Raw genomic sequence first — 909,114 nt, 5'->3', positions numbered from 1 at the left:
TCCACCAGGTCACGTAGTCGCCGGACGCCGAGACCGCGGCCGGGCCGGGCTCCGAGGTCGGCTTCTGGTCGAGCAACAGCGAGCCAACCTCCGAACCGGACTCGTCGACGATCGACAGTTTCGGTTTCGGCGCCGGCAGGTACACCGCGGTGGTGGTCTCCGACACCGCGACCACCCGGGCGCCGTCGTCGGCGGACAGCGCGTGATACGGCACATCGCGCTCGGTGGGCTCGTCGTCGTTGTCGGCGGCCTTGAGCAGCGTCAACCGGATGCCGGGGGAGTCCGGGCAGTCCCGCAGCACCGCGGTGACGGCCGAACTGGCCGCCGCCGACAGCAGCCGGCAGCCCTTGCCGACCGCGACGTGCACCGGCTTGAACCGCGCGTCCAGCTCGCCGAAGGCGATGGTGCGCACCAGATCCGAACGCCACTGCTCCAGCCGGGTGTCGCCGAAGGACAGCGCCGCCGAACCGTCCGAGGACAGCGTCACCCGGTCGTCGGCGTAGCTGGTCCGGGTCGGCCCGCGCTCCCCGGTGGTCGCGCTGATCGCCGAAACCTGGCCGCAGCCACGGGAATCCGGATACACCGCCAGCGCCCAGTGATAGACGTAGCTGACGCCGCACAGCGGCCGGTCGGTCCGCGCGTAGCTCCAGCGGACCTCGCCGGTGGCGGGATCGCGGCCGGCCATGGTGGAGCCGGCGCCGGTGATGACGTTGTCCTTGACGATCACCGGGACCAGCGTCGCGGGGCTCTCGGCGCGCCACAGCTCACGCAGCGACGTCGGAACCGCGGTGGCTTTCGGGGTGCTGCTCGACGGGGACGCCGCGGGCCGCAGATCGGTGGCCCGGGTGTCACTGGTCCACCAAAACAGGCCCGCCGCAACGACAATGACGGCCAGGATCGCCGCCACCGCGATGAGATCACCGCGGGTGCGGCGTTCCGGTTTGACCATCGGCAGGTGTGCGTCAGCTCTCGCTGACGGCGGCGGCGGCCGGCTTGCGGGGACGACGACGGCGACGACGCTTGGGCGCCTCCGCACCGGCAGCCTGCTCGCCACCGGTGGCCGGAGCGGCCGCCACCGGCGCCCCGTCGGCGGCCTGCCCGGCGCGGGTGCGACGACGCTGCCGGCTGCGCTGACGCGGCTGGGCGTCCTTGTCCCGGGTCGACGAGGTGCGTTCGCCCTGCTCGCCGCGCGAGCCGCCGGACCGTCGGCCGGAGGTGGCCTTCGGCGCGCCGATCGAGCCGGTCGCCTCGGTGGGGATGTTCAGCTCGTCGTACAAATGCGGTGAGCTGGAGTAGGTTTCGGCCGGATCGGGGGTCTCCAGGCCCAGCGCCTTGTCGATCATCGTCCAGCGGGGCAGTTCGTCCCAGTCGACCAGGGTGACCGCGATGCCGGTCTTGCCGGCCCGGCCGGTGCGGCCGATGCGGTGCACGTAGGCCTGCTCGTCGTCGGGGATCTGGTAGTTGATGACGTGGGTGATGTCGTCGATGTCGATGCCGCGGGCGGCCACGTCGGTGGCGACCAGGACGTCGACGTCGCCGGCGCGGAACGCCGAAAGCGCCTTCTCCCGGGCGATCTGGCCCAGGTCACCGTGCACCGCGCCGACCTTGAAGCCACGCTCGGCGAGCTCGTCGGCGACCTTCTGCGCGGTCCGCTTGGTGCGGGTGAAGATCATGGTGGCGCCGCGGCCCTCGGCCTGCAGGATCCGGCTGACCATCTCGACCTTGTCCAGCGCGTGCGCCCGGTAGACGAACTGCTCGGTGGAGTCGTGGGTGGCCGCCGAATGCGGGGCCTCGGCCCGGATGTGGGTCGGCTGGTTCATGAAGGTGCGGGCCAGGGTGATGATCGGGTCCGGCATGGTGGCGCTGAACAGCATCGACTGCCGGGTGTCCGGGGTCAGCCGCAGGATCCGCTCGATATCGGGCAGGAAGCCCAGGTCCAGCATCTCGTCGGCCTCGTCGAGCACCAGCGCGGAGATGCCGCCGAGCTGCAGGTGGCCCTGGTTGGCCAGGTCCAGCAGCCGGCCCGGGGTGCCGACGACGACGTCGGCGCCGGCCTGCAGCGCCTCGATCTGCGGCTCGTAGGGGCGGCCGCCGTAGATGGCCACCACCGACAGCGGGCGCCGGCCGCCGTCGGTCTCGACGGTGAGGTTCTTGGCGGCGCCGGTCAGATCGTCGAACACCTGGATGCACAGCTCGCGGGTGGGCACCACGATCAACGCGCGCGGCGCGCCGGTCAGCGGACGGGACGCGTCGGTGCTGATCCGGTGCAGCAGCGGAACGCCGAAAGCGAAGGTCTTGCCCATGCCGGTGCGGGCCTGGCCGATCAGATCGTCGCCGGCCAGCGCCATCGGCAGGGTGAGTTCCTGAATGGCGAAGGGGTGCTCGATGCCGCGGTCGCGCAGCGCGTCGCAGATCTCCTCGCGCACGCCGAGTTCGGCGAAGGATTTATTGATATGAGTCATGACGGTGCGAATACGCCTTTCTGGTTCTGGTCCGAGTTTGTTGCTCGTCGCGTCGTCTCTTCGCGCGCACGAGTTCGGATTTCGAACGAGATTCCGCCGCCGGTGGGGCGGGGATTCGCGTGGGTCCGGCCGAGGTGAAACAGGCGGACCGACTGCGTGCACGCACACTTCCCAGGTAGCTGCCGAGGCCGCTGCCTGCACCCATAGTAACGCTCCGGGCTGGAAAACCCCGCCGCGCGGACCTTTGCAGGCCGCAGGCTTTAGAGTGGGCGCCATGGGCGCAGCCAAGGTTTCGGCGGATCATCCCGGGATCGACGAACTGTTCGCGTTGCTGGCATACGGCGAGGTCGCGGCGTTTTATCGACTGACCGAGGAAGCCCGGATGGCGCCGGATCTCAATGGCCGGATCAATATGGCGCTGATGGCCGCCGCCGAGATGGGCCATTTCGAATTGGTGTCCGACGCGCTGGAGCAGCGCGGGATGCACGTGCAGCAGGCGATGGCGAAGTACCGGTCGGTGCTGGAGTCCTATCACGCCCAGACCATCCCGAGCACGTGGGAAGAAGCGCTGGTCAAGACCTATATCGGTGATGCGCTGGCGGCGGACTTCTACCTCGAGATCGCCGAAGGCCTGCCCGACGAGATCGCCGATGTGGTGCGCGGCGTGCTCGCCGAGACCGGGCACTCGCAGTTCGTGGTGGAGGAGATCCGCGCCGCGGTCGCCGCCAGCGACCAGCAGCGGTCCCGGCTGGCGCTGTGGGCGCGTCGACTGCTCGGTGAGGCCATCACCCAGGCTCAGTACGTGATGGCCGAGCGTGACGAACTGGTCGATCTGGTGCTGTCGGGCACCAACGGGCTGGGACAGCTGACCGAGTTTTTCGAGAAGGTGCAGCGCACCCACGCCGACCGGATGGCCGAACTCGGCCTCGCCTAACGGCTACCCGGAGCAGGCGGCCAGGATGGTCCCGGCGTTCTGCTGGGCCAGCATGGACCCGGCGCCGTCGTTGATGGCGCAATTCAGTTGGCCGGCCACACTCGTCGCGGTCACCGATTTCAGCGTCACGCCCGGGTTGAGCACCACGGTGCGGGTCCACGGCAGCGCGACGTTGATGTCGGTGCGCGGGAAGCCCTGCTCGTCGGTGTAGATGACGGTGACCAGGTCGAACAGCTGCCGATTGCCGGTCACGGTGTAGGTGACGGTGCGCTGGGCCACCGCCGGGTCGACCTCGGCGGCCGGCGGCAGCGGGTCGGCCGGCGGGTTCTGATGCGCCGTGGTGCTCGGCGGCACGGTGACCACGGTCTCCGGGTTCGCCTCCCCGGACGGCGCCGGGACCGCGGCGCTGGTTGACGGCGCCGCGGTGGTCGACGGCGGGATGGTCGCGGTGACCGTGCGCGGGGTGGTGGCCGGGGCGGTCGGCGACGGGGTGACGGCCACCGTGGAGGCGTCGCGGCCGCGCAGCGCCACGGCGGTGCCGATCAGGGCGACCAGCAGCACGATGCCGGCGATCACCGCGACGAACCGCCAGCGGGTGTCGGGGGCGTAGTGCTCGTAGTGCGGGTCGTACTCCTCGTCGAGGCCGTCGTACTCGCCGTCGTAGTCCCAGGAGTCGCTGGGGGCGTCATCGTCGGCGTAGCCCCGGTTGCGTGTGTATTCCGGCTGGTACTCGGGGGCGTCGTCATAGAGCGCGGTGGTGGCGGCGCGATAGCGGCTGCTGCCGCCCCCGCTGTCGCGGGCCTCGTCGTCGTCGGCGTAGCCGGTCGCCGGACCGTTCCAATACGGCTTCATCGCGTCACCACCCACTAGTCACAACAGTCACTTGTGTAACTTCCTTAACGCGATGGTACGGGTGATCGCCGGATCGCGCCGACACCCGCGGGGGCGTGTCCGGCTGCCGGGCGTACGCAACCGATCGCTCGCCGCGCGCAAGCCCCGCCACCGCTGGCTTGGGTACGCGGTCGGCCGTACGCGGCCGAGCGGTCGCGCACCCGAGGGCCCCCGACCGCTCGGCTACGTACACGACCCTACGTACCTGACCGAGCTTTCGCGCGCCCGAGAGCCCGCGACCGCTCGATTCGGCACAGGTTCGCCAGCGGCGAACGGCCCGACCCGGGCAAACGCCGCCCCGTCGATTAGCCTGGCAGGGCACATCAGACCTAGGAAAGGCATATCAGCGTGGACGTCAAGATCGGTATCACGGACAGCCCGCGCGAATTGGTCTTCGCCAGCGAGGAGAAGCCGGAGCTGCTGGAGAAGCAGATCCACGACGCGCTCGGCAGCGAGGGCGCCTCCGTGCTGAGCCTGACCGACGAGAAGGGCCGCAAGTTCATCGTCGCGACCCAGAAGATCGCCTACGTCGAACTCGGCCCCGCCGACGGACGCCGGGTCGGCTTCGGCAAGTAGCGCCGAGCCCGCGGCCTGCGGGTAAGACCTACCCGCGGGCCAGCGGGACGTGCGACAGCCCGCGCCAGATGAACGCGACGGTGCCCTCGACGGCCTCGTCCTTGGGGATCGGCTTGGCGTTGTCCAGCCAGTAGCGCGCCGAGTCCACGCTGATCGCCACCAGCCCGACGGCGATCATCCGGGCGCGGTGCGGATCGAGCCCCGAATCGTGGCTGACCAGGTCGAACACCGCGTCGATACAGGATTCGGTGGCCACCTTCACCTGCGCGGCCACCTTCGGCTCGCTGGTGTAATCGTTGGCGAAGATCAGCCGGTAGCCCTGGCCGTCATGCTCGATGAACTCGAAGAACGCCTGCACCGCGGCGCGCACCCGCAGCCGGTTGTCGGTGGTGGTTCGCAACGCCTGCCGCACGCCCGACACCAGATTGTCGACGTGCTCGGCCAGCACCGCGAGGTACAGATCCAGTTTCGAGCTGAAGTGTTGGTAGAGCACCGGCTTGCTGACCCCGGCGCGGTCGGCGATCTCATCCATCCCGGCGCCGTGGTAGCCGCGGTCGACGAAAACTTCGCTGGCAGAGGTCAATAGCTGGCCGCGGCGCTCATCGCGCGGCATCCGCACCCCGCGACGACCCGAGGACCGCTCGGCGCCGCCGACCCCTCCGCCGGAGGCGCGGGTCGTTTTGGCGGGATGGCTCATGTAGGTCCTCGATCGGGTAGTGCGTGGAATCAGCGGATCGCATTGACACTACTCCTGCCGGAGTCGGGCCCTCGGCACGCGTGCGGGCGTGCCGTACCTGGGTAATCGCGCCGATATGCCATCCTGGTTCGGTGAGTTATCCGGGCCGCCGCGAGGATAGTCGCGTGCCCGTGCTGCACAGCGAGCTACGCGAACCGCTTCGCGCGCAGCGTGATCCGTTGGCCGGCGACGCCGGACGACCCCGGTCCAATCGCGAAGACCGTCCGCAGTTCCGCAAGCAGAGCTGGCTGAGCCGATTCGCCCGGACCTACGGCTGGCGGGCGTACGCGCTGCCGATCCTGATCGTGGTCACCGTCGTCGTCGTGTACCAGAGCGTCACCGCGCCCACCCCGGCCCCGGTCGCCGACGAGCAGCCCGCCGGCGACGTGGACATCAACGCGCACGCCACCACCATCCTCGGCGCCCCGCCGAAGGGCCTCTCCGAGTTCGACGCGAACCTGCCGGCCGGGAAGCTGCCGGACTGCTGCGGCAATTACACCCAGGCCGGCGCGCGCACCTGGCACGTCGTTCCGGGCGTCGAGGAGCAGGTCGGCAAGGGCACCACCCGGGTGTTCACCTACACCGTCGAGATCGAGGACGGCCTGGACCCGGTGGACATCGGCGGCGACGACGCGTTCGCCCGGATGGTCAGTCAGACCCTGGCGAACCCGAAAAGCTGGATCTACGACGAGCGGATCGGCTTCCGCCGGGTCGACGCGAGCTTCGAGGGCGTCCCCGACTTCCGGGTGTCGCTCACCTCGCCGATGACCATCCGGGAGGGCTGCGGCTATGAGATCGCCCTCGAGGCGTCCTGCTTCAACCCGGCGTTCCAGCCCGACCCCGCCGCCGAGCCGGAGGCGCGGGTGTTCCTCAACGAGGCCCGCTGGGTCCGCGGCGCGATGCCGTTCCAGGGCGACATCGGCTCCTACCGGCAGTACCTGGTCAACCACGAGGTGGGCCACGCCATCGGCTACCAGCAGCACGAGGCCTGCGCCACCGAAGGCGCGCTGGCGCCGGTGATGATGCAGCAGACCTTCTCGACCTCCAACGACGACGCCGCCAAGTTCGACCCGGGCCAGATCCCCGCTGACGGCAAGACCTGCCGGTTCAACCCCTGGCCGCACCCGATCGCTTAGGCCCCGCCATGCCCAGCCTCCCGCCGCTGGTTTCCCCGGCCGCCGAACTGACCCGCGAAGAGGTCACCCGCTACAGCCGGCACCTGATCATTCCGGGCGTCGGCGCGGTGGCGCAGCGCCGCCTCAAGAACGCCCGGGTGCTGGTCGTCGGCGCCGGCGGGCTCGGCGCGCCCGCGCTGCTGTACCTGGCGGCCGCCGGGGTCGGGACCATCGGCATCGTCGAGTTCGACGTCGTCGAGGAGTCCAACCTGCAGCGCCAGATCATCCACGGTCAGGCCGACGTCGGGCGGCCCAAGGCGCTCAGCGCCGCCGAGTCGGTGCGGGCGCTCAACCCGCTGGTGCGGGTGCGCACCCACGAGTTCCGGTTGGACGCCTCCAACGCGCTGGACCTGTTCGCCGAGTACGACCTGATCGTCGACGGCGCCGACAACTTCGCCACCCGCTACCTGGTCAACGACGCCGCCGCGGTGGCCCGCAAGCCCTACGTGTGGGGCTCGATCTTCCGGTTCGCCGGCCAGGTCGCGGTGTTCTGGGAGGACGGCCCGGACAGGCGCGGGGTGAACCTGCGCGACCTGTACCCGGAGCCGCCGCCGCCCGGCGCGGTCCCGTCCTGTGCGGAGGGCGGCGTGCTCGGGGTGCTGTGCGGCACCGTCGCCTCCATCATGGGCACCGAGGCGATCAAGCTGATCACCGGTGTGGGCGAGTCGCTGCTGGGCCGGGTGCTGCTGTACGACGCGCTGGCCATGACGTTTCGCACCATCCGCGTCGGCAAGGACCCGGCCGCCGCGCCGATCACCGACCTGGTCGACTACGAGGAGTTCTGCGGCATCACCGCCGCCGCGGACGCCGCCGAGGAGATCAGCGCCGACGAGCTGGCCGAACTGCGGGCCTCCGGGCAGCCGTTCGCGCTGGTCGACGTGCGCGAGCCGGGGGAGTGGGAGATCAACCGGATCGACGGCGCGCAACTGACGCCGAAGTCGTCCTTCGACTCCGGCGCGGGCGTCGACGAGCTGCCGACCGACCGCCGCATCGTGCTGTACTGCAAATCCGGGGTGCGCTCGGCGCAGGTCGCGGCTCAATTGCGGGACCGCGGGTTCGACGACGTGGTGTCGCTGGCCGGCGGGATCGTCGCCTGGGCGGCCCGGTTCGAGCCGGACATGGTCGACTATTGAGCGGCGCCGGACACAAACCGGTAAAGGCGCGAACCAGCCGCGCGGTCAGCGGCCGTCGCGGCGCTAGGGTGATCCCGTGACCGAACAGCCGCCTGATCATGTGCTTGCCGCATTCGGGCTGGGTTCTGCGACCTCGACGCCGCTGGGATCGGGTTGGGAGGGCGGCCACCGCTACGGCGAGGTCGTGCTGTCCATGGTCGCCGACCACGCCCGCGCCGCCTGGTCTGCCAAGGTCCGCGAGACGTTGTTCGTCGACGGGCTGCGGCTGGCCCGACCGGTGCGCTCCACCGACGGGCGGTTCGTGGTGTCCGGCTGGCGCGCGGACACCTACGTCGCGGGCAGTCCCGAGCCGCGCTACGACGAGGTCGTCTCCGCCGCGGTGCGGCTGCACGAGGCGACCGCCAAGTTGGAGCGGCCGCGTTTCCTGACCCAGCCGCCGGTCGCGCCGTGGGCCGACGTCGACGTGTTCGTCGCCGCCGACCGGGCTGCTTGGGAGGACCGGCCGCTGCACTCGCTGCCATCGGGCGCGCGGATCACGCCCGGGTCCCCGGACGGGCAGAAGTCTGTCGAACTGCTCAACGAGCTCGCCGAACTGCGCCGGCCGACCCGCAGTCCCAACCAGCTGGTGCACGGCGACCTCTATGGCACCGTGCTGTTCGCCGGCGCCGCGGCGCCCGGCATCACCGACATCACCCCGTACTGGCGGCCGACGTCGTGGGCGGCTGGGGTCGCCGTCGTCGACGCGTTGTCCTGGGGTGGCGCCGACGACGGTCTGATCGACCGTTGGGAGGCGCTGCCGGAGTGGCCGCAGATGTTGTTGCGGGCCTTGATGTTCCGGCTCGCGGTGCACGCGCTGCATCCGCGGTCGACGGCCGCGGCCTTCCCCGGCCTGGCGCGCACCACGGCGCTGGTCAGGCTGATGCTGTAGCGGCTCAGTGCGCGTCGCTGTCGTCGGACCGGTAGGTCCGTGCGTAGCGGGCGACGTCGTCGCGGCCCATCGGCCAGTCGAAGATGCTCGTGCCGCTGTGTCCGCCCTGGTTGGTCACCGAATGCGACACCTGGTGGGCCGCGATCCGGAATTCGACGATCGCCGCGACCAGGGAGACCGCGAAGACGACGCCGACCAGCGGCGCCAGGTCGCTTCCGGTCGCCAGCGTCACCACCAGGGTCCCCATCGACGCGAACGCGATGAGCAGGAACACGAACGCCAGCGGCGCCCAGGGCATCATGTGCGTTTTCTTGGACATGTGAATCACCTCGATTGGCCCCTCCGGCCAGAGGGGTTGTGATGTGCAACACAGCCCGGGTGGCGAATATTCCCCGCGAGTTCCCCCCGGGTCAGAGATTGTGGCGGTATTCGCGCAGCGGGACCCGGCCGTCCTCGGCGAGCACACCCTCGGCGCGCAGCAATTCCAGCTGCCGGTCGCTCTTGTGGGTGGAAGCCCGGCCCGCGGCGTTGATCACTCGGTGCCAGGGCAGGCCACCGCTGTCGGTGCGCAGGATCCAGCCGACGATCCGCGGGCTGGACAACCCCGCGGCGGCGGCGATGTCGCCGTAGGTGCACACCCGGCCCGACGGGATGCCGGCGATCAGCGCGCGAACCCGTTCGACGTCGTCGTCGCTGACCTTTGCCATGGGTGTCAGCGTTCCAGCAGGTCGCGGACCAGCGCCGCGGTCTCGGCCGGCCTGGCCTGGGCAACCATGTGCAGGCAGTCCAGGTCGACCAGCCGGAAATCGTCGCCGAGCCGGTTGGTCAGCCCGTCGACGAGTTCCGCGGTGACATACGGCGGGTCGGTCCGCAGCGCGCGCACCAGGATCGTCGGCGTGCCGGCGCGGGGGAAGACCGGCCGGCGTGCCAGTTCGCTCCAGTAGGACACCATCGCCGGGACGTACAGCCGCCAGCCGTAGCGGCCGTTGGGCAGCGTGATCAGGTGCTCGTCCATATCGGCGTCCAGCAGTGCGGGGTCGACGTCGGCCCAGGACCCGCCGGCCTTCTCCTCGCGGGCTTCGGCCGGGTCGGGGTAGTCCGGCGAGGACAGCATCGCCTCGGCGATCCCGGCCAGCCAGTTCCCGTCGATCCCGACCGCGGGGTCCAGCAGCAACAGACCGCGCACCAGGTCGGGGCGCTGGTGGGCCAGGTGCAGCGCGACCGCGCAGCCGAACGAATGCGCGACGACGACGACGGGTTCGCCCTCGGGCTCCAGCAGCGCGGCCAGGGCTTCGACGTTGGCGTCCAGGCTCCACGGCGCGATCCACGACGACCGGCCGTGTCCGATCAGATCCGGCGCCAGCACGGTGACCTCGGGCAGATGGTTGTTGGCGAGGTCCTCCCACCGCCGACCGTGCCCGGTCAGGCCGTGCAGCGCCAGCACCTGCGCCGGACCATCGGGGCCGTACCGGAAGGTGTGCAGTTGTGCGGGCATGGGTTTCATGCTGCCAGTAGCGGGGCGGGGCGGTGCGGAGCGGTGCGGTGCGCGGCGGGGCCGTGCGGGGGCATCCACCCCGTTCGTCACATTCGCCCCGCTTGCCCCATCCGTCCCCGCGAAACTCGATCTAAACTTCTGTCCACCTATGAGCGACGCTTTCTCGCCTTCAGCGACAAGGTCTCACCTGCAGCGACAGCGCCGGCTCTCCGTGTCATCTCACCGCGGCGCCTGGCCTGTCGCTCGCAGTGAGATGCCGTCGCTTGTCGCTTGGGGTGAGACGCTGTCGCTCATGGTGGGAATCCGTCGCGCATAGGTGGACAAACAGGAATCTCGTCTGCGCCTGGTGCGGCTGTTACTCGTGTGGCACGCACCGAAAGCCTCCGAGGCGTCGGTGTGTCGCGTCCCCGAACTTGTCGGACCGACGTGGTGACATACAGCCATGACCACCACCGAACGCGCCACCGCCGCGGCGCTGCCGGACACCCTGCGCGGCGTCGTCCGAGTGCTCGGCGGACCCGGGACCGGCAAGAGCAGCATGCTGGTCGACATCGCCGCCGCCCGCATCGCCGCGGGCGTCGACCCGGAGAAGGTGCTGCTGCTCACCACCGCCGGCAAGCCCGGCACCGCGGCCCGAACCGCGCTGACCACCGCCCTGCTCGGCGCCCGGGGTGGCCGAACCCAGGTCATCCGAGAGCCTCTGGTCCGCACCGCCCACGGCTACGCCTTCGCGCTGCTGGCCCGCGCCGCCCAACGCGCCGGCGACCCGCCGCCACGGCTGATCACCGGAACCGAGCAGGACGGCATCATCCGCGACCTGCTGGCCGGTGACGCCGAGGACGGCGCCGCGCACTGGCCACCCGCGCTACGCCCGGCGCTGGCCACCGCCGCCTTCGCCAACGAACTGCGTGACCTGCTGGCCCGCTGTGCCGAACGCGGCATCGACCCGAGCGAACTCAAACGCCTCGGCAAACGCGCCAACCGCCCCGAGTGGGTCGCCGCCGCGCGCTTCGCCAACCAATACGAGCAGGTGATGATGCTGCGCGCCGCGGTCGGGATGGCCGCCCCACAGGCCACCATCCCGGCGCTGGGCGCCGCCGAGCTGATCGGCGCGGCCGTCGACACCCTGCTGGCTGACCCGGACCTGCTCGACGCCGAGCGCGCGCGCCTGTCGGTGTTGCTCGTCGACGACGCACAGCACCTGGACCCGCAGGCCGCCCGGCTGGTCCGGCTGCTCGCGCCCGGGCCCGAACTCACCGTCATCGCCGGTGACCCCAATCAGAGCGCATTCGGGTTCCGCGGCGCCGACGCCGGGCTGCTCGCCGAATCCGACGGTTCGCTCGTCGAACTGACCCACTCGCACCGCTGCAAACCCGCTGTCGCCAAGGCGATCTCGGCGGTGGCCGCGCTGCTGCCCGGAACCGGCCCGGCCCGCCAGCTCAGCGGTGAGAACGAGGATCCCGGCCAGGTGCGCGCCATCGTCGTCGGCTCGGCGCACGCCGAGGCCGCCGCCATCGCCGACACCCTGCGCCGGGCGCATCTGCTCGACGGCGTCGCCTGGGGACAGATGGCGGTCATCGTGCGTTCGGTCACCCGCGTTGGCGCCGCCCTGACCCGCACGCTGACCGCCGCCGGGGTGCCGGTCGCCGCTGGCCGCACCCGCCCGCCCATCGCCGAGAACGCCTGCGTGCGAGCGCTTCTCACCGTCCTGCAGGCCGCCGACGGCGACCTCGGCGGGGATGACGCGCTGGCGCTGCTGACGGGGCCGATCGGCCGGATCGACCCGGTCACGCTGCGGCAGTTGCGCCGCACCCTGCGCCGTCTCGACGGCGCCAGCCCGCCGCGGGACTTCGGCGAACTCGCCGCCGAGGCGCTCAACGCCCCCGGAGCCGTCAACGGTCCGGGCGCGCGGCAACTGCAGCGGGTCGCCGCCGTGCTCAAGGCCGCCCGCGCCGACGGCGACCCGCGCCGGCGGCTGTGGCAGGCCTGGCGGCGCAGTGGACTACAGCCCCGGCTGCTGGCCGCCGCCGAACGCGGCGGGCCGGGCGCCGCGCGGGCCGAAGCCGACCTCGACGCCGTCACCGAACTTTTCGACGTCGCCGAGCAGTTCCTGGAGCGCAGCCCCGGCGCGACCGCCCGTACCCTCGCCGATCACGTCGCCGGGCTGACCCTGCCGGTCACCGTCGGCGAACCGAACGAGACACCCGACGCGGTCACCGTGCTCAGTCCGCAGCAGGCACTCGGCCGAGAATGGGACGTGGTGGTCATCGCCGGCCTGCAGGAAGGCCTGTGGCCCAACACCATTCCGCGCGGCGGCGTGCTCGCCACCCAGGCGCTGCTGGACACCCTGGACGGGGTCACCGGTGTGGTTTCCACCCGCGCCCCGCTGGTCGCCGACGAGCGTCGGCTGCTGCTCACCGCGATGGGCCGCAGCCGTGACCAGTTGATCGTCACCGCGGTCGACTCCGGTGAGGGCGACGGCGACGAGTCGCCGTCGGCGTTCTTCCGGGAGATCTCCCGTGTCGCCACCGCGGAAAACGCGCCCGCCGATGCGGTCCCGGCCCCGCTGACCGGCCCGGTGCCGGTGCTGTCGGAGACCTCGGTGGTCGGTCGGTTGCGCGCGATGCTCTGCGCGCCGGATGGCGCCGCAACCGATGATCAAAGGCGCAGCGCGGCAACGCAGTTGGCGCGGCTGGCTGCGGCCGGAGTGCCCGGCGCGAACCCCGACGACTGGCACGGGCTGGCCACGGTCAGCACCGCGGCGCCCGTGCACGACGGCGCCGACCCGATCCCGATGTCCCCGTCGACCCTGCAGACCGTCACCGACTGCCCGCTGCGCTGGCTGGCCGAACGCCACGGCGGCTCCGACGCCCGCAATATGGCCTCCTCGCTCGGGACGCTGGTGCACGCGCTGATCGCCGACGTCGCCCGCACCCCGCAGCAGCGCGCGAACGAACTGGAAAAGCTGTGGGATCAGCTGCCTTTCGACTCGCCGTGGCACGCCCGCAACGAACTGCAGCGTCACCTCGACATGCTGGTCGCGTTCGAGGAGTGGCGGACCGGAACCCGCGGCGAGCTGACCGAGGTGGGCGTCGAGGTCGGCGTCGACGGCCCCCTCGACGCCGCCGACGCAGACGCAGACACCGCCGACGCAGACACCGCCGACGCAGACACCGCCGACGCGGACACCGGCGCCGGCGTCCGTATCCGCGGCCGCGCCGACCGGGTGGAACGCGACGCCGACGGCCGGCTCGTCATCGTCGACGTCAAGACCGGCCGCAACCCGGCCACCAAGGCCGACGCCGCCGCGCACGCCCAGCTCGCCATGTACCAGCTCGCCGTCGCCGAGGGGCTGCTCGGCGCGGGGGAGACCCCCGGCGGGGCCAGGCTGGTCTACGTCGGCAAAACCGGGGCCGCGGGCGCCACTGTGCGCGAACAGGATCCGCTCACCGACGAGACCCGCGAGCACTGGCGGCAGACCATCGCCGCCGCGGCCACCGACATGACCGGACCGGAGTTCACCGCCCGCCGCAACGCCGGCTGCGCGCACTGCCCGATGCGCGCGCACTGCCCCGCCCACCGCGACCCGGGAACAGCATGAACCGCACCCGCACGGACCTGTCCCCGGCCGAGCTCGCCGACATCCTTGGCCTGCACACACCGACCGACGAGCAGGCGGCCGTCATCGCGGCGCCGCCCGGACCGCTGGTCGTCATCGCCGGCGCCGGCGCCGGTAAGACCGAGACGATGGCCGCGCGGGTGGTGTGGCTGGTCGCCAACGGCTACGCCACCCCCGGGCAGGTGCTCGGCCTGACCTTCACCCGCAAGGCCGCCGGCCAGCTGTCCCGCCGGGTCCGGTCGCGGCTGGCCAAACTCGGCTCCGCCGGACTACTGCCCCCGAGCACGGTTGAAACCGAACAACCGGCGGTATCCACCTATCACGCGTTCGCCGGAAACCTGTTGAGCGAGTTCGGACTTCTGCTCCCCGTCGAGCCCGACGCCCGGTTGATCGGCGCCACCGAAATGTGGCAGCTGGCCTACGACGTGATCGCCCGCCACCCCGGGGAACTCGACACCACGCGCACCCCGGCAGCGGTCACCGGGCTGGTGCTCGGCCTGGCCGGCGACCTCGCCGAGCACCTCGTCGACACCGACGCGGTGCGCCACACCCACGCCGAACTCGGTCGGCTGGTCACCACGCTGCCGCCCGGTCCCCGCCAGCGCGCAGAACCGAGCAAGGACCTGCTGGCCATGCTCGACGTCCAGATCGAACGCGCCGGCCTGGTCCCGCTGATCGACGCGGTCGAGCAACGGATGCGCGACGCGAAGGTGATGGACTTCGGCGCGCAGATGTCCGCCGCCGCCCGGCTGGCCCAGCAACAGTCCGAGGTCGGGGCCCAGCTGCGCGCCCGCTACCGGGTGGTGCTGCTCGACGAATACCAGGACACCGGCCACGCCCAGCGGGTGCTGCTGTCGGAACTGTTCGGCCACGGTGTCGACGACACCCTGGCGCTGACCGCCGTCGGCGATCCGATCCAGTCCATCTACGGCTGGCGCGGCGCGTCGGCGACCAACCTGCCGCGCTTCGCCACCGACTTCCAACTCTCCGACGGCGCAGAAGCCCCCATGCTGGAGCTGCGGACCAGTTGGCGCAATCCGCCGTCGACGCTGACCCTGGCCAACGCGGTGTCTGAGCCGGCGCGACGGCGCTCGGTCGAGGTCGGCGAACTGCTGCCCCGCCCGGACGCCGAACCCGGCGAGGTGAAGATCGCGCTGTGCGGCGACATCGTCGCCGAGCGGGACTGGCTCGCCGACCAGATCGCGCGACGCTGGGCCGACGCCGTCGACGCGGCGGCCGAGCCCCCGACCGCGGCGGTGCTGGTGCGCCGCAACGCCGATTCGGGCCCCATCGCCGACGCGCTGCGCGCCCGCGGCGTGCCGGTGGAGGTCGTCGGGCTGGCGGGCCTGCTGGCCATCGACGAGGTCGCCGACCTGGTCGCGATGCTGCGGCTGGTCGCCGACCCGGCCGCCGGGTCGGCGGCGCTGCGGGTGCTGACCGGGCCGCGCTGGCGGCTCGGGGCCGCCGACCTCGCGGCGCTGTGGCGTCGCGCCCGTGACCTGCAGGGACCCGCCGGCGGCGGGGATCCCGCGCACATCGCCGCCGGTCTGGCCCCGGACGCCGACCACCCGGCGCTGGCCGATGCGATCTGCGAGCCGGGTCCCGCCGACGCGTATTCCGAATCAGGCCACCGCCGGATCGCCGAGCTCGCCGCCGAACTCAGCGCGCTGCGCGCCCAGCTGCACCACCCGCTGCCGGATCTGGTCGCCGCGGTCCGCGCGACGCTGCGGTCCGATGTCGAGGTGATCGCCGCCGGCCGCGGGACCGAGCAGCTCGACGCCTTCGCCGACGTCGTCGACGGGTACGCCGCGCGGGTCAGCAGCCGAGACGCCGACCCGGTGCTGGGCCTGCTGGGCTACCTCGACGCCGCGATGACCGTCGAGGGCGGGCTGGCCCCGGCGGAGCCGGTGACAGCCGCGGCGGGCCGGGTGCAGATCCTCACCGTGCACGCGGCCAAGGGCCTGGAATGGCAGCTGGTGGCGGTGCCGCACCTGTCCGGTGGGGTCTTCCCGTCGTCGACGGCCGGCGGGACCTGGCTGACCAGCCCCGGACAGCTGCCGCCGGTGCTGCGCGGCGACCGGGTCACCCTCGGCGAGCACGGCGTCCCGGTGCTCGACACCTCCGAGGTGACCAACCGCAAGCAACTGAGCGACACCATCACCGCGCACAAGGCCGCGCTGGCGCAGCGCCGCGACGACGAGGAACGCCGGCTGCTCTACGTCGCGCTCACCCGCGCCGAGGACACCCTGCTGCTGTCCGGGCATCACTGGGGCGAGACCGGCCTCAAACCGCGTGGGCCGTCGCCGTTCCTCACCGAACTCGCCGATATCGCGCGGGCCAACGGCTGCGGCCAGGTCGACGTGTGGTCCCCAGCTCCGGCCGTCGGCACGCCGAACCCGTTGCAGCAGAACATTATTGAGGCGATGTGGCCGGATGACCCGCTCGGTGGCGGGCGCACCAGCGTGCAGCGCGGAGCGGAACTGGTTCGCGCCGCCATGGCCGCGGCCGGCGACCCGGCCAACGTAACCAACGCAACCGACGACGACCCGTGGGCCGCCGAGGTCGACGCGCTGCTCGCCGAACGCGCCCGCGAACCCGAACAGCGCCGCGACACCCTGCCCGGGCAACTGTCGGTCAGCAACCTCGTCGAACTGGGCCGCGACCCAGACAACGCCGCCGCCCGGCTGCGCCGCCGACTGCCGTCCCCGCCGGACAGCAACACCCTGCTGGGCACCGCGTTCCACGAGTGGGTGCAGCGCTACTACCGCGCCGACCGGCTGTTCGACCTGGAAGACCTGCCTGGCGCGGTCGACGCGCCGCCGGTCGATCCGGACCAGCTGGCCCTGCTGCAGACCGCGTTCAACTCCTCGCGATGGGCCAATCGCACGCCCGTCGAACTCGAGGTCCCGTTCGAGATGGCGATCGGGGAGAAGGTCGTCCGCGGCCGCATCGACGCGGTCTTCGCCGACGGCGACGGCTTCACCGTGCTGGACTGGAAGACCGGGTCGCCGCCGAAGGACGCGGAATCCCTGGCGCACAACGCTATTCAGCTGGCCGTGTACCGGATTGCCTGGGCTGCGCTGGCAGGATGCGAACCGGAGCGGGTCAACGCCGCGTTCCACTACGTGCGCACCGGGGCGACCGTCTACCCCGAGTCGCTGCCCGGCGCCGACGATCTTGACGGACTGCTCAGCCCCGCTTCCACACCCGGTACGCCGCGATGATCATCGGAATCTGCAGCGGCAGCCGGGCGTACGCGCCCACCCGCAGCGGCAGCGGCTTGTCCCGCCACTGGTAGGCCATGTTGAAATTCGCCGGCCACACCCCGACGAACGTCAGCAGCGCGACCAGCCCGCCGAGGCGCCGGGTCGACGGCGCCGCCAACAGCGCGGCGGTTCCCAATTCCGCGACGCCGGAGGCGTAGGTGTACATCCGCGCGTCGCCGGGGAGTTGCTCCGGAACGATCGAGTCGAACGGTTTGGGCGCCGCGAAATGCAGCACCCCTATTGCGGCGAGTACGCCGGACATGAACCGGGCGATGGTCGCGGTATCGGGCATGTTCGTCTGAGGCAACGGGAGCGCCATGCTTTCATTGTGACGTGCCCCAGCCGGATCTGGTGACTTGACGTGGCGAGCAATAGGTTGCGTCGCCGGTTGCGCGGTCTCGACGACGCGCTGACCAACCGGCGTGACGCCGAACTCATCGACACCCTGCACATGCCGGAGCGGTTCGTCAGCCCGGTGTCGCGCATCCTGCGCCGAATGTTCTACGCGGTCGCGGCTTTGACCCTCGCGGTGCTCATCGTCTATCTCGACCGTGAGGGCTACCGCGACGGCGACCGGGTCGGTGGCCTGTCCCTGCTGGACTGCGTGTACTACGCGACGGTGTCGCTCTCGACCACCGGCTACGGCGACATCACCCCGGTCAGCGAACAGGCCCGACTGGTCAACGTGCTGGTCATCACCCCGCTGCGGGTGGCCTTCCTGATCGTCCTGATCGGCACCACCGTCGAGACGCTGACCGCGGCGTCCCGGCAGGCCTTCCAGATCCAGCGGTGGAGGAGATCCGTGCGCAACCACACCATCGTCGTGGGATACGGCACCAAGGGGAAGTCGGCCGTCGCCGCGATGATCGGCGACGGGACGCCGCCGGCGGAGATCGTCGTCGTCGACACCGACCAGCCGTCGCTGGAACGCGCCGCCTCCGCCGGTCTGGTCACCGTCCGCGGGGACGCCAACCGCGCCGACGTGCTGCGATTGGCCGGCGCTCAGCACGCGGCGTCGATCATCGTCGCCCCGAACAGCGACCCCACCGCGGTGATGGTCACCCTCACCGCCCGCGAACTCGCCCCCAAGGCGAAGATCATCGCCGCGATCCGCGAGTCGGAGAACCAGCATCTGCTCAAGCAGTCCGGCGCCGATTCGGTGGTGGTCTCCAGTGAGACCGCCGGCCGGCTGCTCGGCATGGCGACCGCGATGCCGAGCGTGGTGGAGCTCGTCGAGGACCTGCTCACCCCCGACGAGGGCTTCTCGATCGCCGAACGCGCGGTCGAGCGCAAGGAGGTCGGCGGCTCCCCGAAGCACCTGTCGGACCTGGTGCTCGGTGTGGTGCGCGACGGCGAGTTGATGCGCATCGACGAGCCCGGCGCGGACGCCATCGAGGAAGGCGACCGGCTGCTGTACGTCCGCACCGCGTCCGAGGACAAGGACTGAGGTCGCCATGCCCGACTTCCACCTGCGCGCCGTCCCGCTGCTGTCCCGGGTGGGCGCCGACCGCTCCGACGGCCTGCGCACCGACCTCGACGCCGCGGTGTCGGCTTGGGCGCATGCCGCTGTGTTGTGGGTCGACGTGCGCGGGCAGGTGCTGGTCAGCGGCAGCAGCGTGGTGCTGTCGCCGACGGCCGAGCTCGGCCCGACGCCGCCGGCCGACGCGGTGTTCCTCGGCCGGCTGCCCGACGACCGGCACGTCTGGGCGATTCGCGGCCCGCTGCCCGAGCCCCCGGAGGGCGCCCACGCGGCGGACCTGCGCCGCGGCGGCGCCGATCTCGACGATGTGTCCGCCCAATTGTTCGTCACCGCCACCGCGCTGCTGAACTGGCACGACGGCGCCCGGTTCAGCCCGCTGGACGGCGCGACCGTCGTGCCCATCCGGTCCGGCTGGGCGCGGCAGAATCCGGACACCGGGCACGAGGAGTTCCCGCGGATCGACCCGGCGGTGATCGTGCTGGTCGACGACGGCGCCGACCGCGTGGTGCTGGCCCGCCAGGCCGGCTGGCCGGAAAAGATGTACTCGCTGCTGGCCGGGTTCGTCGAGGCCGGCGAGTCGTTCGAGGCGTGCGTGGTCCGCGAGGCGCACGAGGAGGTCGGGCTGGCCGTTTCCAACGTGCGCTATCTCGGCAGTCAGCCCTGGCCGTTCCCGCGGTCGCTGATGGTGGGCTTCCACGGCGAGGCCGACCCGAACCAGCCGTTCGTCTACTCCGACGGCGAGATCGCCGAGGCCCGCTGGTTCACCCGCGACCAGGTCCGCGCCGCGCTGGGCGCCGGGGACTGGTCGACGCCGCAGCCCGCCGGCGACCTGCTGCTGCCCGGTTCGGTGTCCATCGCTCGGGAGATCATCGAGTCCTGGGCGTTCGCCTCAGAGTGACTGCCACGGACTGACCCGCCACGGACTCACCGGCTCGGGCTGGCCGGCTCCGGCCGGCCGCGCCTACTTGGCGGCGTGGACGACGATCTCGGAGAGTTCGGTCCTGCTGCGTCCGTCGGTGGCGCCCAGCGTGGAGATCCACACCAGCAGGTACGACGTGGGCTCGTCGGCGTCCACGGTGATGGTGTTGTCGCCGGGCTGCAGCGTGACCGGGCCGGCCAGTTTGGTGGTGTCCGCCAGCGAGCTGGGTTTCGCCGAATCCGCCGAGCGGATCTCGACCGCGGTGCCGGTGCTGGGCACCCGCACGGAAACCGTCCCGACCTTCGTCGGGCTCGGCAGCTGCAGGATCAGGCCGACGCCGGTCTTGAAGGTGGGGAACGGCACCGCGTCGGTGTAGACGTCGGTGGTCCAGCCGGTGTCCGGATCGCCGTCGATGGCGCGGTCGGCGCGTTCCGGATGGTCGGCGTCGGCGCCGTCGGCGAACACGGTCGCCTGCACGGGTTGCACCACCGCGCCGGTCTGCACGTCATCGCCCCCGCCGCCGCGCATGCCGAGGACGATGGCGACGGTCAGCGCCGCGACGACCGCGACGACCGCCGCCGCGATCACCCAGCGCCGGGAACGCGTCGGGTCCGACGGCGCTTCGGTCGGGCCGGACGCGGCAGGAGCCTGCGGCTGGGCGGCCACAGGCTGGGCCTGCGGCTGCGGCTGCGGTTGTGGCGCGGGGGCCGGGCGCTGCGGGCGCGCGGCGGCCGGGGGAGGCGTCGGCAGCGCTCGGGTGTCGGGATAGCCGGGGCCCGGCACCTCCAGCTGCCGCGTCGGCGTCGGCCCGCTGGGCGGCGCCATGCCGGGAGACGGTGCCGCGCCGGGAGGAGGTCCGCTCGGCGGCTGCCGGTACATCGGCCCACCCGGCGGTGACATCGGCCCGGTGTACTCCGGCGCCGCCAGGTGCCCGGTCGAGGTGACCGCGTGCCCATTCGCCTCGCGCAACGCGTCCCGCGCGGCCGCGGCCAGCGACGACGCGGTCTGGAACCGCTGGTCGGGGTCGACGGCCATGCCGCGGGCGATCACGGCGTCAAACGCCAGCGGCACCGCCGGGTTGAGCTCGCTCGGCTTCGGCGGCGGCTCGTGCACATGGGCGTAGAGCTGACGCTCGAGGCTCTCGCCCTCGTACGGCTTGGAGCCGGTGAGGCACTCGAACAGCACACAGGCCAGCGAGTAGATGTCGGCGCGGTGGTCGGCCACCCCACGGGTGAGCCGTTCCGGCGCGATGTAGGCGGCCGTCCCGATCGTCGCGTTGGTGTTCGTCAGCTGCGACTCACCCGGCGCGCGGGCGATGCCGAAGTCGATCAGGTACAGGAAGTTCTTCGGCGTGACCAGCAGGTTGCCGGGTTTGATGTCGCGGTGCTCCAGCCCCGCCTCGTGCGCGGAGTCCAGCGCGGCGGCGGCCTGCTCGATCAGCGAAGCGGCCTGCTCCGGCGGCAGCGGGCCGCCCTTGAGCATGGTCCCGACGTCGGTGCCGTTGATCAGCCGCATCGCGATGAACAGCCGGCCGTTGAACTCGCCGGAGTCGTAGATCGGCACGATGTGCGGCTCGTCGACGCCGGCAGCGATGCGCGCCTCACGTTCGAATCGGGCCACGAACACCGGGTCGGTGGCCGCGCCGGCGTGCAGCACCTTCAGCGCGACGTCGCGGTCCAGCGCAGTGTCATAGGCCCGATAGACCTCGCCCATCCCGCCGGTGCCCAGGGTGCCGCGCAGGCGGTACCGGCCGAACTCCTCGTCCATCGCACCTCCCGTCGGCCACCTCGTCGCGACCAGCCTATCGGCAGGTGGAATTGCGTCCGGCGATCAGAGGCCCAGTTTGGCCTTGACCTCGCGCAGGTTCGGGTTGGTCAGCGTCGAGCCGTCAGCGAACTTCAGCGTCGGAACCGTCTGGTTGCCGCCGTTGGCGCCGGCGACGAACGCCGCGGCTTCGGGGTCCTGCTCGATGTCGACCTTGCTGTACTCGATGCCGGAGGCCTTCAGCTGGGTCTCCAGCCGCTTGCAATAGCCGCACCACTGGGTCGAGTACATGATCAGAGAGTCGCTCATAGTGAGAACTAACCTATCCGACGGCCCGCGGCATTCCCCGGCGTTCGGCGGGCGGATCCCCAGGCTGCGGGGCGCATGTCGGTGTTCGTCGCCGCCAAGCTTTTCGCAGCTCGTCCCTCGCCGCTCCACTTGTCGGGCCCGCCTGACAGACTGAGTCGCGAGACCATGACTGTGACTTCCTCGGCCATCGTGGCCGCCCTGGACGACGAGCAGCGCGCGGCCGTGCTGGCCGGGCGCGGGCCGGTCTGCGTGCTGGCCGGCGCGGGCACCGGCAAGACCCGCACCATCACCCACCGCATCGCGCACCTGGTGGCCACCGGGCACGTGTCGGCCGGTCAGGTGCTGGCCGTGACCTTCACCGCCCGCGCGGCGGGGGAGATGCGCGGCCGGCTGCGCGCCCTGGAGGCCGGGCTGTCCGACGGCTCGGCCGGGGTGGCCCGGCTGGGGTCGGTGCAGGCGCTGACCTTCCACGCCGCCGCCCGACGGCAACTCAAGTACTTCTGGCCGCGGGTGGTCGGCGCCTCGGACTGGCAGCTGCTCGACAGCAAGTTCGCCATCGTCGCCCAGGCCGCCAACCGGGCCCGGGCCGGCACCGGCACCGACACCGTCCGCGACCTTGCCGGCGAGATCGAGTGGGCCAAGGCGTCGCTGGTGACGCCCGAGGGGTACGCCGCCGCGGCGGCCAAATCCGGCCGCGATATCCCGATGGACGCCGCCCAGATCGCCGCCGTCTACGCCAACTACGAGCAGCTCAAGGCCCGCGGCGAGGTCACCCTGCTGGACTTCGACGACCTGCTGCTGCACACCGCCGCCGCCATCGAGAACGACGCCGGGATCGCCGCGGAGTTCCGCGACCGGTACCGCTGCTTCGTGGTCGACGAGTTCCAGGACGTCACCCCGCTGCAGCACCGGGTGCTCTCGGCGTGGCTCGGCGACCGCGACGACCTGACCGTCGTCGGCGACGCCAACCAGACCATCTACTCGTTCACCGGCGCCACTCCGAACTACCTGCTGGACTTCTCCCGGACCTTCCCGGAGGCCACCGTGGTGCGGCTGGAGCGCGACTACCGGTCCACCCCGCAGGTGGTGTCGCTGGCCAACCGGGTGATCGGGGCCGCCCGCGGCCGGGTGGCCGGTAGCCGGCTGCAGTTGATCGGCCAGCGCCCGGCTGGCCCGGCGCCGCGGTTCTCCGAGCACACCGACGAGGTGGCCGAGGCCGCCGCCGTCGCGAAATCCATTGCGGCGCTGATTGAATCGGGCACCGAGCCCGCCGAGATCGCGGTGCTGTACCGGATCAACGCGCAGTCGGAGGTGTACGAGGAGGCGCTGACCACCGCCGGCGTCCCGTATCAGGTCCGCGGCGGCGAGGGCTTCTTCAGCCGCCAGGAGGTCCGGCAGTCGCTGGTCGCGATGGCGCGGGCCGCCGAACGCGGAACCGATCCCGACGCGGATCTGGCCGAGTTGGTCCGGGAGTTGCTGGAGCCGCTCGGGCTGACCGCCAGCCCGCCGCCGGGCGCCAAGGCGCGGGAGCGCTGGGACGCCCTGGACGCGTTGGCCGAACTGGCCGCCGAGGAAGCAGCGCTGCGCCCCGAGCTCGATCTGGCCGGGCTGGTCGCCGAACTGCGGGTGCGCGCCGACTCCCGGCACCCACCCACCGTTCAGGGCGTCACGCTGGCGTCGCTGCACGCCGCGAAGGGTCTGGAATGGGACGCGGTGTTCCTGGTCGGGCTGGCCGACGGGACCCTGCCGATCAGCCACGCCCTGAGCCACGGTCCGGACAGCGAAGCGGTCGAGGAGGAGCGTCGGTTGCTCTACGTCGGGGTGACCCGCGCGCGTGAGCATCTGGCGCTGAGCTGGGCGCTGGCCCGCACGCCGGGCGGTCGGCAGTCCCGCAAACCGTCGCGGTTCCTCAATGGCATCGCCCCGCAGTCGGCGGTTTCGGCGGCGCGCCCGGCCCGGTCGTCGTCGCGCAAGGGTGGCCGGACGCGGTGCCGGGTGTGCAACGCGGTGCTCAGCGACCGGGACGCCATCATCATCGGCCGCTGCGCGGACTGCCCGTCGAACCTCGACGAGCAGCTGCTGGCCGATCTCAAGGACTGGCGCTCGCGGATGCGCGAGGAGTTGAAGGTGCCTGCCTACGTGGTGTTCACCGACAACACGCTGATCGCGATCGCTGAGGCGTTGCCCACCGACGACGCCGCGCTCACCGCGATACCGGGGATCGGCGCGCGCAAATTGGAGCAGTTCGGCGCCGACGTGTTGGCGCTGGTCAAGGCCCGCGTTAAGTAGCCCGGATCGCGCGTGGGGATAAAACCGCAGGTCAAAAATGGGTTGTGGCTACCCGCGGGTAGCGGTTAGCCTCGACTCATCGACCGTGGCCATCGGCCGCGATCGACCACGATTGTCAGGACCCGCGTGAACCGCCGACGCCAAAGGAGGGCGACATGCACAGCGTAGTCAGCGCTCGCGTCGCCGCTCCGCGCTTTGTCGCTTCGCGCTTCGCCGCTGTGCCGTCGGCCGCCGTCCCGGCTCCCGCCACCGCTCCGGCCTTCGGCGCCGCTCCGGCCACCGCCGCCGCGTGGCACGCCGGAGCAGCCGCGACCGCCGGCAAGCACCGCGTCGACGCAGGGTCCCAGATTCGAGGTTCCGCCTAGGAACTGAACGAAACGCCTAAATGGCCACGGACCCCGTCAACCCGGATCCGTGGCCATTGTTGTTTCACCTCGAAACCAATGGTCACCGGCTCCAACAACCGGAACAGACCAGAAGGAAGTAGGTGAAATCTCATGACGACGACAGTCCTGTCCCGCCAGCGCCCGGTCCTGCCGTGTCATGTCGAGGAGGCGGATCTGTGGTTCGCCGACAACCCGGCCGACCTGGAGAAGGCCAAGGACCTCTGCGGCGCGTGCCCGCTGCGCGCCCAGTGCCTGTCCGCCGCCATCGAACGCGCCGAGCCGTGGGGCGTGTGGGGTGGCGAGATCTTCGAAGGCGGAACGATCATTGCCCGCAAGCGCCCACGCGGCCGTCCCCGCAAGGACGCCGCCGCGGCCTAGAACCAGCCCGACCCCCGCCGACGTTCGCTGCCGACGTGCGCCGTCGGCGGGGTAGGGCTGCTCTCATCCCTGGCCGGGGGCGCCCGGAGCGGTAAGGGATCTGAACACGTGCTCGGCCCATGCTCGGTTGCCGCCGAAGCCGGGCGCGCAGGTGAAGTAGATGATGTCGCCATTGCGGATGACCTGCCCGAAGAACACCGCCTCCGTGCCCCCGTCGGGCCGTGGCATGGACTCCGCCCAGAAGGTGTTCCGCAACTCCGGGCCCTCTCGCCAGGTGCGGTGTTGATCCTCGGGTGTCGGTGAGTCGCCGTGCAGGAACTCCCGCAGCGTCTCCTCGGGTGTCCGCGCGATGGTGTCCTGGAAGGTCTCGATCCCCACGGAGCGGATGTCGTCGTAGAACTCCACCAGGCCGTCCTCGCCGAATCGCCGTTCCAGCGCGGCGCTGCGTTCGACAGTCCAGCCATTGCTCAGCCGGGTCCGCACAGCGATGGGCAACGGGCAGTCATAGGACGAGAGCACTTCGTCGCGGTCCCACGTGTCGGACCGAATGCGGTTGACCCGCGGGTCCGACGACGCCGTGACGTACGGCAACTGATCCTGCGCGACGGGCCGCGCGGTCACCGGCGCGCCATACTGAGCGGGCAGGCCGGCCAGTTCGCTGGCCAGCGTGCCATCGATGACGAGATCGAGGTACGACGGGTCGTTCCAGTTTGTGCGGCAGCGCTCATAGGTGGATTTGTCGACGAGAATCCAGATTCCCAGCGCGAGCAGAACCCCACCGGTGAGGCGCACCTCCAGGATGCAGCGCACAAAGTGCCCGACGCCCTTGTGCCGGACGAGCCCACCGTCATCCCTGATGATCCGTCGTTCGTCCAGCGATGCCAGGTCGTCGGGCAGGTAACTACCGATGTCGATGCGATCGGTGTTCTCGATCGGCGCGCCGCAGCAATCGCAGGTCAGTGCTGACACGAAGTGATTATGTCCCGCCCTGAGCGACGAGCGATCAGTCCGGGACGACGAGGTCCCGGCAGATCTGTAGGTGCCCCGCGTGCTGGGCGAGCTCGCGCAGCACATGCAGGACGACGAACTGCGGAGTGGCCGAGGCGATGTCGGCACGGGTCGACCCGGTTGCCCCCGGATTCGCGATCCCGTCCTCCAGTGCCCGCGGCATCCAGGCCAGCACACGGCCGCGCGTCTGATCCAGCAGCGCCAGCGCCTCGGCGACGGTTCCGGTCGCGACGAACTCAGCCGCGCGATCCCGAGGGATATCCAACCCGGAAACGACCGAACCCAGCCAAAATCCGACCATCCCGTCGATGTGGGTGACCAGTGCGAACACGGAGTTGACGCCCGAGGCAGGGACGCCACCACGCGCGGGGACGGCGTTGATCGTCGTGTCGTCACAATCCCGGATGGCGGATTCGACGTCGTCGAGCACTTCGGATGCGATGCGCAGGTACTCCCTTGTGAACACGTCGCTCACCTGACCTCCCAACCATTGCCCGCGGTCAAACTCCCAACAATTGTCCGTGGTCGAACTCCAACCATTGTTCGCGGGCGAGTGCCCAGGGATCGTTCGCAGACGGTCGTCACAACCGTTTTCCGCATTGTGCGGGCAGCGCATTGCCCCCGCGGCGCTGTCGCTGAAGGTGAGACCGTGTCGCTCAGTGTGGGAAAGCGTCGCTCAGAGGCGGGCAAACAGGAATTGCCTTTTCCGTTGGTGCCGTTGGTGCCGTTGGTGCCGTTGGTGCTGTTGGCACCTCCGGGGCCACAGGCGTCACCGGTGAACTGTGACACCCCGCCCGCCCCGCACACAAGCACAAGCGCACCAACCTGAAGTGACCGGCGCCGCCGGATGTGCCACGGTGGCACATGGTCACCCAAGCGACGCGCTACCGGCTCGACCCCGCGTTGGCGGTGCTGTGTCGACCGGACGGGGCCGCCCAGATCGGCTGGGACCCCCGCCGGGCGGTTCTGGTCCGGACCGAAACTCAATTGCGTTCTGCCGCACTGGTTTCGGTGCTCAGGCATCTGCAGGGCGGAGCCAGCGTCGCCGACCTCAGAAACCACCTCAGAAACCACGTCCAGAGCACCGTCGACGACGGCCTGGACTCCACCATCGACGACCTGGTCGGCGAACTCGTCGCCGCCGGCATCGTCACACCGGAGCCGACCCCGACACCGAGCGCCCAGCGAAAGACCCGCTCGGCCGGCATCCGGATCCACGGGCCCGGCCCGCTGGCGCAACTGCTGCGCGACGGCCTGAGCCATTCCGGCGCGCGGGTCACCTGCACCAGCTCGGCGGGCATCGTCGTCGACCGCACCCAAACCGACCTGGTGGTGCTGACCGACCACCAGGTCGTCGACCCGCGGCTGGCCCGCGAACTCACCCGCGATCGGATCGCGCATCTGCCGGTGCGGGTGCGCGACGGCCGCGGCCTCGTCGGGCCGCTGGTGATCCCCGGAATGACCTCCTGCCTGAACTGCGCGGACCTGCACCGCGCCGACCGCGATCCGGCCTGGCCGGCGCTCGCCGCCCAGCTCCGAGACCGGATCGGCCTGGCGGACCGCTCGACGCTGCTGGCCACCAGCGCGTTGGCATTGCGTCAGGTGGACGCCGTGATCGAGGCCGTCGCCGGCGGGCCCCGACCGCCCAAACCCGCCGCGCTGGCCACCACCCTCGAGGTCGACGTCGCCGCCGGATCCATCCTGTCCCGGAGATGGCGGCGGCACCCGGCCTGCTCCTGCTAGTCACCCGGTTGACTACATCTGTTGCCACTTGGTGTCCCGGTGGTTGACGGCGTGGGGGATGATGTCGGAGTGGCAGAGATCAAGCGCAACAGCTTTTCCCGCAACGCCAAGCTGATCGGCCTGGCCGGCGGGGTCGCCGGGCGCACCGCCCTGGGCCTGGGCAAGCGGCTCACCGGCGCGTCGAAGGACGAGGTCACCCTCGAAATCATGGAGAAGGCCGCCGAACAGCTGTTCCAGGTGCTCGGCGAGCTCAAGGGCGGCGCGATGAAGGTCGGCCAGGCGCTGTCGGTGATGGAGGCCGCCGTCCCCGAGCAGTTCGGCGAGCCCTACCGCGAGGCGCTGACCAAGCTGCAGAAGGACGCCCCGCCGCTGCCCGCGGACAAGGTGCACCGCCAGCTCAACGCCCAGCTCGGCACCAAGTGGCGCGAGCGCTTCCTGTCCTTCGACGACAAGCCCAAGGCCTCCGCCAGCATCGGGCAGGTGCACAAGGCCGTCTGGCACGACGGGCGCGAGGTCGCCGTCAAGATCCAGTACCCCGGCGCCGACGAGGCCCTGCGCGCCGACCTCAAGACCATGCGCCGGCTGGTCAGCGTGTTCAAACAGCTCACCCCCGGCGCGGACGTGCAGGGCGTCATCGACGAGCTGATCGAGCGCACCGAGATGGAACTCGACTACCGGATGGAGGCCGACTTCCAGCGCGCCTTCGCCAAGGCCTACGACGGCGACGAGCACTTCCAGGTGCCGCACGTGGTCGCCAGCGCGCCGAAGGTCGTGATCAGCGAATGGATCGACGGCATCCCGCTGTCGGAGATCATCAAGAACGGCACCCAGGCCGAGCGCGACCTGATGGCCTACCGGCTGTTCCAGCTGACCGACGACGCCCCCCGCCGCCTGGAGATGATGCACGGCGACCCGCACCCGGGGAACTTCATGCTGCTGCCCGGCGACAAGATGGGCATCATCGACTTCGGCGCGGTCGCCCCGATGAAGGGCGGCATGCCGCGCGACATGGGCCGGATGCTGCGCTACGCGGTCGACAAGAACTACCCGAAGCTGCTGGAGACCATGGAGCGGGCCGGTTTCCTCACCTCCGTCGACAAGGTCGACATCCGCGACATCGACGACATGCTGCAGCAGTACGTGCAGCCGCTGGAGGTCGAGCAATTCCACTACACCCGCAAGTGGCTGCAGCGGATGGCCGCGGTCGACTTCGAGCGGGCCCCGGGCCAGATCCGCACCGCGCGTCAGCTGGCGGTGCCGCCCAAGATGGCGATCCCGATGCGAGTGATCGGCTCGTGTGTGGCCATCGCGTGCCAGCTGGACGCCTACGTGCCGCTGCGCAGCATCGCCGACGAACTGGTGCCGGGCTTCGCCGACCCCGAGGCCGAGGAGTAGCGCGGGGAGTAGCCCCTACTTCTCCGACGACGACGGGGGCGCCGGCGGCTCGTCCCCACCGGACCCACCGTCCCCGCCGGACTCTTCAGAGCTCTCGGCTTCCCCGGCGAACTCCTTCTCCAACTGAGCGATCGCGTCGTCGATCCCGCTGGTGTCCCCGCCGACCATCCGGTCGATGAACGCCGCCGGCTCGTCGAGATCCTCCGACGTCGGCAGCAGGTCCGGGTGGCCCCACACGCCGTCGCGGGCGTCGGCGCCCACCGCGTCGGTCAACCGCGACCACAGCGTCGCCGCCTCGCGCATCTTGCGCGGCCGCAGCTCCAGCCCGACCAGGGTGCCGAACGTCTGCTCGGCCGGCCCGCCGGAGGCCCGTCGGCGCCGCAGCGTTTCGGCCAGCGCCGACGCGCCCGGCAGCCGGTCGCCCAACGCGTCGGAGACCACGGTCTGCACCCAGCCCTCGATCAGCGCGAGCAGCGTCTCCAGCCGCTCCAGCGCGGCGGTCTGCCCGGGGGAGACCTTCGGCTCGAACAGGCCCTGGCTGAGGATCTGCTCCATCTGCGACGGGTCGGTCAGCGCCATCGGGTTGATGCCCTGCGCCAACTCCTCGATCCCGGAGATGTCGATGTTGATGCCGCGGGCGTAGGACTCCACCGCGCCCAGCAGCTGCGGCGCGAGCCACGGCACATGGGCGAACAGGCGCTGGTGCGCCGCCTCGCGCGCGGCCAGGAAGGTCATGATCTCGCTCTTGGACTGCTCCAGGCCGTCGGAGAACTCGTCGATCGCCGCGGGCATCAGCGCGGACACGCCCACCGGTCCCAGTGGAAGGCCGATGTCGGTGGAGGTCAGCACCTCCTTGCTCAGCGTGCCCAGCGCCTGCCCGAGCTGCGAGCCGAACGCCATCCCGCCCATCTGCGACATCATCGCCATCAGCGGGCCGGCCATCGCCTTGGCCTCCTCGGGCAGCACCGACGTCCACACCGACGAGATCTGCTCGGCCACCGGATCGCACAGCCGCTTCCAGGTGCCCATCGTGTGGTCCACCCAGTCGGCCGGGGTCCAGGCCGCGGCGCTGCTGGTGCCCGCGGGGAACGGGGTCACCTGGTCCAGCCACATGTCGGCCAGCCGCACCGCGTCGGCCACCGCTGTCGTCGTCGACGCGGACACCGGGGCGGTGAACCCCAGCGAGTTCGACGCCAGTTGGCGGGCCAGGTCGTAGTTCACCGCGCCGCCGCCGCCGGAGGCCATCGCCGACGCGGTTCCGGAGAACATCTGCCCCAGGCGGGAGAAGATCTGGCCCAGGTCGCCGGGGTTGAACCCGCCGCTGCCGAGCCCGAATGGGTCCTCGCCACGCTTCTTGTCGGGGTCGTCGCCGTCTCCGCTCGCGGAGAATCCGAAGGGAAGATCAGCCATGACCTCAACGGTACTGGTCCAAGCGCCGCCACGCGCGCGGCATCGTTGTGCTCTCAGAGAACCCGCGCTCGCAGAGAACCCGCGCGGCCACGGCGCCCCTGAGGCCGCCGGTTACTGTGGTCGGCGTGAACAGGCGGATCATGACGCTGCTGGTGGCGCTGGCGCCGATTCTGGTGTTCGGGTTGTTCCTGTCCAGCGTGAAGGTGCCGTTCGTGTCGCTGGGCCCGGGCCCGACCTTCGACACCCTCGGGGAGTACGACGGCAAGAAGGTCGTCGACATCGAAGGCGTGGCGACCAAGCAGTACGCCGGGCACCTGAACATGACCACCGTCGCCCAGCGCGACGGCCTGACCCTGGCCCAGGCGCTGGTGATGTGGGCCTCGGGCCGCGACCAGATCGTCCCGCGCGCGCTGGTGTACCCGCCTGACAAGAGCAAAGACGAGATCGACGCCGGCAACGCCAGCGACTTCAAGAACTCCGAGGACAACGCCGAGTACGCGGCGCTGGACTACCTCAAGTACCCGAAGCTGGCGGTGGTCCGCAACGTCGCCGACGACGGCGCGGCCAAGGGCAAGCTGCAGGCCGGTGACGCCCTCATCGGTGTCGACGGCCACCCGGTCGCCACCGTCGAGGAGTTCACCGACCGCCTCAAGGGCGCCAAGCCCGGCCAGGACGTCGTCATCGACTACCAGCGCAAGAACACCGCCGAGCCCGGTTCGACGACCATCACCCTGGGTGACGGGCCCGAGGCCGGCCGCGGCTACGTCGGCGTCGGGGTGCTCGACGCGCCGTGGGTGCCGTTCGTCATCACCTTCAACCTGGCCAATATCGGCGGCCCGTCGGCCGGGCTGATGTTCTCCCTGGCGGTGGTCGACAAGCTGACCGACGGCGACCTCAACGGCGGCCGGTTCGTCGCCGGCTCGGGCACCATCACCCCGGGCGGGGAGGTCGGTCCGATCGGCGGCATCAGCCACAAGATCGAGGCCGCCGCCGAAGCCGGCGCGACGGTGTTCATGGTGCCCGCCGACAACTGCACCGACGCCCGCCAGGGCGCGCCCGACGGCATCGAGTTGGTGAAGGTCGACACCCTCACCACCGCGGTCGACGCGCTGAAGGCCATCACCGACGGCGGGGAACCGCCACGCTGCTGAGCAGCGCCGAACGGCCTGCGCCCGGACGCCCACGGATGCCATTCCTGGGAGTTTGCGTAGAGTTGGCGGCAGCCGACGATCACGGACGGCCGGTCTTCGTTGAACGGGGACCCGCCTGACGGGGACACACCAATCGAGGAAACCAGGAGCGCACACGTGGCGATGCGGCCGACGGCGAAGATGCCGACGCTGAACCGACGAAGCCGGATTCTGATCGCTTTGGGAGCCGCGGTGCTGGTCGCGCTGCTGGTGGGCCCGCGGTTCATCGACACCTACGTCGACTGGCTGTGGTTCGGCGAACTGGGCTACCGCTCGGTGTTCACCACCGTCATCGCCACCCGGGTGGTGGTGTTCCTGGTGGCGTTCGTCGTCGTCGCGCTGATCGTCTTCGGTGGGTTGTTCCTGGCCTACAAGACCCGCCCGGTGTTCGTGCCGGTCTCCGGGCCCGAGGATCCGGTGGCGCGGTACCGCACCGCCGCGCTGATGCGCCTGAAGACCTTCGGCATCGGCATCCCGGTGTTGATCGGCGGCCTGGCCGGCATGGTCACCCAGTCCTACTGGGCGCGGGTCCAGCTGTATCTGCACGGCGGCGACTTCGGCGTCACCGACCCGCAATTCGGCAAGGACCTCGGCTTCTACGCGTTCGACCTGCCGTTCTACCGGATGCTGCTGACCCTGGTGATGGTCGCGCTGTTCCTGGCGCTGCTGGCGAACCTGGTGGGGCACTACATCTTCGGCGGCATCCGGCTGTCCGGCCGCGACGGCGCGCTGACCCGTCCGGCGCGGCTGCAGCTGATCCTGCTGCTGGGCACCCTGGTGCTGCTCAAGGCCGTCGCCTACTGGCTGGACCGCTACGAACTGCTCAGCCACACCCGATCCGGCAAGCCGTTCACCGGCGCCGGTTACACCGACATCAACGCGGTGCTGCCGGCCAAGATGATCATGCTGGCCATCGCGGTCATCTGCGCGCTGGCGGTGTTCTCCGCGGTGGTGCTCAAGGACCTGCGGATCCCGGCGATCGGCCTGGCGCTGCTGCTGCTGTCCTCGGTGGTCATCGGCGCCGGCTGGCCGCTGGTCATCGAGCAGTTCTCCGTCAAACCCAATGCCGCGCAGAAGGAATCGGAGTACATCTCCCGATCCATCGCCGCGACCCGGCAGGCCTACGGTCTGACCGACGAGCACGTCACGGTGCGCAACTACGAGGGCAACACCCCGACCTCGGCGGGCCAGATAGCCGCCGACCGGGCCACCGTGAGCAATATCCGCTTGCTGGACCCCGGCATCGTCAGCCCGGCGTTCACCCAGTTCCAGCAGGGCAAGAACTTCTACAGCTTCCCCGAGCAGCTGGCCATCGACCGCTACACCGACAACAACGGCAACCTGCGTGACTTCGTCGTCGCGGTCCGCGAGCTCAACCCGTCCCGGCTGATCGACAACCAGCGGGACTGGATCAACCGGCACTCGGTGTACACCCACGGCAACGGCTTCATCGCCAGCCCGGCGAACACCGTGCGTGGCACCGCCAATGACCCGAACCAGAACGGCGGCTACCCGGAGTTCCTGGCCTCGGTGGTCGGACAGGCCGGCAAGGTGATCTCGCCTGGACCGGCGCCGCTGGACCAGCCGCGGGTGTACTTCGGCCCGGTGATCGCCAGCAGCCCCGCCGATTACGCCATCGTCGGCGTCAACGGCGATGACCGCGAGTTCGACAACGACGACCAGAACTACACCTACACCGGCACCGGTGGTGTGGAGATCGGCAACTACATGTCCCGGCTGGTGTTCGCCGCCAAGTACGCCGAGCGGAACTTCCTGTTCTCCAACGTGATCGGGCCGGACTCCAAGCTGCTGTTCAACCGCGATCCGGCCAAGCGGGTCGAGGCGGTCGCGCCGTGGCTGACCACCGACTCCAGCCCGTACCCGGCGATCGTGAACAAGCGGATCGTCTGGATCATCGACGGCTACACCACGCTGGACAACTACCCGTACTCGGAGCTGACGTCGCTGTCGTCGACCACGGTGGACTCCACCGAGGTGGCGATGAACCGGCTGATCCCGGACAAGCAGGTGTCCTACATCCGCAACTCGGTGAAGGCCACCGTCGACGCCTACGACGGCACCGTCACGCTGTACCAGCAGGACGAGGACGATCCGGTGCTCAAGGCGTGGATGAGCGTGTTCCCCGACACCGTCAAGCCCAAGAGCGAGATCAGCAAGGAACTCTCCGAGCACATCCGCTACCCGGAGGACCTGTTCAAGGTCCAGCGGGCGCTGCTGGCCAAGTACCACGTCGACAACCCGGTGGAGTTTTTTGCCGCGCAGGACTTCTGGGACGTTCCGCTGGACCCGAACCCGCAGGCCTCCAGCTTCCAGCCGCCGTACTACATCGTGGCGCAGAACCTCGCCGCGGAGAACAAGACCGCGTCGTTCCAGCTGACCAGCGCGATGAACCGGATCCGGCGTGACTTCCTGGCGGCCTACATGAGCGCCAGCAGCGACCCGGAGACCTACGGCAAGATCACCGTGCTGCAGATACCCGGTCAGGTCAACGGCCCCAAGCTCGCCTACAACCGGATGAGCACCGACACCGCGATCAGCCAGGACCTCGGCATGATCGGCCGCGACGGCCAGAACCGGATCCGCTGGGGCAACCTGCTGACCCTGCCGGTGGGGGAGAGCGGCCTGCTGTACGTGGCGCCGATCTTCGCCTCCCCGGGCACCAGTGACGCCGCGTCGAGCTACCCCCGCATGATCCGGGTGGCGATGTCCTACAACGACGAGGTCGGGTACGGCCCGACGGTCCGCGCGGCCCTGGACCAGATCTTCGGCCGTGGGGCCGGAGCGACGGCCACCGGCCCCGCGCCGGCCGGGCCGGTCCCGAGCAACGGCGAGGCTCCGACCGAGGCGCTGCCGCCGGCCACCGAGCCGACCGAAGGCCAGGCGAACACCCCGGCCCCGGTCGCGGTGCCCGGCTCGCCGGTCACGCTGTCGCCGCAGAAGGCCGCCGCGCTGGACGAGATCGGCAAGGCGATGGACGCCGCCCGCCAGGCGCAGCAGTCCGGCAACTTCGCCGAATACGGTGAGGCGCTGCAGAAGCTCAACGAGGCGATGGACAGCTACGACAACACCAACTAGGAGGTGCTGCCCGCCGCGGCGGGCAGTAGTCTTCGCGGGTGCGATTTCAGCTCCTCGGCCCGCTGCAGGTCGTCGCCGACGGCCGGCAGCTGGAGCTCGGGCCGCCCAAGCAGCGGGCCGTGCTGGCGGTGTTGCTGCTGGCCGACGGCGCGGTCGTCTCGGTCGACCGGCTGATCGACGCGGTCTGGGACGACGACGCCCCGTCCAGTGCCACCGCCAGCCTGCAGGCCTACATCTCCAACCTGCGCCGGGCCCTGCGCGGTGACGGCCCGGGTTCGCCGATCGTGCGGCAGGCCCCCGGCTATCGGCTGGCGCTGCCCCACGGCGCGCGCGTCGACCTGACCGAGCTCACTGAGCACACCGCGGCCGCCCGGGGCGCCCGAGAATCCGGGCGGTGGCCGGCCGCGCTGGAGGAGACAGACGCCGCGCTGGCGCTGTCCGAGGCCCCACTGCTGGCGGAGTTCGCCGGCGCGCCCTGGCTGAGCGCCGAGTCGCTTCGCGTCGAAGAGCTGCGCGCCGAATGCGCCGAGACCCGGATCCCCGCCCTGCTCGCGCTGGGCCGCACCGCCGAAGCACTGGCCGACGCGGTGGCGCTGCGCCGGTCCGCGCCGCTGCGGGACCGGGCGTGCTGGCTGCACATGCTGGCCGCCTACCGGGCCGGGCGCACCGCCGAGGCGTTGGACGCCTACCGCGACTACGCCCAGCATCTGGACACCGAACTGGGCATCGACCCCGGCCCCGAGCTGCGGGACCTGCAGACCCTGATCTTGGCGCAGTCCCCGGAGTTGACGACGTGGCCGCGGCCGTCGGCCTGGACCGGCGCCGCCGACGTCATCGCGCCCGCGCCGGCCGAGGTCGCCGAACCGCCCGGACAGCGCGATCCGGTCGCGGGCGCCGCACTGGTCGGCCGCGGACGCGAATTACAGGCCATCACAACCCTTCTCACCGAGGTGGCGGGCGGTCACACCGGTTGGCTGGTGCTGACCGGGCCGCCCGGGATCGGCAAGACCCGGCTGGCCGAAGAGGCCGCGGCGCGTGCGGAGTGCCCGGTGATCTGGGTGGACTGCCCCGATGAGTCCGGCGCGCCGCCGTGGTGGCAGATGCGCCGGCTGGTCCGGGCGCTGGGCTCCGATCCCGACGAGGTGCTCGCCGTCCCCGCCGACACCGACCCCGACACCGCCCGCTTCCTGGTCTACGAGCGGCTGCACCTGCTGCTCGCCGACGAGCGGCCCCGGCTGCTGGTGATCGACGACGCCCAGTGGGCCGACGCCGCGACTCTCGGCGCGCTGGCGTATCTGTCCGGCGTGCTGCGCGGGCAACCGATCGGTGTGGTGATCACCGTGCGCGACGGCCACCGCCCTCCGGAACTCGCGCGACTGTTGACCACCTTGGCCCGCACCGACCGTGGCCGTCACCTCGAGGTGCCCGCCCTCGGCGCCGGCGATGTCGCCGCACTGGCCAACGGGATCGCCGAGGAGCCGCTGAGCCCCGCCGAAGCGACCGTGCTCGCCGAACGCACCGGCGGCAACCCGTTCTTCGTCGGCGAGTACGCGCGGCTGCCCCGCGCGGATCGGGCCGCCGATATCCCGTCGGCTGTGCGGTCGGTGCTGGATCGGCGGTTGGCCGGCCTCGAAACGGACCTGCTGGAGGTGCTGCGCGGCGCGGCGGTGATCGGCGAGCGGGTCGACGCCCAGGCGCTCGCGCTGCTGCGGGCGGCCGTCGGGCTGGACCTGGACGCGCTGGCCGATCTGCTCGACGAGGCCGCCGACGCCCGGATCCTGGTGACCGCCCACGATTGCGGCGCTTACGAATTCGCGCACGGACTGCTGCGTGAGCACCTGCTGGCCGGGATGCCGGCGCTGCGCCGCCGGCGGCTGCACCTGAAGATCGCCGAACTGCTCTCCGGCGCCCCGGAGAACGCGGGGCGTCGCGCGCAGCATCTGGTCGACGCGCAGCCGCTGGCCGCGCCGCTCGATGTGGTCGCCGCCTGCCGAGAGGCAGCCGAACATGCTGCCGCGCAATGGAGTTCGGAAACCGCAGCCCGGTGGTGGGAGAACGCGCTGCAGGCCTACGGACTGCTCCCGGATGATCAGCGCAGCCCCGCCGAGCGTGACTCGCTGACCGTGGCGCTGCTGCAGGCGCTGGCCCGCGCCGGCCGCGGCCAGACCGTGCTCGACACCGCCGCGGGCGCGCTGCAGGAGGCGCTGCGTTCTGGCCGGCGGGCCACCGCGGGCCGCATCGCCGCCGAACTGCTGCGCGTCAGCGGCGGCTGGCCGTGGATCGCGCCGGGAGGTGACCCCAGCGAGCTTCTCGAACTCCTCTGCCGGGCAGTCGATCTCACCGCCGACGATCCGTCGGCCGGAGCTCAGGTGGACGCCGCGTTGGCGGTCGGCAACTGCTACCACCCCGATCCCGCCGTGGTCGCGGGGTTGCTGGGCCGCGCCGACGCGCTCGCCACCGCCTCCGGTGACCCCGACGCGGTCGCGGCCGTCCTGCTGGGCCGGCTGCTGACCTACTCTGGCGTGGCGGTCTACAGCAGGCAGACGCTGGACTGGGCCGAGCAGCTGATCGCCCTACCGCACGACCGTAGGCAGGAAGACACCGTCACCGCGCATTCGGTGGCCACCATGGCGACGTTCAACCTGGCCGACCTGGACGGCACCCGGGTGCATCTGCGCGCCGCGATCAGCGGCAGCGATCAGCTCCGACTGCCGGTGCTGCGGGTGCAACTGCGCTGGCTGGAGGCGGTGCTGGCGGTGTGGTCCGGAGACCTCGCCGAGGCCAGACGCCACCACCGGATCGCCATCGCCGTGCACGGCGAGACCGAACTGTACGGCGCGGGCAGCGCCCTGATCGCGCTGGCCTGCCTGCTGCGCGACGAAGGCGACCTCGCCGGCGAGGAGATCCTGTTCGAGGAGTACCTCGACGACGGCGGAGAGGGCATGGTCGCGGTGGTGCGCTCGGCGCTGTGCGACACCCGCGACGAGGCCGAATCACTGATGGCCAGCGCACCCGATGACCTGCAGTTCTGGAGCTCGTTGGGACAGGCGGTGTTGCTCGCGCACCTGTGCGCCGAGTTCGGCCTCACCGACCACGCCGGGAAACTGTTGTCCCAGTTGGCCGATCACCGCCAGGAGATCGCGGTGATCGGCCAGGTCGGCGTGGTGGGCCCGGTCGCGCTGGCGACCGCGCGGCTGCGCCTGCTGGTCGGTGATCGTGACGGCGCTCGGCGGGATCTGGAACTGGCCCGCGACATCGCGCAGCGCAGCGGTGGCGTGCCGTCGGTGCTGCGCTGCCGGCTGTTCGCGCTGGAGCTCGACCCCTCGGCCCGCGACGACGCCCTGGCAGACGAGGCGGAGCGGATTGGGATGCGTGGGGTGGCCGCCGCCGCCCGCCGCTGACTTGGATTTTCCTTGGTGCGGGCGGTCCCACCTGCGCGCCAAATCCCCGCCAAGACGCTTGCGCGACGGTACCGGCATGACTGTCACCGCCGACGAAGACCTGGGCTCGCTCATCGAGGGCGTTGTCGCGCTGCCCGAGGACCCCGATTACCTGCGCTGCTCGCCGTGGAACACCGCCGTCGAGGTGGCGCCGCGGATGGTGGTCTTCCCGCGCAGCGCCTCCGACGTGGCCGCGACCGTCCGGCACGCGGGCGCGGTCGGCGCCACCGTCGCCGTCGCCGCGACCGGGCACGGCGCGCTACCGGTGGGACCGGAGAGCATCCTGGTGCACACCGGCGACATGACCGACGTCGCCGTCGACGTCCTCGGGCGCACCGCCCGGGTCGGCGCCGGAGCCAGCTGGCAGCACGTGCTGGACGCGGCCACCCCGCACGGCCTGGCGCCACTGTGCGGCTCCGCCCCGTCGGTGGGGGTGGTCGGCTTCCTGACCGGCGGCGGGATCGGGCCGTTGGTGCGGACCTTCGGACTGTCCTCGGACCACGTGCGGTCCTTCGAGGTGGTGACCGGAACGGGGGAGATTCTGCAGGTGTCGCCCGAGCGGCACGGGGATCTGTTCTGGGGATTGCGCGGCGGCAAGGCCACGCTCGGCATCGTCACCGCCGTCGAGATCGACCTGCCGGAACTGCCCGAATTCTACGGCGGGGCAATCTACTTCGACGGCGACTACGCCGAAAACGTACTGCGCGCATGGTCCCAGTGGTGCCCCGGACTGCCGGAGTCGGTCAGCACCTCGGTTGCGCTCCTGCAGGCCCCGGACGCGCCCGAGGCCCCGCCGGCACTCGCTGGGCGCTTCGTGATCGCGGTGCGGTTCGCCGCGGTGGGGGACCGCGGCGAGGCGCTGGACCTGCTGACCCCGATTCGGGCCGTCGCGCCGGCGCTACTGGACGCCGTCGAAGTGCTGCCGTACGCAGCGATCGGCGCGGTGCACGCCGACCCGCCGCACCCGATGCCGGTGTACGAGGACCATGCGCTGCTCTCCGGCCTGCCGGAAGAAGCGGTCTGCGAGTTGTTGCGGCTGGCCGGGCCCCGGGCCGGATCCCTGCAGGCCTTGGTGGAGGTCCGCCAGCTCGGCGGCGCGTACGCGCGCTGGCCGCGGCAACGCAGCGCGTTCTGCCACCGTGACGCCGCCTTCGCAGTGACCACCATCGGCATTCCCGTCCCGGAGCTCGCCGAGCAGGTGCGCGGGCACGCGGCCGCGGTCCTGCAGGCGCTGGGGCCGTGGTCGACGGGCCGGCAGCTGCCGAACTTCGCCCCGGCTTCTGACCCTTCGCGGTTGGCTCGCTGCTACGACGATGACACGCTGTATCAGCTGGCGGCGCTGGCCGAGCGGTATGACCCCGACGGTGTGCTGCGCGCCGGCCAGGTGGCTCGATATGTGTTCTGAACAGCCGATTTGGAGCCTTCGCGACTGCCCGGTAACGTTGTGTTCACCGACGCGGGGTGGAGCAGCTCGGTAGCTCGCTGGGCTCATAACCCAGAGGTCGCAGGTTCGAATCCTGTCCCCGCTACCAGCGAAAATGGCCCTCAGGCACCAGCCTGGGGGCCATTTTCTATGGGGTTGGGAACATGTTTGGGAACATTAGCGTGGCTAATGAGTCCTAAGACTGTCTAAAACTGACGGACATCGTTGACAGTTCGGGTCTCTGATCAGTAGGAGACCCTGCATGAGCGAACCGCTGCTGCCACGTGAGGTCCGTCGCCGGTTGGCGATCATCCAGCACGCCGAGGAAGTCACGGGCAACGTCGCGATGACGTGCCGCTACTACGGGATCAGTCGGCCGACCTACTACACCTGGTTGCGCCGCTACCGCGAGCAGGGCGTCGAGGGGTTACGGGACCTGTCCCGTCGCCCGCGCCACAGCCCCAACGCCACCCATGCCGACGTGGTCGGCAAGATCATCCAGACCGACAACGGCGCCGAATTCCAGTCCGCCTTCCATTACCACGTCCTCGACAAAGGAGTCGGCCACCGCTACATCAAGCCCCGCACCCCGCGTCTGAACGGTTAGGTCTCCAGCAACGTGCATTGCCATTCGGCCCGAGCCAGCAGCTCATCAAAGGTGACGATCTCGGGCTCGTACAGATTTCGACGATAAAGCTCGAAAGATTCGTACTTTTCCTTCTGAATCCCTCCCGGACCTCGCAGCTGATCGAGGGAGCCGACGATCAGAAAGGAACGTGGACGCACCACATAGGTGTACTCGCCGGTTTCCAGGCTCTTCACAATCCAGGGTGTAGTCGTGGTCTGAATCCGCCGGCCTCCAGCAGGGCGCGGGCGATGTAGTTGGTGAGGTTGCGGAAGCCCAGGGCTGAGCCGCGTAGGTGTTCCAGTCGTCCGTTGATCGCTTCGGTGGGTCCGTTGGAGGTGCCGGGCCGGTCGAAGTAGGCCAGGACATCGGCGGCGCGGCTCTTCAGCGTCCGGCCGAGGGTGACGGCTTCGGCCAGCACGGTGGGCACCCCGGCGCTGAGCATGCTGATCAGCGCGGCCATCCTCTTGCGGCCCGCCACGCGGTCGGGGTGGCGGTAGGCGGCGATGACTTCCTGGTAGATCGCCCAGGTCGTCTGCACCTGAACGTGCCGGTCATCGGCAAACAGCGCGTCGAGGCGGTTGGTCTGCTTGTCGGTGAGCAGATCGGAGCCGGTGAGCAAGGTGCGCCTGGCTTGGTAGAGCGGGTCGCTCTTTCGGCCCCGGTGTCCGCAGGTGGCCAGTTGGATCCGGCGGCGGCACTCATCGACTGCGTTGCCCGCCAGCCGCGCCACGTGGAACGGGTCCATGACAGCGACGGCTTGGGGGATCTCTTCGGCGGCGGCGGTCTTGTAGCCGGTGAACCCGTCCATCGCCACGACATCGACGCGCTCGCGCCAGTCTGCGTCCCGTTCAGCCAGCCAGGTCTTGAACACCGCTTTGGAGCGGCCTTCGACCATGTCCAAAAGGGGTCTGCTGCACGATCAGGTGACAGTTTCGGTCACGCGACCTGACTGGCCGGTGTGGTCATGATGGCTTCGAATTCGATCGGGGTCAACCGGCCGAGTCCGCTCTGGCGTCGGCGGCGGTGGTAGGTGCGTTCGATCCAGGTGACGATGGCGATGCGCAGCTGCTCGCGGGTGTCCCAGCGGCGGCGGTCGAGCACGTTCTTCTGCAGCAAGCTGAAGAAGCTCTCCATGGCGGCGTTGTCACCGGCTGCCCCGACACGTCCCATCGATCCGACCATCTCGTAACGGCTCAACGCATGCACGAATCTCCTTGACCTGAACTGAGATCCGCGGTCGCTGTGGAGTATGCATCCGGCCACTTCGCCGCGCCGTACCACCGCACTGTGCAGTGCCTGTGTGGCCAACCGGGACTTCATCCGCGAGTCGATGCTGTAGCCGACGATCCGGTTGGAGAACGCGTCTTTGATCGCGCACAGGTAGAGCTTTCCCTCGCCAGTACGGTGTTCGGTGATATCGCTGAGCCACAACTGATTTGGTGCATCCGCGGTGAAGTCGCGTTCAACGAGATCGTCGTGGACGGGCGGACCGACCGTGCCGTTCTTGCCGCGCTTCTTGCCGAACACGCTCCACAACCGATTCTGCGAGCAGATCCGCCAGGCGGTGCGCTCGGCCATCGGTTCGCCGGCCTCTGCGGCTTCCTCCACGAGGTAGCGGTAGCCGAACTCTGGGTCTTCGCGGTGGGCATCGAACAGGGCGTTGGCGCGGTAGGCCTCGGCCAGTTCGGCGTCGGTGACAGGCTGGGCCAGCCAGCGGTAGTAGGGCTGGCGGGCGAGCTTGAGTACCCGGCACGTCACCGCGACGGGGATCCCGTCGGAGGCGAGCTCTTTCACGAGCGGGTAGAGCCTTTTCCCGGCAGATTGGCCTGCGACAGGTAGGCCGCAGCCCGGCGCAGGACTTCGTTCTCCTGCTCGAGCAGCTTGATCCGACGTCGCGCTTCCCGCAGCTCACCGGCATCGCCGGTGCTTCTTCCGGGCTTGGCGCCCTCATCGATGTCGGCTTGGCGCATCCACTTGTGCAGCGTCATCGGATGCACTCCGAAATCAGTGGCGATCTGCTCGATCGTCACACCGTCTTCGCGGTTGCGGGCGACCCGTACGACATCGTCGCGGAACTCACGGGGGTAAGGCCTGGGCACAAGGACATCCTTCCAGCCCACCCGTCACGGGCAAGCCAACTCAAATGTCACCTATCCGTGCAGCAGACCCGGCGTACATGGAATGCACGTCTGTGCTCCTAGGGCGGCAATGCGTCAGCTACCGGAGTTGCCGGCTGGCGGGTCAAGGCTGCGCGCTGCGATTCGAGGCCTCTGGTTGCGCGGGAATTTGGGTGCGAAGTGTGGATGGAAAGTCGGCATTGCCGAGCCGGGCCGTGACGAGCGAGATGGGTACGCCCCTGGAGATGAATAAGGTTGGCCGCAGGTACGCCGCGTATCGTGAAGCCGTATCTGCGGCACGTCGAGACCGCGGATGGCTGAGACTGCCACAGCGAAGGGTGGTACGGTTTGCCAGCCTGACTGCAGACGGCATAGCACTGGTCCGAGTGGGCATCGCCTCGGGTGAGCATCTCGGCAGCTTGGCGAAGCTTCGCCACTACAGGTTTGGGCGACGTGATCAATGTGAACGGATTTGTGAACGAAACCGTGCGGAACACGGACGACCGCCTCGACACGGTGTGACTTGCGAGACGCCAGATCCCAGCTGACCTGCACATTAGCGATGTAGGTAGAGTGTGCAAGACCGCAACCGGCCAGTAACCAGAGGTCGAGGCTTGAATTCTGTCTCCGCTACCGGGAAAACGGCTCCCGGAGGCAACTCCGGGAGCCGTGTTCATTAGCTTTGGAGACACGTTCGGGAACATTAGCTAGGCTAGCGAATAGGATTGAAGTGGGCTGCGGCCACATCGTGACCGCAGTGGGTCGGAGAACAGAAAAAGGCACAGACAGTCCTTGCAGAGGAGATCGTGGAACGGGAATCCATCGTGGAAGCGCTCGTAGGGCTGGGTATTTCTCGTGATGTAGCCGACGATCTTCCACCGTTGGCGGATAGCGTCATGGGCTTGCTGGTGTACGGGAGCCAGGCCCGAGGAGACGCGGTTGCTGGTAGCGATTTGGACCTGCTTGCGCTCTCTGCGCGCCTCGCGCCAAGCGTCTACTCAGGTATGGCGAACGTCAGCTTCTACACGGTGGAACAGTTGAAGTCCGGTGTGGGGACGCTTTTCGGCGCGCATTTGCTCCGTGACTCCAAGATTGTCTGGGACCCAACAGGGCAGCTTAGAGAGCTCGTCTCGGGACTCGGAGATGTTGATACTGAACGGCTTCTGACTCGAGTTCGCGAGATGTCCGCGGTATTCGGCGCATTGAATTCGGACCTTCCGAAATATCTTGCGGGACTGTTGCGAGAAGCTCGCTACCTACTCAGAAGCGGCCTATATGCCCAAGCTATTGCCGATGGAGAACCATGTTTTTCGGTTCGCGAGATCGCAACTCGCCACCGCGATCCTTCGTTAGTAAACCTTTTGGCGTCTCGGCAGGTTGGTGATCCCAGTATTGAGGATCTAAACGAATGTCTTATGCGACTTGAGCGCGTTATTGGCCCGCTGAAGTCGAATCCTCACGGTTCGCTGGAAGCTCTAATTGTGAACGAATGGGGTAGTGGTGGAGATGTGCTATCAATTGGATTCATGGCGCTCGGCTTAGTTGGCGCTGATGGCGACTACGCTGAAGTGGACAAGATACTGTTATGACTCCAGAACGTCTGGCTTTTGTGGGTGACATCCATGGAAACCTACCTGCATTACGTGGAATTTTGTATGAACTTGAGAAAGTCAATCTCGATAGAATTGTATTCCTAGGTGACTATATCGATAGAGGTGAAGATTCTGCAGGGGTGCTTCGGCTGCTGTGTGAAAGTGCAAAGTCTAAGCCACTTGTTTTGTTGAGGGGCAACCACGAAGAGGTTTTATTGAAAGCATTGGATACTGGAGATCTGGCACATTTTCTCAAGATTGGAGGCGCTAGTACAATCCGATCCTACGTGGGGTCAAAGGTATCGCCAGATGTAATGACGGAATTCCGTTCCCGACTTCCAGTCGAACACATCGATCTCCTTCGTGGTATGCCGGAAGAGTTTGAAAATAAGAATGTATTGGCATCTCACGTGCCCAAAGAAGATGGAAGTCATAGGTTTCAAGTATCGGCACATGCATACGTGGGCCGAGAGCCATGCATAGATTCCAACTCTGCCAGAATAGATACTGGTTGCGGGTCGGATGGGGGTCTATTGACGGCGGTCACATGGCCTGAACTGAGGGTTATCCAGATCGATCAAGACGGACACCTAGTCTAATCAAATGGTTCCGCTATGCGGACGATTCTAACTGGTTTAATAACCAGTTTGCACGCCGCTGTCCGTATTCATCACCCATGGATATATTTAATTCGAGACATTCCTGCGCAGATTGCTTTGCGCAAGCTAAATTCCCCGCGGACCTATGGCATTGCGCTGAAAGCAATAAGGCAATTGCTTCGCCGTGGCGATTTCCTATCTGCCGGTTTATTGCGATGGCTCGCTCTGTATTTTCTATGGCCAGTATCGCCTGTCCCCGCCGAAGTCGAAGTTGAGCGTAGAGCACTTCCGCGTTGGCATGGAGTGTGGTTGGTGGGACTTCCCTCAATCCCGCAAGGGCTTCTTCTGCGTGCTTGCTAGCGGAATCGACGTTCCCCATTCGGCCCTCAACTCGTGCCAGATTCACCAAAGACTGGCATACATCCACCACGTCCTCGCGCACCCTGCGCCGTTCGAGTGAGCGTTCAAAGCTGTCTCGTGCTGCATCGAAGTCCTTCACATCTTGGAACGCGAGGCCAAGGTCGTCCAGAATTCTGCACGACACGACAATTGAAGCAGAATCTTCACCAGTTACTAACGTAAGTGCTTGTTGTAGCCGCCCGATTGCATCCTCCGCTTTGCCTCGGCGGCGCAATATTCGAGCGTCGGCAGAAAATGCGTCGGCGGCCGACGGCGAATTCAATAAACCAGGCCCGGTGGTGAAATAGTTAATGGAACTCTGTATTATCTCTTGTGCAGCATTCAATTCACCGCGACGTTCAAGGTATTTCGCGTACGCGAGTTGTTCCGGCGGCCCTCCCAATGCGGCAGACTCTTTCAGTTTCTGCCCACCCGCCTCTGGATGCCCTAGTTGAACCAGCTTCGCTCCGTCGCGACCCAGCGAGGCAGCGCGGAGGAGGTCTTTACCGGACGAGGGGAGAAGGTCGATATGTCGAGCAACCTTCTCTTGGGTCGCCGATGCCCAGCCCGCAAGACGGTCGGTGAGCTTGGTCTTCAAGTCGCGCGAGTCGGATACCGCTTCGTACATCAATGAATGATTGCTCTTCATCTGAGTCTGCAAGTTTTCGATCTGCGCTGCGGGTGAGGTAGTGGAGATGAATGCGACCCAAATATCGCGCATCGGATGCTCGGGCTGACCTAAGGCGAGTAGTCCGGTGAACAGTTCTTCTTCGGTTCCCGATGTGAAACCCCACGGACTCCCAGGGTTACTTCCCCAATGTTCCTTAAATAGCGCAATCAGGAAGTGGGATTCAGCAATCAGCTCGTTAATGGCTTCTTGGGGTCGCCTCGCTGTTCCGCGAACGGTCTCCCAACCGACCATCGCGAAGCGAACTCCATCGGGATTCTGGCGTGCGTTGTGTTCATCGATACATGCGGAGACAATTGCTCGCTCAGTTGACAAATCTCCCGGGGAGGCGACGAAGATGTTGAGGGCGAGCGAGTTTGACATGGCCGTACCTTACCCGGTTGAAAGTGGAGCCTATGGGGGTTACATGCCCGCGTTGCGGGTAAGCCCCTTGGCGTGGTGGGGTTTCCCGCAGCGGTGTGTGAAAGGCCGCCGGTACCAAGGGCAGAGGCGCGGATGGCTGTTGCGCGGAGGTAGCCGGCTAAGTGTCGGCTGTACCAGATAGCCACGCATCCCCAAGCACAAACCCCGCTGCCTTCTCGGCAGCCTCCCGGTCGTCATCGAGTGACACGTGCGCATAGGTCTGCAAGAAGTAACCGACATCAGCGTGCCCGATCCGCTCACTGACCACCTTCGGGTTGATCCCGGCCTTGAGGGCGACGGTGGCATAGGAGTGCCGCAGATCGTGAAACGTGATGCGCGGCAGGCTGGCTGCGATGGCGAGTCGGTCGAAGCGTTGGCGGATGCTGTCGGGGTGCGGGGGTCGGCCGTCTTCGTAGGTGAAGACGTAATCGCCGGACTTGTAGTCGCGGCCAAAGAACTCTCGCTCCTTGTCCTGCAAATCACGCCACTGGCGCAGCGCGGCCACCGTCGCGCGGTCGATCGCGATCGTCTGGTCGGCGTTGACGGTCTTGCCGCCGGCCTTGTTGACGGCACGTCCGGCGACGACGACGCGGTTGTCGTGCACGGTGATCAGCGCAGCGTCGAGGTCGACGTCGGACCATTTGAGGCCGCAGATCTGTCCTCGCCGGACACCGGTGGTCAGTTCGAGCAGAAACAGTGCCACGAACCGATCGGTCTGGATGGATTTCAGGAAGGTCTGGATCTGTTGGGCATTCCACACGGGACGCCGGGAGCGCGGCTTCTTCGGCGGTTTGATGTGGGAGGCCGGGTTGTCGGCGATGTACTTCCACGCGAGGGCGTCGGCCAGGGCGCGGTGAATCATGGTGTGGATATTGCGGACCGTCTTGGGCGCCAGGCCAGGGGATTGGCGTTTGGGCACGATGCCTGCCTTGTAACGACGCACCGCTGCGCGGGCGGCGTGGATTGTGGTACCGCAGGCGACGGCGACGGCCCGCGGTGTCGGCGGCTGCCCTTCGGCGACGCATCTGGCCCAGTACGCATACATGTGTCGACGGTCGCGTAATTCCCCAGGGGTTTCCGTCAGGTAATTCCTCAGGTTCGGGCCCTGCTGTGGGTGAGGGTAGCTGGCCGGGTCGGGGTTGTCAGCCGGTGGTCGTGCCGGGGCGTTTGCGGGGTCGGTAGGACGGGCCGTCCATGAGGACTTGGTGGCTGGTGTTGATGAGCCGGTCGAGCAGTGACTCGGCGACGACGGGGTTCGGGAACAGCGGGTACCAGTCCTTGGGGGCGCGGTTGCTGGTCAGGATGAGCGGTTTGCCGGCGATGGCTCGGTCGGAGACCAGGTCGTAGAGGTCGTCGCTTTGGGTGGCGGTGTGCTCGCGCATGGCGAAGTCGTCGACGATGAGCACCAGGGGCCGGGTGTATTCGCGCATGCGTTGGCCGATGGTGCGGTCGGCGTGCCCGCCGGCGAGGTCGGCGAGCATGCGTGAGCATTTGACGAAGCGGATGTCTCCTCCACGTCGGGCGACCTGATGGCCAAGTGACTGTGCCACATGGGTTTTGCCGACTCCGACGGGCCCGTAGAGGATCACCGACTCTCCGGCGTCGAGCCAACGCAGCGCGGCCAGGTCGCGCAGCATCGCGGCGGGCAGTTTCGGGCTGACGGTGAAGTCGAAGTCCTCGAAGGTGTTTTGCTGCTCGAAGCGGGCCCGGCGGATCCGCCGGGCCAGAGCAGCCGATTCTCGGCGGGCGATCTCGTCTTCGCAGAGCACCTGCAGGAACTCCAAGTGGCCGAGTTTCCCGTCGCGGGTTTGAGCCAGGCGGGCATCGAGGGTGTCAAGCATCCCGGTGAGTTTGAGGTTCTTCAACGCGGCCCGAAGGCTGGGATCGTGAATCGTCATGAGTGAGTGATCCGTTCAATGAAAGTGTGAAAGTGGTTGACAGGTGACAGGATTGGGTTTCAGACGCGCTGCGGTGCGCGGCACCCTCGGTCAGGCGCCGAAGGCTTGCGGTCCGCGCAGCAGCGCCGGCGGCAACACCGCAGACTCGGCGCTGTCCTGGCCGTCGCATTCGGCTCCAGCGGCCAGGATGTTCTTGATGGTGCGATACCGCGGATCGCCGACTGCAAGCGCGCGGGCGCACGCGGCGTCCAGGCGGGCCGCGCCGTAACGCTCCCGCAGCCCGACAATCCCCTGGATGGAACGCAACCGATGAATCGCGTTGACCGTCGAGAGCTCCGCGACGACCGCCACCGCCGCGGGCCCGATCTGCTCAGCCTGGGTCCGGCACCAGGTGACGGTGCGCAAGCAGTGGGCGACCTTCTGCGGCGGGTAGTGCTCGAAGTTGGTCGAACGGCCACTCAGGTGAAGCACGTGAGTGGCCACCACCGCGCCGTCGTGGAAGATCTGCACCACGTCCCCGGCAGCGCGGACGGTGAGCTTTTGGCCCATCAGCCGCCACGGCGCGGAGTAGAACGCTTTCCCAGCGCGCACGTGGCAATCGGTCCCGAGCACCCCGAGGGTGTAGACGACCGGCTCAAACCCCCTGCGCGGCAACGGTGCCAGCGCATCGCGCTCCACCGCGGCGAACACCTCGTTAGGCAGCGCGTTGTCCATCCCGCGGTGCTTATGGGTCCCGTAGACCTCGGTGGCCCACCGCAGAGCCTCGTCCTGCATCTGGGCCAGCGAGCCGAACTGCCGGCCGGCGAAGAACGAGTCCCGGATGTAGGGCATCGGCCGCTCGATCCGCGGCTTGTCCTTCGGCTTGTTCGCCCGCGCCGGATCGACCAACGTTCCGTAGAACGCGGCGAGTTCGCCGTAGGCCAGGTTGATCAGCGGGTCATACAGATCCGGGCGGATCACCCCGGTCTTGAGGTTGTCGCACACCAACCGGGCCGGCACGCCGCCGAAGAACTCGAACGCCGCCACATGCGAGGCATTCCAAGACCGCTGATCCATCCGCAGCACGGGTTGGACGAACAGCATCCGTGAGCACGACAGGATCATCGCGAACATCCACACCGCCACACGCTTGCCGGTGTCAGGATCGGTCCACATGCCCATCCGGCCGTAATCGATCTGCGCTTCACTGCCCGGATCGACCGCACCGCGCGGCACCGTCGCCTTGTCCTCCAGCCCGCGATCGGCGAAAGTCGTTGCGATATAACGCCGCACCGTCGACTCCGACACGTCGGCACCGTGGTCATCCCGAAGCCGTTGAGCGATCGTGGCCACCGTCACCGGCACCTTGAGCTGCTCATCGATCCACTCCCGGTGACCGTCGATACGATCCCAGGTCAGCGCCCGAGCACACGGATCGACCAACTCCGGGAACCACCCCGCGATCCGCTGCCGCCACAGCGCCTCGTCGAACGCCTCCGCCGGCGCCGGGCACAGTCCCTGCGCCACCGCTGGCGCCAAATACTTGCGGATGGTCTTTCGGTCGATGCCCAACGCCTGATGAATCTGCACCTGCGAGCGCCCGGCATGCCAATGCCGGAACATCTCCACAAAATCGGTCACGTTCCACGATCTCCTCGCCACTACAGCCCCTTCCAGGCCCCGCGGCGGGGCACCTGAACGGAGCGAACCTGAGCAGCACCCCCAACCCCGGCCAGACACACCCCAGGGTGGGGAATTACGTGACAGCCGGTGAGGAATTACGTGACGGAAAACCCCTCAAACCTGAGGAAAAACGTGACCGCTGACATACATGATGCTGTCGCGGTCCGGTTTGATGCGTCCCTCGGCGAGCAGCTGACCGTAGAGGTTCAGGAGGTCGGGTTCGTTGAGCTGTTGGAGGCGTTTGCCGCCGATCCGGGGCACCACGTACAGCCTGGCGTAGTCCTTCCAGCTTTGCCATGTGGTGGCATCGAGGGTCGGCTGCACGCCGGCGAACCATTCGTCGAAGAACTGCGCGAAGGTGCGGGCGGTCGGGCGCACGACGCGGCCCTCGTCGGCGTCGCGCATGGCGTCGCGGCAGGCCTTCCACGCCTCCTTCTCGGTGCGGAAGCCGCCCTTGGTGACCCACGGGTATCGGCCCGTGGACATGTCACGTTCGGGTGCGCGGAACTTGTAGTACCACTTCGGTCCGCGTTGGAAGACCGAGCCTTTCACGCGGCGCCGAGCTCGCGAAGTGACTCAGTCACGACATACACCCGACCGCCGAGTCGGCGGGTCGGTAGGTCGCCGGACTTGGCCAGTCGGTAGCCGGCGGCCCGGCTGATCCCCAGGATCTTCGCCGCCTGGGGCACCGACAACAGCAGCGGCAGGCTGTCGAACAGATCGTCCTTCACCGTGGTTCACCTCCTCTCGACATCAGCCAGCAGCGAGCGTGCGGGAGCGAGCGATGATGCGACCGGAGCGCTGACAGCCGCACCGCAATTCGTGGCATTGCGGTGTCGCAGCTGTGCGATAGGAGTGTGGTTCGCGCCGCGACGATGTCGTCCATGTGCAGACGGTAAAGGGCGTCTCACCGACATTGCAGCAGCCAAGACGAATCAATTTCCTAAGACTTTTCAAGTCACTCATTTCCAGCGCTGTGGCGCTGGAAAATTTGAATACCGCTGCAGCACAGTTGGTTACGGGACGAGTCGAAGCGGGTCAACAGGAAGCCGTAGGTGTCGAAATGTACCGAAATGTAGCGAAACGGCACGAGCGGAACTGCGGCGCACCGCAAAGCGCCGTGACGAGCGTCGTCGAACCGTCCAGAACCGATTCGGTTTGGCTGTCGAACGAGGGTCAGTGTGGGCTTAGCGTTCGTCGTATGGCACGGAAATTGCTGTCGCGCTGCACATGCCAGTGCGATCAGACGCAAGGCCCGGAGATCCCTGCACCAGGGAGCTCGCCGTCGCCGGAGCCGCTGACGTACAGCCTGGCGGAGGCTGCCCAACGCATCGGCGGGGTGACCGCGCGCTCGCTGGCCGACGAATTCCGGGCAGGTCTGGTGTCCGGGTACAAGATCGGACGGCAATGGCGCATGGCCGAGGACGACATCCGGGACTACATCGACAGCCGCCGCGTTCTCCCACGTCAACCAGGGTCGGCGCCGCGTTGTGATCCCGGCGAAACGTCCAAGCCAGTCCAGCGGCAGGCTCGGAAACCCAAGAACCCCAACGTGACCGCAGGCGATCAGTTCTCACTTTTCGGATGACGTGCGGCGGGTAGGGGGAGCTCTACATCCAGCTGGCCGGCTAAAGGTAGAGATGGCGTCGGCGCCGCAGAGCTCGAAGTAGCTCTTCAGCGGCTTTGATCGTGGCGGTGTGCGCCTTGGAGTCGAAGTCAACTGAGTTGACTTCGTTGGTGAGGCCCGCAAGGACGGTTCGGCAGGCAGTCGGCGACTCAAGGACGATCCGGGCTGCCTTGGCGGGTGTGACCCGCTGCTCTATGACCTTCACCCGCACGCGTTCGACGACCCTGTCGACGGGTTTCTCGACGACTTCTATGCGCACCGCGATCGCACCGTTGGCCGCCGCGCGACGCTCCTCGTAGGCGGCTCGGCGGCACTGTTGTGAGCACCAGCGAGGAGGTCGGCCGCGCCGCCCATACGGCGGCGGAGTGGGTAGATCGTCACCACATCTGGGGCACTTTTCGGCGGCCATGAGTGCAGCTTAATTACGTACGGACGAAAATGGCCGTTACCGTTTCGTGACCTTAGTGCAAGAGGTGTGACTGGTTTTGGGAAGCTGCAGGTGGGCAGTAGTTACAGATAACCGGAGGGGCGCATTGGGCGCGTTTTTTGTGCGCGACGCGGGGTCGGGTTTGGGCGAACTGACGGGGACGGAGTTCAGGAGAGGTCGTCGGGTGCAGGTTCGTTGATCAGGTAGCAACCCGGCGGCACCACGGCGTCGGGGGCGACGCGTCCAGGGCCTCCAGATGCGGGTAGAAATCGTCGAGCCGCCGCGTGGCCTCCTTAGTCGCTGCATCGAGCGCCAGCCGCATACCGAGCAGACGTAGGCCGATCTCATCGAAAGATCTGCGCCGCCCGCGCCGTGGCGAACTCGCCGTCGCGTCGTCGATCCTGTGGCACGTGAATGCCGTCATCAATGACGGCAGCGCTGTCTGCGGATGGGTCCTGGTTCCATGCGCCCCCGGTCCACTACTCGGGGTGAAAGGGCCCGTCGGGTTGGTTGATGAGCTGGTACAGCGAGCCCGGTTCGTGCCGGCGCCGTAGCCAGTCCCTGGTGATCTTCCGTCCCAGGCCGGTGAGAGCCAGATGCTGCAGCTGGCCCGCCTCGACGTTGGCCTCGGTCCGGTCGTCCTGGTGTTGCCGGTAGCGGTCGCGTTCAGCTTCGGTGGCATGTGAGAAACAACCCGAGGCGAACGCGTTGCCGCCGAGGTAGAGGACGCCGTTGCTGCACTGCCGAGATCCGTCGCGAATCGTTGCCGGGCATTGCGGCCGGGCTCTGAAATCCGGGCCGATCGCGGGCTCCCCGACCGCCTTGAGCACGGTGTTGAAATGCCACAGTGAGGACGCGGGTGGGAAAGCACGTGGCGCCCCGCGGCTGACCGCCGCCTTGTGGCGGGCGTAGACGGCCTGAGGGCGGGACGGCTGTGAACCCCAGGCATCGTCGAGTTCCGCGCTCAAGAGCAGCAGCCCTGCGGCACCTACGGCTTGATCGGCAAGCAATTCGAGGGCAGTGAGGCGTGGGTAGAAATCGTCCAGGCGAAGCGAAACTTCTTCGGTCACCACCATGAGCGCCAGGCGAATCTCGAGGATGCGCAGCGCTACTTCGTCGAGGATCTGATAGGCCCGGCCGGTCGCGAACTCGGGACGCTGCGATGCCGGGTAGTCCAGATCGGCGAGAGTGGCGGCGTCTTCGTCCTCGTCTGGTGAAACTGCCTCGTCGGGGTCGTCCAGCACTCTGTCCGCCTTCCCGGTCGGGTGTAGTAGGACAGAGTATAGGCACGTTCCGCATGGGGGCGATACGCTCTGGCCTGTTTCGCCTGGGACGTATGTGCTTGGGAGCCGTGCCGGCCACCCCACCGTTAAACGCGACCACGCGAGCATTCGGCGAGCGCGTGCGGGCCCGCCGGCTCGAACTCGGGCTCAGCCAGGAAGCTGCCGCCGCGCGGTGCGGCATTCACTGGACGCAGCTTGGGAAGGTCGAACGCGGTCAGCGCAGCCTGCGGCTGGAGACGATCGTCAAGATCGCTGAAGGTTTGGACGTCGATGCGGGCAAGCTGGTTTCCGGGTTGCCGACACCCGCGTAAGCATGGCTGCCGTTGGCAGACCTTTCCGACACAACTAGCGGCCGAGTGATACCCACCTGTCGGCTAGGCGCGCTAACTTGGTCACTCGAAGCAAACTCGGGGAGGGCTGGGGCATTTCTGCGCAAACGACGGATCTCAACGTCGCACCGGGATCAGTGGTCGTCGTCCGCGACGAAGAGTGGCTTGTCACCTCCGCCGAGCAGGGCGCCGACGGCTGGCTCGTCCGGGTGCGCGGCCTGTCCGAACTCGTGGCCGAGACGACGGCCGCCTTCTATTCGAGTCTCGACACCATCGAGGTCCAGGACCCTAGAGCAGCAAAGGTGGTCGCCGACGGTTCCTCGGGCTATCGGGACTCCCGGCTCTGGCTGGAAGCACTGCTGCGCAAGACGCCCGTGCCCTATGGCGATCAGACGCTGACAGTCTCGACGCACATGCTCGCGGACGCGCTGGCCTATCAGCGGGCCGCGGTCACCAAGGCGCTCGACCCGCAGCACATCCGGCCCCGCATTCTGATCGCCGACGCCGTGGGTCTGGGCAAGACTATCGAGATCGGGATGATCCTCTCGGAGTTGGTGCGACGCGGTCGCGGCGAGCGCATCCTCGTCGTCACCCCCAAGCACGTCCTCGAGCAGATGCAGCACGAACTGTGGTGCCGTTTCGCGTTGCCGTTCGTCCGCTTGGACTCGGCCGGCATCCAGAAGGTCCGCCAGAAGCTGCCCGCCACCCGCAACCCGTTCACTTACTTCAAGCGGGCCATCATCTCGATCGACACCCTGAAGAGCCCGCGCTACAAGGCCCACCTGGAGCGCCAGCAGTGGGACGCGGTCGTCATCGACGAATCGCACAACCTCACCAACACGGGCACCCAGAACAACGAGCTGGCCCGCGTGCTCGCTCCCAACACCGAGGCGCTGATCCTGGCGTCGGCCACCCCGCACAACGGCCGCGAGGAATCTTTCGCGGAACTGCTGCGTCTGCTGGACCCGACCGTGGTCAAGCCGGACGGCACGTTCACCAAACAGGACGTGGAATCGCTGCTCATCCGCCGACACCGGCACAGCCCCGACGTCGCGGTCGAGGTCGGCGGCGACTGGGCTGAACGCGCCGAGCCGGTCCACCGCCTGGTCACGCCCTCACCCGCCGAGGACGCGGTGGCCGCGGAACTGTCCCAGACCTGGCTGCACCCACAGACTGGCAGTTCGCCGTACTCCGGGGACACCAAGGCGCTATTCCCGTGGACGCTCGCCAAGGCCTACCTATCCTCGCCGGCGGCACTGGCCGAGTCGATCAAGCAGCGCCGCAACAAACTTGACGACGCCGACCGCGAGCAGCGCGCCGAACTTCAAGCGCTGAAAACACTCGGCGACCTCAACGCCAAGGCCCTCGACGAGACGGCCGGCAAGTTCGCCGCCCTCGTGCAGCGGCTCACGGAAATCGGTGTCGGACAAAATAGTTCGATCAGGGCGGTGGTGTTCGCCGAACGTGTCGCCACCTTGACCTGGCTGCGTGACCACCTGCCGAAGGCCACCGGCCTGAACGCCGACAACATCGCCATGCTGCACGGTGGGCTGTGCGACAAGGAGCAGCAGGAGATCGTAGACAGCTTCAAACTGGAGACCTCCCCGATCCGGGTCCTGGTCACCGGTGACGTCGCCTCCGAAGGCGTGAACCTGCACGCCCAGTGCCACCACCTCATCCACTACGACATCCCGTGGAGCCTGATCCGGATCGAGCAGCGCAATGGCCGCATCGACCGCTACGGACAGAAGCACCCACCGGTCATCTCCTCGCTCATCCTGGAACCGACCGATCCCGAGTTCTCCGGTGACCTGCGCGTGCTCTCCAAACTATTGGAACGCGAGAACCAGGCACACTCGACCCTCGGTGACGTTGCCTCGCTGATGGGTAAGCACAGCGTCTCCGAGGAGGAGAACGCCATCCGCGACGTGCTCGCCAAGGGAATGGATCTGGGTACAGCGGTCCGCACCGCCGATGAGGTCGCCGACGGCGACGACCTGGACGCACTGTTCGCTCTGTTCGATGCGAACGACGACACCCCACCGGTGCTGCCCGCGTCTGCGCGGCAGAGTCTCTACGCCGACGACCTCACCTTCCTCGACGAGGCCCTGCACGCCGCGTTTCACGACGTTCCGCACGCGTCACCGGAGCACAACGGTGTCGGCTGGACGGTCAACAAGGCGCACGGCATTGCCGAACTCACCCCGCCGAAAGACCTGCGGCAGCGACTCGTTCAGTTGCCGCAGAACTATCTGCAGCACGGCCGCGTGTTCGAACGGCTCAAGCTCGCCACCAACCCAGCGGTGGGGGAGGCCCAACTGCGGGTCGCGCGACAAGGCAAGGGCGTCGACAACACCACCTGGCCTGAAGCCCACTACCTCGGCCCGCTGCATCCGGTGCTTGACTGGGCTAGTGACCGGGCGCTAACCGCGCTTGGCCGCAACCAGGTGTTCGTCATTCGCGGCGACGTCGACGCGCCCACCGTGCTGTTGATGGGAACACTGACCAACAAACGCGGGCAACTGATTTCGCGGGTGTTCTCCACCGCGACGTTCCCCAACCCGAATAACCCGGATTTCTGCATGGTGGAGACGCTGGAAGACCTCAGCTTCCTCACCGCCGACACCGCACTCAAGCCCGGCTCGTCGAACCCCGGCCCGGTCGCCGACGCCGACCGCTACCGCGCCCTCATTCCGGTCGCCGTGGACAACGCCCAACGCGAGATGCGGTGGGTGCTCGACGCGCAGGAAAAAGCCACCACCGAACGGCTTTCACAGTGGCGCGCTCGCGCGCAGCGCTGGCACGACCAGGCCGACCAGACCGAACTGTTCGGCGCGCAGAAAGGACGCGTCGGCAAGCTCGGCCGCCGGATCAACGAGGAACAGCGCCTGGCCGACCTGCTGGCCCCCACCCAGCAGTTGGTGCGGCCACTGCTGGTCATCGTCGACGCAAACACTCCCGCCGCCACAGTGAAGGACGGATAGATCGTGGCCTCATACGATTCGATCGTCGTCGGCGAGGACTGGATCAGCGAGTACTACTTCACCACCGACTCGCCGCGGGAATCCTTCCAGGGCAAGGTGATCGAACTGCGCAAGCAGTGGGACGCCGAAGCCAAAGAAGGCCGCGACACCGTCCGCCAGCAATTGTTGGCCAACACTCGTGACCTACACACCGCGTTGTCCGCGCTCGCCGAGAACCCAACTGGTGCTGCCGACGCGCATGCTTTGGTGCGACGCACATTCGGCTACTCCGAAACACTCGGTGATTTCACCGGTGAACGCGCTGGCACCGAATTGCAGCTGCCACACGCGCAACTGCCCGGCGTGACGAGCACGCTATTCCTGCAGGCGCACCCGGTGGAGTCGATCGACGACCTGCTGGACCCGCAGACTGGCCACCTGCTGTACCACGGCGAGGAGGACGGCAAACCGATTGAGGCGGTATCCAAAGCCGTCTCGGCCGTGTTCCGTGCCGACGAGCCGCCGGCGTTCGTGGTGGTGCAGGCCGGGCAGTGGCTGCTGCTGTCCGAGGCCGAACGCTGGGCCGAGGGCCGCTACCTGGCCGTCGACCTGTTGCTGGTGGCCGAGCGCCGCGACGACAAACGCGGCGGTGAACTCGACCGGGTCGCCGCGATGCTGGGTCGGCACGCCCTTCTGCCTGACGCCGATGGAAACATCTGGTGGACAGGCATCCTCGAAGATTCGGTCAAGCACACCGTTGGCGTGTCCAAGGACCTGCGCGAAGGCATTCGGCTGTCGATTGAGATCATCGCTAATGACGTGGTGCGCCGCCGCGCCGCGCAAGGTTTGCCGCTGGATCAGATCGACGCCCAGCAACTCGCCAAGCATGCACTGCGATTCCTGTACCGAATCCTGTTCCTGCTCTACGCCGAGGCGTCCCCGGAGCTGCGGGTGCTGCCGTCGGGGGCTCCCGAGTACGGTGAGGGCTACGGCTTGGACCGACTGCGCGAGTTGACGCTGACCGAACTGGTCTCACCGGCTGCCAAGAACGGTACCCACCTGTATGAGTCGCTGGCGACGTTGTTCCGGCTCGTCGACACCGGTCACACGCCGATGACTGCAGACGTTGCCGATGACCCGGCGCCGGGCCTGGAGTTCAATGCGCTGCGCGCCGATCTGTTCACCCCGGCCGCGACGGCGCTGATTGATGCAGTCAAGCTCAGCAATGAGGCCACTCAGCAGGTGTTGGAGCATCTGCTGCTCTCCAAAGAATCCAAGGGCCGCAAGGGGTCTGACCGCGGATTCATCTCCTATGCCGAGCTCGGGATCAACCAGCTCGGCGCGGTGTACGAGGGCCTGATGTCCTACACCGGCTTTTTCGCCACCGAAGACCTCTACGAGGTTGCCAAGAACGGGGACCCGGAGAAGGGCTCATGGGTGGTCCCGGTGTCACGGGCTGACCACCTCTCGAAGTCCGATTTCGTCACGAAGATCAACGACGCGACCGGCGAGACGGAGCCGGTGATTCACCGCCAGGGCACCTTCGTGTTCCGGCTCGCCGGCCGGGAGCGCCAGCAGTCCGCCTCGTACTACACGCCCGAAGTTCTCACGAAATTCGTGGTGTCCCAAGCGCTTGCCGAACTACTCGATCAGGATGGGCAGCGCACCACACCCGAGCAGATCCTGGAGCTCACCATCTGCGAGCCGGCGTTGGGATCCGGTGCGTTCGCCATCGAGGCGGTCAGACAGCTGGCTGCTGAGTACCTCAAACGTAAGCAGGAGGACCTCGGCGAGGTCATCGACGCCGACCGTTACCAGGTCGAGTTGCAGAAGGTGAAGGCCTACCTGGCGCTGCATCAGGTGTACGGGGTCGACCTGAATGCGACGGCAGTGGAACTGGCCGAGATCTCATTGTGGCTGGACACCATGGTCGCCGGCCTGCAAGCACCCTGGTTCGGCCTGCACCTGCGCCGCGGCAATTCGCTGATCGGCGCGCGCCGCGCGGTGTACGCGCAGACCGAGCTAGCCAAAAAGGCGTGGCTGACGGCAGTGCCGAAGGATGTTCCCCTGGGTGACGAGATCGGTGCCGGGATTCACCACTTCCTGCTGCCCGCGCACGGCTGGGGAGCAGTCGTCGACACCGACGAAGCAAAGACCTACGCCGCCGACAAACGCGAAGAATTGCGCCTGTGGCGCAACGGGATTCGCACCAACCCGAGTGCGGGCATCAAGAAGCGCTTGGCGGCTCTCGCGCGCCGCGTGGAGACCCTGTGGGAGTTCACGCTGCGGAGGCTGACGATCGCAGAATCGGAGATTCGCCGCGATATCGATGTCTGGGGCCTGCATCAACACGACCGGTCAGGCGCCGCGGTCACGCGGGAACAGATTGAGACCGTGCTGAACGACGAGGACGGCGCCTACCGCCGGCTGCGGCGAGCGATGGACGCCTGGTGCGCACTGTGGTCCTGGCCGCTGACCACCGACGTCGAGCCCCCCGACTGGGACCAGTGGGTTGGCGGGTTGGAGGCGCTCCTCGGTGTGCCGCCAAAGGCCGGTAAGTTCGAGAAGTACGGTCAGACCAGCCTCGCCGGTGATCTGAGCTGGTCCGAGTTGGATGTCGCTGAGGACACCGATCGGGCCTTCTCTCAAGCCCTTTCACTGGACAAGGTGCTCGACGGATTCCCGTGGCTGAGGGTCAGTCAGGGCATCGCCGAATCGCAGGGATTTTTCCACTGGGAGTTGGACTTCGCACCTGTCTTTGTGCGCGGCGGCTTTGACCTCCAGGTTGGTAACCCTCCATGGGTTCAACCCGATTGGGATCCCTACGCTGTGCTTGCTGAGTTCGACCCGTGGTGGGCACTCGTAGATAATCCGAATGATCACGATGGGGTTAGCCGATTTGAACTTGCGGTGACAGATTCAGCCATTCGGCGTGAGGTTCTAGCTCAGAGATCTGATCAGGCTGGCACTTCCGAGTTTTTGAACGTGGCATTCGATTCATCCTTGTTGGAAGGTGTAACGCTCAATCTTTATCGGTCGTTCATCATTCATGGATGGCGGGCTTCGAAATCAAGCGGGATTGTAGCATTGGTACACCCGGCGAAACATTTCACCGATGTTGGCGCACGTTTGCTTCGAGCAGAATGCTATCTTCGTTTGAAGCGTCACTGGTATTTTAAGAACCAGTTGAAATTGTTCTCCGAGATCGGAAATACCCGACAGTTCAGCGTTAACGTATATTCGTCGAAGCGCCGCGAAGTGGGATTCCTCCAAGCCGCGCACTTGTTCCACCCGGATACTGTTGGGCGCTCGCTTGCTCACGATGGGATGGGGGTCGAGCCCGGGATAAAGACGATAGACGATGAGTGGTCGACTGTGCCGCATAGGTCGCGAATTACGTGGGTAGACTCGCAGCTTCTTACCTTATGGCGTGATCTGCTCGAAACCCATGATGTTGCTATTAATCAAACTCGAATGATTCTTGCGCCGACTTCTTCCAGTGAGCCTGTCTTGCGGAAGATATTGCGATCTAAACGTATGCCCATGGATGACTTCGAAATGACCCAGGGTTGGGAAGAGGGTAAAAGAAGCGTCCACGGTCTCTTTAAGCGGAGTCCGGGTGTGCGTCCGTCGTGGGACGAAGTTATTTATCATGGGCCAAATATCAACGTTGCGAATCCGATAGCCCAACAAGTGGGGCCATCGGCCAAGAATCATAGGGACTATTCGGCAATTGATCTACTGTCTATTCGTGAGGACTTTATACCTCGCTCGATCTATTCGGTGTCGAAACCTATTGCAGATTATTTATCCGCATATCCACATTGGGGCGGGCGAAGCAGTGCTGAATTCTTCCGTTTGATGTGGCGGCGCCGCCTGGATGACGGAATGGAAAGAACGCTGTTGTCGGCCATTGCGCCTCTGGGCCTATGTCATATCGAGCAAGTTGCAACGGGCCGACTGGGTTCAGATTTTCGTACGATTGTTGCCGCTGGGATCTGGTCGTCCATCCCTGTTGACTTCTTGGTTAAGCTGGCTGGATACACCGACCTGCGTACGAGTGCAATTCAGATGATCCCTTTCGTTGATGATCACCAACTTGCTAACGTGTTGGTGCATCGAACATTAAGGCTCAACTGCCTAGTTCGTCCTTACGCCCCGCTGTGGGAGGAGTTGTACGACAAAGCGTGGCAGCAGGATTCGTGGGTCCCGCACATCGGCGTCGACTACGCCGACCACACGTCGTTGGGTACCGTCAAAGAGAAATGGGATTGGTCCATACCGTTGCGCCGCGCCGCTGACCGCCGTCAGGCGTTGGTCGAGATCGACGCCATTGTCGCTATCATGCTGGGCATCACCGCCGAGGAACTACTCACGATCTACCGAACGCAGTTCCCAGTGTTACGGAAGTACGAACGCGACGCCCTCTACGACGCGAACGGCCGGCAACTACCGGGCAAGCTTGCATCGGAATATCGCAAGAAGGGCACTCTAAAGGTCGATGATTTGACCCTCGACGGCGTCACCTATGTCGAGCCTTTTGTCGGGGTCGACCGAGAACGCGATATGGAGTTGGCGCACAAGCACTTCTCCAACATCGTGCAATCAGAAGACTCGGCCTGATGACGCCGAAGGACGATGTGATGAATTCCAAAGGGCCGCTGGACGAAGCAGCGCTCAATAAACTCATTGATGCTGTGGTGGCGTTGAATCCACAGCCGCGCGAGCGTCGTTGGGTCAGCCTGAGCCTGGCTATCGCGGATGCAGTGTGGAGCATCGGCGCCAACTACGAGAAAGTCGTCGTTCCCTTGGTGCGCAACAAAATCGCTGCCAAGTTCGGTGTCGACCACCCGACCATTCCAGCGGCAGACCCGATCGGTGACGACCCACTACCGGTGACCGGGCTCACCGAACTGAGCGTGGATGAGCTGACCGTGTTGACTAACCGGCAGCGCACTTCCACCCGCGGCGGAATTCTCAAAGCAGATGCCGTGCTGCGTCATGCAAAGGTCTTCATCGATCATGGCGCCATCACCATGCCCGAGGCCATTGACTTGTTCGATGACACGACGCGGTTCGACAAGCTGGACGCTGCGCTGCGCCAGATTCCCGGCGAAGGGAGCGAGGGGGTTCGGCGTGGCTATCTCTGGATGCTGATCGGTCAGGACGACCTGATCAAACCGGACCGAATGGTGCTGCGCTGGCTCGATCACCACGGGGTGACCGTCGAGCCCGACGACGCGAGACACGTTGTCGAGCAACTTATTCCGCACGTCACTCAGAGACTGGACCGTTCCGTGACCGCTTGGGAGATTGACCACGCCATATGGAACGCCGGCCGCGCGTTGAAGCCCCAGCGCCGCCGGGCAAAGCGAAGGACGTCCTGATGGGCGTGCTTCTCCCGACCCTGCAAGCCGAGCACCTACGCGAAGGCCTGACCGACTATCTGGCAACCACATTCGCGCTGACTGACCCAGACGCCCAAGCGGCTCTCACGGATTTCATTGGCAACCCCGACACCGGGATGTTCAAGGGACCGTATGTCCGCCTGCGGCTGCCGTTCGCGCCGTCGGGTGATGACTGGTCCGAGCATCTGGATTGCTGGCCTGCCGATTTCACCCCGTATGGCCACCAGGCGGCTGCGTTTGCGCGGTTGTCAACCAAGCACCATGACCGACCACAGCCGACGTTGGTAACCACCGGTACAGGGTCGGGCAAGACCGAGGCTTTCCTCTACCCGATCCTCGATCATGTCTTGCGCGCCAAGAAGTCTGGCATCGCGGGAATGAAGGCGCTCATCCTCTATCCGATGAACGCGCTAGCCAACGATCAGGCCGAGCGGCTGGCCAAACTGATCGCCGGGGATCCAGCACTGTCAGGGGTCACCGCTGGGCTCTACACCGGTGAACAGTCCAGCGGGGGACGGACCCGGGTCTCGGCGGAGGGCCTGATAACCGACCGCGCCCTCATGCACGATTCCCCGCCGGACATCCTGCTGACCAACTACAAGATGCTCGACCACCTGCTGCTGCATCCCGGCCGGGCCGACATGTGGCGACTGTCCGCCGAGTCGCTGCAGTACCTGGTGCTCGACGAATTCCACACTTACGACGGGGCGCAGGGCACCGACGTGGCGATGCTGCTGCGCCGCCTCGGGCTGACCCTCAAAGCGCACTGGACCGCCGAGACTCGGGTCACCGACGAGGACCGGCAGCGACCCTTGGGCCGGGTCACCCCGGTCGCGACTTCGGCCACCCTCGGATCACGCGCGGCTCCGTCGACGATGCTCGATTTCGCCTACACCGTGTTCGGCGAGCCGTTCGGTGCCGATGCGGTGATCGAGGAAACCCGCCTCACCCCTGACCAGTGGCGCCGGGCCAGGCTCGGTAGCCGCGACCACGAATGGAAGCCGATCGAGCCGGCGCTGCCCGACGCCGTCGAGCGCATCGCCGAAGTCGATGGAACCCGCGACGGGAACCATGCCCTGGCCGATGCCGTGTTCGCTGAACTCTTCGAAAATGCGTCAGCGCCAGGTAGTTCGGGGGCGCCTGATGCGGCGGATCTACTGGACCAACTCAAACGGCACCGGTTCCTGCAGGCCGTCCTGGACAACGCGGTCGATGCGGTATCGCTGGCCGACCTCGCCGAACGAGTCTTCCCGGCAGTACCCGTCGATCGTGACGCCGCCCGCACCCGGGCCACCCAGATGCGGTTCCTGGAGTTCGTCTTCGCCATGCTTTCCCACGTCCGTGCCGAGGCCGGCCGCGCTGCGCTCGGGGTGGACGTCCATCTGTGGATCCGTGAACTCAGCCGCGTCGACCGGGTGGTCCGCGCCGCCACCGAATACCGGTGGTCCGACGACGGCACCTCGGCCGAGGACGACGGCTTGTTCCTGCCCGCGGTGTACTGCCGGCACTGTGGGCGTTCCGGCTGGGGCGCCCGGCTTGCGCCCACCGGCAGCGCCTTGGATGTGACCGACGAGGCGATCCGGGCCGACCATGCTGCCGGGGCGTCCCGGTTCCGGTCTTTGATCTCCGCGCCCGCCGAGGCGCAGGTGCCCGGCGGGGTCCCGGGCCTGCGCTGGTTCCACGTCGACCACCGCGAACTGCAGGACACCACCCCCGACCCGCAGAGCCCCGACGTGGTCGACGGCCGGGTGCTGCCGGTGCTCACCCTGATCGGCCCTGAGGCCGACGAGCAGTCCAAGAACGATGTGTGTCCGGCGTGTGGTGCCGACGATGGCATCCGCTTCCTGGGCAGCGCGGTGGCTACCCAACTGTCGGTGACGCTGTCGAACATGTTCGGCGATAAGCATCTTGACGCCGCTGAGAAGAAGGCGCTGATGTTCACCGACAGCGTGCAGGACGCCGCGCACCGCGCTGGCTTTGTGCAAGCCCGCTCGCACAGTCTGAGTCTGCGGACCGCGCTGCGCGGTGCGCTCAGCGACGCTGAACTCGACCTCGATGAACTGGCCTTGGCGGTCATCGCCCGTGCCGGCACCGACCCGATGCTGCGCTACCAGCTGCTGCCGCCGGACATCGTCGACCGCGACGAGTTCGTCGCGTTCTGGAAACCCGACGCCCACCCCAACTCCCGGCGAGCCGCGGAAAATAAAGCCAGGCGCCGCTTGCGGTTTGACGTCGATCTTGAGTTCGGCCTCAACTCGCGCACCGGCCGCACCCTGGAACTGACCGGCAGCGTCGTCGCCGAGGTGTACCTCGGAGCCCCACATCGCGCTCCGATCATCGGCCGGCGCGCCCTGGACAAAGCCGACCCGACCCAACTGCCTCTGACCGGAGTGCCCGACGAGGCACTTGCCCAGTGGGTCCGCGGCGTCGTCGAACGCATCCGGACCCGAGGCGGCATCCACCACGAATGGCTGCGGCCCTATCTGGAGAAGAACGCCAACCGCTACCACGTCTGGGGCGGACGTCCGCGCGGCCAGGGTATGCCCGCGTTCCCGAAAGGCCGACCCGCCCCGGCATTCCCGGCGCTGAAATCCGGAGCCGGGGCACTGCCGGAAGGATTCGACTCGATCACCGCGCCGTCGTCCTGGTATGCCCAGTGGACGTCACGTTGCCTGGATGTCAGCCCCGCCGACGGCACCTTCCTGGCCAAGGCGCTGTTCGCCGAACTTGCCGAGCAGATGCTGCTGTCCACGTTCGCCACCGAAACCGGATCCACCGTGTACGGGTTGGCGCCGGCCACCGTCCAGGTCAGCTCACCCAGCCTGGACGCGCTGCTCGATGGGCGACACCTGCTGGCGTGCAGTATCTGCCAGACCCCGACGCCGGGCAGCGCTACCACCGTCGACGAGCTGGACGGTGCGCCTTGCACCCTGAACCGGTGCCCCGGCCGACTGCACCGCGTTGCCAAGGACGACAACTTCTACCGACGGCTGTACGAGTCGACGGAGATGAAACGCGTGGTGGCTCGCGAACACACCGGCCTGCTACCGACCAAGACCCGGCTGGAATACGAGACCGCGTTCAAACGCGGCGGCGCCGACCCGCAAGCACCCAACGTGCTCGTAGCCACCCCCACCCTCGAGATGGGTATCGACATCGGCGACCTGTCGACGGTCATGCTCGGCTCGCTACCCCGATCGGTGTCGTCGTATCTGCAGCGGGTCGGCCGCGCCGGCCGGCTCACCGGAAACTCGTTGGTGCTGGCCTACGTCCGTGGCCGCGGCGAGCACCTGCCGAAACTCTTCGAACCGCTGTCGGTGATCCAGGGCGACGTCCGACCGCCGGCGACCTTCCTGAGCGCCGAGGAAATCCTGCAACGCCAGTACGTCGCCCATATCGTCGACCAGTTCGCCCGCGACCCGCAGCTCGACCCGCCCAAGGATGCACGGTCGGTTCTCGGCGACGACAGCGAAAAGGGCTGGCTCGCACGGCTGCTGGAAACCGCGGCCACCGAATCGGAGATACTGCTGGACCGATTCCTACATCAGTTCGGCGAACACCTCAGCCCCGATGCCGTCGCAGCGTTGCGATCATGGGCCAGCGCACCGCCGGAGGGCGGACCCAGCGGACTGACCCAGCGAGTACTGTCAGCGTCCTACGCCTGGCGTCACGACCTCGACGAACTGACCAAGCGGCTGGCCACAGTCGAAGCAGATCTGCCCGAGTTCGAACGCCGCGCCTCCTCGCCGGCAGCCACGGACGATGACCGGCGCGCCCTCAAGATCGCGAGGGGATCACGTAAACTGCTTGGTGCCCAGATAAACTCGCTCACTCGCGACTACTGGATATCGGTCCTGGAACGCTACGGCGTGCTGCCCAATTACACGCTGCTCGACGATGCGGTCACCCTCGATGTCGGGGTCACCTGGATTGACCCGGACAGTAACGACTACATGGGCGAACAGCTGAGCTACCAGCGGGGCTCCCGGGTCGCGCTGACCGAACTCGCTCCCGGCGCCACCTTCTACGCCCAAGGCCTCGCCGTGACCATCGACGCCGTCGACCTGGGCACAGGTGAATCGAACATCCATGCCTGGCAGGTCTGCCCGCAGTGCGGCTGGGCCGGCATCAGCCCGTCCGGGATCGCCGCCGATCCGGCGACGACCTGCCCGCGCTGCCACAGCACCGCCATCGCCGATGTCAGCCAGCATCTGCCCGTCGTCGAAATGACCCGGGTGTCCGCCGAAGTCCGCCGCGACGAGGCCACCATCAACGAGTTGCGCGATGACCGCAAACGCGAGCCCTACACCGTCGTCACCGCCGCTGACGTCGACCCCACTCAGGTCGGCACCACCTGGTTCCGTTCCGCGTCAGCGTTCGGTGCGGAATATTTGCGGCGCTTGGATATTCGCTGGATCAACCTCGGCAGACGCGCCTCCAAGGGCAAGCCGCGGATGATCGCCGGCCAGGAATCCAACAGCGGATTGTTCCGGTTGTGCGCGTCGTGCGGCCAACTCGACCGTGACGCCGGGCGCAACAGCCGCTACGAACACCGGACCTGGTGCCGGCTGCGCGATTCCCCCACGGAAGACGTCCGCGATATCGCGCTCGCCCGGCGACTGCGTACCCAGGGGGTGCTGCTGCATCTGCCGCCGCAGATGGAGTACGACAGCTTCGCCCACCCCAGCCTGGCCGCAGCGATCATGCTCGGCCTGCGTGAGGTGATCGGCGGTTCACCCGAGCACCTCGATGTTGCCACCATCAGTGACGCTCTCTGGGCACCTGACCGGCGTGCCCTGTTGATCCACGACACGGTCCCGGGAGGAACCGGATACCTTGCCGAGTTCGCCGACCACACCAAGGTATTCGCCGTCTTGGCGGCTGCACGCCGCATCGTGCGGGAATGCCCCTGCCGTGACGAGGAACGACTGGCCTGCCACCGCTGTCTGCTGCCGTTCGCCGCACCGCACGAGATGGACAAGGTGTCGCGGTTGGCGGCGCTGAACCTGCTCGACGACATTCTCGATATCGGATCACACGCCACCCCGGATCTCGCCGACTGGACGGCCGAGGTGACCGAGACGGCTCCACCGGTCACACCGGTCAGTGACGAGTCCTTCCTGGAACGTGACTTCTACTCATCGTTCATCGCACGCGTGAAGACGATGGGCGCCGCGGTGGCGGAGAAGCCCGGCACCTACGGCCCGTCGGCCACCATCACCGTGCAAGGCGCCAAGGCCCGTAAATGGTCATTGCGGCCGCAGGTTTCGCTCGGCTTCGTCAAACCCGACTTCGTCCTGCAAACGGCCGACCCCGATATTCCCCAGATCGCCATCTTCGGCGACGGCCGATCCTTCCACGCGGTCCCTGGCTGCAATCGGGTCGCTGATGACGCTGACAAGCGTGCTGCGCTGCGCAAGGCCGGTTACCTGGTGTGGTCGTTCAGCCACGGCGACCTGCAGCGCTTCAAGTCCGCCGAGTCAGTCGAGCCGCCGTGGTTCGACCAGAAAGCGGCTGGCATCGTCACCAGCCAATTCCACGTCCAGCCCGGGCTCGTTCGGTTGTTGTCCAAGGATCCGGTGACGCAGCTGCTGGAGTTCATGGTCGCACCGGACGTCGATGCCTGGCGGCAGTTGAGTACCTGGATGCCGTACCTGTTCGTGCGCGGGGACAACCGGGTTAAGGCCGGTGTCGACGCGCTCCCTGCCGCGGCGATGGCGGCGCTCGACGGTGTCGGAGGGTTCCCGCCCGGTGGGTCCGAGGTGTGCTGGGCATGGACCGACGGCGGTCTGACCGTCACCGCCGGTGCTCGCAGCACCAAGGAGGCCCCACACGCCATCCTCGCCGTCGATGACCGCGACGCCGCGGTGGTAGCACTGGACGGCAAAGCGTGGAAAGAGTGGTTGCGCCTGTCGAATTGGTTCGGTATCAGCGACCATAGCCGGGTCTCTACCCGGACGCTGCTCGACGCGGCGCCGCTGACGGCGACCGAGACCTCAGCGGAGTCCACGCTTTCGCCAGAGTGGCAGGCAGTTCTAGACGAAGCCGTGTCGGAGGTCGAACGTAACCTCATCCGGGCGTTGGCGGAGTCCGGTGCCGCGGTGCCCGTGCTCGGATACGAAACCGACGAGGGCGACGTCATCGACCTTGCGTGGGCGGATGCACATATCGGCGTGGTTCTCGACGGGACTGCCGACGCCGATGGCTGGACGCTGTGCCCGCCGGAGCCCGCGCAAATCGTGGCGGCGCTGAAGTTGAACGGAGTGGTGTAGGTGGCGAACCTGGTAATTGCGTCGAACAGCAAGACGATGTCCAAGTTGGACGGCTCGGTAAAGAACAAGGTCTACGACTTCTTCGAGAAGCTCAACGTCGACGACACCCAGCCGAGTCTGCATATCGAACCCATGAAGGGTGCGGTCGATCCGCGGGTGCGCACCGGCCGCGTGGACCTGTACTGGCGTGCGATCATGTTTCGCGTCGACGACAAGTCCAGCGGAACAACCTACATCTACATGGGAACCTGGCCGCACGACGAGGCGAACAAGCTCGCAGAGCGCGCTACCCTGCGCGTCAACCCGATCAACGGGACGTTGGAGGGGTTGATCGGGGAGCCGCCCGCGGCCGCTGCGGAAGTCTCGGCCCCCGCTGTGCCGGTTTCAAAGCCCGACGTCTCCTACCTGGCCGGATTCGGTTACAGCCAAGCCGATCTCACCGACGGGCTGGGAATTGGCGCCGCGCTCGCCACGAAGGCGATGGCGGCGGCGGACGAATCCGAACTGCTGGAGGTCGCCGCCAACGGCCTCGATTGGGAAGGCAGCGCGCTGCTCGACCTGGCCACCGGCATCTCCATCGATGACATCCGCGATAAGCACGGCTTCACCAAGGAACCTGTCGATCCGAACCTCGACGAGAACCAGCAGATCATCAAGGCGCTCGAACGCCCCGCGTCCAAGATGCAGTTCGCCTTCATCGAGGACAACGAAGAGCTGCGGCGTGTGATCGAGGGCGGCGACTTCGCCGCTTGGCGAACCTTCCTACACCCCGAACAGCGCAAGTACGTCGATGCCGATTTCAGCGGCGCATTCCGGTTGTCCGGGGGAGCCGGCACGGGCAAGACCGTGGTAGCCATCCACCGCGCACGCCGGATCGCCCATGACAACCCGTCGGCGCGGATCATCCTGACAACCTTTAACTCAACGCTCGCCCAGGGCCTCAAGACCGACCTGCTGGCCCTCGACCCCAACGTGCGCATCGCCGAGTGGCCGGGGGACCCCGGGGTGTATGTGGGCGGCATTGACGCGCTGGGCAAAGCCGTGCTCGATCGGTCCCGCGACCTGGTGCCCACGGCCTGTGAACGGATCTTCGGCAGCAGCGCGTTGGAATTCAGCGCCAAGCGGACATCGGCGGATGCGGTGTGGCGTGATGTCGCACAAAGTGTCGATGCGGGCCTGGATTCCGCGTTGGCGACGCCGGCTTTCCTGGAATCCGAGTATGTGGCAGTGGTTCTCGCGAACCGAATCACCACACTGGAGCAGTACGCCAAGGTCGCACGGCCGGGCAGGGGAGTCCGACTGAGCCGACCGCAACGAATCGCGGTGTGGAAGCTGGTCGAGGCGTTCCGGCGACAGAGCCAGATGGATGAGACGCTCAGCTTCCCCGAGGTGCTTGCCCTGGTCGCCGAGGCGTTGCGAATCAAGACCGAGACCGATGGCACCTACCTAGCTGACCATGTGCTCGTCGATGAGGCGCAGGACCTGCATGCCACACACTGGGCATTGCTGCGGGCATTGGTCGCGGAAGGGGCCAACGACCTCTTCATTGCGGAGGATTCTCACCAGCGAATCTATGGCAGCCCAATTGTGTTGAGCCGCTTCGGTATCAAGATCGTTGGCCGATCGCGCCGCTTGACCCTGAATTACCGGACCACGGCGCAGAACTTGCACTTCGCAGTGAGCGTGCTGTCAGGCGCGGAGTACACCGACCTGGAACAGGGTGCGGAGTCGACCAGCGACTACAGGTCTGCCCGTAATGGTCCTGTCCCCGAGTTGATTCCGTGTTCCGACATGGCGGACGAGCTGGAAGCGGTGGCGGCAAAGGTCAAGGCGTGGCTAGCCGAAGGTGTAGTACAGCCTGAGAGCATCGCTATTCTGACCCGCAGCCAGGAGGAACGGGACCGCTTCGTGCGGGGGCTCGGTGAACGTGGGGTGACCGCGCGTGCTCTCGATAAAGGTGCAGCGACAGCCGGCCAGCCGTTGGTGATGACCATGCACCGTGCCAAAGGCATGGAGTTCTCCCGCGTGGTGTTGGCAGGTGCTGACGACAAGCATGTCCCGTCTCCGGCGACGCTTCGTTCTGTGGCTGAGGAAGAGCGGTCGGAAGCGATGCTGCGTGAGCGGTCACTTCTATACGTCGCCAGCAGTCGTGCGCGGGATGCGCTGGTGGTGACGTGGAGTGGGAAGAAGTCGGAGTTGTTGGGGGAGTAGGAGGTGGTGGTCGGACGGCGTCAACCCACTTGCTGCTCGTGAGGTACCGAATCTCATTGAAAGGTTATCGATGAAGATCGTATTTCTGCACGGAATTGGGGATGGGGATCCCAATCGTGACTGGCTGCGTGGGCTGAACAACGCGCTGGAATCCGCGGGCCATCCGCGCATAGACGAAAGCCAGGTGATTGCGCCTAGGTACGATTCGTTCCTGGCGACCGAGGGCATTTCGGCGAAGATGCCGGACATCACTTACAGAGTGAAGAACGACGACCGGAGTCGCCGTGAATTCGAGCGACGTCAGGCTGCTGTCTACCGAATGCTGCAGGACGAGCCCGACGCCGTGCCGTTCGGTTTCAACAGCGTGCCCAAGCCGTTCATGAATGCCGCGCATGCTTTCGGCGTTGACCATTTGTCTGCGATGAACCTCGCCCAAGTTCGGCGGTACGTGACCAACGATGGGTTGCGGGGCGCGATCTTGCGTTACATCCTCGATCAGGTTCCTGCTAGGGGAAAGATTCTCCTTATCGGGCACAGCCTGGGTAGCGTCATCGCCATCGACTTGCTCGATCATTTGCCTGTCGACCTTAAAGTGCAGCGATTCATCACCATTGGCAGCCCCGCGAATAGCGATGCGCTGCATCGTGGGAGCGAGCGGTTGTTGAAGAAGTTCCCCTATGGTTCTGTGCTCGACTGGGCCAACTTTTTCAGTCCTCGGGACATCGTCACGATGGGCCGTGGACTCACTTCGGTCTTTCCTGGTGCTCAAGATTGCGCAGTGAACATCGCTGGCTTAGACCAACACGGTTCCGACCGCTATCTCAGCCATCCGGCGGTCGCTGGATTGGTGGCCAATTCTTTGTACCCGTCCAAGGAAGCCGTAGTTGCCTCCCGCGCGCTCGCGGTCAGACTAACCGATGATCAGCTCTTGACGTTGATCAAACTGCGTTTCGCGGACTGCATCGCAAAGAACATCAAAGACACTGACCGGGCACAGCGCTATGAAGACGCGCTGAAGGTCATTCGAGATGACTTTGCATCCCAGCTTGAGCAAATGGCCGCATCCGGTCAGCCGATACCCGCCGAACTGCAATCCATCATTGAAGGCCGAACGCCCGATTTGCCCAACCGACTCGAACTGCGCGAAGCCGTTGTCACCTTGACCAACCTGACGACAACGAACTTTGTGGATCCCTACGAGATCGATGCCGGCGATGCTCCCAAGGCCGCGCTGAAAACCATGGTGATCAACCTCGGATTTCAACCTGGAGTCGCCACCCATATCGCAGAAGCTCTCTCCGAGGTAGACGACCTCTTGAAGCGCACCGGGGGGATTCCGTGGGGACGTATCGGCGTGGCTGCAGCCGGATTGGCGCTGATCGCTGCCGGACCCATTGGCCTCGCTATGGCCGCTCCTGCAACAGCATTCGGGGGTGCCGCTATCACAGGCGGTCTGGCAGCACTCGGTCCTGGTGGCATGATGGGAGGCATCACCACTATCGGTGCCTTGGCAGCTAGCGGCGCCGGTGTAGTGACGGGGGCTGCCCTCGGTGGTTCGAGTGCCGAGATCTTCACATTAAGCGTCACGCACCTCACGCTGCGCGTCTCCGCGGAGTACGCCCTCAAACGGCTGGACATTGCGAACGACACCGAGCTTTGGCCGCAGTTGGTCTTTCTGGAGACCCAGATATCTGCAGAGCTCAATCGTCTTGAGGCATTCAGTGATTCCAAGACGCCGCGGATTCACCAACTGCGCGCGGCGCAGGATGCCGTGACGAAGCTACTGGGGTTTGTCGTCGACAAGGAGCTCGGTGCGGCGCTCACGGTCCCCGCGGGCAATGATCCTGAACAATCTTCTGGACCTTCCAGTGGGGGTCCGAAGGGCCGGATTGTCCTGCGTCCGCGATCAGCAGACTGAGTGCACCGAGGTGCTCGACGCCTGTTCCGCCGCCACGATGCCTTGCGCCTCGGTGTTCGTGTAGCCGCGAGATTCGAGCAACCCGGTGATCTGTGCGGGGGTTACGCCAGCCTGCCGGTTCGCGCAGACGATCTTGCTGTCGTTGCTGACCCGCTGCGCGTCCAGATAGCCGAAGCCGTTGTCGGCCATATAGCTCCAGAACGGACTCTCCCGAGCCCCGGAGTTGTTCACCATCTCCTCGATGGTTGTGGCTGATGCCGGCGGCGCAGCCAACAGCCCCACCCCGACTACGAGCGCGCACCCTGCGAGAAATCCCCTCATGGCGGGAGGTTATCAGCCTGTCACTAGCGGATGCAGCGTCTTGCTGTTGATCGCGAAAGCTCACCGTGCCCGCTAATGTGGGAATACGGGGTGGCGTCCACCGAAGGGCAGAGAACCATTACCGGAGCGAACCTAATCCTCGTCGTATAACGCAGCGTGTGCACTGCGTAGGAACGCGGTTCGGGGACCGTCCAGGCACTCCCACATGTCCTGACCTTCGGGCAGATTGCCGAACATCACGTCGCGCATGGTCACGGTCAGGGTCTCCGCTGCCATTTCCAACTCGTCACCTGCGACCACCTCAAGCGCCCGCTTGCGGAACCACATCCGGTGCAGGAGGGTGTTGCGGACACTCCTTCTGGCCGCACTGTCGGCACGGTCGCTGCCGGTCACACTGGCAGGGTCGGCGAACGACTCGGCTTCCTGCACGGCGTCAAGGAATTCATGTATCGCCTCCCGCAGCTCCGCCTGTTTCTGCATCCTCCGGTTGGCACGGGAATGGGCCGATTGGGCACGGTTGGCGAGCCGCTGCACCGCGAGGGTTGCTCCCGCGCCGATGGCACCGGGCACCACCACGGTGGACGCTGCCAGCACGACCTCACCCCAACTCACACCACCAGTGTGGCAGCTGACGTTGAGTTGTTGAAAAGCACTCAATCTACGGCGTCGTGTGGGGACGAGGGCCTGAGTGCAGGCAGTTGCGACACGCGTTCAAATGCAAGCATGCGCCATTGTGATGCTTGCACTGTTAATGTAATCGCCATGGAAAGCAAGCATGATCCTGCAAGCATAGGTCAGGCTGGCGGCAGCGGTAAGCGAGCCGGAGGTGTCGCCAGGGCGAAGAGCCTCACGCCTGAACAGCGGTCGGCGATCGCCCGGGACGCTGCGAAGCAGCGTTGGAGCGCAACTGCTCAACCCGTGGTTGCAGGGTCGGCCGATCGGCAACTGTCGGTTGGCGGTGTCGACATCGAGTGTTATGTGCTTGAAGACGGAACGCGGCTGATCACCCAGGCTTCGTTCATGCGGGCTATTGGCCGTACTCGCTATCCGTCAGGCGGCCGCGCAGCTGATGATGCGCTGCCACTGTTCCTCCGGAGCCAGAGCCTTCGGCCCTACATCAGTGACGAGATCATCGGCGCAAGCCAGCCAGTCCTATTTCAACGGCCCGGAGGGGGCAGGGCATACGGATACCGCGCTGAGCTGCTGCCGGACGTGTGCGAGCTCTACTTGAAGGCAAGGGAAGCCAACACGCTGCCGCCAACGCAGGAGCATATCGCTCGCCAGGCCGAGATAGTCGTCCGCGGCCTTGCCCAGGTGGGCATCATCGCGCTGGTCGATGAAGTGACGGGCTACCAGGAAGTTCGTGCGCGGGACGCCCTCGCAAAGATCTTGGAAGCCTACGTAGACAAGGAATTACAGGCCTGGGTGAGAACCTTTCCGCCCGACTACTACGAGCAGATCTTCCGGCTGAAGGGCCTCGACTATCCGCATGAATCGGTGAAGCGGCCGCAGTATTTCGGCCATCTGACCAACGACATCGTCTATAGGCGCATCGCCCCCGGAGTGCTCGAAGAACTCAAAAGAGTTCAGCGCAAAGGATCTACCGGCAAGCCAAAAGACAAGCTTTTCCAACGACTTACGGGAAACCGCGGCTATCCCCAGCTTCGCGAGCACCTGGGTTCGGTGGTCACGATGATGAAGATGAGCCCGGACTGGAAGACCTTCATGGAGCGACTTGACCAGATCCATCCCCGGTTCAACGAGACCATCCCGATCGACTTTGACGAGTCCGATGATCGAGGGCTATGACGACTTTGCAAAGCTCCTTCGACAAGCTGCGCCGCGCAAAGGTGCATCGCGATGCCCTGCGTGCAGATGTCGAGGCTTTCCGCGCCCGCGAGCCGCATGACTGGGTGATGCGGCAGTCGGACCACCTTTTCGACCCCACCCTTTCCATCGTGAGAGTAGTTATTCAGGTGAAGGAGGAAATGCCCGATTACTGGGGTCTCATTTTCGGCGACATACTGACGAATCTCCGTGCAGCGCTTGATCATGCGGTTTATAGCCACGCCGTGGCGCGCGTTGCGCTCACTCCACGGCAGGAGAGGCAGCTGCACTACCCGATCATCACGGATCCGACGAAGTGGCCAAGCGCACAAACTGCCCTGTCGTCCTTGATCGACCCGGCAGTGCTCACGGTGATCGACCAGTGCCAGCCCTTTCGTCACTCAGCTCAAGACGGCGGCCCGGACTGGCACCCCCTCACGATTCTGAACCGCCTTGTGAACCTCGATAAACATCGCGCCGTCCGCCTGGTCCTCTACACTAACGAGAGTTTCTCGGTGACCAGTAGTGAACTTCCGATCGAGTCAGTGGATACAGCTCCCGTCGAGATGACCAACGGCGCCGTCGCCGCGACGATCGTTCTCCGCCTACCGCCGAAGACGCCAAGACCCGCTGGCCGACTGGATGACGCCTGGACAGAGGCACCTTTAGACATCGTGAACGCCTATGTCGAGAACATCGAAGTCCCGGTCGTCAACGACACGCGCCCGCTGCTATTCGCCGCCGACGAACTCGTCAGAGCCGTCGACCTGGCACTCAATACGCTCAAGGCCGCAGGCTGCTGAAGGCAAGGGACCGGGGCGGCTGCCCGCTACGACTGTGTGAACCACCGAGGCGAACGTCGACTTCGAGCCGAACGCGAGCGCGCCGATCATGCGTACGTAGAACATCGTTCAACTGGTCGGGTTCATCACTGGCTGGTACAAGAAGGCACCGGCCCAGCTGTAGGTCTCGACGACGAAGGGCGCCATCCCCGCCGGGGTGGCGCCCTTCGACGTCTGCGCCATGTAGATCGACGATCGGCGTCCGCCGCCGGGCACGTGCGATCGCGTCGACACCCGGAGTGGAATTGGAGGAAAGCGGGGGAGAGAAGGTGCCTATGCCACGAGGGGCGGGTGTGTCGGGTCGGACTCTCGGGGCCCAATTTGGGAACAAATTTGGGAACCAAACTCCGCGAAACCGCCCAAATCGGGTGCAATGTTCCCACACGACATCACACGCCAGAGACCGTTGACCTGCACAAACGAGACATCGCACACCAGCCGAAACGCTCCTCCGTCGGCTCATAACCCAGAGGTCGCAGGTCAGGGCTCGACGAGTTCGAGGCCGGCAATCCTTTCGAAGTGTTTGCGGTTGCGGGTGACCAGCGGGAGCGCGTGACGCAGGCACACGCCGGCTTGCAGGCAATCGGCGAATCCTATTGGTGTGCCGCGTGATCGAAGATCGTCGGCCACCTCGCCTGCCAGTAGTGCCGCGGCGGGGTCCAGCGCAAGAGTGCGGGACTTCAGCAATTTGAGGATGTCGGCGCTACGGTCATGGAAGGCAGTGCCGACTTGCAGTTCAAAGGCTGTGACCGCAGTCAACCGCAGCCTCCGCCCGCCGATCAGGTCCCGGACCACCTGGACCCAGGCGCCCTTCCCGCGCAGGAAGTCGATCACGATGTCGGTGTCGGCGACTACGAGGCTCGCCACGTGCTGCGCAGTTCGGTGATGGTGTCCTCGGTGCGCGCGGCGTCCTCGTCGCTCAAGACGCCTTCGAGGCCGAGCAGCGCCTCCACCTCCGCGGGCGTGACGTTGGCCAAATAGTCATCGAGCGCTTCTTGGATCAGCGTGGAGAAGCCGCGCACGCCGCGGCGTCTGGCCAGCGCGCTGAGCGCTTCATGCTGGCGCGCGGTGATCTCCACGGTTGTTCGCATGCTTACATGCTAGCGTGCAGTTCGCAGGTCAACGGGTTGTTTGAGGTTAGGTGGGGAAGCGGCCAGGCCGCGTATCCGCACGTAGCTCGTCAGGCGGCGCGGGGGTAGAAGTCATCGAAGCTGCGCTCGATGACTGTGCCGGTGGGGAAGAAGGACGCAATCACCAGGTTCTCCTCGACGATGTCTTCTGCCCAGTTGGCCGGCCAGCCACCGTCGATGAGGCTCATCCGCATAGCCAGGACGAGTTCGTCGCGGGTCAGTGGGACGTCGGCGACTTGCGCAGTCGTGGTGGCGCGATGCGAGGCCGCGCCGGCGAACCCGCGGCTGCATCCGCAGCCGCGTTCGGGATCGCGCCGGTCTTTGTCGCACGGTTCCTGGATCCAGACCGGTTCCCCGGCAACGCAGAAGCAGTAGTCGCTGCCGCGGGTTCCTTGGGTGAGCGTTGTCGCTACGAGCATCTTCATTTTGCGCCTCCTGGCGGTTGGCGCTGAGATTACGGCCGGGCACCGACAAGTGGCATCGTCTGATCGGCCCGTGCAAATCGCTTGCGGCCGGGTGCAGGGCGCCTCCCACGGCAGTGCGCTCAATACCGCAGTCTCTCGGCTGCCGCGCTCATCGGGATCCGCTCCTGTTCGATTCGCAATCCGTTGCGGCGCAACAGGTCCAATGCTGCGGCCTCCGCTTCGGTGAGCAGAGCGGTGTCGACCGGTTCGGATGCTGGATCGGGGACCGCCAGGTGCTCCCAGGCGTGCACCGCGGCGGCGTCCATCAGCACGCTCTCGCAGCCGCGGACCGTGCGGAAGCGGGTGAGGATCGCGAACCCGGCGGCGTCCAGGTCGCCCCAATAGACCACCCGCGGCGCGCTGCGGACCCAGCAGAACTCGGCCACCGCCGTCGAATTGTCGCCCGAGCCGAACACTGCCACCGTTGCGGGCAGTTCCGGCAGGGCCTCCAGGGTCTGCAGGTTCTCCACCACCAACACGCGATCCGGGGCTAGGTCAAGGTGTGTGAGCTCGAGGTCCGGCGCGGCGAACAGTCGCGGGAATCCCCGCCGCAACGCCGGGTCCAGGATCGCCACTGCTCGCAGCACCTCCCGCTCCCGCAGCCCCAGATGCTCGGGCACTCCCAGCGCGACGGCGAGCGCAGTCACCGCGGCCCGGTGCGCGCCCAACCATTTGGTGTCCACACCGGGGATCGGAAGCTGCCGGATCAGCAATCCAGAGTCTGGGTTCTGCCGCAGCCAATCGAGCACGGCGAGCAGATGATCGAAGTCGTTGTCGGACAAAGTCTTCCAGTGCCGAAACGTGGCTTCGAGCACCGCCGGCCAGGCCGGTCCGTCGTCAAGCGCGCACAGTCGCTCCCGTCGCTGGCGCAGAGTTCTCCACTGGCGGGCCTGACCGGCGGCTTCGCAGATCGCGTCGGCGCCGGTGATGGTCACCGCGACCGGGACCAGCTGTCGGCCGAGGCTCGGCCAGCGCCGCTCCTCCCAGGTGGCCTCCAGCGGCGACTGCTCCCATGCGCGCACCCAGGTCTCCACGGCGTCGCGGTGCGCGGCTACGGCGGCCTCGCTGGGGCTGCCCAGTCGCACAGTCAACGGCGCCACCGCACCGCCGAACACCCACTCCTTGAGGTGCCGGGAGACCGTGCTCGACGCTCGCTTCGCCACGTCGGCCGGCAGCATCAGCTTCGGGGGCTCAGTCACCGGCGGCGTTCCCGTCGGTGGCTTCGGCGATGGTCGCGACACCGAGGCGGGAGGCCCGCGAATCGCGGATCGACACGGTCGCCACGCCGCCGACGTAGTCCTGCAGCGTGCGGATCATCTTCAACGGCGTGGCCAGGACGAGGTGGAAGCCGAACTGGTCGAACACGTCGGCGGCCCGGCGCGTGTACTCAGGGTCGGACCGGTCGAACGCCTCGTCCAAGACGACGGTGCCGTAGCTGGGAAGGTCGGCGTCGGGTCCGACGAGCTGGTAGCGCAGCGCCGCGGCCAGGCAGAAGAACACCAGCTTCTGGGCCTGGCCGCCGGACAGCGAGTCCGAGGAGTCGTGGTGGTTCACCGCGGTTCCGTCGGCGTCGAACTCCACGCCGACGAACGTGACGTGACGGCGGGTGTCCAGGCAGCGGTTCCGCCAGAGGACGTCACCGGAGTCGGAGGACCCCAGCCGGCCGAGCAGCGCGCGAATCCGCTCGAAGCGCTGTTCCTGGGCCGCGCGGTCATCGGCCAGCAGCGAATGCTCCTGCACCCGAGCAATGTCGGCCAAGAAGTCGGTCACGTCTTGGTGCTGACAGTCCCGCACGTCGATCTGCAGAATTCGGTCGCGGTCGAACTCGGAGCGCCGAAGCGAGGAGTTGACCTCGTCGATGCGACGGCGGATCTCGCCGGGAGCCCGGCGGATGCGCATCGCCAGGGTGCCGAGGTTCTGGTTCGACTGGCGTTCGTTGAGCTCGAAGAAGCGGTTCTCCACCTTCGGCAGGTCGTCAGCGCGCAGCCGGCGCAGGAACGCCAGCGCGTCGTCGGCGTACCCCGCCTCCGCCGCGAGGTCGGGGTGCTTCCACCTGCTCAGATACCGCAGCAGCAGGGACTCGATTGCGTGCTGGGTGTTGTTCAACGATCGGTCGGCCTCGAGGTGCGCGGCCCGGATCTGCTTCTCCACCGCGTTCTGCGCGGCCGGGAAGCCGTCGAGCCGCAGGGCCGCTCGTCGCCCGTCGTCGAAGCGGGCTCGATAGCGCGGTGTCAGATCGTCCGGGGGCGGCGGGGTCGCCGCCGTCGTCGCGGTGAGTTCGGCGATCCGGGCGTTGACCCGCCCGGCGTGGTCGGCGGCGCTGTGCAAGACCCGCAGGGCGGTCTCATGCGCGGCGGCCGCGTCCTCGGCGGCGGCCTGGGCGGCCTGTACCGCCGCCTCCAGCCGGTCGATCTCGGTGTCGCCGCGTAAAGCCGCCAGGCGCTCGGCGGCGTCGAGCCGCCTGGCCTGTGCGGCCCCCAGATCGATCTCCTCCCAACCGATCTCAAGGATGCGCGGGCCCGAGTTGATCCGCGCTCGGTGCTGTTCGAAGGCGCGCTGTGCCGCGTCGGCTCGCTGCCGCTCGGAGACAGCGGTGGCCTCGGCGGTGCGCAGCATCTCGCGCAGCGCCTGCAGCTTCTCGTCGTTGTTGGTGCCCAGCACGTACCGGGTCCGGTCGTCGATCGCGTACCGGTCGTCCTTGACGTGTCGGTCGCGGTCGCGGACCTGGCCGGCGCGGGTGACCGCCCGGTCGTGGCGGCCCAAGTCGCGGGGGTCGTCGATGCGGCGATAGTCGTACCGGGACGCCAGTTGGGAGTTCAGCCAGTGCTGCCACGGCGATTCGGCGACTCGCAGCGCGTTCACGATCGACTCGGGACCCACCGCGGGCACCCGGTGGGTGCGGCGCAGATCCACCTTCCGCCACACCAGCCTGGCGCCCAGATGGTTGGCGTCGACGGCCGCGGCCACCTCGGCGGCGTGATCATCGGCGACCAGCATGGTGCGGCCGAGGTCGCCGAGGACGCGTTCGGCGGCCCCCTCCCAAGCGGGCTCGACGACGTCGATGAGCTCACCTGCGAAGGGCAGCGAGCGTGCGGGCAGGCCGGTCTCCCGGGCGATGACCTCCCGCGCCGCCAGCAGCCTGCGATCCAGATTGGACCGTTCCCGCGCGGCGGCGGCGATCTGCTCGCGGAGTTCGGTGACGTGGCTGACGGCCTGTTCGGAGGCCAGCAGCTGGGCAGCGTAGGCGTCCCGGTCGGCGGTCCCGCCGGCAGTGAGTTCCTCAGCCTCCCTGGCGATCTGGGCGCTGACGGTGGCGAACTCCTCGGCACTGTCGGGGACCCCGGTCTCCCAGGGATCCAGCAGCGCCTGTAGCCGTTGGCGCTGAGTCAGCACTCGCTGAACATGCTCGTCCGCGTGATCGAGCGCATCGGAGAGCTCCCGCAGCGTCTGGTTTCCATCGCGGGCACGCTCGGCGTCGCGCAGCGCGCCCGACGCCGCGGCCTGGGCTGCCCGGGTCTGCTGCTCGCCGACAACGGCGTTGGCATGGGCTGAATCGGCGTCGGAGCGCCAGGTTTGGGCGAGGTCGAGTTCGAAGCGCGCCGCCAGCCCGTCCAGAGCCTCCAGCTCCGCGCCGAGCTCCCGGGTCGTGAGCTCGTCGCGGTCGCGGGCCGCGGTCAGCTCCTCCAACGGGGCGAGCGCGTCGATCTGCTCGCGGGTGTCGACGACTCTGCGGTGCGCCTCATCGAGGTCGGCGAAGAACTCGACGGCTCGGCGCGCCTCGGCGAAGGTGTCCGGCTCTTCGAGCATGTAGTCCCGGAACAGCCGGTCCAGACTGTCGAGCCCCTTGGCCGACATCGCCCGGTGCAGCAGCAACTGCGCGTTCTCGTCGGCGATGCCCAGGCGTGACCGCAGCCGCTGACCGAACTGCGGGTAACTCTTGTTGTAGAGCGTCTCCGGCCAGCGCTTCTTCAGGGCGCGGACGTTGATGCCGTCGGTCACCACGTGACGAAGTTCGGTGATGTCCAGATCGTGGTCGAACAGCAGGAACGCGCGCCCGGACTCGCCGAGGTCGTTGCTGCCGCGTTTGAGGTGGAACAGCGCCACCAGGGTGGTGACGGTGTCCAGGCCGTCGGCGTTCGCGGTGCTCATGGTCAGCCCGACCGCGCTCCAGGTGGCGCCTTCGCGCAGGTACCGGGCGCGCAGTTCGCGGGTCTCGGCGTCAGACCCGCGGGCGTACGCGCCGCGCACATAGGAGGCCACCGTCCGGCCGCGGCCCTGGGCCGCGGCGTTGAAGCTGAGCTTGGACGGCGGCACCAGCACCGTGGAGATGGCGTCGAGCAGCGTCGACTTGCCCGACCCCGACGGTCCGGTGATCAGGAAGCCGCGCCGGGCGATCGGGAGGTCGTGATAGCCGTCGTAAGTCCCCCAGTTGAACAGCTGAATCCGGGCGAGTCGGTGTTGTCCAGGACGCAGCAGATCCTCAGCCATCAGCGTCCTCGCCGTCTGCGATGTCCTCGGCTGCGGTGGAGCCAGCGGAATGATCGGGAGCGTCGTCGCCATCCAGGATGCGTTGGTACTCGGCCTCCACGAGGGCGACCGCTTCGGCGTCGAAGAGTTGGCGCAGCACCGGTGACACTTCGAAGCGGCCCGGGGTGTCGGCGGGGGAGAGCAGCGAGTACGTCTTCATCTTCTCCCAGGAGGCGTTGATGCGCTTGCGGAACCCGGCGTCGTCGGTGCTGTAGCGGCCGCGGTACGGATCCATCCCGGCGACGATGTCGTCGTACTCCACGATCACCCGCTGGCCGGCCGGCGCGATCAGCAGTTCGTAGCGCAGCGCCAGGATCACCAGAGTGTCCATGAAGGTCAAGGTCTGGGTGCGCAACACCTCCGGGGGCGCGAGCTTCGGATCGTCTGGGGCCGGCTGAGGGCGGGTGAAGGCGATGCCGTCATCTTCGTCCAACACCAGGTCGAGGAAAACGTCTGCGAGGCGTCGCTCGATCTCGACGCGATGATCCAGGATGGCCGACCATTGTTGCCGGTGAGCGCCCTGGGTGACCACCGGACCCCGAAGCAGTTGGACCAGAGCGCGTTTGGCTTCGAACGGGAAGACTTCTTCGGGGTTCATCGGTGGTCCTGGAAGTCGCCGTGCGCGAAGGTGATGGTGGGAATCGTGACGGAGCGCTGCTCCAGGGCCACTCGCTCGGTCGCGGTGGGGTCGGTGTGGCCGTGTTCGGCGCCCAGGACCATCAGGCCAACGATGCTGGCAAGGCCCTGCGTGGCCGGGTGATCGCCGAGCACCCGGCCGGCCGTGACGGGCCCGTCGGCGCGGGCCAGCGTGGACAGGACGTTCTCACGCAGCTCGTCGAAGTCGATGTCGGACTCGCGGGCCACGGCGGCCAGCTCCTCGAAGTCCACCGCGTCGTTCTCGTGGCACTGGAAATCGGTGGGCACCTGTCCGTCACCTGGATTGTGCAATTTGAGGGCGGCCAGCGACCGGATCTGCATTCCGATCCTGGTGAGCTGCAGATCCATCGCCTTCTCGGGGCGGTGCAGCGCACTGACCTGAACAGCCATCGACTGACAGCGCTGGATCAACTGCCGCAGCCGCCGGTGCTCCTCGTACTGCCGGGACAGCACAAAATGGCGCAGGGACCGCGACAGAAGCAGCATGGTCTGGCGCACCGTGGCGGCCTCGTCCTCCAGCCGCGACAGCAGGGTGCGCAGCGCGATGCGCTCCTGCGCGGTGAGGGCTGCGGCGAAGTCTCGGGACAGGATCGCGGTGATCGCCTCCTGCACTCTGGCCGACTGCTCGGCGTCGAGGATGACGTCGTAGAAGCCGTTGACCGAGCGGCCCGCCTCGGATTCGGCCAGCAGGTCAACCCCGCGGAACACATTGCCGAGGGTGGCGCCGCCCTCGGCGGAGTCGTCGAGGATCTTCGCCCGCAGGTCCCGACTGAGGGCTTCGATGGCGGTGCGCACGCGGGCGAAGTCGACGGGCACCTCGTCGGCCAGAGTGAGGGCCTCGACGACGCGCTCGCGGGCGCTCTCGGGATCGAGCACGGTGAACTCTCCGCTGTGCACCTCCTCGATGCGACGCTCGACGGCGGCGCGCTCGGCTTCGAGCAGTTCCAGCCGGGTCTCCGCGTCGGGGTCGGAGTCACGCTGCAGCGAAATGAGATTCGCGGTGATGGAGCCCAGCCGTGACGCCGACGCGGCGCGCTGGGGTGCTTCGATGCCGTGCACCATTGCCGCGGCGTTGAGCGCGGCGGCCGACGGCGCGAGCGTCTCGCTGCCTCGGGTGTCGCCCGGACGCCGAATCAGGTAGCCCGCGCTCACCCAGCTCGCGACGTAGGCCGTCGCCGAGGACTCGAGCTCGGCGCCTGTCTCGCGCAGCAGGTCCAGGTCGACGTCGAGTTCGGCGATGACCTCGGCAGCAGGGCGCACCCGCCGCTCCGGCGGGAAGTAGTCCTGCACCACCGCGACGATCAGGCCCGCGTTGCGCGCACGCAGCAGCGCCCATTCCGGGGCCTCCTGCTGGAGGCGTCGGTAGCGCAGAGCCGCCGAGGTGATCGCCATGCTCAGCACGTTAGCGGTTTGGTCCGACGAGTCCGGTCCAGGTGTGCGTTCGCACCGCAGGATGGGCATCCCAATAGTTTGTCCCGTGCGACCCAGCTTGATCGTGGCGGCGAAGAATGTCGGCGCACCCGAACGGCATCACGTGCTGCCCCTCAGGCCGCGGCTGGGTCCACCAGGGCCGCCACGGTGTTGCGAGATCTAGTACCCCAGGTAAGACGAGCCCGGAGTGGTCGTAACCGGGGTCTGAGTAACCGGACCCGGCGGCACCGGTCCCGGCAACGCCGGCCCCGGGCGCGTCGAGGGGGTGCGCGCGGGCGACTGCGGAACGGGTGATGGGCCGTAGGCCGTCTGCGAACTATCCGAGGACTCCGCCGGGAACTGTGAGCCATCGGTGGTCACCGAGGGCAGCTGCAAACCACCGGTTTGAGGCTGAGAACCAGGCTGAGGTGTCCCGTGGGTCAGCAGCACATTCGCGATGTAGGTGGCCGCCTGGTCGGTGTAGACGGGGATGTAGCCGTCGGTGTGCCCGCTCCACGAGTTGCCCTCGCCGTCGTGACAGATCGGGTCGGAGGGATTGCACAGGTCGATCGACTTCGCGGCGAGCGGAGAATCCTGGGTCGGCGTCGGTCCGCCGGTGCGGTTGGAGACGTTGCCGAAGGTCGCGACCGCCACAACGCTGTCCATGTACTTGGCCGGGAGTGGATCGCCCCAGTTGACGCCGTCGAAGCCGGCCACGATGTTGACCACACTCGCGCCCTGGGAGTAGCCACCCAGCACGATCTTGGTGTTGGGGCAGGAGTCCACGGTGGATTCGATGCGTTTGATCGCGTCCTTGGCGCCTGCGCCGCTGTGCCGCTGCGTGATGGTGGCCTTGTAGTCCACCGGATAGGCGCGGATGTTCAAGCCGCCGGTCTTCTTCCGCAGCGAGGCCATCATGGCGTCTCCGACCCGGCCCATGCCCGCCGGTTCGTCGGTTCCGCGAGCGAACACGACCTCGGCGGCCGGGCAGTCATCGGCTGCGGCCGACGGCGCAACAGGTGTGACCAGCGGAATCGCGCCGAGGACAAGGGCCGCCGCCCCCAGGTAGGACCAATGACGCGCGGCCCCACACGGGGCAGCAGGGGCTACGGCGCGCCGGAAAAGCATCACAGCAGTCTATCGAAGTGCGGCGGCCGCCCATTACAGGTCAGCCTTGGGCGACGATCCGGGTCGGGAGAATCCGCGCGACAACCCGGCCCTGCGTCGGTGCGCCGGCGGCGTCGGGACGGCCGTAGTGCGCGCACACCCGCTTCCCTTCTGCCGGTCGGTGGTCATCGACACCGCCGCGGACCCGTCGTCGTCGATCAGGAACCAGACCGCGGTGACCTGTGGGGTCCCGTCGGGGCCGATCGTCGACAGCGACGCGATCAGTGGAGTGGCGGCGAGGGTGCGGTGCGAGTCGGCAGCACATCTAATTCGCTTGCGCCGCTGGCTAATCTAATTCCGTGACTTACACCCGCCGATCATCGAGTACCTCGCGCTAAGTGCGCTGGAGGTCTAATTCGGCTGGGCCGGAACCCCGTTGCTACCGGGAGTGATCCGAACCTGATTCGTGATTGCGGTTCGATTCCGCAGACCTCCGCTCGAGAGGGTGCCGCGGAATGGTCTGCAACCGGCGTCGAACACCGGGGTGCCGTGACAGGCAGGGGTTCGAGTCCTCCACCCTCCGCAGAACCGCCGGCGACGAGCGCTATCCGTCGTCGGTGGCCTCAGCGACGTGCTCGTTGCGAGTCCAGCCAATCTCGCACCAGGGCGCCGTCGTGCGACTCGACGGATCGCAGCTCGGTGAGCGTCGGATGCCCGTCGATCAACACTGCGGCGTCGCTGCCCGGTTCGGGTGGGTCGTCCATCTCGAACTCCGCCAAGCGCACACCGCCGTCGAGGACTTCGTCGACGTGGATGTGCACCGACCCGCCGCGGGCCAGCGGCGCGTGCCGGATGGGGCCGAGCTGGTCGGTAGGGCGGTCGGGGACGTTGAGGGAGAGCACCGCGGGTTCGGGCGTGTCAAGGAGCAGTTCCAGCACCGTTGGCACCAGCGCGGCCGCTGATTCCCAGTGCCGCTCGCCGGTGGGATGCAACGCCACGTCCAAGGACACCGCCAGGGCGCGCGCGTCGTGCAGCTTCGCGGTCAGCGCCGCGCCGACCGTTCCCGAATGCAGCACGGTCCGACCGACATTTGCGCCGTGGTTGATTCCGGAGAGCACCAGATCCGGCGGGGGATCGAACCAACCGTTCATTGCGGCGGTGACGATATGCGCGGGCTGGGCGTGCACGGCCCATGCTTCGACGTGCTCCAGCCCGGGCAGCTCCCGGCGCTCGACGGCGGTGTGGCCGTCTCGCAGGACCGCGGTCAGCGATGCGCTGGCGCCGCTGGACTGCTCCGCGGGCGCCGCCACAATCACCTGCAATCCGGCGTCGCGTGCCGCGGCCGCCAGCGCGTGCAGGCCGGGGGAGTCGATCCCGTCGTCGTTGGTGACCAACGCGATTGGCACCTGGGCTCCTTCCTCTCGCGCTACTTCCACGGGCGCAACTCGACGCGTTGGGCGATCGCCGCCACGGCCTTCGCGCCGCCGGTGCCCAGCCCGTGGCGCACGACGTTGAGCGCGCCGCATGCCGCCCCGACCTGCAGCGCGTAGCGGATCGGCTGTCCGCAGGCCAGCGCGGCGACCATGCCGGCGGTCATCGAGTCCCCGGCGCCGGTCGGGTCGGCCGGTTCCAACGTCGGCGTCACAACCTCGACGACGGCGTCCCGCTCACCGTCGGAATCGGCGTCGATCATGGCCAGGGCCGGTTCGGCGCCGGCCCGCGACACGACGACGGAGCGCGCGCCTTCGTCCCGGATGGTGCGCATGGCGGCGACGAGGTCCTTGGCGTCCTCGGACTTCGCCCGGCCGTCGGCGAGCAGTTCTTCGTGGCTCACCTTGATCAAGGAGGGCTTACCGGCGAGCACCGCCTCCAGTCGCTCGCCGCACAGATCGGCGACGACACGGCAACCGTTGGCGCCGAGGTCGGTCGCCAGACGACGGTACAACTCGGCCGGTACGACCCGGTCGTCCTGCGGCCCGGACAGCAACACCCAGCCGTGCGTGAGGCCCTCGGTCAGGGTGAGTTCGTAAAGCGAGTCGAGTTCGTGGCGGTCCAGCGGGCTGCCCGGACTCTCCGCGATGATCTCCCGCTCGCCGGTCCGACGGTCGTGCACGTAGGCGCCGTTGCGGGAACTGACGGAGACGCTGCGCACGGTGACGTCGGTGGTCGGCAGCAGATGCCCGAGCACCGAACCGGTCTCACCGCCGAGTGCGGCGCACAGCACGGTTGGCACGCCCAGTGACGACACCATCCGGGACTGCCACACACCCTGCCCACCCGGGTGCACGTGGATGTCGGGCTCCCCGGACAGGTCCTCCACGGTGACCGTCAGCACCGGGGCGGGGGCGAAGATGACGACGGTCGCCGGTTCCTCGGGTGTCGGCTCGTCGGCTTCGGCCGGATCCTTTGCCGGTGTGGACTTGCGGGGCTCGGCGCGCTTCCGATTTGTCATGAGCGGGTGTGTACCCGCTTTGACCAGTTGGTATTCCCGAGTCGCCTAGGATCCCGGCGCGGCCTCAGCCGGCGATCGCCTCGGCGATCGGGATGTCGCCGTCGGTGAACGGTAGATCCTTGCCGATGGTGGACGGGTCGGCCAGCGCGGCGGCGGCGACCTGCGCGACATTGGCGCGGGAGGTGCCGGGATTGTCGGCGCCGCGGATCGCCGTCGGGTCGATCCTCCCGGTCGGCGGGTCGAGGGTCAGCCGGCCGGGCATCAGGATGGTCCAGTCGAGGTCTTCGGCCCGCAGCGCGGTGTCTGCGGCGGCCTTCGCCTCGGCGTAAGGGTAGAACGAATCACCCTCGGGCACACCGTGATCCGGGCCCGCCCCGAGATAGGAGACCATCACGTACCGGCGGACGCCGGCGTCGCGGGCCGCGGCCATGGTGCAGATCGCGGCGTCCCGGTCGACCGCGTACGTGCGTTCCGGGTTCCCGCCGCCGGCCCCCGCGCTGAAGACCACCGCGTCGGCGCCGGTGAGCGCCTCGGCGATCTGCGGGGTGTCGGCGGCCTCGATGTCGAGGACCAGCGGGTTGGCCGCAGCGGCAACCTCGGCGGCGTGCGCCGGGTTGCGGATCACCGCGGTGACGCTATCGCCACGGTCAGACAGGATCGGGGCCAGTAGCTGCGCGACCTTGCCGTGCCCGCCGAAAATCACGATGTTCGCCATCGGTTCGACGCTACCGACGGTCATCGCCGGCGTCGAACGCTTGTCGGCGGTCGGTGCGACGAGGGGGCTCCCGCGCTATGTCGGCGGTGTTGAGACGGCACACGATAGGCCGGGCGCTCTAACGATCCGTCGGTCAATCGTCACCAAGACGGCGTCGATTGCTTCGGCCAGCGCGACGTAGGCCGCGTCGTAGCACGTGAGATTCGCGCGTAGTTGCCAGACGCGCGTGGCGACCGCCTCGTATGGCCAGAGTTCGACCGGCAATGCGAGGAGGTCGACGTGGGCCTGGATGGCTTGATCGGCGCTGATCAGGCCTGCCTGCTCGTGGCGACGCAGGATGTTGGCGCATTCGAAGGGCATCTGCGCGGGCGCGAACAAGTGACTGCCGGCCAGATGTTCCGCAGCCCATGCGCCGTCGGGGCCGGAGTCGACGAGCGCGCTGACGACCGCCGAGGCGTCACAGACCAAAGCCGGTCTGGTCATCTCCGGTCAGCGTCGCGTGCTGCCAACGTGGCGGCCGAATCGACCCGCGATCCCGTCGCGGTGACCCGCGCCCGGGCGCGACGCAGCACCTCTTCAAGGCTGGGCTTGTCCGAGGTCTCCACCAGTAGCGCGCGCAGGTACTCCTGCAGCGACTTCCCTGCGAGCGCCGCACGGCTGGCCAGCTCATCGCGGACGCTTTCCGGTACGTCCCTGATCGTCACCGCAACCATGCATGTATTTTAGCAGCACCGCTGCGATTTCAGCATCGAGGTCGGAACGCTGAAGGGCATGACGCCCCCGTCCTTGGCGGTCGGTGGGATTGATCTCCCGCCTGCAATTGAACTCCCGCGATCGAGCCGCGTCCAGGATCGCCTCCGTTCAGGGCAGCCCGGCGCGATCGAACTCCTGCTGCAGTCGAGGACGCCGACGGTGGGACTCTCGCAGGTCGGCGATGAACTCGTCGACCTCTGCAGAGTGATCGGTTCCGGCCGCGAGTTTGCGCATCTTCGCCAGCCGTCGAGCGGCGGCCCGGTAGTGCCGGGCGTCGGCCTCAATGAGTTGCTGCTCGACGAGACGGCGGTGGATGGGCAGTGTCGCGGCGGGATCGATCTTGTCGTAGGACTTGATCAGCTCGGCCCAGACGTCGTCGCTGTCGAGGGACAGGCGCTGCGCCAGGTCCCACGCCTGTCGCGGGTCCTTCAGCGTCAAGAGAGTGAACAACACTGCTTCCCTTGGCGTTTGGGACAGCGTGTCCATCACTTCATCGGCGTACCCCGGCCATTGCGCGCTCGCCGATCTGTGTAGCTGCGCTGCGGTCGACGACGAGGGCCATCGCCGGAAGACGGTCAGCCGAGCGTCGAGTTCGTCGGCGGGGCGGTGTTCGGCGAGTAGTCCGCACCAGTAGCCGGCCGCCTGCAGTGATTGGTGCCACGGGCCGATGTCGACGCCCTGGGCGGCCCAGTCGATAGCCAGGTCGATCTCGCCGATCTCGGCGAATGCCTTGGCGGTGTCCACGAACCAGGCGGCGACACGGCGGTCACGGGCGTGCGTGCGGATGATGGCGGCGATGTCGTGGTCGAGCACTGCCAGTCGCTTGTCGTTCCACTCCAGCACCCACCGCTTGTGCAGGTCCGGGTCGGGGTGGAACGGTTCGGCGGGTTCAGCGCTCAGGCTTGCGCGAAGCTCGTCGAGCCTGGCGCGGTAGGCCGCTATGCCGGCGTCGCCGAGAGCCGGGGCATAGGCGACCGGGTCCAGTTCGAAGTAGTCGACCTTGCCGTCGAACTGGAACTTCACCATCCAGTCGACGAGCTTCCCCGGCGGCACGGCGGCGGCGATGGCCGTCGTCGGGTGCAGCGCCAAAAGTCGCCGGCACGCGTCGCCGATGATCCCCGCGGAGTCGTCAGCGCGCGCGATTACGGTGATCGCGCTGGCCAGGGCCTTGTGGGTGACCGTGTAGACCTCGGTCGCATCGGTCGACGGAATGGCCGATTCGAGGATGTCGATCGCGTTGTGCATCTGGCCGCCGTGCTGATTGGCGGCGCGGTAACGGTGCAGGTCGGCGGTGGTGCGAATCAGCGGCAGGACCGCGTCAGCCAGGGCGTGCGACATGCTGCCATCCTCGCAAAGACGATACGAACATGCGGATGTGGACTGGCGTCGCCGGGCCCGGAGTCACCAGAGGGTGCGTACTCCGGCGAGGCCGCTGAATGCGGGGTCGCCGGTGATGAGGGGCATGGAGTGGATCATCGACTGCGCGGCCAACATCCGATCGAACGGATCGCGGTGCGCCCAGTCGAGTCGACCGGCTCCAGCAGACAGGCGTCCGCCCGGGGCCCCTGGGCCCCACCCGCAACACCAGTCCCAACCTGCGGGATTCCCCGGCGCGCGTCGGTCGAGTTGTCGGAGTCGGCGCCTATCCTGACGGCCATGTCTCCCATCGCCGCGATGGTCGATCCGCCCGTCATCGACATCGACGAAGCCGAGGAACTTCTCGGGCTGGAAACCTTCGGTCGCGGGGCCGCCTACGCCGCGTCCGAGCGGGTGCTGCGCTGCGAATGGAACCCCGGATCGGGGACTCTGTCCGGAACCGTCCTCGGCAACCACGGACGCGTCTACAACACCCGGGTGGGGCTGGTCCGCTGGCGCGACGACCTGTGGCGGCTCAACTCCGGCCGGTGCAGCTGCCCGATGCAGTTCGACTGCAAGCACGTCGCGGCGCTGCTCGTCATCGCCGAGCAGGCCGCCGAGGCGCATGCGACGCACAGCTGGCGGGGCGCGCTGGGCGCATTGCTGCCGCCCGCGGCCACCGCGGGCGGCTCCGAGGCAACTCCGGTGGCGATCGAGTTCGCCTCCGCGCCCGGCCCTGGGTTCACCCTGGAGGCCCGCCTGCTGCGCCCGGGCGCCCGCGGCGGATGGGTGAACAGCGACGCCACCTGGAACAACCTCGAAACCCTGCGCTACCGCGGCGGGGACCGGCAACAGGTCGACGCGCTGCGCACCCTGTACGCCCTGCACAAGGCGAGCGCCACCTCGGTCTATTCGATGTACGACTACGGCGCGGTGAAGTCGATTGCCCTGTCCCGCATCGATTCTCCGCAACTGTGGCCGCTGCTCGACGACATTCGGCGCACCGGCGTGAAACTACTGCGGACCCGCGCCGGCGACGAACTGCCCGCTCCCGGGCTCGCCACCCTGGCGCTGGACGTCACCGCCGACGGCAACGGCGATCTCACCGTCGAACCCGTCCTCGACATCGACGGCGTCCGTCACACCGCCAAAGGCTTCATCGGATCCTTCGGCCACGGCGTCGCCTACCTCGACGATTCCGGCTTGCGGTTGGCCCGGCTGCCCTCCGGTGCCGCGGAGTCCTTGCAGAACATGGTGCTTCGTGGGTATTCGATCTCGGTGCCGGCCGAAGAGGCGGCGAGCTTCGCCGCCGAGTACTACCCACGGCTGCGCAGTATCTGCCCGGTCACCTCATCGGACGGCTCGTTCGAGGTGCCCGAGATCACCGGACCGATTCTCGTGCTGCGCGCGGACTACCTCAAGGCTCACGGTCTGGAGGTGACCTGCGAGTGGATGTACCGCATCGGCGACACCGAGATCCGCTGCTCCATCGGCGGCGTCGACGACGGCTATCGCGACCGCGACGCGGAGCGGCGCCTCGCGATAGGACTCGACGTTCCTCTGGAGCGCTTCGGGATTCGGCACGTCGACGGCTCCCTGGCGCCACGTATGCGCCTGATCGGCATGGACACCATGCGGTTCACCGAGGAGCTGATGCCGCTGCTGGCCGATGAGCCCGACGTCATCGTCGAGGTCACCGGCACCCCCGCGGACTACCGGGAGGCCGGCGAATCACTGGTCATCGGCGTCAAGACCACCGCGGTGAAGGGGGAGACCGACTGGTTCGACCTCGGCGTCACCATCACCGTCGAGGGCCGCACCGTGCCGTTCGCCCAGGTGTTCACCGCCCTCGCCGCCGGCCAGGAATACCTGCTGCTGCCCGACGGCGCGTACTTCTCGCTGGCGAAGCCGGAGTTCGGCCGGCTGCGTGACCTCATCGTGGAGGCCCGCGCGCTCACCGACGATGACCCGCACGCCACCGGCGCGCCGCGGATCACCCGGTTCCAGGCCGACCTGTTCGACGAGCTCGCCGAGCTCGGCGTGGTGGTTCGCCAGGCCCGCGAGTGGAAGCGTCAGGTGGAGGGTCTGCGGGCGCTGGGCGCGCCGGCGCCCGTCGAGGTCCCCGACACCGTGCGGGCCGAGTTGCGCCCCTATCAGCGCGACGGATTCGCCTGGCTGGCCACGCTGCACGCGCACGGTCTCGGCGGCATCTTGGCCGACGACATGGGGCTGGGCAAGACCGTGCAGGCCATCACGCTGATCTGTCACGCCCGCCAACAGGATCCGGGCGGCGCGCCGTTCCTGGTGGTGGCCCCCGCGAGCGTGATGTCGAACTGGGCCGCGGAGATCGCCCGGTTCGCGCCGCACCTGAACGCCGTCGTGCTCGCCGACACCGCGGCCAAGTCCGGCGTTGAATTCGCGGAGCGGATCGCCGGCGCGGACGTCGTCATCACCTCCTACACCCTGTTCCGGCTGGACTTCGACGAACACGACAAGCAGCCGTGGTCCGCGCTGATCCTGGACGAGGCGCAGTACGTGAAGAACCGGCAGGCCAAGACCTATCAGTGCGCGCGAAGACTGGCCGCGCCGACGAAACTGGCGATCACCGGCACCCCGATGGAGAACAACCTGATGGAGCTGTGGTCGCTGATGTCGATCACCGCGCCCGGGTTGTTCCCGGACCACAAGGCGTTCGCCGACTACTTCGCCAAAACCATTGAGCGGACCCGCGACACCGACCGCCTCGGGTTGCTGCGACGGCGGATCAAGCCGCTGATGTTGCGCCGCACCAAGGAACTGGTGGCCGCCGAGCTGCCCGCCAAGCAGGAGCAGCTCGTGGAGGTCGACCTGGCCCCGCGGCACCGAGCGGCCTACGACAAGCGGCTGCAGCGCGAGCGGCAGAAGGTGCTGGGCCTGCTCGACGACATGCAGCGCAATCGGTTCACCATCTTGAAGTCGTTGACGACGATGCGCCAACTCGCGCTGCACCCCGCCCTGGTGGACCCGGCCGCGGCGAATATCCCGAGCGCCAAGATCGAGGTGCTGATCGAGCAGATGGTCGACGTCGTCCGCGGCGGCCATCGTGCGCTGGTGTTCAGCCAGTTCACCCGATTCCTCGGCCAGGTGCGCGACCGACTCGACGCCGAGGGCATCGAGTACTGCTATCTCGACGGTCGCACTCGGGACCGCGCCAAGGCCATCGCCACGTTCAAGGACGGCGCCGCCCCGGCGTTCCTGATCAGCCTCAAGGCCGGCGGGTTCGGGCTGAACCTCACCGAGGCCGACTACTGCTTCCTGCTCGATCCGTGGTGGAACCCGGCCGTGGAAGCCCAGGCCGTGGACCGCACCCACCGCATCGGGCAGACCCGAAATGTCATGGTGTACCGGCTGATTGCCCGCGACACCATCGAAGAGAAGGTGGTCGCGCTGAACAAGCGCAAGGCCGCGCTGTTCAACGCGGTGATCGACGATGGCGCCGTCTTCGGTTCGGCGCTGACCGCCGACGACATTCGGGAGCTGATCAGCTGAGCGCAGTTCCGCCGATCAGTACAGCCGCTCAATGTGGTGCGCCAGCACCTTGTAGATGAAAGGGCCATCCGACTGGGCCGCCAGCCGGATGGCTTCAAGATTGCGTATGAAGCGCTGGGCTGAGTCTTCGCCGGTGATGTCGGCTCTCGGGATGCAAAACATCCGAGCCGCGGATTCCATCACGGCATCGCGTTCCGCGTCGTTGCGGCTGATGGCGGCATCCTTGTGGAATCCGACCCATCCGCGTTCAGCGGTCAGCCGAATCCAATCCGTGTCGATGACCGTTTGGCCTGCTGCCTCGCCGTAATGCTCGCTCAGGGTTGTCAGCGAAACTCCATGTGCTCGAAGAATTCTCGGGACGATCAGCCGGCCGAGGCTCCGGTCAATGAAGACATGGGGAAATGGGGGATCGGGGTCGGGTGGGTCAGACCGCGAGGATGTCGAGGGCGTCACGAAGGTCCCCTTCGGGGATGTCGAAGTCTTCCGCCACCGATTCGATGGTTTCGCCTGCCCTCAAGCGACCGACTGCATCCTCTACCTTGACGCCGCTTCCCGAGAAGATTGGATGGCCGAATCCGCGGTACGGGTCTAGCACGACCTCGGCATCCCCGTACTGGGGCAGACGAATCGAACTGGCGTACTCATCCATGTCGAATCTGATGTTCTGCAGATAGTGCTGGACGATGTCTTTGAACACGTACTGACCCAGCCGCGGCGCAATCAGGTGCTGCACGACCTTGCCGTCGGTGCTGTTCGGACCCTGACGCTCGGCAAACTGCCAGAGAACCTCGACGCCATCGGTGAACAGATCCCGCGACGCTAGGGCATGGGGACCCACGTTCTTGATCAGCCAGTCGATGGATGGGCGAATTCGTTGCATCGGGACGCCTGCTCGGCGGAACGCGCTGAGCACGTACGCCTCTGCGATGCCAACGAACGGGAGTTCGGCTGAACCGCGCGTGTCTGACCGGGCGAACGCCGTGATGATCGGTGGACCGCTGTGGACGGGCCTCGCAGTTGGGTGGCGTTCGTATCCCCGGGCCCACGTTTCCAGGGTCGATCGCGGGACCAGCAGGTAGCGGGAAGCGTCAGTCAGCGTGTAGAGGGGGACTCCGAACCGCAGGTCATTGGAGGTGTCCGTGGTCGTCATACCCACCTCCGCAAGTTGGATCCGTCCTTTGGGACAGTGGACTAACGGTACGACACCGCAGTGCTGTGCGGTATTCACCACTCAGAGCAGCGGTGAATGCGCACACCCTTGCCGCGCAGCCGGGCCACTCGCACTTCCACCCTTGCGCAAACTAGAGCGATCTATATACTCCTACTGACGGGACGATCGTCGACCGAGGAGGAGGTGGTGGAGTGCTGAATCGCACAACCACGGCCCTCGCGGTCATGCTCGGCGCCGCGACATTGGCCCTCGCGCCCGCCGCGGCGGCCGACGCCACCGACGACCTTCGTGGCGCGGTCGCGTCCAAGCGCGGGAATTGCCCTGCGCTGCAGCAGGATCCGGTGCTCGACGGCCTGGCCGAGATCGCCAACCGGGAGACCCAGGACTACGCGCAGAAGATCGCGCGGTTCCAGCCCATGGATGACCCGATGCCGGCGCTGCAGAAGCTCGGCTACCCGGCGGCCAAGGCCAAGCTGCTGTCGGGCTACTCCGGGCCGGAGCGCGACGACGCCATGTCCCGCGCCATCCACGGCGCCACGCTGTTCGGCTGGGACACCATTCCGGATTGCTCCTACAACCGCTACGGCGCCCACGCCATGACCAATCCCGTCACTGGCAACGCGACCACCGTCATCGTGCTGGCGGGCGACTGAGGAAAAGGGGAGGAGTCCGGCGTCGCGAAATCGGTGCCGTGTCCTAGCAAACTTCTGTAGCCGCAAGTCGCCGGCCGTCGACCGGCGTGGCCGCGCCGCCTCGGCCGGGTCCGTCCCCGAGTCCGAGGCGGCATCACCGTGCCCCGATCGAGGTGTCCGGTGGGCCTAAGGGCCCGAAACGGATTGCGCGGACGAAATCCACCCCAGTCCACGCACCGGACGCGTATCTCCTGGTCATGAAATCGAGTTGCGTGGCGGAACCGGATTTCTGCCACGCAGTTCCATTATCGGCAAACCATTGACAATCTGACAACGCCGCGATGTACGATGCAAAAAGCCGGTGAGACGGCCATCACAGTCCAATAGCTCGGCGGCCCGACCTCAGCCCTCGAGCATCACCTCGCACGGCCTTGAACAGGAACGGTCAGCAAACTGATGACAACGACGACCCGCGGATCGCACCGCGCCGCGACTGCCCCGGGGCAGCTCGGCGCGCGGATGCTGAAGCCGGTCAAGAACCGACTGGTCACCACACCCGTCGAAAGCACCAAGACCGTCGGCCGCGCCATCTTCATGTTCGCCGCGGTCATCAAGAACATCGTCAGAGACATCGCCACCCTGCGGTTCCCGCTGGGGGAGACCATCCACCAGTGCTGGGCGCTCTACAAGGTCACCGCCATGCCCGCCCTGCTGATGGCCATCCCGTTCGGCGGCATGGTCGCCGTGCAGTCCTCCGGCCTGATCAACCAAATCGGCGCGGCCTCCATCGTCGGCGCGGCCAGCGGCGTCGGCGTCGTCCGCCAGGGCGCCCCGCTGACCGCCGGCCTGCTGATGGGCGGCGCCGCGGCCTCGGCCATCGCCTCCGACCTCGGCGCCCGGGCCATCCGCGAGGAACTCGACGCCTACCGCGTGATGGGCGTCGACCCGGTCCGAGCGCTGGTGGTGCCCCGCTTCGTCGCGCTCATCCTGCTGGCCCCGGTGTTGATGGCCGTCATCCTCGCCTCCGCGGTCATCGCCTCGTTCATCCTCGCCGTCACCGTCAGCGACGTCACCAGCGGCAGCTTCTGGGCCTCCTTCGGCGCGTTCGCCAAGATGGTCGACGTCTGGTTCGCCGTCGGCAAGGCCGTCGTCTTCGCCGGCATCGTCGGCATCGTCTCGTCGCTGAAAGGCGTTGAGGCCAAGGGTGGTCCGCGTGGGGTCGCCGACGCGGTGAATGCCGCCGTCGTGCTCAACGTGGTCGGCATCGTCATCGCCAACCTGATCATCACCCAGATCCAGACCATGTTCTTCCCGATGGCGGTGGCCTAGCCATGATCGAGGACCTGCCGAGCTCCGCCAAGCCGTCGAAATACTTCGACCAGTTCCGCTTCATCGAACGCCCCGCCGAGGCCGTCGGGAAACAACTGCACACCATCGGCGGCGCGCTGCTGTTCGTCGGGCAGGTGCTGTACTACGTCCCGGTCACCATCAAGCACTACCGCCGCGAGATCCTGGCCCGGATGGTCAGCCTGTCCTTCGGGCGCGGCTCCCTGGTCGTCGACGGCGGCGTGATCAGCGTACTGCTGATCCTCGGCGTCGCGATCGGCGCGTCCATCGCCATCGAAGCGTGGGCGACGTTGAACCTGTTGGGATTCGGCGCGCTGTCGGGCATCGTCGGCGGGCTGGCCAATGTCCGCGAGATGGCCCCGCTGGTCGCCGGCATCGCGTTCGCCTCCCAGGCCGGCTGCCGGATGACCGCAGAGATCGGTGCCATGCGCATCGCCGAGGAGATCGACGCCACCGAGGCCATGGGACTGCGCGCGCTGCCCTACGTCGTCGGCACCCGGTTCATCGGCGGCCTGCTGATCGTCATCCCCGGCTTCGCGCTGACCCTGCTGGTCAGCTTCTTCGTCACCAACGCCATGATCACCGAGTTCTACGGCGCCGCCCAGGGCACCTACCAGCACTACTTCGTGCAGTTCCTGTCCCCGACGGACCTGCTGTACTCCACCTTGAAGGCCACCGTCTTCTGCGCGGCGGTCACCATCATCCATTGCTACTACGGCTATTTCGCCTCCGGCGGACCGGTCGGCGTCGGGGTGGCCTCGGGCCGCGCGGTCCGCGCCAGCCTCGTCGCCATCATGGTGCTCAATTTCGGTCTCACCGTCACGCTGTGGGGCCTGCAACCGACGTTCGTGTTCACGGGTTAGGGGCGCGCTGATGACAACGCTGCTCCGCGTCAGTGAGAAACGCCAGGACCGCATCTTCACCGCCATCGGCGCCGGGTTCGTCGCCGTCGTCGGCGTCGCCGCGCTGGTCTACACCATCGTGCTCAGCCCGTCCGGCAAGCCCGCCAAGGACACCATCGCGGTCGCCATCGAAACCCCGTTCGTCGGCCAGGGCGTCGCCGACGGCACCGCCGTGATCATGCACGGCGTCGAGGTCGGCCAAGTCACCCAGGTCTCTCGGGTCGACGGCGACCGGGTCCGCCTCGACGTCGAACTGGAGTCCGCGCCCACCAAGGGACTGACCGACGGCGTCGGCATCGACTTCCGGCCGGCCAACTACTTCGGCGTCACCGGCGTGAACCTGATCCCCGCCGACCACGGCTCACCCCTGGACAACGGGTCGCTGATCAACGTGCAGACCGCCGGCAACCTCACCCTGCAGACCCTGCTGTACCGCCTCGGCGAACTCACCCAGAACGTGGTCACCCCGCAGTTGGTCAGCGTGATGGACCGCGCCACCCGCTACACCGACGCGCTCAATCCCATGTTCGAGACCATGATTCAGGTGTCCACCGCGGTGGCCGACGTGCAGACCGTGCCCACCGAGCAGCTGCTGCGCAACGCCACCGCCATCACCGTCAGCCTGCCGTCGGCGATGGACGCGGTGCTGACCCTCGGACACAGCTACATCTGGAACGCCTCCGGTGTGCACTTCGACCCGGAGCAGGCGCGAGCCGAGAACCCGTACCTGAAGTACTACGACAAACTCAAACTCGACTACTACAACGAGGCCAGCGACACCCTGGCCACCGACCCGGACAAGTTCATCTTCGGCCGCTTCCGGGCCTGGTTCGAAGGCGCGCGGCTGGACCTGTTCTCCAAGATGGGCGACCTGGAGGGCTCACACACCTACGACCTGTTCCCGCTGCTGGACAACGTGCGGGTGATGGCCGACGTCGTCCCGCGCCTGGTGGAGCCCGAAGACCTCGGCGACAAACTCGGCGAGCTGCGCTCCCGGCTGGAGCGGATGTACGCCGGCTCCGGGGACCAGCGCGCGCTGCAGGTCCGCATCATGCTCGACCAGCTACCCGGTGTCGCGGCCCCGATGGGAATCATGCTGGGAGAACCGCAATGAACTCGATGAAGAAGAACATCGGCGCGCTGGTGAAGTTCGCCATCGCGGTGGTGGTCAGCGGGCTGCTGCTGGTGGTGCTGTCCAACGTCATCCGGCAACCCGTCGACGCCGAAACCCGGACCCTGACAGCCGAATTCACGGACGTCTCCGGCCTGCACGAAGGCGCCGACGTGCGCGTCCGCGGAGTTCGGGTCGGCAAGGTGCAGTCCCTGGAACTCAACCGGGACGGCGGGCAGACCGTCGCCAACGTCGCGTTCACCATGGACAAGAACTACAGCGTCGCGCCCACCAGCACGGTGGCGGTCAAATTCCAGGCGCTGACCGGACTGCGCTACCTCGACGTCGCCGACGCCGCAGCCGGCGACGCCCCGGACCAGATCACCGCCATCCCCGCCGATATGACCATCCCGTCCTTCGACGTCACTGTGCTGTTCAACGGGCTGCAGCCGGTGCTGGCCACCCTGGACCCCACCGAGATCAACACCTTCACCGACAACGTCGCGACCTTCCTCGCCGGCGACGGTGAGGGCCTGGGCCCGATGCTCGACAGCATCAAGCGGCTCACCGGCCTGGTCTCGGACCGGGAGGCCGTCATCTCCACGATCCTGGGCAACCTGCAGGTGGTCGCCAACGGCGTCAACGGCCGATCGGCCGAACTGCCGAAGATCCTCACCCAGGTGAGAATCGTGGTGGACTCGGCGATGACGGTGCTCGACGAGTTCCGCAAATCCGCAATGTACGGCCCGGAGTTCACCTCTGAGGTCGACCGGCTGCTCATTGGGATGGGCTTGGACAGTGGACCCTGGACCGAGCCCGGGTATGTGCCCGGTTGGGATCCCGAGAAAGCCTTCGACAAGGCGATCACCAATGTCTACAACGAGATCGACGGGATGAAGCGCGTTCCCGTGGTCTGGGAGAACATCCCGGCGCCGCCGGTCGAGGGCGAGCCGGCCCCCTGCTCCAACGGCCCCGCCGAACTCCCGCTGCCGATGGACGTGCTGCTCAACGGACGCAAGGTGGTCATATGCAACCAGTAGGCCGCGCCCTGCGCGAACCGCTGTGGTGGGGCGTCGCCACCATCGCCCTGGCCTCGATCATCGCCGTGGTCGTCGCCTGGGTGTACATCGCGCCACCCAACCGCCAGCAGGTCACCTTCTTCACCGACGACGCCGCCTCCATCGCCGCCGGAGACACCGTTCGGGTGGCCGGCATCAACGTCGGAACCGTGAAGAAGGTGTCCCTGGAGCCCGAGCAGGTCCGCGTCGACCTCACCGTCGACGACGACGTGTTCATCGGCGATCAGACCCAGGTCGAAGTCCGGATGCTCACCGTGGTCGGCGGCTACTTCGTCACCCTGCTGCCGCTCGGCGACCGGGAACTGGGCCGCCAACCCATCCCGGTGCAGCGAGTCACCATGCCCTACAGCCTGATTCGCACCCTGTCGGACGCCACCAAGATCACCGACAACGTCTCCACCCGACCGGTCAAGGAATCCCTGGACCAGCTGCAGTCCGGGCTGGCGGGGGAGAACTCCCAGATCCTGGCCAAGATCATCGACGCCGGTGACAGCGTCAGCCAGGTCCTGGAACGCCAGCGCGGCCAGCTGACCAGCATCCTGTCGATGTCCAACGAGTACATCTCCACCATGCTCGACAACCGGGAACTCATCGAATACCTGATCACCCGGATCGCCATCCTGGAGCAGACACTGGTGCTCTACGGCGACGGGTTCGCCGGCTCGCTGGTCGGCCTCGGCAAGGTCGTCGACAAGATCTTCCCGCTCATCCCGTTCTACTTCGAGCACCGCCAAGACTTCATCAACCGGGTCCGCGGCGTGCTCGGCGAGTTCCAGTCCCTGGCCGACCGCAATGGCGTGACCGTCCGCTGGCTGCGCGGAATCCGCGGCGCCATGCAACGCACCCTGGACGCCCAGAACGCCGGCACCCCACCGCAATTGCTCGCCACCGACCTGTGCTTCCCGGTCGAGGGACGGATCTGCTGATGCGCGCGCCCCGTACCCGCGCCGCCCGTACCAGGGCCCCCCGCCGCCGCGCCGCCACCGCCGCGCTGGCCGCCGCCCTCGCCCTCGGCGTCACCTCCTGCGGCGGCTCGACGCCGAACGCCGCGCAAGAGTACTGCGCGATGATGACCGACAGCGTCGGGCTCTACCTCGGCAACCACGTCACCCAGATGGGCTACCCGGTCGGGGAGGTGCGCCGCATCGAGCCGGGCGCCACCGACGTCAAGGTCGTCTTCACCCTCGAGGAGACCCGGCCGGTCCCCGCCGAGGTGCGTGCGGTCACCCGTTCGCCGTCGATCCTCGCCGACCGATCCCTGGAACTCGTCGGCAACTACACCGAGGGGCCCAAACTCCAGCCCGGGCAATGCATCCCGCTCAACCGGACCTCCACCCCGCTGAGCATCGCCCAGGTCATCGGCTCCGCCAACGACTTCGTCAACGCCATCAACCCGGACGGCTCCACCAATATCGCCGACGCGCTGGCCGGCATCGACGCCGCGATGACCGACCAGGGACCGCGGCTCAACCAGTTGATGAGCCGCTCCTCGGCGCTGCTGGACAACCCCGACCAGGCGATCGCCCAGATGGGGGAGATCACCCGCAATATCGCGCAGCTGACATCGATGCTCCGCGACAACCGCGGCGACCTGAAGACCATGGTCGAAGCGCTGCCGGTGATCTCACCCAACATCGTCGACACCCTGGCCGGCGCCTACGAATTCGACATTCCGGTCGCCGATGTCATCACCATCGTCACCGACATCGAAACCGAACTCGGCCCGGAGATGCAGACCGCGCTCGACGCCGTCAGCGAACTGCTGCGCATCGCCAGCCCGCACTACAAGGGCATCGCCAACATGCTCAACCCGGTGCCGCGCTGGCTCAGCGGCATCAACGGCGAACCGCCCGGCGCCACCGAAGGCGGATTCGCCAAGCGCGCCAACAACCATCCGTTCATCGTGCTGCCCTACCGGCCGCCGCTGTTCCGCATCCCCACCGCCAATGGGCTGCTGGCGTGCGGCGCGATGAACTCCGCCGCCCCGGGCAGCTGCGCGGACATCGCCGGTCGGCCCTACGCGGTGGATGTCGCACTGCTGCAGTACGTGTTGACGGAGGCGCAGCGACGATGAACACGCCGACGATGAAGATTCGGATTGCCGTGGCGATCGGCGCGCTGCTCTGCGCAACCGCCCTGACCGGGTGTTCCAACCTGTCCTGGCTGACGGTGGACTCGGTGCCGCTGCCCGGCCACAGCCAGACCAACGGCTACGACATCGTCGCTGAATTCGCCAATGTGCTGAACCTGCCGGACCGCGCCAAGGTGGTGATGGACGGCACCACCGTCGGCGAGGTCACCGGCGTCCGCGAGGTCGGAACCCACGTCGACGTCACCGCCCGCGTCCACGAGGGCGTCGCGGTCCCGTCGAACGTCACCGCGGTGCTGCAGCAGGCCACCGTCCTCGGCGACATCTACCTGGCGCTGGAGCGCCCCGCGGATCTGACCGAGCCGTCCGCGCCGCTGGCCGCCGACGGACGGATCCCGTTGGCGCAGACCATCTCCCCGCCGCAACTGGAGGACACCATCGCCAATATGGCGAACTTCATCGGCAGCGGATCGATCCAACGCGCCCAGGACACCCTGGTGAAACTGAACCGGATCACCCCGCCCAAGGACGAGGTGCGCCGCATCGTCACCCAGGTCACCACCGACCTCAACGCGCTCTCGAACGACCTCGACACCGTCGACATCATGATCAACAGCCTGCAGGACACCTCGACGGTGGCCCGCAACTGGGAACCGCAGATGAGCTTCTGGTTCACCCCGGAAGGCGTGCGCGGCTTCGAACGATCCACAGTGATCGCCCGAGAGTTCGGCAACCTGCTGCCCTCGGTCGGCACCATCTACAGCAAGGGCTTCTACATGGTGCCCACGTTCTCCTCCGGCGCCAACGCGATGGAGGCGATCAAGGGCGCCAAGCGGGTGGTGGAGGACGAGTACCCGCAGTGGCGGCGATTCATCAACGAGTTCTACCTGCCCAACCAGAAGTACCCGGCGATCAACATCACCTCGATCGTCGGCCCCGACGGACGCGAGCTGTCCGGAAACGTCGAACAGGTGCTGCGGATGTTGGGAGCGGTCCCATGATGCTCAAAGCCGGCGCGGTCTTCCTCGCGTTCACCGCCATGATCGCCGGATTCCTGTTCTACGTCGCCGATCTCGGCGTACGGGTTCGCCCGCCGGAACATCGGACAAACCTCGCCATGGACGTGGCCGACGTGAACAACCTGGTCCCCGGCTCGAATGTGTTGCTGCGCGGCGTCCCGATCGGCAAGGTCGACCGCATCGAGTCCTCGGTTGCGAATGCCACCATCCACTTCTACCTGGACAACGCCTACCCGGTGCCGGCCGACAGCGTCATCCGGCTGGAGAACCTCTCCGCGTTGGGGGAGTCCTACCTGGAGATCGAACCGCGCAGCGCCGACGGCCCGCTGTTCGCCGACGGCCAGCTGATCGCCGCCGATTCAATCGTCGCTCCGGGGTCGATTTCCGAGCTCGGCGCGACGGTGGTCCGCACCCTGCGCCAGCTGGACCCGGGTCAGTTGCAGAACGTGGTCAACCAGGCCGACGCCGCGCTGCCGGACCCGTTCACGGTGCTGCCGAACCTGGAGCGCGCCGGAAAGGTGTTGCACAACACCACATCCGGTCTCAACGGGCAGGGCAAGCAGGCGCTGGAGAATCTGCAGAGCCTGCTGGAGAACGCCGGCTTCGTCGGGACGATGCTGGCCGATGCCGCGCCGCACCTCAAGGCCAGCGGGCCGTTGCTGAAGCGGGTGTGGGACGGCGCCATGCGTTTCCCGCTGCGCAACGACATGCCCGGCGACGTCTACATATTCGGCAAGTTCATGCAGCGCCTGCAGCAACTGCTCGATGACCGCGGCGCCGATCTGCGGGTGCTGATGGAGCCGCTGACCGCGAACGTGCAGGCCATCGCCAGCGCGCTGAGCAACGTCGACAGCAGCCAGATCCTGACGAATCTGCTGGCCGCGGTGCCCCCGGACGGGGCCATCGAATTGCACGTGAGCCTCCCGCCGGGAGGCCGCTGATGAGCACGACCACACCAACAGGAGAGCGGTGAAACCATGAGCGCCACAACGCTGCAGGACGATATCGACCTGATCGACGGCGACGAGCCGATCGACGACGCCGCCGTGGACGAACCGGCGTCCTCCCTCGACGAACCCGAGGCCGCCCCCGCCGCCCGGAAGGGCCGCAGCGTCTCGCTGTCGGTGCGATCCCTGGGCGTGGGCGCGCTGATCCTCGCCCTGGTCGCCGGGCTCGCGGTGATGACCTGGCTGTACATCGGCGCCCAGCGCGGCGCTGCGGCGCAGGTCCAGCAGACCGGTGAGGGCACCCGCGCCGAGCAGATCGCACTCGACTACGCCGTGCGCGCCGCGGTCATGGACTACAAGGACCTCGGGCCGTGGAAGCGGGCACTGGTGGAGGGCACCAGCGACGAACTCGGCAAGAAGCTGACCGAAGCCTCCACCGCGATGGAGCAGATCCTGCTGCCGCTGGAATGGTCCTCCTCCGCCACCCCCATCGCCGCCAAGGTCCGTTCGCACCAGGACGGCGTGTACATCGTCGACGCCTTCGTCAGCGTGATGACCAAGACCATCCAGGCGGCGGAGAACCTGCAGTCCACCGCCACCTACGCGGTCACCATCGATCCCGCCAACGACTGGAAAATCACCGACGTCGGCGGCATCGGCCAGGTGACGGGCCAGTAATGCGACCCGCCCGCGCAGCGGTCTTGCTGACCGGGGCCGTGCTCGGCGCCGGCCTGGCCTCCGGCGCCGTCGGCATCGGCGTCGCGCACGCCGACGGCGCCTCCTACATCCGCAAGCTCAACGAAGCCGGAATCAACACCGTCCGTGGCGAATTCGAGCTCAAGGAAATGGGCTACGCGGTCTGCGAACTGCGCAAGCGCGGGTTCCCGCCGAAACAGTGGGCCACCCAGGGCGTGTGGAACTCCCAACTTCACCCGCCGTATGGCTGGACCGAGGCACAAGCCAATTTTGTTGTGGACACCGCGGTTGCGGAACTGTGCGACGACCGCGATGGTCCGCCGCCGTATGTTCCGCTGCCCTGAAAGTAAGGAGACAAATGTGAAAGCCGTTGGATTCGCCGAACGAGGCGGAGCCGAGGTCATGCAGATCCTCGACCTGCCGCAGCGCGCGGACGCCCAGCAGGGTGAGATCCGCCTCAAGGTGCTGGCCGCCTCGGTCAACCCCGTCGACATCGCCATGCGGGTCGGCTCCAGCGCCGCGCCGCTGGCCGAGGCGCCGCCGTACGTCCCCGGCATGGACGCCGCGGGCGTCATCGAGCAGATCGGCCCGGGCACCGAGACGGACCTGCAGGTCGGTGATGTGGTGATGGCCGTGGTCATTCCGCGTGGGTCGATGGGCGCCTACGCCGAGCAGGTCATCGTTCCCGCCGAGTCGGTCGCCCGAATCCCCGCCGGCCGCAGCGTCGCCGAGGCCGCGACCATCCCGATGAACGGGCTGACCGCCCGGCTGGCGCTGGACACCCTCAATCTGAAACCCGGTGAGACCGTGGCCGTCACGGGCGCGGCCGGGCTGCTCGGCGGCTACGTCATCCAGTTGGCCAAACACGACGGGCTGCACGTCGTCGCCGACGCGTCCACCGACGACGAGGCACTGGTCAAGAAGCTCGGCGCCGACGTGGTGCTGCGCCGCGGCCGGGGGTTCGCAGAACGGGTGCGGGCGCTGCTGCCCGACGGCGCGCACGGCGCGGTGGACGCCGCGGTGGTCAACGAACTGCTCGAACCGGCCGTGCGCGACGGCGGGTCCATCGCCACGGTGCGCGGATTCAGTCGGCCCAACGACCGCAACGTCAGCTATGAGGTGATCTTCGTCCCGAAGTACGCCCGCAACCAGGCGGCGCTGGACCAGCTGCGCCGGCAGGTCGAGGACGGAGTGCTCACCGTCCGGCTGGCCGCGACCATGCCGATCGACCAGGCCGCCGACGCGCAGCGGATCCTGGAGAAGGGTGGCCTCCGCGGGCGGATCGTGCTGGAGGTTTAGCGAGGCTCAGCGGAGCCTGCGGAGCTGAGTCGAAGCTGGAACCGACCGTCGAGGGGGAGGTTTAGCGACAGCGGAGACAGCAGAAGGGCCTCCGAGGCCGGCGCGATCACGCCCGACTCGGAGGCCCTTTTGTTGGCTACTTGCCGGCGAACCTGCTGTAGACCGGGGGAGCGGCGGCCTGCAGCGCCTGCGCCAGCTGCGGCGACAGATCACCGAAGACCTGCAGGTTGAGCCCGCCGGCCAGCTTGGCCAGCCCGGCGATGCCCGCGCCCTGGTTGGCGAGGTGCGCCAGCACCGCGTCGGAGTCGATGTACTGCTCGACGACGACCCAGCGGGATTTGTCCTCGGGGAAGTGCCAGTCGTAGCGCATGGTGCCCGGCTCGTTCTGAGCCAGCGCGATCGCCTCGTCGGCGCGCTTGGTGAACTCGCCGCGGTTCTCGTCGGTGAGTGTCGGGAAGGTGGCGATGATCATGATTTCGCCCATGAGCGTTCCTCTTTCTGTGGGTGGCAAAGTGTCTGTGGGAATGGATTCTGTGGGAAATGCCGAAGGCGCTGGGGCGCGCTGCCGAGCGCCCCAGCGCCTTCAGGGTCGGAAACCGTTGTCGCGGTGTGAATCTAGTGCTTCGGCCGGGCGGCGTGCACCGCTGCGCGATCCAACCGCGGCATCGGGGCCGGGCTCTTCTCGCTGAGCCACTCCACACCGGGGACATCGATGAAGTCCTCGCCGAAGATCTCATGGCAGGCCTTGGCGAAGGTGGCGTCCATGAACATCCGCTCGCCGGAAATCTTGGTGCCCTCGAAATCCATGATCACGCTGTAGCGGCCGGTGACCCGGCTGCCGTCGTTGAGGTCGACGTACACGTAGGCCTCGCGACACAGGCTGTTCGGGGCGATGGCGTGGGTGCGCTTCTCCGCCCAGATGTTGCGGTCCGCGCCGCCTTTGAGGAAGCGGCGGTAGGTCTCCCGCACCGCTTCATCGCCTTCGATGTAGTAGTTCAACGCGGGCAGTTCGTAGACCGGGTTGTCGACCAGGGTGGCCATGGTGCCTTCCAGGTCGACGTTGAACTCGGCTTCCTCGTGGGCGGCCAGCAGCTCTTCCATCTGGTCCAGGGTGAGGGTCGTCGCCATTGTCATTTTCCTTTCAGTGGGCGTGCACCGGCGCCGACACCGCGTCGGATCCGGGAGTGTGGGCTATCTGACAATTTATATTTTCTAATATGACTCAGGTCTCACCAGCTGTCCCCGTTTTCGCGAAAGTCGCTGCTAGATCCGGACCAGGGTGCGGCCCTTGACGGCGCCGCCGAGGATCGGACCGGCCACCGAGGGGATCTCCTCCAGACCGATTTCGTTGGTGATGCTGTCGGCCAGCGCGCTCGGCTTGAGGTCGGACCCCAGCCGGCGCCACACCTTGGCGCGCAGCGAGGCGGGGCACTGCACCGAGTCGATGCCCAGCAGGTTGACCCCGCGCAGAATGAACGGCAGCACCGTGGTGGCGATGGCGAAGCCGCCGGTCAGGCCGCAGGTGGCCACCGAGCCGCCGTAGCGGGTGGTGCGCAGCAGGTAGGCGGTGGTGTCGGCGCCGACGGGATCCACGGCGCCGGCCCACAATTCGGCCTCCAGCGGGCTGTCGCTCGCGCCGGAGACGTCCTCGCGGCTGAGGATCTTCGAGGCGCCCAGGCTCTGCAGGTACTCGTGCTCGCTGGACTTGCCGGTGCTGGCGGCCACCTCGTAGCCGCGACCGGCCAGCATATTGACCGCCACGCTGCCGACGCCGCCGGTGGCGCCGGTGACCAGCACCGGACCGTCGCCGGGCTGCAGGCCGTTGTCCTCGAGGCGCTGAATCGCCAGGCCGGCGGTGAAGCCGGCGGTGCCCAGCGCCATCGCCTCGCGCAGGGTCAGGCCCTCGGGCAGCGGCTCGACCCAGTCGCTGGAGAGCCGGGCGTACTCGGCGTAACCGCCGAACTGGGCGATGCCCAGGGCCTGCCCGATCGCGAGGACCTCCTGGCCCTCGCTGAACCGGGGGTTGCTGGACTTGACGACGGTTCCGGCCAGATCGATCCCGGGGACCATGGGGTAGCTGGTCACCACCGGGCTTTCCGGCAGGCAGGCCAGGCCGTCCTTGAAGTTGACGCTGGAGTACTGCACCCGCACGGTGATGTCACCGTCGGGCAGGTCGGCGAGCGTGAGTTGCTGGACGCCGGCGTTGAAGCCGCTGTCGTCCTTGTTCACGACGAAGGCGTTGAAGGTCTCGGGCATATCACCCTCCTGAATCTCTCGATTACTATTGGATAGATTGATCTAGAGAGTTACCCTAGTCACATTCGCTCGAACCCGTCAATAGGGCGATCTATTAAGGAGTCGGTTGATGTTGAGCTTTGCGGGACAGGTCGCGATCGTCACCGGCGCGGGCCGCGGAATCGGCCGCGCCACCGCCCTCGCGCTGGGTAAACGTGGCGCAAAGGTGCTGGTGAACGACTACGGCGGCTCCTTCGACACCATGACCGCCGGCACCACCGAGGTCGCCCAGGCCGTGGTCGAGGAGATCAAGGCCGCCGGCGGCGACGCAGTCGCCGACGGATCCTCGGTCGGCACCGCGGAAAGCGCCCGCGGCATCGTCGAGGCCGCCGTGAACGCCTTCGGCCGGGTCGACATCCTGGTCAACAACGCCGGCGGCAGTCGCCCGTTCCACGCCGTCGATGAGGACACCGACGGGCACCTCGAAGGGGAGATCCGCACCAACCTGATCGGCGCGATGACGCTGATGCGCCGGGTCTGGCCGCTGATGCGCGAACAAGGCTACGGCCGCATCGTCAACACCTCCTCCAACACCGTCCTCGGTCAGCAGGGCATGCTCGGTTACGTCGCGGCCAAGGGCGGCGTCATCGGCATCTCCAGCGCCGCGGCCATCGAGGGCAAACCGCTCGGCATTCTGGTCAACACCGTCTTCCCGCAGGCCTACACCCGCAGCGTCGAGGAGACCGCCGACCCCGGCGCCATGGAATGGTTCCGCTCCCACACTCCCGAACTGGTGGGGGAGGGCGTGGCGTACCTGTGCAGCCGGGACTGCGACGCCTCGGGCGGCCTCTTCCGGATCGGCGGCGGACGTTTCAGCCGCTACGCCGTCTACGGCAACGCCGGCGTCAGCGACGACGCGCTCACCGCAGAGTTCGTCGCCGAGCACTTCGAACAGGCCAGCGACATGAGCGCCGCCGAGCACGTGACCGACGCCGCCTACGACATGACCCGCTTCAACGCCGCCCTGGCCGCCAACTGGCAGGGCGATTTGAAGGAGGACTGGAAGAAGTGAAGCCCACCGATCGAAGAGGAGCCCCAATGGCCGACGACCTGACCAAGAAGGAAATAGAGGCGATTCTCCTCGAACACGAAATCGCCGAACTCGAGGAAGACATCGACCGCACCATGGCGACCCTGTCGCCCAACCCGCACTACGAACTGGCGACCCTGGGACTCGCATTCGAGGGGCATGAGGCGGTGCGGCTGGCCTACAGCAAGATCCTGCCGGGCAACCGACACCGAAATGTGGCCGCCGAGATGCGGATTCACGCCATCGCCGCCAACACCCTGGTCCGGGAGGCGCACGTCTCGTTCACCAAGGACGACGGCGAACGGGTCACCGGCCAGTACCTGGTGGTGATGTCCTTCGACCCGGAGACCAAGCTGATCTCCGGCGAGCGGATGTACATGGACCCGAACTTCGCGGAGATGTTCAAGCAGAACCTCGGACCGGATTTCGAGAAGCAGCCCGGCATCCGCAAGCTCAGCGACTTCGCGCCCCAGATCGACCGGCACGACGCCTACGCGGTCGCAGAGCGTCGCGGCCTGACCATCAACTGACCACAGCCCGGTCAGTGAACGCACCAACCGAAGGGATGCAGTGATGACGACGAATATGACGCTCGAAGAGATGGAAGCCGTACTGCTGGCGCACGAGATCGCGGAGCTGAACCAGGACATCGACGCCACCATGGCCACCGTGGTGCCCGACCCGCACTATGAACTGTCGGCGCTGGGATGGATCATCGACGGACAGCAGGCGGTGCGCGAGATGTACCGCCGGATCCTGCCCGTCGACCACCGAGATGTGGCCGCCGAGAAGCGAATCCACGCGATGTGCGACAACACGCTGCTGCGCGAGGCGGTGATGTCCTTCAACACCCTGGAGGGCAACCGCGTCAGTGGCCTCTACCTGGTGGTGCTGGCCTTCGATCCGGCACACAAGAAGATCTCCGGCGAGCGGATGTACATGGACCCGCTGTTCGCGCAGATGATGTCCGAGCAGCTCGGCGCCGATTTCGGCGACGTCCCCGGGGTCTCGCGGACCGCCGACCGGCTCCCGATCATCGCCAAACACGACGCCTACGACTGGGCGGCCGAGCAGGGCCTGTCCATCGAGCACGAATCGAATCCGGACGCCAAGCGCCCGAGCCAGTCGACGGTGTAGTGCCGATGAGCAGACTGACAGGCAAGGTTGCGATCGTCACCGGCTCGTCGCGAGGGATCGGCGCGGCGACTGCCCGCCGGTTGGCATCAGACGGGGCGACCGTGGTGGTGAATTACGTTGCGTCCCAGGACAAGGCGGACGCCGTCGTCGACAGTATCGAGGCAGCCGGTGGAAGAGCCGTCGCGATGCGGGCGGATATGGGGAACTGGTCGCAAGCTCAGGAGCTTGTCCGAAAGGCGGCCACCGACCTGGGCCGCCTCGACGTCCTGGTCAACAACGCGGTGCAGGAGGTGGGCCGCGAGCCCATCGACGACGTCACCGAGGCGTTCACCCGCAAGCAGTTCGACGTCAACATCCTGGGTCCTATCGCGACCATGCAGGCGGCAGCCCCGTTGTTCCCGGAGGACGGCGGGCGAATCATCAATATCAGCTCGTGCGTCACGGTCTTTCCGCTGCCGTGGAGCACGGTCTACGTCGCGACCAAGGCGGGACTGGAGGCGGCGACCCGCTCGCTGGCCGCCGAACTCGGGCCGCGCAACATCACCGTGAACTCGATCGGGGTGGGGTTCACCAACACCGACCTGATCGGGACGAACACCCAGGAGCAGGACGACGCGCTGATCGCGCGGACGCCGCTGGGACGCATCGGGGAGCCCGAAGACATCGCCGATGCGGTGTCGCTGCTGGCGTCGCCGGATGCCCGGTGGATCACCGGCCAGCTGGTGCTGGCCACTGGTGGCATCGTGCCCTGAGCCGCGATCCCAAGGAGCCCGCCCGAGGACATTCCTCGGGCGGGCTCTTCGGTGTTGAAGCCGGGGTCACGGGATGGGGGATCGGCACCGCCCCGCGAACCCGGAGCTCATCCGGTCGCCACCTCGACCGTGTAATCCGTTGTGGCAGAGTCGAGAACCGCGCCGGCGATCCGGTCCCGGTGCGCCTCGGCGCTGCCCAGCAGCGCGGCGTCGGTGAACGCCCGCTTGAAGTACAGGTGTGCCTGGTGCTCCCAGGTGAACCCGATGCCGCCGTGCACCTGGATGGTGTCGGCCGCAATCCGGGAGAACGTCACCGAGCAGGCCGCCTGAGCGATGGACGCGACCAGCGCCGGGTCGTCGGTGCGGTCCTGCAGCGCCCAGGCGCCGTGATAGGCCGCCGACCGGCCGTGTTCCTGCTCGACGAACATGTTCGCGATCCGGTGCTTGACCGCCTGAAATGATCCGATCGGCCGGCCGAACTGCAACCGCTCCTTGGCGTAAGCGACGCTGAGGTCGAGCAGATGCTGCCCGCCGCCGACCTGCTCGGCGGCCAGCAGCACCGAGGCCACCTGCAGCGCGTGCGAGCAGACCGCGGCGGTTTGCGCGGGGTCGGCGAGCCGGCGGGCGAACACCCCGTCGAATCCGACAGCGGCCTGCGGGCGGGTCGGGTCCAGGGTGGACAGTTCGGTGCGCCGCGCGCCCGGCGCGTCGGCCTCCACGGCGTACAGTGCCACCCCGTCCGGGCCGGTGGCCGCGATGAGCAGGTCATCGGCCGCTCCGGCGTCGACCATCTGCGGGATGGTTCCGGTCAGCGTCCACTGTCCGTCGGATTCGGCCGCCCGCACGGTGACCGCGCCGGCGTCGAATTGCCCGGCCCGTTCGCCGAGCGCGCAGGCGGCGGTGCGCTCACCGGCCACCAGCGGGCCCAGGATGGCGTCGCGCGCCGGTGAGTCAGGCGCCGCGACCAGCGCCGGGATGGCCAGCATGACGGTGCCGTAGATCGGGCCGCAGAACAGCATCGCGCCGAGTTCCTCGACGAGGATCGCGGCGTCGACGATCCCACCGCCGGAGCCGTCGAGCTCCTCGGGGACGCCCAGGCCCAGCACGCCGAGCTCCGAACCCAGCCGTAGCCAAGACTTTTCGTCGAATCGCGGGGTGGAGTCCATCAGCTTCCGGACGGTTTCCTCGTCGGAATGGTCGGCGGCGAACCGGCGCACCGCGGCGCGCAGCTCCTGCTGCTCGGGGGTGAACGCGAACTCTTCGATGTCAGCCACGGGGCACCTCACGCCAGGGTCGTCCGGAATCGGCGCGCAGATCCCCGGGTAGGCCCAGGATCCGCTCGCCGAGTATGTTGCGCAGCACCTCCGAGGTGCCGCCTTCAATGGTGTTGGCGCGTGAGCGCAGGAACCGCTCCTGCACCGGGCCGCCGACATTGGCGTTCTCGGCGGTGATCTCGCGCATCGAATAGTCGTGGTACAGCGTCGATTCCGCACCGAGCAGGTCCATGCAGAACTCGTAGATCCGCTGGTTGAGCTCCGCGCCGACGAGTTTGTCGATGGAGCCCTCCGGGCCCGGTCCGCGGACGGTCGCCGACACCCGGGCCCGTTCGGAGGTGAGCCGCTGCGCCTCGGCGCGCAGCCACAGCTCGGTCAGGTGGTCGCGCTTGACCGGGGTGCGCAGCTCGGGCCGCTGCGCCCACAGCGCGACGGCGTCGGCGATGGTCCCGTAACCGCGCCGCAGCCCGGCTGCGCCGATCGTGCTGCGCTCGTTCATCAGCGTCGTCATCGCGACGCCCCAGCCGCCGCCGACCGCGCCCAGTCGGTAGGCGTCCGGGACCCGGACGTCGTTGAGGTAGACCTCGTTGAATTCGGCCTGCCCGGTCATCTGGCGTAGCGGGCGCACGTCCACGCCGGGGCTGTTCATGTCGACGACGAAGTAGGTCAGGCCTTTGTGCTTCGGCATGTCGGGATCGGTGCGGGCGATCAGGATGGCCCAGCGGGAGCAGTGCGCCAGCGTGGTCCACACCTTCTGGCCGTTGACCACCCAGTCGTCGCCGTCGCGGACCGCGGAGGTGGCCAATCCGGCCAGATCCGACCCGGCTCCCGGTTCGGAGAACAGCTGGCACCAGATGTCCTCGGTGGAGGCCAGCGGGCGCAGCCACTGTCGCTTGAGCTCCTCGGTCTGGGCGTGCTCAACGACGGTGGGGGCTGCCATCCCGTAGCCGATGATGTTCAGGTCATACGGCGACGGCGCCCCGGCCTCCTGGAACACCGCGTCGGCCACGCCCTGCAGTCCGCGTGACAACCCGAGGCCGCCGAGGCCCTCGGGGAAGTGGATCCAGGACAGGCCGGCGTCGTAGCAGGCGCCGAAGAACTCGGCGGCCGGGACTTCCCGTGGCGGGTGATCCCGCACGACGGCGCGTGCGGCGTCGGCCACCCGTGCGGCGTGGGTGTCGGTGCTCAAGTGAATAACTCCCGATCTAGCGCTAGATAGAACGATCTACTACGGTGACGATAGGACGTGGGCGTCGGCGTGTCAACGACGAGGATTCATCGAGAGAGGCGGCGGCAATGGCCCGGAGCAATAGCGGATGGGTGCTGGGCCGACGGCCCGACGGCGCCGACGATCTGGAGCTGTCCGATCTGCCGGTCCCGGAGCTCGGCGAGGACCAGATCCTGGTGCGCAATGTGTACCTCTCCATCGACCCGACCAACCGGGTGTGGCTCAGCGACCGTGAGCAGTACCTGCCGCCGGTCGGCGTCGGCGAGGTCGTCCGCGGCGTCACCGTCGGGGTGGTCGAGGAGAGCGCCTCGCAGCGGTTCGTCCCGGGCGACGCGGTGGTGCTCGGCGAAGGCGGCTGGCAGCGGTACTCGGTCTACGACGCCGCCTCGGCCGGGCGCATCCGCCGCCGCGATGGCGTTCCACTGACGGCCTCGGTGTCGGTGCTCGGCACCACCGGGTTGACCGCCTACGTCGGGCTGATCGATATCTGCCGGCCAAAACCCGCTGAAACGCTGGTGGTCTCGGCCGCCGCCGGCGCCGTCGGCTCCATCGTCGGCCAGATCGGCAAGATCAAGGGCGCGCGGGTGGTCGGCATCGCCGGCGGGCCGGAGAAGTGTCGCTGGATCATCGACGATCTCGGCTTCGACGCCGCCATCGACTACAAGAACGAGGACGTCGGCGCGGCGTTGGACCGGTTGTGTCCAGACGGAATCGATATGGACTTCGAGAACGTCGGCGGTCCGATCATGGACGCCGTCTACGCCCGGATGAACCGCGGCGGCCGGATGGCGGTGTGCGGGTTGATCTCGCAGTACAACTCCGATGAGCCGATGGCGGGCCCGCGGGACTTCGGCCGAGTCCTCATGCAGCGGTTGACGATTCAGGGTTTCGTGATCCTGGACCACTTCCACCGCGCGCGGGAGGCCTACTCAGATCTGGCGGGTTGGATCCAGGCCGGGCAACTGCAATGGAAGGACCACGTGCTGGACGGCTTGGAGGCGGCGCCGGAGGCGCTGAACCGGCTGTTCACCGGCGACCATGACGGGAAGCTCATGGTCCAGGTGTCGGACGCGCCTTTTTGAGACACTAGATCAATCTATCCAATCGCGGTAGGATTGTGACGTGGCGCACTGTCGCCGACGTCCATCGCCCCGCCGGGCGCCGATGAGTTGGGTGGAACCAGATCATGATCTCGATCGAATCCCTGGAAGCCGATCCGAACGCGCTGCGCCGGGCGTTCGGCTGCTTCCCCTCGGGGGTCACCGCGGTGAGCGCGCTGGTCGACGGCGCCCCGATCGGGATGGCCGCCAGCTCGTTCACCTCGGTGTCGCTGGAACCTGCGCTGGTGTCCCTGTGTTTCCAGGCGGGATCGGGCACCTGGAAGATGTTGCGCACCCTGCCCAAACTCGGGATCAGCGTGCTCGCGCAAGGTCAGGACGACATCTGCATGACGCTGGCCCGTCGGGCCGACAACCGCTTCGCTTCGGTCGCCTGGGACCACACCGAGGAGGGCGCCGTGCTGGTCCGCGGCGCCACCGCGTGGCTGGAGTGCTCACCGTATGCCGAGCTGCCGGCGGGCGATCACACCATCGCGCTGCTGCAGATCCACGGACTGATCGCCAAGCCGGACGCCGCGCCACTTGTGTTCCACGGCAGCAAGTTCCGCCGCCTCGCGGTCCTCGCGTTCGACGGGGACATGGCCGACTTTGTGCCGTACGAGGCGGAGTAATTCGGGGGATCTGGGCGCGAACTTCGGGGTTTCGGGCGGGTGTGTCGGACGGGTGCGTCGGGCGTTTCGGGCGGGTGTCGCTGATAGTGAGACGGTGCCCGCGCGAGGGTCGAATTTTCTCATAGAACTCTCAATCCACAGGGCCGTTTTCCGTTGTCTCGCAACGGAACTTGTCGGTGGTGGGGTCTAGCGTTGTTGGTATGAGAAGCAACGCCTACGCCGATCGGGAGGCGATCTTCGCCGCCCTCGCGCAGGCCGAAACCGCTCACCGCGTCTTGGCTTCGGCGTCCCTCGACGCCCTGTCCTCCGAGGAGGTGTTGGAGGTGCTCGCGCGCCGGGAAGCCCTCGCCTGGCGGGGCCCGGCGGCCGACCACCGACTGCTGGCCCGGCTGATCGCCGACGGCAATCCCGGGGTGTTGGGGGCGGCGAACCTCACCCTCGTCCTGGAGGACCGGTTACGCATCTCCCGCGGCGCCGCCCGGCGCCGGTTGGCCGAGGCCGCCGACCTGGGGCCGCGGGTCGCGTTGGATGGGCAACCCCTGGAACCAGTCATGCCCACCGTGGCGCAAGGCGTGGCGGCGGGGGTGATCGGCCCCGAACAGGTCGCGATTGTCCGGGACACCTACGCCAAGATCCCCGCCGCGGTGGATCCGGAGACCCGGGCTGATGCCGAGAAGGAGTTGGCCGAGCTCGCCACGCAGTACGGGCCCTCGCATTTGAGCAAACTGGCGACCATGCTGCTCATGGTCCTCGATCCGGACGGGGACTTCGCTGATCGTCGCCGCGCCGCCGCCCGCGGCCTGTCCGTCGGCGCCCAGACCCATGACGGGATGCGCAACCTGCGGGCGCGGTTGACCCCCGAAGCCTGGGCCACCCTGGAACCCATCCTGGAGAAGTTGGCGGCGCCGGGCATGTGCAACCCGGAGGATGAACACCCCTGTGTCTCGGGAACACCGTCGGAGGAGCAGATTCAGGGTGATCGGCGCACGATCGCCCAGCGCAATCACGACGCGCTGGTCGCCGCGATGCGGGCACTGCTGGCCTCCGGCGACCTCGGGCAACACAACGGACTACCCGTCACCGTCATCGTCACCACCACACTTGCGGAGCTCAACGCCGCGGCCCACGGCGGAATCCCCGCCGACCTCGGCGGCGGGCCGATCACCGACCCCGTCGTCACCATCACCGGCCCGGACACCGCGCAGCGGCATGATCGGCCCGAAACCCCCGGCCAGGCGGAAACTTCCGGAACCCCCGCGATACCGGCCCCCGACGTGCCGGCGGCGCTCACGGGGTGGGCGGTGACTGCGGGCGGGTCGATGGTTCCGATGAGTGATTTCCTGCGGATGGCCTCCCATGCCCTGCATTACCTGGTGATCTTCGACGGACGTGGCCGACCGTTGTGGCTGGGTCGGACCAAGCGTCTCGCGTCAGTCGATCAGCGGCTGGTCCTGTTCGCCCGGGACAAGGGATGCACCCGGCCGGGGTGCACAGCCAGCGCCTACCGGTGCCAGGCCGATCACCTCGACAATTTCAGCCAGGACGGCCAGACGAATGTCGACGAGTTGGGGCTGGACTGCGGCCCGGACAATCGGATGGCCTACCAACAGAACTGGACCACCCGACTCAACGCCGAGGGCCGGGTCGAGTGGATCCCCCCGAAGCATCTCGATCATGGCCAGCCGCGGGTCAACCCGTATCACCAGCCCGCCGACATGCTCGCCCACTTCCGCAAACGCTTCCGACACCACCACCGGACACAAGGATCAGACCCGCCGGAACCGCCGGCCTCGGGCTCGTCGCCTCCGTAGGGGCGAAGAAACGAGATCGGGCCGACGTCCAACGCCGGCCCGATTCCACCCGTGATCTGCTACGCCTTGGCGGCAGCCTCGGCCGCAGCGGCCATTTCCTGCTGCGCGGCGATGATCGAGTCCATCAGCGACGGCTGGTCCTGGGCGAACTCCAGCTTGTCCATGCCGCCGTAGGGGTTGGCGAAGGTCGCGACCTCCTCGGGGGAGTTGTCGCAGTACACCTCGAGCTCATTGCCATCCGGGTCGAAGAAGTAAACGCTCTTGGCCACACCGTGGTTGACGGTGTAGGCGATCTTCACCTTCTCGTCCAGCAGGGTCTGGTAGGCCTCGCGCAGATCGTCCTCGTTGTTCAGCCGGAACGAAAAGTGCTCCATTCCGACCTGATAGAAGGGAGCCGACGGGGCGTCCGGGCCGACCTGGGCGATGCCGAGCTCGTGGTGGTCGCGGCCGGTGGACAGGAACGCGACCATCGGGTCGATGCGCCCCATCTCCTTCAGCCCGATGACGCGGGTGTAGAAGTCCAGGGACTTATTCAGGTCGCGGACTTTGATCACGACGTGCGCGATCCGGTCAACCTTGATCATTGCCTTACCTCTTCCAAGTTTTGCTGTGCTGCGCTGCCGGGCTGGCAGTTCTCAATTTACTAGATCAATCTATACAGAACAAAAGAATGGTCAGAAGACCATGTATCCGCCGTCGATGACGATCTCGTCCCCGGTCTGGAAGCCACCCGCGCCGCCGGCCAGGTACACCGCGACGCGCGCGAAATCCTCCGGCACGCCCCAGCGGCGCTTCGGGATTCGCTTGATGACGTTCTCCTGGAAGGTGGGGTTGTCCAGGTCGCGGGAGAGCATGGGCGTCTCGGTCCAGCCGACCGCCAGCGAATGCGCGCTGATCTTGTGCCGGCCCAACTCGACGGCGCAGCTGCGCATCATGGCGCTCAGCCCGGCTTTGCTGGCCGCGTACGCCTGACCTCGGGGAGTGCCGTGGTGCGCCGAGACGCTGGACGTGCCGACCAGCACCCCGCCGTCGCCGCGGGCGACCATGTGCTGGGCCGCGGCGCGCAGCGTCAGGAACGCTCCGTCCAGGTTCACCCGGGTGACGCGACGGAAGTCGCTCAATGTGGTGTCCAGGAAAGGGATTTCGGGGGAGCGCACCCCGGCGTTGGCGAAGCACGAGTCGACCCGGCCGAAGTAGTCCAGCGTCTTGTCGAACGCCGCGGAAACCGCGTCCTCGTAGCTGACGTCGCAGCGGATCGCCCGGACTTTCGTGCCATGTCGGGCTAAGTCCTTCTCCGCCAGCTTGTTTCGCTCGGCGTTGGTGCCCCAGACGCACACGTCCGCGCCGGCCTCGGCCAGCCCGTGGGCCATGCCGAGGCCGATGCCGGAGTTCGCCCCGGTGACCAGCGCGACGTGTCCGGTCAGATCAAACAGCGCAGACATCGGGCGTCAGCGGATCTTCGAGTAGTCCGTGGCCTCGATGAACACCGAGGTGGCGCCGGCGGTGACCTGCTCGCCGTTGGCGCGGATGGCCTGCCATTCCGGGTCCTCCCAGAACGCCTTCCAGGACTGCGCGGCTGCGTCCCGGCTGTCGTGCGCGACGATGTAGGTCAGCGTGTCGGTGCGCTTGCCCTCGTCGTCGGTCTGGACCCAGAAGCCGATGTTCTCCATGCCGTGCTTCTCGAACAGGGTGGCGGCGTGGTCGCCGATGCGGGCCACCAGCGCGTCGATCTTGCCGGGCACGGCCTCGTAGGTGCGGAGCTCAAAAACGCGGGTATCAGTCATTAGATTAATCTATCTAGTGAGGTGTGACGTAGTCAATGGTTTGCGCGGGAGACATGACAGATTGATCTAGCGCGGTAATATATGCAGGTGACTACCACCACCAACGGCACGGAGCCGGCCGGCACCAAGGTTCGGCTGCTGGAATCCGCCACGGATCTGTTCAGCCGGCAGGGCTTCGGCGCCACCGGCATCAAAGCCGTGCTGGCCGCCGCCGAAGCGCCCTACGGCTCGCTCTATCACTTCTTCCCCGGCGGGAAACAGGAGCTCGGCGCGGCCGCGCTGACCTACGGCGGCGACCGCTACCGCACCATCCTGGAATCGATCTATCCGGAGGGGCGCGACGTCGTCGAGGCGACCACCGATTCCTTCGAGCGCGCAGCCCAGCTGCTGGAGGGCACCGACTTCGGCTACGCCTGCCCCATTGCGACGATCGCGCTGGAGGTCGCCAACAGTGACGAGGTGATGCGCGAAGCTGCCGCGGACGCCTTCGAATCCTGGCTCACCGTGCTCAAGCAGCGCTTCGTCGAAGCCGGCATGACCGACGAGCGGGCCCGCGAGGTCGCCATCGAGACCTTCTGCCTGATCGAGGGTGGGGTGCTGCTGGCCCGCACCATCCGCTCCGCCGAGCCGATGCACACCGCCGGCCGGGCCGCCTCGGCGCTCGTCGCCGCCGGGCTCGCCGACTCCGCCGGCTGAGACGAAAGGCCTATCCGCGCAGGCGGACCGGACAGCCCCCGGGCTGCCACCTGCGACGGCTTTCCCGCACCCCGCCACTGGGAACTTCCCGGTGGCGGGGTGTTTTTTCAGACTCTTGACGCCGCGACGCCAGTGTGATTACGCTAACAACTAGAACAATCTATCTAGTCCGGTTGGACAGCTCCAAGCCCACGATCGACTTGCTACTCCGGAGGTAATCCCATGAAGGTCCTTGCTCACGACGTCGACGCACACGAGATGATCCCGAGCACCCGGCTCGGTGATTACTTCGGCCAGGCCGGCCGGATCATGGGCAACCTCTTCGAGGCCGTCGACCGGCTGCGCCCGGATCCCACCGACACCAACATGCACGTCGACGTCGAAGACGATATGGACATCGACGAGGACTCGGTGTGGAAGGTAAAGGGCCCCAAGGCCCCCAGCGCCATCGACCTGACCCGCCGCGTCGAGGTGCTCGACACCATGGGCATCGAAAAGCAGCTCGTCTTCCCGACCACCGCGATCGCCGCGATGATGGTCGGCGGCATGGACGACTTCGGCTTCGAGCAGCGCTTCGGCGGCGACACCTCGATGCTCGAGGGCCTGTCCCGTCCGGAGTTCGCCCAGATGTTCCTGCGCGCCTACAACGATTTCGCGATCGAGAACGCCAGCCTCAACGACGGCCGGGTCCGCGCCGTCGGCATCATCCCCACCAGCAATGACATCACCGAGATGACCGACGAGGTCCGCCGGCTCATCGACGGCGGCGTCAAGGGCGTCTACCTGCAGGCCGACGTCCCGCCCGGCGGCGTCTCCCCGGCGCACTCCCTGATGGATCCGCTGTGGAAGATGTTGGAGGAGAACGACGTCGCCGCCACCCTGCACATCGGCACCGAGTTCTTCTTCCTGGATCCGCGCTGGACCTTCGCCGAGACCTTCCAGGACCTGTTCCAGTCTCCGGAGATCCCCAACACCAACATCGGCATGTTCGCCACCTGCCACATGGCCATCGACAACTACGTCAACGCGCTGGTGCTCGGCGGCGTGTTCGAGCGATTCCCGCGGCTGCGGTTCGGCCTGTTCGAGGTCGGCGCGCACTGGGTCGGCCCGGCCTGTCGCCGGATGGACATGTACTGCCAGGTCTTCCCGGGCTCGCACGCCGCCAAGATGGAGCTCAAGCCCTCGGAGTACGTGCGGCGCAATATCCGGGTGTCGCCGTTCAACTTCGAGCCCGTCGACCGCTACATCCAGGACGACCCGGACCTGGCCGACGTGTTCTGCTACTCGACCGACTACCCGCATGTCGAGGGCACCAAGGACTCGATGAACAAGATGCTGGCCAAGGTCGAGCCGTTGGGCGAAGAGATCACCACAAAGTTCTTCCGCACCAACGCCGAGTGGCTGCTGCCCTGACCCGCACCTGACCGAGCAGAACCAGGCCACAAACAAGAAAGACACCATGTCGCAGACCGTCGCCACCCGCTACCTCAACGCGCTCGTCGAGCACGGCATCGAATACTTCTTCGTCAATGCGGGGACCGACTTCGCGCCGATCGTCGAGGCCTACGCCCTCAACAAGGACAACGATCCGGCACTGCCGACGCCCGTGCTGTGCGCGCACGAGAACCTGGCCGGCGGCATGGCCCACGGCGCCGCTCTGGTGACCGGCAAACCGCAGGCGCTCATGCTGCACGTCAACGTCGGCACGGCGAACGCCGCGTGCTCGGTGGCCAACGCCTCCCGCGACCGGATTCCACTGCTGGTCACCGCCGGGCGCTCACCGATCCTCGAAGGTGGCGTTGTCGGCGCCCGCGACCTGCCCATTCACTGGTCCCAGGAGATGTTCGACCAGGCGAGCCTGGTCCGCGAGTTCGTCAAGTGGGACTACGAGCTGCGCGACCCGCGACAGGTCGAGTCCGTCGTCGACCGCGCCGTCAGCGTCGCCAGCGCGCACCCGCGGGGGCCGGTATACCTCGCCCTGCCCCGTGAGGTCCTCGCCGAAGCGGCCCAAGACCCGGCGGTGCCGGTTGCGCGCACCCCGGTTCCGGGCACCGTGCAACCCGATCCCGACGCGATCGAAGCGCTCGCCGACCGGATCGCTGACGCGCAGTTCCCGGTCATCGTCGCCACGGCGAACGGAATCGAACCCGAATCCGTCGAACTGCTCAGCGACTGCGCCACCCGGTTCGGGATCGGCGTCGCCGACCCCTGGGCCCGGTACCTGAACGTGCCGTACAACCATCCGCACCGCGTCGCCAACATGGATGTGGCCGAAACCGTCTTCGCCCGAGCCGATGTCATCGTGTTCCTGGAAAGCGATGTGCCGTGGATGGAGACGCACACGCCACCGCCGGCCGACACTTACATCGCTCAGGTCGGCGTCGACCCGCTGTACTCGACCTACCCGATCCGGTCCCATCGCTCCGATCTCAACATCAGCGCAACCCCGGCCGCATTCCTCACCCGGCTGTCGGAGGCGCTGCAGGCCCGCGCCGACCGCATCGAGCAAAGCCGTTCCGAGGAGATCCGCGCCGTCGCCGCGGCGCGTCAGGGCCGCATCGACGCCCAGCGCCGCGACGAGAACAGCCAATCCGACGATGAGCCCATCACGTCGGCGGCGATCTCGGCGGTCCTCGGCGAACTGCTCGAGGCGGACGACATCGTGTTCAACGAATACGTCTCAACCGCGTGCCTGCTCAACCGAACCGAGCCCGGCACCTACTACTTCCTGCCGGCGTCCGGTGGGCTGGGCTGGGGCCTGCCGGCCGCGCTCGGCGCCCAGTACGCCGCGCCGGAGCGCACGGTCATCGCCACCCTGGGCGATGGCGCCTACATGTTCGCCAACCCCGCGGCGTGCCACCACGCCGCCGCCAAACACAACCTGCCGGTGCTGACCATCATCGCCAACAACAGCAACTGGTGGGCAGTGGATATGGCGACCCAGCTGGTCTATCCGCAGGGCGAGGCGGTCGCCACCGCCGAGGGACGCTTCTCGGATCTCTCGCCGTCGCCGAACTTCGCCGACTTCTGCACCGCCACAGGTGGTTACGGGGTGACCGTGCATCGCCGCAGCGAACTGGAAGCCGCGCTCAAGGAGGCGCTGCGGGTGGTCCGCGACGAACGCCGCCAGGCCCTGGTCGACGTCCGAACCAAGTAGGCCCGGCATGCGATACAACCACGCCGCGTTGTTCGCCGAGGTCGCCGACGCGCTCCCGGACCGGGAGTGCCTCGTCTTCCGGGACCGCCGACTCACCTTCGCCGCGCTGTCCGAGCGGGTCAACAGGCTGGCGAATCTGCTGCTGTCCCAAGGCATCACCATCCACCAGCGCCGAGCAAGCCTGCAGCCGTGGGAGTCCGGGCAGGACCACGTCGCGCTGTACCTGCTCAACGGCAACGAGTACGTCGAAGGCATGCTCGGCGCCGCGGCCGCCCGCGCCGCGTCGCTCAATGTCAACTACCGCTACGTGGAAGCCGAACTCGCGTACCTGTTCAACGACGCGAACGCCCGCGCGATCATCTACCACGCCCGGTTCGCGCCGACCCTGGCCGCGGTGCTGCCCGACTTGGAGCACCCGCCGGCCTTGCTGCTGCAGGTCGCCGATGAATCCGGAAACGCGCTGCTGCCCGGGGCATTGGACTACGAGCAGGCGTTGGCGTCGGCCAGCCCGGCGCGCCCCGACGTCGAACCCGACCCCGACGACCTGTACGTGCTTTACACCGGCGGCACCACCGGCATGCCCAAGGGCGTGCTGTGGACCCAGGCCGGCATCCTGGAAAGTGGGATCGGCGCGTTCCTGCCGGAAGGCACCTTCGAGGTCGACACCGTCGCCGAGGGCGCCGCGCTGATCGCCCAGTCCGAGCCGGCGGTGGTGCTGCCGCTGCCGCCTCTCATGCACGGCGCCGCCCAGTGGATGGCGCTGGCCGGGCTGCTCGGCGGCGGGAAACTCGTGTTCCCCGATGTCGTCGACAAACTCGACGCGCCCGCGATCTGGGAGCTGATCGACCGTGAAGGCGTGCAGCGAATGAACATGGTGGGCAATGCTTTTGCCACCCCGTTGTGCGACGAGTTCGAGCGCGGCGACTATTCCGGCGCGAGTGTGCAACTGGTCGGTGTGGGTGGCGCGATCACCAGCGCCTCGGTCAAGCAGCGCATCCTGACGCTGCTGCCGCAAGCCGTCATCGCCGATGTGGCCGGCTCCTCGGAGACCGGATCGCAGCTGACCAACATCAGCACCGCCGCCGCACCCGCCACCTCGGGATCGTTCCTACCCGCCGCCGGCACCTGCGTCGTCGCCGAGGACCACACCCGCGTCCTGGAACCCGGCGACCCGGCGACCGGGTGGCTGGCCCGGGAGAACCAGATCCCACTCGGCTACCTCAACGATCAGGCCAAGACCGAACGCACCTTCGTCGAGGTCGACGGACGACGGATGGCGTTGCCCGGCGACCGGGCCCGGCACCTCGCCGACAACACCGTCGAACTGCTCGGCCGGGACTCGGTCACCATCAACTCAGGCGGGGAGAAGATCTTCGCCGAAGAGGTCGAGCACGCGCTGATCGCGCACCCGGGCATCCAGGACGTGGTCGTGGTCGGCCGGCCCAGCGAACGGTGGGGCAGCGAAGTCGTCGCCATCGTCGCCACCAAACCCGGCCAGGACCCAACCGACGCAGAACTGCTCGCCGACACCAAAACCCGGCTGGCCCGCTACAAGCTGCCGAAAGCCTTCATCCGGGTCCCCGCGGTGCTGCGCAGCCCGGCCGGCAAGGCCGACTACCGGTGGGCCAAGGACCTCGCCGCCGGATCCGCGCTACCCGTCTGACCGTCGAACCGCCTGACCGTCGAAATCTCGCTGAACTCAAGGAGTTTGCCCACATGACCATCACCGCCGACACCGTCACCGACGTGAGCCCCGCCGAACTGCAGCGGCTGCTCGACGCCCAGCGCGCCGCCCAGGCCGCCGACCCCATCCCGTCGGCGCAGGTCCGCCGCGACCGGATCAATCGGTTCATCGCCGCCGTCCTGGAGCACGCCGACGAACTCACCGCCGCCCTGGACGCCGACTTCGGCAGCCGGCCCGCCACCACCTCCCTGGAACTCGACATCCTCGGCGGCATGGGCACCATCGCCTACGACCGGGAGAACCTGGAGGCCTGGATGGCCCCCGTCGAGGTCCCCGGCGGGTTGGGCGGGGCGTTCCCGACCTACGTGCAGAACCGCCCCAAGGGCGTCGTCGGCGTCATCGCGCCGTGGAACTTCCCGGTGGTGCTGGCCTTCACCCCCACCGTGGAGGCCCTGGCCGCCGGCAACCGGGTGATGATCAAGTTCTCCGACATGACCCCGCGCACCGGCGAGGTGTTCGCCCGCGCGGTCGCCTCCCGGATGGCCCCGGAAGAGGTGGTGGTCGTCAACGGCGGCCTGGCCACCGCCACCGCGTTCACCGACCTGCGGCTGGACCACATCTTCTTCACCGGCTCATCCAAGGTCGGCCGCATCGTCGGCGTCGCCGCCGCGAGAAACCTGGTGCCGGTCACCCTGGAACTCGGCGGCAAGAACCCGGCGATCGTCGCCCCCGACGCCGACATCGCCGACGCCGCAACGCGGCTGGCCGCCGCCCGGCACGTCAACAACGGACAGGTGTGCCTCTGCCCGGACTACGCCTTCGTCCCCGCGGCGGGAAAGCAGACGTTCGTCGACGCCTACCGAGCCGCGGTGCGCGCGCACTTCCCGACCTACGCCGAGAACCCCGACGTGGTCTCAATCATCAACGACGCCAACTACGGCCGCGTGCTGGGACTGATCGAGGACGCCAAGTCCAAGGGCGCCACCGAGATCGTCATCGCCCCCGACGATGAGCGTGACCGGCTGCCCGATCCGGTGTCCCGGCGGATCCCGCCGACCCTGCTGCTCGACGTGCCCGCCGACGCCGCCATCCACACCGAGGAGATCTTCGGGCCCGTGCTGGTGCTGCACACCTACGACGACGTCGAGGAGGCCATCGCCTACGCCGCGGCCGGCGAGCACCCGCTGTCGTCGTACTGGTACGGCGGCGACACCGAGGCGTTCCAGCGTTTCCTGCGCGACACCACCTCGGGCGCGTTGTCTCGCAACGACTTCGGCCTGGCCTACATCAACGACGCGGTGCCGTTCGGGGGCGTCGGGGTCAGCGGGTCGGGGGCTTATCACGGCAAGGCCGGCTTCGACACGTTCTCCCATCAGCGTCCGGTCGCCCAAAGTGAGCTGCCGACCCCGTTCGCGGCGGCCTTCACCCCGCCGTTGACCCCGGAGCGAGTCGCCACCGCCGCCGGCACCGTCACCGCCGTGCTGGCCGACACCACCTCCCGGCTCGCCGACGAGAAGGGCTGAGCATGACCGAGTTCGAGACCATCTGCTACGAACGCCCGGCCGACAAGGTCGTCCGGATCGTGCTGAACCGGCCGGAGGCCCGCAACGCCCAAAGCGTGCGGATGCTCTACGAACTCAACGACGCGTTCAATGCCGCGGCCCAGGATGATTCGGTCAGCGTGATCATCCTGGCCGCCAACGGCCCGCACTTCTCCGCCGGGCACGACCTGCGCGATTCCGACGCCGTTCAGGTGTTCACCGACCACGACCGCGTCGGCACCTGGTGCGGCGTCGGGTGCGCGGGCGCCGAGTCGATGATGGCCTTCGAGAAGGAGATGTACGTCGGGCTCAGCGAACGCTGGCGCAACCTGCCCAAACCGACCATCGCCTCTGTGCAGGGCAAATGCATCTCCGGCGGGTTGATGCTGGTGTGGCCGTGTGACCTCATCGTCGCCGCCGAGGACGCGCTGTTCCAGGACAACACCGTCTCGATGGGCATCTCCGGCGCGGAGTTCTTCAACCACCCCTTCGAGGTCGGTGCGCGCAAGGCCAAGGAGATGTTGTTCACCGCCGACTTCCTCACCGCGGCCGAGCTGCACACCCTCGGCATGGTCAACCACGTCGTGCCCGCCGACGAACTGCAGGCGCACACCCTGGAACTGGCGTCGAAGATCGCCGAAAAGCCGCTGTTCGCACTGAAACTCGCGAAAGAGGCCGTCAACGTCGCCCAGGACAACCAGGGCCGGGCCAATGCCCAGCAGACCGCGTTCGCCTATCACCAGCTGTGCCACAGCCACAACCAGCAGGTGCACGGCATGCTCATCGACCCCGGATTCATGCAGAAGACATTCGGGGAGAAGACCTCGTCCTAAGCGGAAGGCCACGTCCCCGCTGGGGTCGTGGCCTTCCGGCTCGGTCACGCCTGTGCCGCTTGCAGGGTTTTCTCCTCCCGGGAGATGGCCTGCAGGATGTAGAAGGCGATCACCAGGGTCCACACGCCGTGGAATGTCGCCACGCCCCAGTGCGAGATCAGCCCATCCCAGGCGAAGACTCCTTGCAGGGCCCACGGAAACGTCTGCACCGCGTTCGGCAGGATGATCACGACCTGCGCGATGGTCAGCCATCCGAGCCAGCGGGGGAGAATCGTCGGCGAGTTCTGGTCGCGGAAGATGGCGACGGCAATGGCGATGAGCCACAGGATGTACGGCGGCCAGGTGAAGTAGTAGACGAACCAGGCGAGGTCGTTGAGCGTCAAGGTGATGTCGGGCGAAACCTGGCCGGCTCGGAACCCAGTGACCGCGTACAGGATCGCCATGAACTCGACCACCATGATGTTGATCGCGGTGAGGATCAGCGTGGCGAAGGTCAGGATGGGGTAGCGACGGGATTCCATCCGCCAGATCCACATCGAGATCACGGCGGTCCACGGTCCCCACAGGGCAAACGCGAACATCGCCAGCACACACCCGAGCTGGATCATGCTGTAGTTCTCGGCGTAGATCTCGACGATCTGCTCGGCACTCCAGGTTGCGTTGTGCGCCGGCGCGAGCACCCGAGCCATGACGAGTCCGATGAACATCACCGGCACGGCAGCCATCCCCAGTGCCACGAACCATCGCTGGGTCTTGGCATTCAAATCAAACGGTCGTGCGACGTCAGCCATCCAGAGGCTCCTTCGGTAGTAGCGAATACTAGATCAATCTATATAGAGCGATGATCTGCTGGGCGGGGTTTGTCGCAGTGAAGGGCGAGTAACTCGACTTAGGTGTCGTCAATTTGCGAAATCGATTGAATCCCTTGACCAGATGCCGTTCCGGCAGCTTAACTGACAAGAGTGTGTGTCAGATCACGTCAGCCCTCAGGAGGATCTTCGATGCCCATCCGATTCGACGTCCGCAAAGCCGACTGGTCGACGCTGGCCCAACCGGAATACAAGCCGGTGGTGATCGTGTCAGCGGACTCGCATGTCTCGCTGCCGCCGAAGCTGTACAAGGATTACCTCGACGCCAAGCACCACGACGCGTGGGGGACCTACCTGGACGACGTCGCCGTCATCGACAAGGTCGTCGACCTGACCGGCTACCCGCCGCCGGAGGACTCCCTGGAGGTCTACGACAAGCGTGGTGTGGTGTCCGCCGGCGGGGAGGTCGGCTACTTCGACCCGGTGTGGCGGTTGCGGCACGTCGAATCCGAAGGCATCGTCGCGGAGTTCCTGCACCCGTTCGGGCCGATCGGCTTCGTGCCGTTCGCCGACGTGCAGAACTCCATGACCACCCACGAGCTGCGCCGCGCGGGATCGGTTGCGCACAACCGGTTCCTGGAGGACTTCTGCTCCGAAGCCCCCGGCCGGCTGCTCGGCGTTCCGCTGATCTACCCGTGGCCGGACTGGGAATCCGGGGTCGCCGACATCGTGCGCGCCAAGGAATGCGGCTTCAAGGCGATCTTCCCGCCGATGATGCCCGGCGCCGCGCCCGGTGACCTGCCCGCGCTGTATGACCCGTGGTGGGACCCGATGTGGCGGGCCTGCCAGGACCTCGGCATGGTGGTGCACATCCACGCCGGGTTCGGCAACCCGCAGGGCGGTGTCGTGGAGATGGTGCGCGCGGTGTTCAGTCGCACCGGCGGCGACACCGAGGGTGGGGAAGGCCTCGCTGTCATCGACGAGAACCTCTTGCCGAAGTTCGACCCGAACGGCGGTGAGGAAGCGGCCGGCGCCAACTCGTTCCTGGCGGAGTTGTTTGAGACGTTCGGCGAACGACGGCCGCTGTGGCAGTTGATGTTCGGTGGGGTGTTCGACCGCTTCCCGCGCCTGAAGGTCGCCTTCCAGGAGATCCACGCCGACTGGGTGCCGCTGACGCTGGACTACCTGGACAAGCTGCACGCCCGGGAGCCCGGCACGTTGACCATGAAGCCCAGCGAGTATTGGAAGCGGCACTGTGGATGTGGCACTTCGCTGATGCGCTACGGCGACGTGGCAGCCCGGCATGAGGTGGGCATCGACAAGCTGATGTTCGGCAGCGACTACCCGCACTTCGAGGGCACCTGGCCCAACACTCACGACTGGGTCCGGGCCACCCTCGGCGAGGTCCCCGAAAACGAGGCGCGGGCGATTCTGGGGGAGAACGCGATCGAGTTCTACGGACTGGATCGGCCGCTGCTGGAGAAGACCGCCAAGCGGGTCGGACCGCTGTATCACGAGCTGTTCAACGGAGCGCCCGTCGACCGGCAGCTGATCCGGCACTTCGAGTTCCGCGCCGGCATCAACAAACCGGTCAGCTTCCCGGTCGACAAGATGGACCAGACCGTGGCCGCCGACCGCGCGGGGGCGGCTGCCGCGTTGGCCTCAGCCCATCAGTGAGGACAGGTCGCGCACCGGGTCGGTGACGCCGTCCCAGTCGGCGGCGATCTCGGCGACCCGGGCGTACATCTGCTTGACCATGCCCTCGCCACTCATCAGCTCGGTCATGGTGCCGGTCAACGCCCGGGTGTCGACGTAGGCCAGCGGGGTCTGGCCGCCGAACGTCGCGGTCAGCACGGTGTCGTACCCCTGCTCGGCATAGCGGGCGAGTTCGGCGTCGACGTCGTCGACGAAGACGCACACGTGGTGCAGTCCTTCCTCGCCCTCGGCGAGCATCTCCCGGTAGGGGGAGGGGCGGTCGTCGTGCTGCTGGATGAACTCCAGCTGGACCGGCCCGGCCTGCGCGATCGCGGCGCTGATGTCGATCTCGGTGTCCTGCCCGCGCAGCTTCGGCCCGACGAACGCGGCGCCGACGTGCCGGCCGACGAAGAACGGGCCGATGCCGGTCATCGCCCGCCATTTCTCGATCGCTGCGTCCAGATCGTTGACCACCCAGGCGATCTGGCAGTACTGGAATTCGTTCGGCATAATGACACCCTTCTTATCTGACATGTTGTACTGTCAGATTACTGCAATGCGCGATGTGCTCGGAGAAGTTTCAGGCGAACCCCTCGTCGGCGGATGGGGCGGGTCCCCCGAAACGGGCGTAGGTCGCATTATGCTGAGGCGATCACGCAACGGAACGGGCAAGGGGGGCGCGAGGTGTCGACCACCGGAACCAAGCGCGTGTACGGCGGCATGTCCGCGGAGCAGCGGGTCGCCGAACGGCGCGCCAAGCTCATCGACGCCGGGCTGAACCTGTTCGGCTCCGGTGAGTCCGCGCAGGTGCGGGTCAAGGACGTCGTCGCCGAGGCCGGCCTCACCGAGCGCTACTTCTATGAGAGCTTCAAGGACATGGCGGCGTTCTTCGACGCCGTCTTCGAATGCGCCGCCGACATGATCGAATCCCAGGTCAACGCTGTCATCGTCGACGCCCCCGAGGACGGATTCGCCCGGGTGTCGCTCGCACTGCGCACCACGGTCGAGCTGCTGGCCGCCGACCCGCGGCTGATCCGGCTGTTCTTCGTCGAGGCGCTCGGCAAGGGGGACCGGGCCGGCGCGCATCGCAACGACATCCTGGTCCGGGCCGCGGAGAACTTCCTGCACTGGTCGACGGTCGGCACGCCCAGTGGCGGCGACGGCCGAGACGCGCGGTTGAAGGCGTTCGCGATGTCGGGGGCCACCTCGGAACTTCTCATCGCCTGGGCCGACGGGCTCATCGACGTGACGCCGGCGGAACTGTCGGACTTCCTGGTGGGCCTGTACTGGCGCGCCAATCTGCCCTGAACGGGTCGGCTCACCCGGCTTCTCGCGATGTTTCCACGGTTTGGCTGAGTATTCGCCGAGAATCTGACACGTAACTATGTCAGATAGGTATCGTGGCCCCATGACAACGAAATGGCCAGCAGGACAAGCAGCATTCATCACCGGCGCCGCGTCGGGCATGGGACTCGGGATGGCCCGAGCCTTCGTCGCGGCGGGCGCGAAGGTCGCCCTCGCCGACATCGACGCCGACCGCCTGGACACCGCGGTCCAGGAGCTCAAGGCCGCCGGCGGAGAGGTGGTGGGCATCCGCCTCGACGTCACCGACGCGGCGCAGTGGGCCGCGGCGGCCGATCAAGCGGAGGAGGCCCTGGGGCCGATCTCCATCCTGTGCAACAACGCCGGCGCCAACGGCGGCGCGGCACTCGATGAGACCCCGCTGGAGGTCTGGCAGTGGGTGTACCGGATCAATGTGGAGAGCCAATTTCTGGGCATCTCGACGTTCCTGCCGCGCTTCAAGAGCCGCGGCGGGCACGCGCACATCCTCAACACCGCGTCCATGGCCGGGCTGGTGCCGATGGCCCTGGTCGGCGCATACTCCTCGGCGAAATTCGCCAGCTTCGGCCTGTCGATGGTGCTGCGCAACGAACTTCAGGGCAGCGACATCGCCGTCTCGGTGCTGTGCCCCGGCTCGGTCAACACCCGCATCGCCGAATCGTCCGGCCTCGGTGAAGCGAAACTGGTTGGCGCAGAACCCAATATGGCGGCCATAGAAGGAAACAGCGCGCTGTTGGCTCGCGGCGCGGACCCCAACGCCGTCGGGCGGCAGGTCCTCGACGCCATGCAGGACGGCCAGTTCATGATCTTCACCCACAAGGACTGGGAAGTGCTGGTCAACCCGGTGCACGAGGAGATCCGCGCGGCATTCGAGTATTGCGACAACCGGCACGGCGACGACTTCACCGTGCAGATGTACACCCAGGGCCTCAACCCGATCAGCACCTAGGGGAACCGATGACGATTCACGTGATCATGGAAGTGACCCTCAAGGACGGCGCGGAGCAGGACTTCCGCGACTTCATGCTGGAGATCATGCCCGACACCCGCGCCTATCCGGGCGCGGTCAACGTCGAGTTCACCCGGAACGCGGACAACCCGAACGAGCTGATGATGGTCGAGAAGTGGGACAGCCGGGAGGCCTACGAGAAGTACCTGGCCTGGCGGATGGAGGGCGGAGTGATGGCCCGGATGGCCGACACCTTCGCCAGCTTCGGCCTGTCGATGGTGCGGTTCTTCGAATTCATGGGCATCTGAGGGGGCCAAAACTGTGCCGCCGGGTATCCCGGCGGCACAGTGCTTTTGGGGCCCGGGTTACCGGGGGGCCATCCGGATCGCGCCGTCCAGGCGGATCGTCTCGCCGTTGAGCATCGCGTTCTCCACGATGTGCACGGCCAGCGCGCCGTACTCGTCCGGATCGCCGAGCCGGGCGGGATGCGGCACCTGCTTGCCCAGGGATTCCTGTGCGGCCTCGGGGAGTGTGGCCAGCAGCGGGGTTTTGAACAATCCGGGCGCAATGGTCATCACCCGGATCAGGTCGCGGGACAGGTCCCGCGCGATCGGCAGGGTCATGCCGACCACGCCGCCCTTGGACGCCGAGTACGCGGCCTGGCCGATCTGGCCGTCGTAGGCGGCGACGGAGGCGGTGTTGATGATGACGCCGCGCTCGAGGCCGTGATCCGGACCGATCGGCTCGGTCTTGGCGATGCGCTCGGCCGCCAGCCGGATCACGTTATAGGTGCCGATCAGGTTGACCTCGATGGTCTTGCGGAACTTGTCCAGCGGGTAGGGGCCGTTCTTGCTCAGCGTGCGGATGGCGTCTCCGATACCGGCGCAGTTGACGTTGATGCGCACCGGCCCCAGCTCCTCCGCGAGGTCGAGCGCCGCGCTGACCTGCTCGGGATCGGTCACGTTGGTCTCGACGAACCTGGCGCGATCGCCGAGTTCGGCGACGGCGTCGCCGCCGCGCAGGTCCAGCACCGTCACCAGGGCGCCCTTGTCCAGCAGCCGTTTGGCGGTTGCCAGCCCGAGGCCGGAAGCGCCCCCGGTCACCACCGCGACTGCGTCTTTGATCTCCACATTCACTCCTAACTAGATCAATCAATCTAGTTGCAACTTACCCTTGACTCGCCGCGGTGATCCATGCAAACTGACATGTAGAAATGTCAGATAGGTCACAGCGTTCGAGGAGACGAGATGACGACGACGGTAGACAAGCCGATGCCCTCCGCCTCGCGACTTCGGGTGGCCGACGGCTCCCTGCTGCCCGCGACCCTGCAGGAAGTCTGCCGCTGTCCGGCGCGGCGCGACTACATCGAACTGTGCTTCGAAACGCCCGAGGGGCCATGGAAGTGGTGCCTGCCGGAGCCGACCGAGGCGCTCGAGAGCACCGACGGCGCCGAAGCCGTCGCCGCGGTGACCGTCGGTCGCTACGGCGTTCAGGCGCACTACGTCGACGACGGGTGCCTCGGCTACGCCATGCCGAGCTGCGAGGCGTTGGCGATGGTGCTCGGTGGGGCGCGAATCTTCCTGTCGCGCAGTCTGGTTCAGCGGGGATGGTAGCCCGCCACGCCCCACGCCGCGGCCTGTGGGGTCGCGTCACCGGAGCGCTGACCGCATTCGCCGCCGGCGTGGCCGCCTGCTTCGTCGCCGCCGTCCCGGGCAACGCCGACGCGTGGGACCCACCGCCACCTCCGATGGCCGACTTCGTGCCGGTGGCCCGCGCGTTCACCATGCAGTACCCGTACCCCTATGACCAGACCCGCAAGAACGTCACCGACGCCGACATCCGGGCGATCGACGAGATGTGTCAGTGGTTCGTGGCCGACTACCGGACACTGCGCGACCAACTCGACGCGTTCGGCTTCAACCTGCTGCACGCGGCCAATGACTGGAACGCCGGCACGCTCAACGCCCAGGGCGACGGGGTGGCCGCCAACGTCGACACCACCATGCGCTTCCTCACCCCGCGAACCACGGCGCTGACCATCAGCACCGACTACGCCAACGACATGTACTTCCCGGTCTATCAAGGCGAGGCGTTCTACCGGCTGTGGCAGGAACTGTCCAATGTCGGCGTCGGCATCCGCGCCCGCAACACCGCCTGGGTGTACGGGCCGTCGCAGCAGCGCGTCAAGCACTGGGGCAGCAAGATCGAGCGCTCCCGCCTCTGCGACCAGTAGCGCAGATGGCCGAGCGCTTTCCCGCCGATCTGCTCGACGGGCTGGCCGGGGACGCGCGACGGGAACGCGCCGAGCTGATCGTCTGGCTGCTCGACCGCGGGTTCACCGTCGAGGAGATCCGCCGGTCCCACGTCCCGCTGGTGCTCGCCGCCAACCGGGTGATGGGCGAGGACGGCCACTACGTGTCGCAACGCCAGGTGGCGCAGTCCGCCGGCATCGATCTGGACACCCTGCGCCGGCTGCAGCGCGCCATGGGCCTGCCGCTGATCGATGACCCGGACGCCGCGGTCCTGCGCCGCGTGGACGCCGAAGCCGCCGCCTCGGCCAAGTACTTCCTGGACTTCGGCCTGGACCTCGATGACGCCGTCGCGGTGGTCCGCGCGCTGGTCGAAGGCATCGGCAACGCCACGGCCACCCTGCGGGACAAATCGTTCAACGTCTGGGTCAAACCGGGCGCCAGCGAGGTCGACATCGCCGCGGCCGCCGAAGCGCTGGCCGGCGCGTCCGCGCGACGGATCGAGGCGATCGCCGGTCGGCTGATGCTCATGCAGATGCGGCGGATGATCGAGTCCGAAGGCATCGGCGCGGTCGAGCGGGCCTCCGGGCGGCTGCCCGGCGCGCAGACTGTGGCGGTGGCGTTCGCCGACCTGTCCGGCTTCACCCAACTGGGCGAGGTGCTCACACCCGACGAACTGGCGAAGGTCGCCGGCAACCTGTCGGATCTCGCCCACGAGGTGGTCGACGAGCCGGTGCGGTTCATCAAGACCATCGGCGACGCGGTGATGCTGGTCAGCCCGGATCCCGGGCCGCTGATCGAGGTGGTGCTGAATCTCATTGACGCGGCGCTGCATTCGGGGCTGCCGCAGTTGCGGGCGGGGGTGGCGCTGGGTCCGGCGGTCAACCGCGCCGGTGATTGGTTCGGCAGCGCGGTGAACCTGGCCAGCCGGGTCGCCGGGATCGCGCCGGCCGGGATGGCGCTGGTGACCGCCGCGGCGCGGGATCGGGTGGCCGGCGAAGGTCTGCAATGGACGTCCACCGGCCCGCATCAACTGCGCGGGCTGCCCGATGCGGTGGAGCTCTACCGGGTGGGGCGAGTGGTGCCGGCGGGCTTCAGGCCACCGAGTTCCATCCCGCGACCCGTTTCAGGCACGGGTTGAACCGCATGATGTCCTGAAACAGCAGCGTGTCGGTTTCGCGCACCCCGTCGATGGAGTGCGCCGCGGAGTCGATGAAAGCGGTCAGCTCGGCCTGGTCGGCGACCAGCACCGAAACCTGCAGATCCCAGTTGCCCAAACAGATTCCGACGAACGCCACCGCCGGCAGCTTGAGGAACTCCTCGGCGATCGCCTCGATGCGGGCGCGGTCGGCGCGCACCATGATGGTGGCCTGCAGCATGGACAGCTCGAACGCGGCAGGGTCGATCATCGCCAGCACCTGCACCAGCCCGGAGTCGGTCATCCGGGCCAGCCGGGTCCGCACCGTCGCCTCCGACACCTGCAGCGCGCGGCCGATGCTGCGGTTGGAGCGACGCCCGTCGTTGATCAGTTCCTGCAGGATCGCCAGGTCGAGGGTGTCCAGGTCGACACACGGCGCGGGCAGCAGGATCGGAGCGGGGTCGACGGCTCGGAAGAGTTGCCGGCCCAGGGGAGTGACGCGGGTGTCGGTGGCCAGCTCCACGTCGACCTCGGTGACGCCGTCGATGGAGCGCAGCCGGTCGACGACGGCGCGGAGTTCGGCGCGGTCGCGGACCAGGAAGTAGCCGAGCAGGTCGTGGGAGCCGATCACGGTGGCGGTCGAAATGCACTGGGGCAGTGCGCCGATATCGATGGCCACCTCGGCGGCCGGGCGGCGGCGAGTCTTGACCAGGGCGATGACCCACCATTCGAATCCGGCGCGTTCCCAGTCGATGACGGCGGTGAACACCAGCGCGCCCAGGGTGGTGAGTTTGCGCAGTCGTTGGCTGACGGCGGAGTCACTGATGCCGACCTTCGAGGCCAGCGCGCGGTTGGAGATCTTGGCGTTGGAGAGCAGTTCCCGGGCCAGGGCGCGGTCGGTGTCGTCGATGGCTGGTGTGGGCTTCCAGCGGCTCTCGCTGATTTCGTTCCGATTGCGCTGCGGCGGGGGAGGGCGCAGCATCGCTTGGCGTGCAGGCACTTTCGGCGCCACGGTGCCCCCTTGGGATCTGCGATGTATGGCCAACCTTAGTCGCCGAACCAATCTGACAATACTGCTTTCCTAAAACTCGGAAACCGGCTAGGGTTCGAGTTGGACCGGAAGGGAGTTGTGGTGGTCGCTCGATGGACTTCGCGTGTCGCCCGGCGGATCGCGGCGATGGTCGGAGTGTTCGCGACCTGCCTGGCCCTGGTGACGATCCTCGCGCCGGCCCCCGCCGGCGCCGACGTCGGCGAGCTGGGCCCCCGCCCACCACCGAGGAGGCCCAGGCCGCGCTCGCCTGGCTCTACGCCAACGGCAAGCCGCCGGACTCCAGTGTCAACGTGCAGTTCCCCGGCCCGCTGCTGGTCGGCCCGGCGCAGATGCACCCCAACCCGCCGCCGGACCCGTGGTGCGTGCGCTGCGGCTACCCCGACCAGGGCTCCAGCCTGATGTACCCGGTGCTCGGCGCGGTGACCGTCACGACGACCCAGGGCCTGGTCGCCAGCGCGCTGCCGCCCACCAGCCACGTGCACGTCACCACAGTCACCTACAACGGCACCGCCTGCCGGGGTGAGCACAAGGCCGAGTACTGCCCGACGTACTTCTTCTACCGGGATTCTGGGGGGCGCTGGCGGGTGGCTGAGTGACCTCACCACCCCGAGCCGACGGTCGTCTACTCCGGTAGTCGAATCGGCTGTGCGGCAGTCTCAGCCCCGCGATCGTTCTCAATGGCACGGCACTAAGTGGGAACGGCGGATGCTGAGATCGCTGTCGGATACGACTGGCAGGATGCTGGGTGACCCTTCCAGATCCTCGGAGCATCATGGCCAAGACCGTCTTTCGCAGCACCTCGTTTACCCTCCGCCACCTCGTCGACAACATTGACCGGGGCGACGTTGCACTCCCAGAGTTGCAACGGCCCTTCGTCTGGTCCAACGCCAAAGTGAGGGATCTGTTTGACTCGATGTACCGAGGCTTCCCGGTGGGCTACCTGCTGTTCTGGGAGACGGGGGCAGAAGTCGGCGCACGGCAGATCGGCGTTGACGGCAAAGAGGCGAGGGTGGCGCGCTGGCTGATCGTGGACGGCCAGCAACGTCTCACTTCGTTGTACTCGGTGCTGACGGGTGAAGCGGTCGTCCGGGAGGACTATTCGGAGTCACGGGTGCGGCTGGCGTTTCGTCCGCGTGATGGGCACATCTCGGTTTGGGATGTCGCCATCGGCAATGACCCTGAATTCCTCAATGACGCCACTGCGCTCTGGACTGACTTCCGCGGCACAGTTTCGGCGTTCTTCGCTGCCTACGAGAAGGCCCGCGGTGAACTTGACCACGTGACCCGGAACTCGTGGGAGGACGCGATTGACCGAGTTCGTGACTTGCAGAACTATCCGTTCAACGTCGTTGAACTCGATTCTGCCGTTGACGAGGAGCAAGTCGCGGAGGTGTTCGTCCGAATCAACTCTGAGGGTGTGAAGCTCAATCGAGCAGACTTCATCCTGACCTTGATGAGCGTGTTCTGGGACAAGGGGCGAAAGCAGCTCGAAGAGTTCGCACGGCGCTGCAAAGTTCCGTCAACCTCCGGTGCGTCGCCGTTCAACTGGTACATCGCCCCGCAGCCTGACCAACTGTTGCGCGTCTCGATCGCTCTGGCATTTCGCCGCGCAGTGCTCCGGCACGCATACTCGATTCTGCGCGGCAAGGATCTGGAGACGGGCCAGACGACGATCGCTCGCCGCGACCAGCAGTTCCAGCGCCTACAGGAGGCCCAGGCAAGGGTTCTTGACCTGACCAATTGGCACGAGTACCTCCGCTGTCTGGAGCGTGCCGGCTATCGGGGATCGAAGATGATCGCCAGCCAGAACGTGGTGCTGTTCACCTACGCCATCTGGCTGATCGGCAGGGTTGACCACGGCGTACCGCTTGACCAACTACGGGAAGCGGTCGCCAGATGGTTCTTCATGGCGCACACCACCTCTCGCTATTCGGGATCGTTTGAAACCCAGGCGGAGAAGGATTTTCGTCAGGTCGAAGAACTTGCCCGCGAGATCGGTTTCGTCGCTGCGATGAACAAGGTGATCGATGAAACGCTGACCAGTGACTTCTGGACGATCACCTTGCCCAACGAACTGGCTACCTCAGCTTCTCGAAGCCCCGCGCTGTTTGCCTACTTCGCCGCGCTGAACATTCTGGATGCCGATGCGTTGCTGTCCACCGGTAAGGTGCGAGAGCGTCTCGATCCGGCCATCATCGCCAAGAAGGGCATTGAGCGGCATCATCTTTTCCCTCGCGCTTACCTACGCGAGGTCCTGAACGTGAAGGACACTCGGCAGATCAACCAGATCGCGAACATGGCGCTGGTCGAGTGGAACGACAACATCACGATCTCCGACGACGCGCCATCCGACTATTGGCCTGCGCAAGTGCTCTCCAAAACCGAGCGGCAGGATGGGCGGCCACCGGTGCTCAGTGCCAAACGGCTTGCCACGCAGGTCGAAGACCACGCCCTGCCTTCGAACTGGACTGACCTGAGCTTTCCGGACTTTCTGGCTCAACGCCGTAAGCTGATCGCGGCTGTCGTCCGGAAGGCGTTCGAGCGCATCTCGCAATCTGGTTACGCCCCTGATTATCCGGCTGTTAGCCAGGAGATGATAGAGGACGGCTTGAGCAACATTTCGACGTCCGTAGGGATCATCGACTTGTTCGAATCAGGTTTGCTTCCTGCGGGGACGATTCTCGTTCCGGCTCGTGATTCGATCGACGCTGTCGCGGAGGTAGATGAAACGGGCCAAATCATCCTCAACGAGGTCCCACACCAGACACCGTCGAGCGCTGCGAAGGCGGCAAGCGGCTCCTCTGAAAACGGCTGGACCTTCTGGCTGGCCGACACTCCCAGCGGCCAGCGGCGCCTAGACGGGATTCGCGACGAGTACCGAAACGCTAACGTCGAGTCTCTGTCGCTCGCTGCGGGTGGCTAGCGAGCGTGCCGCATGACAAAACATGTGCCCGAATCCAGCTCGGGTACAGCATCATGACGGCGTCAGTTGATGGGGGAGCGATGACCAAGCGCGATCGATGCACCAACCATGGCCCGAGCTGGACGAAGAGCTCGTTTCTTGATGCGCTTCAGGGATCAAGAGACCGGGCCCGAGCTGAGCGTCTCTTCGAACTCCTCGAAGAGCACCCAGACGGTTACTACTGGTTCGGTCAGATCCCAAACGGTGCAATCTTCTTCCATCTGTACGGGCTCGATGTCGCTCCGTTGCGGGTCCTTGTAGGTGCTGACGGCGGCCTGCTGGGAAAGGGTACTTGGACCAGCTACCCGAAGATCCGCAACGACGAACGGTTCGCTGAACTCGCTGGCTATCTCGGCCAGGACCACTCCGAGTCGGTCGCCGATTTCTCGCTTGCTGAGTTCGATGTTGACGAACTCTGGTCGGTTACTGCGAGATGCGCCCGACTCATCAACGGTGTCGGCTAGATCGGTGAATACGTTGGTCTGCTTGTTCGTTCTCTGGGTTGATCGGGGTGTGGACTAGTGATCGGCGGGGAAGGCATGCGCTTGGGGCCGCAGCGCGTCCGCCCCGAGGCGTCCTCGCGGTCCGTCGGTATCCGCATGAGCTGGCAGCGAAATCGGGATACGCAACCCGAGATGCTGGTTCGGAGAATTCTCCATTCGAGGGGGCTGCGCTATCGCGTCAACGTACGGCCTGAACAGGACCTCAGACCTGAGTTAGGACATTTGGTTTAGTACCCCGATTTCCCGATTTTCGACCCGGCGCGGTGGCGTTTGTAAGGATATTTGGCGTTCAGGGCGCCAGTCCGAGGTGTTCGAGGATCTCGCGCTGGGTGGCGGGCACATCGGGTGGGAACGTCTGGGTGACGCCGTTGATGGCGATGGTCGCGCTGCGCAGTGTCCGTAGGCCTTTGACGACTTTGGCGATGGAGTACCCGGTCCGGGATTGAACGGCATGCGAGACGGCCAGTGCGGCGAACACGATCGTCAGGTGCGCTTCGATGGTTTCGCGTTGGCGATGCCAGATCGGGCGGGCGGCCAGGTCGGACTTCGACATCCGAAATGACTTCTCCACGTGCCACAAGTCGTGGTACTTCGCCATGACCTCGTCCGCCGGCATGACCGTGGCCGGCACATTGGTGATGTAACCCTTCAGTCCCGCAAGGGATTTCGCCCGAGATAGTGCGGAGTCATCGAGGTGTCGGTCTTTGCCGCTGACTTTGACAAACCGCGCTGATTTCGCCGGCTGCGTTCCGTCGATGATGGCCTTGGCGCGGGCTTCCTGAGCGGCAAGGGTCTTCTGATCTCGCCGGGCCCGTTTGGCTGAGTACGCCCACACCGCCCGCCAGGCCGCCGAATGGACCTCGGGGTCCCACACGGGTTCAGCGCGCTTTGCTCGGTCGTTGACGCACTTGTTGTTGCCGTGCCGCGGGGTGACGGTGTCGATGACTTGGCCGTCGGTGAACGCGTCACCGTTCCAGTGGAAATGGGACTCCAGATCAGCTGGCGCCTTGGTTGCCCGGGAACCGACGATGAACGAGAGCCCCAGCTCATCGAGGTCCTTGAGATTCGAGGCAGACAACATGCCGGCGTCGGCGGCCACGACCATGTCGGTGTCGGTGAGCTGGTGGCGTTCCAGGAACCCGCGCACGACCGGCACAATGGTGGTGGTCTCGGCGGTATTGCCTTCATAGCAACCGATTTCGAGAGGGAACCCTGTCCGGTCGACCAGCAGTCCGACCACAATTTGAGGGTCGACCTTCCGGTCTTTCGAGTACCCGACTTTGCGTAGTCCGTCCTCGTTCTCAGCTTCCCACCACAACGTGGTGACGTCATACAAAAGGAGCGAGAGGCCGCCGCAGTCACGCGCGTAGGCGAAGCACTTCTCAGCAATGGTGTCGCGGTACTTCTTCGGCCCGACCTCATCGAGGTGACGTTGCACCGTCCGATACGAGCGCCCATCCGCGCCGAGATCGGCCAGCACCCGCAGGGAATCAAGTTTGCTGGTCGGTTCCACGATTCGGGCGATCACCAAATCCCGGAACACCGGATCATCGACCGCGTCGAACCCGAGCCAGTCATACACCGCGGCGAGGGTGTCATAGAGCAACCTCGAGCAAGTGCCGACCGTCCGGCCCGGCGGCGCCGGCGCTCCCGCGCAACTCGACGTGCCGGTCGCAGGCAGGATTCGTCGCCGGTAGTCGGCGACATCCTCGACCCGAGCTGAGCGGGCCGGGGCTTCGAAGTCCAGCGCCTCCTGGTCCCCGTGCACCAGCTGCCGGGCCTTCTCCAACAGGATCCCCAGCTCAGCATCGGTATGAGCAGATCCAACATGGGCGATGACCTGGACTTTCCCGGAATTCTTGCAGGCCACCTGCACCGCCACCGCGCCGGAGCCGGTGCGCACCTTCCGCACGTACGCCACCGCACGAATCTACCCGCTTAGTACCCCAAACCATCCACCCCAGCGAACGAACCTGCAGGTCAACGCGACGCACCCAAAGCTACCGACCAGTAATGTCCTAAGTCAGGTCAGATACCGAGCTGACATCGGATGGAAGGGGCTGAGGCTGGCCGTCTTCATCGATGGCTGTTTCTGGCATGGCTGTCCTCAGCATGCGACGAGACCGAAGGCCAATCAGGATTGGTGGGCAAGGAAACTTGACGGAAACGTGCAGCGCGACCGGCGGACGGATCAGGAGCTGGCCACCCGGGGATGGACAGTGCTCCGCTTTTGGGAGCACGAGGATCCGGAGAGCGTCGCCGACGCGATCTGCGCACACATCGCCCTGATCAGATCGCGTAGTAACAGCTGCTGATCAAGCCCGCGCGTCGGCTGCTTCCTGTAGCTCTGGACCGGTAGGCCGTATCGGGTTCTCGCGTCCGGCCTCCCAAGATGAGTGGACGACCCGGTCGAGCTCCACCGGGTCCACCGGAATGCCCAATGCAGCGGCCAGGATGTGAACCCCCAAGCGTGGCGGAATGGCGTTGCCGATCTGTTGGCCGATGTCCTTCCCCGACCATGGATAGTCCCGGGGGAAAGTTTGGAGGATGCCTGCGTCATGGTGAGACAGGCGAGTCGCCTCGCCGTTCGCATGCAGCAGCCGGTTCCGGGTGACTTTCCCGGTGACCGTGGCCGCCGGTTCGGCAGAATGACGTTCCCCGCGCTTCTTCGGATCGCCGCCGCTGCCGTAGTTGGAGACGACGGTGAATGCTGACCCAGTGCGCAGTGCTTTGCCCATCGACACCCATGGCTGAAGATCAAGAGCTTCCTGCTGGGGAGCGCCCTTCCTGAACGCTGTGTGCGTCGGTTCCGGCAGTAGCGCCTTCTGATCGCCGAGCCGGGCGACCAGAATCGCGCGGCGTCGGGTCTGCGGAACGCCATACTCCTCAGCCCGCAATGTGCCCACCGCCACGTTGTAACCGATTCGTTCCAATACTTCCTTGTAGGCGTCCCACACCGGAAGAACGGTCTGGACCTGTTCGAGCACGATGGCCCGGTACGGCCTCGCTGCGCGAGCGGCAAGGAGAGCCCAGCGCAGGGGCTCGAGGACCAGGGCCGTGCGATCGTCGGAGAAGTCCGAGTGCTTCCGGTGGGTCGGCTGGCTGGTCTCGAGTTCATGGACGTGGCGGACAACTTCGTCCAGCGCCCGGCGCCCCGAGCCGGATCCTGCGACGGTGAACGTCTGGCACGGAGGCCCCCCGGTCAGGATCGTCGCGTCCGCGAAGTCGTCAGGACCGAAATTGCGGACGTCGCCGAGCACCGTGCCCAAACCGGCGTTCAACCGTGTTGAACAGGCGTTTTCATCGGACTCGATGCCCGTCGCCGGAATGCCCAACCAAGCTGCCCCCACGTCGAGCCCCCCCGGCCCGGCGAACAGGTCGATGATCCGATCAGAGGAATCGACCTTCGTGCTGTCCGACGCCATGATGCGATGCTAGCCGGCCTAGGTGACAGTCCGTCCCAAGTGTCCCCGGGACCCTGTGTGTCGGTGGTTGAGGAGCGCAGCGATCTGAGGGGCAGCGCGTTTCCTCAGGCCGGGCTTCGGTGTCGGAGACGGGTGATAGAACTTCCTAACGGCATGAGAATTGTCTGTGTCCAGTTTTTACTTGAGTCGATGAGCTGCGGGGGAGTCAATGATGGTCAGGGGATGGACCGATGCAGATCCCGCACTTCAGGGATTCGTCGATGACCATCGCGATCGGTGCGTGCGCGTCTACAAAGAAGACCTCAACCGTGTTGAGGAGGACGCCGGCAAGGAGCGCGGCATCGCTGAGGGGGGATATGGCCGCAAGCAGATCCAGGAGCTGATCCAGAACGCCGCGGACGCGCTGCAAAGGGCTCCTGGCCGCGCCCAGGTAACGCTCACCGCAGATACCCTCTACGTTGCGAATGAAGGCAAGCCGTTCGAAGAGAGCGGGCTCCGAGCTCTCTTGTATACCCATCTGTCCAATAAGACAGGCACGGAGATCGGTCGGTTCGGACTTGGCTTCAAGTCGATCAGTGGAATCTCGGACAATCCCCAGATCTTCAGTCGCAGTGTTTCGTTCGAGTTCCATCGGAACCAAACGGCCACATCCCTTTCCGAAGAACTGGGCCGTCACTTCGATCCGGACGATGTTCCGGCGCTACGACTTGCGTGGCCGCTGAGTCCTGCCGTGGAGTTTCAGGGTGATCCCGTGCTGGCGGAACTCGGCAGATGGGCGATCACAGTCATCAAGATCCCGCTGAAGGAAGGCGCAGCAGAACAGCTCTCGGAAGAGATCAAGGAATTCGACGAATCCTTCAATCTGTTCGCGCCGCACGTGCGGGTTCTCGACCTCGTTGACGAGCTGGGTGGCAATGAACGCCACTTCAAAGCTTCCAAACGAGGCAACCGCGTCACATTGACGACAGAAGGTGGTGACCGGCAGTACCTGGTTGTCTCCAAGGAGCATCAACCTTCTGAACGTGCTCTGGAGTCTGCGGGGCACGCGGCGCGGCGTGACTCCGTCACTGTCAGCTGGGCTCTGCCCCTTACCGGTCGTGTCGAGATCGGCCAGCTGTCTGCCTACTTCCCGGTCAAATCCGAAACCACCCTGAGCGGTCGACTGAACGCACCCTGGAAACTGTCGGACGACCGCATCAACGTCATCGAATGTGCCTTCAACGAGGAACTGCTCGTGGACGTTGTACCGCAGTTGGTTGCCGGCGCCCGCAAGGAGCTGGTCGGCAACGGTGCATTCGGAAGGTACATCGACGTGCTCCCCGCGCGCGGCAAGGAAGCGCGCAGCTGGGCTGACAGAGTCCTGAATGAACCGGTATTCGCGACGCTCAGGGAGAAGCGGTGCCTGCCGGACCTGGACGGGCAACTCAGGTCACCGAGTGTCGTTCGTCGTATTCCGGAGCTGACCACCGAACTCGCGGGTCGTTGGTTGGAGGTAACCGGCAATCGTTCAGAGTGGGTGCACCCGGACTGCACCACGAGTAATGAGCGGCGCTCCAAGGTCGATCGCCTGATGCAGGACAGTGATCGGCCGAGGGCAACACAGGGAAGGGTGCAGCACTGGCTGCAATCGGTAGTGGCTCAACCGGGTGCCGACCAATCGGCGGCCGCGATCGAATTGGCCGCGCAGTTGTCCGGTCAACTGGGCGTCAACCGCGATCCCAACGCGAGGAATGCGGAGCAGGACATCCGAGACTCGCGAATTGTCCTGCTGGAAAACGGCACGCTGGCGCAGCCAGTCCGTGGCCGATGCTTCCTCCGGACGAACCCGACACAGTCCGGAACTTCGTTCGTCGATGCCGGAGTGGCCGGTCGTCCTTCGACCGAAGCGGCGTTGAAAGATCTTGGGGTAACTCCGTTCGAAGATGGCGGAGAGATGCTCCAACTGCTCACGCAGCTTCGGCAGACGGGAACGGTCGACTGGGACGAGCTGTGGATGGCGATGCGCGGATCCGGCCTCCAGCAAGTTCAGGAAGCGTTCGATGGAGTGCTCGAGGGACGCGCCGCGCAGATCGTCTGTGTTCGTAACGGCCATGGACGCTGGGTGCTTCCCGGGAGTTTGTACGTCCCGGGCGATTGTTTGAGGCAGATTCGGGAAGATGGCGACTATCTGGTCGATGGCAACTATCACGCAGCCGATCACCCGATCTTGTACCTTCTGGGCCTTCGGTCTCGTCCGACCCGATCCCGTAGGTCTGTCCCCGAAAAGTGGCTCTCGAAGTACCGACGAACCGTCCATGACGACATCGGTGACGCATTGACGCTCAGTCAGTCCGCCCGCGAGAACATTCAGATTCAGACGATCGACAACCTTCTCGGCCCGCTCGAGTGTTTGCCGAATCTGAGCGTCACGAACAGGGTTGCGCTCAGCACGGCGGTCATCAACGAGATCGAGGTGCCCAGGGTTGGGGTAAGTCACCCTAGTGTGCGGAAATCCGGGCAGTACGTCGCTCCTGAAATCTGGTGGGTACGCCTGGCGGGGATGCTGCCGACCACGCTCGGGCCGATGCCCGTATCGGAAGCCTTTGTCCCCGAGGTGCCGGGAATCCCGACCGGCCTGGTTCCCTCGGTGACACAAGTCGTGCTCACCACCGACATGGAAACCGTCCTGAACCTGAAGAAAGACATCGGCGATCTCGACGAGAGGGCATTCGGCGCTCTTGTCGAGACACATGTGGCTCGCAACGACGTCGAACGTGTCGGTCAAACCTACGCCTGGTGGTGCTGGACCCTTCGTACCGATGCGCCTCCTGAACGTTTGTGGGTTCATTGTCGTGGCAAATGGGAAGAAGTGCAGACCAGCCAGGTTGCCGTCGTCCACGGTATTGATGAATCGAGAGTTCTCGATGAGTTCGGAATCCCCTGCGTAGTGGTGGGAGCTGCCGAGGACGTCCATACCTTGAGCGAGTTCTGGGACTGCCTCGAAGGTCGGGAACTCCCGATTGCGTACTCCTACGAAACGAGTGCCGACCCTGAAGTGCTGACCGACGTGTTTCCCGTCCTGAACATTCTCGAAACCGTTGACGACCTCGATGGCCTGAAGTTGCAGAAGTGCCTGTCGATCAGCAAGGTGGCTGCGGTACCGGGGCAACCAGAGATGAGGGTTGATTGCCTGGCCGGCATCGAGGGCCAGCACATCTTGGTGACCGGGAGCAGCGAGGCCGCGATCTTGAAACAGGTTTTGGGGCAACTGCTATGCGACGACTCCGATCAACAGGTGGCGATGCTGATGGATACCCTGCAGCGCCGTCGAAACTCCAAGCGGATCCGCGAGATCAGGGGAGCATCCACGGATGCTGAGCGGCTGTTGATGCTGGCCGGCGAAGACCGACTCCAAGCGCTGATCCCCAAATCGGCCCTGACCTACTTGGAAAATGAGGGCTCCGTTGAGCCGCACGGCATGGAGTTGGCGCAACTCTGTATCACGATGCTAGGGGTACGCGCCCTGGAACGAGCATCCAAGATCGACTCGGACAAGCTCCCGGACGACGTCCCATCCACTTGGGCCGGTTCTTACAACACGCGGAAATGGGTCAAGAGTCTTGGTTTCGGTGAGGAGTGGGCCGGCCAACGAGGCGGCAGGCGAAACAAGCCGACGGAGTTCGTCGATGGCCCGACCCAACTCGATGCGCTGCACGACTACCAACAGGAAGTGTCGTTGCGGCTCAAGCGACTGCTGACCGGAAATGGCCTGCGCCGAGGCATCGTGTCGTTGCCAACTGGTGCTGGCAAAACCCGGGTGACCGTGCAGACGATCATTGAGTGCATCAGAGATGGCCAACTCGACGGCCCTCAGGACGGCCCATTTGCGGGACCGATCCTGTGGCTGGCCGACGGTGAGGAGCTCTGCGAGCAGGCGATCGACACCTGGTCATATCTGTGGCGTGCCGTCGGACGTCAGGACACCCAATTGATTCTCAGCCGATTCTGGTCGAACTATGAGATGGAGGAAGAATCGGGCGGGGTCCAGGTTGTCGTCGCAACATGGCAGAAAATCAAGCAGAGGGCAGTGGGAAACGAGTCTTTCGCTTGGTTGGCTGAGGCTCCTATCGCGATCATCGATGAGGCACACGGGGCCTATACGCCCTCCTACACAAGCATTCTGGAATGGCTCCAGCGTGGGACACGGCAACGGGACCAGCCCTTGATCGGGCTCACTGCAACGCCATTTCGCGGACGCCGGGACAGCGAAGAGACAGAGCGGCTGCTGCGCAGGTTCGACGACAACCGCCTGGACGAAGGGGTGTTCGGTGACGAGCACCCGCAGGTGCGACTCCAGAGAGACCGCGTGCTCGCCCACGCCCGCCTCGAGATCATCGACGGAATCTCGATCGACCTTGCCGATCACGAACTTGAAGAGTTCAGATCGAAAGGGTGGCTTTCGAAGAGTGCCGAGGCTCGGCTCGGCCGCGATGAGGATCGCACGCGGACCATCGTCGAGTCGATTCTGAAGAAGCCGGCGGATTGGCAGATCGTTGTCTTCGCTGCTTCGGTCGAGAACGCACAAACCCTCGCGACACTCCTGACGCTGAGCGGCAGGTCCGCCGCCTCGATCGATCAGGACACCAGCCCGGAGGACCGCCGGGCGGCCATTGAACGGTTCAAAGCGGGCGATCTGAAGGTGCTCACAAACTATGCCGTGCTGTCACAGGGTTTCGACGCGCCCAAGACCGACGCCGTCTATATCACCAGGCCGACAAGCAGCGAAGTGCGCTACCAGCAAATGGTCGGTAGGGGGCTTCGAGGTCCCAAGAACGGCGGCACCGAAGAAGTCTTGATTGTCAACATGCTTGACAACATTATCGAGTTCGGGCACAGCATCGTGTATCAGAGCATCCAGGACATCGTCGACTCCGAGGGGGGTGAGTTCGAAAATGCGTTGGCTCAAACGGTGGGCGAATGAATCGAACTCCGATGATGTCGAACTCAACGATGAGCAGCGAGATGTCGTCGAGGCCGCACCTGACGCAAGGTTGCTCGTCATCGCAGGTGCCGGCCAGGGCAAGACCGAGGTTGTCGTCAGCAGGATTGACCACCTCACGCGGTATGAGAGCCTGGAAACCAACGAACTGTTGGTGCTGAGTTTCTCGCGGGCAGCTGTGTCGGCGGTCAAGAAGCGCCTCGACCTCCGCGATGTCCCGACGCCTAATGTTCGGACATTCGATTCCTTCGCGGGATTGTTGCTCCTAGACGCCGACGTCGAAGCTGTCGGGAGCTACGAAGCCCGCGTTCGCCGCGCGACTCGATTGCTGGAGGAGTCGGAGGAAGTCCCGCCCGCCGTAGAACTGTTGCAGCACATAATCATTGACGAGATTCAAGACCTGGTGGGAGACCGCGCGGACTTCGTTCTGGCACTCATGAAGAGGCTGGATAGAGCGGCCGGAATCACCGCTCTCGGCGACCCCCTGCAGGGGGTGTATGACTTTCAGATTGAGGAGTCTGCCAGCAAGACTTCTTCGAAGGACGTGTTCGGGGTCCTCCGCAGCCGTTTCGAGTGTGAGGAAGTCGGGCTTGGTGCGAATTACCGTGCGCGAGGTAAGTATCCGAAGCACGTGGTCGCGAAGGCAGGCGCGTTGCGAAGAGCGTATGACGCACATGACGCGCGCAAAGCTGAAGATATCGTCGATGAACTGATGGACGATGCTCCCTACCTGGGCGCGTTTGACCAATGGTGCGGGCGGGTCGGTTCTTCGGATGAGAAGACCACCGCTGTGCTCTGCACCACGAACGCGGATGTTCTCCGAGTCTCGCGGGCGCTGAATCGGCAGTCCGTCGCGCATGCAGTACGGCGCCAAGCTCAGGATTTCGGTGCGGCACGGTGGATTGCAGGTGCACTCGGAGGCCTGTCCGGCACCAAGGTCTGGCGATCAGACGTTGAAGGAGCGCTTGCCCGGGTACTGGAATCCGAAGGGGTGAGCCAACGATGGATGGATCTGAAGGCGGCTGAAGGAGGTTCACGCTCGTATGATTCGCTCGATCTGATGCGCCTGCGTCGTGTCCTAGAGGCGCGAAACCTGGCGCTTCCGCTCACCGAACCGGACGAGAGTTCGGTGATTGTGTCGACGATTCATCGAGCCAAGGGGCTTGAGTTCGACCGGGTCTTCATCATCGAACCCGGTTGGAGGCCCGACGATGAAGGGATATGGCCCCGGGTATGTCGGGACTATGTCGCACTGAGCCGAGCAAGAGACTCCATCTACGTTTGCAGCGCGATGGAATCGAAGTCAGCAGTCGGACCGGATAAGCGGCGGTCCGGTCGTTTCACCGAACAGAAGTACGGCAAAAGAGGGCGCAGGTACACGAGTGCCATCGAGTTTCGGTACGACGACGTCTACGTAACGGCACCGGCATCGTCGCGGAAGACCAATGCACGCGATGTGCAGGGGTTGCTCTTGAACGCCGATTTTGTTGGATCAGCGGTGATCGCCCGACTGGACCCTGCCTCGGCGTTGTCGACGACGCCGTCGTACCTGCTCTACTGCGACGACCAGTTCATCGGACGGACGAGTGAATCCTTTGGCGTTGAGTTCCACCACTACTTCCACTGGCTGCGCAATCGGCCGAAGCTCATCGAGGGACTGTCGCTTGCGTCGATCGAAACAGTCGCGGGTGACCCGGCAGAATGCGAGAAGGTTGGCGCCGGACGAAGCGGCTTTTGGCTTGTTCCACGAGTAACCGGGCTGGCAGAGCCCGATCTTTCCACTACCTGAGGGGCAGGCATAAATGACGAATGATCTTGCGCAGAAGTATGAGTTCAGGGATGGACTCATCGATCAATTGATCGGGGATCTGGTTGGGCCGGCGAGTGGGGTTGAGGAGGTCATCACAGACCTTCCGTTGGACCGCTACGTCGTAGGCGTCTTGTGGCCGGTGGACGGCGAACTGCAGGAGGCTGCGGAACCCGACAGCGGGGAGGCCGATGAAGAAAGCGATGGTGATAGTCCGATCTCTCAGGCGCTCATGAGATATCCGACATCGATGGGCCTAACCTTCTCCGTCGACTTGTCGCTGGCGACGAACGTGCAGATTGCTGTTGCTGCTGCGAAGTACCTGCCGTCTGGACGTGATGCAGTGGAGGCGGGAGGCGAACCGTCTCGCATGCGACGTGGGGCCAAGCCGGACGCATGGCGGAGGCAGCCATTGGGCCTCGAACCTGTCGAGTGGAATGTTTCTGCGCCTGGGGCGAGGAGAATGGAGATCGCGCCAGGACTGGAGCTGTACGTCCTGGCGCGCACTCCGAAGAACGGTCGGGTAGCTGTTTCGGTGGCTCTGCGAAACCTGTTGGAGGTGCCGAAGGGCGAGTTCCGTGACGGATACGCCTGGTTCCAGGTGGGCTTGGAGATCACATCGCCTGAGCAGGCGATTGCAGATCGCTCGTCCTATGGGGTTCTGAGCGATGATGCCGATCTGCGGACGGCGGCGCTGTTGTATCGCAACGCGCGCGTATACGGAGTGGGCCACGGCTGTGCCGCCGAATGGGGCGGCGAGTCACCAGGCGAGACCGTTGGACGGGTGGCGTCCACCTTCGTGCCCCGACAGGAGGTGGCCAGAGCGAAGCCGGGCGCACTCAAAAGCGATGTCGATCTACGGATGTCCTTCCTGAGCACAGCATCGGATCAGCAGCTGGCAGAGAATCTCGGAGGTCTGGTCGTCGAGTACCGGGCCTGGATTGAACAGCTCAGTCATGATGTGACCAGGGGCGTGGCGGGTGTGGAGCCAGGTCTCTCCGGTGTTGCGGGCGAGCATCTGCGGAAGGCTCGGGAGGCGGCAGACCGCATTCAAAGTGGAATCGACCTCGTGGTCAGCGACAAGGACGTCGGCCGTGCCTTTCGGCTCGCCAATAAGGCGATGCAGACGCAGCGAGCCCGGCAGGATTGGGTGCGCGAGGGTTCCGTGGGTGCCGTGCCGACCGGAGTCGATCAAGCTTGGCGGCCGTTCCAGATCGCCTATATTCTGTTGAACCTGCCGGGCCTGGCTGATGCAAACCATGAGGACCGGGATATCGCGGACCTCTTGTGGTTCCCCACGGGCGGCGGCAAAACCGAGGCGTATCTCGGCTTGGTGGCTTTCACGATCCTGCTTCGTAGAATCAGGGATGATGGTGCGTCCGGCGTGGCCGTTATCATGCGGTATACGTTGCGGCTGTTGACGATTCAGCAATTTGAACGTGCGACGATGTTGATGTGTTCGTTGGAGCGGATGCGAATCTCGGAACGAGATCTGGGACACAGACCGTTCTCCATCGGTCTGTGGGTTGGCGCCGGGGCAACACCGAATACGCTCGTGGATGCGCGGAAGTCACTCGACGCACTCAGGGGCAATCAGGAACTCAATGAGAAGAATCCGGTCCAACTCACCCAATGCCCCTGGTGTGGGCAGAAACTGGATGTATCGAACTACGAGGTGTTGAAGCGCCCCGAAGAGCGACTCAACATCGCCTGTCGCAACGGTGCGTGCGACTTCGGCGGTGGTCTGCCGGCCTACGTCGTCGATGAGGATGTCTACCGTGTGCGCCCGGAGCTCGTTCTCGGCACTGTCGACAAGTTCGCCCAGATGTGCTGGCGCGAGGACGTACGGAAGCTGTTCGCGCGTGACGGAGTTGGCTCGAGACCGTCATTGATCATCCAGGACGAACTGCACCTCATCTCTGGTCCGCTGGGCTCGATGGTCGGACTGTATGAAACGGCGATCGACGCCGCTTGTTCCGAAGTGACGCCGGAAGGCGTGGTGCGTGGACGGCCGAAGATCATTGCATCGACGGCGACGATCCGTCGCGCGGATCATCAGATCAAAGCGGTGTTTCGTCGACGAGCCGAGCAGTTTCCTCCGCCAGGCGTCAATCCCGACGAATCGTTCTTCGCTGAGCCGGCGTCAAGGGATCAACTGGGGACCAGAGAGTATGTCGGCGTCATGGCCCCGGGAACGAGCCATGCCACGCTCCTGGTCCGTGTTTACGCTGCACTTCTGCAGTCCGCCCTCGACCTGCCCGGAGGTGATGCAATCCGTGATCCCTACTGGACGCTGTTGGGATACTTCAACAGCCTTCGAGTACTTGGCAGCGCCAGTCTGCAGGTCCAGGATGACGTTCGGGACAGGCTCCGGGTTGTGGCGGGTCGAAACGAAGTCTCGCCGCGGGAGATTCGACCGCCGGAAGAACTCACCAGTCGAGTTCCCTCGGCGGAGATCCCGGCGAGGTTGAAAGGGCTCGAGGACGATGTCGCGTCCGGTAGAGCCATGGACGTGGTCCTGGCGACGAACATGATTTCGGTCGGTGTCGACATCGACAGGCTTGGACTCATGGCGGTGATGGGGCAGCCGCAATCCAGCGCCGAGTACATCCAGGCGACCAGCCGGGTCGGGCGAAAGCATCCCGGACTTGTGGTCACGATCTTCAATTCCGCTCGCTCCAGGGATCGTTCGCACTACGAAAACTTTGTTCCCTTTCACCAGGCACTGTACCGAGCCGTGGAAGCTACGAGTGCGACACCTTTTGCGGCTCGTGCGCGCGACCGTGCGCTGCACGGCGTACTGGTTGCTCTTACCCGAGTCCTGGTCGACGACCTTGCTCACGACCGTCAGGCCGGACGGGCGTCTGAGCGCTACGACGAGTTGGCCCAGATCGGGGAACTTCTCGCGGAACGTGCGCGCGCCGTCACGGGCTATGACGAGGCCGAAGACGCCCGCAGGCAGATTGACGACTTGATTCGGGTGTGGACCGAAGCGGCCGACGTGAACCCGGAGATGCTCTACCGGGACAGCAAGGACTGGGACAGTTCATTGCTCATCCCCGCCGACACAGCGCTGGCCAACGTCGAGGGCATCGAGTACAACACTTCCGAAACACCTTGGCCCACACCCCAGAGCATGCGGGATGTTGACGCCGAGAGCGCGCTATTCCAGATTCCAGCCAGGAAGGTCCCGCGATGACTGAGGCGAAGGTTCGACGTAGTCAGCTGCTGAGCACGTACGGTGTCGGTGGTCTGTTCCCCTCGGAGTCAACCAGCTTCATGATTGCGGGATTGCACGAGTGGAAGGTTGAGAAGGCCGAAACGATCGAGGAGCCGCGTCTGGCCAGGGCTCTCGGTGTGTCGGAACTCAAGGCACCCCCGGCAGGCGGTAGGCGGGATGTTCCCGTCATCCGGTATCCATACACCCAGGTCTGTCCGAAGTGCCGACGGATTGGGCCGTTGTCCAAGCTGTCCAAGGACTCGATCAAAGCCCGGTGCAAGGAGGACGGGGTTGACCTGAACCCCTTTCGCCTGATTGCCGCGTGCCGCAATGGGCATGTGAGCGAATTTCCGGTTTTCGAATGGCTGCACAACGACCAGAAGGAAAAGATCCGTTCGGAAGACCACGTGATGAAGCTCAATGCGCTCGGTCGAACGTCATCACTCGCGGATCTCACCCTCACATGCGGTTGTGGCGTCGATGACCGCAATCTGGAAGGTGCGATCACTGCCGGATCCTTGGCGGCATACGGACGCTGCCGGGGCCTTCGGCCGTGGTTGGGGCTTGATACCCACGAGGATTGCGATCAGATTCCTAGAGTTGTTCAGCGCGGTGCGTCCAACGTCTGGTTCCCGGCGGTGCGCTCTTCGATCTCAATCCCTCCGTACTCGGAGGCCCTCGCCAAGTTCGTCTCCCGCGAATGGGATGTGGTCAAGGACCCCGCAGCCGTAATCCCGCCGGTGCTGAATGGGCTGGCCGCAAAATCGAAGGGCCGCTTCACTGTCGAGCAGATCAAGGGTGAAATCGACAGACGCCACGGCGAGTTTGACGGAGACGATCCGGTGACCGAGGAGATTCTCCGTGCTGATGAGTTCAAGGCGCTTGTCGAAGGTCGCGAAGAAGGCGACCTGGGATCAGATTTCGTTTGCCTCCATCGCGAGGTCCCAGCCGGGTTTGAATCGCTGATTTCGGCGGTTCGGAAGGTGACCAGGCTGCGTGAAGTCCGTGCTCTACAAGGGTTCACGCGTCTCGACGGTGCGCCGGACCCATCCGGTCCGGTTCAGAAACTGTGCGCGTTGTCTCGTGATCGGGAGTTCTGGCTGCCCGCCATCGAGGTAATCGGCGAAGGTGTCTTCATGGCTTTCGACCGACCTGCACTTGACAGTTGGGCTTTCGGTGAATTCGCAACCGAACGTCGACGCCTGCTCCAGAAGACTTCTGATCGTGTTTCGGCCGATTACAACCGCGACAAATCCGAAGTCGACATCGTCAAGGTTGCCATCCACACGTTGTCGCACATCATCATCGACCAGTTGTCGCTCGACGCCGGCTACCCTGCTGCCGCTTTGCGTGAGCGGCTTTTCGTCGACGAGAGGATTGCTGGACTGCTTATCTACACCGCAAGTTCGGATTCGGCGGGCAGCTTGGGCGGAGTGGCCTCGATGGCGGAACCTGAGCGTCTTGGTGCGGCTCTCAGCGAGGGCCTGCAGAGGATGTCGTGGTGCTCGTCGGACCCAGTTTGTATCGAGTCGGTGAGTTCGGGATCTGGTGGACTCAATCTCGCGGCATGCCATGCCTGCGTGTTGGCACCCGAGACCTCCTGCGAGATGAACAACTCTTTCCTGGACCGTGCCCTCCTGTTCGGGACACACGACGAAGGCGGCGAGGGGATGGGTCTGTTCAGTGAGTTTATCGAGCGTGCGCAGTCGTAAGGATGATGCGGTGCAAGGCGTTCCACCGACAAGGAGTGGGGATGAAGGTTGAAGTCGTCCTTCACGAACTGTTCCATAAGTCTTCTTCGGGGCTAGACGCCGGTGTTCTGAAACGCATGATGCAGTTCCTCGAGAAGATCCAGCAGGACCCCGAGGCTCCTGGACTGGATTTCAAGCAGCCGAAAGGCGCTGCGGACAAGAGGGTTCGAACGGCACGCGTGACCGACAATTACCGTGCTGTTCTGGTGAATGCCGGTGCGAGGGAGGATATTTCACGGTTGTACCTTGTTGCGGTCAAGCCACATGACGAGGCCTACAAGTTCGCTGAGACCGTTTCGGTCGGAGTCAACAAGAAGGTAGGCGCAGCTGAAATCTTCGACCCCATTGCCGTTTCTACCGCAATCGAGAATGCTCGCCCGGAGGAAGCCGCAGCCCCGATCGTCCCCGCCACCGTAAGTCAGGCAGACTTGGAACGATTCGGTGTGTCTCCGGACGTAGCTGTCGAGCTGAAGAAGATTGCAGACGAACACGCTCTGTACCATCTGGTTGATGCGCTCCCCGTCAACCAGGGGTTCGCGATCCTCGAGCTCGTCAGCGGCAAGGATCCGCAGGATGTCTGGAGCGAGCTCCTGGCCCAGTCTCCCGGCGCATTCGATTCCGATGATTTTCGTGCTGCTGCCGATCGCGAGGTATCCCGCGCCAGCTTCGCTCCCATCGACACCGATAATCCTGATGAATTACTGGCGATGCTGTCCGGCGACCTTGCGGCATGGCGAATCTGGTTGCACCCCCTTCAGCACAAGCTTGCGCGGCACGAGGGCTGGAATGGCCCGTTTCGGGTGACCGGTGGGGCCGGGACTGGGAAGACCGTCACTGCAGTGCACCGAGCGCGATTCCTCGCTAATCGCCTGAGCGCGGCCGGAGCCGACGCGAAGGTCCGCGTGTTGTTCACCACGTTCACAAGGAACCTGGCGAACGCGATTGAAGTTCAGCTTGTTCAGCTCGCGGGCCCCGGAGTCACTGACCGCGTACACACCACCAACATCGATGCCCTCGCTCGCGCGGTGCTGGCCGGAACCCCCGGTGGTCGAACTTTGGTGAATTCGATGAAAGTTGTTTCGAGTGTCCAAACGAACGAACTCTGGAGGATCGCTGCCCGCGGATGCATCGGAGAATGGGACCATCGGTTCCTCGAAGATGAGTGGTCCTACGTGGTCTTGGGGAACGCGATAATTGACGAATCTGGGTACCTTCGTGCGCCCCGAGCTGGGCGGTTGGTGCGGTTGAGCCGTTCCGAGCGGGTCGATGTATGGGCCGCGATCGAGAGGTTTCAGAAATTGATGCAGTCGCGGAAATTGACGACCTTCACGGAGATAGCCGCGAATGCGGCGGCTGCGTTGACAGCAGACCAGAGTTTGGCGCGGAAGTTCCGGTACCGGCACGCAGTCATCGATGAAGCTCAAGATCTGCATCCCGTCCATTGGAATCTGCTGCGGGCACTGGTCCCGCGAGATACCGACGACATGTTCATCGTGGGGGACGCTCACCAACGTATCTACGGTAAGCCTGCACCGCTTTCGCGGTTCGGGATCGAAACCCGTGGTCGATCACGTCGCCTTACGGTGAACTACCGGACGAGCCGAGAGATCCTCGAGTGGGTCCTCTCGATCTCGCCGGCTGACATCGACGATCTGGACGCCGGCGCAGACAGTCTGGTTGGTGCGCGATCGGTTTTCAGCGGCCCTGCTCCAGAGCTCTTGGGCTTCGAGTCCGTGTCTGCGGAGAACAACGGCTTGATCGCGAAGATCAGGGACTGGCAAGTCGAGGGCGTTTCCGCTTCGGACGTCGGCGTGTTCGTGTACGAGAGGAATGATGTCCGCGAGGTAGCCAGTGCGCTTAACGCCGGCGGAGTCGCGGCATCGATTGTGGACGGGGATACCGATGAGACACGGTTGGGCGACGTCGTTCGTGTGATGACGATGCACCGCGCGAAGGGGCTGGAGTACAGAGCTGTTGCGCTGGCCCGGCTCGGGTCTACCTCGTTCCCGCCCGCATACCTGAGTCGACTGGCCGGCCTCGAGCGCGACCAGGAAGAGCAGAAGGTCCTGCGGGTGCTCTACGTCGCCGGCTCGCGGGCGCGCGAGCGCCTGGCCATCCTGTGGACCGGAAAACCGTCACCGCTGCTGACTGGAGTCAAGTGCGGCCATTGACGTTCGGTGATCAGACTTGGGTCCACCTTGGGGAAATGGGTTGCCTGAGGATTTCGCGAAGGAATCCGCGAATCGCGGCGTAGGTCAGATCGGGGTCGTGTCGACGGAGCGCCGACAGGACTGACGGCACGTCCACCCCGGTGCTCAGGATGCGGGCGGCCACCGCAAAATTGTTCTCCCGCTGGATGCGAATTCTGGGCCCCGGCTCGGACGATGTTGCAGGGAAGATCAGTCCCGCGGTCGCCTGGTCCCGATCTCCGCCGAGAGCGTATGCGTAGAGGAAAGTTTGATAGATATCGTCCGCGCTGATCTTTTGCTCGCTGTATAGCTTGTACTTGACGTCAACGGGGTAGCGGTTGCCGGCATGGTCGTTGATGACTAGATCGGGCCGGATTCTTCCGTAGGTTTTGCCGGTTCGTTCGTTGATCACGACTGCGCGAAAGGACTCTTGTGGAGAGACCGAGAACTCGGTTCGTTTCAGCGCATCGGTCACCAACCGGGTGATGAACCGCTCAAAAATAACATTCATGTCGATCAAGAAGGCATCCACCTTCTGCGCGGAAGTGTCGAGCAGATTGTCCAGGGTGAGACCCTGTATCACCAGGGTCGCGAGTTCGTGCGCACGCCGGTAGCGCTCGTTGCGGCGGTTGTAGCGGATTCTGCCGGTGTACCAATCGATTCGATGCTTAGGCGGATCGCAGACGGAGGCGAACAGGCGCACCAACGTCGCCAAGTCCGCACGCAATCCGTCGCTTAGGGCGTGTGCCGAGGCCGCGGCGAGCGCCTGCGCGAGAATCTGATTGTCGGGGATGTCACCGTCGTACTCGTCGTAGCAACATTCGAGGCGATGGACGGTTCCGTACTGCCGCATGAACTGTTCTCGAGTGCGCAGGCGGCCCCGCATGACAGGCAGAGTCTCTTCGGTCTGTCGGTAGTCTCGGTTGAGGCCATCCCGCGCTAGTCGATTCGTCTCCTCAACGAAAAGCCGCACGATAAGTTCGAAAAGATCTCTACCAGAAGCATTCAGCGTGGCTTCCGGAATCCGTTCAAGGAGCGAGATCCCTGCGGAGTACTCGATCATCTCGACGACGCGTAACGGGCCGCCGACGATCTTGGGAACTACGCGAACATCAACATTGGAGAACTGTGCGACACCGACCCACGAATTCGCTTTGACCTCTGCGCGACCGCCTGCCAGCCACCGCACGTCGAGACGGGCTCCGAGGTCACCGCCACGGGATAAGCGCGCGGCCAAGCTCTGATCATCGCTCGTCGGTTTGCCGAACCGGACGATGCGCGATTCATATTCGGCGAGTTCGACGGTCTGACGCATGGCTAAGCAGATGCGCTGCCGAACTTGCCAGCCAACCGCCGGCATAGCTCGGCAGGGTCTTCGGCAGCATCCGAGATTCGCAGAGAGGATGAGTCGATAACGTCTTCGCCGAGCAGATCGGCGAGCGCGGCGTAGTCGTCGTAGAGATACTCCTGGAGCAGAGGGAGCAACTCGTATCGGAACACTGCGGCGAACTCTTCGGGACTGTCGATCACCTCGTCATCCTGGTAGAAGAGGGAATGCCCGATCTGTTTGTCTCGACCGAACTTTCGAGAAATCTCGTCGTTCAGTCCATCGAGGAAGGTATCCAAGGCAAGCGCTCCCGCGGTCCTTCCCTCCAGGAGATTGCTGTCGGGAAGCACCTCGATGAACTGAAATCGTCGGCGTAACGCGGTGTCCAGCAGGTGAATGCTTCGGTCCGCGGTGTTCATGGTGCAGATCAGGAACACATTGGGCGGCACCGAGAACTTGTCCCCACTTTGTGAAAGCTGAACGGTCATGCCCCGTTTGTCCTTTTCGATCAGGGTGATCAGTTCGCCGAGTATCTTGGGGACGTTGCCGCGATTGAGTTCATCAATCACGACGATGTAGGTGTTGGCGGGGTCGGCGTCCGCTGTCCGGCAAACCTTCTTGAAGATCCCGTCGGTGAGCTTCAACTGCAGCGTCCCATCGGTGGACTGTTGTGGCCGGAACCCTTCGATGAAATCTTCGTACGCGTAGGAAGGATGGAAGGTCACTCGGGTGACTTGCGCGCACTGCCTGCCATCCTTGGGCTCCATCAGCTGTTGTTCGCGAGCGCGAAGCGCTGCCTCGTCGCTCAATAGAGCATTCGCTTGTGAGTTGGCCTGCCCGCCGGCGGCAAGCCAGACGGCTGCGCGGCGCGCAACATACGTTTTTCCGGTTCCGGGTGGGCCGTACAGCACGGTTTGGCCTCGGCGTTTCAGTGCAGCTTCGATCTCGAGGCATTGCGGATCGTCGGCGATGGATCTGGGTTCCGCCGGGGTGCCGAGAATCTGGCGGGCCAGCGCGGGGGCAACCTTGGAGATGGTGGTGGTCGCCCACGCCTTGACTGGAGGGATCTCCCCGGCTTTCGAGGTGTCCCAATCGATCCCGAGGGTGTGACGGTACTCTGCGCGGTCCGGCCGCCACTTGTATCCAACTTCGTTCACAGTTCCGACCCCGAGGATGTCCTTGGTTCCTCTGTTGGCGATGACCTGGTCGCCTGGCTGAAGTTCCATGAGCGTCCACAGCTCGTTGGCCTTTCGGCTAACCTGCTGTTCGACCCCGTTGTAGGGGTAGAAGCTGCGGAAACTCTCCCGGAATTCTTCCTTGCTTCCGTAGTGAGACAGATCTCCGACCTCATCCCAACCGACGCAGATATAGCCGCCAGAAAGACAGTCCCGCCAGTACCGCCCCAGCTCTCCTGGGGCGATTTTCACCACGCGGTGGGACGTCGTCGGATTGTTCCAGTGGTAAACGAACTGGCCGAGTCCTTGCGTAGTCAAGCCCTGGAGTTCAGGGATATCGCGGAGGGCGGCGAGCAACTGTCGGTTCGCGCGGACGACGGTCGGCTCTGGATCCTTGGTGAGCGCGCGCAGAAAATGGTCGATATGAGTCTTGGAGGCCACTGGCGGAATGAGGTCGGGGAAGTACAGGTACAGCAGCTTGGCTCTCAACGCGGGCGCACTGGTCAGCACCTTGATATCGTCGGCGTCCTCGATACGACCGTGGTCCGCTGCGTCGAGCATCTCGACGAATCCGGTTCGGACGGCAGCCCAGGCCTGGTCGACATCCTCGTACTCCGTGGGGAAACGCCACCTTCCGTCCGCGGAGCGGAAGATCAGATGCTTGTACGCCGACCCTCCCTTCATGCTCCCTGCCGGCTTCGTCTTGTACTCGACCCACCAAGACACCGTGTCTTGGTTTGACTGCCCGAGCGCGTATTCCGACAGCGGCATCGTGCGCCATTCAGAAATGGGAAAGCGTTCGACGAACTCTTGTTGGAGCACGTCGGCTTCGTCGACGGTCGCTTTGACCGCGGCTCTGTCCCATGAGTTGAGTGCCGCCCGAACGCTGTCGCGTCTCGCTCTGTCGAGCATCGTGAGGCTCCTCCTTATGCTCCGGTCGATCAAGTGTCAACGATGGGTGTTCTCGGCACTGCTCGAATCGCCGTGTTGCGCCAAGAATCGAGCGGTGACCGCCGCGTTCAGGCCGCCTCGTAGCGCAGGGACGTCCGTACGATCGGTCGGTATGACTAGCAAGCTGATGTCCACCTTGGCGGTCGCGACCTTTGCCGCTGCCGTTTCGACAATTGCTGCGGCGCCGTCCGCAACCGCTGAGCCCTGCCCTGATGTGCAGGTGATCTTCGCCCGCGGCACGACGGAGCCGGCAGGGTTGGGCAGTGTGGGCGGCCCGTTCGTCGAAGACCTCAGGGCCAAGGTCGCGCCGCAGAGCGTCGTCGGCACAGCCGTTGACTATCCGGCCACCAATGACTTCGGCAACAGCGTTCCCGCCGGCACCTCAGCAGCTCGGGCGCTCATCGAGTCAACCGCGGCCAGCTGCCCGAACACCAAGATGGTGCTCGGCGGCTTCTCGCAGGGGGCCGCGGTGGTCCAGCTGGCCGCCAACGAGGCCACGGCGCAATCCGGTGACCACGTCGCGGCCAGCGCGCTGTTCGGCGCCCCGCGCAGCAGCTTCTCCAGCATGCTCGCCTCCGGTCAGGCACTGCCGAGCCTGGCTCCGCAGTACGCCGCCAACGCCATCGATCAGTGCAACGTCGGCGACCCGATCTGCTGGGAGGGCGGCATGGATATGGGCGCCCACGTGAGCTATGTGCAGTCCGGAAAGGTCGCGCAGGCAGCCGATTTCGTGGCCGCCCGGGTCTAGAGTGTCACCCGCCGTTCCGCGGCGACCGGATCGGACGGCACTGTCGGTGCCCTGATCTACCGTGTCCAACCAGCCGGTCATGTGGCCGGCGGGTCTGGGGGAACGTCATGGGGAAGAAGGGCAATAACAGCGCAGACGAAGCTGCGCTGTTCGCGGTCGGCTCATTCGTGGTGATGGTTGTGGGCGGGATCGCCGCCGCGATCGCCGTCGTGCCCAAGGAAGTCGGGGTCGGCCTCGGGATCCTGGTGGTCGTCGGGGTGGTGATCGGGCTGGTCGTCTGGACCAGTGGTGAGCTCGGGAAGGAACGGGCCGCCACGGTCCAGCGCGAGATTCCCGCGTCCGTCATGCGGGGCAATGGGGACAAGGAGCGACAGCACCGACGTGAGCTAATCGGCCCGCGGTACGCGGAGCGATTCAACGTCGCGTTGAAGGCCGTCGAGCAGATCTCCACAACCGAAGCCGCCCGCGACGGGTGGCTCGGCGAGATCGACTTCAGCGCCGACCTGCGCTGCACCTTCGACGATCTGCAGCGGGCGATCGCCCTGCGCCGGACCGCGAAGAAGCTGTCCGAGCTGGCCGAGCCGTCCGAAAGCGACCGCCAGATCCTCAAGGACGCGAAAGCCGCTGCGTCGAAGATCGACCGCATCGCCTTCGACCGCATCGACCTGATCAAGAAGTGCGCGAGCGAGGCCCGACGGATCGACGAGTCCCTGGCGAGAGAGCGGGAGTCGGCGCGGACTGCCGACGAGCGTGCGCAGTTGAACGGCCAGTTGCACGGCATGCTTTACGGAATCGCGAAGGCCCCGAGCGTTTCGCCGGCAGACTCCGGAGCTGAGCGGGTCATGTCCCGCGTTGCGGCGTACCAGGAGATAAAGACACTGATCGAGCAGGGGGCTTAGGTGTACGACAGCTACGAACAGTCCGTCATCGAGTGGGCACACACCTACGACGGCTACAGCAGGATCGCCGGGGGACCTGACCACCTGTGGACGCAGATCGAGCCGTTGAAACGTGCTTATGACCAACACGGTCGTGTGCCCGAATGGGCCGGTGTCGACCTGCTGCGCGGGTGGGCGTTCTACATCGTGCGGGCGCACCGCCATGGGGGTGCCTGGGATTCGGTGTTCATCGAGTTCCCCGAGATGCGAAGCATTCTCGATGCGCTCAGGCAGCACCCGGCGGCGACGAGTCAGGATCTTCCGCCGGCTTCTGAATTGTGAGATGCTGCAAGCGGTTACTTCGGCGAAGCCTTGTCCTTGAGTGCGGCGGCGGTCGCTTCGTAGGCTTTCTGCTGTTTCGCTAAGCGTTGCTCGGGAACGGGTGGCTTGGCCCACAGAGCCTGGGGGCTGGGGTGAATACAGCCGACCACCGTCAGACTGAGCTCGGTTTCGATGTTCGGTCGGCGTTTGAGAACACGCTTCCACACATTCTCCGCGTGCCGGCCCTGCAGGAGAACGACGCGCAGGTCGGGAAGCAGGCCGATGAGCCTGCAGAGAACGTCGGCACCATCCTCCAACTGAGCAGCGTTCGGAGCTTTGGCACTTTCGTGGATGTACCAGGGATAGGCGTTCCACGGGAGTACGTCGCGGGGGTCGATGCCGTACTTGGTGAAGAGGTTGGCCTGTCGTTCGGCAGTCGGGTCGTCGTTCTCGACGCACAGAAAACCCGGTCCTTTGCCCTTCTTGGTTGCAGGCCCCGGGTCGCGGAGCACGCTCAGGACGCGGGCGTCGACTCCGCCGTGCATCGGGGCGACTTCAGGCAGCCATTTGCCCGCGTCTTTGTCCTGGAGGCTGGCCACGAATTCGTTGATCCGCTTCATGTGCGGGTCCGTCTTGTTTTGTTCCTGCTGCGTCCGGAACTCGGGGTCAGCCATCTTGCGTGCCATTGCTAAATCCTGGCACGAGGTCATTTGATGTCCGCAGTCTGCCGTTGATCTCATTGTCGGTGGTGAGTCGTACCGTGGCAGGAGAGCAACGCCGCAGGAACTGAAACTCGGACTGTTTCGGGATTGAAGGGAACCATGAACCTACCGAAGCGCGCGATAGCTGCGACCAGGGCTGTGTTGCTCCGCGCTGCGTACACCCCCGGCGCGGTGATTTACCAGTCCAGTCTCGTGAACATGCTGGAGCAAGCCGGGGACGACCGCCCTTCGATGACCGCGCTGCTCAAGGCTGTGGCCGATGAATGCAGTAGTCGCGGTGAGCCGCTGTTGCCTGCGCTGTGCGTGGATGGTGACCGGCCGTGCGGAGCGTTCATCGCCTGGCTGCGTGACAACCGTCAGGTGCCGGCGTCTGAGGCTGGGCAGGTTGCGGCATCGGAACGTCGAAAGTGCTACCAGAGTTTCGGGAACGCGCAGTCTTGGGGTGATCCCAATGGGGATGAGCCGCGGACGCCGGCTCAACACGGTGGTGCCAGCGAGCGGCGCTTTCAGAAACGTTTGTGGCGTCAGTTCTGGGAACGCGAGGAGCTAGACAAGCGGATCGCAGCGGAGGGGGTCGTGCTCTGTGGGGCCAGGGTGACGGTGAGTTTCGGCGGGGCCCCCGAAGAAACTGAAGCCGTGGTGTACCGACTCGAAAAATTACCGGATGACGGACCCGAGATCGTCACCGACAAGCAACCGCTGGGCGCGGCGATAGAGGGTGCCCGGGTGGGGCAGGTTGTCACGGCCAAACTTCCTGCGGGCACCCGCAGAATTAGGATCCTGTCAGTTGAACCGGCATCAGCGAGGGATATGGCTCCCTGATGGGAGGGTGGCATGGATATGGCTGCCCACGTGAACTATGTGCAGTCGGGAAAGGTTGTGCAGGCAGCCGTTTTCGTGGCAACCGAGTTTAGGGCTCGGCCGCCGGCCTGGGAGTTTTCGGCGAAGGAAGCGCTGTCGGAACGTCCTGCCATACTGCGGGCTCATACCGGAGGAGGCAGTAGTGGCAGGTTACATGGATCTACATGAGAAGCAGTTCCAGCTGATGATGAGGTTGTGGCGCGAGGAGAACCCAGGCTCGGAGCCCGATGGCTCGACGGAGGAGCGCCTGCGGATCCAGGCGCGGATGATTGTGGACGACGTTGCCCGCGCACAGAGCTACGAGCGATGAAATGAATCGCCCGGTGAACCCGACGGAGCGGTCTCGGGAAGTAGCCACCGTGGCGACCGCAGCGATCGGCCTGTCAGGCGGTGAGATCGATCCCTACACGCGGCAGCTGATGGACCAAATATGTGAAGGGACGATCAGCGCTGTCGATGCTGTGGCGGCGGTAGTTTCGAGGTTTGTCTCAGGGCTGTCAGGTGACGCGAAATGGGAGCCCACGTGAACTATGTCCAGTCTGGAAAGGTTGCGCAGGCAGCCGATTTCGTGGCTGCCCGTGTATAGCTGAATCGGACGGTGCTGACCGGCTATTCGAACGTCCGGACCCCGCGCGGGCGGCAATCGACGGTGATCTCCACGTCGCCACGTCGGACAACCTGCCGCGACGAGGTCCTTGCGTTCCTGCGCTGGCGGCAACACGAGATCGTGGCGACTAGCCCGACGATGGGCCTAACTCGTTGAGGAACTCACGGACGATGTCGGCGACTGTCCCGGGTGAGCTATCCGCCGTTTGTTGTGCGAGTGCGGTGAGAGCATCACGAAGGGAGGATTCGTCATCGGTGAGATCGCTATAGGTCTCATCCAAGAAGAAAGCGGCAGATGTGGTCGACAGATACCCGACGAGGTCGAGGAAGAGCTCAAGCTCCCTTGCTGCCTTTGGGATGTCGAATGGCTCTGCCGTGGTGATCGGCATGATCTCGAGGTCGCCTTCCCACAGCTGTCGCTCAAACTGGTTGTCCCGCAGTGTGAGCACGACGCCTTTGCCCACCTCGGATGTGCGATCTCCACGAGCCGCCCGCACCTCCTCGATGAGTTCGTGGAAATCTTCGTCGCTCAACGAGTATCCGACGAACACCATCCGGCGCGTCAGTAGCAGGCCTTGCACCAGGCCCATCAATGCGCCGTAGCGCCTTGGCATACTCAGGTAGTCCGAGCGTGTAAGGATCATATTCTCGGGATCGTTGACCGAGCCGTGCAGCTTGAGAAGGAGCCGCCCGCCCGCGTTGCGGGGATCCGCCGGGAGTACCGCGACTTTCTGACCGTCGATGCGTGAGGCGGCCTCAAAGAGCGAGTCAAAGTTGGTGGTGACGGCTTCTTGGCTGGGCAATGAAGCCAGCAGACCGTGTTGTAGCGAATAGCGTGAGTGCTGTTGAAGCTGATGCGCGACAATGCTTTTCAGGGAAACGCTGTCAGCACCCGGTTGCGGGGATGAGGTCCTGAGGCGGCGTTCAATCAGTGTGGCCCGATCTCGGTAGTCGATCTTGGCGAGCTGCTTTCGTTCGTCGGCGTCGATTCCCGCGGCGCTGGCCGCGGCATCCAATAGTGAGCTCCAGATCGGCAGGCCGGCACCGGCACTGGCGCCTGCGCCGATGAATAGCACGAGGTGTCGCGCGATAGCGTCGTCGGCCAGTCGTCGGGCGTAGGTGGTGAGTTCAGGATTCGCGGTGGCGTCGAACTGCCAAGCGGTCGCCAACGACTCGTCGTCGGTGCCGATCAGTTTCCGGCGGGCGCGCTGCGCTGCGGAATACGGCTTGTGGCCGTAGGTAACGAGCACGATGTCCACGTCGTGCTCGTCGGCGAGAGCAGTCAACGCGCCTACCAGGCCCTTGATGAGATGGCCCTTTCTCTGCTCGCCCCCGCCGCGCCCTGAGCCCACGACGTTGACGGCGAGTCGGAACTTGGGTGATGGGTAGATCCGGTGGCCATCGAGTCCGGCGATTGCTTGGGTGATGAATTCCTCGACCGTCGGCGCGTATGAGGCAAAGTCCGAACCTTTTCCGGGGCGGCCCACTCTGCCGAGCCAGATCTGCGGTTGACCGGGAACCGCCGAGTACAACTTCGCTAGGTTCTCGCCCCAGTCGACATCGACGTACTCCCGGTCGTCGAGAACGTAACGCCATGGACTCTCGACACGGCCGGCCACGTCGGTCGGCACGAGAATCGCATCGCATGCAAGCTTGGTCAGGTCTCCGTTGACGATGAATAAGTGCCCGCCCATGCGCGGAACTCTAGAGCGAGTCATCGTCTGGGACGCGCGTCTCCGCGGATGACATCGTTCGGCCCGATGAATTGAATGCTCGCGCCAACGGCGTCACCTCCAGTGGTCGGACAACTCTTCGATCAACTTCGCGTCCGCTCCCGGGTCGCGGCCTACCAGGATCCGGGATTGATCGAGAAAGCTGAGGTCAAGGGCCGACTGAGAGGTTTCAGCAGGCTCCGAACTTGTCGGTGCCTGCTGGGAGAATTGGCACATGGGGGAAGAGTTCAATGAGGAACGCGAGTTCGTGGATTCGGATGCCCGGTTGGTCCACCGATTGAATGGGCAGCCGGTTCATCGAGTGCATGGGCGTCCGTGGGTGGACGCCGTCATCACCCTCTTGCAGCCGAGGTCGCCGTATCGGCCGTGGATTATCGCAGCCGATGTTGAGCCGGGTGATCAGTTGATCGTCACGCTGGATACAGATCCCGTATCGGTGATCGCCGGAGTCGCCACGGTCGGCGATGACGCCGATATCCAGACGGCGATCGAGCGGATGCGCGCCGACCAGATTGTGGAGCTGACGAGCCTGGAAATGCTGTGCGGGCTGGACGACTGGTTGTCTTGCCTGAAGAAAAGCTGGACGCGGCTGGCGCGCGCAAAGTTCGGCCACAGCTCGTTGGCGGCGGCGCGGACCTTGCTGAGCTCCAAGGGGCGTTGCGGTGCCTGCGGGGTTTTCCTGCCGCTCGCGGGGAGCATGGCGCGCGATCAGTTCCACATCCACACCACCGACCTTTTCGTCGACGGTGGAGCCGAACCAGGGCTGTGGGACTCATACGGCGATCGCGATGAGGTTCAGGACTGGCCGGCTGTGTTGTGCATGGGCTGCCATGAGTCGATGCGGTCCGGGGGATTCGCCAGCTTCCCCCCATTCCTATTCGCCAGGCGACCGGAGTGCCCAGATTGTGGTGAACGACGCACCGAGACACCAAGGTTCGGGTTTCCGATCGGCGGGCCGTTTGAGGAGCCGTGGGTCGCCACCATGGGATGCGTGGTCAGAGAGCCGCGGCCGGATTGGGTTTGCGGCGAGTGCGGTTACGAATGGCGAGTCTGACAGAAAGTTCATCCAGGCCCATCACGTTCTACGGCGGCTGCGGCCGCAGCTGTCAATAGCTGACTCCGTTCGTGACGCAGTTGTCAGTGCGGGTCGCTACGCTCCGACCATGCCGCTAGGGGACGGTACGACGTTTGCCGGATACACGATCGAGCGCAGGCTTGGCTCCGGGGGGATGGGTGAGGTCTACCTCGCCCAGCACCCTCGGCTGCCACGGCGTGACGCTCTGAAGGTGCTGCGCTCGGACATTTCGTCCGACCCTGATTACATCGAGCGATTCAACCGGGAAGCCAATCTCGCGGCCAAACTGTGGCATCCCAACATCGTTGGCGTCCACGACTGCGGGAAGTACCGCGGCAGACTGTGGATCTCCATGGAGTTCGTCGATGGAACCGACGCCGGTCATCTGCTGCAGCAGCACCCCGACGGTATGGCGACCGAAGAGGTACTCGACATCGTCAATGGTGTTGCCGCTGCGCTGGATTACGCGCACGGGCACGGCTTCGTCCACCGTGATGTGAAACCGTCGAACATCCTGATCGCTTCGGCCGCAGACGGCCGAGCGCTGCTGGCGGACTTCGGCGTCGCCCGCGACGTCGCGGACCAAGACTCCGCGGGTCTGACCGCCACGAACATGACCGTCGGCACCACGGCCTACGCCGCCCCCGAGCAGCTGATGGGCCTCGAGATCGACGGGCGAGCCGACCAGTACTCGTTGGCGGCCACGGCCTATCACCTGCTCACCGGCGAGCAACTGTTCCCGCACACAAACCCGGCGGTGGTGATCAGCAAGCACTTGAACGCCCCGGCTCCGTCGCTCAGCGGGAACCGAGCCGATCTCGCACCACTTGACCTGGTTCTGGCCCGCGCGTTGGCGAAGGACCCCGAGAGGCGGTACCCAAGCTGCGTGGAATTCGCTCGGGCGCTCCAGAACGCGGCCGAGGACGTTCCCGTCGCGCCGTCCCCGAGTTTCAACACCGATGAAACGATGATCGCGCCGGTCGCCGTTGCCACCCCGCCGGTGCCCGCGGCTTTACCATCCGAGCCGCCGATGCCATCGCAACCGGATGCCCCGTCGGCCCGCCGGATCAACTTCCTTTTGGGGGCGACGGTCATCGCGCTTGTCGCAGCGCTTGGTGTGCTGGCCTTCGTCGTGCTCAAACCTGAGGCTGTGAATCGGGACGCCGGCTCCTTCAGTCTCGTGGGCTCGGTGCGGCTGGCTTCCGATGTCGAGGAGAAGACTTCGGCCGGCTATGCCTGCGCGGGTGTGAACGACTTCGCAGACATCGGATCCAGCACTCCCATCCTGGTGGAGGACGAGACCGGAAAGCTCCTGGCGAAAGGCTCGATTCAGAGCAGCAGTCGCGTCCGCGAAGCGTGCCTTCTCACATTCGAAGTCTCCGATGTCCCGGCGGGTTCGCGGTTCTATCGGGTGCAGATCGGCCAGCACCACGAGATGAGCTACACCGAAGACGAGGCCAGGGCCGGCGTGGAGTTCATGCTCGGCGAGACCGCGCGTCCAACCCCTACAACGTCGGCCGAGCCGTCCAAACCCGCGCCAACCCACACCGTCACGGTGACCCCTGGGCCCAGTCCAGAACAGCAAGCCCTGGCTCGGCTGCAGGCGATCGCAGCCGAAGACGGACCCGTTGTCGCGGTCAATCTCGCGGACCGCTGGATTCCTCAAATCAGTTCCAAGCGTGTGGGGTTGGTGGCGAAGGGGATCACCTGGAACAACGAGGCGATCCTTCGAGAACACCTGCGACTGCGCAGCATCTACCCGGCCGTGAAGCTGCTGTGGTCGGGGGACTGGTCGACCTTCGACGGGCAAAATTTCTGGGTGACCGTGGTTGGCGTGTGGTCGTACGACTACGACGACATCCTGTCCTGGTGCACCGAGGAAGGATTCGATCGGGACAACTGCATCGCCAAGTGGGTGAGCATGACGCATCCGGTCGAGGGAAGCACGAAGTTCAACCCCTGACGAGGCGTTGAGCCGATACTATTTTCCTGTCTTCGGGCCCGATGGGCGCGGGGAGGGGGCCAGATGGAAGCCGAACTCGAGACGCCCGTCGGCGCCCCGGAGCAAGTCGCTGAGGACGAGCCGGCAAAGGCCAAAAAGTCCAAGAAGCGGAAGAAAGCCAAGAAGTCCGAGGCTCCTCCCGTATCCGCCCTGAACCACATGACGCGGCGGACCCGGATGCTGCTGCTGGCCTGGTTGGCGATCACCGCCGCCATCGCGTTGGCGCTGGCAATGTGGAACGCCTCGCTGACGCAGAGCAGCTGGGATCTGGTGGGGACCGCGCTGCTGCTCGGCATCGGCGTCACCTGCGTGCTGGCCACCGGGGCGGTCATCAGGAATTCCCACAGTGCCGCGCTCGTCGCCCTGGCCAGCCAGATCTTCGTGGTGTGCCTGGCCGGCTACTTCTGGATGGTCGACCTGCGCAGCCCGTTCGGTCAGATGCGCGGTGTCACGGGCGTCGCCCTCGCGGTGGGCGCCATCGCCCTGTGCTGGGTCGTGTACCTGAGCAGATACGCGGTGGGCGCCCTGAGTAAGGCCGGCGTCGTCGTCGTGGCGCTGTTTCCCCTCGCCGGGCTGGGACAGTTCTGGATCCAGAATCAATTCCTGCCCAACAGCTCGATCCCGTTGGTCGACGTGACGACCGAACTCGTCGCGCTGGGATCGACCGGGCCGATCATCCACCTACAGGCCACGACCACGCTGCACAACCGGGGGTCGTTCCAAGTCGACGTGGCTGCCGGGCTGACCCGCATCGTCACCTACCCGAAGACCACGCTGCACGAGCCCGCCACCCCCGAAAATGTGGCCTCGCACCTGAATCCGGTCGGAAGCCAGATCAGCAGCTATCGCGAAATCCCGATTTCTCCTGCCGAAGCGCGGTTGGTCTTCGCCCGGGCCGGAACGCTCGGGGGTTACCTGCCTCCGGGGTCGACGAGCACCACCACCGCCGTGATTGACATCGACTCGCGCGATGTCCGATTGGTCAGCCTGGACTCCACCGTCGTGGCCATCACCCACCGATCGGTTCGGGACACCCGCACCTGCTATCCACCGCAGCGGAGCCTGACCCAGGACCCGGAGGGATTCTTCGGAGAATCGATGGAAACCCACGACTTCGTGGACGGTAAGACGCTGTGCGTCGAGCTGCAGCTCGCGTCCCGGGGCGCCGTCGAGGAATTGGTATTCGATAACCCGCTGCTGCGCGTCTACACCATGGTGCAGGCGCCGCCGGGCATGGTCGCCCCGTTCCTGATCCCGTTCTTCGGCACCCAGGAGTCGTTGGACGACCCGATGTCCGCCCTGGGCTCATCGACGAGGATCGAGAACGCGAACCCCAGCAGTGTTCTCGGGTCCAGCGCTGAGTACGCGCCATCGGACGCCGACATCACCGCCGGCGGCTGATTGCGCTCGCATGATCTGAAGCGCTGTCAGGCAAGGGGTTCGTCGCTACCGGAAAAGACCGTCGAAGGGCTCGTCGACCAGCGCGTCATTGGCGACGTCGAGACGCTGCGGACGGGACGCGCTCGCTGGATCCGTCGTCATCTTCATGATCAGTTCGGCCGCGTCCAAGCCGAGGGACGGAAGTTTCGCCACCGCAGCTGCGATTGCTTCCTTTTCGCCGACGTGAGCGCCGGTGGTGTCGAACTCGTTGACCAGGGCCGCCGACGCCCCGTTGTCGGTGAAGAGCTCGACCGTCAGCTCGGACAAGCCCGACGCCGCCAGCCACGGCCCGTTCACGGTGATCGGGGCGCCGTCGGCCACCGCTGTGCGGATGAAGCCGTAACTGCGGAACATCGGCGACGGTGGCAGGTTCGCGTTGAACTGCAGGTGCATCGCCAGCGATGTCTGCGCGAGGACGGTCGCGCTCGGGGTGCGTGTAGTGCGCGGTGGCCGTGTGGCCCAGGTCTTCACGGTGTCGGTGTAGATGATCACCACCCGCCCCTTTCCCACCCCGAACTGCATTGTCGCACCGGTGATGTCGCAGCGGAAGTGGCCGCGTCGTTCAGTTCACGCGTCCGGCCCCAAAATCGCATTGCGCTTCGCCCGGGCGGTCGCTCGCCGCCGCGGAAAGCGATCGGTGATGCCACTCATCGACTGCGCAGCCTTGTTGAGTCTGTCGACAGCGGACTCTAGGGTGTCGGCGGTCGGCATCAATGTCTCAAGCGCGGGTTGCAGCCGGCTCAGAATCTCGGCGACCTCGGTGATCTGGTCCAGCGGTCCGTTCTTGGCCAGCATCTTGTCGATGACGCCTTCCTCGGCGAACAATCGCTCGACGATGCCGTCCTCGGCCAGGATGCGCTCCAGTGCTCCCTCCTCGGCGAGCAGCCGATCGGCCAGCCCGCCCGGCGCCAGGATCCGCTCTAGCGAGGATGTTCCTCCCTTGGAGGCGCGCTCGAGCAATCCGGTCAGCAGGTCGACGACGCCGCCGGGGGCAGTCAACTGATCTGCCGGCCCACCACGGGCGAGCATGCGACCCAGTGCGCGGTCACTCTCGGTCAGTTCGGCGACCCGGTTGGCGCCGACGATCGCGCCGCGCACGGGCAGCAGTTCGGTGATGGCGTCATGGGTCGTCGGGCCCTGTTCGCCCAACGACTGCTTCACGGCGCCGAGCGCGACCGTGGCGACTTCCAGGCCGGCGTCGGCGACTTTGACGCCGACGCGGATCGAATCCACTACCCAGCCGGAAATGCGATCGCCGATGTTCACCCGGCAAGTGTATGGCCCGATGTTCTGCCACCGACATTGTCCGAGGCGCTGTCTATGGTGGCGACACGACCGAAGGGGGAAGCGATGTACGACAGAATCCTGACTGCGGACCAGCGTGATCGCGCGGTGGGCGTCCTGCTGGGAACAGCGGCCGGCGACGCGCTGGGCGCCGGATACGAGTTCGGTCCGCCACGCCCGGATGACTACCCGATCGCCATGATCGGCGGTGGCATCGGGCCGTTCGCTCCGGGGGAGTGGACCGACGACACGTCGATGGCCATCGCGATCGCCGAGGTGGCCGCCACCGGCGCCGATCTGCTCGACGACGCAGAACTGGACCGGATTGTGCGGCGTTGGCACGGATGGTCCCGCAGCGCCAAAGACGTTGGCATTCAGACCCGTTCGGTGCTGTCCGCGTCGGCGCACGCTGGAATCGGAGCGGCGTCTGCGCGGCAGGCGGCCGCCGAGCACCATGACCGGGCCGGCCGCAGCGGCGGCAACGGATCGCTCATGCGGACTGCGCCCGTCGCTCTGGCCTATCTGAGCGATGAGGTCGGCCTGGTCGAGGCTGCCCGGGTGGTGGGCGAGCTGACGCACTTCGACCCCGAAGCGGGCGACGCGTGCGTGCTGTGGTGTCTGGCGATACGACATGGCGTCCTCACGGGTGAAATCGACGCGCGCATCGGACTGGGTCGCATCGATAGCGACCGGCGTGAGCTGTGGTCGGAGCGCCTGGATGTCGCCGAGCGATCCCGGCCGGCGGACTTCACCAAGAACGGGTGGGTTGTGCACGCCCTGCAAGGCGCATGGTCGGCCATCGCCACAACTCTGGATGCCGGCGGCAATCACCTGAAGTCGGGTTTGGAGTCGGCCGTTCGCGGTGGGCACGACACCGACACGGTGGCGGCGATCGCCGGGGGACTGCTGGGCGCGGCCTATGGCGTTTCAGCGGTTCCGGTGGAATGGATGGAGATCCTGCACGGTTGGCCGGGCATGGACGCCGCCGGGCTCGCCGACCTGGCCGATCGGATCGTCTCGTCCCGGGCTTCGTGAACTACGGCGGGCGCTCACCGCGCTCGTCGGTCGATGTACTCCAGGTAACCGCGGCCGGCTACTTCCGCACCGCGCCAACGGGATTGGTGAGAAAATCCGGTAACGAACCCCGAACCCAGCCCGTAGGTGAACGGGGAGTCCATGGTGGCGTGCAGATCGAGCCACACCTGACCCGCGTCGTCGCGGACCTGGAAGCGGGTGGCCGCCGGCACCGGCATCGGGATGCCGTACGGGGTGGCCTCGGGTGTGTCTCGCACCGCGGTCACGTCGAAGCGGACATCGCGGAAGGTTGTCGACCGGCCGTGTCGTGCCCGGTGATAGGCGATGGTGAACAGCGGTACCCCGCCGAAGCAGTACTGGCTGAGCAGGACCTGATTTTCGGCGTCGAGGTTGACGATCTGATAGACGAAATAGTCCAGCGGGGCTTTGCTTTTCGGCGGTAGCGGTGACTTCCGCGCCAGGTACGGGCTGGGGCAGGCGGCGTACTCGAATGAGCACAACCCCTCGACCTCGATGGTCTCGGTGGCGGTCAGGGTTCCGCGGTACTCGGTGAGCAGGCCCAAATGTTTGTACACCGCGGAGTGGAAGAACCACGTCGCGGTGTCGCTGCAGGTCAACTTCAGATCGACGTCGACTCCGCCGGGTGTGCCGGTGAGCCGGAAATGTGGGTAGCGGCCGGTCAGCCGCAGGTCATCGCCGAAGCGCAGGTCTGAGCCGTCGCTGGTGGCGGTGAAGTCATCGCCGAACAGGTAGGCGCCGAAGTGGCCCGGATGGGAGGCGGCGGTCCCGGCCACCACGGCGGCGGTGCGCCGCGGCGGGCCGGGCAGCGCATGGTCGGTGTCGAACGCCAGCGCGCCCGTCGCGCCGATCAGTGACATGACGCTGAGGAACCGGTGCGGCTCGGGTAGGTCCGGAATCATCACGCCGTAGTGGGTCCAGCCGAACCGGCGGGAATCCAGATTGGGCGCCAGGATCTCCGGTTCGGCGAACGGGCGCTGCGACGCGGCGTCGGCGTCGTCGAGCACTTTCAGGGCCATGGTTGCGGCCCGGCGCAGCCCGGCGGTGACGAATCGATTCACCGAGTGATCGTCGCAGACAGATGCTGTCGCGACCCCGGAGCCTCGTCAGGACTGGGAGCCGTGCGAACCAGACTGGCCTGCGGCCCCGTAGGCCGGATACCGGGCGATGCCGTGGTACTCGCAGCGGCGGCTTCCCTCGGCGGGGGTGGCGGTGCAGCCGGGGCTGCGGCAGATGCGCGTCAGGTAAGGCATGGTCGAAACTCCGGAAGTCGTCTCGCCCGGCCGGAGCCAAGGCGATGAACTCGAACGTGGCGCCGCGACGGTGGGGCGCAGAGACGCTGAGGTTGTCAGCCCAGCCAGTGTCGCACCGGTTGCGCGGCGCCGCATCTTTTTATTTGTGAACCGGGTCCCCGCAGTGACGAGCGTGCATCCACGCAGACGTAGTCGCCGGGGGGCGATCCGCGTCGGATTCGAGCCGTTCAGAGCTGTTCAGATCGATTTGTCGTAGTCAAGTCGTACGGTGACGACAGAAGATGAATATCGGGCAGAGGGAACGCGGAAGTCGCCGCACTCGAGGCGGTTAGCGAGGTGCGCTGCCCCGAGGAACTGGGCGGCGTGGTTTCGGCCCGGACTGAATGATCGGACCGATCACGCCTCGGCGACTGCCGCCAGTCGGTCCACGGACGCGGCCAGCTTCTCGGACGTGGTGGCCCGCGCGCGGGAGAACCGGGACTCGTCGGTCAGCTGCGTCCAGTCGTAGGTGTGGGTCACCTCGGCGCCGCCATCGACCGGCCGGAGTTCCCAGCGCCACAGATGACCAGGCTGCGGAGCGTCGACCGGTGACGGACGCCAGGCGATCAGCCTGCCTTCCTCGAATTCGACGATGTGGTTCTCCCGCACATGGCCATTGGTCAGCGTCATGGTGAAGACGTCGCCGACGGCCCGCACCCGCTGGCCATCGGGGGCGGTGCTCAGGTTGTCGTTGCCATCCCAGCGTGGCTGTTGGGCGGGATCGGCGATCAACTCGAAGATGGTGACGGGATCGGCTCGGATCAGCCGGGTCGCCGAGACGACGCGCTCGTCGGTGCTCATGACCCGATGATGCCACCGCCCGCGAGAAGAAGCCCGCACAGGGGGACTGCCAGCTTCATGTGCGAATCTGTGGCCAAGAACGGTCAGCACGAGGAGACAGCCGATGACCCAACAACCACTTCCCGACGGGCTGATCGACCTGTTGCGCAGGCCGGCCCCATGTTTCGTGGCGACGCTGATGCCGGACGGCGCGCCGCAGCTCACCGAGACCTGGGTGCACACCGACGGCGAGCACGTCGTGCTCAATATCGTCGAGGGCATGCAGAAGGCGCGGAACCTCGCCCGGGAACCCCGGATCGCGTTGAATGTCGTCGACCCCGACGATCTGACCCGCTACTACGGCGTGCGCGGTCGCGCGGTGTCCATGACCACCGAGGGTGGCGCCGAGAGCATCGACGAAATCGCGCACAAGTACACCGGCGCTCCGTACGCGAACTACGGCGGCGACACGCAGAAGCGCATCATCGTCACGGTCGAGGCCGACCGGGTCACCCCGCCGTTCGGCGGCTGACACCGCGCAGTTGACTCAGTCGAGCCACTGCGACGCGAACATCGACCGGTTCCGCGCAAAGAGAACCTGCTTCTCCAACTGGTCAGAACCAGCCGTGGCGACCATGTTCGGCAGGAAGCTGCAATAGGCGATCGCGGTGTCCGGGTCGATGGGCGAGGGGCACCACGCGCCGAGCAGCGGCACCCCGGACTGACCCTTCGCTTCGGCCAGGTTCAGCGCGTTCGCCGTCGCCGCCGGGTCGTCGATCACCGCGGACTCCGGCGGCGCCAGCAGTACGAGCGCGCCATTGCCGGCCTCCGGGTGCGGGACATCGGTGAGGATCTGCACGACGGCTACGGGAACCTCGGCCTGAGCGACCTGCGGTTCGGCGAACGCCACCTGGCAACTGATCTCGGTGTCGCTGGCGGTCCCGACGATGCCGTGCTTGTGGAGGAAATCGGCCACGCTCGCCATGGCGGGGCCGGCGAACTGGGAAGGTTCGCGTCCCGCCGGCGCGAGGACCTGGGCGGGCATCTGCAGAATCTCGTCCATCTCGGCCCGCGGTCCGGACTTCGGGTGGACGGTCGCCGCAGGGGCGCCGCCGCAGGCTTGCGCGATCCCGTGCGCCCGGCCGTGCGCGGAGGCATTCTGGATGACCGCCGCGGTGGCCAGCAGGTCGGCCAGCCAGTCGATATTGTCCTTGTGCACGTAGGCGGTGCAGTGGTCGCCGATGGCACCGTTATCGGGATGCCACACCAGCGCGTTCAGCGTCGCTTGGGTGTTGAGGAGGCCGAGGAACTCCGCCGGATTCGTCGCGGGATCGGCGTCGCGGACGATCTCGGTCCAGATCCGGACCGTGCACACGTCGAGGGCGCCGTCGGAGACCGGTTGCCCGACCTCGACGTGCTGGGCGAGTCGGTAGCTCCACCAGGTGAAGCCGCGGGCGCGCGGGATGATCCACTCGTCGTCGATCATCAACTTCTCGACGAGCCTGCTGAGCAGTTCGGTTCCGACGTCGGCCATCTCAGTGTGTTCCTTCCACCCGGACAGCTTCGCAGATGATCCCGCGGGTACGGCTAAACCGCGGCCTCCTCAACCTCCCGCGGCTTCGGCCACGGCTGGGGCAGGGGGCGTTGCCGCACGTGCTGGGGCCACCAGAACCAGCGGCCCAGCAGGGTCGCGATGGATGGCGTCATCAGCGAGCGCACCACCAGCGTGTCGAACAGCAGACCCAGGCCGATCGTGGTGCCGACCTGGCCGATGGTGACCAGGTTGCTGACCGACATCGACATCATGGTGAACGCGAACACCAGACCGGCGGCGGTGACCACCGAGCCGGTGCCGACCATTGCCCGGATGATGCCGGTGTTCAGGCCCGCGCCGATCTCCTCCTTGATCCGGGACACCAATAGCAGGTTGTAGTCCGCGCCGACGGCCAGCAACACGATCACCGACATCGGCATCACCATCCAGTGCAGCGGAATGCCGATGATGTGCTGCCACAACAGAACTGACAATCCGAACGCCGAGGCCAGCGAGAGCACCACCGTCCCGACGATCACCGCCGAGGCGACCACCGCCCGGGTCAGCACCAGCATGATCACGAAGATCAGCACCAGCGCCGCGGCGGCGACCACCAGCAGGTCGTAGTTCGCGCCGATCTGCATGTCGTTGTAGGTCGCCGAACTGCCACCCAGATAGATCTTCGCGCCCTCGAACGGCGTGCCCTTGATGGCGTCCGCCGCGGCGACCTTCAGCGGCTCGATCCGCGAAGTGCCCTCCGGGGTCAGCGGGTCACCCTGGTGAATGATGGTGAACCGCACGGCATGTCCGTCCGGCGACAGGAACAGCTTCAGTCCGCGCTGGAAGTCGGCGGTCTCGAACGCCTCCGGCGGCAGGTAGAACGTGTCGTCGTTCTTGGCGGTGTCGAACGCCTCGCCCATCGCGGTGGCGTTCTCCTGCATCGCCATCGCCTGATCCTGCTGCGCCTTCTGGATCTGGTACTGCGTCAGCAGGGTCTTCTTCTGGTTCTTCAGCGAGGTGATCTGCGCCGGCATCACCGCGACCATCCGCGGCATCAACGCCGCCATCTTCTGCATCTCGGGCACGATGTCCTCGAAATCACCCGCCAGGGTGTCGATTCCGTCGAGCGTGTCGAAGATCGATCGCATCGACCAGCACACCGGGATGTTCGCGCAGTGCGGCTCCCAGTACAGGTAGTTGCGGATCGGGCGGAAGAAGTCGTCGAAATCGGCCAGGTGATCGCGGGTGTCGTTCATGTCCTCGGACGTGACATTCATCTTGTCGGACATCCGCTGCGACACCGCGGCCAGCTCATCCTGGATGCTCATCATCTCGGTCATCGCGTCAATGCTCGACTGCAGGTCGTCGGCCTGCTGCAGCAGGTTGTCCAGGTTGGCCTGCGCGTAGTCGTTGTTCATGATCTGAGCGCTGCCGCTCTGACCGACCGTGTAGGCCAGCGTGGAGTGCTTGATCGGGTCGCCGTCGGGCCGGGTGATGGTCTGCACCTGCGCGATGCCGTGCACGTTGCGCAGCGCCTTGGCGATCTTGTCGATGACCAGGAAGTCCGCCGGGTTCCGCAGATCCCGGTCCATCTCGATCATCATCAGGTCCGGGTTCATCTTGGCCTGCGAGAAGTGCCGGAACGCGGCGTCGTACCCGAGGTTGGCCGGGGTGTCCTTTGGCAGGTAGATCCGGTCGTTGTAGCTGGTGTGGTAGCCGGGCAGCGCCAGCAGGCCGATCAGCGACGCGACGATCGCGCAGACCAGGATCGCGCCGGGCCAGCGCACCGTCGCGGTGCCGACCTTGTGCCACAGCGCCGAGCGGCCACTTCGCTTGGGCTCCAGGATCTTCCCGAACCGGGTGACCACGGTGATCACCGCCGGCCCCAGCGTCAGGGCGATCACGACCACGACCACCATGCCGATCGACAGCGGGATGCCCATGGTCTGGAAGTACGGCAGCCGGGTGAAGTGCAGGCATAACGTCGCGCCGGCGATGGTCAGCCCGGAGGCCAGCACCACGTGCGCGGTGCCGTGATACATCGTGAAGAACGCCGACTTCTTGTCCTCGCCGTTGCGTCTGGCCTCCTGATATCGGCCTATCAGGAAGATCGCGTAGTCGGTGGACGCCGCGATCGCCAGCGTCACCAACATGTTGGAGGCGAACGTCGTCAGGCCGAACAGCTCGTTGTAGCCGAGGAAGGCCACCACGCCGCGGGCGCCGGCGAGGGAGACCACCACCATCGCCAGCACGACGAGCGTCGTCACCACGGAGCGGTAGACCAGCAGCAGCATGATGGTGATGACCAGGAAGGTCACCCCTTCGATGGTGCGCATGCTGGCGTCGCCGACGAGGTTCTGGTCGTGGCTGGTGGCCGCCGACCCGGTCACGAAAACGTTGAGCCCGTCGGGCTTTTCGCGTTCGGTGGCGATCTGGCGGACCGTCTCCACCGATTCGTTGGCCAGTGTCTCGCCCTGGTCGCCGGAGATGTAGACCTGCACGTAGGCGGCGTGGCCGTCGCGGCTCTGGGCGCCCTTGGCGGTCAGGGTGTCGCCCCAGAAGTCCTGCACGTGCTGCACGTGCTTGGTGTCGGCGCGCAGGTCGCGGACCATCTGGTCGTAGAAGACGTGCGCGTCCAGGCCCAGCGGCTCGTCGCCTTCGAGCACGATCATCACCGAACTGGAGGTGTCGTACTCCTGGAAGACCTTGCCGACTTCCTTGACCGCGATCATCGACGGCGCGTCGTTGGGGCTCATCGACACCGCGCGCATCTTGCCGACGACCTCGAGCTGGGGGACCAGCGTGTTGAGCATCGCGACGATGACGATCCAGCCCAGGATGATCGGCAGTGCCAGCGTGCGGATCAGTCGGGGCAGGCCGGTGTGTTCCTTGTGCGCGGCGTGCACGGCGGGGGCGGTCATGCTGCCTTCACGTAGCAGAAGGTCTGGGCGTTCAATCCGGTCGCCGTCCTCTCGTCTTTGACCTCGTCGTCGACGGTCACCCGGCAGTTGATCTGGTCGCCGTCACTGGAGGCCATGATGTTGGGCTGCACCGACGGCAGGGTGGTGCTCAGCGTGAGCGTCCAGGGCAGCGGCACGTCCTCGGCGCGTTGCGGCACGCCGTCGAGGTCCATGTAGTTGATGACGCCGAGACTCCCGGTGCCGTAGACCTCGTAGGTCACCACGGTGGGGTTGAAGTCCTCGGCGTTGTCGGAGGTGATCTCGGTGACGATCACGGGGTGCGCGCCGAACACTTTGCGCAGGTTGAACACCGCCAGCCCGCCGGCGGTCACCGCCACCACGATCAGGATCGGCAGCCACGTACGTCGGAGCAAACCGATCACGGAAAGGCCTTTCAGCAGGTCTCACATGGGTGGCGACGCGGTGACAGCGTGTCGACAGCTGTCTCCGGGAAAAACTAACCCGATAAGTGGATGAGGTCAATCCGGTTAAGAGTTGCCCTGGTTACACTTCTGCTCGTGAAGCCCTGTCCCGACTTCGGTCGCCCGCTGCGCCGCGACGCCGAGAAGAACCGGCAGCGCATCATCGACGCCGCGCGCGACCTGTTCGCGGCCAAGGGCCTGGAACCCAACCTCAACGACGTCGCCAAGCACGCCGGCGTCGGCGTCGGCACCGTCTACCGGCGCTTCCCGACCAAGGCCGAGCTCATCGAGGCGATCTACGCCGACGTGCTCGACAAACTCACGGCGCTGGGCGAGGCGGCGCTGGCCGCGGAGAACTCCTGGGACGGATTTGTCTGCTACGTGTGGCAGATGTGCGAGCGCACCGCCACCGACCGGGCCTCCCGCGAGATCGTGTTCAGCAAGGCCTACGGCGGCGAGCGGGTCCGCGAGGCGCGTGACCGGCTGGTGCCGGTGGTGCGTCGGCTCGTCGAGCGCGCCCAGGACGACGGCTATCTGCGCGTCGGGGTGGAGTCGGCGGACACCCCGATCTTCGCGCTGTTGGTCGGCACCGTCAGCGAGTTCGCCGGTGAAGTGGACCCGCAGCTGTGGCGACGCTACGTCGCGATGCTGCTCGACGGCATGCGCGCCCGGACCGATCAGGGCGCGCTGCCGGTGCCGGCCCTCGACGAGGACGGCATGGACCGGGTCATGATGACCTGGGAGCCCGCCGGGCCCTGCTGAGGCGCTGCCCGGTGGTGTTGCGGCTGACCTCTTCCTCGCTTGCTCGTCGAGTCATCCGGTGAACTTGCCGCTGCGGATGCGGTCGGCGTCCATCAAAGCGAGTTCCTGGGCGGCCGGGATGACGATGTTGGGATCCGGCACGAAATCGACGTCGTCCCCGCGGCCCGAATAGTTCACCGCGTTGAGGATGACGCGGAACGCGTTGAGCCGGGCGGAGTGCTTGTTCTCCGAGCGGATGATCGTCCACGGGGCGTCATTGGTGCTGGTGCGACGCAGCATCTGGTACTTCGCGTCGGTGAAGTCGTCCCAGTGCTCTTGAGCCTGGACATCGATCTCCGAGAGCTTCCACTGCCGCAGCGGGTCATCGCGACGACGCTCGAACCGGCGGGCCTGCTCCTCCTTGGTGACGCTGAAATACAGCTTCACCAGGATGGTGCCCTGACGCACCAGGTCCTTCTCGAACCCGACCACACCCTTGAGGAAGTTGCGGTGCTCCTCGTCGGTGCAGAAGCCGAACACCGGCTCCACCATCGCGCGGTTGTACCACGAGCGGTCGAACAGCACCATCTCCCCGCCGGTGGGGAACTGGGCGACGTAGCGCTGGAAGTACCACTGACTGCGCTGCTCCTCGGTGGGCTTGCCCAGGGCGACGACACGGTAGTGCTTCTCATTCATGTAGCGGGTGACCCGACGGATGGTGCCGCCCTTACCCGCGGCGTCGCGGCCCTCGAACAGCACGATCATTCGGCGGTTCTCGTCCTCGAGGCAGCGTTGCAGCTTCAGCAGTTCGACCTGGTAGGGCTTCAGTTCCTGCTCTTCGCGCACGCGGCGTGGGACGGTCATGCCGACCATTGTGACCATGGGCACAAGCGGCGGCGCAACCGGGTCTGCGCAGCGGTTTTCCGGCCGCGAAACGCTTGACCACATTGTTATCTAAGGATGGCTCTTAAGAATCTTAATTTTCGTGTACTCTTGGCTGGCATACCCGCCGAAGCTCCCCGGCCACCCGAGCCGGAGTTCCTCGCACAGGGCGTAACCCAAGCGAAAGGTCGCGATATGCACACAGACACTCAGCCGCAGGTCGCGCTGGTCACTGGCGCATCCTGCGGACTCGGCGCCGAGGTCGCACGCCAGCTCGCGCAGAACGGCGCGCAGGTCATCGTCGCCTACCGGGACAACCGGGATGACGCCGACGCCGTCGTCGCCGACATCCGCGGCGCCGGCGGAGAGGCCCGCGCCCTGGAGACCGACATCCTCGACGGCGACTCCGTCTCCGCGATGACCGACGACATCCGCCGCCAGTTCGGCCACATCGACACCCTGGTGCTCAACGCCACCGCGGTCCCGGTGTCCGCCGACGCCAAGGCCGCCAAGCGCGACGCGCAGCGCAAGTTCGTCGCCGCCGCCCTGGAGCTGATGGCCCCCGGCTCGCGGATCGTGTTCGTCACCAGCAACCAGGCGCACTTCTACCCGAACAAGGGTGTGCTGAAGGGCTACGAGCCCATCCTGGCCAGCAAGCGCGACGACGAGTCCGACCTCTACGCCATGCGTCCGGAGATCAGCCGCCGCGGTGTCGCGTGCACCGTCGTCACCGGCGACTTCCTGGAGGCCGCCGAGGACTCCCCGGAGGCGCAGGCGCTGGCCCACCAGCACGATCCGGCCGTCCCGCAGGTCGCCGCCGCCGTCGCGCTGGCGACCGTGCAGCCGCTGCCGGCCTCGATCGTCTACGCCGACACCAGCGCGCCGGCCGCCAACCCCGGCGCGATCCTGCCGGACCGGCTGCTGAGCCAGCTGGCCACCTGGCACGAATCCACCGCCGTGGGCCGCAAGGTCCGGGAATTCGCCAACGTCAGCTGACGGGCTTTGCGAAGAACCCAGATATGTGAGGTGAGCACGATGTCCCAGACAATCGAAGACCTTCACGTCGGCGAACTCGCCGACTGGTTCTCCCCGGGTGAATCGGACGTCGAGTCCGACCCCGCCGAGCGCGACCTGATGGCCGCGCTGCGGAACTGGGCTCAGGCCTGACCTCTGCTTTCACGGTTGGCCGACCAGCTGCGGTGTTTCATCGCGGCAGTTCGTGCGAGCTTGGCAAGCCGACGGTCGGGCAGGCTTCTTCCCAAGACGTTGAGCACGGCTTCTGCCTCTGCGGCGGGGTGATGCCAGAGATAATCCAGCAGCTGTTCCGGATCGGGTGCGGTGAGGAACTGCTGGCACAGCGCGTCGGGGAACTCGACCAGTTGGGACAGGATGTCCACCAGGACGGCGGGCGTGATGAACGCGGCCACCGTCTCCGGTTCGGCCAACTCACGATCGAGTAACCAGATGGCCGCGTGGCCCGCGGCCTCGGTGTCGAGCAATTGCCGCACATGGGGTTCGGCGACGTCGGCTTCGAAGTGGCCGAGTAAGTGGATCCCCGCGATCCGGCTGAAGGAGTCGGTTGCTTCGCCGGCCATCGCGGCCACCAACGCGGCTCGCTCGGTGGGAGCCAGATCCGGTCGCCACGCTGCCAGGATTGATGAATGTGCTTGTGACGGAGCAGAATTCAGTTCATCAACCAGTTCTCTCGCGTCAAGGTTCGCAAAGTCGGGACCGTCGGCAAGTTTGATGCCGGCGCCCTCGAGGTGCTCAGGCAGCACGCGCCGCCCGAAGGCGGTGAGTGCGATCGACCCGCCCGTCCAGAACGGCGATCCCCAGTGATCTGCCTGTTCGTGCCTGTCGGCCCAATGGACGGCGCCGGTCATGACGAGTGCCGCCAGCACTTGACTGAGATCCCGTTCCAGGCTTGTTCCGGAGACGTAGCGTTCGATGAATTCGTCGTCGAACTGGACGCGTATGGCCCCCTTGTTCATCTCGTGGATGGCGTCGAACTCGAGGCTGCTGCCGGGCTCCAGCAACCGAGACAGCCAGGTCACCACGCCGCCGTTGACGGTTTCGTAGACGTCATTGAAGAACCCCGTCCCGTCGGTGGGGAGCGGCCCCGGTTCGATGACCGACGCGAACAACTTGGCCGCAGCGTCGACATCGGGTCGTTTCGCCCACGCTTCGACCGGCGCCAGCCGGTTGCGGTACAGGCGCACCGCACCGGCGCGCCGGGCAACGCCGACCAGGAACATCAGGGATCTCAACTCCTGAGTCGACATCGTCCGGAAGACACGTGAGCCGATTTGCGGGTCGATGTCATCGCCGGTGTCCAGGAGCTCAACCAGAGCCCGCCCGTCGGCGAGCTTCAAGTTCCCTTTCGCGGTGAGCGGCACGCCGTTCTCCCCGAGGTAGTCGCGCAATGCCCGCACCTTGGCGGGTAGCGCGGCCACGGCCACGTCGGCGGTGACCTCTGCTTCCGTAGGAGGGATGTAGGGGAACGGCAACTCCAGGAGCTTCGGTCCTTCGGTGAAGAACCGGTCGGTCCGCGCGTGTCGCTCCTCGAGCGACAATGCGTTGTGTTCGTCCACCTGCTGCTGAACGGCGGCGAGCAGCTCCTCCTCCGTCAAGGAATCGGCGTCCGCGACCCCCGCGAACATCGACTTGGCCATTCCCCAATTGTTGGGGTCCGCCATCGCGGCTTGCATGGCGTCTGACAACCCGAGGGTCTGCCGGGCGAGCCTGCGGAAGTGCGCTGGACCGCCCGGCGCGCGGCGGCCCAATCCCAGAAAAAGCAGGAACTCGGCCAACTCGTCGCACATCCCGGGTGCGTCTTCCGGCGCCATGGTCAGCTGTCGCGGGCACCAGCGCAGCAGGAACTCACGAATATCGGGCTCGCCGACGTCCGCCAACGGACCGCCGCGTGCGCCATTCCACCAGTTGACGAGGAGCTCGGCCGCGGCCGCGGCCGACTCCGGAGCGGGGTACTGACACTCATTGAGCCAATCCGTGAACTGCTCGAGCAACTCGGCGTTCGTCATTCCAAGCATTGTGCTCGTCGCCGCCGACAGTGTGCTCGCGGGTGCGCGCCGACATATCTTCGGCAGGTGTCGCGGCGAGGCTTCGCGCTTTCCGCGACACCTGCCGCCGCTCGGCCTATCATCGGGCGGACACGATCACCCGGAACGGGTTGATCGATGCCCGGGGGCCGCGGTAGGCGCTTGGGTCCGCGCGCCGAAAGGACTCTCGCTCAATGATCCGCCGTATCGCCCGACCGCTGCTGGGTTCGTTCTTCGTTTACTCCGGATTCCGGGCGCTGGTGAACCCCACCCCAGTGGCCGCCGCAGTCGAGCCGCTGATCGACACCGCCACCGACCTCAACCTGCTGGGCGGGGCGTCGCAGCCGGACAACCTGACGCTGGCGCGGGCCTACGGCGGAGTCCAGTTGGGCGCCGGGCTGCTGCTGGCCACCGGGAAGCTGCCGCGGATCTCCTCGCTGGCGCTGGCCGGAACCATGGCCCCGGCGACGGTCACCCACCGCTTCTGGGATGAGCCCGACGACGCCGCCCGCCAGCAGAAGGCGGCCGACTTCCTCAAGGACGCCTCCCTGATCGGCGGCCTGATGATCGCCGGCTTCGACACCGAAGGCAAGCCCGGGGTGCAGTGGCGGGCCCGACGGCTGGCCAAGAAAGCCGCCAAGAAGGCAGCGGCGCTCGGTCTGGTCGCCGACCAGACGGTGCACCTCGCCGAGTACGCCGATCGCGCCAAGGCCGCCGCGGCGAACCTGGGGGAGCGCTTCGAGGACCGCAGTTCGGCTGCGGCCGAACGGATCTCGGACGCCGTCGACGCCGCCAAGCCGCGCGTCGAGCACGCCGCGAGTGTGGCCGCCGAGCGCGCCTCGCACGCGGCGGCCGTGGCCAAGCCGAAGATCTCGCACGCGGCCGCGGTCGCCGCGGAGAAGGCCGCCGACGCCCAGGTTGTGCTCAGCGACAAGGTCGGCGACCTGCACGAGAAGTCCGCGGAGTTGCGGGCCCGGGCGAAGAGCCGCGTGCGCCGCTGATCGAGTCTCCGGACTTGTCGGTGGCCGGTGCGACCATGACGCCATGGACACACACGGTGGGACCTGCGGCTTCCGGACGAATGCGCGCAGTGGTGCCGGAAGCAGGACTATCACCTGGTCGTCGAGGACGATGTCGCGCCTATCGAGCTGGACTGGTGGACCCAGCGGCTGAGCACCCATGCCATCCCGGCTCGGCTGTGGGGGTACGACGCCGATGGCGCACGCGTCGGGGCGGGCGCGGCGTTCCTCCGGCGACGTGACCTCGACGAGGCCGGGCTGTCCCCGCTGGAAGTGCTCTACCGCTGCGCGGCGTGGCTGACGGGGCACCGGAGGCTGGTGTGAGCGGGTTCGGGCGGACGGCGGTCGAGCCGCCGACACCTGGGCCCGGTTGAAACCCGGCGCGGGCGGGTACTCGGTGTCCGTACACCGACCACGTCAGCGAAAGGCGGCCCCATGCCACAGCGTGACCCCGGGCCCAGCGTCAAAGACAAAGAGCTCTACGAGAAGCTCCGCGACGAGGGCAACTCGAAGGAGAAATCGGCGCGGATCGCCAACGCCGCGGCGGACACCAGCCGCAGCGCCGTCGGCCGCCGCGGCGGAAAGTCCCCGTCCTACGACGAGTGGACCGTCGACGAACTGCGTGAACGCGCCGCGGAACTCGATATCGACGGCCGTTCGTCGATGAATAAGAACGAACTGATCGACGCTCTCCGAAAGCACTGATCCGAACCACGGTGCGCGGCGGATGCCGCGCGCCCAATCACCGCCGCGCCGTCCGCGGCAGAAGGGAAACACCTGTGATCCGCCAAATCGCCCGTCCGCTCCTGGGATCGGTCTTCGTCTACTCCGGATTCCGAGCGCTGACCAACCCCGCTCCGGTGGTCGACCGGGCCAAGCCGCTGATCGACACCGCGGCCGAGATGGAGTTCCCGGTGGCGTCCCCGCAGCTCGACGACCAGACCTTGGCGCGCGCCTACGGTGGCGTGCAGCTGGGGGCGGGGCTGTTGTTGGCGGCCGGCAAGCTGCCGCGGTTGGCGTCCCTGGTGCTCGCCGGTTCGCTGGCGCCCGCCGCGGTGACGCAGCAGTTCTGGGCGGAGTCGGACCCCGTCGCCCGGCAGGAGAAGACCATGCGGTTCCTCAAGGACGCCTCCCTGATGGGTGGGCTGCTGATCGCCGGCTTCGACACCGAGGGCAAGCCGGGGGTCAAGTGGCGGGCCCGCAAGCTGGCCGCCCGCGCCTCCGACCGCTTCTCCGATGACTCGCACCACATCGACGTTGACGAGTACGTCGACAAGGCCAAGCACGCCGCCGCCGTCGCCGCCGAACGGCTCGGTGATGGCAAAGATGTGGCCGCAGAACGGATCTCGGGCTTTGTCGAGGCCGCGAAGCCGCGCGTCGAGCACGCCGCGAATGTCGTCGCCGAGCGGGCCTCGCACGCGGCCGCGGTCGCCAAACCCCGGCTGGAGCAGGCCGCCGCGGTCGCCGGCGAGAAGGCCGTGGACGCCCAGGCCGCCCTCGAGGACGCGGCCGTCGAGCTGCGTGACCGATCCAAGAACGTCCGCGCCGAAGCGAAGAGCCGCTTCCGGCGCTAGATCCGTTACCTGTTGCCGGCCCGACGCTTGGATTCCTTGGCCGCGCCCTTGACCAGAGTGGTGGTCAGGCCGCGCAGCACCGGGACGATCACGGCGTCGGGCACCGGCAGCGACGGAGTCGAATCCATCGAGTAGGTCACCAGCGTCCCCTCCGGGTGGTCGGCCAGCACGATGGCGCCGATGTGCGAGCGCACCGGCAGCCCGCCGACCACCTTGTACACGATCTTCTCGCCGGGAACGAGCTCGACGATCTCCTCGCTGGCCCCGATCGGGCCGAGGCCGATCTTGTGCACCGCGCCGACGCCCTGGCGCTGATCCTTGCCGGCGCGCACCAGCTTGGATCCCACCGGCATGAACCTGCTGTATCCCTCCCGGTCGGCGAACACGTCGTAGACGATCTCGCGCGGGGCCGGGAAAACGGTCTCGCTGACGTAGCGGGCCATGGGTGTCCTTTCGCAGGGGGTGGCGCTGAGCGTATACCGACCGCGGAAGCGGTCATTCGGCGTGGTGGATGTGCCCGTTGTCACACTGCGCTACGCTGACTGACATATCGGTCCGCTAATTCGAACGCCGAGGAGGCGCGCAGTGGGTTTGTTGGGCAACGGCAAGAATCCCTCGGTCGACGGCCTGCGGGTCCTCATCACCGGAGGAGCGCGCGGCATCGGCGCGGCGACCGCCGAACTGTTCGCCGCCCGCGGCGCGCGAGTATGGATCGGCGACGTCGACGACGACGTGTGCGCGGCCACCGCGGCCGCTCTCGGCGTCAACGGCGGACGCCTCGACGTCACCGACATGGCGTCCTGGAGAGACTTCGTCGCCCGCGTCGAATCCGAGGACGGACCCGTCGACATCCTGGTCAACAACGCCGGCGTCATGCCGCTGGGCCCGCTGGCCGACGAGCGCGAAGAGGTCCGGGACCTGATCCTCGACGTGAACGTGCGCGGCGTGCTCAATGGCATGCAAGCCGTGGTGGCCGGCATGGTCGAACGCGGTCGCGGTCAGATCATCAACGTCGCCTCGATGGCCGGGATGATCGCCATCCCCGGCATGGTCACCTACAACGCCAGCAAGTTCGCGGTGCTCGGCGCGTCCCTGGCCGCCCGGCAGGAATACCTCGGCACCGGGGTGAGCGTCTCGGCCATCCTGCCGTCGGCGGTGCGCACCGAACTGTCCTCCGGCGCGACGCTCGGCGGCGGGATGCCGACCGTCGACCCGCAGGACGTCGCAGCCGCGATCCTCGAGGTCACCGGCTCGAAGGCCGCCCGCCGATCGGTGCCGAAATGGGTCGCCCCGGCCTGGGACGCCCGCAGCTTCGTGCCCGAGGGTGTGCAGAACGTGGCCCGCCGGCTCATCGACGACCGTCGTGCGCTGACCTCCATCGACGTTGACGGTCGCGCCGCCTATACCGACCGCCTGGAACGCCAGGCCCGCGAGCACGGTGAGATCAGCGAGGCGGCGAAATGACCCGACGCGCGCTGGTCATCGGTTGCGGCGGCACCATCGGCGGCGCCTGGATCATCGCGGCGCTGTCCGCGCTGTGCGATGAGATCAGCGTCGCAGCAGGGGATTTCGACATCCTGCAGGGCACCTCGGCGGGCGCCGAGATGGTCACCATGATCGGCGGCGGCGTGCGGGTCGAGGATCTGGTGGCCATGCAGCGCGGCCAGAGCGCCGACCCGCGATTGAGCGCGCACCTCGCCGACACCCCGTCGAACCTGCCGCCGCTGCCCGCTCCCCGGCTGCTGAACCCGCGCCTGCTGCGCTCGCAATCCGGGCTGGCCGCGCTGACCGGGATCGCCCCCGAGGGGCGCGGCGACGCGAGCTGGCTGCAGCGATTGGCCGACGGGTTCGCCGAGGGCCCCTGGCTGGCGCACCCAGGCTCTCGCATGGTGGCTTTCGATATCGACGTCGGCCGGCGGGTGGCCTTCGGTGCGCCCGGCGCCCCGACCGCGACCGTCGGGGAAGCGTTGCGCGCGTCCTGGGCCATTCCCGGTTGGATGCCCGTCGTCGCCGTCGACGGCCACCGCTACGTCGACGGCGGCGCCCGCTCCACCGCATCGGTCGACCTGATCGGCGCCGACGAAGCCGATGTCATCTACGTGATCGCGCCGATGGCTTCGGCTGCCGGACAACGTGTTCCGGGAATCGGCGGCTTGCTGGAGGACGCCCTGTTGCGCCGGCCGATGTCCAAGACCCTCGATGAGGAGGTGGCCGCGGCCCGCGCCCGTGGCACGACCGTCGTCGTCATCACCCCCGACCGCGCCGACCTGGCCGGACTCGGCCCGAACTTCATGGACCGCGGCCACCGCCGCGCCGCGTTCGAAGCGGCGATGGTCACCGCGCCCAAGACTGTGCGTCGGGCGTTGACGGCCGAGGCGAGCGCATGACCGGCCGCGATCCCCGCGTGGTCATCATCGGCGCCGGCGTCGCCGGGATCAGCACCGCGCACGTGCTGCGGGAACGCGGGTTCGGCAACATCACCGTGCTGGAGAAGGGATCCGATGTCGGCGGCGTGTGGCACTGGAACCACTATCCGGGGCTGACCTGCGATGTGCCCTCCCAGATCTACCAGTTCGGCTTCGCGCCGAAGCCGGACTGGAACCACGTCTGGGCCGACGGGCCGGCCATCCAGCGCTACCACCGCGACGTCGTCGACAAACTCGGTCTGACGCCGCTGATCCAGCTGAACACCGAAGTCGTCGCCGCCGAATGGGATGACGCGGCGCAGACCTGGACGGTCACCACCGCCGCCGGCGACACCCACGTCGCCGACTTCGTGGTGTGCGCCACCGGGGTGCTGCACCATCCCGCCATCCCCGACATCCCGGGGCTCGACGACTTCGACGGTCCCGTCGTGCACACCGCACGCTGGGACGACGATCTGGTGACCGACGGCAAGAGGATCGCCGTCATCGGCACCGGATCCACTGGCGTGCAGGTGGTTTCGGCGCTGCAACGCGTCGCCGCGTCCATTGAGCACTATGTGCGCTCGCCGCAGTGGGTGCTGTGGGCGCCCATGTCGATGCCGCAGCTGCCCGGAACCGCGGCGTTGCTGGGCCGGTATCCGGGCCTGCACAAGCGGATGTTCGACTCGCTGCTGTGGGGATCACAGATCCTGGCCGACATCTGCACCCGACCGTCGTGGCGGCGGAGCCTGGTGCAGAACTACGCCCGCCTGTCACTACGGCTTCAGGTCCGCGACCCGGAGCTGCGTGACAAGCTCACCCCCGACTACGAGCCGCTGTGCAAACGGCAGGTGATCTCGGGCCGGTACTACCCGGCGATCCAAGCCGACAACGCCGCGCTGATCACCGAGGACATCGCGGAGGTGACCCCGACCGGCATCCGCACCGCCGACGGGGCCCTGCACCAGACCGACATCATTGTGTTGGCAACGGGATTCCGCGCACATGACTACATGCGGCCGATGCGGGTGATCGGCCGCGACGGCCTCAGCATCGACGACGCCTGGGGCAAGGGGCCGCGGGCGTATGCGATGACCGCCATCCCCGGCTTCCCCAACCTGTTCACCGTGCTGGGCCCGAACTCGCCGTCGGGGTCCATCCACCTGCAGTACTCCTCGGAACTGACCGCGAAGTACATCGCTGCCTGGCTGGAGCGGTTCCGCGCCGGGGAGCTCTCGCAGGTCGAGGTGACCGAGGAGGCCACCAGCCGCTTCAACGACGAGGTCGCCGTGGCGATGGGCCCGACCGTGTGGAACACCGGGTGCAACTCGTGGTACTTCACCGAGGGGAACACCATCGATCTGTGGCCGTTCCGGCGGGACAAGATGATCGAGATGCTGGGCCGCCCGATCGACGCGGACTACCACGTGGTTTTGAGTCAGCCGCAGGCCACGAAGAACAGTGGGGCCGCGATAACGACCTCGACCAGCGCGTAGAACCAGTTGGGGTAGAACGGGGTTCGGTCGTCGATGAACGCCGACACCACCCGCCCGATCGCCATCCCGGCCATCGCCGCGCCGACGGTCAGCAGGATCCCGGTGCGCACCGGGCCCGGTGTGGCGGCGGCGTAGCCGAGCACCGCGGCGATCGCCAACCCGAACCCGCCGTAGACCGCGCGGATCTCGGCGCGTGCGGTGGACTGGGGGAGCACCGTCCCGAACGGTTTCATCGTGCCGTCCGGGGTGACCATCGCGACCACGCCCATGCCGGCGAAGAACACCGCGGAGACGATGATGATTGCCGTGGCCACACTGGCCTCCTTAGCGCCGGACCGATTCGGTGTTGCCGTTGCAGGGCGGGCCCCAGAGACCCCGCCCGGCTGCTCGGGCCTCGGCCTCGGCGGCCGCGATCAGCGGGTACCGCTGCACCGGGTTGTCATCGTAGATGTAGGCGTGCGCCGTCCCGGCCCGCGCGGCCTCCACCGAGTAGTCCCAGCCGTCGGCCTTGACCAGGTAGGCCAGCGTGCGCCCGTAGTGGTCGTGCAGGTCCTGGGTGTCGTCGTACACGACGGCCACCCGCTGATCGAGCAGCTGCTCTTGGGCGAACGCGGTCGCCTCCGGACCCCAGCAGCCGACGGTGTATCGGGGTTTCTTGGTCTCCGGAGTGTCGATGCCGAGCACCCGGATGCGCAGCCGGCCGCGGTTGTCGTCGCGCACGTCGATGGTGTCGCCGTCGACCACCCGAAGCACGACGGCGGTGGTGTCGACGACTTCGGCGGTGGCCCGCGTGGAGCAGCTGACCAGCCCGGTCAGCAGCAGGGCTGCCAGCAGCGCGCGGATCAGGACTCGCAACCGATGCCGTCGCCGTCCCTGTCCAGGTGGCTGCCGTACTTGTCGCTGGACGACGGGATGTCGGTGTCGCCGTTGGCGCGGGCCTCGGAGCAGTTCTTGTAAGGCGCGGCCACCGCCGCGGGCGCGGCGGTCACTCCCAGCACTCCGATGGCGAGGGCGGAAGCGGACAACACACGGACCATGACGGGAACCCCCCAAGTAGAAGTGGACTTACGCCACCTTAGGGCGCCGTGCTCAGGTTTTTCACAGGAACCGGGTAAATGGGTGGCCGGCGTGAGTGCGCGCGGACTGAGTGCGCCGGCCTGGCTGCGCGGGGATTGCTCAGCGGTCGAGGTCCCGAGGAATCATGCCCGCGGCGGTCCGGTCGAAGTCGATGGTGTCCTTGAGCTCCTGGAACGCCGCCGTCAGCGCGACGACGCGGTCCGCGGATGCCGAGGGCGTGCTGGTCGGGCTAGCCGTGCCGGCGCCGCTGCCGGTGCCGTAGAGCAGGGCCGACATCCGGGCTCGCACCTCGTCGCGGTGCAACTCGTTGCGCTCGTTCTCCCGATCCTCGCGCAGCGACTCGTCGATCCGTTCGGCCTTCTCCGCGCACGACTCGAGCAGGCGGGTTCGCTCGATGGAATGCACCGCCAGACTGTCGATTTCACGTTCGGCATCGGTGATCAAGGTGCGATCCGCCGGGCTGGGATTCGGAATTTCGCCCAGCTCGAAGATGAGATTGCGCAACCGGCGTGCGGTCGCGGTGTTGTTGGCGATGAACTGCAGGTCCGCGCTGAAGTCCAGATCCGCGGGATCGCCGAGCCAACCGGCTTGCGCGGCCTCGGTGCTCTGGATGCGCTTGACGGCGGCCTCGGCGTTCTCCAGCAGCACCCGTTCCGGCTTGCTGAGCTCGTCGATGTGCGCCTCCTGCGCTGCCTGTTCCTCCGCTTCGGCCTTCACCCCGCGGCTCTTGGCCGACCGTCGGGTGGCGATCAGTCCGGCGATCCAGGCGGCGACCGGAATCGCCCACCAGAACCCGTCGGTGAGAATCGCGAGAGCGATGGCGCCGCTGAACGCGAGCAGTCCCGTCAGCGACAGCACCGTCCACTGGGTCGAGCTCAGGGCCCCCTTCGGGGTGGCCGGGGCCGGGCCCAATGGCTGTTTCGAGCCACCGAGCGCCCCCATTGCCATGTACACGAGCACGAAGGTCCCGATGACCAGCAGCACCGGAACGACCATCCGGATCATTGACGCCTCCCACAGCAGCTTGTCATCGATGGTAGTGCGGGTCGCGGTCCGCGCAGGTCGGGCATTCGATAGCCTCGCTGAAAGCCGTCATAGCCAGGGCGAGGGGATCCGTGTGTCGAATGCTCGTGGAGGCGAGCCGCGGCTGGCCAACGGGGCCGAGCGCCAGGTGTGGACGCTGCTGAACCAGCAGCTGGGTTCCGGCGACGTGCTGGTCGCCGGCAAGCGCGTCACCGACCACCTCAAGGACCACGAGGTCGACTTCGTCGTCGCCATCGAGGGCGCCGGCATCGTCTGCCTCGAGGTCAAGGGCGGCCAGGTCTGGCACGACGGGACCAACTGGCGGCAGATCCGCCGAGGGCAGGAGCATTGCATCGAGCCGGTTCGCCAGGCCCGCGACGCGTGCTACGCGCTGCGCAGCTTCGTCGAGTCGGACCCGCGCTGGACCCAGGGCCGGCTGCGTTGGGATCACGTGGTGGTGCTGCCCAACACCGAACTGCCGGAGGGATTCGCGTTGGCGGATTGCCCACGCTGGAAGGTGATCGACCGAACCGACCTCGACGACATCGTCGGAAAGCTCCGCAGGGTCCTGCTTGATCAGGAACTCGACCGGCCGCTGCTGACCGGGGACGGAATCGACCAACTCCAGGTGGCTTTCGGCGGACGCGGGCTACCCCAGGCCGGGGTGGTGTCGCGGGCCGTCGAAAACGAGAGTGCGGCAGACATTCTCACCGAGCAGCAGTCCATGATCCTGGGCGCCATCCAGTTGCTGAACCGCGTAGAGATCCGGGGTGGGGCTGGCAGTGGAAAGACCTTCCTGGCGATGGAGCAGGCCCGACGGTTGGCGCGCGAGGGGAAACGTGTCGCGCTGGTCTGCTACTCGCACGGACTGGCGTCCTATCTGGAACGGGTGACCGCCGGATGGCCGCGCAATCAGCAGCCGGCCTATGTCGGGGAGTTCCACGACCTCGGCAAGACCTGGGGCGCGCCGGCCGGCCCGGACGAGACGCTGCGCAACGCGGACACCGCACGGTTTTGGGAGCAAGAACTACCCCGTGAAATGGCCTCGCTGGCAGCCGATCTCGACGATGGGCACCGCTTCGACGCGATCGTCGTCGACGAGGCGCAGGACTTCGCCGACGCCTGGTGGGAACCGCTGCTGGGCGCGTTGCGCGACGAGGAGACCGGCGGTCTGTACGTGTTCACCGATGAAGGCCAGCGGGTCTTCGACCGACATGGTTCACCTCCGGTGCCGCTGGTCCCGCTGGTGCTCGACCACAATCTGCGCAACACCCGCCAGATCGGAAAGGCCTTCCAGCCGCTGGTCGATCACCCGATGCGGTTGCGCGGAGGCGATGGGCCGTCGGTGAAGTTCGTCGCTTGCCCTGCCGACCAGGCCATGGACGTAGGCGACGATCACGTGGAATGGCTGCTGGAGCAAGGGTGGCGCCCCGAAGACCTCGCCCTGTTGGTCACCGGGAGCAGGCATCCCGAGCAAGTGGAACGCCAGGCCGACGGCAACACGTCGTACTGGGACAGCTTCTGGGACGCCGAGCAGGTGTTCTACGGGCACGTCCTCGGCTTCAAGGGCCTGGAGCGTCGGGCCGTCGTGCTGGTGGTGAACGAGACCGGCGTGCGGGACCGCTCCCGCGAGCGACTGTACGTCGGGCTGTCCCGGGCGCGCGATCAGCTGGTGGTGTGCGGAGACCCGGAATTCATTCGGGAAGTGGGTGGCCCGGAGTTGGCCTGGCAGCTGGGGATTTAGAGCTCGAACAGCTGGTTCTGGCGGGGAACGGTTGCCTCCCAGCCGAGTTCACGCTTGAGCCGTGATCGCAAGGTCTCTGCGGCCTGTGGTTCGCCATGAACGATGAACGTTCGCCGGGGCGCCGTGGTGAAACCGGAGACCCAGCGGATGAGCTCGTTGGAGTCCGCGTGCGCCGAAAGCATCCGCAGATTCGCGACCTGCGCCTTGATCGGGACCCATTCGCCGTAGATCTTCACCTGCGGCGCACCGTCGGCGATCGCGCGACCCCGGGTGCCTGGGGATTGGTAGCCCGTCAGCATGATGGTGTTACGTGGATCCGGCGCAAACGCCTTGAGGTGGTGCAACACTCGTCCGCCGGTTCCCATCCCGCTCGCGGAAATGATGATCTTCGGATCGTTGCTGGCCGAAATCAGTTTGGACTCTTCGACATCGCGCGCGTAGGTGGCGATGTCGCACATCTCCTCATAGATCTCGGGACTGAGCCGATGATCGTCGGCGAAGGTGCTCAGCAGGTTGCTGGCGTTGATCGCCATCGGGGAATCCATGTACACCGGGATGTTGGGAAGACGGTGCGCGCGGCGCAGCCGCCAGAGCAGATAGAGCAGCATCTGCGCGCGACCGACGGCGAAGGCCGGAACGACGATCGTGCCGCCGCGGGACACCGTCTCATCGATGATGGCGGCGAGAATGTCCAGTGGATCGGTTTGTTCGTGGATCCGGTCGCCGTAGGTTGACTCCATCACCAGGTAGTCCGCAGCCGGCACCGGCTCGGGGTCGAACATCAGCGGATCGTCGTAGCGACCCAGGTCCCCGGTGAACACGATGCGCCGGCCCTGCCAAGCGAGGTCGACGGTCGCGGCGCCAAGGATGTGGCCGGCGCGGCGGAAGGTGACCGTCGGGCCCTCGGGCAGAGTGAACTCCTGGCCGAACGGCCGGGTCCGAAACTGCTTGATCGCCTGCTCGGCGTCGTCGCTGGTGTACAGCGGCTGAGCCGGGGCGTGTTTGGTGGCGTGGTGCCGATTGAGCAGATCCGCCTCGCGCTCCTGCAGGTAGGCGCTGTCTCGGAGGATAATCTCGGCGACCGCGGCGGTGGCGGGGGTGCAGTAGATCGGGCCCCGGTAGCCGTCGCGCACCAGGCGCGGGAGATAGCCGGTGTGATCGAGGTGGGCGTGGGTGATGACGACCGCGTCGATGCCGTCGGCCTCGACCGGCAGCCGCTTCCAGTTCAGCTCACGCAGGTTCTTCAGACCCTGGAACAATCCGCAGTCGACGAGGACGCGTCTGCCGTCGGACTCCAGCAGGTGCTTGGATCCGGTGACGGTGCTGGCGGCCCCCAGGGAGCTCAGCGTGAGTTTCGGTTCGTCCTGGGGCCTGGCGCTGGGAGGCATGATTCCAGTCTGGCAGAGCGTCGCGTGGTGGTGGAGGATCTCTGATTCCGGTTGTCGATCCGGCTGCGGATTCGGGCTGCGGATCCGGCTGTCGAAGGGACTTGTCGGTGGGCGGCGCCATGCTTGGTCCAGTTGGCGATCGAACGCCGGGGAGGAGCCGCCATGGCATACGACACGAGCTGCTACATCGATCCGGATCCGCGGATGCCGGGCTTCCACGACGTCGGATGCCGCATACGGTGGATACCGCGGACGGACGGACGGCCCGAATTACGAGTTGCCGAAGGGGACTTCCTCGACGGCGACTCCCGCGACGGCGCGATCACACTCGGCTGCGGAATCGAGGAGGCGGCGCACCAGCTGGGCATCGACTTCCTCCACGAGATCGACCACCTATTGGACATTTGCGAGTTGGTGGATCGTCAACTGGCAGAACATCCTTGGGCGATGCTGAAGTGTCCGCAGGGCACTGCGGTCATCGAGTTGCTGCCGCGCGACAACTGCGAATGACCTTCGCTCAGGTGCTTAGCGTCTCCCGGATTCCCGGGGCGAGCACGTGCGCGAGGGCATCCCACTCCACACCGATCTCGTAGTAGTCGCCGAGTACATGGGCGACGGGGATGTAGATCTCCAGTCCGTCGTCGTCAGCGACCCAGCGGCTGAGCGCTTCGGGGGTGGCGTCCGGCGGTGGCTGGTTGGCCAACCGCTCGTCAGCGGCCATCTCGGTCTTGATGGCGTCGACGAGCGCGGTCAGACCGACGGTTTCGTCGGTGAACAGGGTGGCGATGTTGATCGGGTCCGCGGTGCGCGCGTCGATGACAGTGGTTGCGACCTCGTTGAACGGGTGTGCCGCCTGCTCGACGGAGATGTTGAGGATCAGCACTCCGGACACCGACCCGGTGCCGACGTGTGTCACTTCGGATTTCACCTCATCGACCAGCGCGCCGGGGGCGACGGTCACCGATCGGTTGTCCTCGGTGGGCTGCAGGTACTTGTCCAGCGCGGCCTTCATATCGGCGTTGAATTTGTCCCGCACCGCGGGTTCGCCGCCGCGCACCTGCGGCAGATCCGCCTGGTAGGTCACCTTGCCCTCGGTGCCGCTGGTGGGCTCCAGGAACCCGGTGAGTGGCTCGGCCTCGGTGGAGGTTGTCGAGGTCGTGGTGGTCGGCTCCGGGCCGCCGGAGGTGCCAGAATTACACGCGGTGACTCCACTGATCAGCGATGCGACAGCCAATGCGGCTCCGACCTTGCGCGTAATCGTTAGTTCGCCCATGGCTCCGACGGTAGTCCTCCGGTGGCGGGCGCGATAGGGCTGACGACGGCTTGATTCTGCCGGCACTGCCGGGCAGGGGTTTGCGTGTGGGGCACCGGTAGCCCGCCTGTCCGCACCGTGCTTGCCGCTCCCATCGGGATCGCTCTGGCGTTGAAGCCTCAAACCCGTGGTCGGTGACTTGTCGGAGGGTCGGAGTAGGGTGCGGTTGTGGTCGAAAAAGTACCTCTGATCAGCGGTTTCAGTGACATCCCTCGCAATGTTGCCGGTGTCGCCGACGGAGCGTACAATCGAAAGTATGTTCGACAAGAAGTTTTCCGGGGAGGGAAACTTCGCGCCCGCTCGATGTCATTGCGCGGCTTGAACGGTTCCGGTCTCGGTCGGGGCGTTGGGGGCCATCTGTATTAAGTGAATCGCACAGCCAGTGCGACGGTTGGAAGTCCGGTATCGAATGGAATCCACAGTTTCTGAGGCCGTTGGCCTCGACGCCTTCATTTGTGAGCTCGACGGGTTCGTGGGGACGCTGATTGATCAGCTCGCCCCGCCACCGACGACCAGCCCTCCGGCGGTGACCGTCTCGCCGCCAGCGCTCGTCGCACCGCCGACGTCATCGCCACCTGGTTCGTCCCCGCCGGGTTCGTCGGTCCCGGGCCCACCCGACGGTGATGACGGGTCGCGGCGGTTGTTCGATCTGCTGTACAACCCGACGCGGGTGTTCGACGAGCCGAGGTTGGACGCGGTGCTGGTTGCGGCGGTGGGTCTGCGGAATCTGGCCGATCATGTGCTGGCCTCGGCGACCGCCGCCGCCGAACGCGCCGGTGTCCCCACCCGCCGGCATCTACGCTCCGGGGCGCAGTTATTGACCGGCCTCGGTGTGGTGCCCGGGACGGCGTACCGGCTGGCCCGGGTCGGGCGCGCGGCCCATGAGTTGCCGGCGGTCACCCAAGCGCAGCGTCTCGCCGCGATGGGCGCCGAGTTGGCGGACGCCATCGGTGTGGGTGTGGCTCATATCGGGGCTCGGGTCGACCTCGACGAGCAGCAGCGCGCCGACGTCGTCGCGACGTTGATGGTGCAGAGCTCCCCAGCCGAGGTTGCCAAGAAAGCCCGGGCGATCGCGATCGCCCGCACCCCCGACAAACCGGCGTCGCCGGTGCCGGTGGCTGAGGATGAGGCGCTCAATGAGATGACCCTGACCCAGGGCGCCGATGGCCGCATCGTCGGATCCTTCGATTTGGATGTGGTCGCCGGGGAGGAGTTGCACGCCGCCCTGGACGCCTTATGCCGGCCGGTCCCGGGCCCGGACGGGTCGGTAGATCGGCGGCCGGTGGGCAAACGCCGTGCTGACGGGTTCGCCCAGGTCATCCGGGCCTACCTATCCGGGTATGAGCGCCCCACCTCCGGCGGAGTCCTGCCCCACGTGAGCCTCATCCGCCCCGCCACCACACCAAGCTGGGGGTCAGCCGTCGAACAGTCGGTGGATCAGTTGGGGTTCACCGGCCCGGTCACGAAGAAGACCGCGACCCTGATCTCGTGTGACGCGACCATCGACACCATCGTGGTCGACGGTGAGGGGGCGCCGTTGGATGTGGGCCGGATGCAACGCTTGTTCCCACCGCGGATCCGTAAGGCGCTGATCGCCCGGGATGGCGGGTGCGCGTTTCCGGGGTGCGGCCGGCCGGCGTCGTGGTGCGACGCCCACCACATCAACGAGTGGGAGGCCGATGGGGTGACCAGCGTCGACAACGGGGTGATGCTGTGCCGATTATTCCGATATCGGAATAATCGGCATTATGCCGAGTCGGCGGTTATGCCGATTTTGAGGGAGTCTGTGCTGGTCAGTGGGTTTTCGGTGGAGTTGTTGTCGGCATAATTTCAGAGGGATTCAAGGAATGCGAGCAGTTTGTCGGGTGGTCGGTATCGGCCTGGGCGTGTGGTGATGGGGGCGGTTCGGTCGAGTGCTCGTTGTTTGAGTTCGAGGTCGGCTTGTAGGTAAATCCTTGTGGTGGTGAGGCTTTCATGTCCGAGCCATAGTGCGATGACGGTGGTGTCGACTCCGGCGTGGAGCAGTCGCATGGCCGCTGTGTGCCGCAGCACGTGCGGGGTGATGTGTTTGTTGGCCAGGGAGGGGCACGATGCCGTCGCGGTGGCGGCGTGTACTGCGACGCGTTGGGCGAGGGCGTCCAGGCTCAGCGGGCCGCCACGGTTGGTCGCGAACAGCAGATCTGAGTCGGGGTCGGACGTTTCGGCTATCCAGGTTCTCAGGATCGCGACGGTGGTGTTGGTCAGCGGGGTGATGCGGTGTTTGCGTCCTTTTCCGCGGCAGGCGACGTGGGCTGCGGTGTCAAGGTGGATGTCGTTGCGAGTCAACGCGGTTAGCTCTGATGCGCGTAGCCCGGTCTGGATAGCCAGCGCAAGGATGGCGTGGTCGCGTCGCCCGGTGCGGGTGGCCCGGTCAGGGGCGTTGAGCAGTGCTCGGGCTTCGATGTCGGCGAGGTAGGTGATGACGGTGTGGTCGGCGCGCTTGGCAGGTATCGCCAGCACCCGGGTGATGTCTGCGGCATGCTCGGGATGGCGCTGCGCGGCGAATCCGAATAGGGAGTGGATCGCCGCGAGGCGGGCATTTCGGGTGCGCGCACTGTTGGCGCGGTCATGCTCGAGGTGGTCGAGGAACGCTGACACGGTGTCTGCGTTGACATCGTTGAATTGCAGACGGCAACACGGTGTCTGGGTCCGTTCGCTGATGAAGGTCAGCAGCATGCGCAGGGTGTCGCGGTAGGCGGCGATGGTGTGCGGGCTGGCCTGGCGCTGGGTGATGAGCCGTTGAGTGAAGAACGCTTGAACGGTCGCGGCGATGGCGGTCATCGCTGATGGTCCTCCTGGTCGGGTTCCAGACGTTGGGCGGCTTCGATGAGCAGTTCCGGGGCTGCAGACAGATACCAGTAGGTGTCCGATGGCGAGACGTGCCCGAGATAGGTCGACAACAGGGGCATGCGACTGGCGACGTCGTCGCCGTCGCGATACCAGTCCAAAACGGTGGCGATGGCGAAGGTGTGCCGTAGGTCGTGCGGGCGGGGCCGGCACCGCGGCCCGCGCGCCCGCAGCCCGACTCGCTCGGTGAGCTGGTGGAACACCTCGTGGGCGTTTTTATAGATCAGCCGGGTGCCGGCGTTGGAAACGAACCAGGCATCAGTGCGTGGCGACGGGCACAGCGCGTCACGGGTCTCGGCGTAGCAGGTCAACGCGTTGGTGACGCTGGAATGCAGCGGCAATTGCCGGGACTTGCCGAACTTGGCATTGCGCACCGTGATCAGCGCGCCGGGAAGATCGACGTCACCACGGTCCAACGCGATGGCTTCGCCGATGCGCAACCCGGTGGCGGCCAACAGTCCGATCAAGGTGGCGTAGGTCATCCCCCGCAACCGTGATCGCAGATTCCGGGCCTCCGCCATCAACGCGGCGATCTCGGCGTCGGTGTAGAGGTAGGGAACCGCCCGATGAGATCGCCCGGGCAGCAGGTCAGCAGGCGGGATCTCGGTGGCTGGGTCGATTGCGGCCAGATAGCGCGCGAATCCGCGCACCGCTGACAGCCGAGCGCCGTGCCAGACAGGGTCTGCGCCCACCGGCTCAGTGGCCCACCTCAGCGCCAACTCGACGGTCACGCGCTGCGCGCCGACCCGCCCAGCCTCGGCGACGAAGTCAGCCAGCAACCCGCCGGCGCGTTCAAGCTTGAATCCCAGCGCACGCCGCATGGTGAGGTAGTCGGCCAACGCGTCGGCCAGGGCGGTCATGACGGGCTCCCAGACGGCCAGGGCCGAGTCACCGAGACGAGCCGGCCGTGGTCGACCTTGGCGTAGATGGCGGTGCTGTTCAGTTCCCGGTGCCGCAACAGTTGTCCGACTTCCTCCAGGGAAGCGCCCGCCTGTAACACGCTGGTGGCGGTGGTGTGTCGCAGCCGATGCGCCCCGATGCGCTCAATGCCGGCCCGAACACACGCACGGCCCACCACGGCGCAAACCGAACCGCTCGCCAGCGGCTGATGCGGGGCAAGAGCCGTCAGAAAGACCTGCCGATACGAAGATGTCGGCCTGCCCGCACGCAGATAACCAACCAGCGCCTGTCCCACGTCAACCGGCAGCGGAAGCTTGTCATGTTGATTGCCTTTGCCACGGATGACGAGTTCGCCAGCGCGCCAATCGATATCATCGAGTTCCATGGCGGCGACTTCACCGGCGCGCAACCCCAGCCGCGTCAACACCGTCAGGATCGCGAAGTCCCGCCGACCCACAAGCCGATTCTGCTCGCAAGACTCCAGCAGCACCCGCACCTGATCAGGTCGCACAGAACGCGGCAGCCACGCCAATCGCCAACCCGCCACCGCCGGGACAGCCGAGACCAGATCAGTCTCCACCCGCCCGGTCAACAACAGGAACCGCAGCAAAGACCGCAACGCCGTAACCATCAACTTCGCCGCGCCCGTCGATCGAACTGAAGCCTCGGCGACGACGAACCGTGTGACCGTGCCGGCGGTCAACTCGCGCAGCTCACCGGACCCCGAACGCGTCAAGAACAGCCGCGCCTCTTGCGCGTAGTAACGCACCGTGGCCGCCACCAAGCCGCGCTCACAGAACAGATAGGCCCGGTACTCGGTCAAGAGTTCCTCCACCGGGCCTGACGGCACCCGCGGCACCGGTGCCGGCGCCGCGCCCACTGCGCGTAAATGCCCCAGCAGTGGCGCCAACCCGCGCGCGGACAACCAACCCACATACCCCCGCGCCGACCGAACCGATAGAAATGCTTGCACCAGTTCGTCATTCAGCTCACTCGGCGCCACACCCTCAAACGCCATCCAGCGACTCAGATGCGCCATCAAGCGCAACTGATTCGCCGCCGACAACGGCGCATAACCCACCGACTCCAGCGCTACGGAGAACCCCGCGGCAAACTCCTGCAACGGGCCATCCACCCGCACACGCGACACCACAACCATGACCAAAGTCCTTCCAATCCGACGGAAGAACCAAGCATCACCGGCCAAAATTATGCCGACAACAACTCCACCGAAAACCCACTGACCAGCACAGACTCCCTCAAAATCGGCATAACCGCCGACTCGGCATAATGCCGACACCATCACACGATGATTCATCACGGCGGCTGGCAGGTGTACCTCGGCGCCGACCGGCACCCGTGGTTCATCCCGCCGGCTGACCCCAAGCACCCGGACCGGCCACGTGAGCACCTGCGATCGCACGCCCGACGGACCATGACCAGCCTGCCGACCGCGGCCTGACCGCGGCACCGCGCCGAAGGGCGTCGACCGGCCGCCACCCGGACACCCGGGAGCCGGATCAGACTCTCTGACAACTGAATACACAGGGACAACTGAATACACAGGGACAACTGAATACACGGCACAACTGAATACGCGTCACCAGCACGAACGAACCTTGACAACTCCACAGAGACACAAGCGCCCCAACAGTGGGCGCCGGTCGGCACGACACCGGCCGGCGCCCACCCGCCGAACCGTGCGCCCGTCAGCCCATGGAGCGTTCCCGATCCACCCACAATGCCGCGCGAGCCAGCGCCGACGCTGCGGGACTCAGGTAGTCGGGGTCCCGGTAGCTGTGCGGGCGATCTGAGATGTTCTGCAGGATCGTCAGCTCCGGCAGCCCGCTCAATGCGTCGAAGCCGGCTGGGCGGCCGTCCTGATGCTGCCAGCCGCGTGAGCGGAGAGCGGCACTGATGGAATCGGTCGGCAACTCACCATCGGCGCTGCCCGCATACACCAACAGCGTGAGGGTGGCCTCCTCGACGAAGCCACCGTCACCGGCTGGCGATAGAAGGCCGCCCAGGTGATCCCACAGCGCTTCGGGGTCGCCGACCACCGCAGCAGTCGCCCGAGTCAGCCGTAGCGAGCCCTTGTATTTGCGCAGCAACCCAACCTGCCGGAGTGCTTCGCGGAAGAACAGCAGCGGCGCGCAATGGATCTCGCGGTTCGCCTTCCCGATCCAATCACCCATTGCAGGAACGACTTTCGAGGCCGCTTCCACATCGTCGGGCTTCATGTACCCGGCGGATGTCAGTGGAATGCCGCCGTCTGCGGCGCGATCGAGGAACCAGCGGATCGCGCGAAGCGAATCGGCGTAGGACTCCGAATAGTCCGGTGGATCAGACAACACCCGGGACAGCCGGGCGGCGAACTCGGGACCGGCGGAGGTTCCGCGTAGCCGCCGCAGGATCGGTGGCAGCCGCGGGTCGATCCCGGAGTCGCCCAACGTGAACACAGTCCTGCGGACCGCGGCCGCGGCTCGGTCGAGGTCGAAGTGAGCGGGGTCGTCGAGGACCTCTGCGAGGCCCGCCGCGTCGACCCGGCCACCGGAATCCTCCGGCGGCGCCGCGCGCTCGCCGTCGACCAAGACGACAGCGGGGGAGTTGTGGTCGGCTGGAAGCAATTGCTCCAGCGTCAGGGTCAGTTCCCAACTGTCGCCGTAGTCGTACACGTAGCGCAGCACATGGCCCGGCTCGGCCAGCGTCTCGTCGACCCTGACGTTCGCCGCGGGCATACCGTCGGACTCTCCGTCGGCGACGTCGAATGGGCACAAGAAGAATTGACTGCCTGAGTCAAACGGTCCGCCACCGAGGGTGAACCTGTGCAGATGGCGGTCTTCCCAACCGAACGCCGCTTGCAAGGCTTGATGCAGCAGGTCGAGGCGCAAGTCGCACCGGATATCCAGGCGTCGCCAGATCGGTGGCTCGGAACCATCCAACTCGGCGCGCACCCGCAGGGTCGCCGGAGTGGAGCGTGGCTGGTGGCGTCGATCCCGATGAGCTGTCATCGAACGACGAGTCTACGGCTGCGCCAGCGATGAAGAGGCTTGCGATTCTATTGCAGCCGCCCGTCGGGCATCGGTCGTGTCCGAATCCGCGTCGATGTAGTAACGCGGCGCGCCCGCCATATAGATGCGGAACCGCCGGTCAGTCAGATGCGAATTCTTGGAGCGTGCGACACCGAGCGCGGCCGGATTCAGCTCCGCCCAAAGTATCTGCGCCGTGGTGGAATCCGCCTCTGCGAGAATGGCGCCGTTCGGGCCGACGACGATGCTGTGACCGTCGTAGTCGGCGGTCCCGTCGAAATCGCAGTAGTTGGCGTACGCGACGAACATCTGGTTCTCGCACGCGCGCGCGGGCACCAGAACCGTTGGCACTTCCCGGTATCCGACCGGGTTGCCGGCCGGCACGCACACCAGGTCCGCGCCCTGGTCGGCGAGCATCCGCCCGGTTTCGGGAAACTCGATGTCGTAGCAGATCGCCAGGCCGACGCGCCAGCCGTGCCAGTCGAACACCGGGGGAGGCGCGTTGCCGGGGGTGAAGGCGGGCAGCTCGTCACCGAAGAGGTGCAGCTTGCGGTAGTTCGCGCGCATCCGGCCGAACTCGTCGACGAACATCACCGAGTCATAGACCGAGCCGTCGGCGGCCAGTTCCGGATAGCCCGCGACGATCGCCATGTGGGCGGTGGTGGCGACCGCGCCGACCAGTTCGGCCCACCGCTCGGCGGACTCGGCCAGGGTCTTGAGGTCGGCGTAGTGCTGCCGGACGCCGATCGGGAACAACTCCGGAACCACCAGCAATTCCGCGCCGGAAGCCTGGACGGCTGTCGTCACCAGGTCCTGAATCGGGCTGACGTCATCGTCCTGCGGTGGGATGCGCTGAGCGACGGCGATGCGAATTGCCGTCCCCCTGGCACTCTGCTCGGCCCTCGAATCGGCCTTGGTGGTGCTGACCATTAGGACATCGCAACACAACGTGGCCGGGCCGGGAAGCAGAATCTTGCGCGGCACGACGGAATTCGGCCGATGCGATGTCCAAAAAGGGGCCGGGTACTCTCAAACCATGGAAGTACTACGCCATGTAGTTGTGCTGCTGCATATCGTCGCGTTCGCGATCATCTTCGGCTCCTGGGTCGCCGAGGCGGCCGCCCGCCGATTCCGGCTGACCGCGGTGATGAACTACGGCCTGCTGCTCGCTCTGGTCACCGGGTTGGCGCTCGCGGCGCCGTGGGGCGGCGCGGTGCTGAACTACCCGAAGATCACCACCAAGCTGGTGCTGCTGCTGGCGCTGGGCGCGGTGATCGGCATCGGCAAGAAGCGTCAGGACCGCAGCGGAGAGCCGGCGCCGGCGCCGCTGTTCTGGGCGACCGGCGCGATCACCTTCGTCATCGCCGGTATCGCCGTCATCTGGTGATCGTCGTGCGCGAGTTTTCGCCACGGTGACGTAGACGCCCGAATACCCTGTCGGACAGGGAGACTGGTTTCCCTGACCGAAGGGAAGCCATGAGGAAAGCAGCGGCGTCGTTCAGCGCCATGGCCGCAGTCGCCGTCGTCGCCACGGCCACTGCGCATCCGGCGGCAGCGTATGCGGCCGGCGCGCATGAATCACACGCCGACCGCATCGCCGACCTCATCGATGGTCGGGCGAGAACGCTGACCCTCGAGGGCGGCTTCGTCGGGATGCAGGCATTTATGCGCGTCACGCCGCTCCAACTCCGCGGCTCGCTGTGCGCGGGCCCAAAGACCTGCTCGCCCGTCGACTACTTCGCGCTGCCGGTGGGATGGCAGACCGAAGCGGGCGCGGTCAAACTCAACTCCGCGATCGGAGAATCGGGCACGGACAAGACGATCCTGCTCGGCCACAGCCAGGGCGGTCAGGTGATCTACGCGAGCCTGCGCAGCTGGGCCGATGGTCGCGCCGAGGTCCCCGACGGCGAGGTGGTCTGGGTGTCACTCGGCAACCCGGAAAACCCGTACGGCCGTCGAGCGGGCGGCATCGGCTACGACCACGGACAGGGTCTTCCGGACAACTACAGGGACGTGGTCGAAAAGAATCCCGACATCCACGGCGTCGAGGTGATCCGACAGTACGACGGCTGGGCGGACTATCCGCAGGACACCACGAACCTGCTGGCGGTGCTCAACGCGCAGATGGGCCAGTTCTCGATCCACAACGACTATCGCGACATCGATCTCACCGACGAGAACAATGCCACCTACTACGACGCGGAGAACCAGATCACCTACGTCTGGATCCCGACGAAGACGATGCCGCTGGTCTCCTGGGCCGGTCCGCTGGCCCCGACGCTGGACAAGATGCTGCGCCCGACAGTTGAAGCGGGTTACAACCGCCCCGGCGACGTGCAGGATCAACTCGCCGACGCGTATGAGCGCGACACCGGGGTGGGCAGCGCAGGGTCGCTGGAGAGCGCCGGGCTGGCGGACCGCGGCACAACGAGCGCGTCCGACAGCGGCGAGCTCGCGGAGCTGGCGACGGACGTCGCGGCGGGCGACAAAAGCCCATCGCTGGTTCAGGCCCGGACCACGCTCACCAAGCTGGCGAAGCAGGCGACGCCCGGGCGGGCGGTCACCGATCTGGGCGCCGACGGGCTGAAACGGCAGGTGCGCCAGGCGAGCCGGCAACTCAAGGCCGTCGGTGTCCAGATCGAAGACGCCGGAAAGCGGGCGCTGGCAGGTGTCGAGCGTGTGGTTCAGAGACTCGCGGCCGCCCCGCAGAAGCTCCAGAAAGCCATGAACGACGCAGCTCAAAAGAGCGCGGGCAGCGAATCAACAGGCGACGACTGACACCCGGACGGCCCCGGCTTCCACCGGAGTGCTGGGAACCGCGTCGACCGTCGTTTACGCTTCGGTAATGGCCAGCCACGAGCACAAGCCGATGCCGCCGAGTCGCAACGTGGACGTCCGGGGACCCGACGGAACCCGGCTGCACACCCAGGTGTTCGGGCCCGACGACGGGTACCCCATCGTGTTGGCGCACGGCTACACCTGCGCGATCGGCGTGTGGCGTGAACAGATCGCCGACCTGGCGCGAGACCACAAGGTGATCGCCTACGACCACCGCGGACACGGTCGCAGCGGTGTTCCCGCCCGCGGCCACTACAGCCTCAACCACCTGGCGGCCGATCTGCAGGCGGTGCTGGACACCACTCTGCAGCCGGGACAGAAGGCCGTTCTCGCCGGACATTCGATGGGTGGAATGGCGGTGGCCGCCTGGTCGGAGCGGTACGCGCACAAGGTCGCCGACCGCGCCGACGGCGTCGCGCTGATCAACAGCTCCACCGGCGACGTGGTGCGCCAGATCGACCTGCTCAACACCCAGGGCCGGCTGGCCGGAGGTCGCGCGGTCGTCGCGCAGCGGGTCGTGCGGCACCTGGGCCGGGTGCCGGCGGTGCGGATCGCGCACAAGCCGACCGCCCGACTGGTGTCCGACGTGGTGGTCGGCGCCGACGCGCACCCCGAGGTGCACGCGCTGATGCACAACGTCGTGCTGTCCACGCACCGGATTCCGCGCGGTGAGTTCGGCCGGATGCTGGTGGAGAAGTTGGACCGCAAGCACATTCGGCTCGACGCGCTCACCGTTCCGACGCTGGTGATCGGCGGCGCCGCCGACCGGCTGCTGCCCATCGGCGCCTCATACCGGATCGCCGAACTCACCCCGAACCTGTTCGATTCGGTGGTGCTGCCCGGCGGGCACTGCACCATCCTGGAGTACCCCGACGAGGTGAACCGCCACCTGCGGAGACTGATCGACACCGCCACCGCGTCGAGCTGAACCGGACCGCTAGACGGGCCGAGCGAGCCAGGCCGAAACCTCGTCGGCGGCACGGTGACCCGCGCGCACGGCGCCGTCGAGGTAGCCGGGCCAGACATCCGAAGTTTCTGTCCCGGCCCAGAAGATCGGCCCCAGCGGCTTGCGCAACCACGGCCCGACGCCGGTCCACGATCCGGCCGGAACCGCGGCGGTCGGTCCACCGGGCGCGAATTCCTCTGCGCCCCAACGCTGATCGAGATAGTCGACCGGGTGGCGGGCCCGCTCACCGAACAGTCGGGCGAATCCGGCCAACGTCCGTTCGCGCCGGACCCGCGGTTCCTCGTCGTCGAAATGCGCCGGGTCGACGAAGCCCAGCAGCACCCCCGGCCCGGCCGCGCTCGGGCTCATGTCGAAGGTGATCAGCACCGGTCCGGTGTCCGAGACGCCTTCCCCGGACAGCCCGTCGGTCCGCCAGAACGGGTACTCGTAGACCGCGAACGCCTTGGAAAGTCTGCCCTGCGGCCAGCAGCGGGTCAGCCGCTGATGTTCCGGCGGGAGCGCGGGGGAGAAGTCGATCCCGGCGCGGTGCTGCGGAGGAATCGCCAAGATGGCGGTGCTGGCCCGGATGTGACCGTCGTCATCGGTATCGGCATCGGTACCGGTATTGGCATCGGCGGGCGCGTCGGCGCAGCGCACCAGCACACCGCGCTCGTCGCGGTTGATCTGCTTCACCACTCGGGACAGACGCACCCGGTCGCCGAGTTCGTCGGCCACACGCTGAGCGATCTGTTGCGTGCCATCGAGGAATCGATCCTGCTGGGCGCCGCCGGACACGTCGAGCAGGCGGTCCAGCCCGCCCGCGGCCTTGATGTACAGCGCGGCGTGCAGGGCCGAGATCGACCCGATATCGGCGCCCCAGACGACCCGCGCGGTGATCGACATCAGGTCCATCGTGGACCGGGTCGCGCGTTTGGATGACATCCAGTCCCGCAACGACATTGCGTCCAACCGCGCGGCGTCCGGAGCGGTCCAGGGCTGATCGACGGGGATGCCGCGCCCCAGCCGGTCCAGCTGAACGCGCAGCCGGGCGAGGTCGGCCAGCACGACCGGTGACATTTTCGGGATGGTCCCGCGGTAGCTGCGCGTCCGCCCGCGCCAGTTGATGACATTCTTGCCGTGGTGGAACGTCGGCGTGGTCGGGCAATCCATCTCGGCGGCCAGCGCGAGCACTGCGTCCTGAGTGGGGCCGACGAATGACGCGCCCAAATCCAATGGCACACCGGCGATTTCACCGGTCCAGGACCGTCCGCCCACCCTGTCGCGGCCCTCGAGCACAATGACGCTGTGGCCTTGCGCGGTCAGTCGCCGGGCGGCGGCCAGACCGGAGAAGCCGGCGCCGACGATGACGACGTCGACCTGCTCAGCGGTCATCGCACCCGCACGACGATCTTGCCCAGGGCGGTGCGGTTCTCCATCGCGGCGATCGCCTCGCCGGCCTGTTCGAACGGGAAGACCTGCGGCGTCGGCGCGGACACCCTGCCGGCGGCGAGCAGCGCGCTGTACTCGTCCCACTGCTCGGCCAGATACCCGGGATTGCGCATCGCCCACGCGCCCCAGCCGACACCGATCACGTCAATATTGTTGAGCAGCAACCGGTTCACCTTCACCGTCGGGATCTCCCCGGCGGTGAAGCCGAGCACCAGGACGCGCCCGGCCGGGGCCAGGCTGCGCAGCGAGTCGGTGAACCGGTCGCCGCCGACCGGGTCGACGATCACATCCACGCCGCGCCCGCCGGTCAGCTCGGCCACCTGGTCGCGGAAGCCGTCGGCGAACACCACGTCATCGGCGCCTGCGGCCCGGGCGATCTCCGCCTTGGCCTCGGTGGAGACCACCGCGATGGTGCGCCCGGCGCCCAGGGCGGGGGCCAGCCGCAGCGCGGAGGTGCCGATGCCGCCGGCCGCGCCGTGCACCAGCACCGTCTCGCCGGGCATCAACCGGCCGCGGGTGCGCAGCGCGAACAGCACCGTCAGATCGTTGAACAACAGTCCGGCGCCGGCCTCGAAGGACACATTGTCCGGCAGTGCGAACACCTGCGCCGGGTCCAGCACGATCGACTCCGCCAGCCCGGATCCCAGCATGGTTATACCCAGCACCCGGTCCCCGGGCTTGACCGCCGCGCCGTCGGGGGCGCTGCGCACCACCCCGGCGATCTCGCCGCTCGGCGTGAACGGCAGCTCGGGCTTGTACTGGTAGAGCCCCCGGGTCAACAGCGCGTCGGGGAACGCGACACCGGCCGCGTGCACGTCGACCAGGATCTGATCGCCGGTGGGGGTCGGGTCGGGCACTTCGTTGAGTTCGACGGCGCCCGGCCCGTCGAGTCGGGTCACCTGGATCGCGCGCATGGTCTTGACCTTAACGAAGAGGCCGGCCGTATCGACACCGGCCGGTTCGACGAGCGGGGAACGAGCGAGGAAGAGGCCGGCCGTATCGACACCAGCGGTGCGGACATAATGACCGTATGAAAGCCGTGAGCTGTTTGCAGGGTGAACTGTCCGTCGTCGAACTGCCCGACCCGCGGCCCGAACGCGGCCAGCTGCTGCTGGAGGTCCGCCGCTGCGGCATCTGCGGCTCGGACCTGCACGCGCGCTCGCACACCGATGACCTGTACGAGACGCTCAAGGGCGGCGGCTACGAGGGCGCCATGCGCGCCGACACCCCGACCGTGCTGGGCCACGAGTTTGTCGGCGAGGTGCTGGAGACCGGCCCCAAGGTCGGTGGTTTCCGCCCCGGCGCTCTCGTGGTCGCGATGCCGATCCGCAAACTCAACGACGCCGGTCAGATGATCGGGTTCTGCCCGGACGCCCCGGGCGGATACGCCGAGCGGACGCTGGCCCAGGCGGCGTTCAGTTTCGCGGTTCCCAACGGCCTGGACGTCGACATCGCCGCGATGACCGAGCCGATGGCGGTGGCGCTGCACGCGGTCAACCGCGCCGGCATCGGCGGCGGCGACACCGCGGTGGTGATCGGGTGCGGACCCGTCGGGCTGGGCATCATCGCCCAGTTGAAGGTCAAGGGCGTCAAGAAGATCATCGCCAGTGATTTCTCGCCGGCCCGGCGCGCGCTGGCGGCCCAACTCGGCGCGCACGTCGTCGTCGACCCGTCCGAGGGGTCGGTCTACGACCTGCTCACCGACGGCTTCATCACCAACCCGCAGCAGATGTGGGACTTCGGCATCGACACCCTGGACAACCTGCGCCGGATCCCGGCCTGGGAGCGTCTCTACTGGGTGGCCGACAAGTTCGGGGCCGCGGATCCGAAGCGCCCGATCATCTTCGAGTGCGTCGGCGTCCCCGGCATGATCGAGGGCATCTGCGCCAGCGCGCCGCTGGCGACCCGCGTGGTGGTGGCCGGCGTCTGCATGGAGACCGACCACTTCCGCCCCGCCATGGCGATCGGCAAGGAGATCGACCTGCGGTTCACCTTCGGCTACACCCCGCTGGAGTTCCGCGACACCCTGCACATGCTCGCCGACGGCAAACTCGACGTCGCGCCGCTGATCACCGGACGCGTCGGGCTGGGCGGGGTGGCCAATGCGTTCGACGCGCTCGGCGACCCCGAGACGCACGCCAAGATCCTGATCGACCCGGCCAGCGACGCCGTCGAGCCGTAATTAACGCAGGAAGTGCGCCGCCGCGTTCGCCAGGTCCAGCAGCGGCTGCGGCAGCGCGCCGAGGGCGAAGGTGATGCCCGCGGTCACCGCGACGACGGCTGCGGTGGACCAGCTGGGCCGGGCCAGCACCGGGGGATCCTCGGGCGCCTCGGTGAAGAACATCAGGACGATCACCCGTAGATAGAAGTACGCGGCGACCGCGCTGGCGATCACGCCGATCACCACCAGCGGCAGCGCGCCGCCCTCGCCGGCGGCCTTGAACACCGCGAACTTGGCGACAAATCCACTGGTCAGCGGGATGCCGGCGAACGCGAACAAAAACAGCGAGAACACCACGCCCAGCACCGGGTAGCGCCGGCCCAGGCCGGCCCAGCGTTCCAGCGCGGTGTCCTCGGCGCCGCCGGAGCGGACCAGGCCGACCACCGCGAACGCGCCCAGGGTGGAGAAGCCGTAGGCGAATAGGTAGAACAGCGTGCCGGACAGCCCCGCGGCGTTCAGCGCGATCACGCCGGTGAGGATGAACCCGGTGTGCGAGACCGCCGAGTACGCCAGCATCCGCTTGACGTCGTTCTGGGTGATCGCCGCGATGGTCGCCACCGCCATGGTGAGGATCGCGACGACCCACAGCACCGGCTTCCAGGCTTCGTCCATCCCGGGCAGCGCGACATAGCAGATCCGCAGCAGTGCGCCGAACGCGGCGACCTTGACCGCCGCGCCCATGAACGCCGTCACCGCGGTCGGGGCGCCCTGATACACGTCGGGCACCCAGGAGCCGAACGGCACCGCGCCGACCTTGAACAGCAGACCGACCAGCAGCAGCCCGGCGCCCAGCAACGCCAGCGGGGTGCGGCCGTCGCCGCGGGCGACGGCCTCGCCGATCCCGGGCAGCGACAGGGTGCCGGCGTAGCCGTACAGCAGCGCCGACCCGTACAGCAGGATCGCCGACGAGAAAGCGCCCAGCAGGAAATACTTCAGCGCCGCTTCCTGGGACGCCAGCCGCCGCCGGCGGGCCAGGCCGCACATCACATACAGCGGCAGCGACAGCACCTCCAGCGCCACGAACAGGGCAAGTAGGTCGTTGGCGGCGACGAACATCATCATGCCGCCGATCGACAGCATGGTCAGCGGGAAGACCTCGGTCTGCATGACCCCGGCCGCGCCGGCCTGCTTCTCCGCGACGCTGCCGGGCGCGGCGGAGGCCTGCGGCGTGAACGCGTCCAACCCGTCGCCGTCGCGGGGGATGTCGGGGATCACCCGCTCGGCCATCAGCAACAGCCCAAGGATCCCGAGCAGCACCAGCGCGCCCTGGCAGAACAGCGCCGGCGGGTCCAGCGCCAGCGCCCCGCCCACCGCCGAATGCGCGCGTGAACCGTCTCGGGCGACCAGCGTCACCGCGAGCCCGGCCGCGACCAGCGAGCCCACCCCGAGCGTCACCTGGATCAGGTACCGGCTGGCTTTCGGCGCGAAGGCCTCGGCCAGCACCCCGATGACCGCGGCGCCGAACACGATCAGCATCGGCGACAGCAGCCGGTACTCGATATCCGGCGTCGGCATCGCGGCCGCCAGCAGCACGGCGTTCATCGGGCCTCACCGACAATGCTCAGCGTGTGGTTGACCGCGGGGTTGATCATCTCCAGCGCGGGTCTGGGGAAGAAGCCGAGCACCAGCAGCGCCGCGATCAGCGGCGCGACGACGACGAGTTCGCGGCTGCGCAGGTCGCCGATCGCCTCGACGCCGGGGCGGGTCGGGCCGGTCATCACCCGCTGGTAGAGCCACAGGATGTACACCGCGGAGAGCACCAGCGCCGTGCTGGCCACCACCGCCGCGCCGGGGTAGTTCACGAACGTGCCGATCAGCACCAGGAATTCGCTGATGAACGGCGCCAGGCCGGGCAGCGACAGGGTGGCCATCCCGGCGACCAGGAAGGCGCCGGCCAGCACCGGGGCGATCTTCTGCACGCCGCCGTAGTCGGCGATCATCCGGCTGCCGCGCCGGCTGACCAGGAACCCGGCGATCAGGAACAGCGCAGCGGTGCTCAGCCCGTGGTTGACCATGTACAACGCGGCCCCGGATTGGCCCTGCGGGGTCATCACGAAGATGCCCAGGATGATGAAACCGAAGTGGCTGATCGAGGTGTAGGCGATCAGCCGCATCATGTCGGTCTGCCCGATCGCGAGCACCGCGCCGTAGACGATGCCGATCACCGCGAGGGTGATCACCAACGGCCGCAGCAGCATTGAGCTTTCCGGGAACACCTGCAGGCAGTAGCGCAGCATGCCGAAGGTGCCGACCTTGTCGACGATGGCCATCATCAGCACCGCGGTCGCCGGGGTGGAGGTGACCGCCGCGTCGGGCAGCCAACTGTGCAGCGGCCACAGCGGCGCCTTGACCGCGAACGCGAACAGGAACCCGCCGAACAGCAGGTGCAGCAGCATCGGATTGACCGCCAGCCCTCCGGAGGCGACCACCGCGACGATCGCCCGCAGGTCGAAAGTGCCGGCGTCGAACGCCGGGTCGTTGGCGGTGACGACATACAACCCGATCACCGCGGCCAGCATGATCAGCCCGCCGAACAGGTTGTACAGCAGGAACTTCACCGCCGCGCGGCCCCGCTCGCCGCGCGGGCCGGCGCCGAACCCGCCGATCAGGAAGTACATCGGGATGAGCATCGCCTCGAAGAACACGTAGAACAGCAGGATGTCCAGCGCGACAAGGGAAATCATCACCATCGACTGCACCGCCAGGAACAGCGCGACGTAGGCGTGGGTGGCCCGGCCGTTCAGTTCGCGGGGGTCGGGGGCGTCGTTCCAGCCGGCGATCAGCAGCAGCGGGGTCAGCGCCGCGGTCAGCAGCACCAGGGTCAGCGCGATGCCGTCCACCCCGAGCAGGTACCCGGTGCCGAACGACGGGATCCACGGGTGGTCCTCGACGAACTGGAACTGCGCGCCGGCCGGGTCGAAACCGGCGGCCAGCGCCCCGGCGATGACCAGCACCGCGCCGGTGACCGCGAGCCCGGCCCAGCGCACCGCGTCGCGCGCCGACGGCGGCAGCGCGATGATCGCGACGGCCCCGAGCATCGGGACCGCCCACAGCAGCGTCAACAGCGGAAGATTCATCGGGCCGCCCACCAGATGACCGCCAGCACCAGCGCCGAACCGCCCAGGATGGACAGCGCGTAACTGCGGACGTAGCCGGTCTGCATGCGGCGCAGCAGCACCGAGCCGGCCGACACCACGCTCGCCAACCCGCGCGAGGCCCCGTCGATCACCTTATCGTCGACGACGACCAGGCCGGCGGTCAGTTTCGCGCCGGGGCGCATCAGCACCGCCTCGTTGACGGCGTCGCCGTAGAGGTCGCGGCGCGCCGCGAGGGTCAGCGCCGAGACGTCCTGCGGGGCGGTGTCGGCGACCTCACCGGTGTACATCCGCCAGCCGGCCCAGATGCCGGCCGCGACCACCGCCAGGATGATCGTCGTCATCGCCCACACCGGCAGCACGTGATGGGTCTCGTGGCTGCCGACCACCGGCTCCAGCCAGCCGGTCAGCCGGCCGCCGGCCAGCGCGAAACCGGCGCCCACCGAGCCGACGGCCAGCGCGGCCATCGGCCACACCATCACCGGCGGGGACTCGTGCGGGTGCGCGTCGCGGTCCCAGCGCGGCGAGCCGAAGAACGTCAGCAGCATCACCCGGGTCATATAGAACGCGGTGATCCCGGCGCCCACCAGGGTCGCGCCGCCGAGCAGCAGGCCGCGCACCCCGCCGACCCCGAACGCGGTCTCGATGATCGCGTCCTTGGAGAAGAACCCGGCGAACGGCGGCACCCCGATGATCGCCAGGTACCCGAGCCCAAAGGTGACGAAGGTGGCCGGCAGCACCGCGCGCAGCCCGCCGAAGCGACGGATGTCGGTCTCGTCGTTCATGGCGTGCATGACCGAACCGGCGCCGAGGAACAGCCCGGCCTTGAAGAAGCCGTGGGTGAGCAGGTGCATGATCGCGACCGCGTAGCCGGCCGGGCCGAGGCCGGCGGCCAGCACCATGTAGCCGATCTGGCTCATGGTGGAGGCGGCCAGGGCCTTTTTGATGTCGTCCTTGGCGCAGCCGATGATCGCGCCGAACAGCAGGGTCACCGCGCCGACGGCGGCCACCGCGGTCTGCGCGGTCGGCGACAGGTTGAACACCGGGCCGGAGCGCACGATCAGGTACACCCCGGCGGTCACCATGGTGGCGGCGTGGATCAGCGCCGAGACCGGGGTGGGGCCCTCCATCGCGTCGCCGAGCCAGGACTGCAGCGGCACCTGCGCGGACTTGCCGCAGGCCGCCAGCAGCAACAACAGGCCGATGCCGGTCAGCGTCGCGCCGGGCAACTCCGGGGCGGCGGCGAACACCCCGGCATACGACAGCGTCCCGGTGGCGGAGAACATCCAGGCCAGCGCCAGCGCCAGCCCCATGTCGCCGACCCGGTTGACCACGAACGCCTTCTTGGCCGCGGCCGCGGCGCTGGGCTTGTGCGACCAGAACCCGATCAGCAGGTAGGACGCCAGACCGACGCCCTCCCAGCCGAAGTAGAGGCCCAGGTAGTTGTCGGCCAGCACCAGCAGCAGCATGGCCGCGACGAACAGGTTCAGGTAGGTGAAGAACCGGCGGCGGTCCGGGTCGTGCGACATGTAGCCGACGGAATAGATGTGGATCAGCGAGCCGACACCGGTGATCAACAGCACGAAACACACGCTGAGCGCGTCCAGGCGCAGCCCGAAGTCCAACTGCAGCTCATCGACCGGCACCCAGGAGAACAGTGTCCCGGACAGCACCCGGTCGGCGGCGTCGCGGCCGAGCAGTTCGACGAACCCGGCGACCGCCGCGGCGAACGAGCCCAGCACGGTGGCGCAGCCGAGCAGGTGCCCCCAGGCGTCGGTGCGACGGCCACCGAGCAGCAGCACGAGCGCGCCGGCCAGCGGCAGGGCGATCGGCAGCCACAGCAACGTCACGTCAGCGGCTTTCCGGCCGGTTCCGGGCGGCGTTGAGGAACGGGGTCAGGATGTCCACCGGCAGCGGGAACACCACCGTCGAGTTCTGGTCGGCGCCGAGCTCCAGCAGCGTTTGCAGATAGCGCAGCTGCAGCGACGCCGGGCTCTTGGACAGTTCCTCGGACGCCTGGCGCAACTCGGCGGAGGCCTGCAGCTCGCCGCGGGCGTTGATCACCTTGGCGCGGCGTTCCCGCTCCGCCTCGGCTTCCCGGGCCATCGCGCGCTGCATGGACTCGGGGATCTCGACGTCCTTGATCTCCACCACGCCGACCTCCACGCCCCAGTCGACGGTCAGCTTCTCGATGATGCCGCGCAGGTCGGTGTTGAGGTCCTCGCGGTGGGCCAGCAGGGTGTCCAGGTCGGCGCGGCCCAGCAGCGACCGCAATGTGGTCTGCGCGATCTGGGAGGTGGCCACCGAGTAATTCTCCACCGCCATGATCGCTTTTGCGGGGTCAACGACGCGGAACATCACCACCGCGTTCACGCGGGCCGGCACATTGTCCTTGGTGATCACCTCCTGCGGCGGGATGGTCAGCGTCACCACCCGCAGATCGACGCGTTCGATCCGGTCCAACAGCGGCAGCAGGAACACCAGACCCGGCCCGCACACCGGGCGCAGGTGACCGGCCCGGAACACCACGCCGCGCTCGTATTCGCGCAACACATTGATCGAACGCCACGCCAACAGCGCCAGGACTACGACGACGAGTCCGGCCGGGATCAGCCAATTCACCGGCCTTCACGCTCCTCTTCTCCTGTGTGGGCGCCGTCGGTTGGGCGCACACCCCAGCGGGTGGAGTACTTGTCGATCGCGGCCGCCACCGCGTCCTCCTGGCGGGTGCGTTCGGGCAGGTGCTGTGCCGGCGCGTGGGCGGGGGTGTGGACGAGGTGCCGGTACAGCGGCGCGGCGGCGGCCAGCGTGATCAGCAGCGCCGCGCCGAGCACCATCAGGTCGCCGGGGGTGTGCTTGGCGATGCCCTGCCCGACGATCAGCAGCATGCCCAAACCGGCGATGACACAGGCGATTCCGCGGTGGAACCGGCCGGCTTCGGAGTGCGGCCACTCGTCGACCTGCCGGCTCATCTCCCGGCCGTGCGCACTCGTCGTGCAGGTGCTCTTGACCGGACACGCGTTGCACACCGTCGGTTTGGCGCGGTAGCGCATCACCCGGTTGCCCGGATCGAACGACGTCGGCCACAGCCACTGGTCCTGCGGGCAGCGCCACGCGTCGTGGTCGGCGTGATAGCTGAATTCACCGCTCTGCCAACGGGACGCGTGACTGGAGGCGCGTTTGGCCATCGCGTCGAAACCCCACGCGATGGCCACCAGCAGCAGGGCGTACCCGGCCACCAGCCACACCGCGACATCGACATCGGTCATGAGGTTTCGGCGATCTCCTTCTTGGTCTCCGGGTCGATCTGGACGTAGAGCGGCGTTTCCGGGAACTCGTCGGTGGTCGGCTGACCCCAGAAGTTGCGGATCGCAACCCACGCGATCCACATCAGCGGAACGATGCCGCCGATGATGAAGATCAGGTCCCCGGGCATCCGGATCCACTCCAGCACCGGATTCGGCCCGCCGGTGACGAAGCCCAGCGAACGCGCCTCGTAGTAGCCCTCATTGACGGAGTGGTACAGCTGGATCACGCCGAGCGGCAACAGGGTGGCGAAGACCATCCAGGCCAGGCCGATGTTCAGGCACCAGAAACTGCACTTGGCCATCTTGTCCGGCCACTTCTCCGGCGGGATGGCGTAGCGGAACGCGAACAGCGCCAGGCCGACGGCCAGCATGCCGTAGACGCCCATCATCGCCGCGTGCCCGTGGTTGGCGGTCAGCGCGGTGCCGATCTGGTAGTACGACACGATCGGCAGGTTGATCAGGAAGCCGAACACGCCCGCGCCCAGGAAGTTCCAGAAACCGACGGCCACCAGGAACATCACCGCCCATCGGTGCGGGAACGGGTTGGTGTCCCCGGACTGCTGACGCGACCCGAGGTGCAGGAAGGTCCAGGCCTCCACCGTCAGCAGGGTCAGCGGGATGACCTCGGCGGCGGAGAAGAACGCGCCGAGGGCCATGTGCTCCACCGGGGTTCCGGAGAAGTACAGGTGGTGCATGGTGCCGATGATGCCGCCGGCCGAGTACAAGATGATGTCCAGGAAGATGATGCCGATCGCGATGCGTTTCCGGACCACGCCGAGCAGCACGAAGATGTAGGCCACCATCACCGTGGTGAACAGCTCCAGGAAGTCCTCCACCCACAGGTGCACCACCCAGAACCGCCAGAAGTCGGCGACCGAGAAGTGCACCTCGGAGCCGGCCAGCAGGCCGACGGCGTAGAACGCCGGGATGGCCAGTCCGGAGAAGAAGAACAGCCACGGCATGCCTGTCATCGGCGCGGACTTCAGCCGGGACCGCAGTCCCCGCCAGATGATCGCGATCCAGATGAACATGCCCAGCGTCAGCAGGATCTGCCAGACCCGCGGCAGGTCCAGGTACTCCCACTGCTGGGAGAACAGGGTGCCCTCGTCGATGACGCCGAACACCGAAAGCGCTTCGCTGGCCAGCGATCCGAACACCACCAGCGCGACCGCGCCGAGCAGCCCGTAGGCCAGCCAGTGCTGCTTGCGCGGCTCCCGCCGGGTGATGAACGGGGTGAGGAAGATGCCGGCGGCCAGGAACGCCGCGGCAGTCCAGAACAGCGCCAGCTGCAGGTGCCAGGTGCGGGCCAGGTTGTACGGCAGGATGTTGTTCAGGTCAAGGCCGAAGAAGCTGGACAGGTCGGCGCGGTAATGCTCGGCCAGCGCGCCGAGCATCGCCTGGGCGAAGAACAGCACGGTGACGATCGCGAAGAACCACACGGTGGCCCGCTGCGACGGGGTGAGCACCACCTGGCCGGGCTGGCGGTAGGACACCAGCGGCGCTTCCTCGTTGTGCCAGCCGATCTTCTGGCTCCACCGGCCGTAGACGGCGAACATGATGCCGGTGCCGCCGAGCAGCGCGACCAGCGACAGCGCCGACCAGACCACCATGTCGGCGGTGGGCCCGTTGTCGACGCGCGGTTCGGCGGGCCAGTTGTTGGTGTAGGTGTAATTGTGGCCGGGCCGTTCGGCCGCCGACGCCCACGCGCTCCAGGAGAAGAACGCGGTCAGGTCCTCGATGTCCTGGGGGTTGGTGATGAAGTCCTTCGGCAGGCCGATCTTGGAGGATTCCGGGCCGAACAGGTTCGCGTAGTGGGCGACGATGTCCTCGAACGCCTTGACCTGATGGTCGGTGTAGGTCAGCACCTTGGTGGTGTCGTCGTAGCGGTTGGTGCGGAACTCGGCGACGACGGCGTCGTGCACCTGCGGCGAACCGGCCTTCTCCAACTGGTCGGCGACGTTGTCGGTCGCCATCCGCAGGTAGTCGGCGGTGAAGTCGGGGCCGAGGTAGGCGCCGTGGCCGTGGATGGAGCCGTACTGCATCAGGCCGCGCGCCTGAAAGATGGTCTGCCCGCGGGTGATCTGCTCACCGGTGAACACCGTCTGCCCGGATTGGGTGACCACCTTGTCCGGCATCGGCATCGAGGCGGTGTAGGTGCGGTACACCAGGATTCCCATGACGAAGAATCCGAAGATCAACACCAGGGCGACGCCCTGCACCCACCCTTTCCCGATGGTGGGCTCTTTGTCGCCTTGCGGTTCCAAGAATGACTTGTCCGTGACGTTGAAGGCCATGGCTGTGACTCCCCGTGTGTCGTTGGCCGGTGTTCAGTTGTCTCCTCACTGTGCTAGCAGATGCGCGTCGTCCACGTCCGCGGAATGGCGCACCCGGTAGATGCCCATGATGATGGCCAAGCCGATCACCACCTCGCAGGCCGCCACCACCATGGTGAAGAACGCGACCACCTGACCATCGAGTTGGCCGTGCAGCCGGGCGAAACTCACGAACGCGAGGTTGGTCGCGTTGAGCATGAGTTCAACGCACATGAACACCACGATCGCGCTGCGCCGCAACAACACTCCGGCCGCGCCGATGGTGAACAGCAGCGCCGACAGGTACAGGTAATTCATCGGGTCCACGACTGCCCCCGATCGTCATTGCGGGGTGCAAGGGCTCCGGCGACCGAGCTCGGGTCGGGGGATCCGTCGGGCAGCAGGGCGGCCACGTCGACACCGTTGCGCCGTGCAAACACCCCCGGATTGGGCATCGGGGTGGCGCGCCCGCCGGGGGCGAAGCGCTGCGCCGCCAACTCCCGCTGGGTCTTGCGGACGCTCAGGCGTTCCCGGTGCGCCAGCACCATCGCGCCCAGCGCGGCGGTGATCAGCAGCGCGCCGGTGGCCTCGAAGGCCCACAGGTGGCGATGGAAGATCAGCATCGCCAGGCCCTCGACATTGCCGGCGCCGGTGATGTTGACCGGCGGGTTGGCGAAGCTCACCCCGCCGGCCCCGATCCCGGCGATCAGCAGCACACCGAACCCGACGCCGGCCAGCGCCGCGGCGACCCGTTGCCCGCGAAGGGTTTCCGCCAGTGAGTCCGCGGAGTCGACGCCGATCAGCATCAGCACGAACAGGAACAGCATCATCACCGCGCCGGTGTAGACCACCACCTGCACCACGCCCAGGAACAGCGCGCCCTGGGCGACGTAGAGGACGGCGAGCGCGATCATGGTGGCGGCCAGGAACAGCGCTGAGTACACCGCCTTGCGGGCGGTCACCACGCCGAGCGCGCCGGCGGTCGCGATGGTGGCCAGCACCCAGAACGCGACGCTTTCGGAGGTCATGGAACCTCCTGCGTCGCGCCGGTGACCTTGCCGAGGTAGTAGTCCTCGTCGGTGCTCCCGGGCGGCATCGGGTGCGGCGGGGTGTCCATCCCGGGCTGCAGCGGGGCCAGCAGCTTGTCCTTTCCGTAGATCAGGTCGCGGCGATTGTCGTCGGCCATCTCGTAGTCGTTGGTCATGGTCAGCGCCCGGGTCGGGCACGCTTCGATGCACAGCCCGCAGCCGATACAGCGCAGGTAGTTGATCTGGTACACCCGGCCGTAGCGCTCGCCGGGGGAGTAGCGGGCGTCCTCGGTGTTGTCGGCGCCTTCGACGAAGATGGCGTCGGCCGGGCAGGCCCAGGCGCACAGCTCGCAGCCGATGCACTTCTCCAGCCCGTCGGGATGGCGGTTGAGTTGGTGGCGGCCGTGATAGCGCGGCTGGGTGGGGGTTTTGACGTCCGGGTACTGCTCGGTGACCGGTTTGGTGAACATCGCCTTGCCGGTGACCAGGAACCCGCCGAGGGCGTCGGACAACTTAGACATCTGCGGGCTCCTTCCGCGGCATCGGGGGCACCGGAAAGCCCCCGGCCGGTGGCGGTGTGATGGGTGGGCGCTCGCGGCGGGACCGGCGCGCCCAGTAGCCGAACGCGGCGATGACGGCGACGAAGAACGCCCCGTTGACCACCACGGTGACCCACGGCCCGGCCCCGTCCAGCCGCAGGATCCGGGTGGTCGCCACCACCATGATCCAGGCCAGCGACAGTGGGATCAGCACCTTCCAGCCCAGCGCCATGAACTGGTCGTAGCGCAGCCGCGGCACCGAGGCCCGCAGCCACATGTAGAAGATCAGGAACATCCACACCTTGGCGACGAACCAGATCAGCGGCACCCAGCCGGAGTTGGCGCCGTCGATCAGGCTCAGCGGCCACGGCGCGTGCCAGCCGCCCAGGAACATGGTGGTGCACAGCGCCGACACCGTCGTCATGTTGATGTACTCGGCCAGCATGAACATGGCGAACTTCAGCGACGAATACTCGGTGTGGAAACCGGCGACCAACTCGCCTTCGGCCTCGGGCAGATCGAAAGGGGCGCGGTTGGTTTCGCCGACCATCGAGACCAGGTAGACCAGGAACGACGGCAGCAGCAGGAAGATGAACCAGGTGTGGTTCTGCGCGGCAACGATGCCCGAGGTGGACATGGTGCCGGCGTAGATGAACACCGCGACGAACGACAGCCCCATCGCGATCTCATAGGAGATGACCTGCGCGCTGGAGCGCAGTCCGCCCAGCAGCGGGTACGTCGATCCCGACGACCAGCCGGCCAGCACGATGCCGTACACGCCGACCGAGGTGACCGCCAGGATGTAGAGCACCGCGACCGGAAGATCGGTGAGCTGCAACGGGGTTCGGTGCCCGAATAGCGTGACCGCCGGGCCCAGCGGGATGACCGCGAACGCCATGATCGCCGGGATGACCGCGATGATCGGGGCCAGCAGGTAGATGGGTTTGTCCACCCCGGCCGGCATCAGCCCTTCCTTGAGCGCGAGCTTCACGCCGTCGACCAGGGACTGCAGCAGGCCGAACGGGCCGACCCGGTTGGGTCCGAGCCGCAATTGCATGCGGCCCAGAAGTTTGCGCTCCACCAGGATCGCGACCAGCACGGTCAGCACCAGGAACCCGAAGATGGCGACCGCTTTGACCGCCATCAGCCAGACCGGGTCGTGGCCGAACAGGGTCGGGTCGGGATAGCTCACCGCTGCCCCCCTTCGATGCGCACCACCGCGCCGGGCCCGACGCCGAGCCGCTCGGCGACATTCGCGCCGGGGGAGTTCAGCGGCAGCCACGCCACCGCGTCGGGCATCTCGGCGAGCTGCAGCGGCAGGGTCAGCGCGCCCCGGTCGGTCGCCACCGTCACCGGGTCGCCGTCGCGGGCGCCGATTCCGGCGGCGGTGGCCGCCGACAGCCGGATCACCGCCGGGCGGGCGGTGGCGGCCAGGTCGGGTTCGCCGTCGATCGCGCGGCTGCCGTCGAGCATCTGCCGCCAGCCGGCCAGCACTGCCTCACCCGGGCCGGTCAGCAGCGAACCGGACCCCGACTCGGCGGGCGCGGCGGCGAACGGACCGTCCCACGGACCGAGGTCGGTCAGTTCGGCGGTCACCGCCGCCGCGTCCGGCAGGCCGAGGTCTTTGCCGAGCGCGCCGGCCAGCGCGGAGAGAACCGCCAGGTCGGTGTAGGCGTTGCTGGTCAGCGCCTTGTCGAAGGGACGCCAGCGGGCCTCCCAATTCAGGAACGCGCCGGCCTTCTCGGCCACCGGGGCGACCGGGAACACCACGTCGGCGGCGGAGGTGACCTCGCTTTCCCGCAGTTCCAGGCTGACCACGAAGCCGCAGCGGGCGATGGCGTCGCGGGCGGCGTCCGGGTCGGGCAGGTCGGCGAGTTCCACCCCGCCGATCAGCAGCGCGTCCAGATCGCCGGCCGCGGCGGCGGTCAGTATGCCGGCGGTGTTGCGGCCCGGATCGGCCGGCACCTGGCCCCACAGTGCGGCGGTCTGGGCGCGCGCGGCGTCTTCGTGCAGCGGACGCCCGCCGGGCAGCAGGGTGGGCAGGCAGCCGGCCTCCAGCGCGCCGCGTTCCCCGGCCCGCCGCGGGATCCAGGCCAGCCGGGCGCCGGATTCTGCGGCCAGCGCGGCTGCCGCGGACAGCGCGCCGGGGCTGGTGGCGAGCCGCTCGCCGACCAGGATCACCGCCTCCGGCGGCAGTTCGCCGCGCAGCGCGTGCAGGGCGGCGGCCTCGTCGCCGGGCACGCAGCCGATCAGCCGGGCCCCGAGTTTGGCGGCGCCGCGGGAGCGCAGTGGCGCGATGGTGACGACCTGCTGACCGCCGGCGCGGACCGCTTTGCGCAGCCGCAGGAACACCACCGGCGACTCTTCCTCCGGTTCGAACCCGGCCAGCAGCACCGCCGGGGCGGCTTGCAGTTCGGCGTAGGTCAACCCGCGGTAGCGGCCCGCGACGCAGCCGGCCAGGAATGCCGTCTCCTCATCGGAGTGGGCGCGGGCCCGGAAGTCGATATTGTTGTGGCCCAACACCATCCGGGTGAACTTGGCGTAGCCGTAGGCGTCGGAGATGGTGCTGCGGCCCCCGACGAGCACCCCGGAGCGGGCACCGGTGAGGCCGCGGGCGGCGGTGGCCAGCGCCTCCGGCCAGGACGCCGGGCGCAGTCCGTCGCCGTCGCGGACCAGCGGGGTGGTGATCCGGTCCCCGACGCGCGGATAGTGGAACGCCCACCGGCCCTTGTCGCAGTTCCACTCCTCGTTGACCTCCGGGTCGTCCCCGGCCAGCCGGCGCAGCACCTTGCCGCGGCGGTGGTCGGTGCGCAGCGCGCAGCCGCCGGAGCAGTGCTCGCACACACTCGGGGTGGACACCAGGTCGAACGGTCGGGCCCGGAACCGGTAGCCGGTGTTGGTCAGCGCGCCGACCGGGCAGATCTGCACGGTGTTGCCGGAGAAGTAGGAGTCCAGCGGCTCGCCGGTGGCGATGCCGACCTGCTGCAGCGCGCCGCGTTCCAGCAGCGCGATGAACGGGTCGCCGGCGATCTCGGTGGAGAACCGGGTGCAGCGGGCGCACAGCACGCAGCGTTCCCGGTCCAGCAGCACCTCCCCCGACAGCGGGATCGGCTTCGGGAAGGTGCGTTTCACGTCGTCGAAGCGGGTTTCGGTGCGCCCGGTGGACATCGCCTGGTTCTGCAGCGGGCATTCGCCGCCCTTGTCGCACACCGGGCAGTCCAGCGGGTGGTTGATCAGCAGCAGCTCCATCACGCCGCGCTGGGCCTTCTCCGCCGACGCGCTGGAGTGCTGGGTGCGCACCACCATGCCGTCGGCGACGGTGATGGTGCACGACGCCATCGGCTTGCGCTGGCCTTCCACCTCCACCAGGCACTGCCGGCAGGCGCCCACCGGGTCCAGCAGCGGGTGGTCGCAGAACCGGGGGATCTGCACGCCGACGAGTTCGGCGGCGCGGATCACCAGGGTGCCCTTGGGCACACTGATCTCGTGGTCGTCGATGGTCAGGGTGACCATCTGCACGGGCGGGGCGTCGTGCGCCGGGTCGGTCATGGTCATCAGCGGGCCCCCTGCGGCGCGTTGAGCATGGCGGCGTACGGGTCGAACGGGCACGGTACGCCGATGTGCGCCTCGTATTCGGCGCGGAAATGCTTGAGCGAACTCATGATCGGGCTGGCCGCGCCGTCACCGAGCGCGCAGAACGACTTGCCGAGGATCGCGTCGGAGATGTCCAGCAGCTTGTCGAGATCCTCGGGTGTGCCGCGGCCGGTCTCCAGCCGGGCGTAGATCTGCTCCAGCCAGTAGGTGCCCTCTCGGCACGGGGTGCACTTGCCGCACGACTCGTGGGCGTAGAACTGGGTCCAGCGGCGCACCGCGCGGACCACGCAGGTGGTCTCGTCGAAGATCTGCAGTGCCTTGGTGCCCAGCATCGACCCGACCGAGGCCATCCCTTCGTAATCCAGGGGCACGTCGAGGTGTTCGGGCGTGAGCAGCGGGGTGGAGGAGCCGCCGGGGGTCCAGAACTTCAGCTCGTGCCCGTCGCGCACCCCGCCGGCGTAGTCCAGCAGTTCGCGCAGCGTGATGCCGAGTGGGGCCTCGTACTGGCCGGGCCGGTTGACGTGCCCGGACAGCGAGTACAGCGTGAAGCCGGGGGATTTCTCCGAGCCCATCGAGCGGAACCAGTCGTTGCCGCGCAGCAGCACCGGCGGCACCGAGGCGATGGATTCGACATTGTTGACCACCGTCGGGCTGGCGTACAGGCCGGCGACGGCGGGGAACGGCGGACGCAGCCGGGGCTGGCCGCGGCGGCCCTCCAGGGAGTCCAGCAGCGCGGTCTCCTCACCGCAGATGTAGGCCCCGGCGCCGGCGTGCACCACCAGGTCCAGGTCGAAGCCCGATCCGCCGATATTGCGGCCCAGATAGCCGGCGGAGTAAGCCTCCTCGACCGCGGCCCGCAGCCGGCGGATCACCGGCACCACCTCGCCGCGGACGTAGATGAAGGCGTGCCGGGCGCGGATCGCGTAGCTGGCGATGATCGCGCCCTCCACCAGGAAGTGCGGCGCGCACATCAGCAGCGGCATGTCCTTGCAGGTGCCGGGTTCGGACTCGTCGGCGTTGATGACCAGGTACTTCGGATTGGGGTTGTCCTGCGGGATGAACGACCATTTGACCCCGGTGGGGAAGCCCGCGCCGCCGCGGCCGCGCAGCCCGGAATCCTTCACGTAGCCGATGACCTCGTCCGGGGCCATGGACAGCGCCTTGCGCATGGCTTGGTAACCGCGGTGGCGCTCATAGGTTTTCAGTGTCCAAGACTCGTCTTCGTCCCAGAACGCGCTCAGCACCGGAGTCAGCGGCGTCATCGCATCCCCTGTTCTCGGGCGACCCGCAGCCCCGCGCAGCTGGCCTCGCCGGCGTGGGGCGCCCCGGTGTCCGGGCGCGGGTCCGCCAAACCGGCCAGCGTGCGGGCGGTCTGGGTGAACGGGCACAGCGGCGCGCCGCGAGTCGGCGCCACCGTATGCCCCGCGCGCAATCCGTCGACCAGATCCCGTGCGCTGGAAGGGGTTTGGTTGTCGAAGAACTCCCAGTTCACCATCACCACGGGCGCGTAGTCACAGGCCGCGTTGCATTCCACGTGCTCCAGGGTCAGCGTGCCGTCGGCGGTGGTCTCGCCGGGCTCGACGCCCAGGTGCTCGCGCAGCGTCTCCAGGATCGCGTCGCCGCCCATGATCGCGCACAGTGTGTTCGTGCACACCCCGACGAGGTAGCGGCCGGTGGGGGAGCGCCGGTACATGGTGTAGAAGGTCGCCACCGCGGTGACCTCGGCGTCGGTGAGCCCCAACTGGGTTGCGCAGAAGGCGATTCCGGCGCGAGTCAGGTAGCCGTCCTGGGACTGGACCAGGTGCAGCAGCGGCAGTAGCGCGGAGCGGGGCTGCGGGTAGCGCGCGATGATGGTCGCCGCGTCGGCGGCCAGCGCGGCGCTCACCTCGTCCGGGTAGCGCGCCGGGCCGCCGATCGGGGAGATCGGCTCGTCCGGGCGGGAGCTCAGCGGCAGGTCGACGCTCATCGGGCTCTGCCTCTGCGACCTCGTTCGCTCATCGGTCGACACCCCCCATCACCGGGTCGATGCTCGCCACCGCGGAGATCAGGTCGGCGACCATGCCGCCCTCGCCCATCGCGGCGACCGCCTGCAGGTTGGTGAACGACGGGTCGCGGTAGTGCACTCGGTACGGTCGGGTCCCGCCGTCGGAGACCATGTGCACCCCGAGTTCGCCGCGCGGGGACTCCACCGCCACGTAGCACTGGCCCGCCGGCACCCGGAATCCCTCGGTGACCAGCTTGAAGTGGTGGATCAGGCCCTCCATCGAGGAGCCCATGATCTTGGCGATGTGCTTGGGCGAGTTGCCCAGCCCGTCGGGGCCCAGCGCCAGGTCCGAGGGCCAGGCCAGCTTGCCGTCGTCGACCATCACCGGGCCGGGCGCGAGCCGGTCCAGGCACTGCTTGACGATCTTGACCGACTCGTTCATCTCCTCGACCCGGATGACGAACCGGTCGTAGCAGTCGCTGTTCTCGCCGGTGATGACGTCGAAGTCATAATCCTCGTAGCCGCAATACGGTTGGGCGCGGCGCAGGTCGTGCGGCAGGCCGGTGGAGCGCAGCACCGGACCGGTGATGCCCAGCGCCATGCAGCCGGTCAGGTCCAGGTAGCCGATGTCGCGGGTGCGGGCCTTCCAAATATGGCTCTCCCGAAGGAGTTTGGACATGTCGGCCAGCCGGCCGGGCAGCACGTCGACGAGGTCGCGGACCATCTGCTCGCCGCCGGGCGGCAGGTCCGCGGCCAGCCCGCCGGGCCGGATGTAGGCGTGGTTCATCCGCAGCCCGGTGATCGCCTCGTACACGGTGAGGATGGCCTCGCGGTCCCGGAAACCGAAGAACATCGCGCTCATCGCGCCGAGTTCCATGCCGCCGGTGGCCAGCGCCACCAGGTGGCTGGAGATCCGGTTGAGCTCCATCAGCAGCACCCGGATGACGGTGGCGCGCTCGGGGATGTCGTCGGTGATGCCGAGCAGCTTCTCCACCCCGAGGCAGTACACCGTCTCGTTGAAGAACGGCGACAGGTAGTCCATCCGGGTGACGAAGGTGACGCCCTGGGTCCAGTTCCGGTACTCCAGGTTCTTCTCGATCCCGGTGTGCAGGTAGCCGATTCCGCAGCGGGCCTCGGTGATGGTCTCGCCGTCGATCTCCAGGATCAGCCGCAGCACCCCGTGCGTGGACGGGTGCTGCGGGCCCATGTTCACCACGATGCGCTCGTGCGGGTTTGCGCCGTCCATCGCGGCGTCGACGACGTCCTGCCAGTCCTGGCCGCCCAGGTTCACTGTTGTTTCTGTCATGAGCGCGCCGCCGTCATGAGTAGGCCCTGCGCTCATCCGGCGGCGGGATCTGCGCGCCGCGGAACTCCACCGGGATGCCGCCGAGCGGGTAGTCCTTGCGCTGCGGGTGGCCCACCCAGTCGTCGGGCATCTCGATGCGGGTCAGGCCGGGGTGGCCGTCGAAGACGATGCCGAAGAAGTCGTAGGTCTCCCGCTCGTGCCAGTCCACAGTCGGGTACACCGAAAACAGCGACGGCAGATGGGGATCGGCGTCCGGGCAGGCGGCTTCCAGCCCGATCCGCCGGCCGTGCGTGATCGACATCAGCGGGTAGTAGGCGCGCAGTTCGCGGCCGGTGTCGTCGGGGAAGTGCACCCCGGAGACCCCGGCGCAGAACTCGAAGCGCAGTTCGGCGTCGTCGCGCAGCAGCTGCGCGACCCGCGGCAGCGCGTCGCGGGCCACCTCGAGGGTCAGCTGGTCGCGGTGCACGACCACCCGCGGCACGCAGTCGTCGAAGTCCGCGCCGAGCAGCTCGGCAAGCCGGTCGACGACGGCGTCGAAGTAGCCGCCGTAGGGCCGCGGCGAGCCGGCCGGCAGGGTGACCGGGCGGACCAGTCGGCCGTATCCGGAGGTGTCGCCGGTGCCGCGCGCGCCGAACATGCCGCGGCGCACGCCGATCACGTCGGGCTGCTCCGTCATCGCAACAGCCCCTTGAGCTCGAGGGTCGTCGGGGCCGACAGCGCGGCGGCCTCGGCCGCGGCGATCACCTGGTCGCGGTGCACCCCGAGTGGCATCTCGGCGATCTTCGCGTGCAGGGTGAGGATCGCGTTGAGCAGCATCTCCGGCCGCGGTGGGCAGCCGGGCAGGTAGATGTCGACCGGGACGACGTGGTCGACGCCCTGCACGATCGCGTAGTTGTTGAACATGCCGCCCGAGGACGCGCACACGCCCATCGCCAGCACCCATTTCGGTTCGACCATCTGGTCGTAGACCTGACGCAGCACCGGGGCCATCTTCTGGCTGACCCGCCCCGCCACGATCATCAGGTCGGCCTGGCGCGGGGTGGCCGAGAACCGCTCCATGCCGAACCGGGCGATGTCGAAGCGGGGGCCGGCGGTGGCCATCATCTCGATGGCGCAGCAGGCCAGGCCGAAGGTGGCCGGCCACAGTGAGCCCTTGCGGACGAACCCGGCGACCTTCTCCACGGTGGTCAGCAGGATGCCGCCCGGCAGGGATTCCTCTAATCCCATTCCAGGCCACCTCGCCGCCACTCGTAGGCGTAGGCCACCGACACGTTGAAGATGAACAGCCCCACCGCGAGCAGCCCGAACAGTCCCAGGTTGTCGAAGGTGACCGCCCACGGGTAGAGGAAGACGATCTCGATGTCGAACATGATGAAGCTCATCGCGGCGAGGTAGTACTTGATCGGGAATCGTTGGCCGGCCTGCTCGAGCGCCTCGGTCGGCTCGATGCCGCACTCGTAGGCCTCCAGCTTGGCCCGGTTGTACCGGCGCGGGCCGATGACCAGCGCGATCCCCACCGAGCCCACCGCGAAAAGGGCAGCGATCAGCCCCAAGATCAGGATGGGCGTATAGAGATCCATACCCCGGGCCGCTCCTCGTGTTGGGCTGTGACGTGAGCTACAACACACCGTAGTCCGGTTCACCGGCGGCAGCAGGGAATTGCCTACACTGGATTTTGCCGCCGACAGCGCCGCTGCCTGCGTGAAATGATCACGCGCGCAGGGTATTTAGCCGCGCGCTAGTGCGCCGCATGGCGGGGCCGCAGCAACCCGGACACCGCAGACGCCAATTCCATCGGGTCGATCGGGTGCGCGACGGCGGCCTCGGCGCGGGACCAGGTGGCCAGCCAGGTGTCGTCGCGGCGGCCGGTCAGCACGACGATCGGCGGGCAGTCGGCGACCTCGTCCTTGAGCTGCTTGGCCACGCCCATCCCGCCGGCCGGGGTGGCCTCCCCGTCCAGGATCGCCAGATCGATCCCGCCGGCGTCGACGGATTTGACGACGACGGGGGCGGTGGCGACCTCCAGGTATTCCAGTTCCGGCAGGTCGGGCCCCAGCGAGCGGCCCAGTGACAGCTTCACCTGCTCGCGGGTGCGCGCATTGTCGCTGAACACCAGGATGCGGAGAGCCACGGCGTTCAGGGTACGGCCGATCGCCGCTGCTCGGGTACCGTCTGGGACGAACTCTCGGGCAGTTCAGGGACGGAGCGGTCATGGGTGGGCTCGCGCGGAGCGCCGCCGCGGTGTTGCTGGGCGCCGCGCTGGCGCTGGCCGGCTGCTCGTCGGGCGACACTCCGGCCGATTCGACCTCCTCGGCGCCGGCCGAGCCGAACTCCGCCCCGGACGACTGCGCCGACGTGGCGGTCCCGCTGCTGGTGCTGGCGCCGCAGAACGCCAGCGAGCCGACCATCGCGCTGCCGGTGCCGCCGGGCTGGGACCGCAACACCTCACTGGACGGCAATCTGGTGCGGGCGATGATCGGGCGCCCGGGCGCCGGCCCACAGGACTTCGCCCCGAACGCGATGGTCACCTTCGGCGAAGTGGTCGGGCGGGCGCAGACCCCCGAGGACCTGATCGACGGCGAGCTCGCCGGACTGCAGAAGAGCGGGATCACCATCGAGGCGTCCGAGCCGGCGCAGGTATGCGGACTGCAGGCCCGCCGGGTGGCCTACACCAAGAACGGCCGCCCGGTCACCGCGGTGATCGTCGGCGCCGTGCACGACGACAAACACTTCAGCATCGCGCTGACCGTCGGGACCCCGGAGAACGCCACCGCCGACGATGCCGCCGATCGGGACACCATTGTCAACGGTTTCCGGGTTTACTTCTAAGTAAGCGGGTTGGGTAACCTGCCGGGGAACTGACAGCGACGGACAGGAGTCGGCATGGGTGCGTTGACCACAGGAATCGCGGTGGCGCTGCTGGGCGGCGGACTCGCCCTGACCGGCTGCACGGCGTCGGAGACGGTCGAAGAGGTCACCGAGACCGAGACGGTGGTCGAGGAGGCCGAGGGCGACGGCGCGGAATGCGAGCCCACCGACGACGCGCTGCAGTCCTTCGTCGCCCAGGCCGGCGAACCCAGCATCGAGGTTCCGTTGCCGGCCGGCTGGACCGCCACCGACAAGGCGAACTCGTCGACCATCCGCGGCGCGATCCAGAACGAGAGCGCGGCCAAGGACGGCTATGTGCCGAATGTGACCGCCTCGATCACCGACCACAGCGGTGACAACCTCAGCGCCCAGCAGATCATCGACCTGCAGCTGCAGACCCTGGAGACCGCGGGGACGGTCGTCGAGTCCGCCGACTCCGGCATGGTGTGCGGGCTGCCGAGCATGCGGATCGGCTACACCGAGGCGGGGCACGCCATCAACTCGGTGATCGTCGGCGCGGTCAACGACGCCAGCGCGTTCGCCGTCGTCGTCGCCGCGCGGACCAATGACCCGGGCAACGCCGCCTACGTCGAAGACATGGACGCCATCCTCGACGGCGTCCGGGTCCAGTTCTGAACGCCATGGACATCGGCGACTACCGCGTCATCCGACTGCTCGGCTCGGGCGGGATGGGCGAGGTGTACCTGGTGGCCCACCCCCGACTGCCGCGCCAGGACGCGCTGAAACTGCTGGACGCCAAGGTCAGTCAGGACGAGCAGTTCCGCGGCCGGTTCCAGCGCGAGGCCGACCTACTGGCCTCGCTGCGGCACCCCAACATCATCACCATCTATGACCGCGGCGACCACGACGGCCGACTGTGGCTGGCGATGGAGTACGTCGACGGCCAGGATGTCGCCGAACTGCTCAAGAAGCACGGCGCGCTGCCGCCGGAACTGGTCGCCGACATCGTCGCGGGCACCGGCGCGGCGCTGGACTACGCCTACGCCGAGAAGCGGATCACCCACCGCGACGTCAAACCGGCCAACATCCTGCTGGAGTTCCGCTCCGACGGCCGGCTCAAGGCGGCCAAGCTCGCCGATTTCGGCATCGCCAAGACCGCCGGCGAGGCCAGTTCGCTGACCAGCACCGGCGTCACCATCGGCACCATGAGCTACATCTGCCCCGAGGCGATCGAGGGCCGCGACCTGGACAACCGGGCCGATATCTACTCGCTGGGCTGCGCCGCGTTCGAGATGCTCACCGGGACCAAGCCATACGCCGGGCCGAACCTGCCGGCGCTGATGATGGCGCACGTCAACCAGCCCATCCCGTCGATCACCGCGCGCAACCCCGCGCTGCCGGCCGGCCTGGACCGGGTGTTCAACCGGGCGCTGGCCAAGCGCCGCGAGGACCGCTACTCCAGCTGCGAGCAGTTCGTCGCCGACCTGCGCCACGAGCTGGCCGGCCGGAGCGCGGGGCCCGCGGCCGCGCTGACCCCCGCCCCGTCGGGCCCGGCACAACCGTCCTCGGGTGGCTACCCGTCGTCGGGCGGTTACCCGCCATCGGGTGGTCAGCCGACCTCCGGCGGGTACTCGTCCTCCGGCGGTTTCCCCGCCGCCGGCTACCCGACGCAGGCCGCGCCCGCGGCCAAGGGCAAGTCCGGGATGAGCCGCGGCACGCTGATCGGGCTGTCGGTCGCGGCGGTGGTGGTGCTCGGTGTCGCCGGCTTCGGGATCGGCAAGGTCCTCGGCGGCGGCGGGGACTCCGAATCCAGCTCCGCCTCGGCCACCTCGTCCTCGACGACGTCGGCGGCCAGCTCGACGGCGACGACGACCAGCGCCGCGGCGCCGGTCGCGGCGGGCGCGGAGGCCTGCGCGACGACCCCGGTGCCGCTGCTGGAACTGCCGCCGACCGTGCTCGGGCAGCCCACCGTGGCGATCCCGCAGCCGCCCGGGTGGACCCGCTACAGCGATATGGACTCCGACGTCATCCGCGGCGCCATCGTGAATCTGGCGCTGCGCGCGGACAACTTCACCCCGAACGCGGTCGTCACCGTCGGCGATGTGCCGGCCGGCGTCACCGAACCGGATCAGGCGCTCGACGCCGAGGAAGCCGGCCTCAACCAGGCCGGCATGTACGTCGAGACCTCCACGCCCGGCACAGTGTGCGGGTTCCAGAGCCGCACGGTCACCTACACCATGGAGTCGCGGCCCTGCACGGCCGTCATCGTGGCGACCGAGCGGGCCGGCAAGCTGCTCAGCGTGGTGGTGACCATGCAGACCTCCGACGGGTCCAACGCCATCTACGCCAAGGACAGTCAGGCGATCCTCAACGGGTTCCAGATCTACTACTGAGCCGTCAGGCGGTGCTCGTCAGGCGGTCGCCGGCGCGCAGCAGCGCGCTGGGCAGCTCGTGGCCGACCAGGCGCTGGGCCACCGCTGCCGCGGCGATCGTGGCCGGCAGGTCGACGCCGGTGCGCACCCCGCAGTCGCGCAGCAGGTACACCAGGTCCTCGGTGGCGATATTGCCGGTGGCGCCGGGAGCGAACGGGCAGCCGCCCAGCCCCCCGACGGAGGCGTCGAGCCGGGTGACCCCGGCCGCCACCGCCGCGTAGGCGCAGGCCAGCCCGGCGCCGCGGGTGTTGTGGAAATGCGCGCCCAGCGGCAGGTCGGCGATCACCGGCCGCACCCGGTCCACCAGCTCGGTCACCCGGACCGGGGTGGCGGTGCCGATGGTGTCGGCGATGGCGATCCGGTCCGCGCCCAATTCGGTTGCCGCGGCGGCGATGTCGACGCTGCGCTGCGGGTTCGTTGGGCCGTCGAACGGGCAGTCCCAGGCGGTGGCGATGATGACCTCCACCGCCGCGCCCGCGTCGTGGGCGATCGCGACGATATCGGCGATCGCTTCGGTGGCCTCGGTGGTGGAGCGCCCCACGTTCGCGCGACTGTGCGCGTCGGCCGCCGACACCACGTACTCGATGGAGCCGAAACCGGCCGCCAGCGCGCGGCGGGCCCCATTCGGGCTGGCCACCAGCGCCGAGAACTCGACGGTGTCGAAGGCGCGCAGGTGCTCCGACAGTTCGGCGGCGTCGGCCAGCGCCGGGACCTTGGTGGGGGACACGAAGGCGGTGGCCTCGATTTCGCGGACCCCGGTGGCGACGATCGCCGCCAACAGCTCCAGCTTCGCCGCGGTCGGCAGCGGGTCCTCCAGCTGCAGGCCGTCGCGCAGACAGACCTCCCGGATGCTCACCTCGGCGGGCAACACGGTCACAGCACACCGTCGCTTTCCCAGCGGTCCAGTTCCTCGCGGGTGTGGCCCAGCAGGTCCCGGTACACCTCGTCATTGTGCTGGCCCGGGCGGGCCGGCCCGGCGCTGCGGACCGTGCCGGGCGACTCCGACAGAACCGGAATCACCCCGGGGCCCTTGACGTTTCGCTGCGCCCGCTCGTCGAAGTGGTCGACGATCATGTCGCGGCTCAGCAGCTGCGGGTCGGTCACCACCTCGGCGACGGTGTTGATCGGCCCGGCGATCACCCCCGCCGCCGACAGCGTCTCGATGATGTCGGCCGGGGCGCGCGCGGCGGCCCAGGCTCCGATGATGGCGTCCAGTTCGTCCTGATTGCGGCCGCGGGCCCGGTGGTCGACGAAGCGTTCGTCGGCGGCCAATTCCGGTTGCCCCATCGCGGCGCACAGCCGGGCGAACACGGTGTCCTGGTTGGCGGCGATCACCACCCAGGAGCCGTCGGCGCTCTGATAGATGTTCGACGGCGCGATGCCTTCGAGCCGGGTGCCCGACGGGCCGCGCACCACGCCGCCGACGTCGTAGTCGGGGATGGTGGATTCCTGGACGGCCAAACAAGATTCGGTCAGCGCGGTGTCCACCACCTGGCCGCGGCCGGTGACGGTGCGCCGGTACAGCGCGGCCAGCGCGCCCTGGGCGGCGAACATGCCGGCCAGCGAGTCGCCGAGGGACAGCGCCATCCGCGGTGGCGGACCGCCCGGGAAGCCGTTCATATGCCGCAGCCCGGACTCGGCCTCGGCGACCGAGGCGTAACCGGCGCGGTGCGCGTTCGGCCCGGTCTGCCCGTACCCGGACACCCGGACCAGGATGATGCCCGGATTGTGCTGGGAAAGCACGTCATAACCGAGATTCCAGCGTTCCAGGGTGCCCGGGCGGAAGTTCTCCACGATGATGTCCGCGCGGGCCGCCAACTCCAGGAACAGGTCGCGGCCCCGGGGGGCCCGGAGGTTGAGCGTCACGGCCTTCTTGTTGCGGGCGTGCACGGTCCAGAAGAAGCGCTGCCCGTCGCGTTCGGCTTGGCCCCAGGTGCGCAGCGGATCCGGGGCGCCGGGCGGTTCGACCTTGATGACCTCGGCGCCCATATCGCCGAGCAGCCGGCCGGCGAACGGGCCGGAGATCAGTGTGCCGACCTCGATCACCCGGATCCCGTCCAGCGGGCCGGTCACGGTCACTGCGCGACCCCGGTGAACCCACGTTGGGTCAGCCACTCGGTGCAGATGGACACCGCCTGCGCCAGCGTGCCGCGCTGATCGGGTCCGGCGTAATAGTGGTTGGCGCCGGGGATCTCGTGAATCTCTTTGTCCGGGTGGCCGATCGCCTCGAACAGCCGGCGGGTGTGGCTTGGGGTGCAGGCGTCGTCGGCGAGGTTGCCGATCACCAGGGTGGGCACCGCGATGTCCGGGCCGGCCTGCACCGCGTCGCCGTGCGCGTCGTCGTAACTCCATTGCGACAGCCAACTGCGCAGCGAGCAGTACCGGGCCAGCCCGACCGGGCTCATGTTCACCGTCTGTGGATCACCCAGATAGCAAGTCCCGGCTGGGCGTTCGTTCGGGTCGACGGTCGGGTCCAGCCAGCGCGGGTCGGCCATGGTGCCGTGCACGACGAAGCCGAACTCGTCGTCGGGGCGGTCCGAGGCCTTGATCTCGGCCAGTTTGTCCTTGACCCAGGCTGTGATTCGGCGGTTGCGGGCGATCTGCGCGGCGCGGTACCGCTCGAGGAACTCAGGGCTGTACGGCGGCTGGTTGGGGTTGTCGGGGTTGTACAGGTCGAGTTCGGGATCACGCTTGGCGGGGTCGGACTCGTCGGTGATGGAGGCGTCCAGCCATTCGGTGAGCGTGCCGTGCCTGCTGATGTGCGCGGCCAGCAGCAGGATCGCGTCGGCCGGGATCAGGCCGAGAGTGGTCAGGTCCGGGCCGTCGCCGGACGGGGACGCGGTGACCGTCGGGTGCTGGGCCTGCTGCTGGTAGAACACCGACAGCGAGCCGCCGCCGCTCCAGCCGGCCAGCACCACCTTCGAGTACCCCAGCCGGTTCTTGGCGTCCTTGACGCATTCGCCGAGGTCCTGGACCACCTTCTCCATCAGCAGCGCGGAGTCGGCGCCGCGGAATCGGCTGTTGCAGTAGATGACATGGTGGCCGGCGCGGGCCAGCGCGTTGGTCATCGGCAGCCAGGCCCCGCCTCCGATCGGGTGCATGAAGATCAGCACCGTGTCGCTCGGGTGGTCCCGGGGGCGCAGCAGTTGGCTTTCCAGCACCACCAGTTCGGCGATGCCGCCGTAGACATCGCGCACACCGGAAGAGTTCTGGTAGGCGATCAGGTACGGAATTCGGTCGTACTCGTGACGCGTCATGCTCAGTGCTGCCCCAGATCGTTGGCGAGGACGGCCGGTGACGGGGTGAGACGCCGGCGGGTGTCGATGGCGATCACCGACCAGTCCACCCGGTCGTATTCGTCGAACTTGCGCCGGGATCGTTCCCGGGCCTTCTCCGGCGCGCCGTGGTGAACCCCTTGCGGCGCATGCGATATCAGCCCGGGCGGCATCGGGATGCCGTACAGCGACCCGCTGTGGAAGAACGCGATCTCGTCGTAGTCCACATTGCGGTGATACCACGGCATGCGTTCGGTTCCGGGCCGGCTCTCGGCCGGGCGGGGCAGGAAGTTCATCACGTACACCCCGGTCGCCTGCATGAACAGGTTCACCGTGGCCGGCAAATGCATGGTCTCCGAGGTCAGCACCGTGTAGTCCGCGATATTGAAGACGAACGGGAAGTTGTCGCCCTGCCAGCCCGCCACATCCAGCGGATGATGTTGGTAGCACAGGGTTGTGGTCGCCACCCCGTCGATCGGATCGTGCACCAGAGCCACCCGGTAGCCGTCGTCGCCGCGCGGGCCGTCACCGTCCTCGCAGGGAGCCGGTTCGGGCACCGTGGCCTGGTTCGGGTCGAAGGGGAAGTGCCGGCCCAGCACCCCGGCCGGTGGGACCCGGAACTCGTCGACGGCCTGGATCATCAGCCAGGTGGTCTCGGCGTCGGGGATCTGCCGCCAGGTGCAGCCCTTGGGCAGGTAGACCCAGTCGCCGGGCCGGTAGCTCAGCGGGCCGAATTCGGTGTCGACGCGGCCGGTCCCGGTGTGGGTGAAGCACAGCAGGTCGCCGTCGACGTACCGGGTGAAGTGCGGCATCTGGGCGCTGCGCCGGGACAGCAGGATCTGGCAGTCGGCGTTGGAGTACATCAGCAGCGGGCCGCCGGCCGGGTCGGTGGCGTCGGCGGGCTCGAGCTGGCTGCTCAGCACGTCGGTGGGGCTCAGTGGGCCGCGCGCGGTGTAGGCGGTCGGGTCGTTGCGCCGGTACAGGCTGGCGGTGCGGCCGACGAACCCGCCGCGGCCCAGCTCGTCGTCCTTGAGGCCGCCCAGATCGGCGTGCATGCGGGTGGGGGTGTCGCCCTTGCGGAGGTGGACGAAGGATTCCATCTGTTCGCTCCTTAGCGTTGCGTCCGGGCTGAGCTCATCATGGCCGGGCCATCAGATCCAGGACCCGTTCTCGTCGAGCCCGTGGCAGCGGGCGGGATTTCGGCCCGCTCATGATCAGAAAGCCCAGCCCCGCGGCGAAGGTGACCCGCGCCCGCACGTCGGCCTCCTCGGCGTCGAAGCCCAGGTCGACGAACGCTTCGCGGACCGCCGCCAGCGCCCGACGGTCGGCGGCGCTGACGCTGGCGGCGACGGCGTCGTCGGTGCGCGCCCACTCCCGCATGGCGCGCTCCAGCTTCCAGTGCCGCGGGCTGACCACCGCCTCGGTCATCAGCGACAGCCGTTTGCGGGGCGGCAGGTCGGCGGGGGCGTGGGACACCGGGTGCTCACGTCCGCTCAGCTGCGCCCACTCCTCGATCAGGGCGTCGCGGTAGGCCGACATCGATGTGAAGTGCCAGTAGAAGGAGCCCTTGGTGACGCCGAGGTGCTGGCAGAGCCGGTCGACCTTCACCGCGTCGCGGCCCTCTGCGGCGAGGATCTCGAAGCCGGCGTCGATCCAGTCGTCGACGGACAGTCGTGTCTTGTTCGGCATCAGATCATCGAGGTCGGCGAGACGGTGGCGCCGATGCTCAGCGCGCCGGCCAGCTCGCGGCTGGTGTCGTAGTCGAAGATGACGTGGCCGCTGAGCACGTCGACGTCGCGTTTGATCCGCTGCAGCGGGTTGTTCAGGAAGTGCGCGCTGGCGCCGGAGGCGGCCATCAGCAAGGCGATGACCCGGCGGGATTCGGTGACGATGTGGGCGGCGGCCAACCGGGCCTGCGCGCGGTCGGCGCGTGGAATCCGCTCGCCGGCCTCCAGCGTGGTGTCGATCTCGGTGACGGTCTGGGTCAGCAGCCCGTGCAGGGCGCGGATCCGGACCTGGGCCTCGGCCAGGTGGGCCTGGGCGATCGGCTTGTCCTTCTGGGTGAGGCCCTCGTAGGCGAGCACCCGCTGGCCGAGCCGCTGCGCGTAGATCTCGATGACGCGTTCGGCGGCGCCGAGGGCGGGCATCGCGGCCAGCAGGGCGAGGGCGGGCACCATCGGCCAGCGGTAGCTGGGGCACTGGTGCAGGTCCGCGCCGGGGGCCGCGCCGCGGTAGATGTCGAGCACCCGGACCAGCCGGTGTTCGGGCACCAGCACGTCGGTGACGATGACGTCGTTGGAGCCGGTGGCGCACATGCCGTCGGTGTGCCAGACGTCCTCGATCGCGATATCGGCGGCGGGCAGCAGAGCCAGCGCGGGGAAGATGGCGTCGTCGGGTCCACACAGCGCGCCGACCATGATCCAGTTGGCGTCCATGACCCCGGTGGCCCAGGACCACCGTCCGGACAATCGGTAGCCGCCGGGGGCGGGGACGGCGCGGCCGGTGGGGGCCAGCGGCGCGGGCGCGAGCACCGGCCCGTCGGCGAACACCTCGGCCTGGGCCTGCTCGTCGAACAGCGCCAGCATCCAGTTGTGCAGGGCGTAGAAGCCGATGGTCCAGGCGCTGGAGACGCAGCCGTGGGCCATCCGACGCACCGGATCGAGGATGTCGCGCAGTGGCGCCTGCGCTCCGCCGAAGCGGGCCGGGGCCAACAGTTCGACGAAGCCGGAGGCCTTCAACTCGGCGACGGTGTCCGCCGGCAGGCGGCGCAATTGTTCTGCCTCGCTTGACCGTTCGGCGAGACGGTCGATGAAGGCCTGGTCAATGCCGGTGGTTTGCGCGGCGACGGCTGCCATAGTCGCGAACGTACCATACTGTTTAGTATGGACGGAAGGATCTAGGGCGTCGGGGTGCGGCCCAGCACATGGGCCAGCGCCTGTTCGATCCGCGGATGCCGGAACCGGTGCCCGGCGGATTGCAGCTTGGCCGGGGTCACCCGCAGGCTGGCGTGGGCCATCTCGCGCACCCCCTGCTCGCCGAGGGCGAGCCGCACCGCCAGGTCGGGAGTCGGCAGCAGCGCGGGACGGCGCAACGTGCGGGCCAGCGCGCGGCTGTAGTCGGCGTTGCGCACCGGGTTCGGGGCGACCGCGTTGACCGGGCCCGAAAGGTCGGTGTCCCACAGCGCACGGTGGAACACATCGACCAGATCGTCGATGCCGATCCAGGCCATCCACTGTCGGCCGTCGCCGATCCGGCCGCCCAAACCCGCCATCCCCAGTGGGCGCAGCCTGGCCAGCGCGCCGCCGCGGGGGGATTGGGCGCTCCCGATGCGGAGGTTGACCACTCGGGCGCCGGCCTGCGCCGCTGGTGCGGCGGCGGCCTCCCATTCGGCGACCAGGTCGGCGAGAAAGCCGTCGCCGCGGTCACTGTCCTCGGTCAGCGACTCCTCGCCCCGGTCATAGCCGTAGTACCCGATGCCGGAGGCGCACACCACGGTCGGCGGCCCGCCGGGGGTCTGCGCGACCAGTTCGGCCAGCCGCCGGGTCGGCCCGACGCGGCTGTCCCAGACGGCTCGGCGGTGCTCCTCGGTGAAGCGGCCCGCGATCGAGGCCCCGGCCAGGTGGATGACCGCGTCCACGCCCGCCAGCAGGTCGGGGTGGGGGTCAGCTGGATTCCATTGCCGCTCATCGGGACTTGTGGCAGGGGTGCGGGTGAGCCGGATGACGCGGTGGCCGCCCGTGCTCAGAAACGCCGCCAGCGCGGAGCCGATCAGGCCGGACGCCCCGGTGATCGCCACCGTCGTCGACGGTAGCCCGGCCGCCGCGGCGCGCTGATGCGCGGCGATGTCCGCGGCCAGCTGACGGTGCCGATAGGCGAACATCGACCGCAGCGCGAAGGCCGGCACATTCCCGATCACCCGGTCGACCATCCGGGTCTGGGTCTCGGAAACCTCTTCGAAGTCGTGAATGTGCCGCCACCGCACAAAGGTTTTCGCCGGCAGCGCGTCCAGGCGCCCGTCGTAGGAGACGTGGTCGGTGAACCGAGCCGGCGGGTGATACCCCTGCGGCTCGTGGTCGGCGACCCAGCGCAGGCCGCCGGGCAGACCGAGCACCGCCCGGCCGTCGGCGACCGACCCGCACTCGGCGATGATCCGGGTCGGCTGCCACGGCGGGGAGAGACGGGTGAACGCGCCGGGGCGGGTGTGCCAGGCGAACAGCTCCTCGCGCGGCGCGTCGATGACGGATGAGTACTCCAAGCCCATCACCGCACCCTACTGGTGCGGTGATGGGCTGGGTTGCTACTTCAGTTCGGCCGACGACAGGCCCAGCAGGCGTCGCGCCACCACCAGCTGCTGGATCTGCTGGGTGCCCTCGAAGATGTCCAGGATCTTCGAGTCGCGGGCCCACTTCTCGAGCAGGGTCTCCTCGGAATAGCCTGTGGTGCCAGCCATTTCGACGGCCTTGAGGGTGATGTCGGTGCCGACCCGGGCGGCCTTGGCCTTCGCCATCGACGCGTCCTTGGAGTTCGGCAGCTTGTTATCGGCCATCCAGGCCGAGCGCAGCGTCAACAGGTAACCGGCCTCCCACTCCGACTCCAGCCGGATGAACTCCGCGGCGGCGGCGTGCTGGGCGTGCGGCGGCTTGTCGTAAGAGATCTCGATGCCGGCGTCGGTGATGATCCGGCGCAGTTCCTCCAGCGCGGCGCGGGCGCAGCCCACCGCCATGCCTGCCACCAGCGGGCGGGTGTTGTCGAAGGTCTCCATGACCCCGCCGAAGCCCTTGTCGACATCGATCTCGGGGCTGCCGAGCAGGTTGTCCTTGGGGATCCGGGCGTTCTCGAAGCGGATCACCGCGGTGTCGGACGCCTTGATGCCGAGCTTGTGCTCGAGGCGCTCCACCGTCACGCCGGGCGCGTCGCGGGGCACCACGAACGACTTGATCGCCGCGCGGCCCTTGGACTTGTCCAGCGACGCCCACACCACGATGTGGTCGGCGCGCGACCCGGCGGTGACGAAGATCTTCTCGCCGTTGATGACGTACTCGTCGCCGTCAAGGGTGGCCGTGGTGGACACCGCCGCCGAGTCCGAGCCGAAGCTGGGCTCGGTGATCGCCATCGACGCCCACAGGTTCTTGCCGAAGCGCTCCAGTTGCTCATCGGTGGCCACCGAGGAGATGGCCGCGTTGCCCAGCCCCTGGCGCGGCACGCTCAGCAGCAAAGCGACGTCGCCCCAAGAGATTTCGATCGCGTTGAGCAGCGCCGACATGTTGGCGCCGTTGATGTTCTTGGTGGCGTCGCCGGCGCCGTGGAAGGCGCCCGCGCCGGCGAACGAGATGGTGTTGGCCTCGGAGATGCCATCGAACAGGTCGGCCAGGGTGTCCAGCTCGACCGGGTAGGCGTGCTCCTTGAGGTCGTACTTGCGCGAGATCGGGCGGAGCATCTCCGCGGCGCCGTCATGCCCCTTCTCGGCGACGGCCTGCAGCTTCTTGGGCAGTTCGAGATTGATTGCCATGTCAGGTTTTTCCGTTCTTGTCTTTGCTACGGCCAGGCTTTACAGGACCACGACGCCTTCGGCGACGCCGACGCCGCGAAGGTCGCGGTACCAGCGCTCAACCGGGTGTTCCTTGGTGTAGCCGTGGCCGCCGAGCAGCTGGACGCCGTCCAGGCCGATCTGCATGCCGCGGTCGGTGGCGATCTTGCGGGCCAGCGCGGCCTCGCGGGCGAAGGACATGCCCTGCTCGGCGCGCGACGCGCCGCGGTAGGTCACCATCCGCAGCCCTTCGAGCTCGATGGCGATGTTGGCGGCCATGAAAGCCACCGACTGGCGCCGTGCGATCGGCTCCCCGAACGCCTCGCGTTCCTTGATGTAGGGCACCACGTAGTCCAGCACCGCCTGGCTGGCGCCGACGGCCAGCGCCGCCCAGCCCAGCCGGGACAGCGCGATGGCCTCGGAGTAGTCGGCGTCGGACGCGGAGTCCTCGCCCAGCCGGTTGCTCAGCGGCACGGAGACGCCGCTGAGCTCGACCAGCCCGAGCGCGGCGGCGCGCAGACCCATGCTGGGATCGGCGGTGACGGTCAGGCCCGGGGAGTCGGATTCGACGATGAACATCGCCGGCTTGCCGTCGAGCATGGCCGAGACGATGAAGACCTCGGCGTCGGCGGCGGCCGGGACCAGGGACTTCACCCCGTCCAGACGGTAACCGCTGGGGATGCGCTTGGCGGTGGTGCGCAGCGCGGTCGGGTCGAACAACGGCTGCGGTTCGGTGATCGCCACACACGCCTGCGGGACGTGCTCGCCGGCGAATTCACCCAGGTAGGTGGCCTGCTGATCGGCGCTGCCCCAGTGCGCCAGCGCGGATGCGACGCCGCCGGGGGCCAGGATCGGCAGGGCCAGTCCCATGTCGCCGTAGGCCAGCGCTTCGGCGACCAGCGCGTTGGTGACGGTGGAGCGCTGCGCGGCGATGCCGTCGAAGTCTTCGGGCACATTGATCGCGGTGACGCCGAGTTCGGCGGCCCGGGCGATCAGGTCGGCCGGGAAGGCGGCTGCGGCGTCGGCGTCATGGGCGGCCGGGCGCAGGATCTCGGCGGAGAACTCGCGCACGGTGTCGATGATCATCTGCTGGTCTTCGTCCGGCGTCAGATCGAAGTAGTCGGCGCCGCTGGCCTTCAGCCGGGTGGGGGACTTGCCGCTGCCGCTGATCTTGTTGAACTGCCGGGTGGCCGCGCCGGCGCCGGAGAAGGCGGTCTTGACGCCGTAGCGCAGGCCGCGGTTGATCGGATCGCGCAGGCCGTACTTGTCGAGGAACTCCTGACCCATGATGGGCGTGACGATCGCCAGGCCGATGGAGGTCAGGTTGCGCTTGTGGCGCTGCAGCCCGATGGCGCTCTCATTGCCGGGCTTCGGAGTGGACTTGGTGTTGGGCATGTGAATTCAGCAACCTCGGGAGTTGACGGGGTACCAGATGGTGATGACCGTATCTTACTCCAGAGTAAGATAAGAAGAGTGTTACGGAAGTCACAGGTGTTGGCGGGCGGTTTCTGCGGCGACGACGTGAGGGCGGGGCCGGTCATCGAGTGAGGAACCAGGGACGTCCGTGAGACGTCAGGGCGGGGGCGCTCATCGAGTGAGGAACCAGGTACGTCAGTGAGACGTCAGGGATGCAAGTGAGATACCAGGGCGGCGATCTGCATCGAGTGAGAATCTAGGGACACGTTGTTCGAGTAACCCCCACCCGTATGTCTCACTCAATGAAGAACCCCACCCTCACGTCTCACTGAGCTACCTCAGTTCTCGAACGCCTACCTGACGCCTCAGCCGATGAGCGACCCCGCCACCAGTTCTCACAAGCCGCCACGGGGTCTCACTCGATGACCGCCGTAGCCACCTGTTCGCAACGACCGCCAGGAGTTCTCATTCGATGCGCGGCGCCGAATGCCCACAAGCGTCCGGCTACGGGCTCAGCCGCGCGAGCACCTCGTCGTGCAGCAGACCGTTGCTGGCCACCGCGCTGCCGCCGTGCGGGCCAGGGGACCCGTCCAGCGCGGTGAACCGACCGCCCGCTTCGCGCACGATCACGTCCAGCGGCGCCAGATCCCACAGCGCCACCTCCGGCTCGGCGGCGATGTCCACCGCGCCCTCGGCGACCAGGCAGTACGACCAGAAATCGCCGTAGGCCCGGGTCCGCCACACCGCGTCGGTGAGCCCGACGAACGCCTCCCGCACACCGCGGTCCGCCCACCCCGATAGCGACGAGTACGACAGACTCGCCGAACCCAGCTCGCCCACCCGGGACACGCCGATCTCCCGGATCTCGCCGCCGAAGCGGGTGTAGGCGCCCAGTCCGACGCCGGCCCACCAGCGCCGGCCCAGCGCCGGGGCGCTGACCACGCCGATGGTCGGCACGCCGTCGTGCAGCAGCGCGATCAGCGTGGCCCAGACCGGCACGCCGCGAACGAAGTTCTTGGTGCCGTCGATCGGGTCGATGACCCACTGCCGGCCGGCGCCCGGGACTCCGCCGAATTCCTCGCCGAAGATGGCGTCGTCGGGGCGGTGGGCGGCCAGCAGCTCGCGCAGCTCGGCCTCCACCCGGCTGTCGGCGTCGGTGACCGGGGTGAGATCCGGTTTGGTGTCGACCTGCAGATCCAGGGCGCCGAACCGCTGCAGGGTCACCGAATCGGCATGATCGGCCAGATCCAGCGCCAGGGCGACGTCGTCGGCGGGGTTGCGCGGAGAAGTCATCTGCCTTGCCTACCAGAACCGGGTGACCGGGCCGCGACCTGCGCGTGAATCGGCGCCCGGTGCGCGTCGGCGCCTACCATGGACGCATGGTCGAATTCCTGATCGTGTTGCTGCTCGTCGGCGCGTTGGCGCTGATCGTCGTCCCGCGGCTGCGCGGCCGCGGACCGCGCAATGCGCAGGACGCCGCGGTCGGCGAGCTGCTGGTGACCGGCGTCAGCCCGCGCCCGGACGCCACGGGGGAGCAGTTCGTCACGATCAGCGGCGTGATCAAGGGCCCGACGGTCGCCGAGCACGTGGTCTATCAGCGGATGGTGTGGGACACCGCGGACTCCTGGCCGAGCATCGGGCAGCTGTTCCCGGTGCAGTACTCGGTGAAGAACCCCGACAACTGGGTGATGTTCCGCGAACAGCCGCCGGTGGACTACCCGAGCGACCCGCAGTACGGCGCCCCGGAGCAGCCGTACTCGTCCCCGAACCCGCCGTATTCGCCGCCGAACCCTCCGTACTCGCCGCCCAAGCCGCCGTCGAACGAGCCGCCGTACCAGCCGCCGCGCAACCAGGGCCCGCAGGAGCCCCCGCCGCTGCACTGACCGGCGAGCTCACGCCGGCGAGCTCAACCCGGCGAGTTCAGCCCGCCGAGCTCAGCCCGGCACCCCCGCCGCCCGCAGCAGCGCCTCCATCCGCGGCAACTTCACCCGCGGACGCCCGTGCGGCTCGCCGGCCGCGCGTTCCTGCGCGTCGAGCAGCAGCCAACCGTCAGTGGTCACCAGCGCGGGCTGCCGGGAGCGCAACCAGGCTTCGAGTTCGGCGCCACGCTCGGGAGACGACGAGACCGGGTCGCGGCCGGCCAGATCCTCGATCAGCAGATCGGCCACCTCGGCGGAATCCTTCTTGTTGTGCCCGATCACCCCGGACGGCCCGCGTTTGATCCAGCCGACCACGTACTCGTTGGCGCTGCCGACCACCCGGCCGTCGACGTTCGGGATGATCCCGCGGGCGGAGTCGAACGGCAGACCATCCGTCGGCGCGCCCCGGTAGCCGACCGCGCGCACCACCAGCGACGCCGGCACTTCCTCGCGCGCCCCGGTGTCGACGGCCACCGGTCGGCCGTCGTCGCCGGTGACCAGCTCGTTGCGGCCCAGCACGATCGACTCGACGCGGTCGCGGCCGCGGATCTCGATCGGCGAGGTGAAGAACCGGAACACGATGCGGCGATTGCGGCCGCGCGGCGGGGTGTCGGCGAACCCGCGCAGCACGTCGATGTTGAGTTTGATGTGATGGCCCGCCGCGGCGGCGTCGGACTCCGAGACGTCGGCCAGATCCGCCGGGTCGACGATCACGTCGACATCGGCCATCGAGGCCATGTCGGCCAGTTCGTGCAGCTCATGGGTGGTGAAGGTGGCCTGCATCGGGCCGCGGCGGCCGACGATCAGCACCTCCTCGACGCCGCTGTCGGCCAGCGCCGCCAGCGCGTGATCGGCGATGTCGGTGCCGGCCAGCTCAGCGGTGTCGCTGACCAGCATCCGCGCCACATCGATCGCCACATTGCCGTTGCCGACCACCACCGCGCGGGACCCGGACAGGTCCGGCGCCAGGTCGGTGAAATGCGGATGCGCGTTGTACCAGCCGACCAGGCGCACCGCGGCCAGGCTGCCGGGCAGGTCCTCACCGGGAATGTTCAGCGGTCGGTCGTTCTGCGCGCCGATCGCGTAGATCACCGCGTCGTACTGCCGCGCCAGTTCCTCGGCGCTGACGTGTTCGCCGACGGAGTCATGCGTCGGTCCCAGCTTCGAATCGGCTCCGCAAGCTCCGCCGATCCTCGCTGAACCGACGGAGACATTCCCGAAGAACCGGAACGCCGGATCGGCGGCGGTCTTCTCGAACTGCCTGCTGATCGACTTGATCCGCGGATGATCGGGCGCCACCCCGGAGCGCACCAGCCCCCACGGCGTCGGGAGCATCTCCAGCATGTCCACGAAGATCGCCGGCGCGTCGGGGGAGGCGGCCCGGGCGGTCTCGGCCGCGCGCAGCAGCGCAGACGCCGCGAAAAACCCGGACGGACCGGACCCGACAATCGCGACGTGATAGGCGCGCATGGCAAACCCTTCCGCCCGAGCGGGCTGGGCGCGGGCTCACCCGAGCCTAATCGCGCGGCAGCGGCCCCCGCCGCTGATCGGCGCGCTTGTGCGCGGCGGTAACGTGGACGCCCGTGGACCCCGACCTCGCCGCTGAAATCGCCGCCCTCGACACCACGTTGACCACGGTGGAGCGGGTGCTCGACGTCGACGGTCTGCGGGCGCGCATTCAGCAGCTGGAGACCGACGCCTCGGACCCCAAGCTGTGGGACGACCAGACCCGCGCCCAGAAGGTCACCAGCGAGCTGAGCCACACCCAGGGCGAACTGCGCCGGGTCGAGGAACTGCGCGGCCGGCTCGACGACCTGCCGGTGCTCTTCGAGCTCGCCGCCGAGGAAAGTGGCGCGGACGCCGAGAACGCCAAGGCCGAGGCCGCCGCGGAGCTGAACCAGCTGCGCGAGGACATCGAGGCGATGGAGGTCCGCACCCTGCTGTCCGGGGAGTACGACTCCCGCGAGGCCGTCGTCACCATCCGCTCCGGCGCCGGCGGCGTCGACGCCGCGGACTGGGCGGAGATGCTGATGCGGATGTATGTCCGCTGGGCGGAAGCGCACAACTACGGCGTCGAGGTGTTCGACGTGTCCTACGCCGAAGAGGCCGGCATCAAGAGCGCCACCTTCGCCGTGCACGCCCCGTACGCCTACGGCACCCTCTCGGTGGAGCAGGGCACCCACCGGCTGGTGCGGATCAGCCCGTTCGACAACCAGAGCCGCCGGCAGACGTCGTTCGCCGACGTCGAGGTGCTGCCCGTGGTGGAGACTACCGACAGCATCGACATCCCCGAGGGCGACATCCGCGTCGACGTGTACCGCTCGTCGGGCCCGGGCGGGCAGTCGGTGAACACCACCGACTCCGCGGTGCGGCTGACTCACCTGCCCACCGGCATCGTGGTGACCTGCCAGAACGAGAAATCACAGCTGCAGAACAAGGTGTCGGCGATGCGGGTGCTGCAGGCCAAGCTGCTGGAGCGCAAACGCCAAGAGGAACGCGCCGAGATGGACGCGCTCAAGGGCGACGGCGGCAGCTCCTGGGGCAACCAGATGCGCTCCTATGTGCTGCACCCGTACCAGATGGTCAAGGACCTGCGCACCGAGTTCGAGGTCGGCAACCCGGCCGCCGTGCTCGACGGCGACATCGACGGATTCCTGGAAGCTGGGATCCGCTGGCGCAACCGCAAGGACGACGACTAAGTGACCCTGCAGGCGCTGTCGATTCCGCTGGCCGACCGTTGGCACGACTTCTGGGCCGGCGACCTCGGCGTGTGGCTGCTGACCCGCGGCATCCGGGTCGCCATGCTGCTGCTGGCCGCGGCGCTGATGATCCGCTTCATCAGCTGGGGCGCGCAGAAGGTCACCCGCCGCATCGACGACTCGTTCCGGGAATCCGACGCGCTGGTGCTCTCCGAGAGCAGCAAGCACCGCCAGGCGGTGGCCTCGGTGATCTCCTGGGGGCTGATCGCCCTGCTGTCGGTGACGGTGTTCGTCCAGGTCATGGCGGTGATGGACATTCCGGTGACCACCATGGTCGGCGCCACCGCGGTGGTCGGCGCGGCGCTGGGCTTCGGCGCGCAGCGCATCGTGCAGGACCTGCTCGCCGGATTCTTCATCATCACCGAACGCCAGTACGGCCTCGGTGACCTGGTGCAGTTGTCGGTCAGCGGCTCCAGCGTCGACGCGCTGGGCACCGTCGTCGACGTCACCCTCCGGGTGACCAAGCTGCGCAACGCCGACGGTGAGATGTACACCGTGCCCAACGGCCAGATCGTGAAGTCGCTGAACCTGTCCAAGGACTGGGCGCGCGCCGTCGTCGACATCCCGGTGCCGGCCACCGCCGACCTCGAGGTGGTCCGCAAGCTGCTGCAGAAGGTCTGCGACGACGCCATGAAGGATTCGCACCTGCGGCCGCTGCTGCTGGACAAGCCGCAGGTGGTGGGGGTGGAGAGCATCGAGCTCGACACCGTCAACGTGCGGCTGGTGGCCCGCACGCTGCCCGGCCGGCAGTTCGACGTCGGCCGCGAGCTCCGAGCGCTGGTCGTGATGCGGCTGGCCCGCGCCGGTATCGAGTCCAACCCCGAGCACCGGGCGACGGTCAGCGTCTCCGGCGAAGGGCAGCCGTCGACATCCGACGCCGGGTCCGAAACCTCGGGGGAGCAGAAATGAAAATCACCCTGCGCCGGCCGGGTGATGAGGACCTGCGCTGGCCGAGCTACATGTTCTGGGGACGGGTCCGCACCTCGACGGTGGCGCTGCTGGTCGCGTTCGGGCTGTGCTGGTACGTCTACGACAACTACACCCCGGGCCCGGCCGCGCCGCCGGTCCAGGAGGCCCCGCCGGGCATGGTCCCGGTGTGGGTGCCCCAGACCCAGGTCTACAACCCGCCGGAGGAGACCTACACCGAGGAGCCGACGCCGACCGCGGAGCCGACCCTCACCGAGGAGCCGACGCCGACCGACACCGCGACGCCGGACCCGAACGCCACCACCACGACCACCACCACGACGGTGGACCCGGAAAGCCTGCTGCCGCCGTGGATGCGCCCGCTGGAGACCACCACGACCGCCCCCAGCCCGGAGCCGGGCGCCCCGCCCGGGGCCCCGCAGCCGTCGGGTCAGAACGGCCCCGGCGCGTCGCCGTCGCCGGCGCCCTGAGGCCGCGGCGCCCGCGCCTGGTCGGGAACTCGGCGCGGCGCGGCTAGACTGGCGCACCGTGATGATCAGCCTCGACCACGTGAGCAAGCAGTACAAGAGGTCGGCCCGCCCCGCGCTCGACGACGTCAGCCTGAAGATCGACAAGGGCGAGTTCGTCTTCCTGATCGGGCCGTCGGGCTCGGGCAAGTCCACCTTCATGCGGCTGCTGCTGGCCGAGGAGAAACCCAACCACGGCGACATCCGGGTGTCGAAGTTCCACGTCAACAAGTTGCACGGCCGGCACGTCCCGCAGTTGCGGCAGGTCATCGGCTGCGTCTTCCAGGACTTCCGGCTGCTGCAGCAGAAGAGCGTGTACGACAACGTCGCGTTTGCCCTGGAGGTGATCGGCAAGAAACCCGACGCGATCAGCCGGGTGGTGCCCGACGTGCTGGAAATGGTCGGCCTGTCCGGGAAGGCCAACCGGCTGCCCGGCGAGCTGTCCGGCGGTGAGCAGCAGCGGGTGGCGATCGCCCGCGCGTTCGTCAACCGTCCGCTGGTGCTGCTGGCCGACGAGCCGACCGGCAACCTCGACCCGGAGACCAGCCGCGACATCATGGATCTGCTGGAGCGGATCAACCGGACCGGCACCACGGTCCTGATGGCCACCCACGACCATCACATCGTCGACTCCATGCGCCAGCGAGTCCTCGAACTGTCACTGGGCAAGCTCGTGCGCGATGAGCAGCGCGGCGTCTACGGAATGGATCGTTAAGTGCGTTTCGGATTTCTTGTCAACGAAGTTCTGACCGGGCTTCGTCGCAACATCACCATGACAGTTGCGATGATCCTGACGACGGCCATCTCCATCGGCCTGTTCGGCGGCGGTCTGCTGATCATGCGGCTGGCCGACCAGACCCGCGACATGTACCTGGACCGGGTGGAGTCCCAGGTGTTCCTGGTCGACGACATCTCCCGCAACGACCCGAACTGCGACGGCGCGCCGTGCAAGGCGGTGCTGGACGCCATCCTGGCCCGCCCCGACGTCAAGGGCCAGCGGTTCCTGTCCGGGGACGCCGCCCGCGAGGACGCGCTGAAGAAGAACCCGCAGTTCCGCGACGTCGCCACCGAGACGCAGTTCCCGTCGTCGTTCCTGGTGAAGCTGGACGACCCGGAGAAGCACGAGGACTTCGACGAGGCGATGCGCGCCGTCCCGGGCGTGCGCGGGGTGCTCAATCAGAAGGAGCTCATCGACCGGTTGTTCTCCATCCTGGACGCGGTCTCGGGCATCGCGTTCGCGATCGCGCTGGTGCAGGCGATCGGCGCCATCCTGCTGATCGCGAACATGGTCCAAGTCGCGGCCTACACCCGTCGCACTGAGATCGGGATCATGCGCCTGGTGGGCGCGAGTCGCTGGTACACCCAGTTGCCGTTCCTGGTCGAGGCGGTGCTGGCCGCGACGGTCGGTGTGCTACTGGCGGTGCTGGGGCTGATCGTGACGCGGGCGTTCTTCCTGGACCGGGTCCTTGATCAATTCTCTCGGCTCATTCAACCGGTGGACTGGGCCGACATCCTGTTCATCATGCCGTTCATGCTGGGCGTCGGCGTGGTGATGGCCGCCGCGACGGCCTACGTCACGCTGCGGCTGTACGTGCGAAGGTAGCGGTGGTCAAGAGCAAACAGCTCCGCAAGGAGGCCGCACTCAAGGCCGGCGACCGCAGTGGCGGCCGCCGGGTGGTGGCGACCAACCGTCGGGCCCGGCACAACTACACCATCCTGGACACCTACGAGGCCGGGCTGGTGCTGCAGGGCACCGAGGTCAAGGCGCTGCGCGAGGGGCAGGCGTCGCTGGCCGACGCGTTCGCCACCATCGACGACGGCGAAGCGTGGCTGCGCAATCTGCACATCCCCGAATACAACCTGGGCACCTGGACCAACCACGCCCCGCGGCGCAACCGCAAGCTGCTGCTGCACCGCAAGGAGATCGACAACCTGGTCGGCAAGATCCGCGACGGCAACCTGACGCTGGTGCCGCTGTCGCTGTACTTCTCCGACGGCCGGGTGAAGGTCGAGTTGGCGCTGGCCCGCGGCAAGGCCGCCCACGACAAACGTCAGGACATCGCCAAACGCGACGCCGACCGGGAGATCTCCCGGGAAATGGGGCGGCGCGCGAAGGGCAAACTCTGACCGCCATCCTCTGGGCGCTGGTCTCGGCGCTCGGATACGGGGTCAGCGACTTCGTCGGCGGCATCGCCTCGCGCCGGGTCGCGGCGTTGCGGGTGGTGCTGGTGTCCTACCCGACGGCGCTGATCATCCTGACGGTTCTGGCGTTCTGCGCGGGCGGGGAGCTTTCCGGTTCGGCGATGCTGTGGGGGTCGCTGTCCGGGATCGGCTCGGCGCTGGGCATCTGGTGGTTCTACGCGGCGCTGGCCGCCGGGCCGATCTCCATCGTGTCGCCGCTGACCGCGATCCTGGTGTCCGGGGTGCCGGTGATCGCCGGCTTGGCGCTGGGGGACCGGCCGTCGGCGCTGGCGGTGGCCGGGATCGGCGCGGCGCTGATCGCGGTGGTGCTGGTCAGCCGCGGGGTCACCGACGAGGACGCCAACCCGCACCGATTCACCGCCAAGGTGGCCTGGCTGACCGTCGGCTCCGGGGTGGCGTTCGGGCTGTCCCTGGTGCTGATCGCGCCGGCGCCCGCCGATTCCGGGCTGTGGCCGCTGGTGTTCGTGCGGCTGGCCGCGACGGGCCTGGTGGTGGTCGCCGCGGCGTTCTCCGGGGACCTCGGCACGCCCGACCGGCGCACCCTGCAGTTGGCGCTGCTGGTCGGAGTGCTCGACGTGATCGCCAATATCGCGATGCTGGCCGCGCTGCGCGGGGCCATGCTGTCGCTGGCCGGGGTGCTGATCTCGCTGTACCCGGCGGCGACGGTCGGGTTGGCGATCGTGGTGCTCAAGGAGCGGGTGAGCCGCTGGCAGGCGGTGGGCATGGTGCTGGCGCTGGCCGCGGTGGCGATGATCGCCCTGGGCTGAAAGCGGTGGTCTCAGCTGGTCCTGGTGACGGCCGGCGGCTTCCAGGAGCCGTCGATGATGGACGGCGCTGATTCGCTCGGCCAGTACAGGCGCAACATCAGTTTGAACTTGCCGGCCGGCGCCGGCAGCCAGTTCGTCTCCCGCTCGGGTCCGGGATTGTCGCGCTGCAGATACAGGTCCACCGATCCGTCCGGGTTGGTGACGAACGAGTTGCGCTGGCTGAGGGTGTACCGGTTCAGCGGGTTGTCCACGAAGAAGAAGTCCTCGTCGTACATGGTCAGCGACCAGAACGCTTCGGCCGGCGGGAGTTGGCCGGCGTCGAAGCGCAGTGTGTAGGTGCTGGATCCGTCGTAGGGCTGCCCGGTGGAGTCGGTCTCGGAGGTGGGGTACACCGCGTCTCGGGGCCTGTTGGCGCCCAGCCCGATGGCGGTGATCACCGCGCGCTGGACGTAGTTCACGCCGTACTGCCCGGTCTCGGTGGAGAACCGCCACCCGTTGTTGTCCTCGAAGCTCTTGAAGTGGGCCATGATCTTCTCGAAGCCGTCGCGGGGGACCGACGCCAGCGCCGCCACGGCATCGGCGCCGAGCGAGCCGGGGTCGAACTTCTGGCCTGCGACGATGCCGATCCTGGCCATCCGGTCCACCATCGACTGGTCGGCTTCGGTGGGCGGGTTGTCCGTCATCAGCGTCGTCATCAGGTTGAAGTAGTCCTCGACGCTCAGGTTGTTGACCTGATCGCGCACCGGGGTCGTCATGTCGATGGTCGGGTCGATCTTTCCGGCCGGCGGTGTGTACGGCTTCCCGTACGAACTGAGTGGCGTCAGCGAGATCGCGTCCTGCATCGTGTGCACCGCGGCGTAGTCCTCGGGCGTGCCGGTGCAGTAGATGCGGCCCAGCAGCCAGACGATCGAGGTCGGCGACTTGTATTCGGTGACCCCCGGCGGCAGGTCGCCGGTCCAGTTCGGACCGGTGATCGCGTAGGTTTGCGGGCCTGTTCCCGTGGTGCGCTTGCCGGGGACCTCGAACACGTTGGTGTACCCGTCCAGCATGGGGAACAGGTAGTAGCGGTCGTTCGCCTCGGGCAGGCTCAGCACCCACGGCTCATCTGCGACGTCGACGAACCCGTTGGTGTATAGCGTGTCGGCGTTCGGCGCGGTGACATCCCGGAACTGGGCGTTCGGGTACTCCCGCATGCGCATCAACTGACCCATCGGCGCGCGCGGGGCTTCGGCCTTGTCGACGTTGGTCATCACCCGTCGGGTCATCTCCACCGTGACGAGCGGGTAGCCGTAGATGTAGGCGTCCAACGCGATGGCCGCGACCTCGTCGGCGGACAATTGCCCGGACGGCGCGGTGTCCGGCGTGGACGAGGAACACGCCGAGGTGGCGGCCATCAGGACCGTGGCGCCCAGCGCCGCGCACACCCGGGTCAGACTCATTCCGCTCACGGAACACGTTTCCTCTCTTGAGGTTTCGCCTCCGGCGTCAGGCAGCCCGGGGGACTCTGGGCCATCAGACTGCAGCACGGCGGAGCGTTTCGTCTTGACATCTTGGGATAGGTGTTTGACAGTCTGGGACATGGCGGTGATCCGTGGCACGGCGCTGACGAACTTCGATCGGCTGGTGACGGAACTCGGAGGCGACCCTCGCGCGCTGGCTGCGGCCGCGCGCATTCCGTTCGACGACATCGGCCGCCACGACCGCTTCATCTCGCTGCCGAACGGCGCGCGCATGCTCGAGGACGCCGCCGTCGGGCTCCAAACCCCGGACCTCGGGCGGCGCTTGGCGCGCTATCAGGGCATCGAGATTCTCGGGCCGGTGGGGCTCGCCGGCCGCAATGCGGACACCGTCGCCGACGCGTTTCTGCTGTTTGAGAAGTTCATGGCGGCCTACAGCCCGTCCATCACGGTGCGGATCATCCCGCATATCGACCCGGAGCTGTGCCGCTTCGAATTCGAGTATCGGCTCGATCGGCCGCCGCCTCCGCAGGCCCAGGCCATCGAACTGTCCCTGGGCGTCACCCTCCAAGTGCTGCGCTCGTTCCTGGGCTCCGCCTATCGGCCCGTGGCCGTGCACCTGCCGCACCCCGCGCGCACCCCCGCCGACGACTACCAGAGCTACTTCGGGTGCCCACCGATATTTTCCGAATCCGTCGGTGGTTTCACGCTTCGCGCCGCGGATCTGCGGCGGCGGCTGCCCACAGACCGGCTGGCGCACCAGACCGCGCTCGACTACCTCGCCGGAACTGCGGACGCCCACCCGCCCACCACCAGCCAGTTGGTCCGCACCCTGGTCCGGCAATTGCTACCGACCGGAGCGGTCGGCCTGGCCGATATCGCCCGCTCCATCGGCGTTCACCCCAAGACTCTGCAACGGCGACTGGCTGCCGAGAACGCCACCTTCGCCGAACTGGTCGACCAGACTCGCCGCGACGCCGCCGAGCGTTTGCTGCTCGACGCGGACATCAGCCTGAGCCAACTCTGTCGACAGCTCGGCTACGCCGAACAGAGTGTGCTCAGCCGGTCCTGCCGACGCTGGTTCGGTGTCCCGCCCAGCGCCTTGCGCAAGCGTTGAGGCTCAGGCCCCCGAAACCGGGGGCCTGAGCCTCAACGTCAGAAAGTGGAGCTAACTGTCATATTTAGAGTGTCTTCCGTGTCGTCTGTATGCCGTCGCATCCGGCGCGGTCGAGGAAGAGTGTCTTCCACCATTACAGCAGAGCGGTCGCCAAAGTCCGCTTTGCCACGTCGCCCGCCGGCGACGCCGCGACCGAAGTTCCGCTACAGCACACGGGGTCCTTAATCCGATCTGCTACTGGCGGGCCAGGGCGATCCGCACGGCCTCGGCGGGGTCCACCTGATGGCCGGCGGCGTCAGATTCCTCGGCGATCGCCAGTTGCACGCCGCGCACCCGGCCGGTGAAGCGGTTGTCACCTGGCCGGTAGTCGGGTGAGACCGCCGAACCGGTGTCCGCACCGACGTCGAGCCCGTCGTCGGCGGAGTACACGTTGGTCAGCGTTGCCGCCACCTGCCCGGTACCCACCGCGGCGCCGTCGACGAACAGGGTCACCGTGCCGCCCTTAGCCAGACCCGGCCCGTCGTAGGCGAATTCCATGCGCACCTGATGCGCACCGGAAGGCAGCGGTTCGGCGGATTCGGCGAAGAAATGCTGCAGGCCACCGAGGTTGTAGCAGTACTTGAGCTTGCCTCCGTGGGCGTACAGCGACCAGCCGCCGATGTTGGCGCCCTGCGCGACGATCACGCCTTCGGCGCCGCCCTCGGGCACGTCGATCTCGGCGGTCACCGAGTGCGACTTGTTCTTGAGGTTGAGCACGCAGTTCTCCGAGAGCCGCCCCATCCCCGCGAACAGCACCTGCGTGTTCCCCTTGATCAGCGTCGGGCGTCCGGCCAGGTCGGGATTCATCCTGACCGTGAGGTTGTCGTCCAGCGGCAGGACGTTGAATCGCGTCGCCTCGATCAGCCACAGTCGCTGCAATTGGTGCAGACGCTGCGGCTGCTCCTTCGACAGATCCTTCGCCTGGGTCCAGTCGACCGTGGTGTCATAGAGTTCCCACACGTCGTCATCGAATGCGACGGTGTCCTCGCCCATGAGCACCCACGGTGTCTTGTGCTTGGTCACCGCGGTCCAGCCCTTGTGGTAGATGCCGCGGTTGCCGAACATTTCGAAGTACTGGGTCTCGTGCCGGTCGGCGGACCCGCCGTCGTTGAACGAGTACAGCATGCTGGTGCCCTCGATCGGCGCCTGCTGCACCCCGTTGACGAACAGCGGCTCCGGGATCCCGGCGGCCTCCAGCAAAGTGGGCGCCACGTCGATCACGTGATGGAACTGATCACGATGCTCGCCGCGGGACTGGAAACCGTTGGGCCAGTGCACCACCGTGCCGTTGCGGGTGCCACCCCAGTGCGAGGCGACCTGCTTGGTCCACTGGTATGGGGTGCACATGGCGTGCGCCCAGCCCACCGCGTAGTGGTTGTAGGAGTCCGGGCCGCCGAACTCGTCGAGGCGTTCCATCAGGAACTCGGGTGTCTCCAGCGCGGCCATCCCGTTGAAGTTCAGCATCTCGTTGAACGTGCCGTTGAAGGTGCCCTCGGCGGAGGCGCCGTTGTCCCCGACGATGTAGTAGACCAAGGTGTCGTCGAGTATTCCGAGCTTGTCCAGCGCGTCGATGACCCGGCCGACGTGGTGGTCGGTGTGCTCGAGGAACCCTGCGTAGACCTCCATCTGCCGGCGCAGCACGGGCTTGAGCTCCTCGGGCATGTCGTCCCAGGCCGGGATCTGCTCGGGCCGCGGCGTCAGCTCGGCGTCCTGCGGGATCACCCCGAGTTCCTTCTGCCGGGCGAAGGTCTGCTCCCGCAATGCATCCCAGCCGGCGTCGAACTTGCCGCGGTACTTGTCGATCCAGTCCTTGGGTGCGTGGTGCGGGGCGTGGGTGGCGCCTGGCGCGAAGTAGGTGAAGAACGGCTTGTCCGGTGCGAGGGCCTTCTGCTGACCGATCCAGGCGATCGCCTTGTCCGCCAGGTCCTCGGTGAGGTGGTAGCCCTGCTCGGGGGTGCGGTCCACCTCGATCGGGGTGGTCCCCTCGTACAGCGAGGGGTACCACTGGTTGGCTTCGCCGCCGATGAAGCCGTAGAAGTGCTCGAAACCCCCACCGGCGCTGGGCCAGGCGTCGAACGGCCCCACCTGGCTGGTCTGCCACACCGGCACTTCATGGCATTTGCCGAACTGCGCGGTGTTGTACCCGTTGAGCTTGAGGGTCCGCGCGATCGGCGACATGGTGTTGGGCAGCACCGAGTTGTAGCCGGGCTGGCCGGTGGCGATCTCGGTGATCCCACCCATCCCCGCCGAGTGATGGTTACGCCCGGTCAGCAGGGCCTGCCGCGTGGGTGAACACAAGGCGGTGGTGTGGAACCGGTTGTACTTCAGACCGCCGGCCGCGAGCCGTTCGGCGGTCGGGGTGGCGCACGGCCCGCCGAACGCGCTGGCCGCACCGAACCCGACATCGTCGAGCAGGACCACCAGGATGTTCGGGGCGCCCTCCGGGGGCCGGATGTCGCGGATCAGCGGATGCGGGGTGTCCGGATCCTTCGCGTCGTAGGTGACCAGTCCCGTTCGCGGCGCGCTCGGAATCGGCAGATGGGTTCTGGAAACCTGTGGGCCCGTTGTCATTTGCTGGTGTCCTCTCCGCGGCCCCGGCGGGCCGTGTTCCACGCGTCGGTGTTCTCCGGCGCGTCTCTATCCTTCACGATCTGGCCGCCTCCCACTCCCGGCTCGCCCGAATCCGGCCGGGCCACTGTGGGTTTCGGTCGGTTAGCTCTTCGATACCTTCGGTGGCGTCCAGCTGCCGTCGCTGATCGCCTGCTCGGGCCAGTAGGTCCGCAGGATCATCTCGAAGTCGCCGGCCGGGGTGGGCAGCCAGTTGGATTCCTTCTCCGGTCCCGGCGAGGTGTGCTGCAGGTAGAGGGTGATCCCGCCGTCGGGGTTGCGCACCAGGTCCGGCAGCATCGGCGAGTTGATCAGGTACCTGTTGATCGGGTTCTCGACCAGCAGGATCTCCGGCAGTTTGTACATGGTGACCGACCAGAACGCCTTCACCGGCGGGAGCTGCCCAGCGGGGAAGGTCAGCGTGTAGGTGTTCGCGCCGTTGAGTTTGGCGCCGGCCGAGTCGTTGGTCAGCGGGATATACATGGCTTCGGCGCCCGGCAGTCCCAGGATGCCCATCACCGCTCCGGCGAACCGGTACAGGTAGTTGCCGCCCAACTGCTCGGCGGACCCGAACAACTGACCGGAGGTCACCTTGCCGGTCTGCATCTGCTCGGTCTGGAAGGTGTGCAGCTCGGCCCACGCATCAGCCATGCCGCCCTCGATGGCATTGCGCTGCTCGTCGCTGAGCGTGGCGAGATCGAAATCCCCGTCGGGTCCGATCCCGATCTTGGCGAACCGATCCCGCAGCTCCTTCTCCTCCGGCTTCACCGGTGCGTATTTCAGCGTGAAGCCCAGGACCTTGAAGAAGTCCAGCGACGTCTTCTCCTCGTCCGGTGTCAGCGGCGTGATGAAGTCGACCGCGGGCGCAGGGGCTGGGGCCGGCGCCTTCTGGAACGTCGAGAGCGGCTCGACCTTGTACTGGGCCTGGATCTTCTTGACGTTGTCGAGGTCGGCCGGGTTGAACAGCTGCGTGCGGTACAGGACCAGCCCGAAGTCAGTGTCGGTGCGGATCACCTTGTCGACGCCGGCGGGTTTCTCGCCCTGCCAGCCGGGGCCGGCCAGCAGGTAGGTGCCACCACCATTGCCGGTCGTGCGGCTGCCGATTAGGTCGTAGACGTAGGTGTAGCTGTCGATGAACTGCAGCGAGAAGTACCGGCCCTGCTCGATCGGCGGCACCGTCAGCACCAGCGGCTCGGTCCGCAGGTCGGTTGCCAGGAACGAGTACGGCGTATCGGAGTTGGGTGTCTGCACCGTGGTGTCGGCCGGGGTGAAAACGCGGGCGATGCTGTGGATCTGGTTCCAGTCGCCCAGGTACTGGCCGCTGTCCTTGCTGACCGCGTAGGCGTTCTCGATGCGGTACATGTCCACCATCGGGAAGCCGTACACGTATGCCTCTTTGGCGATCGTGCGCATCTCCTGCGGCGTCACCGCCGAGCTGCCCGTGGGCGCTTCGGATTTGCCGCCACAGCCCGCGATCGCTGCGACCACCGCCGCGGCGATACCAATCGCCATGGCCTTGCCGAACCTCATTCGTTCTCCTCTGATTGTCAGTTGGCACCGCGGGTCCGCTCGCGGGGCCGCTCGGGTGCAGGTTAGCTGGTGTGGCGCCGCGGTGTGTGCAGTCGCCGCTGGTCAGCAGGGTTGGCCGGGCGGGGTGAAGTACGGAACGCCTTCGACGGTGTAGCAGGGGATCTCGCCGGGCACGTACGGGACATGCTGGGCCGCGATCGCCGCACCCACGGCGACGTCGCCGGCGATGTTGGTGCAGCCGCCTGCGGAGAAGTGCCGGCCCCCGGCGCTTGCGCAGACATCCGCCGACGCCGTGGCCGCGTTGATGATCGGTGCGATGGTCAGCGGAGCGGCGGCGAGTGCCGCGGCGGCCAGCAGCGTTGTGATACGTCGGTTCACGGGGTTCCCCTGGTTCATCTCCGTTGTGGCCCACCCTTATCGGGTCGGCCACAACACGTCACGGTTCCCCGACCCGGGCAACCACTTTGCACGACCCGGCACCCGCTTGTCTTGACTTTGCTGGACCTCTTCTTGACCATCATGGACATGCATCTGGTCCGTGGATCGTCGCTCACCGGGTTCGCTCCGCTTGTCAGCACTCACGGGGGAGATCCGGACGCGCTGCTGGCGTCGGCCGGGATCGATCCCGCCGACGCGGGAAACGATGACCGCTTCATTCCGCTGCGCAGCGCCATTGCCGCGGTCGAAGACGCGGCCACGGTCCTGGATGTGCCCGACTTAGGACTCCAGCTCGCTCAGCACCAGAGCATCGACATCCTCGGCCCGGTCGCGCTCGCGGCCCGCACCACGGCCACCGTCGCCGAGGCGTTCACCATCCTGGACACCTACATGAGCTCCCACAGCCCCGGTATCATCGCACGCATCACCGACCATGCCGATCCGGCGCTGCGGCGGTTCGAATACGACTTCCTGCTGCAGCCGTCGCCCCCGCAATCCCAGGCGATCGAACTAGCATTGGGCCTCACCCTGCAGGTGCTGCGCCTGTTCCTGGGCGCCGCGTACCGACCCGTCGCCGTGCACGTGCCGCACCCGCCGCTGGGAACCGATTCCGACTACCGCGGCTACTTCGGATGCACAGCCCACTTCAACGATCCGATCGCGGGATTCACCCTGCGCGCCAAGGATTTACAGCGCCCGCTCACCCACGATCCGCTGGCACACCGACTCGCCATGCACTACCTGACAGAAGCCCACGGTCAGCGCACACGCGACATCGCCGACACGGTGCGCAGCATGGTGCGCCAACTGCTACCCACCGGCGAACTCACGGCGGGGTTGGTGGCCCATCAGTTCGGCATCCACCCCAAGACCCTGCAGCGACGCCTCGTCGCGGAAGGGACCACCTTCCCCGAACTGGTCGACCAGACCCGCCGTGAACTGGCCCACCGCCTGCTCGTCGGCACCGACCTACCCGTGTCCCACGTGTCGCGCCAGCTCGGCTACGCCGAGCACAGCGTGTTCACCCGCGCCTGCAAACGCTGGTTCGGGGTGACCCCCACCGCGTACCGGAACCGGTACCATCCCGGTGGGGGACGACTTGCCTTCTGTATGGGGTAGACCAACGCCGCGTTTTGACGGTGCGTTTTGGTGACGGTCTGTCGATCCCGGCGGGGCGTCGCCCGAGCGGCGATCGGATCACGCCGACGATGCGTCCGGTGTAGCTTCTGCGGACTTGGGCCGGGCGATCATTGTGCTCGATTCGCTCATCGAACCGATCCGCACAGATCCGCGTGGGCGAAACTCGTTACTCCCCCCGCTGGCCTCGCCGGATTCGCGTGACGAGTTCGATCTCCGCCCGCTCGTTCTCGGCATCAAGCTGCCGCGCGAACAGTGCGGTGGCGAAGCGGTCGAGTTGGTCGTGTAGGTCACGGTTCTTCTGGCGTAGTTCGGCGATGGTCTGCCGGTCGTTACGGATCGCAGCGGCATTCAGGCTGTCACCCCTAGTCAGGTTCGCGGTGAGTTGCTCGAAGCGGCTGTTGAGACGGTACGAGCTGTTCTCGATTCGGTCCTGAACGAAGGCGCGAGCGACGGCGTCGTGACTCCGGCCGGTGATCGCTTCGATTTGTCTTTTGGTGCGTGGCATGTCGGAGCTGTTCTCAATGGCGGTGATGGCGTCGGCGATCGCTTGCATGACGGCATCGCTGACGCGCTTGCGGGTGGGGCTAGGCATGTTCGTTCTCCTGGTCCAGGTCGTCGTCGTAGAGGTCGTCTGGGTCGTCGGCCGTGGTGAGTTCGCGGCGGATGCGGGCGAGGTTTGCGCGGTCTCGGCGCATCTGTTCGATGAGAGCCGGATGGCCGCGCTGTTGATCGAGGTAGGTGTGAGCTTCCCCCGAAATCGTGGAGGGTTCCTTATGCCGCTTCCGGCTTGGTGTTGGCTTCCCTGATTTCGTAGTCGACGGGCGATAACCCGTCTGCGGCACTGTGCCGGCGTTGGTGATTGTAGAAAGTGTGACACCAATCCATGACCACTGGACGCGCATCCACAATATCATGAAAACGGTTGCGGGACAGCACTTCCCACTCCAGCGATGAGAAGAACGATTCCGCGACCGCGTTGTCGAAACATGATCCCACCCGACCCATCGACTGCCGGATCCCCAGCTTCCGGCACGTCTTGGCGTACAACTTGGAGGTATAGACGCTGCCCCGGTCGCTGTGGAAAATCACCCGCTGACCAGGATCTTCACGCCAGATCACCGCCCGGCCGCCGCGGACCGCCACGGCCATCTTGATCGCCGCGCACGCCAACTCGGCGTCCGGACGCAGGCCCATCGCCGACCCCAGCAGCCGCCGGCCAAACAAATCGATCACGGTGGCCAAGTAGCACTTCTGACCCGACTCCGTCGGAATCTCGGTGATATCGCCCACCCATTTCTGATTCGGCCGATCGGCGCTGAACTTCCGTTTCACCAGGTCAGGGAACTTCGGCGCCGACGGATCCTGAACCGTCAGGCACCGCCGCCGGCGGATCCGCCGCGCCACCAACCCCTGACGGCGCATCGAATCGGCCACCGTCTTCTCCGAGACCGCCCACCCCTCATCACGCAGGTCTGCGACCAACCGCGGTGACCCGTGCAATTCCCGGGCTTTGCCGAACGCCTCCTTGACCGCGGCGTCACGCTCAGCACGGCGGCGCTCCCGCTCAGTGTGCACACCGTCGGGGTCATCCGCGCGGGCGATCCACTTATAGAACCACGCCAGACTCACCCCCAGCAGAGCGCACGTGATCGTATGCGGCACACGGTATTTGGTCCTCTGGTCAGCGACAAAGCGTGCCACGCTCACTTCGTCGCCTCCTTCACCCACAGGACCACGGATCGCTTGAGGACATCACGCTCCATCCGCAGCTCAGCGACCTCACCGCGCAGGCGTTTGAGCTCCTCGACATCGTCGCGGCTCAACTCCCCACGGCCCTCCCGGGCCTCCCGGTCCCGAGTGACCCAATTGCCCAAGGTGCCCTCGTTGACCCCCAGATCCCGAGCGACCTGGGCAATCGGCTTACCCGTCTCATGAACGATCCGAACAGCTCCTTCACGGAACTCCCGGTCGTACTTCTTCCGTTTCTCTGACATCGCTACTCCTTATAGCTGATGCCTCTACGGTCTCGGGGGAAGGTCAGTGTCGATGCGGTCGATGGCACTGGCGATCACGCCGACATGTGCAGAGCGCAGTAGGGCGTTGGTGCAGTCGACGCCGACGCACACGTGGTCGCCGAGTTTTGGGCGGTCGCCGCCGCAGCTACTGGTTGCCGGGTTCCACATGCAGTCATTGGTGAGCCCCAGGTGAAGTCGCTCGGCTAGCGTTGCGGTGAGGCGATCGGCGCGGTCAGAGTTGGTGATGATCTGTGCGCGGAATCCGGTCACGTGGTGAGCTGCCGGCCCTGCCACGGGACTATCCGCCTGCAGCAGGGCGGCGGCGTCGCTGTGCAGGACGCGTTTGCGTTCGTCGTCCATGAGGCGTACGGCCCGTTGTTGTCCGTCACTCATGTAGCCGGTGGTCATCCGCCATGCGCTGTGTCCCAGTTGGATTCCCAATCCGAGTTCCGCTCCGGGGCGGGTGGTGGCGAAGACACTGAACGCACGTCGGAGGGAGGTTGCGTTGACGGCCTGGCCGTTCGGGATCGCGATGTGTTCCAGCCCGAGTCCCCGACCGCGTCCTGGTCGTTGGGCGGGGTCATCGTTGACGAACGCGATGAGCCTGGCGATGTCGCGATTCGGGGCGTAGGAGCCAGCGTTGCCACTGCGGCGGGCGAACAGATGCGTGTCGTGTCTTGTGAGTTCGCCCAGCACCTCGACGGTCCGGATGACAGGTCTGGGTGCCCACCACGTTCGGCGCTCACCGTCAGGATGGTCGTTGCCCTTGTGCTGGATGCTGCGGAGCGCGGCGAGTCCGTCCTTGGTGGTGTGACTGTCGCATGTCAGTTCCTGGATCTCGCTGTCGCGCATGCCGGTAAGACTGGCGATCAGGATGTAGCAAGCAGCGCGGAGCACGCTTTCGAGATACTCGGTTTCACCGAGGCCCAACTCCTCCACCCACGGGCTGCTTGTCCCGTCCGGGTGGGAGACGACGGCAGTCGGCACGTGCAGTCCTCCGAAAGTCGCCCGCTGCGGGTCGGCCGCAGCGGTTGCGATTAGTGCCGTGGCGTCCGGCATGTACTGGTGGCTCGCCCGGTTGAGGACGTTGGCGTTGATGCCGAGGAGTTTTTCTAGCAGTGTCGTATTCGGCTCTCCTCGTTGATGTTTGGTGCGGCCGAACCCGGTATGCAGGGGTAACAGACCGCGCTGCTCCGTCCAGTCGAGCAAGGCGTTGTACGCGTTGGCTCCAGCTGGTCCTCGTGGCTCCTTCGGAAGCGCAGCTCGAGTATCGGTCGCGGCGATGATGTCATCGCTGAATCGGTCGACGATTACCCATGATGCGGTGATGAGCGGCGCCCAGGTCTCCCACGGGAGGGGCGGCGTGGTGTTCTCGGTGTGCGTGACTTCACCGCTGACGCTGGAAGCGCTGCGGCCCGCCCAGGGGAAGAAGGAAAGCGCATCGGGCAGAACTGCCTGGCACTCTCGCAGCAACCGCAAGGTGGTGACGTACCCACGGATACTCGTCGCGGTGAGTCCGACGCCGCCCGCGCGGTGCTGGCCAGTGCGGAGGTCATCGAGGAAACGATCGGCGTCGGCTTGAGTCCAGTCGGCGAAGCGGGCGGTTCCGTTGTCCTCGGACCACTTGGCGATGACGACGAGCTTGCGAAAGCAGTCGTATAGCCCTGCTGGTGGTGTTCCGTCGCCGCGGCGGATGACGCCCGCCTCTACGACGACTTCGCGGTCGGGGGCTGCGACCGTCATGAGGATGTTCTTGACGGTCATGCGGTGCACATCCGGAGCGCTGGCGAAGTGAATGTAGCGCTCTGCCATGTTGACCCGGTTGGCCACAAGGGCGAGATCCCATGGGTCGTCGCCGTATTGCGGGCCGCCGGCAAGATGGGGCCAGACGCGCACCTCCGCGGTGAAGGGGTTCCTCCACAATGCTGGGGATTCTCGCGGGGATCTTCTGGCCGTCACGATGCCGGTGCTTCCGGGACGCCACGCATGTCGTTGAGAATGCCTGCGTCGATCGGTGTCAGGTTCGCTTGCTGGCGGGCGTGCTTGACCTGCTCGGGAGTGAAGGTCGGCAGGACCACCTCAGTGATGGTGTCGTAGATCGGTTTCCAGTGCGTCTGCCAGGTTTCCGGGTCGGCGGCGCGATCGGGATGTGTCATGTCCTGGATCGCGAGGGCAGCCGGCAGGTGGTGCAGCGTGATGAGCGCGTTGGGGCACGCGAAGCAGGTGCCGGTGATGGACTTGGTGCAGACCGTTCCTTTCTTCTCGTAGGGGCTGTCGAGAGGATTGCGGCATCCGGTGTGTGGTCCGTCGAGTTGGCCGGCAACTAGAGCGCTGGCGGTGTCCTGGTCGAGGCCGGGCGCGTCTGCACCGGCTCGGATGGCTTGCTCAGCGTCCGGGCTAACGATGGTCGGACCGTTGATAGCGCTGTCGAATATGTCGTTGACGCTGTCGATGAGGATGCGGCCGGCTTCGGCGCGGAGAACAGTGCTGTTGGTGTAGTGGCCGAAGAAGGTCTTCGCGGAGTGGCGGCGCCCGTTAGCCAGGTAGGACTTGGGGTCGGCGAGCACTTCGCGGGTGGTGGCAACCTTGCGCAGCCGTGCCCATTGGTTCGGACCCGATAGCGGAAGGCTGTTCCGCGCGGCAATCTCAGATAGCCGGTAAGCCAGGCGCTGCCAAGGTGGTTGCTTCACTCTCCCATGAACATCCTCCATCAGGATCAATGAGGGGTTATCAGATTCGGCGCGGGCGGCTGCGTTGAGCATCACGGCCCAGCGAAACGCGGTGAATGGAGCGGTGTCACGGCGGGCGTACACCTCGTCGTACGTTTCGTGTGCGCGGTTCTTGGTGTATCGGACGCGGAGCAGGTCGATGAGGTCGTTCTCGGCGAGATAGCGGAGTCTGTCTATCGGCGACAGCGTGGACACCGAGTCCTCTGCTTCGGCCGTGGTAGTGGCTTCGATGTCGTGAACGGTCAGGGCGCGGAGCACCTCAGGCGGTTCGCCGGTTGCGAGGCTGAGCAGTACGTGTGTGGCGGTCTGGACGTCGATGTCGGTAATGCCTCGGTCCGGCTGGGACAGAGCATTTTTCGCCTTCTGGTAAGCCCATCGGCGCCATGCGCGGGTCTCCTGCTCGCTCAGCGGCGGCAGTCCGTCGTTGCGGTGGTGCCATAAGCGCGGTTGTCGCGCCAACCGATCGGCGATCTGTTCATGAAGCGTGCCGGGGTGGTCATCCTCGTGCCGTCGAAGGAGGGCGAAGACGTGGACGACTTTGCGATAGGCGGTGTCTGATTTCGCTTCTCGGTGACTAGCCAGCATATTGAGTTCCCACAGGTCCAAATGTGCCCGGCGCAAGTCCCGCAACGCGAATGCGGTCTTCTGATCGTCGGTCAGCGGTAGCGTACCCATCGACCGCAAGAAGCTCAGAAGCCCTGACGTGAGTGAGTACTCCATGCGCCCGAACTCAGTAAGCACCTCGAGCCAAGTCCCTGCGAGTTCGGCTGCGATAACCGGTGTCTCAAACGTCGAGGGGTCAATGGTGTAGGTCAGTGTGTCGCTGTACACGGCCCACTCGAAGGTGAACCGGCCATCGTTCGACGCCGACGGTGTCGCAGAATTCGCGGGCACGTCGGGGGTCGAGTAGGAGCCCCTCACTGAACGTCTCCGGCATCGGGGCCAACGTCGGGCTCATCCCAGTCGTCCTCGATGGTCTCGGGGTCGGGGCCGGGGTCGTCATCGGTATGTCCTACGACGTCGGCTGCGGTTCCCGCGAGGGCGGCCGGAACGTCTTCGGTCCATGTGCCTGCGGCGTGGAGGTAGTGCATGGTGGTCTGGACGCTGGCGTGGCCGAGGAGTTCCTTGACGGTCAGTACGGGGTTTGCCAGCAGCAGGTAGGCGTCTCCGGCGCGCTGTCGTCCTTCCTTCATGAGCGCGGCCAGCATCCGGACCGCGTAAGAATGTCGCATCGTGTGAGGTGTGACGTGAACGTGGCGGGGCGGCTGGTCTCGGTGGCCGGAGTGGCGGACTCGTTCGCGAGCGTCGGCGAAGAGTTGGTTCCAGCGTTCGAGTCCGGGTGGGAGTCCGCTGCGGGATACGAACAACGCGAGTGGGTCGATGGTGCCGTCATCGAGGAGCCGGACGGCTTTGGCCCGGTCCTTGTTGGTGAACCGGACCAGTGGAATGCGCTGGGATCCGATGGCGACGTAGAGCTTTCCCCGCCGCTCGATTAGGTCGTCGTGACCTTCCCCCGAGACCGTAGAGGCATCAGCTATAAGGAGTAGCGATGTCAGAGAAACGGAAGAAGTACGACCGGGAGTTCCGTGAAGGAGCTGTTCGGATCGTTCATGAGACGGGTAAGCCGATTGCCCAGGTCGCTCGGGATCTGGGGGTCAACGAGGGCACCTTGGGCAATTGGGTCACTCGGGACCGGGAGGCCCGGGAGGGCCGTGGGGAGTTGAGCCGCGACGATGTCGAGGAGCTCAAACGCCTGCGCGGTGAGGTCGCTGAGCTGCGGATGGAGCGTGTTATCTACAGCCCATTGGTTGGGTGTCTTTGATGTAGTCGACACACCCTTTGAGGCTCAGGGTATTTCGTCGTGGACCGGTTATCTTTAGTGTCCATGACGCCCTCGCCGGGTTACGTGGTGCAGCGGGTGGTGATGCCGTTCGGCGATCTGGAATCGTGGACGGTGGTGGGTGCCGATGCGTGCACGGTGGAGCCGGTCGAGGCGTTCCTGGCTCATCTGCATGCGGTGGAACGCTCCGTCAACACCGTGCGTGCGTATGCCCATGATCTTCGGGACTGGTTCGCGTTTTGTGCCCGGGCGGGTCTGGTGTGGTCGAATGTGCGTCTGGAGGATGTGGGCCGGTTCGTCGCCTGGCTGAGACTGGGGCCAGAGAGTCGGGATGTGCCTAACGTGGTGGCGCTGCCGACCCTGGCGTCGGCGGGGTGCTCAGAGGCCACGGTGAACCGGAAACTGTCGGCGGTGTCGGCGTTCTATGAGTTCCATCAGCGTCACGGTGTCGATCTGGGTGATCTTTTGGTGACGTGGCAGCGACGCAGGTCTGGCGGTAGCTCGTGGCGGCCTTTGTTGGCGCACTTGGGTTCTCGACCGGAGCGGACCAGCAGGATCCGGTTGCGCGCCGACAAGCAGTTGCCGTCGACACTGGATGAGCAGCAGGTGGCGGCGGTGCTGGAGTCGTGCGAGCGGCTGCGGGACCGGTTGTTGTTCACTGTGCTGGCCGAGACCGGGCTGCGTATTGGGGAGGCTCTGGGATTGCGCCATGAGGACATTGACGCCGCTGCGTGCGTGGTGTCGGTGGTGGGCCGGGCGAATACCAATGGGGCGCGGGCCAAGTCCGGTTCGCGTCAAGTTCCGGTGCCGGGCCGTCTGATTCGCATGTATTGCGATTACCTGCATGTCGAGTACGGCGATCTCGATAGCGATTATGTCTTCGTCAATCTGTGGGCCGATCCGGTGGGGGCGCCGATGACCTACCGCAGCGTTCACGACTTGACGCTGCGGCTTCGTTCCAGGACAGGAATCCGGTTTTCCCCGCACGTATTCCGTCATACATACGCGACGAGCCTGCTGCGTCGTGGAGTCGCGGTCGAGGTGGTCAGCAAGTTGCTCGGACACGCCTCGATCGCCACGACCGGTGACACGTATTCGCACCTGAGCGTGGCGGACGCTCGCCGAGCGCTCGTGGCCGCAGGCGTTCTCGATCACGGCAGCGGACTGTGATGAGCACACCGGCGGCACGATCCACGGCGGTCGGTGTGAGTGGATTCGCCGAGAGGCTGGCCGCCGCGGTGAGGCCTGAGTTCCAGGTTGAGGTGTTGGTGCCTACGATCGGCGATCCGATCCTGGGCACCCCGGCATGTGTTGTTGCCGGATGTGTTCGCTCGACCAGCTACGACAGATTGTGTCAGCCGCATTATCGCCGTTGGACGATCCAGGGGCGCCCCGGCCTCGCGGACTGGGCGTGCTCAGCGGACCCGATGGTGGCCGGGCGTCGTCCGTTGAAGATTTGCGCGGTGGTCGGCTGCGGATACGGTCAGCACCGATATCACTTGTGCTACCGGCATTCCCGCCAATGGGACAGTGCCGACCGTCCCGATCTGGCGTCCTGGACACCGCCCGTGGCGGCCGCTGCGGCGGTGTGTGGGGTGACTGGCTGCGGGTTGTGGTCTGAGCTCGATGCTGGTTGGTGCCGCTCCCACCACGTTCGTTGGCGTCAGCGCGGGCGCCCGTCGACGACGGAGTTCATCGCATACTGCGCTGACTACGGCGAGGACCGATTCGACTTGCGATCCCTGCCACCGCGACTGCGCGTGGAGATCCAGTACGCATTGCAGTGCCGTGTTGACGGCGAGCGGGCACGCACCCCGCCGCGGGCGATCCAACCGTTGGTGAACCATCTCGCCGAATCCGGTGAGGTGTCGCTGCTGGACCAATCGCTGGCGTGTTGGCAAGAAGGCTTGCCCGCCAAGGTGATTAGCACCGGGCGGGCGTTCCTCAGCTACGCTATCGACTGCCTGCTCGACCTGCGTGACGGCACCGGATGGGACGCCGAGTATCCCCAAGACGTGTGGCTGCTGCGGCGGCTGGCAATCCCCGGGGCGGGCCACGGCGCTCGACTCGACTTCACACCGATCCAACCGACCTGGCTACGCGGCCTGGTCAAACGCTGGTGCCGGTGGCGGCTGTCGTGTGGGATTGGACTTCGGCAGGTCCGCAAGGACCACATATCGCTTCTGCGGCTATCCCGGCTGACACCAGGTCTAAGCGATTCGAACAGCCCAGCAGCGCTGACGCGGCCCGCGCTGGAGGCCTATCTGGCCGCCCTCGCAGTCGAGGTTCCCCACACCAAGACCCGCCACGGCGACATCGGCGCGGTGACTGGATTCCTTCGCGGAGTGCGCCAACACCGTTGGGCAAGTTTGCCCGTCGATGCTGATCTCTATCCCGACGACCATCCCAAGCTCGAACAGTCCTCAGCCTCACGAGCAATCCCGGAGTTCGTGATGAACCAGCTCGAAACCCCGGAGAACCTCGATCGCATCGCTGACCCGCGCATCCGGCTGCTCATCGATATCCTCATCGGCGCTGGGCTGCGGATCGGCGATGCCACACGGCTGAACATCGACTGTCTTATCCCAGACGCCGCCGGGGCGACGTACTTGCGTTACCGCAACCACAAGATGCGCCGTGAAGCCATCGTGCCCATCGACGACCGTCTCGCCGCAGCCATCGCAGAACAGCAACAACGAACCCTGACAAAGCATCCCGACTCCACGGTGTTGATCACGCGCACCCATGCCAATCCCCACGGCCGCCACCCCATCGGGCCCGGGACGTTCGATCTGCGCCTGAGGCAATGGCTGGCCGACATCGCTGTCATCGACGAACTCGGTCGCCCAGTCAGAGTCACACCGCACCAATTCCGACACACCTACGCCACCCGGCTGATCAACAACGACGTCTCCCAGGAAGTCGTCCGCAGGCTGCTCGATCACACCAGCCACACCATGACCGCCCGATATGCCCGCCTGGCCGACACCACAATCCGTGCCCAGTGGGAACGTGCTCGCAAAATTGATATCCACGGCCAGCCCGTCGACACCAGCGGCGACGGGCTGCTCGGCGATGCCGAGTGGATGAACCACAACCTCGCCCGAGCGAAAATGACACTGCCCAACGGGTATTGCGGTCTCCCACTGCAGAAGTCCTGCCCGCACGCCAACGCGTGCCTGACCTGCCCGGTATTCATCACCACCCCCGAATTCCTGCCTCAGCACCACGCTCAACGCACCCAGACCCTGCAATTGATCACCGCCGCCGAAGCCCGCGGCCAACAACGGATGGCCCAGACTAACCGCACCGTGCTGGCCAACCTCGACACCATCATCACCGCACTCGAATCCGCCCCGAAGGACCCGAAACATGCGTGCTGACAACAGCTCTCACCTTGTCGCCGCGGCCAAGCAGCGCCATGAACAGACCCGAGCCAAAGCGATCGCCGCCCTACATGACCTCGACCGGGCCGGCGCCGCGATCAGTTTCCAGGCCGTGGCCGACCGCGCCGATGTCTCACGATCCTGGCTCTACACCCAAACCGACCTCAAAGACGAAATCCGCAGGATCCGTGCCCGACGCCCGCCCGCGCCCGGCCACCCCACGAAATCTCCCCAACCCGCCAGTGACGCATCGCTACGGCAACGGCTTACCCTCGCTCACCAACGGATCCGGGAACTCGATGAGGATAACCACCGACTCCGCAGTCAAATTGCCCATCTCCACGGCCAAATCCGCGCCAGCCGGACAACTACGTCGAAGACACTGTCCACGACGCAACAACCATGATCACACCGGGATCCCTGACGGCGGCTGAAGATAAAGCGTGATGTCCTCAAGCGATCCGTGGTCCTGTGGGTGAAGGAGGCGACGAAGTGAGCGTGGCACGCTTTGTCGCTGACCAGAGGACCAAATACCGTGTGCCGCATACGATCACGTGCGCTCTGCTGGGGGTGAGTCTGGCGTGGTTCTATAAGTGGATCGCCCGCGCGGATGACCCCGACGGTGTGCACACTGAGCGGGAGCGCCGCCGTGCTGAGCGTGACGCCGCGGTCAAGGAGGCGTTCGGCAAAGCCCGGGAATTGCACGGGTCACCGCGGTTGGTCGCAGACCTGCGTGATGAGGGGTGGGCGGTCTCGGAGAAGACGGTGGCCGATTCGATGCGCCGTCAGGGGTTGGTGGCGCGGCGGATCCGCCGGCGGCGGTGCCTGACGGTTCAGGATCCGTCGGCGCCGAAGTTCCCTGACCTGGTGAAACGGAAGTTCAGCGCCGATCGGCCGAATCAGAAATGGGTGGGCGATATCACCGAGATTCCGACGGAGTCGGGTCAGAAGTGCTACTTGGCCACCGTGATCGATTTGTTTGGCCGGCGGCTGCTGGGGTCGGCGATGGGCCTGCGTCCGGACGCCGAGTTGGCGTGCGCGGCGATCAAGATGGCCGTGGCGGTCCGCGGCGGCCGGGCGGTGATCTGGCGTGAAGATCCTGGTCAGCGGGTGATTTTCCACAGCGACCGGGGCAGCGTCTATACCTCCAAGTTGTACGCCAAGACGTGCCGGAAGCTGGGGATCCGGCAGTCGATGGGTCGGGTGGGATCATGTTTCGACAACGCGGTCGCGGAATCGTTCTTCTCATCGCTGGAGTGGGAAGTGCTGTCCCGCAACCGTTTTCATGATATTGTGGATGCGCGTCCAGTGGTCATGGATTGGTGTCACACTTTCTACAATCACCAACGCCGGCACAGTGCCGCAGACGGGTTATCGCCCGTCGACTACGAAATCAGGGAAGCCAACACCAAGCCGGAAGCGGCATAAGGAACCCTCCACGATTTCGGGGGAAGCTCATCGACCACCAGCAGAGAGCCGTCACGAATCTTGGCGCGGAGGCTGCGTTGGGCCGCCTTTACGACGCGGTGCCGTTCCGTCCGGCGGTAGAGGTCGGTGGCGTGGGCTACCTGTGCGGTGATGTAGATGGATCGGACCACCTGCTTCTTGCCGAGCCGGTCGAAGACCTGGATGGACTCGGATCCCATCGTTTCGGGGGCCGGAACCTCGGCGTCGAGGAGAAGCGCGCACTCCTCGCGTCGGAGGCCGGTGGTTGCCAGTAGCAGCCCGTACACGTAGTCGCGTTCGGGGTAGGCGGGCGCACCCGCGGGGTCGGAGCCGTCACCGCGCAGGCCGACCTCGAGGAAGTGCTTGGTCTGGGCCGCCTTGAGGAATCGCGCTCTACGCTCGCGATGTTTGTGGGAAATGAGAGTGTTGCGGTTGTTGCGGCCCCAGCGCGGGATCGGGTCTTTCTCCATCCAGCCGATCTGGGCGGCGTAGTAGAAGAACGAGGAGAAGCAGCCAAATTCGGTAGCCAGCGTGCTGTCCAGGACTTCCTGCTGGCGGGCATCCCGGTAAGCGGTCAGATCCTCAGTCGTGGTGGCGGTGAGGTCCACCAATTCCCCGCCGCGGCGCTGGCGTACGAACCGCAGCAACCGAGCGAGATGGTAGGCGTGAAAGCTCCGCAGGCTGTCGAGGTCGTAGGCGCGTTGACGCCATGCGGTCAGCAGGTAGGTGTTGAGTCGGTCGCAGCCGGTCAGTGAGCCGTCGTCATCGACGATGAACGGAAGGCCGTCCGGGATGTCCTGCCGGTCGAGCGCCTGCACAACCGACGACCATGGGAGCGTTGTCACGCCATCGGGAGCTTGCAGAACTTCGCCCTCGCGAGCGCTTCTCCGGACCATGACTATCCGCATGCAGAGACCTCCTTACCGCCTGTGCATCCAGTCGTACCGCAGGGGTATGACACTTTTGCTCGTCGGCAAGGAGGTCTCGAATATGAAGTTATCTGTGTTCTATCGGTGGAGCTGCCGGGAATCGAACCCGGGTCCTACGGCATTCCCTCAAGACTTCTCCGTGCGCAGTCCGCCTTGCCTCTACTTGGATCTCTCGGTCTTGCGGACGAGCCGAGATGACGATCCCAGTCGCTGTTGGGTGTCCCGTTGAATCCCGCGACCGGATTCAACGGTTGATCCCTCTAGATGACGCCAGGGTCCGGGTCGAGGGCGGTCCCGGTCTGACGGACTAGCTTCGCTTAGGCAGCGAGAGCGTAGTCGCGCTGATTGGTATCGGCGCTTAATTGGTTGCAACGACGCTTACGGTGGTCTCTTGCCTGCACCGGCACGCTTCCCTTGATTCGATGCGCGAAGTCGAAACCTGTCAGCCCCTCGCACCGCCCCACCGATGGTTCGGCAGGACGTTTCATCATAGCGCTTCTATCAACGTGAACTCCAGGGATTAGATTCCGGCTGTCCGTTGCCATAACGCAATCGGATCGTCGCCCGGCGGGGTGGGTTGACCTGCGATGCTTCTGCGCGTGGATGTCGGACTGCACGCGCTGGGCATCGGCACGGGCGCCGAACGGACCGTGATCGACGCGGTGGCCGCTGCCGCCGAACGAACGGGATTCGCCACCATCTGGGCCGGCGACCAACTCGGCGAGCACGACGACTTCCCGCCGGATTGGCTCGACCCGTTCGTCACGCTGAGCTTCGTCGCCGCGGCCACCAACACCATCGAGCTGGCCACCGGGGTTTTGCCGCTGCCGGAGCGCAACCCGGTCATCGTCGCCCGTCAGGCGGCGTCGCTGCACCGGCTGTCCAACGGCCGACTGGCGCTGGGCGTCGGGGTGGGCCGGCGGCTGGCCGAGTTCAGCTCGCTGGGTATGCCGTTCGACCAGCACGAGGAATGGTTCGCGGAGTACGTGGCCACCATCCGGGCGATGTGGCGCGACGACCGGCGGTTCATCCCGGTGATCCTCGGCGGCAACGACGAGGATTCGCTGCGTCGGGTCGCAGCCTGGGGCGACGGCTGGTACGGCTTCCAACTGGCCGACGTCGAGGAGGCCGCGGTCTGCACCTCCACGCTGCGGCGGCTGTGCCGCGAAGCCGGCCGCGACCGGGGCGATCTGCGGCTGGCGGTGTCCCTGCGCGATCCCGAGCCGGGGGACCTGCGCCGCCTCGCCGACGTCGGCGTCGACCAGTTGGTGCTGGTCGACAGCCCGCCGGCGGACCCCCTCGCCGCCGAGGCCTGGGTCGCCGGGCTGGCCCGGCAGTGGATGCGCGTGCTCAGTTAGCCCGTCGCGTACAGCTGGGTCAGCGCGTCGACGAGTTCGTCGAGGCCGCGCGGCCGGTGGTCGTGCCACCAGATCAGCGTCACCGGAATCCGCGGGCCGTCGGTGATCGGCCGGTACGTCACGCCCGGGCGCGGGTGGTGGTGCGCGGTGGCCTCGGCGGTGGTGCCGACCGCGCGGCCCGCGGCGATCAAGTCCAGCCAGACGTCGGTCTCGGTGAACTCGATGAACTGCGGCTGACGCTCCGAGTGCGCCCACAGCCGGGCGCTCGTGTTGCCGACCCGCGGATCGATGACGATGGTGCGGTCGGCGAAATCGTCCATCCGCAGCTGGCGGCGTCGGGACCACTGCGGGTCGTCGGAGGCGAAGGCGGCGAGCCGTCGTTCCAGCCCGACGATCACCGCGTCGAACCGGGCGTCGTCGACGGGTCGCCGGGTGATCGCGACATCGCAGAGCCCCTCGGCCAGTCCAGAGCTGGGTGAATTGTGCCGGATCAACTGCAGTTCGATGTCCGGGTGGCGCGCGGCCCAGTCCCGCTGCAGTCTTGCGGTGTGCCGCCCGACGGCCGCCCAGGCGTACCCGAGGCGCAGCACCCCGTGCCGCGAGGTGAGGAATTCGGTGAAGCTCTGCGCCTCTGCCAACACCCGGCGCGCGTGCGGCAGGATCTGACCTCCGGTGGAGGTCGGCTCACAGCCGCGGGGCACCCGGCGCAGCAGTTGGGCGCCGACGGTCTTCTCCAGCCCGGCGATGGTTCGCGACACCGCGGCCTGGGAGACGTGCAATTGGGACGCGGCGTCGGTGAATGATCCGGCGTCCGCGGCGGTCACGAAAAACCGCAGTTCACGCAGGGTCCAATCCATAACCAGATCGTATAGCTCTGCCAAAATATGCAATAGGTTTATGCTGGTTCAGGGCTTAGCGTGGCAACCGTGACCAGCACCCTCGCGGCCGACCGGCAGGAGCAGCGGCGCGGTGTCGGCGTCGCGCTGATGCTGACCAGCTCGGCGGCGAACCAGACCGGCGCGGCGCTGGGCGCGATGGCGTTTCCGGTGATCGGACCGGTCGGGGTGGTCGCCGTTCGCCAACTCGTCAGCGCCGCGGTGCTGGCCCCGATCGTCCGCCCCCGCTTCCGCGGCCTGAGCCGCCAGCAATGGCTGCCGATCCTCGGGCTGGTCGCCGTGTTCAGCGTCATGAACGTGAGCCTGTACGCGGCCGTCGAGCGGATCGGGCTCGCGCTGGCGGTCACCCTGGAGTTCCTCGGCCCTCTGACCGTCGCCGTCGCTAGTTCGCGGCGCGGCGCCGATATCGGCTGCGCCGTGCTGGCCGGGATCGGCGTGGTGGTGCTGACCAATCCGGGCCCGAGCACCGACGTCGTCGGCGTCGGGTTGGCGCTGCTGGCCGCGGCGGCCTGGGGCTGCTACGTGCTGCTGAACCGGTCCGCCGGGCGACAGCTGCCCGGCCTGCAGGGACCCGCGGTGGCGAGCCTGCTGGCCGCGGCGCTGTGGGCGCCGATCGCGGTGATCTGGTTCATCGGGCATCCGCCCACCCCGGCCGCGTTGGCGCTGGCCGCGGCCTGCGCGATCGGGGCCTCGGTGGTGCCCTACATCACTGACCTGATGGCGCTGCGCCGGGTGTCCACGCACATGTTCGGTGTCTTCACCAGCATCAACCCGGTGTGGGCGGCGCTGGCGGGCTGGTTGTTGCTGCGCCAGCAGCTCGCGGTTCACGAATGGGTCGGCATCGCGGTGATCGTGGCCAGCAACGTGTTGGTGTCGGCCCGGCGCTGAGCCGGCCGAGGTGCGTCTGGCCTGTGAGTTTCGCTTTCGGCCCGGCCCGACGGGGTCTCCGCGAGTACCATCGCGGGGTGCCCTTGGAGAAAGGCGACGAGTTCGCCGGTTCACCGTCATCCGGTTGCTGGGCGCCGGTGGAATGGGCGAGGTATACCTGGTCAGCCATCCTCGGCTGCCGCGCCGCGAAGCGCTGAAAGTCCTGGGCTCCAAGGTTTCGTCGGATGCGGAGTATCGGGCGCGGTTCCTGCGCGAAGTCGACATGGCCGCCGCGCTCACCCACCCGCAGATCGTCGGCGTCCACGACCGCGGCGAGACCGAGGACGGCGTGCTGTGGGTGTCGATGGAGTACGCCGGCGGGATCGACGCCGGACGCTACTTGGAGTCCAACTATCCCGGCGGAATGCCGCTGGTGATGGTCACCGAGATCGCGCTCGGCATCGGGGCGGCGCTGGATTACGCGCACAGTCAGGGGCTGCTGCACCGCGACGTCAAACCGGCGAACATCCTGGTCAGCCAAATGGGCGAGGACCAGTACCGGGTGATGCTGACCGATTTCGGCATCGCGCGGCGGATCGACGACAAGGACCGGCTGACCGCGGCCAACCTCACCGTCGGCACCGTGCACTACACCTCGCCCGAACAGCTGATGGCCGCCGACCTCGACGGCCGGTCCGACCAGTACTCGCTGGCGGCGACGGTGTTCCACCTGTTGACCGGCCAGCCGCTGTTCACCGAATCCAACCCGGCCGCGGTGATCGGCAGCCATCTGGGCGTCGAACCGCCGCCGCTGTCGACCTTCCGGCCGGACCTGGCCGAGCTCGACGTCGTGCTGGCCCGCGGATTGGCGAAAGAGCCCGACGACCGTTACCGCAACTGCACGGCGTTCGCCCGCGCGCTGGCCGGTCTGCCCGAAGACTCCGGCTCCTTCCAGGCCGCGTCGGGGCACGTGCTGTCGCCCCGGCCGGCGTCGAGCCAGTCGTCGTCGCCGATCTTGGCCGCCGGTCCGCAGGCGTCCCCGACCTGGCCCGACGAGATCGACGACGAGCCGGCCGACGCGAACGCGACCATGATGGCGCCGGCGGCCAAACGGCCACGCCAGGCGCCCCAGTGGGCGTTGCTGGCGGCCGTTCCGCTGATCGTGATCGCGACGGTGGTGCTGGTGCTGTACCTGACCAAGGCCGGGCCGTGGGCGCCCGAACCGGCGCAGCCGTCGGCCGATCCGGCGCCGGCCCAACCCACCTCGGCGGCGCCGTCATCGGTCGATCCCGACGACTGGAGCGGCGTCGTCGCCGTCGTCTGCGACGACGAGCCCTGCCAACTGATCCAGCGCAACGCGCCCTATGCCGAGGCGCCGGCGCTGATGCCCGAGCCGCTGGACAACGGCGACGTCGTCGAGCTGGACTGCCACGTGATCGGCGAAGAGGCCGCCAACGCGGGCCGGCGGCCCAGCTCGCTGTGGTACCGGATGGACAACGGCGCGTACGTGAACTCGGTATTTCTCCGCCACATCCGGGCGACCGGGATGGAGGCCTGCTGACCTCAGCGGGCCGCTGAGCCGGTCAGCGTCGCGCCGGCCGGGTCGGACAGCACACAGATCAGCGCGCTGGGTTCGGCCACATCGGCCCGCCGGTTCTGGTCCGAGTCGATCAGATAGGTGACCGAGTAACCCGATCCGGCCAGCGACGCGCCGGTGTAGCCGGCGAACTCCGCCGAGCACGCGGCGTCGGCGACGTCGGCCAGCGCGGTGTTCACCTTCAGTCCGGTCCGGCCGAACACCTCCGCGGCGTGCGGGGCGGCGCAGTCGATGACCGTCACCTGCACCACCGACGGGTCCTGCGGCGGCGGGTCGGTCAGGCAGTCCCCGGGCTGCAGATCCACCCAGCGGACACTCCGGGTGGCCGGGACGACGGGCGACGGTGGCGCGCTCGGCGCCGCCGTCGCGCTCGGCGCCGGACTCGACGACGACGGCTGCTCGGCCGGCGGGGCGCTCGCACAGCCGGCCACACTCAGCGCAACCGCCGCCACCCTCAGCAGCAGGACCCGGCTCATTGGCCACGCTCGCCGAGGAACGCCAGCAGCCGCGGGTCCGAGGAGGTGAAATGGTCGACCTCCTCGCCATCGCAGCGCAACAGCGCGATCGTGACGGTGTCCTGCCAGCGAGTGGCGACCCGCCAGTACGCGCCGCTGTCCTCCCAGCGCCGCAGCACCTCCACGGGGTCGTCGTCCATGGATCCCATCATGACGCCGACGGGCCCGAAACCGGCGTAACGGCTCGTCCTAACATGAGATGGGGGTCGCAACGACGCGGCCGGTCGGCAGAGGAGCATGAGCATGGAATCGGTGTCGTTGTCCACGGTGATCGACGAGCAACTGGCGGCGGCGGGCCAAGCCGGCAACGGTCGATCGGCTCAGACGGTGCACGGCGGCCATGAGCGTCATCTGCGCCAGACCCTGCTCGCGCTGACCGCCGGCACCGGGCTCGCCGAGCACGACAGCCCGGGGGAGGCCACCCTGCAGGTGCTGCGCGGCCGGGTCCGGCTCAACGCCGGCGACGACAGCGTGGAAGGCGTCGAAGGCGATCTGTTGACCATCCCCGACGCCCGGCACTCGCTGGACGCGGTGGAGGACTCCGCGGTGCTGTTGACCGTGCTGACCCGCTGAACCCTTCGGCCAAGTAACCCTAGCCTTACCTATCCGGTAGGCTCGGGCCCCGAGATGACTGAGCCCGTTTCCGGCGCGACGCTGCCGGTGCTGCCGCGCGAACTGACCGATCTGTCCGCAGAGGTCAGGGCCGTTTCCGCGCCGCCGGTCCCGACCCTGGCCGATCCGTACGGACTGGTCGGCGTGAACCCGGACGTCGACGCCGAGTTGATCGCCGAGTGGATGAACCGACCGCATCTGGTCGAGGCGTGGGAGTCAGCGTGGCCGGTCGAGCGTTGGCGCGGCTACCTGAAGGCGCAGTTGGCCGGACAGTACTCCCGGCCGTATCTCGGAAGCTTCCGCGGTGAGCCGCACGGTTACATCGAGATCTACCGCGCCGCAAAGGATTCCATCGCACCGCGCTATGACGCCGACCCGCACGATCTGGGCATTCACGCGGCGATCGCCGAATTGCGTTCCGTCAACCGGGGTTTCGCGCCGCTGATGCTGCCGAAGCTGACCACCGCGCTGTTCGCGCTGGACCCCGATTGCCGGCGGATCATGTTCGACCCGGACCATCGCAACACCGGGGCTCGCCGACTCTGCGAGTGGGCGGGCTGTGAGTTCCTCGGCGAGCACCAGATGTCGAACCGGAAGATGGCGCTCTACGCGCTGCCCCGGCCGACGTCCTAAGGCTTGATCAGCTCGTCGTAGCCGTCGAAGTCCGGCTTCATCGCCGCGGCCACCAGCTCCCACAACACCTCGTCGGTGCCGCCGCCCACCCGGGCCAGCTTCATGTCCCGCCACCACCGGCCGAGCGGCGTCTCATCGACCAGATAGCCGGACCCGCCGAAGATGTGCATGCACTCCGAGAGCACCTCCTCGCCGAGGCGCGCCGCGGTCACCTTCACCGCGGCGGCGGTCCGCAGATCCAGCTTCTGTTGCGCGGCAATGCCATTGAGTCCATGGCGCAGCAGGTCCACCCGGGCCTGCAGATCGGCCATCCGCATCCGCAGCGCCTGGTGCTCGAACAGCGTCGAACCGAACTGGCGGCGCTTGACCATCCGGGCGTGGGTCACCCCCAGCACCCGCTGACACGAGGAGGCGACCTGCCCGGCGATGGACATCCGCTCGTGCGCCAGCCCCCAGGAGATGGCGGCCAGCCCGGTGCCGGCGCGGGCGATCAACGCGTCCTCGGGCACCCAGGTGTCGATGTGCACGGCGGCGGTGTCCAGCGGGCCGGCCCCGACCTTGCGGTAGGGGGTCTGCACCTCGGTCTGGTCCAGCGGCACCGCGATCAGCAGCACACTGCCGTGCCGGCTGTTCGGATCGTGGTCGACGCTTCGTGCCACCGTCAACACGTAGTCGGCGATCGGGGACAGTGAGACGAACTTCTTCTGGCCGCGGATCTCGTAACCGCCGCGCGCGGAACGGACTTCGGTCTCGCAGATCTGCAGGTCCGAGCCGCCGGACTCCTCCGACGCCCCGATGCAGAGCACCGCCTCGCCGCGGATGGCGGCCTCGGCGATGCTTTTGAGGTGGTCGGATTTCGCGAATCGGCGCAGGATGGCGATGGCCGAATCGTGCAGGCTGACGCCGACGCCGATGCCCGCCGAGCCGAGATGGCCGAGTTTGTAGGCCAGCTCGAGCAGCCGGGCGACATCGGGATGCTGCCCAGATCCCCACTTGGCGGCGAAAACGCCTGAGCTGCCCAGGTATTCGATCAGTTTGCGAGGGAAGCGCTCGCTGGTCTCGGCTTCGGCGGTCCAGGCGGTGACCCGGTCATCGAACACCTCGTCCAGCAGCTGCCGGTAGTCGGCGAAGGTGACCTCGGTGGAAGCCGTCATGACCGCGCCTGCTCCAATTCCTGTTTGACCTGCAACCGCCGGAGTTTGCCCGACGAGGTGCGCGGCAGGGTGCCCGGCGCGACGAAAACCACGTCGGCCGGAACGATTCCGCATTCGGAGGCAACCCGCTGGACGAGTTCGCCGCGGGCGCCGGCCTCGTCGGGCCCGCGGAACTCGGCGGTGATGATCAAGCCCTGGCGCAGCCCGTCGGCGCCGACTGCGGCCACCGCGCCCTCTCGGACCCCGCGCACCTGCGCGGCGACGGCCTCGACCTCGGTGGGGAAGATGTTGCGTCCGGCTACGGTGATGAGTTCCTTGACCCGGCCGCAGACCACCAGGCCGCCGTCGGAGAGGTAGCCGAGATCGCCGGTGGGGAACCAGGTTCCGGGCGTCAACGGGTCTTGGCCGAGATATCCCGACATCATCGAAGCGCCGCGGATCTCGACCTGTCCGACCTCGCGGCCGGGCAGGCCGAACTGCTCCTGCTCGACGGGCGCGAGCCGCAGCTCCATGCCCGGGATGGGCGCGCCGAGGACAGCGTGCTTGCGCGCCGAACCCGTGGCGGGGTCGAGGATCTCGTCGTAGCGCAGGCCCTCGCCGGGAATAGGGGTGGTGACCGCGCAGGTCGTTTCGGCCAGGCCGTAGGACGGTGACGCCGCGCCGGAGTCCAGGCCGAAGCGGGCCATCTCGGTGAGGAAGGCGGCGAAGCCGTCGCAGTCGATGGGCTCACCGCCGTTGAGCGCGAAACGCAGTGCGCTCAGGTCGATTCCGGACACGCGTCGGCCGTACTTGCCCAGCACGTTGTAGGCGAAATTCGGGGCTGCGGTCATGGTCGCGCGGGCCTCCGACAGCCAGTTCAGCCAGCGGAACGGCGATGCGGCGAAGGCGGAGGTGGGTGCCAGCCACATATCGGATCCGCTCAGGGCGCCGCTGAGCAGGAACGACAGGCCCATATCGTGATACAGCGGCAACCAGCTCAGGCCGACTTCGGTGGCGCCGTCCACCCGGGTGTGTTGAAGCAATCCGGTGATGTTGGCCAGCACCGCCTCCGGCGAGAGCACGGCGGTGCGCGGGGTCCCGGTGGATCCGGCGGTGCCCTGCAGCACCCCGCCGGTGGCCGTCGCCGGCAGATCGGGGGTGGCGCTGCCGGGCTGGGCGAGGGCGGTCACGTCGAGCACCGCAGCGGCGGTGGGGTGTTCGCGCAGCGGGGCCAGCGTCGCGCCGTGGCTGAGCACCGTGGTGACGCCGATTCCGGTGAAGCGGCTCAGCGTCGATTGCGCCCACTGGTCGATGTCCGCGCCGCGCACCGGTCCGGGCAGGATCGAGATGGCCCGGCCGGCCAGCCAGCTGCCGTGGATGCCGGCGACGAACTCGACGGTCGGCTCGCCGACCAACCCGACGGCGCCGTCGGGCTGTTCCAGCAGGCGGTCGGCGACCGCCAGCCCGCGGGCGTGCACCTCGGTCCAGGGGTGACGGGTCCATTCGGCGCGCTCGGTGTTGAGCACCACCAGGTGACGCGTCGAGGCTGTCAGCGACCGGGTGAGCGCCTCGGCGAGCGCGTTCACTCCGCCGTCTTGGCCGGGACCTTGGCCAGGATGGCGTTCTCCAGGTCCCCGACGGTGTCGCAGGTAAGCAGGTCTTCCTCGGACAGCGCGACGCCGAGTTTGTCCTCGATGGCGACCATCCCGACGGCGAACGCGACCGAGTCCAGGCCCACGTCGTCGACCAGCCGGGATTCGCGGGTGACGCGGCTCAGATCGACGTTCAGGTCGTCGCGCAGGATCTCTTCGAGGGCGGCGCTGACGTCCGCCGGAGTTGCGGTCTCCATGGGCTCGAACCGTACACCGGGGGCTAAGCCTAGGCTAGCCTCACCTACCCGTTCGGGCGGTTGCCGCGGGGGCGCAGACGGGTGCTGCCGGACCGATTCCGGCCGTGCACCGCCACTGCGGCGGGCACCCGCTCGCTGGTCACCAGGCCGTGCTCGGCGGTCAGCTCATCGATGATGTCGAAGGCGGCCTCGATGCCCTCGGCGGTGTCGATGACGGTGGTGCTGACGGGCACCGCGCGGGTCAGCCGGGTGAGCTGATCGCCGTGCGGTCGCTGCTGCCCGCAGTACCCCCACACCCCGCGCAACACAGTCGCGCCCGCGCAGGGGGAGTCCCGCAGCCGTCGGATCAACGCGCGGTGGACCGGCTCGCCGTCGTGCAGCCAATTCTCGTCGGTGTAGACCATCAGCTTCTGCAGCAGCTGGTCGTCGGGCAACGGGAGAGGACGGGACAGCAGGGCGCCGTCGGCCTTGCAGATCTGGGCCTGCTCGGCGGTCACGAACGGGCCGCCGAACATCTGCCGCAGTTCGGCCGCCGCGGCGCGGGCCTGCTCCCGGCTGCCGACGGCCAGCAGCGTCAGCGGCACGTTGGCGTTGCGGCTGAAGAACCCGGCGCGATGGCGCTCGCCGGCCGCCGTGCCGTCGACACCGAGATAGGTGATCACCCCGGAGAACCCGAGCCGGTGCAGCAGCGCGGTGGCGGCGATGTGCGCGGGCACCCCCGCGACGCGTTGCCGGCGGCTGAAATAGGCCGTCAGCCGCACCGCGTCGCGGTGCCGGGCGAACTCCGGCAACGAGCAATCGACCAGCTCGGCGTGCTCGACGACCAGCAGGCCTCGGTCGAGCATCTCTCCGACCTGCTCGGCCAGTGGGGCGATGACCTCGGCGGTGTCCGCGGCGAGGACCAGGGCGGGCAGGTCCTCCGACAGCGTCAGCGACTCGTCGGTGCGCACGATGTGCTGCGGGCCGAAGCTGGCGATGCCACGCAGCACCACGCTGGTGGTCACCCGCCGCTCGGCGAACAGTTCCAACATCTGCTCGGTCAACGAATGCCCCCGGTGGCGGGCGCGTTCGGCGACATAGGCGCTGAGCTTGAGGATGTCGGTCATTGCAGTACCCCAGCTAACCAGCTACCGAGCAGCGCCGCTGCCACTCCGAGCGCCGAACTCACGACGACGTTGGCCAGCGCCGGGACGAATTGGCGTTCCTCGGCCAGCCGGTGGGTTTCGAACATCCAGGTCGAGAAGGTGGTGTAGGCGCCGATGAAACCGGTCCCGACCAGCAGCGCGGTGGTGTGCCCGAGGGTCAGGGCGCTGACGAATCCGAGGGCGAACGCGCCGGTGAGGTTCACCGTCAGGGTGCCGTAGGGGAACGAGCGCGCGACGCGGGTGGCGACCGCGCGGTCGACGACGAAGCGGGCCACCGCGCCCAGGCCGCCGAGCACCGCGATCAGCGACCAGGTCAGCAACGGGTTCATCCGGGCCGCCGCTCGAAACCGAGCCGGGTCGCCACGGTGGCCACATGGACGGCGGCGAACCCGAGCGCCACGCTGGCGAGCGAGTACCCGGCGGCCAGCAGGTACTGGTGCGCGGCTAGCATGTGCAGCGTCTCGACCTGCATGGTGGAGAAGGTGGTCAATCCGCCGCAGAACCCGGTGCCCAGCAGGGGGCGGCGGTAGCTCGACGACGGCAGCCGCTCCAGCAGTCGGGTGCTGAAGCAGCCGAGCAGCAGCGCCCCGACGATGTTGGCGATGAACGTCGGCCACGGCCACCGGGTCGGATCGGGGACCATCAGCGTCGCCAGCGCGGCGCGTGCCAGGGCGCCGACGGCGCCGCCGACGAAGACGGCCGCCAGTTCCCGGCGATCGTGACCGAACACGGTGAAAAAGTATTGCCCCAACGGGATCGACGGCCAGACAGGGGTCGGGTCGGAGGGGCAGAATCAACGCATGGCCCACCCCCGCGCCGGACAACCGGCTCTGCCCGAAGACCTGATCGATCTGCCGCACCTGGTGACCGCCTACTACGCGGTGCAGCCCGATCCCGACGACATCGCCCAACAGGTCGCCTTCGGCACCTCCGGGCATCGCGGGTCGAGTCTGGACGCGGCGTTCAACGAGGCGCACATCCTGGCCACCACCCAGGCGATCGTCGAGTACCGCGCCGCGCAGGGCACCACCGGCCCGCTGTTCCTCGGCCGCGACACGCACGCGTTGAGCGAGCCGGCCTGGACCTCCGCGCTGGAGGTGCTCGCCGCCAACGACGTCGTCGCGATGATCGACGCCGCCGACCGCTACACCCCGACCCCGGCGGTCAGCCATGCGATCCTGACGTTCAACCGCGGTCGTGATTCGGATCTGGCAGACGGCATCGTCGTCACCCCGTCGCACAACCCGCCGCGCGATGGTGGGTTCAAATACAACCCGCCCAACGGCGGACCCGCCGACACCGACGCCACTTCGGTTATCGCCAAGCGCGCCAACGAGATCCTGCGCGGCGGGCTCAAGGAGGTCAAGCGGGTTCCGCTGGCCCGCGCGCTGGGCGTCGCGCAGCGGCACGACTACATGAGCGCCTACGTCGCCGACCTGCCCAACGTCGTCGACGTGCACGCGATCCGGGCCGAAGGCATCCGGATCGGCGCGGACCCACTCGGCGGGGCGGCCGTCGACTACTGGGGCGCGATCGCCGAGACGCACAACCTGAACATGACCGTGGTCAACCCGCTGGTCGACGCCACCTGGCGGTTCATGACGCTCGACGGCGACGGCAAGATCCGGATGGACTGCAGCTCGCCGAACGCGATGGCGTCCCTCATTGGCAAGATCGGCGACTACCAGATCGCCACCGGCAATGACGCCGACGCCGACCGGCACGGCATCGTCACGCCCGACGGTGGTCTGATGAACCCCAACCACTATCTGGCGGTGGCGATCGACTACCTCTACACCCACCGGCCCGGATGGCCGGGCAGCGTCGCGGTCGGCAAGACCGCGGTCAGCAGCTCCATCATCGACCGGGTGGTCGGCGGACTGGGCCGCGAGCTGATCGAGGTGCCCGTCGGATTCAAGTGGTTCGTGCCCGGATTGATCAGCGGCACAATCGGTTTCGGCGGTGAGGAATCGGCCGGCGCGTCGTTCCTGCGCACCGACGGCACCACCTGGACCACCGACAAGGACGGCATCATCCTGGCGCTGCTGGCCTCGGAGATTCTTGCGACCACCGGCAAGACGCCGTCGCAGCGTTACGCCGAGCTGGCCGAGCAGTACGGCGCGCCGACCTACGCCCGGATCGACGCGCCCGCGGACCGGGAGCAGAAGGCGCGGCTGGCGAAGCTGTCCCCGGAGCAGGTCAGCGCGACCGAGTTGGCCGGCGAGCCGATCACCGCCAAGCTGACCGCCGCGCCCGGCAACGGGGCGCCGCTGGGCGGGCTGAAGGTCACCACCGAGAACGCCTGGTTCGCCGCGCGCCCGTCGGGCACCGAGGACGTGTACAAGATCTACGCCGAATCCTTCAAGGGCCCTGAGCATTTGGCGCAGGTGCAGCAGGCCGCCCGCGAGGTGGTCAACTCCGTCATCGCGTGAAGCGGGCGCACGACCCGGCGGTCGACGGGGCCGCCCGCGCCCGGCTGCCCGCCGAGGTGTGGGTGCTCATCGGCGCCAACGCCGTCATCGCGCTGGGCTACGGCGTGGTGGCCCCGGTGCTACCCGATTACGCGCGGCACTTCGGGGTGTCCATCGCCGCGGCGACGTTCGTCATCACCGCGTTCGCGATCATGCGGCTGGCTTTCGCGGCGCCGGCCGGGCTGCTGGTGCAGCGGCTGGGGGAGCGCACGGTCTACGTCACCGGCCTGCTGATCGTCGCCGCCTCGACGCTGGCGTGCGCGTTCGCCCAAACCTATTGGCAGCTACTGACGTTCCGCGCGCTCGGTGGAATCGGCTCCACCATGTTCACCATTTCCGCACTGGGACTGATGATCCGGATCAGCCCGCCGGACGCCCGGGGGCGGGTGTCCGGGATGTTCTCCTCGGCGTTCCTGGTCGGCTCGGTGGGCGGTCCGCTGCTGGGCAGCCTGACCGCCGGGCTGGGTCTGGCCGCGCCGTTCCTGATCTACGGGGTGGCGCTGCTGTTGGTGGCCGCCATGGTGTTTGTCGCGCTGCGCAATTCGGCGATGGCCGCCCGCAGCGCCGACGGCGAGGTTCGGGTCGGGATCCGCGCGGTGCTGCGCAACGGGGCGTACCGCGCGGCGCTGCTGAGCAACTTCGCCACCGGGTGGACGGCGTTCGGGTTGCGGGTCGCGCTGGTGCCGTTGTTCGTCATCGATGTGCTGGGCCGAGACGCCCGGATGGCCGGCATCGCCCTGGCGACCTTCGCCATCGGCAATGTCACCGCGGTCATCCCGAGCGGGCACCTGTCGGACCGGATCGGCCGCCGACGGCTGATGATCGCCGGGCTGCTCACCGCCGGCCTGGCGACCGCGGCCGTCGGACTCTCCGACGACCTGGTGTTCTTCCTGGCGGCCGCGCTGCTGGCGGGGTTCTCCACCGGCGTCTTCAGCTCGCCGCAACAGGCCGCAGTCGCCGACGTGCTCGGCAACAAGGCGCGCGGCGGCACCGCGGTGGCCGGCTTCCAGATGAGCGCGGACCTGGGTTCGATCCTAGGCGCCACCGCCGTCGGGTTGATCGCGCAGTTCGTGTCCTTCGGCGCGGCGTTCATGATCAGCGGGGCGATTCTGCTGGTCGCGGGGCTGGTCTGGGTGACCGCGCCGGAGACCCGGGGCATGGTGGCGCTGGGGCCCGGTGAGCACACGCCGGTCCGGCCGCTGGGCCCGGAATGCGGCGGGGAAGTGCCGTGAGCAGCTGTTTTGATGCTGACGCGGGTTCTGGTGTAACTTCGTGTGGCACGAAACAAACTTGGGGCTATGGCGCAGTTGGTAGCGCACCACACTGGCAGTGTGGGGGTCAGGGGTTCGAATCCCCTTAGCTCCACTGGAACAATTGCAGGTCAATCGCCCTTTCCGAGGAAGTCGGAGGGGCGATTGGTGTTTTGCCCACGTCGGCTCAAGCTGCCTCGAAGGCCTGGTTGCGGCTACCATGGGTTTCATGGTCGATCAGTCACTTCTGGCGCAGGCGAAGCGGCTCAGTGTAGCGGAGCGCGTCGAACTGGCCGACGCGATCTTGGGAACGGTTGACGCTGAGTCGTTTCCTGTATCTGCTGAGGTTGCTGCGCTGATTGATGCGCGGATTGCAGAGGCTGACGCGAACCCGGGTCTGGGTCGTTCCTGGGAGGATGTTTCGGCGGACCTGAGATCTCGTATCCGTTGACTTTCCAGCTTGTCGTCACGTCGGCGGCTCAGGCCGACTTCGTTGATGCGGTTGACTGGTATATCGCACAGGTGCCAGAGCAAGCGTTGCGACTTGCGAACGATTTCGATGCGACGATAGTGAAAATCAGGGAGCGACCAACAGCATTCCGTTTGGTCCGAGGGCAGGCTCGACGCGCGCATCTCGCGGTGTTTCCGTATCAGATCTGGTTCCGTATCAATGATGCCCGAGGTGAGGTTGAGGTCGTCGCACTCGTGCACGACCGCCAGGACCGCGGAGGGTTCGCAGCTCGGGTCACCTGACAGGTCGGAGCATTCGCCTGAGTGAGCACGAGGGGTTCGATAGCTGTCCCGTCAGGCCCACCAAAGAAGCGGCAGGTCAGAGAATTTCTCTGACCTGCCGCTTCTGTTGGCCCAGGCGTCTCTCATAGCGCCCAGCCGTCCGGCTCACTCGTGAGGTGAGCGTGTGTCGGGCGGCGGGTAGCTCGGCGCGCCCCCGGACTGCCCGGACGGGGGGAAACCCGACGCGGGCGGGTAGCCGGCGGCCGGCGGGGTGTAACCCGTCGGGGCCGAGTAGTGGAACTGCTGGCGGCCGCCGAGGATGCCGGCGCCCAGAAGCACCGCGCCCGAGACCATCAACCCGGCGGCGAGGACGACGCGGCCTTGTTTGGCCTCGATGAGCAGTCTCGGGCTGCCGCTGGCTTCCAGTTCGCAGTCCTGCGTCTGGGTCCCGGTTCGGACGGTGCACTCCCACCGCAGCGAATCGTGCTCGGCCAGGTGGTTCAGGGCGACGTACCCGTAGATCAGGCCGCCGAAGAAGAGGAAGGTTCCCGCGAGCGCGGCGAGCACGCTCATGTTCGAGGCAGGTTTGGTCCACATGTGATGGGACGCTACCCGGCCCGGTGCGCCGTACCCGGCGCCAGTTCAGTCGCGCTCGACCCCGGCGGCTTCGTCGGCGTCGGTCCAGTCGTTGAAGTCATCCGGGACGGTCATCCGCCCCGCGAGATCATCCACCAGCTCGCGGCGCAGCACCTTGCCGGTCGCGTTGCGGGGCAGCGCATCGACGAAGACGACCTCGCGCGGCGCCTTGTAACCGGCGAGGGTGGTCTTGACCAGCGTGATCAACTCGTCGTCGGTCACGGTGTGGCCGTCGCGCACGGCGACGAAGGCGCGCAGGCGCTGGCCGAACCGCTCGTCGGGCACCCCGACACACGCGGCCTCGTCGACGCCAGGATGGCCGGCCAGGACGTCCTCGACCTCTTTCGGGAACACGTTCTCCCCGCCGGAGACGATCATGTCGTCATCCCGGCCCTCGACGAAGAGCCGCCCGGCGGCGTCGAACCGCCCGACGTCGCCGGTGGCGGCGAGCCCGTGCAGGCGATCCTTGTCGCCGCCGCCGGTGTAGCCCTCGAACAGCTGGGAGTTGCCGACAAAGATCCGGCCGACCCGGCCCTGCGGAACCTCGACGCCGGCGTCGTCGTAGAGCCGCACCGTGGTGCCGCGTGTCGGCCGACCCGCCGTTCCGGGGGCGGCCCGCAGGTCGGCCGGAGTGGCGATGGTCGCGTTCGCCACCTCGGTGGAGCCGTACAGGTTGTAGAGGTTGTCGCCGTAGAAGTCCATCCAGCGTTCGGCCAGCCCGGCCGGCAGCGCCGACCCGGACGCGGCGACGACCCGCAGCGACGAGAGGTCGTAGCGATCCCGGGTGGCGGCAGGCAACTCCAGGATCCGCGCGAGCATCACCGGAACCACGACCAGCGCCTCGATCCGCTCCTGGTCGATGGCGGCCAGCCACGCCTCGGGGTCGAAGCGTCGCCGGCACACCAGCGTGCCGCCCAGGGCGAGCCCGAGCAGCAGGTTCGACAATCCCCAGGCGTGGAACGCCGGCGCGGCCAACCCGATGCGCATGCCGGCGTGCAGCGGGATCCGCTCCAACAGCGCGGCGGGCGCCTCCAGGGTCGGCAGAGCGCCGCCCGAGGTGGCGCCGCGACTGGCGCCCTTCGGGGCGCCGGTGGTGCCGGAGGTCAGGATGATCATCCGGCCCGCCCGGCTCGGTGACGGCAGTGCGCCGGCGCTGTGTTTGGCCGCCAGGCCGGCCAGCGTCGGTTCGTCGCGGCCGTCGGCGTCATCGACGAGCACCGTGCGGCGGTTCTCCGCCGCGCCGGACACCAACTCGGTGAACTCGGCGTCACAGATCAGCGCCGACGCGCTTTCTCGTCGGCACACATCGGCGATCTGCGGGCCGGAGAACGAGGTGTTCAGCAGCAACACGTCGCCACCGACCTTCGCGATGGCGCCGGCTGCCAGCAGGAATCCGCGGCCGTTGCGGGCCAGCAGCGCCACCGCGTCGCCCTCCGACACGCCGAGGGTGCGCAGCCCCGCCCCGATCTGCGAGGTGAGCCGGTCGGCTTCGGCATAGGTGAGCGCGCCGTCCTCGTCGATCAGCACCTCCCGCTGTGGGTGCCGGGCCGCCCCGACGGCGATCAGGGCGCCCATGCTCAGGCCCCAGCTGCGGGCGGCGAGCGCGATCCGGATCAGGCGGTCGGGTCGCATGGGGACGATGATCCCGGCGCGGGCGAGCACCGTCAGGTGGCCGACCTCGTCGATGATCCGCTGTGGGGCCGATGGTTCGTCGCTGGGTTCCTGGCTGCCCTCCACCGTGGCCTTCATATTCGCCACGAAGTCGTGCACCATCGATCGCATCACCGGATAGGCGGCGAAGTCGGCCAGGCCGCCGAAAATCCCGGGTGCGTCATAGGAGAGCCGCAGCGTCACCCGGGTGCCGCCGGGCGCCGGGCGCAGGCGCATGCGGAAGCGATGCGAGATCCCGGTGTAGGACGCCCAGGCCAACTCGCGGGGCGGCGTCGACTCGGTGACGATGGCGTTGCTGCCGGCGATGACGCCGCCCACACCCACCATCACCCGGTAGCGGGCGTTGACGACGGCAGGCTCGCCGGGACACTGCGGGGTGATGGTGACGGTGCCGTCGCCGAACCGGGAGATAGCGGCCGGATCGGCGCACATCTCCCAGACCCGCTCGATGGGGGCGGCGACGATGTCGCTGTGTTCGATTTTCATCCGATCACCGGCAGCTTCCGCTCGGACTGCAGGGCGCTGAGCACGTCCTGCATGGTGGCCACGACGTCGGCGTAGACCACGTCGAGGTCTGGGTCCTCACCGTAGGTGGCGCGCAGGTCGATCGGCGGCAGGTAGACGATGGTGATCTTGGCCGGCAGCGGCAGGAACGGCGCGAACGGCAGGGTCACGCCGAACGGGAGCGAGATCACGATCGGCAGCACCTTCAGCCGGAACAGCCGGTCCAGCCGCAGCAGCTGGGCGAGCTGGTCGCCGCGGGTCAGGAAGAGCGCTGTCTCCTGGCCGCCGATGGTGACCTGCGGGACGATCGGCACGTCGTGGCGCAGGGCCAGCCGCAGGAAGCCCTTTCGGCCGCCGAAGTCGATGATCCCGGACTGGCTGGTCGGCCGGTACACCTCGTAGTCGCCGCCGGGGAAGACCTGCAGCAGACCACCTTCGGCGAGCACGGTGTGGCCGTTCTCCGGATCGGCTTCGACGGTGCCGAAGCGGCGCAGGATCGGGGCCAGCGGGGAGTTCAGCACCATTCGATGGGCGAGTTGGAAGAACGGGCGCCCGGCGCCGCAATACGAGGTGATGGCCAGCTGGCTGATCAGCACCTCCGGCGACATGATGCCGCCGGTGTGGTTCCCGACGATCAACGCCGGGCCGGAGTCCGGGAGGTGGTGCAGCCCGCGCACGTCGGGCCGGAACCAGGCGCTGACCAGCAGCCACAGTCCGGGGAGCAGCTCGCGGATCGCGTCGGGGTCGCGGTCATCCAGATTGCCGGGGCGCAGGCGCGGCATCAGCCGCGTCGCCTGCCTGCCCGCGAAACCGATGAACGACGCGATGGTCGACGGTGACTTCGGGCCGGGCCCCATAGGCGGCTTCCCTTCCTTGACGTGACTGTCGTCACAGTCTGCATTCGTACGTTACCCAGTGGCCGAATCCCGCGGCCGAGGCGGTGAGCGAAGCTGCGGCGTGGCGACGTTCTACCGTGTCCAATCGAGATGACCGATCACAGCTCTCACAACCTCCGAGGCGTCGGGTACTCGCTGCTGGCGAGTGCCCTGTTCGGCCTGGTCTTCTACATCTCCGGCGTGGTCGACTCCTCCCCGGAGGCGCTCTTCGGCTGGCGCATGGTGATCACCGCGGCCTGCTACGCCCTGGCGCTGGCAACCGCGACCGGGCGTCGGCTGCTGGCCGAGCTGTGGCGGACGGTGACCGCGACCTGGTGGCTGCCCATCTTGTTCCTGTTCACGAGTTTCCTTGTCACATCGCAGATGTGGCTGTTCAGCTGGGCGCCGGTGCACGGGCACGCGCTGGACGCCTCCCTGGGCTACCTGCTGCTGCCGATCGTGCTGGTGCTGGTCGGACGGATCGGATTCCGCGAATCGGTCACCCCCATGCAGTGGGTGGCCATCGGCATGGCCGTGGCAGCGGTCGGCATGAAGGTGATCGCCGCCGCGACGATCTCCTGGGTGACGTTCGCCGTGTGCGTGGGTTATGCGCTGTACTTCGCGCTGCGCCGACGGTTCCGGCTGGACAACGCCGCGGCCTTCGGCGCGGAGGTGGCCCTGTCGGTCCCGGTCTCGGTGTTGCTGATCGTGGCGTGCCAGGGACCGTCGAGCGCGGGTGGATACGGCGCCGTTGTGGTCGTCGGGCTGGCCGGCGCGGTGGCCATGACGGCCTATGTCGCGGCCTCGACCATGCTGAGCATGCCGGTGTTCGGGCTGCTCACCTACGTCGAACCGGTGCTGCTGTTCGGTATCGCGTTGCTACTGGGGGAGCGCCTGACCACCCTGGACGCCGTCGTGTACGCGCTGCTCGCGATCGCCCTGACGGTGCTTGCGGTGGCCGGATTCCGGGCGTCGGGCACGCGGCCGACCGAAGGCGCGATGCACTGAGCCGGTGGTGCGTTTGCTCACAGTGGGTTGCCGCATCGGGGGAATGGGGCGGGCGTCGGATAGGGTGAGTTCGAACGTTGGCGCGCCCGATGCGCCAATACGTCGTGGAATGCTTCATCATCCACCGGTCCGGCACGACGTCGGCATCCGATGATTCGTGCAAGGTGCACAAGCTTTTTTGCGGCGATCGATTTTGCCCACCGGCAATCTCGCCACTTGTGCCACCGCCGCCCAACCCTGCGGCCGCGCTGCGCACACCTGATGTCAGGACGAAACTCATGACCGAACAACCGACTTTTGCCGACCTGGGCGTGCCCGCCGCGTTGGTCGACAGCCTCAATGAGCGCGGCATCACCAGCCCGTTCCCGATCCAGATCTCCACCCTGCCCGATTCGCTGGCCGGCCGTGACGTGCTGGGCCGCGGCAAGACCGGCAGCGGCAAGACGCTGGCCTTCTCCATCCCGCTGGCCGCCCGACTGGCGGGCGTCAAGCGGGCGCCGTCGCGGCCGTCGGGCCTGGTGCTGGCGCCGACCCGGGAGCTGGCCACTCAGATCACCGCGACGCTCGAACCGCTGGCCGCCGCCCTTGGGCTGAAGGTCACCACGATCTTCGGCGGGGTGGCCCAGTCCCGGCAGGAGACCGCGCTGCGCGGTGGCGTCGACATCGTCGTCGCCTGCCCCGGCCGGCTCGAAGACCTGATGCGGCAGAAGCTGATCAGCCTGGATGCGGTGCAGACCACCGTGCTCGACGAGGCCGATCACATGGCCGACTTGGGCTTCCTGCCCGGTGTCACCCGCATCCTGGCCGCCACCCCCGCCGGCGGGCAGCGACTGCTGTTCTCGGCGACCCTGGACAACGGGGTGGACAAGCTGGTGAAGCGATTCCTGTCGAATCCGGTGTCGCACAGCGTCGATGAGGCCAACTCACCGGTCGCCGCGATGACCCATCACGTGTTCCACGTGTCCGGCGCGGACGTCAAGAAGGACCTGGTGCGCATGCTCGCGTCCGGCTCCGATCGACGAATCCTGTTCATGCGCACCAAACATCAGGCCCGCAAGCTGGCCCGCCAGCTCACCGAGTCCGGCGTTCCGTCGGTGGACCTGCACGGCAACCTGTCCCAGCCCGCCCGGGACCGCAACCTGGCGGCGTTCGCCGACGGGTCGGCCCGGGTGCTGGTGGCCACCGATATCGCCGCCCGCGGTGTGCACGTCGATGACGTCGGCCTGGTGGTGCACGTCGACCCGCCGGCCGAGCACAAGGCCTACCTGCACCGCTCCGGGCGCACCGCCCGCGCCGGCAGCGCCGGTGACGTGGTCACCATCGTGCTGCCCGAGCAGCGCGCCGACACCAAGGTGCTGCTGCGCAAGGCGGGCATCACCGCCGCGCCGCAGCAGGTCCATGCCGACCACGAGTCGGTGACCGCGCTGGTCGGCGAGGTCGCCCCGCTGCAGATGCCGGCCCCGGCGCCGGTCAAGAGCACCGCGTCGCGCCAGCCCAAGGCGCGCTCCGGCGGCCAGGGCCGTGGTGCGGGGCAGGGCCGCGCAGCCGAGGGCCGTGGCGGTCAGGGCCGATCCGGCCAGGGTCGTGGCGGTCAGGCTCGTGGCGGTCAGAGTCGTGGCGCCGGGCAGTCGCGTGCCGGCGGGCAAAGCACCGGTTCGGCGCCCGCTCGTCAGCACGCGTCGGCCGGCCAGCCCGCGCCGCAGCGTCGCCGTGGTCCCCGTCGGGCCGGACGTCCGGCCGGGGCGCCCACCGCGCGCTGACCGCGTCGGGCACGGCTGAGTAGGCTTTCTCGCGGCGACAGCCCCGGACGGTCCGGGGCGGGCGCCGCAGGAGAGTGACGGTATGTCCGAGGTGAGCGACGCCGATATCGGCCGGCTGCTGCTGCGCTGTCCGGACGGGCCCGGCATCGTCGCCGCGGTCAGCACCTTCCTGACCCGCGCGGGCGCCAACATCGTCTCGCTGGATCAACACTCCACCGAGGCCGAGGGTGGAACGTTCCTGCAGCGCACCATCTTTCACCGGCCCGGTCTGTCGGCCGCGCTGGAGGAGATGGATCGCGAGTTCGGCGCCACGGTGGCGGCCGAGTTCGACATCGACTACCGGTTCGCCGAGGCCGCCAAACCCAAACGGGTGGCGATCATGGCCTCCAAGACCGACCACTGCCTGCTGGACCTGCTGTGGCGCAACCGCCGCGGCGAATTGGACATGTCGGTGGTGATGGTGATCGGCAACCACGCCGAACTGGCCGAGCAGGTCCGCCCGTTCGGTGTGCCGTTCGTGCACATTCCGGCCACCCGCGACATCCGTGCGCAGGCCGAACAGCGTCAGCTCGAGTTGCTCAAGGGCAACGTCGATCTGGTGGTGTTGGCCCGCTACATGCAGATCATCTCCCCGGAGTTCCTGGCCGAGGTGGGTTGCCCGCTGATCAACATCCATCATTCGTTCCTGCCGGCCTTCATCGGCGCGGCGCCGTATCACCAGGCCAAGGAACGCGGCGTGAAGCTGGTCGGGGCCACCGCCCACTACGTCACCGAGGTGCTCGATGACGGGCCGATCATCGAGCAGGATGTGGTCCGGGTGAACCACACCCACAGCATCGCCGACCTGGTGCGGCTGGGCGCCGATGTGGAACGCGCGGTGCTTTCCCGCGCGGTGCTGTGGCACTGCCAGGACCGCATCGTGCGCCACGAGAACCAGACGATCGTCTTCGGCCGCAGCTAGCCGAGCCGCCAGGCTCCTCACTGTTGGCGAACGTGCACGGAGGTCGGAATCCGTGTCGAGCGTGCAGGTTCGCGTTTGCCCAGGTGGGGGCGGACGCCGCTGCACGCTCGCCGCGAATCCGGCCCTAGCTGCACGCTCGCCGCAGGCAGGAGCCTCCGACCGGGATCACCCGTGACAATCTGGGCACAGCAACACCATCAGTCGCTGTCGCAACTCGATTGGTTCAGCAGCAGCGGGCGCCCGGGTTGGCGTCGGCCGCGGCGTAGCGGCTCCGCCAGTAGTCGCGCTCGGACAGCACCGGTTCCCCCGGATGCGTCCGGGCGTGGTGTTCGAGGTACCGGCGGTAGTGGTTGTCGCCCATCAATGATGCGACGTACCAACGGGTTTGGCGCGCGAGTGCGCGTGCGTGCGGTAGTACTCGTCCCATTCCTTGGACACCTCCTTCTCCGCAGGCGTCATGATCAGACCGGCCGGGCCGAAGATCTTCGACGGGACCGCTTCCTCCTCGGTCAGCGGCGGCGCGGTTCCCTTGAGTGAGCGCAGCGCGACGATGACGCCGGCGGTCAGCACCACCAGGACCAGCAGCGCGAAGATGATCGACAGGGTGCCCTGGATGAAGGTGTTGCGGATGACGGCGTCGATCTGCTGCGGCGTCTTGGCGGCGCCGTAGCTCTGCTCGCCGGCCTCCTTGGCCGCCACGTACAGCGAATGCTGTTTCCAGTAGCCAACTTTCGGGTCGGCCGAGAAGATCTTCTGCCAGGACGCCGTCATGGTGACCAGGACGTCCCAGGCCAGCGGCAGTCCCGGGATCCAGGCCCAGCGCAGCAGCCCCCGTTTGATCACCACCACCGTGATCAGGGTCAGCGCGATCGCGGCCAGCAGCTGGTTGGCGATGCCGAACAGCGGGAACAGGGTGTTGATGCCGCCGAGCGGGTCGGTCACGCCCATCAGCAGGATGGACCCCCAGGCGGCGACGACGATCACGCTGCAGGTCCACGCGCCGATCCGCCAACTGGGGTCCTGCAGCCGCTTCATCGGCCCGCCGAGGTTGGCCAGGCCGTCGGACAGCATGAAGCGCGCCACCCGGGTGCCGGCGTCGACGGTGGTCAGAATGAACAGCGCCTCGAACATGATCGCGAAGTGGTACCAGAACGCCTTCATCGATTCCCCGCCGAAGACCTGGTGCAGCACTTCGGACATGCCGAACGCCAGCGTCGGCGCGCCACCGGTGCGCGAGACGATGGATTCCTCGCCCACGCTCTCGGCCGCGGCGGTGATCTCGTCGGCGGTGATCGGCGCCCCGGACAGGCCGAGGCCGTTGACGTATTCGGCGGCGGTCTCGGCGGTTCCGCCGGTCATCGCCGACGGGGCGTTGAGGGTGAAGTACAGGTGCTGGTTGATGATCGCGGCGGTGATCAGCGCCATGATCGCGACGAACGACTCGGTCAGCATGCCGCCGTAGCCGATCAGCCGCATCTGGCCTTCCTTCTCCAGCAGCTTGGGCGTGGTGCCCGAGGAGATCAGGGAGTGGAAGCCGGACAGCGCGCCGCAGGCGATGGTGATGAACAGGAACGGGAACAGCGCCCCGGCGAACACCGGCCCGTCGCCGCGGGTGGCGAACTGCGAGACCGCCGGCGCCTGCATCATCGGTTGGGCGAGCAGGATCCCGACGGCCAGCAGCGCGATGGTGCCGACCTTCATGAAGGTGGACAGGTAGTCCCGAGGCGCCAGCAGCAACCACACCGGCAGCACCGAGGCGGCCAGGCCGTAGAGGATGATGCACCAGCTCAGCGTGACCTTGGAGAGGGTGAACCAGTCTGCGCCCCACGAGGTTTCGGCGACCCAACCGCCGGAGACCACGGCGAGCAGCAGCAGGACCACGCCGATCAGGGAGACCTCGGAGACCCGTCCGGGCCGGATGAAGCGCAGGTAGAGGCCCATGAAGATGGCGATCGGGATGGTCATCGCGATGGAGAAGACGCCCCATGGGCTTTCGGCGAGCGCGTTGACCACCACCAGCGCCAACACCGCCAGCAGGATCACCATGATGGTCAGCACCGCCAGGATGGCCGCCACACCGCCGACGGCGCCGAGTTCGTCGCGGGCCATCTGGCCCAGTGACCGCCCGCGTCGGCGCACCGAGATGGTCAGCACCAGGTAGTCCTGCACACAGCCGGCGACCAGCGCGCCGATGATGATCCAGATGGTGCCGGGCAGGTAGCCCATCTGCATGGCCAGCACCGGGCCGACCAGCGGGCCCGCCCCGGCGATCGCCGCGAAGTGGTGCCCGAAGAGCACCCGGCGGTCGGTGGGCATGTAGTCGGTGGAGTTCTCGTAGATCTCCGCCGGGGTGGCCCGGTCGTCGCGGGGCATGACGATCTTCATCTCGATCAGCCGCGCGTAGAACCGATACCCGATGACGTAGGTGCAGACGGCGGCCAGCACGAACCAGACCGCGTTGACCGTCTCGCCGCGGGCGAAGGCGATGACCGCCCACGCCACCGCCGCCACCAGCGCGATCACGGCGAAAATGACCCGATGCCGCACGGTGATGGGGGAGCGGTCGATGATCGCCACCGGTGGCAGCGCGGGGTCGTTTTGCACGTAGGTGATATCGCCGACGACGTCCTCCTGGCGCCTCGACGCCGAGGGTGTGGCCACTGGTCCTCCGAGATGGTGTCGGTTGGGAGAGTGGCTCGATCTTGTCACCCGCCCATCACTGGCGGGCGTGTTCTGCCGACGACGCGCTCAGCGCGGGCAGGTGCACCACTGATCGTCGGGGACGTTCTTCTTCACGTCGTCGATGTGTTGGCCGCAGCCGTCCCAGGTGGTCTTGCCGCACTTGGGGCACTTCACCGGATAGCACATATCGGTTCCTTTCGGGCTACGTTCGCAGGCCAGGTTATACCCCGGGCGGTATCGTGTGCAATGATGGGTAGATACCCCATGGGGTATATTGTCGAAGGTAGGCTGAACACTACGGAGGACCGCCATGACCATGACGCCACGCGCGCCGATCACCGTCGACGCACACGGGCTGACCGAGATGCTCGCCGCCCCGGACGCGCCCCGAATCCTGGATGTCCGGACACCGGCGGAGTTCGAGACCGCTCACATTCCCGGCTCCTACAACGTGCCGTTGGATCTGCTGCGCGAACATCGTGACGAGATCTGCGCGCACCTCGACGACGACGTCGTGCTGGTGTGTCGATCCGGGCAGCGGGCCGGCCAGGCCGAGGAGGCGCTGCGGGACGCGGGACTGCCCAACCTGCACATCCTCACCGGCGGCATCGTCGACTGGGAGGCCCGGGGATTCCCGGTCAACCGGGGCTCACAGAAGTGGGAACTGGAGCGGCAGGTGCGGCTGGTCGCCGGATCGGCGATCCTGACCGCCGTGCTGGCCAGCGTCGCGCTGCCGCGCGCCAAATGGGTGGCCGGGGCGATGGGCGCCGGCCTCGCCTTCGCCGCGCTGTCGAACACCTGCGCCATGGGAATGCTGCTGTCGAAGCTGCCCTACAACCGCGCCGCGGCCAGCTGTGACGCCGCGCAGATCGTCGACCAACTGGTGGCCAGCCGGCCATGATCGCGCTCACCGTCGGACTCTCCGTGCTGGTCGGCGTCACGCTCGGCCTGCTCGGCGGCGGTGGCGCGATTCTGATGGTGCCGCTGCTCGTCTACGTGGCCGGGATGGAGACCAAGGAGGCCATCGCGACGTCGCTGCTGGTCGTCGGCGTCACCTCTGCCGTCGCGGCGATCGCCCATGCCCGCGGCAAACGGGTGCGGTGGAAGATCGCCGGCGTCTTCGGTCTGGCCGCCATGGCCGGCGCGTTCGGCGGCGGCCTGCTGGCGCAGTTCATCCCCGGCTATGTCCTGCTGGCGATTTTCGCGGTGCTCATGCTCGGCGCCGGCTCGGCGATGCTGCGGCCGCGGCGCGAGGACGCTGAGGTCCGCCCGGTGAAGTTGCCGGCGCTGCTGATGATCGGGTTGCTGGTCGGTGTGCTCAGCGGACTGGTGGGCGCCGGCGGCGGGTTCATGCTGGTGCCGGCGCTGACGCTGCTGGCCGGCCTGCCGATGCCGGTCGCGGTCGGAACCTCGCTGGCGGTCATCGCCATGCAGTCCTTCGCCGGGCTGGCCGGGCACCTCGCCGCGACGGCCGTCGACTGGCGCTTCGCGGCGATGGTGACCGGCGCGGCGGTGCTGGGCAGCCTGATCGGCGCGCCGCTGGCCTCCCGGATTCCACCGGCGCGGTTGCGGGCGATCTTCGGCTGGTTCGTGTTGTTCATGGCGGCGCTGGTGCTGGGTCAGGAAGTGCACCCAGCCGCCGGGATCGCGGTCGCCACCGCCACGCTGTTGGTGCTGCTGACCCGCACGGTCATCTCGGCGGTGCGGCGTCGGCGCGCCAAGAAGGTGCGGAAGACGCGGGAGGACCCCCGCGTTATACCCCCCAGGGTACGATCGGAGACCCGCCCATAGCGTGAGGAGACTGCCATGATCGGTGACGAAGAGGCCATCGCCTCGGTGCTCAACCGCCTTCGCCGCGCGCAGGGGCAACTCGCCGGCGTCATCTCGATGATCGAGGACGGCCGGGAGTGCAAGGACATCGTCACCCAGCTGGCGGCGGTGTCCAAGGCGCTGGACCGCGCCGGATTCAAGATCATCGTCACCGGACTGCGGGAATGCGTGGTGGGCGCCGAAGTCGACGGCCGGGCCCCGGAACTCGACCAGGAGCAGCTGGAGAAGCTGTTCCTGGCGCTGGCCTGACCGGTCTCAGCGGGGTCTATGCGCTGAGGCCTGCTGCGCAAGCCTCCGTTCCTCCGGCTTTGCTTGCAACCTCAGCGGGGCCGCAACACGATCGGCAGACCGTCGACCGGGACCGGCATGCCACCCCAGTCATAGGTCGGTTTGTAGTCCGGGCGCGCCAATTCCAGCCGGTAGTTGCGCAGCAGCCGGTGCATGACGGTCTTGACCTCCAACTGGCCGAAAATCATCCCGATGCATTTGTGCGCGCCACCGCCGAACGGGTTGAAGGCGTAGCGGTGCCGCTTGTGCTCGCTGCGTGGCTCGGCGAACCGGGCCGGGTCGAAACGCTCCGGATCGGTCCACAGCTCCGGCAGCCGATGGTTGAGCGCCGGCCAGATCACCACATTGGTGCCGGCCGGAATGAAATAGCCCAGCAGATCGGTGTCCCGGATGGCCCGGCGGAAGTTGAACGGCAGCGGAGTGAGCATCCGCAGCGACTCGTTCATCACCAGGTCGTAGGTGGTCATCGACTCCAGCGTCTCGATGTCCAGCGGGCCGTCGCCGATGCCGTCGGACTCCTCGCGGCAGCGCTGCTGCCACTCCGGATTGGCCGCCAGGTGGTAGGCCATGGTGGTCAGCGTCGACGTCGACGTGTCGTGCGCGGCCATCATCAAGAAGATCATGTGCGCGATGACCTGCTCGTCGGTGAAGGCCGCGCCGTCCTCGTCGCGGGCATGGCACAGCACGCTGAACATGTCGGTGCTCTCCGAGCGGCGCTTCTCGGCGATCTCACCGCGGAAATAGTGTTCCAGGGTCTTGCGCTTCTGGATGCCCCGCCACCAGGCCAGTGGCGGGATGGGGGAGCGGACGATCGCGTTCCCGGCCCGGACGGTGGTGGAGAAGGCGTGGTTGACGGTGGTGACCAGCTTGCGGTCCGCGCCGGCGGTGTGCCCCATGAACACCTCCGAGGCGATGTCCAGGGTGAGTTCCTTGGCCGCCGGGTGGAACAGGAATCGGGGGTCGTTGGTCGGCCAATCGCCGGCCAGCACCTTGGTGGCGACCGAATCGATATGCGGCACATAGCCGGTCAGTCGTTCCCGGGTGAACGCCTGCTGCATGATCCGGCGGTGGTACATGTGCTCGTCGAAATCGAGCATCATCAACCCGCCCTCGAAGAACGGGCCGATCACCGGCTCCCAGCCGCGCTGGGAGAAGTCCTTGTTGCGGTTGGTGAACACCGCCTGGGTGGCGTCGGGGCCCATCGCCGCCACCGCGGAGATGGCGGGGGACTTGTTGTAGTACACCGGGCCGAAGCGGCGGTAGTTGTCCAGCACAAACTCCACCCCGCCGCGGAACACCTCGATGGTGTGGCCGATGACGGGCAGGCCGTCGTCGCCCCGGACGGCCTTGAGCCCGCTGCCCGCGGGCGGTTCGGCGAGCACGTACTGCTTCCACTCGCGGTTGCGCAGCCGGCCTTCGACGGCGCCCATTCCGGGCATGGTCACCGGACTGGGCTTGAGCTTCCGTTTGGCCTGATCCAGCAGGTAGTGGGGGGTGCTGATGGTGGCCAACCTGACTCCTCGGGGCATGAACGGGTGGTCCTAGTGGCGTAAATCACTTCCGACGCCATCCTGCGGCCGAATTTGACGCCTGTCAAGTTTTTGTTCGGGCGCGTTGTAGTGCATTCTTTTCCTGATGAGCGCAGATCAGGGTGTGAGTCCGGCCGCGGGGCCACGCAGCCGTGGCGACCGGCAGCGGCAGGCGATCGTCGACGCCGTCCGGGAACTGCTGCAGGAGAAGCCGTTCGCCGAGCTCTCGGTCAGCACGATCAGTGACCGCGCCGGGGTGGCGCGCTCGGGTTTCTACTTCTACTTCGACTCCAAGTACGCCGTGCTGGCCCACATCCTCGGCGAGGTCAACGCCGAACTGCAGGAACTCACGAAGTTCTTCGCACCCCGCGGCGGCGACGAGTCACCGGCGGAATTCGCGCGCCGCATGGTGACCAGCGCGACTCTGGTCTACGCGCACAACGACCCGGTGGTGACGGCGTGTCAGCGCGCCCGCGGGTCCGACGCCGAGATCCGCGACCTGCTCGACGCGCAGGTCGACGTGCTGATCCAGCAGATCACCGAGCTGGTGCAGGCCGAGGTCGACGCCGGCACCGCCCACCCGATCAGCGACGAACTGCCCGCCTTGATCCGGATGCTGACCGCGACGACGTCGTTCATACTCGTCGGCGACAGCACCTTCAACGGTCCCGACGGAGACCGCGATCGGGCTCAGCGACTGCTCGAGCAACTCTGGCTGCACGCGCTTTGGAGTGGTCCCGGCGCGGCGGTATCGTCAGCCCCATGACGAGCACCTACGCGGGAAAGCACTGTCTGGTCACCGGCGCGGCCAGCGGCATCGGTCGGGCGGTCGCCCTGCAACTCGCCCGCGAGGGCGCCGTGCTATACCTGACCGACCGCACCGCCGACGCCCTGGACGCCGCCGCCGCGGACTGCCGGGCGCTGGGCGCCACGGTCGCCGCCTCCCGCGCCCTGGACATCTCCGATTTCGACGCCGTCGCTCAGTTCGCCGCCGATATCCACACCCAGCAGCCATCGCTGGACATGCTGTTCAACATCGCCGGCATCTCGGTGTGGGGGACGGTCGACCAGCTCACCCACAAGCAGTGGCGATCGGTGGTCGACATCAACCTGATGGGCCCCATCCACGTCATCGAGGAGTTCGTGCCGCCGATGATGGCCGCCGGCAAGGGCGGCCAGATCGTCAACGTGTCCTCGACCGCCGGATTGGTCGCGCTGCCCTGGCACGCCGCCTACAGCGCCAGCAAGTACGGCCTGCGCGGGGTGTCGGAGGTGCTGCGCTTCGACCTGGCCCGGCACAAAATCGGCGTGTCGGTGGTAGTGCCGGGCGCGGTGGACACCGGACTGGTCAAGACCGTCGACATCGCCGGGGTCGACCGCGATGATCCCCGGGTCAACAAGTGGATCGAGCGCTTCAGCGGGCACGCCGTCTCGCCGGAGAAGGCCGCCGACAAGATCCTCTCCGGCGTCGCCAAGAACCGGTATCTGATCTACACCTCGCCGGATATCCGGGCGTTTTACGCGTTCAAGCGCTTCGGCTGGTTGCCCTACAGCTTCGCCATGAAGCGGGTGAACGTGCTGTTCTCCCGGGCGCTGCGGCCTGACGGCTGAACCGTCAGCGTGAACCCCACTGCCACGGTGGGAGTTCCAGCATGCCCAGGCCCTCGATCCGGGTTTCGCCGAGGTCCTTGCGCAGGCGCACCTCGATATTGTCGTAGACCGAGGCGTCGGCGACCGGGACCACCTCCAGCGCGGCGCACAACCGCTGCGAATGGGTGACCACCAGCACCTGGGTGCTGCGCGCGGCGGCGGCGATCAACGCGCCCAACGGCCCGAGCAGATCCGGATGCAGACTGGTCTCGGGCTCGTTGAGCACCATCAGCGACGGCGGTTCCGGGCTCAGCAGTGCGGCCGCCCACAGCAGGAAACGCAGTGTGCCGTCGGATAATTCGGTGCTGCGCAGCGATCGCAGCATGCCGGGCTGGGACAGCTCGACGTCGAAGAGCCCGTCGCGCACCGCGACCGACACGGTGGATCCCTCGAACGCTTCGGAAACCGCTGCCGCGAGATCGTCTGCGCCGACGCCGGTTTCGATGATGGTCTGCAACGCTGCCGCCAGGTCGCGGCCGTCGTCGGCGAGCACCGGGGTGCGGGTGCCGACCTGTGGAAGCCGGGCCGGGGCTCCGGCGTCGGCCCGGAAACCATCGTAGAAACGCCAGCTGCGCAACCGATCCCGCACCGCGGCGAGCTCCGGCAACGCCGACGGCTGGGCGTACTCGGCCAGCAGGCTGCGGTAGGTCGGCAGTCCCTGGGTCAGTTTGGCGAATTCGCCGTCGTCGCCGCGGGCGGCGGCGTACGGGCCGTCGCGATGCGCCAGCGTGCCGGCCGGGCGCAGCACCGGACCGGCGAAGACCGCCTCCCGCTTGATCTCCGGGTCGCGGCCGAACTGTGAGCCGATCCCGGCGTAGACCGGCAGGCCCAGATCGATCAGGTAGCCGAAGTCGTCGGCGGCGTACCCCAACGCGAGCGACACCGACTCTCGGCGCACGGTGCCCTCGGTCCGCCCCGTTCGTCGCGCGCCGCCGAGACGCTCGGGGCCCGCCCACAGCGCCGAGTTCAGCCCGCCCTCGCGGGCCAGCGAGCCGATCACCTCGCCGCGACCGCAGTCGGCCAGCAGCCGCAACGCCCGATAGGTGCTGGACTTGCCGGACCCGTTCGCACCGGTGATCACGGTCAGTTGCCGCAGCGGCACCGCCAGCTCGCGCAGCGACCGGTACCCGTGCACGGCGACGGTGTTGAGCATGGTTCGACGGTAGCGGGCGGCGCCGACAAGCCACCAGCGTCGTGGCCCGCTCGGTCCCCACAGATCGGGCTGCGGCCGTTTGCGCCTACGCGTGATCCGGGCGACCACCAGGAAGGTGGAGGCGCCGAGACTCGGCAATACCAGCGGCAGGCTGAACAGCAGCCACTTCGAGCTGCCGTCGCCGTGGGACGGGTCGAGGCCCAGGAGCAGTCGCTTCTCGCCGGAACCGCAGCTCACCGTGAGTTCGCCCCGGTCGTAGGGGCGGTCGCGATCGCCCGGCGCGGTGGGGGAGCCCATTGCGGCTGCTGCCCCCACGGCGGCTGCCGCCAATACCCGGTATGCGGGCGATAGCCGTTGCCCATTGCGTCCTTGGCGCCCACAGCCAGGTCCATCATCGTGAATTGCGTCGTTGCGAAGCCTGAAGGCCGCGCAGACCACCGTCGGGCGCCGATTTCGCCCGAATTAGAGGTCTGTAGGTCACCGAAGTGATGACAGGATGATGCCCAGCCGGGGCTAGGGGTCCGCGGCCTATCGCGAAGGGGAGTTCATGGGGATGGCAAACAGCGCGCCGCCGTTGACGGTGCACTGGGGCACACGCAGCCACACCTTCACACCGACCGCGCAGGTGACGGTGGGGCGCAATCCGACCTGCGACATCGTCATCGATGACAACCCGGAGCAGCAGCGGGTCTCCCGCGAGCATCTGGTGCTGCGTGTGGACGGGGATCACTGGGTCGCCGAGGACCGCAGCCGTAATGGTGTCTTCGTCGACGGCGTGCGCACCCCGCGGCTGGACATTGTCGGCGAGTCCACCCTGAACCTCGGAGCGGTTGACGGACCGCGGCTGAGCTTCGAACTCGGCACCGGGGTTGTGCGGGTCGCCGACCTGCGCGCCGGCGGCGGCCGGCCGGCCGCCGGATCGCCGTCGGCGCCGGCGACGTCCGGATTTCCGGCCCCGCCGAACGCCGGCCCACCGTCCGGACCGTTTGCCGGGCCGCGCCCGCCGGCGCCCGGCCCGCGGGCGCGGCCGCCGAGCCGGCCCACCCCGCCCAGCGGCCCACGGCCGCCGCAGGCGGGGGCGCCGCCCCAGGGTCCGCCGCAGTCGGGCATGCCTGCCCAGGGCATGCCGCACCGACCCAATATGCGGGTGCCGGCGCCACAGGACGACAACGAATCGTCCATGCGGGTCACCACCGTGGTACGACGGGTGCTGCCGCAGCGCGCGGTGACGCCACCGGCCGGAGCGGTGTCCATCGGCCGCGCGTCACAGAGCGGCATTGTGGTCCCCGACGCGTTGGCGTCGCGCACGCATGCCTTCCTGACCGCCACGCCGGCCGGGCCGGAGATCCGCGACAATCGCTCCGGCAACGGCACTTTCGTCAACGGCCGGCGCATCGAAGCAGCGCTGCTGCACGCCGGCGACGTGGTCACCATCGGCAACACCGACCTGGTGTTCGACGGGACGACCCTCGCGGTGCGGGAGAGCACCGCCGACAGCGCCGGCATCGGCTGCTATCGGGTGGGGCTGACCGTCGACGACGACAAGAGGCTGCTCGAGGACGTGTCCTTCACCGCGCGGCCGGGCACCCTGACCGCGGTCATCGGCCCCTCCGGCGCCGGCAAATCGACGCTGATCCGGGTGCTCGGCGGCGGCAACCGGCCGACCACCGGCTGGGTCAGCTTCGACGGCCACGACGTGCACGCCGAGTACGCCTCGCTGCGTTCGAGGATCGGCGTCGTCCCACAGGACGACGTGGTGCACCGTCAGCTGACGGTCAAACGCGCGCTCGACTACGCCGCCGAACTGCGGCTGCCATCGGACACCACCAAGGCCGACCGCGACGCCGTGGTGACCCGGGTGCTCGACGAACTGGAGCTCACCGGCCACCGGGACAAGCGCATCGACACCCTCTCCGGCGGACAGCGCAAACGCGTGTCGGTCGCGATGGAACTGCTGACCGGCCCGCTGCTGCTCATCCTCGACGAGCCGACGTCCGGCCTGGACCCGGCGCTGGACCGGCAGGTGATGGCGATGCTGCGCCGGCTGGCCGACGCCGGCCGCGTGGTCGTGGTGGTCACCCACTCGCTGACCTACCTGCGGATGTGCGACCAGGTGCTGCTGCTGGCCCCGGGCGGAAAGACCGCTTACGCCGGCGCGCCGGACGACATCGCCAAGGCCACCGGCACCACCGACTGGGCCGACATCTTCGCCTGGGTCGCCGCCGAACCCGAAGCGGCGCACCAGGCCTTCCTGGCCCGCGCCGGGATCACCGCGCCCCCGGAGCCGGCGGCCGCCGGGGGAGCGGTCGGCAAGCCCGCGCAAACCAGTCTGCGTCGCCAGGTCTGGACGGTGGCGCGCCGCCAGGCCCGGCTGATCGTCGCCGACCGCGGCTACTTCGCGTTCCTGACCGCGCTGCCGCTGGTGCTCGGCATCCTGGCGCTGGCGGTGCCCGGATCCACCGGTCTCGGCGAGGCCAAGGCGTCGGGATCCGCGCCCGCCGAGCCGGCCCAGCTGCTGATCCTGCTCAATATCGCCGCGGTGTTCATGGGCACCGCGCTGACCATCCGCGACCTGGTCGGCGAGCGAGCCGTGTTCCGCCGCGAACAGGCCGTCGGCTTGTCCGCGTCGGCGTACCTGGGCGCGAAACTGCTGGTCTACAGCCTGGCCGCAGCACTGCAGACCGCGGCGCTGCTGGCCATCGTGGTGCTCGGCAAGGGTGGTCCGACCCAAGGCGCGACCACGGTGGGCAACCCGGTGTTGGAGCTCTACCTCGCGCTCACCCTGACCGCGGTGGTCTCGGCGATCGTGGGCCTGCTGTTGTCGTCGCTGGCCCGTTCCACCGAGCAGGTGCTGCCGATGCTGGTGGTGGTCATCATGCTCTCGATCGTGTTCGCCGGCGGGATGATCCCGGTGACCGGCCGCGTCGGGCTGACCCAACTGTCCTGGTTGATGCCGGCCCGCTGGGGTTACGCCGCCACCGCGTCCACCGTCGACCTGCTGACCGTGGCTCCGCTGGAAACCAGCGACGACCTGCTCTGGTACCACACCGGCAAGTGGTGGACGCTGGACATGTCCATGTTGGCCGCGCTCGGGCTGGCATATCTGACGATGCTGCGCTGGCGGCTGCGGTTGCCCAGCTACGAGATCACCGGCGGCCCGGCGGCGTCGGAGAACACCGGCGCGACCAGCGCGGCGGTCAAGGCCGCCCGCCGCCGCAAGGTCGCCGGCTGGGGGCTGGCCGGCTGCGGCATCGTGGCGGCCGTCGCGATGCTGGCCACCCTGACCAACGTCACCAGCGGCAGCGGCACCCGGGCCATCGCCCCGATCATGCGGGACCAGGACGACGAGGAAGAAGAGGTGCTGGCGACCTACACCGCCGACCAGCTGCCGGACCTGCTGGCGCCCGCGGATTCGATCGCCTCGCAGATGTGGTCGCGGGCGATGGCCGACGCGACGCCGATGCCGATCACCGAACCGCACACCACCCCGTCGGACCCGCCGCAGTGCGCGCCGGCGGTCTACCCGGCCAGCGCGGTCGCCTACACCAAGGAATCCGGCATGCAGGCGCTGGTCGGCCAGCGGATCGTCGACCTTGACGATCCGAACCGCAGCGTGGAACAGGTGGTCAGCGCGTTCGCCAGCGCCGACGACGCCGCGATGTTCCAGGACCGGCAGCTGTCGGCCTGGCGGCGCTGCGAGAACACGACGGTCAGCATGGCCAACAGCGCCGGCGAGCCGGCGGCGGCCAACCTGGGGTCGGCGCTGTCCGAGGACGGGAGGGCGACGCTGTCGCTGCTCGTCGGCGCGCAGGTCTGCCAGCGCGCGCTGGAGGCCCGGTCCAACGTGGTGATCGACGTGCGGACCTGCGCCCCGGCTCCCGGGAATCAAGCCAGCGCGATCGCGTCGCTGATTTCCGGCCAGATCACCTGAGCCGAATATTGGCGTCATGGACCGCGGTTGAGCCCGGTTAGGCTCGCTTCGAGGCGATACCGCAGACCGGTGTCGACACCGAGTTTCACACCCGCCGCAGTGGTTGCGGTTCGACAAGGAGGAGACATTCATGAAGGTAGGGCTGCGCATCGCAGCGGCCGCGCTGGTCGGGGGCTTCGCCCTCAGCGCCTGCACCGGCGGCTCGTCGACCGGCTCCGGTGAGGACCCCGCCGCCACGGTCAAGGCGTCCGCGGAGGCCATGGGCGAGGTGACCGGCGCGCACGTGCTGCTGACCAGCGACGGGCAGGTGCCGAACCTGAAGGCCAAGCGGCTGGAAGGCGATCTGTCCACCAAGCCGGCCCCGGCCGCCACCGGAACCGTCACCCTGGACATGGGCAGCCTCGGCGAGGCCACCTCGAAGTTCGTCTACGTCGACGGCAGCCTGTACTCCGATGTCGCCGAGCCCGGCACGTTCGTCAACTACGGCGACGGCAACTCCATCTACAGCGTCGCGCTGGTGCTCGACCCCGAGCGCGGACTGGCCAACCTGCTGAAGAACTTCCAGGACCCCAAGGAACAGGGCAGTGAAGCCGTCGACGGCGTCGAGGCGACCAAGATCAGCGGCACCGCGTCGTCCAACGACGTGATGGTGATGGCCGGGTCCCGGATGGGCCCGCAGGACGAGATTCAGCTGCCGACCACGCTGTGGATCGCCCAGGACGGCAGCAACCACCTGCTCAAGGCCGAGATGGAGCCGGTGCAGGACGCCACCGTCACCCTGGAATTGTCCGAATTCGGCAAGCAAGTCACCGCCGAGAAGCCCGTCTAAGCGAACACTGCGGATCAGAGAGGAACGAAGAATGACCAAGAAGACACTTCGCCATCGGGCCGCAGTCGCCGCCGTGGCGATCGCCGCCTCCGCGGCCGCCCCGCTGGTGCTGGCCCCGACCGCCTCGGCGGCCTCGGGCTTCGGCGCCATCGCCTACGCGCCCAACGGCGCCTCGGGGTGGGCGGTGCGCTACGGCAACCGCGGCGCCGCCGAGCAGACCGCCCGGAACTACTGCGGCTACACCGACTGCAAGGTGCTGACCTCCTTCGTCGGCGGCTGCGGCGCGGTCGCCTACAACGGCTTCACCTACCAGGGCGGTGGCGGCGCCACCCTGGCCGAGGCGCAGAACGACGCGATGGGCCGCCTCGGTGGCGGTTGGATCGACTCCTGGGCCTGCAACTAACCAGATTGACAACCGGCGCCGAGTGGGAATCCCGCTCGGCGCCGGTTTCTTTTGCGGTTCGCGCGGTGTGCGGCGGACGCCATCGGGGTAGCCTCCCGAAATGAGCGACACGGCAGCCGGCCCCACCTATGCGCCGACCTCCACCCGTCGCGCTGTCCTGAACACCATGAAGGGTTCGGCCGGCAACCTCGTCGAGTGGTACGACGTCTACATCTACACCGTGTTCGCGTCGTACTTCGAAGCCCAGTTCTTCGACGAGAACGACGCCAACTCGACGGTCTACATCTACGCGATCTTCGCGGTGACCTTCATCATGCGTCCGTTCGGATCGTGGTTCTTCGGCCGCATCGCCGATCGCCGCGGCCGCCGGACGGCGCTGGTCATCAGCGTCAGCGTGATGTCGGCGTGCTCGTTCCTGGTGGCGGTGATGCCGACCCGGGACAGCATCGGCGTCTGGGCGGCGGTGATCCTGATCTTCGCCCGCCTGGTCCAGGGGTTCGCCACCGGCGGGGAATACGGCACCTCGGCGACCTACATGTCGGAGGCGGCGACGGCGAACCGGCGCGGGTTCCTGTCGTCGTTCCAGTACGTCACCCTGGTGGGCGGCCACGTGCTGGCCCAGCTGACCCTGCTGATCATGCTCAGCTTCGTCGACGTCGAGGCGATGAAGGACTGGGGCTGGCGGGTTGGGTTCTTCATCGGCGGCATCGCCGCGCTGGTGGTGCTGTGGATCCGGCGCACCATGGACGAATCGCTGAGCGAGGCGCACCTGGCGGAGATCCGCGAGGGCAAGGACCCCGGCGCCGGCTCGCTGAAGACGCTGTTCGTCACCCAGTGGCGCCCGCTGCTGCTGGTTTTCCTGATCACCGCGGGCGGTACGGTCGCGTTCTACACCTACAGCGTCAACGCCCCGGCGATCATCAAGTCCAGTTTCGGGGCCGACGGAGCCATGACCGCCACCTGGATCAACCTGTTCGGCTTGATCTTCCTGATGCTGCTGCAGCCGCTGGGCGGCCTGCTCAGCGACCGGGTGGGCCGCAAGCCACTACTGGTCGGCTTCGGAATCGGCGGCGTGCTCTACACCTATGTGCTGCTGACCTATCTGCCGCAGGCGACCTCAGCGCTGACCGCGTTCCTGCTGACCGCCATCGGCTACATCATCCTGACCGGCTACACCTCGGTGAACGCGATCGTGAAGGCCGAACTGTTCCCGGCGGAGGTGCGCGCCTTGGGCGTCGGCCTGGGCTACGCGTTCGCAAACTCGGTGTTCGGCGGCACCGCGCCGATGCTGTTCCAGGCCGCGAAGTCCGGCGGGCGCCCCGGCTGGTTCATCGTCTACGTCACCGCCGTGATCTTCGTCAGCCTGCTGGTCTATATCTTCGCGCTGAAGAACAAGGCGATCACCGTGCTGGACCGGGAACAGGGCAACGCCTGGGTCCGAACATCGTGACCCCTAAGGGGTGTCGCCGACGGCCGCGGCGGGGGATTCCCAGGACCGCAGCGGGCGCAGCAGCGCGGTTTTCTTGTCTTGGTGGCCGGTCATCCGGGCCAGGATGTCGCACAGCGCGCGCACCGCGTCGGCGATGTGCGCGCCCTTGTTCAGCATCACGCATTCGGCCCGCTGGGCCAGCGCCGCGTCGCTGATCTCGGCCCGCGACGGCACCCCGGACTTCGCCAGCTGCTCGAGCACCTGGGTGGCCCAGACGACCGGGATGTGGGCGGCCTCGCACAGCCACAGGATCTCCTCCTGCACCTCGGCGAGCCGTTCGTAGCCGCACTCCACGGCGAGGTCGCCGCGAGCGATCATCACCCCGACCCGGCGTCGGCGCATGGCGGAGAGCAGCAACTGGGGCAGGTTCTCGAACGCCCCCCGGTTCTCGATCTTGAGCACCACGCCGAGGTCCGAGGCGCCCAGTCGATCCAGCTCGTCGAAGAGCTGCTCGACGTCGGCGGGGTCCCGCACGAAGGAGAACTGCACGATATCGGCCAGGGCGACGATCTCGGCGAGGTCGGCGCGGTCCTTGTCGGTCAGCGCGCTGATCCGCAGGTCGGTGTCCGGGACGTTGACTCCTTTGCCGGCGCGCAGTTTCGCCTCCTCGAGCGGAGCGTCGACGCGGACGTCGAAGGATGCGTGGGCCACTTCGACGATCCGGCCGCTGATCTTGCCGTCGTCGAAACACACCCGGTCGCCGACGCCGGCGCAGTCGAAGACCTCGGGCAGCGTGCACCCGATGCGCGCCGGTTCGGCCGACGCTGGCGCCGGACTGAGGTCTCGGGTGACGCGCAGGGTGTCACCGGCGCGCACCCGCAGGAACTGGGTGACGGCGGGCAGCTCGCCGATCACGCTGGCGCCTTCCTCCCCGACAACCTTCAGCTGCGTGCCGGTTCCGAGGTAAACGGTCTGATCACAGCTGACCACCACGCCGACGGGGCAGATCTGCTCGACTTCCAGCCACCGCCGAGACCTGCGGGTGTCGCGGAGTTCGATGATGTCCCCGGCGCGCAGCCGGCGCAGCCATCCGCCGCCGACGGGGACGGTGGGCAGTCCGGGCCGCGGACTCGGCGCCGGGGCGCCCGCTGAGGTCAGCCAGGCCCGAGCCGCGACCAGCACTTCGCCGCGGGCGTCGCGGGTCGGGCGCAGCCGGATGATCTGGGGGCCGGGTTCGATCGGCCCGGTGCGCAATTTCGGTCCGGCGAGGTCCATGGCGATCAGACAGTGCCGTCCGGTGTGGTCGGCGATCTGCGCGGCGATCGCCCGCCAGATCTGCGCGTCATCGTGGGCGCAGTTGATCCGTGCGATTTCCATCCCGCTGTCCAGCAGGCCGGCGACCAGGGTCGGGTCGGTGGCGGCCTGGGTGGGCATGGTGACCATGATGCGGGCGGCCCGCCCGGCCGGGCGGGGTCCGAGCAGGTCCTCGGCATTGCGGTTCAGCACCCGGGCGCCCTCGGCGAAATCGGCGGTGGAGGCCGACAGGGGCGCCGCGCCAAGCATCTGGCTCAGGGCCAACGCCACCGCGCGCAGACTCTGCTGGACGTGTGCTTCGGCGCTCTCCAAGGAATTCAGTCCGAGGCCGGCCAGCCGTCGCTGCAGATCGCGGACATCGACCTGGCGCATCGCGCAGTACCGCGCCAGGTTCAGGGCGCCGTCCCGGTGTTCGGGCGCCACCCGGTCGATCCACGGCTGCCACTCGGCTGCCGCGGAATCCAGGTGCTCCAGCAGCAGGTTGACGTCGTCAAGGGCGGATTCGAGCAGGGCGGGGCGCTGCGAGGACATAACCGCGACGCTAGCCACAGCGGGTGTCGGGGCGATGAATGGCGCTGGTCGCCCGGATATCCGCTGGACGTCTCAGCTGTCGTTGCCGACGGTGATCGCCTCGGCCTGCTCCTCGAGTTCCTCCAGCGGATCCTCGGGATCGTCGATACCGGCGAGATGACTGCGGCTGGCGGCCAGCACGATCGCGCCGAGCAGCACCGCCGCGGCGCCGACCCAGAACGGCAGGTGCATGTTGAACCGCTCGCCCAGGAAGCCCGCGAGCCAGGGCGCGAGCGCCGCGCCGCCGAACCGGACGAAGCTGTAGGCGGCCGAGGCCACTCCACGCTCGACCGGTGCGGCCTTCATCACCGTCTCGGTGACCAGGGTGTTGTTGACGCCGATGAACAGGCCCGCGACGACGACGCAGCCCGCCAGCACGGCCTTGTGATCGGTCGCCACGGCCATCACCGCCAGCGTCGCGCTCATCAGCAGCAGGTTGACCAGCAGAGTCGGCAGCGTGCCGAACCGACGCTGCAACCGGGGCGCCGCCACCACCGAGGTGAAGGCCAGCGCGAGGCCCCAGCCGAAGAAGATCAGCCCGATCTGATGGGCGTCCATGTCCAGCGGGAACGGGGTGAAGGCGAGCAGCGTGAAGAAGCCGAAGTTGTACAGCAGCGCAGTCATCGAGACGCCGAACAGGCCGCGGTGGCGCAGCGCCCGAATCGGGTCCAGCACCGAGGTGGTCTTGGGCGCCGGAGGAGTGCTCGGCAGCAGCAGTGCGGTGACGACGACGGCGACGGCCATCAGGGCAGAGACCCCGAAGAACGGTCCGCGCCAGGAGATCGAGCCGAGCACGCCGCCGACCAGTGGGCCGACCGCGATGCCCAGACCGAGCGCGGCCTCGTAGAGGATGACCGCCTGGCCGACCGAACCGCGGGCCGCGGTGACGATGGTGGCCAGGGCGGTCGCGACGAACAGCGCGTTGCCCAGGCCCCAGACCGCGCGCCAGCCGACGATCTCGGTGACAGTGCTGGACATGCCGGCCAGACCGGCGCCGATGATGATGATGACCAGGCCGAGCAGCAGGGTCTTCTTGGCGCCGATGCGGCTGGCGATTGCGCCGGTGATGAGCATCGACACGCCCATCACCACCATGTAGCTGGTGAACAGCAGCGAGACCTGCGACGGGGACGCGTCGAGATTGTCGGCGATTGGTTTCAGGATCGGGTCAACGAGGCCGATGCCCATGAATGCGACGACGGATGCGAAAGCCACGGCCCACACCGCCTTGGGTTGACGCCACATCGGGGGAACCCCTCTCTATCTATCTCTATAAGTAATGTTATGTAGTTTATCAAACAAACTCTAGCCCTGCGATCTGACAGGTTGCTGTGCGTTGCGGTCAGTGGCCGCACAACTTGGCGGCCAGCGATGCCCAGGCGCGGATCTGGTGGTCCTCGTCGCGGCCTTCGTGGCATAGCGCTTCGACGTACTCCGGGTTGAGCAGCGCGGTGAGCGCGTCGGCCTGTGCGTCGAGGTCGCCGGAGCTGCCGGCGGCGGCCAGCAGGATCCGCACGTGCGCGCGGATCACGGTCTCCGGCGGGGATTGACGGTGGTGTGGCGCGGCGCGGCCGGCGGCGATCAGCAACGCGTGGTGGCGGTGGGCGTACCGGATCCGATGCTCGCCAAAGGCTCGTAGCCGTTCCAGCGGCGGCGCCCCGGGTCCTAGCGGCGGATCGCCGAACAGAAACGCCCGCTGGCTGAGGCGCTCCTCGTCGTCGAGCAGCGCCGCCATCAGGTCCGCGCGGCTGCCGAACCGGCGGAACAAGGTCCCCTTGCCGACGCCGGCCGCCGCGGCGACCTGGTCCATCGAGACCTGACCGGGCCCGTGTGCGGAGACCAGTCGACGTGCGGCGTCGAGCACGCGCGCGCGGTTGCGCGCGGCGTCGGCGCGTTCGGGGGCCATGATGGCGAGTTTAAACCAAGGCGGAATAAACCGGACTAAAGTCCGGTTAGCTATGGCTGACTACCGGGAACGGCCCGGGCATCGAACTTTCATGAAGGAGCACAACCATGTCGAACACCCGGATCCTGATCCTGCTGGGCAGCCTGCGCGCGGACTCGGTCAACCTCAAGCTGGCAGAGCTCGCCGTGGCGTCGGCGCCGGACGGGGTCGACGCCGAGATCTATCTGGGCGGCTTGGACGCGGTGCCGTTCTACAACGAGGATCTCGACGTCGAGGCCGCGCGCCCGGAGGCCGCCGTGCGGCTGCGCGCGGCGGTCGGCGCCGCCGACGCGGTGTTGATCGTCACTCCCGAATACAACGGTGGCCTGCCCGCGGTGGTGAAGAACGCCATCGACTGGCTGTCTCGGCCGTACGGCGACAGTGTGCTCAGTGACAAGCCGGTCGCCGTGATCGGCGCGGCGGCTGGACGCTTCGGCGGGGTTTGGGCGCACGACGACGCCCGCAAATCGCTCGGCATCGCCGGCGCCCGGGTGGTCGACGAGGTGAAGCTGTCGCAGCCACTGTCGGCCCTGGACGGCCGCCACCCGCGCGAGAACGCCGAGACCGCCGCCGCGGTTCGCGACGCCGTCGCGCAGTTGGCCGGTTTGCTGTAACCGGACAGGGGGCGTCCGTGTGGTTGTCGCGCGGACGCCCTGTCGGTGGTCGCTGCTAGACATAGGGGTGCGGGCGTTCGGTGAGCACCGTCATCGGCGTGTTGTGACCTGCGACACGCCGATGAAACGCCCGGAGAGGTGGTTACGACCTGGGAATTTCACGAATGTTGTTCAGAACATCTTGTACCTCTTCGCATTGTCGGCCACTAGGTGTAGTGTCTGAGGCACCAACAGGCCACAAGTGTCCAGCATGATCAAGCCGGTTGAAACCGAGTCTCCGTCCACCGGGGAATCCGGGGTCAGCGGCCCGATCACCAGGGGATTCGACGGCCGGGAGGTACGCGGGAGGGCGGCAGCGCCGGACCGCAAACCCAGTCCGTAAGAATTTCGCTGAGGGGAGCCTGCCAGTTATGAGCCAGTCGTCGATCACCGTGTACACCAAGCCCGCGTGCGTGCAGTGCAACGCGACCTACAAGGCGCTGGACAAGCAGGGCGTGGCCTACGAAATCGTCGACATCACCGTCGACACCGAGGCCCGTGACTACGTGATGGCGCTGGGCTACCTGCAGGCGCCGGTCGTGGTTGCCGGCAGCGAGCACTGGTCGGGCTTCCGCCCGGACCGGATCAAGGCTCTGGGTGCCACCGCGGCGGTCGCGACGGCCTAGCCGCCGCGGCGCGAGCCGACTGCGCGCCGTCGATCAATCCGGGGGGAAGGGGAGCGTCATGACGCAGATCGTCTACTTCTCCAGCGTGTCGGAGAACACCCACCGCTTCGTCCAGAAGCTGGGTTTGCCGGCCACCCGGATCCCGGTGCGCGGGCGAATCGAGGACGGTCTCATCACCGAGCCCTACGTCCTCATCCTGCCGACCTACGGCGGCGGCCGGGCCAACGGCCCGGATCCCGACGCCGGGGGATACGTCCCCAAGCAGGTCATCGCATTTCTGAACAATGAGCACAACCGGTCGTTGTTGCGCGGCGTGATCGCCGCGGGCAACACCAACTTCGGGGCCGAGTTCGGCTATGCCGGCGACGTCGTCGCCCGCAAGTGCGGCGTCCCCTATCTCTACCGCTTCGAACTCATGGGAACCACCGACGACGTCTTCGCCGTCCGGGAGGGACTCGAGAACTTCTGGAAGGAACAGGCGTGCCACCAACCGTCACAGCTGCAGAGCCGGTAACCAACAGCGTTCATGCGCTGCCGGGGGAGACCGACTACCACGCGCTCAACGCGATGCTGAATCTGTACGACGCCGACGGCAAGATTCAGTTCGACAAGGACGTGCTGGCCGCTCGGGAGTACTTCCTGCAGCACGTCAACCAGAACACCGTGTTCTTCCACAATCAGGACGAGAAGCTCGACTACCTGATCCAGAAGGATTACTACGAGCGCGAGGTGCTCGACCAGTACAGCCGCAACTTCGTCAAGACGCTGCTGGACCGGGCCTACGCCAAGAAGTTCCGCTTCCCGACGTTCCTCGGCGCGTTCAAGTACTACACCTCCTACACGCTGAAGACCTTCGACGGAAAGCGCTACCTGGAGCGCTTCGAAGACCGCGTGGTGATGGTGGCGCTGACCCTGGCCGCCGGCGACACCACGCTGGCCGAGCGGCTGGTCGACGAGATCATCGACGGCCGCTTCCAGCCGGCCACCCCGACGTTCCTCAACTCGGGCAAGAAGCAGCGCGGTGAGCCGGTGAGCTGCTTCCTGCTGCGCATCGAGGACAACATGGAGTCGATCGGCCGCTCGATCAACTCCGCCCTGCAGCTGTCCAAGCGCGGCGGCGGAGTCGCGTTGCTGCTGTCCAACATTCGTGAGCACGGCGCGCCGATCAAGAACATCGAGAACCAGAGCTCGGGCGTCATCCCGATCATGAAGCTGCTGGAGGATTCGTTCTCCTACGCCAACCAGCTCGGCGCGCGTCAGGGCGCCGGCGCGGTCTACCTGCATGCCCATCACCCGGACATCTACCGGTTCCTGGACACCAAGCGGGAGAACGCCGACGAGAAGATCCGGATCAAGACGCTGAGCCTGGGCGTGGTGATCCCGGATATCACCTTCGAGCTGGCCAAGAACAACGAGGACATGTACCTGTTCTCGCCGTACGACGTGGAAAAGTTCTACGGTCTGCCGTTCGCCGACATCTCGGTGACCGAGAAGTACCACGAGATGGTCAACGACGCGCGGATCCGCAAGACCAAGATCAAGGCGCGCGAGTTCTTCCAGACCCTGGCGGAACTGCAGTTCGAGTCCGGCTACCCGTACATCATGTACGAGGACACCGTGAACCGCGCCAACCCGATCGCCGGCAAGATCACCCACTCCAACCTGTGCTCGGAGATCCTGCAGGTGTCCACGCCGTCGATCTACAACGAGGATCTGACCTACGCCCATGTGGGCAAGGACATTTCGTGCAACCTGGGATCGCTGAACATCGCCAAGGCGATGGACTCGCCGGACTTCGCTCAGACCATCGAGGTGGCCATCCGGGCGCTGACCGCGGTCAGCGATCAGACCCACATCACCTCGGTGCCCTCGATCGAGAAGGGCAACAACGACTCTCACGCGATTGGCCTGGGGCAGATGAACCTGCACGGCTACCTCGCCCGGGAGCGCATCTTCTACGGTTCCGAAGAGGGTGTGGACTTCACCAACATCTACTTCTACACGGTGCTGTTCCACGCGCTGCGCGCCTCGAACAAGATCGCCATCGAGCGCGGACGCCGCTTCGCCGGGTTCGACGAGTCCAAATACGCCTCCGGTGAGTTCTTCGACAAGTACACCGAGCAGGTGTGGGAGCCGGCGACCGACAAGGTGGCGACGATCTTCGCCGACGCGGGGATTCACATCCCGACCCAGGATGACTGGAAGCGGTTGAAGGAGTCGGTGCGGGCGCACGGCATCTACAACCAGAACCTGCAGGCCGTCCCGCCGACCGGGTCGATCTCCTACATCAACCACTCCACCAGCTCGATTCACCCGGTGGCGTCCAAGATCGAGATCCGCAAGGAAGGCAAGATCGGCCGGGTGTACTACCCGGCGCCGTATCTGACCAACGACAACCTGGAGTACTACCAGGACGCATACGAGATCGGCTACGAGAAGATCATCGACACCTATGCCGCGGCCACCCAGCACGTGGACCAGGGGCTGAGCCTGACGTTGTTCTTCAAGGACACCGCCACCACCCGGGACGTCAACAAGGCGCAGATTTACGCCTGGCGCAAGGGCATCAAGACGCTGTACTACATCCGGTTGCGCCAGATGGCACTGGAGGGGACTGAGGTGGAGAATTGCGTCAGCTGTCAATTGTAGTGACGCAAGTGGATTGTGCAGCGTCAGAATAGATTTCGCGGGCCAGGGGAGATTTCCCCCTGGCCCGCGTCTCATTTGGTTGTCAGACCCTCGCGTTCTTGTGGCGCCCGGCCGTCGTCGGGGAGACGGCTGCCCGGACGGCGGGGACCACCTCGTCGGTCCAGCGGCGCAAGGACCGCTCGTCGTGAGCTTCGCCGGGGCGCACCAGGTAGTTGAACGCGACGGCCCCGCCGTCGAGCACTGCGAAGGTGAGTTCCTCCACCCACTGGGCGACTCCGCCGCCGGCCCAACGGCCCTCGCTGTCTCGAGTCTGCGCGGTGGGGACCGGGGCTGCGGTCACCGGGCCGGCGGTCAGGTAGACGATCCCGACTTCGTCGGCGCGGCGGTCCACCGACGACGCGGCTTCCCCGATGACCCGTCGCCCCGACGCCACCAGCTCGCTTCGCCAGTCGGCGGCGTGTGGGGGAATCCAGCCATCGGCGTTGCGACCGACAACGGCCAACCCCTTCGGCCCACCGACACCGACCCAGATCGGCGGAGTGCTGACCGGAGCCGGCGCCAGGTCGTTGAGCTGGTAAAACTCTCCGTCGAAGGTGACTGGATCGCCGCCGCCGGTGAGCGCCCGCACGACGAGGATCGCCTCCTCCACGGCACGAATTCGCGCGCCCGGGCGCAGGATTGGCAGGCCGAACGGGTCGAGTTCCGCCGGCGTTCCGTTGGCTCCGAACGCCATGATCGCGCGGCCGCCGGAGTGCGCGGACAGGCCGGCGACCGTTCGGGCGAGCATCGGCGCCGGTCGGGCGAACAGGTTCGTGCAGATCACCGCGCCGCTGATGGTGGAGGTTGCGCCTAGCAGAAACCCCAGCGTCGCGTACGCGTCGACTCGGTTCGCGGCCGCCGGGTGGTCGCCGATACTGAAGAAGTCGATACCCGCCCGGTCGGCGTCCTGGGCGCTGGCGGAGGCCGGATTCGTGGTGGCCGCGTTCGACGCCTCCTTCCAGGGCGACAGCGGCGGGGATCCCCGACAGGTCGAGGACGCCGGTTTCCGGGTGAGCGACTTCAGCTTCGTCATCGACTATCTGGTGACGCAACCGTTCGTGGACGCCGACAAGATCGGTGTGCTCGCCATTTGCGGTGGCGCCGGGTACGCGGTCGCGGCCACCAAGATCGACCGGCGGATCAAGGCGCTGGGCACCGTGGTGGGCAGCAACGTCGGACGGTTGATGCGGGAAGGATTCTCCGATTATGACCCGATGGGCATGCTGGAGGCCATCGCCGCGCAGCGCACCGCCGAAGCCCGTGGGCAGGCCGAGCAGCAGATCAATGACCTGTTGCCGCCGTCGCCGGATGCCGCTAAGGAGGCCGGCGTCACCGATATCGACATCGTCGAGGCCGCCGAGTACTACAAGACCCCGCGCGGGCAGAAGCCGGGCGGCAAGACCAGCTTCAATTTTGCCCCGCAGGCGAACCTCGCCGACTGGGACGCCTACGACCGCGTCGAGGTGTTCCTCACCCAGCCGCTGTGCGTGGTGATCGGCGACAAGGTCGGCGCATTCGCCTCGCAGCGCCTCAGCATGGAGCTCTACGGCCGAGCGGCGTCCAAGGACAAGCAGCTCGTCGTCGTCGAGGGCGCCTCGCACTACGACCTCTACGAACAGCCCGGACCGACGAAGAAGGCGCTGGAGGACCTGGTGCCGTTCTACCGCAAGCACCTGGGCTGAGCGCCCGAACCAAACGATGAAGCGGGGCCGATCACCGTGGTGATCGGCCCCGCTTCCTCGTTCGCTGGGACTACTCCTCGGAGCCTTGAACGGCTTCGACCCGGTCATCCACGCGGTGCTGCGCCTCGTCGAGCACACGGAGCTTCTCGTTGCGCTTCTCGTTCGCGGGCGCGGCGGCGCCGCGAGCGCCTTCGGCCTCCACCCGCGCGGCGCCCTCGCGGCGTAGCAGGCTGGCGTTCTTCTCCCGCGCGGCCCGCAGCTCGCGTTGCAGCTCCTTGAGCTGGCTGTAGTCCATCCGCTCCAGGGCTTCGGGATGGCTCCGGGCGACGAGCGAGTCTTCTTCGGCGGTCAGGTTCACGTGGTGGTTGCTCACCAGAGCTTCCTACCGCACCGATGCGGTTGCCGGAGTGAATTCCCCGGCGAGTTGGGTGAGAAACTCCGACGGCGACATGCCCAAGAAGGCACGCACGTCGCGGCTCAGATGCGCCTGGTCGGCGTAGCCGTGGCGGGCGGCCACGTCGGCGGCGGGCGCTCCGCCGCGCAGCGCGGTCAGCGCGCCGTCGAATCGCACCAGGCGGGCGGCTTGTTTGGGGCCCATGCCGTATTCGGCGGTGAACCGGGTGGTGAGGTAGCGCGTCGACCAGCCGGAGCGTTCGGTCAGCTCGGTGACGCTGATCCGCCCGCCGGTCTCAACGATGCGCCGCCACGCCGCGGCGGCGTCCGGTTGGGCGCCGCGGCGCCGATCGTCGTCATGGCCGAGGTGTCGTGCGACGGTCTGCCTCGCCTGCGACGCCCGGTCCGCGACGGCCGCCAGCGACACCCGGTCGATCAGCTCTCGGGAGAACTCGGGCGCCAGATCCGCGAGTTCGACGGCCTGCGAGGACAATTCGGCGACCGGCAGGCCGAACAGCGAACGTACCCCGTCGGGGGTGAGCTCGAGTTGCACGCCGATCTGAGAGCCGTCGTGCACGATCCGGTAGGGCTCGTGATGCAGACCGCCCAGGCACACCCGGAACCTGGTGCGCCCGGCCAGACCCGGGCCTTCCAGGTCCAGACCGGGTCCCAGGTCGACGACCAGGGTGACCGTCGGGGACGGGATGCCGAGGTGCGTGCCGGGCGCCGCGCCGGTCACCTGATAGCCGACCGCGGACCGCAGCAACGGCGGCGCGCCGCTCAGCCGGCGTACGTCCCAAAGCTCCACGAATTGCCCTCGGGGTCGGCGACAGTGAATCCTCGTGACCCATAGTCCTCCTCGGCCATGTCCCGCACCATCCTCGCCCCGAGTTCCTGAGCGCGGGCATAGACGGCGTCCGGGTCGGTGACCACCACGTACACGTTGCCGCTGCCGGTCGGGGCGTTGAACTCCGATTTGCGGCACGATGAGTGGACCATGACCCGACCTCCGTCGGGCCACAGCATCTCCGAATGCACCACCTCGCCGTCGCCGTCACCCTCGACGAGGATGCCGTCGTCGAAACCGAGGCGGCGCAGCCATTCCCGCTGCGCCAGCGCGTCGTCGTAGGTCAGGCCGGGCCAGATATTGACGTCCTTGCGTGTGTTCATGACTCCACCCTCCCAGCGCGCGGCGCGCGGCGCTTGAAGGAATCGGCACGAACGCGCCGGCGTCAGCTCTTCCGGGCGTCCTTGAGCCGGCGCTGCTCGGCGAGCACCTCCTGGTAGCTCTCGCGTTCGGCGACCAGCCAAGCCGGCATCTCCTGCAGCAGCGCGTCGATCTGCTCGGTCGTCATCGCCTTCTCCACGCCGCCCCGACCGAGGCCGGCGATCGAGACGCCCAGCTTCGCGGCCACCAGGTTCTTCGGATGCGGCCCGAGTTTGCGCAGATCGGCCAGCCACTGCGGCGGGTCGGCCGCCAGCGCGGCCAACTCGTCGCGGGTGATCGGGTTCGCCTGGAACTCCTCGGGTGTCGCGGGCAGGTACACGTCCAGCTTCTTGGCCGCCGTGGCGGGTTTCATGGACTGCGCGTTCGGCCTGCTCATACCCGTCAGCGTATCGGTAGCCTGAGGCGGTGAGCGCGCCCTCTCTGACACTCGGGTACGTGCCTGGCGCGACGCCGGCGAAGTGGGCCCGGATCTGGGCGCAACGCCATCCCGATGTCGAACTCGAGCTGCGCCCGGTCGCCGCGGCCGCGGCAGCCGAGGCGGTGCGTGCCGGCGCTGTCGACGTCGCGTTGCTCCGCCCGTCCGCCGACACCGAGGGACTGGCCGTCATCACGCTGTACGAGGAGACGACGGTCGCCGTCGTCCCGGTCGAGCACCACCTGTGCGCCGCCGACGAACTCGCCGCCGCGGACCTCGACGACGAGCCGACCCTGCTGCCCCTCGACGACGTCGTCGGCTGGCGTGACGCGCCCGGAGTGGTCGCGGCGCACCGGCCCGAAACCACCGGCGACGCAATCGAACTCGTGGCCGCCGGGATGGGCGCGCTGATCGTTCCGCAGTCCCTGGCTCGGCTGCATCACCGCAAAGACCTCGGCTACCGCCCGATCGTCGACGCGCCGACCTGCCCGGTCGCGCTGGCTTTCCCGGCGGGCCGGCCCTCAGAACTCACCGACGAGTTCGTCGGGATCGTGCGGGGCCGCAAGGCGGGATCGTCGCGCGGCCAAGCCGAACCCGCGCCGAAACGCACCGCGCGGGAGAAGACCCTGGCCAAGCAGGCCGCCCGCGCGGCGGCCGGCAAGGCGGCCGGGAAGGTCGCCCGCACGCCCGGCAAACAGGGCCGCGGCGGGCGCCGCTGAGGTTGGCGCTCCGTGGATAGCGGGTGGAGCTGCTCCGACGGGAAGTTTCACCGCCGCCGCCAACCACCGGTTCGGCGGGTCAGAGTGCCAGCTTCGGCGCCAATAATTGGGATTCTTTGACTGCGGTACCTAGAGGACCAGATCGCCGGCAACGATCGGAACCCGGCGCGACGGTCGACGTCGCGAGGTCAAGCAGTGAATCCAACCGATCGAGGACGCTCGCCAATGTGCGGGCGGCGACCAGGCTCAAGTCGGCTACGTCTTCGACGCCGCGAGACTCCTGAAGGGAGAAGTGGGTGGGTATCGAGAACGCTGCTATTTCACGGAGCAACGCCTCGGCGATCTTTGTGGGCTGCAGGCGGGCGCGGGCGTCGGTCGCGTCAGCCGCCGTCGCCGCATGGATCGCGGCTTTGAGATAGGTGCCGGTCTGTGCGCTGGTCTGTATTGCTTGGCTGAGGGCACCTGTGAGGCGGTAATCGAGGAAGCTCGATTGGCTATGTGCAGTGACCGGGTCCTCGGGGGAGAATCGGAAAATTGGATTGCAACTTGGTGTGGAAAGACGATCAAGTAGAGCGGTAAAAAGATTGTCGACAGAGCGCTCGATCTGGAGTGTTATCGGAGTGATGTCCCGCAGGGTAACCGGACGCTGATTCCTCCCGGGGGAGGCCGCTTCGGAAACGGATTTGATAATATCGATAGATTCAGCAGTGAGTGCACTGAAATGGTCCGATACGACTAATCCAGCCGCGGTTGAAACGAAATGACCGTTGATGAGAGCGATCAGGTCGCCCCGGTGCGAGAGGTCAATAACTCCTCGATTGCGCAACCCCTCAACAAACCAGGCGCCAGGAACGACGTCGCCACTGCCGTAGCTAGTCATCCAGTTGCCCGACCACGACAAGCTATCAGGCGCGCCGGAGAGGGCTATGAGTCGTTCGTGTGTTTCAGGGTGAATCCCACTGCCGCCGCGGGAGAGCTGGGTGAGTTTCACTCGATTGAGGAGCAATCCCCACGCGGATGGGAACTCGACTACCGGCCCGACGAGATGTGCATCCAACAGTTGACGCTGGTCGGAGAGTAAGGCCGCCGTGCTGTCGAGGTGTCCCAATAGGGTGGTGAAACCATAAATTGGAGGGCAACTGGGGTCGTCAAGAAGTGTGTTAACGGCGGCGCGTTCCCTTGCGATCAAGTCAATTGCCTCAGATGAGCTGCCTGCCTCCAAGAGGGCCTGAATCTGCTCCACGCGGCCGCCATTCATGCTCGTAACCCTACCGGCGGCGAAACGCGAGCAAGCTCAGCAGGGTGACTGCGAGGACTGCGCACACCAAGAAGTAATCAGCATCGCTATGTCGCATCCAGAAGAAGAAGCCGTCGTCACCGCCAGGTGCGACATCGACAGCTCCGGAGTGAGCGGTGCCGATCAGCGAGAGGGAGATATCGACGACAGCGAGGAAACCCAGCACCAGGAGGATCGACTGCACGGCCGACTGGTATCGGGATTCGATTCGTGTTCGGAGATTGGATAACTGGTGAGCGGAATCCTGCACTCTGTCGAGTAGGCGACCAACGAATCTATCGTAGTCCCAGGCTTGGAGGAGGGTTTCTGCCACTTGTCGACGTGCCCCTTGTACATTTCGGATCAGGTCGTCGAGGAGTAATTGGTGAGAGCTCGCCTCGATCTCGACGCGTGAAGTCTCGTGCGCAATAGCGCGAACTTCGCGCCGTCGTGGCCGGTGCTGGGCAGACATGATTCGGGCGAAGGTCTGGTCATTGCGTTCGACGATGACCGACGCGTCGTGCCAGATGTGTTGTGCGTCCACGATTCCACGGACCACGTGATGGCGTCCGCTGGTAGAAAGATGTTCCCATCCTCGAACGAGTCCGTTTCCCCAACCCAGGACGGCCGTGACCCGTTCACCAGCGCTGGATTCATCTAGTTCCACGGTTTGGTTTCCCGGACCCATCCATTGCATTGGGGGCTCGTGTTCTTCACTGAGTAACGCGTATCGGGCCACCCACGGAAACTCGTATTCCGCGATGCCGCTGTGAATGGAAGCGATGCGACGACCGATACTACTTAATGTGTTCTCCAAGCTGACGACATCATCGAAATCGTCCACCGCGCCAACGATCTCCATTGCGAAGTACTCGCGGCTGCCGACCTGACAACGGCCGACGACATCGAGATCGAACCGATCGATCGCGATGTCGGTGCTCAGGTCGGTCCAGTACTGGCGAAGCAACCTCGGATCACTTGACCCGCGTGACTGAAATGGGACGGCGGCTAACGGTGTTGAGGCCAGGTTCACACCATCAGACTCGGCGCGCGGCAGCACCAGGAGGAATCGCATGGGTTGACAGCCTAGGGGCACACGTCGATCTCTGATTGCGGGACTTCGTCCTGGCGAGAACTGCTCCCGGATGTGCCCGTGGCCGTCATTCCAACTGGGGTCGGATGTTCGCGCAGACTTCACTTTCAGCTGAGGTGGCCCATACTTCCGCCGGTAGGATTCAGGCGACTCTATCCAGCTCGAATCTCAAACCCTCCGAGGGATGTCCAATGATTTCGCTCGTCGCGCTCGACATGGCCGGCACCACCATCGACGACGGTGGGACGGTGTACGACGCGCTGGAGCAGTCGGTCGTCGAGGCCGGCGCCAGTGTCGCTCCGGCGGACCTGCAGACCTGGATGGGCACCGACAAGGTGGAGGCCATCACCGCGCTGCTGCGGCTCGGCGATGTCACCCCGACCGACGAACTGGTCGCGGCAACGTTCGACCGGTTCCGCCAGTTCCTGCGGCTGGCCTACGGAACCAACCCGCCGACGGCCATCGAGGGCGCCGAGGCCGCGCTGTCGGAGCTGCGCCGCCGCGGCGTGAAGGTCGCGCTGACCACCGGCTTCGACGACGAGGTCGCCTACCCGCTGCTGGAGGCGCTGGGCTGGACCATCGGCAGCGGCGCCGACTGCACCGTCGACGCCGTCGTCACCACCTCCGATGTGCCCGTCGGCCGACCCGCGCCCTACATGATCTTCCGGGCCATGGAGGCCACCGGCGTGCAGAACGTCGCCGAGGTGCTCGTCGCCGGCGACACCGTCGTCGACATCCAGGCCGGCCGCAACGCCGGCGCGGTCGCCTGCGGCGTGCTCACCGGCAAGGCCGACCGCGCCACCCTGGAGGCCCAGGACTACGACCACCTGCTCGGCAGCGTCGCCGAAATCCCCGGGCTGCCCGAGCTTTCCGCGTAGCCGACACCACAGCGGCCCCCGCCGATTGGCGGGGGCCGCTTCCGTCGGTTGAGGCTAGGCGGCCGGTTTGGCGACCTTGGTCTCCAGCACGGTCGGGACCAGTTTGGTGCGGAAGTAGCCCATCGCGAGCAGGAAGAACACCACGCACACACCACTGGTGACGAACGCGCCGGTGAGGAACACCGTCAGCCACGGCACGTCGGCGGCGAAGAAGTTCTTGTACACCAGCAGCGTCACCGTGCCCAGGTAGCCGGACGCGTCGGCCACGTAGATCATGAAACCGGCGGTGGCGATGGTCTTCGTTGCGGCGATCATCCGCTCGAAAAGCATTGCGCCGAAAGGCATGTAGCCGATGTACAGGCCGGCGCCGGTGCCGATCATCAACCACAGCGGGGACACCACACCGGTGATGTAGCCCAGTGCGGAAAGCCCCATCAGCGCCGCGCCGACCAGGCTCATCGCCTGGATGGTGAGGAACGCCTAACGGTTGTTGCGGATCAGCACCAACGCGGCGAAGGCCAGCAGGGTGATGATGGCGACCGGAATCTCGCTCTGGGTGAGCACCGCCGGGTCGCCGTCGAAGCCGAGGCCGGCCCAGATCTCGACGGCGAAATCGTCTCGGAAGTCACGGAACACGGTCAGCAGGATGTAGCCGGCGATCAGCAGCGACAGGCCGGGCAGGTACCGGGTGAGGAAGGCCTTGTGCTGCGCGCCGTTCATCGGGCGGCGTTCGGTGCGCGCGGCGATGTCCTCGACGTTCGGCGGGGGCAGTTTCGACAGACAGTACACACTGACGAACAGCAGGGGCAGGAACAGCGCTCCGGTGGCGGCCGGCATCCAGAACTGGTCGACGCCGGCGTTCATCAGCCACACCGCGACCGACTTCACGATGCCCGAGGGCACGATGAAGCTCGCGCTGAGCATCGCGCCGAGGACCTCGGTGGTGCGCCGGCCCTCCAGGAACCCGAACACCAGGCCCCAGATCAGGCCGAGCGGCAGGCCGTTGATGAACAGCGCCACGAACTTCCACTCCATCGGCAGCACCGCGAACAGCACCAGGCCGAGCAGGGAGATGCCGATCAGCACCAGGATGGCGGGCGCCCGGCGGCTGGGCCGCATCTCCGAGATCACCTTGATGCCGATCACCTTCGACAGCGCGTAGCCGAGGATCTGGGCGATGACCAGGGTCTCCTTGAAGCCGAAGTCGATGGTCCAGCCCAGTGCGGCGGCGTCGCTGTATTTGGAGGCGCATAGGGCTTGCGGAACGCCTACATCGAGAAGTACACGCAGAAGGCGGTCAGGCCGCCGAAGAGCACGAACGCCAACGTGTTGGCGCGCTCCAGCCGGGTGGTCAGCCAGGACTGCTTGATGGGTTCAGGCTGGGAAATCCCGTCAAGCCTGCGGTCGGGTTCTTGGGCGGGCGCTTGCAGCGTCATAGGGGTTGTTCCGAATCGTGGGGGATCTGGGTGAGAGCGTGTATCGCTCGGCTCAAGAATCAGGCCTTGATTCGGTGATATCGACTGTGTTTCAAACCATTTCCGGCAGATGTTCGCCCGGATCACCGGATTGTCGTCACGAGTTCCCTGCGACGTCACCCGTCGTCCACCTCGGCGGAAACGGCCGGTCCGGGGCGCGGCGACCGGGACGCCGAAATACGCTGTCGGTGTGGACAGCAAGCCCGACGAGGATCAGCGCGCCGCTCGGCTCCTCGACGCGCAGCGCAAGGCCGAGCAACTCTTCGACGAGGTCGGCGCCAGGGGACTGGTGCGACCTGGGATCGGTGAACGCGCGCTGTCCGACGAGATCCGCGACCTGGCCGCCGAGCTGCTGGGCGTGACCCGGCACTGGCACAAGCGGATCGTGCGGTCCGGGGAGAACACCGTGGCGATCTACCGGGAGAACCCGCCGGACCGGATCATCGGCGACGACGACATCGTCTTCCTGGACTTCGGCCCGCTGTTCGAGGAGTGGGAGGCCGACTTCGGCCGCACCTATGTGCTCGGCGACGACCCGGTGAAACTCGCGCTACGCGACGACCTGCCGCGGATCTGGGCGGCCGGCCGCGCGCACTACGAGGCCAGCCCGGACATCACCGGTGAGCAGTTGTTCGAGCACGTCGTCGCGCTGAGCCGGGAGGCCGGCTGGGAGTTCGGCGGCGTCATCGCCGGGCACCTGGTGGGGGAGTTTCCGCACGAGAAGATCTCCGGCGACGAGGTGGCGTCCTACGTCGCGCCCGGCTCCACGTCGCCGATGCGTCGCGTCGACCGGCAAGGCCGCCGCTGCCACTGGATCCTGGAGGTCCACCTGCTCGACCCGCAGCGCCGGTTCGGCGGTTTCCACGAGGAACTGCTGGACCTGTAGCGCGTGTTGCGAAGGTGGCTGGTGTTATGCAGGCGGGTTTCGTTGCGCGCCCCGGCCGCAGCAAGGATCTCCCGAGCGTGCGCGCAGGCCCCATTTTGCCGACGAGCGTGCGCGTAGGTTCACCCCGGCCTGGGCGTTTGCGGACCTGCGCGCACCTTCGCGCCCTAAAGACGGACCTGTGCGCACGCTCGCCCCGGGGCGGTCAGTGGCCGGTCTGGTCGTCGATGGCGGCGCCGACGGCGTTCTTCTGGGCGGCTACGAGGTCGAGGGGCTCTCGGCCTTCTTGTACAGCGTCTTGAGCATCCGGTCCCGGAAGGTGTGGTTGTCCAGCAGCTTCAGGCCGTACTCGGAGACCTTCGGGTAGCCGACCAGCTTGTGGAACATCCGGCCGCGCTTGTACTCGCGGCCCCACGCGGCTTCCATCCGGTTCTCGTAGTTGGTGAAGTCATCCGGGCCGCCGTTGGTCAGCGCGGCGACCGCGCACTCGCCGGCGGCCAGCCCGGACTCCAGCGCCTTGGAGATGCCCGCGCCGGAAACCGGCTTGCCCGCGCCGAGCGCGTCGCCGGCGAACAACACACCCGGGCGCCACGGCGGCCAGGCGGTGAAGCCCATCGGCAGCCGCCAGGCCCGCACCAGCTTGTTCTTCTTCAGGTGCTCGATCGGCGGCAGGTCCCAGTCCCGCGGCAGGGTGGACATGAACTCGCCCAGGAACGCCGTCGCGTTGATCTGCTGCCACTTGCGGTAGCTGTTGATGTAGCCCAGGCCGATATTGATCTGCCCCTCGCCGAACGGGAAGATCCAGGCGTAACCGGGCAGCTGGTCGCCCTGGAACAGCAGCTGCAGGTAGATCTCCAGCATGTCGGAGTCGGGGCGGTTGGCGGCCATCTCGGCGCGGATCGCGATCGCCGAGTAGCCGTTGTACTGCGAATCCAGGTTCAGCGCGCGCTTGACGGGGGAGTAGGCGCCGTCGGCGGCGATCACCGCGTCGGCGGCGATGGTCTCCCCACCCTTGATGGTCACCCCGGTGACCCGGCCGGTGGCGTCCTGGGTCGGGCCGACCACTTCGGCGGACTCCCGGACCTCGACGCCGCGGGCCGCGGCGTGGTGCAGCAACAACGTGTCGAGCACCGGCCGGCGCACGACGAGGCCGTAGTCGGGCATGCCGGGGCGGTGCGGGAAGCTGAGCGTCCATTCGCTGGGGCTGTACACGTGCACGCCGTTGACCCGGTGGAACTTCTTGAGCTCCTCGGTCAGGCCCATCTTCTGCAGGTAGCTCACCGCGCGGGCGGTCAGGCCGTCGCCGCAGGGCTTGTCCCGGGGGAACGCCGCCTTGTCCAGAATCACGACGTTCGCACCCATCTGCGCGGCCTGCCAGGCCGCGGCCGAGCCCGCCGGGCCCGCGCCAACGATGGCCAGGTCGAATCGCTTCGTCACCGGTTGAGCTCTCGCATTTCCTCGGCAGAATGTGAACGGGGTCATGGTAACCGAGGCCCCTGAGGCCGGCCCGGCGGAGGCGCAGCCGCCCGTCCGCGGCCGCGCGCAGGGTGTAACGGCAGGTCAGCCGGGTGGCTGCGAGTACAGTTTCTGGCGTGCGAATTGGGCCCAAGCTGACGAGTGCCAAGTCGGACGCCGCCGGAGCCCCACAGCGCACCGACGCGCGAACCGAACGGTGGCGCGAGCACCGCAAGAAGGTGCGCGCCGAGATCGTCGACGCCGCCTTCCGCGCCATCGAGCGCAATGGCCCCGATGTCAGCGTCCAGCAGATCGCTGAGGAAGCCGGCACCGCCAAGCCGAAGATCTACCGGCATTTCACCGATAAGTCGGATCTGTTCCAGGCGATCGGGGAGCGGCTGCGCGACATGCTGATGGCCGGGGTGTACCCGGCCGTCGACCTGGCCACCGAACCCGCCGCGGAGGTGATCCGCCGGGTGCTCGAGCAGTACGTGACGTTGGTCGACGAGAACCCCAACGTGGTGCGGTTCGTGCTGCAGGGCCGGTTCCCGGACCAGGCCGAGGCGACCATGCGGGTGGTCAACAAGGGCCGCGAGGTGGCCGTGGCGATGGCCGAATTGTTCAGCCACGAGCTGCTTGAGCTGGAACTCGATCACGACGCGCTGGAGATGGCGGCGTTCGCGACCTTCGGCACGGTGTCCTCGGCGACGGACTGGTGGCTGGGCCCGACGCCCGACAACTCCCGCCGGATGCCGCCGGAGAAGTTCGCCGACCACCTGGCGACCATCACCCTGGGCGCGATCACCGGCGCGACCTCGGTGCTCGGGGTGTGGATCGACCCGGAACGGCCGCTGCACGACGCGGTCCGGCGCAGGTCCTCCGCCGGCGCCGACGAGGCCGACGAGGAGAACTGACGCGACCCGCCGCGACACAAAGTGTTGTGTTCCGCGGAGTTGTCGGACACTAGTTGTAGTGTTGCGAATCACGGCGCCGGCAGCAGCTGCCGAGCCCGGCTGGTAGTCGCGTCAACGGTGTTCAAAGGGGTCCAGGGTGTCGGAAAAAATCAAGCTCGTCGACCGTGTTTCGGCCATCAACTGGAACCGGGTGCCCGATGAAAAGGACGCCGAGGTCTGGGACCGCCTGACCGGCAACTTCTGGCTGCCGGAGAAGGTCCCGGTGTCCAACGACATCCCGTCCTGGGGCACCCTGACTCCTCATGAGAAGCAGCTGACCATGCGGGTGTTCACCGGCCTGACCATGCTGGACACCATCCAGGGCACCGTCGGCGCGGTCAGCCTCATCCCGGACGCGCTGACCCCGCACGAGGAGGCGGTGTACACCAACATCGCGTTCATGGAGTCGGTGCACGCCAAGAGCTACAGCTCGATCTTCTCCACCCTGTGCTCCACCGCCGAGATCGACGAGGCGTTCCGCTGGTCGGAGGAGAACCCGAATCTGCAGCGCAAGGCCGAGATCGTGCTGGAGTACTACCGCGGCGACGAGCCGCTCAAGCGCAAGGTGGCCTCCACCCTGCTGGAGAGCTTCCTGTTCTACTCCGGCTTCTACCTGCCGATGTACTGGAGCAGCCGCGCCAAGCTCACCAACACCGCCGACATGATCCGGTTGATCATCCGCGACGAGGCCGTGCACGGCTACTACATCGGCTACAAGTTCCAGAAGGGGCTGGCGCTGGTCGACGAGGCCAAGCGCGCCGAGCTCAAGGACTACACCTACGAGCTGCTCTTCGAGCTCTACGACAATGAGGTGGAGTACACCCAGGACCTCTACGACGAGGTCGGGCTGACCGAGGACGTCAAGAAGTTCCTGCGCTACAACGCCAACAAGGCGCTGATGAACCTCGGCTACGAAGCGCTGTTCCCGCGGGATGAGACGGACGTGAACCCGGCCATCCTGAGCGCGCTGAGCCCCAACGCCGACGAGAATCACGACTTCTTCTCCGGCTCCGGTTCGAGCTACGTGATCGGCAAGGCCGTCGTCACCGAAGACGAGGACTGGAACTTCTGAGCCGTCCGCGGTGAACGGTCGGTGAACGCTGCGCCAACCGCCGCTTGAGCATTTGGCGTAGCCGCTTCGGCGTCGCACACTGATCGGGTGAACGTGACTTCGACGCTGCAATCGGTCCTGAACTGGCTCCGCGGGGGGTACCCGGAGGGTGTGCCCGGATCGGATCGGGTGCCGCTGCTGGCGCTGCTGCAGCAGACCCCGCTCACCGAGGACGAGGTGCGCCAGGTCATCCGCGAGCTGACCGACCCCGCGTCGCACGCGCTCGACGACGGCGCGATCGACCGCGATGAGATCGAGGAGTTCATCAGCGAGGTCACCCACCGGGAAGCCGACGACGCCGACGTCCGCCGGGTCGCCGGCAAGCTGGCCGCCGCAGGCTGGCCGCTGGCCGGCGTCGGCCGCAAGGACTAGATCGTCGAGGCGTCGATGACGAACCGGTACCGGACGTCGGAAGCCAGCACGCGCTCATAGGCCTCGTTCACGTACGAGGCGTCGATGACCTCGATCTCCGGGGTCACGCCGTGCTCGGCGCAGAAGTCCAGCATCTCCTGGGTCTCGGCGATCCCGCCGATCATCGAGCCCGACAGGCTGCGGCGCATCCCGGCCAGCGGGAACGGCGGCACCGTCATCGCGTGTTCGGGCATGCCGAGTTCCACCAGGGTGCCGTCGACCTTGAGCAGGCTCAGGTAGGCGCCCAGGTCGAGATTCGCCGACACGGTGTTGAGGATCAGATCGAAGCTGTTGCGCAGCTTCTTGAAGGTGTCCGGGTCGCTGGTCGCGTAGTAATGGCTTGCGCCCAAACGCAATCCGTCCTCCATCTTCTTCAGCGACTGGCTGAGCACGGTGACTTCGGCGCCCATCGCGGCGGCCAGCTTGACGCCCATGTGGCCCAGACCGCCGAGTCCGACGACCGCGACGCTCATGCCGGGCCCGGCCTTCCAGTTCCGCAGCGGGGAGTACAGCGTGATGCCGGCGCAGAGCAGCGGAGCGGCCGCGTCCAGGGCGATGGCATCCGGGATCCGCAGCACATAGTTCTCGTCGACCACGATGGACTGGCTGTAGCCGCCGTAGGTGGGGGAGCCGTCGCGACCGACGGAGTTATAGGTGCCGCGCATGCCGCCGCGGCCGGTGCAGTACTGCTCCAGGCCCGCGACGCAGTTCTCGCACTCCCGGCAGGAGTCGACGAAACACCCGACCCCGACCCGGTCGCCGACCTGATACCTGGTGACCTCCGAGCCGACCTCGGTGACCACCCCGGCGATCTCGTGGCCCGGCACCACCGGGTAGTTCGGGGCGCCCCACTCGGCCTTCACGGTGTGGATGTCGGAGTGGCAGATCCCGGCGAACTTGATGTCGAAGGCCACGTCGTGCGGGCCGACGTCGCGGCGGGAGATGGTGGTCCTGGCCAGCGGCTCGGTGGCCGACGTCGCGGCGTAGGCGGAAACAGTTTTGCTCATAACAGGCAGCAGCCTTCCAACTCGTTGATGTCTATCGAAAGAAACGGGTCGGGTGATTGTCCCCAGCCCCGAACCACCGTCACAACAAATCCGAGACCCCGATTAATCCCGATCGGAAGAGATCACAGCCCGGGGCCGCGCAACCCCGCGTTGAAACCCACGCGGTCGTACTCGGCCACGCCGGCGAGCAGGTACGGGTCGGTGGCGATCATCGCCTCGACGTCGGCGGGCTCGATGTCCGAGGTGACCAGGATTCCGCCGGCGCCGGTCTCCTGCCGGCCGGCCAACAGCAGCTTCCCGGCGTCGATCTGGGCCTTGACCCAGTCGATGTGCGCGGGCCGGGTCTGGTCGACCACCTCGATGGGCTGGGTGTAGGTGATGGTGAGGACGTGGTGCATGGCTGGATCCTTTGCGGTGCTGGTCAGTTGATCGGGGCGTTGAGCCACTGGACGTCGTCGAGGATGCCGCGCGCGGCGACCAGGCCGCGCCCGGTCTGCCACACCTCGTTGTTGACGACGAACACCCGGCTGTCCTTGGCGGCCGACAGTTTCCGCCAGGACTCGCTGTCCAGGATCGTCGGCGCATAGTCGCGGGCGGCCGCCGAGGCGAACGACACGTAGACGATGTCCCCGTCGGCGTCGGCGAAGTCCGCGGAATCCAGCGCGCCGTCGCCGATCGCGATGTCCTTCGACGGTGTGTCGGTGAAGCGCTGGGCGACGGGCCGGTCCGCGCCGAGGACCTCCAGCACGCTCGCCGGGAAGTTGTTCGCGCCGAACACCCGCACGCTGTCCTCGGTGAACTGCACGATCGACACCTGGAAATGGGTGGCGTCGATGGCCACCCCGGTGTCGCGCGCGGAGTTGTCGAAGTCCTCGACCAACCGCGCCGCCGCCTCGGACCGCCCGGTGGCCGCGCCGACCGCGCGCAGGTTCTCCCGCCAGTCCGCGCCGGGCGCGCCGGTGAACACGGTGGGGGCGATCGCGGCGAACTCGCCGTAGCTGCCGTGCTGCGACGCGGTGGAGCCGAGGATCAGGTCGGGGTGGGCGTCGGCGATCGCGGCGCGGTCCGGATTGTCCTGCGCCCCGGCGGCGGGCACGTCGTGCAGGACCGCCCCCAGGTACGACGGCTGCCCGCCGTCGGCGGTGGCGGTGGCGGCCGCGACGACGCGGGACTGCAGGCCCAGCGCGCACAGCGCGTCGAGCTGATCGCCGGACAGCGCCACGATCCGCTGCGGGTCGGCGGCCACGTCGACCTCGCCGCGGTCGGTGCCCGAATCCGCCCGGATGACGCCTTCGGCCTCCGGCGGCGCCGGTTCGGCGGGGCAGGACTCGTCGGGCCGGCGCTGGTTGCCCAGCACGTCCGCGCCGGCGACCTCGGTGACGCTGGTGACGACGCTGGTCGGCGGCGGGGTGACGGGGGTGCTGCCCTGCGGCGGGGTGCAGCCGCTGGACAGGGTCAGCACGACGGCGGCGGTGATCGCCACGGAGGCGGCGGCGACGCCCGGTCGCACGGCTGGCAACTGCACGGCCCGACGGTATCAAGTGGGGGAGCTCGACGCGTCAGCGCGTCGCTGCGGCGCCGCCTCTGACAGGTGCGTTCCTGCCAACTCGCTGCGATCTACGACGTATTGTCGGACCCACCCCGACAACAGCCAGGCGGGGGTTTAGGATCAGTGTCAGAAGTCGCCCTGGGGAGGGCTGTTCTCCCCGTGTGTATGGATGTGTTTGGAGGAGCTCTTGACCGCCGAAGCGCCCCCGCGGGGAGAACTTGAGGCCACCCGTCCGTACAAGGAACGGATTGGCCCCAAGGGCAACCTGATCTACAAGATGATCACGACGACCGATCACAAGCTGATCGGCATCATGTACTGCGTCGTGTGCTTCATCTTCTTCTTCGTCGGCGGCCTGATGGCCCTGCTGATGCGCACCGAGCTCGCGATGCCGGGCCTGCAGTTCCTGTCGAACGAGCAGTTCAACCAGCTGTTCACCATGCACGGCACGGCGATGCTGCTGTTCTACGCGACGCCGATCGTGTTCGGTTTCGCGAACCTGGTGCTGCCGCTGCAGATCGGCGCCCCCGACGTGGCGTTCCCGCGACTGAACGCCCTGTCGTTCTGGCTGTTCCTGTTCGGCGCGCTGATCGCCCTGGGTGGCTTCATCACCCCCGGCGGCGCCGCCGACTTCGGCTGGACCGCCTACACCCCGCTGAGCAACGCCATCCACTCGCCGGGCGCCGGCGCGGACCTGTGGATCTTCGGTCTGGCCGTCGGTGGTCTGGGCACCATCCTCGGTGGCGTCAACATGATCACCACCGTGGTCTGCATGCGCGCCCCCGGCATGACCATGTTCCGGATGCCGATCTTCACCTGGAACATGCTGGTGACGTCGATCCTGGTGCTGCTGGTCTTCCCGATCCTGACCGCCGCGCTGCTGGCGCTGGTCGCCGACCGACACTTCGGCGCGCACGTCTATGACCCAGCAAACGGCGGCGTCATACTTTGGCAACACGTGTTCTGGTTCTTCGGACACCCAGAGGTGTACATCATCGCGTTGCCATTCTTCGGCATCGTCAGTGAGATCTTCCCGGTGTTCAGCCGCAAGCCGATCTTCGGCTACACCACCCTGATCTACGCGACGCTGTCCATCGCCGCGCTGTCGGTGGCGGTGTGGGCGCACCACATGTACGCGACCGGCGCGATCCTGCTGCCGTTCTTCAGCTTCATGACGTTCCTGATCGCGGTCCCGACCGGCATCAAGTTCTTCAACTGGCTGGGCACCATGTGGAAGGGCCAATTGACCTTCGAGACACCCATGGTGTTCTCGATCGGCTTCATCTTCACCTTCCTGCTGGGTGGCCTGTCCGGCGTGCTGCTGGCCAGCCCGCCGCTGGACTTCCACGTCTCCGACACCTACTTCGTGGTGGCGCACTTCCACTACGTGCTGTTCGGCACCATCGTGTTCGCGACCTACGCCGGCATCTACTTCTGGTTCCCGAAGATGACCGGACGGCTGCTCGACGAGCGTCTCGGCAAGCTGCACTTCTGGCTGACCTTCATCGGTTTCCACACCACCTTCCTGGTGCAGCACTGGCTGGGCAACGAAGGTATGCCGCGCCGCTACGCCGACTACTTGGCGACCGACGGTTTCACCAGCCTGAACGTGGTGTCCACCTTGGGCTCGTTCATCCTCGGCCTGTCGGTGCTGCCGTTCGTGTGGAACGTGTTCAAGAGCTGGCGCTTCGGCGACGTCGTGACCGTCGACGACCCGTGGGGCTACGGCAACTCGCTGGAGTGGGCGACCAGTTGCCCGCCGCCGCGGCACAACTTCACCGAGCTGCCGCGGATCCGTTCCGAGCGCCCGGCGTTCGAGCTGCACTACCCGCACATGGTCGAGCGGATGCGTGCCGAGGCCCACGTGGGCCGCGAGCACACGCCGTCGCACAGCAATTGAGCCGCGTCCGACCGGTCCACGGCGGTAGCCGATGACGGCGCCTGATGCCATGGTGCTGATCACCGTCACCGGCGTGGACCGTCCCGGTGTCACCTCGGCGCTGTTCGCGGTGCTCTCGGCGTACAACGCGGAACTGCTCAACGTCGAACAGGTCGTCATCAACGGCCAGCTCACCCTAGGTGTGCTGGTGGCCGACCCCGGCGCCACCGGGCCCGGATCACCGTTCCGGACCGGCGTGGAAGCCGCGGTGCACGGCGTCGGGCTCAACGTCACCATCGAGCGCAACGACGGGATCCCCGTCGTCCGGCAGACCTCCACGCACAGCATCGTGGTGCTGGGCCGACCCATCACCGCCGGCGCGTTCGGCGTGCTGGCCCAGGAGGTGGCCCTGCTCGGGGTCAATATCGACACGATCCGCGGGGTCTCCGACTACCCGGTCACCGGCCTGGAGCTGCGCGTCACCGTGCCCGCCGGCGCCGACACCGCACTGCGCGAGATGCTGGCCCAGGTGTCGAGAGCCCAGGGCGTCGACGTGGCAGTCGAGGACTACGGATTGTCGCGGCGGGCCAAACGGCTGGTGGTTTTCGACGTCGACTCCACCCTGATCCAGGGCGAGGTCATCGAGATGCTGGCCGCCCGGGCCGGCGCCGAGGAGAAGGTCGCCGCCGTCACCGAGGCCGCGATGCGCGGTGAACTCGACTTCGCCGAATCGTTGCGCGAACGCGTCGCCACCCTGGCGGGGCTGCCGGCGTCGGTGGTCGAGGATGTGGCCGACGAGATCGAGCTGACCCCGGGCGCGCGCACCACGGTGCGCACCCTGCAGCGCCTCGGCTACCACTGCGGCGTGGTGTCCGGCGGTTTCCGCCAGGTCATCGACCCGCTCGCGCACGAGCTGGGACTCGACTTCGTGTCCGCGAACGTGCTGGAGATCGTCGACGGCAAGCTGACCGGCCGGGTGGTGGGCGAGATCGTCGACCGCCCCGGTAAGGCCAAGGCGCTGCGCAAGTTCGCCGCGGAGGCCGGCGTTCCCATGGGTCAGACGGTCGCCGTCGGCGACGGGGCCAATGACATCGACATGCTGTCGGCCGCCGGGTTGGGGGTGGCGTTCAACGCCAAACCCGCGCTGCGCGAAGTCGCCGACGCCTCGCTGAGCCACCCGTACCTGGACACCGTGCTGTTCCTGCTCGGTGTGACCCGAGCCGAGATCGAGGCCGCCGACCTGAAGGACGGCCTGGACCTGACCCGGATCGAGATCCCGCCGGCCTGATCGGGCACTTCGGGCAGTTCCGCGGTGGCGTCGTGCTGGCCTGCGCGTCGTGCTGGCCTGCGGGTCGAATGAGAAGCGTTGGCGGCTGGTGAGAACTCATGGCGCTTGGTGAGAGATCTGGGACGTGTTTTTCATCGATTGAGAAATACGGGCGGGGGTCTCTCGCACAACGTGTGCGTGGTTTCTCAATCGATGAAAACGACCGCCATCACGTCTCACGAACCGCCAACACTTCTCACTGGCCGCCATGAGTTCTCAACCGATGAGCGTCGTCACCACCACGTCTCACGAGCCGCCATCAGTTCTCAACCGATGAGCGCTGCCGCGGCTCGCCGGCCTGAGTCCGAAGACGCTCGCCGCGCCTGGGCCCGGGCTGAGGGGCCTGGTGACTACGATGAGCGTGTGCTGGATGAACCCACCGATCCCGATCTGCTGATCGACTTCCGGAAGGTCACCTTGCGCCGCGGCGGGCGGGTGCTGGTCGGCCCGGTCACCTGGCAGGTGGAATTCGATGAACGCTGGGTGATCCTCGGCCCCAACGGCGCGGGCAAGACGTCGCTGCTGCGGATCGCCGCGGCGATGGAGCACCCGTCGTCCGGGGTGGCCTACGTGCTGGGGGAGCGGCTCGGCCGCACCGACGCCGCCGAGCTGCGCCAGCGGGTCGGATTGTCCAGTGCCGCACTGGCGCAACGGGTTCCGGACGACGAGAAAGTGTCCGACCTTGTGGTCTCCGCCGGCTACGCGGTGCTCGGCCGGTGGCGGGAGAACTACGAGGCGATGGATTACGAGCGCGGCGTCGACATGCTCGAGAGCGTCGGCGCCGAGCACCTGGCCGACCGCCGCTACGGCACCCTGAGCGAGGGGGAGCGCAAGCGGGTGCTGATCGCCCGCGCCCTGATGGCCGACCCGGAGCTGTTGCTGCTCGACGAGCCCGCCGCCGGGCTGGATCTGGGCGGCCGCGAGGAGCTGGTGGCGCGGCTCTCCGATCTGGCCGACGACCCCGACTCGCCGGCCCTGGTGCTCGTCACCCACCACGTCGAGGAGATCCCGCCGGGCTTCAGCCACGCCATGCTGCTCTCGGAGGGCGGCGTCGTCGCCGCCGGCCTGCTCACCGAGGTGCTCACCGCCGAGAACCTGTCCAGCGCGTTCGGACAGTCCATCAGCCTCGACTTCATCGACGGCCGCTACTTCGCGCGCCGGGTCCGCACCCGGGCCGCGCACCGGAGGGCCCAATGAGCGAACACGTGGATGCTGTGAGCGCCCCGCCGCTGCCCGCCCGCCCCGCGGCGACGGTGATGCTGATCCGCGACACCGACGAGGGCCTGGACGTTTTCCTCATGCGCCGGCGGCGCAGCATGGATTTCGCCGGCGGGATGGTCGTGTTCCCCGGTGGCGGTGTCGACCAGCGCGACTACGACGCCGACATCGCCTGGCACGGCCCGCCGCCGTCCTGGTGGGCGCAGCGGCTCGGAGTCGACGAAGACCTGGCCCGCGCGCTGGTCTGCGCCGCGGCCCGGGAGACGTTCGAGGAATGCGGGGTGTTGTTCGCCGGCGCCGCCGACGATCCGGACCTGCTGGTCGACGATGCCCGGGTCTACAAGACGGCGCGCGCCGCGCTGGCCGAGGGCACGCTGTCCTTCAGCGACTTCCTGCGCGACGAGTCGCTGATGTTGCGCGCGGATCTGCTGCGCCCCTGGTCGAACTGGGTGACCCCGGTGGAGGAGCGCACCCGCCGCTACGACACCTACTTCTTCGTCGCCGCGATGCCCGACGGCCAGTTGGCCGACGGCGACAACACCGAATCCGACCATGCGGACTGGAGTTCGCCGGAGGCCGCGCTGGCCGATTTCGTGGCGTCGCGCAACATGCTGATGCCGCCGACCTGGTGCCAACTGGACTCGTTGACCGGCCGCAGTGTCGAGGAGGTGTTGGCCGTGGAGCGCGACCTCACCGCCATCGAGCCGAAACTGACTGTCTCCGGAGACAACTGGGACATCGAGTTCTTCGACAGTGAGCGCTACAACGCCGCCCGCGGCGGCCGGACACCGTGACGATGCGTGAATTCACGCACGTCCACACCAGCCCCGACACCCCCGGCGTGGGTCTGCTGGAGCTGTCCCGGCCGCCCACCAACGCGCTGACGCGGCAGTTGTGCCGGGAACTGGCCGACGCCGCGGCCGAGGTGGATCGGCGCGACGACATCGCCGTGGTGATCCTCTTCGGCGGCCACGAGATGTTCTGCGCCGGTGACGACACCCCCGAACTGCGGACCCTGGACGACGACGGCCTGGCGGCCGGCGTCCGGGTCCGCGACGAGGCGTTGGCGGCGGTCGCGGCGATCGGCAAGCCGACCGTCGCCGCCGTCACCGGATACGCCCTGGGCGCCGGACTGGCGCTGGCGCTGGCCGCGGACTGGCGGGTGGCGGGCGACAACGTCAAGGTCGGCGCGACCGAGATGCTGGCCGGGCTCATCCCCGGCGCGGCCGAGTTGACCCGGCTGACCGAGGTGCTGGGCCGCGCCCGCGCGAAGGAGCTGGTGTTCTCCGGACGGTTCATCGGCGCGGAGGAAGCCCTGGAACTCGGGTTGGTCGACGAGCTGGTGGCGCCCGACGGGGTCTACGACGCGGCGCTGGCGTGGGCGCAGCGGTTCGTCGCCGCCCCGGCCGGCGCGCTGGCCGCGGCCAAGGCCATCATCGACGGCCGATGCGGGCCGCAGGAGAGCCTGGCGCGGTACCTGGAGGTGTCCCGGGCGGCCCGGCGGGATTCCGAGACGGAGCACAGCACAGGCTAGGCTGTGCTGATGACCAGCACGGATGAGGTCCCGGCCCCCAACCCGCACGCCACGGCGGAGCAGGTCGAGGCCGCGCTCAAAGACAGCAAACTTGCTCAGGTTCTCTACCACGACTGGGAGGCCGAGAGCTACGACGACAAGTGGTCGATCTCGTACGACCAGCGGTGCGTGGACTACGCCCGCGGCCGGTTCGACGCGATCGTCCCCGACGAGGTGCAGCGCGAACTGCCCTATGACCGCGCCCTGGAACTGGGCTGCGGCACCGGCTTCTTCCTGCTCAACCTGATCCAGTCCGGGGTGGCCCGGCGCGGTTCGGTCACCGACCTGTCGCCCGGCATGGTGAAGGTCGCCACCCGCAACGGCCAGAGCCTGGGCTTGGACATCGACGGCCGGGTCGCCGACGCCGAGGGCATCCCGTACGAGGACAACACCTTCGACCTGGTGGTCGGCCACGCGGTGCTGCACCACATCCCCGACGTGGAGCTCTCGCTGCGCGAGGTGGTCCGGGTGCTCAAGCCGGGCGGACGATTCGTGTTCGCCGGCGAGCCGACCACCGTCGGGAACCGGTACGCCCGCGAGCTGTCCACGCTGACCTGGCGGGTCGCCACCAACGTCACCAAGCTGCCAGGCCTGCGGGACTGGCGACGCCCGCAGACCGAGCTCGACGAGTCCTCGCGCGCCGCCGCGCTGGAAGCCGTCGTCGACCTGCACACCTTCGAGCCCGCCGACCTGGAGCGGATGGCCCGCAACGCCGGCGCCACGCAGGTGGAGACCGCCAGCGAGGAGTTCACCGCGGCGATGCTCGGCTGGCCGGTGCGCACCTTCGAGGCCGCCGTCCCGCCTGGCAAGCTGGGCTGGGGCTGGGCCAAGTTCGCCTTCGGCAGCTGGACCTCGCTGAGCTGGGTCGACGCCAACGTGTGGCGCAAGGTGGTGCCCAAGGGCTGGTTCTACAACGTAATGGTGACTGGCGTTAAACCGCAGGACGGCACGAAGCCAGCTACCTCCGTGGACGGGTAGAGCACTGTGACTGGCGTGAAGCCGGAGGCCGACGCGTCCTGAACCTCAGCCTCGCCGACGTCGCCTACCTGACGTCCGACGCCGGGACGGCGGCGCTGGCGGAGGTCGCCGAGGCGCCGCTGACCGACCGGGTCGCCGAAATCTCCGCGCTGCGCGCCCGGCACGGCGAACGCACCCCGGCGCTGGTGGAGACCACATTGCTGCGCCGCCGGGCCGCCGCGAAAGGACTCGGTGAGCCACACTGGCTCTACACCGACGAGGCGCTGCAACAGGCCACCGCCGGACCGGTCGCCGCGCACCGCGCCGCGCGGCTGGCAGGCCGGGCGGCGCATGACGCGACCTGTTCGGTCGGGACCGAACTGGCGGCGCTGGCGCCGGTGGCCGGACCGCTGCTGGGCAGCGACCTGGACCCGGTGCGGCTGGCGCTGGCCGCGCACAATCTCACCGGCGCCGCACTGCTGTGTCGCGCCGACGCGTTGGCGCCGATCAGCCGCGACGCCGTCGTGCTGGTGGACCCGGCGCGGCGCAGCGGGGGCCGCCGGCGGTTCGACCCGTCGTCATACCAGCCGCCGCTGGACGCGGTGCTCGACGTCTACGCCGGCCGCGACCTGGTGGTGAAGTGCGCTCCCGGAATCGATTTCGCCGCGCTCGCGGACCTGGGCTTCGCCGGGGAGGTGGAGCTCACCTCATGGCGCGGCTCGGTGCGGGAAGCCTGCCTGTGGTCACCCGGGCTCGCCCAGCCGGGGGTTCGTCGGCGCGCCAGCGTGCTGGACCGCGACGAGACGCTGACCGACGCCGACCCAGAGGACTGCGCGGTCGGACCGGTCGGGCGGTACATCGTCGACCCCGACGGGGCAGTGGTGCGGGCCGGGTTGGTCCGCCAGTACGCGACCCGGCACGGCCTGTGGCAGCTGGATCCGAACATCGCCTACCTGTCCGGCGACACCGTGCCGGCCGGGATGCGCGGCTTCGAGGTGATCGAGGAACTGCCCTATAGCGAACGGCGGCTCAAGTCCGCGCTGGCCGCCGCCGACTGCGGCCCGCTGGAGATCCTGATCCGTGGGCTCGACGTCGACCCCGACGCGCTGCGCCGACGGCTGCGGCCCCGCGGCGGCGACCCGCTGACCGTGGTGCTCACCCGGATCGGCGCCGGGCCGTCGGCCCGCAGCACAGCGTTCGTCTGCCGGGCGGCGATCAGCTGAGCGAGGGCGCGGGGACCTTGTCCTTGCCGGTCTTCGGGTCGTAGTTCTCCCAGAACGTCGCGTTGCGGATGCCGAGCGCGATCGGGTCGAACATCGGGTCCAGTCCGGCCTTCTTTTGTTTCTCGAAGTCCCGCAACGCCTTGTAGGCCGGCTGTTGCAGGATCAGGATGCCGATGATGTTCAGCCAGGCCATCAGGCCGACGCCGATGTCGCCGAGCGTCCAGGCCTCCGCGGCGGTCGACACCGCGCCGCTCATCACCGAGATCAGGATCGCCGCCTGCAACACCATGGTCAGGTTGGAGCCGACAGTGCCGCGGATCAGCGGCACCGTGTTGGTGGCGGCCTTGCCGATCAGGAACCGCAGATTGGTCTCGGCCATGTAGTAGTAGGCGATGATCGTGGTCAGGCAGAAGAAAGCCAGCGAGATGGCGATGAAGCTCGAGCCGGCGCCGTGCCACAGCGTGTCGAACCCGATCTGGGCGTAGGCCGGCCCGACCTCCACCACTGCCGACGGCAGCGCGCCGCCCTCGGCGATGACCCGCCCGGAGGCGGACTCGCCTTCGAACACCCGGTAGGCGCCGGTGGACAGGATGAGGAAGCCCGTCGCCGAGCAGATGAACAGGGTGTCGACGTAGACCGCGAAGGCCTGCACGAGTCCCTGCTTGGCCGGGTGCGACACCTCGGCGGCAGCGGCGGCGTGCGGCCCGGTGCCCTGACCGGCCTCATTGGAGTAGATGCCACGTTTGACGCCCCACATCACCGCTGAGCCGATGATCGCGCCGAAGGCGGCGTCGGCGCCGAACGCGCTGGCGAACACCATCTGGATCAGCCCGGGCAGCTCGGAGGCGTTGGTGAACACGATGATCAGCGCGAACACGATGTAGAACACCGCCATGAACGGGACCACGATGGAGGCGAAGGTGGCGATTCGCTTCACACCGCCGATGATGATGAACGCCAACACGATCACCGTGCCGACCCCGGCCCACCAGGTCGAGAAGCCCCAGGCGTTGTGCATCGCCACCGCCATCGAGTTCGACTGCACGCTGGGCAGCAGCAGCCCACAGGCCAGCACGGTCACCGCGGCGAAGATCAGGCCGTAGATCTTGAACAGCGGCGCGGCCTTGGTGTGCGCGAGAGCCTGGCTGAGGTAGTACGCCGGGCCGCCGCGGTACTCGTAGGTCAACCGGTCTCGGACCTTGTAAATCTGGCCCAGCGTGCACTCCACGAACGAGGTCGAGGCTCCCAGGAACGCCACCGTCCACATCCAGAACATCGCGCCGGGCCCGCCAAAGGCGATGGCGGTCGCCACACCCGCGATGTTGCCGGTGCCGACGCGGCCGGCCAGCGACATCGTCAGCGCCTGGAACGACGAGACGCCCGACGGTGATTTCTCACCCTTGACCATCAGGCGCACCATCTCGGGGATCTGACGCACCTGCACGAAGCGCGACCGGAAGGAGAAGTACACCCCGGCGGCCAGGCACAGGAAGATCAGCGCGTTGCTCCAGATGTATCCGTTGAGGGTGTCGAGGAATTCGCTCATCGGGCGCGGCCTCCGGTTGTTGAACGGATGATGACGGTCAATCGTCGCAGGAGCGAACAGCGTCCGCACGGCGTATCGGACTTTGGCGGCTTGAGCTGCGGTTTTCGGCGCTCGGGCGGCGCGGCGGTATCGTGTGACCAATGCGCATCTCGATTCCCGCGGGCCTTTCCGCGGCGCTGGCCGTCCTCGTCGTCGCCTCCGGCGCCGCCGCTCCGGCCGCCGTCGCCGCCCCGCCCAAGTGCACCGACATCGACACCGAACTGGTGGCCAACAACTGCGTGCAGAAGATCGTCGACCCGGGCTACACCGTCGACATCAGCTTCCCGTCGATCTTCCCGAACCAGAAGCCGGTGCTGGAGTACGTCAAGCAGACCCGCGACGGATTCCTGAACCTGGCGAAGGGCTCCGGCGCCCGGCTGGCCCCGTACACGCTGGAGATGAAGTCGCTGGAGTTCAACTCGTCGGTGCCGCCGCGCGGCACCCAGACCCTGGTGCTGGAGACCTTCGAGGACACCGGCGGCGCGCACCCGAGCAGCTTCTACAAGGCGTTCAACTGGGACCAGGGCTACCGCAAGGCGCTGACCATCCCGACGTTGTTCCGCGAGGGAACCGACCCGATCCCGGTGATCGAGCCACTGGTGCAGGCCGAGATCGCCCGGCAGTTTGGTGACGGGACCGTGATCAGCGACGCCGTCGCGGCCAACCCGGACACCTACCAGAACTTCGCGCTCACCAACGATGAGATGATGTTCTTCTTCGACCGTGGCGCGGTGCTCGCGGAGTCCTTCGGCGCCATCGTGGTGTCGATTCCGCGCGAAGCCGTCGCGCCGATGTTCGCCTGACTCTCGCCTGTCAGTCCTCCGCGGGGGTGAACCCGTAGACCTGGCCGTCGCTGGTGGCGGCGATCACCGAACCGTCGGCGGCCAGTGACACCCCGACCGGGAACCCGGTGGCCTCCGGCAGCGGGTAGGAGTTGACGGTGCTGCCGTCGGCGGGGTTGAACGCCAGCAACGCCATGCCGTCGTCACCGTCGGCGCTCACCACGTAGGCGACGTCGTCGCCGGCGCGGCTGGCGGTCGTCAGCGGGGTGACGTCGTCGCGACGCCACACCTCGCTGGCCTGCTCGCCTTCGTCGCGCAGCGCCACCAGCTCGGCGCCCGGGCCGCCGCCGACGATGATCGTGCCGTCCGGCGCCACCGTCGGGGGAGTCTGCGGCTGGAACTTCATCGCGGCCGACCATTTGACCTCGCCGTCGCCACTGTCGAGCGCCCACAGTTTGCGGTCCCGGCCATTGACGTACACGGTGCGCCCGTCGGCGGACAGCGCCGGAGCGGCCAGCACCCCCGCCTTGACGGCGTCGCTGCTCCACTCCTGGCGCACCAGCGGGGACTCACCGGGCCGGTATCGCAGCCCGACCAGCGTCGAGGCGTCCGAGCCGGGTTCCCGCAGCCCCAGCACGATCATGTTCGACTTCGCCGAGAACGCCGGCGCCGCGGGGATCGGGCACTCCGGCCCCGAGGACGCGCAGTCGGCCAGCCCGCGCAGCGAGTCGGTCGGATCCAGGCCCTTGACCAGGTCCAGCGGGGTGCCCTCGACGGTGCCGCGGTGGGCGTTGAACACCAGCACCTGCCCCAGATGGGTGACCACCAGCAGCTCACCGCCGGCGACCAGCCGCGGCGTCTGCGGCTGGCCGATGACGGGCTGGCGCCAGCGGATCCATTGGGTGGGCGGGAAACTCAGGATCGCGCCGGGCTGACCGACGTAGAGATTGTCGAAGCCGTCGATCAGCGGGGAGGTGAAATTGCCGCCCGGCCACAGCCGCGTGCACCAACGCTGCCGGGCGTTGTTGTCGATCTCCCAGACCATCAGGGTGCAGCCGTTCTCACTCTCGGCGTTGAGCGCCAGATAGTTGAACGAGCCCAGCGCCCCGGCCGCGCCGAGGGTCCCCTTGACCGACCGCGTCCAGGTCGGCTCTAGATCTGTAGCGCCCTCGCGGTCGACATAGCTGCTGTTGGCGGCGTCACCGTACTGCGCCGACCAGCCCAGCGACGGCGCCGCGTCGACCCAGTGGCTGTTGTCGCCGCAACCGGCGACGCCCAGAAGCGCCAGTGCCGAGGTCACTGCGCCGATGCGCCGAAGCACCAGTGTCGTCCCCTTACCGATCCGATCACCCGATTCTCGGGTGTCACGAGGGTAACGCGTTGTCTCGCCGCCACCGTCGGGCCGATAGGCTTTGCGGCCATGACGACCATGTGGGGCGCTCCGATCCACAAGAGGTGGCGGGGTCAGCGGCTGCGCGACCCGCGCCAGGCGAAGTTCCTGACCCGTGACTCACTGCGCTGGGTGCTGGCCAACAAGGCATATACGCCGTGGTACCTGGTCCGCTACTGGCGGCTGCTGAAGTTCAAGCTGGCCAACCCGCACATCATCACCCGGGGCATGGTTTTCCTGGGCCGGGGTGTGGAGATCCAGGCAACCCCGGAGCTGTCCCAGATGGAGATCGGCCGCTGGGTGCACATCGGGGACAAGAACACCATCCGCTGCCACGAAGGGTCGCTGCGCATCGGGGACAAGGTGGTGCTGGGTCGCGACAACGTCATCAACACCTACCTGGACATCGAACTGGGTGACTCCGCGCTGATGGCCGACTGGTGTTACGTCTGCGACTTCGACCACAAGATGGACAACATCGAGATGCCGATCAAGGACCAGGGCATCGTCAAGAGCCCGGTGCGGATCGGGCCGGACACCTGGATCGCGACCAAGGTGACGATCCTGCGCGGCACCCGCGTCGGCCGCGGCTGCGTGCTCGGCGCGCACGCCGTCGTCAAGGGCGACATCCCGGACTACTCGATCGCCGTCGGCTCGCCGGCCAAGGTGGTCAAGAACCGCAAGGTGGCGTGGGACGCCACGGCCGAGCAGCGCGCGCAACTGGCCGCGGCGCTGGCCGACATCGAGCGGAAGAAGGCCGCCGAGCCCCGCTAGGGAGCGGGGCCAATGTGCGCCGCCCGCAGGAGCGCGGCGGCGCGGGCGAACGTCAGCAGGCCGGCACGGCCGGTGGCGGGCCGATGTTCTCGCTGAGCCAGTCCCGCCAGCTGTCCTCGACGCCGGCGGCGCGGTCGGCGGCGTCGTCGCCGTAGAAGTAGCAGATCACGTTGGCGTTGACGCGCTCCCCGGCGTCATAGGTCCCGATCAGGGCTGCCCCGGCGCCCGGCTGGGTGAGCCGCAATAGGAGATAGCGCTGCTTGTTGTCCTGGCTGACGCGTTCCACCACACCGGTCAGGGTTTGCGGTCCCGGGGTGAGGGACCGTTCATCCCCGACATCGGCGCCCGCCAGCCCGAGCAAGCTGGTCAGGGTCTTCCAGGCGCCGGCGTGCGCGGCCGTGGCGGCGGCGCCCGTCGCGCCCACGGTCACCGCCGGCAGCCCGGCGAAATTCGCGAGGTAAAGGCGCAGCACCTCGAAACAGCCTGGCCAACCGGCCTCGAATCCCTCCAGGTGGGGATCCCATTCGTCGGATCCCGACTCCAGCGTGTGCCTCATTCGGAGCAGGGCGCCGTCGGGCCTGCCGGTCACGCTGATCTCGGTGGTGAGCGGCGGCGCATTCCCGGCCCAATCGCGTTCGACGTAGCCGAGTCGCCGCGGCGGGTCCCAGACGGTGATCTCCGCAATGGATTCGCCGTAATCGCCCAGGTCGAACACCACCGTTCCGCCGACCCGCCCGTCGATCTGGGTCGGCGTGAACCAGGCGGCGTTCCCGGGTCCGGTGGCGACCGCCTGCCACAGCTGATCCGGCGTGCCGGGCACGACCAGTTCCATTTCGACCCAGCGGAGATCGTCGCTGTGTTTCACCGGCATGCGGGTCTCCCTTCGCGGTCACCTGTTCTCCACGGTACGTAACCGCGTCGCTTCAGTGGGAAGCCCTCAGCCGGGCGCGGCTCAGAGCAGCTCGACTTTGCCGTCGTTGTCGAGACTGTAGTAGGCCGCGATGACTCGGAGCTTGCCGGCCGCGACCGCGTCGGCCACCACCGTGGATTTCAGCAGGGTGTCGCGGGACTGCACGGCGTTGAGGCGGACCGCGGTGTCGAGGAGATCCTCGCCGGGGTCCTTCTGCGCCTCGTGGACGGCCGGAGTGATCAGCTTGACGATCTCAGCGATCGCCCCGTGCGGAGCCTCGCCGCTTTCCACGCTGTCCACGGCGGCCTCGACCGCCCCGCAACGGGTGTGCCCGACGGTCACGATCAGCGGGGTGTGCAGGTGGTCGACCGCGTATTCGACACTGCCCAGCTCCGACGGGCCGATCACGTTGCCGGCCACCCGCACCACGAACAGATCGCCGAAACCCTGGTCGACCAGCAGTTCCGGCGGGACCCGGGAATCCGAGCAGCTCACCAGCACCGCGAATGGCTTCTGCCCGCCGGCCACATCTACCCGGGCGTCAGGGTGCTCACCGGGGTGCATCTGCTCGGCGGTGACGAAGCGCTGATTGCCCTGCTTGAGGGCCTCCAGCGCGGTGTCGGGATCGGTGATCGGCCCGCGCGGAGTGAGCGACGGGGTGGCGGCCGTGTCGCCGGTTGGGGTTTTGCTGTCGCAGGCGGTCAGCGCGGCTGCGGCCGCGGTGGCTCCGGCCAGGCCGAACCAGGTGCGACGAGAGAATTTGCTGGGCATGGGCTATTTGACCATGCCCACTCGGCCGAGAGGTGCCGAACCGGGCCAAATCCGCTCGACGGAGTGGGACCGGGAATTCGGTGTCAGCCGTAGTCAGGAAGGGGGCGCTCGACGATGATCCGGTGCGGCTGCGGCGACAGCTCGCCGCGCTTGGCGGCCAGGTACACCTGTCCGGTCCGTTCGACGACGGTTTGCCAGGAAAAGTCGGAGGTGAGCCGGGCGCGGGCCGCCATCGAACGCTGTTGCGCGGCGAGCGCGGCCACATCCCGGGGTGGGAAGGACAACCTGGTCTCCCCGTCGATGACGGCCCCGCCGAGGCCGCCGGCTGATGAGCTCACCAGTGGGATGCCGGCCGCAGCCGCCTCCAGCGCGACGATCCCGAACGGTTCGTAGTGCGACGGCAGCACGGCGACATCCCGGACTACTCGATCGCCGTGGGCTCGCTGGCCACGGTGGTCAAGAACCGCAAGGTCGCCTGGGACGCCACCGCCGAGCAGCGCGCGCAACTGGCCGCGGCGCTGGCAGACATTGAGCAGAAGGAGGCCGCTGGGCCGCGCTGAGGCATGGCGTTGACCTGCCCGAATCCCTCGCGCTGGTCGGCTACGACCGATAGGCCGCGCCTACACCGGCGATCTGTTCGCGCAGGATGTCGCCGTGGCCCGCATGTCTGGCGAACTCCTGGATGAGCATCAGCAGCGCCCATCGCATGCTGACGGCTCCTTCCCGAGGGTTGTCCTTGGTGTCGTCGAGCGAGAAGCGCGAGGCGATCTCGCGTGATCGCTGGCTTGCGCGCTCGAACTCGGCGATGACGTCTGCCAGCGACTCGTCGTCTGCGACGGCGAAGGTCCCCTCGTCTCGACGTGAGTATCCGTCGCATTCGGATTCGTCGAGTCCTGGCCAGAATCGTTGGAACCAGATTCGTTCTGCTCCAGCGGCGTGCTTGAGTAGGGAGATCGGTGTCGTCAGGGAAGCGACGAGTCGTCGGCGGGCGTCGGCTTCAGATAAGCCACGGGCGGTCGCGATGAGCGCCTGGCGGTTGCGGTCGAGGATGTCCTCGATGATCACTCGCTCGGTGCCGGTGGTGATTCCATTGAGAGTCACGGTCTGTCGATCTTTCTGTGGTGTGAACGTGGTCCTGCCTCTGGCGTAGGCAGCGGTGGGGCATTGCAGAAGCGCCATCGATCCAGACGCGTCTGATGCCGCTGGATGATGTCGGGCAGGGGATTTCGATCCGCTTGCCGCGGGAATCGCCGCGTGTTCGGCGAGATGAGGCGGGCGGCAAAGAATGCCGCGAAACCTGCAGGATGGCGTTGACACCACCTGGTGTCACCCTATCGCAATGTCGATGTAGTGGCAGATGCCTATTCAATCAGCCGTAATCCGGCAGCGGACGCTCGACGATGATCCGGCGCGGCTGCGGCGCGCGCACGCCGCGCTTGGCGGCCAGGTACACCTGACCGGTCCGCTCGGCGACGGTGTGCCAGGCGAAATCCGACGTCAGCCGGGCCCGGGCGGCGCGGGCGCGCCGCTGCGCGGCGGCCGGGTCGTCGAGCGCCCGGCGCACCGCGGCGGCCAGCGCGGCCACATCCCGCGGGCCGAAGCTCAACCCGGTCTCACCGTCGATGACGGCCTCGCCGAGGCCGCCTGCCGTCGAGGCCACCAGCGGGATGCCCGCCGCGGCCGCCTCCAACGCGACGATCCCGAACGGTTCGTAGTGCGACGGCAGCACCGCCACGTCGGCGCGGTGCAGCAGGGTCAGCAGCTGCCGGTGGTCAACGCGCCCAACGAATTTCGTCGCCTTGAGCACCTTGTGCCGGCGCGCGGTCTCGATCAGGAAATCTTCCTGGGTGCCGTCGCCGGCGACGGTGAGGGTGGCTCCCGGATGGGTGCGACGGACCCTCGGCAACGCGGCGATGGCGTCCTGGACGCCCTTCTCGTACTCCAGCCGGCCGAAGTAGAGCAACTCGGGCGGCCCGTCGTGAGCGCGGCGAGTGGCGAACGGCCAACCGGTCGTGCAGATCCCGTTGGGGATGACGCTGGTTTCAGCCAGACCCGGCCCGAACAGCCGGGTGATCTCCTCGCGCATGGACGCCGAACAGGTGATCAGCGCGTCCGAGTCGTGGGCGAGCCAGGACTCAAGCGCGTGCACCTGCCGGCTCACCTTCCCGGCAACCCAGCCGGAATGCCGGCCCGCCTCGGTGGCGTGGATGGTGGAAACCAGTGGCACATCGAAGAATTCGGCCAGCGTGATGGCCGGGTGGGCGACCAGCCAGTCGTGCGCGTGCATCACGTCGGGACGCCAATCGCCCAGCGCCAGGCCGGCGCGGGTCATCGCATGGCCCATCGCCAGCACCCAGGCCATCATGTCCTCGCCGAAGCTGAACTCGTGCGGGTCCTGGGCTGCGGCCACCACCCGCACGCCTTCGCTGACCTCGTCGGTGCTGGGGTGCGAGAGCGGATCGGTGCCGGTGGGCCGGCGCGAGAGCACCACCACCTCGTGGCCGGCGGCGGCCAGCTCGGTGGCCAGGTGATGGACATGGCGTCCCAGCCCGCCGATCACCACCGGCGGGTACTCCCAGGAGACCAGCAGCACCTTCATCGCGTGTTTCAGCATGGCGGCCGAAGCCGTCGGGAGTCCAGCGCCCCGAACAATCCGTCGGCCCGATTCCAGCCGTCGGCCAGTCGCTGCGCGGCGTCACGGCGGCCGGCGGCCAGCGCGCCGGCGATCTCGCGGGTGGCGTGCGCGTGCAGGTGGGCGCGGTAGCGGGCGTACTCGGCGGCCGAATTCTTGCTGACCATGAACGGCCAGTCCGAGGACACCGTGAGCAGGGTTTCGCGCAGGATCTGGTCGGCGACCCGGTCGCGCGGGATCGGCCCGCCCAGGCCGGCGGCGCCGCGGGCCACCTCGGCCGCCTTGTCGACGGCGTTGAGCGCCGTGTCGACGACCTCGGCGTTCAACCGGACCAGATCGCCGACCTGATCCCCGGACCACACCTGCCAGTCCTTGCCCGACCCCCAGGAACTCGGCGGCAGCTGCACCGGGCGCCCGACGAACCCCTGCGCCCGGGCGTCGGCGAGTGTGCCGACCCGGACGCCGGCCGCCGGCAGCGCCCGCAGCACCCGTTCCAGCCAGATCGGCCCCTCGTGCCACCAGTGCCCGAAGAGTTCGGTGTCGAACGCGGCCACCACGTGCGCGGGTCGGCCGATCCGCTCGGACTCGCTAATCAACCGGCGCCGGACGGTGTCGACGAAGTCGGCGACGTGGGTGTCCACCGCGGCGTCCGCGCGCGCCGGGTCGTAGGGGGCCTTGGCCTCCGAGGGCACCGCGCGGCCGGTCACCCGGGCGGGTTTGAGGCCGGTGCCGTGGTGATAGGTGTGGAAATCGCGGTAGGCGGCGTGCCCGGGGTAGCCGGACTTCGGCGACCACACCCGGTAGCTGACCGACAGGTCGCGGCCGAAGGCCACCACGTCGGTGTCACCGACCGGGCGGCCGAGGGCGGTGTCGCCGTGCAGCGAGGGCCCGTCGACCATGAAGTGACCGACGCCGGCGTCGGCGTAACCGCGTTCCATGCCCGGCGCGTACGCGCATTCCGGGGCCCAGATGCCGGCCGGGGTGCGGCCGAACCGGGCGGCGGCGTCGGCCAGCCCCTCGGTCAGCGCGAACTCCCGCAGCCGCGGCGCCAGCAGCGGCTGGAACGGGTGCGCCAGCGGCCCGCCGAGCAGTTCCACCGTCCCGGCGTCGGCCAGCTCGCGCAGCACCGGGCTGCCGCCGTGCCGCCACAGGCCGGCGAACTCGTCCAGCTCGGCCTGGGCCTCGGCGTGCTCCCGGGCGCCGAACGCCCGGATCGCCTCCGGGGCGCAGGCGGTGCCCGGCTCGGCGCCGGCGGTGGGAGAGACGGCGGCCTCGGTCGCGCGCAACCGCCAATTCGCCAGCCAGTGCTCCATGGCGTCCAGGCAGTACGGATCGTCGAGCTGGGCGGCGACCACCGGCGTGACACCCAGCGTCAGCAGATTCGTCCGGTCCTCGGCGGCCAGCCGGCGCAGCACCCGCACCAGCGGCAGGTAGCACGCCGACCAGGATTGATACAGCCACTCCTCGCCGACCGGCCAGCGGCCGTGATGGGCCAGCCAGGGCAGATGGGTGTGCAGCACCAGGGTGAACATCCCCGGGGTCTGCGACGTGGACTGCTCGGTCACCGGCGCACCGCGATCGCGAGCAGGTCCAGGCTGGCGTCGATGTCCCGGTCCTCGGCGGGCAGCAGTTCGAAGTCGTCGGCCGCCAACCCGGCGATGTCGGCCAGCAGATCCGCCGGCCACGGCGCGTCGGCCAGCGCGCGGGCGATCTGCGCGTCGATGATCGACCCGCCGTACTTGGCGTCCAGCTCGCGCAGCCGCGGGCCGTGGAACACGCCGTTCATCGACTCGATCTCGAACCCGCCGTCGGTGAGCAGCTCGGCGAGCTCGGCGGCGTTGAGCTCCCGGGTGTGGAACGGATTGACCGGAACGTCACTGTCGGGGGTGAAGGTGATCCGATTCGGCGTGGACATCAGCAGCACGCCGCCGGGGCGCAGCACCCGCGCGCATTCGGCGACGAATTGTGACTGATCCCACAGGTGCTCGATGACCTGGAAATTCACCACGACGTCGACGCTGCCGTCGGGCAGCGGCAGTTCGGCCAGGTTTCCCTGGCAGACCTCGACCCGCGGATAGCGGGCGCGGGCGTGCGCGACGGCGGATTCGTCGTAGTCCACGCCGATCACCCGGCGGGCGACGCCGGCCAGCAGGTCCGCGCCGTAGCCCTCGCCGAATCCGGCTTCGAGCACGTCAGCGCCGGTGCAGCGGTCGGCCATCCGCAGATAGGCGATCTCGTGCCGACGGAACCAGTAGTTCTCCACGTCCAGTCCGGGCACGGTGCGTTCGCCGGTCAGCGGAAGTCCCGCGGCCTCGGTCTCGGTCGCATGTTCGGGGGTGGGGCCGACGGGCCCGTCGGCGGTGGAATGACTCATTGCAGGCAGGCTATCCCGCGCACACCCTCCAGCAGAAAGCCCCCGACGCCCGGGGCGGGTCCGAACCCGCAGTACGACCCGCTATTGTGGACCCGCGGACCATCATAAGTTACCGATGAGTAACATTTCCGGATGGTGCGATATCGTGGCCCATGCCAATGTCCTTCGCGGTCGCTTCGCGGCGCCTGCGAAGGCCCGTCGAGGAGGACGAACACCGAGCATGACGAATATCGTGGTCCTGATCAAACAGGTCCCAGACACCTGGTCGGAGCGCAAGCTTTCCGACGGTGATTTCACGCTGGACCGTGAAGCCGCCGACGCGGTTCTGGACGAGATCAACGAGCGCGCCGTCGAAGAGGCGCTGCTGATCAAGGAGAAGCAGGGCGACGGCACTGTCACCGTGCTGACCGTCGGCCCCGAGCGGGCCACCGAAGCGATCCGCAAGGCGCTGTCGATGGGCGCCGACAAGGCCGTCCACGTCAAGGACGACGCCGTGCACGGCTCCGACGTGATCCAGACCGCGTGGGTGCTGGCCCGCGCGCTGGGCGCCGTCGAGGGCGTCGAGCTGGTCATCGCCGGCAATGAGTCCACCGACGGTGTCGGCGGCGCGGTGCCGGCGATCATCGCCGAGTACCTGGGCCTGCCGCAGCTGACCCACGTGCGCAAGCTGACCGTCGAGGGCGACAAGATCACCGGTGAGCGCGAGACCGATGAGGGCGTGTTCGGCCTGGAGGCCACCCTGCCCGCCATCGTGAGCGTCAGCGAGAAGATCAACGAGCCGCGCTTCCCGTCCTTCAAGGGCATCATGGCCGCCAAGAAGAAGGAAGTCACCGTGCTGTCGCTGGCCGACATCGGTGTCGAGGCCGACGAGGTCGGCGTCGCCAACGCCGGGTCCACCGTGACCTCCTCGACCCCCAAGCCCCCGAAGACCGCCGGTGAGAAGATCACCGACGAGGGCGAAGGCGGCGTCAAGATCGCCGAGTACCTGGTCGGCCAGAAGCTCATCTAAGACCGCACACCTAAGACAAAGGCAATCACATGGCTGAAGTACTTGTGCTCGTCGAGCACGCCGACGGTGGCTTGAAGAAGGTCACCAACGAGCTCATCACCGCCGCCCGCACGCTGGGCGAGCCGTCCGCCGTCGTGGTGGGCGCCCCGGGCTCCGCCGATTCGCTGGTCGAAGGCCTCAAGGCCGCCGGCGCCGCGAAGATCTACGTCGCCGAATCGGCCGACGTGGACGGCTTCCTGCTCACCCCGTACGTGGACGTGCTGTCCAACCTGGTCGAGACCACCGCCCCCGCGGCGGTGCTCATCGCCGCCACGGCCGACGGCAAGGAGATCGCCGGCCGGGTGGCCGCGCGCAACGGCTCCGGCCTGCTCGTCGACGTCATCGACGTCAAGGACGGCGGCGTGGGCGTGCACTCCATCTTCGGTGGCGCGTTCACCGTCGAGGCCAAGGCCAACGGCGACTCCCCGGTCATCACCGTCCGCCCCGGCGGCGTCGAGGCCTCCGATGAGGCCGGCGCCGGCGAGCTGGTCACCGTCGAGGTGCCGGCCGCCGCGGAGAACGCCACCAAGATCACCTCGCGTGAGCCGGTTGTCGCCGGTGACCGTCCGGAACTGACCGAGGCCTCGGTCGTCGTGGCCGGCGGCCGCGGCGTCGGCTCGGCCGACAAGTTCTCGGTGGTCGAGGAGCTCGCCGATTCCCTCGGCGGCGCCGTCGGCGCGTCCCGCGCGGCGGTCGACTCCGGCTACTACCCGGGCCAGTTCCAGATCGGCCAGACCGGCAAGACCGTGTCCCCGCAGCTGTACATCGCCCTGGGCATCTCCGGCGCGATCCAGCACCGGGCCGGCATGCAGACCTCGAAGACCATCGTGGTGGTCAACAAGGACGAGGAAGCGCCGATCTTCGAGATCGCCGACTACGGCATCGTGGGTGACCTGTTCAACGTCACCCCGCAGCTGACCGAGGCGATCAAGGCTCGTAAGGGCTGATTCTCTTCGCACCCGAAAACCCCGGCACGACGTGATCGTGCCGGGGTTTTCGCGTGTCCGGGCACGGCACAACTCGTCACCAGACGCTCATGAACCCGTCACGCCGCGATTGCCGTCCGGCCGGTTCGTGGCGTCAGCCTGGCCCTATGAGCACCTCAGTTCTCATTCCCGCGACCGAGACCACCGCGACCACCGCGCGCTACACGCTGCTGTTGTCGGCCGACCCCGAGCTGATCGACGCCGCCCAGCGGCTGCGCCACGACGTGTTCACCGCCGAACCCGGATTCGCGCTGCCGCCGGCCGCCGACGGGCGCGACGCCGACGAATTCGACCAGCACTGCGACCACCTGCTGGTCCGCGAGGAGACGACGGGCCAGTTCGTCGGCTGCTACCGAATGCTGCCGCCGCCCGGGGCGATCGCCGCCGGCGGCCTGTACACGGCCACCGAGTTCGAGATCTCCGGCTGGGACCGGCTGCGCCCGTCGCTGGTGGAGATGGGCCGGGCGGTGGTCCGCGCCGAACACCGCAACGGCGCGGTGGTGCTGCTGATGTGGACCGGCATCCTGGCGTATCTGGACCGCTCCGGCTACGACTACGTCGCCGGCTGCGTGTCGGTCCCGGTCGACGGCGTCGGGGCGCCCGGCGCGCAGATCCGCAGCGTGCACGACTTCGTCACCCGCCGGCACGCCGTCGCCGCCGAGCACACCGTCACCCCGTACCGGCCCGTCATGCTCGACGGCCGCGGGTTGGCAGAGCTGCCGGCGCTGGACCGTCCGACGCTGCCGCCGCTGATGCGCGGCTACCTGCGCCTCGGCGCGGAGGTGTGCGGTCCGCCCGCGCACGACCCGGACTTCGGCGTGGCCGATTTCCCCGCGCTGCTGGACAAGCGCCGCGCCGACACCCGCTACCTGAACCGACTCCGGTCGGCCGGGGCGGCCGCCGTGGCGGCACAGCAGTGAGCGCCCCGACGCTGGCGGCGGCCCCGGTGGCCGCTCGCCCGAACCCGTGGGTGCCGCGCGCCTCGTGCCACCTCGGCTGCCTGCAGGCGGGCGTGGAATCGGACTCCCGCGCCGCGGTGACCTGCCGACTGCTGATGCGCGCGGCGGCGCTGGCCGCGCTGGCCCCCGGGCTGGCGGTGCTGCCGGCCACCGGCCTGTGCGGTCCCGCCAAAACCCACCTGCAACGCGGCTACTGCCGGCTGGTGCTGCGCGCCCTCGGTGTGCGGGTCAGCGTGTCCGGCTTCGAAGGCGGGGCTCGCCCGAATCTGCGGGGCGTCCTGGTCGTCAGCAACCACATCTCCTGGGCCGACATCTTCGTCATCGGCGCGGTGACCCCCGGCGCGTTTGTCGCCAAGGCCGAGATGACCTGCTGGCCGGGGCTGGGGCAGCTGGCCCGGATGCTGCGGGTCATCCCGATCGAACGCGGCAGCCTGCGGGCCCTGCCCGGGGTGGTCGCCGACGTCGCGCACCGGCTGCGGTCCGGAAAGACCGTGGTCGCCTTCCCGGAGGGCACCACCTGGTGCGGGCAGGCGCACGGGCGCTTCGCGCCGGCGTTGTTCCAGGCCGCGGTCGACTCCGGTCGTCCGGTGCAGCCGGTCCGGCTCAGCTACCACCACCGCGACGGCCGCCGCTCCACCGCCGCGGCCTACATCGGGGAGGACTCGCTGGGGTCCTCGATCCGCCGGCTGATGACCGCCCGGCGCACCGTCGCCCACGTGCACCTGGGTTATCAGCTCGATCCCCGGGACAGTCGGCGCACCCTGGCGCACCGGGCCCAGGCCCAAGTGCTGGGGGTGGGGCGGACCGGCGCGCCGATCGCCCACCCGACCGCCGCCTGACCGCGGGCCGAGCGGGCCCACCCGGGGCCGGTATCCTGGATCGGTCATGACCTCCGCCACCCCGGTGTATCTCGACCACGCCGCCACCACCCCGATGTACCCGAGCGCCATCGAGGCGATGACGGCGGTTCTGGCGACCGTCGGCAACCCCTCCTCGCTGCACGGATCCGGCCGGTTGGCGCGGCGGCGGATGGAAGAGGCCCGCGAGACGCTGGCCGGGCTGCTCGGCGCGCGCCCGTCGGAGGTGATCTTCACCGCCGGCGGCACCGAGAGCGACAACCTGGCGGTCAAGGGCATCTATTGGGCCCGCACCGCCGAGCGTCCCGCCGCCCGCCGCATCGTCACCACCGCGGTGGAGCACCACGCCGTGCTCGACGCCGTGCAATGGCTCGTCGACCACCAGGGCGCGGAGCTGACCGTGCTGCCCACCTTGGCGGACGGGTCGGTGGACCCTGATTCACTGCGGGCGGCGCTCGACGCGCACGACGACGTCGCCCTGGTCACCGCCATGTGGGCCAACAATGAGGTCGGCGCGGTGCTGCCGATCCACGAACTGGCCGCGATCGCCGCCGAACACGGCGTCCCGATCCACAGCGACGCGGTGCAGGCCGTCGGGCAGCTGCCGGTGCGCTTCGCCGACAGCGGGCTGGCAGCGCTCAGCCTGACCGGGCACAAATTCGGCGGCCCGGTGGGCGCCGGCGCCCTGCTGCTGCGCCGCGACACCGGCTGCGCCCCGCTGACCCACGGCGGCGGACAGGAGCGTGATGTGCGCTCCGGAACGCCCGACGTCGCCGCCGCGGTCGGCCTGGCCGAGGCGGCGCGGGTCGCCATCGGCGAACTGGAGGAGGGCGCCGTTCGGGTGGCCGGACTGCGGGACCGGCTCATCGCCGGCGTGCTGTCCGGGATCGACGATGTGGCGCTCAACGGCCCGCGGGCCAATCGGTTGCCCGGCAACGCGCACTTCACCTTCCGCGGCGCTGAATCCGACTCGCTGCTGATGTTGTTGGACGCCAACGGAATCGAATGCTCCACCGGCTCGGCCTGCACCGCCGGGGTCGCCGGGCCGTCGCATGTGCTGGTCGCCATGGGCGCCACCGGCGAGCTGGCCCGCGGATCACTGCGAATGACGTTGGGGCACACCAGTGTCGACGCCGACGTCGACGCCGCTCTGGCGGTGCTGCCCGGAGTCGTGGAACGGGCGCGGCAGGCCGCGCTGGCGAGCGCGGGAGGTTTGCGGTGAGGGTGCTGGTCGCGATGAGCGGCGGTGTGGACTCCTCGGTGGCCGCCGCCCGGATTGTCGACGCCGGACACGACGTCGTCGGCGTGCACCTGGCGCTGTCCACCGCGCCGGGAGCGCTGCGCACCGGGTCCCGCGGTTGCTGCTCCCGGGAGGATTCCGCCGATGCCCGGCGCGTCGCCGATGTGCTCGGAATACCGTTTTACGTCTGGGATTTCGCCGACAAGTTCAAGGAAGAAGTGATCGACGACTTCGTCGAGTCATACGCGCGCGGCGAGACCCCGAACCCGTGTGTGCGCTGCAATGAGCGAATCAAGTTCTCCGCGTTGGCCGCCCGCGCGCTGGCGCTGGGCTTCGACGCGGTGGCCACCGGCCACTACGCCCGGTTGGCCGACGGCAGGCTGCGCCGGGCCGTCGACGCGGACAAGGACCAGTCCTACGTGCTGGCCGTGCTCACTGCGCAGCAGTTGCGCCGCGCGGTGTTCCCGATCGGTGACACCCCCAAGCCGGCGATCCGGGCCGAGGCGGCCTCGCGCGGCCTGCTCACCGCCGACAAGCCGGACAGCCACGACATCTGTTTCATCCCGTCCGGTGACACCCGGGCGTTCCTCGGCGCGCGGATCGGCGTTCGTCCCGGCGCCGTCGTCGACGCCGCCGGGACCGTGCTCGCCGAACACGACGGTGTGCACGGGTTCACCATCGGGCAGCGCAAGGGCCTGGGCATCGCCGGTCCCGGGCCCGACGGCCTGCCGCGCTACGTCACCGGCATCGACGCCGAAACCGGGGTGGTGCGCGTCGGCGGCCTGGCGGACCTCGAAGTCACCGAGCTGACCGGCGCGGAGCCGGTGTTCACCTCCGGTTCGGCCTTCACCGGGCCGGTCGAGGGCCAGGTGCAGGTGCGCGCGCACGGCGGGATCGCCGACGTGGTCGCCGAGGTTGTCGACGGCGCGCTGCGGATGCGGCTGCGCAGCCCGCTGCGCGGGGTGGCCACCGGGCAGACCATGGTGCTTTATCGCCCGGACCCCGACGGCGACGAGGTGCTGGCCAGCGCCACGATCAGCGCGACGCAGTGATCTGATGCGGCCATTCGCCACCGCGACCGGAATCGGTTCGTGGCCGGGAACCTCGGCGCGGGAAGCCGCCGAAATCGTTGTCGGAGAACTGACCTCGCTGACGCCGCTGCCCGAGCTGCCGGCTCGCGGGGTGGGCGCCGATCTGGTCGGGCGGGCCGGCGCGTTGCTCATCGACATCGCCGTCGACACCTGCCCGCGCGGCTACCGCGTGGTGGGCCGGCGCGGCTCGGTCACCCGCCGGGCCCGCAGCCTGCTCGCCGAAGACCTCGACGCGCTGGAAGAGGCCTGGGAGAAGGCCGGCCTGCGGGGTAGTGGCCGCCCGGTCAAGGTCGCCGCGCCCGGGCCGATCACCCTGGCCGCGCAACTGGAATTGTCCGGCGGGCACCGCGCCATCACCGACGCCGGGGCGGTGCGCGATCTGACCGCGTCGTTGGCCGAGGGCCTGGCCGCGCACCGCGCCGAGGTGGCACGCCGGCTGGACACCGACGTCGTCGTCCAACTCGACGAGCCGTCACTGCCCGCGGCGCTGGCCGGGCGGCTGTCCGGGGTGACGGCGCTCTCGGCGGTGCACCCGATCGACGCGCCGTTGGCAGTGACCCTCCTCGACGAGGTCGCCGCGGTGGTCTCGGTTCCGGTCAGCGCGCACTGCTGCGCAGCCGACGTTCCGTGGGAATTGCTGCGGCGCAGTCAGATTCATGCCGTCGCGGTCGACGCCGGTCTGCTGTCCGCCGGCGGACTGGACGGCCTGGGGGAGTTCCTGGAAACCGGTCGCACCGTGGCTCTGGGCGTGGTGCCGTCGACCGCGGTGACCCCGGTCCCGGCCGCGGAGCAGGTGGCCGCGGCCGCCGCGGCGGTCACCGACCGGCTGGGCTTCCCGCGCGCGGTGCTGGCCGCTCAGATCGGCCTCACCCCGGCCTGCGGGCTGGCCGGCGCTTCATTGGACTGGGCACGGGTGGCCATCGGGCTGTGCCAGGCCGCCGCCGACGGCATCGCCGTCGACCCCGATTCGGCTTGAGCGCCCGGGTCCCGCGTCGAATGCTATGGACGCCGTTGAGAACTGGTGGTGGCTGGTTCACCGAGTGAGGCGTGCCGGTGGTTTGTGAGAACTGGTGGCGGGGTCGCCCCTCGAGTGAGGCGTGCCGGTGGTTTGTGAGAACCGGTGGCGCGGCGGCGCATCGAGTGAGGCGTGCTGGTGGTTTGTGAGAACTGGTGGCGGCGGCTCTCATCGAGTGAGGCGTCAGGTAGGCGTTTGAGAACTGAGGTAGCTCGGTGAGACGTGAGGGCGGTGATCTGCATCGAGCGTGTCAAGTCTTTTGTGTAAGTCGTTTCCTCTGATGTTGTCGTTTGGTGTGTTCTACAGGTGGGGCTCGATGCGGTCTGGGTAGACCAGCACGAGCTGTTCGAGGGCTTTCTTCCAGTTGGTGACCACTTGTCCTTCCACGAGGCGTCCGGCGGCCTTTCGGTTATGTTTCTGGCCGCGTTCCTTGGCCCGTTCGGCGGCGCGTTTGTCTTCGATGTTGCAGATCGCCAGCCAGAGCAGTTTCACCACCGCGGCGTCGTTGGGGAACTGCCCGCGGGTCTTGGTGACCTTGCGAAGTTGGTAGTTCAACGACTCGATCGAGTTGGTCGTGTAGATCACCCGGCGTAGCTCTGGAGGGAACTCCAGGAAGGGGATGAATTGCTCCCATGATCGATCGAAAACCATTGTCACAGTGGGGTTTTTCTTGCCCAAATCTGATGCGGTGAACGCATCCAGCTCGGCGCGGGCGGCATCGGCGTCAGCGGCGGTGTAGATCGGCTTGAGCGCGGCGGCCACGGCCTTGCGGTCCTTGTAGGACACGAACCGCAGCGCGTTGCGGATCAGGTGCACCACGCAGGTCTGGACGGTGGCCTGCGACCAGGTCGCCGTGATGGCCTCGGGGAACCCGGTGAGCCCGTCGCAGCACACGATAAGCACGTCACGCACCCCTCGGTTGGCCAGATCAGCGCAGACCGACGCCCAGAACGAGGCTCCTTCGTTCTGCTGGACCCAGATGCCCAGGACATGCTTGACGCCGGCCATATCGACGCCCACGGCGATGTGCGCGGCCTTGTTGCGGGTGTGGCCGCCGTCTTTGACCTTCACCACGATCGCGTCGAGGTAGATCACCGGGTACAGCGCATCCAACGGGCGACGCTGCCAGGCAAGGACCTCATCGGAGATCTCGTCGACGATCTTGGAGATCGTCTCATGAGACACCTCGGCGCCGATCGTTGATTGCAGGTGAAATTGGATGTCCCGCAACGTCATCCCGCCGGCATACAGCGAAACGATCATGTCATCGAGCCCACCGAGCCGGCGCTGTCCCTTGGGCACCAGCCGCGGCGTGAACGACCCGTCACGGTCCCGAGGCACCTCCAACGAGACCGGGCCGGCCTCAGTCTGCACGGTCTTGGCCGAGTGCCCGTTACGGGCGTTCGGCAGGCCCCGGCCGGCCGGGTCGCCCTTCTCATAGCCGAGATGATCGGTCAGCTCGGCGGCCAGGCCCCGCTCCAACGCGAGCTTGATCAGCCCGGGCAGCAGGCCACCCTCACCGGTCAGCGCGACCTCGCCGGAGTCGATCGAGGCCAGCAGCTCATCGACCGCCCCGGATGCCCGCAGCGCCTCGGCCACCTCCACCGTCGACGCGGCCTCAGCCAGCCGCGCGTCCAAATCCCGATCTGTCGTCATGCCCTGAGATCCTTCCCTTGTCAGGACTTACACAGACCATCTGACACCCCCTCTGCATCGAGTGAGACATACGGGTGGGGGTTACTCGGACAACGTGTCCCTAGATTCTCACTCGATGCAGATCGCCGCCCTGGTGTCTCACTTGCATCCCTGAGGTCTCACGGACGTACCTGGTTCCTCAGCCGATGAGGGCCTCCGCCATCACGCCTCACTGGCCTACCTGGTTTCTCACTCGATGGGAAGCTCCGCCGCCACGTCTCACAAGCCGCCCTGACTTCTCACTCGACGTCACGAGGCACCCCGGCCCGCGATGCCGCGGCGGGTGACCCGCCGAACATGGTCAACGTGCGTCGAGCTCTGCGATCCGCTTCTTGCCCGCGGTCATCCGGTAGCTGGTGTCCACCAGCTCGGCGACTTCGTCCCAGTCCACCGGGGCGGCGTCGAAGTCCAGGCCCAACCAGCCGAACGGCCCCACGTAGGCCGGGAGGAAGAAACGCGGATCCTGTTCCAGCGCAGGGCGTTCGGCGGCGTCGACCTTCATCAGCACACAGTGCGGCACCGAAATCATGCCGCCCGGATCCTTCATGCTGCCGCCGTAGATGGCGAACATCGTCGGCACGCAAAACGACGGCCGGCCGTGGCTGATCTTCTCGAAGGCGCCCGGCAGGTCGAGCGCGATCCGGCGCAGCTCGGCCAGACCGGGATCGTCGTCGGAGAACATGATCGGGTGCGGCATCGTCTCCACCGTACTGCGGACTACCCTTGCGGCGTGAGCGGAACCGAGCCCGACCTGGAAGCCGACTCTGCCGAAGCGGACCTGCGTCACCAGTGGCAGGAGCTGGCCGAAGAAGTGCGCGAGCACCAATTCCGCTACTACGTGCGGGACTCACCGATCATCACCGACGCCGAGTTCGACGCGCTGCTGCGCCGCCTGCAGCAACTCGAGGACGAGCACCCCGAACTGCGCACCCCGGATTCGCCGACCCAGCAGGTCGGCGGCGCGGGCTTCCACACCGAGTTCACCCCCGCGCAGCACCTGGAGCGGATGCTCAGCCTGGACAACGTGTTCAACGCCGAGGAACTGGAGGCTTGGACGAACCGGCTGACCAACGAGATCGGCAGCGACGAGCATTTCCTCTGTGAGCTCAAGATCGACGGCGCGGCCCTGGCGCTGGTCTATCGGGACGGCCGGCTGGAGCGCGCCGCGACCCGCGGCGACGGGCGCACCGGCGAGGACGTCACCCTCAACGCCCGCACCATCGTCGACATCCCGCAGCGGCTCACCGGCAGCGACGAGTACCCGGTCCCGGCGGTGCTGGAGGTCCGCGGCGAGGTGTTCTTCCGGGTCGCCGACTTCGAGGAGCTCAACGCCAGCCTGGTCGCCGACGGCAAACCGCCGTTCGCCAACCCGCGCAATAGCGCCGCCGGTTCGCTGCGGCAGAAGAACCCGGCCGTCACCGCCCGTCGGCCGCTGCGGATGATCTGTCACGGACTCGGCCACGCCGAGGGTTTCTCGCCGCCGACCCTGCACGACGCCTATCTGGCGATGGCCTCCTGGGGGCTGCCGGTCTCCGAGCACACCCAGCGGGTGCAGGGCCTGGCCGCGGTCGAGGAGCGCATCCAGTACTGGGGCGAGCATCGGCACGACGTCGCGCACGAGATCGACGGCGTGGTGGTCAAGGTCGATGAGATGGCGCTGCAGCGCCGGCTCGGCGCCACCTCCCGCGCGCCGCGCTGGGCGATCGCCTACAAATACCCGCCCGAGGAGGCCCAAACCCGGCTGCTCGACATCCGGGTCAACGTCGGGCGCACCGGCCGGGTGACCCCGTTCGCGTACATGGAGCCGGTCCGGGTGGCCGGGTCGACGGTGTCGCTGGCCACCCTGCACAATGGTTCGGAGGTCAAACGCAAGGGCGTGCTGATCGGCGACACCATCGTCATCCGCAAGGCCGGCGACGTCATCCCCGAGGTGCTCGGCCCGGTGGTTGACCTGCGCGACGGGACCGAACGGGAATTCGTCATGCCCACCCACTGCCCGGAATGCGGCGCCCCGCTGGCCCCGGCCAAGGAGGGCGACGTGGACATCCGCTGCCCGAACACCCGCAGCTGCCCGGCGCAGCTGCGGGAACGGGTGTTCCACCTGGCCGGCCGTGGAGCCTTCGACATCGAGGGCCTCGGCTACGAGGCAGCCACCGCGCTGCTGGCCGCCGGAGTCATCGCCGACGAAGGCGAACTCTTCGATCTGAGCGCCGACGACCTGATGCGCGCCGACTTCTTCGTCACCAACAAGGGCGAACTGTCCGCCAACGGGACCCGGCTGCTGGAGAACCTGGGCAAGGCCAAGGCCCAGCCGCTGTGGCGGGTGCTGGTGGCGCTGTCCATCCGGCACGTCGGCCCGACGGCCGCCCGCGCGCTGGCCGGCCAGTTCGGCGACCTGGACGCCATCGAAAACGCCACCGAGGAACAACTGGCCGCTGTCGAGGGGGTCGGGCCCACGATCGCCGCCGCCGTCATCGACTGGTTCGGGGTGGACTGGCACCGGGCCATCGTCGACAAATGGCGCGCCGCCGGGGTGCGGATGGCCGATGAGCGCGACGACTCGATCGAACGCAACCTGGAGGGCCTGACCATCGTGGTCACCGGGTCACTGGCCGGATTCTCCCGCGATCAGGCCAAGGAGGCGATCCTGGCCCGCGGCGGCAAGGCCGCCGGGTCGGTGTCGAAGAAAACCGACTACGTGGTGGCCGGGGACGCCCCGGGCTCCAAGTACGACAAGGCCGTCGAGCTCGGGGTCCGGATCCTCGACGAGGACGGCTTCCGGCGGCTGCTCGAGGACGGCCCCGAGCCGGAATAGGCGTCCGGTGACACCGTTCGGATGCGGGATCATGATGGGCGTGAACAGGACCATGGCAAGAATCGGCCCGCTGGCCGCCGGGGCGTTCGTCCTACTCGGCGCCGTCGGCTGCGGCGCGGCGGCGGACCCGGTCGAGGCGACGTTCACGGTGAAAGCCGCGCCGTCCTCGGTGGTCGAGCGAGCGCCGCAACCCACCGCGAATCTGGGCCCGGAGGTGTCCCCGGATGAGCAGTGCCCCGGATCGACGGTCGATGTGGCCGCGTTCATCGGCGACTAAAGCGACAACGGCGGCGTCACCGTCACCACGTTGAGCCAGCACGGTTCGCTGAAGTCCGACACCGACGGCGCGCAGAAGTTCGGGACCTGGAGGTTCACCCGCTGGGACACCACCCCGGCGGAAAGCCGGCGGCCGTCCAGCGCCCCGGGTTCGACGTGCGTGCTGTGGCTGTACTGGGCCGCCAAGTCCGGGGACCAGGACATGGTGTACGTGCCGCTGAAGGTCGCCGCGAACTCGCTGCAGTTGAGCTACATCGGCCGGGGCAACACGCTGGTGTGGAACCGCGTCTGAATGCCGCGGCCCGGTGAACTGGTGCGCAACACCGTCGCCGCGGGTGCTTAGACTTCTTGCAACCAACGATGAGCGGGGCGCGATGGGCCGCTGCGGGATGACATAGGGGAAGACGTTGACGAACTGGCCGGGAGGATCAGGCGGGGTCGGTGGGCCGGGGCCCGGGGGCGACCCGTCGCAGGAGCACACGGTGCAGGCCAGTTGGAACCAGCCGGTTCCGCCGCAGCCGGACGCCAACTGGGGCGCGCAGCCGCCGTCGCAGCCGGAAGCGAACTGGCAGCAGGCCTACGCCGGCGTTCCCGGCCAGCAGCCCATGCCCGGGCAGCCCATGCCTGGGCAGCCCATGCCTGGCCAGCAGATGCCCGGCCAACCCATGCCCGGTCAGCAGTGGGGAACCCCGCCCGGTGGCCCGCAGCCGCCGAAGTCGAACAAGAAGCCGCTGATCATCGCCGCCGCCATCGGCGCGGTGGTGCTGCTGCTGGTGGGCGTCGGCTTCGTCGTCTTCTCCGGCGGCAGCAAGAAGAGCACTCCGGCCGACGCGATGCAGGCCTACCTGGAGGCGCTGGCCGCCGGCGACGCGGAAACCGTGCTGGCGCTGAGCGCCGATCAGCCGGGGAACACCGAGTTCCTCACCGAGGAGATCCTCAAGAAGCAGATCGAGCACTCGCCGATCACCGATATCCGGATCCTGTCCGACAGCGGCGTGATGAGCATGGGCAGCGTGCACGTGTCGGTGAAGTTCGGCGAGACCGTCTCCGATGAGACCGTGCAGATGAAGAAGACGGTCGACGGCTGGAAGGTCGAGAACGGCACCGTCAAGCTCGACAACTTCGACCAGAACAACCCGGCCGCCAAGACCCTGACGCTGTTCGGGCAGCCGGTCGGCGACAAGGCCATCTACGTCTTCCCGGGCTACCTGGAGTGGGCCAGCAGCAGCGAGAACATGGAGGTCGAGGCCAAGCCCGTCCTGCTCAACGCGCTGACCGGGTACTTCAGCCTGTACTCCACCGATCTGACGTTCAAGCTCAGCGACAGCGGCAAGCAGGCCGTCAAGAACGCCATCACCGCCGCCATCCGCAGCTGCACCCAATCCCGGGCGATCAATCCCACCGGGTGCCCGCAGCGGCTGAACGCCTGGGACGCGATCGAGAACTCCGTCAGCTGGGGCATGCCGGACCTGTCACCGCTGGAGGTCGACGACATGTCCTCCTACTCCACCGATGTGCGCTTCAAGGGCGACCTGGTGTACCCGGTCAGCTATGACACCCGCCGCGACGGACCGCAGACCGGCACCCAGGACGAATACGTCTACGGCGACGTCGACGTGACCACCAGCCCGCCGACGGTGTCGTTCAGCTGAGCGACACCCGAACCCCGATCGACCCCGCAGGAATGCGGGTGATCTGGCTGCTGCTCGTGGCCGCCTTCGTGGCGATCCTCAACGAGACGACGATGGCGATCGCCATCCCCGCGCTCAACGAGACGCTCGGCATCCCGCCCGAGCAGGGTCAGTGGCTGACCAGCGCGTTCATGCTCACGATGGCGGTGGTCATCCCGACCACCGGGTTCCTGCTGCAGCGCTTCACCACCCGGCAGGTGTTCCTGGCGGCGGCCGTGTCGTTCACGGTGGGGACGGCGATCTGCCTGGTCGCGCCCGGCTTCCTCACGCTGCTGGTCGGCCGGGTGGTGCAGGCGGTCGGCACCGGCGTCATGATGCCGCTGCTGATGACCACGATGATGAACGTGGTCCCACCGGATTCCCGCGGCCGGATGATGGGCCGGGTCAGCCTGGTCATCTCGTTCGCCCCGGCGCTGGGCCCGACGCTGTCCGGTGTGGTTCTCGACCACCTCGGCTGGCGCTGGCTGTTCGGCATCGTGTTGCCGATCGCCCTGGTCTCGCTGGCCGCCGGGGCCAGGTGGATGACGAATCTGGGGGAGACCACCGATGCCCCGATCGATGTGCCGTCGGTCATCCTGTCGGCGCTGGCCTTCGGCGGAGTGGTGTACGGCCTGAGCCGGCTCGGCGGCGGCCATCCCGGGGCGACGCCGTGGCTCGCGGTGGCGGCCGGCGCGATTCTGGTGGTGGCCTTCGGCTGGCGGCAACTCGTGTTGCAGCGCACCGATCGGGCGCTGCTGGACCTGCGGGTGTTCTCCTCGCGCAACTACTCGATCGCGGTGGCCATGCTCGCGGTGATGGCGCTGGCCATGTTCGGCACGTTCTCGCTGCTGCCGCTGTACCTGCAGGACGTCGCCCAGTTCAGCGCGACGCTGTCCGGGCTGGTGCTGCTACCGGGTTCGATTCTGATGGGCCTGCTCGGCCCCACGGTCGGCCGGGTCTATGACCTGCGCGGACCCCGGACGCTGCTGGTGCCCGGTTCGATCATGATCGCCGCGGCGATGTTCTGCTACGCGACGGTCGGTCCGGGCACCGGCGCCCCGGTGCTGGTCGGGGTGCAGATCGTGATGGCGCTGGGGCTCGCGGCGTCGTTCACCCCGTTGTTCACCGCGTCGCTGGCGTCACTGCGGCGCCCCCTCTACTCGCACGGCTCCGCCGCGCTGAACACCCTGCAGCAGGTGGCCGGCGCGGCCGGGACGGCGCTGCTCATCGCGATCTACTCGTCGTATCTGCACGCCGGGCAGGCCCGCGGCGAGTCGGTCCCGGAGGCCGGCGCGCCGGGTGCGCGAGCGGCGTTCCTGGTCGGCGGGTTCATCGCGCTGGTCCCCGTCGTGCTGGCGTTCTTCATCCGCAAACCCGCCGAGGTGGAGGTCGAGGGTTAGCGAGACTCGGCGGAGCTTGCGGAGCCGAGTCGAAGCTGGGCCCGAGCATCGGCGTCGAGGGTTAGCCGGCCCCGAACAGGCTTAACGCAGCAGCGAGCCGACGATTCCGGACAGGTAGCCCAGCCGGGCGATCTCGGGTGCGCGGAAGTCCGGGCCGCCACCACGACCCAGCACCAGCGCGGTGTCCGGGCCGCCCAGCGGGGCGGCGGCCAACGCGGTGTCCAGGTCGCGCAGCAGTTGCGGCACCCAGTCGGCGTCGGCGTCCAGCGCGACGGCCTCCGACAGCGGCAGCCAGGGCGCGTGGGTCGCGGTGCTCTCGGGGGCGCCCGCGCTGCCGACGACCCGCTCCAGCCCATCGGCGCCGGACTTGGTGGTGGTGCGCCGGATCACCGACGCCCACGCCACCCGCAGCACCCGCGGCGCCTCATCGACGAGCACCTGCAGTTTGTCCGCGCGGGGCGCCGCGGCGACATGGTTGATCAGCTCGAGCTCGCGATGCGCCTCCAGCAGGCCGGTGTGCGGCCGGATGGACTCCACTCGGATCCCGTTGAGCGCCTCGGCGGCGGTGATCACACTGTCGGGCATCGCCCCGGCGGGCAGGTCGACCACCAGATCGTCGATCGCGAAGTCCGGTGTGCGCTCCACCACGTCCAGGGACAGAATGTCGGCGCCGACGCTGCCCAGGGCCACGGCCAGCGAGCCGAGACTGCCCGGCCGGTCGGCGAGTTGAACGCGCAGCAAATACGAAGGCACGCCTCCCACTGTTACACAGCGTCGATCAGTCGGCACGGCGGCCACCGGGGGTTATGGCGTCGGTCACTCCCTGCTCGGGGACTTATTCGCGGCCCGGTTCAGGGCGACGCGAAGTCCGCCACGTAGTACGTCATGTCGCCGCCGCCGGACTGGGCCAGACCCGCCTCGGTGTAGGAGCAGTTCAGCATGTTCTGCCGGTGTCCCGGACTGTTCATCCAGCCACTGACCGGATCGCCGCCGCCGCGGTAGATGTTCTCCGCCCAACCACCGGCGGCGTATCCGGCGTCCTGGATGCGGGATCCCACGGTGGAGCCGTCGCCGCCGCTGTGGGAAACCGCGCCGGAGGACGCCAGATCGTCGGCGTGCCGTTGGGCCGCGGCCACCAAGCGGCCGTTCATCGTCAACGGCCCGCACCCGCCGGCCGCCCGGTCGTCGTTGATCTGGGCGAGCACCGCGTTCGGGTCGGCGACGGCAGTCCCCGACCCGGCGAGCAAACTCGCGGCGCCGATCGTCGCGCAGGTGGCGCCCAGCCCGACAGCCACCCTCGCCCGTTGGCCGGGTGCCATGCCCATCTCGCCGCCTCCCTCGGACAGATCTCCACCGCCTATATCGATCGTCGTCGCGGGAGGCGGCGCGCGTTACTCGCCCGCCGCCGCGTTGACTAGGCTTTGTGCTCGTGTCGCAAATCTCCCGAGACGACGTCGCCCACCTGGCGCGGCTGGCCCGGCTGGCGTTGACCGACGCCGAGCTGAACAGCTTCGCCGGCCAGTTGGACGCGATCCTCGAGCACGTCAGCCGAATCCAGTCCGTCGACGTCGCCGGCGTGGTGGGCACCGACAGCCCGCTCACCGAGGTCAACGTCACCCGGCCCGACGTCGTGGTCCCCGGCCTGACCCAGGCCCAAGCGCTGGACCAGGCGCCGCGGTCGGCCGACGGCCGGTTCGGCGTCCCGCAGATGCTGGGGGAGAGCCAGTGACGAATCTGACCCAGCTCGACGCCGCCGACGCCGCGGCCCAGATCGCCGCGGGGGAGCTCAGCTCGACCGAGCTCACCCGCGCCTGCCTGGACCGGATCGCCGAGACCGACGGCCGGTACAACGCGTTTCTGCACGTCGCGGAGGAGCAGGCGCTCGCGGTGGCCGCCGAGATCGACGCCAAGGTCGCCGCCGGTGACCCGTTGCCGTCGGCGCTGGCCGGGGTGCCGCTGGCGCTCAAGGACGTGTTCACCACCACCGACATGCCGACCACAGCCGGTTCGAAGATCCTGGAGGGGTGGCGCTCCCCGTACGACGCCACCGTCACCGCGAAACTGCGCGCCGCCGGCATCCCGATCCTCGGCAAGACCAACATGGACGAGTTCGCGATGGGCTCCTCCACCGAGAACTCGGCCTACGGCCCGACCCGCAATCCGTGGGACACCGACCGGGTGCCCGGCGGCTCCGGCGGCGGCAGCGCCGCGGCGCTGGCCGCCCACCAGGCGCCGCTGGCCATCGGCACCGACACCGGCGGCTCGATCCGCCAGCCCGCCGCGCTGACCGCGACCGTCGGGGTCAAACCGACCTACGGCACCGTCAGCCGGTACGGCCTGATCGCCTGCGCGTCGTCGCTGGACCAGGGCGGCCCGTGCGCGCGCACGGTGCTGGACACCGCCCTGCTGCACGAGGTCATCGCCGGCCACGACCCGCGCGACTCCACCTCGGTCAAGGCCGAGGTGCCCGACGTGGTGGCCGCCGCCCGAGCCGGCGCCGCCGGCGACCTGAAGGGCGTCAAGATCGGCGTGGTCGCCCAGCTGCACCGCGGCGAGGGCTACCAGCCGGGCGTGCTGGAGTCGTTCAACGCCGCCGTCGAGCAGCTGCGCGCGCTCGGCGCGGAGATCACCGAGGTCGACTGCCCGCACATCGATCATTCGATGGCCGCCTATTACCTGATCCTGCCGTCGGAGGTGTCCAGCAACCTGGCCCGCTTCGAGGGGATGCGCTACGGGCTGCGCGTGGGCGACGACGGCACGCACAGCGCCGACGAGGTGATGGCGCTGACCAGGGCCGCCGGATTCGGCCCAGAGGTCAAGCGCCGCATCATGATCGGCACCTACGCGCTGTCGGCCGGCTACTACGACGCCTACTACAACCAGGCGCAGAAGGTCCGCACCCTGATCGCCGGGGACCTCAACCGGGCCTATGAATCCGTCGACGTGCTGATCTCGCCGACCACCCCGACCACCGCGTTCCGGCTGGGGGAGAAGGTCGACGACCCGCTGGCCATGTACCTATTCGATCTGTGCACGCTGCCGTTGAACCTGGCCGGGCACGCCGGCATGTCGCTGCCGTCGGGATTGTCGTCGGACGACAATCTGCCGGTCGGCCTGCAGATCATGGCCCCGGCGCTGGCCGACGACCGGCTCTACCGGGTCGGCGCGGCGTACGAGGCCGCCCGCGGACCGGTGACGATGAGGAGCAACGCGTGAGCGCCGAATTGATGGACTACGACGACGTGCTCGCCGCCTATGAACCGGTGATAGGCATGGAGGTGCACGTCGAACTGTCGACCGAGACCAAGATGTTCTGCGGCTGCGCGACGGTGTTCGGCGCCGAGCCGAACACCCAGGTCTGCCCGACGTGCCTGGGCATGCCGGGGGCGCTGCCCACGTTGAACGCCGCCGCGGTGGAGTCGGCCATCCGGATCGGCCTGGCGCTCAATTGCGAGATCGTGGATTGGTGCCGGTTCGCCCGGAAGAACTACTTCTACCCGGACATGCCGAAGAATTACCAGATCAGCCAGTACGACGAGCCGATCGCCATCAACGGCTACCTCGACGTGCCGCTGGAGGACGGTTCCACCTGGCGGGTGGAGATCGAGCGCGCGCACATGGAGGAGGACACCGGCAAGTCGCTGCACCTGGGCAGCGACACCGGCCGCATCGAGGGCGCCACCGAGTCGCTGCTGGACTATAACCGGGCCGGGGTGCCGCTGATCGAGATCGTCACCAAGCCGATCACCGGAGCGGGGGAACGGGCGCCGCAGATCGCCCGCGCGTATGTGACCGCGCTGCGTGAGGTGCTGCGCGGCCTGGGCGTCTCCGACGTCCGGATGGACCAGGGATCGATGCGGTGTGACTCCAACGTGTCGCTGATGCCCAAGGGCGCAACCGAATTCGGCACCCGCACCGAAACCAAGAACGTCAACTCGCTCAAGAGCGTCGAGGTCGCGGTCACCTACGAGATGCGTCGGCAGGCCGCGGTGCTGGCCGCCGGCGGCTCGGTGTTCCAGGAGACCCGGCACTTCCACGAGGACGGCCACACCAGCCCGGGCCGGGCCAAGGAGACCGCCGAGGATTACCGCTACTTCCCGGAGCCGGATCTGGAGCCGGTGGCCCCCAGCCGCGAGTTGGTGGATCGGCTGCGCGGCACCATTCCCGAGCTGCCGTGGTTGGCGCGCAAGCGAATTCAGGACGAGTGGGGTGTCTCCGACGAGGTGATGCGCGACCTGGTCAATAACGACGCCGTCGAGTTGGTGACCGCCACGGTGGCCTGCGGCGCCTCCAGCGAGTCCGCGCGCGCCTGGTGGGGAAACTTCCTGGTGCAGAAGGCGAATGAGTCCGGAGTCGCACTCGACGCCTTGGCGATCACTCCCGAGCAGGTGGCCGCCGTCATCGCGCTGGTCGACGACGGCAAGTTGTCGAACAAGCTGGCGCGGCAGGTGATCGAGGGCGTGCTGGCCGGCGAGGGCGAGCCGGAGGCGGTGATGACCGCGCGCGGGCTGGCGCTGGTGCGCGACGACTCGCTGATCCAGGCCGCCGTCGACGAGGCGCTGGCCGCCAATCCCGATGTGGCGGAAAAGATCCGGGGCGGCAAGGTGCAGGCCGCCGGCGCGATCGTGGGCGCGGTGATGAAAGCCACCAAGGGCCAGGCCGACGCCGCGCGGGTCCGCGAGCTGGTGATGGCCGCCTGCGGGCAGTGACCGCCCAGCCGTTCTGACGCGCGCAGGGGTGTTTCCCGGCTCGAGCGCGCATCTACGGTCGTGAGTGATCGCGAGCGGCCAAATACGGCACGTTCTTCGTCGCGACCGGCCAACGACAGCGCATTTTCCATCGCGAGTGGCCAACGACTGCACGAGTGGCCAACCACGCACACAAAGGACCAGGACTGGCCTGCGCGAGGCGGACGCCATGGAGCCCTCGTGCGCTAACTGGCCAATCGCGGCGCCTCTCGTGCGCCAACTGGACACTCGCGGCGGCTAGCGTGCGCCAACTGGACGCTCGCGAACCCGCACGCCCGATGTCAGGCATTCGTGGCCGACTAGTCCATATCCTCGTTGGGCTGCGGGAATCCGCCGCTGGTGCTCAACGGGAACACCACGTCGTCGAACTCGCCGGGGTTGTCGAAGCTCCGGTTGACGGTTGCGCCCCAGATGTTTCCGTCGTTGGACATCTTCAATGCCCAGGCGTGTCCGTGGGTGTCCTTGCGGAAGGTCTCCGGATCGCCGGTGACGGCGCCGGTTTTCGGGTCCTGGGCGACTATCACGGTTTCCTTGGTGTTGACCAGATTCACCAGGACGGTGCCGTCCAGCGCGACGCACCCGGCGACCCCGGGCTTGGCCGGCCAGGTCCACACCGTGGAAACCTTGCCCTCCTTGGTGATTCGCTGCAGGCGGTCCCCGGCGGGCGCGCGGTCGGTGACGTACAGCGAACCGTCGGTGGGGTCCGTGCACATCCCGCCGCCGGGGCCCAGCCCGGATAGCGCGGTGGTGGTCGGCGCCTGATTGACCGTGGTGGGTTGCTCGATGCGCAGAACCTTCCCGGCCTTCGACGCCGGGTCGCTCGCGAGGCCGGGGTCGCCCGCGTCGCCGGTCTGCACCAACAGCGTGGTGGGACTGCTGAACAGCAGCGAGCCGGTGTTGCCGTGCGCTCCCTTGGGGATGCCGGTCAGGATGTCCTTGGGCACATCACCCTCGGCGATGCGCACCACCCGGTTGTCGGTCGGGGTGCTCACCAACGCGTAGGTGAGCCGGTCCTGGTAGAAGGTCGGCGACTGCACGATGTCGAGCAGGCCGCCGTCGCCGGACGGGTCGACCGGGATCACCATCTGCACCACCGGTTCGGCCGACAGCGACACCTTGACGATGGCGCCGGTGGTGCGCTCGGCCACCAGCGCGGTCTTGCCGCCGTCGCCCATGATCAGCCCGCTGGTGGTTTGCAGGCAGCCCTGCATCACTCCGGGGGCCGGGCATTCCTTGGGGAACGGCTTTCCGGGCAGCGGCGCCGGCGGTTTGGTGGTGGTCTCCGGCGCCATGCCGCCTTCGGCCTTGGTGGTGAACGGCTCGGACTGGGTGTTGTCGAACCGGGCGCACCCGGTGGACAGCGCCGCGGGTAGGACAATCGCCAACGTCAGGCATGCCGTGGTCAGCAGTTGACGGCGCGGGCGACGCAAATCCATGCCAGTAAGGTTACGGCTCCCGATGCTGCGCCTGGCGCGGCGCTTTGGTTGGCGGGGTCACAAAGGTCGGTTCGACGGCCGCCGACGTGACGGTAACGGTCTGATAATGACGCGCGAAAGCGGGCGTTCAAATCCCCAATTCCCGCGGTGGCGCGCCTACCCTGGCAGCTGTGACCAGCACACCGGAAGAATCCCGCTGGCAGCGACCTGTTTCGCCGAGCCTGGTGGACCCAGAGGACGATCTGCCCTCGGCGACCTACAGCGGCGATTTCGAAACAACGGCGATCCCCTCCTACCAGGGATCGCCGGGCTCATCGAGCTCCGGCATGGACGTGCTGCGCGAGCCTGAGCCGCTGCCCTACGTCGAACCCGCCGCCGGCCGCTACGCGTCGGCCGGCCCGGTGGACATCGCCCCGCCGATCGACGACGAGCGGGTCCGCGCCGCGGGCCGTCGCGGCACCCAGGACCTGGGTCTGCTGGTGCTGCGGGTGGGCTTCGGCGCGCTGCTGATCGTTCACGGCCTGCATCACGTCTTCAACTGGTGGGGTGGCACGGGCCTGTCCGGGCTGGAATCGTCGCTGGTCGAGTACGGCTACCAGCACACCGGAATCCTGACCTACGTGGCCGCCGCGACGCTGATCGGGTCCGGGGTGCTGCTGGTGCTGGGCCTGTTCACGCCGCTGGCCGCCGCCGCCGCGCTGGCCTACCTGATCAACGCGCTGCTGGCCGAGGTGAGCGCCGACGGCGGACGCAACCTGGCGTTCTTCGCCCCGGACGGCAACGAGTACCTCTTGGTGTTGATCGGTGTGGCCACCGCGGTCATCCTCGCCGGACCGGGCCGATACGGGTTCGACGCCGGCCGGGGCTGGGCCCGGCGACCGTTCGTGGGATCGTTCCTGGCCCTGCTGCTCGGCATCGGGTTGGGCGTCGGCTTCTGGGTGTTGTTCAACGGGGCCAACCCGCTGGGTTAGCGCCAATGCCGCGCAGTTGAGCGTGTTGCTCCGGCGCCCTGTGCCGAGCGGTCAGTTTCGGCACGGAATCCCGCTCGAGTGTCCCGATTCCGCACAAGAATTCCCGCGAGCGGCCCGATAGGGTTCGAGCGTCCCATGGTGTCCGGTGCGCGGGGAGTTGTCCTGGGCTTTCGGGTACATGGTTGGCCGCTCGAACACCATCAATGCCGCTCGCGACCTTCTCCACGCAAAGGCAAAGGCCGCCCCGCAGCTCGCAATCCCCGGAAACGACGAAAACCGCAGGCGAGCCTGCGGTTTTCGGGTGGTGCGCCGTCAGGGTTTCGAACCCCGGACCCGCTGATTAAGAGTCAGCTGCTCTACCAACTGAGCTAACGGCGCGTGAACCGTGGGCAACCCTAGCACCGAGCGCGCGAAGTTGAAAATCGCCCCGGTGGGGCGGTCAGCGTCACATCGTTGAGTTCGCATACCGCCCTCGGGCTCCCTTAGACTGTTGCCAAGAAGTTATTTCCGAAAGTCAGAGGGTGGGCAGAATCGTGGCACAGAGCCGGATGGTCGGTTTTGGCCTGCCGCGTTGGCGAAATCTGCTGACCGGGTTGGCGTTGGGCTTGGCCGTGGTGCTCGGATTGAGCGCCTGCGGACCGTCGGGCCCGCACACCATCGCCGACAAGGGCACCCCGTTCCGCGACCTGCTGATCCCGACGGTGACGGTGTCGGTGGCGGAGAACGCGGTGGACGTGCCGGTCAACCAGCCGCTGGTGGTCACCGCCGACGGCGGCGTGCTCGAAGACGTCAGCCTCACCACGGCCGACGGGACCGAACTCGCCGGTCAGCTCAGCCCGGACGGCGTCAGCTGGAGCACCACCGACCCGCTGCCGTTCCGCGAGCAGTTCACCCTGGACGCCAAGGCTTTGGGACTCGGCGGCGTGACCGAACGGCAGATGGCGTTCCGCACCCCGGCCCCGGACAACGTGACCATGCCGTACCTGTCGCCGATGGACGGCGCCGTCGTCGGCGTCGGCCAGCCCGTCGCGGTTCGCTTCGACGAGAACATCCCGGACCGCAAGGCCGCGGAGAAGGCGATCACCATCACCACCGACCCGCCGGTGGAGGGCGCGTTCTACTGGCTGAACAACCGCGAGGTGCGGTGGCGGCCCGAGCACTACTGGAAGCCCGGCACCACCGTGAACGTCGATGTCCTCACTCGCGGCATCGATCTCGGCGACGGGCTGTTCGGCGATGGCGACGCCCACTCCACCTTCACCATCGGTGACGAGGTGATCGCCACCGCCGACGACAACACCAAGACCCTCACCATCCGCCGCAGCGGTGAGGTGATCAAGACCATGCCGATCTCGATGGGCAAGGACAGCACGCCCACCAGCAACGGCACCTACATCATCGGCGACCGCTACGCGGAGTTGGTGATGGACTCGTCCACCTACGGCGTGCCGGTCGGCTCGCCCAACGGGTACCGCACCGAGGTGGAGTACGCCACCCAGATGTCCTACAGCGGCATCTACGTGCATGCCGCGCCGTGGTCCGTCGGCCAGCAGGGGTACTCCAACGCCAGCCACGGGTGCCTGAACGTCAGCACCGACAACGCCCGGTGGTTCTACGACAACACCAAGCGCGGCGACATCGTGGAAGTCGTCAACACCGTCGGCGGCACGCTGTCGGGCACCGACGGCCTGGGGGATTGGAACATCCCCTGGTCCACCTGGGGCGCCGGCAACGCCGACGGGTAGGTCCCAGCCGGTTCACAGGCTGCGCGCAGCCTCGTTCCGTAACGTCGAGGGCGCCCCGGTTCCGTCACCTCCCCCAATGGCGAGCCGGGGCACACTCGTCTAGGCGGCGAGCGCGGCGCGCAACAGCTCTCGCATCTGAGTGACGAGATGGTCGATGCCGTCCGGCAAATCGGCGCCGCCGTGCGCGGGCAGCAGCGCCGTCAGGCTCATGCACAGCACCATCTCGCCGAGGATCTCGGCGTCCAGCTCGGGCCGCAGATACCCGGCCCGCACGCCGTGTTCGATCTGTCGGCCGATCGCCTCCGCGAAGGACCCGAAGATCTCCACCGCGCGCCGGGTCAACTCATCGTCGATGGCGCCGGCGTCGAACACGATCAGCGAGACCAGCTTGTTGTCGGTCTCCGACAGCGAATGCAAGGAGCGCAGCGGCGCGGTCACCGCGTCGAGGAATTCCTCCAGCGTCGCCGCCGGATCATCGGGAACTGCGAGCTCCGGCCCGCGTTCGGCCAGGCCGAGATCGATGGTGGCGTCGAGGATCTCGCGCCGGTTGCTGAAGTAGTTGTAGAAGGACCCGTGGCTCAGCCCAGCCGCCGAGACGATGTCGGCCACCGAACAGTTGCGGTATCCGCGGTCGGTGAACACCTCGAACGCAGCCCGGGTCAGCTGGGTGCGCCGATCGGACTCCGATGCGGGCGCGCGGGTCACGGTGTGTCCCCGTCGCCCCGGGAGAACACTCCGTGCCGGACGAAATCGAGCATCGTCGCGCGGTAGCGCCGCCGGCGGGCGGCCTCGGAGCTGCCCATCACCTCGCGCAACCCGGCCGGCACCATCAGTTTGGCCACCAAGGCGCCCAGCACGGCCGGGTCGGCGCCGGGGCGTAGGAAGCCCGCGTCCCTGGCGTCCTCGAACAGCCCGGCGACCATCCCGGCGACGCTGGCCTCCAGACCCAGCGCGCGGAGCTTGAGCTCCTCGTCGATGGCGGCAGCCTCGACCAGCACCAGGGCCAGCAGCTCGGGTTGCTCGTCGATCGCTGCGGTGAGCGCGGTCAGGGCGTCGTCGAAGCGGGCCAGGATGTCTTCCGGCGCGTTCGGCGCGGCGTCGGAGAACAGGCTGGGACGAACCACGTCGAGCAGTTGCTCGGCGGAGTGGTCGAAGACCAGGTCCAGCAATTCGCGTTTGCCGGCGACGTAGCGATACAGGGTGCCCTGGCCGATGCCGGCCTGTCGGGCGATGTCGGACATGGAGGTGTCCTCGTAGCCTTGCGCGGTGAACACGGCGACCGCGGCGGCGACGATCTGCGCGCGCCGCTGTTCCTCCAAGTTGGCCACCGGCGGCCGGCCGCGCCTGCGGCGCGGTGCGGCCGGGATGGCTGACACGCTCGGACTCCCGTCGGTCGATGTTGTCGCGGTGGATCGGCTCTCCGGCGATTTCGCCGACTGGTGTGTCAGACTAGTCGATCAGGGATCTGGCCAGGAGGAATCCGGTGTCCAAACCGTCGAGACGCGACACGGACGAGCTCGCCACCTCACGGATCCGTCGCGGCGCCCAACTCGGCGGCTTGGCGGCCAAGGAGACACTGCGACGGGTCACCTTGAAGGCCGGGGCGGCCGTCATCACCGAATCCCGGCACGAACAGCTGCTGGACCGGGCCAACCAGCGGCTGGCCCGTGATTTCGTGGCGGTGCTGGGCAGCATGCGGGGCGCCGCCATGAAGGTCGGCCAGCTGCTGTCGGTGATGGACCTCGGCATCGTGGACCCCGACGCCCGGGAGTCCTTCCGCAAGCATTTGGCCAGATTGCAGGGCTCGGTCGACGCGATGCCGTTCGACCGGATGCGGCCGGTGATCGAGGCGGATCTCGGGGCCCCGGTCGAGGACCTGTTCGCCACCTTCGACACCCACGCGTTCGCCGCGGCGTCGATCGGCCAGGTGTATCGGGCCACCACTCGCGACGGGCGGGCGGTCGCGGTCAAGGTGCAGTACCCGGGGGTGCGCGCGGCGGTGCGGGCCGACCTGAAGAACCTCGCGCTGTTCCTGCGGATGCAGAAATCGCTGGTGCCGACGATCGCGGCGACCGAGTTCATCGAGGAGGTCACCGCCGAACTCTCCCAGGAACTCGACTACCGCACGGAGCTGGCGAATCAGCTCGCGGTGGCGCGCCGGTTCCGTGGGCACCCGTTCGCGCACATCCCGGCGGTGCTGCCGGAGCTGAGCGCCGGCTCGGTGCTGACCACCGAGTACATCGAGGGGCGCTCGGCCGCCGAGGTCGCCGACCTGCCGGCCGACGAGCGCGACCGGGTGGGGGAGATGATCTACCGGTTCTACTACGGCTCGCTGTTTCGCGACTGCGCGTTCAACGGCGACGCCCACCCGGGCAATTTCCTGTATCGGCCCGACGGGCGGGTGAGCTTCCTGGACTTCGGGCTGTACAAACGGATGGATCCGGCGGCGGTCGACTTCGAGCGTCGCGCCTGGTTGCTGGGCATCGCCGGCGACGGCGACGGGCTGCGCGACATCATGGAGGCCTACGGCGTGCTGCGGCCCGGTTCGACGGTGTCGGGGCAGGATTGCCTGCGCTACACCCTGGACGCGGCCGGCTGGAACTTCGTCGACGACTATGTCGCGGTGCGCCCGATCGACGTCAGCGCGGCGTTGCTGGGGGTGATCAACCCGGCGGCGGAGTCGTTCCGCACCATGCGGGCCGAGCGGCTGCCGCCGGAGCATCTGTTCTCCCGACGGCTGGACTTCCTGATGTTCGGCACCCTCGGCCAGATCGGCGCGGGTGGCAACTGGCGGCGGATCGCCGCGGAATGGCTCGACGGCGCGCCGCCGTCGACGGAGCTGGGGCGCGCCGAGGCCGATTGGCTCGCGCAGCCGCGGGAACGCTGAAACCAATATCCGGACTGATGCGTCACTCCGGGGTATTCGCGGCGCGCGCCGGTGGGTATGGTGGCCCAATGACGTCGACGCGGCCATGGCGGCCCGAGGACATTCCTGACCAGACCGGTCGAACCTTCGTGATCACCGGCGCCAACGGCGGCCTCGGCGAGGTGCTCACCCGGGCGCTGGTCGCCAAGGGCGCCACCGTGGTGATGGCCTGCCGTAACACCGCCAAGGCCGCCGAGATCGCCGACGCGATCACCGCCGACGTCGGCGGCGCGGGGCAGATCCGGGTGGAGGCGCTCGATCTGGGGGACCTGGCCTCGGTCCGGGACTTCGCCGAACGGCAGGGCGAGTTCGACGTGCTGATCAACAACGCCGGGCTGATGAACGTGCCGTTCAGCCGAACCAAGGACGGATTCGAGACCCAGTTCGGTGTCAATCACCTGGGCCACTACGCGCTCACCGGCCTGCTGCTGGACAAGGTGCGCGACCGCGTGGTCAGCGTCTCCAGCATCGCGCACAAGCAGACGCCCAAGCTCTGGATCGACGACCTCAACTATGAAAACCGTTGGTATCAGAGGAATCTGGCCTACGCGCAGTCCAAACTGGCGAACCTGATGTTCGGCCGTGAGCTGCAACGCCGGCTGACGGAGGCCGGTTCGGCGAAGCGGTCCTATGTGGCGCACCCCGGCGTTTCGGGCACCGATCTGTTCACCAAGACCGAGACGCTGATGGATCGGGTGGCCAAGCACGGCGCGCGACTGGTCGGCCACCCCCCCGAGCGGGCCGCGCAGTCCATCCTGCTGGCGGCCACCAGCCCCGACGCCGATCCGACGGTCTACTGGGGCCCGACGAAGTTCGGCCAGACCCAGGGGCCGCCGCAGTCGAGCCCGTCGACCAAGTTGTCCCGCAACGAGCGGCTGTGGCTGCGGCTGTGGGACGAATCGGAGCGGTTGACCGGAGTCTCGTTCGGCCTCTAGCCGACCCCAAACACTCACCCGGAGGAACATCGTATGAAGGACTTCACCGACAAGGTCGCCGTCATCACCGGCGCGGGATCGGGAATCGGCCGCAGCCTGGCGGTCAAACTCGCCGGACACGGCGCCCGGCTCGCACTGTCCGATATCGACACCGCGGCGGTCGCCGACACCGCCAACACCTGCGAGAAGATGGGCGCGCAGGCGGCGCCGTTCACCCTCGACGTGTCCGACCGGGACGCGGTCTACGCGCACGCCGACGACGTCCGAGGCCAGTTCGGCCAGGTCAACCTGGTGTTCAACAACGCAGGCGTGGCGCTGCAGGCCAACGTCGAGGACATGGCCTGGGAAGACTTCGAATGGTTGATGAACATCAACTTCTGGGGCGTCGCCTACGGCACGAAGGCGTTCCTGCCGCACCTCATCGAATCCGGCGACGGCCACATCGTCAACGTGTCCTCGGTGTTCGGGCTGATGGGCATCCCGTCCCAAAGCGCGTACAACGCGGCGAAGTTCGCGGTCCGCGGCTTCACCGAGGCGCTGCGCCAGGAGATGCGCGCCGCCCGGCATCCGGTCGGGGTGACCTGCGTGCATCCCGGCGGGATCAAGACGAACATCGCCGTCAACGCCCGCGGTGTGCCCGACGGCGACCGCGAGCAGGTCGGCAAGGGCTTCGAGACGATCGCGCTCACCCACCCCGACTCGGCGGCGCGGATCATCCTGGGCGGCGTGCGGCGCAATCAGCCCCGGGTGCTGATCGGGCCCGACGCGCGGGTCTTCGACGCGATCCCGCGCGTCATCGGCCCGCGCTATCAGGACGTCGGGGCGCCGGTGTACCGGCTGGCCCAGTCGGTCGCGGGCAGGTTCGGCATCACGCTCTGACCGACGCATCTCGCGCGTCGTAGTGCCCGCGCGGGCACGCGGCGCTGGACTACGATTGCGCGGTGTCGACCGACGCGGACCCCGGACGCGGGCGACTGCCTGCGTTGACCGGTGATGCCCGGGTGGACCGTTGGCGCGAACATCGGGTCGCCGTGCAGGCCGAACTGGTCGAATCCACCCTGGGGGCGATCGAGGAGCACGGCCCGGATCTGTCCATCGATGACGTCGTCAAGGCCGCAGGCGTGCCGCGGCCCAAGCTGTACCGGTTCTTCCATGACAAGGAGTCGCTGTTCGCCGCCGTGGCCGAACGCGCCCAGGAGCTGGTCATCGAGGCGGTGGTGCCGCAGTTCGACCTCGCGGGCACCGCGCGCGGCATGGTCCATTCCGGGCTGGCCGCCTATGTGGATCTGGTCGATGAGCGCCCGAACCTGTTCCGGTTCCTGGTCGGTTCGCATTTCCGCGCCAGTTCCGCCTCGGACCTGATCGAGAGCGGGCGTCCGCTCTCGGATGCGGTGGTGGCGATGCTGTCCGGGCTGATCCGCGCGCGTGACGGCGACGGCGACGGGTTGGAGTACGTCGTCGACGCCGGACTGGGCGCGGTCGCCCTCGGCGTGCTGCGCTGGTTGAACGCCCCGGCCGAGCCCGGGATGCCCGGCGAGGCGCTGTCCAAGGCGCAGCTGGTCGAGCAGCTGACGGTGTTCCTGTGGGGGGCGCTGGCGGCCTGCGCGGAATCTCGCGGTGTCGCGCTCGATCCGGACGCGCCGATCGGCGAGACCGGCTCCGCGGTCTGAGGATGTCGCCGCCCTTGTGTCACCGGTCACATCGCGCTACCGTTTGATCAAACAATCGGTACTAGGTACTGAGGGTTCTGAAGGGAGCTCTGGGTCCATGGTCGATCAGCCGGATGTCGCGAACATCCCCAAGACGCGCCGCATCCGCTTCCAATTCGATTCCGGTGGCGGCGGCAAGTACTTCGTCAACAACGACATTGTGTTCAGCCACTTCGTGGCCGGGTTGTCGGCGTCGTTCCCGCCCGGTGAAGAGGCGTTCATCCGGTCGGTGCGCGCCTACTCCGACCAGATCACCGATCCGGTGCTGAAGAAGAAGGTCGCCGGCTTCATCGGCCAGGAGTCCGTGCACGGCCAACAACACCGGGCGCTCAACGACCAGCTCGCCGACAAGGGCTACTGGGTGCAGTGGTGGGATTCCGAGCAGACCAAGGCTCGGGAGAAGCGCTTCGAGAAGCGGATCGGCCGGCGCCGCCATCTCGCGATGACCGCGGCGTCCGAACACTTCACCGCGGTGCTCGCGCAGCGGGTGCTCGGAACCGAAGAGGTGCAGGCGATTCCGGGTGATCCGGAGGTGTGGAACCTGCTCAACTGGCACGCGCTGGAGGAACTCGAGCACAAGGCGGTGGCGTTCGACGTCTACCGCGCGGTTGGTGGGGATGAGCGCACCCGGATTCGGGTGATGCGGGCGATGCTGGCACTGGGGGTCCCGCTGGTGATCTCGACGCTGCTCATCTCGCTGGCCCGCGACGCCAACGCCCGCCGGCAACCGGTGCGGTTGGTCCGCGAGGCTCACCGGTTGTTCACCGGGCCGCTCGTCAAGGGCATGTGGGCCGACTTCCGCCGCTATCTGCGGCCGGGGTTCCATCCCGACGACATCGACACCAGCGCGCTGCTGGACCGCTGGCAACGCGAGTTATTCGGTGAGCACGGCGCGCTGATCGACAACCTGCGTTGAGTTGTCGCGGTCAGTCCCCATCGGCTCACCGCCGCGTCGCCAGTTGTTCACATCGGGTTGGCTGAGGGGTCGCCGAGCCCGCATAAGTTCTCAGCTGTTTGACAGTCAACAGGCAACTGAGGTAAGACGTGGCGACCAAGACCGCCCCCAGTCCGGCGACGCCCAATCAGGTGGGCTTCCTGGGCCCGGATCGAAACTGGCATCTGACGTTCGGGCTCATGCTGCTCGTCGCGTTCGTGAGTTTCTCGTTCTGGGCATTCGACTATGTCGGTAGCACCGGCGACAAGGCCATCCTGATCGTCGCGACGATCCTGGGCATGTTCATGGCCTTCAACATCGGCGGCAACGATGTGGCCAACTCGTTCGGCACCAGCGTCGGCGCCGGGACGCTGACCATGAAGCAGGCGCTGCTCATCGCGGCGATCTTCGAGGTCAGTGGCGCGGTCATCGCCGGCGGCGAGGTGACCGAGACGATCCGCAGCGGGATCGTCGACCTCAACGGGATGCACATCACCCCGATCGAATTCGTTTACATCATGATGGCCGCGCTGTTCGCGGCGGCGTTCTGGCTGCTGTTCGCCACCCGGATGGGCTACCCGGTCTCCACCACGCACTCGATCATCGGCGGCATCGTCGGCGCCGCGGTCACGCTCGGCTTCGTCAGCGGTGAAGGCGAGTCCGCGCTGTCCACCATCCAGTGGGGTGAGGTCGGGCAGATCGCCGTCTCCTGGGTGCTGTCACCGGCCTTGGGCGGCATCGTCGCCTATCTGCTCTACGGCGCGATCAAGAGCCGGATCCTGACCTACAACGACCTCGCCGACGAGCGGTTGCAGGAGATCAAGACCGAACGGCTCGAGCACCGCGATCGGCACAAGCAGGCCTTCGAGCGGCTCAGCGAGATCCAGCAGATCTCCTACACCAGCGCTCTGGCGCGTGACGCCGTCGCCGCCAACCGGCCGGATTTCGACCCCGACGAGCTGGAGAGCGACTACTACCGGGAGCTCTACGAGATCGACGCGAAGAAGAAGTCGGTCGACGCCTTCCACGCGCTGCAGACCTGGGTGCCGATGCTCGCCGCGTTCGGCGCGATGATCATCGCCGCGATGCTGCTGTTCAAGGGCCTCAAGAACATGCACCTTGGGCTGTCCTCGATGGACAACTACCTCATCATCGCGATGATCGGCGCCGCCGTCTGGATGGCCACCTTCATCTTCGCCAAGACGCTGCGGGGCGAATCCCTGCCGCGGTCGACCTTCCTGATGTTCAGCTGGATGCAGGTGTTCACCGCCTCCGGCTTCGCTTTCAGCCACGGCAGCAACGACATCGCCAACGCCATCGGCCCGTTCGCGGCGATCCTCGACGTGCTCAAGTCGGGGGAGCTGGGCAGCAAGGCCGCAGTCCCCGCCGCAGCCATGCTGGCCTTCGGCATCGCGCTGGTGGCCGGCCTCTGGTTCATCGGCCGCAAGGTGATCGCCACGGTGGGCACCAACCTCACCAAGATGCATCCCGCCTCGGGCTTCTCGGCAGAGCTTTCGGCTGCCGCGGTGGTGATGGGCGCGAGCGCCCTCGGCCTCCCGGTGTCGAGCACCCACATCCTGATCGGCGCGGTGCTCGGCGTCGGCATGGTCAACCGAAACACCAACTGGGGCTTGATGAAGCCGATCGCGCTGGCCTGGGTCATCACCCTGCCCGCGGCGGCCCTGCTGGGCGCCATCGGCCTGCTGGGTGTGCAGGCGCTGTTCTAGCAGCTTGACGAAAGAACGGGTCCCCGTGCCGGAATCGGCGCGGGGGGCCGTTCGTCGTCGGGTCTGGCCCGACGCCGCGCGTAGCATCGAAGCATGCGCCTACGGACCATCGCCCTGACCGCAACCGGCGCCGCTGCGGCGAGCATCGTCGGCGGCCTGGCCAGCAAGCCCAATATCGACACCTGGTACGCCAAACTCGACAAGCCCGGCTACGTTCCGCCGAACGCGGTGTTCCCGGTGGCGTGGACCTCGCTCTACGGCAACATCGCCACCACGTCGGCCAAAGTGATCGACACCCTGCGTGACGAGGGGCGCACCGCCGAGGCCGACGCCTACGGGCGGGCCTTGGCCGCGAACTATCTGCTCAACGGCGCCTGGAGCTGGGTGTTCTTCTCCTGGCATCGGCTGCCCGCGGCCGCGGCTGCCGCCGCGCTGCTCACCGCCAGCAGCGTCGATCTGACCCGCCGCGCCGCCGCCGTGGATCCGAAATTCGGTGCGGCGCTTGCGCTTTACCCGGCGTGGACGGCGTTTGCGACGGTGATGTCCGCGGACATCGCCCGCCGCAACCGCGGCTGAGCGAGGTCACATCCGCCAGCGTTCCCAGGCTGCCTGCTTCGACGTCCCGGACACCTGCGCGACCTGACTCCAGGAGTTCGCCGACGCCAAGCCGCGGGCGGCGATGCCGACCCGCTCGCCGACGTGGCTGACCACCTTGAGCATCTCGGCGAACGATTCGCTGCTGCCGCGGGTGCTGAGCTCGTCGGCGGCCCGGCAGATGAGCGCCGCCAGTTCGGTGGCACTGAGATTCTGCAACGGGAGGTCGGGGACATCCGGCATGGGCGTCAGCCTAGTGGCTGCCGCCCGGGTCGGGAGTCAACAGGCGGGCACGTCCAGGCGCAGTTCGGCGTCCATGGAATCGAAGCTGCGCGTCCAGACCGTTCCCGGCCAACGGTAGTGCAGCACACCGTCATCCGGGCGATAGTCGGCGGTGTACAGGGTCCCGAACCCGCCGGCGTAGTCGGTGCTGCGCAGCGGCGAGGTGAGGAACTCCGCCGCCAACTCGTCGGCGGCCGGTTCCCGTCCCAGCGTGGTCTGCAGGTGGCGGCGGCGCTGCACGCTGCGGTAACGCTCGGCGTGCTCGGGGTCGTCGACCTGGTCGAAGCGGTGGTTGGTCGCCAGTTTGTCGTGGCGGACCTGCATCGTTTTTCCGGGAGCGACGTGGGCGGTGCGGACGCAGCCCCGCGCGTCGGTGAGGGTGAGGTTGTAGGAACCGGAGACCGGCAATCCGTCGAGCCTGTCCAGCGCTTGGGGGACGGTGGCGCTGGACTCCAGCAGGAAACGGACCACCAGCGGGATGCCGAACCCGGGGCCGTACCCCTTGGCGCCGCCGTAGGTCAGCGACACCGCCAGTCCGTCGGAGTTCATCCCGTCGAGCAGCCCCCACAGGCAGTCGCTGGTGCCGAGCACCTGGCGGTCGGCGAACCGGGTGGTCATCACCACCTGCTCGAATAGCGCCGGGTGGTAGTCGTAGTTGCGGATCAGCGCCCGGGGGCCGGAGTCGACGACGACCTGTGAGCAACCCGGCGCGAACGCCGGCATGTTCCAGTGCGTCAGCATGGCCGCGGTCGTCGGGTCGTCGTGCGTGAGGTCGAGCAGTCGCCGGTAGGTGGGGACCAATTCGGGCATGTGCCGGCGCAGCGCCTGCTGGGCGTCGGCCACCGCCGGTCGTTCGCCCGGACCGCCGAGATACCAGTTCCGGTAGCCGTTCCAGGTGGCGTCGTAGAGCGCGCGCCAGCGCGGTCCGGGGATGTCCTCGCGGAACGCGTGCAGAGTCAGAGATTGAGTTCGCATGCGTCAAGGTTTACCTGACGACCGCGAGGTTCGTCAAGAAATTCCTGACGCTCTGCGGCGGCGATCGGGAACCGGGCCGTCGGCGGCGCGGGATAGCCTGAACGGAATCCGGCACGACGGTGAGGAGCGGTGAATGCCCGTGCGATCCCAATCGGCGCGACCAGTCCCGCGGGCGCTTGGCCTGCTGGCCGCACTTGCCCTGCTCGCCGGCCTGGTGACTGCGCCACCGAGTTCGGCAGACCCGGAGGTGTCGATCTCGGCGCAGAGCGAGCGGATCCTGACGGGACTGCTCAGCACCCGCAACCAGATGCAGGCGCAGAGCGTCTCGGCCCGCGCCGCCCTGCTGTCGGCGGACTTCCTCGGCACCCCCTATGGCGCGAACACGCTGATCGGATCGGCGACCCAACCGGAACAACTGGTCGTCGAACTGGGCAGGGTGGACTGCTTCACCTTCGCCGACTACGTGGAGGCGCTCAAGCGCGGCGGCGACCGCGAGGAGTTCCTCGACGGCCTCGTCGACGTGCGCTACCGCGACGGCGTGGTGGACTTCGCGCACCGCAAACACTTCTTCACCGACTGGGCCGCGGTGGGCCCGGCGGTGGCCACCGACGTCACCCCGAGCCTCGGTGACGGTGTCGTCGCGGTCACCAAGAAACTGAACCAAAAGGACAGCGGCGGAACGTATTTGGACGGCATCCCGGTGGTGACCCGCCAGGTGTCCTACCTTCCGAGCAACGCCGTCGACGCGGCGGTGCTGGGCAAACTGCGCACCGGGGACTACCTCGGCGCGTACGCCACCGACGGCGGTCTGGACGTCACCCACGTCGGTGTCTACATCGACACCCCGGATGGCCCGATGTTCCGCAACGCCTCCTCGCTCAGCGGGGACCGCCAGGTGGTGGACACGCCGCTGACCGGCTACCTCGCCACGGTGCCCGGGATCGTGGTGCTGCGCCCGGTGATGTGAGGCCGGTTCATTCCGTCCGGCGCAGCACCTCGCGCACCAACTCCAGGCTGGTGTCCGGGTGCAGGAAGGCGAACCGGCCGACGGTCTCGCCCTCCCATTTCGTCGGCGGGATGAAGGCGACCTCGTCGCTGTGCAGCTGCTGGGCCCACCGGTCGTAGTCGCCGGCCGACCAGCCGATGCGCCGGAACAACACCACCCCGAGATCGGGCTCCCGGATCAGTTCCAACTGCGGCGCCGCGTTGATCAGCTCCGCGGTGTCGCGGGCCAGCTGAGCCGCCACCTCGATCGCCTCCCGGTAGGCGTCGACGCCGTACACCGCCAGGGAGAACCACAGTGGCAGCCCGCGAGCCCGCCGGGTCAGGTGGTAGGCGTAGTCCGACGGGTTCCACTCACCGTCACCGGTGTGGATGACATCGAGGTAGGACGCGTCCTGGGTGTGGGTGGCGCGGGCCAACTGCGGGTCCCGGTACAGCAGCGCGCAGCAGTCGAACGGCGTGAACATCCACTTGTGCGGGTCCAGGATGAACGAATCGGCCTGCTCGATCCCGTCGTACTTGGCCCGCAGTGACCGGGCGAACATCCCCGATCCGCCGTACGCGCCGTCGACGTGGAACCACCAGCCGCGTTCCTTCGCCAACGCCCCGACACCGGCCAGGTCGTCGACGATGCCCGCGTTCGTGGTTCCCGACGTGCACACCACCGCCGCGATATCGGCCTCGGATTCGGGCACCGCGGCGCGGATGGTCTCCGCGGTGAGGCGGTGATCGGGCGTTTCCACGATCAGCGCGTCCATCTCCAACAGGCGCAGGGTGTTGACGATGGAGGAGTGCGCGTCGGTCCCGACGACCACCCGCAGTCGGCCCGTCGCCCCGCGACGCTTCGCGGTCTCCCGCGCCACGGCCAGCGCCGACAGATTGCCGGCCGAACCGCCGGAGACGAAACAGCCGCCGGCCGACCCGGGCAGACCGGCCTCGTCGGCGATCAGCCGCAGCACGCTGTTCTCGGCGGCGATGGCGCCGGACGCCTCCAACCAGGAGATGCCCTGGATCGACGCGCAGGACACCAGCATGTCGAACAGCAGCGCGGCCTTGGTGGGCGCGGCCGGGATGAAGCCCAGGAAGCGCGGGCTGTCGGCGGAGATCACGCTGGGCGCGATCACCGAGGTGTAGACGCCGAGCACCTCGTCGGGCGGCCGCGGCCGGTCCCCGATGACCCCGGCCAGCCGACCGTGCATCTCGTCGGCGCTGAGTTCTCCGCGGTCCAGCGGAACCGGGTTCATCCGCAGCCGATTCTCGGCGTAGGCCAGGACGCTGCGGATCATCTGTTCGGTGCCTTGGTCAACCCGGTGCATGCCCATGGGAGGAGTTTGGCGACTCTGCGCGGCTAAGGTTGTGGATCGACGGGAACTGTTGGAAAGCAACGCGTTCGGCGCTGAAAAGAGCGATCGTGACGGGTGGCGCGCAACGGATCTGGCTGATCACCGGGGCATCGTCGGGCTTCGGCAGGGCGCTGGCCGGCGCGTGCGAGGAGTTCACCCTGGACCAGCTGCGCGAGCAGATGGAGCTGAACTTCTTCGCCGCCGCCGAAATGTCCCGCGCGGTGCTGCCGACCATGCGGGCTCAGCGCTCAGGGCACATCCTGACCGTCAGCAGCATCGCCGGAGTGGTGGCGATGAACGCCGCGGGGCCCTACTGCGCGGCCAAGTTCGCCATCGAGGGCTGGACCGAATCGCTGGCGCTGGAGGTCGCGCCGCTGGGCATCCACGTCACCCTGGTGGAGCCGGGCGCGTTCCGCACCGAGTTCGCCGGCGACGTCAATATGCGCCCGGCCGCGAGCATCGCGGCCTACCGGCCCGTTGTGGAGACCTTCGAGACCTACCTGGAGACCTCGGCGGGCAAGCAGATGGGCGACCCGGCGAAGGCCGCCCAGCGGATGCTGGAAGTCGTCGACAGCGACAATCCGCCGACCCGCCTGATGTTGGGCCGCGACGCCTACGCGATTTGGGACGACACCATCGCCAAGCGGATCGCCGACATCGACTCCTGGCGCGGGCCTGGGGAGGACACCGCCTTCCCGGACGCCGAGATGGCGGAGATCGAGCTGTAGGCGTATTTCGGCGGAACCAGTCATCGAACGAGTTCTCGAATGCCGCCATGGCGTCTCACTCGATGGGCCGAATAGGAAAACCCGCCTACCTGCGTAGACGGGGTTTCCCGCATCGGGGTGGCTGACGGGACTCGAACCCGCGACAGCCAGGATCACAACCTGGTGCTCTACCAACTGAACTACAGCCACCATCGCTGCCCGTGAAGCGCAGCGTGGTCGATAGTAGCCGCTCGCCCCCGGTTAGGCCGAATCGGTTTCCGCTTCGTGATCGCGCGGCGGGCCCAGCTCGGCCGCGACGGCCGAGATTTCGCTGGTCGAGGGACCGGGCGGCGCGACGAACACCGTCTGCCGGTAGTACTTCAACTCCCGGATCGACTCGTGGATGTCGGCCAGCGCCCGGTGCGCCAGGCCCTTCTCCGGCTGACCGAAGTAGATCCGCGGGTACCAGCGTCGGCACAGTTCCTTGATGGAGCTGACGTCGATCATCCGGTAGTGCAGGTAGTTGTCCAGGGCCGGCATGTCCCGGGCGATGAAACCGCGGTCGGTGGCGATCGAGTTCCCGCACAGCGGGGCGACCTTCGCGGTCTTGACGTGGCTCTTGATGTAGTCCAGCACCATCGTCTCCGCGGTGGCCAGATCCACCGTCGAGGCCCTGACCTCGTCGATCAACCCGGACTTGGTGTGCATGGTGGTGACCACCTCGACCATGCCGTCCAGGGCGGCGTCGTCGGCGTGGATCACCACGTCGATGCCGTCGCCGAGCACATTGAGGTCGGCGTCGGTCACCAGCGCCGCGATCTCGATCAGTTTGTCCGAACCGAGATCGAGCCCGGTCATCTCACAGTCGATCCACACCAGTTCATCACGCACAGAGCTCACAGTAGGGACACCTTACGCCCGCGTGGGCGCCAGACCCGCCGGTGCGTCGCCGGGCCAAGTAGTCTCTGGCCTTGCCGGACACTCCAGAAAGGACGGGGTCACATGACCACCGAATCGACCGAATCCTCCTCGGCGATGACTCCCGCGCAGCACATCGCCGGCGGCTACGCCGTCGACGGCGACGCGCTGATCCTGGGGTCGGTCGTGGTCGACGGCCAGGTCACCCCCGACGCGCGGGTGCGGATCCCACTGGCGACGGTGAACCGGCACGGCCTGGTCGCGGGCGCGACCGGCACCGGCAAGACCAAGTCGCTGCAGGTGATCGCCGAGCAGCTCTCCGCAGCCGGCGTCCCGGTGGTGATGGCCGATGTGAAGGGCGACCTGTCCGGGCTGTCGCGCCCGGGCGAGCAGAGCGAGCGCACCGCGCAGCGGGCCGCGGACACCGCCGACGAGTGGACACCGACGGCCTATCCGGTCGAGTTCCTGTCGCTGGGCACCTCCGGCATCGGCGTCCCGGTGCGCGCCACCATCACCAGCTTCGGCCCGATCCTGCTGTCGAAGGTGCTGGGCCTGAACCAGACCCAGGAGTCCACCCTCGGGCTGATCTTCCATTGGGCCGACCAGAAGGGCCTGCCGCTGCTCGATCTCAAGGATCTGCGCGCGGTCATCCAGTTCCTCACCGGCGACGAGGGAAAGGCGGAGCTCAAGGCCCTCGGCGCGGTGTCCACGACCACCGCCGGCGTGATCCTGCGCGCGCTGATCAACCTGGAGGCCGACGGCGGCGACACCTTCTTCGGCGAGCCGGAGCTGGAACCCAAGGACCTGATGCGGGTGGACGCCTCCGGCCGCGGGGTGATCACCCTGCTGGAGCTCGGCGAGCAGGCCACCCGGCCGGTGCTGTTCTCCACCTTCCTGATGTGGGTGCTGGCCGACCTGTTCACCGGACTGCCCGAGATCGGCGACGTCGACAAGCCCAAGCTGGTGTTCTTCTTCGATGAGGCGCACCTGCTGTTCAACGACGCCTCCAAGGCGTTCCTGGAGCAGGTGGAGCAGACCGTCAAGCTGATCCGCTCCAAGGGCGTCGGGGTGTTCTTCTGCACCCAGTTGCCCACCGACATCCCCAACAATGTGCTGTCGCAGCTCGGCGCTCGGGTGCAGCACGCGCTGCGCGCTTTCACTCCCGATGACCAGAAGGCGCTGTCCAAGACGGTCCGCACCTATCCGAAGACCGACGTCTACGACCTGGAGTCGGCGCTGACGTCGTTGGGGATCGGCGAGGCGATCGTCACGGTGCTTTCCGAGCGGGGCGCCCCGACGCCGGTGGCGTGGACGCGGATGCGCGCGCCGCGCTCGTTGATGGACACCATCGGCCCGGATGCGATCGCAGCTGCCGCCAAGGCCAGCCCGCTGCAGGCGACCTACGGGATCACCGTCGACCGTGATTCTGCCTACGAGCGGTTGACGGCCAAGCTGGCCCCGCCGCCGGAGGCCGAGCAGGTTCCGGTGCCCGGCGATCAGGCCCCGCCGCCGATGCCCGCGCCCGCGCAGAAGGAAGAGCCGGGCTTCATGGACAAGATGCTCAACAGCCCGGCGTTCAAGAGCGCCGCGCGTTCGGCGGGCACCGTCATCGGCCGCGAGATCACCCGCAGCATTTTCGGCACCGGGCGACGCCGGCGCCGCTGAGCAGGCTCAGACCGCGGCGGCCTCGCGCTTGGCCGCCTCGCGGGCCAGCATCCGGTCGCGTTGCTCCTCGAACTTGGTGGCCTGGCGTTCCAGGTCCTCGAGGTACGCGGCCAGCTTCTCGCGACGGTTCTCGCCCTCAGCGGTGAAGTCGGTGCGGTCGAAGATCCGCCACTTGCGCAGCACCGGCCGGACGACCTCCTCCAGGTGCTGGCGCAGGTCGTAGATGCCGTGCTTGGCCATCAGCACGCCGTTGCGGCGGAAATCGGGCATGCCCTGGCCGGGCATCCGGAAGTTCTCCACCACGTGGGCCAGCGCGTCGAGGGCCTGATCGGGAACCAACTCCAGCGCCGCGGCGGCGGTGTCGCGGTAGAAAACCATGTGCAGGTTCTCGTCGGCGGCCACCCGCGCCAGCATCCGGTCGGCCACCGGGTCGTCGCAGACCTTGCCGGTGTTGCGGTGGCTCACCCGAGTGGCCAGTTCCTGGAAGGTGGTGTAGGCCACCGACATCAGGAAGTCCATCGGCCGGGTCGCCTCTTCCTCGGGGGTGGGGCCGAAACCGTTGGCGACGTGCACCATCCGGGCGCGTTCCAGCGCGACGGGGTCCACGCCGCGGACCACCACCAGGTAGTCGCGGATGACGATGCCGTGCCGGTTCTCCTCGGCGGTCCAGCGGTTGACCCAGGTGCCCCAGGCGCGGTCCTGGGAGAAGTACGCGGCGGCCTGCCGGTGATACGACGGCAGGTTGTCCTCGGTCAGCAGGTTGGTGATCATCGCGGCCTTGGCGACCGAGCTGAGCTTCGACTGCTCCTCGTCCCAGTCCACGCCGCCGGTGGCGGCGAAGTCCCGGCCGGAGCGCCACGGGATGTAGTCGTGCGGATGCCAATCGTGGGTCGCCGACAGATGCCGGTTGACGTTCTTCTCGGCGATCGGCTCAAGCTCGTTGAGGATTTCCGGATCGGTCAGCAGTCTTGGCATGAGTCCATTCCCCAGAAAAGCGGCAAAGGTCAGCCTATCGTGGCGACGCCGCTCCCCGGAATCGGCGCGCCGGCGGGTGACATCACTCACACGCGTTGCACAGGTCGGTTCCGGCTACCGTCTTCGGCATGTCCGTCGCGAAGTCCATCCTGCTGTTCGCCGTCGCCGCGCTGTTCGAGATCGGCGGCGCCTGGCTGGTCTGGCAGGGTGTCCGCGAGCATCGCGGCTGGCTGTGGGCCGGTTTCGGGGTGATCGCGCTGGGTGTCTACGGGTTCGTGGCCACCCTGCAACCCGACGCGAACTTCGGCCGCATCCTGGCCGCCTACGGCGGTGTTTTCGTCGCCGGATCGTTGGCCTGGGGGATGGTCATGGACGGCTTCCGGCCGGACCGCTGGGACTACACCGGCGCGGCGATCTGCCTGCTCGGCGTCGGCGTCATCATGTACGCGCCGCGCAGCTGAGCTGCACTCGGGTCAGCGGTCCAGCTTCGACGCGGCTCCGACGGGGCCACGAGGGGCCAGTTGCTGCACGACTGGCCAACTACGAACACAAAAGCCCAGGTCAGCTAGCTGCGAAGCGGACAATAAGTGGCGCTCGTGCCCTATCGGGCCGCTCGCGGGCTCAGATGTGCAGAAACTGGCCACTCAAGGAGGATCCCGTGCCGAAACTGGCCGCTCGGCGCCGGGCGCCGGGCCGATCCCGCGCCACAGGGCTCCACACTCGGCGACTCCGTCCTAGAAAAGCCACCCGTGTCTGCGCAGTGATCGAGCTAGGCATCCCCGCCGAGCTTCTTGTAGATCCGGCCGACGATCGGGGCGACGATGCCGCGCGGGGCGTAGCCGGCGCCCACCGACATCGCCTTCGAGGTCAGGCCGGGCACCACGCGCATCCGGTTGCGCTCCAGCGCGTCGAGGGACTTGCGGGCGGTGTACTCGGTGTCGATCCACAGGAAATCCGGGATCAGCCGCTCCACCAGCGACTGCTCGGAGACGTCGGGCAGCTCGGTGCGGACCGGGCCCGGGGCCAGCAGCGTGACGTGCACCCCGTCCTGCTTCAGCTCGCCGCGCAACGACTCGCTGAAGGTGTTCGCGAACGCCTTGCTCGCGGCGTAGGTCGCGTTGTTCGGGATCGGCGAGTTCCCGGCGGCCGAGCCCGAGGTCAGGATGCCGCCGGCGCCGCGGGCGATCATCCCCGGCAGCACAGCCAGCGTCAGATCGTGCACGGCGATCGAGTTGAGCTGCACCTGGGCCTTCTCGCCGGCCGGGTCCAAACCGGCGACCGGGCCGAAGGTCGCGGTCCCGGCGTTGTTGCACAGGATCGAGATGTTGCGGCCGGCCAACTCCTGGCACAGTTCCTCACGCGCCGCCGGATCGGCCAGGTCCACCGCGCGGACCTCGACCGTCACGCCGTAACGCTCGGTGAGCCGGGCCGCGAGTTCTTCGAGCACCTCGCCGCGGCGGGCGGTGATGATCAGGCTGTGGCCGCGGGCGGCGAGTTCGGTGGCCAGAGCTTCGCCGATGCCTTGCGAGGCGCCGGTGACGACCGCGCGGGCGTCCGGGCTGGGGGAGGGAACAGGCATGCGGTCATCGTAAACAAGCCGATCCGATTAAGGTTCGGGGCATGACTGGGCCGAAGCGCAGCCGCGTCGGCGCGCGCCGGTCCGACGTGGTGGCGTGGGCGCTGTGGGACTGCGGATCGACCGGCTTGAACGCCATCGTCATCACCTTCGTGTTCTCGGTGTGCCTGACCAACACCGTCGGGGCGAACCTGGAGGGAACCACCAGCCCGGCGTCCTGGCTGGGCCGGGCGCTGACCATCGCCGGGATCACCGTCGCGGTGCTGGCCCCCGCCACCGGCGTCTGGGTGCAGAACCCGCGCCGACGGCGCACCGTGCTGACGGTGCTCACCCTTGCCGCGGTGTCGCTGACGGCGTCGATGAGCCTGATCCACGCCGACGCGTCCTACCTGTTCGCCGGGCTGGCCCTGCTCGCGGCCACCGCGGCCGTCAGCGATCTGGCGAGCGTCCCCTACAACGCGATGTTGCGCCAGCTCGCCACCCCGCAGACGGCCGGCCGGGTGTCCGGATTCGGTTGGGCGGCGGGATATCTGGGCAGCGTTGCGTTGCTGTTCGTCATCTACTGGTTGTTCGTCTCCGGCAGCGGGGAGACCCGCGGGCTGCTGCAGATCCCGACCGCCGACGGGGCCAACATCCGGGCCGCCATGCCGGCGGCCGCCGGCTGGTTCGCGGTGTTCGGCTTGCCGCTGCTACTACGGGCCAACCGGATCGCGCCGGAGAGCTTCACCCCGCCCGAGCATGTCGGGGTGCTGGGCGCCTACCGCCAGGTGTGGGCCGACCTGGTCTCGGAGTGGCGGCGCGACCCGAACCTGGTGCGCTTCCTGCTGGCCAGCGCCGTCTACCGGGACAGGCTCGTCGGCGCGTTCACCTTCGGCGCGGTGCTCGGGGTCAACGTCTACGGCCTGTCCGCCGCGGACGTGCTGATGTTCGGCGTGGCAGCCAGCGTGATGGCCGCCCTCGGCGCGGCCGTCGGCGGCCTCGCCGACGACCGGGTCGGGGCCAAACCGGTGATCGTCGGATCACTGTTCGCCATGGTCGTCGTCGCCACCGTGCTGCTGGTGGTGTCCGGGCCGGCGATGTTCTGGGCGTTCGGGCTGGTGCTGTGCCTGTTCATCGGGCCGATCCAGTCGGCGTCGCGCACCCTGCTGCGGATGGCTGGCGCCGACCGCGAAGGCGTGGCGTTCGGGCTCTACACCATGACCGGGCGCGCGGTGGCCTTCCTCGCGCCGTGGATGTTCTCGCTGTTCGTCGACGTCTTCGACTCCGTGCGGGCCGGTCTCGGCGGCCTCGGCGTGGTGCTGGTGTCCGGCCTGGAGCTGATGCTCTTCGTCCGCACACCCTCGAGAAAGACGGTGTGACGGCTCAGCTCGGCGCGGCGCAGACGGTCAGTCCGCTGCCGGTGCGCGACCGGACAACCGCGCCGTCGATCGACAGCGAACACGTCACGGTGTTGCCGATGTTGATGACCGTCATGTGCGGGCTGTTGCCCGACCCGGACCGCAGGCTCACCTGTCGGCTCCACGGCAGCGGCACGTTGAACTCCATCTGCATGACGCCCCCGGCGTCGATGTAGGTGATGCTGATGGCGCGGCCCTCGCCGCTGACCGAGTAGACCACGGTGTTCACCGGGCCGGTGTTGCCCGGGGCGGTGGTGCCCGGCGCCGACGGGGTCGGCACGGTCGTGGTCGCGCGCGGCGCCGTGGTGGTGGGCGCGGTTGTCGTCGGGGGCGCGGTGGTGCTGGGTTGCGACGGCATGGTCGGGATGCCGGCCCGGGTGGTGGTGTTGTCCTGGGGGGCCATCACCACGGTGTCCTGGTTGCCCGCGCCGTTGGCGATGACCAGCGCGATCACTAGTCCGACGACGAGCAGCGTCGTCGCGCCGGCGCCCAGCCACAGCCATTTGCGGGAGCGCTTGGGCTCCTGCGGGGGCTCGGCCGGCGGCTCTTTGGCGATGGGCTGCTGCGTCTGGGTCCAATAGGCGGGCAGCTCCTGCGTCGGGGTCGACGACGGCAGGTAGGCGGGGTACTCGTACCCGCTGGCGTACGCCGGATCCGGCGGCGGGTAGTCCCCGTAGTCACCCGACGGCGGGGCGGGCCAGCCGGACCGGAACTGGCCGGCTCCTTGCGGCCGACGCGGATCACTCACTCTCCCCACCTCACGTCCTGCAGGCTACCTGCGCGCACCGACACCGGGGCGGGAGATCCCGGTTCTCACACCAGGTTGTAAGGGTGCCGGTCAGCCCTCGGCGTCGCGCGGAACCGGCGCCCCCGTGCGCAGCGCGGCGATGGTCATCGCCCGCAACACCTGGCGGGCATGCGCGGGACCGGGGTCGGCGGCCCGCTTTGCGCTGTGCGGGGTCGAGTTCATCAAGCCGAAGGCGGCGTGCGCCATCAGCCGGGCGTCGCCCTCGGCGAGCTCCGGGCTCAGCTCCCGCAGCACCCCCACCCAGATCTCCACGTACTGGCGCTGGCTCCTTCGGACTTGGCGCAGCGCGTCGGGCGGCAGCATGGCCAGGTCGCGGTCCTGGATGCGGATGAGATCCGGCTCGCCCAGGGTGAAGTCGAGGTGCAGGTCGATCAGCGCCTCGAGCGCCGTTCCCGGGTCATCGGTGTGTTCGGCGACGGCCGCGCGGCCACCGGCCAGCAGTCGGGTGCTGATCTCGATCAGCAGCTCGACCAGCAGCGCCTCCTTGTTGGGGAAGTGCCGGTAGATCGCGGGTCCGCTGACCTCGGCCGCCGCGCCGATGTCCTCGAGCCGGACGGCGGAAAAGCCCCGTTCGGCGAACTGGCGTTCAGCGGCGGCCAGCAGCTGCGAACGGCGATCCGATTTGAGCCGGCTGCGTCGGGTCGGCGCGGGTGCGGCACTGGGCATCGACGGCTCCGAAGGGTCTGGACATTTCAGTTAATCATGACTAACGTACCACCGGTTAGCCGCGATTAACTGACTTAAGGGTGGGCTCAGGGATGGCAACCGGTGTGACGAACCGCGAGGACCATCTGCGACTGGTCGCCGACCTGCGCGACAAACTGGCCGCCGCCGCGCGCGGCGGCCCGGAACGGTCCCGGGAACGCCACGTCGCACGCGGCAAACTCCTGCCCCGGGATCGGGTGGAGGGCCTGCTCGACCCCGGGAGCCCGCTGCTGGAGATCGCGGCGCTGGCCGCCGACGGCATGTACGACGGGGACTGTCCGGGCGCGGGCGTCATCGCCGGGATCGGCCGGGTCGCCGAACGCGAGGTGATGGTGCTGGCCAACGACGCCACCGTCAAAGGCGGCACCTACTACCCGATCTCGGTGAAGAAACACCTCCGCGCCCAGGAGATCGCGGCGCAGAACCGGCTGCCGTGCGTCTACCTGGTGGACTCCGGCGGCGCCTTCCTGCCGCGCCAGGACGAGGTGTTCCCCGACCGCGAGCATTTCGGCCGAATCTTCTACAACCAGGCCAACATGAGCGCGGCCGGCATCGCCCAGATCGCGGCGGTGATGGGCTCCTGCACCGCCGGCGGCGCCTACGTGCCGGCGATGAGCGACGAGACGGTCATCGTCGCCAACCAGGGCACCATCTTCCTGGGCGGCCCGCCGCTGGTGAAGGCCGCCACCGGCGAGGTGGTCAGCGCCGAAGACCTCGGCGGCGGCGACCTGCACGCCAAGACCTCCGGCGTCGTCGACCACCTGGCCCGCGATGACCGCGACGCCCTGAACATCGTGCGCCGCATCGTCGGAACCCTCGGGCCCGCGCCCACCCCGCCCTGGCGGGTGCGCCCGACGGTCGACCCGATCGCCGACCAGCGTGAGCTCTACGACGTCGTGCCGGTGGACGCCCGGATTCCCTACGACGTGCGCGAGGTCATCACCCGGATCGTCGACGGCGGCGAATTCGGCGAGTTCAAAGCCGAATACGGCGCCACCCTGGTCACCGGCTTCGCCCACATCCACGGCCACCCGGTCGGCGTCATCGCCAACAACGGGGTGCTGTTCGCCGAATCCGCGCTCAAGGGAGCGCATTTCATCGAACTCTGCGACAAACGATCCATCCCGCTGCTGTTCCTGCAGAACATCACCGGGTTCATGGTCGGCCGCGACTACGAAGCCGGCGGGATCGCCAAGCACGGCGCGAAAATGGTCACCGCGGTGGCCTGCGCGCGGGTGCCGAAATTCACCGTCGTCATCGGCGGCTCCTACGGCGCCGGCAACTACTCGATGTGCGGCCGCGCCTATTCGCCGCGGTTCCTGTGGATGTGGCCGAACGCGCGGATCTCGGTGATGGGCGGCGAACAGGCGGCCTCGGTGCTGGCCACCGTCCGCGGTGCGATGACCCCGGAGGAGACTGAGGCGTTCAAGGCGCCCATCCGGGAACAGTATGAGCGCCAAGGCAATCCGTACTACTCCAGCGCGCGGCTGTGGGACGACGGCGTGATCGACCCCGCCGACACCCGGACCGTGCTCGGCCTGGCGCTGGGCGCGGCCGCCAACGCGCCGCTGGAGCCGGTCTCCTACGGCGTCTTCCGGATGTGAGGACCAGATGAACACCTTCGACACGGTTCTGGTCGCCAATCGCGGCGAAATCGCGGTCCGCGTGATCGCCACCCTGCGCCGGCTCGGCATCCGCTCGGTGGCGGTGTACAGCAGCGCCGACGAGAACGCCCGGCACGTCGCCGAGGCCGACGACGCGGTCTGGATCGGACCGGCCGCGGCGCGACAGTCCTATCTCAACATCGACGCCGTCGTCGCCGCCGCACTCGACACCGGCGCGCAGGCCGTGCATCCCGGCTACGGATTCCTTTCGGAGAACGCCGAATTCGCCGCCGCCCTGGCAGAGGCCGGCGTCGTGTTCGTCGGCCCGCCGGCCTCGGCCATCGCCACCATGGGCGACAAGATCGCCGCCAAGGCGCGGGTGTCGCAGTTCGGCGTCCCGGTGGTCCCCGGCATCGCCCGCCCCGGACTGACCGATGGCGACCTGATCGCCGCCGCCGGCGATATCGGTTATCCGGTGCTGGTGAAACCGTCGGCCGGCGGTGGCGGCAAGGGTATGCGGTTGGTGTCCGATCCCGCCGATCTGCCCGCGGCGCTGGCCGGCGCGCGCCGCGAGGCCGCCGCGGCCTTCGGCGACGACACGTTGTTTCTGGAACGATTCGTGCTGCGGCCCCGCCACATCGAGGTTCAGGTGCTCGCCGACGACCACGGCGACGTCATCCACCTCGGTGAGCGGGAATGCAGCCTGCAGCGCCGCCACCAGAAGGTCATCGAGGAGGCGCCCTCGCCGCTGCTGGACCCCGCCACCCGGGAACGCATCGGCGCCGCGGCGTGCGCGACCGCGCGCAGCGTGGACTACCGCGGCGCGGGCACCGTCGAGTTCATCGTCTCCGCCGACGCGCCCGATGACTTCTTCTTCATGGAGATGAACACCCGGCTGCAGGTCGAGCATCCGGTCACCGAACTGGTCACCGGGCTCGACCTGGTCGAATGCCAGCTGCGGGTGGCCGCCGGCGCACCACTGGGCATCGCCCAGTCCGACGTGACGCTGCGCGGGCACGCCATCGAGGCGCGGGTCTACGCCGAGGACCCGGCCAACGGATTTCTGCCGACCGGCGGCGCCGTGCTCGGCCTGACCGAGCCCGCTGCGCCGATCCGGGTGGACTCCGGGCTGGCGGTCGGGACCGTCGTCGGCAGCGACTACGACCCGATGCTGGCCAAGGTGATCGCCGGCGGCGGCGACCGGTCCGAGGCGCTGGCCGCCCTGGACGCCGCGCTGGGACGCTTCGGCGTCCTCGGCGTGGTCACCAACGTCGACTTCCTGCGCTTCCTGCTGGCCGACGCCGACGTGGCGGCCGGACGGTTGGACACGGCTCTGCTGGACCGCCGCGCCGGCGACTTCCGTGCCCGCGCCGCCGCCGACGACGAATTCGTCGCCGCCGCAAGCTATCTGTGGCTGCGCCGCTGGGACGCCGCCGACCCCGGCCTCTGGGCGCAACCCTCGGGCTGGCGGATCGGCGCCCCGGCGCCGACGACGGTGCGCCTGGCCGCGGGCGAGGACATCCGGCACGTCGCGATCACCGGCGACCCGGTGGCCGCGACGGCGCGGGTGGAGGACGGCGAATCCCGGCCGCTGCGAGCCGAACTCAGGGAGGGCGAGCTGATCGTGCGCTGGGGCGAGCGCCGTCGGCGCTACCGCGTCGCCCTCGGCGGCGGACGGGTCTGGCTGGCCGGCGAGCACGGCGTCGCGGCGCTGTCGGAGGCGCCCGAAGACCCCGTCCGACCCGACGACGAACACGCCGGCGACGCCGAACTGCTGTCCCCGATGCCCGGGTCGGTGGTCGCGGTCAACGTCGCGCACGGCGCGACCGTCGACGCGGGAACCATCGTCGTCGCCGTCGAGGCCATGAAGATGGAGCATTCGCTGGCCGCCCCGGTCGGCGGTGTCGTCGACGTCCTTGTCGCCGTGGGCGATCAGGTCAAGGTGGGTCAGCCGCTGGCCCGCATCACCGCTAACGCAGGAGAACAACCGCATGCCTGACTACCTGTCGACCGCCAACCTGCCCGAGGACTACGCGCAGCTGGCCGCGACCGTCGCCGACTTCGCGCAGTCCGTGGTCGCCCCGGTGGCGGCCAAGCACGACGCCGAACACAGCTTCCCGTACGAGGTGGTCGCCGGGATGGCCGAGATGGGGTTGTTCGGTCTGCCGTTCCCGGAGGAGTACGGCGGCATGGGCGGGGACTACTTCGCGCTGTGCCTGGCGCTGGAGGAACTCGGCAAGGTCGACCAGTCGGTGGCCATCACACTGGAGGCCGGGGTGTCGCTCGGCGCCATGCCGGTCTACCGGTTCGGGACCGAAACCCAGAAACAGCAATGGCTTCCGCTGCTGGCGAGCGGCGCCGCGCTGGGCGCCTTCGGTCTGACCGAAGCCGGCGGCGGCAGCGACGCCGGGGCGACGAAGACCACCGCCAGGCTGGAGAACGGCGAGTGGGTGATCAACGGCTCCAAGCAGTTCATCACCAACTCCGGAACCGACATCACACGGCTGGTCACCGTCACCGCCGTCACCGGAGGCAGTTCGGACAAACCGGAGATCAGCGCGATCCTGGTGCCGGTTCCCACCCCCGGGTTCACCGCCGAACCCGCCTACAACAAGGTCGGCTGGAACGCCTCGGACACCCACCCGCTGTCCTTCGACGACGTCCGGGTGCCGGAGGAGAACCTGCTCGGCGACCGCGGCCGGGGCTACGCCAACTTCCTGAGCATCCTCGACGAGGGCCGGATCGCCATCGCCGCCCTGTCGGTGGGCGTCGCCCAGGGCTGCGTCGACGAGAGCGTCAAGTACGCCAAGGCACGTAGCGCATTCGGCCGGCCCATCGCCGCCTATCAGGCCATCGAGTTCAAACTGGCCCGCATGGAGGCCCGCGCCCAGGCCGCCCGGGCCGCCTACTACGACGCGGCCGCTTTGATGCTGGCGGGCAAACCGTTCAAGAAGGAGGCGGCGGTGGCCAAGCTGGTGTCCAGCGAGGCCGCGATGGACAACGCCCGCGACGCCACCCAGATCCACGGCGGCTACGGATTCATGAACGAATACCCGGTGGCCCGGCACTACCGGGACGCCAAGATCCTGGAGATCGGCGAGGGCACCACCGAGGTGCAGCTGATGATCATCGCGCGGCAGATGGGGATCTGATGAGCGGGGAGCGGGTGGTCCGCCAGCGTGGGCTGTGGTTCGAGGAATTCGAGGTCGGAGTGCGCTACCAGCACGCGCCGGGACGCACCGTCACCGAGGCCGACAACGTGCTGTTCACCACCTTGACCATGAACACCCAGGCGATGCACCTGGACGCGGCCTTCGCCGAAACGCAGCCGCCGTTCAACCAGCGCCTGGTCAACTCGATGTTCACGCTGTCCACCATGGTCGGATTGTCGGTCGCCCAATTGACCCAGGGCACCATCGTCGGCAACCTCGGCTTCTCCGACATCGCGTTCCCCAGGCCGGTGTTCCACGGCGACACCCTCTACGCCGAAACCGTCGTCGTCGACAAGCGCGAGTCCAAGACCCGGCCGGGGGAGGGCATCGTCACCTTCGAGCACACCGCGCGCAATCAGAACGGTCAGGTGGTCACGACCGCGACGCGCAAGACCATGGTGCGCATGCGTCCGCTCGACGAGGACGGCGGGAATTGACGCCGCAGACCGCCGGACCGGCGTGGCTGTTCTGCCCGGCCGACCGGCCGGACCGTTTCGACAAGGCCGCCGCCGCAGCCGATGTGGTGATCCTGGACCTGGAGGACGGCGCCGGAGACAAAGCGGCCGCCCGGCAGGCGCTGGTCGATCACCGACTGGACCCGCAGCGCACCGTGGTGCGCGTCAACGCCTCCGGAACCCCCGATCAACGGCTGGACCTCGACGCCGTCGCCGGTGCCGGGTACCAGACCGTGATGCTGCCCAAATGCGAATCCGTCGAGCAGGTTCGCGCGCTGGCGCCGCTGCAGGTGGTGGTGCTGATCGAAACCCCGCTGGGCGCGCTGAAGGTCGACGAGATCGCCGCGGCCGACGGTGTGGTCGCGGTGATGTGGGGCGCCGAAGACCTGTTCGGCGCCATGGGCGGGACGGCGAACCGATTCCCCGACGGTCGCTACCGGGCGGTCGCCGAGCACGTCCGGTCCCGAACGCTGTTGGCGGCCAAGGCCTACGGCCGCGCGGCGCTGGACGCGGTGTGCATCGACATCGCCGACCTGGACGGCCTGCGCGCCGAGGTCGACGACGCCGTCGCGGTCGGGTTCGACGCGAAGGTCGCCATCCACCCGAGCCAGGTTCCGGTGATCCGGGCGGGCTACGCGCCGACGCCGGAGCAGCTGCGGTGGGCGCGACACGTTCTGGACGCCGCGGCTCGTCACCGGGGCGCCTTCGCATTTGAGGGCATAATGGTGGATGCGCCAGTGCTACGGCGAGCAGAGCGGATCATCGCGCTCGCGTCCTGACCAGGACGCCTGCCGGTGCCGCCACAAGCGGGTCGCTTCGCGGACCCGGCGCTGGTCTTGGAGTACCGCTGGATGCCGGGCCAAACATGCGCCGGCAGCGGCCTGCAGGAGGCGCCATGGCCAGTCCCGCCCACCCCGCGCTGTTCGACGGCCCGGATCTGGAACCGCTGCGATTGATCGCCCCCGACGGGTCGGCCACCGCCGAAGACCGGGTCAGCCGCGATCTGCCACCGGAAACACAGGCCTGGCTCTACGAGATGATGGTCGCGACCCGCGGGGTCGACGCCGAGTTCACCAACCTGCAGCGCCAGGGCGAACTGGCCCTCTACGCCCCCTGCCTGGGCCAGGAGGCCGCCCAGATCGGGGCCGCGGCCTGCCTGCGCAAGACCGACTGGCTGTTCCCGCAGTACCGCGAACTCGGCGCTTTCCTGGTGCGCGGCATCACGGTCGGCCAACTCGGCGCGCTATGGCGCGGAAGTTGGCATGGCGGCCGCGGGTTCACCGCCAAACACTGCGCGCCGGTCTCGATCCCGATCGGCACCCAGCAGTTGCACGCCGTCGGGGCGGCGATGGCCGCCCAGCGCCTCGGCGAGGACTCGGTCACCGTGGCGTTCCTCGGCGACGGCGCCACCAGCGAGGGCGATGTGCACGAAGCGCTGAACTTCGCGGCGGTGTTCCACGCGCCGTGCCTGTTCTACGTGCAGAACAACCAGTGGGCGATCTCCGTGCCGGTCGCTCGGCAGGTCGCGGGCGTCTCGATCGCGCACCGGGCCGCCGGGTACGGCATCTCCGGCATCCGGGTCGACGGCAACGACGTGCTGGCCTGCTACGCGGTGACGGCGGCCGCCGCCGAGCACGCCCGGGCCGGCGGCGGGCCGGTGCTGATCGAGGCTGTCACCTATCGGATGGGCCCACACACCACCTCCGATGACCCGACCCGCTACCGCGATCCCGCCGATGTCCCGCGCTGGGCGGCGCTGGACCCGATCTCGAGGCTCCGCGAGCACCTGCGGGCCACCGGGGTCTGGACCGAGCGGTTGCAGAACCGCGCCGACGCCCACGCCCGGCGGTTGCGCGCCGAGCTGCGGGCCGCGATCGTCGACGCCCCGGACCCGGACCCGGCCGAGGTGTTCGAGCACGTGTTCCACCGCATCACCCCGACGCTGGCCGCCCAGCGCGAGGAACTGCGGGCCGAGTTGGCGAGGGAGGCCTAGAGATGACCCAACTCTTCGAGCGCCCAACGGCATTCGAGACGCCCGTCGCTCCGGCCGAGCTGACCATGGCGGCCGCGATCAACGCCGCGCTGCGCGACGCGATGGCCGATGACGACCGTGTCCTGGTGTTCGGCGAAGACGTGGCGACGCTGGGCGGAGTGTTCCGGGTGACCGAGGGACTGTCCGAAGCCTTCGGCGCGGCACGCTGTTTCGACACCCCGCTGGCCGAATCGGCGATCATCGGGGTGGCGATCGGCATGGCGCTGCGCGGACTCGTGCCGGTGCCGGAGATCCAGTTCGACGGCTTCAGCTATCCGGCGTTCGACCAGATCGTCAGCCACCTCGCCAAGTACCGGATGCGCACCCACGGCGACGTCGAACTGGCGGTGACGGTGCGGATTCCGTCCTTCGGCGGTATCGGAGCGGTCGAGCATCACTCCGAATCGACCGAGACGTATTGGGCGCACACCGCCGGGCTGCAGGTCGTGACACCGTCGAATCCCTCCGACGCGTACTGGTTGCTGCGGCACGCCATCACCAGCCCCGACCCGGTCGTCTACCTCGAACCCAAACGCCGGTACTGGTCGCGCGGCGCGGTGGACACCGAGCGTCCCGGGCCGGGTATCGGCCGGGCGGCCATCGCCCGTCCCGGGGACGACGTCACCGTGATCACCTACGGCGGACTGGTCGACACCGCCTGCGCGGCAGCCGATCTGGCCGCGCGCGAGCACGATTGGAGTCTGGAGGTGCTCGATCTGCGGTCGCTGAGCCCGCTGGATTTCGACACCGTCGCGGACTCGGTGCGCCGCACCGGCCGGGCGGTGGTGATGCATGAGGGACCGCGCACCCTCGGATTCGGCGCCGAGTTGGCGGCCCGGCTGTCCGAGGATCTGTTCTACGACCTGGAGTCACCGGTGCTGCGCGCCACCGGGTTCGACACCCCGTATCCGCCGGCTCGGTTGGAGAGGTTCTGGCTGCCCGGCGTGGACCGCTTGCTCGATTGTGTGCGACGAACTCTGGAGGCGCCGTGACGACCGACTTCTGTGTCCCAGACCTGGGGGAGGGTCTGGAAGAGGCCACCATCGTCGAGTGGAACGTCGGGCCCGGCGATGAGGTCGAGCTGAACCAGACGCTGTGCACGCTGGAGACGGCCAAGGCCGCCGTCGAGATCCCCAGCCCGCGGGCCGGCCGGGTGGTCGCACTCGGCGGCGAGGTGGACCAGGTGCTCGCGGTGGGGGCGCCGCTGGTCCGCTTCGAGGGCGGCGAACCCGCTGCCGCGCAGCGGGATTCGGTGTGCGCCAACGGCGCGGTGCTGGTCGGCTACGGGACCGACTCCCGCGCCGATCGCAGTCGACGGTCCACGGGGAGCCGGCCGCGGGCCAAACCGTCGGTGCGCAAGCTGGCCGCCGAACTCGGCGTCGACCTGGGCGACGTCGAGGCGGGCCCGGACGGAATCGTCACGCGTGAGGCGGTGCTAGCCGGGTTCGACGAGCGAGGTACGAGCGAGGAAGAGGCCCGGCGCATAGCACCAGCTGGTGAGGAGCTGGTCGCGGTGCGCGGCGTGCGCGCCGAGATGGCCAAGCGGATGAGCGCAGCGCGCCGGGAGATCCCCGACGCGCACGCCGGTGTGGACGTCGACTGCGCCCGGCTGCTCGAACTGGCCGAGCGGATCGAGGTCAGCCCGTTCGTGCTGACGCTGCGGATGCTGGTGCTCGCGCTGGGGCGGCACCGGATCCTCAACGCCGGCTGGGTCGACGGGCCCGACGGCCCGCAGCTGCGCGTGCACCGCGCCGTGCACCTGGGATTCGGGGTGGCCGCGCCACGCGGGCTGCTGGTCCCGGTCGTCCGTGACGCACAGGCGAAGACCACCCGCGAACTGGCGCTGACGGTGGCGACGCTCATCGAGGACGCCCGGTCCGGCCGCATCCGGCCGGCGGAGCTGGTCGGCTCCACCTTCACGGTGTCGAACTTCGGCGCGCTGGGCCTCGACGACGGCGTCCCGGTGATCAACCATCCGGAGGCGGCGATCCTGGGCATGGGGGCGATCCGCCCGCGCGCCGTGGTCATCGACGGCGAACTCGCTGTGCGGCCCACCATGCGGCTGACCTGTGCCTTCGACCACCGGGTGGCCGACGGCGCGCAAGTCGCCGCCTTCCTCACCGATCTGCGGGCGCTGATCGAGGCGCCCGAGACCGCGCTGGCGGACCTCTAGGCCCGGCGCATCGCCGAGCGCAGCCGCTCTTGGAATTCGGAGGAGCGAATGGAGGCGGCCTGCGGGCCCAGTTCGATCTGCAACGCGGCCCGGTGGTCCTCGACGTCCACGGTTCCGGGTCGGGAGGTGGCCCGCATGCTGGCCTTGGTCGCCAGCACCACCTCCCGCGGCGCGGTGGCCGGACCGTCGGCCAGCAGCAGCGCGTCCTCAAGCGGGTCGGCGGCGACGCGCAGCGCCAGTCCGCAGGCCACCGCCTGCTCGGCGTTGAACCGCATCCCGAACAGCAGGGCGGCGCGGGCCACCTGCGGGCCGACGGCTCGCTGCAGCATCCAGGTCGCGCCGCCGCCGGGATGAATCCCCAGGCGCTGGAAACGGGCGTCGAACAACGCGTGCTCGCCGGCGATCCGGACATCGGCGGCTAGCGCGAGATTCAGCCCGGCCCCGACGGCGGCGCCATTGACCGCCGCGATCGTCGGCAACGCGCAATCCGCGATCGCCATGAATCCGTCGTAGATCCGCAGCAGCCCCTCTTCGGCGGCCGTGCCGAGGGCGCCGAGGTCCGCGCCGGCGCAGAACGCCTGACCCGCGCCGGTAACCACCAGCGCGTGCGCGCTCTGATCTTCCTCGGCGCGCCGCACGGCCGCGCGCAACTGCGCGGACATGGCGTCGGTCACCGCGTTGCGCCGGCCCGGATCGTTGACGGTCAGCACGGCAACGCGTCCGCCGGTGTGCGACGGGTCGGTCAGCCGGTATTCGACGAGCTCAGTGGGCATCGTCGGCAGCCTTCTTGTGGCCGAAGGGCAGCACGCTGACGATGGCCACGACCAGCGAGCCGACGACCAGCCCGATCACCGCCGAACACGCGGTGTTGGCCAGCCAGGCCAGCGCCGGTCCGGCGGCCCCGGCGGCGGGGCGCACCGCCTCCTCCAGGTGGTGCACTATGTCGTACGGGCCGTGCCAGCCGACCTCGTGTGTCCCGACCAGCAGAATGTGCCCGCCGACCCACAGCATCGCCACGATCCCGACGGTGGACAGCGTCGCCAGCACCTTGGGCATGCCGACCACCAGGGCGTGTCCCACCCGCTGGGCGAACGCCGAACTGCGCTCGCGCAGGCTCAGTCCGACATCGTCCATCTTCACGATCAGCGCGACCACGCCATAGACCACGATGGTGATCACGAAGGCGACCACCAGCAGGATGATCAACCGCGGCCAGAACGCCTCGCTGGCAACCTCGTTGAGGGCGATCACCATGATCTCGGCGGACAGGATCAGGTCAGTGCGGATGGCGCCGCGGACGGTCTTCTCCTCGGCCTCCTTGCCGCCCTCGGCCATCGCGGCCGCCGGCAGCTCGTGGTTGGCGTGCCCGGTCAGCCGGCCCCAGATCTTCTCCGCGCCCTCGAAGCACAGGTAGGTCGCGCCGAGCATCAGGATGGGGGTCAGCGCCTGCGGGGCGAACTGACTCAGCAGCAGCGCCACCGGCAGGATGATGAACAGCTTGTTGCGCAGCGAGCCGATCGCGATGCGCTTGACGATCGGCAATTCCCGCTCGGCGGCGATGCCCTGGACGTACTGCGGGGTGACAGCGGTGTCGTCGATGACGACACCGGCTGCCTTGGCCGTCGCGCGGCCGGCGGCGGCGCCCACGTCGTCGACCGACGCCGCCGCGAGTTTCGCCAGCGCAGCCACATCGTCGAGTAGCGCGAACAGCCCGGAACTCATCGATAACCTGCCATGCCGCCACGGTACCCGGGCCGGTGAGGAATACTGCGTCCTCATGGCCGGTGAGCTGACCGATCTGGGCGTGCAATCTCCGCTGATCCACGCCCTGGCGGCGGGTCAGCCGCTGCGGGTGGGATCCTTCCGATTTCTGTTCGAAGGCGAGCGGTGGGAATGGTCCCCGCAAGTGGAGCGGATGCACGGGTACGAGCCCGGTGAGGTGGAGCTGTCGACCGAGGTGGTGCTGTCGCACAAGCATCCCGACGATGTCGGCAAGGTCGCCCACACGCTGGAGGTGATGCGCCGCACGCGCGCCGCGTTCAGCACCCGGCATCGCATCGTCGACACCCAGGGACAGGTGCGGCATGTGGTCGTCATCGGCGACCAGTTGTTCGATGAGACCGGGGACGTGGTCGGCACCCAGGGGTTCTACGTCGATGTCACGCCGGCGGTCTCCGACGCGCATCAGCAGGTGGTCACCGAGGCGGTCGCCGAGATCGCAGAGTCGCGCGGGGCGATCGAGCAGGCCAAGGGGATGTTGATGTTGATCTATCGGATCGACAGCGACGCGGCTTTCGATCTGTTGCGGTGGCGTTCGCAGGAGACCAACACGAAGTTGCGATTGCTGGCCGAGCAGGTCATCGCTGATTTCGCGGGAGTCGACTACAGCGAGAACCTGCCGGAACGGGTGGTGTTCGACCGGCTGCTGCTCAGCGCCCATCGAAGGGTGGAGTCGGGGGGATAGTCCGGCGGGTTCGCCAGGCCTTACGGCGCCTGCCAGGCGGGGCCTGGCGGAAACCGGCCGTCGAATCCGCGGATCAGATCCGGCGACGAGCTATCCCCCCGACTCCAGACTGGGGGGTTAGGCGTGGCCGGAACCGCAGCCGATGCCCGGGATGCAGCCGCTGCCGCCGGGCTGCCCGTCAGGGCCGGCCTCCAGGCCGCCCTCACCACAGCCGACGCCGGGCACACAACCCTGGCCGCCGGGGGCGTTGCCGGGGCCGTTGTCCACGCCGCCGGAACCACAGGCGTCGCCGACACAGCCGTCACCGCCGGGGCCGGTCTTCGGCAGGATCTCGATCGCGGCCGGCGGGGTCGATGATCCGCTCACCGGGGCGGCGGCCGACGCGAAGGGCGCGGCCAGCACGGCAGAGGCGAGAGCTCCCGCGAACAGCAGGGGAGCGGCTTTGGCTTTCATACTGAGGGTGCGAGTTGAAGTGTTCATGTCAGTACGGGTAACCCGTCGGCGCGCGTCGAAAACCTCTCCGTCGCAATAAAATCGAGACCTTTGCCGAAATCCCTGATCAGGTGGCATCCGCGGGGTGATTTCTCACGGGATTCTGGGGCGTTTCCAAGATTTTCGCGGACCCCACGTTTGCGCCCCGACGGCCGCGGGTATCCGGCCGTCATGAGAGCTGGAGGATTGATCGGAACGCTCGTTTTGGTCTGGCTGTTGATCGGCGTTCTCGCCGCCTGGCAGCGGGACTATTTCAGTACGGCGTCCCCGACGTGCGCACGCGCCGGAGACATCGCACTGACGGTGCTGGCGGGCCCGCTCAACTACGCCGGCGTCAACCCGAAGGTCGGCGAATGCCGGCTTCCGGAGCCGTCGCAGTGACCTGTCAGATTTCGTGAAGTACCGCTGCAACCAAAAGAAATGAGGAGAGAAACATGATTGCCCTCGGCGTGATTCTGCTGATCCTGGGATATGTGCTGCACGTGTCCATCCTCTGGACGCTCGGCATCATCCTGCTGGTCGTCGGAGCCGTGTTCTGGCTGCTCGGAGCCATGGGCCGCCCGGTGGCGGGTCGACGAGCCTGGTACTAACCCTCGGACCGAGCCTGAGTTCCGTCATGGCACGGTCCGCCGATAGTAGGCTCGCCTCGATGTCTCACGACGGTCGAGCAACGAGCAATGAATCGGAACTTCAACCGATCCCGGCAATCGAGCCGGGATCGGTTGAAGTGCGTGTCGCGGCAGTGGTGGAGAACCTCGCCATGCTGCGCACACTGGTCGCGGCTGCCGCCGCATTCGAAGACTTCGACCTCGACGTGGTCGCCGATCTGCGTCTCGCCGTCGATGAGGCCTGCACCACCCTGATCGGGGCGGCGGTTCTGGGCTCCACGCTGGTGGTCGTGCTGGAGTCCCGCCCGTCGGAGTTTGTGCTGCACGCCGCCACCACCTGTGGCGACGGCGACCCATTCGACCGGGGCGGCTTCAGCTGGCACGTGCTCAGTTCACTCGTCGACGAAGTCTCCACCTCCACCTCCGCAGGGAGTTCCACCGAACACGGATTGGTCAGCATTTCGCTGCTCACCAGGCGCGCGAGCCTGTATCAGTGACATCGGAGTACGAGGGTGTCCCGGAAATGTTCCGGGACCTGCGGACATTGCCGATCGACTCGGTTGAGCACACGCGGCAGCGGGAACGGATCGTCACCCGCTGTCTGCCGCTGGCCGAACACATCGCGCTGCGCTTCCGCGGTCGCGGTGAACCGCACGACGATCTGGTCCAGGTGGCGCGTGTCGGGCTGCTGAACGCGGTGAATCGATTCGACGTCGACGCCGGCGCCGATTTTGTGTCCTTCGCGGTGCCGACCATCATGGGCGAGGTCCGGCGGCACTTTCGGGACAACGGCTGGTCGGTGAAGGTCCCGCGCCGGCTCAAGGAACTGCAACTGCGGCTCAGCGCCGCGACGGCGGAGCTTTCGCAACGGCTCGGCCGGCCGCCGAACGCGTCGGAACTGGCCCAGGAACTGGGCGTCGACCGCGATGAGGTGGTTGAGGGCCTGGTCGCCGGGAACGCCTACAGCACCAGTTCGATCGACAGTGGCGGCCGGGAAGACGCTCCGGCGCTCGCCGATTCCATCGGCGACGTGGACGCGGGACTGGAGACCATCGAGGACCGCGAGACGTTGCGGCCGTTGCTGCTCGGTCTGCCGGAGCGGGAACGCACCGTTTTGGTTTTGCGCTTTTTCGAGCACCAGACGCAAACTCAGATCGCCGAGCAGATCGGCGTGTCGCAGATGCAGGTGTCGCGTCTGTTGGCCAAAACCCTGGCCCGACTGCGCGATCAGCTCAGCTGACCGGTTTGGTCAGCTGAGCTGATCAGCGCGTCGGTCGGTTAACTGGCCGACTGCGACACCAGGTGCAGCGGTGCGGACTTCCGGGTCGCCGCAAGGGCGCTCAGCAGCGAATCGTGAATGGGCAGATCGGCCTTGCAGATCTGCAGCACCCGCTCGACGGGTTTGCAGCTGGTCGCTCCCCAGTGCACTCCGGCGTCGCGGTAAGCCTCGTCGAGCTGGGTGAGCGCGGTCAGGCCGGCGGTGCCGAAGAAGGCGAGGTGGGACAGGTCCAGAACCACGCTCTGAACCCGGTCGGTGTGTCGAGTCGCGTGCTCGACCAGCTCCGGGGCGGTCGCGGCGTCGAGTTCGCCCTCTACCTTGATGGTGATGATTGTCGGAGACAACCAGTGGGTGGTGAACCGTGCCCGACCAGCTCGCGGGGACGTGGCGGACGGAATCGGTGAAGAAACATTGGCAGGCATTTTAAGCTCCGTCAGTCGAATCTGTCATTCGTGCTGAGGCGCGTGCGCTGAGGTGATAGTTCCCTGCCCCAGCGCCCAGAGGCGCTTGCAGTGGCTGTGAACTCAACCGTTGCTCACGTTACGCCACCGCACGCCGGGAGACAAGCTTTTTGTCGAACGTGGCGCGAAATTAGAAGTTTGCTGAGAAGGCGCTCAAAGACGCTCGTGGCGGTCCGCCTCAGGAGCAGACCGCCACGAACTGGATGCAAGCGCGTCGGGTAATCGATCGCGGGGAATCCACGCCCGCCGGAGGCGAAATCCCGTCACATCGTGGGTACCTCCACCCATCGGGGCTCAAACCCGGGCCCGGCCACATGTCCGATGTTGTTCCAAATGCCCACTGCGCGAACATGATTCGCGCCGCTGTTTGGCCGAATCGAACGACGGGTACCCAAATCGCAGCGAAAGTGGAAAGGAGGAGCCATGAAAGCTCCCGAGGATCCCGTCGACCACGCCCGAACCACGAGAAAGCACGCCGGCGAGGCGGTGAAGGACAACCGCAATATGCCCGCGCTGCTGGTGCTGGGCGTTGCCGTGGTGCTGTTCGCCGTTGCGGTGGCGGCTTTCGCCCTTGGCCACTCCGTGGCCGGCGCGGTGGCCGGCGTGCTGGCGCTCGCCGGCCTGATCGTCGGCGGGCTGTGGCTGCGCACCGCGCACGAACAGGTGCGAGACATCGAGGACGACTGGCACGACCGGCACCCGGAAACGCCGCAGCAGGAGCCGACCAGCTGATGACCGCGCCGGCGGCCGCGGATGTCTACCGCCCCCAGCACGACTCCCGGTTGCTGATCGCGGCCCTGAGCGAGGCCGGACCGCTGCGCGGACGACGGGTGGCCGACCTGTGCGCCGGTAGTGGAGTCATCGGCTTCGCCGCCGCGAAGCTCGGGGCGGCGTCGGTCACCGCCTTCGAACTCAGCCCGGCCGCAGTGAGTTTGGCCCGGGCGCACGCCGCCGCTGCGGCGATCCCCGTCGAGGTCCGGCTCGGTTGCTGGACCCGCGCGTTGGACTGCCGGCCATTCGACGTGGTGGCCTGCAACCCGCCCTATGTGCCGATCGCGTCGGCCACGGCGCCGTCCGAACTGCCCGCGGACGCCGGGCCGATCTGCTCCTGGCACGGTGGCCACGATGGCCGCCGGGTGCTGGACCCGTTATGCCGGGCCGCGCCGGAGTTGCTGGCCGCCGGCGGGACCCTGCTGGTGGTCCAGTCCGAATACGCCGGCGTCGGACAGACCATCCGGCGCCTCGCAGAGGCCGGTTTGCGCGCCAGAGTCGTTGCCGCCGAACGGATCCCCTACGGACCGGTGCTGTCCTCGCAGGCCCGCGATTGGGAAGCCTCGGGCCGGATCGGCGTCGGCTGCCGCAGTGAGCGCATCGCGGTGATCCGGGCGGACAAGCCGTGAGCGACTCCCGATCGGTTCGGATCGCCGCCGGCGGGCCGATCCTGATCGAAGGCCCGGTGCGCATCGAAACCCCGGACGGGTCGATCGTGGAGTCGGATCGATTCATAGTCGCGTTGTGCGTCTGCCGGCGTTCCTCGTGCTACCCGCTCTGCGACACCAGCCACCGGCGTAAACGCCGCAGCTGCGGCTCAACCGGCGCCGATGGCGGTGCGGAGGCCACCGCGTAGCGAGCTGCGGCCGGCGTCCCAGCAGCGTCGCAGGTGCTCATCGAGTTGGCACTCGGTGAACTCCCAGGCACGGATGCCGAACACGATGTCGTCGGCCAACTGAGGTTCGAGGCGCACCAGGTTCGCTATCAACCCGTGGCTGACCACCTGTTCGTGGACCGCGTCGGCCTCCACGTGCTCGCGGTAGAAGTGCGCGCACGCCTCCGGCGCGCCCAACCGGGCCAACGCGTCGGCCATCCGTCGGGAACCCGGCGGCGAGGTGATCTCGATCGCCGCGAACTGTCCGGCTGCCGCGCCCCGCCAACGCCGATGCAGTGAGAACAGCGACATCAGGTTCACCACCGCGAGCGACGGCGCCGGGGCCTGTTCCAGGTAGCCCAGGTACGTGCTGTCCATGCCGGCGGCGTCCATCAGATCGGCCCACAGTTGCTGATGAACCCGGGCGGCGCTGCCCGCGCCGAACTCGTCGTACTCCACCGCGACGAACGGCGCCTTCGCCGGCGCCGGCAGCCGGGGAATGAGCCAGGCGTGCGGGTCGCCCTCCTTCAGGTGGTAGATCGACCGGTGGGCGAAGTACTCCCGCATCTGCGACCAGGTCCCGTCGGCGAGCAGCCGGTGGCTGACCCCATCTCCCTCAATGGGTTCGATTGCGAGCCTGCGCAATTCGTCGTCCACGCCAGACCCCGCTTCGATGACGCCGACGCGGCGGCGCAGCTCGGCGAGGAAGCCGCGCTCCAGCCGCCCGCGTAGCTCGATCAGCCCCGGATCCCACTCCCAATCCGGGTCGACATCGGCGAACCCGCGATAGTGCAGCTCGTAGCAGACCGTCAGCGCGAGCTGCGCATCCTCGCCGAGCGGATCACCGTCGGTGTGCGCCACGGGAGTCCACCGGCGGGGCGGCGGTTGGGTGAGCCGCCGCAGCAGCCCGGACGACACCGGGCCCCTGGGCGACGGAAGGGTCGGGGGCATCGCGCTCACCCCGGCAATGTCTCGCCGCCCAGCGGCGCCAGCACCTCGCCGCTGTAGTACGAGGACAGTCGACCGGCGGCGAAGAACACGTACGACGGCGCGATCTCGTCGGGCTGCGCGGGCCTGCCGAAGGGTGCGTTCTCGCCAAAGGACGCCACCCGCTCGGCGTCCATGGTCGCCGGAATCAGTGGCGTCCACACCGGTCCGGGCGCGACGCAGTTGACCCTGATCCCGCGGGGCTGCAACGACTGCGACAGCGCGTAGGTGAACGCGATCACCGCGCCCTTGGTCGCCGAGTAGTCGATGAGGGTCTTATTTCCGCGCAGCCCGTTGATCGACGCGGTGTTGACAATGGCGCCGCCGTCGGTCAAATGCGGCAAGGCGGCTTTGGTGGTGTGGAAGAAGCTGTCGATATTGACCGCGAAGGTGTGCCGCCACCGCTCGTCGCTGATATCGGTCAGTTGCTCCGCGACAGCCTGATAGGCGACGTTGTTGACCAGAATATCCAGTCCGCCAAACGATTCTGCCGTCTGTTCGACGACGTCGCGGCAGTGCTCGGGGTCGGCCAGATCGCCCGGCAGAGTGAGACATTTCCGTCCGACCGATTCGACCAATTCCGCCGTGCGCTGGGCGTCGTCGTGCTCCTCGAGGTACGCGATGGCGACGTCGGCGCCTTCCTTGGCGAATGCCGCGGCCACCGCGCGGCCGATCCCGGAGTCACCGCCGGTGATCAGGGCGCGTTTTCCCGCCAGCAGCCCGGCGCCCAGATAGTCGCGCATCTCGTCATCGGGTGGGGTGGGCATATACCGGGTTCGGCCGGGGTAGGGCGTCATGCCGTGGGGGTGGGGCGCAGCGGGCAGCTCTTTTTCGACTTTCGCGCTCATGCAGATCGGGTACCCGAGGCCCGCGCCGTCAAACACCGTGCGGTGACGCGGCTAACGGTTTAGCGCAGCTGAGCGCGGGTATCCGAAAGGCGAATCGAAGAAGAACCGTTGGCACGCTGAGTATTCCGAGCCGAATGTGCGACATTCGGCGCCCAGAGGTTTCGGCGCTGCAGGACATAGGGATGACGAATTCTATGAGGATCGCAGAACCAGGAGAACGCCGCACCCCCGACGTCAGCGAACGCGCGATCGAATTGCGGGTGAGTGCGACAGTGGAGAACCTCGTCGCGGTGCGCGCCGTCGTCGCCGCGATCGCCGCCAGTGAGGACCTGGACTTCGACACCGTGGCCGATCTGCGGCTGGCCGTCGACGAAGCGTGCACCGCGTTGATCCGCGCGTCGCTGCCCGGGGCGGATCTGGAGCTGGTGATCGACCCGGGTCCGGAGGCGTTCGTGGTCCGCGCGTGCACCACGCGTAGCGCCGGGAACGTCGTCGAGCCCGGCGGCTTCAGCTGGCACGTGATGAAATCACTGGTCGACGAGGTGGGCGCCATCCCGGTGTTCGACGGCGCCCCGGCGGGCATCAGGTTGCTGATGAGGCGAATGAGCTCGTACCGGTGAGTTCCGAGTACGCCGATGTGCTGCCCATGTTCGGGGAATTGGGCAGAATGCGGCAAGGATCACCCGAACACGCGGCTCTGCGGGACAAGATCATCGAACGGTGCATGCCGCTGGCCGACCACATCGCGCGGCGGTTCAGCGGCCGCGGCGAAACCCACGACGACCTGGTGCAAACCGCCCGCATCGGCCTGCTGAACGCGGTCAACAGGTTCGACGTCACCGCCGGATCGGAATTCGAATCCTTCGCGGTCCCGACGATCATGGGCGAGGTCCGCCGACACTTCCGCGACAACAGCTGGTCGGTCAAGGTGCCGCGTCGGCTGAAAGAGCTCCACCTGCAGCTCAGCAGCGCGACGGCGGAGCTGTCCCAGCGGATAGGCCGCGCGCCCACCGCGTCGGAACTGGCCGAAGAGCTGGGCATGGAACGCGATCAGGTCCTGGAGGGATTGATCGTCGGAAACTCCTACAACGCGCTGTCCATCGACGGCGGCAGCAGCGGACCGGACGCCGAGGTGCCGGCGATCGTGGACTCGCTGGGCGAGTTCGATTCGGAGATGGAGCAGATCGAGAACCGAGAGACACTGCGACCGCTGCTGGCCGGGCTGCCGGAGCGGGAACGCACGGTGCTGATGTTGCGGTTCTTCGAATCCCAGACCCAGACTCAGATCGCCGAGCGCGTCGGCGTCTCCCAGATGCACGTCTCCCGATTGCTGGCCAAGGCGCTGGCGAAGCTGCGCGACCAGCTTCAGCAATCCGACGAACCGCGCTGATCGGCGGTTTGGCGGGGCCGCCGACCGGGTATCCCAGGGCGCGGCAGTGAGGAGAGCAGCGATCATGAGGAGTTCCACAACTCCGGACCAGACCACGCCCGCGCCCGAGGCGGCGCCGGCTGCGCGGTCCGTGCCGGCGGCGGCGCTGATGGCTCTCGCGCTGGTGCTTCTGCTCGCCGGGGCGGTGGCCGGCGCCGTCGGCCACCCGGACCTGGGCGCCGCGACGGTCAGCCTCGCGGTGCTGGGACTGTCCGCCGGCGCGCTGTGGTGGGCGATCGTCAGCACCCGTCCGGGCGGCTCCGGCAGCGTCGCGCACCGTCGATAGAAGCGCCCCCGGCAGGAATCGAACCTGCGACCTAGGGATTAGAAGGCCCTTGCTCTATCCAACTGAGCTACGGAGGCAATGCGGTGCACAGTGTAGGACCCCGGGTGTCACGCCAGCCAGTCGCGCGGGTGCGCCGAGCCGTTCGGCACAATCGCCGTCATCAGGCCGCCGCGCCGACTAGCCTTGCTGGCGAGCGGGCGGCCCCCGGAAATCGGCGGTGGGGCGGACGAGGGGAGTGGTCAGAAGTGAGTGAGTCGGCTGCGGCCGGGGCGTCCGACGAACTGGGTGCTGTCGACCAGTTGCTGCACCGCGGTGAGGCCAGCCCACGGACCCGCTCGGGCGTCATGGTGGTGGAGATCTTCGACCGCGCGCCGGATTGGCAGCGCTACCGCGCCACCTACGAGAACGCCTCCCGACGGATCAGGCGGTTGCGGCAGAAGGTCGTGGTGCCCACGCTGCCCACCGCCGCGCCGCGCTGGGTGGTCGACCCCGATTTCAACCTCGACTTCCACGTCCGGCGCCTGCGCGCGCCGCTGCCCGGAACCCTGCGCGACGTGTTCGACATCGCCGAGGTGGCGCTGCAATCGCCGCTGGACATCTCCCGGCCGTTGTGGAGCGCCACCCTGGTCGAAGGTCTGGAGGGCGGACGCGCCGCGCAGATCGTGCACCTGAGCCACGCCATCGTCGACGGCGTCGGTGGCGTCGAGATGTTCGCCAGCATCTATGACCTGGAGCCCGAACCCGCGCCCAGATCCGTTCCGCCGATGCCCATTCCGCAGGATCTGTCCGGAAACGACCTGATGCGCGAGGGCGTGCGGCGGTTGCCGGTGACGGTCGCCGGCGGAATCTTCGGTCTGGTCGGCGGCGCGGTGGAGGCCGTCGGCCGTTCGCTGAGCAACCCGGTCGGCACGGTCGCCGGGGTCGCCAACTACCTGGCCTCCAGCGCGCGGGTGATGCGCCCGGCCGCGTCGCACTCGCCACTGCTGGCCCGGCGCAGCCTGTCCACCCGCACCGAGGCCATCGACATCAAGTTCAGCGACCTGCACCGTGCCGCCAAGGCCGGCGGCGGATCGATCAACGACGCCTACCTGGCCGGCCTGTGCGGGGCGCTGCGGCTCTACCACGAATCGATGGGACTGCCGGTGGCCACGCTGCCGATGGCCGTTCCGGTGAACGTCCGCGCCGACGATGACCCGGCCGGCGGCAACCGGTTCGCCGGGATCAACCTGGCCGCGCCGATCGGCACCGCGGATCCGGCTCGGCGGATCGGCCGGATCCGCAACCAGATGGTCAAACGCCGCGAGGAGGTGGCGCTCGACGTCGTCGGCGCTGTCGCCCCGGTGGTGTCTTTGCTGCCTGATCCGGTGCTGGAGGCCATGACCGGATCGGTGATCGTATCCGACGTCCAGGCCAGCAACGTCCCGGTGTTCCCCGGCGACACCTACATCGCCGGGGTGAAGGTGTTGCGGCAGTACGGCGTTGGCCCGCTGCCGGGGGTCGCGATGATGGCCGTGCTGGTCACCCGCGGCGGCTACGCCAGCATCACCACCCGTTACGACCGAGCGTCGATCACCGACCCGGCGCTGTTCGCCGAATGCCTGCGCGTCGGCTTCGACGAAGTCCTGGCGTTGGCCGGCGATCCGGCGCCGAGATCGCGCCCGGCGTCCTTCGACGAGGGCGTCGCCGAACCCGCCACGCCGCAGGACGCGGACCCGTCCCAACCCACCGTCACCGGAGAGGTGAATTGATGACGAAGTCGCAGGAGATGCGTCTGCCCGGATCCGTCGCGGAGATCAAGGCCAGCCCGCCGGGACCGCACATCGGCGCGTTCTTCGACCTCGACGGGACACTGGTCGCCGGGTTCACCGGCATCATCTTGGCCCAGCAGCAGTTCATGGAGCGGCAGATGGGCATCAGCGATCTGCTCGGCATGATCGAGGGCGGCATCAGCCACAAACTGGGCCGATTGGAGTTCGAGGGCCTGATCCGCAAGGCCACCCAGGTGATGCGGGGCCGCTCACTGTTGGACCTCGACGAGATCGGGGAGCGGCTGTTCAACCAGCGGGTGCGATCGCGGGTCTACCCGGAGATGCGCGAACTGGTCCGGGCGCACCTGGATCGCGGCCACACTGTATGCCTGAGCTCGTCGGCGCTGACCGTTCAGGTGGAGCCGGTCGCGCGGTACCTCAGCATCCCCAACACCTTGACCAACGTGTTCGAGGTCGACGACGACGGGCTGCTCACCGGAGACGTCATCAAGCCGATCCTGTGGGGCCCGGGCAAGGCCAACGCCGTGCAGAAGTTCGCCGCCGAGCACGACATCGACCTGAAGGACAGCTACTTCTACGCCGACGGTGACGAGGATGTCGCGCTGATGTACCTGGTGGGCAACCCGCGGCCGACCAACCCGGAATCCAAGATGGAGGCGGTCGCGCGCCAGCGCGGTTGGCCGATCCTGAAGTTCAGCAGCCGCAGCGGCACCGGTGTCACCGGCGTGGTGCGCAACCTGGCCGGCCTGTCGACCATCGTCCCGACCGCCGCGGGGGCCATCGGGTGGGGACTGCTGACCCGCAATCGCCGGCGCGGAGTCAACTTCTTCACCCGCAACTTCTTCAGTTTGTGGCTCACCACCAACGGGGTGTCGCTGAACGTGCAGGGCGAGGAGAACCTGACCAAAGAGCGCCCGGCGATCTTTATCTTCAACCACCGCAACAACTTCGACCCGATCATCACCGCTTCGCTGGTCGGTGAGAACGTCACCGGCGTCGGCAAGAAGGAACTCTCCGAGGATCCGGTGTTGGGTCCGATCGGGAAGCTGCTCGACGGTGTGTTCATCGACCGCGAGGACACCTCGTCGGCGGTGGAGAAGTTGCACGAGGTCGAGGACCTGGTCAGCAAGGGACTGTCGGTGGTGATGGCGCCGGAAGGCACCCGACACGACACCACCACGGTGGGCGCGTTCAAGAAGGGCCCATTCCGGCTGGCGATGGCCGCGGGCGTGCCGATCGTCCCGGTGGTGTTGCGCAACGCCGACGCCATCGCCGAGCGGGATTCCTCGACGATGAACCCCGGCAAGGTCGACGTCGCGGTGTTTCCGCCGGTGTCGGTCGACGACTGGAGCCACGACGACCTGGCGGACCACATCGCCGGCATCCGCCGACTGTATGTGGACACTCTCGCCGACTGGCCGGACGGCGAATTGCCCGATATCGCGCCGTATTTGGAGGCTCCGGCCGATAAGGCGCCCGTGAAGAAGGCCCCGGCCAAGAAAGCCCCGGCCAAGAAGGCGCCCGCCAAGAAAGCGCCCGCAAAGAAGGCTCCGGCCAAGAAGGCGGCCGAGGGCGCCGCGCCGGTGAAGAAAGCCGCTGCGAAGAAGGCGCCCGCGAAGAAGGCCGCGCCCGCCAAAAAAGCGCCGGCGAAGAAGGTCGCGCCGAAGCCCGTTGACGGCGGTGACCAGGAGTGAGCGACGACGCCGGTTCGGTCGAACTCGAGGGTTCCGCCCTGGTGCTGGCCGCGGTTTCCTCGGACGCCGAGCGAGACCTGGTGAACCAGTGGATCGCCGAGCAGCGCCGCGCCCGTCCGAACGCCGACATCGAGGTGCTGCGGCTGCCGCGCGACGAACCGCCCCCGGAGATCGTCGACGAACTCGTCAGCGAGCTGGACGCCGACGGGTCCCGCGCGGTGGTTCCGGTCCGGGTGTTCTGGGCTGCGGCCGGCCTGCCCACCCGGGTCAAGATCGTGGGCCTGCTCTCCGGCCGAGACACCTATCGCCCGCCGGAGATGCTGCAGAGCCGGATCCTGCGCCGCGATCCGTCCCGCGCGCGGGTGCTGGCCGGCGAGCCGGCCACCGTCGACGATCTGCGTCAGCAGTGGGAGGAGACCACCGTCGGCGGCTCGGCGCGCGACTTCGCCCGGTTCGTGCTGCGCCGCGCGGACCTCGCCGTCGAGCGCATCGAGTACCGGCTGCTCGGCCCGGAGTACAAATCGCCGCGGTTGATCAAGCCGGAACTGCTGTCCTCCAACAGGTTTCGAGAGGGATTGAACAAGGTTCCGGGCGCCACCCTGGACGCCGCCGGGGCCATCCTCGACGAGCTGTCCACCGGCTGGAGCCGGTTCTCGGTGGACCTCATCCCCGCGTTCTCCAAGTTCGTCTACAGCCGCGGGTTCGACCCGAACCTGGACTACGACTACGAGCAGATCGACGCCATGCGAACCGCGCTGGAGACACACCCCGCGGTGATGCTCTGGTCGCACCGGTCCAACCTCGACAGCGCTGTGCTCAACGTCGCCATGCAGGAGAACCAGCTGCCGCGCGCGCACCTGTTCGCCGGCATCAACATGTCCTTCGGCCCGATGGGGCCGCTGCTGCGCAGGTCCGGTTTCATTTTCATCCGGCGCAACGTCGGCTCCGACCCGACCTACAAGTTCGTGCTCAAGGAGTACGTCGGCTACCTGGTCGCCAAACGATTCAACCTGTCCTGGTCCATCGAGGGCACCCGGTCTCGCACCGGAAAGATGTTGCCGCCCAAGCTCGGACTGCTGACCTATGTCGCGGACGCCTACCTCGACGGGCGCAGCGACGACATCCTGCTGCAACCGGTGTCGATCAGTTTCGACCAGCTGCATGAGACCGCCGAGTACGCGGCGTACGCGCGCGGCGGGGAGAAGGCCCCCGAGGGCATGAGCTGGCTGTACAACTACATCAAGGCCCAGGGCGAGCGGAACTTCGGCAAGATCTACGTCCGCTTCCCGGAAGCGGTTTCGATGGCGGCCTACCTCGGCGACCCGCACGGTGAGCTGGCGACTGACAAATCCTCAAAACGCCTTGCGCTGCAGAAGATGGCCTTCGAGGTGGCGTGGCGAATCCTGCGGGTGACGCCGATCAACGCCTCGGCGCTGGTGTCGGCCCTGCTGCTGGGGACCCACGGGGTGGCGCTCACCCTGGAGCAGGTGCAGCACACGCTGCGTGACGCGCTGGACTACCTGGAGCGCAAGAACACCCCGCTGACCGACAGCGCGGTGCGACTGCGCACCGCGGCCGGGGTGCGCTCGGCCCTGGACGCGCTCTCCGGCGGTCACCCGATCACCCGGGTCGACGGCGGCCGGGAAGCGGTGTGGCGGATCGCTCCGGAGAACGAGTTGCAGGCCGCGTTCTACCGCAACACCCTCATCCACGCGTTCCTGGAAACCGCGATCGCCGAATTGGCGCTCAGCTACGCCGCACGGGTCGACGGCGATCGGTTGGACGCCTTCTGGTCGCGGACCGCGTGGCTGCGCGACCTGCTCAAGTTCGAGTTCTACTTCGCCGACTCGGCGGCCTTCCGCGCCAATATCGCCGAGGAGATGAGCTGGCAGCCGGGCTGGGAGGAGCAGGTCGCCGCCGGCGGTTCGAGCATCGAGCAATTGCTGTACGACAAGAAGCCGCTGATGTCGGCTCCGATGCTGCGACCGTTCCTGGAGGCCTACGAGATCGTCGCCGACGTGTTGTGCGACGCGCCGCCGCAGATCGAACCCAAGGAGCTGATCACCGCCGCGCTCGGGCTTGGCAACCAGTACGCCGCCCAACACCGGGTCCGCAGCAACGAATCGGTGTCGGCGCTGCTGTTCGACACCGCGCGGCAGGTGGCCGCCGACCAGGGGCTGCTGACCGATGCGCCCGACCTGGGGGAGCGCCGCCATGAGTTCCTCGATGAGCTGCGCGGCGTGCTGGCGGACATGGACACCATTGATCTGATCGCCCGGCGGCAGTTCGCCGACCGGGAAGCGGCGCGGTTGGAATCGACCGCGTCTGCCGAGGGCTGACCCGCTCGCGAGTTGTGCACACATCCGGGGTCCATCCCCAGATTGGACTTCGGCGAGGGTTTCTGACGCGTTTGTGTCGGCGCCGCGCGGGTCAATGGGGGCAGGCCGCGTCGTCTCGGTGCGGTCCACACCACCACCGCAGGAGGACCCCATGTTCGACACGTACGTCACCGTCATCGGCAATCTCGCCAGCGACCTGACTCGCAGGTCCGTCGGGACGTCGGAAGTTGTCAACTTCCGACTGGCCAGCAATGCGCGACGGCAGCTTCCGGACGGCTCCTGGGAGGACTACCACACCTTGTTCGTCAACGTCAGCTGCTGGGATCGGTTGGTCACCGGTGTGGCGGCCAGCCTGAAAAAAGGCGACCCGGTCATCGCGGTCGGCAGCATTCACACCCGGGAGTACGTCACCAACGAGGGCGTCCCGAAGACCGTGGTGGAAATGCGCGCCAGCTCCGTCGGGCCCAACCTGCGGTTTTGCGTCGCCGGCCCGCAGCGGCTCAGTAACCCCGCCGAGCCGCAGCCCTATTCCGGGCCGCAGAGCCACGCCGGGTACCCGGACCGCGAGCCCCCGGAAGACGACGTCCCGGAAGACGAGGCCGACGGCCGGTATGACGACGGCTACCCGGGCGAGGAGACCGATCCGGAGCGGCAGCCGCTGTCCGCCTGAGCAGCCGCGCCTGCGGCGGGGCGCACCGGTCCTTCTAGGATGGTCGAAACCCCCTGCCGAAAGAAAGGCGACATCGCGGCATGGCTGAGTTCATCTACACGATGAAGAAAGTCCGCAAGGCACACGGCGACAAGGTGATCCTCGACGACGTCACGCTGAGCTTCTATCCGGGCGCCAAGATCGGCGTCGTCGGCCCCAACGGCGCCGGCAAGTCCTCCGTGCTGAAGATCATGGCCGGGCTGGACAAGCCGAACAACGGCGACGCCTTCCTGGCGCCGGGCGCATCGGTCGGCATCCTCATGCAGGAGCCGGAACTGGACGAGAGCAAGACCGTCCGGGAGAACGTCGAGGAGGGCGTGCCGATCAAGGCCAAGCTCAAGCGCTTCAACGAGGTCGCCGAGCTGATGGCCACCGACTACAGCGATGAGCTGATGGAGGAGATGGGCCGGCTGCAGGAGGAACTCGACGCGGCCGACGCGTGGGACATCGACTCCCAGCTCGAACAGGCGATGGACGCGCTGCGCTGCCCGCCGCCGGACGAGCCGGTCACCAAACTCTCCGGCGGTGAGCGCCGTCGCGTCGCGCTGTGCAAGCTGCTGCTGAGCAAGCCTGACCTGCTGCTGCTCGACGAGCCCACCAACCACCTGGACGCCGAAAGCGTGCTGTGGCTGGAGCAGCACCTGGCCAGCTACCCCGGAGCCATTCTGGCGGTCACCCACGACCGGTACTTCCTGGACAACGTGGCCGAATGGATCCTGGAGCTCGACCGCGGCCGGGCCTACCCGTATGAGGGCAACTACTCCACCTACCTGGAGAAGAAGGCCGAGCGGCTGGAGGTCCAGGGTAAGAAGGACCAGAAGCTGCAGAAGCGGCTCAAGGACGAACTGGCCTGGGTGCGCTCCGGCGCCAAGGCCCGCCAGGCCAAGAACAAGGCCCGGTTGCAGCGCTACGAGGAGATGGTCGTCGAGGCCGAGAAGACCCGCAAGCTCGACTTCGAGGAGATCCAGATCCCGGTCGGCCCGCGGCTGGGCAGCACCGTCGTCGAGGTCGAGCACCTGGACAAGGGCTTCGGCGGTCGGCAATTGATCAAGGACCTGTCCTTCACGCTGCCGCGCAACGGCATCGTCGGGGTGATCGGGCCCAACGGCGTCGGCAAGACCACCCTGTTCAAGACCATCGTCGGACTCGAGGAGCCCGACAGCGGCACGGTGAAGGTCGGCGAAACGGTCAAGCTGAGCTACGTCGACCAGGGCCGCGCCGGCATCGACCCGAAGAAGACCGTCTGGCAGGTGGTCTCCGACGGGCTGGACTACATCGAGGTCGGTCAGAACGAAATCCCGTCGCGGGCCTACGTCTCGGCGTTCGGCTTCAAGGGCCCGGACCAGCAGAAGCCGGCCGGAGTGCTCTCCGGTGGTGAGCGCAACCGGCTCAACCTGGCGCTCACGCTCAAACAGGGCGGCAACCTGATCCTGCTCGACGAGCCCACCAACGACCTCGACGTGGAGACGCTGAGCTCGCTGGAGAACGCCCTCGAGCAGTTCCCCGGCTGCGCCGTGGTGATCAGCCACGACCGGTGGTTCCTGGACCGCACCTGCACGCACATCCTGGCCTGGGAGGGCGACGACGACAACTCGGCCAAGTGGTTCTGGTTCGAGGGCAACTTCGGCTCCTACGAGGAGAACAAGATCGAGCGGCTCGGCGCCGAGGCGGCCCGCCCGCACCGGGTGACCCACCGTCGCCTCACCCGGGACTGACCAGCCGTTGCAGCCGGCAAACCCGAAACGGCCGGCGCAGTCTCGATGGCGCCGGGCCTCTTCCTCGCTCGTTCCTCGCTCGTCGAACCCGGCGCAAGAAACCAACACCGATCTCCCCGGTCGGACCGCTCCGGCGGCCCGGCCGGGGAGATTTGTTGTTGGCGTGACGCGTGTTTCCACGAAGGTGATCCGGTCCGTGAGGCCGCCCTATTAGGGTTGCTGTCGTACTCGTGGGCCGCATTCGCGGTCCCGTCCAACGGCGGGCGGTACGTGGTGAGCCAGAGGTGGTGCCATGACGGAAAATCCGGAGTTGAAGGCTGTCCGCGATTGGTCCGATATGACGCCCGAGGAGGCGGCCACGCTGGCCGCCAGCTACCGGCGCACCTACCGCGGCTCCCAGGACGACGGAGCGGGCGCCAACGGGTCCAATGGCGCTGATCGGAACCTGACGCCGGACTCCCTGCTGGCCGCCCAGTTGAAGCTGGGGCAGCGCCGGCGCACCGGCCAGACCGTGGTCGCCGTGCAGCGCGGCAAGGGCGGCAAAGGCGGCGATGGGCCTGCGCTGCAGGTGATCACCGACGCGGGCCCGATGGTGCTGGACTCGCTGACGGTGCTGCTGCACCGGCTCGGGGTGGCCTACACCGCCACCATGAACCCGACCATGCGGGTGCGGCGCGGGCCCGACGGCGAACTGCTGGAGCTCAACCCGGTGGAGACCGCCACCATCGGCGACGAGGTCTGGATCCACGTCCAACTGGCCCCGACGGTGTCACGGCAGGCGCTGGCCGAGGCGGGGGAGAAGATCCCGGGCGTGCTGGCCGACGCCTACCAGGTGGGCCTGGACACCGAGGCGATGCAGAAGGCCATGCTGGGCCTGTCCGCCGACATCGCCTTCGATGACGGGTCGCGGTTCCCGGGTGACGACCGCGCCGACGTCGCCGCGCTGCTGCGCTGGCTGGCCGACGGGCACTTCGTGCTGCTGGGCTACCAGCGCTGCCCGGTGCGCGACGGCGTCGCGTCGGTGGACGCGGCTAGCCGACTGGGCACCGTCCGGTTGCACACCGAGGTGTTGCCGCAGCTGAGCACCCATGACGACCTGCTGATGCTGGCCCACGCCACCGTGCCCAGCTACCTGCGCTACGGCGCCTACCCCTACATCGTGGTGGTGCGGGAGCGCTCCGGCGAGGACTTCATCGAGCACCGGTTCGTCGGCCTGTTCACCGTCACCGCGATCAACGCCGACGTGCTGGAGATCCCGCTGATCTCCCGGCGCGTCCGCGACGCGCTGGCGCTGTCGCACGCCGACCCGAACAATCTGAGCGCGCTGCTGCTCGACGTGCTGCAGACCATCCCGCGCCCGGAGCTGTTCGCGCTGTCGGCGCGTCAGCTCTACGAGATGGGGCGCACCGTCATCGAGATGGGATCCAGCCGGCGCACCCTGCTGTTCGCGCGCGCCGACGGCCTCGGCCACTTCGTGTCCTGCCTGGTGTACCTGCCGCGTGACCGGTACACCACCGGCGTCCGGCTCGCGATACAGGACATCCTGGTCCGCGAGTTCGGCGGCACCGAGATCGATTACTCCGCCCGGGTCAGTGAATCACCGTGGGCGGTGGTTCATTTCACCGTCCGGCTGCCCGAGGGCGCCGGCCCCGACGCCGTCGACGTCTCGACCGACAACGAGGTGCGGATCGAAGGGCTGTTGACCTCGGCCGCCCGCACCTGGGGCGACCGGCTGTTCGGGTCGGCGGCCGAAGGCCGCATCGAAGCCGGCAGCGCCGAGCACTACGCCGAGGCGTTCTCCGAGGCCTACCGCCAAGCCGTCACCCCCGCCGAGGCCATCGAGGACATCGCGATCATCGAGGCCCTCGACGACGACTCGGTGAAACTGGTGCTCGGCGATCCGGACTCGTCCGGCGCGGCGAAGCTCACCTGGTATCTGGGCGGCCGATCGGCCTCCCTGAGCGACCTGCTGCCGATGCTGCAGTGCATGGGTGTGGAAGTGCTCGACGAGCGGCCGTTCAGCGTCACCCGGCCCGACGGCCTGGAAGTCCGGATCTACCAGTTCCGGGTCTCGCAGGAACGCGGGCTCACGGTGCCTGAGAACACCGCGGCCGATATGGCCACCCGGTTCGCCGACACCGTCACCGCCATCTGGCAGGGACAGGTCGAAGCCGACGGGTTTAACGAACTGGTGCTGCGCGCGGGCCTGACCTGGCAGCAGGTGGTGATCATCCGCGCCTATGCCAAATACCTCAAGCAGGCGGGGTTCCCGTACAGCCAGGCCTACATCGAGGCGGTGCTCAACGACCACGCCGCGACGGTGCGGTCCCTGGTCGCGCTGTTCGAGGCGATCTTCAACCCGGAGCTGACCGACGCCGAGCGGACCGCGCAGGCTCAGGCCGCCGCCGTCGCGGTCGCCGTCGACATCGACGCGCTGGTCAGCATGGACACCGACCGGGTGCTGCGTGCGTTCGCCTCGCTCATCCAGGCCACCCTGCGCACCAACTACTACGTCACCCGCGAGGGGTCGGTGCGTTCGGCCGGTGTGCTCGCGATGAAGCTGAACCCGCAGTTGATCGACGAATTGCCGCTGCCCCGAACACGTTTCGAGATCTTCGTGTACTCCCCGCGGGTAGAGGGCGTGCATCTGCGGTTCGGCGCGGTGGCCCGCGGCGGCCTGCGCTGGTCGGACCGCCGGGAGGACTTCCGCACCGAGGTGCTCGGGCTGGTGAAGGCCCAGGCGGTCAAGAACGCCGTCATCGTTCCCGTCGGCGCCAAGGGCGGGTTCGTCGTCAAGAACCCCCCGGCGCCCACCGGCGACCCGGCCACCGACCGGGACGCCACCCGCGACGAGGGGGTGGCCTGCTATCGGCTGTTCATCGCCGGCCTGCTGGAGCTGACCGACAACGTGGACCGGTCCACCGGCGCGATCACCGCGCCGCCGCAGGTGGTTCGCCGCGATGGCGACGACGCTTATCTGGTGGTGGCCGCGGACAAGGGCACCGCCACGTTCTCCGACATCGCCAACGACGTCGCGGCCCGGTACGGCCACTGGCTCGGTGACGCGTTCGCCTCCGGCGGGTCGGTCGGCTACGACCACAAGGGCATGGGCATCACCGCCAAGGGCGCTTGGGAGAGCGTCAAGCGGCACTTCCGCGAGATCGGGGTGGACACCCAGACTGAGGACTTCACCTGCGTCGGCATCGGCGACATGTCCGGTGACGTGTTCGGCAACGGCATGCTGCTCTCCGAGCACATCAAACTGGTGGCCGCGTTCAACCACCTGCACATCTTCTTGGACCCCAACCCGGATCCGGCGACGTCCTTCGCCGAACGGACGAGGATGTTCCACCTGCCCCGATCCACCTGGGACGACTACGACAAATCGCTGATCTCCTCCGGTGGCGGGGTGTACAGCCGTCAGCAGAAGTCCATCCCGATCACCCCCGAGGTGGCGGAGGCCCTCGGCATCGCCGACGGTGTCACCGAACTCACCCCGCCGGAGTTGGTCAAGGCGATCCTCACCGCCCCGGTGGACCTGCTGTGGAACGGCGGCATCGGCACCTACATCAAGGCGGAGTCCGAATCCGACAGCGACGTCGGCGATCGCGCCAACGACGCGGTGCGCATCAACGGAAATCAGGTGCGCGCCAAGGTCGTCGGCGAAGGCGGCAACCTCGGCGTCACCTCCCGCGGGCGCATCGAGGTGGACATCTCCGGCGGTCGGATCAACACCGACGCGCTGGACAACTCCGCCGGTGTGGACTGCTCGGACCACGAGGTCAACATCAAGATCCTGGTCGACTCGCTGGTCACCCAGGGCAAGGTCGCCGCCGACGAGCGCGCGGCGCTGCTGGAGTCGATGACCGACGAGGTCGGCCGGCTGGTGCTGGACGACAATATGGCCCAGAACGATCTGATGGGCACCAGCCGGGCCGGCGCGGCCAGCCTGCTCAACGTGCACGCCCGCCAGATCGACGAGTTGGAGGCCGATCGGGGCCTGAACCGCGAACTGGAGGCGTTGCCGACCAACAAGGAGGTGCGCCGCCGGTTCGAGAACAATCAGGGCCTGACCTCCCCGGAGCTGGCCACCCTGATGGCGCACGTCAAGCTCGCGCTCAAGGACGACGTGCTGGCCACCGAGCTGCCCGACCAGGAGGTGTTCGCCACCCGGCTGCCGGAGTACTTCCCGACCCAACTGCGGGAGCGCTTCGGCGAGGACATCCGCAAGCACCAGCTGCGCCGGGAGATCGTCACCACCATGTTGGTCAACGACGTGATCGACACCGCGGGCATCAGCTACGCGTTCCGGGTCTCGCAGGACACCGGGGTCGATTCGGTGGACGCGGTGCGCGCCTACGCCGCCGCCGACGCCATCTTCGGCTTCGGCGACACCTGGCGGGGCATCCGGGAAGCCAGCCTGGCCAACCGCATCCCGGTGCACACCTCCGACCGGATGACCCTGGACCTGCGTCGACTCATCGACCGGGCCACCCGATGGCTGGTGAACAACCGGCCGCAGCCGCTGGCCGTCGGCGCGGAGATCAACCGGTTCGGCGCCAAGGTCGCGGCGCTGACCCCGCGGCTCTCGGAGTTCCTGCGCGGTCTGGACGCTGACATCGTCACGCGCGAGACCGAGGAATTCACCGCGGACGGGGCGCCGGCCGAGCTGGCCTACAACGTGGCGATCGGGCTGTACCAGTACAGCCTGCTGGACATCATCGACATCGCCGACATCGCAGAGCGGGATCCCGCGGAGGTCGCTGACGCGTACTTCGCGCTGCTGGCGCACCTGGACACCGACCGACTGTTGACCGCGGTGTCGGCGCTGCCGCGCGATGACCGCTGGCATTCGCTGGCCCGGCTGGCGCTGCGCGACGACATCTACACCTCGATTCGCGGGCTGACCTTCGACGTGCTGTCGGTGGGGGAGCCGGAGGAGAACGGCGACCAGAAGATCGCCGAGTGGAAGAAGATCAACAGCGCCCGGCTGGAGCGGGCCGAGCGGACCCTCGATGAGATAGCAGCGGCAGGTGAGTTCGACCTCGCTACGCTGTCGGTGGCCGCGCGCCAGATCAGGAACATGACCACCGCCACCGGGACCGGACAGGGACAGTGACTATGACGAAGCCTTCGCGATGACACCAACCGGATTCGTCGCCGAGGTGCCGGTTCGCTGGTCGGACATCGATATGTACCAGCACGTGAATCACGCCGTCATGGTCACCATCCTGGAAGAGGCGCGGGTGGTGTTCCTCAAGGAGGCCTTCGCCGTCGACGTGGCCACCACGGGCCTGCTGATCGCCGACGTCAATATCTCCTACAAGGGCCAACTGCGCCTGACGGATTCGCCGCTGAAGGTCACCATGTGGATCAAGCGGATGCGCGCGGTGGACTTCACCATCGGCTACGAGGTGCGCTCGCAGCACGCCGACCCGGCGTCCCGGCCGGCCGTCATCGCCGACACCCTACTGGCCGCCTTCGACATCGAGGAACAGAAGCTGGTTCGGCTGGCCCCGCACCATCGCGAGTTCCTGCAGCGGTGGTCGCGCTGACCGAACGCGGCCTCTGGTTGCCGAACGCGGCCGACCGGCGTGACCTGGCGGTGTTCGCCGAGCGGGCGCGCCGCCTCGACCCGGCCGCGGTGATCCGCTTTCGTCGCCGGGATGACGACCGGCTGGTGGCCTGGGTGGCCACCGGGTTCGACGTGCTGGCCGCGCGTGTGTTCGGTGGCCGGTGCCGGCCCGCCGACCTGTGCGCGGCCGCCGACGCGGTGAGCGCCGGGCTGCCCGGCGCCGGCGACGACGGATTCATCGAGACCGGCTTCTCGATGGATTCGGCCTGGCGCGGGGCGTTGCCTCCGGAGCACGGCTTCGCCCACCTCGACGATGTGCCGGTCGCGGTGTTCGCCGACCTGGCGCAGCGCGGCGCGGAGGTGGCTCGGGAGCAGGGCGCGGCCGGGCCGCCGACGTCGCTGCTGGACCAGGACGTGCTCAGCCTGTCTGCGTCGTCTGCGGAGTCTGCCGAGGAGGTCGGGGTTCCGATGCGGTGCGTGTTCGCGCTGACGGGGATGGGGTTTCTACCGCCGGGTTCGATGAGCGAGGAACGAGCGAGGAAGAGGCCCGGCGCATCGGCCGCGCCCCCGGTTGGCGACGGGGAGGTGGTGCGGGTGCGGGCGACACGGACCTGGCTGCGGATCGACGCGCGCTTCGGCTCGGTGTACCGCCGCCGCGGCGGGCCCTTGCTGGCCATGTGAGGCTCCGCGGGGTCGAGCAACGTGTGGGCATGAACGGCGCCGCACCCGGGTGTGAACCACGCGTCAGGAATGCTCAGAAGGGTGAATTGACCATGGCGTCGGCGGCCATCGTCAGGTACGCCCACAGTTCCTCGCGGTGCGCGTCGTCGAGAGTGTCGGAGTCGACGTCGGCGACGGCGACCTGCATGCAGCGCAACCAGGCGTCGCGCTCGATGGGGCCGATCCGATAGGGCACGTGGCGCATCCGCAACCGCGGGTGTCCGCGCTGGTCGGAATAGGCTCGCGGGCCGCCCCAGTACTGCTCCAGGAACATCCGCAGCCGGTCGGCGGCCCCGGTCAGGTCCTCCTCCGGGTACATCGGGCGCAGGATCTCGTCCTCGGCGACCAACTCGTAGAACCGCGACACGATCGCGTCGAACGTCGCGTGACCGCCGACCTGGTCGTAGAAGGACAACTGGGAAGATTCCATCCTCGCCATTGTCCAATGTCGCGCAACGGTGGCGCCCGGCGGCCATGGAATCTGTCTGGTTACCGGATGTTCAGGCAGTTGACCTGCGGACACACTCAGGAATTGGGGTGCGATCGCCGCAGATCCGTGGTGGACTGTTTGCCGGAGAACCTATGGCAGCGCGAAACCGCAACCGTGCCCGACGAGCCACGGTCAGTCGCCTGGGTCCGGTCGCCGCCTCGGTGCAGCACCGGACCGAGAACTCCGCGCCGCCGCGGGACCCCGCTTCGGTCTGGAGCCGCCGCCGCGTGCTGCTGCTCAACGCCACCTATGAACCGCTGACCGCGCTGCCGCTGCGCCGAGCCGTGGTGATGCTGCTGTGCGGCAAGGCGGAGGTGGTGCACGAGGACCCTTCGGGGGCGCTGATCCACTCGGCGAGCTGCGCCATCACCACGCCGACGGTGATCCGGCTGCGGGTCTACGTTCGGGTGCCGTACCGGGCCCGGACGCCGATGACGCGGGCCGCGCTGATGCACCGCGACGGGTTCCGCTGCGGATACTGCGGCGCCAAGGCCGACACCATCGACCACGTGGTGCCGCGCAGCCGCGGGGGTGAGCACAGCTGGGAGAACTGCGTCGCGTGCTGTTCGTCGTGCAACCACCGCAAGGCCGACCGGCTGCTGGCGGAGATCGGCTGGACGCTGCGCAGCGCCCCGAAGTCGCCGACCGGGGCGCACTGGCGGCTGCTGTCCACGGTCAAGGACCTCGATCCGGCCTGGGAGCGCTACTTCAGTGACGGCGCGGCCTGAGATTTCCGGGGTCTGAGCTCCCTGCGGGGCGGCGGTGGGATAGATTCAGCGGGTGAGCCAGACAGCAATCACGCACATGATTATCGGGGGCGTTCCGGTCGCCCTCTACATCGTGCTCTACTTTTGGACGCACATTCCCAAGCCCAACCGCCCCGATGAGTACAAGCTGGGCGAGAAGTGGACCTACGGCCCGATCCTGTGGGCGGCCACCGACGAGGTCGTCGGCAGCGGACACGGGCACGGGCATGGCCATGACAACTTCACCGTGGGAGGTGGCGCAAGTGGCAAGTGGTAGCCCCGTCGCGACGACCAGGTCCGACGTCGACCTGCCCTACGGTTCCGCGCTGACCTACAGCGGCCGGATCTCGGCGGTCAAGGAACCCGACGTGCCGGGCCAGCTGTACCCGATCTCCATCAAGGAGCGGGTCGCCCTGGACGAAGCCCTCAAGTGGGGCAGCCGCGCGTCGAAGGCCCGGTTCGCCGTCTACATCGGCGACCTCGGCGCCAACACCGCCGCGGCGGCCAACCAGATCCTCGGCGACGTGCCCACCCCGAACGACGCGGTGCTGCTGGCGGTGTCGCCGAATCAGCGCGCCATCGAGGTGGTCTACGGCGCCGGCGTGCGCGGCCGGGGCGGCGAAGCCGCCGCCACCCTCGGGGTGGCCGCCGCCAAGGCCGGGTTCGCCGAAGGCAATCTGATCGACGGACTGGTCAGCGCCATCCGGGTGATGTCGGCGAGCATCTCCCGCCCGTAATCCAGAACGACGACGAGGGCCCCAGCCGAATCGGCTGGGGCCCTCGTCGTATCAGGCGGTGTCGGCTGCCCGGGCGCGCAGTGAGCGCTCGATCCCGGCGCGGCCCTCGCTGACCAGTCGGCGCAGCGCCGGCGGCAGCTCCGGGTCGGACAGGAACGTCTCGGCGGCGTCGAGCGCGTCGGCGCTGATGTCCCAGGACGGGTACAAGCCCACCACGACGGTCTGGGCGACCTCGCTGGAGCGGCGCTGCCACACCCCGGACACCTCGGCGAAGTAGCGCGCGGTGAACGGCGCGAGCACCGCGGCCTGCCCGGGTCCGACGAAACCGCCGATGATGGCCCGGGCGGTGGCGTTCGCCAGGGTGTCGTCCTCGATCACCTGGGTCCAGGCGTCGGCCTTGACCTGCTCCTGCGGCCGGGCGGCCCGGGCGGCGGCGGCGTTGCGCTGGCCGGCCGCGGTGTCGTCGCGGGCGGCTTCGGCGTCGATGAACGGCGTCGCCGAACCCTCGTCGTCGATCCGTCCGGCGCCGGCCAGCGCGATCACGATCCGCCAGCGCAGATCGGTGTCCACCACCAACCCGGACAGGCCCAGGTCGGCGGGGTCGGAGTCGAGCAGGTCCGCCAGCAGGGTGGCGTGCCGGTCGCCGAGCACCGAGGAGCACAACGCGTTGACGAACGCGAGCTGGTGATCTGAGCCGGCCTCCGCGTCGTGTGCGAGTTCGACGAGCCGGTCGGCGAAGGCGGGCCAGCCCTGTTCGGCGGCCCACGCCGGGTCGGCGTAGGAGCCCAGGGCGGTCTGGGCCTGCAGCAGCAGCCGCTGGGCCACCCCCACCTCGGTCTCGGCGGCGATCCCGGCGCAGACGAGCGTGACGAAGTCGCGGGCGCGCAGTTCGGCGTCGCGGGTCATCTCCCAGGCCGCCGACCAGGCCAGCGTGCGGGGAAGCGGGTCGGCGATGTCGCCGATCCGGCCCAGCAGCGTCTCGAGCGAACCCGGGTCCAGCCGCATCGAGCAGTAGGTCAGGTCGTCGTCGTTGACCAGGATCAACTTGCCGCGCGAAACACCCTGCAGCGCAGGCACTTCGGTGACCGGACCGGACACGTCGAGCTCCTCGCGGCACACCCGCGTCAGCTTGCCGGAGCCGTCGTCGTCGTACACGCCGACGGCCAGCCGATGCACCCGGGTCTCGCCTGCGCCGGGCGCCGCGCCGCCCTGCTCGATGACGAATCGGGTGAAGCGCCCGTCGCCGTCGAGGTCGAAGGACGGCCGCAGCGTGTTCAGCCCGGTGGTCTTGAGCCACTGCCTGCCCCAGTCGGACAGATCGCGTCCCGACGAACGCTCCAGCGCCCCAAGCAGATCCGCGAAGGTGGCGTTACCGAAGGCGTGATCGGCGAAGTAGCTGCGCAGCCCGGACAGGAAGTCCTCCAGGCCGACGTAGGCGACCAGTTGCTTGAGCACGCTGGCGCCCTTGGCGTAGGTGATGCCGTCGAAGTTGACCTCCACCGCGTGCAGGTCCGGGATGTCGGCGGCCACCGGGTGGGTCGATGGCAGCTGGTCCTGCCGGTAGGCCCAGGACTTCTCCACGTTGGCGAAGGTGGTCCAGGCCTGGGTGTACTCGGTTGCGGCGGCCTGGCACAGCACGGAGGCGAAGGTCGCGAAGGACTCGTTGAGCCACAGGTCGTCCCACCAGGTCATGGTGACCAGGTCGCCGAACCACATGTGCGCCATCTCGTGCAGCACCGTCTCGGCGCGCCGCTCATAGGAGTAGCGGGTGACCTTGGAGCGGAAGACGTAGTCCTCCAGGAAGGTCACCGCGCCGGCGTTCTCCATGGCGCCGGCGTTGAACTCCGGCACGAACAGCTGGTCGTACTTGCCGAACGCGTACGGAGTGCCAAAGTTGTTGTGGTAGAAGCCGAATCCCTGTTTAGTCTCGGTGAACAGCCGCTCGGCGTCCATGAACTGCGCCAGCGAGGCCCGGCAGAAGACACCCAGCGGGATCTCGCCGTGCTCATCGGAGTAGACGTCGCGCCACACCGCGTACGGGCCGGCGATCAGCGCCACCAGATAGGTGCTCATCCGCGCCGTGGTGGCGAACGTGTGTGTGACGGCGCCGGTTTCGTCGTCGCGGTCGGCGCTGACGGTGGCGCCGTTGGAGATCACCTGCCAGTGCGACGGCGCGACGACGGTGACGTCGAAGGCCGCCTTGATGTCGGGCTGGTCGAAGCAGGCGAACATCCGCTTGGCGTCGGCGGTTTCGAATTGCGAGTACAGATAGACCTCGCCGTCGACCGGGTCGACGAACCGGTGCAGACCCTCGCCGGTGTTGGAGTAGGCGCAATCGGCTTCCACCACGACGACGTTGTGCTCGGACAGCCCGCGCAGCGGGATGCCGGTGGACTCGTCGTAGCCGGAGACGTCGATATCGGCGCCGTTGAGGGTGGCTCGGCGCACGGTCGTCGCAGCGATGTCCAGGTAGGTGTCCGCGCCGGGCAGGGCGTCGAACTCCACTTCGGTGACCGAGGAGAAAGTTCGTTCGCCGGGCGCGCCGGCGCCGTCGGTCAGATCCAACTGGATGCGGTAGCTGTCTACGGTGACCAGCGCTGCGCGCTCGGCCGCCTGGTCACGGGTGAGGTTGGGAAGTGCCACGCGCTCAACCCTAATGCGGGTGGCGCGGCAGTGGGCGGCGGCGTCTACAGGCCGGGGATGTTCATCCCGCGCAGCGAGGCCATCTGGTCCAGGAAGCTGCCGTTGCCGATGGAGTTGATCATCTGCGGGCAGTAGTGCTGGATGGCCAGGCCGGCGAAGAACCCGGCCAGAAACGGTGGCACACCGCCGTTGCGGGCGGTGGCGACGGCTTCGGCGAAGCTCGACCCGGGTTTGACCAGCGCCGGGCAGATGGATCGGCCGAGCGCCTCGGTGGTGGCCGGGTCGGCGGTCGAGACACCGGCGGTGCGCAGCGAGTTCAGAAACGACGTGTCGGCCGGGTCTGCGGCGGCGGGCGCGGCTGCGGCGATGGCCAGCGTTGTGGTGGCTGCGGCGGTCATCGACAGCAGGCCGGCGGCGCGGCGGGAGCGGATGGTCATGTCGGGCTCCTGATTTCGTTCGGTGGGAACCTGTCGGCAGCCCTTGGTCTCACTCAGATAACAAATGTCGCTTTGGTAACAATGGCCTGCCTAGATCACAGGAGCAACACGGTTTGGTCAGCGTTTGCACACGATGCGTGTCGCTCCCACTGCAATGGTTATCGACGTAGTGTCGCCGTTGTTACCCGGACCGGGAACACCGGCGCCGCGCGAGGGGTTGTCCACGAAGAGCAGCCACCGATTGAGAGGACCGTTGAATGTCAGAGAAGTCCCGCGCCGATTTCTGGTTCGATCCGGCCTGCCCGTGGTGTTGGATCACCTCGCGCTGGATCCTGGAGGTGGAGAAGGTCCGCGATATCGACGTGCGGTTCCACGTGATGAGCCTGGCCGTGCTCAACGAGGGCCGTGAGCTGCCGCCGGAATACCGCGAGCTGATGGAGAAGGCCTGGGGCCCGGTCCGGGTGGCCATCGCCGCCGAACAGACCGTCGGCCCCGACGCGCTGGGCCCGCTGTACACCGCGATGGGCACGCGCATTCACAACCAGGGCGTCACCGATCTCGACGTGGTGATCAACGAATCGCTGGCAGACGCCGGGCTACCCGCCGAACTGGCCGCCGCCGCGACCTCCACCGAGTACGACGAGGCGCTTCGGGCCAGCCACCACGCCGGTATGGACCCGGTCGGAACCGACGTCGGCACCCCGACCATCCACGTCAACGGGGTGGCGTTCTTCGGCCCGGTGCTGTCCCGGATCCCGCGCGGCGAGGAAGCCGGCAAGCTCTGGGACGCCTCGGTCACCTTCGCCTCCTACCCGCACTTCTTCGAGCTCAAGCGCACCCGGACCGAGGGGCCGGAATTCGACTGACGGATCCGCGCGTCGATCGCGCCGCCGTCGTAGAACGACGCGGTGTCGATGTGGTTGACGCCGAGTTCGACCGCCCGGTGATTGATGTCGGCCATGTCAGCTCCCAAAGCAGCGGTCGGGTGTCACCGCGACGATACGTGTGCCACTGGTGGCGGGCCGTCGAACCAGGAGCTATAGGGTTACCGTCATGCGCGTTTACCTCGGCGCCGATCACGCCGGATACGAACTCAAGCAGGCCATCTTCGAGCACCTCAAGGCCACCGGACACGAGCCGGTGGACTGCGGCGCCTTCGCCTACGACCCGGTCGACGACTACCCGGCGTTCTGTATCGACGCCGCCCGCCGCACCGTCGCGGACCCGGGCAGCCTCGGCATCGTGCTGGGCGGCTCCGGCAACGGCGAGCAGATCGCGGCCAACAAGGTGCCCGGCGCCCGCTGCGCGCTGGCCTGGAGCACCGAGACCGCGGCGCTGGCCCGCCAGCACAACAACGCCCAGCTGATCGGGATCGGCGGCCGGATGCACAGCCTCGAGGAGGCGCTGGCCATCGTCGACACCTTCCTGGCCACGCCGTGGTCGGGGGAGGAACGCCACCAGCGGCGCATCGACATCCTCGAGGAGTACGACGTGACCCGGGTGGCGCCGCCGGTCCCCGGTGCACCCGCGTAACGACTGACGGATGCCCGAAGGGCACGTGCTGCACCGGTTGGCGCGGCTGCATCAGCGACGCTACGGCGGCAAGCCGGTTCGGGTCGGCAGCCCGCAGGGCCGCTTCGCCGACGACGCGGCGCTGATCGACGGCCGGGTGCTGCGCCGCGCCGACGCCTGGGGCAAGCACCTGTTCCACCACTATGAACCCGGATTGGTGGCGCACGTCCATCTGGGCATCTACGGCGCGTTCAGCGAGTTCGCGCTGAACGGCCTCGACGGCCCGCCGGATCCGATCGGGCAGGTGCGGATGCGGATGCTGGGCCCCGACTATGGCGCCGACCTGCGCGGCCCGATGGTCTGCGAGGTGATCGACGAGGGCGGGGTCGCCGACGTGCTGGCCCGGCTCGGGCCCGACCCGCTGCGCGCCGACGCCGACCCGGCCGTCGCCTGGAATCGGGTCAGCCGATCGCGGCGCAGCATCGCCAGCCTGCTGATGGACCAGTCGGTGTTTGCCGGCGTCGGCAACATCTATCGCAGCGAGGTGCTGTTCCGGCACGGCATCGACCCCATGCGCCCCGGGGTGTCGATCAGCCGCGCGGAGTTCGACGCGATGTGGGCCGATCTGGTCGCCATGATGAAAGTCGGGGAGCGCCGCGGCCAGATCGTGGTGGTGCGCCCCGAAGACGATCACGGCGCCCCGTCCTACCGGGCGGGCCGGCCGCGCACCTACGTCTACCGGCGCGCCGGCGAAGCCTGCCGGATCTGCGGATCGCCGGTGCTGTTCACCGAACTGGAGGGCCGGAACCTGTTCTGGTGCCCGGCCTGTCAGCACTGAGACAGCGACGACGGGCACACTGGGCCGGTGGAACTGATCCTCGTCGTCGGCGCCGCCATCGTGATCGCCGCGATGGCGCATCGCCGCGGACTCGAACCCGCACTGGTCATCGTGGTGGTGGGCATTGCGGCGTCGTTCGCGCCGGACTTCGAGCCGCCGGAACTGGATTCGCACATCCTGCTGACCCTGGTGTTGCCGCCGCTGTTGTACTCGGCGGCGCTGAACTTCTCCTTCCCGACGTTCCGGCGAAACATCCGGCCGATCCTCGGTCTGGGCGTCGGGTTGGTGGTCATCACCGCCTTCACCGTCGCCGTGTTGTCCGACCGGCTCGACGCGGTGCCGATGACGTTCGCCGTTGCGCTGGTGCTCGGCGCGATCGTCGCCCCGCCCGACGCGGTCACCGCGGTGGCCGTCGGCCGAAAGCTCGGTCTGCCCCGACGGGTGATGGCGATCCTGACCGGGGAAAGCCTGATCAACGACGCCGCGGCGCTGACCCTGTTCAGCGTCGCCGTCGCGCATGTGGCCGGCGAACACATCTTCATCGAGAACCCGGCGCTGCTGTTCGGCTACAGCGCAGCGGTCGGCCCGCTGGTCGGGGTGGCGCTGGGCTACCTCACGCTGTGGATCCGCAAGCACCTCGACAATCCGGGTCTGGAGACCGCGCAGGGCCTGCTGGCGCCGTTCGCGGCCTACATCCTCGCCGAGCAGGCCCAGGCCTCCGGCGTGCTGGCCGTGGTGGCGGCCGGCTTCGTCGTCGGCAACGGCACTGTCGGCGCCCACTACAAGACCCGGCTGCAGGAGCGCTACGTCTGGGACTCCCTCGACGTGCTGCTGGAGGCGTTCGTCTTCGCCTACATCGGGCTGAACCTGCGTTTCGTGCTGCAGGAGCTCAACGAGGCCCACGACTCGGTGCTGCACGTGGCGGTGGCGTCGCTGTTGGTGTTGGTCATCGTGCTGGTGGTCCGCCCGGCCTCGGTGTTCCTGATGTTCGGGCGCCGGAAGCTGACCGATCAGGCCCGCGACCGGGTGCCGCTGCCCACGGTGGAAAACGGTGAGAGCGGGCGACGGCTGCGCTGGCGGGCGATCCGGCGCCGAACCGACCTACAGACACTGAGCTGGCAGGAGTCGGTGGTGGTGTCCTGGACCGGTATGCGCGGGGTGGTGACGCTGGCCGCGGCGGCCGCCATCCCGGTCACCACCGCCTCGGGGGAACCGTTTCCGGAGCGGGCGGCCATCCAGGCCATCGCCTTCACGGTGACGGTCGGGACGCTGCTGCTACAGGGCTCCACGCTGCCGGCGCTGATCCGGCGGCTGGGGGTGCGCGAGGACGCCGAGGCCGAGGCCGCCGAACTTCGGGCCGCCGCCGCGGTGGCGCAAACGGCAGCCGCGGGGGTGCTGGACGAGTTCCGGGCGAATCCGCCGGTCGGCCTGGACCCCCAGAGCGTGGACAGCATCAGCGCGACCATCACCCGGCAGTCCGGTGACGCCGAGAACGCGCCAGATCCCGATCAGCACACCCCGCGCACCCTGGTTTACATCCGGCTCTACCGGAAGGTGCTGCGGGCCCAGCGTGCGGCGCTGATCGCCGAACGCGACGCCGGCAATATCGAAGACGAAGTCACCCGGACCATGCTCGACCGGTTGGATCTGCAGGAAGCGGGCGTCAGCGCGCGGCTGCAGAGCCGACTCTGAGTGCGCTCAGAAGTCGCCGAAGCCGCCGCCGAAGTCCCCGAAACCGCCGCCGAAGTCGCCACCGCCGAAGCCGCCCCAGTCGCCGCCGACATCGCCGCCGCCGGAGTCCCAGCCGCCGTAATCGCCGCCGCCCGCGTCGCCGCCGTCGTAGCCACCGTCACCGCCGAGGTCACCACCGTCGCCGCCCTCGGCCAGGCCCTGCTCCAACCCGTCCTGGTAGCCGGTGCCGGGCATGCCGGCGAACAGCGCGCCGAACAGCATCATCGAGCCCACGCCCCAGGCGCCGGCGACCAGCGCGGTGCGCCACCACGGTTCGGAGTACCAACCGGCCGGCACCGGCCGGCCGGCGACCCGGCCGCCGGGGTAATAGTTCGGGGTGCGGTTCGACGGGGTGGGGGAGGCCTCGATCCGGCGGCCCTCGTACTCCACCGTGCGATCCTCGGTCACCGCGCCGGCCACTCGTTGGCCGGCCAGCGGCTCGGGATCCGGCCCGGGATCCATGCCCATCGCGACGCGGGCCGCCCGCACGTAGTACAGGCCCTCCAGCGCGCTCTCCTTCGCCAGCTTCGCCTGGGCGACGGTGTTCGCCTGGTCGATCTGCGAGCTCGCGGCGGTCAGCCGCTCGGCCGCGTCGGCCAGCGCTTGGCGGGACGGCTCGTCGACGCCGGTGAGCAGCATGGTCTGCCCGCCGAGACGCTCGATCACCCGGCGGGCGTCGGCCTTGGCGTCATCCAGGGCGGCCGCATTGCGCTTCGCGGTCTGGCTCGAGTTCCAGATCCAGAAACCGATCCCGGCGACGATCAGCACAACCAGCAGCGTCAGCATGTCCATGTCATCGAGACTAGCCGCGCGGCCGGTGGTCAGGGCGCTGAAGCGATCCGCCCCTAGAGAACGCCGAGCACCCGGTAGACCTCATCGGACAGCGCGACCGAACGTGGGTCGGCGTTGCACTTGGTGGCGTCGAAGTAGTTCATCACATACGAGTAGCCGATGCGGTGTTCCAGGTCGACGAACGCGAACGACCCGCCGGATCCGCCGTGGCCGAAGATCAGCGGGTTGGGACCGGCGACCATCCGCTGGTTGAGCATGTAGCCCAGACCCCAGCCATGGTCGGCGACCCGGGCGCCCAGAACCACGTCGGGGTCGAAGCCGCCCTGGGAGGCGCGGGCCCGGAACATGTGCTCGAGGGTGAGGATCTTCTCGCAGGCCAACGCGTTATAGAAGGTCGACATCCCGAGCGCGGAGACGTGGGCATTGGTGCCCGGGAACTCCGCGCGCCGCCAGGCGGCGATATCGCGAACGCCCAACTCGTCGTCGGGCAGGAATCCCAACGAGGCCGCCCAGCCCGCCATCGGGTGATCTCCGAGCCGCTGCGGCGGGGCGTCGATCCCGACCTTGCCGACGATCTCGCGGACGGTCGGCTTGTTCACCATCTCCGCGCACCGTCGGTGCTGCGCGTCGGGCAGCCCGATGTGCACGTCGGCGCCGTGAGGTTCGGCGATCTCGGTGCGCAGGTACTGGCTCAGGGTGCGGCCGGTGACCCGCCGCACCAGCTCGCCGAGAATGAATCCGAACGTTCCGGCGTGGTAACCCTGTGCGCCGCCCGGGGTCCACCAGGGTGAGGCCGCGGCGATCTGCTCGCACACCGCGTCCCAGTCGCCGACCTCCTCGGGCTCCATGGCGCGGCGCGGCGCGATCACCCCGGAACGATGTCCGAGCACCATCGCCACCGTCACGCCGGCCTTGTTGGACTGGGCGAACTCCGGCCAGTAGCTGGCCACCGGAGCGTCCAGGTCCAGCTCACCGCGCTCGGCCAGCAGGTGCACGCAGGTGCTGGTCAGGCCCTTGCTGCCGGAGTACACCGGGGCCAGGGTGTCCTGGGTCCAGGGGACGGCCCCCGCGGCGTCGGCGTGGCCACCCCAGAGGTTGACCACGAGTTGGCCGTCGACCCACACTGCGACGGCCGCGCCGAGTTCGCCGCGCTCGGAGAAGTTCTGTTCGAAAGCGGCTCGGACACCGGCGAACTCGGACGCGCAGCTCCCGGATACCGGAATGTCGTCGACCACGGTGTCTCCTCACCCGGCGCAGCAGCGGCGAATGCCGGAAACTCGAATGTATGAAAGGCGGTGCGGTGCGCGGTATCCCGCGAGACGGATCGGTTCCGAACCGTCGTCGTTTCGAGACTCATAGGGTGTGGTGGTGACCGGCGTCCTGCAGTTTCTGTCTGAGCAGCCGCTGATCACCATCGCGGTGGTGATCATGATCGGCACCGCGCTCGGCGCGCTGTCGGTGCGCGGCATCCAACTCGGCGCCGCCGGGATCCTGTTCGCGGCGCTCGGCCTGGCCGCCTGGGGCGCTTCGGCAGGTGTCGAGATCGAGGTCCCCGAAGCGCTCGGGTCGTTCGGCCTGGCGCTGTTCGCCTTCGCCACCGGCGTCATCTCCGGCCCCGGGTTCTTCGCCGCGATCCGCACCGCCTGGCCGCTGATGCTGTCGGTCGGCGGCGTCATCTTCGCCGCGGCCGCGGTGACCTTGATTCTCGGCCGGGCTATGGGATTGGACAATGACGCGATCGCCGGTGTCTTCGCCGGATCGCAGACCAACACTCCGGCGCTGGCCGCCGCCGGCGGTGGGGCGGAGGCCACCGTCGGATACGCCTGCGCCTACCTGTTCGGGGTGCTGGCGATGCTCGCCACCACCGCGTGGTCACTGCGCCGGGCGGCGTCGGACACCGACGCGCCGGCCCCCATCGTGGGCGCCACCATCCGGGTGGACCGCGACCAGCCGGTGCTCGCCGCCGACTTGCAGAACTGGATCGGCGGCAAGGTCAAACTCGTCCGGGTCAATCACGCCGGCGAGTCAGAGGTCAGCGCGGTGACCCCCGACACGGTCTTCGGCCACGGCGACAAGGTGTCGGTGGTGGGGGAGGACGACGACGTCGACGTGCTGGTCGAGCGGCTCGGGCACCGCTCCACCCACGACCTCACCGAGGACCGGTCCGACCTGGATTTCCGGCGGATCACCCTGTCGAACCCACGCTTCGGCGGGCGGCGGGTCGCCGACCTGCGGCTGGTCGCCCGGTACGGCGCGACGGTGTCGCGGGTCCGGCGCGGCGACGTCGACCTGGTCAGCACCCCGTCGCTGCGGCTGCAGCTCGGCGACCGGCTGCGGGTGGTCGCGCCGCCGGAGAGCATGCACGCCGTCACCGAGCTGCTGGGTGACTCCAATCGCGGTCAGACCGCGTTCGCCCCGGTGGCACTGGGCGCCGGGTTGGCGATCGGGCTGGGCATCGGCATGATCCCCATCTCGCTGCCGGGCGGGCTGACCGTCTCGATCGGCGCGGCCGCGGGCACCCTGCTGGTCGGGCTGGCGATGGGCCGGATGCGCCGGATCGGGCCGATCCTGACCAGCATGCCGGTCACCTCCGCGACCGTGCTCGCCGAGATCGGGCTGATGCTGTTCCTGGCGTATGCCGGGTGCAAGGCCGGCGGGATGATCGGGGTGGCGTTCGGCTCCGGGGAGGTGGTCCGGCTGGTGCTGGTCGGCGCCGCGGCCTCGGTGGTGGTGGCCCTCGGCAGTTACGCGCTCACCCGGTGGGTGTTCAAACTCGGCGGGGTGCGCAGCGCCGGGGTGCTCGGCGGGGTGCAGACCCAGCCGGCGCTGCTCGGCTTCGCCAATGAGCGCACCGGATACGACGCCCGGGTGTCACTCGGGTACGCGCTGGTCTACCCGACCGCGATGATCGTGAAGGTGATCGCCGCCCAGTTCCTGGTGATTCTCTAGCTCTGCGGCCGGGCCCCGAGCACGTCGCGGAACAGTGTCTGGCGCAACGCGAGTTCGCGGGGGTCGCTGATCAGGTGCACACCCAGTTTGTTCATCACGTAGCTGTAGCCGACGCCGGTGTCCGGGTCGGCGAAGCCGAACGAGCCACCGGCGCCGGGGGTGCCGAACGCGTCATCGGAGGAGCCGAACACGCTGAACGGCGTGGACTTGAGGAACCCGAGCGCGAACGCGGAATCGGTGTGCAACACCATGTCCCGCACCCCACCGGTCGGCGGCGTCGGTGCCCGCTTGAGTTCGCCGAACACTTCCGGCGTGAGCCCGAGCTGCGCGCCCCCGGTGGCCGCGTCGCCGTAGAGCTGGGCCACCGAGCGGGCGGTGCCGGTGCCGTTCGCGGCGGGCATCTCCACCTTCCGGACCTCGTCGTTGTTGAACTTCGACAGGTTCGACACACCCTTGACCGAACGCAGTGCCCTAAAACTCAGGCTCCGCGGATTGAACAGCGCGGCAACCATTTTCGGCGGGAACTTGTCCAGGTTCAGCAGCAGCCGGGTGAATGGCCAGGTGTCCAGCAGCGCCACCCGGTCCCGGTCCACCGAATCCGGTAAGCCGATATAGAAATCAAGCCCCATCGGCGCCGCGATCTCCTCGGCGAAAAACCTGCCGAGCGAACGGCCTGCGGGATCCACCCGCCGAATCAGCTCGCCCTCGTACCAGCCCAGCGTGATGCCGTGATAGCCGTGCCGCTCACCGGGCGGCCAATTGGGTTTCTGCGCGGCGAGCTTGTCGGCGAGTCGCGGCAGATCCGCCAGATCCCGCAGCGTCAGCGCCGGGTGGATCGCGGCCAGGCCGGCCTGATGCGCCAGCAGCTGGCGCACGCTCACTTCGGCCTTGCCGGCCTGGGCGAACTCCGGCCAGTAATCGGCCACCTTCGCCTCGTAGTCCAGCAGGCCCCGGGACACCGCCAGTGCGACCGCGAGGGAGGCAACGCCTTTGGTGGAGGAGAACATGTTGACCACGGTGTCTTGCGTCCACGGCGCGCCGGTCACGCCGTCGCGGTAGCCGCCCCACAGGTCGACGACCTTGCGCCCGTCCCGGTACACCGAGAACGCCGCACCCACCTCCTGGCCGCTGGACAGGTTCGCCCGGAACGCGTCGGCGACCCTGCCGTACCCCTCGTCGACTCCGCCGCCGAGCAGCACGGTGGGACGGCTCATCGGATCACCGTAGAGCACCGACTCGGGCTGTTGTGCCGAAACGGGGGCCGGACGCGGGCGCTCAGAGGATGTAGAGCATCTCCTGGTAGGTCGGAAGCGGCCAAAGGTCATCGGCCACAATGGTTTCCAGCGTATCGGCGGCGGCGCGGACGGCCTCGGTCGCCGGCAGCAGCGCCTTCTGGGCGTGAGTGGCCTCCTCGAGAGCCGAGGTGGCTGAATGATCGGACAACGCGGCCTTCAACGTGGCCAGTGCTGCGGTCAGTTCGGTGATCGGCGTCGAGACGGCTTGCAGCAGCGAGGTGTCGGCGTCGATGCCCGCTGCCTTCAGCGCGGCCACGTTCTGGGCGAGTTCGGTCTGATACCGCACGGCGGCGGGCAAGATCACCGTCGAGCCGATCTCCAGGGCCAGCTTGGCCTCCACCCCCACGGTCAGCGCGTACTGCTCCAGTCGCACCTCATAGCGACTGTGCAACTCGCGTTCCTTGAACACGCCGAAGCGCTCGAACACCTCGACGGCCTCCGGGGTGATCAGTTCGGGGATGGCGTCGAGGCTGGTCTTGAGGTTGGGCAGGCCGCGGGCCGCGGCCTCGATCTGCCAGTTCTCCGAGTAGCCGTCGCCGTTGAAGATGATCGCGCCGTGCTCGGTGATGATGTCGGTGAGCAGCGTCTGCACCGCGGTGTCGAAGTCCTTGCCCTCGGCGACGGCGGTCTCCAGCACCGAGGCCATATAGTCCAGCGAGTCGGCCATGATGGTGTTGAGCACGATCATCGGGACCGCGATGGTCTGGTTCGAGCCCGGCGCGCGGAACTCGAACCGGTTGCCGGTGAACGCGAACGGGCTGGTGCGGTTGCGGTCGCCCGGGTCGGTGGGCAGCGTCGGCAGGGTGTCGACGCCAATATGCATGATGCCCTTGCCTTTTGACGACGTCGCCGAGCCCTTGGCGATCTGCTCGAAGACGTCGGCGAGCTGGTCGCCGAGGAAGATCGAGATGATCGCCGGCGGCGCCTCGTTGGCGCCCAGCCGATGATCGTTGGTCGCCGAGGCCACCGAAACCCGCAGCAGTCCGGAGTACTTGTGCACGGCGCGGATGACCGCGGCGCAGAACACCAGGAACTGGGCGTTGTCGTGCGGATTGTCGCCCGGCACCAACAGCGAGCCCAGATCGGAGTTGCCGACCGAGAAGTTCACGTGCTTGCCCGAGCCGTTGACGCCGGCGAACGGCTTCTCGTGGAACAGGCATTCCATACCGTGCTTCTTGGCGATGTTCTTGAACACCGTCATCAGCAGCTGTTGATGGTCGGCGGCGATATTGGCCTTCTCGAACATCGGCGCGACCTCGAATTGTGCGGGCGCGACCTCGTTGTGCCGGGTCTTGGCGGGAATGCCGAGCTTGAACAGCTCCCGTTCGGTGTCCATCATGAACGCCAGCACGCGGTCGGGCACCGCGCCGAAGTAGTGGTCGTCGAATTCCTGGCCCTTCGGCGGCTTGGCGCCGAACAGGGTGCGGCCTGCGTTGATCAGATCCGGGCGCGCGACGAAGAAGTGCCGGTCCACCAGGAAGTATTCCTGCTCGGGGCCGCAGAACGAGACGACCTTGCCGACGTCGGCGTGCCCGAAGAGGCGCAGGATGCGCTCGGCGTGCAGTCCCATGGCCTGCTGGCTGCGTAGCAGCGGGGTTTTGTAGTCCAGCGCCTCACCGGTCATCGAGACGAACACCGTCGGGATGCACAGCGTGTTGCCGTTCGGATTCTCCAGGATGTAGGCCGGGCTGGTGACATCCCACCCGGTGTAGCCGCGGGCTTCGAAGGTGCTGCGCAGACCGCCGGAGGGGAAGCTGGACGCGTCCGGCTCGCCCTGGATCAGGGTCTTGCCGGCGAACTCGGCAAGCGTCTCACCGTCGGAGACCGGCTCCAGGAAGCTGTCGTGCTTCTCCGCGGTGAAACCGGTCATCGGGTAGAACACATGCGCGTAGTGGGTGGCGCCCTTGGACAGCGCCCAGTCCTTCATCGCCGCGGCGACCGCGTCGGCGACCTGAGGGTCCAGTTTGGAGCCCTTCTCGATGGTCGCGACGACGGACTTGTACACCGATTTCGGCAGCCGAAGCTGCATTTCGGCCTTGGTGAACACGTTGGCGCCGAAGATCGACCCCGGGGCCTCACTGGGGTCGAAACTGAACGGTGGGGGCACATACGCCTCGACGTTGTTGATGGCCGCAAGGCGCATTGCGTTTCCGCTCAAGGGACTACCTTCTCGTTTGGGACGGTCCCGTGGATGGCTCCCGGGACCTGGGATTCCTCCGGATGGAGGTTCCCGCCCACGCTAAGAAGGGTTCGTGGCGTTCCTGTTACGCGCGCGTCAACGCTGCGATGCGCACACCGCCCGCCGAAGGGGCATGCTCATCGAGGTCTGCCGCGTGTTGATGAACGCCCGCTGATCCTTGCTGCCGGCGAACGCCGCCACCGCGTGGTAGAACGCCTGCTGGAACGCCGAACTCATCAACTCGCCGTGCGTGATCGACAGCAGCACAAAGATGTCGGCGCCCACTGGGTTGAACGCTCAAGCGAAGTTCAATCGTCTGGTCGCGGTTTCCTCGGGGCCCAGCGACATGAGGTAGGGGTTGGCAGAGGCCTCCAGGATGGAGCAGCCGGCGGCGCGTGTCGTCCGGGTCTTTTCAAAAGGGGACTGAGCGTGTGGGATTGCGCCCGATTGCCCAACTCAGCATGCGCTCGAAGTCTCCGGCGGCGGTGGCCTGGGTGACGACGGCGGTGTCGCCGGTGACGGTCTCCGGGCCGAAGTAGGTGCGCGGATCGTCGGTCCAGCCGGCGGCGGTGGCGGGGGAGAACACGACCGGTAGGCCGGCCGTGGCGCCGGGCAGCGGGATTTCCAGCGCCGACGGGTCATGGTGCAGCGGCAGGGACCGATAGCCGATCCGATAGCCGGGGACGACGTCGGTGAACGCGAACACCACCCGGTCGAACCTGTCGTGCTGGCCGACCCGGACGTCGGACAGGTGCGCGTATGCGCCGGAGTCCGAGGCGCTGACATCGGTGGTGGAGAAGGCCGAATCTGAGCTGCTCGGCACGTCTGAGGTGCTCGCCACGTCTGAGGTGCTCGGCGTCGCAGCGACGTTCGGTTGCGCGGCCTCGGTCGCGGGCCGGCCGCACGAGGCCAGCGCGAGGACGAGCAGCACGACGGCCATCGCGCGGGCGCTCATCGTCCCAGGCTAGCGCCGCATGTCGCCTTTCGTCGCACCTGCAACGCCAACCTCAGCTTCACCATCGATGTGCCGGAGAGCTGTTCGGTTGTGACGGTAGGGCGAGGATTGGTTGATTTTTCGCCCCACCGTCACAAGCGTGGCTGCGCAGTCGCCTGCAGACAGCTCTGAGCGATGGTCCTGCCTCTACGCTGGGCCAATGAGCCTCAAACGCACTGTCGTGCACAACTTCCAGCGCCTGGTGGTCAACCCGCTGGGCCGCAAGCTCCCGATCACCATGCTGGAGACCACTGGGCGCAAATCAGGGCAGCCTCGGCACACCGCGATCGGCGGCAAGCTGGTGGGCAATTCGTTCTGGCTGGTCTCCGAGCACGGTGAGCACTCCGACTACGTCAAGAACATCAAGGCCAACCCCGCCGTGCGGTTGCGCCTGCGCGACACCTGGCGCAACGGCACGGCGGTGCCGCTGCCCGACGACGATCCGGTAGCGCGGCTGGGCCAGCTGCCCGGCGGGAACAGCGGTGTTGTGCGCCTGCTGGGCACCGACCTGCTGACCATCCGGATCGACCTGGACTGACGCCTCGCTCGTCTATGCGGCCTCACCGGGGACCCGCGGTCACATCCCATCCAGCCATTCAGCCCGAACGGCGGGCGACGTCGACGCGGGCAGCACACTGGCACGATCGGCCGGGTAGCGGACTTCGACGGTGACATCCGGCGCAAAACGGTACGGCCGACCCACGATCAGGCCCGCCAGCTGTTTGCGCAGCCGTGACATCTCGGCGCGGACGGTGACTACCCGGCTGGAGTCGCCGTAGAGCGCGGTGGCTAACTCGGTGGCCGAACGACCTCCCGGGCAGGTGGCCAACACCAGCAGAATTTCCGCGTGCCGCAGCGAGATGTCCCGCCGCCACGAGCCGAACTGCCCGACCATCTCCAGCGCGGCGCCGGGCGAACGCAGGTCCAACACCGCCCGCGACACCGGCGCGGTCGCGTCGTCGGAGGACACCCGCAGCAGCCAGCCTCCAGGCAGCAGTTCGGCGTCGCATGGACCCACCCCCGCGATCCACACCCGCCCCGGCGCCATCTGTTCGGGCAGCAGGACCCGATTGCGCAACGGCAGCGCGTCCACCGCGGCGACCCAGCCGTCGGTGTCGACGGCCAATGCCGGGGCGCCGACGCGCGCAAGGATCGGGGCCGCCACCGACCTCAGCCGGTTCAGCGCGACATAGTGCTGTTCACGCAGATGCGACTCGGCCAACCGTGCGACGGCGTCGACCAGCGCGACGGTGGTGGGATGCACGGTGGGCGCCGGGCCGGACACATCGGCCACGCCGATGACCTGACCGGTGCGCGGGTCGCGAATCGGGGCGCCGGCGCAGGTCCATGAATGATGGCTGCGCAGGAAATGCTCCGCGGAGAACACCTGCACCGCGCGCTGGGACACCAATGCCGTGCCGATGGCGTTGGTGCCGACCGCGTGCTCACCCCAACAGGCCCCTTCGACGAATCCGAGTCGGTCGGCGTTGTGCAGCACCGCCGGTGACCCGGAGCGCCACAGCACCCGACCCTGGGCGTCGGCGACCACCAGGATGTTGGCGCCTTCGGCGACGATCGACTCCAAGCCGCGGGACACCTGGTCGAGTACCGAGGCCAGCCCGGACGCGTGCCGCAGCATCTCCAACCCGGCAGACTCGACCACCGGTTGGACCGGCTGATCGGGGTGGACGCCGCTGGCCAGCATCCGCCGCCAGGAGTCGCCGATGACGGCGCGAGGCCGGGCCGGCGCCCGGGCGCCGGCCATCGTCGCGTCATAGACGGCCGACATCAGCCGCGCGTATGAGCGCGGGTCCTCGCCGACGGCGACCGCCGGCTCCGGCGCCGCCGAACCGTCCATCATCGACGATTCTGCTCCCCGTCTCAGCGATAGACCAGACCGCCGTCGATCAGCACCGATTGCCCGGTCATGTAATCGGCGTCGGGTCCGGCCAGATACGACACGAAGCCGGCGACGTCCTCAGGGGTCTGGGCACGTCCCAGCGCGATGCCGCCGACGTATTTGTCGTACGTCTCGCCCTCCGCGGCGCCGGTCAATGTGGCGAATCGCTTGTCGATCTCGACCCACATGTCGGTGCCCACCACGCCCGGGCAGTAGGCGTTGACCGTGACAGCCTCGGCGGCGTGTTCTTTCGCCGCGGCCTGGGTGAGCGCGCGGACGGCGAACTTGGTGGCGCTGTAGGGGCCGAGCATCGCGAAGCCGTCGTGCCCGGCGATCGACGACGCGTTGATCACCTTGCTGACCTTGCCATCCGCGGCGTTGCCCAGCGCGCGGAACTTCGCCACCGCCGCCTGGATGCCCCACAGCACGCCATCGACGTTGATCGCCCACAGCCGGCGCAATTCCTCGGGCGTGACATCGGCGATCGGGCCGACCATCGCGATCCCGGCGTTGTTGACCATGATGTCCAGCCCGCCGAGGGCCTCCGCGGCCTGGTCGACGGCGGCGAACACCTGGTCCCGATCGCTGACGTCAGCGGTGATGGCGGTGCTGGCGCGGCCTAGGGCGCTGATCTCGGCGGCCACCGCGTCGATGCCGCCGGCAGTCAGGTCGACGAGGGCGATGTCCGCCCCATCGCGGGCCAATCGCAGCGCGATGGCACGCCCGATTCCGCGCCCGCCACCGGTGACCAGTGCGACTTTGCCATTCAGGGACATGGGTTCTCCTGTCAGTTCACGTGATTGAGGTGCGGGAGTTCAGATGGCCGGGTCGACCAGGACCTTCATCTTCGCGCCGGCGTGCAGCGCCTCGAAGCCCTCGCCGACGACGTCGTTCAGGGCGATTCGGGACACCCAGCCGGTGGTGTCGTAGATTCCCGCGGCCATCAGCTCGATCACCGCCTCGAAGTCGGCTGCCGTGTAGCACAGCGAGCCCTGGATCCGGGATTCGTTGAGGACCAGGTTGAGAAGCGGTGTCTCGATGGGCCTTTCGTAGATCGCGACGCTGACCATCGGCTTGCGGGATCCGACGCAGGCAAGCGCGGTGCGGACCGCGGGCGTCACGCCAGCGGCGTCGAAGACGGCGTCGGCGCCGGCGCCGGCAGTGTGGTCGGAGACGAACGCCGGCACATCCGACTGGGTCGGGTCCAGGGTCTTGGCCCCCAGCGCCTCGATGGCCTGGCGCCGTGTCGCCGCCGGTTCGACGACGAACACGTCCTCGACGCCTCTGCCTCGCAACGCGAACCACAAGCCGATGCCGATCGGTCCGGCGCCGAACACCAGCGCAGTGTCGCCGGCGCCCGCCTCGCCGAGCGCGGCCGCGTGGTAGGCCACCGACATCGGCTCCACCAGCGCGCCCAGCTCGAGGGACACGTTCTCCGGCAGCCGGTGCAGCATGTCGGCGGGCACGACCGTGTACTCGGCCATTCCGCCGTCGGACATCAGTCCGTGGAATCCGATCTGTTGGCACACGTTGTAGTTGCCGGCGCGGCACGGCTGACATCGGCCGCACTTGTAGATCGGTTCCACCGCGACCCGGTCGCCCTCCGACCATCCGCGCACGCCGGCGCCGACGGCCGTGATGGTCCCGGAGAACTCGTGACCCATGGTCAACGGCAGCTGTCGATTGGTCAGCGGGTGGGGTTTGGTGGGCACAAAGATCGGCCCGGCGAAGTACTCGTGCAGGTCGGTGCCGCAGATTCCGTTGAACCCGACCTTCACCTTCACCGTCCCCGGGCCCGGTTCCGGCTCGATGACGTCGTCGATTTCCAATCGATTGGGCCCGTAGTACACGGCGGCTTTCATACCGGCAGTTCTATGTGACCGCCGACACAAGGAAAAGAGTTGCAGGGGGTTGCAACGTCGGGCGCGGAGCGGTGCAACCGTGTGCAACTCTTGTCACGGACACTGCGTCGGTGTGCGCTGTGTCACATGACCTCCACGCTTGAACCCGCCCGCACGCTCACCCCGCAGCAACGCGTCGACACCTGGCTTGCCGGGTTCGAGGCCGCCCTGGCTGCCGGCGATGTCCAACAAGTGGTCGCGATGTTCGGCGCCGACAGCTACTGGCGCGACCTGGTCGCCTTCACCTGGAACCTCAAGACCGTCGAGGGGCGAGACCAGATCGCCGACATGCTGTCGCACCGGCTGGCCGACACCGCCCCGTCCGGCTTCCGAACCCGGGAAGCCCCCACCGTCGACGGTGACGTAGTCGCGGCGTTCATCGAATTCGAGACGGCCACCGGCCGCGGCGCCGGGCACCTGCGGCTGCGTCCGGAGCCCGGCGACGAGGACGGGCCGGACCGGGCTTGGACGCTGTTGACCACCCTGCAGGAACTCAAAGGGCACGAGGAGCGCAAAGGGCCGACCCGGGTGCTCGGCGCAGTGCACGGCAGCGACCCGGACCCGCGGTCCTGGGCGGAGAAACGGGCGAGTGAGGAAGCCTCACTGGGCCGTGAAGCGCAGCCCTACGTGCTGGTGATCGGCGGCGGCCAGGGTGGCATCGCACTGGGTGCCCGGCTGCGCCAGCTCGGTGTTCCGGCGATCGTCGTCGACAAGCACGACCGGCCCGGCGATCAGTGGCGCAAGCGGTACAAGTCGCTGTGCCTGCACGACCCCGTCTGGTACGACCACCTGCCTTACCTGCCGTTCCCGCAGAACTGGCCGGTGTTCGCGCCGAAGGACAAGATCGGCGACTGGTTGGAGTTCTACACCCGGGTGATGGAAGTGCCGTACTGGCCGAAGACCACCTGTCTGTCGGCCTCCTTCGACGAATCCACCGGCCAGTGGGCTGTCGAGGTTGACCGCCAGGGTGAGAAGCTCACCCTGCAGCCCACCCAGTTGGTGCTGGCGACCGGAATGTCGGGCAAACCGAGCGTGCCGAACCTGCCGGGCAGCGATGTGTTCCGGGGTGAGCAGCACCACTCCTCGCAGCATCCGGGACCCGACCGGTACCTGGGCAAGAAGGTGGTGGTGATTGGCTCCAATAACTCCGCGCACGATATCTGTAAGGCGTTGTGCGACAACGGAGTCCACGTCACCATGGTGCAACGATCGTCGACGCATATCGTGAAGTCGGACTCACTGATGGATCTTGGCCTCGGCGACCTGTACTCCGAGCGCGCGCTCGCCGCCGGAATGACGACCGAGAAGGCAGACCTGACGTTCGCGTCCATGCCGTACCGGATCATGCACGACTTCCAGATCCCCATCTATGACGCCATCCGCGAGCGGGACCGGGACTTCTACGATCGCCTCGAGGCCGCTGGCTTCGAATTGGACTGGGGCGCAGACGGATCCGGTCTGTTCATGAAGTACCTCCGGCGTGGATCGGGCTACTACATTGACGTCGGGGCCTGCGAATTGGTGGCCGACGGGTCGATCAAGTTGGCGCACGGCGGGGTGGACCGCCTGACTGAGGACTCGGTGGTGCTGGCCGACGGAACCGAACTGCCCGCCGACCTGGTGGTGTACGCGACCGGGTTCGGCTCGATGAACGGCTGGGCCGCCGACTTGATGGGCCAGGAGATCGCCGACCGCGTCGGCAAGGTCTGGGGGCTCGGTTCCGACACCCCGAAGGACCCGGGCCCCTGGGAGGGCGAGCAGCGCAACATGTGGAAGCCGACCCAGCAGCAGAACCTGTGGTTCCACGGCGGCAACCTGCACCAGTCGCGGCACTACTCGCTGTATCTCGCCCTGCAGCTCAAGGCCCGGTACGAGGGCATCCCCACGCCGGTGTACGGACTGCAGGAGGTGCACCACCTGAGCTGAGGCGCCGAACCTCTAGCCTGAGGAGATGATGCCGACGCTCGATGACTCCCACATCCGGCTGGTCTGAGGCCGTCGTGTCCAGCTGCCTGCCGAACAACCCGTCGCTCGAGCAGCTTCGTGGTGACGCGCTCGCGTTGCAGAGCGGTCTGGCCGACGGCGGCGTCGAAGCGGTGGCCTTCATCCGCCGCTACCACCCGCGGCCGGATGCCGCGTTGGCCGATGATTCGCTGGCCGACGCGGAGTTGGCGGTGGCCCGCAGTTACGGGTTCAGCGGCTGGCCCGCGTTGGTGCGCTATCTCGATATCGCCGATGGGCTGAGCCTGGAGCCGAGCGCGATCGACGAGTCCGCGCTCGGGACGGCCGATCTGTTCTGTTCGCTGTCCTCGCTGCGCTACGACCACACCGACCACCCGGATCGTTGGGAGGCGGCCGCCGAATTGCTTTCCGAAAACCCGGGATTGGTCGATGAGAGCGTGTGGGCGGCCGCGTCGGCGACTGACCCGGATGCGATTGCCCGCCATCTTGGGGTCGCACCGGAGCTGGCCTCCGCTCGCGGCGGGCCGTTCGGCTGGACGCCGCTGATGTGCCTGACCTACAGCCGGGCGCCGCTGAACCAAAGCGTGGAGCAGACTCTGTCTGCCACCGCCCTACTGCTCGATGCCGGCGCCGATCCAAATGCGGGTTACCTCTGGTGCGGAATGTCGACCCCGTTCACCGTGCTGACCGGGGTGTTCGGCGAGGGGGAGCAGGGGCCGATCCGGCAACCGCGGCATCGGTTCGGCGAGAAACTGGCGACGCTGTTGCTGGAGCGCGGCGCCCATCCCGCCGACCAGCAGTCCATCTACAACCGGATGTTCCTGCCGGACAACGCGCACCTTGAATTGCTGTTCGCCTACGGTTTGGCCGACGCGCCCCCGAGCGCGTGGGAGTCGCTGCTCGGCGAGGCGATGGAGACCCGCGAGCAGATGTGGCAGCGTCAGGTTCAGTGGGCGGCCGAGCACGGTTTCACCGAACGGCTGGAACTGCTGGCCGGCAACGGCGTTGACGTCTGACGGTGCGCTCGGATGTCAGCCGCAAGGGGGACAAGATGATAGTGAAAACGCTCAAGGCCCTCGGGTGGGTGACCGGATTCGCCCTGATCGGGCTCGGGGTGGGCCGCATCTTCTTTCCGTCGGAAACCATGCCGGGCGCCGGCGAGATGTCGGCGACCATGGACAGCGAAACCCGAGCGGCCGGGGCGCTGCTCATCGCTATGGGCGCCGGCTACCTCTGGGCGGTTCGGCAAACAGAGATTCCGGTGGCGGCGGTCCGCTTCCTCGCCGCCAGCATGGGCCTGCTGGCGCTGACCCGCGTCGTCTCCATCGTCGCCGTCGGGATGCCGGACCCGGTGTTCGCCGCCGCGGCGGGCGTGGAGTTCGCCGCGGCGGCACTGACCTGGTGGTACTCGTGTCTGGGCGCGCGCCGCCGGTAATCGGCGTTCACCGCGACTTATGCGACGATGTGCTGATGGCATCACCGAAACTGCTGGACTCGCTCAGTGAATCCGACCTCGCCCTGGTCCGAGAGACCGGACGCGACGAGCTGAAGAGGCTCGACGAAGACGAGCTTCTCGAGGTGCACGCGCGGGTCCGCCGGGCCCGCAACAAGCATCTCGGCGTCTACCGGCGCGCCGGCGCCGCGAAGGTTTCCGCCAAGGGCGCCCGCGGCCGTGCGCATACCGCCAACGAGCGCAACCGCGCCCGCGCCGAGGTTTTCGAGAAGGCGCTGGCCCGGGTGAGCACCCAACTGGCCGTCGCCGCGCGGAAGAGCGCCGCGGACCTCAAGGATGAACGGTTGGCCGCCGCGGCGAAGGCGAAAGCCGCCGGCCCCGGCAAACGGGCGTCCAGCGTTGGTAAGGCGGCTAAGAGCGCCTCCGGGCCGGCCAGCAAGGCGAACAAGAAGCAGCCCGCGAAGTCTCCGAGCCGTAAGAAGCAGGAGGCGGGCAGTAAGGCCGCGGGCGCGCGCAGGCAGGCCAAGCGGGACGGTAAGCGCCGCTAAGGGCCGATCGGCCTCGCCGCAGGCGGTCTTAGAATCGCCTGATGAGCCTCAAACGCACGGTCGTGCACACCGCGCAGCGATGGTTGGTCAATCCGCTGGGCCGCAAGCTGCCGGTGACGATGCTGGAGACCACCGGCCGCAAATCCGGTCTGCCGCGTCACACCGCGATCGGCGGCAGGCGCGTGGGCGACGCGTTCTGGCTGGTCTCCGAGCACGGCGAGCATTCCGACTACGTGAAGAACATCAAGGCCAATCCGAAGGTCCGGCTGCGCGTGCGTGACACCTGGCGAGACGGGACCGCTGTGCTGCTGCCCGACGATGATCCGATCGCCCGGCTGCGCCAACTGCCGGGCGGAAACAGTGCGGCGGTGCGGCTGCTGGGCACCGACCTGCTGACCATCCGGATCGATTTGGCCTAGCCGAACGCCGAGGTTGGATATGGTGGCCGGCGTCCAGAGTGGACGGGTGACCTTGGCTGGGGACGGAAACACATGGCGGCAGACCGCAAAATGACGCAACGCAACAACCTCGTGGGCGGCCTCGTCGCGACGAGCATGGTCCTCGCCGGCGCCGGAATCGGGCTGGCCGCCCCGGCGAGCGCGACCTGCGTGTCGGCCTTCGGCCTCGGCAACAGCACGAACTGCAGGAGCAGCTTGCTGGGTGTCGCCGTCGCGATCGGCAGCGGAGCGCAGGCCCACGCCGACGGGACGCTGGTCGCGGCCGTCACCGCGGGCGCCGGGTCCAACTCCACCGCCAACGGGCTGTTGGCCCTCGCCGTGAGCGCCATCGGCAGCGACAACAAGGTGACGGCCGGCGACACGGGGTCGATCCTCAGCCTGGCCACCAACCTGTTCGGCAGCGACAACCAGGTCCGGTCCCAGGGCAGCTTCTTCAACCGCGCCACCAACATCGGCGGGGACGGCAACGAGGTCACCAGCACCGGCAGTGTGTTCAACCTCGCACGCAGCGTCCTCGGCAGCGACAACGACGTGATGGCGACAGGCGGCTATATGAGCACGGCCCGAAGCCTGGTCGGCAGCCACAACACCGTCACGACGACGAATGGCAATGTGAGCGCGGCCCGAAACCTGGTCGGCGGCAACAACACCGTCACGACGACGAATGGCAACGCCAACAGCGCGCAGAGCCGATTCGGCAGTGTCAACAAGGTGACATCCGACAACGGTGATGGCGACTACGTTTCCAGTTTCCTGGGCTCCGGAAACGACGTCATCTCACTGGGTGGACTCAACAACAGCGCGAGGAACATCGCTGGCAGCGACAATACGTTGACTGTCGGCGGCGCCGACAGCAGCCGGAACTCAGTCCTGAATGTCGTCGGCAACGGCAACGTCATCAACGCCCTGAAGGGCAACTTGAATCTCGGCTTCAACACCTTGGCCGGCGGCAATACCGTCAACGCGGGCGCCGGTCCGCTGGCGATCGCCGGTTCCGTCCTGCGGCGCGGCCAGACCGTCACGAGGGAGAGGACCGGCATCGCGATCAACCGCATCGGCTCGGACCCGACGAGCGACAACAACACCGTGACGAGCGCAACCAACAAGGTGGCTCCCAAGCGGCTGTCAACGGCGGTGGGCAAGGTCGGGGACAAGCTGAAGGCGGCCGTCAGCAAGCTCAGCGACAAGTAGCAGACCCGACGAGCTGCGTCCGGCCGGGACGGGTGCGATGAAGAAAACGCTGCTCGCCGCAGCCTGCGGTGCCAGCGTCCTGGCGCTGACCACCCCCGTGGCGCACGCGGATCGCGCCGAGCCACCGCCGCTGTACGGCTACTACGACCTGTTCATCGACTTCTCCCGGCAGACGTTCAACGGGATGCCGACGCCGATGGATCCGATCACCGTGCCGGTTCCGTTCACCACCGGATGCGACGCCGGCGGCTGCGTGGCGCGGATGGACAACAGCGACGACCACGCCCGCAACGCCGCCGCCCCGACGGCCTACGAGTACCGCTGGAACGCCGACCGCTGGGAAACCAGCGGCGCGTACCCGTACTTCTGCGACCGCCAGGACCCAGGCAGCATGGGGTGGGCGCAGCGCTCAGATTTCTGGATCCCGAACCCCGACGGCAGCTTCCACGGCGAACGCACGCTGGTCATCGGGGGCGCCGGCTGCCCGGGGGAAGGTCCGGGGACGCATTGGCTTCCGTTGACCTTGACGCCCATCGAGGCGCCGCCGTCATAGCGGCGAGGTCGCGCCGCCGGGCTGATCGCGCCGAACTGCTGGAGCGGGCGACGGGAATCGAACCCGCGTAATCAGTTTGGAAGACTGAGGCTCTACCATTGAGCTACGCCCGCATGTACTCGATGCCAGACTGTACGGTCCGACCGCGGCCAGCGCCAAGCCGGGGCGCCCAATGCCCGCCTGGCTTGGCTCTTGCCATGCCGCGGGCCGTAGGATGCCGGGGGCTAAGTACCGGGGTGTAGCGCAGCTTGGTAGCGCATCCGCTTTGGGAGCGGAAGGCCGCAGGTTCAAATCCTGTCACCCCGACCAGCACGACCAGACCACCCGCACGACCCAGACCGACCGCACACCGAACAAAACACGCAAGGAGCAGCAGTGAAGAGCACCGTCGAGAACCTGAGCCCCACCCGGGTTCGCCTCACCGTTGAGGTGCCCTTCGAGGAGCTCAAGGGCGACTTCGACCGCGCCTTCAAGCAACTGGCCCAGCAGGTCCGGCTGCCCGGCTTCCGGCCCGGCAAGGCCCCGGCCAAGCTGCTCGAAGCCCGCGTCGGCCGCGCCGCGATCCTGGAGCAGGTCGTCAACGACGCGCTGCCCAACCGCTACAGCGAGGCTGTCGCCGCCAACGAGATCAAGCCGCTCGGCCAGCCCGACATCGACATCACCAAGCTCGAGGACGGCGAGGAACTGCACTTCACCGCCGAGGTCGATGTCCGGCCCGAGATCGACCTGCCGGATCTGTCCACGCTGAACATCTCCGTCGACGCCATCGAAATCGATGACGCCGATGTCGAGAAGGAACTCGATTCGCTGCGCGCCCGGTTCGGCACCCTGACCGGCGTGGACCGCCCGGTCGCCGACGGCGACTTCGTCTCCATCGACCTGACCGCCACCGTCGACGGTGAGGACGTCCCGGAGGCCACGACCGAGGGCCTGAGCCATGAGGTCGGCTCCGGCCAGCTGATCGACGGCCTGGACGAGGCGCTGATCGGTTTGAACGCCGGCGAGTCCAAGACCTTCACCACCAAGCTCGCCGCCGGCGAGTACGCAGGCAAGGACGCCGACGTCACCGTCACCGTCGGCTCCGTCAAGGAGCGCGAGCTGCCCGAGGTCGACGACGAGTTCGCCCAGCTGGCCAGCGAGTTCGACACCATCGATGAGCTGAAGTCGAACCTGCGCGAGCAGGTGGAGCGCTTCAAGCGCATCCAGCAGGCCGAGAAGATCCGCGACACCGCGCTGGAGACCCTGCTGGAGCAGGTCGAGGTGCCGCTGCCGGAGAAGATCCTGGAAGACCACATCGGGGAGATCGTGCACAACGCGGTCCACGAGCTGGACCACGACGAGGACGCCTTCGCCGAGCAGCTCAAGGAGCAGGGCAGCAGCCGCGAGGAGTGGGACGCCGAGACCCGCAGCAACGCCGAGAAGGCGCTGCGCACCCAGCTGCTGATGGACGCCGTCGCCGATGACCTGGGCATCCAGGTCGGCCAGCAGGATCTGATGGAGCGCCTGGCCCTGATGTCGCGTCAGTACGGCATCGAGCCGCAGCAGCTGCTGGGGATCCTGCAGCAGAACAACCAACTGCCCCAGGTGTTCGCCGACGTCCGCCGCGGTCTGACCGTCGCCGCCGTCGTCGAGGCCGCCACTGTCACCGACAGCGACGGCAATGTCGTCGACACCTCCGAGTTCTTCGGCAACGCCTCCCCGGAGACCGCGGCCGAGGACGCCGCGGCGGTCGAAGAGGCGCTGTCCGACTAGGACCGAGACATGCTGTGAGCGAACGCGCATGTCCTAGGGCATGCGCGACGCGCACGGTTGGTTAGTGTCGAGCGTGAACCACTTACGAGAAAGCAGGTACCGGTCGTGACTCAGATGCGTTCTGGCATGTCCGGCCTCAACCTCACGGATTCTGTCTACGAGCGGTTGCTGGCCGAGCGGATCATCTTCCTGGGCACCCAGGTTGACGACGACATCGCGAATCGGCTGTGCGCGCAGATCCTGTTGTTGGCGGCCGAGGATCCCACCAAGGACATCAACCTCTACATCAACTCGCCGGGCGGTTCGGTGACCGCGGGCATGGCGATCTACGACACCATGGTGCTCGCGCCGTGCGACGTGGCCACCTACGCGATGGGCATGGCCGCCTCGATGGGCCAGTTCCTGCTGGCCGCCGGCACCAAGGGCAAGCGGCACGCGCTGCCGCACGCGCGGATCATGATGCACCAGCCGTCGGCGGGCATCGGAGGATCGGCCGCCGACATCGCCATCCAGGCCGAGCAGTTCGCGCTCACCAAGAAGGAAATGAACCGGCTCAACGCCGAGTTCACCGGCCAGACCCTGGAGAAGATCGAGGCCGACGCCGACCGTGACCGCTGGTTCACCGCGCCGGAGGCCAAGGAATACGGCTTCATCGACCACGTCATCACCCGCGTCCACCTGAACGGGAGCTCCGAATGAACATCCCAGCCCAGTCCGGCGCCGTGAACCCGATGCAGTCGCGCTACATCCTGCCGTCGTTCATCGAGCACTCCAGCTTCGGCGTCAAGGAGTCCAACCCGTACAACAAGCTGTTCGAGGAGCGCATCATCTTCCTCGGCGTGCAGGTCGACGACGCGTCGGCCAACGACATCATGGCCCAGCTGCTGGTCCTTGAGTCGCTGGACCCGGACCGCGACATCACCATGTACATCAACTCCCCGGGTGGCTCGTTCACCTCGCTGATGGCGATCTACGACACCATGCAGTACGTGCGCGCCGACATCGCCACCGTCTGCCTCGGCCAGGCCGCCTCCGCGGCCGCGGTGCTGCTAGCCGCCGGCACCCCCGGCAAGCGGATGGCGCTGCCGAACGCCCGGGTGCTGATCCACCAGCCCGCCGTCGGCGGAGCGATTCAGGGGCAGGTTTCGGACCTGGAGATCCAGGCCGCCGAGATCGAGCGGATGCGCACCCTGATGGACACCACCCTGTCGCGGCACACCGGCAAGTCGCCGGAGCAGGTCCGCAAGGACACCGACCGGGACAAGATCCTCACCGCGGCGGAAGCCAAGGACTACGGCATCATCGACACGGTGCTGGAGTACCGGAAGCTCTCGGCCACCAAGTCCTGACCACCGAAAGGTCACCGTTTACTAGAGGGTGCGGGTGGATAATCTCCCTGGGACGTCGCGCGTCGGACAGCCAAACCGACGGTGGCAGGGGATATGTTTTCCGCACAGGAATCCCACCGGCGCTATTCGCAGTTATGGGTCGCACCACCACCGGATGTGCGGGTAGCGTCGGGGGAACACCGAATCATCGGCGATAGAAAGTAGGGCCCCACCTCATGGCGCGTATCGGAGACGGCGGTGACCTGCTGAAGTGCTCGTTCTGCGGAAAGAGTCAGAAACAGGTCAAGAAGCTCATCGCGGGACCTGGCGTCTACATCTGCGACGAGTGCATCGATCTGTGCAACGAGATCATCGAGGAAGAACTCGCCGACGCTGACGACGTCAAGCTTGACGAGTTGCCGAAACCGGCCGAGATTCGCGAGTTCCTGGAGGGTTACGTCATCGGCCAGGACTCCGCCAAGCGGACCCTGGCGGTGGCCGTCTACAACCACTACAAGCGCATCCAGGCAGGGGAGAAGGGCCGCGAGTCCCGGTCGGCGGAGTCTGTCGAACTGGCCAAGTCCAACATCCTGATGCTCGGCCCCACCGGCTGCGGCAAGACCTACCTGGCGCAGACGCTGGCCAAGATGCTCAACGTTCCGTTCGCCATCGCCGACGCGACCGCCCTCACCGAAGCCGGCTACGTCGGCGAGGACGTCGAGAACATCCTGCTGAAGCTGATCCAGGCCGCCGACTATGACGTCAAGCGCGCCGAGACCGGCATCATCTACATCGACGAGGTCGACAAGATCGCCCGCAAGAGCGAGAACCCGTCGATCACCCGTGACGTCTCCGGCGAGGGTGTGCAGCAGGCGTTGCTGAAGATCCTGGAGGGCACCCAGGCGTCGGTGCCGCCGCAGGGCGGACGTAAGCATCCGCACCAGGAGTTCATCCAGATCGACACCACCAATGTGCTGTTCATCGTGGCGGGCGCGTTCGCCGGGCTGGAGAAGATCGTCTCCGACCGGGTTGGCAAGCGCGGCATCGGCTTCGGCGCCGAGGTGCGCTCCAAAGCCGAGATCGACACCCAGGACCACTTCGCCGAGGTCATGCCGGAGGACCTGATCAAGTTCGGGTTGATCCCGGAGTTCATCGGCCGGCTCCCGGTGGTCGCTTCGGTGACGAACCTGGACAAGGAATCGCTGGTGAAGATCCTGTCCGAGCCGAAGAACGCGCTGGTGAAGCAGTACACCCGGCTGTTCGAGATGGACGGCGTGGAGCTGGAGTTCACCGGTGAGGCGCTGGAGGCCGTCGCCGATCAGGCGATCCATCGTGGCACCGGAGCCCGTGGCCTGCGCGCCATCATGGAGGAAGTGTTGCTGCCGGTGATGTACGACATCCCCAGCCGCGACGACGTCGCCAAGGTGGTCGTCACTCAGGAGACCGTCGAGGACAACGTGCTGCCGACCATCGTGCCGCGCAAGGCGTCGCGTTCCGAGCGCCGGGACAAGAGCGCGTAAGCGACACGCGCTCCGGGATGCGACCCCCGGGCTCTTAGGAGCCGCCGGAGAAGTGCGCCGGGTCGTCCTCGGCGAGTGCCAAAGCGATCTTGCGCACGTGGAACTGCTCCACGGCGTCGAGTTCTCCCAAGCCATACCAGCCCACCTCGGTGAGTTCCCCGTCGGCGGGGTGCGGTTCGCCGGAGACCCATTCGCAGCGGAAGACGAGGTCGAGGTAGTCGACCTGGTCGCCGTTGGCGTACGTGATGCGGGGGAGCTGCTGGACGAGCGCGAGCCGAGTGGCGCGCGCGACGATGCCTGTCTCTTCCAGGCACTCGCGGACGACCGCGTCGGCCGGCTCCTCACCGGGGTCGACGATTCCCGACACGCACTGCCACGCGCCGTTGTCAGCGCGCTTGCCGAGCAGGACCTTGTCGTCCTTGAACACGACGGCCGTGACCCCGACCAGCGGCAACGGGACGTGCCCGATTCTCTCGCGTAGCGACAGAACGAATTCGGGGGTAGCCATGGGCTCACCCTACGGCGCGCGCCGGATGGCCGAGTTCGCGCCGTTGATGCTGCCGGTGATGTCGGGCCAGTCGGGGTGCTGGCGGCCCTAACGTGCTGAGCCTTGGGGTGGGTCTGTCCCTGGTGTCCGGTGGTGTCGGAAGCGTTTGTGGAAGTGGGCGAGTATGTCGGCGGGCTGGTGGTACGGGTTGATTCGGGGTTGGCCGTGATCCAAGTGTTTCGGTGGGGTCCATTCGACGCGGCCGTCGGTGTTGAGGTGGGTGGTCCAGTTGTGGGTGTCGGCCATGGTGTTGTCCCTGCCGCAGGCCAGGCCGAGGTCGTCGATGTCGGTGCGGCCTTCTCGGCCCCGGCCGTAGGGGGTGAGGTGGTGTGCTTGGCAGCGGTAGGCACTGTGGGTGCAGCCGGGTTTCGTGCAGCCTTTGTCTCGGGAATCAACCATTAGGTGATGCACTGATAAGGTAGCCCGTATGCGCGCAGCCGTCTACACCCGAATCAGCAGTGACCCGAAGCTAGAAGGGCTCGGCGTGGCACGACAGGCCGAGGACTGCGACGCCCTGGCCGAGCGCAACGGCTGGCCCATCGTCGCCCGATACGACGACAACGACCTGTCAGCGTTCACCGGCCGCACCCGCCCCGGGTTCGAGTCGATGCTGACCGCGATGGCCGCCGGGGAGTTCGACGCCCTGGTCTGCTGGCACACCGACCGCCTCTACCGCTCCATGAAGGATCTAGAACGGCTCATCGACATCGCCGACTCTCGCGGCGTGCAGATCCGCACGGTGCAGGGTGGCGACCTCGACCTGTCGAACAGTTCCGGCCGGATGCTGGCCCGCATCCTGGGCAGCGTGGCCCGCGCCGAGTCTGAGCACAAGGGCGAACGTCACCGCCGGGCCAATGAGCAGGCCGCGGCGGCCGGGAAGTGGTCGACCGCGAACCGGCCGTTCGGCTACACCCGCACCGGCGAACCGCTAGAGCCAGAGGCGTCAATGGTCCGCGCGGCGGCCTGTGACGTTCTGGCGGGCAAGAGTGTGCGCCAGGTGGCCCGAGAGTGGCGGGAGACCGGGCTGACCGGCACCCGCGGCGCTGCGTTCTCGTCGCAGAACGTACGCGCCCTGCTGGTGAATCCGCGCTATGCGGCGCTGCGCGTTCACCGCGGCAAGATCGTCGGGCCGGGCACTTGGGAACCGCTGATTGACGAAACCACTCACCGCGGCCTGGTGGCCTACCTCGGTGACCCGGCGCGCGTCATCTGCACATCGTTTGAGAAGAAGTACATAGGCAGCGGGGTCTACCTGTGCGGCCGGTGCGGCGGGGTGATGCGCCACGCCGTATCAGGCAACCCCACGGTGCGCCGCTACGAGTGCAAAGACCATCAGCATGTGGTCGCCCGCGGTGAGCCGGTCGACGCTTACGTCGAAACCCTGGTGCTGGGCAGGCTGGCCCGCACCAACATTCACGTCATGCTCGACGCTGGCGAGAAGGTCGACGTCGACGGCCTGCACTCCCAGCGCGCGGCGGTTCAGGCCCGTCTCGATGAGCTGGCCGCCCTATTCGCCGAAGGTGTCATCGACGGCAGCCAGCTACGTCGCGGCACCGCCGAGCTGCGTTCCCAGATGGCAGAGCTGGACGCCACGCTGGCCGAGGTGTCCCGACGTAGCCCGGTCGCAGACCTGCTGGCCGCCGGTGACGCGGTGGCCGAACGCTGGGAGACGCTATCGGCAGACCTGAAATCGAAGATCATTCAGGAGCTGATGACGGTGACGATCCTGCCCGCCCCGCGCGGATCCAAGGGATTCAACCCCGAGCGCGTCCGGGTGGAGTGGCGATGAACGAACGCCCGAAAGCCCAAGAGCGTTCTACAGAACCAGAAGTTGCGAGCGCGCCGACAGACAAGGTTGTTGGTGAAGCCCTCGGGGTGAGCCAGTCCAACGGCCGGTTGACGGTGTGGTGCGAGAACTCGGCGCACCCGAAGAAGCACCGCCGGGTGCTGCTGGCCCGGTTCGTCAGGCATGAGGACGGTTGGCAGCAACTCGACGGCCGCGGCACGGTCTCCAAGCTGCGCGCCGCCGGCACGGTCCCAGATGACAGGTGGGACATGCGTCAGCATCGCATCCGCGGGTGTCGGTACTGCGCGGATCCGCTGACGGTGCGGACCGCCAAGCTCGACGCCGTGCTTGATCTGGTGGCCGACACGGGCCGCGCTGATGTCACGGTGTCGGAGCTGCGCGCTATATTGGCTAAGTCACGCACGATGTGACCCCGCCCGGTACGGGACATCTGCCGGATTCCATCGCCTCAGAAGGCGGCTGATTCAAGCTGCCTTGTGAGGTGTTTTCCTTTGTTATCCACCGACCGCGCTGCCGAGCGCATCGAAGATTATGTGAGCGTCGTTCTCGCTGCTGCGCCGCCGCTCACCGATGAGCAACTGTCCCGTATCACCGGGCTACTGACCGCTGGCCGGCCGCGTGACCGCGCTGCCGTGGTCGCTGACCGCCTGGCCGGACTCGACGGCGGGAGCGCGGCATGAGTAGACGAAAAAGCCCGGCGCCGCCACAGCACCGGGCCCCTCGCAACAACACCAATGACAGCAATTCTAGCGGCCATCGTGCCGAGGATGGATACGCCGCACCGACCGCCGAGGACCGGCGCGAAGCGCGTCTGTTGGCCGAGCTGGCCGAGCTGGGATACACGGTGGCCGTCCGCTGCCTGTCCTGCGGGCACCCGCTGACGCACCCGAAGTCAGTCGCCCGGTTCATCGGCCCCGTCTGCGCGAGCAAGGCGGTGGCCGAGTGAGCACGACCGCATTCGACCGCGTGACAACAGCTTTCGAGTCTGCTGGCCTGGCCGTCGTCCACCGCGGCAACAGCCGGGCATCGGCGCAGGCCCCCGGGCACAGTGCCGCTGACCGTTCGGTGTCCATCACCGGCACCGAGTCTCAGGTGCTGATGTGCTGTCACGCCGGAGAGAACACCGCCGACGTTCTGGCCGCGGTCGGGCTCACGCTTGGCGACCTGTTCGACAAGCCGAAGGACGGCGCACGGTACGACTACCCGGACGGTCGGAAGGTTTACCGCAGCCCCGATAAGAAGTTCAGGCAGTCGGGAAACACGAAGGGGCGCAGTCTGTTCCGCACCGAGTTCCCGGCCGGCGCGACGGTGTACGTGACCGAGGGTGAGAAGTGTGTGCACGCCGCCGAGTCCATCGGGTTGGCCGCGACGTGCTCGGCGATGGGCGCGGGCAAAGCGCACCTGTTCGACTGGTCGCCGCTACAGGGTCGCCGGGTGGTCATCGTCGCCGACAACGACGAGCCGGGCCGCAAGCACGCTGCCCAGGTCGCCGAACAACTGGCCGGCATCGCCGCGTCAACCACCGTCATGGTCGCGGCAGTTGGCAAGGACATGGCTGACCATGTGGCGGCCGGGCACGGCCCCGACGAGCTGGTGCCCGCCACCCCCGACGCTGGCGGGGCCGACCTGCTCGACGCCATCGCAACGTTCCTGGCCCGGTTCGTCGTCTATCCCACCGGGCACGCGCTGACCGCGCATGTGCTGTGGATCGTGCACGCATGGCTGATGGACTACTGGGAGTCGACGCCGCGGATCGCGTTCCTGTCGCCGGAACCCGGGTCGGGGAAGTCCCGCGGCCTGGAGGTCACCGAGCCGTTGGTGCCGCGGCCGGTGCACGCGGTGAACACGAGCCCGGCTTACCTTTTCCGCAAGGTGTCCGATCCTGAAGGGTGCCCGACGATTCTCTACGACGAGGTCGACACGGTGTTCGGGCCGCGGGCCAAGGACAACGAGGACATTCGCGGCATGTTGAACGCCGGGCACCGCAAGGGCGCGATGGCCGGTCGGTGCGTGATGCGCGGCAAGGTTGTCGAGACCGAAGAACTGCCGGCCTACTGCGCGGTGATGCTGGCCGGATTGGACGACCTGCCCGACACGATCATGACCCGCTCGGTGGTGGTGCGGATGCGCCGCCGAGCGCCCGGTGAGCACGTCGAACCGTGGCGGCCTCGGGTCAACCACCCGGAGGCGCATCGGCTGCGCGAACGCCTGGCCGCCTGGTCAGTGTCCGACGCCGTCACCGAGCGGATGGCTGGCGACTTCTGGCCGGAGATCCCCACACAAGTTGTAGACCGTGACGCCGACGTGTGGGAAGCACTGCTGGCGGTCGCGGACCTGGCTGGCGGTGGCTGGCCCAAGCGTGCGCGAGAAGCGGCTGTAGCGCTTGTAGCGGCATCGAAGGAACGCGCCCCCAGTATCGGCGTGCTACTGCTGCGCGACATCCGAACCGTGTTCACCACGGCCAAGGTCGACCAGCTCACCACCGAACAACTGCTCTCTGGGCTGAACGGGATGGATGAGGCACCCTGGCCGACCATCCGGCGCGGCGAACCGCTCGACAGTCGCGGCCTGGCGCAGCGGCTCAATAAGTACGGCATCGGATCCAAGCTCCACGCCGGGGTCCGTGGTGTCCGTGGTTACACCGCCGCGCAGTTCGCCGATGCGTGGTCGCGGTACGTCCCTGACGTATCCGCTACATCCGCTACATCCGCGCCATCGGCCCCGGGTTCTGGAGCGGGTGGAGCGGATGTAGCGGATAAATCCCAAGCCACCCCCGCAACGCCGAACCACTGCGGTTGTGGCGTCGAACTGGTGCGCGCCGAGTCCATCGCCCGCGGCTGCTGCGCCGAGTGCGCGGCGTCAGGTGGTGCCGCGTGACTGACGACATGGCGACCATGTGGCGCGACCTGCCCGACGCCAGCCGGGCGACCCTGTGGCGGCTGGCCGACCGGCTCGGCGACTTCCTGCCCGGCGAGCTCGGCGCGGTGCCGACCCATGAGCAGCTCCTGGCCGCGTCGGCGTGGTCGACCGTCGAGTGCGATGTGACGGTGGCGTACTCCGCTTGGCTGGAACGCGAGCACGCCAAGTACCGGCGCAACGGGTGGCCGTGGACAACCGCCGAGCTGGCCCGGCGGTCACGGCTGCGGGAGGTTGGCGAATGAGCACGCCGGCCGACCTGCTCGGCGCACTGCTTGGCATCCCGCGGATGGACGCCGCCTGCCTCGGACAGTGGTCGCTGTTCGATCCGGCCGAATCTGGCGAGACCCCGGCCGAGATCGCCTACCGGCACGGTGCCGCCATCGCCCTGTGCGAGTCCTGCCCGGCGTTACGAGAGTGCGGTGAGTGGGCGTCCGGCCTGCCACCGCGTGACCGGCCCCGCGGTGTCGTCGCGGGCCGACTGAACGACCCAAAACCCCGACCAAGGAAGAAGGAAAACTCATGACCTGGACCGAGTACGAACGCCTCACCGCATTCACCCGCCAGCTACAGAACGTGTCCGAGGCGTTGCGGGTGAAGGGCCGCACCCTGTCCGCGGACGTGCTCCACGACGAAGCGGTGCACTTCGCCGGCGAACGCGACATCGCGAGACGGATGGCCGAGGCCGAGGCCGAGCTGGCCGATGGTGGCCCCGGCCGCGACCTCGGAGAGCTGCCCGAGGACGGGTAGAATCGAAGTGCACGACGGCAGTACCCGCGACCGGCAGAGCCAACCTCACCCCGCGGCGAGACCGCTAACCGAATATCGCCGGCAGCGCCACCCGCACCGGAGTCCGCACACCGCAATCGCGGTGCGCCAATCGTTTCCCACGACGACTCCGAGAAAGGGAGCCAATATGCAGGACTACCTTCCCAATGAATTGATGGCACGCCGAGCCGGCATCATCGCCCAGGCCCAAGCCATCGCCCAGCGCGGCGTAGACGCAAACCGAGACCTCACCGCGGCCGAGCAGACCGAGTTCGACGGGCTCATCGCTGACGCCGAGAAGATCCACGAACGCGCCAAGGCCATTCACGAGGGCGAGCTGCGCGCCCGGGAGCGCCCCGGCCCGGCCGGCCCCGGACAGCTCACCGGCTGCCCGAGCCTGCTGGTCTCACCGGACAACATTCGCCGCCACGTCGAAGCGCTGCGCGCCGGCGAAACCTTCAGCGTGACCGAGACCCGCGGCATGGTGCAGGTCAACGGCGCCGCAACCAGCTCCATCGGTGGCGCGACCGCCTGGGGCCAGCTCGCCGCCCGCGAACCCAACCACCTGATCCGGTTCGCCGGCATCCCCGTCGACGCGCTGACCGGCGTGCAAGCCGTCATGCCGACGTTCACCCTGCCGAGCGCCGCTGTCGGTGTCGCAGAGTCGGCCGCGCACACCGAGTTCGACGGCGTGGTCGATCTGCCACTGACGGCGCTGCGCTACGGGCGCTGGACTCAGGTCTCAGCCGCCGCCAGCGAGTTCACCAGCCTTTCGGGCATCGTCAACGCGCACGCCATCGCCATCGCCCGCGATATCGACAAGAAGGCCGTGGCCGATATTGAGGCCGCCATCACCGGCTCACCGATTGCCTACAACGCCGACGTTGCGGGCAACGTGCGGCAGACCATCCTGGCCGTCGCCGCCAACACCATGCGCGACGTGTCCGAGCTGGTCCTCGTCGGCACGGTCGCCGCCATCGCCAAGCTGCAAGACGTGGCCCCCGCCAACGGCCCCGACGCCGGGAGCATCACCACCCGGTTCGCCGGTGCCCGGCTGTACCCCGCGACCACCGCGACCGCCGGCCGAATCACCGTGTTCGACCCACAGTCCTTCATGGCGTTCGCATCGCCGGTCGGGTCGGCAACCGCCATCGACCCCAAGGACGGCAGCGCGTCCTTCGGGAGCTGGCTGCACCACACCGCCATTGGACAAGGGCTGACCGGCTCAGCCCTGGCCGTCACCGTCGTCGACCCCGGCTGATGACCGATCCCCGCTACGGCTCTGGGCTTCCCGACTACGACGGGCAGCCCAGAATCGACGGGTGGCAGCAGGACTGCGACAAGCTGGCCGAGCAACTGACCGACGCCGCCGCTGAACTGCTGTCGGGCTGGCTCGACTAAAGACCTGGGGACTGGTGACTCGGCCCCCGGAAACGAATCGGCCCCGACCTGGGCTTCCTTCATTCCCCCGGGTCGGGGCCGATTTTTTAACCACCCCCCACCCTGACCCCGGCGGTAGTCAGGGATCTCTCCCCGCTCGAAAAAACCCAAGAATCTCCGCGAAAGTGCCGAGAACTTCCTGGCGGCGTGAACCGGTGCGGTGGTGTGGAAAACGCGATAGATAGAAAGCGCCACTGTCCGCGGGGTCATGGTTTGGGTGCATCAAAAAAACGGCCCCGACCACCTGTGACGGTGGTCCGGGGCCGCTTGGGTGGTGCTAGTGGTCGCGGGTCAGCAGTTCTGCCAGCTTGGCCGCGTGTTCGCGTTTGAGGATGCCGAACGCTTCTTCTTTGCCGTCCCAGTAGATGCCTAGGAACAGCTCGCCGTCGTAGTCGGCGTCGGCCGGGTCGAACGGCTTGCACACGATCTCAAGCCGGTTGGTGCCGTCGTCGTCCTGCTCGACCAGGATTGTTGTGTCGCTCATCGCTGCGACTCCTGCACCGCGACGTTCAAGCGGTAGCCGCAGCGGCACGGCACGTTGATGCCGGCCGAGCAGATCGGGCACGCCAGCGACCACGCCAATGCGTTGATGTCGCCGGTGACGGTGTTCAGCGCGGTGATGACGTTCTGGAGCTCGTCGCGGAACTGGGCGGGCGCGTTGTCGCGGGCGATCTTGAGTGCAGCCCAGGCGGTGGCGAGCTGGTCGCCGAGGTCGACGGGTGCGGTTGTGGCGGTCATGGTGCTGTTCCTTCCGGTTGATGCTGATAGGTGCATCACCGAAGGTTGTTCAGGCGTAGAGGACGATGCGTTGGTCGGCGTTGGCGAGTCGCTTGGTCCTGCCGAGCCATAGTGCCCGGCCGTGGCCGTCGAAGACGGTGAGGTAGTGGATGGCATGCGAGGCCATTCGAAGGAGGTCGCTCATCGGGAGGAACGATCCGCCGGCGGTGACCGCCCAGCCGGTCAACGCGGCGGGCACGTAGCAGGCCGGGGCTTGGCCGACAGACGGGTTGGCGATCGGGGCGCCGGGGCCCATCACCGTCACAACCGGATCGGTGATCGGCGCTGCCCCCAGGTCGGCAGGCGCCCCGCCGTGGGCGGCGGTGTTCAACTCCGCCAACGTCGTCGTGACAATCACCGTGACGGGTAGTCCGTTGTGCTGACCCAGCTCCCCGGAGGCCAGCAGTGCCCGCATCGCCGCGACGAGGGCGTCGTGGTTGCGTTGCGACACGGTCCGCTTGTCCCCTTGGATTTGTTCCTCTGACGGTGTTCCGGAGACACACGGGTGTTCGTCGTCGGGGTTGCACATGCCGGGTGCGGCGAGTTTCTCCAGGATGGGTTCTAGGGTGGCCCAGGCTTCGGGGGTGAGGCTGGCGCGGAGGTTGCGCATCCCGTCACGGGTCTGGACACCCACACTCAGGCCGCGTTTGGCGGCCCGGCGGCGATCGGCGAAGTCCCCATCGGGATCCAACACCATCAGCAGGACGGTGGCCAGGCGTTGTAGGTGGTTCGGGCCGTACTTCCCGGCGAGGTCGGCCAACTCCGCCTCGGCATCGGCGCGGGTCTCCGGATCCACCGCGGCGGGGATCTTGGCGTAGGTGTCCCGGACGATGGCGACTTGCTCCGGGCCGATCACCCCGTCCGCGACCCCTTGGGCGACAGTCGGCATGACCGGTTCCAGGGGTTGCCCATCCAACGCGACCCGGGGCCCGAGGTCAGCGGCTTCGGCCAGCCGGCGCCGTGCCGCGCCGCGGGAGATCCGCAAACGCTCCTCCAACACGAGGGTCAGGTTCGCCGCGCCCAACACCCCCGGATTGCCGTCGGCGACCAACCGCGCCAGCAGTCGGTGGTCGGCCGCCGGGGCCCGCCAGGCGAGGGCTTCCCGGCGGGCGAGCACCTCCAAAATCTTCTCGGAGGACAGTGCGTCGAGGGACGCCGAAGCCAAGACGCGGTGAGCGGTTTCGGCCTGCGCGAGGGCGGCGAAGATCGCCTCCCGGTCTGCGTAGGCGGTGCTGCTCATACCCAAAACGCTATACCTCGCCACCGACAAGTTCCGTTGCGAGACAACGGAAAGCGGGCCCTGTGGATTGAGAGTTCTATGAGAAAATTCGGCAGCAAGCGACCGTTCGTAAGGGACCCGCGTGTGCCGTCCCGCTCGTCAGAACCGGACGGTGTTCACACGCCGGTTCTTCCTCGCGGAACTGCACCGCTCGTCAGAACCGGACGGCGCCGACCCCGCAGCCGCCCAGGTAGTTGCGGGTGCGCTTGGCGATCGGCAGCGGGGCATCCGGCGAGCAGGGATACATATCCTGTTCGACGATCGCGAACACGTCGATGTTCAGCCGGTCGATCGCCTCCAGCAGCGGCGGCATCTCCGGAATGCCCAGCGGCGGTTCGGTCATGGCGCCCAGCTTCACCGCTTCGCCGAACGGCAGATCCTCAGCCTCGACCTTGGCGCGCACCTCCGGGTCGACCTGCTTGAGGTGCAGGTAGCCGATGCGCTCCGGCGCGCGCTCGATGATGGCCAGGTTGTCCCCGCCGCAGTAGGCGATGTGGCCGGTGTCCAGGCACAGGTTCACATATTCACCGTCGGTGCCGTCCAGGAAGCGGTAGACGTTCTCCTCGGTGTCGACGTGGGAGTCGGCGTGCGGGTGGTACTGGGCGCGAACCCCGTAGGTCTCGAACATGGCCTTGCCGAGTTCGTTCATCCCGCGGGTCTTGCGCAGCCACTGCTCGTCGGTGAGGTCACGGGGTTCCAGCGTCGCGCCGGTGGCCGGGTCGCGCCACATCTCCGGGATGACGACGACGTGGCTGCCGCCGACAGCGGCGGTGAGTTTGGCGACGTCCTCGATCTGCGACCACACGGCGTCCCAGGAGTCGTCCTGGTGCAGGTGCTCGAAAACTGTTCCCGCAGAGAGCTTCAGGCCGCGGCTGTCGAGCTCCTCGGTCAATCGGGCGGGATCGGTGGGCAGGTAGCCGTAGGGGCCCAGTTCGATCCACTGGTACCCGGACGCGGCGACCTCGTCGAGAAAGCGCGTGTAGGGAGTCTGCTGCGGATTGTCGGGGAACCACACGCCCCAAGAGTCGGGCGCGGAACCAACCAGAATGCTGCTCATCACAAGTTCTTTCGTTCGGTTCGGGTAGATCAGCGGTCGGAAGGCCGGACCAGCGGCCGCTGGACCTTCTTCCAGTCCGCGTAACGCCGGTAGGCCTCCTTGGTGGATTCCAGGCTGGAGACCTGTGACACCGGGACGTCCCACCAGGATTGGCTGTCCGGGGCGAACACCATCGGGTCGGTCTCGACATAGATCACGGTGGTGTTCTCGGCTGCCTTGGCCGCCCGGACCGCGTCGGTGAACTGCTCGGCGGTGCTCACCCGGATCACGTCGGCGCCCAGACTGGCGGCATTGGTGGCCAGGTCGACCGGCAGGTAGTCCCCGTCGAGCCGGCCGTCCGCTCCCCGATACCGATAGGCGGTGCCGAACCGTTGCGAGCCAAGGGATTCCGATAGCCCACCAATGGAAGCGAAGCCGTGGTTCTGCACCAGCACCGGGATCACCTTGACGCCCTCCTGCACGGCGGTGGCGATCTCGGTGGCCATCATCAGGTAGGAGCCGTCGCCGACCATGATGAAGACGTCGCGTTCCGGCGCGGCCATCCGCACGCCGATGCCGCCGGCGATCTCGTAGCCCATACAGGAGTAACCGTACTCCACGTGATAGTTCTTGCGGTCTCGCGGACGCCACAGCTTGTGCAGGTCCCCGGGCATCGAACCGGCCGCGCACACCACCACGTCGGTGGCGTCTGAGCAGCTGTTCACCAGGCCGATCACCTGATTCTGATTCAGCGGCTCACCGCCGGTCGTTTGGAACACCTCGTCCACGGTGGAGTTCCACTCCCGGATCAAATCCGTTGCCCGCTTGTGGTATTCATCGCTGACGGTGTAATCGCCCATCAGCACCGACAGGGTCTGCAGAGTTTCCCGGGCGTCGGCGACCACGCTCAGTCCGCCCTGCTTGACCGAATCCATGGACGCCACGTTGACGTTGACGAAGCGGACGTCGGGGTTGTTGAACGCGGTCCGCGAAGCGGAGGTGAAATCGCTGTAGCGGGTGCCGATCCCGATGATCAGGTCCGCGTCGGCGGCCAGCGCGTTCGCCGCGGTGGTCCCGGTGGAGCCGACGGCGCCGACCGCCTGCGGGTGGTCGAACTGCAGCGATCCCTTGCCGGCCTGGGTTTCGCACACCGGGATCCCGGTGCGGGCCGCGAACGCGTCCAATTCGGCCGTCGCCCCGGAGTAGATGACACCGCCGCCGGCCACGATCAGCGGGCGCTGCGCGGAGCGGATGATCTCGGCGGCCCGGGACACCACCGAGCGTTCAGCCGGCGGGCGCCGGATATGCCAGGTGCGTTCGTCGAACAGCGACACCGGCCAGTCGAAGGCCTCGGCCTGCACATCCTGGGGAAGGGCGATCGTCGCCGCGCCGGTCTCTGCCGGGTCGGTCAGCACCCGCATCGCCCCCAGCAGCGCAGCCGGCAGTTGTTCGGGCCGCCACACCCGGTCGAAATAGCGGGACAGCGGTTTGAAGGCGTCGTTGACGGTGACGTCGCCGCTGCTGGGCAACTCAAGCTCTTGCAGCACCGGGGACGGAGCGCGGGTGGCGAAGGTGTCCGACGGGAGCAGCAGCACCGGTAGGCGATTGATGGTGGCCAGCGCCGCGCCGGTGAGCATATTGGTGGCGCCCGGACCGACGCTTGCGGTCACCGCCCAGGCCTGCAGCCGGTCGCTCTGGCGGGCGAACCCGACGGCGGTGTGCACCATGGCCTGCTCGTTGCGGCCCAGCACATAGCGCAGGCCCGGTTCGCGGCAGGCGTCGAGCGCCTCGACCTCGTCCTGCAGCAGCGCCTGCCCGACGCCGGCCACATTGCCGTGCCCGAAGATGCCGAAGCAACCGGCGAAGAACTTGTGCCGGTTGCCGTCTCGTTCGACGTACTGGTTGGCCAGGAAACGGACGGTCGCCTGCGCGACGGTGAGCCGGACGGTGGCTTCATCGTCGGGAACTTTCTGGTCGGCCATCGGGGCAGTGGAGACCACGTCGTGCTCCTCGTTGGGTGTCAGTGCTCGGTTAACGGTCGCCGAACGGCAGTCGGGGATCGATGTCCTGGTGCTCCCAGCTGCCACGCAGCCAGGTGTGGTTCGGATCGTCGCAGATCAGCCAGGCGCGCTCCGGGCCGGAGCCGGCCATCACGTTCAGGTAGTACATGTGGTGGCCCGGCGCGGCGATCGACGGCCCGTGGTAACCGTGCGGCACCAGCACCACGTCTCCGCTGCGCACCTCCTCAAGCACCTCGATCGGGCGCTCCGGAGTGCCGTAGACCCGGTGGTAGCCGAATCCCGGTGTGCCGGCGGGGCTGTCGGCGATCTCGAAGTAGTAGATCTCTTCCAGCTGGGTCTCGTCAGCGGTGTTCTCGTCGTGCTTGTGGGCGGGGTAGCTCGACCAGTTGCCGCCGGGGGTGATGACCTCGCAGGCGATCAGCGAGTCCGCTTCGAAGGTGGTGGCGGTGCCGAAGTTGTGCACCTGCCGGCTGCAGTTGCCGGCGCCGCGCAGCTCGACGGACACGTCGGCGGCCGCCACCCGGCGGTTCGGGAATGATCGCGTGGCGCGGGCGCCGCAGATCGCGATCCGTCCGAACCCTTTCAGCGTGTAGCTCTGACCGATGCCGAGGTAGAGCATATCGGCGGGCCCGTCAAACACCGAGGAGCGTGGCGTCAGCGTGAACGACTCACCACCGCAAGTGATTTCACCGCCACCGGCCAGCGGCAGGATCATCACCTCGTCGCCGCCGGTGTCCAGCGGGATCTCACCGCCGTCGCCGAGGTCGACCACCTGCAGACTGGACTCGGCCCAGCCCGCCGACTCCGGGGTCACGTTCACCGTGTGGGGCGCCTGCGCACTGCCCGCCGGGACGTAGAGCTCGCTGTTCATCAGCGCACCATCGCCACCGCGTTGGCGACCGCGGCGGCGACGTCGTCGTCGGGCGGGTAGAGCAGGGTGCGGCCGACGATCAGGCCGCGGACGGCGGGCAGGGTCAGCGCGCGCTGCCATCCGGCCATCGCCTCGTCGGGGTCGGCGGGGTCGCCGCCGAGCAGCAGGGTGGGCAGGGTGGTGGACTCCATCACCCGCTCCATCTCGTCGACGACCGGGAGTTTCATCCAGGTGTAGGCCGACGTCGCGCCGAGGCCCTGGACGATGTGCACGCTCTTGATCACCGCGTCGGGGGACAGGTCGTTGCGCACCTTGCCGTCGATCCGGTTGGACAGGAACGGCTCCAGCATGGCGATCAGGCCGTGCGCGGCCAGCTCGTCGACGGCCTGGGCGCATGCGGCCATGGTCGCGACGGTGCCCGGGTCCTCCAGGTCGATCCGGACCAGCATCTTGCCGCCGTTGAGATGGGCGGCGGCGGTCGCGGCCGCGGTCGCCGCGGTCATCCGGTCGTCGAGCTCGAAGCTCGCACCGGCCAGCCCGCCGCGGTTCAGCGAGGAGAACACCACCTTGTCCTCCAGCGCGCCCAGCAACAGCAGGTCGTCGAGGATGTCGGCGGTGGCCAGCACCCCGTCGACGCCCGGATCGGCCAGCGCGGTGCGCAGCCGGTCCAGCAGCTCGATCCGGCTGTTCATGGCGGTGGGCCGGGATCCGGCGGCCAGCGCGCCGCGGGCCGGATGGTCGGCGGCGACGATCATGAGCTGGCCGTCGCCGCGCACGGTGGGCCGGGTGGTGCGGGCGTCCCAGGCCGCCGCGATGGCGGCCGGGTTGGTGGCGCGCAGTTCGGTGATATCGGCGTAGCTGCGGCAGCGCGGGGCGAGGTCGGTCGACTCAGACATTGACGGCCTCCTCGGCGCTGCGGTCGGCCAGCTCGGCGACCTCGGCCGCGGTCGGCATCGCCGTCGAGCACTCCAGCCGGGAGGCCACGATGGCGCCGGCGGCGTTGGCGTAGCGCAGCGTCTTCTCCAGCGGCCAGCCGTGCAGCAGGCCGTGGATCAGGCTGCCGCCGAAGGCGTCGCCCGCGCCGAGGCCGTTGACGACGTCGACCAGGTTCGGCGGGACCGTGACGGAGCTGCGCCGGGTCTTGCCCAGCACGCCGCGGGGGCCCTGCTTGACGATTGCCAACTCCACGCCCAGGTCCAGCAGCGCGTCGGCGGCCCGACTGGGATGCCGCTCGCCGACGGCGACCTCGCATTCCTCGCGGTTGCCGACGGCCACGGTGACCTGGGTCAGGGCGCGCTGGATCTGCTCGGTGGCCGCGGCGGGGGAGTCCCAGAACATCGGTCGGTAGTCAAGGTCGAGGACGGTCAGGGGAGCGCGGCCGTCGGCATTGCGGGCCTCCCAGGCGGCGAAATGGGCGGCGCGACTGGGTTCTTCGGACAGGCCGGTGACGGTCGCCCAGAACAGCCGCGTCGAGCGCACCGCGTCGGCGTCGATCTGATCGGGGCGCACCTGCAGGTCCGGGGCCACCGGTCGGCGGTAGAAGTACAGCGGGAAGTCGTCCGGCGGGAAGATCTCGCAGAAGGTGACCGGGGTGGGCAGCTCCGGGTAGATGTGCACCGCGGAGTTGTCCACCCCGAGCCGGGCCAGTTCGGCGCGCACATAGCGGCCGAACGGGTCGCCGCCGACACCGGAGATCAACCCGGTCCGGTTGCCGAGCCGGGCGGCGGCCACCGCGACATTGGCGGCGCTGCCGCCGAGGAACTTGCCGAAGGATTCGACCTCTTCGAGTCCGACTCCGGTCTGCAGCGGATAGACGTCGACGCCGCACCGGCCGATGGCAAGCGCGTCGAGTGACGGGTTTGTGGGCACGGTTGTCTCCTGCGTGGCTGGGTCTTGTCGAAACCTTGCCCCGCGCAATCACCGATGTCAATAGTTTGTCAGGACAATCGGTCTTAAGCTCTTTGTGGGGTAACATGATGCCCGCTTTGTCTCTGCTTTCGTCGCGATCGGAGTCGTCGGTGAACCTCTCGGTTGAACTCGACCGGTCCAGTCCGGTGCCGCTGTATTACCAACTGGCACAAGCGATTGAGGGCGCGATCCGGACCGGTGAGCTGGCCCCGGGGGATCGCTTCGAGAACGAGCTGGCGCTGGCCAAGCGGCTGTCGCTGTCCCGGCCGACCACCCGGCGGGCCATCCAGGAAGTCGTGGACAAGGGCCTGCTGGTCCGCAAGCGCGGCGTCGGGACCCAGGTGGTGCAGAATCCGGTGCACCGCCGGGTGGAGCTGACCAGTCTGTTCGACGATCTGGCCAGAACCGGCAAATCGCCGACCACCGACCTGCTGGAGTACCGGGTCTGTAACGCCGACGACGACGTGGCCGCCGAACTGAATCTGGGCGCCGACCGCGAAGTGGTGGCCATCCGTCGGCTGCGCCGGGCCGAGGGCGAGCCGCTGGCGTTGATGGCCAACTATCTGCCGGTAGAGATCGCTCCGGACGCCGACGAGCTGGAGTCCGCGGGGCTCTATCAGTCGTTGCGGTCCCGCGGGGTGAACATCCGGCTGGCGCGACAGCGGATCGGCGCCCGCAGCGCCACCAAGCCGGAGGCGAAACTGCTCGGCGAACGGGCCGGGGCGCCGTTGTTGACCATGGCCCGCACGGCCTTCGACGATTCCGGTCGGGCGGTCGAGTTCGGCTCGCACTGCTACCGCGCGTCCCGGTACTACTTCGACACCACCTTGTTCAACCGGTAGGTCGCAAGCAAAGCCGGAGCCTGCGGAGGCTTTGCGCAGCGGGCCTACCGCGTCGGATGCAGGCGGGTCACAAGTCCTAATGTCTGGACAAACTATTGACATCTCGGTGTGAGGCGCGTTACATCATGTCACCGAGTAGGTGAGTGGCGGTAGCCGGCGACGAGGAGTGGCGATGTCAGATCAGCGGAGCAGTGCGGCGCGGCGCGGTGTGGGGAAATGGTCGGTGATCGCCGCGGTGGCCACGCTGACCGTCGGGCTGGCGGCCTGTTCGGCGACCGGCGGCAAGCCCCGCGACACCGGCGGCGACGGGATGGGCGCCGGCACGGCGGACACCCCGCGGGTCAAGATCGCGATGATCACCCATGAGGCGCCCGGCGACTCGTTCTGGGACCTGGTTCGCAAGGGCGCGGAGACCGCCGCCAAGAAGGACAACATCGAGCTGCTGTACTCCTCGGATCCGGAAGCGCCCAACCAGGCCAACCATGTGCAGTCCATGGTCGACAGTGGGGTGGCCGGCATCGCCGTCACGCTGGCCAAGCCGGACGCCATGAAGCCCGCGGTCAGCAACGCCACCGCCAAGGGCATCCCGGTGGTGGCCTTTAACGCCGGGCAGGACGCCTGGCGGGACATGGGCGTGCTGGAGTACTTCGGCCAGGACGGTTACATCGCCGGCCAGGAGGCCGGCCGCCGACTGCAGGCCGACGGCGCCAAGAAGATCATCTGCGTCATCCAGGAACAGGGCCACGTCGACCTGGAGGCCCGCTGCCGCGGCGTGCAGAACACCTTCCCGGCAACCGAGACGCTCAACGTCAACGGCAAGGACATGCCGTCGGTCGAGTCGACGATCACCGCGAAACTGCAGCAGGACCGCGGGATCGACCACGTGCTGACCCTGGGCGCCCCGTTCGCGCTGACCGCGGTCACCTCGGTGCGCAACGCCGGCAGCGACGCCAAGGTCGCCACCTTCGACACCAACGCCCAGCTCGTCGACGCCATCGAGGACGGCTCGGTGCAGTGGGCCGTGGACCAGCAGCCGTTCCTGCAGGGTTACCTGGCCGTCGACTCGCTGTGGCTGTACCTCAACAACCGCAACGTCATCGGCGGAAACCAGCCCACGCTGACCGGTCCGCAGTTCATCGACAGTTCCAACATCGACGCGGTCGCCGAGTACGCGCGCGCCGGCACCCGCTGATCGCCGAAGAACGGAGACCCAACAGATGACTGCCGAGGCCGAAGCCGCGCTGGCCGACCGCAAGGTCGTCCACGACGAACGCGTCAAAGAACAGAACAAGCTGCAGCGCTTGCTGATTCGCCCGGAGATGGGCGCGCTGGTCGGCGCACTGGCCATCCTGCTGCTGTTCCTGGCGGTCGCGCCGCCGTTCCGCTCGCCGGACGCCATCGCCACCGTGCTCTACGCCAGCTCCACCATCGGCATCATGGCCGTCGGGGTGGGCCTGCTGATGATCGGCGGCGAGTTCGACCTGTCCGCCGGCGTCGCGGTCACCACCAGCTCGCTGGCCGCCTCGATGCTGGCCTACAACCTGCACCTCAATCTGTGGGTGGGGGCGGCGCTGGCGCTGATCGTCTCGCTGGCCGTCGGGGCCTTCAACGGATACATGGTGATGCGCACCAAGATCCCGTCGTTCCTGATCACGCTGAGCACCTTCTTCATGCTTGCCGGCGCGAATCTCGCGGTCACCAAACTGATCTCCGGCCAGGTCGCCACGCCGAGCGTGTCGGATATGGAGGGCTTCGACTCCGGCAAGGCGGTGTTCGCCTCCACCATCCCGCTCGGCCCGGTCGGGGTGAAGGTCACCGTGCTGTGGTGGATCCTGTTCGTCGCCATCGCCACCTACGTGCTGTTCCACACCCGAATCGGCAACTGGATCTTCGCCGTCGGCGGCAACCAGGACAGCGCCCGCGCCGTCGGCGTCCCGGTGACCAAGGTCAAGATCGGCCTGTTCATGGTCGTGGGGTTCTGCGCCTGGTTCGTCGGCATGCATCTGTTGTTCTCGTTCAACACGATTCAGTCCGGCCAGGGTGTGGGCAACGAGTTCTTCTACATCATCGCCGCAGTCATCGGCGGCTGCCTGCTCACCGGCGGCTACGGCACCGCGATCGGAACGCTGATCGGCGCGTTCATTTTCGGCATGACCAACCAGGGCATCGTCTACGCCGGGTGGAACCCGGACTGGTTCAAGTTCTTCCTCGGCGCGATGCTGCTGTTCGCGGTCATCGCCAACAACGCCTTCCGCAACTACGCGGCCAAGCGATAGGAGTCGGCGCATGACCACCACCGAGCAGGCCCCCACCGCCGACGCCGCAGCCGGCGGGGACGCGCCGCTGATCGAACTGCGCAATGCGGGCAAGAGCTACGGAAACATCATCGCGCTCAAGGACATCAACCTGCGCGTCGGCGCCGGCCAGGTCACCGGCGTGCTCGGCGACAACGGCGCCGGCAAATCCACCTTGATCAAGATCATCGCCGGGCTGCACAAGCCGAGTGAGGGCGAAGTGCTCGTCGACGGCGTGCCGACGGTCTTCGAATCGCCCAAGGACGCGCTGAACAAGGGCATCGCCACGGTGTACCAGGACCTCGCCGTGGTCCCGCTGATGCCGGTGTGGCGCAACTTCTTCCTCGGCAACGAGTTGCGCAAGGCGTCGTTCCCGTGGTCGCTGGACATCAACGGGATGCGCGCGACGACCATCACCGAACTGCACAAGATGGGCATCGACCTGCCCGACGTGGACGCGCCGATCGGCTCGTTGTCCGGCGGCCAGCGCCAGTGCGTGGCGATCGCGCGGGCGGTGTTCTTCGGGGCCCGGGTGCTGATTCTCGACGAGCCCACCGCCGCGCTCGGCGTCAAACAGTCCGGCATGGTGCTGCGCTACATCACCGCCGCCAAGGAGCAGGGTTTCGGCGTCATCTTCATCACGCACAACCCGCACCACGCGCACATGGTCGGTGACCACTTCGTGCTGCTCAACCGAGGCCGGCAGAAGCTGGACTGCACTTACGACGAGATCACGCTGGAGGCGCTCACCCAGCAGATGGCCGGCGGCGACGAACTGGAGGCGCTGTCGCACGAGCTGGGCCGCAAATAGCCCGGCGCGTGCTCAGCCGTTGAACGCGGCGCGGAACGCCTTGAGCGCGGTGACGCTGTCGCCGGCGGCGAACGCCTCCATCCCGACGGTCCCGCGGTAGCCCGCCGCGCGCAGCGCCTGCGCGATCGCCGGGTAGTGGATCTCGCCGGTGCCGGGCTCGCAGCGCCCGGGCACATCGGCCACCTGGACCTCGCCGATCGCGTCGCCGCAGCGGCGGACCAGGGTGATCAGGTCGCCCTCGCCGATCTGCGCGTGATACAGATCCAGCATCATCTTGACGTGCGGATGCCCGACCGCCTCGACGAGCGCCAGGGTGTCCTTGGCCCGGGCCAGCGGCACTCCCGGGTGGTCGAGCTTGGTGTTGAGGTTCTCCAGGCAGAACGTCACGCCGGCGGCCGCGCCCAGCTCGCCGAGCTCGGCGAGTCCACGTTGCGCGGCGAACCACATCTCGGCGGTGGCGCGACGCTGCGGGCGGGCCGCCTGCCCGTCGACCAGTTCGCCCGGATGCACCACCAGCCGTGGAACCCCCAGCACCGCAGCCGCTTTCACCGCCTCGGCGGCGGTGCGGACGACTTCCCGGGCGCCCTCGGCGTCATACAGGTCGCCGTGCAGGTAGCCGGTCATGGAGGAGAACCCGGCCCCGGTGGCGGCCAACGCCTCCAGGTCCTTGTCGGCGAAGCTCCAGATCTCCACCGCGAAGCCGAGTTCGTCGATGCGGCGCACCCGATCGAGGAAGTCGAGATCGGTGAACACCATCTCGGCGCAGACGGCGAGGTCGAAGTCGTGCATGGGTTTCTCCTATTGCAATGGGTGTCAGCGGGGCGGCAGGCCGGCGGCGCGGTAGGCCGCGTCGACCAACGCCATATTGGCGACCGCGTCCGCGCCGTCGACGGGCAGCGGCGCGCCGTGTTGGACGTGAGCGGCGAAGGCCTCCAGCTGATAGCTGTAGGAACTGCGCGTTCCCAATCGCTCGACGGTGGTCCCGGTGTCGGTGGTGATGGTGACCCGGTCGTCGAGATTCGGCCGGATGAAGTCGTGGGCGAACGCCCGGCCGCGGCTGCCGACCACGGTGATGCCGAACCGGTAGTCATCGGCGGTCATGCTGTTGACACTGACCGCGCGCGCGTCGCCGACGGCCAGCTCAACCGTGGCGTCGGCGTCCACGCCGGGGGAGCGCTCGACGGCGCGGGCCGCGGTGATCACCGGTTCGGCGCCGGTCAGCGCGGCCACCCGGCGGATGAAATGCAGTCCGTAGCAACCGAGGTCCATCAGCGCGCCGCCGGCCAGTTCGTAGGACCAGCGCGGATCGTCGTCCGTCGGCGCCGGCATCTCCATGCTCACCGTCACCTCGCGCAGTTCACCAAGGTCGCCGGCGCCGATCAGCTCCAACAGCCGGCGGGTGACCGGGTGGTACAGGTAGTGGAACGCCTCGATGACCGGAACGCCGGCCAACGCCGACGCCTCGGCGACCTCGCGGGCCTCGGATTCGTTTCGGGCGTAGGGCTTTTCGCTGAGCACCGGCTTGCCGGCCGCGACGGCGGCCAGGTTCCACAGCGCGTGCAGCGCGTTGGCCAGCGGGTTGTAGACGACGTCGACGTCCGGATCGGCGATCACCTCGTCGTAGCCGCCCAGCACCCGCTCGACGCCGTACTTCTCGGCGAACGCCGCGGCCCGGCGGGGATCCCGGGCGGCCACCGCCACCAGCCGGTGGCCCAGTTCCTCGGCCGGCCCGACGATCGCGGACTCGGCGATGCGGGACGCGCCCAGCACCCCGATGCGCAGTGTCATGTCTAGGCCGGGACTTCGGAACCGAGCCGGCGCAGGAAGTCGACGCTGGCCCGAACGTCGGCCAGCGGGCCTTCGCCGTCGGGATCGCCGGCCAGGATGGTGTCCTGCTCCATCACGTACCAGCCGTCGAAACCGTTGTCCTCCAACGCCTCGATGATTCCGGCGATGTCCACGTCGCCGGCGCCGAGCGGGACGTACATGCCCTGGGCCACCGCCTGGGTGTAGGTGAGCTCACCGGACTGCACCCGGGCCGCGAGCGCGGCGTCGACGTCCTTGAGGTGGGCGTGGGTGATGCGTCCGGGCACCTCGCGGGCGAGCGCCAGCGGGTCGGTGCCGCCGATCAGCAGGTGCCCGGTGTCCAGGCACAGGGCGATATCGGATCCGTCGAGCACCCGGCTCACCTCGGCGCGGTTCTCCACCATGGTGCCGACATGCGGGTGCAGCACGGCGCGCAGCCCGCGATCGGCGGCGATCCGCGCGAGCCGGTCCAGGTTGGCCAGCAGCGTGGCCCACTGCCGATCGTCGAGTTCCGGCCGCTGGTCGTAACCGTCGGAACCGGTCGCCGCGGCCAGCACCACCACCCCGGCGCCGGCGGCGGCCAGGGAGGCCAGCGGTCCAGCCAGGTCCTCGGCCGGGTCATGATCGGCGTCGTGCAGCAGCACCGGCACGAACCCGCCCACACACGACAGCCCGGCGCCGTCGAGCAGCGCGGTCAGCTCACCAGGGTCGGTGGGCAGGAATCCGTCCGGGCCGAGTTCGGTCGCGGTCAGACCGGCCTCGCCCATCTCGGCGAGCACCCGGTCGGCGGGTAGCTGGTGGCCCCAGCCGGGCACCTCACACACACCCCAGGAAATGGGGGCGCCGGCGATCTTCATGGGTGTTCTCTCCTTGGTGTGGTGGGGAATCGGATCAGCCGCGGACCGAGGCGATGCTGACCGGGGCGCCCAGGCGCAGCGACTCGGTGGCGGCCTCGGCGATCCAGGCGACCTCCACGGCGTCGGCGACGGTCGCGCCCTGCACCGGGGCGCCCTGCACGACCTGCAGGAAGCCGCCCAGCTCGGTGCGGAACGCCTCGGTGAACCGATCCATGAAGAAGTGGTGCGGGGTCCCGGTCGGGAAGTCGGTGTTCGGGTCGGTGTTGCGCACCGGCACGCCCTCGTCCCAGCCGGCGACCACGGTGTCGTCGAAGCCGTGCACCTCCAGCCGGCAGTCGTAGCCGCGGGCGTTGTAGCGGGCCGCCGAGATCACGCCGAGGGTTCCACCGTCGAACCGGACGATCACCGCGGCGGTGTCCACGTCGCCGTACTCGGCGAACCGCGAATCGCCCTGCACGCTGCCGGTGGCGTACACCTCGACGGCCTCCCGGCCGACGATCCAGCGCACGGTGTCGAAGTCGTGCACCGCGCAGTCCCGGAAAATTCCGCCGGACCCGGCGATGTAATCCATCGGCGGCGGGGCCGGATCCATGGTGGTGGAACGGACGGTGTGCAACGCGCCGAGCGCGCCGCTGTCCACGATGGTCTTGGCGTTGGTGAACGCGGCGTCGAAGCGGCGCTGATAGCCGATCTGCACGGGAACCCCCGTGCCGGCGATGATCTCGGCGACCCGGGCGCTTTCGGCGGCGGTGGAGGCGACGGGCTTCTCGCAGAAGGTGGGCAGCCCGCGCTGCACGGCGGCCAGGGTCAACTCGGCGTGCGCCGGGGTGGCGGCGGCCACCACGACGCCGTCGATGCCGGAGGAGAGCAATTCGGCCACCGAATCCACCGGCTTGGCCCCGTACTTCGCGGCGACCTGGGCCACCACATCGGGACGCTCATCGGTGATCACCAGGCCGTCGACGCCGGGCAGGTTCGACAGCGTGTCGGCGTGGAAGGCGCCGATTCGGCCGAGGCCGATCAATCCAATGGTGCTCACTCAAGTGTTCCTCTCGGTGGTGGGGTTCGGGTCGCGGCGGCCGTCCTGCGCGCGCAGCGCGGCCTCCAGATCGCGGGGCGGCAGACCGGCGGTCACCGCGTCGAACAGCACGTCGACCTGGCTGCGCGGGGCCAGGGAGCCGATCGGCTGGTCGTGGTCGAGATTGGTGGGGAAGGGGTACCCCTCGGCGGTGGCGACGATGGCGTTGCGGATCTCGGTGTCGCTGCGGCCGGCCGCCCGCATGGCCAAAAGCGCCGGGTAGACCGCGACGGCCATGGCGGTGCGGTCCATCGACTCCATGGCGCGGCCGAACGGCGAGGACACCTGCAGCAGGTTCGCCATCCGGGCGATGTCGGCGGAGGTGTTGGCGCCGGCGGCGTGGAACAGCGCCGGGTTGAAGAACACCGCGTCACCCTTGGCCAGCGGCAGCTGCACGTAGTTCGCGGCGAAGTAGTCCAGGAACTCCTGCCGGTAGAACGCCAGATAGCCGGGGGTGAAGCGCTGCGAGTAGGGCAGCAGCATGGTCGGGCCGCTGACCACGGGCATGTCGCAGTGCGCGACGGCGCCCTGCAGGGTCAATGCCGGGGACAGTCGGTGCACGTGCGCGGGGTAGTCGGTCAGCGCGTCCGGGTCGACGAAGCCGAGGTGGTAGTCGCGGTGTGGGACCTGGGCGGCTCCGCCCGGGTTGACCACGTTGACCTGCGAGGTCAGCTGGTAGCGCGGGCCCAGCCAGGCCTGGCAGATCAAGGCCAGGGTGTCGTTGGCGTAGTAGTCGGCGTACACCTGGGGCGCGTGCAGCGCCAGCTTCTGGGCGGCGTTCCAGATCCGGTCGTTAGCGCCGGGCTTGCCGAAGTGGTCGCCGGCGGCGCCGCCCGCGGCGCGCTGGGCGGCGATCAACTCGTTGAACGCCGCGCTGGCGCTGTCGAGCACATCGGCGTCGAACGCGCCGGAGAACGCCACCACGCCGGGCCCGTCGAGCAGGGCCGCGATCAGCTCGGACTGCACGGCCCGGCGGTCGGCGGCAGCCGTCGGGCCGGCCACCACGGCGGCGTCGTAGACCGGGATGCCGGCTCGGATCTCGGCGGCGTGCGGGTAGTCAGCCGGATCGGTCTGGTCGGGCAGCTGCGCGCGGAATTCGTCGAGGTCGCAGTGCGTGTCGTCGATCCAGGTGTCGCGGGCGCCGGCCGGCGCCCGCGGGGCCGACGAGAGAGAAGTGCTCATGCGTCGAGTCTTGCTGTGTCGAGCGCCACAATCAACACCAAAAAACCATCAAAAAGACATCACAAATCAAGGTTTGTTGGGTAGCGTCACCGAACCATGGCGCATCGCTACAAGGTTCGTGAGATCGCCCAGCAGTCCGGGCTCAGCGAGGCCACCGTCGACCGGGTGCTCAACAACCGGCCCGGCGTCCGGGAGGGCACCCGCGCCGAGGTCCTGCAGGCCATCACCGACCTGGACAGGCAGCGCGCCCAGCTGCGATTGAGCGGGCGCCGCTACCTGATCGACGTGGTCATGCAGACCCCGCGCCGGTTCTCCGACGCGTTCCGCGAGGCGGTGGAGGCCGAGTTGCCGTCGTTCGCCCCGGCGGTGCTGCGCGCGCGGTTCCATCTGTGGGAGTCCGGGGCCAGCGAAGTCACCGTCGACGCGCTGGACCGGCTGCGCGGCAGTCAGGGCGTCATCCTCAAAGCGCCCGACGACCCCGCGGTCGCCGACGCGATCGATCGTCTGGTCGCCGGTGGCGTCCCGGTGGTCACCTACGCCACCGATGTGGCCAACAACTCCCGCTACGGGCACGTCGGCATCGATAACTACGGGGCCGGAGCGACCGCGGCCTATCTCATCCAGCAGTGGCTGAACCACGTCGCCGAGCCGGGAACCGGAGTGTTGGTCACGCTGAGCCGCAACGTGTTTCGCAACGAGGGCGAGCGCGAGGTGGGGTTCCGCGCCACACTGCGCGGCAGCGGTCTGGAGATCGTCGACGTCTCCGGCAGCGACGGACTCGACGCGACGAACGAGGCATTGGTCCTCGACGCGCTGCGGCGCCGGCCGGATATCGAGGCGGTGTACTCGGTCGGCGGCGGCAATGCCGCGACGGTGGCGGCGTTCGACCGGCTGGGCCGGCGGTGCCGGGTGTTCATCGCCCACGATCTCGACGCCGACAACCGGCGGTTGCTGCACGAGGGCCGGCTTTCGGCGGTGCTGCACAACGATCTGCGTAGCGACGCCCGGACCGCGCTGCGGATGATCCTGGCGGCGCGCGGCGCGGTGCCGCCGGAGCCGGGCCGCCCGTCGCCGGTGCAGATCGTCACACCGTTCAATCTGCCGTCGGGTGTCAGCTCTTAGATTTGACGCGTGTCAAGATGTGATCAATACCACATTTAGCCTCTGGGTGGGTGGTAGAAACTGCGATCACCTGCGGATTCCGCCGACACGCTCCGTTGTCGCAGTGTGTCGATCGCCACAGTCGACCCTTAGATAAGTGCAATAATCGGTACCACGGGTGACAGTTACTACTCGCCGCGGAATCCGACGGTTTGGGAGGCGTACACGTGGCTCCGAGCGACAACGGGACGGGTGCGCCGCGGCGGCGGAAAATCGAGCAGGTGGTCATCCGGTTCGCCGGTGACTCCGGCGACGGCATGCAGCTGACCGGCGACCGATTCACTTCGGAGGCAGCGCTTTTCGGCAACGACCTGGCCACCCAGCCGAACTATCCGGCCGAGATCCGGGCGCCTCAGGGCACCTTGCCCGGGGTCTCGTCATTCCAGATCCAGATCGCCGAGTACGACATCCTGACCGCCGGCGACCGGCCGGATGTGCTGGTGGCGATGAACCCGGCGGCGCTGCGGGCCAATATCGACGACCTGCCGCGCGGCGGACTGGTGATCGCCAACACCGATGAGTTCACCAAGCGCAATCTCACCAAGGTGGGCTACGCCGCCAACCCGCTGGAGGACGACTCGCTGTCGGAGTACGTCGTGCAACCGGTCGCCATGACCAGCCTGACCCTGGGCGCGGTGGAGCAGATCGGGGCCACCAAGAAAGACGGCCAGCGGGCCAAGAACATGTTCGCCCTCGGGCTGCTGTCCTGGATGTACGGCCGACCGATCGAGACCTCGGAAACCTTCATCCGGGAGAAGTTCGCCCGCAAGCCGGAGATCGCCGAGGCCAACGTGCTCGCGTTGCGGGCCGGCTGGAACTACGGGGAGACCACCGAGGCGTTCGCCACCACCTACGAGGTGGCGCCGGCGAAGCTGCCGCCGGGGGAGTACCGGCAGGTCTCCGGCAACACCGCGATGGCCTACGGGATCGTCGCCGCGGGGCACCTGGCGGGTGTCCAGGTGGTGCTGGGCACCTACCCGATCACGCCGGCCTCCGACATCCTGCACGAGCTGAGCAAGCACAAGAACTTCAACGTGCTGACCTTCCAGGCCGAGGACGAGATCGCCGGCATCGGCGCGGCGATCGGCGCGTCCTACGGCGGCGCGCTGGGCGTGACCTCCACCTCGGGCCCGGGTGTCTCGCTGAAATCCGAGGCCGTCGGGCTGGCGGTGATGACCGAACTGCCGCTGATCGTCATCGATGTGCAGCGTGGCGGCCCGTCGACCGGACTGCCGACCAAGACCGAGCAGGCCGACCTGTTGCAGGCGCTGTTCGGCCGCAACGGCGAATCCCCGGTGGCGGTGCTGGCCCCGCAATCCCCGTCGGACTGCTTCGACATCGCGGTGGAGGCCGCCCGCATCGCCGTCGCCTACCGCACACCGGTGATCATCCTGTCCGACGGCGCCATCGCCAACGGCTCCGAACCGTGGCGGGTGCCCGATATCGCGGCCTACCCGCCGATCGAGCACACCTTCGCCCGCTCCGGCGAGCCGTTCCAGCCCTATGCGCGCGATCCGCAGACCCTGGCCCGGCAGTTCGCGGTGCCCGGCACCGCCGGCCTGGAGCACCGCATCGGCGGCCTCGAGTCCGCCAACGGCTCGGGCAACATCTCCTACGACCCGGCCAATCACGACCTGATGGTGCGGGTGCGCCAGGAGAAGATCGCCGGGATCGAGGTGCCGGATCTGCAGGTCGACGATCCGACCGGCGACGCCGAAATGCTGATCCTCGGCTGGGGCAGCTCTTACGGTCCGATCGGCGAGGCCTGCCGGCGCGCGCGGCTGCGCGGCATCAAGGTCGCCCACGCCCAACTGCGCCACCTCAACCCGTTCCCGGCCAATCTCGGCGATGTGCTGAACCGGTACGAAGAGGTGATCGTGCCGGAGATGAATCTGGGTCAGTTGGCGATGCTGCTGCGGGCCCGCTACCTCGTCGACGTCCAGTCGGTCACCAAGGTCCAGGGCTTGTCGTTCCTGGCCGACGAGGTGGGCCGGGTGATCCGGGCGGCGGTTCGGGGGACGCTGGCCGAGATCGAGAACGACAAGACGATGGTCGCCCGGATGTCGGCGGCCCTGGTCGGAGCGGGAGCGCGGGAATGACTGATCTGATCGGCGCCGAGCTGGACCTCACCCCGGTGGGACCGTCGAAGACCGCCGGGGTGCCGACGACCGACGTGCCGCAGAAGGGCAAGGACTTCACCAGCGACCAGGAGGTTCGCTGGTGCCCCGGCTGCGGTGATTACGTCATCCTCAACACCATCCGCAACTTCCTGCCCGAGCTGGGGCTGCGCCGGGAGAACGTGGTCTTCATCAGCGGAATCGGCTGCTCCAGCCGGTTCCCGTACTACCTGGAGACCTACGGCTTCCACTCGATCCACGGCCGCGCCCCGACCATCGCCACCGGCCTGGCGCTGGCCCGCGAGGATCTGTCGGTGTGGGTGGTGACCGGCGACGGGGACGCGCTGTCCATCGGCGGCAACCACCTCATCCACGCCCTGCGCCGCAACGTCAACCTCACGATTCTGCTGTTCAACAACCGGATCTACGGCCTGACCAAGGGGCAGTACTCTCCGACCTCGGAGATCGGCAAGGTCACCAAGTCGACGCCGATGGGGTCGGTGGACACCCCGTTCAACCCGGTGTCGCTGGCCCTGGGCTCGGAGGCGACGTTCGTCGGCCGCGCGCTGGACTCCGACCGCGCCGGGCTGACCGAGGTGTTGCGCGCGGCGGCGGCCCACCGCGGGGCGGCGCTGGTCGAGATCCTGCAGGACTGCCCCATCTTCAACGACGGTTCCTTCGATGTGCTGCGCAAGGAAGGCGCCGAGGAGCGGGTCATCCGGGTCAGCGCCGGCCAGCCGATCACCTTCGGGGCCAACGACGAATACTGCGTCGTCCGTTCGGGATTCGGCCTCGACGTGGCCAAGACGGTGGATGTGGCGGCCGAGGACATCGTGGTGCACGACCCGGCCCAGCAGGACTCGTCGTACTCATTCGCGTTGTCCCGACTGTCGGATCAGAATCTCGATCACACCGTGCTCGGGGTGTTCCGGCAGGTGCAGCGGCCCAGCTATGACGATCAGGCCCGCGCGCAGGTCGCCGCCGCCCGCGACGCAGTGCCGCACGACACCGCGTCTCTGCAGTCGCTGCTGCGCGGCCGCGACACCTGGACCGTCGACTGACGCCGGCAATTGGTTAATTAGACTAACGACTATAAGTCGAGTTATTGGGCGGCGGCGCGACCATTCCCGGTGCGCCACAGGAGTCTCAGTGGCCTCATCGAACCCGCGTCTCCGGGGCCGTCTCGGCCCGTCCGGTGGGGGTTTCCGCATGGCCCAGGTCACAAAATCCCGGTGACGTCGATCACTTGGCGCAGGTCAGAGGCCGTTGGGCGGCTTCCTTAAGAAGTCCCTGTTGACCTGCATAGACCCCTCTCAGAATCCACCGTGATCTGACCGTGATCAAATCGAGATACACGTGTCCCCGGGGTGACTTTGCGAGATGCGACCCGTACGTTCATTTACGTCCCGCAAGGGAAACGCAATCGCAAAGCTCGCGACTGCGAACACAACTCCAAATGTTTGAACCCCTGCGTGTGAGAGGGACCGTGCGAGGCCGATCGGCCCGACGGGCGCCGCGCGAACGAACTGTGCGGCGGGGCATCCGACTTCGCCCCCTCTGTTGTGCCCGACCGAGACGGCACGACCCGATGAACGCCTGATCCAGCTCGAATTCTCTTCGACGACCCGCCGAACGGCGGAGCCGTCCATGGTCGGCGCGCGCGTTGCGAAAGGAACGATCTTGAAGAACCTCCGCTCGAAGATGACCCGCACCGCCGGCATGGCCGTTATCGGTGGCGCGCTCGCCGCCGGCTCGCTGGCCATGTCCACCGCGACCGCTCACGCCGACAGCGTGAACTGGGACGCGATCGCGGCGTGCGAGTCCGGCGGAAACTGGGCCATCAACACCGGCAACGGTTACTACGGCGGCCTGCAGTTCTCGATGGGCACCTGGACGGCCAACGGTGGCGCCGGCTCGCCGCACACCGCGAGCAAGTCCGAGCAGATCCGCGTTGCCGAGAACACCCTGCGCAGCCAGGGCATCGGCGCCTGGCCGCACTGCGGCAAGCGCGGCTAAGATCCTCAGCCACATTCGGGCGGCGATCCACACGGATCGCCGCCCGAATTGCTGTCACGGCAGCCGGAACGCCATCCGCCCGGCGATCGACGCTAGCTGCCGGGTGAGGATGAACTCCGGAACCGCCCCGCCGGCGCGAACCGCCGCCGCGCCCAGCCAGTCCGGCCGCGCGCCGCTGGCCCGCCCGACCATCCGCGCGGTGCGCACCACCGTGGCCACCCGCCCGCGCCGGAACGCGGCATATCCGGCGAACGCGGCGCCGAGGTCGGACCCGGCCGCGACGAACGCGCCAAGCACGGCGGCGTCCTCCAACCCCTGGCAGCCACCCTGGCCCAGATGCGGGCGCATCGGATGCGCGGCGTCACCCACCAGCGTCACCCGGCCGCGGGACCACACCGGGGCGATCGCCCGGTCATAGAGGTCGTTGCGGAGCACCGCCGCGGGATCGGTGGCCGCCAACAGTCCCGGCAGCGGTTCGGCCCACCCGCCGAAGCGCCGGCGCAGATAGGTCAGCTCGCCGTCGGGTCGGTGATCGCCCTCGGGCGCCCGCTCGGTGGCGAACCAATAGGTGTGGTCCGGCCCGAGCGGAGTGTGCCCCGCCTGCAGTCCCATGCCGAACGTTTCCCCGGCGAGTTCGGGATCCATCCCGGCGTCGGCCACTCCCCGCCACGCCGTGCGCCCGGTGTAGGTCGCCGGCAGCGGGCCGCACAACGCCCGGGCGATCACCGAGGCGACCCCGTCGGCGCCGATGACCGCCGCGGCCGGCAGCGCCCGGCCGTCGGCCAACGTCACCTCCACGACGCCGGCGCGCTCGGCCACGCCGGTCACCGGCGCGCCGTGGCGCACCGTGCCCGCCGCCAGCGGGGCGCTCAGCGCCTCGCGCAGCGCGCTGCGGCGCAGCACCACCAGCGGCTCGCCGAGCGCGCGCACCAGCAGGTCGGCCTGCGGGCGGCGGACCCAGGCGCCGTCGTGCCAGCGAACCGCGCCGGCACTGACCGTGCCACCGACCGCGCGCACCGCGTCGCCGAGACCCAATATGTCCAGCGCGGCCAGCGCGTTCGGCCAGATGCTGATCCCCGACCCGGACGCGGCCGCCGACGCGACGTCGCGCTCCAGCACCGTCACGGCCAGGCCGGCGCGCTGCAGCGCCACCGCGGTGGCCAGCCCGGAGATACCCGCGCCCACCACCACAACCGGGTGTGTCCCGTCCCGCATACCGCCCGAACCTACCGGCATCGCAACCGGTCGGGACGGCCCGGCATGCGGGTACGGTCGCCGATATGACTGAATCGCAGCGTGAGATCGATATCGCCCTCTACGGCGCCACCGGATTCGTGGGGAAGCTGACCGCGCAGTATCTGGCCGGACACCCCGACATCACTTCCGGGCGGGCGCGCGTCGCGCTCGCCGGGCGCTCGCCGGACAAATTGGCCGCCGTCCGCGACGAACTCGGCGAGACTGCGTCATCTTGGCCGTTGATCACCGCCGACGCCGGTGACCCCGCGTCGCTGTCGGATCTGGCCGCCCGCACCCGGGTGGTGGTCACCACCGTCGGCCCGTACGCCAAGTATGGATTGCCGCTGGTGGCGGCCTGCGCCGAGCACGGCGCCGACTACGCCGATCTCACCGGCGAGCCGAATTTCATCCTGGCGTCCATGGACGGCTTCCACAAACAGGCCATCGACACCGGCGCCCGCATCGTGCATTCCTGCGGGTTCGACTCCATCCCCTCGGATCTGACGGTCTTCTCGCTGTACCGGCGCGCTCAGGCCGACGACGCCGGGGATCTGCTGGACACCGACATGGTGGTGCGCAGCATGGCCGGCGGGGCGTCCGGCGGCACCCTGGCTTCGGCGGTGGAGATGATGGACGCCTGCTCGGCGGATCCGGAACTGCGCCGGGCGCTGGCCGACCCCTACACCCTGAGTCCGGACCGGTCCGTCGAACCGGAGTTCGGCGCCGAACCCGACGTCCGCTGGCGCCGCGGCGCCACCATCGCCCCCGAACTGTCCGGCTACTGGACCGGCGCGTTCTTCATGGCGATGCCCAACAGCCGGGTGGTGCGCCGCAGCAACGCGTTGCTCGGCCACGCCTACGGCGCCCGGTTCACCTACTCCGAGCAGCTGAGCCTCGGGAAATCGGTGGCCGCTCCGCTGGCCGCCGCCGTGGTCAGCGGGGTGCAAGGCGCGTCGATGTCGCTGGGCGTCCGGTTCTTCGACAAGCTGCCGCGTCCCCTGGTGGAGAAGGTGCTGCCCAAACCGGGCACCGGCCCCAGCGAGAAGACCCGGGAAAGCGGCCACTACACGGTGCAGACCTACACCACCACCAGCCACGGCGCGCGCTACCGCGCCACCATGGCCCAGCAGGGCGACCCCGGATACAAGGCCACCTCGGTGCTGCTCGGGGAGAGCGGGCTGACCCTCGCCCTGGACCGCGACGCGCTGTCGGAGCTGCGCGGGGTGCTGACCCCGGCGTCGGCGATGGGCGACGCGCTGGCCGCGCGACTGCCCGCGGCGGGGGTCCGGTTCGAGGTGGAGCGGCTGCACTAACCCGATTGGGCCACACATCCGAAAACGCGGGCGCTAGGGTCAGGTGAGGGCGGCCGCCGCGACGGCGACCGCCGACGACGAAGGGTGGACAATATGGCCGGTCTTGACGATCTGATGTCGCAGATCCCGGTGGCGGACATCGCCAGCAAGGTGGGCGCGGACGAGGGCGAAGTGCGCAACACCATCCATGCGCTGGTGCCGGCCATGCTCGGCGGGCTGATGGTCAACGCCGACGGCGGGGAGTCGGAGAAGATCGCCTCGGCCGCCGAGAAGCACGCCACGCTGCTGGACGGCGGCGTCGCCGTCGACGATGTCGACGAGGCCGACGGCGACAAGATCGTCGCCAAGATCTTCGGCGGCAACGACAGCAGCGCGGTCGCCTCGGCGCTGTCGAGCCAGGGCGCCACCAACAGCGGCCTGGTGCAGAAGCTGCTGCCGCTGCTGGCCCCGATCGTGCTGGCCTACATCGGCAAGCAGTTCGGCGGCAACCAACAGCAGGCGCAGGCCGGCGGCAACAGCAATGTGCTCGGCGACCTGCTGGGCGGGATCCTCGGCGGCGCCAGCTCGGGTGGCGGCGGGAACAATCCGCTGGGCAGCATCCTGGGCAGTGTCCTGGGCGGCGGGGGAGGCAACAACAACCCGCTCGGCGACATTCTGGGTGGGCTGTTCGGCAAGAAGTAGCAGCGTCCCGATCGACCGCGAAGGCCCCCACGACGGGGGCTTTCGTGCGTCCGGGGCAAGGCTCCATAGAATCGTCGGGTGACCAACCCCCACCCGCCCGCCCCGTCGTCCCTGCCCAAATCCTGGGACCCGGGCGCGGTAGAGGAGCAGATGTACCGCGGCTGGGTGGAGGCCGGATACTTCACCGCCGACCCGTCCAGCGACAAGCCGCCCTACTCGATTGTGCTGCCGCCGCCGAATGTGACCGGCAGCCTGCACATGGGCCACGCGCTGGACCACACCCTGATGGACGCGCTGACCCGCCGCAAACGCATGCAGGGCTACGAGGTGCTGTGGCTGCCGGGTATGGACCACGCCGGCATCGCCACCCAGACCCTGGTGGAGAAGCAGCTCGCGGCGGCGGGGGTCAGCAAGGAAGAGCTGGGCCGGGAGAGCTTCGTCGAGAAGGTCTGGGAGTGGAAGCGCGAGTCCGGCGGCGCCATCGGCGAGCAGATGCGCCGCATCGGCGACGGCGTGGACTGGAGCCGTGACCGCTTCACCATGGACGACGGACTGTCCCGGGCGGTGCGCACCATCTTCAAGCGGCTGTATGACGCGGGGCTGATCTACCGGGCCGAGCGCCTGGTGAACTGGTCACCGGTGCTGCAGACCGCGATCAGCGACCTCGAGGTCAAATACGCCGACGTGGAAGGCGAACTGGTGTCTTTCCGGTACGGCTCCATGAACGACAACGAGCCGCACATCGTGGTGGCCACCACCCGGCTGGAGACCATGCTCGGGGACACCGCGATCGCGGTGCACCCCGACGACGAGCGCTACCGCGACCTGGTCGGCAAGACGCTGCCGCACCCGTACGTGGACCGGGCGATCGCGATCGTCGCCGACACCCACGTCGACCCCGAGTTCGGCACCGGCGCGGTCAAGGTCACCCCGGCGCACGACCCCAACGACTTCGAGATCGGGTTGCGGCACAACCTCGCGATGCCCACCATCATGGACACCGCCGGCCGAATCGCCGACACCGGAACCCAATTCGACGGCATGGACCGATTCGAGGCACGCGTCGCGGTGCGCGAAGCGCTGGCCGCCGAAGGCCGCATCGTCGCCGAGAAGCGGCCCTACCTGCACAGCGTCGGACACTCCGAGCGCAGCGGCGAGCCGATCGAACCACGGTTGAGCCTGCAGTGGTGGGTTCGGGTGGAGTCGATGGCCAAGGCCGCCGGCGACGCGGTCCGATGCGGCGACACCGTCATCCACCCGCAGAGCCTGGAACCCCGCTGGTTCGCCTGGGTCGACGATATGCACGACTGGTGCATCTCCCGCCAACTGTGGTGGGGCCACCGGATCCCGATCTGGCACGGACCCGACGGGCAAACCGTGTGCGTCGGCCCGGACGAGACCCCGCCGGAGGGCTGGGAGCAGGACCCCGACGTGCTGGACACCTGGTTCTCCTCGGCGCTGTGGCCGTTCTCCACCATGGGCTGGCCCGAGCGCACCCCGGAACTGGAGGAGTTCTATCCCACCAGCGTGCTGGTCACCGGATACGACATCCTGTTCTTCTGGGTCGCCCGGATGATGATGTTCGGCACCTTCGTCGGCCACGACGACTTGGTCACCGGCAACGGCTGCCCGGACGGCGGCCGCCCGCAGGTTCCGTTCCGGAACGTGTTCCTGCACGGCCTGATTCGCGACGAGCACGGCTCCAAGATGAGCAAGTCCAAGGGCAACGGCATCGACCCGCTGGACTGGGTGAACACCTTCGGCGCGGACGCGCTGCGGTTCACCCTCGCCCGGGGCGCCAGCCCGGGTGGGGACCTGTCCATCGGCGAGGATCACGCGCGCGCGTCACGCAACTTCGCCACCAAGGTGTTCAACGCGACCCGGTTCGCGTTGATGAACGGCGCCGCCCCGGCGCCGCTGCCGCCCGCCGATCAGCTCAGCGACGCCGACCGGTGGATCCTGGGCCGCGCCGAAGCCGTTCGCGCGGAAGTCGATTCGGCGTTCGACAGCTACGAGTTCAACCGGGCCTGCGAGTCGCTCTACCACTTCGCCTGGGATGAGTTCTGCGACTGGTACGTCGAACTGGCGAAGGTGCAGATTTACACGGCGCAGGACGTCGGCGCGGACCCCGGACCGACCACCGCGGTGCTGGCGTCGGTGCTCGACACCCTGCTCAAACTGCTGCACCCGGTGATGCCGTTCGTCACCGAGGCGCTGTGGACCGCGCTCACCGGCGCCGAGTCGGTGGTGGTCGCCTCCTGGCCCCGCCCCAGCGGGGTCGCGGCGGATCCCGTTGCGGCCAAACGCGTCTCGGATATGCAGGCGCTGGTCACCGAGATCCGCCGGTTCCGCAGCGACCAGGGCCTGGCCGACCGCAAGAAGGTTCCGGCCCGGCTGCGCGGCGTCGAGGCCGCCGACCTGGTGACCCAGCTGCCCGCGGTGAGCGCGTTGGCCTGGCTCACTGAACCCGGTGACGGATTCACCCCGACGGCCTCCATCGAGGTGCGGTTGACCGACGGCACGGTGCTGGTCGAGGTGGACACCTCCGGCGCCGTCGACGTCGCCGCCGAACGCCGCAGGCTGGAGAAGGCGCTGGCCGCCGCAGAGAAGGAGCTCAAGGGCACCGGCGCCAAACTCGGCAACGAGGCGTTCCTGGCCAAGGCGCCCGAAGCGGAGGTCGCCAAGATCCGCGGTCGCCGGCAACTGGCCACCGAGGAAGTCGAGCGGATCACCGCCCGCCTGGCCGCGCTGCCGTGAGCGGGCCGATGAGCGCCGCCGAACCCACCCCGGACGAGATCGCGGCCCTGCTGCAGGTCGAGCACCTGCTGGACCAGCGCTGGCCGGAGACCAAGATCGAGCCGTCGCTGGTGCGGATCAACGCGCTGCTGGAACTGCTCGGTTCGCCGCAGCGCAGCTACCCGACGATCCACATCGCCGGCACCAACGGCAAGACCTCGGTCGCGCGGATGGTCGACGCCCTGCTCACCGCGCTGCACCGGCGCACCGGCCGCACCACCAGCCCGCATCTGCAGTCTGCCGTGGAGCGGATCGCGATCGACGGCGTCCCGATCTCCCCGGCCGCGTATGTGGAGACCTACACCGAGATCGAGCCGTACGTGCTGATGGTCGACGAGCAGTCAGTGTCTGGCGCCCTCGGCGAGCCCGGGCCGGCGATGAGCAAGTTCGAGGTGCTCACCGCCATGGCGTTCGCGGCCTTCGCCGACGCGCCGGTGGACATCGCCGTCGTCGAGGTCGGCCTCGGTGGGCGGTGGGACGCCACCAACGTCGTCGACGCCCCGGTCGCGGTGATCACTCCCATCGGCCTGGACCACCAGGACTACCTCGGTGAGGACCTGGCGGCCATCGCGGGGGAGAAGGCCGGGATCATCACCGCGGCCGCCGAGGGACCGGAGACCGTCGCGGTGATCGCCCGACAGGCCCCGGAGGCGATGGAGGTGCTGCTGGAGCAGGCGATCCGGGCCGACGCCGCGGTGGCGCGCGAGGACTCGGAGTTCGCGGTGCTGGAGCGGCGCACCGCGATCGGCGGCCAACTGCTGCGGCTGCAGGGTCTCGGTGGGGTGTACGAAGACATCTTTCTGCCGCTGCACGGGGAGCACCAGGCGCACAACGCGGTCCTGGCGCTGGCCGCAGTGGAGGCGTTCTTCGGCGCCGGCGCCGAGCGGCAACTCGACGTCGACGCCGTGCGCGCCGGCTTCGCGGCGGTCCGCAGCCCGGGCCGGTTGGAACGGATGCGCAGCGCCCCAACGGTTTTCATCGACGCCGCGCACAACCCGGCGGGCGCCACCGCGCTGGCGCAGACCCTGGCCGAGGAGTTCGACTTCCACCATCTGGTCGGCGTGGTGTCGGTGATGGCGGATAAGGACTGCGTCGGCATCCTGGCCGCGCTGGAACCGGTGTTCGACGAGGCCGTGGTCACCCACAACGGGTCGCCGCGGGCGATGGGCGTCGACGAACTGGCGCTGCTGGCCATCGACCGGTTCGGCCCGGATCGGGTGCACACCGCGCCGAGACTGGCCGACGCCATCGAAACCGCCACCGCGCTGGCCGAGGAAGCCGGCGCGCAGACCGGGCTGTCCGGGGCCGGCATCGTGATCACCGGATCGGTCGTCACCGCCGGCGCCGCGCGCACCCTGTTCGGAAAGGACCCGGCGTGACCGCCGAGAGGCCCGAGCCACCGCCCCCCGCCACGGACCCCTGGAAGAGCTTCCGCGGGGTGATGGCCGGAACGCTGATCCTGGAGGCGATCGTGGTGCTGCTGGCACTGCCGGTTGTCGGATCAGTGGGCGGCGGCCTGACGGCGGGCTCGCGCAGCTACCTGATCGGATTCGCGGCGCTGCTGGTGCTGATGTCCGGGCTGCAGGGGCGGTCGTGGGCTATCTGGGCCAACCTGGCCGCTCAGGTCGTGCTGATCGCCGGCTGGGCCGTGTACCCGGCCGTCGGCATGATGGGCCTGCTGTTCGCCGGGGTGTGGCTGCTGATCGCCTATCTGCGCCACGAAGTGCTGCGACGGCAGCGCCTCGGGCTGCTGCCCAGCCAGCAGCAGACCCACACCGACCCCGAGTGACGCGACGGCGCGGTTTTCCCTTACGCTGTGCGCCGTGACTGAGCAGACCCTGGTTTTGATCAAGCCCGACGGCGTCGAGCGGAAGTTGGTCGGAGAGATCCTCGCCCGCATTGAGCGCAAGGGTCTGAAGATCGTGGAACTCAAGCAGGTGAACGTCGCCGATGAGGTGGCGCGCGCGCACTACGCCGAGCACGCCGAGAAGCCGTTCTTCGGTGAGCTGCTGGAGTTCATCACCTCCGGCCCGGTGGTCGCCGCCGTGCTGGAGGGCCCGCGTGCGGTGGCCGCGTTCCGCCAGATCGCCGGCGGCACCGACCCCGTCGAGAAGGCCACCCCGGGCACCATCCGCGGTGACTACGGCCTGGAGACCCAGTACAACCTGGTGCACGGCTCGGATTCGCCGGAGTCGGCCGCGCGCGAGATCGCGCTCTGGTTCCCCAGCGCGTAGTCACGCCTCGCGCCTCGCTGAACGGCCGGTCTTGGTCGGAGCTGTGGGTTCGGTATGGGATACTGGCAACAGGTGAACGTCGCCACCCGGACATCCTGGCCGGCGGCGGACACCTGGGTGAAGACTTAGACGAGCGCGACCACCGCTTCGGCGGTGCGGCGCGGGCCGTCGCGGTCATCACCGGACCCAGGCGCCGGGTGAGGCTTCACAAGAGCCGCCCGGGGCGAGACCACGACAAGCCCGGCCAGCTCGCCGGACTCATAGCGAGGGCCCTCGCGCGGCCGCGTCGCCAAGACGCGCCCGGGGGCCGAAGGAGACTTCGTGCACGACGATGCATATTCAGACGACACCACCAACACCGCCGCTGAAAGCGAGCCGACCGATATCGGCGCCGCAGACGGCGCCGACACCGCACCTGCGGTAGACCCTCCGGCCGCCGACGCACCCGACGTCGAGGAGCTGCCGGAGCGGCTGCGGGTGCACTCCCTGGCCCGCGTGCTCGGCACCACCAGCCGCAAGGTGCTCGACGCCCTGGCCGAACTTGACGGCCGCACCCGCAGCGCGCACTCCTCGGTGGTTCGCGACGAAGCGGTCCGGGTCCGCGACCTGCTGGCAAACGCCGAGAACGCGCTGGCCGGATTCGAGGGCGCGCCGGTTCCGGCGCCCGAGCCCGCCGAGGCCGAGCCCGTTGAGGCCGAGTCCGGTGACGAGCCCGAGTCGCGACTGATGCTGGAGACGCCGGCGGTGGAGCTTCCGCTGTTCGTCGCCCCCGAGCCCATCGCGCTGCCGCCGGTGGCCAAGACCGCCGACAAACCCGACAAGGACGATGTGGCGGAAGACGCCGCGGACTCCGAGGACGAATCCGGCGACTCCGACGACGAGTCCGGCGACGACGAGCAGGCCCGCCCGGCCAACCGTCGCCGTCGCCGCGGCCGCCGCGGTCGCGGCCGCGGTCGCGGTGGAGATGGCGAATCCGGTGACGGGGACGGCGCCGCCGACGGCGAAAGCTCCGACGGGGACGGCGAATCCGCCGACGGCGACACCGACGCCGCGGCCGAGACCGAATCCGACTCCGAGGAATCCGGCGACGCCGACGGCGAGAACGGCGCCGCCGAAGCCGGCGAGGGCGCGGCCAACAAGCGCCGCCGCCGCCGTCGCCGCCGCAAGACCGGGGGCGGCGGAGATGACGCCGACACCGCGCCGGACGATCCGCCGAACACCGTCGTGCACGAGCGCGCCCCGCGCCGGTCCGGGCGGGGAAACAATGATCCCGACGAAATCCAGGGCATCTCCGGATCCACCCGGCTGGAGGCCAAGCGCCAGCGCCGCCGCGACGGACGCGACGCCGGCCGGCGTCGCCCGCCGATCCTGAGCGAGGCCGAGTTCCTGGCCCGCCGCGAAGCCGTCGAACGCAAGATGGTCGTCCGCGACAAGGTCCGCAGCGAGCCACCGCACGAGGGCGCCCGCTACACCCAGATCGCGGTCCTGGAGGACGGCGTCGTCGTCGAGCACTTCGTGACCTCGGCCGCATCCGCTTCGCTGGTCGGCAACGTCTATCTGGGCATCGTGCAGAACGTGCTGCCGTCGATGGAAGCGGCGTTCGTCGACATCGGCCGCGGCCGCAACGGCGTGCTGTACGCCGGCGAGGTCAACTGGGAGGCCGCCGGCCTGGGTGGCGCGAACCGCAAGATCGAGCAGGCGCTCAAGCCCGGCGACCACGTGGTGGTCCAGGTCAGCAAGGATCCCGTCGGGCACAAGGGCGCCCGGCTGACCACCCAGGTGTCGCTGGCCGGCCGCTACCTGGTCTACGTGCCCGGCGCGTCGTCCACCGGCATCAGCCGCAAGCTGCCCGACACCGAGCGTCAGCGGCTTAAGGAGATCCTGCGCGAGGTGGTCCCCGCCGACGCCGGCGTGATCATCCGCACCGCCTCCGAGGGCGTCAAGGAAGAAGACATCCGCGCCGACGTCAGCCGGCTGCAGGAACGCTGGACCGAGATCGAGGCCGAGGCCGCCAAGCGCAAGGCGAATGCCGCAGGCGCGGCCGTCGCGCTCTACGAAGAGCCCGACGTGCTGGTCAAGGTGATCCGCGACTTGTTCAACGAGGACTTCTCCGAGCTTGTCGTCTCCGGTGATGCCGCCTGGGACACCATCAACGGCTACGTCGGCGCGGTGGCGCCGGAACTGCTGACGAAACTCACCAAGTACCAGCCCTCCGCTCCGGACGGCCCCGACGTGTTCGCCGTGTACCGCATCGATGAGCAGTTGGCCAAGGCGATGGACCGCAAGGTGTGGCTGCCCTCGGGCGGCACCCTGGTGATCGACCGCACCGAGGCGATGACCGTCGTCGACGTCAACACCGGCAAGTTCACCGGCGCCGGGGGCAACCTCGAACAGACCGTCACCAAGAACAACCTGGAGGCGGCCGAGGAGATCGTCCGCCAGCTGCGGCTGCGCGATATCGGCGGCATCGTGGTGATCGACTTCATCGACATGGTGCTGGAGTCCAACCGGGACCTGGTGTTGCGCAGGCTCACCGAGGCGCTGGGCCGCGACCGCACCCGCCACCAGGTCTCCGAGGTCACCTCGCTGGGGCTCGTTCAGCTGACCCGCAAGCGGCTCGGCACCGGTCTGATCGAAGCGTTCTCCACCACCTGCTCGCACTGCGCGGGTCGCGGCATCGTGCTGCACACCGACCCGGTGGACTCCGCGCAGGCCCCCGCGCGCAAGGCCGAGAACAACCGGCGCGGCAAGCGGGGCAAGAAGCCCGCGGCGAAGCCGGAAGAGAACGTGGTCGCGAAGATCCCGCCGCATCCGCACGGCGAGCACCCGATGTTCCGCGCGATGGCCGCGGCGGGCAAGCACGACGATGACGAGCACGCCGAGGGCGAGGTCATCGAGTCGGCCGAGGACGCCGTCGACGAGGCTGCGGTGGACGCCGAGACGGTCGAGCAGGTCGCGGAGGAGACCGCGGAGGCTGATCTGGACGCCGCTGACCTCGACGAGGACTCCGAGGATTCCGACGAGGAGGACTCCGAGGACGACGACGCCGATGAGGACGACGAGGTCGATGTCGACCTGGACGCCGACGACGAAGACGAGGACGACGACCTCGAGGTCATCGACGCCGAAGACGACGAAGACGATGACGACGACTTCGACGAGTCCGACGACGCGGATGAAGACGACGACGAAGAAGACGACGAAGAAGACGAAGAGGACGACGACTTCGACGACGACGGTGATGACGAAGACGACGAGGACGAAGACGAGGACGACTCCGACGAGGAGGAGGCCGAGGTGATCGTCGCCATCGCCGAACCCGCCACCACCAGGCGTCCGCGCCGACGGGCGGCCGCTCGACCGGCCGGTCCGCCGGCCGGGTGATCCGGGGCGCGCCGACGGTGGGCGATTTGCCCCGCCAGCGGCCGCTCACGTAATCTTGAGCAGTTGTCTGCAGACCCTCCGGGTCGGCAGCGGCGGGAGGCGCTGACTCCCGCACCCCCCAAGACCCGCGCACGCACCCCCGGGTGGCGCGCGCCCCGCAGTAGACGTAGAGGAATGAAACCCGATGGCCACTGAGAACGCCACGTACGCGATCGTCAAGACCGGCGGCAAGCAGTACAAGGTCGCCGCGGGTGACATCGTCAAGGTGGAGAAGCTCGACGTCGAGCCGGGCGCCAACGTGTCGCTGCCGGTCGCGCTGGTCGTCAACGGCGCCGAGGTCACCACCGACGCCGCCAAGCTGGCCAAGATCGCCGTCTCCGGCGAGGTCCTGGAGCACACCAAGGGCCCCAAGATCCGCATCCACAAGTTCAAGAACAAGACCGGCTACCACAAGCGGCAGGGTCACCGTCAGCAGCTGACCGTGCTGAAGGTCACCGGCATCAAGTAATCCGCCCCGCGGACCCCCAGACGAACACGACTTCAGGAGCAGGCAATGGCACACAAAAAGGGCGCTTCCAGCTCGCGCAACGGCCGGGATTCCGCCGCGCAGCGACTCGGGGTCAAGCGGTTCGGCGGCCAGGTCGTCAAGTCTGGCGAGATCCTGGTGCGCCAGCGCGGCACCCACTTCCACCCCGGCGTGAACGTCGGCCGCGGCGGGGATGACACCCTGTTCGCCACCGCCGCCGGTTCGGTGGAGTTCGGCGTCAAGCGCGGCCGCAAGACCGTCAACATCGTCCCGGTCGAGGGCTGACATTTTCGCGAATGTAGACGCCGGGGCGCATTTGCGACGAGTCTGATCAAGACCCCGGCGGCACATTCGCGAAAGGTGTTCACCGATGGCCCGTTTCGTCGACCGCGTCGTCATCCACGCGCGGGCCGGCTCCGGCGGGAACGGCTGCGCCTCGGTCCACCGCGAGAAGTTCAAGCCGCTCGGTGGCCCTGACGGCGGCAACGGCGGGCGCGGCGGCAGCGTCGTGCTGGTCGTCGACCCGCAGGTGCACACCCTGCTCGACTTCCATTTCCACCCGCACATCGCGGCCCCGTCCGGCAAGCCCGGCGCCGGCGGCAATCGGGAAGGCGCCACCGGCGCCGATCTCATCCTCAAAGTGCCCGACGGCACCGTCGTCCTCGACGATCAGGGCCGCATCCTGGCCGATCTGGTGGGCGCCGGCGCGCGTTTCTACGCCGCAGCCGGCGGCCGCGGCGGCTTGGGCAACGCCGCGCTCGCGTCCCGCGCCCGCAAGGCTCCCGGCTTCGCGCTGCTGGGGGAGAAGGGCGAGGAACGCGACCTCACCCTGGAGCTCAAGACAGTTGCCGACGTCGGCCTGATCGGCTTCCCGTCGGCCGGCAAATCGTCGCTGGTCTCGACCATTTCGGCGGCCAAACCCAAGATCGCCGACTACCCATTCACCACCCTCGCGCCGAACCTCGGCGTCGTCTCGGCCGGCGACCACACCTTCACCGTCGCCGACGTGCCGGGGCTGATCCCGGGCGCGTCGTCGGGCCGTGGGCTGGGTCTGGACTTCCTGCGGCACATCGAGCGCTGCGCGGTGCTGGTGCACGTCGTCGACTGCGCCACCCTGGAACCGAACCGGGACCCGCTGTCGGACATCGACGCGCTGGAGGCCGAACTGGCCGCCTATCAGCCCACCCTGCAAGGGGATTCGATGCTCGACGACCTGGCGGAACGCCCCCGCGCGGTGGTCTTGAACAAGATCGACATTCCCGACGCCAAGGAACTTGCGGACATGGTCCGCCCGGACATCGAGGCTCGCGGCTGGCCGGTGTACGAGGTGTCCACGGTGGCGCGAATCGGACTGCGGCCGTTGATCTTCGGCCTGTGGGACATGGTCGCGGCATACCGAGTCGCCAGCCCGCCACCGCCCCCGCGTCGACCGGTGATCCGGCCGATCCCGGTGAACGAGAAGGCATTCGAGGTCCGACCCGATGGGACCGGTGGATTCATTGTGACCGGGTCGCGGCCGGAGCGCTGGATCGCCCAGACCCAGTTCGACAACGACGAGGCCGTCGGCTACCTCGGCGACCGGCTGGCGCGCCTCGGCGTCGAGGACGAACTGATCCGCAAGGGCGCCACCGCCGGCTGCGCGGTCACCATCGGTGATGTCACGTTCGACTGGGAGCCGACCACCCCGGCCGGTGTCGACGTCGTCCCGTCCGGCCGCGGCACCGACATCCGCCTGGACCAGACCGACCGGGTGGGCGCCGCCGAACGCAAGGCGGCCCGCAAGGCGCGTCGCGAACACGCCGACGGACCAGAGGAAGGGCAGTGACCGACTCCGCGCACCGGGCCGCCATCCGCTCCGCCCGACGCGTGGTCGTCAAGATCGGCACCACCGCGCTGACCACCCCCAGCGGCGAGTTCGACCCGGACCGGCTGCAACGACTGGCCGACGCGATCGAGGCCCGGATGAAAGCCGGCTCCGACGTGGTGGTGGTGTCCTCCGGGGCGATCGCCGCCGGCATGGCGCCGCTGGGCCTGACCCGTCGACCCAAGGACCTGGCCACCAAGCAGGCCGCGGCCAGCGTCGGCCAGGTCGCCCTGATCAACTCCTGGAACACCGCGTTCGCCCGCTACGAGCGAACCGTCGGGCAGGTTCTGTTGACCGCCCAAGACATCGCCGCGCGCTCGCAGCACAACAACGCCCAGCGCACCCTGGACCGGCTACGGGTGCTGCACGCGGTCGCGATCGTCAACGAGAACGACACCGTCGCCACCAACGAGATCCGGTTCGGCGACAACGACCGGCTGTCCGCGCTGGTGGCGCACCTGGTGGGCGCCGACGCCCTGGTTCTGCTCTCGGACATCGACGGCCTCTACGACGGCGATCCGCGCAAGAACGCGTCCGCGCGCTTCATTCCCGAGGTCAGTGGGCCCGAGGACCTCGACGGCGTCATCGCCGGGCAGGGCAGTCATCTGGGCACCGGCGGGATGGCCTCGAAGTTGGGCTCGGCGCTGCTGGCGTCCGACGCTGGGGTGCCGGTGCTGTTGGCCGCCGCCAGCTCTGCCGAAGCGGCGCTGTCCGACGCGGAGGTGGGCACCGTGTTCGCGGCGCGGCGGACCCGGATGTCCTCGCGCCGGTTCTGGCTGCGCCACGCCGCCGAGGCGGCGGGCGCTCTGGTTCTTGACGACGGTGCGGTGCGCGCGGTGCTGGAACGGCGTCGCTCCCTACTGCCGGCCGGCGTCACTTCGGTGAGCGGTCAGTTCCACGGCGGAGACGTGGTGGAGCTGCGTGGGTCCGACGAGACCGTGATCGCTCGCGGGGTGGTCGGCTACGACGCTTCCGAGTTGACGTCGATGGTGGGCCGGTCCACCGCCGACCTGCCGCCGGAGCTGCGGCGGGCCGTTGTGCACGCCGACGACCTCGTCGCCGTTTAGCGACGATGACGGGCGAGGAACGAGCCCGGCTGAGAAGCTGAACGAGAAAGCGCCGTTTAGCGCGGGTTCAGCCGAAGACGTCCTCGACGCTGTCAGCGGTGGCGGCCCTGATTAGCCAGACCGTGAGTCGTTCAGTGTCGGTGCAGTTGGTCACGCGGGCGCGGAGGTCGTCGGGGACGTCGTGTCCGCGGGCGGTGAGGACCGCAAGGACATCTTCGGCCTTGCCTTTCGCTTCGCCCTTGGCTGCGCCTTCGTTGAAGCTGTCGCGCAGCATTGGGAAGGTGTACTCCCGGGTTCTGGTGGTCATGAGCTTCTCCAGGTAGTGCTTTCCGGCGGCTGGCAGCGCTGAGTAGATTAGTTCAGCGTAGCGCGGGCTGACGGGGTTGTCGGGGTCGAAAGACGCGAAAAGAGCGTCGAGGATGGCGTGGTTATTCGGGTGCGTGAGCGCTGAGAGCGCAGTGAGTTCGGGGCTCCCGCGGGCGTGTTCTGGGTCGGTGATGACGGGGACGGTCGATGGTCCGATGACGATCGGTGTGATCACCGATCCTGGCCCCAACGTGATCGGTCGGCCGGCCCAGCTGGCGACCGCGTCGGTCACGCACACCACCACCAGGGCGCAGTCACACCTCAGCCGGTGACGCAGGGCGACCATGTAGCCGGGCCAGCTGTCGTGCTTCTTCGGGTCGACGCGCAGCTGGGATTCGATGATGATCCCGAGTACCGGTCTACCGTCGCGGGTCAGGGTGACGATGTTGTCGGCGCGCAATTCCCACGACACAGCCTGGGATAGGTCCGGGGAGTCGGAGGCGAGGGCGTCGTGGTCGGGCAGAGCGAGGCCGGCCACGTCGTGCAGCAGCAGTGGCGCGAATTCTGGCTGATCCCGGAACAACTGGACCAACGCTTCGTGGCGTTGTGACGGCATACCGGCGACGCTAAGGCCGGTAGGACGCCGGGGTTGTTCACCCCGTCCCAAGGCTGTGGACAACCCGTATTGGCTCACGCTGGGCCCAACCCCTGACATTTAGTGACCTTTGTCACTAGGCTGGGTTGTGCGGAACGCCGAGTATGGAAGCAATCGGGGCTTTTGTCCGGCGGGCAATCAAGGGGTAGTGGTATGCCGACAGGCGATATTGACGATGTGGCGTGGAAATTTCTCCGGTCGGAGTTCACCGGCCGCACGTATGCGAACTGGCCGATCGACCGTCGGGTCGACGCCTATCTGATCCGCAACGGGCTGCGGAAAATCATGGACAACGGCAGTGACTATGCGGCGCTGCTGGACCGGGTGATGTCCAACATCGGCGCCGCGCTGCGATCCGGAGTGCTCAGTCCCGGTCGCTGAAGGTGAGACAATCCCGGTCGTGGACTTCTTCTCCGCGTACCGGCACGGATTCGTGCGGGTGGCCGCCTGCACGCTGCACACCGCCATCGCCGACCCGGCCGCCAACGCCGCCGCGGTGCTGGCCGCCGCCCGCGAATGCCACGACGACGGCGTCGCGCTGGCGGTGTTCCCCGAACTGACCCTGACCGGGTATTCCATCGACGACATCCTGATGCAGGACAGCCTGCTCGCCGCCGCCGAGGATTCCCTGGCCACCCTGGTCCGCGCCTCCGAACAACTGCTTCCGGTGCTGGTCGTCGGCGCCCCGCTGCGACACTTGCACCGCATCTACAACTGCGCCGTCGTCATCCACCGCGGCCGCGTCCTAGGCGTCGTCCCCAAGTCTTATCTGCCGACCTATCGTGAGTTCTACGACGGCCGCCAGTGCGCGTCCGGCGCGGACATCAGCGACACCATCCGCGTCGCCGGCGACGAGGTCCCGTTCGGCACGGACCTGCTGTTCGCCGCCACCGACCTGCCCGATTTCGTGCTGGCCGTGGAGATCTGCGAGGACATGTGGGTGCCGATCCCACCGAGCGCCGAGGCCGTGCTGGCCGGCGCGACGGTGCTGGCGAACCTGTCCGGATCGCCGATCACCATCGGGCGCTCCCGGGATCGCAAGCTGATGGTCGCCTCGGCGTCGTCGCGCGGACTGGCCGCCTACGTCTACGCCGCCGCCGGGGATGGCGAGTCCAGCACCGACCTGGCTTGGGACGGCCAGACGATGATCTACGAGAACGGTGAGTTGCTCGCCGAATCCGACCGATTCCCGCGCGGAGGCGCCCGCAGTGTCGCCGACATCGACACCGGGCTGCTGCGCTCCGAGCGGTTGCGGCAGGGAACCTTCGACGACAATCGCCGCGAACGCGGCATCGACTTCCGCCGGATCGAGTTCACCCTGGACTCGCCCGCCGGGGACATCGGGCTGCGTCGGCGGATCGAGCGGTTTCCGTTCGTTCCCGCCGACTCTCAGCGGCTGGCGCAGGACTGCTACGAGGCCTACAGCATCCAGGTGTCCGGTCTGGAGCAGCGTCTGCGCGCGTTGAACTTCCCGAAGGTCGTGATCGGGGTGTCCGGCGGGCTGGACTCCACCCACGCGCTCATTGTCGCCGCCCGCGCGATGGACCGGGAGCACCGGCCGCGCACCGACATTCTGGCCTTCACCATGCCCGGGTTCGCCACCGGCGACCACACCAAGAACAACGCCATCGCGCTGTGCCGGGCGCTGGGCGTCACCTTCGCCGAACTCGATATCCGCGACACCGCCGAGCTGATGCTGCGGAACATGGGCCACCCGTTCGGCGAGGGGAAGAAGGTCTACGACGTCACCTTCGAAAACGTCCAGGCCGGGCTGCGCACCGACTACCTGTTCCGGCTGGCCAACCAGCGCGGCGGGATCGTGCTGGGCACCGGGGACCTGTCCGAACTCGCGCTGGGTTGGTCGACCTACGGCGTCGGCGACCAGATGTCGCACTACAACGTCAACGGTGGCGTGCCGAAAACCCTTATCCAGCACCTGATTCGGTGGGTGATGGCCAACGGGGAGTTCGGCAGCGACGTCAGCAACGTGCTGCAGAGCGTGCTGGACACCGAGATCACCCCGGAGTTGGTGCCCACCGACGGCGGGGGACCTGTGCAGAGCAGCGAAGCGGTCGTCGGGCCGTACCCGCTGCAGGATTTCTCGCTGTTCCACGCGCTGCGCTGGGGCTTCACTCCGGCCAAGATCGCCTTCCTGGCCTGGCACGCCTGGCGGGACGCCGGGTCCGGCGTCTGGCCGCCGGGGTACCCCGACGATTCCCGGCCGCAGTACTCGCTGGCCGAAATCCGTTCCTGGCTGAAGGTTTTCGCGCAACGGTTCTATTCGTTCTCACAGTTCAAACGCTCGGCGATGCCGAACGGGCCCAAGGTGTCCCGCGGCGGATCGCTGTCCCCGCGCGGGGACTGGCGCGCCCCGTCGGACATGTCCGCGCGCACCTGGCTCGCCGAGATCGACCGGGACATCCCGGAGAGCTGAGGCGTCGACGCGACTTCCTCGGTTCCGTGCCGTTGGATCAACGGTGCTGGCGACGAACCATCTCATCGATGACGATCGCTTGCCCGTCCTCGGCGGACAGCGCGCGGTTGAAGTCAAGAGTCGGGATGTGCCACGGGGTGTCCCATAGTCGGCGTCGCATCGCGACCAGATGGAACGCCTCCCGGATCAGCTCGGCTTCCGGGCGGCGTTCACGCTTGGCGGCCTGCTTGACCAACGCGAGGTCGTCCTCGTCGACGGTCACAGTGATACTGGTCAGCGTCATATGTCCATGGCGCCATCGTTGTCACTCCGAGGGCGGGATCCGTCCGAAGCTGGGAATGAAGCGGCCGACCTTGGCGGCATAACGCCGGTAGACCTCGCCGTGCACGGCCTCCAAGTACGGCTCCTCGACGATGCGGACCTGCATCTCAATGGTGACGACCAGCAATGCGAATCCAGTGAGCGCCAACATATTCGGGGTGACCAGGGCAATACCCGCGCCGAACACCAGCATCGCGGTGAAGATGGGATTGCGGACCCGGCCGAAAATCCCGGACTCGACCAGCTCGGTGCGCTCGTCGGGATCGACCCCGATGCGCCAGGACTCACCCATATCGACCTGCGCGTACACCGTGCCGAAGATGCCGAACACCGCCAGCAGCACACCGCCGGACTGGATCCACTCCGCGTCCAGGAACGACACCGGCGCCAGCACACCTGCCCACTGCAGAACGGGCGCGGCCACCGCGATGAGGATGGACAGCGCGAACCCCGCCCCGGCGAGCCATTCGGCCGAGCCCAGCTCGCCGCTGACTCCCCGGAATCCCGCCGAACCGGTGCGTCGATGCTGAAGCCAACTGCGCCAACCGAATCCGAGGATCCCGAACAGTGCGAACAGGACCAGCGCGACCAGCGGCGCGTTCATCGCAATAGCGCGTCCTCGATCATCTCCGCGGTCGGCGCGCAGTCGCCCGCGCCGGGGACCAAGGTGGCCAGCGCGCCGGCGGCGGTGGCGCGACGCACGGCCTGCTCGGGGTCCATCCGGGTCCAGCACGCGGCCAGCACCCCGGCGAACACATCACCGGCGCCGCTGGTGTCGGCGGGCTCCACCCGCTGCGACGGCACCGACACCGTGCCACCGTCCGAGGCGACCGTCGCGCCGGCGGCCCCGCGGGTGGTGACCAGATACGGCGTCTGCCAATGCCATTGCTGCGCCTCGGTCTCGTTCACGATCACCACATCGGTGACCGCGGCCAACTCGGCGAGCAGGTCCGGGTCCGCGCCGGCCGGGGAGGCGTTGAGGATCACCGTCGCGCCGCTGTGCCGACCCTGGCGCGCGGCGGCCAGGGCCGTCTGCGCCGGAATCTCCAGCTGCACCAGCACCACATCGGCCGCGGCGACCACGTCGCGCACCGCCTTATCATCGAGGGTCAGGTGCGCATTGGCGCCGGGCGCGACCACGATGGTGTTCTCGCGCGAACCCGTCTCCGCAGCGCCGACGACGATCGCCGCGGTGCCGCTGGGTCCGGGCAATCGGGTTACCGCATCGGTCGCGACACCGTTGGCCCGCAGGTGATCGATCAGCGCCGATCCAGCGTCGTCTTCGCCGACGGCCGCCACCACGCTGACCTGGGCGCCGGCCCGTGCCGCGGCCACGGCCTGATTGCCGCCCTTGCCGCCCGGGCTGCGGTGCAAACCCGAGGCCAGCACGGTCTCCCCGGGCGCGGGCAGCGCCGCCACGTCGAAAACCAGATCCATATTGACGCTGCCGACCACGGTCACCTTTGACACCAGCCCAGACTACGACGCCGCTCGACTTGTCGGGCTCTCCCGATACCGTGAGGCATCGGCATCACCACGAGGGGCGGACCATGGCAGACGAGCTGACCGGGGCCAGGGAGAAACGGGCGACCGAGGTCATCGAGGCGCTCGCCGGGCCGGGCGCCCGGCTGCGCGACGATCAGCGTCGCGCCGTCGCCGCGCTGTTGGAGCCATCAGCCCGGGTGCTGGTGGTCCAGGCCACCGGCTGGGGCAAATCGGCGGTGTACTGGGCGGCCACCGCGATCCGCCGGGACGAAGGCGCCGGCCCGGCGCTCATCGTCTCGCCGCTGTTGTCGCTGATGCGTGACCAGGTCGTCGCCGCCGGCCGGGCCGGGCTGCGCGCCGCCACCCTCAACTCGTCGAATTTCGATGAGTGGAACGCCATCGAGGCGCAACTCGCCAACGGTGAGATCGACGTGCTGCTGGTGTCCCCGGAACGGCTCGCCAACCCGTCCTTCGGCCGCCGGGTGCTCGCCGCCCTGGAAGGCGCGCTGGGTCTGCTGGTGATCGACGAGGCGCATTCGGTGTCCGACTGGGGACACGACTTCCGGCCCGATTACCGTCGGGTGTCCGACGTGCTGACCCGGCTGAACCCACAGACGCCGGTGCTGGCCACCACCGCCACCGCGAACGCGCGGGTCACCGATGACGTGGCCGCCCAACTGGGCAATCAGCCGCTGGTGCTGCGCGGGCCGCTGGCCCGGCGCTCCCTGCAGCTCAACGTGCTGCCCGCGATGTCGCCGCTGGCCCGCTACGGCTGGGTGGTGGACAACCTGGAATCGCTGCCGGGATCGGGGATCGTCTACGTGCTGACCGTCGCCGACGCGCAGCGCCTGGTCGACGCGATCCACGCCGTGCGCCCGGACACCCCGGTCGCCGCCTACACCGGCCAACTCGACGCCGACGCGCGCGCCGGTCTGGAGGACGCGCTGCGGGAGAACCGGGTCAAGGCGCTCATCGCCACCTCCGCGCTCGGGATGGGATTCGACAAACCCGACCTGGGCTTCGTCGTGCACATCGGCAGCCCGCCCTCGCCGGTGAGCTACTACCAGCAGGTGGGACGCGCCGGGCGTGCCATCGACCACGCCGTGGTCGCGTTGCTGCCCTCACCCGCCGACGCCGGCATCTGGGACTACTTCGCCACCGCCAGCATCCCCGACCCCGGCCAGATGGCCCGGGTGCTGGCCGCCCTCGCCGACGAAAGCGGCGCGGGCCCGCCCTATTCGATGGGCGGGTCCAGCTTCGACTCGGCTCCGCAAGCTCCGCCGAGCCTCGCTAACCCGCCCTATTCGATGGGCGGGTCCAGCTTCGACTCGGCTCCGCAAGCTCCGCCGAGCCTCGCTAACCCGCCCTATTCTATGGGCGGGTCCAGCTTCGACTCGGCTCCGCAAGCTCCGCCGAGCCTCGCTAACCCGCCGTCCGTAGTGACCCTGGAAGCCTCCACCGGGATCCGCCGCACCCGCATCGAGTTGATGCTCAAGCAACTGGCCGTCGACGGCGCGGTCGAGCGGCTCGACGGTGGCTGGCGCGCCACCGGCAAACCGTGGAGTTACGACGCCGAGCACTACGAGAGCGTTATCGCGACCCGTCGCCGCGAAGCCGAGATCATGCGGGCCTACACCCGCGGCCAGCGCTGTCTGATGCAGCTGCTGACCGAATCCCTCGACGACCCGGCGGCCGCCGCGTGCGGACGCTGCTCGGTCTGCCTCGGCGACCTGCCCGATGCGATGGGCGATCCGGCGGGGGAGCAGACAATGCGCACCGTCGCCGCCACGCTGCGGGCCAACACCTTGGTGCTGGAGCCGCGGAAGATGTGGCCCGGCGGGGTGTTCGGCGCGCGCGGCCGGATCCCCGCCACGCTGGTCGCCGAACCCGGCCGGGTGCTGGTGCACGCCGACGCCCCGGAATGGACCGGCGTGATCGCCGCGGCGAGCGCCGGTGATCCGGCCGCCGCCGCCGAACTGAGCGACGCCGCGATCGGCGCGCTGACCCGATGGCGCAACCAGTGGGCGCACCGCCCCGAGGTGGTGGTGTCGCTGCAGCTCATTGGATCCGGCAGCCCGGCGCAGCCGGTCGCCGACCGGATCGCGGAGGTCGGCCGACTGGCGCGGGCACAGTTTCCGGTCCCCGGTGACGCCCCGCCCGGACGGGACGCCTCTGGCGCGGAGGAAGCCGCGCACTGGCGCGCGGCGCTGAAGGTGACCCCTGAGTTGGCGGAGGAGGTGAGCGGGAAGACCGTGTTGCTGACCGTCGACTCCAGCGGCACCGGCTGGCCGGTGACGGTCGCGGCCGCCAAACTGCGCGAAGCGGGCGCGACGGCGGTGCTGCCGCTGCTGATCCACCGGCCCGCCTGAGGCCTATCGGCCCGGGGATAAGCTGCAAGGATGACCTCGCAGGCCGCAACGGCCACCAGTGACGATCTGCGTCGGGACGTGCACGACGCCGCCCGTCGCGCTCGGGTGGCCAGCCGTGAACTCGCCACGCTCACCACCACCGTCAAGGACCGCGCGCTGCACGCCGCCGCCGACGCGGTGCTCGGCGCCGTGGACGCCATCCTGGCCGCCAACGCCGAAGACCTGGACGTCGCGCGCGCCGCCGGCACCTCCGAAGCGATGCTGGACCGGCTCGCGCTGAACCCGCAGCGCGTCGACGGCATCGCCGCCGGGCTGCGCCAGGTGGCCGGCCTGCCCGACCCGATCGGCGAGGTGCTGCGCGGGCGCACCCTGCCCAATGGACTGCGGCTGCGCCAGCAGCGGGTCCCGCTCGGCGTGGTCGGCATCGTCTACGAAGGCCGCCCCAACGTCACCGTGGACGCGTTCGGCCTCACCCTCAAATCCGGCAACGCGGTGCTGCTACGCGGCAGCTCCTCGGCGGCCAACTCCAATGCGGCGCTGGTCACCACCCTGCGCGACGCCATGGTCGGGGAGAACCTGCCCGCCGACACCGTGCAACTGCTGTCGGCGGCCGACCGCGCCACCGTCACCCACCTCATCCAGGCGCGCGGACTGGTCGACGTGGCCATCCCGCGCGGCGGCGCCGGGCTGATCGACGCCGTTGTACGCGACGCCACCGTGCCGACCATCGAGACCGGCACCGGCAACTGCCACGTGTATGTGCACGCCGACGCCGACCTCGATGTCGCCGAGAAGATCCTGCTGAACTCCAAAACCCGCCGGCCCTCGGTGTGCAACGCCGCCGAGTCGCTGCTGATCGACGCCGCCATCGCCGAGCACGCGCTGCCGCGGCTGATCGAGGCGCTCACCGACGCCGGCGTCACCGTGCACACCCATCCGACCGAGGACCAACTGCGCGAGGAGTTCCTGTCCCTCGACATCGCGGTGGCGGTCGTCGACGGCGTCGACGCCGCCATCGAGCACGTCAACACTTATGGCACCGGGCACACCGAGGCGATCGTCACCACCGATCTGGCTGCCGCGCAACGGTTCACCGACCGCGTGGACGCCGCCGCGGTGATGGTCAACGCCGCCACCTCCTTCACCGACGGCGAGCAGTTCGGATTCGGCGCCGAGATCGGCATTTCCACCCAGAAACTGCACGCCCGCGGCCCGATGGGGCTGACCGAACTGACCTCGACCAAATGGATCGTGTGGGGCGACGGCCAGGTGCGGCCGGTCTGATGCCCAACTTCACCGACATCGACGACGTCGTCACCCGACTCTCCGAAACCGGCTACCTGGCTGACACCGCAACGGCCACAGCGGTATTCCTCGCCGACCGGCTGGAGAAACCACTCCTGGTGGAAGGACCGGCCGGCGTGGGCAAAACCGAGCTGGCCCGCGCCGTCGCCACCGCCACCGGCTCCGAGCTGGTCCGGCTGCAGTGCTACGAGGGTGTCGATGAAGCCCGCGCCCTCTACGAGTGGAACCACGCCAAACAGATCCTGCGGATCCAGGCCGGCTCGCACGCCGCGGCCACCGCCGCCGAGGACTGGGAGCAGACCAAAACCGATGTGTTCAGCGAGGAATTCCTGCTGCCGCGGCCACTGCTGACCGCCATCCGGCGCTCCGAACCCACCGTGCTGCTGATCGACGAAACCGACAAGGCCGACATCGAGATCGAAGGCCTGCTGCTGGAGGTGCTCAGCGACTTCGCGGTCACCGTCCCGGAACTGGGCACGATAACGGCCACCCGCAAACCGTTCGTGGTGCTCACCTCCAACGCCACCCGCGAGCTGTCCGAGGCGCTCAAACGCCGGTGCCTGTTCCTGCACATCGATTTCCCGGACGCCGAGCTGGAACGCCGCATCCTGCTCTCGCGGGTGCCGGAACTCCCCGACCGGATGGCCGAGGAGTTGGTCCGGATCGTCTCGGTTCTGCGCGGGATGCAGCTCAAGAAGGTTCCGTCGGTCGCCGAGACCATCGACTGGGGCCGCACCGTGCTGGCTCTGGGCGTCGAGGACATCGACGACGCGACCGTCGCCGCGACGCTGGGCGTGGTGCTCAAACATCAGTCCGACCAGGTCCGCGCGGCCGACGAGCTCCGGCTGAATTAGCGTGGCGCGCAAGCCGGATCAGCCGCTCGCCCCGCACGGGTTGCCGGGGCACCTGGTCGGGTTCGTCGAGGCGCTGCGCGGCCGGGGGATCGACGTCGGCCCCTCGGAGACCGTCGACGCCGGCCGGGTGCTGGTCACCTTGGGCCTCGGTGACCGCACGGTGTTGCGCGAAGGACTGGCGTGCGCGCTGCTGCGCCGACCCGACCACCGGCCCACCTACGACGCGCTGTTCGACCTGTGGTGGCCCGCGGCCATCGGCATGCGCGCCACCGACACCGGCGAGGCCCCGGGCCCGTCGGCCACCGAACTTCCGACGGCCGACATGGACGCGATGCGCGCGCTGCTGGTCGACCTACTGACCGACCCCGAGCAGTCTGCGCAGGCCGACGAACGGCTGCTGTCCATGATCGCCGCGATCATCGAGGCGCACGGCCGCTACCAGTCTGGCCGAGGCCCCGCCTACTCCGCCTATCAGAGCCTGCGGGCGATCTCGGTCGATGAGTTGGAGGGCAAACTGCTCGCCGGACTGCTGGCCTCCTTCGGCGACGACCCCACCCCGACGCAGCGAGCCATCGCCGAAGCCCTTGCCGCACAACGGGTCACCGCGGTCCGGCGGATGGTCGAAGCAGAAACCAAACGGCGCACCGCCGAACTGTTCGGCCGCGAACATGTGCAGACCTACGGCATCCCGGAGCTGTCGGAGAACGTGGACTTCCTGCGCGCCTCCGCCGACCAACTCCGGCAGATGCGCACGACGGTCGCGCCGCTGGCGCGGATGCTGGCTGCGCGGCTGGCGGCCAAACGCCGCCGGCACCGTCGCGGCGCCATCGACATGCGCAAGACGCTGCGCCGATCGATGTCCACCGGCGGGGTGCCGATCGATGTGGTGCTGGCCAAGCCGCGGCCGGCCCGACCTGAGCTGGTGGTGCTGTGCGACGTGTCCGGCTCGGTGGCCGGGTTCAGCCACTTCACCTTGCTGCTGGTGGCGGCGCTGCGCCAGCAGTTCTCCCGGGTCCGAGTGTTCGCCTTCATCGACACCACCGACGAGGTCACCGACATGTTCGGGCCGGAGGCCGACCTCGCGGTCGCCGTACAGCGCATCACCCGTGAGGCGGGTGTGCACACTCGCGACGGCCACAGTGATTACGGGCACGCCTTCACCTCGTTCGCCCAGGGCTTCGCCGGGGCGCTGACCCCGCGCAGTTCGCTGCTGATCCTCGGCGACGGCCGCACCAACTACCGCAACCCCGAACTGGACACCCTGGCCCGGATGGTCGCGGCCAGTCGGCACGCGCACTGGCTCAATCCCGAGCCCAGGCAGCTGTGGGGCACCGGCGATTCGGCCGCCCCGCGCTACGGCGAGCTGCTGCCCATGCGGGAATGCCGCTCCGCCAAACAGCTGGCCGCCGTCATCGACGAGTTGCTGCCGGTCTGAGGTCGCCAAGTAAAGTCACCTACCGTGCAGAAACGGCGCAGGCTCGGAGTGATGGGTGGCACGTTCGACCCCATTCACAACGGCCACCTGGTCGCGGCCAGCGAAGTGGCCGACCTCTTCGAGCTCGACGAGGTCGTCTTCGTCCCCACCGGCCAACCCTGGCAGAAGCAGGGACGCGCGGTGAGCGCCGCCGAGGACCGCTACCTGATGACCGTCATCGCGACCGCGGCCAACCCGCGCTTCTCGGTCAGCCGGGTCGACATCGACCGCGGCGGGCCGACCTACACCAAGGACACCCTGCGGGATCTGCGCGCCCAGAACCCGGACGCCGAGCTGTTCTTCATCACCGGCGCGGACGCCCTCGGCTCGATCCTGTCCTGGCAGAACTGGGAAGACCTGTTCGAGATGGCGCGCTTCGTCGGCGTCAGCCGGCCCGGCTTCGAGCTGGACGGCAAACACATCACCGAGGCGATGGCCGAACTGCCCGCCGACGCGCTGCGCCTGGTGGAAGTTCCGGCGCTGGCGATTTCCTCCACCGATTGCCGGCGGCGCGCCGCCGCCGGACGCCCCATCTGGTACCTGGTGCCCGACGGGGTCGTGCAATACGTGTCCAAGCGCGGTCTTTACCGCCACACTCCCGAACAGGAGACGACGTGACCGCAACACCGGAAGCCGTGGAGATGGCCACGGTCGCCGCCCGAGCCGCCGCCGCCAAACTCGGATCCGACATCGTGGTGATCGACGTGTCGGCGCAGCTGGCCATCACCGACTGCTTCGTCATCGTCACCGGCTCCAACGACCGGCAGGTCAACGCCATCGTCGACGAAGTCGAGGAGAAGATGCGGCTGGCCGGGCACAAGCCCGCCCGTCGCGAAGGCACCCGGGAAGGCCGCTGGGTGCTGCTCGATTACATCGACATCGTCGTGCACGTCCAGCACGCCGAAGAACGCGAGTTCTACGGGTTGGACCGACTGTGGCGCGACTGCCCGACGGTTCCGGTCGACGTCGACGACGTGCCGGTGGAGCAGGAGTGACGATCCGGCGATTAGTGCTGCTGCGCCACGGCCAGACCGAGTTCAACGCCGGCAGCAGGATGCAGGGCCAGCTGGACACCGATCTGACCGAGCTGGGTCACGCGCAGGCCGCCGCGGCCGCCGAGGTGCTGGCCAAGCGGCAGCCGATCGCCATCGTCTCCTCGGACCTGCGCCGCGCCTATGACACCGCGCTGGCACTCGGGGAACGCAGCGGCGTGCCGGTGAGCGTCGACGTCCGGCTGCGCGAAACGCACCTGGGCGACTGGCAGGGCATGACCCATCTGGAAGTGGACGCCGCCGCGCCGGGCGCGCGGCTGGCCTGGCGCGAGGACGCCCGCTGGGCGCCGCACGGCGGGGAAAACCGCGTCGACGTCGCGGAGCGGAGCGTGCCGCTGGTCGCCGAAGCCATCGCCGCCCTGCCCGAATGGGGCCGCGACGATGTGGACCGACCGGTGGTGTTCGTCGCCCACGGCGGCCTGATCGCCGCGCTGACCGCGGCGCTGCTGCGACTTCCGGTCGACAACTGGCCGGTGCTCGGCGGCATGGGCAACGCCAGCTGGGTGCAACTGTCCGGGCACACCGCGCTCGGCGGGGACCCCGAAAGTTTCGAGGACATCAAGTGGCGCCTCGATGTCTGGAACGCCTCCGCGCAGGTCGCCAATGACGTCCTCTGAGCCCGGTTCGCGCCCGACACTGCTGGTGTTCGCCGACTCCCTGTCCTACTACGGGCCCGGCGGCGGACTGCCCGCCGACGATCCGCGGATCTGGCCCAACCTGGTGGCCGAGCGTCTCGGTTGGGATGTCGAGCTGATCGGCCGGATCGGCTGGACCAGCCGTGACGTGTGGTGGGCGGCCACCCAGGACCCGCGAGCGTGGGCCGCGCTGCCACGGGCCGGGGCGGTGGTCTTCGCCACCAGCGGGATGGACTCGTTGCCCTCGCCGCTGCCGACCGCCGTCCGCGAACTCATCCGCTACCTGCGCCCTCCAACGGTCCGGCGGTGGGCGCGCGACGGCTACGGCTGGTTGCAGCCGCGGTTGTCACCCGTGGCGCGACCGGCGCTGCCACCGAAGCTGACGGTGGACTATCTCGAAATGACGCGCGCCGCAATTGATTTCAACCGGCCCGGGATTCCCGTCGTGGCTTCGCTGCCGAGTGTGCACATTGCCGACAGCTACGGTCGATCGCACCGCTGGCGTGACGACACCGCCACCGCGATCGGCGGCTGGGCCGCGCGACACAATGTCGCGCTGGTCGACCTGAAAGCCGCTGTCGCCGAACACATCTTCGCCGGACGAGGCAACCCTGACGGCATTCACTGGAACTTCGAATGCCATGCCGCCGTCGCCGAGCTGATGCTGGTCGCCCTCGGCCTGGCCGGCGTGGACACGGTGGGAAGCCAGCGGTGACGGTCGTCGTCGTCACCGACTCCTCGGCCCGTATCCCACCGGAGTTGGCCGCCGCCTACGGGATTCGGGTTGTTCCGCTGCACATCCTGGTCGACGGCGAGGATCTGCGCGACGGGCTCGACGCCGTTCCCTCTGACATCCATGACCGCCCGGCCAGCACATCGGGGCCCAGTCCCGCCGAGTTGGAGGCGGTGTACCGGCAGGCGCTCGACGACAGCGGCGGCGACGGCGTGCTGGCCGCGCACCTGTCGGCAAAGCTGTCCGGCACCTGTGGCACCGCCCAACGCGTAGCCGAGCAACTCGGCGCCCAGGTCACGGTGGTGGATTCCGGTTCGGTGGCGATGGGTCTGGGATTCGTCGCGCTGGCCGCCGCGCGGGCCGCCGCCGACGGCGCGGACCTACCCGCGGTGGCCGCCGCCGCGCAGCGGACCGCGGACGGCGCCGACGGGTTCATCGTCGTGCAGCAACTGGACAACCTCCGTCGTAGCGGACGAATCGGGGGAGCGGCGGCGTGGCTGGGCACCGCCCTGTCGCTCAAGCCGCTGCTGCGCGTCGAGGACGGCAATCTTGTGCTCGCGCAACGGATCCGGACCGCCAGCCGCGCGATCGCGGTGATGGTGGACCGGGTGTGCGAAAGCGCCGGGGAACGGCCGGTGTCCCTGGCGGTGCATCACGTCGCGAATCCTGACGGGGCGCGCGAACTCGCCGACAACTTGGCGCAGCGGCTGCCCGCCGCCGAGGCGCCGGTGGTCAGCGAGCTCGGTCCGGTGTTGGGCCTGCACGTGGGGGCCGGCGCGCTGGGCGTCGTCGTCGCGGCGCCTCGCTGACCGCCGCCCAACCGCTCGGTCCGAGCCATCCACAATTCCGGGTTGATCCACAGCGACGCCCGGACCGCGCCTCGCGAACCGTTTTGTGACGGAGCCGGCTCCTAGCGTCAGGGCATGGCTGAGGACACCGAAGAACGCGTGCGCCGCCGGCTCGGCCTGACCGAGTCCGCGGACACCGACGACGCCGACCCCGACGAGGACGCGCGATCGCTGCTGCCGCGGTGGCTGCCGGAAACCTCCGCCGGCGGCGAAGGCTGGCTCGCCGGTCTGCGCGCGGACCCGGGGCGTGCCGGAATGCTGGCGCTGGGCGCGGTGGGGGTGCTCGCGGTGCTGGTCACCGTGTTCACCCTGGTGCGCGACGACACCCCGCCGGTCGCCTCGGCGAACCTGCCCCCGGTGGCGTCGGTCAGCACCGCGGTCACGACCATCGCCTCGGCGCCGCCGACAGCGGAGGCCGACGCGCCGGTTGTGGTGAGCGTCGTCGGGCTGGTCAACACCCCGGGCCTGGTGACCTTGGAGCCTGGGGCGCGGGTCGCCGACGCGCTGGAGGCGGCCGGCGGCGTGCTCGGCCCGGCCGACACCGCCGGGTTGAACCTCGCACGCCACCTCGCCGATGGCGAACAGGTGCTGGTGGGCATCGCGGCGCCGCCCGGGGCGCCCGCCACGTTGGGTAGTTCCGTTGGCGACACCGGCGCCTCCGACCCCACCGGCGCGGCTCCCGAGACCCCGCCCGGCGCGAAGAGCCCGCCCGGCGCGAAGGCCCCGCCTGGCCAGACCGCGACGGCACAGAACGGGCCGGTGAACCTGAACACCGCGACCATCGAGGAACTCGACGCGCTGCCGGGCGTCGGACCGGTGACCGCGGGGGCGATCGTGTCCTGGCGCGAGGCCAACGGCAACTTCACCAGCGTCGACCAACTCGCCGCCGTCGACGGGATCGGCCCGGCCCGACTGGCCCGACTGCGTGAGCTGGTGGCGGTGTGAGGCGATGGATCTGCGACTCGCCCCCGCGGCGCTGGCGGCCTGGGCCGTCACCGCCGCCGTCATCTGCTGGCCGATCGGCCCGGAGTTGGCGGCGTTGGCGTTCGCGGTCGCCGTCGTCGCGGTGGTGGTACGGATCCGCGGCGGGCGACGAGCGGCGGCGATCGCCACCGGCGTCGCCGCGGTCGCCGTGGTGGCGGGCGGGTTCGCCGTCGCGGTCACGTTGCGCGCGGACACGGTCGCCGCCCACCCGTTGACCACGCGTGTCGGTCAGACCGCGCAGGTGCTGGTGGTCCCCTCGGAGAGCCCACGGCAAACCGGATCCGGCCGGGTGGTGTTCCCGGCGACGCTGCGCGAACTCGACGGGGCGCAGAGCTCCGGCCGGGTGACCGTCTTCGCCAAGCCGGGACAGTTCGACGATCTCGGCGTCGGGCAACCGGCCGCGTTCTCCGCGCGCGTCGGCACGCCGACCCGCCGGGACCTGACCGTGGCGGTGCTGACCGCGGTTGGTGAGCCGAAGCTAGGTCGCGCCCCGCCGGCCCAGCGCGTCGCCCAGCGGGTCCGCGACCGATTCGGCGCCGCCAGCCACGCGGTGCTGCCCGGTGACACCGGCGACGTGCTGCCCGGGTTGATCCTCGGTGACACCAGCGCGGTCACCCCGGTCATCGGGCAGAGCTTCCGAGCATCGGGTCTGACGCATTTGATGGCCGTCTCGGGCGCCAACGTCACCATCGTGTGCGGCGCGGTGCTGCTGGCCGCCGGTCTGGCCGGGCCGCGGATCGCGGTGACGGCCGCGGCGGTCGCGCTGGCCGGATTCGTGTTGATCGTGCAGCCCAGCGCGAGTGTGCTGCGCGCCGCGGTGATGGGCGCGATCGGCCTGGCCGCGGTGCTGTCCGCCCGGCGACGGCAGGGCGTCCCGGCTTTGGCAGCCGCGGTGCTGGTTCTGCTGGTGATCGCCCCGCAGCTGGCCGTCGACCTCGGCTTCGCGCTGTCCACGGTGGCCACCGCCGCGCTGATCGTCATCGCCCCGATGTGGTCGGCTCGGCTGCAGGCCCGCGGCTGGCCGAAACCGCTGGCCGATGCGACCGCGGTGTGCGCCGCCGCGCAGCTGGCCACCGCCCCGCTGGTCGCGGCGGCGATGGGGTACTTCTCCACCGTGGCGGTCCTGGCCAATCTGCTCGCGGGTCTGGCCGTCGCCCCGATCACCGTGCTGGGCACCCTCGCGGCCGCCTTGACCGGGCTGTGCCCGCCGGTCGCCGAACTGCTGATCCGATTTGCCGGGCCGCTGCTGTGGTGGGTGCTGGAGGTCGCGCAGCGGGCCGCTGCGATTCCGGGGGCGTCGACGCCGCTGCCGTCCGGCTTCGCGGGCTTCGCTCTGGTGGCCGGACTGACGGCCGCCGGAATGGCCGCCTGGCGCTGGAGTTGGGGACGACGGTTGATCGGCGCGGCCGTGCTGACCGTGGCGGCCTGGACCTTGGCGGGGTGGCTGTGAGGTCGCCGCCTCCGCGAGCCCGAGGAATGCTGAGTTACAACACTCCCGACGAGTTTCCCGAATTCAATGGTTGGAGGCCTCCGATTTGTCGGAGTGACATCGATGACTTCACCCACGATGACGCGTTCGTCGTGCTGTATGGAGATGGCAGTGGCCACGGTGGTCACGCAAGCGATGCCGAGGTCGTTGACAAGTCACGCTTTCCACCAGGGTGGGAGGAATGTGACGTGACCAATTGGGTTTGCGCGCTGGTGGATAGTCCTAGCGACGGCTACGACGACGGTTCCGGCTTCAGCCTTTTCGGTTCGTGGCGAGGCGTGCCGGGTGTGCTACGAGTGCGTCCCGTGGTCGGCACGTCCCGTTGGCACATCGCCACAGGTCACCCGCTCTACGCGATAGACTGGCTTCGTGAACGCGGTTGACCTGGGCTTGGCGCTCTTCGAACGCCGTCGGCCCGCGCTCACTGAGCAGCAGGTGCGTTTGAGGCGTACGTGCATCGAGTATCAGGAATGGCGAACCCTCGTGTTCGACGGCTTGACTGAGGTGTTGGTCAATGACGGCCTCACTCAGGCGGAGCACGCTGCGGCTGCAGAACTGATTGACAGTGGATTCTTTGGACCCAGCACTGATGGTCTGCGTGAGCTCTTGGCAGCAGCTAAATCTGTTGACGCTGCGTAGCTGTCAATCGCGCGCAGGAGAAATTGGCGTCATCCGCGGCCGCTGACTGCCGCTATAACGGGAGTGGTGACCGCCGAGAGTCCCATCGCAGCGCCGCGGACCCACACGTCGACCCGCGCCGGGCTCGCGCCGACTGGCCTCGGGCCCGCGAAGACGGGCGGCAGGCGGGCGGTGGCACACCTCGGTCATGTGGCGGCGCAACTCTGGCGATTCGGGATGATCCAGCTGCAATGCTGCGGATTCGCAATCGCGGTGATCGGCGGTCTGGCCGCCTCCACCCTGCTTCGCGGCTACTGGGACGCCCCCATCCTGCGCTATGACGCCCTATTGCTCTACCTGATTCTGGTCCAGGCGCTCTTTCTGCTCACCCGGCTGGAGACACCCGGTGAGCTGCTGGTCATCTGCGTGTTCCACCTCGCCGGGCTGGGCCTGGAGTGGTTCAAGGTGGCCGTCGGGTCATGGCACTACCCGGAACCGGGGGTGGCCACCCTCGGTGGGGTGCCGCTGTACGCCGGGTTCATGTACGCCGCGGTGGGCTCCTATATCTGTCAGGCGTTCCGGCGCTTCGACCTGCAGATCAGCGATTATCGGCTCGGGCTGGTCGGGATGCTGGCCGTGCTGGCCTACCTCAACTTCTTCTCCCACCAGGTCATCGTCGACCTGCGCGACGCGATCATGGCCGGGTTCCTACTGGCCTGCGCCCGGATGCGTACCGGCGTTCACCATCGGCGAACGCCGGTACTGAATGCCACTGCCGCTGTCGCTCGCTCTGATCGGCCTGTTCTTGTGGATCGCGGAGAAACTCGCGACGTAATCCGGCGCCTGGGAGCACCCCGAGCAGGTGGCCGGCTGGCAGCTGGTCCACCTGGGCAAGTTCGGTTCGTCGATGCTGCCGGTGAGCCTGAGCTTTGTGCTGGTCACCGCCCTGTGTCGACACCGGCCCCGCGCACGCGCCGCGGCCTTGCCAAACCCGAAGCCGACCGGGCGGCTGTCGGCGCTGTCGGCGCGGCGTGGCACCATCGGCGGTGTGAGCCAAAACGTCCCCGGTCTGCATCTGGTGCTCGGGGATGAGGAACTGCTGGTCGAACGCGCCGTCACGCAGGTGCTGCGCGACGCCCGCGACGCCGCCGGGAGCCCGGACGTGCCGGTGAACCGGATGCGGGCCGGGGAGGTCAGCGTCAGCGAGATCGCCGAGTTGCTCAGCCCGTCGCTGTTCGCCGACGAGCGGGTGCTGGTGCTCGAAGCCGCCGGCGAGGCAGGCAAGGACGCCGCCGCGCTGATCGCCGAGGCCGCGGTGGACCTGCCGGCGGGCACCGAGCTGGTGGTGGTGCACTCCGGCGGGGGACGGGCCAAGGCGCTGGCCAAACAACTCACCGACCTTGGCGCGCGGCTGTACCCGTGCGCCAAGATCGCCAAGGCCGACGAACGCGCTGCCTTCGTTCGCGCGGAGTTCCGCGCGCTTCGGTGCAAGGTGTCCGACGACGCCGTCGCCGCGCTGATCGACGCCGTCGGATCCGACATCCGGGAACTGGCCGCGGCCTGCTCTCAACTGGTGTCCGACACCGACGGGCAGGTCGACGTGGCGGCGGTGCGGCGCTATCACAGCGGCAAGGCCGAGGTCCGCGGCTTCGACATCGCCGACCTGGCGGTGTCCGGGCAGACCGCGCAGGCTGCCGAGGCGTTGCGCTGGGCGATGGTTTCCGGCGAGGCGCCGGTGGTGCTGGCCGACGCGCTGGCCGAGGCCGTGCACACCATCGCCCGGATCGGCCCGCTGCCTGGTGACCCGTACCGGCTGGCCCCCGAGGTCGGGATGCCGCCCTGGCGGGTGAAGAAGGCCCAGCAGCAGGCCCGGCGCTGGTCCCGGGAAAGTGTGGCCGAGGCGATCCGCGTGGTGGCCCAACTCAACGCCGACGTCAAGGGCGGCGCCGCCGACGCCGACTACGCGCTGGAACGCGCGGTGCGCGAGGTGGCCGGGCTGGCCTCCACACGACGCCGCTGAGACGCCGTCACCGAAGACCGCCCCCGCGAAAACCGAAACCGGCCCGCCGGGAGAATCCCGGGAGCCGGTCGGTCGCCCCGCGCGGAGGGGCCTGACTAACTCAGAGCTTGTTCAGCGCCAGAGCCAGCGCGGACTTTTTGTTGGCGGCCTGGTTCTTGTGGATGATGCCCTTGCTGGCGGCCTTGTCGAGCTTGCGGCTGGTCGACACCAGCAACTCGCTGGCCTTGTCCTTCTCGCCGGCGTCGATGGCCTCGCGGAAACCACGGATGGCCGTACGCAGCGACGACTTCGCCGACTGGTTACGCAGCCGACGGCGCTCGTTGGTCTTGATGCGCTTCTGCTGCGACTTGATATTGGCCACGCGTGAGTTCCTTCGTGAAAGTTCAGCTGGGATGCAATGGGGCCGCCCGATCCCCGGGCAGCAGTTATCCAGGTTATCAGCCCGATGCGGCGCGTCCCAAGTCGGAGTTCTGGCCTGCGGTGATGGCCATTGTGGTGCAGCATATGTGACGTGCCACCCAGAACCATTTCCGCTGCCTCGGACTGGCCCGCGATCTTCGGCGGATACCGCGACCTTGACGGTTTCCCCAGTTACGCCGCGGCGTTCGACGAGATGTTCGACAGTCACGGGCAGCCACGCGGACCGTACAAGGGGATCTACGCAGAACTGACCCCGTCGGACGCCGCGGACCTGGCCGCGCGCTCGGAGGCGCTGGGCCGCGCGTTCATCGACCAGGGCGTCACCTTTTCGCTGTCGGGCCAGGAGCGCCCGTTCCCGCTGGATCTGGTGCCTCGGGTGATCTCGGCCGCGGAGTGGAACCGGCTGGAGAAGGGCATCGCCCAGCGGGTCACCGCGCTGGAGGCGTTCCTCGACGACATCTACGGCGAGCAGGAGATCCTGCGCGACGGCGTCATCCCGCGTCGGCTGATCCTGTCCTGTGAGCACTTCCACCGCGAGGCCGCCGGCATCACCCCGCCCAACGGGGTGCGCATTCACGTCGCGGGCATCGACCTTATCCGCGACGCCCAGGGCACCTTCCGGGTGCTGGAGGACAACCTGCGCTCCCCGTCGGGGGTGTCCTACGTGATGGAGAACCGTCGGGCGATGGCCCGGGTATTCCCCAACCTGTTCGCCACCCACCGGGTCCGCTCGGTCGGCGACTACTCGTCGCACCTGCTGCGCGCGCTGCGCAAGGCCGCGGCCACCAACGAGGCCGACCCCACCGTCGTCGTGCTGACCCCCGGCCCGTTCAACTCCGCCTACTTCGAGCATTCGCTGCTGGCCCGGCAGATGGGCGTCGAACTCGTCGAGGGCCGTGACCTGTTCTGCCGCGACAACACCGTCTACATGCGCACCACCGAGGGGGAGCGTCAGGTCGACGTCATCTACCGCCGCATCGACGACGCGTTCCTGGACCCCATGCAGTTCCGCCCCGATTCGGTGCTCGGCGTCGCCGGCCTGGTCAACGCGGCCCGCGCCGGCAACGTGGTGATCTCCAGCGCCGTCGGCAACGGCGTCGGCGACGACAAACTGGTCTACACCTACGTCCCGACCATCATCGAGTACTACCTGGGCGAGAAGCCGCTGCTGGCCAACGTCGACACGCTGCGTTGCTGGCTCGACGACGAGCGTGAGGAGGTGCTCGACCGCGTTGACGAGCTGGTCATCAAACCGGTCGAGGGCTCCGGAGGGTACGGCATCGTGTTCGGGCCGGACTCCACCCCCAAGGAACTGGCGACCATCACCCGCAAGATTCAGAACGACCCGCGCGGTTGGATCGCCCAACCGGTGGTCCAACTGTCCACGGTGCCCACCCAGATCGGCGACCAACTCGCCCCACGCCACGTCGACCTGCGCCCGTTCGCGGTCAACGATGGCGACGGCGTGTGGGTGCTGCCCGGCGGCCTGACCCGCGTCGCGCTGACCGAAGGCTCGCTGGTGGTGAACTCCAGCCAGGGTGGCGGTTCCAAGGACACCTGGGTGCTCGCCTCGCGGTCTACCGCGGCGGACCGCGAACTGGGCGCCGCCGAACTGGTGAAATCATTGCCCAGCCCCGGCAAACCGGCCAAAACGACCCGCCGGACCGGCCGCTCCCGCAGCGGCGCCGGCGATGAGCAGCAACAGCAGGGGGTGAACGACTGATGCTGGCCCGCAACGCCGAGGCGCTGTACTGGATCGGCCGCTACGTGGAGCGCGCCGACGACACCGCCCGCATCCTGGACGTCACCGTGCACCAGCTGCTGGAGGACTCCAGCGTCGACCCGGACCAGGCCTCCCGGCTGCTGCTGCAGGTGCTGGGGATCGAAGCGCCCGAGCACGAACTGGACATGTGGTCGCTGACCGAGCTGGTGGCCTTCACCCAGGGCCTGGATGGCGGCTGTTCGATCGTCGACGCCATCTCCGCGGCGCGGGAGAACGCCCGATCGTCCCGCGAGGTCACCTCCACCGAAATGTGGGAGTGCCTCAACACCACGTACAACGCCCTGGCCGAACGGGAACGCGCCGCCCGGCGGCTCGGCCCGCACGAGTTCCTGTCCTACATCGAGAACCGGGCCGCGATGTTCGCCGGTCTGGCGGCCACCACCCTGGCCCGCGACGATGGCTACCGGTTCCTGGAACTGGGCCGCGAGATCGAGCGGGTGGACATGACGGTGCGGCTGCTGTTTACCCGGGTGGGGGACAGCGCGTCCTCGCCGGCCTGGGTCAACATGTTGCGCTCGGCCGGCGCGCACGACGCCTACCTGCGCACCTACCGCGGGGTGCTCGACGCCGGGCGGGTGGTGCAGTTCCTGCTGCTGGACCGGCTCTTCCCGCGCTCGGTGTTCTATTCGCTCAAACGCGCCGAGCACAGCCTGGACCAGCTGATGCACCGCCCCGCCGACCGCGTCGGCGCCACCGCGGAGGCCCGCCGGCTGCTCGGCCGAGCGCGCAGCGAACTGGAGTTCCTGCGACCCGGGGAGCTGCTGGAATCCCTCGAGGAGCGGCTGGCCGCGCTGCAGACGATGTGTTTCGACGTCGGCGAGGCGCTGGCGCAGCAGTACTTCCATTCCGCGCCGTGGGTGGCCTGGACCGACTCCGGGTTGGTCGGCGGCGGCCCCGAGGAAGGTGATTTCTGATGTGGCGGATGCGGGTGGTGCACGCGACCGGGTACGCCTACAAGGCGCCCGTGCGGGCGTCGTTCAACGAGGCGCGGCTGACGCCACGCTCGGACTCCCGGCAGAACGTGATCCTCAACCGGGTGGAGACCGCGCCGGCCACGCGGCTGTACCGCTACAACGACTACTGGGGCACCGCGGTCACCGCGTTCGATCTGCACGCGCCGCACAGCGAGCTGGAGGTCACCGCCTCCTCGGTGGTGGAGACCGAGGCCCCCGAGCAGCCGAGCCGCACCCTCACCTGGGATGAGCTGGGGTCGGAGGCTGTGATCGACAAGTATGACGAGGCGCTCACCTTCAGCCGGTTCACCGCGACCAATCGCCGGGTCAGCTCGGTCGCCAAACGCATTGCCCGGCACAGTGATCCGACGGACGCGGTGATCGCCGCGGGCAAGTGGACGCACGAGGCGCTGGAGTATGTGCCGGGGGTGACCGCGGTGCACTCGTCGGGGCTCGACGCCCTCACCGAAGGCAAGGGCGTCTGCCAGGACTACGCGCACGTGATGCTGATCCTGTTGCGCGCCATGGGAATCCCGTCCCGCTATGTGTCGGGTTACCTGCACCCGAATCCGGACGCGGCCATCGGGGACGCTGTGGAAGGACGCAGTCACGCCTGGGTGCAGGCCTGGACCGGCTCGTGGTGGGACTACGACCCGACCAATGATTGCGGAATCAACGAGCAGTACATCACCGTCGGCACCGGCCGCGACTATGCCGATGTGCCGCCGCTGAAGGGCATTTACTCCGGGGAGGGGTCCACCGACCTCGATGTGGCCGTGGAGATCACCCGGCTGGCGTGATCGGCCCTTCCCCGCCGCGGACAACCGGAATACCCTGATGTGGTGTAGCTCACCGCAAAGGGGTGGTCATGCGGATAGCGGGCGTGTTGGCGAACAAGGGCGACGTGGTCAAGGCGCGGCTGGAGGAGCTGGAGTCCGCCCACGAGCAGCTGCACGCCCACATCACCCAGGGCTGATCGGCTCTGGCAGGCTGGGCAGCCATGCCTGACATCGACGTGCGCCCGGCGCGATCCGCCGACCTCCCCGAGTTGGCCCGCACCCTGGCGCTGGCCTTCCACGATGACCCGGTGATGAGCTGGGTCGTGCCGGATCCGCGCCGACGCGCCGTCGCGCTACCGCGGATGTTCGCCGCGATCTGCCGCCATCACTACCTACCCGGCGGGGCGGCCGAGGTGGCCCTGAGCTCCGGCCGGATCGTCGCGGGCGCCCTCTGGTCTGCGCCCGGGGAGTGGAAAACCTCGCCGCGCCAAGACCTGCGGATGCTGCCGGGACTGTTGCTGGTCCTGCGCGGTGACGCGCTGCGCGGCATGCGCGCCAACGAGGCGGTGAAGTCCGCCCACCCGGCCGAGCCGCACTGGTACCTGGGCGTCATTGGCAGCGATCCGCAGGTCCGCGGCGGCGGGTACGGCCGTGCGCTGCTGCAGTCCCGGCTGCAGCGCTGCGACCGCGAGTTCGCTCCGGCCTACCTGGAGTCCAGCAACGCCGACAACGTGCCGTACTACCAGCGATTCGGCTTCGCCGTCACCGGGGAGATCAGATTGCCGGCCGGCGGTCCGACGCTGTGGCAAATGTGGCGGGACCCCGCCTAAGACCAGGAGTATTCGCGGCGCAGCCGCACCGCGACCGTCTCGAAGGTGACCCGGTCCAGGATCGCGCCCTCGCGGCGGATGCCTTCCTCGGGCACGTCGAGCACCCGGTCCAGCCGCACCCAACTGGGCCGGCCGTCGTAGTCCCACGCCCCGGCGCCGATGCTGATCCAATTCGGATCGTCGGCGTGGTGATCCTGGCTGGACAGCATCAGCCCGAGCAGGGTGCTGCGGTTGCGGCCGACGACCAGCACCGGACGGTCCTTCCCGCGGGTCGGATCGTCCTCGTAGACGACCCAGGTCCAGACCACCTCGCCGGGATCGGCGCGGCCGTCCAGGTCGGGGGCGTAGACGACGCGGCGGGCCCGACGGTCGGTCGGCACGCCGGCTTGCTGGGTGACCGGGCGGCCGGCGGTCAGCGCGGCCGGCTGCGGTTCGGTGGCCGCCGCGACCAGCACGTCGATCCCGACGGTCAACGCCTGAGCCAGGGTCTGTTGCAAACCCTGGGCGACATTGCGCTGCAGCTGCGCCGGGTTCTGCATGCCCTTGATGAGTCGGGGAGCCCCGTCGAACACCAGTCGCTCGGCGAATCGCTGCATCGCCTTCCATTGCGATGCCATGCCGACCAGCGTAGCGCCCCACCTCGGGCGGGTCGCGTCCGGCGAATTGGCGCCGCGGAGACCGCGCGACTGCCCCCAAGATCGACGTATGGAGTACTACCTCGGCCGCGCGCACGTCGACGCCCGGCAGCTCGACTTCGTCGACGACCAATCCCACACCCTGCTGAGCGAACCCGGGCCGGTCCAGAACTGGGAACCGCCGGAGTTGCGCTGGGGGCCGAGCACCACGGTGTGCTGCGGGCGTCCGCTGCGCCGCGGGCCGGTGCACATCATCGATTCGTCGCTGCTGGTCCTGGTCGAGGATTGCCGGGCCCGGCTGACGCCGTTGCTCGGCCCGGACGGCGAATTCCTGCCGGCCGTCCTCGACGGCGGGCGGGTCTGGCTGTACCGCTGCGTTCGACAGGTCGAGGCGCACACCGCGGAGCACTACTACCTGAGCCCGTCGATCCCGCTGCGTCACGGGGACCGGCTCACCCTGAAGTTCTTCGACGACACCCCGCCGCACGCATTCCACCTGAAGGGCCGCCCGCGCTTCGGCATGTACCTGGACGCGGAGCTCACGACGGCGTTGGAGGACACCGGGCTGTTCGGCGCGGTCGAGTTCCGCCCGTCGCGGGCGGTGCTGCTGCACCCTGCGCCGGCGGGCTGAACCGGGCTGCGGCGCCGGGTGGTGATTGTGCCGCCGGGCGCGCCGCTGGATACGCTGTAGGCCAGCACGACGCCCGCCTGAGCAGGAGATTCCCATCAGCAGTTTCGCCGACCAGACCTTCACCGCGCCGGCGCAGATTCGCAACTTCTGCATCATCGCGCATATCGACCACGGCAAATCCACCCTGGCCGACCGGATGCTGCAGCTCACCGGCGTCGTCGACGACCGCTCCATGCGCGCGCAGTACCTGGACCGGATGGACATCGAGCGGGAACGCGGCATCACCATCAAGGCCCAGAACGTCCGGCTGCCGTGGACCGTCCGCGAGGGGGAGCAGGCCGGCGAAGACTTCGTCCTGCACCTGATCGACACCCCCGGCCACGTCGACTTCACCTATGAGGTGTCCCGCGCGCTGGAGGCCTGCGAGGGCGCGGTGCTGCTGGTCGACGCCGCCCAGGGCATCGAGGCGCAGACGCTGGCCAACCTGTATCTGGCGCTGGACCGCGACCTGACCATCATTCCGGTGCTCAACAAGATCGACCTGCCCGCCGCCGACCCGGACCGCTACGCCGGCGAACTGGCGCACATCATCGGCTGCGAGCCCTCCGACGTGCTGCGGGTGTCCGGCAAGACCGGCGTCGGAGTGGCCGAACTGCTCGACGAGGTGGTTCGCCAGATCCCGCCGCCGCAGGGCGACGCCGACGCGCCGGCGCGGGCGATGATCTTCGACTCGGTGTACGACATCTACCGCGGCGTGGTCACCTACGTGCGGGTGGTGGACGGCAAGATCACCCCGCGCGAGCGGATCGCCATGATGTCCACCGGCGCGACGCATGAACTGCTCGAGGTCGGCATCGTCTCCCCGGAGCCCAAGCCCACCCAGGGCCTGGGCGTCGGCGAGGTGGGTTATCTGATCACCGGAGTGAAGGACGTCCGCCAGTCCAAGGTCGGCGACACCGTCACCAGCGCCCGCAAGGGCGCCACCGAGGCCCTGACCGGTTACCGGGAGCCCAAGCCGATGGTCTACTCCGGGCTGTACCCGGTGGACGGCTCGGACTACCCGAACCTGCGCGACGCCCTGGACAAGCTGCAGCTCAACGACGCCGCGCTGACCTATGAGCCGGAGACGTCGGTGGCGCTCGGTTTCGGGTTCCGGTGCGGCTTCCTGGGTTTGCTGCACATGGAGATCACCCGGGAGCGGCTGGAACGTGAGTTCAACCTCGACCTGATCTCCACCTCGCCGAACGTGGTGTACCGCGTCATCAAGGACGACGGGACCGAGCTGATCGTCACCAACCCGTCGGACTGGCCGGAGGGCAAGATCGGCTCGGTCTTCGAGCCGGTGGTCAAGACGACGATCATCGCGCCGAGCGAGTTCATCGGCACCATCATGGAACTGTGCCAGTCCCGGCGCGGTGAGCTCGGCGGCATGGACTACCTGTCGCCGGAGCGGGTCGAACTGCGCTACACCATGCCGCTCGGCGAGATCATCTTCGACTTCTTCGATTCGCTGAAGTCGCGCACCCGCGGCTACGCCAGCCTGGACTACGAGGAGGCCGGTGAGCAGGAGGCGGCGCTGGTGAAGGTCGACATTCTGCTGCAGGGCGAGGCTGTTGACGCGTTCAGCGCGATCGTGCACAAGGATTCCGCGTTCGCCTACGGCAACAAGATGACCACCAAGCTCAAGGAGCTCATCCCGCGCCAGCAGTTCGAGGTGCCGGTGCAGGCCGCGATAGGCTCGAAAATCATTGCCCGCGAGAACATCCGGGCGATTCGCAAGGATGTGCTGAGTAAGTGCTACGGCGGCGACATCACCCGTAAGCGCAAGCTGTTGGAGAAGCAGAAGGAGGGCAAGAAGCGGATGAAGACGATCGGCCGGGTCGAAGTTCCGCAGGAGGCCTTCGTCGCCGCGCTGTCCACCGACGGCGCCTCCGCCGACAAGAACGCCAAGAAGTGACCGAGAGGATCCCGATGACTGCCACCGATGTGGTGGAAAAGCCGCTGGCCGCCGCAATGAAGGACGGGTCGCGCATCGAGCACGAGGCCGCGGAGAACTCCGCTTTCGTCTCCGAACTGCTGGCCGGACGGGTCAACGAAGCCGGTTACGCCGACTATCTGCGCCGGCTGCGCACCGTGTACGCCGCGCTGGAACAGGCCGTTGCCGAGGCGCGTGATGATCGCCTGATCGCGCCGTTCTACGACCCCGCCATCGAGCGGCTGGCGGCGCTGGACGCGGACCTGGCGCACTGGGTGCCGGGGACCTCGCATCAGGTCGACAGCCCCGCGGCCGACGCGTACGCGGCCCGGCTGCGCGCCGCCGACTGGGGCGGGGCGTTGCTGGCGCACCACTACACCCGCTACCTCGGGGACCTCTCCGGCGGCCAGGCGATCGGCAAGATCCTGGGCCGCACCTTCGGGCTGGACGGGGCGGGCCTGGCGTTCTACGAGTTCCCGGACGTGCCGAAGCCCAAGCCGTACAAGGACGGCTACCGGGCTCGGCTGGACGGGCTGGCGCTCTCGGACGCCGAGGTCGCGCGCGTTGTCGACGAGGTGAAGGTCGCCTTCGACCTGAACCGGGCGCTGTTCGCCGAACTGGCCGAGAATCTGCCCGGCTACGCGCGCTAACCCCGACGCGCAGTTAAATGTGTTGCTGGTGGGGCAAGCGTGACATGGGTGGGCTCTTCCCGGGGTGGGGTTCGCCCCGTGTGGGGCGCTCTGGCGCGGGATCGGCGCGGCGCTTCGTGTTGAGCGGTCAGTTTCGGCACGAAATCTCGTCCGAATGGCCAGATTCTGCACACGAACGCCCGCGAGCGGCCCGATAGAGCACGAGCGGCCCGTGGTGTCCGCTGCGCGGGGAACTGTCCTGGGCTTTTGTGTGCGTCGTCGGCCGCTCGAGCCCTAGCTGGCCGCTCGTGACCCTACCCACAGCCACCGCAGTCCCGCCGCTGGACCGCCGCGTTAGATGTACATCGCGGGGTCGATGTAGTACGTCGGGTCGACCGCGGGTTCGCGCTGCTTCTCGCTGCGGTGTCGCACCACCGCGGGGATGCCGGTGGCGATCGACTCCGCCGGAACATCATGGGTCACAACGGCGTTCGCGCCGATCGCGCTGTCATCGCCAATCGTCAACGGCCCCAGCACCTTTGCGCCGGCCCCGACGGTGACCCGATTGCCGATGGTGGGATGGCGCTTGCCCTTGGCCAGGCTGCGCCCGCCCAACGTCACGCCGTGATAGACCATCACGTCGTCGCCGATCTCGGTGGTCTCGCCGATCACCACGCCCATTCCGTGGTCGATGAAGAACCGCCGCCCGATCGTCGCGCCGGGGTGGATCTCGATGCCGGTGGCGAAGCGGGTCAGCTGCGCGAGCACCCGGGCGAGTCCCTGCAGGCGCGGCCGGGACCACAACCGATGCGCGATCCGGTGGGACCAGATGGCGTGCAGCCCGGAGTAGACCAGGGCGTTCTCCAGGTCGCCGCGGGCCGCGGGGTCGTGGCTGCGGGCGTTCTGCAGGTCCTCGCGCAGGATGGACAGCGCAGACTGGGGCCTACTTCCGGACACGGGGCCTACTCTCTGATGTGGTCGAACAAGACGGTGGAGATGTAGCGCTCGCCGAAGTCGGGGACGACCACCACGATCAGCTTCCCGGCGTTCTCCGGGCGCTTCGCCAACTCCAGGGCGGCCCACACATTGGCGCCGGCCGAGATCCCACCGAGGATGCCCTCCCGGACGCCGAGCGCCCGCGCCACCCGGATCGCGTCGTCGGCCTCGACGTCGATGATCTCGTCGTAGATGTCGCGGTCGAGCACCTCGGGGATGAAGTTCGCGCCGATGCCCTGGATCTTGTGCGGTCCGGGCTCGCCGCCGTTGAGAATCGCGGAGTCCTTCGGTTCCACGCCGACGATCCGCACGTCGGGCTTGTGCGCCCGCAACGCCCGGCCGACGCCGGTCAGGGTGCCGCCGGTGCCGATGCCCGCGACGAAGATGTCCACCTCGCCGTCGGTGTCGGCCCAGATCTCCTCGCCGGTGGTCCGTTCATGGATTTCGGCGTTGGCGGGGTTGGCGAACTGGTCGGCGGCCACCGCATTGTGGGTCTCGGCGATGATCTGCCGGGCCTTGTTCACCGCGCCGGCCATGCCCTCGGAGCCCGGCGTCAGCACGATGTCGGCGCCGAAGGCCCGCAGCATCGCGCGGCGTTCGGTGGACATGGTGTCCGGCATGGTCAGGATGACCTTGTAGCCGCGCGCCGCGCCGACCATGGCCAGCGCGATGCCGGTGTTGCCGCTGGTGGCTTCGACGATGGTGCCGCCGGGGCGCAGCGCGCCGGAGCGTTCCGCGGCGTCGATGATCGACACCCCGATCCGGTCCTTCACGCTGTTGGCCGGGTTGTAGTACTCCAGCTTGGCTACGACCTGCGCGCCGAGGCCTTCGGTCAGCCGGTTCAGTCGCACCAGCGGGGTGCGCCCGACCAACTCGGTCACGTTGTCGTAGATCTCGCTCATCGAGCCCTCATTCCCTTCACAACCGGCCACCGTGCACAACCACTCCACTGCACAACTACTGCATCACAGTCACGAGTATTCCCGCCTACCGGGTGGCGATGCGGCGCACCGCGGCGATAAAGGCGTCGATCTCGTCGAAGGTGTTATAAAACGCGAACGACGGTCGCACCGTCGCCTCCAGCCCGAGCCGCCGCAGAATCGGCTGGGCGCAATGGTGCCCGGCCCGCACCGCGATGCCCTCGGTGTTGAGCGCCTTGCCCACCTCCAGCGGCTCGTGGCCGGCCAGCACGAAGGACAGCACGCTGGCCTTCTCGGCCGCCGTGCCCACCAAACGCACCCCGGGAATGTCGGCCAGCAGGGGAGTCGCGTAGTCCAGCAGGGCGTGTTCGTAGGCGTTGATCCGCTCGACGCCGACCTTCTCCACATACCGCAGCGCCGCGGCCAGCCCGACGGCGTCGGCGATATTGCCGGTGCCGGCCTCGAACTTTGCCGGCGGCGGCTGGAAGACGGCGCGCTCCAGGGTGACGTCGGCGATCATATTTCCGCCGCCCTGCCACGGCGGGGTCTCGGCGAGGACCTCCTCGGTGGCGTACAACACCCCGATGCCGGTGGGGCCGAAGATCTTGTGCCCGGAGAACACGAAGAAGTCTGCGCCCAGCGCAGACACATCGATCGGGATGTGCGGGATGGACTGCGCCCCGTCGATCAACACCCGCGCCCCGTACCGGTGCCCGAGTTCGACGATCTGGGCGACCGGGGTGACGGTGCCCAGCGCGTTGGAGACGTGCGTGGCCGCCACCAGTTTGGTGCGCGGGCCCAGCAGCCGCTCGAACTCCGCCAGCAGCAGGTTGCCGGCGTCGTCGACCGGAGCAACCTTGAGCACCGCACCGGTCTGCTGCGAGATCAGTTGCCACGGAACGATATTGGCGTGGTGCTCCAGGTGGGTGATGACGATCTCGTCGCCGGGGCCCAGATGTTTCCCGCCCCAGGCGTAGGCCACCAGGTTGATCGCCTCGGTGGTCCCGCGGACGAACACGAGATCCTCGACCCGCGGCGCGTTGATGAAGCGGCGCACCGTTTCCCGGGCGTCCTCGTAGGCGTCGGTGGCCCGCGCCGCCAATTCGTGCGCGGCCCGGTGGATATTGGAGTTCTCGTGGGCGTAGAAGTGCGCCAGCCGATCGATGACGGCCTGCGGCTTCTGGGTGGTGGCCGCGTTGTCGAACCAGATCAGCGGATGGCCATTCACGGTCTCGGCCAAGATCGGGAAATCCGCCCGCACCGCGTTGACGTCGAAGATCTCGTGACCGTCCGGCAGCACCGGAACGGGCTGCGCCACCGGCGCAGATCGCGGCGAGGTGAAGTAGTAGTCCGCCTCATTGCCGGTGGGCGAGCCGACCGGCGGGCCGCCCAGGCGCAGGTCCGGGACACCCGGAACCCAGCCCGGCCACACCGGCACCGCGTACGCCGACAGATCCGCGCCCGACAGCAGCGGATCGGCCGCGCCGAACCCGGTCGTCGCCGCCGAGGTCAGCGCGGTGCCGTCGGGCACGCTGCCGCGCGGCGCCACCGCGGTGGTCTGCGGTGGGCTGTCCGGCCCGGGATGGAAGCTCGCCGCGTAGAGCTGGCTGGCCAACGCGGCGAGTTCGTCACTTGTACTCATGGAAGTTGTCCACCGCCACGTCGTCGAGCACCGCCAGCGAATCCTCGGTCAGCACCGCCAGCGAGTTGTACAGGGTGACCAGGTACGAGGCGACCGCGCTGCGGTCGATGCCGGTGAAGCGCACCGACAGGCCCGGGGACTGTTCGCCGGCCAGGCCCGGCTGGAACAGGCCCACCACACCCTGGCGCTCCTCGCCGGTGCGCAGCAGGATGAACTTGGTCTTGCCCTTCTCGACGGGCACCTTGTCGCTGGGGATGATCGGAATCCCGCGCCAGGTGATGAACTGGGCGCCGAACAGGCTGACCACGACCGGCGGGACGCCGCGGCGGGTGGCCTCCCGGCCGAATGCGGCAACGCCCAGTGGGTGGGTGAGGAAGAAGCCGGGCGTCTTCCACACCTTGGTCAGCAGCGAGTCGAGATCGTCCGGGGTCGGAGCGCCGGTGCGGGTCTTGATGGTCTGCTCCGGGGTGACCTGGGCCAGCAGGCCGTACTCCGGGTTGTTGACCAGCTCGGACTCCTGGCGCTCCTTGATCGTCTCGATGGTCAGCCGCAACTGCTGGGCGATCTGGTCGTGCGGGCTGGAGTACAGGTCCGAGACCCGGGTGTGCACGTCGAGCAGGGTGGAGATGGAGCGCAACGTGTACTCGCGCGGCGTGGTCTCGTAGTCGACGTAGGTCTGGGGCAGCGGCTCCGGCGCCCCGGCGCCCTCCTCGACGTGGATGGCGACCCGCTCCGGATTGACCACCCGGTTCACCCGGTACAGACCCGCCTCGACCGGCACCCAGCTGAGCAGGTGCAGCAGCCACCGCGGGGTGATCGTCGACAGCTGCGGGACCGTCTTGGTCGAGTTCGCTAGCTGCCGTGCGGCGAGATCGCCGAGCGCCTGGGATTCATTCTGAGCCGACGTCATCGACGTTCCTCCTCGCATGGATTGACCCGCGCCGACGGCTGTGGCGCGGGGGTACGGCGACAATGATCGGCGCCCGCCGCTGGTTCGTCACTGCTTAGACGCAGGCTGATCGGAAGCCGCGCAGGCGTTGGAAGACGGTCGCGGACGCGCTATGGTGGCGCTATGTCTGCCACACAGTCTCTGGTCGCCGCGCGGCCGTCGAGCCTGTGTTGTTGTCGCTGTATCTGACGCGTCAGTTCTGCGTCGTGGCCTGCCGAGCGCATCGCCGGTGGCCTGGGCGCGCCGCATCATCAGCGTGAAAGCCGACAACACCCATGACATTCGCATCAACCGCCACCCGGGCGGCCTCATTCGCCGGAGTCGCCGTCCGCCGTAGCGTCCGGCCCCGCCCCGCCGTCGCGCTGTCGCGATTGACGCGGTATCACGGGGGCACCTACTCCCACACCGTGGACCGGATCGTCTTCGCGGACGGGACCGCGGCCCGCACCGACCTGATCCGGCTGAACCCCGGTGTGCAGGCCTACTCGCTGGACTTCTCCGGTATCGCGCCGCTGCGGCCGTCACGCTACGACGTGGAGTCCTTCGCCGAACTGCCCAACGCGCGGGCGCGAGCCTTCGAGGTCGAGATCGACTGGATGCTGCGCAATTCGTACCCCAGCCTGGGCGCCGCGGAGCTGTCCCGGCGGCTGCGGGCGGCGGGACGCCCGCTGGGCGCCGGCCACATCAGCGAGCATGAGGCGATCGCCGCCACACAGGCCGCGATCTGGCATTTCACCAACGGACTGGATCTGGACACCCGGCCGCGCAACGAGCCCGAGCAGATCGTCCGGGACCACCGCGGGGTGACCGTCCGGTTCGCCGACGAGCTGGAGCTCGACGGCTACGAGGTGGAGTTGGTCGCGGCGGGCCCGGTGACGCTGCGCCTGCACAAGTCCGCCGACGGGCAGGACTGGCAGGAAGTGGCTGCGTCGGCGCTGACCACCACCGAGGCCGGCGCGGGGGTGCGCCGCAAAGCGCTGGGAGTGGGCGCGACGGTGTCGCACGGCCACGGCCACACCCGGCGCGGGCACCGTTATTACCGGGTCAGCGTGGACGGCGCGGCCAGCATCGGGGAGGTGCGGTTCTCGCTGGCCGGGGCGGCCGCCTACCGCAACTCACCGCGCATCGTGCACGCCTACGAATACCTGCTCGACGGGGCACGGCGTGCCCGCGCCGCGGCAACCGCGCCGGGGATCGACACCAGCGGGGTGCGGGCCGACGGCCCGTTGATCGGCCCGCTTCGGCTGCGCGCCAGCTCGGCGGCGGCGCTGGCCTCCGACGGCGCGCAGATCGTGGACCGCCACGGCGCGGTGATCGAGGACGCAGTGGAGCCGGGGGAGGGGTTCTACCTGCGACCGTGGTCGATCCGAACGCGGTCGGCCACAGTGACCATGACGGTTCCGGGGCGCCGCGATGGCCACGGTGGCCGGGTGCTGACCGGGGTGGCGCGCGACGAATCGTCGCAGCGGTTCACCCCGGTCGCCCTGGTCGTGCCCACCGAGACGGTGGTCGAATTCGACCTGTCCTGGTGAGAGCCTAAGCCGGCGACCAGTATTCGAGCATTTCGGCGAAGGTGTCGAACGCCGGACCGGACACCCCGTAGGGCGCCTCCAGGTGCAGGCTCAGCGGGAAGCCGAGGTCGACGACGCCGTCGACCACCCGCATGTACAGATCCAGCAGCAGACGCCGCTTGGCGGCGACGTCGGCGGACGCCAACTCCCTGACGAACGCCTGTTCACCGGCGACCGCCGCATTGCCCGGGTCGCGGATCAGCCAGTCGATCAGACCCACCGACCATTCCACCTTCGGGACGAACCCGAAGGACAGCAGGATCTCCGGACGGTGGTCGGTTGTGCGGCCGAACTCCCGCAGGAACCCGACGATGGCATCGGAATAGAGCAGCTGGGTCATCCCGAAGTCGGCCCCCCGGTCGCATTTGAACCCGAACCGACCCTGTTCCCCGTCCCGGGTGGGGATCAGAATCGCCCCGCGGTGCTCCACCAGATCGCCGAACAGCGAGAGCGCGTCGGTCGGCGCGACACCGTCGCCGTCGCCGTCGTTCATGGTGCGCGGCACCCCGACGAAGATGACGCCCTCCACCCCGGCCGATCGCAGCCGGGTGAGGCGGTCGCGCAATCCGGCCTCGTCGGTGAAGGCCGTCACCTGGGTGCAGATGGCCCGCACCCCAGGAAGAACCGGCGAGATGGTCGACCAGAAATCCAGCACGTCGAGCTTCGGTTTCATCTCCACCGGCCGGTCGTCGTCCTCGGGGATCATCGCGGGGAGCATGACGTGCCCGATTCGGCCCGGCACGCCGGACTGCGCCGCGTGCCGCAGCACCTTGTGCGCTTCTTCGCGGGCGGCCGCTGCGCCGCGGTCGGTGTTGGGCGGCACCAACTCCAACGCGACCGTGCGCAGCGGCACGCGGATCTCCGAGGACGACGACGCCGGTCTCACTAGACCCGCACCGCCTTGGCGGCCGAGACCATATTGCGCAGCGATTCGGTGACCTCGTCGGTCTTGCGCGTCTTCAGGCCGCAGTCCGGGTTCACCCAAAGGCGTTGCGCAGGAACGGCGTCCAGCGCCTCGCGCAGCGAGGTGACCATCTCCTCGGTGGACGGCACCCGCGGCGAATGGATGTCGTAGACGCCGGGCCCGACGCTGTTGGAGAAGCCGATCGCGTTGAGGTCGTCGAGCACCTCCATATGCGATCGGGCCGCCTCGATCGAGGTGACGTCGGCGTCCAGATCGGCGATCGCGCCGATCACCTCACCGAACTCCGAGTAGCACAGATGGGTGTGGATCTGGGTGCTGTCGGCCACCCCGGAGGTGGCCAGCCGGAACGCGCCGACGGCCCAACGCAGGTAGGCCTCCTTGTCGGCGTCGCGCAGCGGCAACAGTTCCCGCAGCGCCGGCTCATCGACCTGGATGATCGCGATGCCGGCGGACTCCAGGTCCACCGTCTCCTCGCGGATGGCCAGCGCGACCTGGTTGGCGGTGTCGGCCAGCGGCTGGTCGTCGCGGACGAAGGACCAGGCCAGGATGGTGACCGGGCCGGTGAGCATGCCCTTGACCGGCTTGTCGGTCAGCGTCTGGGCGTAGCGGGCCCACGCAGTCGTCATGGGCTCGGGCCGGGTCACGTCGCCGAACAGCACCGGCGGGCGCACGCACCGGCTGCCGTAGGACTGCACCCAGCCGTTACGGGTGGCGAAGAAACCGTCCAGCTGCTCGGCGAAGTACTGCACCATGTCGTTGCGTTCCGGTTCGCCGTGCACCAGCACGTCCAGCCCGAGATCCTCCTGCAGCCGGATGACCGCCGCGATCTCCGCCTTCATCTGCTTGGTGTACTCGGCCTCGTCGATGCGGCCGGCCACCAGCGCCGCGCGGGCCTTGCGGATCTCCACCGTCTGCGGGAACGACCCGATGGTGGTGGTCGGCAGCGGCGGCAGGTCCAGTCGGGCGCCCTGGGCGTCGCGGCGGGATTCGGCCGATCCGCGCTGCGAACCGGCCGCGGTGATCCGGGCGATCTCGGCGCGCACGGCGGCGTTGTTCAGCCGCGGGTCGCAGCGGCGGGACGCGACGGCGGCGTTGGAGGCGTCGATTTCGTCGGCGACGGCCTCCCGGCCCTCACCCAGCGCACGGGCCAGAATGGCCACCTCGGCCACCTTCTCCGCGCCGAACGCCAACCAGCTGCGCAGCGCGTCGTCCAGCTCGGTCTCCGGCGTCAGCGAATACGGAACGTGCAGGGTCGAGCACGAGGTCGACACAACGACCGACTCCGCACTGCCCAGCAGCGTGGCGAGTTTGGATAGCGCGGCCTGCAGGTCGGTCCGCCAGATATTGCGGCCGTCGACCACGCCGGCGACCAGCGTCTTGGACGCCAGCTCCGGAACGGTGGCGATGGCGGTGTTCGGCCCGTAGACGAGGTCGACGCCGATCGCCTCCACCGGCGTGCCGGCCAGCGCCGGCAGCCCGGCGCCCGGGTCGCCGAAGTAGGTGGCGACGAAGATCGCCGGACGCTTGCTCAGCCCGCCCAGCCGGTTGTACACCTTCGCGGCCAGGGTGGGGGCCTCGGCGCAGATATCGGTGACCAGCACCGGCTCATCGATCTGGACCCACTCGGCGCCGGTGTCAGCCAGCGTGCCTAGCAGCTCGGCGTAGACCTCGGTCAGCTCGTCCAGCCGCGCCAGCGGGGCGTCGGCCCCGTCGACGGCCTTGCTCAGCGCCAGGAAGGTCAGCGGCCCGACGATCACCGGGCGCGCCGGAATCCCCAGCTCGACGGCCTCGGCGAGCTCGCCCAGCACCTTGGCCGGGTTCAGCGAAAACGTCGTCGCGGGGCCGATCTCCGGCACGATGTAGTGGTAGTTGGTGTCGAACCACTTGGTCATCTCCAGCGGCGCGACGGCCGCGTTGCCGCGGGCGGCGGCGAAGTAGCGGTCCAGGTCGTCGGAGATCCCGGCGACCCGCTCGGGCAGCGCCCCGACCAGCACCGCGGTGTCGAGCACCTGGTCGTAGTAGGAAGAGGTGTTGACCGGGATCGAATCGAGGCCGGCGGCGGCCAGGCCGGCCCACGTGTCGCGGCGCAGCCCGGCGGCGACAGCCTCCAGCTCGGCGCGGCGCAGCTCTCCGGCCCAGTACTTCTCGGTGGCGCGCTTGAGCTCACGGTTCGGGCCGATACGGGGCGTCCCTAGCACGGTGGCGGTGAACGGTGTGGCATTCATTGCGGTGTACGTCCTTCATCACGGGTTACTCGTCGCCATGAAGGACGTCGGCGCCCGCGGAGGAGGGATCGCCGAAAGACGAAGCGGCCCACCGCTGAAAGCCGTCCGCCCAGATCCCGAGGCGACGCGCGCCGGACGCGGCGCGCCCGGCACAACTGGCAGGTCTTCGGACTCACAGGCGCACACCGCGGAGGTGTTCCTACCGGCCGCCGCTTCCCAGCCGCAATGTGATTGCGCGCCAGTGCTATTGACGGATTTCGTTCCTGCATACCGCTGCGGGACAGTCCCGGATTCCCACCGGGTTCCCTCTCGCGGACGGGCCTGCGACAGCACCCGCCGCTCGGCGCCGTCGACCCAGGCGGGCCGGCGGCAAACCAGCTGCGTGTCCCAGGCTACCCGGTCACTCGTTGCCGCCGGGAAACGCCGGCGTCGGCGGGCTGATCCGGAGTTCGACCCGCCAGCGCGCCGCCAGCACCCCGCTCTCGGTCATCGCGGGGACCGCCACGCCGCGCAACTCCTCGGACTCGGCCGCCTCCGCCACCGCCCGCCATGCGACGACGCTGTCTTCCTCCATCCGGACCGCCAGCGTCTCGGCGTCCGGTGGCGTGTTCACCGCGAACGGCAGTTGGTAGCCGACGGCCGGCAGCGGTGTCGTCCAGCCGTTGCGCGAGGCCAGTGACACCGCGGCTTCGCGCCGCCCCCGGTGGGTGAGCAGCGCCTCCGACACCAGCGGGTTGATCTCCGGCAGTGAGTGCGCCGAGACGATGCCGTAGCCGAAGATCACCGCGTCCTCGTTGGCCAGCGCGTCGTACAGCGCGGCCTGGACACCGCCGTCGGGACGGTTGGGGTCGGGGCCGACCGGCAGCGTGCTGTGCGGCGGGATCGTCGTCGTCGGCCGCGGGGTGGTCGTCGTCGTGGAGGCTTCGGAGGTGCTGGTCGACGGCGCGTCGGTGCTGGTGGGGGTCGGTTCGGGCGTCGTCACGGTTGGGGCTCCTGCGGCAGGCCGACGGCTTCCCACGCCGCGCAGCACGCGGCGATCGACCCGAGCAGGCCGGCCCGGTAGCCCGATTCGGTGATCGCGGTCTTCGAAGCCGACTCCGTCGAGCGTTTCAGCGCGTCCAGCACGTCGGCGCGGCTGGGCGGGGCGGCCGAGACCGCATTGGTCGCCGACGTGGTGGTGGTGGCCGCCGGCGCGTGGCCGGACCGGGACAACTCGGCGGTCAGCGCCTCGGCGTGACTGCTGCGGTCGGCGGCGAGCTGGGTCAGCGCCTCGGCCAGCGGAGGGGCGGCGGCGGCCGCGGCGGACGACGCCAGACCCGCGTCCGAGCGCGCCAGCTCGAGTTGGGCGAGCAGCGGGTCCGGCCCGTCGGAGTCGCCGAATCCGCAGGCAGAGGCGGCCAGGCCGACCGCGGCGAGCCCCAGCGCGACCCGGCTCGCGCCGATCAGCGCGGCGCGTCGGCTCAGCTGCCGGGCGGGCGTCGGATCGGCGGGCACGGCCATATCCTGCCATTGACCCGAGCCGGTTCGGGCCAGGGCGCGGGCGGACCGGTGGGTTTTTCGGTCGATCCGGGCCAACGGCTGGCGTATCGTGGGCCAAGCTCGCCGGCACCGTCGGCGAGTCGTGAGATGAGGACAACTCAAGATGAGGAGCTCGCCGTGACGCAGCAGTCCGCGCAGCTGCCATCACCCGCGCAGGTGATCGAGCTACTCGCCGATGATTTCGCCGCCGCCGGCTATCAGATCGAGGATGTCGCCGTCGTCTCCTCCGCCAAGCCGCCACGGATCAGCATCGTCGCCGACGGCGATGACCCTCTCGACCTGGACGCGGTCGCCGAACTGTCCCGGCTGGCGTCCCACCATCTCGATGACGCGCTGCCCGACGCCACCCCGCCCTACCTGCTGGAAGTCAGCTCCCCGGGAGTGGACCGGCCGCTGACCGCCGCGCGGCACTACCGCCGCGCGCAGGGCCGCAAGGTGGCGGTGTCGCTCGTCGACGGGACGTCGCTGGAGGGCCGACTCGGCGCGCTGTCGGGCGACGCGGTCGACCTGGTGGTCCGCGCCGGGCGCGAGCTGACCGTGCGTCCCCTTGATCTGGCCGACATCGCGACCGCCGTCGTGCAGGTGGAATTCGCCAAACCCAATCCGCGGGAACTCGAACTCGCGGGAATGGGCGCAGCAGAGGAGGTATCCGAATGAATATCGATATGGCCGCATTGCACGCCATCGAGAGCGAACGCGGCATCGCCGAGGGCGAGCTGCTCGAGACCATCAAATCCGCGCTGCTGACGGCCTACCGGCACACCGAGGGCCATCAGGCCGACGCCAGCATCGAGATCGACCGGAAGTCCGGCGAGGTCAAGGTGATGGCGCGCGAGCGCGACGAGGACGGCAACCTCATCACCGAATGGGACGACACCCCCGACGGGTTCGGCCGGGTCGCGGCGACGACGGCGCGCCAGGTGATGCTGCAGCGGCTGCGCGACGCCGAGAACGACAAGATCTACGGCGAGTTCGCCACCCGCGAGGGTGACATCGTCGCCGGCGTGGTGCAGCGCGACGCCCGCGCCAACGCCCGCGGTGAAGTGGTGCTCCGGATGGGCAGCGAGACCAAGTTCAACGAGGGCATCATCCCGGCCTCCGAGCAGGTGCCGGGAGAGAACTACGAGCACGGCGAGCGGTTGCGCTGCTACGTGCTCGGGGTGACCCGGGGGACCCGGGAGCCGCAGATCCGGCTCTCGCGCACGCACCCGAACCTGGTGCGGCAATTGTTCGCCCTGGAGGTGCCAGAGATCGCCGACAAGAGCGTGGACATCGTCGCGGTGGCCCGCGAGGCCGGGCACCGGTCCAAGATCGCGGTGGCCTCCAAGGTGTCCGGCCTGAACGCCAAGGGCGCCTGCATCGGCCCGATGGGTCAGCGGGTGCGCAATGTGATGAGTGAGCTGTCCGGCGAGAAGATCGACATCATCGACTGGGATCCGGACCCCGCGCGCTTCGTCGCAAACGCGTTGTCGCCGGCGAAGGTGGTCTCGGTGACCGTCATCGACGCCACCACTCGCTCGGCGCGGGTGGTCGTCCCGGACTTCCAGTTGTCCCTGGCGATCGGCAAGGAAGGCCAGAACGCCCGGCTGGCCGCCCGGCTGACCGGCTGGCGCATCGACATCCGCAGCGACGCCGAGCCCGCCCCGGAGTAGTCCCACGAGGGTTCGGGACCCGGCGTCGCCCTTCGGAAATCACGTACGATACTTGTACAAGGTTTCTGTACGGAGAGGCTGCACTTATGAGCATCAGCGCCAGCGAGGCCCGGCAGCGGCTCTTTCCGTTGCTGGAGCAGGTCAATGTCGATCATGAACCGGTCCGGATCACTTCCAAGGCCGGGGATGCGGTGCTGATGTCCGCCGACGACTACGACTCCTGGCAGGAGACCGTCTACCTGCTGCGGTCGCCGGAGAATGCCCGTCGGCTGATGGAGGCCGTCGCCCGAGACAAGGCGGGCGATGTGGGGCATGCCGTGTCGCTCGATGAGCTGCGAAAGATGGCTGGCGGAGCGGATTGAGAAGCGTCAGCTTCGACCCCGACGGCTGGGAGGACTTCCTGCACTGGCTGGCCACCGACCGCAAGATCGCCCGCCGCATCACCCGGCTGATCGGCGAGATCCAACGCGACCCGTTCGCCGGGATCGGCAAACCCGAGCCGCTCAAAGGGGAGTTGTCCGGCTACTGGTCGCGCCGCATCGACGACGAGCATCGGTTGGTCTATCGGGCCGACGCCACCGAGGTGAAGATCCTTAAGGCCCGATACCACTACTGAGGGCCGTCCTCCTCAGGCCGCGGCACCGCAGCCGCTCGGCGTCACCGCGCAACCGTGCCCCGTCGTCGAACCCGTGGGCGAGGGGCCACTTATTGCACGAGAAGCCACTTTTGGCACGCGAAGCTCGGGAAGGAGCGTGCAGAAACTGGCTCCTCGGGCAAAAAGTGGCCCCTCGTGGAGGTCCTCGTGCCCAAACGGGCCGCTCGTGCATCGGCGCGGCGTTCGGCGACAAGGCAATTTCCGGGTGGTAATCCGGGCCCCGGCGAGCAGGTAGGATGAGCTGTGATCCAGCGCGAGTCTTCGGCCGCTGGCGCGCGCAAACACCGCAGCCCCCACGGACCGGTGCGCACGTGCGTCGGATGCCGGAAGCGAGAGTTGGCCGTCGACCTGGTCAGGGTGGCGGCCGCGTCGAACGGGAATGGCGAGTTCGCCCTCCTCGTTGACACGACCGGTAAGCTCCCTGGGCGGGGTGCTTGGCTGCATCCCACACCGGGCTGCCTGCAGGCAGCGATCCGCCGGCGGGCGTTCGCGAGAGCGTTGCGTATCGCCGGTTCACCGGAACACACCGCGGTGGTCGAGTATTTCGACTCTCCGGGGTTAAGAGAAGAACAGGTAAGCAAAGACATGAGCACACCGTGAAGTCCCGATGACCATGCGTCATAGCTAAACCGAGGCGTCGGCCGTCACCCGCTGCCGCCTCCAGATGAGGAGAAGTAGTGGCAAAGGCCCGCGTGCACGAGTTGGCTAAGGAACTCGGTGTCACAAGCAAGGAAGTGCTCGCCCGACTGAGTGAACAGGGCGAATTCGTGAAATCGGCGTCGTCGACGGTGGAAGCGCCCGTCGCTCGACGTCTCCGGGAAGCGTTCGGCGGCAACAAGCCCGCCGCGGAACCGGCCCCGGCCCCGAAGGCGCCGGCGGCCAAGCCGTCCGCCCCCAAGCCCGCGGCCCCCGTCCCAGCTGCGCCTGCAGCGCCCGCGGCCCCCGTCCCAGCTGCGCCTGCAGCGCCCGCGGCCCCGGTCCCAGCTGCGCCTGCTGCTCCCGCCGCCCCGGCGCCGAGCCCCGCTGCCCCGCCGGCCGCCGGCGGCCCGACCCCGGGGCCGCGTCCGGCCACCCCCGGCCCCAAGCCGGGTGGACCCCGTCCGCCGCGGGTCGGCAACAACCCGTTCTCTTCGCAGCAGCCGGTGGAGCGCGCCATTCCGCGTCCCGCCCCCGGCCCCGGCGGTCCCCGCCCGGCCCCGGGACCCGGCGGCCCGCGTCCCGGCCCCCGCGCCACCCCCGGCAACATGCCGGCCCGGCCCGGCGCCAGCATGCCCCGACCCCGTCCCGGCGGCGGCCCGCGTCCGGGCCCCGGCGCCGGTGGGCGTCCCGGTGGTCCGCGCCCCGGACCCGGTGGAGCCGGCGGTGGCGGTAACTACCGCGGTGGCGGCGCCGGCGCAGGCGCCGGTAACACCGGCGGCCCCGGTGGCTTCCGCGGTCGTCCCGGTGGCGGCCCCGGCGGTGGCGGCGGTGGCCGTCCCGGCCAGCGCGGCGGCACCGCGGGCGCGTTCGGCCGTCCCGGCGGCGCCCCGAAGCGCGGTCGCAAGTCCAAGCGGGCGAAACGCGCCGAGTACGAGAGCATGCAGGCCCCGATCGTCGGTGGCGTGCGGTTGCCGCACGGCAACGGCGAGACCATCCGGCTGGCCCGCGGCGCGTCGCTGAGCGACTTCGCCGAGAAGATCAACGCCAACCCGGCTGCGCTGGTGCAGGCGCTGTTCAACCTCGGCGAAATGGTCACCGCCACCCAGTCGGTCGGCGATGACACCCTGGAGCTGCTCGGCAGCGAGATGAACTACGTCGTCCAGGTGGTGTCCCCGGAGGACGAGGACCGCGAGCTGCTGGAGTCGTTCGACCTGAGCTACGGCGAGGACGAGGGCGACGAGGACGATCTGCAGTCCCGCCCGCCGGTGGTCACCGTCATGGGTCACGTCGACCACGGCAAGACCCGACTGCTGGACACCATCCGCAAGGCCAACGTCCGCGAGGGCGAGGCCGGCGGCATCACCCAGCACATCGGCGCCTACCAGGTCGCCGTCGAGCACGACGGCGTCGAGCGGCTCATCACCTTCATCGACACCCCGGGTCACGAGGCGTTCACCGCCATGCGCGCCCGTGGCGCCAAGGCCACCGACATCGCGATCCTGGTGGTCGCCGCCGACGACGGCGTCATGCCGCAGACGGTGGAGGCCATCAACCACGCGCAGGCCGCGGATGTGCCGATCGTGGTGGCGGTCAACAAGATCGACAAGGAAGGCGCGGACCCGCAGAAGATCCGGGCCCAGCTGACCGAGTACAACCTGGTCGCCGAGGACTTCGGTGGTGACACCATGTTCGTCGACATCTCGGCTAAGAACGGCACCAACATCCAGGCCCTGGAAGAGGCGGTCCTGCTGACCGCCGACGCCGCCCTGGACCTGCGGGCCAACCCCGACATGGAGGCCCAGGGTGTCGCGATCGAGGCGCACCTGGACCGCGGTCGCGGCCCGGTGGCCACCGTCCTGGTGCAGCGCGGCACGCTGCGCGTCGGCGACTCCGTCGTCGCCGGCGACGCCTACGGCCGCGTCCGCCGCATGGTCGACGAGCACGGCGACGACGTCGAAGAGGCGCTGCCGTCGCGTCCGGTCCAGGTCATCGGGTTCACCTCGGTGCCCGGCGCCGGCGACAACCTGCTGGTCGTCGACGAGGACCGGATCGCCCGCCAGATCGCCGACAAGCGCAGCGCCCGCAAGCGCAACGCGCTGGCCGCGCGTTCGCGCAAGCGGATCTCGCTGGAGGACCTGGATTCGGCGCTGAAGGAAACCAGCCAGCTGAACCTGATCCTCAAGGGCGACAACGCCGGCACCGTCGAGGCGCTGGAAGAAGCCCTGATGGGGATCCAGGTCGACGACGAGGTGCAGCTGCGGGTTATCGACCGCGGCGTCGGTGGCATCACCGAGACCAACGTCAACCTGGCGGCGGCCTCGGACGCGATCATCATCGGCTTCAACGTGCGCGCGGAGGGCAAGGCCACCGAGCTCGCCAACCGCGAGGGCGTGGAGATCCGGTACTACTCGATCATCTACCAGGCGATCGATGAGATCGAGTCCGCGCTCAAGGGCATGCTCAAGCCGATCTACGAGGAGAAGGAGCTCGGCCGCGCCGAGATCCGGGCGATCTTCCGCTCCAGCAAGGTCGGCAACATCGCCGGCTGCCTGGTCACCTCGGGCATCATGCGGCGCAACGCCAAGGCGCGGCTGCTGCGCGACAACGTCGTGGTGGCGGAGAACCTCACCATCTCCTCGCTGAAGCGGGAGAAGGACGACGCCACCGAGGTGCGCGACGGTTACGAGTGCGGTCTGACGCTGACCTACAGTGACATCAAGGAAGGCGATGTCATCGAGACCTACGAACTGGTCGAGAAGGAACGTGTCTAGATTCCCAAACAGCGTGTGCGCGAAGGGTATTCAGCATGTCTGATCCGGCCCGGGCCAAGCGGCTCGCCAAGCGGATATCGGCGATCGTCGCCTCGGCCATCGAGTATGAGATCAAGGATCCTCGACTGGCCGGGGTGACCATCACCGACGCCAAGGTCACCGGCGACCTGCACGACGCCACGCTGTACTACACGGTGCTCGGCTCGTCGCTGGACGAGGAACCCGACTACGCCGGGGTGGCCGCGGCGCTGGAAAGCGCCAAGGGCGTGCTGCGCTCCAAGGTCGGCGCGGGCACCGGTGTCCGGTTCACCCCGACGTTGACCTTCGAGCGCGACACCGTGCCGGACGCGGCGAACCGGATGAGCGAACTGCTGGCCGCGGCCCGCGCGCGCGACGCCGAACTGGCGCGGGTGCGCGAGGGCGCGGTGCCGGCCGGCGACGCCGACCCGTATCGGGTGGCCGTCGACGAGGGTGAGCCTGGTGACGGCGATCGAACCGCGGACTGACGCGCACGCTGCCATCGGCGCTCTCACCGGCGCCGACGACATCGTGATCGTCGCGCATGTCTTCCCGGACGCCGACACCATCGGCGCCGGACTGGCGCTGGCGCAGGTGCTCGACCGGCTCGGCAAACGGGTCTGTGTCAGCTTCGCGCGGCCACCGGCGCTGCCGGAATCGCTGTGCAGCCTGCCCGGCGGCCGGCTGCTGAGCGCCCCGGACCAGGTCAACCCCGATCCGGATCTGGTGGTCACCGTCGACATCCCCAGCCGCGGGCGGCTCGGCGAACTCGGCGCGCTTGCCGCCGAGGACTGCGGCCGGCCGGTGCTGGTCATCGACCACCACGCCTCCAACGAGCAGTTCGGCAGCGTGAATTACGTTGACCCGACAGCGGATTCGACGACCATGCTGATCGCCGACCTGCTCGACGCGTGGGGCCAGCCGATCGACCTGCCCGTCGCGCACTGCCTGTACGCCGGGCTGATGACCGACACCGGGTCGTTTCGCTGGGCCAGCGCCCGCGCGCACCGGCTGGCCGCCCGGCTGATCGATCTGGGCGTGGACAACAGCACGGTCAGCCGCACCCTGCTCGACACCCACCCGTTCGCCTGGCTACCGATGCTGTCGCGGGTGCTGACCACCGCGCGGCTGGTCCCCGAAGCCGCTGGCGGACGAGGTCTGGCCTACGCCGTCGTCGCGAATCGCGAACTGGCGGCCGCCCGCCCCGAAGAGGTGGAGTGCGTCGTCGACATCGTCCGCACCGCCGAACAGGCCGACGTCGCGGCGGTGTTCAAGGAAGTCGAGCCCGGCAACTGGTCGGTGTCGCTGCGCGCCAAGACGGTGGACCTGTCGCCGGTGGCGACCGGGTTCGGCGGCGGCGGTCACCGCTTCGCGGCCGGGTACTCGGCCGCCGGGGAGGTCCCCGCACTCGTCGAGCAACTGCTCGCGGCTCTTGGCTGAGTCACCGGCGGAGGGTGTTCGCGGCGCCGCGCCGTCCAGCCGAGCGATCGCCGCGTTGGCGTTGCCCGCGCTCGGGGTGCTGGCCGCCGAACCGCTCTACCTGCTCTTCGACCTCGCCGTCGTCGGCCGGCTCGGCGCCATCAGCCTGGCCGGGCTGGCCGTAGGCGGGCTGATCCTCGGCCTGGTCGCCTCCCAAGTCACCTTCCTGTCCTACGGGACGACGGCCCGCGCCGCCCGGCACTACGGCGCCGGTGACCGCCGCGCCGCCGTCGCCGAAGGGGTGCAGGCCAGCTGGCTGGCGCTCGGGCTCGGCGTCGCGGTCATCGCGGTGGTGCAGCTCATCGCGCGGCCCGTGGTGTCGGCCATCGCCGACGGTGGGCCGGTCGCCGACGCCGGGTTGAGCTGGCTGCGGATCGCCATCCTGGGCGCCCCGGCGATCCTGCTGTCATTGGCCGGAAACGGTTGGATGCGCGGCCTCCAGGACACCCGTCGCCCGCTGCGCTTCGTGGTGGTCGGGTTCGCGGTGTCGGCGCTGCTGTGCCCGACGCTGGTGTACGGCTGGTTCGGCGCCCCGGAACTGGGACTGCCCGGGTCCGCGGTGGCCAATGTGGTCGGCCAGTGGCTGGCCGCCACGCTGTTCTGCCGGGCGCTGATCGTGGAGAAGGCGCCGCTGACACCGCATCCGACGGTGCTGCGCGCCCAACTGGTGATGGGCCGCGACCTGCTGGTCCGCTCGCTGGCGTTCCAGGCCTGCTTCATCTCGGCGGCCACCGTCGCCGCCCGCTTCGGCGCCGCCGCGCTGGCCGCCCACCAGGTGGTGCTGCAACTGTGGTCGTTCCTTGCCCTGGTGCTCGACTCGCTGGCGATCGCCGCCCAGGCGTTGGTGGGCGCGGCGCTCGGGGCCGGCCAGGCCGACCACGCGAAGCTGGTGGCCCGACGGGTGACGCTGTTCTCCACGGTGGCCGCGCTGGTGCTGGCCGGGCTGTTCGCCGCCGGCTCGACGATTGTGCCGCGGTTGTTCACCGATGACCCGGCGGTGCTGCACGCCATCGTCGTGCCGTGGTGGTTCCTGGTGGCGCAGTTGCCGATCGCCGGGGCGGTGTTCGCCCTGGACGGGGTGCTGCTGGGGGCCGGGGACGCCGCCTTCATGCGCAACGCCACGCTGGCCAGCGCGTTGATCGGATTCCTGCCGCTGATCTGGGCGTCCCTGGCCTTCGGGTGGGGGCTGGCCGGCATCTGGACCGGGCTGTCGACGTTCCTGGTGCTGCGACTGGTCTTCGTCGGGGCGCGGACGCTGTCCGGGCGTTGGGCGACGACGGGCGCGGCCTCCTGAGCCGACGCCGGTGACTATTGCTCGTGCTGTGATCCGCGGCACGCCGGGATAGGGTTCCGGGTGGTCTTTGAAAGGGGCTCCATGTCGTCGACGAAGTACGCCGGATACCTGGGTGGCGCGGCGGTGGCCGCCGGAATCGGAGCGGCGATGGCCGTCGGGGGAGCGGCCACCGCGCACGCCGAAACCGACCCGGGCGCGGACGCGAAACCGGCCTCCTCGGCGTCGGAGAGCACCGCGAAGCCCGGCGACAAGGTCACCGCGGCGGTCAAGAAGGTCGCCTCCCGGGTGCAGGAGTCCGCTGCCACGGTGGAGTCCGGCGTCCGTAAGGTCTCGTCGGCCTCGAAGTCCTTCGACCCGGCCGAAACCGTCCGCGATCTCAAGCGCGGCTTCGACCGCGCCGAAGCCAAGCTCGAGCGTCGGGTGGCCCAGGCCAAGTCGACACTGGCCGGCGACGACCTGCTCGCCGGGGGCTCCGAGCTGCTGTCCAAGGCCACCAAGACGGCGCGTTCGCTGAAGCCGACGGTCGAGCCTGCGGCGCCCGCTGCGAAGGCCAACGCCGAGGCCAATCGGGATTCCGGTGGGGGTGACGCGTTCCTCACCAACCCCTTCCGGTCCGACGATCCCGATCCCGATCCCGCGGGCATGTACGGCCCGCTGCTCGAGGTCCGCAATGCGGTGCGGGACGCAAACCCGATCCCGCAGCTCGATCCCGTCGTCCGGGAGGGCTTCGAAGCCGGCTACCGGGTGAGCCAGATGATCCCGTGGGTCAACCTGCCCATACCGCTGTTACAGCTGGCCACCGGCACGCACGAGGAGCAGAAGATCGCGCAGGCGACCGTCAACCAGCTGCTGCTGACCCTGCCGCCGGTCGGCATCGTCTATTACGGCTACGACCAGGCCGCGGATCTGCTGAACGTCGAAGAGGGCGCGGCGGAGCTGAAGGAGAAGTTCTTCGCGACCATCTGGGGTATCGACTTCGTCAATCTGCTGCACAACGGCGGGCAGTCGGGATTGCCCACCCGCGACTGAGCGGGCGACGGCTCGGGGTTGACGGATACCCCGGCGCGTGATTTAACTGATCTCGGCGATGGAGCTCGCCGGGAACCCTGGGGTTCCGAACCGCCTCACCGGCTGATAGCCCCTGCGAACCGTTAGGAGTCGCAGGTGGCGTGCGCCGTTTTCCACCCCGGCAACCGGGGTGACCAATGAGCAGTCGGGATCACACCGAAACCGCGGCGGTCTTCGTCGGCGGGTCGATCGGCGCGCTGGCACGCGCCGGCCTGGGCGTCGCGTTCTCGGGCCAGCCCTGCCAATGGCCCTGGGGGACGTTCGCGGTCAACATCATCGGGGCGTTCGCGCTCGGGTACCTCACCACCCGGCTGCTGGAACGCCTCCCGCTGTCCAGCTACCGTCGCCCGCTGCTGGGCACCGGGTTCTGCGGCGGGCTGACCACCTTCTCCACCATGCAGGTGGAGATCCTGCACATGCTTGCCCGCGGTGACTGGCCGCTGGCGGCCGGCTACGCCACCGCCAGCATTGCCGGCGGACTGGCCGCGGTGTGGCTGGCGAGCGCCGTCGTGCGCAGGGTCCGGGTGGTGACCTGGTGAGCGCGGTGGCGCCGTGGCTGGCGGTGCTCCTGGTCGGCGGGATCGGCGCGGTCGCCCGCTTCGAACTCGACCGGGCGGTGACCCGCCGGACCGGGGGAGGCTTCCCGGCCGGGACGCTGGCGGTGAACCTCAGTGGCGCCCTGGCGCTCGGGATGCTCAGCGGCGCGGGGTTGTCGCCGACCGCTCTGCTGATCGCCGGGACGGGCCTCGTCGGCGCCTACACGACGTTCTCCACCTGGATGCTGGAGACCGCGCGGCTGGCTGAGGAGGGCGGCCGACGTCGGGCCACGCTGAACATCGTCGTCAGCCTGGTGGCCGGTGTGTTGGCCGCCGGTTGCGGGTCGTGGATCGGAGCGCAACTGTGAACGGCGTCGAAAGTCTCAAGCTCACAGCGTATTTCGGGGAGCGGCAGCGCAGCGGCGGGCGATTCCTGGCCGACGAGATGCTCGAACTGTACGGCCGCGCGGAGGTGTCCACCTCGATCATGATGCGCGGAGTGGCGGGCTTCAGGGCGCGCCATCACCTGCGCACCGACCAGTTGTTGTCGCTGTCGGAGGACCCGCCGGTGACCGCCGTCGCGGTGGACAGCGCGCCGCTGATCGAGACGCTGCTCGACCCGTTGATCGCCATGACCGGGCGCGGGCTGATCACCCTGGAACGCGCCCGGCTGGTCCGCGGGGAGCCGATCGAGCTGACCGGCGGGCTGCACGAGGAGACGAAACTGACGGTGTACCTGGGGCGCAAGGAGAAGGTCTACGGGGTTCCGGCGTACCTGGCGGTCTGCGATCTGATGCGCCGGCGCGGGCTGGCCGGCGCATCGGTGTTCCTCGGCGTCGACGGCACCAACCACGGCCGCCGGACCCGGGCGAAGTTCTTCGACCGCAATGTCGACGTGCCGCTCATGGTGATCGCCGTCGGGACCGGCGAGCGAATGTCCCGGCTCCTGCCCGAACTCGGCGCGCTGCTGCGCGATCCGATGATCACCGTCGAACGGGTGCGGATCTGCAAGCGCGACGGCGCGCTGCAGGAACGGCCGCACGCGCTGCCCAGCCACGACCGGCACGGGCTGCCGCTATGGCAGAAGCTTATGGTGCACACCTCGGAGGCGGCAACCCACGACGGCCGGCCGATCCACCGCGCCCTCATCGCCGAGCTGCGCCGACGGGCCAACACCCACGGCGCCACCGTCCTGCGTGGCATCTGGGGTTTCCACGACAGCCAGGAACCGCACGGCGACAAGCTCTTTGCGCTGACCCGGCACGTCCCGGCGCTGACCATCATCATCGACACCCCGCAGAACATCGCCGCGTCCTTCGACATCGTCGATGAGGTCACCGGCGGGCACGGACTGGTGACCAGCGAGATGGTGCCGGCCCGACTGCTCATCGACGGCGACGGCCGCGACGGCGGGTTGAAGCTGGCTCGGCATCGCTACTGAACCGTCCTCACCCGCCGGCGACGTCGGCCAGCATCATCCCGGTGGCGACCCCGACGACGATCAGAACCACCCCGGCCAACGGCCAGACGAACATGCGTTTGCGTTTGGAGGCCGCGATGAACACCCCGACCGGCGCGCCCAGCAGCCCCACCGCGATGCTGCCGAAGCCCAGCAGTTGCGCCACGGTCATCAGGCCCGGTCGGCAGTCGCGCAGCCCGCAGTTGTCGGTCGCCATCGGCATGTACATCGACAGAATCGCCCCGAACAAGGCCGCCAGCCCCAGCGCCACACCGAGCACACAGGTCGCCACAATGTCGCCGGTTCGGCTGGTTCCGGCCGTGGGTCGCGCCGGGCCCGCCCCAGAGGTCATCGGGTGATCATCGCAGGTGCGCAACGTGGCTACGGGTTGACGGCGGCATCGGTCAGGAACAGGCCGGCCGCCGTCGCTCCGATCACCAGGGCTATCCCCAACAGCGGCCAGACGAACATCAACCGGCGCCGGATCACCGCCAAGGTGACGCCCAGAACCGCCGTCGCGGCGCCGAGCACGATGCCTCCCCAGGTGACCGGGTAGATCAACGCTCCGAGCACATCGTCGACGCAGTCATCATTCGAACTGGAGCAGACGTCGGCGGCCATCGGAAACAACAGTGACCAGAGCAGGGCGAACATGGTGACCAGGATCTGGACCGCGCCGAGTATTGCGGTCGCGACGATGTCGGTCGTCCGCCGATGCTGTTGGGATGGGCCCGGGTGGGCCGGCGCCGGGGGATAGACCATTCACCCAGTGTCGCAGCGGGACGGTGGGCCGCAGCGCGCAGATTTTCCGTGGACCGCGACCCGGGACTACTTCACCTGGCTGCGGCCGCGCTCCATGACCGCGGCGCGGTTGGCGGCGATGTCGGCGGCGGTGTTGCGGCGCGCCCACTCGCGGGCCGTCTGGGCCTCCAGCCACAGCGCCGAACCGATCTGGTCCCGGTCGATGCGGTGATAGGAGCTCAGCAGCGTGGCCACCGCGTCCCGGTTGTTGCCGACGATCGACGCGGCGATCGCGCGGGCCGCGTCGGCCAACTGCTCATGCGGCACCACCTCGGTGACCAGCCCGGCGCGCAGCGCGTCGTCAGCGGACAGGTAATCGCCGGTCAGGCTCATCCGCCGGGCCAGGCTGACGCCGACCTTCTGCGGCAGCCGCGCGGTCATGCCCCAGCTGGGCATGATGCCGACCCGGGCGTGGGTGTCGGCGAACCGCGCGTTCTCCGAGGCGATCAGGATGTCGCAGTAGAGCGCCAGTTCGAGGCCGCCGGTGACCGCGGCGCCGTTGATCGCGCCGATCACCGGGGTGCGCAGGTCGTCGGGCCACTGCGGGGCCAGCTCCGGCACCTCGGTCAGGGTCGACAGTTCCTTGAGGTCCACACCCGCGCAGAACACCGGATCGGCGCCGGTCAGGATGATGGCGTCGACATCCGGGTCGGCGTCCGCCGCGGTCAGCGCGGCGAAGAAGGTGTCGCGCATCTGGGTGGACAGCGCGTTGCGGGCCTGCGGCCGATTCAGCGTCAGCGTCGCGACACGGTCGGTGGTGTCGACGAGGAGGATGGGGGAGCCGTCGGGGTTGGTCATCTCGTCACCGTAGCCGCCGCCCCGGAACGGGCCTACGGTGGATCACATGTGCCGAAACATCACCGAACTGCGCGGCCTGGAACCCCCGGCGACCTCCGAGGAAGTCGAGGCCGCCGCGCGCCAGTACGTGCGCAAGGTCAGCGGAATCGCCCGCACCACCGAAGCCAACGCGGAGGCGTTCGAGACCGCGGTGGCCCAGGTGACCGCGGCGACGGCCGCGCTGCTCGCGACCCTGCCGCCGCGCCGCCAGCCACCGAAGACGGTCCCGCCGCTGCGTCGCCCGGAGGTCCGGGCCCGCATCGCCGCGCGCGCCAGGTGACGACACCCGCGCTCAAGGAGTGGAGCGCGGCCGTGCACGCCCTGCTGGCCGGGCGGCAGTCGGTGCTGCTGCGCAAGGGCGGCATTCATGAGAAGCGATTCCAGTTGAGCGCGCCGGAGTTCCTGCTGTTCCCGACGGTCGCGCACGGGCATGCCGAGCGGGTGCGCCCCGAGCACCGCGACCTGCTTTCCCCGGCGGCCGCCGACAGCACCGAGGACGCGGTGCTGATCCGCGCCGCGGCCTCGGTGATCGCCGCGGTCGAGGTTCAGCGCCCGGAGCGACTCGGCGAGATCGAGGACCTGCATATTTGGACGGTCGCGTCGGTGCGGGAGGATCGCCTCGATTTCCGGCCCAAGCACCGGCTGACGGCGCTGGTGGTCGCGGTCCGGCCGCTGCGGGCGCCGATCACGCTGGCCCGCACCCCCGAGATGGGCGGCTGCCGCAGCTGGCTGGAACTCCCCATCGAACCCGGCGACGCGGTGCTCGACGACCCGGTGCTCGACGACGCGACGTTGGCGGCGGTGTCCCGCCGCGTTCGGCAGTCAGTCGGCTGAGACCGGATCCGCTGATTCCGCTGCGCGATCGAGCACCGGCAGGATCAGCCGGGACCGGCCGCCGTGGCCGATGACCCGGGTCGACGGGCGCATGGTGACGCCGTCGCGCGGGTGCTCGTCGGTGCCCAGATTGCGCGCGTACCGCGGATGCGAACCGCCGGCGATCAACACCCGGATGCGGGTTCCGGCGCGGAACACATGCGCGATCTCATCGAGCGGGAACCTGATCGGACCGTCGTCGTCCGCGCTGCGGACGAACCGGCGGAAACCGTCGGTGATGTTGCGGGACCGGCCTTTTGAGTCGACCTCGCTGATCCGCGCGAACAGGTCGAAGTGCGGATTGTCGGAGCGGTGATCGAGCTCGATGACGGGCGCCCCGTGCGCTTCCAGGTCCGCCGTCAGCTCGGGTCCGGTGAAGCTGAGCACGTCGTGGCGGCCGGCCAGCGCGTCGTCGCGCCGACGGCCGCTGTCGGGGGAGAGCAGCCGCCCGCCGATGGTCGGTGTCGGATCGGCCGGGTCGTAGGTGAACTCCGAGGTCGCAGCGGTGTCCGAGCCCGGCTCGGTCGCCAGGGCGCCGGGTTCCAGGTAGAGCACCACCTCGCGGGTTCCCGCCGGCGGCCAGTCCGGCAGCTCACGCCACCCCCCGCCGCCGGTCACGTAGATCCGGGTGCGGGGCCGCGGCGGCGCCGGCTGGGCGCGCAGGTGCCGGTCGAACCAGGCCAACGACTCCCGCAGCACCGCGGGCGCGGCCTTGGTCATGGTGTGCAGATGCGTCCACGGGCCCACGGTCAGCGCGACGTCCGCGCCCCGATCACGCAGCCTGCGGTACTGCTCCAGCGTCTGATCCAGGAAGATGTCCTGCCAGCCACCGACCAGCAGAATCGGCACCTCGGCGTGGTCCAGCCCGCCGTCGCGGCGATACGGCCTCCAGAACGGGTCATCGAGGTCGGTGTTGCCGGTCCACGGTTCCCACCACGGCGCGCCGTCGCCCAGCAACTCGCGGCCGGACCGCCCGAGCGGCACCTCGGTGACGGCCCGCTTCACGTCGGAATACTGCCGCAGGTTCCGGATCGCGCCGCGCACCCGGCCCGGCTCCTCCTGGTGCACCAGACCGTGGCTCCAGCCCAGGAAGTCGTTGACGGTGAACGCGCCGGTGCCCCAGGTCGCCTCGGCCAGGTCGTGCACCCCGACGATCGCCACCGACGCCGCGAGCCCCTCGGGCGGGTCCTCCAACATCGCGAACTGGGTGTACGCCAGGTACGACGGGCCGATGGTGCCGAAAGATCCAGTGTACCAAGGCTGTTCGCGCAGCCACGCCGCGGTGTCCTGGCCGTCGTCGGCCTCGTTCACGGCCGGGGAGAACTCTCCGCCGGAGCCGAAGGTGCCCCGCACGCTCTGCAGGATGACGTGGTGGCCGCGGGCGGCGTAGGCCGCGCCGTACAGCGGGGCGATCGGAAACCCGCGTCCGTACGGGCTGCGCACCAGCAACGTTCCGGCCGGCTCACCGATCGGTTCGTAGTGGTCGGCGACCAGCAGCACGCCGTCGCGCATCGGGATGGTGACACCCCGGCGGATGCGATAGTCGTGGGTGGGAGCGGGCACACCGGCGACCCGGCTCACCGCGTGATGAGCCAGCCGGTACAGCGACTCGGAGGTGGCCACCGATCCAGGATAGGCGCGGGCCCAGGTCAGTAGGCTGTCGGCGTGACCGGAAACACCAGATCTCGTCCCACCCTGTGGGCGATCAGCGACCTGCACACCGGCCACACCGGAAACAAGCCGATCACCGAGTCGCTGTACCCGTCCACACCGGACGATTGGCTGATCGTGGCCGGTGACGTCGCCGAACGCACCGACGACATCCGCTGGTCGCTGGACCTGCTGCGCAAGCGGTTCGCCAAGGTGATCTGGGTGCCGGGTAACCATGAGCTGTGGACCACCGGCAAGGACCCGGTCCAGGTGTTCGGCCGGTCCCGCTACGACTACCTGGTCCAGATGTGCGACGAGATGGGCGTGCTGACCCCCGAGCACCCGTACCCGGTGTGGACCGACGAAGGCGGGCCGGCGACCATCGTGCCGCTGTTCCTGCTCTACGACTACACCTTCCTGCCCGACGGCGCCGCGACCAAGGCCGAAGGCCTGGCGATCGCCAAGGAGAACAACGTCGTCGCCACCGACGAGTTCCTGCTCTCCAGCGAGCCGTACCACACCAAGGACGCCTGGTGCGCCGACCGGCTCAAGCTCACCCGCAAGCGCCTCGACGACCTGGACTGGATGGACCAGACGGTGCTGGTGAATCACTTCCCGATGGTGCGCCAGCCCTGTGACGTGCTGTTCTACCCGGAGTTCTCGCTGTGGTGCGGCACCACCGCGACCGCCGACTGGCACACCCGGTACAATGCCGTCTGCTCGGTGTACGGGCACCTGCACATCCCGCGCACCACCTGGTACGACGACGTGCGCTTCGAGGAGGTGTCGGTCGGCTATCCCCGGGAGTGGCGGCGGCGCAAGCCCTACCGCTGGCTGCGTCAGATCCTGCCGGACCCGAAGTACTCGCCCGGCTACCTCAACGAGTTCGGCGGCCACTTCATGATCACCCCGGAGATGCGGGAGGCCGCCGAGAAGGTCCAGGCGCGGATCCGGAGTCGCCGGGCATGACCGCGCTGCTGATTTCCGCGGTGGCGCCGGCTCCGGTCGTCGGCGCCGAACTGTATTCGGACCCACCGGATCTGGCGCCGCTGGCCGAAGAGGCGCCGCTGATCGCCAAGTCGGTGGACAAGCGCCGCAACGAGTTCATCACCGTCCGGCATTGCGCGCGAACCGCTTTGGCCGGACTCGGGGTGGATCCTGTGCCGATCCTCAAGGGGGACAAGGGCGAACCGCTCTGGCCCGATGGCGTCGTCGGCTCCATCACCCACACCGAGGGTTATCGAGGCGCGGCGGTGGCCCGGGCCGCCGAGGTGCGCTCCATCGGAATCGACGCCGAGCCGCACGACGTGCTGCCCAAGGGCGTGCTGGACGCGATCAGCCTGCCGAACGAACGGACCGAGATCTCCGCACTGCCCGCCGAGCTGCACTGGGACCGAATCCTGTTCTGCGCCAAGGAGGCGACCTACAAGGCGTGGTACCCGCTGACCCACCGCTGGCTGGGCTTCGAGGACGCCCACATCACCTTCGAGCTCACCGAGCTGCGCGGCGAGGCCGCGAGCGGGGTGTTCACCTCCCGCATCCTGATCGATCCGGCAGCCGAACACGGCCCGCCGCTGACCACACTGCGGGGCCACTGGACGGTGGGCTCCGGGCTGGCGCTGACGGCGATCGTGCTGTGAAGCCGCCACCGCCGGCGCCCGGGATCGTCGTCGTCGACAAACCGGGCGGAATGACCAGCCACGACGTGGTCGGGCGCTGCCGGCGAATCTTCGGCACCCGCAAGGTGGGCCACGCCGGGACGCTGGACCCGATGGCCACCGGTGTGCTCGTGATCGGGATCGAGCGGGCCACCAAGATCCTCGGCCTGATCGCCGGGACCGACAAGGCCTACACCGCCACCATCCGGCTGGGGCAGACCACCTCCACCGACGACGCCGAAGGCGAACCGGTGGCGGCTGTCGACGCCGGCGACGTCACCGACGAGCAGATCAACGCCGCGGTCGCCGGTCTGCGCGGCGACATCCTGCAGCGCCCATCGGCGGTCAGCGCCATCAAGATCGACGGCAAACGCGCCTACCAGTTGGCCCGCGAGGGCCAAGCCGTCGAGTTGGCCGCCCGGCCGGTGCGTATCGAGCGTTTCGAGGTGCTCGGCGTCTCCCGCGCCGACGGCTGCGTCGACGTCGCGGTCGAGGTGGACTGCAGTTCGGGCACCTACATCCGCGCGCTGGCTCGCGACATCGGTGAAACCCTCGGCGTCGGAGGGCATCTGACCGCACTGCGCCGCACCCGAGTCGGCCGGTTCGGGCTGGGCCAGGCGCACACGTTGGAGGCGCTGGCCGAAGCGCCTGCGCTGAGCCACACCCTGGACGAGGCCTGCCTGTTGGGTTTCGCCCGCCGCGACCTCACCGACGAGCAGGTGGTCGACGTCGGCCACGGCCGCGCCCTGGAGCCGGCCGGGATCGACGGCGTCTACGCCGCGGTCGCGCCAAACGGCCGGGTGATGGCGCTGCTGCAGGACTCCGGGCGTCGCACGAAATCCGTGGTGGTCATCCGCCCCGCCACCCTCTGAGCCGACGCGCCGCGCCATAGGGCCCGACATTGAGGACCGAGGTCCCTGGGCGGGCTCGGGGGCCGGCGCCAGACTGGTGGCATGACTGGCATTCCCGCAGCAGGCTCAATCCTCGTCGCAGACCTGATCGGCGATTCCGTGGTCCGGGTACCGGCCGAGGCCACCGTCGCCGGCGTGGCCAAGGCGCTGGTGGACAACGGGGTCGGCGTGGTCGTCGTCGGTGACGACGCCCGCCCCGCCGCGGTGCTCAGCGAGCGCGACGTGGTCCGCGTGGTGGCCGCCGGCGACGACCCGGCCGCCGTCAAGGCCGCCGATATCGCGACCACCAAGCTGGTGTGGTGTGAGCACATCGACTCGGTCGCCAAGGTCGCCAACGTGATGACCGACCGCTACATCCGGCACATCCTGGTGGAGCGCGACGGCGAACTGGCCGGGATCGTCTCGGCGCGCGACCTGCTCGGCGTGTACGCCGGGGACGCCGACGACGAACTGGTCTGAACGAGTTCTAGACCACCCAGATGGCGGCCGCCGCGGGGCTGCCCAGGTCGACGGACGTCTCGCGCGGACCGGACTGCACGGCCACCGAGATCAACCCGGCGAAATCCCGTCGGGCCAGCACCCGCAGCGGGGCGTCCAAGGTGATGCCGACGTCGTCGAAATAACGCAGCATCTCCGGGTCGGCGTCGGAGATCCGGGCCACCGTGGCCTCGTCGCCGGATTGGCAGTCCGAGAGCCGCCGGGCCGGGGGAGTGGGCACCTGGCCGTCGACCGCGGGGATCGGGTCCCCGTGCGGGTCCCGGGTCGGGTGGCCGAGCTTGGCGTCGATGCGATCCAGCATCTGGTCGCTGACCGCGTGCTCCAGGATCTCCGCCTCGTCGTGCACCTCGTCCCAGCCGTAGCCGAGTTCGTTGACCAGGAACGTCTCCAGCAGCCGGTGCCTGCGCACCATCGCCAGCGCGACCGAGCGCCCGGCGTCGGTCAGCGTCACCGCGCCGTACTTCTCGTGGTCGACCAGGCCCTGATCGGCGAGCCGCCGGATGGCCTCGGAGACGGTGCTGGCCGAAACCGACAGCTTCTCGGCCAGCATCTTGGTGCTGACCTTGTCCGACGACCACTCCTGGGCCGTCCAGATGGTTTTCAGATAGTCCTGGGCGGCCGAGGTCAGATCGCCGGCGCCGCCACTGGGAGTCACATGGGGCAGTCTAGGCACTCGCGCGCTGACGTGCCGTCGTAGGCTTGGGCCCGTGCAGCGATGGCGCGGCCAGGATGACATCCCCAGCGACTGGGGCAGGTGTGTGCTCACCATCGGCGTTTTCGACGGTGTGCACCGTGGACACGCGGAACTGATTTCCCGCGCGGTGCAGGCCGGCCGGGACCTCGGCGTGCCCACGGTGCTGATGACCTTCGACCCGCATCCGATGGAAGTGGTGTTCCCGGGCAGCCACCCGGCGCAGCTCACCACGCTGACCCGGCGCGCCGAACTCGTCGAGGAACTCGGCGTCGACGTCTTCCTGGTGATGCCGTTCACCGCGGACTTCATGAAGCTCACCCCGGACCGCTACATCCACGAATTGCTGGTGGAGCGTCTGCATGTGGTCGATGTGCTGGTGGGCAAGAACTTCACCTTCGGCCGCAAGGCTGCGGGCAATGTCGAGATGTTGCGCGCGGCCGGGGACCGGCTGGGCTTCTCGGTGCAGTCGATCTCGCTGGTCACCGAGGACCTGCCGAGCCAGACGGTGACGTTCTCCTCGACCTATATCCGGTCCTGCGTGGACGCCGGCGACGTGGTTGCCGCGGCCGAGGCCCTGGGCCGCCCGCACCGCGTCGAAGGCGTGGTGGTCCGCGGTGAGGGCCGCGGTCGACACCTGGGGTTCCCGACCGCAAATATCGCCCCGCCGATGTACTCGGCGATCCCGGCCGACGGGGTGTACGCGGCGTGGTTCACGGTGCTGGGACGCGGGCCGACGGTGGACTCGGTGGTTCCCGGCGAGCGGTATCAGGCCGCGCTGTCGGTGGGCACCAACCCGACGTTCTTCGGCCGCACCCGGACGGTGGAGGCGTTTGTGCTCGACGCCAGCGCCAACCTGTACGGCCAGCACGTGGCCGTCGACTTCGTCGCCCGCATCCGCGGCCAGGAGCATTTCGACTCCGTCGAGGCGCTGATCGCCGAAATCGACCGCGACGTCGCGAAGACCCGGCAGATTCTGGCGGTGTCTGATCCCAGCGATTAGGGCCGCCGGGCGCTCCGCTGCTAGCCTGGCTAGCTGAATCCGGCGGTTGCTGCAGTTCGCGGTGGCGCCGCCGGTCCCCGCACGGGGGCTTCCTAAATCCCGCGGACCGATAGATGGAGTGAATTCGTGGCGCTTTCTGCCGAGCAGAAGAAGGAAATCCTGGCCTCTTACGGCCTGCACGAGACCGACACCGGTTCGCCGGAGGCTCAGGTCGCGCTGCTGACCAAGCGGATTTCGGATCTCACCGAGCACCTCAAGACCCACAAGCACGATCACCACAGCCGCCGCGGCCTGCTGCTGCTGGTCGGCCGTCGTCGCCGGCTGCTCAAGTACGTGGCCCAGGTCGACGTCGCGCGCTACCGCTCGCTGATCGAGCGCCTCGGCCTGCGTCGCTGACCCGGCACATCGAGGGTCGCCCCGGCGTCGCGGACGCGGCGTTGGGGGCGCCCCGGTGTACAGTGAAGCTGTTTGCAGCCCGCAGGGCTGCTCACATCCTGGTGCGGTTCGCGCACATCCGCGCGACCGTTCCGGCGGGTCATGCCAGTGCCAGTCCCGAGTTGTGGGCCGGTCTTCGGTAGTGGCTGCCGGATCTGCACAGATCCGGCCGCTTCGATCGACGGCCGCAGCCGCTTCCCGGACTGTCCTCCAGCGTGACAACGCGAAAAAACCGTCTGGCGCGCCGTCGTGCGCCCAGGTGAACAGAGAGGGCTGCGGACTTTTCATGTCTGTCGCACAAATCGACGAAGGCGTTTTCGAATCCACCGCCGTCATCGACAACGGGAGCTTCGGCGCCCGCACCATTCGTTTCGAGACCGGCCGGCTGGCCCGCCAGGCCGCCGGTTCCGTCGTCGCCTACCTCGACGACGAGACCATGCTGCTCTCCGCCACCACGGCCAGCAAGCAGCCCAAGGAACATTTCGACTTCTTCCCGCTGACCGTCGACGTCGAGGAGCGGATGTACGCCGCCGGGCGCATCCCGGGCTCGTTCTTCCGCCGCGAGGGCCGGCCGTCCACCGACGCCATCCTGACCTGCCGCCTGATCGACCGGCCGCTGCGCCCGTCGTTCGTCTCCGGCCTGCGCAACGAGATCCAGGTCGTCGTCACCGTCCAGAGCCTGGATCCCAACGACCTCTACGACGTGCTGGCCATCAACGCCGCCTCGGCGTCCACTCAGCTCTCCGGCCTGCCGTTCTCCGGCCCGGTCGGCGGCGTGCGCGTCGCGCTGATCGGTGACCAGTGGGTCGCGTTCCCGACCGTCGAGCAGCTCGAGGGCGCCGTGTTCGACATGGTCGTCGCCGGTCGCGTCGTGGGTGATGACGTCGCGATCATGATGGTCGAGGCCGAGGCCACCGACAACGTCATCGAGCTGATCGCCGGTGGGGCCACCGCACCGACCGAGACTGTCGTCGCCGAGGGCCTGGAGGCCGCCAAGCCGTTCATCAAGGTGCTGTGTGAGGCCCAGGCCGGTCTGGCCGAGGCCGCCGGCAAGGAGACCGCGGAGTTCCCGCTGTTCCCGGACTACGCCCCCGACGCCTTCGACGCCGTCGCAGGCGTGGCCACTGACGCCCTGTCGGAGGCCATGAGCATCGGCGACAAGGCCGCCCGCGAGGCCCGCACCGACGAGATCAAGGCCGACGTGCTGGCCCAGCTCGGCGAATCCTTCGAGGGCCGCGAGAAGGAACTCGGCGCCGCGTTCCGGTCGCTGACCAAGAAGCTGGTCCGCCAGCGCATCCTGACCGACCACTTCCGCATCGACGGCCGCGGCGTCACCGACATCCGCGCGCTGTCGGCCGAGGTCGCCATCATCCCGCGGGCGCACGGCAGCGCGCTGTTCGAGCGCGGCGAGACCCAGATCCTGGGCGTCACCACCCTCGATATGGTCAAGATGGCCCAGCAGATCGACTCGCTCGGCCCGGAGACCTCCAAGCGCTACATGCACCACTACAACTTCCCGCCGTTCTCCACCGGTGAGACCGGCCGCGTCGGCTCGCCCAAGCGTCGCGAGATCGGCCACGGCGCGCTGGCCGAGCGGGCCCTGATGCCGGTGCTGCCGAGCGTCGAGGAGTTCCCGTACGCCATCCGCCAGGTGTCGGAGGCGCTGGGCTCCAACGGCTCTACCTCGATGGGCTCGGTGTGCGCCTCGACCCTGTCGATGCTGAACGCCGGTGTGCCGCTGAAGGCCCCGGTGGCCGGCATCGCCATGGGCCTGGTGTCCGACGAGGTCGACGGGGAGACCCGCTACGTCGCGCTGACCGACATCCTCGGCGCCGAGGACGCCTTCGGCGACATGGACTTCAAGGTCGCCGGCACCAAGGACTTCGTCACCGCCCTGCAGCTGGACACCAAGCTCGACGGCATCCCGTCGCAGGTGCTGGCCGGCGCGCTGTCGCAGGCCAAGGACGCCCGGCTGACCATCCTGGACGTGATGGCCGAGGCCATCGACGCCCCGGACGAGATGAGCCCGTACGCGCCGCGCATCACCACCATCAAGGTGCCGGTCGACAAGATCGGCGAGGTGATCGGGCCCAAGGGCAAGATGATCAACTCGATCACCGAGGAGACCGGCGCGCAGATCTCCATCGAGGACGACGGCACCGTGTTCGTCGGCGCCGCCGACGGCCCGTCGGCGCAGGCCGCGATCGACAAGATCAACGCGATCGCCAACCCGCAGCTGCCCAAGGTCGGCGAGCGGTTCCTCGGCACCGTGGTCAAGACCACCGACTTCGGCGCGTTCGTCTCGCTGCTGCCCGGCCGCGACGGCCTGGTGCACATCTCGAAGCTGGGCCGCGGCAAGCGGATCGCCAAGGTCGAGGACGTCGCCAAGGTGGGCGACAAGCTGCGGGTCGAGATCGCCGATATCGACAACCGCGGCAAGATCTCGCTGATCCTGGTGGATGAGGACGCAGCCCCGGCCGATGCAGCACCCGCCGACGCGTAACGAGGCGCCGCGCTTGCGCCCGCAGGCGCGCGGTGGCGCCGAATCCAGGGAGCAGTCCCTGGTTCGGCGCACCACGCTGCCCAGCGGTCTGCGTGTGGTGACCGAAACGGTGCCGGGCGTGCGCTCGGCGTCGGTCGGCGTCTGGGTCGGCGTCGGCTCCCGCGATGAGGGCCGGCCGGTGGCCGGCGCCGCGCACTTCCTGGAACATCTGCTGTTCAAGTCGACGCCGACGCGCAGCGCGGTGGAAATCGCGCAGGCCGTCGACGCCGTCGGCGGTGAGCTGAACGCGTTCACCGCCCGCGAGCACACCTGCTACTACGCCCACGTGCTGGACACCGACCTGGCCCTGGGCCTGGACCTGGTGTCCGATGTGGTGCTGCGTGGCCGCTGCGCCGCCGCCGACGTCGAGGTCGAACGCGACGTGGTGCTCGAAGAGATCGCCATGCGCGACGACGATCCCGAGGACAGCCTCGGGGACGAGTTCCTGACCGCGATGTTCGGCGATCACCCGGTCGGCCGACCGGTCATCGGCAGCGTCGAGTCGGTGACTGCGATGACCCGAAACCAGTTGCACTCCTTCCACATTCGCCGGTACACCCCGGAGCGGATGGTCGTCGCGGTGGCCGGCAACGTCGACCACGACGAGGTGCTGGCGCTGGTGCGGGAGTACTTCGGACCGCGACTGGGTGGTTCGTGCGACCCGGTCAAACCGCGCACCGGCGGCGGTCGGATTCCCGGCGAGCCGGAGCTTCGGCTGATCACCCGCGACGCCGAACAGACCCACATGCTGCTGGGTGTGCGCGCGCCGGGCCGGCACTGGAAGCACCGCTGGGCGCTGGCCGTGCTGAACGGCGCGCTCGGCGGGGGATTGAGTTCCCGGCTGTTCCAACAGATCCGGGAGACCCGCGGGCTGGCGTACTCGGTGTACTCCTCGGTGGACACCTTCGCCGATTCCGGCGCGCTGTCGGTGTACGCGGGCTGCCTGCCGGAACGCTTCGACGAGGTCGCCAAGGTGGCCACCGAGGTGCTGGCCGAAGTGGCTCGCGACGGCATCACCGAGTCCGAATGCCGGATCGCCAAGGGTTCGCTGCGCGGCGCGATGGTGCTGGGGCTGGAGGATTCCGCTTCCCGGATGCACCGCATCGGCCGCAACGAACTGCACTACGGCGAGCACCGCAGCCTCGCGTCCGCGCTGGACAGCATCGACGCGGTCACCTTGGACGAGGTCAACGCGGTGGCCCACAAACTGCTGAACGGCCGCTACGGCGCCGCGGTGCTGGGCGATTACACCTCGAAAAAGAAACTGCCGAAACAGTTTTCGTCGCTGAGCTGAGTGCGTTGACGCTGAGGTGCTGGACATCTCGGCGTTCGCGGGTAGCGTTGGATCCCGGGTCGGGGACACGACACCGAGGACATCGTGATGACGCAATACCAGGCGCCCGTCGGCGCGCCCATCTGGCTTGACCTGGTCAGCAGCGATCCGGACAGCGCCGCGCCCTTCTACCGCGGCATGTTCGGCTGGGAATTGGAAGGCCCGCGCCGACCCGATCTGGGCGGCTATCAGAACTTCACCCTGGGCGGCGAGCGGATCGCCGGCATGGTGCCCGCTATGGCCGATGGGCCCACCGACATCTGGTCGGTCTACCTGCGCACCGACGACGCCGAAGCCACCGCCCGGGCCGTGCAGGCCGCCGGCGGTTCGATCCTGGTGCCGCCGATGGCCGTCGTCGAGTTCGGCTCCATGCTGGTGGCCACCGACCCGGCCGGCGCGGTGATCGGGTTCTGGCAGCCTGGCACGCATCCCGGCTTCACCGAGTGGGGCGTGCACGGCACGCCCTACTGGTTCGAGTGTCACAGTCAGGACTACGCCACCTCGCAGAGCTTCTACCAGCAGGTGACCGGCGCGCGGCTGGAGGAGCTGGACACCTCCGGCGGGGGAGGTGGACCGGGCCGCTACTGCACGCTGAACTTCGGGGACCGCGGCTACGCCGGAATCATGGACGCCGCGGGCCTGCACCCGGACGGGGTGCCGTCGTTCTGGCAGGTCTACATCACCGTCGACGACGTCTCAGCCTCCGTCGCGCGAGCCGCCGAGTTGGGCGGGTCGGTGCTGATGCCGGGTGAGGACACTCCGTGGGGGACCTTGGCGGTGATCAGGGACCCACTCGGCGCGGTGATCTGCCTGGGCCACCCGCCGGCGGCGAAGTCCGGTGGGTGAGGTCTCACGGCGCGCGGCGTTGATCGGTTCGCTGGCGATCGGCGCCGCGGTGGCATTCCCGGCGGTCGGCCGGGCGGCGCCCGCCGGCCGATTCGCCGAACTGGAGGCGCGGCACAACGCGCTGATCGGCGTCTACGCCGCGAATCTCGACTCGGGCCGAGTGATCGAGGAACGCGCCGACGAATCGTTCGCCATGTGCTCGACCTTCAAGGCCTACCTGGCCGGGCGCGTGCTGCAGCTCGTCGAGCGCGGCCAATTGACCCTGGAGCAACGGATTTTTGTCGATTCCCGGTCGATCATCATGAACTCGCCGGTGACCAAGCTGCATTCCGGCGATTTCATGACGGTCGCCGAGCTGTGCCAGGCGATCCTGCAGGTCAGCGACAACGCCGCGGCGAACCTGCTGCTGGCCCGCGTCGACGGGCCGGCGGGAATCACCGCGTTCGCGCGCAGTATCGGCGATGAGCGCAGCCGGCTGGACCGCTGGGAGACCGATCTGAACGCGGCGGCGCCGGGTGACCCGCGAGACACCTCGAGCCCGCGGGCGCTGGCCGGCGGATTCCGCGAACTGCTCACCGGCGAGGTGCTCAGCGTGCAGCGCCGCCGCCTGCTGGAGGACTGGATGCGCGCCAACCAGACGTCCTCGATGCGGGCGGGTCTGCCGGCGGGCTGGGCCAGCGCGGACAAGACCGGCAGCGGGGACTATGGCAGCACCAACGACGTCGGCATCGCGTTCGGACCGGCCGGCGAGCGGCTGCTGCTGGCCATTCTGATCCGCTCCGCGGGCGCCGACCCGAAGGCCGAGGGATTCCGTCCGCTGGTCGGTGAGGTCACCGGCCAGCTTGTGCCGCAACTGATTTAGACCCGTACCGGCAGCGAGTCGTCGCGGCGCAACACGAAAAAGTATGGCCGCGGCGAGTCGCGCATATCCATCGCGCCGAGGACGGTGTTCCCGTCGATGCCGCGGAACACGTCGTTGATCGGCAACTGGTCGTAGACCATGGTGGCGGTGTCCACGCCGCGGTATTGGGTGGTGCGCAGCCGGGCCTTGGGGCCGCGGGCGGCCAGCGCCGGGCGCATGGCGGTGATGCTGCGGGCCACCGGCATCGTGTTCAGCCCGGGCAGTTTGCTCGCGCGCAGCCCGGTGAACGCCAGCACCGGGTTCATCGGCCATAGCGCCGCGCCGTCGGCGGTGGGGAACAGCAGCGGGTGCACGGTCTCGGCGTCGACGAACTGCTTACCCCACCAACCGCTGCGCTCCAGGTTGCCGTCCATCGGATGCCCGGTCGGCAGTTCCACGCCGCGCCACACTCCGATCATCGCCTCGGCGTCCACGGCCGGGGCCGCGTCGAACAGCGCGCACGCGGCGTCGAAGCTGGTCGGAGCATCGGGCAGAACATCGCTGAGCCGCATCACCTCACCGTACTCGACGGGTGTCAAGTTGATGCCTGGTGCAGACTGGGGCGATGAGCGTTCCGCCGACGCAGGCCGACCCCTGTCCCTGCGGACGCGGACCGAAATACCGCTCTTGCTGCGGGCCCCTGCACACCGGCGAGCGTCAGGCGCAGACCGCCGAGGAGCTGATGCGGTCGCGCTATGCCGCCTACGCCGTCGCCGACGCCGACTACCTGTGGCGCAGTTGGCATCCGCGGACCCGGCCGGAACATCCGCACATCGACCCGGACGTGCGGTGGACCGACCTGGAGGTCATAGACGTCGTAGACGGCGCGGCGGAGGACCAAACCGGTGTCGTCGAGTTTCGGGCGCACTACCTCGACGCCGGTGAACGCCGGGTGCTGCGGGAGCGGTCCCGGTTCGTGGTGCGCGGCGGGCGCTGGCTCTATCTCGACGGGGAAATCTGACGCGGGTCCACCTGCGGCGGCGATGGTAGTTTCGTCCGGTGCGCACCCGGCCGATCCTGCCTCTCTGCGGCGCCGTGCTCATCGGGCTGGCGACGGCGCTGACCAGCGCCGCCGGCCCGGCGCTCGCGGCGCCCGAGGACGCGCCGACCTGCGCCGCGCACGCCGCGGCCTTCGACAAGGTGCTCAAGGACATCGATGAGCACAACGCCAAACCGAACGTCTTCACCCCGAGTCAGCGCGCCGAATTCGACGCCTACAACGCCGCCGCGGCGGAGCTGAACACCCGGATGACCACCGTCCGGAACAAGCGGGCCGCGTGCGAGTCGGCGGTGCAGAGCCTCGGCGGCGCTCCCGTCGCGATGCCGGAGGGCTTCACCGCGGTGAGCACCGCCGCGAAGAACTCCGGATCGCCGCTGCCGCAGAGCGCGGTGGACACCTTCGTCTCCGAATTCACCGAGCTGGCCGGCCCTGAGGACTGGAACGACCAGTCGCTGCAAGGCAAGAAACGTCCTGAGTCCGGGGCCAAGGACATCGCGATGACCTCGGGGAACATCACCGAATACTCCGACGGGACGCCCGCGGTGAGCGCCACCGAGATCGTCCCGGTCGCCGAGGTGATCGCGCTGCCACGGTTCTTCGAGCTCACCCCGGTCAACCAGTGGGCGCTGCTGATGTCGCGGACCAATCATCAGTGGATGTCCAACCAGGCCGCCCTCGGGTTCGCCTCACCCAGCGTCGCCGCCATCGTGCGCCTCGACGACCAGTGGAAACGGCTCCAGCTGAGCCTGGCGAAGACCACCAAGGAGACGTTGACCGCCGCGGTGGAAACGCTGATCCAGAGCCAGGACCTGCCCTCATGAGCCAGCCGCCCGATCAGCCCGACGATTCCGACGCCACCGTCGTCCACCCGGACGCCGACGCCACCGTCGTCCACCCGGACGCGGGCGGCTCCGGGCCGGACGTCGAGCCCACCGCGCATATTCCGAACCCCACCGCGCCCGCACAGGTGTATATCCTGTCGACGCAGACGCCCTCGTCAGATCTGCACACCGCGCGCACCCAGGAACGGGGTGCGTTCACCCCGCCGTCGACGCCGCCCGCCTCGCCGCTCGCCCCGATCTACGGAAAATCGCCCCGGCAGCAGGCGGATCCGGCCCCGACGCCCTGGTATCAGCAGCCCGTCGCGCGCCCGCAGAACCCGTCGGTCGACCCGCCGCCTCCGGCCTACGGAACGCCCCCGGCCTACGGGCCGGCGGTTTCCATGCCCGGCGCCGGAGTCCCGGGCGGGTACCCGGTCATGCCGGGCGCGCCGGCCGACTATCCCGGGGGTGTGCCGACGCAGGCCGGTTACCCGGGCGGACCCGTGCCGCAGGGCTGGGGTTACCCGGTGGGCCTCACCGAACCGCCCGCGAAGAAGTCACGGAAGAAGTGGGTCGTCAGCGGGCTGATTGTGCTGGTGATCGCGCTGGCCGGGGGCGGGGCGGCCGCGTACTTCCTGTACTTCTCCGGTGCGCGGGACCGCGGCGCCATCACCACCGCCGCCACCGATTTCACCCGGGCCGCTGCCGCCGGGGACCCGGCCGGGGTGCGCGGGCAGCTGTGCGAGGCGGAGGCGTCCGCACTCCCGGAACTCGACCTTCCCGCCGGCGCAGAGGTCGTCGTAGACAGTGAGCTGCAGGTTGCCGTCAACGCGATCGAGGTGCGCGAGGACCTCGCGTCGGCGACCGTCACCAACGGCGGCAATCCCGAGGTGACCATGTATTTCCGTCGGGAATCCGGGGACTGGAAGGTCTGCTCGTCGGCCAAGGATGACTTCAGCGCCGCCAAGTGACGGTGTCTCCGGTGATTCGACGGTGACGGTACCGACGGTACGGGATGATCGGATTGGGCGTCGATCATGGCTATACTCCATGTCTATTCTGGTTTAGATTGACGGCTCTTCCCAGATGAGGGTGTAGTGGTGGTCGGCGCGTCGTTGCCGGGATGAGGGTCGAGGTCTTTCGAAGATGAGGGTTCCTACACACCGCATCTGAAAGACCTCGACGTGCTCGACGCTACCGCGGCGGCCGCTTTGGCCGCTCCTGACCTGTCCGCTTTTTGTTGCCTCGATGACCTCGGGCTGGTGGCCACCGGCCAGCGGGTGACCGCTGATCGGGCGGTGCTGGCCTGTCGGGTCAGTGCGGATGACTCGTGGTGTCGGCGCTGCGGCGAACAAGGCTCGGTCCGTGACACCGTCACCCGCCAGCTGGCCCATGAGCCGTTCGGATGGCGGCCGACAACCTTGCTGGTGACCCTGCGCCGCTACCGTTGCGCGGGCTGCCTGCATGTGTGGCGACAAGACAGCAGTGCGGCGGCCGAGCCGCGGGCCCGGTTGTCACGCCGCGCCCTGCGCTGGGCCCTGGTCGGCGTCGTCTGCGGTCACTTGACGATGGCGCGGGTGGCCGAAGCTCTGGGCGTCTCGTGGAGCACCGCCAACAACGCCGTGCTGGCCGAAGGCAAACGGGTCCTCTTCGATGACCCTGACCGCTTCGACGGGGTCACCGCGATCGGGGTCGATGAGCATGTCTGGCGTCACACGCGCCGCGGCGACAAGTACGTCACCGTCATCATCGACCTGACCCCGGTGCGTGAAAAGACCGGTCCCGCACGACTTTTGGACATGCTCGAGGGCCGCTCCAAATCGGTGTTCAAGACCTGGCTGGCCGAACGGGACAAAGACTGGCGTGAGCAGGTCGAGGTCGTGGCGATGGACGGGTTCACCGGCTACAAGACCGCCGCCGCCGAGGAGGTCCCGAAAGCCGTCGCGGTGATGGATCCTTTCCATGTGGCGCGGCTGGCGGGCAACGCTGTCGATGAGTGCCGCCGCCGCATCCAACTGGCCACCTGTGGGCACCGAGGCCGAAAGACCGACCCGCTCTACAAGGCCCGCCGCACCCTGCTCACCGGATCAGATCTGCTCACCGACAAGCAGAAGAATCGCCTCGACGCGCTGTTCGCCGACGATCGCCACGTCCAGGTGCAGACGACCTGGGCGATCTACCAGGAAGTCATCGCCGCCTACCGCCACCCCGACCGGGCGGCGGGCCGTAAGAAGATGGCCGCGCTGATCACCATGCTCGGCTCCGGGGTGCCCACCGTGCTGGCCGAAGCCGTCACTCTCGGGCGGACCTTGAAAAGCCGTGCTGCTGATGTGCTGGCCTACTTCGACCGGCCGGGCACCTCCAACGGGCCCACCGAAGCGATCAACGGCCGACTGGAACACCTACGCGGCTCAGCCCTGGGGTTCCGCAACCTCACCAACTACATTGCCCGCGCGCTCCTGGAGACCGGCGGATTCAGGCCACGACTACACCCTGGTTTGGGATGAGCCAGATTGACGACATATGATGGTTGTTTGTAAACCTGGGAGGCCTGAATGAGCAGCGTTGCCGATCGGTCAGCCGGGCCGCACGATGCGGCTTTGGATCATGAGTACATCGTTTTGCAGGCACGCGACGTCAAGTACGACTGGTCAAACCTGCCGGTGCACTATGTGCCGGGCGAGCCATTCGTCACCCACTTCTGCAATGTCCTGCACCTGCTGCTCCCCGCCGGTGAAGAGTTCTTCGTCGAGGTCTTCAAGGAGGCTCTGCCGCTGATCAAAGATGACCAGCTGCGGCTGGACGTCCAGGGCTTCATCGGCCAGGAGGCCATGCATTCCCAGACCCACCAGCAGGTCGTCGAACACTTCCGGGCGCAGGGCCTGGACATGACGCCGTTCACCCGTCAGATGCAGTGGGTGTTCGACAAGGTCCTCGGCAACCGCCCGAAGTGGAGTGAGCGGCGCCAGCGGGCCTGGCTGCTGGAGCGGGTCGCGATCATCGCCGCCATCGAGCACTACACCGCCATCCTGGGCGAGTGGATCCTGGACGCCTCCGAGTTGGACGCGGTGGACACCGATCCGGCCATGCTGGACATGCTGCGTTGGCACGGCGCCGAGGAGGTCGAACACAAGGCCGTCGCGTTCGACGTCATGAAGCACCTCAACGCCGGCTACTTCCGACAGGTCCGCACCCAGTGGCTGGTCACCCCGCTGATCTTCTACTTGTGGGTCCGCGGACTGCGCTTCATGTACTCCATCGACCCGGAGCTGCCGCCGGGGACCAAGGCGCGCTGGCGGGATTGGTTCCGATGCTCCCGACGCGGTCTGCTGCCCAAGCCGCAGGAGTTCACCCGGGTGATCGCGGCCTACTACCGGCCCAGCTTCCACCCCGCGGAGTTGGGTGGCATCGACAAGGCGGTCAACTACCTGGCCGTGTCGCCGTCGGCCCGCGCCGCCCACTGAGGAGATCATGAGCAGCCCAACCGCCGTCACCACCGTGACGGCCACCGACGGTGTCGTCCTTGCGGTCCACCGCTACACCGAGATCGATCCCGCCCGGCCGACCATCTTGGCGATCCACGGCTACCCGGACAACCACCACGTCTGGGACGGGGTGGCCGAAGACCTTTCCTCCCGGTTCAATGTGGTCGCGTACGACGTTCGCGGCGCCGGCGATTCCGGCGAGCCTGCCGACCGGTCGGGATACCTCTTCCCGCAGTTGGTCGCCGACGCGAACGCCGTCATCGATCACCTCGGCGTCGACCAGGTGCACCTGCTGGCCCATGACTGGGGGTCCATTCAAGGCTGGGCGGTGGTCACCGACCCGGCCGTCATGCCGAAGATCGCGTCCTACACCTCCATCTCCGGCCCGAACCTGGCGTACGCCGGGAAGTTCCTGCGGTCGGCACGCGACGCGCGCAGCCTGGTGGATATCGCCAAGCAAGGCCTGGCGTCGTACTACACCCTGCTGTTCCAGGCCCCCAAGGTTCCCGAACTGTTCTGGCGATCCAAATGGGGTCCGCGCCTGCTCACCAATCTGGAGCGGATCGGCCGAAGGGGCCCGGCGTCGCAATCGGTGCCCCGCACGGAGCGCGACTACGTCAACGGAGTGAATCTGTACCGGGCCAACATGCCCGGCTCGTTCCTCAATCCGCCCGCCGATCCGCCGCGGACCACTGTGCCGGTCCAGCTGGTGATTCCGTCCATGGACATGTTCGTCACCCCGGCGCTGCAGCGGTTCCACGCCGGTTTCACCGACGGCGGCCGCGTGGTGCCCATCGAGGGCGGCCACTGGGTCGTCACCGCCGACCCCGAGGTCATCGCACGATTGACCACCGAATGGGTCGACGCGACGGACGCTGCCCGGGACTGAGGAGCCATGGCTGATCCGTTGTGGCGGTCCCGGCCCACCGACCTGTACGGCCGGCGGGACCGCGATCGATTCGGTACCGTGACCTGGGCGGTGGGCGGCGTGTTCACGCTGATCACCGCGGGTTCCCGATGGAAGCCCGACATGGTCGCGCCGGTGCGCCGGACCATCGACGCGGTGATCACCAAGCGCGAGATGGTCACCCCCGACGTGGTGGCGCTGACCTTCGCCGAGCCGCAGGGCGGACTGCTGCCGGAGTGGACCCCCGGAGCGCACATCGACGTCCGGCTGCCCTCCGGGCATGTCCGCCAGTACTCACTGTGCGGTGAGCCGGGCCGGCGCACCGACTACCGGATCGCGGTGCGCCGCATCGCCGACGGCGGTGGCGGATCCATCGAAATGCACGAGGCGTTCCACGAAGGCGACACCCTGACCTTCGAGGGGCCGCGCAATGGATTTCACCTCGGCACCTGTGAAGACGACGTGCTGTTCGTCATCGGCGGCATCGGCGTCACCCCGATCCTGCCGATGATGCGGAAAGCGCGCGCACGCGGAATCGGTTGGCGCGCAATCTATGCCGGCCGCAGCCGCGAACACATGCCGCTGCTCGACGAGGTGCTCGCTGTCGGCGAGGGTCGGGTCGATGTCTGGGCCGACGACGAACAGGGCCGCTTCGCCACCGCCGAGGACCTGCTGGCGGGCGCCGGGCCGCGCACGGCGGTGTACGTCTGCGGGCCCACGCCGATGCTCGAATCGGTGCGCATCGCGCGACGCGCACGCCGACGCCCCGCTGCACTACGAACGGTTCTCCGCAGCGCCCATCATCGACGGGGCGCCCTTCGAATTGGAGTTGGCGCGCTCCGGCAAGGTGCTGTCGGTGCCGGCGGACCGCTCCGCGCTCGCGGTCATGCTCGACGAGGACCCGACCACCCCGTACTCATGTCAGCAGGGCTTCTGCGGCACCTGCAAGGTCGGCGTGCTCGCCGGCGAGGTGGAGCGGCACGGCCGCACCGCCGAGGCCGACGACGAGATGCTGGTCTGCGTCTCGCGCAGCCGCGGCGAGCGGATCGTGCTGGACATCTAAAGACATATAAGGTCGACGGCATGCGCGTAGCGGTGTTGGGTTCCCGGGGCAAGGTCGGCACGACGATGGTCGAGGCGGTGCGGGCCGCCTCGGACCTGGAGCTGTCGGCTGCGGTCGACGCCGGTGACCCGCTGACTCAGTTGACCGACGGCGGAACCGAGGTCGCGATTGACTTCACCCACCCCGACGTGGTGATGGACAACCTGAAGTTCTTGATCGACAACGGGATTCACGCCGTCGTCGGCACCACCGGGTTCACCGCCGAGCGTCTGGAAACCGTTCGCGGCTGGCTGGCCGACCGGCCCGACGTCGGCGTGCTGATCGCGCCGAACTTCGCCATCGGCGCGGTGCTCTGCATGCACTTCGCCGCCCAGGCCGCCCCCTACTTCGAGTCCGTCGAGGTCATCGAACTGCATCACCCGCAGAAGGCCGACGCCCCGTCGGGCACCGCCACCCGCACCGCCCAGTTGATCGCCGCCGCGCGTCAGGGCCTGCCGCCCAACCCGGACGCCACCAGCACCGGGCTTGACGGCGCCCGCGGCGCCGACGTGGACGGCGTCCCGGTGCATTCGGTGCGTGTTCGCGGGCTCGTCGCGCACCAGGAGGTGCTGCTCGGCGCCCAGGGCGAAACCCTGACCATCCGGCACGACAGCCTGGACCGCACCTCGTTCGTGCCGGGTGTGCTGCTGGGCGTGCGCGGTGTCGGCGCCCGACCGGGTCTGACCATCGGCATCGAACCACTGCTCGATCTGAAGTGAAATCCCTTCGCACCCAACTGCTCATCGGCTTCTTCTGTGTCGCGCTGGTCTTCTACTTCGTGACATTGGGCCGGATGGGCGTCGCGATGGTCGCCGACGGCAGACCGGCGGCGGTGGGGCTGGGTGTCGCGGTGCTGGTGCTGCCGCTGATCGGATTGTGGGCATTGGTCGCCACCCTGCGCGCCGGGCTGACCCACCAACGGCTGGCCCGGCTGGCCGACGAGGCCGGGATGGACCTCGACGTCAGCGAACTGCCGCGGCGCGCGAGCGGCCGGATCCAGCGGCAGGCCGCCGACGAGCTGTTCGAGTCGGTGCGCGCCGAACTGGACGCCGACCCGGACAACTGGATCCGCTGGTACCGGGTGGCGCGGGCCTACGACTACGCCGGTGATCGCAGCCGGGCACGCGACGCCATGCGCCGCGCGGTCGAGCTGGAAGCCGCCGGATGACAACCCTGCTGGTGGTGCACCACACCCCGTCGCCGCACTGCCAGGAGATGCTCGAAGCGGTGCTGTCCGGGGCCGCGGACCCGGCGATCGAGGGGGTCGAGGTGATCCGCCGCCCGGCCCTGACCGTCTCGCCGACCGAGATGCTGGAGGCCGACGGCTACCTGATCGGGTCCCCGGTGAACCTCGGCTACCTGTCCGGGGCGGTCAAGCATGCGTTCGACCTTTCGTATTACCCGCTGCTGGATTCGGGACGGGGGCGTCGGTTCGGGGTGTGGCTGCACGGCAACGAGGGCGTCGAGGGCGCGGTGCGCGCGATCGACGGGATCACCGCCGGGCTCGGCTGGGAGCGGGTCGTGGAGACGGTCGTCGTGTCGGGCAAGCCATCGAAGGACGACCTGGAGGCGTGCTGGAACCTCGGCGCGACCGTTGCCGCGTCACTGATGTCGGACTGAGTCCCCGGGCGTCGCGTCGTAGGTCACCCAGTGGGTCCGCGCGGCCAGGGTGTCGTAGAGCGCCTGGGCCTGGTGGTTGTCGTCGGCGGTGATCCAGCGGAGCACCGAAAGCCCTTCTGCGGCAGCGATACTGCGAAGATTCTCGATGAGAGCGCGGCCCGCGCCGGCGCCGCGAACATCGGGATCGGTGAACAGATCGTCGAGCCAGAGGCCGACGGTTCCGGTCGACGGGCGGGCGAACCGCCGATAGTGCGCGATCGCGACGACCCGGCCGTCGATCTCAGCCACCAGCCCGTTGGTCTCGTGCCCTGGGTCGCTGAGCCAGCCCCAAACGCGGCCCACCACCTCGTCGGACTCGGGTAGCCGATAGAACTCGCGGTAGCCGGCGAACAGGATTCGCCAGCGTGGTTCGTCGGCGGGGGAGAGGGGGCGGATGATCACGATCTCTGCGCTGCCTCGGCGGCGCCGGTGAGCGCCTGACGGAGCAACTGCAGCGCGTCGCTGTCCTCGGCCGCGGAGTAGTAGATGAAGGTTCCCTCGCGGCGGCCCTTGACCAGGCCGGCCAGCCTCAGCTTGGCGAGGTGCTGGCTGACCACGGCCGGGGCCACCTCGGCGAGTTCGGCCAGGCACGCCACCGAATTCTCACCCTGCAGCAGCGCCCACAGCACCTTGATCCGGGTCGGATCGCCCAGCATCCGGAACGTCTCGGCCGCCCGGGCGACGTCGTCGTCGCTGGGCATGAAGAAACCGGGAATCGAGTCGTGCACGTCATCGAGCATAGCGCTGCGGGGCTGCTGAACTGCGACAACACAACACTACTAACGTAATTGCGAATATACGCAAGTAACTAGATATAATGACTCGCATGACGGCCTGGTCCCTACCTGAGGTGCGCGCCGCGATCGGCGCGATTGGATTCTTCGCCCTCGGCGGCGCTGCGCAACTGTCCGATGGGCCGTCCTGGCTGTACTGGGCGCTGTACCTGGTCTGCTACCTGGTCGGCGGCTGGATTCCCGGCCGCGAGGGGCTGGCCGCGCTGCGAAACGGGGCCCTCGACGTCGACCTGCTCATGGTCGCCGCGGCGATCGGGGCGGCCTCCATCGGCCAGATCTTCGACGGCGCACTGCTGATCGTCATCTTCGCGGGCTCCGGCGCGTTGGAGGCGCTGGCCACCATGCGGACCGAGAACTCGGTGCGCGCCCTGTTGGATCTCGCGCCGCCGACCGCGACGCGGCTGGCCCGTGGCCAGGAAGAGCGCGTCGCCACCGCCGAACTCGGCGCCGGGGATGTTCTGCTGATCCGGCCGGGGGAACGGATCGGGGGCGACGGGGTGGTGATCGACGGGGTCAGCACGGTCGACCAGTCCAGCATCACCGGCGAATCCGTTCCGGTGGACAAGTGCCCGGGCGACGAGGTGTTCGCCGGCGCGCTGAACGGATCCGGGAGCCTGACGGTTCGCGTCGACCGTCCCGCCGCCGACAGTGTCATCGCCCGGATCGCCGCCCTGGTCGCGGAGGCCAGCGCAAGCAAAGCCAACCTGCAACTGTTCGTCGAGAAGGTCGAGCGGCGTTATTCGGTGGGCATGGTCGCCGCCACCCTCGCCCTGTTCGCAATCCCGCTGATGTTCGGAGCGGACCTGCAGTCCGCGCTGCTGCGCGCGATGACCTTCATGATCGTCGCCTCGCCGTGCGCGTTGGTGCTGTCCACCATGCCACCCATGCTGGCGGTCATCGCAAACGCCGGCCGCCGCGGGGTGTTGATCAAATCCGCCGTCGTGCTGGAGCGGCTCGCCGAGGTGGACCGCGTCGCCTTCGACAAGACCGGCACGCTCACCGCCGGTGAGCCCGTGCTGGTTTCGGTGTGCGGGCTCTCCGGCATGACCGATGATCAGCTGCTCGGGCTGGCCGCGGCCGCCGAACGTGGATCCGAACACCCATTGGCCGCCGCCATCGTCTCCACCGCCCGGATGCGAGGACTCGTCGACGTGAATCCGGCTGTCGGCCAGTTTCTTTCGACTCCCGGGCGTGGTGTGGCCGTGCGGGTCGGAGCTGAGCGGGTGTCCGTCGGCAGCACCGCGTTACTCGGACCCGACGACGTCGTGGCGGCGGATCTGGCTGTTGAACTCGAACGCGCTGGACAGACGGTCGTGGTCGTGCTGGTCGACGGTGTGGCCGTCGGCGTGCTGGGACTGGCGGATCGGCCCCGCGCCGAAGCCGCCGCCGTGATCGCCGAGTTGGAAACGCTGACCGGCGCCTCGCCGGTGCTGCTCACCGGCGATAACCACAGCGCCGCGACGCGATTGGCTTCTGATGTCGGGATCTCGTCGGTGTCGGCGGCATTGCTGCCCGAGCAGAAGCTCGCCGAGGTGCGCCGAATGCAGGACGACGGTGATCGGGTGCTGCTGGTCGGCGACGGCGTCAACGACGCCCCGGCGATGGCCGCTGCGCACGTCGGGGTCGCCATGGGCCGGCGTGGCTCGGACCTGGCACTGGAGACAGCCGACGTGATCCTGGTGCGCGACGACCTCGCCGCGCTGCCGGGTGTTGTGGAGTTGGCTCGCCGCGCTCGACGGGTGGTGATCGCGAACCTGGCGATCGCGGCGACTTTCATCGTGGTGCTGGTCGCCTGGGACCTGTTCGGTCACCTGCCGCTGCCACTCGGGGTGGCCGGCCACGAAGGCTCCACGATCCTGGTGGGGCTCAACGGTCTTCGGTTGCTGCGCGCGAGCGGGCGGGGGAGGGCAGTCGGTCCTCGGTGATCCCGTCGGCGTCGACCTCGTAGACGTGCGCGGTGGCGACGTCGAAGTACACCCCGAGCACCTCGATCCGCCCTTGGGCGACAGACTCGGCCAGCAGCGGATGACTCCGCAATCGCCGCACTTGCACAGCCACGTTGACCACGCCGAGTTGATCGGGCGCGGCGAACCCTCGCGCCGCGGCGTCGAGCTGCCCGGGGTGCCCGCCGCGGTAGGCGTCGAGGCTGTCGCGGCCGTGCGCCAGCCAGTGCGACATCGGGGTGCCGGAATCCTCGGAGAGTGAGAGCAGTTCGTTCATCGCGCCGCACGACGAATGCCCACACACCACGAGAGAACTCACGCCCAACGTCCGCACGGCGAAATCCAGTGCCGCAGAAAGTGACTCGTCGTCAACCGCAACCAGGTTGCCGACATTGCGCACCGTGAACAGGTCACCCGGGCCGCTCGCGGTGATCACGTTCGGCATCACCCGCGAATCGGTGCAGGTCAGGAACAGCGCGTCCGGGTCTTTGATCGCCGATGGGTCTCTGATCAGCGGATGCAGCGCAGCGGCCGCCCGCTGGTTGTACTCGCCGATGCCGTCGAGCACCGAACCGCCGTCGTAGCCCTCCCACGGCAGCCAGGACCGCCACGGCGCGAAACCCAATGCGCGGGACATGAAGTGGCGCTGCGGCGGCGCGGCATGCGCGTGATGAAGCTTGGCGTGCGTGGACTCGATCACCATGACCGTCCCGCCGGTGGCCTCGTGCGCGCGCTTGAAGTCGGCGATCGCCTCGGAGATCGCGTGGTCGATGTAGTCGGCGTTCATAGTCAGCGTGACCCGGGCATCCGGCGGGATCTCCGCGAGTTGCTTGGACAACCGGGGCAGCGACAGGAAGCTCAGTGTCCCGTCGAGCTCCACTTCCCAATCCGCAGCGCCGACCCCGGCCGGGCGCACCCGCATCTGCGCGCGCATCACCCGCCACAACAGCAGAGCGATGGAGATGCCCAGCCCGATCGCGACGCCCTCGAGCAGATTCAAAAACACCACGCCGAGCATGGTCGCCAGATACACCACGAAATCGCCGGTGCGTCGGGCGAGCCGCATGTGCGCGAGTTTCACCAGCTGCATGCCGATCACGATCAGCAGGCCCGCCAGGGCCGCGGTGGGGACCAGTTCGATCAGTCCGGGCGCGACGACCGCGAACAGCAGGATCCACACGCCGTGCAGGATCGCCGACCCGCGGGTGATCGCCCCGGCCGCCACGTTCGCCGAACCCCGGATGATCACCCCGGTGACGGGGAGCCCACCGAGGGCGCCGGAGACCATATTCGCCCCACCCTGGCCGATCAACTCGCGGTCGAGGTCGGTGCGCGGGCCGGTGTGCAGCTTGTCGACGCCCACCGCGGACAGCAGCGACTCCACGCTGGCGATCAACGCGACGGTCAGCATCCCCAGCGCGATCGCCCCGTACTCCGTGCGCCACGGCGCCCCGTCGGGGGCCGTCGCGGGCAGCGCGGGCAACCCGATGGCGTCGAGCAGACTGCCGGACAGGCTGACCCGCTGCACCGACAGGTGCAGCGCCAGCGCCGCGACGGTCGCGGCGACGATCGCGACCATCGGGCCGGGGATCACCCGCAGCCGCGGTGGCAGCTTCGGCCACAGCAGCAACACGGCGATCACCAGCACACCGATCGCCAACTCGGGCCAGCGCAGCGCCGAGATATCGTCGGGCAGGGTGCGGATGTTCTGCCACGCCGACGTCTTCGGCGAGCCGCCCAGCAGCACGTGCAGTTGTTGCAACGCGATGGTGACACCGATTCCGGCCAGCATCGCGTGCACCACCACGGGCGCCACCGCCAGCGCGCCACGGGCGACGCGGGTCAGCCCGAACACGATCTGCAGCACCCCGGCGCCGATGGTGATCACGCACGTCATCGCCCAGCCGAATTGGTCGATCAGGCCGGCCACCACCACGACCAGGCCGGCGGCCGGCCCGGTGACCTGCATCGGCGCGCCGCCGAGCACCCCGGCCACCACACCGCCGACGATGGCGGCGATCAGTCCGGCCATCAGCGGCGCGCCGCAGGCGTAGGCGATGCCCAGCGACAGCGGCAGCGCGACCAGGAACACCACCAGCGACGCGGGCACGTCGTGCCGCAGGATCTCGGACATGCGCGGCCGCGACGCCGACGGCGAAACCGGTACGGAACCGGCCCTCGAAACCCGCTGCCCTCCCTGTTTCACGGCCGACAGGCTATCAGCGGAACGCGTGTCCCCGGCCCGGTCCGGGTAGTGTGCGCAGCGACGACCCACCGACACCAGGAGAGCGACATGGCCGCTTTTGCCGACCTGGCGATGGGAACCGCGCCGATCCTCGGCGGCATTCTGCTGGCCCTGTTCGCCGGGAACGTCAAGGGCGGCCCCGACGTGCGGGCGGCCATCAAGGCCGACATGGACCTGCTGGAGCGGCTGCCACCCGAGCAGACCGAGCGTCGCGCCGCCCTGCAGAACAGCATCGACATGCGGATCGACGATCTGGTCGCCGGGGTGGACCGGGCCCGCGATCTGCGGGATTTCGCGCTGTCGTATCAAGGCAACCTGCGCGACGTGCTGATGTTCCTGTGCACCCTCGCGTTCGCCGTGGTCTGGTGGCACGTCGACCACGACCGTGTCCGCTGGCTACCGCTGTTCGTGGCGCTGATTCTGCTGGCGGCGCTGTCCGGGTTCTCCGCCGCCCGGGCCTTGCGCCGGTCCTGGCTCGATCGTCACGACCACAGTCGTGACGACTGAAATCCGATTGCCTGCGCCCCAGACACGGGTGACACCATGGCCGGGTGGACCCCCGACACCAACGCGAGCGCGACCGCGAATGTGAGCTCGACGGCGCGATAGAACTGCCGCCCGCGGCGATGGCCGCCGGCGGCGGGTTGCTGGTCACCGCCGTCGTGCTGGCCGCGCTGAACATGCGCCCGGTGGTCAACAGTGTCGGGCCGGTGCTCGGCGACATCCGCGCCGACCTAGGGACCTCGGCGGTCTGGGCCGGCGTGCTCACCATGCTGCCGGTGCTGTGCTTCTCCGGCGCCGGGCTGGCGGCGCCGTGGCTGGCCCGACGGCTGGGCCTGGGTCGCACCATCGCCGTCGCCCTGGCGGTGCTCACCGTCGGCGCGGCGGTCCGGGTGCTCGGCGGCCCGGGGGTGGTGCTGGCCGGCACCCTGGCGGCCTGCGCCGGCATCGCGCTGGCCAACGTGCTGATCCCGGTCGTCATCAAGGGCTCGTTCCCGACCCGGATCGGGGTGATGACGGGGGTCTATTCGGCGGCGCTGCAGGGCGGCGGCGCGCTCGGGTCGGCCGGGACGCCGTTCCTGGCGGACGCGCTCGGCGGCTGGCGGCCGGCGCTGGCGTCCTGGGCGGTGCTCGCCGCGCTGGCCTGGCTGTTCTGGGTGCTCGGCGCCAACCGCATCGAAGACATCCGGCCCGCCGAGACCGCCCGCGGATCCGGGGTGCGGGGGCTGTTGCGCAACCCGCTGGCCTGGACGGTGACGGTCTTCTTCGGCTGCCAGTCGTTCCTGGCCTACGTGATCTTCGGGTGGCTGCCGGAGGTGTTCATCGACAACGGGATCAGCCAGCGGTCCGCCGGGCTGCTGCTCGGACTGATCTCGGTGCTCGCTGTCCCGGTCAGCCTGTTCATCATCCCGCTGGCCGCTCAACGGCGCAGTCAGAGCGGGTGGATCATCGCGATGGGCGTGACCGGCATCGCCGGCATCGTCGGGCTGCTGGTCGCGCCCGCGGCCGCGCCGGTGCTGTGGAGCCTGCTGGTCGGGTTCGGGCTGAGCGCCTTCTCGATGGCACTGGCGGTCATCGCGCTGCGGGCCCGCGACGCCGAAACCACCGCGTCGCTGTCCGGCATGGCCCAGGGCATCGGCTACCTGTTCGCCGGTCTGGGACCGTTGATGTTCGGTGTGCTGCACGAGGTCACCGGCAGCTGGACCGTGCCGTGGCTGATGGTGCTCGCGGTGTATCTGGTCCAGGTCGGCGCGGGGACGTTGGCCGGCCGGGACCGGCAGGTCTAGTCGCTTAGAAGTGGTAGGTGTCCGACGGCGCCGGCCGGTGCCCGCGCTCGTCGTAACCGAACGCGTCGTCGTCGATCCCGTAGGCCCGCGCCAAATCCAGGATCTTGGTGGCCCGGGCGATGCGCGGCAGGTCCGAGCCGTCCCGGATCTGCCCACCGTCGCGCTCGAACTCGGCGAAGAACTCCTTGGCCCAGCCGATCTCGTCGACCGACGGGGACAGCCCGGCGTTCACCGGCGGGCACTGATCGGGGCTCAGGCAGATCTTGCCGGTCATCCCGAACTCGGCGGACACCGCGGTCGCCTCGGACAGTTTCAGCGGATTGGAGCTGACCGTCGGCCCGTCGATGGCGCTGGGCAGGTGAGCGGCCCGGGCGGCGATGGTGAACCGGGACCGGGCGTAGGCCAGGGTGGCCGGATTGTCGCCGAAACCGGTGTCGCGGCGGAAGTCGCCGATCCCGAACGCCAGCCGGAAGCACCCCTTGGTGGTCGCGATCTCGGTGATGCGCTCCAGTCCCCGCGCGGTCTCCACCAGCGCCACGATGGGCACCCCGGGCAGCATCCGCGCGGTCTCGGTGACGTGGTCGACGGACTCGACCATTGCCAGCATCACGCCACCGACCGACGTGCCAGCCAGCATCTGGCAGTCGCCGGCCCACCACTGGGTGCCGAAGCCGTTGATTCGCACCCAGTCGTCGTGCCCGTCGGCCAGCCAGTTCAGCACGTTTTCGCGGGCGGCCGCCTTGTCTTTGGGCGCCACCGCGTCCTCGATGTCGAGTACGACGACGTCGGCGCGGGACCGGTGCGCGGTCTCGAACCGGTCGAAGTGGATGGCGTTGACCAGCAGCCAGCTGCGGGCCAGAACCGGGTCGAGCCGGCTGCCGACATCGGTGGAATCGGAGGTGAATGCCTGGTCGTACACGCTGTAATGGTGGCCTATCCGGGGTCGCCGGTTCGCACCCGGGTCCGTCAACGCCCTGCTGTCGGTGGCCCGACGTAAGCTGAGCCCGTGTCAGCGCCCGCGCCCATCGCCACGCCGTACGAGGACCTGCTGCGCCTGGTGCTCGCCGAGGGAACCCCCAAGGCAGACCGCACCGGAACCGGCACTCGCAGCATCTTCGGGCACCAGCTGCGCTACGACCTGCAGGCCGGATTTCCGCTGATCACCACCAAGAAAGTGCACACCAAATCGGTCGTCTACGAGCTGCTGTGGTTCCTGCGCGGGGACTCCAACGTGCGGTGGCTGCAGGAGCACGGCGTCACGATCTGGGACGAATGGGCCGCGCCGAACGGCGACCTGGGCCCGGTCTACGGGGTGCAGTGGCGGTCCTGGCCGACCCCGTCGGGGCAGCACATCGACCAGATCAGCGCCGCGCTGGACCTGCTGCGCGCCGACCCGGATTCGCGCCGCAACATCGTCTCGGCGTGGAACGTCGGGGAGATTCCGCAGATGGCGCTGCCGCCGTGCCACGCCTTCTTCCAGTTCTACGTCGCCGACGGCAAACTCAGCTGCCAGCTCTACCAGCGCAGCGCGGACCTGTTCCTGGGCGTGCCGTTCAATATCGCCAGCTACGCGCTGCTCACCCACATGATGGCCGCGCAGGCGGGCCTGGAAGTGGGGGAGTTCATCTGGACCGGTGGGGACTGCCATATCTACGACAACCACGTCGAGCAGGTCACCGAGCAGCTGTCCCGGGCGCCGCGGCCCTACCCGCAGCTGGTGCTCGCCCCACGCGACTCGATCTTCGACTACGTCTACGACGACGTCGAGATCCGCGACTACCAGCCACACCCGGCGATCAAGGCCCCGGTGGCGGTCTAGCGTGCTCAGCCTGATCTGGGCCCAGGCCGTCCCGTCCGGGGTGATCGGCCGCGACGGCGACATCCCATGGCGGCTGCCGGAGGACCTGGCCCACTTCAAGGAGCTCACCGTCGGGCACACCGTGGTGATGGGCCGGCGGACCTGGGAGTCGCTGCCCGCCTCGGTGCGCCCGCTGCCCGGCCGGCGCAATGTGGTGCTCACCCGGGCGCCCGACTATCGCGCCGACGGCGCGGAGGTGCTGACCTCCCTCGCTGATGCGCTCGACGACGACGCCTGGGTGATGGGCGGCGCCGAGATCTACCGGCTCGCGCTGCCACTGGCGACCCGGTGCGAGGTCACCGAGGTCGACCTCGACCTGCCGGCCCGCGCCGGCGACGCGCTGGCCCCGCGCCTCGACGAATCCTGGACTTGCGTCGCGGGGGACTGGCGCTGCAGCGCCGCAGGCCTGCGGCACCGGTTCCTGAGCTACCGGCGGTGACGGCCAATCTCTCTCTGCCCGCGGCCCGACGGGTCGCGTTGTCCGCGCAGGGCTTCCACCAGCCTGGTCCGCGGGGCCCGGTCACCCGCGCACACCTGCGTCGGCTGATCTCCAGAATCCAGGTGCTGCAGCTGGATTCGGTGTCGGTCGCGGTCCGCGCGCATTACGCGCCGGTGTTCAGTCGGCTCGGCCCGTATGACCGCGGACTGCTGGACACCGCCGCCTGGACCGACACCGCGCGCTCGCCGCGACTGCTGGTCGAGTACTGGGCCCACGAGGCGGCGCTGATGTCGGTCACCGATTGGCCGCTGCTGCGCTGGCGGATGCGCGACTACGCCGACGGACGCTGGGGCAAGGAGATCGTCGCCCGCAATCGGCAACTCGCCGAGGACATCCTGAGCGCCGTCGCCGAGATCGGGCCGGCCACCGCCGGCCAGATCGAAGCGCACCTTCAGGCCGATCAGCGCGGCGCGAAGGGTCCGTGGTGGGACCGCAGCGACACCAAGTGGGTGGCCGAGGCGCTGTGGTCGGCAGGGGCGCTGGCCACCGCCACCCGGATCGGGTTCGCCCGGCACTACGACCTGGCCGAGAATGTGCTGCCCGCCGAGGTCCTCGACACCCACCTCGACGACGACGAAGCCGTCCGCGAGCTGACCCGGCGCGCGGCCACCGCGCTCGGGGTGGGCACCGCCGCCGACATCCGCGATTACTTCCGGCTCTCGGCCGCGCAAGTCGCGCCCGCGCTCACCGACCTGGTGCGCGACGGCGAACTCGAACCCGTCCGCATCGACGGCGCCCCGGCGTACCTGCGCGTCGGGCAGCCGGTTCCGCGCACCGACCGGGGAACCGCGCTGCTGTGCCCGTTCGACCCGCTGATCTTCTTCAGGCCGCGGCTGCAGCGGCTGTTCGGTTTCCACTACCGCATCGAGATCTACACCCCGGCGCACAAACGAGTGCACGGCTACTACGTGTGGCCGCTGCTGCTCGACGGCGAGCTGGTCGCCCGCGTCGACCTGAAGGCCGACCGCGCGGCCGGGGTCTTGAGCGTCCCCGGCGCCTTCACCGAGGACGGCCGCGACCGCGCGCGCGTCGCGACGGCGCTGGCCGGGGAGTTGCAGACGATGGCCGGCTGGCTGGGGCTGGACGGGATCCGCGTCGGCGACCGCGGAGACCTGGCCCCGGCGCTGCGCAGCGCGCTCTGAGTAAGCTGCCCGCGTGGCCGAACCCGCGCCGCTGCGCGTGCAGCTGATCGCCAAAACCGAGTTCACCGCGCCGTCGCAGGCGCCGTGGAGCACCGACGCCGATGGCGGTCAGGCGCTGATCGAGTTCGCCGGCCGGGCCTGCTACGAAGCCTGGGACAAGGCCAATCCACGCACCGCCGGAAACGCCGACTACCTGCGCCACCTGATCGACGTCGGGCACCTGGCCGCCCTGGAACACGCCAGCGCCACCCTCTACATCACCGGACTGTCCCGGTCGTGTGGCCACGAACTGGTCCGGCACCGTCACCTGTCCTTCTCCGAGTTGTCCCAGCGCTACCAGCCCGACGGGGATTCGCGCGTTGTGGTGCCCGCGGCGATCGCCGCCGACCCCGAGCTGGAGGGGCTGTTCCTGGCCGCCGCCGACGACAGCCGGGCGGTCTACGACGCGCTGCTGGCCCGGTTGGAGGAGAAACTGGCCGGCGACCCGCAGGCGAAGCTGCGCCGCAAACAGGCCCGTCAGGCCGCCCGAGCTGTGCTGCCCTACGGCACCGAAACCCGGGTCGTGGCCACCGGCAACTACCGCGCCTGGCGGCATTTCATCGCCATGCGCGCCAGCGAGCACGCCGACCTGGAGATGCGCCGGCTGGCCATCGCCTGCCTGCGAGAACTCGCCGCACTCGCCCCGGCGGTGTTCGGTGACTTCGAGATCACCGCGCTGGCCGACGGAACCGAGGTCGCGACCAGTCCGCTGGCGACAGAGGCGTGAACTCTCTTGGGTACCCTTAGCGCGTGAGCACCACTGGATCAGAAGCCGACGGCGCGCAGTTGGGGACTGTGCTGACCGCCATGGTGACGCCGTTTGCCCCGGACGGCTCCCTTGATCTGGACGGCGCCAAGAAGGTGGCCACGCACCTGGTGGACTCCGGCTGCGACGGCCTGGTGGTCTCCGGCACCACCGGCGAATCGCCGACCACCACCGACGACGAGAAGATCGCCCTGCTCAGCGCGGTGCTGGAGACCGTCGGCGACCGCGCCGTGGTCATCGCCGGGGCCGGCAGCTACGACACCGCGCACAGCGTGCGGCTGGCCAAAGCCAGCGCCGACGCCGGCGCGCACGCCCTGCTGGTGGTCACGCCGTACTACTCCCGGCCGCCGCAGGCCGGGCTGGTGGCGCACTTCTCCGCCGTCGCTGACGCCACCGCGCTGCCCAATGTGCTCTACGACATTCCGCCGCGCTCGGGCATCCCGATCGCCTGGGACACCATCCGGGAACTGGCGTTTCACCCCAATATCGTCGCGATCAAGGACGCCAAGGGCGACCTGCACGGCGGCGCGATGGTGATGGCCGAGACCGGCCTGGCCTACTACTCCGGTGACGATTCGCTGAACCTGCCCTGGCTGGCGATGGGCGCCACCGGGTTCATCAGCGTCTGGGGTCACGCCGCCGCCGGTCCGCTGCGCGACATGCTGGCCGCGTTCCGCGCCGGCGACCTGGCGACCGCCCGCAAGATCCACGTGTCGCTCGGCCCGCTGGCCGAGGCGCAGAACCGGCTCGGCGGGGTGACCATGTCCAAGGCCGCGCTGCGGCTGCTCGGCGTCGACGCCGGCGAGCCGCGGCTGCCGCAGATGCCCGCCACCGACGCCCAGATCACCGAACTGGCCGACGACCTGCGCGCCGCGGGCGTGCTGCGGTAGGGCACATGCACAACGATCTGACGCCGCCCGGGCCGCTCGCCGACGGTGGCCTGCGCGTCACCGCGCTGGGTGGGATCAGCGAAATCGGCCGGAATATGACCGTTTTCGAGCACCTGGGCCGATTGCTCATCATCGACTGCGGGGTGCTGTTCCCCACCCACGACGAGCCGGGCGTGGACCTGATCCTGCCGGACCTGCGGCACATCGAAGACCGGCTCGACGACGTCGAGGCGCTGGTGCTGACCCACGCGCACGAGGACCACATCGGCGCCATCCCGTTCCTGCTGAAACTGCGGCCCGACATCCCGGTGGTGGGCTCCAAGTTCACCCTCGCGCTGGTCTCCGCCAAATGCCGCGAACACCGGATCAAGCCGGTGTTCGTCCAGGTCGCCGAGGGGCAACGCAGCACCCACGGGGTGTTCGAATGCGAATACTTCGCGGTCAACCACTCCATCCCGGACGCGCTGGCCATCGCCGTGCACACCGGCGCGGGCACGGTGCTGCACACCGGCGACATCAAGCTCGACCAGTTGCCGCTGGACCGCCGTCCCACCGACCTGCCCGGCATGTCCCGGCTCGGCGACGCCGGGGTGGACCTGTTCCTGTGCGACTCCACCAACGCCGAGATCCCGGGCGTCGGCCCCTCCGAAAGCGAGATCGGCCCGACACTGCACCGGCTGATCCGCGGCGCGCAGGGCCGGGTCATCGTGGCGTGTTTCGCCTCCAATGTGGACCGGGTGCAGCAGATAATCGACGCTTCCGTGGCGCTGGGCCGCAAGGTGTCCTTCGTCGGGCGCTCGATGGTCCGCAATATGGCCATCGCCCGCGAGCTCGGCTTCCTGAACATCTCCGATGAGGACGTGCTCGACATCGGCGCGGCCGAGATGCTGCCCGCCGAGAAGGTGGTGCTGGTGACCACCGGCACCCAGGGCGAGCCGATGGCCGCGTTGAGCCGGATGTCGCGCGGTGAGCACCGCAGCATCACCCTGACCGCCGGCGATTTGATCATCCTGTCCAGTTCGCTGATCCCGGGCAACGAGGAGGCCGTCTACGGCGTCATCGACGCGCTGGCCCAGATCGGCGCCCGGGTGGTCACCAACGCCCAGGCCCGGGTGCACGTCTCCGGCCACGCCTACTCCGGGGAACTGCTGTTCCTCTACAACGGGGTCCGGCCGCGCAATGTGATGCCGGTGCACGGCACCTGGCGGCACCTGCGCGCGAACGCCAAACTGGCCGTCAGCTCCGGGGTGCCCGAGGAGAACATCGTCATCGCCCCGAACGGGGTGAGCGTCGACCTGGTCGGCGGGGTGGCGTCCATCTCCGGCGCCGTCCCGGTCGGCAAGATGTTCGTCGACGGCCTGATCACCGGCGATGTCGGCGACGCCACCCTGGGTGAGCGGCTGATCCTCAGCTCCGGATTCATCGCGGTCACCGTCGCGGTGCACCGCGGCACCGGCAAACCCGCCGCGCCGCCGCACCTGCACTCCCGCGGCTTCTCCGAGGACCCGAAGGCACTGGAGCCCGCCGCGCGCAAGGTGGAGGCCGAGCTGGCCAAACTGTCCGCCGACAATGTCACCGACACCGCCCGCATCGCGCAGGGCATCCGGCGCGCGGTCGGCAAATGGGTGGGGGAGACCTACCGCCGCCAGCCGATGATCGTGCCGACGGTGCTAGAGATTTAACTGCGCGACGGCGGTCCACTCGATGGGGCTGGCGGTCAGTTCCCGGCCGGTCGGGCGGATGTAGGTGTCCCGGTAGTACGACGGCCCGGCCTGCTCGGAGAGTCGCCAGCCGAGGTCCTCGAGGATCTCCCCGAGCCGCTCGGGCGCGAATCCGGTCTGCCAAACCTGCGCCTTCTCCCGAAATCGCCGGTACACGCCGTCCGCGCCGTAGCGGTTGGTCCCGTCGATGAAATCGGCGCGCACGTAGCTGAAGATCAGTTGGCTGCCCGGCGCGGCCTGCGCCAGCCGGGTGAGCATCGTGGTCACCGCGGCGGGGGACAGGTACTGGGTCAGCCCTTCGGCGATGAACAGCGTGCGGGCCCGCGGATCGAATCCGCCCGCGGTCAGCGCCGCCCAGACGTCGTCCTGCTCCAGGTCCACGGCCAGCAGCCGCACCGATTCGGGTTGGCCGCCGAGCACCCGGCGCACCACGTCGGCCTTGCGGTCGATATTGACCTGCTGGTCGAGTTCGAACACCGGCAGCGCGGAATGCCGGGCGACCCGGTAGGCGCGGGTGTCGAAGCCGGCGCCCAGCACCACCAGCGCGTCGAAGTCGTTGGTGGGGTCCGAAACCCGGTCGTCGATCAGCCGTTTCCGGCAGGCGATGCTGGCCCAGACACCCGGCGCGGAGCGTTCGGTGGACCGTAGGAATCCGTCGCGGATCCAGCCGATCCGGGTGGCGGCGACCAGGGCGCGCAGGCCGGTGGGCAGGAAGGACGCGGCCAGGTCGTCATCGACGAGGCGGTGCTGCGGCGGCAGCTGGTGCTCCACGGCGGCCAGCGTCATCGGCCCGAAGGCCGTCTGGGCGGCGGCGTTGGTGGGCACGGGGACCTTTCCGGCAGGGGTGTGTGATGCCTCACCCTATCGGCGCAAAGCGCCCGGGTGGGGACCCGAGCCGGATAACGAACGGGTTTCGAGCGCGCTGTGACCCCTGTGGTGGATGGTGTCAATGAGGTCAATGGGACTAGTCTCGGTGGCATGGCAAGCAAGACGGCGGCCCGAGCCGGAAGCAAAACGAGCAGGTCAGGGGCCCGACCCCGGCCCAGCTCCAGCGGAAAAGGCCAGCCCAAGCGACCCGGCAAGGCGCCCGCCCGCAGGACCCCCCCGCCCGCCCCGCAGGGCTCGGCGGTCGGGTCGGCCGGCGCCGCCATCGGCCGCGCGTCCCGCGCCACCTGGCTGATGCTCGCCCGCGGCCTCGGCGCCACCGTCCGCTCTGTCGGCCACGCCCGGGTCAGCGACCCGGCCCCCGGCCGCGACGGGGTCGCGCTGGCGCTGGTGGTCGCCGCGGGCGTGGTCGCCGCGTCCAGCTGGTTCGATGTCCTGCCGCCGGTCAGCGGCGGCGTCGACACCGCGCTGCGCAGCGTCGTGGGCGCAGCGGTGATGCTGACCCCGATCGCGCTGGCGGTCATCGCCGTCATCCTGATGCGCACCGAACCCGACCCGGCGACCCGGCCGCGGCTGATCCTCGGCGCCGCGATGGTCGTGCTCTCGGTGCTCGGGCTGTGGCACCTGTGGTCGGGCTCGCCGAACGACCCGGTCGCCCGCCGCGCCGCCGGCGGCTTCGCGGGCTTCGCGATCGGCGGCCCGCTGTCCGACGGTGTCACCGTCTGGCTGGCAGCGCCGCTGCTGTTCGCCGCCGCGATCTTCGGATTGCTGCTGGTCAGCGGCACCTCGCTGCGCGATATCCCGCACACCCTGGCCGATATGTTCAGCGCCCGGCTAGACCGCGGCGCGTACCGGGACGACGACTACGACGACGAATACGACGAGACGGCCGAATTCGGCGAGTACGACGGGTACGACGACTCCTACCCGTACGACGACGCCGACTTCGACGCCCGCCCGGACAATAAGACCCGCGAGCTGCCCCGTCGTCGCCCGGCCGACGACTTCTCCGACGGCTACTACGACGATCCGTCCAGCTACGACAACGCGCCGGCCTGGCCGGCCGGCAGCCCGGCGGACAACTACCCGCTGGAGGAGCCCGCCCCCGCCCCGCGGACCCGCAAGCGGCCGCAAACCAAGCGCGCGCCCAAAGCCGCCGAGGCAGTCACCGACCGGGTGGTCGAAGGCCCGTACACGCTGCCTGCGCTGGACCTGCTCACCGAGGGCGAGCCGCCCAAGCGCGTCGGCCGCGACAGTGACCGCATCATCGCCTCGATTTCGGAGGTGCTCGACCAGTTCAAGGTCGACGCCACCGTCGTCGGCTACCAGCGTGGTCCGACGGTGACCCGCTACGAGATCGAACTCGGCCCGGGTGTTCGGGTGGAGCGGTTCACCCAGCTGCAGCGCAACCTCGCCTACGCGGTCGCCAACGAGCACATCCGGCTGTTGGCCCCGATCCCGGGCAAGTCCGCCGTCGGCATCGAGGTGCCCAACGCCGACCGGGAGCTGGTGCGGCTGCGCGAGGTGCTGGCCGCCCCGACCACCCGCAAGGACCACCACCCGATGGTGTTCGGCATCGGCAAGGACGTCGAGGGCCACTTCGTCAGCTACAACCTGGCCAAGATGCCGCACCTGCTGGTGGCCGGCTCGACCGGCTCGGGCAAGTCCAGCTTCATCAACTCGATGCTGGTGTCGCTGTTGCAGCGCGCCACCCCCGAGGAAGTGCGGATGATCCTCATCGACCCGAAGATGGTGGAGTTCCCGCCGTACCAGGGCATCCCGCACCTGATCACCCCGGTGATCACCGACCCGAAGAAGGCCGCCGCCGCGCTGGCCTGGCTGGTCGAGGAGATGGAGCAGCGCTACCAGGACATGAGCGCCTCCGGCGTCCGCCACATCGACGACTTCAACGCCAAGGTCCGCTCGGGCGAGATCACCGCCCCGCTGGGCAGCGAACGGGTGTACAAGGCGTACCCGTACATCTTGTGCGTGGTCGACGAGCTCGCCGACCTGATGATGCAGGCCCCCCGCGATGTGGAGGACGCCATCGTCCGGATCACCCAGAAGGCCCGCGCGGCCGGCATTCACCTGGTGCTGGCCACCCAGCAGCCGGTGGTGTCGGTGGTCACCGGCCTGATCAAGGCCAACGTGCCGTCCCGGATGGCGTTCGGGGTGACCAACGCGACCAACTCCCGGGTCATCCTGGACCAGGTCGGCGCGGAGAAGCTGACCGGCAAGGGCGACGGGCTGTTCCAGCCGTCGGAGGCGCCCAAGCCGATCCGCGTGCAGGGCGCGTTCGTCAGCGACGCCGAGATCCAGGCCGTTGTCGCGTTCACCAAGCAGCAGGCGCAGCCCGAGTTCATCGAGGGCGTCACCGCCAAGACGGTGGAGAAGCGCGAGATCGACAGCGACATCGGCGACGATATGGACGTGCTGCTGCAGGCCGTCGAACTCGTGGTGTCCTCGCAGTTCGGATCCACCTCGATGCTGCAGCGCAAGCTGCGGGTGGGTTTCGCCAAGGCCGGCCGGTTGATGGACCTGATGGAGACCCGCGGGATCGTCGGGCCGTCGGAGGGTTCCAAGGCGCGCGAGGTGCTGGTCAAGCCCGACGAGCTGCCGGGCACCCTGGCGCTTATTCAGGGCGGTGGTTAGGCGACCAAGCGAACACCGCTAGAGCACGAGCAGCATGCGGGTGTTGCCGAGGATATTGGGCTTGACGTAGCTCAGGTCCAGGAACTCGGCAACACCGATGTCGTAGGACCGGCACATCTCCTCGTACACCTCGGCGGTCACCGGCGTGCCCTCGATCTCGGCGAACCCGTGCCGGGCGAAGAACTCGGTTTCGAAGGTGAGCACGAACAGCCGCCGGAGCTCCAGCGCGCGGGCGACCTCGAGCAGTTTGCCGACGATCGCGTGCCCGACGCCGTGGCCCTTGACGTTCGGGTGCACGGCCACCGTGCGCACCTCGCCCAGGTCGGCCCACAGCACGTGCAGGGCGCCGCAGCCGACGATCTCCCCGGCCAGTTCGGCGACCCAGAATTCCTGCACCGATTCGTACAGGGTGACCAGGTTCTTCTCCAGCAGGATCTTGCCCGCGTAAATGTCGATCAGCCGCTTGATGGCCGGCACATCGGAGGTGCGGGCGCGCCGGACGTCGAGAATCTCGACCTGCTGCCCGCCGTGCGCATCCACGGATGCACAGTAGGGCGTGCGGGGCAGGCGCGCCAACCAGCTATCCTGTGGCCGTGTCGGGGCTTCCTCCCGCCGGACAGCCGGCGCCGCAAGCGAGGGTGCTCAATGTCGCCAATTTCCTGACCGGCGTGCGCCTGGTGTTGGTCCCGGTGTTCCTGCTGTCCCTGTTCGTCGACGACGGCCACGATGACACGTTCCGAATCATCGCGTTCGCCATCTTCACCGTCGCGATCACCACCGACCACATCGACGGCCGGATCGCCCGCAACTACGGCATGGTCACCGAATTCGGGAAGCTGGCCGACCCGATCGCCGACAAGATGCTCATCGGCGCGGCGCTGATCGGCCTGTCGATGCTCGGGGATCTGCCGTGGTGGGTCACCGTGGTCATCCTGGTCCGGGAGATCGGCGTCACACTGCTGCGGCTGGCGGTGCTGCGCCGTGGGGTCATCCCGGCCAGCCGCGGCGGGAAGCTGAAGACGCTGGTCCAGGCGGTGGCCATCGGTCTGTTCATCCTGCCGCTGTACGACTGGCCGCCGGTCTGGCACACCACGGCCTGGGTGGTGATGTGGGCGGCGATCGTGCTGACCGTCGTCACCGGGCTGGATTACCTGGTGTCCGCCCTGCGCGGCGGGAACCAAACGGTCGACACGTGACGTTGAATGTCTGAATCGAGCTAACCGATCGACGAAGGAGAACCCGTATGACGGCTCTGCTGCGCGAGGTGATCGGCGATGAACTGCGCCGCGCCCGGACCACGCAGGGACGGACGCTGCGCGAGGTGTCCGATTCGGCGCGGGTGAGCCTGGGTTACCTGTCCGAGGTGGAGCGTGGCCGCAAGGAAGCCTCCAGCGAGCTGCTCGGCGCGATCTGCGGCGCCTTGGATGTGCCGCTGTCACGGATCCTGATCAACGCCGGGCATCGGATGAACCACAGTGAGCGCGTCGGCGCCCCGCACATCGACCACGCCACCAAGGTGGTCATCCCACCGGTCACCGCGCTGGCGGTGGCCTGACCCCAAGGACGCGTGCGCGATCCGGCGCGGACATTGGCCGATTTCGGCCCCGCGCGGATAGTGTTGAGAACCACGAGCGCATCCGAGCCGCCGGGGACCGAATTCCCGGCGCGCCGCAGTGACACTGACGACGGAAACCGACGACAAAGGCGGAGCGAACCGATGGCCAACCCGTTCAGCAAGGCGTGGCGCTACCTGATGGCGCTGTTCAACGCCAAGATCGACGAGCACGCCGACCCCAAGGTGCAGATCCAGCAGGCCATCGAAGAAGCCCAGCGGCAGCACCAGGCCCTCACTCAGCAGGCCGCCCAGGTGATCGGCAATCAGCGCCAGCTGGAGATGCGGCTCAACCGCCAGCTCGCCGACATCGAGAAGTTGCAGGTCAACGTCCGGCAGGCGTTGACGCTGGCCGACCAGGCCGCTGCCGCCGGCGACGCCGCGAAGGCCACCGAGTACACCAATGCGGCCGAGGCGTTCGCCGCCCAGCTGGTCACCGCCGAGCAGAGCGTCGAGGACCTCAAGACGTTGCACGACCAGGCGCTCGGCGCGGCGTCGCAGGCCAAGCGCGCCGTCGAGCAGAACGCCATGGTGTTGCAGCAGCGGATCGCCGAACGCACCAAGCTGCTCTCGCAGCTGGAGCAGGCCAAGATGCAGGAACAGGTCAGCGCGTCGCTGCGGTCGATGAGCGAGATCGCCGCCCCCGGCAGCACCCCCAGCCTGGAAGAGGTGCGCGACAAGATCGAACGGCGCTACGCCGACGCGATGGGCGCCGCCGAACTCGCGCAGAACTCGGTGCAGGGCCGGATGATGGAGATCCAGCAGGCCAGCGTGCAGATGGCCGGGCACAGCCGGCTTGAGCAGATCCGCGCCTCCATGCGCGGTGAGGCGCTGCCGGCCGGCGGCAATCCCGTCCCGGCCGCCCCGGAGCAGGCCGCCCAACCCGAGAAGCCGTTGGGGCAGTGATGTCCAAGCGCGGGTCGACGTCTGGGGGTGGGTCGCTGTCGCGATCCTGGCAGGCTCTGGCGCAGCGCAGCATGGACGCGGCCAGCGAGGCCGCCGACACCGCCGCGCACACGTTGCGGCTGGCGGCGGACCCCCGGGCCCGTCAGGTCCGCAAACGCAAGTACGCGCTGTGGACTGGTCTGTTCTTCATCGCCGCGACGTTGGGCCTGGTCGGCATCACCGCGCTGCTGGCGGTCTGGGAGATTCCGGCGTGGGCGCTGATCATTCCCGGGGCCATGGCCGCCGGCGCGGCGTTCCCCGCGACCCTGGCGATGCTGCGGTACCGCCGCCTGCGCGCCACCCCGCTGCCGGATCCGCGCCCGGCCAACAGTCGCAAGCTGCCGCCGCACGGTTCCGCGGCCCGGCCGGCCATGTACGCCCTGGGCGCCTCCGAGCGCGGGCTGTTCTCCCTGCTCGGGGTGATCGAGCGGACGCAGCTGCTGCCCGAGGAGGAACTCCGGGGCCTGACCGCCGCGGCCAACCAGGCCTCGCTGGCGATGGCGGCGACCGCCGCCGAAGTGGTGTCGATGGAGAAGGCCGCCACCGCCAGCCCGGACAGCCGCGGCTACCTGGCGCCGACCATCAACGCCTACACCGCGCAGCTGGGCGCCGGGGTGCGGCAGTACAACGAGATGGTGACCGCGGCCGCGCATCTGGTGTCCTCGGGGAACACCGGGCCCAGCGCCGCGGCGGTGTCGCCGATGTCGGCGCAGCGCTACCGGGGTGAGCTCACCAGCGCCACCGACAAGATGCTCGGCTGGGCCGACGCCTTCGAGCAGCTCGGCCAGCTGCGCCGGGCCTGATCAGCGATCCAAACGGGGCCGGCGTGACGGTATGACGACGCCGATCAGCCCGCGCGCCAGGGCCATCGCCATGTTCTGGAAGCTCCAGTAGTCCCGCCACAGGGTGATCCTGCCGTCGCGCACCTCGAACACCCCGTAGGCCCAGAACACCAGGTGCAGCGGCCCGATGCGCAGCAGGTCGGTGCGCTCATTGAGCACCGCGGCGCCGTCCGCCGCGCTGCGGTGCACCCGGACGTCGAGCTCCCGTCCGGGGGCGAACATGAAACCGAACAGTCGCAGGGTGACGCGTTTCCCACGCAGCGCCGGGGTGCCGACGTTCTGATAGACGATGCCGTCGTCGAACAGCTCCGACAGGGTGGCCAGATCCCGGCGCGGCAGCGCGGCCAGCGCGCGGTCGACCACCGTGACGTTCGCGTCCACCTGCTTACAGGCTGGGCCGCAGCGCCGGGAACACCGTGCCGGCCAGGCCGCGTGCCGCGCCCTTGAGGAAGTTGACGTTGTCGAAGTAGTCCCGCCATAGCGTGATCTTGCCGTCGTGCACCTCGAACACCCCGCACACCCAGAAGGTGGTCTGGAATCGGCCGAACCGCAGCAGGTCGGTGCGCTCATTGAGCACCACCGGGCCGTCGGCGGCGCTGCGATGGGTCACCACGTCGAATCCGAAGCTGGGCCGCTGCGCCAGGTCGAAGACCTTCAGCACCTTTTGCGCGCCGCGCAGCCGGGAGAATCCGACGTTCTCGTAGACGATGTTGTCGTCGACGAGTTTGGCGGCGGTCTCGGTGTCCTTGTCCCGCAGTGAGTTCAGGAACAGGTCCACCACAGCGATATTGGCGGCGCGTTCGGTGAGGCCAAGGTCTTCGGTCATGCGTCCCACCCTAGGGTGAGACCGTGCGCGCGGGTAGCCCTATCAGAGTCGCGGTGGTCGCCGGTCCCGAGCCGGGACATGTGCTGCCGGCGCTCGCGCTGTGCCTGCGGCTGCGCGACGCCGGTGACTCTCCCGTGCTGCTGACCGGGCGGCGCTGGCTGGACACCGCGGCCGCTGCTGGGGTCGAGGCGGTGGAACTGCTCGGACTGGACGCCGCCGACGACGATGACGACGCCGACGCGGGGGCCAAGCTCACCCGGCGCGCGGCCCGCATGGCGGTGCTCAACGCGCCGGTCCTCGACGGGCTCGCCCCGCAGCTGGTGGTCGCCGACGTGATCACGGTGTGCGGTGGGATGGCCGCCGACCTGCTGGGGTTGCCGTGGGCCGAACTCAACCCGCACCCGCTGTACCGGCCGTCGCGAGGCCTGCCGCCGCTGGGCAGCGGGCTGGCGCCCGGAACCGGGGTGCGCGGGCGGCTGCGCGACGCGGTGATGCGTTCGCTGACCGCTCGCTCACTGCGCCTCGGGGAACGGCAGCGCGGCGCGGCGCGGGTCGGGATCGGGCTGCCGGCGGACGGCCCCGGCCCGGCGCGCCGACTGATCGCCACCCTGCCGGCGCTGGAAGTGCCGCGCCCGGACTGGCCGGAAGAGGCGGTGCTGGTCGGTCCGCTGCACTTCGAGCCGACCGGGGAGCTGCTGCGCCCGCCGCCCGGGGACGGCCCGCTGGTGGTGGTGGCGCCGTCCACCGCAATCACCGGCGCGGCCGGGCTCGCCGAGCTGGCGCTCGCGGCGTTGATTCCCGGACAAACCCTGCCCGACGGGGTCCGGCTGGCCATCTCCCGACTGTCCGGGCCGGACCTGGAACTGCCGCCGTGGGCGGTGGCCGGACTGGGCCGCCAGGACGAGCTGCTGACCCGGGCGGACCTGCTGATCTGCGGCAGCGGGCACGGCATCGTCGCCAAGGGCCTGCTGACCGGGACGCCGATGGTGCTGGTTCCCGGCGGCGGGGACCAGTGGGAGATCGCCAACCGCGCGCAACGCCAGGGCAGCGCCCGGCTGGTCCGCCCGCTGACCGGGCCCGCGCTGGCCGACACGGCGGCAGAGGTGCTCGGCGATCCGCGATTCACGGCGGCGGCGGTGGCGGCCGGCGCGACCGCTGCCGAGGTCGTCGACCCGGTGGATGTGTGTCACGCGGCCGTGGGGGAGCGATGAAGGTCGGCGGTTGGGCGGCGGCCTTTGTCGCGGCGGGGCTGGCGCTGGCCGGCTGCGCCACCGACCCGGATCCGACGGCGGCGCCGTCGTTTCCCACCCGTGCCACCAGCACGACGGCGAGCACCCCGGCTGCGCCCGCGCCGAACGCCATGGTGGCGGGCAAGGCCGCCGGGATCGACGTGACGATCTCCGCGCTGGGCGGGGTCACCGTGGAGCCGGGTGGCCCGCCGATCCTGTTCGACGTCACGCTGTCCAACGCCTCGACGATCGACGTGACGAACCTGGGGCTGGTGGTGTCGCTGGGGCACTGCCGGTGCAGCGCGCATCCACAGCAGCTGATGCCGGCCGGTGAGGTGTCGATGCTGAACCTGGAGAAACTCACCTGGGCGCCGGTGGAGTACAACGTCGAGGCCGGCGGCACGGACTTCCTGGGGCGGACGCTGGTGGCGCCGTTCACCCTGGCCGGTGGCCAGATCGTCACCTACTCGCTGCGGCTGCGGCTGGACGTCGAGCAGGAGTTCGCCGTGCGCGCGGGCGTCGGCGCGGTCGACGTCACCCTGACCGACCCGTCCAGCCAGACGTCGCTGGGGCCGAGTCCGGTGGTGTCGTTGCCGATCGCGGTGGCGGTTTAGCGAACCCGGTAGGTTGGCGGCGTGCGGCTGACCGAATTCCACGAGCTTGTCACCGGCCGGTTCGGCGCGGCGCGGGGAGCGTCGATGCTGGTCGATCATGTGCTGAGCTCGGTCGGCGGCCGGACCGCGGCGCAGGCCATCGAGGACGGGGTGGAGCCCCGCGACGTGTGGCGGGCGTTGTGCGCGGACTTCGACGTGCCGCGCGAGCAGTGGTGAGCTGATCCGATCTGACACGCTGCGGCGTGTTCGCTTGCGGTCGAACATCTGTTCGTTAAAGTGGTGCGCAGTTCGGTGGAACGGAATTGTCGGACCCCGGGTCTAACTTGACAGCCAACCGGCCGGCAATCGGTCACCGATCACGAACATCCGAAAGAGGCAGACATGGCGCAACAGGCTCCCGATCGCGGGAAAGCTCTCGAACTGGCGATGGCGCAGATCGAGAAGAACTTCGGCAAAGGCTCGGTGATGCGCCTCGGTGAGGAATCGCGCCAGCCCATCTCCGTGATCCCGACCGGGTCGATCGCGCTGGACGTGGCGCTGGGCATCGGCGGTCTGCCGCGCGGCCGCGTCGTTGAGATCTACGGCCCGGAATCCTCGGGTAAGACCACCGTCGCGCTGCACGCGGTGGCCAACGCCCAGGCCGCCGGCGGCATCGCGGCCTTCATCGACGCCGAGCACGCGCTGGACCCGGAGTACGCCCGTGCCCTCGGCGTGGACACCGACGCGCTGCTGGTCTCCCAGCCCGACACCGGTGAGCAGGCGCTGGAGATCGCCGACATGCTGATCCGCTCCGGCGCGCTGGACATCCTGGTCATCGACTCGGTGGCCGCCCTGGTGCCGCGCGCCGAGATCGAGGGTGAGATGGGCGACAGCCACGTCGGCCTGCAGGCCCGCCTGATGAGCCAGGCGCTGCGGAAAATGACCGGCGCGCTGAACAATTCGGGCACCACCGCCATCTTCATCAACCAGCTCCGGGAAAAGATCGGAGTCATGTTTGGCTCGCCCGAAACGACCACCGGCGGAAAGGCGCTGAAGTTCTACGCTTCGGTGCGGATGGACGTCCGGCGGATCGAGACCCTCAAGGACGGCACCGACGCGGTCGGCAACCGCACCCGGGTCAAGGTCGTCAAGAACAAGGTTTCGCCGCCGTTCAAGCAGGCCGAGTTCGACATCCTGTACGGCAAGGGTATCTCCAAGGAGGGCTCGCTGATCGACATGGGTGTGGATCAGGGCTTCATCCGCAAGTCCGGCTCCTGGTACACCTACGAGGGCGAGCAGCTGGGCCAGGGCAAGGAGAACGCCCGCAACTACCTGCTGGCCAACCCGGAGATCGCCGACGAGATCGAGAAGAAGATCAAGGAGAAGCTCGGCATCGGGGCGGTGCTGGGCGACGAGTTGACCGATGACCCGGTCCCGGCGCCCGTCGACTTCTGAGCCCCCCGGGGTCGACGAGTCCGACGGGCCCGTCGACCCCGCCGACCCCGCCAAGCGGGTGGCGCAGGCCCAGGAGGCCTGCGTCCGCCTGCTCGGCGTGCGGGCTCGCACCCGCGCGGAGCTGACCGACCGGCTGACCCGGCGCGGCTATGCCGGCGAGGTGATCGAGACCGTGCTGGGCCGGCTGACCCGGGCCGGGCTGATCAACGACGCCGAGTTCGCCGCCGAATGGGTGCGCTCCCGGCAGCTCAACGCCGGTAAGGGCAAACGCGCGCTGGCCGTCGAACTGCGCAACAAGGGTGTCGACGCCGAGCTCATCGACGCCGCGCTGGCCGGCGTGGACGCCGACAGCGAGCGCCGCCGCGCCGAAGAACTGGTGGCGGCCAAACTGCGCCGGGAACGCCTCGACGACGGCGACGACCAGAAGATCCTGCGCCAGCTTGTCGGCATGCTGGCCCGCCGCGGCTACAGCCAGGGCATGGCGTTCGACGTGGTCAAAGTGGCGCTACAGGGCGAGCGGGAGCGCCGGCGGGTGTAGCCCCGGGGCTCACATCCAGCTCGGCGAACGCAAGGTGTTCGCCAGATCGACCAGGTTGTAGCGGTGCCGCTGGCGGGGCGAGTGCCGGGCCAGCTCGCGCAGCGTGTCCTCGATCCCGGCGCGCAACCCGGCCTGGTCGAACGGCCGGTCCAGCAGCGGCTGGTCGCCGGGCTGCCCGCCGGCGCGCAGCCAGTCCAGCGCGGCGCCCAGCGTCAACGCCCGGATCTGTGGCACCCGCGGATCGGTCTCTGACAACAAGCTCACCCGGGACGCGGCGTCGCGCAGGTCGGCCTCGGTCAACCCGGCGGCGTCGCGGTCGCCGAGCAGGATCAGCACCGCGGTCAACTGCGCTTCGGCGTGGTGGCGAGAGGTCACCGGCACCTGGTCGAGCACCTCGATGGCATCCCGTCGCTCACCGCGGGCCACCAACATCCGGGCCAGCCCGAACGCCGCGCTGACCATGGCCCGGTCGGTGCGCCACAGCGTGCGGTAGTGCCGCTCGGCCGAGCTTCGCGGCTCGGTGGCGGCCCCGGCGGCCGGACCGTCCTCGAGCGTCAACTCGGCGGTGGCGGCCGAGGCGAGTTTCGGCGCGGCCTCGCCGGGCAGCGCGGCCACCACCCGCTCGAAGCAAGCCCGCGCGGATTTCAGGTTCCCGGCGTCGAGGGCCTCCAGCGCGTCCTCCCAGTCGTAGCGCCAGTCGACGTCCGGGTCCTCGGTGGCCAGTGGTTTGGGCAGCGCCGCGGTGATGTCGTCGACCGTCAGGCGGGCCTCATGCCGGCGACCGTCGGTCAGCACGTCGGTGGGCGTCAGCGCCAGCGTCGCCCCGAAGGTGCGCCGCGGCGGGCTGAACAGCTCCGAAGCGCCCGGGTGCGGGACGCCGGTCTGGTCGGCGAGGATCTCGCGCAGCACGCCCTTGCACTGGGTGGCCATTTCCTCGGCGGAGGAGAACCGGTGCGCCGGACGAGGATTCGTCGCGCGCAGCAGCAGCCGGTAGAACGACTCGTAACGTTCGAACAGCGGCTCCTGCTCCGGGGTGGGCAGCGATTCGGCGTACTTCGGGTCGGACAGATCCACCGTCAGCTTCGCCAGCGTGCGGCCGACCGTGTAGATGTCGGTGGCGACCGTCGGGCCGGTCTTGACGATCTCCGGGGCCTGAAATCCCTTCGTGCCGTAGATGTATCCGAAATCTCCGACCCCGGACACCGCGCCCATGTCGATCAGCTCGATATTGTCTTCGGTGAGCATGATGTTGTCGGGTTTGAGGTCGTTGTAGATCAGCCCCAGCGAATGCAGGTACGCCAGCGCCGGGATCACCTCCAACAGGTACGCCAGCGCCTGCTCGACCGGCATCTTCGCCGATGCGAGCATCTCCTGTAGCGTCTGCCCGCCCAGGTACTCCATCACGATGTAGCCGATCGGCGCGCCGTCGAACCCGGGGTGCTCGACGAAGTTGTAGATCTTCACGATGCCCGGATGATTGGCCATTGCCAGGAACTGCCGCTCGGCCACCGCGATGGCCTGGGCCTGCTCACCGCCGGGCTGCAAGAGCCCCTTGAGCACCACCCACCGGTCGCTGACATTGCGGTCCAGCGCCAGATAGATCCAGCCCACACCGCCGTGCGCGATGCAGCCCTGCACGTCGTACTGCCCGGCCACCAGATCGCCGGACTCCAACTGCGGGGTGAACGAGAACAACGCGCCGCAGTGGCCGCAGATGCCCTCGCTGGCGCCGGGTTTGCCACCGGAACCGCGGCCGACGGGTTTCCCGCAACCCGGGCAGTCCCTTTTGGCTTCCGGCAGCACCGGATTCGCCAGGATCGCGCTGGCCGGCGCGATGTCCTCCCGGATCGGGATCTCGACCAGTCCGTCGCCGATGAGCCGCCGCCCGGCGCGCAACCGGGGCCGGGTCAACTCGACCTTGGTGGGAACCGACACCGGCTCGGACCCCGGCTCGGCGCCGGTGACCAGAACCGCGCGGGTGCCCTCCTCGCCGGCCACGACTCAGTCCCGGTACTTAGCGGCCGGGGGCGCGGCGAGCGGGCCGAGCACCGACAGCCACCGGTTGTAGAACCGCATCCAGGTCCCGTCCGCGCGGATGCGCTCCAGGCTGGCATTGACCGCGCGCACCAGATCCTCCTGCGACTTGTTCACGCCGACCCCGTACGGTTCGGCCTCCAGGCTGGGGCCGACAATCTCCAGATTAGGGTCCTGGGCGGCCATCCCGGCCAGGATTGAGTCATCGGTGCTGACCGCGTCGGCCTGCCCCTGCTGCAACGCCACCAGGCAGTCGTCCCAGTTCTGCACGCCCAGCAGCTTCGCCTCCGGCGCCACCCGCGCGACGGTGGCCATCGACGTGGTGTCCAGCCCGGAGCACACGACCCGGCTGGCCAGGTCGTCGGGCCCGTCGACGCCGGAGCCCTGGGGAACCAACAGTCGTTGCTGCGCGGTGAAATACACGCTGGAGAACGCGATCCGCTCGGCGCGCGGGCAGGTGATGGTGGTGGCCTTGACGAGGATGTCGATCTCGCCGCGTTCCACCGCGGTGATCCGGTCCGGCTCGGCGATCAGCCGGAAGTCCACCTTGTTCGGGTCGCCGAGCACCTCGCGGGCGACCTCCCGGGCGATGTCGACGTCGAAGCCCTGCAGTTCCCCGGAACGCGGGTCGCGGAAGCTGAACAGGTTGGTGCTCTGATCCACGCCCGCGACCAACCGGCCGCGCGCCCGGATCGCGTCGATGGTCGGGCCCTCCGGGGCGGCGGGGCGCAGGCTGGCGGTGGCGTCGCACGCCTCGGCCGCCTCGCCGGGCGCGGAGTCGACGAATTCCGCGCCGGCGGGCAGCGGCAGCGTGGTCCGCGACACCGGCGTGTCCGGGAGCGGAGGCGCCGATGAACACCCGGCCAGCAGCACCGCCGCGGCCACGACGGACAGGGCGCGCATCAGTGGTACTCGCTCAGTCGTGGGCCCACCCCGCCGGCGACCGCGAGCGCCGCCAGGATGCCGATGGCCGCGGCGCCGAACGGCAACCCGTCCAGCGCGGTGTAGGCGTGCGTGATGCCGTCGTGCTGGCGGGCCCGCAACTCGGCGACCTGATCGCGCAGCGCGGTGTCGAGCCGGGTGAACGCGGGCGCCGCGTCGCCCGGGGCGTCATCGCGGGCCACCGCCACCGCCGCCGGGTAGTCACCGTCGGCGAGTAGTTCGCGCATCCGGTGGTTGGCGCGCACCCAGGCGTCCAGCGCGTCGGCGGCGCCCTCGGCGGGACGCTGCGCCAACCGCTGCGCCAACTCGTCGGTGAGGGTGTCGAATCCCCGGTCGGGGTCATCCCCGGCGCCGCGGTTGAGCAGCCCGAGGATCTCCTGCGCGCGGGCCTGCTGCACCAGAATCCGCGCCGACACCGCCTCACCCAGCGGTTCCCCGCCGTCGGAGCGGGCGCCGGCCGCCGAACGCGCCGACAGCGTCCCGGCCACCACCAGCCAGAGCACCAGGGCGCCCACCAGCGCCGTGGCGGCCACCAGCCCGGGATTGAACCGGCGTCGGCTGAGCCGGGCCAGGTAGACCTGCGCGCCGATCAGCAACGCCAGCACCGCGATTGCGGCCAGCACCGCGGCGGGCGCCACACCCGCGGAACCGTCGGAGGCCAGCACCTGCTCGGATTGAATCCGGTGCAACTCCTGGGCGTCGGGCAGGATGCCGTCGGTCATCATCGACGAGGATTCCGACAGGTAGCCGACCCCGATCGGCCATCCGGAGCGGTTGTTGGCCCGCGCGGTGGCCGCGACGCCGGTGTACACGGCGAGCTGATTGGAGATATCGGTGAGCAGCCGCAGCGATTCGCCGTCATCGATCGACACCCCGTTCGCGGCGGTGATCAGACTCGCCGTCGCCGACCCGATCGCCTTGTCGTAGCGAGCCCGCACCGCAGGCGATTCGACGCCGCCGCTCAGGAACGCGGTCGCGGCGGCGGTGTTGGCCTCCGACAGCGCCACATAGATGGCTTGGGAAGCGTGCGCCAGCGGCTCGGTGTGGGACCTCAGCGTCTCCAACCGGCCCTGCCGGTCGAACGTCGTCTTCGACGCCGCGGCGCCCACCAGCAGCAGTGCCCCGATCAGCACGACGGCGATCAGCGCGATGCGCCCGGGGGAGGAGCGCAGGAAATCCCGAACCGGCCGGTCGTCGGACTCCGGGTCGACGAGCAGCGACTCATCCAGCGTCTGCGTGCGCCCCGGATCGCCGCCGGCCATCAGCGGTCAGTCCCCGGCGTCCATCGACTCGGCGTCCAGCGGCTCCGGCGCCCGTTTGGATCGCCGCATCCGTCTCTCGATCCACACCGCCAGCGCGGACAGCCCGAAGTTCGCCGCGATCATCAGCACCGCGATGACGAACAGCGCCGGCAGGTAGTTGCCGTAGTTGGAGCCGATCACGGTGCCCTGGCGGACCATCTCCATGAAGGTGATCTGGTAGCCGATCGCGGTGTCCTTGAGCACCACCACCAGCTGGGAGATCAGCACCGGCAGCATCGAGGCGATGGCCTGCGGCAGCTGGATGATCCGGGTGGTCTGCCACCAGCTCAGGCCCAGCGAGGAGGCCGCCTCGGTCTGGCCGCGCGGCAGTGAGCGCACCCCGGTGCGGATGATCTCGGCGATCACCGCGCCGTTGTAGAGCGTCAGGCCGGTGACCACGCCGGCCAGCGCCAGCTGCTTGGACGGGAACACGTCGTACAGCGCGAACAGGAAGTAGGCGAAGATCATCATGATCAGCACCGGCACCGCGCGGAAGAACTCGACGATTACCGCGGCCGGCCGGCGAAGCCAGGAATTCGGCGACATCCGCGCCACACCGAGCGCGACGCCGAGGATGCCGGCCAGCACCACCGACAACGCGGCCGCGCTCAGGGTGCCCTGGACGCCGGGCCACACGTAGGTCTGCCACAGGTCGGCGGTCAGGAAGGGTTCCCACTTGGCAGCGGCCAACTGACCCTTGTCGGACAGCCGCGACAGCACCCCCGACACCACGCCGACCGCGACGACCAGCACCGCCAGCGAAATCAACCGGTTGCGCTTGCGAGCGCGGGGCCCGGGGGCGTCGAACAGGACCGAACCGCTCATCGGCTCTGCCCTCCCGCTGCGAGTTCGCTCGCGGAAAAACGTCGCTCGCTCATCGCAGCACCGCCCATCGGTTGCCGAGTTTGCCGAATAACAACCCCAACGGCAGCGTCAGGATGATGAACCCAACGGCGAAGATCGAGCCGACCACCAGCAGCATCGCGGTGTTCTCGATCATCTCCTTCATCAGCAGCGCGGCCTCGGCCACCCCGATCGCCGAGGCGATGGTGGTGTTCTTCACCAACGCGATGAGCACCGAACCCAGCGGCACCAGCACCGCGCGAAACGCCTGCGGCAACAAGATCAATCGCAGGTTCTGGCTGAAGGTCAGGCCCAGGGACCGGGCCGCCTCCGCCTGGCCGAGCGGGATGGTGTTGATGCCCGAGCGCAGGGTCTCGCACACGAAAGCCGCGGTGTAGACGCTCAATCCGAGCACCGCGAGGCGGAAGTTGCTGTCCACCACGAAGGTTGGCGAATCCGAGTGGGCCAGGGTTACGCCCATGGTCTGAGCCAACCCGAAGGAGCAGAACAACAGGATCAGGGTCAGCGGGGTGTTGCGCACGATGTTGACGTAGGCGGTGCCCAGCCAGGACAGCACCGGCACCGGGGACAAACGCATCGCCGCCAGCACGGTGCCGATGACCAACGCGCCGATCGCGGAGAACACCGCCAGCTGGATGGTCACCCAGAACGCCCGCAGGATCTTTCCGCCGTACTGGCCCCACAGGTCGACGGCCGCGACGGCGTCGACGCTGCTGTACCGGTCCACCTCCGGCGCGGCGGGCACCGGCATGCCGGCCGGGCCGAGGTTGCGCTCAAAGGCCTGCTGCCAGGCGCCGGTGCTGATCATCTTCTCGATCGCCGCGTTGATCTTCTCGCGCAGCTCGAGGTCCTCCTTGTGCAGGCCGATGCCGTAGTTCTCCACCGAGAACGGCTCGCCGACGAGCTTGAACTCGCCGGGGTACTGGGCGGCGTAACCGGCCAGGATCACCTCGTCGGTGCTCAACGCGTCCAGGATTCCGTTGCGCAGCGCCTCCAGACACGCCGAGTACGTGTCGTAGGACTGCGACTGCACGCCCGGGTACTTGTCCTTGATCCGTTGCGCCGGAGTCGATCCGGTGACCGAGCAGAGTTTCTTGTTGTTCTGCAGCGAGTCCGGGCCGGTGATGTCGGTGTTGTCGGCGCGGACCAGCAGACCCTGCCCGGTGACCAGGTACGGCCCGGCGAAGGCCACCTTCTGCTTCCGGGCGTCGGTGATCGAATAGGTGGCGACGATGTAGTCGACCTGGCCGTTCTGGATCAGCGTCTCGCGCTGCGCCGACGGCGCTTCCTTCCAGTCGATCTGGTCGGGGGAGTAGCCGAGTTCCCCGGCCACGTAGGTGGCCACGTCGACGTCGAACCCGGCCAGTGAGCCGTCGGGCAGCTTCGCGGCCAGGCCCGGTTGGTCGAATTTGGTGCCGACGGTGATCATGTTGCCGCCGCCGCTGGAGCACGACGCCAGCCCGAGGGGGACCAGCACCGCGAGCAGCACTAGCGCGAGCAGGCGCGCCGGGCGAGACGCCATGGACATGCTCCCTCCCGCGCTAGTGGTTGAGGATCTTGCCGAGGAAGTCCCGGGCCCGCGCGGAGCTGGGATTGGAGAAGAACTCATCCGGCGCGGCGTCTTCGACCACCGCGCCGTCTGCCATGAACACCACCCGGTTGGCGGCGCGGCGGGCGAAGCCCATCTCGTGGGTCACCACCACCATCGTCATGCCCTCGGACGCCAGCGACGTCATCACACCGAGCACCTCGTTGACCATCTCCGGGTCCAGGGCGCTGGTCGGCTCGTCGAACAGGATCGCCTTCGGCGTCATCGCCAGCGATCGGGCGATCGCCACCCGCTGCTGCTGGCCGCCGGAAAGCTGCGCCGGGTACTTGTCGGCCTGGTTGGCCACCCCGACCCGCTCCAGCAGCTCCATCGCCTTCTTGCGGGCGGTGGCCTTGTCCACGCCGCGCACCTTGATCGGGGCGAGCGTGACGTTGTCCACGATCGTCTTGTGCGCGAACAGGTTGAACGACTGGAAGACCATCCCGACGTCCGAGCGCAGTTGCGCGAGTTTTTTGCCCTCTTCGGGCAGTTCCACGCCGTCGATCGCGATGGAGCCGGAGTCGATGGTTTCCAACCGGTTGATGGTCCGGCACAGGGTGGATTTCCCGGAGCCCGACGGACCCAGCACCACCACGACCTCGCCGCGGCCGATGTCCAGGTTGATGTCCTTGAGGACGTGCAGGTCCCCGAAATGCTTGTTCACGCCCCGGATAGAGATCATCGGAACGGCGCCGTTGTCCTCCATGCGCAGGACCCTACCCAGGACTCCGGCGGATTTCGCGGCGTATGCGGCGATTTTTACCCTTACCGCAGTCTCCGTAACATGGACGGGTGACTTCAGCGGCCCCACGCACCTACCAGGTCCGCACCTACGGCTGTCAGATGAACGTGCACGACTCCGAGCGGTTGTCCGGGCTGCTCGAGGACGCCGGCTACCGGCGCGCGGCCGACGGCGACGACGCCGACGTGGTGGTGTTCAACACCTGCGCGGTCCGGGAAAACGCGGACAACAAGCTCTACGGCAACCTCAGCCACCTGGCCCCGCGCAAGCAGGCCGATCCGGGCATGCAGATCGCCGTCGGCGGGTGCCTGGCGCAGAAGGACCGGGCGAGCGTGCTGGACCGCGCGCCCTGGGTCGACGTGGTGTTCGGCACGCACAACATCGGGTCTCTGCCGGCGCTGCTGGACCGGGCGCGGCACAATCGCGCCGCGCAGGTCGAGATCATCGACGCGCTGGAGGAGTTCCCGTCGGATCTGCCGGCGGCCCGGGAGTCCTCGTACGCCGCGTGGGTGTCGATCTCGGTGGGCTGCAACAACACCTGCACGTTCTGCATCGTGCCGTCGCTGCGCGGCAAGGAAGTCGACCGTCGCCCCGGCGACATCCTGGCCGAGGTGCAGGCGCTGGTCGACCAGGGCGTGCTGGAGGTGACGCTGCTCGGGCAGAACGTCAACGCTTACGGCGTGTCCTTCGCCGACCCCGAGCTCCCGCGGGACCGTGGGGCGTTCGCGAAACTGCTGCGCGCCTGCGGGAACATCGACGGCCTGGAGCGGGTGCGGTTCACCTCGCCGCATCCGGCCGAGTTCACCGACGACGTCATCGACGCGATGGCCGCGACTCCCAACATCTGCCCGCAGTTGCACATGCCGCTGCAGTCCGGCTCCGACCGGATCCTCAAGGCCATGCGGCGGTCCTACCGCGCCGAGAAGTTCCTGGGCATCATCGACCGGGTGCGCGAGAAGATGCCGCACGCGGCGATCACAACCGACCTCATCGTCGGCTTCCCGGGTGAGACCGAGGAGGACTTCCAGGCCACCCTCGATGTCGTCGAGCGGGCCCGGTTCGCCAGCGCGTTCACCTTCCAGTACTCCAAGCGCCCCGGCACCCCGGCTGCCACGCTGGCCGACCAGGTTCCGCCCGAAGTGGTCAAGGAGCGCTATGGCCGGTTGATCGAACTGCAGGAACGGATCTGCATGGCGGGCAACGCCGAGCAGGTCGGGCGGACGGTGGAGCTGCTGGTGGCCGCCGGGGAGGGCCGCAAGGACACCGCCACCGCCCGGCTGACCGGCCGCGCCCGGGACGGCCGGCTGGTGCACTTCGCGCCCGGCGACGTCGACGGCATCCGGCCCGGCGACATCGTGACTGCGCAGGTGACCGCGGCCGCGCCGCACCATCTGGTCGCCGACGGCGGCGTGCTGAGTCACCGTCGCACCCGCGCCGGCGACGCGCACGAGGCCGGCCAGCGGCCGGTGACAGGAGTGAAACGCGTCGGCCTGGGCATGCCGGGGCTGGGCCGGCCCGCGCCGCAACCGGCGCTGTCGAGCTGCGGAAGCGGGTGTTCCTAGATGAGCGGCGGCGAGAACGGGTTCGACGAGTTCCGCAGCGAACTGAAGGACGCCGAGCGCCGGGTGGCCCGCGAGATCGACCCGGGCATGCGGGCCGTCATCGTCGCGGTGCTGGTGTTCGTGCTGCTCATCGGGATGCTGCTGCTGCCACAGGCCGGCGACGCCCGCGGCGTCGACATCCTGGCCTATAACGAGAAGGCACAGGCGATCCACGCCGCGCTGCCGCACCGGGTGTTCTGCTGGTTGGTGCTGGTGTTCGGCATCGGGTTCTCCATGCTGGCGCTGCTGACCCGGCGCTGGGGGGTGGCCTGGGTCGCGGTGGCCGGTTCGGCGATCGCCTGCCCGCTGGGCATGTTCGCGGTGTGGAGCCGTCAGACCGCGGCCGCCGGCCTGCCGGGGCCCGCCATCGGGCTCTATGTCACCTGGTTCGCGATCCTGCTGCTCACCTTCCACTGGATCCGGGTGGTGTGGTCGCGCACCGCGGCGCAGATGGCCGACGAGGAGCACCGTCGTGCGCAAGCCGCCGCCGAGCAGGGCAGAACTTTGCTGGAGTCAATCGACCCGGATGACGACGACGGCAAATAAGCTCGCCGTATGACGAACGCGGAGCAAACCCCCGGCCCGGGTGACCGGGCGCAGTCCTGGCTGCGCAAGGGCGCGCTGATTCTGATCACGGTGGCGCTGCTGATCGGCGCGTACTTCCTGGGCGCGGCGTTCCTGCCGCGCTGGTGGGCCCAGCAGATCGGGCACCGCGTCGGCGGCTCGTTCAGCGGCGGCGTCGGGATCGGGCTGACCATCGGGTTCGTCTGCACCGTGGTGCCGATCGTGCTGGTGGTGTTCGCGATCCTGTGGCGGCGGCGCTGGAACAACGTGCCCACCATCGCCTGCCTGATCGGCGCGGCGGTGGCCGCGGTGCCGAACCTGCTGACCCTGGCCGTGGTGCTGGGCACCGGCAACGCCGCGCACGCCGGAGAGCGGGTCATGGACGTCGACGCGCCCGCATTCCGCGGCGCGAGCCTGTGGGGCGCGATCGCCGGCGCCGCGATGGGCGCCCTGGTGGCCTACCTCGTCTGGGGTTATCGCCGGCGCGGCCGCAAACTCCACGCGGCCACCCACCCCGACTGAGTCGCAAGCAAAGCCGGAGGCACGGAGGCTTTGCGCAGCGGGCTCAGCGCATCAAGCCCCGACTGAGCCGCTCCTAGCGCTTCTTGCTGACCGCCTGGGTCGCCGTCTGCGCCCAGTCCCGCCACTGCGCGGCGCTGGCCCGAGCCTGCTCGGCCTCCTTGGCACGACCGGCCGCCTCGGCCTTGGCGGCCTGCTTCTCGAACTGCTCGGCGCGGGCGATGAACTGCTCGGCGCGGGCCTGAGCCTCCGGATCGGGCCGATCGGACTCCTCGGCGTCCCGGATCTTCTTCTCCACCACGCGCAGCCGTCGCTCCAGCTCGGCGGCCCGCTCGCGCGGCGCCCGGCCCAACTCGTCCCACTTGTCGGTGATGGCGCGCAACGCGGCGCGGGCCGCCTTGCGGTTGGACACGTCGATCTTCTCCGCCTCGGCCAGCAACTGCTCCTTGGCCTCGGCGTTGGCGGTGAGCTCCGCTTCCCGCTCGGCGCTCTGGGCGTTGCGGGCGGTGAAGAAGGTGTCCTGGGCCGCCTTGAACCGCTTCCACAGCGCGTCGTCGATGTCGCGGGTGGTGCGCCCGGCGGCCTTCCACTCGGTCAGCAGATTGCGGAACGCGGAGCTGGTGGCGGCCCAGTCGGTCGAGGCGGCCAGCGCTTCGGCGCGCTCGCACAGTTCGGTCTTGGCCTTGCGCACCCCGGCGCGGCCCCGATCCAACTCGGCGAAGTGGGTGCCGCGGCGCCGGTTGAACGACTCCCGCGCCGCGGAGAACCGCTTCCACAGCAGGTCGTCGGTCTTGCGGTCCAGCCCGGAGATGGCCTTCCACTCATCGAGGATGGTCTTGAACCGCTCGCCGGCGGACTTCCACTGGGTGGAGTTGGCGGCCAGGTCCTCCGCCTCGGCCGCGAGGGCTTCCTTACGGGCGGTCTGCTCGGCGCGCCGCTGTTCCCGTTCGGCGCGGGCGGCTTCGGCGGCCTCCCCGGCGTGTTCGGCCAGCACCGCCAGCCGGGCCCGCAACGCGTCGACGTCGCCGAGCACATGCGCTTCTGGCAGCGTCTCGATCAGGTGCGCGGCGGCGGCGCCGATCTTTCGGGCATCCCCGGCGCCGGAAGCCAGCCGTCGTTCCAGCAGCGCCACCTCGGTGGCCAGGTCGTCATAGCGGCGGCCGAAATGCTCATAGGCGGCGTCGGCGTCGCCGGCCTGCCAGGTCGCGATGACGCGCTCACCGTCGGCGGTGATCAGCCACACCGTGCCGTCGGCGTCGACGCGGCCGTGCCGGCGTGGATCACTGGCCAATGTGGTGAGCACCGGCGCGCTCGGATGCGGGCCGGGCTTGGGGCCCGGTTTCGGACCGGGCCGCGGGCCCGGGCGGGGCGCGGGGGTGGGTGCGGAGGTGGCAGCGGGGGCCTCCGCCGTGGCGGTGGCCTCCGGGGTGTCCTGCGTCGAATCCGGTGTGGTCATCTTCGAACCTCGTCCCTGCCGTCGCGCGGACCTTCCGCGCACTGCCGCGCATTGCGGCGCCAACCGGACCGTGACAACACGCCCGGGTACCGCACCATTCAAGCAGGCAGGCGCCCGGCGCGTCACGAATGTGGAGTTGCGTCGGCGTCGCCGGGCTGGTTGCCTGGCAGATCGTGTCCACCTCAGGGATCGCGTCCGCGCTGCTCGCGCTGGCCGCCGCGCTGTTCATCGGCATCGGCAATGTGCTGCATCAGCGGGCCGCGCACGCCGTCACCGACGAGCCCGTCGGCACCTTCGAACTGCTCGGCAAACTGCTGCGGGACTGGCCGTGGTGGCGCGGCAGCCTGATCGCCGCGCTCGGCTTCGGCTGCCAGGCCGCCGCCCTCGGGCTCGGCTCGGTGCTGATGGTGCAGTCCCTGATGGTCACCTCGCTGTTGTTCGCCCTGATCATCAACGCGCGGGTGACCCACCGCGCGGTGCCGGCCGGCGAATGGGTGTGGGCGGTGCTGCTGGCCGCGTCGATCTCGGTGATCGTCACCGTCGGCAAGCCCACTCCGGGCGCGGCGCGGGCGTCCCTGGAGACCTGGACGATCGTCGCGGCGATCCTGGTCCCGACGGCCATCGCCTGCCTGATCGGCGCCCGGATCTGGTCCGGCGCGGTGCGGGCGGTGCTGCTGGGCCTGGTGTCCGGGAGCCTGTGGGGCGTCTTCGCGGTGCTGACCAAGGGCATGGTCGAACTCTTCGGCTCCGGCCCGATGGCCGTGCTCACCTCCCCGGAGCTCTACGCCTGGGTGCTTGTCGCCATCGGCGGCACCGCCTGGCAGCAGGCGTCGTTCCGGGCCGGCGCGCTGACCGCGTCGCTGCCCACGATGACGATCACCGAGCCGATGGTCGGATCGCTGCTCGGCGTGTTCGTGCTGGGCGAGACCCTGCACCCGGGGAACTCCGGCTGGTGGCTGTTGGGCGCCACGGTGGTGGTGATGGTGATCGCGACCGCTCGGCTGGCCCGAGTCGAGGCCACCGCCATGCAGGACGCAGAAGCCGCCGAGGACGCTGCGAAGGGCGCGGCGCCGGCCGGGCGATAACGTTGACCCCGTGCTGACGGCCATCGCGATCATCCCGTCGCCGCCAGTGCTGGTGCCCGAACTGGTCGGCTCCGCCGCCGGCGAATTCACCGAACTGCGCGCCGCGGCGCTGGCCGCGGCCGGCGCGTTGCCGCCGCGGTGGGTGGCGGTGGGGACCGGATCCCCGGCGGTGATCGACGGCGGCGCGGTCGGCTCCTTCGGCGGGTACGGCGCCGACGTCACGGTGTCGCTGTCCGCGCGGGCCGACGCGCCGGTCACAGAACTGCCGCTGTGCGCGCTGATCACCGGCTGGATCCGCGGCCGGGTCGACCCGGCCGCCACCGCCGAGGTTCGATGCTTCCCGGCCGACATCCCCGCAGGCGAGGCCGTGGCCGCCGGGGCGCAACTGCGCGCCGAATTCGACCGATCTCCGCAGCGCATCGGGGTGTTGATCGTCGCCGACGGTTGCGCGACGCTGACCCCGGCGGCGCCCGGAGGATTCGACCCGGGCGCCGAAGCGATCCAGCGCGATCTCGACGCGGCGCTGGCCGCCGCGGACGCCGCCGCGCTCGCGGATCTCCCCGACGCCGTCGTCGGGCGCGCGCCGCTGGCGGTGCTGTCCGGGCTGGCCGGCCGGTCGCAGTGGGAGGCACGAGAGCTGTATCGCGGCGCCCCCCTGGGCGTGGGGTACTTCGCTGGGATCTGGCTTCCCGGGGAGCCCGCGCCGTGCGACCGATAGCCGTCATCGGCCCGACCGGGACCGGCAAATCCGAACTTGCCCTGGACATCGCCGAACGGCTGGCCGCCGACGGGCTGACCGCGGAGGTGGTCAACGCCGACGCCATGCAGCTCTACCGCGGCATGGACATCGGCACCGCGAAACTGCCGGTCGGGCAGCGCCGCGACATCGCCCACCACCAGCTCGACGTCCTGGAGATCACCGAAACCGCGACCGTCGCCAACTATCAGGCCGCGGCCGCCGCCGATGTGGAGGCGATCATCGCGCGCGGCGCGGTCCCGCTGATCGTCGGAGGATCGATGCTGTACCTGCAGTCGCTGCTGGACGACTGGAGCTTCCCGGCCACCGACCCCACCGTGCGGGCCCGCTGGGAAGCCCGGCTCGCGCAGGTCGGGGTGGCCGCCCTGCATGCCGAACTCGCCCTCGTCGACCCCGATGCCGCCGCGAACATCCGCAACACCGACGGGCGGCGCGTCGTCCGGGCGCTGGAGGTCGTCGAAATCACCGGCCAGCCGTTCGCCGCTTCCGCTCCGGTCATCGGCGCCGCGCCCCGCTGGAACACGCTGATCCTCGGATTGGACTGCGACACCGAGGTTTTGGACCAGCGACTGCGGACCCGCACGGCGACCATGTTCGACACCGGCCTGGTCGGCGAGGTCCGCGAGTTGCTCACGGTCGGACTGCGCGACGGCGTGACAGCGTCCCGCGCGCTGGGCTACGCCCAGGTGATCGCCGACCTGGACGACGGCGGCGACGGGTCAGCAGCGCAGGAGCCGACCTTCATCGGCACCCGCCGCTACGTCCGCCGGCAACGCTCCTGGTTCCGGCGCGACCCGCGGGTGCGCTGGCTGACCTCGGGGGCGCCGGAGAACGCCGCGACCGCGCTGGCGGCGTGGCGGGAAGTATCCTGAGCAGGTGGAATTCGCCAAGGGACACGGCACCCAGAACGACTTCGTGGTGCTGCCCGACCTGGCCGCCCGGCTCGACCTGACCCGCGAAGCGGTTTCCGCGCTGTGCGACCGCCGCCGCGGACTGGGCGCCGACGGCATCCTGCGGGTCACTCGCATCGGCGCCGCCCGCGACGCCGGGGTGGGCATCGCCCGCGCCGAGGCGCTCGCGTCCGGGGACTGGTTCATGGACTACCGCAATGCCGACGGCTCGATCGCCGAGATGTGCGGCAACGGGGTGCGGGTGTTCGCGCATTACCTGGTGGCCAGCGGGCTGGAGACCCGCACCGAGTTCGTCGTCGGGACCCTCGCCGGGCCGCGCCCGGTGCGGCTCTCCAACGTCGGACAGGTGCGTGCCGAGGTCACCGTCGACATGGGCGTCGCGCGGCGCACCGGCGTCGGTTCGGCGACCGTCGGCGGGCGCGAGTTCACCGGCGTCGGAGTCGACGTCGGAAACCCGCACCTGGCCTGCGTGGACCCGGAGCTGAGCGTCGCCGAGCTGGCCGCCCTGGACGTGGGCGGCCCGGTGTCATTCGACTCGGCGCAGTTCCCGCAGGGCGTCAATATCGAGGTGCTCACCGCGCCGGTCGATGACGCCGTGCGGATGCGGGTCAACGAGCGCGGGGTGGGGGAGACCCGGTCCTGTGGCACCGGCACCGTCGCAGCCGCCGCCGCCGCGCTGGAGCACCTGGGCGCCGACACCGGAACCATCACCGTCGGCATCCCCGGCGGGACCGTGACGGTGCGGATCACCGAGACGACCAGCTATCTGAGCGGGCCGTCGGAGCTGGTGGCACGCGGTGAGATCGCCGACGAGTGGTGGGACGGGCAGCGTTGAGGTTTCGCCCGTCGGAAAACCAGATGCGCGGCCGATGCCCGGCGTGGCAGCATCGGTGATCGAGTATGACGAATCCTGAACTTGACTACCCCGAATACGATCCGACGGCGTTTGACGATCGCCGGGCCTCTTCCTCGAACCCGACGGTGGATGAGCGCCGGGCCTCTTCCTCGCTCGTTCCTCGCTCGTCGAACCCGACGGCCGGCGAACTCGCCCTGTCCGACCGGGCCGCGCTACGCCGAGTGGCCGGCCTGTCCACCGAACTCGACGACGTCACCGAGGTCGAATACCGCAAGCTGCGCCTGGAGCGGGTGGTGCTGGTCGGTGTCTGGACCGAAGGCAGCGCCGCCGACGCCGACGCGAGCCTCACCGAATTGGCCGCGCTGGCGGAAACCGCCGGCTCGGAGGTGCTCGACGGGTTGATCCAGCGTCGCGACAAGCCCGACCCGGCGACCTACATCGGATCCGGCAAGGCCGCCGAACTGCGCCAGATCGTCGTCGCCACCGGCGCGGACACCGTCATCTGCGACGGCGAACTGTCCCCGGCGCAGCTCAACGCGCTGGAGAAGGCGGTCAAGGTCAAGGTCATCGACCGGACCGCGCTGATTTTGGACATCTTCGCCCAGCACGCCACCAGCGCCGAGGGCAAGGCTCAGGTGTCGCTGGCCCAGATGCAGTACATGCTGCCGCGGCTGCGCGGCTGGGGCGAGTCGATGTCCCGGCAGGCCGGCGGCCGCGCCGGTGGCGCGGGCGGCGGGGTGGGCACCCGCGGGCCCGGCGAGACCAAGATCGAGACCGACCGCCGCCGGATCCGGGAGCGGATGTCCAAGCTGCGCCGTGAGATCAAGGACATGAAGAAGATCCGCGACACCCAGCGCAGCGGCCGGGTGCGCAGCGAGGTCGGCCGGATCGCGATCGTCGGCTACACCAACGCCGGCAAGTCCAGCCTGCTCAACGCCCTGACCGGGGCCGGGGTGCTGGTGGAGAACGCGCTGTTCGCGACCCTGGAGCCGACCACCCGCCGTGGTGAATTCGACGACGGTCGGGCGTTCGTGCTGACCGACACCGTCGGCTTCGTCCGGCACCTGCCCACCCAGCTGGTCGAGGCGTTCCAGTCCACCCTGGAAGAGGTCGCCGACGCCGACCTGCTGGTGCACGTCGTCGACGGCTCCGATCCCCGCCCGCTGGAACAGATTTCGGCGGTCCGCATCGTGGTCGACGATGTGATCGCCGACCGTCACAGCTCACCGGTCCGAGAACTGTTGGTGATCAACAAGATTGACGCCGCCGACGAGGTGGAGTTGGCGCGGCTGCGCAGTGCGTTGCCGGACGCGGTGTTCGTCTCCGCGCACACCGGCGCGGGCCTGGACGAACTGCGCGCCCGGATGGCCGACCTCATCGAGCCGCGCGATGTCGCCGTCGACGTCGTCATCCCGTACCAGCGTGGCGATCTGGTGGCCCGGGTGCACGAGATCGGTCGGGTGGAGCTTTCCGAGCACACCGACACCGGCACTCGGATCCGGGCGCACGTTCCGGCGGCGCTGGCCGCCGGGTTGTCCGAGTACGGGACCTAAGCGGCTTCTTTCTGGTCGGCCTGCTTCGGCGCGGCGTCGTTGGCCTCGGCTTTCCTGACCCCGGTCAGGTTGCCGATCGCCTTCTTCACCTCTTTGACGATGGCGCGTAGCGGGCGGGGCCGCTCGGCCTTCTTCTCGGTGATGGCGGTTTCGGCGCCGGTCGCCACGGTGGCGTCCGTGCCGGTCTTTCCGAACAGCTTGGCCAGCGGGCGCTCATTGCCCGGGTTCAGCACGGCAGCGAGCTTCTTGCCGACCTTGGTCTTGGGGGCGAAATCCGACTTGGCGTCAGGTGTGTCGGCGTTCTTGCTGTTGTCCACGACGAGGCTCAGTTGGGCGGGCTCCTGATCGGACACCAGGGTCGTCACCGTCTGGGTCTGAGTGGAGGTTGGGTCGGGGGAGCCGGGCAGGTTCGGGATCTTGTTGCCGTTCTCGATGGTGCTCTTGGCGGCGTCGAAGCCCTCCGGGATGTCGTTGACCAGATCGCGGACCAGCTTGATCGGATTGACCAGCGGCACAATGCCGAACGGCGACGCCTTGCTGTAATCGGAGCGGTCATAACCGGTTTCGATCAGCGTCTGCAGCGCCGGCTGCAGCGCCGCGACGATCGGATTGATCAGGAAGTCTGTCTTGGTGGCGCTGGCCAGATCCAGGAAAGGCTGCGCGATCGGCAACGAGCGTGCGGGCAGCGTCACATAGACGGTGTCACTGTCATCGGACTTCTGGCAGTACTGTCCGTGCGGGTTGGCAGCGCAGCCTGCCACGATGTCCTCAACCTCCTGGACGGTGTAGCCGAACGGATGCTCAGAATCCGGAAGTCCGGTGTACGGGTCCAGATAGGTGCCATGCACGTACTGGAAGCCGGCGATCGCGTTCGCGACGGCCAGCAGGTTGATCGGGTACTTGGGGAAATCGACGACGCCGTCGTACTGCAAGGCGATATCGGTCGTGTTGATCGCCCGCACTCCGTTTTGCAGGGGAGTGGTGTTCGTCGGCGTCGGCTGGCCGAACGTGGCTTCCAGAATCGGGACGGTACCCAGCAACGCGAGCCGCTCGAACAAGCCGCCGTTCGGCCGGTTCGGGTTGCCGATCAGAACGAACTCGGTGTTTGCCGGGACCAGGCCGTTGTTGGCTGCAGCCAGGTTGGCCTTGAAGATGCTGGAGATCGTGGCGCCTTGGGAGTATCCGAACACCACCACGTTGTCGTACTCCCGGGTTTCTCCGGGATTGAGTCCGAGCGCGTCACGATACGACGCGGTCAGGTAACCCAGACCCTGGGACACCGACACGTTCCACTTGTCGCCCTCTAGGCCGCCCCAACCGGGCAGCGGGATCGGCCAGAAGGTGGCGGGATAGAGCACTCCTTCCGGATTGCCGCAATCGATTCCGGCCACCCCGCAAGCCCCGGCGGGGGTGACGTAGTAGGAAACTGCGTTGCCCAGATAATTCTCGCGTGCGGGGATGTACGGGTCTGGCGTGCCGGTGCCGGGCACAATGATCGGGAGCGTGGTCGCCGCCCAGGCCAGCGCCCCCACCGCCATCGCGCCGACGCCCAGCAGCGCCGCCGAGATCAGCGCGATGGTCCCCAGGACAAGTTTCCGGACTGCGCTTCGCATATGCCCCACCTCTTCGCACCGGGCGTCGAAGCTGAGACGACGCTGAGACCGATACTGGCACTGCCGCGGTCGTTTCGATGGGAAACACGCGGATCACGCGGCCCGGCAAGCAGACTCACAGGTAGCGCTACCCGCCGATGGCGTTCATCCCACGCTCAGGCTGCAGGAATGACGGGTCGTCGATGGCGTGCCCGGGCAGTTTCGCCCACACGCAGCGGCGCAGCGTCTCTTCGATCGCAGCTTCGGAGACCTCGCCGGAGATTGGGCGCAGCACCGGCAGCAGGTTGAACTCGCCGGTGGCGAACAGGCAGTTGCGCAGCTGGCCGTCGGCGGTCAGCCGCAGCCGGTCGCAATCGCCGCAGAACGGCGCGGTCACCGAAGCGATCACCCCGACCGCCGCGGGGCCGCCGTCGAGCAGCCACCGTTCGGCCGGCGCGCCGCCGCGCCCGGGCGCCGGCGTCAGACCCCAGCGCGAGGACAGCGCGTCGAGGATCTCGGCGCGGGTGACCATCGCGCCGCGGTCCCAGGTGTGCCCGGCGTCCAGCGGCATCTGCTCGATGAACCGCAATTGGGCGCCGTGGGCCACCGCGAACGCCACCAGGTCGCACAACTCGTCGTCGTTGACTCCGCGGATGGCCACCGCGTTGAGCTTCAGCGGCCGCAGCCCGGAGCGGGCGGCCGCGGCGATGCCGGCGAGCACTTCGTCGAGCCGGTCGCGACGGGTCAGCGCCGCGAACCGGTCGGGGTTCAGGGTGTCGATGCTGATGTTGACCCGGCGAAGCCCGGCGTCGATCAGTTCGTCGAGTCGATCGGCCAGACCGATGCCGTTGGTGGTCATCGCGACTTCGACGGGCCCGTCGGGGCCGCGCAGGCCGGAGAGCGCGGCCACCACCTCGGCGAGGTCGCGGCGCAGCAGCGGCTCACCGCCGGTGAGACGAAAGGCGCCGATCCCGACCGAGGCGGCCACCGCAGCGACGCGGGCGATCTCGGTCGTGGTGAGGATCGACGGACGGGCCAGCCAGGTGTTGCCCTGCTCGGGCATGCAGTAGGCGCAACGCAGCGAGCAGCGGTCGGTCAGCGAGATGCGCAGATCGCGGTGCGTCCGGCCGTGGGCGTCGACCAGCGGCCCTGCGGCGCTATAGCCGCCGGGAGCAGGTCGGCCGAGGGTCAGCGGAATCGCGGTCATCTACTTCAGTGTGGCGCCGGGCGCGGCGCGCTGCCCAGTGTCCTTCAGCATTCCCGCCACGATCAGCGCAAACGTGCCCACGATCACCAGCAGCCATAGTCCCAGCCAGTAGGAGTTGGTGGTCGGGTGATATGTCAGGCCCATCACCAACGGAGGGAAATATCCGCCCAGGCCGCCGGCCGCGGCGACCACGCCGCTGACCGCGCCCATCTTGTCCGGCGGGGTAGACGGACCGACCCAGGCGAACACCGCGCCCATGCCCAACCCCATCGATGACGCCATCGCGATGAACGCCGCGCCGGTGACGATGCCCTCCGGCGGCTCTTGGCCGACCAGATAGGCCAGCGACACGATCCCGCCCAGGGACACCAGCGCGACGATCTTCGGGCCGAACTTGTCGGCCAGCGCACCGCCGATCGGCCGGGCGAGCACCGCCGCCGCCACGAACAGCGCCGTGCGGGAGCCGGCCCCGACGGCGTTCACCTCGTTGGGGTAGATGGTGGTCAGGTACTTCGGCAGGAAAGTGGAGAACGCCACGAAGCCGCCGAACACGATCGCGTACAGGAACGACATCTCCCAGGTGACCGGCAGCTTGAGCGCGCCAGCGACCTTCGGGACCAGCTTCTCGTGGTTGGGCTTCCAGGCCGGAGACTCGCGCATGAGGATCCACACCAGCGCGGCCATGCCGACCAGGGCCGCAGCGATCACCAGATGGGTGGGCAGGTACCCGATGGACTGCTCCAGTCGCGGGGTGAAGAACGCCGACACGCCGGTGCCGATCATGCCCATGCCGAACACGCCGGTGGCGAAGCCGCGCCGCGACGGCGGATACCAGGCGCCCGCGAAGGGGATGCCGACGGCGAAGATGGTGCCCGCCACGCCGAGGCAGAAGCCGGCCACGATGAGCAGCGGGAAACTGCCGATGGTCCCGGCGAACGCGACCAGCAGCACCGCCGGTGCGGACAGCAGCAGAATCGCGGTGAACATGATTCTGCCGCCGTAGCGGTCGGTCAACGCGCCCGAGATGATGCGGCCCAGCGCGCCGACGAGCACCGGGGTCGCCAGCATCAGCGAGATCTGACCTTCGCCGAGATCCATTCGCTCGTTGTAGACGTGTTGCAGCGGGGCGATCGACATCCAGGCCCAGAAGCCGATCGTCGACGCGACGGTCGCCAACAGCACTTGCGGAAAGCCTCCACGCAGCTTCTCCGCAGCTGCGGACTTTGATGCCGTGCGCGCAGGGTCTCCGGTCATGTCAGGCGAGCGTAGTCGTCAAAATGACTGGCAGATAAGCGTTTTCCAACTCTTGATCACAGCAAGTCTTGCAATCTGCAAGTAAGCACAGCCTTGCTTGTGGGCTCTTCGATGAGGGAGCAGGATGGGCGCAGTCGGCAGACAACTCTTACGGGGAGAGGTGACGGCGATGACCCGCGGCAACGGCGCCGAGGTCGGTCCCGCGACAGACGGCCCGTTGGCCGACGCGTTGCTGAGCATGGGACGGTTCCTGCGCCCGGGCACAGTGTCCGAGGACCTGCGGACGGTCTATCTGGAGGGCGGTCGCGCAGGTGACGCGTTCTACCGGGACCGCTGGTCGCACGACAAGGTGGTGCGCTCCACCCACGGCGTCAACTGCACCGGGTCGTGCTCCTGGAAGGTGTACGTCAAGGACGGCATCATCACCTGGGAGACCCAGCAGACCGATTACCCCTCGGTGGGGCCGGACTCTCCGGAGTACGAACCGCGCGGCTGTCCCCGCGGCGCCGCGTTCAGTTGGTACACCTATTCGCCCACCCGGGTGCGCTACCCCTACATCCGCGATGTGCTGGCGCGGTTGTGGCGCGACGCCAAGGAGACCCATCCGGATCCGGTCGACGCATGGGCGGCCATCGTCGAAGACCCGGCGAAGGCCACCCAGTACAAGCGGGCCCGCGGGAAGGGCGGGCTGATCCGCACCAGCTGGGACGAGGCGCTGGAGATCGCGGCCGCCGCGCACGTGCACACGCTGGTGAAATACGGTCCCGACCGGATCGCCGGCTTCTCGCCGATCCCGGCCATGTCGATGGTGTCGCACGGCGCCGGAGCGCGCTTTCTGAACCTGATCGGCGGCACCATGCTGTCGTTCTACGACTGGTACGCCGACCTGCCGGTGGCCAGCCCCCAGGTGTTCGGCGACCAGACCGACGTGCCGGAGTCCGCGGACTGGTGGAACGCCGGCTATCTGATCATGTGGGGATCCAATGTGCCGGTGACCCGCACCCCGGACGCGCACTTCATGGCCGAGGCGCGCTACCGCGGTCAGAAGGTCGTCACCGTCTCGCCGGACTACACCGACAACACCAAGTTCGCCGACGAGTGGGTCGCCCCGCATCCGGGAACCGACGCCGCAGTCGCGCTGGCCATGGGGCACGTCATCCTGCGCGAGCACTTCGTCGACACGCGCACTCCCGCGTTCGAGGACTATCAGCGCCGCTTCACCGACGCGCCGTTCCTGGTCGCGCTGGAACCTCACGGCGACGCGCTGGTGCCGGGCAAGTTCCTCACCGCCTCCGACCTCGACGGCGCGGCCGCGCAGCAGGGCAACGCCGAGTTCAAACCAGTGCTGCTCGACGCCGACGGGACGCCGGTGGTGCCCAACGGCTCACTGGGACACCGGTTTTCCGCGGAGGACGAAGGCCGCTGGAACCTCGATTTGGGCGACATCTGTCCGCCGCTGTCGATCGCCGACCTGGCGGACTGGGACGGGCAAACCGCCGAGATCGCGCTGCCGCGGTTCGACCTGGACCCCGCGCCCGGTCAGGAACATGCCGGCGGCTCAGGCGTGGTGCGCCGTGGCGTGCCGGTGCGCGCGGTCGCCGGGCGGAAGGTCACCACGGTTTTCGACTTGATGCTGGCCCAGTACGGCGTCGGCCGCGATGGCCTGCCCGGTCACTGGCCGACCGGATACGACGACGACTCCACCCCGGGAACCCCGTCCTGGCAGCAGCGGCACACCTCGGTGCCGGCCGCGCAGGTCACCCGCATCGCACGCGAATTCGCCGACAACGCAGTGCGTTCCGGCGGCCGGTCGATGATCCTGATGGGCGCCGGGACCAATCATTGGTTCCACTCCGACACCATCTACCGCACCTTCCTGGCGCTGACCACCCTGACCGGCTGCCAGGGCAGAAATGGCGGCGGTTGGGCGCACTACGTCGGGCAGGAGAAGGTCCGCCCGGTCACCGGCTACCAGCAGTATGCCGCGGCCGCGGACTGGAACCGCCCGCCGCGGTTCAACATCGGCACCGCGTTCTGGTACATCGCCACTGACCAGTGGCGTTACGACGGGTTGCCCGCTGACGCGCTGGCGTCCCCGCTGAGCCGAGACGTCTTCGCCGGCCGCACCACCGCCGACTGCCTGGTCGAGTCGGTCAAGCGCGGCTGGATGCCCAGCTACCCGACGTTCAATCGAAACCCATTGGCGCTGTGCGACGAAGCCGATGTCCTCGGCAAGGACCCGGCCCAGCACGTGGTGGACAGCCTGAACGACGGCTCGCTGCGCTACGCAGTCGAGGACCCGGACGCGACGGAGAACTTCCCCCGGATCGCGCTGATCTGGCGGGCCAACATCCTGGGCTCCTCCGGCAAGGGCAACGAGTACTTCCTCAAGCACCTGCTGGGGGCCGACTCGGCGGTTCGGGCCGCTGAAACTTCCGAGGGGTCCCGGCCTTCGAGCATCCGGTGGCGCGAGCAGGCCCCCGAGGGCAAGCTCGACCTGCTGCTGACCGCGGACTTCCGGATGACCAGCACCACGCTGTTCTCCGACCTGGTGATGCCTGCGGCCACCTGGTATGAAAAGCATGACCTGTCCTCGACGGACATGCACCCGTTCGTGCACTCGTTCAACCCGGCGATCAACCCGCCTTGGCAGACCAAGACCGACTACGAGATGTTCGGCCTGTTGGCCGAGCGGTTCAGTGAGTACGCGCGCGGTCACCTCGGGGTGCGCCGCGACCTGGTCGCCACCCCGCTTCAGCACGACACCCCCGACGTGCTGGCCACCCCGCACGGCCGGGTGGTCGACGCCCCGCTGAAACCGGGTGTGACAATGCCGAAACTTGTTGTGGTGGAACGGGATTACCCGATGCTCGCCGAGCGCTGGAAGACCCTGGGCCCGCTGATCGGCAAGCTCGGTCTGGTCACCAAGGGCGTCAAGTACAGCTATGAGCCGGAACTCAAACGTCTGGCCGGGCTCAACGGGACCGTCGCCGCCGGCCCCTACGCGGGCAGCGTGCGGCTGGACACCGACCAGCGGGTCTGCGAGGTGATCCTGGCGCTGTCGGGCACCACCAACGGCCGTGTCGCCGTCGCGGGCTTTCGCGAGTTGGAGCGCCAGACCGGCCAGGAGCTGGCGTTCCTGGCCGCCGACCACGCCGGGTCGCACATCACCTTCTCCGACGTGTCGATTCAGCCGCGCAGCGTGATCACCTCGCCGGAGTGGTCGGGGTCCGAACACGGCGGGCGGCGCTACACCGCTTTCGCGGTGAACGTCGAGCACCTCAAGCCGTGGCACACCTTGACCGGCCGACAACACTTCTACCTCGACCACGACTGGATGTCGGAGTTGGGGGAGAACCTGCCGACCTACCGCCCGCCGCTGGATATGCACCGGCTCTTCGGCGACGAAATACTCGGCGCGACAACCTCAACCGACGTCTCGGTGCGCTACCTGACACCGCACTCCAAGTGGTCGATCCACTCCGAATACCAGGACAACCTGTTCATGCTGTCGCTGTCACGCGGCGGTCCGGTCATTTGGATGAGCCCACAGGACGCCGCGAAGATCGGGGTCCGCGACAACGAGTGGATCGAGGCGGTCAACCGCAACGGCGTTGTCGTCGCCCGCGCCAACGTCAGCCACCGGATGCCCGAGGGCACGGTGTACATGTACCACGCCACCGACCGCACCGTGGACGTGCCGATCGCCGAGGCGTCCGGGCTGCGCGGCGGTATCCACAACTCGCTGACCCGGATCCTGCTCAAACCCAGCCACCTGATCGGCGGGTACGCCCAATTGGCCTGGGCGTTCAACTATCTCGGTCCCACCGGGAACCAGCGCGACGAGGTGACGACCATCCGTCGCCGCAGCCAGGAGGTGGCGTACCGATGAAGGTCATGGCGCAGATGGCGATGGTGATGAACCTCGACAAGTGCATCGGGTGCCACACCTGCTCGGTCACCTGTAAGCAGGCCTGGACCAACCGCACGGGCGTGGAATACGTGTGGTTCAACAATGTGGAAACCCGTCCGGGCGTTGGGTTTCCGCGCGGATACCAGGACCAGGACAAGTGGCAGGGCGGCTGGGTGCGGACCCGCCGCGGCCGGCTGAAGCTGCGCGCCGGCGGCCGGTTCGCCAAGCTGCTGCGGATCTTCTCCAACCCGAAGCTGCCGGAGATGAGCGACTACTACGAGCCGTGGACCTACGACTACGACATGCTCATCAACTCCCCGGCCGGCCAGCACACCCCGGTCGCCCGGCCCAAGAGCCTGATCACCGGACAGGACATGAAAATCTCCTGGTCGGCGAACTGGGACGACGACCTCGGTGGCTCGCTGGAGACCATGCACGAGGACCCGATCCTGGCCAAGATGAGCGAACAGGTGGAGGCCGAGTTCGAGAAGGCCTTCATGTTCTACCTGCCGCGGATCTGCGAACACTGCCTGAACCCCGCCTGTGTGGCGTCGTGTCCGTCTGGCGCGATGTACAAGCGCGCCGAGGACGGCATCGTGCTGGTCGACCAGGACGCCTGCCGCGGGTGGCGGATGTGCGTGTCGGGGTGTCCCTACAAGAAGGTGTACTTCAACCACAAGACCGGCAAGGCCGAGAAGTGCACGCTGTGCTATCCGCGGATCGAGGTCGGCCTGCCGACGGTGTGCTCGGAAACCTGCGTCGGGCGGCTGCGCTACCTGGGCCTGGTTCTCTACGACGTGGAGAAGGTCGCCGCCGCGGCAGCGGTGGAGAATGAGCACGACCTGCTCGACGCGCACCGCGCGGTGCTGCTGGATCCCCATGACCCGGCCGTCGTGGAAGCAGCCCGCCGCGACGGCATCCCCGAGGACTGGATCGAAGCCGCGCAGGCCAGCCCGATCTGGAAACTGATCCAGCGCTATGAGGTGGCGCTGCCGCTGCATCCGGAGTACCGCACCATGCCGATGGTCTGGTACATCCCGCCGCTGTCACCGGTCGTCGACGTGGTCAGCGGATCCGGCAACGACGGGGAGGACGCGCGCACCCTGTTCGCCGCGATCGACAAACTGCGCATCCCGATCGGCTACCTGGCCGAATTGTTCACCGCCGGGGATGTCGCCCCGGTGGACACAGCGCTGCGCCGGCTGGCGGCCATGCGTTCCTACATGCGCGGAATCAACCTCGACAACGAGCGCGATGAGCGGATCGCCACCGCGGTCGGCATGACGGGCCGCGACATCGAGGAGATGTACCGGCTGCTGGCGATCGCGAAGTACGAGGACCGTTACGTCATCCCCACCGCGCACGCCGAGCAGGGGCGCCAACTCGACGAACTGGCCTGCGCCCTGGACTATGACGGCGGGCCCGGGATGGGCGGCGGCGTATTCGGTTCCGCCAGTGGATATTCGGTGCCGGTGGCGGTGGAGAACTTCCACGGGCTGGCTGCCCGGCAGACCGCCGACCAGCCGTCGTCGGGCAAGGTCAACCTGCTCAACTGGGACGGCAACGGCCGCCCCGACGGGATGTTCCCGCACCGAGGTGAGCGATGACCGCGCCGGTCCGGATGGATGAGCGCACCCGGGCCCATGCCCACATGTTGGCCTCGCTGCTGCTGGACTACCCCGACGCGGTCTGGTTCGACCGGCTGCCGGGCCTGCGCGCGCACGCCGCCGCGCTGCCCACCCCGATCGCCGGCGAACTGCTCGCCTTCATCGACGCCGTGTCGGACAGCGGGCCGCTGGCGCTGCAGCGCGACTACGTCGCCACCTTCGACCTCAAACGCAAATGCTCGATGTATTTGAGTTACTACGCCACCGGAGACACCCGCCGCCGCGGGACCGCGCTGGTGGCGTTCCTGGAGGCCTACCGCGCCGCCGGCTGGGAGTTCGACGCCGCCGAGCTGCCCGACTACCTGCCCGCGGTGCTGGAGTTCTCGGCGCGTTCCGGTTCACCGATCGCCGGCGCGCTCCTGGCCGCCCACCGCGACGGACTCGAGGTGCTGCGCACCGCGCTGGAGGGCATGGGCAGTCCCTGGGCCCCGGTGATCCGGGCGGTGACGGCGTCGCTGCCGCCGATCGGCGAGCGCACCCGCGCCCGGGTGCTGGCGCTGGTCAACGACGGCCCGCCGGCCGAAACCGTCGGATTGAGTCTGCCCATGCCCGCCTTCGGATTCGCCGGGAGCACGCGATGAACACACTCGAGATCCTGCTCTGGGTGGCGGCGCCCTACATCTGCTTCGCGACCTTCGTCGTCGGCCACCTGTGGCGGTACCGCTACGACAAATTCGGCTGGACCACCCGCTCGTCGCAGAGCTACGAGAACCGGCTGCTGCGCTGGGGATCGCCGATGTTCCACTACGGCATCCTGATGGTCATCGCTGGCCACGCCGTCGGCCTGCTCATCCCGGCCGAATGGCTCTACGCCATCGGCATCGATGAGCACGCCTACCACCTGGGCGCCACCTGGATGGGGTCGTTCGCCGCGGTGCTCACCCTGGCTGGGCTGGCGATCCTGATCTACCGCCGGCGCATGGTGGCCGCGGTGTTCCTGGCCACCACCAAGATGGACAAGCTCATGTACGTGATGCTCGGGTCCACGCTGTTTTTCGGGACCCTCGCCACCTCGGCGCACCAGGTGTTCGGCAAGGGCTACGACTACCGCTCGACGGTGTCGCCGTGGTTCCGCGACCTGATTCTGCTGGACCCGCACCCGGAGCTGATGGCCGACGTGCCGCTGGCGTTCAAGATCCACATCGTCAGCGCCTGCCTGCTGTTCGCGCTGTGGCCCTTCACCCGGCTGGTGCACGTGTTCTCGGCGCCGGTCGGTTACCTGTTCCGGCCGTACGTGGTCTACCGCTCCCGCGACGACCACCGCGGCAACCGGGCCGCGCGCCGCGGCTGGGACCCGATCGAAGCGCCCGACCCCGCCCGCCTGCACAAGCTTTAGCGCTACACCGCGCGGCTGGCCGACACCGCCTCGGCGAACCGGGTGGCCGGCATCGCCAGCACCTCGGCGACCGGGCCGTCCTGGGTGATCCGGCCGGCCTCCAGGATCACCAGGCGGTCGGCCAATGCGGCGGCGTCGGCGACCCCGTGCGACACCAGCACCGTGGTGGTGCCGCCCAGCTGACCGGCGATGGTCTGGCGCAGCGTGGCGGCGGCTTCGACGTCCAGGGAACTGAACGGCTCGTCGAGCAGCAGCAGCGCCGGGCGGGCGGCCAGCGCCCGGGCCAGCGCGACCCGCTGCCGCTGTCCGCCGGAAAGCTGGTCGGGCCGGCGGGCGCCGAGTCCGCCCAGCCCGACCCGATCCAGCCAGTCCTCGGCGACGCGACGCGCGCCGACGCGGTCCAGTTCGGCGCTGCGCGCCGCGAACGCGATGTTCTCCGCAGCGCTCATGTGCGGGAACAGCAGCGCGTCCTGGCCGAGCAGCCCGACGGCCCGGCGCGACGGCGGGGTGTGCCGGCCGGCGTCGGCCAGCACCGTCTCCCCGAGGGTGATCCGGCCGTCGTCGAGTCGGTTCAGTCCGGCGATGGTCTCCAGCAGCATCGTCTTGCCCGCGCCGCTGGGGCCCATCACCGCGACCACTTCGCCCGCTGCGGCGCGCAGCCGCACATCGAGCCCGGCGAGCTCGACCACGACGTGCGCGTCCAGCGCCGTGCTCATCGGAGCGCTCCCGGCCGCCAGGCCCGCACCGACAGGAGCACCAATACCGCGGTGCCCAGCAGCAGCACCGACAGCGCCACCGCGCTCTCCCGGCCGGCCCCGGAGCCGTTGAACGCCGTGTAGATCGCCAGCGGCATGGTCTGGGTGACGCCGGGCGCGTTGCCGGCGAACAGCGCGGTCGCCCCGAACTCGCCGAGCGCCCGGGCGAAGCACAGGATCACCCCGACCACGATGCCGGAGCCGGCCAGCGGCAACGTCACCCGCCACAGCACCCGCCATGGGCCGGCGCCCAGGGTGGCCGCGGTGCGCTCGTAGCGCAGGCTCACCCCGCGGATGGCGCCTTCGACGGCCAGCACCAGGAACGGCAGCGCGACGAATGCCTGGGCCAGCACCACCGCGGCGGGTGTGAACGGCAGCGTGACACCGAACGCGTCGACCAGTGCCCGCCCCACCGGGCCGGTCCGGCCGAACAGGTACAACAGCGCCACGCCGCCGACCATCGGCGGCAGCACCAGCGGCACCGCCACCAGCGCCCGCAGCAGCGCGGCGGTGCGCGGGGCGCTGCGCGCGATCAGCAGCGCCAACGGCAACCCCAGCAGCAGGCACAGCGCGGTCGCCGCCAGACCGTAGACCAGCGACAGCCGCAGCGCGTCCCGGGCGACCGGCGAGGTCATGTCGGCCCACAACGTCGACCAGGACGCCCGGCCGACCAATGCGACCAGGGGCGCCACCAGCAGTAGCAACGCGAGCACCGCCGGCGCGACCAGCGGCAGCGGGGTGCGCGCGCCGGTGTCGCGGGCGGTTGGGGTCACGGCGCTCCGAAACCGTGCTCGGCCAGGATCTTCTGCCCGTCGTCGCCGAGAACGAAGCCCATGAACGCCGATGCCGCCTCGCTGAGCGGGTCGGCCAGCGCGATCGGGTAGTGGTTCACCACATCGGCCGCCCCATCGGGCACGAAGCTCTCCACCTTGCTGTCACCGGCCACATCGGTGGCGTAGACCAGCCCGGCGTCGGCCTCCCCGGCGGCGACCTTGGTGAGCACCGCGCTGACGTTCTGCTCCTGGCTGGCCGGGGTCACCTGCACCCCGGCGTCGCTCAGCAGCTGTCGGGCCGCCGCGCCGCACGGCACCTCCGGCGCGCAGACCACCGTCGTGACGTGCGCGAGATCGTCCAGCGAGTCGACATTGCCGGGGTTGCCGGCCGGGACCGCCACCACCAGCGTGTTGGAGGCGAACAGTTTCGGGTCCTGCACCACGCCGGCCTCGACCGCGGTGGCCATGGTGCGCTCATCGGCGGTCGCCAGCACATCGGCGTCGGCGCCCTCCTGGAGTTGGGTGACCAGGGTGGGGGAGCCGTCGTAGCGGGCGGAGACCCGCAGGTTCGGGTGCGCCTTGGTGAAGGCCTCGCCGATGTCGTCGAAGGCGTCCTGCAGGGACGCGGCCGCGAACACCGTGAGCTCCCCGGACAGCGGATCGGCGGCCGCGGGTTCCTCGCTGGAGGAGCACCCCGACAGTGTCAGCGCCGCCGCGGCGGTGACGGCCAGCGCCGCGCGGGCGAGGATTCTCATCAGGGGGTCTCCTTCGGGGTTTCAACGATGACGGTGGTGGCCTTGATGACCGCGACGGCCAGCGAACCCGGGGCCAGGCCGAGGTCGCGGACGGCTTCGGCGCTCATCAGCGACACCACCCGATGCGGACCGGATTGGAGGTCGACCTGGGCCATCACGCCGTCGATCTGCACCCGGGTGACCAGTCCGGTGAATCGGTTGCGGGCGCTGGAGAGCACGTCGGTGGGGTCGGGCGGGTTCTCGGCGAGGGCGACGGCGTGCGCCGCCAGCGCCTCCCCGGGAATCCGCGCGGGGTGGTCGCCGGTGACCGGGAGCGCGCCGTGGTCGACCCAGCGCCGGACCGTGTCGTCGCTGACCCCCAACAACCGGGCGGCTTCGGCGATTCGATACGCGCTCATAGTCCCCGAGATTATCCGTGCCCGAAGAGTTATTCGCGGCGAATGCTCCGCATTTACGGCTCCGGAGCGCCCGCCAGGTGACCCCGATAGCCTGTGGCTATGTACCGCAGCGTCGAGGACCACCTGGCAGCCGTCCTCGGCCGCACGCGGCGTACGCCGATCGACCGGGTGGGCCTCGACGCCGCTGACGGCGCCACCCTGGCGCTGCCCGCGCTGGCCGGCAGCGCGGTGCCGCCGTTCGACAACTCGGCGATGGACGGCTTCGCGGTGCGGTTCGCCGACGTGGCGTCCGCCGCTGCCGAGCAGCCGGTGACCCTGAGGGTGGTCGCCGACATCCCGGCCGGATCGGGCGCCGACCCTGCGCTGGCGCCCGAGACTGCGGCGCGGATCATGACCGGCGCGCCGGTCCCCGCCGACGCCGACGCCATTGTGCCGTTCGAGGACACCGCCGGCGGGCTGGCCGATTCGATGGCCATCGCGGTCGTGCGCCGCGCGCCGCGGACGGTCGGCGCGCACATCCGCCGAGCCGGGGAGGACCTGGTCGCCGGAGACCCGGTGCTCGGTCCGGGGGTGCTGCTCGGGCCACTGCAACTGTCGGCGCTGGCCGCCGCCGGGGTCGCGCAGGTGTCGGTGGCGCGTCGTCCCCGGGTGGCTGTGGTGTCCACCGGCTCCGAACTCGTCACCGCGGGCGAGCCGCTGCGCCGCGGGCAGATCCCGGAGTCCAACTCGATCCTGCTGGCCGGCCTGGTCAGCGCCGCCGGCGCTGAGGTGGCGCTGCGCCGGGTGGTAGACGACGCCGGAGACGGCCCCGCCGAGGTGGTCGCCGAAGCTGCGGCGCTGCGCCTGGACGCGGTGGTGTTCACCGGCGGGGTGAGCGCCGGAGCCTATGAGGTGGTTCGCGAAAGCCTCGGCACGGCAATGGAATTCACCAAGGTTGCGATGCAGCCGGGCAAGCCGCAGGGATTCGGGGCGACCGACGGCGGGATGCTGCTGTTCGGTTTGCCTGGCAATCCGGTGAGCGCGGCGGTGTCCTTTGAGGCTTTCGTGCGGCCGGCGTTGCTGACCATGATGGGACGCAACGAGATTCAGCGGTCCCGGCAGATCATCCCGGCCGGGGCGGATTGGCGTTCACCCCGCGACCGACGGCAGTATCTGCCCGCCGTGGTGGACCGTAGCGACCCGGCCCACCCGCTGGTGCGCCCGGCCACCGGCGGCGGGTCCGGATCACATCTGGCCGCCGGACTGGGCGCCGCCGGCGGCTACGCGATCGTCGCGGCCGAGGTGGACCAGGTTCGCGCCGGGGACCCGGTGGAAGTCATGGAACTGTAGAAGGCGGGCCGAAAATGGAACTGACGCACCTCGATTCGGTCGGACAAGCCCGGATGGTCGACGTGACCGAGAAGACCCCCACGGTCCGTTCGGCCACCGCCCGCGGCTTCGTCAGGTGCGCGCCGGAAACGGTGGCCCTGCTCTGCGACGGCACGGTCCCCAAGGGCGATGTGTTGGCGGTGGCGCGCATCGCCGGGATCTCGGCCGCCAAACGCACCGCCGATCTGCTGCCGTTGGCGCATGTGATCGGTGTGCACGGCGCGGTGCTCGACATCGACCTCACCGACGACGGCGTGGAGCTGCAGGCCACGGTGCGCACCGCGGACCGCACCGGGGTGGAGATGGAGGCGCTCACCGCGGTGTCGGTGGCGGCGCTGGCCATCGTCGACATGGTGAAGGGCGTGGACCGTTCGGTCAGCGTCCAGAACTTGCGCATCACCGCCAAATCCGGTGGCCGCTCAGGTGATTGGGTGCGGACGGAGTGAGATGACCGCTGCGATTCTCTTGGTCGGTGGGCGCGGTTCGCGGCTCGGCGGCGCCGTCAAACCACTGCTGGAACTCGGCGGGCAGACGCTGCTGGACCGGACCGTCATGGCGCTGGCGGGCTGTGCGCCGATCATCGCCGTCGGGCCGGTCCTCGAAGACGACCCCCGACTGACCTGGGTGCGTGAGGATCCGCCGCTGGCCGGGCCGGCCGCCGCCATCGCCGCCGGCGTCAGCGCGCTGCACGGCGACGACGGGGTGCTGGTGCTGGCCGGCGATCTGGTCTATCCGGATTCGACGGTGCGCCGGCTGCTCACCGCGCCGATCATCGGCGACGCCGTCGTGTTGCGTGCTGGCGGACGGCCGCAATGGCTGGCCGGGAAGTACCGGGCCGCGGCGCTGCGCCGCGCGGCCGTCGGCCTGGGCACCCGGGTGGCCGGGGCGTCCTGCCAGCTGTTGCTCGGCGAGCTGGCGGTGCGCTGGCTCGACGACGAGGATGGGGTGAGCGCGGATATCGACACCGCCGCGGACCTCGACCGGGCCCGGGCGGCCTATCGGGAAGGCGACCGCTGATGGCGCTGGTGAGGTTCTTCGCGGCGGCCGCCGAGGCCGCCGGGGTCGCCGAGCAACCCGTGGACGCCGAGACCCTCGGCGAACTGCGTGCCACGCTGAGCGCCGAGCACGCGGGGTTGGCGCCGTTGCTGGGCTGCTGCGCGGTCTTGGTCGACGGGGCGCGGGCCTCCGACGACACGGTGCTGCCCGCAACGGCGACCGTCGACGTGCTGCCGCCGTTCGCCGGGGGATAGCGGCCTCAGCCGCCGATCCCTTTCCAGGTGGCGGCGCCGTCGGCCTCGATTTGGCGCTTCCACACCGGCAGGTCGGTCTTGATGGTCTCGATCACCGCGCGGCACACCGTGAACGCGGTGTCGCGGTGCGGGGCGGCCACCGCGATCATCACCGCTGCCTCCCCGACACCGAGTCGGCCGACGCGGTGGCTGACCGCCACCGTCGCGCCGTCACCGGCGGCGTCGGCGGCGATGCGGGCCAGTATCACCTCGGCGTCCGGGTGCGCGCTGTACTCCAGCGCCACCACCGCGCCGTGGGCGTCGGGGTCGTGATCGCGCACCTGGCCGGTGAAGGTGGAAACCGCCCCGGCGGAGGCGCCGGCCACAGCGGCCAAATGCTCGTCCAGTGACAGCGCCGACTCGCTGATCCGCGCGAACGCCACGGTGTTCATCAGTGGTCGGCCCCGCGCAATTGCGCCAGCACGTGCCCGGCCACCGATAGCACCACCGGCATGCCGTCGGCGACCGCGCCGGGGGAGCCCGGCAGGTTCACCACCAGCGCGTCGCCGACCACGCCGGCCACACCACGGGACAGCATCGCCATCGGGGTGCTGGCCACGCCCGCCCGGCGCAGCTCGTCGGCGATTCCGGGCAATTCCCGCTCGATGACCGCCGTCGTCGCCTCCGGGGTGGCGTCGCGCGGGCCGACGCCGGTGCCGCCGGTGGTCACGATCAGTCGAGCGCCGGCGCCCAGCAGGGCGCGCAGGCCCTGTTCGACGGATGCCGCGCCGTCGGCGACCACGGTGGCCTCGGCGCATTCGAAGCCCGCATCGCGCAACGCGGCGACCGCCAGGGGCCCGGCGGTGTCGGGGCGGGTCCCCGCGGCGGACCGGTCGGAGACGGTGAGCACCGCGGCCTGGGTCATGGGGCTCAAGCTTAGGGAGGCGGCCGGCGCGGCGCCGGTGACCGACCTCCCGACCAACCGCCCGGTTGGGGTATGGTCGAGGTCACATTCGCCGCCGCGCGATCCCATCCCTGTTATCGGAGGCCAGTCACCCATGGGTGTCGTCAAGTACGAGCGCACGCTGTTCGAGCCCGAGCACGAGATGTTCCGGGAGTCTTTCCGCGCGTTCCTCGACAAGCACGTCGCGCCGTTCCACGAGCAGTGGGAAAAGGACAAGATCGTTGACCGCAGCGTCTGGGTCGAGGCCGGCAAGCAGGGTTTCCTGGGCATGGCGGTGCCCGAGGAGTACGGCGGCGGCGGCAACGACGACTTCCGCTACAACGTCGTGATGGGCGAGGAGACCGCCCGAGGACGCTACAACGGCCTGGGCTACATGCTGCACAACGACGTCGTGCTGCCGTATCTGTTGCGGCTGTGCACCGAGGAGCAGAAGCAGCGCTGGTTCCCCAAGTTCTGCACCGGCGAGATGATCACCGCGATCGCGATGACCGAGCCGGGCACCGGCTCTGACCTGCAGGGCATCAAGACTCGCGCGGTGCGCGAGGGGGATCACTACATCCTCAACGGCTCGAAGACCTTCATCACCAACGGCATTCTGTCCGACCTGGTGATCGTGGTGGCCCAGACCGACCCCAGCAAGGGCGCGATGGGCATGTCGCTGCTGTGCGTCGAGCGCGGCATGGAGGGCTTCGAACGCGGCCGCCACCTGGACAAGGTCGGCCTGGACGCCCAGGACACCGCCGAACTGTCCTTCACCGACGTCAAGGTCCCGGTGGAGAACCTGCTCGGCGAGGAGGGTCAGGGCTTCATCTACCTGATGCAGAACCTGCCGCAGGAACGCATGTCGATCGCCCTGGTCGCCGCCGCCGCGATGGAGGCTGTGCTCGAGGAGACCGTGCAGTACTGCAAGGACCGCAAGGCCTTCGGCCGTCCGATCGGCAGCTTCCAGAACAGCCGCTTCCTGCTGGCCGAGCTGGCCACCGAGGCAACCATGGTTCGGATGATGGTCGATGAGTTCCTCAAGCTGCACAACGAGGAGAAGCTGTCCATCGAGCAGGCCGCCATGGCCAAGTGGTACTCCACCGAGAAGCAGGTCTACCTGATCGACCGGTGTGTGCAGTTGCACGGCGGATACGGATATATGCGGGAGTACCCGGTTGCCCGGGCGTGGCTGGATTCGCGCGTGCAGACCATCTACGGCGGCACCACCGAGGTGATGAAGGAAATCATCGGGCGCGGTCTCGGCGTCTGATCGCAGGTCTGTGCTGATGGGGCCTCGGCGGTGACGCCGAGGCCCCATCGTTCTCCGGGGCTTCGGGGACGCCTGGCGGGGCCGGCGATTTCGTTTGCTCCAAATGGTCGCGCCGAGCGCGCTTTTTGGTAACAGATCGGTATTGTCCGAGGTTGACAGTGATCAGGAGTCTCAGGAATCACATAGCGTCGCGAAGTTGAGGTGCGTGACGGATATGGGTGAACCGGGACGAGACGGCTGGGAGTAGGCATGACGAGGCAACGAAACCCATTTCGATGGGTGCTGGGGCGCGCGCTGCTGGCCTGGCTGTCGGCGTTGACCCTGGTCGTCGCGCTGGCGGCGGCCCCCGCGTCCGCGACACCGGAAGGCGACGCCGACGTGGCGATCACCGACGCGTGGAACGCCGCGGGCGGGCCGACGTCTCCGTTGGGTGAGCGCGACGGCGGCGTCTACGCCGTCGGCGGCGGCTTCGGCCAGAACTTCGTCGGCGGGGCGATCTTCTACACGCCGGCCACCGGCGCGCACACCATGTTCGGCGCCATCCTGGATCGCTACCGCGCCCTCGGCGGCCCCGCCGACAGCGGCCTGGGCTTCCCGACCGTCGACGAAGGCCCCGGCCGGGTGAGCCCGGAGAGCCGCAACTCGATCTTCTCCGCCGCCGACAATCCCGTTATCTTCTGGACCCCGGAGTCCGGTGCGTGGGTGGTGCGCGGCGCGATGAACGCGGCCTGGGACCACCTCGGCGGATCCTCCGGTGTGCTCGGCGTGCCGATCGAGGACGAGACCTACAACGGCAGCGTCATCACCCAGCGCTTCAGCGCCGGGCTGGTCTCCTACGACACCGCCACCGGCACCTTCACCACCGAGCCGGGCGACCTGGCCGGCCAGCTGGTTGGGCTGCCCATCCCGGGAGACGCCACCACCGCGATCAACACCGCGTACCGGACGGCCGGCGGCGCCGAGGGCCCGCTCGGCGCGCGGGAGGGTGAGCAGTACGCCGTCGGCGACGACGGCGTCGCGCAGAACTTCGCCGGCGGCAAGATCTTCTACACCCCGGGCACCGGGGCACGCGCCCTGACCGGCGCGGTGCTCGAGCGCTACGAATCCGCCGGCGGCCCGACCGGCGAGCTGGGCTTCCCGACCTCCGGCGAGGTCGACGGGGGCGTTCCCGACAGCCGCCAGGCGAGCTTCGCCGCGGCCGACCACCCGGTCATCTTCTGGACCCAGGACAACGGTGCCATCGTGGTCAACGGCCCGGTCAAGGCGGCCTGGGACAAGCTCGGTGGCCCGACCGGCGCGCTCGGTGTCCCGACCGCCGAACACAAGATCGACGGCGACGTGATGAGCCAGAAGTTCACCGGCGGCGAGGTGTCCTGGAACGCCGGGGACCGCACCTTCACCACCAGCCCGCCGGAATTGGCCGATGCGCTGGAAGGCATCGAGGTGCCCAACCAGCCGCTGCCGAGCGTCCAATCGTCGGACCAGCCGGGCGGCAGCGCGTCGGGCGAGGACACCGGATCCGGCGGGGCCGGCTGGCTGTGGTGGCTGTTGCCCGTGTTGCTCCTGCTGGGGCTGGGCGCGTGGCTGTTCACCCGCCGTCGGTCCACCCCCGCGGTCGACGCCGAAGGTGGGCGCTACGAAGGCGACGCCGCGCGCTACGCAGATGACGCTCCCCGCTACGACGAGGACGCCCCCCGCTACGACGAGGACGCCCCGCGCTACGACGAGGACGCCCCGCGCTACGACGAGGACGCCCCGCGCTACAGCGGCGGAGGTTCCGCCGGCGCCGCGGACCGCTTCTTCTCCGAGTACGACAGCGGCCCGGGTTACACCGAGGAACGCACCGAGTGGATCGGCGACGACCGCGCGGAGACCACCCAGGTGGTCATCCACGATGAGCTGTTCACCCACCCTCCCGCCGACGATGACCATGCCGAAGCCGCGGCCGAGGATGACTACGCCTCAGACGATTTCGTTGCGGCCGACCGCGCCGAGGCGGAGATCGCCGAAGGCGAGCACACCGAAGACGACTACGTCGAAGGCGACTACGTCGAAGGCGAGTTCGACGAGGACGAGGATCGGATCGACACCGCGCCCACCCGGTTCGACTTCAGCGGCCTGGATGTCGAAGCGGAGGCCCCCGCCGAGCCGCTGGCCGATGAGACCCCGTCGGGCCGGCATGCCCGGATCGACTCGTCGTTGCCGCCGCTGCCGGACTGGGGCGCCAAATACGGCGCGTTCGAGGATCGCGCGACGTCTTCCGAGCGCCGTTGGGAACCCGAGCCCGAACAGCAGCAGTGGGAGCCTGAGCCTGAGCCCGAACCCGTACGTGAGCCGGAGCCGGAACCGGTCATCGAAACCGCGCAGGAACCCTCCGCTTACCCGGCGATTCACCTGCCACTGGAGGATCCCCACCAGGCGCCCGAGGGATTCAGCATCAAGGCGTGCATGCGCTCGGGCAACTACTACGTTCCCGGCGGCGCCGGCTACGAGGAGACGGTGGCCGACATCTGGTTCGCCGACGAGGGCCACGCCCAGGCCAACGGCTTCCACCGCGCCGACTGACTGAGCTGCCTCACACCCGTCGGATGACGGTGGCCCGGCTCTTTCGGGGCCACCGGAGTGGCTGGTCGAGCTGCCTCACACTCGTCGGATGACGGTGGCCCGGCTCTTTCGGGGCCACCGGAGTGGCTGGTCGAGCTGCCTCACACTCGTCGGATGACGGTGACGACCTTGCCGAGGATGACGGCGTCGTTGCCCGGAATGGGATCGAACGCGGGATTGTGCGGCATCAGCCAGACCTGGCCGGCGGTGCGCTTGAACGTCTTCACGGTGGCCTCGCCGTCGAGCATGGCCGCGACGATGTCACCGTTGTCGGCCACGTTCTGCTGGCGGATGACCACCCAGTCCCCGTCGCAGATGGCCGCGTCGACCATCGACTCGCCGACCACCTTCAGCAGGAACAGCGAGCCTTCGCCGACCAGCTCGCGCGGCAGCGGAAAGACATCCTCGACGGCTTCCTCGGCGAGGATCGGGCCGCCGGCGGCGATCCGGCCCAACACCGGCACATAGGTGGGCTCGGGCAGCGCGTCGGAGCCGGCGACCTCGGTGGCCGGGGCCAGCGCGTCGTTTGAGCCACGGACGTTCACCGCGCGCGGCCGGTTGGCGTCGCGCTGCAGATAGCCCTTGCGCTCCAACGCGCGCAACTGGTGGGCCACCGACGAGGTGGAGGTCAGGCCGACGGCGTCGCCGATCTCACGGATGCTCGGTGGGTAGCCGCGACTGGCCACCGACTCCCGGATCACATTGAGAATGGTCCGCTGACGTTCGGTGAGCTTCACGTCGTGGTCGGCGTTGGGGGTGTCGCTGCTGTCGCCCATAGTGTCGAATGTAGTCCCCGTAGGGCCTTTTCTCAAACATCTGTTCGACGTGTGTCGGTGGCGTCTGCTTGGGTGTGAAGTCGCTCAGACATTCGGACACAGTTCGATTACACGTTCGAAAACCCGCTAGGCATCGAACAGTTGTCCGAATATAATTCGAACAACAGATCGAACAACACCTACATCGAACCTCACGACTTCTTCGAAAGGGCCCGGACATGACCGTACTGCTCACCACCGAAACCACCCGGCGCGACCGTGCGCACGCCGACTACCCGGCCCGACGGGCGGCTCGCCCGCTGCGGATCGCGCCCTCGCCGGTCACTCGTCGCCCGCGCACCGCCGGCCTGCGGTACCCGAACACCGCCGTGCGGGTGTCGAGGGCGCCGCACCGCCGCCGGCGCGCGGTCAGCCCGGCCGCCACCGTCGGCCTGGCCGTGCTGGCCGGACTGATCACGGTGTGGCTGGGACTGGTCGCCCAGTTCGGGGCCGCGGCGAACCTGCCGGAGACCGCGGCCGCCGCGTCCGAGACGCTGGCCGTCGTCCAGGTCAAACCGGGGGAGTCGCTGAACCAGCTGGCCGCCCGGGTCGCCCCCGCCACCCCGTCGGATCAGGTCGTCGCCCGGATCCGCGACCTGAACAAGCTCGACGGCGTGGATGTGCGCGCCGGGCAGACCCTGATCGCGCCGATCGCCTGAGGACGCGGGGATGTTCGCCTCCCGCGCTCCGGCGCCCGCGCCTGTAGGCTTCCTTGCGGCGCCGGTGTTGCTCCCGCGCCGGGAAGGAGCGGACGTGCACTGCCCGTTTTGCAGGCATCCCGACTCCCGCGTGGTGGACTCCCGGGAAACCGATGAGGGCCAGGCCATCCGCCGCCGCCGCTCCTGCCCGGAATGCGGCCGCCGTTTCACCACCGTCGAGACCGCCGTGCTGGCCGTCGTCAAACGCAGCGGCGTCACCGAGCCGTTCAGCCGGGAGAAGGTCATCAAGGGCGTGCGACGGGCCTGCCAGGGCCGTGACGTCGACGACGACGCGCTGAATGTGCTGGCCCAGAGCGTCGAGGACACCGTGCGGGCCGCCGGCACCCCGGAAGTGCCCAGCCACGAGGTCGGCCTGGCCATCCTGGGCCCGCTGCGCGAACTCGACGAGGTCGCCTACCTCCGGTTCGCCTCGGTGTACCGGTCCTTCGACTCGGCCGCGGACTTCGAGCGCGAGATCGAGGATATGCGCCGCCGCCGGGCGCAGCGCACGTCCGAGGTGGGTTCCTAGCCCACCGTGCGGTGGCCGTCGGGCACGACGCGCCCGGCGACCTGCACCCACCCGTCCGGACTCCACACCGTGTGGATCTGAGAACCCTTGCCCTGCGTGATCGACAGGTCCCGGCTGAGGTACTCCGTCATCCGGACCGCCGCCGCGCCAGTCGCCTCGTCCTCGGGCACGCCGAGCGAGCCGACGAACGCCCGTGACCGTAGCGCGCCGGACTCCTTGTCGGTCCAGGCCCACAGGTAGTGCGCGATGTCGTCGGAATACTCGGCCGGGTCGGCGTCGAGCACATCCTGTTCATCGGCCAGGTCGTATATCGCGAACTCCGGCGCCCAGTCCGCGCGCGCGGTCACCGAGGTCATCGAGCCGTCGGCGCCAGCCTGGTAGTCGATCTGCACCAGACCGGCGGGGACGCGCAGCGTCCGCACCGGGCGGCCCCATTCGCGCAATTGCCAGGCCAAGCCGACGGTGGGATGGCCGGCGAACTCGATCTCGGCGGCGGGGGTGAAGATCTGCGCGTGCGCGTTGGCCGATCCGGGCTCGGGCAGATCCACGAAAATGGTTTCGCTGTAACCGAGTTCGGTGGCCAGCCGCTGGCGGTCATCCGGGGCGACGGCGGCGGCGTCGACCACCCCCAGTGGGTTTCCGTAATTGCCGGTGGCATCGGTGAAGACCCGAAGCACCGTGACATCGATGCTCATTCCTCCAGCGTACGCGGAAACGCTCGGGTGTCAGGTGGCGCTGCGTTGCTCGTGGTCGAGCGCGTCGAGCACCGCGGCCCGGGTGGCCGCGGAACCGGTCAGATCGTCGGAATCGGCGCCGGCGCGCAACAATTGGCGCAGTTGCTGCTGGTCGTAGACCGACGGTTCGGTCTCCTCGATGAAGCTGCGCACCACCGCGATGAACCGGGCGGGGTCGTCGTGAAATGGGAAATGCCCGGAGCGGGAGAAGATCTCCAGCCGCGATCCGGGCATCGCCGCGTGCGCCATCCGGGCGTGCGAGACCGGGATGACCGAATCCTGTCGGCCCCAGATCAACTGCACCGGAATGGATTCGGTGAGATAACAGCGGTCCAGCATGGTCACCACCTGGCCGCGCCAGTCGACCACCGCGCGCAAGGTGCGGGTGAACGCCGAGGACGCCCGCGGCTCGGGCAGGTCGCTGAGGATGCGCAACGTGTCGGGCAGGTCTCGGCCCAACCCGGTGTGACCGAGCAGCGGACCGGCCAGCGCGCCGACGGCGTGCAGCGCGGGCACCACGCCGGGCACCCGCAGCATTGTCAGCATGCCCGCGCCGATCGGCAGCGACGCCGCGCGCAACGCGATGTTGACATCGTGGGTGACCCCGCCCGCGCCGACGAGGATGAGCCGCTCCACGAACTGCGGGAACTGGTAGACGAACTGCATGGCCACACCGCCCCCGAGCGAATGCCCGATCACGGTGACCCGGTCGATGTCGAGCACCCCGAGCAGATCCCGCATCCCGTTGGCGTAGGCCGCCACCGAGTAGTCGGCGCGCGGTTTGTCCGACTTGCCGTGCCCGAGCAGGTCCGGGGCGACGACGGTGTAGTGCCGCGCCAGCTCGGCCTGCACCGGGCCCCAGGTGGAGGAGTTGTCACCGATTCCGTGGATCAGCAGCAGCACCGGACCGGACCCGCAGATCCGGTAGGCCCGGCGGTAACCGTGGATGGTCCGGAACTCCAGCCGGGGTTCCAGCTCGCGGACGGCGTGCAGGTGGGTGGTGTTCTCCGACATCGGGACCGCCTCGGTGCAGGCCCCTGTCGGGGCGGCTAGCTGGCCCCGGCGCCGTCGGCGGGATCGTCGCCGAACGACTCCCCGGTCTGCTGTGCCAGGAAACGTTCGAACTCCGCGCCGAGCTCGTCACCGCTGGGCAGATCGTCGTCCCGAGCCAGCAGTGACCGGTTCTCCTGCGCCGCGATGAACGCATCGTACTGTTGCTCGAGCGCGGCCACCACCGCAGCGACCTCTTCGCTTTCCACGACCTGTTCGGCGATCGAGGCGTTGACCGCCGTCGCCCGCTCGAGCAGTTCGGTCATCGGCAGCGCGAGACCGCAGGATTTGCACACCTGTTCCAGCAGACTCACCGCGGCCTGCGGGTAGTCGCTCTGGGACAGATAGTGCGGCACGTGCGCGGTGTAGCCGAGCACCTCATGGCCATGCTGGGCCATCCGGTACTCCAGCAGGCCGGCCGCGCTGCCGGGCACCCGCACCTCGCCGACCCACGGGGTGATGTCGGCGATCAGGTCCTTGTTGTTGGAGTGCGCGGTGAGGGTGACCGGGCGGGTGTGCGGCACCGCCATCGGGATCGAGCCGAGCCCGACGGTCCGGCGCACCCCCAGCCGTTCGGACAGCAGCCGCACCGCGGCCACGAAACGCTCCCACTTCAGATCCGGCTCCAGACCGGTGAGCAGCAGGAACGGCGTGCCCAGGCTGTCGCGCAGGGCGTACAGGCTCAGCTCCGGCTCGGCGTAGTCGGTGAACCGGTCGGTCTTGAACGTCATCGCCGGTCGCCGCGAACGGTAGTCCAGCAGTTCGTCGATGGCGAAGGACGCCACCAGCTCGGAATCCAATGCGGCCTTGAGGTGCCCGGCGGCCAGCTTCGTGGCGTGGCCGGCGTCGGTGAAGCCCTCCAGGGCGTGGATCAGCACCGGTCCGCTGCCATCCTCGGCGAGCAGCTGCGGTCCGGGGAACTCCAGCTCGTACATCCCGGAGGTGTCCGGGCGATCGTCGTCCATCTGCACACGCCTCCTAACGCTTCCAGTGTCTCACCGTGGTGCAACGTCGCGGCTCGCGGTTCGGATTCCGGACCGGCCCGGGTTTCGCCGGAGGTGAACGCCGAACGTATTCACAGATTCACTGTTCATCCACAGTTTCGCCCGGTCGGGGCAAAACCTGACCTTCACCCGTCGGCGGTGGTTGCCACCGTCATGCCATGAGAAACGACATTCGCCTCCCCAAGATCACCAACCCGGGCCAGCTCATCGCAGCGATACCCGCCGTCCTCGGCTTCACGCCGGAGAACTCCCTGGTTCTGGTCACCCGCGAGGGCAAGGACCTCGGCGCCTTCATGCGGGTCGACCTCGATGACCAGGTCTGCGAGAAGCTGCCCGACCTCGTCGACGTCGCGGCTGTCGAGGGCGCCGACTCGGTGATCGCGGTCATCGTCGACGAGCGCCGTGGCCGCGCCAGGACGCACCGCCGGATCTACGACGATTTGGATCGCCGCCTGCGGGAGCGAGGCATGTCGGTCTACGCCGGGCACGTGGTGGACCGCATCGCCGCCGGACGGCGCTGGCACTGCGCCGACGGCTGCGGCTCCACCGGCCTGGTCGCCGACCCGGCGGCGTCCCCGATGGCGATGGCCGCGGTGCTCGACGGCCGCCGGCTCTACCAAACCCGCGCCGAGGTGGAGGCCATCGTGACGCCCATCGTCGACGAGCGCAGCGCCCGGTTCGGCGAGCTGGTCCGCCAGGCCGCTCGGTCCGCCCGGCGCGGGCCGCTGGACCCGTCGGCCCGCACCCGCCAGGAGGTGACCGCGGCGATCGCGGCGGCCGAGAAACTGGGCCGCGGCGAGGAACCCGAGGAAGCCCAGTTGGTGCTGGTCGGCCAGTCGCTGACCCACATCGCGGCCCGAGACATCCTGTACTCGCTGGCGGTCAGTTCGCGCGCCTCCGAATCCGAGGACCTCTGGGTGCTGCTGGCCCGGATCCTGCCGACCCGCTGGCGGGTGGAGGCCTTGGTGTTGTTGGGGCACAGCGCCTACTGCCGCGGCGACGGGCCGCTGGCCGGGATCGCGCTGGACGCCGCGCTGCGAGAAGATGTCGCACACCGGATGGCGGGCATGCTCGACGCCGCGCTGCGCGGCGGCATCCGGCCGTCGAAGATCCGGTCGATGGGCGATGTGGGTTATCGGATGGCCGCCGGGGTCGGCGTCACGCTGCCGGACTGGCAGCCGCGCTACCGGGAAGCCGGGTAGTCGCAAGCAAAGCCGGAGGAACGGAGGCTTTGCGCAGCGGGCTACCCGCATCAGCACCGGGTAGTCGCTTAGACCTTCTCCACCTTCACCGCGTGCGCCATATCGTGCGGCAGGTCGACGTCCTCGTGGCCGGGGATCACGATGGTGACCCCGCCGTGGTTGTTGAGCTGCACACTCACCCGCGCGTTCGGCACTACGCCGGCGTCCTTGAGCTTGCCGATCAGAGCGGCGTCGACCTGCAGGTGCTCGGTGAGACGACGGACCACGACGGCGACCGGGGGGCCGTCGGGCAGTTCGGTGAGCCGGACCAGATGGTCGGTGGACTCCGGGGGAGCGCCGACGCCGAGCTCGGCCAGCCCGGGGATCGGGTTGCCGAACGGCGACACCGTCGGGTTGTCCAGCACCGTGATCAGGCGGCGTTCGACCTCGTCGCTCATCACGTGCTCCCACCGGCAGGCTTCGGCGTGCACGTCCTCCCACGGCAGGCCGATGATGTCGACCAGCAGCCGCTCGGCGAGTCGGTGCTTGCGCATCACCGAAACCGCCAGCGCGCGACCCTTGGGGGTGAGTTCCAGATGCCGGTCGCCGGCCACATGCAGCAGGCCGTCGCGCTCCATCCGCGAGACGGTCTGGCTGACCGTCGGACCGCTTTGGTCAAGTCGCTCGGCGATTCGGGCGCGCAACGGCACCACGCCCTCTTCCTCGAGGTCGTAGATCGTGCGCAGATACATTTCGGTGGTATCGACCAGGTCGTTCAATTGCCATCCTTCGTCGCTTCACAGTCTACGTTGCCAGAGCGACCGGCGGGCGGCTTAACACGTCGCCAAAAGCGCAGCGCGCCCGCCGGGAAAGCCACGGCGGACGCGCTGTTTCGGGTTGGCTTAGCTTAGCTGGCGTAGGAGCGCAGCCGGTCGGCGCGATCGCCGTGACGCAGTTTCACCATCACCTCGCGCTCGATCTGACGGACCCGCTCGCGAGACAACCCGAAGAGCTTGCCGATCTGATCGAGGGTGCGGGGCTGACCGTCGTCAAGGCCGAACCGCAACCGGATCACCTGCTGCTCCCGCTCATCGAGAGTGGTCAGCACGTGCCGGATATCGGTGTGCAGCAACTCGGCGATCACCGCGTTCTCCGCCGACATCGCCTCGGAGTCCTCGATGAAGTCGCCCAGCGGCGCCTCCTCGTCGGCGCCCACCGGCATATCCAGGCTCACCGGGTCGCGGCTGTGCTCCAGCAGATCGGCGATCTTGGCGACCGGGATGCCCGACTCCTCGGCCAGTTCCTCGTCGGTGGCTTCGCGGCCCAGGCTCTGGTGCATCTCCCGCTTGATCCGGGCCAGCTTGTTGACCTGCTCGACCAGATGGACGGGCAACCGGATGGTGCGGCTCTGGTCGGCCATGCCGCGGGTGATGGCCTGGCGGATCCACCAGGTGGCGTAGGTGGAGAACTTGAAGCCCTTGGCGTAGTCGAACTTCTCCATCGCCCGGATCAACCCGAGGTTGCCTTCCTGGATCAGATCCAGCAGCGGCATTCCGCGTCCGGTGTAGCGCTTGGCCAGCGACACCACCAGGCGCAGGTTGGCCTCGAGCAGATGGCGCCGGGCCCCTTCGCCCTCGCGCACGACGATCATCAGATCCCGCTTGCGGGCCTCGCCGAGTCGCTTGCGGGTGTCGAGCAGATGGCGGGCGTACAGGCCGGCTTCGATCTTCTTGGCCAACTCCACCTCGTCGGCGGCGGTCAGCAGCGCCGTTTTGCCGATCCCGTTCAGGTACACCCGGACGAGGTCTGCGGCCGGACTCTGGGCATCCAGATCGCCGTCGATCCGCTTCGTGGTGGCATTCGCCATGTCGGCCTCCCTGTGGCTGGAACCTTGTGACCCGTCCAACGCGCGGGACACCGACAGAGTTCCCGGAAGGCGCTCGCGGCAAACACGTTGACCTGCGTAAACAAACGCCAGCCCTGAGAATGCACTGAGAATGGGAAAAGAAGTTCGCTCAGGGAGTCGCGGAACCCGGATCCCGGTCCGGGTCGGCCGCCTCGATCGCGATGGGCGGCTCCAGTTCCGGACGCGGCGCGGAGGGGAACAGCGGCGTCTGGCGCGGGGCGTTCTCGTATCGGCGGGGTTCCTCAGCACGGCGCGGCGGCCGGTCGTTGGCGATCAGCACCGCCATCCAAGGCAGCGGGATGGACACGGCGATGATCGCCAGGGACACCCAACCGTTGTGCCAGATTCCGTAGGCGATGGCGGCCCCGATCAGCGCCGGGATGCGGAAGGCCATGATCGTCAGGTACTTCCGGACCCGCGCGCGGTGCTCCTCCTGGTACGGCAACGCCGCCCGGGTGATCAGCACCGGCCGACCCTCGTCATCGAAACCCAGCTCCTCGCCGCGCTTCATGCATTCCACTGTTCCACAGATGTCCGGGCAGAGGCAGAATGGGTGCCATGCAGACTCAGACGATCGACCGTCCGGAAGTCGACGAAGACGTTGACGACGGGACCGACGACGACCGGCCCATGTTCTTCCACTACGTCAAGAAGGACAAGATCGCCGAAAGCGCCGTGATGGGCACGCATGTCGTGGCGCTGTGCGGCGAGGTGTTTCCGGTGACCCGCTCGCCCAAGCCGGGCTCGCCGGTGTGCGCCGACTGCAAGCGGATCTACGAGACGCTCAAGAAGAGCTGACCGGGGGATCGGCCGCCGCGCCGTCGGCGCCGCCGTTGCGCGCGGCGACCCGCTGGGCGGCCTTGGCCTCCAGCTTGGCCCGGAACCGGTTGGCGTGCGTCGGGCCGGCCGGCCATTCCTCCTGGATGGCGTTGTTGAGTTCGGCGCCCAGCATGATCGCGAAGCCGAGGAAGAACGCGAACAGCAGGAACGCGATCGGGGTGGCCAGCGCGCCGTAGGTGTAGCCGGTGCGGACGATGAAGTTCAGGTAGCCGCGCAACCCGACGGTTGCGACCATGAACACCAAGGTGGCCAGCACGGCCCCGAAGATCAGTCGGTGGGTGGGCAGCGGCTCCGGCAGCGACACCCGGTAGAGGATCGTCACCGCCAGCACGATGGTCAGCAGGATCAGCGGGAAGTACGTCGACTGCAGCACGTGATCCCAGTTGTCCGGCAGATGCTCGCTGATGGTCCGCGGTCCCAGCGCCAGGAACGGCGCGCTGAAGATCAGCGTCACCAGCATCACCACGTAAAGGCCGAGGGCGAAGAACCGTTGCCGCACCGGGTGGCGCAGCGGCGTCTGATCGTGCGCCTCCACCACGGAGTCGACGAACGCCGAGATGGCCGAGGAACCCGCCCACAGGGAAATCACGAAGCCCAGCGACACCACCTCACCGCGGGCGTTGGCGACGATGTCGCGGATTGTCGGCTCGATGATCTCGGCGACGACGCTGTCGGAGAAGAACCGCGCGGACGCGGCGACGATCTGGTCCTGGATGACCGGCAGGGTGTCCGGGCCGAACAACGGCGCGATGTAGGACAGGCTGCCCAGCAATCCCAACAGCAGCGGTGGCAGCGACAGCACCGACCAGAACGCCGCCCCGGCCGACTCGGAGAAGATCGAATCGTCCCAGGCCTTGGCCAGGGTCCGCCCGAAAATGTGCCGAAGGTGATGCTTGGTGGGCCGCCTCGGCAGCGGCTTGGCTTCGCGCGCAGGCTCGGACGGGTCGGTCATGATGTGACTAGCATTCCCGACCGGGTCCCGGCGGCGTTAATCGCTGCCGCTTACTACTGTGCGGCCGAGCTGACTTCCAGGACCGCGGCCTGCTCGATCAGGCTCGCCTCGTGCTTGTTGGCGTGGTGCTGGCAGAACAGCAGCACGGCGCCCGACGGAAGCTTCGCGCGAACCCGGGCAGCGGCGCCGCAGCGATCGCAGCGGTCAGCCCGAGTGAGTTCGGGGCTGGTGAGCGTTGCGGCCATGGCTCCTCCGTTCTTCGCGTGCTCTCTACTGTGTCAGACGTTTTCGATTCCGGCGTTGTTCCCGGACCGTTCCGGGGTGTGTCATGTTTCACCCGAGGTCGAAATCGTGACCGCGCGGGCGTCGATTCAGACCGGGACGGCCTCCACGATGGACATCGGGCCGGCCGTCGGGACCACCCGGGTCAGCCGGAAGCCGGCGTCGCGCAGCAATGCGGAGTACTCGGCGGCGGTGCGTTCCCTGCCGCCGGCGGACACCAGCATCTCCAGGTCGAGCAGCATGCCCAGATGCGCGGGGGCGCCCTCGGGCAGCACCAACTCGAACAGCAGCACCTTGCCGTCCGGCGCGATGGCGGCGCGCACATTGCGCAGAATCGCCACCGACTTCTCGTCGTCCCAGTCGTGGATGACGGTCTTGAGCAGGTAGGCGTCGCCGCCGGCGGGCACGGATTCGAAGAACGACCCACCTTCGCGGGTGGCCCGGTCTGCCACCCCGGCGGCGTCGAACGCCTCGCCGGCCCGCTCGGTGACGCTGGGCAGGTCGAACAGCACGCCGGAGGCATTCGGGGCGGCGGCCAGCACCGCGGCCAGCAGCGCGCCGTGTCCGCCGCCGACGTCGACGATCTTCTTCCGGTCGCTGAAGTCGTAGGCGGGGACAGCGGCCTCGATGGCGATGCTGGACACGCCGGTCATCGCGTTGTTGAAGATCGCCGCGGTTTCCGGATTCGTCTCGAGGTAGTCGAAGATCTCGACGCCGCGGATCGCTTTCACCGCGGTTTCGCCGGTCCGCACGGAGTGCGTCGCCGAACCCCAGTGCTCCCACTGCACTGGGCAACCGGCCCAGGCGATGAACGCGGCGGGGCTGCGCGGGTCGTCGCGGCGCAGGGTGCGGCCCAGCCGGGTGAGCGCGAACTTCCCGTCGCGCAGCGTGAAGATCGATTCGCTGGCCAGCAGCCGCATCAGCCGATAGGTGGCGTCCGGATCGGCGCCCACCCGGGCGGCCACCTCGTCGGCGCTCAGCGGGCCGTCGCGCAGCTCGTCGGGGATGCCGAGCCGCACCGCGGCGTACAGGGCTTGGGTGACCCAGGCGCCCATCGCCATCTCCACCACGGCCACATCGGCGGGAACCGTCGCGCGGTGCAGGCGCTGGATGGCGCCGCGCACTCCGGTGATCGCGGAGAGGACGGCGGCGGGAGGGGTCGGTGTCTTCATGGCCGCAGACACTACGGCCACCCACTTGGAGGTTGCTTGGCGCGCGCCTAGTCGAGGTAGTCGCGCAGGACCTGGGAGCGGCTGGGGTGACGCAGCTTGCTCATGGTCTTGGACTCGATCTGGCGGATCCGCTCGCGGGTGACGCCGTAGACCTGGCCGATCTCGTCGAGAGTGCGCGGCTGGCCGTCGGTCAGGCCGAAGCGCAGCCGAACCACACCCGCCTCGCGTTCCGAGAGCGTCTCCAGCACCGACTGCAGCTGGTCCTGCAGCAGGGTGAAGGACACCGCGTCGACGGCCACCACGGCCTCGGAGTCTTCGATGAAGTCGCCGAGCTGGGAGTCGCCCTCGTCGCCGATGGTCTGGTCCAGCGAGATCGGCTCACGCGCGTACTGCTGGATCTCCAGCACCTTCTCCGGCGTGATGTCCATTTCCTTGGCGAGCTCCTCGGGCGTGGGCTCGCGGCCCAGGTCCTGGAGCAGCTCGCGCTGGATACGGCCGAGCTTGTTGATGACCTCGACCATGTGCACCGGGATGCGGATGGTGCGGGCCTGGTCGGCCATCGCGCGGGTGATGGCCTGGCGGATCCACCAGGTGGCGTAGGTGGAGAACTTGTAGCCCTTGGTGTAGTCGAACTTCTCGACCGCGCGGATCAGGCCGAGGTTGCCCTCCTGGATCAGGTCCAGGAACGCCATCCCGCGGCCGGTGTAGCGCTTGGCCAGCGACACCACCAGGCGCAGGTTCGCCTCCAGCAGGTGGTTCTTGGCGCGGTCGCCGTCACGGCAGATCCACATCATGTCGCGGCGGGCCGCGGCGGGCAGCTTCTCGCCCTTCTCGGCGAGTTCGGCCATCTTCTGAGTGGCGTACAGGCCGGCCTCGATGCGCTTGGCGAGCTCGACTTCTTCCTCGGCGTTGAGCAGCGCGACCTTGCCGATCTGCTTGAGGTACGCGCGAACCGAGTCCGCGGATGCGGTGAGCTCGGCGTCCTTGCGGGCCTGACGCAGCGCCTCGGACTCCTCTTCGTCCCAGACGAAGTCGCCGGAAGCCTTGTCCTTCTCCGTCGGCTCGGCCGGCTCCTCCTCGTCGTCGTCGGCGCCCGCGGCGGGGGTTTCGGCGTCTTCGGCGTCATCGGTCTCGAGTTCTTCGTCGAGTTCGATCTCGGCGTCCTCGAGGTCCTCGGTGGGCTCGATCTCAAGATCGTCTTCGACCTCGACGTCGGCCTCACCGGCGGGCGCGGTGGCCTTCTTCGCGCGGCCGGCCGCGGGACCGGCGGCCTTCTTGGCCGGGGCTTTCTTCGCCGGGGCCTTCGCGGCGGCCTTGGCCGGAGCCTTCTTCGCCGGGGCCTTCGCCGCGCGCTTGGCCGGAGCCTTGGCGGCGCGCTTGACGGCGGCTACCGGTTCGGCCGACGCATCGGTGGCGGCGTCGGTTGCCGGCATTGCTTTGGTGGCTGCCACGTACACCCTTTCGGTTCTGCTGGTTTAGCGGTGCGCGGGCGAGCGTCGGTTGCGTGGGGTGGGCGTCGCCGCGAGGTTCTTGCTGGCCGGGATATGGCCGCCGTGACCATTGTAACGATCAGACGGCCGCATTCCGACCACAGCGCGGTCTGCGGGCGGTTCGCAGCGGTACCGCCGCGGCTAGCTGGTGCCCTTGCCGGCGGCGGCCATCGCCGCGCCGACGATGCCCGCGGTGTTCTCCAGCACCGCGGCGACCACCGGGGTGCGGTTCTCCAGCAACGGCACCCACTTGTCGGCCTTACGGCTGACGCCGCCGCCGACGATGATCAGATCCGGCCACACCGCGTTCTCCACCGCCACCAGGACCTTGGTGACCTCCTTGGTCCAGCGCTTCCAGCTCCATTCCTTGCGCTCCCGGACCGAGGCCGCGGCCCGATGCTCGGCTTCCTTGCCGTCGACCTCCAGGTGGCCGAACTCGGTGTTGGGCAGCAACAGTCCGTTGTGGATGACCGCCGAGCCGATGCCGGTGCCGAAGGTCAGCAGCACCACCACGCCACCGTGCTCGTGACCCGCGCCGAACCGCTGTTCGGCCAGGCCCGCGGCGTCGGCGTCGTTGAGCGCGGTCACCTTGCGGCCGCCGAGATGCGCGCCGAATGCCGCAGCCACGTCGGTGCCGATCCAGGCCTCGTCGACGTTGGCGGCGGTGCGCACCACGCCATCGGTGATGACACCGGGATAGGTCACCCCGACCGGTCCGTCCCACTCGAAATGGTCCACCACGCCGGCCACCGTGGCGGCCACCGCGTCGGGCGTCGCGGGGCTGGGGGTGAGCAGTTTGAATCGCTCGCCGACCAGGGCCCCGGTGGATAGGTCGACGATTCCGCCCTTGACCCCGGTGCCGCCGACGTCGACGCCGAAAGCGAGGTTCTGCGAGGGCTCTGTGGTCATCAAATGCTCCTGAGGTCGGGTGGTTCTCACCATAAGCGGCGGGGATGACCGCCGGGGTTGATCCAAAAGGAAAACCGTGTTGAATTCTGCATTGTGGGCGCAGGCGATTACGACGTGTTGCAGGAGGTGGCCGAGCAGGTCGCCGTGGAGGCCGCCGGATTCGTGGCCCGGCGCCGATCCGAGGTGTTCGGCGCGGTCGGCGAACCCGATGGCGCGGCGGCCGGCGCGGTGCGCGCGAAAAGCACCCCCACCGATCCGGTGACCGTCGTCGACACCGAATCGGAGGCGCTGCTGCGGGCCCGACTGGCGCAGCTGCGACCGGGCGACGCGGTGCTCGGCGAGGAGGCCGGCGGCACGGCCGACACCTCCGGTGGCGTCACCTGGGTGCTGGATCCGATCGATGGGACGGTCAACTTCGTCTACGGCATACCCGCCTACGCGGTTTCGGTCGCCGCGCAGATCGACGGCGTTTCGGTGGCCGGCGCGGTCGCCGATGTGGCGGCCGGGACGCTGTACTCGGCCGCGCTCTACGGCGGCGCCCGGATGCGCGACGCCGGCGGCTGGCGACCGCTGCGCAGCCGCGGCCCCGAGCAGGTCAGCGACCTGTCCATGGCGCTGGTCGGCACCGGATTCGGATACCAGCCGGATCGCCGGGCCGCTCAGGCGCGGGTGCTGGGCGGTCTGCTGCCCCGGATCCGCGACATCCGGCGCATCGGCTCGGCGGCGCTGGATCTGTGCCATGTCGCCGCGGGCCGACTCGACGCGCATTATGAGCACGGATTGGGGCGCTGGGACTGGGCCGCCGGAACGCTGATCGCCACCGAAGCCGGCGCGCGGCTGCGGCTGGCGCCCGCGGATCTGCCGGCGGACGCGGCCGGGCTGACCGCGGTGGCCGCCCCCGGGGTGGCCGATGAGTTCTTCGCCACTCTCGACGAACTGGGCGCCTGGCCGGCGTTGCGCTAGCCAGGGGCGCTAGCCGGGTCGGTCAGCAGGCGCCGGCGTGCGCCTTGCGGACCAGCGAGGGGTCGGCCGGCTCGGCGGCGTCCGGCCGCAGCCCGGCCAGCACCGCCTCGATGTCGTCGCTGTGCGCGGCGCCGGTGAAATCGGTGCCGATGGCCAGGTCGACGGTGGCGTCCTCGCGGCCGTCCCGGAACAATTCCGCGCACGGCGCCACCAGCCAGACGGCGGCGGCCTGCCGAATGCCGTTCTCGCCGAAGCGGATCTGGCCCTGGCAGTCCAGCCTGGTGTTGGCGTAGACCGGGTCGTTGTCGGCCGTCGGCGCCGGGAACCCAACGTCGCGCAGCGCGCCGGAGACCTCGGCGGCCTGGCCGGCCTGGCCGCTGGCGTTGAGCACCCGGACCTGGGTTTCGGCCAGCGGGGCGGGGGAGACATCGGTCATGGTCGAGGAGCTGACCCGCTCACCGAGACCGGGAGCGTCCGGGGCGGCCGGCGGCGAGTTGCACTCCACCGCTTCGACCACTTCGACGGGCCGGGTGAGCGCGGCGGCCCAGACGATCGCGGTGAGCACGAGCGCCGCGACGACGGCGATGACCCCGGGCACGACGTTGCGCCGCCGGAACGGCATGCCGCGTCGGTCGAACGCGGTGCCTTCGGTGATTTGGGAGACCACACGCTGCACTCTAGGGGCAGCGGGCCGGTGGTCCCCGACCGGCTCCGGCGCTGATGTGAGGGAAATCACAGTTGATTCACCTGCGATCGGGCACGAATCATTTGGCCGTGGCGTTCGCCACTGGTACAAAGCTCGTGCGCCAGCACCACTGAGGGGATACCACAATGGCTACCGATTACGACGCGCCTCGGCGCTCCGAAACCGACGACGTCTCCGAGGACTCGCTGGAGGAGCTGAAGGCCCGGCGTAACGAAGCGCAGTCCGCGGCCGTCGACGTCGACGAGTCCGAGGCGGGCGAGAACTTCGAACTGCCCGGCGCCGACCTGTCCGGCGAGGAACTGTCGGTGCGCGTGGTGCCGAAGCAGGCCGACGAGTTCACCTGCGCGAGCTGTTTCCTGGTGCACCACCGCAGCCGGCTGGCCACCGAGAAGAACGGCGTGATGATCTGCACCGACTGCGCGGCCTGACGCCGGTCACTCCGCCAGCGCCGCCAGCACCCGGTCCGGGTGGCGGCTGCTGAACAGCCAGTACGGCGTCGGATCGTCGGGGTCGTCGAGCACCACCAGCACCATCGGGCCGACCCAGCCGCGGTGCGCGACGAACGCCGCCGGATCCAGCTGACGGCCCAGCGCCGCCGATTTCGCCGACGCCGGAACGACCGCGCTGCGCGCGATCACCCCGGTCGGCAGATGCGCGTCGTCGATCCACAACTCGGTCACCCCGTCTGCGCTGGTCACCGACACGGTGTGCCGGCCCAACCACAGCAGGACCAGCACCGCCAGCGGGGCCATCACCACGAAACCCACCCAGTTCGGCGCATTGTGCAGCGCGCGGTTGACGGTCACCGCGATCAGCGCCGCCAACCCGAATCCCGGCAGCCACCACCACAGCGGGACGCGGAGGCGTTCCCGGTAGCGGACCGTCGGCGTGGCGGCGAGGGGGGTTGTCACAGCGACAACGGTAGTCTGTGCCCTCGTGTCCATTCCTTTGCCGGTTGTCCGCCTCGACCGCGAGTTGCCGCTGCCCGCCAGGGCGCACGCCGGGGACGCCGGCGTCGACCTGCACGCCGCCGCAGACGTCGAGCTGGGTCCGGGGGAGCGCGCGCTGGTCGGCACCGGGATCGCCGTCGCGATCCCGTTCGGGATGGTTGGGCTGGTGCATCCGCGATCGGGGCTGGCCAACCGGGTGGGGCTGTCCATCGTCAACGCGCCGGGCACCATCGACGCCGGCTACCGCGGTGAGATCAAGGTCTGCCTGATCAACCTGGATCCGCGCGAGACCATCCAGGTCGGCCGCGGCGACCGGATCGCGCAGCTGATCGTGCAGCGCGTCGAATTGCCGGAGCTGGTCGAGGTGGAATCCTTCGACGAGGCCGGACTCGCCGAGACCACCCGGGGCGCTGGCGGCCACGGGTCCTCCGGCGGACACTCGAGTTTGTGAGCATTCAGGTGGCGGAGACAACGGATGGCGGGACTGCTGATGGCATTGCGTAAGCGCACCGACGGCGACGACGAGGTGTCGACGGCCGACGATGACCGGTTGGACGAGATCTCGGCGGACGACGAGGACGGCCCGTTCGACATCGAGGATTTCGATGACGCGGACGTCGCGGCGCAGGGCCGCCTCGACCTCGGGTCGGTGCTCGTCCCGATGCCGGAGAACGCCCAGCTGCAGGTCGAGCTGAACGCCTCCGGCGTGCCCAGCGCGATCTGGTTGGTCACCGCCAACGGCCGCTACACCATCGCCGCCTACGCCGCGCCCAAGAGCCCGGGCCTGTGGCGCGAGGTCGCCACCGAGCTCGCCGACTCGCTGCGCGGCGACGGCGCCACGGTCAGCATTCAGTCCGGTCCGTGGGGCCGGGAAGTGGTCGGCACGGCGGCCGGCGCGGTGCGGTTCATCGGCGTCGACGGCTACCGGTGGATGATCCGCTGTGTGGTCAACGGAGCGCCGGACACCATCGACGCGCTCGCCGGCGAGGCGCGAAAGGCGCTGGCCGACACCGTGGTTCGCCGCGGTGAGGAGCCCATGCCGGTGCGGACGCCGCTGCCGGTGCAGCTACCCGAGCCGATGGCCGCCCAGCTGCGCGCCGCCCAGGAGCAGGCCGCCGCCCAGGCGCAGGCTCAGGCCGCCGCCGCCCAGCCGGGACCCCCCGCGGACGAGCCGTCCCCGGAGACCGCCGCGCCGGTGGCCCGTCGCAGCACGCATTCGGCGATGCAGCGGTTCAACACCATCACCGGGGGATAGCCGCCAGGGCCGCCACACTCGCCGCCCCCAGCCGGGACGGGTCCGCGCCGAACTCGGCCAGCCCGACCGTCGCCAGCGCCGCCCGCGGCGCCGCTGCCGCCCACTGCCGCGCCACCTCCAGCGGGTGCACCGCGTCCTGCGGGCAGCCGGCCACCCCCAGCGGGACCCGCAGGTCGGCGAGTTCGGCCAGGGTCGGCGCGCGGTAGCCCGCGGCCGCCTCCATCGCCTCCGGCAGCGCCGGCCACTGCGCGGACCAGGACCTGCTCAGCTCGTCGGCGAGCCACGTCGGGCTGGCCGCGCGCATCGCCGCGACGGTGGCCGCCAGACCGTCGCGGCGCAGATGATCGGCGGTCGCCAGCGCGGCCAGCGCCGCGGGCGCCCGATCCGGCGCCCCGGACCAGGGCGGCAGCGCGGCCAGCACCGCCACCGTCGACTCCGGATGTTCGATCGCCCAGGCCGCGGTGAACGCCGCGCCCAGCGACACCCCGCCGACCGCGATGGGGCCGGCTGCCGCGGCCTGCTCCAGGGCACGCCGGTAGCCGGCCAGCAGGTCGGCGGGTTCAGGCGCCGGGGTGAGCAGCCGGGCGCCCGCGCGCTGCAGCGCCGGCCCGAACGCCCGGCGCAGGTAGTCGTCGTCGGACCCGGTTCCCGGCAGCAGCACCGTGGTCACGCCGCGCAGTGTGACAGCCATCCCTTGATGGTGCACGGCGCGTGGCATTCGTATGACAAGAGGGCTACCGTGGCGGGTGGATCGGGTGCTCGACGCACCCGCGCAACGCAGCCCGCAGGAGTCATCATGTCCACCGCCGAGGGGTTCCTCAGCCGTCTGACCCGCCGGCTCACCGAAGACCCCGAAGCCCGCGACGCCGAGGAGCTCACCGACGAGGCCGCCCACACCGGCGCGCAGCGGGCCATCGACTGTCAGCGCGGCCAGGAGGTCACCATGGTCGGCACGCTGCGCAGCGTGGAGACCAACGGCCGCGCCTGTTCGGCCGGTGTGCGCGCCGAACTGTTCGACGGCACCGACACGGTGACCCTGGTCTGGCTCGGCCAGCGGCGCATCCCCGGCATCGAATCTGGCCGGGTGCTGCGGGTCCGCGGCCGCCTCGGCGCCCTCGACGACGGGACCAAGGCCATCTACAACCCGCGCTACGAGATCGAGCGGTGAGCGCCCCCACTCCTGAGCCCGACGGCGACCGCGCCCCGGGCAATCCCGCCGCCCGGGCCATGCTCGAACAGGTCGGCGGCGTGTCCGGCCTGATCTACTCGGCGCTCCCGATCCTGGTGCTGGTCCCGGTCAACAGCCAGTTCGGCCTGGTTCCGGCGGTCGGCGCAGCGCTCGGAGTGGCGCTGCTGGTGCTGATCTGGCGGCTGATCCGCCGCGAGTCCACCCAGCCGGCGGTGTCCGGATTCATCGGGGTGGGGTTCGGCGCGCTGATCGCCTACCTGGTCGGATCCGCCAAGGGCTACTTCCTGTGGGGCATCTGGATGTCGGCGCTGTGGGCGGCGGTGTTCGCCCTCTCGGTGTTGATCCGTCGGCCGGCCGTCGGCTACGTGTGGAGCTGGATCAACGGCCACGGCAAGGATTGGCGCGCGGTCCGCAAGGTGCTGCTGGCGTTCGATCTGGCCACCCTGACCTGGGTGGCGGTGTTCGCCGCCCGGTTCGTGGTGCAGCGCTACCTCTACGACGCCGACGAGACCGGCTGGCTGGGCTTCGCCCGGGTCGCCATGGGGGTGCCGCTGACCGCGGTCGCCGCGGTGATCACCTACTTCGTCATCCGCCACGCGCAGCGGGAGCTGGCCCGTTCGGGCCTGAGCGAAGCCAATCCCGCCGGCGTGGAGGCTGCCGACGGGCAGGTTGCCGACGCGGAGGTTGCGGACGCGGAGGTTGCCGGCGCGGAGGTTGCGAACGGGCAGGTTGCCGACGCGCGGGCTGTGCGCGGCGATTCGGGCGCGTAGGCAGCTTTCCGGCTTCTGCGGGCTCGCCAGTGACGAGAGGCCGGTTTCCGTCGTCACCAGTGACGGTAGGCCGATTCGCGGTCGATTTTTCGCCCCCCAGTCACTGGCGTTGCTGAAGCCCGGCCTGTGGTCACTGGCGGCGACGGGTTGGCTGGATTCGTCCGCCTCTGGTCACTGGCGGCGCCGAGTGGGCTGGATTCAGCCTTCCAGCAGCAGATCGCGGATTTCCTGCTCCACCTCAGGGACGGCGACCAGCAGCAACTCGTCACCGCCCTCTAGGGGCTCGTCGGGCGCGGGCACGATCACCCGATTGCCGCGAAGGATGGTGACCAGGGCCGCGTCGCGGGGCAGGTCCAGCTTCCGCACCGGGCGCCCACCCCAGCGGGTGTTGTCCGGCAGGGTCAGCTCCAGCAGCGACGCGTCGCCGGAGCGGAACTTCAGCAGTCGCACCAGGTCGCCGACGGCGACGGCCTCCTCGACCAGCGAGGCCAGCATCCGCGGGGTGGACACCGCGACGTCGACGCCCCAGGACTCGTCGAACAACCACTCGTTGCGGGGATCGTTGACCCGCGCCACCACCCGCGGCACCGCGAACTCGGTCTTGGCCAGCAGCGACAGCACCACATTGACCTTGTCGTCGCCGGTCGCCGCGATCACCACGTCGAAGGTCTCCAGCCGGGTGGCCTCCAGCAGGCTCAGCTCGCAGGCGTCGCCGGCGACCCACGCCGCGGCCGGGATCGAGTCGGGTTCGATGTGCTCGGGTTTGCGCTCGATCAGCGTCACATCGTGGGAGTTGTCCACCAGTTCACGGGCGATGGAGCGGCCGACGGCGCCGGCGCCGGCGATCAGGACCTTCATCGACGCCCGCTCTCCTGCTCGGAATCCTCGGCCGGCGGCAATGCCGCGATGGCCAGCGCTTCACCGGCGCGGCCGGACAGCGCGGCGATGAACACCTGGTCGCCGTCCTGCAGCACCGTCTTGGGTTCGGGCAGCACCCCGTCGCCGTAGCGGACCAGAAACGCCACCCGCGCGCCGGTCGCGCGCTCCAGCTCGGTGACCCGTCGGCCCACCCACGCCTCGTTCAGCGCCGCTTCGGCCACCGCGACGGTGCCGGTCGGATCGCGCCATTTCGCGGTCTCGGACTCGCGGGTGAGCAGGTTCAGCAGACGGTCGGTGGTCCACGGCACGGTCGCCACCGTCGGGATGCCGAGGCGCTCGTAGACCGCGGCGCGCTTGGCGTCGTAGATCCGGGCCACCACCCGCTTGACGCCGAAGTTCTCCCGCGCCACCCGCGCGGCGATGATGTTGGAGTTGTCGCCGGAGGACACCGCGGCGAAGGCTGCGGCCTCCTCGATTCCGGCGCGCAGCAACACATCCCGGTCGAAACCCATGCCGAGCACCCGCTCGCCTGGGAATTCGGGGGCCAACCGGTCGAAGGCCGTCGGGTCGCGGTCGATCACCGCCACCTCGTGCCCGACTCGGGACAACCCGTGGGCCAGCGCCGCGCCGACGCGCCCGCAGCCCATCACGACTACCCGCACCTGAAGGTCCTTTCGCAGCAGCCGGTTGTCGGCGTGACCGACGCTACGCCGAACGCTACAACCTTTCGGCGGTAGGCATACCCTTGGACCTCGTGTCCAAACTTTCCACCGCGGCGCGACGGCTGGTGCTGGGGCGGCCGTTCCGCAGCGACAAGCTGGGCAGCACTCTGCTGCCCAAGCGCATCGCGCTGCCGGTGTTCGCCTCCGACGCCATCTCCTCGGTGGCCTACGCGCCGGAGGAAATCTTCCTGGTGCTCTCCATCGCGGGGCTGTCCGCGTATGTGATGACGCCGTGGATCGGGCTGGCCGTCGCGTTCGTGATGATCGTGGTGGTCGCCAGCTACCGGCAGAACGTCACCGCGTACCCGTCCGGCGGTGGTGACTACGAGATCGCCACCACCAACCTGGGCCCCACCGCCGGACTGACCGTCGCCAGCGCGCTGCTGGTGGACTACGTGCTGACCGTGGCGGTGTCGGTGTCGGCGGCGATGTCCAACATCGGCTCGGCGGCCCCGTTCGTCGCCGAGCACAAGGTGCTCGTCGCCGTCGCGGCGATCCTGCTGCTGATGGCGATCAACCTGCGCGGGGTGCGGGAGTCCGGGATCGCGTTCGCCATCCCGACGTATGCGTTCATCGTCGGCATCTTCGGCATGCTGGGCCTGGGGCTGTTCCGGATCTTCGTGCTCGGCGACGAGGTCCGCGCCGAGTCCGCCGACTTCACCATGCACGCCGACCACGGCGACGTGCTCGGGCTGGCGCTGGTGTTCCTGGTGGCCCGGGCGTTCTCGTCGGGCTGCGCGGCGCTGACCGGGGTGGAGGCGATCAGCAACGGGGTGCCCGCCTTCCGCAAACCCAAGTCCCGCAACGCCGCGACCACCTTGCTGATGCTCGGCGGCATCTCGGTGGCGCTGCTGATGGGCATCATCGTGCTGGCCGAGAAGACCGGGGTGCAGATCGTCGAGCACCCGGCCACCCAGCTGACCGGCGCGCCCGAGGACTACCGGCAGAAGACGCTCGTCGCCCAGCTCGCCCAGGCGGTGTTCGGCGAGTTCCACCTCGGCTTCGTCGCCATCACCGTCGCCACCGCCCTGATCCTGATCCTGGCCGCCAACACCGCGTTCAACGGCTTCCCGGTGCTCGGCTCGGTGCTCGCCCAGGACAGTTACCTGCCGCGCCAGCTGCACACCCGCGGGGACCGGTTGGCGTTCTCCAACGGCATCCTGTTCCTGGCGATGGCGGCGATCGTCTTCGTGGTGATGTTCGACGCCGAGGTCACCACCTTGATCCAGCTGTACATCGTCGGGGTGTTCGTGTCCTTCACCCTGTCCCAAACCGGGATGATCCGGCACTGGAGCAGGCTGCTGCGCACCGAATCCGACCCCGCCGCGCGACGCGCCATGATCCGGTCCCGCCTGGTCAACACCGTCGGCCTGGTCTGCACCGCCTCGGTGCTGGTCGTGGTCCTGGTGACGAAGTTCCTCGCCGGCGCGTGGATCGCGATCCTGGCCATGGCGGTGCTGTTCTCCCTGATGAAGCTGATCCATCGGCACTACGCGGCGGTCGCCCAGGAGCTGGCCGAGGTGGAGGACGGGCTGCACGAGGTGGTGCTGCCCAGCCGCAACCACGCCGTCGTGCTGGTGTCCAAGCTGCACATGCCGACGCTGCGGGCGCTGGCCTATGCCCGCGCGACCCGGCCCGACATTCTGGAGGCCATCTCGGTCAGCGTCGACGACGGCGAAACCCGCGCCCTGGTGCACCAGTGGGAGGACAGCGACATCAGCGTGCCGCTGAAGGTGATCGCCTCGCCGTATCGGGAGATCACCCGGCCGGTGCTGGGTTACGTCAAACGGATCACCAAGGAGTCTCCGCGCACCGTCGTCACGGTGTTCATCCCCGAGTACGTGGTGGGCCACTGGTGGGAGCACATCCTGCACAACCAGAGCGCGTTGCGGCTCAAGACCCGGCTGCTGTTCGAACCGAACGTGATGGTCACCTCGGTGCCCTGGCAGCTGCATTCCTCGCAGCGCCGCAAGACGCTGGAACCGCAGCCCGCGCCGGGTGACACCCGACGGGGGTTCGTCGATTGAGCGCCGCGAGTCGACGATGCGGGGCGAGGGACGAGCCCTGCGGAGGAGCGAGCGAATGAGCGCCGCGAGTCGACGATGCGGGGCGAGGGACGAGCCCTGCGGAGGAGCGAGCGAATGAGCGCCGCGAGTCGACGATGCGGGGCGAGGGACGAGCCCTGCGGAGGAGCGAGCGAATGAGCGCCGCGAGTCGACGATGCGGGGCGAGGGACGAGCCCTGCGGAGGAGCGAGCGAATGAGCGCCGACGAGTTGGTGCTGACCGCCGACGCGCCCGCCAACGGCGGCAGCTGCGTGGCCCGAGACGACGGCCGGGTGGTCTTCGTCCGGTATGCGCTGCCGGGCGAGACGGTCCGCGCCCGGGTGACCAGCCGGCGTTCGGGCTATTGGCACGCCGAGGCCGTCGAGATCCTGGAGCCGTCCCCGGACCGGATCGACCCGCTGTGCCCGATCGCCGGCCCACACGGCGCCGGCTGCTGCGACCTGTCCTTCGCCGCGCCGGCGGCGGCCCGTCGGCTCAAGGGCGCGGTGGTCGCCAACCAGCTGTCCCGGCTGGGTGGGTTCGACGGCGCGGAACTGGTCGCCGAACCGGTTGGTGCCGGCGGCCCGACCGGGTGGCGGACCCGGGTGCGGCTGGAAGTCGGCGCCGACGGCCACCCCGGATTCCACCGCTTCCACAGCGACGAGCTGGTCACCGACCTGAACTGCGGGCAGCTGCCCGCCGGCTTGTTGGCTGAGCTGCCCGCCGACGTGCTGCGCGCCGGCGACCAGGTGCACGTCGTGCTCGACGACGACGGGGAACGGCACGTGGTGTGTGCCGGCAAGGGCCGGCGCACCCGCGTCGCCCAGGGCGAGTACCTGGCGACCCAGCGGGTGGCCGGGCGGACCTGGCGGCTGCCGGTCACCGCGTTCTGGCAGGCCCACCGCGACGCCGCCGCCACCTACAGCGCGCTGGTCGCCGACTGGGCGCAGCCCCCCGACGGGGCGCCGGCCTGGGATCTCTACGGCGGCGCGGGATTGTTCGCCGCCGCGCTGGCGGAGGCCGGCGCGCGGGTGGTCAGCGTGGACACCTCCCGGGCGGGCGCGCGCGCCGGGCGTGACGCGCTCGCCGACCTGCCGCAGGTCCGGTTCGTCACCGACTCGGTGCGCCGGGCGGTCGGCGCGCTGGAGCCGGCGGCGGTGGCGGTGCTGGACCCGCCGCGCACCGGCGCCGGGCGAGAGGTCATCGAGGCGGTCGCCGCGGCGGGGGTGCCGCGGCTGATCCACATCGGCTGCGAGGCCGCGTCGTTCGCCCGCGACATCGGCGGGTACCGCAGCGCCGGGTACCGGGTGGAGCAGCTGCGGGTGTTCGACGCGTTCCCGCTGACCCATCATGTCGAGTGCGTGGCGCTGTTGACCGTAGACTGATCGCGTTCCATGGTGTGCCGGGAAGTCTGGTCGGCGGTCGTGCCCGCCTGCCCAGCCGAGGTGATCCGTGTCTGAATCCGCACCGCAGCGTCCCCGCTTCTTCTCCCGAGGTTCCTGGCCGGAGGCGTCCCGGCTGGCCGGGGTGCTCCGCGATGAGACCAACGGCGGCCTGATCCTGCTGGTCGCCGCGGCCATCGCGCTGATCTGGGCCAACTCGCCCTGGTCGGACAGTTACCACGGGCTGGCCGGCATCGTCGTCGGGCCCGCGCAGCTGCACCTGGACCTGTCGCTGGCGTCCTGGGCGGCCGACGGTCTGTTGGCGGTGTTCTTCTTCGTGGTCGGACTCGAGCTCAAACGCGAGTTCGTCGCCGGGGACCTGCGCGACCTGTCCCGGGCGGTGGTGCCGATCCTGGGCGCCGTCGGCGGCATGGTCGCCCCCGCGCTGATCTTCGTCGCGATCAACCTGGCCGCCGGGTCACACGACACCCTGGTCGGCTGGGCGGTCCCGACCGCCACCGACATCGCGTTCGCCGTCGCGGTGCTGGCGGTGCTCGGCAGCTTCCTGCCCCCGGCGCTGCGGATCTTCCTGCTCACCCTGGCCGTCGTCGACGACCTGCTGGCCATCACCATCATCGCGTTCTTCTACACCGACGACCTGGCGCTGAGCCCGCTGTTGTGGGCGCTGATCCCGTTCGCGCTGTTCGCCATCGCGGTGCAGCGCGGCCTGCACCGCTGGTGGATCCTGCTACCGCTCGCGGTGACGGTGTGGGCGCTGGTGCACGCCAGCGGCATCCACGCCACCGTCGCCGGGGTGGCGCTCGGCTTCACCGTGCCGGTGCTGGGCAAACACGCCGCGACCGACCGACTCGACGAGCGGTGTAGTTCCGCGAGGAAGAGGTCGGTCGCATTGGACACCGACCGGTTCGAGCACCTCATCCGGCCGTTCTCGGCCGGCGTCGCCATCCCGGTGTTCGCGTTCTTCGCCGCCGGGGTGACCGTCGGCGGCCTGACCGGCCTGCTGGACTCGCTGAGCGCCCCGGTGACGATCGGGGTGCTGGTCGGTCTGGTGGCCGGCAAGCCGATCGGCATTTTCGGCGCGACCTGGTTGTTGGCCCGATTCACCCGAGCGACCCTGGACGCCGAGCTGACCTGGCGCGATGTGTTCGGGGTCACTCTGCTGGCCGGCATCGGATTCACCGTGTCACTGCTGATCGGCGAGCTGGCGTTTGGCTACGGCAGTCCCGACGGCGACCACGTCAAGGTCGGGGTGTTCGTCGGGAGCCTGGTCGCCGCCGGGTTGGCGGCGATCGTGCTGGGCAGCCGCAACCGGGCCTACCGCCGGATCGCGGAGGCCGACGCCGTCGACGCCGACGACGACGGGATCCCCGACGTGTACCAGAAGCCGACGGACTAGCGTCTTCGGCTATCGCCCCGCCCGGGTGCGCAACGCGCGGGCGACCCGGCGCCACGCCGACGGCGGGGGATAGAGCTCGTTGGCCAGCGCGGTCTTGCCGGCCACCAGCGCGGCGGTGTCCTCGGCCGGGAACCCGCCGTCGGTGGGCGGGTCATCGGGCACGTGCACGCTGTCGGTGACCTGCCAGCGCGAGCCCGCCTCGGTCAGCGATCGGTGTTTGACGGGGTAGTAGTCGCTGCGGCCGGACAGCGCGATGCCGTTGGCGCCGGCCGCGGCGGCCAACAGGTGCGGATGGAACCGGGTGCTGACCCAGGTCTGGCCGGGGCGCGCCGGCAGCCCGCGGTTCCACAGTTCGGTGAATGGCACGAACACCGCCGCCGGCAACCGGCCGGCGACCCTGTCGAAGACCCGGCGGTCCGCGCCGGGGATGCATTCCAGGAACGCGATCTGAGAATCTGGCACGCCCCATCGCTCCACGACGTCGTCGACGACACGGGCCAGCCTGTCCACGCCCTCGCCGTCGGCGAAGTCCTCCATCAGGTCCGACTGCAGGCAGAACACCAGGTCGCGGTCGGCCGCGCGGGATTCGGCGTTGTAGTTGGCGGGTTCTTCGGCGTCCAGCCAGGCGTCGTCGCCGGTGAACCGGTGCCGCGGATCGGCCGGGCCGATCACCTCGTACGACGGCTCGTCGCGGACGTCGAACACGGCGAAGTCGTCGATCAGCTCTCTCAGCAACGCCGACCACTCGTCGTCGCCGATCGGCAGCAGTCCCTGCCCGGTGGCCACCGCCCGGGCGTCGAACTGCCGGGCCGCGGCGGCGGCGGTCGCCAGCAGGGCCACGTGGTGGGACCAGACCACGTTCACGTAGCCGCCGCCGACCAGGTGCACGGTGTCGGCGCGCGCGAGCAGGTCCACGCCCGAGGCGATGCGCGGCAGCCGACCCGGATTGGCCAGCACGTCGGCGGCGACGGCGGCGGCCTCGGCGGCGGGCAGTTGCGCGGTCTCGAAGCAGATCCGCCACATGGTGTCCACGAAGCGCACGTTCGGATGCCAGCGGGTCAGCAGCACCGAGGCCTGGCCGGGAGTGTGGCAGTCCACCACCACCTCGGCGGCGGGGGCCACCTTCGCCAGGTAACGCAGCCAGGCGCGGATGATGAACTCGTCGCCGTAATTGGGGTTGCCGCTCGGGGCGACCAGATAGATCAATCCCGATTCTGCGGCAGAACTCACGGCGGTCATCCCGTCATGGTCGAGGTTCGGTTTTCTGAGAGCCAGCGTAGCCCATAGCTGTGAAATCGCTGAGAGCGCCCCCCTGGAGACTCGGCCGGCGCAACGCGTGGCTCTGGCCGACCGGACGGGAACGCGCGAGTAGACTGTCGGGATGCTTGATCAGATCCGCGGCCCCGCAGATCTGCAGCACCTTAGCCAGCCTCAGCTCGACGAACTCGCCCGTGACATCCGCGAATTCCTGGTTCACAAGGTGGCGGCGACCGGCGGGCACCTGGGACCCAACCTCGGCGTGGTCGAACTGACCCTCGCCCTGCACCGGGTGTTCGACTCGCCGCACGATCCGATCATCTTCGACACCGGCCACCAGGCCTACGTGCACAAGATGCTGACCGGCCGAGTCGACGACTTCGACACCCTGCGCTGCAAGGACGGGCTGTCCGGATACCCCAGCCGCGCCGAAAGCGTGCACGACTGGGTGGAGTCCAGCCACGCCTCCGCGGCGCTGTCCTACGCCGACGGGCTGTCCAAGGCCTTCGAGCTGACCGGACACCGAAATCGGCACGTGGTCGCCGTCGTCGGCGACGGCGCGCTGACCGGCGGGATGTGCTGGGAGGCGCTGAACAATATCGCCGCGGCCAAACGGCCGGTGGTGATCGTGGTCAACGACAACGGGCGCAGCTACGCCCCGACCATCGGCGGTCTGGCCGAACACCTGTCCGGACTGCGGCTGCAGCCGGGTTACGAGAGGTTCCTGCAGCAGAGCCGCCAGGCGCTGCGCGGCCTCCCGCTGGTGGGGGAGTTCGCCTACCAGCTGGTGCACTCGGTGAAGGCCGGGATCAAGGACGCGGTGGCGCCCCAGGCGATGTTCTCCGACCTCGGCCTGAAGTACGTCGGCCCGATCGACGGCCACGACGAGCACGCCGTCGAGCAGGCGCTGCGGCTGGCCCGCGGCTTCAACGCGCCGGTGATCGTGCACGTCGTCACCCGCAAGGGCATGGGTTACGGCCCGGCCGAGGCCGACGAGGCCGAGCAGATGCACGCCTGCGGCGTCATCGACCCGCTGACCGGTTTGGCGACCTCCGAAGCCGCCCTGGGCTGGACCGAGATCTTCTCCGACGAACTGATCCGGATCGGCGGCCGCCGCCGCGACGTGGTGGCGATCACCGCGGCGATGCCCGGCCCGACCGGCCTCGGCGCGTTCGGGGAGCGTTTCGGCGACCGGCTGTTCGACGTCGGCATCGCCGAGCAGCACGCGATGACGTCGGCGGCCGGCCTGGCGATGGGCGGGCTGCACCCGGTCGTCGCGGTCTACGCGACCTTCCTGAACCGGGCCTTCGACCAACTGCTGATGGACGTGGCGCTGCACAAACTGCCGGTCACCGTGGTGCTGGACCGGGCCGGGGTCACCGGACCCGACGGCGCCAGTCACAACGGCATGTGGGATCTGTCCATCCTTCCGGTGGTGCCCGGCGTCAAGGTGGCCGCGCCGCGCGACGCGGCGACGCTGCGTGAGGAACTCGGCGAAGCACTGGCGGTCACCGACGGACCGACCGTGCTGCGGTTCCCCAAAGGCGCTGTGGGATCCGATATTCCGGCGCTGCGGCGACTCGACGGGGTCGACGTGCTCGCCGATCCGGCCGACGGATTGGGCGCCGACGTGCTGCTGGTCGGCGTCGGCGCGTTCGCCCCGATGGCCCTGGCCGCGGCGATTCGCCTGCGGGAACAGGGCATCGGTGTCACCGTCATCGACCCGCGCTGGGTCATCCCCGTCCCGGAGGCGCTGAAATCCCTTGCCGCCCAGCACAAGCTGGTGGTCACCTGCGAGGACAACGGGGTGGCCGGCGGCATCGGATCGGCGATCTCGGCGGCGCTGCGGGCCGCCGACATCGACGTCCGCTGCCGAGACCTGGGGGTGCCGCAGGAGTTCCTGCCGCACGCCTCGCGCGGGGAGCTCCTCGCCGAAATGGGCCTGACCGACCGCGACATCGCCGACCGGATCACCGGTTGGGTTGGCGGACAAGACAACACAACCGAGGAAATTTCAGAAGCGTGAAAAAGCTTGCCGCAGCGGCGATCACCATGGTCGCCGTGCTGATGTCCCCTGCCATCGCCGTCGCCGCCCCGAACTGGTCGGGCCTGGACGCCCGGAACTACTCGGGAACGATCGGCGCGCACGGCACGCTGATCAGCTCGGTTCCGCTGGACCCGGCGCTGTCGGTTCCCTCGGCGGCCGCGTCCTACCGGGTCCTCTACGCCACCATCGACCAGCACGACGCGCCCGCGGTGGCCACCGCCGTGGTGTTCACCCCGCGCACCCCCGCCCCGCCGGGCGGCTGGCCGGTGATCGCCTGGGCGCACGGCACCGTCGGCCTCGGCGACGACTGCGCGCCCTCGGCCAACCCCCGCAGTGAACGCGACAAGGAATACCTGTCGCACTGGTTGGACCAGGGCTACGCCGTCGTCGGCGCCGACTACACCGGCCTGGGCACCCCCGGCCTGATGAGCTACCTCAACAGCCGCGCCACCGCCCAGTCCGTGGTCGACTCGGTGATCGCCGCCCACCAGCTGGACCTGGACCTGTCGCCGAAGTGGGCGGTGGTCGGGCAGTCCCAGGGCGGCGGCGCGGCGGTCGCGACCGCGCGCTGGGCCACCGAACTGTCGGCCGGATCCGGGCTCGACTATCGCGGTGTGGTGGCCACCGGCACCCCGGCGGGTGTGGAACGGATGGTCAAGACCGCCGGACCGGATATGGCCGCGCCGGCCAACCTCGCCCCGGTCGCCAACGCGTATGCCGCCTACATCCTGGCCGCGCTGCGCGAGGCGCACCCGGAGCTGAACGTGAACTCCGCGCTGACCCCGGCCGGGGCGGCCGCGGCCGACCGGGCCGAGACGGTGTGTCTGCGCCCGCTCTCCGATGAGCTCTCCGGCATGACGATCCCGGGCCTCTTCAGCGCGCCGCTGAGTTCGCTGCCGAACTTCGCCGCCGTCGTCGACGACTTCATGGGCATCCCGAGCTCCGGCTACGACCGGCCGATCTTCCTCGGCGTCGGCATGCTGGACCGGGACGTGCCCCCGGAGCTGACGCTGAAGTTCAACGACGCGCTGGTCGCCAACGGCCAGCCGGTCACCCTGCACGTCTACCCCGATCAGGACCACAGCGGCACCGTGATGGCCTCGGTGCCGGACTCCACCCCGTTCCTGGCAGGGTTGTTCGGATGAGCACAGATCTTTCGGTTCCCGCCGTCGCCGCCGGTCTGATCGGCGGCTACGCCGTCGCCCGCTACTCCGGGAAACGCCCGCTCGGCGGCGCCGTGCTGGCCGCCGCCGGGGTAGCCGCCGGCAGCCAGTGGATCAAGCGCGGCCCGGCCGTCACCGCCGCGCTGAGCGCGGCCTACCTCGGCGCGTTCGGCGCCTCGCACCCGCTGGCCAAGAAGATCGGCGCCTGGCCGTCGGTGCTGGCCGTCACCGCGCTGGCCACCGGCCTCACCGCGGTGGCCACGTCGTCGGAGGTTTAACGCCGTTTGATCGTCGCTCAGCCCAGCGCGCCGGCCAGCACCGGCCCGACCAGCTCGCGCTGCCACGGCCGGGCCCCGTTCTCGGCTAAGAACGCCTCGATCCGCGGCTGCGCCGGCCCGTCGGGCGTCCAGTCCCAGCACAGCCTGCGCACCAGTTCCGGGGACACCAGGTTCTCCGTTGGCACCCCGACCTGATCGGACAGCGCGGTCAACGCGGACCGGGCGGCCTCCAGCCGGGCCGAGGCCTCGGGTTTGCGGCGACTCCAGCGGACCGCGGGCGGTGGGCCGGGCTGACGCTCGGACAGTTGCGGGGGATCGGTGTCGGCGCGGCCGGCGGCGATGGCCTGCAGCCAGGTGTTCGCCTGGCGGCGCTGTTTGGGGCCGCCGAACACCGGCAGCGCGGTCAGCTCGTCGACGGTCTTGGGGTCGGCCAGAGCCGCCGCCACGATCGCCGAGTCCGGCAGGATCCGGCCCGGCGCGATGTCCCGGCGGGCGGCGATCTGGTCGCGCACCGTCCACAGCTGGCGGACCTCGGCGAGGGCTTGGCGATTCTTCACCTTGTGGATCCCGGAGGTCCGCCGCCAGCGGTCCCGCCGGGTGACGGTCGGCTCGGCGGTGCGCAGATACTCGAATTCCTGTGCGGCCCAATCGGTTTTGCCCTGCTCGGCCAGCACGTTCGCGATCGCGTCGCGCAGCTCCAATAGCACCTCGACGTCCAGCGCCGCGTAGTTCAGCCAGGCGGCGGGCAGCGGCCGTTTGGACCAGTCCGCCGCGCCGTGGCCCTTGGCCAGGCCCAGCCCCAGCAGCCGGGCGACCATGGCGGCCAGGTTCACCCGGTCGTAGCCGGCGAGGCGCCCGGCCAGCTCGGTGTCATACAGCGCCGGTGGTCGCAGCCCGAGCTCGGCGAGGCACGGCAGGTCCTGATCGGCGGCGTGCAGGATCCACTCGCCCTCGTCGAGCACCTTGGCGACCGGGGCGAGGGTTTGCAGCGGGTCGCGGCCGTGGCTGACCGGGTCGATCAGCACGGTGCCGGCGCCGGCCCGGCGGATCTGGATCAGATACGCGCGGTTGGAGTAGCGGAAGCCCGACGCGCGTTCGGCGTCGATCGCGAACGCGCCGTGCCCGGAATCCAGCAGTTCGGCCGCGGCGGCGATGTCCTCGGCGTACACCGACACCGCGGGCACCCCGTCGGCCGGGACGGCGAGAGGTTGAGGCTCCGGTCCGGCTTCTGGTTCGGGATCGGTCCCGGGTTCGGAAGCAGTCATCGAAGCCAGTGTCTCAGGCCCGCGACCGGGACCCGAGGCTGGTCACCCCCACCGGCGGCAGACCCGCGGCGTGTTCGAGCACCTCGCAGAACGCCCGGACGTGCGCGTCCAGGGCCAGGTCCGTCGCCGTCCAGGAGGCGCGCAGTTCCAGTTGGTGCGCGCGCGGCGGGCCGGAGATGTCGCCGTAGCGCACCGATGTCGTCGCGGTCACCGTGCCGCCCAGCGCGGTGTGTCCCGGACAGCCGGTGTTCAGCGCCTCGACCAGCCAACTCCACGCCACCTCGGGCAGCAGCGGGTCGACGGCTTCGCTGGGGTCCAGATCGGCCTGGATGTAGGCGACCAGCCGCATGGTGCCGTCCCAGGCGTCGGAGCCCTCCGGGTCGTGCAGCAGGATCAGCCGGCCGAACGCGTCACCCTCGGACTGCTCCGGGATCACCTCGGTGTGGGCATGGCGCACCTCGGCGCCGAGCGCATAGCTGAACGGCGCCAGCCGCTGCGGCGGGCGGATCGGGCCCAACTCGATCTCGGGGCGGGTCGTCGCGACGTTCATGGCCGCGACCGCGTCCCGGAACTCGGCCGGTTCGACAGAGGTCACGCGTTTGACGCTAGACCTTCCGGGCCGCCCGGCGTGGCAGGCGCGCCGGATTCACGGGCGGCCGGTGGGGGAGAACCAACCCCGCGGCTCAGGCTAGATTGGTTGCGATGAGCAACCGACGTGAGCTGCCCGAATCGCCCTATCTGGCGGCCATCGCCGGCCGCACGCCGTCGCACACCCCGGTGTGGTTCATGCGGCAGGCCGGCCGGTCGCTGCCCGAGTACCGGGCGCTGCGCGCCAACCACCGGATGCTGGACGCCTGCTTCGACGCCGAGCTGGTCACCGAGATCACCCTGCAGCCGATCCGTCGGCACCACGTCGACGCCGCGATCCTGTTCTCCGACATCGTGGTGCCGCTGCGCGGCGCGGGCGTCGACCTGGACATCGTGCCCGACGTCGGCCCGGTGATCGCCCACCCGATCCGCACCGCCGACGACCTGTCCGGCATCGGCCGGCTGGACCCGGCCGCCGTCGCCCCGGTCGCCGACGCGGTTTCGGCGCTGGTCGGCGAGCTGGGCGCCACCCCGCTGATCGGCTTCGCCGGGGCCCCGTTCACGTTGGCGTCCTACCTGGTGGAGGGCGGCCCGAGCCGCCACCACGAACGCACCAAGGCGATGATGCTCGGCGAGCCCGCGCTCTGGCACCGGCTGATGGAGGCGCTGACCGAGGTCACCATCGCGTTCCTGCAGCTGCAGGTGGACGCCGGCGTCGACGCGCTGCAACTGTTCGACTCGTGGGCCGGCACCCTGTCGCTGGCCGACTACCGTCACTACGTGCTGCCGCACAGCGCCCGGGTGTTCGACGCGCTGGCCCCCGCCGGGGTGCCGATGACGCACTTCGGGGTCGGCGCCGCCGAACTGCTCGGCGCCATGTCCGAGGCGATCGGCCCGCAGGCCGCGGGCATGGTCGGGGTGGACTGGCGCACCGCGCTGGTCGACGCCGCCGGCCGGGTCGGTCCGGGCCGGGCGCTGCAGGGCAATCTCGACCCCGTGGTGTTGCTGGCCGGTTGGGACGTCGTCGAACCGGCCGCCCGCGCCGTGCACGACGACGGCCGGGCGGCGATCGCCGCCGGCGCGGCCGGGCATGTGTTCAACCTCGGCCACGGCGTGCTGCCGGCCACCGACCCGGGCCTGCTGACCGACCTGGTGGCGCTGGTGCACTCGTTGTGAAATCCGACCGGTTCGACGAGCGGTGTAGTTCCGCGAGGACGAGGCCGGTCGTCCTGAAACGCCGCTACGCCGTCGTCGGCGGCGGTGTCTCCGGGCTGACCGCGGCCTACCGGCTGCGCCGCGCGGTCCCGGACGCGCACATCACCGTGTTCGACCCCGCCGACCGGCTCGGCGGCATCCTGCGCACCGAGCGACTGGCCGGCCAGACCATGGAGATCGGCGCCGAGGCGTTCGTGGTGCGCCGCCCCGAGATGCCGGCGCTGCTGGCCGAACTCGGGCTCGCCGACCGTCGACGGGTCCCCACCGGGGTGCGGCCGCAGCTTTACAGCGAGGGCCGGCTGCACCCGCTGCCGGCCGGGACCGTCAACGGACTGCCGTCGTCGGCGGCGTCGATGGCCGGTCTCGTCGACCCCGACACGCTGGCCCGGATCGCCGCCGAACCGGGCCGCGCGCTGCCCTGGCGGCCCGGGGACGACCCCTCGGTCGCCGCGCTGGTCGGCGACCGCTTCGGCGAGCAGGTCGTCACCCGATCGGTCGACCCGATGCTGTCCGGGGTGTACGCCGGATCCTCGGCCGGCATCGGGCTGCGCTCCGCGGTCCCGACGGTGGCCGCCGAGCTGGACCGCGGCGCCCCGAACCTGACCGCCGCGGTGCGCGCGGTGGCCCCGAGTGGCCCGGCCGGACCGGTGTTCGGGGCCATCGACGGTGGGTACCGGGTGCTCCTGGACGCGCTGGTGTCGGCCTCGGACCTGGTGTGGCGACCGAACTCGGCGACGGCGCTGGCCGCCGACGGCGACCGTTGGTGCGTCGTCGACGACGAGGGCGTCGAGCACCGCGTCGACGCCGTCGTGCTGGCCGCCCCGGTCACCCGGGCCGCGGCGCTGCTGGCCGGCCCCGCCCCGGCCGCCGCCGAGCTGGCCCGCCGGATCCCGGTCGCGTCCTCGGTCGTCGTCGCGCTGGCCGTGCCCGGCGGCACCCCGCTGCCGGCGCAGTCCGGCGTGCTGGTGGCCACCGGGGAGCGTCTGCACGCCAAGGCCATCACGCTGTCCACCCGGAAATGGGGCGCGACCGGCAACGTCGAACTGCTGCGGATGTCGTTCGGCCGGTTCGGCGACACGGTCGCCGCCAGCGTCGCCGACGATCGGTTGCTGGCCTGGGCCGTCGCCGACCTGCAGACGGTGTTCGGGATCGCCGTCGACCCGGTCGACGCCCTGACGCACCGCTGGCTCGACGCCATGCCGCAGTACGGCCCCGGGCACCTGGGGCTGGTGGCGCGGCTGCGCGCGGAGCTGCCGCCCGGGCTGGCGCTGGCGGGCAATTACCTCGACGGCGTCGGTGTGCCGGCGTGTCTGGCGGCGGCCGGGCGCGCGGTGGCGAGCCTGCTCGGATCCCGCTGAGCCGCCGGTGGCAGCATGGGGGTCATGGCCCGCCTCGATTACGACAAGCTGAACAACACCACCCGCTACATGATGATCTCGGTGTTCGCCGTGGAGCCCGGAGTCCTCGACGATGACCGCGCCGGGGTGATCGCCGAACTGGAGGGCTACCTCGCCGGCCGTGAGGAGGACGGCGTCGTGGTCCGCGGCCTCTACGACGTGGCCGGCATGCGCGGCGACGCCGACTACATGATGTGGACGCACGCCGAGCGGATTGAGGACCTGCAGGCCACCTACACCGGGCTGCGCCGCACCGAACTGGGCCGCGCCAGCTCCCCGGTCTGGAGCGTCGCGGCGCTGCACCGGCCCGCCGAGTTCAACAAGAGCCACCTGCCGTCGTTCATCATGGGCGAGCCGGCCGGCGACTACATCTGCGTGTACCCGTTCGTGCGGTCCCTGGAGTGGTACCTGCTGCCCGACGAGGAGCGCCGCCGGATGCTCGTCGAGCACGGCATGGAGGGTCGCGCCTACCCGGACGTGCGGGCCAACACGGTGCCGGCGTTCGCGCTGGGGGACTACGAGTGGATCCTGGCGTTCGAGGGCCCGGACCTGGGCCGGATCGTCGAGCTGATGTGGAAGCTGCGCTACACCGACGCCCGCCGGCACGCCCGCGAGGAGACCCCGTTCTTCACCGGCCCGCGGCGCAGCGTCGCCGATCTGGTCAACGGACTGGTCTGAGGTTTGTCATGACCGAGCCCGATCTGCACCGGGATCGCCGCCGGGCGCTCTCGTTCGGCGCGATCGCCGACGCCTACGACGCGCTTCGGCCGCGCTACTCCTCGGTGACTGTTGACGCGGTGTGCGCGGCGGGGGACCGGGTACTGGATGTCGGCGCGGGCACCGGGATCCTGTCTCGGCAACTGCGTTCGCGGGGCGCTTCGGTGCTGGCGGTGGAACCCGATCCGGCGATGGCCGAGATCGTCTCGGGTTCGGGCATCCCGGTGGAGGTCGCGACGTTCGAGGACTGGGACGCCGCCGGGCGGGTGTTCGACCTGGTGACCTTCGGGCAGTCGTTCCACTGGGTCGACGCCTCCGCGGCGATCCCGCGGCTGGCGTCGCTGGTGTCTCCGGGCGGCCGGGTCGTGCTGCTGTGGAACAAGCTGCGCCCCAGCCGCCCGTCGAACGACGAATTGCGTTCCGCCAGCAGTGATTACGTCAACGTCGACGCGGTCAGTTCGGATCCGACGCACGCCGACTTCGCGTTGGCGGAACTGAGCCGTCGGTTCGCCGACGCCGGTTTTGCGGTGACCCAGCGTGAGGACTCCTGGGTCGAGACGCAGCCGGCGGACCGTTGGCTGGACCTGATCTTCACCTACTCGGCGCACTCGACATTGCCCGCGGAGCGCCGGGCCGCGATGCGGGCGGCGCTGGCCGCCGTGATCGGCGATGACGACGTCGTCATCGACGCCTCCACCATCGCGCTGATCGCGACGCGATGATGACAGGCGGTAGCACACCTGGTGCTACCATGCGTTCATGGAGTCGATCGGGGTGCGGGAACTACGCCAGCATGCGTCGCGCTACCTCGCCCGGGTGGAAGCGGGTGAGGAACTCGCGGTGACCAACAATGGCCGGGTGGTGGCGCGGCTGGTTCCGGTCGGCGCCGCGGAGCGTTCGCGGGCCGCGCTGATCGAGTCCGGCGCGTTGATACCGGCGCGACGGCCGGAGAACCTCCTCGTTGTCACGGCGGCTCCGCAGCGTGAGGGCAAGCCGAGCCTGTCCGCGGTCCTCGCCGAGATGCGCGACGAGGAATGATCTACCTCGACACCTCCGCTCTGGTGAAACTGCTCGTCACCGAGGACGAGACGCCCGCCTTGAGAAGGTGGCTTTCGGAACAGACCTCAGGCGGGGTGTTCGCAGCCACCAGCACGCTGGGTCGGATCGAGCTGATGAGGGCCGCCGCTCGATATTCCGAACCGGGGCTCGCTGACCGCGCGCGGTTCCTGCTCGACGGGATGGACCTGCTGCCGCTCACTGAATCTGTGCTGACCCTCGCGGAAACAATCGGCCCGCCTTCACTGCGATCCCTCGACGCAATCCACCTGGCGGCGGCCGCCCACGTCCGCGATGAACTGACGGCGTTCGTGACGTATGACCGGCGACTGCTCGACGGCTGCTGTGACGTGGGGCTTGCCGTCGTGTCGCCCGGCGCGTAGAGCGGCGGAAGGGCCCCGCCCCTCAGTCCTCCGCAGGGACCAGACGCAGCGAGATGCTGTTGATGCAGTACCGCTGGTCGGTGGGGGTGGGGTAACCCTCACCGGAGAACACGTGCCCGAGGTGGCTGTGGCAGGACGCGCACAGCACCTCCACCCGGCGCATGCCGAGGGAGTCGTCGGGCCGCAGGATCACCGCGTCGGAGTGCGACGGGTCGAAGAACGACGGCCAGCCGCAGTGCGAATCGAACTTCTCGGTGCTGCGGAACAGTTCGGCCCCGCAGGCCCGGCAGGTGTACACGCCCTCGGTGTGGGTGTTGGTGTATTCGCCGACGCCGGGCCGCTCGGTTCCGGCGCGGCGGAGCACCGCGAACTCCTCCGGGGTCAGCCGGGCGCGCCAATCGTCGTCGGACAGTTCGACCTTGGGCGGGGGGAGTTCGTCGAGGGGCATCAATCCAGGTTACCGCCCGTCTTGCTCTTCGCCGTGCGTGACGGTGGGGCGGAAATCGGCTCGACAATCGCCCTCTCGTCACTCGCAGCGGTTCAGCGGGTGGGGAGATGCGGCAGTGCGCGCGATTCATCCACAACCGGCCGATTGCTGAAGTGCGGCTGCCGTCGTCCGCGCCCAGACTCCCGTCATGCAGCAACCGTTCATCGGTGCCGAAGCTATCGCCAAAGGGGCGCTCACCCGCCACACGCTGCGCACGCGGTTCACCGCAATCCACGACGGCGTCTACCTCGCGGTCGGCACGGAGCTCACGCCGCGCCTCCGGGCGCAGGCCGCCTGGCTGCGATCCCGTCGCAGTGGCGTGCTGGCCGGATTCTCGGCGGCCGCGTTGTACGGGGCGCGGTGGATCGACGCATGCCATCCGGCCCACATCATCGATGACAACCGTCGGCGGGAGAGCGGAATCGTCGTGTGGGGAGATGCCATCGACGAGGACGAGATCAGGATGGTCGCCGGAATGCGCGTCACCAGCCCCATGCGCACCGCAATCGACCTGGCCCGCAAGTTTCCGCCCGCGGTGTCGATCCCGATGATCGACGCACTGGCGAGGAAGACCAAACTGACTCGCGCCCAACTGTTGGCCGCGCTTCCGCGCTACGCCGGCCGTCAGGGGATCGTCCGGGCGCGCATGGCGTTCGCGCTGGTGGATCCGGGCGCGCAGTCCCCGCCGGAGACGCGTTTGAGATTGCTCTTCCTCTCCGCCGGCTACCCCTGGCCGCAATCGCAGTGTCCGGTGCCCGACGAGTTCGGGTGCGTCATCGGCAACACCGATGGTGGATGGCGCCGCAAGAAGATCGGCTACGAATACGAGGGTGAACACCACCTCACCGTCGAGCAACTGCGTTACGACATCTGGCGATACGAGGCAATGCGGGAAGCGGGCTGGAACATTCTGCGCTTCACCTCCCGGGACGGGGACGCGACGATCCTCGCGCGGATGGCCAAGGCGTGGGACGCGGCGGAACGGCACAGCGCCGCGTGTGACGGTGGGGCGGGAATCCGCGCGAAAACCGCCCTCTCGTCACTCGCAGCGCAGTGCAGGGTGTTGGGCGCGGATGGAGACGGGACGCGTGTGACGGTGGGGCGGAAATCGGCTCAGAAATCGCCGAATCGTCACACGCAAGGGGGTGAGCGGCGGCCTCGAAGCTAAGACGACGTCGACGGATGCGCGACGCCCTCCTCGGGACCGTCCTGGGCGTAGACCTCCAGCTCATATTCGGCTTCGGCTTCGTCGGCGGCGGAGACGGGGTCCTCGGCGGGTGTCATCCAGGCTGGGTCGATGCCGTGATCCAGCCGGTCCTCGCGGCGGGCGTCCAGGTAGCGGAAGACCAGCACGAAGAACACCACGATCATCAGCAGGGACCAGCCGTAGGTGATCTTCATGTACTCCAGGAACCGCCCCGTCGTGGGCCAGCGCCACATCAGCCAGCGGTCCATCGTCAGGAAGCCGTACACCGCCAGCCAGGACGGCCAGTTCCGCAGCACCGAGTTCGGCAGCACCACCGTCATCAGGAACGGGAACAGCATCATCGAGTAGTAGCCCTGCGCCAGACCCAGCACCAGCCACGACGTGGTCAGCAGCACCCCGGAGGAGGTCAGCATCCAGAACAGCGGGTCGCGCTGACGGTAGTAGCGGTACAGCAGCCACAGGCTGACGGCCGCCAGCACGATGAACAGCACCCGCAGGCCCAGGATCATGGTCGGCGGCAGGCCGTAGTAGCCGCCATTGCCCACGATCGAGGAGTTGAAGTAGTCGCGGGTCTGCAGCAGGTAGGGCACGGTGTTGTTGACGAAGCCCATCGGGTCCGCCGAGATCGGCCAGGCCACCAGATTGAAGGTCAGCGGCACCGCGAAGGCCGTCACCAGCGCGCGCCACTGGCGGTTCAGCAGCGGCAGCAGCAGCAACACCCCGAGCAGCGGCTTCAGCGTCAGGGTCAGCCCGATGGCCGCGCCGGCCAGCCACTCGTCGCGTTTCCGGCCGGTCAGCAGCCAGTGGAAGAACAGCGCCTCGGCCAGCAGGATGCAGCCGTTGATGTTGGTGAACACCAGGGTGTTGGTGACCGATTCGGTGCAGTACATCGCCAGCAGCAGCGCGGGCAGCGCCACCGAGGTCAGCTTGAACTTGAACAGCCGCACCAGCACCATCGCGGCCAGGATGATGGCCGCCGAGTTGATCCCCACGAACCAGAAGCGCGACGCGAATTCCGGCAGGAACCCGAACGGCGCGAGCAGCAGGGTGCCGCCCGGCGGGTACAGGTAGTGCGGGTCGACGTACTCCAGGTGCTCGTTGTAGATGTCCCAGCCGCGCCGGAAGTTCGACACCGCCCGGTACACGGTGCCGAAGTCGTCGGTGATGTATCCGTTGGTGGTCAGCACGTAGCTGCGGTGGATGATCGCCATGATGGCCAGCGGCCACAGCGCCGTGCGCAGCACCGTCGCGGTGTCCATCGGCCCGGTGCGGGGACGGAACGGGCGCAGCACGGCCGCGCGCACCCCGGTCAGTTTCGAATCGGCTGCCGTCACGACGGCACCGTAACATCGCGCGTCACAGCCGCCCCAGCAGGCAGGCCGGTGCTCGCCCGAGTAACGCCGCTCAAGCGGGGCAGAACGTGTCGGTGTCCGGCAGCGTCGCGTCGGCGAGGTAGCCCAGCAGCGCCGGCATCGCGCATTCGGTGTAGATGCTCGCCCCGTTGCCGACGCCCTGCCAGATCACCCGTCGGCTGGTCGCGCCGGCGTTGATGATCGACGCCTGGGTCGCCGCGACGCCGTCGGATCCGGAGATCGGATTGTTCCCGACGCCCATCATCAGCACGTTGACGCCCAGCTCGGTGGGTTCCTTCGGCGGTGACCCGCTCGGCCAGTTCAGGCATTCGACGAGTTTCAGCGCCGCAACCGCGCCGAACTGCGGATACTGCTTGCCCCAGGCGACCAGCAGCTCACGCGCCCGGTCCGGGGTGGGCCGGTTCAGCGCGTCGCTGCACCGGTTGACGAACGCCCCGTCGGAGCCGGTGCGCGCGTACGCGGTGTCGACGAGTTCCTGCAGGCCGGCGGCGTCACCGGAGCGGGCGGCGTCGAGGATGTCGGAGAGCCGGCTGGTGTTCGCCGCGCCGTCGCCGATCGGGTATGCCAGCGCGTCGGTGATCCCGGCGACCACCGCGGCCGCCGACAACCCGCCCGGCCCGCGGTCCGCGCGCGCGTCGCTGATCAGCGACGACACCACCGCCTTGGGATCCGGTCCCAGCGAGCAGCCCATCGCCGCGCACTGGGCGGCGAACGCGTCCAGCGCGTGCTGCTGCCCGGCCAGGGCCTGCCCAGCGGCCGTCTCGGCGCTGATGGACAGCGGCAGCGGGGAGTCGAGCAGCAGGCGGGACACCTTGTCCGGGTGGGTGCCGGCGTAGGCCAGCGCCACCTGGGCGCCATTGCCGACGCCGATCAGCGCCAGCGTCGGGACCTCCCACGCGGTGCGCAGCGTCTCCAGATCCTCGGCCGAGCGCGCGTTGGTGTACGCGGCGTTGTCGATGATGAAGTCGGTGCAGCTCACCGTCGCGGTCTGGGTCGCGGCGCCCAGGTTGGCGACCTGGTCATCACCGGGCTCGAACTGCGCCTGGTCCCGCATCTCCCGACGGTCGGCCGGCTCGCGGCACTCGATGGCGTCCGAGCGGCCGGTGCCACGACGGTCGATGGCGACGACCGGATGCTGCTTGAGGATGTCGGTCCCGGAGCGGCTCAGCCACACCGGCAGTTGCACCGAGCTGGGGATGTCGGACCCCGTGGTGAAGACCACCGGCCCGGCGTCGGCGGGGGTGTCGGCGGAGCTGGCGCGCACCACGCCGAGTTGCAGCCGGCCGGCGCCGCCGCCCACCGGGTCCAGCCGGCCGCGCACGTTGGCGCACTCCAGCCGCACCCCGGCCGGCAGCTGGACGCCGGCGGTGTCGGCGACGTCCGAGGCGCAATCGCGCCAGGACAGGTCCTTGACCACCGCGGCGATCTCCGGCGGGCCGTCGGGGGCCACCGTGCTGGTCTGGGGCCCGGACCCGTTGCCGCCGGAGTCGGTCGCGAAGTCCGCCGGGTTGCTCAGGATGGGGGCGCAGCCGGTCGCCAGCAGAGCGACGGCGAGCAGGGTCGATGCCCGTCGGGCGTGCGAACGCATTCGTTCAGCCTAACCAGGGTCCGCGCGGTCACCGCGCGCGTACATACCGCGTGTAGAGGTAGCCGGATTCGTCGGCGAGCAGATGCGCTCGTTTCATCTCGGTGTCGACCTGGCCGGGGCCGGTCGAGATCCGCCGGGCCTGGCCGCCGACGATCACCGGCGCGATCGTCATGCACAGCTCGTCAAGCAACCCCGCTTCGATGAAACTGGCGTGCAGGGTGGGGCCACCCTCGGTCAGCACCCGGAGCAGGCCCCGCTCACCGAGCCGGTCCAGCAGCACCGCGGTGTCCACCCGGCTGCGGTCCGCGCCGGAGCAGCCCAGCACCTCGGCGACCCCGAACAGCTGCTTCTGGGCCTCTGGCACCGCGTCGGCGCTGGTCAGCACGAGCGGGCGGACCTCGGTGTGGGTGAACACCTTCATATCGCGGTCGAGTCGGCCGGTGTCGGTGACCACCGCGACCGGCGGCAGCTCTGCCTGACCGCGACGCTCGCGGGCGGCCCGCGCCGACGCGCTCAGCTGCGCCCCGCCGTAGCGCTCCAGCTTCACGGTGCCGGCGCCGACCACCACCACGTCGCACAGGGTGCGCATGACATTGAACAGCGATCGGTCACCGGGCCCGGCCAGCCCGCCGGACAGACCCTCCACGGTGGCGCCGCCGTCCAGGCTGGAGATGAAGTTGGACCGGACCCAAGGCCGGTCGAGGTCCTCGGGATAGCGGTACAGCGCCTCCAGGTCGCCGCCGGAGACGTCCCGGCCCTCGCATAGCAGTGTGAGCTTTGTCCCAGCCTCGGATGCGGTCATGAGGTCGATTGCAGCACGTCGCTACAGTTCTGGCCATGCCCGCGCCCGCGCACCTGACCGATCGCCACCCCACGGTGTCCCCGGAGCGGCTGATCGCCCAGCTGGTTCCACCGCCCACCTTCAACGACGTGAGCTTCGACAGCTACCGGCCCGACCCCGCCGAGCCGACCCAGGCGGCGGCCGTCGGGTTCTGCCGCAGGTTCTGCGAAGAGGCGCGGAAGAACCGCGAGGGCAAACGGAAGATGTTCGGCAAGCGCGAGACGCTGCCCGGGGTGGGGCTCTACCTCGACGGCGGGTTCGGCGTCGGCAAGACCCACCTGTTGGCCTCCATGTATTACTCGCTGGCAGGCGGGTCGCATCCGGCGGCGTTCGCGACCTTCGGCGAGCTGACCCAGCTGGCCGGGGTGTTCGGCTTCACCGAGTGCATCGACCTGCTGGCCGACTACGTGGTGGTGTGCATCGACGAGTTCGAGCTCGACGATCCGGGCAACACCACGCTGATCTCCCGGCTGCTGTCCCAGCTGGTGGAGCGCGGCGTGTCGATCGCGGCGACGTCGAACACGCTGCCCGAGCAACTCGGCGAGGGCCGGTTCGCCGCGCAGGACTTCCTACGCGAAATCAACACGCTGGCAAGCATTTTCACCACCGTGCGGGTGGAGGGACCGGACTACCGGCACCGCGGGCTGCCGCCGGCGCCGGAGCCGCTGACCGACGACGAGGTGGCCGCGCGGGCCGAGGGCGTCGACGGCGCGACGCTGGACGGCTTCGACGAGCTGTGCGACCACCTGGCCACCATGCACCCGTCGCGCTACCTGACCCTGATCGAAGGGGTCAAGGCGGTCTACATCACCGGGGTGCACCCCGTCGACGACCAGGCCGTGGCGCTGCGCCTGGTCGCGCTGACCGACCGGCTCTATGACGCCGGCATCCCGGTGGTGGCCTCCGGGGCCAAGCTGGACACCGTGTTCAGTCCGGAGATGCTCGAGGGCGGCTACCGCAAGAAGTACCTGCGCGCGACGTCGCGGCTGCTGGCGCTGACGGCGGCGGGGATGGAGCTGTAGCTCAGGGCATGGTGAGCTTCACGACTCGCTTGTGCTTGGCGTCCGTGGCATAGATGCTGCCGTCGGCGCCGATCGCGGTGCGCCGGGGAATGGAATCTGGGAACTGGATGAGGCGGGGTGTGCGGGAGCCGTAGGCGAGCATGTTGGCGTGCCGAAGCCCAGCGAGCAGGTCGGCCTCGCGATCGAATCGTTGGCGGTAGTCGCCGTCGCGGCTGACCCCGCCGTCGAGCAGTTTCACTGCGTCCCGACGCGGCAATCTGGGGTGCTGCGCGAGAAAAACCTCACCCATCCCGCCGGCCCCGAGCCGACGAATGATGCGGTAGTCGCCGATGCTGCCCCCGTCGTCCACGCCACGAGTCTGACACAGCCTCGGCGTGGCAAACCGCACCGAATTGAGCCCCGCTAAACCGGCCGACTCATCACGAAGTCCCGCTCGACATGCCCGCCGAGGGTGAAAGCACGCTCGCCGCAGACGGCGAAGCCCTGCTTGCGGTAGAAGCGCAGCGCGCGGGTGTTCTGCTGGTTGACGCCCAGCCAGACGGCCGACATGTCCTGCGCCCGAGCGTGGTCCAGCACCGCGCCCATCAACGCAGCGGCGACCCCCGAACCGTGCGCGTCGGGGTGGGCGTACATCTTGGACAATTCCAGGACCGGCCGCGCCGTGACGGCGGCCGCGACCTCCGGGTCCCCAGGTTCCCCGGCGACCAGCAGCGTGTAGCCGAGTAGCCCAGCCCCGTCGCGGGCCACCAGAATGGTCCGAGATGAATCCGCCAGGTATTCGGAAAACCGTGCCCGGGAGAGGTTTTCGGCGATGAACGCGGCGACGTCGTCGGCGGCCACCCGCGGCGGGCAGGCCAGCGGGAACGTCAGCGCCGCCAGTTCGGCCAGCGCCGGGACGTCATCGGTGTGAGCCCGTTCGACGGTGGGAGGCATACGTCAGGATTGCAGTTGGGCCAGCGTCGCGACCAGATCGGCTTCCACCGCGGACTTGTCCAGTCCGAGCCGGCGCAGCGGCCCGTCGTCGTCGGACTCCAACAGCGCCAGCAGCAGATGCTCGGTGCCGATGTAGTTGTGTCCGAGCCGTAGCGCCTCCCGGAACGTCAACTCCAGGGTCTTTTTGGCCGGGCCGCTGAACGGGATCAGCGCGGGCAGTTCGACGTCGCCCGGCGCCGCCTCGGCGACCTCGGCCGCCACGCGCAGGTCGTCGAGGCCGACACCCCGAGCGACGATCAGCCGGTTGGCCAGCGAGTCGGGGTCCTCGAGCATGCCCAGCAGCAGATGACCCGGGGTGATCTCGGCGTTGCCGGCGGTCCGGGCGGCGTTCTGGGCGGCGACGACGGCGTCGCGGGCCCGCGGGGTGAATCGGCTGAACCCCTCGTTGGGGTCCATGGCGTCGGCCTTGGGCACGAACCGTTTCTGGGCGGCCTGCTTGGTGACGCCCATTCGTTCGCCGATCTCGGTCCAGGACGCGCCGGAGCGCCGGGCCTGGTCGACGAAGTGGCCGATCAGGTGGTCGGCGACCTCGCCGAGGTGCTGGGCGGCGAGCATCGCGTCGGCCAACTGATCCAGCGCGTCGGCGTGCACCGACGTGATCGCCCGGATCAGGGCGTCGAGACTGACCGGATTGTTGACGGAGACGGGGGGAGTGGTGTCGCTCATGCGTCAACCGTAGGTTGACGAATCATAGGTGTCAACCGTGGGTTGACGATCAGCTCGGCGACCCGACCTGCGCCACCTGCTTCGCGACGGCGTCCGGGTCCACCCCGAACTGCCGTAACGGGCCGTCGTCGCCCTGGCAGTCCAGCAGCCCGAGCAGCAGGTGCTCGGCGCCGATGTGATCGTGGCCGAGCGCGGCCGCGGACCGAAATGCCAGCTCCAGCGCCACCCGGGTGGTGTCGCCGAGCGGGATGACGTCCTCAGGCTGGTCGCTGCCCGGGATCAGCACCACCGCGGCGCGCACGGCCTCGGCCGGCGCGCCCTGTTCGGCCAGCAACGCGACGGCGGGGGAGTCCGGGTCCTGCAGCAGGGCCAGCAACAGGTGCTCGGGGGCGATCGCGACGTGCCGGTTGGCGCGGGCGAGTTCCTGCGCGGCCAGCACCGCGTCGACGGCGGCGGGGGTGAACCGGTCGAACGGGTCACCCTCGGAGGTGTCCTCGGGCCCGGCGGAGTCCGGCTCGGCGGACTCGTCGACCACCGACAGCTTGGGCCGGCTGGGCCGTTCCGGCTGCGGCGCGGCGAATCCGTCGGGCACATTGATGGCGCCGTCGGCGCCCACCACGAAGACGCTGGGGGCGTTCGGGCCCAGCCACAGAACCAGGGATTCGGCGATCTCGGGATGGCTGAGCAGCGTCCAGTGGTTCGCCCGGCCGATGTGGATGCCGTTGCCCGGGTCGAACCCGATGCGCCGCGCCCGGTGAGTGCCGGAGGCGCTGGTGTGCATCACCAGCCCGTCGCCGATCAACCGGCCGATCGGATGCGTCGGGCTGCGGGTGAGCGTCGCCGAGGCGAAGTAGTGCCGGGTGTCGGGCAGTAGCGGGATCTCCGCGGCGATCACCTTGCCCAGGTCTTCGGGGTCGCGGCCGGACCAGTCCTCGTCGACCAGCGAACCCGCGCGCAGATCCCGGATGCCGCCGCTGCGGCGGCGCAGCAGCCGGGCGAACGCCTCGGTCTCGGGCAGCTTGGACAGCCAGGCGGCGCCGTGATGGGCGATGTTCTCCAGCGGCGCCCCCGCGTGCGGGGAACCCAGGCTGATGGTCGCGCCGACCAGCGTCGGCCAGCCCATCCCGGCCTGCACGGCGTGGTGCGCCGCGCTGCGCGACACCAACCCGCCCATCGAGTGCCCGATCAGGCTGATGTCGGTGACCGGCACCGGCCAGGCCCGCACCAGGTCGTTGACGAGGGCGGCCATCGTGCGGCCGTTGTGCGAAATCCGCCGACCGGTGTTGAAGCGGAGGTAGACCGGGGTGATGCCGTGCGCCTCGGCCAGGTGGTCGCCGTAGCTGCGGTCGGTGCGGTACCACCAGATGTGCTCGGTCTCGACCAGACCGTGGGCGAAGATGGCGATCCGCCCGGTCGCGTTCGGGAACGCCTCGGCGATCTTGCCGCGGGTCAGCCCGACCTCCAGGCCCTCCTCGCGGATGGTCATGCCGTCGGTCTCGGTGTCCGCCAGCGGCGAGCGGTCATCGGCCAACTCGTCGCCGATCAGGCCGTTGACCACCCCGATCAGTTCCGCGCCGAAGACGGTTTCCGACGGGGCGTAGTCCATCGGCAGGTCGGCGACCTTGCCGCTGACCCAGCCGGCAACCTTGGTGGAGCCGCTGATGGTCTTGTAGACGCCGTCGGTGATCAGATCGTGGACGAACTTGACCGGCGTGACCGTCGGGCCCAGCCCGAGCCGGATGGCCCAGAAGACGCGGTCGGAGATGGCGCGGTGGGTGCTGTGCACGCCTTCGGACGCCTTGGAGATCTCGGTGAGCCCCAACTCGGAGAGCGCGCGGACTTCCCGACGGCGTTCTTCGCGGCGGCGTTCGTCGTCACTGAGACTCATAACGGTCGAGTGTACAAGTGTGCACTCAACTTGAAAAATGAGAGCTGCCTCACGGTGGCCGCCGGAGCGGCCGGTAAACCAAGAAAACCCCCTGCGAACAGGGGGTTTGATGGTGCGCGATACTGGGATTGAACCAGTGACCTCTTCCGTGTCAGGGAAGCGCTCTCCCGCTGAGCTAATCGCGCGGGAACAGATCTTGCGAGGTGGAGACGGGAATCGAACCCGTGTGCACGGCTTTGCAGGCCGTTGCCTCACCACTCGGCCACTCCACCGCTGGGTTTGATGCGAGTCGCACCCTCGAGCGGATGACGGGATTCGAACCCGCGACCCTCACCTTGGCAAGGTGATGCGCTACCAACTGCGCTACATCCGCGTGCCACCGCCGAGATCATCGTCGGTCGCGATGCACGACACTAGTCCACCCACGCGCGCCCACACAAATCCGTTGGCCGACATGGCCTGTCACCGGGCAGAACGCCGTCCGGCAGCGGGGGATTGGGGACCGTGGGCGCCTGCGTGTTAATGTTCTGGCTCGTCCGACGACGTCGGATTCCCCGGTCTCGTAGCTCAGTGGGAGAGCGTCCGCCTCACACGCGGAAGGTCGCTGGTTCGAAACCAGCCGGGACCACCACCAGAACGTGCGCCACCGTTTCAATCCTTGTACCGCGTTCAATCCTTGTACCGCGCCGGAAGAAACCCTGGTCGCTTTTGGCGCGAGGGCGCACACAGGTTCGTTCCCGGGCGCGAGCGTGCGCCCAGGTCAGCTTTTGCTCGCGAGGGTGCGTGTAGGTTCGCCCCGTCCTGGGAGTTCGCGGACGTGGACGCACGCTCGTCGCCGAATCCGGACGTGGACGCACGCTCGTCGCCGAATCCGGACGTGGACGCACGCTCGCCGCCGAAACCGGACCTGGGCGCACGCTCGGCGAATCCGACCGCGGGCTCAGTTCGCCCGGATCGACCGATCAGGCGGCGCGCTGTGGGCTGTGGCGCTCACGACACACCGTGCCAGCTAACATTTCCGGCCATACTGGCCACCGCAGCGCCTCGGGATTGGATAATCGGACAATGGTTGTGAATTGGAAGAACGGTTTGCGTCGGATCGGCATCGCGGTGACCGCGGCATTGGTGTCCGCCGGAGCGCTGGCAATCCCGGCAAACGCCGAGACCGCGTCCTTGCCCCCGTTCCAGCCGTACCCCTCGGACTGGCAGCCGCGCACCGACGTGTGGCCGAACAGCAACTGGGCCAACCGGGTCACCCCGGAGATGCGGACCGCCATGCGCGAGTCCTGCCAGTGGTTCAACGCCCAGGACCGGATCCTGATCGACGGCATGTGGGGATTCAAGGACTTCCTGGGCAGCCAGCGCGACGTCTGGTCGGCGCCCGGCGTGGAAACCGCCGCCGGCATCGTCAAGGCCAACACGGACCAGTCGGCGACCTTCCTGGAGCCGCGCGTGCGCACCCTCTACATCATCAACTACCCGGATCAGAGCGAATACTCGCCGCTGGAGCACGGTGACTCGCTGTACCACCTCTGGTACCAGCTCACCCAGATCAGCGACAAGATCAGCAAGAAGCTGCCGTCCGGGCAGATCAACGCCAATATGGCGACCGCGAACTTCTACAGCGATCTGATCCGCAACTCCGGGGTCTGCAACGGAGCCTGAGCTGGCTCACGCCTTCTCGGGCTCGGTGACCTCGGACAGGAAGGCGCGCAGCGCCACGAACCCGCCCTGTTTCCAGGCCTGATACGCCCACAGCACGGCGATCACCGGCAGCGCGCCGAACGCCAGCCACCACCGCGCCGACGGGGGCACCAGCTCGGCGATTAGCTGCGAGCTCGGCACCCCGTCGTTCTCGGCGGGCAGCCACTCGTGCAGCAGCACCGCCAACATTCGGGTGGCCTCGAACGGCCCGGCCACGGTCGCCAGCACCCAGCTCAGGCTGGCGATCAGCAGCGACCACGGCCACGCCAGCAGCGGTGACTGGTCGTCGACGATGTCGGCCGAGCAGCGCACCGTCTCGGTGATGAACGCGAACCCCAGCACGAAAATCAGCACGCCCACCTGCGCGGCGAGCAGATCGTCGAGCACCGAGTGCGCTTCTTCGTCGGTGGTCCGGGTGGGCAATCCGATGGCCAGCGAGACCAATCCCGCCAGCAGCGCCAGCAGCACGATCGACCCGCTGGAGTCGTTGACGCGGGTGAACGAGTCGCGCAGCATCTGCAGCACCAGGTGCGACGTCGACGACGGGGCGGTCCGGTAGACCACCATCACCACCAGCCCGGAGATGACCACCGCGAACAGCCAGGCCACCACCGCCGCGCAGATGAACACCAGCGCCATCGACCCCAGCAGCGGCACCATCTCGGCGTTCTCCGCGTCGTCGTTGCGGATCACCAGCAACGGGACGACGCCGATCACACCCACCGCGGCGGCGCCCACCAACAGTGGCCAGGTGTACTCGGCGATGTCCTTGGCGTCGACGTCGTCGGTCTGGCGCCGGGCCGAGGCCAGCTCATGATGGAGCACCGCGCGCACCCGCGGCAGTGACATTTGGGGAATCACGTCGGGAATCTAACCCGCGGCGACGGCCCGGAAGCCGGAATGGTCGCGCACCGGCGATAGCATGTTCACGCCCGGTTGCACCCGATCCGAAAGAGTTCCCACAGATGACTGCCCCAGCCGAAACCTCCGCCGTCGCCCCGATCCGGGTGCCCGCGGGGACCACCGCCGGGGCCGCGGTGCGCGAAGCCGGCCTGCCGGGCCGTGGCGCCCCGGACGCGATCGTCGTCGTCGCCGACGCCGACGGCGCCATGCACGACCTGAGCTGGGAACCCGACGCCGACGCCGAGGTCACCCCGATCGCCGCCAACAGCGAGGCCGGCCGCAGCGTCATCCGGCACTCCGCCGCCCACGTGCTGGCCCAGGCGGTCCAGGAGCGCTTCCCGGAGGCGAAACTGGGCATCGGGCCGCCGATCACCGACGGCTTCTACTACGACTTCGACGTCACCGAGCCGTTCACCCCCGACGACCTGGCCGCCCTGGAGAAGCGGATGCGCCAGATCATCAAGGACGGCCAGCTGTTCTCCCGGCGGGTTTACGAGTCCAAGGACCAGGCCCGTCAGGAACTGGCCGACGAGCCCTACAAGCTGGAACTCGTCGACGACAAGTCCGGCGACCCCGACGTGATGGAGGTCGGCGGCGCCGAGCTGACCGCCTACGACAACCTCAACCCGCGCACCCGGGAACGGATCTGGGGCGACCTGTGCCGCGGCCCGCACCTGCCCACCACCCGCTACATCCCGGCGTTCAAGCTGACCCGCAGCTCGGCGGCCTACTGGCGCGGCAACCAGGACAACGCCAGCCTGCAGCGCATCTACGGCACCGCTTGGGAAACCCAGGAGGCGCTGGACGCCTACCTGGAGCTGATCGAAGAGGCGCAGCGTCGCGACCACCGCAAACTCGGTGTCGAGCTGGACCTGTTCAGCTTCCCCGACGAGCTCGGCTCCGGCCTGCCGGTGTTCCACCCCAAGGGCGGTGTGGTCCGCCGGGAGCTGGAGGACTACTCGCGGCGCAAGCACCAAGAGGCCGGCTACGAGTTCGTCAACACCCCGCACATCACCAAGGAACAGCTCTACATCACCTCCGGGCACCTGGAGTGGTACGCCGACGGGATGTTCCCCCCGATGCACATCGACGCCGAGCTCAACGCCGACGGCACCGTGCGCAAACCCGGGCAGAATTACTACCTCAAGCCGATGAACTGCCCGATGCACCACCTGATCTACCGCTCCCGCGGCCGGTCCTACCGGGAACTGCCGCTGCGGCTGTTCGAGTTCGGCTCGGTGTACCGCTACGAGAAGTCCGGGGTGGTGCACGGCCTGACCCGGGTCCGCGGGATGACCCAGGACGACGCGCACATCTACGTCACCCGCGACCAGATGCGCGACGAACTGGCCCGGCTGCTGCAGTTCGTGCTGGACCTGCTGGCCGACTACGGCCTCGACGACTTCTACCTGGAACTGTCCACCAAGGACCCGGACAAATACGTCGGCTCCGACGAGATGTGGGAGGAGGCCACCGAAACCCTGCGGGAGGTGGCCGAATCCTCCGGGCTGACGCTGGTGCCCGATCCCGGCGGCGCCGCGTTCTACGGCCCGAAGATCTCGGTGCAGGTGCGCGACGCGCTGGGCCGCAACTGGCAGATGTCCACCATCCAGCTGGACTTCAACATGCCGGAGCGGTTCGGGCTGGAGTACACCGCCGCCGACGGCTCCCGGCAGCGGCCGGTGCTGATCCACCGCGCCCTGTTCGGCTCCATCGAGCGGTTCTTCGGGGTGCTCACCGAGCATTACGCCGGCGCGTTCCCGGCCTGGCTCGCGCCGGTGCAGGTGGTCGGCATCCCGGTCGCCGACGGCCACGTCGACTACCTCGACGACGTCGCCGCGCAACTGCGTTCCCACGGGCTGCGCGCCGAGGTGGACGCCAGCGACGACCGGATGGCCAAGAAGATCGTCAACCAGACCAATATGAAGGTCCCATTCATGCTGCTGGCCGGGGACCGCGACGTGGAGGCCGGGGCGGTGTCCTTCCGGTTCGGCGACCGCACCCAGATCAACGGGGTGCCCCGCGATCAGGCCGTCGCCGCGATCGCCCGGTGGGTCGCCGACCGCCGCAACGAGGTCCCGACGGCCGACCTGTTCGACCTCGGCGGGGCCACGTGAGCGCCGGGGAGCTTGTCGAAGAGGGCGTGGGGGAGCCGGACCGGCTGCAGCGGCTGTGGACGCCGTACCGGATGAACTACATCGTCGGCGAGGTCAAGGACCGCGGCGGGTCGGCGGGCTCCAGGCGGCCGTTCACCGACATTCCGCTGATGAGCGACGAGGACGGCCTGGTGGTGGCCCGCGGTGAGCTGGTCTACGCGGTGCTCAACCTGTACCCGTACAACCCCGGGCACCTGATGCTGGTGCCCTACCGGCAGGTCGCCGAACTCGAAGAGCTCACCGACGCCGAAGCCGCCGAGCTGATGGCCTTCACCCAGCGCGCCATCCGGGTGATCAAGGCGGTGTCGCGGCCCGACGGGTTCAACGTCGGGCTGAACCTGGGCCGCCCGGCCGGCGGGTCGCTGTCCGAACACCTGCACATGCACGTGGTTCCACGCTGGTCCGGCGACGCCAACTTCATCACCGTGATCGGCCAGGCCAAGGTGATCCCGCAGCTGCTGCGCGACACCCGCGCGCTGCTGGCCGACGAATGGGCGGAGCAGACGTCGTGAGCGATATGTACGTCTTCACCCGCGCGGCCTATTCCAAGGTGTCGCGCCCGGTGGCCCGGGTGGCGCTGAAAATGGGGTTCACGCCCGACGCCATCACCATCATCGGCACCACCGGGCTGGTCATCAGCGCCCTGGTGCTGTTCCCGATGGGGCATCTGTTCCTCGGCTCGGTGGTGGTCACCTTCTTCGTGCTGGCCGACATGCTCGACGGCGCGATGGCCCGGGAACGCGGCTACGGCAGCCGGTTCGGCGGGGTGCTCGACGCCAGCTGCGACCGGATCAGCGACGGCGCGGTGTTCACCGGCCTGGCCTGGTGGGCGATGTTCGTCTCCGACTCCCGGCAACTGCTGGTCGCCACCCTGATCTGCCTGGTCACCTCCCAGGTCATCTCGTATGTGAAGGCCCGCGCCGAAGCGGCCGGGTTGCGCGGCGACGGCGGCTGGATCGAACGCCCGGAGCGGCTGATCATCGTGCTGGCCGCCGCGTTCTTCTCCGACCTTCCCGGTCACCCGCAGCCGATGATCCTGATCGTGGCGATGTGGGTGCTGGCCGGGTTGAGCGTCATCACCGTCGCGCAGCGGATCTGGTCGGTGCGCAACTCCGACGGCGCGCTGGACCGGGTGCCGGTCGCCTCGGCCGCCAACCCCGACGGTCCCGTCGACGACGGGGCCGATCCCCGGTGATCGGCGCGATCCGTGAGCGCCTCAGCGATCTGAGTTATGCGGCGGGCTGGCAACTGGTGCGCGCGCTGCCCGACCCGGTCGCCCGCGGCACGTTCGACCTGGGCGCCTGGTGGGGCGCCCGCGACGGCGGGCCCGAGCAACTGCGCAAGAACCTGGCCCGGGTCATCGGGACCACGCCCGCCGAGGTGCCCGACGAACTGATGCTGGCGTCGCTGGAGTCCTACGCCCGGTACTGGCGCGAGGTGTTCCGGCTGCCGTCGATCGACCCGGCGAAGATGGGCGATGAGCTGCGCGACGTCATCCACGGCATCGAGCATTTCGGCAATGCCCGCGCCGCGGGCACCGGCGCGGTGATGGCGCTGCCGCACAGCGGCAACTGGGACATGTGCGGGCTGTCGCTGGTGCAGCATTTCGGCCGGTTCACCACGGTTGCCGAGCGGCTCAAACCGGAATCGCTGTACCGGCGGTTCCTAGAATTCCGGGAATCCCTCGGATTCGAGATCGTGCCGCTGACCGGCGGCGACCGCCCGCCGATGCAGGTGCTCGCCGACCGGATCCGGGACAACCAGTTCGTCTGCCTGATGGCCGACCGGGACCTGACCCGGCGCGGCGTGGAGGTCGACTTCTTCGGCGAGAAGACCCGGATGCCGGCCGGGCCGGCCAAGCTCGCGCTGGAGACCGGGGCGCCGCTGCACCCGGCGCACTGCTGGAACCTGTCGAATCCGGACGGCTGGGTATGCGACATCCTGCCGGCGCTGGACACCAGCTCCGGCGATGTCCAGGTGATCACCCAGGCGCTGGCCGACGTGTTCGCCGAGCGGATCGCCGCGCACCCGGCGGACTGGCACATGCTGCAGCCGCAGTGGATCGCCGACCTGTCCGCCGAACGTCGCGCGCGCCTCGCTGAACCGCCGGAGTCCTGATGCGCATCGGCATGGTCTGCCCCTACTCGTTCGACGTCGCCGGCGGCGTTCAGGCCCATGTGCTGCAGCTGGCCGAGGTGTACCGCGAGCGCGGCCACTACGTCTCGGTGATGGCCCCGGCGTCGCCAGGGGTGGAGCTTCCGGACTTCGTGGTGTCCGCGGGAAAGGCGCTGGCCATCCCGTACAACGGCTCGGTGGCCCGGCTCAAGTTCGGGCCCGCCACCCACCGCAAGATCAAGAAGTGGCTCGCCTTCGGCGACTTCGACGTGCTGCACCTGCACGAGCCCAACGCGCCGAGCCTGTCGATGCTCGCGCTGCAGGCCGCCGAGGGCCCGATCGTCGCGACGTTTCACACCTCGACCACCAAATCGCTGACGCTGGCGATGGTGCAGGGCATCCTGCGGCCGTACCACGAGAAGATCGTCGGCCGGATCGCCGTGTCGGACCTGGCCCGGCGCTGGCAGATGGAGGCGCTCGGTTCGGACGCCGTGGAGATCCCCAACGGTGTCCCGGTGTCCTTCTTCGCCGACGCGCCGATGCTCCCCGGGTACCCGCGGCCGGGCCGGTCGGTGCTGTTCCTGGGCCGCTACGACGAGCCGCGCAAAGGCATGGACGCCCTGATCGGCGCGCTGCCGGCGCTGGTCGAGCGCTTCGCCGACATCGAGATCATGATCGTCGGCCGCGGTGACGAGGATGGGCTGCGCGAGCAGGCCGGCGACCTGGCGTCGCATCTGCGCTTCCTGGGCCAGGTGTCCGACGAGGAGAAGGCCTCGGCGCTGCGCAGCGCCGACGTGTACTGCGCCCCCAACACCGGCGGGGAGAGTTTCGGGATCGTGCTGGTGGAGGCGATGGCGGCCGGCACCGCGGTGGTGGCCAGCGACCTCGACGCGTTCCGTCGGGTGCTGCGCGACGGCGAGTGCGGCAAACTCACGCCGATCGGCGACGCGGACGCGCTGGCCGCCGCCCTCATCGAGGTGCTCGACGACGACGCCGAACGGGACCGGCTGGTGACGGCGGCGACGACGGCGGTGGCCCGCTACGACTGGTCGGTGGTCGCCGACCAGATCATGCGGGTCTACGAGACTGTCGCCGGCGCCGGGGTGAAGGTCACGGTGGCCCGCTCATGATGATGTGGCTGCTGGTCGCGCTGTTGGTGCTGATCATCGTGGTGCTGCTGGTGCTGGGCACCTGGGCGTTCCAGACCGCCAACCGACTGGACCGGCTGCACGTGCGCTACGACTTGTCCTGGCAGTCGCTGGACGCCGCGCTGGCCCGCCGAGCGGTGGTCGCCCGGGCGGTGGCCGCTGACGCCTACCCCGGCACCCCCGAGGGCCGCCACCTCTCGGCGCTGGCCGACGCCGCCGAACGGGCGCCGCGGCCGGCCCGCGAGCAGGCGGAGAACGAACTGTCCGCGGCGCTGAGCACGGTGGACACCGCCCGGCTGCCGGCCGCGCTGGTCGCCGAGATGGCCGACGCGGAAGCCCGGGTGCTGTTGGCCCGCCGGTTCCACAACGACGCGGTGCGCGACACCCTGGCGCTGCGCGAGCGGACCATGGTGCGGGCGCTGCGGCTGGGTGGGCACGCTCCGGCGCCGACCTACTTCGAGATCGCCGAGCGCGCGCCGGAGAGCGCGGCGACCGCGCCGCGGATCTCGGCCCGGGTGGTGCTGATCGACCCGGAGGGCGAAGTGCTGCTGCTGTGCGGCTCGGACCCGGCCGCCGGCGCGGACGCGCGGCGGTGGTGGTTCACCATCGGCGGGCAGGTGCTCGACGGGGAGGAGCTGGCGCACGCCGCGGTTCGGGAGATGGCCGAGGAGACCGGGCTGCGCGCCGACGTCGGCGCCTTGATCGGGCCGGTGTGGCGGCGCGACTCGATGATCGACTTCAACGGTTCGGTGATGCGCAGCCGTGAGTTCTACTTCGTGTGCCGCACCGCGCGGTTCGAGCCGACGATGGACGGGCGCACCGCGCTGGAGCACCGTTACATCCACGGCCACCGCTGGTGCGACGCCGCGGCGATGGCGGCTCTGGAGGCGGCGGGGGAGGCCGTCTACCCGCTGCAGCTGCCCGAACTGCTGACCGCGGCGGCGGCGGTCGCCGACGCCGGGACCGCGGTCGGCGAGCCGACGGTCATCCGCTAGGCGGCGACACTCGCCGCCCGGTCAGACCGGGCGGATCTGGGTCAGGCCGCAGGCTCGGGCGGCGGGGAAGCCGTCGATCGAGCCGGTGGTCATGTCGACTTGGGCGCGGGCCTGGTCGATCACCGGGGTGTCCGGGGCGAGGACCGACAGGTACACATCATGCTCGGCGAGGGAGTCGACGGCGAGTTCCGTGAAGTCGTCGACCTCGACCGCGTGCGTCGAACCGGGCCCGTTGACGAACAGCCCGCGGGGTGGATCGGGCAACTCGTCGAACGCTTCGACGACGGCTGCCGCGAACTCGATGTGGTCGCGTTGATTGGGCAGCCCGGGTCCCCACTCGGGTCCGCCGTACAGCGACAGCACGATGTCCGGGTTCACGCGCACGATGGTCTCGGCGATCTTCTCGCGCAACTCCGGGGTGTTGAACAATTCGCTGTCGGGGAAACCCCAGAACTCGACCTCGTCGACGGCTGCGGCCATCCCGTATTCGGGGTCGTCGGGATGAGCGACGAGCACCAAGGCGCTGGACCAGTCGGACGGAAACTCGGCGATGCTCACGGCGATACGCTACCGGCAACCGTCCCAGGTCACTCGGGATTGAGGCTGCGCGCTACACCTTCACCCGGGTCAGGGTGAAGGACACCATGTCCAGGCCCATGCTCCCGCAGGCGGCCATCCCGCCGGTGGCCTCGGCGTTGATGGTCGTCGGGCAGCCGTCCAGGCCGCTGGGGGTGTTCCAGTTGCCGACGACCGGCGGGTCGCTCTCGTCGTCGACGGAGCGGGTGAACCGCCAGCCGTTGACCACCCGGCAGTTGTCGCCGCAGGAACTGGCGCTCCAGATCGGTTGGGTGGTGGATCCGTCGGGACGGGTGACGGTGGCCTGGTAGGCGCCGTCCAGGGGGTCGGCGGAGGCCGCCGGAGCCAGCGCCGTGGCGGCGACGGCCATCGTCACGGCCGAGGCCGACAACCATTTCGCGCGGATGCACACCGTCTGCATACCGGCCATAATCGCAGGGTAACGCCCGTCGTGGCGCCGTACACCCGGATCGTTCCGACCGGCGCCGGGCTATCGCCGGCGTTCGCGCATCGCCCGCAGCTTCGCCGCGACCTCGATGGCGTCGTCCTCGCCGACGTCGTCGGAATACCGGTAGGGCCGGGCGACGGCCATGTAGAGCAGCCCGGATCCGACCACCAGCGCCAGGCCGATCGCCACCACCCACTTGTCCATGAACGCCTCGCTGCCCGACGGCGGCTTGAGCAGCAGGATCATCGCGAAGATCCCGTAGGCCAGCGCCGCGGGCCGGGCCGTCGATCACGCTGATGGACGGCAGGGTAGCAACGCGGTGACCTCCGGACTTCCGAATCCAGGCGACCCACAGCCGACCGGACAAATCGCCGGGTTTGCCCCGGCCTAGACTGGTGATCACCCCCATCGCATAAGGAGCAATACGCACGTGAACAGCGCCGCCGCAGGCCAGTCGGCCAGCACCGATCAGACCGGCACCGCACGGGTCAAACGCGGTATGGCCGAGATGCTCAAGGGCGGCGTCATCATGGACGTCGTCACTCCCGAGCAGGCCCGCATCGCCGAGGCGGCCGGCGCCGTCGCCGTGATGGCGCTGGAGCGCGTCCCCGCCGACATCCGCGCCCAGGGCGGGGTGTCGCGGATGAGCGACCCGGACATGATCGAGGGCATCATCGACGCCGTCACCATCCCGGTGATGGCCAAGGCCCGGATCGGCCATTTCGTCGAGGCCCAGATCCTGCAGAGCCTCGGCGTCGACTACGTCGACGAGTCCGAGGTGCTCACCCCGGCGGACTACGCCAACCACATCGACAAGTGGGCGTTCACCGTGCCGTTCGTCTGCGGCGCCACCAACCTCGGCGAGGCGCTGCGCCGGATCACCGAGGGCGCGGCGATGATCCGCTCCAAGGGCGAGGCCGGCACCGGCGACGTCTCCAACGCCACCACTCACATGCGCAAGATCGGCGGTGAGATCCGCCGGCTGACCTCGCTGTCGCCGGACGAGCTGTACGTCGCCGCGAAGGAACTGCAGGCGCCGTACGACCTGGTGGTCGAGGTCGCCAAGGCCGGAAAGCTGCCGGTCACGCTGTTCACCGCGGGCGGCATCGCCACCCCGGCCGACGCGGCGATGATGATGCAGCTCGGCGCCGAGGGTGTGTTCGTCGGCTCCGGCATCTTCAAATCCGGCGACCCGGCGGCGCGGGCCGCCGCGATCGTCAAGGCCACCACCTTCTACGACGACCCCGACGTGCTGGCCAAGGTGTCCCGCGGGCTCGGCGAGGCGATGGTCGGCATCAACGTCGACGACATCCCGCAGCCCCATCGGTTGGCCGAACGCGGCTGGTAGCCGGTGGCGATCGAGGCGATCCTCGACCTCGAGCAACTCGAGGTCGACATCTACCGTGGTGGGGCGTTCCAGCCACCCGGCGGCTACCTGCAGCGCACCTTCGGCGGGCACGTCGCCGGCCAGTCGCTGGTGTCCGCGGTGCGCACCGTCGACCCGTCGTTCCACGTGCACTCGCTGCACGGCTACTTCCTGCGGCCCGGCGACGCCGACCACCCCACGGTCTACCTGGTGGAACGGGTCCGCGACGGCGGCTCGTTCTGCACCCGCCGGGTGTCGGCCGTCCAGCACGGTCAAACCATCTTCACCATGTCCGCGTCGTTTCAGATCGAACAGTTCGGCCTGGAGCATCAGGACACCGCGCCGGTGACCCCGGAGCCGACGGAGCTGCCGTCGACCCGCGGCGAAGGATTCTTCGACTACACCGGGTTCGCGCAGTTCGCCGAGTGGGACGTGCGGTTCGTTCCGCAGGACGAGCTGAACCACCTGCCCGGCAAGGCCGCTCAGCAGCAGGTCTGGTTCCGTCACATCGACCCGCTGCCGGACGACCCGGTGCTGCACATCTGCGCGCTGGCCTACATGAGCGACCTGACCCTGTTGGGCTGCGCGCAGGTCAACGAGCCTGAACTGCACGACGAGCTGATGATCGCCTCGCTGGACCACGCGCTGTGGTTCATGCGGCCGTTCCGGGCCGACGAGTGGTTGCTCTACGACCAGTCCTCGCCGTCGGCCGCCGGTGGCCGGGCGCTCTGCCAGGGCCGGATCTACAACCGCGACGGCGCGATGGTCGCCTCGGTGGTCCAGGAGGGGCTGACCCGATTCAAACGCGGTCACCAGCGGTGACGCGGGTCGGAGTGCTGGCGTTGCAAGGCGACGTCCGCGAACACCTCGCTGCGCTGACGGCGCTGGGCGTCGACACCGTCGCGGTGCGCCGCCGCGCCGAACTCGACGCCGTCGACGGCCTGGTCATCCCGGGCGGGGAGTCCACGGCGATGACCCACCTGTTGCGGGTCTTCGAGTTGCTGGAGCCGCTGCGGGCACGGCTGGCCGACGGCATGCCGGCCTACGGGTCGTGCGCCGGGATGATCCTTCTGGCGACCGAGATCGCCGACGCCGGGGTGCCCGGCCGGGAGGCGCTACCGCTGGGCGGCATCGATATGACGGTGCGCCGCAACGCTTTCGGTCGTCAGGTGGACTCCTTCGAGGGCGACCTGGACTTCACCGGCCTGGACGAGCCGGTGCACGCGGTGTTCATTCGGGCGCCGTGGGTGGAACGGGTCGGCGACGACGTCGAGGTGCTGGCACGGGCGGCCGGGCACCCGGTCGCAGTGCGTCAGGGCAGGGTGCTGGCCACCGCGTTCCACCCCGAGATGACGGGCGATCGCCGGATCCACAAGCTGTTCGTCGAGTCGCTGTAGGCTCTCGCTCAGGACTCGCGTGGAGCGGCGGGAGCGAGTGCGCGCGAGGGGCCCGATAGGGCACGAGCGTCCCATCGTGTCCGCTGCGCGGGGAGCTGTCCTGGGCTTTTGTGCACGTCGTTGGCCGCTCGAGCAGAAACTGACCGCTCGTGGCCGGCGCAGGTTCCGGGGGAGGCGACGTCCCACGTAAACTGGGCAGCCGACACGATTCCCCGGAAAGAGGGCAGCACCTGCATGAGTGGGCATTCCAAGTGGGCCACCACCAAGCACAAGAAGGCCGCGATCGACGCCAAGCGCGGCAAGATGTTCGCCAAGCTGATCAAGAACATCGAAGTCGCGGCGCGCACCGGCGGCGGTGACCCCGGCGGAAACCCCACTCTCTACGACGCCATCCAGAAGGCGAAGAAGTCCTCGGTCCCCAACGACAACATCGAGCGGGCCCGCAAGCGCGGCGGCGGTGAAGAGGCCGGCGGCGCCGATTGGCAGAACATCACCTACGAGGGTTACGGCCCCAACGGGGTGGCCGTGCTCATCGAGTGCCTCACCGACAATCGCAACCGCGCCGCCGGCGAGGTCCGGGTGGCGATGACCCGCAACGGCGGCAATATGGCCGACCCGGGCTCGGTGTCCTACCTGTTCTCCCGCAAGGGCGTGATCACGCTGGAGAAGAACGACCTCACCGAGGACGACGTGCTGATGGCCGTGCTCGACGCCGGCGCCGAGGAGGTCAACGACCTGGGCGAGGCGTTCGAGGTGATCTGCGAGCCGACCGACCTGGTGGCCGTGCGCACCGCGCTGCAGGACGCCGGCATCGACTACGAGTCCGCCGAGGCCGGATTCCAGCCGTCGGTCAGCGTCCAGGTCGATCTGGAAGGCGCCCGCAAGGTGCTCAAACTGATCGACGCGCTGGAGGACAGCGACGACGTGCAGGATGTGTACACCAACATCGACATCCCCGACGACGTCGCCGCGGCTCTCGACGAGGACTGACCCGGCGGGGCGTCACGCGGTTTCGCATAGGACGCCCGTGGCGACTTCGGGTGGGTCAGCTTGGCGCGATGAGGTCGGCGACGTCGCTGTGCAGGCTCGCGAGCCCGGCGTCAAGGGTGGCCAATCGGCCACTGTGGCAGCGCGCCAGTTCGGCGAGGTAGGCGTCGGTGACCTGCCGATGGCCGATCACCCCGTCGAGGCGAACAGCGGAAAAGCCCAGATCGTCTGGCCAGAACACATGCCGGCGGTCGCGTTCGAACCCTGCGATGACGCTGCGCGCAGTCGCCGCGGTGTGGCCGGCTCGGAGCAGGAATCGCATCAGGCTGCCCTGAGTTATCGGGCATGTCGAGAAGTGCTCTGTGCTTGAGCCGAGCCACTCCGATGCGGCGTCGTGATGCACATGCTCGGCGACGGCGAGGGCTATCAGCACGTTGGAGTCGAGAAGCGTTGTCATTCCTCGTCATCCAGCGACCGCACGTCTTCGAAGGTGACGATGGTTCCGACGCTGACGACCGGGAGCCCGGTTCGAGGATCGGTTGCGATTGCCGGCGATGCCTTTCCGTCGCCGAGGGCGCGTTGCAAGAGGTCGGCCACGGTTTCGCTCAATGTTCGATGCGTGTCACGCGCAATCGCCACGGCCTGTTTGTGCAGGTGGTCTGGAAGATCGATGGTGGTGCGCATACCAAATCCTACATCTGTGCATCACGGTGCATAGGTGCACAGCTGAGGCGCCGGCATCGCCTGCCCAACCGGGGCGTGTCTGAACGCTGGGTTGTCGCCCCCGCCCGCTAGTCTTGTCGAACACATGTTCTCTAGCGGCGGGAGCTCGGCGTGCGGGTGATGGGTGTCGACCCGGGATTGACCCGGTGCGGCCTGTCGGTCATCGAAAGCGGCAGGGGCCGCCAGGTGATCGCGCTGGACGTCGACGTGGTGCGCACGCCGTCCGACGAACCGTTGCAGAAGCGGCTGCTCGCCATCAGCGACACCGTCGAGCACTGGATGGACACCCACCGGCCGGACGTGATCGCCATCGAGCGGGTGTTCGCCAACAACAACGCCAACACCGCGATGGGCACCGCGCAGGCAGGCGGCGTGATCGCGCTGGCCGCCGCCCGACGCGATATCGACGTGCACTTCCACACTCCCAGCGAGGTCAAGGCCGCGGTCACCGGCAACGGCCGCGCCGACAAGGCTCAGGTCACCACCATGATCACCAGAATCCTTGCGCTGCAGCAGAAACCCACACCGGCCGACGCGGCGGACGCGCTCGCGCTGGCGATCTGCCACTGCTGGCGCGCGCCGATGATCGCCCGGATGGCCGCCGCCGAAGCCCAGGCCGCCGCGGCCCGCCGGCAGTACGCCGCCAAACTCAAGGCGGCCCGGTGATCGCCTCGGTGCGCGGCGAGGTCGTCGACATCGCGCTGGACCACGCCGTCGTCGAGGCCGCCGGGGTCGGCTACAAGGTGATGGCGACGCCGTCGACGCTGGGAACCCTGCGCCGTGGCGACGAGACCCGGCTGATCACCGCGATGATCGTCCGCGAGGACTCCCAAACCCTGTACGGGTTTGCCGATCACGACGCCCGCGACCTGTTCACCACCCTGCTGTCGGTGTCCGGGGTGGGCCCGAAGATCGCGCTGGCCACCCTGGCGGTTTATGACGCGGCCGCCCTGCGACAGGTGCTCGCCGACGGCGACGTCACCGCGCTGACCCGGGTGCCCGGCATCGGCAAACGCGGCGCTGAGCGGTTGGTGCTCGAACTGCGCGGCAAGATCGGCGCGGCCCCGGCGGCTGCGGGCGGCGCCCCGGCCGTCGTCGGCGTCCGCGGGCCCGTCGTCGAAGCGCTGGTCGGGCTCGGTTTCGCCGCCAAGGCCGCCGAGGACGCCTGCGACAAGGTGCTCGCCGCCGATCCGGACGCCACCACCTCCAGCGCCTTGCGCGCCGCGCTGAACCTGCTGGGGAAGACCAAGTGAGCCGGTTCGACGACGACGCCGAGGCGCCGCCGGATGAGCGGGAGGTGTCGGCGGCGCTCACCGTCGGCGAGGGCGACATCGACGCCAGCCTGCGGCCCCGCTCGCTGGGGGAGTTCATCGGTCAGCCCCGGGTCCGCGAGCAGTTGCAACTGGTCATCGAGGGCGCCAAGAACCGCGGCGGCACGCCGGACCACATCCTGCTGTCCGGCCCGCCCGGGCTGGGCAAGACCTCGTTGGCGATGATCATCGCCGCCGAACTCGGCAGCGCGCTGCGGGTCACCTCCGGCCCGGCGCTGGAGCGGGCCGGCGACCTGGCCGCCATGCTCTCCAACCTGGTTGAGGGCGATGTGCTGTTCATCGACGAGATCCACCGCATCGCCCGCCCGGCCGAAGAGATGCTGTACCTGGCCATGGAGGACTTCCGGGTCGACGTCGTGGTCGGCAAGGGGCCCGGCGCGACGTCCATCCCGTTGGAAGTCGCGCCGTTCACCCTGGTCGGGGCGACCACCCGGTCCGGGGCGCTGACCGGCCCGCTGCGCGACCGGTTCGGCTTCACCGCGCACATGGACTTCTACGAGCCCGAGGAACTGGAACGGGTGCTGCGCCGCTCGGCAGGCATCCTGGGCATCGAACTCGGCGCCGAGGCGGCAGCCGAGGTGGCCCGCCGCTCCCGCGGCACCCCGCGGATCGCCAACCGGCTGCTGCGCCGGGTCCGCGACTACGCCGAGGTCCGCGCCGACGGCCTGATCAACCGTGACATCGCCAAGGCCGCCCTGGCCGTCTACGACGTCGACGAACTGGGCCTGGACCGCCTCGACCGGGCGGTGCTCTCCGCGCTGACCCGCAGCTTCGGCGGCGGGCCGGTCGGGGTGTCGACGCTGGCCGTCGCGGTCGGGGAGGAGGCCACCACCGTGGAGGAGGTGTGCGAGCCGTTCCTGGTGCGCGCCGGGATGATCGCCCGGACCCCCCGCGGCCGGGTCGCGACCGCCGCGGCCTGGACGCATCTCGGGCTGGCTCCGCCGCCGCAGGCCGCCGGCTACAGCCCACAGGGACTCTTCGAGTAGAGGTGACATGCTGACCGCAGGTTTGATCGTCGCCGCGCTGGCCGCGCTGCTGCATGTCTACATCTTCGTCATGGAATCGCTGACCTGGACCTCGCCACGGACCCGGGCTGCCTTCGGCATCACCGAGGCCGAAGCGGAGGCGACCCGCGAACTCGCGTTCAACCAGGGCTTCTACAACTTGTTTCTGGCGATCGTGGCCGGGGCGGGCATCGCGCTGACGGTCTCCGGGCACACCGGGGTCGGGGCCGCGCTGGTGTTCGCCGGGGTCGGGTCGATGCTGGCCGCCGCGACGGTGCTGCTGCTCTCCTCACCCGACAAGGCCCGTGCGGCCATCGCTCAGGGCGCGCTTCCGCTGGTCGCCGTCGTGCTCGTGGTCGTGGGGCTGCTCGGCTGAGCGCGCGTCAGGCGCGGGAATCCGCCGGATTGACCGCGTCGAGCAGCGATTGCATGGTGTCGCGCATATCCGCGAACCGATCGGCCCCGACGAGGTCACCCCACCGGGTCTCGATCTCGGCGACCCGCTTGCCGGCGTCGGTCATCAACTGCCGCCCGCGCGGTGAGAGGTCGATGAGCTTGGCCCGTCCGTCGGCGGGGTCCGGACGGCGGGTGAGGTAGCCCAGCGCGTCCAGATCGTTCACCAGTTCCGATGCCGCGGCCGGGCTCAGCTGCGCCCGCGCCGCGAGTTCGGTCAGCCGGATGCCCCCCATCCGCAGATTGCCGAGGATCTGCAGGTGCGGATTGCGGATGTCGCCGTAGCCGAGTTCCGCGCGCGGGGCGGCCAGCTCGGTGCGGAATTCGGCGAGCAATCGGATCAGGAGCTGGCCGATCGCCTGCCGGTCCGGTCTTGACGGTGCCATGGGAGCAGAGAATAGTACGGATACCGAAAAGTTCGGAAACCGAAGTAAATGAGGCCGACGATGACCCCTGAGCGCGACGTGTTCGTCGACACCGGCCTGGGCAGGCTGCGGCTGCGGCGCGCCGGTTCGGGTCCGCCGGTGCTGCTGTGGCACAGCTTGTTCGTCGACTCGAGTTCCTGGGGACCGCTGTTCGACCGGCTCGCCCAACGGCGCGACGTCATCGCGGTGGATGGGCCGTGCCACGGACTCAGCGAGGGCATCACCCGCGATTTCACCTTGGGCGAGGTCGCCACCGCGGCCGTGGCGGTGTTGGACAACCTGGAGATCGCCGACCCGGTCGACTGGGTCGGCAACGCCTGGGGCGGGCACGTCGGATCCAGGTGGCCGCGAGGCGTCCCGGACGGCTTCGGACGCTGACCACGATCGGCGCCCCGGTGCGGGCGTTGACGACAGGTGAACGTTGGGCGGTCTGTCGGCCACTGGTCGAGCTCTACCGGGTCGCGGGACCCTCGCGGTGGCTGACTCGCACCCTGTCCGACGTGTTGATCGGCGCGGAGGTGATTGCCGCCCAACCCGATCGGACCGCGGAGGTGATGGCGGCATTCACCCGGGCCCGGCGCGAACCGATGCGCGCGGCGATGCGTTCCATGATGTTGCGCCGCCCCGGCCTGGAGGCCGAGGCGGCGTCGCTGCGGTTGCCGGTGCTGATGTTCGCCGCCCACGGCGACGGCATGGGTTCGGGTCCCGACGACATTCGGGACGTCGCCGCGACGATGCCCGACGCGAGGGTGGTCGAGGTGGCGGGCGCCGGTCATCTGGCGCCGTTGTTCATCGACGTGGACACCATTCACGATCGGCTGCTGGACTTCTGGGTCGACGCGCAGGAACCCGGTCGCTCGTTATCCTGACCGAATGATGGCCGGCGACCGACGGAAGCGAGGCGCGGCGCTGCTCGTCGTCCTCCTGATCGCCGGGTGCGCCCAGACCCCAGCGAACCCCGAGAACCCCGGCGCCGCCGTGGTGGCCGACTCCTCCCGGCCCGTCCCGCCTGCGCCGGCGGTGAGCCCGGCGCCGGCCGGCGCGCAACCGAAACTCGCCGCCGAGCCCGACCAACTCGGCCGGGATCTGGTGGCCGACGAACGCGCGCTGGCGGACCCGTCGACCTCGGCGGCCGCGCTGACCGCGGCGGCCCGACGGCAGCAGGCCGCCTACCGGCTGATCGCCCGCAGCCCCGACATCGACGCCGTCGTCCGCCCCGGGATCCCCGCCGACCTGGCCGACGGCTATCACCGCAACGTCAACGCCATTCAGCAGCTCACCGCGCTGGCGACACCGCTGGACACCCTGCCCGCCTGGCGAATTCAGCCGCCCGCGCCGGTCGACGAACTGCGCGGCCACTACCGGGAGGCCGAGGCCGCCTTCGGGGTGGGCTGGAACTATCTGGCCGCCATCAACTTCGTGGAGACCCGGTTCGGGCGGATCGTGGGGGACAGCAGCGCCGGCGCCCAGGGTCCCATGCAATTCATGCCCGGCACCTGGGCCGCCTACGGCGCCGGTGGCGACGTGCGAGACCCTCGCGACGCCATGATGGGCGCCGCCCGGTACCTGGCCGCCAACAATTTCGCCGGCGACCCCGACGGCGCGATCTTCCGGTACAACAACTCCCAGCGGTACGTCGCCGCGGTCAACGACTACGCCGCGGTGCTGGCCGCCGACGCGCACGCCCTGGGCGGCTACCACCGCTGGGAGGTCTACTACAAGACCACCGCCGGCGACGTGCTGCTACCCGTCGGCTATCAGCAGGCCGAGCGGATCCCGGTGGCCGACTACTTGGCCGACCACCCGCAGTAGGCCCAGCGCATCAGCTCATCAGCCGGGCAGCAGGCCCAGCAGCGCCAGGTCGTCTGCGTACTTGACGATCACCTCGCGGCTGATGTGCGGGATGTCTTTGTCCGGGCCGATCTTGGCCTCCCGCACCGCATTTCGGAACACCGCGGTGGGCGCCGCCGAGCCGCGCAGGGGCCGTCCGGGCCGTTGGTAGTTGTGCAGCAGCGGCAGCAGCGAGTTCTGCCGTTGCCGCTCCGGCAGCCCGCGCAGCGCGGTCTCGAATCGCGCCAGCCATTGCGGGTAGTCCTCGATCCGCTGGATCGGGTGGCCCGCGTCGATCAGCCAGTCCACGAACTCGTCCATTCCGACGCCGTCGTCGTGCGGGTTCATCACGTGGAAGGTCCGGAACTCGCCGGGCGACAACGCCGAGCCGAGGGTGTCGATCGCGTCGGCGACGAATTCGACCGGCAGCCCGTCGTAGTGCGACGGCTGCCGGGCGCCGTCGGGGCCGAGTTCGGTGAACGAGGCCGGCGCGATCCCGGTCGCCAGCAGCGACAACATCATCCGGGTGAACATGTCCGGGGTGTTGAGCTGACCGGCCCAGGACACGTCGGCCAGGATCATGTCGCAACGGAACACCGCCGCCGGCAGCCCGCACAACGCGTGCGCCTCGCGCAGCAGCACCTCGCCGGCCCACTTGGAGTTGCCGTAGCCGTTGGCGTACGAATCGTCGACCGTGCGGATCGGCGAGGCTGCCCGGATGTCGGCGTCCTCGACGAAACTGCCGGCCGCCATGCCGAATCCGACGCCGATCGTCGACACGTACAAATACGGCTTGATTCGGGAGGTCAGCGCCACGCGCAGCAGCTCCGCGGTGCCCAGCGCGTTCGGGCCGAACAGCTGGCGGTACGGCAGCACATGGTTGACCAGGGCGGCCGGGTCGACGATCAGGTCGACGTCGTCGGCCAGCCGCTGCCAGAGCGCCGGGTCCAGTCCGAGGTTCTCCTCGCCCTTGTCGCCGGCGATGACCTCCAGGTGCGGGCTCAGCGCGCGGTAGTGGGCCAGCAGCTTCGGGTCGCCGCTGTCGAACACCGCGTCCAGCCGGGCCCGGGCGTCGGCGTCGGAACGCCCCCGGACCAGGCAGACGACCTTCCCGTCGACCAGCGACATCCGTTCCAGCCAGTCCAGCGCCAGGTAGCGGCCCAGGAACCCGGTGGCTCCGGTCAACAGCACCGTCCGGACGACGTCGCGCGGCCCGGGCAGGGTCGGCGCGGCGGTCAGCAGCTCGGCGGGCAGGAACTTGTCCAGGGTGAGGTCGGCGGCGCGCACCTGTGTCGCGTCCCGGCCGTGCACCGAGTCGTAGGACGGCCGGACGGCGCCGGCGCGGGCGGCCTCGATGTGGGCGGCGATCCCGGCCAGGTCGGTGGCCGGACTGACGATCACCCCGACCGGCACGTCCACCCCGAAGATGTCGTGCAGCAGGTTGGCGAAGGTGAGCGCCGACAGCGAGTCCCCGCCCAGGTCGGTGAAGTGCGCGTCGGGTGCGATGTCGGCGTCGGCCGCCCCGAGCAGCGCGGCGGCGGCCCGGCCCACGGTCTCGGCCACCGGGGCGTCCGCGCCAGTCGTGCGCAGCCGGCTCAACTCGGCGGCCTGGCTCTCGGCCAGGTCGGCGTAGAGCTGCTCCAGCCGGTCGCCGTAGCGCTCCTTGAGCTTCGGCCAGGCCAGTTTGCGGATGCCGGTCAGCAGGCCGTTGTCGGTGCTGAACGGCTCCGTTTCGACGAGGAAGTCCCGCGGGATCTCATAGGACGCCAATTCCGAGCGGGCGGCGACGTCCTGCAGCGATTCGGCGAGGCGTCGCTTGAGGGCGTCGGCGTCGTCGCCGGCCAGCGCCTCGGCGGCCGGCACGATGACGGCCAGCAGATACGGCCGGGCGCTGTTGCCGTACAGGTAGATCTGATGGATCAGCGGGCTGGTCAGATAGGCGGCTTCCAGCTTGGAGACCGTGACGAACTCGCCCTGGGACAGCTTGAGCACATTGTTGCGGCGATCCAGGTAGCGCAACCTGCCGTCCACCTCGGCGAAGATGTCGCCGGTCCGGTAGAAACCGTCCGCGTCGAACATCGACGCGGTGACGTCCGGGCGCTTGTAGTAACCGGGGAACATGGTGTCGCTCTTGATCAGCAGCTCGCCGCGCGGATGTGGCCGGTCGCTGAGCAGATACCCCAGTTCCGGCACGTCGACGAGCTTGTAGTCGGTCACCGGCGGGTTGCACGGCACCCCGTTGATCAGCACCGCGCCGGCTTCGGTGGATCCGTACCCCTCCAGCAGTGGCAGGTCCAGGAACTGCTCCGCCCAGCCGCGCAGCTCGGGGGAGATCGGCGCGGAACCGGTCATCGCCAGCACCACCCGGTCGCCGACCATCCGGGTGCGCTCGGCGGCCATCAGCTCGGCCTCGGCCTGCTCGGACAGCTCACCGGCCTGATCACGCTGCGCGCAGTACTCCTGATGCAGCATGTCCCAGATCCGGGGGACCAGGTTCAGCTGGGTGGGTCGGGTCAGTGACAGGTCTTCCACCAGGGTGGACAGGTCGGCCCGCGCGGTGAAGTAGGCGGCGCCGCCGGCGCCGAGCGTGGTGTAGGGCACGCTGCGGCCCATCAGGTGGCTCATCGGCAGGAAGGACAGCACGATCGCGGGCAGCGGCTGGCGGCTGGGCGGGCCGCCCCACGGGTTGTGCGCGCGCCAGCTGCCGAGGGTCTTGCTCTGCGGATACATCGCGCCCTTGGGCGCGCCGGTGCTGCCGGAGGTGTAGATGAGGGTGGTCAGCGGATCCGGTTCGGGGTGCCGGCGCGGGATCGCCGCGGCCACCGTGGCGCCGCGTTCGCACAGTTCGGCCAGTGTTTCCACGACGACGCCGCTGTCGGCCAGCGCGGCGCGAGTGGCGGCCAGCGCGTCGGCGTGGACGTCGTCGCCGTCGACCAGGTCGAACACCACCAGCCGCTGCGGCGCGGGTCCGGAGCGCACCAGTTCCACGGCGTGCGGGAGTTCGTCGACGCCGGCGGCCAGCACCGTCGGCTCGGTCTCGGCGATGATCGGGGCCAGCGCCGCCGCGGTCGCCGAGGCCTGCAGCGGGACCGACACCGCGGCCAATTGGGTGACGGCCAGGTCGACGGTCGCGTAGTCGACGCTGGTGAAGCCCAGGGTGGCGACCCGGTCGCCGACGGCGACGGTGTCGGCCAGCCCGGCGGCGGCCGCTCGCACGCGATCCCACAGCTCGCCGTAGGTCAGGGTGCGGAAATGTCCGGCGGGCACGCCGGCGCGGCGGCCGGTGTCCGGGTCGGTGACCAGCTCGACGGCGCGTTCGCCGACGGCGATTCGGTTCCGGTAGCCGTCGAAGACGGTGGCGATGACCTCGCCGAGCCCGCCGCCGGCGGCGACGACGGCTTCGACCGTTTCGCCGACCTTCGGGTCGGGCAGCGCGGCGGCGTACTCGGGATCGTTGTGTTGCAGGTCGGCGATGCGTTGCCGGAGCCGCAGGATCTGATCAGACATGGGCGAATCCTCCGGGGGAATTACGTTAGTTCGTCTAATTTTATTCCCGGAGCCTGCCGGTTCGCTGTGAGCTCAGCTCTCGCCGAACGCGCCCGCCAACACGTCCAGACCCTCCCGCAGCAGGTCGTCGCTGATGGTCAGCGGGGGCAGCAGGCGCAGGATGTTGCCGAACGTGCCGCAGGTGAGCACGATCACTCCGGCGGCGTGCGCGGCCGTCGACACCCGCTTGGCCAGGTCCGCATCGGGCGCGCCGGATCCGCCGGGCCGCACCAACTCGATGGCGATCATCGCGCCACGGCCCCGGACGTCTCCGATTCGGTCGTCGGTGGCGGCCAGCGCGTTCAGCCGCTCGGAGGCGATCGCCCAGATCTCGTTCGCGCGCCCCAGCATGCCGTCCATCTCGAGGGTCTCGATGGTGGCCAGCGCGGCCGCGCAGGCGACCGGGTTGCCGCCGTAGGTGCCGCCGAGGCCTGAGGCGTGCGGGGCGTCCATGATGTCGGCGCGGCCGGTCACCGCCGCCAGCGGCATGCCGTCGGCGATGCCCTTGGCCGTCACGATCAGGTCCGGTTCGATGCCCTCGTCCTCGCAGGCGAACATGTTCCCGGTGCGGGCGAACCCGGTCTGCACCTCGTCGGCGATGAACACCACGCCGTTGTCGCGGCACCAGGCCAGCAGGGTCGGCAGGAAGCCGGGCGCGGGCACGATGAACCCGCCCTCGCCCTGGATCGGCTCGATGATCACCGCGGCCAGGTTGGCCGCGCCGATCTGCTTGTCCAGCACGGTGATCGCCCGCTCCGCGGCCAGCGCGCCGTTCTTGGCCAGTTCCGGGTCGGTCAGGCCGTCGCGGTACGGATACGACATCGGGACGCGGTACACCTCGGGGGCGAACGGCCCGAACCCGCTCTTGTAGGGCATCGACTTGGCGGTCAGCGCCATGGTCAGGTTGGTGCGGCCATGATAGGCGTGGTCGAAGGCGGCGACGGCCTGACGTCCGGTGTGCGCGCGGGCGATCTTGACCGCGTTCTCGACCGCCTCGGCGCCGGAGTTGAACAGCGCGGAGCGCTTCGGATGGTTGCCCGGGGTGAGCCGGTTGAGGTGCTCGCAGACCGCGACGTAGCCCTCGTAGGGGGTCACCATGAAACAGGTGTGGGTGAATTCGCCCACCGCGGCGGCGACCGCGTCGACCACCCGGGGAGAGGCGTTGCCGATGGTGGTGACCGCGATGCCCGACCCCAGGTCGATCAGCCGGTTGCCGTCGACGTCCTCGACGATGCCGCCGCCGGCGCGCCGGCAGTAGACCGGCATCACCGAGGAGACCCCGCGGGCCACGTTCTCGGTGCGGCGGCCAGCCAGTTCTCGCGAGCGCGGGCCGGGGATTTCGGTGACGAGTTGGCGGCTCTGTTCGAGGGCGGTCATGGCTGCAGAGCTTAACGCCGAGGTGCCCGGACGCCCGCCAAACGGTCGGTCAATGGCAGACTGATCTGTCATGGGTGACCTGACTGTCTTTCTGCCACTGCTGCTCGTGATGGGCGCATTCCTGTTTTTCGCCTCCCGGCGCCAGAAGAAGGCCATGCAGGCCACCATCGATCTGCATGAGTCGCTGCAGATCGGGGACCGGATCCACACCACATCGGGCCTGGAGGGCACCATCGTCGGGCTCACCGACGACAACGTCGAGCTGATGATCGCTCCCGGCGTGGTGACCACCTGGATGAAGCTCGCGGTCCGCGACAAGATCGCCCCGCAGCCCGCCGACGAGGTCGTGGAAGAGACCATCGAACTCACCGACGGCGACGGCACCCGGGACTGATTGCCAGGAACGTCGGCGTAGCCTTTGCGTGTTCGCGCACGCGGTTGCGCGATCCCGCACGGAATTTTTGAGGAGTAACCACACGTGGCCACGGCTAAGACGACGGTGCATCCGTACCGCTGGCTAGCCCTGTTTCTGGTCCTGCTGCTCGGCGCGTACCTGCTGGTTTTCCTGATGGGGGACAAGCGTGCGGAGCCGAAGCTGGGCATTGACCTGCAGGGCGGCACCCGGGTGACTTTGACGGCGCGGACGCCGGACGGCTCGACGCCGTCGCGGGAGTCGTTGTTGACCGCGCAGGAGATCATCACCTCTCGCGTCGACGGGCTGGGCGTTTCCGGCTCCGAGGTGGTCATCGACGGCGACAACCTGGTCATCACGGTGCCCGGCACCGACGGCAGCGAGGCCCGCAACCTCGGCCAGACCGCCCGGCTCTACATCCGACCGGTGGTGAAGGCGTGGCCGGCGGCCGAGTTGGCCGCCGCCGCCGAGCAGGCGGGGCAGCAGCCCGGCCAGGTTCCGCCGGCCGGCGAGGCCCCCGAGGGCGTCCCGGCGGGTGAGCCCGTTCCGGATGCCCCCGCGGGTGAGGTCCCGGCGGGTGAGCCGACCGGCACGCCCCCGGCGCAGCCGCGGCCGTACCCGCTGGCCCCGGAGGACCCGAGCCCGGCGCCGTCGCCGGCCCCCGAGCAGCCGGCCGCGGACAACCCCGAGGCGCGCGCCGAGGACGGCTCCGGCGCCACCGATCCGCGCAAGGAGAAGGCGGAGAAGATCCGGCTGGCCAAGGAGCTGCGGCAGTCCACCAACCAGAACGTGCTGCTCTACGCCGGTGTGCCGTTCACCGCCATGCTGTGCGGCAAGGAGGACGCGCTCGCCGGAAACGACGATCCCGAGTTGCCCCTGGTGACCTGTTCTCAGGACGGTCAGCAGGTCTACCTGCTGGACAAGTCGATCATCAGCGGCGAGGAGATCGCCGACGCGTCCTCCGGGCTGGACCCGCAGCGCGGCGAGTACGTGGTCAACGTGCAGTTCAAGGGCGCCGCGGTGGACACCTGGGCGGACTTCACCGCCGCCAACGTCGGCACCCAGACGGCGTTCGTGCTGGACTCGCAGGTGGTCAGCGCCCCGCAGATCCGCGGGCCGATCCCCGGCGGCAACACCCAGATCACCGGCAGCTTCACGGCCGCCACCGCCAAGCAACTCGCCAACGTGCTGAAGTACGGCTCGCTGCCGCTGTCGTTCGAGGCGTCGCAGGCCGAGACGGTCTCGCCGACGCTGGGCTTGACCTCGCTGCGGGCCGGCCTGATCGCCGGCGCGGTGGGCCTGGCCCTGGTGCTGCTGTACTCGCTGATCTACTACCGGGCGCTCGGCGTGCTGGTGGCGTTGTCCCTGGTGGCCTCCGGCGCCATGGTCTTCGCGCTGCTGGTGCTGCTGGGCCGTCAGATCGGCTACACCCTGGACCTGGCCGGCATCGCCGGTCTGATCATCGGCATCGGCATGACCGCGGACTCGTTCGTGGTCTTCTTCGAACGCATCAAGGACGAGATCCGGGAGGGCCGGTCCTGGCGGTCGGCGGTGCCGCGTGGTTGGACCCGCGCCCGCAAGACGATCGTCAGCGGCAACGCGGTGACCTTCATCGCGGCCGCCGTGCTCTACGTGCTGGCCATCGGCCAGGTGAAGGGCTTCGCGTTCACCCTCGGCCTGACCACCATCCTCGATGTGCTGGTGGTGTTCCTGGTGACCTGGCCGCTGGTCTACCTGGCCAGTAAGTCGACGTTGTTCGCCAAGCCGGCCTTCAACGGCCTGGGCGCGGTGCAGCAGGTCGCCCGGGAACGCCGAAACGCCGAAGCTGCGACGGGACGGAGGTAACGCCAGTGGCGAAGCACAGCAGCGAAGAGCACGACGAGACCGACGTCGAGATCACCGAGACCGACGTGATCACCGAGACCGACGACGGGGAGGCGGAGGAGACCGCCGCCGTCGCGGTGAAGACCACCACCAAGCCGGCCAAGCGCGGCAAGGACAAGCCCGCCGCGGCGGCCCCGCAGCAGCGCAGCTTCCTGAACCGGCTCTACACCGGCACCGGCGGCTTCGACGTCATCGGCAAGCGCAAGATGTGGTACATGATCAGCGCGGTGATGCTGCTCATCACCATCGCGAGCATCCTGGTCCGCGGATTCACCTTCGGCATCGACTTCGAGGGCGGCACCAAGGTGTCCATCCCGGCGCCGGAGTCCTCCTCGGTCACCACCGAGGCCGCCGAAGAGGTGTTCAGCCGGACGCTCGGCTTCGCGCCGGAATCGGTCGTGGAGGTCGGCAGCGGCGATTCGAAGACCGTTCAGATCCGCACCGAGACGCTGGACAACGACCAGACCACCGATCTGACGATCGCGCTGTTCGACGAGTTCCAGCCACTGGGCCCCGACGGGCAGCCCAGTCAGCAGGCGGTCAGCAGCTCGGACGTGTCACCCACCTGGGGCGGGCAGATCACCCAGAAGATGCTGATCGCGCTGGTGGTGTTCGTGGCGCTGGTGAGCATCTACATCACCGTGCGCTACGAGCGGTACATGGCCCTCTCGGCGCTGATCACCATGTTCTTCGACCTCATCATCACCGCCGGGGTGTACTCCCTGGTCGGCTTCGAGGTCACCCCGGCGACCGTCATCGGGCTGCTCACCATCCTCGGCTTCTCGCTGTATGACACGGTCATCGTGTTCGACAAGGTGGAGGAGAACACCGAGGGCTTCGAGCACACCACCCGTCGCACCTACGCCGAGCAGGCGAACCTGGCGGTCAACCAGACCTTCATGCGCTCGATCAACACCAGCGTCATCTCGGCGCTGCCGATCCTGGCGCTGATGGTCATCGCGGTGTGGCTGCTCGGGGTCGGCACCCTGCAGGACCTGGCGCTGATCCAGCTGGTCGGCGTGATCGTCGGGACCTACTCGTCGATCTTCGTCGCGACGCCGCTGCTGGTGTCGATGCTGGAACGCACCGAGAAGGTCCGCAATCACACCCGCCGGGTGCTCAAGCGCCGGGCGCGCGCGGACAAGGCCGCCGAGAGCGCCGACGCCGAAGCGGCCGACGAGTCCGACGACACCTCCGCGGAGCCCACCGCGGCCGCCGCCCCGGCGAAGGCCACCGCAGGCGCGCCCAGCCGTCCCAGCAGGCCCACCGGCAAGCGTTCCGCCCGCCGGAGTTAGAGCGGCGAGGCAGACGATGGCAGCGCGACGCACCCGACTGGCCTGCTGCGCGGCGTTGGCGACGGCGGTTATCGCCTCCGGCGTCAGCGCGTGCGGCGGCAACGCCGGCATGGTGGATTACGCGGTCGGCGGGATGGTGGACACCTACAACGTCAACACCGTCGACGGCGCAGCGTCGGCCGGGCCGCAGGCCTTCGCCCGGGTGCTCACCGGGTTCAGCTACCACGGGCCCGACGGCCAGGTGGTCGCCGACCACGACTTCGGCACGGTGTCCGTCGTCGGCCGCGCCCCGATGGTGCTCGACTACGTCATCTCCGATTCGGCGGTCTACTCCGACGGCGTCCCGGTCACCTGCGACGATCTGGTGCTCGCCTGGGCGGCCCAGTCCGGGGTGTTCACCGGATTCGACGCCGCCAGCCGGGCCGGCTACGCCGACATCGCGCGCGTCGAATGCCAGCCGGGCGCCAAGAACGCGCGGGTCACCTTCGCCGACAACCGCGCGGTCACCGACTACATGCAGCTGTTCACCGCGACGTCGATGATGCCCGCGCACGTGCTGTCCGACCAGCTCGGATTCGGCGTCACCGAGGCCATCCAGGCCGGTGACCGGCCCAAGGTGGGCCAGATCGCCGACGCCTGGAACACCACCTGGGCGCTGACCCCGGGCGTCGACGTCACCGCCTTCCCGTCGTCGGGGCCCTACCGGCTGGCCGAGGTCACCCCGGACGGCGCGGTCATCCTGATGGCCAATGAGCGCTGGTGGGGGCCCAAACCGGTGACCAAGCAGGTGACGGTGTGGCCGCGCAGCGCCGACATCCAGGACCGGCTCAACCTCGGCGACGTCGACGTCGTCGATGTGTCCGCGGGAGCCTCCGGCGTGCTGTCGGTGCCGGAGGACTTCACCCGGATGGAATCCCCGTCGGCGGGCATCCAGCAGCTGATCTTCGCGCCGGTGGGCCCGTTGGCGGTCATCCCGTCGCGGCGCGCGCTGTCGCTGTGCGTCCCGCGCGAGGAGATCGCCCGCGACGCCGGGGTCCCGGTGTCCAACGCCCGGCTCAACGCCGCCGCCGAGGACGCCTTCACCCCGATCGAGAATGTGCCCGAGTCCGCGCCGTTCGCCCGCGGGGACGTCGCGGCCGCCAAGACCGCGCTCGGCGGCCAGGAGCTGCGGGTGCGGATCGGCTACCAGGCCCCCAACGCGCGGCTGGCCACCGTCGTCGGCGCCATCGCCCGGTCCTGCGCGGCCGCCGGCATCACCGTCGAGGACGCCTCGGACCCGTCCATCACCCCGGGCAGCCTGGCCAGTGGCGCCATCGACGCGTTGCTGTCCGGCGACGGCGGCGCGGTCGGCTCCGGATCGACTGGCTCCTCGGCCATGGACGCCTACCAGTTCGTCAGCGGCAACGGCAACAACCTGCCGCGCTACCTCAACCCGGTGGTCGACGGGGTGGTCCGGGATCTGGTGGTCACCACCGACGCCAAGGAGATCGCCCGGCTGCTGCGCGACGGCGACGTCGCGCTGTGGAAGGACATGCCGACGCTGCCGCTGTACCGGCACCAGCGCATGCTGCTGACCGGCAAGGACATGTCGGGGGTGAGTTCGAGCCCGACCCGCTGGGGCGCCGGCTGGAACATGGACCGCTGGCAGCGCGCGTGACGCGACTTAATGCCGCGCAGCGCTTGATCGATGAGCTGACCCGCACCGTCGCCGACTTCCCGGCGCCGGGCGTGCGGTTCAAGGATCTGACCCCGGTGCTCGCCGACGGCGACGGGCTGGCCGCGGTCACCGACGCGCTGGCCGAGGTCACCGACGGCGCGGACCTGATCGCCGGGATCGACGCCCGCGGCTTCCTGGTTGGCGCGGCGGTCGCCACCCGGCTCGGGGTCGGCATGCTGGCGGTGCGCAAGGGCGGCAAGCTCCCGCCGCCGGTCCGCCGGTGCGAGTACCAGCTGGAATACGGCTCGGCGGTGCTGGAGATCCCCGCCGACGGCATCGATTTGGCCGGTCGCACGGTCTGGATCATCGATGACGTGCTGGCCACCGGAGGCACTCTCGGCGCGGCCGGATCGTTGCTGGATTCGGCGGGCGCGAACGTCGCGGGCGCCGCGGTGGTGCTGGAGTTGCCGGCGTTGGGCGGGCGACGCGCGGTCGCGCCGATGCCGGTCACCGCGCTCAGTGTCGACCCCAGGGATTAGTCTCGGATACCGAGGGCTCGATCCGACGGGAGGTGAGCGGGATGGCCGAGGAACAGGCGCTCGACGCCACGCCGCGCGCGGCGACACCGCAGGTGGAAGCCAGTCCGCCGACCCAGCCGATGGAGGCGGTCAAGACCGCCACCAGCGCGTCGCGGCGGGTGCGGGCCCGGCTGGCGCGGCGGATGACCGCCCAGCGCAGCCACTTCAACCCGGTGCTGGAACCGCTGGTCGCGGTGCACCGCTCGATCTACCCCAAGGCCGACGTGGCGCTGCTGCAGCGCGCCTACGCCATCGCCGAGGAGCGCCACGCCACCCAGATGCGCAAATCGGGCGATCCCTACATCACCCACCCGCTGGCGGTGGCCAACATCCTGGCCGAGCTGGGCATGGACACCACCACGCTGGTCGCCGCGCTGCTGCACGACACCGTCGAGGACACCGGCTACTCGCTGGAGCAGCTGGTCGCCGACTTCGGTGAGGAGGTCGGCCACCTGGTCGACGGGGTCACCAAGCTGGACAAGGTGGTGCTGGGCAGCGCCGCCGAGGGCGAGACCATCCGCAAGATGATCATCGCGATGGCGCGCGACCCGCGGGTGCTGGTGATCAAGGTCGCCGACCGGCTGCACAATATGCGCACCATGCGGTTCCTGCCGCCGGAGAAGCAGGCCCGCAAGGCCCGCGAGACCCTGGAGGTCATCGCCCCACTGGCGCACCGCCTCGGTATGGCGACGGTCAAGTGGGAACTCGAAGACCTGTCCTTCGCGATCCTGCACCCCAAGCGTTACGACGAGATCGTCCGGCTGGTGGCCGACCGGGCGCCGTCCCGGGACACCTATCTGGCCAAGGTGCGCGCCGAGATCATCGCCACCCTGGAGGCCTCCAAGATCAGCGCGGTGGTGGAGGGCCGGCCCAAGCACTACTGGTCGATCTATCAGAAGATGATCGTCAAGGGCCGCGACTTCGATGACATCCACGACCTGGTCGGGGTGCGGATCCTGTGCGACGAGATCCGGGACTGTTACGCCGCGGTCGGCGTCGTGCACGCGCTGTGGCAGCCGATGGCCGGGCGGTTCAAGGACTACATCGCCCAACCGCGCTTCGGGGTGTACCAGTCGCTGCACACCACCGTGATCGGCCCGGAGGGCAAGCCGCTGGAGGTGCAGATCCGCACCCGCGACATGCACCGCACCGCCGAGTACGGCATCGCCGCGCACTGGCGCTACAAGGAAGCCAAGGGGCGCAACGGCGTTCCGCATCCGCACGGCGCCGCCGAGATCGACGATATGGCGTGGATGCGGCAGCTGCTGGACTGGCAGCGGGAGGCCGCCGACCCGGGCGAATTCCTGGAGTCGCTGCGCTACGACCTGGCCGTCGCCGAGATCTTCGTGTTCACCCCGAAGGGCGACGTGATGACGTTGCCGGCCGGTTCCACTCCGGTGGATTTCGCCTACGCCGTGCACACCGAGGTGGGCCACCGCTGTATCGGCGCACGGGTCAACGGCCGGTTGGTGGCGCTGGAGCGCAAACTCGAAAACGGCGAGGTCGTCGAGGTTTTCACCTCCAAGGCGCCCAATGCCGGACCGTCGCGGGACTGGCAGGGCTTCGTGGTGTCCCCGCGCGCCAAGGCCAAGATCCGGCAGTGGTTCGCCAAGGAACGCCGCGAGGAAGCGCTGGAGTCCGGCAAGGACGCCATCATGCGCGAGGTGCGCCGCGGCGGACTTCCCTTGCAGCGCTTGATGAGTGCGGACTCGATGGGCTTGCTGGCCCGCGAGCTGCGCTACACCGACGTGTCGGCGCTCTACACCGCCGTCGGCGAAGGACACATTTCCGCCCATCACGTGGTGCAGCGGCTGATCGCCCAACTCGGTGGCGCCGACGACGCCGAGGACGAAATCGCCGAGCGGGCCACCCCGTCGAATATCACGGTGCGCCAACGGCGTAACGACGACACCGGCATCGCGGTGCCCGGCGCCCCGGGAACCCTGACCAAGCTGGCCAAGTGCTGCACTCCGGTGCCCGGCGACGCGATCATGGGATTCGTCACCCGAGGTGGGGGAGTCAGCGTGCACCGCACCGACTGCACCAACGCCTCGTCGCTGCAGCAGCAGTCCGAGCGGATCATCGACGTGCAGTGGGCGCCCGGCCCGACGTCGGTGTTCCTGGTCGCCATCCAGGTGGAGGCCCTGGACCGGCACCGTTTGCTTTCCGATGTGACGCGTGTGCTGGCCGACGAGAAGGTCAACATCCTGTCGGCGTCGGTGACCACCTCCGACGACCGGGTGGCGATCAGCCGGTTCACCTTCGAAATGGGCGACCCCAAGCACCTGGGCCACGTGCTCAACGTGGTGCGCAACGTCGAGGGTGTCTACGACGTGTACCGGGTGACTTCCGCCGCTTGACGATGCGGGGGTAGCGGGCGCCTAGTCGGTGCGAATGGCCTTGATGCGCACTTCCTCGGCGGGCTTGCCGTCGCCCTGTGCGCCGTCGGCCAGGCCCGCCTTGGCGATGCCGTCCAGGGTGGCCAGCCCGGTCTCGTCGATGGTCCCGAACACGGTGTAGTTCGGCGGCAGCTGCGAATCCTGGTACACCAGGAAGAACTGGCTGCCATTGGTGCCCGGACCGGAGTTGGCCATGGCGACCGTGCCGCGCGGGTAGCGCACCGGCTTCTGCAACTCCGGGTCGTTCGGCGGGTACTGGTCGTTCGGGTACTCGTCGGCGAACCGGTAGCCGGGCCCGCCGGTGCCGTCACCGCCGGGGTCGCCGCACTGCAGCACCGACAGCGACGGGCTGTTGGTCAGCCGGTGGCAGACGGTGTCGTCGAAAAACTCCTGGTTGGCCAGGCTGATGAAGCTGTTGACTGTGCACGGCGCCTGGCCGTTGTTCAGCAGCAGACCGAGGTTCCCGCGGTCGGTGGCCATGCTGAGGCTCACCGTCGCAGGATCGGTGGGCACCTCGCCGGCCCGCGGCGGGGTGTTCGGCTTGCTGGCCGTGCCGGACGGCGTGTATTCGCAGTCCCGGCCCAGGCCCGCGTAATGCATGCGTGAACGGCGGCAGCTCGCCGGTGTACTCCGGGGCGATAACGGCCCCGGCGGGCAGACTCGGGTCGCCCGGGTTCGCGGTGGCGGTGGAGTCCTCGCCCCGGCCCACCACGAACCACACGATGGCGGCGACCGCCACCACCACGACGACGCCGGCGGCGACCAGCCCGATGGTCTTCTGCCGCTTCGCCTTGGCTTCGCGTCGTTGCACCTGGCGTTCGAGTTTCCGTTTGGCCGCGGCGCGTCGCTGTTCGTTCGTCGACATGGCATGCAGTGTGCCAGCCGCCGGCGGCGAAACCGCGCAAGGCCCGGTGATGCGAGGATGGTCGCCGTGCTGATCTCGGGTTTCGCATCGGGTCTGTTCGACACCAACTGTTACGTGCTGGCGGCCGCCGCGGGCGGCCCGGCACTGGTCGTCGACCCGGGGGAGGACTCGATCGGAACCCTGGAGTACTACTTCGCCGCCAACGATTGGGCCCCGGCGGCGGTGCTGCTCACCCACGGCCACCCCGGGCACAGCGCGGCGGCCTACGACCTGTCGGCGGGCTGGAACATCCCGGTCTACATCCATGCCGAGGACCGCCCGCTGCTGGCCGCCCAGGAATTCGGCGAACCCGAGATCGTCGTCGAAGTGTCCGACGGTCAGGTGCTGACCGTCGGCGGGATCGACGTCGCCGTCGACCTGATCGGCGGGCACACCGACGGATCGGTGGCCTATCGGGTCCACGCCGGTGACGCGTTCGACCCGGTGCAGGTGGTCTTCAGCGGCGACACCCTGATGTGCCGGGAGCTCGGGCACGACTGCGACGAACCGGGCGAAACGGCCGACGAGGTGCTCGCCGAGATAGCCCGCCGCCAACTCGTGCAGGCCGTTGGCGCCAAAATGTTGGTGCTCGAGGACAAGACCGTCGTCATGCCCGGCCACGGTCAGTCCACCACCATCGGCGCCGAGCGGCGCGCCAATCCGCACCTCAAGGACTGCTCGTGAGCCAAACGTTCTCCGCCCCCAAGGGCGTGCCGGACTACCTGCCGCCGGACTCGGCGGGCTTCGTCGCGGTGCGCGACGGCCTGCTGACCGCTGCGCGCCGCGCCGGTTACGGGGACATCGAGCTGCCGATCTTCGAGGACACCGCGCTGTTCGCGCGCGGCGTCGGCGAGTCCACCGACGTGGTCAGCAAGGAGATGTACACCTTCAGCGACCGCGGCGACCGTTCGGTGACGCTGCGCCCGGAGGGCACCGCCGGGGTGATGCGCGCGGTCATCGAACACGGACTGGACCGGGGCGCGCTGCCGGTCAAACTCTGCTACGCGGGCCCGTTTTTCCGCTACGAACGGCCGCAGGCGGGCCGCTACCGCCAGTTGCAGCAGGTCGGGGTGGAGGCGATCGGCGTCGACGACCCGGCGTTGGACGCCGAGGTCATCGCCGTCGCCGACGCCGGCTTCCGCTCGCTGGGGCTGACCGGGTTCCGGCTGGAGATCACCTCCCTCGGTGACGACAGCTGCCGGCCCGAATACCGGAAACTGCTGCAGGACTTCCTGTTCGCGCTGCCGCTGGATGAGGCCACCCGCGCCCGCGCTGAGATCAACCCGCTGCGGGTGCTCGATGACAAACGCCCCGAGGTCCGCGAGATGACCGCCGACGCGCCGGTGATGCTCGACCACCTCTCCGCGGCGGCGCGCACCCACTTCGACGCGGTGCTCGCGCATCTCGACGCGCTGCGGGTGCCGTACGCGATCAACCCGCGGATGGTGCGCGGGCTGGATTACTACACCAAGACCACCTTCGAGTTCGTGCACGACGGGCTGGGCGCGCAATCCGGCATCGGCGGCGGCGGGCGCTACGACGGCCTGATGCGCCAACTCGGCGGCCAGGACCTGTCCGGCATCGGATTCGGGCTGGGCGTGGACCGCACCCTGCTGGCGCTGCGCGCCGAAGGCGTCGAACCCGGTCCGCGGTCGCGGGTCGACGTGTTCGGCGTGCCGCTGGGCCCGGACGCCAAGCTGGCGCTGGCCCGGGTGGCCGCGGACCTGCGCGCCGCCGGCGTGCGGGTGGATCTGGCCTACGGGGATCGGGGAATGAAGGGCGCGATGCGCGCCGCCGACCGCTCCGGCGCGGCGATCGCGCTGGTCGCCGGCGACCGCGAGATCGCCGAGGGGAACATCGGGCTCAAGCTGCTGGCCACCGGCGAGCAGGTCGACGTGCCGCTGGACGCCGTCGTCGACGAGGTGGCCCGGCGAGTCGAGCGGCGAGGAACGAGCTGCGAAGAGCTCGGTGGCTGACGGCACTTTCCCGCCGCTGAGCTCCCGCGCTACCGCCTGGCCGGCTCCGGCACGTGCTCGGGACGCAGGCCGAGCCCCACGACCCGAGCCGGGATCCCCGCGATCGCCGGGAACCGGCGCAGCACCGCCGCGCCGAGCCTGATGGCGGGATTGGGCGCGGTGATGTCGCGGCCCGCGAGCACCGGCTTCAGCAGGACACGATGGATCATCCGCTGCACGAATTGCACCGCGCGGGTCTGCAGCCCGCGGCGACGCTGCACGGCCGCCAGATCGGCCTCGCCGACCGTCCCGTCCCGCAGCGGTCGCCACAGCAGGCCGGCCGCGGCGACCGCGTCCTGAATGGCCAGGTTCACCCCGACCCCACCGGCCGGGGACATCGCGTGCGCGGCGTCGCCGATGCACAGCAGCCCGTCGCCGTACCACCGCGGCAGCTCGTTGAGCTGCACATTCAGCAGCTTCACATCGTCCCAGTCATCGATCGAGGCGGCGTCGCATTCCGGGGCCAGCACGGACAACTCCGCGCGCAGCGAGTCCAGTCCACGGGCCCGCAGCTGTGCGTCGGCGCCCTTCGGGATCAGGTAGGCGATCTGGAAGTAGCCCACCCGCGGGATCATGATGATCGCCCGACCCGGCATGGTGCGCGGCAGCAGCGAGTAATCGGCCTCGTCGGCGCGCGGCAGCCGGAACCACCACACGTCGAACGGCACCGGATAGCTGCGGGGCGTCAGCCCGGCCGCGGCGCGCAGCAGCGAGGACCGTCCGTCGCACGCCACCGTCAGGTCGGCGCGCAATTCGCCGTCACCGTCCGGCCCCCGGTAGCGCACGCCGATCACCGTGCTGCCGTCCTTCAGCAGCCCGGTGACCTCGGTGCTCATCCGCAGGGTGAAATGCGGCTCGTTCTCGCCCGCCTTCGCCAGCAGATTGAGGAAGTCCCACTGCGGGGCCATCGCGATGTACGGGTGCGCGACCGGCAACCTGCTGAAATCCACCGGAGTGACCACGGTGTCACCGATCGGCAACTCGACGCGCTCCAACCGGCTGTGCGGCAGCGCGTCGAACTGCTCGAACAGGCCCAGCTCGTCGAGCAGCGTCAGCGTCGACGGGTGCACGGTGTCGCCGCGGAAATCGCGGAGGAAGTCGGCGTGCTTCTCGAACACCGTCACATCCACCCCGCAGCGGGCCAGGATCAACCCGAGCATCATCCCGGCCGGGCCACCGCCGACGACCGCGCAGGTCGTCCGTTCGGTCACTCCTGGCCGCCCCGGGCGACGGCGTTGAGCAGTTCGTCGACCTTGCCGATGCCGCCGTCGAGGCGATAGCCGCGCTTGATCACCTTGCGCCCGCCCGGGGTGACCGCGACCAGTTTGGCGGTGGTCGACGTCAACTGCGCGCGCCGCTCGAAGTGCACCTGGTCCAGGGCGGTGATCGCGCCGCCGGCGTAGCTGAACAGATTGAGTCGGCGATCCAGCACCGCGACGGTGCGGCCTTCCCGCAGCGGCGCGGCGCGGCGGGCCCGGAACGTGCTGATGGACCGGAATGCGCCGTAACCGGCGAGCGCCGCGACGGCCAGCGCGGCGTAGCCCAGCCAGCCGGGGAGCTGACCGCGGGTGAGGGTGGTGATGCCGAAGATCAAGGCGGCGATCGCCACCGCGGGGAGAACGACGTTGGCGATGCTCGCCAATCCGGTGCGCCGGTCGATCAGCACGACTTTGCGCCCGTCGTCGGTGACCACCAGGCCGCCGGTGTCGACCAGGACGGTGGGTTCGGCGGGGCCGGAAGCTGGTTTGGAGGCCGTCGACATGAATGCAGCCTCTCACAAGGCCGCCATGTGCAGTATGTAACAGTTCGGTAGCGTCACCAGATATGAGGGACATGGCGAAATCGACTACCACCGCAGGGGCGGCCATTCTGCTGGCCGCCGGAGCAATCGCAGTGAGCCCGGCCATCGCGCAGGCCGAGCCCGGCCACCAGGTCACCTACACGCTCTACGGCGGTGACTACAACTACAACGTCTACTACCGGATCGCGAACTCGCCCAACCAGGCCGCCGAGAACGCCGATCCCGACCTGTACTGGAAGAACGAGACCATCCCGATCGCCGGCGGCGCCCCGTGGACCGTCACCGTCACCCTGGACGACCCGAACCAGGCGATCATGACCGTCAGCAGCACCCAGCACGGTGGCCGCGGCGCGCCGAACCCGACCTGCGAGATCGCCGTCGACGGCCAGCAGGTCAGCAAGGCGACCGACCTGTACAACCCGCGCTGCCAGGTGGCCGGCTGGGTTCCGGGCGCCGCTCCGGCGCAGGAGCCGGCCGCCGAGGTTCCGCCGGCTGACGCCGCGCCGGCAGAGAACCCGCCGGCCGAGGCGCCGCTGACCGGCCCGGAGGCCGAGGCCCAAGAGGAAGCCATCGTCGAGCAGGACACCGAAGCCGCCGTTCGCGAGGCCGAGGCCGTCGCCGACGCGCTGCAGGAAGCGCCCCCGGCCTAGCCCGCAGCGGGTCTAGGCCATCCACACGCCTAGCCGTTATCGAGATCGCGGGCGTTGTAGGTGTCGCAGCGCTTGTAGTCACCGGTCTGGTAACCCACGGTGAACCAGTGCTGACGCTGCTCGGAGGAGCCGTGCGTCCAGGATTCGGGGTTCACCCGGCCGGTGGCCGCCTCCTGGATCCGGTCGTCGCCGACGGCTGAGGCCGCCGACAACGCGTCGGCGATGTCCTTGTCGGTCAGCGGCTCCAGGTACGGCTTGTCGCTGCCCGGCGCCTGGGTGACCGAGGCGTGATGCGCCCACACTCCGGCGTAGCAGTCGGCCTGCAGCTCGGTGCGCACGCTGTTGCCCTGCGCGCCCTGCACCCCCTGCTGGGCCTTGCCGATGTCGCCGAGCAGGTTCTGCACGTGGTGGCCGTACTCGTGGGCGATCACGTACTCCTGCGCCAACGGCCCACCGCTGGAGCCGAACTGGTCGACGAGCACCTGGTAGAAGCTGGTGTCGATGTACACCGTCTGGTCGGCCGGGCAGTAGAACGGGCCGACGTCGCTGGTGGCCTGGCCGCAGCGGGTGTCGACGACATTGCTGAACAGTCGCAGCTGCGGGCGCTGGTAGCCGGGCAGCAGGCTGGTCCACACCTGGTCGACGGAGTTGCCGGTCGCGATCACCCGGCACTCGACGTACTTGTTGGCGTCCGCGCCGGTCTTGCAGTGCTCGAACTCCGGGGCGTTCTGCTGGGCGCCCGGCGCCGCCGGATCGCCGTCGCCGGTCAGATCCGCGGGGTTGATGCCGAAGAACAGCGCCAGCAGCACGATCACCAGACCGCCGACACCGCCGACGGCGATCCCGCGCCCGCCGCCCCGGCCGCCGCTGGCCGAGGTGGTGCTGGTGTCGATCCGTATGCCCTCGTTGAAGGTCATCGCGCCTCCGTCTCGTCGGCGCTGTCGCCGAACACAGTGATCCCACCAGAATCCCACACGCCGCGGGCATCTATAGACTGTTGAGCCGCCCCATCCCGTGAACACCAGGAGTTGTTGTGCTGCGCAGCCACCGCGCCGGATCCCTGCGCCCGACCGACGCCGGGACGACCGTCACCCTCGCCGGGTGGGTGGCCCGCCGGCGCGATCACGGCGGCGTCATCTTCATCGATTTGCGCGACGCGTCCGGGGTCGCCCAGGTGGTGTTCCGCGACGCCGGCGTGCTGGAACAGGCCCACCGGCTGCGCGCCGAATTCTGCGTCAGCGTGACCGGTGTCGTCGAGGTCCGGCCCGAGGGCAACGCCAACCCCGACATCCCGACCGGCGAGATCGAGGTCAACGCGACCGAGCTGACGGTGCTCGGCGAAAGCGCGCCGCTGCCGTTCCAGCTGGACGAGACCGCCGGCGAGGAGGCCCGGCTGCGGCACCGCTACCTGGACCTGCGCCGCGAGGGCCCCGGCAAGGCGCTGCGGCTGCGCTCCAAGGTCAACGCGGCCGCCCGGGCGGTGCTCGACGCCCACGATTTCGTCGAGATCGAGACCCCGACGCTGACCCGGTCCACCCCGGAGGGCGCGCGGGACTTCCTGGTGCCCGCGCGGCTGCAGCCCGGCTCGTTCTATGCGCTGCCGCAGAGTCCGCAGCTGTTCAAACAGCTGCTGATGGTCGCCGGCATGGAGCGCTACTACCAGATCGCGCGCTGTTACCGCGATGAGGATTTCCGCGCCGACCGGCAGCCGGAATTCACCCAGTTGGACATGGAGATGAGCTTCGTCGACGCCGACGACGTCATCGCCGTCTCCGAGCAGGTGCTGGCCGCGCTGTGGCGCCTCATCGGCGTCGAGTTGGAGCTTCCGTTGCCGCGGATCGGCTACGCCGAGGCGATGCGCCGGTTTGGCTCCGACAAACCGGACCTGCGCTTCGGCGTCGAACTCGTCGAATGCGCCGAGTACTTCACCGACACCCCGTTCCGGGTGTTCCAGGCGCCCTACGTGGGCGCGGTGGTGATGCCCGGCGGCGCGGACCAGCCGCGCCGCACCCTGGACGGCTGGCAGGAGTTCGCCAAGCAGCGCGGCCACAAGGGGCTGGCATACGTGCTGGTCGGCGAGGACGGCACGCTCGGCGGCCCGGTCGCCAAGAACCTGTCCGACGCCGAACGCGAAGGCCTGGCCGCGCACGTCGGCGCCGCGCCGGGGGACTGCGTCTTCTTCGCGGCCGGGACCGCCAAGAGCGCCCGGGCGCTGCTGGGCGCCACGCGCATCGAGATCGCCAAGCGGCTGGACCTCATCGACCCGGACGCCTGGGCGCTGACCTGGGTGGTGGACTGGCCGCTGTTCGAGGCCACCGACGAGGCCACCGCCTCCGGGGACGTCGCCGTCGGTTCGGGCGCCTGGACGGCGGTGCACCACGCGTTCACCTCGCCCAAACCGGACAGCCTCGACACCTTCGACACCGACCCCGGATCGGCGCTGGCCGACGCCTACGACATCGTCTGCAACGGCAACGAGATCGGCGGCGGCTCGATCCGCATCCACCGCGCGGATCTGCAGGAGCGGGTGTTCGCGATGATGGGCATCGACGCGGACGAAGCCCGGGACAAGTTCGGCTTCCTGCTGGAGGCGTTCAGTTACGGCGCCCCGCCGCACGGCGGCATCGCGTTCGGCTGGGACCGGATCACCGCGCTGCTGGCCGGTGAGGACTCTATCCGCGAGGTCATCGCGTTCCCGAAGACCGGCGGCGGCGTGGACCCGTTGACCGACGCCCCGGCGCCGATCACCGCCGCGCAGCGCAAGGAAGCCGGCCTGGACGCCAAACCTGCCAAGCTGGCCAAGCCGGCCGACGCCAAGCCCGCGGAAGGCAATCCGGCGTCGTCTTAGGCTGCGCGGCACCGGAGTTCGTGGTGGGATTGCCCGGGTGGGCATCAAAGTGGCGCTGGAACATCGCACCAGCTACGCCTTCGACAGACTGGTGGAGATCCATCCGCACGTGGTGCGGCTGCGGCCGGCGCCGCACAGCCGAACCCCGATCGAGGCCTACTCGCTGACCGTCACCCCGGCCGACCATTTCATCAACTGGCAGCAGGACGCGTTCGGCAACTTCGCGGCCCGGCTGGTGTTCCCCAACCGCGCCCGCGAACTGACCATCACCGTCGGCCTGATCGCCGATCTGAAGGTGATCAACCCGTTCGACTTCTTCATCGAGGAATACGCCGAACACATCCCGTTCACATACCCGCCGGCGCTGGCCGAGGACCTCAAGCCGTACCTGCGGCCGGTGGACGAGGACGAGGCGACGCCCGGCTGCGGCCCCGGCCCGCTGGTCACCGAATGGGTGCGCAACTTCGCGGCCCCGCCGCAGACCGCGACCATCGACTACCTGGTCATGCTGAACCAGGCCGTCAACGCCGACATCGGCTACAGCGTGCGGATGGAAGCCGGGGTGCAGACCCCCGACCACACGCTGCGCACCGGCATCGGCTCCTGCCGGGACTCCGCCTGGCTGCTGGTGTCGGTGCTGCGGCAGTTGGGGCTGGCCGCCCGGTTCGTCTCCGGCTACCTGGTGCAGCTGGCCTCCGACGTGCCGGCGCTGGACGGCCCGTCGGGCCCCAGCGCGGACTTCACCGACCTGCACGCCTGGACCGAGGTGTACATCCCCGGCGCGGGCTGGATCGGGATGGACCCCACCTCCGGGCTGTTCGCCGGGGAGGGCCACATCCCGCTGGCGGCGACCCCGCACCCGTCGTCGGCCGCGCCGATCACCGGGGCCACCGGCATCGCCGAGACCACCCTGGACTTCGCCAACATCGTCACCCGGGTGCACGAGGACCCGCGCGTCACGTTGCCCTACACCGAGTCGGCGTGGGCCGCCGTCGTCGACCTGGGGGAGCGCGTCGACCGCCGGCTGGCCGGCGCCGACGTCCGGCTGTCGATGGGCGGCGAGCCGACCTTCGTGTCCATCGACAACCAGACCGATCCGGAGTGGCTCACCGAACCCGACGGCCCGCATAAGCGGCAACTGGCCTCGGCGCTGGCGGACCGGCTCAAGCGGGTCTGGGCGCCCGGCGGCCTGGTGCAGCGCAATCAGGGCAAGTGGTACCCGGGCGAGCCGCTGCCGCGCTGGCAGATCGGGCTGCACTGGCGCGCCGACGGGACCCCGCTGTGGCGCGACCCGGGCCTGCTCGCCGACCCGTGGCCCACCCCGGCCCCGGGCGCCCGGCACACGCCGGCGACGGTCCCCGCCCGCGCTCCGCAGCGGCTGCTGGCGGTCATCGCCGACGGGCTCGGGCTGCCGGAGACACAGGTCCGCCCGGCATTCGAGGATCCGCTGGCCAGGCTGGCCGCCGCGGTCCGGGCGCCCGACGGCCCGGCTGTCGACGCCGAAGAGGACCTGGCCGAGGACGGCCCCGCGGCGCGCGCCGCGCTGCTCGCGGCCCTGGACGCCACCGTCGCCGAACCGGCCGCGTTCCTGCTGCCGTTGCACCGCGCCGACGACGACGCCGGCTGGGCCAGCGCCGACTGGCGGCTGCGCCGCGGCCGGGTGGTGCTGACCCCCGGCAATTCGCCGGCCGGGCTGCGGCTGCCGCTGGACGCCATCAGCTGGACCCCGCCCCGCCCGGAGGCGCACGCCGACGTGCTCGCCGACCCGCCGGCGCCACAACCCCGGCAGGGCCACGCCGTCGTGGTCGACGCCGACGGCGCCCCCACCACCGCGCTGGTCGCCCAGATCCGCTCCGACGCCGCCGGCGAGCTGCTGTACGTGTTCCTGCCGCCGCTGGACGCCTTCGACCACTTCGCCGAGCTGATCGCCCGCATCGAGGACGCCGCCGCGGCCATCGGAACGCCGGTGATCATCGAGGGCTACGGCCCGCCGCCGGACCCGCGGCTGACCTCGATGTCGGTCACCCCCGATCCGGGGGTGATCGAGGTGAACGTCGCGCCGACCACCAGCTTCAGCGAGCAGCTCGGCCAGCTGGAGACGCTCTACGAACAGGCCCGGCTGGCCCGACTGTCCACCGAGAGTTTCGACCTCGACGGCGGACACGGCGGCACCGGCGGCGGCAACCACATCACCCTGGGCGGTCCCACCCCGGCGGATTCGCCGCTGCTGCGTCGCCCCGACCTGCTGGTGTCCATGCTGACCTACTGGCAGCGCCACCCGGCGCTGTCGTATCTGTTCTCCGGCCGGTTCGTCGGCGCCACCTCGCAGGCGCCGCGCGTCGACGAGGGCCGGGACTCGGCGCTCTACGAGCTGGAGATCGCGTTCGCCGAGATCGCCCGGCTGTCCGAATCCGGAACTCCAGCCGCCTGGGTCACCGACCGGGCGCTGCGGCACCTGCTCACCGACCTGACCGGAAACACCCACCGCGCCGAGTTCTGCATCGACAAGCTCTACAGCCCCGACCACGCCCGCGGCCGGCTGGGCCTGCTGGAACTGCGCGGCTTCGAGATGCCGCCGCACTTCCAGATGGCGATGGTGCAGTCGCTGCTGGTGCGCTGCCTGGTCGCCTGGTTCTGGGAAACCCCGCTGCGCGCCCCGCTGATCCGGCATGGCGCGAACCTGCACGGCCGATACCTGTTGCCGCACTTCCTGATTCAGGACATCGCCGCCGTCGCCGCCGACCTGCGCGACGCCGGCATCGACTTCGACACCAGCTGGCTGGACCCGTTCACCGAGTTTCGTTTCCCGCGGATCGGCGCCGCGGTGTTCGACGGGGTGGAGATCGAACTCCGAGGCGCCATCGAACCGTGGAACACCCTGGGCGAGGAGTCCACCGCCGGCGGGGCCGCCCGCTACGTCGACTCGTCGGTGGAGCGCATCCAGGTCCGGCTGATCGGCGCCGACCGGGGCCGCTACGCGCTGACCTGCAACGGCCACCCCATCCCGTTGCTGGCCACCGACAATCCCGACATCCAGGTCGGCGGCGTCCGGTTCCGGGCCTGGCAGCCGCCGAGCGCGCTGCACCCCACCATCACCGTCGACTCACCGTTGCGTTTCGAACTGGTGGACCTCGCGGCCGGCATGGCGCGCGGCGGCTGCACCTACCACGTCGCGCATCCCGGAGGGCGCGCCTACGACCACCCGCCGGTCAACGCGGTGGAGGCCGAATCCCGTCGCGGCCGGCGCTTCGAGGCCACCGGCTTCACCCCCGGCAAGATCGATCTGGCCGCGCTGCGGGAGACGCAGGCCCGCGCGGCCACCGATGTGGGGGCGCCGGGCATCCTGGACCTTCGCCGGGTCCGTACCGTGTTGCGCTGAGCAATCCGGAATGTTCGTCGAGCGGAATGAGGTGCTGATGGCTGTCGCGTCCGCCGTCGGCATGCCCGTCGGGCCGGAGTCCGGCCAGGACCCGCATCCGGCGTCGTCACCGGCCTGGACCGCGCTGGCCGAGGTGCTCGACGAAGCCGGTGACCCCGGTCTGCAGCGGCTGCGCAACGAAGTCGCCGAACTCGTCGACTACAACGGCATCACCGCCGGAGCCCCCGACGGCGGCGCCCTCGCCTGGCGCCTGGACGGCGTGCCGCTGCTGGTCTCGGCGCCCGAGTGGGAGACCCTGGAGGCGGGTCTGTTGCAGCGCTGCCGGCTGCTCGACGCGCTGCTGACGGACCTGTACGGCCCGCAACGCGCGCTGACCAGCGGGGTGCTGCCCCCGCAGTTGGTCTTCGCCCACCCCGGCTACCTGCGGCCCGCCCGCGGTATCACGGTGCCGGGCCGGCATCAACTCTTCACTTACGCCGCCGACGTCACCCGTGCGGCGTCCGGGGAGTTCACCGTGCACGCGGACTGGACCCAGGCGCCGTCGGGGGCCGGCTACGCGATGGCCGACCGCCGGGTCGTCGCGCACGCCGGGCCGGTGGCCTACGAGCGGATCGCGCCGCGGCCGGTGTCGCCGTTCGCCACCGCGCTGCGGCTCTCGCTGATCGACGCCGCCCCGGAATCCGCCGAAGACCCGTTCGTGGTGGTGCTCAGTCCCGGCATCGGCTCGGCGACCGCGTTCGACCAGGCCTACCTCGCCTCCGCGCTGGGGTTCCCGCTGGTCGAGAGCGACGATCTGATGGTGCGCGATGGCGCGTTGTGGATGCGTTCGCTGGGCACCCTCAAACGCGTGGACGTGGTGCTGCGCCGCGTCGACGCCGACTACGCCGACCCGCTGGACCTGCGCGCAGACTCCCGGCTCGGAGTCGTCGGTCTGACCGAGGTCGCCCGCCGCGGCGCGGTCACCGTGGTCAACCCGTTGGGCAGCGGCGTGTTGGAAAGCCCGGGCGTGGCGCGCTTCCTGCCGGAGCTGGCCCGCACCCTGCTGGGCGAAACCCCGCTGCTGTCCGCGCCGCCGACGTTCTGGGGCGGTGTCGATCGGGAACGCTCGCACCTGCTGGCCCGGCTGGACTCGCTGGTGCTGCGCGCGGTCACCGGCGGGCCGCCGGTGTTCGGCTCCACGCTGAGCGCCGCCCGCCGCGAACAGCTCGCCGCCCGCATCCAGGCCGCGCCGTGGCAGTGGGTGGGCCAGGAACTGCCGCAGTACTCCAGAGCGCCGACGGCCATCGACCCGGGCCCGCTGCGTTCGGCCGCCGTCGGGATGCGGCTGTTCACGGTGTCCCAGCGCAGCGGCTACACCCCGATGATCGGCGGTCTCGGCGCGGTCATCAGCGTAGGCGAGCAGGGCGTGAAAAACGTTGCCGCCAAGGATATCTGGGTGGTCCCGGCCAGCCGGGCGCAGAGTGCGGCCGGGTCCGCCCCGGTGGAGCTGCCGGCGGCGGCGCCGCTGCCCGCGGTCGGCGTCAGCTCCCCGCGCGTGCTCTCGGATCTGTACTGGACCGGCCGCTACGCCGAGCGCGCCGAGACGATGGCCCGGTTGCTCAACGTGACCCGCGAGCGCTATCACGAATACCGGCACCGCCAGGACATCGCAGCCAGCGGCTGTGTGCCGGTGCTGCTGTCGGCGCTCGGCGTGCTGACCGGCACCGACACCGGCGCCGACGGCGACGCCGCCGAGCAGATCGCCATCGCCCCGTCGACCATGTGGTCGCTGACGGTCGACGTGAGCCGACCCGGATCGATGGCGCAGTCGGTGTTGCGCCTGGGCATGGCCGCCCGTTCGGTGCGTGACCAGCTGTCCAACGACACCTGGACGGTGCTGGCCGGCGTCGAGCGAAACGCGTTGGGGCACAACGCCGCCCCGCCGGACTCCCGGATGCGCGGCGAACACCTGCTGGCCACCGCGCAGGCCCGCACCCAGTCCGGCATGCTGGCGCTGTCCGGGTTGCAGGCGGAATCCACCGTCCGCGACGTCGGCTGGACCATGAACGACATCGGCAAGCGCATCGAGCGCGGCCAGAACCTGGCGGTGCTGCTGGGCGCGACCATCACCGAGGTGACCGACCCGGCCGTCGAGCAGGTGGTGGCCGAAGCGGTGCTGACGGTGTGCGAATCCGCCATCACCTATCGGCGGCGCACCCTCGGCCAGATCAGTGTGGCCGCGATGGCCGACCTGCTGCTGTTCGACGAGGACAATCCGCGGTCGATGGTCTTCCAACTGGAGCGGCTGCGGCGGCGGCTGCGCAGCCTGCCCGGCGCGACCGGGGCGACCCGGCCGGAACGGCTGGTCGACGAGATGGTGATCCGGCTGCGCAGGCTGGACACCGACGACCTGGAGGCCGTCGACGCCGACGGGCGCCGCCGCGCCGCGCTGGCCGGATTGCTCGACGCCGTCAACTCCGGCCTGCGCGATCTCTCGGATCTGCTTGCCGCAACACAACTCTCGCTGCCCGGCGCCATGCAGCCGCTGTGGGGGCCGAACCAGTCGCGGGTGCTGCCATGACCCGCCGCTACCGGGTGCTGCACCGCACCGACTACCGGTACTCCGACGTCGTCACCAACTCCTTCGGCCGCGGGTACCTCACGCCGCGGGACACCGCCGCGCAGCGCTGCCTGGACCACCAGCTGACCATCAGCCCGGACCCGTCGGACCGGGCGGAATCCGTCGACGGCTACGGCAACCGCAGCACCTACTTCCAGATCACCGATCACCATCGGGCGTTGACCGTCACCGGCGAGTCGGTGGTGGAGGTCGATCCACCGCCGACGGCGCTCTACGGCGGCGGGTCGGCCGTCGCGCCGTGGGAGATCAGCCGGCCCGTCGGGCCCGACGGCGCGCTGGCCGCTGAGTTCACCCTCGACCTGGCCGACCCGGAGATCACCGCCGAGGTTCGCGCCTACGCCGCCCCCAGCTTCACCCCCGGCCGCCGGCTGATCGACGTGCTCACCGATCTGAACGCGCGCATCTACGCCGACTTCACCTACCGGTCCGGGTCGACGACGGTGTCCACCCGGGTCGCCGAGGTGCTCGACGCCCGCGAAGGCGTGTGCCAGGACTTCGCCCGGCTGGCGATCGCCTGCCTGCGCGCCAACGGGCTGGCCGCGGCCTACGTTTCGGGGTATCTGGCCACCGACCCGCCGCCGGGCAAGGAGCGGATGATCGGCGCGGACGCCACCCACGCCTGGGCGGCGGTGTGGACCCGGGAGGGGCAGTGGCTGGGGCTGGACCCCACCAACAACCAGATGGTCGACGAGCGCTATATCGTGGTCGGTTGGGGCCGTGACTACGCGGACGTGCCGCCGCTGCGCGGCATCATCTACACCGACTCGGAAAGCAGCGTGATCAAGGTGTCGGTGGACGTGTCGCCGTCGGAGGATCATGCGTGATTTCCGTTGCCCCGGGTGTGGGCAGCACCTGGCGTTCGAGAACTCGATGTGCCTGGCGTGTGACACCCCGATCGGGTACTCGCTCCCGGACCGGGCGATGCTGCCGGTGCGCGACGGCGGTGAGCTCGCGCTGTGCGCGAACCTGCATGTGGCGCAGTGCAACTGGCTGGTCCCCGCGTCGGGTCCGGAGCTGTGCGAGTCCTGCCGGCTGACCCGCACCCGGCCCGCGGACAGCGATGTCGAGGCGATGGCGGCGTTCGCGCTGGCCGAGACCGCCAAACGCCGGTTGGTCGCCGAACTCGCCGAGTTGAGTCTGCCGATCACCGGCCGGGACGCCGACCCGGACTACGGGCTGGCCTTCGACCTGCTGTCCAGCGCCGGCGGGCCGGTCACCACCGGGCACCAGAACGGCGTGATCACCCTCGACCTGGCCGAGGGCGACGACGCGCACCGCGAGCAGCTGCGCGCCGAGATGGACGAGCCGTACCGCACCCTGCTCGGGCATTTCCGGCACGAGATCGGGCACTACTACTTCTACGTGCTGATCGATCCGGCGCCGGCGCTGCGGGCTCAGTTCGCCGAGCTGTTCGGCGACCCCGATCTGGACTACCAGGCGGCGCTGGACCGGCACTACTCGCAGGGCCCGCCGGCCGGCTGGGAGGACAGTTTCGTGTCCTCCTACGCCACCATGCACCCGGCCGAGGACTTCGCCGAGACCTTCGCGCACTACCTGCACATCCGCGACACCCTGGACACCGCGGCTGCTTTCGGGCTCGCGCCCGCCAACGCCGGATACGACGGGAAACTGCTCGGGCTCAGCGCCTTCGACTCGCTGATCGAGATGTGGCTGCCGCTGGTGTGGTCGTTGAACATGGTGAACCGGTCGATGGGCCGCGACGATCTCTATCCGTTCGTGTTGCCGCCCGCGGTGCTGCAGAAGCTGCAGTTCCTGCATATGGCGCTGCAGCAGCAGACCTCCTGAGGGACCACTTTTCGCACGAGGAGCCAGTTTTCGCGCACCCCGTCCCGGGAAACGCGTGCGAAAAGTGGCTCCTCGTGCGAGAAGTGGCTCCTTGTGAGGGTCGGGCAATGCCACATAACAACTCCAACACCACCAATCACTTCTGTAACAGCCAGCGACTAGGATCGGCAGGGTGAGCGACCGCTACGGCATGGACGTGCTGGCCAAGAACCCTCACGAGCGCCGCAAGGTCCGCTCGACCGAGCAACCCGTCGAGATCGGCATGGTGGTGGAGGACGCGACCAGTGGCTACGTCGGCGCCGTGGTGCGCGTCGAGTACGGCCGGATGGATCTGGAGGACCGGCGCGGCCAGGTCCGCGGCTTCCCGGTCGGCCCCGGCTACCTGATCGACGGCAAACCCGTCACCCTCACCCCGCCGCGTGCCAAGGCGCCCGCCGCGGCGGCCCGCACCAAATCCGGCTCCGTCGCGGTGCCCGGCGCCCGGGCGAAGGTCGCGCTGCCCAGCCGCATCTACGTCGAGGGCCGCCACGACGCCGAACTCGTCGAGCAGGTCTGGGGCGCGGACCTGCGCATCGAAGGCGTGGTGGTGGAGTACCTCGGTGGCGCCGACGACCTGCCCGCCATCGTCGCCGAGTTCGCGCCCACCCCGAGGCGCCGGCTCGGTGTGCTGGTGGACCACCTGGTCGCCGGCTCCAAGGAATCCCGCATCGCCGCCGCGGTCGCCCGCGGCCCGGGCGGGCCGAACACGCTGGTGGTGGGCCACCCCTTCATCGACATCTGGGCCGCGGTCAAACCCGCCCGGGTGGGCCTGAAGGCCTGGCCGGACATCCCGCGCGGCACTGACTGGAAGAAGGGCGTCTGCGCGCACCTGGGCTGGCCGCACCGTGACCAGACCGATATCGCCAATGCCTGGCAGCGCATCCGTTCGCAGGTCCGGGACTGGAATGACCTGGAGCCCGCACTGATCGGCCGCGTGGAAGAGCTGATCGACTTCGTCACCACTTGAGAGCTGTACCCAAGCGAGCGCTCGCCTGATATTTCTCCCCGAGCGCACGGTTAGGCACACAGGCGTGCGTACCCAAGCGTGCGCTCGCCGGGTGTTGGCCCGCCGAGCGATCGGTTGCGCACCAGCCTCGCCTAGATTGGAACCCGTGAGCGACGCAGGCGCGGGACTGTTCGACGTCGAGCCCGACGAACCGACCGGCCGGGCCACCCCGCCCGACGCGCCGCTGGCGGTCCGGATGCGTCCGGCCAGCCTGGACGAGGTCGTCGGGCAGCAGCACCTGCTCAAACCCGGCTCCCCGCTGAGACGGCTGGTCGACGGCTCCGGCGCGGCGTCGGTGATCCTCTACGGCCCGCCCGGCACCGGGAAGACCACGCTCGCCTCGTTGATCTCACACGCCACCGGCCGCCGGTTCGAGGCGCTTTCGGCGCTCTCGGCCGGGGTGAAGGAGGTCCGGGCCGTCATCGACACCGCCCGGCGCTCGGCCGTGCACGGCCAGCAGACCGTGCTCTTCATCGACGAGGTGCACCGGTTCTCCAAAACCCAGCAGGACGCCCTGCTGGCGGCGGTGGAGAACCGGGTGGTGCTGCTGGTGGCGGCGACCACGGAGAACCCGTCGTTCTCGGTGGTCGCGCCGCTGCTGAGCCGGTCGTTGATCCTGGCGCTGCAGCCGCTGCGGCCCGAGGATGTGGACACCCTGCTGCGCCGGGCCATCGCCGACCCCCGCGGGCTGGGCGGCAAGACCACGGTCGACGACGAAGCCCTGGCGGTGCTGGTCCGACTGTCCGCCGGGGACGCCCGCCGGGCGCTGACCGCGCTCGAGGTCTCCGCGGAGACCGCGGCCGGGGGACCGGTGACCGTGGAGGTCGTCGAGCAGTCACTGGACGAGGCGGCGGTGCGCTACGACCGCGACGGCGACCAGCACTACGACGTGATCAGCGCGTTCATCAAGAGCGTCCGCGGCTCCGACGTCGACGCCGCGCTGCACTACCTGGCGCGGATGCTGACCGCGGGGGAGGACCCGCGCTTCGTCGCCCGCCGGCTGCTCATCCTGGCCAGCGAGGACATCGGGATGGCCGACTCCAACGCGCTGCTGGTGGCCAACGCCGCCGCGCAGACCGTCGCGATGATCGGCATGCCGGAGGCCCAGCTGACGCTGGCGCACGCCACCGCGTATCTGGCCACCGCGCCGAAGTCCAACGCCGTCACCACCGCGCTGTCCGCGGCGATGGGCGACATCCGGGCCGGCAAGGCCGGGTTGGTGCCCGCGCACCTGCGCGACAGCCACTACGCCGGGGCCAAGGGGCTCGGGCACGGTAAGGGCTACAGCTACGCCCACGACGCCCCGGACGCGGTGGCGGCCCAGCAGTACCCACCCGACGAACTGGTCGGCGTGGACTACTACCGGCCCACCGGCCGCGGCGCCGAGCGGGAACTCGCCACCCGGGTGCAGCGGCTGCGCGACATTATTCGCCGATAGCCGTCGGCGCCGGGAAAGCCTCTCGCAGCCCCGCAGACCCGATCGGTAAGGTTGAGCGGTTAATTTCGACTCCAGGGAAGTGACGACGTGCAAACTCACGAGATCCGGAAACGGTTCCTCGAACATTTCGTGAACGCGGGCCACACCGAGGTGCCCAGCGCCTCGGTCATCCTCGACGATCCGAACCTGTTGTTCGTCAACGCCGGCATGGTCCAGTTCGTGCCGTTCTTCCTGGGGCAGCGCACCCCGCCGTACGACACCGCCACCAGCATCCAGAAGTGCATCCGCACGCCGGATATCGACGAGGTCGGCATCACCACCCGGCACAACACCTTCTTCCAGATGGCCGGCAACTTCTCCTTCGGCGACTACTTCAAGCGCGGCGCCATCGAACTGGCCTGGTCGCTGCTGACCACATCGGTCGACGAGGGTGGCTACGGTTTCGACCCGGAGCGGCTGTGGGCCACCGTCTACTACGACGACGACGAGGCCATCGGGCTCTGGCAGGAGATCGCCGGGCTGCCGGCCGAGCGCATCCAGCGCCGCGGGATGGCCGACAACTACTGGTCGATGGGCATCCCCGGCCCCTGCGGACCGTGCTCGGAGATCTACTACGACCGCGGACCGGATTACGGCGTGGAAGGCGGCCCGGAAGCCAACGAGGACCGCTACATCGAGATCTGGAACCTGGTGTTCATGCAGAACGAGCGGGGGGAGGGCACCAGCAAGGACGATTTCGAGATCCTCGGCCCGCTGCCGCGCAAGAACATCGACACCGGGATGGGCGTCGAACGCATCGCCTGCCTGCTGCAGAACGTCGACAACGTCTACGAGACCGACCTGATGCGCCCCACCATCGACGCGGTCGCCGCGCTGGCCCCGCGCGGCTACAGCCAGGGCAACGCCGCCGACGACGTGCGCTACCGGGTGATCGCCGACCACAGCCGCACCGCGGCGATCATCATCGGCGACGGCGTCACCCCCGGCAATGAGGGCCGTGGCTACGTGCTGCGCCGGTTGCTGCGCCGCATCATCCGGGCGGCGAAACTGCTCGGCGTCGACCAGCCGATCATGGCCACCCTGATGGTCTGCGTGCGCGACGCGATGGGCCCGTCGTACCCGGAGCTGGTCGCCGACTTCGACCGGATCAGCCGGATCGCCGTCGCGGAGGAGACCGCGTTCAACCGCACCCTGGCCGCCGGCTCGAAGCTGTTCGCCGACGCCGCCGAGGCCACCCGCGCGGCGGGTAAGTCCGAGCTGCCCGGAGCCCAGGCCTTCGCCCTGCACGACACCTACGGTTTCCCGATCGAGCTGACCTGCGAAATGGCCGCCGAGGCCGGCCTGCAGGTCGACGAGCTGGGCTTCCGTGAGCTGATGGCCGAGCAGCGCAACCGCGCCAAGGCCGACGCCGCCGCCCGCAAGCACGCGCACGCCGACCTGTCGGCCTACCGCGAACTCGTCGACTCCGGCCCCACCGAGTTCACCGGATTCACCGAACTGTCCACCCAGGCCCGGATCCTGGGCATCTTCGTGGACGGCAAGCGGGTCCCGGTGGTCTCGCACACCGGCCGCCCCGAGTCGGGCGGCGACGCCCCCGGCCGGGTCGAGATCGTGCTGGACCGCACTCCGCTGTACGCCGAGTCCGGCGGCCAGATCGCCGATATCGGCGCCATCCTCGGGACCGGGTCCAGCGCGACCGCGCGCGCCGCGGTCACCGACGTGCAGAAGATCGCCAAGACCTTGTTCACGCACCGGGTCAATGTGGAGTCCGGCGAGTTCGTCGAGGGCGACACGGTGACCGCCGAGGTCGACGCCGAGTGGCGCCGCGGCGCCACCCAGGGCCACTCGGGCACCCACATGGTGCACGCCGCGCTGCGTGAGGTGCTCGGCCCCGGCGCGGTGCAGGCCGGCTCGCTGAACCGGCCCGGCTATCTGCGCTTCGACTTCAATTGGCAGGGCGCCCTCAGCGATGACCAGCGCACCCGGATCGAGGAGATCGCCAACGAAGCCGTGCAGGCCGACCACCAGGTGAACACCTTCGTCACCGAGTTGGACAAGGCCAAGGCGATGGGCGCGATGGCGCTGTTCGGCGAGGCCTACCCCGACCAGGTGCGCGTCGTCGAGATCGGCGGCCCGTTCTCGCTGGAGCTGTGTGGCGGCACGCACGTGCACAACTCCGCCCAGATCGGGCCGATCAGCCTGCTCGGCGAATCCTCGGTGGGCTCCGGCGTGCGCCGCGTCGAGGCTTACGTCGGGCTGGAGTCGTTCAAGCACCTCAGCCGCGAGCGCGCCCTGATGGCCGGGCTGGCCTCCTCGCTGAAGGTGCCCTCGGAAGAGGTCCCGGCGCGCGTCGCCACCCTGGTGGACAAGCTCAAGTCGGCCGAGAAGGAACTCGAGCGGCTGCGGCTGGCGGGCGCCCGGGCGGCGGCCGCGGGCGCCGCGGCCGGCGCGCAGACCGTCGGCCGGGTGAAGCTGGTCGCCCAGCGCGTCGACGGGCCGATGTCCGCCGGCGACCTGCGCTCCCTGGTCGGCTCCGTCAAGTCTCAGCTGGGCGCGGACCCGGCCGTCATCGCGTTGATCGCCGAGGGCGACGGCGGATCGGTGCCGTTCGTGGTTGCCGTCAACCCCGCCGCCGCAGACCTCGGCCTGTCGGCGAATGACCTGGTCAAGGCGATCGGCTCGGCCGTCGACGGCCGGGGCGGCGGAAAGCCCGACCTGGCCCAGGGGTCCGGGCGCAACGCCGCGGGCATCGACGCCGCGCTGGCCGGTCTGCGCGCCGAAATCGCCCGGAGCTAGCTGATGCCCGACCTCGAGCAGCGCCGGCCGGACCGGCCCGGACCGGACGATCCGGGCCGCGGGCGCCGCATCGGGGTCGACGTCGGCGCCGTCCGGATCGGCGTCGCCGCCAGCGATCCCGACGGGATTCTGGCCACCCCGGTGCAGACCGTGCGCCGCGACGGCAAACACCTCGGCCGGCTGGTGCGGCTGGTCACCGAGCACGAGGCGGTCGAGGTCGTCGTCGGGTTGCCTCGCACGCTGGCGGACAAGGCCGGATCGGCCGCCGCCGACGCCGTCGAGGTCGCCGACGCGCTGGCCGCCCGGATCGCCCCGGTCCCGGTCCGGCTGGCCGACGAGCGGCTCACCACCGTCACCGCGCAGCGAACGCTGCGGGAGGCCGGCGTGCGCGCCAAAAACCAACGCGCCGTCGTAGATCAGGCGGCAGCGGTCGCGATTCTGCAAAGCTGGCTCGATCAGCGGCGCGTGGCGCGCGCGCAGAGCGACCGGGACGGAGAAGCGGGTGGCTGAGAATTCCGGGCGGGCCATGCCACAGCAGGTGGGCCCGCCGCGGCACCGGATGAGCCGCACCATGCGCGCTCGCGCGGTCCGCGCCCGCCGTCGGCGACGCACCGTCGGGCTGTTGACCCTGGTGGTGCTCGGCGGCGTCGCCGCCGCCGCGGTGCTGCTCGCCATGCGGATGTTCGGCGGCGACAGCAAACCCCAGGACTACGCCGGCGACGGCAAGGCCGACGTGCTGTTCCAGGTCCACCCCGGTGACACCACCGATGTCATCGCCCAGGCGCTCAGCGACCAGGACGTGGTGGCCAGCGCCCCCGAGTTCATCACCGCCGCCGACGGCAACGACGCGATCCGGATGATCGACCCCGGCTTCTACCTGATGCGCACCGAGATCTCGGCGGCCTCCGCGGTGCAGCGGCTGACCGACCCGGCCAATCGCGTCGGCAAGGTCACCATCTCCGAGGGCCGTCAACTCGATGACATCACCGACCTGCGCAACAACAAGAAATCCGACGGCATCTTCACCCTGATCGCCCAGGCCAGCTGCTACACCATCGACGGCGAAGAACGCTGCGTGTCGGCCAAGGCGCTCGCCGATGCGGCGGCCAACGCGCCGCTGGCGGAGCTGAAGGTGCCGGATTGGGCGGTCGGCCCGGTGACCGAACTCGGCGACGACCACCGCCGGATCGAAGGCCTGATCGCGGCGGGCACCTGGCAGTTCGACCCGACCGCCGAACCCACCCAGATCCTGGCCTCGCTGCTCTCCACCAGCGGCGCGCACTACCTGCAGACCGGCCTGCTGGAGGCGGCTGCCGCCGTCGACATGACGCCGTACGAGGTGCTCACCGTCGCGTCGCTGCTGCAGAAGGAAGCCCACCCGGACGACTTCGCCAAGGTGTCCCGGGTGATCTACAACCGGCTGGAGGTCCCGCAGCGGCTGCAGATGGACTCCACGGTGAACTACTCGCTGGACCGCCAGGAGATCGCCACCACCGACGCCGACCGGGCCCGGGTCACCCCGTGGAACACCTACGCCGCCGACGGGTTGCCGGCCACCCCGATCGGCTCGCCCGGCGGGCCCGCGCTGACCGCCGCCGAACACCCGGAAAAGGGTGACTGGCTGTACTTCGTCACGGTGGACATGGACGGCACCACGCTGTTCACCCGCGACTACCAGAAGCACCTGGCCAATATCGAGATCGCCCGGCGCAACGGGGTCCTCGACAGTGTCCGCTAGCCGGCCCGGCCCCCGCCGTGCCGCGGTGCTGGGCAAACCGATCGCGCATTCCCGCTCGCCGCTGCTGCATCTGGCCGCCTACCGGGCGCTGGGCCTGACCGACTGGAGTTATGACCGCATCGAATGCGATGCGGCGCAGCTACCCGTTCTGGTCGACGGGTTCGGCCCGGAGTGGGTCGGCGTCTCGGTCACCATGCCCGGCAAATTCGCGGCCTTGCAGGTCGCGGATGCGCGCACCGACCGGGCGGCGCTGCTGGGGTCGGCGAACACCCTGGTCCGCGCCGACGACGGCTGGCTGGCCGACAACACCGACGTCGACGGGGTGGCCGGCGCGTTGCGCCCCGTGCTGCCGGAGCGCCCCGGCCCGGCCGTCGTGCTCGGCTCCGGCGGCACCGCCCCGGCGGCGGTGGCCGGGCTGGCAGCCCTCGGCGTGCCCGCGGTGACGGTGGTCTCCCGCAGCAGGGAGCGGGCGGCGGCGACGCTCGCGGTTGCCCACGGCAGCGGGCTGGGCGCGGACTGGCTCGCGCTGGACGACGCCAACACCGCCGCGCTGTCCACGGTCATCGCCGGCGCCGACGCGCTGGTCTCCACCGTGCCCGCCGAGGTGGCCGGCCACTTCGCCGACGCGTTGGCGGCTGCGCCGGTGCTGCTCGACGCCATCTACAACCCGTGGCCGACCCCGCTGGCCCGTGCCGTCGCCGCCGCCGGTGGGCAGGTGCTCGGCGGTTTGGCGATGCTGCTGAACCAGGCCTACACCCAGGTCGAGCTGTTCACCGGGATGCCCGCGCCCCGGGAGGCCATGGCGGCCGCGCTCGACGAGTGCGCCACCTGATCGAAACTGCGTCGAGTGCGCCATCAGGTCGCGAAACACGCCGAAACCGCGTCCTGGTGGCGTACTCGATGCGGGATTGCGTCCTGGTGGCGCACTCGACGCCCTGTGCATCGCCGACGACGGCCGGACCTCGCGTCGGCCTACCGTGAGCCATGCACCCCCTGGCGACCGCCGGCGCCACCGTCGCAGCAGCCGTCTGGCTGGCCGCGCTGACCGTTTGTGACCTGCGCAGCCAGCGGTTGCCGAACGCGCTGACGCTGCCCGGCGCGGCGATCATCCTGGCGGTCGCGACGTGGGCGGGGGTCGGTCAGCAGGCGATGGCCGGGGCGCTGGCGTTGGCCGGGCCATATCTGCTGCTGCACCTGCGCGACCCGCGCGGCCTGGGCGCCGGGGACGTCAAGCTCGCGATCGGCGTCGGCGGGCTGACCGGGGCCTTCGGCGCGGCGGTGTGGCTGGCCGCGGCGCTGAGCGCGCCGCTGCTCACCGCGGGTTGGGCGCTGACCCGGCCCGGCCGGCTGGCCCCGCATGGGCCGGCGATGTGCCTGGCGAGCGCGGCCGCGATCTTGCTGCGCTGATGCGCGTGGGACAATTGCCTTGTGTTGCGTTGGACTACCGCCGGAGAATCCCATGGTCGGGCCCTGCTTTCCCTGATCGAAGGCATGGTCGCCGGGCTGGAACTGCGATCCGAGGACATCGCCGAACAATTGCGCCGCCGTCGGCTCGGCTACGGCCGCGGCGCCCGGATGAAGTTCGAGCAGGACCAGATCAGCATGCTCGGCGGGGTGCGGCACGGCCGCACCCTGGGCGGCCCGATCGCCATCGAGATCGGCAACACCGAATGGCCCAAGTGGGAATCGGTGATGTCGCCGGACCCGGTGTCGGAGGCGGAGCTGCAGGTCGCCCGCAATGCGCCGCTGACCCGGCCGCGGCCCGGCCACGCCGACTACGCCGGCATGCTCAAGTACGGATTCGACGACGCCCGACCGGTGCTGGAACGCGCCAGCGCCCGGGAGACCGCCGCCCGGGTCGCCGCCGGGGCCGTCGCGAAGAATTTCCTGCGCCAGGCGTTCGGCGCCGAGGTGCTCAGCCACGTCGTGGCCATCGGCGCGTCGGACCCCTACGACGGACCGGCGCCGACCATCGCGGATCTGCCGGCCATCGACGACAGCCCGGTGCGCGCCTTCGACGCGGCCGCCGAGGCGTCCATGATCGCCGAGATTGAGGCCGCCAAACGCGACGGTGACACCCTCGGTGGGGTGGTCGAGGTGGTGGTCACCGGATTGCCCATCGGGCTCGGCTCGTTCACCAGCGGCGACGCCCGGCTCGACAGCCAGCTGGCCGCCGCGGTGATGGGCATCCAGGCCATCAAGGGCGTCGAGATCGGCGACGGCTTCGAGACGGCTCGCCGCCGCGGCAGCGCCGCGCACGACGAGATCTACCCGGGTCCCGACGGCGTTCAGCGCTCCACCAACCGCGCCGGCGGCCTGGAGGGCGGGATGACCAACGGCCAGCCGCTGCGGGTGCGCGCCGCGATGAAACCGATCTCGACCGTGCCGCGCGCGCTGGCCACCGTGGACATGGCCACCGGCGAGGAAGCCGTCGCCATCCACCAGCGCTCCGATGTCTGCGCGGTGCCCGCCGCCGGCGTGGTCGCCGAGGCGATGGTCGCGCTCGTCGTGGCCCGCGCCGCGCTGGCGAAGTTCGGCGGCGACTCGCTGGCCGAAACGCGCCGCAATGTCGAGGGTTACCTGCGCGCGGTCGCCGAGCAGCAGCCCCGCCACGTCGCCCGGGACGCCGGATAGCGTCATGGCGCCCAAGGCCGTGCTGATCGGGATGCTGGGTTCGGGGAAGTCCACCATCGGACGCCGGCTCGCCAAGGCGCTCGGCGTCGGCTTCCTGGACACCGACAGCGCGATCGTCGAGATCACCGGGCGTTCCATCCCGGAGATCTTCGCGGCCGACGGTGAGGCGGGGTTCCGCAAGATCGAAGAGCAGGTGATCCGCGACGCGCTGGACAGTCACGACGGCGTGCTGTCGCTGGGCGGCGGCGCGGTCACCACGCCGGGGGTGCGTCAGGCGCTGGCCGGTCACACCGTGGTGTTCCTGGAGATCAGCGCGGGCGAGGGCATCCGGCGCACCCTGCGCAACAACGACAATCGTCCGCTGCTGTCCGGCGGCGATCTGGCGGCCAAGTACCGCCGGCTGATGGCGGCGCGCACGCCGCTCTATCGCAAGACCGCGACCGTGCGGATCAGCACCAGTCGCCGCAATCCCAGCGTGGTGGTGCGCCAGTTGGTGGCCAAGCTGCAGAACACCGTCCCGGCGCAGCGCAACCACCGTCGTCCGCCGTGGCGGTTCGCGCCGCCCAAACTAGGCGCCCCGGACTCCACCGCCCCGACTCCGGCCACCGCGGCGGCGCTGGCTGCACGGCGGCACGGCGGCGCGGAACGTTGAGCCCGGGTCAGTGCCCGGGCCGTTTCAGGTGAGTTCGCGGTGCTTCCGCGCGTCGCGTTAGTGCGCGGCGCGGGTCCGGCGGCGCAGCCGATTCGCCAGTTCGTGGAACGGATCGGTGGCGGCCGACGGGTTCGAGTAGAGGAACATTCCCGCGTACCACGGCTTCCGGCGCGCCACGGTGCTCTCGGCGGTGGGCGTGTAAAGGTCGTTCAGCAGGGCGGTCATCTCGGTCTCCATCGGGATTGGGAACGTTTCGTGGCGTCGCCCTCCAGTTTATGTACCATTTGGTACAAAATCTCGTCGGGTGGGCATGATGTGGCTCACGCCCGCCGTCACGCGCCCGGCCCGAGATTTCGGTTGCCGTGGGTCGTCTGGGACAATGACGCCATGCCTTCTTCGACGGACCCCATCGCGGTGCTGATCGGACCGCCCGGGGTGGGGAAGACCACCGTCGGAAAGCGTCTGGCCAGGTCGCTGGGGGTTTCTTTCGTCGACACCGACCTCGAGATCGAGACGCGGCACGGCCGCGCGGTGGGCCAGATCTTCGCCGAGGACGGCGAGCCGGCGTTCCGCAGCCTGGAGGAGACGGTGATCGGCGACGTCATCGCCAGCCACAGCGGCGTCATCGCGCTCGGCGGCGGATCGATTGTGTCGCCCCGCACCCAGGAGCTGCTGCGCCGGCATCCGGTGGTGTATCTGGAGCTGACCGAGGAAGAGGGCATCAGGCGCACCGCAGGTAGCGGGCGGCCGGTGCTCGCCGGCGATGACCCGGCCGCGGTCTACCGACGGCTGATGGCCGAACGCACCCCGATCTACCAGGACCTGGCCCGGATTCGCGTGTCCACGGTGGGGCGCAGCCCGGGCGCGGTGGTGCGCGAGGTGCACCGCGGCCTGCGCGAAGCCGCGCCGCACCGGGTGCGGCGGGCGCCCTGGCCGATGGTGTTGCGGCCCACGGCTCGCAACCACCTGCGGGCCGGCCGGCGCGACGCACTGCGCACCGAACGCTGACGTGGGAGAAGGGAGACGCGTGATGTCCGGCGCGGAAATCGATGAACCGGTGCGGGTCCGGGTGAACGCCGCCGCGCCCTATGACGTGGTGATCGGCCGCGGCCTGCTCACCGAGGCGGTGGACGCCGCCGCGGTCGACGGCCGGTTCCCCGCGAAGGCCGCGATCTTCTACCAGCCGCCGCTGGCCGAGACCGCCGAGGTGCTGCGCGCGGAGCTGGCGGCCCGCGGCGTCGACGCGCATCGGGTGGAGCTGCCCGACGCCGAGGCCGGCAAGGACCTGCAGGTCGCGGGCTTCTGCTGGGAGGTGCTGGGCCGGATCGCGCTGTCCCGCCAGGACGTCGTCTACAGCCTCGGCGGCGGCGCGGCCACCGACCTCACCGGGTTCGTCGCCGCGACCTGGATGCGCGGGGTGCCTGTCGTGCACGTGCCGACCACCCTGCTGGCCATGGTCGACGCCGCCGTCGGCGGCAAGACGGGGATCAACACCGAGGCCGGGAAAAACCTGGTGGGCGCGTTCTACGAGCCGCGCGCGGTGATCGTCGACCTCGCGACGCTGGAGACCGTGCCGCGCAACGAGATCATCGCCGGGATGGCCGAGGTCATCAAGACCGGCTTCATCGCCGACCCGGTGATCCTGGAGCTGATCGAGGCCGACCCCGAGGCCGCGCTGGACCCCACCGGCGACGTGCTGCCCGAACTGGTCCGGCGCTCCATCGAGGTGAAGGCCCGGGTGGTCTCCGCCGACCTCAAGGAGTCCTCGCTACGCGAGATCCTCAATTACGGCCACACCCTCGGCCACGCGGTCGAACGACGCGAGCGGTACCGCTGGCGGCACGGCGCCGCGGTGTCCATCGGCCTGATCTACGCGGCCGAACTGGGCCGTCTCGCCGGCCGGCTGGACGACGAGACCGCCGACCGGCACCGCCGGGTGCTGGAATCGGTCGGCCTGCCCACCCGGTATGACGCCGACGCGTTCTCCGACCTGCTCGGGCATATGGGCAAGGACAAGAAGAACCGGGCCGGGATGCTGCGGTTCGTCGTGCTCGACGGGCTCGGCCGGCCCGGCCGACTGGAGGCGCCCGATCCGTCGCTGCTGGTCGCCGCCTATTCCGCGGTCGCAGGCGACGACGCGCTGCGCGACGGCGCCGTCTTGATCTAGATCGGCGCGGGGCTGCGCAGCCACGCCGTCATCATCGCGGCGAGGTTGTCGGCGGCGGCGTCCACCGTGGCCGGGTCCAGCAGATCCACACCGAAGGTGGCCTCGACCGTCGCGGCGTTGGTGACCTGGAACAGCGCCATCGCCGTCATCTGCAGATGCAGGTCCAGCGCCGAGGCGGCGCGCAGGAAGACCCCTTCGGCGCGGCCGTGCTCCAGGATGTCGCCGATGGTGGCGATGATGGGCCGGTTGGCCCGGTGATGGTCGGGGGAACCGCGCAGGTGATCGGCCTGCAGGGTGTTCTCCACGGAGACCAGACGCGCGAGCTCCGGGTGGGCGGCGTGCCACCGGAAGGTGTGCCGAACCAGGCTCTGCAGCGCCTCCGCGGGCGGCAGGTCGGCCAACTGCAGTGACGCCTCGGCGGCCCGCACCTGCGCGTAGGCGTGTTCCAGCACCGCGGTGAACAGGCCGTCCTTGTCGCCGAAGTAGTAGTAGATCATCCGCTTGGTGGTCGTGCTGCGGGCGGCGATGTCGTCGACCCGCGCGCCGTAGTAGCCGAGTTCGGCGAACACCTCGGTCGCCACCGCCAGCAGATTGGCCCGGACCTTCGCCGGATCGCGGGGTTTGCGCGAGGTCACCGGCGGCTCGCCCATGCGGTCAAACTACACGCAGCGCCCACACCGGCACCTCGTCGACAATCCGCCGATCGCCTCGGGTTCGGCGAATCAGGTCCCGCAGTGCCCCCCGAACGCGTCACTACAGGCACGCCACGCCGCAATCGGCGGAGCGCGAGAGGGACAGAAGGGACCCCGATGTCAGAAGCCGCCGGTCACGGCGAGGGCAATCAGTCCAGGAAGGCGGCGGCGTCGGCCTGGATCGGGTCCGCGTTGGAGTACTACGACTACTTCCTTCTACCCCGAGCTGTTCCCCGCCAAGACCAGGGTCTCGGGCATGGCCATCTCGCAGAACACCGGCACCATGATCACCGCCGCTGTGCTGGCCCCGCTGTTCGCGACGGTGGCGCCGCCCGGATCCAACGTGCCGCTGATCGTCGGCAGCATCACCCTGGGTATCTGCTGCCTGTCGGCGGCCGCGGCCTACAGCTCCAAGGAGACCTACCGGCTGCACGTCGACGATCTCGGCACCGACGCGATCCCGCCCAGCAAGGAGGCCTACGAGCGGCTGCGCAACGAGGCGATGGCGGAGTACAAGCTGGCCAACGCCAGGACCCCGTGATGCCTCCGGCACGCCGGGTGGGGAACCCGCTGGCCGCGGCGATCGTCGGGGTGGTCATCGCCGCGATGGGGCTGTACATGGTCCTGGCCGACGCCGGCGCCACCGCGCGGGTGTACGGCGGCCTGCTGATCTTCTTCGGCCTGGCCGGCGCGGCGGTCAACATCTACCTGCGCAGGCGGTTCCGCGCCGAGGACCGGCGCCGGCGCGCCTGGGCCAGCAGCTCGGTCTCCAACGGGAAGTAGATGATCTCCGCGACCCACAGGTCCGGCCGCAGCGACCCGGCCGGCGCGGCCGAGCCCGGGTGCCCGGCCATCCCCATCGGCGTGGTGTTGACCACCCCGTCGGCGGCGCCCAGCGCGTCGACCGGATCGGCGCAGACCCGGACCCGATCCGGGCCGAACAGCGTGGCCATTCGCGCGACTAGGTCGGCGCCCCGGGCGCTGTCGAGGTCGAAGATCCGCAGCTCCGCCACCCCGAGGTCGAGCAGGGCGTAGGCCACCGCGGCGCCCGCGCCGCCGGCGCCGAGTTGCGCGACGACGGTGTCGGCGCCCACGTCGGGCATCGCGTCGGCGAACGGTTGCTGGAAGCCGCGCCAGTCGGTGTTGTGCCCGATCGCGCGGCCGTCGCGCAACACCACGGTGTTGACCGCGCCCAGCGCGGCCGCGTGCGGCGACAACTCGTCGAGGTGCGCGATGACGGATTGCTTGAACGGATGGGTGACGTTGAAGCCGGAGAAGCCGCAGGCCTTGGCCCAGTCGAGCACCTCGGGCAGGTCGGCGTCGGTGACGCCCCACTCGTCGACGTCCAGGATCCGGTAGCTCAGCCACATGCCCTGGGCCGCGCCTTCGGCTTCGTGCAGGGCGGGGGTTTTCGACGCCCCGAGGCCCTGACCCAGCAGGAACAGCCGATGGCACCGCGGCCGCGACCGGCCCCAGCGGACCGCGGGATCCGGCGCGGGCAGCGCCGAGCCGAGTGCCGTCATGGCTGGCCTCCCGTCCGGTTCGCAGCCCCGGCGCCGGCCGGCGGCGCCCGCGGCGATCCTACTCAGCTCCGGCGCCCGTGCCCGGTACGGTCGTGCCTGAGCAGTCACCGAAATTGGAGAGATCGCGTGTCCATCCTCGTCATCAACGGCCCGAACCTGAACCTGCTCGGCGTCCGCGAGCCGGGCATCTACGGCGCGGCCACCCTCGCCGACGTCGAGGCCTCGGTCACCGAGCAGGGCGAGCGGGCCGGGCACTCCGTCGAATGCTTCCAGAGCAACCACGAGGGCGCGATCGTCGACCGGATCCACGCCACGGCCGCCGACGGCACCCGGTTCGTCATCATCAACCCGGGCGCGTTCACGCACACCAGCGTTGCCATCCGGGACGCCTTCGCCGCGGTCGGCGTTCCGTTCTGCGAGGTGCACATCTCCAACGTGCACAAGCGCGAGGAGTTCCGCCGGCACTCCTACCTGTCCGATGTGGCCGTCGGGGTGCTGGCCGGTTTCGGGGTGCGGGGCTACAACCTGGCGATGGCGTTCGTCATCGAGCAGCTGGCGGGTGACGCGTAGTCAGTGCTGGTGGGCGGCGGTCCAGGCCGGCAACGGATCGCTCATCCGCAGCCAGGCGTTCTGCCCGGCGGCCAACTCGGCGTCGGTGAGCAGCGCCGAGTTCAGCAGCATCCGCACCACCTTGGGTTTCAGGTTCACCCCGATGAACACGATCTCCTGACCCGGCGGAATGGGCGTCGCCGACCAGTAGGCCGCCGGCTCCAGCACCATGTTCGGCCCGGCCTGGGACCAGAACGCCGAGATCGTCGGCCGGGTCGCCAGCCAGCAGAACCCCTTGGAGCGCAGCATTCCGCGCAGCTGGCCCAGCGCCTCGGCCAGCCGCTCCGGGTGAAACGGCCGGTCGGCGCGGAAGGTCAGGCTGGAGATGCCGTACTCCTCGGTCTCCGGGGTGTGCCCGTCGGCGATCTCCTCCTCCCAGCCCGGGGTCTCGGCGGCCAGGTCCGGATCGAACCGCCCGGTGTCGAGCAGCAGGCCCAGCGGGGCCGAGCCATGGTCGACGCGGGTGATCTCGGCGCGCGGGTTGAGCCGGCGCAGCACCGCCTCGGTGCGCGCGGTTGCCTCCGGGCCGGCCAGGTCCGCCTTGCTGACCAGGATCACGTCGGCGAACTCCACCTGATCGCTGAGCAGATCGGCGATATTGCGGCTGTCGGTCTGGCCCGCGGCCAGATTCCGACGGGTCAGCTCCTCGCCGCGGGCCAACTCGGGCAGGAAGGTCGCGGCGTCGACGACGGTCACCAGGGTGTCCAGCCGGGCCAGGTCGCCGAGCCGGAAGCCGTCCTCGAACTCCCAGCTGAACGTCGCCGCCACCGGCATCGGCTCGGAGATGCCGGTGGATTCGATGACGATCTGGTCGAACCGGCGCGCCCGGGCGAGGTCGGCGACCGCGCTGATCAGGTCCTCGCGCAGGGTGCAGCAGATGCAGCCGTTGGTCAGTTCGACGAGTTTCTCGGTGGTGCGGTCGAGGTGGCCCTGGCCGGCGACGAGGGCGGCGTCGATATTCACCTCGCTCATGTCGTTGACGATGACGGCGACGCGGCGGCCCTCGCGGTTGGCCAGGATGTGGTTGAGGACGGTGGTCTTGCCGGCGCCGAGGAATCCGGACAGCACGGTGACGGGGATTGGGGCGGGGGAGGAAGCCATCCTTTAATGATAATCGTTTTCATTAAGGGTTGTGCGGCGGGGCCCCGGCGACCGTTCAGGACGCCCGCGCGCCCAACTCCAGCGGCAGCCCGCGCGACTCCAGCAGCGGGATCACTTCGTCGACGATGCGGCGCAGCAACTGCTCCGGGTCGGCCGAGCGCAGCGTCACGCCGTCGGCGACCCGGGCCGCCCAGATGTCCCACAGCAACCCGGCCAGCGTCGCCGACGTGCCGGGATGGGCCAGCGCGTCGGCCCGCGCCCCAGGCGACCACTGCGGATGCAGCTCGGTGAACTCCAGGAACGCCTGGTTCACCGAGTCCGCCAGCACCACGTCGACGTCGACGAACGCCGGCCGGGCCGAGGCGGCGGCCAGCCGGGCGGCGTCCGACAGCGCGCCCACCCGCAACCGGGTGATCTCGCCGGGGTCCGCGGCGGAGTTGGTCAGCTCCACCCAGCCCTCCGGCTCGGTGTGCAGCGCGATGCGCAGCGGACGGGTCCTCATCGGTGATCTCCTCGTCGGGCGTCGGCGCACTGTGCGCGCCTTCGAAGCTAGGGGAACGGGTTCGGCAATGGGGGCCTTGCTCAGTCGCCAGTGTCCGCGTCGGGCCCGGCGCGGTAAACCGTTGCGGTCAACCCGGTTCGAAAGGCGCGCGGGTACCCTCGATCGCTGTGACCCCCGCCGATCGCCGCGCCGCGCTGGCCGCCCTGCTGGCCGCTCGCGACCTGGACGCGATGCTGGTCAGCGACCTGGCCAACGTCCGCTACCTGTCCGGATTCACCGGCTCCAACGCCGCCCTGCTGGTCTACGCCGACCACCGCGACGCGGTGTTGGCCACCGACGGCCGCTACCGGGTGCAGGCCGCCAACCAGTCTCCGGACACCGAACTTCTCATCGAGCGGGCCTGTGGTCCGGCGCTGGCCGCCCGGGCCGGAGCGAACGGCATCGGACGGCTCGGATTCGAGGCGCACGTGCTGACCGTCGACGCGTTCGACGCGCTGCGCCGCGACGGCGTCGTCGAGTTCATCCGGGCGTCCGGGCTGGTGGAGGCGCTGCGGGAGGTCAAGGACGAGGGCGAGATCGCGCTGATCGGCGCGGCCTGTGACGCCGCCGACGCCGCCCTGGCCGAGCTGATCGAAACCGGGGGACTGCGCCCCGGGCAAACCGAGACGCAGGTCCGCAACGACCTGGAGGCGCTGATGCTGCGCCACGGCGCCGACGGGCCGTCGTTCGAGACCATCGTCGCCGCCGGCCCCAACTCGGCGATCCCGCACCACCGGCCCACCGACGCGGTGCTGGCCGGCGGGGACTTCGTCAAGATCGACTTCGGCGCCCGGGTCGGCGGCTATCACTCCGATATGACCCGCACCCTGGTGCTCGGCGCCGCCGAGGACTGGCAGCGCGAGATCTACCAGCTGGTCGCCGAGGCTCAGCGGGCCGGCCGGCACGCCCTGGCCGAGGGCGCGTCGTTGTGCGGCGTCGACGCCGCGGCGCGGGAGCTGATCGCCGCCGCCGGTTACGGAGAGGCCTTCAGCCACGGGCTGGGACACGGCGTCGGGCTGGCGATCCACGAAGCGCCGGGAATCAACGCCGCGGCCGCCGGTACACTGCTTGCTGGTTCCGTGGTGACCGTGGAGCCCGGTGTCTACTTGCCCGATCGCGGCGGTGTCCGCATCGAGGACACACTCGTGGTTTCCGGCGGGAACGCCCGCCCCGAACTACTCACCCGGTTCCCCAAGGAACTCATAACTTTGAACTAGGAGAAACCGCCCGTGGCATCGACTGCCGACTTCAAGAACGGACTCGTCCTCAACATCGACGGCCAGCTGTGGCAGATCATCGAGTTCCAGCACGTCAAGCCGGGCAAGGGCCCCGCCTTCGTGCGCACCAAGCTCAAGAACGTGCTGTCCGGCAAGGTCGTGGACAAGACCTACAACGCCGGCGTCAAGGTGGAGACCGCGACCGTGGACCGTCGTGACGCCACCTTCCTGTACAACGACGGCGACGATTTCGTCTTCATGGACTCCGAGGACTACGAGCAGCATCCGCTGTCGGCGGCCCTGGTCGGCGACGCCGCCAAGTTCCTGCTGGAGTCCATGCCGGTGCAGATCGCGTTCCACGAGGGCAATCCGCTGTACCTGGAGATGCCGGTGTCGGTGGAACTCGTCGTCACCCACACCGAGCCCGGTCTGCAGGGCGACCGGTCCAGCGCCGGCACCAAGCCCGCCACCGTCGAGACCGGCGCCGAACTGCAGGTCCCGCTGTTCATCAACACCGGCGACAAGCTCAAGGTCGACACCCGCGACGGAAGCTACCTGGGCCGCGTGAATGGCTGACAAACGACCGGTTCGGGGGCGGCACGCCGCCCGCAAACGGGCCGTCGACCTGCTCTTCGAGTCCGAGGCCCGCAATCTGACCCCGGCCCAGACGGCGGCCTCGCGCGCCGAACTGGCCCGCACCGACCCCGAGGTCACCCCGCTGGCCGAGTACACCGTCGTGGTCGCCGACGGGGTCACCGAGCACGCCGAGCATGTCGACGACGTCATCTCCTCCCATCTGCAGGGCTGGACGCTGGACCGGTTGCCGGCGGTGGACCGGGCCATCCTGCGGGTCGCCGTGTGGGAGCTGCTGCACGCCGTCGACGTCCCGGAGGCCGTCGCGGTCGACGAGGCGGTCAAACTGGCCAAGGAGCTGTCCACCGACGATTCGCCGGCGTTCGTCAACGGCGTGCTCGGACAGGTGATGCTCGTCACCCCGCAAATGCGCGCCGCTTCCGGAATAGTCCGCGCACCGGCGGTTGAGCCCGACTAGGGTGAGCCGGTAGCAACTCCAGCGAAAGGCAACACAACCATGGCATTCAACCCCAAGGACGCGGTCCAGTCGGCCAAGGACATCGCCACCCACGCCGTCGAGAAGGCCGCCGACATCGTCGACAGCGCGGCCGACGTGCTCAAGGGCAACGTCGCCGAGGGCGCCAGCAATATCGTGGCGGACTCCCTCGACATCGCCAAGCATTCGGTGGAGAAGGCCGGCGAGATCGTCACCGGCCGCAAGGACGACGAGGGCGCTGCGAAGTAACGCGACCTTCAGCCACCGCTGCGCGGCGCCGGACTACAGGTCCAGCGCGGCGTAGCTGTTTCTGACGAACTTCGGTTGCGCGGTGCGCAGCGCGGCCAGCGACGTGTTCCCGGCGACCGAGGCGGCGTCCGGGGAGGTGTTCGGCGAGTTCTGGACCAGGTAGATCAGGATCAGCTCGTGCTCCGGATCGGCTTGCCACCAGGTGCCGTACACCCCCGGCCAGCCGAACGAGCCGGCGCCGGCCGGACCGAACAATGACGCCGAGCGCGCCGGATCGGTCACCACCGCCAGGTTCAGCCCGAACCCGCGGCCAACCCAATACGGCGAGCCCAGGAATGGGGCCTTCTGCTGGTCGGGTGTCAGCCGATCGGTCCGCATCGCCGTCACCGACTCCGGCGTCAGCACCCGGACCCCGTCCAGCTGACCGTCGCCGAGCAGCATCCGGGCGAAACGCAGATAGTCCTCCGCGGTGGACCACAACCCGGCGCCGCCGGCGCAGAACGGCGGCGGAGCGATCGGCGGCGGTCCCATCACCGCCCGCAAACCGTCGCCGCCGAGGGTGTACATGGTGGCCGCGCGCCCACGCGCCTCCCGGGTCAGGAAGAAGCCGGTGTCGGCCATCCCCAGCGGCCCCAGGACCCTCTCATCGAGCACCTCGTGCAGCGGCCGGCCGGCCAGCCGGGACAACAGGATGCCCAGCACATCGGTGGAATGGCTGTAGGTGAGCTGCTCGCCGGGCTGGTGAACCAGCGGCAGCCGCGCCAGCTCGGCCAACCAACGGTCCTGGTCCTGGCGCAGCGGCAATTTGGCGTAGGCCCGCGACAGCGGTCCGGTCACCGAGAACTGGTACGCCAGCCCGGAGCGGTGCGTCATCAGATCCTCGACGGTGATCGGCCGCCGTGCTGGCACCGTCGGGTCCAACGAATCCGGGTTCGTCATCACCCGCACCCCGTCGAACTCCGGCAGCCACGCCGTGATCGGATCCGCCAGCCGCAACCGGCCCTGTTCGACGAACGTCATCGCCGCGGCGACGGTGACCGGTTTGGTCATCGAGGCGATCCGGAAGACGGTGTCGCGGGTCATCGGGGTGCGCGCCTCGACATCACGGCAGCCGATCTCGTTGACCTGCAGCAACTCGCCGCGCCGCCACACCAGGGTCACCGCGCCGGACAGCAGTCCCGCGTCACAGGCCTGCCGGATCGCATCGGCGTTGCGCTGAAGTCTCACCCGCCCACCTTACGAACGCGGACCGGTCGTGGGTTAAGCTACCCGGCAGTTCGACATCCTTTAACGATCCGTCCGGAGAGGCGGAGAAGGAGGTCCGATCCACTCGTGGGCGCCTCGAATCCCGACCGCGAATTGATGTCCTCGGCAGACGTCACGCGGACCATCGCGCGTATCGCGCATCAGATCATCGAAAAGACGGCACTGGACGCCGCGGACGCCCCCCGGGTGATCCTGCTCGGCATCCCGAGCCGCGGGCCGGTGCTGGCCACCCGGCTGGCCGCGAACATCACCGAATTCTCCGGTGTCGAGGTCGGCCACGGATCGCTGGACATCACGCTCTACCGCGACGACCTCAACACCAAGCCGCCGCGGCCGCTGGAGGACACCACCATTCCCGGCGGCGGCATCGACGGCGCGCTGGTCATCCTCGTCGACGACGTGCTGTACTCCGGCCGCACCGTGCGCGCCGCGCTGGACGCGCTGCGCGACCTGGGCCGGCCCCGGGCGGTGCAGCTGGCGGTGCTGGTCGACCGCGGGCACCGCGAACTGCCCATCCGCGCCGACTACGTCGGCAAGAACGTGCCCACCTCGCGCAGCGAGAACGTCAAGGTCCAGCTCACCGAGCAGGACGGCCGCGACGGGGTGCTGATCGCGCCGCAGGGAGGACCGCTCCGGTGAAACATCTGCTGTCCGCCGGCGACCTCACGCGCGATCAGGCCACCGCGATCCTGGACAACGCCGACCGGTTCGGCCAGGCGCTGCTGGGCCGCGAAGTCAAGAAACTGCCCACCCTGCGCGGGCGCACCATCATCACCATGTTCTACGAAAACTCCACCCGCACCCGGGTGTCCTTCGAGGTCGCCGGCAAATGGATGAGCGCCGACGTGATCAACGTCAGCGCCTCGGGCTCCTCGGTCGCGAAGGGGGAGTCGCTGCGCGACACCGCGCTGACCCTGCGCGCCGCCGGCGCCGACGCCCTGATCATCCGGCACCCGGCCTCCGGCGCCCCGAACCAGCTGGCCGCCTGGACCGCCGAACCCGGGGGCGGTGGTCCCGCGGTGATCAACGCCGGTGACGGCACCCACGAGCACCCGACCCAGGCGCTGCTGGACGCGCTGACCATCCGTCAGCGCCTCGGCGGCATCGAGGGCCGGCGGGTGGTCATCGTCGGGGACGTGCTGCACTCACGGGTGGCGCGCTCGAATGTCGCGCTGCTGAACACCCTCGGCGCGGAGGTGGTGCTGGTCGCCCCGCCGACCCTGCTGCCGACCGGGGTCGACGGCTGGGGAGTCACGGTGTCCCACGACCTGGACGCCGAACTGCCCGCGGCCGACGCGGTGATGATGCTGCGGGTGCAGGCCGAGCGGATGAACGGCGGGTTCTTCCCGTCGGCGCGCGAGTACTCGATCTGTTACGGGCTTTCCGAGCAGCGTCAGGCGCTGCTGGGCGAGCACGCGGTGGTGCTGCACCCCGGCCCGATGCTGCGCGGCATGGAGATCGGTTACTCGGTGGCCGACTCGCCGCAAGCCGCTGTGCTGCAACAGGTTTCCAATGGCGTGCATGTTCGGATGGCGGTGTTGTTCGGGCTGCTGGTCGGCGCCGACGAGGAGGCGGACATCTAGTGAATCCCATCTTGATTCGTGGCGTGCGGCCCTACGGCGAGGGCGAACCGGTCGACGTGCTGGTCTCCGACGGGCAGATCGCCCAGATCGCGGCCTCGATCACCGCACCGGACGGCGCCGAGGTGATCGAGGCGGCCGGCCAGGTGCTGCTGCCGGGCTTCGTCGACCTGCACACCCACCTGCGCGAACCCGGCCGCGAGGACACCGAGACCGTCGAAACCGGTTCCGCGGCAGCGGCGCTCGGCGGTTTCACCGCGGTGTTCGCGATGGCCAACACCGACCCGGTCGCCGATTCGCCGGTGGTCACCGACCATGTCTGGGCCCGCGGGCAGCAGATCGGGCTGGTCGACGTGCACCCGGTCGGCGCGGTCACCGTCGGCCTGGACGGCAAGCAACTCACCGAGATGGCGCTGATGGCCGCCGGCTCCGGTCGGGTCCGGATGTTCTCCGACGACGGCAAGTGCGTGCACGACCCGCTGCTCATGCGCCGCGCCCTGGAATACGCCTCCGGGCTGGGGGTGCTGATCGCCCAGCACGCCGAGGAGCCCCGGCTGACCGTCGGCGCCGTCGCCCACGAAGGGCCCAACGCGGCCCGGCTGGGCCTGGCCGGCTGGCCGCGCGCCGCCGAGGAGTCCATCGTGGCCCGCGACGCGCTGCTGGCCCGCGACGCGAAAGCCCGCGTGCACATCTGCCACGCCTCCACGGCGGGCACCGTCGAGATCCTGAAATGGGCCAAGGACCAAGGCATTTCGATCACCGCCGAGGTCACCCCGCACCACCTGCTGCTCGACGACGGCCTGCTGGAGAGCTACGACGGCGTGTTCCGGGTCAACCCGCCGCTGCGCGAAGCCTCCGACGTGCTGGCCTTGCGCGCCGCACTGGCCGACGGCGTCATCGACTGCGTGGCCACCGACCACGCCCCGCACGCCGCCCAGGAGAAGTGCTGCGAGTTCTCCCACGCCCGCCCCGGCATGCTGGGCCTGCAGACCGCGCTGTCGGTGATCGCCGAGGCCATGGTGGAAACGGGCCTGCTGGACTGGCGCGGCGTGGCCCGGGTGATGAGCGAGAACCCCGCCGCCATCGCCGGCCTGCCCGATCAGGGCCGCCCGCTGGAGGTGGGGGAGCCGGCCAACCTGGTCGTCGTCGACCCGGACGCGCGGTGGACCGTCGAACCGGCCGAACTGGCGTCCAAGTCCGCCAACACCCCGTACCGGGCGATGACCCTGCCGGCCACCGTCACCGCGACCCTGTTGCGCGGCCGGGTCACCGCCGCCGACGGCGCCGCCCGCCCGGTGGCGGGCAGGTGAACACCGGAACCCTGATCGGGTCGCTGATCTTCGCCGGCGTGCTGCTGGTGGCGGTGGTGTTCCTGTACCGCAAGATGATCCAGGGCTGGCGTGGCCGCGCGCAGCGTCAGCTGGCCATGATCGGCACGCTGCCCGCGCTGCCGGAAATGCTCAGCGCGCCGACGATCCCGGCGACCAAGGGCCTCTACGTCGGCAGCACGCTGGCTCCGAGCTGGCTGGACCGGATCGCCGTCGGCGACCTGTCCGACCGCGGCAAGGCCACCCTGACCCGCTTCCCCGAGGGCATCATGGTGCGCCGCGAGGGGGCCACGCCGCTGTGGATCGCCCAGGACAAGATCGTCGCGGTGCGCACCGAACGCGGTCACGCCGGCAAGGCGATGACCTTCGACGGCGTCCTGGTGATCCGGTGGACCCTGCCCGCGGGGGTGCAGGTCGACACCGGCTTCCGCGCCGACGACCACAAGGCTTACGAACTCTGGACCCGGGAGGAAAACGGATGAGCGGCAATCACAGCGCCGTGCTGGTGCTGGAGGACGGCCGGGTGTTCACCGGGGCGCCCTTCGGCGCGGTGGGCCAAACCCTGGGCGAGGCGGTGTTCAGCACCGCCATGTCGGGTTACCAGGAAACCCTGACCGACCCCAGCTATCACCGGCAGATCGTCGTCGCCACCGCGCCGCAGATCGGCAACACCGGCTGGAACGACGAGGACAACGAGAGCCGCGGCGACAAGATCTGGGTCGCCGGGTACGCGGTGCGCGACCCCAGTCCGCGCGCCTCGAACTGGCGCGCCAACCGGACCCTGGACGATGAGCTAGTCGGTCAGGGCATCGTCGGCATCGCCGGCATCGACACCCGCGCGGTGGTGCGGCATCTGCGCAGCCGCGGTTCGATGAAGGCCGGGGTGTTCTCCGGATCCGCGCTCGCCGAAACCGACGAGCTGCTGGCCCGGGTCCGCGGCCAGGCCGCCATGCTGGGCGCCGACCTGGCCGGCGAGGTCAGCACCGGCGAGCCCTACGTCGTCGGCCCCGACGGGCCGGCGCGGTTCAGCGTCGCCGCCATCGATCTGGGCATTAAGAGCAACACCCCGCGGCTGCTGGCCTCCCGCGGCATCCGCAGCCTGGTGCTGCCGTCGGCGACCGGGTTCGAGGCCATCGCCGAACTGAAGCCCGACGGGGTGTTCCTGTCCAACGGTCCCGGCGACCCGGCCACCGCCGACGCGGTCGTCGCGCTCACCCGCCAGGTGCTCGAAGCCGGAATCCCGCTGTTCGGAATCTGTTTCGGCAACCAGATCCTGGGCCGGGCGCTGGGCCGGGGCACCTACAAGATGGCCTTCGGGCACCGCGGCATCAACATCCCGGTGCTCGACCACGCCAGCGGCCGGGTGTCGATCACCGCGCAGAACCACGGCTTCGCGCTGGAGGGGGAGGCCGGCGAGGTGTTCGACACCCCGTTCGGTCGCGCCGAAGTCAGCCACACCTGCGCCAACGACGGTGTGGTGGAAGGGGTTCGGCTGGCCGACGGCCGCGCCTTCTCCGTGCAGTACCACCCCGAGGCGGCCGCCGGGCCGCACGACGCCGAGTACCTGTTCGACCAGTTCGCCGCCCTGATGGAGAACCGCTGATGCCGCGCCGCACCGACCTCAACCACATCCTGGTCATCGGCTCCGGGCCGATCGTGATCGGCCAGGCCTGCGAATTCGACTATTCCGGCACCCAGGCCTGCCGGGTGCTGCGCGCCGAAGGCCTGCAGGTCACCCTGGTCAACTCCAACCCGGCGACCATCATGACCGACCCGGAGTACGCCGACCACACCTACGTCGAGCCGATCACCCCGGCGTTCGTGGAGAAGGTGATCGCCCAGCAAGCCGAGCGGGGCAACAAGATCGACGCGCTGCTGCCCACCCTGGGTGGGCAGACCGCGCTGAACACCGCCGTCGCGCTGTATGAGAACGGCGCGCTGGACCGCCACCACGTCGAACTGATCGGCGCGGACTTCGACGCCATCCAGCGCGGCGAGGACCGGCAGAAGTTCAAGGACATCGTCGCGAAGGTCGGTGGCGAATCCGCCCGCAGCCGAGTCTGTTTCACCATGGAGGAGGTCCGTGAGACGGTCGCCGAGCTCGGCCTGCCGGTGGTGGTGCGCCCGTCGTTCACCATGGGCGGGCTGGGGTCGGGCATGGCCGCCAGCGTCGAGGACGTCGAGCGGATGGCCGGTGAGGGTCTGGCCGCCTCGCCGAGCGCCAACGTGCTGATCGAGGAGTCGATCTTCGGCTGGAAGGAGTTCGAGCTGGAGCTGATGCGCGACGGCAACGACAACGTCGTGGTGGTCTGCTCCATCGAGAACTTCGACCCGATGGGCGTGCACACCGGCGACTCGGTGACCGTCGCGCCCGCGATGACCCTGACCGACCGCGAATACCAGAAGATGCGCAGCCTCGGCATCGCGATCCTGCGCGAGGTCGGCGTGGACACCGGCGGCTGCAACATCCAGTTCGCCATCGACCCGGTCGACGGCCGGCTCATCGTCATCGAGATGAACCCGCGGGTGTCGCGGTCCTCGGCGCTGGCGTCGAAGGCCACCGGCTTCCCGATCGCCAAGATCGCCGCCAAGCTGGCCATCGGCTACACCCTCGACGAGATCGTCAACGACATCACCAAGGAGACGCCGGCCTGCTTCGAGCCGACGCTGGACTACGTGGTGGTCAAGGCCCCGCGGTTCGCGTTCGAGAAGTTCCCCGGCGCCGACGGCACCCTGACCACCACCATGAAGTCCGTCGGCGAGGCGATGTCCTTGGGTCGCAACTTCATCGAGGCGCTGGGCAAGGTGATGCGCTCGCTGGAGACCAAGCGCGCCGGCTTCTGGACCGGCCCGGACCCGACCGGTGAGGACGCCGGCGTCGAGGCCACCCTGGCGCGGCTGCGGACCCCGACCGACGGCCGGCTCTACGACATCGAATACGCGCTGCGCGCCGGCGGCAGCGTCGAGCAGGTGGCCGAAGCCTCCGGCGTCGACCCGTGGTTCGTCGAGCAGATCAACGGCCTGGTCGCGCTGCGCGCCGAGCTCATCGACGCCCCGGTGCTCACCGAAGCCCTGCTGCGCCGCGCCAAGAACAGCGGCCTGTCCGACGAGCAGATCTCGGTGCTGCGACCGGAACTCGCCGGCCAGGCCGGGGTGCGCACGCTGCGTGAGCGCCTCGGCGTGCACCCGGTGTACAAGACCGTCGACACCTGCGCCGCCGAGTTCGAGGCCCGCACGCCGTACCACTACAGCAGCTATGAGCTGGATCCGGCGGCCGAGTCCGAGGTGGCCCCGCAGGCCCAGTTGCCCAAGGTGCTGATCCTGGGCTCGGGCCCGAACCGGATCGGCCAGGGCATCGAGTTCGACTACAGCTGCGTGCACGCCGCGACGACGCTGACCCAGGCCGGGTTCGAGACGGTGATGGTCAACTGCAACCCGGAGACGGTGTCCACCGACTACGACACCGCCGACCGGCTGTACTTCGAGCCGCTGACCTTCGAGGACGTGCTGGAGGTGTACCGGGCGGAGTCCATCTCCGGCGCCGGCGGACCCGGCGTGGTCGGGGTGATCGTGCAGCTCGGCGGGCAGACCCCGCTGGGGCTGGCGCACAAGCTGGAGGCGGCCGGGGTGCCGATCGTCGGGACCGGCCCGGACGCCATCGAGCTGGCCGAGCACCGCGGCGCGTTCGGCGAGGTGCTGACCAACGCCGGGCTGCCGGCGCCCCGGTTCGGCACCGCCACCACCTTCGAGCAGGCCCGCAAGATCGCCTCCGACATCGGCTACCCGGTGCTGGTGCGGCCGTCCTACGTGCTCGGCGGGCGTGGCATGGAGATCGTCTACGACGAGGAGAACCTGGAGCGCTACATCGCCCGGGCCACCGAGGTCTCTCCGGAGCACCCGGTGCTGGTGGACCGGTTCCTGGAGGACGCCATCGAGATCGACGTCGACGCCCTGTGCGATGGGACCGAGGTCTACATCGGCGGCGTGATGGAGCACATCGAGGAGGCCGGCATCCACTCCGGCGACTCGGCGTGCGCGTTGCCGCCGGTCACCCTGGGTCGTCAGGACATCGACGCGGTGCGCCGCGCCACCGAGGCCATCGCGCACGGCATCGGCGTGGTCGGGCTGCTCAACGTGCAGTACGCGCTCAAGGACGACGTGCTCTACGTGCTGGAGGCCAACCCCCGCGCCAGCCGCACGGTGCCCTTCGTCTCTAAGGCGACCGCGGTGCCGCTGGCCAAGGCCTGCGCCCGGATCATGCTGGGGGAGAGCATCGCCGAACTGCGGGCCGAGGGCCTGCTGGCCGCATCCGGCGACGGCGCCAGCCCCGCGCCGTACGCCCCGATCGCGGTCAAGGAGGCGGTGCTGCCGTTCCACCGGTTCCGCCGCGCCGACGGGTCCAACGTCGACTCGCTGCTGGGCCCGGAGATGAAGTCCACCGGCGAGGTGATGGGCATCGACGCCGACTTCGGCAGCGCGTTCGCCAAGAGCCAGACCGCGGCCTACGGGTCGCTGCCGGCCAACGGCACGGTGTTCGTCTCGGTGGCCAACCGCGACAAGCGCTCGCTGGTGTTCCCGGTGAAGCGGCTGGCCGATCTCGGATTCCGGGTTCTGGCCACCGAGGGCACCGCGGAGATGTTGCGCCGCAACGGGATTCCCTGCGACGAGGTGCGCAAGCACTTCCAGGAGCCCAGCCCGGACCGCCCGGCGATGTCGGCGGTGGAGGCCATCCGCGCCGGTGAGGTCGACATGGTGATCAACACCCCGTACGGCAACTCCGGGCCGCGCATCGACGGCTACGAGATCCGGTCGGCCGCCGTGCAGATGAACATCCCGTGCGTCACCACCGTCCAGGGCGCCTCCGCAGCGGTGCAGGGCATCGAGGCCGGCATCCGCGGCGACATCGGGGTGCGCTCACTGCAGGAACTGCACCGCATCCTGGAGGGCTGAGATGGCCGGGGCTGCGTTCGGGCAGCGGCTGAGCGCGGCGATCGCCGAGCGGGGGCCGCTGTGCCTGGGCATCGACCCGCATCCGGAACTGCTGGCGCGCTGGGGTCTTGGCGTCGACGCCGACGGACTGGCGGCGTTCGCGTCGACCTGCGTGCGGGCGTTCGCCGGGTTCGCCATCGTCAAACCGCAGGTGGCGTTCTTCGAGGCCTACGGCGCGGCCGGTTTCGCGGTGCTGGAGCAGACCATCGCCGGCCTGTCCGAGTCCGGGGTGCTGGTGCTGGCCGACGCCAAGCGCGGCGACATCGGCTCCACCATGGCCGCCTACGCGCAAGCCTGGGCGGGGGACGGGCCGCTGGCCAGCGACGCCGTCACGGCCTCGCCGTACCTGGGCTTCGGGTCGCTGACCCCGCTGCTGGACCTGGCAGCCGAACGTGGCCGTGGGGTGTTCGTGCTGGCCGCGACGTCCAACCCAGAGGGCGCCTCGGTGCAGCGTCAGCGGCTGCCCGACGGGCGCACGCTGGCCCAGGCGATGGTCGACGAGGCCGCCGCGGTCAACCGAGCCTCTGCGTCGGGCGCGGGTGCGTCGGGCTTGGGTGCGTCGGGCTTGGGTGCGTCGGGCTTGGGTGCGTCGGGCTTGGGTGCGTCGGGCTCGGGCGTTCTGGGCCCGCGCGTTCTCGGCTCGGTGGGCGTCGTCGTCGGCGCGACCCTGGCCGACCCGCCGGATGTGTCCGCCCTCGGCGGCCCGGTGCTGGTTCCCGGGGTGGGCGCCCAGGGTGGCCGTCCCGAGGACCTCGCCGGACTCGGCGGCGCGCGGCCCGGCCAGCTGCTGCCCGCGGTTTCGCGGGAGGTGCTGCGCGCCGGCCCGGCTGTCGCCGATCTGCGCGCGGCCGCCGAGCGCCTGCGCGACGCCGTCGCCCACCTCGCCTGAGGGGCCTCTCCTGACGGGCCTCGCCTGAGGGGCGCCCGTGGGGCGCTTGCCGTTTGCTCGCGAGCTCGAGTATCGAGTGAGACCTCTTGGACACCAGTGAGAACTGGTGGCGGGGTCGCTCGTCGAGTGAGGCGTCAGGTAGGCGTTTGAGAACTGAGGTAGCTCGGTGAGACGTGAGGGCGGGGTTCTTCATTGAGTGAGACATACGGGTGGGGGTTACTCGAACAACGTGTCCCTAGATTCTCACTCGATGCAGATCGCCGCCCTGGTATCTCACTTGCATCCCTGAGGCCTCACGGACGTACCTGGTTCCTCACTCGATGAGCGCCCCCGCCCTCACGTCTCACTGACGTACCTGGTTCCTCACTCGATGACCGGCCCCGCCGCCACGTCCCACCGCCACGTCTCACTCGATGGCGGCCCCGCCCACGCTGTGACCCCTGATGCCCACGGTGCCCGAGTGGTCAGACGTGATCAGCCGAGTGATCAGCCGAGTGATCAGCCGCCCGCTGTCGATGGCCCGTCACCCGGCGCGGGTGGCCCCCGGCCCCAACGACTCAACCGCCCGTGAACTGCGTTTCCACGCCGCGGCGGGTGCTTCGCGACACGCGCGACACGCCGCGACGAGATTTCGTTCGAGTCGTCCACCGCGCTCCGCGAGCCGCCGGGAGGACGGCGCGACGACACTCCTGGCCCAGACATTGCTAAACCTCCCGAGAAATCGATACTGACCTGCCCGTTTGTGGCACAGATCGGTTGCTGACGACGCCGAGGCATGTTCGACGGGCATTCGCATGCGAGCCGGAAGCGGCGACGCGCGCCCGGGGGGTTGACGGCATGGGGCGGGGGTGGGGTTAGATTCGTCGGTGCACCTCGGTACGGTCATCGTCGCTGGCTGAAACACCTGGCCGAGGCACTAGAAAAACTGGCCAACCATTTGGCCGAAGAGACGGAGGAACCGTGGCCCTTCCCCAGTTGACCGACGAACAGCGCGCTGCCGCCCTGGAAAAGGCTGCCGCCGCACGTCGTGCACGGGCCGAGCTCAAGGATCGGCTCAAGCGCGGTGGCACCACCCTGTCCCAGGTGCTCAAGGACGCCGAGAGCGATGAAGTTCTGGGCAAGATGAAGGTTTCCGCGCTGCTGGAGGCTCTGCCCAAGGTGGGCAAGGTCAAGGCGCAGGAGATCATGACCGAGCTGGAGATCGCCCCGACCCGCCGTCTGCGCGGCCTGGGCGACCGGCAGCGCAAGGCGCTGCTGGAGAAGTTCGACCCCGCCTGATAGGCGGTGATCGCTGGCGAGGGGCCGGACAGCGGGGGCAAAGCCCACGGCCGCGTGGTCGTGCTGTCCGGTCCTTCTGCTGTCGGCAAGTCCAGCGTGGTCGCGTGTCTGCGTGAGCGGGTGCCGGAGCTGTACTTCAGCGTTTCGGCCACCACTCGGGCGGCGCGGCCCGGCGAGGTCGACGGCGTCGATTACCACTTCGTCGGCGTCGAGGGATTTCAACGCCTGATCGACGACGGCGAACTGCTGGAGTGGGCGGAGATCCACGGCGGGCTGCAGCGGTCCGGCACCCCGGCCGCTCCGGTCTACGCCGCGGCGCGCGCAGGCCGGCCGGTGCTGATCGAGGTGGATCTGGCCGGCGCGCGGGCGGTCAAGAAGATCATTCCGGAGGCGGTGACGGTGTTTTTGGCGCCGCCGAGCTTCGAGGTGCTGCGGCAGCGGCTGACCGGCCGCGGCACCGAACCGCCCGAGGTCCAGGCCCGCCGACTGGACACCGCGCGGGCCGAAATGGCCGCTCAGGGCGACTTCGACCGGGTGGTGGTGAACCGGCAATTGGAATCTGCCTGTGCGGAATTGGTATCCTTGCTGGTGGCGCCCGGCGCCGATACTGCGACCTAGATTCGCAATCCATTTATTTCGTAGGAGATCTGACTCGTGAGCACCCCGAACGACACGCTGCCCGCCGATCAGGGCGGCGCGGGCTACGCCGACGCCTACGACACCCCGCTGGGCATCACCAACCCGCCCATCGACGACCTGCTGGACCGCGCGTCGAGCAAGTACGCGCTGGTCATCTACGCCGCCAAGCGCGCCCGGCAGATCAACGACTACTACAACCAGCTCGGCGACGGGATCCTGGAGTACGTCGGCCCGCTGGTCGAGCCGGGCCTGCAGGAGAAGCCGCTGTCGATCGCCATGCGTGAGATCCACGGCGACCTGCTCGAGCACACCGAAGGCGAGTAGCGGGCGCACCCCGATGGGCAAACGCGTCATCGTCGGAGTGTCCGGCGGCATCGCCGCCTACAAGGCCTGTTCGCTGGTCCGCCAGCTGAAAGAGGCCGGCCACCAGGTGCGCGTCATGCCCACCGAATCCGCGCTGAACTTCGTCGGCGCGGCCACTTTTGAGGCGCTGTCCGGGGAACCGGTGCGCACCGGCGTCTTCGCCGACGTGCCGGAGGTCGCGCATGTGCGGCTCGGCCAGGGCGCCGATCTGGTCGTGGTCGCTCCGGCCACCGCCGATCTGCTGGCCCGCGCCGCGTCCGGGCGGGCCGACGACCTGCTCACCGCCACGCTGTTGACCGCGCACTGCCCGGTGCTTTTCGCCCCGGCCATGCACACCGAGATGTGGCTGCATCCGGCCACCGTCGACAACGTCGCCACCCTGCGCCGCCGTGGCGCGGTGGTGCTGGACCCGGCGTCGGGCCGGCTCACCGGCGCCGACAGCGGGCCCGGCCGGCTGCCGGAACCCGACGAGATCGCCGCCTTCGCCGAGCTGCTGCTGGCCCGCGGCGACGCGCTGCCGCGGGACCTGACCGGCCGTCGGCTGCTGATCACCGCCGGTGGCACCCGCGAGCCGCTGGACCCGGTGCGTTTCATCGGCAACCTGAGCTCCGGCAAGCAGGGTTACGCGGTGGCCCGGGTCGCCGCCCAGCGCGGCGCGGAGGTCACCTTGATCGGGGCCAACACCACCGGCCTGGTGAACCCCGCCGGGGTGGACGTGGTGCCCGTCGGGTCCGCCACCCAACTCGCCGAGACGGTCGCCAAGCTCGCCCCGGAGGCCGACGCGCTGGTGATGGCCGCCGCGGTCGCCGACTTCCGGCCTTCGGCTGTCGCCGAGTCGAAGATGAAGAAGGACGCCGATTCGGAGCCGTCGCGCATCGATCTGGTCCGTAACGACGACATCCTGGCCGCCACCGTGCGCGCCCGCGCCGACAGCGAGTTGCCCCGGATGGCGGCCATCGTCGGGTTTGCCGCCGAGACCGGCGACGCCCGCGGGGATGTGCTGTTCCACGCCCGCGCGAAACTCGCCCGCAAGGGCTGTGACCTGCTGGTCGTCAACGCCGTCGGGAACGGCCGCGCGTTCGAGGTGGACGACAACGCCGGATGGTTGCTGGGTGCCGACGGCAGCGAGACCGTGCTCGGCCACGGCTCCAAGACGCTGATGGCGAGCCGTATTGTGGACGCGGTCGCGGGGGCGCTGCGCGAGCGATCCTGACGCGGCGCCACCGGGCGGTCCCGCTGTCAGGGGCCGACGATAAGCTTTGAGTGACTAATTTCTGAGTTGACGTGTGGGAGGCCTGAACGTGGGCGAAGGTGGTCGGCTGTTCACCAGTGAATCGGTGACCGAGGGGCATCCCGACAAGATCTGTGACGCCATCAGCGATTCGATCCTCGACTCGCTGCTGGCCGACGATCCCAAGTCTCGGGTTGCGGTCGAGACCGCGGTGACCACCGGGCAGGTGCACGTCATCGGCGAGGTCACCACCAGTGCCCGCAAGGCCTTCGCGAACATCAACCAGACCGTCCGGGAGACCATCCGGGAGATCGGCTACGACTCCTCGGAGAAGGGCTTCGACTGGGAGACCTGCGGCGTCAACATCGGCATCGGCGCGCAGTCCCCGGACATCGCCCAGGGCGTGGACACCGCCTATGAGACCCGCGTCGAGGGCGAGCAGGACCCGCTGGACCTGCAAGGCGCCGGCGACCAGGGCTTGATGTTCGGCTACGCCAACACCGACACCCCCGAGTACATGCCGCTGCCGATCGCGCTGGCGCACCGACTGTCGCGTCGGCTGGCCAAGGTCCGCAAGGACGGCGTGCTGGATTACCTGCGCCCGGACGGCAAGACCCAGGTCACCATTCAGTACGACGGGAACGCCGCGCTGCGGCTGGACACCGTGGTGCTGTCCACCCAGCACGCCGACGGCGTCGACCTGGAGAACACCCTGGTCCCGGCCATCCGGGAGACCGTGGTGGACGCGGTGCTGACCGAACTGGCGCACGACAGCCTGGACACCTCCGACTTCCGGCTGCTGATCAACCCGACCGGCAAGTTCGTCATCGGTGGCCCGATGGGCGACGCCGGGCTGACCGGCCGCAAGATCATCGTCGACACCTACGGCGGCTTCGCCCGCCACGGTGGCGGGGCGTTCTCCGGCAAGGACCCGTCGAAGGTGGACCGCTCGGCGGCCTACGCGATGCGCTGGGTGGCCAAGAACGTGGTGGCCGCCGGACTGGCCGAGCGGGCCGAGGTGCAGGTCGCCTACGCGATCGGCAAGGCCGAGCCGGTGGGGTTGTTCGTCGAGACGTTCGGCACCGAGAACTTCGACCCGGCCCGCATCCAGAAGGCCATCACCAGCGTGTTCGACCTGCGTCCCGGCGCGATCGTCCGCGATCTGGACCTGCTGCGCCCGATCTACGCCAAGACCGCCGCCTATGGCCACTTCGGCCGCGACGACCTCGACGTGCCCTGGGAGCGGCTGAACAAGGTCGAGGACCTCAAGGCTTCCGTCTAGTGACGATGACGGGCGAGGAACGAGCCCGGCTGAGGAGTTGGACGAATGGACGCCGTCTAGTGACGATGACGGGCGAGGAACGAGCCCGGCTGAGGAGTTGGACGAATGGACGCCGTCTAGTGACGATGACGGGCGAGGAACGAGCCCGGCTGAGGAGTTGGACGAATGGACGCCGTCTAGTGACGATGACGGGCGAGGAACGAGCCCGGCTGAGGAGTTGGACGAATGGACGCCGTCTAATGACGATGACGGGCGAGGAACGAGCCCGGCTGAGGAGTTGGACGAATGGACGCCGTCTAATGACGATGACGGGCGAGGAACGAGCCCGGCTGAGGAGCCAACCGAAATGGACAGAGTCTGAAGGCGATTCGACTAATCGCCGGCGCTGGCGGCGCGTTGCTCGCCGTCGTGGGCGCCGTCGGGGTGGCCGCTCATTTCGTCGGCTCGGTCGGCACCGCGGTCACCTTGCTGGCCTCGTTCAGCCCGGTGTTCACCGCGCTCACCGCCGCCGCTGTGATTGTGCTGCTCGGCGCGCGGTGGTGGCGCATGGCCGCCGCGGCGTTGTGCGTCACAGCCGTCGGACTGCTGGCGCAGGCGCCGCTGTATCTGGGCGCCAAACCCACGGCCGTCGCCGATATGCCGACGCTGACGCTGCTGCAGGCGAACATCCTGTTCGGCCGGGCCGACGCCAACGCGCTGGTGGACCTCGTTCGCCGGGAACGCGCCGACGTGCTGACAGTCTCGGAGTTGACCGAGGAAGCCGTCGGCAGGCTTGCCGGAGCCGGGCTGACCGATGTGCTCGGACACGCGTATCTGATGCCCCAAGACGGCGGCACGGGGGGCGGCATCTATTCGCGTTTTCCGCTCACCGACACCTCCGTGCTGCCCGGGCTCGCGCACCAGAACCTGCGGGCGGTGATCTCACCCCCCGGCGCCGCACCCGTCGCCTTGTATGCGCTGCACCCGATTCCGCCGTTTCTTCCGCCGACACAGCGGTGGGCGCGGGAGCTCGACGACATCGCCACCGTGCTGGCCGCGGAGCGCCTACCGCTGATCGTGGGCGCGGACTTCAACGCGACCTGGGACCACAAGCGCTACCGCAAGCTGCTGGCGGCCGGCGGTGACGCCGGGCAAAACCTGATCGACGCCGCGGAGTTCCTGGGGTCGGGAATCGTGGCGACCTATCCGGCCGGCCGCCGGTACCCCGCAGTGTTGGCCATCGATCGGATTTTGGCGCGCGGAGTCACACCGTTGACCTTCGGCCGGGTGCGACTTCCGGGTTCGGATCATCACGGCGTCCTGGCCGAAATCCAGCTCGGCTCCGCGCCCCGGTAGCTTCAGGTCCGTGATCATCACCGCATAAGCCGGAACCCTCGACGACGTCTACCGGACCCGTCGGGCGTTGTGCCGCATCGGCGAATCGCGTGGTCGTATGCGTTCGCCGAACGCGGGAGTCCGTGAAAGCGGGTGCGGCGCTGGGCGCGTGAAATTGCCGCGCTGAACCCCCGCCGGCTGCCGGTAGCTTCAGATCCATGATCGTCACCGAGGAAGCCGGAACCCTCGCGGACGTTGCGCGCGTTCGGCGCGAGCTGTTTTCGGGGAAGCCCCCCGTTTGGGTCACCCTATGGTTCCTCGTGCCGTTTGGATTGTTCGCCGCAAGCCCCTGGCTCTCGGATCTGATGGGGTCATGGTTTTCTCTGTTGGCTGTAATTGTCATGTTGGCATGGCTGGGCTCGATGAGGCTGGTGTGCCGCGATTCGCCCGCCGGGGCAGTTCGCGGGCCGCGGTTGTACTCACGGCGGGCGATGCGCCTGGGCCGCTTGGCTTACCTGGTTGGGTGGCTGGTGCTGTCGGTGCCGGTGGTCTTCGTGGGTACCGGCTCGAGCGTGCGGTATGTTGCCTATCCGCTGGCAGCCCTGCTGGGCGCGGCGTGGTTCCGGTACAGCGAATCGCTGGTCGTGCGTCTTGACCCCACCGGCATCGACAGCCCTCCTTTGCTGGAGGCGCCCGACCAGCCGCCCGCGCTGGACCCGCTGATCGAGCCGGTACGGCAGTTGCGTGCCTGCGCCGCGCTGGCGTATGCGCGCGAGGTTGACAGCGGCGCCGTGGCCCACCTGACCGGTGACGTCGACGTCCTCGCGTGCATTCCCGACATGGTCGCCGCGGATTACGCTGCCACACACGATGACGGGGAACAGACGTGGCTGTCGCTGACCCCGCAGGGCCGCGCCGCTTACCGCCGTCACCTTCGCGCGCTGGGCGCCTGAATCAGGGCTTGGGCCGTCGGCGGTGGCGTCGCCGTCGCTCACGGACTCGCGCTGCGGCGACTCAACGTGTCAGCGTCGCGGCCACCCGAGACCGTAGCTCCGCGATATCGGACAGGTCGATGCCAAACGGTCCCGCCAGCATCTCCAGCACCGCGTCGGCGTCGTCGAGGACGCGTTGTTCGCTCGGTTCCCCGACGCGATGCACCGACAGCTTGTCTCCGCTGAGGTTCCAGCGGGCGCCGTCGATGATCCGGGTGGCGATCACGTTGTGAAGGAAGATCGAATCCGGGTAGGTGGACACATACCAACTGCCGACCTGTAGGTCGATAGGCGGCCGCGGCTGATCGGCGAACACATACATCGGCAGCCAGGAATCCCGCAGGAACGTCTCCAGGACGTAGCCGTCGCCGTGCCGGCCGATGCGGTAGTCGCCGTTCGGCGTAGGTTGCACGACGTCAACAACGAAGTCCAGCGGCGCGCTCGGCGTGGGGCCGCCGAAACCGACGTCGACGAGCACGCGCCCCGGCTGGCCGGGAACCGTCACCGACAACAGTTGGTGGGTCAGCGCCTGCGGCGCCGACGCCAGGCCGTCCGGTCGCATCCACACCACCCGGCCGGTCAGCCGCGCCACGTCGTAGCCGAGCGCGTCGAGCACATGGCCGAGCAGGCCATTCTGTTCGAAACAGAAGCCGCCACGGCGCCGGCTGACCATCTTGGCGAACAGCGCCTCGGCGCTCAGATCCGCAACCGGGATCCCGGTCAGCGGATCGAGATTCTCGAACGGGATGTGCCGAAGGTGCGCCGTCACCAGCGTCGCCAGCAGCTCCCGCGACGGGTCCGCGGGTCCGTGATGCTCGATCCGCCGAAAGTACTCGGCCACTGCGGAATTCATGTCCGCACCCTAGTCGTGCAGCGAGGCCCGCAAGGCTGCCAGCCCACGCCCGGTGGCGGCTGTGGCGGCGGGCACCACGCCGTTGTAGGCGATGAAACCGTGCACCATGTCCGAGGCCACCTCCACACCGACCGGCACCCCCGCGGCCGCCAGCAGTTCGGCGTAGCGGACGCCGTCGTCGCGTAGCGGGTCGTGGCCGGCGACGGCGACGAACGCGGGGGCCACCCCGGCCAGCTCGGCGCGGCCCGGGATGAGGATCGCCGGCGCCTCGGCCAGGTCCACGTGCCGGGCGTAGGCGCTCGAGAACGCCGCCACCGCCGCGGTGGTCAGGATCGGGGCGTGCGCGTTCTCGGTGAACGACGGCAGGCTGGTGTCCCAGACCACCGACGGATACCAGAGCAACTGGAACGCCAGTGCCAGTCCTGCGTCGCGGGCCCGCAGCGCCGCGCCCGCGGCCAGGTTGCCGCCCGCGGAGTCGCCGGCCACCGCCAGACGTCCCGAGTCCGCGCCGAACGACGACGCGTTGGCGGCCACCCACTGCAGCGCCGCCCACACGTCGTCGGGGGCAGCCGGGAAGGGATGTTCGGGCGCCAGCCGATAATCCACCGCGACCACGACGGCATCCGCGCCGACGGCGTGATCGCGGGCGACGGAGTCGTAGGTGTCCAGATCGCCCACCACGAACCCACCGCCATGAACGAAAAGCACCACCGGTGAGCCGGTTCCGGCGCCCGGCGGGGTGTAGATCCGCAAGCTCAGATCCCCGGCCGGGCCGTCGATGGCGACATCTTCGGCGCGGACGTCGGGGTTCCCGGGCCGCCGCGGCAGATTGCGGAAACTCGCCCGAGCCGCCTCCGGGCCGTCCTCGAGGGATAGTTCGAAGGGAACGGCGTCGAGTACCTTCTGCAAGATGTCGTCGATGGCAGCCATGGGATCACGGTACGCAACCCGACTCCGCGGGTTGTGGCTGGCCGCGGCCATCGCCGGCGCGGGCTACGGGGTGTTCCTGATCGTCGCCGCGGTCTCCCACCCGGCCGGCGCCGACCTGACCGGGCAGTTCCCCGGGCAGCCGGCGGTGAAGGCGACGATGGCGCTGCTGCTGGCGGCCGCCGCGGCGTTCCACTCGAACAGGCGGGAACGGATCTGGCTGATCGCGGCGCTGCTGTTCTCCGCGTCCGGGGACTTCCTGCTGGCCATGCCGTGGTGGGCGCCGTCGTTCGTGGGCGGCCTCGGCTCGTTCCTGCTGGCCCACCTCTGTTATCTCGTGGTGCTGGCCCCGCTGGCACAGCGCCGCCCAGGCCGACTGGCCGGCGCGGCGATCGTGTTCGCCGTGTGCCTGGGGTTGCTGGTCTGGTTCTGGCCGCACCTGGGCGAGCTGACCGTTCCGGTCACCGTCTACATGCTGGTGATCGCCGCCATGGTCGGCGCCGCGCTGCTGGCCCGGCTGCCCACCAACTGGACCGCCGCCGGCGCGCTGTGTTTCGCGACCTCCGACGCGATGATCGGGATCAGCGTCTTCGTCCGGCAGGACGAACTGCTGGCCGTGCCGATCTGGTGGTTCTACGCGATCGCGCAGTTGTCGATCACCGCCGGATTCTTCTTCCGCCGCACGGAAACGTCGGAGTCACCTGCTACAACAAGCCCATGACCAGCACCCGGCAGGCCGCCGCGCACGAGCCCATCGCGCGGGTGCTGCCGATGCTCACCGTTCCGCACCTGGATCGCGACTTCGACTACCTGGTCAGCGCCGAGCAGTCCGACGACGCCCAGCCCGGCACCCGGGTCCGGGTCCGGTTCAGCGGCCGGCTGGTCGACGCGTTCGTGCTGGAACGTCGCTCCGACACCGACCACGACGGCCGACTCGGCTGGCTCGACCGCGTCATCTCCCCGGAACCGGTGCTCACCCCCGAGGTGCGCCGGCTCACCGAAGCGGTGGCCGCCCGGTACGCCGGCACCCGCGCCGACGTGCTGCGGCTGGCCATCCCGCCCCGCCACGCGACGGCCGAGAAGAAACCGAGCCCGGCGCCGGCCGAACTGTTCGTGCCGCCACCGGAGGCCGAGCACTGGGCGCGCTACCGCGGCGGCGACCAATTCCTGACCGCCCTCGGCGACGGCAAGGCCGTCCGCGCGGTGTGGCAGGCGCTGCCGGGGGAGAGCTGGCCCACCAGGTTCGCCGAGGCGGCGGCCGCAGCCTGTGCCGGCGGACGTTCGGTGCTGGCCATCGTCCCGGACCAACGCGACGTCGACGCGCTCGCGGCCGCCGCGGCGCAGACCTGCGGCGCCGACACTGTCGTCGCCTTGTCGGCCGGGCTGGGCCCGTCCCAGCGCTACACCCGCTGGCTGTCGGTGCTGCGCGGATCGCGGCGGGTGGTGATCGGCACCCGCAGCGCGGTGTTTGCCCCGGTCGGCAACCTCGGACTCGTGCTGGTCTGGGACGACGGCGAGGACACCCTCGCCGAACCCCGCGCGCCGTACCCGCACGCCCGCGAGGTCGCCATGCTGCGCGCCCATCAGCTGCGCTGCGCCGCGGTCATCGGCGGGTTCGCCCGCACCGCCGAAGCCCAGGCGATGGTGGAGTCCGGTTGGGCGCACGACCTGCTGGCCACCCGCGAGACGCTGCGCGCCGCCAGCCCGCGGATCGTCGCCCTCGACGACGACGGGCACGCCCAGGAACGCGATCCCGCCGCGCACACCGCCCGGCTGCCCTCGATGGCGCTGCGAAACGCCCGCGCCGCCCTGGACCGGCAGCGCCCGGTGCTGGTCCAGGTGCCCCGCCGGGGCTACGTGCCGGCGCTGGCCTGCGCGAAATGCCGGGCCGTGGCGCGCTGCCGGCACTGCACCGGGCCGCTGGCGCTGACCTCCGGCGGCTCGGGGGCGACCTGCCGCTGGTGCGGGCGCGGCGATCCCGCGCTGCGTTGCGCGACCTGCGGATCGACCGAGGTGCGGGCCGTCGTCGTCGGCGCCCGGCGCACCGCCGAAGAGCTCGGCCGCGCGTTCCCCGGCGTCAGCGTCATCACCTCCTCGGCGGAAACCGGGATCGCCGAGGTCGCCGAGGGACCGGCCCTGGTCATCGCCACCCCGGGCGCCGAGCCACGGGCGCCCGACGGCTACGGCGCGGCGCTGCTGCTCGACGGCTGGGCGTTGCTGGGCCGGGCCGACCTGCGTGCGGCCGAGGACGCGCTGCGCCGCTGGATGGCCGCCGCCGCGCTGGTGGCACCCGGCCGCGACGGCGGAACGGTCACCCTCGTCGCCGAGGCCGCGATCCCGGTGGTGCAGGCGCTGATCCGCTGGGACCCGGTCGGGCACGCCGGCGCGGAGCTCGCCGAACGCGTCGCGCTGGGCCTGCCGCCGGGCGCGCATATGGCGGCGCTGGACGGCCCGCCGGACGCCGTCGCCGCGCTGCTGGCCGAGTCCCGGCTGGGCGAACCCGAGATGCGCGCCGAGGTGCTCGGGCCGGTGGAGCTGCCCGCCGGGGTCCGCCGACCGGCCGGGCTGCCCGCCGACGCCGAGGTGATCCGGATGCTGGTTCGGGTGCCGCGCGGCCGCGGCCTCGACCTGGCCGGAGCGCTGCGCCGCGCCACCGGGGTGCTCTCGGCGCGCCGCGAACACGACCCGGTGCGCGTGCAGATCGACCCGCTACGCATAGGCTGACGCCGTGCGTTGGATCGGTCGCCTGGTGGGATGGCTCATCGTCCTCGGCCTGATCGCGGCCGGACTGCTGTGGCCGCTGCTGCTGTCGGGGACCAGCCCCGGGCCGGCGAACGACGACCCGGTGGTGTTCGCCGATTACCACGGCGACTACACCGTCGCCGACAACGGCAACCTGACCGCGACCGAAACGATCGTCGGGGAGTTCCCGTCCGGTCGGCACGGGCTGTTCCGATATTTCGACGTGGCCAACCCGAACTTGCCCGGACTACGGCACGTTCCGACCGTCGCCTCGGTCACCGTCGACGGCGAAGACGCCAGCTACGACATGTTCTGGGAGAACGGGCGGCGATTCTGGGTCGTGAAGATCGGCGACCCGGACCGCGAGCTGGCGCCCGGCCGGCACACCTTCGTGATCAATTACAGCCTCACCGACGCGCTGGACCCCGGCACGGCCGGCGCGGACCGGGCGTTCGCCTCCCGAACCGGTGACGTGGGCGCGCCGGCGACGTCGGCCTTCTACTGGAACGTCGTCGCGCCGGCCTGGAACAACTGGATGCGCAACGCCACCGCGACGATCCACCTGCCGGGCCCGGTTCCCGGCGCGCAATGCTCCCTCGGCTACGGCGTGGGCGCCCCCTGCCGGGGATTGCAGATCAGCGAGGATGGCCGCACCGTCACCGTCGGCGCGACGAACCTGGCCCCGCACACACCGCTGACGGTGCTCGCCGCGGTCGACGCCGAGACGCCGAACCGCAATCTGGTGCCGTGGTCGGCCCGCTGGGACCCGATCCTCGGCCGCTCCGTGCCCATGCTGGTGTTCCTCCTGGTGGCCACCGTGGTGGGGGCGTTCGCCGGCTGGGTCACCGTCCGGCTCACCGTCGAGAACCCGCCCGGGTTCCCGCTGCAGTACAAGCCACCGACCGGCCTGGGTCCGGCGCAGGTCGAACTCATCCGCACCGAATGGGTCCCGCCGGCGGCGCTCACCGCGACGTTGTTCCACCTCGCCGAGCAGGGCCTGGTCCGGCTGGAGCAGACGAACTCCGGCAAGAAGGACACCTGGCGGGTCGTCAGCACCGCGGGGCCCGAACGCTGGCGGTCGGTGGACCCGGTCGCCGGGGCGGTCGCGGCGGCCCTCGGCCTGAGCAAATCCGGCGGCAAGTTCAGCGCCGACGGCAGCGCGAAATCGGGGGAGAAACTCTCCAAGGCCCGGGCCGAACTCGACAAGGCCGCCCGGGATTGGGGCTTCAACTCCGGGCTGCTGGTGCGTCGCCGCGGGGAATGGCTGGTGCGGCTCAGCAACGCGGTGTCGCTGATCATCGCGATCATGGCCGCGACCGCGCTTTTCCTGCCCGCCACCGTCTGGATGCTGCCGTTCGCCGCGTACTTCGTCACCTCGGTTCGCGGCTGGCGCCCTGGTGTGGGTTCCCGGCGCACCGAGGAGGGCAGACGGGTGTGGTCGGAGGCCGAAGGCTTCCACCGGGTGCTGTCCACCGAGTCCTCGGAGGCCCGCTTCGAGTTCGCCGCCCGCAAGGACCTATACGCCGCTTACCTGCCGTTCGCGGTCGCCGGTGGCGTCGCGGCGGCCTGGGCGGCCAAGTACGCCCAGGAGATGGGTCAGGCCGCGGCGAATCCGGCGTGGTTGCACGGCGCCAGCGACGGCAGCTCCTCGTCGTTCTCCGCGACGACCTTCCAGAACAGCTTCGATAGCGCCCTGTCGTCGTCGATCAGCGCCTACTCCGCATCCCAGTCCTCGTCGTCGGGCGGCGGGAGCAGCGGTGGCGGCGGGGGCGGCGGCGGTGGTGGTGGCGGTGGCGGGTCCTGGTGAGCAATAAGCTGTCCCGGTGCGTCTCGTCTTCGCCGGAACCCCCGCGCCCGCCCTGCCCGCGCTGCGCCGGCTGATCGCCTCCCCGCGTCACCAGGTGGTGGCGGTGCTGACCCGCCCGGACGCCGCCGCCGGACGCCGCGGCAAACCCGCGCCGTCGCCGGTCGCCCTGCTCGCCGAAGAACACGGCATCCCCGTCCTGAAGCCCGCCACCCCCAACACAGGAGAATTCGTCGCGGAACTGGCGGCGCTGGAGCCGGATTGCTGCCCGGTGGTGGCCTACGGCGCGTTGCTGCGCGACGAGTTGCTGGCGGTTCCCGCGCACGGCTGGGTGAACCTGCACTTCTCGCTGCTGCCGGCGTGGCGTGGCGCCGCGCCGGTGCAGGCCGCCATCGCCGCCGGCGACGAGGTCACCGGCGCCACCACCTTCCGGATCGAACCCGCGCTGGATTCCGGCCCGGTGTACGGGGTGCTCACCGAGACCATCCGCGCCACCGACACCGCCGGGGATCTGCTGGAGCGGTTGGCCGAGGCCGGAGCGGGCCTGTTGGAAGCCACCCTCGACGGTATCGCCGACGGGCAGCTGACCGCGGCGCCCCAGCCCGCCGATGGCCACAGCTACGCCCCGAAGATCACCGTGGAAGCCGCGCGGGTCCGCTGGAGCGACCCGGCGCTGGCGGTGGACCGCCGGATCCGCGCGGTCACGCCGAATCCCGGCGCGTGGACCATGATCGGTGAGCAACGCGTCAAACTCGGCCCGGTGACCCCGGCCGACGCGGGGTCCTCCGGGGCAGAGCCGTTGGCCCCGGGACAGATTCGGGTGGAACGCAAGCGGGTGCTGGTCGGCACCGGGTCGGACCCGGTGGCGCTCGGTGTGGTGCAACCGCCGGGCAAGAAGGCGATGAACGCCGCGGACTGGGCCCGCGGCGCCCGACTGGATGAGGCGGTGGCGCAGTGAGTCAGCACGGTGGCCGGGGCGGAGACAATCGCGGCAGGGCACAGCGATCCGGAGCCGACCGGGGCTCCGGACCTCGTGGCCCGCGGGTGGACAAGCCCCGAAACTCCAAGGGGCCCAACACCGACCGCCCCCGTCGTCCCCGCGACGACGAGGATCGCCGACCCCGGCGGGAGGCGCGGGACGCCCTCGACCCGGCGCGCCGGGCGGCGTTCGACACCCTGCGGGCGGTCGCCGAGCGCGACGCCTACGCCAACCTCGCGCTGCCCGCGATGCTGCGGGAACGCGGAATCACCGGCCGGGACGCCGCATTCGCCACCGAGCTGACCTACGGGACGTGTCGCACCAGCGGCCAGCTCGACGCGATCATCGCCGCCGCCGCGAATCGCTCCGTCGACGACATCGACCCGGTGCTGCTGGACCTGCTGCGCCTGGGCGCCTATCAACTGCTGCGGACCCGGGTGGAGGACCACGCGGCGGTCACCACCGCCGTCGGCGCGGCGAAGGCCGAATTCGACTCGGTGCGCGGCGGATTCGTCAACGCCGTGCTGCGCAAGATCGCCGGCCGCAGCCTCGACGAGTGGCTGGCGGAGGTCGCCCCGGACCCGGGCAAGGATCCGATCGGCAACCTCGCCCTGACGCACGCGCACCCCCGTTGGATCGCGCAAGCATTCGCCGACGCGCTCGGCGCCGACGCCGGCGAGCTCGCCGAGGTGCTGGCCGCCGACGACGCCCGGCCGCAGGTGCACCTGGCCGCGCGCCCCGGCGTGCTCAGCGCCGCCGACCTCGCCGAGCAGACCGGCGGAACCGTCGGCCGGTATTCGCCGCACGCGGTCTACCTGCCCGGCGGAGACCCCGGGAAGGTCGCGGCGGTCCGCGAGGACAAGGCGCTGGTGCAGGACGAGGGCAGCCAGCTCATCGCCCAAGCGCTCACCCGCGCGCCGCTTGAGGGCCCCGAAGGCGGGCGCTGGCTGGACCTGTGCGCGGGCCCCGGCGGCAAGACCGCGCTGCTGGCGGCCCTCGGCACGGGCGCCGACGCGGTGGTCACCGCGGTCGAGCCGGCCGGGCGGCGCGCCGAGATGGTCGAGCAGAACACCGCCGGCCTGGACGTCGCGGTGCTGCGCGTCGACGGCCGCGACGACGACGCCATCCGCGCCGCTGTCGATGGCCTTGGCGCAGGGTTGGGCGGGTTCGACCGGGTGCTGGTCGACGCCCCCTGCACCGGGCTGGGCGCGCTGCGCCGGCGGCCCGAGGCGCGCTGGCGTCGCCAGCCCAAGGACCTGCCCGAGCTGACCAAACTGCAGCGCGAGCTGCTGGCCTCGGCGATCCGGCTGGTCCGCCCCGGCGGGGTGGTGCTGTACTCCACCTGCTCACCGCATCTGTCGGAAACCGTCGGCGTCGTCGCCGACGCGGTGCGGCGCTACCCGGTGGAAGTGCTCGACGCCCGCCCGCTGTTCGAGCCGGCCGAAGGTCTCGGGGAGGGTCCGTACGTGCAGCTGTGGCCGCACCGGCACGGCACGGACGCCATGTTCGCCGCCGTGCTGCGAAAGACCGGTTAGCCGACGATCAAGCGGGCGTCGTCAGTACACATCACGGACGTAGCGCTTCTCGCGCTTGAGCGTGTTGACGTACTCGACGGCTCCGTCGACCCCGAGGCCACCGTGGGTGGCGACGATATCGTGCAGCGCCTGGTCGACGTCCTTGGCCATCCGGGAGGCGTCGCCGCACACGTAGAAGTGTCCGCCGTCCTCCAGCCAGCCGAACAGCTCCTTGCCGTGCTCGCGCATCCGGGTCTGCACGTAGATCTTCGCGCCGCCGGAGCCGCCGGAGCCGCCGGACCCCGCGGTGCCGGGATCCCTGGAGAACGCCAGGTCGACACGGTCCAGCACGCCGCGGTCGTGCCAGCCGGTGAGCTCATCGGCGTAGATGAAATCGTGTTCGCGCTGCCGGTCGCCGAAGAACAGCCAGTTGCGCCCGGCCGCGCCGCGGTGTTCCCGTTCCTGCAGGAACGCGCGGAACGGCGCGATGCCGGTGCCGGGCCCCACCATGATCATCGGCGCACTGTCATCGGCGGGCACCCGGAAGGACTTATTGGGCTGCAGAAAGATCGGCGCGGCGTCGCAGCGATCGGCCAGGAACGTCGAGCAGACACCGCCCCGCTCGCGACCGGTGTTCTGGTAGCGCACGCTGGCCACGGTCAGATGGATGCGGTCGGGGTGCGCCAGCGGGCTCGACGAGATGGAGTAAGCGCGGTGCTGCAGCGGTTTGAGCAACCCGATGAACTCTTCCAGGCTGAGTTGGTCGCCGCCGATGCGCAGGATGTCGAGCACATCGCGGCCGTAGAGCCAACGGTCCAGCGCCTCCTTGATCCCGCCGCGCAGCACGTGCGAGAACTCGTCGTCGTCGGCGCGGCTTTCCACCTCGCCCAGCAGATCCTTCGATGGGGTGCTGATCTCGTAGCGTTTCCCGAACAGCTCGCTGAGCGGCTCGCCGTCCACCCGGGTGTCGACGGACAACCGGAAGTGCTCGGCCAGCGCCTGAACCAATGCCGGATCGTTTTCCGGGACCACGGCCAGCGCGTCGCCGGCCTGGTAGCTGATCTCGCTGTCGCCGAGGTCGAACTCGTAGTGCCGGATCTCCTTGCCCGAACCGGGACCGGACAGCCGCCGACTCTCCGCGAGCCGCGCCGGATACGGGTTCTTGCGGGTCCAACCCGAGCGCGACACCGTGCTCGGCGGCGGGGTGCTCGGCACACCGCTGGCGCCGGCGAGGGTCATCAGGGCGCCCACGGCCTCCTGAATCCACTCGGCGGCCGGGGTCTCGTAGTCGACGTCGCAGTCGGTGCGGGCCAGCACCCGGGTGGCGCCCAACTGCTCCAGCCTGGTGTCCATCAGCTTTCCGGCCTGGCAGAACCCGTCGTAGCTGGTGTCCCCGAGCGCCAGCACGCCGAACGACATCCCCTCCAGCCGCGGCGCCATCGTCGATGACAGCGCGTCCCAGAACAGTTCAGCGTTGTCGGGCATCTCGCCCTCGCCGTAGGTGGAGATCACGATCAGCACGAACTTGCACCCGGCGAACTCCTCCACCGTGATCTCGTCGAGGCCGCTGACGGCTGCGTCGAAACCCTGCGCCCGGGCGCCGGCGGCGATATCGCCGGCCACACCTTCGGCGTTGCCGGTCTGGGTGCCGTAGAGCACCCGCAGCGCCGGACGCGGCGCGGAACCGGTGGCCGATGCCACCGGCGGCGGGGTGGCGAGGTTCATCGCGACCCGGGAATGCAGCCCGGCCAGGAACCCGGAGAGCCAGGCGCGTTGGTCCTCGTTGAACGGGGCGTCTTGGGGGATGTAGGCGATCTTCATATCTGCTACGTCGTCTCCAGTGCCGGGACGCCGGACGTCACCACGACCGGAATCACCTTGTGTGCGAACAGTTCCTCCGCCGACGGCAGCCGGCCCATGCTGAGCAGATTCTTGGCGTCCTGATGCAGGATCCAGCCGTAGGTGCCCAGACTGTCGGTGGAGCGCACATTGCGCTGCGCCAACGCCGCCTTGTAGTCGGTGATCCGCTTGTCGGCGATCAGCACGGCCAACTCGTCGTCGCTGAACGACTCGATGGCCTCCCGGGCGTAGCGCTGCAGTTTGTGGATGAGGAAGAAATCCTCGGTGAGCACCAGGTTGCGGACCGCCTTGTCGACGCGCGGGTCCCGGACGTCGGTGACACCGGGCAGCCGGGTGAGCGCCAGTTGCTGTGCCATGTTCAGCACCGTGTAGGTGTTCAGCAGCGCGAACATCGACTCGGTGTCGGTTTCCCCGTAACCGGGCACCGTTCCGCCCAGCACGGCGGAGCCGTCGCGGTAGGAGCGCTTGAACTTGTGCACCTGGTGGCCGGCGACCGCCGCGGAGAGTTCGTCGAGCAGTTCCTTGCGCGTCTTGGCGGCCAGGATCTCGTCGGCGTCCTGGTACAGCAGCAGCGCCCGGGGCATCACGTAGACGATCTGCCGCCGCGCGGTGGCCCAATCATCGAGCAGCGCCGTGGCTTTCGCCGATCCGGTGGCCGAGACATGCCACTCCAGCAGGGTGCGCACGGTCACCTCGTGCCAGGACGCCGCGGTGATCGGCGCGATCAGCGCGGAATCGGCGCTGACCTTGGAGCTCAGCTCACCGTCGGGGTCGTATTGGTAGAGGAAGCCGCCGCTCATCCCGTTGGCGACGCCATGGCCGAACCCGCCGATGTTGAGCACCGAACCGTTGGTCATGTACTCACACAGAAACTCACCGGCGCCCTCGACGACGGCGGTCGCGCCGGAATTGCGGACGGCGAAGCGATCGCCGGCCTCGCCCTCGATGAACAGCCGGCCGCCGGACGCGCCGAACAGGGCGAAGTTGCCGATCAGCACGTTGCCGCCCGCGTCTGCGCTCCCGCCGCCGGGGGAGCGGACGATGATGGTTCCGCCGCAGGCGCTCTTGCCGACGCCGTCGTTGCAGGTGCCGGTGTGAGTCAGCACCATGCCGTCGTTGCAGAAGACCCCGTAGCTCTGCCCGGCCGATCCGGTGGTCGTGATCGCCACCGAGTCGGGAAGCAGGTGACGCCGGCCGCGGTCGTCGGTGGTGATCGCGGGCCCGGTGGGGCCGTCGGCGGTGTGGTTGAGCAGCCGTTCGATGTCGATAGCCAGCTGCCCGCCCACGCTCTTATTTCGGTTGGTCAGGGGCGCCGGCGCCGGCGCAATGGCGGCGAACTCCGGGCTCCCGGTGAGCTGATCCAGCAGGACGTCGTCGACGGCGTAGTCGGACTCCAGATAGATCGGGTCGTCGACGACGAATTCCGATGCCGCGGTGAGCATCTGGCGCAGATCAAGCTGACCGATCTGGGACGGATGGTCGAGCAGGTGCAGCAGGTCCGCGCGGCCCCGGGCCGCGCGCAGCGACGGTAGTCCGAGGGTGGCGAGGATCTCGCGCACCTCGTGCGCCAGGTTGAGCAGGTACTGGCCCAGAGCCCGCGGATCGCCTTCGAACACCTCCGGGTTCGTGGTCAACCCGGCGGGGCATTTGATATTGCAGTTCTTGGCCATCACGCACTTGAGCGTCATCAGCGCGGTGGTGCCGAACTCGAAGCTGTCGCCCCCCAGCAGCGCGGATTTGACGACGTCGGAGGCGGTCTGGTGGGCGCCCGAGCAGCGCAACACCACCTTCTGCCGAATACCGTTGGCGCACAGCGCCTGGTGCACTTCCGCCACGCCGATCTCGGCGGAGCGGCCGGCGTACTTGAGGCTGGTGACCGCGGCGGCGCCGGTCCCGCCGGTGTTGCCGGCGACATTGATGACATCGGCGCCGGCCTTCGCGACGCCGACGGCGATGGTGCCGATGCCCTCGGAGGAGACCAGTTTGACGATCACCTTGACCCGGGCGGCCTTGCAGTCGTGGATCAGCTGGGCGAGATCCTCGATGGAATAGGTGTCGTGATGCGGTGGCGGGGAGACGAGTTCGACGCCGGGGGTGCCGCCGCGCGCGGCCGCGATCGCCACGGTCACCTTCGGCGCGGGAAGCTGGCCACCCTCACCGGGTTTGGCGCCCTGACCGATTTTGATCTCCAGCTCCCGCAGCATCGGGTCGGCCAGGTAGCCCGCCCAGACGCCGAACCGCCCCGAAGCGAACTGTTTGATCCGGGAGCCGCGGATGGTGCCGTACCGGCTGATGTGCTCGCCGCCTTCACCGCAGTTCGACAGTGCGCCAACCATATTGGTTCCGTGCGCGACCGCCTCGTGCGCTTCGGCCACCAGCGCGCCGTGGCTCATCGCCCCGGAGGTCAGCGTGGGGGTGATCTCGTGCGCGGGCTGCACCTGCGCCAGCGGGATGGAGGCCGGCGCGGCGCGAAGCATCCCCAGGTATTCCGCGGCGGCGCCGCGGGCGCGCACCAGCACCCCGTCCTCGGAGACCTCGTGGTCGGTGACATCCGGGCCGAACATCTCGATCAGCGCGGCGGCCAGCGCGCCGTGGCGCTGCGGCCCCTGCGCGAGCCGCAGCCGGTAGCCGTCGCCGCTGCGGTCGCAGTTCAAACCGCGCACCCGCAGATCGTTGTTGCCGAATGGAGCGAACTGCGCCAGCTCGGCGCGGAACTCGGCGACGGTGCGCGCGAAGGTGACGTCGGCCGGCAACGCCAGCACGTCGCGCAGCGCGGCCGGCCGGCGGGCGCGTTCGGCGTTCATCGCCCGGACGAAGTTCCGGTAGCCGGGCGTGATGTCGAAACTGTCGATCGCACGCGGGGTCAGCTCGTCGAAGCTGGTGTGGCGGTACGCGTCGTCGTCCAGGCCGAAGGCGCCCTCGAGCTGGTTCAGCACCAGCCCCCGCAGGTAGCTCGGATCGGCCATGGTCGGGTTGTCCGGCCGGGCCTCGTCGTCGAAGGCGATGGTCTCCTCGGTCATGTCGACGAATCCGCGCACCGCCGTGGTGCCGTAGGAGTGCCCGGCGCCCTCGGCCCGTTCCTTGAACAAACCCAGCAGCGGGACGTCGGCCTCGGTGCTGACGGCCAGCGCCCGGGCGTGCCACTGCGGGATCGAGTCGGCGATGGTGGCGAACCCTACGCCGGCCACCGGTGAGGTGACGCTGGGGAAGTACCGGCGCAGCACCGGGTCTCCGGTGTCCAGATAGTTGGGTTCGAAGAACTCGCCGCCGATGTAGCTCTCCACGGTGCACAGGCCGACCTTGCCCATGGTCTTCATCAGGGATTTCTCGGCGGCTTTGGCGAAGTTCTTGAACGCCTTGTCGGCGTCGGCCCCGTACTTCTCCTCGGCGCGCATCTGCACCGCCAGCGGGTACACGGCCGCGGCGCCGAAACCGAGCGCGGTGGCGATGTGGTGCGAGGAGCACAGCTGGCCGCTTTCGGCGATCATCGAGACCCGCAGCCGCAGGCCCTCTTCGATCAGCCGTTGGTTGAGGGCCGAGACCACCAGCGTCAGGGGCATCGCCGCCCGGGTGCTGTCCACGTGCCGGTCGGAGATGATCGCGATGCCGCCGGTGTCGCGGGCGAACGTCTCCACCTCGTCGCACAGCGCGTCGATCGCGGCGACCAGCGCCGCCGCGTTGGCCGCCGGATCGTCCAGCACGATCCGGTAGCGGATGCCGAACCGGCGCACCGGGGTGCGCCGCTGTTCCCGGATCCGGAGCATGTCCAGGTGGGTGAGGATGGGGGAGTCGACGACGATCTGCGGCGCCGGGGTGGCGCCGCTGTTCGGTTTGGCGCCCAGCACCACCCGCAGCGTCATCCCGGCGGCTTCCCGGATGCTGTCCAGCGGTGGGTTCGTCACCTGCGCGAAGCGCTGGGAGAAGTACTTCGCGATGCCGCCCTCCTGGTTGGACAGCGCGTTGATGGCGTTGCCGTAGCCCATCGCGGAGATCTTCTCGTGGCCGGTGGCCAGCATCGGATCCATCAGGAACTTGAAGCTTTCCTGGTTCAGCGAATAGGCCACATAGCGCTGGTAGCGGTTCAGGTCGCCGTCGTAGCGGGCCGGGGAGGCCTGTTGCTCCGGCGGCACCGCGGGCAGGTCGCCGAGGTGCACTCGCGCCTCGGCGAGCATCGCCGGATAGTCGTGCCGGGCGGCGAGCGCGTCCAGCGCCTCGGCGGTGGTGTGGGAACGGCGGGCCCGGTGGTCGAAGTACAGCATGCCGCCGGCCTCGATCCGGCCGCGACGGATGACCTGCTCCGGCGCGAAGTTCACCTGTCCGGCCTCCGACATGGCGCCCAGATAGTCGTCGGTCTCCACGGTGCGCAGCGGGCGCAGCCCGAGCCGGTCCAGCCGGGCGCCGATGATGTCGCCGTCGCCGAACACCAGCGCGGCCGGCCCGTCGTTCTTCTCCTCGTAGAGGCTGAAGTACTCCAGCATGGCCCGCACCCGCGGCGGGAGTGTGGCGTCGTTCTCCCAGGCCGGTGGCATCATCGCGACGACGGCGGTCACCAGGTCCAGGTCGTCTTCGAAGACCCGGCTGGCCAACGTCTGGTCCAGGCGGCAGCTGTCCGACTGGCCCGGCGGGCGGATGATCGCGCGGTTTCGGGCCCGCGCCATCGCGTTCTCCGAGAGCCGGTTCTTCTTGTCGGTGTTGAGTTCGCCGTTGTGCGCCATCAGCCGGAACGGCTGGGCCATCATCGCGTTCGGCGCGGTGTTGGTGGAGAACCGGGTGTGGAAGAACATCGAGTGCACCGCCATCCGTGGATCGGAGAGATCCCGGAAGTAGGGCACCACCTCGTCGGCGTTGAGCCGGCCTTTGAGGACCTGGGTGCGCGCGCTGAGCGAGAGCGGGTACAGGCCGGTCAGTTCGGGGCTGCGATAGGCGATCGCCTCGATGTCCATCAGCGCGTGGTGGATTCTGCGGTCGTCGTCGGCCAGGAACACCCACTGCCGAATCGGCAGCTGGTACCGCACGGCGGCCGGTCGCAGCGCCGAATCATCCACGGGCACATCGCGTTTGAGCAGGATCTCGAAACCCTGGGCGCGCAGCGCGGCCTCGATCACCGCGTCGGCCTCGGCGTGCCGCGCCGGATCGTTGGGCAGGAAGAAGTTGCCCACCCCGAATTCGCCGAGGCGCAGGTCGTCACGCTCGGTGAGCGCGGTGAAGAACTGCAGCGAGAGGTCGAGATTGACCCCGGCGCCGTCGCCGACGCCCTCTGACGACATACCCCCGCGGTGCGGCACCGCGCACAGCGCCTCGTGGAGTTTGCGGACCACCTCGTGGGTCTGGACGCCGTCTTTGCGGGTCAGGAATCCGACCCCGCAGCTGCTCTTGTCCTGCTCGGGGGCATACAGCCCGAGGCGGCGGTTATCGCGACTCATCGACGGCTCCGTATCCGTGGCCCTGTGCGGCGCCACCAGCGGTTCTGCTGTGGGAATCTCGTCGTTGAGTGCGGGCCGGCGAACCGGTCCGTTGATTAGATTAGCCTACCCAAACACAGGCTCAGCTCATAGGTCGACCGAGCTCGGTCCGCCGCCGCACTCCGGGACCCCGCCGTAGGGCAGGCCGCCCTGAACCTGGCCCTCGACCATGGCGCTGCACGAGGCGAAGTTCATCCAGCCGCCGGGCGCGAGCGGATTGGAGTTGCCGCCCCACTGCTGGGCGTAGAACGATCCGTCGGGGAAGCTCTGGCCCAGGCAGTAGCGGCTGCCGCCGGAGATCGGTGACTGGAACTGCCCGCCGGGGCACCAACCCGCGTCGGCGTTCGGGATGAACGGGTCCGGGTCCGCCGAGGCCGGGGGAGCGAAAGCCAGCACGGCGCTCGCGGTCAGCGCTCCCCATGATCGCGCGCTCGGGCAGGATCGTTACCGGCGCCCACCGCGGGTAACCCGCGTGGCGCAGCACTGCGGCTTCCGGTCCGAGCGGGGCCTCGTAGTATCCATCGACTATGACGCTGTTCCTCAACCCGCACACGCCGGATTTCGCCGAGTTCGACGAACGCACCCGCGACATCTTCCTCGCCACCATCGCGTTCTTCGAAGACCACGGGAAGGCCTGGCTCAAGCAGCAGGACCGGGACCGGGTGTGGTACGCGGAGTTCGTCGAATTCCTCAAGAAGAAGCGCGTTTTCGCGACATTCCTCACTCCGGCGTCGGAAGCGGACGGAGACCCCGACAAGCGCTGGGACACCGCTCGCAACGCCAAGTACAGCGAGATCCTCGGGTTCTACGGAATGCAGTACTGGTACGTCTGGCAGGTCACCATTTTGGGCCTGGGGCCGATCTGGCAGTCCGGGAACACCGCGGCCCGAAAGCGCGCGGCGCAACTCCTGGAAGCCGGCGAAATCTTCGCCTTCGGCCTGTCGGAGCAGGACCACGGCGCCGACGTGTACTCCACGGACATGGTCGTCACACCGGACGGCGACGGCTATCGCGCCACCGGCGGCAAGTACTACATCGGCAACGGCAATCTCGCCCGGATGGTCTCGACCTTCGGCAGGCGCTCGGACAAGCCGATCCTGGACAGCGCGACGGCTCTGGACGGTGGCAAGCCCGACGAGGACTTCGAGGGGTACCTGTTCTTCGCCGCCGACAGCCAGCATCCGAACTACAAACTGCGCAAGAAGGTGGTCGACGCGCAGATGTACGTCGCGGCGTTCGATCTGGAGGACTACCCGGTCGCTGACGAGGACATCCTGCACACCGGCAAGGAAGCGTTCCACGCGGCCATCAACACCGTGAACATCGGCAAGTTCAACCTCGGTTTCGGCGCCGTCGGCAACTGCGAGCACGCCCTCTACGAGGCCGTCACCCACGCCGAGAACCGGGTGTTGTTCGGCCAGCGGGTCACGGAGTTCCCGCAGATCCGGACCATGTTCGCCGAGTGCTACGCCCGCTTGGCCGGGATGTCGCTCTACAGCCAGCGCGCCATCGACTACCTGCGTTCGGCCTCCGCCGAGGACCGCCGTTATCTGCTGTTCAACGCGATCGAGAAGATGACGGTCACTCGGCAGGGCGAGACGGTGATCACCACGCTGTCGGACATCATCGCGGCGCGCGGATTCGAGAGCGACACGTTCTTCACCATGGCGATGCTCGGCGCGGTGGGCCTGCCTCGGTTGGAGGGCACGGTGCACGTCAATATGGCGTTGTCGCTGAAGTTCATGCCCAATTACATGTTCGGGCCCGCCGATGCCGGGCTCATCGCGCTGTCCTCGCTGCCCGTGGCGCACGTGCCCGCCGGCGCCGTCCGGACGGTGGCCGGGGGGCTGCGCTCGGTCGGCACTGCGGCGGTTCCGCGGCTGGCCCGGCTGCCGTTCGCTCCGTCGGCGCTGCAGCGCACCGCGCCGGAGATCCCGCGCCGACGAGACTTCGGCAACGACGACTTCCTCTTCGAGCAGGGACCGAGCCGGGGTCTGTCCAAGATCGTCTTCGGCGACTGGCGATCAGCGCTGCAGCGCTTCGCCCACGTCCCCAATGTGGCGGTCTTCCTCGAGCAGGCCGACGGGTTCCAGACACTGCTGGCCGCCGCCGCGCCGACCCCCGAGCAGCAGCAGGATGTCGACTTCCTGTTCTGCATCGGCGAGCTGTTCACGCTGCTGCCCTACGCGCAGTTGATCCTCGAGCAGGCCGCGCTGGCCGACACCGACACTGATGTGCTGGACCAGCTGTTCGAGGTGCTGGTGACCGACTTCTCCCGCCACGCCACCACGCTGCACTGCAAACCCACCGCCACCCCCGCGCAGAAGAAGCTCGCGCTGACTCTGATCGCCGAGCCCGTCGGCGACCGGCAACGGTTCGAGCGCGTGGTGCGGGCCGTCCGCGCATTGGCGAACGCCTACGAGATGAGCCCGTAGCGCCCCAAGTAATCTGATCGGCGTGTCACGCACCCCAGCCCAGCCCATGATCGCCCCGTCGATCCTCACCGCGGACTTCGCCCGGCTCGCCGAGGAGGTCGCCGCCGTCGACAACGCCGACTGGCTGCACGTCGACGTGATGGACAACCACTTCGTGCCGAACCTCACCATGGGCCCGGTGGTGGTGGACAGCCTGCTCAAGGTGGCGAAGGTGCCGATGGACTGCCACCTGATGATCACCGACCCGGGCCGCTGGGCCCCGGGTTACGCCGAGGCCGGGGCGCACAATGTCACCTTCCACGTCGAGGCCGCCGACGACCCGGTCGCCGTCGCCCGGGACATCCGCGCGGCCGGCGGCAAGGCCGGCCTGGCGATCAAGCCGAACACCGCGCTGGAGCCGTACCTGGAGATCCTGCGCGACTTCGACACCCTGCTGATCATGAGCGTGGAGCCGGGCTTCGGTGGCCAGAAGTTCATCCCCGAGGTGCTGTCCAAGGTCGTCACCGCCCGCAAGCTGGTGGACTCCGGTGAGCTGAACATCCTGGTGGAGATCGACGGCGGCATCAACGCCGACACCATCGAGGCGGCCGCCGAGGCCGGGGTGGACTGCTTCGTCGCCGGGTCGGCGGTCTACAGCGCCGCCGACCCCGCCGACGCGATCGTCAAACTCCGCGGCCAGGCGGCCTCCGCCTCGCCGCACCTGGCGCTGTAGTTCTCGTGATCGACCAGCTGACCCTGGAAGCCGCGATGCGGGCGGCGATCGCCCAATCGGAGAAGGTCAAGGGCAGCACCTACCCGAACCCGCCGGTCGGCGCGGTCATCCTGGACGCCGGCGGGCAGATCGCCGGCGTCGGCGCCACCCAGCCGGTGGGCGGCGCGCACGCCGAGATCGTCGCGCTGCGCCGGGCCGGCACCCTCGCCAAGGGCGGCGTCGCGGTGGTCACCCTGGAGCCCTGCAACCACCACGGCCGCACCCCGCCGTGCGTCAGCGCGCTGCTGGACGCCGGGATCGCCAGCGTCGTGTACGCCGTGGCCGACCCCAACCCGGAAGCCGCCGGGGGAGCGGAGGCGCTGCGCGCCGCCGGGGTGCAAGTGGGCGCCGGCGTGCTGGCCGACGAGGTCGCCGGCGGCCCGCTGCGCGAGTGGCTGCACCGCCAGCGCACCGGACGACCGCACGTCACCTGGAAGTTCGCCGCCAGTGTCGACGGCCGCAGCGCCGCCGCGGACGGCACCTCGAAATGGATCACCAGCCCGGCGTCCCGCGCCGACGTGCATCGTCGCCGGGTGGCCGCCGAAGCTGTCATCGTTGGCACCGGAACGGTGTTCGCCGACGACCCGACGCTCACCGCCCGCCCGGCCGACGGGACCGAGGTGGCCCGTCAGCCACTGCGGGTGGTGGTGGGGCGCCGCGAGATTCCCAGCGACGCCCGGGTGCTCAACGAGGACGCCTCCACCATGGTGATCCGCACCCACGATCCGGCCGAGGTGATCCGGGCTCTCGGCGACCGCACCGACGTGATCCTGGAGGGCGGGCCCACGCTGGCGGGCGCGTTCCTGCGCGCCGGGCTGATCGACCGGATTCTCGGCTATCTGGCCCCGATGCTGATCGGCGGGCCGATCACCGTGCTGGACTCGGTCGGCGTGAACACCATCGCCGAGGCGCCGCGCTGGCGCTTCGACCTGACCGAGCGCGTCGGCCCCGATCTGTTGGTCAGCCTCGTCCCGGAGTGAACCCCACCGGCCATACTTTGTATAGGCTTACCTAACACAGTTGGTCGGCGCGGGGACAGATCACCACGCCGGGAAGGTGAGGGCATGGCCGACCAATTGAGCCGACGGTTCTTCCTGGGCACCCGATTGGCGTTGATCGCCGGGGTCGGAGCGACGACGTCCGGGTGCGCCGCCGAGAAACCGCAGCGCAGCTCGCCGCCATTGCCCGACCCGGTGATGACCAGCGACTACGCCGTGTACCAGGACCTGGCATACGCGGAGGCCGCGGGCGAGGGGCACCTGCTGGGTCTGTACATGCCGCACGACCCGAAGTGGGACGTTCCCGTGGTGATCCATCAGCTCGGTTCGGCGTTCCGCAGTGATGACGCCCGAGGAGCCGACGGATACACCGTCGCCGGATGATCCGGCCGAGCCCGCCGGGTTGACCGGCATGGCGGGCCCACGGGAACCGGGTCTCGGTGTCGAGCATGCGGGCTCCAATCAAGCGGCATTCCTGGGAATCAGGAAAGGCTAACCTAATCGGCGGCTTAGAGGTGGCCTACGTCGTGGCCCTGGAACGCGGCCGCTTCCGGCGCTTGATTGCCACTGGATGTGCTTGCCGCGCAGCAGTTTCCGCGCGCGTGCGCAGAGGGGCGCTACCGCGATGCCGCGAAGTTCGCGGTTGCGTGTGTGTTTCGTCCATCAGGGCCCCGAGCGGCCCGATAGAGCACGAGCGGCCAACGATGTGCGCAAAAGCCCAGCACAGCTCCCGCAAAAGCGGACGCCATCGGACGCTCGTGCTCTATCCGGCCGCTCGGGGGCCTACGTGTGCAGAAACCGGCCACTCGAGGAAGGATCACGTGCAGAAACCGGCGGCCGAGCTCCTCATCGCGACTCGGCTGGCGCCTCGTCGCTCGATCGTCGCTCGGCGGCCTCGACATCGACATTCCGCCCGGCGATGAACAGCCCGACCACCGCGCCGACCACGCAGACGATCGCGGTGATGAAGAACATCTCGCCGTACTGCATCGCGAACGCGGTCTGCGCCCGCGCGCCCTCGGCGGCCAGCTTCTCCGGCAGCGTGTCGCCGACGGCCGGCGGCAGCTCGCGCAGCAGCTGGTTGAACCGGTACAGGCCCCAGGCGGATAGCGCCGCCACCCCGACCAGCATGCCGATCATCCGGGACACCACCACCAGCGAGGAGGCGATGCCGTGCTGCGAGGACGGCGTCACCCGCAGCGCCGCCGAGGTCAGCGGGGCGATCACCAGCCCGAGCCCCAGACCCGCGATGGCCAGGTCGGTCTCGAAGATCGGAAGTTCCACGAAGCCCAGGTTGTGCGTGCGGGACATCACCTCGGTGTCCCAGTGCGAGATCAGCCAGTAGCCGAACGCCGCGAGCAGCATGCCCGGGACGACGATCACCCGGTCGCCGAAGCGACCCGCGGCGAACCCGCCGGCGATCGCGCCGATCGGCAGCGCCACCAGGAACCACAGCAGGTGCAGCGCGGCCTCGGTCTGCGACGCGCCCAACACGCCGCGGCCGAACAGCTCGATGTTGACCAGCGTCACCATCAGCGCCGCGCCGGTGCACGCCGAGGCGGCCAGCGAGGCCAGGAACGGGCCCATCAGCATCCCGGCCGGGTCGATCAGCCGGGTCTTGGTGAAGTACTCCCAGACGAAGAACCCGACGCCGAACGCGGCCGCGGCGATCAGCAGCCACATGCCACCGGCGGGCAGCACCTGCCTGCCGTCGGGCGAGGGGTTGTACAGCCCGATGACCGCCAGCCCGAGCGCGACGGCCAGCAGCACCCCGCCGACCACGTCGACCTTCTCGTGCTTGGTGGTCGATCGGTCGTGGCCGGGCAGGCTGAAGTGGATCATGATCATCGCCGCCGCGGTCAGCGGCAGGTTGATCCAGAACACGTCACGCCAGGTGTTGAACACGCTGACCACGACGATGCCCCACACCGGGCCCAACACGCTGCCCAGTTCCTGGGCGGCGCCGACGCCGCCCAGGATCTTGGTGCGGTCGCGGGCGTCCCACAGGTCGGCGGCCAGCGCCAGGGTCACGGGAAGCAGCGCGCCGGCCGCGGCGCCGAGCACCACCCGCCCGATCACCAGGGTGTTCAGGTCGCCGGCCATCGCGGTGATGACCGATCCGATGGCGAAGGCGGCCAGACCCAGCTGCAGCACGGGCTTGCGGCCGAACCGGTCCGAGGTGCGCCCCAACAGCGGCATGGCGGCGACATAGGCCAGCATGTAGCCGGTGATGATCGGCGTGACCTGCTGAATCTTGTTCAGCGGGATGCCGACATCGCCCATGATGTCTTCCATGATCGTGACCACGACATAGGTGTCGATGGCCCCGAGCAGAACCGCCAGACCGCCCGCGGTTATCGCGACATTGCGGCTGGTCGCAGAACGCATCAGACTTCGGGCTTGGTGATCGTCACCGGCGCGTTCCACGCCGACAGGGTCATGTCGATGTAGGTGTCATCCGACGGCGAGATCCGGGCCTTCACCAGCTTGTGGTCGTCGTCCTTGGCGATCCAGGCGGTGCTCTTGACCGGCTTGTCGGCCTTGAGCTGCGGCAGCAGCTTGTTGACGGCTTCGGCGCTGGTCTCGCCGGTCACCCGCACGGTCTCGGTGTCGCCGACCTTCTCGGTCGCCTCGGAGGTCGCGCCGGTGAAGTTGGCCAGCATGTTGGCCAGGCCGTTGTTCGGATCGAGGATCACCGACGGGTCGTAGATCTTCTCGGCGGGGCCCCAGTCGGAGTAGCTGCCGCCCTCGGTCAGCGCGGCGTAGAGGATGCCGTCGGCCACGATGAAGGGCGCCTCGACGGTGCTGCCGCCCATGGTGATGGTGGCGTTGCCCTTGGCGGCGCTGGCCGGCTCATTGGTCAGGTCGCCGACGACGGACTTGATCGGCATCCCGGTGATCTTGCCCTCGACGGTGATCTCCAGATGCGCGCTGGTGAGTTTGGCGGTGCTGGCCTGGGAGGCGGTCAGCAGTTCGGCAGCGTCGGGCAGCGCCTCGTTGCCGGATCCGCCGGACGAACAGCCGGCCAGAACGACGGCGGCCGCGCCGGCGGCGGCGATGGTGGACTTCCAGGTGGACGTGCGTCGCAGCGTGAGCATGGCCGCCATGTTAGTCGGCCAAACCATCTGCGTCCGACGGCAGTTAGTGTGTGGGCGTGTTCACCGGGATTGTGGAAGAACTCGGCGAGGTCGTCGACACCCAGGAGTTGGGCGACGCCGCCCGGCTGGTGATTCGGGGACCCGTGGTCACCTCGGACGCCGGTCACGGCGACTCGATCGCCGTCAACGGCGTGTGCCTGACGGTCGTCGAGGTGCTGCCCGACGGCGGCTTCTCCGCCGACGTGATGGCCGAGACGCTGAACCGGTCCTCGCTCGGGCAGCTGCGGACCGGCTCGCCGGTGAACCTGGAGCGCGCCGCGGCGGTGAACAGCCGGCTCGGCGGGCACATCGTGCAGGGCCACGTCGACGGCGTCGGCGCGGTCATCTCACGGAGCCCGTCCGAGCACTGGGAGGTGGTGCGGTTCGCGTTGCCCGCCCAGCTGGCCCGGTATCTGGTGGAAAAGGGCTCGATCACCGTGGACGGGGTGTCGCTGACGGTGTCCGGGCTGGGCCGCGACGACGACGGCGACTGGTTCGAGGTGTCGCTGATCCCGACCACCCTGACCGCCACCACCCTCGGCGGCGCCGCCGTCGGGACCCGGGTCAACCTGGAGGTCGACGTGCTGGCCAAGTATGTGGAGAGGCTGCTGGCCGCCCGCGGCGCCTAGCGGTTCATACTGGTGACACCTAATTCTTCGAGGGTTCCTTGCTGGAACCGGCAAGGCGGAATGAGATGACGAGGCTGGACACCGTCGAGCGGGCGGTTGCCGACATCGCGGCGGGCAAGGCCGTCGTCGTCATCGACGATGAGGACCGCGAGAACGAGGGCGACCTGATCTTCGCCGCGGAGAAGGCCACCCCGGAGCTGGTGGCGTTCATGGTCCGCTACACCTCCGGCTATCTGTGCGTGCCGCTGGCCGGCGAGATCTGCGACCGGCTCGGCCTGCTGCCGATGTACGCGGTGAACCAGGACAAACACGGCACCGCCTACACCGTCACGGTGGACGCCAAGGCCGGTGTCGGGACCGGTATCTCGGCCGCCGATCGCGCCACCACCATGCGACTGCTGGCCGACCCGGACTCCGGGGTCAACGACTTCACCAAGCCCGGGCACGTGGTGCCGTTGCGCGCCAAGGACGGCGGGGTGCTGCGCCGGCCGGGGCACACCGAGGCCGCCGTCGATCTGGCCCGGATGGCCGGTCTGCAGCCGGCCGGCGCGATCTGCGAGATCGTCAGCCAGAAGGACGAGGGCCACATGGCCCAGACCGACGAGCTGCGGGTGTTCGCCGACGAGCACGATCTGGCGCTGATCTCCATCGCCGACCTGATCCAGTGGCGGCGCAAGAACGAGCGGATGGTGTCCCGGATCGCCGAGGCCCGCATCCCCACCCGGCACGGCGAGTTCCGGGCGGTCGGCTACACCAGCGAGTACGAGGACGTCGAGCACGTGGCGCTGGTCCGCGGCGACATCGGCGACGGCGAGGACGTGCTGGTGCGGGTGCACTCGGAGTGCCTGACCGGCGACGTGTTCGGCTCCCAGCGCTGCGACTGCGGGCCGCAGCTGGACGCGGCCATCGAGATGGTCGCCGGCGAGGGCCGCGGCGTGGTGCTCTACATGCGCGGGCACGAGGGCCGCGGCATCGGCCTGATGCACAAGCTGCAGGCCTACCAACTGCAGGACGCCGGCAGCGACACCGTCGACGCCAACCTGGAACTCGGGCTGCCCGCCGACGCCCGTGACTACGGCACGGGCGCGCAGATCCTGGTCGACCTGGGCGTGCGGTCGATGCGGCTGCTGACCAACAACCCGGCCAAGCGCGTCGGGCTGGACGGTTACGGCCTGCACATCACCGAGCGGGTGCCGCTGCCGGTGCGGGCCAACGCCGAGAACATCCGGTATCTGCGCACCAAGCGGGACCGGATGGGCCACGAGCTGACCGGGCTCGACGATTTCCAGGGGAGCGGGTCCTAAATGAGTGGGCACGGCATTCCGGAACTGCCCGACGGGCTGGACGCCTCGGGCATCTCGCTGGCGATCATCGCGAGCACCTGGCACGACACCATCTGCACGGCGTTGCTCGACGGCGCCCTGCGCATCGCTACCCGGGTCGGCGTGACCGAACCGACCGTGACCCGGGTGATGGGCGCCATCGAAATCCCCGTCGTCGCACAGGAGCTGGCGCGCAGCCACGACGCGGTCGTCGCGCTCGGCGTGGTGATCCGCGGCGGCACCCCGCATTTCGATTACGTCTGCGACGCGGTGACCGCCGGGCTGACCCGGGTGTCCCTCGACGAGTCGACGCCGGTGGCCAACGGCGTGCTGACCTGTGACACCGAGGCGCAGGCGCTGGACCGGGCCGGGTTGCCGGGTTCGGCCGAGGACAAGGGCGCCCAAGCCGCGGCCGCGGCGCTGAGCACCGCCCTGACGCTGGCCGAGCTGCGCGGAACCCGATGAAGACCCGCGCCGGCGACGACACCGATTGGGTGGCGGAGTTTCGGCCGAAGCGGATGCCGCTGCTGGCGATGCTGGCCGCGGTCCTGATCCTGGCGGTGCACGTCGCTGTCGCCGCATCGCTGCGCGTGGAGGAGACCGGGGTCAATTTCCGCAGCTGGGACCAGTGGGCGTTCGTCGGCATGGGGGTGGTGGTCGGCGGAATCGTGCTGCTGCTGACCCGTCCCCGGCTGCGTGTCGGGCCCTCCGGGTTGGCCGTCCGCAATGTGCTGTTCGAGAAGGTGATTCCCTGGTCGCAGGTGGTCGGGGTGAGCTTCCCGGCCGGTAAGCGCTGGGCCCGGATCGAGATGCCCGGCGACGAGTACGTTCCGGTGCTGGCGATCCAGTCGCTGGACAAGGAACGCGCGGTGGACGCGATGGACCGGCTGCGCGACCTGGTCGCCGAGCACCGGGCCTGAGCTTCTTCGCAGGTCCGTATCCCTCGATTCAGGGTCCCCGCCCGCGTGACCAGGTGGCGATTCTTCGGCGATTTTCCGCCGCACCGTCACTCGCGTCGCGCGGCGGAGTGATTAGGAGGACCCGTCGGTGTTTGATGCCGAAGAGCCCTTTCCTCGCTCGTCGAACCCGTCGGGGCCAATCAGTAAGGTTGACCCCGTGCCCGATCCAGCCAGTTACCGTCCGGCGCCGGGCTCCATCCCGGTCGAGCCGGGCGTGTACCGGTTCTCGGATCCGCACGGCCGGGTCATCTACGTCGGCAAGGCCAAGAACCTCCGCAGCCGGCTGACCTCCTACTTCGCCGACCTGTCCAACCTGCACCCACGCACCCGGCAGATGGTGACCACCGCCGCCAAGGTCGAGTGGACGGTGGTCAGCACCGAGGTCGAGGCGCTGCAGCTCGAATACAACTGGATCAAGGAGTACGACCCGCGGTTCAACGTCCGCTACCGCGACGACAAGTCCTACCCGGTGCTGGCCGTCACGGTCGGCGAGGAGTACCCGCGGCTGTTCGTCTACCGCGGCCCCCGCAAGAAGGGCGTCCGCTATTTCGGCCCGTACTCGCACGCCTGGGCCATCCGGGAGACCGTCGACCTGCTGACCCGGGTGTTCCCGGCCCGCACCTGCTCCAACGGGGTGTTCAAGCGGCACCGCCAGATCGACCGCCCGTGCCTGCTCGGCTACATCGACAAGTGCTCCGCGCCGTGCGTCGGCCGGGTCAGCGCCGAGGAACACCGCGAGATCGTCGACGACTTCTGCGAGTTCCTGTCCGGCAAGACCGACCGCTTCGCCCGGGAGCTCGAGCTGGAGATGACCGACGCCGCCGAGCGGCTGGACTTCGAGCGGGCGGCGCGGCTGCGCGACGACCTGTCCGCGCTGCGCCGGGCGATGGAGAAGCAGGCCGTCGTGCTGGGCGATGGCACCGACGCCGACGTCGTCGCGTTCGCCGCCGACGAACTGGAGGCCGCCGTGCAGGTCTTCCACGTGCGCGGCGGCCGGGTGCGCGGCCAACGGGGGTGGGTGGTCGAGGTGGCCAATGAGCCCGAGGTGGATGACGGCGTCACCCCCGAGCAGCGCCTGGTCGGCCAATTCCTCACCCAGTTCTACGGCGACCAGGCCGAACTGCGCGGCGCCGCCGACGCCGGCGGCGACGAGTCCACCAATCCGGTGCCCCGCGAGGTGCTCGTGCCATGCCTGCCGCCGGACGCCGACGAGCTCGCCGACTGGTTGTCCGGGCTGCGCGGGTCCCGAGTGGCGCTGCGGGTGCCGCAGCGCGGCGACAAGAAGGCGCTCGCCGAGACCGTCGCGCGCAATGCCGCCGAAGCGCTGGCCCAGCACAAACTGCGTCGCGCCGGTGACTTCAACGCCCGGTCCGCCGCGCTGCAGAGCATCCAGGACGCGCTCGGGCTGGCGGACGCGCCGCTGCGGATCGAATGCGTGGACATCAGCCACGTGCAGGGCACCGATGTGGTCGCCTCGCTGGTGGTGTTCGAGGACGGCCTGCCCCGCAAGTCCGACTACCGGCACTACGCCATCCGGGAGGCCGCCGGCGACGGCCGCTCCGACGACGTCGCCTCCATCGCCGAGGTGACCCGTCGCCGGTTCGCCCGCCACCAGGCCGACACCGCGCCCAAGGCCGGAACCGAGGAGTTCAGCGCGGAGGGCAAATCCCGACGTTTCGCCTATCCGCCGAACCTGTACGTCGTCGACGGCGGCGCGCCCCAGGTCAACGCCGCAGCCTCCGTCCTGCGAGAACTCGGCGTCACCGACGTCGCCGTCGTCGGGCTGGCCAAGCGGCTCGAGGAGGTCTGGGCGCCCGGCGACCAGGACCCGATCATCATGCCGCGCAACAGCGAAGGGCTGTACCTGCTGCAACGGGTTCGCGACGAGGCGCACCGGTTCGCCATCGCCTTCCACCGCAGCAAACGGTCCAAGCGGATGACCGCCTCGGTGCTCGACGCGGTGCCGGGTCTGGGGGAGCGGCGCCGGGCCGCGCTGGTCGCGCACTTCGGGTCGGTGGCCCGGCTCAAACAAGCTACGGTCGAGGAGATCACCGCGGTGCCGGGCATCGGGGCGGCGACCGCGGCAGCGGTGCTGACCGCCCTGGGCGGCGCCCCGACGCAGACGTCCGAGAACGGGGTGGCGCCATGACTGAGCAGACGGAGAACACCTCCATCGACGTCGTCCTGGTCACCGGCCTGTCCGGGGCCGGTCGCGGCACCGCCGCGAAGGTGCTCGAGGACCTCGACTGGTACGTCGCCGACAATCTGCCGCCCGAACTGATCGCCCGGATGGTCGACCTCGGGCTGGCCGCCGGTTCCCGGATCACCCGGCTGGCGGTGGTGATGGACGCCCGTTCCAAGGGCTTCACCGGCGACCTGGACTCGGTGCGCAGCGAGCTCGCCGACCGCGGCATCCACCCGCGGGTGCTGTTCCTGGACGCGGCCGACGACGTGCTGGTCCGCCGGTTCGAGAACAACCGTCGCGCGCACCCGCTGCAGGCCGGGCAGACGCTGGCCGAGGGCATCGCCGCGGAACGGCAGATGTTGTCCCCGGTGCGCGCGGCCGCCGACCTGGTGGTGGACACCTCCACGCTGCCGGTGCCCGCGCTGCGCTCCACCCTGGAGGAGGCGTTCGGCGCCGAGGACGTCGCCGTCACCAACGTCACCGTGGAGTCCTTCGGTTTCAAGTACGGCCTGCCGATGGACGCCGACATGATCGCCGACGTGCGCTTCCTGCCCAATCCGCACTGGGTCGACGACCTGCGCCCGCACTCCGGGCAGCACCCGGCGGTGCGCGACTACGTGCTCAGCCAGCCCGGCGCGCAGGACTTCCTGGACACCTATGAACATCTGCTCGGATTGGTCGTCGCCGGCTACCGGCGCGAAGGCAAGCGATACGTGACCGTCGGGATCGGCTGCACCGGCGGCAAACACCGCAGCGTCGCGACCGCGGAGGCGCTGGCCGCCCTGCTCGCCGACGACGACGGGCTGCAGGTGCGGGTGCTGCACCGGGACCTGGGCCGCGAATGATGGATCCCAATCCCCGCATCGTCGCGCTCGGCGGTGGACACGGCCTGTACGCCACCCTGTCGGCGGCCCGACGACTGACCGCTTACGTCACCGCGGTGGTGACCGTCGCCGACGACGGCGGGTCCAGCGGCCGGCTGCGCGGCGAACTGGACATCGTGCCGCCCGGAGACCTGCGGATGGCGCTGGCCGCGCTGGCCTCCGACAGCCCGCAGGGCCGGCTGTGGGCGACCATCATCCAGCACCGGTTCGGCGGCAGCGGCGCGCTGGCCGGGCACCCGATCGGCAACCTGCTGCTGGCCGGTCTCGACGAGGTGCTCGCCGACCCGGTCGCCGCGCTCGACGAACTCGGCCGGATCCTCGGGGTGCGCGGCCGGGTGCTGCCGATGTGCCCGATCGGGCTGCAGATCGAGGCCGATGTGACCGGGTTGGAATCGGATCCGCGGATGAGCCGGGTGATCCGCGGACAGGTCGCGGTGGCCACCACTCCGGGACAGGTCCGCCGGGTCCGGCTGCTGCCCGGCCGCCCGCCGGCCACCCCGCAGGCCGTCGACGCCATCGCCGCCGCCGACCTGGTGGTGCTGGGGCCGGGATCGTGGTTCTCCAGCGTCATCCCGCATGTGCTGGTGCCGGGCCTGCTGGCCGCGTTGCAGAGCACCTCGGCGCGGCGCGCGCTGGTGCTGAATCTGGCCGACGAGGCGGGGGAGACCGCCGGTTTCGGCGCCGAACGGCATCTGCACGTGCTGGCGCAGCACGCGCCGGACATCACCGTCAACGACATCATCGTGGACCCGGCCCGGGTGCCCGGCGAACGGGAGCGCGACCAGCTGCGGCGGGCGGCCGCGCGGTTGCAGGCCGATGTGGTGTTCGCCGACGTTTCCCGGCCTGGTACACCATTACATGACCCGGCGAAGCTTGCGTCGGCGTTGCAGGGGGTTCTGTTGCGGGGGGCGACGAATGCCGATCCCGGCGCACCGTCCGCCGAGGGATGGGGAAGAGGTGACAGTCTGTGGCGATGACCGCCGAGGTCAAGGATGAGCTGAGCCGGCTCGTGGTGAACTCCGTGAGCGCCCGGCGCGCCGAGGTGGCCGCGCTGCTGCGGTTCGCCGGCGGCCTGCACATCGTGGCCGGCCGGGTTGTGGTGGAGGCCGAGGTCGACCTCGGCAGCACCGCGCGCCGGCTGCGCAAGGACATCTTCGACCTGTACGGCTACAACGCCATGGTGCATGTGCTCTCGCCCAGCGGCATCCGCAAGAGCACCCGGTATGTGGTCCGCGTCGCCAAGGACGGCGAGGCGCTGGCCCGGCAGACCGGCCTGCTGGACCTGCGCGGCCGCCCCGTCCGCGGGCTGCCGGCCCAGGTGGTCGGCGGCAGCGTCGGCGACGCCGAAGCCGCCTGGCGCGGCGCCTTCCTGGCGCACGGCTCGCTGACCGAGCCGGGCCGTTCCTCGGCGCTGGAGGTCAGCTGTCCGGGCCCGGAGGCCGCGCTGGCGTTGGTCGGCGCGGCGCGCCGGCTCGGGGTGTCGGCCAAGGCCCGCGAGGTCCGCGGCATCGACCGGGTGGTGGTCCGCGACGGCGAGGCGATCGGCGCGCTGCTGACCCGGATGGGCGCCCAGGACACCCGGCTGGCCTGGGAGGAACGCCGGATGCGGCGCGAGGTCAGGGCCACCGCCAACCGGCTGGCCAACTTCGACGACGCCAACCTGCGCCGGTCGGCGCGGGCCGCGGTGGCCGCCGCCGCGCGGGTGGAGCGCGCCCTGGAGATCCTCGGCGGCGGTGTCCCGGATCATCTGGCCGCCGCCGGAAAGCTGCGGGTCGAGCACCGGCAGGCCTCGCTGGAGGAACTGGGCCGGCTGGCCGATCCGCCGATGACCAAGGACGCGGTGGCCGGGCGGATCCGCCGGCTGCTGTCGATGGCCGACCGCAAGGCCAAGCAGGACGGGCTGCCCGACACCGAGTCGGCCGTCACTCCCGATCTCCTCGACGACGCCTGAGTCGAGCCGGCGAGGAACGAGCCGGCGAAGAGCTCAGGCGTGACAGCACCGCCTGACCCGCCGGGTTCGACGAGCGAGGAACGAGCGAGGAAGAGGCCCGGCGGCATCAGCACCGTCGAGCCGCCTGACCCTCTCGCCGCGCGCTCAGCCGCGTTCTGCCTGATCATGGATGAACCCTGATCGAAAGGCAGTGCGGTGAAGCTGGCGGACCTGCTCGCCGACCCGCGCTTCTGGAGGACCCCGGCGGCGCCGGGCAACGCGTGGTGGAGCGGGTGTTCGGCACCGACCAGCCGCTGCCGCGCCGTTATATGCGCGGGGGCGAGCTGATCCTGACCGGGCTGATCTTCCACACCGGGACGCCGGCGGAATCCGAGGCGTTCGTGGCCTCGGCCGCCGAGGGTGGGGCGCTGGCCATCGGCGCGGGCGTCGACCATTTCGGTGAGATCCCCGAGCATCTGCGCGCGGCCTGCCGGCGGTGGCGGGTGCCGCTGTTCTCGGTGCCCGCCGACGTGTCCTTCGCCGACATCACCCAGGAGGTGATCGACCGCGCCATCGCCGAGCTGGGGCGGTTGCGGCGCGGTCTGGCGCGCTCCCGTGAGCTGCTGACCGCGGTCGCCGCCGGCCGGGCGCTCGACGATGTGCTCGCCAGGGTGGTGGCCGTCACCGGTGTGCGCTGCTGGGTGCTGACCGCGGGCGGCAAACGGGTGGCCGCCGTCAGTCCGGCCCTGTCGGAGGCCCGCATCGACGAGATCCTGGCCGCGCTGATCCGGGCCCGCGACTCCGACACCGCCTCCGCGCGCGACGCGGCCGACGACGCCGCCGTCGGCGCGCTGCTGGCCGGGACGTCGGTGAGCGACGGGGCCGTGCTGGTGGTGCGGTCGCAGGCTGGCGGCGCGCTGCGGCCGGTGGTGCGCGATGCGTTGGTGAGCGCCACCGACGCCGTGGTCGGCCTCGACGAGGACCGGGTCGTCGCGCTAATCCCCGGGCGGCCCCGCGTCGATGAGCTGGTCGCAGAACTGCGCAGGCAGCTGCTGCGCATCGCTCCGGTGCTGAACACCTGGGTGCGGGTCGGAGTGTCCGACGTCGTCGTCGCCGACGCCATCGGCGGCGCGTACCGCAGCGCCCGGTTCGCCGCCGAGCTGGGCGAGCCACCGGTGGAGGGGCTGCGGCACGTCTACGGCGCCGTCATCGTCGCCGCGGTGCTGTGCCTGCTGATCACCCCGTTCTTCGCCAAGGTGGTGCGGTTCTTCCCGGAGGTGGTCACCGGCTCCATCATCACCGTGATCGGGTTGTCGCTGATGCCGGTCGCCGCCGGCTGGATCACCGGCCCGGCCACCGTCAAGGCGGGTAAGGCCACCGTGCCGAACCCGGACTACGGCGCGCTCGACGGCATCGCGCTGGGGTTGTTCACCTTCCTGGTGGTGATCGTGCTGAGCAAGATCGAGGTGCTGTCCCGGCTGGCGGTGCTGCTCGGCCTGGTGATCGGCACGGTGGCCGGGCTGGTCACCGGCCAGGTCGACCTCAGCGGGGTCGGCGACGCGGGACTGGTGGCGCTTCCGCAGCCGTTCGCGTTCGGCATGCCGCTGTTCGAGATCGGCGCGATCCTGTCGATGGTCATCGTGATGCTGGTGATCATGGTGGAGACCACCGCCGACCTGTTGGCCGTCGGCGAGGTGGTGGGCGCCGAGGTGGACTCCCGCCGGGTCGCCGACGGGTTGCGCGCGGACATGCTGTCCTCCGCGGTGGCGCCGGTGTTCAACTCCTTCCCGGCCACGGCCTTCGCGCAGAACGTCGGCCTGGTCGCGCTGACCGGCATCGGAGCCGGGATCGTGCTGTTCGGCACCGTCGCCGCCAGCGGTGTGCGCACCCTGTCGAAGGTCAACTACACCGGCACCAACAACCTGGTGCTGGTCGCCGCGTCCGTCGGGTTCGGCCTCATTCCCGTCGTCGCCCCGAACTTCTGGCACGAGTTCCCGGACTGGTTCGTCACCATCTTCCACTCCGGGATCTGCGCGTCCGCCGTGGTGGCGGTGCTGCTGAACCTGTTCTTCAACGTGTTCCTGCCGGGCATCCCCGACGACCCGAACGACTTCGCCGCCGCCCCGCCGCTGCGGGTCCAGGAAACCGAGATCGACATCCTGGAGCGGGGCGGCACCCTGGACCCGGCGTCCTATGAGCCCGATTCCCGGGTGGAGGGCACCCGCGCCAGGGACACCGGGGCGCGCCCGGACGAGGAATAAGGTCGGCGTGTCCCGGGGGCCGTCGTTTTCGCCGGTGGGGGTCGTCAGGGGACTAGCATTTCGGCAATGAGCGGCCTGATCCTGCCGGACCAGCTGCCCACCTGGGTGCCCGGTCAGCTCACCGTGCGCAGTCCCGACGATTGGCAGGCGGGGCTGTCGGTGCGCGGCTACCACTACCAAGACTCCGACGTCTGCGTCCCCGCCATGCGCGATTACCTGGTGGTGGCCTACCGCCGCGGCAGCACCGCCATGCGCCGCCGCGTGGACGGGGACTGGGTCAGCGAGACGATGCGGCCCGGTGACGTCTCGCTGCTGACCCGCGCCGCCGAATCGCATTGGGTGTGGTCCGAGCAGATCGACGTCGTGCACGTCTACCTGACCCAGGCCGAACTCTCCGACACCTGTCGCCAGATGTATGAGCGCGAGGTCACCGACATCGATCTGCGCGACGTGCTCAAGCTGGAGGACCCCGGCATCTACCGGACGGCGTTGGCCATCGCCCGGGAAGCGTCCGCCGGCGGGCCGGGGGCCAAGCTGCTGGTCGACTCGCTGACCGTCGAGCTGTGCGTGCGGATCCTGCGGGACCACGCCGAGGTGGTGTTCCGCGCGGATCCCGGCGCCGACGGGCTGAGCTTCGCCCAGCAGCGGGTCGTCACCGACTACATCGAGTCGCACCTGTCGGAGTCGATCACGCTGGAGAACCTGGCCGCCGCGGTGGCGATGAGCAAGTTCCATTTCGCACGCCGGTTCCGGGCCACCACCGGGTCCAGCCCGCACGGGTTCGTCACCGCGCGGCGGGTGGAGCGGGCCAAGAAATTGCTGGCGCGCACCGGGGTCCCGCTGCTCGACGTCGCCGCGCAGTGCGGCTTCTCCGATCAGAGCCATATGACGCGGGTGTTCAACGCCCATGTCGGGACCACCCCGGGCCAGTACCGCTCGCGGCCCTAAAGAGCGCACGGATATTCCACGGCCGAGCCAGATTATTCAATCGGTCGACGGGCCCGCTTTGGCAGGCTGTCACATGGACCGACTACCCCCCGGCGGTCCGCCCCCGATAACTGCCCGGGGCGCGCGAAATGCGCGCCCCGGGCAGATCCAATTTCGGGGCGCAATCTCCCCGGCCGGAAACGATTGGTGAATTCCGATCCCAACCCGCGCGCTGGCCACCCCCGAGCACTAGGCTGGCCGACGAGCAGTAGAGCCCAATCGGGCGAAGGTATGTCGGATCAACGAGGAGACAGCAGTGACCATTCGGGTAGGCGTGAACGGCTTCGGCCGCATTGGACGCAACTTCTTCCGCGCCCTGGACGCGCAGAAGGCCGAGGGCAAGAACACCGACATCGAGATCGTCGCCGTCAACGACCTCACCGACAACGCCGCGCTGGCGCACCTGCTGAAGTTCGACTCCATCCTGGGCCGGCTGCCGTATGAGGTCAGCCTGGAAGGCGACGACACCATCGTCGTCGGCGACGTCAAGATCAAGGCGCTGGCGGTCAAGGAAGGTCCGGCGGCGCTGCCCTGGGGCGACCTGGGCGTCGACGTCGTCGTCGAGTCCACCGGCATCTTCACCGCGCGCGAGAAGGCCCAGGGCCACCTGGACGCCGGCGCCAAGAAGGTCATCATCTCCGCGCCCGCCAGCGGCGAGGACATCACCATCGTGATGGGCGTCAACGACGACAAGTACGACGGCAGCCAGAACATCATCTCCAACGCCTCGTGCACCACCAACTGCCTCGGCCCGTTCGCCAAGGTCCTCAACGACGAGTTCGGCATCGTGCAGGGCTTGATGACCACCGTGCACGCCTACACCCAGGACCAGAACCTGCAGGACGGCCCGCACAAGGACCTGCGTCGCGCCCGCGCGGCCGCTCTGAACATCGTGCCGACCTCCACCGGCGCCGCCAAGGCCATCGGCCTGGTGCTGCCGGAGCTCAAGGGCAAGCTGGACGGCTACGCGCTGCGGGTGCCGATCCCCACCGGCTCCTGCACCGACCTGACCGTCGAACTGCAGAAGACGGCCACCGCCGACGAGATCAACGCCGCCATGAAGGCCGCCGCCGACGGCCCGATGAAGGGCATCCTGAAGTACTACGACGCCCCCATCGTGTCCAGCGACATCGTCACCGACCCGCACAGCTCGATCTTCGACGCGGGCCTGACCAAGGTGATCGGCAACCAGGCCAAGACGGTGTCCTGGTACGACAACGAGTGGGGCTACTCCAACCGCCTCGTTGACCTGATCGCGCTGGTGGGCAAGTCCCTGTAGCGATGACGATCCAGACTCTCGACGACCTGCTCGCCGAGGGCGTTGCCGGTCGGGGCGTGTTGGTGCGCTCCGACTTCAACGTCCCGCTCGACGACGACGGCAACATCACCGACCCGGGCCGCATCATCGCCTCGCTGCCGACGCTGAAGGCGCTGAGCGAGGGCGGCGCCCGGGTGGTGGTGACCGCGCACCTGGGCCGTCCCAAGGGCGCCCCGGACCCCAAGTTCTCGCTGGCCCCGGTCGCCAAGGAACTGGGGGAGCGGCTCGGCCGGCACGTGGCGCTGGCCTCCGACACCGTCGGGACCGACGCCCTGGCCCGCGCCGAAGGCCTCACCGACGGTGACATCCTGCTGCTGGAGAACATCCGCTTCGACCCGCGCGAGACCAGCAAGGACCCCAGTGAGCGGGCCGCGCTGGCCGCCGAGCTGGTGGAACTGGTGGACACCCCGGGTGGGCCGCAGGCGGCGTTCGTCTCCGACGGGTTCGGGGTGGTGCACCGCGAGCAGGCCTCCGTCTACGACGTCGCCAAGCTGCTGCCGCACTACGCCGGCACCCTGGTCGCCGCCGAGGTCGAGGTGCTGCGACAGCTGACCTCCGGGGGCGGGCGTCCGTACGCGGTGGTGCTCGGCGGCTCCAAGGTCTCCGACAAGCTGGCCGTCATCGAGAACCTCGCGACCAAGGCCGACAGCCTCATCATCGGCGGTGGCATGTGCTTCACCTTCCTTGCCGCGCAAGGACTTTCGGTGGGAACCTCGCTGCTGCAGGAGGAGATGGTGGAAACCTGCGCGCGCCTGCTCGAGGAGTACGGCGACGTCATCCACCTGCCGGTCGACATCGTGGTGGCGCCGGAGTTCGCCGCCGACGCGCCGCCGACCACGGTGGCCGCCACCGAGATCCCGGCCGACCAGATGGGCCTGGACATCGGTCCGGAGTCGGTCAAGCGGTTCACCGCGTTGCTGTCCAACGCCAAGACGGTGTTCTGGAACGGGCCGATGGGCGTGTTCGAGTTCCCGGCGTTCGCCGCCGGCACCCGCGGGGTGGCCGAGGCGATCATCGCCGCGACCGCCAAGGGCGCGTTCAGCGTCGTCGGCGGCGGCGACTCGGCCGCGGCCGTGCGCACCCTGGGCCTGCCCGAGGACGGCTTCAGCCATATCTCCACCGGTGGCGGGGCGTCGCTGGAATATTTGGAAGGCAAGACCCTGCCCGGCATCGCCGTGCTGGAATCTGGGGAGTGACGTTCGGGGGCCGCGAGGCCTCCTGGCCGTCATGAACCCGTCGCGCTTCGAGAGTTAGGACTCAATGGTGGCCCGTACGCCGCTCATCGCCGGCAACTGGAAGATGAACCTCAATCATTTCGAGGCCATCGCCCTGGTGCAAAAGATCGCCTTCTCGCTGCCGGAGAAGTACTTCGACCGGGTGGACGTCACCGTCATCCCGCCGTTCACCGACCTGCGCAGCGTGCAGACCCTGGTCGACGGCGACAAGCTGCGGCTGACCTACGGGGCGCAGGACGTTTCCGTGCACGACTCCGGGGCCTACACCGGTGAGATCAGTGGCGCGTTCCTGGCGAAGCTGGGCTGCACGTTCGCCGTCGTCGGGCACTCCGAGCGGCGCACCTACCACCACGAGACCGACGCCCTGGTCGCGGAGAAGGCCGCCGCCGCGCTGCGGCACGGCCTGACCCCGATCATCTGCATCGGCGAGTCGCTGGGGGTGCGCGAGATCGGTGAGCACATCGACTGGAATGTCGCACAGCTGCAGGGCTCGCTGGCGGGTCTGTCGCACGAGCAGATCGCGGCCTCGGTGATCGCCTACGAGCCGGTGTGGGCGATCGGCACCGGGCGGGTGGCCAGCGCGGCCGACGCCCAGGAGGTCTGCGCCGCCATCCGCGCCGAGCTGGCCAATATCGCCACGCCGCAGATCGCGGAGTCGGTGCGGGTGCTCTACGGCGGCTCGATGAACGCCAAGAACGTCGGCGAGCTGATCGCCCAGGCCGACATCGACGGCGGGCTGATCGGTGGCGCGTCGCTGGACGGCGAGCAGTTCGCCCAGATCGCCGCGATCGCGGCGGGCGGCCCGCTGCCGTAACCGGCGATCCGCTGTGGCCCGACGGCTGCTGTGGCCGGTGTTGTAATGGGTGGCGGTTTCGCTGGCCGCGGCGGTGACCAGGTAGGGTAACCGCCATGGAAACCGCCCTCCAGGTACTGCTTCTGGTGACCAGCGTGCTGGTCGTGCTGCTGGTGCTGCTGCACCGCGCCAAGGGCGGCGGCCTGTCCACCCTGTTCGGTGGCGGCGTGCAGTCCAGCCTGTCCGGCTCCACCGTGGTCGAGAAGAACCTGGACCGGCTGACCTACTTCGTGATCGGCATCTGGGTGGTCAGCATCGTGGCCATGGGCCTGAGCATCAAATACCAGTAGCCCCAGGGATACCGGAAGTCCCAGACGTCGCAGAATCCTGCGACGTCGCCCTGTTTTGGTGACGTTTCAGGCGCTGATCGCCCACATCAGTCACCAGGTGGCATCGCAGCTTTCGTCGCCAGTGACCTCAGGACGGTCCGCGCGATCCCCAGTGACAGCAGGACGAAAATCGTCCCTCAGAACGTCCCCAGGTAACTGGCGAACGCGCCTGTCGTCCTGGCGTCACTGGCGTGCGTCGGGAGCGCCCAGCCGTCCTCCTGGCGTTACTCGCGTGCGAACTCCGCCGAGCCTCGCTGAACCGCCGGGGGCTCGTTCTGCGCTCTCCGCCCGCACCGTCAATACTGGTCGTCATGCCCGATAACGATTTCTCTCTGGAACCGTTCGGCTCGGTGCGACGCACCCAGACCGGCCGCGAGGCCACCGAACCCATGCGCGACGACATCCGGCTGCTCGGCGACATCCTCGGCGACACCGTCCGCGAGCACAGCGGTGAGGATGTCTTCGACCTGGTCGAGCGGGCCCGCGTCGAGGCGTTCCGGGTGCGCCGTTCCGAGATCGACCGTTCCGAGATGACGGCGCTGTTCAGCGGCGTGGACACCGCAAAGGCCGTCCCGGTGATCCGCGCGTTCACCGACTTCGCGCTGCTGGCCAATGTCGCCGAGGACATCCACCGGGAACGCCGCCGCGCCGTCCACATCGCCGCCGGCGATCCGCCGCAGGACTCCAGCCTGGCCGCCACCTACGCCAAACTCGACGCCGCCGAGATCGACGCCGCGACCGTCACCGAACTGCTGGCCGGGGCGCTGGTGGCGCCCGTGATCACCGCGCACCCCACCGAAACCCGTCGGCGCACCGTGTTCGAGACGCAGAACCGGATCACCGAGTTGATGCGCGCCCGCGTCCCCGGCAGCACCCGCACCGCCGACGGCAAAGACCTCGGGCTGGAGCTGCGCCGGCACATCCTGCGGCTGTGGCAGACCGCGCTGGTGCGGCTGTCCCGGCTGCGGATCACCGACGAGATCGAATCCGGCCTGCGTTATTACCCGGCGGCGTTCTTCGAGGTGATCCCGGCCGTCAACGCCGAGGTCCGCGATCAGCTGCGGGACCGCTGGCCCGGGGCCGACCTGCTGGCACAGCCGATCCTGCGGCCCGGCTCGTGGATCGGCGGAGACCGCGACGGCAACCCCAATGTCACCGCCGGGGTGGTGCGCCAGGCCACCGGCCGGGCCGCCTGCATGGCGTTCGGCCACTACCTGACCGAGCTGACGGCGCTGGAAATCGAGCTGCCGCTGTCGGCGCGGCTGGTCACCGTCAGCGACGAGCTCACCGCGCTGGCCGACCAGGTGGACCAGCCGCTGCGGGCCGACGAGCCCTACCGCCGCGCGGTCCGCGCCATCCACGGCCGGCTCACCGCCACCGCCAAGACCATCCTCGACGACCGGCCGCCCAACCTGCGCGAGCTGGGGCTGCCGCGCTACGGCAGCGCCGCCGAACTGCTGGCCGATCTGGACGTTGTGGACACCTCGCTGCGCGACCACGGCGACGCCCTGCTGGCCGACGACCGGCTGGCGCAGTTGCGGGAAGCGGTGCGCACGTTCGGCTTCCACCTGTGCGGCCTGGACATGCGGCAGAACTCCGACATGCACGAGGAGGTCGTCGCCGAACTGCTCGCGTTCGCCGGCGCGCACCCGGATTACCGGTCCCTGAATGAGGACGAGCGGGTGGCGCTGCTGACCGCCGAACTGTCCACCCGGCGGCCGCTGACCCGCCCCGACGACGACCTGTCCGAGCTGGCCCGAAAGGAGCTCGGCATCGTCCGCGCCGCCGCCGAGGCGGTGGCCGTCTACGGGCCGGAAACGATCCCGAACTACATCATCTCGATGTGCCAGTCGGTGTCGGACCTCTTGGAGGCCGCCCTGCTGCTCAAGGAAGCCGGGCTGCTCGACGCCGCCTCCGGATACGCGCCGGTCGGCATCGTGCCGCTGTTCGAGACCATCGAGGACCTGCAGGCCGGCGCGGACATCATGGACGCCGCCCTGGCGCTGCCGCTGTACCGAGGCATCGTGGCCGCCCGCGGTGACCGCCAGGAGGTCATGCTCGGCTACTCCGACTCCAACAAGGACGGCGGCTACCTGGCCGCCAACTGGGCGCTGTACCGCGCCGAACTGGAGTTGGTGGACATGGCGGCGCGCAACGACATCCGGCTGCGGCTGTTCCACGGCCGCGGCGGCACCGTCGGGCGCGGCGGCGGCCCCAGCTACGACGCGATCCTGGCTCAGCCGCCCGGCGCGGTGCGCGGCTCCCTGCGGCTCACCGAGCAGGGTGAGGTGATCGCCGCCAAGTACGCCGAGCCGAAGATGGCCCGGCGCAACCTGGAAACCCTGGTGGCGGCGACGCTGGAGTCCACCCTGCTCGACGTGGAGGGGCTCGGCGACCGGGCGGAGGCCGCCTACGCGGTGCTCGACGACCTGGCCGCCCGCGCCCGGGAGTGTTACGCCGACCTGGTGCACCGCACCCCGGGCTTCGTCGAGTACTTCGAGACGTCGACCCCGGTCAGCGAGATCGGCGCGCTGAACATCGGCAGCCGGCCCACCTCGCGCAAGCAGACCACCAAGATCTCCGACCTGCGCGCCATCCCGTGGGTGCTGGCCTGGAGCCAGTCGCGGGTGATGCTGCCCGGCTGGTACGGCACCGGCACCGCGTTCGCGGACTACATCGCCGAGGGCGAGAAACTCGGCGAGGACCGGCTCGAGGTGCTCTCCGACCTGTACCGGCGCTGGCCGTTCTTCGCCACCGTGCTGTCGAATATGGCGCAGGTGCTGGCCAAATCAGACATGGGCCTGGCCGCCCGCTACGCCGAACTGGTGCCCGACGAGGCGCTGCGCGAGCGGGTGTTCTCCAAGATCGTCGCCGAGCACGACCGCTGCATCGAGATGTTCAAGGCGATCACCGGCTACGACGACCTGCTGGCGGACAACCCGGCGCTGGCCCGCTCGGTGTTCAACCGGTTCCCGTACCTGGAGCCGCTGAATCACCTGCAGGTCGAACTGCTGCGCCGCTACCGCGACGGCGACGAGGACGAGCTGGTGCAGCGCGGCATTCTGATGACCATGAGCGGCCTGGCCACGGCGCTACGCAACTCGGGGTAGGTCGCAAGCAAAGCCGGAGGAACGGAGGCTTTGCGCGGCGGGCCTGCCCCATCAACTCGGGGTAGGTCGCAAGCAAAGCCGGAGGAACGGAGGCTTTGCGCGGCGGGCCTGCCCCATCAACTCGGGGTAGGCGTCTAGATCCCCGTCGCGCTGCGGACGGCGTTGATCGCGTTGCGGACGGCGTTTTCGGTGGCCGACAGCGGCTGTACCGCGACCTCGCCGACGCCGAGCAGCTTCTCCACCCGGTCCACCACGTCGTTGAGCCGGTCGCCGACGCCGAGCAGGTTGTCCGACAGCGCGTCGAGGCGCTCGATGGTGCCGTTGAGCCGCTCGAGGGTCTCGTTGAGTCCCTGCAGCGACGCGTTGAGCTCATTGAGTGTGCCGCCGAGCCCGCCGATCACGCCGTCGAGCTGCCCGACGGTCTGGTCGGCGTTCATGGCGGCCTGCGCCAGGCTCCTGAGCCGCTGCTGGGTGGGGCGCTTCGCCGCGCCGGTCTTGTCCGCCATGGGGTTATTAAACCCCGCCGCGAACCTGGGGAGGCAGCAAACCCGCCGCTTCCTCGTCGAGCAGCCACAGTGTGCGCTCGCGGCCGATCGCGCCGGCCGCCGGGATGTCGGTCGCCGCGGCCCCGCCCACCGCGGCGGCCACCGCCTCGGCCTTGTCGGCGCCGGCCACCGTCAGCCACACCTGGGCGGCGCGGCGCACCGCGGGCAGGGTCAGGGTCAGCCGGTGCGGCGGCGGCTTGGGGGAGTCCTCCACGCCGACGACGAAGCGTGCGGCCTCGCGCACCGCGGGGGAGTCCGGGAACAGCGAATTCACGTGGCCTTCGCCGCCCATACCGAGCAGGTGCACATCGAAATCCGGTGTGGGAGCGCCCTTCTCGGACTGTGCGGCCAACACTCGCTCGTAGGAGGCGGCGGCCGCGTCGAGGTTGTCGCCGAACTGCCCGTCCGATGACGCCATCGGGTGCACGTTCCCGGGCGGGATGTCGATGTGGTCCAGCAGCGCCTCGGCGGCCTGCTTGGCGTTGCGGTCGTCATCGTCGGCGGGGACGTAGCGCTCGTCACCCCAGTAGAGATGCACCGACGACCAGTCCACCGCGCGGTCCCGCAGACCGGCGAGCACCGCGATCCCGACGCTCCCGCCGGTTAGCACGATGTCGGCGCGGCCGCGCCGCCGCACCGCCGCCGCCATCTGCTCGGCCAGCAGGTCGGCGGCGCCGTCGGCCAGCGCCCCGCGATCGGTGAATACCCGGACCTCCATGGCCTATACGTACTCCACCTGATCCAGCCCGCGCAACGCTTCGGCGTAGATCTCGTCGGCGGACAGTCGGCGCAGCTCTTCGGCCAGGCAATCCGGGGTGCCCCGGTAGGCCAGCGGCAGCAGCGCGTCGGGCCGTCCGGTGCGGCTCAGTGTCGCGGTCAGGCCGTCCTGCGGACGGCTCAGAGTGACCGTCTCCGCGCCGGTGTTGAGCTCGACCCGCGGATCGTCGCTGACGGCGCGGCGCACCGGGACGCTCAGCCGGGCGGCGAGCCAGCCGGCCATGATGTCGAGCGCCGGCTCACCCTTGCGGCCGGCGACGAGCACCGAGCGGATCTGCTGACCGGGAGCCTGGTCGACGGCCGCGGCCAGCAACGCGCGCCAGTAGGTGGCCCGCGCCCAGCACAGGTCGGTGTCGCCGGCGCGGTGCCCGACCAGCCGGGACCGGATCGCGGCCAGCGGGTCCACCGCGCGGGTCGCGTCGGTGATGCGGCGCACCGCCAGTTTGCCGAGCGGGTGGTCGGCGGGCACCGATGGCGCGACGTCGGGCCACCACGCCACCACCGGGGTGTCGGGCAGCAGGAACGGGACGACGACGCTGGCCGACTGCCGGGCCAGCGCGCCGGACAGTCGCAGCACCACCACTTCGCCGGCCCCGGCGTCGGCGCCGGTGCGGATCTGGGCGTCCAGCCGCGGGGTGTCGGCCAGCCGGTCGGCCGGGCTGACCAGGATCACCCGGCAGGGGTGCTCGTGGCTGGCGTAGCAGGCCGCGGCGATGGAGTCCTCAATGGTGGCGTCGGTGTCCGGGGCGATCACCAGGGTCAGCACCCGGCCCATCGCCGAGGCGCCCAGTTCCTCGCTGATCGCGAGCAGCCGCGCGTTGACGGCGTTGGTGGTGGTGTCGGGGAGATCGATGATCATGGGCGACGCCACTCCCGTCCGGTCCGGCGCAGCATCTGATGCGCCGATTCGGGACCCCACCCGCCCGGCGCGTACGGCTCCGGGCCGCTACCGCCTGCGTCGGCGCGGGCCCAATGGTCCAGCGCGGGATCCAGGATGCGCCAGGACATTTCGACTTCCTCGTTGACCGGGAACAGCGACGGCTCACCGAGCAGCACGTCGAGGATGAGCCGCTCGTAGGCCTCCGGGGACTCCTCGGCGAACGCCGCGCCGTAGGAGAAGTCCATGTTCACGTCGCGGACCTCCATCAGGTGCCCGGGCACCTTGGAGCCGAACCGCACCGTCATGCCCTCGTCCGGCTGCACCCGGATCACCAGGGCGTTCTTGCCGATGTCGGCGCCCATCGCGGTGTCGAACGGGCCGTGCGGCGCGCGTTTGAACACCAGCGCGATCTCGGTGACACGTCGGCCCAGCCGCTTGCCGGTGCGCAGATAGAACGGCACCCCGGCCCAGCGCCGGGTGTTGACCTCCAGCGCGATCGCGGCGAACGTCTCGGTCTTGGACGCGGGGGAGAAACCGTCCTCGTCGAGCAGCCCGACGACCTGCTGGCTGCCCTGCCAACCGCCGGCGTACTGGCCGCGGGCGGTGTTCTCGCTGAGCGGCTCGATCAGGCTGGTGGCGGAGAAGATCTTGATCTTCTCGGCCTGCAGCGCGCGCGGGGCGAAGCTCACCGGCTCCTCCATCGCGGTCAGCGCCAGCAGCTGCAGCAGATGGTTCTGGATGACGTCGCGGGCGGCGCCGATCCCGTCGTAGTAGCCGGCCCGGCCGCCCAGGCCGATGTCCTCGGCCATGGTGATCTGCACGTGGTCGACGTAGTTGGCGTTCCAGATCGGCTCGAACATCTGGTTCGCGAACCGCAGCGCCAGCAGATTCTGCACGGTCTCTTTGCCCAGGTAGTGGTCGATGCGGAACACCGACGACTCCGGGAACACCGAGTTCACCACCGCGTTGAGCGCCTGCCCGGAGGCCAGATCGTGGCCGAACGGCTTCTCGATCACCACCCGGCTCCAGGTCTCGCCGCCGTCGCCGTCGGGGTGGGTGGCGGCCAGCCCGGATTCGGACAGTTTCGAGCAGACCAGCGGGAACGCGGCCGGCGGGATGGACAGGTAGAACGCGTGGTTGCCGCCGGTGCCGCGCTCGGCGTCCAACTCGGCCAGCTTCTCGGCCAACCGGACGTAGGCGTCGTCGTCGTCGAAGCTGCCGTGCACGAACCGGATGCCCTCGGCGAGCCGGTCCCACACCTCCTGACGGAACGGGGTGCGGGCGTGTTCGGCGACGGCGTCGCGCACCACCTCGGAGAAGTGCTGATCGGCCCAATCCCGGCGGGCGAACCCGACCAGCGCGAACGCCGGCGGCAGCAGCCCGCGGTTGGCCAGGTCGTAGATCGCCGGCATCAGCTTCTTGCGGGCCAGGTCGCCGGTGACACCGAAGATCACCAGGGCGCACGGCCCCGGGATCCTCGGCAGCCGTTGGTCCCGGGGATCGCGCAGCGGGTTCGTCATAGGGCGGTCCGTCGCGGTGCTCAGCGCGCCGCGTCCAGTTGCCCCTGCACCGCCGCGATCAGCTCTTCCCAGGACTTCTCGAACTTGTCGACGCCCTCGGTCTCCAACAGGTCGAACACCTCGCGCAGGTCGATCCCGACGGACTCCAGTCCGTCGAACACCTCACCGGCCACGGTCTGGCGCTGCGCGCCGGTGATGGTGTCCCCGGTGATGACGCCGTGGTCGGCGACGGCCTCCAGGGTCTTCTCCGGCATGGTGTTGACGGTGTCGGGGGCGACGAGTTCGGTGACGTACAGGGTGTCCGGGTAGTCCGGGTTCTTCACCCCGGTGGACGCCCACAGCGGACGCTGCACATTGGCGCCGACGTCGGCCAGCGCGCCGAACCGGGCGCCGGTCTCGAAGACGTCCTGGTAGGCGGCGTAGGCGAGCCGGGCGTTCGCGACGCCGGCCAGCCCGCGCATGGCCAGCGCCTCGGCGGTGCCGATTTTCTCCAGCCGGGCGTCGATCTCGGTGTCCACCCGGGACACGAAGAAGGAGGCGACGGAGAAGATCTTGCGCAGGTCGTGGCCGGCCTCGCGGGCCTGCTCCAGCCCGGCCAGGTAGGCGTCCATCACCGCCTGGTGCCGCTCGACGGAGAAGATCAGCGTCACGTTCACGCTGATGCCCTCGGCGATGACGGCGGTGATCGCGGGCAGCCCGGCCAGGGTGGCGGGAATCTTGATCAGCAGGTTGGGCCGGTCGACGATCTTCCACAGCTCGACGGCTTGCAGCACGGTCTTCTCGGTGTCGTGGGCCAGCCGCGGGTCCACCTCGATGGACACCCGGCCGTCGGCGCCACCGGAGGCCTCGAAGGCCTTGGCCAGCACGTCGCAGGCATTGCGGACGTCGTCGGTGGTGACGGTCCGGATGGTGGCGTCCACGTCGGCGCCCCGGGAGGCCAGCTCGGCGACCTGCGCGTCGTAGGCGGTGCCGCTGGTCAGCGCGGCCTGGAAGATCGACGGGTTGGTGGTCACGCCGACCACGCTGCGGGTGTCGATGAGCTGCTGCAGGTTTTCGGTCTGCAGCCGGTCGCGGGACAGGTCGTCGAGCCAGACGGCCACGCCGGCGTCCGACAGTGCGGCCAGGTTCGGGTTCTGGGTCATGAGGATGCCTTTCCGGTGCTGCTGATGCTGCGCTTGGCGGCGGCGACGACGGCTTCGGGGGTGAAGCCGAACTTCTCGAACAGGACCTTGTCGCTCGCGGAGGCCCCGTAGTGCTCGATGGAGACGATCTCGCCGTGCGCTCCGACGACGCGGTGCCACGGCATGGCGATGCCGGCTTCCACCGACACCCGGGCGGTGACCGACGGCGGCAGCACCGCGTCCCGGTACGCCTGGTCCTGGGCGTCGAACCACTCCAGGCAGGGCAGTGAGACGACGGCGGCGTTGACGCCCTCGGCAGCGAGTTGCTCGCGCGCCGCGACGGCCAGCTGCACCTCGGAGCCGGTGCCGATCAGCAGCACGTCGGCGCCCTCGGCGTCGCCGGCCAGCACGTAGCCGCCGCGGGCGACCCCGTCGGCGTCGGTGCCGTCGAGCACCGGCACGTTCTGCCGGGTCAGGATCAGCCCGACCGGGCCGCTCGCGCTGCCGCGTTCGAGCACCGCGCGCCAGGCGTGCGCGGTTTCGTTGGCGTCGGCCGGGCGGACCACGGACAGGTTCGGGATGGCGCGCAGCGCGGCGAGGTGCTCGATCGGCTGATGCGTCGGGCCGTCCTCGCCGAGGCCGATGGAGTCATGGGTCCACACGTAGATGGGGTCGATGTCCATCAGCGCGGCCAACCGCACCGCCGGGCGCATGTAGTCGGCGAACTGCAGGAAGGTGCCGCCGTAGGCGCGGGTCGGGCCGTGCAGCACGATGCCGGACAGGATCGAGGCCATCGCGTGCTCGCGGATGCCGAAGTGCAGCGTCCGGCCGTACGGCTCCGCCGACCAGGTCGACGTCGAAATCGTCGACGGGCCAAAGGATTTCGCGCCCTTGATGGTGGTGTTGTTGGAGCCTGCCAGATCCGCCGAGCCACCCCACAGTTCGGGCAGCACCGGGCCGATGGCGCCGAGCACCGCGCCGGAGGCGGCACGGGTGGCCGGGCCCTTGTCTGCGACCTCCCAGCTCGGCAGCGCCTCGGTCCAGCCCTCGGGCAGCTCGCCGGCCTCCAGCCGGTCCAGCAGCGCCTTGCGCTCGGGCTCCCGCGCCGCCCAGGCGTCGAAGCCTTCCTGCCAGTCCGCGCGCACGGTCTTCGCGCGGTCTGCCAGCGACCGGGTGTGGGAGATGACCTCGTCGGTCACCTCGAAGGACTTCTCCGGATCGAAGCCGAGGAAGGTCTTGGTGGCAGCGACCTCGTCACCGCCGAGGGCGGAGCCGTGGATGCCACCGGTGTTCATCTTCGTCGGGGCCGGGTAGCCGATGACGGTGCGCAGCGCGATGAACGACGGCCGGCCGGTCTCGGCCTTGGCGGCCGCGATGGCCTCCTCGATGCCGGCGACGTTCTCGCCGCCGTCGACCTGCTGCACATGCCAGCCGTAGGCGTGGTAGCGCCCGCAGACGTCTTCGGACAGCGCGATCGCGGTGTCGTCCTCGATGGAGATCCGGTTGTCGTCCCAGAACACGATCAGGTTGCCCAGCTGCTGGACGCCGGCCAGCGAGCTGGCCTCACTGGTGACGCCCTCTTCGATGTCGCCGTCGGAGGCGATCACGTAGACGAAGTGGTCGAACGGGCTGGTCCCGGGCGCGGCGTCGGGGTCGAACAGGCCGCGTTCGTAGCGGCTGGCCATCGCCATGCCGACGGCCGAGGCCAGGCCCTGGCCGAGCGGGCCGGTGGTGATCTCCACGCCTTTGGTGTGCCGGTACTCCGGGTGCCCGGGTGTCTTGGAGTCCCAGGTCCGCAGCGCTTCCAGGTCACCCAGCTCCAGGCCGAACCCGCCCAGGTACAGCTGGACGTACTGGGTGAGGCTGGAGTGCCCGCAGGACAGCACGAACCGGTCGCGGCCGATCCAGTGCGGGTCGGTGGGGTCGTGGCGCAGTTGGCGCTGATACAGCGTGTAGGCCAGCGGGGCCAGGCTCATCGCGGTGCCGGGGTGGCCGTTGCCCACCTTCTGCACGGCGTCGGCGGCCAGGACCCGGGCGGTGTCCACCGCGCGGGTGTCCACATCGGTCCAATCGGCCGGGTGGTGGGGCTGGGTGAGCGCGGCGATTTCCTCCGCAATGGTCACAGGCGATCTCCTTGTAGACATGGCGGGAGCGCGTCGTCGCGCTAGGCCGCTGAGGTAAACCCTAATCGCCCGGGGGCCCCTCGCGCATGCCGCCCGAAGCATTTTCCTCACGCGGGTTTCGGGCGCTGGGCGCCGCGGTCTACCATGCTCTGTAGTAGACGCGCTGTTGCGCGTCTTATGCGCCGAGGAGTCAGCCCCGTGGTGAAAGTTCACGCCGATCAAGCCGTGCCGGCGACCGGTGGGCGCATCCGCTCGAAAGTGTGGGCGTACATCGCTCTGACCAAGCCTCGTGTCATCGAGTTGCTGCTGGTCACCACCATTCCGGCGATGCTGCTGGCGCACCGCGGCAGCGTCGACCCGCTGCTGATCCTCAACACCCTGTTCGGCGGCATGCTGGCCGCCGCGGGCGCGAACACGCTCAACTGCGTCGCCGACTCCGACATCGACAAGCTGATGAAGCGCACCGAGCGTCGCCCGCTGGCCCGCGACAGCGTGCCCCGCACCCACGCGCTGATCTTCGGCCTGGCGATCTCGGTGGCGTCGTTCTTCTGGCTGTGGCACTTCGCCAACGCGCTGTCGGCGCACCTGGCCGGGGCGACCATCGCCTTCTACGTCTTCGTCTACACCCTGCTGCTCAAGCGCCGCACCTCGCAGAACGTGGTGTGGGGCGGGGCCGCGGGCTGCATGCCGGTGATGATCGGCTGGTCGGCGGTGACCGGGACCATCCAGTGGCCGGCCATCGTGATGTTCCTGATCATCTTCTTCTGGACGCCGCCGCACACCTGGGCGCTGGCCATGCGCTACAAGGAGGACTACGCCGCGGCCGGGGTCCCGATGCTGCCGGTGGTGGCGACCGAGGCGCAGGTGACCCGCCAGATCGTCATCTACACCTGGCTGACGGTGATCGCGACGCTGGCGTTGGTCCCGGCCACCGGCTGGCTGTACACCGTGGTGGCGCTGCTGGCCGGCGGGTGGTTCCTCTGGCTGGCGCACAAGCTGCAGGCCGGGGTGCGCCGTGGTGAGCCGGTCAAGCCGCTGAAGCTCTTCCTGCAGTCCAACAACTACCTGTCTGCGGTGTTCGTCGCGCTGGCGGTGGACTCCGCGCTGGACCTGCCGACGCTGCTGTCGCTGTACGCCTCCTGAACTCGCGCGCGTAACCCAGCGCTAGCGCGCGTAACCCAGCGCTAGCGGGCGGTGCCCATCACGAGCGCTCGGCTGTGTACGCCGGGGTCTGTACCTGACCGAGCGGTCGCGAACCCCCAACCCACCGAGCGCTCGGTTTGGTACACCGCGCCGCGTACGTAGGCGATCGCTCGCGGCTCAATTTCTGCGCGAGTGATCGGCTGCGTACAGACCTCGGGGATTGCGCACAGACCTACGGGATCAAAACGATCGAGCCCACCGTCTTGCGGTCCTGCAGATCCTCGTGCGCGCGCTGCGCCTCGGCCAGCGGGTAGTGCCCGCCGAGGGTGATGTTCACCGTGCCGGAGGCGATCTGGTCCATCAGTTCCCCGGCCCGCCAGGCGAACTCGTCGGGCGTGCGGGTGAAGTGCCCGAGGCTCGGCCGGGTCAGGTACACCGAGCCGGCGACGTTCAGCCGCTGCGGGTCCACCGGCGGCACCGGGCCTGAGGAGGCCCCGAACAGCGCCAGCGTGCCGCGCACCGCGAGGCTGGCCAGGCTGGCGTCGAAGGTGGACTTCCCGACCCCGTCGTACACCGCGTTGACCCCGCGCCCACCGGTCAGCTCCCGGATCCGCTCGGCGAACTCGGCCGGATCGTCGGGATAGTCCAGCACCGCGATCGCCCCGGCCTCCCGGGACAGTTCCGCCTTGTACGCGGTGGAGGCGGTGGTGATGACCTTGGTGCCCAGGCTGACCGCCCACTGGGTCAGGATCAGCCCGACCCCGCCTGCGCCGGCGTGCACGAGCACGGTGTCCTGCGGGCCCACCGGGTACACCGACGTGATCAGGTAGTGCGCGGTCATACCCTTGAGCAGCGCGGAGGCCACCGCGTCGGCGGCCACGCCCTCGGGCACGTAGGCGACGAAATCGGCCGGGGCCAGACAGTAGTCGGCGTAAGCGCCGACGGCGTTGGCGGTCACCACCCGGTCGCCGACAGTGAGCGCGGCGACGTCCTCGCCGACCGCGGCGACCGTGCCGCACACCTCGGACCCCACGACGAACGGGGTCTCCCGCGGGTAGAGCCCGGAGCGGAAGTAGGTGTCGATGAAGTTCACCCCGATGGCTTCGGCCTTGATCAGCACCTCGCCGGGGCCCGGCTCGGGCGCCGAACGCTCGACGTACTGCAGGACTTCGGGGCCGCCGTGCTGGGCGACTTCAATCGCGTGCATGACGTCCATCATGCTTCAGTAACATCACCGGGGTGAAGTTGGCGCGCCCTGAGGTTTTCCATCCGCGGATTGTGTTGGCCGGTTGCCAGGCGCTGCCCGCCAGTGACGGTGACGACGACGGCCTGGTCGAGGTGCTGCGCCAGCGCGGGCTACACGCGCACTGGCTGCCCTGGGATGACCCGCATACCCTGGACGCCGATCTGGTGATCCTGCGCGCCACCTGGGATTACACCGAGCGCCTCGATGAGTTCCTGTCCTGGACCCGCCGGGTGAAGGCGTTGCTCAACGCGCCGGAGGTGGTGGCCTGGAACACCGACAAGCGTTACCTGCACGATCTGGCGGTGTCCGGGGTGCGGGTGGTGGAGACCGAGTTTTTCGAGCCGGACCAGACCCTGCACCTGCCCGGCGGGGAAGTGGTGATCAAGCCGGCCGTCGGCGCGGGATCGATTGGCGCGAAACGCTTCCGGGGTCACACCGCGGCCCGCGAGCACGCCGACGAGATGCACGACAACGGTCAGACCGTGATGGTGCAGCCGTATGACCGGCGCATCGAGGCGGGGGAGACCGCGATGGTGTTCATCGCCGGCGAGCCGTCGCACGCGTTCCTCAAGGGCCCGATGCTGCCGCCGCCCGGACAGTCCTTCGAGCTGGACCCGTCCGGCACGTTCGCCGCGGAGAACCTGCGGGGCGCCGAGCCGGACCCGCGGATGTGGGAGTTCGGCCGTCGGGCGCTGGCCGCCGCGGCTGCGCACCTGGAGACCGACGCCGCGGCGTTCCTCTACGCCCGGGTCGACGTGATCGGTGGGGCGGCGGACGCGACGCTGCTGGAGTTGGAGCTCGTCGAACCCAGCCTGGGCTGGACACAGCAGAGCCGCGAGGTGCGCGAGCTCAAGCAGCGCGGGTTCGCCCTCGCGGTGGAGGACGCGTTGGAGCGCCTCGGCCTGGGCCCGATGACGCACCGGGCCACCGACGTGCTGCCTAAATAGGCTCGACCGCCCAGGTTCGCTGTTGCGAGGCTATGTGCTCGGTCATCGAGTGAGAAACCACGCACACTGGTGAGAATTGTTGGCGGCCTTGCCTTTCGGCTGAGACATGGAGGCGGCCGGTGAGAACTCAGGTACGTCAGTGAGAAACCTGGGACGGGTTTTTCATCGACTGAGAGGTACGGGTGGGGGTTACTCGCTCAACGTGTACGTCATGTCTCAGTCGATGAAAATGGCCGCCGCCACGTCTCACCAAGCGACGTCGTTTCTCACCAGCCGACCAGAGTTCTCAGTCGATGACGCCTCCGCCAGGAGTTCTCACTGGCCGCCCACAGTTCTCACTCGATAGTCCCGCCCAGACAGTAGGGCCTCAGGCCGGGGCGGCCTCGGTCCGCGCGGCCTGGACGTCGGCCCCCACCGGCACAGGAACCCGCCGGGTGACCCCGACGCCCCAAACCGCGGCGGTGCCCGCGGTGCACGCGGTGGCCAACGCGACGTGCAGGGCGACCAGCGCCTCCGGCACACCCAGGTTGAACTGCACGGCGCCGACGACGCCCTGCGTCGCCACCAGCCCGACCAGCACCAGCAGCCGCAGCCGAACCGCCGAAGGGGCCTTCACGGCCAGCAGCCCGAATCCGAGCCCGACCAGCAGCGACAGGTAGGCCACCAGCAGCGCGCTGTGCATGCCGACCAGCGTGGTGATCTCGACGTTCAGCCGCTCCACCGGGCGCTCCAGGCTCTTGTCCCCGGCGTGCGGGCCGGCGGCGGTGACCAGCGTGCCGGTGACCAGCACCAGCGCCAGCACCACGCCGGTCAGCGCGGACAGCCCGCGCAGCGCGCGCGGGTACTGGCGGGCGGGCAGGCCGTCGTCGGGCTCGCCGACCTTCACATACAGGAGAGTGGCCAGCCAGATCATCGTCATCGACACCAGCAGGTGGATGGCGACGGTCCACCACAGCAGGCCGGTCAGCACGGTGATGCCGCCGATCACGGCCTGCAGCACGGTGGACGCCGGCATCAGCCACGCGTAGACCAGCACCTCGCGGCGACGACGGGCCCTGGTCAGCGCCAGCACCGCGGCCGCCGCGGTGAGCACCACCGCGAAGGTGATCATCCGGTTGCCGAACTCGACGGCCTGGTGGATGCCGGCCACCTCGGGGTGCGGGATGGGAGTGAAGCTGCCCGGGAAGCACTGCGGCCAGGTGGGGCAGCCCAGCCCGGATGCGGTGACCCGGACGACGACGCCGGTGACCGAGATCAGGCACTGCGACAGCACCACGAGCGCGGCGATGATCTTCTGGGTGCGCAGGCTGGGCAGCGGCAGCAGGTCCACCAGTCGCAGAAATGTCCGTCCGATGCCCACCCCGTGATGGTAGTTCAGCGCCGAGGCGGGCTAACTACCGGCCGTAGTAGGCGGGGAGACGAACGGGACCAGCACGTCGTCGACCAGGCGCAAGGCCAGTTCCCGGGAAATCGGGTCGCCGGTGATCAGCAGCCGGTGCCACAGCACGCTCTGGCCGAGTTCGCGGGCCAGTTCGACGGGCACGTCGGCGCGCACATCTCCGCGTGCCATGCCCCGGCGCAGCAGTTCGTCCATCTCGTGTTTGCGCCAGTCGATCACCCCGGACCGGAAGGTCTCGGCGAGTTCGGGGTCCTGGGCCATGGCGCCGACGGCAGCGCGCATCAGCGCGGCGCGCGGACCGGTGAAGACGTTCACCCAGCCGTCGAGCACGGCGAGCATGTCGCCGCGGTAGCTGCCGGTGTCGGCGGTGGGGATGGCGGCCTGCGCGACGCCCAGCAGTGCGGCACGTAGCAGCGCGGCGCTGTCCGGCCAGCGTCGGTACAGCACGGCCTTGCTGGTGCCGGCCGCGGCGGCGACGGCCTCCATGGTCACCCCGGCCGCGCCGCGCTGTACCAGCACCGCCAATGCGGCGTCGGCGATGGCGGCCTCGAGTTCGGCGCCGCGTCGTCGGGTCATGCGCACCCCCAGAAGAGACGATTGCGTTTCTTAACGCGCAAGCTTACCCTGGCAAATAAGAAACGTAAACGTATCTAAGGATGTTCATGGACCTGCACACGCGCCCCGTGCTCTACCCGTTGCGCGCCGTCGACACCGCGCGCGTCGAATACCACCGCCATCCGCACCTGCGGCGGCGCGTCACCATCGACCACCGCCCGCTGGCCGGGGTCACCCCCGACGAGGTGCTGGCCTGGTTTGAAAATCTCGGCGGGACCATGCGGTACGGCGAGCAGGTGATCGATCGCTACCTGGCCTGGCATCCGCTGGACCACCTCCGCTGGGAACTCGCCAAACCCGCTCCCGGCGGCGGCGCGGCCGAGGGCGCCCGGTTCCGCATCGTGGAGCGCTTCGGGGGCCGCGAGGAGTTCGCCGTCGACGTCGTGGACCGGGTGGAGAAACTCGACCGCACCGGCATCCGGCTCGTCCAGCGGCTCGCCGGCGTCCAGATCTTCCAGCTGGAGCACACCTGGTCGGCGGGCCCGGGCGGCACGCACTACGTGTCCGTGCTGGACATCGGGGCCCGCGCGAAAGCGCTCACCCCGGTGAACTACGTGCTGACCCGCAGGTTTCCCGATGCGATGGCCCGGGCCTGGGTGACGCACAATATCGAGGAGGTCGGGCAGCTCGAACACCTGCTGCCGACGCTGCGCTGAACCCAGCCGAAGCCGAAGCACAGCTGAAATCAGGTGAAGCGGAACCAGCGCCGCGCCGCCACGCCGCAGACCACGCCCCAGACCAGCAGCACGCCCAGGGCGAACCAGCTCAGCGACGCCGCGCCCGTCGCGAGGCTCAGCCCTTCGGTCAGCGCGCCCGACGGGGTCAGTCGGGCGATCTCACGCACCGGCGCCGGCACCAGCCCGTCGCCCGAGGGCAGCACCAGCGCGCCCAGGCCGGCGAAGACGAACCAGCCCAGGTTGGCCACCGCCAGCACGATCTCGGCCTTCAGGGTGCCGCCGAGCAGCAACCCCATCGCGGCGAACGACGCGGTGCCCACACCCATCACCAGCGCGCCCAGCGCCAGCCCGGCCGGAGACGGCCGCCAGCCGAGGGCGAACGCGATCGCGCCGAGCAGCACCGCCTGCAGGAACACCACCGTCACCACCGCCAGCAGCTTGCCGACGATGACGCCCCACACCGGCAGCGCGGTGGCGCCGAGGCGTTTCAGAGCGCCGTAACGGCGGTCGAACGCGACCGCGATGGCCTGCCCGGTGAACGCGGTGGAGATCACCGCCAGCGCCATGATCGCCGGGGTGAACACCCCGACCCGGTCCGGCCCGACGTCGCCGAGGGGCAGCAGGGTGAGCCCGATCAGCAGGGTGATCGGGATGAACATGATCAGCAGCAGCTGTTCGCCGTTGCGCAGCAGCAGCTTGAGCTCCAGCGAGTACTGCGCGCGCAGCATCTGCGCCGGCGTCGAGGGCCGCGGGTCCGGCGCGAAGGTGCCCGGTGGGAACAACATGGTCATCGCAGCTCCCGTCCGGTCAGCTCCAGGAAGACGTCTTCGAGGCTGCGCTGCTCCACCCGCATCCCGGTGGCCAGCACGTTCAGCCGCGCCGCCCAGGAGGTGACGGTGGCCAGCACCTGCGGGTCGATATTGCCTTCCACCAGGTATTCGCCGGTGCTGATCTCGCTGGCCCGGTACCCCTCCGGCAGCACGGAGGTCAACAGCGCCAGGTCCAGCCGCGGCGGCGCGGAGAACCGCAGCTGGTCTTCCGCGCCGGCCCGGGTCAGCTCCGCCGGGGTGCCGGCCGCGACGGTCTTGCCGTGGTCGATGATCATGATCCTGTCGGCCAGTTCCTCGGCCTCGTTGAGGTGGTGGGTGGTCAGCACGACGCTCACCCCGTCGCGGCGCAGCGCGTCGATCAGCTCCCACACCACCAGTCGGGCATGCGCGTCCATCCCGGCGGTCGGCTCGTCGAGGAACACCAGTTCGGGGTGGCCGACGATGGCGCAGGCCAGCGCCAGGCGCTGCTGCTGACCGCCGGAGAGCCGACGGTAGGTGGTGCGGGCGGCGTCGGTCAGGCCGAGGGTGTCCAGCAGCCAGTCCGGGTCCAGCGGATTTGCCGAATACGCGGCGACCAGCCGCAGCATCTCTCCGGCGCGGGCGGCCGGGTAACCGCCACCGCCCTGCAGCATGACGCCGATCCGGGGGCGCAGCGCCTCGTTGTCGGCCCGCGGGTCCAGGCCGAGCACCTCGACCGTCCCGGCGTCCGGGCGCACGAAGCCCTCGCACATCTCCACGGTGGTGGTCTTGCCGGCGCCGTTGGGGCCCAGCAGCGCGAACACCTCGGCGGGCGCCACGTCGAGATCCAGCCCGGAAACGGCCAGGGTGTCGCCGTAGCGCTTATCCACCCCGCGCAGCCGCACGACCGGGCGATCTGATGCCGAACTCACGAGCAAGCAGCCTACTTGGCCGCCGGAACCGCCTCGTCGGGTGGAACCGGGTCGTCGACCGGAGCGGTCGGCGGCAGCCTCCGCCAGGGCAGCCGGCGGTAGGTGCAGGCGATGATCAACGCGACGATGACGGTGCTGGCCACGGTGGCGTCGAAGATCTGGAACAACGCGAACCGGTCGCCGTTGGCCGTCGGCCCGAAGATCCCGACCAACAGGGTGAATCCGATCACCGCCCGGCGGAAGTTCGGCCGGGTGGCCCAGCAGGCCAGCGGGATGATCGCCCACAGCAGGTACCAGGGCTGCACGACGGGGAACAGCAGCACCGTCGCGCCCAGGGCCACCCCGAGCCCGCCGACCGGGTGCAGTTTGCCGCGCAGCACCATCAGCAGCAGCCAGGTCACCACGATCGCGATCAGCAGCACGCCGATGGCGCGGGTCAGCGCCAGCACCGAGGTGGTGTGGTCACCGAGGCGCAGGAAGATCCCGATCTGCCCGGCGCCCAGGGCCAGCAGCGTCGGCGGGGACATCCAGCTGCGCACCACGTTGGCGGTGCCCAGGGTGAACAGCCAGCCGAAGCCCAGACCGCTGAGTTTGCCGATCGCCACGATGACCAGGATCGACAGCATGCCCAACCCTGCGCTGGCGGTGAAGAACGCGCGCACGGTGCCGCCCCAGCGGTGCGCCAGCGCCATCGCGACGAACCCGACGGCCAACAGCGACGGCAGCTTGATCTGGCTGCTCATCGCGATCAGCACGGTGCCGGCCACCAGTTCCAGCACCGGCAGCCAGCGCCGCAGCGCGGCGCGGTCGGTCGGCCAGCTCGGTGGCTGCGGCACCAGTCGTCGCCGGGACTCCACGCCGCGCAGCGCGAGTTCCACGCCGGCCAGCATCAGCCCGAGCATCAGCGCCTCGTTGTGGATGCCGGCCACCAGGTGCATCAGCAGCAGCGGGTTGGCCGCGCCCAGCCACATGGCGCTGACCTCGGCGACTCCGCAGCGCCGGGCCAGCCGGGGCACCGCCCAGATGATCAGCCCGACGCCGATCAGCACGACGAGCCGGTGACACAACACGGCGGCGACGATGTTCTCGCCGGTGAGTTCGGAGATGCCGCGCCCGATCCACAGGAACAGCGGCCCGTAGGGCGCGGGTGTCTCCCGCCACAGGCTCGGCACCGAGAGCGTGAACACGTGGTCCAGGCCGAGCCCGGTGGCCGGGCCCACCTTGTACGGGTCCAGCCCGTTGCGGGCGATCTCACTCTGCGCCAGGTAGGAGTAGACGTCCTTGCTGTACATCGGCGGGGCGATGAGCAGCGGCAGCATCCACAGCATCAGGGTGCGGTCCAGCTGGCTGCGGGTCATCCGGCGTTTGCCGACGGTGAATCGGCCCAGCAGCAGCCAGGCCAGCGCCATCATCACCGCGCCGGTGGTGGTCATGGTCAGCGCGACGGTCTGGATGCGCGACGGCAGGTTGAGCACCCGGACCCCGAACGTCGGGTCCTGGATGACCGGCCGGGCGCCGGCGCCCAGCGCGCCGATGGCCATCAGCATGGTGCCGGTGGCCCCGAAGAGCCGGGTGCGGCGCAGCGCGGTGAGTTCGCCGGTGTTCAGTGGGCGCCCGATGGTGCGCTCATCGCCGTGCCATTGGGCGATCGACGAACTCAGCGACTTGCGTGGCACCCTGGCAGCCTAACCACCTGCGGGGGCGGGCAATACCGGCAACGGGGTAAGGGTGACCTTGCTAGACGGGCCCATTCGAATTGCGTCACACTGGTGTTGTGAAAATCCGTTCCGGCGCTCGCGTGGTCGCGCCCGGGGCTGCTGAGGCGGCCGCCGGGGCGGCGTGCGCGCCCGGCGACGGTGACACCCGTCAGGCCATTGTTCGGCTGCTGCTGGAATCCGGGCCGGTCACCGCCGGCGCGATCTCGGAGCGGCTCGGCATCTCGGCGGCGGGCGTGCGCAGGCACCTCGACGCGCTGACCGACGCCGGTGACGCCCAGGCGGTCGCCGCCGAGTCCTGGCAGCAGGTCGGCCGGGGCCGCCCCGCCAAGCGGTACCTGCTGACCGCCGCGGGCCGGGCCAAGTTGGAGCACGCCTACGACGACCTGGCCTCCGCCGCGATCCGCCAGCTCCGCGAAATCGGCGGCGAGGACGCTGTCCGGGTCTTCGCCCGTCGTCGCATCGACGCCATCCTCGACGGCGTCGCAGCCGCCGACGGCGCCGACGACGCCGCGGTCGAGGCCGCGGCCGGTCGGATCGCCGAGGCGCTGACCCGCGCCGGATACGTCACCAGCACCGCCGAGGTCGGCGGCCCCATCCGGGGCGTGCAGATCTGCCAGCACCACTGCCCGGTGTCGCACGTCGCCGAGGAGTTCCCGGAGCTCTGCGAGGCCGAGCAGCAGGCCATGTCCGAGCTGCTCGGCACCCACGTGCAGCGGTTGGCGACCATCGTCAACGGCGACTGCGCCTGCACCACCCATGTGCCGCTCAGCCCGGCAGCACAGTAAGCACCCACAACGAACAGGAGAGCGTCGCCATGACTCTCGAAGCAACACCGGAGCCGTTGACCCAAGAGGAGACCATCGCCTCGCTGGGCCACTACGGCTACGGTTGGGCCGACTCCGACGCCGCGGGCGCGGCCGCCACCCGCGGCCTGTCCGAGGCGGTGGTGCGCGACATCTCCGGCAAGAAGAACGAACCGGAGTGGATGTTGGAGGCCCGGCTGCGGGCGCTGCGCACCTTCGAGAAGAAGCCGATGCCGAACTGGGGCTCGGACCTGACCGGGATCGACTTCGACAACATCAAGTACTTCGTCCGCTCCACCGAGAAGCAGGCCACCTCCTGGGAGGAACTGCCCGAGGACATCAAGAACACCTACGACCGGCTCGGCATCCCGGAGGCGGAGAAGCAGCGCCTGGTCGCCGGCGTCGCCGCGCAGTACGAGTCGGAGGTGGTCTACCACCAGATCCGCGAGGACCTGGAGGCCCAGGGCGTCATCTTCCTGGACACCGACTCCGGCCTGCGGGAGCACCCGGAGATCTTCCGCGAGCACTTCGGCACCGTCATCCCGGCCGGGGACAACAAGTTCTCCGCGCTGAACACCGCGGTGTGGTCCGGCGGCAGCTTCATCTACGTGCCGCCCGGCGTGCACGTCGACATCCCGCTGCAGGCCTACTTCCGGATCAACACCGAGAACATGGGCCAGTTCGAGCGGACCCTGATCATCGCCGACGAGGGCTCCTACGTGCACTACGTGGAGGGCTGCACCGCGCCGATCTACAAGTCCGACTCGCTGCACTCGGCGGTGGTGGAGATCATCGTCAAGCCGGGCGCCCGGGTGCGCTACACCACCATCCAGAACTGGTCGAACAACGTCTACAACCTGGTCACCAAGCGCGCCCGCGCCGAGGCCGGGGCCACCATGGAGTGGATCGACGGCAATATCGGCTCCAAGGTCACCATGAAGTACCCGGCGGTGTGGATGACCGGCGAGCACGCCAAGGGCGAGGTGCTCTCGGTGGCGTTCGCCGGCGAGGGCCAGCACCAGGACACCGGCGCGAAGATGCTGCACCTGGCGCCCAACACCAGCTCCAATATCGTCAGCAAGTCCGTCGCCCGCGGCGGCGGCCGGGCGTCCTACCGCGGCCTGGTCCAGGTCAACAAGGGCGCGGCCGGCTCCAAGGCCAGCGTGAAGTGTGACGCGCTGCTGGTGGACACCATCAGCCGCTCCGACACCTACCCCTATGTCGACATCCGCGAGGACAACGTCACGATGGGGCACGAGGCCACCGTGAGCAAGGTCAGCGAGAACCAGATGTTCTACCTGATGAGCCGCGGGCTGACCGAGGACGAGGCGATGGCCATGGTGGTCCGCGGGTTCGTCGAGCCGATCGCCAAGGAACTCCCGATGGAGTACGCCCTGGAGCTCAACCGGCTGATCGAACTGCAGATGGAAGGCGCGGTCGGCTGATGTCGCAACACACCGAAGGCAGCACGCTTGCTGCCGTGAACAAGGGTGAGCTGTTCAGCTCGTTCGACGTCGACGCCTTCGAGGTGCCCGGCGGCCGCGACGAGCTGTGGCGCTTCACCCCGCTGCGCCGGCTGCGCGGCCTGCACGACGTGGTCGCCGCCGAGCGCGGTCAGGCCACCGTCACCGTGACCGATCGCGACGGCGTGACGGTCGAGACCGTCGGCCGCGACGACGACCGCCTCGGCAAGGCCGGTGCGCCCACCGATCGCATTGCCGCCCAAGCGTATTCGTCGTTCGCCACGGCCACCGTGGTGACGGTGGGCCGCGGTGTGGAGCTCGCCGAGCCGATCGAGATCACCGTCACCGGCCCCGGTGACGGCGCCGTCGACTACGGGCACCTGCAGATCCGCGTCGAGGAACTGGCGCAGGCCACCGCGGTGATCGACCTGCGCGGCAGCGGCATCTACGCCGACAACGTCGAACTCATCGTCGGCCAGTCCGCCCGCCTCGGCGTGGTGTTCATCGCCGACTGGGCCGACGACGCCGTGCACGTGTCCAGCCAGCACGCGGTGATCGGCCGCGACGGCTACCTCGGCCACGTCAACGTGACCCTCGGCGGAGACGTCGTGCGCACCACCGTGCTGACCCGCTACGCGGGCCCCGGTGGCGAGGCCAAGCTGCTGGGCACCTACTTCGCCGACGACGGCCAGTTCTTCGAATCCCGTCTGCTGGTGGATCATTCGCACCCCAACTGCAAATCCGACGTGCTCTACAAGGGCGCCGTGCAGGGCGACCCGGCCTCATCGAAGCCCGACGCGCACACCGTGTGGATCGGCGACGTGCTGATCCGCGCCGCAGCCGAGGGCACCGACACCTTCGAGGTCAACCGCAACCTGCTGCTGACCGACGGCGCGCGCGCCGACTCCGTGCCGAACCTGGAGATCGAGACCGGCGAGATCGTCGGCGCCGGACACGCCAGCGCGACCGGCCGTTTCGACGACGAGCAGCTGTTCTACCTGCGCGCCCGCGGCATCCCCGAGGACCAGGCTCGCCGGCTCGTGGTCCGCGGCTTCTTCAACGAAATCATCGCCAAGATCGCGGTTCCAGCCGTCCGCGATCGCCTGACCGACGCCATCGAACAAGAGTTGGCCATCACCGAATCGAGAACCTCGTGACCACACTGGAAATCAAAGACCTGCACGTCGCCGTCACCTCCGACGACGGTGTGCAGATCCCGATCCTCAAGGGCGTCGACCTCACCGTGAAATCGGGGGAGACCCACGCGGTGATGGGGCCCAACGGATCCGGCAAGTCCACCCTGTCCTACGCCATCGCCGGGCACCCCAAGTACGTGGTGACCTCCGGGTCGATCACCCTCGACGGCGAAGACGTGCTGGAGATGAGCGTCGACGAACGCGCCCGCGCCGGATTGTTCCTGGCCATGCAGTACCCGGTCGAGGTGCCCGGGGTGTCGATGTCGAACTTCCTGCGCACCGCCGCCACCGCAGTGCGCGGTGAGGCCCCCAAGCTGCGGCACTGGGTCAAGGAGGTCAAGGCCGCCATGAGCGAGCTGGAGATCGACTCGACCTTCGGTGAGCGCAGCGTCAACGAGGGTTTCTCCGGCGGCGAGAAGAAGCGCCATGAGATCCTGCAGCTGAGCCTGCTCAAGCCGAAGATCGCCATCCTGGACGAGACCGACTCCGGCCTGGACGTCGACGCGCTGCGCATCGTCAGCGAAGGCGTGAACCGCTACGCCGAGACCGAGCACGGCGGCATCCTGCTGATCACCCACTACACCCGCATCCTGCGGTACATCCGCCCGCAGTTCGTGCACGTCTTCTACGACGGTCGGATCGTCGAATCCGGTGGTCCGGAGCTGGCCGACCAGCTCGAAGAGCACGGCTACGAACGGTTCACTCAGGCCGCGGCCGGCGCGTGATGACCGCCGCGACCGCCCTCGACGGCGCGCGGCTCGCCGAGATTCGCGCGGACTTCCCGATCCTGAGCCGGGTGATGCGTGGCGGAAAACCCTTGGCATACCTGGATTCCGGGGCGACCTCGCAGAAGCCCCTCGCGGTGCTCGACGCCGAACGTGACTTCCTGCTGACCCGCAACGGCGCCGTGCACCGGGGCGCGCACCAGCTGATGGAGGAAGCCACCGACGCCTACGAGGACAGCCGGGCGGCGATCGCGGAGTTCGTCGGCGCCGCCGGCGACGAGCTGGTGTTCACCAAGAACGCCACCGAGGCGCTGAACCTGGTGTCGTATGTGTTCGGCGACAACCGATTCGACCACGCCGTCGGCCCCGGCGACGTGGTGGTGGTCACCGAACTGGAGCACCACGCCAACCTCATCCCGTGGCAGGAGCTGTGCCGGCGGACCGGCGCGGAGCTGCGCTGGTACGGCGTCACCGAGGCCGGTCGCATCGACCTGGATTCGCTGGTCCTCGACGAGCGGGTGAAGGTCGTCGCGTTCAGCCACCATTCCAACGTCACCGGCGCCATCGCCCCGGTGGCCGAGCTGGTGTCTCGGGCGCGGTCGGTCGGCGCGCTGACGGTGCTGGACGCCTGCCAGTCCGTCCCGCACCAGAGCGTGGACTTCCACGCGCTGGAGGTGGACTTCGCCGCGTTCTCCGGGCACAAGATGCTCGGGCCGACCGGGATCGGCGCGCTGTACGGCCGCCGCGAGTTGCTGTCGGCCGCGCCGCCGTTTCTGACCGGTGGTTCGATGATCGAGACGGTCACTATGGAAGGCGCGACCTACGCGCCCGCCCCGCAGCGCTTCGAGGCCGGCACGCCGATGACCTCCCAGGTCGTCGGGCTCGCCGCGGCCGCGCGCTACCTCGCCGGAATCGGCATGGACGCCGTGGAAGCCCATGAGGCGCAACTGGTTTCGGCCGCGCTGTCCGGACTCTCGGAGATTCCGCAGGTGCGGGTGATCGGGCCGGAGGTCATCGAGCACCGCGGTTCGCCGGTGTCGTTCGTGGTCGACGGCGTGCACGCCCACGACGTCGGGCAGGTGCTCGACGACGAGGGCGTCGCGGTCCGGGTCGGACATCACTGCGCCTGGCCGCTGCACCGGCGCTTCGGCGTCGCGGCCACCGTCCGGGCCTCGTTCGCGGTGTACAACACCGACGACGAGGTGGACCGGATGGTCGCCGGGGTGCGCCGGGCCATCGAGTTCTTCGGGGCCGGGGAGTGAGGGCCGCGCGGTGAGAATGGAACAGATGTACCAGGACGTGATCCTGGACCACTACAAGCACCCGCACCACCGCGGCCTGCGCGCGCCGTTCGACGCCGAGTCCTTCCAGGTCAACCCCACCTGCGGCGACGAGGTGACGCTGCGGGTCACTCTGTCCGACGACGGCGAGACCGTCACCGACGTCTCCTACGACGGGCAGGGCTGCTCGATCAGCCAGGCCGCCACCTCGGTGCTGGCCGACCAGGTCATCGGCGCCGGCGTCGGCGACGCGCTCAAATCGGTGACCGCCTTCACCGAGATGATCTCCTCCCGCGGCGCGATCGAGGGCGACGAGGAATTGATCGGCGATGGAATCGCGTTCGCCGGAGTGTCGAAGTACCCGGCCCGGGTCAAATGCGCGCTGCTGGGCTGGATGGCTTTCAAGGACGCGCTGGCCGCCGCCAGCGCCGCGAAACACGAGGAGCAGTCATGAGCGACGCGAGTCGACGATGCGGGGCGAGGAACGAGCCCCGAGGAGGAGCGAGCGATGAGTGAACTGACCGCCGAAGAGGCTTTGCTGGCCGACGTCGAGGAGGCCATGCACGACGTCGTCGACCCCGAACTGGGCATCAACGTCGTGGACCTGGGCCTGGTCTACGGGCTGGCCATCAACGCCGAGGACACCGGAAAGGTCGCCATGGTGGACATGACGCTGACCTCGCCGGCCTGCCCGCTGACCGATGTCATCGAGGATCAGACCCGCACCGCCCTGGTCGGCGCCGGATTGGTCGACGAGATCCGGATCAACTGGGTCTGGATGCCGCCGTGGGGCCCGGACAAGATCACCGACGACGGCCGCGAGCAACTCCGCGCGCTGGGGTTCACCGTCTGAGTCGAGCTGCCGAGGAACGAGGCGGCGAAGAGCTCAGACGTTTGGGCGCCGTCTGAGTCGAGCTGCCGAGGAACGAGGCGGCGAAGAGCTCAGACGTTTGGGCACCGTCTGAGTCTAGGGACTCAAGTCCCGGGCAATCGGTGACCAATCAGGGCCGGTTTCGACGCGCCCGACCGTGACTTCTGTGATGTGATGTGGACCTCAGTCGCCACACAGCGATCGTCCAGCTCACTTCCAAGGAGATCCGGTGTCAGAACCCTCGCCGACGCCCACGCCCACCGGGGACCAATTCCTCGCGATGCAGGCCAGCCCGGAATTCCAGGACCTCAAGCGCCGGCTGCGGCGCTTCGTCTTCCCGATGACGGCGTTCTTCATGCTCTGGTACGGCCTGTACGTGCTGCTGTCCACCTTCGTCGCCGACTTCATGGCCACCCCCCTCTTCGGTGACGTCAACCTGGGCATCCTGATCGGCCTGGGCCAGTTCGTCTCGACATTCGTGATCACCGGCCTCTACGTCCGGTTCGCCAACCGCGAGCTGGACCCGCGGGCGGCCAAGATCCGCCACGAGCTGGAAGCGGCCGCGAGGGGGAATCAGTGACCCACACTCTGCTGGCAGCCGACGCGATCGGCAGCCCCGTCGCCAATATGGCGATCTTCGGCGTGTTCGTCCTGGTCACCCTGGTGGTGGTGATCCGGGCGTCCAAGACCAACACCAACGCCGCGGAATTCTTCACCGGCGGCCGGGCGTTCTCCGGCCCGCAGAACGGCGTCGCCATCGCCGGCGACTACTTGTCGGCCGCGAGCTTCCTCGGTATCACCGGCGCCATCGCGGTGTACGGCTACGACGGCTTCCTGTACTCGATCGGTTTCCTGGTCGCGTGGCTGGTGGCGCTGCTGCTGGTCGCCGAACTGCTCCGTAACACCGGCAAATTCACCATGGCCGACGTGCTGAGCTTCCGGCTCAAGCAGAAACCGGTCCGGCTGGCCGCCGCCACCTCCACGCTGACGGTGTCGCTGTTCTACCTGCTGGCCCAGATGGCCGGCGCCGGCGGCCTGGTCGCGCTATTGATGAACATCGAGAGCCGGCTGGGGCAGTCCGTAGTGATCGCCGTCGTCGGCGTGCTGATGATCGTCTACGTGCTGGTCGGCGGTATGAAGGGCACCACCTGGGTGCAGATCATCAAGGCGGTGCTGCTGATCGCCGGCGCCGCGCTGATGTCGGTGATGGTGCTGGCTAGATTCGGCTTCAACTTCACCGAGATCCTCGGCTCGGCCCAATCCGCCATCTCCGGATCCAGCAATGAGGCCGTCGCCTCCCGCGACGTGCTGGCCCCGGGAGCCCAGTACGGCGAGTCGCTGCTCAAGCAGGTCAACTTCATCTCGCTGTCGTTCGCGCTGGTGCTGGGCACGGCCGGTCTGCCGCACGTGCTGATGCGCTTCTACACCGTCCCGACCGCCAAGGAGGCGCGGCGCTCGGTGGTGTGGGCGATCGCGCTGATCGGCGCGTTCTACCTGTTCACCCTGGCGCTGGGCTACGGCGCGGCCGCCATCGTCGGACCGGACAAGATTCTGGCAGCCGCAGGCAAGGAGAACTCCGCCGCTCCGCTGCTGGCCTTCGAACTCGGCGGGGTGCTGCTGCTGGGGATCATCTCCGCGGTGGCCTTCGCGACCATCCTGGCCGTCGTCGCGGGCCTGACCATCACCGCTTCGGCGTCCTTCGCGCACGACGTGTACGCGTCGGTGCTCAAGTCGCACAAGGTCACCGAGGACGAGCAGGTCCGGGTCTCCCGGATCACCGCGGTGGTGCTGGGCCTGCTCGGCATCTGCCTGGGCATCCTGGCCAACGGGCAGAACATCGCGTTCCTGGTGGCGCTGGCGTTCGCGGTGGCCGCTTCGGCGAACCTGCCGACCATCCTGTATTCGCTGTACTGGCGGCGGTTCAACACTCGCGGCGCGCTGTGGAGCATGTACGGCGGCCTGTCGTCGACGATCGTCCTGATCGTGTTCTCCCCGGCGGTCTCCGGTTCGCCGACCTCGATGATCCCGGGTGTGGATTTCGCCTGGTTCCCGCTGTCCAATCCGGGCATCGTGTCGATCCCGCTGGCGTTCCTGCTCGGCATCGTCGGCACCCTGAGCGCCCCGGACGACGAGGACCCGGTGAAGGCCGCTGAGATGGAGGTCCGTTCGCTGACCGGTATCGGCGCCGAGCCGCCCACCCACCACTGACCTGGCGGGCGGGTCGGCCGTTGGCGCGAATCCGGTGCGCCAGGGACCTGGGGCCGGCTGAATGCGCTCGCCAGTGACCTGGGGACGACGACGCCGATCGCTAGTGACCGGGGGGCGATTTTGGGGCGGTTTTTCGCCCTGACGTCACTGGGAGCAGCGGCCTTAGGCCTGGGGTTACTAGCGAGCGGGGCGCCGGTTCATCGGGCGTCACGCTTGCCGCGCCAGCCACTTCTGCATCAGGACGTGGCCGAACCAGGACGTGCGCTTTGGTGTGCTCGCATACCCCAGCGGGTACGGTTTTTGGTGGAACATCGGCGTTTCCCTCGACGTTAGGACACACGTGGCCACTCAAGACATCACCGCAGCGCAGTTCGACGACCTCGTCACCGGAAACGACATCGTTCTGGTGGATTTCTGGGCGTCCTGGTGCGGTCCGTGCCGCGCCTTCGCCCCGACCTTCGCCAAGGCCGCAGAGGCGCACCCGGACGTGGTGTTCGCCAAGGTCGACACCGAGGCCGAGCAGGAACTCGCCGCCGCCGCGCAGATCCGCTCCATCCCGACGCTGATGGCGTTCAAGAAGGGCAAGCTGGTGTTCAACCAGGCCGGCGCGCTGCCCGCCCCGGCGCTGGAGCAGCTCATCGAGCAGGTCAAGGAGTTCGATGTCGACGCCGCCATCGCCGACCAGCAGGGCGACGCTACCCAGACCTAAGCCGGTCTACCCGTGCCAGCCGGGGTAGACCCGCTGCGCAAAGCCTCCGTGCCACCCTCTTGCTGACCGGCCTCGTTGCCGGTCAGCTCATGGTGTGGGCCGTGCGGCGGCCGGGGAAGACCGCAGGCCCGCGGCCGGGCCATTCCTCGCACGATCCACAGATTCGACGGCCACGGACCGGTGTGAGCCTCGCCGCACCCCGCCGTCGCAGCCTGTTCGCGTTTCATTTTCGGTTGCCCGATACGGGAGAATGGCCGGGTGATCACCGCAACCGACCTCGAGGTCCGCGCCGGCGCGCGCACGCTGCTGGCCGCCGAGGGGCCGGCGCTGCGGGTGCAACCCGGCGACCGGATCGGTCTGGTGGGCCGCAACGGCGCGGGTAAGACCACCACCATGCGCATCCTGGCCGGCGAGGGCGAGCCGTACGCGGGCGAGATCATCCGCTCCGGTGAGGTCGGCTACCTGCCGCAGGACCCCCGCGAAGGCGACCTCGATGTGCTCGCCCGGGACCGGGTGCTGTCCGCCCGCGGCCTGGACACCCTGCTCGCCGACCTGGAGAAGCAGCAAACCCTGATGGCCGAACTGGCCGACGACGCCGGCCGAGACAAGGCGATCCGCCGCTACGGCCAGCTCGAGGAGCGCTTCGCCGCGCTCGGCGGGTACGCCGCCGAAAGCGAAGCGGGCCGCATCTGCGCCAGCCTGGGCCTGCCCGAGCGAGTGCTGACCCAGCCGCTGCGCACCCTCTCCGGCGGTCAGCGCCGCCGCGTCGAACTGGCCCGGATCCTGTTCGCCGCCTCGGAGTCCGGGGTGGCCGGCGGGGACACCACCCTGCTGCTCGATGAGCCCACCAACCACCTCGACGCCGATTCCATCGGCTGGCTGCGCGACTTCCTGCGCAATCACAACGGGGGACTGGTGGTGATCAGCCACGACGTCGAACTGCTGGCCGACGTGGTCAACCGGGTGTGGTTCCTGGACGCGGTGCGCGGTGAGGCCGACGTCTACAACATGGGCTGGCAGAAGTACCTGGACGCCCGCGCCACCGACGAGCAGCGCCGACGCCGCGAACGGGCCAACGCCGAGAAGAAGGCCGGCGCACTGCGCGCCCAGGCCGCCAAGATGGGCGCCAAGGCCACCAAGGCGGTCGCCGCGCAGAACATGCTGCGCCGCGCGGAGCGAATGATCGCCGAGCTGGACGCCGAACGGGTGGCCGACAAGGTGGCCCGGATCAAGTTCCCGACGCCCGCGCCGTGCGGCAAGACGCCGCTGATGGCCTCCGGCCTGACCAAGATGTACGGCTCCCTGGAGGTGTTCACCGGCGTCGACCTGGCCATCGATCGTGGCTCCCGGGTGGTGGTGCTGGGCCTCAACGGCGCCGGCAAGACCACTCTGCTGCGGATCCTGGCCGGCGCCGAGCAGCCTGACGCCGGGCAGCTGGAGCCCGGCCACGGCTGCCGGGTCGGCTACTTCGCGCAGGAGCACGACACCCTCGACAACGACGCCACGGTGTGGGAGAACATCCGCCACGCCGCGCCGGACACCGGCGAGCAGGACCTGCGCGGACTGTTGGGCGCGTTCATGTTCACCGGCCCGCAGTTGGAGCAGCCTGCCGGAACCCTGTCCGGCGGTGAGAAGACCCGGCTCGCGCTGGCCGGGCTGGTGGCCTCCACCGCCAACGTGCTGCTGCTCGACGAGCCGACCAACAACCTGGATCCGGCGTCGCGTGAGCAGGTGCTCGACGCGCTGCGCAGCTACACCGGCGCGGTGGTGCTGGTGACCCACGACCCGGGCGCCGCCGAGGCGCTGGAGCCGCAACGCGTGGTGCTGCTGCCCGACGGCACCGAGGACTTCTGGTCCCAGGACTACAAGGAACTCATCGAACTGGCGTAGGACGCCACCGTGATCTGCGGCGCCGCGATCTTGAGTCGCGCCTAAGCCGCCCGGGTTCTTTTCGGAGGCGCGAGCGTGCGTTCAGGTTCGTTTCTGGGCGCGAAGGTGCGCGCAGGTCCGCAAACCCCCAGGACGGGGTGAACCTGCGCGCACGCTCGCCCGAGAATCCGGACCTGCGCGCACGCTCGCCCGAGAATCCGGACCTGCGCGCACGCTCGCCAGAGGACGCTGACCTCAGCGCACGCTCGGCAACTCCTTGAGGAGGGTCCGGTGCGGTTCAGCCCTTGCGGATGCCCGCCTCGACGTCGTCGGCGGAGATCTCCTTGGTGCAGAAGAACCAGTCCTCGCACTCGACGCCGTCGACGCGGCCGTCCATCCGGTCGGCGGCGACGCCGCAGGAGCCGGCCGTCGGGACGATGACCCGGTCGCCGGGGCGCCAGTCGGCGGGGGTGGCCACGCCGAAGGTCTCGGCGGTCTGCAGCGCCTTGATCACCCGCAGCAGCTCGTCGAAGTTGCGGCCCAGGGTCAGCGGGTAGTAGATGATCGTCCGGATCATGCCGGCCGGGTCGATGACGAACACCGCGCGCACGGCCTTGGTGTTGTCCTCGCCGGGCATGATCATCCCGTACTGGCGGGCCACCGACATGGTGATGTCTTCGATCAGCGGGAACTTCACCTCGACCCCGGAGTGGCCGTTGAAGCTGATCTTGTCCTTGATGGTGCGCAGCCAGGCGATGTGGCTGTACAGGCCGTCGACGCTCAGGCCGATCAGCTCGGTGTTGTAGGCCGCGAACTCCGCCTGCATGCTGGCGAAGGTGATGAATTCGCTGGTGCACACCGGGGTGAAGTCGGCCGGGTGGGAGAACAGGATGACCCACTTGCCGGCGTAATCGGCCGGGAAGTTGACCGTGCCCTCGGTGGTCACCGCGGTGAACGACGGCGCCGGATCACCGATCCGGGGCAGCGAGATGGGGGTGTCGGAATTCTCGGGGGCAGTCATACCCAATATCCTCTCAAGTCACTGTCCCGGCTGTCGCACCGAGTGCTCCACAAGGTCAAGCACGGCCCCCAGCTGCGCGGGGTCGTCCCCGTTCGCCAGCTTCGCGATCAGGCCGTCGAGCACCAGGTCGAGGTAGGTCGCCAGCACCTCCTCCGGCACGTCCTCACGCAGCCGGCCGGCTCGCTTCTGCCGGGCCAGCCGTTCGTGGGTGGCCGCCGCCAGCTCCGCGGAACGCTCCGACCAGCCCTGATGGAACGCCGGGTCGGTGCGCAGTTTCCGGGCGATCTCCAGCCGGGTGGCCAGCCAGTCGAACTGATCCGGCGCGGCGAGCATATTGCGCATCACCTGGATCAGCCCTTCCCGGCTGGCCACGTCGGCCATCCGCTCGGCGTCCTCGTGGGCCAGTTCGAAGAACAGCGAGTCCTTGTCCCGGAAGTGATGGAAGATCGCGCCCCGGGACAGCCCGATGCTCTCCTCCAGACGGCGCACCGTCGCCTGCTCGTAGCCGTATTCGGCGAAGCAGCGACGGGCGCCGTCGAGGATCTGGCGGCGTCGGGCCGCCAGATGGTCCTCGCTCACCTTGGGCATCGACAACCCCCGCCCGCGAACGCCCTGCGGTACCCGGTCAGGACTTCAGCATGTTCCGCAGCACGTACTGCAGGATGCCGCCGTTGCGGTAGTAGTCCGCCTCGCCGGGGGTGTCGATGCGGACCACCGCGTCGAACTCCACCGTCGAGCCGTCCTCCTTGGTGGCCGTGACGTGCACGGTCTCCGGGGTCTTGCCGGTGTTGAGCACCTCGATGCCGGAGATGTCGAAGGTCTCGGTGCCGTCCAGGCCCAGGGTCTTGGCGTTCTCGTCGGCTGGGAACTGCAGCGGGATGACGCCCATGCCGATCAGGTTCGACCGGTGGATGCGCTCGAAGCTCTCGGTGATGACGGCCTTGACGCCCAGCAGCGTGGTGCCCTTGGCCGCCCAGTCGCGCGAGGAGCCGGAGCCGTACTCCTTGCCGCCCAGCACCACCAGCGGGATGCCGGCCTTCTGGTAGTTCATGCACGCGTTGTAGATGAACTCCTTGGGTCCGCCGTCCTGGGTGAAGTCACGGGTGTAGCCACCCTGGGTGCCCTCCAGGCCGATGGTGTCCAGCACCCGGTTCTGCAGCCGGATGTTGGCGAAGGTGCCGCGGATCATCACCTCGTGGTTGCCGCGGCGGCTGCCCAGGGAGTTGAAGTCCTTGGGCGCGACGCCGTTGGCCTCCAGGTAGTCCGCCGCCGGGGTGCCGCGCTTGATGGAGCCGGCCGGGCTGATGTGGTCGGTGGTGACCGAGTCGCCCAGCAGCGCCATCACCCGGGCGCCGCTGATATCGGACACCGGCTCGGGCTCCAGCCCCATCCCGTCGAAGTACGGGGCCTTGCGCACGTAGGTCGAGGCGTCGTCCCAGTCGAAGGTGTTGCCCTCCGGGGTGGGCAGGTTGCGCCAGCGGTCGTCGCCCTTGAACACATCGGCGTAGGACTCGGTGAACATCTCCCTGTTGATCGACGAGGCGATGGTCTCCTCGATCTCGGCGGTGGTCGGCCAGATGTCGCGCAGGAACACCGGGTTGCCGTCGGTGTCCTGACCCAGCGGCTCGGACTCGAAGTCGAAGTCCATGGTGCCGGCGATCGCGTAGGCGATGACCAGCGGCGGCGACGCCAGGTAGTTCATCTTCACGTCGGGGGAGATGCGACCCTCGAAGTTGCGGTTGCCCGACAGCACCGCGGTGACGGCCAGGTCGTGCTCATTGACCGCGGCGGAGATCTCCTCCGGCAGCGGGCCGGTGTTGCCGATGCAGGTGGTGCAGCCGTAGCCGCCCAGGTAGAAGCCCAGCTTGTCCAGGTAGGGCCACAGCCCGGCCTTCTCGTAGTAGTCGGTGACCACCTGCGAGCCCGGGGCCATGTTGGTCTTCACCCACGGCTTGGAGGTCAGGCCCTTCTCCACGGCCTTCTTGGCCAGCAGCGCCGCGCCGATCATCACCGACGGGTTCGAGGTGTTGGTGCACGACGTGATGCCGGCGACCGCGACCGCGCCGTGGTCCAGGATGAACTCGCCGCGCTCGTCGCTGGTGACCGTGACCGGTTTGCTGGGGCGACCGTTCGAACCATTGGCGGCGGACGGGCGGCGGTCCTGCTCGCCGTCGTCGGCGAAGGACAGCGACACCGGATCCGAGGCCGGGAAGGACTCCTCGATCGCCTCGTCCAGCGGGGTCTCCGGCGCCGGGTGGTTCTCCTCGACGTAGTTGTGGATGTCCTTGCGGAACGCGATCTTGCTCTCCGAGAGCAGGATTCGGTCCTGCGGGCGCTTCGGCCCGGCGATCGAGGGCACCACGGTGGACAGGTCCAGCTCCAGGTACTCGGAGAAGGCCGGCTCGTGGTCGGGGTTGTGCCACATTCCCTGCGCCTTGGCGTAGGCCTCGACGAGCGCCAGCTGCTCCTCGGTGCGGCCGGTCAGGCGCAGGTAGCTGATGGTCTCTTCGTCGATCGGGAAGATGGCGCAGGTGGAGCCGAACTCGGGGCTCATGTTGCCCAGCGTGGCGCGGTTGGCCAGCGGCACCTCCGCAACGCCCTTGCCGTAGAACTCGACGAACTTGCCGACCACGCCGTGGCGGCGCAGCATGTCGGTGACGGTCAGCACCACGTCGGTGGCGGTCACGCCCGGCTGGATCTCACCGGTCAGCTTGAAGCCGACGACGCGCGGGATGAGCATCGACACCGGCTGACCCAGCATGGCGGCCTCGGCCTCGATGCCGCCGACGCCCCAGCCCAGCACGCCCAGGCCGTTCTCCATGGTGGTGTGGCTGTCGGTGCCCACGCAGGTGTCCGGGTAGGCGACACCGTCGCGTTCGAACACCACGCGGGCCAGGTGCTCGATGTTGACCTGGTGCACGATGCCGGTGCCGGGCGGGACGACCTTGAAGTCGTCGAACGCGCCCTGACCCCAGCGCAGGAACTGGTAGCGCTCACCGTTGCGCTGGTACTCCAGCTCCACGTTGCGCTCGAAGGCGTCGGCGCGGCCGAACACGTCCAGGATCACCGAGTGGTCGATGACCAGTTCGGCCGGGGCCAGCGGGTTGACCTTCTCCGGGTCGCCGCCGAGCGCGGCGACGGCCTCGCGCATGGTGGCCAGGTCGACCACACAGGGCACGCCGGTGAAGTCCTGCATGATCACCCGGGCCGGGGTGAACTGGATCTCCACGCTGGGCTGGGCGTTCGGGTCCCAGTTGGCCAGGGCCTGGATGTGGTCGGCGGTGATGTTCGCGCCGTCCTCGGTGCGAAGCAGGTTCTCCGCCAACACCTTCAGGCTGTAGGGCAGTTTCTCGGTTCCCGGCACCGCGTCCAGGCGGTAGATCTCGTAGCTGTTGTCACCGACGGTCAGCGTGTCGTGCGCTCCGAAGGAATTCTGGCTGGTCACAATCGACTCCCGCGTTGAGTTGTCACCGCAGACAGGGCTGTGCGCTGCGGCCCCACCACTCTAACAGTACGCTTGTCCTGTTTTATTTGGGGGTGGGCTAATCACAGTCTGGTCTCTTGGGCCGCGTGGTGCCAGGGATCGGGAAAAGCTGAAGTACGGTGTTGGCCATGACTGGCCCGGCGCACGCCCTGACCCCGCCGTCGTTCATCCCGCCCGAGCTGTGCCTGACGGTCGGGGTCGACCCGACCCGCGAGGATTCCCCGGCGGCCTGCATGGTCGCGGTGCAGCAGGACGTGACGTCGAAGAACTACAGCGCCCGCGGGCTCGAGCTCGACCAGGTGATGGGGCTGCGCGACACCATCAACGACGCCAAGGCCAAGGGCATCGACCTCAAGGTCGTCGTGCTCGACGCCAACCCGGTCATCGACACCCCGCTGCGCGACATCGCCAACGAGGTCGGCCAGCAACATCCGGGCGCCACGGTGCTGGTGCTCAGCCCGTCGTTCGTGGGGACCTATAGCCCCAGCTACGACCGGGTGACGCTGGAGGCGGGGGAGGATCTGGCCAAAACCGGCGATGCGGTGACCTCGACGCAGAATTTCGTCGGCCAGCTGCAGACCCCGATATTCAACTGGACCGCGCTGACGGCGGTTTTGCTGATCGTGGTATTCGCCGCCGCGGGTCTGACCTGGGCGCTGCGCCGCGCCGCCGCCGCGGACGGGTCCGCCGAAAAGCCCACTGCCAGCACGGTTTAACCGCGCCGGCCGAGGGCGCAGGTCACGGCAAGGTCACATTCTTCAAATCACAAACTTGTAATTTGTGACTGGAGTTCTCACTGCATTCTTTTGTGACGTACGGTGCAAAGGATGCTTATTGTTTCTATTGGGTCAATTGTGACTCGTGTTGATAACGATGGGCATGCTCTTGGGTCGCAGTGCAAGGGGAGACAGGGTCGAATGAGGCTTATCCACGGCGTAGTTCCGTTGTTGGCGTCCACGCTGACATTGGTCACCGCAGGTCCGGTGGCCGCCGCACCGGGTCCGGACGACCTGGCCACGCTCATCACCAAGGTCGCCGAGGCCAACCAGAAGCTGTCCGACGTCGGCGCCCAGGTGCAGACCGAGCAGGAGAAGGTCAACAAGTCCCTGGTCGACCTGCAGGGCGCCCGCAAGGACGCCGAATCCGCCCAGCAGGAGGTGCAGGCCAGCCAGCAGGCCGTCCGCGACTCCGACGGCGCCATCGACGCCGCCCAGGCCCGCTTCGACGAGTACGCGGTCGCGACCTACATGAGCGGCCCGTCGGACTCGCTGCTGACCGCCTCCGACCCCGACCAGATGATCTCGGCGGTGTCGGATAACGAGACCATCATGCTGGCCTCCAAGCAGGTCATGACCGATCTGCGTCAGGCCCGCACCGAGCAGGTCAACCGCGAATCCGCCGCCCGGCTGGCCAAGGAGAAGGCCGACGCCGCCGCGGCCGGCGCGCAGACCAGCCAGGACGACGCCGTGCAGGCGCTGCTGGACGCCAAGTCCACCTTCGGCCGCCAGCAGGAGCAGATCAACGCCCTGGTCGCCGAGCGGGACGCCGCCAAGGCCCGCCTCGACGAGGCCCGCGCCAAGGTCGCGCCGGCCACCCCCGCCGGCCCGCCGGCCACCCCCGCCGCGCAGAACGCTCCGTCGAGTCCGGCCACCTCGGCCGACGCCGGCTGGGACAAAGCGCCCGAAGGCGTCCGGGCCCCCTACGGCGACATCAGCCAGTGGGACACCACCATCCCGATGGTGCCCAGCGCGTTCGTCTCCGGCGACCCGATCGCCATCGTCAACGCGGTGCTGCAGATCTCGGCCACCTCCGCGCAGGTCACCGCCAATATGGGCCGCAAGTTCCTGCAGTCCATCGGCATCCTGGCCCCGGACTCCACCGGCATCAACAACAACGGCGTCATCCCGCGGGTGTACGGCAAGCAGGCCGTCGAACACGTCATCAATCGCGGCATGAGCCAGATGGGTGTCCCGTACTCCTGGGGTGGCGGCAACGCCAACGGGCCCAGCTACGGCATCGATGGCGGCTCCAACACCTACGGCTTCGACTGCTCGGGCCTGGTGCTCTACGCGTTCGCCGGTGTCGGCATCGAACTGCCGCACTATTCCGGCAGTCAATACAACATGGGCCGCCAGCTGCCGAGCTCGCAGATGCAGCGCGGCGACGTCATCTTCTACGGCCCCGGCGGCAGCCAGCACGTCACCATCTACCTCGGCAACGGGCAGATGCTGGAGGCGCCCTACACCGGGTCGCACGTGAAGATCTCGCCGGTTCGCACTGCCGGCATGACCCCCAACGTGGTGCGCTACATCGAGTGGTGACCGGAACGGAATCCGATGTCTGCTAACACAATTGGCCGCCGGGTGATCCGCGTGGCGAGTGCCGCGGCGGTCGCGCTCGGGCTGCTGACCGCCGTCGCGCAACCGGCTGCCGCCGAGCCGGGCGGCATCTGGGACCCGACGCTGCCGGCGATCGCCAGCTCCGGCGCCCCCGGCGACCCGCTGGCCATCGCCAACGCGTCGCTGCAGGTGACCCAGCAGGCCACCCAGGCCACCATGGACATGGGCCGTAAGTTCCTCAAGTCCCTGGGCTTCGGCGGCGCCGACGCCGAACCGACCGGAGTCAACCCCGGCCGGGTGCGCGGCCCGCAGGCCATCGAGTACGTCATCCGGCGCGGCGGCACGCAGCTGGGCATGCCGTACTCGTGGGGCGGTGGCAAACCCACCGGCCCCAGCACCGGCGTGGAATCCGGCGCCAATATCTACGGCTTCGACTGCTCGGGGCTGACCCAGTACTCGTTCGCCGGGGTGGGCGTGCTGATCCCGAAGTACTCCGGCGACCAGTACGACGCCGGCCGCAAGGTGCCGCTGAACCAGGCCAAGCGCGGCGACCTGCTGTTCTGGGGACCCGGCGGCAGCCAGCACGTCGCGCTCTACCTGGGCGGCGACCAGATGCTGGAGGCCTCCGGCAGCGCCGGCAAAGTGCAGGTCAGCAAGGTCCGGACGGCGGGTATGCAGCCCAACGCGGTCCGCATCATCGAGTCCTGAGCGACCGATCCGCCGGTAGCCTGGAATAGTGGTGTCCGTGACCCCCGGGGGGATCAGGGATCATGATGGATGACCGTGCGCGGCGCGCAGCGCCGTGAACAGCCGCGCAGGCTGTGGACCTTAGCCGTGGAGGAAGATTCGATGACGTCAGCAGGTGGGCCCAACTACACGCCGGGATCCGGCGCACATGCGGCTCCGCCCGCCAACGGGGTGTCCAGTGAGGTGGCGACCCTGGAGCGCGCGATCTTCGAGGTCAAGCGCATCATCGTCGGCCAGGACCAGCTGGTCGAGCGGATCCTGGTGGGTCTGCTCGCCAAGGGCCATGTGCTGCTCGAAGGTGTGCCGGGCGTCGCCAAGACCCTCGCCGTGGAGACCTTCGCGAAGGTCGTCGGCGGCAGCTTCAACCGCATCCAGTTCACCCCCGACCTGGTGCCCACCGACATCGTCGGCACCCGGATCTACCGGCAGGGCCGCGAGGAGTTCGACATCGAGCTCGGCCCGGTGGTCTGCAACTTCCTGCTCGCCGACGAGATCAACCGCGCCCCGGCCAAGGTCCAGTCCGCGCTGCTCGAGGTGATGGCCGAACGCAAGATCTCCATCGGCGGCAAGACCTACGAGCTGCCCAAGCCGTTCCTGGTGATGGCCACCCAGAACCCGATCGAGAACGAGGGCGTCTACCCGCTGCCGGAAGCCCAGCGCGACCGCTTCCTGTTCAAGATCAACGTCGGCTACCCCTCCCCGGAGGAGGAGCGCGAGATCATCTACCGGATGGGCGTCACCCCGCCGGAACCCAAGCAGGTGCTGGCCCCCGGCGACCTGCTGCGGCTGCAGGAACTGGCCTCCAACGTCTTCGTGCACCACGCGCTGGTCGACTACGTGGTCCGGGTGATCACCGCCACCCGCGCCCCGGAGCAGTTCGGCCTGGCCGACGTGAAGTCCTGGATCACCTTCGGCGCCTCGCCGCGCGCGTCGCTGGGCATCATCGCCGCCGCCCGCGCGCTGGCGCTGATCCGCGGCCGCGACTACGTCGTCCCGCAGGACGTCATCGAGGTGATCCCGGACGTGCTGCGGCACCGCCTGGTGCTGTCCTACGACGCCCTGGCCGATGAGATCTCGCCGGAGACGGTGATCAACCGGATCCTGCAGACCGTGGCGCTGCCGCAGGTCAACGCCGTCCAGCAGCCCCGCGGAGCGGCGCCGCAGCCGGCGGGCGCGGCGGCCGGCGGTCAGTGAGCGCGTCGGAGCCGCTGCACCCGCCGTCCTTCGGCCGCGGTGAGATCGGCGACGCGAAACTGTCCGCCGCGCTGCGGACGCTGGAGCTGACGGTCAAACGCAAGCTCGACGGCGTGCTGCACGGCAACCACCTGGGTCTGATCCCGGGCCCGGGCTCCGAGCCGGGCGAGTCCCGGATGTACCAGCCGGGCGACGACGTGCGCCGGATGGACTGGTCGGTCACCGCCCGCACCACCCACCCGCACGTGCGGCAGATGATCGCCGACCGGGAGCTGGAGACCTGGCTGGTGGTCGACATGTCGGCCAGCATGGACTTCGGCACCACCGTGTGCGAGAAGCGAGATCTGGCGGTGGCCGCGGCGGCCGCCATCACCTACCTCAACAGCGGCGGCGGCAACCGGCTGGGTGCGTTGATCACCAACGGCGCACAGACCGTCCGGGTGCCGGCCCGCTCCGGCCGCCAGCACGAGCAGTCCATGCTGCGCGCCATCGCCACCATGCCCAGCGCCCCGCCGGGAGTGCGCGGCGACCTGGCCGCCGCCATCGACGCGCTGCGCCGGCCGGAACGCCGTCGCGGCATGGCGGTGGTGATCAGCGACTTCCTCGGGCCGATCAACTGGATGCGCCCGCTGCGGGCCATCGCCGCCCGGCACGACGTGCTGGGCATCGAGATCCTCGACCCGCGTGACATCGAACTGCCCGACGTCGGCGACGTGGTGCTCCAGGACACCGAATCCGGCGTGACCCGCGAGTACCACGTCGACGCCGCGCTGCGCGACGAGTTCGCCGAGGCCGCCGCCGCGCACCGCGCGGAGGTCGCCCGCACCCTGCGCCGCTGCGACGCGCCGCTGCTGACCCTGCGCACCGACCGGGACTGGATCGCCGACATCGTGCGATTCACCTCGTCCCGTCGGCGCGGGGCGCTGGCCGGCCGGCAGTAGCGCCCGATCCACCGAGAAGGCATGAGCCAATGACACTTCCGCTGCTGGGCCCGATGTCGCTGACCGGGTTCCAACACCCCTGGTACTTCCTGTTCCTGCTGGTGGTCGCCGCCGTGGCGATCGGCTACATCTTCGTCCAGCAGGCCCGCGCCAAGCGCTACCTGCGGTTCTCCAACACCGAACTGCTGGACCGCGTCGCGCCCAACCGGCCCAACCGGTGGCGGCACCTGGCCGCGATCCTGCTGATCGTGTCGATGACGCTGCTGACCATCGCGATGGCCGCCCCGAGCAACGACGTCCGGATTCCGCGCAACCGCGCGGTGGTGATGCTGGTGATCGACGTCTCGCAGTCCATGCGGGCCACCGACGTCGAACCGTCCCGGCTGGCCGCCGCCCAGGAGGCCGCCAAGCAGTTCGCCGACGAATTGACCCCGGGCATCAACCTCGGCCTGATCGCCTACGCCGGCACCGCGACCGTGCTGGTGTCGCCGACCACCAGCCGCGACTCCACCAAGGCCGCCATCGACAAGCTGCAGCTGGCCGACCGCACCGCCACCGGCGAGTCGATCTTCACCGCGCTGCAGGCCATCGCGACCGTCGGCGCGGTCATCGGCGGTGGGGACGAGCCGCCGCCGGCCCGGATCGTGCTGATGTCCGACGGCAAGGAGACCGTGCCGAGCAACCCGGACAATCCCAAGGGCGCCTACACCGCCGCGCGGATGGCCAAGGAGCAGGGCGTGCCGATCTCCACCATCAGCTTCGGCACCAAATACGGCTTCGTCGAGATCAATGGCCAGCGCCAGCCGGTGCCGGTCGACGACGACATGCTGCGCAAGATCGCCGACCTGTCCGGCGGGAACGCCTTCACCGCCGCGACGCTGACCGAGCTCAAGCAGGTCTACTCGACGCTGCAGGAGCAGATCGGCTTCGAAATCATCCGCGGCGACGCGAGCGCTGGCTGGCTGCGACTCGGCACCCTGGTGTTGGCGCTGTCCGCGCTGGCGGCGCTGTTGATCAACCGCCGGCTGCCCGACTGATAGGTTTGCCCGCATGTCCGACGCACCCTGTTACGACGGCGCGAAGCCGCCGTTCGTCTCCCGTTCTGTTCTGGTCACCGGCGGCAACCGGGGCATCGGCCTGGCGATCGCCCGCCGGTTGCTGGGCGATGGCCACAAGGTCGCCATCACCCACCGGGGCTCGGGAAGCCCCGACGAGGGCATCTTCGCCGTGCAGTGCGACGTCACCGACTCCGCCGCCGTGGATCGCGCGTTCACCGAGATCGAGGCGCATCAGGGACCGGTCGAGGTGCTGGTGTCCAACGCCGGCATCACCGCCGACGCGTTCATGATGCGGATGACAGAGGAGAAGTTCCAGCAGGTCATCGACGCCAACCTGACCGGGGCGTTCCGGGTGGCCCAGCGCGCGACCCGGCCGATGATCAAGCAGAAGTTCGGCCGGATGATCTTCGTCGGCTCGGTGTCGGGCACCTGGGGCATCGGCAACCAGGCCAACTACGCCGCGTCCAAGGCGGGCCTGATCGGCATGTCCCGCTCCATCGCCCGCGAGCTGTCGAAGGCCAACGTCACCGCCAACGTCGTCGCCCCGGGCTTCATCGACACCGAGATGACCCGCGCGCTGGACGAGCGCGTGCAGGCCGGCGCGCTGGAGTTCATCCCGGCCAAGCGGGTCGGCACCGCCGACGAGGTCGCCGGTGTGATCAGTTTCCTGGCGTCCGAGGACGCCTGCTACGTTTCCGGCGCCGTCATCCCCGTCGACGGCGCCATGGGCATGGGCCACTAGAAAGGTTTCGCACGACATGGCAGGTTTGCTCGAAGGCAAGAAGATCCTGGTTTCCGGGATCATCACCGATTCCTCGATCGCGTTCCACATCGCGAAGGTGGCGCAGGAGGCCGGCGCGGAGCTGGTGCTGACCGGGTTCAACCGGCTCAAGCTGGTGCAGCGGATCGCCGACCGGCTGCCGGAGAAGGCCCCGCTGCTGGAGCTCGACGTCCAGAACGACGAGCACCTGGACACCCTGGCCGCCCGGATCGCCGAGGTGATCGGCGAGGGCAACAAGCTCGACGGCGTGGTGCACTCGATCGGCTTCATGCCGCAGACCGGTATGGGTATGGAGCCCTTCCTGGACGCCCCCTTCGAGGACGTCGCCAAGGGCATCCACATCTCGGCGTACTCCTACGCCTCGCTGGCCAAGGCCGTGCTGCCGATCATGGCGCCGGGCGGATCCATCGTCGGGATGGACTTCGATCCGACCCGGGCGATGCCGGCCTACAACTGGATGACGGTGGCCAAGAGCGCGCTGGAGTCGGTGAACCGGTTCGTCGCGCGGGAGGCCGGCAAGGTCGGGGTGCGCTCGAATCTCGTTGCCGCGGGCCCGATCCGGACGCTGGCCATGAGCGCCATCGTCGGCGGCGCGCTGGGCGAGGAGACCAAGGGCCAGATGCAGATGCTGGAGGAGGGCTGGGATTCCCGCTCGCCGATCGGCTGGGATATGAAGGACCCGACTCCGGTCGCCAAGACCGTCTGCGCGCTGCTGTCGGACTGGCTGCCGGCCACCACCGGCGACATCGTCTACGCCGACGGTGGAGCGCACACCCAGCTGCTGTGAGCGGCGCCGCGCACCCAGCTGCTGTGAGCGGCGTCGCCGCCTCCGGCGGCGCGTTCGACGCGCTGCTGGTGCTGTCGTTCGGTGGCCCGGAGGGCCCCGAGCAGGTGATGCCGTTCCTGCGCAACGTCACCGCGGGCCGCGGCATCCCCGACGAGCGCCTGGCCGAAGTGGCTGAGCACTACTACCACTTCGGTGGGGTGTCGCCGATCAACGGCATCAACCGGGCGCTGATCGCCGAAGTTCAGGCGCAGCTGGCGTCTGCCGGGCGTGATTTGCCGGTGTACTTCGGCAACCGGAACTGGGCGCCCTACCTGAGCGACACGCTGGCGCAGATGCGCGACGACGGCGTGCGACGCGCCGCGGTGTTCGCCACCTCCGCCTGGGGCGGCTACTCCGGCTGCACCCAGTACACCGAGGACATCACCCGCGCGCGGGCGGCTGTTGATGGCGCCCCGGAGCTGGTGAAGCTGCGCCAGTTCTTCGACCATCCGCTGTTCGTGGAATCCTTCGCCTCCGCGGTGGCCGACGCCCGGGAGTCGCTGCCTTCGGAGTTGCGCGATTCCGCGCGGCTGGTGTTCACCGCGCACTCGATCCCGCTGGCCGCCGATTCCCGGCACGGCCCGGGGCTCTACAGCCGCCAGGTGAGTTACGCCGCGCGGCTGGTCGCCGCGGCCGCCGGGTACGCCGAATACGACCAGGTGTGGCAGTCCCGCTCCGGGCCGCCGGCCGTGCCGTGGCTGGAACCCGATGTGGCTGAACATCTTTCTTCGCTTTCGGCTTCGGGTGTGCCGGCCGTGATCGTCTGCCCGATCGGCTTCGTCTGCGACCACATCGAGGTGGTGTGGGACCTGGACAACGAGCTGGCCGCCCAGGCCGCCGACGCGGGTGTCGTCATGGCCCGCACCGCCACCCCGGGCGCTTCGCCGCGCTTCGCCGCGCTGGTGCTGGACCTGCTCGACGAAGCCGAAACCGGGCGCGTCGAATCCAGGGTCGACGGCGTGGACCCGGCGCCCGGCTACGGCGTCAGCGTCAACGGCGCCCCCTGCGACCCGGGCTGCTGCGGCTAGCGCTGCTGGCCGTCGCCTGGCTCGCCTGTCGCCTGGCTCGCCTGCTTCGGCGCTCCGCCGCCTGCGTCACCCGCTTCGGCGCCCCGTCTGCGTGACCCGCTTCGCCCCGCCGCCCAGGCGCTCCGTCTGCGTGACCCGTTTCGCCCCGCCGCCCAGGCGCTCCACACGGATCCGGATGGCGAAAAAACGCCTGAAAATCGCCAAGGGGTTCCGCGCGGATCACCTTGGCGCTCGACGTGTCGGTGCTGCATTACCGACAAGCTCTTCGCGGCTCGTTCCTCGGGATTTCGACAAAGCTCTTCGCGCCTCGTTCCTCGGCGCTCGACTTTGTCGGGCCGCTCGACTTGTCGGACCCTCGGCGGACTCTGGTCTCACAACAACCAGAGGAGTCAGAATTATGTGTTGGTTATGCGATCACCCAGATGCCACTGTCGAGGACTATCTCGACATTCTGCGGGGCGAGATCGATAAGCACGGCTGGGCGGTGCAGTACGTCGAGGATCCGCGACACGCGTTCGCCTACACGGTCGGCTTGCACGCCCGCGGGCTGGCCGAACTCGTCGTCACCGGGGTCACCGCGGAGCGGGCGGTGATGCTGTTGAACGGCATCGCCGACTACTGCGTGAAGAGGGTGCAGCCCAAGCCGGGGGAGACGATGACGTTGCCCGGTGGCATCGCCGAGTTCGTTCAGGTGCGCCGGCCCGACGTGCACCTGCTGAACGCCATCCGCATTTACGGTCCGGAAGTGTGTGCGCTGCAGGTGGTTTGGGCCGACCGTCGTGGCCACTGGCCGTGGTGCCCGGACTTCGACGGCGGTCGCGGCAGCCAGCCGGTGCTCGGCGCCCGCGTGGTTCGTGGCGACAATCGCGCCACCCGCCGCCGGCGATCGGCATGACTCTCGGTGGCAGACGATGGAGGACCGGCGAGTCGGGCGCAGCATCAAGGTACGACCGTGAAGTGTCCGCCTTTCAACGGTCGGAGAACATCGAAATGGCGACGGTCTAGCGTGGCAATGGTGAGCGTCTGATGCTGATCGGCGAGTACGACGTTTGACGCGTCCGCCACGCCGATGTGCTTGTCGCGATATTTGTCGACGACTTCGGCGGCTTTGCGTAGGTCTGACGGGGTGAATTCGGCGAGTTCCCATGCGCCGCCGGACAATTCCCGAAGGACGGCCAGTTCGGCCTCGACACCGATTCGGGTGGCGACGAGGTAGTCGAGTTCGGCGACGACGTACGGTGACACCACCAGCAACTCATCGGTGTTGTCGATCGCGGCACTGGCTGCCGCGTGGTGCGGATCCCTGGAGTCGAACAAAGCCAGCAATACGCTGGTGTCGACGATCACCGCTGGCCGAAGCCGTCGAGCAGCTCGTCGACGCGCTCGGAGAGGGCTTCGTCGCTTGCGTAAAGGCCACCTCGTGGCCGCGGCCGTTCGCTGCCGACCGTTGATCGAATCGATTCACGGATAACTTCGGCTTCGGATACGCCGCGTTTCTGTGCCGCGCGCTTGACCGCGGCTTTCAGGTCGTCGGGCAGATAGATCGTGGTCTTATCCACCTACGTATGGTACCACCGGTTGTGCCATACCTAGGTGGATGGCACGCTAATCCCGCCAGGCGGAAGCCAGGATCGCACTGACTGCGGCCAACCTGGCCGCCCGAACCACCGCGGCCAGCGGCCGCAGCGCGTCCCCGGCCAACTGCACGCCCGACGGCGACGAGATCGCGATCGGGGTGACCCCCGCGCCTACGGTCACGATGGCGTCGACCTGCGCGGCGTTCTCCAGCACGCGCAGCGCCCGCTCAGGCGCATGATCAGGCGCGATGTGGTCGCTGCCCGCTTCCAGCAGTTGCTGCACCAACCCGCGCGGGTCCTCGACGTCGACGCCCGGACCGCCGGCGCGCAACCGGTCCAGCGTCTGGGCGGCCGAGCGCACCGCGTCCCGCAACTCGAGTTCGGCCTGGCCCAGGTCGTAGCTCTGCGGGGGTGGGGCGGAGTCCAACGAATACGCGGTCCACGCCAACGAGATGGGCGCTTCGTCGGCCACATCGTCGTCGTCGTAATCGAACTCGGGCACCAATCCGATCACCGGACCCTGCGCCGAAGTGATCAGCACCGCCTCGCCGGCCTCGATCGCGTCGGTGGCGAATGTCGTTCCCGGCGGTAGTCCGCGCACATCGCCGGGCACCGGCAGCACCAGCTGGAACGCCGGGACGCCGCTGCGCGGCCCGGCGGCGGTGCGCAGCGCCTGCAGCAGTGACACCGCGCCGGCGTCGTCAACGTCTGGCCACGGCAACCCGGTGGCGCCGGCGGCCGCCGACTCATAGGCGGTGACGGTGTGCCGGGGCGCCCACAACGACAGCGCGTCCAGCACGTCGTCGGGCGCGGCGCGACCGGCCAACCAGGCGTTGCCCCACAGGACCAGCGAAGCACTCGGGCACCACATGGGCCGAAGTCTAGAACTGCTGCGGCCGCAACGCGGTATCTGCAGTTAGTGTTGAGGTATGCCGATCGCAGTGATCTGGCTCGTCGCCGCATTGGCGCTGGCCGGGGCCGAGGTGCTCACCGGAGACCTGTTTCTGCTGATGCTCGCCGGTGGGGCACTGGCCGCCGCCGGAACCAGCGCGGTGCTCGACTGGCCGATCTGGGCCGACGGCCTGGTGTTCGCCGTGGTGTCGGTGCTGCTGCTGGCCACCGTGCGCCCGTCGCTGCGCCGCCGGATGGAGTCCGAACCGTGGCCGCAGACCGGGATCGAGGCGCTCGAGGGCGCCTCGGCGCTGGTGCTGGAGCAGGTCAGCCGCTCCGGCGGCCGGGTCAAGCTCGACGGTGAGATCTGGTCGGCGCGCCCACTCAACGAGTACGAGATCTACGAACCCGGCCGGCACGTCACGGTCATCTCCATCGACGGCGCCACCGCCGTCGTGGGATCCACCCGATAGGAAGGAATCCGTTCATGGACGGTGCGTTCGCCGCCCTGATCCTGCTGCTGGGGCTGATCGCCCTGGGCGTGGTCGTCGTCGCGAAGTCTGTCGCGCTCATCCCGCAGGCCGAAGCCGCGGTCATCGAGCGGCTCGGCCGCTACAGCCGCACCGTCAGCGGCCAGCTGACCCTGCTGGTGCCGTTCATCGACCGGATCCGGGCCCGAGTGGACCTGCGCGAGCGGGTGGTGTCCTTCCCGCCGCAGCCGGTGATCACCGAGGACAACCTGACCCTGAACATCGACACGGTGGTGTACTTCCAGGTCACCAACCCCCAGGCCGCGGTCTACGCGATCAGCAACTACATCGTCGGCGTCGAGCAGCTGGCCACCACCACGCTGCGCAACGTGGTCGGCGGCATGACCCTGGAGCAGACGCTGACCTCCCGCGACCAGATCAACGGCCAGCTGCGCGGCGTGCTCGACGAAGCCACCGGCAAGTGGGGCCTGCGGGTCGCGCGGGTGGAGCTGCGCTCCATCGACCCGCCGCCGTCCATCCAGGAATCGATGGAAAAGCAGATGAAGGCCGACCGCGAGAAGCGGGCGATGATCCTCACCGCCGAAGGTGTGCGGGAGTCGTCGATCAAGCAGGCCGAGGGCCAGAAGCAGTCTCAGATCCTGGCAGCCGAGGGCGCCAAGCAGTCGGCGATTCTGGCGGCCGAGGCCGAGCGGCAGTCCCGCATCCTGCGCGCCCAGGGCGAGCGCGCTGCCCAGTACCTCAAGGCCCAGGGTGAGGCGAAGGCGATCGAGAAGACCTTCAAGGCCATCAAGGCGTCCCGCCCGACGCCGGAGCTGCTGGCATACCAGTATCTGCAGACCCTGCCGGAGATGGCCAAGGGCGAAGCCAACAAGGTGTGGGTGGTGCCGAGTGACTTCGGCACCGCGCTGCAGGGCATGACCAAGCTGCTCGGCGCGCCCGGCGACGACGGCATCTACCGCTACACCCCGTCGCCGGTCGACCCGGCCGACACCGCGCCCGATGACGACGAGGATGTCGCCGACTGGTTCGAGACCCAGACCGACCCGGCGATCGCCCGCGCGGTGGCCAAAGCCGAAGCGGAGGCCCGTACTCCGTCGCCGGTGCTCGGCGCGGCGCCGCGGCCGACGCCGCCGCCGGCCTATCAGCAGCCGATCCAGATTCCGCCGTCGGGCCCGCAGTCGCCCCCGTCCGGATCGCAGTTTCCGCAGTCGCCCCCGTCCGGTCCTCGGCACGGGTCCTAGGTAAGAAAACACGGGGCCGTCACAGAAAGGAGTGCCGAATGTCGGCACTGACCTCGAACAAAACCTATGCCGCACTCGCTGGCTTCCAGGCCTTCGACGCGGTGATCTGCGCCATCCCGGCGCCGCAGATCACCAAGGCCCTCGACGCGGTGAACTGCCCGCAGGAAGTCCGCCCGGTGCTGCCGGTGGTCAAGGGACTCTCCGTGATCGGCCTGCTGGCGGTCTACCGTTTCCCGGCCCTGGCGCGGCTGACGACGTTCATGCTGACCATTTACTTCGTCCTCGCGGTCGGGTCGCACATCAAGGCCAAGGACTACAGCCCGGGCCTCGGCGCGTCATCGTCGTTGCTGGCGCTGTTCGCGGCGATGACGGCGCTGGGCCCGGAGGCCGAGGAGACTTCGTAGGGCGCGCTCGGAGTGCCCCCGTCATTCTGGGTGCGCGCAGATCGCGAAAATCGCCGCAACAGCGATCTGGGCGCACTCAGAATGAGCGAAATCTATCTGTGCGCACTCAAGACGATCAGAACGAGCCTGACCCGCACACCACGGGCCTCAGCAGCGTCAACCGGCACGGCAGCAACAGCCAAAGCTAACTCGCAGGGGCGTCGACCTCACCCGCGGCAGTCTCGTCATGTGACAATTGCGCCAGGTGGTGCCGGTGGTGCACCCGCCACTCGTAGACCAGGCCGGCGATCCCGACACTCGCCGTGCACGCCGAGACCAACAGCAGCAGCGGAGAGACGGTTCCGGTGAGGGCGTCGCCGAGCACCACCACCGCCGCAGTCCCGGGCAGCAGCCCGAACACCGTGGCCAGCGTGTAGGGGACAACCCGCACCGAGGACGCGCCCGCGGCGTAGTTGATCACCGAGAACGGCACCGCCGGGATCAGCCGCAAGGACAGCACCGCGGGCCAGCCACGCCGGCTCAGATGATTGTTGATCGAGTCCACCCGCGGGCCTTCGATCCGCCAGCCGAACGCCCGCACCAATAGCAGCGCCGCGACCGCGCTGATCGTCGCGGCGGTCACCGCCACCCCGACGCCCAGCGCGGAGCCGAACAGCAGCCCGGCCGACAGTGTGAATGCGGTGCGGGGGAACGGGAAGATGGTGACCAGCGCGTGCGTGCCGAGGAAGACCAGCGGCAACCACGGCCCGGCTGATTGCGCCCAGTCGCGGACTTGCACCGCGCTGGGCATCGGCGCCAGCAGCACCACGGCCACCAACGCCACCAGCACGATGGAGGTGAACACCACCCGGCGCGGCGGCACCCCGGAGATCACCGATCGGAGGGTGGGGATCACCGTGCGCAGCAACGCGGCGAATCGCCGCGGTGTCGTCGGTGTGCCGGTCACGACCTCCTAGCCTACGGCCGACAGGTGAACGACTGGGGTTACCGAGCGGTAGGTCACACTCACCGAACTGCCACGACAACCCATCATTTAGCCTTCATAACGTGACTTCGGTACAGCGCGACAACGACGAGCTGGAGCAGGCGCGCCAACGCTGGCGAGCCGGGGTGGCCAAGGTGCTGGCCCGAGGCTCCGGCAAGGAGCCCAGCGAGTTCGGCGCGGCCCCCGAGGAACGGTTGAACACCGCCACCTACGAGGGGGTGGCCATCCACCCGCTGTACACCGCCCTCGACGAGCGTCCCGAGCTGCCGCTGCCCGGCGCCTGGCCCTACACCCGCGGAGCCGACGCCGGCCGGGACGTGCTGGCCGGCTGGAAGGTCGCCGACGTCTACCCGGTCCCCGGGCAAGAACCCGCGGCCGCAGTCGACCTGGCCGCGGCCAATGCCACCGTGCTCGCCGAACTGGGGCTCGGGATCAGCGCCTTGGTGCTGCGCGTCGGCGACGACGGGGTGACCGGCGCCGATCTGGACCGGCTGCTGGAGGGCGTGTTCATCGAACTGGCGCCGGTGCGGCTGCAACCGGGGGAGTCCTTCGGCAGGCACTACGCCGGCGCCGCCGAGGCGCTCGCGGCGCTGGCCGCCGGCGTCCAACCCGAGTACCGGGGGAACGTGGCCATCGACCTGGGCGCCGACCCGCTGACCGCGGCGCTCACCGGCGCGCAGAGCCCCTGTTTGGACGAGGTCGTCGCGGTGGCGAGCGCGGCGCCCGACGGTGTCCGCGCGATCACCATCGACGGGGCCGGCCTGCACGACCGCGGCGCCGACGCCGGTTGGGAGCTCGCCGCCGCGATCGCCGCCGCCGTGGACACCCTGCGTGCGCTGACCGCCGCCGGGCTGTCGACCCCGGATGCGTTGGGGCAGATCAGTTTCCGCATCGCCGTCAATGACGACCAGTTCGCCGGGATCGCCAAACTGCGCGCGCTGCGCCAACTGTGGGCCCGCGTCGCCCAGGTGCTCGACGCCCCCGAAGCCGGCGCCGCCCGGATCCACGCCGTCGGCTCGCTGGCCATGATGAGCCAGCGCGACCCGTGGGTGAACATGCTGCGCTCCACCCTCGCCGGTTTCGCCGCCGGGCTCGGCGGCGCGGACACCGTGCAGCTGCGCCCGTTCGACGCCGCCATCGTCGGCGGCATGCCTGGCCAAAACCCCAGCTTCGCCCGCCGCATCGCCCGCAACACCCAGCTGCTGCTGCTGGAGGAATCGCACCTGGGCCGGGTGCTCGACCCGGCCGCGGGCTCCTGGTTCGTCGAGGAACTCACCGAACAGTTCGCCGAGGTCGCCTGGGAACGCTTCCGCGACATCGAAGACCGCGGCGGCTTCCTCGCCGCCGTCGACCACATCGCCGAGCATATCGACGCCGTCGCCGCCCGCCGCGAAGCCGATATCGCGCACCGGCGCACCTCGCTCACCGGGGTCAACGAGTTCCCCAACCTGATCGAGGCTCCGTTGCCGAACACCGGCGAGCCGCCCGGAGTGTCCCGCTACGCCGCCGGTTTCGAGGCGCTGCGCGACCGATCGGACGCGTTCCTGGCCGACCAGGGGTCGCGCCCCACCGTGCTGCTGCTGCCGCTGGGCCCGCTGTCCGAACACAACATCCGCGCCACCTTCGCGACCAATCTGCTGGCCTCCGGCGGCATCGAGGCGATCAACCTGGGTCAGGTGGAAGCCCTCGGCGTGGCCGAGGTGGTCTCGCAGGCCCGCGAGGACGGCCTGGCCGGGGACATCGCGGTCATCTGCGGCGCCGACAAGCGATACGCGGTCGAGGCCGCCGAGGTCGTCGCCGCAGCGCACGACGCCGGAATCGCCCAGGTGTTCCTGGCCGGCCCGGAGCGCGCCGTCGCCGACGCCGAGGTGAAACCCGACGGCTACCTGACCATGAAAATCGATGCGGTCGAAGCGCTTTCGGCCATGCTGACCCGATTGGGGGCGTGATGACCGAGACCTCCGCCATCGCCAACTCTGTCATCGGCAGTTTCGCCGACGTGCCGCGCCATGACCCCGTCGCCGCGCCGGACGCGCCGACCCCTGACGACGTCGCCGAACTCGTCGCCGCCGCCGCGGCGGCGGGCGGCTACAGCGCCGAGCAGCTCACCTTCGCGACCCCCGAGGGCATCGATGTCGCGCCGATCTACACCCGCGCCGACCGCGACGCCCTGGCCGCCGACGGCTACCCGGTCGACACCCTCCCGGGCGAGCCGCCCTATATCCGCGGTCCGTACCCGACGATGTACGTCAATCAGCCCTGGACCATCCGCCAGTACGCCGGCTTCTCCACCGCCGCGGAGTCCAACGCGTTCTACCGCCGCAACCTGGCCGCCGGGCAGAAGGGCCTGTCGGTGGCCTTCGACCTGGCCACCCACCGCGGGTACGACTCCGACCATCCCCGGGTCACCGGCGACGTCGGCATGGCCGGGGTGGCCATCGACTCCATCCTGGACATGCGTCAACTGTTCGACGGGATCGACCTGGGCTCGGTCAGCGTCTCGATGACCATGAACGGCGCGGTGCTGCCGATCCTCGCCCTGTACGTGGTCGCCGCCGAGGAGCAGGGGGTGCCGCCGGAGAAACTGGCCGGGACCATCCAGAACGACATCCTCAAAGAGTTCATGGTCCGCAACACCTACATCTACCCGCCGGAACCGTCGATGCGGATCATCGCCGACATCTTCTCCTACACCAGCGCCAAGATGCCGAAGTTCAACTCCATCTCCATCTCCGGCTACCACATCCAAGAGGCCGGGGCGACAGCCGATTTGGAGCTCGCCTACACCCTGGCCGACGGCGTCGAGTACATCAAGGCCGGCCTGGCTTCGGGGCTGGACATCGACAAGTTCGCGCCCCGGCTGAGCTTCTTCTGGGGCATCGGGATGAACTTCTTCATGGAGGTCGCCAAACTGCGCGCCGGCCGGCTGCTGTGGAGCGAACTCGTCTCCCAGTTCGACCCGAAGAACCCCAAATCCCTTTCGCTGCGCACCCATTCGCAGACCTCCGGCTGGTCGCTGACCGCCCAGGACGTGTTCAACAACGTCGCCCGGACCTGTGTGGAGGCGATGGCGGCGACCCAGGGCCACACCCAGTCGCTGCACACCAACGCCCTCGACGAGGCGCTGGCGCTGCCCACCGACTTCTCCGCGCGGATCGCCCGCAACACCCAGCTGCTGTTGCAGCAGGAGTCCGGAACGACCCGGCCGATCGACCCGTGGGGCGGGTCCTACTACCTGGAATGGCTGACCGCGCAACTGGTTTCGCGGTCCCGAGCGCACATCGAAGAGGTCACCGCGCACGGCGGTATGGCCGAGGCGATCGCGTTGGGCATCCCGAAGATGCGCATCGAGGAAGCGGCCGCCCGCACCCAGGCGCGTATCGACTCCGGCGCCCAGACCCTGATCGGCGTCAACAAGTACCAGCTCAACGAAGAGGAGCACATCGAGGTCCTCAAGGTCGACAACTCCAAGGTGCGTGGTGAGCAGCTGGCCAAACTCGACCGGCTGCGCGCTGAACGCGACGAGGACGCCACCCAGGCCGCGTTGGCCGAACTGACCCGCGCCGCGGCGGAGTCCGGACCGGCCGGGGAGGACGGCCTCGGCAACAACCTGCTGGCCCTGGCCATCAACGCCGCCCGCGCCAAGGCCACTGGTGGGGAGATCTCCGACGCGCTGGAGAAGGTGTTCGGGCGCTACCAGGCCGAAATCCGTACCATCTCCGGGGTGTACCGCGATGAGGCGGGCCGCGACGGCGGGGCCGACAAACTGACCGCCGTCACCGAGCTGGTCGAGCAGTTCGCCGAGGCGGACGGCCGCCGGCCGCGCATCCTGGTGGCCAAGATGGGCCAGGACGGTCACGACCGCGGCCAGAAGGTCATCGCGACGGCGTTCGCCGACCTCGGCTTCGACGTCGACGTCGGCCCGCTGTTCGCCACCCCCGATGAGGTCGCTCGGCAGGCCGCCGACAACGACGTGCACATCGTCGGGGTGTCCTCGCTGGCCGCCGGCCACCTCACCCTGGTGCCGGCGCTACGCGACGCGCTGGCCGAGGTGGGCCGCCCGGACATCATGATCGTCGTCGGCGGCGTCATCCCGCCCGGAGACTTCGACGCGCTCTACCGTGACGGGGCCACCGCCATCTTCCCGCCGGGCACGGTCATCGCCACCGCTGCCGGAGATCTGCTCCACAAACTGGCCGCCCAACTCGGCTACCAGCTGCCCGGCTGATATGGAGACCGCTGAGCTGGCCGCAGGCGTCCGCGCCGGAAGCCGCGCGGTGCTGGCGCGCGCCATCACCCTGGTGGAGTCCACCCGCGCGGACCACCGCGTCCAGGCCCAGGAACTGTTGCTGGAGCTGATGCCCGAAGCGGGCCGAGCCATGCATGTCGGGATCACCGGGGTGCCGGGGGTGGGGAAGTCCACCGCCATCGAAGCGCTCGGCATGCACCTGATCGAAGCGGGCCACAAGGTCGCGGTGCTGGCCGTCGACCCGTCCTCCACCCGCACCGGCGGCTCGATTCTGGGCGACAAGACCCGGATGGCGCGGCTGTCCAACCACGCAGACGGATACGTCCGGCCGTCGCCGACCTCGGGCACCCTCGGCGGGGTCACCAAGGCCACCCGGGAGACCATCGTGCTGTTGGAGGCCGCCGGGTTCGACATCGTGTTGGTGGAGACCGTCGGGGTCGGCCAATCCGAGGTCGCCGTCGCGGACATGGTCGACACCTTTGTGTTCCTGACCCTGGCCCGCACCGGCGACCAGCTGCAGGGCATCAAGAAGGGTGTGCTGGAACTCGCCGACATCGTGGTGGTCAACAAGGCCGACGGCAACCATCTGGTCGACGCCCGCACCGCGGCCCGCGACCTGGCCGGCGCGATCCGGCTGATCTATCCGCGCGAAGCATTGTGGCGGCCGCCGGTGTTGACCATGAGCGCGCTGGAGGGAACCGGCCTGGACAAGCTCTGGGAGACGGTGTGTGAACACCGCCGGGTGCTGACCGAGGCGGGGGAGTTCGATGCCCGTCGGCGCACCCAACAGGTGGACTGGATGTGGGCGATGGTCCGCGACGAGGTGATCGACCGGGTGCTGTCCGCGCCTGGGGTCCGCGGCATCCGGGCCGGGGTGGAGCAACAGGTTCGCGACGGGACATTGACGCCGGCGTTGGGCGCCGAGCAGATCCTGGCGGCCGTCGGCAACTGATCCGCAGGCGACCCTGGCGCGGGTGAGTGCGCCAACGCTGTACATATTTCCGTACGCCGGTGGTTCCGCCAACTACTATGTGCCGCTGGCTCGTTCGTTCGACAGCGGAGTGAAGGCCGTCGCAGCCCGGTACCCGGGCCGGGGAGGCAAACAGGACCTCGCCGCGTTCACGGGCATCGAAGAGCTCGCCGACGCGGTCATCGGCAAGTTGCCGCCGATCAACGAATCCACTGGTCCGACGGCGTTTTTCGGCCACAGCATGGGCGCCTTGGTCGCCTTCGAGGTTGCGTGGAGATTGCAACAGCACGGCAAACGCATTGCCGCACTGTTCGTTTCGGCGTGCGCGGCGCCCGGGCACAGTGGTTACGACTACATCCCGGAGTCCGATCGGGGACTGCTCGACGCGGCCGCGCAGATGACGGGCGTCAAACCCGAGTTCCTGGACAACCCGGAGTTTGCGGCCCGGATCTTGCCGACGTTGCGCGGCTTCAAGGCGATCACCGCCTACCGATGTGCGTCCGAGGCGCGACTGAGTTGCCCGATCCACGTCTACTACGCCGATGACGACGACGCGGCCACCGCGGCGAAGGTTGCTCCGTGGTCCGAGCGGACGACCGGTGCGTGCACCAGCAGACGGTCGACGCCTGGAACAACCTCGGCGGCGCGCTCAGCATCATCGCCAACCGGCTGTCCTATCTGCTGGACCTGCGTGGACCGTCGCTGACGGTGGACACCGCCTGCTCATCCTCCCTGGTCGCCATCCACCTGGCCTGCCAGAGCCTGCGGACCGGCGAGAGCAGGCAGGCCATCGCCGCCGGCGTCAACCTGCTGCTGTCCCCGGCGGTGTTCTACGGCTTCGACCAGGTTGGCGCGCTGTCGCCGCCGAATCCAGCGTGCTGGACGACCTGTTCGACCGCGTCGAGATGGGAATCTGATGACAACGACCTTTCGCCGCATCGCCGACATGACCGACGACCAGCGCACCGCGCTGTCCGGGAAGTTCGAGGGAGCCTCCCGGCTGGCCCGCACCGAACCGATCGCCGTGGTGGGCATGGCTGCCGGTTTCCCGGGGGCGCCACCGGCCCGGACGCCTACTGGTCACTGCTCACCGATGGCCGCGACGGAATCGTCGAGGTTCCCGCCGATCGCTGGGACGCCGAGGCGTTCTACGACACGGACCCGCTGGCGCCCGGCCGGATGCCGTCGAAGTGGGGCGGATTCATCCCCGGCGTCGCCGGTTTCGACGCCGAGCACTTCGGCATCACCCCGCGCGAGGCCGCCGCCATGGACCCGCAACAGCGCCTGCTGCTGGAGGTGGCCTGGGAAGCCCTGGAAAACGCCGGCCTGGACCCGTCGCGTCTGGCCGGGGTGCGGGCCGCGGTCACCATGGGTGCACACGGCGCGCTGGGATCCGGACTGTCCGCTGCAGGACCGGCGCGTCGCAATCATCGGGACCGGGTCCACCGCCGTCCAGGTCATTCCGGAATTAGCCGCTCGTGCAGCGGAACTGACGGTGTACCAGCGCACCCCGATCTGGGTGATGCCCAAGCTCGACGTCCGTTTCCCGAGCGCCGTTCGCGCGCTGTTCCGCCGAATCCCGTTGACCCAGCGCGCGGTTCGCGCCGCCAGTGACGTCTTCATGGAGATCCTGATGGTGATCGCCATGTGGAAATACCGGAACTTCCATTGGCTTAATCGCTTCGCCGAAGCCGTGGCCAACGCGCACCGGTTCGCCTCGATCCGGGACAAGACGGTGCGCCGCAAACTCGCCCCGAACTACGACTACGGCTGCAAACGGCCCACCGTGTCCAATCGCTACTACCGGGCGTTCGACCGGCCCAACGTGCGGCTGGAGACCGCGGGGATCGACCGGATCGACGCCGACGGCATCGTCGGCGCCGACGGAACCCGGCGCAGTGTCGACACCCTGGTGCTGGCCACCGGTTTCGACGTCTGGGAATCCAATCTTCCGGCCATCGAGATCGTCGGCCGCGACGGCCGCAACCTCGGGAAGTGGTGGCGTGACGGCCGGTTCTGCGCCTATCAGGGCATCACCGTGCCCGGATTTCCGAACTTCCTGTCCGCGGTCAGCCCCTACGCCTGGGTGGGGATGAGCTGGTTTTCCACCGTCGAATGTCTGATGCGGCACATGGAGCGACTGTTCGGTGAGCTGCACCGTCAGGGCGCGGACACCTTCGAGGTCACCGAAGAGGCCAACGAGAAGTTTCTGGATCGCGTCACCGGGCTGTTGGACGATTCGGTGTTCGCACTCGGGTCCTGCGTGGGGTCGCGGTCCTACTGGTTCAGCCCGACGGGGGAGACGCCCCTGTTCCGCCCGACCTCGGTCCGCGACGCGGTGCGCGATCAGCGGATATTCCCGCTGACGGACTACCGGTTCGATTAGCCGGGGCGGCGCTGCGGGCGGGCGCAGCCCGATTCGCAAAATAACGTTCTGGCTAATTTTTGCCCAATCGCGGGCAAATGTGATTACCGTCCTAACATGAGCTATGGAACTGCTGGGGGTGCTGACCTCCCCAAAGGAGTCCGCGGCGTAGCGGATCCCGCCTTCACCTGGGCGGTGCGCAGTTTTGCCGCGCTGTTCCCGCACCGCCGGTTCGGCGGTGGCGCGATGGCCGTCTACCTCGACGGTGAACCCGTCGTCGACGTCTGGACCGGCTGGTCGGACCGGGCAGGGCAGAAGCGTTGGGACGCCGACACCGGCGCCATGGTGTTCTCGGCCACCAAAGGCGTGGCCGCCACCGTCATCCACCGTCTCGCCGACCGCGGGCTGGTCGACTACGACGCCCCGGTGGCCGAGTACTGGCGGGATTTCGGCGCCAACGGCAAGGCCGACATCACCGTGCGAGAGGTGCTCAGCCACCGCGCGGGCCTGTCCAACCTGCGCGGCACCCAGGCGGCCCAGATCCTGGACCACCAGCAGATGGAAGAGGTGCTGGCCGCCGCCCCCGCCGACAGCCTGCGCGGAAAGCCCGCCTACCACGCGCTCACCTACGGCTGGCTGCTGTCCGGCCTGGCCCGATCGGTCACCGGTTCCGGGATGCGCGATCTGTTCCGCAACGAGATCGCCGCCCCGCTGGGCACCGACGGCATGCATCTCGGACGCCCGCCGGCCGGCTCGGCCACCCGCGAAGCCGAGATCATCGGCCCGCAGAAGCTGCCGAACGTCCCCGGACTCAACCGGGTCGCGCACCGGCTGGCCGGCAGCCCCCGTTCGTTCGCGCTGGGATCGATCTATTTCCCGACGATCAGCGAGCTCATCGTCGGCGACACCCCGATGCTGGACTCGGAGATGCCGGCCGCCAACGCCATCAGCACCGCCCGCAGTCTGGCCCGGATGTACGGCGCCATGGCCAATGGCGGCGAGGCCGGCGGCGCCCGGTTGCTCTCATCGGAGTCCGTCGCCGCAGTGTGCGGCCGGCGGCGCGACCTGACCATGGACCGCGGCCTGTTCGGCCTGCCGATGGCGTTCCATCTCGGCTATCACGCCTCCCCGGTGCCCGGCGTGCTGCCCGGCTTCGGGCACGTCGGGCTGGGCGGTTCGCACGGCTGGGCCATCCCGAACGAGGGCCTGGGCATCGGATTCGTGCACAACCGGCTGATCACCCCGTTCCTGGCCAGTGACCAGGTCGGGTTCCTGGGCACCGCCAACCTGGTGCGCCGGGGCGCGCAGACCGCGCGTTCCCGCGGCTACCGCACGGTGCCGACTCTCGGCGCGCCCTACCCGCTCCAGACCGCGGCCTGATACAACGGGGAGATTCGGCCGGGCTTCGGCCTCGGTTAGAATCAGCCGCACAGGCGTTGATCCGGCCATCACCGGGGAGCCTTCGGAAGAACGGTCGCACTCCCGACCCAGTAGAACCGAACGGGTGGGCCCGTCATCGCCCGCACGATGAGCGGCGTGCCTTGTGCGCGCAAGCGGGGTGGTACCGCGGCGCTCGCGCACCATGCGCGTCGTCGTCCCCGTGCCGAAACATTGGGCACAGGAGACGACGTCGTGACCTCGCAGGCTTATCCCCGCTTCGCCGGCGGCACCCCCAACTTCCCGTCGCTGGAAATCGACGTGCTGAAGTTCTGGGCGGCCGACGACACCTTCCGGGCCAGCATCGACCGCCGCCAAGACGCCCCCGAGTACGTGTTCTACGACGGCCCGCCGTTCGCCAACGGATTGCCGCACTACGGCCACCTGCTGACCGGCTACGTCAAGGACATCGTGCCGCGGTACCGCACCATGCGCGGCTACAAGGTGGACCGCCGGTTCGGCTGGGACACCCACGGCCTGCCCGCCGAGTTGGAGGTGCAGCGCCAGCTCGACATCACCGACAAGGCCCAGATCGAGGCGATGGGCATCGGCGCGTTCAACGACGCCTGCCGCGACTCGGTGCTGCGCTACACCAAGGAGTGGGAGGCCTACGTCACCCGGCAGGCCCGCTGGGTCGACTTCGACAACGACTACAAGACCCTGGACCTGACCTTCATGGAGTCGGTGATCTGGGCATTCAAGCAACTGTGGGACAAGGGCCTGGCCTACGAGGGCTTCCGGGTGCTGCCGTACTGCTGGAACGACGAGACCCCGCTGTCCAATCACGAACTGCGGATGGACGACGACGTCTATCAGTCTCGCCAGGACCCGGCGCTGACCGTCGGCTTCCTGATGCCCGACGGCCCGCTGGCCGGCGCCCGGCTGCTGGTGTGGACGACGACGCCGTGGACCCTGCCGTCGAACCAGGCCGTCGCCGTGCACCCCGAGGTCGACTACGTCGTCGTCGCGGCGCCCGACGGCAACCGGTACGTGTTGGCCAAGGCCCGGCTGGCGGCGTACGCCCGCGAGCTCGGCGAGGAGCCGGAGATCGTCTCCACGCACACCGGCGCGGAGCTGCTGGGCCTGACCTACCTGCCACCGTTCCCGTACTTCACCACCGGTGACACCGCCGTCAACGCATTCCAGGTGCTGCCGGCGGACTTCGTCACCACCGATGACGGCACCGGGATCGTGCACATGGCGCCCGCCTACGGCGAGGACGACAAGGCCACCACCGACACCGTCGGGATCGTGGTGGCCACCCCGGTGGACTCCAGGGGGCGTTTCGACGCAAGCGTGCCGGACTACGCCGGCCAGCAGGTTTTCGACGCCAACCCGAACATCATCCGGGATCTAAAGAACCACACCGGTTCGGCCGGCGCGAATGGGGCAGTGCTGCTGCGCCACGAAACCTACGAGCACTCCTACCCGCACTGCTGGCGGTGCCGCAAACCGCTGATCTACCGGGCGGTGTCGTCCTGGTTCATCAAGGTCACCGAGTTCCGGGATCGGATGGTCGAGCTCAACCAGCAGATCACCTGGCACCCCGAGCACGTCAAGGATGGCCAGTTCGGCAAGTGGCTGTCGAACGCCCGGGACTGGTCGATCTCCCGAAACCGGTACTGGGGCAGCCCCATTCCGGTCTGGCGCTCCGACGACCCGGCCTACCCCCGGATCGACGTGTACGGCAGCCTCGATGCGCTGGAGCGCGACTTCGGGGTGCGCCCGGACAATCTGCACCGGCCGTTCATCGACGAGCTGACCCGGCCCAACCCCGACGATCCGACCGGCCGCTCCACCATGCGTCGCATCGAGGACGTCTTCGACGTCTGGTTCGACTCGGGCTCGATGCCGTTCGCGCAGGTGCACTACCCGTTCGAGAATCGGGACTGGTTTGACGGCGGCAACGGCGAAGTGCCGCATTTCCCTGGCGATTTCATCGTCGAGTACATCGGGCAGACGCGCGGCTGGTTCTACACCCTGCACGTGCTAGCCACCGCGCTGTTCGACAAGCCGGCGTTCAAAACCTGTGTGGCGCACGGGATTGTGCTCGGCAACGACGGCCAGAAGATGAGCAAGTCGCTGCGCAACTACCCGGATGTCTCCGAGGTGTTCGACCGGGACGGCTCCGACGCCATGCGCTGGTTCCTGATGGCCTCGCCGATCCTGCGCGGCGGCAACCTGATCGTCACCGAGCAGGGCATCCGCGAGGCGGTCCGCCAGGTGCTGCTGCCGCTGTCGAACGCCTACAGCTTCTTGGCGCTGTACGCCCCGCGGCGCGGGACCTGGCGTGTGGACTCGGAGAATGTGCTGGACCGCTACGTCCTGGCGAAGCTGGCCCAATTGCGTGACGATCTGACCGCGGCGCTGGACTCCTGCGACATCTCCGGCGCCTGCGAACAGCTGCGTCAGTTCACCGAGGCGCTGACCAACTGGTACGTGCGCCGGTCCCGAAACCGGTTCTGGGACGAGGACGCGCAAGCCATCGACACCCTGCACACCGTGCTGGAGGTGACCTGCCGACTGGCCGCGCCGCTGCTGCCGATGCTCACCGAGACCATCTGGCGGGATCTGACCGGCGGGCGCTCGGTGCATCTGACCGATTGGCCGGACGCCGACCTGCCGCACGACCCGGCATTGGTGGCGGCGATGGACCGGGTGCGCGACGTCTGCTCGGCCGGCTCCGCGCTGCGCAAGGCCAAGAAGCTCCGGGTCCGGCTGCCGCTGCCGAAAGTCACTGTGGCGACTGATGATCCGGATCAGCTGGCGCCGTTCGCCGAACTGATCGCCGACGAACTCAACGTCAAGGCCATCGAACTGACCAACGACATCGACACCCACGGCCGCTTCGAGTTGACCGTCAACGCCCGGGCCGCCGGCCCGCGGATCGGCAAGGACGTTCAGGCCGCGATCAAGGCCGTCAAGGCCGGCGAGGCGGTGCTCAACCCCGACGGCACCCTGACCGCAGGTCCGGCGACCCTGATCGAGGGGGAGTACACCTCAAAGCTGGTCGCCGCAGACCCGGAGTGGACCCACGCGCTGCCCGACGGCGCCGGACTGGTGGTGCTCGACGGCGCCGTCACCGAGGAGCTGGAGGCCGAGGGCTGGGCCAAGGACCGGATCCGTGAGCTGCAGGAGCTGCGAAAGAGTTCCGGTCTCGATGTCTCCGACCGGATCTCGGTGGTGATGGACGTCCCCGCCGCGAAGGCCGACTGGGCTGCCGCGCACCGCGAGCTGATGGCCGGCGAGATCCTGGCCACCAGCTTCGAATTCGCCGGAGCCGGCGAATTGCCGGAAGGCTCCGAGATCGGCGACGGCGTCCGGGTGTCGATCAGCCGGGCGCACAACTCCGCTTAAGCGTCGGTATCCTCGTCTCTTAACGACACTTAAGTATCTAAGTGTCGTTATCCTAGAGCGATGGCGACACTTACCCCGGTGACCTACGAGACTCTGCAATGGCGGCCGAGTCTCGATCCCGGCTACTCCCGTGCGTCGAACCGGGGGGGCGCGTACCAGGCGGCGATCCCCGCGCCGATCGGCGCCCTCGATTTCGGGTTGCCGCGATCCGTGCAGGCCGAGGTCGAGGACGCCAGCTGCGAAATCGTCCGGTTCGACGCCGAACTCGGCGGTGAGATCGCGCCTTTCGCCTCGGTGCTGTTGCGTTCGGAGTCCGCAGCCAGTTCTCGGATCGAGAACCTCACGGCATCGGCTCGGGCCGTCGCCGAAGCCGAACTGCCGGGCGCGAAGGGCACACTCAACGCCGAACTCATTGTCGCGAACACCGCTGCCATGCAGACCGCCATCGCGTTGTCGGACACGATCACTGCCGAGGCGATCCTTGCCATGCACGAGGCGTTGATGGCCGGACAGCCCCGTCACACGCCTGGTCGCTGGCGCGAAGAAGCGATCTGGATCGGTGGTGGGAACAGCCCGCTGTCGGCCGAATTCGTGCCTCCCGATCACGCCCGCGTTCAGGGTTCGATCGATGATTTGATCGCTTACGCACAGCGCGATGACCAGCCGTTCTTGACGCAGATTGCGGTCGCGCACGCGCAATTCGAAACGATCCACCCCTTCACCGACGGCAACGGCCGCACCGGCCGGGCACTGGTTCAGTCGATGCTGCGCAACAAGGAGTTGACCCGGCAGGTGACAGTTCCGGTGTCGGCGGGACTGCTGGCTGACACCGACGGGTACATCGCGGCGCTCACAGCCTATCGAGACGGCGATGCGGTCCCGATTGCCGAAAAGTTCGCCCACGCGAGTCTGAGGGCAGTGTGGAACGGTCGGCTGCTGATCGCCGAGCTGCGGGCCATCCGCGCCGGCTGGAATGACCTGCTGACCGTGCGGTCGGACGCCGCCGCGTGGCGGGTCGCGGACCTGTTGGTCCGTCGGCCCGTCGTCAACGGCGCGCTACTGCGGGAGGAACTCGGGTTGAGCACCGACCACCCGCGTCGCCATGTGGATCCGCTGGTCGAGGCGGGGATCCTCATCGAATCGTCCGGGCGCGCCCGTGGCCGCATCTGGCGCGCGCCCGACGTGCTCGACGCGCTCGACGCCTTTGCCGAGCGTGCCGGGCGACGCGGCTGAACCCTTCCACACGTCGACCCCGAGCTTCGCGATCAGCGCGATCACGACGACGAGGAACACCACACGGATGAAACCCGTCCCCTTGGCGATCGCCATGCGCGATCCGAGATAACTGCCCGTCATATTGGCGACGGCGAGGATCCCTCCGAGCAGCCAGAGCACCGCGCCGTGCGGGATGAACAGCAGCAGCGCGCCGAAGTTCGTCGCGAAGTTCACGATCTTGGCCTTCGCGCTCGCCTGGAGGAAGTCGTAACCGAGCAGGGCGACGAGGGTGATCACCAGGAACGTTCCGGTGCCGGGCCCGATCATCCCGTCGTAGAACCCGATCGCGAACCCCGCCAGACCCGCCATGACGTGATGCTTGTGCCCGCTGAAGCGCAGCCGCGTGGCCGCTCCCAACTGCGGCGTGACCGCGGTGAAGAGGGCGACGGCGAGTAGAGCCACCACGATGATGGGCTTGAACGCGGCGGGCGGCAGCACGGTCGCCACGGCGGCCCCGCCGAACGACCCCGCCATCGCGACCAGCGCCATCGGGATCGCGGTGCGAATGTCGGGCTTCGCCCGGCGGTAATACGTGATGCTGCTCGTCGCGGTGCCGAACACCGACCCGAACTTGTTCGTGGCCAGGGCCTGCACCGGGGTGATCCCGGGGATCAGCAGCAGCGCGGGGAGCTGCAGCAGTCCGCCACCGCCGACGACGGCATCGACCCAGCCGGCCGCGAGGGCCGCGATGACCACCAGGATCAGCGTGCTCCAGGTGAGCTGTTCGAGCCCGAGCACGCTGCCGATGTTCATTCGCTCAGGACGAAACCCGTGCTTGCCGGCCCTCGTGCTCGACCACGTCCCCGGCCACCAGCTGGCGGCCACGGCGCAGCTCGACCTCGCCGTTGACCTTCACCATCCCGTCGCCGATCTCGGTCTTGGCGTCTGCCCCGGAATCGATCAGCCCGGCCAACTTGAGGAACTGGCCCAGCCGGATCGAGGCGTCGCGGATCGGCACGTCATCCATGCCCGTCAGACTAGACGGGGCACTCCGGCACAGCGCTCATGCGGCCGGTTTGACGATGATCGGGGTCTCGGCGACCACCCGGTCCAGCACCCTCCGCTCATCCCCGTCGCGTTCGGAGAGTTCGGCGGTGGCACGGGCGATGAACACCCCCGGCTGCTCCGTGCTCCACGCGCGTTGTTCGGATTCCACACTGCCGCACGGGAACTCGGTGTCGATCAGCTTCTCCCCGTCGGGTGTGATCAGTTCCAGAAACACCAGGCAATGGTGGGTGTTGTCCGTGCGCCGGTCGTCGAGGATCTCCGCGCCGTCGACCGACAGCCACCGGAGATCGGCCTTCAGCAGCTGCCCGGAGTCGACCGACCAGTGCCCGAGGTCCTTGGTCCGCTCCAACCGGAACACGTTCTCCGACTCTTCGACGCCGAGCGAGGAGTTTCCGAACTCACCCATCTCGGTGCAGTAACACGACGACAGACTCGCCAACGGCCGGGCGGCGCCGACGCCCGCGCCGGAACTCAGCGTCATGGTGATCTTGCTGTACCGATTGAGCGCCTCGGCGAACGCTCCCCACACCGAGTTGGCGAGCAGCACCGGCAGCGAGGTCACCAGGGACAGCACGGCGCCGACGGCGCCGGCGCCGGCCTGGCCGGCGGCCTCGGCCACCGAGGCGACGCAGCCACCGAGACCACCCAGAGCCCGCAGCAGACTGGTGGCGGCGACCCCGTTGTCGACGGGCAGTTGGAAGAGGTCCGCCGCGCAGTCGGCCAGGTCTGCGGAGGCGAGGACCGCGGCGGCCACCGAACGGGACACCGGATACATGCTGACCGCCTCCAGAGCGATGGCCAGCAGCACCCCATAGGGCTCCAGGCGGAACCCGATCTGGCCGTCGGTGGCGCCGGCGGCGAGGTCGAACGTGTCCTGGGAATCTCCGACCAGCACGCCGTCGGGGTCTCCGGCGGCGTGCTGGATCGCCTCGGCGATCAGCGTGTCGGTGGGTGTGGGGTCGACCGGACGCCAAGGCGCAGTTCGCTGTTCTGCGCGCAGGGTTCGTCCGGCGGGTCGGCGGCCGGTTGCGGCTGCGGGATGAGCCCGCGGACATTGTCGAAGACCCGCAACTGGTGATCGGTCAGCTGGCTGACTTCGGCGGTGGCGGTGCGGCGCTCCGGGTCCCAGCGCGCCGGGGTCAGCTCGGTGCGGTCGGGATCGGTGGCCGACACTGACTGCACCACCGGGGCGACGGATGCGCTGAACCGCTCGCTCAGGTCGGGCCGGTCGGTGAGGTCGAAGGTCAAGGTCACCGGCGCGGTGGGCGGGCCGTCGCCGGCGGTCACCCGCACCGGGGCGATCCCGGCCACCACCACTGGAGCGTCGGGCGCGGCCACATCGCTGCCGCCGATGCGCAGGGGATCGTCGAGGCCGGTGCTGGACGCGGTGAGCCGAACGCCGTCGATGGTGGTGGTGGCGAACATCGCCCGCGGTGTTCCGGATTCGACGATCGCGCATGACGACGCGGTGAGGGCGGTCGCCAGCGCCACGGCCAGCCCGCAGGTATGACGGCGGTATCCGGTGGTCCGTGGCATTTCCTCGATGCTAGGACATCGGGGCGCCGCGTCGACCGCCAACCGCGATCACCTGAGGAATCCCCGCGGGTCAGACTGATGGGGTGACGCGCTGGGTTCTGCACCTCGACATGGACGCGTTCTTCGCATCCGTCGAGCAGTTGACCCGCCCCACGCTGCGCGGCCGGCCGGTGTTGGTCGGCGGCCTGGGCGGTCGCGGGGTGGTGGCCGGCGCGAGCTACGAATCCCGGGTGTTCGGGGCCCGCTCGGCGATGCCGATGCATCAGGCCCGACGGCTGGTCGGGGCGAGCGCGGTGGTGCTGCCGCCGCGCGGGTCGGTGTACCGGGTGGCCAGCCACCGCGTGTTCGACACCGTCCGGGCGCGCATCCCGGTGCTGGAGCAACTGTCCTTCGACGAGGCGTTCGGCGAGCCCGCCGAACTGGTCGGGGCGAGCGCCGAACAGGTCGTGGACTTCTGCGCGAGCCTGCGCGCCGACGTGCTGGCCGAGACCGGGCTCGTCGCCTCGGTGGGCGCCGGCTCGGGTAAGCAGATCGCCAAGATCGGATCCGGGCTGGCCAAACCCGACGGGATCCGGGTGCTGCGCCGCGAGGAGGAACCGGTGCTGCTCGACGGTCTGCCGGTGCGACGGCTGTGGGGGATCGGCCCGGTCGCCGAGGATCGGCTGCACCGCCTCGGCATCGACACCGTCGGGCAGCTCGCCGCCCTCGACGACCACGAGGCCGCCGACATCCTCGGCGCCGGCATCGGCCCGGCGCTGCAGCGGCTGGCCCGCGGCATCGATGACCGGCCGGTGGCCGAGCGCGCCGAGGCCAAGCAGATCAGCTCCGAATCCACCTTCGCCGCCGACCTGGTCACCCTGGACCAGCTTCGCGACGCGATTCCGCCGATCGCCGACGACGCTTACCGCCGTCTGGTGCGCGACGGCCGCGGCGCGCGCACCGTGACGGTGAAGCTGAAACGCTCCGATATGTCGATCCTTACCCGATCGGCGACCCTGCCGTACGCGACGGCGGACCTTCCGGCGTTGACAGCGACGGCTCGGCGGCTGCTGCTCGACCCGGTCGAGATCGGGCCGATTCGCCTTCTCGGCGTGGGGTTTTCGGGCCTGTCCGATGTGCTGCAGGAGTCACTGTTCCCGGATCTTGACCACCCCGCCGTCGACGGCGAGGAGGTCACGACCGCGCCCGCCCCGGCGGCAGAACGGGTGGCGGGGCAGTGGCGGATCGGCGACGACGTCGCGCACCCCGAGTACGGCCACGGCTGGGTGCAGGGCGCCGGGCACGGGGTGGTGACGGTGCGCTTCGAGACCCGGGCCACCGGACCCGGGGTGGCCCGCACGCTGGTGTGCGACGACCCGGACCTGCGCCGCGCCGACCCGCTGGCGAGCCTGGATTGGGATTGGCGCCCGGCCGACCCGGAGTGAGCTCGCCGCAGCGATGTGCGTGGCCGGAGGCCATGGGCGTGATCCCGCGCCACGGCTGTGTCCTCGCCGATCCTCCGCCCAGTCGATCCACATGGATCACCTGGGCGAGAAATCGCTCATATTTCGCCGAAGCGCTCCGCATGGATCACCGTGGCGATCCAGTTCACCGTGGCGATCCAAGTTTGGCCCTCGCGCTCACCCCCAACGCGCGAACGTCTCGGCCACGTCCAACCCCGCGGCCAGCACACCCATCAGCAGCACCCGGGCCTGCGGCGGCCGCAGCGAAGTAGCCATCACCGCGCCCGCGGCCACCAGTTCCGCGCCCGGGCCGTACTCCGCGCCGACGGCGCCGAACGGAACCCGCGTCGACACCACCACCGCGACACCGGAAGCGCACAACCGCCGCACCGCCTCCACCACGGCGGGCCCCGCGTTGCCGGCGCCCATCGCCTCCAGCACGATCCCGCGCGCCCCCGCCGCGACGCAGCCGTCGAACGCTGCCCCGTCGGCGCCCGGGTAGGCCGCCACAATGTCCACTCGCGGCGCCGTTGCCGCCGACGCCGCGCCCACCGTCAACCGTGGCCGGTCGGCGGCCAGCGCCCCGGCGAATCCGCTCGGCGCCACCGGTCCCACCTTGTGCAACCCGACGGCCGCGAGCACCTCCCCGCCCAGGCAAACCAGCACGCCGCGCCCACCGGCCTCGGGTTCGGCGGCCAACCCGACCGCGTCGGCCAGGTTCGCCGGGCCGTCGGCGTCTGGGTCGTCGGCGGGCAACTGCGACCCGGTCAGCACCACCGGCGCGGCGGTGTCCAGCGTCAGGTCCAGCCACAGCGCGGTCTCCTCCATGCTGTCGGTGCCGTGGGTGACCACCACCCCGTCGGCGCCGCCGTCGACGGCCGACGCCACCGCCGCGGCGATGCGATCCCAGTCGGCCGGAACCAGCGCCGAACTGTCCTTGGCTGCCAGCTCGACGATGTCGATCGCCACACCGAATTCATCGCCGAGCGAACCGATCAGTTCGCGCCCAGAGTGCGACGGGCGTTTGACCCCGTCGGCGCCGGCGCTGGTGGAGATGGTGCCGCCGGTGGCGATCACGACGATTCGAGTCATGGGTGTGATCATGCCGTTGACGGCGCCGCGGCGGCAGTGGGGGATGATGGTCGGGTGACGGACGCAACCCCCAAGCCGCGGCGACGAACCGCGCTGCTGCTGAGCGTGGCCGCGGTGGTGCTCGCCATCGACGTCGCCACCAAGGTCCTCGCGGTCAAACTGCTCACCCCCGGACAGCCGGTGCCCATCATCGGCGACACCGTCAGCTGGACGCTCTACCGCAACTCCGGCGCGGCGTTCTCGATGGCCACCAACTACACCTGGGTGCTGACCTTGATCGCGATCGCCGTGGTCATCGGCATCATCTGGATGGGCCGACGGCTCGTCTCGCCGTGGTGGGCGCTGGGCCTGGGCCTGATCCTCGGCGGCGCACTCGGCAATCTGATGGATCGCATCTTCCGCGCCCCGGGCGCCCTGCAGGGACACGTCGTCGATTTCCTGTCCATCGGCTGGTGGCCGGTGTTCAACGTCGCCGACTCGGCGGTGGTCTCCGGCGCGGTGCTGCTGGTCGCGCTCTCCCTGTTCGGGCACGATTTCGACGGCGGACCCGGCGACGCGGACGCGAAGCCGAAACCGGCCGACACGACCACCGACGCCGATACGGCCACCGACGCCGACTCGGTTGCCGACGCCGACGCGGACGCCGTCGCAGACAGCGCCGCGGACGCTGAAGACGCCGAGGAAAAGAGTGGCTGACCGCTCCATGCCGATCCCGGAGGGATTGGCCGGCATGCGCGTCGACGCCGGTGTGTCCCGTCTGCTGGGCCTGTCGCGCACCGCCGTCGCCGCCATCGCGGAGGAGGGCGGCGTCGAGATGGACGGCGCGGTGGTCGGAAAATCGGACAAGCTCGTCGACGGCGCCTGGCTGTCGGTGCGGATCCCCGAGGCCCCGCCGCCGGTGGAGAACACGCCCGAGGATATCGAGGGCATGACGATTCTCTACTCCGACGACGACATCGTCGCCGTCGACAAACCCCCGGGTGTGGCCGCGCACGCCGGCGTCGGCTGGCACGGCCCGACGGTGCTCGGGGGACTGGCCGCCGCGGGCTACCGGATCTCCACCTCCGGCGTGCATGAGCGGCAGGGCATCGTGCACCGCCTGGATGTCGGCACCTCCGGGGTGATGGTCGTCGCGCTGTCCGAACACGCCTACACCGTGCTCAAGCGGGCGTTCAAGCAGCGCACCGTCGACAAGCGCTACCACGCGCTGGTGCAGGGACACCCGGATCCGTCCAGCGGCACCATCGACGCCCCGATCGGCCGGCACCGCAGCGGGGAGTGGAAGTTCACCGTCGCCGAGGGCGGCCGGGACAGCGTCACCCACTACGACACCATCGAGGCCTTCACCGCGGCGAGCCTGCTCGACGTGCATCTGGAGACCGGCCGCACCCACCAGATCCGGGTGCATTTCTCCGCACTGCGCCACCCGTGCTGCGGTGACCTCACCTACGGCGCGGACCCCACGCTGGCGAAGAAGCTGGGCCTGGAGCGGCAATGGCTGCACGCCCGGTCGCTGGCGTTCGCCCACCCCGCCGACGGCCGCCGGATCGAGATCACCGCCCCGTACCCCGAGGACCTGCAGCACGCGCTCGACGTGCTGCGCGGCCGGGATTGAGCGGGCAGCCCCGGCAGAGCGGATCCCGGGACGGTCTGCTCTACGGTCTGGGCGCCTACGGCATCTGGGGCCTGTTCCCGGCCTTCTTCCCGCTGTTGCTGCCCTCGGGCGCCATCGAGGTGCTGGCCCACCGGATCGTGTGGACCGCGCTGTTCATGCTGATCGTCGTCGCGCTGATGCGCCGACTGGGGGCGCTGCGTGCGATGTCCCCGCGCACCTGGGGCCTGCTGACCGCCTCGGCGACGCTGATCTCGATCAACTGGGGCACCTACATCTACGCCGTCAACAACGGCCACGTCACCGACGCCGCGCTCGGCTACTTCATCAACCCGCTGTTCTCCGTCGCGCTCGGGGTGCTGCTGTTTCGGGAGCGGCTCAACCGGGCGCAGTGGGCCGCGCTGGCAATCGCCGTCGTCGCGGTGCTGACCATCGCCATCGAGGCCGGATCTCCGCCCTGGATCGCGCTCGGGGTGGCCGGCAGCTTCGCGCTCTACGGCGTGGTGAAGAAGATCGTCCCCGTCGATCCGACCATCAGCGTCGGGGTGGAGGCCGCCCTGATGACGCCGATCGCGCTGGCCTACATCGTGGTGCTGACGGCCACCGGGGCCTCGACGTTCCTGAGCCTGGGCGCCGGGCACACCGCGCTGACGATTCTCAGCGGACCGGTCACCGCCGTCCCGTTGCTGCTGTTCGCCGCCGCCGCGCAACGGTTACCACTGGTGAGCCTGGGACTGCTGATGTACATCACCCCGGCGATGGCGATGACCTGGGGAATCGTCGTCGGGGGAGAACCTATGCCACCGGCCCGCTGGGTCGGATTCGCGTTGATCTGGGTCGCGCTGGCCGTGTTCAGCACCGACGCGGTGCGCCGAGCCCGGGCTCGATAGCGCCCGCCCGGGCGACACGCGGCGGGTCATCGCGGGCGACACGCCCAACACACCCGTCAGGGCCCGCGGGGTGAACATGACCTGTCGGTGAACAGTCCTAGACTGGGCTGCCTATGGGTACCACCGGCTCCTTCGTGCATCTGCATAACCACACCGAGTATTCGATGCTCGACGGGGCCGCCAAGGTCAGCCCGATGCTCGCCGAGGCCAAGCGGCTGGAGATGCCCGCGATCGGCATGACCGACCACGGCAACATGTTCGGCGCCAGCGAGTTCTACAACGCCGCGGTCAAGGCCGACATCAAACCGATCATCGGCATCGAGGCGTACATCGCCCCGGAGTCGCGGTTCAACACCAAGCGCGTCACCTGGGGCGACCCCAGCCAGAAGTCCGACGACGTCTCCGCCAGCGGCGCCTACCTGCACATGACGATGGTCGCCGAGAACGCCACCGGCCTGCGCAACCTGTTCAAGCTGAGCTCGCTGGCGTCTTTCGAGGGCCAGCTCGGCAAATGGCCCCGGATGGACGCCGAGATCATCGCCGAGCACGCCGAGGGCATCATCGCCACCACCGGCTGCCCGTCCGGGGAGGTGCAGACCCGGCTGCGGCTCGGCCACGAGCAGCAGGCGCTGGAGGCCGCCGCCAAGTGGCGGGAGATTTTCGGCCCGGACAACTTCTTCCTGGAGCTGATGGACCACGGCCTGTCCATCGAGCGACGGGTCCGCGAGGGACTGCTGGAGGTCGGCCGCAAGCTCGGCATCCCGCCGCTGGCCACCAACGACTGCCACTACGTAACCCGCGACGCCTCGCAGAACCACGAGGCGCTGCTGTGCATCCAGACCGGCAAGACGCTGTCGGACCCCACCCGGTTCAAGTTCGACGGCGACGGCTACTACCTCAAGTCCGCCGCCGAGATGCGGGCCATCTGGGACGACGAGGTGCCCGGCGCGTGTGACTCCACCCTGCTGATCGCCGAGCGGGTTCAGCCGTACACCGACGTGTGGGCCCCCGTCGACCGGATGCCGGTGTTCCCGGTGCCCGAAGGCCACGACCAGGGCTCCTGGCTGCGACACGAGGTGCTCGAAGGTTTGCGGCGCCGGTTCCCGGACGGGGTTCCGCAGAACTACATCGACCGCGCCGAGTACGAGATCGACGTCATCTGCGGCAAGGGCTTCCCGTCCTACTTCCTCATCGTGGCCGACCTGATCAGCTACGCCCGCTCGATCGGCATCTGGGTCGGACCGGGCCGCGGGTCGGCGGCCGGTTCGCTGGTCGCCTACGCGCTGGCCATCACCAATATCGACCCGATTCCGCACGGCCTGCTGTTCGAGCGGTTCCTGAACCCGGAGCGCCCGTCCGCGCCGGATATCGACATCGACTTCGACGACCGTCGGCGCGGCGAGATGGTGCGCTACGCCGCCGACAAGTGGGGCAGCGACCGGGTCGCGCAGGTCATCACCTTCGGCACCATCAAGACCAAGGCCGCGATCAAGGACTCCGCGCGGGTGCATTACGGCCAGCCCGGTTTCGCCATCGCCGACCGGATCACCAAGGCGCTGCCGCCGCCGATCATGGCCAAGGACATCCCGGTGTCCGGCATCACCGACCCCTCCCATGAGCGGTATAAGGAAGCCGCCGAGGTCCGCACCCTGATCGACACCGACCCGGATGTGCGGACCATCTACGAGACCGCCAAGGGCCTGGAGGGCCTGGTCCGCAACGCCGGCGTGCACGCCTGCGCGGTGATCATGAGCTCCGAGCCGCTGATCGACGCGATTCCGCTGTGGCGCCGCCCGCAGGACGGCGCGGTCATCACCGGCTGGGACTACCCGTCGTGCGAGGCCATCGGCCTGCTGAAGATGGACTTCCTGGGCCTGCGGAACCTGACCATCATCGGGGACTGCCTGGAGAACATCAAAGCCAACCGGGGCATCGACCTGGACCTGGAGACGCTGCCGTTCGACGACCCGGCGACCTACGAATTGCTGTCCCGCGGCGACACTCTCGGCGTTTTCCAGCTCGACGGCGGGCCGATGCGGGACCTGCTGCGCCGGATGCAGCCCACCGAGTTCAACGACATCGTCGCGGTGCTGGCGCTGTACCGGCCCGGCCCGATGGGCATGAACGCCCACAACGACTACGCCGACCGCAAGAACGCCCGGCAGCCGATCAAACCGATCCACCCGGAACTCGAAGAGCCGCTGCGGGAGATCCTCTCGGAGACCTACGGTCTGATCGTCTACCAAGAGCAGATCATGTTCATCGCCCAGAAGGTCGCCTCCTACAGCATGGGCAAGGCCGACGCGCTCCGAAAAGCCATGGGCAAGAAGAAACTCGAGGTGCTCGAAGCCGAGTACAAGGGCTTCCAGGAGGGCATGACCGCCAACGGATTCTCCCAGGCGGCGGTCAAGGCGCTGTGGGACACCATCCTCCCGTTCGCCGGGTACGCGTTCAACAAGTCGCACGCCGCCGGCTACGGCCTGGTGTCCTACTGGACGGCGTACCTGAAGGCCAACTACCCGGCCGAGTACATGGCCGGGCTTTTGACCTCGGTCGGCGACGACAAGGACAAGGCCGCGGTGTACCTGGCCGACTGCCGCCACCTCGGCATCACCGTGCTGCCGCCCGACGTCAACGAGTCCGAACTGAACTTCGCCTCGGTGGGCGAAGACATCCGGTTCGGCATGGGCGCCATCCGCAACGTCGGCGCCAACGTGGTCGGCTCGCTGATCGAAACGCGAGAGACCAAGGGCCGCTTCACCGATTTCTCCGACTATCTCAACAAGATCGACATCGCGGCCTGCAATAAGAAGGTCACCGAATCGCTGATCAAAGCCGGCGCGTTCGACTCCCTCAAACACGCCCGCAAGGGCCTGTTCCTGGTGCACACCGACGCCGTCGACTCGGTGTTGGGCACCAAGAAGGCCGAGGCGATCGGCCAGTTCGACCTGTTCGGCGGCGGCGACGAAGACGGCGGCACCGATTCTGTCTTCACCATCAAGGTCCCCGACGAGGAGTGGGAAGACAAGCACCGACTCGCCTTGGAGCGAGAGATGCTGGGCTTGTACGTGTCCGGCCACCCGCTGGACGGCATCGCGCACCTGCTGGCCAACAACGTCGACACCCAGATCCCGGCGATCCTGGAGGGCGACGTCGCCGACGGCGCCCAGGTTCAGGTCGGCGGCATCCTGGCATCGGTGAACCGTCGGGTGAACAAGAACGGATTGCCCTGGGCCTCAGCGCAATTGGAAGACCTCACCGGTGGCATTGAGGTGTTGTTCTTCCCGCAGACCTATTCGATGTTCGGCGCGGACATCGCCGACGACGCGGTGGTCCTGGTCAAGGCCAAGGTCAACAAGCGCGACGACCGGCTGTCGCTGATCGCCCACGAACTGATCGTCCCGGACTTCACCAGCGCGCAGGCCGGCCGCCCGCTCGCGCTGAGCCTGCCCACCCGGCAGTGCACCATGGACAAGGTGTCGGCGCTCAAGCAGGTGCTGGCGCGGCATCCCGGCACCACCCAGATCCACCTGCGGCTGATCAGCGGTGAGCGGATCACCACCCTGGAACTGGATCAGTCGCTGCGGGTGACGCCGTCCTCGGCGCTGATGGGAGACCTCAAGGCGCTGCTCGGACCGGGGTGCCTGGGCGGTTGAGTTTCCTGAGTTGGGAGTGGATCGGCCCGCTCTCGCTCCTGCTGGCACTGTTGGCCTGGCTGCTGGGCCGGGTCGCGCAGCGGGAGCCGCGGTGGCGGATGCTCGGCAGGGTTCTATTGGTGCTGGCGCTCTGCGTGCTGGCGGTGTGGGCGGCGGGCTACGTCGCGTTCTTCGGGACCTGGTTGTACTGGCCGGCGCTTCGGGTGTTCGGCGCCAACGCCTCGGCGCTGCAATCCGCGGTGTATCTGCAGGCCGGGGTGATGACCGTCGGCGTTCTGGTGTTGCTCCGAAAGCATTGGGCGCGTTTGTATCCGGTGGCGGTGTTCCTGGTTGTGGTGTTCTGGTTCGCCGGCTGGCTGACTGTCAACCCGGAAACGTGGCTCCCCGCGCAATCTTGAATGCCGTGGTCCGGGTAGTGCGCTAGAAACCCCAGTTCCCGTCCGGGGCGATGACGAATCCGTGTTCGGAGTATTTGTCGGGCTGGTCGCGGAGGCTGTCCGTCGGGACGATGCGGCAGGCGAGGGTGCTTTCGTCGATCGCCGCGCATTGTGTGCCGAGGTAGCCGTTTTCGAATCGCATTCCCGCCGGGAGCAACAAATACTGCCTGTCACTCTAGGACTCGTCGGTGGCGCTGAACTCTGCGGCCTGACTCGTGGAAGCGTGTGCGCGGAACAACCGACCGTCGGCCTGCGTGCCCTGACAGCTGATCCCGCCGTCGGTCGGGATCATGGTGACCACGCACCGCACTCCACTGGGCGTCGAGAACCGCCAGCCTGACGCGCTCGGATGACCACCGATGTCCCCGTAGGGTCCGGCATTCACTCTCTGGAACCCGTCGAGGTCGGGGAACTGTCGCGGGGCGGGATCGGCGGCGATCGTCGGCGTGGACCCGCACCCTGAAACCGCGATGGCGACAGCGATCATCGGCCACACTGTGCGGGCTATCACGTGAGGTTGTCCCGGTAGAACGGCGCGAGCACCTCGACCGCCTGGTCCACATACTCCGGCTTGTCGTACAGGTCGTAGTGGCTCGCGCCGTCGACGACGTGCAGGTTCCTCTTCTGAGAGCGGGCCCGAGTGAACAGATCGAAGCCGTCGCGGTAGGAGCCGAACCCACCCGGTACGCCGCCGACGATGATCTGCAGGGGTTGGGTCAGCAGGTGCTCGGCCAGGTGGAACGCGTCGAAGGTGTAGACGCTGCCCTGGTCGAGACGAACCTTGTTGGGGGAGTTGGGGTTCTCTCCGCGTGGGGTGCGGTAGTACGTCACGGCCTCGACGATGTCGATGTCGGTGATGCCGGCGGCCTCACGCTCTTCGACCGAGTTCGGAATGTATTGGGTGATGGTCGGCTCTGCGCCGCGGGCCACCGCGGTGCGCTCTTTCCGCAATCGCCTCCAGCGTGGCCAGCGCGGAATCCGGGCTCAGATCCCCGAGTAGCCGCCGCCGGCGCAGATCCCGAGGATGCCGATCCTGTCGGCGTCGACGTAGTCCAGGGTGCTCAGGTAGTCCACCGCGCAGCGGAAGTCCTCGGTGCGGCTGGCGGGGTCCTCCAGGAAGCGCGGCTCGCCGCCGCTCTCACCCTGGTAGGACGCGTCGAACGCCAGCGTCACAAAGCCCTGGGCCGCGAGCTTCTCGGCGTAGATGCCCGAGGTCTGCTCCTTGCAGCTGCTCACCGGGTGTCCACAGACAACCGCCGGGTAGTTTCTGGATTCGTCGAAACCCTCCGGGACCCGCAGGTCCGCGGCCACCTGCCAGGTCCGGTTGGTGAACTGAACCGACTTCATGTGACTTCCCCTATCTGTGATGTGATCGGCGAGACGCGATCACCGGCGCGCAGGCCGCGACTGCCGGAATCGTCGGCCTCGCCCCTCACGTTGCCAGCGTCACCGCGCGTTGAGAAGGGGCGAAAATTATCCCCCCAACGTCAGCCCAGCCCGGGTTAGCGGCGCGTGGGGCGGCGTACGCTCGAAACCATGCCTCTGACTGGTGAATACGAACCCGGAACGTTGGATTGGGCCCGCAAGAACGCCGAGGTCATCATGGCCTCGGGCGGAACGGAGGGTATGGAACTGCGCGGGATGAAGGTCATCCTGCTGACCACCGTCGGCGCCAAGACCGGCAAGCTGCGCAAGACTCCGCTGATGCGCGTCGAGCACGACGGCGAGTACGCCATTGTCGCCTCGCTCGGCGGGGCCCCGAAGAACCCGGTCTGGTACTACAACGTGAAGGCCAATCCGCTGGTTGAACTGCAGGACGGGACCGACACTGCCGACTACCAGGCCCGCGAGGTCTTCGGCGACGAGAAGGCGATCTGGTGGGAGCGCGCGGTCGAGGCGTATCCGGACTACGCCGACTACCAGGCCAAGACCGACCGGCAGATCCCGGTGTTTGTGCTCAGCCGGGTGTGAGCACAACCTTCACGGCCGCGCCGCTGAGCTGATCGGCGATCGCCTCGTTGATCTGTGCCAGGGGGCGGGTGCTGATCAGCCGGTCGAACGGAAACCTGCCCTGCCGGTGCAGGTCGTACAGGTGGGGGATGAAGCTCTGCGGGTCGGCGTCTCCCTCGACGATTCCGCGAATCATCCTGCCCGCCATGGTGAATCCGGCCATCCGGGTGCTGAACGCGGCGCCTGGATCGGCCGGCACCCCGACCAGGCCGAGCACACCGCGCACTCCCAGCGTGCGGGTCAGTGACTCGATCACCGTGGGGATCGCGGTGGTGTCCAGCGCGTGAGTCACGCCCGCCGGGGCGATCGCGCGGACCAGTTTGCCCAGATCTGCGGCGGCCGGGTCGATCACGTGGGTCGCCCCGAGTTCGAGCGCCAACGCCCGTCGGGCCGGGTTCGGTTCGACGACGATGAGCTGCCCGGCCTCCCGGACCACGCCGGCCAGCAACGCGGCCAGCCCGACCGACCCGCCCCCGGCGATCAGCACCGACAAACCCGGCCGCACATCCAATGCGTTCATCACCGCGCCGGCGCCGGTCTGGATGCCGCAGCCCAGCGGTCCCATCAGTTCGATCTGCGCGTCGTCGGGCAGCTTCACCGCGTTGCGTCGGCGGGCGAGCGCGTGGGAGGCGAACGATGACTGCCCGAAGAACGCCGATCCCAGCGCGGCTTCCTGGGAATGCAGCGCTGCCGACCCGTCGGGCCGGGCGCCGGAGAAGTTTCGCCGGGTGGACTGCAGGCAATATGCCGGCGCGGACTGCGCGCAGTTGAGGCAGTCTCCGCAGCTGTCGATGCTCAGCACCACCTTGTCGCCGACGGCCAGGTCGGTCACCTCGGCGCCCACGTCGACCACAACGCCCGCGCCTTCGTGCCCCAAGACGCCGGGCAGCGGGAACGGCAGGTGCCCGTCGCGCACCGCGATGTCGGTGTGGCACAGGCCTACTCCGGCGATCTGCACCAGGACTTCGTCGGCGCGGGGTTCGTCGAGATCCACCTCGGTCACGGAGAACGGCGCGCCGACGTGAGGGACCACCGCCGCCGAAACCCGCACCAGCCGACCCTAATTCAGCACGCTGACCGCGCGGGCGAAGACCAGCGCGATCGTCGTCGTCGCAACCAGGGATTGCACGATCATCATGGCCTTGGCCCACCGAGCCAGTGGCATGGTGTCGGTGGGGGAGAACGCGATCGAGTTGGTGAACCCGACGTACAGGTAGTCGAAGCACATCGGCCGCCAGCCGGGCCGGACCTGTCCCGGCGGGGACGTCATCTGCGGGAATTGGAACGCCGGGTACCGCGTCGTCCCAGCGGCGCGTTGGGCGGGCCCGCCGCGGTCCAGGGCCCAGTACCAGAGCCCGAATGCGATGACGTTGGTCAGATAGACCGCCGCGCCGCTGCCCAATAGCACCGGGGCGGCGTCGGCCATCTCCCCGTTGATGATGTGCCAGTCCAGCACTATCGCGGCCAGGGTGTTGTCGAGGGTGATCGCGCCGATCAGCAGCCGCATCGACCAGGTGCCCAGCACTGTCCAGCGATGTGCGGTGAGCGGATTGCTCACCAGGATCACCACGATCAGCAGCGATTCCAGAGCGATCATCGGAATCCGGGGCACCGCCGTGTAGCGCTCCGGGATCGCGATCTGCAGGGAGATCACCGCGCCGATCGCCAGCAGCGCCACCAGCCGGGATTCGGGCCGGATTGCCGGGGCAGCTGCGGAGTCGGCGGTGTCGGTCATCGTCAGACAGTGTGACGCACCGGGCGGCGAAAACACACGTGCGTGCCCAGCCCCGCCGGACGCGGACGTGGAGCCGGCCTGATCGCCGTGATCAGCGGGGCGGCGGCAGTCACTTCGTCCTCGGCGCGCCGGTCGAGGTTCCGAACTGCAGGCGGCTGCCGAGCAATCCGAGAGCGATGGCCACCGGGACGGTGTACACGGCGTAGATGAAGGTGTAGAGCGGACCGCCGATGAACAGCGCGCTGAGCACCAGGCCCGCCCACTGTTTGAGTCCGACCGGGGCGTAGTCGGCCGCGTGCGCGATGAGGGCCCAGACACTGACGGTCAGCCAGACCAGCACCGCTGCGGCGAGCATTGATCGGACGACGCTTCGCTCGGTGGGTTTGACGACGCGGACCTGGGGAAACTTCGGGTAATCGATCACGGATCGACGGTAGGGGCCCGCCGATGGGGTAGAAGTACCTAGTTCGCTTCGACGGCTGGGAGCGGCGGTAGTCAGACGGTCGGGTGGGGCGTGGCACCATATACCGGTGTCCGCCGAGCTGAGCCAACCGCCGCACTCCGAGATCACCGCCACCGATATCGATGCGGCGGCGGCTCGCATTGCCGGCTTGGTGACGCGCACCCCGCTGCAGGTCAGTGAGCGGCTCTCCCAGCTGACCGGCGCCCAGGTCTACCTCAAGCGCGAGGATCAGCAGGTGGTTCGGTCCTACAAGATCCGCGGCGCCTACAACCTGATCAAGCAGCTCACCCCGGCGGAGATCGCTGCCGGCGTGGTCTGCGCGTCCGCCGGCAACCACGCTCAGGGATTCGCGCTGGCCTGCCGCTCGATGGGCGTGCGCGGCCGGGTCTACGTGCCGGCGAAGACCCCGAAGCAGAAGCGGGACCGGATCCGCTATCACGGTGGTGAGTTCATCGAGCTGATCGTTGGTGGCGCGACCTTCGACATCGCCGCCGCCGCGGCTGCCGAAGACGTCGCCCGCACCGGAGCGACGCTGGTTCCGCCGTACAACGATCTACGCACGATGGCGGGACAGGGCACTGTCGCCGTCGAGATCCTCGAGCAGCTCGGTCGCGAACCCGATCTGGTGGTCATCCCGGTCGGTGGCGGCGGCTGCATCAGTGGCATGACCGCCTACCTGGCCGAACGCACCCGCAACACCTCGGTGCTGGGCATCGAACCGGCGGGGGCGGCCGCGATGGTCGCCGCGCTGGCCGAGGGGCAGCCGGTGACCCTGGAACACGTCGACCAGTTCGTCGACGGCGCCGCGGTGGCGCGCGCCGGCGACCTGCCGTTCCGGGTGCTGTCCGGGGCCGGCGACATGGTCTCGCTGATGACGGTCGACGAAGGCGCGGTCTGCACCGCCATGCTCGACCTCTACCAGAATGAGGGCATCATCGCCGAGCCGGCGGGCGCGTTGTCGGTGGCCGGGTTGATGGAAGCCGATATCGCCATCGAACCGGGGTCGACGATCGTCTGCCTGATCTCCGGTGGCAACAACGACGTCTCCCGATACGGCGAGGTGCTGGAGCGTTCACTGGTGCACCTGGGCCTCAAGCACTACTTCCTGGTGGATTTCCCGCAGGAGCCCGGCGCGCTGCGCCGCTTCCTCGACGAGGTGCTCGGCCCCGACGACGACATCACCCTGTTCGAGTACCTCAAGCGCAATAACCGGGAGACCGGCGCGGCGCTGGTGGGTGTGGAGCTCAGCAACGCCGGGGACCTGGACGGGCTGCTGGCCCGGATGGAGAAGTCCGAGTGCCACATCGAGCAGTTGGAGCCGGGGTCACCCGCTTACCGCTACCTGACGTGAGCCGCGTTCCCGGGCCGCTCGACCTCACTGCCTGGCGCGGTTGGGCACCTTCTGGGATCGCAAAGGAGTTCGAATTACCTCTTTTTGAGGCCTTGCGGAGGTCTGATGTGAGGTGTATCATAGTACGTAGGTTCGAATAGCGTAGTCAGAATCAGCGTAATCACCGTCAATAGCCGTACCAGAATCAGAGCCCCCCGTAGGTCGGGGTTTCGAACCGGAACCACACAGTCAGCGATTCGCGCCCTCGGGCGCCACTGTTGGGAAGCCTGGTACGTGCGATGGAATCCACAGTTTCTGAGGCCGTCGGCCTCGACGCCTTCATTTGTGAGATCGACGGGTTCGTGGGGACGCTGATTGATCAGCTCGCCCCGCCACCGACGACCAGCCCTCCGGCGGTGACCGTCTCGCCGCCAGCGCTCGTCGCACCGCCGACGTCATCGCCACCTGGTTCGTCCCCGCCGGGTTCGTCGGTCCCGGGCCCACCCGATGGTGATGACGGGTCGCGGCGGTTGTTCGATCTGCTGTACAACCCGACGCGGGTGTTCGACGAGCCGAGGTTGGATGCGGTGCTGGTTGCGGCGGTGGGTCTGCGGAATCTGGCTGATCATGTGTTGGCCTCGGCGACCGCCGCCGCTGAACGCGCCGGTGTCCCCACCCGCCGGCATCTGCGCTCCGGGGCGCAGTTATTGACCGGCCTCGGTGTGGTGCCCGGGACGGCGTACCGGCTGGCCCGGGTGGGGCGCGCGGCCCATGAGTTGCCGGCGGTGACCCAGGCGCAGCGTCTCGCCGGGATGGGCGCCGAGTTGGCGGACGCCATCGGTGTGGGTGTGGCTCATATCGGGGCTCGGGTCGACCTCGACGAGCAGCAGCGCGCCGACGTCGTCGCGACGTTAATGGTGCAAACGACGCCGGGTGAGGTTGCCAAGAAAGCCCGGGCGATCGCGATCGCCCGCACCCCCGACAATCCGGCGTCGCCGGTGCCGGTGGCTGAGGATGAGGCGCTCAATGAGATGACCCTGACCCAGGGCGCCGATGGCTGCATCGTCGGATCCTTCGATTTGGATGTGGTGGCGGGGGAGGAGTTGCACGCCGCCCTGGACGCCTTATGCCGGCCGGTCCCGGGCCCGGACGGGTCGGTAGATCCCCGCCCGGTGGGCAAACGCCGTGCTGACGGGTTCGCCCAGGTCATCCGGGCCTACCTATCCGGGTATGAGCGCCCCACCTCCGGCGGAGTCCTGCCCCACGTGAGCCTCATCCGCCCCGCCACCACACCAAGCTGGGGGTCAGCCGTCGAACAGTCGGTGGATCAGTTGGGGTTCACCGGCCCGGTCACGAAGAAGACCGCGACCCTGATCTCGTGTGACGCGACCGTCGACACCATCCTGGTCGACGGTGCCGGGGCGCCGTTGGATGTGGGCCGGATGCAACGCTTGTTCTCACCGCGGATCCGCAAGGCGCTGATCGCCCGGGATGGCGGGTGCGCGTTTCCGGGGTGCGGCCGGCCGGCGTCGTGGTGTGACGCTCACCACATCCAAGCGTGGGAGGCCGATGGGGTGACCAGCGTCGACAACGGGGTGATGCTGTGCCGGTTATTCCGATATCGGAATAATCGGCATTATGCCGAGTCGGCGGTTATGCCGATTTTGAGGGAGTCTGTGCTGGTCAGTGGGTTTTCGGTGGAGTTGTTGTCGGCATAATTTTGGCCGGTGATGCTTGGTTCTTCCGTCGGATTGGAAGGACTTTGGTCATGGTTGTGGTGTCGCGTGTGCGGGTGGATGGCCCGTTGCAGGAGTTTGCCGCGGGGTTCTCCGTAGCGCTGGAGTCGGTGGGTTATGCGCCGTTGTCGGCGGCGAATCAGTTGCGCTTGATGGCGCATCTGAGTCGCTGGATGGCGTTTGAGGGTGTGGCGCCGAGTGAGCTGAATGACGAACTGGTGCAAGCATTTCTATCGGTTCGGTCGGCGCGGGGGTATGTGGGTTGGTTGTCCGCGCGCGGGTTGGCGCCACTGCTGGGGCATTTACGCGCAGTGGGCGCGGCGCCGGCACCGGTGCCGCGGGTGCCGTCAGGCCCGGTGGAGGAACTCTTGACCGAGTACCGGGCCTATCTGTTCTGTGAGCGCGGCTTGGTGGCGGCCACGGTGCGTTACTACGCGCAAGAGGCGCGGCTGTTCTTGACGCGTTCGGGGTCCGGTGAGCTGCGCGAGTTGACCGCCGGCACGGTCACACGGTTCGTCGTCGCCGAGGCTTCAGTTCGATCGACGGGCGCGGCGAAGTTGATGGTTACGGCGTTGCGGTCTTTGCTGCGGTTCCTGTTGTTGACCGGGCGGGTGGAGACTGATCTGGTCTCGGCTGTCCCGGCGGTGGCGGGTTGGCGATTGGCGTGGCTGCCGCGTTCTGTGCGACCTGATCAGGTGCGGGTGCTGCTGGAGTCTTGCGAGCAGAATCGGCTTGTGGGTCGGCGGGACTTCGCGATCCTGACGGTGTTGACGCGGCTGGGGTTGCGCGCCGGTGAAGTCGCCGCCATGGAACTCGATGATATCGATTGGCGCGCTGGCGAACTCGTCATCCGTGGCAAAGGCAATCAACATGACAAGCTTCCGCTGCCGGTTGACGTGGGACAGGCGCTGGTTGGTTATCTGCGTGCGGGCAGGCCGACATCTTCGTATCGGCAGGTCTTTCTGACGGCTCTTGCCCCGCATCAGCCGCTGGCGAGCGGTTCGGTTTGCGCCGTGGTGGGCCGTGCGTGTGTTCGGGCCGGCATTGAGCGCATCGGGGCGCATCGGCTGCGACACACCACCGCCACCAGCGTGTTACAGGCGGGCGCTTCCCTGGAGGAAGTCGGACAACTGTTGCGGCACCGGGAACTGAACAGCACCGCCATCTACGCCAAGGTCGACCACGGCCGGCTCGTCTCGGTGACTCGGCCCTGGCCGTCTGGGAGCCCGTCATGACCGCCCTGGCCGACGCGTTGGCCGACTACCTCACCATGCGGCGTGCGCTGGGATTCAAGCTTGAACGCGCCGGCGGGTTGCTGGCTGACTTCGTCGCCGAGGCTGGGCGGGTCGGCGCGCAGCGCGTGACCGTCGAGTTGGCGCTGAGGTGGGCCACTGAGCCGGTGGGCGCAGACCCTGTCTGGCACGGCGCTCGGCTGTCAGCGGTGCGCGGATTCGCGCGCTATCTGGCCGCAATCGACCCAGCCACCGAGATCCCGCCTGCTGACCTGCTGCCCGGGCGATCTCATCGGGCGGTTCCCTACCTCTACACCGACGCCGAGATCGCCGCGTTGATGGCGGAGGCCCGGAATCTGCGATCACGGTTGCGGGGGATGACCTACGCCACCTTGATCGGACTGTTGGCCGCCACCGGGTTGCGCATCGGCGAAGCCATCGCGTTGGACCGTGGTGACGTCGATCTTCCCGGCGCGCTGATCACGGTGCGCAATGCCAAGTTCGGCAAGTCCCGGCAATTGCCGCTGCATTCCAGCGTCACCAACGCGTTGACCTGCTACGCCGAGACCCGTGACGCGCTGTGCCCGTCGCCACGCACTGATGCCTGGTTCGTTTCCAACGCCGGCACCCGGCTGATCTATAAAAACGCCCACGAGGTGTTCCACCAGCTCACCGAGCGAGTCGGGCTGCGGGCGCGCGGGCCGCGGTGCCGGCCCCGCCCGCACGACCTACGGCACACCTTCGCCATCGCCACCGTTTTGGACTGGTATCGCGACGGCGACGACGTCGCCAGTCGCATGCCCCTGTTGTCGACCTATCTCGGGCACGTCTCGCCATCGGACACCTACTGGTATCTGTCTGCAGCCCCGGAACTGCTCATCGAAGCCGCCCAACGTCTGGAACCCGACCAGGAGGACCATCAGCGATGACCGCCATCGCCGCGACCGTTCAAGCGTTCTTCACTCAACGGCTCATCACCCAGCGCCAGGCCAGCCCGCACACCATCGCCGCCTACCGCGACACCCTGCGCATGCTGCTGACCTTCATCAGCGAACGGACCCAGACACCGTGTTGCCGTCTGCAATTCAACGATGTCAACGCAGACACCGTGTCAGCGTTCCTCGACCACCTCGAGCATGACCGCGCCAACAGTGCGCGCACCCGAAATGCCCGCCTCGCGGCGATCCACTCCCTATTCGGATTCGCCGCGCAGCGCCATCCCGAGCATGCCGCAGACATCACCCGGGTGCTGGCGATACCTGCCAAGCGCGCCGACCACACCGTCATCACCTACCTCGCCGACATCGAAGCCCGAGCACTGCTCAACGCCCCTGACCGGGCCACCCGCACCGGGCGACGCGACCACGCCATCCTTGCGCTGGCTATCCAGACCGGGCTACGCGCATCAGAGCTAACCGCGTTGACTCGCAACGACATCCACCTTGACACCGCAGCCCACGTCGCCTGCCGCGGAAAAGGACGCAAACACCGCATCACCCCGCTGACCAACACCACCGTCGCGATCCTGAGAACCTGGATAGCCGAAACGTCCGACCCCGACTCAGATCTGCTGTTCGCGACCAACCGTGGCGGCCCGCTGAGCCTGGACGCCCTCGCCCAACGCGTCGCAGTACACGCCGCCACCGCGACGGCATCGTGCCCCTCCCTGGCCAACAAACACATCACCCCGCACGTGCTGCGGCACACAGCGGCCATGCGACTGCTCCACGCCGGAGTCGACACCACCGTCATCGCACTATGGCTCGGACATGAAAGCCTCACCACCACAAGGATTTACCTACAAGCCGACCTCGAACTCAAACAACGAGCACTCGACCGAACCGCCCCCATCACCACACGCCCAGGCCGATACCGACCACCCGACAAACTGCTCGCATTCCTTGAATCCCTCTGAAATTATGCCGACAACAACTCCACCGAAAACCCACTGACCAGCACAGACTCCCTCAAAATCGGCATAACCGCCGACTCGGCATAATGCCGACACCATCACACGATGATTCATCACGGCGGCTGGCAGGTGTACCTCGGCGCCGACCGCCACCCCTGGTTCATCCCACCGGCTGACCCCAAGCACCCGGACCGGCCACGTGAGCACCTGCGATCGCACGCCCGACGGACCATGACCAGCCTGCCGACCGCGGCCTGACCGCGGCACCGCGCCGAAGGGCGTCGACCGGCCGCCACCCGGACACCCGGGAGCCGGATCAGACTCTCTGACAACTGAATACACAGGGACAACTGAATACACGGCACAACTGAATACGCGTCACCAGCACGAACGAACCTTGACAACTCCACAGAGACACAAGCGCCCCAACAGTGGGCGCCGGTCGGCACGACACCGGCCGGCGCCCACCCGGCAACCCTGCATCCGGATAGCGCCTCCGGGACAGCGTCCGGCCAGCCGCCCGAGCCACGCGAGGCCCCGCCGTGACTAGCTGCTGCGCAGCACCGCGAACGACTCCCCGGTCAGCCGAACTTCGTCGCCGGCGAACTCCGGTGTGCCCCAGCCGTACACGAGCTCGCCGGAGACGGGAATCGTCGCCGGGTCGGACCCAAGGTTGCAGACGATCGCCAGTGACCCGCGGCGCAGCACGATCCAGCGGGCATCCTCGTCGAAATCGACGCGGACACGGTCCAGTCGGTAGTCCGACAGGTCCGGTTCGTCGCGGCGCAGGGCGATCAGATCGCGGTACAACCGCAGCATCTCCGCGTGCAGGGGTCGCGACCGTTCCGACCAATCGAGCTTGGAGGCGTCGAAGGTGCGGCGGTCCTGCGGATCGGGGACCGTCGCGGCATCCCAACCGTGCTCGGCGAATTCGGCACGACGGCCGACGCGGATCGCCTCGGCCAGCTCGGGTTCGGTGTGTGAGCTGAAGAACGCGAACGGCGTCGATGCCGCCCACTCCTCGCCCATGAACAGCATCGCGGTGAACGGGCTGAGCAGCGCCAGTGCCGCGCTGACCGCCAATTGGCCGGCACTCAGGTAGGCGCACGGCCGGTCCCCGGCGGCCCGGTTGCCCACCTGGTCGTGCGTGCACGTATAGGCCAGCAGACGGTGGCCGGGAACCTTGGTGATATCCAACGGACGGCCGTGTCGGCGCCCCCGGAACGACGAGTACGTCCCGGCGTGGAAGAAGCCGTGCTTCAACGTGTGGGCCAGGGTTTCCATCGAGCCGAAATCGCCGTAGTAGCCCTGGCGTTCACCGGACACCGCGGTGTGTAGCGCGTGGTGGATATCGTCGTCCCACTGCGCGGTCATCCCGTAGCCGCCCTCATCGCGTGGCGTCACATAACGGGGGTCATTGCGGTCTGTCTCGGCGATCAGCGACAGCGGGCGGCCCAATTCGTCTGACAGCGCGGCTGTTTCGGCGGACAGCTCCTCCAAGAGGTTCACCGCGGTGGTGTCCACCATGGCGTGCACCGCGTCCAACCGCAGCCCGTCGACCCCGAAATCGCGCATCCACCGCAACGCGCAATCCAGGATGTGCCGACGAACCTCGTCGGAATCGGCCTCACTGATATTGACGCCGGCGCCCCACGGGTTGGCGACACTCGACAGGTACGGCCCGAACCGGGGCAGGTAGTTTCCCGACGGCCCCAGATGGTTGAACACCACGTCCAACAGCACCCCGAGGCCGTGGGCGTGCGCCGCCTCCACGAACCGGATCAGCCCGTCGGGCCCGCCGTAGGGTTCGTGGACCGCGTACCAGGCCACTCCGTCGTAACCCCAGCCGTACTCCCCGGAGAACGCGTTGACCGGCATCAGCTCGACGAAATCGACACCGAGCTCAACCAGATAGCCGAGCTTGTCGATGGCGGCGTCGAAGGTGCCGGCCGCGGTGAACGCCCCGACGTGCAGTTCGTAGATCACCGCGCCCTCGGTCGAGCGTCCCGCCCAGCCCGCAGCAGGCGTAGTCGGCGGATCCCACAGCGCGGACCGCTCATGCACCCCGTCGGGCTGACGCGGCGAACGCGGATCGGGCAGCACAACCGGGTCGTCGTCCAGCAGGAACCCGTACCGCGCGTCGTCCGCGGCCGGGACCGTCGCCGTCCACCAGCCGTCGTCGTCGCGGCGCATCGGGTGCGGCACACCGTCGACGTCGAGCCGCACCAACTCCGGGATGGGCGCCCACACCGTGAACGTCCGCTCAGACATCGGCGCGCTCCAGAAGAGCCACAGGGGAATCGGCGAACAATCGGCCGGCCTGCACCGGGCCGGACCACGTCCCGCCGCCGATCACGTCCCGCCAGCGGCCCGGCGGCAACGCCAGCACGGTGTTCTCCCAACCGGTTTCGGCCAGCGTCAGCGTCCAGCGGGACACCGCGACCACGACATCAGGTTCCGCGCCGGGGAGGAGCCCGCGGGCGAACGCGACCAGATGCTCGGCGCGGGCGCCCTCGGCCAGCAGCGGTCGATAATCGCCGGTCAGGAACGTGTCGGACAACCGACGGCGCAACTGCAGCGCCGCCGTCACCAGCGCCAGCTTCGGGTGCGCGCCCTCGGCCAGCGCCGTCCGGCGGGCCTGGTAGTCGACCGGTCGCCGATTATCCGGATCGACCAGGCTGTCGTCCCACAACTCGGTGCCCTGGTACACGTCGGGCACCCCCGGCACGGTCAGGCACAGCAGTTTCTGCCCGAGCGCGTCGCTGCGGGCGTGCGGGTCCAGCCGGTTGACCAGCAGCGTCATCCCGTCGGCGGCCGGGCCGTCGAGCACCGCGTCCAGCCAGCTGTGCAGCGCGTCTTCGAACTCGGCGTCCGGGTCGGTCCACGAGGTTCGCATCCCGGCCTCCCGAATCGCCTTCTCCGCGTAACCGTGCAGCCGCTGCCGCAGCTCGTCGGTCACCACGCCGTCGACCGGCCAGACCCCGAAGATGTTCTGCCACAGGAAAAGCCCGGTCGCCAGGTCGGGGGAGGGGGCCAGCCGCTCGAATGAAGCGACCTCGGCGGCCCACAGGTCCGGGGCCTGGGACAACACCGCGATGCGGGCGCGAACATCCTCGCCGCGCTTGGTGTCATGGGTGGTCAGCGTCGACATCGCCGCCGGCCACAGCCGCGATCGGACCTCCGATGCGCGGTGGAACTCCGCGGTG

858 protein-coding genes, 11 tRNA genes, 1 other RNA gene, 14 pseudogenes and 2 riboswitches (2 of these 886 cut by a window edge) are annotated in these 909,114 nt (G+C 68.8%); of the genes and pseudogenes, 528 read left to right on the top strand and 356 right to left on the bottom strand.

Translation table 11 applies throughout. From position 1 onward, the window contains the following. Positions 1-949: the 5' portion of an Rv3212 family protein gene (locus L2Z93_RS14820; RefSeq protein WP_090590779.1), read on the bottom strand. 278 nt of this gene lie to the left of the window's left edge; the window shows 949 of its 1,227 coding nt (coding positions 1-949); its start codon is at positions 947-949; the stop codon falls past the left edge of the window. A gap of 13 nt (positions 950-962) precedes the next feature. Then, positions 963-2,462, bottom strand: coding sequence for a DEAD/DEAH box helicase (locus L2Z93_RS14815; RefSeq protein WP_090590776.1), 1,500 nt, complete (start codon positions 2,460-2,462; stop codon positions 963-965). 274 nt (positions 2,463-2,736) lie between these two features. On the opposite strand from L2Z93_RS14815, the gene L2Z93_RS14810 reads away from it, so the two are divergent. After that, on the top strand, positions 2,737-3,396 hold the full coding sequence (locus L2Z93_RS14810; protein ID WP_090590772.1) for a ferritin-like fold-containing protein: 660 nt from the start codon (positions 2,737-2,739) through the stop codon (positions 3,394-3,396). A gap of 3 nt (positions 3,397-3,399) precedes the next feature. Here the strand turns inward: L2Z93_RS14810 and L2Z93_RS14805 are convergent, their stop codons facing one another. Beyond that, positions 3,400-4,248 carry a RodZ family helix-turn-helix domain-containing protein gene (locus L2Z93_RS14805; RefSeq protein ID WP_193438895.1) on the bottom strand — a complete coding sequence of 283 codons (849 nt, stop codon included), beginning with the start codon at positions 4,246-4,248 and terminating at the stop codon, positions 3,400-3,402. A gap of 387 nt (positions 4,249-4,635) precedes the next feature. Here L2Z93_RS14805 and L2Z93_RS14800 point away from each other — a divergent pair, with 387 nt between their 5' ends. After that, on the top strand, positions 4,636-4,863 hold the full coding sequence (locus L2Z93_RS14800) for a DUF3107 domain-containing protein (protein ID WP_090590769.1): 228 nt from the start codon (positions 4,636-4,638) through the stop codon (positions 4,861-4,863). 28 nt (positions 4,864-4,891) lie between these two features. Here the strand turns inward: L2Z93_RS14800 and L2Z93_RS14795 are convergent, their stop codons facing one another. After that, positions 4,892-5,560, bottom strand: coding sequence for an HTH-type transcriptional activator FasR (locus L2Z93_RS14795; RefSeq protein WP_090590765.1), 669 nt, complete (start codon positions 5,558-5,560; stop codon positions 4,892-4,894). 131 nt (positions 5,561-5,691) lie between these two features. Between L2Z93_RS14795 and L2Z93_RS14790 the strand changes: the two genes are divergently transcribed. The 3 genes from L2Z93_RS14790 (at position 5,692) to L2Z93_RS14780 (ending at position 8,835) form a co-directional block, all read left to right on the top strand. Beyond that, positions 5,692-6,735 (top strand): DUF3152 domain-containing protein, encoded by a 1,044-nt coding sequence (locus L2Z93_RS14790; protein WP_090590762.1) that lies wholly within the window; start codon positions 5,692-5,694, stop codon positions 6,733-6,735. A gap of 8 nt (positions 6,736-6,743) precedes the next feature. Beyond that, positions 6,744-7,907: a molybdopterin-synthase adenylyltransferase MoeB gene (gene moeB / locus L2Z93_RS14785; RefSeq protein ID WP_090590759.1), complete on the top strand. Its 1,164-nt coding sequence runs from the start codon at positions 6,744-6,746 to the stop codon at positions 7,905-7,907. Between the two features lie 76 nt (positions 7,908-7,983). Next, on the top strand, positions 7,984-8,835 hold the full coding sequence (locus tag L2Z93_RS14780; protein WP_090590755.1) for a TIGR02569 family protein: 852 nt from the start codon (positions 7,984-7,986) through the stop codon (positions 8,833-8,835). Between the two features lie 4 nt (positions 8,836-8,839). Here L2Z93_RS14780 and L2Z93_RS14775 read toward each other — a convergent pair whose 3' ends face one another. The 3 genes from L2Z93_RS14775 to L2Z93_RS14765 all read right to left on the bottom strand — a co-directional run bounded on the left by L2Z93_RS14775 (position 8,840) and on the right by L2Z93_RS14765 (position 10,330). Next, positions 8,840-9,154 carry a hypothetical protein gene (locus L2Z93_RS14775; RefSeq protein ID WP_090590752.1) on the bottom strand — a complete coding sequence of 105 codons (315 nt, stop codon included), beginning with the start codon at positions 9,152-9,154 and terminating at the stop codon, positions 8,840-8,842. A gap of 91 nt (positions 9,155-9,245) precedes the next feature. Next, the gene (locus L2Z93_RS14770) at positions 9,246-9,542 is read right to left on the bottom strand and encodes an MGMT family protein (protein WP_090590748.1); all 297 of its coding nucleotides are present in this window, start codon (positions 9,540-9,542) and stop codon (positions 9,246-9,248) included. 5 nt (positions 9,543-9,547) lie between these two features. Continuing rightward, complete coding sequence (locus L2Z93_RS14765) at positions 9,548-10,330, bottom strand: alpha/beta fold hydrolase (protein WP_090590744.1); 783 nt, start codon at positions 10,328-10,330, stop codon at positions 9,548-9,550. A 442-nt stretch (positions 10,331-10,772) separates the two neighbouring features. On the opposite strand from L2Z93_RS14765, the gene L2Z93_RS14760 reads away from it, so the two are divergent. Together L2Z93_RS14760 and L2Z93_RS14755 are read left to right on the top strand one after the other, a co-directional pair. Then, positions 10,773-13,931, top strand: coding sequence for an ATP-dependent helicase (locus L2Z93_RS14760; RefSeq protein ID WP_090590740.1), 3,159 nt, complete (start codon positions 10,773-10,775; stop codon positions 13,929-13,931). After that, positions 13,928-17,173: an ATP-dependent helicase gene (locus tag L2Z93_RS14755; protein WP_090590736.1), complete on the top strand. Its 3,246-nt coding sequence runs from the start codon at positions 13,928-13,930 to the stop codon at positions 17,171-17,173. The genes L2Z93_RS14760 and L2Z93_RS14755 overlap by 4 nt, the downstream gene beginning before the upstream one ends. Here the strand turns inward: L2Z93_RS14755 and L2Z93_RS14750 are convergent. Next, positions 17,139-17,507 carry a DoxX family protein gene (locus L2Z93_RS14750; protein WP_090590733.1) on the bottom strand — a complete coding sequence of 123 codons (369 nt, stop codon included), beginning with the start codon at positions 17,505-17,507 and terminating at the stop codon, positions 17,139-17,141. The two genes, L2Z93_RS14755 and L2Z93_RS14750, sit on opposite strands and share 35 nt — an antisense overlap. A 69-nt stretch (positions 17,508-17,576) precedes the next feature. On the opposite strand from L2Z93_RS14750, the gene L2Z93_RS14745 reads away from it, so the two are divergent. After that, on the top strand, positions 17,577-18,662 hold the full coding sequence (locus L2Z93_RS14745) for a potassium channel family protein (RefSeq protein WP_090590730.1): 1,086 nt from the start codon (positions 17,577-17,579) through the stop codon (positions 18,660-18,662). Between the two features lie 7 nt (positions 18,663-18,669). Continuing rightward, positions 18,670-19,593, top strand: coding sequence for an NAD(+) diphosphatase (nudC, locus tag L2Z93_RS14740; RefSeq protein WP_090590726.1), 924 nt, complete (start codon positions 18,670-18,672; stop codon positions 19,591-19,593). Between the two features lie 63 nt (positions 19,594-19,656). On the opposite strand, the gene L2Z93_RS14735 is transcribed toward nudC, so the two are convergent. Together L2Z93_RS14735 and L2Z93_RS14730 are read right to left on the bottom strand one after the other, a co-directional pair. Further along, positions 19,657-21,381 (bottom strand): serine/threonine-protein kinase, encoded by a 1,725-nt coding sequence (locus tag L2Z93_RS14735; protein WP_090590721.1) that lies wholly within the window; start codon positions 21,379-21,381, stop codon positions 19,657-19,659. 63 nt (positions 21,382-21,444) lie between these two features. Beyond that, positions 21,445-21,687, bottom strand: a complete 243-nt coding sequence (locus tag L2Z93_RS14730) for a mycoredoxin (RefSeq protein WP_090590717.1) — start codon at positions 21,685-21,687, stop codon at positions 21,445-21,447. A 165-nt stretch (positions 21,688-21,852) separates the two neighbouring features. Between L2Z93_RS14730 and L2Z93_RS14725 the strand changes: the two genes are divergently transcribed. The 3 genes from L2Z93_RS14725 to L2Z93_RS14715 all read left to right on the top strand — a co-directional run bounded on the left by L2Z93_RS14725 (position 21,853) and on the right by L2Z93_RS14715 (position 24,740). After that, a complete protein-coding gene (locus tag L2Z93_RS14725; protein WP_090590713.1) occupies positions 21,853-23,976 on the top strand; it encodes an ATP-dependent DNA helicase UvrD2 in 2,124 nt (707 codons plus the stop codon). Positions 23,977-24,131: 155 nt separating this feature from the next. Next, the gene (locus L2Z93_RS14720; RefSeq protein ID WP_162561979.1) at positions 24,132-24,341 is read left to right on the top strand and encodes a hypothetical protein; all 210 of its coding nucleotides are present in this window, start codon (positions 24,132-24,134) and stop codon (positions 24,339-24,341) included. A gap of 132 nt (positions 24,342-24,473) precedes the next feature. Further along, positions 24,474-24,740: a WhiB family transcriptional regulator gene (locus L2Z93_RS14715; protein ID WP_090590709.1), complete on the top strand. Its 267-nt coding sequence runs from the start codon at positions 24,474-24,476 to the stop codon at positions 24,738-24,740. 63 nt (positions 24,741-24,803) lie between these two features. Here L2Z93_RS14715 and L2Z93_RS14710 read toward each other — a convergent pair whose 3' ends face one another. Together L2Z93_RS14710 and L2Z93_RS14705 are read right to left on the bottom strand one after the other, a co-directional pair. Next, a complete protein-coding gene (locus L2Z93_RS14710; RefSeq protein ID WP_090590705.1) occupies positions 24,804-25,709 on the bottom strand; it encodes a DUF2199 domain-containing protein in 906 nt (301 codons plus the stop codon). Positions 25,710-25,743: 34 nt separating this feature from the next. Continuing rightward, a complete protein-coding gene (locus L2Z93_RS14705; protein WP_234786191.1) occupies positions 25,744-26,223 on the bottom strand; it encodes a DinB family protein in 480 nt (159 codons plus the stop codon). 389 nt (positions 26,224-26,612) lie between these two features. Here L2Z93_RS14705 and L2Z93_RS14700 point away from each other — a divergent pair, with 389 nt between their 5' ends. Continuing rightward, positions 26,613-27,491: a bacteriocin biosynthesis cyclodehydratase domain-containing protein gene (locus tag L2Z93_RS14700; RefSeq protein WP_090590698.1), complete on the top strand. Its 879-nt coding sequence runs from the start codon at positions 26,613-26,615 to the stop codon at positions 27,489-27,491. A gap of 69 nt (positions 27,492-27,560) precedes the next feature. After that, positions 27,561-28,886, top strand: a complete 1,326-nt coding sequence (locus L2Z93_RS14695; protein WP_090590694.1) for a macrolide-binding ATPase MABP-1 — start codon at positions 27,561-27,563, stop codon at positions 28,884-28,886. A gap of 15 nt (positions 28,887-28,901) precedes the next feature. Here the strand turns inward: L2Z93_RS14695 and L2Z93_RS14690 are convergent, their stop codons facing one another. Beyond that, the gene (locus L2Z93_RS14690) at positions 28,902-30,296 is read right to left on the bottom strand and encodes a zinc-dependent metalloprotease (protein WP_090590690.1); all 1,395 of its coding nucleotides are present in this window, start codon (positions 30,294-30,296) and stop codon (positions 28,902-28,904) included. Between the two features lie 125 nt (positions 30,297-30,421). On the opposite strand from L2Z93_RS14690, the gene L2Z93_RS14685 reads away from it, so the two are divergent. From L2Z93_RS14685 to L2Z93_RS14660, 6 genes are all read left to right on the top strand, one after another. Further along, complete coding sequence (locus tag L2Z93_RS14685; protein ID WP_162561978.1) at positions 30,422-31,447, top strand: YlbL family protein; 1,026 nt, start codon at positions 30,422-30,424, stop codon at positions 31,445-31,447. 156 nt (positions 31,448-31,603) lie between these two features. Beyond that, positions 31,604-34,582 carry a UPF0182 family protein gene (locus tag L2Z93_RS14680; RefSeq protein ID WP_090590684.1) on the top strand — a complete coding sequence of 993 codons (2,979 nt, stop codon included), beginning with the start codon at positions 31,604-31,606 and terminating at the stop codon, positions 34,580-34,582. Between the two features lie 38 nt (positions 34,583-34,620). Next, the gene (locus tag L2Z93_RS14675; protein ID WP_090590681.1) at positions 34,621-37,983 is read left to right on the top strand and encodes an ATP-binding protein; all 3,363 of its coding nucleotides are present in this window, start codon (positions 34,621-34,623) and stop codon (positions 37,981-37,983) included. 76 nt (positions 37,984-38,059) lie between these two features. Then, complete coding sequence (locus tag L2Z93_RS14670) at positions 38,060-39,427, top strand: FAD-binding oxidoreductase (protein ID WP_090590678.1); 1,368 nt, start codon at positions 38,060-38,062, stop codon at positions 39,425-39,427. 50 nt (positions 39,428-39,477) lie between these two features. Next, positions 39,478-39,554, top strand: a tRNA-Met gene (locus L2Z93_RS14665). A 153-nt stretch (positions 39,555-39,707) separates the two neighbouring features. Continuing rightward, a complete protein-coding gene (locus tag L2Z93_RS14660; RefSeq protein ID WP_260575429.1) occupies positions 39,708-40,052 on the top strand; it encodes a helix-turn-helix domain-containing protein in 345 nt (114 codons plus the stop codon). Here L2Z93_RS14660 and L2Z93_RS14655 read toward each other — a convergent pair. The 3 genes and pseudogenes from L2Z93_RS14655 to L2Z93_RS14645 all read right to left on the bottom strand — a co-directional run bounded on the left by L2Z93_RS14655 (position 40,049) and on the right by L2Z93_RS14645 (position 42,172). Beyond that, the gene (locus L2Z93_RS14655) at positions 40,049-40,267 is read right to left on the bottom strand and encodes a Shedu anti-phage system protein SduA domain-containing protein (protein WP_234786190.1); all 219 of its coding nucleotides are present in this window, start codon (positions 40,265-40,267) and stop codon (positions 40,049-40,051) included. The two genes, L2Z93_RS14660 and L2Z93_RS14655, sit on opposite strands and share 4 nt — an antisense overlap. Beyond that, positions 40,264-40,977 (bottom strand): annotated as a pseudogene (locus L2Z93_RS14650) (ISL3 family transposase); the annotation flags it as partial. The gene L2Z93_RS14655 and the pseudogene L2Z93_RS14650, both read right to left, overlap by 4 nt. A 32-nt stretch (positions 40,978-41,009) precedes the next feature. Next, a protein-coding gene (locus L2Z93_RS14645; protein WP_090590670.1) for an IS3 family transposase occupies positions 41,010-42,172 on the bottom strand; the annotation gives its coding sequence in 2 pieces (ribosomal slippage) (positions 41,010-41,885 and positions 41,888-42,172; 1,161 coding nt in all). Positions 42,173-42,996: 824 nt separating this feature from the next. Here L2Z93_RS14645 and L2Z93_RS14640 point away from each other — a divergent pair. Both L2Z93_RS14640 and L2Z93_RS14635 read left to right on the top strand, forming a co-directional pair. After that, complete coding sequence (locus L2Z93_RS14640; protein WP_090590667.1) at positions 42,997-43,779, top strand: nucleotidyltransferase domain-containing protein; 783 nt, start codon at positions 42,997-42,999, stop codon at positions 43,777-43,779. Continuing rightward, positions 43,776-44,381 carry a metallophosphoesterase gene (locus L2Z93_RS14635; RefSeq protein WP_090590665.1) on the top strand — a complete coding sequence of 202 codons (606 nt, stop codon included), beginning with the start codon at positions 43,776-43,778 and terminating at the stop codon, positions 44,379-44,381. Before L2Z93_RS14640 ends, L2Z93_RS14635 begins: the two co-directional genes overlap by 4 nt. Positions 44,382-44,394: 13 nt before the next feature. On the opposite strand, the gene L2Z93_RS14630 is transcribed toward L2Z93_RS14635, so the two are convergent. The 6 genes from L2Z93_RS14630 to L2Z93_RS14605 form a co-directional block, all read right to left on the bottom strand. Beyond that, entirely contained in the window at positions 44,395-45,831 is a 1,437-nt protein-coding gene (locus L2Z93_RS14630; RefSeq protein ID WP_090590661.1) for a tetratricopeptide repeat protein, read from the bottom strand. Positions 45,832-45,988: 157 nt separating this feature from the next. Further along, complete coding sequence (locus tag L2Z93_RS14625) at positions 45,989-46,915, bottom strand: tyrosine-type recombinase/integrase (RefSeq protein WP_090590656.1); 927 nt, start codon at positions 46,913-46,915, stop codon at positions 45,989-45,991. A 97-nt stretch (positions 46,916-47,012) separates the two neighbouring features. Continuing rightward, positions 47,013-47,768, bottom strand: coding sequence for an IS21-like element helper ATPase IstB (istB, locus tag L2Z93_RS14620; protein ID WP_090590652.1), 756 nt, complete (start codon positions 47,766-47,768; stop codon positions 47,013-47,015). Positions 47,769-47,858: 90 nt separating this feature from the next. Continuing rightward, positions 47,859-49,388, bottom strand: coding sequence for an IS21 family transposase (gene istA / locus L2Z93_RS14615; RefSeq protein ID WP_090590649.1), 1,530 nt, complete (start codon positions 49,386-49,388; stop codon positions 47,859-47,861). Positions 49,389-49,544: 156 nt separating this feature from the next. Next, a complete protein-coding gene (locus L2Z93_RS14610; RefSeq protein ID WP_109395667.1) occupies positions 49,545-49,982 on the bottom strand; it encodes a tyrosine-type recombinase/integrase in 438 nt (145 codons plus the stop codon). Continuing rightward, positions 49,979-50,161 (bottom strand): helix-turn-helix domain-containing protein, encoded by a 183-nt coding sequence (locus L2Z93_RS14605; protein ID WP_090590645.1) that lies wholly within the window; start codon positions 50,159-50,161, stop codon positions 49,979-49,981. Before L2Z93_RS14605 ends, L2Z93_RS14610 begins: the two co-directional genes overlap by 4 nt. A gap of 470 nt (positions 50,162-50,631) precedes the next feature. On the opposite strand from L2Z93_RS14605, the gene L2Z93_RS14600 reads away from it, so the two are divergent. After that, a complete protein-coding gene (locus tag L2Z93_RS14600) occupies positions 50,632-51,018 on the top strand; it encodes a helix-turn-helix domain-containing protein (RefSeq protein ID WP_128111875.1) in 387 nt (128 codons plus the stop codon). Between the two features lie 40 nt (positions 51,019-51,058). Here the strand turns inward: L2Z93_RS14600 and L2Z93_RS14595 are convergent, their stop codons facing one another. Both L2Z93_RS14595 and L2Z93_RS14590 read right to left on the bottom strand, forming a co-directional pair. Then, positions 51,059-51,466 carry a hypothetical protein gene (locus tag L2Z93_RS14595; RefSeq protein ID WP_128111874.1) on the bottom strand — a complete coding sequence of 136 codons (408 nt, stop codon included), beginning with the start codon at positions 51,464-51,466 and terminating at the stop codon, positions 51,059-51,061. Between the two features lie 497 nt (positions 51,467-51,963). Then, positions 51,964-52,728 (bottom strand): hypothetical protein, encoded by a 765-nt coding sequence (locus tag L2Z93_RS14590; RefSeq protein ID WP_090590637.1) that lies wholly within the window; start codon positions 52,726-52,728, stop codon positions 51,964-51,966. 107 nt (positions 52,729-52,835) lie between these two features. Between L2Z93_RS14590 and L2Z93_RS14585 the strand changes: the two genes are divergently transcribed. The 7 genes from L2Z93_RS14585 (at position 52,836) to L2Z93_RS14555 (ending at position 71,868) form a co-directional block, all read left to right on the top strand. Then, positions 52,836-53,078, top strand: a complete 243-nt coding sequence (locus L2Z93_RS14585; RefSeq protein ID WP_090590933.1) for a helix-turn-helix domain-containing protein — start codon at positions 52,836-52,838, stop codon at positions 53,076-53,078. Between the two features lie 113 nt (positions 53,079-53,191). Continuing rightward, a complete protein-coding gene (locus tag L2Z93_RS14580) occupies positions 53,192-56,080 on the top strand; it encodes a helicase-related protein (RefSeq protein ID WP_090590929.1) in 2,889 nt (962 codons plus the stop codon). A 3-nt stretch (positions 56,081-56,083) separates the two neighbouring features. Then, entirely contained in the window at positions 56,084-60,682 is a 4,599-nt protein-coding gene (locus tag L2Z93_RS14575; RefSeq protein ID WP_090590633.1) for an Eco57I restriction-modification methylase domain-containing protein, read from the top strand. Beyond that, positions 60,682-61,446, top strand: coding sequence for a DUF8548 family protein (locus L2Z93_RS14570; protein WP_234786189.1), 765 nt, complete (start codon positions 60,682-60,684; stop codon positions 61,444-61,446). Before L2Z93_RS14575 ends, L2Z93_RS14570 begins: the two co-directional genes overlap by 1 nt. After that, on the top strand, positions 61,446-67,739 hold the full coding sequence (locus L2Z93_RS14565) for a DEAD/DEAH box helicase (RefSeq protein WP_090590922.1): 6,294 nt from the start codon (positions 61,446-61,448) through the stop codon (positions 67,737-67,739). The genes L2Z93_RS14570 and L2Z93_RS14565 overlap by 1 nt, the downstream gene beginning before the upstream one ends. Beyond that, the gene (locus L2Z93_RS14560; protein ID WP_090590629.1) at positions 67,740-69,950 is read left to right on the top strand and encodes a 3'-5' exonuclease; all 2,211 of its coding nucleotides are present in this window, start codon (positions 67,740-67,742) and stop codon (positions 69,948-69,950) included. 70 nt (positions 69,951-70,020) lie between these two features. Further along, complete coding sequence (locus L2Z93_RS14555) at positions 70,021-71,868, top strand: lipase family protein (protein ID WP_090590625.1); 1,848 nt, start codon at positions 70,021-70,023, stop codon at positions 71,866-71,868. Here L2Z93_RS14555 and L2Z93_RS14550 read toward each other — a convergent pair. Both L2Z93_RS14550 and L2Z93_RS14545 read right to left on the bottom strand, forming a co-directional pair. Continuing rightward, positions 71,857-72,189: a DUF732 domain-containing protein gene (locus tag L2Z93_RS14550; protein ID WP_090590621.1), complete on the bottom strand. Its 333-nt coding sequence runs from the start codon at positions 72,187-72,189 to the stop codon at positions 71,857-71,859. The two genes, L2Z93_RS14555 and L2Z93_RS14550, sit on opposite strands and share 12 nt — an antisense overlap. Positions 72,190-72,321: 132 nt before the next feature. Beyond that, a complete protein-coding gene (locus L2Z93_RS14545; protein ID WP_090590617.1) occupies positions 72,322-72,801 on the bottom strand; it encodes a hypothetical protein in 480 nt (159 codons plus the stop codon). Positions 72,802-72,951: 150 nt separating this feature from the next. Here L2Z93_RS14545 and L2Z93_RS14540 point away from each other — a divergent pair, with 150 nt between their 5' ends. Next, complete coding sequence (locus tag L2Z93_RS14540; RefSeq protein WP_090590612.1) at positions 72,952-73,998, top strand: P63C domain-containing protein; 1,047 nt, start codon at positions 72,952-72,954, stop codon at positions 73,996-73,998. Continuing rightward, on the top strand, positions 73,995-74,819 hold the full coding sequence (locus L2Z93_RS14535; protein ID WP_090590608.1) for a hypothetical protein: 825 nt from the start codon (positions 73,995-73,997) through the stop codon (positions 74,817-74,819). The genes L2Z93_RS14540 and L2Z93_RS14535 overlap by 4 nt, the downstream gene beginning before the upstream one ends. 108 nt (positions 74,820-74,927) lie before the next feature. Here the strand turns inward: L2Z93_RS14535 and L2Z93_RS14530 are convergent, their stop codons facing one another. The 15 genes from L2Z93_RS14530 to L2Z93_RS14460 form a co-directional block, all read right to left on the bottom strand. After that, on the bottom strand, positions 74,928-75,092 hold the full coding sequence (locus tag L2Z93_RS14530) for a hypothetical protein (protein WP_162561977.1): 165 nt from the start codon (positions 75,090-75,092) through the stop codon (positions 74,928-74,930). A 246-nt stretch (positions 75,093-75,338) separates the two neighbouring features. Then, positions 75,339-75,725 carry a type II toxin-antitoxin system VapC family toxin gene (locus tag L2Z93_RS14525; protein ID WP_090590604.1) on the bottom strand — a complete coding sequence of 129 codons (387 nt, stop codon included), beginning with the start codon at positions 75,723-75,725 and terminating at the stop codon, positions 75,339-75,341. Beyond that, entirely contained in the window at positions 75,710-75,949 is a 240-nt protein-coding gene (locus L2Z93_RS14520; protein ID WP_090590600.1) for a hypothetical protein, read from the bottom strand. The genes L2Z93_RS14525 and L2Z93_RS14520 overlap by 16 nt, the downstream gene beginning before the upstream one ends. Before the next feature lie 89 nt (positions 75,950-76,038). Next, the gene (locus tag L2Z93_RS14515; protein ID WP_090590597.1) at positions 76,039-76,413 is read right to left on the bottom strand and encodes a DUF7715 family protein; all 375 of its coding nucleotides are present in this window, start codon (positions 76,411-76,413) and stop codon (positions 76,039-76,041) included. 119 nt (positions 76,414-76,532) lie between these two features. After that, on the bottom strand, positions 76,533-77,651 hold the full coding sequence (locus L2Z93_RS14510; protein ID WP_090590594.1) for a DUF3322 domain-containing protein: 1,119 nt from the start codon (positions 77,649-77,651) through the stop codon (positions 76,533-76,535). Further along, entirely contained in the window at positions 77,644-80,940 is a 3,297-nt protein-coding gene (locus L2Z93_RS14505) for an ATP-binding protein (protein ID WP_162561974.1), read from the bottom strand. Before L2Z93_RS14505 ends, L2Z93_RS14510 begins: the two co-directional genes overlap by 8 nt. Further along, the gene (locus tag L2Z93_RS14500) at positions 80,933-81,577 is read right to left on the bottom strand and encodes a DUF4194 domain-containing protein (protein WP_090590586.1); all 645 of its coding nucleotides are present in this window, start codon (positions 81,575-81,577) and stop codon (positions 80,933-80,935) included. Before L2Z93_RS14500 ends, L2Z93_RS14505 begins: the two co-directional genes overlap by 8 nt. After that, the gene (locus tag L2Z93_RS14495; RefSeq protein ID WP_090590918.1) at positions 81,574-83,028 is read right to left on the bottom strand and encodes a DUF3375 domain-containing protein; all 1,455 of its coding nucleotides are present in this window, start codon (positions 83,026-83,028) and stop codon (positions 81,574-81,576) included. The genes L2Z93_RS14500 and L2Z93_RS14495 overlap by 4 nt, the downstream gene beginning before the upstream one ends. Positions 83,029-83,226: 198 nt before the next feature. Next, on the bottom strand, positions 83,227-84,111 hold the full coding sequence (locus L2Z93_RS14490) for a cutinase family protein (protein ID WP_234786194.1): 885 nt from the start codon (positions 84,109-84,111) through the stop codon (positions 83,227-83,229). 665 nt (positions 84,112-84,776) lie between these two features. Further along, the gene (surE, locus tag L2Z93_RS14485; RefSeq protein ID WP_090590575.1) at positions 84,777-85,559 is read right to left on the bottom strand and encodes a 5'/3'-nucleotidase SurE; all 783 of its coding nucleotides are present in this window, start codon (positions 85,557-85,559) and stop codon (positions 84,777-84,779) included. A 20-nt stretch (positions 85,560-85,579) separates the two neighbouring features. Then, positions 85,580-86,605 carry a 1-phosphofructokinase family hexose kinase gene (locus L2Z93_RS14480; RefSeq protein WP_090590572.1) on the bottom strand — a complete coding sequence of 342 codons (1,026 nt, stop codon included), beginning with the start codon at positions 86,603-86,605 and terminating at the stop codon, positions 85,580-85,582. Between the two features lie 64 nt (positions 86,606-86,669). Next, positions 86,670-87,320, bottom strand: coding sequence for an NAD(P)-dependent oxidoreductase (locus L2Z93_RS14475; protein ID WP_090590914.1), 651 nt, complete (start codon positions 87,318-87,320; stop codon positions 86,670-86,672). Between the two features lie 75 nt (positions 87,321-87,395). Continuing rightward, a complete protein-coding gene (locus L2Z93_RS14470; protein ID WP_090590568.1) occupies positions 87,396-87,803 on the bottom strand; it encodes a type II toxin-antitoxin system VapC family toxin in 408 nt (135 codons plus the stop codon). Further along, positions 87,800-88,033 carry a FitA-like ribbon-helix-helix domain-containing protein gene (locus L2Z93_RS14465; RefSeq protein ID WP_090590564.1) on the bottom strand — a complete coding sequence of 78 codons (234 nt, stop codon included), beginning with the start codon at positions 88,031-88,033 and terminating at the stop codon, positions 87,800-87,802. Before L2Z93_RS14465 ends, L2Z93_RS14470 begins: the two co-directional genes overlap by 4 nt. Positions 88,034-88,181: 148 nt before the next feature. Then, positions 88,182-89,411: a hypothetical protein gene (locus L2Z93_RS14460; protein ID WP_193438897.1), complete on the bottom strand. Its 1,230-nt coding sequence runs from the start codon at positions 89,409-89,411 to the stop codon at positions 88,182-88,184. A gap of 318 nt (positions 89,412-89,729) precedes the next feature. Between L2Z93_RS14460 and L2Z93_RS14455 the strand changes: the two genes are divergently transcribed. Beyond that, positions 89,730-92,957 (top strand): DEAD/DEAH box helicase, encoded by a 3,228-nt coding sequence (locus L2Z93_RS14455; protein ID WP_234786188.1) that lies wholly within the window; start codon positions 89,730-89,732, stop codon positions 92,955-92,957. Positions 92,958-92,972: 15 nt separating this feature from the next. Here L2Z93_RS14455 and L2Z93_RS14450 read toward each other — a convergent pair whose 3' ends face one another. After that, positions 92,973-93,410 (bottom strand): PIN-like domain-containing protein, encoded by a 438-nt coding sequence (locus L2Z93_RS14450; protein ID WP_162561971.1) that lies wholly within the window; start codon positions 93,408-93,410, stop codon positions 92,973-92,975. Continuing rightward, positions 93,382-94,107, bottom strand: coding sequence for a DUF433 domain-containing protein (locus L2Z93_RS14445; RefSeq protein ID WP_090590559.1), 726 nt, complete (start codon positions 94,105-94,107; stop codon positions 93,382-93,384). Before L2Z93_RS14445 ends, L2Z93_RS14450 begins: the two co-directional genes overlap by 29 nt. 212 nt (positions 94,108-94,319) lie before the next feature. Between L2Z93_RS14445 and L2Z93_RS14440 the strand changes: the two genes are divergently transcribed. The 12 genes from L2Z93_RS14440 (at position 94,320) to L2Z93_RS14385 (ending at position 105,249) form a co-directional block, all read left to right on the top strand. Continuing rightward, complete coding sequence (locus L2Z93_RS14440; RefSeq protein ID WP_090590556.1) at positions 94,320-94,781, top strand: hypothetical protein; 462 nt, start codon at positions 94,320-94,322, stop codon at positions 94,779-94,781. Between the two features lie 498 nt (positions 94,782-95,279). Continuing rightward, positions 95,280-96,089 (top strand): MlaE family ABC transporter permease, encoded by an 810-nt coding sequence (locus tag L2Z93_RS14435; RefSeq protein WP_234786193.1) that lies wholly within the window; start codon positions 95,280-95,282, stop codon positions 96,087-96,089. Between the two features lie 2 nt (positions 96,090-96,091). Next, positions 96,092-96,970 (top strand): ABC transporter permease, encoded by an 879-nt coding sequence (locus tag L2Z93_RS14430; RefSeq protein WP_090590548.1) that lies wholly within the window; start codon positions 96,092-96,094, stop codon positions 96,968-96,970. A gap of 10 nt (positions 96,971-96,980) precedes the next feature. Next, positions 96,981-98,123: an MlaD family protein gene (locus tag L2Z93_RS14425; protein ID WP_090590544.1), complete on the top strand. Its 1,143-nt coding sequence runs from the start codon at positions 96,981-96,983 to the stop codon at positions 98,121-98,123. A gap of 5 nt (positions 98,124-98,128) precedes the next feature. After that, positions 98,129-99,160, top strand: a complete 1,032-nt coding sequence (locus L2Z93_RS14420) for an MlaD family protein (protein ID WP_090590899.1) — start codon at positions 98,129-98,131, stop codon at positions 99,158-99,160. After that, the gene (locus L2Z93_RS14415; protein ID WP_090590540.1) at positions 99,148-100,125 is read left to right on the top strand and encodes an MlaD family protein; all 978 of its coding nucleotides are present in this window, start codon (positions 99,148-99,150) and stop codon (positions 100,123-100,125) included. Before L2Z93_RS14420 ends, L2Z93_RS14415 begins: the two co-directional genes overlap by 13 nt. Next, complete coding sequence (locus L2Z93_RS14410) at positions 100,125-101,273, top strand: MCE family protein (RefSeq protein ID WP_090590537.1); 1,149 nt, start codon at positions 100,125-100,127, stop codon at positions 101,271-101,273. Before L2Z93_RS14415 ends, L2Z93_RS14410 begins: the two co-directional genes overlap by 1 nt. Before the next feature lie 11 nt (positions 101,274-101,284). Next, positions 101,285-102,289, top strand: coding sequence for an MlaD family protein (locus tag L2Z93_RS14405; protein WP_090590895.1), 1,005 nt, complete (start codon positions 101,285-101,287; stop codon positions 102,287-102,289). After that, positions 102,286-103,248: an MlaD family protein gene (locus tag L2Z93_RS14400; protein WP_090590533.1), complete on the top strand. Its 963-nt coding sequence runs from the start codon at positions 102,286-102,288 to the stop codon at positions 103,246-103,248. The genes L2Z93_RS14405 and L2Z93_RS14400 overlap by 4 nt, the downstream gene beginning before the upstream one ends. Before the next feature lie 36 nt (positions 103,249-103,284). Continuing rightward, entirely contained in the window at positions 103,285-103,932 is a 648-nt protein-coding gene (locus L2Z93_RS14395; protein WP_090590529.1) for a hypothetical protein, read from the top strand. Next, the gene (locus L2Z93_RS14390) at positions 103,932-104,294 is read left to right on the top strand and encodes a DUF732 domain-containing protein (protein ID WP_090590526.1); all 363 of its coding nucleotides are present in this window, start codon (positions 103,932-103,934) and stop codon (positions 104,292-104,294) included. Before L2Z93_RS14395 ends, L2Z93_RS14390 begins: the two co-directional genes overlap by 1 nt. 16 nt (positions 104,295-104,310) lie before the next feature. Continuing rightward, a complete protein-coding gene (locus L2Z93_RS14385; RefSeq protein WP_090590522.1) occupies positions 104,311-105,249 on the top strand; it encodes an NADP-dependent oxidoreductase in 939 nt (312 codons plus the stop codon). 136 nt (positions 105,250-105,385) lie between these two features. Here the strand turns inward: L2Z93_RS14385 and L2Z93_RS14380 are convergent, their stop codons facing one another. The 3 genes from L2Z93_RS14380 to L2Z93_RS14370 all read right to left on the bottom strand — a co-directional run bounded on the left by L2Z93_RS14380 (position 105,386) and on the right by L2Z93_RS14370 (position 107,505). Then, entirely contained in the window at positions 105,386-105,733 is a 348-nt protein-coding gene (locus L2Z93_RS14380; RefSeq protein ID WP_090590519.1) for a putative quinol monooxygenase, read from the bottom strand. 131 nt (positions 105,734-105,864) lie between these two features. Next, positions 105,865-106,377, bottom strand: a complete 513-nt coding sequence (locus tag L2Z93_RS14375) for a hypothetical protein (RefSeq protein WP_090590516.1) — start codon at positions 106,375-106,377, stop codon at positions 105,865-105,867. 135 nt (positions 106,378-106,512) lie between these two features. After that, a complete protein-coding gene (locus L2Z93_RS14370; protein WP_090590512.1) occupies positions 106,513-107,505 on the bottom strand; it encodes an acrylyl-CoA reductase family protein in 993 nt (330 codons plus the stop codon). Positions 107,506-107,614: 109 nt separating this feature from the next. On the opposite strand from L2Z93_RS14370, the gene L2Z93_RS14365 reads away from it, so the two are divergent. The 4 genes from L2Z93_RS14365 to L2Z93_RS14350 are packed head-to-tail and all read left to right on the top strand — an operon-like array spanning position 107,615 to position 110,463. Beyond that, entirely contained in the window at positions 107,615-108,556 is a 942-nt protein-coding gene (locus L2Z93_RS14365; protein WP_090590508.1) for an SDR family NAD(P)-dependent oxidoreductase, read from the top strand. A gap of 26 nt (positions 108,557-108,582) precedes the next feature. Beyond that, on the top strand, positions 108,583-109,104 hold the full coding sequence (locus L2Z93_RS14360; protein WP_090590505.1) for a hypothetical protein: 522 nt from the start codon (positions 108,583-108,585) through the stop codon (positions 109,102-109,104). A 43-nt stretch (positions 109,105-109,147) separates the two neighbouring features. Next, positions 109,148-109,711 (top strand): hypothetical protein, encoded by a 564-nt coding sequence (locus L2Z93_RS14355; protein WP_234786187.1) that lies wholly within the window; start codon positions 109,148-109,150, stop codon positions 109,709-109,711. Positions 109,712-109,716: 5 nt separating this feature from the next. Then, positions 109,717-110,463, top strand: coding sequence for an SDR family NAD(P)-dependent oxidoreductase (locus tag L2Z93_RS14350; protein WP_090590891.1), 747 nt, complete (start codon positions 109,717-109,719; stop codon positions 110,461-110,463). A gap of 107 nt (positions 110,464-110,570) precedes the next feature. Here the strand turns inward: L2Z93_RS14350 and L2Z93_RS14345 are convergent, their stop codons facing one another. Beyond that, positions 110,571-111,737 carry an acyl-CoA dehydrogenase family protein gene (locus L2Z93_RS14345; protein ID WP_090590497.1) on the bottom strand — a complete coding sequence of 389 codons (1,167 nt, stop codon included), beginning with the start codon at positions 111,735-111,737 and terminating at the stop codon, positions 110,571-110,573. Further along, entirely contained in the window at positions 111,730-112,926 is a 1,197-nt protein-coding gene (locus tag L2Z93_RS14340; protein WP_090590494.1) for an acyl-CoA dehydrogenase family protein, read from the bottom strand. The genes L2Z93_RS14345 and L2Z93_RS14340 overlap by 8 nt, the downstream gene beginning before the upstream one ends. A 107-nt stretch (positions 112,927-113,033) precedes the next feature. On the opposite strand from L2Z93_RS14340, the gene L2Z93_RS14335 reads away from it, so the two are divergent. The 3 genes from L2Z93_RS14335 to L2Z93_RS14325 all read left to right on the top strand — a co-directional run bounded on the left by L2Z93_RS14335 (position 113,034) and on the right by L2Z93_RS14325 (position 116,505). Beyond that, positions 113,034-114,047, top strand: coding sequence for an NADP-dependent oxidoreductase (locus L2Z93_RS14335; protein WP_090590491.1), 1,014 nt, complete (start codon positions 113,034-113,036; stop codon positions 114,045-114,047). Between the two features lie 104 nt (positions 114,048-114,151). Continuing rightward, a complete protein-coding gene (locus L2Z93_RS14330) occupies positions 114,152-114,694 on the top strand; it encodes a flavin reductase family protein (protein ID WP_090590487.1) in 543 nt (180 codons plus the stop codon). Positions 114,695-114,894: 200 nt separating this feature from the next. After that, positions 114,895-116,505 (top strand): HNH endonuclease signature motif containing protein, encoded by a 1,611-nt coding sequence (locus L2Z93_RS14325; RefSeq protein ID WP_090590484.1) that lies wholly within the window; start codon positions 114,895-114,897, stop codon positions 116,503-116,505. Positions 116,506-116,564: 59 nt separating this feature from the next. Here the strand turns inward: L2Z93_RS14325 and L2Z93_RS14320 are convergent, their stop codons facing one another. The 3 genes from L2Z93_RS14320 to L2Z93_RS14310 form a co-directional block, all read right to left on the bottom strand. Beyond that, complete coding sequence (locus L2Z93_RS14320; protein ID WP_090590480.1) at positions 116,565-117,089, bottom strand: VOC family protein; 525 nt, start codon at positions 117,087-117,089, stop codon at positions 116,565-116,567. A gap of 90 nt (positions 117,090-117,179) precedes the next feature. Further along, positions 117,180-117,947 (bottom strand): SDR family NAD(P)-dependent oxidoreductase, encoded by a 768-nt coding sequence (locus L2Z93_RS14315; protein WP_090590476.1) that lies wholly within the window; start codon positions 117,945-117,947, stop codon positions 117,180-117,182. A 6-nt stretch (positions 117,948-117,953) separates the two neighbouring features. After that, positions 117,954-118,289 (bottom strand): NIPSNAP family protein, encoded by a 336-nt coding sequence (locus L2Z93_RS14310; protein WP_090590474.1) that lies wholly within the window; start codon positions 118,287-118,289, stop codon positions 117,954-117,956. An 87-nt stretch (positions 118,290-118,376) separates the two neighbouring features. Here L2Z93_RS14310 and L2Z93_RS14305 point away from each other — a divergent pair, with 87 nt between their 5' ends. The 6 genes from L2Z93_RS14305 (at position 118,377) to L2Z93_RS14280 (ending at position 126,200) form a co-directional block, all read left to right on the top strand. Then, positions 118,377-118,985 carry a TetR/AcrR family transcriptional regulator gene (locus L2Z93_RS14305; protein ID WP_234786186.1) on the top strand — a complete coding sequence of 203 codons (609 nt, stop codon included), beginning with the start codon at positions 118,377-118,379 and terminating at the stop codon, positions 118,983-118,985. Positions 118,986-119,207: 222 nt separating this feature from the next. Next, entirely contained in the window at positions 119,208-120,398 is a 1,191-nt protein-coding gene (locus L2Z93_RS14300) for an amidohydrolase family protein (protein ID WP_090590467.1), read from the top strand. Positions 120,399-120,444: 46 nt separating this feature from the next. Next, positions 120,445-122,142: a thiamine pyrophosphate-requiring protein gene (locus L2Z93_RS14295; RefSeq protein ID WP_090590463.1), complete on the top strand. Its 1,698-nt coding sequence runs from the start codon at positions 120,445-120,447 to the stop codon at positions 122,140-122,142. 7 nt (positions 122,143-122,149) lie between these two features. Further along, positions 122,150-123,805 (top strand): AMP-binding protein, encoded by a 1,656-nt coding sequence (locus L2Z93_RS14290; RefSeq protein WP_090590459.1) that lies wholly within the window; start codon positions 122,150-122,152, stop codon positions 123,803-123,805. Between the two features lie 53 nt (positions 123,806-123,858). Beyond that, entirely contained in the window at positions 123,859-125,349 is a 1,491-nt protein-coding gene (locus L2Z93_RS14285; RefSeq protein WP_090590453.1) for an aldehyde dehydrogenase family protein, read from the top strand. Between the two features lie 2 nt (positions 125,350-125,351). Next, positions 125,352-126,200, top strand: coding sequence for an enoyl-CoA hydratase (locus tag L2Z93_RS14280; RefSeq protein WP_090590449.1), 849 nt, complete (start codon positions 125,352-125,354; stop codon positions 126,198-126,200). 44 nt (positions 126,201-126,244) lie between these two features. On the opposite strand, the gene L2Z93_RS14275 is transcribed toward L2Z93_RS14280, so the two are convergent. Continuing rightward, positions 126,245-126,991: a hypothetical protein gene (locus L2Z93_RS14275; protein ID WP_099541428.1), complete on the bottom strand. Its 747-nt coding sequence runs from the start codon at positions 126,989-126,991 to the stop codon at positions 126,245-126,247. 210 nt (positions 126,992-127,201) lie between these two features. Between L2Z93_RS14275 and L2Z93_RS14270 the strand changes: the two genes are divergently transcribed. Next, positions 127,202-128,686, top strand: coding sequence for an amidohydrolase family protein (locus L2Z93_RS14270; RefSeq protein ID WP_090590441.1), 1,485 nt, complete (start codon positions 127,202-127,204; stop codon positions 128,684-128,686). Here L2Z93_RS14270 and L2Z93_RS14265 read toward each other — a convergent pair. After that, positions 128,672-129,214 carry a VOC family protein gene (locus L2Z93_RS14265; RefSeq protein WP_162561970.1) on the bottom strand — a complete coding sequence of 181 codons (543 nt, stop codon included), beginning with the start codon at positions 129,212-129,214 and terminating at the stop codon, positions 128,672-128,674. The genes L2Z93_RS14270 and L2Z93_RS14265 overlap by 15 nt on opposite strands. Before the next feature lie 174 nt (positions 129,215-129,388). On the opposite strand from L2Z93_RS14265, the gene L2Z93_RS14260 reads away from it, so the two are divergent. From L2Z93_RS14260 to L2Z93_RS14250, 3 genes are all read left to right on the top strand, one after another. After that, positions 129,389-130,012: a TetR/AcrR family transcriptional regulator gene (locus tag L2Z93_RS14260; RefSeq protein WP_234786185.1), complete on the top strand. Its 624-nt coding sequence runs from the start codon at positions 129,389-129,391 to the stop codon at positions 130,010-130,012. Positions 130,013-130,112: 100 nt separating this feature from the next. Next, positions 130,113-130,994 (top strand): SDR family NAD(P)-dependent oxidoreductase, encoded by an 882-nt coding sequence (locus L2Z93_RS14255; RefSeq protein ID WP_090590431.1) that lies wholly within the window; start codon positions 130,113-130,115, stop codon positions 130,992-130,994. An 8-nt stretch (positions 130,995-131,002) separates the two neighbouring features. Next, the gene (locus tag L2Z93_RS14250; RefSeq protein WP_090590427.1) at positions 131,003-131,302 is read left to right on the top strand and encodes a putative quinol monooxygenase; all 300 of its coding nucleotides are present in this window, start codon (positions 131,003-131,005) and stop codon (positions 131,300-131,302) included. A gap of 57 nt (positions 131,303-131,359) precedes the next feature. Here L2Z93_RS14250 and L2Z93_RS14245 read toward each other — a convergent pair whose 3' ends face one another. Next, entirely contained in the window at positions 131,360-132,124 is a 765-nt protein-coding gene (locus L2Z93_RS14245; RefSeq protein WP_090590887.1) for a 3-hydroxyacyl-CoA dehydrogenase, read from the bottom strand. A gap of 117 nt (positions 132,125-132,241) precedes the next feature. On the opposite strand from L2Z93_RS14245, the gene L2Z93_RS14240 reads away from it, so the two are divergent. From L2Z93_RS14240 to L2Z93_RS14230, 3 genes are read left to right on the top strand one after another with little or no spacing between them, the layout of a single operon-like run. Next, positions 132,242-132,607: a hypothetical protein gene (locus L2Z93_RS14240; RefSeq protein WP_128111852.1), complete on the top strand. Its 366-nt coding sequence runs from the start codon at positions 132,242-132,244 to the stop codon at positions 132,605-132,607. Continuing rightward, positions 132,601-133,227, top strand: coding sequence for a hypothetical protein (locus L2Z93_RS14235; protein ID WP_234786184.1), 627 nt, complete (start codon positions 132,601-132,603; stop codon positions 133,225-133,227). Before L2Z93_RS14240 ends, L2Z93_RS14235 begins: the two co-directional genes overlap by 7 nt. Positions 133,228-133,232: 5 nt before the next feature. Continuing rightward, on the top strand, positions 133,233-134,384 hold the full coding sequence (locus L2Z93_RS14230) for an adenylate/guanylate cyclase domain-containing protein (RefSeq protein ID WP_090590421.1): 1,152 nt from the start codon (positions 133,233-133,235) through the stop codon (positions 134,382-134,384). On the opposite strand, the gene L2Z93_RS14225 is transcribed toward L2Z93_RS14230, so the two are convergent. After that, a complete protein-coding gene (locus L2Z93_RS14225) occupies positions 134,338-135,393 on the bottom strand; it encodes an Lrp/AsnC family transcriptional regulator (protein WP_162561968.1) in 1,056 nt (351 codons plus the stop codon). The two genes, L2Z93_RS14230 and L2Z93_RS14225, sit on opposite strands and share 47 nt — an antisense overlap. A 329-nt stretch (positions 135,394-135,722) precedes the next feature. Here L2Z93_RS14225 and L2Z93_RS14220 point away from each other — a divergent pair, with 329 nt between their 5' ends. The 4 genes from L2Z93_RS14220 (at position 135,723) to L2Z93_RS14205 (ending at position 139,128) form a co-directional block, all read left to right on the top strand. After that, positions 135,723-136,028, top strand: coding sequence for a hypothetical protein (locus L2Z93_RS14220; protein ID WP_090590416.1), 306 nt, complete (start codon positions 135,723-135,725; stop codon positions 136,026-136,028). A 176-nt stretch (positions 136,029-136,204) separates the two neighbouring features. Continuing rightward, complete coding sequence (locus tag L2Z93_RS14215; RefSeq protein WP_090590413.1) at positions 136,205-138,355, top strand: GmrSD restriction endonuclease domain-containing protein; 2,151 nt, start codon at positions 136,205-136,207, stop codon at positions 138,353-138,355. Between the two features lie 80 nt (positions 138,356-138,435). After that, the gene (locus tag L2Z93_RS14210; RefSeq protein WP_128111853.1) at positions 138,436-138,858 is read left to right on the top strand and encodes a hypothetical protein; all 423 of its coding nucleotides are present in this window, start codon (positions 138,436-138,438) and stop codon (positions 138,856-138,858) included. 75 nt (positions 138,859-138,933) lie between these two features. Beyond that, positions 138,934-139,128: a PDDEXK family nuclease gene (locus tag L2Z93_RS14205; RefSeq protein WP_090590879.1), complete on the top strand. Its 195-nt coding sequence runs from the start codon at positions 138,934-138,936 to the stop codon at positions 139,126-139,128. A gap of 58 nt (positions 139,129-139,186) precedes the next feature. Here the strand turns inward: L2Z93_RS14205 and L2Z93_RS14200 are convergent, their stop codons facing one another. After that, positions 139,187-140,818, bottom strand: a complete 1,632-nt coding sequence (locus L2Z93_RS14200) for an IS1634 family transposase (protein WP_099541445.1) — start codon at positions 140,816-140,818, stop codon at positions 139,187-139,189. Positions 140,819-141,212: 394 nt separating this feature from the next. After that, complete coding sequence (locus L2Z93_RS14190) at positions 141,213-142,322, bottom strand: DNA cytosine methyltransferase (protein WP_090593848.1); 1,110 nt, start codon at positions 142,320-142,322, stop codon at positions 141,213-141,215. Between the two features lie 280 nt (positions 142,323-142,602). Here L2Z93_RS14190 and L2Z93_RS14185 point away from each other — a divergent pair, with 280 nt between their 5' ends. Genes L2Z93_RS14185 through L2Z93_RS14165 form a run of 5 tightly spaced genes read left to right on the top strand, consistent with a single transcriptional unit; the run spans position 142,603 to position 156,249 of the window. Further along, a complete protein-coding gene (locus L2Z93_RS14185) occupies positions 142,603-147,282 on the top strand; it encodes a DEAD/DEAH box helicase (protein WP_234786304.1) in 4,680 nt (1,559 codons plus the stop codon). Beyond that, positions 147,254-149,089, top strand: a complete 1,836-nt coding sequence (locus L2Z93_RS14180) for a UvrD-helicase domain-containing protein (RefSeq protein ID WP_090593845.1) — start codon at positions 147,254-147,256, stop codon at positions 149,087-149,089. The genes L2Z93_RS14185 and L2Z93_RS14180 overlap by 29 nt, the downstream gene beginning before the upstream one ends. 13 nt (positions 149,090-149,102) lie before the next feature. Further along, positions 149,103-152,306 (top strand): helicase-related protein, encoded by a 3,204-nt coding sequence (locus L2Z93_RS14175; protein ID WP_099541394.1) that lies wholly within the window; start codon positions 149,103-149,105, stop codon positions 152,304-152,306. Further along, the gene (drmB, locus tag L2Z93_RS14170; RefSeq protein ID WP_090593824.1) at positions 152,303-154,039 is read left to right on the top strand and encodes an MrfA Zn-binding domain-containing protein; all 1,737 of its coding nucleotides are present in this window, start codon (positions 152,303-152,305) and stop codon (positions 154,037-154,039) included. Before L2Z93_RS14175 ends, drmB begins: the two co-directional genes overlap by 4 nt. A gap of 41 nt (positions 154,040-154,080) precedes the next feature. Further along, a complete protein-coding gene (locus tag L2Z93_RS14165) occupies positions 154,081-156,249 on the top strand; it encodes a UvrD-helicase domain-containing protein (RefSeq protein WP_090593842.1) in 2,169 nt (722 codons plus the stop codon). Positions 156,250-156,259: 10 nt separating this feature from the next. Here L2Z93_RS14165 and L2Z93_RS14160 read toward each other — a convergent pair whose 3' ends face one another. Then, the gene (locus L2Z93_RS14160) at positions 156,260-157,582 is read right to left on the bottom strand and encodes an McrC family protein (protein ID WP_162562048.1); all 1,323 of its coding nucleotides are present in this window, start codon (positions 157,580-157,582) and stop codon (positions 156,260-156,262) included. A 2-nt stretch (positions 157,583-157,584) separates the two neighbouring features. Next, positions 157,585-159,681, bottom strand: a complete 2,097-nt coding sequence (locus L2Z93_RS14155) for an AAA family ATPase (RefSeq protein WP_128111821.1) — start codon at positions 159,679-159,681, stop codon at positions 157,585-157,587. A gap of 151 nt (positions 159,682-159,832) precedes the next feature. Here L2Z93_RS14155 and L2Z93_RS14150 point away from each other — a divergent pair, with 151 nt between their 5' ends. From L2Z93_RS14150 to L2Z93_RS14140, 3 genes are all read left to right on the top strand, one after another. Then, entirely contained in the window at positions 159,833-160,468 is a 636-nt protein-coding gene (locus tag L2Z93_RS14150) for a cutinase family protein (RefSeq protein ID WP_090593817.1), read from the top strand. 179 nt (positions 160,469-160,647) lie between these two features. Continuing rightward, the gene (locus L2Z93_RS14145) at positions 160,648-161,367 is read left to right on the top strand and encodes a hypothetical protein (RefSeq protein WP_260575425.1); all 720 of its coding nucleotides are present in this window, start codon (positions 160,648-160,650) and stop codon (positions 161,365-161,367) included. After that, the gene (locus L2Z93_RS14140; RefSeq protein WP_090593812.1) at positions 161,368-161,688 is read left to right on the top strand and encodes a hypothetical protein; all 321 of its coding nucleotides are present in this window, start codon (positions 161,368-161,370) and stop codon (positions 161,686-161,688) included. It begins immediately after the preceding gene. A gap of 14 nt (positions 161,689-161,702) precedes the next feature. Here the strand turns inward: L2Z93_RS14140 and L2Z93_RS14135 are convergent, their stop codons facing one another. Continuing rightward, positions 161,703-162,353, bottom strand: a complete 651-nt coding sequence (locus L2Z93_RS14135; RefSeq protein ID WP_090593839.1) for a uracil-DNA glycosylase family protein — start codon at positions 162,351-162,353, stop codon at positions 161,703-161,705. 234 nt (positions 162,354-162,587) lie between these two features. Here L2Z93_RS14135 and L2Z93_RS14130 point away from each other — a divergent pair, with 234 nt between their 5' ends. Together L2Z93_RS14130 and L2Z93_RS14125 are read left to right on the top strand one after the other, a co-directional pair. Next, positions 162,588-163,211 carry a GreA/GreB family elongation factor gene (locus tag L2Z93_RS14130; RefSeq protein WP_162562047.1) on the top strand — a complete coding sequence of 208 codons (624 nt, stop codon included), beginning with the start codon at positions 162,588-162,590 and terminating at the stop codon, positions 163,209-163,211. Between the two features lie 181 nt (positions 163,212-163,392). Beyond that, positions 163,393-163,560, top strand: coding sequence for a hypothetical protein (locus L2Z93_RS14125; protein ID WP_162562046.1), 168 nt, complete (start codon positions 163,393-163,395; stop codon positions 163,558-163,560). A gap of 424 nt (positions 163,561-163,984) precedes the next feature. On the opposite strand, the gene L2Z93_RS14120 is transcribed toward L2Z93_RS14125, so the two are convergent. After that, on the bottom strand, positions 163,985-165,550 hold the full coding sequence (locus tag L2Z93_RS14120; RefSeq protein WP_090593807.1) for an SIR2 family NAD-dependent protein deacylase: 1,566 nt from the start codon (positions 165,548-165,550) through the stop codon (positions 163,985-163,987). Positions 165,551-165,803: 253 nt separating this feature from the next. Between L2Z93_RS14120 and L2Z93_RS14115 the strand changes: the two genes are divergently transcribed. The 3 genes from L2Z93_RS14115 to L2Z93_RS14105 all read left to right on the top strand — a co-directional run bounded on the left by L2Z93_RS14115 (position 165,804) and on the right by L2Z93_RS14105 (position 170,067). Further along, entirely contained in the window at positions 165,804-166,643 is an 840-nt protein-coding gene (locus L2Z93_RS14115) for a hypothetical protein (protein WP_090593803.1), read from the top strand. A gap of 109 nt (positions 166,644-166,752) precedes the next feature. Beyond that, positions 166,753-168,627 (top strand): serine/threonine-protein kinase, encoded by a 1,875-nt coding sequence (locus L2Z93_RS19315; protein WP_090593800.1) that lies wholly within the window; start codon positions 166,753-166,755, stop codon positions 168,625-168,627. 63 nt (positions 168,628-168,690) lie between these two features. Then, positions 168,691-170,067, top strand: coding sequence for a hypothetical protein (locus L2Z93_RS14105; RefSeq protein WP_090593797.1), 1,377 nt, complete (start codon positions 168,691-168,693; stop codon positions 170,065-170,067). Between the two features lie 45 nt (positions 170,068-170,112). Here L2Z93_RS14105 and L2Z93_RS14100 read toward each other — a convergent pair whose 3' ends face one another. Next, positions 170,113-170,598 (bottom strand): hypothetical protein, encoded by a 486-nt coding sequence (locus L2Z93_RS14100; protein ID WP_128111820.1) that lies wholly within the window; start codon positions 170,596-170,598, stop codon positions 170,113-170,115. Positions 170,599-170,673: 75 nt separating this feature from the next. Then, entirely contained in the window at positions 170,674-171,372 is a 699-nt protein-coding gene (locus tag L2Z93_RS14095) for a hypothetical protein (RefSeq protein ID WP_090593792.1), read from the bottom strand. Between the two features lie 36 nt (positions 171,373-171,408). On the opposite strand from L2Z93_RS14095, the gene L2Z93_RS14090 reads away from it, so the two are divergent. Next, the gene (locus tag L2Z93_RS14090; RefSeq protein ID WP_234786301.1) at positions 171,409-172,425 is read left to right on the top strand and encodes an ADP-ribosylglycohydrolase family protein; all 1,017 of its coding nucleotides are present in this window, start codon (positions 171,409-171,411) and stop codon (positions 172,423-172,425) included. Between the two features lie 14 nt (positions 172,426-172,439). Here L2Z93_RS14090 and L2Z93_RS14085 read toward each other — a convergent pair whose 3' ends face one another. The 3 genes from L2Z93_RS14085 to L2Z93_RS14075 form a co-directional block, all read right to left on the bottom strand. Further along, positions 172,440-173,504 (bottom strand): DUF6670 family protein, encoded by a 1,065-nt coding sequence (locus L2Z93_RS14085; RefSeq protein WP_090593786.1) that lies wholly within the window; start codon positions 173,502-173,504, stop codon positions 172,440-172,442. A gap of 45 nt (positions 173,505-173,549) precedes the next feature. After that, a complete protein-coding gene (locus L2Z93_RS14080; protein ID WP_162562045.1) occupies positions 173,550-173,696 on the bottom strand; it encodes a hypothetical protein in 147 nt (48 codons plus the stop codon). Positions 173,697-174,092: 396 nt separating this feature from the next. Continuing rightward, entirely contained in the window at positions 174,093-174,536 is a 444-nt protein-coding gene (locus L2Z93_RS14075; protein WP_090593784.1) for an SRPBCC family protein, read from the bottom strand. Between the two features lie 103 nt (positions 174,537-174,639). Here L2Z93_RS14075 and L2Z93_RS14070 point away from each other — a divergent pair, with 103 nt between their 5' ends. After that, entirely contained in the window at positions 174,640-175,047 is a 408-nt protein-coding gene (locus L2Z93_RS14070; RefSeq protein ID WP_090593781.1) for a PPOX class F420-dependent oxidoreductase, read from the top strand. 15 nt (positions 175,048-175,062) lie between these two features. Here the strand turns inward: L2Z93_RS14070 and L2Z93_RS14065 are convergent, their stop codons facing one another. Genes L2Z93_RS14065 through L2Z93_RS14055 form a run of 3 tightly spaced genes read right to left on the bottom strand, consistent with a single transcriptional unit; the run spans position 175,063 to position 179,383 of the window. Beyond that, complete coding sequence (locus L2Z93_RS14065) at positions 175,063-176,049, bottom strand: hypothetical protein (RefSeq protein ID WP_090593778.1); 987 nt, start codon at positions 176,047-176,049, stop codon at positions 175,063-175,065. Positions 176,050-176,102: 53 nt separating this feature from the next. After that, positions 176,103-178,970, bottom strand: a complete 2,868-nt coding sequence (locus L2Z93_RS14060) for an MMPL/RND family transporter (protein WP_090593775.1) — start codon at positions 178,968-178,970, stop codon at positions 176,103-176,105. Beyond that, entirely contained in the window at positions 178,967-179,383 is a 417-nt protein-coding gene (locus L2Z93_RS14055; RefSeq protein ID WP_275984782.1) for an MmpS family transport accessory protein, read from the bottom strand. Before L2Z93_RS14055 ends, L2Z93_RS14060 begins: the two co-directional genes overlap by 4 nt. Before the next feature lie 138 nt (positions 179,384-179,521). Between L2Z93_RS14055 and L2Z93_RS14050 the strand changes: the two genes are divergently transcribed. Continuing rightward, positions 179,522-180,193, top strand: a complete 672-nt coding sequence (locus tag L2Z93_RS14050; protein ID WP_234786303.1) for a TetR/AcrR family transcriptional regulator — start codon at positions 179,522-179,524, stop codon at positions 180,191-180,193. A gap of 51 nt (positions 180,194-180,244) precedes the next feature. On the opposite strand, the gene ppk2 is transcribed toward L2Z93_RS14050, so the two are convergent. Continuing rightward, positions 180,245-181,036 (bottom strand): polyphosphate kinase 2, encoded by a 792-nt coding sequence (gene ppk2 / locus L2Z93_RS14045; RefSeq protein WP_202971911.1) that lies wholly within the window; start codon positions 181,034-181,036, stop codon positions 180,245-180,247. A gap of 213 nt (positions 181,037-181,249) precedes the next feature. Between ppk2 and L2Z93_RS14040 the strand changes: the two genes are divergently transcribed. Both L2Z93_RS14040 and L2Z93_RS14035 read left to right on the top strand, forming a co-directional pair. After that, positions 181,250-182,050 (top strand): SDR family oxidoreductase, encoded by an 801-nt coding sequence (locus L2Z93_RS14040; protein WP_090593764.1) that lies wholly within the window; start codon positions 181,250-181,252, stop codon positions 182,048-182,050. Positions 182,051-182,089: 39 nt separating this feature from the next. Then, on the top strand, positions 182,090-182,221 hold the full coding sequence (locus tag L2Z93_RS14035) for a hypothetical protein (RefSeq protein WP_260575422.1): 132 nt from the start codon (positions 182,090-182,092) through the stop codon (positions 182,219-182,221). Here the strand turns inward: L2Z93_RS14035 and L2Z93_RS14030 are convergent. Continuing rightward, positions 182,212-184,095: a hypothetical protein gene (locus tag L2Z93_RS14030; protein ID WP_090593762.1), complete on the bottom strand. Its 1,884-nt coding sequence runs from the start codon at positions 184,093-184,095 to the stop codon at positions 182,212-182,214. The two genes, L2Z93_RS14035 and L2Z93_RS14030, sit on opposite strands and share 10 nt — an antisense overlap. A 212-nt stretch (positions 184,096-184,307) precedes the next feature. Here L2Z93_RS14030 and L2Z93_RS14025 point away from each other — a divergent pair, with 212 nt between their 5' ends. From L2Z93_RS14025 to L2Z93_RS14015, 3 genes are all read left to right on the top strand, one after another. Beyond that, positions 184,308-185,114, top strand: coding sequence for a DoxX family protein (locus L2Z93_RS14025; RefSeq protein WP_090593759.1), 807 nt, complete (start codon positions 184,308-184,310; stop codon positions 185,112-185,114). Positions 185,115-185,567: 453 nt separating this feature from the next. Continuing rightward, positions 185,568-185,837, top strand: coding sequence for a Rho termination factor N-terminal domain-containing protein (locus tag L2Z93_RS14020; protein WP_090593756.1), 270 nt, complete (start codon positions 185,568-185,570; stop codon positions 185,835-185,837). A 74-nt stretch (positions 185,838-185,911) separates the two neighbouring features. Further along, positions 185,912-186,706: a DoxX family membrane protein gene (locus L2Z93_RS14015; protein WP_162562044.1), complete on the top strand. Its 795-nt coding sequence runs from the start codon at positions 185,912-185,914 to the stop codon at positions 186,704-186,706. Between the two features lie 5 nt (positions 186,707-186,711). Here L2Z93_RS14015 and L2Z93_RS14010 read toward each other — a convergent pair whose 3' ends face one another. Next, positions 186,712-187,149 carry an SRPBCC family protein gene (locus L2Z93_RS14010; RefSeq protein ID WP_090593750.1) on the bottom strand — a complete coding sequence of 146 codons (438 nt, stop codon included), beginning with the start codon at positions 187,147-187,149 and terminating at the stop codon, positions 186,712-186,714. Between the two features lie 151 nt (positions 187,150-187,300). On the opposite strand from L2Z93_RS14010, the gene L2Z93_RS14005 reads away from it, so the two are divergent. From L2Z93_RS14005 to L2Z93_RS13995, 3 genes are read left to right on the top strand one after another with little or no spacing between them, the layout of a single operon-like run. Continuing rightward, entirely contained in the window at positions 187,301-188,170 is an 870-nt protein-coding gene (locus L2Z93_RS14005; protein WP_090593836.1) for an SDR family oxidoreductase, read from the top strand. After that, positions 188,167-189,093 carry a patatin-like phospholipase family protein gene (locus L2Z93_RS14000; protein WP_090593745.1) on the top strand — a complete coding sequence of 309 codons (927 nt, stop codon included), beginning with the start codon at positions 188,167-188,169 and terminating at the stop codon, positions 189,091-189,093. The genes L2Z93_RS14005 and L2Z93_RS14000 overlap by 4 nt, the downstream gene beginning before the upstream one ends. After that, positions 189,090-190,607: a flavin-containing monooxygenase gene (locus tag L2Z93_RS13995; protein WP_090593742.1), complete on the top strand. Its 1,518-nt coding sequence runs from the start codon at positions 189,090-189,092 to the stop codon at positions 190,605-190,607. The genes L2Z93_RS14000 and L2Z93_RS13995 overlap by 4 nt, the downstream gene beginning before the upstream one ends. On the opposite strand, the gene L2Z93_RS13990 is transcribed toward L2Z93_RS13995, so the two are convergent. The 4 genes from L2Z93_RS13990 to L2Z93_RS13975 form a co-directional block, all read right to left on the bottom strand. Then, positions 190,550-190,921, bottom strand: a complete 372-nt coding sequence (locus L2Z93_RS13990) for a DUF4345 domain-containing protein (RefSeq protein WP_193438950.1) — start codon at positions 190,919-190,921, stop codon at positions 190,550-190,552. The genes L2Z93_RS13995 and L2Z93_RS13990 overlap by 58 nt on opposite strands. A gap of 10 nt (positions 190,922-190,931) precedes the next feature. Then, on the bottom strand, positions 190,932-191,462 hold the full coding sequence (locus L2Z93_RS13985; protein WP_234786300.1) for a thermonuclease family protein: 531 nt from the start codon (positions 191,460-191,462) through the stop codon (positions 190,932-190,934). After that, positions 191,450-191,635, bottom strand: coding sequence for an excalibur calcium-binding domain-containing protein (locus L2Z93_RS13980; protein WP_306439047.1), 186 nt, complete (start codon positions 191,633-191,635; stop codon positions 191,450-191,452). Before L2Z93_RS13980 ends, L2Z93_RS13985 begins: the two co-directional genes overlap by 13 nt. A 148-nt stretch (positions 191,636-191,783) precedes the next feature. Then, positions 191,784-192,689 (bottom strand): hypothetical protein, encoded by a 906-nt coding sequence (locus L2Z93_RS13975; protein ID WP_090593737.1) that lies wholly within the window; start codon positions 192,687-192,689, stop codon positions 191,784-191,786. A 112-nt stretch (positions 192,690-192,801) separates the two neighbouring features. Between L2Z93_RS13975 and L2Z93_RS13970 the strand changes: the two genes are divergently transcribed. Further along, positions 192,802-194,451: an NERD domain-containing protein gene (locus L2Z93_RS13970; protein ID WP_234786299.1), complete on the top strand. Its 1,650-nt coding sequence runs from the start codon at positions 192,802-192,804 to the stop codon at positions 194,449-194,451. On the opposite strand, the gene L2Z93_RS13965 is transcribed toward L2Z93_RS13970, so the two are convergent. Continuing rightward, entirely contained in the window at positions 194,448-195,839 is a 1,392-nt protein-coding gene (locus L2Z93_RS13965; RefSeq protein WP_090593731.1) for an MBL fold metallo-hydrolase RNA specificity domain-containing protein, read from the bottom strand. The two genes, L2Z93_RS13970 and L2Z93_RS13965, sit on opposite strands and share 4 nt — an antisense overlap. Before the next feature lie 162 nt (positions 195,840-196,001). Between L2Z93_RS13965 and L2Z93_RS13960 the strand changes: the two genes are divergently transcribed. Next, positions 196,002-196,349: a hypothetical protein gene (locus L2Z93_RS13960; RefSeq protein WP_090593728.1), complete on the top strand. Its 348-nt coding sequence runs from the start codon at positions 196,002-196,004 to the stop codon at positions 196,347-196,349. A gap of 7 nt (positions 196,350-196,356) precedes the next feature. On the opposite strand, the gene L2Z93_RS13955 is transcribed toward L2Z93_RS13960, so the two are convergent. Then, on the bottom strand, positions 196,357-197,112 hold the full coding sequence (locus L2Z93_RS13955) for a hypothetical protein (RefSeq protein WP_128111818.1): 756 nt from the start codon (positions 197,110-197,112) through the stop codon (positions 196,357-196,359). Between the two features lie 679 nt (positions 197,113-197,791). Here L2Z93_RS13955 and L2Z93_RS13950 point away from each other — a divergent pair. Next, positions 197,792-198,979 (top strand): HNH endonuclease signature motif containing protein, encoded by a 1,188-nt coding sequence (locus L2Z93_RS13950; protein WP_234786298.1) that lies wholly within the window; start codon positions 197,792-197,794, stop codon positions 198,977-198,979. A gap of 2 nt (positions 198,980-198,981) precedes the next feature. Here L2Z93_RS13950 and L2Z93_RS13945 read toward each other — a convergent pair whose 3' ends face one another. The 3 genes from L2Z93_RS13945 to L2Z93_RS13935 are packed head-to-tail and all read right to left on the bottom strand — an operon-like array spanning position 198,982 to position 202,096. Beyond that, positions 198,982-199,971, bottom strand: a complete 990-nt coding sequence (locus L2Z93_RS13945; RefSeq protein WP_090593719.1) for a tyrosine-type recombinase/integrase — start codon at positions 199,969-199,971, stop codon at positions 198,982-198,984. Continuing rightward, a complete protein-coding gene (locus tag L2Z93_RS13940) occupies positions 199,968-200,897 on the bottom strand; it encodes a tyrosine-type recombinase/integrase (RefSeq protein ID WP_260575374.1) in 930 nt (309 codons plus the stop codon). Before L2Z93_RS13940 ends, L2Z93_RS13945 begins: the two co-directional genes overlap by 4 nt. Then, the gene (locus L2Z93_RS13935; RefSeq protein WP_090585022.1) at positions 200,894-202,096 is read right to left on the bottom strand and encodes a site-specific integrase; all 1,203 of its coding nucleotides are present in this window, start codon (positions 202,094-202,096) and stop codon (positions 200,894-200,896) included. The genes L2Z93_RS13940 and L2Z93_RS13935 overlap by 4 nt, the downstream gene beginning before the upstream one ends. A 150-nt stretch (positions 202,097-202,246) precedes the next feature. Between L2Z93_RS13935 and L2Z93_RS13930 the strand changes: the two genes are divergently transcribed. Next, on the top strand, positions 202,247-202,399 hold the full coding sequence (locus L2Z93_RS13930) for a hypothetical protein (RefSeq protein ID WP_324611364.1): 153 nt from the start codon (positions 202,247-202,249) through the stop codon (positions 202,397-202,399). A 247-nt stretch (positions 202,400-202,646) separates the two neighbouring features. Here L2Z93_RS13930 and L2Z93_RS13925 read toward each other — a convergent pair whose 3' ends face one another. Both L2Z93_RS13925 and L2Z93_RS13920 read right to left on the bottom strand, forming a co-directional pair. Continuing rightward, on the bottom strand, positions 202,647-203,891 hold the full coding sequence (locus tag L2Z93_RS13925; RefSeq protein ID WP_164886121.1) for a plasmid pRiA4b ORF-3 family protein: 1,245 nt from the start codon (positions 203,889-203,891) through the stop codon (positions 202,647-202,649). Between the two features lie 69 nt (positions 203,892-203,960). Further along, the gene (locus L2Z93_RS13920; RefSeq protein WP_090589510.1) at positions 203,961-204,896 is read right to left on the bottom strand and encodes a nitrilase-related carbon-nitrogen hydrolase; all 936 of its coding nucleotides are present in this window, start codon (positions 204,894-204,896) and stop codon (positions 203,961-203,963) included. A 106-nt stretch (positions 204,897-205,002) separates the two neighbouring features. Between L2Z93_RS13920 and L2Z93_RS13915 the strand changes: the two genes are divergently transcribed. The 3 genes from L2Z93_RS13915 to L2Z93_RS13905 all read left to right on the top strand — a co-directional run bounded on the left by L2Z93_RS13915 (position 205,003) and on the right by L2Z93_RS13905 (position 207,732). Continuing rightward, positions 205,003-205,353 carry a Fe-S protein gene (locus L2Z93_RS13915; protein WP_090589506.1) on the top strand — a complete coding sequence of 117 codons (351 nt, stop codon included), beginning with the start codon at positions 205,003-205,005 and terminating at the stop codon, positions 205,351-205,353. Between the two features lie 89 nt (positions 205,354-205,442). Next, a complete protein-coding gene (locus tag L2Z93_RS13910; RefSeq protein WP_090589502.1) occupies positions 205,443-206,744 on the top strand; it encodes a PE-PPE domain-containing protein in 1,302 nt (433 codons plus the stop codon). A gap of 67 nt (positions 206,745-206,811) precedes the next feature. Then, on the top strand, positions 206,812-207,732 hold the full coding sequence (locus L2Z93_RS13905; protein WP_234786165.1) for an alpha/beta fold hydrolase: 921 nt from the start codon (positions 206,812-206,814) through the stop codon (positions 207,730-207,732). 9 nt (positions 207,733-207,741) lie between these two features. Here the strand turns inward: L2Z93_RS13905 and L2Z93_RS13900 are convergent, their stop codons facing one another. Together L2Z93_RS13900 and L2Z93_RS13895 are read right to left on the bottom strand one after the other, a co-directional pair. Then, positions 207,742-209,142, bottom strand: coding sequence for a flavin monoamine oxidase family protein (locus L2Z93_RS13900; protein ID WP_090589498.1), 1,401 nt, complete (start codon positions 209,140-209,142; stop codon positions 207,742-207,744). Then, the gene (locus L2Z93_RS13895) at positions 209,139-210,113 is read right to left on the bottom strand and encodes an NADPH:quinone oxidoreductase family protein (protein WP_090589494.1); all 975 of its coding nucleotides are present in this window, start codon (positions 210,111-210,113) and stop codon (positions 209,139-209,141) included. Before L2Z93_RS13895 ends, L2Z93_RS13900 begins: the two co-directional genes overlap by 4 nt. Positions 210,114-210,229: 116 nt before the next feature. Here L2Z93_RS13895 and L2Z93_RS13890 point away from each other — a divergent pair, with 116 nt between their 5' ends. Beyond that, complete coding sequence (locus L2Z93_RS13890; protein WP_090589490.1) at positions 210,230-211,381, top strand: zinc-binding dehydrogenase; 1,152 nt, start codon at positions 210,230-210,232, stop codon at positions 211,379-211,381. Here the strand turns inward: L2Z93_RS13890 and nuoN are convergent, their stop codons facing one another. From nuoN to L2Z93_RS13800, 18 genes are all read right to left on the bottom strand, one after another. Beyond that, positions 211,382-212,935 (bottom strand): NADH-quinone oxidoreductase subunit NuoN, encoded by a 1,554-nt coding sequence (gene nuoN / locus L2Z93_RS13885; RefSeq protein ID WP_090589538.1) that lies wholly within the window; start codon positions 212,933-212,935, stop codon positions 211,382-211,384. A 23-nt stretch (positions 212,936-212,958) separates the two neighbouring features. Then, a complete protein-coding gene (locus L2Z93_RS13880; RefSeq protein ID WP_090589535.1) occupies positions 212,959-214,497 on the bottom strand; it encodes an NADH-quinone oxidoreductase subunit M in 1,539 nt (512 codons plus the stop codon). Beyond that, complete coding sequence (gene nuoL, locus L2Z93_RS13875; RefSeq protein ID WP_193438947.1) at positions 214,494-216,365, bottom strand: NADH-quinone oxidoreductase subunit L; 1,872 nt, start codon at positions 216,363-216,365, stop codon at positions 214,494-214,496. Before nuoL ends, L2Z93_RS13880 begins: the two co-directional genes overlap by 4 nt. A gap of 1 nt (position 216,366) precedes the next feature. Continuing rightward, positions 216,367-217,137 (bottom strand): slipin family protein, encoded by a 771-nt coding sequence (locus tag L2Z93_RS13870; protein WP_234786164.1) that lies wholly within the window; start codon positions 217,135-217,137, stop codon positions 216,367-216,369. After that, positions 217,134-217,784 (bottom strand): hypothetical protein, encoded by a 651-nt coding sequence (locus L2Z93_RS13865; RefSeq protein WP_090589487.1) that lies wholly within the window; start codon positions 217,782-217,784, stop codon positions 217,134-217,136. Before L2Z93_RS13865 ends, L2Z93_RS13870 begins: the two co-directional genes overlap by 4 nt. After that, entirely contained in the window at positions 217,781-220,117 is a 2,337-nt protein-coding gene (locus L2Z93_RS13860) for a nitric-oxide reductase large subunit (protein WP_090589483.1), read from the bottom strand. Before L2Z93_RS13860 ends, L2Z93_RS13865 begins: the two co-directional genes overlap by 4 nt. A 45-nt stretch (positions 220,118-220,162) precedes the next feature. After that, the gene (nuoK, locus tag L2Z93_RS13855) at positions 220,163-220,462 is read right to left on the bottom strand and encodes an NADH-quinone oxidoreductase subunit NuoK (protein WP_090589479.1); all 300 of its coding nucleotides are present in this window, start codon (positions 220,460-220,462) and stop codon (positions 220,163-220,165) included. After that, the gene (locus L2Z93_RS13850) at positions 220,450-221,163 is read right to left on the bottom strand and encodes an NADH-quinone oxidoreductase subunit J (RefSeq protein WP_090589475.1); all 714 of its coding nucleotides are present in this window, start codon (positions 221,161-221,163) and stop codon (positions 220,450-220,452) included. Before L2Z93_RS13850 ends, nuoK begins: the two co-directional genes overlap by 13 nt. Further along, positions 221,160-221,684: an NADH-quinone oxidoreductase subunit NuoI gene (nuoI, locus tag L2Z93_RS13845; protein ID WP_090589471.1), complete on the bottom strand. Its 525-nt coding sequence runs from the start codon at positions 221,682-221,684 to the stop codon at positions 221,160-221,162. Before nuoI ends, L2Z93_RS13850 begins: the two co-directional genes overlap by 4 nt. Next, a complete protein-coding gene (gene nuoH, locus L2Z93_RS13840; RefSeq protein WP_090589468.1) occupies positions 221,677-222,894 on the bottom strand; it encodes an NADH-quinone oxidoreductase subunit NuoH in 1,218 nt (405 codons plus the stop codon). The genes nuoI and nuoH overlap by 8 nt, the downstream gene beginning before the upstream one ends. Next, a complete protein-coding gene (locus L2Z93_RS13835; protein ID WP_090589464.1) occupies positions 222,891-225,257 on the bottom strand; it encodes an NADH-quinone oxidoreductase subunit G in 2,367 nt (788 codons plus the stop codon). Before L2Z93_RS13835 ends, nuoH begins: the two co-directional genes overlap by 4 nt. Next, positions 225,257-226,558 carry an NADH-quinone oxidoreductase subunit NuoF gene (nuoF, locus tag L2Z93_RS13830; protein ID WP_090589461.1) on the bottom strand — a complete coding sequence of 434 codons (1,302 nt, stop codon included), beginning with the start codon at positions 226,556-226,558 and terminating at the stop codon, positions 225,257-225,259. The genes L2Z93_RS13835 and nuoF overlap by 1 nt, the downstream gene beginning before the upstream one ends. Continuing rightward, entirely contained in the window at positions 226,555-227,262 is a 708-nt protein-coding gene (gene nuoE / locus L2Z93_RS13825) for an NADH-quinone oxidoreductase subunit NuoE (RefSeq protein WP_090589457.1), read from the bottom strand. The genes nuoF and nuoE overlap by 4 nt, the downstream gene beginning before the upstream one ends. Before the next feature lie 28 nt (positions 227,263-227,290). Next, on the bottom strand, positions 227,291-228,586 hold the full coding sequence (nuoD, locus tag L2Z93_RS13820; protein ID WP_090589454.1) for an NADH dehydrogenase (quinone) subunit D: 1,296 nt from the start codon (positions 228,584-228,586) through the stop codon (positions 227,291-227,293). Between the two features lie 13 nt (positions 228,587-228,599). Further along, positions 228,600-229,262 (bottom strand): NADH-quinone oxidoreductase subunit C, encoded by a 663-nt coding sequence (locus L2Z93_RS13815; RefSeq protein ID WP_090589450.1) that lies wholly within the window; start codon positions 229,260-229,262, stop codon positions 228,600-228,602. Next, a complete protein-coding gene (locus L2Z93_RS13810; protein ID WP_090589447.1) occupies positions 229,259-229,813 on the bottom strand; it encodes a NuoB/complex I 20 kDa subunit family protein in 555 nt (184 codons plus the stop codon). Before L2Z93_RS13810 ends, L2Z93_RS13815 begins: the two co-directional genes overlap by 4 nt. Continuing rightward, positions 229,804-230,166, bottom strand: coding sequence for an NADH-quinone oxidoreductase subunit A (locus L2Z93_RS13805; RefSeq protein ID WP_090589444.1), 363 nt, complete (start codon positions 230,164-230,166; stop codon positions 229,804-229,806). Before L2Z93_RS13805 ends, L2Z93_RS13810 begins: the two co-directional genes overlap by 10 nt. A gap of 158 nt (positions 230,167-230,324) precedes the next feature. Further along, entirely contained in the window at positions 230,325-230,726 is a 402-nt protein-coding gene (locus L2Z93_RS13800; RefSeq protein WP_090589441.1) for an Rv3143 family two-component system response regulator, read from the bottom strand. Positions 230,727-230,797: 71 nt separating this feature from the next. Between L2Z93_RS13800 and L2Z93_RS13795 the strand changes: the two genes are divergently transcribed. From L2Z93_RS13795 to L2Z93_RS13785, 3 genes are read left to right on the top strand one after another with little or no spacing between them, the layout of a single operon-like run. Continuing rightward, a complete protein-coding gene (locus tag L2Z93_RS13795) occupies positions 230,798-231,415 on the top strand; it encodes an LpqN/LpqT family lipoprotein (protein WP_090589437.1) in 618 nt (205 codons plus the stop codon). A 54-nt stretch (positions 231,416-231,469) separates the two neighbouring features. Beyond that, positions 231,470-232,090 carry an LpqN/LpqT family lipoprotein gene (locus tag L2Z93_RS13790; protein WP_090589434.1) on the top strand — a complete coding sequence of 207 codons (621 nt, stop codon included), beginning with the start codon at positions 231,470-231,472 and terminating at the stop codon, positions 232,088-232,090. Between the two features lie 5 nt (positions 232,091-232,095). Beyond that, on the top strand, positions 232,096-233,808 hold the full coding sequence (locus L2Z93_RS13785; RefSeq protein ID WP_234786163.1) for a protein kinase domain-containing protein: 1,713 nt from the start codon (positions 232,096-232,098) through the stop codon (positions 233,806-233,808). A gap of 4 nt (positions 233,809-233,812) precedes the next feature. On the opposite strand, the gene L2Z93_RS13780 is transcribed toward L2Z93_RS13785, so the two are convergent. The 10 genes from L2Z93_RS13780 to hisN form a co-directional block, all read right to left on the bottom strand. After that, on the bottom strand, positions 233,813-234,724 hold the full coding sequence (locus L2Z93_RS13780) for a hydroxymethylglutaryl-CoA lyase (RefSeq protein WP_090589424.1): 912 nt from the start codon (positions 234,722-234,724) through the stop codon (positions 233,813-233,815). Next, on the bottom strand, positions 234,721-235,920 hold the full coding sequence (locus tag L2Z93_RS13775; protein WP_193438948.1) for a CaiB/BaiF CoA transferase family protein: 1,200 nt from the start codon (positions 235,918-235,920) through the stop codon (positions 234,721-234,723). The genes L2Z93_RS13780 and L2Z93_RS13775 overlap by 4 nt, the downstream gene beginning before the upstream one ends. 2 nt (positions 235,921-235,922) lie before the next feature. Next, entirely contained in the window at positions 235,923-237,104 is a 1,182-nt protein-coding gene (locus tag L2Z93_RS13770) for an alpha/beta fold hydrolase (protein WP_090589421.1), read from the bottom strand. 2 nt (positions 237,105-237,106) lie between these two features. After that, entirely contained in the window at positions 237,107-238,222 is a 1,116-nt protein-coding gene (locus L2Z93_RS13765) for a homogentisate 1,2-dioxygenase (protein WP_090589419.1), read from the bottom strand. Between the two features lie 37 nt (positions 238,223-238,259). Further along, positions 238,260-238,811 carry a TetR/AcrR family transcriptional regulator gene (locus L2Z93_RS13760; protein WP_090589417.1) on the bottom strand — a complete coding sequence of 184 codons (552 nt, stop codon included), beginning with the start codon at positions 238,809-238,811 and terminating at the stop codon, positions 238,260-238,262. Further along, positions 238,811-239,977, bottom strand: coding sequence for an acyl-CoA dehydrogenase family protein (locus L2Z93_RS13755; protein ID WP_090589415.1), 1,167 nt, complete (start codon positions 239,975-239,977; stop codon positions 238,811-238,813). The genes L2Z93_RS13760 and L2Z93_RS13755 overlap by 1 nt, the downstream gene beginning before the upstream one ends. A 41-nt stretch (positions 239,978-240,018) precedes the next feature. Beyond that, positions 240,019-241,383 (bottom strand): TIGR01777 family oxidoreductase, encoded by a 1,365-nt coding sequence (locus L2Z93_RS13750; protein WP_090589413.1) that lies wholly within the window; start codon positions 241,381-241,383, stop codon positions 240,019-240,021. A gap of 36 nt (positions 241,384-241,419) precedes the next feature. After that, on the bottom strand, positions 241,420-242,631 hold the full coding sequence (locus tag L2Z93_RS13745; RefSeq protein ID WP_090589411.1) for an acyl-CoA dehydrogenase family protein: 1,212 nt from the start codon (positions 242,629-242,631) through the stop codon (positions 241,420-241,422). Between the two features lie 39 nt (positions 242,632-242,670). Beyond that, positions 242,671-244,044 (bottom strand): acyl-CoA dehydrogenase family protein, encoded by a 1,374-nt coding sequence (locus tag L2Z93_RS13740; protein WP_090589409.1) that lies wholly within the window; start codon positions 244,042-244,044, stop codon positions 242,671-242,673. A gap of 525 nt (positions 244,045-244,569) precedes the next feature. Beyond that, positions 244,570-245,358 (bottom strand): histidinol-phosphatase, encoded by a 789-nt coding sequence (gene hisN / locus L2Z93_RS13735; RefSeq protein ID WP_090589407.1) that lies wholly within the window; start codon positions 245,356-245,358, stop codon positions 244,570-244,572. Between the two features lie 86 nt (positions 245,359-245,444). On the opposite strand from hisN, the pseudogene L2Z93_RS13730 reads away from it, so the two are divergent. Further along, positions 245,445-245,795 (top strand): annotated as a pseudogene (locus L2Z93_RS13730) (hypothetical protein); the annotation flags it as partial. A gap of 204 nt (positions 245,796-245,999) precedes the next feature. Here L2Z93_RS13730 and L2Z93_RS13725 read toward each other — a convergent pair. After that, a complete protein-coding gene (locus L2Z93_RS13725; RefSeq protein ID WP_090589402.1) occupies positions 246,000-247,454 on the bottom strand; it encodes an FAD-dependent oxidoreductase in 1,455 nt (484 codons plus the stop codon). 113 nt (positions 247,455-247,567) lie between these two features. Here L2Z93_RS13725 and prfB point away from each other — a divergent pair, with 113 nt between their 5' ends. The 7 genes from prfB to L2Z93_RS13690 all read left to right on the top strand — a co-directional run bounded on the left by prfB (position 247,568) and on the right by L2Z93_RS13690 (position 253,145). Next, positions 247,568-248,683: a peptide chain release factor 2 gene (gene prfB, locus L2Z93_RS13720; RefSeq protein WP_090589400.1), complete on the top strand. Its 1,116-nt coding sequence runs from the start codon at positions 247,568-247,570 to the stop codon at positions 248,681-248,683. Continuing rightward, positions 248,684-249,652, top strand: coding sequence for a mechanosensitive ion channel family protein (locus tag L2Z93_RS13715; protein ID WP_234786162.1), 969 nt, complete (start codon positions 248,684-248,686; stop codon positions 249,650-249,652). Continuing rightward, on the top strand, positions 249,649-250,140 hold the full coding sequence (locus tag L2Z93_RS13710) for an Rv3103c family proline-rich protein (protein WP_090589399.1): 492 nt from the start codon (positions 249,649-249,651) through the stop codon (positions 250,138-250,140). Before L2Z93_RS13715 ends, L2Z93_RS13710 begins: the two co-directional genes overlap by 4 nt. Before the next feature lie 61 nt (positions 250,141-250,201). After that, entirely contained in the window at positions 250,202-250,891 is a 690-nt protein-coding gene (gene ftsE / locus L2Z93_RS13705) for a cell division ATP-binding protein FtsE (protein ID WP_090589521.1), read from the top strand. After that, positions 250,892-251,779: a permease-like cell division protein FtsX gene (gene ftsX / locus L2Z93_RS13700; protein WP_090589397.1), complete on the top strand. Its 888-nt coding sequence runs from the start codon at positions 250,892-250,894 to the stop codon at positions 251,777-251,779. Positions 251,780-251,850: 71 nt separating this feature from the next. Next, positions 251,851-252,303: an SsrA-binding protein SmpB gene (smpB, locus tag L2Z93_RS13695; protein ID WP_234786167.1), complete on the top strand. Its 453-nt coding sequence runs from the start codon at positions 251,851-251,853 to the stop codon at positions 252,301-252,303. After that, positions 252,300-253,145, top strand: a complete 846-nt coding sequence (locus L2Z93_RS13690) for an EamA family transporter (RefSeq protein WP_090589518.1) — start codon at positions 252,300-252,302, stop codon at positions 253,143-253,145. Before smpB ends, L2Z93_RS13690 begins: the two co-directional genes overlap by 4 nt. An 11-nt stretch (positions 253,146-253,156) precedes the next feature. Here the strand turns inward: L2Z93_RS13690 and L2Z93_RS13685 are convergent, their stop codons facing one another. Beyond that, positions 253,157-254,539 carry a DUF1254 domain-containing protein gene (locus L2Z93_RS13685; RefSeq protein WP_234786166.1) on the bottom strand — a complete coding sequence of 461 codons (1,383 nt, stop codon included), beginning with the start codon at positions 254,537-254,539 and terminating at the stop codon, positions 253,157-253,159. A gap of 184 nt (positions 254,540-254,723) precedes the next feature. Here L2Z93_RS13685 and L2Z93_RS13680 point away from each other — a divergent pair, with 184 nt between their 5' ends. Beyond that, a complete protein-coding gene (locus L2Z93_RS13680) occupies positions 254,724-255,719 on the top strand; it encodes an AraC family transcriptional regulator (RefSeq protein WP_090589391.1) in 996 nt (331 codons plus the stop codon). A gap of 234 nt (positions 255,720-255,953) precedes the next feature. Here the strand turns inward: L2Z93_RS13680 and L2Z93_RS13675 are convergent, their stop codons facing one another. The 3 genes from L2Z93_RS13675 to L2Z93_RS13665 form a co-directional block, all read right to left on the bottom strand. Then, positions 255,954-258,329 (bottom strand): arylsulfatase, encoded by a 2,376-nt coding sequence (locus L2Z93_RS13675; protein WP_052615836.1) that lies wholly within the window; start codon positions 258,327-258,329, stop codon positions 255,954-255,956. Positions 258,330-258,470: 141 nt separating this feature from the next. Continuing rightward, positions 258,471-259,895 (bottom strand): DUF1254 domain-containing protein, encoded by a 1,425-nt coding sequence (locus tag L2Z93_RS13670; protein WP_078313701.1) that lies wholly within the window; start codon positions 259,893-259,895, stop codon positions 258,471-258,473. Positions 259,896-259,997: 102 nt separating this feature from the next. After that, complete coding sequence (locus L2Z93_RS13665) at positions 259,998-260,273, bottom strand: hypothetical protein (RefSeq protein WP_052615986.1); 276 nt, start codon at positions 260,271-260,273, stop codon at positions 259,998-260,000. 147 nt (positions 260,274-260,420) lie between these two features. Between L2Z93_RS13665 and L2Z93_RS13660 the strand changes: the two genes are divergently transcribed. Next, positions 260,421-261,452 carry an AraC family transcriptional regulator gene (locus L2Z93_RS13660; protein WP_052615985.1) on the top strand — a complete coding sequence of 344 codons (1,032 nt, stop codon included), beginning with the start codon at positions 260,421-260,423 and terminating at the stop codon, positions 261,450-261,452. Positions 261,453-261,639: 187 nt separating this feature from the next. On the opposite strand, the gene L2Z93_RS13655 is transcribed toward L2Z93_RS13660, so the two are convergent. The 6 genes from L2Z93_RS13655 to L2Z93_RS13630 all read right to left on the bottom strand — a co-directional run bounded on the left by L2Z93_RS13655 (position 261,640) and on the right by L2Z93_RS13630 (position 267,449). Next, positions 261,640-262,065: a hypothetical protein gene (locus L2Z93_RS13655; RefSeq protein ID WP_052615835.1), complete on the bottom strand. Its 426-nt coding sequence runs from the start codon at positions 262,063-262,065 to the stop codon at positions 261,640-261,642. 179 nt (positions 262,066-262,244) lie between these two features. Beyond that, positions 262,245-263,180: an IS3 family transposase gene (locus L2Z93_RS13650; RefSeq protein ID WP_090586328.1), complete on the bottom strand. Its 936-nt coding sequence runs from the start codon at positions 263,178-263,180 to the stop codon at positions 262,245-262,247. Next, positions 263,177-263,467, bottom strand: coding sequence for a transposase (locus L2Z93_RS13645; protein WP_090593709.1), 291 nt, complete (start codon positions 263,465-263,467; stop codon positions 263,177-263,179). Before L2Z93_RS13645 ends, L2Z93_RS13650 begins: the two co-directional genes overlap by 4 nt. Before the next feature lie 24 nt (positions 263,468-263,491). After that, positions 263,492-265,411 carry a hypothetical protein gene (locus L2Z93_RS13640; protein WP_234786294.1) on the bottom strand — a complete coding sequence of 640 codons (1,920 nt, stop codon included), beginning with the start codon at positions 265,409-265,411 and terminating at the stop codon, positions 263,492-263,494. 32 nt (positions 265,412-265,443) lie between these two features. After that, on the bottom strand, positions 265,444-267,048 hold the full coding sequence (locus L2Z93_RS13635) for a hypothetical protein (RefSeq protein ID WP_234786295.1): 1,605 nt from the start codon (positions 267,046-267,048) through the stop codon (positions 265,444-265,446). An 86-nt stretch (positions 267,049-267,134) separates the two neighbouring features. Beyond that, a complete protein-coding gene (locus tag L2Z93_RS13630; protein WP_234786296.1) occupies positions 267,135-267,449 on the bottom strand; it encodes a hypothetical protein in 315 nt (104 codons plus the stop codon). A 15-nt stretch (positions 267,450-267,464) separates the two neighbouring features. On the opposite strand from L2Z93_RS13630, the gene L2Z93_RS13625 reads away from it, so the two are divergent. The 6 genes from L2Z93_RS13625 to L2Z93_RS13600 all read left to right on the top strand — a co-directional run bounded on the left by L2Z93_RS13625 (position 267,465) and on the right by L2Z93_RS13600 (position 272,871). After that, on the top strand, positions 267,465-267,713 hold the full coding sequence (locus L2Z93_RS13625; protein WP_234786297.1) for a hypothetical protein: 249 nt from the start codon (positions 267,465-267,467) through the stop codon (positions 267,711-267,713). Positions 267,714-267,766: 53 nt separating this feature from the next. Continuing rightward, positions 267,767-268,039, top strand: coding sequence for a transposase (locus tag L2Z93_RS13620; RefSeq protein ID WP_090586346.1), 273 nt, complete (start codon positions 267,767-267,769; stop codon positions 268,037-268,039). 63 nt (positions 268,040-268,102) lie between these two features. Continuing rightward, positions 268,103-269,227 carry a tyrosine-type recombinase/integrase gene (locus L2Z93_RS13615; protein WP_090586342.1) on the top strand — a complete coding sequence of 375 codons (1,125 nt, stop codon included), beginning with the start codon at positions 268,103-268,105 and terminating at the stop codon, positions 269,225-269,227. Next, positions 269,227-271,440: a tyrosine-type recombinase/integrase gene (locus tag L2Z93_RS13610; RefSeq protein ID WP_099541440.1), complete on the top strand. Its 2,214-nt coding sequence runs from the start codon at positions 269,227-269,229 to the stop codon at positions 271,438-271,440. Before L2Z93_RS13615 ends, L2Z93_RS13610 begins: the two co-directional genes overlap by 1 nt. Next, entirely contained in the window at positions 271,430-271,849 is a 420-nt protein-coding gene (locus L2Z93_RS13605; RefSeq protein ID WP_090586336.1) for a DUF6262 family protein, read from the top strand. Before L2Z93_RS13610 ends, L2Z93_RS13605 begins: the two co-directional genes overlap by 11 nt. 86 nt (positions 271,850-271,935) lie before the next feature. Next, positions 271,936-272,871, top strand: coding sequence for an IS3 family transposase (locus tag L2Z93_RS13600; protein WP_090586328.1), 936 nt, complete (start codon positions 271,936-271,938; stop codon positions 272,869-272,871). Here the strand turns inward: L2Z93_RS13600 and L2Z93_RS13595 are convergent. Beyond that, complete coding sequence (locus L2Z93_RS13595) at positions 272,829-273,707, bottom strand: site-specific integrase (protein ID WP_234786014.1); 879 nt, start codon at positions 273,705-273,707, stop codon at positions 272,829-272,831. The two genes, L2Z93_RS13600 and L2Z93_RS13595, sit on opposite strands and share 43 nt — an antisense overlap. Positions 273,708-273,900: 193 nt before the next feature. Then, positions 273,901-274,268: a transfer-messenger RNA gene (ssrA, locus tag L2Z93_RS13590) on the bottom strand. A 149-nt stretch (positions 274,269-274,417) separates the two neighbouring features. On the opposite strand from ssrA, the gene L2Z93_RS13585 reads away from it, so the two are divergent. Next, complete coding sequence (locus tag L2Z93_RS13585) at positions 274,418-275,176, top strand: LLM class flavin-dependent oxidoreductase (protein ID WP_090586322.1); 759 nt, start codon at positions 274,418-274,420, stop codon at positions 275,174-275,176. Here the strand turns inward: L2Z93_RS13585 and L2Z93_RS13580 are convergent. Further along, entirely contained in the window at positions 275,173-276,033 is an 861-nt protein-coding gene (locus L2Z93_RS13580) for a LysR family transcriptional regulator (RefSeq protein ID WP_090586268.1), read from the bottom strand. The two genes, L2Z93_RS13585 and L2Z93_RS13580, sit on opposite strands and share 4 nt — an antisense overlap. Before the next feature lie 69 nt (positions 276,034-276,102). Here L2Z93_RS13580 and L2Z93_RS13575 point away from each other — a divergent pair, with 69 nt between their 5' ends. Further along, complete coding sequence (locus tag L2Z93_RS13575; RefSeq protein ID WP_306439053.1) at positions 276,103-276,960, top strand: EamA family transporter; 858 nt, start codon at positions 276,103-276,105, stop codon at positions 276,958-276,960. 142 nt (positions 276,961-277,102) lie between these two features. After that, complete coding sequence (locus tag L2Z93_RS13570) at positions 277,103-278,500, top strand: serine/threonine protein kinase (protein WP_202971907.1); 1,398 nt, start codon at positions 277,103-277,105, stop codon at positions 278,498-278,500. Between the two features lie 2 nt (positions 278,501-278,502). Here the strand turns inward: L2Z93_RS13570 and L2Z93_RS13565 are convergent, their stop codons facing one another. Then, entirely contained in the window at positions 278,503-279,012 is a 510-nt protein-coding gene (locus tag L2Z93_RS13565; protein ID WP_234786013.1) for a hypothetical protein, read from the bottom strand. Then, positions 279,009-279,191: a hypothetical protein gene (locus L2Z93_RS13560; protein ID WP_090586309.1), complete on the bottom strand. Its 183-nt coding sequence runs from the start codon at positions 279,189-279,191 to the stop codon at positions 279,009-279,011. Before L2Z93_RS13560 ends, L2Z93_RS13565 begins: the two co-directional genes overlap by 4 nt. Before the next feature lie 103 nt (positions 279,192-279,294). Between L2Z93_RS13560 and L2Z93_RS13555 the strand changes: the two genes are divergently transcribed. Next, entirely contained in the window at positions 279,295-279,624 is a 330-nt protein-coding gene (locus L2Z93_RS13555; RefSeq protein WP_090586265.1) for a cupin domain-containing protein, read from the top strand. A 54-nt stretch (positions 279,625-279,678) separates the two neighbouring features. After that, entirely contained in the window at positions 279,679-280,296 is a 618-nt protein-coding gene (locus L2Z93_RS13550) for a GNAT family N-acetyltransferase (RefSeq protein ID WP_090586262.1), read from the top strand. Here L2Z93_RS13550 and mbtN read toward each other — a convergent pair. From mbtN to crcB (L2Z93_RS13520), 6 genes are read right to left on the bottom strand one after another with little or no spacing between them, the layout of a single operon-like run. Next, positions 280,293-281,450, bottom strand: a complete 1,158-nt coding sequence (gene mbtN, locus L2Z93_RS13545; RefSeq protein ID WP_090586260.1) for a mycobactin biosynthesis acyl-ACP dehydrogenase MbtN — start codon at positions 281,448-281,450, stop codon at positions 280,293-280,295. The two genes, L2Z93_RS13550 and mbtN, sit on opposite strands and share 4 nt — an antisense overlap. After that, the gene (mbtM, locus tag L2Z93_RS13540) at positions 281,447-283,015 is read right to left on the bottom strand and encodes a long-chain-fatty acid--ACP ligase MbtM (RefSeq protein WP_090586256.1); all 1,569 of its coding nucleotides are present in this window, start codon (positions 283,013-283,015) and stop codon (positions 281,447-281,449) included. Before mbtM ends, mbtN begins: the two co-directional genes overlap by 4 nt. Then, entirely contained in the window at positions 283,012-283,278 is a 267-nt protein-coding gene (locus L2Z93_RS13535; RefSeq protein WP_090586251.1) for a mycobactin biosynthesis acyl carrier protein MbtL, read from the bottom strand. The genes mbtM and L2Z93_RS13535 overlap by 4 nt, the downstream gene beginning before the upstream one ends. A gap of 44 nt (positions 283,279-283,322) precedes the next feature. After that, entirely contained in the window at positions 283,323-284,384 is a 1,062-nt protein-coding gene (locus tag L2Z93_RS13530; protein WP_090586249.1) for a DUF190 domain-containing protein, read from the bottom strand. Beyond that, positions 284,381-284,752 (bottom strand): fluoride efflux transporter CrcB, encoded by a 372-nt coding sequence (gene crcB, locus L2Z93_RS13525; protein WP_090586248.1) that lies wholly within the window; start codon positions 284,750-284,752, stop codon positions 284,381-284,383. Before crcB (L2Z93_RS13525) ends, L2Z93_RS13530 begins: the two co-directional genes overlap by 4 nt. Next, positions 284,749-285,153: a fluoride efflux transporter CrcB gene (crcB, locus tag L2Z93_RS13520; protein WP_090586244.1), complete on the bottom strand. Its 405-nt coding sequence runs from the start codon at positions 285,151-285,153 to the stop codon at positions 284,749-284,751. The genes crcB (L2Z93_RS13525) and crcB (L2Z93_RS13520) overlap by 4 nt, the downstream gene beginning before the upstream one ends. A gap of 70 nt (positions 285,154-285,223) precedes the next feature. Between crcB (L2Z93_RS13520) and pgm the strand changes: the two genes are divergently transcribed. The 5 genes from pgm to L2Z93_RS13495 all read left to right on the top strand — a co-directional run bounded on the left by pgm (position 285,224) and on the right by L2Z93_RS13495 (position 288,897). Next, complete coding sequence (gene pgm, locus L2Z93_RS13515; protein WP_090586306.1) at positions 285,224-286,855, top strand: phosphoglucomutase (alpha-D-glucose-1,6-bisphosphate-dependent); 1,632 nt, start codon at positions 285,224-285,226, stop codon at positions 286,853-286,855. Beyond that, complete coding sequence (locus tag L2Z93_RS13510) at positions 286,852-288,126, top strand: MFS transporter (protein ID WP_090586242.1); 1,275 nt, start codon at positions 286,852-286,854, stop codon at positions 288,124-288,126. The genes pgm and L2Z93_RS13510 overlap by 4 nt, the downstream gene beginning before the upstream one ends. Positions 288,127-288,186: 60 nt before the next feature. Next, a tRNA-Ala gene (locus L2Z93_RS13505) sits at positions 288,187-288,259 on the top strand. A gap of 114 nt (positions 288,260-288,373) precedes the next feature. Beyond that, entirely contained in the window at positions 288,374-288,595 is a 222-nt protein-coding gene (locus L2Z93_RS13500; RefSeq protein ID WP_162561864.1) for an addiction module protein, read from the top strand. Further along, positions 288,592-288,897 (top strand): type II toxin-antitoxin system RelE/ParE family toxin, encoded by a 306-nt coding sequence (locus L2Z93_RS13495; RefSeq protein ID WP_162561863.1) that lies wholly within the window; start codon positions 288,592-288,594, stop codon positions 288,895-288,897. Before L2Z93_RS13500 ends, L2Z93_RS13495 begins: the two co-directional genes overlap by 4 nt. Before the next feature lie 144 nt (positions 288,898-289,041). Here the strand turns inward: L2Z93_RS13495 and L2Z93_RS13490 are convergent, their stop codons facing one another. From L2Z93_RS13490 to L2Z93_RS13480, 3 genes are read right to left on the bottom strand one after another with little or no spacing between them, the layout of a single operon-like run. Beyond that, complete coding sequence (locus tag L2Z93_RS13490; RefSeq protein WP_128111834.1) at positions 289,042-289,473, bottom strand: hypothetical protein; 432 nt, start codon at positions 289,471-289,473, stop codon at positions 289,042-289,044. Between the two features lie 45 nt (positions 289,474-289,518). After that, complete coding sequence (locus tag L2Z93_RS13485; protein WP_090586229.1) at positions 289,519-291,669, bottom strand: AMP-binding protein; 2,151 nt, start codon at positions 291,667-291,669, stop codon at positions 289,519-289,521. Next, entirely contained in the window at positions 291,666-292,544 is an 879-nt protein-coding gene (locus L2Z93_RS13480; RefSeq protein ID WP_090586225.1) for a 1-acyl-sn-glycerol-3-phosphate acyltransferase, read from the bottom strand. The genes L2Z93_RS13485 and L2Z93_RS13480 overlap by 4 nt, the downstream gene beginning before the upstream one ends. Positions 292,545-292,673: 129 nt before the next feature. On the opposite strand from L2Z93_RS13480, the gene rarD (L2Z93_RS13475) reads away from it, so the two are divergent. From rarD (L2Z93_RS13475) to purU, 3 genes are all read left to right on the top strand, one after another. Then, the gene (rarD, locus tag L2Z93_RS13475; protein WP_090586222.1) at positions 292,674-293,570 is read left to right on the top strand and encodes an EamA family transporter RarD; all 897 of its coding nucleotides are present in this window, start codon (positions 292,674-292,676) and stop codon (positions 293,568-293,570) included. A gap of 278 nt (positions 293,571-293,848) precedes the next feature. Further along, positions 293,849-295,330: a DEAD/DEAH box helicase gene (locus tag L2Z93_RS13470; protein WP_090586218.1), complete on the top strand. Its 1,482-nt coding sequence runs from the start codon at positions 293,849-293,851 to the stop codon at positions 295,328-295,330. Between the two features lie 82 nt (positions 295,331-295,412). Next, positions 295,413-296,291 (top strand): formyltetrahydrofolate deformylase, encoded by an 879-nt coding sequence (gene purU, locus L2Z93_RS13465; RefSeq protein WP_090586213.1) that lies wholly within the window; start codon positions 295,413-295,415, stop codon positions 296,289-296,291. 223 nt (positions 296,292-296,514) lie between these two features. On the opposite strand, the gene L2Z93_RS13460 is transcribed toward purU, so the two are convergent. Both L2Z93_RS13460 and L2Z93_RS13455 read right to left on the bottom strand, forming a co-directional pair. Then, the gene (locus tag L2Z93_RS13460) at positions 296,515-296,652 is read right to left on the bottom strand and encodes a YbdD/YjiX family protein (RefSeq protein ID WP_370745859.1); all 138 of its coding nucleotides are present in this window, start codon (positions 296,650-296,652) and stop codon (positions 296,515-296,517) included. Then, a complete protein-coding gene (locus L2Z93_RS13455) occupies positions 296,652-298,952 on the bottom strand; it encodes a carbon starvation CstA family protein (protein ID WP_090586202.1) in 2,301 nt (766 codons plus the stop codon). Before L2Z93_RS13455 ends, L2Z93_RS13460 begins: the two co-directional genes overlap by 1 nt. A 337-nt stretch (positions 298,953-299,289) precedes the next feature. Here L2Z93_RS13455 and L2Z93_RS13450 point away from each other — a divergent pair, with 337 nt between their 5' ends. The 3 genes from L2Z93_RS13450 to L2Z93_RS13440 are packed head-to-tail and all read left to right on the top strand — an operon-like array spanning position 299,290 to position 301,052. Further along, entirely contained in the window at positions 299,290-299,874 is a 585-nt protein-coding gene (locus tag L2Z93_RS13450; protein WP_090586303.1) for a rhodanese-like domain-containing protein, read from the top strand. After that, entirely contained in the window at positions 299,871-300,764 is an 894-nt protein-coding gene (locus tag L2Z93_RS13445) for a sulfite exporter TauE/SafE family protein (RefSeq protein WP_090586197.1), read from the top strand. The genes L2Z93_RS13450 and L2Z93_RS13445 overlap by 4 nt, the downstream gene beginning before the upstream one ends. Before the next feature lie 15 nt (positions 300,765-300,779). Next, complete coding sequence (locus L2Z93_RS13440; RefSeq protein WP_090586194.1) at positions 300,780-301,052, top strand: metal-sensitive transcriptional regulator; 273 nt, start codon at positions 300,780-300,782, stop codon at positions 301,050-301,052. Between the two features lie 71 nt (positions 301,053-301,123). Here L2Z93_RS13440 and L2Z93_RS13435 read toward each other — a convergent pair whose 3' ends face one another. Next, a complete protein-coding gene (locus L2Z93_RS13435) occupies positions 301,124-302,602 on the bottom strand; it encodes a cytochrome P450 (RefSeq protein WP_193438928.1) in 1,479 nt (492 codons plus the stop codon). Between the two features lie 124 nt (positions 302,603-302,726). On the opposite strand from L2Z93_RS13435, the gene L2Z93_RS13430 reads away from it, so the two are divergent. Next, the gene (locus L2Z93_RS13430; RefSeq protein WP_090586186.1) at positions 302,727-303,386 is read left to right on the top strand and encodes a TetR/AcrR family transcriptional regulator; all 660 of its coding nucleotides are present in this window, start codon (positions 302,727-302,729) and stop codon (positions 303,384-303,386) included. Next, positions 303,383-304,231 carry an SDR family oxidoreductase gene (locus L2Z93_RS13425; protein WP_090586182.1) on the top strand — a complete coding sequence of 283 codons (849 nt, stop codon included), beginning with the start codon at positions 303,383-303,385 and terminating at the stop codon, positions 304,229-304,231. Before L2Z93_RS13430 ends, L2Z93_RS13425 begins: the two co-directional genes overlap by 4 nt. A gap of 4 nt (positions 304,232-304,235) precedes the next feature. Here L2Z93_RS13425 and L2Z93_RS13420 read toward each other — a convergent pair whose 3' ends face one another. Then, positions 304,236-305,423 (bottom strand): AAA family ATPase, encoded by a 1,188-nt coding sequence (locus L2Z93_RS13420; RefSeq protein WP_090586301.1) that lies wholly within the window; start codon positions 305,421-305,423, stop codon positions 304,236-304,238. A gap of 547 nt (positions 305,424-305,970) precedes the next feature. Here L2Z93_RS13420 and L2Z93_RS19310 point away from each other — a divergent pair. The 5 genes and pseudogenes from L2Z93_RS19310 to L2Z93_RS13395 all read left to right on the top strand — a co-directional run. Continuing rightward, positions 305,971-308,556, top strand: a pseudogene (locus tag L2Z93_RS19310) (ATP-binding cassette domain-containing protein); the annotation flags it as partial. Then, the gene (locus L2Z93_RS19305; protein ID WP_370745851.1) at positions 308,533-309,354 is read left to right on the top strand and encodes a sensor domain-containing protein; all 822 of its coding nucleotides are present in this window, start codon (positions 308,533-308,535) and stop codon (positions 309,352-309,354) included. The pseudogene L2Z93_RS19310 and the gene L2Z93_RS19305, both read left to right, overlap by 24 nt. Positions 309,355-309,484: 130 nt before the next feature. After that, positions 309,485-310,183: an LppX_LprAFG lipoprotein gene (locus tag L2Z93_RS13405; RefSeq protein WP_090586298.1), complete on the top strand. Its 699-nt coding sequence runs from the start codon at positions 309,485-309,487 to the stop codon at positions 310,181-310,183. A gap of 31 nt (positions 310,184-310,214) precedes the next feature. Beyond that, positions 310,215-310,586 carry a DUF4189 domain-containing protein gene (locus tag L2Z93_RS13400; RefSeq protein ID WP_090586177.1) on the top strand — a complete coding sequence of 124 codons (372 nt, stop codon included), beginning with the start codon at positions 310,215-310,217 and terminating at the stop codon, positions 310,584-310,586. A 100-nt stretch (positions 310,587-310,686) separates the two neighbouring features. Further along, a complete protein-coding gene (locus L2Z93_RS13395) occupies positions 310,687-312,036 on the top strand; it encodes an MFS transporter (protein WP_090586173.1) in 1,350 nt (449 codons plus the stop codon). Between the two features lie 3 nt (positions 312,037-312,039). On the opposite strand, the gene L2Z93_RS13390 is transcribed toward L2Z93_RS13395, so the two are convergent. From L2Z93_RS13390 to L2Z93_RS13380, 3 genes are all read right to left on the bottom strand, one after another. Beyond that, positions 312,040-313,860 carry a pyruvate kinase gene (locus L2Z93_RS13390; protein WP_090586170.1) on the bottom strand — a complete coding sequence of 607 codons (1,821 nt, stop codon included), beginning with the start codon at positions 313,858-313,860 and terminating at the stop codon, positions 312,040-312,042. Positions 313,861-313,932: 72 nt separating this feature from the next. After that, the gene (locus tag L2Z93_RS13385) at positions 313,933-315,144 is read right to left on the bottom strand and encodes an MFS transporter (RefSeq protein ID WP_090586166.1); all 1,212 of its coding nucleotides are present in this window, start codon (positions 315,142-315,144) and stop codon (positions 313,933-313,935) included. 97 nt (positions 315,145-315,241) lie between these two features. After that, entirely contained in the window at positions 315,242-315,805 is a 564-nt protein-coding gene (locus tag L2Z93_RS13380; protein ID WP_090586162.1) for a TetR/AcrR family transcriptional regulator, read from the bottom strand. A 107-nt stretch (positions 315,806-315,912) separates the two neighbouring features. On the opposite strand from L2Z93_RS13380, the gene L2Z93_RS13375 reads away from it, so the two are divergent. From L2Z93_RS13375 to nrdE, 4 genes are all read left to right on the top strand, one after another. Continuing rightward, complete coding sequence (locus L2Z93_RS13375; RefSeq protein ID WP_090586159.1) at positions 315,913-316,458, top strand: NAD(P)H-dependent oxidoreductase; 546 nt, start codon at positions 315,913-315,915, stop codon at positions 316,456-316,458. A gap of 410 nt (positions 316,459-316,868) precedes the next feature. After that, positions 316,869-317,123, top strand: coding sequence for a redoxin NrdH (locus tag L2Z93_RS13370; RefSeq protein WP_090586156.1), 255 nt, complete (start codon positions 316,869-316,871; stop codon positions 317,121-317,123). 58 nt (positions 317,124-317,181) lie between these two features. Further along, positions 317,182-317,637, top strand: coding sequence for a class Ib ribonucleoside-diphosphate reductase assembly flavoprotein NrdI (gene nrdI, locus L2Z93_RS13365; RefSeq protein WP_090586154.1), 456 nt, complete (start codon positions 317,182-317,184; stop codon positions 317,635-317,637). Continuing rightward, positions 317,604-319,772 (top strand): class 1b ribonucleoside-diphosphate reductase subunit alpha, encoded by a 2,169-nt coding sequence (nrdE, locus tag L2Z93_RS13360; protein ID WP_090586151.1) that lies wholly within the window; start codon positions 317,604-317,606, stop codon positions 319,770-319,772. Before nrdI ends, nrdE begins: the two co-directional genes overlap by 34 nt. Positions 319,773-319,854: 82 nt before the next feature. Here the strand turns inward: nrdE and L2Z93_RS13355 are convergent, their stop codons facing one another. Further along, positions 319,855-320,844 (bottom strand): LLM class flavin-dependent oxidoreductase, encoded by a 990-nt coding sequence (locus tag L2Z93_RS13355; RefSeq protein ID WP_090586147.1) that lies wholly within the window; start codon positions 320,842-320,844, stop codon positions 319,855-319,857. Here L2Z93_RS13355 and L2Z93_RS13350 point away from each other — a divergent pair. Further along, positions 320,822-321,493, top strand: a complete 672-nt coding sequence (locus L2Z93_RS13350; protein ID WP_090586143.1) for an alpha/beta hydrolase — start codon at positions 320,822-320,824, stop codon at positions 321,491-321,493. The two genes, L2Z93_RS13355 and L2Z93_RS13350, sit on opposite strands and share 23 nt — an antisense overlap. Before the next feature lie 70 nt (positions 321,494-321,563). Here L2Z93_RS13350 and L2Z93_RS13345 read toward each other — a convergent pair whose 3' ends face one another. The 4 genes from L2Z93_RS13345 to L2Z93_RS13330 form a co-directional block, all read right to left on the bottom strand. Then, positions 321,564-321,866: a hypothetical protein gene (locus L2Z93_RS13345; protein ID WP_090586141.1), complete on the bottom strand. Its 303-nt coding sequence runs from the start codon at positions 321,864-321,866 to the stop codon at positions 321,564-321,566. A gap of 9 nt (positions 321,867-321,875) precedes the next feature. Continuing rightward, a complete protein-coding gene (locus tag L2Z93_RS13340) occupies positions 321,876-322,694 on the bottom strand; it encodes a helix-turn-helix domain-containing protein (RefSeq protein ID WP_234786012.1) in 819 nt (272 codons plus the stop codon). Further along, positions 322,667-323,056 carry a VOC family protein gene (locus tag L2Z93_RS13335; RefSeq protein WP_090586138.1) on the bottom strand — a complete coding sequence of 130 codons (390 nt, stop codon included), beginning with the start codon at positions 323,054-323,056 and terminating at the stop codon, positions 322,667-322,669. The genes L2Z93_RS13340 and L2Z93_RS13335 overlap by 28 nt, the downstream gene beginning before the upstream one ends. Before the next feature lie 62 nt (positions 323,057-323,118). Continuing rightward, complete coding sequence (locus L2Z93_RS13330) at positions 323,119-323,490, bottom strand: DUF5997 family protein (RefSeq protein ID WP_090586135.1); 372 nt, start codon at positions 323,488-323,490, stop codon at positions 323,119-323,121. A 29-nt stretch (positions 323,491-323,519) separates the two neighbouring features. On the opposite strand from L2Z93_RS13330, the gene L2Z93_RS13325 reads away from it, so the two are divergent. After that, the gene (locus tag L2Z93_RS13325) at positions 323,520-324,248 is read left to right on the top strand and encodes a LysR substrate-binding domain-containing protein (RefSeq protein WP_090586132.1); all 729 of its coding nucleotides are present in this window, start codon (positions 323,520-323,522) and stop codon (positions 324,246-324,248) included. A gap of 79 nt (positions 324,249-324,327) precedes the next feature. On the opposite strand, the gene L2Z93_RS13320 is transcribed toward L2Z93_RS13325, so the two are convergent. Beyond that, on the bottom strand, positions 324,328-325,506 hold the full coding sequence (locus tag L2Z93_RS13320; protein ID WP_090586129.1) for an aromatic amino acid lyase: 1,179 nt from the start codon (positions 325,504-325,506) through the stop codon (positions 324,328-324,330). Positions 325,507-325,516: 10 nt separating this feature from the next. Next, positions 325,517-326,599: a hypothetical protein gene (locus L2Z93_RS13315; protein ID WP_128111823.1), complete on the bottom strand. Its 1,083-nt coding sequence runs from the start codon at positions 326,597-326,599 to the stop codon at positions 325,517-325,519. Between the two features lie 209 nt (positions 326,600-326,808). On the opposite strand from L2Z93_RS13315, the gene L2Z93_RS13310 reads away from it, so the two are divergent. Further along, on the top strand, positions 326,809-327,495 hold the full coding sequence (locus tag L2Z93_RS13310) for a phosphonatase-like hydrolase (RefSeq protein WP_090586124.1): 687 nt from the start codon (positions 326,809-326,811) through the stop codon (positions 327,493-327,495). A 54-nt stretch (positions 327,496-327,549) separates the two neighbouring features. On the opposite strand, the pseudogene L2Z93_RS13305 reads toward L2Z93_RS13310, so the two are convergent. Further along, positions 327,550-328,704 (bottom strand): annotated as a pseudogene (locus L2Z93_RS13305) (DUF5690 family protein). A gap of 59 nt (positions 328,705-328,763) precedes the next feature. Further along, entirely contained in the window at positions 328,764-328,931 is a 168-nt protein-coding gene (locus L2Z93_RS13300) for a hypothetical protein (protein WP_162561862.1), read from the bottom strand. A gap of 229 nt (positions 328,932-329,160) precedes the next feature. On the opposite strand from L2Z93_RS13300, the gene L2Z93_RS13295 reads away from it, so the two are divergent. Continuing rightward, positions 329,161-329,856: a M24 family metallopeptidase gene (locus L2Z93_RS13295; RefSeq protein ID WP_234786011.1), complete on the top strand. Its 696-nt coding sequence runs from the start codon at positions 329,161-329,163 to the stop codon at positions 329,854-329,856. Positions 329,857-330,111: 255 nt separating this feature from the next. Here the strand turns inward: L2Z93_RS13295 and L2Z93_RS13290 are convergent, their stop codons facing one another. After that, positions 330,112-331,290 (bottom strand): NAD(P)/FAD-dependent oxidoreductase, encoded by a 1,179-nt coding sequence (locus L2Z93_RS13290; protein ID WP_090586111.1) that lies wholly within the window; start codon positions 331,288-331,290, stop codon positions 330,112-330,114. 155 nt (positions 331,291-331,445) lie between these two features. Between L2Z93_RS13290 and L2Z93_RS13285 the strand changes: the two genes are divergently transcribed. From L2Z93_RS13285 to L2Z93_RS13275, 3 genes are all read left to right on the top strand, one after another. Beyond that, complete coding sequence (locus L2Z93_RS13285) at positions 331,446-332,222, top strand: TetR/AcrR family transcriptional regulator (protein ID WP_370745848.1); 777 nt, start codon at positions 331,446-331,448, stop codon at positions 332,220-332,222. A gap of 136 nt (positions 332,223-332,358) precedes the next feature. After that, positions 332,359-333,333 (top strand): class 1b ribonucleoside-diphosphate reductase subunit beta, encoded by a 975-nt coding sequence (gene nrdF / locus L2Z93_RS13280; protein ID WP_090586109.1) that lies wholly within the window; start codon positions 332,359-332,361, stop codon positions 333,331-333,333. Positions 333,334-333,420: 87 nt separating this feature from the next. Continuing rightward, positions 333,421-333,744: a DUF3349 domain-containing protein gene (locus L2Z93_RS13275; RefSeq protein WP_090586106.1), complete on the top strand. Its 324-nt coding sequence runs from the start codon at positions 333,421-333,423 to the stop codon at positions 333,742-333,744. Here the strand turns inward: L2Z93_RS13275 and L2Z93_RS13270 are convergent. The 3 genes from L2Z93_RS13270 to L2Z93_RS13260 form a co-directional block, all read right to left on the bottom strand. Beyond that, positions 333,741-334,790 (bottom strand): NAD(P)-dependent alcohol dehydrogenase, encoded by a 1,050-nt coding sequence (locus tag L2Z93_RS13270; RefSeq protein ID WP_090586104.1) that lies wholly within the window; start codon positions 334,788-334,790, stop codon positions 333,741-333,743. The two genes, L2Z93_RS13275 and L2Z93_RS13270, sit on opposite strands and share 4 nt — an antisense overlap. Positions 334,791-334,912: 122 nt before the next feature. Then, positions 334,913-335,188: a YciI family protein gene (locus L2Z93_RS13265; RefSeq protein WP_090586100.1), complete on the bottom strand. Its 276-nt coding sequence runs from the start codon at positions 335,186-335,188 to the stop codon at positions 334,913-334,915. Between the two features lie 23 nt (positions 335,189-335,211). Next, on the bottom strand, positions 335,212-336,309 hold the full coding sequence (locus L2Z93_RS13260; RefSeq protein ID WP_090586290.1) for an iron-siderophore ABC transporter substrate-binding protein: 1,098 nt from the start codon (positions 336,307-336,309) through the stop codon (positions 335,212-335,214). A 217-nt stretch (positions 336,310-336,526) separates the two neighbouring features. Here L2Z93_RS13260 and ctaD point away from each other — a divergent pair, with 217 nt between their 5' ends. From ctaD to L2Z93_RS13225, 7 genes are all read left to right on the top strand, one after another. Further along, complete coding sequence (ctaD, locus tag L2Z93_RS13255; protein ID WP_090586288.1) at positions 336,527-338,239, top strand: aa3-type cytochrome oxidase subunit I; 1,713 nt, start codon at positions 336,527-336,529, stop codon at positions 338,237-338,239. A gap of 31 nt (positions 338,240-338,270) precedes the next feature. Then, positions 338,271-339,506, top strand: a complete 1,236-nt coding sequence (gene serB / locus L2Z93_RS13250; RefSeq protein ID WP_090586096.1) for a phosphoserine phosphatase SerB — start codon at positions 338,271-338,273, stop codon at positions 339,504-339,506. Positions 339,507-339,908: 402 nt separating this feature from the next. Beyond that, positions 339,909-340,742, top strand: coding sequence for an ABC transporter ATP-binding protein (locus L2Z93_RS13245; RefSeq protein WP_234786010.1), 834 nt, complete (start codon positions 339,909-339,911; stop codon positions 340,740-340,742). Continuing rightward, on the top strand, positions 340,739-341,557 hold the full coding sequence (locus tag L2Z93_RS13240; RefSeq protein WP_090586090.1) for an NUDIX hydrolase: 819 nt from the start codon (positions 340,739-340,741) through the stop codon (positions 341,555-341,557). The genes L2Z93_RS13245 and L2Z93_RS13240 overlap by 4 nt, the downstream gene beginning before the upstream one ends. A gap of 2 nt (positions 341,558-341,559) precedes the next feature. Further along, positions 341,560-342,297, top strand: coding sequence for an enoyl-CoA hydratase (locus tag L2Z93_RS13235; RefSeq protein WP_090586087.1), 738 nt, complete (start codon positions 341,560-341,562; stop codon positions 342,295-342,297). 9 nt (positions 342,298-342,306) lie between these two features. After that, a complete protein-coding gene (locus tag L2Z93_RS13230; protein ID WP_090586284.1) occupies positions 342,307-343,314 on the top strand; it encodes a class I SAM-dependent methyltransferase in 1,008 nt (335 codons plus the stop codon). A gap of 38 nt (positions 343,315-343,352) precedes the next feature. Continuing rightward, the gene (locus tag L2Z93_RS13225) at positions 343,353-344,516 is read left to right on the top strand and encodes a THUMP-like domain-containing protein (RefSeq protein WP_090586080.1); all 1,164 of its coding nucleotides are present in this window, start codon (positions 343,353-343,355) and stop codon (positions 344,514-344,516) included. On the opposite strand, the gene L2Z93_RS13220 is transcribed toward L2Z93_RS13225, so the two are convergent. Continuing rightward, positions 344,509-346,062, bottom strand: coding sequence for an alanine/glycine:cation symporter family protein (locus tag L2Z93_RS13220; RefSeq protein ID WP_090586077.1), 1,554 nt, complete (start codon positions 346,060-346,062; stop codon positions 344,509-344,511). The genes L2Z93_RS13225 and L2Z93_RS13220 overlap by 8 nt on opposite strands. Before the next feature lie 140 nt (positions 346,063-346,202). On the opposite strand from L2Z93_RS13220, the gene L2Z93_RS13215 reads away from it, so the two are divergent. Further along, positions 346,203-346,904 (top strand): esterase, encoded by a 702-nt coding sequence (locus tag L2Z93_RS13215; RefSeq protein ID WP_090586071.1) that lies wholly within the window; start codon positions 346,203-346,205, stop codon positions 346,902-346,904. A gap of 10 nt (positions 346,905-346,914) precedes the next feature. Here L2Z93_RS13215 and L2Z93_RS13210 read toward each other — a convergent pair whose 3' ends face one another. Further along, a complete protein-coding gene (locus tag L2Z93_RS13210; protein WP_090586069.1) occupies positions 346,915-348,204 on the bottom strand; it encodes a BamB-related PQQ repeat family beta-propellar protein in 1,290 nt (429 codons plus the stop codon). 99 nt (positions 348,205-348,303) lie between these two features. Between L2Z93_RS13210 and L2Z93_RS13205 the strand changes: the two genes are divergently transcribed. After that, positions 348,304-349,047 carry an acyltransferase gene (locus L2Z93_RS13205; protein WP_090586065.1) on the top strand — a complete coding sequence of 248 codons (744 nt, stop codon included), beginning with the start codon at positions 348,304-348,306 and terminating at the stop codon, positions 349,045-349,047. A gap of 52 nt (positions 349,048-349,099) precedes the next feature. Here the strand turns inward: L2Z93_RS13205 and L2Z93_RS13200 are convergent, their stop codons facing one another. From L2Z93_RS13200 to L2Z93_RS13190, 3 genes and pseudogenes are all read right to left on the bottom strand, one after another. Beyond that, on the bottom strand, positions 349,100-349,918 hold the full coding sequence (locus L2Z93_RS13200; protein ID WP_090586063.1) for an SRPBCC family protein: 819 nt from the start codon (positions 349,916-349,918) through the stop codon (positions 349,100-349,102). Between the two features lie 81 nt (positions 349,919-349,999). Continuing rightward, the gene (locus L2Z93_RS13195; RefSeq protein WP_090586060.1) at positions 350,000-350,728 is read right to left on the bottom strand and encodes a carbonic anhydrase; all 729 of its coding nucleotides are present in this window, start codon (positions 350,726-350,728) and stop codon (positions 350,000-350,002) included. Positions 350,729-350,811: 83 nt separating this feature from the next. Beyond that, positions 350,812-351,144, bottom strand: a pseudogene (locus tag L2Z93_RS13190) (glycosyltransferase); the annotation flags it as partial. Between L2Z93_RS13190 and L2Z93_RS13185 the strand changes: the two are divergent. After that, positions 351,136-351,288: pseudogene (locus L2Z93_RS13185) on the top strand (acetyltransferase); the annotation flags it as partial. The pseudogenes L2Z93_RS13190 and L2Z93_RS13185 sit on opposite strands and share 9 nt — an antisense overlap. Positions 351,289-351,328: 40 nt before the next feature. Here L2Z93_RS13185 and L2Z93_RS13180 read toward each other — a convergent pair. The 4 genes from L2Z93_RS13180 to L2Z93_RS13165 all read right to left on the bottom strand — a co-directional run bounded on the left by L2Z93_RS13180 (position 351,329) and on the right by L2Z93_RS13165 (position 355,734). Beyond that, entirely contained in the window at positions 351,329-351,829 is a 501-nt protein-coding gene (locus L2Z93_RS13180) for a DinB family protein (RefSeq protein ID WP_090586055.1), read from the bottom strand. Positions 351,830-352,097: 268 nt separating this feature from the next. Further along, positions 352,098-353,327, bottom strand: a complete 1,230-nt coding sequence (locus tag L2Z93_RS13175) for a glycosyltransferase family 4 protein (protein ID WP_090586280.1) — start codon at positions 353,325-353,327, stop codon at positions 352,098-352,100. Positions 353,328-353,335: 8 nt separating this feature from the next. Next, on the bottom strand, positions 353,336-354,892 hold the full coding sequence (locus L2Z93_RS13170; protein WP_090586277.1) for a 1,4-alpha-glucan branching protein domain-containing protein: 1,557 nt from the start codon (positions 354,890-354,892) through the stop codon (positions 353,336-353,338). A 29-nt stretch (positions 354,893-354,921) separates the two neighbouring features. Beyond that, positions 354,922-355,734 carry a class I SAM-dependent methyltransferase gene (locus tag L2Z93_RS13165; RefSeq protein WP_090586052.1) on the bottom strand — a complete coding sequence of 271 codons (813 nt, stop codon included), beginning with the start codon at positions 355,732-355,734 and terminating at the stop codon, positions 354,922-354,924. Positions 355,735-355,954: 220 nt separating this feature from the next. Between L2Z93_RS13165 and L2Z93_RS13160 the strand changes: the two genes are divergently transcribed. The 7 genes from L2Z93_RS13160 to L2Z93_RS13130 all read left to right on the top strand — a co-directional run bounded on the left by L2Z93_RS13160 (position 355,955) and on the right by L2Z93_RS13130 (position 362,891). Further along, the gene (locus L2Z93_RS13160) at positions 355,955-356,743 is read left to right on the top strand and encodes an electron transfer flavoprotein subunit beta/FixA family protein (protein WP_090586049.1); all 789 of its coding nucleotides are present in this window, start codon (positions 355,955-355,957) and stop codon (positions 356,741-356,743) included. 29 nt (positions 356,744-356,772) lie between these two features. Next, positions 356,773-357,729, top strand: a complete 957-nt coding sequence (locus tag L2Z93_RS13155; RefSeq protein ID WP_090586046.1) for an electron transfer flavoprotein subunit alpha/FixB family protein — start codon at positions 356,773-356,775, stop codon at positions 357,727-357,729. A gap of 146 nt (positions 357,730-357,875) precedes the next feature. Next, complete coding sequence (locus tag L2Z93_RS13150) at positions 357,876-358,688, top strand: GNAT family N-acetyltransferase (RefSeq protein ID WP_090586042.1); 813 nt, start codon at positions 357,876-357,878, stop codon at positions 358,686-358,688. Next, positions 358,685-359,566, top strand: a complete 882-nt coding sequence (locus tag L2Z93_RS13145; RefSeq protein ID WP_234786009.1) for a lysophospholipid acyltransferase family protein — start codon at positions 358,685-358,687, stop codon at positions 359,564-359,566. The genes L2Z93_RS13150 and L2Z93_RS13145 overlap by 4 nt, the downstream gene beginning before the upstream one ends. Before the next feature lie 46 nt (positions 359,567-359,612). Next, positions 359,613-360,806 carry a cysteine desulfurase family protein gene (locus tag L2Z93_RS13140; protein WP_090586038.1) on the top strand — a complete coding sequence of 398 codons (1,194 nt, stop codon included), beginning with the start codon at positions 359,613-359,615 and terminating at the stop codon, positions 360,804-360,806. Further along, complete coding sequence (mnmA, locus tag L2Z93_RS13135) at positions 360,803-361,876, top strand: tRNA 2-thiouridine(34) synthase MnmA (protein WP_090586034.1); 1,074 nt, start codon at positions 360,803-360,805, stop codon at positions 361,874-361,876. The genes L2Z93_RS13140 and mnmA overlap by 4 nt, the downstream gene beginning before the upstream one ends. Before the next feature lie 4 nt (positions 361,877-361,880). Continuing rightward, on the top strand, positions 361,881-362,891 hold the full coding sequence (locus tag L2Z93_RS13130; protein WP_090586030.1) for a uroporphyrinogen decarboxylase/cobalamine-independent methonine synthase family protein: 1,011 nt from the start codon (positions 361,881-361,883) through the stop codon (positions 362,889-362,891). Positions 362,892-363,230: 339 nt separating this feature from the next. Here L2Z93_RS13130 and L2Z93_RS13125 read toward each other — a convergent pair whose 3' ends face one another. After that, positions 363,231-364,586, bottom strand: coding sequence for an IS256 family transposase (locus L2Z93_RS13125; RefSeq protein ID WP_090585016.1), 1,356 nt, complete (start codon positions 364,584-364,586; stop codon positions 363,231-363,233). Between the two features lie 340 nt (positions 364,587-364,926). Further along, the gene (locus tag L2Z93_RS13120) at positions 364,927-365,322 is read right to left on the bottom strand and encodes an MmcQ/YjbR family DNA-binding protein (protein ID WP_090591606.1); all 396 of its coding nucleotides are present in this window, start codon (positions 365,320-365,322) and stop codon (positions 364,927-364,929) included. Between the two features lie 33 nt (positions 365,323-365,355). Here L2Z93_RS13120 and ligA point away from each other — a divergent pair, with 33 nt between their 5' ends. The 5 genes from ligA to L2Z93_RS13095 all read left to right on the top strand — a co-directional run bounded on the left by ligA (position 365,356) and on the right by L2Z93_RS13095 (position 370,786). Next, complete coding sequence (ligA, locus tag L2Z93_RS13115) at positions 365,356-367,440, top strand: NAD-dependent DNA ligase LigA (protein ID WP_090591128.1); 2,085 nt, start codon at positions 365,356-365,358, stop codon at positions 367,438-367,440. Between the two features lie 40 nt (positions 367,441-367,480). Continuing rightward, positions 367,481-367,717 (top strand): hypothetical protein, encoded by a 237-nt coding sequence (locus L2Z93_RS13110; protein WP_128111879.1) that lies wholly within the window; start codon positions 367,481-367,483, stop codon positions 367,715-367,717. 30 nt (positions 367,718-367,747) lie between these two features. Next, positions 367,748-368,008 carry a hypothetical protein gene (locus tag L2Z93_RS13105; protein WP_090591135.1) on the top strand — a complete coding sequence of 87 codons (261 nt, stop codon included), beginning with the start codon at positions 367,748-367,750 and terminating at the stop codon, positions 368,006-368,008. A gap of 190 nt (positions 368,009-368,198) precedes the next feature. Further along, complete coding sequence (locus L2Z93_RS13100) at positions 368,199-369,368, top strand: DUF4878 domain-containing protein (RefSeq protein WP_090591138.1); 1,170 nt, start codon at positions 368,199-368,201, stop codon at positions 369,366-369,368. Between the two features lie 32 nt (positions 369,369-369,400). Continuing rightward, the gene (locus tag L2Z93_RS13095) at positions 369,401-370,786 is read left to right on the top strand and encodes an MDR family MFS transporter (RefSeq protein ID WP_090591141.1); all 1,386 of its coding nucleotides are present in this window, start codon (positions 369,401-369,403) and stop codon (positions 370,784-370,786) included. 81 nt (positions 370,787-370,867) lie between these two features. Here the strand turns inward: L2Z93_RS13095 and L2Z93_RS13090 are convergent, their stop codons facing one another. Then, positions 370,868-371,539 carry an ACT domain-containing protein gene (locus L2Z93_RS13090; protein WP_090591145.1) on the bottom strand — a complete coding sequence of 224 codons (672 nt, stop codon included), beginning with the start codon at positions 371,537-371,539 and terminating at the stop codon, positions 370,868-370,870. 98 nt (positions 371,540-371,637) lie between these two features. Beyond that, positions 371,638-372,081, bottom strand: a complete 444-nt coding sequence (locus L2Z93_RS13085; RefSeq protein WP_162561992.1) for a CAP domain-containing protein — start codon at positions 372,079-372,081, stop codon at positions 371,638-371,640. A 134-nt stretch (positions 372,082-372,215) separates the two neighbouring features. Between L2Z93_RS13085 and gatC the strand changes: the two genes are divergently transcribed. Genes gatC through gatB form a run of 3 tightly spaced genes read left to right on the top strand, consistent with a single transcriptional unit; the run spans position 372,216 to position 375,495 of the window. Beyond that, entirely contained in the window at positions 372,216-372,515 is a 300-nt protein-coding gene (gene gatC / locus L2Z93_RS13080) for an Asp-tRNA(Asn)/Glu-tRNA(Gln) amidotransferase subunit GatC (RefSeq protein WP_090591154.1), read from the top strand. Continuing rightward, positions 372,512-374,002 carry an Asp-tRNA(Asn)/Glu-tRNA(Gln) amidotransferase subunit GatA gene (gene gatA, locus L2Z93_RS13075; RefSeq protein ID WP_090591158.1) on the top strand — a complete coding sequence of 497 codons (1,491 nt, stop codon included), beginning with the start codon at positions 372,512-372,514 and terminating at the stop codon, positions 374,000-374,002. The genes gatC and gatA overlap by 4 nt, the downstream gene beginning before the upstream one ends. Positions 374,003-374,013: 11 nt before the next feature. Next, positions 374,014-375,495 (top strand): Asp-tRNA(Asn)/Glu-tRNA(Gln) amidotransferase subunit GatB, encoded by a 1,482-nt coding sequence (gatB, locus tag L2Z93_RS13070; RefSeq protein WP_090591610.1) that lies wholly within the window; start codon positions 374,014-374,016, stop codon positions 375,493-375,495. A 338-nt stretch (positions 375,496-375,833) separates the two neighbouring features. Here gatB and L2Z93_RS13065 read toward each other — a convergent pair whose 3' ends face one another. Beyond that, positions 375,834-376,970: a PQQ-dependent sugar dehydrogenase gene (locus L2Z93_RS13065; RefSeq protein ID WP_090591162.1), complete on the bottom strand. Its 1,137-nt coding sequence runs from the start codon at positions 376,968-376,970 to the stop codon at positions 375,834-375,836. Positions 376,971-377,140: 170 nt separating this feature from the next. Here L2Z93_RS13065 and L2Z93_RS13060 point away from each other — a divergent pair, with 170 nt between their 5' ends. After that, positions 377,141-377,941 (top strand): DoxX family protein, encoded by an 801-nt coding sequence (locus tag L2Z93_RS13060; RefSeq protein ID WP_090591169.1) that lies wholly within the window; start codon positions 377,141-377,143, stop codon positions 377,939-377,941. A gap of 302 nt (positions 377,942-378,243) precedes the next feature. On the opposite strand, the gene L2Z93_RS13055 is transcribed toward L2Z93_RS13060, so the two are convergent. Next, positions 378,244-378,319 (bottom strand) — tRNA-Lys (locus L2Z93_RS13055). A gap of 170 nt (positions 378,320-378,489) precedes the next feature. Between L2Z93_RS13055 and L2Z93_RS13050 the strand changes: the two genes are divergently transcribed. Beyond that, on the top strand, positions 378,490-379,686 hold the full coding sequence (locus L2Z93_RS13050) for a L,D-transpeptidase (RefSeq protein ID WP_090591173.1): 1,197 nt from the start codon (positions 378,490-378,492) through the stop codon (positions 379,684-379,686). Between the two features lie 99 nt (positions 379,687-379,785). Here the strand turns inward: L2Z93_RS13050 and L2Z93_RS13045 are convergent, their stop codons facing one another. Then, complete coding sequence (locus L2Z93_RS13045) at positions 379,786-380,391, bottom strand: TetR/AcrR family transcriptional regulator (protein ID WP_099541321.1); 606 nt, start codon at positions 380,389-380,391, stop codon at positions 379,786-379,788. After that, positions 380,388-381,062: a TetR/AcrR family transcriptional regulator gene (locus tag L2Z93_RS13040; protein WP_109395673.1), complete on the bottom strand. Its 675-nt coding sequence runs from the start codon at positions 381,060-381,062 to the stop codon at positions 380,388-380,390. The genes L2Z93_RS13045 and L2Z93_RS13040 overlap by 4 nt, the downstream gene beginning before the upstream one ends. A gap of 107 nt (positions 381,063-381,169) precedes the next feature. Here L2Z93_RS13040 and L2Z93_RS13035 point away from each other — a divergent pair, with 107 nt between their 5' ends. From L2Z93_RS13035 to L2Z93_RS13005, 7 genes are all read left to right on the top strand, one after another. Further along, entirely contained in the window at positions 381,170-382,573 is a 1,404-nt protein-coding gene (locus tag L2Z93_RS13035; protein ID WP_090591185.1) for an ABC1 kinase family protein, read from the top strand. Between the two features lie 68 nt (positions 382,574-382,641). Next, the gene (locus L2Z93_RS13030) at positions 382,642-383,547 is read left to right on the top strand and encodes an oxidoreductase (RefSeq protein ID WP_090591189.1); all 906 of its coding nucleotides are present in this window, start codon (positions 382,642-382,644) and stop codon (positions 383,545-383,547) included. 33 nt (positions 383,548-383,580) lie between these two features. Then, positions 383,581-384,426 (top strand): SDR family NAD(P)-dependent oxidoreductase, encoded by an 846-nt coding sequence (locus L2Z93_RS13025; protein ID WP_090591193.1) that lies wholly within the window; start codon positions 383,581-383,583, stop codon positions 384,424-384,426. A 62-nt stretch (positions 384,427-384,488) separates the two neighbouring features. Beyond that, a complete protein-coding gene (locus L2Z93_RS13020) occupies positions 384,489-385,217 on the top strand; it encodes a TetR/AcrR family transcriptional regulator (RefSeq protein WP_090591197.1) in 729 nt (242 codons plus the stop codon). Positions 385,218-385,314: 97 nt separating this feature from the next. Next, on the top strand, positions 385,315-386,172 hold the full coding sequence (locus L2Z93_RS13015) for a metal-dependent hydrolase (RefSeq protein WP_090591200.1): 858 nt from the start codon (positions 385,315-385,317) through the stop codon (positions 386,170-386,172). 128 nt (positions 386,173-386,300) lie between these two features. Next, positions 386,301-387,917: an inorganic phosphate transporter gene (locus tag L2Z93_RS13010; protein WP_234786203.1), complete on the top strand. Its 1,617-nt coding sequence runs from the start codon at positions 386,301-386,303 to the stop codon at positions 387,915-387,917. Positions 387,918-388,010: 93 nt separating this feature from the next. Next, positions 388,011-388,493 (top strand): TspO/MBR family protein, encoded by a 483-nt coding sequence (locus L2Z93_RS13005; protein ID WP_090591203.1) that lies wholly within the window; start codon positions 388,011-388,013, stop codon positions 388,491-388,493. Between the two features lie 6 nt (positions 388,494-388,499). Here L2Z93_RS13005 and L2Z93_RS13000 read toward each other — a convergent pair whose 3' ends face one another. Both L2Z93_RS13000 and L2Z93_RS12995 read right to left on the bottom strand, forming a co-directional pair. Beyond that, on the bottom strand, positions 388,500-388,754 hold the full coding sequence (locus tag L2Z93_RS13000) for a hypothetical protein (protein ID WP_090591207.1): 255 nt from the start codon (positions 388,752-388,754) through the stop codon (positions 388,500-388,502). Positions 388,755-388,790: 36 nt separating this feature from the next. After that, on the bottom strand, positions 388,791-389,768 hold the full coding sequence (locus L2Z93_RS12995; RefSeq protein ID WP_090591211.1) for a C45 family autoproteolytic acyltransferase/hydrolase: 978 nt from the start codon (positions 389,766-389,768) through the stop codon (positions 388,791-388,793). Positions 389,769-389,907: 139 nt separating this feature from the next. Between L2Z93_RS12995 and L2Z93_RS12990 the strand changes: the two genes are divergently transcribed. Then, positions 389,908-390,735 (top strand): DUF1460 domain-containing protein, encoded by an 828-nt coding sequence (locus tag L2Z93_RS12990; protein WP_370745903.1) that lies wholly within the window; start codon positions 389,908-389,910, stop codon positions 390,733-390,735. 7 nt (positions 390,736-390,742) lie between these two features. On the opposite strand, the gene L2Z93_RS12985 is transcribed toward L2Z93_RS12990, so the two are convergent. After that, positions 390,743-392,092, bottom strand: a complete 1,350-nt coding sequence (locus L2Z93_RS12985) for a pyridoxal phosphate-dependent decarboxylase family protein (RefSeq protein ID WP_234786204.1) — start codon at positions 392,090-392,092, stop codon at positions 390,743-390,745. Between the two features lie 89 nt (positions 392,093-392,181). Between L2Z93_RS12985 and L2Z93_RS12980 the strand changes: the two genes are divergently transcribed. Then, positions 392,182-392,841 carry an SDR family NAD(P)-dependent oxidoreductase gene (locus tag L2Z93_RS12980; RefSeq protein ID WP_090591219.1) on the top strand — a complete coding sequence of 220 codons (660 nt, stop codon included), beginning with the start codon at positions 392,182-392,184 and terminating at the stop codon, positions 392,839-392,841. A 116-nt stretch (positions 392,842-392,957) separates the two neighbouring features. Here the strand turns inward: L2Z93_RS12980 and L2Z93_RS12975 are convergent. Together L2Z93_RS12975 and orn are read right to left on the bottom strand one after the other, a co-directional pair. Continuing rightward, a tRNA-His gene (locus L2Z93_RS12975) sits at positions 392,958-393,030 on the bottom strand. Positions 393,031-393,081: 51 nt separating this feature from the next. After that, positions 393,082-393,711, bottom strand: coding sequence for an oligoribonuclease (gene orn, locus L2Z93_RS12970; RefSeq protein ID WP_090591223.1), 630 nt, complete (start codon positions 393,709-393,711; stop codon positions 393,082-393,084). 111 nt (positions 393,712-393,822) lie between these two features. Between orn and L2Z93_RS12965 the strand changes: the two genes are divergently transcribed. Next, the gene (locus L2Z93_RS12965) at positions 393,823-395,403 is read left to right on the top strand and encodes a helicase HerA-like domain-containing protein (RefSeq protein WP_090591226.1); all 1,581 of its coding nucleotides are present in this window, start codon (positions 393,823-393,825) and stop codon (positions 395,401-395,403) included. Positions 395,404-395,409: 6 nt separating this feature from the next. Here the strand turns inward: L2Z93_RS12965 and L2Z93_RS12960 are convergent, their stop codons facing one another. After that, complete coding sequence (locus L2Z93_RS12960; RefSeq protein ID WP_090591229.1) at positions 395,410-396,378, bottom strand: acyl-ACP desaturase; 969 nt, start codon at positions 396,376-396,378, stop codon at positions 395,410-395,412. A 128-nt stretch (positions 396,379-396,506) separates the two neighbouring features. Between L2Z93_RS12960 and L2Z93_RS12955 the strand changes: the two genes are divergently transcribed. After that, complete coding sequence (locus tag L2Z93_RS12955; protein ID WP_090591232.1) at positions 396,507-396,839, top strand: YnfA family protein; 333 nt, start codon at positions 396,507-396,509, stop codon at positions 396,837-396,839. A gap of 308 nt (positions 396,840-397,147) precedes the next feature. Here the strand turns inward: L2Z93_RS12955 and cmrA are convergent, their stop codons facing one another. Continuing rightward, positions 397,148-397,957 (bottom strand): mycolate reductase, encoded by an 810-nt coding sequence (gene cmrA, locus L2Z93_RS12950; protein WP_090591236.1) that lies wholly within the window; start codon positions 397,955-397,957, stop codon positions 397,148-397,150. Between the two features lie 41 nt (positions 397,958-397,998). On the opposite strand from cmrA, the gene L2Z93_RS12945 reads away from it, so the two are divergent. Next, positions 397,999-399,312: an MFS transporter gene (locus tag L2Z93_RS12945; protein WP_090591240.1), complete on the top strand. Its 1,314-nt coding sequence runs from the start codon at positions 397,999-398,001 to the stop codon at positions 399,310-399,312. Between the two features lie 4 nt (positions 399,313-399,316). Here L2Z93_RS12945 and L2Z93_RS12940 read toward each other — a convergent pair whose 3' ends face one another. After that, positions 399,317-400,099: an MmpS family transport accessory protein gene (locus tag L2Z93_RS12940; protein ID WP_090591244.1), complete on the bottom strand. Its 783-nt coding sequence runs from the start codon at positions 400,097-400,099 to the stop codon at positions 399,317-399,319. Positions 400,100-400,189: 90 nt separating this feature from the next. After that, positions 400,190-400,825 (bottom strand): SACE_7040 family transcriptional regulator, encoded by a 636-nt coding sequence (locus L2Z93_RS12935; protein ID WP_090591248.1) that lies wholly within the window; start codon positions 400,823-400,825, stop codon positions 400,190-400,192. A 92-nt stretch (positions 400,826-400,917) separates the two neighbouring features. On the opposite strand from L2Z93_RS12935, the gene L2Z93_RS12930 reads away from it, so the two are divergent. The 8 genes from L2Z93_RS12930 (at position 400,918) to L2Z93_RS12895 (ending at position 410,340) form a co-directional block, all read left to right on the top strand. Next, a complete protein-coding gene (locus L2Z93_RS12930) occupies positions 400,918-402,468 on the top strand; it encodes a carboxyl transferase domain-containing protein (RefSeq protein ID WP_090591252.1) in 1,551 nt (516 codons plus the stop codon). A 7-nt stretch (positions 402,469-402,475) separates the two neighbouring features. After that, positions 402,476-404,467, top strand: coding sequence for an acetyl/propionyl/methylcrotonyl-CoA carboxylase subunit alpha (locus L2Z93_RS12925; protein WP_090591261.1), 1,992 nt, complete (start codon positions 402,476-402,478; stop codon positions 404,465-404,467). Continuing rightward, the gene (locus L2Z93_RS12920; RefSeq protein WP_090591265.1) at positions 404,460-405,620 is read left to right on the top strand and encodes an acyl-CoA dehydrogenase family protein; all 1,161 of its coding nucleotides are present in this window, start codon (positions 404,460-404,462) and stop codon (positions 405,618-405,620) included. The genes L2Z93_RS12925 and L2Z93_RS12920 overlap by 8 nt, the downstream gene beginning before the upstream one ends. Next, positions 405,620-406,117 (top strand): MaoC family dehydratase, encoded by a 498-nt coding sequence (locus tag L2Z93_RS12915; RefSeq protein ID WP_090591269.1) that lies wholly within the window; start codon positions 405,620-405,622, stop codon positions 406,115-406,117. The genes L2Z93_RS12920 and L2Z93_RS12915 overlap by 1 nt, the downstream gene beginning before the upstream one ends. After that, positions 406,114-406,914 carry an HpcH/HpaI aldolase/citrate lyase family protein gene (locus L2Z93_RS12910; RefSeq protein ID WP_090591272.1) on the top strand — a complete coding sequence of 267 codons (801 nt, stop codon included), beginning with the start codon at positions 406,114-406,116 and terminating at the stop codon, positions 406,912-406,914. Before L2Z93_RS12915 ends, L2Z93_RS12910 begins: the two co-directional genes overlap by 4 nt. Positions 406,915-407,030: 116 nt before the next feature. Further along, a complete protein-coding gene (pdhA, locus tag L2Z93_RS12905; RefSeq protein WP_090591275.1) occupies positions 407,031-408,128 on the top strand; it encodes a pyruvate dehydrogenase (acetyl-transferring) E1 component subunit alpha in 1,098 nt (365 codons plus the stop codon). A 2-nt stretch (positions 408,129-408,130) separates the two neighbouring features. After that, positions 408,131-409,159 carry an alpha-ketoacid dehydrogenase subunit beta gene (locus L2Z93_RS12900; RefSeq protein WP_090591279.1) on the top strand — a complete coding sequence of 343 codons (1,029 nt, stop codon included), beginning with the start codon at positions 408,131-408,133 and terminating at the stop codon, positions 409,157-409,159. Beyond that, positions 409,156-410,340: a dihydrolipoamide acetyltransferase family protein gene (locus L2Z93_RS12895; RefSeq protein ID WP_090591283.1), complete on the top strand. Its 1,185-nt coding sequence runs from the start codon at positions 409,156-409,158 to the stop codon at positions 410,338-410,340. Before L2Z93_RS12900 ends, L2Z93_RS12895 begins: the two co-directional genes overlap by 4 nt. On the opposite strand, the gene L2Z93_RS12890 is transcribed toward L2Z93_RS12895, so the two are convergent. Together L2Z93_RS12890 and L2Z93_RS12885 are read right to left on the bottom strand one after the other, a co-directional pair. After that, positions 410,337-411,113 carry an enoyl-CoA hydratase gene (locus L2Z93_RS12890; protein WP_090591286.1) on the bottom strand — a complete coding sequence of 259 codons (777 nt, stop codon included), beginning with the start codon at positions 411,111-411,113 and terminating at the stop codon, positions 410,337-410,339. The two genes, L2Z93_RS12895 and L2Z93_RS12890, sit on opposite strands and share 4 nt — an antisense overlap. Continuing rightward, positions 411,103-412,062, bottom strand: coding sequence for a DUF808 domain-containing protein (locus tag L2Z93_RS12885; RefSeq protein ID WP_090591290.1), 960 nt, complete (start codon positions 412,060-412,062; stop codon positions 411,103-411,105). The genes L2Z93_RS12890 and L2Z93_RS12885 overlap by 11 nt, the downstream gene beginning before the upstream one ends. A 55-nt stretch (positions 412,063-412,117) precedes the next feature. On the opposite strand from L2Z93_RS12885, the gene L2Z93_RS12880 reads away from it, so the two are divergent. Continuing rightward, positions 412,118-412,804: a PAS and ANTAR domain-containing protein gene (locus L2Z93_RS12880; protein WP_090591293.1), complete on the top strand. Its 687-nt coding sequence runs from the start codon at positions 412,118-412,120 to the stop codon at positions 412,802-412,804. 117 nt (positions 412,805-412,921) lie between these two features. On the opposite strand, the gene L2Z93_RS12875 is transcribed toward L2Z93_RS12880, so the two are convergent. Further along, entirely contained in the window at positions 412,922-413,284 is a 363-nt protein-coding gene (locus tag L2Z93_RS12875) for a PE-PGRS family protein (protein ID WP_234786205.1), read from the bottom strand. A gap of 183 nt (positions 413,285-413,467) precedes the next feature. On the opposite strand from L2Z93_RS12875, the gene L2Z93_RS12870 reads away from it, so the two are divergent. From L2Z93_RS12870 to L2Z93_RS12855, 4 genes are all read left to right on the top strand, one after another. Next, positions 413,468-413,677: a hypothetical protein gene (locus tag L2Z93_RS12870; protein ID WP_090591300.1), complete on the top strand. Its 210-nt coding sequence runs from the start codon at positions 413,468-413,470 to the stop codon at positions 413,675-413,677. A 53-nt stretch (positions 413,678-413,730) separates the two neighbouring features. Continuing rightward, the gene (locus L2Z93_RS12865; RefSeq protein WP_090591304.1) at positions 413,731-413,886 is read left to right on the top strand and encodes a DUF6131 family protein; all 156 of its coding nucleotides are present in this window, start codon (positions 413,731-413,733) and stop codon (positions 413,884-413,886) included. A 137-nt stretch (positions 413,887-414,023) separates the two neighbouring features. Then, positions 414,024-414,401 (top strand): anti-sigma factor, encoded by a 378-nt coding sequence (locus L2Z93_RS12860; RefSeq protein ID WP_272938680.1) that lies wholly within the window; start codon positions 414,024-414,026, stop codon positions 414,399-414,401. A 26-nt stretch (positions 414,402-414,427) separates the two neighbouring features. Further along, positions 414,428-415,144, top strand: a complete 717-nt coding sequence (locus L2Z93_RS12855) for a SigB/SigF/SigG family RNA polymerase sigma factor (RefSeq protein ID WP_234786210.1) — start codon at positions 414,428-414,430, stop codon at positions 415,142-415,144. Positions 415,145-415,182: 38 nt separating this feature from the next. On the opposite strand, the gene L2Z93_RS12850 is transcribed toward L2Z93_RS12855, so the two are convergent. Next, positions 415,183-415,527, bottom strand: coding sequence for an STAS domain-containing protein (locus L2Z93_RS12850; protein ID WP_162561994.1), 345 nt, complete (start codon positions 415,525-415,527; stop codon positions 415,183-415,185). 540 nt (positions 415,528-416,067) lie between these two features. Here L2Z93_RS12850 and usfY point away from each other — a divergent pair. Genes usfY through L2Z93_RS12835 form a run of 3 tightly spaced genes read left to right on the top strand, consistent with a single transcriptional unit; the run spans position 416,068 to position 417,271 of the window. Then, complete coding sequence (usfY, locus tag L2Z93_RS12845; protein ID WP_090591317.1) at positions 416,068-416,376, top strand: protein UsfY; 309 nt, start codon at positions 416,068-416,070, stop codon at positions 416,374-416,376. Then, positions 416,376-417,044: a methyltransferase gene (locus tag L2Z93_RS12840; RefSeq protein ID WP_090591321.1), complete on the top strand. Its 669-nt coding sequence runs from the start codon at positions 416,376-416,378 to the stop codon at positions 417,042-417,044. The genes usfY and L2Z93_RS12840 overlap by 1 nt, the downstream gene beginning before the upstream one ends. After that, complete coding sequence (locus L2Z93_RS12835; protein WP_090591325.1) at positions 417,041-417,271, top strand: CDGSH iron-sulfur domain-containing protein; 231 nt, start codon at positions 417,041-417,043, stop codon at positions 417,269-417,271. The genes L2Z93_RS12840 and L2Z93_RS12835 overlap by 4 nt, the downstream gene beginning before the upstream one ends. Here the strand turns inward: L2Z93_RS12835 and L2Z93_RS12830 are convergent. Next, positions 417,233-418,240 carry an iron-containing redox enzyme family protein gene (locus L2Z93_RS12830; protein ID WP_090591625.1) on the bottom strand — a complete coding sequence of 336 codons (1,008 nt, stop codon included), beginning with the start codon at positions 418,238-418,240 and terminating at the stop codon, positions 417,233-417,235. The two genes, L2Z93_RS12835 and L2Z93_RS12830, sit on opposite strands and share 39 nt — an antisense overlap. 5 nt (positions 418,241-418,245) lie before the next feature. Continuing rightward, the gene (locus L2Z93_RS12825; protein ID WP_099541315.1) at positions 418,246-419,124 is read right to left on the bottom strand and encodes an SDR family oxidoreductase; all 879 of its coding nucleotides are present in this window, start codon (positions 419,122-419,124) and stop codon (positions 418,246-418,248) included. A gap of 194 nt (positions 419,125-419,318) precedes the next feature. On the opposite strand from L2Z93_RS12825, the gene L2Z93_RS12820 reads away from it, so the two are divergent. The 3 genes from L2Z93_RS12820 to L2Z93_RS12810 all read left to right on the top strand — a co-directional run bounded on the left by L2Z93_RS12820 (position 419,319) and on the right by L2Z93_RS12810 (position 420,839). Next, complete coding sequence (locus L2Z93_RS12820) at positions 419,319-419,744, top strand: ATP-binding protein (protein WP_109395674.1); 426 nt, start codon at positions 419,319-419,321, stop codon at positions 419,742-419,744. Continuing rightward, complete coding sequence (locus tag L2Z93_RS12815) at positions 419,741-420,514, top strand: SigB/SigF/SigG family RNA polymerase sigma factor (protein WP_090591337.1); 774 nt, start codon at positions 419,741-419,743, stop codon at positions 420,512-420,514. The genes L2Z93_RS12820 and L2Z93_RS12815 overlap by 4 nt, the downstream gene beginning before the upstream one ends. Positions 420,515-420,578: 64 nt before the next feature. After that, positions 420,579-420,839: a hypothetical protein gene (locus L2Z93_RS12810; RefSeq protein WP_128111880.1), complete on the top strand. Its 261-nt coding sequence runs from the start codon at positions 420,579-420,581 to the stop codon at positions 420,837-420,839. A gap of 3 nt (positions 420,840-420,842) precedes the next feature. On the opposite strand, the gene L2Z93_RS12805 is transcribed toward L2Z93_RS12810, so the two are convergent. Beyond that, positions 420,843-420,916: transfer RNA gene (locus L2Z93_RS12805), tRNA-Arg, on the bottom strand. Positions 420,917-421,084: 168 nt separating this feature from the next. Here L2Z93_RS12805 and L2Z93_RS12800 point away from each other — a divergent pair. The 8 genes from L2Z93_RS12800 (at position 421,085) to L2Z93_RS12765 (ending at position 435,321) form a co-directional block, all read left to right on the top strand. Continuing rightward, entirely contained in the window at positions 421,085-422,587 is a 1,503-nt protein-coding gene (locus L2Z93_RS12800) for a wax ester/triacylglycerol synthase family O-acyltransferase (protein WP_090591345.1), read from the top strand. Next, entirely contained in the window at positions 422,587-424,302 is a 1,716-nt protein-coding gene (locus L2Z93_RS12795; RefSeq protein WP_128111881.1) for an HAD-IB family hydrolase/lysophospholipid acyltransferase family protein, read from the top strand. The genes L2Z93_RS12800 and L2Z93_RS12795 overlap by 1 nt, the downstream gene beginning before the upstream one ends. Continuing rightward, a complete protein-coding gene (locus L2Z93_RS12790; RefSeq protein ID WP_090591348.1) occupies positions 424,299-426,641 on the top strand; it encodes a glycerol-3-phosphate 1-O-acyltransferase in 2,343 nt (780 codons plus the stop codon). Before L2Z93_RS12795 ends, L2Z93_RS12790 begins: the two co-directional genes overlap by 4 nt. A 151-nt stretch (positions 426,642-426,792) precedes the next feature. Then, positions 426,793-427,311: a single-stranded DNA-binding protein gene (locus L2Z93_RS12785; RefSeq protein WP_090591355.1), complete on the top strand. Its 519-nt coding sequence runs from the start codon at positions 426,793-426,795 to the stop codon at positions 427,309-427,311. A gap of 80 nt (positions 427,312-427,391) precedes the next feature. Continuing rightward, positions 427,392-429,065: an energy-dependent translational throttle protein EttA gene (ettA, locus tag L2Z93_RS12780; protein ID WP_090591359.1), complete on the top strand. Its 1,674-nt coding sequence runs from the start codon at positions 427,392-427,394 to the stop codon at positions 429,063-429,065. A 292-nt stretch (positions 429,066-429,357) separates the two neighbouring features. Continuing rightward, positions 429,358-434,184, top strand: coding sequence for an NAD-glutamate dehydrogenase (locus L2Z93_RS12775; protein WP_090591362.1), 4,827 nt, complete (start codon positions 429,358-429,360; stop codon positions 434,182-434,184). A gap of 19 nt (positions 434,185-434,203) precedes the next feature. Next, on the top strand, positions 434,204-434,620 hold the full coding sequence (locus L2Z93_RS12770) for an acyl-CoA thioesterase (protein ID WP_090591366.1): 417 nt from the start codon (positions 434,204-434,206) through the stop codon (positions 434,618-434,620). Continuing rightward, entirely contained in the window at positions 434,617-435,321 is a 705-nt protein-coding gene (locus L2Z93_RS12765; RefSeq protein WP_275984304.1) for a DUF8010 domain-containing protein, read from the top strand. Before L2Z93_RS12770 ends, L2Z93_RS12765 begins: the two co-directional genes overlap by 4 nt. 73 nt (positions 435,322-435,394) lie before the next feature. Here the strand turns inward: L2Z93_RS12765 and L2Z93_RS12760 are convergent, their stop codons facing one another. After that, on the bottom strand, positions 435,395-435,799 hold the full coding sequence (locus tag L2Z93_RS12760; protein ID WP_090591373.1) for a globin: 405 nt from the start codon (positions 435,797-435,799) through the stop codon (positions 435,395-435,397). A gap of 143 nt (positions 435,800-435,942) precedes the next feature. Between L2Z93_RS12760 and L2Z93_RS12755 the strand changes: the two genes are divergently transcribed. The 3 genes from L2Z93_RS12755 (at position 435,943) to L2Z93_RS12745 (ending at position 437,333) form a co-directional block, all read left to right on the top strand. Then, positions 435,943-436,578 (top strand): HNH endonuclease, encoded by a 636-nt coding sequence (locus L2Z93_RS12755; RefSeq protein WP_090591377.1) that lies wholly within the window; start codon positions 435,943-435,945, stop codon positions 436,576-436,578. A gap of 76 nt (positions 436,579-436,654) precedes the next feature. Beyond that, the gene (gene ctaJ, locus L2Z93_RS12750) at positions 436,655-436,873 is read left to right on the top strand and encodes an aa3-type cytochrome oxidase subunit CtaJ (protein ID WP_090591381.1); all 219 of its coding nucleotides are present in this window, start codon (positions 436,655-436,657) and stop codon (positions 436,871-436,873) included. Further along, positions 436,860-437,333, top strand: coding sequence for a DUF5130 family protein (locus L2Z93_RS12745; protein ID WP_234786207.1), 474 nt, complete (start codon positions 436,860-436,862; stop codon positions 437,331-437,333). The genes ctaJ and L2Z93_RS12745 overlap by 14 nt, the downstream gene beginning before the upstream one ends. 51 nt (positions 437,334-437,384) lie before the next feature. Here L2Z93_RS12745 and pepN read toward each other — a convergent pair whose 3' ends face one another. Together pepN and L2Z93_RS12735 are read right to left on the bottom strand one after the other, a co-directional pair. Beyond that, the gene (gene pepN, locus L2Z93_RS12740) at positions 437,385-439,976 is read right to left on the bottom strand and encodes an aminopeptidase N (RefSeq protein WP_090591385.1); all 2,592 of its coding nucleotides are present in this window, start codon (positions 439,974-439,976) and stop codon (positions 437,385-437,387) included. Positions 439,977-440,020: 44 nt separating this feature from the next. Beyond that, positions 440,021-440,413 (bottom strand): DUF732 domain-containing protein, encoded by a 393-nt coding sequence (locus L2Z93_RS12735; RefSeq protein ID WP_234786208.1) that lies wholly within the window; start codon positions 440,411-440,413, stop codon positions 440,021-440,023. A 257-nt stretch (positions 440,414-440,670) separates the two neighbouring features. Here L2Z93_RS12735 and L2Z93_RS12730 point away from each other — a divergent pair, with 257 nt between their 5' ends. Further along, positions 440,671-441,279 (top strand): mycothiol-dependent nitroreductase Rv2466c family protein, encoded by a 609-nt coding sequence (locus L2Z93_RS12730; RefSeq protein ID WP_090591389.1) that lies wholly within the window; start codon positions 440,671-440,673, stop codon positions 441,277-441,279. Here L2Z93_RS12730 and L2Z93_RS12725 read toward each other — a convergent pair. Then, positions 441,279-441,374: pseudogene (locus L2Z93_RS12725) on the bottom strand (aldo/keto reductase); the annotation flags it as partial. The gene L2Z93_RS12730 and the pseudogene L2Z93_RS12725 sit on opposite strands and share 1 nt — an antisense overlap. Positions 441,375-441,466: 92 nt before the next feature. Between L2Z93_RS12725 and L2Z93_RS12720 the strand changes: the two are divergent. Genes L2Z93_RS12720 through L2Z93_RS12710 form a run of 3 tightly spaced genes read left to right on the top strand, consistent with a single transcriptional unit; the run spans position 441,467 to position 444,455 of the window. Continuing rightward, on the top strand, positions 441,467-441,946 hold the full coding sequence (locus L2Z93_RS12720) for a ribose-5-phosphate isomerase (protein ID WP_090591392.1): 480 nt from the start codon (positions 441,467-441,469) through the stop codon (positions 441,944-441,946). Positions 441,947-441,956: 10 nt separating this feature from the next. Then, positions 441,957-442,763, top strand: coding sequence for an Fpg/Nei family DNA glycosylase (locus L2Z93_RS12715; protein ID WP_090591396.1), 807 nt, complete (start codon positions 441,957-441,959; stop codon positions 442,761-442,763). Between the two features lie 27 nt (positions 442,764-442,790). Beyond that, positions 442,791-444,455 carry a Na+/H+ antiporter gene (locus L2Z93_RS12710; RefSeq protein WP_090591399.1) on the top strand — a complete coding sequence of 555 codons (1,665 nt, stop codon included), beginning with the start codon at positions 442,791-442,793 and terminating at the stop codon, positions 444,453-444,455. A gap of 6 nt (positions 444,456-444,461) precedes the next feature. Here the strand turns inward: L2Z93_RS12710 and L2Z93_RS12705 are convergent, their stop codons facing one another. Together L2Z93_RS12705 and L2Z93_RS12700 are read right to left on the bottom strand one after the other, a co-directional pair. Beyond that, the gene (locus L2Z93_RS12705; RefSeq protein WP_370745905.1) at positions 444,462-445,280 is read right to left on the bottom strand and encodes a DUF1542 domain-containing protein; all 819 of its coding nucleotides are present in this window, start codon (positions 445,278-445,280) and stop codon (positions 444,462-444,464) included. A gap of 59 nt (positions 445,281-445,339) precedes the next feature. Beyond that, positions 445,340-446,521: a serine hydrolase domain-containing protein gene (locus L2Z93_RS12700; RefSeq protein WP_090591406.1), complete on the bottom strand. Its 1,182-nt coding sequence runs from the start codon at positions 446,519-446,521 to the stop codon at positions 445,340-445,342. Between the two features lie 133 nt (positions 446,522-446,654). On the opposite strand from L2Z93_RS12700, the gene L2Z93_RS12695 reads away from it, so the two are divergent. After that, positions 446,655-448,235: an aspartate:alanine exchanger family transporter gene (locus L2Z93_RS12695; protein WP_090591641.1), complete on the top strand. Its 1,581-nt coding sequence runs from the start codon at positions 446,655-446,657 to the stop codon at positions 448,233-448,235. Here L2Z93_RS12695 and L2Z93_RS12690 read toward each other — a convergent pair. From L2Z93_RS12690 to L2Z93_RS12675, 4 genes are all read right to left on the bottom strand, one after another. Then, on the bottom strand, positions 448,232-449,449 hold the full coding sequence (locus L2Z93_RS12690) for a serine hydrolase domain-containing protein (protein WP_090591645.1): 1,218 nt from the start codon (positions 449,447-449,449) through the stop codon (positions 448,232-448,234). The two genes, L2Z93_RS12695 and L2Z93_RS12690, sit on opposite strands and share 4 nt — an antisense overlap. Positions 449,450-449,510: 61 nt before the next feature. Beyond that, positions 449,511-451,688 (bottom strand): glutamine synthetase III family protein, encoded by a 2,178-nt coding sequence (locus L2Z93_RS12685; RefSeq protein WP_090591410.1) that lies wholly within the window; start codon positions 451,686-451,688, stop codon positions 449,511-449,513. Between the two features lie 117 nt (positions 451,689-451,805). Further along, positions 451,806-451,994 (bottom strand): hypothetical protein, encoded by a 189-nt coding sequence (locus L2Z93_RS12680; protein WP_090591414.1) that lies wholly within the window; start codon positions 451,992-451,994, stop codon positions 451,806-451,808. Between the two features lie 127 nt (positions 451,995-452,121). Next, complete coding sequence (locus L2Z93_RS12675) at positions 452,122-452,664, bottom strand: AMIN-like domain-containing (lipo)protein (RefSeq protein ID WP_090591418.1); 543 nt, start codon at positions 452,662-452,664, stop codon at positions 452,122-452,124. A 199-nt stretch (positions 452,665-452,863) separates the two neighbouring features. Here L2Z93_RS12675 and L2Z93_RS12670 point away from each other — a divergent pair, with 199 nt between their 5' ends. Continuing rightward, complete coding sequence (locus L2Z93_RS12670) at positions 452,864-453,241, top strand: nitroreductase/quinone reductase family protein (RefSeq protein WP_090591422.1); 378 nt, start codon at positions 452,864-452,866, stop codon at positions 453,239-453,241. A 39-nt stretch (positions 453,242-453,280) separates the two neighbouring features. Here the strand turns inward: L2Z93_RS12670 and L2Z93_RS12665 are convergent, their stop codons facing one another. Genes L2Z93_RS12665 through L2Z93_RS12655 form a run of 3 tightly spaced genes read right to left on the bottom strand, consistent with a single transcriptional unit; the run spans position 453,281 to position 456,465 of the window. Next, entirely contained in the window at positions 453,281-454,561 is a 1,281-nt protein-coding gene (locus L2Z93_RS12665) for a GAF domain-containing protein (RefSeq protein WP_090591426.1), read from the bottom strand. 23 nt (positions 454,562-454,584) lie between these two features. Further along, complete coding sequence (locus L2Z93_RS12660) at positions 454,585-455,379, bottom strand: acetoin reductase (protein WP_090591430.1); 795 nt, start codon at positions 455,377-455,379, stop codon at positions 454,585-454,587. A gap of 39 nt (positions 455,380-455,418) precedes the next feature. Continuing rightward, a complete protein-coding gene (locus L2Z93_RS12655) occupies positions 455,419-456,465 on the bottom strand; it encodes a 2,3-butanediol dehydrogenase (protein ID WP_090591437.1) in 1,047 nt (348 codons plus the stop codon). Between the two features lie 126 nt (positions 456,466-456,591). Here L2Z93_RS12655 and L2Z93_RS12650 point away from each other — a divergent pair, with 126 nt between their 5' ends. From L2Z93_RS12650 to L2Z93_RS12620, 7 genes and pseudogenes are all read left to right on the top strand, one after another. After that, entirely contained in the window at positions 456,592-458,430 is a 1,839-nt protein-coding gene (locus L2Z93_RS12650; protein ID WP_090591441.1) for an NAD(P)/FAD-dependent oxidoreductase, read from the top strand. A 74-nt stretch (positions 458,431-458,504) separates the two neighbouring features. Beyond that, a pseudogene (locus tag L2Z93_RS12645) lies at positions 458,505-459,476 on the top strand (ankyrin repeat domain-containing protein); the annotation flags it as partial. 41 nt (positions 459,477-459,517) lie between these two features. Further along, positions 459,518-459,901 (top strand): DUF4345 domain-containing protein, encoded by a 384-nt coding sequence (locus tag L2Z93_RS12640; protein ID WP_128111883.1) that lies wholly within the window; start codon positions 459,518-459,520, stop codon positions 459,899-459,901. 35 nt (positions 459,902-459,936) lie between these two features. Then, on the top strand, positions 459,937-460,467 hold the full coding sequence (locus L2Z93_RS12635; RefSeq protein WP_090591649.1) for a hypothetical protein: 531 nt from the start codon (positions 459,937-459,939) through the stop codon (positions 460,465-460,467). A 41-nt stretch (positions 460,468-460,508) separates the two neighbouring features. Continuing rightward, on the top strand, positions 460,509-460,886 hold the full coding sequence (locus tag L2Z93_RS12630) for a nitroreductase/quinone reductase family protein (RefSeq protein WP_090591453.1): 378 nt from the start codon (positions 460,509-460,511) through the stop codon (positions 460,884-460,886). Between the two features lie 72 nt (positions 460,887-460,958). After that, a complete protein-coding gene (locus L2Z93_RS12625; protein ID WP_090591457.1) occupies positions 460,959-462,116 on the top strand; it encodes a hypothetical protein in 1,158 nt (385 codons plus the stop codon). Positions 462,117-462,153: 37 nt separating this feature from the next. After that, positions 462,154-462,669: an MBOE_33420 family protein gene (locus L2Z93_RS12620; protein ID WP_090591460.1), complete on the top strand. Its 516-nt coding sequence runs from the start codon at positions 462,154-462,156 to the stop codon at positions 462,667-462,669. A gap of 39 nt (positions 462,670-462,708) precedes the next feature. Here the strand turns inward: L2Z93_RS12620 and L2Z93_RS12615 are convergent. Further along, a tRNA-Gly gene (locus L2Z93_RS12615) sits at positions 462,709-462,782 on the bottom strand. A 119-nt stretch (positions 462,783-462,901) separates the two neighbouring features. Between L2Z93_RS12615 and L2Z93_RS12610 the strand changes: the two genes are divergently transcribed. The 5 genes from L2Z93_RS12610 (at position 462,902) to clpX (ending at position 467,269) form a co-directional block, all read left to right on the top strand. Then, positions 462,902-462,978, top strand: a tRNA-Pro gene (locus L2Z93_RS12610). A 66-nt stretch (positions 462,979-463,044) separates the two neighbouring features. Beyond that, on the top strand, positions 463,045-464,421 hold the full coding sequence (gene tig / locus L2Z93_RS12605) for a trigger factor (RefSeq protein ID WP_090591464.1): 1,377 nt from the start codon (positions 463,045-463,047) through the stop codon (positions 464,419-464,421). 114 nt (positions 464,422-464,535) lie between these two features. Beyond that, positions 464,536-465,120 carry an ATP-dependent Clp protease proteolytic subunit gene (locus L2Z93_RS12600; protein WP_234786209.1) on the top strand — a complete coding sequence of 195 codons (585 nt, stop codon included), beginning with the start codon at positions 464,536-464,538 and terminating at the stop codon, positions 465,118-465,120. Next, positions 465,117-465,770 (top strand): ATP-dependent Clp protease proteolytic subunit, encoded by a 654-nt coding sequence (locus L2Z93_RS12595; protein WP_090591473.1) that lies wholly within the window; start codon positions 465,117-465,119, stop codon positions 465,768-465,770. The genes L2Z93_RS12600 and L2Z93_RS12595 overlap by 4 nt, the downstream gene beginning before the upstream one ends. Before the next feature lie 215 nt (positions 465,771-465,985). Further along, complete coding sequence (gene clpX, locus L2Z93_RS12590) at positions 465,986-467,269, top strand: ATP-dependent Clp protease ATP-binding subunit ClpX (protein ID WP_090591476.1); 1,284 nt, start codon at positions 465,986-465,988, stop codon at positions 467,267-467,269. A gap of 34 nt (positions 467,270-467,303) precedes the next feature. On the opposite strand, the gene L2Z93_RS12585 is transcribed toward clpX, so the two are convergent. Then, a complete protein-coding gene (locus L2Z93_RS12585) occupies positions 467,304-467,777 on the bottom strand; it encodes an NUDIX hydrolase (RefSeq protein WP_090591480.1) in 474 nt (157 codons plus the stop codon). Between the two features lie 87 nt (positions 467,778-467,864). Beyond that, positions 467,865-468,215 carry an HNH endonuclease gene (locus tag L2Z93_RS19370; RefSeq protein ID WP_324611370.1) on the bottom strand — a complete coding sequence of 117 codons (351 nt, stop codon included), beginning with the start codon at positions 468,213-468,215 and terminating at the stop codon, positions 467,865-467,867. Positions 468,216-468,243: 28 nt separating this feature from the next. On the opposite strand from L2Z93_RS19370, the gene L2Z93_RS12580 reads away from it, so the two are divergent. The 9 genes from L2Z93_RS12580 (at position 468,244) to L2Z93_RS12540 (ending at position 474,708) form a co-directional block, all read left to right on the top strand. Continuing rightward, a complete protein-coding gene (locus L2Z93_RS12580) occupies positions 468,244-469,605 on the top strand; it encodes a recombinase family protein (protein ID WP_090591484.1) in 1,362 nt (453 codons plus the stop codon). A gap of 86 nt (positions 469,606-469,691) precedes the next feature. Beyond that, entirely contained in the window at positions 469,692-470,033 is a 342-nt protein-coding gene (locus tag L2Z93_RS12575) for a hypothetical protein (protein ID WP_090591487.1), read from the top strand. 266 nt (positions 470,034-470,299) lie between these two features. Continuing rightward, the gene (locus tag L2Z93_RS12570) at positions 470,300-470,569 is read left to right on the top strand and encodes a DUF6011 domain-containing protein (RefSeq protein WP_128111884.1); all 270 of its coding nucleotides are present in this window, start codon (positions 470,300-470,302) and stop codon (positions 470,567-470,569) included. A gap of 581 nt (positions 470,570-471,150) precedes the next feature. Beyond that, on the top strand, positions 471,151-472,500 hold the full coding sequence (locus tag L2Z93_RS12565) for a DUF3631 domain-containing protein (protein WP_370745906.1): 1,350 nt from the start codon (positions 471,151-471,153) through the stop codon (positions 472,498-472,500). Beyond that, positions 472,497-472,784 (top strand): hypothetical protein, encoded by a 288-nt coding sequence (locus tag L2Z93_RS12560; RefSeq protein ID WP_128111886.1) that lies wholly within the window; start codon positions 472,497-472,499, stop codon positions 472,782-472,784. The genes L2Z93_RS12565 and L2Z93_RS12560 overlap by 4 nt, the downstream gene beginning before the upstream one ends. Further along, the gene (locus L2Z93_RS12555) at positions 472,781-473,065 is read left to right on the top strand and encodes a hypothetical protein (RefSeq protein WP_090591498.1); all 285 of its coding nucleotides are present in this window, start codon (positions 472,781-472,783) and stop codon (positions 473,063-473,065) included. The genes L2Z93_RS12560 and L2Z93_RS12555 overlap by 4 nt, the downstream gene beginning before the upstream one ends. Then, positions 473,062-473,289 (top strand): hypothetical protein, encoded by a 228-nt coding sequence (locus L2Z93_RS12550; protein ID WP_090591503.1) that lies wholly within the window; start codon positions 473,062-473,064, stop codon positions 473,287-473,289. The genes L2Z93_RS12555 and L2Z93_RS12550 overlap by 4 nt, the downstream gene beginning before the upstream one ends. 193 nt (positions 473,290-473,482) lie before the next feature. Beyond that, the gene (locus L2Z93_RS12545; RefSeq protein ID WP_128111887.1) at positions 473,483-474,568 is read left to right on the top strand and encodes a hypothetical protein; all 1,086 of its coding nucleotides are present in this window, start codon (positions 473,483-473,485) and stop codon (positions 474,566-474,568) included. After that, entirely contained in the window at positions 474,568-474,708 is a 141-nt protein-coding gene (locus L2Z93_RS12540) for a hypothetical protein (RefSeq protein ID WP_162562000.1), read from the top strand. The genes L2Z93_RS12545 and L2Z93_RS12540 overlap by 1 nt, the downstream gene beginning before the upstream one ends. A gap of 316 nt (positions 474,709-475,024) precedes the next feature. Here the strand turns inward: L2Z93_RS12540 and L2Z93_RS12535 are convergent, their stop codons facing one another. From L2Z93_RS12535 to iolC, 8 genes are all read right to left on the bottom strand, one after another. Further along, entirely contained in the window at positions 475,025-475,231 is a 207-nt protein-coding gene (locus tag L2Z93_RS12535) for a hypothetical protein (RefSeq protein ID WP_090591510.1), read from the bottom strand. After that, a complete protein-coding gene (locus L2Z93_RS12530) occupies positions 475,228-475,485 on the bottom strand; it encodes a hypothetical protein (RefSeq protein ID WP_090591514.1) in 258 nt (85 codons plus the stop codon). Before L2Z93_RS12530 ends, L2Z93_RS12535 begins: the two co-directional genes overlap by 4 nt. Before the next feature lie 49 nt (positions 475,486-475,534). Further along, on the bottom strand, positions 475,535-476,764 hold the full coding sequence (locus tag L2Z93_RS12525; RefSeq protein ID WP_090591518.1) for a 13E12 repeat family protein: 1,230 nt from the start codon (positions 476,762-476,764) through the stop codon (positions 475,535-475,537). 193 nt (positions 476,765-476,957) lie between these two features. Beyond that, a complete protein-coding gene (locus L2Z93_RS12520; protein WP_090591521.1) occupies positions 476,958-477,860 on the bottom strand; it encodes a sugar phosphate isomerase/epimerase family protein in 903 nt (300 codons plus the stop codon). A 29-nt stretch (positions 477,861-477,889) separates the two neighbouring features. Beyond that, entirely contained in the window at positions 477,890-479,839 is a 1,950-nt protein-coding gene (gene iolD / locus L2Z93_RS12515; protein WP_090591525.1) for a 3D-(3,5/4)-trihydroxycyclohexane-1,2-dione acylhydrolase (decyclizing), read from the bottom strand. A gap of 31 nt (positions 479,840-479,870) precedes the next feature. Continuing rightward, complete coding sequence (gene iolB, locus L2Z93_RS12510; RefSeq protein ID WP_090591529.1) at positions 479,871-480,731, bottom strand: 5-deoxy-glucuronate isomerase; 861 nt, start codon at positions 480,729-480,731, stop codon at positions 479,871-479,873. After that, positions 480,731-481,627: a Cgl0159 family (beta/alpha)8-fold protein gene (locus L2Z93_RS12505; protein ID WP_090591537.1), complete on the bottom strand. Its 897-nt coding sequence runs from the start codon at positions 481,625-481,627 to the stop codon at positions 480,731-480,733. Before L2Z93_RS12505 ends, iolB begins: the two co-directional genes overlap by 1 nt. After that, positions 481,620-482,600, bottom strand: coding sequence for a 5-dehydro-2-deoxygluconokinase (iolC, locus tag L2Z93_RS12500; protein ID WP_090591541.1), 981 nt, complete (start codon positions 482,598-482,600; stop codon positions 481,620-481,622). The genes L2Z93_RS12505 and iolC overlap by 8 nt, the downstream gene beginning before the upstream one ends. 107 nt (positions 482,601-482,707) lie before the next feature. Between iolC and L2Z93_RS12495 the strand changes: the two genes are divergently transcribed. The 4 genes from L2Z93_RS12495 (at position 482,708) to L2Z93_RS12480 (ending at position 486,586) form a co-directional block, all read left to right on the top strand. Next, complete coding sequence (locus L2Z93_RS12495; RefSeq protein ID WP_202971892.1) at positions 482,708-483,481, top strand: GntR family transcriptional regulator; 774 nt, start codon at positions 482,708-482,710, stop codon at positions 483,479-483,481. A 172-nt stretch (positions 483,482-483,653) separates the two neighbouring features. Then, positions 483,654-484,673 carry a substrate-binding domain-containing protein gene (locus L2Z93_RS12490; protein WP_090591653.1) on the top strand — a complete coding sequence of 340 codons (1,020 nt, stop codon included), beginning with the start codon at positions 483,654-483,656 and terminating at the stop codon, positions 484,671-484,673. Between the two features lie 25 nt (positions 484,674-484,698). Further along, positions 484,699-485,757 (top strand): ABC transporter permease, encoded by a 1,059-nt coding sequence (locus L2Z93_RS12485; protein ID WP_090591549.1) that lies wholly within the window; start codon positions 484,699-484,701, stop codon positions 485,755-485,757. Positions 485,758-485,767: 10 nt separating this feature from the next. Next, positions 485,768-486,586: an ATP-binding cassette domain-containing protein gene (locus L2Z93_RS12480; protein ID WP_090591556.1), complete on the top strand. Its 819-nt coding sequence runs from the start codon at positions 485,768-485,770 to the stop codon at positions 486,584-486,586. Between the two features lie 12 nt (positions 486,587-486,598). Here L2Z93_RS12480 and L2Z93_RS12475 read toward each other — a convergent pair whose 3' ends face one another. Genes L2Z93_RS12475 through L2Z93_RS12455 form a run of 5 tightly spaced genes read right to left on the bottom strand, consistent with a single transcriptional unit; the run spans position 486,599 to position 491,509 of the window. Then, positions 486,599-487,375, bottom strand: a complete 777-nt coding sequence (locus tag L2Z93_RS12475; protein WP_090591560.1) for a TIM barrel protein — start codon at positions 487,373-487,375, stop codon at positions 486,599-486,601. 24 nt (positions 487,376-487,399) lie between these two features. After that, a complete protein-coding gene (locus L2Z93_RS12470; protein ID WP_090591564.1) occupies positions 487,400-488,374 on the bottom strand; it encodes a Gfo/Idh/MocA family protein in 975 nt (324 codons plus the stop codon). 2 nt (positions 488,375-488,376) lie between these two features. Then, a complete protein-coding gene (locus L2Z93_RS12465) occupies positions 488,377-489,249 on the bottom strand; it encodes a sugar phosphate isomerase/epimerase family protein (protein WP_090591568.1) in 873 nt (290 codons plus the stop codon). Positions 489,250-489,283: 34 nt separating this feature from the next. Further along, complete coding sequence (locus L2Z93_RS12460) at positions 489,284-490,288, bottom strand: Gfo/Idh/MocA family protein (protein WP_090591572.1); 1,005 nt, start codon at positions 490,286-490,288, stop codon at positions 489,284-489,286. After that, a complete protein-coding gene (locus L2Z93_RS12455) occupies positions 490,289-491,509 on the bottom strand; it encodes a phytanoyl-CoA dioxygenase family protein (RefSeq protein WP_090591575.1) in 1,221 nt (406 codons plus the stop codon). Positions 491,510-491,605: 96 nt separating this feature from the next. Between L2Z93_RS12455 and L2Z93_RS12450 the strand changes: the two genes are divergently transcribed. The 4 genes from L2Z93_RS12450 (at position 491,606) to L2Z93_RS12435 (ending at position 496,803) form a co-directional block, all read left to right on the top strand. Beyond that, a complete protein-coding gene (locus tag L2Z93_RS12450; RefSeq protein WP_090591579.1) occupies positions 491,606-492,631 on the top strand; it encodes a LacI family DNA-binding transcriptional regulator in 1,026 nt (341 codons plus the stop codon). A 191-nt stretch (positions 492,632-492,822) separates the two neighbouring features. Further along, a complete protein-coding gene (locus L2Z93_RS12445) occupies positions 492,823-494,769 on the top strand; it encodes a 2-oxoacid:acceptor oxidoreductase subunit alpha (protein WP_275984288.1) in 1,947 nt (648 codons plus the stop codon). After that, entirely contained in the window at positions 494,766-495,848 is a 1,083-nt protein-coding gene (locus L2Z93_RS12440; protein WP_090591587.1) for a 2-oxoacid:ferredoxin oxidoreductase subunit beta, read from the top strand. The genes L2Z93_RS12445 and L2Z93_RS12440 overlap by 4 nt, the downstream gene beginning before the upstream one ends. Before the next feature lie 640 nt (positions 495,849-496,488). Then, positions 496,489-496,803: a transglycosylase family protein gene (locus L2Z93_RS12435; RefSeq protein ID WP_370745907.1), complete on the top strand. Its 315-nt coding sequence runs from the start codon at positions 496,489-496,491 to the stop codon at positions 496,801-496,803. Positions 496,804-496,857: 54 nt separating this feature from the next. On the opposite strand, the gene L2Z93_RS12430 is transcribed toward L2Z93_RS12435, so the two are convergent. Further along, complete coding sequence (locus L2Z93_RS12430; RefSeq protein ID WP_090591592.1) at positions 496,858-498,018, bottom strand: FAD-dependent oxidoreductase; 1,161 nt, start codon at positions 498,016-498,018, stop codon at positions 496,858-496,860. A 65-nt stretch (positions 498,019-498,083) separates the two neighbouring features. Between L2Z93_RS12430 and L2Z93_RS12425 the strand changes: the two genes are divergently transcribed. The 11 genes from L2Z93_RS12425 to proB all read left to right on the top strand — a co-directional run bounded on the left by L2Z93_RS12425 (position 498,084) and on the right by proB (position 511,904). Continuing rightward, a complete protein-coding gene (locus L2Z93_RS12425) occupies positions 498,084-499,352 on the top strand; it encodes a saccharopine dehydrogenase family protein (protein WP_090591595.1) in 1,269 nt (422 codons plus the stop codon). 93 nt (positions 499,353-499,445) lie between these two features. Then, on the top strand, positions 499,446-500,033 hold the full coding sequence (locus L2Z93_RS12420) for a DUF937 domain-containing protein (RefSeq protein WP_090591599.1): 588 nt from the start codon (positions 499,446-499,448) through the stop codon (positions 500,031-500,033). Between the two features lie 78 nt (positions 500,034-500,111). After that, on the top strand, positions 500,112-502,790 hold the full coding sequence (locus L2Z93_RS12415) for a valine--tRNA ligase (protein WP_090593540.1): 2,679 nt from the start codon (positions 500,112-500,114) through the stop codon (positions 502,788-502,790). Between the two features lie 8 nt (positions 502,791-502,798). Then, positions 502,799-504,208, top strand: a complete 1,410-nt coding sequence (gene folC / locus L2Z93_RS12410; protein WP_090593564.1) for a bifunctional tetrahydrofolate synthase/dihydrofolate synthase — start codon at positions 502,799-502,801, stop codon at positions 504,206-504,208. Positions 504,209-504,270: 62 nt separating this feature from the next. Continuing rightward, positions 504,271-504,618 carry a DUF4233 domain-containing protein gene (locus L2Z93_RS12405; protein ID WP_090593561.1) on the top strand — a complete coding sequence of 116 codons (348 nt, stop codon included), beginning with the start codon at positions 504,271-504,273 and terminating at the stop codon, positions 504,616-504,618. Positions 504,619-504,652: 34 nt separating this feature from the next. Continuing rightward, positions 504,653-505,063, top strand: a complete 411-nt coding sequence (gene ndk, locus L2Z93_RS12400; protein WP_090593538.1) for a nucleoside-diphosphate kinase — start codon at positions 504,653-504,655, stop codon at positions 505,061-505,063. 384 nt (positions 505,064-505,447) lie between these two features. Further along, positions 505,448-508,447, top strand: coding sequence for a ribonuclease E (gene rne / locus L2Z93_RS12395; RefSeq protein ID WP_193438955.1), 3,000 nt, complete (start codon positions 505,448-505,450; stop codon positions 508,445-508,447). A 184-nt stretch (positions 508,448-508,631) separates the two neighbouring features. Continuing rightward, entirely contained in the window at positions 508,632-508,955 is a 324-nt protein-coding gene (gene rplU / locus L2Z93_RS12390; RefSeq protein ID WP_090593536.1) for a 50S ribosomal protein L21, read from the top strand. 45 nt (positions 508,956-509,000) lie between these two features. Further along, the gene (gene rpmA / locus L2Z93_RS12385; protein ID WP_090593535.1) at positions 509,001-509,258 is read left to right on the top strand and encodes a 50S ribosomal protein L27; all 258 of its coding nucleotides are present in this window, start codon (positions 509,001-509,003) and stop codon (positions 509,256-509,258) included. A gap of 85 nt (positions 509,259-509,343) precedes the next feature. Then, on the top strand, positions 509,344-510,798 hold the full coding sequence (gene obgE, locus L2Z93_RS12380; RefSeq protein ID WP_090593533.1) for a GTPase ObgE: 1,455 nt from the start codon (positions 509,344-509,346) through the stop codon (positions 510,796-510,798). Further along, positions 510,795-511,904: a glutamate 5-kinase gene (gene proB / locus L2Z93_RS12375; protein ID WP_090593531.1), complete on the top strand. Its 1,110-nt coding sequence runs from the start codon at positions 510,795-510,797 to the stop codon at positions 511,902-511,904. The genes obgE and proB overlap by 4 nt, the downstream gene beginning before the upstream one ends. Positions 511,905-511,971: 67 nt before the next feature. Here proB and L2Z93_RS12370 read toward each other — a convergent pair whose 3' ends face one another. Then, on the bottom strand, positions 511,972-512,904 hold the full coding sequence (locus tag L2Z93_RS12370; RefSeq protein WP_128111888.1) for a hypothetical protein: 933 nt from the start codon (positions 512,902-512,904) through the stop codon (positions 511,972-511,974). Positions 512,905-513,018: 114 nt separating this feature from the next. Here L2Z93_RS12370 and L2Z93_RS12365 point away from each other — a divergent pair, with 114 nt between their 5' ends. Continuing rightward, complete coding sequence (locus L2Z93_RS12365) at positions 513,019-513,246, top strand: hypothetical protein (RefSeq protein ID WP_090593528.1); 228 nt, start codon at positions 513,019-513,021, stop codon at positions 513,244-513,246. 19 nt (positions 513,247-513,265) lie between these two features. Continuing rightward, on the top strand, positions 513,266-515,299 hold the full coding sequence (locus L2Z93_RS12360; RefSeq protein WP_090593526.1) for an NAD(+) synthase: 2,034 nt from the start codon (positions 513,266-513,268) through the stop codon (positions 515,297-515,299). Positions 515,300-515,336: 37 nt separating this feature from the next. On the opposite strand, the gene L2Z93_RS12355 is transcribed toward L2Z93_RS12360, so the two are convergent. Genes L2Z93_RS12355 through L2Z93_RS12345 form a run of 3 tightly spaced genes read right to left on the bottom strand, consistent with a single transcriptional unit; the run spans position 515,337 to position 517,090 of the window. Continuing rightward, the gene (locus L2Z93_RS12355) at positions 515,337-515,582 is read right to left on the bottom strand and encodes a ribbon-helix-helix protein, CopG family (protein WP_090593524.1); all 246 of its coding nucleotides are present in this window, start codon (positions 515,580-515,582) and stop codon (positions 515,337-515,339) included. 21 nt (positions 515,583-515,603) lie between these two features. Then, positions 515,604-516,224 (bottom strand): methyltransferase family protein, encoded by a 621-nt coding sequence (locus L2Z93_RS12350; protein WP_090593522.1) that lies wholly within the window; start codon positions 516,222-516,224, stop codon positions 515,604-515,606. After that, positions 516,221-517,090, bottom strand: coding sequence for a PfkB family carbohydrate kinase (locus L2Z93_RS12345; protein ID WP_090593520.1), 870 nt, complete (start codon positions 517,088-517,090; stop codon positions 516,221-516,223). The genes L2Z93_RS12350 and L2Z93_RS12345 overlap by 4 nt, the downstream gene beginning before the upstream one ends. 80 nt (positions 517,091-517,170) lie before the next feature. Between L2Z93_RS12345 and L2Z93_RS12340 the strand changes: the two genes are divergently transcribed. From L2Z93_RS12340 to holA, 14 genes are all read left to right on the top strand, one after another. Beyond that, complete coding sequence (locus L2Z93_RS12340; protein WP_234786281.1) at positions 517,171-519,474, top strand: DEAD/DEAH box helicase; 2,304 nt, start codon at positions 517,171-517,173, stop codon at positions 519,472-519,474. Positions 519,475-519,504: 30 nt separating this feature from the next. Then, positions 519,505-520,758, top strand: a complete 1,254-nt coding sequence (locus L2Z93_RS12335; RefSeq protein WP_090593518.1) for a glutamate-5-semialdehyde dehydrogenase — start codon at positions 519,505-519,507, stop codon at positions 520,756-520,758. Next, positions 520,758-521,633, top strand: a complete 876-nt coding sequence (locus L2Z93_RS12330; protein ID WP_090593516.1) for an AAA family ATPase — start codon at positions 520,758-520,760, stop codon at positions 521,631-521,633. Before L2Z93_RS12335 ends, L2Z93_RS12330 begins: the two co-directional genes overlap by 1 nt. A 1-nt stretch (position 521,634) precedes the next feature. Then, complete coding sequence (locus tag L2Z93_RS12325) at positions 521,635-523,068, top strand: vWA domain-containing protein (RefSeq protein WP_370745899.1); 1,434 nt, start codon at positions 521,635-521,637, stop codon at positions 523,066-523,068. 24 nt (positions 523,069-523,092) lie between these two features. Continuing rightward, a complete protein-coding gene (gene nadD / locus L2Z93_RS12320) occupies positions 523,093-523,725 on the top strand; it encodes a nicotinate-nucleotide adenylyltransferase (protein WP_090593512.1) in 633 nt (210 codons plus the stop codon). After that, complete coding sequence (rsfS, locus tag L2Z93_RS12315; protein ID WP_090593510.1) at positions 523,722-524,102, top strand: ribosome silencing factor; 381 nt, start codon at positions 523,722-523,724, stop codon at positions 524,100-524,102. Before nadD ends, rsfS begins: the two co-directional genes overlap by 4 nt. Continuing rightward, complete coding sequence (gpgP, locus tag L2Z93_RS12310) at positions 524,099-524,776, top strand: glucosyl-3-phosphoglycerate phosphatase (RefSeq protein ID WP_090593508.1); 678 nt, start codon at positions 524,099-524,101, stop codon at positions 524,774-524,776. The genes rsfS and gpgP overlap by 4 nt, the downstream gene beginning before the upstream one ends. Next, entirely contained in the window at positions 524,763-525,509 is a 747-nt protein-coding gene (gene octT, locus L2Z93_RS12305) for a diglucosylglycerate octanoyltransferase (RefSeq protein ID WP_090593506.1), read from the top strand. Before gpgP ends, octT begins: the two co-directional genes overlap by 14 nt. Continuing rightward, complete coding sequence (locus L2Z93_RS12300; protein ID WP_090593504.1) at positions 525,506-526,336, top strand: DegV family protein; 831 nt, start codon at positions 525,506-525,508, stop codon at positions 526,334-526,336. The genes octT and L2Z93_RS12300 overlap by 4 nt, the downstream gene beginning before the upstream one ends. Positions 526,337-526,450: 114 nt before the next feature. Further along, a complete protein-coding gene (locus L2Z93_RS12295; protein ID WP_090593502.1) occupies positions 526,451-527,320 on the top strand; it encodes a ComEA family DNA-binding protein in 870 nt (289 codons plus the stop codon). Positions 527,321-527,324: 4 nt separating this feature from the next. After that, positions 527,325-528,809 (top strand): ComEC/Rec2 family competence protein, encoded by a 1,485-nt coding sequence (locus L2Z93_RS12290; protein ID WP_234786279.1) that lies wholly within the window; start codon positions 527,325-527,327, stop codon positions 528,807-528,809. Positions 528,810-529,217: 408 nt separating this feature from the next. Further along, positions 529,218-529,487 carry a hypothetical protein gene (locus tag L2Z93_RS12285; protein WP_090593500.1) on the top strand — a complete coding sequence of 90 codons (270 nt, stop codon included), beginning with the start codon at positions 529,218-529,220 and terminating at the stop codon, positions 529,485-529,487. A 66-nt stretch (positions 529,488-529,553) separates the two neighbouring features. Next, the gene (locus L2Z93_RS12280; protein ID WP_128111890.1) at positions 529,554-530,558 is read left to right on the top strand and encodes a DUF817 family protein; all 1,005 of its coding nucleotides are present in this window, start codon (positions 529,554-529,556) and stop codon (positions 530,556-530,558) included. Continuing rightward, positions 530,515-531,486 carry a DNA polymerase III subunit delta gene (gene holA, locus L2Z93_RS12275; protein ID WP_234786278.1) on the top strand — a complete coding sequence of 324 codons (972 nt, stop codon included), beginning with the start codon at positions 530,515-530,517 and terminating at the stop codon, positions 531,484-531,486. The genes L2Z93_RS12280 and holA overlap by 44 nt, the downstream gene beginning before the upstream one ends. Positions 531,487-531,586: 100 nt before the next feature. Here the strand turns inward: holA and rpsT are convergent, their stop codons facing one another. Next, entirely contained in the window at positions 531,587-531,847 is a 261-nt protein-coding gene (gene rpsT / locus L2Z93_RS12270; protein WP_090593493.1) for a 30S ribosomal protein S20, read from the bottom strand. A 252-nt stretch (positions 531,848-532,099) separates the two neighbouring features. On the opposite strand from rpsT, the gene L2Z93_RS12265 reads away from it, so the two are divergent. The 4 genes from L2Z93_RS12265 to L2Z93_RS12250 all read left to right on the top strand — a co-directional run bounded on the left by L2Z93_RS12265 (position 532,100) and on the right by L2Z93_RS12250 (position 536,251). Continuing rightward, on the top strand, positions 532,100-533,629 hold the full coding sequence (locus L2Z93_RS12265; protein ID WP_090593551.1) for a circularly permuted type 2 ATP-grasp protein: 1,530 nt from the start codon (positions 532,100-532,102) through the stop codon (positions 533,627-533,629). Beyond that, on the top strand, positions 533,629-534,603 hold the full coding sequence (locus L2Z93_RS12260) for an alpha-E domain-containing protein (RefSeq protein ID WP_090593491.1): 975 nt from the start codon (positions 533,629-533,631) through the stop codon (positions 534,601-534,603). The genes L2Z93_RS12265 and L2Z93_RS12260 overlap by 1 nt, the downstream gene beginning before the upstream one ends. Then, a complete protein-coding gene (locus L2Z93_RS12255; protein ID WP_090593489.1) occupies positions 534,603-535,442 on the top strand; it encodes a transglutaminase family protein in 840 nt (279 codons plus the stop codon). The genes L2Z93_RS12260 and L2Z93_RS12255 overlap by 1 nt, the downstream gene beginning before the upstream one ends. A gap of 200 nt (positions 535,443-535,642) precedes the next feature. After that, positions 535,643-536,251: a GNAT family N-acetyltransferase gene (locus L2Z93_RS12250; RefSeq protein WP_090593487.1), complete on the top strand. Its 609-nt coding sequence runs from the start codon at positions 535,643-535,645 to the stop codon at positions 536,249-536,251. Here the strand turns inward: L2Z93_RS12250 and L2Z93_RS12245 are convergent. Then, on the bottom strand, positions 536,248-536,868 hold the full coding sequence (locus L2Z93_RS12245; protein WP_090593485.1) for a type II toxin-antitoxin system PemK/MazF family toxin: 621 nt from the start codon (positions 536,866-536,868) through the stop codon (positions 536,248-536,250). The two genes, L2Z93_RS12250 and L2Z93_RS12245, sit on opposite strands and share 4 nt — an antisense overlap. Before the next feature lie 88 nt (positions 536,869-536,956). On the opposite strand from L2Z93_RS12245, the gene L2Z93_RS12240 reads away from it, so the two are divergent. The 3 genes from L2Z93_RS12240 to L2Z93_RS12230 are packed head-to-tail and all read left to right on the top strand — an operon-like array spanning position 536,957 to position 540,142. Further along, positions 536,957-537,517, top strand: coding sequence for a hypothetical protein (locus L2Z93_RS12240; protein ID WP_090593483.1), 561 nt, complete (start codon positions 536,957-536,959; stop codon positions 537,515-537,517). Positions 537,518-537,542: 25 nt separating this feature from the next. After that, positions 537,543-539,474, top strand: coding sequence for a translation elongation factor 4 (gene lepA, locus L2Z93_RS12235; protein WP_090593481.1), 1,932 nt, complete (start codon positions 537,543-537,545; stop codon positions 539,472-539,474). 14 nt (positions 539,475-539,488) lie between these two features. Continuing rightward, the gene (locus L2Z93_RS12230) at positions 539,489-540,142 is read left to right on the top strand and encodes a biliverdin-producing heme oxygenase (protein ID WP_090593549.1); all 654 of its coding nucleotides are present in this window, start codon (positions 539,489-539,491) and stop codon (positions 540,140-540,142) included. A gap of 333 nt (positions 540,143-540,475) precedes the next feature. Here the strand turns inward: L2Z93_RS12230 and epsC are convergent, their stop codons facing one another. The 4 genes from epsC to L2Z93_RS12210 form a co-directional block, all read right to left on the bottom strand. Next, a complete protein-coding gene (epsC, locus tag L2Z93_RS12225; protein WP_234786277.1) occupies positions 540,476-541,078 on the bottom strand; it encodes a serine O-acetyltransferase EpsC in 603 nt (200 codons plus the stop codon). Positions 541,079-541,083: 5 nt separating this feature from the next. Next, positions 541,084-542,019 carry a cysteine synthase A gene (gene cysK / locus L2Z93_RS12220; protein ID WP_090593479.1) on the bottom strand — a complete coding sequence of 312 codons (936 nt, stop codon included), beginning with the start codon at positions 542,017-542,019 and terminating at the stop codon, positions 541,084-541,086. An 85-nt stretch (positions 542,020-542,104) separates the two neighbouring features. Next, the gene (locus L2Z93_RS12215) at positions 542,105-543,679 is read right to left on the bottom strand and encodes a family 2A encapsulin nanocompartment cargo protein cysteine desulfurase (RefSeq protein WP_090593477.1); all 1,575 of its coding nucleotides are present in this window, start codon (positions 543,677-543,679) and stop codon (positions 542,105-542,107) included. Next, complete coding sequence (locus L2Z93_RS12210; RefSeq protein WP_090593474.1) at positions 543,666-544,589, bottom strand: family 2A encapsulin nanocompartment shell protein; 924 nt, start codon at positions 544,587-544,589, stop codon at positions 543,666-543,668. Before L2Z93_RS12210 ends, L2Z93_RS12215 begins: the two co-directional genes overlap by 14 nt. Before the next feature lie 314 nt (positions 544,590-544,903). Between L2Z93_RS12210 and L2Z93_RS12205 the strand changes: the two genes are divergently transcribed. Further along, the gene (locus L2Z93_RS12205) at positions 544,904-546,160 is read left to right on the top strand and encodes a thioester domain-containing protein (protein ID WP_090593471.1); all 1,257 of its coding nucleotides are present in this window, start codon (positions 544,904-544,906) and stop codon (positions 546,158-546,160) included. 4 nt (positions 546,161-546,164) lie between these two features. Here L2Z93_RS12205 and L2Z93_RS12200 read toward each other — a convergent pair whose 3' ends face one another. The 4 genes from L2Z93_RS12200 to L2Z93_RS12185 all read right to left on the bottom strand — a co-directional run bounded on the left by L2Z93_RS12200 (position 546,165) and on the right by L2Z93_RS12185 (position 550,843). After that, positions 546,165-547,052 carry a mycobacterial-type methylenetetrahydrofolate reductase gene (locus L2Z93_RS12200; RefSeq protein WP_090593544.1) on the bottom strand — a complete coding sequence of 296 codons (888 nt, stop codon included), beginning with the start codon at positions 547,050-547,052 and terminating at the stop codon, positions 546,165-546,167. Positions 547,053-547,084: 32 nt separating this feature from the next. Continuing rightward, positions 547,085-549,349, bottom strand: coding sequence for a 5-methyltetrahydropteroyltriglutamate--homocysteine S-methyltransferase (metE, locus tag L2Z93_RS12195; RefSeq protein WP_090593468.1), 2,265 nt, complete (start codon positions 549,347-549,349; stop codon positions 547,085-547,087). Positions 549,350-549,489: 140 nt separating this feature from the next. After that, a riboswitch (cobalamin riboswitch) is annotated at positions 549,490-549,701 on the bottom strand. 48 nt (positions 549,702-549,749) lie between these two features. Next, complete coding sequence (locus L2Z93_RS12190) at positions 549,750-550,331, bottom strand: ferritin-like domain-containing protein (RefSeq protein WP_090593465.1); 582 nt, start codon at positions 550,329-550,331, stop codon at positions 549,750-549,752. Further along, on the bottom strand, positions 550,328-550,843 hold the full coding sequence (locus L2Z93_RS12185) for a hypothetical protein (RefSeq protein ID WP_370745901.1): 516 nt from the start codon (positions 550,841-550,843) through the stop codon (positions 550,328-550,330). The genes L2Z93_RS12190 and L2Z93_RS12185 overlap by 4 nt, the downstream gene beginning before the upstream one ends. A 132-nt stretch (positions 550,844-550,975) precedes the next feature. On the opposite strand from L2Z93_RS12185, the gene rimP reads away from it, so the two are divergent. The 13 genes from rimP (at position 550,976) to L2Z93_RS12120 (ending at position 562,441) form a co-directional block, all read left to right on the top strand. Then, positions 550,976-551,545, top strand: coding sequence for a ribosome maturation factor RimP (gene rimP, locus L2Z93_RS12180; protein WP_090593462.1), 570 nt, complete (start codon positions 550,976-550,978; stop codon positions 551,543-551,545). Beyond that, entirely contained in the window at positions 551,542-552,540 is a 999-nt protein-coding gene (gene nusA / locus L2Z93_RS12175; protein WP_090593458.1) for a transcription termination factor NusA, read from the top strand. The genes rimP and nusA overlap by 4 nt, the downstream gene beginning before the upstream one ends. A gap of 86 nt (positions 552,541-552,626) precedes the next feature. After that, positions 552,627-552,902, top strand: a complete 276-nt coding sequence (locus L2Z93_RS12170; RefSeq protein ID WP_090593455.1) for a type II toxin-antitoxin system Phd/YefM family antitoxin — start codon at positions 552,627-552,629, stop codon at positions 552,900-552,902. Continuing rightward, a complete protein-coding gene (locus L2Z93_RS12165) occupies positions 552,899-553,156 on the top strand; it encodes a Txe/YoeB family addiction module toxin (protein WP_090593452.1) in 258 nt (85 codons plus the stop codon). The genes L2Z93_RS12170 and L2Z93_RS12165 overlap by 4 nt, the downstream gene beginning before the upstream one ends. A 282-nt stretch (positions 553,157-553,438) precedes the next feature. After that, a complete protein-coding gene (locus L2Z93_RS12160; RefSeq protein ID WP_090593449.1) occupies positions 553,439-553,795 on the top strand; it encodes a YlxR family protein in 357 nt (118 codons plus the stop codon). A gap of 77 nt (positions 553,796-553,872) precedes the next feature. Next, positions 553,873-556,605, top strand: coding sequence for a translation initiation factor IF-2 (infB, locus tag L2Z93_RS12155; protein WP_260575402.1), 2,733 nt, complete (start codon positions 553,873-553,875; stop codon positions 556,603-556,605). Positions 556,606-556,640: 35 nt separating this feature from the next. Next, positions 556,641-557,111: a 30S ribosome-binding factor RbfA gene (rbfA, locus tag L2Z93_RS12150; protein ID WP_090585273.1), complete on the top strand. Its 471-nt coding sequence runs from the start codon at positions 556,641-556,643 to the stop codon at positions 557,109-557,111. Further along, positions 557,086-558,063: a DHH family phosphoesterase gene (locus L2Z93_RS12145; protein ID WP_370745880.1), complete on the top strand. Its 978-nt coding sequence runs from the start codon at positions 557,086-557,088 to the stop codon at positions 558,061-558,063. The genes rbfA and L2Z93_RS12145 overlap by 26 nt, the downstream gene beginning before the upstream one ends. Beyond that, positions 558,056-559,396 (top strand): MATE family efflux transporter, encoded by a 1,341-nt coding sequence (locus L2Z93_RS12140; protein ID WP_090585269.1) that lies wholly within the window; start codon positions 558,056-558,058, stop codon positions 559,394-559,396. Before L2Z93_RS12145 ends, L2Z93_RS12140 begins: the two co-directional genes overlap by 8 nt. 81 nt (positions 559,397-559,477) lie before the next feature. Continuing rightward, on the top strand, positions 559,478-560,425 hold the full coding sequence (locus L2Z93_RS12135) for a hypothetical protein (RefSeq protein ID WP_090585266.1): 948 nt from the start codon (positions 559,478-559,480) through the stop codon (positions 560,423-560,425). A gap of 45 nt (positions 560,426-560,470) precedes the next feature. After that, a riboswitch (Fluoride riboswitch) is annotated at positions 560,471-560,547 on the top strand. Positions 560,548-560,601: 54 nt separating this feature from the next. After that, positions 560,602-561,003 (top strand): fluoride efflux transporter CrcB, encoded by a 402-nt coding sequence (gene crcB, locus L2Z93_RS12130; RefSeq protein WP_090585264.1) that lies wholly within the window; start codon positions 560,602-560,604, stop codon positions 561,001-561,003. Then, positions 561,000-561,368, top strand: coding sequence for a fluoride efflux transporter CrcB (crcB, locus tag L2Z93_RS12125; RefSeq protein WP_090585262.1), 369 nt, complete (start codon positions 561,000-561,002; stop codon positions 561,366-561,368). The genes crcB (L2Z93_RS12130) and crcB (L2Z93_RS12125) overlap by 4 nt, the downstream gene beginning before the upstream one ends. Next, positions 561,365-562,441 (top strand): putative PII-like signaling protein, encoded by a 1,077-nt coding sequence (locus tag L2Z93_RS12120; protein ID WP_234785973.1) that lies wholly within the window; start codon positions 561,365-561,367, stop codon positions 562,439-562,441. Before crcB (L2Z93_RS12125) ends, L2Z93_RS12120 begins: the two co-directional genes overlap by 4 nt. A gap of 7 nt (positions 562,442-562,448) precedes the next feature. Here L2Z93_RS12120 and L2Z93_RS12115 read toward each other — a convergent pair whose 3' ends face one another. The 3 genes from L2Z93_RS12115 to L2Z93_RS12105 form a co-directional block, all read right to left on the bottom strand. After that, on the bottom strand, positions 562,449-562,811 hold the full coding sequence (locus L2Z93_RS12115; protein ID WP_128111851.1) for a hypothetical protein: 363 nt from the start codon (positions 562,809-562,811) through the stop codon (positions 562,449-562,451). Positions 562,812-562,840: 29 nt separating this feature from the next. Then, positions 562,841-563,221 (bottom strand): hypothetical protein, encoded by a 381-nt coding sequence (locus tag L2Z93_RS12110; RefSeq protein WP_090585258.1) that lies wholly within the window; start codon positions 563,219-563,221, stop codon positions 562,841-562,843. 66 nt (positions 563,222-563,287) lie between these two features. Beyond that, positions 563,288-564,058, bottom strand: a complete 771-nt coding sequence (locus L2Z93_RS12105) for an enoyl-CoA hydratase (protein ID WP_090585256.1) — start codon at positions 564,056-564,058, stop codon at positions 563,288-563,290. A 46-nt stretch (positions 564,059-564,104) separates the two neighbouring features. Between L2Z93_RS12105 and L2Z93_RS12100 the strand changes: the two genes are divergently transcribed. Both L2Z93_RS12100 and L2Z93_RS12095 read left to right on the top strand, forming a co-directional pair. Beyond that, positions 564,105-564,377, top strand: a complete 273-nt coding sequence (locus L2Z93_RS12100) for a DUF2277 domain-containing protein (protein WP_090585279.1) — start codon at positions 564,105-564,107, stop codon at positions 564,375-564,377. Further along, positions 564,374-564,931, top strand: a complete 558-nt coding sequence (locus tag L2Z93_RS12095) for a DUF1802 family protein (protein WP_090585254.1) — start codon at positions 564,374-564,376, stop codon at positions 564,929-564,931. The genes L2Z93_RS12100 and L2Z93_RS12095 overlap by 4 nt, the downstream gene beginning before the upstream one ends. Here L2Z93_RS12095 and L2Z93_RS12090 read toward each other — a convergent pair. Next, on the bottom strand, positions 564,920-566,593 hold the full coding sequence (locus tag L2Z93_RS12090) for a CocE/NonD family hydrolase (RefSeq protein WP_234785972.1): 1,674 nt from the start codon (positions 566,591-566,593) through the stop codon (positions 564,920-564,922). The two genes, L2Z93_RS12095 and L2Z93_RS12090, sit on opposite strands and share 12 nt — an antisense overlap. 42 nt (positions 566,594-566,635) lie before the next feature. Between L2Z93_RS12090 and L2Z93_RS12085 the strand changes: the two genes are divergently transcribed. The 4 genes from L2Z93_RS12085 (at position 566,636) to L2Z93_RS12070 (ending at position 569,648) form a co-directional block, all read left to right on the top strand. Beyond that, entirely contained in the window at positions 566,636-567,589 is a 954-nt protein-coding gene (locus L2Z93_RS12085; protein ID WP_090585252.1) for an ACP phosphodiesterase PptH, read from the top strand. Next, complete coding sequence (pptT, locus tag L2Z93_RS12080) at positions 567,586-568,260, top strand: 4'-phosphopantetheinyl transferase PptT (RefSeq protein ID WP_090585250.1); 675 nt, start codon at positions 567,586-567,588, stop codon at positions 568,258-568,260. The genes L2Z93_RS12085 and pptT overlap by 4 nt, the downstream gene beginning before the upstream one ends. Next, on the top strand, positions 568,257-569,150 hold the full coding sequence (truB, locus tag L2Z93_RS12075) for a tRNA pseudouridine(55) synthase TruB (RefSeq protein ID WP_090585248.1): 894 nt from the start codon (positions 568,257-568,259) through the stop codon (positions 569,148-569,150). The genes pptT and truB overlap by 4 nt, the downstream gene beginning before the upstream one ends. An 81-nt stretch (positions 569,151-569,231) precedes the next feature. Continuing rightward, on the top strand, positions 569,232-569,648 hold the full coding sequence (locus tag L2Z93_RS12070; RefSeq protein ID WP_090585246.1) for a CBS domain-containing protein: 417 nt from the start codon (positions 569,232-569,234) through the stop codon (positions 569,646-569,648). 7 nt (positions 569,649-569,655) lie between these two features. Here the strand turns inward: L2Z93_RS12070 and mntR are convergent, their stop codons facing one another. After that, positions 569,656-570,342 (bottom strand): manganese-binding transcriptional regulator MntR, encoded by a 687-nt coding sequence (gene mntR / locus L2Z93_RS12065; RefSeq protein WP_090585245.1) that lies wholly within the window; start codon positions 570,340-570,342, stop codon positions 569,656-569,658. Between the two features lie 52 nt (positions 570,343-570,394). Here mntR and L2Z93_RS12060 point away from each other — a divergent pair, with 52 nt between their 5' ends. From L2Z93_RS12060 to bla, 6 genes are all read left to right on the top strand, one after another. Next, a complete protein-coding gene (locus tag L2Z93_RS12060; protein ID WP_090585243.1) occupies positions 570,395-571,381 on the top strand; it encodes a bifunctional riboflavin kinase/FAD synthetase in 987 nt (328 codons plus the stop codon). 126 nt (positions 571,382-571,507) lie between these two features. Then, positions 571,508-571,777: a 30S ribosomal protein S15 gene (rpsO, locus tag L2Z93_RS12055; RefSeq protein ID WP_090585241.1), complete on the top strand. Its 270-nt coding sequence runs from the start codon at positions 571,508-571,510 to the stop codon at positions 571,775-571,777. Positions 571,778-572,102: 325 nt separating this feature from the next. Beyond that, the gene (locus L2Z93_RS12050; RefSeq protein ID WP_090585239.1) at positions 572,103-574,319 is read left to right on the top strand and encodes a polyribonucleotide nucleotidyltransferase; all 2,217 of its coding nucleotides are present in this window, start codon (positions 572,103-572,105) and stop codon (positions 574,317-574,319) included. Then, on the top strand, positions 574,276-575,652 hold the full coding sequence (locus L2Z93_RS12045; RefSeq protein WP_234785971.1) for a M16 family metallopeptidase: 1,377 nt from the start codon (positions 574,276-574,278) through the stop codon (positions 575,650-575,652). Before L2Z93_RS12050 ends, L2Z93_RS12045 begins: the two co-directional genes overlap by 44 nt. A gap of 87 nt (positions 575,653-575,739) precedes the next feature. Beyond that, positions 575,740-576,537 carry a VOC family protein gene (locus L2Z93_RS12040; protein ID WP_090585275.1) on the top strand — a complete coding sequence of 266 codons (798 nt, stop codon included), beginning with the start codon at positions 575,740-575,742 and terminating at the stop codon, positions 576,535-576,537. Continuing rightward, positions 576,530-577,399, top strand: a complete 870-nt coding sequence (gene bla, locus L2Z93_RS12035; protein ID WP_090585235.1) for a class A beta-lactamase — start codon at positions 576,530-576,532, stop codon at positions 577,397-577,399. The genes L2Z93_RS12040 and bla overlap by 8 nt, the downstream gene beginning before the upstream one ends. On the opposite strand, the gene L2Z93_RS12030 is transcribed toward bla, so the two are convergent. After that, entirely contained in the window at positions 577,396-577,950 is a 555-nt protein-coding gene (locus L2Z93_RS12030) for a DUF4334 domain-containing protein (RefSeq protein ID WP_090585233.1), read from the bottom strand. The genes bla and L2Z93_RS12030 overlap by 4 nt on opposite strands. Positions 577,951-578,003: 53 nt before the next feature. On the opposite strand from L2Z93_RS12030, the gene L2Z93_RS12025 reads away from it, so the two are divergent. The 10 genes and pseudogenes from L2Z93_RS12025 (at position 578,004) to L2Z93_RS11980 (ending at position 586,373) form a co-directional block, all read left to right on the top strand. After that, positions 578,004-578,399, top strand: a complete 396-nt coding sequence (locus L2Z93_RS12025) for a YchJ family protein (protein WP_090585231.1) — start codon at positions 578,004-578,006, stop codon at positions 578,397-578,399. 38 nt (positions 578,400-578,437) lie between these two features. Further along, complete coding sequence (locus tag L2Z93_RS12020; protein ID WP_090585229.1) at positions 578,438-579,259, top strand: hypothetical protein; 822 nt, start codon at positions 578,438-578,440, stop codon at positions 579,257-579,259. Then, the gene (locus L2Z93_RS12015) at positions 579,256-580,230 is read left to right on the top strand and encodes an Rv0361 family membrane protein (protein WP_090585227.1); all 975 of its coding nucleotides are present in this window, start codon (positions 579,256-579,258) and stop codon (positions 580,228-580,230) included. The genes L2Z93_RS12020 and L2Z93_RS12015 overlap by 4 nt, the downstream gene beginning before the upstream one ends. Before the next feature lie 213 nt (positions 580,231-580,443). Beyond that, a complete protein-coding gene (locus tag L2Z93_RS12010; protein ID WP_090584960.1) occupies positions 580,444-581,766 on the top strand; it encodes an ISL3 family transposase in 1,323 nt (440 codons plus the stop codon). A 48-nt stretch (positions 581,767-581,814) separates the two neighbouring features. After that, positions 581,815-582,723 (top strand): metal-dependent hydrolase, encoded by a 909-nt coding sequence (locus L2Z93_RS12005; RefSeq protein ID WP_090584958.1) that lies wholly within the window; start codon positions 581,815-581,817, stop codon positions 582,721-582,723. Between the two features lie 7 nt (positions 582,724-582,730). Beyond that, positions 582,731-583,633: an alpha/beta fold hydrolase gene (locus L2Z93_RS12000; RefSeq protein WP_090584956.1), complete on the top strand. Its 903-nt coding sequence runs from the start codon at positions 582,731-582,733 to the stop codon at positions 583,631-583,633. A 6-nt stretch (positions 583,634-583,639) separates the two neighbouring features. Next, positions 583,640-584,714 (top strand): annotated as a pseudogene (locus tag L2Z93_RS11995) (PDR/VanB family oxidoreductase). A 20-nt stretch (positions 584,715-584,734) separates the two neighbouring features. After that, positions 584,735-585,472 (top strand): 4-hydroxy-tetrahydrodipicolinate reductase, encoded by a 738-nt coding sequence (gene dapB / locus L2Z93_RS11990; protein ID WP_090584952.1) that lies wholly within the window; start codon positions 584,735-584,737, stop codon positions 585,470-585,472. Beyond that, complete coding sequence (locus L2Z93_RS11985) at positions 585,469-585,921, top strand: tetratricopeptide repeat protein (protein WP_090584951.1); 453 nt, start codon at positions 585,469-585,471, stop codon at positions 585,919-585,921. Before dapB ends, L2Z93_RS11985 begins: the two co-directional genes overlap by 4 nt. Next, complete coding sequence (locus L2Z93_RS11980; protein ID WP_090584949.1) at positions 585,918-586,373, top strand: flavodoxin family protein; 456 nt, start codon at positions 585,918-585,920, stop codon at positions 586,371-586,373. The genes L2Z93_RS11985 and L2Z93_RS11980 overlap by 4 nt, the downstream gene beginning before the upstream one ends. On the opposite strand, the gene L2Z93_RS11975 is transcribed toward L2Z93_RS11980, so the two are convergent. Together L2Z93_RS11975 and L2Z93_RS11970 are read right to left on the bottom strand one after the other, a co-directional pair. Continuing rightward, positions 586,356-586,814: a GNAT family N-acetyltransferase gene (locus tag L2Z93_RS11975; protein ID WP_234785953.1), complete on the bottom strand. Its 459-nt coding sequence runs from the start codon at positions 586,812-586,814 to the stop codon at positions 586,356-586,358. The genes L2Z93_RS11980 and L2Z93_RS11975 overlap by 18 nt on opposite strands. After that, positions 586,811-587,140, bottom strand: coding sequence for an ArsR/SmtB family transcription factor (locus tag L2Z93_RS11970; RefSeq protein WP_090585011.1), 330 nt, complete (start codon positions 587,138-587,140; stop codon positions 586,811-586,813). Before L2Z93_RS11970 ends, L2Z93_RS11975 begins: the two co-directional genes overlap by 4 nt. A gap of 89 nt (positions 587,141-587,229) precedes the next feature. On the opposite strand from L2Z93_RS11970, the gene L2Z93_RS11965 reads away from it, so the two are divergent. Beyond that, positions 587,230-589,131 carry a heavy metal translocating P-type ATPase gene (locus L2Z93_RS11965; protein ID WP_090584948.1) on the top strand — a complete coding sequence of 634 codons (1,902 nt, stop codon included), beginning with the start codon at positions 587,230-587,232 and terminating at the stop codon, positions 589,129-589,131. Here the strand turns inward: L2Z93_RS11965 and L2Z93_RS11960 are convergent. Beyond that, positions 589,073-591,283, bottom strand: coding sequence for a SulP family inorganic anion transporter (locus L2Z93_RS11960; RefSeq protein WP_090584946.1), 2,211 nt, complete (start codon positions 591,281-591,283; stop codon positions 589,073-589,075). The genes L2Z93_RS11965 and L2Z93_RS11960 overlap by 59 nt on opposite strands. A gap of 159 nt (positions 591,284-591,442) precedes the next feature. On the opposite strand from L2Z93_RS11960, the gene L2Z93_RS11955 reads away from it, so the two are divergent. Together L2Z93_RS11955 and L2Z93_RS11950 are read left to right on the top strand one after the other, a co-directional pair. After that, positions 591,443-591,901 (top strand): hypothetical protein, encoded by a 459-nt coding sequence (locus L2Z93_RS11955; protein WP_090584944.1) that lies wholly within the window; start codon positions 591,443-591,445, stop codon positions 591,899-591,901. Positions 591,902-592,020: 119 nt separating this feature from the next. Beyond that, positions 592,021-593,181: a CynX/NimT family MFS transporter gene (locus L2Z93_RS11950; protein ID WP_090585009.1), complete on the top strand. Its 1,161-nt coding sequence runs from the start codon at positions 592,021-592,023 to the stop codon at positions 593,179-593,181. Positions 593,182-593,185: 4 nt separating this feature from the next. Here the strand turns inward: L2Z93_RS11950 and L2Z93_RS11945 are convergent, their stop codons facing one another. Further along, positions 593,186-594,100, bottom strand: a complete 915-nt coding sequence (locus tag L2Z93_RS11945) for an HpcH/HpaI aldolase/citrate lyase family protein (RefSeq protein ID WP_090584942.1) — start codon at positions 594,098-594,100, stop codon at positions 593,186-593,188. An 87-nt stretch (positions 594,101-594,187) separates the two neighbouring features. On the opposite strand from L2Z93_RS11945, the gene L2Z93_RS11940 reads away from it, so the two are divergent. From L2Z93_RS11940 to L2Z93_RS11915, 6 genes are all read left to right on the top strand, one after another. Continuing rightward, positions 594,188-595,000 carry a thymidylate synthase gene (locus L2Z93_RS11940; protein WP_090584940.1) on the top strand — a complete coding sequence of 271 codons (813 nt, stop codon included), beginning with the start codon at positions 594,188-594,190 and terminating at the stop codon, positions 594,998-595,000. Position 595,001: 1 nt separating this feature from the next. Beyond that, entirely contained in the window at positions 595,002-595,478 is a 477-nt protein-coding gene (locus L2Z93_RS11935; RefSeq protein WP_090584938.1) for a dihydrofolate reductase, read from the top strand. Beyond that, the gene (locus tag L2Z93_RS11930) at positions 595,475-596,680 is read left to right on the top strand and encodes a winged helix-turn-helix domain-containing protein (RefSeq protein WP_090584936.1); all 1,206 of its coding nucleotides are present in this window, start codon (positions 595,475-595,477) and stop codon (positions 596,678-596,680) included. Before L2Z93_RS11935 ends, L2Z93_RS11930 begins: the two co-directional genes overlap by 4 nt. A 13-nt stretch (positions 596,681-596,693) precedes the next feature. Beyond that, positions 596,694-597,446 (top strand): FAD-dependent thymidylate synthase, encoded by a 753-nt coding sequence (thyX, locus tag L2Z93_RS11925; RefSeq protein ID WP_090584934.1) that lies wholly within the window; start codon positions 596,694-596,696, stop codon positions 597,444-597,446. A gap of 80 nt (positions 597,447-597,526) precedes the next feature. Next, positions 597,527-598,375 carry a 4-hydroxy-tetrahydrodipicolinate synthase gene (dapA, locus tag L2Z93_RS11920; RefSeq protein WP_234785961.1) on the top strand — a complete coding sequence of 283 codons (849 nt, stop codon included), beginning with the start codon at positions 597,527-597,529 and terminating at the stop codon, positions 598,373-598,375. A 5-nt stretch (positions 598,376-598,380) separates the two neighbouring features. Then, on the top strand, positions 598,381-600,057 hold the full coding sequence (locus L2Z93_RS11915; protein WP_090584930.1) for a ribonuclease J: 1,677 nt from the start codon (positions 598,381-598,383) through the stop codon (positions 600,055-600,057). On the opposite strand, the gene L2Z93_RS11910 is transcribed toward L2Z93_RS11915, so the two are convergent. Beyond that, positions 600,046-600,921 (bottom strand): SAM-dependent methyltransferase, encoded by an 876-nt coding sequence (locus L2Z93_RS11910; RefSeq protein ID WP_090584929.1) that lies wholly within the window; start codon positions 600,919-600,921, stop codon positions 600,046-600,048. The two genes, L2Z93_RS11915 and L2Z93_RS11910, sit on opposite strands and share 12 nt — an antisense overlap. 153 nt (positions 600,922-601,074) lie before the next feature. Here L2Z93_RS11910 and L2Z93_RS11905 point away from each other — a divergent pair, with 153 nt between their 5' ends. Then, positions 601,075-603,633: a DNA translocase FtsK gene (locus tag L2Z93_RS11905; RefSeq protein WP_090584927.1), complete on the top strand. Its 2,559-nt coding sequence runs from the start codon at positions 601,075-601,077 to the stop codon at positions 603,631-603,633. A gap of 18 nt (positions 603,634-603,651) precedes the next feature. Here the strand turns inward: L2Z93_RS11905 and L2Z93_RS11900 are convergent, their stop codons facing one another. After that, complete coding sequence (locus L2Z93_RS11900; RefSeq protein ID WP_090584925.1) at positions 603,652-604,173, bottom strand: amino-acid N-acetyltransferase; 522 nt, start codon at positions 604,171-604,173, stop codon at positions 603,652-603,654. 53 nt (positions 604,174-604,226) lie between these two features. On the opposite strand from L2Z93_RS11900, the gene pgsA (L2Z93_RS11895) reads away from it, so the two are divergent. The 4 genes from pgsA (L2Z93_RS11895) (at position 604,227) to pspM (ending at position 606,993) form a co-directional block, all read left to right on the top strand. Then, positions 604,227-604,829, top strand: coding sequence for a CDP-diacylglycerol--glycerol-3-phosphate 3-phosphatidyltransferase (pgsA, locus tag L2Z93_RS11895; protein ID WP_234785952.1), 603 nt, complete (start codon positions 604,227-604,229; stop codon positions 604,827-604,829). 47 nt (positions 604,830-604,876) lie between these two features. Beyond that, complete coding sequence (gene clgR / locus L2Z93_RS11890; protein WP_090584921.1) at positions 604,877-605,188, top strand: transcriptional regulator ClgR; 312 nt, start codon at positions 604,877-604,879, stop codon at positions 605,186-605,188. Between the two features lie 162 nt (positions 605,189-605,350). Continuing rightward, complete coding sequence (gene pspA, locus L2Z93_RS11885; protein WP_090584919.1) at positions 605,351-606,151, top strand: phage shock protein PspA; 801 nt, start codon at positions 605,351-605,353, stop codon at positions 606,149-606,151. Further along, positions 606,151-606,993, top strand: coding sequence for a phage shock envelope stress response protein PspM (pspM, locus tag L2Z93_RS11880; RefSeq protein ID WP_090584918.1), 843 nt, complete (start codon positions 606,151-606,153; stop codon positions 606,991-606,993). Before pspA ends, pspM begins: the two co-directional genes overlap by 1 nt. Here the strand turns inward: pspM and L2Z93_RS11875 are convergent, their stop codons facing one another. Continuing rightward, entirely contained in the window at positions 606,994-607,413 is a 420-nt protein-coding gene (locus L2Z93_RS11875) for a limonene-1,2-epoxide hydrolase family protein (protein ID WP_090584916.1), read from the bottom strand. 4 nt (positions 607,414-607,417) lie between these two features. Then, on the bottom strand, positions 607,418-607,858 hold the full coding sequence (locus L2Z93_RS11870) for a limonene-1,2-epoxide hydrolase family protein (RefSeq protein ID WP_090585007.1): 441 nt from the start codon (positions 607,856-607,858) through the stop codon (positions 607,418-607,420). A 41-nt stretch (positions 607,859-607,899) separates the two neighbouring features. Between L2Z93_RS11870 and L2Z93_RS11865 the strand changes: the two genes are divergently transcribed. From L2Z93_RS11865 to recX, 5 genes are all read left to right on the top strand, one after another. Next, positions 607,900-609,069 (top strand): glycosyltransferase, encoded by a 1,170-nt coding sequence (locus L2Z93_RS11865; protein ID WP_090585004.1) that lies wholly within the window; start codon positions 607,900-607,902, stop codon positions 609,067-609,069. Further along, entirely contained in the window at positions 609,066-609,701 is a 636-nt protein-coding gene (locus L2Z93_RS11860; protein WP_090584914.1) for a hypothetical protein, read from the top strand. Before L2Z93_RS11865 ends, L2Z93_RS11860 begins: the two co-directional genes overlap by 4 nt. 21 nt (positions 609,702-609,722) lie before the next feature. After that, complete coding sequence (locus L2Z93_RS11855) at positions 609,723-609,917, top strand: DUF3046 domain-containing protein (protein WP_090584912.1); 195 nt, start codon at positions 609,723-609,725, stop codon at positions 609,915-609,917. A gap of 165 nt (positions 609,918-610,082) precedes the next feature. After that, positions 610,083-611,135, top strand: a complete 1,053-nt coding sequence (gene recA, locus L2Z93_RS11850; RefSeq protein WP_090584910.1) for a recombinase RecA — start codon at positions 610,083-610,085, stop codon at positions 611,133-611,135. Then, positions 611,104-611,673, top strand: coding sequence for a recombination regulator RecX (recX, locus tag L2Z93_RS11845; RefSeq protein WP_090584903.1), 570 nt, complete (start codon positions 611,104-611,106; stop codon positions 611,671-611,673). The genes recA and recX overlap by 32 nt, the downstream gene beginning before the upstream one ends. 9 nt (positions 611,674-611,682) lie before the next feature. Here the strand turns inward: recX and L2Z93_RS11840 are convergent, their stop codons facing one another. From L2Z93_RS11840 to L2Z93_RS11810, 7 genes and pseudogenes are all read right to left on the bottom strand, one after another. Beyond that, positions 611,683-613,671: a serine/threonine-protein kinase gene (locus L2Z93_RS11840; protein WP_090584899.1), complete on the bottom strand. Its 1,989-nt coding sequence runs from the start codon at positions 613,669-613,671 to the stop codon at positions 611,683-611,685. Between the two features lie 3 nt (positions 613,672-613,674). After that, entirely contained in the window at positions 613,675-614,610 is a 936-nt protein-coding gene (locus L2Z93_RS11835) for a glutamate ABC transporter substrate-binding protein (protein ID WP_090584898.1), read from the bottom strand. Beyond that, positions 614,610-615,911, bottom strand: coding sequence for a GlnX family signal transduction membrane protein (locus tag L2Z93_RS11830; protein WP_090584897.1), 1,302 nt, complete (start codon positions 615,909-615,911; stop codon positions 614,610-614,612). The genes L2Z93_RS11835 and L2Z93_RS11830 overlap by 1 nt, the downstream gene beginning before the upstream one ends. A 6-nt stretch (positions 615,912-615,917) precedes the next feature. Then, positions 615,918-616,775: an amino acid ABC transporter permease gene (locus L2Z93_RS11825; protein ID WP_090584896.1), complete on the bottom strand. Its 858-nt coding sequence runs from the start codon at positions 616,773-616,775 to the stop codon at positions 615,918-615,920. A 49-nt stretch (positions 616,776-616,824) separates the two neighbouring features. After that, entirely contained in the window at positions 616,825-617,499 is a 675-nt protein-coding gene (locus L2Z93_RS11820) for an amino acid ABC transporter permease (protein ID WP_275984679.1), read from the bottom strand. A 36-nt stretch (positions 617,500-617,535) separates the two neighbouring features. Then, a pseudogene (locus L2Z93_RS11815) lies at positions 617,536-618,336 on the bottom strand (glutamate ABC transporter substrate-binding protein); the annotation flags it as partial. 19 nt (positions 618,337-618,355) lie between these two features. Continuing rightward, on the bottom strand, positions 618,356-619,084 hold the full coding sequence (locus tag L2Z93_RS11810; RefSeq protein WP_162561837.1) for an amino acid ABC transporter ATP-binding protein: 729 nt from the start codon (positions 619,082-619,084) through the stop codon (positions 618,356-618,358). Between the two features lie 110 nt (positions 619,085-619,194). On the opposite strand from L2Z93_RS11810, the gene miaB reads away from it, so the two are divergent. The 3 genes from miaB to L2Z93_RS11795 are packed head-to-tail and all read left to right on the top strand — an operon-like array spanning position 619,195 to position 621,831. Further along, positions 619,195-620,706, top strand: a complete 1,512-nt coding sequence (miaB, locus tag L2Z93_RS11805; protein WP_234785951.1) for a tRNA (N6-isopentenyl adenosine(37)-C2)-methylthiotransferase MiaB — start codon at positions 619,195-619,197, stop codon at positions 620,704-620,706. Next, the gene (locus tag L2Z93_RS11800; RefSeq protein ID WP_090584890.1) at positions 620,707-621,291 is read left to right on the top strand and encodes an Rv2732c family membrane protein; all 585 of its coding nucleotides are present in this window, start codon (positions 620,707-620,709) and stop codon (positions 621,289-621,291) included. Positions 621,292-621,300: 9 nt separating this feature from the next. Further along, the gene (locus tag L2Z93_RS11795; protein ID WP_128111857.1) at positions 621,301-621,831 is read left to right on the top strand and encodes a hypothetical protein; all 531 of its coding nucleotides are present in this window, start codon (positions 621,301-621,303) and stop codon (positions 621,829-621,831) included. Between the two features lie 73 nt (positions 621,832-621,904). Here L2Z93_RS11795 and L2Z93_RS11790 read toward each other — a convergent pair whose 3' ends face one another. After that, a complete protein-coding gene (locus L2Z93_RS11790; RefSeq protein WP_090584888.1) occupies positions 621,905-623,284 on the bottom strand; it encodes a DUF349 domain-containing protein in 1,380 nt (459 codons plus the stop codon). A gap of 128 nt (positions 623,285-623,412) precedes the next feature. Between L2Z93_RS11790 and L2Z93_RS11785 the strand changes: the two genes are divergently transcribed. From L2Z93_RS11785 to hflX, 5 genes are all read left to right on the top strand, one after another. Then, positions 623,413-624,369, top strand: coding sequence for a DMT family transporter (locus L2Z93_RS11785; protein ID WP_165782303.1), 957 nt, complete (start codon positions 623,413-623,415; stop codon positions 624,367-624,369). A gap of 10 nt (positions 624,370-624,379) precedes the next feature. Beyond that, positions 624,380-625,087: a class III extradiol ring-cleavage dioxygenase family protein gene (locus L2Z93_RS11780; RefSeq protein WP_090584887.1), complete on the top strand. Its 708-nt coding sequence runs from the start codon at positions 624,380-624,382 to the stop codon at positions 625,085-625,087. Continuing rightward, positions 625,075-625,998, top strand: a complete 924-nt coding sequence (gene miaA, locus L2Z93_RS11775; RefSeq protein ID WP_090584885.1) for a tRNA (adenosine(37)-N6)-dimethylallyltransferase MiaA — start codon at positions 625,075-625,077, stop codon at positions 625,996-625,998. Before L2Z93_RS11780 ends, miaA begins: the two co-directional genes overlap by 13 nt. 4 nt (positions 625,999-626,002) lie before the next feature. Next, complete coding sequence (gene dapF, locus L2Z93_RS11770) at positions 626,003-626,872, top strand: diaminopimelate epimerase (protein WP_090584883.1); 870 nt, start codon at positions 626,003-626,005, stop codon at positions 626,870-626,872. 65 nt (positions 626,873-626,937) lie between these two features. Further along, on the top strand, positions 626,938-628,446 hold the full coding sequence (hflX, locus tag L2Z93_RS11765) for a GTPase HflX (protein WP_090584881.1): 1,509 nt from the start codon (positions 626,938-626,940) through the stop codon (positions 628,444-628,446). On the opposite strand, the gene L2Z93_RS11760 is transcribed toward hflX, so the two are convergent. From L2Z93_RS11760 to L2Z93_RS11750, 3 genes are all read right to left on the bottom strand, one after another. After that, positions 628,443-630,059 carry a PE-PPE domain-containing protein gene (locus tag L2Z93_RS11760; RefSeq protein ID WP_090584878.1) on the bottom strand — a complete coding sequence of 539 codons (1,617 nt, stop codon included), beginning with the start codon at positions 630,057-630,059 and terminating at the stop codon, positions 628,443-628,445. The genes hflX and L2Z93_RS11760 overlap by 4 nt on opposite strands. A gap of 127 nt (positions 630,060-630,186) precedes the next feature. After that, positions 630,187-631,245 (bottom strand): GTP 3',8-cyclase MoaA, encoded by a 1,059-nt coding sequence (gene moaA, locus L2Z93_RS11755; RefSeq protein ID WP_090584877.1) that lies wholly within the window; start codon positions 631,243-631,245, stop codon positions 630,187-630,189. Beyond that, positions 631,246-632,499, bottom strand: coding sequence for an MFS transporter (locus L2Z93_RS11750; protein ID WP_090584875.1), 1,254 nt, complete (start codon positions 632,497-632,499; stop codon positions 631,246-631,248). Between the two features lie 169 nt (positions 632,500-632,668). On the opposite strand from L2Z93_RS11750, the gene L2Z93_RS11745 reads away from it, so the two are divergent. The 4 genes from L2Z93_RS11745 to narI are packed head-to-tail and all read left to right on the top strand — an operon-like array spanning position 632,669 to position 639,415. Then, positions 632,669-636,391, top strand: coding sequence for a nitrate reductase subunit alpha (locus tag L2Z93_RS11745; protein ID WP_090584873.1), 3,723 nt, complete (start codon positions 632,669-632,671; stop codon positions 636,389-636,391). Then, entirely contained in the window at positions 636,388-638,019 is a 1,632-nt protein-coding gene (gene narH / locus L2Z93_RS11740; RefSeq protein ID WP_090584871.1) for a nitrate reductase subunit beta, read from the top strand. Before L2Z93_RS11745 ends, narH begins: the two co-directional genes overlap by 4 nt. Continuing rightward, positions 638,016-638,660 (top strand): nitrate reductase molybdenum cofactor assembly chaperone, encoded by a 645-nt coding sequence (gene narJ / locus L2Z93_RS11735; RefSeq protein ID WP_090584869.1) that lies wholly within the window; start codon positions 638,016-638,018, stop codon positions 638,658-638,660. Before narH ends, narJ begins: the two co-directional genes overlap by 4 nt. Beyond that, complete coding sequence (gene narI / locus L2Z93_RS11730; RefSeq protein ID WP_090584867.1) at positions 638,657-639,415, top strand: respiratory nitrate reductase subunit gamma; 759 nt, start codon at positions 638,657-638,659, stop codon at positions 639,413-639,415. The genes narJ and narI overlap by 4 nt, the downstream gene beginning before the upstream one ends. A gap of 2 nt (positions 639,416-639,417) precedes the next feature. Here the strand turns inward: narI and L2Z93_RS11725 are convergent, their stop codons facing one another. From L2Z93_RS11725 to L2Z93_RS11710, 4 genes are read right to left on the bottom strand one after another with little or no spacing between them, the layout of a single operon-like run. Continuing rightward, the gene (locus tag L2Z93_RS11725; RefSeq protein WP_090584866.1) at positions 639,418-640,131 is read right to left on the bottom strand and encodes an ATP-binding cassette domain-containing protein; all 714 of its coding nucleotides are present in this window, start codon (positions 640,129-640,131) and stop codon (positions 639,418-639,420) included. Next, positions 640,128-640,943 carry an ABC transporter permease gene (locus L2Z93_RS11720; RefSeq protein ID WP_090584864.1) on the bottom strand — a complete coding sequence of 272 codons (816 nt, stop codon included), beginning with the start codon at positions 640,941-640,943 and terminating at the stop codon, positions 640,128-640,130. Before L2Z93_RS11720 ends, L2Z93_RS11725 begins: the two co-directional genes overlap by 4 nt. Then, positions 640,940-641,698 (bottom strand): molybdate ABC transporter substrate-binding protein, encoded by a 759-nt coding sequence (gene modA / locus L2Z93_RS11715; protein ID WP_090584862.1) that lies wholly within the window; start codon positions 641,696-641,698, stop codon positions 640,940-640,942. The genes L2Z93_RS11720 and modA overlap by 4 nt, the downstream gene beginning before the upstream one ends. Next, entirely contained in the window at positions 641,698-642,096 is a 399-nt protein-coding gene (locus L2Z93_RS11710; RefSeq protein ID WP_090584860.1) for a TOBE domain-containing protein, read from the bottom strand. Before L2Z93_RS11710 ends, modA begins: the two co-directional genes overlap by 1 nt. 99 nt (positions 642,097-642,195) lie before the next feature. On the opposite strand from L2Z93_RS11710, the gene L2Z93_RS11705 reads away from it, so the two are divergent. From L2Z93_RS11705 to L2Z93_RS11690, 4 genes are read left to right on the top strand one after another with little or no spacing between them, the layout of a single operon-like run. After that, complete coding sequence (locus L2Z93_RS11705; RefSeq protein ID WP_090584858.1) at positions 642,196-643,425, top strand: molybdopterin molybdotransferase MoeA; 1,230 nt, start codon at positions 642,196-642,198, stop codon at positions 643,423-643,425. A 14-nt stretch (positions 643,426-643,439) separates the two neighbouring features. After that, the gene (gene moaC / locus L2Z93_RS11700; protein ID WP_090584856.1) at positions 643,440-643,910 is read left to right on the top strand and encodes a cyclic pyranopterin monophosphate synthase MoaC; all 471 of its coding nucleotides are present in this window, start codon (positions 643,440-643,442) and stop codon (positions 643,908-643,910) included. A 1-nt stretch (position 643,911) separates the two neighbouring features. Beyond that, entirely contained in the window at positions 643,912-644,481 is a 570-nt protein-coding gene (gene mobA / locus L2Z93_RS11695; protein ID WP_090584854.1) for a molybdenum cofactor guanylyltransferase, read from the top strand. Further along, a complete protein-coding gene (locus L2Z93_RS11690) occupies positions 644,481-644,714 on the top strand; it encodes a MoaD/ThiS family protein (protein ID WP_090584852.1) in 234 nt (77 codons plus the stop codon). The genes mobA and L2Z93_RS11690 overlap by 1 nt, the downstream gene beginning before the upstream one ends. 5 nt (positions 644,715-644,719) lie before the next feature. Here the strand turns inward: L2Z93_RS11690 and L2Z93_RS11685 are convergent, their stop codons facing one another. Both L2Z93_RS11685 and L2Z93_RS11680 read right to left on the bottom strand, forming a co-directional pair. Further along, complete coding sequence (locus tag L2Z93_RS11685) at positions 644,720-645,145, bottom strand: molybdenum cofactor biosynthesis protein MoaE (RefSeq protein WP_090584850.1); 426 nt, start codon at positions 645,143-645,145, stop codon at positions 644,720-644,722. Next, entirely contained in the window at positions 645,145-645,618 is a 474-nt protein-coding gene (locus tag L2Z93_RS11680) for a MogA/MoaB family molybdenum cofactor biosynthesis protein (protein WP_090584848.1), read from the bottom strand. Before L2Z93_RS11680 ends, L2Z93_RS11685 begins: the two co-directional genes overlap by 1 nt. A gap of 133 nt (positions 645,619-645,751) precedes the next feature. Here L2Z93_RS11680 and L2Z93_RS11675 point away from each other — a divergent pair, with 133 nt between their 5' ends. After that, positions 645,752-646,909, top strand: coding sequence for an acyl-CoA dehydrogenase family protein (locus tag L2Z93_RS11675; protein ID WP_090584846.1), 1,158 nt, complete (start codon positions 645,752-645,754; stop codon positions 646,907-646,909). Between the two features lie 249 nt (positions 646,910-647,158). Next, the gene (locus L2Z93_RS11670) at positions 647,159-649,474 is read left to right on the top strand and encodes an LGFP repeat-containing protein (protein WP_090584844.1); all 2,316 of its coding nucleotides are present in this window, start codon (positions 647,159-647,161) and stop codon (positions 649,472-649,474) included. 140 nt (positions 649,475-649,614) lie between these two features. Here the strand turns inward: L2Z93_RS11670 and lexA are convergent, their stop codons facing one another. Next, positions 649,615-650,289, bottom strand: a complete 675-nt coding sequence (lexA, locus tag L2Z93_RS11665) for a transcriptional repressor LexA (RefSeq protein WP_090584842.1) — start codon at positions 650,287-650,289, stop codon at positions 649,615-649,617. 218 nt (positions 650,290-650,507) lie between these two features. Here lexA and L2Z93_RS11660 point away from each other — a divergent pair, with 218 nt between their 5' ends. Further along, on the top strand, positions 650,508-650,987 hold the full coding sequence (locus L2Z93_RS11660) for a LysM peptidoglycan-binding domain-containing protein (protein ID WP_090584840.1): 480 nt from the start codon (positions 650,508-650,510) through the stop codon (positions 650,985-650,987). A gap of 94 nt (positions 650,988-651,081) precedes the next feature. Continuing rightward, positions 651,082-651,555 carry a transcriptional regulator NrdR gene (nrdR, locus tag L2Z93_RS11655; protein ID WP_090584838.1) on the top strand — a complete coding sequence of 158 codons (474 nt, stop codon included), beginning with the start codon at positions 651,082-651,084 and terminating at the stop codon, positions 651,553-651,555. Here the strand turns inward: nrdR and L2Z93_RS11650 are convergent. Genes L2Z93_RS11650 through L2Z93_RS11640 form a run of 3 tightly spaced genes read right to left on the bottom strand, consistent with a single transcriptional unit; the run spans position 651,552 to position 654,304 of the window. Beyond that, the gene (locus tag L2Z93_RS11650; protein WP_090584835.1) at positions 651,552-652,250 is read right to left on the bottom strand and encodes a PhzF family protein; all 699 of its coding nucleotides are present in this window, start codon (positions 652,248-652,250) and stop codon (positions 651,552-651,554) included. The two genes, nrdR and L2Z93_RS11650, sit on opposite strands and share 4 nt — an antisense overlap. A 30-nt stretch (positions 652,251-652,280) precedes the next feature. Further along, positions 652,281-653,303, bottom strand: a complete 1,023-nt coding sequence (locus L2Z93_RS11645; protein ID WP_090584833.1) for an alpha/beta fold hydrolase — start codon at positions 653,301-653,303, stop codon at positions 652,281-652,283. Positions 653,304-653,338: 35 nt separating this feature from the next. Beyond that, positions 653,339-654,304 (bottom strand): proteasome assembly chaperone family protein, encoded by a 966-nt coding sequence (locus L2Z93_RS11640; RefSeq protein WP_193438889.1) that lies wholly within the window; start codon positions 654,302-654,304, stop codon positions 653,339-653,341. Between the two features lie 197 nt (positions 654,305-654,501). Between L2Z93_RS11640 and L2Z93_RS11635 the strand changes: the two genes are divergently transcribed. After that, on the top strand, positions 654,502-655,545 hold the full coding sequence (locus L2Z93_RS11635; RefSeq protein ID WP_090584831.1) for a DUF4192 domain-containing protein: 1,044 nt from the start codon (positions 654,502-654,504) through the stop codon (positions 655,543-655,545). A 68-nt stretch (positions 655,546-655,613) separates the two neighbouring features. Here L2Z93_RS11635 and L2Z93_RS11630 read toward each other — a convergent pair whose 3' ends face one another. From L2Z93_RS11630 to L2Z93_RS11620, 3 genes are all read right to left on the bottom strand, one after another. Then, positions 655,614-656,303: an iron-dependent transcriptional repressor DtxR gene (locus L2Z93_RS11630; protein ID WP_090584828.1), complete on the bottom strand. Its 690-nt coding sequence runs from the start codon at positions 656,301-656,303 to the stop codon at positions 655,614-655,616. Between the two features lie 128 nt (positions 656,304-656,431). Beyond that, on the bottom strand, positions 656,432-657,430 hold the full coding sequence (locus L2Z93_RS11625) for a sigma-70 family RNA polymerase sigma factor (RefSeq protein ID WP_260575689.1): 999 nt from the start codon (positions 657,428-657,430) through the stop codon (positions 656,432-656,434). Positions 657,431-657,539: 109 nt separating this feature from the next. Then, positions 657,540-657,941 carry a DUF3099 domain-containing protein gene (locus tag L2Z93_RS11620; RefSeq protein ID WP_090584824.1) on the bottom strand — a complete coding sequence of 134 codons (402 nt, stop codon included), beginning with the start codon at positions 657,939-657,941 and terminating at the stop codon, positions 657,540-657,542. Between the two features lie 47 nt (positions 657,942-657,988). Here L2Z93_RS11620 and L2Z93_RS11615 point away from each other — a divergent pair, with 47 nt between their 5' ends. Beyond that, positions 657,989-658,228 carry a DUF3039 domain-containing protein gene (locus L2Z93_RS11615; RefSeq protein ID WP_090584995.1) on the top strand — a complete coding sequence of 80 codons (240 nt, stop codon included), beginning with the start codon at positions 657,989-657,991 and terminating at the stop codon, positions 658,226-658,228. Here the strand turns inward: L2Z93_RS11615 and L2Z93_RS11610 are convergent. The 5 genes from L2Z93_RS11610 to ppgK all read right to left on the bottom strand — a co-directional run bounded on the left by L2Z93_RS11610 (position 658,215) and on the right by ppgK (position 663,075). Continuing rightward, complete coding sequence (locus L2Z93_RS11610) at positions 658,215-659,222, bottom strand: YihY/virulence factor BrkB family protein (protein ID WP_090584822.1); 1,008 nt, start codon at positions 659,220-659,222, stop codon at positions 658,215-658,217. The two genes, L2Z93_RS11615 and L2Z93_RS11610, sit on opposite strands and share 14 nt — an antisense overlap. Before the next feature lie 53 nt (positions 659,223-659,275). Beyond that, positions 659,276-659,467 carry a DUF7455 domain-containing protein gene (locus L2Z93_RS11605; protein ID WP_090584820.1) on the bottom strand — a complete coding sequence of 64 codons (192 nt, stop codon included), beginning with the start codon at positions 659,465-659,467 and terminating at the stop codon, positions 659,276-659,278. 126 nt (positions 659,468-659,593) lie between these two features. Further along, positions 659,594-660,676: a methyltransferase gene (locus L2Z93_RS11600; RefSeq protein WP_090584818.1), complete on the bottom strand. Its 1,083-nt coding sequence runs from the start codon at positions 660,674-660,676 to the stop codon at positions 659,594-659,596. A gap of 47 nt (positions 660,677-660,723) precedes the next feature. Then, positions 660,724-662,127 (bottom strand): RNA polymerase sigma factor, encoded by a 1,404-nt coding sequence (locus tag L2Z93_RS11595; protein ID WP_370745885.1) that lies wholly within the window; start codon positions 662,125-662,127, stop codon positions 660,724-660,726. Between the two features lie 180 nt (positions 662,128-662,307). After that, positions 662,308-663,075, bottom strand: a complete 768-nt coding sequence (gene ppgK / locus L2Z93_RS11590; protein ID WP_090584814.1) for a polyphosphate--glucose phosphotransferase — start codon at positions 663,073-663,075, stop codon at positions 662,308-662,310. 93 nt (positions 663,076-663,168) lie between these two features. Between ppgK and L2Z93_RS11585 the strand changes: the two genes are divergently transcribed. Next, entirely contained in the window at positions 663,169-664,038 is an 870-nt protein-coding gene (locus L2Z93_RS11585) for an inositol monophosphatase family protein (protein ID WP_370745886.1), read from the top strand. A 22-nt stretch (positions 664,039-664,060) separates the two neighbouring features. Here L2Z93_RS11585 and cei read toward each other — a convergent pair whose 3' ends face one another. Continuing rightward, positions 664,061-664,705: an envelope integrity protein Cei gene (cei, locus tag L2Z93_RS11580; protein ID WP_090584811.1), complete on the bottom strand. Its 645-nt coding sequence runs from the start codon at positions 664,703-664,705 to the stop codon at positions 664,061-664,063. A 164-nt stretch (positions 664,706-664,869) separates the two neighbouring features. Between cei and L2Z93_RS11575 the strand changes: the two genes are divergently transcribed. Next, positions 664,870-665,172 (top strand): DUF4193 domain-containing protein, encoded by a 303-nt coding sequence (locus L2Z93_RS11575; RefSeq protein WP_090584809.1) that lies wholly within the window; start codon positions 664,870-664,872, stop codon positions 665,170-665,172. Positions 665,173-665,178: 6 nt separating this feature from the next. On the opposite strand, the gene L2Z93_RS11570 is transcribed toward L2Z93_RS11575, so the two are convergent. Next, the gene (locus L2Z93_RS11570) at positions 665,179-665,688 is read right to left on the bottom strand and encodes a DUF3093 domain-containing protein (RefSeq protein ID WP_090584807.1); all 510 of its coding nucleotides are present in this window, start codon (positions 665,686-665,688) and stop codon (positions 665,179-665,181) included. Here L2Z93_RS11570 and dut point away from each other — a divergent pair. Together dut and L2Z93_RS11560 are read left to right on the top strand one after the other, a co-directional pair. Continuing rightward, a complete protein-coding gene (gene dut / locus L2Z93_RS11565) occupies positions 665,681-666,145 on the top strand; it encodes a dUTP diphosphatase (protein WP_090584805.1) in 465 nt (154 codons plus the stop codon). The two genes, L2Z93_RS11570 and dut, sit on opposite strands and share 8 nt — an antisense overlap. Positions 666,146-666,184: 39 nt before the next feature. After that, positions 666,185-666,949: a DUF3710 domain-containing protein gene (locus L2Z93_RS11560; RefSeq protein ID WP_090584991.1), complete on the top strand. Its 765-nt coding sequence runs from the start codon at positions 666,185-666,187 to the stop codon at positions 666,947-666,949. Here the strand turns inward: L2Z93_RS11560 and L2Z93_RS11555 are convergent. Next, positions 666,936-667,640, bottom strand: a complete 705-nt coding sequence (locus L2Z93_RS11555) for a hypothetical protein (protein WP_090584803.1) — start codon at positions 667,638-667,640, stop codon at positions 666,936-666,938. The two genes, L2Z93_RS11560 and L2Z93_RS11555, sit on opposite strands and share 14 nt — an antisense overlap. 105 nt (positions 667,641-667,745) lie before the next feature. Here L2Z93_RS11555 and L2Z93_RS11550 point away from each other — a divergent pair, with 105 nt between their 5' ends. Both L2Z93_RS11550 and L2Z93_RS11545 read left to right on the top strand, forming a co-directional pair. Then, on the top strand, positions 667,746-668,117 hold the full coding sequence (locus tag L2Z93_RS11550; RefSeq protein WP_090584801.1) for an OB-fold nucleic acid binding domain-containing protein: 372 nt from the start codon (positions 667,746-667,748) through the stop codon (positions 668,115-668,117). A 59-nt stretch (positions 668,118-668,176) separates the two neighbouring features. Continuing rightward, positions 668,177-668,908, top strand: a complete 732-nt coding sequence (locus L2Z93_RS11545) for a DUF3159 domain-containing protein (protein WP_090584989.1) — start codon at positions 668,177-668,179, stop codon at positions 668,906-668,908. A 198-nt stretch (positions 668,909-669,106) separates the two neighbouring features. Here L2Z93_RS11545 and L2Z93_RS11540 read toward each other — a convergent pair whose 3' ends face one another. Both L2Z93_RS11540 and L2Z93_RS11535 read right to left on the bottom strand, forming a co-directional pair. After that, positions 669,107-669,766 carry a potassium channel family protein gene (locus L2Z93_RS11540; RefSeq protein ID WP_090584800.1) on the bottom strand — a complete coding sequence of 220 codons (660 nt, stop codon included), beginning with the start codon at positions 669,764-669,766 and terminating at the stop codon, positions 669,107-669,109. Further along, positions 669,763-670,449 (bottom strand): potassium channel family protein, encoded by a 687-nt coding sequence (locus tag L2Z93_RS11535; protein ID WP_090584798.1) that lies wholly within the window; start codon positions 670,447-670,449, stop codon positions 669,763-669,765. Before L2Z93_RS11535 ends, L2Z93_RS11540 begins: the two co-directional genes overlap by 4 nt. A 92-nt stretch (positions 670,450-670,541) precedes the next feature. On the opposite strand from L2Z93_RS11535, the gene L2Z93_RS11530 reads away from it, so the two are divergent. From L2Z93_RS11530 to nhaA, 3 genes are all read left to right on the top strand, one after another. Beyond that, positions 670,542-672,536 carry an APC family permease gene (locus tag L2Z93_RS11530; protein ID WP_090584987.1) on the top strand — a complete coding sequence of 665 codons (1,995 nt, stop codon included), beginning with the start codon at positions 670,542-670,544 and terminating at the stop codon, positions 672,534-672,536. A gap of 232 nt (positions 672,537-672,768) precedes the next feature. Further along, positions 672,769-673,938 (top strand): class I SAM-dependent RNA methyltransferase, encoded by a 1,170-nt coding sequence (locus L2Z93_RS11525; protein ID WP_090584795.1) that lies wholly within the window; start codon positions 672,769-672,771, stop codon positions 673,936-673,938. 67 nt (positions 673,939-674,005) lie between these two features. Next, positions 674,006-675,352, top strand: coding sequence for a Na+/H+ antiporter NhaA (gene nhaA, locus L2Z93_RS11520; protein ID WP_090584792.1), 1,347 nt, complete (start codon positions 674,006-674,008; stop codon positions 675,350-675,352). A 9-nt stretch (positions 675,353-675,361) separates the two neighbouring features. Here nhaA and L2Z93_RS11515 read toward each other — a convergent pair whose 3' ends face one another. Next, positions 675,362-676,591, bottom strand: a complete 1,230-nt coding sequence (locus tag L2Z93_RS11515) for a polysaccharide pyruvyl transferase family protein (protein WP_090584790.1) — start codon at positions 676,589-676,591, stop codon at positions 675,362-675,364. Positions 676,592-676,733: 142 nt separating this feature from the next. Here L2Z93_RS11515 and dxs point away from each other — a divergent pair, with 142 nt between their 5' ends. The 3 genes from dxs to L2Z93_RS11500 are packed head-to-tail and all read left to right on the top strand — an operon-like array spanning position 676,734 to position 680,097. Next, positions 676,734-678,635 carry a 1-deoxy-D-xylulose-5-phosphate synthase gene (dxs, locus tag L2Z93_RS11510; protein WP_090584789.1) on the top strand — a complete coding sequence of 634 codons (1,902 nt, stop codon included), beginning with the start codon at positions 676,734-676,736 and terminating at the stop codon, positions 678,633-678,635. Between the two features lie 26 nt (positions 678,636-678,661). Continuing rightward, positions 678,662-679,801 carry an alpha/beta hydrolase family protein gene (locus L2Z93_RS11505; protein ID WP_090584984.1) on the top strand — a complete coding sequence of 380 codons (1,140 nt, stop codon included), beginning with the start codon at positions 678,662-678,664 and terminating at the stop codon, positions 679,799-679,801. Beyond that, the gene (locus L2Z93_RS11500) at positions 679,798-680,097 is read left to right on the top strand and encodes a hypothetical protein (RefSeq protein ID WP_090584787.1); all 300 of its coding nucleotides are present in this window, start codon (positions 679,798-679,800) and stop codon (positions 680,095-680,097) included. The genes L2Z93_RS11505 and L2Z93_RS11500 overlap by 4 nt, the downstream gene beginning before the upstream one ends. A gap of 17 nt (positions 680,098-680,114) precedes the next feature. On the opposite strand, the gene L2Z93_RS11495 is transcribed toward L2Z93_RS11500, so the two are convergent. Continuing rightward, entirely contained in the window at positions 680,115-681,362 is a 1,248-nt protein-coding gene (locus tag L2Z93_RS11495; RefSeq protein WP_090584785.1) for an HRDC domain-containing protein, read from the bottom strand. Between the two features lie 13 nt (positions 681,363-681,375). Beyond that, positions 681,376-681,957 (bottom strand): DUF3000 domain-containing protein, encoded by a 582-nt coding sequence (locus tag L2Z93_RS11490; RefSeq protein ID WP_090584783.1) that lies wholly within the window; start codon positions 681,955-681,957, stop codon positions 681,376-681,378. 107 nt (positions 681,958-682,064) lie between these two features. Here L2Z93_RS11490 and hemE point away from each other — a divergent pair, with 107 nt between their 5' ends. Genes hemE through L2Z93_RS11460 form a run of 6 tightly spaced genes read left to right on the top strand, consistent with a single transcriptional unit; the run spans position 682,065 to position 686,718 of the window. Then, positions 682,065-683,126, top strand: coding sequence for a uroporphyrinogen decarboxylase (gene hemE / locus L2Z93_RS11485; RefSeq protein WP_090584781.1), 1,062 nt, complete (start codon positions 682,065-682,067; stop codon positions 683,124-683,126). A gap of 53 nt (positions 683,127-683,179) precedes the next feature. Continuing rightward, positions 683,180-684,523, top strand: coding sequence for a protoporphyrinogen oxidase (locus L2Z93_RS11480; protein ID WP_090584982.1), 1,344 nt, complete (start codon positions 683,180-683,182; stop codon positions 684,521-684,523). Between the two features lie 24 nt (positions 684,524-684,547). Further along, the gene (gene hemQ / locus L2Z93_RS11475; protein WP_090584980.1) at positions 684,548-685,240 is read left to right on the top strand and encodes a hydrogen peroxide-dependent heme synthase; all 693 of its coding nucleotides are present in this window, start codon (positions 684,548-684,550) and stop codon (positions 685,238-685,240) included. Between the two features lie 8 nt (positions 685,241-685,248). Next, positions 685,249-686,001 carry a class I SAM-dependent methyltransferase gene (locus L2Z93_RS11470; RefSeq protein ID WP_090584779.1) on the top strand — a complete coding sequence of 251 codons (753 nt, stop codon included), beginning with the start codon at positions 685,249-685,251 and terminating at the stop codon, positions 685,999-686,001. A 37-nt stretch (positions 686,002-686,038) separates the two neighbouring features. Further along, entirely contained in the window at positions 686,039-686,317 is a 279-nt protein-coding gene (locus L2Z93_RS11465; RefSeq protein WP_090584777.1) for a type II toxin-antitoxin system Phd/YefM family antitoxin, read from the top strand. Then, positions 686,314-686,718 (top strand): type II toxin-antitoxin system VapC family toxin, encoded by a 405-nt coding sequence (locus L2Z93_RS11460; protein WP_090584775.1) that lies wholly within the window; start codon positions 686,314-686,316, stop codon positions 686,716-686,718. The genes L2Z93_RS11465 and L2Z93_RS11460 overlap by 4 nt, the downstream gene beginning before the upstream one ends. Before the next feature lie 22 nt (positions 686,719-686,740). On the opposite strand, the gene msrB is transcribed toward L2Z93_RS11460, so the two are convergent. After that, positions 686,741-687,166, bottom strand: coding sequence for a peptide-methionine (R)-S-oxide reductase MsrB (gene msrB / locus L2Z93_RS11455; RefSeq protein ID WP_090584773.1), 426 nt, complete (start codon positions 687,164-687,166; stop codon positions 686,741-686,743). A 187-nt stretch (positions 687,167-687,353) separates the two neighbouring features. Between msrB and L2Z93_RS11450 the strand changes: the two genes are divergently transcribed. Continuing rightward, complete coding sequence (locus L2Z93_RS11450) at positions 687,354-688,373, top strand: type IV toxin-antitoxin system AbiEi family antitoxin (protein WP_306439057.1); 1,020 nt, start codon at positions 687,354-687,356, stop codon at positions 688,371-688,373. Here the strand turns inward: L2Z93_RS11450 and L2Z93_RS11445 are convergent. The 3 genes from L2Z93_RS11445 to L2Z93_RS11435 all read right to left on the bottom strand — a co-directional run bounded on the left by L2Z93_RS11445 (position 688,370) and on the right by L2Z93_RS11435 (position 692,175). Next, positions 688,370-689,746: a glycosyltransferase family 87 protein gene (locus L2Z93_RS11445; RefSeq protein ID WP_090584771.1), complete on the bottom strand. Its 1,377-nt coding sequence runs from the start codon at positions 689,744-689,746 to the stop codon at positions 688,370-688,372. The genes L2Z93_RS11450 and L2Z93_RS11445 overlap by 4 nt on opposite strands. A gap of 70 nt (positions 689,747-689,816) precedes the next feature. Next, entirely contained in the window at positions 689,817-691,373 is a 1,557-nt protein-coding gene (locus L2Z93_RS11440) for an alpha/beta hydrolase (protein ID WP_090584769.1), read from the bottom strand. A gap of 28 nt (positions 691,374-691,401) precedes the next feature. Beyond that, positions 691,402-692,175, bottom strand: a complete 774-nt coding sequence (locus L2Z93_RS11435; RefSeq protein ID WP_090584767.1) for a pyrimidine reductase family protein — start codon at positions 692,173-692,175, stop codon at positions 691,402-691,404. A gap of 35 nt (positions 692,176-692,210) precedes the next feature. On the opposite strand from L2Z93_RS11435, the gene zapE reads away from it, so the two are divergent. After that, positions 692,211-693,236 (top strand): cell division protein ZapE, encoded by a 1,026-nt coding sequence (gene zapE, locus L2Z93_RS11430; RefSeq protein WP_090584765.1) that lies wholly within the window; start codon positions 692,211-692,213, stop codon positions 693,234-693,236. Between the two features lies 1 nt (position 693,237). On the opposite strand, the gene L2Z93_RS19365 is transcribed toward zapE, so the two are convergent. The 7 genes from L2Z93_RS19365 to L2Z93_RS11395 form a co-directional block, all read right to left on the bottom strand. Then, positions 693,238-693,585, bottom strand: coding sequence for a protein kinase family protein (locus L2Z93_RS19365; protein WP_306439058.1), 348 nt, complete (start codon positions 693,583-693,585; stop codon positions 693,238-693,240). A 53-nt stretch (positions 693,586-693,638) separates the two neighbouring features. Further along, the gene (locus L2Z93_RS11420) at positions 693,639-694,169 is read right to left on the bottom strand and encodes a GNAT family N-acetyltransferase (protein ID WP_090584763.1); all 531 of its coding nucleotides are present in this window, start codon (positions 694,167-694,169) and stop codon (positions 693,639-693,641) included. Between the two features lie 3 nt (positions 694,170-694,172). Beyond that, the gene (locus L2Z93_RS11415) at positions 694,173-694,895 is read right to left on the bottom strand and encodes a Clp protease N-terminal domain-containing protein (RefSeq protein ID WP_090584761.1); all 723 of its coding nucleotides are present in this window, start codon (positions 694,893-694,895) and stop codon (positions 694,173-694,175) included. 49 nt (positions 694,896-694,944) lie between these two features. Next, complete coding sequence (locus L2Z93_RS11410) at positions 694,945-696,783, bottom strand: esterase/lipase family protein (RefSeq protein WP_090584759.1); 1,839 nt, start codon at positions 696,781-696,783, stop codon at positions 694,945-694,947. A gap of 110 nt (positions 696,784-696,893) precedes the next feature. Further along, positions 696,894-696,968 (bottom strand) — tRNA-Val (locus tag L2Z93_RS11405). Between the two features lie 16 nt (positions 696,969-696,984). After that, positions 696,985-697,055 (bottom strand) — tRNA-Cys (locus L2Z93_RS11400). Positions 697,056-697,083: 28 nt separating this feature from the next. Beyond that, positions 697,084-697,156 (bottom strand) — tRNA-Gly (locus L2Z93_RS11395). 183 nt (positions 697,157-697,339) lie between these two features. Here L2Z93_RS11395 and L2Z93_RS11390 point away from each other — a divergent pair. Next, positions 697,340-697,414 (top strand) — tRNA-Val (locus L2Z93_RS11390). Between the two features lie 434 nt (positions 697,415-697,848). Next, complete coding sequence (locus tag L2Z93_RS11385) at positions 697,849-698,448, top strand: hypothetical protein (protein WP_090584757.1); 600 nt, start codon at positions 697,849-697,851, stop codon at positions 698,446-698,448. 6 nt (positions 698,449-698,454) lie between these two features. Here the strand turns inward: L2Z93_RS11385 and L2Z93_RS11380 are convergent, their stop codons facing one another. Continuing rightward, on the bottom strand, positions 698,455-699,348 hold the full coding sequence (locus tag L2Z93_RS11380) for a hypothetical protein (RefSeq protein WP_234785949.1): 894 nt from the start codon (positions 699,346-699,348) through the stop codon (positions 698,455-698,457). A gap of 104 nt (positions 699,349-699,452) precedes the next feature. Here L2Z93_RS11380 and thrS point away from each other — a divergent pair, with 104 nt between their 5' ends. The 6 genes from thrS to L2Z93_RS11350 are packed head-to-tail and all read left to right on the top strand — an operon-like array spanning position 699,453 to position 705,804. Then, entirely contained in the window at positions 699,453-701,507 is a 2,055-nt protein-coding gene (gene thrS / locus L2Z93_RS11375; RefSeq protein ID WP_090584753.1) for a threonine--tRNA ligase, read from the top strand. Next, positions 701,504-702,058, top strand: coding sequence for an ATP adenylyltransferase (locus L2Z93_RS11370; protein ID WP_234785948.1), 555 nt, complete (start codon positions 701,504-701,506; stop codon positions 702,056-702,058). The genes thrS and L2Z93_RS11370 overlap by 4 nt, the downstream gene beginning before the upstream one ends. Next, complete coding sequence (gene pgsA / locus L2Z93_RS11365) at positions 702,055-702,741, top strand: phosphatidylinositol phosphate synthase (RefSeq protein WP_090584751.1); 687 nt, start codon at positions 702,055-702,057, stop codon at positions 702,739-702,741. Before L2Z93_RS11370 ends, pgsA (L2Z93_RS11365) begins: the two co-directional genes overlap by 4 nt. Then, positions 702,738-703,664, top strand: a complete 927-nt coding sequence (locus L2Z93_RS11360) for a phosphatidylinositol mannoside acyltransferase (RefSeq protein WP_090584749.1) — start codon at positions 702,738-702,740, stop codon at positions 703,662-703,664. Before pgsA (L2Z93_RS11365) ends, L2Z93_RS11360 begins: the two co-directional genes overlap by 4 nt. After that, a complete protein-coding gene (locus L2Z93_RS11355) occupies positions 703,664-704,791 on the top strand; it encodes a glycosyltransferase family 4 protein (protein ID WP_090584747.1) in 1,128 nt (375 codons plus the stop codon). Before L2Z93_RS11360 ends, L2Z93_RS11355 begins: the two co-directional genes overlap by 1 nt. Beyond that, positions 704,791-705,804 (top strand): NUDIX hydrolase, encoded by a 1,014-nt coding sequence (locus tag L2Z93_RS11350; protein ID WP_164886128.1) that lies wholly within the window; start codon positions 704,791-704,793, stop codon positions 705,802-705,804. The genes L2Z93_RS11355 and L2Z93_RS11350 overlap by 1 nt, the downstream gene beginning before the upstream one ends. A 21-nt stretch (positions 705,805-705,825) precedes the next feature. Here the strand turns inward: L2Z93_RS11350 and L2Z93_RS11345 are convergent, their stop codons facing one another. The 3 genes from L2Z93_RS11345 to L2Z93_RS11335 are packed head-to-tail and all read right to left on the bottom strand — an operon-like array spanning position 705,826 to position 707,074. Continuing rightward, the gene (locus tag L2Z93_RS11345) at positions 705,826-706,368 is read right to left on the bottom strand and encodes a PIG-L deacetylase family protein (protein ID WP_109395640.1); all 543 of its coding nucleotides are present in this window, start codon (positions 706,366-706,368) and stop codon (positions 705,826-705,828) included. A 46-nt stretch (positions 706,369-706,414) separates the two neighbouring features. Next, positions 706,415-706,810 (bottom strand): hypothetical protein, encoded by a 396-nt coding sequence (locus L2Z93_RS11340; RefSeq protein ID WP_099541305.1) that lies wholly within the window; start codon positions 706,808-706,810, stop codon positions 706,415-706,417. A gap of 60 nt (positions 706,811-706,870) precedes the next feature. Beyond that, a complete protein-coding gene (locus L2Z93_RS11335; RefSeq protein WP_090584739.1) occupies positions 706,871-707,074 on the bottom strand; it encodes a hypothetical protein in 204 nt (67 codons plus the stop codon). Positions 707,075-707,258: 184 nt separating this feature from the next. On the opposite strand from L2Z93_RS11335, the gene pdxS reads away from it, so the two are divergent. The 4 genes from pdxS (at position 707,259) to L2Z93_RS11315 (ending at position 710,581) form a co-directional block, all read left to right on the top strand. Then, a complete protein-coding gene (gene pdxS / locus L2Z93_RS11330; RefSeq protein WP_090584737.1) occupies positions 707,259-708,176 on the top strand; it encodes a pyridoxal 5'-phosphate synthase lyase subunit PdxS in 918 nt (305 codons plus the stop codon). A 3-nt stretch (positions 708,177-708,179) separates the two neighbouring features. Further along, positions 708,180-709,016, top strand: a complete 837-nt coding sequence (locus L2Z93_RS11325) for an acyl-CoA thioesterase II (RefSeq protein ID WP_090584735.1) — start codon at positions 708,180-708,182, stop codon at positions 709,014-709,016. Continuing rightward, positions 709,013-709,591 (top strand): pyridoxal 5'-phosphate synthase glutaminase subunit PdxT, encoded by a 579-nt coding sequence (pdxT, locus tag L2Z93_RS11320; protein ID WP_090584733.1) that lies wholly within the window; start codon positions 709,013-709,015, stop codon positions 709,589-709,591. The genes L2Z93_RS11325 and pdxT overlap by 4 nt, the downstream gene beginning before the upstream one ends. Before the next feature lie 234 nt (positions 709,592-709,825). Next, complete coding sequence (locus tag L2Z93_RS11315) at positions 709,826-710,581, top strand: YebC/PmpR family DNA-binding transcriptional regulator (RefSeq protein WP_090584731.1); 756 nt, start codon at positions 709,826-709,828, stop codon at positions 710,579-710,581. Between the two features lie 55 nt (positions 710,582-710,636). On the opposite strand, the gene L2Z93_RS11310 is transcribed toward L2Z93_RS11315, so the two are convergent. Continuing rightward, on the bottom strand, positions 710,637-711,035 hold the full coding sequence (locus L2Z93_RS11310) for a TA system VapC family ribonuclease toxin (protein WP_090584729.1): 399 nt from the start codon (positions 711,033-711,035) through the stop codon (positions 710,637-710,639). Next, the gene (locus L2Z93_RS11305; RefSeq protein ID WP_090584727.1) at positions 711,032-711,262 is read right to left on the bottom strand and encodes an antitoxin; all 231 of its coding nucleotides are present in this window, start codon (positions 711,260-711,262) and stop codon (positions 711,032-711,034) included. Before L2Z93_RS11305 ends, L2Z93_RS11310 begins: the two co-directional genes overlap by 4 nt. Positions 711,263-711,412: 150 nt before the next feature. Between L2Z93_RS11305 and ruvC the strand changes: the two genes are divergently transcribed. From ruvC to L2Z93_RS11285, 4 genes are read left to right on the top strand one after another with little or no spacing between them, the layout of a single operon-like run. Next, a complete protein-coding gene (ruvC, locus tag L2Z93_RS11300) occupies positions 711,413-711,967 on the top strand; it encodes a crossover junction endodeoxyribonuclease RuvC (protein ID WP_090584725.1) in 555 nt (184 codons plus the stop codon). Further along, the gene (ruvA, locus tag L2Z93_RS11295) at positions 711,964-712,554 is read left to right on the top strand and encodes a Holliday junction branch migration protein RuvA (RefSeq protein ID WP_090584723.1); all 591 of its coding nucleotides are present in this window, start codon (positions 711,964-711,966) and stop codon (positions 712,552-712,554) included. The genes ruvC and ruvA overlap by 4 nt, the downstream gene beginning before the upstream one ends. Further along, positions 712,551-713,618, top strand: coding sequence for a Holliday junction branch migration DNA helicase RuvB (gene ruvB / locus L2Z93_RS11290; protein ID WP_090584721.1), 1,068 nt, complete (start codon positions 712,551-712,553; stop codon positions 713,616-713,618). Before ruvA ends, ruvB begins: the two co-directional genes overlap by 4 nt. 7 nt (positions 713,619-713,625) lie before the next feature. Further along, positions 713,626-714,012, top strand: a complete 387-nt coding sequence (locus tag L2Z93_RS11285; RefSeq protein ID WP_090584719.1) for a DUF1304 domain-containing protein — start codon at positions 713,626-713,628, stop codon at positions 714,010-714,012. A gap of 7 nt (positions 714,013-714,019) precedes the next feature. On the opposite strand, the gene L2Z93_RS11280 is transcribed toward L2Z93_RS11285, so the two are convergent. Then, entirely contained in the window at positions 714,020-714,475 is a 456-nt protein-coding gene (locus L2Z93_RS11280) for a MarR family winged helix-turn-helix transcriptional regulator (RefSeq protein ID WP_193438890.1), read from the bottom strand. A gap of 60 nt (positions 714,476-714,535) precedes the next feature. Here L2Z93_RS11280 and L2Z93_RS11275 point away from each other — a divergent pair, with 60 nt between their 5' ends. From L2Z93_RS11275 to L2Z93_RS11265, 3 genes are all read left to right on the top strand, one after another. Further along, positions 714,536-714,892, top strand: a complete 357-nt coding sequence (locus L2Z93_RS11275; RefSeq protein ID WP_234785947.1) for an alpha/beta fold hydrolase — start codon at positions 714,536-714,538, stop codon at positions 714,890-714,892. 122 nt (positions 714,893-715,014) lie between these two features. Then, the gene (locus L2Z93_RS11270) at positions 715,015-715,383 is read left to right on the top strand and encodes an alpha/beta fold hydrolase (RefSeq protein ID WP_234785946.1); all 369 of its coding nucleotides are present in this window, start codon (positions 715,015-715,017) and stop codon (positions 715,381-715,383) included. Positions 715,384-715,390: 7 nt separating this feature from the next. After that, positions 715,391-716,326, top strand: coding sequence for a lytic transglycosylase domain-containing protein (locus L2Z93_RS11265; RefSeq protein WP_370745893.1), 936 nt, complete (start codon positions 715,391-715,393; stop codon positions 716,324-716,326). Positions 716,327-716,344: 18 nt separating this feature from the next. Here the strand turns inward: L2Z93_RS11265 and car are convergent, their stop codons facing one another. Beyond that, positions 716,345-719,851, bottom strand: coding sequence for a carboxylic acid reductase (gene car, locus L2Z93_RS11260; protein WP_090584715.1), 3,507 nt, complete (start codon positions 719,849-719,851; stop codon positions 716,345-716,347). Between the two features lie 72 nt (positions 719,852-719,923). Next, the gene (gabT, locus tag L2Z93_RS11255; RefSeq protein ID WP_090584713.1) at positions 719,924-721,267 is read right to left on the bottom strand and encodes a 4-aminobutyrate--2-oxoglutarate transaminase; all 1,344 of its coding nucleotides are present in this window, start codon (positions 721,265-721,267) and stop codon (positions 719,924-719,926) included. 70 nt (positions 721,268-721,337) lie between these two features. Between gabT and yajC the strand changes: the two genes are divergently transcribed. From yajC to L2Z93_RS11225, 6 genes are all read left to right on the top strand, one after another. Then, the gene (gene yajC, locus L2Z93_RS11250) at positions 721,338-721,661 is read left to right on the top strand and encodes a preprotein translocase subunit YajC (RefSeq protein WP_090584711.1); all 324 of its coding nucleotides are present in this window, start codon (positions 721,338-721,340) and stop codon (positions 721,659-721,661) included. Between the two features lie 84 nt (positions 721,662-721,745). Continuing rightward, positions 721,746-723,524 (top strand): protein translocase subunit SecD, encoded by a 1,779-nt coding sequence (gene secD, locus L2Z93_RS11245; protein ID WP_090584709.1) that lies wholly within the window; start codon positions 721,746-721,748, stop codon positions 723,522-723,524. 68 nt (positions 723,525-723,592) lie between these two features. Continuing rightward, positions 723,593-724,858 carry a protein translocase subunit SecF gene (secF, locus tag L2Z93_RS11240; RefSeq protein ID WP_370745894.1) on the top strand — a complete coding sequence of 422 codons (1,266 nt, stop codon included), beginning with the start codon at positions 723,593-723,595 and terminating at the stop codon, positions 724,856-724,858. Between the two features lie 16 nt (positions 724,859-724,874). Beyond that, the gene (locus tag L2Z93_RS11235) at positions 724,875-726,515 is read left to right on the top strand and encodes an ABC transporter substrate-binding protein (RefSeq protein ID WP_090584705.1); all 1,641 of its coding nucleotides are present in this window, start codon (positions 724,875-724,877) and stop codon (positions 726,513-726,515) included. Next, positions 726,512-727,054 carry an adenine phosphoribosyltransferase gene (locus L2Z93_RS11230; RefSeq protein ID WP_234785945.1) on the top strand — a complete coding sequence of 181 codons (543 nt, stop codon included), beginning with the start codon at positions 726,512-726,514 and terminating at the stop codon, positions 727,052-727,054. Before L2Z93_RS11235 ends, L2Z93_RS11230 begins: the two co-directional genes overlap by 4 nt. 41 nt (positions 727,055-727,095) lie before the next feature. Continuing rightward, positions 727,096-729,453, top strand: coding sequence for a RelA/SpoT family protein (locus L2Z93_RS11225; protein WP_090584703.1), 2,358 nt, complete (start codon positions 727,096-727,098; stop codon positions 729,451-729,453). A 21-nt stretch (positions 729,454-729,474) separates the two neighbouring features. On the opposite strand, the pseudogene L2Z93_RS11220 reads toward L2Z93_RS11225, so the two are convergent. Beyond that, a pseudogene (locus tag L2Z93_RS11220) lies at positions 729,475-730,357 on the bottom strand (peptidylprolyl isomerase). 66 nt (positions 730,358-730,423) lie between these two features. Between L2Z93_RS11220 and L2Z93_RS11215 the strand changes: the two are divergent. Together L2Z93_RS11215 and hisS are read left to right on the top strand one after the other, a co-directional pair. Then, positions 730,424-731,080: an MBL fold metallo-hydrolase gene (locus tag L2Z93_RS11215; RefSeq protein ID WP_090584972.1), complete on the top strand. Its 657-nt coding sequence runs from the start codon at positions 730,424-730,426 to the stop codon at positions 731,078-731,080. Beyond that, positions 731,077-732,372 (top strand): histidine--tRNA ligase, encoded by a 1,296-nt coding sequence (gene hisS, locus L2Z93_RS11210; RefSeq protein ID WP_090584699.1) that lies wholly within the window; start codon positions 731,077-731,079, stop codon positions 732,370-732,372. The genes L2Z93_RS11215 and hisS overlap by 4 nt, the downstream gene beginning before the upstream one ends. 29 nt (positions 732,373-732,401) lie before the next feature. On the opposite strand, the gene L2Z93_RS11205 is transcribed toward hisS, so the two are convergent. Both L2Z93_RS11205 and L2Z93_RS11200 read right to left on the bottom strand, forming a co-directional pair. Next, positions 732,402-733,622, bottom strand: coding sequence for an FAD-dependent oxidoreductase (locus L2Z93_RS11205; RefSeq protein ID WP_090584697.1), 1,221 nt, complete (start codon positions 733,620-733,622; stop codon positions 732,402-732,404). Next, on the bottom strand, positions 733,619-734,173 hold the full coding sequence (locus L2Z93_RS11200) for a hypothetical protein (protein WP_234785944.1): 555 nt from the start codon (positions 734,171-734,173) through the stop codon (positions 733,619-733,621). Before L2Z93_RS11200 ends, L2Z93_RS11205 begins: the two co-directional genes overlap by 4 nt. A gap of 71 nt (positions 734,174-734,244) precedes the next feature. Between L2Z93_RS11200 and L2Z93_RS11195 the strand changes: the two genes are divergently transcribed. Beyond that, positions 734,245-734,862: an Rv2576c family protein gene (locus L2Z93_RS11195; RefSeq protein ID WP_193438891.1), complete on the top strand. Its 618-nt coding sequence runs from the start codon at positions 734,245-734,247 to the stop codon at positions 734,860-734,862. Positions 734,863-734,891: 29 nt separating this feature from the next. Here the strand turns inward: L2Z93_RS11195 and ypfJ are convergent, their stop codons facing one another. Next, complete coding sequence (gene ypfJ, locus L2Z93_RS11190; RefSeq protein WP_090584695.1) at positions 734,892-735,779, bottom strand: KPN_02809 family neutral zinc metallopeptidase; 888 nt, start codon at positions 735,777-735,779, stop codon at positions 734,892-734,894. 116 nt (positions 735,780-735,895) lie between these two features. On the opposite strand from ypfJ, the gene aspS reads away from it, so the two are divergent. The 14 genes from aspS (at position 735,896) to L2Z93_RS11120 (ending at position 755,818) form a co-directional block, all read left to right on the top strand. Then, positions 735,896-737,710, top strand: coding sequence for an aspartate--tRNA ligase (gene aspS / locus L2Z93_RS11185; RefSeq protein ID WP_090584693.1), 1,815 nt, complete (start codon positions 735,896-735,898; stop codon positions 737,708-737,710). 37 nt (positions 737,711-737,747) lie between these two features. After that, complete coding sequence (locus L2Z93_RS11180) at positions 737,748-741,089, top strand: transglutaminase family protein (RefSeq protein WP_090584691.1); 3,342 nt, start codon at positions 737,748-737,750, stop codon at positions 741,087-741,089. A gap of 61 nt (positions 741,090-741,150) precedes the next feature. Further along, positions 741,151-743,649 (top strand): circularly permuted type 2 ATP-grasp protein, encoded by a 2,499-nt coding sequence (locus L2Z93_RS11175; RefSeq protein ID WP_234785956.1) that lies wholly within the window; start codon positions 741,151-741,153, stop codon positions 743,647-743,649. Then, positions 743,646-744,533 carry a transglutaminase family protein gene (locus tag L2Z93_RS11170; protein WP_090584687.1) on the top strand — a complete coding sequence of 296 codons (888 nt, stop codon included), beginning with the start codon at positions 743,646-743,648 and terminating at the stop codon, positions 744,531-744,533. Before L2Z93_RS11175 ends, L2Z93_RS11170 begins: the two co-directional genes overlap by 4 nt. Next, positions 744,526-745,515 (top strand): zinc-binding metallopeptidase family protein, encoded by a 990-nt coding sequence (locus tag L2Z93_RS11165; RefSeq protein ID WP_090584685.1) that lies wholly within the window; start codon positions 744,526-744,528, stop codon positions 745,513-745,515. The genes L2Z93_RS11170 and L2Z93_RS11165 overlap by 8 nt, the downstream gene beginning before the upstream one ends. Before the next feature lie 172 nt (positions 745,516-745,687). After that, a complete protein-coding gene (locus tag L2Z93_RS11160) occupies positions 745,688-746,521 on the top strand; it encodes a DUF3097 domain-containing protein (RefSeq protein WP_090584683.1) in 834 nt (277 codons plus the stop codon). 145 nt (positions 746,522-746,666) lie between these two features. Further along, a complete protein-coding gene (locus tag L2Z93_RS11155) occupies positions 746,667-747,998 on the top strand; it encodes a replication-associated recombination protein A (RefSeq protein ID WP_370745888.1) in 1,332 nt (443 codons plus the stop codon). 87 nt (positions 747,999-748,085) lie between these two features. After that, positions 748,086-750,794: an alanine--tRNA ligase gene (gene alaS / locus L2Z93_RS11150; RefSeq protein ID WP_090584681.1), complete on the top strand. Its 2,709-nt coding sequence runs from the start codon at positions 748,086-748,088 to the stop codon at positions 750,792-750,794. Positions 750,795-750,797: 3 nt separating this feature from the next. After that, positions 750,798-751,304: a Holliday junction resolvase RuvX gene (gene ruvX / locus L2Z93_RS11145; protein ID WP_090584679.1), complete on the top strand. Its 507-nt coding sequence runs from the start codon at positions 750,798-750,800 to the stop codon at positions 751,302-751,304. Further along, positions 751,297-752,532, top strand: coding sequence for an endolytic transglycosylase MltG (gene mltG / locus L2Z93_RS11140; protein WP_090584677.1), 1,236 nt, complete (start codon positions 751,297-751,299; stop codon positions 752,530-752,532). The genes ruvX and mltG overlap by 8 nt, the downstream gene beginning before the upstream one ends. Continuing rightward, complete coding sequence (locus tag L2Z93_RS11135) at positions 752,522-753,364, top strand: shikimate dehydrogenase (RefSeq protein WP_090584676.1); 843 nt, start codon at positions 752,522-752,524, stop codon at positions 753,362-753,364. The genes mltG and L2Z93_RS11135 overlap by 11 nt, the downstream gene beginning before the upstream one ends. A 152-nt stretch (positions 753,365-753,516) precedes the next feature. Continuing rightward, positions 753,517-753,939 carry a prepilin peptidase gene (locus tag L2Z93_RS11130; RefSeq protein WP_090584674.1) on the top strand — a complete coding sequence of 141 codons (423 nt, stop codon included), beginning with the start codon at positions 753,517-753,519 and terminating at the stop codon, positions 753,937-753,939. 21 nt (positions 753,940-753,960) lie between these two features. Beyond that, positions 753,961-755,166: a chorismate synthase gene (aroC, locus tag L2Z93_RS11125; protein ID WP_090584672.1), complete on the top strand. Its 1,206-nt coding sequence runs from the start codon at positions 753,961-753,963 to the stop codon at positions 755,164-755,166. A gap of 4 nt (positions 755,167-755,170) precedes the next feature. Further along, on the top strand, positions 755,171-755,818 hold the full coding sequence (locus L2Z93_RS11120) for a shikimate kinase (RefSeq protein WP_090584670.1): 648 nt from the start codon (positions 755,171-755,173) through the stop codon (positions 755,816-755,818). Positions 755,819-755,875: 57 nt separating this feature from the next. On the opposite strand, the gene L2Z93_RS11115 is transcribed toward L2Z93_RS11120, so the two are convergent. Then, positions 755,876-756,043 (bottom strand): hypothetical protein, encoded by a 168-nt coding sequence (locus tag L2Z93_RS11115; protein ID WP_162561834.1) that lies wholly within the window; start codon positions 756,041-756,043, stop codon positions 755,876-755,878. Positions 756,044-756,205: 162 nt separating this feature from the next. On the opposite strand from L2Z93_RS11115, the gene L2Z93_RS11110 reads away from it, so the two are divergent. Together L2Z93_RS11110 and aroB are read left to right on the top strand one after the other, a co-directional pair. Continuing rightward, entirely contained in the window at positions 756,206-756,826 is a 621-nt protein-coding gene (locus tag L2Z93_RS11110; RefSeq protein ID WP_090584666.1) for a shikimate kinase, read from the top strand. Between the two features lie 37 nt (positions 756,827-756,863). Continuing rightward, positions 756,864-757,985 (top strand): 3-dehydroquinate synthase, encoded by a 1,122-nt coding sequence (gene aroB, locus L2Z93_RS11105; protein ID WP_090584966.1) that lies wholly within the window; start codon positions 756,864-756,866, stop codon positions 757,983-757,985. Here aroB and L2Z93_RS11100 read toward each other — a convergent pair. Continuing rightward, positions 757,982-758,635, bottom strand: a complete 654-nt coding sequence (locus L2Z93_RS11100) for a TetR/AcrR family transcriptional regulator (RefSeq protein WP_090584663.1) — start codon at positions 758,633-758,635, stop codon at positions 757,982-757,984. The two genes, aroB and L2Z93_RS11100, sit on opposite strands and share 4 nt — an antisense overlap. A 298-nt stretch (positions 758,636-758,933) precedes the next feature. Between L2Z93_RS11100 and L2Z93_RS11095 the strand changes: the two genes are divergently transcribed. Further along, the gene (locus L2Z93_RS11095) at positions 758,934-759,218 is read left to right on the top strand and encodes a hypothetical protein (protein ID WP_090584660.1); all 285 of its coding nucleotides are present in this window, start codon (positions 758,934-758,936) and stop codon (positions 759,216-759,218) included. Next, positions 759,218-759,460, top strand: coding sequence for a hypothetical protein (locus L2Z93_RS11090; protein WP_128111861.1), 243 nt, complete (start codon positions 759,218-759,220; stop codon positions 759,458-759,460). Before L2Z93_RS11095 ends, L2Z93_RS11090 begins: the two co-directional genes overlap by 1 nt. Here L2Z93_RS11090 and L2Z93_RS11085 read toward each other — a convergent pair. Then, the gene (locus tag L2Z93_RS11085; RefSeq protein WP_090584656.1) at positions 759,382-760,200 is read right to left on the bottom strand and encodes a shikimate dehydrogenase; all 819 of its coding nucleotides are present in this window, start codon (positions 760,198-760,200) and stop codon (positions 759,382-759,384) included. The genes L2Z93_RS11090 and L2Z93_RS11085 overlap by 79 nt on opposite strands. A gap of 126 nt (positions 760,201-760,326) precedes the next feature. On the opposite strand from L2Z93_RS11085, the gene aroQ reads away from it, so the two are divergent. Beyond that, the gene (gene aroQ, locus L2Z93_RS11080; RefSeq protein WP_090584654.1) at positions 760,327-760,770 is read left to right on the top strand and encodes a type II 3-dehydroquinate dehydratase; all 444 of its coding nucleotides are present in this window, start codon (positions 760,327-760,329) and stop codon (positions 760,768-760,770) included. Here aroQ and L2Z93_RS11075 read toward each other — a convergent pair whose 3' ends face one another. Continuing rightward, positions 760,771-761,910 (bottom strand): GTP-binding protein, encoded by a 1,140-nt coding sequence (locus L2Z93_RS11075; protein WP_090584652.1) that lies wholly within the window; start codon positions 761,908-761,910, stop codon positions 760,771-760,773. Between the two features lie 55 nt (positions 761,911-761,965). Beyond that, a complete protein-coding gene (locus L2Z93_RS11070) occupies positions 761,966-762,412 on the bottom strand; it encodes a hypothetical protein (protein ID WP_090584650.1) in 447 nt (148 codons plus the stop codon). 167 nt (positions 762,413-762,579) lie between these two features. Between L2Z93_RS11070 and L2Z93_RS11065 the strand changes: the two genes are divergently transcribed. The 4 genes from L2Z93_RS11065 to L2Z93_RS11050 are packed head-to-tail and all read left to right on the top strand — an operon-like array spanning position 762,580 to position 764,986. Next, complete coding sequence (locus L2Z93_RS11065) at positions 762,580-763,668, top strand: M24 family metallopeptidase (protein WP_090584648.1); 1,089 nt, start codon at positions 762,580-762,582, stop codon at positions 763,666-763,668. A gap of 12 nt (positions 763,669-763,680) precedes the next feature. Beyond that, complete coding sequence (gene efp / locus L2Z93_RS11060) at positions 763,681-764,244, top strand: elongation factor P (protein ID WP_090584646.1); 564 nt, start codon at positions 763,681-763,683, stop codon at positions 764,242-764,244. Beyond that, positions 764,237-764,719 (top strand): transcription antitermination factor NusB, encoded by a 483-nt coding sequence (nusB, locus tag L2Z93_RS11055; protein ID WP_090584644.1) that lies wholly within the window; start codon positions 764,237-764,239, stop codon positions 764,717-764,719. The genes efp and nusB overlap by 8 nt, the downstream gene beginning before the upstream one ends. Before the next feature lie 39 nt (positions 764,720-764,758). Further along, positions 764,759-764,986: an Rv1893 family protein gene (locus L2Z93_RS11050; RefSeq protein ID WP_090584642.1), complete on the top strand. Its 228-nt coding sequence runs from the start codon at positions 764,759-764,761 to the stop codon at positions 764,984-764,986. A gap of 33 nt (positions 764,987-765,019) precedes the next feature. Here the strand turns inward: L2Z93_RS11050 and L2Z93_RS11045 are convergent, their stop codons facing one another. Next, the gene (locus L2Z93_RS11045) at positions 765,020-766,213 is read right to left on the bottom strand and encodes a serine hydrolase domain-containing protein (RefSeq protein WP_090584638.1); all 1,194 of its coding nucleotides are present in this window, start codon (positions 766,211-766,213) and stop codon (positions 765,020-765,022) included. Positions 766,214-766,318: 105 nt separating this feature from the next. On the opposite strand from L2Z93_RS11045, the gene pyrR reads away from it, so the two are divergent. The 14 genes from pyrR to L2Z93_RS10975 all read left to right on the top strand — a co-directional run bounded on the left by pyrR (position 766,319) and on the right by L2Z93_RS10975 (position 782,098). Continuing rightward, on the top strand, positions 766,319-766,891 hold the full coding sequence (gene pyrR / locus L2Z93_RS11040) for a bifunctional pyr operon transcriptional regulator/uracil phosphoribosyltransferase PyrR (protein ID WP_090584636.1): 573 nt from the start codon (positions 766,319-766,321) through the stop codon (positions 766,889-766,891). After that, positions 766,888-767,835 (top strand): aspartate carbamoyltransferase catalytic subunit, encoded by a 948-nt coding sequence (locus L2Z93_RS11035; RefSeq protein WP_090584633.1) that lies wholly within the window; start codon positions 766,888-766,890, stop codon positions 767,833-767,835. The genes pyrR and L2Z93_RS11035 overlap by 4 nt, the downstream gene beginning before the upstream one ends. 8 nt (positions 767,836-767,843) lie before the next feature. Next, positions 767,844-769,142, top strand: a complete 1,299-nt coding sequence (locus L2Z93_RS11030; protein WP_193438894.1) for a dihydroorotase — start codon at positions 767,844-767,846, stop codon at positions 769,140-769,142. Then, the gene (locus L2Z93_RS11025; protein ID WP_090584629.1) at positions 769,139-769,642 is read left to right on the top strand and encodes a PH-like domain-containing protein; all 504 of its coding nucleotides are present in this window, start codon (positions 769,139-769,141) and stop codon (positions 769,640-769,642) included. Before L2Z93_RS11030 ends, L2Z93_RS11025 begins: the two co-directional genes overlap by 4 nt. Continuing rightward, positions 769,639-770,763 carry a glutamine-hydrolyzing carbamoyl-phosphate synthase small subunit gene (gene carA, locus L2Z93_RS11020; RefSeq protein WP_090584627.1) on the top strand — a complete coding sequence of 375 codons (1,125 nt, stop codon included), beginning with the start codon at positions 769,639-769,641 and terminating at the stop codon, positions 770,761-770,763. Before L2Z93_RS11025 ends, carA begins: the two co-directional genes overlap by 4 nt. Then, positions 770,763-774,110 (top strand): carbamoyl-phosphate synthase large subunit, encoded by a 3,348-nt coding sequence (gene carB / locus L2Z93_RS11015; protein ID WP_090584625.1) that lies wholly within the window; start codon positions 770,763-770,765, stop codon positions 774,108-774,110. The genes carA and carB overlap by 1 nt, the downstream gene beginning before the upstream one ends. 1 nt (position 774,111) lies before the next feature. Further along, on the top strand, positions 774,112-775,038 hold the full coding sequence (gene pyrF / locus L2Z93_RS11010) for an orotidine-5'-phosphate decarboxylase (RefSeq protein WP_090584622.1): 927 nt from the start codon (positions 774,112-774,114) through the stop codon (positions 775,036-775,038). Between the two features lie 960 nt (positions 775,039-775,998). Then, positions 775,999-776,316, top strand: a complete 318-nt coding sequence (mihF, locus tag L2Z93_RS11005) for an integration host factor, actinobacterial type (protein WP_090584620.1) — start codon at positions 775,999-776,001, stop codon at positions 776,314-776,316. Between the two features lie 6 nt (positions 776,317-776,322). Beyond that, positions 776,323-776,934 (top strand): guanylate kinase, encoded by a 612-nt coding sequence (gmk, locus tag L2Z93_RS11000; protein WP_090584618.1) that lies wholly within the window; start codon positions 776,323-776,325, stop codon positions 776,932-776,934. A 36-nt stretch (positions 776,935-776,970) separates the two neighbouring features. Beyond that, positions 776,971-777,279, top strand: a complete 309-nt coding sequence (rpoZ, locus tag L2Z93_RS10995) for a DNA-directed RNA polymerase subunit omega (protein WP_234785943.1) — start codon at positions 776,971-776,973, stop codon at positions 777,277-777,279. 13 nt (positions 777,280-777,292) lie between these two features. Continuing rightward, the gene (gene coaBC / locus L2Z93_RS10990; protein ID WP_090584616.1) at positions 777,293-778,531 is read left to right on the top strand and encodes a bifunctional phosphopantothenoylcysteine decarboxylase/phosphopantothenate--cysteine ligase CoaBC; all 1,239 of its coding nucleotides are present in this window, start codon (positions 777,293-777,295) and stop codon (positions 778,529-778,531) included. 88 nt (positions 778,532-778,619) lie between these two features. Continuing rightward, a complete protein-coding gene (gene metK, locus L2Z93_RS10985) occupies positions 778,620-779,831 on the top strand; it encodes a methionine adenosyltransferase (protein WP_090584613.1) in 1,212 nt (403 codons plus the stop codon). Positions 779,832-780,254: 423 nt separating this feature from the next. Next, complete coding sequence (locus tag L2Z93_RS10980; protein WP_234785942.1) at positions 780,255-781,166, top strand: endonuclease/exonuclease/phosphatase family protein; 912 nt, start codon at positions 780,255-780,257, stop codon at positions 781,164-781,166. Between the two features lie 197 nt (positions 781,167-781,363). Then, the gene (locus L2Z93_RS10975; RefSeq protein ID WP_090584609.1) at positions 781,364-782,098 is read left to right on the top strand and encodes a hypothetical protein; all 735 of its coding nucleotides are present in this window, start codon (positions 781,364-781,366) and stop codon (positions 782,096-782,098) included. A gap of 61 nt (positions 782,099-782,159) precedes the next feature. Here L2Z93_RS10975 and L2Z93_RS10970 read toward each other — a convergent pair whose 3' ends face one another. Next, on the bottom strand, positions 782,160-782,990 hold the full coding sequence (locus L2Z93_RS10970; RefSeq protein WP_090584607.1) for an arylamine N-acetyltransferase family protein: 831 nt from the start codon (positions 782,988-782,990) through the stop codon (positions 782,160-782,162). 9 nt (positions 782,991-782,999) lie between these two features. Continuing rightward, on the bottom strand, positions 783,000-783,920 hold the full coding sequence (locus L2Z93_RS10965; protein ID WP_090584605.1) for an alpha/beta hydrolase: 921 nt from the start codon (positions 783,918-783,920) through the stop codon (positions 783,000-783,002). Between L2Z93_RS10965 and L2Z93_RS10960 the strand changes: the two genes are divergently transcribed. The 5 genes from L2Z93_RS10960 to L2Z93_RS10940 all read left to right on the top strand — a co-directional run bounded on the left by L2Z93_RS10960 (position 783,919) and on the right by L2Z93_RS10940 (position 790,977). Further along, positions 783,919-784,638 (top strand): lysoplasmalogenase, encoded by a 720-nt coding sequence (locus L2Z93_RS10960; RefSeq protein ID WP_090584602.1) that lies wholly within the window; start codon positions 783,919-783,921, stop codon positions 784,636-784,638. The two genes, L2Z93_RS10965 and L2Z93_RS10960, sit on opposite strands and share 2 nt — an antisense overlap. After that, positions 784,635-786,641, top strand: coding sequence for a primosomal protein N' (locus L2Z93_RS10955; RefSeq protein WP_090584600.1), 2,007 nt, complete (start codon positions 784,635-784,637; stop codon positions 786,639-786,641). Before L2Z93_RS10960 ends, L2Z93_RS10955 begins: the two co-directional genes overlap by 4 nt. A 4-nt stretch (positions 786,642-786,645) precedes the next feature. After that, positions 786,646-788,466, top strand: coding sequence for a DUF2207 domain-containing protein (locus tag L2Z93_RS10950; protein WP_306439059.1), 1,821 nt, complete (start codon positions 786,646-786,648; stop codon positions 788,464-788,466). Positions 788,467-788,482: 16 nt separating this feature from the next. Continuing rightward, positions 788,483-789,421: a methionyl-tRNA formyltransferase gene (gene fmt / locus L2Z93_RS10945; protein ID WP_090585198.1), complete on the top strand. Its 939-nt coding sequence runs from the start codon at positions 788,483-788,485 to the stop codon at positions 789,419-789,421. Between the two features lie 86 nt (positions 789,422-789,507). After that, on the top strand, positions 789,508-790,977 hold the full coding sequence (locus L2Z93_RS10940) for an RsmB/NOP family class I SAM-dependent RNA methyltransferase (RefSeq protein WP_090585196.1): 1,470 nt from the start codon (positions 789,508-789,510) through the stop codon (positions 790,975-790,977). 21 nt (positions 790,978-790,998) lie between these two features. Here L2Z93_RS10940 and L2Z93_RS10935 read toward each other — a convergent pair whose 3' ends face one another. The 3 genes from L2Z93_RS10935 to L2Z93_RS10925 all read right to left on the bottom strand — a co-directional run bounded on the left by L2Z93_RS10935 (position 790,999) and on the right by L2Z93_RS10925 (position 798,674). Further along, positions 790,999-792,777, bottom strand: coding sequence for a diflavin oxidoreductase (locus L2Z93_RS10935; protein ID WP_090585194.1), 1,779 nt, complete (start codon positions 792,775-792,777; stop codon positions 790,999-791,001). Positions 792,778-792,782: 5 nt separating this feature from the next. Then, complete coding sequence (locus tag L2Z93_RS10930) at positions 792,783-798,239, bottom strand: glutamate synthase-related protein (RefSeq protein WP_090585192.1); 5,457 nt, start codon at positions 798,237-798,239, stop codon at positions 792,783-792,785. 126 nt (positions 798,240-798,365) lie between these two features. Continuing rightward, positions 798,366-798,674, bottom strand: coding sequence for a hypothetical protein (locus L2Z93_RS10925; protein WP_090585190.1), 309 nt, complete (start codon positions 798,672-798,674; stop codon positions 798,366-798,368). Positions 798,675-798,805: 131 nt separating this feature from the next. Here L2Z93_RS10925 and L2Z93_RS10920 point away from each other — a divergent pair, with 131 nt between their 5' ends. From L2Z93_RS10920 to L2Z93_RS10905, 4 genes are all read left to right on the top strand, one after another. Further along, complete coding sequence (locus L2Z93_RS10920; RefSeq protein ID WP_090585188.1) at positions 798,806-800,713, top strand: acyl-CoA dehydrogenase family protein; 1,908 nt, start codon at positions 798,806-798,808, stop codon at positions 800,711-800,713. A 46-nt stretch (positions 800,714-800,759) separates the two neighbouring features. Continuing rightward, positions 800,760-801,425 (top strand): ribulose-phosphate 3-epimerase, encoded by a 666-nt coding sequence (gene rpe / locus L2Z93_RS10915; RefSeq protein WP_090585186.1) that lies wholly within the window; start codon positions 800,760-800,762, stop codon positions 801,423-801,425. A 35-nt stretch (positions 801,426-801,460) separates the two neighbouring features. Continuing rightward, positions 801,461-802,444: a bifunctional diaminohydroxyphosphoribosylaminopyrimidine deaminase/5-amino-6-(5-phosphoribosylamino)uracil reductase RibD gene (gene ribD, locus L2Z93_RS10910; protein ID WP_090585220.1), complete on the top strand. Its 984-nt coding sequence runs from the start codon at positions 801,461-801,463 to the stop codon at positions 802,442-802,444. Between the two features lie 84 nt (positions 802,445-802,528). Then, positions 802,529-802,846: a hypothetical protein gene (locus L2Z93_RS10905; RefSeq protein ID WP_090585184.1), complete on the top strand. Its 318-nt coding sequence runs from the start codon at positions 802,529-802,531 to the stop codon at positions 802,844-802,846. Positions 802,847-803,308: 462 nt separating this feature from the next. Here L2Z93_RS10905 and L2Z93_RS10900 read toward each other — a convergent pair whose 3' ends face one another. Continuing rightward, positions 803,309-804,850 (bottom strand): MFS transporter, encoded by a 1,542-nt coding sequence (locus L2Z93_RS10900; RefSeq protein WP_090585182.1) that lies wholly within the window; start codon positions 804,848-804,850, stop codon positions 803,309-803,311. Continuing rightward, the gene (locus L2Z93_RS10895; protein WP_090585218.1) at positions 804,850-805,560 is read right to left on the bottom strand and encodes an LppX_LprAFG lipoprotein; all 711 of its coding nucleotides are present in this window, start codon (positions 805,558-805,560) and stop codon (positions 804,850-804,852) included. The genes L2Z93_RS10900 and L2Z93_RS10895 overlap by 1 nt, the downstream gene beginning before the upstream one ends. A gap of 56 nt (positions 805,561-805,616) precedes the next feature. Between L2Z93_RS10895 and L2Z93_RS10890 the strand changes: the two genes are divergently transcribed. From L2Z93_RS10890 to ppc, 15 genes are all read left to right on the top strand, one after another. Continuing rightward, entirely contained in the window at positions 805,617-806,228 is a 612-nt protein-coding gene (locus L2Z93_RS10890) for a riboflavin synthase (protein ID WP_090585217.1), read from the top strand. 65 nt (positions 806,229-806,293) lie between these two features. Next, positions 806,294-807,532 carry a bifunctional 3,4-dihydroxy-2-butanone-4-phosphate synthase/GTP cyclohydrolase II gene (locus L2Z93_RS10885; protein WP_090585180.1) on the top strand — a complete coding sequence of 413 codons (1,239 nt, stop codon included), beginning with the start codon at positions 806,294-806,296 and terminating at the stop codon, positions 807,530-807,532. After that, positions 807,533-808,015 carry a 6,7-dimethyl-8-ribityllumazine synthase gene (gene ribH, locus L2Z93_RS10880; RefSeq protein ID WP_090585178.1) on the top strand — a complete coding sequence of 161 codons (483 nt, stop codon included), beginning with the start codon at positions 807,533-807,535 and terminating at the stop codon, positions 808,013-808,015. It begins immediately after the preceding gene. Continuing rightward, positions 808,012-808,470, top strand: coding sequence for a PH domain-containing protein (locus L2Z93_RS10875; RefSeq protein ID WP_090585176.1), 459 nt, complete (start codon positions 808,012-808,014; stop codon positions 808,468-808,470). The genes ribH and L2Z93_RS10875 overlap by 4 nt, the downstream gene beginning before the upstream one ends. Positions 808,471-808,666: 196 nt before the next feature. Beyond that, positions 808,667-810,658: an excinuclease ABC subunit UvrC gene (uvrC, locus tag L2Z93_RS10870; RefSeq protein WP_090585174.1), complete on the top strand. Its 1,992-nt coding sequence runs from the start codon at positions 808,667-808,669 to the stop codon at positions 810,656-810,658. Next, positions 810,655-811,539 carry an RNase adapter RapZ gene (rapZ, locus tag L2Z93_RS10865; RefSeq protein ID WP_090585172.1) on the top strand — a complete coding sequence of 295 codons (885 nt, stop codon included), beginning with the start codon at positions 810,655-810,657 and terminating at the stop codon, positions 811,537-811,539. The genes uvrC and rapZ overlap by 4 nt, the downstream gene beginning before the upstream one ends. Continuing rightward, on the top strand, positions 811,539-812,555 hold the full coding sequence (locus tag L2Z93_RS10860) for a gluconeogenesis factor YvcK family protein (RefSeq protein ID WP_090585169.1): 1,017 nt from the start codon (positions 811,539-811,541) through the stop codon (positions 812,553-812,555). The genes rapZ and L2Z93_RS10860 overlap by 1 nt, the downstream gene beginning before the upstream one ends. Next, complete coding sequence (gene whiA / locus L2Z93_RS10855) at positions 812,552-813,529, top strand: DNA-binding protein WhiA (RefSeq protein WP_090585215.1); 978 nt, start codon at positions 812,552-812,554, stop codon at positions 813,527-813,529. Before L2Z93_RS10860 ends, whiA begins: the two co-directional genes overlap by 4 nt. 260 nt (positions 813,530-813,789) lie before the next feature. Further along, entirely contained in the window at positions 813,790-815,769 is a 1,980-nt protein-coding gene (locus tag L2Z93_RS10850; protein WP_090585167.1) for a solute carrier family 23 protein, read from the top strand. Between the two features lie 66 nt (positions 815,770-815,835). Then, entirely contained in the window at positions 815,836-816,717 is an 882-nt protein-coding gene (locus L2Z93_RS10845) for a helix-turn-helix domain-containing protein (RefSeq protein ID WP_090585165.1), read from the top strand. A gap of 295 nt (positions 816,718-817,012) precedes the next feature. Continuing rightward, entirely contained in the window at positions 817,013-818,035 is a 1,023-nt protein-coding gene (gene gap, locus L2Z93_RS10840) for a type I glyceraldehyde-3-phosphate dehydrogenase (RefSeq protein ID WP_090585163.1), read from the top strand. A gap of 2 nt (positions 818,036-818,037) precedes the next feature. Beyond that, the gene (locus tag L2Z93_RS10835; RefSeq protein WP_090585162.1) at positions 818,038-819,270 is read left to right on the top strand and encodes a phosphoglycerate kinase; all 1,233 of its coding nucleotides are present in this window, start codon (positions 818,038-818,040) and stop codon (positions 819,268-819,270) included. A gap of 67 nt (positions 819,271-819,337) precedes the next feature. Continuing rightward, positions 819,338-820,123 carry a triose-phosphate isomerase gene (gene tpiA, locus L2Z93_RS10830; RefSeq protein WP_090585214.1) on the top strand — a complete coding sequence of 262 codons (786 nt, stop codon included), beginning with the start codon at positions 819,338-819,340 and terminating at the stop codon, positions 820,121-820,123. Between the two features lie 95 nt (positions 820,124-820,218). Beyond that, positions 820,219-820,452: a preprotein translocase subunit SecG gene (gene secG / locus L2Z93_RS10825; protein WP_090585160.1), complete on the top strand. Its 234-nt coding sequence runs from the start codon at positions 820,219-820,221 to the stop codon at positions 820,450-820,452. Between the two features lie 350 nt (positions 820,453-820,802). Continuing rightward, complete coding sequence (gene ppc / locus L2Z93_RS10820) at positions 820,803-823,601, top strand: phosphoenolpyruvate carboxylase (RefSeq protein ID WP_090585158.1); 2,799 nt, start codon at positions 820,803-820,805, stop codon at positions 823,599-823,601. Between the two features lie 134 nt (positions 823,602-823,735). Here the strand turns inward: ppc and L2Z93_RS10815 are convergent, their stop codons facing one another. Genes L2Z93_RS10815 through tkt form a run of 6 tightly spaced genes read right to left on the bottom strand, consistent with a single transcriptional unit; the run spans position 823,736 to position 830,567 of the window. After that, positions 823,736-824,107: an ATPase gene (locus L2Z93_RS10815; RefSeq protein WP_090585156.1), complete on the bottom strand. Its 372-nt coding sequence runs from the start codon at positions 824,105-824,107 to the stop codon at positions 823,736-823,738. Positions 824,108-824,114: 7 nt separating this feature from the next. Continuing rightward, the gene (pgl, locus tag L2Z93_RS10810; RefSeq protein ID WP_090585154.1) at positions 824,115-824,864 is read right to left on the bottom strand and encodes a 6-phosphogluconolactonase; all 750 of its coding nucleotides are present in this window, start codon (positions 824,862-824,864) and stop codon (positions 824,115-824,117) included. Positions 824,865-824,867: 3 nt separating this feature from the next. Beyond that, positions 824,868-825,782, bottom strand: a complete 915-nt coding sequence (gene opcA / locus L2Z93_RS10805) for a glucose-6-phosphate dehydrogenase assembly protein OpcA (protein WP_090585212.1) — start codon at positions 825,780-825,782, stop codon at positions 824,868-824,870. Then, positions 825,779-827,323 (bottom strand): glucose-6-phosphate dehydrogenase, encoded by a 1,545-nt coding sequence (gene zwf, locus L2Z93_RS10800; protein WP_162561844.1) that lies wholly within the window; start codon positions 827,321-827,323, stop codon positions 825,779-825,781. Before zwf ends, opcA begins: the two co-directional genes overlap by 4 nt. Positions 827,324-827,343: 20 nt before the next feature. Further along, positions 827,344-828,465: a transaldolase gene (gene tal, locus L2Z93_RS10795; RefSeq protein ID WP_090585150.1), complete on the bottom strand. Its 1,122-nt coding sequence runs from the start codon at positions 828,463-828,465 to the stop codon at positions 827,344-827,346. Beyond that, on the bottom strand, positions 828,462-830,567 hold the full coding sequence (gene tkt / locus L2Z93_RS10790; RefSeq protein ID WP_090585148.1) for a transketolase: 2,106 nt from the start codon (positions 830,565-830,567) through the stop codon (positions 828,462-828,464). The genes tal and tkt overlap by 4 nt, the downstream gene beginning before the upstream one ends. Positions 830,568-830,711: 144 nt before the next feature. On the opposite strand from tkt, the gene L2Z93_RS10785 reads away from it, so the two are divergent. Next, positions 830,712-831,710 (top strand): heme o synthase, encoded by a 999-nt coding sequence (locus tag L2Z93_RS10785; protein WP_409347456.1) that lies wholly within the window; start codon positions 830,712-830,714, stop codon positions 831,708-831,710. Positions 831,711-831,942: 232 nt separating this feature from the next. On the opposite strand, the gene L2Z93_RS10780 is transcribed toward L2Z93_RS10785, so the two are convergent. Then, positions 831,943-832,917, bottom strand: coding sequence for a quinone oxidoreductase family protein (locus tag L2Z93_RS10780; RefSeq protein ID WP_162561843.1), 975 nt, complete (start codon positions 832,915-832,917; stop codon positions 831,943-831,945). A gap of 32 nt (positions 832,918-832,949) precedes the next feature. Between L2Z93_RS10780 and L2Z93_RS10775 the strand changes: the two genes are divergently transcribed. Further along, complete coding sequence (locus L2Z93_RS10775) at positions 832,950-833,903, top strand: ATP-grasp domain-containing protein (protein WP_090585144.1); 954 nt, start codon at positions 832,950-832,952, stop codon at positions 833,901-833,903. A 367-nt stretch (positions 833,904-834,270) separates the two neighbouring features. On the opposite strand, the gene L2Z93_RS10770 is transcribed toward L2Z93_RS10775, so the two are convergent. Continuing rightward, entirely contained in the window at positions 834,271-835,263 is a 993-nt protein-coding gene (locus L2Z93_RS10770) for a COX15/CtaA family protein (RefSeq protein WP_090585142.1), read from the bottom strand. A gap of 30 nt (positions 835,264-835,293) precedes the next feature. Then, the gene (locus tag L2Z93_RS10765) at positions 835,294-835,878 is read right to left on the bottom strand and encodes a TetR/AcrR family transcriptional regulator (RefSeq protein WP_090585140.1); all 585 of its coding nucleotides are present in this window, start codon (positions 835,876-835,878) and stop codon (positions 835,294-835,296) included. A gap of 86 nt (positions 835,879-835,964) precedes the next feature. On the opposite strand from L2Z93_RS10765, the gene L2Z93_RS10760 reads away from it, so the two are divergent. Next, positions 835,965-836,573: a hypothetical protein gene (locus L2Z93_RS10760; RefSeq protein ID WP_090585208.1), complete on the top strand. Its 609-nt coding sequence runs from the start codon at positions 835,965-835,967 to the stop codon at positions 836,571-836,573. Positions 836,574-836,602: 29 nt separating this feature from the next. Here the strand turns inward: L2Z93_RS10760 and L2Z93_RS10755 are convergent, their stop codons facing one another. Genes L2Z93_RS10755 through mptB form a run of 3 tightly spaced genes read right to left on the bottom strand, consistent with a single transcriptional unit; the run spans position 836,603 to position 839,990 of the window. Continuing rightward, entirely contained in the window at positions 836,603-837,385 is a 783-nt protein-coding gene (locus tag L2Z93_RS10755) for an ABC transporter permease (protein WP_090585138.1), read from the bottom strand. Continuing rightward, entirely contained in the window at positions 837,382-838,314 is a 933-nt protein-coding gene (locus L2Z93_RS10750; protein ID WP_090585136.1) for an ABC transporter ATP-binding protein, read from the bottom strand. Before L2Z93_RS10750 ends, L2Z93_RS10755 begins: the two co-directional genes overlap by 4 nt. A gap of 11 nt (positions 838,315-838,325) precedes the next feature. Then, positions 838,326-839,990, bottom strand: coding sequence for a polyprenol phosphomannose-dependent alpha 1,6 mannosyltransferase MptB (mptB, locus tag L2Z93_RS10745; protein ID WP_090585134.1), 1,665 nt, complete (start codon positions 839,988-839,990; stop codon positions 838,326-838,328). An 80-nt stretch (positions 839,991-840,070) separates the two neighbouring features. Between mptB and L2Z93_RS10740 the strand changes: the two genes are divergently transcribed. The 11 genes from L2Z93_RS10740 to L2Z93_RS10690 all read left to right on the top strand — a co-directional run bounded on the left by L2Z93_RS10740 (position 840,071) and on the right by L2Z93_RS10690 (position 851,177). Further along, entirely contained in the window at positions 840,071-840,817 is a 747-nt protein-coding gene (locus tag L2Z93_RS10740; protein WP_090585132.1) for a helix-turn-helix transcriptional regulator, read from the top strand. Positions 840,818-840,846: 29 nt separating this feature from the next. Then, positions 840,847-842,280, top strand: coding sequence for a Fe-S cluster assembly protein SufB (gene sufB / locus L2Z93_RS10735; protein ID WP_090585130.1), 1,434 nt, complete (start codon positions 840,847-840,849; stop codon positions 842,278-842,280). Then, positions 842,280-843,455 (top strand): Fe-S cluster assembly protein SufD, encoded by a 1,176-nt coding sequence (gene sufD, locus L2Z93_RS10730; protein WP_090585128.1) that lies wholly within the window; start codon positions 842,280-842,282, stop codon positions 843,453-843,455. Before sufB ends, sufD begins: the two co-directional genes overlap by 1 nt. Continuing rightward, positions 843,452-844,219 (top strand): Fe-S cluster assembly ATPase SufC, encoded by a 768-nt coding sequence (gene sufC, locus L2Z93_RS10725; protein WP_090585126.1) that lies wholly within the window; start codon positions 843,452-843,454, stop codon positions 844,217-844,219. The genes sufD and sufC overlap by 4 nt, the downstream gene beginning before the upstream one ends. Further along, positions 844,219-845,481 (top strand): cysteine desulfurase, encoded by a 1,263-nt coding sequence (locus L2Z93_RS10720; protein WP_090585124.1) that lies wholly within the window; start codon positions 844,219-844,221, stop codon positions 845,479-845,481. Before sufC ends, L2Z93_RS10720 begins: the two co-directional genes overlap by 1 nt. Before the next feature lie 10 nt (positions 845,482-845,491). Beyond that, a complete protein-coding gene (gene sufU, locus L2Z93_RS10715; RefSeq protein WP_090585122.1) occupies positions 845,492-845,953 on the top strand; it encodes a Fe-S cluster assembly sulfur transfer protein SufU in 462 nt (153 codons plus the stop codon). 54 nt (positions 845,954-846,007) lie between these two features. Continuing rightward, positions 846,008-846,352, top strand: coding sequence for a metal-sulfur cluster assembly factor (locus L2Z93_RS10710; RefSeq protein WP_090585120.1), 345 nt, complete (start codon positions 846,008-846,010; stop codon positions 846,350-846,352). 298 nt (positions 846,353-846,650) lie between these two features. Continuing rightward, entirely contained in the window at positions 846,651-846,950 is a 300-nt protein-coding gene (locus L2Z93_RS10705; RefSeq protein ID WP_090585118.1) for a DUF485 domain-containing protein, read from the top strand. A gap of 47 nt (positions 846,951-846,997) precedes the next feature. Next, positions 846,998-848,578 (top strand): monocarboxylic acid transporter, encoded by a 1,581-nt coding sequence (locus L2Z93_RS10700; protein ID WP_162561847.1) that lies wholly within the window; start codon positions 846,998-847,000, stop codon positions 848,576-848,578. Between the two features lie 340 nt (positions 848,579-848,918). After that, positions 848,919-849,287 carry a thioredoxin gene (gene trxA, locus L2Z93_RS10695; protein ID WP_090585114.1) on the top strand — a complete coding sequence of 123 codons (369 nt, stop codon included), beginning with the start codon at positions 848,919-848,921 and terminating at the stop codon, positions 849,285-849,287. Positions 849,288-849,545: 258 nt separating this feature from the next. After that, positions 849,546-851,177 carry an ABC-F family ATP-binding cassette domain-containing protein gene (locus L2Z93_RS10690; RefSeq protein ID WP_090585112.1) on the top strand — a complete coding sequence of 544 codons (1,632 nt, stop codon included), beginning with the start codon at positions 849,546-849,548 and terminating at the stop codon, positions 851,175-851,177. Positions 851,178-851,454: 277 nt separating this feature from the next. Here the strand turns inward: L2Z93_RS10690 and L2Z93_RS10685 are convergent, their stop codons facing one another. From L2Z93_RS10685 to L2Z93_RS10675, 3 genes are read right to left on the bottom strand one after another with little or no spacing between them, the layout of a single operon-like run. Further along, positions 851,455-852,177 (bottom strand): peroxiredoxin, encoded by a 723-nt coding sequence (locus L2Z93_RS10685; protein ID WP_090585108.1) that lies wholly within the window; start codon positions 852,175-852,177, stop codon positions 851,455-851,457. 18 nt (positions 852,178-852,195) lie between these two features. After that, positions 852,196-852,765 (bottom strand): TetR/AcrR family transcriptional regulator, encoded by a 570-nt coding sequence (locus L2Z93_RS10680; protein ID WP_090585106.1) that lies wholly within the window; start codon positions 852,763-852,765, stop codon positions 852,196-852,198. 37 nt (positions 852,766-852,802) lie between these two features. Then, positions 852,803-855,625: an aconitate hydratase gene (locus tag L2Z93_RS10675; protein ID WP_090585104.1), complete on the bottom strand. Its 2,823-nt coding sequence runs from the start codon at positions 855,623-855,625 to the stop codon at positions 852,803-852,805. A gap of 164 nt (positions 855,626-855,789) precedes the next feature. Between L2Z93_RS10675 and L2Z93_RS10670 the strand changes: the two genes are divergently transcribed. From L2Z93_RS10670 to L2Z93_RS10625, 10 genes are all read left to right on the top strand, one after another. After that, positions 855,790-856,377: an Rv1476 family membrane protein gene (locus L2Z93_RS10670; protein WP_090585102.1), complete on the top strand. Its 588-nt coding sequence runs from the start codon at positions 855,790-855,792 to the stop codon at positions 856,375-856,377. A gap of 201 nt (positions 856,378-856,578) precedes the next feature. Beyond that, complete coding sequence (gene ripA, locus L2Z93_RS10665; RefSeq protein WP_090585100.1) at positions 856,579-857,982, top strand: NlpC/P60 family peptidoglycan endopeptidase RipA; 1,404 nt, start codon at positions 856,579-856,581, stop codon at positions 857,980-857,982. 15 nt (positions 857,983-857,997) lie between these two features. Next, the gene (gene ripB, locus L2Z93_RS10660) at positions 857,998-858,708 is read left to right on the top strand and encodes an NlpC/P60 family peptidoglycan endopeptidase RipB (protein ID WP_090585099.1); all 711 of its coding nucleotides are present in this window, start codon (positions 857,998-858,000) and stop codon (positions 858,706-858,708) included. 141 nt (positions 858,709-858,849) lie between these two features. Further along, complete coding sequence (gene moxR1 / locus L2Z93_RS10655) at positions 858,850-859,941, top strand: chaperone MoxR1 (RefSeq protein ID WP_090585206.1); 1,092 nt, start codon at positions 858,850-858,852, stop codon at positions 859,939-859,941. Continuing rightward, positions 859,938-860,882 (top strand): DUF58 domain-containing protein, encoded by a 945-nt coding sequence (locus tag L2Z93_RS10650; RefSeq protein ID WP_090585097.1) that lies wholly within the window; start codon positions 859,938-859,940, stop codon positions 860,880-860,882. The genes moxR1 and L2Z93_RS10650 overlap by 4 nt, the downstream gene beginning before the upstream one ends. 29 nt (positions 860,883-860,911) lie before the next feature. After that, positions 860,912-861,919 (top strand): VWA domain-containing protein, encoded by a 1,008-nt coding sequence (locus L2Z93_RS10645; RefSeq protein WP_090585095.1) that lies wholly within the window; start codon positions 860,912-860,914, stop codon positions 861,917-861,919. Between the two features lie 13 nt (positions 861,920-861,932). Then, complete coding sequence (gene fabG / locus L2Z93_RS10640) at positions 861,933-862,682, top strand: beta-ketoacyl-ACP reductase (RefSeq protein WP_090585093.1); 750 nt, start codon at positions 861,933-861,935, stop codon at positions 862,680-862,682. Between the two features lie 16 nt (positions 862,683-862,698). Beyond that, the gene (gene inhA / locus L2Z93_RS10635) at positions 862,699-863,508 is read left to right on the top strand and encodes an NADH-dependent enoyl-ACP reductase InhA (RefSeq protein WP_090585091.1); all 810 of its coding nucleotides are present in this window, start codon (positions 862,699-862,701) and stop codon (positions 863,506-863,508) included. Between the two features lie 23 nt (positions 863,509-863,531). Next, positions 863,532-864,575 (top strand): ferrochelatase, encoded by a 1,044-nt coding sequence (locus tag L2Z93_RS10630; RefSeq protein ID WP_090585089.1) that lies wholly within the window; start codon positions 863,532-863,534, stop codon positions 864,573-864,575. A 397-nt stretch (positions 864,576-864,972) separates the two neighbouring features. Then, on the top strand, positions 864,973-865,470 hold the full coding sequence (locus tag L2Z93_RS10625; protein ID WP_090585086.1) for a DUF4262 domain-containing protein: 498 nt from the start codon (positions 864,973-864,975) through the stop codon (positions 865,468-865,470). Positions 865,471-865,514: 44 nt separating this feature from the next. On the opposite strand, the gene L2Z93_RS10620 is transcribed toward L2Z93_RS10625, so the two are convergent. Genes L2Z93_RS10620 through L2Z93_RS10610 form a run of 3 tightly spaced genes read right to left on the bottom strand, consistent with a single transcriptional unit; the run spans position 865,515 to position 867,023 of the window. Then, a complete protein-coding gene (locus L2Z93_RS10620; RefSeq protein WP_090585084.1) occupies positions 865,515-865,922 on the bottom strand; it encodes a PIN domain-containing protein in 408 nt (135 codons plus the stop codon). Beyond that, positions 865,919-866,134, bottom strand: a complete 216-nt coding sequence (locus tag L2Z93_RS10615; RefSeq protein ID WP_090585082.1) for a ribbon-helix-helix domain-containing protein — start codon at positions 866,132-866,134, stop codon at positions 865,919-865,921. Before L2Z93_RS10615 ends, L2Z93_RS10620 begins: the two co-directional genes overlap by 4 nt. 46 nt (positions 866,135-866,180) lie before the next feature. Continuing rightward, entirely contained in the window at positions 866,181-867,023 is an 843-nt protein-coding gene (locus L2Z93_RS10610) for an Rv1486c family protein (RefSeq protein WP_090585080.1), read from the bottom strand. A gap of 58 nt (positions 867,024-867,081) precedes the next feature. On the opposite strand from L2Z93_RS10610, the gene L2Z93_RS10605 reads away from it, so the two are divergent. Genes L2Z93_RS10605 through L2Z93_RS10595 form a run of 3 tightly spaced genes read left to right on the top strand, consistent with a single transcriptional unit; the run spans position 867,082 to position 869,179 of the window. Beyond that, on the top strand, positions 867,082-867,516 hold the full coding sequence (locus tag L2Z93_RS10605) for an NfeD family protein (protein WP_090585079.1): 435 nt from the start codon (positions 867,082-867,084) through the stop codon (positions 867,514-867,516). A 14-nt stretch (positions 867,517-867,530) separates the two neighbouring features. Next, the gene (locus L2Z93_RS10600; RefSeq protein ID WP_090585077.1) at positions 867,531-868,775 is read left to right on the top strand and encodes an SPFH domain-containing protein; all 1,245 of its coding nucleotides are present in this window, start codon (positions 867,531-867,533) and stop codon (positions 868,773-868,775) included. A 38-nt stretch (positions 868,776-868,813) separates the two neighbouring features. Continuing rightward, on the top strand, positions 868,814-869,179 hold the full coding sequence (locus tag L2Z93_RS10595) for a DoxX family protein (RefSeq protein ID WP_090585074.1): 366 nt from the start codon (positions 868,814-868,816) through the stop codon (positions 869,177-869,179). Between the two features lie 184 nt (positions 869,180-869,363). On the opposite strand, the gene L2Z93_RS10590 is transcribed toward L2Z93_RS10595, so the two are convergent. After that, positions 869,364-870,125, bottom strand: a complete 762-nt coding sequence (locus L2Z93_RS10590) for a TVP38/TMEM64 family protein (protein WP_370745892.1) — start codon at positions 870,123-870,125, stop codon at positions 869,364-869,366. Positions 870,126-870,226: 101 nt separating this feature from the next. Between L2Z93_RS10590 and mutA the strand changes: the two genes are divergently transcribed. From mutA to L2Z93_RS10540, 10 genes and pseudogenes are all read left to right on the top strand, one after another. Then, positions 870,227-872,113 (top strand): methylmalonyl-CoA mutase small subunit, encoded by a 1,887-nt coding sequence (gene mutA / locus L2Z93_RS10585; protein ID WP_090585071.1) that lies wholly within the window; start codon positions 870,227-870,229, stop codon positions 872,111-872,113. After that, the gene (gene scpA / locus L2Z93_RS10580) at positions 872,113-874,392 is read left to right on the top strand and encodes a methylmalonyl-CoA mutase (RefSeq protein WP_090585202.1); all 2,280 of its coding nucleotides are present in this window, start codon (positions 872,113-872,115) and stop codon (positions 874,390-874,392) included. The genes mutA and scpA overlap by 1 nt, the downstream gene beginning before the upstream one ends. Before the next feature lies 1 nt (position 874,393). After that, the gene (gene meaB / locus L2Z93_RS10575; protein ID WP_090585069.1) at positions 874,394-875,365 is read left to right on the top strand and encodes a methylmalonyl Co-A mutase-associated GTPase MeaB; all 972 of its coding nucleotides are present in this window, start codon (positions 874,394-874,396) and stop codon (positions 875,363-875,365) included. A 22-nt stretch (positions 875,366-875,387) separates the two neighbouring features. Continuing rightward, complete coding sequence (locus tag L2Z93_RS10570; RefSeq protein ID WP_090585067.1) at positions 875,388-876,089, top strand: thioesterase II family protein; 702 nt, start codon at positions 875,388-875,390, stop codon at positions 876,087-876,089. Next, a pseudogene (locus L2Z93_RS10565) lies at positions 875,987-876,196 on the top strand (beta-ketoacyl synthase N-terminal-like domain-containing protein); the annotation flags it as partial. The gene L2Z93_RS10570 and the pseudogene L2Z93_RS10565, both read left to right, overlap by 103 nt. A 103-nt stretch (positions 876,197-876,299) precedes the next feature. Further along, positions 876,300-876,799, top strand: a pseudogene (locus tag L2Z93_RS10560) (beta-ketoacyl synthase N-terminal-like domain-containing protein); the annotation flags it as partial. 79 nt (positions 876,800-876,878) lie between these two features. Further along, on the top strand, positions 876,879-877,769 hold the full coding sequence (locus L2Z93_RS10555) for an NAD(P)/FAD-dependent oxidoreductase (RefSeq protein ID WP_162561839.1): 891 nt from the start codon (positions 876,879-876,881) through the stop codon (positions 877,767-877,769). 96 nt (positions 877,770-877,865) lie between these two features. Then, the gene (gene lipL, locus L2Z93_RS10550) at positions 877,866-879,128 is read left to right on the top strand and encodes an esterase/beta-lactamase LipL (RefSeq protein ID WP_090585063.1); all 1,263 of its coding nucleotides are present in this window, start codon (positions 877,866-877,868) and stop codon (positions 879,126-879,128) included. Positions 879,129-879,275: 147 nt separating this feature from the next. Further along, positions 879,276-882,542, top strand: a complete 3,267-nt coding sequence (gene ileS / locus L2Z93_RS10545) for an isoleucine--tRNA ligase (protein ID WP_090585061.1) — start codon at positions 879,276-879,278, stop codon at positions 882,540-882,542. Positions 882,543-882,602: 60 nt separating this feature from the next. Continuing rightward, complete coding sequence (locus L2Z93_RS10540; RefSeq protein ID WP_090585059.1) at positions 882,603-883,775, top strand: Fic family protein; 1,173 nt, start codon at positions 882,603-882,605, stop codon at positions 883,773-883,775. Positions 883,776-883,808: 33 nt separating this feature from the next. Here the strand turns inward: L2Z93_RS10540 and L2Z93_RS10535 are convergent. The 4 genes and pseudogenes from L2Z93_RS10535 to L2Z93_RS10520 all read right to left on the bottom strand — a co-directional run. Continuing rightward, positions 883,809-884,570 (bottom strand): annotated as a pseudogene (locus L2Z93_RS10535) (sulfite exporter TauE/SafE family protein); the annotation flags it as partial. Positions 884,571-884,574: 4 nt separating this feature from the next. Further along, a complete protein-coding gene (locus tag L2Z93_RS10530; protein WP_090585055.1) occupies positions 884,575-884,784 on the bottom strand; it encodes an RNA-binding S4 domain-containing protein in 210 nt (69 codons plus the stop codon). A 36-nt stretch (positions 884,785-884,820) separates the two neighbouring features. After that, positions 884,821-885,720, bottom strand: a complete 900-nt coding sequence (locus L2Z93_RS10525) for a hypothetical protein (RefSeq protein WP_090585053.1) — start codon at positions 885,718-885,720, stop codon at positions 884,821-884,823. Positions 885,721-885,761: 41 nt separating this feature from the next. After that, positions 885,762-886,361: a hypothetical protein gene (locus tag L2Z93_RS10520; protein ID WP_090585051.1), complete on the bottom strand. Its 600-nt coding sequence runs from the start codon at positions 886,359-886,361 to the stop codon at positions 885,762-885,764. Between the two features lie 83 nt (positions 886,362-886,444). Between L2Z93_RS10520 and L2Z93_RS10515 the strand changes: the two genes are divergently transcribed. Then, positions 886,445-887,785, top strand: a complete 1,341-nt coding sequence (locus L2Z93_RS10515; protein WP_090585049.1) for a DNA polymerase IV — start codon at positions 886,445-886,447, stop codon at positions 887,783-887,785. Between the two features lie 195 nt (positions 887,786-887,980). Here the strand turns inward: L2Z93_RS10515 and L2Z93_RS10510 are convergent, their stop codons facing one another. Next, positions 887,981-888,895 (bottom strand): asparaginase, encoded by a 915-nt coding sequence (locus L2Z93_RS10510; protein ID WP_090585200.1) that lies wholly within the window; start codon positions 888,893-888,895, stop codon positions 887,981-887,983. A gap of 36 nt (positions 888,896-888,931) precedes the next feature. Here L2Z93_RS10510 and lspA point away from each other — a divergent pair, with 36 nt between their 5' ends. The 5 genes from lspA to L2Z93_RS10485 all read left to right on the top strand — a co-directional run bounded on the left by lspA (position 888,932) and on the right by L2Z93_RS10485 (position 895,451). After that, on the top strand, positions 888,932-889,591 hold the full coding sequence (gene lspA, locus L2Z93_RS10505; protein ID WP_090585047.1) for a signal peptidase II: 660 nt from the start codon (positions 888,932-888,934) through the stop codon (positions 889,589-889,591). Beyond that, entirely contained in the window at positions 889,584-890,510 is a 927-nt protein-coding gene (locus tag L2Z93_RS10500; protein WP_090585045.1) for an RluA family pseudouridine synthase, read from the top strand. The genes lspA and L2Z93_RS10500 overlap by 8 nt, the downstream gene beginning before the upstream one ends. Beyond that, a complete protein-coding gene (rarD, locus tag L2Z93_RS10495) occupies positions 890,507-891,397 on the top strand; it encodes an EamA family transporter RarD (RefSeq protein ID WP_165782306.1) in 891 nt (296 codons plus the stop codon). Before L2Z93_RS10500 ends, rarD (L2Z93_RS10495) begins: the two co-directional genes overlap by 4 nt. Positions 891,398-891,510: 113 nt before the next feature. Continuing rightward, positions 891,511-895,053, top strand: a complete 3,543-nt coding sequence (dnaE, locus tag L2Z93_RS10490; RefSeq protein WP_090585040.1) for a DNA polymerase III subunit alpha — start codon at positions 891,511-891,513, stop codon at positions 895,051-895,053. Next, complete coding sequence (locus tag L2Z93_RS10485) at positions 895,050-895,451, top strand: hypothetical protein (protein ID WP_128111866.1); 402 nt, start codon at positions 895,050-895,052, stop codon at positions 895,449-895,451. The genes dnaE and L2Z93_RS10485 overlap by 4 nt, the downstream gene beginning before the upstream one ends. A 22-nt stretch (positions 895,452-895,473) precedes the next feature. On the opposite strand, the gene L2Z93_RS10480 is transcribed toward L2Z93_RS10485, so the two are convergent. The 4 genes from L2Z93_RS10480 to L2Z93_RS19355 are packed head-to-tail and all read right to left on the bottom strand — an operon-like array spanning position 895,474 to position 896,837. Further along, entirely contained in the window at positions 895,474-895,632 is a 159-nt protein-coding gene (locus L2Z93_RS10480) for a hypothetical protein (protein WP_162561840.1), read from the bottom strand. 33 nt (positions 895,633-895,665) lie between these two features. Beyond that, positions 895,666-895,977, bottom strand: a complete 312-nt coding sequence (locus L2Z93_RS10475; protein WP_128111867.1) for a hypothetical protein — start codon at positions 895,975-895,977, stop codon at positions 895,666-895,668. Between the two features lie 20 nt (positions 895,978-895,997). Next, complete coding sequence (locus tag L2Z93_RS19360) at positions 895,998-896,441, bottom strand: alpha/beta hydrolase family protein (RefSeq protein ID WP_306439060.1); 444 nt, start codon at positions 896,439-896,441, stop codon at positions 895,998-896,000. 33 nt (positions 896,442-896,474) lie between these two features. Continuing rightward, the gene (locus tag L2Z93_RS19355) at positions 896,475-896,837 is read right to left on the bottom strand and encodes an alpha/beta hydrolase (protein ID WP_306439061.1); all 363 of its coding nucleotides are present in this window, start codon (positions 896,835-896,837) and stop codon (positions 896,475-896,477) included. 189 nt (positions 896,838-897,026) lie between these two features. Here L2Z93_RS19355 and L2Z93_RS10465 point away from each other — a divergent pair, with 189 nt between their 5' ends. After that, positions 897,027-897,461 (top strand): nitroreductase family deazaflavin-dependent oxidoreductase, encoded by a 435-nt coding sequence (locus L2Z93_RS10465; RefSeq protein ID WP_090585034.1) that lies wholly within the window; start codon positions 897,027-897,029, stop codon positions 897,459-897,461. Here the strand turns inward: L2Z93_RS10465 and L2Z93_RS10460 are convergent. From L2Z93_RS10460 to L2Z93_RS10450, 3 genes are all read right to left on the bottom strand, one after another. Then, positions 897,448-898,551 carry an NAD(P)-dependent alcohol dehydrogenase gene (locus L2Z93_RS10460; RefSeq protein ID WP_090585032.1) on the bottom strand — a complete coding sequence of 368 codons (1,104 nt, stop codon included), beginning with the start codon at positions 898,549-898,551 and terminating at the stop codon, positions 897,448-897,450. The genes L2Z93_RS10465 and L2Z93_RS10460 overlap by 14 nt on opposite strands. Before the next feature lie 9 nt (positions 898,552-898,560). Beyond that, positions 898,561-899,235 carry a hypothetical protein gene (locus tag L2Z93_RS10455; RefSeq protein WP_090585030.1) on the bottom strand — a complete coding sequence of 225 codons (675 nt, stop codon included), beginning with the start codon at positions 899,233-899,235 and terminating at the stop codon, positions 898,561-898,563. A 109-nt stretch (positions 899,236-899,344) separates the two neighbouring features. Continuing rightward, positions 899,345-899,659 (bottom strand): hypothetical protein, encoded by a 315-nt coding sequence (locus L2Z93_RS10450; protein WP_090585028.1) that lies wholly within the window; start codon positions 899,657-899,659, stop codon positions 899,345-899,347. A 106-nt stretch (positions 899,660-899,765) separates the two neighbouring features. Between L2Z93_RS10450 and ilvA the strand changes: the two genes are divergently transcribed. The 6 genes from ilvA (at position 899,766) to L2Z93_RS10420 (ending at position 906,166) form a co-directional block, all read left to right on the top strand. Next, entirely contained in the window at positions 899,766-901,049 is a 1,284-nt protein-coding gene (gene ilvA / locus L2Z93_RS10445) for a threonine ammonia-lyase IlvA (protein ID WP_090585026.1), read from the top strand. Positions 901,050-901,558: 509 nt separating this feature from the next. Beyond that, positions 901,559-902,746, top strand: coding sequence for an HNH endonuclease signature motif containing protein (locus L2Z93_RS10440; RefSeq protein ID WP_234785963.1), 1,188 nt, complete (start codon positions 901,559-901,561; stop codon positions 902,744-902,746). Between the two features lie 50 nt (positions 902,747-902,796). Then, positions 902,797-903,999, top strand: coding sequence for a site-specific integrase (locus L2Z93_RS10435; RefSeq protein WP_090585022.1), 1,203 nt, complete (start codon positions 902,797-902,799; stop codon positions 903,997-903,999). Next, complete coding sequence (locus tag L2Z93_RS10430; protein ID WP_260575374.1) at positions 903,996-904,925, top strand: tyrosine-type recombinase/integrase; 930 nt, start codon at positions 903,996-903,998, stop codon at positions 904,923-904,925. Before L2Z93_RS10435 ends, L2Z93_RS10430 begins: the two co-directional genes overlap by 4 nt. Beyond that, positions 904,922-905,911 carry a tyrosine-type recombinase/integrase gene (locus L2Z93_RS10425; RefSeq protein WP_090593719.1) on the top strand — a complete coding sequence of 330 codons (990 nt, stop codon included), beginning with the start codon at positions 904,922-904,924 and terminating at the stop codon, positions 905,909-905,911. The genes L2Z93_RS10430 and L2Z93_RS10425 overlap by 4 nt, the downstream gene beginning before the upstream one ends. Positions 905,912-906,013: 102 nt before the next feature. Then, complete coding sequence (locus tag L2Z93_RS10420) at positions 906,014-906,166, top strand: hypothetical protein (protein WP_324611364.1); 153 nt, start codon at positions 906,014-906,016, stop codon at positions 906,164-906,166. 288 nt (positions 906,167-906,454) lie between these two features. On the opposite strand, the gene treZ is transcribed toward L2Z93_RS10420, so the two are convergent. Beyond that, positions 906,455-908,179 (bottom strand): malto-oligosyltrehalose trehalohydrolase, encoded by a 1,725-nt coding sequence (gene treZ / locus L2Z93_RS10415; protein ID WP_090592428.1) that lies wholly within the window; start codon positions 908,177-908,179, stop codon positions 906,455-906,457. Further along, positions 908,172-909,114, bottom strand: partial view of a malto-oligosyltrehalose synthase gene (treY, locus tag L2Z93_RS10410; RefSeq protein WP_090592423.1) — the 3' end only. 1,373 nt of this gene lie beyond the right edge of the window; only the last 943 of its 2,316 coding nucleotides appear in the window; the start codon falls outside the window, past its right edge; its stop codon occupies positions 908,172-908,174. The genes treZ and treY overlap by 8 nt, the downstream gene beginning before the upstream one ends.

It is taken from the genome of Mycolicibacterium brumae (assembly GCF_025215495.1).
Classification (GTDB): domain Bacteria; phylum Actinomycetota; class Actinomycetes; order Mycobacteriales; family Mycobacteriaceae; genus Mycobacterium; species Mycobacterium brumae.
The sequence above is the reverse complement of the archived record's forward strand: the minus strand, read 5'-3'. Positions and strand labels throughout refer to the sequence as shown.

Bases quoted from the DNA above. Each gene is read 5' to 3' on its own strand.
- L2Z93_RS12760 (WP_090591373.1), bottom strand. From the start codon at position 435,799: ATGGCGAGGATGGAATCTTCCCAGTTGTCCTTCTACGACCAGGTCGGC.
- secG (WP_090585160.1), top strand. From the start codon at position 820,219: ATGGAAACCGCCCTCCAGGTACTGCTTCTGGTGACCAGCGTGCTGGTC.
- lipL (WP_090585063.1), top strand. From the start codon at position 877,866: ATGAGCTATGGAACTGCTGGGGGTGCTGACCTCCCCAAAGGAGTCCGC.
- L2Z93_RS12775 (WP_090591362.1), top strand. From the start codon at position 429,358: ATGACGGAAAATCCGGAGTTGAAGGCTGTCCGCGATTGGTCCGATATG.
- L2Z93_RS11795 (WP_128111857.1), top strand. From the start codon at position 621,301: ATGACGAACGCGGAGCAAACCCCCGGCCCGGGTGACCGGGCGCAGTCC.
- pgm (WP_090586306.1), top strand. From the start codon at position 285,224: ATGGCCCACCCCCGCGCCGGACAACCGGCTCTGCCCGAAGACCTGATC.
- L2Z93_RS14815 (WP_090590776.1), bottom strand. From the start codon at position 2,462: ATGACTCATATCAATAAATCCTTCGCCGAACTCGGCGTGCGCGAGGAG.
- L2Z93_RS10430 (WP_260575374.1), top strand. From the start codon at position 903,996: ATGACCGCCCTGGCCGACGCGTTGGCCGACTACCTCACCATGCGGCGT.
- L2Z93_RS13920 (WP_090589510.1), bottom strand. From the start codon at position 204,896: ATGGTCAGCACCACCAAGGCCGATTCGAGGGCCGAGCAGAGTGCCAGG.
- L2Z93_RS14540 (WP_090590612.1), top strand. From the start codon at position 72,952: ATGGAAAGCAAGCATGATCCTGCAAGCATAGGTCAGGCTGGCGGCAGC.
- L2Z93_RS10520 (WP_090585051.1), bottom strand. From the start codon at position 886,361: ATGCCACGGACCACCGGATACCGCCGTCATACCTGCGGGCTGGCCGTG.
- narI (WP_090584867.1), top strand. From the start codon at position 638,657: ATGAACACACTCGAGATCCTGCTCTGGGTGGCGGCGCCCTACATCTGC.
- L2Z93_RS12675 (WP_090591418.1), bottom strand. From the start codon at position 452,664: ATGAGCGCCCGCGCGATGGCCGTCGTGCTGCTCGTCCTCGCGCTGGCC.
- L2Z93_RS11915 (WP_090584930.1), top strand. From the start codon at position 598,381: ATGCACAACGATCTGACGCCGCCCGGGCCGCTCGCCGACGGTGGCCTG.
- L2Z93_RS13385 (WP_090586166.1), bottom strand. From the start codon at position 315,144: ATGTGGCGTCAACCCAAGGCGGTGTGGGCCGTGGCTTTCGCATCCGTC.
- L2Z93_RS14595 (WP_128111874.1), bottom strand. From the start codon at position 51,466: ATGGCCGCCGAAAAGTGCCCCAGATGTGGTGACGATCTACCCACTCCG.
- L2Z93_RS11680 (WP_090584848.1), bottom strand. From the start codon at position 645,618: ATGACCCAGGCCGCGGTGCTCACCGTCTCCGACCGGTCCGCCGCGGGG.
- L2Z93_RS11645 (WP_090584833.1), bottom strand. From the start codon at position 653,303: ATGTCGGAGAACACCACCCACCTGCACGCCGTCCGCGAGCTGGAACCC.
- L2Z93_RS14230 (WP_090590421.1), top strand. From the start codon at position 133,233: ATGGCCGAGCGCTTTCCCGCCGATCTGCTCGACGGGCTGGCCGGGGAC.
- L2Z93_RS12365 (WP_090593528.1), top strand. From the start codon at position 513,019: ATGCCGACAGGCGATATTGACGATGTGGCGTGGAAATTTCTCCGGTCG.
- L2Z93_RS12840 (WP_090591321.1), top strand. From the start codon at position 416,376: ATGACCGCGCCGGCGGCCGCGGATGTCTACCGCCCCCAGCACGACTCC.
- L2Z93_RS11470 (WP_090584779.1), top strand. From the start codon at position 685,249: ATGACCGAGCCCGATCTGCACCGGGATCGCCGCCGGGCGCTCTCGTTC.
- L2Z93_RS14765 (WP_090590744.1), bottom strand. From the start codon at position 10,330: ATGCCCGCACAACTGCACACCTTCCGGTACGGCCCCGATGGTCCGGCG.
- L2Z93_RS11335 (WP_090584739.1), bottom strand. From the start codon at position 707,074: ATGATCCTGCTGCTCAAGCCGCCGTCGGGCAGCGAGGCGTTCATGGAC.
- L2Z93_RS14240 (WP_128111852.1), top strand. From the start codon at position 132,242: ATGACGACGACGGTAGACAAGCCGATGCCCTCCGCCTCGCGACTTCGG.
- L2Z93_RS12005 (WP_090584958.1), top strand. From the start codon at position 581,815: ATGAGCAGCGTTGCCGATCGGTCAGCCGGGCCGCACGATGCGGCTTTG.
- L2Z93_RS11545 (WP_090584989.1), top strand. From the start codon at position 668,177: ATGCTCGAACAGGTCGGCGGCGTGTCCGGCCTGATCTACTCGGCGCTC.
- L2Z93_RS11690 (WP_090584852.1), top strand. From the start codon at position 644,481: ATGGCGCTGGTGAGGTTCTTCGCGGCGGCCGCCGAGGCCGCCGGGGTC.
- L2Z93_RS11175 (WP_234785956.1), top strand. From the start codon at position 741,151: ATGCCCGTCGGGCCGGAGTCCGGCCAGGACCCGCATCCGGCGTCGTCA.
- L2Z93_RS12945 (WP_090591240.1), top strand. From the start codon at position 397,999: ATGACTGGGCCGAAGCGCAGCCGCGTCGGCGCGCGCCGGTCCGACGTG.
- L2Z93_RS14400 (WP_090590533.1), top strand. From the start codon at position 102,286: ATGATGCTCAAAGCCGGCGCGGTCTTCCTCGCGTTCACCGCCATGATC.
- L2Z93_RS11310 (WP_090584729.1), bottom strand. From the start codon at position 711,035: ATGACAACGCTTCTCGACTCCAACGTGCTGATAGCCCTCGCCGTCGCC.
- L2Z93_RS12885 (WP_090591290.1), bottom strand. From the start codon at position 412,062: ATGAGTTCCGGGCTGTTCGCGCTACTCGACGATGTGGCTGCGCTGGCG.
- L2Z93_RS14535 (WP_090590608.1), top strand. From the start codon at position 73,995: ATGACGACTTTGCAAAGCTCCTTCGACAAGCTGCGCCGCGCAAAGGTG.
- L2Z93_RS14670 (WP_090590678.1), top strand. From the start codon at position 38,060: ATGACTGTCACCGCCGACGAAGACCTGGGCTCGCTCATCGAGGGCGTT.
- L2Z93_RS14555 (WP_090590625.1), top strand. From the start codon at position 70,021: ATGAAGATCGTATTTCTGCACGGAATTGGGGATGGGGATCCCAATCGT.
- L2Z93_RS13895 (WP_090589494.1), bottom strand. From the start codon at position 210,113: ATGCGCGCGATCCAGGTGACCCGACTCGACGGGCCGGGCGCCGTCGAA.
- L2Z93_RS12930 (WP_090591252.1), top strand. From the start codon at position 400,918: ATGGCAACCGGTGTGACGAACCGCGAGGACCATCTGCGACTGGTCGCC.
- L2Z93_RS11280 (WP_193438890.1), bottom strand. From the start codon at position 714,475: ATGGCACCGTCAAGACCGGACCGGCAGGCGATCGGCCAGCTCCTGATC.
- L2Z93_RS12040 (WP_090585275.1), top strand. From the start codon at position 575,740: ATGACGCAATACCAGGCGCCCGTCGGCGCGCCCATCTGGCTTGACCTG.
- L2Z93_RS14515 (WP_090590597.1), bottom strand. From the start codon at position 76,413: ATGAAGATGCTCGTAGCGACAACGCTCACCCAAGGAACCCGCGGCAGC.
- L2Z93_RS12935 (WP_090591248.1), bottom strand. From the start codon at position 400,825: ATGCCCAGTGCCGCACCCGCGCCGACCCGACGCAGCCGGCTCAAATCG.
- L2Z93_RS14750 (WP_090590733.1), bottom strand. From the start codon at position 17,507: ATGCCCGATACCGCGACCATCGCCCGGTTCATGTCCGGCGTACTCGCC.
- L2Z93_RS10700 (WP_162561847.1), top strand. From the start codon at position 846,998: ATGGCGATCTTCGGCGTGTTCGTCCTGGTCACCCTGGTGGTGGTGATC.
- L2Z93_RS13480 (WP_090586225.1), bottom strand. From the start codon at position 292,544: ATGGGGCCCGGCCCGAAGTCACCGTCGACCATCGCGTCGTTCATCGGT.
- coaBC (WP_090584616.1), top strand. From the start codon at position 777,293: ATGGGCAAACGCGTCATCGTCGGAGTGTCCGGCGGCATCGCCGCCTAC.
- L2Z93_RS13320 (WP_090586129.1), bottom strand. From the start codon at position 325,506: ATGAATGGCGGCCGCGTGGAGCAGATTCAGGCCCTCTTGGAGGCAGGC.
- crcB (WP_090586248.1), bottom strand. From the start codon at position 284,752: ATGAACCCGTTGCTGACCTGGTCGCTGATCGCGGTGCTCGGCGGCCTG.
- L2Z93_RS10605 (WP_090585079.1), top strand. From the start codon at position 867,082: ATGCCGATCGCAGTGATCTGGCTCGTCGCCGCATTGGCGCTGGCCGGG.
- sufD (WP_090585128.1), top strand. From the start codon at position 842,280: ATGTCGCAACACACCGAAGGCAGCACGCTTGCTGCCGTGAACAAGGGT.
- treZ (WP_090592428.1), bottom strand. From the start codon at position 908,179: ATGTCTGAGCGGACGTTCACGGTGTGGGCGCCCATCCCGGAGTTGGTG.
- L2Z93_RS11350 (WP_164886128.1), top strand. From the start codon at position 704,791: ATGATGTGGCTGCTGGTCGCGCTGTTGGTGCTGATCATCGTGGTGCTG.
- L2Z93_RS13645 (WP_090593709.1), bottom strand. From the start codon at position 263,467: ATGTCAGAGAAACGGAAGAAGTACGACCGGGAGTTCCGTGAAGGAGCT.
- L2Z93_RS10935 (WP_090585194.1), bottom strand. From the start codon at position 792,777: ATGAAGATCGCCTACATCCCCCAAGACGCCCCGTTCAACGAGGACCAA.
- L2Z93_RS11070 (WP_090584650.1), bottom strand. From the start codon at position 762,412: ATGAGGACCCGTCCGCTGCGCATCGCGCTGCACACCGAGCCGGAGGGC.
- L2Z93_RS11750 (WP_090584875.1), bottom strand. From the start codon at position 632,499: ATGACCGGAGACCCTGCGCGCACGGCATCAAAGTCCGCAGCTGCGGAG.
- L2Z93_RS14630 (WP_090590661.1), bottom strand. From the start codon at position 45,831: ATGTCAAACTCGCTCGCCCTCAACATCTTCGTCGCCTCCCCGGGAGAT.
- L2Z93_RS14410 (WP_090590537.1), top strand. From the start codon at position 100,125: ATGCGCGCGCCCCGTACCCGCGCCGCCCGTACCAGGGCCCCCCGCCGC.
- L2Z93_RS12625 (WP_090591457.1), top strand. From the start codon at position 460,959: ATGGCGGCAGACCGCAAAATGACGCAACGCAACAACCTCGTGGGCGGC.
- fabG (WP_090585093.1), top strand. From the start codon at position 861,933: ATGTCCGACGCACCCTGTTACGACGGCGCGAAGCCGCCGTTCGTCTCC.
- usfY (WP_090591317.1), top strand. From the start codon at position 416,068: ATGAAAGCTCCCGAGGATCCCGTCGACCACGCCCGAACCACGAGAAAG.
- L2Z93_RS14760 (WP_090590740.1), top strand. From the start codon at position 10,773: ATGACCACCACCGAACGCGCCACCGCCGCGGCGCTGCCGGACACCCTG.
- L2Z93_RS13860 (WP_090589483.1), bottom strand. From the start codon at position 220,117: ATGGCCTTCAACGTCACGGACAAGTCATTCTTGGAACCGCAAGGCGAC.
- moxR1 (WP_090585206.1), top strand. From the start codon at position 858,850: ATGACGTCAGCAGGTGGGCCCAACTACACGCCGGGATCCGGCGCACAT.
- L2Z93_RS10765 (WP_090585140.1), bottom strand. From the start codon at position 835,878: ATGACCCGACGACGCGGCGCCGAACTCGAGGCCGCCATCGCCGACGCC.
- L2Z93_RS14060 (WP_090593775.1), bottom strand. From the start codon at position 178,970: ATGACCGCCCCCGCCGTGCACGCCGCGCACAAGGAACACACCGGCCTG.
- L2Z93_RS12480 (WP_090591556.1), top strand. From the start codon at position 485,768: ATGACCACCACCGAGCAGGCCCCCACCGCCGACGCCGCAGCCGGCGGG.
- L2Z93_RS14810 (WP_090590772.1), top strand. From the start codon at position 2,737: ATGGGCGCAGCCAAGGTTTCGGCGGATCATCCCGGGATCGACGAACTG.
- L2Z93_RS14010 (WP_090593750.1), bottom strand. From the start codon at position 187,149: ATGGCCCGCTACGTCAGCGAGACCGTTTTCCCGGCCCCGCGCGAGATC.
- ypfJ (WP_090584695.1), bottom strand. From the start codon at position 735,779: ATGACCTTCAACGAGGGCATACGGATCGACACCAGCACCACCTCGGCC.
- L2Z93_RS10755 (WP_090585138.1), bottom strand. From the start codon at position 837,385: ATGACCATGTTGTTCCCACCGGGCACCTTCGCGCCGGACCCGCGGCCC.
- L2Z93_RS14325 (WP_090590484.1), top strand. From the start codon at position 114,895: ATGAGAAGCAACGCCTACGCCGATCGGGAGGCGATCTTCGCCGCCCTC.
- L2Z93_RS12015 (WP_090585227.1), top strand. From the start codon at position 579,256: ATGAGCCAGCCGCCCGATCAGCCCGACGATTCCGACGCCACCGTCGTC.
- L2Z93_RS12435 (WP_370745907.1), top strand. From the start codon at position 496,489: ATGACCCGCACCGCCGGCATGGCCGTTATCGGTGGCGCGCTCGCCGCC.
- L2Z93_RS10540 (WP_090585059.1), top strand. From the start codon at position 882,603: ATGGCGACACTTACCCCGGTGACCTACGAGACTCTGCAATGGCGGCCG.
- L2Z93_RS13555 (WP_090586265.1), top strand. From the start codon at position 279,295: ATGGAATCGGTGTCGTTGTCCACGGTGATCGACGAGCAACTGGCGGCG.
- lexA (WP_090584842.1), bottom strand. From the start codon at position 650,289: ATGGGCGACAGCAGCGACACCCCCAACGCCGACCACGACGTGAAGCTC.
- L2Z93_RS13910 (WP_090589502.1), top strand. From the start codon at position 205,443: ATGAGGAAAGCAGCGGCGTCGTTCAGCGCCATGGCCGCAGTCGCCGTC.
- L2Z93_RS11660 (WP_090584840.1), top strand. From the start codon at position 650,508: ATGACCGTACTGCTCACCACCGAAACCACCCGGCGCGACCGTGCGCAC.
- L2Z93_RS12660 (WP_090591430.1), bottom strand. From the start codon at position 455,379: ATGTCCCTGAATGGCAAAGTCGCACTGGTCACCGGTGGCGGGCGCGGA.
- L2Z93_RS14720 (WP_162561979.1), top strand. From the start codon at position 24,132: ATGCACAGCGTAGTCAGCGCTCGCGTCGCCGCTCCGCGCTTTGTCGCT.
- L2Z93_RS13370 (WP_090586156.1), top strand. From the start codon at position 316,869: ATGAGCCAGTCGTCGATCACCGTGTACACCAAGCCCGCGTGCGTGCAG.
- L2Z93_RS13420 (WP_090586301.1), bottom strand. From the start codon at position 305,423: ATGCTCAACACCGTCGCCGTGCACGGGTACCGGTCGCTGCGCGAGCTG.
- L2Z93_RS11835 (WP_090584898.1), bottom strand. From the start codon at position 614,610: ATGCGCGCCCTGTCCGTCGTGGCCGCGGCGGTGCTGCTGGCCGGGTGT.
- crcB (WP_090585264.1), top strand. From the start codon at position 560,602: ATGAGCAGTCGGGATCACACCGAAACCGCGGCGGTCTTCGTCGGCGGG.
- L2Z93_RS12230 (WP_090593549.1), top strand. From the start codon at position 539,489: ATGACTGCCACCGATGTGGTGGAAAAGCCGCTGGCCGCCGCAATGAAG.
- L2Z93_RS14805 (WP_193438895.1), bottom strand. From the start codon at position 4,248: ATGAAGCCGTATTGGAACGGTCCGGCGACCGGCTACGCCGACGACGAC.
- L2Z93_RS10720 (WP_090585124.1), top strand. From the start codon at position 844,219: ATGACCGCCGCGACCGCCCTCGACGGCGCGCGGCTCGCCGAGATTCGC.
- L2Z93_RS12170 (WP_090593455.1), top strand. From the start codon at position 552,627: ATGAGCATCAGCGCCAGCGAGGCCCGGCAGCGGCTCTTTCCGTTGCTG.
- L2Z93_RS10815 (WP_090585156.1), bottom strand. From the start codon at position 824,107: ATGGCGGACAAGACCGGCGCGGCGAAGCGCCCCACCCAGCAGCGGCTC.
- L2Z93_RS13965 (WP_090593731.1), bottom strand. From the start codon at position 195,839: ATGCCTCCCAGCGCCAGGCCCCAGGACGAACCGAAACTCACGCTGAGC.
- L2Z93_RS11075 (WP_090584652.1), bottom strand. From the start codon at position 761,910: ATGGCTTCCTCCCCCGCCCCAATCCCCGTCACCGTGCTGTCCGGATTC.
- L2Z93_RS12595 (WP_090591473.1), top strand. From the start codon at position 465,117: ATGAACATCCCAGCCCAGTCCGGCGCCGTGAACCCGATGCAGTCGCGC.
- L2Z93_RS10780 (WP_162561843.1), bottom strand. From the start codon at position 832,917: ATGCACGCGATTGAAGTCGCCCAGCACGGCGGCCCCGAAGTCCTGCAG.
- L2Z93_RS12870 (WP_090591300.1), top strand. From the start codon at position 413,468: ATGAGAGCTGGAGGATTGATCGGAACGCTCGTTTTGGTCTGGCTGTTG.
- L2Z93_RS13550 (WP_090586262.1), top strand. From the start codon at position 279,679: ATGACTGAGCCCGTTTCCGGCGCGACGCTGCCGGTGCTGCCGCGCGAA.
- L2Z93_RS13750 (WP_090589413.1), bottom strand. From the start codon at position 241,383: ATGGGCTTGGAGTACTCATCCGTCATCGACGCGCCGCGCGAGGAGCTG.
- L2Z93_RS11450 (WP_306439057.1), top strand. From the start codon at position 687,354: ATGCAGCAACCGTTCATCGGTGCCGAAGCTATCGCCAAAGGGGCGCTC.
- L2Z93_RS10845 (WP_090585165.1), top strand. From the start codon at position 815,836: ATGAGCGGCCTGATCCTGCCGGACCAGCTGCCCACCTGGGTGCCCGGT.
- L2Z93_RS12785 (WP_090591355.1), top strand. From the start codon at position 426,793: ATGTTCGACACGTACGTCACCGTCATCGGCAATCTCGCCAGCGACCTG.
- iolB (WP_090591529.1), bottom strand. From the start codon at position 480,731: ATGAACAGCGAGCTCTACGTCCCGGCGGGCAGTGCGCAGGCGCCCCAC.
- L2Z93_RS10785 (WP_409347456.1), top strand. From the start codon at position 830,712: ATGCTCTGTAGTAGACGCGCTGTTGCGCGTCTTATGCGCCGAGGAGTC.
- L2Z93_RS14120 (WP_090593807.1), bottom strand. From the start codon at position 165,550: ATGGGCGGGCACTTATTCATCGTCAACGGAGACCTGACCAAGCTTGCA.
- L2Z93_RS12720 (WP_090591392.1), top strand. From the start codon at position 441,467: ATGCGCGTTTACCTCGGCGCCGATCACGCCGGATACGAACTCAAGCAG.
- L2Z93_RS11950 (WP_090585009.1), top strand. From the start codon at position 592,021: ATGGCCGCCGGCGGCGGGTTGCTGGTCACCGCCGTCGTGCTGGCCGCG.
- L2Z93_RS12570 (WP_128111884.1), top strand. From the start codon at position 470,300: ATGAGTAGACGAAAAAGCCCGGCGCCGCCACAGCACCGGGCCCCTCGC.
- L2Z93_RS14380 (WP_090590519.1), bottom strand. From the start codon at position 105,733: ATGGGCGAAATCATGATCATCGCCACCTTCCCGACACTCACCGACGAG.
- rbfA (WP_090585273.1), top strand. From the start codon at position 556,641: ATGTCTGATCCGGCCCGGGCCAAGCGGCTCGCCAAGCGGATATCGGCG.
- L2Z93_RS13215 (WP_090586071.1), top strand. From the start codon at position 346,203: ATGCGCATCTCGATTCCCGCGGGCCTTTCCGCGGCGCTGGCCGTCCTC.
- L2Z93_RS12535 (WP_090591510.1), bottom strand. From the start codon at position 475,231: ATGAGCGACACAACAATCCTGGTCGAGCAGGACGACGACGGCACCAAC.
- L2Z93_RS12455 (WP_090591575.1), bottom strand. From the start codon at position 491,509: ATGAGCACTTCTCTCTCGTCGGCCCCGCGGGCGCCGGCCGGCGCCCGC.
- ribH (WP_090585178.1), top strand. From the start codon at position 807,533: ATGAGTGGGCACGGCATTCCGGAACTGCCCGACGGGCTGGACGCCTCG.
- dxs (WP_090584789.1), top strand. From the start codon at position 676,734: ATGCTTGATCAGATCCGCGGCCCCGCAGATCTGCAGCACCTTAGCCAG.
- L2Z93_RS13900 (WP_090589498.1), bottom strand. From the start codon at position 209,142: ATGACCGCTGAGCAGGTCGACGTCGTCATCGTCGGCGCCGGCTTCTCC.
- L2Z93_RS10895 (WP_090585218.1), bottom strand. From the start codon at position 805,560: ATGCTCACGCTGCGACGCACGTCCACCTGGAAGTCCACCATCGCCGCC.
- L2Z93_RS11110 (WP_090584666.1), top strand. From the start codon at position 756,206: ATGCCTTCTTCGACGGACCCCATCGCGGTGCTGATCGGACCGCCCGGG.
- L2Z93_RS12995 (WP_090591211.1), bottom strand. From the start codon at position 389,768: ATGCGAACTCAATCTCTGACTCTGCACGCGTTCCGCGAGGACATCCCC.
- ftsE (WP_090589521.1), top strand. From the start codon at position 250,202: ATGATCAGCCTCGACCACGTGAGCAAGCAGTACAAGAGGTCGGCCCGC.
- L2Z93_RS13170 (WP_090586277.1), bottom strand. From the start codon at position 354,892: ATGTTCACCCTGGTGCTGCACACCCATCTGCCCTGGCTGGCCCATCAC.
- L2Z93_RS11960 (WP_090584946.1), bottom strand. From the start codon at position 591,283: ATGTCCGAGATCCTGCGGCACGACGTGCCCGCGTCGCTGGTGGTGTTC.
- moaA (WP_090584877.1), bottom strand. From the start codon at position 631,245: ATGACCGCGATTCCGCTGACCCTCGGCCGACCTGCTCCCGGCGGCTAT.
- L2Z93_RS12530 (WP_090591514.1), bottom strand. From the start codon at position 475,485: ATGACCGCCACAACCGCACCCGTCGACCTCGGCGACCAGCTCGCCACC.
- L2Z93_RS12585 (WP_090591480.1), bottom strand. From the start codon at position 467,777: ATGGCTACCCCCGAATTCGTTCTGTCGCTACGCGAGAGAATCGGGCAC.
- L2Z93_RS11725 (WP_090584866.1), bottom strand. From the start codon at position 640,131: ATGAGCACGGCGCTGGACGCGCACGTCGTGGTCGAGCTCGCCGGGCTC.
- L2Z93_RS11195 (WP_193438891.1), top strand. From the start codon at position 734,245: ATGGCGAAATCGACTACCACCGCAGGGGCGGCCATTCTGCTGGCCGCC.
- L2Z93_RS12755 (WP_090591377.1), top strand. From the start codon at position 435,943: ATGGCAGCGCGAAACCGCAACCGTGCCCGACGAGCCACGGTCAGTCGC.
- whiA (WP_090585215.1), top strand. From the start codon at position 812,552: ATGACCGCCGAGGTCAAGGATGAGCTGAGCCGGCTCGTGGTGAACTCC.
- L2Z93_RS13440 (WP_090586194.1), top strand. From the start codon at position 300,780: ATGATCGGTGACGAAGAGGCCATCGCCTCGGTGCTCAACCGCCTTCGC.
- pspM (WP_090584918.1), top strand. From the start codon at position 606,151: ATGTCCAAGCGCGGGTCGACGTCTGGGGGTGGGTCGCTGTCGCGATCC.
- L2Z93_RS14690 (WP_090590690.1), bottom strand. From the start codon at position 30,296: ATGGCTGATCTTCCCTTCGGATTCTCCGCGAGCGGAGACGGCGACGAC.
- L2Z93_RS13955 (WP_128111818.1), bottom strand. From the start codon at position 197,112: ATGGGCGAACTAACGATTACGCGCAAGGTCGGAGCCGCATTGGCTGTC.
- L2Z93_RS14135 (WP_090593839.1), bottom strand. From the start codon at position 162,353: ATGGCACGCAAGATGGCTGACCCCGAGTTCCGGACGCAGCAGGAACAA.
- cmrA (WP_090591236.1), bottom strand. From the start codon at position 397,957: ATGCCTGTTCCCTCCCCCAGCCCGGACGCCCGCGCGGTCGTCACCGGC.
- L2Z93_RS14420 (WP_090590899.1), top strand. From the start codon at position 98,129: ATGAAGAAGAACATCGGCGCGCTGGTGAAGTTCGCCATCGCGGTGGTG.
- L2Z93_RS14795 (WP_090590765.1), bottom strand. From the start codon at position 5,560: ATGAGCCATCCCGCCAAAACGACCCGCGCCTCCGGCGGAGGGGTCGGC.
- L2Z93_RS13560 (WP_090586309.1), bottom strand. From the start codon at position 279,191: ATGGACGACGACCCCGTGGAGGTGCTGCGGCGCTGGGAGGACAGCGGC.
- L2Z93_RS13790 (WP_090589434.1), top strand. From the start codon at position 231,470: ATGGGTGCGTTGACCACAGGAATCGCGGTGGCGCTGCTGGGCGGCGGA.
- L2Z93_RS13580 (WP_090586268.1), bottom strand. From the start codon at position 276,033: ATGGATTGGACCCTGCGTGAACTGCGGTTTTTCGTGACCGCCGCGGAC.
- L2Z93_RS13995 (WP_090593742.1), top strand. From the start codon at position 189,090: ATGACCGGCCGCGATCCCCGCGTGGTCATCATCGGCGCCGGCGTCGCC.
- L2Z93_RS14075 (WP_090593784.1), bottom strand. From the start codon at position 174,536: ATGAGCACCGACGAGCGCGTCGTCTCGGCGACCCGGCTGATCCGAGCC.
- L2Z93_RS14255 (WP_090590431.1), top strand. From the start codon at position 130,113: ATGACAACGAAATGGCCAGCAGGACAAGCAGCATTCATCACCGGCGCC.
- tal (WP_090585150.1), bottom strand. From the start codon at position 828,465: ATGACCCAGAACCCGAACCTGGCCGCACTGTCGGACGCCGGCGTGGCC.
- mobA (WP_090584854.1), top strand. From the start codon at position 643,912: ATGACCGCTGCGATTCTCTTGGTCGGTGGGCGCGGTTCGCGGCTCGGC.
- L2Z93_RS13140 (WP_090586038.1), top strand. From the start codon at position 359,613: ATGACCTCCGCCACCCCGGTGTATCTCGACCACGCCGCCACCACCCCG.
- L2Z93_RS10900 (WP_090585182.1), bottom strand. From the start codon at position 804,850: ATGCGTTCTGCGACCAGCCGCAATGTCGCGATAACCGCGGGCGGTCTG.
- L2Z93_RS10860 (WP_090585169.1), top strand. From the start codon at position 811,539: ATGGATCCCAATCCCCGCATCGTCGCGCTCGGCGGTGGACACGGCCTG.
- L2Z93_RS14250 (WP_090590427.1), top strand. From the start codon at position 131,003: ATGACGATTCACGTGATCATGGAAGTGACCCTCAAGGACGGCGCGGAG.
- L2Z93_RS11825 (WP_090584896.1), bottom strand. From the start codon at position 616,775: ATGAGCGGTTCGGTCCTGTTCGACGCCCCCGGGCCCCGCGCTCGCAAG.
- L2Z93_RS10680 (WP_090585106.1), bottom strand. From the start codon at position 852,765: ATGCCCAAGGTGAGCGAGGACCATCTGGCGGCCCGACGCCGCCAGATC.
- L2Z93_RS13765 (WP_090589419.1), bottom strand. From the start codon at position 238,222: ATGGAATCCTTCGTCCACCTCCGCAAGGGCGACACCCCCACCCGCATG.
- hisN (WP_090589407.1), bottom strand. From the start codon at position 245,358: ATGACTTCTCCGCGCAACCCCGCCGACGACGTCGCCCTGGCGCTGGAT.
- L2Z93_RS13725 (WP_090589402.1), bottom strand. From the start codon at position 247,454: ATGCGCGCCTATCACGTCGCGATTGTCGGGTCCGGTCCGTCCGGGTTT.
- L2Z93_RS13315 (WP_128111823.1), bottom strand. From the start codon at position 326,599: ATGCGATTCCTCCTGGTGCTGCCGCGCGCCGAGTCTGATGGTGTGAAC.
- L2Z93_RS11515 (WP_090584790.1), bottom strand. From the start codon at position 676,591: ATGACCGCCGTGAGTTCTGCCGCAGAATCGGGATTGATCTATCTGGTC.
- L2Z93_RS14275 (WP_099541428.1), bottom strand. From the start codon at position 126,991: ATGGCTGACGTCGCACGACCGTTTGATTTGAATGCCAAGACCCAGCGA.
- L2Z93_RS12985 (WP_234786204.1), bottom strand. From the start codon at position 392,092: ATGGGCATGCACCGGGTTGACCAAGGCACCGAACAGATGATCCGCAGC.
- L2Z93_RS14160 (WP_162562048.1), bottom strand. From the start codon at position 157,582: ATGCGTCAGACCGTCGAACTCGCCGAATATGAATCGCGCATCGTCCGG.
- dapA (WP_234785961.1), top strand. From the start codon at position 597,527: ATGGTGACGCCGTTTGCCCCGGACGGCTCCCTTGATCTGGACGGCGCC.
- L2Z93_RS11170 (WP_090584687.1), top strand. From the start codon at position 743,646: ATGACCCGCCGCTACCGGGTGCTGCACCGCACCGACTACCGGTACTCC.
- L2Z93_RS12730 (WP_090591389.1), top strand. From the start codon at position 440,671: ATGTCAGAGAAGTCCCGCGCCGATTTCTGGTTCGATCCGGCCTGCCCG.
- L2Z93_RS11095 (WP_090584660.1), top strand. From the start codon at position 758,934: ATGGCCATCTCGCAGAACACCGGCACCATGATCACCGCCGCTGTGCTG.
- L2Z93_RS13400 (WP_090586177.1), top strand. From the start codon at position 310,215: ATGACCAAGAAGACACTTCGCCATCGGGCCGCAGTCGCCGCCGTGGCG.
- L2Z93_RS13155 (WP_090586046.1), top strand. From the start codon at position 356,773: ATGGCTGAAGTACTTGTGCTCGTCGAGCACGCCGACGGTGGCTTGAAG.
- L2Z93_RS10435 (WP_090585022.1), top strand. From the start codon at position 902,797: ATGGTTGTGGTGTCGCGTGTGCGGGTGGATGGCCCGTTGCAGGAGTTT.
- L2Z93_RS14270 (WP_090590441.1), top strand. From the start codon at position 127,202: ATGCCCATCCGATTCGACGTCCGCAAAGCCGACTGGTCGACGCTGGCC.
- L2Z93_RS12485 (WP_090591549.1), top strand. From the start codon at position 484,699: ATGACTGCCGAGGCCGAAGCCGCGCTGGCCGACCGCAAGGTCGTCCAC.
- L2Z93_RS10595 (WP_090585074.1), top strand. From the start codon at position 868,814: ATGTCGGCACTGACCTCGAACAAAACCTATGCCGCACTCGCTGGCTTC.
- istB (WP_090590652.1), bottom strand. From the start codon at position 47,768: ATGACGATTCACGATCCCAGCCTTCGGGCCGCGTTGAAGAACCTCAAA.
- L2Z93_RS11965 (WP_090584948.1), top strand. From the start codon at position 587,230: ATGACTCGCATGACGGCCTGGTCCCTACCTGAGGTGCGCGCCGCGATC.
- L2Z93_RS13680 (WP_090589391.1), top strand. From the start codon at position 254,724: ATGGCGGTGATCCGTGGCACGGCGCTGACGAACTTCGATCGGCTGGTG.
- L2Z93_RS12105 (WP_090585256.1), bottom strand. From the start codon at position 564,058: ATGACCAACCCCGACGGCTCCCCCATCCTCCTCGTCGACACCACCGAC.
- L2Z93_RS12100 (WP_090585279.1), top strand. From the start codon at position 564,105: ATGTGCCGAAACATCACCGAACTGCGCGGCCTGGAACCCCCGGCGACC.
- L2Z93_RS11860 (WP_090584914.1), top strand. From the start codon at position 609,066: ATGAAGGTCGGCGGTTGGGCGGCGGCCTTTGTCGCGGCGGGGCTGGCG.
- L2Z93_RS13405 (WP_090586298.1), top strand. From the start codon at position 309,485: ATGAAGGTAGGGCTGCGCATCGCAGCGGCCGCGCTGGTCGGGGGCTTC.
- L2Z93_RS14130 (WP_162562047.1), top strand. From the start codon at position 162,588: ATGCTGGAGCAAGCCGGGGACGACCGCCCTTCGATGACCGCGCTGCTC.
- L2Z93_RS12135 (WP_090585266.1), top strand. From the start codon at position 559,478: ATGTCGTCGACGAAGTACGCCGGATACCTGGGTGGCGCGGCGGTGGCC.
- L2Z93_RS12550 (WP_090591503.1), top strand. From the start codon at position 473,062: ATGACCTGGACCGAGTACGAACGCCTCACCGCATTCACCCGCCAGCTA.
- narJ (WP_090584869.1), top strand. From the start codon at position 638,016: ATGACCGCGCCGGTCCGGATGGATGAGCGCACCCGGGCCCATGCCCAC.
- L2Z93_RS12955 (WP_090591232.1), top strand. From the start codon at position 396,507: ATGTCCGTCGCGAAGTCCATCCTGCTGTTCGCCGTCGCCGCGCTGTTC.
- L2Z93_RS12505 (WP_090591537.1), bottom strand. From the start codon at position 481,627: ATGTCTGAGTCGACCGACCTCGCCCCGCGCTGCCGCAGCTACGCCGAT.
- L2Z93_RS13670 (WP_078313701.1), bottom strand. From the start codon at position 259,895: ATGAGGTTCGGCAAGGCCATGGCGATTGGTATCGCCGCGGCGGTGGTC.
- L2Z93_RS13755 (WP_090589415.1), bottom strand. From the start codon at position 239,977: ATGGCAGCCGTCGCCGCGCAAACCACCGGCATTGACCAGGCCTTCATC.
- car (WP_090584715.1), bottom strand. From the start codon at position 719,851: ATGTCTGATCAGATCCTGCGGCTCCGGCAACGCATCGCCGACCTGCAA.
- L2Z93_RS13050 (WP_090591173.1), top strand. From the start codon at position 378,490: ATGGTCGGTTTTGGCCTGCCGCGTTGGCGAAATCTGCTGACCGGGTTG.
- msrB (WP_090584773.1), bottom strand. From the start codon at position 687,166: ATGCCCCTCGACGAACTCCCCCCGCCCAAGGTCGAACTGTCCGACGAC.
- L2Z93_RS14700 (WP_090590698.1), top strand. From the start codon at position 26,613: ATGGTCACCCAAGCGACGCGCTACCGGCTCGACCCCGCGTTGGCGGTG.
- L2Z93_RS11790 (WP_090584888.1), bottom strand. From the start codon at position 623,284: ATGACCACACCGGATTCGACGCAGGACACCCCGGAGGCCACCGCCACG.
- L2Z93_RS13195 (WP_090586060.1), bottom strand. From the start codon at position 350,728: ATGCCCAGCAAATTCTCTCGTCGCACCTGGTTCGGCCTGGCCGGAGCC.
- rarD (WP_090586222.1), top strand. From the start codon at position 292,674: ATGACCGATCACAGCTCTCACAACCTCCGAGGCGTCGGGTACTCGCTG.
- L2Z93_RS13610 (WP_099541440.1), top strand. From the start codon at position 269,227: ATGAGCACACCGGCGGCACGATCCACGGCGGTCGGTGTGAGTGGATTC.
- L2Z93_RS14495 (WP_090590918.1), bottom strand. From the start codon at position 83,028: ATGGCGATCACCTCGGCGGCTCTGCGCTACCGACGCCTCCAGCAGGAG.
- pdhA (WP_090591275.1), top strand. From the start codon at position 407,031: ATGGCCAGTCCCGCCCACCCCGCGCTGTTCGACGGCCCGGATCTGGAA.
- thrS (WP_090584753.1), top strand. From the start codon at position 699,453: ATGACTGCCCCAGCCGAAACCTCCGCCGTCGCCCCGATCCGGGTGCCC.
- L2Z93_RS13490 (WP_128111834.1), bottom strand. From the start codon at position 289,473: ATGTGGACCAAACCTGCCTCGAACATGAGCGTGCTCGCCGCGCTCGCG.
- L2Z93_RS14455 (WP_234786188.1), top strand. From the start codon at position 89,730: ATGTCTCCCATCGCCGCGATGGTCGATCCGCCCGTCATCGACATCGAC.
- rplU (WP_090593536.1), top strand. From the start codon at position 508,632: ATGGCCACTGAGAACGCCACGTACGCGATCGTCAAGACCGGCGGCAAG.
- L2Z93_RS12290 (WP_234786279.1), top strand. From the start codon at position 527,325: ATGGATCTGCGACTCGCCCCCGCGGCGCTGGCGGCCTGGGCCGTCACC.
- L2Z93_RS11830 (WP_090584897.1), bottom strand. From the start codon at position 615,911: ATGGCCGGCGGCGATCCGGGGCGCACGCAGACGCTGGATGAGTCGCTG.
- L2Z93_RS14435 (WP_234786193.1), top strand. From the start codon at position 95,280: ATGCTGAAGCCGGTCAAGAACCGACTGGTCACCACACCCGTCGAAAGC.
- L2Z93_RS11620 (WP_090584824.1), bottom strand. From the start codon at position 657,941: ATGAAGCGCGGCGAGGAGCTGGGTTTCGATGACGAGGGTCGGCCGGTG.
- L2Z93_RS12335 (WP_090593518.1), top strand. From the start codon at position 519,505: ATGACCTCGCAGGCCGCAACGGCCACCAGTGACGATCTGCGTCGGGAC.
- L2Z93_RS12795 (WP_128111881.1), top strand. From the start codon at position 422,587: ATGACGAAGTCGCAGGAGATGCGTCTGCCCGGATCCGTCGCGGAGATC.
- carA (WP_090584627.1), top strand. From the start codon at position 769,639: ATGAGCGGCAATCACAGCGCCGTGCTGGTGCTGGAGGACGGCCGGGTG.
- L2Z93_RS13835 (WP_090589464.1), bottom strand. From the start codon at position 225,257: ATGACCATGACCGACCCGGCGCACGACGCCCCGCCCGTGCAGATGGTC.
- L2Z93_RS13570 (WP_202971907.1), top strand. From the start codon at position 277,103: ATGGGCGAGGTATACCTGGTCAGCCATCCTCGGCTGCCGCGCCGCGAA.
- L2Z93_RS12655 (WP_090591437.1), bottom strand. From the start codon at position 456,465: ATGAAAGCCGCCGTGTACTACGGGCCCAATCGATTGGAAATCGACGAC.
- L2Z93_RS13905 (WP_234786165.1), top strand. From the start codon at position 206,812: ATGGCCAGCCACGAGCACAAGCCGATGCCGCCGAGTCGCAACGTGGAC.
- L2Z93_RS11410 (WP_090584759.1), bottom strand. From the start codon at position 696,783: ATGAGTCTCAGTGACGACGAACGCCGCCGCGAAGAACGCCGTCGGGAA.
- L2Z93_RS13330 (WP_090586135.1), bottom strand. From the start codon at position 323,490: ATGAGCAGGCCGAACGCGCAGTCCATGAAACCCGCCACGGCGGCCAAG.
- meaB (WP_090585069.1), top strand. From the start codon at position 874,394: ATGGAGACCGCTGAGCTGGCCGCAGGCGTCCGCGCCGGAAGCCGCGCG.
- L2Z93_RS13470 (WP_090586218.1), top strand. From the start codon at position 293,849: ATGACCGAACAACCGACTTTTGCCGACCTGGGCGTGCCCGCCGCGTTG.
- L2Z93_RS14065 (WP_090593778.1), bottom strand. From the start codon at position 176,049: ATGGCCGACGTCGGAACCGAACTGCTCAGCAGGCTCGTCGAGAAGTTG.
- L2Z93_RS14550 (WP_090590621.1), bottom strand. From the start codon at position 72,189: ATGAGGGGATTTCTCGCAGGGTGCGCGCTCGTAGTCGGGGTGGGGCTG.
- L2Z93_RS13160 (WP_090586049.1), top strand. From the start codon at position 355,955: ATGACGAATATCGTGGTCCTGATCAAACAGGTCCCAGACACCTGGTCG.
- L2Z93_RS14350 (WP_090590891.1), top strand. From the start codon at position 109,717: ATGAGCAGACTGACAGGCAAGGTTGCGATCGTCACCGGCTCGTCGCGA.
- L2Z93_RS12925 (WP_090591261.1), top strand. From the start codon at position 402,476: ATGAACACCTTCGACACGGTTCTGGTCGCCAATCGCGGCGAAATCGCG.
- L2Z93_RS13795 (WP_090589437.1), top strand. From the start codon at position 230,798: ATGGGTGGGCTCGCGCGGAGCGCCGCCGCGGTGTTGCTGGGCGCCGCG.
- L2Z93_RS11980 (WP_090584949.1), top strand. From the start codon at position 585,918: ATGACAACCCTGCTGGTGGTGCACCACACCCCGTCGCCGCACTGCCAG.
- L2Z93_RS12670 (WP_090591422.1), top strand. From the start codon at position 452,864: ATGAGCCTCAAACGCACTGTCGTGCACAACTTCCAGCGCCTGGTGGTC.
- L2Z93_RS19305 (WP_370745851.1), top strand. From the start codon at position 308,533: ATGCTGCGCTGGCGGCTGCGGTTGCCCAGCTACGAGATCACCGGCGGC.
- nudC (WP_090590726.1), top strand. From the start codon at position 18,670: ATGCCCGACTTCCACCTGCGCGCCGTCCCGCTGCTGTCCCGGGTGGGC.
- L2Z93_RS12260 (WP_090593491.1), top strand. From the start codon at position 533,629: ATGCTGGCCCGCAACGCCGAGGCGCTGTACTGGATCGGCCGCTACGTG.
- L2Z93_RS14565 (WP_090590922.1), top strand. From the start codon at position 61,446: ATGGGCGTGCTTCTCCCGACCCTGCAAGCCGAGCACCTACGCGAAGGC.
- L2Z93_RS10970 (WP_090584607.1), bottom strand. From the start codon at position 782,990: ATGAATTCCGCAGTGGCCGAGTACTTTCGGCGGATCGAGCATCACGGA.
- L2Z93_RS14115 (WP_090593803.1), top strand. From the start codon at position 165,804: ATGGGGGAAGAGTTCAATGAGGAACGCGAGTTCGTGGATTCGGATGCC.
- L2Z93_RS14315 (WP_090590476.1), bottom strand. From the start codon at position 117,947: ATGTCTGCGCTGTTTGATCTGACCGGACACGTCGCGCTGGTCACCGGG.
- L2Z93_RS11675 (WP_090584846.1), top strand. From the start codon at position 645,752: ATGGGTGTCGTCAAGTACGAGCGCACGCTGTTCGAGCCCGAGCACGAG.
- L2Z93_RS10955 (WP_090584600.1), top strand. From the start codon at position 784,635: ATGACCAGCACCCGGCAGGCCGCCGCGCACGAGCCCATCGCGCGGGTG.
- L2Z93_RS12635 (WP_090591649.1), top strand. From the start codon at position 459,937: ATGGCATCACCGAAACTGCTGGACTCGCTCAGTGAATCCGACCTCGCC.
- L2Z93_RS12920 (WP_090591265.1), top strand. From the start codon at position 404,460: ATGCCTGACTACCTGTCGACCGCCAACCTGCCCGAGGACTACGCGCAG.
- L2Z93_RS12205 (WP_090593471.1), top strand. From the start codon at position 544,904: ATGACATTCGCATCAACCGCCACCCGGGCGGCCTCATTCGCCGGAGTC.
- ettA (WP_090591359.1), top strand. From the start codon at position 427,392: ATGGCTGAGTTCATCTACACGATGAAGAAAGTCCGCAAGGCACACGGC.
- nuoI (WP_090589471.1), bottom strand. From the start codon at position 221,684: ATGTCTAAGTTGTCCGACGCCCTCGGCGGGTTCCTGGTCACCGGCAAG.
- L2Z93_RS12210 (WP_090593474.1), bottom strand. From the start codon at position 544,589: ATGACGTCGGCTCAGAATGAATCCCAGGCGCTCGGCGATCTCGCCGCA.
- clgR (WP_090584921.1), top strand. From the start codon at position 604,877: ATGACGGCTCTGCTGCGCGAGGTGATCGGCGATGAACTGCGCCGCGCC.
- L2Z93_RS12045 (WP_234785971.1), top strand. From the start codon at position 574,276: ATGAGGACGCAGCCCCGGCCGATGCAGCACCCGCCGACGCGTAACGAG.
- L2Z93_RS13425 (WP_090586182.1), top strand. From the start codon at position 303,383: ATGACGAGCACCTACGCGGGAAAGCACTGTCTGGTCACCGGCGCGGCC.
- L2Z93_RS11495 (WP_090584785.1), bottom strand. From the start codon at position 681,362: ATGACTGCTTCCGAACCCGGGACCGATCCCGAACCAGAAGCCGGACCG.
- L2Z93_RS14215 (WP_090590413.1), top strand. From the start codon at position 136,205: ATGGCCAAGACCGTCTTTCGCAGCACCTCGTTTACCCTCCGCCACCTC.
- L2Z93_RS14775 (WP_090590752.1), bottom strand. From the start codon at position 9,154: ATGTCCAAGAAAACGCACATGATGCCCTGGGCGCCGCTGGCGTTCGTG.
- L2Z93_RS12900 (WP_090591279.1), top strand. From the start codon at position 408,131: ATGACCCAACTCTTCGAGCGCCCAACGGCATTCGAGACGCCCGTCGCT.
- L2Z93_RS12865 (WP_090591304.1), top strand. From the start codon at position 413,731: ATGATTGCCCTCGGCGTGATTCTGCTGATCCTGGGATATGTGCTGCAC.
- purU (WP_090586213.1), top strand. From the start codon at position 295,413: ATGTCCGAGGTGAGCGACGCCGATATCGGCCGGCTGCTGCTGCGCTGT.
- L2Z93_RS14660 (WP_260575429.1), top strand. From the start codon at position 39,708: ATGAGCGAACCGCTGCTGCCACGTGAGGTCCGTCGCCGGTTGGCGATC.
- L2Z93_RS11640 (WP_193438889.1), bottom strand. From the start codon at position 654,304: ATGGACGACGATCGCCCGGACACCTCCGGGATGTACGAGCTGGAGTTC.
- L2Z93_RS12545 (WP_128111887.1), top strand. From the start codon at position 473,483: ATGGCACGCCGAGCCGGCATCATCGCCCAGGCCCAAGCCATCGCCCAG.
- L2Z93_RS12620 (WP_090591460.1), top strand. From the start codon at position 462,154: ATGAAGAAAACGCTGCTCGCCGCAGCCTGCGGTGCCAGCGTCCTGGCG.
- obgE (WP_090593533.1), top strand. From the start codon at position 509,344: ATGGCCCGTTTCGTCGACCGCGTCGTCATCCACGCGCGGGCCGGCTCC.
- L2Z93_RS12405 (WP_090593561.1), top strand. From the start codon at position 504,271: ATGGCCGGAACGCTGATCCTGGAGGCGATCGTGGTGCTGCTGGCACTG.
- drmB (WP_090593824.1), top strand. From the start codon at position 152,303: ATGACTGAGGCGAAGGTTCGACGTAGTCAGCTGCTGAGCACGTACGGT.
- L2Z93_RS11050 (WP_090584642.1), top strand. From the start codon at position 764,759: ATGGCATTCAACCCCAAGGACGCGGTCCAGTCGGCCAAGGACATCGCC.
- L2Z93_RS11635 (WP_090584831.1), top strand. From the start codon at position 654,502: ATGAGAAACGACATTCGCCTCCCCAAGATCACCAACCCGGGCCAGCTC.
- L2Z93_RS10875 (WP_090585176.1), top strand. From the start codon at position 808,012: ATGAAGACCCGCGCCGGCGACGACACCGATTGGGTGGCGGAGTTTCGG.
- ppc (WP_090585158.1), top strand. From the start codon at position 820,803: ATGCCCGATAACGATTTCTCTCTGGAACCGTTCGGCTCGGTGCGACGC.
- L2Z93_RS13880 (WP_090589535.1), bottom strand. From the start codon at position 214,497: ATGAATCTTCCGCTGTTGACGCTGCTGTGGGCGGTCCCGATGCTCGGG.
- L2Z93_RS10885 (WP_090585180.1), top strand. From the start codon at position 806,294: ATGACGAGGCTGGACACCGTCGAGCGGGCGGTTGCCGACATCGCGGCG.
- L2Z93_RS14520 (WP_090590600.1), bottom strand. From the start codon at position 75,949: ATGCGAACAACCGTGGAGATCACCGCGCGCCAGCATGAAGCGCTCAGC.
- L2Z93_RS12250 (WP_090593487.1), top strand. From the start codon at position 535,643: ATGCCTGACATCGACGTGCGCCCGGCGCGATCCGCCGACCTCCCCGAG.
- L2Z93_RS14210 (WP_128111853.1), top strand. From the start codon at position 138,436: ATGACCAAGCGCGATCGATGCACCAACCATGGCCCGAGCTGGACGAAG.
- L2Z93_RS14165 (WP_090593842.1), top strand. From the start codon at position 154,081: ATGAAGGTTGAAGTCGTCCTTCACGAACTGTTCCATAAGTCTTCTTCG.
- L2Z93_RS13945 (WP_090593719.1), bottom strand. From the start codon at position 199,971: ATGACCGCCATCGCCGCGACCGTTCAAGCGTTCTTCACTCAACGGCTC.
- moeB (WP_090590759.1), top strand. From the start codon at position 6,744: ATGCCCAGCCTCCCGCCGCTGGTTTCCCCGGCCGCCGAACTGACCCGC.
- L2Z93_RS11650 (WP_090584835.1), bottom strand. From the start codon at position 652,250: ATGAGCATCGATGTCACGGTGCTTCGGGTCTTCACCGATGCCACCGGC.
- L2Z93_RS12495 (WP_202971892.1), top strand. From the start codon at position 482,708: ATGCCCGCTTTGTCTCTGCTTTCGTCGCGATCGGAGTCGTCGGTGAAC.
- L2Z93_RS11440 (WP_090584769.1), bottom strand. From the start codon at position 691,373: ATGCGTTCGCACGCCCGACGGGCATCGACCCTGCTCGCCGTCGCTCTG.
- L2Z93_RS13230 (WP_090586284.1), top strand. From the start codon at position 342,307: ATGACCAGCACGGATGAGGTCCCGGCCCCCAACCCGCACGCCACGGCG.
- L2Z93_RS12875 (WP_234786205.1), bottom strand. From the start codon at position 413,284: ATGAACACTTCAACTCGCACCCTCAGTATGAAAGCCAAAGCCGCTCCC.
- L2Z93_RS14035 (WP_260575422.1), top strand. From the start codon at position 182,090: ATGTCCCAGACAATCGAAGACCTTCACGTCGGCGAACTCGCCGACTGG.
- L2Z93_RS13935 (WP_090585022.1), bottom strand. From the start codon at position 202,096: ATGGTTGTGGTGTCGCGTGTGCGGGTGGATGGCCCGTTGCAGGAGTTT.
- L2Z93_RS12255 (WP_090593489.1), top strand. From the start codon at position 534,603: ATGTGGCGGATGCGGGTGGTGCACGCGACCGGGTACGCCTACAAGGCG.
- L2Z93_RS12355 (WP_090593524.1), bottom strand. From the start codon at position 515,582: ATGACGCTGACCAGTATCACTGTGACCGTCGACGAGGACGACCTCGCG.
- L2Z93_RS19370 (WP_324611370.1), bottom strand. From the start codon at position 468,215: ATGGTTGATTCCCGAGACAAAGGCTGCACGAAACCCGGCTGCACCCAC.
- L2Z93_RS14470 (WP_090590568.1), bottom strand. From the start codon at position 87,803: ATGACCAGACCGGCTTTGGTCTGTGACGCCTCGGCGGTCGTCAGCGCG.
- L2Z93_RS14770 (WP_090590748.1), bottom strand. From the start codon at position 9,542: ATGGCAAAGGTCAGCGACGACGACGTCGAACGGGTTCGCGCGCTGATC.
- L2Z93_RS13485 (WP_090586229.1), bottom strand. From the start codon at position 291,669: ATGAAAATCGAACACAGCGACATCGTCGCCGCCCCCATCGAGCGGGTC.
- L2Z93_RS13445 (WP_090586197.1), top strand. From the start codon at position 299,871: ATGATCGCGCTCACCGTCGGACTCTCCGTGCTGGTCGGCGTCACGCTC.
- L2Z93_RS11435 (WP_090584767.1), bottom strand. From the start codon at position 692,175: ATGACCGCATCCGAGGCTGGGACAAAGCTCACACTGCTATGCGAGGGC.
- L2Z93_RS14080 (WP_162562045.1), bottom strand. From the start codon at position 173,696: ATGCCTTACCTGACGCGCATCTGCCGCAGCCCCGGCTGCACCGCCACC.
- folC (WP_090593564.1), top strand. From the start codon at position 502,799: ATGAGCGCCGCCGAACCCACCCCGGACGAGATCGCGGCCCTGCTGCAG.
- L2Z93_RS13660 (WP_052615985.1), top strand. From the start codon at position 260,421: ATGCATCTGGTCCGTGGATCGTCGCTCACCGGGTTCGCTCCGCTTGTC.
- L2Z93_RS19315 (WP_090593800.1), top strand. From the start codon at position 166,753: ATGCCGCTAGGGGACGGTACGACGTTTGCCGGATACACGATCGAGCGC.
- L2Z93_RS12475 (WP_090591560.1), bottom strand. From the start codon at position 487,375: ATGCACGACTTCGACCTCGCCGTCTGCGCCGAGATGGTGTTCACCGAT.
- L2Z93_RS11285 (WP_090584719.1), top strand. From the start codon at position 713,626: ATGCTGACCGCAGGTTTGATCGTCGCCGCGCTGGCCGCGCTGCTGCAT.
- L2Z93_RS11670 (WP_090584844.1), top strand. From the start codon at position 647,159: ATGACGAGGCAACGAAACCCATTTCGATGGGTGCTGGGGCGCGCGCTG.
- L2Z93_RS12600 (WP_234786209.1), top strand. From the start codon at position 464,536: ATGCGTTCTGGCATGTCCGGCCTCAACCTCACGGATTCTGTCTACGAG.
- L2Z93_RS13270 (WP_090586104.1), bottom strand. From the start codon at position 334,790: ATGAGCAAAACTGTTTCCGCCTACGCCGCGACGTCGGCCACCGAGCCG.
- L2Z93_RS12070 (WP_090585246.1), top strand. From the start codon at position 569,232: ATGACTGGCATTCCCGCAGCAGGCTCAATCCTCGTCGCAGACCTGATC.
- nuoN (WP_090589538.1), bottom strand. From the start codon at position 212,935: ATGCCGACGCCGGATATCGAGTACCGGCTGCTGTCGCCGATGCTGATC.
- L2Z93_RS13450 (WP_090586303.1), top strand. From the start codon at position 299,290: ATGACGCCACGCGCGCCGATCACCGTCGACGCACACGGGCTGACCGAG.
- L2Z93_RS14635 (WP_090590665.1), top strand. From the start codon at position 43,776: ATGACTCCAGAACGTCTGGCTTTTGTGGGTGACATCCATGGAAACCTA.
- L2Z93_RS14445 (WP_090590559.1), bottom strand. From the start codon at position 94,107: ATGACGACCACGGACACCTCCAATGACCTGCGGTTCGGAGTCCCCCTC.
- L2Z93_RS12000 (WP_090584956.1), top strand. From the start codon at position 582,731: ATGAGCAGCCCAACCGCCGTCACCACCGTGACGGCCACCGACGGTGTC.
- L2Z93_RS13395 (WP_090586173.1), top strand. From the start codon at position 310,687: ATGAGCGACACGGCAGCCGGCCCCACCTATGCGCCGACCTCCACCCGT.
- L2Z93_RS13655 (WP_052615835.1), bottom strand. From the start codon at position 262,065: ATGCCTAGCCCCACCCGCAAGCGCGTCAGCGATGCCGTCATGCAAGCG.
- scpA (WP_090585202.1), top strand. From the start codon at position 872,113: ATGACCGAGACCTCCGCCATCGCCAACTCTGTCATCGGCAGTTTCGCC.
- L2Z93_RS14030 (WP_090593762.1), bottom strand. From the start codon at position 184,095: ATGACGAACGCCGAGTTGCTCGAGCAGTTCACGGATTGGCTCAATGAG.
- L2Z93_RS14735 (WP_090590721.1), bottom strand. From the start codon at position 21,381: ATGGACGAGGAGTTCGGCCGGTACCGCCTGCGCGGCACCCTGGGCACC.
- L2Z93_RS12265 (WP_090593551.1), top strand. From the start codon at position 532,100: ATGTTCGACAGTCACGGGCAGCCACGCGGACCGTACAAGGGGATCTAC.
- L2Z93_RS14025 (WP_090593759.1), top strand. From the start codon at position 184,308: ATGATCCGCCGTATCGCCCGACCGCTGCTGGGTTCGTTCTTCGTTTAC.
- L2Z93_RS11100 (WP_090584663.1), bottom strand. From the start codon at position 758,635: ATGGGCGAGCCGCCGGTGACCTCGCGCAAACCCCGCGATCCGGCGAAG.
- ctaJ (WP_090591381.1), top strand. From the start codon at position 436,655: ATGATTATCGGGGGCGTTCCGGTCGCCCTCTACATCGTGCTCTACTTT.
- L2Z93_RS13960 (WP_090593728.1), top strand. From the start codon at position 196,002: ATGGCATACGACACGAGCTGCTACATCGATCCGGATCCGCGGATGCCG.
- L2Z93_RS14105 (WP_090593797.1), top strand. From the start codon at position 168,691: ATGGAAGCCGAACTCGAGACGCCCGTCGGCGCCCCGGAGCAAGTCGCT.
- L2Z93_RS13130 (WP_090586030.1), top strand. From the start codon at position 361,881: ATGCGGCCATTCGCCACCGCGACCGGAATCGGTTCGTGGCCGGGAACC.
- L2Z93_RS13335 (WP_090586138.1), bottom strand. From the start codon at position 323,056: ATGAACACACGCAAGGACGTCAATATCTGGCCCGGCCTGACCTACGAC.
- L2Z93_RS12915 (WP_090591269.1), top strand. From the start codon at position 405,620: ATGAGCGGGGAGCGGGTGGTCCGCCAGCGTGGGCTGTGGTTCGAGGAA.
- L2Z93_RS11800 (WP_090584890.1), top strand. From the start codon at position 620,707: ATGAGCGGCGGCGAGAACGGGTTCGACGAGTTCCGCAGCGAACTGAAG.
- L2Z93_RS13930 (WP_324611364.1), top strand. From the start codon at position 202,247: ATGATTCATCACGGCGGCTGGCAGGTGTACCTCGGCGCCGACCGGCAC.
- L2Z93_RS14465 (WP_090590564.1), bottom strand. From the start codon at position 88,033: ATGGTTGCGGTGACGATCAGGGACGTACCGGAAAGCGTCCGCGATGAG.
- L2Z93_RS13865 (WP_090589487.1), bottom strand. From the start codon at position 217,784: ATGACCGATGTCGATGTCGCGGTGTGGCTGGTGGCCGGGTACGCCCTG.
- L2Z93_RS14755 (WP_090590736.1), top strand. From the start codon at position 13,928: ATGAACCGCACCCGCACGGACCTGTCCCCGGCCGAGCTCGCCGACATC.
- L2Z93_RS11575 (WP_090584809.1), top strand. From the start codon at position 664,870: ATGGCTACCGATTACGACGCGCCTCGGCGCTCCGAAACCGACGACGTC.
- L2Z93_RS13850 (WP_090589475.1), bottom strand. From the start codon at position 221,163: ATGACCTCCGAAAGCGTCGCGTTCTGGGTGCTGGCCACCATCGCGACC.
- ppgK (WP_090584814.1), bottom strand. From the start codon at position 663,075: ATGACCACAGAGCCCTCGCAGAACCTCGCTTTCGGCGTCGACGTCGGC.
- L2Z93_RS11710 (WP_090584860.1), bottom strand. From the start codon at position 642,096: ATGAGCGCGTATCGAATCGCCGAAGCCGCCCGGTTGTTGGGGGTCAGC.
- L2Z93_RS12825 (WP_099541315.1), bottom strand. From the start codon at position 419,124: ATGAGCGCGAAAGTCGAAAAAGAGCTGCCCGCTGCGCCCCACCCCCAC.
- L2Z93_RS14625 (WP_090590656.1), bottom strand. From the start codon at position 46,915: ATGTATGCGTACTGGGCCAGATGCGTCGCCGAAGGGCAGCCGCCGACA.
- L2Z93_RS12890 (WP_090591286.1), bottom strand. From the start codon at position 411,113: ATGCCCACTGAGCTCGTCGAATACCGGCTGACCGACCCGTCGCACACC.
- L2Z93_RS13740 (WP_090589409.1), bottom strand. From the start codon at position 244,044: ATGCCCAACACCAAGTCCACTCCGAAGCCCGGCAATGAGAGCGCCATC.
- L2Z93_RS10975 (WP_090584609.1), top strand. From the start codon at position 781,364: ATGATCGTCACCGAGGAAGCCGGAACCCTCGCGGACGTTGCGCGCGTT.
- moaC (WP_090584856.1), top strand. From the start codon at position 643,440: ATGGAACTGACGCACCTCGATTCGGTCGGACAAGCCCGGATGGTCGAC.
- L2Z93_RS13630 (WP_234786296.1), bottom strand. From the start codon at position 267,449: ATGCGACATTCTTACGCGGTCCGGATGCTGGCCGCGCTCATGAAGGAA.
- L2Z93_RS11355 (WP_090584747.1), top strand. From the start codon at position 703,664: ATGCGCATCGGCATGGTCTGCCCCTACTCGTTCGACGTCGCCGGCGGC.
- L2Z93_RS14395 (WP_090590529.1), top strand. From the start codon at position 103,285: ATGAGCGCCACAACGCTGCAGGACGATATCGACCTGATCGACGGCGAC.
- L2Z93_RS12580 (WP_090591484.1), top strand. From the start codon at position 468,244: ATGCGCGCAGCCGTCTACACCCGAATCAGCAGTGACCCGAAGCTAGAA.
- L2Z93_RS11315 (WP_090584731.1), top strand. From the start codon at position 709,826: ATGAGTGGGCATTCCAAGTGGGCCACCACCAAGCACAAGAAGGCCGCG.
- L2Z93_RS10710 (WP_090585120.1), top strand. From the start codon at position 846,008: ATGAGTGAACTGACCGCCGAAGAGGCTTTGCTGGCCGACGTCGAGGAG.
- L2Z93_RS10685 (WP_090585108.1), bottom strand. From the start codon at position 852,177: ATGACTGCCCCCGAGAATTCCGACACCCCCATCTCGCTGCCCCGGATC.
- L2Z93_RS14430 (WP_090590548.1), top strand. From the start codon at position 96,092: ATGATCGAGGACCTGCCGAGCTCCGCCAAGCCGTCGAAATACTTCGAC.
- L2Z93_RS14290 (WP_090590459.1), top strand. From the start codon at position 122,150: ATGCGATACAACCACGCCGCGTTGTTCGCCGAGGTCGCCGACGCGCTC.
- L2Z93_RS12240 (WP_090593483.1), top strand. From the start codon at position 536,957: ATGGAGTACTACCTCGGCCGCGCGCACGTCGACGCCCGGCAGCTCGAC.
- L2Z93_RS11610 (WP_090584822.1), bottom strand. From the start codon at position 659,222: ATGACCGACCCGTCCGAGCCTGCGCGCGAAGCCAAGCCGCTGCCGAGG.
- L2Z93_RS12735 (WP_234786208.1), bottom strand. From the start codon at position 440,413: ATGACCATCCGCTCCCGCCGCGCCGCCGGCCTGCTGTCGATGACCGCC.
- L2Z93_RS10480 (WP_162561840.1), bottom strand. From the start codon at position 895,632: ATGCGATTCGAAAACGGCTACCTCGGCACACAATGCGCGGCGATCGAC.
- L2Z93_RS12555 (WP_090591498.1), top strand. From the start codon at position 472,781: ATGAGCACGCCGGCCGACCTGCTCGGCGCACTGCTTGGCATCCCGCGG.
- L2Z93_RS11085 (WP_090584656.1), bottom strand. From the start codon at position 760,200: ATGACGGCACTCGGCTCGGCGCTGCCCGCGCCGGATCCCGCGGTCCGC.
- L2Z93_RS11305 (WP_090584727.1), bottom strand. From the start codon at position 711,262: ATGCGCACCACCATCGATCTTCCAGACCACCTGCACAAACAGGCCGTG.
- L2Z93_RS12810 (WP_128111880.1), top strand. From the start codon at position 420,579: ATGAGGAGTTCCACAACTCCGGACCAGACCACGCCCGCGCCCGAGGCG.
- zapE (WP_090584765.1), top strand. From the start codon at position 692,211: ATGCCCGCGCCCGCGCACCTGACCGATCGCCACCCCACGGTGTCCCCG.
- L2Z93_RS11340 (WP_099541305.1), bottom strand. From the start codon at position 706,810: ATGGCCGGTATGCAGACGGTGTGCATCCGCGCGAAATGGTTGTCGGCC.
- L2Z93_RS10930 (WP_090585192.1), bottom strand. From the start codon at position 798,239: ATGAGTCGCGATAACCGCCGCCTCGGGCTGTATGCCCCCGAGCAGGAC.
- L2Z93_RS13390 (WP_090586170.1), bottom strand. From the start codon at position 313,860: ATGTCCTCGCAGCGCCCCGCCCTGCTCGAATCCGCCCTTGACGACGTC.
- L2Z93_RS13810 (WP_090589447.1), bottom strand. From the start codon at position 229,813: ATGGGATTAGAGGAATCCCTGCCGGGCGGCATCCTGCTGACCACCGTG.
- L2Z93_RS12490 (WP_090591653.1), top strand. From the start codon at position 483,654: ATGTCAGATCAGCGGAGCAGTGCGGCGCGGCGCGGTGTGGGGAAATGG.
- L2Z93_RS11785 (WP_165782303.1), top strand. From the start codon at position 623,413: ATGTGGAGTTGCGTCGGCGTCGCCGGGCTGGTTGCCTGGCAGATCGTG.
- L2Z93_RS12050 (WP_090585239.1), top strand. From the start codon at position 572,103: ATGTCTGTCGCACAAATCGACGAAGGCGTTTTCGAATCCACCGCCGTC.
- L2Z93_RS14500 (WP_090590586.1), bottom strand. From the start codon at position 81,577: ATGAACCCCGAAGAAGTCTTCCCGTTCGAAGCCAAACGCGCTCTGGTC.
- L2Z93_RS10645 (WP_090585095.1), top strand. From the start codon at position 860,912: ATGACACTTCCGCTGCTGGGCCCGATGTCGCTGACCGGGTTCCAACAC.
- L2Z93_RS12440 (WP_090591587.1), top strand. From the start codon at position 494,766: ATGACTGATCTGATCGGCGCCGAGCTGGACCTCACCCCGGTGGGACCG.
- L2Z93_RS13220 (WP_090586077.1), bottom strand. From the start codon at position 346,062: ATGAGCGAATTCCTCGACACCCTCAACGGATACATCTGGAGCAACGCG.
- pspA (WP_090584919.1), top strand. From the start codon at position 605,351: ATGGCCAACCCGTTCAGCAAGGCGTGGCGCTACCTGATGGCGCTGTTC.
- L2Z93_RS13805 (WP_090589444.1), bottom strand. From the start codon at position 230,166: ATGGATCTCTATACGCCCATCCTGATCTTGGGGCTGATCGCTGCCCTT.
- L2Z93_RS12215 (WP_090593477.1), bottom strand. From the start codon at position 543,679: ATGAGTACAAGTGACGAACTCGCCGCGTTGGCCAGCCAGCTCTACGCG.
- L2Z93_RS13375 (WP_090586159.1), top strand. From the start codon at position 315,913: ATGTCGAACACCCGGATCCTGATCCTGCTGGGCAGCCTGCGCGCGGAC.
- L2Z93_RS14190 (WP_090593848.1), bottom strand. From the start codon at position 142,322: ATGGCGTCGGACAGCACGAAGGTCGATTCCTCTGATCGGATCATCGAC.
- L2Z93_RS13975 (WP_090593737.1), bottom strand. From the start codon at position 192,689: ATGATCCGGATGGTCGTTCCGGTGCTGCTGGTCATCGGGACCTTCGTG.
- yajC (WP_090584711.1), top strand. From the start codon at position 721,338: ATGGGTGACCTGACTGTCTTTCTGCCACTGCTGCTCGTGATGGGCGCA.
- L2Z93_RS19355 (WP_306439061.1), bottom strand. From the start codon at position 896,837: ATGAAGTCGGTTCAGTTCACCAACCGGACCTGGCAGGTGGCCGCGGAC.
- L2Z93_RS12030 (WP_090585233.1), bottom strand. From the start codon at position 577,950: ATGCGGCTCAGCGATGTTCTGCCCGATGCTCCGACCAGCTTCGACGCC.
- L2Z93_RS11465 (WP_090584777.1), top strand. From the start codon at position 686,039: ATGGAGTCGATCGGGGTGCGGGAACTACGCCAGCATGCGTCGCGCTAC.
- L2Z93_RS13785 (WP_234786163.1), top strand. From the start codon at position 232,096: ATGGACATCGGCGACTACCGCGTCATCCGACTGCTCGGCTCGGGCGGG.
- sufB (WP_090585130.1), top strand. From the start codon at position 840,847: ATGACTCTCGAAGCAACACCGGAGCCGTTGACCCAAGAGGAGACCATC.
- L2Z93_RS13430 (WP_090586186.1), top strand. From the start codon at position 302,727: ATGAGCGCAGATCAGGGTGTGAGTCCGGCCGCGGGGCCACGCAGCCGT.
- L2Z93_RS11600 (WP_090584818.1), bottom strand. From the start codon at position 660,676: ATGAAGACACCGACCCCTCCCGCCGCCGTCCTCTCCGCGATCACCGGA.
- L2Z93_RS14365 (WP_090590508.1), top strand. From the start codon at position 107,615: ATGTTGAGCTTTGCGGGACAGGTCGCGATCGTCACCGGCGCGGGCCGC.
- L2Z93_RS13815 (WP_090589450.1), bottom strand. From the start codon at position 229,262: ATGACGGAGCAGCCCGACGTGATCGGCGTGCGCCGCGGCATGTTCGGC.
- L2Z93_RS11460 (WP_090584775.1), top strand. From the start codon at position 686,314: ATGATCTACCTCGACACCTCCGCTCTGGTGAAACTGCTCGTCACCGAG.
- nuoE (WP_090589457.1), bottom strand. From the start codon at position 227,262: ATGAGCGTCGACCTGCCGCTGAGCTCCCGCCCGGACGAGCCGATCTCC.
- L2Z93_RS12430 (WP_090591592.1), bottom strand. From the start codon at position 498,018: ATGCGGGACGGGACACACCCGGTTGTGGTGGTGGGCGCGGGTATCTCC.
- L2Z93_RS12855 (WP_234786210.1), top strand. From the start codon at position 414,428: ATGTTCCGGGACCTGCGGACATTGCCGATCGACTCGGTTGAGCACACG.
- ruvX (WP_090584679.1), top strand. From the start codon at position 750,798: ATGCCCGACCTCGAGCAGCGCCGGCCGGACCGGCCCGGACCGGACGAT.
- L2Z93_RS10920 (WP_090585188.1), top strand. From the start codon at position 798,806: ATGACGCTGTTCCTCAACCCGCACACGCCGGATTTCGCCGAGTTCGAC.
- L2Z93_RS14570 (WP_234786189.1), top strand. From the start codon at position 60,682: ATGACGCCGAAGGACGATGTGATGAATTCCAAAGGGCCGCTGGACGAA.
- L2Z93_RS12830 (WP_090591625.1), bottom strand. From the start codon at position 418,240: ATGCCCCCGACCCTTCCGTCGCCCAGGGGCCCGGTGTCGTCCGGGCTG.
- L2Z93_RS12425 (WP_090591595.1), top strand. From the start codon at position 498,084: ATGACTGAATCGCAGCGTGAGATCGATATCGCCCTCTACGGCGCCACC.
- L2Z93_RS14155 (WP_128111821.1), bottom strand. From the start codon at position 159,681: ATGCTCGACAGAGCGAGACGCGACAGCGTTCGGGCGGCACTCAACTCA.
- L2Z93_RS11165 (WP_090584685.1), top strand. From the start codon at position 744,526: ATGCGTGATTTCCGTTGCCCCGGGTGTGGGCAGCACCTGGCGTTCGAG.
- L2Z93_RS10510 (WP_090585200.1), bottom strand. From the start codon at position 888,895: ATGACTCGAATCGTCGTGATCGCCACCGGCGGCACCATCTCCACCAGC.
- L2Z93_RS11235 (WP_090584705.1), top strand. From the start codon at position 724,875: ATGGCAGCGCGACGCACCCGACTGGCCTGCTGCGCGGCGTTGGCGACG.
- rpe (WP_090585186.1), top strand. From the start codon at position 800,760: ATGATCGCCCCGTCGATCCTCACCGCGGACTTCGCCCGGCTCGCCGAG.
- ripB (WP_090585099.1), top strand. From the start codon at position 857,998: ATGTCTGCTAACACAATTGGCCGCCGGGTGATCCGCGTGGCGAGTGCC.
- L2Z93_RS13120 (WP_090591606.1), bottom strand. From the start codon at position 365,322: ATGCCGCACCCGATCATGTTCTCCGACGACGATCCCGGTCTGGCCGAG.
- L2Z93_RS10670 (WP_090585102.1), top strand. From the start codon at position 855,790: ATGACTGGCCCGGCGCACGCCCTGACCCCGCCGTCGTTCATCCCGCCC.
- L2Z93_RS14300 (WP_090590467.1), top strand. From the start codon at position 119,208: ATGAAGGTCCTTGCTCACGACGTCGACGCACACGAGATGATCCCGAGC.
- L2Z93_RS14330 (WP_090590487.1), top strand. From the start codon at position 114,152: ATGATCTCGATCGAATCCCTGGAAGCCGATCCGAACGCGCTGCGCCGG.
- L2Z93_RS11540 (WP_090584800.1), bottom strand. From the start codon at position 669,766: ATGAAGGTCCTGATCGCCGGCGCCGGCGCCGTCGGCCGCTCCATCGCC.
- L2Z93_RS14295 (WP_090590463.1), top strand. From the start codon at position 120,445: ATGTCGCAGACCGTCGCCACCCGCTACCTCAACGCGCTCGTCGAGCAC.
- L2Z93_RS11130 (WP_090584674.1), top strand. From the start codon at position 753,517: ATGCACCCCCTGGCGACCGCCGGCGCCACCGTCGCAGCAGCCGTCTGG.
- L2Z93_RS13125 (WP_090585016.1), bottom strand. From the start codon at position 364,586: ATGACGACAGATCGGGATTTGGACGCGCGGCTGGCTGAGGCCGCGTCG.
- L2Z93_RS12350 (WP_090593522.1), bottom strand. From the start codon at position 516,224: ATGAACGCGCCGCTGGTCGCGCTGGTCCTGTTCGCACTGTTCGGGATC.
- L2Z93_RS14320 (WP_090590480.1), bottom strand. From the start codon at position 117,089: ATGATCAAGGTTGACCGGATCGCGCACGTCGTGATCAAAGTCCGCGAC.
- L2Z93_RS14000 (WP_090593745.1), top strand. From the start codon at position 188,167: ATGACCCGACGCGCGCTGGTCATCGGTTGCGGCGGCACCATCGGCGGC.
- L2Z93_RS14600 (WP_128111875.1), top strand. From the start codon at position 50,632: ATGGCACGGAAATTGCTGTCGCGCTGCACATGCCAGTGCGATCAGACG.
- L2Z93_RS13355 (WP_090586147.1), bottom strand. From the start codon at position 320,844: ATGACGAAGCTGAAGTCGCTCACCCGGAAACCGGCGTCCTCGACCTGT.
- dapB (WP_090584952.1), top strand. From the start codon at position 584,735: ATGCGCGTAGCGGTGTTGGGTTCCCGGGGCAAGGTCGGCACGACGATG.
- L2Z93_RS14040 (WP_090593764.1), top strand. From the start codon at position 181,250: ATGCACACAGACACTCAGCCGCAGGTCGCGCTGGTCACTGGCGCATCC.
- L2Z93_RS13095 (WP_090591141.1), top strand. From the start codon at position 369,401: ATGCGGGTGATCTGGCTGCTGCTCGTGGCCGCCTTCGTGGCGATCCTC.
- L2Z93_RS11685 (WP_090584850.1), bottom strand. From the start codon at position 645,145: ATGAACACCGTGGCGTTCGCGCGGATCAGCGAGTCGGCGCTGTCACTG.
- L2Z93_RS14235 (WP_234786184.1), top strand. From the start codon at position 132,601: ATGGTAGCCCGCCACGCCCCACGCCGCGGCCTGTGGGGTCGCGTCACC.
- L2Z93_RS11705 (WP_090584858.1), top strand. From the start codon at position 642,196: ATGTACCGCAGCGTCGAGGACCACCTGGCAGCCGTCCTCGGCCGCACG.
- L2Z93_RS13235 (WP_090586087.1), top strand. From the start codon at position 341,560: ATGCGTGAATTCACGCACGTCCACACCAGCCCCGACACCCCCGGCGTG.
- L2Z93_RS12665 (WP_090591426.1), bottom strand. From the start codon at position 454,561: ATGGACGGTTCGGCGGCGCCGGAGCCGGCGGTCGCCGTCGGCGAGGAC.
- L2Z93_RS11120 (WP_090584670.1), top strand. From the start codon at position 755,171: ATGGCGCCCAAGGCCGTGCTGATCGGGATGCTGGGTTCGGGGAAGTCC.
- L2Z93_RS14475 (WP_090590914.1), bottom strand. From the start codon at position 87,320: ATGGCGAACATCGTGATTTTCGGCGGGCACGGCAAGGTCGCGCAGCTA.
- L2Z93_RS12295 (WP_090593502.1), top strand. From the start codon at position 526,451: ATGGCTGAGGACACCGAAGAACGCGTGCGCCGCCGGCTCGGCCTGACC.
- L2Z93_RS12960 (WP_090591229.1), bottom strand. From the start codon at position 396,378: ATGCCAAGACTGCTGACCGATCCGGAAATCCTCAACGAGCTTGAGCCG.
- mbtN (WP_090586260.1), bottom strand. From the start codon at position 281,450: ATGACGGCTTCCACCGAGGTCACCTTCGCCGACTACCGGCAGCTGCTG.
- L2Z93_RS13745 (WP_090589411.1), bottom strand. From the start codon at position 242,631: ATGGCAATCAATCTCGAACTGCCCAAGAAGCTGCAGGCCGTCGCCGAG.
- L2Z93_RS12115 (WP_128111851.1), bottom strand. From the start codon at position 562,811: ATGACCTCTGGGGCGGGCCCGGCGCGACCCACGGCCGGAACCAGCCGA.
- L2Z93_RS10530 (WP_090585055.1), bottom strand. From the start codon at position 884,784: ATGGATGACGTGCCGATCCGCGACGCCTCGATCCGGCTGGGCCAGTTC.
- L2Z93_RS12025 (WP_090585231.1), top strand. From the start codon at position 578,004: ATGAGCGTTCCGCCGACGCAGGCCGACCCCTGTCCCTGCGGACGCGGA.
- L2Z93_RS10420 (WP_324611364.1), top strand. From the start codon at position 906,014: ATGATTCATCACGGCGGCTGGCAGGTGTACCTCGGCGCCGACCGCCAC.
- L2Z93_RS14375 (WP_090590516.1), bottom strand. From the start codon at position 106,377: ATGGCGACGACCCTCACCCTGGACCAGATGGAAGAGCTGCTGGCCGCC.
- rapZ (WP_090585172.1), top strand. From the start codon at position 810,655: ATGACTGAGCAGACGGAGAACACCTCCATCGACGTCGTCCTGGTCACC.
- L2Z93_RS11760 (WP_090584878.1), bottom strand. From the start codon at position 630,059: ATGCGAAGCGCAGTCCGGAAACTTGTCCTGGGGACCATCGCGCTGATC.
- L2Z93_RS11500 (WP_090584787.1), top strand. From the start codon at position 679,798: ATGAGCACAGATCTTTCGGTTCCCGCCGTCGCCGCCGGTCTGATCGGC.
- L2Z93_RS14390 (WP_090590526.1), top strand. From the start codon at position 103,932: ATGCGACCCGCCCGCGCAGCGGTCTTGCTGACCGGGGCCGTGCTCGGC.
- L2Z93_RS12690 (WP_090591645.1), bottom strand. From the start codon at position 449,449: ATGAGCCGTCCCACCGTGCTGCTCGGCGGCGGAGTCGACGAGGGGTAC.
- nusB (WP_090584644.1), top strand. From the start codon at position 764,237: ATGGCTGACAAACGACCGGTTCGGGGGCGGCACGCCGCCCGCAAACGG.
- L2Z93_RS12450 (WP_090591579.1), top strand. From the start codon at position 491,606: ATGGCGCATCGCTACAAGGTTCGTGAGATCGCCCAGCAGTCCGGGCTC.
- zwf (WP_162561844.1), bottom strand. From the start codon at position 827,323: ATGACGAACCCGCTGCGCGATCCCCGGGACCAACGGCTGCCGAGGATC.
- L2Z93_RS13760 (WP_090589417.1), bottom strand. From the start codon at position 238,811: ATGCCGAACAAGACACGACTGTCCGTCGACGACTGGATCGACGCCGGC.
- L2Z93_RS14020 (WP_090593756.1), top strand. From the start codon at position 185,568: ATGCCACAGCGTGACCCCGGGCCCAGCGTCAAAGACAAAGAGCTCTAC.
- pgl (WP_090585154.1), bottom strand. From the start codon at position 824,864: ATGGAGGTCCGGGTATTCACCGATCGCGGGGCGCTGGCCGACGGCGCC.
- L2Z93_RS13300 (WP_162561862.1), bottom strand. From the start codon at position 328,931: ATGACGCTGCAAGCGCCCGCCCAAGAACCCGACCGCAGGCTTGACGGG.
- L2Z93_RS10835 (WP_090585162.1), top strand. From the start codon at position 818,038: ATGACGATCCAGACTCTCGACGACCTGCTCGCCGAGGGCGTTGCCGGT.
- L2Z93_RS11570 (WP_090584807.1), bottom strand. From the start codon at position 665,688: ATGGACACGAGGGCACAGACTACCGTTGTCGCTGTGACAACCCCCCTC.
- L2Z93_RS10905 (WP_090585184.1), top strand. From the start codon at position 802,529: ATGGCCGACCAATTGAGCCGACGGTTCTTCCTGGGCACCCGATTGGCG.
- L2Z93_RS14285 (WP_090590453.1), top strand. From the start codon at position 123,859: ATGACCATCACCGCCGACACCGTCACCGACGTGAGCCCCGCCGAACTG.
- L2Z93_RS13175 (WP_090586280.1), bottom strand. From the start codon at position 353,327: ATGAAGGTGCTGCTGGTCTCCTGGGAGTACCCGCCGGTGGTGATCGGC.
- L2Z93_RS12420 (WP_090591599.1), top strand. From the start codon at position 499,446: ATGGCCGGTCTTGACGATCTGATGTCGCAGATCCCGGTGGCGGACATC.
- gabT (WP_090584713.1), bottom strand. From the start codon at position 721,267: ATGACCGCCCTCGAACAGAGCCGCCAACTCGTCACCGAAATCCCCGGC.
- L2Z93_RS12705 (WP_370745905.1), bottom strand. From the start codon at position 445,280: ATGCTGACGCTGCTGGTTGTGCTGATCGTCGCCGGGATCGGTTTCTGG.
- L2Z93_RS14175 (WP_099541394.1), top strand. From the start codon at position 149,103: ATGACGAATGATCTTGCGCAGAAGTATGAGTTCAGGGATGGACTCATC.
- L2Z93_RS11555 (WP_090584803.1), bottom strand. From the start codon at position 667,640: ATGGCTGTCACACTGCGCGGCGTGACCACGGTGCTGCTGCCGGGAACC.
- serB (WP_090586096.1), top strand. From the start codon at position 338,271: ATGACGGCGCCTGATGCCATGGTGCTGATCACCGTCACCGGCGTGGAC.
- L2Z93_RS13770 (WP_090589421.1), bottom strand. From the start codon at position 237,104: ATGACGCGTCACGAGTACGACCGAATTCCGTACCTGATCGCCTACCAG.
- narH (WP_090584871.1), top strand. From the start codon at position 636,388: ATGAAGGTCATGGCGCAGATGGCGATGGTGATGAACCTCGACAAGTGC.
- L2Z93_RS11905 (WP_090584927.1), top strand. From the start codon at position 601,075: ATGGCAAGCAAGACGGCGGCCCGAGCCGGAAGCAAAACGAGCAGGTCA.
- L2Z93_RS13940 (WP_260575374.1), bottom strand. From the start codon at position 200,897: ATGACCGCCCTGGCCGACGCGTTGGCCGACTACCTCACCATGCGGCGT.
- rimP (WP_090593462.1), top strand. From the start codon at position 550,976: ATGAGGACAACTCAAGATGAGGAGCTCGCCGTGACGCAGCAGTCCGCG.
- L2Z93_RS13380 (WP_090586162.1), bottom strand. From the start codon at position 315,805: ATGGCCCCCGAACGCGCCGACGCCGCGCGCAACCGCGCGCGCGTGCTC.
- L2Z93_RS12640 (WP_128111883.1), top strand. From the start codon at position 459,518: ATGATAGTGAAAACGCTCAAGGCCCTCGGGTGGGTGACCGGATTCGCC.
- L2Z93_RS14370 (WP_090590512.1), bottom strand. From the start codon at position 107,505: ATGCCCGAGACCTTCAACGCCTTCGTCGTGAACAAGGACGACAGCGGC.
- L2Z93_RS12880 (WP_090591293.1), top strand. From the start codon at position 412,118: ATGGCCGGTGAGCTGACCGATCTGGGCGTGCAATCTCCGCTGATCCAC.
- octT (WP_090593506.1), top strand. From the start codon at position 524,763: ATGACGTCCTCTGAGCCCGGTTCGCGCCCGACACTGCTGGTGTTCGCC.
- L2Z93_RS12770 (WP_090591366.1), top strand. From the start codon at position 434,204: ATGACACCAACCGGATTCGTCGCCGAGGTGCCGGTTCGCTGGTCGGAC.
- L2Z93_RS13005 (WP_090591203.1), top strand. From the start codon at position 388,011: ATGCGCCTACGGACCATCGCCCTGACCGCAACCGGCGCCGCTGCGGCG.
- L2Z93_RS11275 (WP_234785947.1), top strand. From the start codon at position 714,536: ATGACCCCTGAGCGCGACGTGTTCGTCGACACCGGCCTGGGCAGGCTG.
- cysK (WP_090593479.1), bottom strand. From the start codon at position 542,019: ATGAGCGAGATCTACGACAACGTGACCGAGTTGGTCGGGCGCACCCCG.
- L2Z93_RS13565 (WP_234786013.1), bottom strand. From the start codon at position 279,012: ATGAGCCGGGTCCTGCTGCTGAGGGTGGCGGCGGTTGCGCTGAGTGTG.
- L2Z93_RS14310 (WP_090590474.1), bottom strand. From the start codon at position 118,289: ATGACTGATACCCGCGTTTTTGAGCTCCGCACCTACGAGGCCGTGCCC.
- L2Z93_RS10425 (WP_090593719.1), top strand. From the start codon at position 904,922: ATGACCGCCATCGCCGCGACCGTTCAAGCGTTCTTCACTCAACGGCTC.
- carB (WP_090584625.1), top strand. From the start codon at position 770,763: ATGCCGCGCCGCACCGACCTCAACCACATCCTGGTCATCGGCTCCGGG.
- L2Z93_RS13240 (WP_090586090.1), top strand. From the start codon at position 340,739: ATGAGCGAACACGTGGATGCTGTGAGCGCCCCGCCGCTGCCCGCCCGC.
- L2Z93_RS14425 (WP_090590544.1), top strand. From the start codon at position 96,981: ATGACAACGCTGCTCCGCGTCAGTGAGAAACGCCAGGACCGCATCTTC.
- dnaE (WP_090585040.1), top strand. From the start codon at position 891,511: ATGGGTACCACCGGCTCCTTCGTGCATCTGCATAACCACACCGAGTAT.
- L2Z93_RS10600 (WP_090585077.1), top strand. From the start codon at position 867,531: ATGGACGGTGCGTTCGCCGCCCTGATCCTGCTGCTGGGGCTGATCGCC.
- L2Z93_RS11420 (WP_090584763.1), bottom strand. From the start codon at position 694,169: ATGCCTCCCACCGTCGAACGGGCTCACACCGATGACGTCCCGGCGCTG.
- L2Z93_RS11505 (WP_090584984.1), top strand. From the start codon at position 678,662: ATGGTCGCCGTGCTGATGTCCCCTGCCATCGCCGTCGCCGCCCCGAAC.
- recA (WP_090584910.1), top strand. From the start codon at position 610,083: ATGGCGCAACAGGCTCCCGATCGCGGGAAAGCTCTCGAACTGGCGATG.
- L2Z93_RS12630 (WP_090591453.1), top strand. From the start codon at position 460,509: ATGAGCCTCAAACGCACGGTCGTGCACACCGCGCAGCGATGGTTGGTC.
- L2Z93_RS14355 (WP_234786187.1), top strand. From the start codon at position 109,148: ATGACGACGAATATGACGCTCGAAGAGATGGAAGCCGTACTGCTGGCG.
- L2Z93_RS14070 (WP_090593781.1), top strand. From the start codon at position 174,640: ATGACCCAACAACCACTTCCCGACGGGCTGATCGACCTGTTGCGCAGG.
- nuoF (WP_090589461.1), bottom strand. From the start codon at position 226,558: ATGACGCCGCTGACTCCGGTGCTGAGCGCGTTCTGGGACGAAGACGAG.
- L2Z93_RS11955 (WP_090584944.1), top strand. From the start codon at position 591,443: ATGGCCGCTTTTGCCGACCTGGCGATGGGAACCGCGCCGATCCTCGGC.
- L2Z93_RS12520 (WP_090591521.1), bottom strand. From the start codon at position 477,860: ATGAGCAGCATTCTGGTTGGTTCCGCGCCCGACTCTTGGGGCGTGTGG.
- hflX (WP_090584881.1), top strand. From the start codon at position 626,938: ATGACGAATCCTGAACTTGACTACCCCGAATACGATCCGACGGCGTTT.
- L2Z93_RS11605 (WP_090584820.1), bottom strand. From the start codon at position 659,467: ATGGCCGCAACGCTCACCAGCCCCGAACTCACTCGGGCTGACCGCTGC.
- L2Z93_RS13530 (WP_090586249.1), bottom strand. From the start codon at position 284,384: ATGACCGACATCCTCAAGCTCAGCGCCTATGTCGCCGAACGCGCCCGC.
- L2Z93_RS12110 (WP_090585258.1), bottom strand. From the start codon at position 563,221: ATGGTCTATCCCCCGGCGCCGGCCCACCCGGGCCCATCCCAACAGCAT.
- L2Z93_RS11615 (WP_090584995.1), top strand. From the start codon at position 657,989: ATGCAGACTCAGACGATCGACCGTCCGGAAGTCGACGAAGACGTTGAC.
- L2Z93_RS13710 (WP_090589399.1), top strand. From the start codon at position 249,649: ATGAAAATCACCCTGCGCCGGCCGGGTGATGAGGACCTGCGCTGGCCG.
- nrdI (WP_090586154.1), top strand. From the start codon at position 317,182: ATGACGCAGATCGTCTACTTCTCCAGCGTGTCGGAGAACACCCACCGC.
- ribD (WP_090585220.1), top strand. From the start codon at position 801,461: ATGCGGGCGGCGATCGCCCAATCGGAGAAGGTCAAGGGCAGCACCTAC.
- L2Z93_RS14265 (WP_162561970.1), bottom strand. From the start codon at position 129,214: ATGCCGAACGAATTCCAGTACTGCCAGATCGCCTGGGTGGTCAACGAT.
- L2Z93_RS14725 (WP_090590713.1), top strand. From the start codon at position 21,853: ATGACTGTGACTTCCTCGGCCATCGTGGCCGCCCTGGACGACGAGCAG.
- nusA (WP_090593458.1), top strand. From the start codon at position 551,542: ATGAATATCGATATGGCCGCATTGCACGCCATCGAGAGCGAACGCGGC.
- L2Z93_RS13265 (WP_090586100.1), bottom strand. From the start codon at position 335,188: ATGCACCACGTCCTCACCATCACCTACACCCAGCCCATCGAGGTGGTC.
- L2Z93_RS14180 (WP_090593845.1), top strand. From the start codon at position 147,254: ATGCGTTGGCTCAAACGGTGGGCGAATGAATCGAACTCCGATGATGTC.
- L2Z93_RS13015 (WP_090591200.1), top strand. From the start codon at position 385,315: ATGGTCGATCAGCCGGATGTCGCGAACATCCCCAAGACGCGCCGCATC.
- L2Z93_RS13000 (WP_090591207.1), bottom strand. From the start codon at position 388,754: ATGCCGGATGTCCCCGACCTCCCGTTGCAGAATCTCAGTGCCACCGAA.
- L2Z93_RS13620 (WP_090586346.1), top strand. From the start codon at position 267,767: ATGTCAGAGAAACGGAAGAAGTACGACCGGGAGTTCCGTGAAGGAGCT.
- L2Z93_RS11115 (WP_162561834.1), bottom strand. From the start codon at position 756,043: ATGACCGCCCTGCTGAACGACCTTTACACGCCCACCGCCGAGAGCACC.
- opcA (WP_090585212.1), bottom strand. From the start codon at position 825,782: ATGATCATCGATCTCCCCGACACCACCACCAACGCCGTCAACGCGCGG.
- L2Z93_RS10965 (WP_090584605.1), bottom strand. From the start codon at position 783,920: ATGGCTGCCATCGACGACATCTTGCAGAAGGTACTCGACGCCGTTCCC.
- L2Z93_RS10465 (WP_090585034.1), top strand. From the start codon at position 897,027: ATGCCTCTGACTGGTGAATACGAACCCGGAACGTTGGATTGGGCCCGC.
- L2Z93_RS12245 (WP_090593485.1), bottom strand. From the start codon at position 536,868: ATGGCATCGCAATGGAAGGCGATGCAGCGATTCGCCGAGCGACTGGTG.
- L2Z93_RS14150 (WP_090593817.1), top strand. From the start codon at position 159,833: ATGACTAGCAAGCTGATGTCCACCTTGGCGGTCGCGACCTTTGCCGCT.
- L2Z93_RS13535 (WP_090586251.1), bottom strand. From the start codon at position 283,278: ATGGAGACCGCAACTCCGGCGGACGTCAGCGCCGCCCTCGAAGAGATC.
- L2Z93_RS13025 (WP_090591193.1), top strand. From the start codon at position 383,581: ATGAAGGACTTCACCGACAAGGTCGCCGTCATCACCGGCGCGGGATCG.
- L2Z93_RS14405 (WP_090590895.1), top strand. From the start codon at position 101,285: ATGAAGATTCGGATTGCCGTGGCGATCGGCGCGCTGCTCTGCGCAACC.
- L2Z93_RS13685 (WP_234786166.1), bottom strand. From the start codon at position 254,539: ATGGCCGCCACCTCGGCGTGTTCCTCGTCCACGCCGGACACCGCGCCG.
- L2Z93_RS11525 (WP_090584795.1), top strand. From the start codon at position 672,769: ATGAGCGCCGACGAGTTGGTGCTGACCGCCGACGCGCCCGCCAACGGC.
- L2Z93_RS14715 (WP_090590709.1), top strand. From the start codon at position 24,474: ATGACGACGACAGTCCTGTCCCGCCAGCGCCCGGTCCTGCCGTGTCAT.
- L2Z93_RS13460 (WP_370745859.1), bottom strand. From the start codon at position 296,652: ATGGGCGACAACCACTACCGCCGGTACCTCGAACACCACGCCCGGACG.
- L2Z93_RS10475 (WP_128111867.1), bottom strand. From the start codon at position 895,977: ATGATCGCTGTCGCCATCGCGGTTTCAGGGTGCGGGTCCACGCCGACG.
- L2Z93_RS14415 (WP_090590540.1), top strand. From the start codon at position 99,148: ATGCAACCAGTAGGCCGCGCCCTGCGCGAACCGCTGTGGTGGGGCGTC.
- ripA (WP_090585100.1), top strand. From the start codon at position 856,579: ATGAGGCTTATCCACGGCGTAGTTCCGTTGTTGGCGTCCACGCTGACA.
- pyrF (WP_090584622.1), top strand. From the start codon at position 774,112: ATGGCCGGGGCTGCGTTCGGGCAGCGGCTGAGCGCGGCGATCGCCGAG.
- L2Z93_RS12820 (WP_109395674.1), top strand. From the start codon at position 419,319: ATGAGGATCGCAGAACCAGGAGAACGCCGCACCCCCGACGTCAGCGAA.
- L2Z93_RS13030 (WP_090591189.1), top strand. From the start codon at position 382,642: ATGACGTCGACGCGGCCATGGCGGCCCGAGGACATTCCTGACCAGACC.
- L2Z93_RS13200 (WP_090586063.1), bottom strand. From the start codon at position 349,918: ATGCCGGTGAAACACAGCGACGATCTCCGCTGGGTCGAAATGGAACTG.
- L2Z93_RS13915 (WP_090589506.1), top strand. From the start codon at position 205,003: ATGGAAGTACTACGCCATGTAGTTGTGCTGCTGCATATCGTCGCGTTC.
- L2Z93_RS12340 (WP_234786281.1), top strand. From the start codon at position 517,171: ATGGCAGACGAGCTGACCGGGGCCAGGGAGAAACGGGCGACCGAGGTC.
- L2Z93_RS10705 (WP_090585118.1), top strand. From the start codon at position 846,651: ATGCAGGCCAGCCCGGAATTCCAGGACCTCAAGCGCCGGCTGCGGCGC.
- L2Z93_RS12470 (WP_090591564.1), bottom strand. From the start codon at position 488,374: ATGACACTGCGCATCGGGGTGCTGGGCGCGTCCCGCATCGCCGAGTCC.
- ppk2 (WP_202971911.1), bottom strand. From the start codon at position 181,036: ATGACCGTCCCACGCCGCGTGCGCGAAGAGCAGGAACTGAAGCCCTAC.
- inhA (WP_090585091.1), top strand. From the start codon at position 862,699: ATGGCAGGTTTGCTCGAAGGCAAGAAGATCCTGGTTTCCGGGATCATC.
- L2Z93_RS11415 (WP_090584761.1), bottom strand. From the start codon at position 694,895: ATGAGCGACACCACTCCCCCCGTCTCCGTCAACAATCCGGTCAGTCTC.
- L2Z93_RS11200 (WP_234785944.1), bottom strand. From the start codon at position 734,173: ATGTCGACGGCCTCCAAACCAGCTTCCGGCCCCGCCGAACCCACCGTC.
- L2Z93_RS11745 (WP_090584873.1), top strand. From the start codon at position 632,669: ATGACCCGCGGCAACGGCGCCGAGGTCGGTCCCGCGACAGACGGCCCG.
- L2Z93_RS13065 (WP_090591162.1), bottom strand. From the start codon at position 376,970: ATGGATTTGCGTCGCCCGCGCCGTCAACTGCTGACCACGGCATGCCTG.
- recX (WP_090584903.1), top strand. From the start codon at position 611,104: ATGACCCGGTCCCGGCGCCCGTCGACTTCTGAGCCCCCCGGGGTCGAC.
- L2Z93_RS12330 (WP_090593516.1), top strand. From the start codon at position 520,758: ATGCCCAACTTCACCGACATCGACGACGTCGTCACCCGACTCTCCGAA.
- L2Z93_RS13165 (WP_090586052.1), bottom strand. From the start codon at position 355,734: ATGAGTCATTCCACCGCCGACGGGCCCGTCGGCCCCACCCCCGAACAT.
- L2Z93_RS13615 (WP_090586342.1), top strand. From the start codon at position 268,103: ATGACGCCCTCGCCGGGTTACGTGGTGCAGCGGGTGGTGATGCCGTTC.
- hemE (WP_090584781.1), top strand. From the start codon at position 682,065: ATGAGCAACCGACGTGAGCTGCCCGAATCGCCCTATCTGGCGGCCATC.
- hemQ (WP_090584980.1), top strand. From the start codon at position 684,548: ATGGCCCGCCTCGATTACGACAAGCTGAACAACACCACCCGCTACATG.
- L2Z93_RS14460 (WP_193438897.1), bottom strand. From the start codon at position 89,411: ATGTCGCACGCCCTGGCTGACGCGGTCCTGCCGCTGATTCGCACCACC.
- L2Z93_RS12465 (WP_090591568.1), bottom strand. From the start codon at position 489,249: ATGAAGATCGCCGGCGCCCCCATTTCCTGGGGTGTGTGTGAGGTGCCC.
- L2Z93_RS14730 (WP_090590717.1), bottom strand. From the start codon at position 21,687: ATGAGCGACTCTCTGATCATGTACTCGACCCAGTGGTGCGGCTATTGC.
- L2Z93_RS12650 (WP_090591441.1), top strand. From the start codon at position 456,592: ATGACCTCCACGCTTGAACCCGCCCGCACGCTCACCCCGCAGCAACGC.
- L2Z93_RS14335 (WP_090590491.1), top strand. From the start codon at position 113,034: ATGGCCCGGAGCAATAGCGGATGGGTGCTGGGCCGACGGCCCGACGGC.
- L2Z93_RS14480 (WP_090590572.1), bottom strand. From the start codon at position 86,605: ATGACAAATCGGAAGCGCGCCGAGCCCCGCAAGTCCACACCGGCAAAG.
- L2Z93_RS12965 (WP_090591226.1), top strand. From the start codon at position 393,823: ATGACCACCGAATCGACCGAATCCTCCTCGGCGATGACTCCCGCGCAG.
- pptT (WP_090585250.1), top strand. From the start codon at position 567,586: ATGACCGCGCTGCTGATTTCCGCGGTGGCGCCGGCTCCGGTCGTCGGC.
- L2Z93_RS12565 (WP_370745906.1), top strand. From the start codon at position 471,151: ATGGTCGCGGCAGTTGGCAAGGACATGGCTGACCATGTGGCGGCCGGG.
- rpmA (WP_090593535.1), top strand. From the start codon at position 509,001: ATGGCACACAAAAAGGGCGCTTCCAGCTCGCGCAACGGCCGGGATTCC.
- nuoD (WP_090589454.1), bottom strand. From the start codon at position 228,586: ATGACAGAAACAACAGTGAACCTGGGCGGCCAGGACTGGCAGGACGTC.
- L2Z93_RS10960 (WP_090584602.1), top strand. From the start codon at position 783,919: ATGGGATCACGGTACGCAACCCGACTCCGCGGGTTGTGGCTGGCCGCG.
- metE (WP_090593468.1), bottom strand. From the start codon at position 549,349: ATGAATGCCACACCGTTCACCGCCACCGTGCTAGGGACGCCCCGTATC.
- L2Z93_RS14360 (WP_090590505.1), top strand. From the start codon at position 108,583: ATGGCCGACGACCTGACCAAGAAGGAAATAGAGGCGATTCTCCTCGAA.
- modA (WP_090584862.1), bottom strand. From the start codon at position 641,698: ATGAGAATCCTCGCCCGCGCGGCGCTGGCCGTCACCGCCGCGGCGGCG.
- L2Z93_RS13150 (WP_090586042.1), top strand. From the start codon at position 357,876: ATGAGCACCTCAGTTCTCATTCCCGCGACCGAGACCACCGCGACCACC.
- L2Z93_RS11385 (WP_090584757.1), top strand. From the start codon at position 697,849: ATGGTTGTGAATTGGAAGAACGGTTTGCGTCGGATCGGCATCGCGGTG.
- L2Z93_RS10455 (WP_090585030.1), bottom strand. From the start codon at position 899,235: ATGACCGACACCGCCGACTCCGCAGCTGCCCCGGCAATCCGGCCCGAA.
- L2Z93_RS11090 (WP_128111861.1), top strand. From the start codon at position 759,218: ATGCCTCCGGCACGCCGGGTGGGGAACCCGCTGGCCGCGGCGATCGTC.
- L2Z93_RS11225 (WP_090584703.1), top strand. From the start codon at position 727,096: ATGGCCGAGGAACAGGCGCTCGACGCCACGCCGCGCGCGGCGACACCG.
- L2Z93_RS10610 (WP_090585080.1), bottom strand. From the start codon at position 867,023: ATGTGGTGCCCGAGTGCTTCGCTGGTCCTGTGGGGCAACGCCTGGTTG.
- L2Z93_RS13605 (WP_090586336.1), top strand. From the start codon at position 271,430: ATGCGTGCTGACAACAGCTCTCACCTTGTCGCCGCGGCCAAGCAGCGC.
- L2Z93_RS11265 (WP_370745893.1), top strand. From the start codon at position 715,391: ATGGCCGGCGACCGACGGAAGCGAGGCGCGGCGCTGCTCGTCGTCCTC.
- L2Z93_RS11550 (WP_090584801.1), top strand. From the start codon at position 667,746: ATGTCCACCGCCGAGGGGTTCCTCAGCCGTCTGACCCGCCGGCTCACC.
- clpX (WP_090591476.1), top strand. From the start codon at position 465,986: ATGGCGCGTATCGGAGACGGCGGTGACCTGCTGAAGTGCTCGTTCTGC.
- L2Z93_RS14205 (WP_090590879.1), top strand. From the start codon at position 138,934: ATGCGCTTGGGGCCGCAGCGCGTCCGCCCCGAGGCGTCCTCGCGGTCC.
- L2Z93_RS11870 (WP_090585007.1), bottom strand. From the start codon at position 607,858: ATGACCGAAGACCTTGGCCTCACCGAACGCGCCGCCAATATCGCTGTG.
- L2Z93_RS12540 (WP_162562000.1), top strand. From the start codon at position 474,568: ATGACCGATCCCCGCTACGGCTCTGGGCTTCCCGACTACGACGGGCAG.
- L2Z93_RS13675 (WP_052615836.1), bottom strand. From the start codon at position 258,329: ATGACAACGGGCCCACAGGTTTCCAGAACCCATCTGCCGATTCCGAGC.
- ileS (WP_090585061.1), top strand. From the start codon at position 879,276: ATGAGCGGCGTGCCTTGTGCGCGCAAGCGGGGTGGTACCGCGGCGCTC.
- L2Z93_RS12525 (WP_090591518.1), bottom strand. From the start codon at position 476,764: ATGAGCAGCACCGCCTACGCAGACCGGGAGGCGATCTTCGCCGCCCTC.
- L2Z93_RS13500 (WP_162561864.1), top strand. From the start codon at position 288,374: ATGGTCGATCAGTCACTTCTGGCGCAGGCGAAGCGGCTCAGTGTAGCG.
- L2Z93_RS14280 (WP_090590449.1), top strand. From the start codon at position 125,352: ATGACCGAGTTCGAGACCATCTGCTACGAACGCCCGGCCGACAAGGTC.
- gatB (WP_090591610.1), top strand. From the start codon at position 374,014: ATGGACTACGACGACGTGCTCGCCGCCTATGAACCGGTGATAGGCATG.
- L2Z93_RS11560 (WP_090584991.1), top strand. From the start codon at position 666,185: ATGGCATTGCGTAAGCGCACCGACGGCGACGACGAGGTGTCGACGGCC.
- L2Z93_RS10625 (WP_090585086.1), top strand. From the start codon at position 864,973: ATGTGTTGGTTATGCGATCACCCAGATGCCACTGTCGAGGACTATCTC.
- L2Z93_RS13890 (WP_090589490.1), top strand. From the start codon at position 210,230: ATGAAAGCCGTGAGCTGTTTGCAGGGTGAACTGTCCGTCGTCGAACTG.
- L2Z93_RS13310 (WP_090586124.1), top strand. From the start codon at position 326,809: ATGATTTCGCTCGTCGCGCTCGACATGGCCGGCACCACCATCGACGAC.
- L2Z93_RS13205 (WP_090586065.1), top strand. From the start codon at position 348,304: ATGACGACCATGTGGGGCGCTCCGATCCACAAGAGGTGGCGGGGTCAG.
- L2Z93_RS10760 (WP_090585208.1), top strand. From the start codon at position 835,965: ATGGACCTGCACACGCGCCCCGTGCTCTACCCGTTGCGCGCCGTCGAC.
- L2Z93_RS11810 (WP_162561837.1), bottom strand. From the start codon at position 619,084: ATGATCTCTATCCGGGGCGTGAACAAGCATTTCGGGGACCTGCACGTC.
- L2Z93_RS14505 (WP_162561974.1), bottom strand. From the start codon at position 80,940: ATGGCTGAGGATCTGCTGCGTCCTGGACAACACCGACTCGCCCGGATT.
- L2Z93_RS12715 (WP_090591396.1), top strand. From the start codon at position 441,957: ATGCCCGAAGGGCACGTGCTGCACCGGTTGGCGCGGCTGCATCAGCGA.